Source organism: Desulfovibrio sp. 3_1_syn3, assembly GCF_000145315.2.
Taxonomy (GTDB): domain Bacteria; phylum Desulfobacterota; class Desulfovibrionia; order Desulfovibrionales; family Desulfovibrionaceae; genus Desulfovibrio; species Desulfovibrio fairfieldensis.
In genome coordinates this window covers 1-911544 of the sequence record NZ_ADDR02000001.1, presented here as the reverse complement: position 1 = coordinate 911544, position 911544 = coordinate 1, and the positions used below count along the sequence as shown (strand labels likewise).

Sequence of the window (911544 nt, the reverse complement as noted above, 5' to 3'; positions counted from 1 at the left end):
GGGGAATCCCGCACGGCGGCCTCATCCGTCAACGTGGGTCTGAGCTTCGGCTGGGAATTCTAAGGCATTGGAAGTGGGGGCGAAGTGCGCGCACTGGACGAGCGGGCGGGAAGCGGCTATACAAAATTTTTATAGCCTCAATTCCTACCGTGCCCCAAGGGCGCGCACGAGCGAGACACAGCCCATGAGCATCATTCATCAGCCGGGCGGCAACCGCGTCTTGAATCTGCACGAGCCTGAAAAGCCCCAGCTCTACCGTGAACTTTTTCCCTATACGAGCATTTGCCGCACGTCTTTCGACGAAGTGCTGCTGGCCCCGCGTCCGGCGGAGCAGATGCGCATCACCGACACCACCTTCCGCGACGGCCAGCAGGCCAGGCCGCCCTACACGGTCAAGCAGGTGGCCAAAATGTTCGACTTCCTGCACCGCCTGGGCGGCAAAACCGGGCTGATCACGGCGTCGGAATTCTTTCTCTACTCGGCCAAGGACCGCAAGTGCATCGATGTCTGCCGGGCGCGCGGCTACCGCTTCCCCAGGGTCACGGCCTGGATTCGCGCCACCAAGGAAGACCTCAAGCTGGTGCGGGACATGGAATTCGACGAGACCGGCATGCTCACCAGCGTGTCCGACTACCATATCTTTCTCAAGCTGGGCAAAACCCGCCAACAGGCCATGGACATGTACGTGGACCTGGCCAGCCAGGCCCTGGAATGGGGCATCATTCCGCGCTGCCATTTCGAGGACGTGACCAGGGCCGACATTTACGGTTTCTGCCTGCCCCTGGCCCAGCGGCTCATGGAACTTTCGCGCCAGAGCGGCATGCCGGTGAAGATCCGCCTCTGCGACACCATGGGCTACGGCGTGCCCTGGCCCGGCGCGGCCCTGCCCCGCTCGGTGCAGCGCATCGTGCGGGCCTTCACCGACGAGGCCGGGGTGCCCGGCCAGTGGCTGGAATGGCACGGCCACAACGACTTCCACAAGGTGCTGGTCAACGGCGTCACGGCTTGGTTGTACGGCTGCGGCGCGGTCAACGGCACCCTGTTCGGCTTCGGCGAACGCACGGGCAACACGCCCCTGGAAGCCCTGCTGGTGGAATATATCTCCCTCACCGGCGACGACGCTGCGGCGGACACCACGGTTCTGAGCGAAGTGGCCCAATTCTTCGAAAAAGAGCTGCACTACCGCATCCCGCACAATTATCCCTTTGTGGGGCGCGACTTCAACGCCACCAGTGCGGGCGTGCATGCCGACGGCCTGACCAAAAACGAGGAAATCTACAATATCTTCGACACCAAGCATCTTTTGGGGCGCCCGGTGCCGATCATCATCACCGACAAGACCGGCCGCGCGGGCGTGGCTTACTGGATCAACAACAACCTGAATCTGGCGGAAGACAAGCAGGTTTCCAAAAAGCATCCCGCCGTGGGCCAGATCTACGACGCCATCATGGCCGTGTACGAGGAAACCGGGCGCACCACCAGCTTCTCCCATGACGAAATGGAAGCACTGGTCCAGCGCTTCATGCCCGAACTCTTCGCCACCGAATTCGACCAGATGAAACAACTGGCCGGGGATCTGGCCGCGCATCTCATCGTGCGCCTGTCCCGCAGTCCCGGCCTGACCGACCTCAGCGAGCAGGCCTGCGCCCGGCTGGATGAATTCGTGCACGAGTATCCCTTCATCCAGTTCTGCTGCCTCACCGACGCCCGGGGCAAGATGCGTTGCTCGGCTGTCACGGACCCGGAATACAAGGAAGTCTACGAAGCCCTGCCCGTAGGCTATGACTTCTCGCAGCGCGAATGGTTTAAGATGCCCATGAAGACCGGCGACCTGCACATCATGGACGTCTATCAGTCACACTTCACCGGCAAGCTGGTCATTACGGTGTCCTGCGCGGTGACCGACGAGAAAGACCGCATCGTGGGCGTGGTCAGCGGCGACATCCAGCTGGAGCAGCTGCTCAAGCGCGCCCGTGCCCTGCAACAGGAAGTCGGCTCGCAGGACGAGGCCGACAGCGACAGCGAATAACACCACGCAAGGCCGCTTGCCCGTAGCGGCAAGGCGGCCTTTTTACGCGGAACACGCTAACTCGGGAAAGGAACATGCGCAAAAAAATCTACTGGATCGAAGGCGACGGCATCGGCCCGGAAATCTGGCGGGCCGCGCGCCCGGTCATTGACGCGGCCCTGGCCAAGGAATCGGATCTCCGCCTGGACTGGCAGGAACTGTTGGCCGGGGAAAAGGCCGTGGCCGAAACCGGCTCTCCCCTGCCCGAAGCCACCATGGACGCCCTGCGCGGCGCGGACATCGCCATGAAAGGCCCCCTGGGCACGCCCGTGGGCACGGGCATCCGCAGCCTGAACGTGGCCCTGCGCCAGGGTCTGGATCTTTATGCCTGCATCCGGCCCGTGCGCCATTTCGACGGCCTGGAAACCCCGGTCAAGCATCCCGAGCGGGTGGATATGGTCATCTTCCGCGAGAATACGGAAGACGTGTACGCGGGCGTGGAATTCGCCGCGAATACGCCCGAGGCCCGCAAGCTCATCGCCTTTTTGCGCGACGAGCTGGGCGTGAGCAAGGTGGGCGAGGCCGCCGCCGTGGGCATCAAGCCCATGACCGAGGCGGGCTCCAAGCGGCTGGTGCGCCGGGCCATGCGTTATGCCCTGGACAACGGCCGCGACAGTCTGACCCTGGTGCACAAGGGCAATATTATGAAGTTCACCGAGGGCGCGTTCCGCCAGTGGGGCTACGATGTGGCCGCGCAGGAATTCGGCGGCCAAACCTGCACGGAAAAAGAGCCCGTGCCCGGCCGTCTGGTGGTCAAGGATCGCATTGCCGACGCCATGTTCCAGGAAGCCCTGCTGCGGCCCGAGCAATACCAGGTGCTGGCCACGCCCAATCTCAACGGCGACTACATTTCCGACGCCCTGGCCGCCCAAGTGGGCGGGCTGGGCCTCGCGCCGGGCGTGAACATGTCCGACAGTCTGGCCTTTTTCGAGGCCACCCACGGCACCGCGCCCACCATCGCCGGGCAGGACAAAGCCAATCCCGGCAGCGTGATCCTCTGCGGCGCGCTGCTCATGGAGCATTTGGGACTGCCCAAGGCCGCGGAGCGCATCCGCTCCGCCGTGGGCAAGGCGATTGCCGCCAAGGCCGTCACTGTGGACCTGGCCGCCCAGGTCAGCGGCGCGCGCGTGGTCGGTTGCCGGGAGTTCGGCGAGATCATAGGAGAAAATTTGTAGGGATCGCCTTTCCGGGGGAGAGGAACTTTTACAAAAGTTCCCCTCCCCCGGTCCCCCACCCGTCAAAACTTTTATTCTTTAGCGTGATTATGGAGAGAGTCACCCGGAAACACCGGCTGACATAACCGCGCCGCTTCTTAATAAATGGGGTTCTCAAAGGGCCGCGCCCCTTGAGCCGTCGGAATCGCTGTTATCCTCTCCATGAAGGCCCTGCCATGATTTCGCTGGAAAACCTGCTGCTCTACGTGCCCCTGGCCGCCATTCTGGTCATCCTGCCGGGGCCGGACTTTGCCCTGATCGCCAAGATTTCCCTTCTGGACGGCAGGCGGCAGGGTCAGGCCGCGGCCTGCGGCGTGGCCCTGGGCATCGTGATCCACACCAGCGCGGCCATGCTGGGCATTTCCGCCATCATCGCGCAATCCGTGTTTCTGTTCAGCATCCTGAAATACGTTGGCGCGGCCTATCTGCTCTGGCTGGGCATCCACGCCCTGCGCCAGGGCCGGGCCGCCAGCCGGGCCGTGGTCCGCACCGCGCCCCTGCCCGGCCGGGAGCCGGAAAGCATGACGGACACAACGGCGCGGCCCGCGCCCCGCGTCCTGTGGCGCGCCTTCAAGCAGGGTTTTTTGACTAATCTGCTCAATCCCAAGGCCGTATTGATTTTTCTGACCTTCCTGCCGCAGTTCATGAACCCGCACATGCCCCTTGTCCCCCAGTTTCTGGAACTGGGCGGCATCATGTCGCTGCTCTGTCTGCTCTGGTACGTGTCCCTGGCCTATATTCTGGGCCAGGTGCGCAGGGCCTTTGAAAATCCCCGTTTCCAGCAATGGCTGCACCGCTGCACCGGCGTCGTGTTCATCGCCTTCGGCCTCAAACTGGCCGCGTCGCATGCCGACTGACCGGGCGGCTTCAACGTCAACACTACTGAAGAAGGTTTCCCATGATCCAGCTTTTTGACCAGACCACCGTTATTGACGGCGCGCAGGTCCTTGCCGCCGACGAGGCGCGCGCACGGGGCGTGGACCCGGACGCCGCCCGCGCCCATACCCTGACCCAGCGCATTCTGGCGGCCCACAATGCCGCCCCGGCCGGAGACGCGGGCCTGCGCCTGCGCTTTGACGCCCTGGCCTCCCACGACATCACCTACGTGGGCATCATCCAGACCGCCAGGGCCAGCGGCCTGACGGAATTCCCCGTGCCCTACGCCCTGACCAACTGCCATAACAGCCTCTGCGCCGTGGGCGGCACCATCAACGAGGACGACCATCTCTTCGGCCTTTCCGCCGCGAAGAAATACGGCGGCATTTTCGTGCCCCCGCATCTGGCGGTCATCCATCAGTACGTGCGCGAAATGATGACCAAGTGCGGCGGCATGATTCTGGGTTCGGACAGCCACACCCGCTATGGGGCCCTGGGCGTCATGGGCGTGGGCGAGGGCGGCCCGGAACTGGTCAAGCAGCTCCTAGGCAAGACCTACGACGTGCCCGCGCCCAAGGTCGTGGCCGTATGGCTGGAAGGAACGCCCGCGCCCGGCGTGGGACCGCAGGACGTGGCCCTGGCGATCATCGGCGCGGTGTTCAAGAACGGTTTTGTGAAAAACAAGGTCATGGAATTCATGGGCCCCGGCATTGACGGCCTTTCGGTGGAGTACCGCTGCGGCATCGACGTGATGACCACGGAAACCACCTGCCTGTCCTCCATCTGGCGCACGGACGGCAAAGTGCGTCAGTACCTGGCCCTGCACAAGCGGGAACAGGATTTCGCCGAACTGGCCCTTCAGGGACCGGCCTGCTACGACGGGCTGATCCGGGTGGATCTGGGCAAGATCGAACCCATGATCGCCCTGCCTTTCCACCCCAGCAACGTCTGGCCCGTGGCCGAAGTGGTTCGCCGCGCGGACGAAATCCTGGCCGCCGTGGACGAAGAGGCCGTGAAACAGTTCGGCGAAGCGGGCAAGGGCCTGAACCTGCGCGGCAAGATCCGCGAGGGCGGCGTATGGGTGGACCAGGGCATCATCGCGGGTTGCGCGGGCGGCTCCTTTGAAAACATCAGCCTGGCCGCCGCCATTCTGGACGACAAGAGCACGGGCAACCAGGCCTTCAGCCTCTCTGTCTACCCGGCCAGCGAGCCGCAGGCCCTGGCCCTGGTGCGCAACGGCTCCACGACCAAACTGATGGCCGCCGGTGCCGTGCTCAAAAACGCCTTTTGCGGCCCCTGTTTCGGCGCGGGCGACACCCCGGCCAACGGAGCTTTGTCCATCCGCCATTCCACGCGCAACTTCCCCAACCGCGAGGGCTCCAAGCCCTCGAACGGCCAGCTCTCCGCCGTGGCGCTCATGGACGCCCGCTCCATCGCCGCCACCGCGGCCAACGGCGGCCGCCTGACCCCGGCCACGGATCTGGACTGGAAGGACCCCGGCCTGAACGTGGACCTCAGCTACCATTTCGAGCCCATCATCTATCAGCGCCGCGTCTACAACGGCTTCGGCGCGCCCAAACCGGAAACCCCGCTGATCTTTGGCCCGAACATCGCGGACTGGCCGGAAATGAGCCCCTTGCCCCAGCATCTGATTCTCCAGGTGGTCAGCGTGATCACCGATCCGGTGACCACCACGGACGAGCTGATTCCCTCGGGCGAGACCTCCTCCCTGCGCTCCAATCCGCTCAAGCTGGCGGAGTATACCCTGTCGCGCAAGGATCCCGGCTACGTGGAGCGGGCCAAGGCCTTCCAGGCCCTGGAAAAAGCCCGCCTGGAAAACCCGGCGGACCCGGCGCTGCTGGCCCGCGTGCGCGAAATCTGCACGCCTTGCGGCGTGGGGGATTTCGTTGACGAACTCACGTCGCTGGCAAACATCGGCCTGGGCAGCACCATTTTCGCGGTCAAGCCGGGCGACGGCTCGGCACGCGAGCAGGCGGCCTCCTGCCAGAAAGTGCTGGGCGGCTGGGCCAACCTGGCCGTGGAATACGCCACCAAGCGCTACCGCTCCAACCTGATCAACTGGGGCATGCTGCCCTTTGTGGTTGACGCTGACCTGGCCAAGGATCTGCGTGTGGGCGACTACCTGGTGATTCCGCGCATCCGCGAGGCCGTGGAAAAGGCCCATCCCAATATCCTGGCCTGCCTGGTGCATGAAAGCGAGGCGGACGGCGAGCATAAAATCTGGGCCGAACAGATCGCCCTGACTCTCAAGGAACTTACGGACGACGAACGCCGGATCATCCTGGACGGCTGCCTGATCAACTTTTACAACAGCAAGCGGCCGCTGTAGAACGCGACCTCCGCAATACAGAACCATCGGCGCGCGGATCATATCCGCGCGCCGTTTTTTATCGGCCAGATCGGTTGGTTACCGCGCAAGTCCGGATGCAGAAAAATCGCTTATGCCCTACCCCAACCACAGTCTTATGCTCAACGGGCACAGCGTTTACAGGTTTCTGGACCTCAGCCGGTTCCAGCTCGGCCCTGGCTCTGATGCGCTCAATGGTATTCGCCAGATGAGCGGGCAACACTATATTAGAGCATTTTGATATTGAAAATATCTCAACGCTCTGTACGGGTTTTCCGTGAAAATCCGCACCGCGAAATTATCGCAAGGCGAATTTACTTCGCCGTTAAGCGATAATTTCAAGCGCAACTTGCTCTAATTGATGCACGCGGGCATGCAGGCTTTGCAATTCACCCGTCGTGACACGTCCGCCATGCCGTGGGAACGTCCGCTGCCGACCTGCGAGCTGTGACACCAGAGTGACAATGGGAGGAGTTGAAGGAGACATAAGGCACCTCTTGCATTTTCTTATTGGCTTTGTCGAAGCAACAACAGCCGGGAGCTAAGAACCGTGCAAGCGCGGCGGGCATATTTCCGGTTGACCGGTCTTGTATTAGCCCACTCCCGGCTGTACTGTACAAGCCAAGAGACACGCTTTTCCAGTAACGAAAAAGCGTTGATCGCCGACATAAAAGTCGGCCTTTGCTTGCAGGAGTTCTTAAGCTCCGTGTATCACAAATAGCGGACGGGGTCGGAGCATGCCAATGAAGATACCAGTTTTCGTCAGGGCAGGCGCGTATAACAACGTATTGGCCCTGCCGGTCAGCCACCGCCCTCGACTCCACGCGCGGCTTCCGGCATACTCGGTACAAATCCCCAAGCGGAGAAAATCATGCTCAGCGTGTTCGACCTTTTCAAAATCGGCATCGGCCCGTCCAGTTCCCACACAGTAGGTCCCATGCTGGCGGGCAAGGCCTTTGCCGACGAGCTGCGCGGCAAAGGCCTGCTGGACACGACGGCCCGCGTCCAGCTTGACCTTTACGGTTCCCTGGCGCTCACCGGCGACGGGCACGGCACCATGGGCGCGGTGCTCAGCGGCCTGGAGGGGGAACAGCCGCACAGCGTGGAACCGGTTCATCTGGCCGACCGGGTCAGCGCGCTGAAAAACGACGCGGACCTGCTGCTGGCTGGAAAACGGGCCGTGCCCTTTGTCTATGCGCGGGACATGCTGGTGCACAAGGGGCTCTTTCTGCCCCGCCATTCCAACGCCCTGACGCTTACGGCCTTTGCCGACGACGGCGCGTCCCTGCTGTCCAAAACCTATTATTCCGTCGGCGGCGGCTTCATCCGCACCGAAGAGGATTTCGACGCCCCGCAAGAGGAATATCCCACACCGCCCTATCCTTACGCCACGGCCGGTGAACTGTTCGCCATCTGCGAGCGGGAGGGCAAGAGCATTGCCGACATCGTGCTGGCCAACGAAATTTTCTGGCGCTCCGAGGCGGAAGTGGCCGCGCGCATGGCGACCATCATCAGCACCATGCGCGAATCCGTGGAGCGGGGCTGCTGCACGGACGGCGTGCTGCCCGGCGGCTACAAGGTGCGGCGCCGGGCTCCCAATCTGCTGCGCAAAGTCAGCGCGCTCCAGGCCACGGGCCGTCGCGACCTGAGCCTCTGGCCCATGCTCTACGCCTTTGCCGTGGCCGAGGAAAACGCCTCGGGCGGACGCATCGTCACCGCGCCCACCAACGGCGCGGCGGGCATCATACCGGCGGTGCTGATGTACTATACCAACTTCTACCCCCACGCCACGGAACAGGGCGAACGGGACTTTCTGCTCACGGCCGGGGCCATCGGCCTGTTCTACAAGTTGAACGCCTCCATTTCCGGCGCGGAAGTGGGCTGCCAGGGCGAGGTGGGCGTGGCCTGCTCCATGGCCGCCGGGGCCTATTGCGCGGTCACCGGCGGCAGCGTGAAGCAGGTGGAAGCGGCCGCCGAAATCGGCATGGAGCACAATCTGGGCCTGACCTGCGACCCGGTGGGCGGCCTGGTGCAGATTCCCTGTATCGAACGCAACGGCGTGGCCGCCGAACGCGCCGTGAACTGCGCCCAGCTCTCCCGCCTGGAAGACGGCCGCCAGCGCGTGGTTTCTCTGGATAAGATCATTGAGGTCATGTACCGTACGGGGATAGACCTCCAGGCCCGCTACAAGGAAACCTCCCTGGGCGGACTGGCCCAGGCCATCGGCGAGGCCTACCGGAGCTGACCCGGACCGCGAAGCCCACGGCCGACAAGCGCGCCGAAATTCTTCATACTGCCCTTATTACCTTAACAAAAGTTCGGTTATGGCGTAGGGTACCATGAAAATCTTTCCGGGGTCCGCGCAGATATGCAGAACATGCTGAAATTTGGTCTTAAGACCCTCTTCCTGCTGGTGATTCTGCTTGGCGCGGGCGCGATCTATTCCATCAACCAATCCCAGACCTACGGCCGACTTATCAACTATGTGGGCATCGTACGGGGCGCGACCCAGCGCCTTGTGAAACTGGAGCTGGCGCAAGAGCCGCGCGACGATCTGATAGCCTATCTTGACGGCATCCAGAATGAACTGCGTAGCGGCGAAGGGCCATACGGCCTGATCAGGCCCGACGATCCGGAATACAACAAAAATTTATCCCAGCTTCACCAGCAATGGAGAAGGCTGAAAAAAGCTATCCTGGCCGCCAGGCAGGACAAGGCCGCATCCGGCGCCCTGCTGCGAGCCAGCGAAGACTATTTTGATCTGGCGAACAAGACGGTCTTTGCCGCGGAGGCTTTCGCCCACAAAGAAACCTCCATGCTCTTGCGCCTGATCGTGCTCATGGCGGCTTTTCTGCTGCTGACCTGGCTGTTCATTCTCTGGGCCTACAGCAGAAAAATGCTTCTGCTGGAGAATCTGAACAAAAATCTGAATGACATGGCGGACCGGGACCCCCTGACGGGCGCGTACAACCTGGAACGCTTCAAGCGCGAGGCCAGGGAACTGATCGGCACCGGCGAAGCCACGCACTATGCCGTGGCCTATGCGGATTTCGCCGACTTCAAATATATCAACGATGTTTTCGGCTACGAATACGGCAGCGCGGTCCTCAGGGAATACGCTCACATTATCGGCAAGGAACTCAAGGGAAATGAGATCTTCGGCCGCGTCTCGGCGGATAACTTCGTAATCCTGCGCCGCTACGAGGATAAAGAAGAGGTTCTTGCGCGCCAGCAGACCGTTGACGCCGCCATCACGGATTTCATGCACAAATCCCGGTACAAGCAGACCCTGCCGGTATGCTGCGGCATCTGCTGCCTGGAGGACGCCCCCGGCGACCTGGTCATAGACAACATTCTGGACCGGGCCAATTTCGCGCGCAAGACGGTCAAAAACGGCGCCTATGCCAAATATGCCTTTTATGACGAAAGCATCCGCGACAACCTGCTGGAAGAAAAAGGCCTTGTCAGCCAGATGCAGGAAGCCCTGAACAACGGGGAGTTCATTGTCTATTATCAGCCCAAGGTGGCTCTGCGCACCGGTGACATCGCCTGCGCCGAAGCCTTGGTGCGCTGGAAAAAATCCGACGGCCAAATCATTCCGCCCGACAAATTCATTCCTATTTTTGAAAAAAACCATCTCATTGCCGAGCTGGACCAGTATGTCTTTGAAAGCGTCTGCCGCTCCCTGCGCCGCAGGTTGGACGAGGAGCGGCCCGTCCTGCCGGTCTCGGTGAATATTTCCCGGCTCCAGTTTTACGAGGAGGACTTTGTGGCCGCTTATGCGGCCGTCAAAAACCGTTATCGCATCCCGAACGGCCTGCTGGACCTTGAATTCACAGAATCCATCGCCTGCGACAACTTCGAGTTGATGACCGAAATCGTGAAAAAGCTGAAACAGGAAGGCTTTTCCTGCTCCATCGACGATTTCGGAAAAGGCTATTCCTCGCTCAGCCTGCTGAAAAGCCTGCCCATCGACACACTCAAGATCGACAGATTGTTCTTCATTGACGGCGAGAATAAGGAAAGAGACGCCATCCTGGTTGAGAGCATCATCGGGCTGGTCCGCAAGCTCCATATCCAGACCGTGGCCGAAGGCGTGGAATCGCCGGATCAGGTCGCCTTTCTGAAAAGCGTCCACTGTGATCTGGTGCAGGGCTACGTTTTTTTCAGGCCCATGCCTGAGCAGGAGTATGAAGCGGCCATTGAGAGAGAGAGAGAGAGAGAGAGAGAGAGAGAGAGAGAGAGAGAGAGAGGACCGCGCCGTTGTCGAAGCCTAACCCGCGCAACAGCCGCCCGTAAAACCAACGATTCCCCGCCCTCCAAAATGCCCCGGCGGCACGTCTGCCGCGCCGCGCTTTCCCCCGGCCGCGCGCATGACGCCGACCGGCAACGCTGAAGGAAAAGCCATGAACGAGATCCGCATTGTGGCCGAACTTGAGGTCATGCCCGAGCACCGGGAAGCCATGCTGCCCGCATTCCGGGCCATGGTGGAAGCCAGCCGGGCCGAATCCGGCAATCTGGCCTACGACCTGACAGAGGATCTGGAAAATCCCTGCCGTTTTTTTATCCTTGAATCCTGGGCTTCAGCCGAGGCCATTGCCGAACACAACGCCAGCGCGCACTTCAAGGCCTTCGGGGAACTCCAGAAGGACAAGCTGCGCCGTAAGGCCGTGGTCAAACTGAAACAGGTCTTCTGAGCGTCGGAAACAGAGAGGGCTCCGTTAAGGAGCCCTCTCTGTTTGGAAAAGATACACGCCGCCCGTCCGCCCTAAAGGGTATCGCCATGAGATGGATTTCCGTGTTATATCAAGGAGAAAGAGCGCTTTTAGCGCTGTGTCTTTGCGGCAGCCGTTGGCCGCGGGCCTTGCTTTAGGAATGGCTGGCGCCGGAATAAAAGGCGAATTTCAACGCACAGATAACCGAAAAGACACTTATGGCGACACCCTCTAAGGTTCTATGGCCTCCACCCCATCCATGTACGGCACAAGCGCTTTCGGCAGACGCACGCTGCCGTCTCTCTGCTGGCCGTTTTCCAGAATGGCGGCGATGGCGCGGCCCGTGGGCAGGCCCGAGCCGTTGAGTGTGTGAACAAAGGCCGCCTTGCCGCCCTTGGGCTTGAAGCGGATGTCCGCGCGCCGGGCCTGGAAGTCCCCGCAGTTGGAACAGGAGGAAATCTCGCGATAGGTGTTCTGCGCGGGCAGCCAGACTTCCACGTCATAGGTCTTGGCCGAACCGAAGCCCATGTCGCCGGTGCAGAGCGTGATCACCCGATAGGGCAGCTCCAACAATTCCAGCAGATGCCGGGCATGGCCGCACATCAGCTCCAACTGGTTGAAGCTGTCGTCCGGATGGGCGAAACGGACCATCTCCACCTTGGTGAACTGGTGCATGCGGATGATCCCGCGCGTGTCCTTGCCCGCGCTGCCCGCCTCGGAGCGGAAGCAGGGCGTGGCCGCGCAATAGGCGCGCGGCAGGTCGGCTTCATCCAGAACTTCCCCGGCATGCAGATTGGTCAGCGGCACCTCGGCGGTGGGAATCAAGTAATAGTCCCACTCGCGCAGCTTGAAGAGATCTTCCTCGAACTTGGGCAGCTGGCCCGTGCCGGTCATGGTGGCGCGGTTGACCATATAGGGCGGGCAGACTTCGATATAATCCTCATGCCGGGTGTGCCGGTCCAGAAAAAAGTTGACCAGGGCCCGGTCCAGGCGCGCGGCCCAGCTCAGGGAAACCACAAAGCGGCTGCCCGTGAGGCGCGCGGCGCGCTCGAAATCCAGGCCGCCCAGGGCCACGCCCAGATCGCCGTGCTCCCGCACCGGAAAGTCGAATCGGCGCGGCGTGCCCCAGCGGGTCACTTCCACATTTTCCGTCTCGTCCCGGCCCACGGGCACGGAAGCGTCCGGAATGTTGGGCACGCGCATGAGCCAGGCTTCCACATCGGCCTTGGCCTGGGCGGTCTGGCCGTCCAGCTCCTTGATGCGGTCCGACAGGCCGCCCAGCTCGGCCAGCAGGGAACCGGCGTCCTTGCCCTCGCGCTTGAGGGCCGCCACCTGGCCGGAGGCGGTGTTGCGCTGACTCTTCAGGGCCTCCACTTCCGCGAGCAGGGCCCGGCGGCGGGCGTCCAGGCCCAAAAATTCATTGACGTCCAGTTCCGAATGCCGGTCGGCCAAGGCTTTGGCCAGCACTTCCGGCTGCTTTTGCACCAGTTTGAGATCAATCATAATCGCTCCCGCAGGGCAGACATATTCGAGAATTCCCCACGCATGTCAGCCTGTTAGCATGAATTTCCGAGAGAGGCACCAGCGCCGCGTCTTCAGGCCGCGTCCCGGCCGGGAGTCCGGCGGAACACGCGCGGCGCGCGAGAAATCAGACAGCAGCCCTGTAGCATGGGGAGCATTGCCTTGCAAGACGGCTGTTTTCCGGATATATCTAAAAAATATTATAAAAATTTCGAAACATTTTTCGAACTCCGCGAGGCCGTCATGAAACATACCCGCCGTGTCTTTCCCGCCGCCCTGCTGTCGGCGCTGCTGGCAGTCCTGCTGCTCTCGGCCTGCGGACCGAGCAACAACGTGCGCCTGCTTCCCCCGCCGCCGCTGGACGCCTCCGTGCTGCCCGCCCCCAACGCCCCGCGCGTCAGCGTGGTGACCTTTGCCGACAAACGCACGGACCAGTCCGCTCTGGGCGTGCGCCGCGACAACAGCGCCTTTGTGACCAGCGACGACGTGGCCCAGTGGATCAGCCGCGCCCTGGCCGACGAGCTGGCCCGCAACGGCATGCAGGTTACCTTTGCTCTCAACGTGGGTCAGGCCCGCAGCGGCAATCCCGACTATCTGGTCACCGGCCAGGTGGACGAGGCATGGCTGCGCGAAACCTCGGCCACGGATCTCGCCACCAGTCTGCGGGTCAATTACGTGCTGGCCAACCGCCAGGGCCGCCTGCTGCGCGAGTCTCTCTCTTCCAGCCAGAGCCGCACCGGCCTGCCCTCGGGCGCGGCGGCGGAAAACCTGATGCTGGAAACGCTGCGGGATCTCGTGAAGCCCATGGCCCAGAAGATTGTCCAGACCATCCAGGCCAAAAAATAACCGGCCATGACGGTCCCGCGTTTCGGGCTTGCGGGCCTTGCGTTGCTGCTGTTTCTGGCGTGGGCCGGGCCCGCGCGGGCTGAATCCGGGCGTGTTCCCACCACTCCGGAGGATGCCGGGGATATGCCTTCCGCGTCGGCACAAGCACCCGCGCTGGAGTTGAGGCCGATTACCGAGGTGGAAATGCGCGCCGTCACCCCGCCGGTGACGCGCGAAGCGGCTTGGGCGCACGCCCGGGCCTCGGCTTGGCTTGCGGCCCTGCACCGGGCCGTAATCGCCTTTCCCCAGCGGCGGGAAATCCGCATGGGCGCGGTAGCTCCGGCGGAGCGCCTGGCTCTGGCCGCGCAATTATACCGGGGCGCCGCGCCGCCCCTTGCCGACGCTCCCAATGCCGCAAAGGCCCCTGACACCGCTGAAGATTCCCCCCTGCACGTGGCGCTCAGCCTGACGCCCCGGTCCCAGGCCGGAACAGAACTGATCCTGGCCCTGCGCAATCCCGAACTGCTGGCCCTGCGCCACACGCTCATCAGCGAAACCAGGGACACGCTGGAAATCATGGACCGTCACTGGCCCGGCGGTACGGCGGCGTTGCAGCCCGCAACCCCCGGCGTGAAAACGCCGGAAGTGGAACGGGATTTCTGGCAGGCCCGCGACTGGCAACGCATGAGCGCGCGCCTGAACGGCCTCTGGCTGGCCCAGGCCGCCCTGGACCTCACGCCCGAAGGCTGGCTGACCGGGGCCGAAGCCCTGAGCACGCTGGAACGGGCGACCAGAGAGGCCCCGCGCAGCCCCACGGTGCGGCTGCTGCTGGCCGAGGCCCAATTGCAGCGCAACCTGCCCCAGCAAAGCATTGAATCCTGTACCGAGGCCCTGCGCCTGGCACCCGGCTCGAACCTGATCAGCGGGCGGGCGCGCTATATCCGCGCACTGGCCCACTGGCGCCTGCAACAGCTGGCCCTGGCCGAGGACGATCTGAACGCGGCTCTGCATACCCGCACCCCCTCCGCGCCCCAAGGCGCGGAGCAAGCCCGGCGCTTGCGGGCGCGCGGCGCGGTGCGCATGCTGCGCCGCAACTATCCGGGCATGTGCGCTGACTTTTCGGCGGCCTGCGCCCTGGGTGACTGCGAGGGCCTGGCCGTGGCCCGCGCGCAGAAGTATTGCCGGACCCGTGCAGCGGCCGCGCCGGAATCCGGTCCTGCCAGCCTGCCGCCGTCCTTTCTTGCCGCGCCCGCCGGACAGATTCCGGAAAACACGAAAAAACAGGCGCCCGAGCCCGCGCAGGGGAGCCCGATGAACTCGGATATGCCGGACCGGCCGGAAGGAGAACCCGCCTCGTGATGCGCGAGCCCCTGCTCAAGGTCTACGGCCATGTCTATCCCATTTCGGACGCATTTTACACCGACCTGGACGCGGCCTGCGCCGACGCCCTGGCCGACGACGCGGACGAGCCCGTGCTGTGCCGCGAAGGGGATATGGCCCGCGTCTCCTTTGAGGGCGTCTATTTTCCCGTGGACGAGGTGCTGGCGGCCCTGGCCCGGCATTTGCGGCCGGAACACCAGGGCAAGTTGGACGTGCTGGATCTGGAAAACTGGCGGCTCACCCGCCACCTGTTCGACCAAGGGCGGATCCGCAGCAGTTCCGCGCCGCTGAACAACGTGCTGGACTATTCCGGGCACTGATTCATTTAGAGCATTTCAACTTTGAAAATGTTGAAATGCCCTGGCGGCCGCATGAGCGGACGCCAGAGCCTGAATCCACGGCGGGGCCACTTCAAAGCGGATCTGCTCTAAAATGCCCTACTGGCGGCGCTTGAAAAATTTTTCCAGGGCGGCGGCATCCCAGCGCAGCACGCAGGGGCGGCCGTGCGGGCAGTATTCGCGCTCCGGCACAGCCAGCCACTGGCGCAGCAGACCGGCGGCCTCATCGTCCGTCAGACGCTGCCCGGCCTTGATGGCCCCCTTGCAGGACATGGAAATGAACATGCCCGCCAGATCGTCCTTGCGCCCGGACAGGGCCTCGCGCAGGAAATCGCGGGCCTCGGCGCGCGAGAGCACGGGCGGCATGGCCCGCACCAGCAGCGTCCCGTCCGCGCATTCCAGGGCGAAACCCAGACTTTCCAGACGCTCGCGCAACTGCTGAAAGCGTTCCAGCTCCGCCGGATGCAGACCCAGCTCCAAGGGCAGGGCCAGGCATTGGCCCGTGCCCGCGAAACCGCCCCGGCGCAGCCGCGTGTAAAGCACCCGCTCATGGGCCGCGTGCTGGTCCAGCAAAAGCAGCGCGCCTTCGGCGTCGCGCAAAATCAGATAGGTGTCGGCCACTTGTCCCAGATAGGACAGCGGGCCCACCCGCAACGGTTCGCGCTCCCGCGGCTCCGGCGCGGCAGCAAATGAGGCATCGGACGCGACAGCCGGTTCCGGAACAAGGCCGGACCAGGCCGCGTCCGGCATGGAGGCGGACGCACCCGCGCACTCCGGCGGAAAAGAGTGCTCAGCGGGCGGCCCGTAGGGCGCGGCGTCTTCCTCCACGGGCGCGAAGATGCGCGGGGCCGCACTCCGGCCAGGGGGCACGCTCACCCGCCAGTCTTCCTCCGGAGCATCCGGGACGGAAGACGTTTCCGGGCGGGCCAGCAGCGGCGGATCATCCAGACGGCCCCAGAATCCCTGCGGCCGGGGCGCGGCCGCTTCAGAAGCCGATGCCGTTCCGGCCGGATTCTCCCGCGCGGGAAACAGTCCGCCGGGCTGCCCACTGGACGGTCCTTCCGTAAAAAGGTCCGGGGCAGCCGCGTCCGGGGCTTCGCCCTCCAGAGCCGCCGTGAACGACGTGACCAGGGCGCCTTGCACCGCGTGCAGGCAGGCGGAAAAGACCGCCGATTCATCCCGGAAGCGCACTTCGGACTTGGCCGGATGCACGTTGACGTCCACCTCGCACGGGTCCATATCCACAAAAAGCGCCACCTGCGGATAGTCGCGGCTGGTCAGACGGCCTTTGTAAGCCTCGCGCACGGCTGCCAGCAGACGTTTGTCCAACACCGAACGGTTGTTGACAAAGAGCAGGATGCGGTCCCCGCGCGGCTGGCTCACCGTGGGCAGGGCCGCCAGGCCGTGCACGCGGATGCCGTGGCGCTCCCCCTCAAAGGGACGCAGAGCCTCCACGATCAGGCGGGGCCAGAGCAGGGCCAGGCGGTCGCGCAAGGTCTGGCCGGGCAGAAAGTGCAGAGCCTCGCGATCGCCGGAATGCAGACTGAAGCCCACTTCCGCCCGGGCCAGGGCCAGCCGCGCCAGCCAGTCCTGGGCGCGTTTGAACTCCGTGGCCGGGGTCTTTAAAAATTTAAGGCGGGCGGGTATATTGGAAAAAAGATCGCGCACCTCCACGATGGTGCCCTTGTGCAGCGCCGCCGGGCTTGACGCCAGAAGGCGGCCGTGCTCCACTTCCACGCAATGGGCCGCGCTTTGGTTGTCCGGCCCCTGCCAGGCGGACACAATGCGGAAACGCGAGACCGAAGCGATGCTCGGCAGGGCCTCGCCCCGAAAGCCGTAGGAGCGGATGCGCTCCAGGTCATCCATGCTGGCGATCTTGCTGGTGGCATGACGCGTGACGGAAAGCTCCAGCTCATCGGCGGGAATGCCGCAGCCGTCGTCCTGCACGCGGATCAGGGCCTGCCCGCCGTTATCCAGGCGCACGTCGATACGCGCGGCCCCGGCGTCCAGACTGTTTTCCACCAGTTCTTTGAGCACGCTGGCCGGGCGTTCCACCACTTCACCGGCCGCGATCTGATTGCGCAACTCAGGCGGTAATAAACGGATATGACGCATTTTTTCAGGCATGGAACCAGTGTAGTCGGCTCACTCCCGCAAGGCAAGCGCCCGCGCCCTTGCCTTGCGGCGCGTCGTGCTTATTTTGAGAGAGGCAGGCAAAAACTGCGCCAAGCCATGCGCCCCCCGGCGCGCGCCGCCTGCCGGGAGAAAAATATGCACAATACGACCACAGCCATCACAACTTCCGCGCCCGGACCATTGGCCCTCAAGGGCTACGACCCCGAACTCCTCTATGTGGAATGCGGCCGCTGCGGCTCGCCCGTCATGTGGGAACAGGGCCGGGCCAGCCGCATTCTGGAACAGGCGGGCATCGACCCTCTGGAACTGGATGCCTCCTGTCTGCTGGTCACGGACGGCTGCCCCATGTGCGGCAGCAAGGGCCAGTACACGGTCCAGATTTTCCGGGTCAGCGCCGGATCGGAAACGCGCCGTCCCCCGTATTACGGCACGGCCTAGAGTGGTTTCACTTTGAAATTGCCCTAATCTGTTCCAGACACGCCCGTTGCCGCCACCGCAAAAGGCCGCCGAAATTCCGGCGGCCTTTTGCGGTGCAGACGCATTGCCTTTTGCGGAGGAGCTCTGACGGGCTAAGCGTATTTTTTACTGATCTCTTCCCCTGCCTTTTCCACGTCGGCGCGCATTTTCGCGCGTGCCGCCTCGATTTTTCCATGCAGCGCGGGATCAGCCACGGCCAGGATCTGGGCGGCCAGCCAGGCCGCGTTGCGCGCCCCGGCCTTGTCCAGGGCCACCGTAGCCACCGGGAAGCCGGGAGGCATCTGCACGGTGGAGAAAAGCGCGTCCATGCCGGCCAGGCTGCCGCCGGACACCGGGATGCCGATCACCGGCCTGCTGGTGCGCGCGGCCACGGCCCCGGCCAGGTGCGCGGCCATGCCCGCGGCGCAGATAAAGACCCGCGCGCCTTTGGCTTCCTCGTCGCGTACCAGGGCTTCGGTGCGCTCCGGCGTCCGGTGGGCCGAACTCACGGTAAACACATAGTCAATGCCCAGGCTTTTCAGCACGTCCACGCAGGGGCTGACTTTTTCCTCGTCGGACTTGGACCCCATCAAAATAACAACATGCGCCATGATACCATCCTGTTTGCTTCAGACATTGCGCCACCGGGGAAAGCGGCCTGAATCTCAGCGGTCTTTTTCGCTTTCCAGGCGGCGGATTCCCTTGTCGCCGATGTCCGTGCGGTAAAAGCCCTCCGGCATCTGGATCTTTTCCAGGGCCGCATAGGCGGCCTTCTGGGCCGCGGGCAGATCGTGGCCCAGAGCCGTGACGCAGAGCACGCGCCCGCCGCTGGAAATCAGCACCTGATCCTTGACGGCCGTGCCGCTGTGGAAAACCTTGACGCCCGGCAGGGCCTCAGCCTCCTCAATGCCCTTGATGACCAAGCCCTTGGGGTAGGCGCGCGGGTAGCCTTTGGCGGTGAGCACCACGCCCAGAGCGGTCTGCGAGCTGTAACCGAGGCTGGCCGGGTCCAGTCCGCCGTTGACGCAGTCCAGCATGACCTGGGCCAGATCGCCCTCCAGTCGCGCCAGCAGGGGCTGGCACTCGGGATCGCCGAAGCGGACGTTATACTCCAGCACCTTGGGCCCGTCGGCGGTGAGCATCAGGCCCGCGTAGAGCACGCCCACAAAGGGATGGCCGTCCTTGGCCAGCTCCCTGAGAATGGGCCGGATGGTCAGATCGGCCATTTCCTCCAGCCGGTCGTCGGGCAGTACCGGCGCGGGACTGTACGCCCCCATGCCGCCGGTATTGGGGCCCTGGTCATTGTTCCAGGCGGCTTTGTGGTCCTGGGCGGAGGGCAGGGGCACGGCCCGCTCGCCGTCGCAGAAACAGAGGAAGGAGGCTTCCTCGCCCACCAGGCATTCCTCCAGCACCACGCGGTCGCCCGACGCTCCGAAGGCCCTGGCTTCCATGATGTCGCTCACAGCCTGCAGGGCTTCCTGCGAATCGCGGGCCACCACCACGCCCTTGCCGGCGGCCAGGCCGTCGGCCTTGATCACCAGGGGCGCGCCCACTTTGACCACATGGTTTTTGGCGATTTCCGGATCGCTGAACACCGCGCAGCGGGCCGTGGGCACCTGTGCCCGGTCCATGATCTCCTTGGCAAAGGCCTTGCTGCCCTCGAGCCTCGCGCAATAGGCGTCCGGACCGAAACAGGCGATGCCCGCCTCGCGCATGCGGTCCACAATGCCCAGGGTCAGCGGCAGTTCGGGGCCGGGCACCACCAGATCGATCTTTTCCCGGCGGGCCAGATCCACCAGTGCGTCCAGATCGTCGGCGGCCACCGGCACATTGATCGCGCCCGCGCCGCTGGTGCCTCCGTTGCCGGGAGCCACAAAAATTTCACTGACCCTCGGGCTCTGGCGAAATTTCCAGACCAGGGCATGCTCGCGCCCGCCGGAACCGATCACAAGGATGCGCACCTTGGCCTCCTTTGGCTGATAATGGAGAGAATAAAGGGATAAAAAACGGCCCCCCGCCCGGCGGGCAGGGGGCCGGATTGCCGCACGTTAGTTGGGGTTCACTTCAAAGTCGCTGAGATCCGCAGGCACGTTGGGGTCGGTCTGGGACACGTCCAGCGGGTAGGCGGTGATCATGCTCTGACGGCTGCCGATGCCCAGATCCGGCGAGGTGTTCAGGCCCACCACCAGATCCAGGATGCCGTCGTTGTTCACGTCGGCCAGGTCGATTTCAGCCACGGAACCCCGGATGCGCCGGGTCTTCCACTTCAGGCCCAGGCCCACGCCGTCCCAGTACAGGGCGTGGATTTCGCCCTGGGGGAAGAAGCGATAGCGGTCAAAGAGCTGGGAAGCCGTGGAAATGGGCTTGTTCAGCAGCAGCACGTATTCGCCGGTACGGCCCAGGTCCGCCGCGATCATGCGCATGGGCGCGTAGTATTTGCTGGGCAGCTGGTAGTTGCGGTCGATGCCCAGGCCGGGCATGCCCTTGTAGTGGTCCATGCCCGTGGCGGAGCCGGAAAAGCGCTCCATAGTGGTGTGGATCAGGGTGTTGCCGTTGCCCTGGAAGACCTTGATGCGCTCGTCGTCCGTGAGCATGACCAGCTGGTCGCCCTTGCCGTCCTTGCCGCCGGGCAGCCAGGCCACGTTGAACACCGTGGCGCCGGCGGGCAGATCCAGGCGCGCGCCCAGGGAGAACTTGTTGCCGCTCTTGACCATCACGTGCACGCCGGGAGAGAAGAGCTTGAGCGAATCCCAGCCCTGGCCCACCAGGGTGGGCATGAAATGGGGCGGGGTCTTGATCACGCTGGCGAAGTAGGGGATGCGGTCGGCATACTGGGTCAGCTTGTTGCCCTTGAAGGAATAGAAATAGGAGTAGGGGCGGTTGCTGTCTTCCTCAAAGGTGGCGATGACCAGTTCCTTGGCCCCGTCGCGGTTAAGGTCGATGGCCCGCATGGAAAAATTGAGATTGGACTGGGAAATGACGGTTTCGCCCAGTTGCTTGAGCCGACCGTCGGGCTCCCAGATGTAGATGGTCAGCTTGTGGTCGCCGAGCACCGCGATTTCGTTTTTGCCGTCGCCGTTGAAATCGCCCACGGCCATATCCACCATATTGTCCTTCATGCGCTGGCTGCGCAGGCGCGAGCCGTCGTTGGCCCCGGACCCCTGGTAACGGAACTGCGGGTTCAGATAAACCCGCTGCTGGCCCGTCTCATTGACCACGATGTCCGAATTCATCTGATTGACCGGCTCGCCCTTGCCGGACGGAGCCACATAGCCGGGCCGACCCGCCACGGACACGCCGAAGGCCTCGCTGCCCATGGCGGAGCTCAGTTGCTGTACTGTGGCGGTGAGGCCGCTCAACGGCCCCTGCGCTGTTTTGCTCCAGGTCTTGCCCACCTTGTCCACGCTGTGGACGTCAATGGTGCACTCATTGCCCATGACGCTCACCGAGCCCCAGACCGCGTAATCCGCGCCCGCGGCGCTCAGGGCCTTGCGGGCCTCGGCGGCGGAAGCGGCCTTGGTCTGCGCGCTGCGCCCTTCCAGCACGCCGGGGCGGTTGAGCCGCGCCTGCATTGTGGCCGGCACGGCCTTGGACAGGTAGGCATAGCTCTGCGGCGCATTGACCGTAAAGGGCAGCAGCACAAAGCTCTTCGGCGCGGCCTGGGCGGCCTGGGCCAGGCCCAGCGCGAGCGTCAGCAGGCAGGCCGTCAAGGACAATCGCATGGCAAATTTCATCCCGTACTCCTTGGAGTCTTTTTCGGAGGCGCGGCAAAGCTCCAGCCCCGCCATATCGTCGCAGTATACGCAGACTTGGCCCGCCGCGCAATATGAAAGCGGCGGCCTCCCAAGGCAATCGAAAGAATGCTTCCTCTCTGGATATGCATTTGATTCCATACGTGCGCCTTCTTCCTTAGACCCGCGAACGCAGCCGACACAGTCGGCAAGTGAGCGGGGGACTGGTTTGCGGGAATTTTGCAAAATTGGCGATTTTTTCGTGCGGGCAAGGCAGCGATGCTTTTTTGAGCGGAACATGCTTGCGTATGTGAGCATCAAAAAAGCATCGGTAACGCCGCCCGCGCGGAAAAGACGGATTCTGTAGCATAACCGCAAAGTTACAGGAAGGCTGAGGCAAAAGCATTTCCTTTCCCGTTCTCTCCATTCGATTGCTCTGAACGGCCTCCGCAAGCGGGGGCCTGAATCCGGCTGACTTTGCCCCTGATCTGCCCTATACTGGGCGCGTCATGCCCAAACAGCACTCCCGCTCCTTCCGTCTGGTCTGCGAAACCCGGCACATCCCCCTGGTGGAAGCCCTGTTGCGCGCCCAAGGCTACGAATTCGAACCCGAGCCCTTTTCCCCGCTCTGCCGCCGCCTCTGCCGCGAGCCCCGGCCTCTGGGCGGTTCCCTGGCGGCCTTTTTCGGGTATATCTACATCCAGGACCGCTCCTCCATGCTGCCGCCCCTGGCGCTGGCCCCCCGGACGGGGGAAGCCGTGCTGGACGTCTGCGCCAGCCCGGGCAGCAAAAGCGGCTTTCTGGCCCAGTTGACCGGCCCCACGGGCTTTGTGCTGGCCAACGAGCCCGCGCCCGCCCGCCTGGGCACCCTGCGGGCCAATCTGCACCAGTGCAATCTGCTCCAGGCCGCCACCTGCTCCTACGGCGGCGAAAACCTGCCCCTGGTCCCGGCTTCCTGGAACGCCATCCAGCTGGACCCGCCCTGCTCCGGCTGGGGCACGGCGGAAAAACATCCCCGCGTGCTCAAGCTCTGGCAGGGAGACAAACTGAACAGCCTCATCGGCCTGCAACGACGTCTGCTGCGGCACGCCGCATCCCTGCTCGCGCCGGGCGGACGGCTGGTCTACTCCACCTGCACCACCAACGAGGCGGAAAACGAGGCCCAGGTCTGTTTCGCCGAAGAAGAGCTGGGCCTTGTGCGCGAAACGCTGCCGCCGTTTCCCGGCTTTGCCTGGGAAGAACGCCCCGACGGCGCGGGCACGCTGCGGGTGGACGGCGAAAAATCGCGGGCCCAGGGATTTTACCTGGCCCTGTTGCGCAAGACGGCGAGCAGCGCGGGCACGCCCCCCGTGTCGCTCGCGTCCGCCCCGGAAAAACGCGGCGCGCGGCGCGAAGCGGGCCGGACCCTGCCGCCGGAATGCCTGGCCGGGCCCTGCTGCGACCCGGCTCTGCTGCCGCAGGGCCACGCCGCGCTTTACGGCGAGCATGTGCGTTTTATTCCCGCACAGGCGGCCGGTCTGCTGCCGCCGGAATGCATCTGGCAGGGAGCCTTGCTGGGCCGTCTGACCGGCGGCCGTCTGAGCCCGGCCCCGCGCCTGCGCTGCCTGCTGCCCAAGCCGCCCGGACCGGACACGGCCCTGGTGCTGGACGACCTTGCGGACCTGGCGGCCCTGCTTTCGGGCCAGAGCCGCCAAACCGGCCTGGCGGGCCGTGAGGCCGGACTCTGGTGGCGCGATCTGCCCCTGGGGCGGATCGCGCTCAAACAGGGCCGGGCCGTGGCCGTGTTCAAGTAGAGCGGATTCCGTTTGAAGTTGTTCTCATTTCCCTGAAGCAGGCAAGGAGGCCGCCATGCCCGTGAACGCGCGCATGCACCTGAAAATCTGGCTGACCCGCGCCGACGGCAAAAACAGCGGCACGGCGGGCCAGGAACTGCTGGGCCAGGGCCGGGTGGAGCTTTTGCGCCGCATGGCCGAACTGGGCTCGCTGAAAAAAGCCGCCGAAAGCATGGGCATGTCTTACCGCCTGGCCTGGGGCAGGTTGAAGAAAATGGAGGAAGCCCTGGGCCGCCCCCTGGTGGAAAGCGGCGACAACCGGCGTGGCGGCTACAGCCTCACGCCCGCGGGCGAGGAACTGGTCGCGGCCTTCCGCCTCTGGGAGGACGAGGTGCGCCGTTTCGCCCTGGCGCACGCGCCGCAATTGCACAATATCGCCCTGGAAGCGGACGCCCCGGCCGAGGCGGACGCTGACGCCCGCGACGACGCTCCCTCCGGCGCGTCCGCATTGCGGGATTGACGCGGGCGGGACGCGCATGGAAAGCATGCTGCGCTGGCGGCCCGAAGCCGCCCGCTTCCGCCACCGGGACTCCCTGCTGGAAAAATCCCTGCCCGGCGCGGACCTGGCTCTGGAGGCCTGCGCCCTGGTGGACCTGAGCGTGGCCGAGGCTCTGGCGCGGGCGCGCCAGGCCGGACGCGCGCCCGCCTGCGGGGCGGGTTGCGCGGCCTGCTGTTGCCAGCCCATCCCGCTCACGCCGCTGGAAGCCCTGCTGCTGACACGCTACGCGCATCTGCGGCTCAGGCCCGAAGAACGCGCGACCCTGGCCCGAAACCATGCCGCGGCCCTGGCTCTGCCGCCGTTGCGGCGCAACTGCCCCCTGCTGCTTGACGGCCGTTGCGCGGCCTATGTCGTGCGCCCCCTGGCCTGCCGCCGCTATCTGGTGCTGGACAGGCCCTGCGCCCCCGGCGAGGACGCCGCATCCAGCCGCCCCGCCGATCTGCTGCTGCCCGACCCGGGCCTGCTGGCAGCCGCCCTGCTGCGCACCCTGCCCTGGTACGCCCGCCGACCCGGATGCCCGCTGCCGCCCCGGTCTTCAGACCCGGCGGCGGCCCGGCGTTTCTTCCGCTCCGTGACCACCGTTATCCAGGCCCTGCCCTGGGGAAAAGAGCTTGCCCAAGAGGACGGCGTGGCTTAAAGGAAACACTGCGTAATGGTCTTTGTGCCCTTTTCCCGCGAAGAATGATTCAGAAAGCTTCCGGCCCGCGCCGCGCTGTTCCGGGTTTGAATATGTCCACCAGTACCGCCGCGCCCGCGCGCGAACCGGCCAACGCCCTTGAGCGGGTTTCCGGCCTCCTTTCCCTGCTGCGTTTCGCCTTTCCCACCATGGTCATGATGGTCTTCAACGGCCTGTACACCATTGTGGACGTGGTTTTTGTGGCCCGTTTCGTGAACACCGAGGCGCTCTCGGCCATCAACATCATCAACCCGGCCATGGGCGTGCTCTGGGGCCTGGGCACCATGCTGGGCACCGGCGGCAGCGCGCTTATCGCGCGCAAGATGGGCGGCGGCGACACTGCCGGAGCGCAGCGCAACTTCAGCCTGCTGATCCTGGCCGGGGTGCTGCTGGGCCTGTTCTTTTCCGGCCTGGGCCTGCTCTTTCTGGAGCCGATCATCCGCGCCCTGGGCGCCAGCGACATTCTCGCGCCCTACTGCCGGGAATATTTCGGCACCCTGCTGCTCTTCACCCCGGCGGGCCTGGTGCTGGCCCTGTTCGCCTTTTTCTTCGTCGCAGCCGGCAAGCCCGCGCTGAACATGGCCCTGATTATTGCCTCGGGCCTGACCAACACGCTTCTGGACTATGTCTTCATCGTGCTGCTGGGCATGGGCGTGGCGGGCGCGGCCCTGGCCACGGGCATCGCCTTTCTGATCCCGCCTCTGGGCGGGTTGTGTTTTTTCCTGTACAGCAAAGGGCCGCTGCACTTCACCCGGCCCGGCATGCGCCCGCGGGAGTTCGGCCAGGCCTGCTTCAACGGCAGCTCCGAGATGATCGCCCAACTCTCGATCAGCGTGACCACCTATCTGTTCAACATCACCATGCTGCGCCTGGCCGGGGAAGCGGGCGTGGCCGCGCTGACCATCACGGCCTATTCGGAATATTTTCTGGTCACGCTCTTTCTGGGTTTTTCCATGGGCGTGGCACCGGTCATCAGCTACAATTACGGCAGCGGCAACCATGCCCGCCAGCGCCGCATCTTCCGCTCCTGCCTGCTGTTCATCTGCGTGGGTTCCATTCTGGTCTTCAGCGCGGCCCTGCTGGGCGCGTCCCGGCTCATCGGCATTTTCGCGCCGCCGGACAGCCGGGTTTTCGCCCTGGCGGACCAGGGCTTCCATATTTTCGTCTTCAACTTTCTGTTCTGCGGCTACGGCATCTTTGCCTCGTCCCTGTTCACGGCCCTGTCCAACGGCAAGGTTTCCGCCATTATCGCCTTTTTGCGCACCTTCGCGCTTATCGCGCTTTTTCTGCTGGTGCTGCCGGAATTCCTCGGCCTGACCGGCGTGTGGCTGGCCGCGCCCCTGGCCGAGGCCATCTCCGCGCTGGTGGCGGCCTTTTTCGTCTGGCGCTGGCGCGGCACCTATCAGTATTTATAGGAAAAACGGGAAAGGGCAGGACAAGAACCCAAGCCGGGATAGTCAGGCCGGACGACCCAGGTCCAGACGGCGCGCGTCCAGGCTGGAGAGCCAGACCATGTCATGGCTGGCCGCCACCACGGTGGTTCCGGCCAGGGCCGCGCCGCGTACCGCCGTCTCGATGGCCTTGGCGCTGGCCGCGTCCACGCTGGAGGTTGGCTCGTCCAGCAGCAGGACCAGCGGGCGCAGGACCAGCCGGGCGGCCAGGGCCACGCGCTGCTTTTCGCCGCCGGAAAGCGCCTTCCAGGAACGGCGCAGCATGTCCTGCTCCGGCGTGAAGCCCACGGCCAGCATGGCTCCCTCGGCGGCCTGCCGCAGATCATGGCGGCGGCCGCGCACACGCAGGCCGTAGACCACATTTTCAAACACCGAGGCCTTGAACAGATAGGATTCCTGCAACAGCAGAGTGACGTCCTGCCGGGGCGGACGGCCCGGCGTGCCGTGAAAACACAGTTCGCCGGAGGCGGGACTTTCCAGAAAAGCCAGCAGGCGCAGCAACGTGCTCTTGCCCGCGCCGTTGGGGCCCGTGAGCGCCAGCACCTCGCCGCGCGCGATGCTCAGCTCCGGCAGGCGCAGCACTGTGCGCCCCCCGTAGCGCTGCGTCAGGTCCCGGCATCGGTACAACACGCTCATGCCCCGCCTCCCCGCCTGCCGTGGTCGCCCCGTCCGCGCCGGCGCAAAACCGCCAGAGCCAGATTGACCACAAAAGCCATGAGCAGCAGCACCAGCCCCAGGGCAATGCCCTGGGCGAATTCGCCCTTGCTGGTTTCCAGGGCAATGGCCGTGGTCATGGTGCGGGTTTCATAGCGGATATTGCCGCCCAGCATCATGGCGATGCCCACTTCGGTGATCACCCGGCCGAAGGCCGTAACGCAGACCATGCCGATTTCGTAACGGGCCTCCTTCAATGAGCCCCAGGCCACCTGCGCGCCCGATGCCCCCAGAGTCAGCAAGGTCTGGCGGCAGCGCGGGTCCAGCCCTTCCACCGCCTGGGCCGTCCAGGAAATCACGATGGGCAGGGCCAGCACGGCCTGGCCGATAGCCATGCCCGGCAGGGTGAAGAGCAGGCCGTATTCGCCCAACGGGCCCCGGTAGGTGATGAAGGCATAGACCAGCAGGCCGATGAGCACGGTGGGGAAGGCCAGCAGGGTGTCGGAAATGAGCCGCAGGCAGCGCTTGCCCGGAAAATCGTAATAGCCCAGGGCAAACCCGCAGGGCAGGCCCAGCAGCATGGCCGCCGTCATGGCGTAGGCCGTGGAGACCAGGGTGGCCGTGACGGCGGACAGCGTGGCCGCGTCCATGTGCAGGAGCAGGGCGAGGGCCTGCGCGACGCCTTGGGATAGGTAATCCATAACTGTAGGTGTGCCCCGCGAGGCGGAGTTATTGGGGCCTGCCGCCCGCAGGGCACACCAAACATCACCCGGACGACAAGCCCCCTCCCGGCTTACGGCAAAGGAACAGCGCGGAAGCGAAACATCCGTTCCGCTTCCGCTTTCCTCATCTACTTCCCGGCATTGGGGAAGAACAACTGCTTGCCTTCCAGCTTGTAATCGGCAATGCGCTTCTGGGTTTCAGGCTTCACCCACCAATCCTCGAAAACCAGGGCCAGGTCTTTCTTGACCTTGGGGCACTGGGCCGGATTGACCGTGATCACGCTGTACTGGTTGAACAAGGCCTTGTCGCCCTCCACCAGGATGGCCAGGGGGTTCTTGTCGCCCTGCTTGTTGGCGAACTTGATCCAGGTGCCCCGGTCGGTAAGGGCATAGCCCTTTTTCTCGGCGGCCATGTTCAGGGTGGCCATCATGCCCTGCCCGGCGGAAACATACCAGGCTTCCTTGTCCGGCGACAGGCTGGAGGCCTTCCAGAGCTTGAGTTCGGCCTTGTGCGTGCCGGACTGGTCGCCGCGGCTCACAAAGGGGCTTTTGCGCCCGGCAATAGCCTTGAGGGCCTCGGCCGTGGCCTTGGCCTTGACCTGGGCCGGATCCTTGACCGGGCCCACCAGCACGAAATCGTTATACATGATCTGGCGGCGATCCACGCCGTGCCCGGCTTTGACGAATTCCATCTCGGCGGCGGGCGCGTGCACCAGCAGCACGTCGGCGTCGCAGTTCTTGGCGATTTCCAGGGCCTTGCCCGTGCCCACGGCCACCCATTTGAGATCAATGCCGGTCTCGGCCTTGAACGTGGGTTGCAGATACTCCAGCAAGCCGGAATCCTGGGTGCTGGTGGTGGTGGCCATCATCAGCTTTTTGTCGGCGGCATGGGCCACGGGCAGGCTCAGGGCCAGGCAGAAGGCGGCGGCCAGAGCCAGAACGGAAAGGCGTTTCATGGATGCGACTCCTTGTAAGATATTGGAAGAAAGATAGACGAGTGCATAGCCGCCCACGGACAGCGCGTCAATGGCTCCGGCGCGACGGCACAGGGCAGACGCATCTAATTCCAGGCTTTGCAGGCCTTTTATTTGCCGTGATGATTCGCCAAAACCAGCCTTTTGTGTGCCGGCTGCGTCATCTGGCGCTTTCGGTCGGTTTCCGCGCCAAAAGTGCCATTTTCCTTGCCGGCACGCAAAAATCTTGCTTCAGCCGTTGCGACGAAGGAGCTTTAGCCGTAGGCGAACTTGTGAGCCGTACGGAGAAAGACAGCAACGCTAGCTACGGATGAAGACAGCAATTGGTTACGCAAAATTATATCCAAGGAAATCGCTGTCGCTATCCGTAGCGGTGCTGTCTTGATCCGTAACACGGCTTCGCCGTGAACGGCTCAAGCAAGCCGCTGACGCGGCAACGGCCAGCGCATTTTTTAGGATTCTCCCGGCACCAGCCATCCGCCTGCGCTTCGCTCCGGCGGAGCAAAGGTGGCTTCGCCACTTTTTTGTTCGTTCCCCGATCTACCGGGGAATAAAGACTTTTTAGATGCGTCTTCCCAGCGCGACGACAGGGCCCGATTGAGCTAAAGAGGTTGCGGATCAGCATCACGCCAACCCAAGCCGCTGCCCGCGCAAAAGCTGACGTCCCCAGACCGCCTGCCCCAGGGACAGGCCGCCGTCGCCCGGCGGCAATTCATGGTGGGTGAGCGGGTCAAGGCCATGCTCCGCCAGGGCTTGCGGCAAGAGCCGGGCCAGCAGGGCGTTCTGCATGGCCCCGCCGGAAAGGCCCACTCGGCGCGTGCCGGTCTTTCGGGCCGCCGTGGCGGCCATGCCCGCCAGCGCGTGCGCCAGGCTCAGATGAAAACGGGCCGCGACGCGTCCCACGGGCTCGCCGGCCGCTTGGGCTTGCAGCACTCGGCGGAAGAGGGCCGTGCTGTCCAGCTCCAACAGGCCGTTGCTCTCCACCAGAGGCAGAGGCCAGGCCGCGCCCTCGCGCAACGCGGCTTCGTCCGCCGCCGCTTCCAGGCGGATGGCCGCCTGGCCTTCGTAAGTGGTCGCCAGGCAAAGGCCCAACTGGGCGGCCACGGCGTCGAACAGGCGGCCGCAACTGGAGGTTCGCGGGCAGTTCAGGCCGCGCGCCAGCATTTCCCGCACAGCCGTTGCGGCCATGGCGTATTCGGCGTCCCAGGGCGCGGGACCGGCATCCTCTCCGGCCTGAATCCGAAGGGCCAGGGCGATGCGCCAGGGCTCACGGATGGCGGCCTCGCCGCCGGGCAGGGCAAAGGGGGCCAAGCGCCCCAGGCGGTTCCAGTCCGCACGGCCCAGATCCATATGGATCAGTTCCCCGCCCCAGATGGTGCCGTCGTCGCCCAGGCCCGTGCCGTCCAGGCACAGGGCCAGGGCGGGCTCATAACAGTTATTTTCGGCCAGCACCGAGGCGGCATGGGCGACATGGTGCTGGATCCGCCAGAGCGGCAAGCCTTCCCGCGCGGCGCGGGCCTCGGCATAGCGGGTGGACAAAAAATCCGGGTGCAGATCGCAGACAATGGCCTTGGGCCGCACTTCCAGCAGGCTTTCCAGGTGGGCCGCCACTTCCTCGTAAAAACCCAGGGTGGCCGGATTTTCCAGATCGCCGATATGCTGGCCCACAAAGGCCTCATGCCCGCGCGTGAGGCAGATGGTGCCCTTAAGTTCGGCCCCGGCCCCCAGCACCGTGGGATCGCCCTCTTCCCCGCCCTCTCCAAACGGCGGCAGAAAGACCGGACGCGGCACATAGCCGCGCGCCCGCCGATAGAAAAACGGATCAACCGCGTGCGGGACTGTCGCAGGGCTGGAAGCTGCCTCATCCTTAAAATCCCCGGTCCGAAGGGGGCGTGGGGCCACGCTGAGCACGCTGTCGTCCACGCGCACCAGGATGTCCCTGTCGTGCAGCAGCCAGGCGTCGGCCAGATGATCCAGGCGGGCCAGGGCTTCGCGGTTGCCCAGGCAGAGGGGCTCGCCGTGGGGATTGGCCGAGGTCATCACCAGCGCCGGGGGCAAAGGCGCGCGCGGCGCGAGCCGATCAAAAAGCGCCGCGTGCAGGGGAGTATAGGGCAGCATCAGGCCCACGTTGCGCGTGTCCGGAGCCACCTCCGGCGGCAGGGGGTCTGTCTCTCCGGCCGGGACGGCCCGACGCGGGCAGAGCACAATGGGTTTTTCCGGACTTTGCAGCAGGGCTTCGTGCTCGGGCGTGAGTTCGCAAAGCGCGCGCGCCGTGGCCAGGTCCCCGACCATCAGGGCCAGGGGCTTGTGAGGACGGTTCTTGCGCCGCCGCAGCTCCTGCACGGCCGCGGCGTCGCGGGCGTCGCAGGCCAGCTGGAAACCGCCCAGGCCCTTGAGCGCCAGGACGCCGCCGTCCAGCAGAACCTGCCCGGCGCGGGCCAGGGCTTCACGCCGGTTGTCCGCCGTGGGACCGGTGTCCCCGCCCTGCCGCGTGTGTCTGTCCACAAACCAGAGACGCGGGCCACAGACCGGGCAGGCAATGGGCTGGGCGTGGAAACGCCGGTCGGCGGGATTGCCGTATTCCGCCGCGCAATCCGGGCAGAGCGGGAAGCAGCTCATGGTGGTGGTGGCCCGGTCATAGGGGATGGCGCGGGTGATGGTGTAGCGCGGGCCGCAATTGGTGCAGTTGGTGAAGGGATAGCCGTAACGGCGGTTGGCCGGGTCGCGCATGTCCGCGAGGCAGTCCGGGCAGATGCCCATATCCGGGCTGACCAGCACACTGTGCCCGGCGTGGCCGTGGCTGGGCACAATGACAAAAGCCGTTTCGCCGGGCAGAAACGCCAGTTCTTCCTCGCTCAAGCCCACCAGCCGGGCCAGGGGCGGCAACTCCGCACACAGGCGGCGGCCGAAGCGCTCCACCTCCGCCGGAGGGCCCTGCACTTCCATGCGCACGCCGTCGGAGGTGTTGCCCACCGTGCCGGTAAGTCCGCCCTCCCGCGCCAGCCGGTAGACAAAGGGGCGGAAGCCCACGCCCTGAACCTGGCCGGAAGCCACAAAGGCCCGGCGCACTGTCTGTTTCATGTCCATTATCGCACTGTAGCCCAAAAGAAAAAATGCCGCCAGACTGTTCAATTGCTCAAGATTGAACGCCCTTGCGGTGCCAACGGCTTTTCTGTATTCTCTTCAGTTATAACCGGATCATTAAACAGTTCCCCGCCGTTGCGGCGGCAAGGAGGAGCGCCCATGCCCACAAAACACAATATCGGCAGCCGGATCCGTTCCTTCCGCGAGGAACGTGAAATTGATCTGGAAACCCTGTCCCAGGACACCAACCTGAGTGTGGAATTCCTGAACCAGCTGGAAAACGGCGAAATTTACCCCAGCATCGGCCCCATGCAGAAGCTGGCCCGCGCTCTGGGCGTGCGCCTGGGCACCTTTCTGGATGACCAGTACACCCGCGACCCGATCATCGGACGCATCGGCGGCGAGGGCGGCGACCCGGCCCTGCACACCGGGCGCATGGCCCGGCCCACCTATGTCTACCAGGCTCTGGGCAAGGGCAAGAGCGACCGCAACATGGAGCCCTTTTACATTGAAATTTTTCCCGACCCCTCGGTGGAGCGCAAAACCTCATCCCACCAGGGCGAGGAATTCATCCTGGTGCTTGAGGGCGAACTGCTGGTGATCTACGGGCGGGAGAGCCACGTGCTCAAGGCCGGGGACACCATCTATTACAATTCCATTGTGCCGCATTTCGTGGGCGCGGCCGGGGATGCGCCGGTCAGGATCATGGCTGTGGCGTATAATCCTTAGAGAACCCTGGACCGGATTCACTCTGCAATTGCGACGCGACGACCCGAGCGGAGGGCGCGGAGAAAAGGCATGGACGAAAAAGTACGCGAGCGGCAGGCGCAGTTTGAACTGCGCGAATGGACCCTGGGGCAGATTCTCGACCATACCGTGGCCCGCTTTCCCGACCGGGAGGCCATTGTCTACGCCGACCGCGACTACCGCCTGACCTGGCGGGAATTCGCCGACGTGGTGGACCAGTTCGCCAAGGGGCTCATGGCGCTGGGCGTGCAAAAGGGCGAAAAAGTGGCGGTCTGGGCCACCAACGTGCCCTACTGGGTGGCCCTGCAATTCGCCACGGCCAAGATCGGGGCCATTCTGCTCACGGTGAACACCAATTACCGCGAACACGAGTTGCGCTATCTGCTGGGCCAGTCCGAATGCGAAAACATCTTCCTCATCGACAACCTGCGCGACCATGACTATATCGCCACACTCTACAAGATCGTGCCCGAACTGCGCACCCAGGGGCGCGGCAACTTGCGCTGCGCCGAGCTGCCGCACCTGAAGCGGGTCTGTTTTCTGGGCGCGGAAAAGCACCGGGGCATGTATTCCGTGCCGGAAATCCTGGCCATGTCCGTGATGGTGGACGACGAGGAATATGAGGCCCGCCAGGCCACTCTGGACCCCTGGGACGAAATCAACATGCAGTATACCTCGGGCACCACGGGTTTTCCGCGCGGGGTCATGCTGACCCACGTGGGCGTGGGCCTCAACGGCTACTGGATCGGCCGCCACCAGGGCTTTACGGAGCAGGACAGGCTCTGCCTGCCGGTGCCGCTTTTCCACTGCTACGGCTGCGTGCTGGGCGTATCGGCCTGCGTCAACCACGGCACCACCATGGTCATTCTCGAAACCTACAATCCCCTGAAAGTGCTGGCCGCCGTGGACAGCGAGCGCTGCACCGCGCTCTACGGCGTGCCCACCATGTTCCTGGCCGAGCTGGAGCACAAGCTCTTCAAGCGCTTTGACGTCTCCAGCCTGCGCACCGGCATCATGGCCGGTTCGGTCTGCCCGGAACCGCTCATGCGCCGGGTGGTGGAAGACATGTACATGAAGGAAATCACCATCTGCTACGGCCTCACCGAGGCCTCGCCGGTCATGACCCAGTCCGACATTCACGATCCCCTGGCCGTGCGCTGCGAAACCGTGGGCTGCGCCATGCCGGGCATTGAGGTGCGCGTGGGCGACCCGGAGACCTGCGAGGAACTGCCGCGCGGCGAAGTGGGCGAAATCCTCTGCCGGGGCTACAACATCATGAAGGGCTACTACAAGATGCCCGAGGACACGGCCAGGGCCATCAGCCCGGAAGGCTGGCTGCACTCCGGCGACCTGGGCGTCATGGACGAGCACGGCTACGTGCGCGTCACGGGCCGGATCAAGGACATGATCATCCGGGGCGGCGAAAACGTCTACCCGCGCGAAGTGGAGGAATTTCTGCTCCAGATGGACGGCGTACTGGACGTGCAGGTGGTGGCCGTGCCCAGCCGCAAATACGGCGAGGAAGTGGGGGCCTTCGTCATTCCCCGGCCCGGCGCGGACTTGCTGCCCGAAGACATACGCGACTTCTGCCGGGGCAAGATCGCCTGGTTCAAGATTCCCAAATACGTGGCCCTGGTGGACGCTTTCCCGCTCACGGCCAGCGGCAAGATCCAGAAATACAGGCTGCGCGAAATGGCGGCCGAGCGCTGGCCCGAGCCCATGCAATAAACAGCCCGTCCCGGACGGCGCGCTGCCTTGGGACGGCCTTTTCTCCGGGCCCGCGTCGTGCTAATCAACGGCCCATGAACACTGAAAACTTTACGCTGACCCCTGATGATACGGTCTCTCCGGCCCGGACACTCCCCGCCGCCCCGAACAGCGCTCCGTCCGTGAACGCCGATCCTCGCGGAGCAACCTGCGCCGCGGCCTGTCCGCTGGCCCGGATTCCGGCTCCGGTCTGGAACGCCCTGTTGCGCCGCCCCTTCCGCAAGCGGCATCCCTTCATCTTCTGGCTCTCGCTCCTGGCCCTGGTTCTGATCGGCCTGGCTGTTTTCAGCCGGGACGAAAACGGCCAGGGCCTGCTCAGCGGCGGCGACCGCCTGGCCCTGGTCATGGTGCGCGGCCCGATTATGGACGTGGCCCCCACCCTGGCCTGGATCCGCAAAATCGAACGCAACCCCCAGGTCAAGGGCGTGTTGCTGCGCGTGGATTCCCCCGGCGGCGGGGCCGCCGCCTCGCAGGAAGTCTACGACGCGCTGGCCCGCCTGGCCCGAAAACGCCCGTTGGCGGTGAGCATGGGCTCCATGGCCGCGTCGGGCGGCCTGATGGTCAGCATGGCCGGAGGCCGGATTTTCGCCAATCCCTCCACAGTCACCGGCTCCATCGGCGTGCGCATGGACATCCCGCAACTCCAGGGGCTGCTGGGCAAGATCGGCGTGGGGCAGGAAACCCTGGTCACCGCGCCTTACAAAAACGCCGGTTCCTATCTGCACCCGCTTTCACCCGAGGATCGGGCCTATTTTGAAGGCGTGCTCAAGGACATGCACGAGCAGTTCGTGGACATTGTGGCCAAGGGGCGGGACATGCCGCACGAGCGGGCCGGAGGGCTGGCCAGCGGCAAGATCTTTACCGGCCAGGAGGCCCTGAAGCTCGGCCTGGTGGATGAACTGGGCGGCCAGGACGCGGCCCTGCGCTGGCTGGCCGAACAGACCGGCGTGCCCGCCGAGCGCAAGCTGCTGACCAAACCCAAGGAAAGTTCCTGGCTCGCGGACAGCCTCAAATCCTGGTTCGGCCTGGACCTTTCGACCCTTGCAACCATGGGCGGGCTTAACGCCGCGGGCAGCGACTGGCGGACGCCGGTCTTTCTGTATCAGTTCTGAGAAGGCCTGGGGCTGCCGCCCCAAATCCCGCCGGGGGGATCATCCCCCCGGCTCTCTCAAGGTCGGAAAAGGACGGCGCGCTCGCGCCTTCCTGTGGCAAGGGTTTGTCTGCAAATCCTTGCAGAGCAGTTGATGCATGAAATGCATCCGCGCATCAAAAGTATTCACTTCCGCATTTCTCCCCCCGCATCCTGCTCACATTTCCTGCATGACCCAGGCCAATCGCCCGAGAATCCATTCCGTCCGGGCTAAGCGTATCCTGCGATCCGGATACGCGGGGTTCTCGGCACATAAGCGGAAATAATCCTCCTCCCAGAGCAGGCGGCGCAGGACGATCTCCCCGTGGGGAAGCGTGATGGCGAACAGTTCGCCGCTCGCGGGGCAGTCGGCGCGCGTGTCAATGCCGACATACGCTCCCCGGCGCACTGTGGGCGCGGCCGCGTCGTTGTCCACTGCCAGAACGACTATGCCCTCTCTCGCGTATGCCCTGGGCAAGAGGATGCTGCCTGTCGGCCGGAGCGTGGCCACGGCTGCCCCGTTTCCCGTGTCGTCGCCGCGCATGGCGTACATGGTGACAAGCGCAGGCTGCGACAAAGGCGAGCCCAACAAGCCGGGGGCCAGGGGCGTTCCGTCACCGTCGCCGGGGATGTACCCGGCCTCGGTGCGCAGATACACCGGGCCGATGCCGCTTTTCAGCCAGTCGGGGTTCACGCCCAGCTTTTCGAAGAGCTTCATATACCAGGCCGCCGGGACGAAATTTCTTCTCTTGGCGTCGGAAATGCTCGATTGCTTGATCTCAAGAATTTCAGCCAACGCGGTTTGTGTGCGGGTATGGGTTACCGCTTGGATACGTTTGAATATTTCAAAATTCAGGGGTGCCTCTTTCATAAACTCCTCCAAGCCTTCAAGGGCAAATCAGGACTTACGAGTTAATACATTAGTGCGGACAAGTGAATTATTATTTCGATATATTGGTGCAATATCCTATGGAGGTGCACCAATGATTGTCAGTAACCTTGCAAAAATAATGGAAAAAAAGAGAATGACCTGTCGTAATTTAGCAGAGTTATCTGGAGTAGCCGGGCAAACGATAACCAGAGCACGAGGCAAGCTAATTTATGAATGTCGGCTTTCAACTCTTGATGCGTTAGCTATGGCGCTGCAAGTGGAGCTTAAAGCTTTGTTTGACGAAGTGCGGAGTGAGCCTACAAAAATTGAATGGAATTCCTGCGAATAAAATCACCAAAACAATCTAATATATTAGTGCTGACTACGTTTCTGTTATCCCGATATATTAGTGCACTTTCAGAAATGGAGCGCACTAATGGTAAAAAGCAATCTTGCAAGCCTTATGAAGGAAAAGAAAATCACATACCGGCGACTTGAAGAGCTTTCAGGTATTGCGGGAGAGACAATCAACAGGGCTCGAGGAGCATTAATCTACGAATGCAAGCTATCGACCCTTGATGCCTTGGCCAGGGCTCTACATGTAAAAATTAAAGATTTGTTTGATGAAGAGTGAACTTCAGACCACAAAAAGCCCACATGGAGATATGGAACCAAAAGTCGATAATTTTTTTGGAAAGGCATTGCTTCAAATACGTCTCCGACTAGGGGCTGTTTCTAAATTAGGATTTTCGTTCTCTGCCAAGAAAGGCGAACCTTGGGCGGCGGGAGTATATTCAAACATATTCGACCTTCGCACGGGGCGAGCCCGGCGTCGGCAGAGGGCGAAAGGACAAGTTAGAAACAGCTCCCAGAGTTCCCAATACCAGCTGGCAAAGTTATCCGGTATTTCAGAGCAGGACGTACCCCCGATGATCGAAAGTAATGTCAAAAATATTATGAAAAATATACATATTACATATGCCGAACTGGAATCGGTGACAGGACTTTCGAGCCAGACCATTACCCGCGCCAGGAGCCGCAGAATCCGGGAAATGAGCTTGGAAACACTGGAAACTATTGCCCATGCGCTTGGAGTGACGATTAAAGACCTGTTTGACGAGCGCGTTGTTTCCCATAAAAAGCAGACAGAGCAAGACATCTCTCAGCGCTCTTCTCCGCAAAACGAAGATTAGGGGCCTCGTGAAATAAAAACAGGCCGACGAGCTTCCCCATCGGCCTGACTGGCCCGCATCTTTCCTTCCTGCCCCGATACATCTTGCGTACCGTTTCGTTCCGTATAATTTTTCAACATACATATGCGGAAAGCAGCCTGCCCCGGAAGAACGCAAGGGAGCCGGGCGATTGAACCCGACCGCGAAAAATCCGGCCCTCTCCTTCCCACGGACTCTCCTGCCCGCGCGGTGGCTATTCCCAAGCGAACGCCGCTGTATCGGCCTTTTCCATGTCCTGTTGACTCCCGCGCCCGCGCAGGGCACACTTTTTTTACAAAATTCCCCGGGATGCGGGACGGTCCATAAAACCGTACAGGACATTCCATGAAGCCATGCCTGCTGCTGTTTCTGTTGCTGTGCGGTCTGGGCGGTTGCCTCAGTCACAGCATCGGCCCCGCCGAAGTCAAGCGCGATGCGTCCGCTCCCCACGCCGTGCTTGAACGCGATCAGGCGGTTTTCGTAACCACCCTGACGCCGCTCCCGCCGGATGCGGGAGATTCGGCGGAATACATCGCGGCCCAGTTCGCCAAGTATCTCCGGCCTGTCGCGCGCGAAACCCGGTACGGAGCTCCGGTGGCCGATGCGGCGGACGGCCTGGCAAAGGCCCGCGACTGCGGCTGCGGCTATCTGGTTCTGTTGCGCGTTCTCCAATGGAAAACATCCAGCCTGTTCAGCCCCGGCCATGCGGCGGAAGTTGAAATAAGCGTCATGGAAGTTGATACCGGCGCGCTGCGGGACAAAAGCACAGTCAGCGCCTCCTGCTGGAGCATGCTTGCAAGTCTTGAACAATCCACGCGCGAATGCCTTCGCCCGCAGGTCAATACATGGCTGCAACAAGCCTTCAATACGGATACCGCATTGAAAGCGCATACAAATCCCGGCACGTTCAGCCTGGGGGTCACCTACAAGTGAGGCCGCAATCGTGGGCAACTCCCGCCGGGACAATCCGCGCGGGAGCACCCTGCCGTGTTTCGCGGCCCGGCCCGGCCTGGACCCGCATACATCAGGAGGAACCCGCATGCCGCCCTTGAAAATTTTTCCCCTGTTTGTGTTATGTGCGCTTCTCTGCGCCTGTCAGATGGACCTCCGGACCGGAGGCACCAAAACAGACGTCACGTCCCTGAAATCCGGACCGGCCGTGGACAGGGGGAAGAAGCTGTTTGTGGCTATGCCCGCCGATTTCACCAAGGGCCAGGACACGGAAAAAGGCTCCGGAGAAGACACACAACGGGCTCTGCGTAAGGAACTGGAGGGGGCTTCGGTTCAGGCGGTATACGCACCCGCGCCTCAAGACATGCAACAGGCCTTGGCGGCGTCCCGGAATGCGCAATGCGCCTATCTCATAGACCTGAGCATTCTTGACTGGGACGATCCGCCAGCGAGCTTCCAACTGCGGCCGGATAAAGGCGAAATTTCGCTTTCAGTCTATGACGCGAGCTCGGGAGAACTGTTGCGCAACGAGGAGGTTTCCTGCTCGGGATACGCCACGGTCGTTAATTCCGTCGGCTTCTACTCGCCTAAGGACTGCCTCAAGCAGGCTTTCAGAAAATGGACGGCTGAAGCCCTGACCCCAAATTAGACATAAGCGGCGGGAGATGGAGCATCTCCGTCCCGCCGCTTATGTTGTTTACTTTTGCTCCTGTTGCCGCACCATAAGGCAAATGCTCACGTCACAAGCCAAGTCGGGATCTTCGCTGCAGACCAGAGGCGGATGATAGTATTCAAAGCCCGGCCCTGTGACTTCATAGCCGCTCCGCGGCAACCAGACGCCGATCAGTTCATTCCAGGCCGCCGTATACTCATCCATGCGGATGGGTCGCCGGTAGCACGCATACAGCCCGGCGGGCAGGCTTTGCAGGCAAATGCCCTCCTGCGCCAGGGCCTGCTCGTCCGCCGCGAAGCCTTGGGGCAGCACCACGCAGGCGTCATAGCGGCAGCGCTCGGGCGGGGTCAAAGAGGGATTGTCCCAACTGACGCCCAGTGCCGCCGTGTCCGGTCCCAGCAGGCCGTTTTTTCCGGCCCAAGCCATGATCCTTTCCCAGGCCTGAGCCAGGGCCGGGCCGTACGGGCCGATCTGCCGCACATAGGCCACGCTGTATTCCGGCAATTGTTTCACATCCACTTTCATGTCCGCTCCTTTGGCCAGTACGACCAGGTTGGGTTCAAGCTGCACGCGGGCCGCAGCGCCCGCCTGGTCCGTGGTATACGTCAGATCATAGGGGCGCGCGTTTCCCGGCTTGCGCTTTTGGCCCGGCGGCACGGGCGGCGTCCCCTGCCCACAGGCCGCGCGGAACGCGCCGGGGCTCATGCCCATCCATTCGCGGAACACGCGGGCGAAATTCTGGGAGGAGGAAAAGCCGCAAGCCAGGGCAACGGCCGTGATGTTCAGGCTTGAGGAAAAACGCAGCAGATTGGCGGCTGTTTCCAGGCGCAGCCGACGGATACAGGCCGCCAGGGTTTCGCCGGTCATGGCGCTGAATACCCGATGCAAATGGAAGGGCGAGAGGCAGGCAATTCCGGCCAGCTCTTCCAGGGAAAAAACGCGCGCCGGATCAGCTGAAACGGCGTTCAGAATTTTGTTGATGCGTTGCTCGTAGGAAAAATGCGTGGACGCGCGGCGCGCCATACTGACTCCTGTTTCTGGTGTCTGATTGCAAAAATTTCGAGCATAGCCATGCTCTCAATTTTCACAGGATCGTCAGCGAAAAAACGTGATTTTCGCTGACTCTCGGCGGCTGCGCCGCCGCAAAACCTGTAGAGTCTTGCGTGCCTGGTTTTTCACATCAGGCATTGGTTTCAAGCGGCTTGCCCGCGCGGGCGTTTCCGCGCGCCGGGCTTGAATCCACGCAGGGCAGACGCATCTAATTCCAGCCCTTGCAGGCCCCTTATCTGCCGTGATGATCCGTCAAAACCAGCCTTTTGTGCGCTGGCTGCGTCACTTGGCGCTTTTTGCTGCTCATGTACTTGAGTACATTCCGCGCAAAAAGCGCCATTTTTCTTGCCAGCGCGCAAAAATCTTATTTTTTAGGATTCTCCCGGCACAAGCCATCCGCCTGCGCTTCGCTCCGGCGGAGCAAAGGTGGCTTCGCCTCTTTTTGTTCGTTCCCCGATCTACCGGGGAATAAAGACTTTTTAGATGCGTCTGCCCTGTGAATCCACGCCTTTACTCTTGACATGAAGGCCGCCCCCCGGACAAGACATATCTGAACCGTTTTTAATCTGATATGAGGTAGATAGATGAAGACAGCATTGCAAGTGGGGCTGAAAGGCCAGTCGGAAACAGTGGTCGGCAAGGAGCTTCTGGCCAGCGAGGTGGGCAGCGGCCTGGTGACGGTCTACTCCACGGCCATGATGATCGCGGGCATGGAAGGCACGGCCGTGGCCTCGGTGCAGGATGCGCTGGAGGACGGCCAGACCACGGTGGGCACGCGCGTCAATGTCGCGCATCTGGCGGCCACGCCCTGCGGCATGAAGGTCCGCTTCGTCACGGAACTGACCGCCGTCTCGCCCAACGGCAAGGGACTGACCTTCAATGTGGCGGCTTATGACGAAACCGGCCTCATCGGCGAAGGCGTGCACGAACGGGTGGTGGTCAACAAGGAAAAATTCGAGAGCAGAACCAGGGATAAGGCCCGCCAGGCCTGAATCCCGCTGCCAGGGGACGCGCTCTTCTTCGCGCGTTTGCTTACGGCATTGCGGGATTGCGGCAGGAACCGGCAGTGGGCTTTCCCGTAAAAATCGAGTACACTGTATGCACAACGCGGATCGCAGGCCCAGGCTCAGGGCCGGGCACAAGCGAACCGCAGATCATATATCCCTAGGAGCACACGATGGATACGCTTACATTTGTGGGCATGACGGGCAGCCTGCGCCGCGCCTCACGCAACAAAGGCCTGCTGCGCTGCTGCGCCTCGCATCTGCCGGAAGGCGTGCGCATGGAAATCGCGGATATTTCCGCCCTGCCCTTTTATAATGAAGATCTGGAAAAACCCCAGGCCGTCAAGGATCTGGTCGCCCAGGTGACCGCCGCCGACGCCCTGGTGCTGGCCTGCCCGGAATACAACTATTCCATGGCCCCGGCCCTGAAAAACGCGCTGGACTGGCTCTCGCGCGAGCCCGAACTGGCCCCGCTCAACGGCAAGCCCGCCTGCCTGCTGGGCGCGGGCGGCGGCATGGGCACAGCGCGCAGCCAGTACCAGATGCGCCAGACCTGCGTATACCTGAACCTGCTTCTGCTGAACAAGCCGGAATTCTTTTCCAACGCCTTTTCTCCGGCTTTTGACGCCGACGGCGATCTCGTCGATGAAGGGCTGATCAAGCAGGTAGCCGCGCTGATGCAGGCTCTGGCCGACTGGACGCGCTTTTTGAAAAATGCCTAGGCTCACCCCTCCGCACGGGCGCCCCGCGCCGGAAGTCCGGCCGGAAGCCGACGGCAGCGGATAATAACAGGCAGGCCGTGGGATACGCCCACGCCTGCCTGTTATTATTTTTTGGAGGAGAGTGCCTTACCCCGACGAAGCCACCTTGCGTACCAGCAACTCGTCGTCCGGCCAGATACGGCGATCCGGGGTGAGCAGTTCGCCCTGACGGGCCACCAGGGCGGTTTCCTCGGCCAGGCCCAGAGCTTCCAGCAACTGGCGGGCTGTTTTGGGCCTGGGCAGGGAAAGGCGGCGTTCCTCGGGCTGCACAAGCACTGTGACGCGCGCGCCGCAGTGCTCCGGCCTGACGATCTGGACATGGTTTTCCGCTTCGGTTGCCGTCATGGATGTTTCTCCGTTCCGCATGCAAAGGTTATCCTCAATCTCCCGCCCGTCGCCGTCACGGACCGCATATCCGGCGCGCCGCAGCAGCCGCACGGCCCCGGCGGCGGAAAAGGCCTGCCAGTCCCGCTCGGACGGCGCGCTGTCGCGCGGAATGGCTCCTTTTTCCACCACCACGATATTGGCTCCGGCGGTCATATTTTCCAGAGCGGCCGGATGCGCGCAGACCCCGGCCAGACGCCCGCCCCCGGCCAGGCGGAAAATCGCGGCCAGCTGAGCCAGACGCGCCGGGCTCAGGGGCGGCTGGTCGCCCAGGGGCGTGCCCGGCACGGGCACTCGGGCCATGACGCCGGAAATGCTCGCGCCCGTGGCCATGATCCGCAAAAAACAGTCCGCCAGTTCCTGATCCGCGTGTTCCGGGCCCACCGGCTCCACCAGGGCCACCAAACGCAGGCCCGCGCGAACCGCCGCCAGCATGGTGGCTTCGCGCACGTCCGGGTCAAAGGCCGTATCACGCCCCTCGCGCACGCGGATGGTGTGATAAACGCCCGAACCACCGGCCCGGCGCACGGCCAAAGCCGCGTCCGCGTCAAACTCGCCGGTGTTCAGAATGATCTCATAGCCGCCGGGCACGGCCTTGCGGATGGCGGCCAGCATGCCGCAGAGCGCGTCCAGGTCGTAGGACTGAGTGGTGCGCAGCACCACGAAACGCGCGCCCGCCGCCACATAGGCCCGCGCGTGGGCGATGATCTCCGTCTCCGTATAACTGCGCGGCGCGTCGATAAGTTTCCAGGCTTCCCCCAGGGAGCAGAAGGCGCAATTCATGGGGCAGGGCGTATAGTCCAGGCCCAGCGCGCCCCAGAGGTACGCGCGGCCCCCATCCAGAGCCAGGGCGGCCTTGTGCGCGGCATGGCGCAGATACAGGGCCTCATCCGAGGCCGGAGGCACGGCCAGCAGTTCCAGCAGGGCCTCCCGCTCCAGAGCCTCGCCCCGCAGGCAGCGCCGCAGGGCCATGTCCGCCTGGGCCCGCGCCACGCTCACAGCAAACCCTCAAGCATATCGCAGGCGGCACAGACCAGAGGCGCGCAGACCGAGGCGAAAAGGCCTTTTTCCACAATCAGGGCGCGCTGCTCGGGAACGGTCAGGTCATAGCCCAGAATCTCCCGGCAAAGCAGGCCGTTATGGGCCTCGGCAAAGGCGGCGGTGAAGGCGTCCCGCCGGGCGTACAGACTCCGCTGCTCGGCGCGCGAGCACGCGCCGCCGTGGCCGTGGGCCAGGCCCAGAACCATGAGCGCGCCCGTCACGCAGCCGCAGACATCCGCCCGGCCCAGACCGGAGCCGAAGCAGGAGGCCGTGCGCATCGCCACGTCCGGCGCGATGCCCAGGCGGTCGGCAAAATGCGCGAAAACCTGCTGCGCGCAAACAATGCGCTGTCCGAAATCGGCCTGCGACTCCGCCACGGTTTTGCTCTTGGCCATGCCCTCTCCTCCTCACAAGAAATAATACAGCAGGGTCACCAGAACCATACTGGCGGCGCGCAGCCCCTGATTGGCAAGAATCAGGCGCAGGGCCAGGGCCGGGCGGAAAAAGCCCGTGTAGGACGGCAGCTGGTGCCGGACGGCCCGCATGGGCGTGGACAGGATGTTGCCCACCATCAGGGCCAGCACCACGTCGCGCGGCGAAAGCGCCCCGGTCTGGAGCACGCTGCCAGCCGCGCCCAGGGCCGCGCCCAGCTCGGCGGCCAGATGCAGCACGATGATGCCCATGGCCTGCGGCTTGAGAAAAGAGAGCCACCCCATATGGGCGGCCAGCCATTCCTCGGCCAGATTGAAAAAACCATAGAGCTGCAAGAGATACATCAGCACATAGACCGGCACCGTAAAATAGACCAGCTTGGGCAGACGGCGGAGAAAGCGCTTCCAGGCCTTGCGCAGGGCCGCGCCCCAGTCCGTGCGGGCGTCGCCGTCCGCCTTGCAGACCAGACAGCCCGGCGGGGGCGGCGGCAGCAGGCGGCGCGCCAGCAGCACGGTAAAGCCGGTGCGTCCGGCGGCGGCCAGCAGGGTAAGCCCCACGTAGGTCATGGCGGGCGCGCCCAGCACCGGCCAAGTCAGCAGAAAAATGGTGGGCGTGTGCACCAGATAGGCGGGCAGGCTGTTGAACAGGTTCGCCAGCATCAGCTCGCGGCCCGAAATTTCTCCCGAGCCGTGGCTGTCGGACAAAAGGCCGTTGGCCGCCGCCGGGGACACAAACGCCAGGGAGAACGACGCCCCGGCCACTTCGCGCAGATGGGCCGTGCGGGCCAGGGGCGCGGCCAGACGCGCCAGATAGCGCGTCCAGCGCAACGCCTCCAATAAATTGGCGATGAGCAGGCCCACGGCCAGGCCCAGCAAAAGGCGCAGCATGGGCCAGAACAGGGCGTGCCAGAGGGCGGCCAGGGAAAAGGGGGCGTCGGGGCTCGGCAGCATGGCGCAACGGGTTTCAGGCGTCTTCGGGACGGAAGCCGGGGTCCGGCGGCAGATCCCGCCGCCCGGCATAGGCACGGGCCAAAACGTCGCAACGCTCGTTTTCCGCATGGCCCGCATGGCCGCGCAGCCAATGCAGACGCACCGTATGCCGCCCCAGCTCGGGCAGCAGTTTTTGCCAGAGGTCCACGTTTTTGACCGGCTTTTTGTCCGCCTTGACCCAGTTTTTCTTCTGCCAGGACCTGAGCCAGCCTTTTTCCACCGCATTGCGGACGTATTGCGAATCCGTATACAGCTCCACCGCGCAGGGTTCCCTGAGCGCGGCCAGGGCTTCCAGGACGCCGGTGATCTCCATGCGGTTGTTGGTGGTCAGGCGGAAGCCGCCCGCCAGTTCCTTGCGGTGATCCGTGCCCTCCAGACAGAGCACGGCGGCCCATCCGCCGGGGCCGGGATTGCCCAGGCAGGAGCCGTCGGTATGGATAACGACCTGCTTCATCGACTGTTTGTATCCTTACTGTTGCGTTGGGGTGGGAGTTGCCACGGCGGCAGCATACACGTCTCGCGACGGGCGGGCAAATGCGGCGGAGGGGAGCAGCCAGGTTCATCTACGGGTCTGTTGACCATCCGGTACGCACTTCGTATTCTACGGCAAAGGAGATCGCCATGCAGCTGACTCTGGAAGAAATCGTCATGATTGCCGTGGAAAATCAGCACATCATCCTTGAGCAGGAATTGAAAAAGGGCGTGCCGCTGAACTATCTTGACGACAATGGGCAGTATGTCCTGCGTTATCCTGACGGACATATGGAGGCAGCAGATCTGCCGGAAATCCGGCAGGCAGGATGACGTATGCCCCGGCTGCTGTGCATCTGCGGCCCCAACGGGGCCGGCAAGAGTACGTTTTCCTGAGCCATTGCCATGCGGGAAAACCTGCTGGTCATTGATCCGGATAAACTTGCGGCGGAAGGGCTTTCACCCATTGCCGCAGGCAAAGCCGCCGCGCGCATGAGCCGCCTCTTTCTTCAGGAAGGCGTCTCCTTTGCTCGTGAATCCACACTGACATCACATTTTGATTTCGTCCTGATGAGAGAAGCCAAGCGGCTTGGTTATGAAGTGGAGCTTGTCTATATCCGTCTGGCTTCCTCCGCTCTGGCTTTGGAGCGGGTCGCCGCGCGCGTGGGCCGTGGTGGACACGGCGTTCCGTCTCAGGATTGTGGTACGACGTTTTTCGCGAAGTCTCGAAAAACTGTCCAAGGCTGTGAGACTGGCCGATAAGGTCACAATTCTAGATAATTCCTCCGGCAACTATATCAAATTCGCATAGCTTGCACGCGTCCGCGAAGAACCCGATTTCCCTTGGGGAGCCGGGTCAACAAACCGGCCCGGCCCGTCCATGCCGCCAAGGAGAGATCATGCCCGTTTTTGCCGCCAACCTGACCATGATGTTCACGGAGCTTCCCTTCCCCGACCGCTTCAGCGCGGCGGCGGATCAGGGCTTTCAGTGGGTGGAGTTTCTTTTCCCCTATGATTTCGCACCCGAGGCCCTGGCCCGCGCTCTGGAGCGCAACGGCCTGCGGCAGGCCCTTTTCAATCTGCCGCCCGGCGACTGGTCCGCCGGGGAGCGCGGCCTGGCCTGCCTGCCGGGCAGGGAAAAAGAATTCGACGCCGGACTGGAAAAAGCCGTGCTGTATGCCGAAGCCCTGAACTGTCCCCGCCTGCACGTCATGGCCGGCAATCGCCCTCCGACGGTTCCGGACGACGTTTCGGAACAAATCTATCTGAACAATATCCGGCGGGCGGCGCAACGCCTGGCCGACGAAAGTCTGGAGCTCTGCCTGGAGCCCATCAACCATTACAGCATGCCGGGCTATTTCCTGCGCACCCAGGAACAAGCCGCCGCCTGCATCGAAACGCTGGGCCTGCCCAACGTGCGTTTGCAATTTGACTTTTTTCACTGCCAGATGGAACAGGGCAACGTCTCCGGGCGACTGCGGCGTTTTTTCCCGCTTGTGGGGCACTGCCAGCTGGCGGGCGTGCCTGAACGGCACGAGCCGGATCAGGGCGAGCTCAACTATCCCTATCTGTTCGCCCTACTGGACGAGCTGGGCTATCAGGGCGTGGTGGGTTGCGAGTATATTCCGGCGGACGACACCGCAAAGGGCCTGTCCTGGGCCCGCGCCCACGGCCTGACGCCCCGGCGCTGAGACATTTTTTCAGACACAAGGAGCATTCTATGCCGCAACGGACATACGCGGTCATCGGTCTGGGGGCCATCGGCCTGGGCATGGCGCAATCCCTGCTGCGCGCGGGCCTGAACGTCATCGGCTGCAATCGCGGCCCCGGCCCTCTGAATGTCTTCGCCGGGAACGGCGGCCGGACCACCCATGACCCGGCAGAGGCCGCCAAGGCGGCGGACGTGCTTTTTCTGGCAGTGGTCAACGCCGCGCAGGCGGAAGACGTGCTCTTCGGCCGGGGGCAGGCAGCGCGGGCTCTGAAGCCGGGCAGCCTGGTCATTGACTGCGTTACGGTCAAGCCCGCCTTTGCGCGGGAGATGGAACGGCGTCTGGCCGAGCTCGGCCTCCTCTATCTGGATGCGCCGGTTTCCGGCGGCCCGGCCCAGTCCGCCGCCGGGCAACTGAGCATCATGGCCTCGGGCCTGCCCGAGGCCTTTGCCAGGGCCGAAACCGGGCTCAAGGTCGTGGCCTCCGTGGTGCACCGCCTGGGCAACGAGGCAGGCAAGGGCTCGGCCATGAAGGTGGTCAATCAGCTGCTGGCAGGAACGCATATCGCCGTGGCCGCCGAAGCCATGGCCCTGGGCCTGCGCATGGGTCTGGCGGCCGAGGACGTCTATGCGGTCATCACCAGCGCCGCCGCCAATTCCTGGATGTTTGAAACCCGTATGAAGCATGTGCTCAGCGGCGATTATACGCCCTTGAGCGCTGTGGACATCTTTGTCAAGGATCTGGGCATCGTCAGCGAGACCACGCGGGAGCAGGCCATGCCCGCGCCCCTGGCCGCCGCCGCGCTGCAACAGTTTGTGGCGGCCCAGGCGCGCGGTCTTGGCCGGGAAGCCGACGCGGCGGTGATCAAGACCTTTCCCGGGATTGAGCTGCCCTCAAAAGAATAAGGGCGTCGGCCTCCCGCCCTGCAACAGCCGTCAGCCGTCAATCTGGCTTTGCGTGAAGGGATCGGCGCGGTGCCCTTCCAGGGGGATGGCGGCCAGCGCAACGTCGAACTCCCGCAGCTCCGCCGGGGAAAGGCGCAGCGCGGCCGCCCCGATGTTTTCCCGGAGATGCGCCTGATTCGTGGTGCCGGGAATGGGCGCGACCCAAGGGTATTGCGCCAGAATCCAGGCCAGCGCGAATTGCGCGGGCCTGGCGTTTTTGCGTTGCGCCCAGTCGCGCAACAGCGCTACCAGCGGCATGTTCTTTTTCAGGGCTTCGGGCGTGAAGCGCGGCAACGTGGCTCTGCGGTCGGCCTGTGCAAAACGGCTGTTTTCGTTGAGGACTCCGGTCAGAAAGCCGCGCCCCACCGGACAGTAGGGCACAAAACCGATACCGAGCTCGCGCAGAGTCGCAAAAATTTTTGTTTCCGGCTCGCGCCACCAGGCAGCGTATTCGCTCTGCACCGCCGCCACAGGCTGAACGGCATGCGCCCGGCGAATGGAGGCGGCCCCGGCCTCGGACAGCCCGAAATGCCTGACCTTGCCCTCCCGGATGAGCTCCCCCACAGTTCCGGCCACATCTTCCATGGGCACCTGGGGGTCCACCCGGTGCTGGTAGAGAAGATCGATATAGTCTGTGCGCAGCCGCCGCAGCGAACCCTCCACCGCGCGCCGGATATGGTCGGGACGGCTGTTCAGGGTTCTGGGCGCGCCCTCCTCCACGCCGAAGCCGAACTTGGTGGCAATGACCGCGCGATGACGAACGGGAGCGAGGGCCTCGCCCACCCATTCTTCACTGATATGCGGGCCATAGACCTCGGCCGTGTCGAAAAAGGTCACGCCCTCGTCAAAGGCCGTGCGGATCAGGGCAATCATGGCCTTCTTGTCATAAACGCCGCCGTAATAGCCCACCATGGGCAGGCAGCCCAAGCCGACGGCGGAGACTTCCAGCGGGCCCAGCCTGCGGCGCGGCATGGACACATTCCGTGCCACAGCCACGGCATCCCCCGCACGGCTTTCCCCCATGCCCGCCAGCAAGACGGCCATGCCGAAAGCGAGTCCTCCGGCCATGAATTGACGCCGTTCCCGCGATACAATTGTTCCTCTCATCTTCGCGTTCCTCCTTCCGGGTAATTTTACTTTTTCGCCGCTGCCGTCTGCCTGTCGCACAGCGCCACAGGCACGGCCTCCAGTAAAACACGTTCCTCAATCATATCCCTGGTCGTGTGAAAGTATTTCCGAAAATGCGGCGTTTGGCGGTGAGCCTCATAGGCCCGCTCATCCACGTACATCTCAAAAAAGACCAGTCTGGTCGGGTCATTTTTGTCCGCCACGGCATAAATCGCCACAACGCCGGGCTCCAGGCGCAGGGAGGCGGCCATTTCCTCCCGGACCACAGCTGTGAACGCCTCCACTTGATCCGCTTTTATCCGCAGCTGCGCCATGCGGATGACCGCGGCATCGGCCGCAATGACAGGATGCGGCACACAGAGCGCCAACGTGGTCGCCAGGGCCGATGCGCAAAAGATGTTGCGAAATTTCATAAGCGTGAGTTCTCCGTTGTGTTCATGAATCGCAATGCGGATATGGGCCGTCTGCCCGCTCATCGCCCTGATTGGGCGGCTGCTGGGCATGATCCGGTTATAGTGGCGGCAGAAGCCCCGGAATAGAGCGGATTCCGGCAAAAAATTGCCTGATTGTGTCAAAAGGCTGTACAGCCAAAAAATTCCTTCTTATAAAAAAACGTCAGTCACAGCCGGTCTTCGCGACGGGAATGGGGTGTGGAAATGGAAGGAGACAAGCGAAAAGGCGGGGTCGTCCTGGAGGAACAGGAGCGTGAAAAGGCGGCGGCCATCAATGAGGAACTGAAACTGCTTCTGTTGCGGCATCTGGAGCAACCGGCAGTCCGGCCGACCGCCATTGCGGGCCTGACCCTGGTCCGCCGTGAAGCCGCCAACAGTTCGGAGCGCTGCTTTGAAAAACCCCTGGCGTCCATTCTCGTACAGGGCAGCAAGCATACGGTCATCGGCACGCGCGCCTTCAGCATTGCCGCAAAACAATGCCTGGTTGCCGCAGTGGACATGCCCAGCACATCATACGTGGTTGATCCGACGCCGGAAAAACCTTTTCTTTCTCTTTTCTTTTATCTGGACAGGCAGCTGATTACCGATCTGGCTATGGAAATGGAGCAGGATTTACCGCCTTCCGGCGAAGACAGCCTGGGCGTGGCGGTTGCCGATGCGGAGCCGGACCTGCTGGAAGGCGCGTTACGCTTGGTAAAGCTTCTGGGCAAGCCGGAGCAGATCCCCATGCGCGCGCCCATGATCATGCGCGAGCTGCATTATCTGCTGCTTACCGGCCCGCAGGGCGGCATTTTGCGGCGGCTGCACACGCTCGGAACGCAGAACAACCGGATCGTGCGGGCCATTTCACTGCTGCGGCGCAATGTGAACGCGGCAGTGCGGATGGACGATCTGGCCCGGCAAGTGCATATGTCCGTCTCAAGCCTGCACCGGCATTTTAAGACGGTTACGGGGCTCAGCCCGCTGCAGTATCACAAGCAGTTGCGTCTGTACGAAGCGCGGCGCCTGATGCTGACGCAGCACGAGAACGCGAGCGGAGCGGCCCTGGCCGTGGGCTATGAAAGTCCCACCCAGTTCAACCGCGAATACAAACGCATGTTCGGCGAACCGCCGCATCGGGATATAAGCCGTCGCAGCCGCGCATCGTGATCGACGGCGGGCGCGGGCGGCGGCCCGTGAATGGCGAAACCCCGCCAGGGCTGTACCCTGGCGGGGTTTCCGCTCCACTGCGCGCCGTGTGGATTAAAAATTCCCGGGCTTGCAGACTATCTCGTTGATCTTCGTATCCAGAATATTGTTGGCATGCGCCGGGTGCATGATGACCGCGGTGTCCGCCCCGCGGCCGCTGCCCGCCACCACCATGATCTCCTCGCCGTGGGGGATCAGGCCCGCGTCCAGGGCCATGACCGCGATCTCCACGCAGACCTTGACGCCCTGGCCGAGCATGCGCAGGGTGTCGGCCATCAACTCCACCGGGCCCACGCCGCCATGCTTCCTGCTGATGCCCCGCTCCGCGCCGCTGAGCACATGGGTTGCGGCAAGCACCCGGATGCCCGCGCGCTCAAGTTCTTGCCGGGCCGCGTCCGTGATTTTTGTTTTGCCCGGTTCCTTGAAGCCGTAGGCATTGGTCACGCACACGACCCGCGCGCCCTTCGCGCCGATGAACAGCCTGGCGGTGTCTCCGCTGCCGCTGGCCACGACGATATGCCTGATGTTCCGTTCCGCCGCCGTCTTCAGGGCCAGCTCCACGCATTGCTCGGTATTGCCCGCGCCTTTTTCGTCAAAATACATGGCAGTTCTCTCCTCACAGAAACGACCCGGCAAACGTGAGAAACACGCCTGCCGGGCCAGGGTCGGACTTCACTAGGGCCTGTTAACACTATTTCAGAGCTATAACAATTAACGCAAAGACGACAAAGGCCAGGAACATGACATCGAGCTTATCGAACCGAGTAAAAACACGGCGGAAGCCTTTGAGCCTCCTGAAAAGCCGTTCTACCTCATTACGTCTTTTGTATAGCTCTTTGTCATACTCCCACGGTTTCAGTCGGTTGGGATTGGGCGGCACCACCGGAGTGAAGCCCAACTCACGTCCCAAGCGAGTCGTTTCATTACCCTCATATGCGCCATCCATAAGCAAGCTGCACGGCGCTGGCATCGGCCCCAACTGGACAAGCAGCCTGCGCCCCTCGGGGGCATCGCCGGCGTTGCCGGGAGTGAGGCTGAAATTCAACGCGCATTCAGCATTCGCGGCAACCATATGAAGCTTGGTCGTCCAGCCGCCTCTGGACTTTCCGATGGACTGCGGACCTGTTTTTTTAAGGCCCCTGTTCCATCGGGATGAACCTTAACAATAGTACTGTCGAGAGAAACTGCTTCTATTTTAAGGCGGAGTATCTGCTCTTGTTGAAGGCGTTCAAATATACGGTCAAGAACTCCGTTCTTGCTCCAGCGGTTCATACGCGTGTAGATGCTGTGCCAACAGCCAAAATTTTTCGGCAGTCCACGCCATTTACACCCATGCTCCGCAACGTACAGAATCGCATTCAACACCTGGAGATTGTCAAAATGGACATTACCTCTTTGGCGCGGGAAGCAGTCAGCGATTCTCTCATATTGTTCGCGAGTAATTTGCATAAGACATTCTTACGGAATACTCGCTCTTTGTCAAATAGTGTGAACAGGCCCTAGAGCTTTTTACACTTGAAATGCGGGCAGGCGGGAATCAATACCTGTACATCTCGGCCTTATACGGGCCTTCCACCTGCACGCCGATATAATCGGCCTGTTCCGGGGTGAGCCTGGTCAGCTTGGCGCCCAGGCGGCCCAAGTGCAGGCGGGCCACTTCCTCGTCCAGTTCCTTGGGCAGGGTGTAGACCTTCTTTTCCAGGTTTTCCTTGGCCAGCTTGATCTGGGCCAGGGTCTGGTTGGTGAAGCTGTTGGACATGACAAAGCTGGCGTGGCCCGTGGCGCAGCCCAGATTGACCAGGCGGCCTTCGGCCAGAATCAGAATGCTGCGGCCGGACTTGAGAGTCCACTTGTCCACCTGGGGCTTGATGTTCAGCCTGCTCACGCCGGGCGTGTTTTCCAGGTAGTTCATGTCGATTTCATTGTCGAAGTGGCCGATATTGCAGACAATGGCCTCGTCCTTCATGCCTTCCATGTGCGCGCCGGTGATCACGTGGTAATTGCCGGTGCAGGTCACGTAAATGTCGCCCAGGGGCAGGGCGTCTTCCACGGTGGTCACTTCATAGCCTTCCATGGCGGCCTGGAGCGCGCAGATGGGGTCGATCTCGGTCACCAGCACGCGCGCGCCGAAGCCGCGCATGGACTGGGCGCAGCCCTTGCCCACGTCGCCGTAACCGCAGATCACCACCACCTTGCCGGCCACCATGATGTCCGTGGCGCGCTTGATGCCGTCGGCCAAGGACTCGCGGCAGCCATAGAGGTTGTCGAACTTGGACTTGGTCACCGAATCGTTGACGTTGATGGCCGGGAAGAGCAGCTTGCCTTCCTTTTCCAGCTGATACAGGCGGTGCACGCCGGTGGTGGTTTCCTCAGAAACGCCCTTCATCCCGGCGGCAACCTTGTGCCAATGCCGCGGATCTTCCTTGAGGCGCAGGGCCAGGCGATCCAGCACGCATTGGAATTCCTTGTTGTCGGTCTTCTGCTCCAGAATGGAGGGATCGTTTTCGGCCTCCACGCCCTTGTGGATGAGCAGGGTGGCGTCGCCGCCGTCGTCCACGATGAGATCCGGGCCGGAGCCGTCGGGCCAGGTCAGGGCCATTTCCGTGCACCACCAGTAGTCCTCAAGGGTTTCGCCCTTCCAGGCGAAGACCTTGGCCAGGCCCTGCTCGACGACGGCCGCGGCCGCGTGGTCCTGGGTGGAGAAAATGTTGCAGGAGGCCCAGCGGATGTCCGCGCCCAAGGCGTGCAGGGTTTTGATCAGCATGGCCGTCTGGATGGTCATGTGCAGGGAGCCCATGACCTTGAGGCCTTGCAGGGGCTTCTGGGAACCGTATTTTCTGATGCATTCCATAAGGCCGGGCATTTCCCGCTCGGAAAGCTGCATTTCCTTCCCGCCGAAATCGGCCAGGCTGAGATCCGCCACTTTGTGGGGCAGCCTTAAATCCAGTGCTTTGGTCATCTTCGCTCTTCTCCTTGGAAGTTTTTGGCGTGTGCGGCGCATTTGAAAAATCGGGATGCTCTGGGAGCTGTTTCCCAATTAGAGGGTTTTGCCTTTCCAGCGAGGAAAACGAGCTTTTTACGGCGGGAGTATACTCTTATGGTATTCGACCAGAGTGAAAAGCGACGTTTGACGAAGCCAGAAGGCAAAAGAACCGATTTAGAAACAACTCCTAACGGGCTTCCGCGCCCGTCAGCAACAGCGCAAGCCCCCGTCCCACGGGTTGCCGCGCGCTGTCCAGAACGGCAAAACCGGCCTGCTCCAGACTCGTCGCCAATTCGTTTTCCTCAAAGCCCAGCCAGCGGTCGCCGTAACGGCTGCGCATGGTTTCGTCGTTGTGGCGCAGAAAATCCGCCACGAACAGACGCCCGCCGGGGGCCATGATCCGGCGGATCTCGCGCAGGCCTTCCTCCGGCGCGGACAAATGGTGGAGCACAAGGTTGATGCAGGCGAAATCCGCCTCATGGTCGCGCAAGGGCAGATGGCTGAGCTCGCCGATGCGCAGGGAGACGCGGCCTTCGGCCAGGTCCTCCTGGCTGAAGCGGCGGCGGCAGAGTTCCAGCATGCGGGCCGAGCCGTCCACGCCGATGACCCCGCGCGCCAGGGGCAACAGGCGGCTGAGCACCGCGCCCGTGCCGCAGCCCAGATCCACAGCCGTGCCGCAACCTTGGGGCACGGCGGCGCAGACGGCTTCAGGAAGGTCGAATGCCCCGAGCACCTCGCGGTTGAGTTCATCCCAGTCTTCGGCAATGGCATTGAAAAACTGGCGGGTCTTGCGGGCTCGCTCTTCCAGAATCTGGGCCGCCATGGACAAATCCGCGCGCATGACGGCGTCGGCGGGCACAAAGGGCATGACCGCCCGCAGAAAATCGCGCTCCTCACCGGCGCGCGGCGCGGCATAAAACACCCACAGCCCGTCCCGGCGCGAAGTCAGCAGACCTGCCTCGGTCAGGATTTTCAGATGTCGGGAAACCCGCGACTGGCCCATACCCAGAATGCTCACCAGCTCGTTGACCGAGAGCTCGTAATGCAGCAAAATGTGCACAAGCCGCAGCCGGGTTTCATCGGAGAGGGCCTTGAAATGCAGCAATGCCATGGAACGCCTTTTTCCCTGTGTAAATCAAGTTAGATTGATGTAAATATCAGTATATCCGGATATAGTCAAGCAGACCGCCTTGTGGCGGCAGGGTAATCGCAGCATGGAGCGAGAAACGCAGAATCAGCGCCAGCGGAACTGGACGCGGCACAAGCCTCGCCCACGGCGCAAAAACAGCGGCCCGGCGCAAGCCGGGGACGTGCTGTCCGCCCTGCTGGCCTCGCTGGGCGGCGGTCCGGAACGCGCCCGCCTGAGTCTGCTCTGGCAGAACTGGGAACCGATCATGGGGCCGGAACTGGCCCCTCTGGCACTACCCTTGGGCCACCATAAGGATATTCTGCTGATCGGCGCGGAAGACGCCATGCTTATGCAGGAGCTGCACCTGATGAGCGGGGAAATCCTGGAACGGGCCAACGCCTTTATGGAAAGCCCTTTTTTCAAGAGCATAAAAGTCTCTCTGGTGCTGAACAAAACCGTGCTGCGCACAGCCGAATCCCGGCCCGCGCCGGAAGCCCGAATCAGACCCGACGCTCCCCAGCCCCGACCCAGCGGCTCTTTTCTGACGAAGATGGATCCGGCCTCGCCGGTTGCCCGCTGCTATGCGCGCTTCGCCGGAAAACGGGCCGCCCGGAGCGCCGCGCGAAAAAACGCAACGGACTGAACGCGGCTTCATTCCTTACTTTTCTGACAGTTAAAGCAGGGCTTCAAAGGTACTACTTTAAAACCGCAATGCGAAGTCCGTCGCCGGACAGGGCAACGGCAACCCGCCGTAAGGGACATCCGGCGGCTATGACGGCGAAATGCGGCCAGTGGCGCGCCTGCGGCCGGATCCCCGTCTCGTGATGCGGATGGAGCGCGCCGATGCGCAATCCAGGCTTCTTCACAATTTTTTTTGGTGAACCGCAAGACTATTTCTAGACATAAATTTCATATTTTATCTTTGATGGCAGCATGTTATAAAAATACGACGGCGAGGGGCATGCGATTTTGCTGTTTGGTTGCTGCGATCATTGACAAGGCTTTGCCTGCAATGCTAGCTTGCCTCCAGATAACACCCGCCAGCGTCCGGTCTCCGTCCGGCAAGAGCACGCGGAGGAAGGAGAGAACGTGCAGAAAAATATGGAAGAAATCTGTCTGAAACATGACAACGGCAGCGATCTTCAGTTCCGCGGCCGCCTTTTTTCGGAGTGCTCCTGGTACGACGAGGAGCACGGCATGCTCACCCGCCAGAAGCTCTATGTGACGGACAACAACGAACAGGTCTATTATATCGTGCGCTCCAGCGGCCAGGAACGCAGCCGCCATGCCTATCGCCTGTCGGTGCGCGGCGACAATTGCATTATTGACAACGGCGTGACCGAAATGGCCCTCCAATTCGATATGCTCATGCTGGCCGTGCGCGGGCTCTGCGGCCTGGAAGCCGGCGCCACCCCCACCCTGTCCATGGTGGAGGAAATGCTCAAGGCCGCCAATGCCTAGTACCGCCTCCGTATTCTGATTTTCCGCCGCTCCCCTTGGGAGCGGCTTTTTTATGCGCATCCGGCCATGCCCTGTTGCCCCGTCCTTTCCCTCTCCTTCCCCCCAAGCCCCTCTCCCCGCCTCCCAACTGGCCGTTTCGTCCGCTTAGAGTATTTTGCGCTTGAAATTATCGCTTAACGGCGAAACAAATTCGCCTTGCGATAATTTCGCGGTGCGGATTTTCACGGAAAATCCGCACCGAGCGTTGAGATACTTTCAATATCAAAATGCTCTGAAGCGCCTGCCCCGGCAGGTGGCGCGGCGGCATTTAGGTTGCAAATATAATAGACCAACTCTAGTATTATGCCCATGAAAGAACTTCTGACCTTTATGAACTGCCCCTGTGCCGGAAGCAACCTGCCCCGCCTTGTTCACCCCGTTCTGCTTGGCTTGCTGGCTGATGGCCCGCTGCACGGTTACCTGCTGCTCCAGCGGCTGGAGGCCATGCCCCAGTTTCAGGGCAACGCGCCCGACCCTGCCGGGGTCTACCGCCTGCTGAAACAAATGGAACACGACAGCTTGCTGCACGGCACGCAGGAGCCGGGACGCACGGCAAGCCGACGGCTCTTTTCTCTGACCGAGCGGGGGCGGGCCTGCCTGCTGCGCTGGATGGACACCTTGGAACAGCATCAGGCGAGCATAAGCCGCATCCTGGATTTTTTGCGCGGCGCGTCCCGTTCCAGACCAGGTCACTCTTGAAAAGTTGCGCGTTTTCAAAGGTTCATTCAGCACAACAAAAAGGAAGGCACATGGATACCGACACAATTTTGCGAAACTTCGGCCGCCGGGTCGTCTGTACGCAACAGGTATGCACACGCTTTGCGCCCCGCCTGGGAATCAGCCGGGCGCAGGCCTTGGGCATGGGGGCCGCTTTCGGCAGCGGCATGGGCCATGCGGAAACCTGCGGCTGTGTTACCGGGGCCCTGCTGGTGCTGGGCCTGCAATTCGGCCCGCAAAATGAGGAAACAGCCGCCACAGCGGCGGAACGGCTGCAGGAACAGGTGGCTGTTTTTGAAGAGCGCTTTCTGGCAAAGCAGCACAGCCTGATCTGCAAGGAAATCCTGGGCGCGGACATCTCCCGCCCGGAGGGCATGGCCGTTGTAATGCAAAAGGGCCTGTTCGCCGCGGTCTGCGCTCCCATGGTGGCCGCGACCTGTGAAATTCTGGGAGAGATGCTCGCCACGGAAACAACGCAGCCCTGAGACCACAAGGAGGCTTGGCCCATGTTGCCGGACAGACGCGCTTTACTGGGAGGATTGGGTGGACTGGCCATCGGCGGCGCCGTGGCCGGATTGACGGGAAGCCTGGCCCGGGCCGGAACAGGCTCCGGCGCTGCCGAAACGCAGCGCTTTACGCGCTTTTCACAACAGGGCGGCGACTTCAGCTGGACGCCGCGCAAACTGGACCCCGACGAGTGCGCGCCCGTGGCCTACGACGGCTTCTGGCATAACCTGAATGCCTGCGGCTACGGCGCTTTTTACAGTATTGTGGGCATGATGGCCGAAAAATACGGCGCGCCGTACGATCAATTTCCTTTTTCCATGCTGGCCGTCAACGAGGGCGGGATCATCGGTTGGGGCACCATTTGCGGCGCGCTCTACGGCGCGGCCGCGGCCTTTGCCCTGTTCTGGAACCGGGAAGAATGCTCCCCCATGGTCAACGAGCTCTTCCGCTGGTATGAAAGCGCGCAACTGCCCGTCTATGATCCGGGTTCCGCCGCCAGGGCCTTTGTGGGGCCGCTTCCGACCAACGCGCCCGGTTCCGTGCTCTGCCATGTTTCCGTCTCCAAATGGTGCCACGACTTCAACAAGAAGGCCGACAGCAATGAGCTGGGCGAGCGCTGCGCCCGCCTGACCGTGGACGTGTCCCGCAAGGCCATTGAAATCCTGAACGCCAAAATAGCGCAGGGCAAAGCATATAAAGGCGCTTTTTCGGTTCAGGCCGCCGTTGTCCAGTGCGCTGCCTGCCATGCCGCGGGCAAGGAGTCAGACATCCAGAAAAGCAAGATGGACTGTACCCCGTGCCACAGCGGCAACCCGCATCTGGGGGATAAATTCAGGAAGCATCCCTGACCCCCCAAGGGCGGACAAAAAAACCATCCGGCATATTATGCCGGATGGTTTTTTTGTGTCTGTGAAGACAGAAGCGAAAGCGATCTTGGCCTCAGTTTCCGCCTGATTAGCTTTCCGGTTCCAGATTGGGGCTGAAATGGTTGGTGCCCCAGGTCAGAGCCAGGACGAAAAGCGCGGCGAACAGGCCGATGGCCGGGCTCCAGAGCGGCGGGGCCGATAGCGAAAGCCGCATGAGCAGGGTACCGATCACAAAGCCCGAATTGCGGAACACCGCATGGTAAAAGGGCATGTAGCGCTGGGCGATGAGCACCATGGCGATGTCCGCGAAAATCAACACGGTATAGATGGTTTCAAAAAAATGCTGGTCCTTGCCGGTTTGCAAATGAAGCACCAGGTCGTGCATGCCGATGGCGAAAAAGATCACGAACAGGGCCAGGGCCAGCAGTTTTTTGCTCATGACATAACGCATGCGCATGTCCGCATTCTGGATAAAGCGCTGTCGCCGCGCGATGCGCCGGTACATGCCCAGGCAGAGAAAAACGCACAGCGCCCCGGCTCCGGACACGCCGATCTCCGCCACCCGCCAGATATTGTCGATATTGACGTAAACCGGCTCCGGCAGGGCGGCCAGCTCCTTAAAGGCATTGCGCAGCAGGATCAGGGTCAGGATCTCGAACTGCTTGCCCATGGACTGGGACAGGGACGAAGGGATCACGAAAATCAGGCTCATGACCTCCATGGCCAGAATCAGGGTGAAGGCCAGGTGGATGGCGTAAAAATGGCTTTCCGGCGGCTGGGGCAGCCAGAGCGGGTACAGGCCCAGACGTTTCAGCTCCACGCCCGCCAGGGCGGCCAGATAAAACCAGAGCAAAAAAAGGGCGATGCGCCGCTGGGTGGACGGGCGCTCCCAGAAATGATGCAGCCAGTCGAGTATATCGGTGAGCGGCTGGAATTTGTGAATCAGCATAAAGCCTCTGTACTGCGCGCGTTGCGACGTTATTATTCAGGAAGGAGTACTGACAGGCAGAAGATAGCCGGACGGGCGCAAATGTCAAAGGCGGGAATGTGTCTTTTCGGCGGCAGCCCGTAAACCGCCATGCCCGCAGGACACACGCGACAGGATTCGAACCACAACCCCCGAGCCCGTCCTCCCCAAAGGGCGACAGATGCCGCCCTCGGAACCGCCCTCCCCCACGGCTTGCCATCCGTGCCCAGAAAACGTAGAAAAAGGGCTTCCCCCACGAGCTCCCATACCTTGCGACAGCATATCCGCAGCACATTGAGGTAGAGATCATGCCCCATAAGGGTCCGCATATTTCCATTTCGCCCGACTATGTGGTCAACCGCATCCTGAAGATCAATATCGACGACTTCGCGGAATGGCCTGAATCCGTGCGCAATCTCGCCATCGCCATCGCCGAGGAACTTTTCCTGGTGGCCTACAATCCCTTTATCGACGCCGACACCGTGCGCGGCAGCGTGCGCGAGAGCTTCGAGCGGGAATCCGTGTCCCTGGCCCACTATTACGCCACGGCCATCGGCGAGGGCATCACCATGTTCTGGTCCGCCTATGAGGCGGAGGCCGAATTTCGGGACAGGCTCATCGACGCCCTGCGCCGCGTCCTGCCCGAGGAATGCATTCTCATCGAGCCCTCGGCCCTGGTGGAAACGGCCACCGACGCCACGGACCTGCGCATGGAGCTGCCCCTGCTGGTGGTGGAGCCGGACAATACCGAGCAGGTTGCCGAGCTGGTCAAGCTGGCCAACGACATGAAGTTCGCGCTGATCCCGCGCGGCGGCGGCTCGGGCATGACCGGCGGGGCCGTGCCCGCGCGCAAGCGCACCCTTATCGTCAGCCTGACCCGCCTGACCCGCATCGGCCCCATTGATCCGGACGAAATGACCGTCACCTGCCAGGCCGGGGCCATCACCCAGGAAGTGATTAACGCGGTAGACGCGACGGGCGCGCTTTTTTCCGTGGACCCCGCCTCCAAGCAGGCCTCGTCCATCGGCGGCAACGTTTCGGAAAACGCGGGCGGCCCCAGTGCCTTTGAATACGGCACCACCCTGGACAACCTGCTCTGGTGGCGCATGGTCACGCCCACGGGCGAAATCATCACCGTGGAGCGCGAGAACCATCCTCGTCACAAGATCCTGTCCGACGAAACCGCCGTCTTTGTGGTTAAGGACGTCAGCGGCGGCGTGCGCAATGTGGTCCATCTGCGCGGCGACGAAATCCGCCTGCCCGGTCTGGGCAAGGACGTGACCAACAAGGCCCTGGGCGGCCTGCCCGGCATGCAGAAGGAAGGCGTGGACGGCATCATCACCGAAGCCTGTTTCATCATCCACAAGAAGCCGCAGCACAAGCGGGTCATGGTCCTGGAATTTTTCGGCCGCTCCATGCACCCCGCGGCCGTGGTGGTGCGCGAGCTGGTGGCCCTGCGCAACCGCATCCGCCAGGAGGGCGACTACGCCCACCTTTCGGCCCTGGAAGAATTCAACGCCAAGTACGTCCAGGCCATCGAATACAAGCGCAAGTCCGAAAAATACGACGGGCTGCCCATTTCTGTGATCATCCTCCAGGCCGACGGCGACGATCCCTATCTGCTGGACAAATGCGTGGGCGACATCGTCAGCGTGGTGGAACAGCAGGAGAATGTGGACATCATCGTGGCCGGGGACGACAAGGAGGCCGAACGCTTCTGGGAGGACCGCCACCGCCTGTCGGCCATTGCCAAGCGTACCTCGGGCTTCAAGCTCAATGAGGACGTGGTCATCCCCATGGAGCGCATTCCGGATTTCGCGCTTTTCCTGGAGCAGCTCAACCTGGAGTGCACGGCCGCGTCTTACCGCCACGCCTTGCAGGAAGTAGGCCGCCTGCCCGGCTTCCCCATGGAGGACAAGGACTTCAACCGCGAGTTCTCCCAAGCCTCCAAGGCCGCGTCCGGCGACGTGTCGGCCGCGGATGTCTCGGACATTGAAATGGGCGCGCGGGCCGAAGCCTTTCTGGACCAACTGGCGGAAAAATATCCTCACCTGGCCAAGAAGATCGCCAAAATCCGGGCCTACATGGAGGCCAGCCGCATTGTGGTTGCCAGCCACATGCACGCGGGCGACGGCAACTGCCACGTGAACATCCCGGTCAACTCCAATGACGCCCACATGCTGGAGGAAGCCGAGGAAACAGCGGCCCGGGTCATGGCCGAATGCCAGGAAATGGGCGGCGAAGTCTCGGGCGAGCACGGCATCGGCATCACCAAGATCGCCTTTTTCGGCAAGGACAAAATGGACGCCCTGCGCGCCTTCAAGGAGCGTGTGGACCCCCGCGACGTCATGAACCCGGCCAAGCTGGTGCACCGCGAGCTGCCGGTGCGGCCCTTCACTTTTTCTTTCAACCGCCTGATCAACGACATCCATGCCAGCGGCCTGCCGGACAAGGAAAAGCTCATCAGCCTGCTCACGGCCATCCAGATCTGCACCCGCTGCGGCAAGTGCAAGCAGGTCTGCTCCATGTGTTATCCCGAGCGCTCCATGCAGTACCACCCGCGCAACAAAAACATGGTGCTGGGCATGCTGCTGGAGGCTGTCTATTACTCCCAGGTCAACAAGGGCCGCATTGACGAGCGCCTGCTCAAATGGCTGCGCGACCTGGTGGAGCACTGCACGGCCTGCGGCCGCTGCATGGCCAACTGCCCGGTGAAGATCCCCTCCGGCGAGGTGGCCCTGACCCTGCGCGCCCTGCTGGAACACGAGGGCGCGGGCGGGCATCCCATCAAGGAACGCGCCCTGGAATGGTTGGTGGGCGACATTCCGCACCGGGTGCCCAAGGCCGCCAAGATGGCCTCCCTGGGTCAGAAGATGCAGAACAAATTCCTGGGCTTCGTGCCGGAGATGTGGAAGCGGCGCATGCAGAGCCCGCTCTTTTCCGGGCGCGGGCCCAAGATGGGCTATACCAACCTCTACGAGGCCCTCAAGCTGCACCGGGGCTCGGTGTTCGCTCCGGCGGAGCCGCAACCCGGCATGCCCTGCGTGCTCTACTTTCCGGGTTGCGGCGGCGCGCTGTTCTACGACCGCATAGGCCTGTCCTCCATCATGCTCCTGCTCAAGGCCGGCTTTGCCGTGGCCGTGCCGCCCCGGCACCTCTGCTGCGGCTATCCCCTGCTGGCGGCGGGCATGGACACGGCCTTTGAGGACAATCTGGCCCAGAACCGCCAGTATCTGGCGGCCATGCTGCGCAATCTGGCCAAGCAGGGCTTTGACTGCAAATACCTGGTTTCGGCCTGCGGTTCCTGCCGGGACGGCCTGGAACGCCTGCACCTGGAAGAGCAGTTCCCGGACCTGCTGCGGCGGGACGTGAGCCAGCTCGTGCTGCCCCTGCTGGACAAGAATGCCGTACAGGCCGCGCCCGAGGGCAAGAATCTGATCTACCACGGGGCCTGCCACTGCGAATGGGCCGACGTGCACAAAATCAAGGGCCAGAAGCAGTTGGTCAAAGCCCTCGGCGACTTCAGCGGCCTGACGGTCAGCCTCAATCCCGGCTGCTGCGGTGAATCGGGCATGGGCGCCATGACCTCGCCGCAGATCTACAATCTGCTGCGCTCGCGCAAGCAGGACCGCCTGGGACAAGCCTTTGCGGACGGTTATGACGGGCCGGTGGTGGTGGGCTGCCCCTCTTGCAAGATCGGCATTGCCCGCAGCCTGATCAAAATGCACGACAAGCGGCCCGTGCTGCATGTGGCCGAATGGCTGGCCGGGCTGCTGGACGGCGAGGACCGGCGGCAGAGCTTCCGCAAAAAAGCCAACGAGTCGCGCGGCGAGATCCGCGTGATCGAGTTCTAGCATCGACGCATGCGCGCGTGTGGGAAAGGGGCCGGAACCGCTGTGCGGTCCCGGCCCCTTTCATTTCCGCATTGCGGTTACGCGCTTCCTGGCGTCTGATTGCTAAAATTGAGAGCGCATAGGGGGGGGTCCCAATTGAGGAGTTTTGTCTTTCCGGCAATAAAAACAAGCTTTTTACGAAGGGAATGTACTCTTACGGTACTCGACTTGAGTGAAAAATGCAGGTTGACGCAACCGGAAGGCAAAAAAACATGGAGCAGATTAACTTTGAAATACTGCGCATTCCAAAGTTAAAGACACGATTATTCCGCCGCTCAGCTATGCTCTTCTCGCCCGTAACGCTCGAAGACTCGCTAACGGGAGCAGCAACAGAGCAAATAAATTGCGCTACGGCTTCGTAGCGTGATACTGCTCTCGCAGCCTCGTTAGAGCCTTTCAAAATTAAAATGCTCCGGTCAGAAGCAGCCCCTAGAAAGAACGGAAGCGCTCCACCTTGGCGGGCGGCAGGTTGCGCAGGACCAAACCGCGTTTTTCGCGGCGGCAGCCCGCGCGGACCAGGGGCGAACAGCCCCAGAGCGCATAGGTGAACTGGATGATGCAGCCGCTGCGGGCCGTGGCCGCGCGCATCTGCTCCACAATGGCCTGTTGCACGGGCGCGGGCAGGCTGAGCAGGGGCAAGGAGGATACCACGGCAGCCACGGGCCGGTTTGCGGGCAGGTAGTCGGCCAAGCGCGTCGCGTCGCCCCGGATGACGGTCAGTTCGGGAAAACGGTTCCGCAGGACGCGGCAGAACGCGGGCAGACGTTCCAGCACGAGCAGGCGCTCGGGAGCCACACAGGCCCGCAGCGCCCGAGTCACCGCGCCGGTGCCCGCGCCCAGTTCCACCACCAGGCCGTCGCCAGGCGGCAGCATGGCGGCCATGCGCCGGGCCAGATGGACGCCGCTGGGGCAAAGCGCTCCCACGTTGCGCGGCGCGCGTGCCCACTGTCCCATAAAGGCCTCCGCCCGCCCAAAGCGATCCAGCAGAAGGGCCGGGCGCAGAGAAGGGGCCATCCCTTCCAGGGTCTGCCGTCCCAGGTTCAGGGCCAGAGTCGCCAAACGCTCCCGTGCCGCAAGCGCGCAGGAAAATATCTTCATCGCTCACTCCTGGTTGAAAAGAACACGCTGTGCGTGCAAGACGTAGCGCGAGCGGCGTCAGCAAAGCGTCAGGCCGGATGCCGGGCATGTCCGGCGCGGCTCGCTCCCGTTTCAGGCCGTCCGGGGAAAATACGCCTGCGGCGATTGCACTGCGTTACGTCCGCGCGCAACGGCAACCAGGGCGCGTTGACACGACCGGGATTTTGTTCGCTGGCTAGGAAAACGACTCTTTTATGAAGAGAGCGTACTCTTACGGTACGTGACCGGAATAAAAGGTGAAGTTCGACGACGCCAGGGGGCGAAAGAACGTAGTGTCAACACACCCTAAAGCGGCTGGCGCATTTCGTGCGTGAGCGGCTCTAAACGGCCGCCATTGTATCACGGCAATGCCGCGAACGGCCCCCGCGGTCGGAACGCAAAGCAACGGTCGGCAGGCTGCCACGCCCGACGCCTTCGCGGCCCCGTATCGACATTCAGGCTCGAACATGATACCCGCCAAGCATGCTTAATATTGATTTTTCCCAAGCTCTCCACACGCTGGCCATCGCCCTGGTGCCCGCGCTGCTGGGCATCATCCTGCACGAAGTGGCCCACGGCTGGGTGGCCGAACGCTGCGGCGACCCCACGGCCCGCCTCATGGGCCGCCTGACCCTGAACCCCCTGCCGCATATTGATCCCATGGGGCTGCTGGTCTTCGGCCTGACCAGCCTTTCCGGCGCGTTTGTTTTCGGCTGGGCCAAGCCCGTGCCCGTGAACGCGCGCTATTTCCGCCATCCCGCCAAGGACATGATGCTGGTGGCTCTGGCCGGGCCGCTGACGAACTTCCTGCTGGCCGTGCTTTTCGGCGTGACCCTGCGCCTGGTACTGGCCTTTTTCCCCTTTGACGTCTGGCAACAGCACAGCTTCTACATTTTCGCCCTGTCTTCCCTCCAGGCCGGCGTGGTGATCAATTTCGGCCTGGGCTGGCTCAATCTGGTGCCTATTCCGCCGCTGGACGGCAGCAAGGTTGTGGCCTATTTTCTGCCCGGCGAAACGGCCTGGCGCTACCTGAGCATGGAGCGCTACGGTTTTATCATTCTTTTGCTGCTGCTGTTCACCGGAGCCCTGGGCTACGTGCTGGGGCCGCTGGTCAGCGGCAGCGCCAGAGGGCTTCTGTCCCTCCTGGGCTTATTGTAATCCAAAGGGAACACTGATTAATGGCCTTGTTGCCGCCTGCCTCGGCAGAGAGCAAAACCCCTCATTAATCAGGCTTCCCGGAGCAGATTCACTTTGAAATTTTATAAAGTTCAAAGTGAAATTGCTCTAAGACCTCCCCGCCGCGGGCGCGGGGAAAAACGGGGCATTACGCGCTTGAAATACGTGGGCATCGATTACGGTCTGGCCCGCACGGGTCTGGCCGTGTCCGACCCGGAAGGGCGGCTGGCCTTTCCCCTGGTCACCCTGCGCCTTGAGGAATACCCGAACCGTAAGGACTTCCTGGCGGCCCTGGCCGCCAGAATCACCGCGGAAGAGGCAGAAGCCGTGGTCATGGGCCTGCCCCTGCTGGACGACGGCACGGACAGCCTGACCACCCGCCAGGTGCGCAATGTCACCGAGCGCCTCAAACGCCGGGTGGACCTGCCTGTCTTTTACATGCCCGAGCTGCTGAGTTCCGAAGAGGCTTGGTCCGACCTGCGCGACGCCGGGCTCACGGCCCGCAAACGCAAGGCCGTGCTGGACCAGCAGGCGGCGGTGCGCATCCTTGCTTCTTTTCTGGCGCTGCCCCCCGAACAACGGAGACCGGCATGAAAACCATGCTGCGCATAGTGGGCCTGCTGTTTGTGCTGGCCCTGGCGACCTGCGGCTGGCTGTGGTACGAAGCCCAGGTCTTTCTGAACAGCGCGCCCGAAATGCCGGGCCGCGAAATCTTTTTCGACGTGACGCCCGGCGCGCGCCTGGGGCAGGTTTCCGCCGCTCTGGCCGAAAAGGGCCTGGTTACCGATGCCCGCAAGTTCAGCCTGCTGGCCCGCTACAAACAATGGGAAAACCGTCTCCAGGCCGGGCGCTTCGCCCTGAACAGCGGCTGGACGCCCGAGCAGGTCTTGGACGCCCTGGTCAACGGCAAGCCCGTGCTTTTCCGGATCACGGTGCCCGAAGGTCTGACATGGTGGCAGACCGGCCGCCTGCTGGAAGAGGCCGGGCTGGTCCGCTTCGCGGATTTCCGGGACGTGGTCACAGACCCGGATTTTCTGCGCCATTACGGCATTCCCTTTGCCACGGCCGAGGGTTTTCTGATGCCCGACACCTATCTGCTCAAAAAAACCGACGAGCCGGACGACGCGCAGTTCAAGGCCCAGGCCCGCGCCGTGGCGGGCCGCATGGTGGACAATTTCTGGCGCAAAACCGCCGCCGTCTGGCCCGGCAAGGCCAGGCCCAAGCCCGACGATCTCAAAAAATGGGTGATTCTGGCCTCCGTGGTGGAAAAGGAAACCGCCATCGACGCGGAGCGGCCCCGTGTGGCCGGGGTGTACCGGAACCGCCTGGCCCGGCAGATGCTGCTCCAGGCCGATCCTACGGTGATCTACGGCCTGGGACCGGCCTTTGACGGCAATCTGCGCCGCAAAGACCTGGACGATCCGAACAACCCTTACAATACCTATCAGCGGCCCGGCCTGCCGCCGGGGCCCATCTGCTCCTTCGGCACGGCGGCCCTGGCCTCGGCCGTCAATCCGGAAGCCCACGATTTTCTGTACTTTGTGGCCAAGACTGACGGCGGCGAGCACGTTTTTTCCACCACACTCACGGAACACAATCGCGCCGTGCGCCAGTATTTGCAAAACCGGCGCGGCGGGCGTTAAGGTGGGCGTAACGCAACGCCAGGAGGCCGTATGAACTATCTTATTGTGGAAGACTTTTCCGGCCAGGCCGTGCCCTTTATTTTTCCGCGCCGGGTGGACCACGGCGACATGCGCGAGCAGTTGCCCTACGGCCAGGTACTCTCCTGCGGCGTGCTGGAACTGGGGCCCGACGGCTTCATCTGCTCCGGCGGCAACAATGAGCTGGGCGTCAAGGCGCGGCCCGAGGAGGATGCGGCGATTATCGCCGAGGCCCTCCGGCGGCGGCTGCGAAGGTAGACGCCCGCGCCGGAAGCCAAGGCGCCTTTAGCCGTTCGCGAGCAAAGCGAGCGTTGCTGTCCTTATCCGTACGGCTCCTTTGTCGCACGGCTAAGGCAAGGCCTTCGGCCAACGGCTGCCGCAAGGACAGCGGCACTACGGATGACGACAACAACGACAAGCTGAAGGCAGCGTCAACTCCGAGAATGTCGATTCTCAAAGGCAATCTGTTCCGCAGTCAAGGCTCTTGCATGATCCGCTCCGCCCCGAACCGCGTTCCCGGCCTCATCGTGGGCGGAACCGGCAGCAACGCCGGTAAAACCGTCACCACCCTGGCCCTGCTCTGCGCCCTGCAGGACAGGGGCCTGCGGGTCCATGCCGCCAAGACCGGCCCGGACTTCATCGATACCGCCTTTCACGCCGCGCTGACTGGCGCGCCCGCCGCCAACCTGGACGTCTGGATGTGCCGCGCGTCCCGGCCGAACCGCGCGGGAGAGCCGTTGCGCCGCATCCCCCAGGGGCTGGCCCGGATCTTTGCCCGCATGCGGGCCCCCGGAATGGACGGCCGGGCCCCGGATATCCTGGTGGTGGAGGGGGCCATGGGCCTCTACGACGGCGGCGCTGGAGGCTCCGGCTGCACGGCCCAGTTGGCAGCCCTGCTGGGCCTGCCCGTGCTGCTGGTGCTCAATGCCCACGGCCTGGGCCAGTCCGTGGCCGCCCTGGCGGAAGGCTTTCTGCGCCATCGCCCGGCCTGGAACGCAGGCACGGGACAACCCGCCTTTGCCGGAATGATCTGCACCCACGCGGGCAGCGAAAAGCACAGGGAAATTCTACGCCAGGCCCTGGCCCCATTGGTTGCGGATACGGGCGTGCCCCTGCTGGGCCTTTTACCGCGCGACGGCGCGCCGAGGCTGGAATCCCGCCATCTGGGCCTGGTGGAGGCGCGCGAATCCCTGTCCGGCCTGGACCGGGGCGCGCTGGCCGCCTGGCTGGAAACGCATTGCGATCTGGACGAGCTATTGTGTAGCCTGGGCGCGCCCTTGGGCAACAGGCCCCAAACCGCCCTCCAAACAACCCCATCGACCGTTTCCGCCGCTGGGGGCACAACGGCCGCAGCAGCCCGCTTTTTTCCGCCCCGCGTCCGCGCCGGGGAAAACGCGGGCCCTGCCGCACGACAAGTCCGGCCTCTGCTGGGCGTGGCACGAGACGCGGCCTTCAGTTTCTGCTATGCGGATCTGCCCGCCCTGCTGCAGGAACTGGGCGCGGACCTGGCTTTTTTCTCGCCGCTCAGTGATGCCGCGCCGCCGCCGGGCTGTTGCGGGCTCTATTTTCCCGGCGGCTACCCCGAGCTGCATGCCACCCAGCTGGCCGCCAATACCACCATGCGCGCGGCCCTGCGAGACATGGCGGCCCAAGGCCTGCCCATCTACGGCGAATGCGGGGGCTACATCTACCTGATGCGCGAACTGCGTCTGGAGGGACAAGGCCACGCCATGAGCGGCCTGCTGCCGCTGGATTGCCGCATGGGCGACCGGCTGGCGGCGCTGGGTTACCGTGCGGCCCGGGCCTTGCCCGGCTGGCCCGCCAATGTCGATATCCCGGCCGGCATCATACGGGTGCGCGGCCATGAGTTTCACTATGGCCGCCTGACTCAAACGGAACTGCCGCCCGGCTGCGCGCCCCTCTGGCAGCTGAGCGACAGCAAGGGCGCGCCCCTGGGACCGGAAGGCTGCCGCCGGGGTTGTGTGGCCGGTTCCTGGCTGCATCTCTACCCGGAAGGCGCGCGGAACTTCTGGCGGGCATGGCTCGCCGCCCTGCCCGCGTCCGGCATTCTAGCCGGTAAGCCCTGAGAGGAACATATGCCTACCGTAGAACTGGACCCGGCCTGCACGCCGCAGGAAATTGAAGCCCGCTCCTTTGCCATTATCGACGCGGAAATTCCCGAACCGCGCCCCTTCAGCGGCGGGCTCTGGGAGGTGGCCCGGCGTTGCGTGCACACCTTGGGCGATACGGAGATCGTTGCGGATTTGCGCTTGAGCCGGGACGGCCTTGCGGCGGGCGTGGCGGCTTTGCGCCGGGGCTGCACGGTCTATACGGACACGCGCATGGCCGCCGCCGGGCTGCCTCTGCGCCGCCTGACCCCTCTGGGCGTCACGGTGACGCCGCTCATGGGCCTGCCGGGACTGGAAGAGATCTCCCGCCGCCGGGGCGTCACGCGTTCCCGCGCGGGAATCGACATGATCGCGGACAGGCTGGCCGGGCAGATCATGGTCATCGGCAATGCGCCCACGGCCCTGCTGGCCCTGTTGGAGGCGCTGAGCCAAGGCGCGCCCGCGCCCGCCCTGGTTGTGGGCATGCCTGTGGGATTTGTGAACGCGGCCCAGTCCAAGGAACTGTTGCGGCAAAGCCCCTGGCCGCATTTCACTTTGCTGGGCCGCAAGGGAGGTTCGGCCGTGGCCGCCGCCTGCGTCAACGCGCTGGCGGAACTGGCCCTGGCGAAGAACGCCTGATCCCGGAAAAAGGGGACGCCACGCTACGTGTCCGTACGCACGTCATCCCAGGCGGCGTCCATGTAGCGGATGAGCCAGTTGAACATTCTGTGCCGTTCCACGACCACGCCGGGATCAAGCCCGGCCGGAGCGTCCCGGACTTTGATCCGCGCATCCGCGCAGGCCCAGTCATAGCGATAGATGCGGTCCGCCTCGTCCAGAATCTGCGACGGCGCGCGCAGGCGGCAAGACCGCAAAAAACCCGGATAATCGCCGCAACCACGCACCATGGCGGCCATCCCCCCGACATCACAGACAGCCCCCGGGTAGGCCAGCGTATCCACGAGACCGAGGGCCCACAGGCCGACCCAGGCGCATTCATAGCGCCAGGTGAAGTCGGCGAGACTCCTCCCCTCCGGGGCCGGGCCGCTGATGAAGGCCCGCTCCCCGGGGCTGAGAAAATCCCGGGCGCTGTACTGCTCAAGCAAATCCACAATACTCGCGCGCGCGGCCTCCACGCCCCGGCTGGAAACAAGCTCCGCAAACACCGAAGTGAGCAGGATGCCCAGCGTGCGCTGCGCCACCTCCTCCACGGAACGCGGCAGATAGGCCGCATCGCCCACAATGGGCGGCAGGGAGGCGCTGATGGGCACGCCCTCCGCAGCCAGACGCGTGTTGTTCCGCTCCTTGCGCTCTTCGCCCGATGCCGTGGCCTTGGGTGGAACAAGCAGGGCCGCGGGCGCGGTGACGGTCCAGGAGTCGAAATCCGACTCCCCGTCGGCATTGAAGACTGTCGCGCCGTCAGCGGTATACAGATCGGCCGGGGGCAGAAAAATCAGCCCGTGCCCTTCGCCCGCGACAGCCATGACGGCCCCGAAGGTGGCGGCGTCCATATCCTTGTCCGCCACTACGCCTACACAGAGCGTGAAAACCTTGATCTGAGCCAGCAGGGATTGTTTCAGACTTTCCTTGTCCGTGGGAATGGCGGCGAAGAAGTCATGCATGCCCTGCATCATTTCTGTAAAAGACGCGCCGTCCACATCACGCGACTTCAGATGAAAGGCTATGTGTCGCCGGGACAGCAGCTTCCGCCTTGCGGCAATAAGCGTGTCACCGCGATTTTCAAGGGACCAGCCGGAAAGCAGCCTGGCCAGAAGAGGAAAAAAATCATCTCTGGAGGCCAGCGTCATATACAAGGTGCACTGTTGCATCCTTCCCTCCGGTCCGCTGTGTTTTTCTCAAAAAAAAGCCCGGCGCACGTCCCGGGCTACTTCTGGTCCGGCCCGTCCCGCGCGTCGCCCGGAACCGGCGGTTCCGAGACGTCATCCGATTCCGCACCCGGTTCCGCGCCGCCCACATCCAGCACCGGCGGCAGAGCTTTCACACTTTCCGCCTCCACCAGCATGACGCGCTGTTCCTCGCTCCGCGGCAGGGGAACGCAACCCTTGTCCACCAGCACAATGCCGGTGCGCTCCAGCACTTCCCGGCGGAAAGCGTATTCCTGCTCCATGCGGCGCTGGCGGTAGACGAACCAGCGGTGCCCCAGGAAACAGACGGCCAGCAGAGCCGTAGCGCTGCCCACGATCCAGGGAATATAGGCCGTCAGCGCGCCGCCCAGGCGGACCAGGGCGGAAAAAGCCCCGTCCACAAAGAAGAGCCCCGCGCCCAGCAGAAGAATGCCCAACAACAGCACAACCGTGGGCGCGTTGCGCACCATGGCGTAAAAACGCTGCAAGCGTTCGGGCACCGCGGCACTGTCCGCGCCGTCCTGCTCCCCTTCCAGCGTATGGGAAAGCCAGCGACCCGTGAGGTGCACCACCAGCAAAAGGGCCACCGGCGCGAGCACCGCGGCCAGCGCCCAGATCAGCCAGGGAAAGCGGGCCACCGGCGGCCCGCCGGGCGTCTCGGGCGCGGCATGCACCAGGCCGTAGAAAAAAGACACGCCGCCCACGATCATCTCCACGAAAAGCACGGCGATCAGCAGATAAAACAGCATATCCTTATGTTCTCCGGCATACCAGGGCCGGACGCGGCCGCGCGTCGTCCCGCCGGGTGCGGCCTGGGTGTCGGCGGTCTTTTCCGCATTGGCATCCGGTTGGGAAGGCCCTCTGGGATCTCGGGAGGAATGGTCGGGAGACGTCTTCATGACATACCTCAATGCGGCAAAGCATACGTGTCCGGTCCGCATCCGGCAAGTCCCCGCCCTTGCCCCCGGCGGCCATCTGGCTTACCCTACGGCGTACAGGCAAAGGGGGCGACATGCATGTTCTGGTAACCGGCGCTGCCGGCTTCATCGGCTATCATCTGGCCCGGCGGCTGCTGGCTGACGGGCACACTGTGGTAGGCATCGACAATTGCAACGACTACTATGACGTGCAGTTGAAAAAGGACCGGCTGGCCGCCCTGCAAGCCCTGCCCGAGGCCCCCGCCCGCTTTCGCTTCGAGCTTCTGGACCTGGCCGACGGCGGGGGCATGGCCGAACTTTTCCGGCGCGGGCGTTTCAGCCACGTGGTCAATCTGGCGGCCCAGGCCGGAGTGCGCTACAGCCTGCAAAATCCAGCTTCCTACGTCAATTCCAACCTGGCGGGCTTCGGCAATCTGCTGGAAGGCTGCCGCCACAACGGAGTGGAGCATCTGCTCTTCGCCTCCTCCTCCTCGGTCTACGGCCTCAACGCCGCCCGCCCCTATTCCGTGCACCATAACGTGGACCATCCGGTGAGCCTGTACGCGGCCACCAAGAAGAGCAACGAACTCATGGCCCATGCCTACAGCCACCTCTACCGCCTGCCCTGCACGGGCCTGCGCTTTTTCACGGTCTACGGCCCCTGGGGCCGCCCGGACATGGCCCTGCATCTCTTTACCACGGCCATTGTGCGGGGCGAAGCCATCAAGGTCTTCAACGAGGGCCGCATGCGCCGCGACTTCACCTATATCGATGACATCGTGGAAGGCGTGGTCCGCCTGCTGCCCCTGATTCCCGCGCCCGACCCGGCCTTCGACGCCGCCGCGCCCGACCCGGCCTCCAGTTCCGCGCCCTGGCGCATCTATAATATCGGCAATAACCAGACTGTGGAACTCAACGAGTTCATCGCCGTACTGGAAGAGGCCCTGGGCAGGACCGCCCGCAAGGAGCTGCTGCCCATGCAGCCCGGCGACGTGGAAGCCACCTGGGCCGACATCGATGCCCTGACCGCCGCCACCGGCTTTGCCCCCGTGACCCCACTGCGCGAGGGCATCGCCCGCTTTGTGGACTGGTACAAAGAGTATTACAAGATATGAACACACAGGACATACAGCCCGCCACGCCGCGCAAGCCCGAAATTCTCGCCCCGGCCGGGGACACGCCCTCCTTTCTGGCCGCCCTGGCCGCCGGAGCCGACGCCGTCTATCTGGGCCTGAAACATTTTTCCGCCCGCATGCAGGCGGAAAACTTCGGCCTTACCGAATTGTCGCGGCTCACGGATCTGGCCCACGCCGAAAACGCGCGTGTCTACGTGGCCATGAACATCCTGGTCAAGCCCGGCGAAAATGCCGCCGCCTACCGCCTGGCCGCGCGCCTGGCCCGTCAGGTGCGCCCGGACGGCCTGATCATCCAGGATCTGGCCATGCTGGATCTGGCCCGGCAGGCCGGGTTCGAGGGCGGCCTGTTTCTATCCACCCTGGCCAATCTGACCCATCCCGAAGCGCTGACTCAGGCCAAAGCCCTGGGCGCGAACCGCGTCATCCTGCCGCGCGAGCTGTCCATCGACGAAATCCGGCGCATGGGCGAAGCCTGCCCCGAGGGCCTCGACCTGGAATGCTTCATCCACGGGGCCCTGTGCTACTGTGTGTCCGGGCGTTGCTACTGGTCCAGCTACATGGGCGGCAAAAGCGGCCTGCGCGGCCGTTGCGTGCAGCCCTGCCGCCGCATCTACCGCCAGGGCGGCGCGGCGGCCCAGGCCCTTTTCCGCAATGCGGAAAACGAGGAGCGCGAAGCCGCCCGCCGCGACGGGAAAAAGGCGCGCGACGGGCGCGACGGCCGGTCCTCCCGCCAGATGCGCCCCCCGGCGCGCGGCAAGGAACACAGCGGGCGCTTTTTCTCCTGCCTGGACCTTTCCCTGGACGTGCTGGCCAAGACCCTGCTGGACATCCCGCACCTGGTATCCTGGAAAATCGAAGGCCGCAAAAAAGGCCCGCATTACGTCTACCATGTGGTCACGGCCTACCGCATGCTGCGGGACAACCCCGGCGACTCCAAGGCCCGCAAGACCGCCGAGGAAATTCTGGAAATGGCCCTGGGCCGCCCCGGCAGCCGGGCGCGCTTTCTGCCCCAGAAAAACAACGTGCCCACCACGCCCGACGGCCAGACCAGTTCGGGCCTGCTGGCGGGCAAAATCCGGGTGGAGCCCGACGGCCGCCTCGTGCTCAAGCCGCATTTCGAACTGCTGCCGCAGGATTATCTGCGCATAGGCGTTGAGGACGAGCGCTGGCACGCCACCCTGCCCGTGACCCGGCGCATTCCCAAGGCCGGAAGCCTGATCCTGCGCCTGCCCAAGCACAAGACGCCCAAGGCCGGCACGCCGGTCTTTCTTATCGACCGGCGCGAGCCTGAACTCATGCGCTTGCTCACGTCCTGGCAGGCGCGGCTGGACGCCCTGCCCGGCCGCCCCAGCAAGGCCGTGGACAGTGCCCCCCGCCTGCCCAGGGCCGTGAAGCCCAGGCCTAGGGCGGACATGCTGCTGCGCGCCAGCCTGCCCCAGGGCCGTGAAACGCGTGGCGGGCGCAATCAGCTGCTGGCTCTCTGGCTTTCGCCGCGCAGCGCGGAAATTTCGCGCACCGTGGCCCCGCGCGTGGCCTGGTGGCTGCCGCCCGTCATCTGGCCTGAAGAGGAAGACGGTCTGCGCCGCATGATCGCCCGCCTCTGGCGCGACGGCGCGCGGCATTTCGTCTGCAACGCGCCCTGGCAGCGCGGCTTTTTCCCGGATGCGCTGCCCGAGGACGCCGACCTGCTGGCCGGGCCCTTCTGCAATGCGGCCAATGCGCCCGCTCTGGGCATGCTGGCAGGCATGGGTTTCACCGGGGCTTTCGTCAGCCCGGAACTGGCCCGCGAGGACCTGCTGGCCCTGCCGGAACAGAGCCCCCTGCCCCTGGGCGCGGTGCTCAGCGGATTCTGGCCCGTGGGCCTCAGCCGTTTTGGCCTGCTGGGCGTCAAGGCCAACGAGCCGTTCATGAGTCCCAAGGGCGAGGTTTTCTGGGCTCGCCAGTACGGCGGCAATGTCTGGATCTATCCCGGCTGGCCCTTGGACCTCACGGCCAAGCGCCAGGAGCTGACGGCCGCGGGTTACGGCTTTTTCGTCCATATTCAGGAGAATCCGCCCGCCGGTCTGCCGGAGGCGCGGCGGCAGGGGTTGTTTAACTGGGACGGCTCCCTCCTTTAGAGGGTGTCGTCATGCGTGTCTTTTCGGTTATCTCTGCGTCAAACTTCGCCTTTTATTCCAGTTGAGTACCAGAAGAGTACACTCCTTTCATAAAAGGCTCGTTCTCCTTGATATAACACGAAAATCCATCTCATGACGGCACCCTCTAGTGTCTAATTTGAAAAATTAGACACATAAAACCCGTAGGGTTTTACGGCGGTGAAGCCGCCGTGAGTCAGCGAAAAACCACGTTTTTCCGCTGACGATCCTGCGAAAATTGAGAGCATAATTATGCTCGAAATTTTTGCAATCAGACACTAGAAACAGCTCCCAGGAAGCGGCAAAAATTCTCTATTACTCGACGCTTCCTCCGGAGCTTTCCTTACCGGCGACAAAAAATCTTGAATGCGCATTGGGGATACGACGGATCAGCACGATAAAAATGAACGAGCAAGAAAGCATCAGCGCGGCCCGCGCCGCTTTTCCGCGCGGGTTGGAGCAGCCCGGCGGGGCTCTGCGCTTCGGGCTGGACGCGCTCTTGCTGGCGGCCTTCGCGGCCCGGCATTGCGAGGAACGCCGCGCCCGCCTCTCCCAAGCGACAGCCCAAACCTTGCGCCTGTCCGTTGCGGAACTGGGTTGCGGTTGCGGGGCGGCCCTGCTGGCCCTGGCCCTGCGTTGCCCCGAAGTAAGCGGCCAGGGACTGGAGCGGGAAGAAAGCCTGCTGACGGCTGCCCGGCGCAATGCCGTTACCCTGGGCCTGGAGCGGCGCCTGCGCTTTCTGCATACGGACCTTGCGGAGTTACGGCCTGAATCGGAAAGAGAGCTCGCACCGGATCTGGTGCTGGCCAACCCGCCCTACGGCTTGCCGGGGCGGGGCAGAATGTCGCCCTCGGCCATGCGGGAGCGTGCGCTGCGCGACGCCGACGCTCTGCGCGTTTTCTGCCGCGCCGCCGCCCGGCTTCTGCCCTATCGGGGACATTTTTTCTGCATTTTCGAGGCCCGTTCCCTGTCCCGGCTCTGCGCCGCGCTCGGCGAAGCCCGCCTGGGCCCGCGCCGCATCGTTCCCGTGCGACCCCACAGCCACAGCCCGGCCACGCGCTTGCTGGTGGAGGCCCGCAAGGACGCCGCCGCCGAGCTGCGCCTGGAAGCCCCGCTGACCCTACACCGCAAACAATCGCGCCAAGCCGCGCGGGCCGTGCCTTTCTGGACTTCGCGGGCTCTGGCTTTCTGCCCCTGGCTGACCGCCACAACATGAGGTTACACATGAATTTTATTGCGGACCTGCACATCCATTCGCGTTTCTCCCGGGCCACCAGCAAGCAGCTCAATCCCCGCCATCTGGCGGCCTGGGCGCGCTGCAAAGGCATCGACGTGCTGGGCACCGGCGATTTCACCCATCCGCAATGGCGGGCCGAGCTGCGCGAGCAGATGGTTTTCGACGAAGCCAGCGGCCTCTACCGTCTGAAGGGCGAGCCGGAGGAACTGGACTTTCTCGGCGGCGCGCGCCCCCGCCCCCATGAGGGCGGCAAAGAGCCGCTGTTCTGCCTGCAGGCGGAGATCAGCTCCATCTACAAACGCCACGGCAAGGTGCGCAAGGTGCACAACCTGCTCTTCGTGCCCAGCCTGGAAGACGCGGACCGCCTTTCCGAACGCCTGGCCCAGATCGGCAATCTCAATTCCGACGGGCGGCCCATTCTGGGCCTGGATTCGCGCGACCTGCTGGAAATCATGCTCGAAACCGTGCCGCAGGGCGTGCTGGTGCCCGCCCATGTCTGGACGCCCTGGTTCGCCCTGTTCGGCTCCAAATCCGGCTTTGATCGTCTGGAGGACTGCTTCGCCGACCTTTCCGAGCATGTTTTCGCCCTGGAAACCGGCCTCTCCTCGGACCCGGCCATGAACCGCCTGATCAGCGGGTTGGACGGCTATGCCCTGATTTCCAATTCCGACGCCCATTCCGGAGCCAACCTGGGTCGCGAGGCCAATCTTTTTGCCGGGCCGCCTTCTTACGCGGGCATGTTCACGGCCCTGCGCGCGGCGGCCAGGCGCGAATCCCAGGAAAACCTGGACTGCCGTTTTCTGGGCACCATGGAATTCTATCCCGAAGAAGGCAAATACCATCTGGACGGGCACCGGGCCTGCAACGTGGTGCTGGAACCGCGCGATGCCCTGGCCCTGGACAATATCTGCCCGGTCTGCGGCAAGCCCCTGACCGTGGGCGTGCTGCACCGCGTGCTGGAACTGGCCGACCGCGAAACTCCGGCCCAACTGCCCCTGGAGCCCGAGGCCCAGCCCCTGATTCCCCTGCCGGAGGTGGTGGGTGAAATTCTGGGCGTGGGCTCCGGCTCGCGCAAGGTGCAGGAGCGTTACAGCCGCCTGCTGCGCGAACTGGGGCCGGAGCTGGATATCCTCTGCCACCTGCCGGAAGCGGATATCCGCGCCCACTGGGAGCCTCTGGGCGAGGCCGTGGCCCGCATGCGGCGCGGCCAGGTCATCCGCCAGGGCGGATTTGACGGCCAATACGGCGTGGTGCGCGTGTTCGAGCCCGAAGAACTGCGCGACGTGCGCGGGGGCGGCCAGAGCCTGCCGGGCCTGGAACGCTCCGCCGCCAGGTCCGGACGCCCGCGTAAGGCTGCCGCCGCGGTTCCTGCCGCAAGCGGCGCGGGGAACGGCCTGCCACTGCTGGCTCTGGCCAAGCCCGCGCCGGGCAAGGGTCATGAGACGCAGCACACCGGACTTGCGGGATACGCGGGACACGCGGGGCACTCTGAACCGGCAGAGCAACCCGCGTCCGCCACGCTGTTTTCCGAGGAGCAGAATGCGGCCCTGAACGCGGGGCCCGGCCCGGTGCTGATTCTGGCCGGTCCGGGCGCGGGCAAGACCCGCGTGCTCATCGGCCGCCTGCAGCGGTTGCTGGAAGAAGGCGCGCGGCCCCAGGATCTGTTGGCCGTGACCTTTACCCGCCGGGCCGCCGGGGAACTGCGGGAACGCCTCAGCGCGGCCCTGCCGCATTTGTCCCGCCTGCCGCAATGCGACACCCTGCACGGCCTGGCCTGGGGCGAATTGCGCAAAGCGGAACCGCACTGCCTGCTCCTGGCCGAGGACGCGGCCTTCCGCCTGTTCAGCGCGGCCAATGCGGACCAGCCCGCCCGGCGGCTGCGCACACTCTGGGACGCCCTGAATCTGGCCCGCGAAAGTCGGAAGGAACCGGCGCAAGGCAGTGATCTGGACGAGGCCGCCGCGCGCTACCGGCAACGCAAAAACGCCCAGAGCGGCGTCCGCTATGTGGATTACGCCGATCTGCTGGACTGGCTGCTGGAACAGGCGCCCAATCTGGCCCAAAGGCCGGACGGGCCCTGGCGGCATGTGCTGGTGGACGAGGTGCAGGACCTTTCACCCGTGCAGCTGACCGTGATTCGCGCCCTGCTGCCGCCGGACGGCCGGGGATTTTTCGGCATCGGCGACCCGGATCAGGCCATTTACGGCTTCCGTGGGGCCACGGGCCAGAGCGAGGATTCCCTGCGGGCCTGCTGGCCGACGCTTATGGTCTACAGGCTGGGACAAAGCTACCGCGCCAGCCAGGACGTACTGGACATGGCCCAGAATCTTCTGCAGGGCCGGGGCCGATGCGGAAATCTGCACGCGGCCAAGCCCCTGAGGGCCCAGTTGCAGCTTTTCGCCGCGCCGGACGAGCGGGCCGAAGCCCGCTGGCTGGCCGGGCGCGTGCAGCGGCTTATCGGGGCCACGGCCCACACTCTGTTGGACCAAGCCCAAAACCGCGCCGACGCCGGAGAACTGGACAACAGCCTGTCGCCGGGCGACGTGGCCGTGCTGGTACGCCTCAAGGCCCAGATTCCGCCCCTGCGCGCGGCCCTGGAACAAATGGGCATCCCCTGCGCGGCTCCGGCCCAGGAGGAATTCTGGCAGGAGCCGGTCTGCGCCCGCTTCCTGGCCCTGGCCGCCGGGCATTGCGGTTTTGCGGATATTCTGCCCACCCCGCCGGATCTGCCTGCCCCGGCCGCCCCGGCGGAGCCGTTGCCCTGGCCCGAGGGCAATCTGCCCAAGCCGCAGGAGATGACAACCTGGCTGGGCGCACAGGCCTGGACCGGGGAGCTCTTTTGCCAGAGCCGCCAGTGGCGGTCGCTCTGCCGCCTCTGGCAGGAATGCGGCGGCTGGCAGCCCCTTTTCCAGCGCATGGCCTGGCTGCATGAGGCGGAGTTGGTGCGGGCCAAAGCCGAGCAGGTTCAGATTCTCACCCTGCACGCTTCCAAGGGCCTGGAGTTTCAGGCGGTCTTTCTGCCCGGCCTGGAAAGCGGCCTGTTGCCCCTGCGGCGTGAACTGCTGTTTGAAAACGCGGCGGAGAACACTATGAACGACGCGGACGCAGCCGTTCCGGGCGTGGAAGCGGACCCGGAGGCCCGGCTTGCGGAAGAACGCCGCCTACTTTACGTGGGCCTGACCCGCGCCGCACGGGCGCTGTTTGTGAGCTATTGCGCCCGCCGCACCCTGTACGGCAGAAAACTACGCCTGGCACCGTCGCCCTTTTTGGCCCAGATCCGCGATTTCTGCCGCCAGAGTACCCTGACCCCGCACAAGCGCAAATCAGAGGAGCATCTTTCGCTCCTGGGATAGGGCAGTTAACGCATCTCACTGGAAGCTTTAACCCTCCCAAAGAGAGACAATAAAAAAGCTTTCAAATCCATGAGAACGGCTCCGATAGTGAGGGAACGGTCCCTGTGGGCATGCCACCCATGTAAAGCTACGTCATAACTAGAAACGGACTTGACCATAACGAATTTCTTGACTGAAAAATTTTTCAAGCTAGAGGTAATTTTTATGTATCAAGCTCTTCTTCATAAAATTCATATGCTGGGAGCTACATTGGTTATAGTTAAACTTAATGAGCCTCTGCTCCATATTAAAAATCCCTCTGATTACGAATTAAAAGTAATACGTGAAAAGAGATATTATTCTGAGTATCTTAACTTAAATCGAAAAAATGATCTTATTCAATATTATAATGATTATTATGATAATTTCGATGACATACAAAATATATATAGAACTACAGTTTTTGATTTTCGTCCAATAAAAAAATATGGAGTATATGTTCTTCCAAATGCAACATCAAAGTATTGTAATGTTGTCAATAACCATAGAGTAACGACTGACAACCCTGAAAATTATGAACATACAATATATTTTTTTGGATGTTGTTGTGCCTTTGGATTATGTGCTGAGGACAAGTTTACTGTAGAAAGTATATTACAGCGAAGAGTAAATGACGTATATAAAGATAAATTTCTTGTTGTTAATTCCTCCAGCAGAACACATTTTGATGATACATGCAGAGAAATATTGTCACCCAAATGCACATTTAACAAAAATGATATCATCATCATTATTACTACAAATACTGATTTTGATGAAAAAAAAATGTCTGAGGCGCTAACTGAATTTAAGGAAACGAATTCTTTTTATTATCGTGATCTTTCAAATATTTTTCAACGCCCTCATGATATGGGAGAAATATTTTTTGACACAGGCCATATGTCACATAAGGGATATATGATATTGGCTAAACATATTTTTAATATAGTTTCAACAATAACAAGCGATAGAGAAAAAAATAAAAAATCAGCTATACCGCATGATTTAATACCATATATGAACTACTTAACTATGCTTAATAAAAGGAGAGAAAAATATCAAGGAAAGGGCAAAAAGCATATTGGCTCTCTTGTTATGAACTGTAATCCATTTACAATAGGACATAAATACCTTGTTGAAGAAGCATTAAAACATTGTGATTTTTTGTATGTTTTTATTCTTGATGAGGATAAATCCTTTTTTAACTTTGATGACAGGATTACCATGGTCAAACTAGGACTGATCGATATGATAAATATAATCGTAGTACCAAGTGGAAAAACAATAATTTCTACTGCAACTCTCCCTGAATATTTTTCAAAAGATCAAATTCAGGACATTAAAGTTGATGTAAGCCATGATTTAGACTTATTCTGTCAAATAATAGCTCCTGAACTACATATCTCTAAACGCTTCGCAGGAGATGAGCCTTTCTGCAAAATAACAAGACAATATAATGAAGGAATGAAAAAGACACTGCCAATGTATGGAATAGAATTTATTGAATTTCCAAGATTGGCAGTTGATGGACAAAAAGTGAGTGCTTCCAAAGTAAGAAAATGCATAGAAACAAATGACCTGAAATTATTAAAAAAAATTGTTCCATCAACTACCTATGATTTTTTAAAAGAGCGTCATTATATACAGTAACACACTATGCATATCAGAATTTACCATACAGTTTCCACTGGATGTTCATAGCTGACATAATTTATTACTCGAGCAGTTCACGCATAAAATGCGTCAGCTGCTCAAAAAGAACGGCGGCTTTCACAGCGAACTCGCCTTGAGAACGGCAGAATTTCCAAAGCCGCCGAGGCCCTTCCGGGCCGTCAATGCGAAAGCGCGCTATTCCTCAAGCCAGGAATCGTCTTCCAGAACCTTGTAGCCGCGCACAGTGAGGTAGAACACGCCGTCCCCCTCTTCCACCAAGCCGGTGACTTCCACGGGCACGCTGACCTCACCGGCCAGATCCATCCCGGCCCCGCGCGGCATCACGCGGTATTCCACATCATCCTGCACCACGGCCACCCTGGCCTGGCGCTCATCCACAGAACGCGGTACAGCCGTGACATAGCCTTTAACGGTAACGGGGCTCTTATTCATGCTCTGACATAGCCTCTGCAAGCTTTTTTTTGGCCTATAGCGCCTTTTGCGGCATGAGGCAAGAGAGTGCCGCAAACCAGCGCCCGGCGCGGCCTGACGGCCATTTTTCCTCTGGGCGCGCCTGCCCTCTTCCCGTTCAGGGATGGTATTTTTTGACCAGCTCATACCAGTGCCCGCGCGAGATGCCGGCCACGCCTGCGGCCCGGCGCGCGTCGCCTGCGCTCACGGTCATGACCCGGCGCACATATTCCTCTTCGGCGCGGGATTTCCACTCCCTCAGGCTGGGCAGATCGCCGCTGCCACCCGCGATTGCGGCTGTCCCGGCGCGGCCGTCTTCCACATGGGCCACGGGCAGCGTCCGTGCCGGGGGCGGCACGGGCTCCGGGCTTTGCTCCCGGCCACGGCTTACCCGGTGCCGGGCCACGGCCACCCGCATCTGGGTGGGCAGATGCCCGGGCAGGATCAGATCCCCCTCCCCGGCGGCAAGGCAGGCCCGCTCCAGGGCGTGGATCAGCTCCCGCACGTTGCCGGGCCAGGGATATTCCATCAGCATGTCCAGCACCGGCTCGGCCAGGGCCTTTTCCGGCAAATCGTTGCGCAGGCAGAAGGCGGTGACGGCCTGGCGGGCCAGGCCCGGGATTTCGTCGCGCCGCTCGCGCAGCGGCGGGATCACAATGGTAATGCCCTGAAGACGGTAGAGCAGATCGCCCCGGAACTGGCCGGTGCGCGCCATTCCCTCCAGATCACGGTTGGTGGCCGCCACCAGGCGGAAGTCGCTGTCCACCTCGTGCACTTCGCCAACAGGGCGGAAGCGGCGCAGCTCCAGGGCGCGCAGAAACGCGCCCTGCATGACCAGGGGCAGGTCCCCCACTTCATCCAGAAAAAGCGTGCCCTTGTGCGCGGCCAGCAAAAGTCCCTCACGGGCGCGCTCCGCGCCGGTGAAGGCCCCCCGGCTGTGACCGAAGAGGTGGCTTTCCACCAGGGTTTCCGGCAGGGAGGCACAGTCCACGGTCACGAAAGGCTGAGCGGCGCGCCCGCTGTTGCGGAACAGGGCTTTGGCGAATAGTTCCTTGCCCACGCCGGTTTCGCCCAGAATCAGCACGTTGACTTCGCTTTGGGCGGCCTGGGCCAGCAGTTTGAGGGCCTGAGTCATGCCCGGTCCGGAGCCCAGAATGTGTCCGCTGTCCACTTTGAGGGAGGCCGGGCCCGGCTTGCGGCCCTGGCGGAACGCCAGAATGTGCCGCAGGCATTGTTCGATGTCGCGGATCTGCAGGGGCTTGGTCAGAAACTCCCAGGCTCCGGAGCGCAAGGCCGCTTCCGCCGCGTCGCCGTCGCCGTGGCCGGTAATGATCACGATGTCCGGCTCTTCAGGCAGATTGGCAAACTCCCTTTGAAATTCCAGGCCGTTGCCGTCCGGCAGCCAGGCGTCCAGCAGCACCACGTCCACGCCTTGGCGGCCCAGAGCAAGGCCTTCCTTGATGGAAGAGGCGCACACGGCCTCATGCCCCATGCGCGTACAGACCACTTCCACCATGGTGCGCATCAGGGCTTCATCATCTACCACCAGAATACGCGCCATTATGCCTTCCTCCCTGTCTCCGCGGTCCGCGTTTCCGTCTCTGACCCGCTGCCACCGTCAACGGCCTCCAGCAGCGCCAGGGCCTCACGCATGGCCCGTTCTAGTTTCCCTGCCCTTGCGTCCAGTGCCGCGTCTTCCGCTTTTTCCGTCAGGGCGGCTGCGCCGTGCAGGCGCATCAGGCGCATGGTGCCCGCCGAATTCTTGCAGGCATGGGCCAGCCGACGGATGTTCTTCCGATCCCCCGCCGTCACGGCTTCCACCAGTTGGTCCAGCATATTTCCCAGATCATCACGCAAGACCGCAAGCAAATGCGCAAAGATTGCCGCGTCCCCGTCCATGGCCGCCAGAGCGGCTTCCCGGTCCCAGGGCGGCAATTCAATATCGTCCGTATTTTCCCGGCCGTCTCCGGCAATGGCCTTTTCCAGGCTGGCAGAGATGTTTTTTTCCGGCATGCTCGTGTCTTCCTGCGCCAACGTTGCTCCGTTGCCCCGCGCTGCCGGCTGGGCCGCCAGGCGCTGCCGCAGCAGCGCGAAACTGACCGGTTTGAACAATATATCGTCGGGCCGCAACCCACGGCAGCGTTCTTGCGCTTCGGCGTCCAGCGCCGCCGTGTACAGGACCACACATTGCCCCGCAGGCGCTCCGGTCCGGCCCTGCCGGATGCGTTCCAGCACGTCCAGGCCGTCGGGACCGGGCATGCGCGCGTCCAGCAGCACCACGTCCCATTCCTCTTCACCCAGGGCGGCCAGGGTGGCTTCGCCGTCAGCGGTCACCACGGCCCGCGCGCCCTCCCGGCGCAAGGCCTGTTCCAGGAAATAGCGGCTGGCCGGATTGTCCTCGGCGGCCAGAATCCGACGGCCTTCCAAGGCTCCCCTGCCCGCGGCGCCGCTTTCGGGCACGGCGTTTCGGTCCGCATCCGCGGGGGGGCACGGCCTTGCGCTGCCCCAATCCGTGCGTACAAGCACTTCCAGGGTAAAGCACGAGCCCTGCCCCGGTTGGGAACTGACCCGCACATCGCCGCCCATGCGCCGGGCTATGGTCCGGGCAATGTTCAGGCCCAGGCCGGTGCCCGGCTGACAGCCCGCGTGCGAACCGCGCTGAAAACTCTCGAAGATCCGTTCCAGTTCTCCCGGCTGCAGGCCCGGCCCGCTGTCCCGCACGCGCAGTCGCAGCAGAAGGCGCCCCGTGCGCGCGCTTTCCGCTTCCACCTCCAGCCGCACGCCGCCCTGCTCGGTAAATTTGAGCGCATTGCTGACAAGATTGCCCAGAGCCTGGCGCAAGCGAAAGGCGTCGCCGTAAAGATTATCCGGCACGGGGGAAGGCACGCCCAGTTCCAGCCGGAGGCCCTTGGACGCGGCGGCCGGGCGATACAGCTCAAGGCATTGCGAAAGCGCGGCCCGCAGGCTGAAGGCGCCCTCATGCAAGGCCAGCGTACCCTGTTCCAGGGCCGCGTGGTCCGTGATGTCGCTGACCATTTCCAAAAGCGCTCCACCCGCCTGAACCAGGTAACGCAGAGCGCGCTTCTTGTCCGGCGCGGCGCCGTCGCCCCGTTGCAGCAAGTCGCTCATGCCCAGGATGGCGGTGAGCGGCGTGCGCATGTCATGGCTCAGGCGGGCCATGAAAGCGCTTTTCATGCGGCTGGTTTCCTCGGCCTGCCAGCGCCGCCGGGTCAGATTGAGGGTCAGGCCGCCGATAGCCAGTACGCCCGTCACCCCCAACAGGGCATACAGCAGGCGCATGTTGCCTTCCTGCTTCGCGGCGTTGTGCAGATACGGCCCGGCATCCTGGCTGACGCTGATGCCGCCGAGCACTTCCCCCACCCTGCTGTCCGCGTGGCAGCGCAGGCAGCTCTGTTGCGCCACCAGCACGGTGAGCAGACGCAGGCGGCCCTGCCCGTTCTCATCCGGCGGGCTGAAAATTTCCTGGCGGCCCTCCGTGCATTCGATGAGGGCCTCGCCTTCCCAGGTGTCGGATTGATTTTCAGGCCGCAGCGGCCTGCGCCCGATAATTGAAATGCTGATGCCCGGCCAGGAAGTGCGCTCGGCCAGCTGGCGGCTCATGTAGGCGGGATTCATCAGCACCAGGGTCCGCCCGTCGGCGGTTTTCAGGGTCCGCTCATGGGGCGGCAGCCAGGGATTGGGCCTGCCGAGATCGCTCTCCGGCACATAGACCCCCCCGTGCGCCGCGTTCCAGTTGCGCGCGTCCAAGAGTTGCCGGGCCACAGTGGAGAGGCGGATGCGTTCCAGCTCCAGGCGATGCTCCTCATCAACGCGCGCGGCGCGACTGTAGAGCCCCAGAGTCAAACCCAGCCAGAGCAGACCGGCCAGGACAGGCAGCCAGAGGACCCGGAACCAGCGCCCGGCAAAGGTATGCGCCATGTTTTCTCCAGGGGGTAAGAAAGGCCTTGTTGTCAGCTTTTTCTGATTTTTTGTCTTTTTTTTCTGAACAAAACAACCCCGCTATTGATAACCATTATAATTTCATCTCAAACTGCCGGTCTTTTCAGGATTAATTTTTTCTCATTTTTTATCTTGGCTTGGCATGTTTTTTGATTCACAAAGAAGATAACGCCGTCATAGGGACGGCAAGTTGTTGGAGTGAGTGAAGGAGGCTTCTATGGGAACACCCCGCAATGGACCCTGGCTCAAATGGTTGTTGGGCGGCGTTGCGGTGGGCGTGGTGCTTGTCGGAGTGCTGGCCTATGCCATGACGGCAACGGATCAGCGTCCGTTCTGCGCCAGTTGTCACATCATGCAGGAGGCGGCAGTGACCCACAAGCTGGGTACGCACGCCGACCGTTCCTGTAATGAATGCCACGCCCCGCACAATCTGCTGGCCAAGCTGCCGTTCAAGGCGCAAGCGGGCCTGAGTGACTTCATGGGCAATCTGTCGGGCAAGGACGTGCCGTATCCGGCCAGTGTGACCACGCGCGACGTGGTCAATGAAAACTGCAAGGCCTGTCACGCCCAAACTAACGTCAACGTGGCCAGTATGAACGCCAAGCCTTATTGCGTCGACTGCCACCGCAATGTGGCCCATATGCGCCACAAGCCCATCAGCACAAGGACGGTAGCATATGAATAAGCATATCCGCACTATGGCTCTGGCCGTTTCGGCGCTGTTGGGAGCGGCGCTGCTCAGCGGCTGCAATGATGTTTCGACGGAATTGAAGGCCCCCGCCTACAAGACCAACATCAAGGACGACGAAACCCGCATGTCGGCATTCAAGGCTGATTTTCCGGATCAGTACGCCTCGTACCAGAAAAACAACGAGTCCGAGGTGATGACCGAGTACAAGGGTTCCGTGCCGTATCACAAGAACGACAACGTCGATCCCCTGCCCAAGGGCTTCAAGCATGCCCAGCCCTACCTAAAAAATCTCTGGCTGGGCTACGGCTTCATGTATGAATACAACGAAGCCCGTGGCCACACCCATGCGGTGGAGGATTTTGTCCATATCGACCGCCTGAACCGCTGGGGCGCGGACGGCAAGGGCAAGATGCCCGCCACCTGCTGGAACTGCAAGACGCCCAAGATGATGAACTGGATCAAGCAGTACGGCGATTCCTTCTGGTCCAAGGACGTCAACGAATTTCGCGGCAAGGACATGATCGATGCCAAGGAAGAGAGCATTTCCTGTTCCACCTGCCACGATCCCAAGACCATGGAACTGCGGCTCTATTCCGAACCGCTCAAGGATTGGCTGAAGAAGACCGGCAAGGACTGGAACAATATCTCGCGCAACGAAAAGCGCACCCTTGTCTGCGCCCAGTGCCATGTGGAATACTACTTCACCCATCCGGACAACGGCCCAGCCATGCGCCCGGTCTTCCCCTGGGACAACGGCTTTAATCCCGAAGACATGTACCAGTATTACAAGGGCCACGGCAAAAAGGACGCCGACGGCAAGCCCGGCCCCTTCTCCGACTGGGTGCACGCCGCCTCCAAGGTGCCTCTGATCAAGATGCAGCACCCCGACTTCGAGACCTTCCAGGACGGCCCGCACGGCGCGGCCGGTGTGGCCTGCGCGGATTGCCACATGCCTTACCAGCGCATGGACGGCAAGAAGATGTCCAGCCACTGGATGACTTCGCCCCTGAAGGACAAGGAAATGCGGGCCTGCCGCCAGTGCCATGCCGACAAGACGCCTGAATATCTGCGCGAGCGGGTCATCTACACCCAGAAGAAGACCTTCGACCAGTTGCTCAAGGCCCAGGACATGTCGGTCAAGGCCCACGAAGCCGTGCGCTTGGCCAACAACTACAGCGGCGAACGCGCCCCCGACTATGACGCGCTGATGACCGAAGCCCGTGAGATGGTCCGCAAGGGCCAACTGTTCTGGGATTACGTTTCCGCTGAAAACAGTGTGGGCTTCCACAACCCGGCCAAGGCCCTGGATACCCTGATGACGTCCATGGAATGCAGCCAGAAGGCCGTGGATCTGGCCAGCCAAGCCACCAATTACGGCATCGCTCCGGCTCTGGCCGGCGACATCAAGAAGATCGTGCCGCCCATTCTGGAAATGAGCCGCAAGCTGCAGCAGGACCCCGAATACCTCAAGACCAATCCCTGGCTCCAGTTGCTGCCCGTGCTGCCCAAGACGGACGCTGCGTGGGACGGCCAGGAACGCCTGAACTCCGGCAAGTAGGCCCTTTGGCGCAATAAAGCCGCATGAGATGAAAAGCCCCCGCATCGCGGGGGCTTTTTTCGTCCAATGATAGGTATATCTTCGTATTTTCCTTTTTGACTTTATCTGCGCTTACATGTATCGCGTATAACACTTAAGTTTTCGCGCGATGTGCCGAAAAGAGCAGTAGGAAACCGTGCGATAACTTTCTAACACAATGTAAAAAAATCTCTATATATTGTTGAGACAGTTTATGGACAGCGAACACAATAAACAGAAACGTTTCTGGCGTGCTTGCGTTCTCGGACCGCTTTTGGCACTGCTTTTATCCGGCTGCGGCATGTTTCGCCCCGCGGATAACGGACCGGCACCGGTCAAAGCGCAAAAAGTGGTTCACACCGCCTACAGCCAGATGGGCAAACAATATCGCCTGGGCGGCGCTTCGCCGCAAAAAGGCTTTGACTGTTCCGGTCTGATCTGGTGGGCTTATCGACAGAACGGCATGAGCGTGCCCCGAGTTACGGTTGACCAGGCCCGGGCTGGCCAGTCCGTGCCAAAAAGCTTGGCCCGGCCCGGCGATATTGTGGTTTTCCGCACCGGGCAGAGCCCGCGCGGCCTGCATACCGGCATCTACGCCGGGGACGACTCCTTTATCCACAGCCCGCGCCGTGGCGAGCGGGTACGCATGGAGAGCATGAACATCCCCTACTGGCGCAGCAAATTGATTTCCGTACGCCGGGTCGTTCGCTGAACCGTAACGCAATGATCATGACATGTGACACTTGAAATGCTCTTTTGCGGAGAGCAAAGCCCGCCTGCTCGCAATTCGCGGCAAGGGTTTGTCTGCAAACCCTTGCGGTGCAGTCGTCGCATTTCATGCCTGAACCGCTCTGACAGAAGACCCCGCGCCATGGTGGCGCGGGGTCTTCTTGCGCAAGAGCGCAGCTTGCTATTATAGATTGTTTGAAGTAACCCTGAAAAGAGGTCGGCAAATCTTTATTTGCGGTCTGCCCTCCCCAATCGCCATCCGCCAGATCCGCAAGCACAAAGACTTTCTTCAGACCTGCCCTTGATCCGCGGATGGCCCGGCCCGGCGGTATGGCGGGAACGGCTTTTTTTTGTGACGGCAGCGACAGCAATGCTGCGGAAAGCCAGCAGGAGGCGTCATGACGCGCACGGCATCCCCGACAGAAGGCCTTTTGAGTATTGCGGACATCTCCCGCCATTTTTCTTTGCCGGAATCCACCACCCGCTATTACTGCAAACGCTTTGCGGCTTTTATCCCCAGCGTCGGCGAGGGCCGCAGGCGGCGCTACCGCCCGGAAACCCTGGAGGTCATTGCCGCCATCCTGGAGCAGATGCGGAAGTCGCGCACGGCGGCCTCAGTGGAAAATGCCCTGCTGGCCCGCTTCCCTCGCAATGCGCTTGCCGTTTCCAAGCCAGAGCCCTGCCTGACGCAAGCGGAGCATCCGGTTGCGGAACTTCTGCCCGCAGCGGCCCTGCAGTTGCTGGAACGCCAAACACTGGCCTTGGAGGGTATTGCCCAGCTTATCCATCTGGTTATTGAACACCTGCCGCAGCCCGGCATAATGTTGCCTGAAACGACGCAAGAAAATCAGCAACTGCGCAAGGATGTGGAAAATCTGCGCGTACTGCTGCATGCCTCGGAAAAAAACCAGCAGGCGGACCTGGACCAGCTGCGCGAATGGATGACCAAGGTTATCCGCAGTCGCGGCAAGGATGCGGCTCCGGCGTGAGGCCCGAAATGTTTTTCCTGAAAGCATTCGTAAACCGGGATATGCGCCGGTAATGGGCGGCCGGGCAACCGTAAGGGAAAGGCGCATCGTTGGATGCGCCTTTCCGGTAGATTCAACCGCAATGCGGGCATGATGTTATTTGCCCGGCTCTATTTTTCCAGAAAAACCAACCGCAGGCCGGGTTCCGGCTCTTCCTCCCGAAACGGGCGGTAGCCCGCCCGCTCATACAGGCGTAAATTGCGCAGGCTTTGCGTACTGGTGAACAGTTCGTAGCGCGCTTGTGGAACTATGGAGCCCATGGCGGACTCCAGGGCAGCCAGAAGGCGCGTTCCCAGGCCTTTGCCCTGATGTTGCGGATGCACCATCAGTTTGCCCACATACGCCGTGCCCTGCGCCGCGCGGGCGCGGACCGAGCCCACCAAGTCGCCGTCCGTATCCACAGCCTTAAGAAACACCATGCCCGCCTCAAACTGGCGAACCAGATCCTCAAGGTTCTCGCGCAACGGCGGAATGCTGAAGTTGTTCAGCAGGCGCGCTTCGCTCTGATAAGCCAGATACTGCAAACGCAGAATTTCTTCCAGATCCGGGCGCTCTGCCCTGACAATGCGCACTTTACTTGTTGTTCTGCTTAAGGGCCATGTCCACGGCGCCCTTGAACAGATCCAGGGGCAGGGCCCCGCGCACCACCATATTATTGACCAGGAAGTACGGGGTACCCTCCACGCCCAGCTTCTGCGCGTCCTGCTGGTCTTCAGCGAGAATATCGCTGACCTTCTTGCCGCGCACGTCACGGCCAAGTTTTTTCATGTCCACATCCAGCCCCTGGGCGGTCTTTTTCAGAAAATCCTCACCCTCGGTCACCAGACGGTCCCGGTCGGCGAACAGGGCTTTGTAGAACTTCCAGGCCTTCTCCTCGCTCTGCTGCGAAACGGCGACAAAATAGGCCGCCGCCTGCCCGCCGGGGCCCTTTTCATCCAGCGGCAAATTCTTGAAGACCAGGCTGACGTCCTTGCCGTACTCCTGCAAGAGCGCGTCCACGGTTTTGGAAGCCTGCTGGCAGAAATGGCAGGTGAAGTCGGAAAAGGCCACGATACGCACCTTGGCCTTGGGCGAACCCAGCACAGGACGCCCCTCCAGACGCACGCTCTTGGGGGTTTTCATATCCTCGCGCCACTGGACTTCCAGATTGTGTTTGCGCCGCATGTTGGAACCCTGCTGGGCGATATCCAGTACGGCCTCACTGTTGCGACGCAACACATCCAGCACGATATCCGGATGTTCACGCAAGGCTTTTTCCAGCAATTGCGGCAGATTATCTTCCGTCACCTGGCTGGCGGCCGCACGGGCTTCCCCGCCTGCCAGAAACATGCCCGCCAATCCCAACAGCAGGGCGGGAACAAAAAGAATTTTGTGGGTAATGCGCATGAAAACCTCATCTTTTAGAGCATTTCAACTTTGAGAATGCACATTCTCAAAGTTTTTAAGACGCTCACTCCGGCGCTTAGCTCTGCTGTCCTCGCCCGTAAAGCTCGAAGACTCACTAACGGGCGAGGCCACCGCGCAAATAAACTGCGCTTACGCCTTCGTGGCAGGCGTCTGCTTACGCAGCCACCAGAGCAATTCCACCTTGAAATTGCTCTAGAGTCGTTGACACGTGAAATGCTCGTTTACGGCGAGCAAAGGCTGCCGACTTGCATTTCACGGCAATGATTTGTCTGCAAATCCTTGCGGTGCAGGTTGCAATGGATATCCGTTTATCCCTTACGGGCGCATGCCGCAATCCAAAACGGCACTTTCCGGGAGGCAGAATTTTTTTAGAGCATTTTACGCTTGAAATGTTACACATTTCAAGCGTCACGCCGCCTGCGTGCAGCGGAAAAAACGCGGTTTTCCCTTGCACTTGGGCGCGGGTTCCGCTCACGCGGCCACCAGAGTAATTCACTCATTCCAATCGTGAATTGCTCCAGCAACGAAATTTTCCCAATGCAAGAATGCCGCCATACCTTACCGCAATTCATGTCGACAAACGACGTGGCTGTGGCTGCCCTTCTATCCACTTACGGCCGCCCGCGCTGCCGCAACCTCTTTCAGGACCGCGCAGCCTCATTGTCCGATTCCAGCCGGGTCTGGGTGGCGGCATCTTCAATTTTGAAGAGCAGTTCATCAAAGTCCACCGGCTTCATCAAATAGCCGAAAGCCCCCTGGCTCATGGCCTGCACTGCCAATTGCATGTCGGCGTGACCCGAAAGCAGGATGATCTGCGTCTTGGGCCAACGCGTGGTCATCTGCTGCAATGCGCCCATGCCGTCCAGCACCGGCATTTTTACATCCATGATCACAATGGGGAAAAATTCCCCTTCCATAGCGTCCAGCGCCTCGCGCCCATTAGCGGCTCTGGCACAGGCATATCCGCGTTTTTCCAAGCGCTTTGCCAGAATGCGGGTAACATCCTCTTCATCGTCCACCAGCAAAATATGAGTCAGGCACATATACTCTCCCGGTCAAATACGCCACCGCGTGCGGCATCCTGGTATCCTTACCCAGAATGCACTCACCCGGCAAGATGCGGCTGCGGCAAAAAATTTTCCAGCAACGACAGGCCCTGACGCGGCATTGGACCGCGCAGATCTTGTTTACGCCTTGACGCCCATACGCGCCTCTTTTACAAACAGACAGACGGCGCCTTACGGCGCGTTTTCCATCAAATGTTTCATGTGAAACGTTCAGGCCACTTATAAGGTCACCGACTTTTCTACACCGCGACAAGCAAAACATCAGCCAGGCCAAGGACAGGAAGCGGAGGTCAGCGTATGGCGCGCATTATTTCCATTGCCAATCAAAAAGGCGGCGTGGGCAAAACCACTACTGCCATCAATCTTTCCGCGGCCTTGGCCGTCATGGAAAAAAAAGTGTTGCTGGTGGATTGCGACCCACAGGCCAACAGCACCAGCGGCCTCGGCTTGAGCCAGGAAGAACTCACCGGTGATTTATACAGTACATTTTACTCGCCGGACAATGTACATCAAAGCATTGCCAAAAGTCGCACTCCCTTTCTGGATATTTTACCGGCCAGCACCAATCTTGTGGCGGTGGAATTGGAACTGGTGGACAAAATGGCCCGCGAATTCTACCTGGATGAATGCCTTAAGCGGGTCAATGACGATTACGAATATATCGTCCTGGACTGCCCCCCGTCTTTGGGCCTGCTGACGCTTAACGCCCTATGCGCGGCAAGGGAATTGCTGATTCCCCTGCAATGCGAATTTTTCGCTCTGGAAGGCATCGTCAAATTGCTCCAGACCTACGAGCAGGTCAAAAAACGGCTCAACCCCGAACTGGCCCTGCTCGGCGTGGTGCTGACCATGTACGACACTCGGAACCGGCTCACCCGCGAAGTCAAAAACGAAGTACGCCGCTGCTTCCCGGATCATTTGTTTGAAACCGTGATTCCGCGCAACGTACGCCTTTCGGAAGCGCCCAGCCACGGCAAGTCCATCATTCACTACGACATCAAATCCAAGGGAGCCGAGGCATATCTCGGCCTTGCCAAAGAAGTGGTACTGCGTCGGCCGTCCAAAAAAAGCACGGTGCTGCAATAAGCCGTAGACGCCGCATTACGCTTTGGGTGAGGTATGCTCCAACGCCACGTGGTCACGAAAATGTTTTTGCCGGATGGTCGTGCCGCACGCCCGACAATGGAAAACCAACAGGCCGCCCACATTCGCATTGGTCAGCCAGAACGGGTGTTCCGGATCTTCGCGCCAATCTTGCGTGGACGCGCCGCAATGCGGGCAACTCACCGCCGGATTGTAAGGATAGCGGAAGTCCCAGAACTGCAAAAATTCCTCAAAGGCCGAAATCGCCTCTTTCACAGGTTCAGCGGCGGCCGGGGCAGAAACGGCCCGCAGCACGGGGCGGGCCAAGGGTTCGATTTTCTGCCAGAGATCCCAGGGAATCTGCACAGCCTGGACGCGATCTTCGGCATCGGTAAGATATAACAACGGCAATGAATCAGACATACGAGTTCCTTCAGCTGACTGAAATTCGCGCAATGCGGCGAAAAGCCGTGCGCGGAATCAGGGTGCCGCGCGCCGGGGGCGCTTGTCAAGGCGCGGGCAGAGCCTGAACAAGGAGAAAACATGAGTAACGCAAGCAAAGGACTGGGCCGGGGCCTGGATGCGCTTTTCGGCGGCTCCGAGCCACTGCGCGAACAGAGCGGCGACGTCAGTATGCTGCCGATAACTGTCCTGCGGCCGAATCCGGACCAGCCGCGCCGGCATTTTGATCCTGAAAGCCTGCGTGAGCTGGCCGATTCCATCAAAACTCAAGGCATCATCCAGCCGCTGCTGGTGCGACCGATGGCCGACAATGCCACCTATCAAATCGTGGCCGGCGAACGCCGCTGGCGCGCCGCGCGCCTGGCCGGGCTGTCGCAGGTGCCTGTCTTTGTGCGCGCCTTGAGCGACAAAGAAGTTATGGCCGCCGCCCTGATTGAAAACCTGCAACGCGAAGACCTCAACCCCATTGAAGAGGCTCTGGCCCTGCAAGGTTTACGCGAAGCGCTGGAACTGACCCAGGAGGAACTGGCCGCCCGGTTGGGCAAAAGCCGCCCGGCCATTGCCAACGCTCTGCGCCTCCTGCAATTGAGCCCCGCCGCACAGGAAGATCTGCGCGCCGGACGACTCAGCGCCGGGCACGCCCGCTGCCTTCTGGGCGTGAATGCTGTCGAGGCGACCGAGGCCCTGCGCCTGCGCATCATCAGCCACACACTGACCGTGCGCGACGCTGAGGAAGCCGCCGCCTTCTGGCGGGAAAACAAAATTTTTCCCTGGGAGCCTGAGAGCGGACAGGCCGACGCCGAAGCCCAAAAAGAACCGCCCGCTCGCGCAACCCGTAAAAAAAGTCCGCAAATCCGCAAGTTGCAGCAAAATCTCAGCAAGGCCCTGGAGTGTAAAGCTCTGGTCAGCGGCAACGAGCAGACCGGCAAGATCACCCTGGCTTACGGGAGCGCCGAGGAGCTGCAAAGCCTCCTGGCGCGTCTGGGCGTGGCCCTGCCGGAAGCGTGATGCCGACAGTACAAGACAAGGACAGCGCCGGCAGCGATAAACCTCGTTTCAGCATTGCTCGTCAGTATCCGCACAGCTACCGCTTTCGCAGCAGCCGGGCGGTGCAGGGTTTGAGAGGTTAAAAAGCCGTCGCACTTGGCGACGGCTTTTTTCTGCCGGTCTCACCGCTGCCGATTGCCGCAAAGTAGCCCAACAACGCTTAACGTCGGCGTAGAACAGCTCCGTACATTCCTTCCACCCAAGGATGCCCATGCGGGGTCTGCCACTGACGCAACAGCATAAGCTCAGACCGCGCCGCCAGCAGGCGGGCCACGGCCAGTTCATTTTCCGTGGGATTCAAGGTACAGGTGATGTAGGCCAACTCGCGGCCTTGTTGCAGCAAGGCGCTGAGCCTGAGCAGCATACGATCCTGCAAGGCCGCAAGTTGTTTGAGGTCCGCCGGAGTCCGCCGGGAGTCCTTGCGAATATCCGGCCGCCGTGCCAGCACGCCCAGGCCGCTGCACGGGGCGTCCAGAAGGATATGCCCGTTCCAGCCCCTCAGCGGCGGCGCACAGGCATCCGCCAGACAGACAGCCGGGCGCGGCAGATGCAACTCCCGGCACACGCCGGGCAAATGACGTAGGCGGGACCAGGAGCGGTCCGTACACAAGGTTACGTCAATGCCCTGCTCCAACAGGGCAAAACTCTTGCCGCCGAAGCCGGCGCAGGCGTCCCAGACCGGAGCATCCCAACAGTCAAGTTCCAGAGCCTGTACCGCCAGTTGCGAACCCGCTGACTGTAAGGAAAGCGCCCCGCTCGCACGCCACAGGCTCAGGCTCTGCCCCAGAACGTGAGCGGGCAGTTCGCCCGGCGCAAAAGCCACGCCCCAGCGCCCCACAGCCTCACCGCAGCCTTCCTTTGCGCAATGCCGCAAGCCCGCGAGCAATTCTTCAGCGGCCTCGTGCCGGGCATTGACCCGCACACCGCTCCAGGGCCGGGCGAAAGAACGCCGCATCAGGCACAACGCGGCCTCGCGGCCGTAGGCGTCATGCCAGAGATCCCCAAGCCATCGCGGCAAGCTGTAATAACGGCACAAGCCGCCCCACTCGTCCGCAAGCGCGCCTTCTTTGCCCACAACATAAAATTCCCGCGTATCCACCGCCGTGCCGAAACGCTGAATGGAGCGCAACGCGCCGTTGGTCACCCGCGCGAGAGAGCGGCCGAACAAGCGTTCCGCCTGCGCCACCGCGCTGTGTACAGCCGCATGATCCGGCACCCGCTCCTGAAACAGCAGGGCATAGACCGCCAGCTCAAGGATGTGCCGCAAGGGAAGCGGCAAGCGCTCCGGTTTGGGCAACACCCGGCCCAAAAGATACGCAATACGGATTTCCGCGCGCAAACAGCCGTAGACCAGTTCAGAACACAAATGCCGTTCCTGTTGGGGCAGGACTGCAACAGCCTTGCCGCCCTCCCCCAACGGCCCTGACAGGGCGTCGGCAAGCGCCTCCTGGGCGCTGAGTCCGGAATCCGCCAACAAAAGCGCGTGCAAGGCGGCCGTGCGGCCGTTACGCGGCAATTTCTTCAAGGACCGCAAGAAAGATGAACGCCCGCTCACGCCCGCCTCCCGGCATGCAAAGGTTCAGAGGATGCGGAACAGCCCAGAAAAAGACGGATGGCCTCTTCCAACGCGCCCAGAGGCACGAGCGTATCCAGGCAGGGGCCGCAGGGGCGCTGGTTGAGCACGCCGAACACCGGCAAAGGATAACTGTCCTGAATGCCGGAGGTCAGATCCCGTTCACAAGCCACGGCCACAATGCAGCGCGGCCGGGTCTGGACCACAATGCGGCGGGCGATGGTGCCGCCGGTGGCAATAGCCAGTTGGATGCCGTAGCGGTCGCGCAGGGCCAGCAGACTGCCCACCGGGCATTGGCCGCAACGCACGCAATTATCCAGCTTGTGGGTCAGGCGGCGCGGACAGGCGCTGCTCTGCACGCAATGCGGCAAAAGCAGCAATAACTCGCTCGGGACCACGGGCTTGCGGTCCACCAGCACCAGTTCGTTGTTTACCTTGACGAAAGAACGCCGCACCTTGTTGCGGTCCATGCCCACGGCCTTGGCCAGCAATTCCATGAGCGGAAAAAATAAGCGGATGATCACATGCCGCACGCCGCGCACGCCCGGCAGCGGCAGGCCGGTATAAATATGAAAAATCAGGGTCAGACACATCCAGGCCAGCACCGCGATGCCCAGCACGCCCACCGTCATGCTGAGCAAGGGCAGCCAGTGCAGACCGGCGCCCAGACCGGACCAGGGCAGAATCAGAAAAAAGCAGAGCACCAGGCAGAGCAGAACGCAGGAGGCCAGCATCAGGCCGATGAAGATCCGTTTGCGACCGCCGCCGTATTGCTCGGGCGGCAAAGAATGGGGGGATTTGCGCAGAAACATGTGGGGCCTCGCTGTCGGAAGCGGAAGAAAAACCAAACAGGGAGGATCAAAAACATATGGGGCCGAAACAGCGCAGAAAGGGACTTCTGACCGACGCGCGGCATCAGGATGGAGCACGGGCCGCAAAATAAAAAATACGGCCTTAGAATCAGCACGGAAATACACATCAGCGTGGGGCCGAACAGTGGAAATATCAGAGCGTTTTGATATTGAAAATATCTTAACGCCCTGTGGGGATTTTCCGTGAAAATCCCTATCCCGAAATTATCGCAAGGCGAATTTATTTCGCCGATAAGCGATAATTTCAAGCGCAAAATACTCTAGACCGGAGGCAAGGCCCTGCCGCAGATGCCCTCAGGCAGGTCGCGCAAGCGCCCGTTGATGAAATCACGCACCAGCATGTCCTTACGGCCTTGCGGGCGCACCTGAAGCAAGCGATACCAGCAATCGGCGCAAGCTACGCTCAAGCCGTCGGCATCATGCCGCAGTTCACCGGGCCGCGCGCCGTCCGCGGGCTCTCCCACCCGGCCGGGCGCAAGCAGCAGCGGCAACGGTTCAGCCTCTCCCGCAAAGGCGAAGATGACACGCGCGCCGGGCCAGGGCGTCACGCCCCGAATGTGGGCATGCACTTGCGCCGCCGGACGGTTCCAGTCAATGAACCCGTCCTCCTTGCCGATCTTGGCCGCATAACCGGCACGAGATTCATCCTGCTCACGGGCCTCCGCCCGGCCGTCCAGCAGGTCATCCAGCACGCGGATCAGCAGATCCGCGCCCAGACGGGCCAGTGCGTCATGCAGGCTGCCCGCCGTGTGCTCAGCAATGGGCAGGGCCGCGTCCGCATAGACCGGACCCGCATCCAGGCGGCTGGCAACCCGCATGATGGAAATTCCGCTTTGCGCGTCCGGGCCCCAGTTTTCCATGATGGCCCGCTGAATGGGCGCGGCCCCGCGATAACGCGGCAAAAGGGAGGCATGCACGTTGAGCGGCGCCAGGCGCGGCGCGGCCAGTACTGCGTCCGGCAGAATCAGGCCATAGGCGGCCACAACCAGCACATCCGGTTGCAGAGCTGCCAGCTCGGCCTGGGTCGCGACATTTTTCAGGCTTCCCGGTTGCAGGACTGGCAGGTCCAGCTCCTGGGCCACTCGCTTGACCGGTGAGGGCGTCAGTTTATGGCCGCGCCCGGCGGGTTTGTCCGGCCGGGTATACACCGCAACGACTTCACCCCGCGGCCATTGCGCAAGTTCTTTGAGAATCACCGCCGCAAAATCCGGCGTGCCCATGAAGACTAACCGGCATTTTTGCGCTTGAGCCATTTCTTTACCTTGCTGTCATAGAGCGTGCGCCGCAAGCGGCTGATCTTGTCGATGAACAGGATGCCGTCCAGATGGTCGGCCTCATGCTGGATAATGATAGCCGGGAAGTCCGTCAGATCTTCCTCAATGCCGTTGCCGTCCAGATCCGTGGCTTTGAGCAGAACGCGGCTTTTGCGGGGCACGTCCGCGCGATAGTTCAACGGCACGGACAGGCAGCCCTCCTGCTCGCTGACCACGTCCTCGCCGGAGAGTTCCAGCACGGGATTGATCAAGACGCGCGGCTGCTTGTCCTCATCCTTGCCCGCCGGGTCCATGACCAGCATGCGGATATTGCGGCCCACCTGCGGCGCGGCCAGGCCCACGCCGGGCGCGGCATACATGGTTTCCAGCATGTCGGCGGCCAGTTTGCGGATCTCGTCGGTCACTTCCGTCACGGGCTCGCAGGGCTGCTTCAGACGCGGATCAGGATAGGTCACAATATCAAGAATCATGGGGCCTTCCTTGTCTCAGGCCTGCGCGGCTTCTTCGCTCTTTTTGGCTTCCCCTTCCTTGGCGGGCTGCTCACGCAAGCGCAGGCCCAGCTCACGCAGCTGCTTGCCCGCCACCGGAGCCGGAGCCTCGGTCAGCAGGCAGGTGGCCTTCTGGGTCTTGGGGAAGGCGATAACGTCGCGAATGCTGGCCGCCCCGGCCAGTAGCATGATCAGGCGGTCCAGGCCGAAGGCCAGGCCGCCGTGCGGCGGCGCGCCCTGCTCCAGGGCCTGGATCAGGAAGCCGAACTGGGTCTCGGCCTGCTCCGGCGTGAATCCCAGGGCCTCGAACATCTTGCGCTGCACGTCGCCGGAATGGATGCGGATAGAGCCGCCGCCCACCTCATTGCCGTTAAGCACCATGTCATAGGCGCGGGCGCGGGCCTTGGCCGGGTCGCTGGTCATCAGCTCCAGATGGCCGGGCGCTGGCGAGGTGAAGGGATGGTGGCAGGCCACATAACGCTTCTCCTCCTGGTCATACTCATACAGCGGGAAATCCGTGACCCAGAGGAAATTAAAGCTGTCTTCCGGAATGAGCTTGAGATGCCCGGCCAGATGCACGCGCAGGTTGCCCAGGGCCGCGTTGACCATGTCCGGCTCTCCGGCCTGGAAAAAGACGATGTCGCCCACCTGCAGATCCAGGGCTTCCGCAATGCCCTTGCGTTCCTCGTCAGAGAGGAACTTGGCAATGGGCGACTGCCATTCCCCGGCCTTGATCTTGATCCAGGCCAGACCCTGCGCGCCGTAGATCTTCACGAATTCGGTAAAGGCGTCTATTTCCTTGCGGGTCATGGACTCCCCACCCGGCACCTTCATGGCCTTGACCAGCTTGGCCTGGGCAAAAAGTTTGAAGCCCGAACCGCGCACGATGCCCGTAATGTCCTTGAGCTCCAGGCCGAAGCGGGTGTCCGGCTTGTCCACGCCGTAGCGGCTCATGGCCTCGTCCCACCGCATGCGCGGGAAAGGCAGGCTGAGCTCCTTGCCCATGACGTCCTTGAAGACGCGGGCCATCAGGCCTTCGGCCATGGTCATGACCTTTTCCTCGTCCACAAAGCTCATTTCAATGTCCACCTGGGTGAACTCGGGTTGGCGGTCGGCGCGCAGGTCCTCGTCGCGGAAACAGCGCACGATCTGGAAATAGCGGTCCAGACCGGAAACCATCAGCATCTGCTTGAAAAGCTGCGGGGACTGGGGCAGCGCGTAGAATTCGCCGGGATTCAGGCGGCTGGGCACCAGAAAGTCGCGCGCGCCCTCGGGCGTGGATTTGGTCAGCACCGGAGTTTCCACTTCCACAAAGCCGCCCTCGTCCAGATACCGGCGGATGGTCTGGGCCACCTTGTGACGCAAACGCAGATTGGCCTGCATGCGCGGGCGCCGCAGATCCAGATAGCGCCAAGCCAGGCGCAGGTTCTCGCCCGCGTCGCAACGGTCTTCAATGGGGAACGGCGGCGTCCTGGACGTGTTCAGCAGCTTCCACTCGTAGGCCACCACTTCAATTTCGCCGGTGACCATGGTGCTGTTGACCATGCCCACGGGCCGGGGGCGCACCTTGCCCTTGACGGCCAGCACGTACTCGGAACGCAGGATATGCGCGTTCTCATGAGCCGAGGGCGCGATATCCGGGCTGAAGACCACCTGGGTCAGACCGTCGCGGTCGCGCAGGTCTACGAAAATCAGGCCGCCGTGGTCGCGCCGGTACTGCACCCAGCCCATCAGGCAGACCTCGGCCTGATCGTCGGCCAGGGTCAGCTGCCCGCAGTTGTGACTGCGTTGCCAGTCGCCCAGGTCTTCAACGAATTTCTGATGTTCCAGCTGTACGTCCTGCATTTGCTCAGTCATTGGCTGTTCCCGCTTGCAGATAAAGGATTGCGTCGGCCTGCGGCATGCTCCGCTGCTCGCCGCTGTCCAGATGTTTGATGGTCACGTTGTTCTGAGCCGCTTCATCCGGCCCGATGATCAGGCAAAAGCGCGCGCCGGATTTCCCGGCCTGGCGCATGAGGCTTTTAAAGCCGCCCGTGCTGAAATTCATTTCTCCGCGCAAGCCCGCGGCGCGCAGCTTCTGGGCCAGGGCAAAGGCCTGGGCGCGCCCGGCCTCCTCAATGCCCAAAAGATAAAAATCCGGCCGCGTTTCCGCGTCGTCGCCCAGCAGCAGAGCCAGTCGCTCCATGCCGCAGGCAAAACCCACGCCCGGCACGTCCGGACCGCCCAGGCTTTTGATCAGGCCATCATAGCGGCCGCCTCCGGCCACAGCGGATTGCGCGCCGATGCTTCCGCTTACCACCTCAAAAGTGGTCCGGCAATAGTAGTCCAGACCGCGCACCAGGCGGTGATCCAGCTCCAGAGGCAGATCCTCGGCGCGCAGCATTTCCAGCACGGTTTCAAAGTGAGCCCTGCACTCCGGGCAATTGTAGTCCAGCAGTTTGGGCGCGTTGTCCGTCAGGGCGCGGCAGCCGGGCTGTTTGCAGTCCAGCACGCGCAGGGGATTGCTGTCCACCCGGCGGGCGCAGTCCGGGCAGAGCGCATTGCGGTCCACCCCGCGCAAATATTCCAGCAGGGCTTCCTTGAAGCGCGGACGGCATTCGGCACAGCCCAGGGAATTGAGCTTGAGGCCCAGGTCCTTCAGACCCAGGGCACGCAGAAAACGCATCAGCATGATGATCAGTTCCGCGTCGGCCAGGGGACTCTGCGTGCCCAGGCATTCGCAGTTGATCTGGTGGAACTGGCGCATGCGGCCCTTCTGCGGGCGCTCGTAGCGGAACATGGGGCCGGTGGTGAACAGGCGGCTGACCGCCTCTCGGCTGTTCAGCCCGGATTCAATGTAGGCGCGCATGACTCCGGCCGTGGCTTCGGGCCGCAGGGTCAGGGAGCGGCCCTTGCGGTCCGGAAAGGTGTACATCTCTTTTTGCACCACGTCGGTTTCCTCACCGATGGAGCGCTGAAAGAGTTCGGTGAACTCCACGAGAGGCGTGCGCAATTCCACAAAACCGTAACGGCCGAAAATATCCCGCGCGCAGTTTTCCATGCGGGTGAAGTTATCGCTCTGCGGCGGAAACATGTCCGCAAAGCCCTTAATGCGTGCGATGCTCATATCTTCCTCTTCAGATGGCCGTATTCGACCGTGCAGCCCTGTATCTTGTCGGCGCGACGGCGTCAACCGGCGACGCGTGGTTGGCCAGGCCCTAGCGGCTGCCGCAGGGACCCTCCAGCCTGTACTTGTCGCACTCCTCACAGGGCACGGGGTATTCGCCGGTAAAGCAGGCCAGGCAATAGCTGTCCGAATGCATGACCGAGCGCAGCAGGCCGTCAATGCTCAAGTAATGCAGGGAATCCACATCCAGGCGGCTGACAATCTCCGGCAGGGTGCACTGGGCCGCGATAAGCTCGCCGCGCGAGGAAAAATCAATGCCGTAATGACAGGGATATTTCACCGGCGGGCAGGAAATGCGGATGTGCACTTCCTTAGCGCCCAGTTCACGCAACTTTTTCACGCGGGTGATCATGGTGGTGCCGCGCACGATGGAGTCGTCCACAATGCAGATTTTCTTGCCCTCGATCATGGCCCGCACCGGATTGATTTTCACCCGCACCCCGAAATTGCGCATGCTCTGGGTGGGCTGGATGAACGTGCGGCCCACATAATGGTTGCGGATCATGGCGTGCTCATAGGGCAGTTCCGCGCACTGGGCGAAGCCCACCGCCGAATAGACCCCGGAATCCGGGAACGGCAGCACAAAATCCACGTCCGGCGTGGATTCATGGGCCAGCTGCCAGCCCATCTGCTTGCGGCAGAGGTAGACCTGCTCGTTGAAGACATAGGAATCAGGCCGGGCGAAATAAACCAGCTCAAAGATGCACTGGCGGGGTTTTTGGGGCAGCGGCCCGCGCAGCTGTTCGCTGCGCTCGCCCGAGGCGTCCACAATAATCATTTCGCCGGGTTCCACGGAGCGCTCGTACTCGGCTTCCAGAAGGTCGAAAGCGCAGGTTTCCGAAGCGAAAACCGGCTTGCCGTCCAGACGGCCCAGCGCCAGGGGATGGAAACCGAAAGGATCGCGCACGGCCACCAGGGTTGAACCGGCCAGAATCAGCAGGCAGTAGGCTCCGCGCACACGGGAACAGGCTTCACGGATGGCTTCGGGCAAATTGTGCCGCCGCAGGGCCCGCACCAGCAGATGCATGAATATTTCCGTGTCGTTGCCCGTGGAAAAAATGGCTCCCTCGTTTTCCAGCTCCTCGCGCAGTTCCCCGGCGTTGACCAGGTTGCCGTTGTGGGCCAGCACAATGTCCTGTCCCTTGTAGTGGGCCAGGAAGGGCTGGGCATTACAGCTGGAGGAACGGCCCGTGGTGGAATAGCGCACATGGCCCACGGCTATCCGGCCGGTGAGGGCGCGAAGGCCGGCCTCGGAAAAGACGTCAGGCACCAGGCCCATGCCCTTGTGCTCGTGCACGCCGTCCGTATCCAGGGTAACGATGCCCGCGCTCTCCTGGCCCCGGTGCTGCTGGGCGTAGAGGCCGAAATAGGCCAGACGGGCCGCGTCCTCATGATCATAAATACCGAAAAGACCGCATTCGTGCCGAATCATAACCATCTACTTCTTCAGTTTTTTGCGCAAATGCGCAATGCGATTATCCATGACCGACGGATTGGGATATTCGTCGCGCGCCAGTTCAAATTGTTTCAGGGCTTCCTCGCCCCGCCCCAGCTGTTCCAGGGCATCACCCAGCAGATAACCAGCCAAGCCCCTCACTTCCTTGTCTGGCCCGCTGTCCAGGATCTGCTGGCTGAGGTCCGCCACTTCCTGCCAGTGCTCGCGGGCCATGTTTTGGTCCGCCAGATCATACATACACATGATCTTGTCGTGATCCGCCAGAGGCAGGGCCAGGCATTGCTGCAGAGTTTCCTCCCCGGCGTCGAAACGGCGCTGACTGAACTGCGTGGCGGCCAGCCGACGATAGCCCTCCACGGTTTCCCCCGGCGTCAGGCCAGCCAGCCCGATATAGGAGCTCCAGGCATCCGCCGCCCGGCCATAGTGCCGCAGGCTTTCATTAAGCCGCCCCATGCGTTCCAGCACAACCTTGGTGCGGGCGTCGTCGTCCGCGAATTCCGCCAGCATGACCTCCAGATATTCCAGAGTGGCGCGGGCTTCCGGATTGGCGGAATTAACCACGCTCAACAACTGCTGCCAGGCCTCCCAGCGCTGGTCCGGATTTCGCTCCTCGCGCAGATAGCGTTCCAGCAGGCGTTCGGCCAGAGGCCAGTTGCGCTCGGCCATTGCCGCGCGCGCCGCGCCGAGGTCGTCAGTCAGCAACGCATCTTGTTCGCAACCGGTCGCCAGGCAGGCCCAAAGAGCCAGAGCCGCCAGCAACAGGCATGAACGCGGGCGCGGTTTAGTCCTCATCACCATCCTGATTCGGTTCCGGGTCCGGCTTCGAGCCACGGCCGTCGGCGGAATCAGAGGCGGAGGCAACGGAAGGCATGCCGTCCGCCTCATCCAGCTCCACGCTGAGATCACGTACGATCTGGCCGCCCTCGTCCACACGGTCAAAGCCCACCACGCGCGCGCCTTCGTCCAGGCGTACCAGCATCACGCCCATGGTGGCCCGGCCCTTGCTGCGCACCTCGTCCACGCCGATGCGCACAATCTTGTTGGCCGAGGTCAGCAGGATCAGGCCGTCGTTATCCCGCACGGGCATGGCGCCCACCACCGGGCCGGTCTTGGCCGTGACCTTGAAGTTAATGATGCCCTTGCCGCCGCGCGACTGCAGGCGGTAAAGGTCCACCCTGGTGCGCTTGCCGTAGCCGTTGGCCGAAATGGACATGATTTCCGTGGTCTGATCCACATCCTTGAGAACCACCCCGGCCACCACACTGTCTTGGCGGCGCAGGGCAATGCCCTTGACCCCAGTGGCCACCCGACCCATGGGCCGGATGTCGCCGCAGGAAAAGCGGATGGCAAAGCCGTCCGCCGTGGCCAGTACAATGTGATTGTCCTCACGGATGGGCCGCACCACCACCAGCTCGTCGTCCTCGCGCAGGCCCACGGCCATGAGTCCGGTTTTACGGCAGCGGGCATAGAGCGAGGCCGAAGAGCGTTTGACCATGCCGCGCCGGGTCACAAAGAGGAAATACTTGTCCTCGGCAAACTCGCGCAGGGCCAGCACCGTGGTGACCCACTCGCCCTCTTCCAGCGGCAGCAGATTGTTAATATGCACGCCCTTGGCCGTGCGGCTGCCCTCGGGCACCTGATGCACCTTGAGCTGGTGCATGCGGCCTTTGTTGGTGAACAGACAGAGGTACTGGTGATTGGTGGTGGTCAGGAATTCCTGCACGTAATCGTCGTCCGAGGTGTGCAGGGCCGCAATGCCCTTGCCGCCGCGCTTCTGCTGCTGGTAATTTTCCAGATTGGTGCGCTTCATGTACCCGCGGCGGGACAGGGTGATGACCACCTCATCGTCCGGGATCAGGTCCTCAATGTCGATGCCGCCCAAGGCCTCAGTGAGCACTTCCGTGCGCCGGGGCGTGACAAACGTTTCCCGGATTTCGCGGATCTCGCGCTTCATCTCGCTGCGCAGCACTTCCGAATTGTCCAGCACGGACTTATAGAATTCGATTTTCTGGAGCAGATCCTTATATTCGGCCAGCAGTTCCTCGCGCTGCAAACCGGTGAGGCGTTGCAGGCGCATGTCCAGAATGGCCCTGGCCTGAATTTCGGACAGCTCGAAGGTTGCCATGAGGCCTTGGCGGGCTTCCTCGGGATTGGCCGATGCGCGGATCAGGGCCACCACTTGGTCGATATGGTCTATGGCGATGCGCAGACCTTCCAGAATATGGGCCCGGGCTTCGGCTTTTTCCAGATCGTAACGGGTACGGCGAATGACCACTTCGCGCCGGTGGTCCACAAAGCAGCTCAGTGCGCTTTTAAGAGTAAGCAGCACCGGCCGGTTGTCCACCACAGCCAGCATATTGATGCCGAAGCTGGATTCCAGGGGCGTGAATTTATACAGGGCATTGACCACAATGTCCGGAATCACGCCGCGCTTGAGGTCAATGACGATGCGGATGCCCTTGCGGTCCGATTCATCGCGCAAATCCGCAATGCCGTCGATCTTGCGGTCATTGACCAGGGCCGCGATTTTTTCCACCAGGCTGGATTTGTTCAGGCCAAAGGGAATTTCCCTGATGACCACGGACTGGAGGCCTTTTTTGCGCTCCTCGATCTCCACCCGGCCGCGCATTTTTACCGTGCCCCGGCCCGTGTGGTAGGCGTCGTACAGTCCCTTGCCCGCGTAGACGAAACCGGCGGTGGGGAAGTCCGGTCCTTTCACGTACTCCATGAGGTCGTCCACGCTGCACTGGGGATTGTCCAGCAGAAGCTGCAGCGCGTCACAGAGTTCGCCCAGGTTGTGCGGCGGAATATTGGTGGCCATACCCACGGCGATGCCCGACGAACCGTTAAGCAGCAGGTTGGGCACCTTGGTGGGCATCACCGAGGGTTCCTGCAGGGTATTGTCGTAGTTTGGCCGGAAATCCACGGTATTCTTGTCCAGGTCGCCCAGGAATTCCTGGGCCAGCCGGGACATGCGCACTTCCGTGTAACGCATTGCCGCCGCAGAGTCGCCGTCGATGGAGCCGAAGTTGCCCTGGCCGTCCACCAGGGGATCGCGCATGGAAAATTCCTGCGCCAGGCGCACCAGGGCGTCATAGACCGCCGAATCGCCATGCGGGTGATATTTACCGATGACGTCGCCGACGATGCGCGCGGACTTCTTGTGCGGGCGGTTGTAATTGTTTGCCAGCTCATACTGGGCGAACATGATCCGCCGGTGCACGGGCTTCAGCCCGTCACGGGCGTCCGGAATGGCGCGCCCGATGATGACCGAAAGGGAGTACTCCAGATAGGACTGGCGGAGTTCTTTTTCTATGTTGATTTGCGGATGCTGTCCGTCTTGCGCTTCAGACACGTTCGCCTCGCGGGTAGAATATCAACCGTGGCCGCCCAACGCGGCAGGGTATAGTGACTACGTCTAAACACCGGTTAATGAAGATTTTTATTCTCTGCCTAGGTCACCGCCAGCGGCTTGCTTGAGCCGTTCACGCGCAGGCAGAGAGCAAAAAGACCAGTAATCAGTGTTTCCCTAGAACAGATTAACTTTGAAATTTGTAAAATTTCAAAGTTGGCATTCTGGCGAAAAACGTGGTTTCCGCCAGAATCCACGCCGCGGTGCGGCGTTAAAGCAATTTCACTTTGAAATTGCTTTAAATTCCGATAAAAAATCTGCCCCCTGCATAGAGCAACAGCAACAGCACGCCTTCAGCCATGCACACGCGGCTCACGGCCCGGAACAAAATTCCGGCATGCTCTCCGAAACGCGAAGACATGAAGAGAAATACGACAATATTGCTGAACAATATGGCTATGACCGCTGGAAGGACAAAATTATAAGCCCTGGGCCGGCCCTCCAGACTGACTGTCAAAAAAAGACACATGGCCGCGCAGGTCAGCCAGCCGCCCACAGCGATAAGCCAGGACAACCAGCCTGTGGAGGGTTGTTTGCTGTTTTCCATTCCTATGCGTAGTTCCGTTTTGAGAAGTGTGATCAATGAAAATTTTTGTTTTTGCCGAGGCTGTTAAGCTGCTGGGTGAGCAACGCGGCACAGGGCAAAAAGACCATCAACCGGCACTTCCTTAAATATCCAGCTCCTGTACAGCCAGGGCGTTACGTTCAATGAAATCGCGGCGCGGTTCCACCCTGTCGCCCATCAGTTCCTCAAAGGCGTCGGAGGCGGAAGTGGCATCCTCCACGGAAACCTGCAACAGAATGCGGTTGTCCGGGTTCATGGTGGTCACCCAGAGCTGGTCCGGATTCATTTCGCCCAGGCCCTTGTAGCGCTGGATATTGATGCCCCTGCGGGCTTCGTCCAGCACCATCTGCATGAGCTGAAAGACGTCGTCGGCCGCGGCTTCGCCGTCCTTGCGCCTGAGGGTAAAGGCCAGGCCGCCGCACTCCTCGCGCAGTTCGGTAAAGAGTTGCCAGGTCTGGCGGTACAGGCGGGAGGCGAAAAACTCCATGCCGCGCCGGGTGTGATGGCTGCCGGTACTCTCAAAAACCGCGAACAGGCGTTCTTCGTCGTCCTCCTCGCTGCGCTCACGCTCTAGGGTCAGCAAATAGCCGTGCTCATTGAGCCAAGCCGTGAATTCGCTGTCCTGGTCCTCCAGCATGGAGGCTTCCGCACGCACGGGATAGGTGGTCAGCGCCAGGAAAAGGTCGCGCGGGGTGCCCGCCCCTTCGGCGTCAGTCACGCGCATCTCCAGCTTTTCAATACGCCGCATGAGGCTGATCAAGGCTTTGCCGCTGAAAGTCTTCCCGTTACGGGCCACGATGCTGACGTCCTCACTGACCCGGGAGAGCAGAAAATCGTTGAGCTCCGCGTCGTCCTTGATGAACTTCTCCATGCGTGAGTTGTGCACGCGGTAGAGCGGCGGCTGGGCGATATACACAAAGCCCTTTTCCACCATTTCCTGATACTGGCGGAAAAAGAAGGTCAGCAACAGGGTGCGGATATGCGCGCCGTCCACGTCGGCATCGGTCATGATGATGATCTTGTGGTAACGCAGTTTTTCCAGGTCCGTGTCATCCTGAATGCCCGCGCCCATGGCTGTGATCAGGGCCTTGACTTCCTTGTTGGCCAGCATCCGGTCAAAACGGGTGCGCTCGGTGTTCAGAATCTTGCCGCGCAGGGGCAGGATAGCCTGATTTTTGGGATTGCGTCCCTGCTTGGCCGAACCGCCTGCGGAATCGCCCTCCACGATAAAGAGTTCCGATTCCACGGGGTCTTTGCTCTGGCAGTCGGCCAGCTTGCCCGGCAGGGCGTTGTCCGACAGAGCCCCCTTGCGCCGCACCAATTCCTTGGCCCGGCGGGCCGCGTCGCGGGCCCGGGCCGCATCCACGGCCTTCTCGATAATCAGCCGGATGTCCTTGGGATTTTCCTCAAAATAGACGTTCAGGCGGTCATAGACCACCCCGGCCACCAGACCGGCCACCTCGCTGTTGCCCAGTTTGGTCTTGGTCTGGCCCTCAAACTGCGGCTGGGGCAGCTTGACGCTGATCACCGCCGTGAGGCCTTCGCGCACGTCGTCGCCGGACAGGGCGGTATTTTTCAGCTTCTTGACCAGATCCTGCTGGCCCTTGATATAGCCGTTGATGGCGCGGGTCAGGGCCGTGCGGAAGCCCACCAGGTGGGTGCCCCCTTCCTTGGTGCGGATGTTGTTGGCAAAGGTAAGGATGTTTTCCTTGTACCCGGCGTTGTACTGCAGGGCGAAATCCACGGTGACGCTGTCCACCATGCCTTCGCCGAAAATAATTGAATGGATGCCCTGCTCGCCGGAATTGAGATCCGCCACAAACTGGCGAATGCCGCCCTCGGCGTGGAAAACATGGGTTTCGCCGATGCGCTCGTCAATGCACTCGATGATCAGGCCCTTGTTCAGGTAGGCCAGTTCCTCAAAGCGCTTTTTCAGCGTTTCATAGGAAAATTCGAGGACCTCGAAAATTTCCTCGTCCGGCCGGAAACGCACGGTGGTGCCGTGGCCTTCCACATCCTCGCCGATGACGGCCAGCTGGTCCTGCGGCACGCCGCGCGCGTAGTGCTGGCGATAGCGCTTGCCGTCGCGGCGCACCGTGACAGTCAGTTCCTCGGACAGGGCATTGACGCAGGACACGCCCACGCCGTGCAGACCGCCGGACACCTTGTAGCTCGTATTGTCGAACTTGCCGCCGGCGTGCAGCTTGGTCATGACCACCTGCACGGCGGGCACGCCTTCCTTAGGATGGATATCCACCGGGATGCCGCGCCCGTCGTCGCGCACGGTCACGGAATTGTCCGCATGCAGGATCACCGTGATCCGCGAACAATAGCCGGCCATGGCTTCGTCAATGGAGTTGTCCACCACTTCATAGACCAGATGATGCAGGCCGCGCCCGTCCGTGGAACCGATATACATGGCCGGGCGCTTGCGCACGGCGGAAAGGCCTTCCAGAATGGTGATGGAAGAGGCGTTGTAGCCGCCGTTGCCGGAGGTTTCAGGAACCATCAGTATTTCCCTTGTCTTGAGCTCAATATTGCCGTGTGCTTTGTCGGAAAGCCCTAGGGGGCTGCTTTAAACGTCTTCTTCGCTGTAATAGGTGGTCTCGGAAACCTTCATGGGCATGATGATCACCGTGTAGTCCGGGTCTTCCGGTCCCCGGATACCGCAGGGACCCTCCGTTCCGGTGAGCAACATGTCGATCTTGGCGGAAACGAAATGTCCGAGCACGTCCAGTAGATTGCGGGTGGGGAAGGCTATACGGGCAATGTCGCCCTTGTAGGCCACTTCCAGGCTTTCCGAGGCCGAACCCACGTCCTGGCCCTGGGCGGACAGACGGGCTTCGTTTGCAGAAAGATCCATATAGGTGCAACGGTCGCTCTCGGTATTGAAGATCAGAATACGGCCCAGAGCGTCCATTCCTTCCTTGCGATCCAGGGTCATGGAGTTGACGCCTTCGTCCGCGAGCTTGCCCATAAAGATATTGTAGTCCGGATATTCGTAGGCCGCGCGGGGCAGGCTGAGAGTTTCGGCCCCGTCCAGGCTGCGCAGGTAAAGGCGCTTATCCGTAATATTAAGTTCGATTTCGTCCGCGCCCAGCCATTTTTTGATATCCTGGAGATATTTCTTCTGAATCAGCATGCCTTCGGCGGGCAGGCGCGCGGCCAGATCGTCATGGGTGAAGGAAACCAGGGCGAACTGATGGCCGTTGAGGCCGCAGACGTCGATATGCCCGTTTTCGCCCGGCTTCATGCACAGGCAGGCAATGGCGTCCATGGCATCATCGTCGCTGATGCAGAAGGCCACCTTGTCCAGCACGTCCTGCAGAAAGTCGCCGGACCAAGTCACCGCGTTTTCAACGGGAAATTCCGAAAAATTCTGGAACCACTCGGAACCGCTCACCGGCAGTTTGTACACCCGGCGTCCCTGTTCCAGCAGCAGATTGCCCGAGGCCTCGTCCAAGGTGAGATTGAGCACGCCCGTGGGCAACTGGCGTACCAAATCCACAAAAGCCCGGCCCTGTACGCCGATGAGACCCGGCTGGCTGACTTCAGCCGGGTAACGGCCCGTGAATTCAATGTTGGCGTCCGTGGACATGACCGCCAGACTACCCTCCTCGGCCTTGAGCCAGATGGAGCGAAGATAGGCGGCGCCGGCTTTGGCCGGAATGATGGCGGCGGCTTTCTGCAGGCCTTCGATGATCTGCTCTTTGTTTACAGTAAGTTTCATATGCTTTCCTTGAATATTATTAAGGTCTGTTCTTTTGTGCGCAACTCATAAAACTCTTTGAAATATTTTACTTTTTTATGATCAGCATAATGCCCGGACAAGGAACGGCGCGCACATTTTTCAATGTGGGCAGGCCGGAAGGTCCGCTTACAGGGCCGTTGTTTCCAATTGCGTCACCAGACGCTGCACATCTTTGTCACTAACCAGCAATTTCTTAATCTTTTTAATGGCATGGATGACCGTACTGTGGTCTTTTCCGCCAAAGGCCCGGCCCAGCTCCGGGTAGGACAAACCCAGCTTCTGGCGGCAGAGATACATGGCCACCTGCCGGGCCAGGACCAGATCAGGCCTGCGTTTGCCGCCCAGAATGTCTTCAGGCCGCAGATTCAGGCCTCGGGCCACTTCGCCCAGAATTTCCCGGCAGCCGGGCGGTCTGTCCGCTCCGCCGGTGCGCACGATGTTTTCCAGGTCCGCCGGGGTCAGATTTCTGCCGTGTACGGCGGCAAAGGCCGCCACTTTCAGCAGCAGGCCCTGGAGCAGGCGGAACTGGGCGCAACGCTGCGCCAGATAGAGCAGCTGGTCGCGCCCCAGATTCAGCCGTCTCTCCTTGCAGAGAGCCTGCAAATAACGCAGGCGCACATCCAGGTCCGGTTCCAGCAGCTCCACCACCAAGCCGCTCTCCAGGCGGGAACGCAGGCGCTCGTCCAGATCCTTCAGGGCCTGGGCCGGCCCTGCGTGGGCGAAGACCATCTGACGCGGCCCGTCGCTCAACCCGTACTCCATTCCGACCGGAGTCGGAACATCCGCATTTTGCCGGGGAGCCGGGGGACAGGCGTCCATGCAGGCGATCAGTTTTTGCTGCCAGGCCGCCTGCCCGGCCAGATCCTGCAGATCGTCCAGCAACAGGGCGTCGCACTGTTGCCAGAACAATTCCGGACGGCGTGCCCAAGGCGTGTCTTCGGCGCAGAAGCGCGCGGCATTCTGACAGATGATCCGTCTGGAAGCTGTTTTTCCGGAGCCGCGCCGCGCGAAAGACCCGGCCAGAGCCCGCAGCAAATGGGTTTTACCCGTACCGCTGCGCCCGCAGAGCAAAAAGGGGTTGTAGGCCTCGCCCACATCGCTTTCCGCAATTTCCTTGGCTGCGGCCAGAGGAAAGGCGTTTTTGGCGTTGCTGATAAATGAGGCGAAATTGTCTTCCGCGTTACGCGCGTCGTCCGGCCCGGCCTGCGGCTCGCCCTCTGAACCTTCCCGGCCGGAAGAGGCCTGAGGAGCGCTGATCTGGGGGAATGGCCCGCAGTGTTCGTAAACCACGCGCGGCAGGCTCTTGTCCGTAAAATGGCGGCTGAGGGCCTCTTCAAAGACGTTGCGTTTATGGCGCGAGAACCAGGCGGCGAAATACGTATGGGGAAAAACAACCCGCAACGTATCGTCCTCCTGCCGGAGGGTCAGACATTCGAACCAGGCTTCCGCTTCCTGTGTGCCGTCCTGGTTCAGTATGTGCCGCAATTCATTTTTCAGCATGACGTCGCGCCGTCGGCGCCTGCGCGCCGGCCTGTGGATAAGCTCCCGGGCCGCGCGCTGCCGGGCGCGGACAAGGCCTTGAGCCTTTCTTCCGTCGTATGGAAACAAAGTGTCTTTGTACCATAAAAACTTTGCTGAAACAAGTCTTGCCCGTAGGCCCGCGCAGCCTGTGGACAATTGTGGATAGGGTGCGTACAAGGCGCGCATCGGATGAAAAAAGGAAGAATCCGATCATCTCAAAGCCTTGCTCCGCCAGCCGCGCGGGTCAACTGGACAAGGCCCTGAGGGCCGGATATAGTTATTAAATGGAGTTGCCGATGAAACGACTCTGGCTGGTGGGAGTTTTTTTTATTTTTCTGGTGGGCGGCGTGCTGGTACAGCATGCCGGCAGAACCGGCTTTACGCCCGATGCCTCGCCCGAACAGGCGGCTGAACAGGTCTCGGAACAATCGACGCAGAGAACGGGCCGAGAGGCGCAACAGGATCAGAAGGTCCGGCAAGACCCAAGCGCGGATGCAAGCGGACAACAGATGTCGTCTGTTCCGCCCGCGCGGCCCGGTCCGCCGCAGGCGGATAAAAACGGGACGGGCACAGCTGTTTCTGAAGAGGCCGGGCGTGCGCCCGAGGCTGTGGCCGTTCAGACTTCCGCTTCTGATCCCGCCGATCGGTCCCGGCTTCCAGAGGCCCAGCCGGATGTTTCCGACAGCGTTTCCGGTGAGGAGACCTCCCTGCCGCCTGACACGGCCGTGCCCGGTGCGGAGTCGTCTGCGCAAGCGCCTTCCACGGGCTTGATCGAAGAGGCGCGGCCCGATGGCGCCCCTGGTGAGGAAGTGGTCAAAGGCACGGTGGAAAAGGGCGACACCATCAGTAAAATTTTGGAAAATACGGGCAGCGAAGGCATCTACCAGTATATCAGCGCGGCTCGCCAGGTGTTTTCCATGCGTTCCTTTCGCGAGGGCCAGCCCTATGTGATCGTCACGGACTCGGCTTCGGGCCGGGTCAAGCGTTTTGAATACGAAATCGACAGCCGCCGCCGTCTGGTGGTGGAGGGCGTCGAAGAGCCCGTGGCCAGGGTGGAGGCCATTGAATACGTCACCCTGCTCAGCACGGTGGAAGCCACCATCAGCGACAATCTCTTCCAGGCCGTGGCCGATGTGGGCGAAAGCCCGCAAATGGCGCTGCAACTGGCTGACCTTTTCGGCGCGGAAATCAACTTTATCCGTGATCTGCAGGAGGGCGACAGCTTTTCCGTGCTGGTGGAGAAACGCTATCGCGAGGGAGAATATAAAGGCTACGGCCGCGTTCTGGCCGCGCATTTCACCAATAAGGGCAAAACGTTCGAGGCCTATCTTTTCCGGGACGGTTCTGGCCGGGCCCAGTATTACAACCGCAAGGGCGAAAACCTGCGTAAAACGTTGTTACAGGCTCCCCTGGCCTTTACCCGTGTGACTTCCCGCTTCACGTCGAGCCGCAAGCACCCTATTCTGGGCTACAGCCGTCCGCATATGGGAGTGGATTACGGCGCGCCCACCGGCACGCCGGTCAAGGCCGTGGGCGAAGGCGTGGTCACCAAAAGAAGCTGGGGCGGCGGTTACGGCAACCAGATCATCGTCAAGCACGTGGCCGGGCTGGAATCCATGTATTCGCACCTTTCCGGCTATGCCCGGGGTCTGCGCCAGGGCCAGCGCGTGCGCCAGGGCCAGGTTATCGGCTTTGTGGGCAGCACGGGTTTGTCCACCGGGCCGCATCTGGATTTCCGCCTGCGCCAGAACGGCAAGTTCATCAATCCCACCAAGGCCATCAATCCGCGCGGCGAGCCGGTTTCCGCCAGGCACATGGCCGCCTTTGAAAAAGTCGTGGCCGAAGAACTGGCTTATCTGAAAGACCGCAAGCCCCTGTCCGAGTATACAGTGGACAGCGTGGTGCCGGAAAATGCCGTGCTTACCGACAATGCGCCGGATGCGGAAAAGGAGAAAAAGCCGGAACCCAAAAAACGCCGCCGTCGGAGCTAGACTTTTCGGAATACGGCCTTCCAGAACAATTCACGTTTGAAATATTATACATTTCAAACGCAACATGCTGTAGTTTGGGGAGAAGACATCTTCGGCAACGCAGGCAGGCGTCATGCCGGGCAATGTCCGTAATCCGGCCGGACCGCTTCATGAAAGAAGCGGGGGAGGGCCGTATGATCTTCTTTGATCCCATATCCCAGGGTCTTTCCGTGGTGCAGGATACGCCGCCCGGCGACGCGCTGGTGATTTCCTACACGCCGTCCGTAGTCAGCGACAGCACGGCCGCCGCCGCGCAACTGGCCGACGCGGCTAGTGCGGCTTCCTTCATGCAGGATCAGTGGCGGGCCGCGGCGGAAAATATGCAGGATATGGGCAATGTGGTCAGTGCGTATAGTTAGAGTATGTGTAAAATGCGGGCCGCTCTGGACAGAAGCCGACAAGAAAAGAACGTCTCCAAGGGGACGTTCTTTTTGGTTTTGACGGAAAAAAGCACAAAGAGTATACTTTAGTAGCAGGGCAAATAAACGGTGCTTCATCATTTTTGAAAATTTTTCACTGCCTGAAAATGCTATGAACATGAAAATTAGAGATAAAAATCAGGCGATATTTTTGGGAGTACGAGTCGGGTTTATTTTTCTGCTGACCGTAATTGTGATTATTTTTGCGGCATATTATACGTTATCTCGTAATTTTCAGACTCTCCTGACAAATTATACAATCAAACTCGTACAAGCCATGGTGGCGCAGGGCGTGGACATGGTGGAGTCCGAATTGGAAATCGGACGCAAGGAAGCCGCCATGTCCGCCGCATCTTTTGATGTTGCCAATGCCACCCAAGGATCCGAGTCTCGCTTTCCCCGCTTTTTTCCCGGTAAAGATACCCTGCGCATGGTTTATGTTTCGGAAACACGAACTATAACATCAGACGGCCGGAAACGGACCATAAACGTCCGGCCGGATATCCGCGCGGCCTTTGGCGGGGATATCGCCGTCCACGGACCATACTTCAATGAAGATAATGAATTTGTGATTTGCTATTCGGCGCCGGTGATACGGAACGGCAAGATTGTCGGCGCGCTGAGCATCGAAAAAAACGGCTATATATTCTGCAGGCTGATTCAAAGCATTCGCTTCGTCAATACCGGAGAATCCTACATTATTAATGCGCAGGGGACGGATATCGCGGTCAGTGATCCACGACACATGGAGTGGGTTACCTCCCGATATAACGCCAAAAAAATACTCAGTGGACAGGAGGATGCGGTGACGCGCCGTATCCTTGAGCTGGAGCAGAAAGGCCTTGACGGCAAAAAGGGAATCGGCACGTACTATTGGAAAAATGGCTTGGTTTATGTGATATATGAACCTGTTCCGTCGGTGGGGTGGGTGTTATTCGGCGGGTTGCGGGAAGAAGAGCTTGCTTCCATGACGCAATCCGTCTTTTTTACTTCTATTTCCAAGGGGCCCGCATTAAAAATTTGTCTTGCCGTGGTCTTTCTGCTCACTGTATTGATTATTTACTGGATTATTTCCAGTATGAAAAAAAGCGCTGAAATCAATAAAAAGTTGGAGATCATCGCTAATCATGACGCCCTCACAGGTTTACTGAATCGCCGTTTCATTGAAACCGGTCTGGCCGAGGAATGGAAATACCCGATCAGGGCTTCCGGGCAAGCGGCGCTTTTTATGCTCGATATTGATAACTTCAAGAAATATAATGACTTCTATGGCCATTTGAAAGGAGACGACTGCCTGCGCCAGATAGCCGCTACCTTTAAAAAAGTCTTTGATAGTCATAACGGTTATGTCATCCGTTATGGCGGAGAAGAATTCATTGCTGTCATTTTTTTGGTTGAACGCAAGTGTACTCTGGAACTGGGCAACAAGATTTGTCGCCTGGTGGAGGGGGAGGCATTGCCGGATGCCGACGGTGGCGTGGTAACAGTCAGCGTCGGCATGTGCCATATACCGAGCACAGTTGACATTTCTCTCTCTGAATGTATCCAGATTGCAGATAAAGCTCTGTATCAGGCAAAAACAAGCGGAAAAAACAGAGCGGTGCTGTTGGACTCTCCGCAACAGTCTCACGGAGCAACACCGTTGCAAGGGATTTCCGATTCCACAACAATTGGCTAAAGACAGTTTTTTTGTGTTTCAGACTGTGTATCCGCACTGGCGATCCGGGTCGTTGTGCTGTGGTCAGAATCTATTTTTTATTTTCTTCCCAGCACCTTGGCCGCAAAGGCCGCCGCGCCGAAGCCGTTGTCGATATTGAGCACGGCCACGCCGGGCACACAAGTGCAGAGCATGGTGGAGAGCGCCGCGAAGCCGTGCGCGCCCACGCCGTAGCCCACCGAAGTGGGCACGGCCAGTACCGGAGCCGGGGTAAGGCCCGCCAGCACGCCGGGCAGGGCTCCTTCCATGCCGGCCACGGCGATGATCACCCGTGCTTCGTGCAGGGCCCGCAGGTGCGGGCTCAGACGGTGCAGCCCGGCCACGCCCACATCCGTGACGCAGCCGCAGTCACAACCCCAGAACGCCAGCGCGCCGAAGGCTTCCAGGGCCACGGCCATGTCCGCGGCTCCGGCGGAAACCACCAGGGCCGCGCCGGATTGCGGCCAGGGCGGGGTCATCTGTTGTTCCAGCTGTTCCGGACCGCCCAGGGAGAACAGCCCGGCTTCAGGCCAGTGCAGGCCCGCCGGAAACATGTTGCGCAGCAGCCCGGCCTGCGCCCGGCTGACGCGGCTGACCAGTACCGGCCCGTGGCGGGAAAGGCCATCCACGGCGGCCAGTAGGGTCTCGTCGCTCTTGCCCTGGGCAAAGATGACTTCTCCCAGCCCGCTGCGCAGTTCCCGTTGCGGGTCCAGATTCAGGCCGTGCAAGGCATCTTGCGCGGTTTCAAAACTCAATTGATCCAAGGCCTTGTCCGTCGAAAGACCGCCCTCAGCCACCAGGGTCAGAATATGCCTGATTACGCTTTTCTGCATGCGGCCTGTATACGTCAGGTCGGAGGCGTTGTCAGCTTTTTCCCAGTAATTAGGCCGTATTCAGCAGGGCAGACGCATCTAAATTCTGAGAGCCTGAAGGAGAAAATCTTCACTCAGCGCAATCTTGAACCTCTTGCCCTTCAAGCTCGATTTCCCTGGCATGCGCCGAAGTAAATTGAGGCAGATACTTCGCAAAATTCCAAGATTTTTGCCCGCATTACGAACCCGTGCTCGACTTTGATCTTCATCAAAAACTACATCAAGACACCAGTGCAAGGCGTTTTCTATCTGCCAATGAGCTCTCACGCTTTTAGCGGCAAGCACTTCACCCTGAGCTAAACTACTTATGTAGTAACGACGGTTTGTCTCGATTTTTCCTCTACTTTCCCGCACTGACTCAATAAGTACAAAGCTTTGCAAGCCAGCCCACTGCTCCTTATCGCTATACCAGTCTATTGAAGGTGATTGCCAACACCGCCGGGTTTCAATACGGCCATATTCTTTCTCGATTTGTTCAAATCCCGGTGGAACGTCACAGGATAGAGCATCCATATGCATACGTACTTCCTCGTAAAACATAGGATGATTGCTCTTCAATGCCAAAAGGTAAGCAGCCTGTTTCTCGATGGCTTTAGCCGCTACAACTTTTTGGCAGTTGAGCGCATCGGCCGTTACTACACACCCTTTCAAGTCCAGCATATCCATTAATTGGGGAATGGCTGTAATTTCATTACTCTTTTCTTCTACGGCCAGTTGTCCGAGAACCAAACGATTTTCCACGGACCAAGCGTTGAGCATATGTAAAGCTGTCCCATTCTTCTTGGTAGTGCGCCGGTGTGTTTTTCCGTCAAAGGCCACTATGTCGCCGGTCACTTTCTCCCGAAGACGTCGGGATAATTCAAGGAGACATTCGCCAAAGCAACTCGGGGAAATTGCCTGAAATACACGGTTGAAGGTATCATGACTGGGAATGCTTTGCATGCCTATATGGCTGCTGAGCCAATCCTGCCTGGCATGGGCATAATCTTCCATGTCATAAAAGCCGTCACCGCCTGACAAGTACGAACATAAAGCAATAAACATAATAGTCTCAAGACGATGTATCTTTGTGCGCTCTACTCGTGGGTCAGTCAGGTCACGGAAAATAGCCAATGTGATTTCAATAGGGTCTTCCATAGCCCCCAGTCTATAGATCTTTTTTAGATGCGTCTGCCCTGCCGTATTCAGGCCGTGCTGTTGCATTGTGGCACGCGACACGGTACAAAAAGGCCCATGTCGACCCGTCGTCTGCTTTTTCTCGCGCCGGCCCAGGCCATTACCGGCATTTTCCCGCCTCTGCGGGATGCCGGCTATGAGCTGGGCATTGCCGAAAATCTCAAAGGGGCTTCGGTCTTTATCCGCAAGTCCGGTCCCGGCGTGATTTTCGCGCGGCCTTCCCTTCCCGGCTTCCGGGTGGAGGATCTGCTGGCCGTGAGCGCGGAAGACCCCAATTTCCCGCCGGTCATCGTCACCACCGACAAGGGCAGCCCGGAAGAAGCCGAACGCCTGCTCGGTCTGGGCGCGCGCGACTACTGGCTGGAGCCTCTGGATGTGGAACGGATCATGGCCGTGGCCCGCGAGCCGCGCAAAGCCGCGTCCGTGCCTGCTTCCAGCACTTTTGGCGGACATCGGCCGCAGTATGCCGAAGGCCAGGGCGGCCCGCGCATCGTGGGGCGGCATCCGGCCATTGCCAGGGTCTTGCAGCTGGCCCGGCAGGTGGCGGCTTCCAAGGCCACGGTGCTGATCACCGGCGAGTCGGGCACGGGCAAGGAAATGTTCGCCCGCTATTTGCACGCCATGAGCAAACGCGCGCGCGGTCCCTTTGTGGCCGTGAACTGCGCGGCCCTGCCTGAACATCTGCTGGAAAGCGAATTGTTCGGCCATGAAAAGGGAGCCTTTACCGGAGCCATTGCCCGCAAACTCGGCAAGTTTGAGCTGGCCAGCGGGGGCACCCTGCTGCTGGACGAAATTTCCGAAATGGATCTGGCCCTGCAGGCTAAATTGTTGCGCGTGCTTCAGGAAGGCGAGATCGACCGGGTGGGCGGCGCGGAAACCGTGCGGGTGGATGTGCGCGTGCTTGCCACCACCAACCGCGATCTGGAAGACTGGGTCAAGCAGGGCAAATTCCGTCAGGATCTGTATTTCCGGCTCAATGTCATTCCCCTGCGCCTGCCCTCCCTGCGCGAACGCGGCGACGACGTGCTGGAACTGGCCCGCTTTTTCGTGGACCTGTATGTGCGCGAATATAAACTGCCGCCCGTATCCCTGTCCGAAGCCGCTGTGAGCTGGCTGAAAAATTACGATTTTCCCGGCAACGTGCGCGAACTGCAAAACCTTATGGAGCGCGCCGTACTGCTGGCCAACGGCCGTCCGGTGGAGCCCTGCCATTTTCTGCTGGAAAACGAGGCTTGGCCCCTGTTTGAGGAAGACAGCCTCCCGGAGGACGGGAGCGTTGAAACCGCCGGGCCCTCCGTCGCCTCCGCGGCGCCGGTGGCTACCACCGCCGCACCTGTTCCGGCAGGCTCCAATACCCCGGCGGAGCCGTTTGCCGGGCCGGTAATTCCGCTGCACGAAATGGAGCGGATCATGATCATCAAGGGCCTGGAAGCCACCTCCGGCAACCGCACCCAGGCCGCCGAACTGTTGGGCATCTCGGTGCGGACCCTGCGCAACAAGCTCAATGAATACCGTTCCCTGGGCCATCCCGTGGACTGACGGGGCGTTTGCCTCCGTTACGGGAGGCAGCCGTCACGCCCTGGGGGTCACTTTTCCGTAGGGCCAGTTGACGGCCTTCAGTTCCCAACTGCTCAGACGCTCAAGCCGCACTCCGCCCTCAATCGTAAAAAAAATCGACACATTTTCCCATGCCGTCAAAATAGAACCTGTTGCTCAGGCTGTGGCAGCCCTCTGTTTGACCGTCGCCCACAAAGACTTCCACCGATGTGTGGTCAATATAGACACGCAGCGTATGTCTTTCGCGGTAGTAAATGAGCCCGTTGAGGGCGTTCATCCAGCCGCTGGGCGGCGCCGGATGGAATGCCGGGTGTCGGCGTAGCCGCTGTCCCCGGTATTGGCAAAGACCGCCTCCGAAGCGCGCCTGACGCGCATTTTATGTGGAGATATCTTGCCGACGACTTTATACGGGCTCATTAACAATGCTCCGGTGGACTCCGGACGCATTAGCGCGATGTAAGCTTGCCGTGGATGATCAAGACGAGAAGCGCTCCCAGTACGGCCACAAAAAAGCTCGGCAGGTTAAATCCGGTTACTTTGCCGAAACCAAGCCATGTGCCGATGAATCCGCCGACACATGCGCCGACGATTCCTAACAGGGATGTCACAATAAAGCCGCGTTCAAGACGTCCCGGCAAAATGAATTTCGCAATGGCGCCAGCGACCAAGCCAAAAATAATCCAGGATATAATGCCCATTTTATTGTCCTTCTTTTTTTTCGCACGTAATGATATAGAGGTTTCCGAATTTTTTTCCTTCAGCGTCCGTATCTTCGTTCCATTCAGCAAAGAAAATATCTTTGCATGAATCACAGCCGTTTTTATTCAATTCCTGTTTCAGCCATTCCTCATCTTTTTCGATCAGCTTCATGGCATTTTCATCGATAACGCCGTTGCTTACAAGAATAATTGCCCTTTTGGGTTCATCCTTTTTCTGGATGGTGACCTGACCGTTGGGTTCAAGCTGCGCATTCCATATGTCATGGAGTGAATGAATGCCCTGCATTCGCGCCAGGGTCGCAAAGTCGGCAATATCAAGTCCGGCCTGTTGAAATTTGTCCTGCAGATATTCTCCCTTGATCACAATAGGAGTGGGCGAGCCCACAATCATTTTTCGCCCGGATTCGGTATGCATGCGCAATGAATTGACGGAGATCACAAGAATCTCCCACAGCGCCAGCACGATGATGAATTTTATGATGTGAATGTCCGGATTATAAATAACGCCGCCGATAATGCCGCCCAGCACAAAGTTGCCGATGAGGTCCACAGGCGTCATCTGCGTCAGTTGGCCGCGATTGGTCGTCCGCAATAACAGAATAAAAGCGGTCAAGCCCACGGCCAGTTTTACGGCGATGTTTCCGTATACAACAAGTGAATCCATTATGGCCTGATCCATCTGAATCTCCGGGAAATTTTTTATCTGAAAACTGCCTGAACACGCCTGCGTCAGAGCCGGTTATGTTCTGAAGCTCCCCAAGAAAACGGCATATTTTTAGTCTGTCCTCACGCCGATCAGGCTGGGTGGTCAAAAAAAGAATATAATTTCTATATAATGTATCCTGTAGGAGAGAAAGCAAGTAGCTGCCGCGACCGCATGGAGAATATCGGCGTTTTCGAATCGCATTTGTCCGGTGGGAGGGGCCCGGAGGAGAAAATGCGCGGGGCAAGAGGGGCCTGTTGATGTAGCTTTGTAAAAAACAACGGCCGGTTTCCGTATTATGCGGAAACCGGCCTGCTGTTGAGGGATGTTCCCCCTCAGCTTCCAATTCGGCGGGAAGGCCTGGCGTCAGTCAAAGATGGCGCAGGAACCGGCCGCCAGTTTTTCGTACAGCCAGTTGAAATCCAGCTTGCCGGTTTTTTCAATGGATTTGAGCTTACACAAGCCGGTATCCCGGATGGCGCGGGCCTGTATGGCCGCGGATTCAGCTTCGTCCCGGCTGACGGCCACAATGCCGTCGCCGTCGGCCACCAGTATGTCGCCCGGCCTGATTACCGCATTGCCCATGGCAATGGGCGCGTTGATTTCGCCGCAGCCGTCCTTGTACGGACCGTTGGGTGAAACCGCGCGGGCGTAGACCGGAAAGTCCATGGCCCGCAGGGCGTCCGCGTCCCGCACCGCCCCGTCCACCACAAAACCGGCCAGGCCCCGCTTGCGGGCCAGAGCGGCCATGATCTCGCCGCACACGGCGCGGTCTTCGTACCCGTCGCAGGCCACAGCCAGCACATCGCCGGGCCGGGCATTATCCACAGCGTAGTAGAGCAACAGGTTTTCACCGGCGGGCAGATTGACCGTGTAGGCCGTGCCCAGCAGGCGCGCGACGCCCAGAGGCTTGATGGCCGAGGGCAGGGCGGCGTTGCGGCCCAGGGCGTCGCAGATGTCGGCCACGGCCAGGTCCCGGAAGCATTGCAGCAGCAAAGAATCCGGGCGTTCGATATGTTGTCTGATCCTATAGCGTGCGCTGTTCATGGATTTACCCGATTAAAAGAAAAAGGTTGCATTGGCATTAGTTATGAGTGCGATGCGGGCCTCTGGCTCAGCGGTAAGCCAGTCGGACAGGGTAACTTGCAGGTTGCCTTTGTTCAGCAGGCAGGAGGCGAGATCCTCTTGGGAAAGAGCGGTATGTAATACTATCTCGTGTGTGGCCGCTACCCGTGAAAAAAGATATGCCTTGTGAGCGCCCATCCTGAATGTCTGATTTTCAAAATCCCGCAGTAACGATGCATGATCCGAGAAGTTCCGGGCATACTCCAGATAGCGCTCGTCCCCGATGCCTTGTGCGCATTCCGCAACCAGCAGTATTTTTCCATTCTTACCCGCGCAGCGGCGGGCGGCATCCAGCGCCTTCTGGGCCTGATACAAACAGATGTCTTTGGGACTGCCGCCACAGGAAGCAATGACAATATCGAATGTCTCCCGTAGTTCCATGCCGTAAAGCTCACGTGTTTTCCTGGCCGCAGAACGCAGGATGGTCGGTGGATCACCCACAAAAAGCGCTGCAATATTTTTCTGTGCGTCCAGGGAGACATTGACGGCAAGTTTTACTCCGGCAATGCGTCCCGCTTCATTGAGATCAATACGGACGGGATTTTCTTCAAGGTTTCCGGCAAAAGCGCAAGGCTCTTTAAGCATGGAATGATTTTTTTCAATCATGGTCGCTGAGGCGCACCCCACGACGACGCCCTTGGCCCCACCTGTAAAGCCCACAAACTGGTGGGCGTCCACCATGCCCATGACGATCTTCAATTCCGCTCTGGCATAGGCCGCGTTGATTTCCACAGGGGTTCCTCTGGCGGTTGTACCGAGGCGGATCATTTCCGATTTCCGGGCGTCATGGCTGACGACTCGGCAACCGTAAAGATCGTCGGGCAGAATACGCTTGAGCTGTGCGGCATCCGGGGGCTCATGCAGACCGCCGCCTACCACGACGCATACGTGGTCCGGCAGGAGAGCAGGCCATATTTTGAAAATTTTTTTAAGTAGGGGTGGGAGAAGCAAACTGGTAGGAAAAGGCCGGGTTTCGTCCGGAACGGCAATGGCGACCGAGGCGGGCGCGGGGAAGTCTTCCAGGCGCGGACAGCCTTCCGGAGCGTCAAGAGCTCGCTCAAAAACGCCGAGGGGATTAACCAGGGACGGAATATGTCGTGGTTCAAAAACCGTGACGGAAGTGTCGTCCGGAAGGTCAAAAGAAAGGTTGCCCTTTCCGTATTTCACAGTATGACGCATAGCGTGAATTCCGTATGAGGTTCAGAATAAAAAACCTGCGGGCGTCGGTACATTGAGCAGCTTGGTAAAGCTGAACCAGACGGACAGACTGAAGAAAAGGCTGTACAGCAGTCCGGCAACGGCAAGGCGTCCCAGGCCCCGACTTTTGTCTCCCAGCAGCAGGGAGGAACAGAATATGAACAGCGTCGTACTGCTGAAAAAGCCCAGAGTACCGATCAGTGCGGCGTAGATGGCCGCCATCGCGGCGATATATCCAACTTTTCTCCAGGCGACGTGTTCCGCGTCTGTGGGGGATTCCCCGCGTCGTTTATACAGACCCTTGCCCACAAACCATAGTCCACCCACAGCGATAATGAGTATCAGACTTTCCGGAAATATGCGGCTTACGCCCGTGAGTCCTCCATACTGCAGGCCGAAAGCCGCGCTGATCGCCAGAAAACTCGCGCCGCACAAAATATCCGAGATACTTTTACGCATGGTTTTTCTCCTGGGGTTCAGTCTGTTTTTTCTTCAACCGTAGCAGCCAAGGAGTCGCGAAGGAGAGCAACAATGCCGCGATCAGTACTTTGCTGATGCTGCCGCCAAGCATGACAGCCGGGAGTCCGCCATCAACGGAATGGGCAAGATCGAGACATTTGCCGAGATTTTCTTCAATCATGGGCCCCAAGATCACGCCCAAGGCCATGGCTCCGGTATCCATGCCCAGTTTGCCGCCGAAAAAGCCCACGAAACCGAAGACTAGAACGATCCAGATATCCACAAGACTGTTGGAGATGGCATAGGCCCCGATGTAGGACAGCACGACAATACCGATGGCCACAAAAGTCAGTCGGATATTGAGCAGCTTGGCCATGCAGCGGCAGAGAACGAAACCGATCGGGATCATCAGCAGGTTCACCAGAAATTGCGAAAAAATGAAGGTATAGGCCAGTTCACCGGTGGCGGTGAAAATTTTGAAACCCGGCTGGATACCATGGGCCATGAGCGCGCCGAGGATCACTGCGGCCACTGCGCTGCCCGGAATGCCCAGAGTCAGCATGGGAATCAGCGAACCGCCGATGACCGCGTTGTTGGCGCTTTCCGAGGCGGCCACGCCTTCAATGCTGCCCTTGCCGTAGATAGAGGGGTCCCTAGCCCAGCGTTTGGATTCATTATAGGCGATGATAGAGGCGATTTCACCGCCCGCGCCCGGCAGCATACCCACCCAGGTGCCGATGATGGAGGAGCGTAGCAATACTTTTTTGCAGCGGGTGGCGAGATAACCGGCCACGCGGTCGAAAGTGCCCCTACGGGGGTGGTACGCGGCCACGAAGGTTCTATCCGTACCGATAAGATAGAGCACCTGGGAAAAAGAAAACAGACCGATCATACAGGGAATGACTGATACCCCCTGTACCAGGCCGTATATGTCAAAGGTAAAGCGAGGGATGCCCGTGTTGGGATCAAGGCCGATGGTGGACACCAGCAGACCGATGGCACCGGAGACAATGCCCTTGCCCATGTTCTCGGGCGTCATGACCGCGATGGTGCTTAGCCCGAAAAGACAAAGCCAGAAGTTTTCCGGTCCGCCGAAGTTCAGGGCGAAGCGGGCCAGCGCGCCCGCCAGAAACAGAAGGAAAAAGGTGCCGATGATGCCGCCGAAGGCTGAGGAAAGCAGGGAGGTATAGAGAGCCGTATCCGCTTGGCCATTCTTGCAGAGAGGCCAGCCATCGAAGGTGGTGGCCACGGAAGAGGGCGTGCCTGGCGTACAGATCAAAATGGCCGAATTGGCTCCGCCGTATATGGCTCCAGCATAGATGGCACCCAGCATCACGAGTCCATGCGTGGGGGTCATGGCAAAGGTGGCCGGTACCATCAGCGCCACGCCCATGGTCGCGGAAAGGCCCGGCAGGGCACCGATGACGATGCCGCCGGTCAGGCCGGCGATCATCAGAAAAAGGTTCAGGGGGTCAACAAGATTTTGCAGGGAGGGAAGAATAAATTCAGTCATCCGCGACTCCTGTACGGGAGGGAATCAGCCCATGGGACGGACTAGCCAATGTCCCTGGAAGACGGCGGGGCTGGACTTCCCTGCCCCGCCATATCCGACCACTCTATTTCTTCGGAATCAGTCCTGCTTCCTCAAGCGTCTTTTTTTCACGGGCCTGCAGGGAATCGATATAGGTGGTGAGTGCCTCGCCATCCATATATTCCGCCGGTTGGCCGGCCTTTTTCATGTCTCTCAGATAATCGGGGTCCTCACAGATCCGCTTGAAGGTTTTACGCAGCCAAGCCAGCTTTTCGGCCGGGATATCCTTAGGGGCGGCAAAGGTGCGCCGGATATCGGAGACAATATCAATGCCCTGTTCCTTGAAGGTGGGCACGTCTGGCAGAAAGCTGTTGCGTTTTTCTGCAGCCACGTTGAGTACGCGGAATTCATCAATTGAGCGCATTACGTCATTGATATTGCCGAAAATGAGATCCACTTCGCCGCCGAGCAGGGCCGCGTTCTGGTCGGCCGCTCCTTTGTAGAACACGCGGCTGAGTTTGGCGTCGGGAAGTTTTTTGTTGAAGTCCAGAAACATAAGGTGATGTCCGCTCAAAGGGCCGACCAGTCCGACCTTGAGCTTACCGGGCTTGGCCTTCGCCGCATCCAGAATTTGTTGAAAAGTTTTGTAGGGGCTTGTTTTGAGCACGGCCACGCATTGGGGGTCGTTAACCACCTGGGCGATGAATTTAAAGCTGTCTGGGTTGAACTGGGCGTTCTGCGCCAGAGATTGCAACACGAGATGGGGCACATTCAGGCCGCCGATGGTATAGCCGTCCGACGCGCTACGGGCGAGTTCCGTGGAGCCCAGAATGCCGCCTGCGCCGGGCTTGTAGACGAATACCCAAGGCTGTTTCACATATTTATCCCAGTATTTCTGCATGATCCGGGCCTGCACGTCGCTGGAGCCGCCAGCGGTAAAGACGATAATCATGTTCAAGGGTTTTTCGGGATAGGCGGCGGCAACTGGAAAAGAGGCCACCAGGGTCAGCATCAGAGCCACGAGAAAAAGAGCCGATGTTTTTGCCATCTTCATCTGAGTCTCCTTGTGCTTAGATAGTGTAATTGGGAAATCTTGTTTGACGGTGGAGTCTGAAGGACTCGTGTTCCGTCACCACCACTTGATGCGTTCAGTGACGTAATCGCGGATCTTGACGAATTCCGGGTCGTCATACTGCCTGGGGCGCGGCAGATCCACGATGACTTCTTCTTTGATGGTCGAAGGCTTGGGGGAGAGAATTAAAATCCGTTCGGCTAGGTACACGGCCTCCTCGATATTGTGGGTAATGAAGGCCACCGTGCTGCCCAATTCTTTCCAGATGCGCATGAGTTCGTCTTCCAGATAATAGCGTAATTTTACATCCAGCTGGCCGTAAGGCTCGTCCATAAGCAGGAGATCGGGATTAATGGCGAAATTGCGGGCGATGACGACCCGTTGCTCCATGCTGGCGGAAAGTTGTTGGGGATAATAGGTGCGGTATCTGGCAAGGCCCACGATGTCGAGCATCCGCTCTACACGTTTTTCAATTTCCACTTCTGGCAATCGCTTAATGCGCAGACCGAAGCGAATGTTATCCTCCACGGTGAGCCAGGGAATGGCCGAAACTTCCTGAAATACAAAGGCGATGTTGTGGATTTTCGGATCCGCCGGTTTACCGTCCACCATGATGGAGCCGTTGGTGATGGGGATGAAGCGGGAAAGGCAGTTCAGAAAAGTGGTTTTGCCGCAGCCGGTGGGGCCTACGATGCAAAGCATTTCGCCTTTGTAGATATCGAAATTGATGTCGTCGAGCACCAGCAATTCGTCATAGCATTTGGTAAGATTGGTCACCGAAACCTTGACTTCCCGGCCCTCGGCGTAAGTTTCCTTGTCTCCGAAGTGCATGATCGTCCTCCTAGAGTATTTTGCGCTTGAAATTATCGCGTAACAGTGAAGTACATTCGCCTTACGATAATTTCGCGGTGCGGATTTCCATGGAAAATCCGCACAGAGCGTTGCAATGTTTTCAATATCAAAACGCTCTAGAGCACCAGGTCGGTGTCTTCGGATATTTGTTTGCGCAGGGTCAGGAAATCCGGATGCGTATAAGCACGTGGCGAGGGAATATCTATGCTGTATTCGGTCTTGACCCGGCCCGGCAGAGCGGACATGACCACCACTCGATCCCCCAGATAAATGGCTTCTTCAATATTATTGGTCACAAAACAGACCGTACGTTTTTCCTTTTCCCAGATGGTCCGCAATTCCTGTTCCATGGCGTAGCGAGTCTGGGCATCCAGCGCTCCGAACGGTTCGTCCATAAGCAGGATGTCCGGATCATTGGCATAGGCCCTGGCAATGCCCACGCGCTGTTTCATGCCTCCGGAAAGCTGGGCCGGGTAGGCTTTTTCAAAACCGGTCAGCCCCACAAGCTCAATGTAGCGCCGGGCCACGGCCAGACGTTCCTTCACGGGCACGCCGCGCACAGCCAGGCCGAAGGCCACATTGTGTTCCACTGTTTTCCAGGGAAAAAGCGCATAGCGTTGGAAGACCATTCCGCGATCCGGTCCCGGCCCGTTGATGATCTTGCCGCTTATGCGGATTTCTCCGGCCGTGGGCTCAATCAATCCGTCCATGCAGTTGAGCAGCACCGTCTTGCCGCTCTGGCCCGGACCGAGAATGACCAGGAACTCGTTTTCATAGACCTTCAGCGAGACCTTGTTCAGCACATGCAGCAACTGCTTCTGGCCGGGCACGTGGAAGGTCTTGGAGATGTTCACGCATTCTATTTTGACGCTCCTCTCCTTCATACCATTTCCCTCCTCCAGGGGCAGAGCAGGCGCTCGGTGCAACGCAACGTCGCGGCCAGCAGGGAACCCACGATGCCGATAAGAACCATGCCCACCAGGATCATGGATGATTTGTTGAGATCCATGCCCTGAATGATGATGTAGCCCACGCCTTCGCGCGCGCCGACCATTTCGGCGGCCAGTACGCACATCCAGGCCATGGACAAGGAGTTCTGAACCCCGGCGAAGATGGAGGGCATGCAGGCGGGCACGGCCACGTTGAAGAACTGCTGGGAGCGACTCGCACCAAAGGATCTGGCCGCGTCGATAAGCAAGGGGTCCACGTAGCGCATGCCGGTATAGGAGTTGAGGATCATAATTACAAACGCGCCCACGAAGCAGATGAAGATTTTCGAACCTTCAGCCACGCCCAGCCAGAGAATAGCGATGGGAATCCAGGCAATGGGCGGAATGGGCCGCAGTACTTCAAAGATGGGGGCCACGATTTTTTCGCAGGTCCGGTTCCAACCCATCAACAGACCCAGGGGCAGGCCCAGCAGAACGGCCAGACCAAAAGCGATCAGAACCCGTCTGAGACTGAATCCCACATGGCCGAGAATGGTTGTGCCGCCCACCGGATGGTTGAACAGGCGCACGAATTCCTGCCAGACTTTCAGGGGCGAGGGTAGAAAGTCAGGATCAACGTTGAGCGAAACCAGGCCCCAGAGCACTACAAAAGCGCCGATGGAAGCCACGGGCGCGAGCCAGCGGGCATTTTGCGAAATGAAGCGGTTCATGCAAGCCTCCTGGACGAGGCGAAGCGGGCTTCAATTCTGGTCAGAATCCAGGACATCAGAGCTCCCAGAAAACCGATGGTCAGCATGCCCACAATGATAATGTCCGGGCGGGCCAGACGTCTGCCCTGCTGAATCATGAAGCCCAATCCTACGGAGGCGGCCAGCAGCTCAGCGGCCACCAGGGTTGTCCAGGCGGCGTTGAGAGAGAGTTTCATGCCGGTGAAAATCATGGGAATGGCCGATGGAACGCCGATTTTGCGGAATGTCTCAAAATTGGAGGCCCCGTAAATTTCAGCCACCCGGATAAGGACCGGATTGGTCAGCCGGATGCCCGTATAGGAGTTGATTACACAGGGCACAAAGGCAGCGAGAAAAATGATGAAAGCCTTGGCCGTCATGCCGATGCCCAGCCAGAGAATGGCAATGGGAATCCAGGCAATGGGCGGGATGGGTCGGATGGCGTCGAAAAGCGGGCGTACCAGCAGATTGACCTTGGGATACCAGCCCATGAACAATCCCAGAGGCACGCCGATGACCACGGCGGCGAGAAATCCGGCCAAAGCCAGGGCCAGGCTCGCCAGGGCGTGTTGTTGCAATACCGTTCCGTCAGGGTTGACGTCCGTCAACTTTTCAAAAAATACCGTGATAACTTCCGAGGGGGGCACAAGTTGGTAAGGACCGATAAGATCAAAGCGGCAAATTAGTTCCCAGACCACCAGGAAAACCAGAAAGCTCACGATGGATATCCAATTTTCTCTGGCGGCTGTGGCGAAATAATTGGCTTTTTGAATCTCAAGCTTCAATTCTTGATCGGACGCGTCTCTTTTTTCCGTATCTTGGCGCATAAGGGCTCCTTTTTCTCCCGGCCGTCGTCCACTCGGCAAAAATGGTCGAGCGGACGACGGCGTGTGGAGGACGCCGGATTATGGAAGGCGCCGGGCCAGGACCTATTTCTGGCCGCGTGCGGCGCGCAGGGCCGCGAGCTTCTTCATGAACGAAGGATCGATATTGAAGTTGGCCTGGACGTAGCGGTCATATTCCTTCTTTTTGATTCGTCCCTGCGCCAGCATGAAGTTCGCCACGCCGCGCACCCAGGCGGGAAGCTTGTCCGGATTTTCCATGGCTTCGATCTGCTCGGCCACATTGAAGAGCGGACGGTATTTGAATTCCATTCTGACTTGGTTCTCATTCAACTCCAGGCCGCAATAATCGTTAAAATAGGAGAGCAGCGGCTTGACGTACTGTTCGGGATGTTCCTTCATGCCTTCCACGCCGCGCATGTACAGGTCGAGCCAGGCTACCACCAGATCGGGGTGCTGTTCCGCGAACTCCTTGCGCACGCCGATGCCGCCAGCGATCATCACCTTGGCCGCCGCACCCGAGGAAACCCTTGTCCAGCCCTTGGCCTCGGCCACGTAGCTCAGAGGAGCCCAGAGCTGAAGGATGTCACCCTGGCCGGCGTTAAAGGCGGTCATGGCCTGGCCCTGCTCCATGTGCACGATGTCCACATCGCTGTCCTTCAGACCAAGTCGTTCCAAGGTGGCGGTTAGGGCGTAGTGGCCGGTGGACACGGTGGTGACCAGTATCTTTTTGCCTTTCCAGTCCTCATCCGTGCCGAAAATGTCAGGATAGGCCGGATTGGTCCCCTTATGCTTGAGCAGCGGAGAATCCGGGCGCACCCAAAGGTCGTTGGTAGCTCCTTCTTCGTTGGAAATGCCGATCAGCTTGTAGCCGTAGCGCATACTGGCCATCATGGTAGGCACTGTGCCCATGGCGCCCACATCCCACTGGTCGGCCGCCAAGGCCTCGGTCTGCGGTGCGCCCGAGGCGAAGAGCATGAAGGTGTCGGTAAAAGGCGCGTCTTTCAGCCAGCCGGCTTTTTCGGCATACCACAGAGGCAGACCGTGCAGACAGGGCTGGGCGCTGGTGCGTACTTCGGGTTTATCGGCTGCGGCCGATGGCTGGGGAACGGTCAGGAGAGCGCAAAGGCACAGGCTGAACAGTGAGGCGAAAAACACATTCTTCATTGTCAGACTCCTGCTGTTGGCGTGTACGGAGGGATTCTCCCTCGTGTCCTCTTACGGCAGCAAAACGATTTTGGCGGCCTGGGTCTTTCGCTGATCCAGGACTCGGAAGGCCTCCGGCCCGTCAGCCAGAGAGCGGTACTCCACCCAAGCGAGGTTGCCGAAAACGTTGTTGCGCAGGGCTTCCACTGTGGCCTGCAAATCCGCATAGGTATAGGTGTAGGTGCCGAGGACGACGTGCTCGGCAAGGGTGATTTTGCGCATATCCATCTGGCTGCTCCAGTCCTGCAGACCCATGTGCATGAGCACACCGCCGGGCTTGAGAGCGTGAACGGCCATCTCGCGGGTGACTTTGCGCCCCACGGCGTCCACGACATACTCGTAAAAGGATTCCGCCGGAGGTTCGGCCATCGGATCAAAGGCCCGGGCTTTGCTGTGTTCGCCGGCCGAGGCGAGCCGCAGGGGATTGGTTTCCGCCAGGTCCACGTGGTGCACGCCGCGTGATCGAAGTAGGAGGGCCATGAGCAGGCCGATGGCCCCGCCGCCGATGACCAGAACCTTACATTCCTGTACCGGCCGTGCCATTTTGGGCAAAGAGATATTCAAAGCATGCAGCACGGTGGCGGCCGGTTCGGTGAGCACGGCGATGGTATGCGGCATGTCGTCGGGAACGGGAATGACCGAGCTTGCCGGGATGGACATGAACTCGGCGTAGGCGCCGGGGCGACTCATGCCCACCATTCCCCTGTTTTCGCACAAATTGTCCCGGCCGGTACGGCAGTATGAACAGCACCCGCAGGTGATCAAAGGATCCACCGTAACCTTCTGTCCCGCTTTGAAGCGCGGAGAAGCACTGGCATGGATTTCGCCGGAGAGTTCGTGGCCCATGACCAAGCCGGGCTGGCGGCGGGGGTCATGCCCGTGGTAGGCATGCATGTCCGAGCCGCAGATACCCGAGGCCTTGATTTCTATAATGACCTCGCCGGGTTCAAGAGTCGGTTCGGGATAGTCCCGACATTGCATTTCATGGGGTTGCGTATACACCAGGGCTTTCATCATCTGGACTCCTGCTGTACGCAAGGGAAGGCATCTGCTGGATTTCCATCCCCTGGTTGAAATATTGCAATATTGTCTCAACGGGCGGTAAAGCCCCCGTCGATCATGATTACTTGGCCGGTAATATAGGCCGAAGCCTCGCTGGCCAGAAATACGGTGCAGCCGTAAAGATCCTCCAGCGTGCCGTTGCGGCCTATACAGGTCTGGGCGGCATTTCTGCCAGCAAGCTCCGGATTATCGAAAACCGGCCGGGTCAGAGCGGTGGGGAAGAAGCCGGGGCCAACGGCATTACATGTGACGCCCCGCCCCGACCATTCCTGAGCAATGACACGGGTCAGTTGCACGACGCCACCCTTGCCTGCGCCGTACGGAGCGCTGTCGGCAAAGGCGCGGAAGGATTGCAGGGAGGCAATATTGATGATTCGGCCCCAGCCTCGCCGCGCCATGCCCGGAGCCAGTGCCTGAGTTAAAAAGAAAGGCGCGGAGAGGTGTAGGTTGATCTGTGTGGCCCAGTTCGTGGGGCTGACTTCCATAAAAGGTTGGCGCATATTCACGCCGGCGGCATTGATCAGGATGTCCACCGGGCCAAAAGTATCCAGGGCAGCCTTGCCGCAGGCCAGAGCCTTTTCCGGGCTGCTGAGGTCTGCGGCAAGGCTGCCCGCTTGAATGCCGTCTTTGCGCATGCGTTCCACCGCATGGTCCAACGCTTCTTTGCGTCTGGCCGCCAGGAGTACATGCGCTCCGGCCAGTCCCAGTGCCCGGCCCATTGCCTCGCCGATGCCGGAATTGCCGCCGGTAACCAGGGCCGTTTTGCCGGAAATGTCGAAGAGGGCCGAGATATTCACTGTGACCTCCTATGGCAGATATTTCAGAGGGTTGAGGGTGTTGGCTTATTCCTTCACCGGTGTTCCAAGGTCGAACTCACGGCCCGGAGCGTATTTGGCCAGACGCGCATCAGCGGTGCGGGCGTGGGCCTCCATGCCTTCCAACCTGGAGATGCGAGCCGTCACGCCGCCGATATGTATGGCCGCGTCTCTGGTCATTTGCTGCCAGGTCAGGGTTTTCATGAACTTGTGCACGGAGAGACCGCCAGAGTACTTGGCGGCGCGTTTGGTGGGCAGTACATGGTTGGGGCCGCTGCACTTGTCGCCATAGGCAACCGTGGTTTCCTCGCCCAGGAACAGGGAGCCGTAGCTGGTGAGATTTCCCAGCCACCACTGTAAGTCGGCCGCGTGTACTTCCAGATGTTCCGGCGCGTATTCATCGGATTTGGCTGCCGCCTCTTCGCGGCTGTCACACAAAATAACTTCGCCGTAATCCCGCCAGCCGTTGCCAGCCGCCTCCTTGGCCAGTGGCGGCAGGGCCTCGATAAGCCTAGGCACCAGTTCCATAACCTTTTCGGCCAAAGTGTTGCTGGTAGTGATCAGCCAGGCAGGGGATTCCACGCCGTGCTCGGCTTGACCCACCAGATCCCAGGCGACCATTTCGGCATCGGCTGTTTTGTCGGCCAGGATCGCGATTTCGGAAGGTCCGGCAAAAACGTCGATACCCACTTTGCCGAAAAGGACGCGTTTGGCTTCGGCCACGAACTTGTTGCCCGGCCCCACCACCACATCGGCCTCCTTGCCGGTGAACAGGCCATAGGCCATGCTGACGATGGCCTGCACGCCGCCCAAGGTCATGATCACGTCGGCTCCGGCGGCCTTGAAAGCATAGAGCAAATAGGGATGCATGCCGCCGCCCCGGAAGGGACTGGAACAGGCCACAATGGTTTTGACGCCCGCAGCTTTGGCTGTGGCCACACCCATGTAGGCCGAGGCGATGTGAGCATAGCGTCCGGCGGGTGCGTAGCAGCCCACCACATTGACCGGGATGACGCGCTGCCCAGCAGTCACGCCGGGGTACAGCTCCACACTGAAGTCCTTTATGGAGTTTTTTTGGGCCAGGGCAAAGTCATGCACCTGCTTGACTCCGAAATCGATATCCATCCTGACACCGGCGGGCACGTCTTTGATGCTTTTCTGGATTTCGTCTTCAGACATGATGATCTCGCCCGACCATTTATCCAGCTTCAGGGCATAGTCGCGCACGGCGTCTTCACCGCGTTTCAAGATTTCGGCCAGCATTTCGTTGACCACTTTCTGCGCCGTGGCGGTTTCCGTTTCCGGAGTCTTGCTTGCTCTTTTCAAGTAGGTGACAGCCATGTTCTTCCTCTCGGATGTTAGGCGCTTTCGTAGAGCCGGGTCATGATGAATTCCTGATGCCCAAGGGCTTCGGCAGAGGTGTTGCGCCCTTGGCATGTGCGATGCAACATGTCGAGCAACAGGTCTCCGGCCTGATCCAGATTTATTTCGCGGCGCAGGATGCCGGAGACGTCCACATCGATATGTTCACGCATGGTGCGCACGGTGCGGGGGTTGGCCGAAAGTTTGATGACCGGCAGAATGGGATTGCCGATAATGTTACCCTGGCCCGTGGGAAAGAAGTGGGCCACAAAACCGGCGGCAGCCGCCAGAGTGACCATTTCAGCCGCAGCGGATGAAGAATCCATGAACCACAGACCCGGTCCGGTGGGGCTTTCGGCCTTGTCCAGGCAGCCGATAACCGGGGCCTCGCGTCCGATTTTCTGGATATTGCCCAAGGCCTTTTCCTCAATGGTGGTCAGGCCGCCTTCGATATTGCCCTTGGTAGGCTGGGAATCACAGAGATCGTTGGTTTTATGGTCGTCCACCACCTTGGCGTAGCGGTCGAAAAAGGCTTTGAACTTGTTGCGCACTTCGGGCGTGGCGCAACGCTCCATGACAAGGTGCTCACCGCCGGTAATTTCCGTGGTTTCGCCGAACAAGGTAGTGGCCCCCGCCTTCCAGAGCTTGTCAAAAGCGTTACCCACTGTGGGATTGGCAGCTATACCGGAAGTGGTGTCCGATTCTCCGCACTTGGTGGAGACCCAGAGTTCGTTGACCCGGCATTCCACGCGCTGCAGTTCTGTGGCATAGTGAACAAATTCCTTGGCCGTGCGCGAAGCTTCGCAAATGGTGGACAGATCGCCGTGCTTTTCGATGGCGAAACCGGCCACAGGTTTGCCTGTCGCGGCGATGCCGTCTACAACGCGCTGCGTCCACTGCGGTTCAATGCCGATGACCACCACAGCCGCCACGTTGGGATTGCAGCCCGTGCCGATCAGGGTGCGGAAATGCAGTTCCAGATCTTCGCCGAACTGCAGACGGCCGTAAGCGTGGGGTAATGCCAGAGTACCCTTGATGTTGTTGGCCACGGCTTCACAGGCGGCGTTGGAAAGATCGTCCAGGGGCAGAATGACCACATGGTTTCGGATACCCACCCGGCCGTTGTCGCGGCGATAGCCCATAAATGTGTCTTTCATCGGAATTACCACCTCTTGGTTTTGACATTGTGCACGTGCAGATGCTCGCCGCGTTTGATGGGTTTGACTACTTTGCCGATATCCGTACCGTATTTGATCACGGTGTCATTGGCCTCCAGATCCTGGAGCGCGATCTTATGGCCGATGGGGATGTCGTTCAGAGTCGCGCATTCGACGGTTGTATCGCCGTCCATGACCCAGCCGGTCAGGATATCGCCTTTTTTGACGCCTTCCACCACGACCACGCCGACGCTGTCGCCGGGCTCATGCACTACAAAATGCGTTGTCATATGCTCCTCCTTAAGAAGCCGGGTTAAAAAACAGATCCACGTCTATCTGATGCTCCCGAGCAAAGGCCGGGGGCGCATCCGCTGTCTGGTTCGGCATAAGCGCGATCAACGAAGGGGCGGGCTTCTATCATACTGTTGTTTTTTTAAATAATAACGTAAAAATAGTATCTATATAAAAATATTGGCTGTCATATAGAAGGATTTGTCTCTATTTATTCCATATTGGATAGAAATATTCCCGATTAAAATATGTAATTTTTGCTAATTAACATTTGAAAATACATTCAAAATAGTATTTTTTGCTCTAATATAAAAGTAATAGCAATCGTTGTGCCAGAAAAGTAAGTTGCTATTAATTAACTGAAATTATAAGTATTTTTAATTAAATGATGATTGGATGTTCAATGAATATCTGGACATCACGGACAAAACTGCTTATATGTCGGCATAGTCTGACCAAATACGGGCAAATACGGAAGGCATCGTCCATGTTCCAGCAAAGCTCTACCGCCGATCTCGGCAACGTACCCTTGGCCGTGGCCCGGGTTATTCAGCACCTATCGCGTCTGGTTCCCGGTAAAATGGACCGCAATGCCTTTTTCCAAATTCTTTCCCGGCAATTACGCTTGCTTTTCAACTATGACCGTTTCTGCATTAATCTCTATGACGCGGAGCGGGAATTCTTGAACCTTTTCACCGCCGCCGACGGCACAGTGGTGGAATCCCTTTCCAATACCCGGATCGCTCAAAACACCGTGGCCGGTATGGCTATTGCGTCGCGTAAACCCGTGGTCATTAATGACCTGGCTTCGCAGGACGTAGGGGATACTCCTCTGCCTTTAGCCAGTGTGGGGCTCAACGCCACCATCGCCCTGCCTCTGATCCTGAACCGCGAAGTCGTCGGCACCCTGCACGTTTCCTTTGTGCGTCAGCCGGACAATGTGGTGGAGATTCTGAATTTTTTGTTGGAACTGTGTCCGGTATTGACGATTTTTTTGTTTGTGGTGCTCACCGAAGAGCGCCGGGCCAGGGCCAAGGCGGCGCAGCGGGCTGCCCTGAATTCGCCGGGTGAGGACGATGCGGACGGCAACGCTACTCGGCTGGTGGACCGCCTGCTGGAAACCCAGGACATGGCCCGGGTCATGTCCGTGGCGCGCAAGGTCGCCAAGCTGCATATTCCGGTGCTGATCATCGGCGAGACCGGCACGGGCAAGAGCATGCTGGCCCGCTGGCTGCACCGGAGCAGCCCCAGGCGGGCGGCCAATTTCGTCAAGGTGAACTGCCCGTCCCTGGCCCCGACCTTGTTTGAGAGCGAGATGTTCGGCTATGCCAAGGGCGCGTTCACCGGGGCCTATGCCAAGCGCATCGGCCGGATTGAAATGGCCCAGAGCGGAACCTTGTTTCTGGATGAAATCGGCGAGCTTTCGCCGGATATGCAGAGCAAGCTCCTGCAGGTCATGGAGGAGAACTCCTTTGAGCGGGTGGGCGAGGCGCGCTCCATCGGCGTGGATATCCGCGTGCTGTCGGCCACCAACATAGACCTGGAAAAGGCCCTGCTTGAAGGCCGCTTGCGGCGTGATCTCTTTTACCGCCTGGCCTCGGTCATCCTGCGTCTGCCGCCGTTGCGGCAACGAAAGAACGACATTCCCATTCTGGTTGAATACTTCATCAGCCAGTTTTCCCGGCAATGGGATCTGCGGCCGCCGCGCCTGTCCAGGGGGGTGCTGGGGGATCTCTGCAACCACGACTGGCCGGGCAATATCCGCGAATTGCGCAATGTGATCAGCCGCCTTTTGCTGCACTCCCTGGACGGGGCCGTGACCGAGAGCTTTGTGCGCGATGCCCTGCATGAGTGGGAGCCGTCGGCGGAGACGGAGGCGCCTGCCCCGGCCTCGCCGGAAGCCGTCCCTGCGGTGGAAGGCCGCCTGTTGCATGTGGGGGCCGGGTCATGTTCGGGTCCGGCCCTGCCCACTCTGGAGGAAAACGAGCGCGCCCATATTCTGGAGGCCTTGCGCCTGACCGGGGGGCGTTTGTCCGGACCGCGCGGTGCCGCCGCCCTGCTGGGCGTGCCCCGCTCCACCCTGCAACACAGGCTGCGCAAGCTGGGCATCACGCTGTAGGCTCTTTTAAAATATCCGCAGCCTGCGAGCCTCAGTCACAAACAGATTGAGGCCTCGACGGCGCGCGGGCCTTCCTTTTCTTGAGTTTCCGCGCAAAGGCGCTTATACTTTCCGCTTCTGTCAGCGCCCTTGCTTTTGGCGGCCTTCGCCGCGGGCAAGAGGACAATTCGGCATTCCGGAGTACGCATGCTCGATTATATTCGTTCCAACGCACAGTCTTTCGGCGTCAAAGTGGCTTTCGGCGTCATCATCCTGGTCTTCGTGTTCTGGGGAGTGGGCAGTTTCAACGACAGGAACTCCGCCAATGTGGTGGCCATCGTCAACGGCGATCCCATTCTGGTCCAGCAGTTTGAGCAGGCCTACCGCAATGCGGAGGAATCGATCCTGCGCAATAATCCCGGCGTTACCCGCGAGCAGCTCAAGGAGCAGCATCTGGGCCGCCAGGTGTTGCGCGATCTGATCCAGCAAACCCTGCTGGCCCAGGAGGCCGCGCGCGCGGGCGTCAGTGTGACGCCGCTGGAACTGCGCCAGGCCGTGGGACGGATCAAATCCTTCCAGGATGCCCAGGGCCGCTTCGATCCCGAAGCCTACACGCGTGTGCTAGCCGCCCAGCGGATCAGCCCGGCCCAGTATGAGAAGGATATGAGCGATCAGCTGCTGCGCGAAAAGATTTTTACCCTGGTCACCGCGCCGGTCTGGGTGGACCCGGACGAAGCCCAAAACCGCTATAATTTCCTGCGGGAAAAACGGGTGGTGGACTATCTGTTCATTCCGGCCAAGAATTTTTCCGGCGAAGTCAAGGTCACGGATCAGGACGTGACGGCTTATTATGATGCCCACAAGAAAGATTTTGCCATTCCGCCCAAAGTGGACGTGGCCTATGTCAGCGTGACGCCCGGCGGTCTGGTCAAGCCCGAGAGCATCAGCGAGGCGGATGCTCAGAAATGGTACGAGGCCAACAAGAGCCGTTTTGAAGAGCCCGCGCAGGTCAAGGCCGCGCACATTCTGGTGCCTCTGGCTGAAAACGCCCCGGCCGACGCGGAGAAAAAGGCCCGCGAAGAAGTGGCGAAAATCCAGGCCGAGCTCAAGAGCGGCAAGGATTTCGCGGCTGTGGCCGATGCCCATAACGGCTCCAATGCGGCCGGTCCCGGCGGCGAACTGGGCTGGATTACCCCCGGCAAGACGGTAAAGCCTTTTGAGGACGCGGCCTTTGCCCTGAAGGCCGGGCAGGTGTCCGAGCCCGTGCGCAGTCCTTTCGGCCTGCACATCATCAAGGTGGAAGACAAGAAGCCCGGCGGCCTCAAGACCTTCAAGGACGCTGCCCGGGAAGTGCGCCAGGCCATGGCGCAGGAACAGGGCGCGGACAAGCTGCACGATGTGCTGGACAGCCTGATCGAAGACAATATTCTGGGCAAGCCTCTGGCCGAGAGCGCTGCCCGTTTCGGCCTCAAGGCGGAACAGAGCGGCCTGCTCAGCCAGAGCGAACTGGAGCAAAAGCTGGGCATAACCCCGGTCGGAGCCTCCGCTCTTATCGCCACCGCTACGGGCGCGCCCGTGGACACGGCCCTGGAGGCCGGGGACAAATATCTGGTGGCCCGGATCATCAAGGCTGAACCCGCGTCCACCCAGCCGCTCGACGCGGTGAAGAGCGCCATTGTGGCCAAGCTGACCGCCGAAAAGGCCCTCAAGGCCGCTGTGGAAAGCGCCGCGGCCCGTCGCAAGGAATTGAAGGACGGTCCCCTGCCCCAGCCCCTGAAGGCGAGCCTGGGCATCAAGACCGCCCCGGCCATGGATCGTGGCGGGAATCTGGCGGATTTCAACCCCGATGAGGCTCTGGCCGAAGCCGTCTTTACCGCCAAGCCCGGAACCTGGCTGCCATCGGCCTATGCCGTGGACGGCAAAAGCGAAGGTCCGGGCGCACTGCTCTGCCGCGTGGACGCCGTGCTGCCGCCCGATCCGCAGGAGTGGAATACCGTGCGCGACCTGATGGCCAACGGCGTGGCCCGCGAACGGGTGGACGGTCTGTATCAGGTCTTCATCCAGAACCTTGCCTCCAAGGCCAAGGTGGAAGTGCTGAATACGGATATTGTGGATCGCGTCAATCTGTAGAGAAGAGTTTTCCAAGCATTTGAAGCCGGTCCGCCGGTTCGCGCGCGGTGCGGAGCGAAACCGGCGGCCCTCTGGGCTGCGTCGCACGCCGGGCATGGCCCAGGTTGTACCGGAACGTACTTCCTTGGGCCATGCCCGTTTTTTCACTGTACCGGTTAGAGCGTTTTGATATTGAAAATATCTTAACGCTCTGTGTGGATTTTCCGTGAAAATCCGCACCGCGAAATTATCGCAAGGCGAATTTACTTCGCCGCTAAACGATACTTTCAAGCGCAAAATGCTCTAGGGCCTGTTAACACTATTTGACAAAGAGCGAGTATTCCGTAAGAATGTCTTATGCAAATTACTCGCGAACAATATGAGAGAATCGCTGACTGCTTCCCGCGCCAAAGAGGTAATGTCCGTTTTGACAATCTCCAGGTGTTGAATGCGATTCTGTACGTTGCGGAGCATGGGTGTAAATGGCGTGGACTGCCGAAAAATTTTGGCTGTTGGCACAGCATCTACACGCGCATGAACCGCTGGAGCAAGAACGGAGTTCTTGACCGTATATTTGAACGCCTTCAACAAGAGCAGATACTCCGCCTTAAAATAGAAGCAGTTTCTCTCGACAGTACTATTGTTAAGGTTCATCCCGATGGAACAGGGGCCTTAAAAAAACAGGTCCGCAGTCCATCGGAAAGTCCAGAGGCGGCTGGACGACCAAGCTTCATATGGTTGCCGCGAATGCTGAATGCGCGTTAAATTTCAGCCTCACTCCCGGCAACGCCGGCGATGCCCCCGAGGGGCGCAGGCTGCTTGTCCAGTTGGGGCCGATGCCAGCGCCGTGCAGCTTGCTTATGGATGGCGCATATGAGGGTAATGAAACGACTCGCTTGGGACGTGAGTTGGGCTTCACTCCGGTGGTGCCGCCCAATCCCAACCGACTGAAACCGTGGGAGTATGACAAAGAGCTATACAAAAGACGTAATGAGGTAGAACGGCTTTTCAGGAGGCTCAAAGGCTTCCGCCGTGTTTTTACTCGCTTCGATAAGCTCGATGTCATGTTCCTGGCCTTTGTCGTCTTTGCGTTGATTGTTATAGCTCTGAAATAGTGTTAACAGGCCCTAATGAAGTCTTGAGTCTAAACGACCCCTCATAGTGAGCGGGTCTTGCGGGAGTAAGAGATATGTGCGGCATTATCGGATATGCGGGCCACCGGCCCGCCGTGCCCGTGGTGGTGGAGGGCCTGCGCCGTCTGGAATACCGGGGTTATGATTCGGCCGGCGTGGCCTTTGTGCGCCAAGGCGCTCTGCGCGTGGTGCGAGCCAAGGGCAAACTGGCGGCTCTGGAGGAAAAGCTGGCCCAGGAGCCGGTTTCCACGGCCACCTGCGCTATGGGGCACACTCGCTGGGCCACGCACGGCGTGCCGGCGGAGCGCAACGCCCATCCCCATCTGAGCAACGATGCCTCTCTGGCCCTGGTGCACAACGGCATCATTGAAAACTACCAGGAAATCAAGTCCGAACTCACGGCCAAGGGCTATGTCTTCCACTCTGAAACCGACACCGAGGTGCTGGTCAATCTGATCGCCGAGCGTCGCAAAAGCGAGCCCGATCTGCTGCACGCCTTTGCGGCGGCCCTGCGTGAGGCCCACGGGGCCTATGCCGTCTGCCTCATGGATCGCGGCGAGCCGGAAACCATCTACGCCGCGCGCATGTCCGCGCCGTTGATTTTCGGCCTGGGCACGGGCGAAAATTTTGTGGCCTCGGACATTCCGGCCTTTCTGCCCTATACCCGGCAGGTGGTCTTTCTGGAGGACGGCGAAGTGGTGCGGGCCACGGCCACGCACTATGAAATCCTGCGTCTGGCGGACCTGGCTCCGGTGGAGCATGAGGTGCAGACCATCCAGTGGGACATGCAGGCCGCGCAAAAGGGCGGCTACCGCCATTTCATGCTCAAGGAGATTTTCGAGCAGCCGCGCGTGATTACCGACGGCCTGGCGGGCCGGATCAACGCGGGCCGCGACGCGGCCCTGCTGCCTGAACTGGATGCGCTGCCCGTGCCGCGCCGCCTGCACATCGTGGCCTGCGGCACCTCCTATCATTCCGGGCTCTGGGGCCGCCATCTGCTGGAACACTGGGCCGGGGTGCCGGTGCAGGTGGAAATCGCCTCGGAATTCCGCTACCGCGACAGCCTGATTCTGGACAAAGAGGACATGGTTCTGGTCATCAGCCAGAGCGGCGAGACCGCCGACACTCTGGCGGCTCTGCGCATCGCGCGCGAGCGCGGTGTGGCCGTGCTGGGCCTTTGCAATGTGGTGGGCTCGTCCATCGCGCGCGAGGCTTCGGCCGTGATCTACACCCAGGCCGGGCCGGAAATCAGCGTGGCCTCCACCAAGGCCATGTGCAGCCAGATGCTCACACTGGCCCTCATGGCCCTGTACTGGGGCGGGCGTCAAAATGCGCTGCCGCAGGAGCGGCGGCGTGAGCTCATCGGCCTGCTGGAATCCCTGCCCGCCCTGCTGGAATCCCAGTTGCCGGGCATGCACGACAAGGCCCGCGAGCTGTCGCGCAAATACGCCCAGGCTCGCAATTTCTTCTATCTCGGGCGGGGGCATTGCTTTCCCCTGGCCCTGGAAGGCGCCCTCAAGCTCAAGGAACTGTCCTACATCCACGCCGAAGGCTATGCCGCCGGTGAAATGAAGCACGGGCCCATCGCGCTTATTGACCCGGCCTTTCCCACCTTTGCTCTGGCCCTGGACGACGCGCTCTTCCCCAAGGTCAAATCCAATATCGTGGAAGTGCAGGCCCGCCAGGGCAAGGTCATCGCCCTGACCAATCCGGGGCTGGACCTGGCCGTGGACGATCCTTGGATCATTCCGGCCCTGCCCGCGCCTCTGGCCGGTTTCATGGCCCTGCCCGCGCTTCAGCTCTTCAGCTATGAAACCGCCGATTATCTGGGCAAGGATGTGGATCAGCCGCGTAACCTGGCCAAGAGCGTTACGGTGGAATAAAAACCGTTGTGAGGGAAGGGGCTCCTTCACACCTCTCAGGGCAGACGTATCTAATTTCGGTTTTTGCTGGCCTCTTATTTGCCGCGATTATCCGTCAAAACCAGCCTTTTCGGCGCGGCGGCGTCATCTGGCGCTTTTTGCTGCTCACATACGTGAGTACAGCTCTGCTCTCGATGCCCGTAAAGCTCGCCCGGCTCGCCAACGGGCACGGCCCTTTGGGTCGCCTTCCGGTCGGTTTCCGCGCAAAAGCGCCATTTTCCTTGCCCGCGCCGAAAAATCTTGCTTCAGCCGTTGCGACGAAGGAAGCTACGGATGAAGACAGCAATTGGTTGCGCAAAATTATATCCAAGGAAATCGCTGTCGCTATCCGTAGCGGTGCTGTCTTGATCCGTAACACGGCTTCGCCGTGAACGGCTCAAGCAAGCCGCTGACGCGGCAACGGCTAGCGCATTTTTTAGGATTCTCCCGGCACCAGCCATCCGCCTGCGCTTCGCTTCGGCGGAGCAAAGGGGGCTTTGCTCAACTCCGCAGCGCGATCAGTATCACTATTAACTAGTTAAAATAATGCAATCAGAGACATGCTGACAGCGTTTCAGATGCGCCTGCCTGTCACACCCTAGGCCGTCGGCAATGCCGACGGCCTTTGTGGGGTTTTAACAAAATATGGAGTTCGGAACGAAGTTTTGTTGCCTACAGATAGGGCGAAAAAATCCAGCAGGCCGCGTTGCGCAGCTTGACCGGCAGGGATTGGCGCTTCAGATCCTCAAGGCTGATTTCGCGGCTCCGGCTGATGATGGTGTCGATATGCCCGGCCAGCAGGCCGTGGAAGGCGGGATTAAAGACTTCCATATTCAGTTCGAAGTTCAGGCGCAGGCTGCGGGCGTCCAGATTGGCCGAGCCGATCTGGCTGTAATAGCCGTCCACGGCCAGCAGCTTGGTATGGGCAAAAGGCGGCGGCTGGTACCAGACCCGCACCCCGGCGCTGAGCAGGGTCGGCAGCAGGCGGAACGTGGCCCAGTGCACATACGGCAGATTGTTTTTGGCGGGCAGCACCACGCGCACGTCCACACCGCGCTGGCCCGCCGAGCGCAGGCTGGACATGAGGTCGTGCGAGGGCAGGAAGTACGGGGTCATGATCCGTACTGAACTCCGGGCCGTGTTGATGACCCCGCAGAAAAGATCGTTGAGCACGTCCGCGTCCGAGCCGGGGCCGTCGATGACGATGCGGCAGCGGCTTTCGCCCCTGGGCTCGGTGGAGCTGGGCGGCAGGGGCGTGTATTCGCCGGTGGAAAAGCCCCAGTTGAGCAGGAAGGCGCGTCGCAGCTGATTGACGATGGGCCCCAGACAACGGAAATGCACATCCTGCACGCAGCTTTTCCGCAGGCTCTGGATATTGTCGTCGGAAATGTTCATGCCGCCGGTAAAGCCGATGTCGTCGCAGACCAGCACCTTGCGGTGATTGCGCAGATTGATGCTCAGATTGGGAGGGAAGAGCTTGGGCGGCAGGAAAAGCGCGGTTCTGATGCCCCGCGCGGCGAGCTTCTTCCAGGGTTTGCGCCAGGAGTAGAGCGTGCCGATGCCGTCCACCAGCACGCGCACATCCACGCCGCGCGCGGCCGCCGCGGCCAGGGCTTCGGTAAAGGCCGCGCCCACCTTGCCGGCATTGAAGATGTAGGTAGCCAGAAAAACGTGGTTCCGTGCCGCCGCGATGGCCTCAAGCATGGCCGGATAGGCCTCGTCGCCGTTGCGCAGCGGACGGAGCGCATTGCCGCCGCAGAGGTGCTGGTCCGTCAGGCGGCGGCCCAGGTGCGCCATGCGGGCAATATTCTCAGGCACCTGCTCCGGAGGCTGCACGGGGCAGGGCGGATGGGCGTATTCGGGCTCCAGGGCGGCCTGCTGCCGCATGATCTTGTCGGCCCGGCTCTCGGCCCGGCTGATGCCGAAAAGTGCGTAAAGCAACGGCCCCAGTATGGGCAGGAGCAGGGCCGTGGCGGTCCAGCCCAAGGCCGAGCGCGGGTCTCGCTTGGTCAGCAACGCATGGCAGACCGCCACCCAGGAGAGGATGTGGACGGCCAGCAGGCCCAGAGTTTCCAGCAGTATCAGCACAAGGCGCTCTTCGGCATCACGGGACATCACGGACGCTGACGGCCCCGCCGCCCTTCGCCGGAGAGGCGAGGAGCGAAAGGAACGCGGGCCCTTTCCGCCTGAGCCGGAACCGCTCTAGTGGCGCACGGCCAGCAGAGGGGTATCTGTATTGCGCAGCACGCGCTCGGTGATGGAACCGATCAGCAGATCGCCGAGGCCGTCGCGTCCGTCGGTGAACATGACGATCAGATCCGCGTTTTCCTCATCAGCCACGCGCACAATGGTTTCCGCCGGGGTGCCCTCTTCCACGCGGGTGTGAAAGCTGACGCCGTCTTTTTCCAGAATTTCGATAAGCGGGCAGAGCAGGGTCAGGCCTTTGGCGGCTTCCTCGCGCTTCAGTTCGGTATGGGCTTCGCCGCCCACGATCTGCGACAGCGGCTCGGTGACGTGCAACAGGATGATCTCGCCGGAGCAGAGACCCAAGGCATGCTTAAGAGCCTGATGGGCGCGTTCGCCGTGTTTTTTGCCGCTCACCGGCAGAAGAACTTTTTTGTACATGTTTACTCCTTGTCTGCCCTCAGTGGCGGTATGCCTGCCTGGGCCGTGGTATTTTCGCATGCCGCCGCGTTTTGCGCAAGCCTTTGCCCGTTGGTGCCGCTTGCTTTCGTCGTCCGCGAAGACCGTGCGCCTCACCGTTTAAAGTTGAAATGCTCTAAAACAACTTCATGATGAAAAGTGTTTTGAACGGAAACAGCCCGCTCCCACAGGGAACGGGCTGTCGTCCGCTTTATCAGGGCGCGCTTATTTGCGCGGGGTAAGCGCGATACGGTTGCGTTCCACGGCCACGGCCAGCTCGGGCAGCAGATCCTTGAGCGCGTTCATGTCGTTGGCCTTGGCCGCCCGCTCCACACAGCGGGCCATACGGGCCAGAACCCGGAAGCCGAAGGCGTCCGACTCCGCCGCAATACGCCCGGCGGCCTCGCCCACCATATAGCCTCGTCGGCTCTGGAAAGCCTGCTGGGCGTCTTCCATGGCCGCGTCCAGGCGTTCCACCAGTTGCAGGATGGTCTTGTCAGGCCCCGGCTGCGGCGGCGTTGCGGGCGCGGGAGGCGGCGGCACAGGGGCCGCTCTGTCCGTTGCGGGTCGGGCTTCGTTTGTCCCGGCCACGGGCCGGGGTTCCGGCAAGGGCATCTGCAAACGGCCCTGAACTGTTTTTTCCGGGGTCGGGCTGCTCATGGCCCGCCGGGGCTCTTCCGCAAGGGGCGGGGCGGGCGGCGCGGGGGCGGGTGAGGGGCCGGAAACTTCCGCAATAAGCGCGGCCAGGGGCGGCACTTCTTTTTTTACGGGCTCAGCTCCGGCGATAAAGTCCATAATGGAACCGCTCAGCCCTCCGGAACCGTCTGAATCGGCCGCCGTTGCGGCAGCGGTGGTCTCCGGAACGAACGGCGAAACCGGACTGGTCTCCCGCACGGGCATGCCTGCCGTGGCTTCCTGCGGCTGGGACGTCGCGGGAGTGGGCGCGGGTGCGGGCCGTTCTTCGGTGCCGGTGGGACCAGGGGCTGCCGCTGCGGGCTTTTCCACTGCCGTCGGTTCCGGCGTCGCGGGCACGGTTGCGGCGCGCCGCGCGGCAACCTGGGCATTGGTCAGGCTCAGATCCAGACCGGCCTTGTTCACCTGCCGGAGGGCTTCTTCCGGGCCGTCGCGCCTGGGCGGAGCTGGCCTGTCAGCCGTGGCTTTGGGAGATATGGGCATGGGTTCCCCCACCCATTCGCCGGGCGTGCTCAGACTGGGACTGGTATAGGCGTTCTTGGCGGTATCCGCGGTGTTCTCCGTGTCCCGCCGGGCGGTTGTGGTCGGAACGGATCTGATCGTGATGCGTGGTCCGCGACGCACAGCGTTTTCGGTGGGGGACACGGCTTCCGCGTCCTGCGAACGGGAAGACAGGGGGCTGCCGATGGGCATGGGCTCGCCCACCCACTCGCCGGGCGTGTTCTGCCGGGGGCTGGTGTAGGAGCCTGTGGCGCTGACCGTGACAGTGGGCTTGGCTTCCGGCACTTCCGGCACGGCTGCGGCCTTGGGCGCGGCTTTGGGCCGGATGGGGACAATGGTGGCGCCCGGCCGCGCGGCAAACGTGACAGGCCGGAAGGCAGGCTTACGGGGCTGTTCCGGCTCCACGGGCTTTTCCGGGGCCGGCGGCACGGCTGCCGCTGGTTTGCTCTCCGGCACGGACGTTTCCGCAACAACTTCTTCCGGCGCGGTCACCTCCACTGGGGCGGCTGTTTTCGGCTCTTCCGGCAATTCCGGAGCGGCGGAAGCGCTTTCAGCGGCAGGCTGCACGGCCTCAATGTCGGCTTCCGGTACGGAGACAACAGCCTGGGGAGCTTCAACGGGCGGCGCGTTCTCCACTGTGTCCGCCGTTTTTTCCTCGGCTGCATCAGCGGCGGCAACGACTGGGGCGGGCTCCGCAGGAGTTTCCTCGGTACTTGAAGCCGGGTTTCCCGCTGCCATAACGCTGCCGTCAGCCAGGTCTTCCGTGGATGGGGCGTCTTCCGGGGCGGCATCGTTTGTCTCTTGTGCCGTATCGGACTCCGCAGGCTCTTCCTCACCCCAGACCGGTCCTTCCAGGCCAGCGGCCACGGAAAATTCCGCCTGCATGGCGGCGTCTTCCGGAGAAGATGCGGGAACCGGGGCCTCGTTGCTTTCGGATTCGACCGCCGTGGTTTTGGACGTCGCGGTCATAACCAGATCGTCGGGTGCGTAGGGATTGACGAACAGGCCCGCCGGAATGTCCGGCTGCTCTTGCGCGGCCTTATGGGACGCGTTCAGGCGGCTGACCGGGGTCAGACCGGCTTCCGCCGGAGGCAGGTCAAGGTCCGGCAGGGGATCGCCGTTTTCCGGCAGGCCGCTGAACAGGCCGCCCGCGGGTTTGCCGGATGTTTTATCCTCTCCCGGACCGACCACGGGGCCGCGCAGGGATTCCGCAAAGCTCAACAGATCGGGCAGGGCCGTCAGATCCGGTATTTTCAGGGGAGAGGCGCCGTGGCCGTCCTCGTTGCCGAACAGATCCGGCAGAGGCGGCCGTCCGGCCGGTGCTCCCGCCGTTGCGGCGGAAGGCGCGGCTGCTTCAGGAGCCGCCGCTGTCATATCTGTCGAGGCCGTGCCGGTTTGCTCGGCGGGTTCCGCGGGCACGGCTTCCTGTCCGGTTTCATCGGCTGTCCGCGCGGCCGCGGCGGCATCCAGAATTTCCCGTACGGTCTGGCAAAGGGCTTCGCTGTCCACCGGCTCCAGCAGGGCATGGGTGAAACCGGCGTCAGCCAGGCGGTCCCACTGGCTGTCGTCCATGGTGACGGCCAGGGCCTTGCAGAAAGGCAAGCCCGCTGTCGCCGCCAGTTCGCGGAACCGGCGCAGAATATCGCCCGCCGCCGGAGAGGCCAGCTTGCCCTGCGCTATCAGCAGGAGCGCGACCTCGCCCTTGTGCAGTTGCAGGGCCTCGCTCAAGCTGCGCGCTTCAGCGTTGCGGCAGGGCATGCCGTCCAGCATGCGGGCTAGCATCTGGCGATCCAGCGCGCTTTCCGCCGCGACCAGGACCAGTGGTTGCCTGCGCTCCACGGGCGCGCCCTCGCTGTCGTCCCGTTCCAGATATTTGAGGTGCAGGGTAAAAGCGATCGTGGTGCCGTGGGGGCTGCACTCCACGCCCAGAAATCCCTTGTGCGCGCCCGCCAGTTCCCAGGCGCGGGTCAGGGCCAGGCTGGAACGCTCCTTGGGCGGCATGCCCGAACCCGTGTCCGTGACGGTGAAGAGCAGATGCCCGGCATCGACGCTTTCCGGCACGCGGCGCACCGAAAAATGCACGGCTCCGTGCCTGGTGGCGCGTACCGCGCTTTCCAGCAACAGGCAGAGGGTTTCGTTCAGGGCTCCTGCTTCGCCCTCGTACATATGTCCCAGATGGGGCGGCATGTACCAGGCCAGGCCGATGCCCGCGCTTTCCGCCGCCGGAGCCACGGCGTCATGGGCTTCGCGCATCAGATGCTGCAGATTGAAAGGCGCGGCGGCTTCGGGGGTGGGCCGTTCCTGATTCAATTGTTTGGGATTGCTGACAATATCCGCCATCTGGCGGGCCGCGGCCAGCATGTTTTCCGCGTATTGGCGTACTGCCGGAGGCAGGGCGCAATGGCCCAGGGCCGCGCCTTCCCGCATCAGGCGGTCCAGGGGCAGGCGCAGGGCGTCTTCCAGAAGATTGGGCGGAAGGCCGGAGAGCAGACCGGCGTGCGGCGCGGTCTGAGGATCAGGGCGCGCCGCGGATGCGTCCGCCTCCGAATCATCCGGGGGCATGGGCGGTCCCGGCGGGATCAGCCGCAGATTGGGATCGTCCAGAGGCTGGTCCAGGGTGATGGTGCCGTCGGCCTCTCTGCGCACGGCTTTGGCCGCCGTGGCGTCAGCCTGTGCAGCGGCCGTGTCGTGCGGGGCTCTGGTGGCGGCGATGATCAAAGCACTGAGAGCCGTGCCCCAGAGTGGGGCGGAGGCCAGGAGATTGGGGGCAAAGCCGCTGTCCAGGCCCAGCATGCCCCCGGCCACAAAGAGCGGTGGCAGAAGGCAACCCAGCAGAAAACGCTTGGCTCCGCCCAGGCCCATGATCCAGGCTCCCAGGGCGGTGGGTACGAAAATCAGGGTGCCCAGGGGCCAGAGATCCAGATAGCGGGTCAGCCAGCCGAAGTTCGGCACCAGAGGCAGCAGGGCCAGGACCGCGCCGGGCAGGGAGAGCAGGAGGAGCTGGATGTCCAGGGCGCGCGAACGCTCACGGGTACGCATCAGATGGCGGCCCACATGGGGCAGCAGCATCAGGGCCACACCCGGCGCCAGCACGGCCCCGGACTCGCCCAGGCCGATATGGCCGGAACCGGAGGCGGGCATGCCCATGAGGCCTTGACCCAGGGCCACGCCCACGTACAGGGCCGTCCAGACGCGCCACTGGCCCTTTTCGGAAAGGCCGCGCAAAAGGCAGAGCAGCATGACCACGCCCAGGGCCAGAATGGCCGCTGTGCGCGACAGGCTGCCCCAGTTGGTGGCCGCGTCCTGCGGGGTGCGCAGCATGGGCGCGAACCACAGGCCGGGCAGACCGTCCAGGCGGATATAGCAGGTCAGAGGTTCCTTGCCCGCCTCGGGCAGAAGCAGCACATTGCGCTGGGCCGGGCTGGATTCGCGCCATTCCAGCGCGCCGCTCAGGCTGTTGGACACGGGTTCATAAAGCATGGGCATGCCGGGCACGCTTTCGCCCATGTCCAGCAAGAGCGTGGCGGGCCGGGCGCCCTCCGGCAGGGGAGCCAGGGTGAAGCGCAGCCACATGACCCCGGTTTCGCGCGGCAGATCCTTGAGCGCCAGAGGCCGATAGTCCCCGGCCTTGTCCGGAGCGGCGGCTTCCTCCACATCCATGGTGCCGGTTTCATCCAGCAGATAGTCGAGGTAGGGCAAAAGGGGCGTGCTGGACGTGGTGGGCGCGGCGGGCAGCATGGTCTGGGCCGGGGCACCGCCGCCCCAGCCGAAGCAGAGCGCGCAAAACAGAAGAACAGCGGCCGAAACCCGGAAGCGGGCCGTGCCGGAAAAAACGTATGCCATAGTGTTTCCGCCTGTCATATAACTTTCCGCCGCGCCGGACGGCGGGGCCGCTCCTTGCATGGACGCCGCGCGGTTCCGTCTCCGCGTGACGTCCGGGCGAGCCGTTACTGGCTTAAACCGGAGCAACGCTGCAACGCCGGGCGTTCAACGTTGCGTGCGGCATCCGCGCGCCCGCCGGGCAGCGCGGGCATCATCTCTGACAGCCCTAATGCAGATGCTTGATCAATTCGGACACCGGCTGCCCGTCCGGCGAACGCGCGCCGGGATTGGCCTTCAGCAGGCTTTGCCAAGCCTGCACGGCTTCGTCTTTGCGGTGCAGATCGTAATAGAGCACCACGCCCTCGTTGAACAGGGCGTTTTCATGGCCGGGCCGGGCGGCCGAGGCCTTGCGGAAGCTGTCCACGGCCTGTTCGTAGGCTCCGGCCTCGCGGTACATGATGCCCAGATCCGTAAGCACGTCGGGATTGCCCGGCGCGAAAGTCAGGGAACGCTCATAGGCCGAGATGGCCTGTTTGGCCTGGCCCGTGTCGAAATACAGATTGCCCAGGGCCGCCCAGCGGGCGGCGTCCTTGGGATCGGCCAGCAGGGTTTTTTCCAGCTCGGCAATTTTTTGGGCCAGTTCCGGGGGCATGGGCGGCGGATTGTCCTGCGCGGGCCTGGCCGCCTGCTGGGCCGCGGGAGCGGGAGGCGCGGCTTCCGGCTGCGCCGTGGCGGGGTGGGTCGTAACGGCCGGGCCGTGACCGTTGATCAGGCCGGGCAGCAGGCCGCCCAGATACAGGCCCAGCGCCAGCGTCAGCAGCATGCCCATGATGCAGGTGCTTTTGCGCACCATGCCGGAAGGCGCGGCCTCCGAAGAAGCTGCGGGAGATGCATTGCCGGAGGCGTCGGGATTGGGGCGCGTCAGAGCTTCGCGCGGCGAAGCGGCTTCCGTTTCAGGACTTTTTTTGCTTTTACGGCGGGCCATAAGCTCCTCAATAACGTGGGTGGGGCGCGGTCGAAAGTCTTTGCGGTCAACCTACAACCTGAAAAAAAAAGAGGCAAGCCCGCAACTTATGGTCAAGAAGCGGGCCTGGCAACTGCGACATTGACGGGAAGCGGTTCAGGGTTGCGCTTCTTTCTCATTGGTTTTATTGACTTTTTTATTCATCTTGTCCTGCCGGACCGGCTGATCCGGCGTGTTCTTTTCCGCGTCACCGGCATGGGGCAGCGGGGCTTTTTCGAGCTCCTCGCGGATGCCCTTCTTGAGATCCTCGCCGGCCTTGGGGTCATGCAGGCCCGCGCTGAGGTGCTCCACGCCGCGTGCCGGGTCGTTGAGAAAATGGATGTAGAGCACGCCCAGGCTGTAACGCACCGAGGCGTTGTCATGCAGGGTCACCACCTTTTCCAGAAATTCGGCGGCTTCCTTGTGCTTGCCCTGATTGTGCTTGATGACGCCCAGCAGGTAGAGCGGCTGGGGATTGTTTACATCCAGGGTGACGGCGCGCTGGGCGAAGGTCTCGGCGGCCTCCCAGTTCTGGGCGGTCATCAGGGCTTCGACCAGGTGGACCAGGGCGTCCACGTTCTGGGGGTTTTGGGCGACCTGCTGCATGAGCGCGCCGATGGCGTCGCCGCCCATGCCCGCCGGAGCCTGGGGCGCGGGCTGCACATGCACGGTGATCTGCGGATGCTTGAAGCGTTCCGTAAGGGAAATCACCAGCATGGCCGCCAGACTCAGGGCCAGCAGCAGGGCCACCACGCGCGCCGGAGTATTGAGCTTGGGCAGATCAGTCATGGTTGAGCATCTCCCATTGGCTCAGGCGGGCCGCCAGAGCGCGTTGTTGCGCGGCCAGAAAGGCCAGATACGCGCCGAGGCCGATCCAGACGGCGGCGTTGGCGATGACGATCCAGGTGAGGGTATCCATATATGTCCTCCGTGGGAGAGTTCGCTGCGGCGTTTACGCCGCCGGGTTGTCGGCATTGGCGGCCAATGCGTCGAGGCGGGCGCGTAAATCGAGCTGGCGTTTGCGCAGCCAGACCAGCCCGGCCCAGAGCAGACCGAAAGAAAGCACGCAGGCAATGACCGTCATCTTCATCTCCGGCTCCAGGCCGCCGCCCTTGGCCGCGAAAACCGCCGGATGGATCGAGCGCCAGATCCGGGCCGAAATGAAGACCAGGGGCACGTCCAGAAAGGCCACCACGCCCACCACGGCGCAGACCAGGCTCTTGCGTTGCGGCGGCAGATCCAGGCCGCGCAGCACCAGATAGCCCGCGTAGACGAACCACATGATCAGGGTGGTGGTCAGGCGCGGGTCCCAGGTCCACCAGACGCCCCAGGACTTGCGCGCCCAGAGCATGCCGGTGACCAGCGCCAGGCCGCTGAGCAGCACGCCCACCTCGGCGGCGGCGGCGCAGAGTCTGTCCGCGCCGGGTGCGCGGCGCAACAGACAGGCGATGGAACCCAGAAAGACCGTGAAAAAGCTGATCAGCGCCCACCAGGCCAGGGGCAGGTGGATGTAGAAGATTTTCTGGATCAGGCCCAGAGTGGCCTCTTCCGGGGCGTAGACATAGATCAGCCACTGGCAGCAGGCAAAGGCCAGTCCGCCCAGCAGAGCCAGAAGTTGCGGCATTTATTCGTCCCCCGTGTAGATGAAGCTGAACAGCAACAGACCGGCCCCCAGAAAGACCGCGTCAAAGGCGCAGGCCACGCCCAGCCAGCCGCCGGGCCCGTCCGGGGAGGCGGCCCCCAGCGTCTGCGCGCCCACGCCGATACCGGCCAGCAGCAGGGGCGTGAGCAGCGGAAAAAGCACGATGCTCAGCAGGGATTCGCGTGCCGCCTGCCCCTGGGCCAGAGCCCCCAGCAGGGAACCCAGGGCGCACATGCCCAGATCCACCAGCAGCAGCGCCGCCAGGCCCGGCAGCGGCGGCCCGCCCAGCTCCTGGCCCAGAAAAATCACGGACGCGGGCAGAAAGATGACCTGGGCCAGCAGCAGCAGGGTCAGGCCCGCCGCCGCCTTGCCCAGCCAGACCCCTTGGATGGGGGCGGGGCAGAGCAACAGGCCCAGGCGGGCGTTGTTGGCCTCTTCCAGGGCGTAGAGCTGGTTGAAGATCAACACCTGGCAGAAGGCCGAACTCAGCCAGAACACGGCGGCGGCGGCCTGCGGGCTCATGCGCTCGCCGAGGCCCTGGGAGAGGCTGAACACGAAAAGCAGCAGCAGGCCCAGCAAAAGGGCCTGGATCAGGCCGCTGCCCCTGGCCAGGGTCAGGGCGAGATCCTTGCGGGCCACGGCCAGGGTCAGGCGCAGCATGCCGAGCCTCCCTTGCCCGCCTTATCCGTATTGTCCGCGGCGGCCGCGTCCGGCGCGGGATGAAAGCCCGTGAAGTCCGAGGGCGCGCCGTCATAGACCAGTTTGCGCTCCGCCAGGGCCAGCAGGCGGTCGGCCAGGGGCGCGTCCCCGGCCAGGTCGTGGCTGATGAGCACCACGCAGGCCCCGCGCTGCCGGGCGTCCCGTACCTCGCGGCGCAGCAGGGCCAGGGAGGCCGCGTCCAGCCCGGTGCCCGGCTCGTCCAGCAGCAGGAGGTCCGGCTCCAACATAAGCACCCGCGCCAGGTTCAGGCGCTGGGCCATGCCGCGCGAAAAAACGCCCGCGCGCTCGTGGGCGTGGGCGGCCAGGCCCACCCGCTCCAACCCGGCCAGCAAGTCGGACCGGGACAGGCGCAGGCCGTGGGCCGTGCGCCAGAAAGCCAGATTCTCCAGTGCCGTGAGGCCGGGGTAGAGAAAGGTGGCGTGCCCGAGATAGCCCAGGCGGAGGCCGCCGGAACGCGTGCCGGATTCCGCCTGCCGCACGCGGCCCGCGCTGGGGCGCGACAAGCCGGCCATGATCCGCATCAGGGTGCTTTTGCCCGCGCCGTTGCCGCCCACCAACAGCGAGACGCTGCCCGCCGTGAAGGCGCAGCTCACTTCCTTGAAGATCACTTTGACGCCGTAGAGCTTGGCGACACGGTCGAGTTCAAGCACGCGCGGGCCTCCCGGCTTCAGGCCTTGCCGTCATCCGGCCCGTCCTCGTCGTCGGGTTCCCTGGCCGGGGAAGTGCGGCGGCGCAGGCCCAGCAGGGGCACGAGACACATCAGGGTGCCGCCGATCCAGATCCAGTTGACAAGAGGCTCCACGCTGACCTTGACCAGCACGCGCATGTCCTCGTCCAGACCCAGCAGGGAGGCGTAGACTTCATTGCCCAGGCCCGGAATCACATCCACCTCGGAAAACTGCATGCTGCCGAACTTGTCGTACATGCGGCGTTCCGGCGCGACAATGCCCAGATTCCTGCCGTCTTTGCTGATCTGGAGCCGGGCCGCGATAAAGTCGTAGCCGGGCTGGCGGCCGTCCTTGATTTCCAGCAGGGTGGCGGTGTAGCCGCCGACCTGTTCGGTCTGGCCCGGAGCCAGGAACATTTCCTTGTCCTGCGTGTAGGGGCCGGAAAAAGCGATGCCCAGAGCGGCCAGGGCCATGCCCAGGTGCGCGCCCAGAGCCCCCAGGCTGGCTGGCTGGCGGCGGACGGCGCTGTCCGTGAGCAGCAGGACCACGCCGAGGCTGACGGCAATGGCCGCGGACGCGCCGAGCAGGGCCGTGGGCTGGCGATAGCCCAGCGCCCAGATCACAATGCCGCCGGCGACAAACGCCCCCAGCACCGCGAAGAAACGGCCCTTGCCGCGCATGCCGCCGTTCCAGCCGAGCCAGGGACAGGCCGCCATCATGACCAGCAGCAGCGCGCCCAGAGGCAGGCAGACCCGGTTGTAGAAATTGGCGTCCAGGCCGCGCGGGGCGGTGGTCCAGAGTTTGCTGATCACCGGCCACATGGTGGCGACCAGGATGATCGCGGCCAGGGCCAGCAGCACCCAGGCCACCAGGGTCAGGAAGCCCTCGCGGCTGTCCAGCCCGGCCAGGGGTTTGCCTTCGCGCGGGGCCGTACAGGCCACCCAGAAGGTGACCGCCAGACCGGCCAGCACAAAAACGGTCAACGGCGTGCCCACGCTGCCGTCGCCGAAGGCGTGCACCGAATCAATAACCCCGCTGCGCACCAGGTAGGTGGCGAAAAAGGCCGATACCGTGGTCAGGGCCATCATGGCCACATTGACCCGGCCGAGCTTGCCCCGGCGCTCTTCCACAATCAGGGTGTGCAGGGCGGCGGTGCCGATGAGCCAGGGAATCAGGGAGGCGTTTTCCACCGGGTCCCAGGCCCAGTAGCCGCCCCAACCCAGTTCCATGTAGGCCCACCACGCGCCCAGCACGATACCGGCGGTGAGGAAAAGCCAGGCCAGGATGATGAAGGGCCGCGTCAGGCGGAACCAGGGCCCCTCGCACCGGCCCCTGCGGGAAAGGGTCTGGGCCAGGGCCAGACAGGCGGGCACGGTGAAGCCGCCGTAGCCCAGGAAGAGCAGCGGCGGGTGGAAGATCATGCCCGGATTCTGGAGCAGGGGATTCAGGCCGTTGCCGTCGGCCGGGGCCGGGGTCTGCATGAGAAAAGGGTTGCTCCAGTTGGTCAGGATCAGAGTGAAAAAGGCCATGATCACGTAAAAGAAGGTCCAGTACCAGAGCTTGGTGGCGGGGCTCAGATTTCGACAGGCGCGGGTGCAGGCGAAGATGCTGCCGCTCAGGCTCACGGCCAGGGCCCAGAAGAGCATGGAACCGGGCTGCCCGGCCCAGAAGGCGGTCAGGCGGTAGAAGACCGGCAGGATCAGGTCCGTATAGCTGGCAACGTATTGCAGGCTGAAGTCATGCCAGTAGAGGGCGTGCAGCAGCAGGGCCGAGGCCAGCAGCAAGCCGCCGGTGACGACCCAGTGGGCTTTTTCGATCAGGCGCAGGCTGTCGGCGCGTCCCTGCCAGAGCTGGAGCAGAGCCATGCCGCCGCCCCCCAGGGCGCAGAGCAGGGCCAGAAGTTGCATGGCGTAGGCGAAAACGTACATGGGGCTCCTTTACGCGTGGATGACGGCGGGACAACCCGGCTGGTCCGCCCGGCTCATCCCGGTCCGCCCGGTTCAAGTGACGTGACGGGAAAAAACAGCGCCCCGTGTTGGGGGGCGCCGCGTGGCCGGAGCCATTTCAAAGTGAAATTGTTCCGGCGGCTGCGGGAGCAGACGCCCGCCACGGAGGCGTAAGCGCAATTTATGTGCGCGATTAAACGCCGGAGTGAGCGTCTTAAAAACTTTGAGAATGCACTTTCTCAAAGTTGAATTGCTCTAGCTTGTACGGTTTTCCTTCTGGTACTTGGAAGGACACTTGGTCATCAGGGTCTTGGCCGCAAAGTGCCCACCCGGCCCCATGCCGCCTTCCACGATGACTTCCGCCCCGGCCTTGAACGTGTCGGGCACAGCGCCGCTGTAGTTGACCACGATGGTCTGGCTGGCGTTGTCCTTGTCTTCCAGGCTGAAGGTGACGCCCGGTCCGCCCCGGTGCTTTTCAATGCCCCGGCTTGCCACAGTGCCGAACAGCCGGGCCGCGGTCAGCTTGTCCGGCGTGGCGGCCTTGGCTTCGGCCACGTTCAGGAAGTAAACGCTGTTTTCCGAAAAGCCGGAATAAACCAGATAGCCTACGCCGCCCAGGAAAAGGAGCAGCGCCGCCACATAGATGGAAGTATTTTTTTTGCGGGCCATGCGAGTCACTCCAGTGTTGCGCTGAGTGAAGATGGGGTACCCTAGCCCATTTCGATTTTTCTGACAAGATAAGAATTGTTATCAATATTTGCGGTGCCGCCCGTTTCGCGCGGACATTGCGGGCCAGGCAAACCCGGAGGCGCGCCGGGGACTTACCTGGTGGGCGCGGTCGGCGCGGCGGGCTTGTCCTGGGGAGCCTTGCGGGTCAGGGCCTTGCGGCGGTCGCGGGCCAGGGCGCGCAGATCCGCCACATTGTCGCTTTCGTCCATGATCTCGCTGCCCAGAATTTCCTCCAGCACGTCCTCCAGCGAAACCACTCCGGCCAGGCCGCCGTATTCGTCCAGCACGGCGAACAGATGCACCCTGGCCTTGAGCAGTTCGCGCAGCAGCACGTCCAGGGTCTGGCTTTCCTGCACGAAATGCAGGGGCCGCATGATTTCGGACAGGCGCGTGCCCTCCTTGTCCTCCTTGAGGCAGCGGCCCAGGGTGCGGCGCTCCACCAGGCCCACCAGGTCCTCGTTGTTCTCGCCGTAGACCGGAATGCGGCTGAAATGCCAGATGCGCGGGTCCTTGTAGGCCTCTTCCACGGTGATGTCCTCGGGCAGGGAAAAGACCACGGTACGCGGGGTCATGATCTCATGCACGCGTTTCTGGTCCAGGGTCAGCACGTTGCGGATGAAATTTTCCTCATAGGGCTGGATGCGACCGGCCTGGCGCGAAAGGCTGGTCACGGCGCAGATGTCGTCCTCGGAAATCTGCGGCGCGCTGGAGGGCGGCGACATCAGGCGGGTGAGCAGGCTCGTGAGCCAGAGCAGGGGCGAAAGCAGCTTGATCGTCAGGGCCAGGGGGCGGGCCAGGGCGCTGGCCAGGGGCGTGGCATAGGCCACGCCCAGGGTTTTGGGCACGATTTCGCCGAAGGCCAGGATCACGACGGTGAAGGCCAGGGCAAAGAGCGCCATGTGCTCCGCGCCGAAGACCGCAAGAAAGGCCGCGCCCGCAATGGTGGAACCGGCGGTGTTGGCCACGGTGTTCAGGGTCAGGATGGCGGCAATGGGCTTGTCCACCTCGGTACGCATTTTATAGAGCAGTTCGCCCACGGGACGGCCCATGCGGCGCAAGCGTTCAATGGAGGACCAGGGCACGGCGTACAGGGCCGCCTCGGTGAGCGAACAGGAAAACGAGACCAGAACGGCTATGCCGACGGCCAGGATAAGGGTGAGCATGACGCGGCATCCTGCGGCTGCGGTTTGACGGGCGGCCACGGGGCCCGGGGAAGGACGCGGTGGGCGAGCCCATATTTATATGGATAAACTATAGCCCGACGGACCGGGCTTGGCAATTGCCGCCCGGCGCGGCCGAGACCGGGGGAGGCGAACCGCCGCAGGGCGGCGGGCTTGAACGGGAGGCGTGGAGCGGCTTTTGGGGGATGCGCTGAGGAAAATGGCGAGCCGAAAATAAAATGCGCGGCTTTGCTTGACAGAATCCACCCGCAGGACTATATCTCTTTCTCGCGATATGACATGTCGCCACATGGCGCGGGGTGGAGCAGTTCGGTAGCTCGTCGGGCTCATAACCCGAAGGTCGTAGGTTCAAATCCTGCCCCCGCAACCAAGAAATTTAAGCGCTTATGGAATCCTAACCATAAGCGCTTTTTTCATTTCCTAACCTATTCCTAACCAGGAAAGGGACTACTACCAGATTTCATGAGGCAATATGTGAACGGAAGTCAGACAGGATTGCCGCAGCAAGCCGATTTGATGCTGTCAGTATTTCGTCTTGTGTCGTTGGCTGCATCCCATGTGTTATGCAAGATTCAATATACAGGGCAAACTCGGAGGCCAGTTGAGAAACCTTTGCGGATCCACTCAACTCCAGAAGTGCAAGCGAGAAGTGCAAGCGTGGCTTTAAACTCCATGGGCTTGATGGGAATTCGGGACGATTGCGCAATCACGGCAAGATAATTCTGGTAGGCTTGCCGTTTCAGCTCGAAACTGCGTTCTTCCTTTCTTCGTCCCTCCTGGCGTTCCCATTCCTCCTTGGCTTTCTGTTGCTCGTAAGCAAATCTGCCGTCCTGTAATTTTCCTTGGTGCCGCAAGGCGACAATACTTCCCAAAAGTGTGAACAATCCGCCTATGGCCGCCGCCAAAATCGTTTCCCAAGGCATTGTCATTTCTCCGGGGTCAGAAAGTAGATCGGCGTCAGCGGTAAGCGTTGCCATGCCTGATCGCTCAAGCGCGGGATGTTGTCCGACCAGAGCTGGACAAGTTTGGCACTGTCCACAAGCATGATGCGCTTGCTTTCCTGACTGCGGGCGTAGGCCTCGGCATCCTTGGTGAACCCCCCTGTGCAGAAAAAGATGCCGCTGTCATGCTGGCCGATATTTGCCATAAAGGACTTCAGGTCGGGCTCTGTGACGGCCTTTTGCTGTTGCTTGACCTGCACCTTGATGCGCGGTCCCTGCGTACCCAGAGGATCGGTGTAGGCCAGGATGTCCACGCCGCCGTCTTTGCCCGGCGGGGCAATCCACGTCACATGGTAGCCGATGGCCTTGAGCAGCTCTGCTACTAGTTTCTGAAAATCATAGGGATCCATGGAATGTAAAAAAGCGTCGATCGTCTCCTGTGCCTGTTCCCTGGCTTCCTCATAGGAAACGCTGACGCTCTTTTCGCTTTTGTCTTCCAGACCTTCCACATCAGTTCCAACTGCGGACTGTGTATCAGAAGACTGAAGCCCCTTGTGGTGTTTATACCATTGTTGATACAGATGAGCGGCTTTTTTATGGAACTCCAGAGGGTCTTTGTACTGCTTCAAGGCTTTCGCCCCCTCTTCGGTCAGCGTCCATATCCCGTCATCCTTGATGAGCCAGCCCGCGCGCACCGTATCAACGGTGGCAAAGCGCACAATTTTTTCAAAACGACGTCCGCTTTGATAGCTGCCCGCTTCATACTCTGTAAGCGTGACGGAATCAGCCAGCGCCGCCAGGGCCTTTTTAGCCTTCATGCCTTCCGGCTGCTTTTCCAGAATACGAAAAAGGGCCTGTACTAGCTCCCCACAGCGCTTATTGGTAATTTGAGCCATGAGCTATTCCTTGTAAAAGATAGTGTGCTTCCCTATGGCAAGAGGGGCAGACCCAGCTCTTTCAAAAACGCATTGTGTTTTTCCGTGGCGGCTTTGATTTGGGCATCCACCGCCATCATTTTTTTATGAACATCGGCAAGGTCAATTTCCTTTTCCGGCATTGCTGTGCTGACGTATCTGGAAATATTCAAGTTATAGCCATTTGCGGAAATTTCTTCCATGCTGACACATTTAGAATATCGTTCTTCTTCTGTGCGGAACTGATAGGTATCTACAATTTTTTTTATGTGTTCCGTGGACAGTCTGTTTTGCCGTTTCCCCTTTTCAAAATGCTCAGAGGCATTGATGAAGAGCACGTCATCAGACTTTTTACACTTTTTGAGCACAAGGACGCACACGGGAATGCCCGTGGAGTAAAAAAGGTTGGCGGGCAGGCCGATAATGGTGTCTATGTTGCCGTCTTCAAGCAGTTTGCGACGGATGCGCTCCTCCGCGCCGCCACGGAACAGCACGCCATGCGGCAGGATAATGGCCATAGTGCCTTCCCGCTTCAGGTAGTGGAAGCCGTGCAGCAAAAAGGCGAAGTCCGCGGCGGATTTCGGAGCCAGTCCATAATTTTTGAAACGCACGTCTTCGCCCAGCGCCTCACTGGGATTCCAACGGTAGCTGAAAGGGGGATTGGCCACCACGGCATCGAAATAGGGCTTTTTCGCGGGATTGGTTTCGCGCAGCATGTCCCAGTCGTTGGTCAGGGTGTCGCCGTGGAATATCTCAAATTCCGAGTCTTTTACGCCATGCAGCAACATGTTCATGCGCGCCAGGTTGTAGGTGGTGACGTTCTTTTCCTGGCCGTAGATTTTGCCTATGCCTTGCGCTCCCATGCGCCCCCGTACATTGAGCAAAAGCGAGCCGGAGCCGCAGGCGAAATCAAGCACGCTGGCAAGATGTTTTTTGGGGCCGGTGCCGGGATCCTGGCTGTCCAGCGTCACAATGCCGGATAAAATGCTGGATATTTCATGCGGTGTATAGAATTCGCCGGCTTTTTTGCCGGAGCCTGCCGCGAATTTGTCGATCAGGTATTCATAGGCATCGCCCAGCGTATCGCCCTCGCTGGAGAAGCTGGACAAGCCTTCGGCAATTTTTTTTATAATATCACAAAGTTTTTCATTGCGCTCGGCGTTGCGCTTGCCAAGCTTTTCGGAAGTGAGATTGATTTCTGAAAACAGCCCCTGAAAGGTGCTGTCGAAGGATTCATTTTCAATATATTTGAAGCCGTCCTGAAGAGTCTTCAGCAATTCCCCATTCTGCGTGCGCGCCATCTCGGCAATACTGTCCCAGAGATACTCCGGCTTGATGACGTAATGTACGCGACGGCGCATGAGCTTTTCAAAGTCCGGCACGTCGGCCTGATTGGCGGCATACCAGATGCGCAAGGGCGTCACGCCGGGCTGTGTGCCGGCATCGGGGTACTCGTTTCCCAATTCCTTTTTGGCCGCGACTTCATAATTGTCGGACAGGTAGCGCAAAAAGAGAAAGGCAAGCATATAGTCACGGAAGTCGTCCGCGTCCATGGCTCCGCGCAAGGTATCGGCAATGCTCCAAAGGACAGCGCCCAGTTGTTTTTGGTTTTGTTCGGTCATGGCTGTTCCTTGGGGGTGGGGGTGTTGGCAATTTGTTTGGTGAGTTGGGGAATTTCAAATCGGTAGCGGCTCAGAAAAGCCGTGAAAATACTTTTAAAAAGTTCTTTGGTGTCGTCCACCATCTCTCGCGGGGCATAGATAGAATATTGGCCGTGGCTTAAGAGATTGAGGGCGCGTGTATACAGCACTTCGTCATCAACGCCATGAATGCACGATGAAAAATCTTTGTAGCCAAAGAAAACGGCTGTTTTTTCCATAATGCTGCGCAAGGCATTGAAATGATGCGTGTAGATTTGATTGCTTTCCATAGCCTGTTGCAACTCGCTGAGCATGGCCACATGATGAAAGAATGGCGCTTCGTCCGTTCTTTGTAAGGAGTACTTTTCGCCTTGTGCCGAGCGGTAAAAGAAATAAGTGTTATAGTTTGTACGTGAGCGTTTGAATTCGTTCCACAGCACATTGAAAAACAATCCATGATGGGAGGAAATGATACACTTTGTTGTATGCTCTGGTTTTTTTAGTGTATTGATGAGGTCTGTGGCGACAGCAATGGCGTTATTATCATCCAGAGATGATATGGGGTCATCAATATAGATATATTTCACCCATGCATAGGACTCGTGTCCTTCAATGACAAGGGTGCAAATGGCAAGGAAAATACACCAGATAAAAATATTCTCTTCGCCGCGAGAAATCTTGATGTTTTCTTCTTCCCCACGCGAGAACGAAATCGACCACTGTTCATAGTCAATCTTGAAGTCAAAATCCGCATAGCGTTCGAGGTACGAAAAAATTTTTTCTTCCAACGCCAGCTCTTTGAAGCCGGAAAAAAACTTGGAGGCGGTGTTGAGGCGTAAATAGCGCTCCGTATCGCTTTCAAGATCATTGTCCCAGGAAAAGAGGTCTTCGGTGTAGGCGTTGAAATAGAGTGTATCGCTGGAAACGTCTCTTTTTCCGGCATTCTTGAATTCCATGGAAAGGCGGGTTTTGCCTGTGCCGTTATAGGCGAACAGCAATACATAATTTGCGTTATTCAGGTCATCCCGAAGGCGCGTCACCAGCTTGCTCAAGGTGGGGTATTCCCAAATTTTCGGGGTATTGCTCATGCCCGAACCTCGTCAATGCGCGGGAAAAGCTGCTGCATAAGCCCTTTCTTGTGGTCTTTGAGTAGGTTAATCTTTTGTGTTTGGGCGGCGATGAGTTCGTCAAGAGAGGACAGGCAGTTGGAAATGCGCTGTTGCTCAATCGGTGAAGGCATCATGATCGGAAAGTTATTTAGATCATCAGTATCCAATTTGCCTGCACCGATACCAGTTTGAACCACGGTTGCAAGCAGTTTTGATTCTGAAGCCATCAGAAAATACATTAAATACAGTTCTGTAATGTCGTCATTAAGGACTAGTGCCTTAACGTCCTGATTAAAAGACACATCGATTTCTGAAATTCCTAAAAGAATTCTCTTATGTAACATACTTCCGCGGACAAGTAAAAGCAATGTTCCCTTTGGGGCAATTCGTGCACCATTGCTTACGGCTAGTTTTGTGATATTGCAGTCTGATTTTTCAATTTTTGTATTGTGCATTGATGATGCGCTTATCCAAGGGATATCTCCACCCCAGTAATCACAAACATCCTTTGAGGGTGTACCCCCAGATAAAAATTTAGCTATGTTACCAAAGTCTGCCTTCTTCCACTCCCCCGCATCCCGAAACTCTGGAAACCGCAACGCGGGCAGGGTTTCACCTTCTAACGGAAAAAGCTGTTTGAGCAGTCCGTTTTTGTGGGCCTTGAGGGCGTCGAGCTTCTCAGTTTCGGCGTTAATGCGCTGGTCGAGGGAGGAAAGGCAGTCGGCGACTTTCTGTTGCTCTCTTAATTGCGGAATTTTGATCGGCATAGGTGCAAATTTTGAAATCCAATGCCGTTCATGTGTTTCAGTACAGTATGAGATCGTCTGCAACACTTCATACATAAATTTGATGTTTGCGCCTTTTTTTGCCTCCAAAATCTTCATTGCAGAAGATTTTGCTTTGAAAGGAAAGTCAACAAACTGAGTAGCTGTTGTAAAGTCATCAAAAATGATTACTGGCAAGCCTTCGTTAAAAATTCCGTGTCTTTCATTTGTATACCCAAGGATAAAAGCTTTACCCGCAGTCAAAACGGGGGTCACAAATGATGAATTGTAGTTTGTGTTTGAAACAAGATAGGCTGTAGGCTGCTGGTAACCTAGACAAGCACCAAGCTGTTTTTCCTTCCACTCCCCCGCATTCTGAAACTCAGGAAAGCGCAAACGCGGCACCGAAGCGCCCTTCTTCTTATCTTTTGCACTCATCATCTCCACCTTACTCATAGGCTCCCAGTCCCGAAATTTCGCGCCCCTTGGCCAGTTTGTGCAGCAGAGGGATAAGGTCTTCCATCAGGGCCAGTTCTTTCCGGGTGCGGGCTTTCCAGCCCAGGCCCAGAGGCGCCAGCAGGTCGCTGAGCTGCTCACCGTCAAAGATCATGCGCTGCATGACGCTGTCCACAAAACCTTGCAGAGAGGTCGCCTCAAGACCGTGCCTGGCGGCAATGGCGGCCAGATCTTGCGCAGTTTTCTCGGTTTTAAACTGCTCGTAGCCTTCACGGATAGCGGCCTCGCTCATCCCCTTGTCAGTGCTTAACGTCTTGATGTAGGCGGCGATGTCGTCGCGCTCATCCACAAACTTGGCGTCGGCCTGGATAAGGCCGATGAGTTCGTCGCGGGTCATGGACTGCTTGCCCGGAACCGCCTGGGTATATCCGGCAATGAGCTTCATGATATAATCATAGTCGATCACTGCGGAGGAAAAGAGCACAAACTCAAATTCCAGTTGCTGGATCGCATCAGCGGCGGGGTCGGCCTTGCCATCCTTTTTTTCCTGCTGGGCTTTCAGGCGATGGGCAGTTTCCAGGTACACCCCCTGCAAGCCCTGCAATTGATCGGGAGGGATGAGCTTTTCTATGGTTTCGGCATCTTCCTGTGTGAGGTCGGTGTACTGGTCAAGCTGGGTTTTCAGGCGCTTGACCTCTTTGAACAGATTGATGAACTGGCAGCGGGCTTCATCACCCTTCAGATTGTTCACGTCTTCCGGGGCGCACGTCAGGCCCTGGGAGTGCATGAAGGCATCCAGCTGCGTGACTGCGCTTTCCAATTTGGTAATGACGACAGGGGCGGGATCAACAAGCCAGATTTCTCTGGCTGTGTCGGACTTTTCGCCGGAAAACATGGCTATGGCCGCATCAACGGCCTTTTCCTGCTGGCGGAAGTCCAGAATCTTGCCATAGGGCTTGGTGTCGTTCAGCACGCGATTGGTGCGCGAAAAGGCCTGAATCAAGCCATGATGCTTGAGGTTTTTGTCCACATACAAGGTGTTGAGAAATTTGGAGTCAAAACCTGTGAGCAGCATATCCACCACAATGGTAATGTCGATCTTTTGCGCGTGAGGCAAGTCCTCATTGGGATACTGCTGATCCTTGATGCGTTTTTGTATGTCCTGATAGTACAGGTCAAATTCATTGATGCTGTGATTGGTGCTGTAATTGGCATTATAATCGGCAATAATGGCTTTGAGAGCAGCTTTCTTTTCTTCGGGTGCTTCGGCGTTATCCAGCTTTTCCTGAGGCAGATCTTCCTGAATTTGCTGCACATCCTTGTTGCCTTCCGCAGGTGGGGAAAACACGCAGGCGATGTTCAACGGCTCATAATGGCTGTCCGCCGCCGCGCGCTCTGCCTGAACCTCTTTGAAAAGTTGATAATACTCTATCGCGTGAATGATGCCCGATGTGGCAAACAGCGCATTGAATTTGCGCTGTGCGGTGGAGGCATTGTGTTTGTCCAGTATAGCTTCCACAACAGCACGCTTGAGAAGCGGCTCGCCGGGCTTGGGGATGCTTTTGCCCTCCGGCTTGTAATATTCAACAAGAAAACGCAGCACGTTGCGATCTTCAATGGCATGGGTGATGGTATAGGCGTGCAGCTCACGCTGAAAAATATCTGCTGTGGTTTTATAGTAGCCTTGCTCCCCTGTGACTTGCGTATAGGAAGCGTTTGCTTCAAAGATGGGGGTTCCAGTGAAGCCGAACAATTGGGCGTTTGGGAAGAAGTCTTTGATGGCTTTGTGGTTATCGCCAAACTGAGAACGGTGACATTCGTCAAAAATGAACACCATGCGCTTGTTGCGCAGCGGTTTCAGGCGCTCCTTGTAGTTGCCGGGGTTGCTGGCATCGAGGGCAAGCCCCAGTTTCTGAATGGTGGTGACGATGACCTTGTCGGCGTAATCATCGGAAAGCAGCCGCTGCACCAGCGCAGCCGTGTTGGTGTTGGCCTCGACACAGCCCTCCTGAAAGCGATTGAACTCTTCCCGCGTCTGACGGTCAAGGTCTTTGCGGTCAACCACAAACAGACACTTTTCTATGTCCGGGTTGTCTTTGAGCAGGGTGGACGCCTTAAAGGAAGTCAGCGTTTTGCCGCTGCCTGTGGTGTGCCAGATATAGCCGTTGCCGCAGTTTTGGTGAATGCAGTCCACAATGGCCTGGACGGCATATATTTGATAAGGGCGCATAACCATGAGCTTTTGTTCGCTGGCCACCAGCACCATATAGCGGCTGATCATCTCTGCCAGCGTACATTTGGCCAGAAAATGGTCTGCAAAACGGTCAAGCTGGGTGATTTTTTTGTTGTCGTCTCCGGCAAACTGATAGAGCGGCAAAAAGCGTTCATCCGCATCAAAACTGAAATGGCGGTTGTTATTGTTGGCAAAATACCATGTGTCACTCATGTTGCTGACAATGAATAATTGCAAAAAACAGAGCAGGGTTTTGCCGTAGCCGTTGCCGGGATCATTTTTGTAGTCAACAATTTGCTGCATTGCCCGGCGCGGGCTGATAGCCAGCGTTTTCAACTCAATCTGCACTACAGGGACGCCATTGATGAGCAATATGACGTCATAGCGGTGGTGGCTGTAATCTGTATTTATGCGGAGTTGGTTGACAACTTCAAAGGTGTTCTTGCACCAGTCTTTGATATTGGCGAGTGTGTAGAAGAGCGGTGTGCCGTCGTCGCGTTCAAAGCTGTTGCGTTCGCGCAAAAGCCGGGCGGCACTGAACACATCCGGGGTAATAATTTGTTCCAGCAGGCGTGAAAATTCGCCGTCTGTCAGGCGTACCCGGTTCAGAGCTTCAAATTTCTCCCGGAAGTTGGCCTCCAGCGCGGCACGATCGCGGATGTCCTGACGGTGAACATACTTGAGGTCAGTCAGATTCTTTATCAGCTCTTGTTCGATTTGTTGTTCTGTCATGAGCTGCTTGACCCTATGGAAGGTTAGGCTGTGTTGTGTAACCCGGCTTTCCCATTCACTGAGTGCCCAGTGGGTGGAGTACGAGTCTTCACCAAGAAGGAAATTGACGTGTCCGGATACTATGCGAAAAAGCTTGTTCGTACAATGTGACCTCCTGGGCCGAACACGTATGCGGATGAGCTTCATGTGAAAGTCAAGGTCGCCCGCTTCCAGCTTGAACATCTCACCGCGCCGCATACCGGAGAGTTCCAAAGTAACAGGGATGCGGCGCTTACATCACGTTTTCACCGCAATAATTACGACGAATCTTGCCTTTGCGGTGAAACCATGTCATATTCACCGCAAAAGGTGCGGAGATTATGGGCTGCATTCACGAAAGGCCGGAGTGGCCGACATTTCAATGGGACATCGCCAAGCTGGCGGAGCCGCTGGCAACTATTCGCCACAAGCAAGGCTTGCTGTTGGGCCGGATGAGCGCCCTTGGCTTTTCTATCCGTGCCGAGGCCGGATTGGAAACGCTGACTCTGGATGTGGTGAAGTCCGGCGCCATAGAAGGGGAATCCCTTGATGCCGCACAAGTTCGCTCATCGCTGGCCCGCAGGCTTGGCATCGACATTGGCGGGCTTGCGCCTGTGAGCAGGAACGTGGAAGGCGTTGTTGAAATGATGCTGGATGCCACACAGCGCTATGTTGAACCGCTGACGGCGGAACGCCTGTTTGGCTGGCATGCGGCCCTCTTTCCCACCGGCTACGGGGCCTCACGGCGTATCACCGTGGGCGCGTGGCGCAAGCCCGAAGCCGGACCCATGCACGTTGTCTCCGGCTACATCGGCCATGAAAAGGTTCATTTTGAAGCCCCGGCGGCTGACCGCCTTGATACGGAAATGAACCGCTTTCTGGAATGGTTTAACGCGCCGTTGCAGCTTGACCCTGTGGTGAAGGCGGCAATAGCGCACCTCTGGTTTGTGACCGTCCACCCGTTTGAGGACGGCAACGGGCGCATAGCCCGCGCCATTGCCGACTGCGCCCTTGCGCGCGCGGATGACTGCCCGCAACGCTTTTACAGCATGTCCGGGCAGATTGAGCGAGAACGCAAAGATTACTACACGATTCTGGAACACACACAAAAAGGCGGTTTGGATATCACCCCTTGGCTGAAGTGGTTCCTTGACTGCCTTGGTCGGGCCATTGAAGGAGCGGACGAGACGTTGGCGGCAGTCTTCCGCAAGGCCCGTGTCTGGCGGCATGCCAATCAATACCCGCTCAATAAACGCCAAAAGGTGATCATTAACCGCTTGCTGGATGGCTTTGAGGGCAAGTTAACCAGCGGCAAATACGCCAAGTTGGCAAAGTGTTCACCGGATACCGCCTTACGGGATATTCGGGAACTGATGGAATATGGTATCTTGCGACAAGGGAAAAGCGGCGGACGGAGTACGAGTTATGAAATGATTCACTTCTTAGAATAGCAATAATGCAATTTCTGCAATCATATTCAATGCGTCGTTATATATAATTTATGGAGAACAGGCCTGAAAACTAAATTTATATGAGCGTTGTTGCCGCTATGTTATATTTGGATTAAAGATAATAAAGCTGTACTCCACCGTGCCCACCTACCTCTTGCAGACCATGGCGTCCTTGGCGATAGTATTCGTCGGGAGGGCTTGCTGCCGTGCGTCTTCCCGGCCCTGCCCGCTGTTGACAGTTCCCCGCGCCTATGATTCCCTTCTTCCCGGTGCTCAAAACACCTTCCGTAGACGGCTCCCACCCCGACAGACTGTGGGCTTTCTTGCGCTGTGCCTTTGGCACGGCGTAACTTCCCGTATGCTCTTTCCGGGTGTGGGCGAAATACAAGACCGGCTTGCCGGAAAATAGCCCGCTGCTCTGCGGCAGTTTTGAGCACCCGGAACTTTCTGTTTTTGAGAGTTCCGAATCAAAAAACCGTAGAGGTACTCCATGTCCAGTTCTTCCCCGAGCGCACGCCGCTCACGGCCCCAATTTGCCCCGCCTGATGCGGCGTCTCCGGATTTTTCCTGCTCCCACTTCACGGATCTGGCCGAAAAGCTGCAACAGGCGGCCCAGGCCTTGCTGGCTTTTGCGGCAAAAGAACAGCCGGAACCGGCGCAACGGGACACGGCAGCCGCCGCTTCCCCCAAGGCCGCCGGGCCCGCCGGGGAAGTGCCGCACGAATTGCGCTGCTACCGCGTACCGTCGTATATGCTGAAATATGAGGAGGAAACGCTTGCCGCGCACAAAGCCGAGGATTTATCCGGCCTGCTCGATAAGGTGCATGACGATCTTTATGTCACGGCCTACCTCATGGAACATTTCGAGGATGGTGAGGATATTGACGGCTTCACCGTTCAACTGATCGGCGACAGGCTGCAAACTTCCGTGCATGTTTTGAGTAAAGTCTGCTCTGTCCTTGCGGATTTCAGACCGGCGGAAGCGCCGTTGACAGCCTGAATCTTGTGAGACAAAGGCCCCGGTTTTCCGGGGCCTTCTATCCAGGGAAGTGCGGGGCCACATGGCGCTGAACGGCGTGTCCGGGCGGGCGGGGACGCGACGGGGGCCGTCTTCCGTCTTGGATTTGCCCGGCCTTTGGTGTAGCGTCCCGCGATGGACAAAAAGAAAATCCTTCTCCTTTCGCTGGGGCATCTCTCCTGCGACGTGAACGGCGGCGCCCTGCCCGCCGTGCTGCCGTTTCTGCGGGCCAGTTACGGCCTGAGCTATCAGGCCACGGGCGGCCTGATGTTCGCCTATTCCTGCCTTTCGTCCATCATCCAGCCCCTGTTCGGCTGGCTCTCGGACCGCTTTTCCAAGCCCTGGTTCATTCCCCTGGGCGTGCTGCTGGCCGGTTGCGGCCTGGCGGCCGTGGGCTTCATGAGCGACTACTGGGCCATTTTCGCGGCCATCGCGGTCAGCGGCGTCGGCGCGGCGCTCTTCCATCCCGAAGGCGCGCGCTACGCCAATAAGGTGTCCGGCCAGAGCAAGGGCGTGGGCCTGAGCATCTTTTCCATCGGCGGCAACAGCGGCTTTGTGCTGGGGCCGTTGCTGGTCACGGGCTGCGTGGGCTATTTCGGCATGAGCGGCACGGCGGTTTTTGCCTGCCTTGCCGTGTGCATGGCCTCCATCCTGCTCTGGCAGATCGTGCGCATGACCGGCCTTACTGCGGGCGCGGCCGTTGTGCCCGTCCCGGCCGCACCCCCCGCCGAATCCGTTGCGAGCAAAAATCCGCAGGCCGCTGCCGCCCCTGTTGACCCTGTTGCGTCTGGTGCGCCCGCCGCCGAGGGCGCGGATGGGGACTCTGAAATCCTCGGCCGCAACAACTGGCGGGAGTTTTCCAAGCTGACCGTCGCCATTGTGGCCCGCTCCACCCTGTTTGTGGGCTTCAATACCTTTATTCCGCTGTACTGGGTCAATGCCTTCGGGCAGTCCAAGGCCGCCGGGGCGCTGGCCCTGACTTTTTTCTGCACCTGCGGGGTGATCAGCAACATCATCGGCGGCCTGCTCTCGGACCGCTACGGCTGCACCAGGATCATCCGCCTGGCCTTTGTGCTCATGGCTCCGGTGGTTTTCGCCTTCAGCCTGGCGGGCAATCTTTACGCGGCCTTTGCCCTGCTGCCTTTTCTGGGCTTTGTGCTTTATGCGCCTTTCAGCTCCCTGGTGGTGCTGGGCCAGAAGCTGCTGGCCAGGAATATCGGCTTTGCCTCGGGCGTGACCCTGGGCCTGGCTACCAGCATGGGCGGCATGACCGCGCCCTGCCTGGGATGGATCGCCGACAATTACGGCCTGGCGCGGGCCATCCAGTGCCTGGGCCTGGTGGCCGTGCTGGGGGCGCTGTTCGCCTTTCTGCTGTCCTCGTCCAAAGCGCCCGACCGGGCGCGGGAAGCCGCCGCATGATGTACACGCACTGCTATGGTCTGCCCCTGGTCGGCGGGGTTTCCCTGGTGGAGGAGGACGGCCGCATTCTGGCCCTGGACCTGATCCGCAAGGACGGCGGGCGCAAGTCCGGCCCGCTGGCGGCCAATGCCGCCGACGAGGAAACGCCCCTGCTGCGCGAGGCCGGACGCCAGCTCAAAGCCTATCTGGCGGGCAGGCTGCGTGACTTTGACCTGCCCCTGGCCCCACAGGGCACGCCGTTCCAGCAAAAGGTCTGGGCCGCGCTGGCCGCCATCCCTTACGGCGAGACGCGCAGCTACAGGCAGATCGCCGAAGCCGTGGGCTGCCCCAGGGGTTGCCGGGCCGTGGGCCTTGCCAACAACCGCAACCCCATCGCCATTGTGATTCCTTGCCACCGGGTCATCGGGGCCGACGGCGCGCTGGTGGGCTATGGCGGCGGCCTGCCCATCAAGGAATGCCTGCTGCGCCTGGAAGGGTGCCTTTAATCCGTATGCCCCGGCCCGGCTTTTGCCGGGCTGCCGCAAACTTCCGTTGCGGGCGGGCTGTATTTACGGCATATCTCTTTGGCATTTGGAATGTCCGCAATGACCCCGTAGGACAATGTGATAACTATCCGCCATATGCCGTTCGGCACACGGCAAAGCTGAAAAAGCGGACAGCGCGGCACGCGCGGGAAGGAGTCGGCCGGGTATGGGCAAGGATGCATTTACATCCAGTGACAGATTATCGCTGATTCTGGACCACGCGCCGGTGGCGGTATACGTCTGCGCGCTTGATACCTGGGAAATACTCTATGCCAATCGACTGGCGGCGGAACTTCTGGGCTGTCGGCCCGGCGTCAAGACCACCTGCTACGGCCTGATGGGCTTTGAGCGGCCCTGTCCTTTTTGCCGGGTCGGCGAAATGAGCGATACGGAGCCCCATGTGCGGGAGCATGTTCGTGGGGGGCGCGTGTATCAGCTCAGCGGCAAGGTCATCGACTGGGCCGGCATCCCCGCCCATCTGGAATACATTCACGATATTACCGAGAAAAAGCGGGCCGAAGAGGCCAGTACGGCCCTGACGCGGGAATTACGCTCGCTGCTGGACAATATGCCCGGCGGCTTGTGCGTCTACCGTTTCGACGGCGAAAAACTTTCCCCGGTCTTTCACAATCCGGCCTTTTACAACCTCCTGGGCTACTCGGACGAGCACATTGCCCGCACGCAACGGGAAACCGACTACCTGAACGTTCATCCCGAAGATGTGGAAGCCCTGAAGGCAAGCATTGAGGCGGCCATTGCGGACGAGGGCGTCGCACGGCACACCTACCGTGTCTTCAACGACGGGAAAAAAGAGTACATCTGGGTTCAGCTTGAGCTGGCGGCCAGGCGGCAGGCCGACGGGACGTTTTTGCTGTACGGCGTGTACACCGACATAACCGAGCGGCATCAACTGGAAAGCCGACTCGCCGAGGCGCACGAAAAGACGCAGGACATCATCAACGCCATTCCCGGCGGCGTGGCGATCTACAAGGTTTCCGACATCTTTGAAACCGTCTATTTTTCCGACGGGGTGCCCGAGCTGAGCGGCCACACCGTGCGGGAGTATCATGAGCTGGCCAAGGGCGACGCCGCCGAGATGACCTATCCCGAAGATACGGCCATGGTCGTCGGCAAGTTGCGCCATGCGCTTGCGCACAATGAGGTTGCGGATTTTGAATTCCGTAAAAAGCATAAGGGCGGCCATGTGGTCTGGGTGCATATCCAGGCCAAGAAGGTCGGGGAAGAAGACGGCTTTCCGCTGCTCCAGTGCGTGTTCCACAATATTTCGGCTTTGAAGAAAACGCAGCAGGAGATGGAGCACCTGGTCAACTCCATCCCCGGCGGCATCGCGGTCTATACTGTGACGGACAGCATTACGCCGGTTTTCTGTTCCGAAGGCGTGGCCGCGCTTTCGGGCTATACGAAAGAGGAATATCAGGCGCTGCGTGGCAACGACGCCTTTCAGGTGGTGTACGAAGAGGACCGGGAGCGGGTGCGGGCGGCCGTGCTCAGGGCGGTACGCAGCGGCGAGCCTGTGGAAATATCCTACCGCACCCTTCACAAGGACGGACGTCTGGTCTGGCTGCATCTGAACGGCAGGCGCATGGACGCGCTGACCGGCCCCACGACCTTCTACGCCGTGTTTACCGGCATGTCGGCGGAGACAAAGCTCTACCAAAGCCTTGCCAATGAGGCCGCGGACGGCATCTACGTCATCGGCAGGGAAGACTACAGCCTGCTCTACGTCAATGAACGGGTCAACCTGTTCATGGGCGGGGAAGCCCTGGTTTCCGGCCGGAAATGCTATGCCGTCCTGCACGGCAGGCGGAAACCCTGTGAGTTCTGCAATCTCGACCGCCGCAATGACGGCCGGAAGCGCCAGGACATGGTGATTCCCGGCTCGGACAGGATTTACGCCACAGCCACGCGCGAGACAGACTGGAACGGCATTCCCGCCTATGTCAGGTATGTGACGGATATTACGGAGAAAGTACGCACCCGCGAGGAAAAGGAGCGGCTGGAGCGCTATTACCAGACTCTGATCCGCCATCTGCCCGGCGGCATTACGGTGCTGCGCTGCGCTGCGGACGGCGCCATCGTGCCGGAATTCATCTCGGACGGCTTTGCCGCCATGACCGGCATGACGCTTGAACAGGCCTATGCGCTGTACGGCAGCGACGCCGGCGCGGGCGTGCATCCCGAGGATGTGGACTACATCCTGACCCGGATCCGCAGGCAGGTGGAAACGGGCCTGGATTCCTGCGAAACGGTCTACCGGCTGCGCAAGGGCGAACAGGGCTACATCTGGGTGAAAAACATTTCCGCCCTGATTCCGGATGAGGACGGCAACGCGCGGATTTACGCCGTGTTCAGCGACGTCACGGAAGACATGAACGAACGGGCCGAACTGCGCAGCCGCTACAACGACATGCTCATAGAGCATCACAAGGGCTTTGTGCACGGCGAAATCATCACAGGCCACTGCAACATCACCCGTAACTTTATCATTGAAATTACGGACCAGACCAACAGCCGCCTGCTGGAAACATTCGGCACAGCCCGCGAGCCCTTTTTCACGGGCCTGGCCGGGCTGGTCGTGGACGAGAACGAGCACCGCGCCTTTCTGGAGACCTTTCTCGCCCCGCCCTTGCAGGCGGCCTTTGAGCGCGGCGACCTCAAGCATGAACTGGAGTGCTTTGTCAAACTGCCGACCGAAGAGCAGGGCCGCTATGTCCGGATCGTGGTCAAGCTGGTGGTCTCCCCGGACAGCGGCGACCTCATCGGCGTTCTTTCCGTGCTGGACGTGACCGAGCAGAAGATTTCGGAACAGATCCTGAACCGTCTGTCCCATGCGAGCTATGATTTCCTTGCGGATGTGGACCTGCGGCGCGACCGCTACAAGGTGCTTTCCTTCAATCACCAGGCCAGCGCGCTGCCGCCGTCCGAGGGCGGCTATACCGCGCAGGCCGCTTACCTCTTCCAGTCCCTGGTGGTGCCCAAGGACAAGGAGATTTGCGCCAGGATGCTCGACCTGGACTATATGCGCCGACGCCTGGAAGAAGAGGGTTCCTACTCTTTCCACTATTCCCTGACGGACGAGAACGGCGAAATCCTGACCAAAAACATGGTCGTCTTTTCGATCGACAAAAAACTGGGCCGGGTCTGCCTTTCCCGGACGGACATTACGGAATCCGTGCGGGAGCAGAAGGCTCTGCTCAACATGCTGGCCTACACCTTTGATCTGGCCGGTTTCCTCAACCTCGCCACCGGCGGTTTCGTCATTCACACCCGGGAAACCGTGCTCCGCAACCTTGCCCCGTATACCACGGAGGATTTTGACCTGGCCCTGGAGAAGTTCATCCGCCATGCCGACACGGAAGAGGGACAGGATGAGATACGCGGGCAGTTGTCCGTGGAGGCCATGCTGGCGCGCTTGGCCGAACAGCCCGAAGGCTATGAATTCAGCTTCCCCTGCCGTTCCGAAACCGGACTCCGCCACAAGCAGATCAGCGTTCTCTGGGGCGGGGAAAATCACCAGACCATCTGTCTGGTGCGGGCCGACGTGACCGATGTGCTCAGGGCGGACCAGCAGACCAGGGAGCAGTTGAAAAACGCGCTCACCCTCGCCCGGGAAGCCAGCCAGGCCAAGACCGACTTTCTTTCCTCCATGAGCCACGACATCCGCACGCCCATGAATGCCATTGTCGGCATGACCGAACTCGCCTTGGCCCGGCGCGACAATCCCGTTCAGATCGACGAGAGCCTTTCCGTCATCAGGACCGCCTCGGAGCACCTCCTGCGCCTGATCAATGATATTCTGGACATGAGCCGCATTGAAAGCGGCCATATAGTTCTGGTCAAGGAGCTGTTCAGCCAGCGGGAGGAAGTGGAAAAAATCGTGACCCGGGCCCTGGCACTGGCCGGGAAAAAGGGGCAGACCTTCAGTCATTCCTTCCAGGTCCGCCATGACAAATGCATCGGCGATGTTCTGCGCATCCATCAGATTCTTGAAAATCTGATCAGCAATGCCGTCAAGTTCACGCCCGAGGGCGGCCGCGTCTCTCTCGCCGTCACGGAGCTGCCGCAAAAGAACGAGCAGATAGGCTGGTACCGCTTTGTGGTTGCGGATACCGGCATCGGCATCAGCCCGGAGGATATTCCGCATATTTTCGAGGTGTTCTTCCGGGTGGAAAACTTGCGCGTCGGTCATACGGAAGGCACGGGCCTGGGGCTTTCCATCATCAAAAATATTGTGGACTACAAGGGCGGCACCATCAAAGTGGAGAGCGAGCCGGGCCAGGGCACGCGCTTTACGGTGGACCTGCCCCTGCACCTGGCGGACGCGCCGGACGCCCCGGCTCCGCCGGAGGTCGCGGAGAGTGCCGAAGAGAATGTGGACATTTCCGGCCTGCGCGTGCTGCTGGTGGAGGACAATGAGGTAAACCAGCTGGTGGCGCAGCGGATTCTTGAAAGCGAAGGTGTGACGGTGAGCATCGCCGCCAACGGCAAGGCGGGTTGGGAAGCCTTTGAGAGCAGCGCGCCGGAGGCCTTTGACGCCGTTTTCATGGATATCCAGATGCCGGTCATGGACGGCTATGAAGCCACCCGCGCCATACGGCGGAGCGGGCATGCCCGCGCGGCTGACATTCCCGTCATCGCCATGACGGCCAATGCTTTTGCCGGGGACGTCCGGCGCTGCCTGAACGCGGGGATGAACGCTCATATTGCCAAGCCCATTGAGCCGAGAAAGCTCTTTGAGCTCTTGTGGAAACACACAAGGGGCCGCGCTTCCTGAAAAGCGCGGAACAGCCGTGTCCCATCCCTTCCGGATGCTCCCGCGCGAAAAGGCCGTTGCCCGAATGGACAACGGCCTTGGCCTGCCTGCGGCAACGGGCCGTCACTGGGGCACGTTACTGAATCAGGCCCACGGTCTGGGCGATGAGCACGCGCCAGCCGTCGGGCAGGGGCAGTTTGCCGTCCAGGGCCGAAACGCCGGAAGCGTGCACATAGTTGCCCAGCCCGGCGGAGGCACAGTAGAGCCCGGCGTTCTGGTAGAGCGAACCCACGTGCATGCCGGACCAGCGGCCCTCGGGCGCGGCATAGAGCAGCACCAGCGAGCCGCCGCCCGCCGCGTCGCGGTAATCGCCGCTCAGTTCCCGGATCAGGGCGTGTTGGGCCGCGTCATAGCGCCAGACGCCGTTTTCCCGCACCACGTAGATCGTCACTTCCTGGCGGTTCATGGCCGAAGGCGCGGTGCGGCGGCCGTCGGGCCGGTTCACGCCCCAGGTGGCCCAGAGCAGGTTGCTCAGTTCCTGGGCGGACAGGGGCGCGCCGGTATAGCCGTTTTTGCTGGAATGACGTTCGGCCAGGGCTTGCATCAGGGGCATGCCGCCCTTTTTGTCCGGCGCGGGCAAATCCATGCGCGCGCCGTCGGCGGAAACCGCCCGTGCCGGACCGGCCGGGCTCAGGCTGAGCGTCAGTACGGCCAGACCCGTACTCAGGGACATCAGAATGTTGCGGATGCTCATTGTTGTCTCACTTTTGGGAAACGCCGCCTAATGGTCCTTTCGCTCTTTTCCCGCGCCGGGCCGGCCCTGTGCGCGATGTTTGCCTTTCGGCAAAGAACAAACATTTTTATCAGTCAGCGCATCCCTTAGTTTGCCGGATTGTTTCATCAATCAGGCGCGCAGGGCGCGGCCCAGGCCATCCGCCGCCAGAACGGCGTCGGTCAGTTCCTCCGGCGTGACGTCGCCGATCATGTTGTGGATGCTTTCGCCCGGAGCGCAGGCCTTCGCGGCGGCCACGGCCACCCGCGCGGGGTCGGTGACGCCCATTTCCGCCAGGGTCACGGGCAGGCCCACATTCAGACAGAAGTCCTGCACCTGGCGCAGTTCCGCGCCGGGCGCGTTTTCCAGCAACAGTTGCACAATGGTGCCGAAGGCCACCACGCTGCCGTGGGCCGCCGTGCATTCTTCCAGGGCGGTGAAGCCGTTGTACACGGAGTGGGCCACGCACAGGCCGCCGTTGTCCGCGCCCACGCCCGAGAGGTAGATATTGGCCTCAATGATCGCCTCCACATCCGGGGTGAGCAGATGCTGCTCCACGGCGGCCTTGGCCCGTGCGCCGTTTTCCAGCAGGGTTTCGTAGCAGAGGCGGCAGAGGGCCAGGGCCGAACGGGTGATGCCGCCGTTTTCCAGGCTGGGGGCTTTGGCTCTGGCGCACATCCGGGCTTCGAAATAGGTGCCCAGGGCGTCGCCCATGCCCGCCACCAGGAATTTGACCGGCGCGTTGGCGATGACAGTTGAATCCACCAGAACCACGTCGGGATTTTTCGGATAGAAAAGGTATTTGCTGAACGAGCCGTCATCCTTGTAGATGACCGAAAGCCCGGTGCAGGGCGCGTCCGTGGCGCTGACCGTGGGAATGACCAGCACGGGCAGGCCTTCGTAATAGGCCGTGGCCTTGGCCGTGTCGATGGCCGAGCCGCCGCCCACACCGGCCACGCAGTCAATGCCGTGGGCGCGCACGATGTCGCGCATGCGTTGAATTTCGCCCTCGGAGCTGTGTCCGCCGAAAATCTCGAAGCGGATGGCGGCCTCCTTGCCGGCAAAACTTTGCTCCAAGTGGGCGCGGCAGGCCTTTTCACCGCTGCGGCTGCAGATGAAGAGGAAGGATTTGCCCAGATTTTTGGTTTCGTCATACGTGGAAAGCAGGGCGTCCTTGCCCTGGATATATTTTGCGGGTGCCCGCATCAGTTTCAACATTGGTATTCTCCTGTGTTCTTCTTGGGAAATAAAAAGCACGCGGCGCGCCTATGGGGCTTGTCGCGTGCTTTCATTGTGTATGCCGGTGGAGGGAACTGTCAAGAAAGAAGGCCCGGTTCAGTTGACCGGGAGGCGGTCGTCGGCGCGGATGTTGTGGCCCGTGCGAGCCTCGATCCAGTTTTTGATCTCTTTGTGCGCGATTTTGCGCTGGGCCCGCTTCTGGCGCAGCATGGCCGTATCCGCCTGCACCATGACCCTGGCCAGGGTCATCTCCGGGTTTTCGCTGCAGGCCAGGCCGAAGGCCGCCAGAATCGGCATCCGGCCGGGGTGCCGGTTGCGTTCGGCAAAACAGGCTTCGATCTTGCGCAGCAGCTCCCTGCCCTTGTCCGGCGCGCAACCCGGCAGCAGAACCACAAATTCGTCCCCGCCCATGCGCGCCACGCAGTCCGTGAGCCGCAGGGGCTTGCGCAGCAGCGTGGCGGCCTCGGCCAGCAATTCGTCCCCGGCCGCGTGGCCCAGGTTGTCGTTGACCATTTTCAGGCCGGTAATGTCGCAGGAGATCACGCAGACCGGGCGGATGCCGTTTTTCTCGATGCGTTCGGCCTCCAGGTTGCAGTAGGCCCGGCTGCGCAGGCCGGTGAGCGCGTCGTTTTTGACCAGTTCCTCCAGCCTGTCCCGTTCGGTCTGGGCCGTGGTGATGTTGGTGACGATGTTCACCAGATGGCACGCCCGGCCGTTATCATCCCTCCGGGTCACGCAGCCGCGTCCGAAAAGCCAGGCCCAGTCGCCGTCGGCGCGCCGCATGCGGTAGGTGCATTCAAAGGAATCGCCGTAGCGCGGCGACTGGATGACGGCCAGTTGCGTGTCCACGATTTTGTCGTGGTCGTCGGGGTGGATTCTGTCTTTCCAGGCATCCACATGCGCGGGAAATTGCTCCGGCTCATAGCCGAGCATGGCCAGACAGCGGGGGCTGTAATAGACCGCGTTGGTGCGCAGGTCCCAGTCCCAGAGGCCGTCGCCCACCGTGTCCAGGGCGTAATGCAGCCGTTCGTCGTCGGATGAACGGAGCATGCCGGGGCGGAGGCTTTCCTCGCGTTGCAGGGTGCCGGCCAGCAGGGTGGCCCGGCCCGTGTGGTCGCGCTCCAGCACGGAGCCGCGCACCAGCATGCGCGCGTACTGGCCGTTGTTCAGCCGGACCCTGATGATGTCGTCAATGGATTCGCCCAGAAATTTCTGTTCGATGAACAGCCGGTAGCGGCGGAGCAGGCTTTTGCGGTCGGCCGGGTGGATGGCTGTCGTACGGTTGTCGTAGCTGACGGAGTAGGTCCCGGAAGCGGTCTCGCCCAGCAGGGCCGCGCAGATGCTGTCCCGCCAGACGTTTCTGCTTGGGACGGAATATATCCAGATGCCCACTTCGGGCAGGCCGCTTTGCCGGGCCTTGGCCTCCACGGCGGGATCGCCGGCCAGGGCCGGAGTGATCGTAAAACGGCCCATGATTTTGCTGGCCCGACCTTTTTCGTTGCGGGCCAGCACCAGCAGGTGTTCCTGAATCCATTGGTTGTTGAAGGGATAGTCGCACTCCAGGCAGGAACCGGCCGTGCCGCTGAGCACGCCCTCGCGCAGCTCGTTGAGCCTGGGCAGGGCGTGGGGCGGAATGTAGCCGAGAAAATCCGCCATGCGCGTGGGCGGTTCGGGCAGGCGCAAACGGCTGCATGCGCCCAGGCTCAGAAAAAGCGCGTCGGAAACGATGTCCCATTCCCACAGCGGCTCGCTGGAGGTAAGCGGGATAAGACAATGTGCCGGATGCGTGGACATGGGAAGGCCTTTGCTGTGGTTGTGGCGTTCCTCCGGCGGGCCGCCGCCTCCGGATGTCATTGTTGCATTGCGGCAGGGTCGCAACAATGACAGAGGCGTGTCAACCCGTCTTTTTTCCGTCGGATTTTTTATGCAGTGTGTATCTATATACCGATATAGGACTTTAATCCTTTATGCAAGCCGGGAAGTTCATGTTTTAATGGCAGGATGGAAACGGAACAGGCCAAGCAGATTATGGGCCGCATTGTGGCCGCTCTCCGCGAAGAGAGACTCATGAGCCGTTACGCCCTGGCCAAACGGGCCGGAGTGGACTGTTCATGGCTGCGCCGTTTCGAACAGGGCCGCTCGGGCGTGCGGGTGGAGACTCTGATCGCCATTGCCCAAGGCCTGCAAATGCCCGCCGCGCGGATCGTGGCTCTGATCGAAATCGCCCTCTGCGAAGCCGCCGTCTACCCCGGGCCGTGCGCCGAGCCCCATGCCGAATCCCGTTCCGACCAGGAGCGGCAAAGCTGCTTCGGCCCCCTGAGACGTAAGGATGCGGACCTGTACTGAGCGGGCGCGCCCGACGCAGCCGAGTCTGTTCCAACGCTGAAATCCCGTTCGCTCCGCCCTGTCGCCTTGCTTGTCAGCTGTTCCCGGCCAGCTGCGGCCGCATTACGGCCCTTTCAGAGGCGACGCTGTGCACGTTGCCTTTTTCCCGGTATTGTTCGTGGTGTTCCGCGTGGTTGTGTTGCGGGCGTTTTTCGTCTGCCGGATATCCGTATAAATGTACGGATATTTTGTCAAGGGCCGCGCTATGGTTCGCGCATGGAAAAAATACCCACATTGCAGTGGGCCGTGGCTGCGGTGATTCACCGGCTGCGGCGCAAAGCCGGACTTTCCCAAGGGCAGTTGGCGGGCTTGGCGGGGCTTTCCGAGGATTATATCTCCGGCATGGAGCGCGGCATCCAGTGCGGCTCGCTGACCGCCATGCTGCATATCGCGGCGGCCCTGCGCATGGAAACGGCGGAACTGGTCCGCCTGATCGAGGCCGAGATGCGCGCAGGTCCCTGCCCGCCGGAACGCGGGGCGGGCAAGCCGTCCAAGTGGGAAAAAGGCTAGGCGGCGCGGAGCCGAGCCGTCAGCGGGCCGCCGGAGGGTGCGCGCGGGATCTGAAGCGGCGCACTTTGAGCAGTGAGGCGCAGGCGTTATCGCACCACTTGCGGGTCTGATTTTTGCTTTCATCATAAAAGAACCAGCCACACTCGGGATTGGCGCAGCATTTGAGCCGTTCCGGCGCGTATTCCGTCAGCAGCAGCGCAAAAGAGCGCACAACGCAGGCCGAAAACCATGCCGGGTCGCGGTTGCACGGAACCAGCCCCAGGCGTAGCCGTCCGTCCTCCGCCGCTTCCAGGCGCTGGCTGAACGGGGCGGCTTCCAGGCGGGCGTTGAGCCGCGCCTGGAGTCCGGCGGACAGGCCGCGCAAGCCGCGGAATTCCGCGGCGGCTTCAGCCAGCAGCCCGCGCAAGCCGCGCAGAACATCAAGCGTGGCCGCATCAGTCCCGGGTTCGGGCAGATCCCATTTTTCGCAGAAGCGCGTCAGCCATTCCGGCTGTTCCAGCGGGTCCTCAAAGGGTTTGCGCCGCGCAAACCAGCGGCTGTTGATAAATTCCAGGCACAGAAAATCCATCCACGTCTCCCCGTGCTGTAACGATCAAAAACTATATTGACGGTTACAATAGGCCATGCCAGTATGCCGCATCCTGATCGCATTGTGCGGATTTCTTTGGATGTAGCAGGAAAAGGAGGCGGCCGCCATGGGCGGTAAAGGCCTTGGCAGCGCCATGCTTATGGTCGCCGCCTTGATCTGGGGCACGGCCCTGGTCGCGCAGCGCCTCGGCATGGAGCATTGCGGCCCCTTGGCGTTCAATGCCGCCCGGTTCGGGCTGGGCGGCATTGTGACCGGGCTGGCTCTGCTGCTGCGCGCCGCGCGGGCGCAACGGCCGAAAGCCGCGGAGCGCGCCGAAAGAAACGCGAATCGCGCGCTGCTGCTGCGCGGCGGTTTATGGTGCGGAGCCGTTCTTTTTCTTACCGCCTCCCTGCAGCAGTACGGCATATGCTTTACCAGCGTGGGCAAAGCCGGTTTTATCACCAGTCTGTATCTTGTCCTGGTGCCCTTGCTGGGGCTGTTTCTCGGAAAAAAAATTGCCCTCGGGCTCTGGCTCTGCATTGCGGGGGCGGTGGTCGGCATGTATCTGCTCTGCCTGTCCGGCGCGGGCCCGGCTCTGAGCCTGAATCCCGGCGACGGGCTGATGCTGCTCTGCGCGTTGTCCACGGCCGCGCATATTTTGCTTGTGGGACGTTTCGCGCCGCTGGTGGACGGCGTGGCATTGTCCTGCCTGCAATTTGTGGTCTGCGCGCTGTGCAGCGCCCTGGCCGCCGCGCTGTGGGAACAGCCGGGGACGGAAGCATTCCTCGCCTGGAAAGCGTTGCTGTATACCGGCATTCTGTCCTGCGGCCTTGCCTATACCCTGCAAACCTTGGGGCAGGCCACGGTGCCTCCCGGCCTGTGCGCCCTCCTGCTCAGCCTGGAGGCGGTATTCGCCGCTGTGGCGGGCTGGCTTGTGCTGGGGGAGGCCCTTTCTCCGCGCGAGTCGGCGGGCTGCGCGCTGATTTTCGCGGCCATTGCGGCGGCGCAGGCGCCGGGCGTCGGGCATTCCGGCTCAGCGCAGGAAAGAGGTGACGGAACGCTGGGAAAAACGTAAGATCAGAACCATTGATACCACGGGTCGGAACCGGCCGTCATATTTCGGATGCGCCTCGCATCCGGCGCATGGCGCGGCCTCCGCCCTTGAAAATACGCCTGACGATTGCCTGATGGTCTGATCGGCTCCCTTTCCCCCAACCGCAAGGAGATATGCGCCATGTCCCTCAACCCCGGAATCGCCTCCAGCTTCAACGAAACCAAAACACGCAGCCACACGCTGTCGCCGCAGAGCGGCATGTGCTCCTTCTGCACCGCCGACTGCCCCGGCACCTGTGAGATCGGCCTGTCCGCCGTGCTGGGCGCGCAGAGCGTCTACCCCACCACCACGGGCAACAACCAGATCGCCTCGGAGAAGGATTATCCGCTGGATTACTCCCACTTCAACATCAACGGCCGCGTCTTCGGGGCTCAGGGCGTACCGGCCGGAACGGATCAGGCGGCCATCTTCAACGTCAGGCTCGAACGCACGCTGGGCAGGCGGCATCCGGTCAAGATCGCCCTGCCGGTGATCCTGCCCGCCCTGCTGAAAATGAACTGGCAGGATTATTTCGCCGGGGCCGCCATGGCCGGGGTCTGCTGCGTCATCGGCGAAGGCTCGCCCTCCAAGGACCCCGCGCTGCAAATGCGGAACGGGAAAATTGCGGAATTTCCCTATCTGAATGAAATCATGGACGCCTTCCGCCGCTATTACCGGGGCTACGGGCAGATCGTGCCGCAGGCCAATTTCGAGGAGGACGGCCAGGGGCTGCCGGAATACGCCGTCAGCCGGTGCGGGGCCGAGGCCATTGAATTCAAGTTCGGCCAGTCGGCCAAGGGTACCCAGCCCGTGACCCGGCTCAAGGATTACGACGCCGCGCTCAAGAAAAAGGCGACCGGAGCCCTGGTCCATCCGGACCCGGAGGACCCCGCGGTCCGGGCCGCGGCGGAACGGGGCGAAGCGCCCAATTTCTATGCCTACGGCCGTCTGCCCATGTGGGACGAGGAGTATCTGGTCACCCGCATCGGCATGCTGCGGGACATGGGCCTGAAAAACGTCTATTTCAAGATGGCCGGCTTTGACCCCGTGGACATTGAGCGGGTGCTGCGTATTGCCGCGTCGGCCGAAGTGGACGTGGTCACCTTTGACGGCGCGGGCGGCGGCTCGGGTTACAGCCCCTGTAAAATGATGAACGAGTGGGGCCTGCCCACCGTGCCGCTGGAAAACACGGTCTGCGGCATTGCCCGCCGCCTGAGACGGGAAGGCCTGGAACTGCCCTCCATGGTCATCACCGGCGGCTTCGCCACCGAGGACCAGGTCTTCAAGGCCCTGGCTCTGGGCGCGCCCGGCTTTCAGGCCGTGGGGCTTTGCCGGGCCGCCATGGCCGCCGCCAACAGCGCCAAAAAGGTGGGCGAACTGATCGAAGCGGGCAACATCCCCGCCTATCTCCAAAAATACGGCGACAGCAAGGAAACGCTGTTCGCGGATCTGCCGGATCTCAGGCATCTCTACGGCAAGGAGGCGGAGAACTTCCCGGCCGGGGCCATCGGCGTGTTCTCCTACCTCAACCGCATCGCCATGGGCCTGCGCCACTTCGCGGCCCTGAACCGTAAATTTGACGTAAGTCTGCTGGGCCCGGACGATCTGATTCCGCTGACCCCGGAAGCCGCGAAATTGCTGGCCGGGCGATAGGCGCGCAGTCCGATAGCATGAAGCACTCTGTTCCGGCCTTCCATGGTCGTGGTGGAAGGCCGGGGCGGAGGTGCAAAATCCATTCAGGCTTCAGCGGACGGGCGGCGCGTTCCCACGGACTGTTCCGCCGGGAGTGAAATTGCTCTGCCTGCGCGCCTTTGCCGCCTCTTTGCGCCTGCGGCAAAATGTGCTATTGTACCCCCTCCGTTCCGGAAGGGGCCACATGCGCTCCGCCTATGCCGGAGCGGCAGCGTCACGGCGGAGGCATTATGGCTGACGGCCCCATCATCAGTATCGAGCACCTGGAAAAGCGCTTTTCCGGTAAAAATGCCGACGTGTTCGCCCTGCGCGGCATTGACCTTGCCATCAGCCGGGGAGACATCTTCGGCATCATCGGCAAGAGCGGCGCGGGCAAGTCCACGCTGGTGCGTTGCATCAACATGCTGGAACGCCCCACGGCCGGAAGCGTCTTTTTTGAAGGCAGGGATCTCTGCCGCCTGCCCGAGGCCGCGCTGCGCAAGGCGCGGCGTTCCATGGGCATGATTTTTCAGCAGTTCAACCTGCTCATGCAGCGCACGGCCCTGCAGAACGTCTGTTTTCCGCTGGAGCTGACGGGCGCGCCCCGGGGCGAGACCCGCAAGCGGGCCGAGGAACTGCTGGATATGGTGGGCCTGGCCAACCGCATGGATTCTTACCCCTCCCAGCTTTCCGGCGGCCAGAAGCAGCGTGTGGCCATTGCCCGCGCCCTGGCCACCAAACCGCGCGTGCTGCTCTGCGACGAAGCCACCTCCGCGCTGGACCCGGCCACCACGGATTCCATTCTCGCGCTCATCAAGGATATCAACGTCCAGCTCGGCATCACGGCGGTGGTCATCACCCACGAGATGAGCGTCATCGAAAAGATCTGCAGCCATGTGGCCATCATCAGCAAGGGCGTCATTGTCGAGCAGGGTCTGGTGGAGGACGTCTTTTTCCACCCCCGGACCGAGGCGGCCCGCCGCCTGGTCCTGCCCGAGGCCCTCCGCAAGCTGCCGCAGCCCAATCTGTACCGGCTCATCTTCAACGGCCGCTCTTCCTTTGAGCCCGTCATCGCCAACATGGTGCTGGAATGCGGCTGTCCGGTGAACATCATGTATGCCGACACCCGCGACATCAACGGCGTGGCCTTCGGCCAGATGGTCCTGCAACTGCCCGATAGGGAGGACTCCCGCGCGCGGATCATGGCCTTTGCCGAGGCGCATTCCATCATGCTGGAGGAAATGAAACATGTTTGACCAGCAGACCGTTGAAATGCTGCTTGTGGGCGTATGGGACACGCTCTACATGACCGTGGTGGCGACATTTTTTTCCTATGTCTTCGGCATGGTCATGGGCGTGGTGCTGGTCATCTGCCGCAAGGACGGCATCCGGCCCAACGCGCTTGTCTACAACGTGCTGGACGTGGTGGTGAACCTCACGCGTTCCTTCCCCTTCCTGATCCTGATGATCGCGGTCATCCCCTTCACCCGCTTTCTGGTGGGTACCACCATCGGCAACAACGCCACCGTGGTGCCGCTGGTGCTGGCCGCCGCGCCCTTTGTGGCCCGCCTGGTGGAATCCTCCCTGCTGGAGGTGGACAACGGCGTGGTGGAGGCCGCCCAGAGCATGGGAGCCAGCACCTGGCAGATCATCGTTAAAGTGCTGCTGCCCGAGGCGCGGCCCTCGCTGCTCAACGGCAGCGCCGTATCCGCCATCACCATTCTCGGCTACTCGGCCATGTCCGGGGCCGTGGGCGGCGGCGGACTGGGCAAGCTCGCCATCATGTACGGCTACAACCGCTATCAGACCGACATCATGGTCATTACGGTGGTTTTGCTGATCATCATCGTGCAGGCCTTCCAGTCTTTCGGCAACTGGGCCACGCGTCGCAGCGACAAACGCGGCTCGTAGCCCGGCTCCAACCTTTTACACAAGGACAAAACCCATGAAAAAATTGCTTCTGGCTTTTGCCGCCCTGTTGGGCACGGCTTCCCTGGTCTGCACCGCTCAGGCCGCGGGCACGATCACCGTGGGCGCGTCCCCCACGCCCCATGCCGAAATCCTTGTCGAGGCCGCCAAACTGCTCAAGCCGCAGGGCTACGTCCTCAAGATCGTGGAATATTCCGACTATGTGCAGCCCAATGTGGCCCTGGACAGTAAGGAGCTGGACGCCAACTACTTCCAGCACAAGCCATACCTGGACGACTTCAACGCCCAGAAAGGCACCAAGCTCAGCTCTATGGGCCCGGTGCACTATGAGCCCTTCGGCATCTACGCGGGCAAGACTAAGAGCCTCAAGGACCTGAAGGACGGCGCGCTGGTGGCCGTGCCCAACGACGCCACCAACGAGGGCCGCGCGCTGCTGCTCCTGCAGGACGAGGGCCTTATCAAGCTGAAGAAGGATGCCGGTCTGGCCGCCACCCGCCGCGACATCGTGGAGAATCCCAAAAAGCTCAGGATTGAGGAAATCGAGGCCGCCCAGCTGGTGCGCGCCCTGCCCGACGTGGACATTGCCATCATCAACGGCAATTACGCCATTCTCGGCGGTCTGAAAGTGGCCGACGCCCTGGCTGTGGAAGCCGCCGACTCCGTGGCCGCCGCCACCTATGCCAATATTCTGGCCGTGCGCGAGGGCGACGAAAAGCGTCCCGAACTCCGGGCCCTGTATGAGGTTCTGATCAGCCCGGAGATGGCCGCCTTTATGAAAAAGAAGTATGCGGGCGCGGTGCTGCCCTCCGTGAAGTAGGCTTTTCCCGCTGGTTTTAGAGCGTTTTAATATTGAAAATATCTCAGCGCACGGTGCGGATTTTCCGTGAAAACCCGCACCGCGAAATTATCGCAAGGCGAATTTACTTCGCCGTTACGCGCTGATTTCAAGCGCAAAATGCTCTGAGGAAGCTCTTGCTTCCGGCTGGATACAAAAAGCGGCCCATAACGTTCAGTCATGGGCCGCTTTTTGTATCTTCGCGCTGCCGGGTTGTAGAGAGGGCCCGGCGCTCGGAAGCGGGAAGCGTTTTCGCGGATTTGTCATCCCGGCGGTAATGGGGTACCAATGAACCATGGACAGATCAGCAATGCTCTGTTCCCTACATAAAATATAAGGGCGCTGCCCGAACAGGAGATACTATCATGGCTGAAAAAAATGAAGAAAGCATGGATACGTTGCGGAATGAACTGAACACCCTGCGCGATCAGATGGAAACGCTGGTGAAATCTCTCGGCGAAAAAGGCGGCGAGGCCTCCTCGGACATGGTCGCCAAGCTGGAAAGGGAACTGGAACACTACCGGAGAATGGCGGCCGATAAAGTGCACAAGGCTTACGAAGCCGGGAGCGCCGGCATTGAGCAGGTGGGCGAACAGGTGCGCCGGAATCCTGTGACAAGCCTGCTCGTGGCCTTTGGCGCGGGCTGCGCGCTTTCCTGGTTGTTCCGCCAGTACAGGTAAGAGCCCGCGTGAAGGGTCTGGCTGAACTCATCATCAGTTTCTTTGACCTGCTTGAGGCCGAAGGGCAGCTCCTGCGGCACAATGCTCTGCGCACATTGCGCACGGCAATGCTGCTGGGTTTGGGACTGCTCTTCGGCGCGGCGGCTTTGGCTTTTTTTGTGGCGGCGCTGTATAAGGCCCTCTCGATCGTGCTGCACCCGGCCTGGGTGTTGTGCATCATCGGGCTGGTCTGCGCGGGCATCGCCGGAGGCTTGTTATGGATGTCGCTCCCAAAGAAAAAACATACACAGTAGGCGAGGCCAAAGAGCGTTTACGCCGGGTTTCGGCCCGGTTTGATCCCTTTGCCGTTGTCAGGCGAAAGCCCCTGCACGCCACGGGCGCGGCCTTCCTGGCCGGGCTTGCCTGGGGGGCGTTGCGCCGTGGCGGCGCACCCGCGCCGGTGAGCCTGCTGCCCTTGGCCGCGCAGATCGTGAGCCTGGGGATGCGCTGGGGCCTGCGGCCAAAGGATGCGGCCAATTAATGTGTAAAACGTGGACAAATGAGAGCGAGCCGCCCCGGAAGAGGCGGCTCGCGACAATGGGTTTCTTGCCGTTTACCATGAAAAATTGACTCCTGGCAGCTCTCTCCCCATTTGGCTTAACAACTACGACGGTATGGGCTATCTACTCGGATCTTATGAATTTCGTATAAAAGAAAGCCTAGTGACCAGAGATGGGCAGTGTATAGCGGCAATTCTGAAATACAGGATAAAAGGCGATCCTAATAACAGCTACTTCGATACACAAGAAAATCTGGATATGTTTTTGGATTCATGCCCTGTGCTTTTTAAATTTTCTGAAAAAGATGTATATGATATTTGGAATGGACTTCCCCGACATGGGGGCTCATGCATTTTTCTTAGTGCGGACAAGAATCTGAAAGCCATTAACGTTAATGAGTTCAATATTGAAATTAAGCGTAATCTAAATCCGAATTCCAGTGTCAGACTGTGTGCGGATCCAACTGCGCGATATCCCCAACCTCTATATTAGCGCCGTTTGCCCTCATCTGTGGTGCCGTGCTCGATCTTAAAACACAAACCCCCGACCATCTGTGTGATGATCGGGGGTTTTCGAAATCTGGTGGAGCTGGACAGAATTGAACTGACGGCCTCTTGAATGCCATTCAAGCGCTCTCCCAACTGAGCTACAGCCCCACGGCAGAAGGCATACTGCCCAAAAGGGCGGCTTCTGTCAATATTTTTTATAAGTTTTTTTCAGGGCCGCGCGGGCCGTGGTTTTCCGTGGTCCGTAATCCGGCCATATCCGGCCGCATCTGGATTGTCCGGCTCAGCGCCGGGCCTCATGGGCCAGTTCGCCCAGCACCTCGCCCACGCGGGAAAGGGCGTCGGCCAGCACGTCGTCCGCCACCGCGTAGGAGAGGCGGATACAGTTGTCGTCGCCGAAGGCCGCGCCCGGCACCAGGGCCACATGGGCCTTGTCCAGCAGGTACGTGCAGAGCTCCGTGGAGTTGCGCACCTGGCCGCCGTAGCACTGGTGCACGTCCACAAAGAGGTAGAAGGCCCCGTCCGGCTTGGGACAGACAGCCCACGGCCAAGCCTTGATGATGTCCAGGGCCAGATCGCGCCGCCGCAGGAAGGCCGCGCGCATTTCGCCCACACACTCCACCGGGCCTTCCAGGGCGGCAAGGGCGGCCTTCTGGGACACGGAACAGATGCTGGAGGTGCTGTGCCCCTGCATGGAGGAGATTTTTTTGATCAGGTCCGGGTGCGCGGCCAGAAAGCCCACGCGCCAGCCGGTCATGGCATAGCTCTTGGACAGGCCGTTGAGCACGGCCACCAGTTCGGGGCAATGCTCGAACCAGGTGATGGCGCTGGTCATCTTTGCCGGGGGAAAGACCAGTTGGTCGTAAATTTCATCCGACAGTACAAAGATGTTCCGCGCCAGGGCCCAACGCATGATCTGCATGAACTCGCGGTCGGAATAGACCGCGCCCGTGGGATTGCTGGGCGAGTTGAGGATCAGCAGCCTGGTCTTGTCCGTGGTCTTTTCCTCAAGCATGAGGGGCGTGACCTTGAAATTGCGTTCCGGCCCGGCATGCACGGTCACGGGCACGCCGCCCGCCAGTTCCACCATGTCGGGATAGCTCAGCCAGTAGGGCGCGGGAATCAGCACCTCGTCGCCGGGGTTGATGGTGGCCTGCATGAAATTGTAGAGGCAGTGCTTGCCGCCCGCGCCGATGATGATGGATTCCATGGGCACGGGCGTGCCGTAGTTCCGTTCAAAGTAGCGGCCCGCGGCCTTGCGCAGATCGGGAATGCCGGGCACGGCGGTGTAGCGGCAGAAATTGGCGTCAATGGCGGCCTTGGCCGCGTCGCAGATATGCCTGGGCGTGGGGAAATCCGGTTCGCCCACGGCCAGGCTGGTCACGTCCACGCCCTGCGCCTTGAGCTCCAGGGCCCGGCTGTTGACACTGAGGGTCAGAGAAGGTTTGATGCTGCGCAAGCGTTCGGAAATCTGCATGGAGGGCTCCTTAGAAGAGCGGCATGGCATTGAAAATGTCGCCCTTCTGACGTTTGGCGCGCGGACGCGGCGAAAAAGAACGAAAAATCTGCCGCGAATTTTTTAGCAGGTTCAAAGCGGGGTGTAAATGCGGGACAGGGATGAACAGGGATTGCCGTCCGGGCCGGGCGGCTGTCCGGCCGGTGAAGGTTCCGGCAATGCGGATGCGGTGCCGCTGCTGCCCTTCGCGCCGGATTGCGTGATCGGGAAGTTCGTGCAACGGCAAAAGCGTTTCAGTGTGGAGTTGTGCCTGGACGGCGCTCCGGTCTGGGTGCACAGCAACAACTCGGGCAGCATGTTGGGCCTGACCCGGCCCGGCGCGCTGGTGCTGGCCTCTCCGGCGGCCAATCCGGCCCGCAAGCTCAAATATACCCAGGAAGGCGTCTGGCTGGCGGAAAGCGCCGTACCCGGGCCGCCTCTCTCGTCGTCAAACCCGCCCGGCCCGGTTCCCGGCGGGCGTGGATTCTGGGTGGGGGTGAACACCAGCGTGCCCAACCGTATGCTGGAGGCGGCCTTTCTCGCCGGGCGGCTGGCTTTTGCCGAGGGCTACGCCGAGCTGACCCGTGAGGCCAAGCGCGGTCAGAGCCGCCTGGACGGCCTGTTCAGCGGGCCGGGCCTGCCGCCGCTCTGGGTGGAATGCAAAAACGTGACCATGGTGGAGGACGACGCGGCCTGCTTTCCGGACGCGGCCAGCGAGCGCGGGCAGAAGCATCTGCGCGAACTCATGGACATTGTGGCCCACGGCGAGCGGGCGGCCATGTTTTATCTGGTGCAACGGCCTGACGGGCACTGTTTCGCACCGGCGGACTTTATTGATCCGGCCTACGCCGGGCTCTTTTATGAGGCGGCCGCGCGTGGGGTCGAGATCTATCCCTACCGGGCCGTGGTCAGTCCGCGCGGTGTGGATCTGGGCGGCTTGCTGCCCGTGCGCCTTTATTGACTTTCCGCGCGCGGGGAGTCTAGAAACGGGGCGGAACAACGAAATCGGAACAACAGGAAGCGGACACAAACAGCCGTTCCCGCCCGCACGGCCCGCGTATGGCCCTGGCACGGGCAGAGAACGGCGGGACAGACCGGCCAGACAAACAGAGGGGGCTCCTTCCATGCCCGACATGACCCATCGTTTCATTCCCCGGCTCACGGACGAGCAGATCCGGCAGATCCAGTTGGACGGCCTGCGCTACACCCTGCGCCAGGCGCGCAACTCCCCGCAGTACCGGGCGCGGCTGGATGCTTGCGGCGCGCGTGCCGAGGATATCCGCAGCCTGGATGATCTGCGCCAGCTGCCCACGGTGGATGTGGAGGATCTGCGCGAGGGCTACCCCCTGCCCCTGCTCTGCGTGCCGGAAAAGGACGTGGTGCGCATCCATGCCTCCAGCGGCACCACGGGCAAGCGCAAAATTCTGGCCTACAGCCGCCGCGACATCGAGACGTTCAGCACCCAGATGGCCCGCTGCTACGAGTTGGCCGGGCTTACGCCCGAGGACCGCATGCAGGTGGCTGTGGGTTACGGCCTGTGGACCGCCGGGGCGGGCTTTCAGCTGGGCAGCGAGCTTTTCGGCATGCTGACCATTCCGGTGGGGCCGGGCAATCTGGAAATGCATCTGCAACTGCTCAGGGACGTGGGCGCCAGTTGTTTCGGGGCCACGGCCTCCATGGCCCTGCTGCTGGCCGAGGAAGTGGAGCGCGCGGGCATCCGCGATCAGATCCGGCTGCGCAAGATGATCTGCGGGGCCGAGACGCGCAGCGAGAAAATGCGCCTGGCCATCGAGAGCAAGCTGGGCCTGGAAGGCAGCTATGACATCGCGGGCATGACCGAAATGTACGGTCCGGGCACGGCCATGGACTGCGACGCCCATGAGGGCCTGCATTACTGGGCGGATTTGTTCATCATTGAAGTGCTGGACCCGGACACCCTGCAGCCCGTGCCCGAGGGCGAAGTGGGCGAGATGGTGGTCACCAGCCTGCGCAAGGAGGCCGTGCCCCTGTTGCGCTACCGCACCCACGACCTGACCCGCCTGCTGCCGGGCCGCTGCTCCTGCGGCCTGAACATGCCCCGGCACGACCGCATTCTGGGCCGCTCCGACGACATGGTCATCTACAGGGGCGTGAACATCTATCCCGGCCAGATCATGGAAGTCATCGGCCAGTTCCCGGAACTGGGCGGCGAATACCAGATGGAGCTGACCAGGGACGAGCGCTCCCTGGACCATCTGGCCCTGATTGTGGAGCGCGCCCAGGATCAGCCGTCCGGCAATGACGCTGCCCTGGCCCAGGCTCTGGAGCGGCGGCTGCACAAGGCCATTCTGGCGCGCATGGAAGTGCGGGTGGCGGATTACGCCGGCCTGCCGCGTACGTTCAGCAAGTCCAAGCGGGTGATCGACAAGCGCTGATCCCGCTCCGTGCGTTGTGCCCCTTTCAGGACGATAGGGCGGACTTAGCGTAAACCCGGCACGAAAACGCCGCCCGTCTCCACGGAGTGTGGAAACGGACGGCGTTTTTGCTGCGGTGGATAAATCCGGCTTTACTGCTTCTTGGGTTCCTTGGTCAGGTCGTCCACATTTTGCTTGGCATGGTCCACAAAGAGATCACGCACGCCGGGCACTTCGCCCAGGCCCTTGAGGTTGGCCTCCACCTTGAAACCGGCGGCCTTGAGCTTGGAAGCCCAGGAATCCTCCTCGTCCCCGGCCAGGTCGTTGCGGGCGTGGTCCCCGGCCACCACCATCAGGGGCTGCAGCCAGACTTTCTTGATCTTGTGGGCCTTGAGCTCGGCCAGCAGGTCGTCAATGCCGCGCGCGCCTTCCACCGTGGCCATGAAGACCAGGGGGTCACTTTCCTTGAACGTGGCCCGCGTGCCTTCAAAAACCAGGTCCGCCCGGCCGTGGGCCTGTCCGTGGCCCATGAGCACCACAGCCTCGCCCTTCCGGCGTTTGTCGCCCATATCAGCAAGCACGGCCTTGGCCACGCTTAAGGCATCCTTGTGCGACTCCAGCAGGGGGCGGCCCAGGTACACGGCCTCAAAACGGCCCGGGTGCTTCTGGATATCCAGCAGCACGGCCCGCTCAAGCTCCGTAAATTCCTCGCCGGGCATCACATGCAGGGACTGCACGCGCACCACTTTCACCCCCGCCTTGGCCAGCGCGGCCAGGCCGTCGCTGATGCCGCCCACGGGCTTGCTCTGCTTGGCAAGTTTTTTGCGGATGATCTGCGAGGTGTAGGACCAGACCACGGGCGTGTCCGGAAACGCGGCCTTGAAGGACGCGTCCACGGCCTTGAACGAGGGCAGGGCTTCGGGCACGCTGGTGCCGAAAGCCACCAGCAGCACCCCTTCCTTGGGGGCTTTCTGATCCGCCGCTTGGACGGACGCGGCCAGCAGGGCCAGCAGAAGCAGGAAAAGCGGCAGGACGCGCGGGAACACGCGCAACGTACGAGACATGGCAACCTCCTCAATCGTGCGTTGAAAGGTGGATACGGCGGCGGCGCAAAGTGCCCCGGCCAGCGGGTGTTCGGACTTGAGGGATGTGGAGGCCCGCGTTTTTGATCATAATCAGGACAACGGCCCCGCGCCTCGGCTTCGCCTTCACCTGTGACGGCTGGCTGTCGCGCCCCGCCGGGATGTTTCCGGCAAGGCGAAGAAGCTCTGTACCCTCTTACCGCAGCGCGACTGTTTCCGATTTGCACGGAATTCCCCGCTACAGCGGGCAGAGGACAACAGGGGGGCGCAAAAGTCAAGACAAGTGTCGAAGCTGAAAAATGAGATAGCCGCCGTGACTCAGCGAAAAAGCACATTTTTTGCGATCAGGCCTAGGAGCTGTTTCCAGGCGCGCGCCGGGCCTTGGCCCGGCGCGCGTTTCAAGCTATACTTCCGAATATGGATACCTCCCTTGAGATGGATATTTGTTACGGCACCGGCAAGCGGCCTGAAACCCCCGCCGGGCTCAGCGCCGAAGTTTCGGCTGCGGCCGCAGCTCTGCTGCGCCGGGGCGTGCTGCTGCCCGCGCGAGGCGGGGATGCCGTGAGCCTGGGGCGTTTTCTGACCTTGGGGTTGGGGCTGGAAGAAGCATATGTGGAAAGCCGCATCCAGACCATTTTGCGTAACGGTCTGGCTGTGGATGATTTTGCCGTGCCCCTGGCCTCCGGCGACCGGCTGGCCCTTTCGGCGGCCATGCCCGGTGTGGCCGGGGCAGCCCTGCGCCGGGGCGGCCGGTACGCGGCCATGCGCGCCGCTATTACCCAGCGCCGGGAGGACGCGCCTCCCGCGCCCATAGCTCAACTTGAGGAACCGGTCTGGATCGAGCTGCGTTGCTTCAACAGCATTGCCGAGGAGTTGGCCGGGCATCTGCTGTGCCGGGGCCTGGCCGCCCGGCCCGCCGACGCGGGACAAGTCCTGCTTCCGCTGGCGGCCACGCCGCCAGCCGGTCTGGCGCTGCCTGAGCCGGGCCTGCTCTGGCTCGCGGCCTGACAAACCCGACCCTGCTTCGCATTTTTCCGTCTCTCTCCTTGGCTGTAAAACCTTGCGCCGGACAATTTCTCTTGTGCTTTTCCTTTGCCTCTGATAATTTTTCCCACTCTCTCAGCGAGGGGAAATTATTTGGAGGCATGGCAGATGGCAGACAAGGAAACCGGGCACGACGAAATTAATTTCGAAAGCGCCCTCGAAAACTATCTCAATCCCGATTTCGGCGACCTTGAAGAAGGCTCCATTACCAAAGGCGAGATCGTCCGTGTGGATGACGACAATGTGCTGGTGGACGTGAATTTCAAGTCCGAGGGGCAGATCCCCGCGGCTGAATTCCGTGACGCCGCGGGCAACATGGCCGTCAGCGTGGGCGACAGGGTGGACGTTTATGTGGTGCGCAAGAACGAAATGGACGGCACCATCACCCTTTCCTTTGAAAAGGCCAAACGCATGCAGGTCTTCGATCAGCTCGAGGACGTGCAGGAAAATAACAGGGTCATCAAGGGCCATATCGTGCGTCGCATCAAGGGCGGCTACACGGTGGACATCGGCGGGGTGGAGGCGTTTTTGCCCGGTTCGCATGTGGATCTGCGTCCCGTGCCGGATATGGACGCTCTGGTCAACCAGGAATTTGAATTCCGCGTGCTCAAGATCAACCGCCGCCGCAGCAACGTCATTGTTTCCCGCCGCGTGCTGCTGGAAGAGGAGCGCGATTCCAAGCGTCAGGATCTGCTGCGCACCCTGGAGGAAGGCCAGATCGTCCAGGGCAAGGCCAAGAACATCACCGAGTACGGCGTGTTTGTGGACCTGGGCGGCCTGGACGGCCTGCTGCACATCACGGACATGAGCTGGAAGCGCATCCGCCATCCCAAGGAAATGATCACCATGGGCCAGGAGCTGACCCTCAAGGTGCTTTCCTTCGACCGTGAGAACAACAAGGTTTCCTTGGGCCTCAAGCAGCTCGTGCCCGATCCCTGGCAGGATATCTCCGCCCGCTTCCCCGAAGGCGCCAAGTGCACCGGCAAGGTCACCAATCTGGTGGACTACGGCGCGTTTGTGGAGCTGGAGCCCGGCGTGGAAGGCCTGGTGCACATCTCCGAAATGTCCTGGACGCGCAAGCTGCGTCATCCCTCCCAGATGGTCCACACCGGCGACGAAGTGGAAGTGGTCATCTTGGGCGTGGACGGCGAAAAGAAGCGCATCAGCCTGGGTATGAAGCAGGTCCGTCCCAATCCCTGGGAACTGGTGGCCGAGAGATATCCTGAAGGCACCGTCCTTGAGGGCGTCATCAAGAACATTACCGAATTCGGCATGTTCATCGGCATTGAGGACGGCATCGACGGCCTTATCCACGTGTCCGACATTTCCTGGACCAAGAAGGTGCGCCATCCCAATGAGCTGTACAAGGTGGGCGACACCGTACAGGCCAAGGTGCTCACCGTGGACCAGGAGAACGAGAAGTTCACCCTGGGCGTCAAGCAGCTGGTGGACGATCCTTGGGGCCATGTGCCGGATACCTATCCCGTGGGCTGCACCATCAAGGGCGTGGTGACCAACATCACCGACTTCGGCCTCTTTGTGGAAGTTGAAGAGGGCATCGAAGGCTTGGTGCATGTCTCCGAACTGTCCGGCAAGAAGGTCAAGACCCCGGCGGAAATCTACAAGGAAGGCCAGGAAATCCAGGCCAAGGTCATCCATGTCAGCGCCGAGGAGCGCCGTCTGGGCCTCTCCATCAAGCAGATCAAGGATGAGGAGGAGCGCCGCAAGCCCAAGGAATTCCATTCCGGCCCGCAGGAAGCCGGGCAGAGCCTGGGCGACCTGCTCAAGCAGAAGTTTGAGGAAAGCGAAAACAGCTAGACCGGCTGTTTCGACGATACAGAAAAAGGGCGTCCGCGAGGGCGCCCTTTTTCTGTATCAGACCTGAATGTGCGGGAGTGGGGAAGGGAGTCAACGGGGCGTCCAAGAAGACTCGCCTGCTTGCTTTTTATGGGAAACAATTAGTGCGCTCCATTTTTGAGAATGCACTAAAATTGAGCAATAATATATCGTCTTCTTTTTAATGAAGGTTCCTAATTCTATGGCCAAAAGAGAGGGCTCAGTCCCTTGCTCTGAACTTGCTTGCATCTCCGAAGATTCACAGTAGAGATCTTTTGTTTGAACTCCAAGGGCCTGCGCAATGGAAATCAATGTATCCAGGCTGCACTCTCTGATTCTTTCACTTTTAGTGCGTGCGACTGTATCGGCGGAAATGCGAGCCCTCGCCGCAAGGGTCTGGTTGGTCAACCCTTTGGCCGCCATGAGTCGTTTTACGTTGCTGCTGATCATGAACTACTCCGTTTTTCATGATTAGCTGACGTTCAGAGAGTTTTGGTAAATATTTTTAATTGTCACTCTATGTATATAATTTGATAATTATATTTCTATATAAAATATTTATTTATAGTGTGTTGCGTTTATTGCTTGCAATTTTTTGCTGAAAAGATCAAAAAATATTCCAATCTCAATACCGGTAGCAGCAATAAGCTTTGCTGCATTAATAACACCTGGAATTTGTATGCCTTTTTCTACTCTTTGCAGACTTCTATGGTCGTATTTTGCTATAGAAGAAACGCAATTCTGCGATAAATTTGTTGCAGCTCTGCATTCAGATAAAAGTATTCCAAAAATTTTAGTTTCATCTGATGGGAGTAGAGCTGAATTCAATTTTTTTTTAAATTCATTTTGAGATAAGACGGGGAGCTTTGAAGATTCAATAGATTGAAATAAATGGGGGGATAGAGAAGTAAAGAAAGATTGTATGTCGGCATTTGCGGCAAGAAGCATTTTTACGGCAATAATAACATTAGGTTCCTGATTTCCGGCTTCTACTTGATTCACATTGCTCAGATGTGTTCCCGCCCTGACGGAAATCTCCCACTGTGACAGCGTAGTTTGAGAACGAACCGCCTGAAACAGGCTGCCGAATATGCATAATTCCTTGCCCATGTCATAGCAAATGCCTCAAAGCCCGGAATCATACTAGATGGTTGAAAACATACTTGATATTTACCCAATGGGAGACAAAAAAAATCCTAACCACTCAAAGAACTGCCCCGGCGGCATTTCGATTGCGGTAACTAACTTCACCGCAGTCGTCACCATCGGTTCTTGCTCTCCTTTCTCAACGCGTTGCAAGCTCCTTAAATCGTAATCAATGTTGTTTGCTGTCGTTTTCTGAGACAGTCCCTTTTGGGTTCGACAATATCGCAGTAAGTCTCCATATCCGGTAATTTCAAAGAATTCAGAAGAATAAGAAGCATTGCCTTCTTCCAGTCCTTCCATAAAAGAATTTGTTTGCTCAGGATGGGGATACAAATTCATTCTTCCAGCTAATTCGGAAAAAAAAGAACTCAAATCCCCGCCACATGCGCCGACAAGCCGCATCGCGCCAAGAATGCGCGGCTCCTGATGGCCTGCTTCGATTTGGTGAACACTGCTGAGATGAATTCCGGCCTTAACTGAAACATTCCATTGAGAAAGCCCGCTGTTTCCCCGAACTTCCCGAAATAACTGGCCAAAAATACATACTTTTTTACCCATTAGAAATTATTGCCAGAAAATACTGGATCAAGCTAGACGGTCTAAATCATACTTTGAATTAACCCAGAAATATTATATTTTCTGAAACAAGGGCGATCATGCGAATTCTATTGGCGGGGAGTATGAAATGGATCATATCTATAAAGAAACGATAGAGCGGATTAAGGCCGTAACCCATACCCGCACGCAAACCGCGTTGGCTGAAATTCTTGAGATCAAGCAATCGAGCATTTCCGACGCCAAAAGACGGCAATCCGTGCCGGGGGCCTGGTATATGACGCTCTTTGAAAAGCTGGGCGTGAACCCCGACTGGCTGAAAAGCGGCATCGGCCCGGTGTATCTGCGCACCGAGGCCGGGTACATCCCCGGCGACGGTGATGGAACGCCTATGAACCCCGGCTTGTTGGGCTCGCCTTTGTCGCAGCCTGCGCTTGTCACCATGTACGCCATGCGCGGCGACGACACGGGAAACGGGGCAGCCGTGGCCACGCTCCGGCCGACAGGCAGCATCCTCTTGCCCAGGGCATACGCGAGAGAGGCATAGTCGTTCTGGCAGTGGACAACGACGCGGCCGCGCCCACAGTGCGCCGGGGAGCGTATGTCGGCATTGACACGCGCGCCGACTGCCCCGCGAGCGGCGAACTGTTCGCCATCACGCTTCCCCACGGGGAGATCGTCCTGCGCCGCCTGCTCTGGGAGGAGGATTATTTCCGCTTATGTGCCGAGAACCCCGCGTATCCGGATCGCAGGATACGCTTAGCCCGGACGGAATGGATTCTCGGGCGATTGGCCTGGGTCATGCAGGAAATATAAACGGGGTGCGCGCAATAACCGCCGCCATGAGGGCAGAGGCCACTCCGTTTTTTGGGTGGGCGGCAAGGCGGGAGCCGGGGGGAGAAGGCAGGACAAGTCGGCAATGAAACAAAAAACGCCGCGTCGCCGGTCTTTCGTTCCGGCAACGTGGCGCTATTCTGTGCTGCATGGCAGGGGAGGGATTTGAACCCCCGGATGCCTCACGGCATCAACGGTTTTCAAGTGTGATTTTTGGAGCATAAATTTCAAGTGGTTAAGATAATTAATTCAATAATATCATATAGATAAATGCTCTCAAATTTGTATGAATATCTGCTCATTTTCAGGTTGAGTGGAGCAAATTTGGAGCAATTTTTTTCTTAATCCGCCCGTTTTCATCCTCGCTTATCCCACCTCCCCGCCTTTTCTTACCATTGTGCCAAGCTCAGTAAGAAGTCAGGGTATTTTGCAAATTTTCTGGGCAGCCACCAAGTGCCTTTCTCGCGTATTGCACTTGGAAATGCAAGCAAACGCTCGCAAATCTTGAATGCCAGAGGTGTGCAATGGAACAAAGACTTTACACAATCCATGATATGGCAGGGCTGCTTGGCCTCACCGTGTCTGCGATTCATGGACATTTGAACCGAAGAAATTACGGTGCGGTTCCCCGGCCTATACGGCTGGGAAGGCGTCTTATGTGGCCTGTGGCAATTGTGGATGCGTGGATTCAGGACAAGGTGGATGCGGCCCAAGCAGCTACAGAGAAAGCCCCTCAGCAATTTACCCAGCCTGTAACGCTGGGACGCCCTCGGAAGACCCGAAGCGGGCACTGAAATGCGATGGTTTAAGCATTATAACAACCTTCGTGAGCATCCTTTTATCGTGCAAGTACGCACGGAATTCGGTTCACTGGGGTACGCTGCCGTGTGCCTGATTTTGGAAAAAATCACCGGGGCATGGGAAGAAGAAGCGCAACTGCCTGATCTGACATTACCTTTGACAGACTGGCAGGCACTCACCGGGCTATCTCCAAAAAAATTGCAAAATTTTTTTGGATTTTGCAGTGATCCATCATTTATGGAGGTCGTCATTGAAGGAAAAAAAGCACGGGTATGTGCACATATTCTCCTGAAATTACAAGATGAATACAGAATGAAGTCAGCCCGGAAGTCCGGACAAACTCCGGAGTTGCTCCGGACACAATCCGCTACAGACAAACAACAAGAACAAGATATTTGTAAAAGACAAGAAAACAGGGCTTTCTCCAAGCAGGAAGACATTGCAGTCAGAAAAGTTCTCCGAGCGAATGGCATCGACCCGGATTCGGCACGAGGAGAACGCTGTTACCAACTGCTCCTGTCGAAAAAACTCAAGAACCCCGCAGGGTATCTCATGGGGATTTTGAAGAAAAACCCAAACTTTGAACTTGAGGGAGAAGCTTTGCCTCGTAGAAGTGCAGACAACCCTGTTCATGTCAGTCAACTTGTCGAGCAAGCCATGAAACGGGCAACGAACAACAAGCCCCTTGACGACAGCAAGTAGTGCCATTATTGATACTGAAAAGGAGTTCTGATGGGCAGCCTCGAAAAGACTCTGGAAAAGTTGCGGGAAACACCGCAAAACGTGCGTTATGCCGAGCTTGCTGCCTTGTGTGAGCACTTCTTCGGGCCACCCCGCCAACGCGGCACAAGTCATGCCGTATACAAAACGCCTTGGCAGGGTGACCCACGTGTCAATATTCAGGAGGGTAAGGGCGGCAAGGCCAAAGCCTATCAGGTCAAACAGGTTCTTGCCGCCATTGCCCGGCTCCGGGGAGAATAATATGGACAGCAGACAATATACCTATCGCGTGCTTTGGTCGGAGGAAGATCAGGAGTTTGTGGGGCTGTGCGCCGAGTTCCCCAGTCTTTCATGGCTTGAGGAGTCGCAGGAGGCAGCCTTGCAGGGAGTGGTGGCCCTTGTGCGCGACACTCTGGCAGACATGGAAAACGCCGGAGAAAAAATCCCTGTGCCGCTTTCCCTGCAAAACTTTTCCGGCAAGTTTCAGGTGCGCACCACGCCCGAAACGCACAGACGCCTTGCCATGCAGGCGGCGGAAGCCGGGGTAAGCCTGAACAGGCTGATTAACAGCAAGCTCACGGAGCACCACGCCTAGCCGCGTTTTATCCTTTTGTCCTGCATTGCCTGTAGCCACGCTTCGGCTATCAGGCAATCTTGAAAGGTAATGGGCATTGGCGTACTCACGGCAAAGCGCACAAAATCTTCCAGAGCCGCTTTGTTTTTCTCCTCAATGCTGCCGCTGTCTGGTGACAGATATGCCCATACAAGCGCCTCATTATCGGCATCCGGGGAGACATGACGGCGCATGTGCTCCGCAAGGAGCGGTAAAGGGGAAGCAGGAGACAGCAGCAGTTCCCGAATAAAGGCCCACGCCTCACGAGTGTCTTTTGTGGCCTGATACAGCGCTTTGTGTTCTCGCGCCAGCCGCCGCCATCCCTGTTCAGCCGCCAGCTTCTTTCTGAACCGGGCGCGGTACTCTGCGGTAGTGGCGGACATATCGTGCAGATAGCATAGCGGAGCTTGGCTACTGGGGCTATCTGGATGGACAAGCGTATAGCGCCAGCAGAGCCGACAACGCGCTGGCTTATCAGGTGGCAGGGACAACGATGTACCAGAAGCGCTTTTTATCAGTTCCTGGTAGAATGCGCCAGAATTGGGTTGCATCAGTACAGGCACCCAATCCCGCTCATGAAGGGGGGTGTCGTACTGATCGTGCCGCTGGGGCAGGCTGTCTATCAATGCCCGAACAAGGTCTATGAAGCAGGCAAGGGCGTAGTTGTCATTTGCTTGCGGGAGCGCTCTGGCGCTGAGGCACAAGGTCAACTGCCCCCAAGTCAGAGCAGTACCCAGCTTTTGTCGCACCACTTCAATATCTGGCGGCATAAGCAGATGTCGCCGCGCGATTTCATTTGCGATCAGCCCAGCCACTTGCCGGGGAGTTCTTCCCCATGCAGCCTCCCATAATGACAGTTCTTCGGGGTATTCCTCCAAAAAACTGCGTAGGTAGGTAATCATCTGCGCATCAAGGGAGTACCTTTTCGGCAGCAGAACGAAGGCTATTCGCTCTGCCTCACTGCTTAACTCCACGCCTTTCTGCTGAATTTTTCGTAACGCGTCATATAGCGCCGCCCACTCGTTCAGACCGGAGATGCGAGACGTCATGTCCAAAGGAATGTCCGGAGTGATGCCCATATCAGCAGAATGCGTTTGAACATAGTGCTGCATTTCTTCACGCTTACATCGGCTGAAACGCTCCCAGACAGGGAGGTCTTGCGGGTAAAACAGCGTGAATAGAGCACGCATGCTTGCTCTTTTTGTGTGAGCTTGGCTGTTGAAACAGAGCTTATAGGCGAAGGAGAGCGTGGCATGGGAACTCCTGAAGGATATTTCCCAATATACAGCAAATTGGAAGAACTATAAATATCATTTTATTTCACGTAGTTATATGTGGTAATTTTTTGGTCAAATAAATACCTTTTTGTTCTCTCAGGGGTGCAGAATTACCCGGCAAAGGGTCACAAAAAACTCTGAAAAAAAGCGCAAGATAGGTAAAGGTAATCACCTTTACATTCTGGCAACTCGCAAAGCTCGATGCCCCTTGCTCTGCGAGGCTGAACGGCTGCCGCCGTGGGTACGCCAGAAATAAAAATGGATACCCTGAAAGCAGAAACGCCTTTTCACCGTGCACACGGAAAAAGGCGTTTCTGTGCTCATGTTCACTGGGGCAGACGCCCACAATGAAAGACGAGAATTTTAGCGGCTGAAACAGAGCATCATTTAAAACCGTAAGTTGGCTCTTTGACTTTTTGGTAAGGCTCACCAAGAAAGCTCGCGCGTTTGGCGTTGCGGCACAGTTCATCAGTCTTCTGTTTCTCACGTGGCAATTTTTCGCACTCCGCAAGCTTCGCTTCCCGTGCATCCTTATTTTCCGACAGCCGATACCACTCAAGGCTCCCCTCTGTTACGGTCTCTGCTGAGGCGGGCGAAAACCCTGCCCCCAGCACCATGAGGCTGCAAGCCAAGACAAGAATTTGAAATGTACGCATGAATAATCCTCCTGTAGCGTGCGCAATACAAAAAGAGATAATATATTATTACTTTTTGTGTCAAGCCATGCGGTATTCTTACCGTATGCAGGAGAAAGATTCACTAAATTGGGCAATGGCCTCGGTCATTTACGAAGCCCGCAAAGCCGCTGACCTTACGCAAGTGGAACTGGCGGACTTTTCCGGCTTGTCCAAGCCCTATGTCTCTGGGCTGGAACGGGGCAATATCAACGCCTCGGTCTATGCGTTGATGCGGGTTGCGGAAGTGTTAAAAGTGGCCCCCTCCGAGCTTATGGCCCGCGTTGAGCAGGAAATAAAAAAAGGGCCGACCAAGCCCCAAAAAGAGACAGGAAGGCCCAAAGGGTGACCTAGTGGCGGCCTTGCCGCTTCGCCTGAATCGGTTGCCTTTTAAACTCGCTTCGGCTAAATTTTACGCCTCAGGACAGAATATTCTTTTTTGTCACACACGGAAGGATGGCAGAGTCCGGTTTATTGCGGCAGTCTTGAAAACTGTTGACGTCGTGAGGCGTCCGGGGGTTCGAATCCCTCTCCTTCCGCCAACGCTTTGAAGCAATGGTATAGGTAAACGCCTCTGACATGATAAGTCAGAGGCGTTTTTTTAGGATAAATTATAAAAAAGAATCATAACAAATGTGAAATTGTCGGCACACATTCTGTAACATGATTAAGAATTATGGCTTGTTGATTTTATGCGTGTCATGAGGTAGCTATCACGTCCTTTTTGCATTTATCGTGCTATTATTTTAAGAGGCTCTTGTTGTGAATTATTTATATCGAAGAACACGATATGACGATGACGCAATTATCGAGCAAATCATAAAGCTTGCAGACAAAAACCGCAAGACACTTGGATTTATGCCAGCGGGAGCGATAAAGGAATAATGTCACAATGGAAATGCTTTTATATGCATGCAAGAAGACATTCTTGTTGGATACATTCTTTTTTCTAGTCTAAAAAGAAGGTACATTATAAAAATTAAACATTTTTGTGTTTCAAAAGAATTTAGGCGCAATAAGATTGGAGAATTGCTTTTTCGAGAATTTAAAAAAACAATTAGAGACGCTTATTATATAGAACTGTCTTGTCGTGATGATTACCATCTGAACAGCTTTTGGCATCAACTTGGATTTGATATTGTTAAGGCGCGAGAAGGCCGAGCAGTTAACTCCTTATCCATTCTTCATCAATTTAGGTGCAAGCTTCAAGGCGACTTTCTTAGTATACTTGATGAGTGCGAACAAAGACCGAAGATACAACTCGACTCTTCAATTATCTTTTCTTTGAATTTGGATTCAAAGGATTTTACCGGCGACAATTCTCTTTTAATATATTGGAATGATGTCGTATTTTGCGTGGCGCAGGTTGTATTTGAAGATATCGAAAGACAAGAAGACGAAAAAATAAAACGGGAATCGATAGAAAAAGCGAATAAATATTATAAACTCCCCGTCTCTATCCCCGCCTTTTCGGCTATTTCAGAAAAAATACGAATAGAGTTTCCACAAGTATCGGAAAGCGACAGAAAGCAATTGGCATGTGCTGTGGCGAATAAAATAAGCCACTTCATCACAAAAGATAAGCAGTTACTTGGTCTGTTTCAAGCTTTTGCTGAAAATTACCAACTTTTAATCCAATCTCCAGTAGAATTTTATTCTCATTTTGACTCTATATTAAACAGAGAAAAAGGTGATAGTTATTTTCCAACGGCACATGGAAAACTTATTGATATAAATTTTAGTGCTCCCGAAATGTGTGCACGTTACCTAAATTATTCCACAGGAGAAACAAGACAGAAATTTTTAGAAATATTTGAAAAAAATATTCATGATTCAAAATTAAAATCAGTTACAATAAATAATGAAGTTGTTGGTATTGTTTTTTATGCAAGCAAATGCAACGCATTATCAATTTACGCACTCAGATTGAGGCAAAATAAACTAAACATTGCGTATAATGTTTCTTCATTTATATTGAGAGAGTTAATACAGATAGCCTCTCAAAATGGGATGCATTCAGTGCACCTTACTGACAACGGCGTACATCCAGAAACGGCACTTGCATCAATTGATTTAGGATTTAGTAATAATAAGAAGCTATGTGCAAGATATATTGGAGAAGAAAAAGACTTTCACCGCTTTTTAACGAAAAGGTACGAGTGTGATATCAATGATATACTTAATGAATATTTAAGCGGTGATAGCTGTTATGTAGATCAAATTTTGCGAGTCGACAAAGAAAAAAAATATTTCCCTGCGAAATTTGTGGACATCGAAATTCCTTCTTACGTTATACCGATTAGTCCCTTATGGGCTAAAGACTTGCTTACTCCTGAAATTGAAGATCAGCATTCACTTATAAATTCAAAAAAAAGTGATGTTATAATCCCAACAAATAGTGTTTACTTCTCTTCAAAAAAACAGCATATCAACACACCAGCACGTGTATTATGGTATGTAACAAAGGGTAGACAAAATTCTAACTCTAATTTCCAATGGAAAGGAAATGTAATAGCCTCCTCGTATATTGATGAAGTTCATATAGGCACAAAAAGTGATATATTCAAAAAGTTTTGGCGGCTAGGGGTATATGATTGGAGAGATATAAATAAAAATTCTGGAACAATGTGTACTGCTATAGTTTTTTCGAGAACAGAGATATTCAATACAAAAATTTGCTATGATGAAATGACGAATACTATATCTGAATTAATGCACAAGGGGACTACCCCAATTTCAGTATTTCCGGTTAGCTCTGAAGTTTTTTTCTCTCTGTATCAAAAGGGATTTAACTGTGAAAGATTCTCGTGACCACATTTTGATATCAGTCAAACCACAGTTTTCACGCCTCATTGAAAATGGCGTAAAGACTGTAGAATTGCGAAAAAAAATCCCAGATAATCTTTCGGGGAAGCGAGTTTACATATATTCTACATGCCCTGAAGCGAAAGTTATTGGCTTTTTTGAAGCAAATAACGTCGAAAACTTGCCACTTAATCAATTATGGGAAAAGGTAAAGTCTATATCAGGCATGAATCAAGAAGATTTTTTTTCATACTATGAAGGAAAATCAGATGGATATGCAATTTTTTTCCAAAAATTTGTTAAGCTAAAAAGGCCAGTGAGTCTTGAAGCTCTTCGCAAGCGTAATCCTAACTTTGTCCCCCCTCAAAGCTTTCGCTATATCGTTCCGTCGAAACTTTTGGGAAAAGACTAACTGCCACTTCTTTTCGCGCCAGCCAATCTTTCGACAAGCCTCTCTGCCCGCAAATGCGTATACCTTGCCAGCATTTGCAGCGTCTTGTGCCCGGTAATCATTCTGATTTCCATGACATCCAAATCGGTGTTTTCAAATAGCCGGGATATGGCCTCGTGCCGAAGATCGTGAAAGCGTAAATCTTTAATGCCCGCCTTGGCGCAGTTTTCCCGCATGGCACCCGTAATGCTGCTGATGGTATAGCTGAATACCCGCTGGTCGTGGCGTTCGCCCTCAGGCCGGGGAATCTCTTTCAGGATTGCCAAGGCCGCAGGGGAAAGCGGAACAGTTCTGGCTTCGCCGTTCTTGGTTTTGGGCAAGAACAGGATGCAGCGTTCCAAATCCACTTGTTGCCACGTTAGAGAGGCGATTTCCTCGCGTCTCATGGAAGACTCAAGGGCAAAGCGCAAAATGCGCTGAAAAGCCTTTGAGGAGGCTTCAAGGAGCTTCTTTTCTTCTCCCGGCATGAGACGCCGGGTTCGGCCTTGGGGCAGCTTCGGCTTTATGACATTCTTGGTCGGATTCATCAGCCCTTCCATACCCCAATTGGCGCGGGCAACTTCATAGAGCCGGGAAATCAGAGCTATGTCACGCGCTATGGTGTGCGGGGAGCGGCCTTGTGCTTCGCGCTCCTGTATGAGCTTGGCAATGTCGTTTCCTCGAATGGCGACAAGCGACTTCTTGGCAAACGGGTATTTCATAATCCCGTGGGCGCGCACAATCTCGTTTTTTGGGTGCGCGAGGTTCTTTTCGATATATTCAGGGATAAACCGCTTGAAGGCTTCTTCAAGACTTGTACGCTCGGCTTCCTTTTGCGAAATGAACGCGCCGCCGTCCATTTCTTTTTCCACAGCCCGCGCCCAGCGTTCGGCGTCCGCCTTGATTTCGAAGGTTTTGCATTGCGTAGGGTGGCCTTTACGCCGGACACGCACTTCCCATTGAAAATCGCCACGTTTGCGTATAGTTGCCATGACCTTGCTCCTTGCTTGAGATCAACTGGAGCAAAATTGGAGCAAAAAGTCAAATTGGTGCAAAAAAAGCCATATCAACAGCCGCTAGCTTGCTGTCAATATGGCGTATTTATTATATTTTTATGATTCAATCTAAGAGAATCTTTTTTGTCCTCAACGGTTTTCAAGACCGCCGCATTAAACCGCTCTGTCACCCTTCCGTATAAACATAAGCACTGCCGCCGCACCGCATGGGGCGGGGTAGTCCGAACGCAAAGGCGGCGCCCCGTTCCTTCTGGAATAAAGGCGCCGCCGAAAAATCCGTAGACAGCGAGCCTTACTTAATGGCGTCTTTCAGGCCCTTGCCGGGCGTGAATTTGGCAACTTTGCTGGCGGGGATGGTGATTTCTTTGCCGGTGCGGGGGTTGCGGCCCTTACGCGCGGCGCGCGCCACAACCTTGAAGCTGCCGAAGCCGGTAAAGGTCACGGATTCGCCGTCGGCGAGAGCTTCACGCAATGAGGCCACCACGGCGTCCAGGGCTTCCTCGGCTTTAGCTTTGGTGGGCAGGCCGGCCTTGGCGTGGATTTTTTCAACAAGCTCAGCTTTAGTCATGATGTTTCTCCGTACAGGATTTTCGGGTTGCCCCGTTTGTGCCAAGTCAGACCAGACGGCCCGCACTGCGGATTTTGGAGGCCGCCTCGCGGAACTCTGGGATCAGTGCGTTATTGCTCAGCGACAGGCACGGCGCGCGCCCTGGGGATTTCCGTATCTGGCCGCCGACCTGGTGCCAACGACCATAACTTTGCTTTCTCTAAGTAATGCCTGGGGGCATGTCAACAGAAAAAGCGCGGAATCGCCCGGCCGCTCTTGTTTTCCCGGCAGATGCCTTCTTGCGCGCGCAAAGGCGGCGTTTTCGGCGACGCAGCCGGGAAATACACTAACATGCTGAAAAAATTACAAATCAACAAGTTCAACATCCGCGCTTTTCAGCGGACTGCCCAGAAAGTGGCCACCCGTGCGGGCAAAACGCTCCCGATTGTCCGTGGTCATAAAACGGCGGACGCCGGTATGCTCGTCCGTGCGCAGCAGGTCCAGGCGCGTCAGTTCTTCCTCCACGCTCTCGGCTGTGGTGGCCGCTGAATCCACAATGCGCACCTGCGGGCCCACCACGTTTTGCAGGGCCGCCTGCAGAAGCGGAAAATGCGTGCAGCCCAACAGCAGGGTGTCCGGGCGCGGCGCGGTGACCGCCGGGGTGAACATATCCTCCAGATAGCGCCGGGCAATACCCTCCACCAAGGGGCCGTCCATCCAGCCTTCCTCGGCCATGGGCACGAACAGGGTGCAGGCCCGGCCCCGCACATGGGCTTCGGGCCGGATGCGTGTGATAGCCTGCTGGTATGCGCCGCCGGTAATGGTAGCCTCGGTGGCGATGACCACGATTTCGCCGTTGCGGCTGGTCCGGGCCGCGGCCCGCGCGCCGGGTTCCACCACGCCCACCACGGGCAGGGGCGCGAAATGCTCGCGCAGGGCGGGCAGGGCCGCCGCCGTGGCGGTATTGCAGGCCACCACCAGCATCTTCGCGCCTCTGTCCACCAGCTTCCGGGCGGCCAGCAGGGTATAGCGGGTGATGGTCTCCCGGCCCTTGGTGCCGTAAGGCAGCCGGGCCGTATCACCCAGATAGAGCAGATCCTCGCCGGGCAGGCGGTCGGCCAGGGCCTTGAGCACAGTAAGGCCGCCCACGCCAGAATCAAACAGGGCCACGGGCAGCAGCGAAGCGTCCTTCATGATCGTAATCGTCCTTTACAGCGGCGGTCGTGCCGCGAAACTCAGAGAGCTTGGCCCAGATAGCGGGCTGCTGTAAAGAGCAAAATGCCCGCCAGCAGATATTTCAGGGCTGTGGCCGGGACGTGTTTCTGACAGCGCGCGCCCAGATACATGCCCGCCATGCCGCCCAGGCCCAGCAGGAGGCCCAGCCGCCAGTCCGGGGCCACAGCCAGGCCGGGATGGAGCGGGGCCAGCAGGCTGTAAAAGCCGACTCCGGCAACGGAGGTCAGAAAGGTGGCGAAAAGCGAGGCCCCGGCCACGGCGTGAACCGGCAGCCCGAAAAAGGAGACCAGAAAGGGCGCCATGATGGCCCCGCCGCCGATGCCGTATACGCCGCCCACCAGGCCCACGATCAGGCTGAGCAGCACAATGCCCCGGCAGGAAATGCGGTATTCCTGGTCCTGAAAGCGAAAGGCCAGTATGCGGGTGTTCCAGGACAGGACCTGGCAACTGCCCCCGGTCGTCAGCCGCGCCGCCGGGCTTGCGGCCGGGCTCGTGCCGCCGGACGGATTCCGTCGTCGGGACAACAGGTCGCGCAGCATTTTCGCGGCCACGTACAGCAGCACCAGGCCCGCGAAGATTTTGAAGTGGCGGGGATCAGGCAGCAGATTGATGCGGATGAGCGCTCCGGCGAACACGCCGGGCAGGGTGCCCAGAGCCACCACCAGGGTCAGGGGCCAGAGCAGACGGCCTTCGCGCCAATAGCGCCAAACCCCGGCGGGGCAGGCCAGCACGTTGAAAAACTGGTTGGTGGCGCTGACGCTGGGGTTGACGTAGCCCAGCACGCTCATCTGGAACGGCAAAAGCAGAAACGCGCCGGAAACGCCGCCCATGGAGGTGAAAAAGGAAACACCCAGTGCCACGGCAAAAGGAACAAAGGGGGAGCATTCAATACCGGCGGTGGGAAAATACATGGCCGCCTCCCGTGGGGTTGGGCGTGTGAATCCCGGCGTGGGCGTCATTGCTCCGGCTGGGCCGGCGGCAGCGCCGGCCGTCCGGAGGTAACGATCTGGTGTATCAGCTCATGGGCAAAATGTTGAGCCTGTCCGGACAGGACTGGAAATATGGATATAGATAATCACGGTTTTCATAATAAGCGTGATTATCAAAAATGTCATCCCCTGCCCCTTGCTCCACCCCGCATTGCCTGCCGCTCCCGAACCGGCTATATTCGGCGCGCAAACCCGCGCTTTCGCGCGAGCGGCACCGTAACCAAGGAACACATATGCTGGCGATCCTGGACTACAAGGCGGGCAATCAGACGAGCGTCCGCCGTGCCCTGGAACATCTGGGCATTCCCTGCGCCGTCACGGCGGACCCGGCCCTGCTGGAAAGCGCGCAGGGCATCATTTTTCCCGGCGTGGGCGCTGCCGGGCAGGCCATGAGGGCCCTGAACGAGGCCGGGCTGGACACGGCCCTGCGCCGTGCCGTGGCCGTGGGCCAGCCTCTGCTGGGCGTCTGCCTGGGCTGCCAGATCCTGCTGGAGCGCAGCGAGGAAAACGACATGCCCACCTTGGGCCTGGTGCCCGGCGTCTGCCGCCGTTTCGAGGACAATCTCCGGCAGGAGGACGGTAGTCCCGCGCCCGTGCCGCACATGGGCTGGAACAGCCTGCGCGCGGCAACGCCCTGCCGCCTGTTGGCGGGCGTGGAGCCCACGGCGGAATTCTATTTCGTGCACGGCTATTATGTGGAGCCGGACCCCGCCCTTGTCATCGCCACCACGGTTTACGGCCGGGAATTCTGCTCCCTGTACGGGCGCGACGGACTCTGGGCCGCGCAGTTCCATCCGGAAAAAAGCGGGCGGCCCGGCTTGGCCCTGCTGCGCAATTTTTACGAATACTGCTGGGAGGCGCGCCATGCTCAGTAAACGGGTGATTCCCTGCCTGGACGTGCGCAACGGGCGGCTGACCAAGGGCGTGAAGTTCGCGGGCAACCAGGACATCGGCGACCCGGTGGAAAGCGCCCGGCGTTATTATGAGGAAGGGGCCGACGAAATCGTTTTTTACGACATCACGGCCTCGGCCGAGGCGCGCGGCATCTTTCTGGATGTGGTGGAGCGGGTGGCCGAGCAGATCTTTATCCCCTTCAGCGTGGGCGGCGGCATCGCCACCGTGGCGGACATGCGCGCCGTGCTCCTGGCCGGGGCGGAAAAAGTCTCGGTCAACTCCGCGGCGGTGAAGAATCCCCGCATCATCAGCGAGGGCGCGGAGGCCTTCGGCTCCCAGGCCATTGTGGTGGGCATGGACGTGCTGGCCGTGCCCGTGAGCGAGGCCATCCCTTCGGGCTATGAGATCGTGATCCACGGCGGCCGAGCCCGCATGGGCCTGGACGCCCTGGCCTGGGCCCGGCGCTGTCAGGATCTGGGCGCGGGCGAGCTCTGCGTCAATTCCATCGATGCCGACGGCACCAAGGACGGTTACGAGCTCAAGCTGACCCGCGCCATTGTGGACGCCGTGTCCATTCCGGTCATTGCCTCGGGCGGCGCGGGCGAACCCCGGCATATGTACGAAGCCGTGAGCGAGGGCGGCGCGTCGGCGGCCCTGATCGCCTCCATCGTGCATTACGGGGAGTACAGCATCCGCCGGTGCAAGGAAGATATGGCCGCCCGGGGAGCGAAGGTGCGGCTGACGTGGTAGCCGGGGGCCCAAACTTGCCCGAAGACCTGCCCATAGTCCTGCCTGAAGCCTTTGCCGCGGCCCTGCGCGGTCTGCCGCCGCTGGCCGTGGCCTTTTCCGGCGGCCTGGACAGCCGCTTTCTCTGCCATGCGGCCCGGCTCTGCGGTTGCGACGTGCTGGCTTTGCACGCGCGCGGGCCGCACATTCCGCCGGAAGAGAGCGCGCGGGCCGCGCAATGGGCGCGGGAGAACTCCCTGCCTTTGCTTCTGGTGGATTTTGACCCCCTGGCGCTGCCGGAGGTGGCGGCCAACAGCCGGGAGCGCTGCTACGGCTGTAAAAAGGGACTTATCGCGACCCTGCGCATGGCTTTGCGGGAAACGGAGGGCGAGCGGGACGAAAGCCGCCGCCTGCTCTGCGACGGCAGCAATGCCGACGATCTGCGCGCCTTTCGGCCCGGACTGCGGGCTCTGGCCGAAGCCGGGGTGCGTTCGCCCCTGGCCGAAGCCGGGCTGTCCAAGGAAACCATCCGCGCCCTGGCCGCGTCCACCGGGCTGGACAGGCCGGAGCAGAAGGCCCGCCCCTGCCTGCTGACCCGTCTGGCCTACGGCCTTTCCCCGGATGCCGGAACGCTGGCGCGGCTGGCGCGGGCCGAATCAACCCTGGCGCAATTGTCAGCGCCCGGGCACGCGCCGGGTGGTACGCCGGACAGTGCGCCGGTTTGGGGAGATTTTCGTCTGCGCCTTACGCCCGCCCCCCTGCTCCAGGTCACGCGCCTGCCCGGCAATGCGGGGCCTTTGGCCGAAGCTGTTTTGTCCGAGCACGGTTTCGCCCCCTGCGAGATACGCCTGACGGACAAGGTCAGCGGTTTTTTTGACGGGTAATGTGCGGCCTGTGACAGCGGAATCGGGCCGGGGCTGGACTTTGCAATTGAAAAGGTCTATGAATAACCGCTTAATCATATGGGTTCATCTGGAGGAACTATCATGGCACATAAGAAAATCGAACGGAAAAAAGAGCTGGATCGTCGCCGTCAACGTCGCGCCGAGCGCCTGAAGCTGCGCGCGCGCGAAGCCAAGGCCGCAGCCAAGGCCTAGGGCAAAGCAGCCTTTCAAGGCCACTTTGTTCCGGCGGCTGCGGAATGTCGTCTTTTCATGGGGCGAATGTCGCGGGGGATGCGCCTTATAACGGGTTCATCGCCTTTCGGTCAGCGGTTTTCCGCAGTGCCAACAACCGGTATGCCGCCCGCTCTGCGCCGTCCGCGCTCCCCTCGCGGGGCGCGTGCATTCGGCGTGGATTTTTCTGCTTATTCCGGCGGATCCCGTGCTGACAGGATCCTCGCCCCTTGACGGGCGACGGAAAAGCCGTATCTGCTGTGGCGGTAAGCCGCAAGGCGGCGCGGCGGCGGTCGCCCCGCGGACCTTCGCGCCCGGTCCGAAGGGGCGCGTCACTCCAACACAGCGGTTGTTCCGTTAATGGAACAGGCCGTCATCGGCGTCATCATGCCTATTTACGAATATCAATGTCCCAAGTGTCAGCGCGTGTTTGAGGAGTGGGTCAAGGCGTCGGACGCGCATGGGCAGGAACCCTGTCCCGACTGCGGCACGCCTTCACCCCGGATTATTTCGCAGACGTCCTTTGTGCTCAAGGGCGGCGGTTGGTATGTGAGCGACTACGGTTACCGCAAGGGCATTTCTGAGGACGGCGGCGCTCCGGCTGGTTCCGCTTCCGACGCGTCCGCCGGAGAGGCCAAGCCCGCCGAGGCGGCCAAAACCGACAAGGCCGAGGCTGCGCCCGCAACCGCGGAAAAGAGCGCCCCGGCGGAAAAAACCGTCGCTAAAGCCACACCCCCGTCCCAGGCCGCTAAGGCCAAGGGCGGCGCGGCGGCTTCATAGCCCGGAACCTGGTGTCTGATCTGAAAAATTAGACACACAAAATTCGTTAGGGTTGTGTGGCGGCGCAGCCGCTGTGGGTCAGCGAAAATTGAGAGCATAGCTACGCTCGAAATTTTTGCAGTAGGACACCAGGACAGTTGCGGCGGCAACGGCGCTTTGTGCGGCTTTTTCGGGAAAATTCGCGGCGCGAATCCTTGCCGCGTAATGCGAGCTGGCGAGCTTTGCTCGTCGTAAACAAGCATTCAAGTGGTAAATGCTCCAACGGCGCGCGGCAATCTCAAGCGCAAGATTTCTAAAGGGGAAGCCATGATCGAACGCTACACCCGGCCGGAGATGGGTCGGATCTGGACCCTGGAAAACCGTTATCGGGCTTGGCTCTCGGTGGAAGTGGCCGTGTGCGAGGCCTGGGCCGAGCTGGGGCGCGTCCCGGCGGAAGCCGTGAAGACGATCCGCGACAAGGCGGACATCGACGTGGAGCGCATCCTGACCATTGAGGAAACCACGCGCCATGACGTCATCGCCTTTCTGACTTCCCTGGAGGAAAAAGTGGGGCCCGAGGCCCGCTTCATCCATCTGGGCTGCACCTCCTCTGATATCGTGGACACGGCCAACGCCCTGTTGCTGGTCCAGGCCGGGGATCTGATTCTCAAGGATCTGCGCGCCCTGCTGGAAACTCTGGAAGACCTGGCCCGCCGCCACAAGGGCATGCTCTGCATGGGCCGCACCCACGGCATCCACGCCGAACCCACCAGCTTCGGCCTGAAAATGGCTGGCTTTTACGCGGAATTCGCGCGCCATCTCAAGCGGGTGGAAGCGGGCCTGGAAAGCGTGCGCGTGGGCAAAATTTCCGGCGCGGTGGGCACCTATGCCTTCCTTTCGCCGGAGCTGGAGCAGAAGGCCCTCAGCCGTCTGGGTCTCAAGGTGGACCCGCACTCCACCCAGATCATCCAACGAGACCGCTACGCCCATTTCTTCACTTCTCTGGCGATCATGGCCGGGGGCGTGGAGCGGCTCTGCGTGGAGCTGCGCCATCTCCAGCGCACCGAGGTGCTGGAGGTGGAAGAAGGTTTCGCCAAGGGCCAGAAGGGCTCTTCGGCCATGCCGCACAAAAAGAATCCCATTTCCGCCGAAAACATGAGCGGCCTTTCGCGCCTGCTGCGCTCCAACGCCCTGGCGGCCCTGGAAAACCAGGCCCTCTGGCATGAGCGCGACATCAGCCATTCCTCGGTGGAGCGGGTGATCATGCCCGATTCCACCATTCTGGCCGATTACGTGCTGACCCGCCTGGCCCGTCTGCTGTCCGGCCTGGTTGTCAAGCCCGAGCGCATGCGCGAAAATATGGAGCGTTCCTTCGGCCTGTATTTCTCGCAGCGGGTGCTCACGGCCCTGATCGCCGCCGGACTGCCCCGCCAGCAGGCCTATGAGGCCGTGCAGCGTCTTGCCATGCAGAGCTGGGAAACCCGCCGTCCCTTCCCGGACCTGGTGCGGGAGAACGCGGACATGCGCGCCCGCCTGGGCGAAGCCGCCCTGGCGGAGTTGTTCGACCCGGCCTATTATCTGCAACACGAGGACGCCGTCTTCACGCGCGTCTTCAGCGCCGATGCGGCGGAAAACTGAGCCGGGAGCAACGCCATGCTGGAACTCAAGCGCCGTCTGGCCCGCCTGCTGGTGGAAAAATCCTACCGCGAGGGGGATTTTGTGCTGGCTTCGGGCCGCAGGAGCGATTACTATTTTGACTGCCGGGTCACGGCCCTGCACGCCGAAGGGGCCTGGCTCATCGGCACGCTGTTCAACGACATGCTCAAGGGCCTGGACATCAAGGGCCTGGACATCAAGGGCGTGGGCGGCATGACCATGGGCGCGGACCCGCTGGTTTCTGCCACCACGGTTATTTCGCATGAGCAGGGGCGGCCGCTGCACGGGCTGCTGGTGCGCAAGGAGGCCAAGGGCCACGGCACCGGACAGTTTGTGGAAGGGCTGGGCAATTTCAGCGCCGGCGATTCCGTCGCCATGCTGGAGGATGTGGTCACCACAGGCGGTTCGCTGCTCAAGGCCTGTGACCGGGTGCGCGCGGCCGATTTGTCCATTGCCGCCGTCTGCGCCATCCTGGACAGAGAGGAGGGGGGACGTGAAAAGCTGCAAGAGGCGGGCTACGACCTGCTGGCGCTTTTCACACGCAAGGAGCTGGTCGATCTGGCCCGTTGAGGCCGGAGCCGGGCTTCCCTGCCGCGCCGCTGTTGCGGCGTCTCTTCGCGCGTCCATGTCCAGGTTGCTGGCGGGGCTGGCGTTGTCCTTGGTGCTCGCCGTCGTAACGGTTGCTCCGGCCCGCGCCGACAACTGGCAGGCCAATCTGTATAACGAAGGCCTGCCTTCCCATCTGGTGGCGGTGGACAAAAATCGCCGCGCCTTCCTCTTCTTCGAGAAAAAAAGCCCTCTCAAACTCAAATATTCCTTCCCCTGCGTCACGGGCCAGCTGGCGGGCGACAAACAGGAGCTCAATGACCTGCGCACGCCCGAGGGCATCTATTTTGTGGAATACAAAATCGCCAGCGGCCTGGACTTCAAGGAATACGGGGGCATCGCCTATACCCTCAACTATCCCAACCCTGTGGACCGGCTGCGCGGCAAGACCGGGCACGGCATCTGGATTCACAGCAAGGGCTTCGGCCTGGTGCCCACGCGCGGCTGCGTGGCTATCGGCCTGAAAGAAATCGACACGGTGGGCCCGCAGCTCACGCCCGGCACTGCCGTGGTGCTGGCCGAGCAATTTGACGAAAGCAGGGTTCCCCAGCCGGACAACGGCACGGCGCGCGAGCTGCGCCGTCTGATGCAGGCCTGGAGCAACGCCTGGGCCGCGCGTTCGCGCAAGATGTTCGACTATTACGACCCCGAATCCTACTCCAAAGCCACCGAGAACTTCTCGGCTTTCCGTCAGAACAAGGAACGCCTGTTCAAGATGCTCGGCTTCGTCAAGATCTATAATCGTGAGATCCATGCCCTGGAAGGGCCGGGCTACTGGGTGACCTGGACCGAGCAGTTCTACGCCGCTTCCAATCTCTCCACCGAAGGCGTGCGCCGTTTGTACTGGCAGCGCGGCAAGGACAAAAAATTCCGTATCGTGGGCATGGAATGGACCCCGCGCGATGTGGGCATGCGCGCCGATTTCCAGAAAGGCCGCCTGGTGGCCGCGAGCGTGCCCGCGGCCACGGATGCTTCTTCCGAAGCGCCCCTGCCGCCGCGCCTGGACATGCCCGAAGCCCCGGACGAAAAAACCGCGCCCGCCGCGCCTCCGGCGGCCGTGGCCGAAAAACTGCTGGCCGTCAGCGAACCCCTGGTTCCCCGCCGCGCTCCCGCGCCGCCGCCCGCTGAAATCAACTGGGGCGCCAAGCCGGGCATGGATGCCGCCCAGGGGGAACCCCCCGCCGCCGCGCCCGCTCCGGTTCCCGCCGCGCCCGTAGCTCTCTCGGCTCCCGAGACCTCGGCTGCCCCCGCAGCGTCAGCGTCATCCGCGCCCGTTACGCCCGAAGCCCCGGCCCCTGCCGCGCAGCCGGTGGCTCCGGTCCTGACTCCGGAGACGCGCGTCGAGCTGGAAAAGGCCGTGCAAGCCTGGAACAAGGCCTTTGCCGCGCGTTCCGCCGACATCGCCGCCCTGTATGACCAACAGCAGTATAATCGTGTGCCCGGCGTGCCGCGCGGGCATTCCTACAACAGCGTGCAGCGCGAGTTGGAGCGTCAGTTCCGCGCCCCCTGGCTGAGCCTGATCAGCCGCGCGCCTGTTCTTGAGATTCAGGGGCCGTTGGCCGTAAGCCGCAGCGAACAACTTGTGGTCGGGCCCACCGGCACGGAGCAGGGCGTGCGCACCTTCTGGTGGCGCAGGGAGGCGGACGGGAGCTTCCGTATTGTGGGGTCGGAATTCAAGCCCGCCGAACTGGGCTTGGCCGCCAACTATCTGGAGGACGTCAGCGCCGCTGTCAGCGCGAATCTGGAATCCTGGCGCAAGGCCTGGGAGGCGGGCCGCCTGGATGACTACATGGGTTTTTACGCCGCCGACGCCGTGCAGCAGGGCCGCTGGGGAGCCAAGAACATCCGCCGCCAGAAGGAAACTCTCTGGGCGCGGGTCAAACCCACCTTGGTGCAACTTTCCGGCCTTCGCCTGGCCATGGACAAGCACGGCATCCGTGCGGACATGAGCCAAACGTATGCGGACAGCGCGGGCCACACCGACCGGGGCACCAAGACCTTGTTGTTGCGTTTTGACGGTAAAAACTGGCGCATCCAGCGCGAGGATTGGGCCCCCCAGGCTCCGGCTGCCCCGGCCCCGGCCGGACAGAGCGCCGCGGCATCCCGCCGGAGTGCGCAGAGGACTCTGCCTTGAGATATCGGGAGCGGCTCTGCATCATCTTTATGCGTGACAACGGCCCCCGGCACAGCTTTCGCGTGCGCCGGGGCCGTTTTTTCCTGATGCTGGCCTTTTTCGCCTGCCTGCCGCTGGTTTGCGGCGTGCTGGGCTGGCAGACCTGGTGGCTCTGGCAGGAAAACAAGGCCCTGCGCGAAAACGTGCTGCGTTTTGAAAGCGACTACCAGACGGCCCAGGCCACAGCCGAGCGGCTTGAAAATCTGGAGGAACTGCTGCGCGAGGAAGGCGTGCAGGGCCGGGAGCTGGTCTTGCGCAAACTGGCCAGCGCCGAGCAGGCTGAAACGCCGCCCCAGGCCTCCGGCGCGGAGGCCGCTTCGGCTCCCGAAGGCGCTCCGGCCATGAGTGAGGGGCCGGGCCATGAGGAATTTCCGGCCATCGACACGGGCTATGTGAAGGTGGGCAATGTACAGGCCCGCGCCCTGCGCGGCGGCAAGCTGCGCATTGCCCTGGATCTGCGTAATGCCGACGCTCAGAGACTGGCTTCCGGCACGGTGCTGGCGACCCTGGTGACGGCGGACGGCCAGAAGCACACGCTTTCTTTTGACCCGGACGACGTGGGCAATTTCCGCATCAGCCGCTTCAAACGCACGGTCATGGTGGCCCGCCTGCCCGAACGCTTGAGCCTGGTCAACGCCCAGATCATCCTGGAGGTCAAAAGCCAGGACCGGGCTGTGGCTTACCGCAATATTTTCGCTGTGGAGCATTAGGAGCTGTCGTCACGAACGTCTTTTCGGTTATCGCCGCGCCGAACATCGCCTTTTATTCCGGTCGCACACTCCCTGCATACTTTAGGGTCTGTTGGCACTACGTTTTTTTGTCCGCTGGCTTTGTTGAACTTCGCCTTTTATTCCAGCCGAGTACCATAGCTCTGCTGTCCTCATCCGTAAGCAGCTTCGCTGCAACGGCTGAGGCAAGAGTACACTCCTTTCATAAAAGGCTCGTTCTCCTTGCCAGCGAACAAAATCCCAGTAGTGTCATCAGCCCCTAGCCGTTATGCGAGGACGGGCATTACGGATAAGGACAGCAGCTCTAACAGGCTCGCTCTCCTTGGTATAACGCAAAAATCCATCTCGTGACGACAGTCTCTAGAATAATCCACATTTCAAGTGTGAGCTGCTGCAGAGCAGGGCATGGCACTGTTCACTCTGTGGATCCTGTCGAAAAGCAAACTCCCGCTTTGTTACTGCCGCCATTGGGCAGTCCCGCTTCTTTCACGCACGTGCGGTGAAACTTTTTTGCGTGCATGCCTTGTGGTATGACAACCCGCTTGCTCTGCCGTCGGATTCCATTGATCGAACACTCAATAGTAAAAAGCGCTTGCCTCTTTTCTTTTTTCAGGTGTACCTTCGTACTATTCCATAAAACGTGTGAGGGGGCGTTCTCTGCGGGAACGATGCCGGTCTGCGGACCGGCGCTGGAATTGTGAACAAGCGGAGGTGGCGATGGAAGCATTGTACGGTTTTTTGCAAGAGGTCAGCAATGTGGTCTGGGGCCCGATCATGCTGGTCATGCTGGTGGGCACGGGCCTGTATCTGACTATCAGCCTGCGGTTTTTCTCTTTCCGGAACTGGATTACGGCCTATAAATGTCTGTGGCAAGGCCGCAAGCACCAGTCCGAGCACGGCGAAGTTTCACCCTGGAACGCCCTGATGACCGCCTTGGCGGCGGATATCGGCACCGGCAATATCGTGGGCGTGGCCACGGCCATCGCGCTCGGCGGGCCGGGCGCGCTGTTCTGGATGTGGGTGACCGCCCTGGTGGGCATGATGACCAAATTTTCGGAAGTGCTGCTCTCCGTGCACTTCCGTGAAAAGACCCCGGCCGGTAACTGGGTGGGCGGGGCCATGTACTTCATCAAGAACGGCCTGGGTAAAAGCTATACCTGGCTGGCCACATCCTTCGCCCTGTTCGGCATGATTGCCTGTTTCGGCATCGGGGCCATGGTCCAGGCCAACGCCATCAGCGTGAATCTGGCCAAGACCGTGAGCGTGCCGGAATGGGGCACCGCGCTGGCTCTGCTCTTCTTCGCGGGCATCGTGCTCATCGGCGGCGTCAAGCGCGTGGGCGCGGTGGCCGGCAAGCTGGTGCCCTTCATGGCCGTGCTCTATATCATCATGTGCCTGGTCATCATCTTCATGAACATCCACCGCGTGCCTTCCGTGTTCTGGTGGGTGGTTTCCGACGCCTTCACGCCTACGGCGGCCCAGGGCGGCTTTGTGGGCGCCTCGGTGATGATGGCCATCCGCATGGGCATGGCCCGCGGCGTCTTCTCCAATGAAGCCGGTCTCGGTTCCGCGCCCATGGCCCACGCCGCCTCCACGGCCGAATCCCCCCTGGTACAGGCCTCTATCGGCATGCTGGACGTGTTCATCGACACCATCATCGTCTGCAGCATGACCGGCTTTGTGATCCTGGTATCTCTGGACCCCGCCGGTCAGCCCCTCTGGAGCTCCGGCATGGGCGGCGGCCTGCTGACCGCGGCGGCCTTCCAGTACAACCTGCCCGGCTTCGGAGAATACGGCGTGACCTTCTGCCTCACGCTTTTTGCCTTCACTACCGCTCTGGGCTGGTGCGTCTATGGTGAGCGTTGCGTCATTTATCTCTTCGGCGACAAGGCCCAGAAGCCCTTCCGCGTCATCTACGTCTGCGCGGTGGCTTTGGGCGCCATTCTGGCCCTGGACCTGGTCTGGCTGCTGGCCGACATCGGCAACGCCCTGATGGCCTTCCCCAACATCATCGGCATTATCCTGCTCAGCCCCATGCTGTTCAAGATCGTGCGCGAGGAAGTCAAGAAGGACCCGCGTTTCGTCCTTTAGGGCAATTCCCGTTTGTGAGGCACCGGCATGGCGGCTTGCCCGCCGTGCCGGTGCCTTGTTCAGGCCCGGACATCCCAGCATGCCGGGCCTGATTTTATTTCATAAAAATTCAGGTTGGCCGTCTCAAAAAGTACATTGAATTCCGCATGGATATTTGCTGCATTTCGGTATAACTTTTTTATCCGTCATTATTTATTTAATCACATAAAGTTATCGAAAAGTGATATTTTCCCAAAAAGCATATTCCGCCGGGATGGCAAGCAGGCTTTTTTCAAAAAGCCTCTGGCTGGTATTCGCGGCATTCGTCTGCATCAGCCTCGACAGCACGCTCTATGCCGGATACCTTTTCATCAAGGCCACGGCCGGGGACTCCACCAAAAGTGCTGGCCGACAACCTCACATCCCGGCTTGAGGCGACCTACAATCTGCTTGAGGGCATGAGCAAGCAGCCTCTGATCCAGGATACCGGCGTCTCGGTCATGGACCGGGCCATGAGCATGAAAACCTATGCCGACGCCTTCAAATTCTGAATGATCGGCGTGGTGGACCCGGACGGCACCATTTCCAGCACACTGCGGCCCAAAATCGGCAAGGTGGAGCGTGATTACATCCCCCGGATCATGTGCACCGGCACACGGGAACTCAGTGACCCCTTTTCCGCCGGAGCCACGGACGAGATGATCTTCACCCAGTTCATGCCGGTAAAAAAAGACGGCAAAGTCGTCAGCATCTGTTTCGTCTCCATTCCGCTAACCCATATGAGTCGGCTCCCACCGTTTCGCGCCCGCACTGAAACGGTTATTTTCTTCTGCTGGACGGTCGGCATTCGATCATCGCCCATCCGGACGCCGGTAAACTGATGGCCAACATAAAAAGCATGGTCAATGAAGAGACTTTTTTGTTCGGCAGCGACCGGCAGCAGTTTCTCGAAGATCTTGAAAAGCGGCGCAGCGGCAGCTTCCTTTGTTTTTTTGAGGGCCGGCTGACCTTCACCGCCTTCACCAATGTGGCTGACAGCAGCTGGATGCTGATCCACCGCTGATCGCCATGTTGCTGAGTTTCGGCATCCAGACCCTGCTCTACGCCCTGTTCTTTGTGCTGCTCCTGCGTTACGGCCGTAAGTTCTTCGCGCCGGTCGACAATATCGTCCGCCATGTGATGGACCTGAACAAGAACATCCACGATTCCGAGCCGTTCTCCGTGGAAAATGCCTGCGGCCTCATCGAGATTTCGCGTCGTGGCCTGTTTGATATGCTCACCGGCTTGCCCACGCGCCATCTTTTCCATCAGCAGGTCGACGAAATTCTTGAAGCGGCCCAGGACCGGCTCTACGGCATCTTCTTTTTCGATATGGACAGGCTGAAACCCATCAACGACAATCTGGGCCATGAGGCCGGTGACAAGGCGCTGCGGGGATTCGCGGACAGCCTTATGTCGTTTGCGGAAGAGCATCACGGTCTGGCCTGTCGCTACGGCGGCGACGAATTCGTGCTCTTCGCGCCTCTGCAACGTGCCTCCGATATCACGGAACTCGCCGAAGAGCTGCTCAAAAACCAGCGGGGCAGGGTCGAGGGACGCGGCAAAAGTTATGTCTACGGTACGAGTATCGGCATATGCCCGTATCCCTGCGGCGCGTTCACCTTTGCCGAAGCCCTGCGTGCCGCGGATCTGGCCCTGTACAAAGCCAAGTCGCGGGGCAGGGGGAGCTTCTCCGTCCACAAGCCTGGCTGGGAATGAACGGGGTGCCCGCGCCTGTTGTTCCCGTTTCCGGCGAGGGTGGAGGAACATTTTTTTGTGTATTCATTGAATAAACAAACAATTTGTGACGCGGCCAATCGCGCGGTTTTTGTTTTGCATGGCGCGGCTCGTGAAAAATGGAGCAGCATGAATTTGTGTAACATGCCTTCCCAAAAGGAAAAAACTTTGCTATAAAACACAAAGAAGTCTCACCACAATATGGTTTCACTGTTGCGTCGCAATGGACAAGAGCGGATTCGCTTTGAAGTTGTATCCAACTTCAAGCTGGGTGGCCTTCAACCGTAAACCGCAATGCGATAACGGCTGAAGCGGATCCACGCCGCTCCGGGTCAGCGGCGGAAAATTGTCGCGGTTTTCGGGACGGAGAGGCCGGACGGCCGCAAGGCCGCTCCGCGCGGACCGGTAGGCGGCTCCGCGTCGCGCAACTGTTCTTACTGAAGGGGTGCAGCGTTGCAAAAGCGTTATATTCCCATAGCGTTGTTGACAGCCGTTCTGGCGGTGGTGGCCGTGGTGGGCTATGTGCTGCCCGAGCCGCACGAGGCCGTGCCCCAGCGCGTCCTGTTGGACAACGCTGGCGGGCCGGTGGTTTTTCAGCATGCGGACCATGCCTTTCAGCAGAAAATTCCCTGTCAGAAGTGTCACCATGAAAGTCCGGTCAAGCGGGAAAACGTGCAGCGCTGCGAATCCTGTCACGGCGCGTCGTTTGACGCGGCCTTCAGGAAAAATCACGTGGCGGCCTTCAACGACAACGCTTCCTGCGCCACCTGTCATCACTATGAGCTCGGGGCCAAGAAGTGGGGGCACAAGAAGCATCAGGAAGAATACGGGGTGGACTGCCGCGAATGCCACCACAAGAATACCGACATCGAACCTGAGCCGCAGAACTGCGCGGACTGCCACGACTCCGGCGCGCCCACGGGCCAAAAGGCCGAAAAGGGCACGCCGCCCGACCTGGCCGACGCCGTGCACGCCCGTTGCGTGACCTGCCATGAGGAGATGTTCGCCGCCAAGGCCAAGGGCTGCGCCCAGTGCCACAGCCAGACGGCCGTGCGCGACATTCTGCCCAAGCAGGGCCTGGTCAAGCTCAATCCCATGTTCACCAATTGCGCCGTCTGCCACGGTCTGCCCGCGGAAAAGCTCATTCCCGGCCGCATGGACGCCTATCACAAGCTGTGCATGGGCTGCCACGAAAAGCTGAAGAAGGGCCCCTACGGCAAGCAACAGTGCGCGCAGTGCCATACCAGCAAGTGAGGCGGGGATGAAAGAGTTATTCCAGATGTTGAACGACCCTCGTTTCCATCTGCTGTATGGGGTGACGCAGCGTTTCAGCACCGGGCCGGAGCCGCGCTTGGTGCGCCTGAACCGCGAGGGTTTCAAGCTGGTGGAAGGGGTGACCAAGAAAACCCTGGTCCATCCGCGCATGCGCCTGGCCGTGCACCCCTCGCCGCTCAAGGGCGACGCTTTTTCGCCCATTTTCGGCCGTATTTGCGAAATCAACGAGCGCAGCATCTTTGTGGAGGCCGTGGAGCCCAACGAGGAACAGCGCCTGGCCGCCGAAGCCGTGGAAAGGAACAAGCTGGATCTGCTTTCCCTGCCGGAGCGCGGCGCGGAGCTGGGCCTGGTTCTCAAGAGCCTGGGCCTGAACACCCGTTCCCTGGGCCAGGACTGCAAGACCCTGATCATCAACGGCCTGAATCCGGACCCGGGCGTGACCTGGGCCGAGCCCATGCTGCTCACCCACCTGGACAATCTCAAGGCCGGTCTGGAAGTGCTGCGTCGCCTTTCCCCGGCGGAAAAAATTCTGCTGGCCGTGCCCAAGGAAATGCGCCTGCACCACCATGATATCGAGGTGGCGCCCGTGCCGTCCCAGTATCCGGCCAGCATCAATGCCCTGGTAATCAAGGCCGTCACCGGCAAGGAAAATCCCGAGGGCGTGGGTATCGTGGGCCTGCACAATGTCTGGAGCCTGGGCCGGGTGGCCCGCACCGGCCTGCCGCTCATCGAAACCGTGGTGACCATCGGCAGCTTCGAGCACTCGGGCAATTACATCGTCAAAGAGGGCAGCACCATCGGCGAGCTGCTGGAGTTCGCCAACATCGAGCTGAAAAACGGCGACACCCTGGTGCGCGGCGGCCCGTTGCGCGGCGAAAGCCTGGACAAACTGGACCGCAGCGTGACCAAGGGTTCCACAGGTGTCTTTGTGGTGGAGGCGGGCACCATTCCGCCCATGGAGGGGCACAGCCCCTGCATCAACTGCGGCGCCTGCACGCTGATCTGCCCGGCCCGGCTGAGTCCCGGCTTTCTCAGCCGTTACGCCGAATTCGCCCTGCACGAGCGCAACCGCGCCGAACGTATCGAATGCTGCCTGGAGTGCGGGCTGTGCGGTTATGTCTGCATTGCCCGGCGGCCCGTGCTGCAATACATCCGCCTGTCCAAGCATAAACTGGCCCAGGCCGACGCTGCGGCCAAACTTCAGGAATTACGGCCCCTGACGCCGCCCTTCAGCGACGGGGCCGCCGCCAAACAGGGAGGTGAATGATGTCCGCAGCCGCCACGCCCGTGCTTCTGGCCATGAGCGCCCCGCCTTACTGGCACTGCGGGCGCACCATCCGCCAGACCAGCCTGTATATGCTGGCGGGCCTCGCCCCGGCGATCATCATGTCCATATGGAATTGGGGCCTGCCCGCGGCGCGGGTCATGGCCCTGTGCGTGGCCACCGCCGTGCTCACCGAGGCGCTCTGCCAGAAAGCCATGGGCCGCGAACTCTCGGTGGACGATTTCACGGCGGTCAATTCCGGCTTGTTGCTGGCCTTTCTGCTGCCCGCCGCCGCGCCCTGGTGGCTGGTCATGCTGGGCGCGTTCATCGCCGTGACCCTGGGCAAAATGGCCTTCGGCGGCCTGGGCGCCAATCCGGTAAACACGCCGCTGGTGGGCTGGGCCGTGCTGTTCGTGTCCTTTCCCCTGCTCATGGATCCCAACGCCATGCAGCTCGCCACGGATTTCGCGGACCCGCTGATCCGGCTCAAATATTTCGGCCCTGCGGCGGCGGAGTCCATTCCCTTCACGGATCTGCTGCTGGGCAAACAGATCGGCGGCCTGGGCGCGACCCAGGTGGGCGCGCTGTTCTTGGGCGGTTCCTTCCTGGCCGCGCGCGGCATCATCCGCTGGCAGATTGCCCTGGGCTTCTTTCTCGGCGTGGTCGGGTTGGCGGCCCTCTATAATATGCTGGACCCGGCCGTGGACGCCTCGCCCTTTTTCCATCTCTGCACCGGCTCGGTGATGCTGGGCGGCTTCTTTCTGGCCACGGAGACGGCCAATGCGCCCTCCAGGCCGCTGCCCATGTTCATTTACGGCCTGATGGGCGGCACGCTGACCATCATAATCCGTAAATACGGCATCTATGCGGACGGCACGCCCTTTGCCATTTTGCTGGTCAATCTGCTGACCCCCTTCCTGGATCTGATCCGTCCCAAACCTTTTGGAGCGCGTTAGTCATGATCGGCATGTTGCGAATGGTGGTGGTGCTTTCGGTGCTGTGCGGGCTGTCGGGCTTTGCGCTGTCCTATCTCAAGATGGTCACGGCTCCGCGCATTGAGGAACAGGTGCTGACCTACGTGCAGGGCCCGGCTCTGGCGCGGGTTTTCACCCACACCCAGAATTCACCCATTGCGGACCGCCGCAAATTCCCGCTGGACCACGGCTCGATCACGGTGTTCCCGGCCCTGCGCGACGGCAAGCTGGTGGGCGTGGCCCTGGAAGAGCAGGGCAAGGGCTACGGCGGCGAGATCGGCGTCATGGTGGGCTTTAATGTGGACAGCGACACCCTGGCGGGCATCGGCATCACCACGCTCAAGGAAACGCCGGGTCTGGGCATGCGGGTGACGGAACAGGCTTTTTCCGGGCAGTTCGCCGGGGCGCGCACCCCTGTGGCGCTCGCCTCCCAGGGGGGCTCCATTGATGGAGTCTCCGGGGCCACCATTTCCTCCGGCGGCGTGGTGACGGCCGTGAACAAGGCGGTCCAGGTCTACAGCCGACTTAAACCGGAAATTCTCAAAGTCTGGTCCAAATAGAAGCGCATCGCGCCGATTTTGCCGCAAGGAGGCAGCCATGACCGTCATGCAGGAATTCACCAAGGGGCTCTGGAAAGAGTTGCCGCCTTTCCGCCTGGTGCTGGGGCTCTGTCCCACCCTGGCCGTGACCAATTCGGCGGACAACGGTCTGGGCATGGGCCTGGCGGTTATTTTCGTGCTGGTGCTCTCCAATATGTTGATTTCCATGGTGCGCAGCATCATTCCCAAGAAGGTGCGCATCGCCTGCTTCATCGTCATCGCGGCCTCGCTGGTGGTGGCCGTTGAACTGCTTATGCAGGCCTATGCCTATCCGCTCTACCAGCGCCTGGGCATCTTCGTGCCCCTTATCGTGGTCAACTGCATCATTCTGGGCAGGGCTGAAGCCTTTGCCGCCAAAAACGGCGTGGCCGCCTCTGTGGCCGACGGTCTGGGCATGGGCCTGGGCTTCACGCTTTCCCTGACATTTCTGGGGTCGTTGCGGGAAATTTGGGGCAACGGCACCTGGTTCGGCCATGCCATCATGTGGGACGGCTTTGAACCTTTCCGGATCATGGTCAAGGCGCCGGGCGCGTTCATTTGCCTGGGGCTGATCCTGGCCGGAATGAATCTGATCAACTTCTGGCAGGCCCGGCGCAAGGGCCGTGAGCCCCGGCCCCTGACTGAAGGCTGCGGCGCCTGCCAGGCCTGCAATATGGCGGCTCGCGAAGGCTAGGGCCGCCTCAGGCCGTCTGCCGGAGCATCGCGGATTTTTGAAAGGAGCGGCGCATGGAAATTTTTGCGATCTTTATTTCCGCCATCTTCGTCAACAACATCGTGTTGGCGCAGTATCTGGGCAACTGTCCCTACCTGGGCTGCTCCAAGGAAAAGAGTGTGGCTCTGGGCATGGGCGGGGCCGTGATTTTCGTTATCATCGTGTCCACGTTCTGCACCTGGCTCATGCAGCGCTATGTGCTGGACCCCTATGACCTCGGCTACTTGCAGACCATTGTGTTCATTGTGGTCATCGCCGCCCTGGTGCAGTTCGTGGAAATGTTCCTGAAAAAAGCCGTGCCGCCGCTCTACGCGGCCCTGGGCATTTTTCTGCCGCTGATCACCACCAACTGCGCGGTTATGGGCGTGGCCATCCTGGTGCAGCGCGAAGGTTTCGGCCTGTTGGAATCCGTGATCTGGGGCGCTGCCTACAGTGTGGGCTTTACGCTGGCCCTGCTGCTCATGGCCGGTATTCGTGAGCGGCTGGACACCTGCCGTCTGCCCAAAGCCATGGCCGGAACGCCCATCGCCTTGGTCATGGCCGGGCTGATGTCGCTGGCGTTCATGGGCTTCAAGGGTATGGGCCATTGAGAAGAGGCGTCTTTTGCCCCCCCCGGCGGCGTCAGGCGTCGCGTCGCGCGCCGGTCATGTATGTTTTGATACACTCCCGTCGCGCAACGCTTGCCTTCCTTGCCGGGAAACAAAATCCGCCTCTTCTCCAGAGCCCCGGGCCGCTTGTTTTCCTTGCCGACGAACGAACTTGACGACGCGCCCGCAGGGCGTTGCGGATAGAAAGAAAAGCCTTACCTGATAGTTAGAGTAGTCGACGCATGAAATGCGTCAACCGGCCTGCAAGGATTTGTCTGCAAATCCTTGCCACGGAATGCGAGTAGAAGAGCATTTCACGTGTTAAATGCTCTCGAAGTTATTTGCGTTGTTGTTACGTTAGCCGAGGTTGCCGTTATGGTCTTTGTATCCATTATGACCCTGTTCGCCCTGGGACTCGCGGCCTCGATCATCCTGGCCGTGGCTTCGCGTGTCTTTTACGTCAAAGAGGACCCCAGAGTGGAGGCCGTGGTGGAGGCCTTGCCCGGTGCCAATTGCGGCGGTTGCGGCTTTGCGGGTTGCGAGGGTTATGCCACGGCGGTGGTCAATGATCCTTCGGTGCCGGCGAACAAATGCTGCGCCGGCGGCGCGGCCACCAGCATCGCCGTGGGCGAGCTCACGGGCAAGACCGTGGCCGAGGCCGAGCCCCTGTATGCCTTGCGGCGTTGCGACAAGCTGGCAGGCAAGGTGGCTCCGCGCTACCAGTATCAGGGCATGCCTTCCTGCGCCGCCGCGGCTCTGATGCGCGGGGGCACGGACGTCTGCGTCTATTCCTGCCTGGGATTCGGCGACTGCGTGCAGGTCTGCCCCTTCGGTGCCATGGAAGTGCGTGACGGCCTGGTACGCGTGGACCGGAGCAAGTGCACGGGCTGCGGCGTGTGCGTGGCCGCCTGCCCGCGCGGCATTCTGGAACTGACGCCCCAGCGGGGCCGCGTGGCGGTCTACTGCAACACCAGGGACAAGCTGCGCGCGGTCATGGATGTCTGCGACGTGGGCTGCATCAAGTGCGGCAAGTGTATCAAGACCTGTCCGGCCAAGGCTGTGCGCCTGGAAGACAACCGCATTGTCATTGACCATCTCCTCTGCCTTTCTTACGGCCCCATCTGCGAAGAAGCCTGCGTGGGCACCTGCCCGCGCCATATTCTGCGTTCCACCCGGAGCCCCCTTGTGCCCCGCGCCGTTGCGGACGCGGACGACAAGGCGGCAACGCCGCCCGCGCCCGAGGCCGCCGCTTCGGAGCAATCCCGGCCCCAACCCCAAGCCTGAGAGGGAGGCAGCATGCCGTCCATTTACAGTCGCCGTCATTTTCTGCGGGCCGCGCTGCTGAGCGGCGGGGCTCTCACCGCCGCCACCCTGACGCCCGCCTTTCTGCCGCTGGCCGCCAGGGCCGGTGGACTGTTGCCGGGCGGCGCGCCCGCGGAGCCGCTGCGGCAGACCAGCCTGTTCATGGGCACCATGGTCAGCATCAGCGTGGCCCAGGTCGAGCCGGGCCGGGCCGAGGAAGGCATGGCGCGCGCGTTCGCCCTGGGCCGCCGCATGGCGGACGTATTCACCCGTTTTGACGCCTCGTCGCCGGTGGGCGCGCTCAATGCCGACGGCGCGTTATCCGACGCGCCGCCGGAGCTGAACGCGCTGTTGCAACGCGCCATGCGCGTGGGCCGCCTGACGGGCGGCGCCTTTGATGTGACGGTACTGCCTTTGTTGCGCCTGTTGGACGCCCACCGCAATCCCACAGGCAGCCTGCGCCTGGCCGAAGGCGAGTTGCGCGAAACCCTGGAACTGGTGGGCGCGGAACATCTGGAAGCGAGCGGCAAGGCTTTGCGCTTTACGCGTTCCGGCATGGGTCTGACCCTGGACGGCATTGCCAAGGGCCATATTGCCGAGGCCATGTCGCGTGAACTCGCGGCCGCCGGTTGCCCGGATCACTTGGTCAATGCCGGCGGCGACATGGTGGCGCGCGGCCGCAAAGCTCCGGACGCGCCATGGCGCGTGGCCGTGGAAGACCCGCAAAAGCGGGGCAAATATCCCCAGGTGGTGGAACTGCCCGCGGGCGGGGCCATTGCCACGTCCGGCGGCTATGAGGTTTTTTACGACGCCGCGCAAAGCCACAGCCATCTGGTCAGTCCGGCCACCGGCCAAAGCCCGGCTCTGGCCAGCGTGACCGTGACCGCGCCCGAGGGGCTCATGGCCGATGCCCTGGCTACGGCCCTGTCGGTCATGCCGCCGCGCGAAGCTCTGGCCCTGGCCGACGCCCTGCCCGGCTGCGCCTGCTGCCTGTTGCGCCGGGACGGGCTGGCGCGGGTATCCGGTCGCTGGCAGGGGCGGCCGGTCTAGGGCCTGTTGACACTATGCCTTTTTGCCCGCTCGCTACGTCAGATTTCACCTGTTTTTTCGGTCGAGTACCAAAAGAGTACACTCCCTCAAAACAGGCTTATCTTCCTTGCGGGCGAACAAAAATTCTATAGTGTCGACAGGCCCTAGGCCGCGCTGCGGGATCATTCTGTTCTCCTCCCGTAGGCAGAATGATTTTGTATTTAGAGTAGGTTATTTTTCAAAGATAAATTGTTTTAGTGGGCTTGTCATACGGATGAGATATTCCGAGCCCTGCGGGCGCGGCTTTTTCGCCACGTTGCGGCTTGGGCCGCCTATCCCCCGACCCCCCCTACAAGCCCCTGCCCCTGCTGCACGTCGTAACGCGATGACGCGGCGTACAACGGGTCTTGCTCGCGTGGTTCGCTACGCCCCGAAATCGCCGCGCGTCAATTTCCGGCAACGGACGACTTTTTTACTCGAAGCCCGGCTGTCAATGGCAATTGCGCGGCGCGGAGGGAGATCGCCTGAGCGTAGCGAAGGAAGCTCCCGCAGCAAAAGCCGCGCTGCCCTCGTAGCTCACGCGGGGGGAAGGGGTTGCAAGAGGCCTGGGGGGTCGCGCAGGCCACCCGGCCCCTGCCCGCGCCGGAGGCGGCCAAAACGACAGCGAAGCGAAAACTGTAACGCCCGGAGGGCAGAATAAAACAACGGGCGGAGAACAGAATGACCTTGGCCGCTCTGCGGAGCGCTTGCCCGACCTGTCCTTCCGAGTGTAAGAAAAGTGGGTGATGGACTGCTTTTTCTGCACCGTGCACGCGGCTTGGCCCTGGCTGCGCCAGACGGAAGACGGATCGGGCCGCATGGGGGACGTGCGCTTTGTCCTGGAGGAAAAGGACGGCAGCACTCCCTGGCTGGTGGTCTTTGACGAGCCGCCCGCGGGCGCGGCCACCCGCGTTCCGCGCGAACGGCGTGTGCTCTTCGTCACCGAGCCGCCGGAAATCAAGCGTTACCCGCGTTCCTACCTGGGCCAGTTCGGCACGGTCATTTCCCCCTATGCGTTCCGGGGCGTGGAGTCCCGTGCCCTTCTTTTGGAAAATCCCTGCCTGAACTGGCACTACGGGGTCGCCACGGGCCACGGCGCGCCTGTATCTCCGGCCCTGCGCCGCCTCGGCGACATCCAAAATCTGCCCGTGCCGCCCAAGTCCAAAAAATGCTCGGTCATTTGCTCCACCAAAACGGCCACGGAAGCGCAACGGCGGCGCATCCGTTTCGTCCGGCGCCTGAAAGATATCCTGGGGGACGATCTGGATGTCTTTGGGCGGGGTTTCCGTCCCGTGTCCGACAAGGCCGAGGCCATTGCCCCGTATGCGTACCATCTGGTGCTGGAAAACAACTACATCGACAATTTCTGGACGGAAAAGCTGGCGGACGCCTGGATCGGCTGGGCGCTGCCCCTTTATCTGGGCGCGCCCAATCTGGCGGCGGCCTGCGGCCTGCCGGACGGTTTTGTGGCGCTTGACCCGGACGACGAAGAAGGCAATCTGGCCCGCATTGCGCAATGCCTGGGGCGCCCGCTTTGGGAAGAGCGGCGGGAGGCCCTTGCCCGCTGCCGAGCCTGGTGCCTGCAAGGCACCAATGTCTTTGCCAGGACGGCCGCGCTGATCCGCAATGCGCCGCCCGGCATCCAACGCCTGCCCATGTCCACGAGGCCCGAAAGCCTGTACGGCACGGACCGTCAGGCTGTTGCCGCCTTGTACGGCCGGGCCCGGGCTTGAGGCCTTGCCCCAGCCTGAACGGCTCTGACACTATTTCTGGGGGAATTGCAGCGTGCCGCTGATCACTGTCGCCATGGCCGCCCACAACGCCGCCCCGTATATCGGGGAAGCGCTGGATTCCATTCTGGGCCAGACCTGCCGGGATTTCGAGCTGCTGGTGGTGGACGACGGTTCCACGGATGAGACCGCGCAACGCGTTGCGGACCGCGCGGACGCGCGCATCCGTCTGATTCGCCTGGGAACCAACCGGGGCCGGGCAGCTGCGCGCAATGTGGCCCTGGACAACGCGCGCGGCGTATATCTGGCCTGGATGGACGCCGACGACATTGCCGTGCCCCGGCGTCTGGAAAAGCAACTGGCCTTTCTGGAAAGCCATTCGGATGTGGCCGTCTGCGGCGGCTGGCTGCAATACTTTCACCAGTCCACGGCCTTGGAGCGTTTTCCCCGGACGCCGGAGGATATCCGCGCGGCCACGGTTTTCGGCACGTCCGTGGTCAACGGGTGCAGTCTGCTGCGCCTGGATGCGCCGCGCGCCCACGGTCTGCGCTATGATCCGGCCCTGGAGCGCGCCGAGGATTTCGCCTTCTGGGGCGATCTGCTGCTGGGCGCGGGCCAGCGCGCCGCCAATCTGCCGGAAGTGCTGCTGCACTACCGCTATGTGCGCCGCCCCTTTGTACCGCGCTGGCATGTGCGGGCTCTGCTGGGGCACGTCTTTCCCCATCTGGGCCTGGAGGCCGACGTCGCTGAGGCCGCCCTGCACGCGGGCCTGGTCTACGCCCCGCTTAAAACGCATTGCGCCCGCGCGGGCGCGCGCCCGCTGCTGGCCTGGCTGGACAAGCTCTGGCGCGCCTGGGCCGCCTCCTTTGGGGATGACCCGGCCATGCGGCGTTACATTCTTTTTTTCGCGGCGAAAATCCTTTCCCTGGCTCCGGACAGGGAGGATGCGGCCGCTTTTTTCCGCAGCCTGGATATCGCCGGGCTGACAAAAGATTAGAGACAGCTCCTAGCGCGCCCCCTTGGGAAAGAGCACCACGCCGATGGTTTTGAAGATAATGTGGATGTCCAGCAGAATGGACATATTCTTGATGTAGTAGAGATCGTATTCCAGCTTGCGGCGGGCGTCCTCCTCGGACGCGCCGTAGGGATAGCAGACCTGGGCCCAGCCCGTCAGGCCCGGCTTCACCGTATGGCGCAGGCTGTAGTAGGGAATGTCCTTCTTGAGCTGTTTGACGAAGGCCATGCGCTCGGGCCGGGGACCGATGAAGCTCATGTCGCCCTTGAGGATATTCCAGATCTGGGGCAGCTCGTCGATGCGCACCTTGCGGATGAACTTGCCGAAGCGGGTCACCCGGTTGTCGTGGGCGCTGGCCCAGACCGCGCCGTTTTTTTCCGCGTCCGCGCGCATGGAGCGGAATTTGTAGACCGTGAATTCCTTTTCGTACAGGCCCACGCGGTCCTGGCGGTAGATCACCGGGCCCGGCGATTCCAGGCGCACGATCAGGGCCGTGAGCAGCATGACGGGCGTGGCCGGAATCAGCAGCACCAGCGAGATCAGCACGTCCAGAGCCCGTTTCAGCCGCCGCAGCGAGCCGCGCGTGTTCAGGGAAAAACCCTCGGTCTGCAACAGCCATTCGTCGTTGATCTGCGAAAGGGGCAGGCGCTGCACCACGTGCTCGTAAAAAGTGCGGATGTCCACCACCATGCTGCCGCGCAGCTTGGCTTCCAGCAGATCGTGGGCGATGTCGTCGTCAATGGGCGCGTCGGGCAGCAGCAGGATCATGGTGGCCCGCTTTTCCCTGGCCACGTCCAGGGCCTTGAAGGGCGGCCCCAGGCAGGGGCCCGCGTCCGGGCCCTGATCCCGTTCGCCCACATAACCGATGATGGTCGCCTGGGGCAGGCCTTCGGCCAGCAGTTGGCGCACCTTGCCCGCGCGGTCCACGCCCACCAGCAGGATGCGCAGGGGGTGGGTCAGCTTGTCCGCATTGCGGTAGTAAAGCCAGCGCCAGCCCAGGCTGAAGGCCAGGGACAGGGTAAAGAGCATCAGCAGGGTTTCGCGGTCGAAACGCCAGTGGTCAAAGGAATAGGAAGCCGTGGCCGAGGAGATGATGCCCAGCACGCAGGCCACCAGCACCCGGCCCGAGGTTTCCCTGAAATCTTCCCGCCCCACGCTGTAGGCGTCCAGAATGTAGAAAAAGAGCATGTAAAAAAAGACCGTGAACAGCGAAGCGCCGGTGTAGTCGTGAAACACGCTCAGATCCGGCGCGATGGTGGTCACGCCGGTGATGGTCAGCGCCAGCAGCAGGCAGAAGATGTCCAGAGCCTGCAGGAGCGCCATGCGGTACGTACTGATCATTGCCCTTCCTTTATGCCCCGGCGGGCACATGCATGTCCCGCAGAATGCGGGCCGCCACTTTTTCGGCGTCGAATTCCCTGACGGCCAGCTCGCGCCCGGCCTCGCCCATGCGCGCGATAGTTCCCGGCGCGAGGATAAAACTTTCCATGGCCCCGGCCAGGGCCTCGGGATCGCGCACGGGCGTCATGCGTCCGTTGACGCCGTCGCGCACCACTTCCCGGCAGCCGGGCACATCCGTGACCACGGCGGCGCGGCCCATGCTCATGCCTTCCATGATGGACGTGGGCGTGCCTTCCCGCCAGGAGGGCAGCACCAGCACGTGGGCTGCGGCCAGATAGGGCCGCACGTCCCTGGTTTCGCCCAGATATTCGATGCCGTTCTCGCGCTCCCAGGTTCTGACCTGGTCAAGGCTGACGCTGCCCAGGCCCTGTTCCGGCGGGCCCAGCAGCTGAAAGCGGGCTACGGGGTAGCGGGCCTTGAGCAGACGCGCCGCCGCGGCGTATTCCGGCAGGCCCTTTGCTTCCAGCAAACGACCCACCAGCAGAAAGATGACCGGTCCGTCAGGCGGCAGCGGGGGCAGGGGAGCCTGCGCGAAACGCCGGATGTCCACGCCCGTGCCGCGCGCCGTGAGCACGCGCGCGCCGGGACCCAGAATGCCCGACTCGCGGAAGATGCGGATATCGTCCTGATTCTGAAAAAAGACGCCTTCCGCGTTTTTGAGCGCCTGCCGGTAAAGAAAGACGCTCAGACGGTTGACGCATTTCTTGAACAGGCTGTCGGCCTCAAAGGCGTAGCCCAGACCGGTGATGGTGGCGTAGACGTGCGGCACGCGCGCGCGGCGCGCGGCCAGGCCGCCGTAGATGACCGGCTTGATGGTCGAGGCGAAGAGCAGGCCCGGCTTCTCCGCATCGAATATTCGCCTGAGTCGGGCGAAAGAGCGCGCGTCATGCAGGGGATTGAGGCCTTTGCGGTCCAGCTCGTAGTGGAGCACGCGCGCGCCCAGGGTTTCCAGCGCCGCGTCGGCCTCCGGGTCGCCGGGCGGCACGCAGCAGAGCGCCTCATGCCCGCCCTGACGCATTTGGCGGATCAACACGCTCCAGAAATTGGACAAAGCCCTGGCCTGGTTGCCCAGGACAATGATTTTCATGCCGGTTTTTCTCCCTTCCGTCGCGGCGGCCCCGGTATGGTCTTGCCTATAGCACCTGTGCCCGGCCCTGAAAAGAGGGTGGAGCGTGCGGGGCCGCCCGCGTCTTTACAGGCCGCGCCGCGCGGAGTACAAGGAGAGCGACCCGCCGAGGCCGACCGGCGCGGGTCCGGAGGCGCGGGCCGCCGTTATAATCAACCCTCAGGAAACAATAAAACAGGACGCAACCATGAGCGTGTATGCCGCCTTGTGCGAAACAATGACCGCCGCCCCCTCCCGTTGGCTGGTGACCGGCGTGGCGGGTTTCATCGGCTCCAATCTGCTGGAGCATCTTTTGAAAATGGGCCAGACCGTGGTGGGACTGGACAACTTTCTCACCGGCTATCAGAAAAACCTGGATATGGTCCGCGACCTGGTGGGGCCGGAGGCTTGGAAGCGTTTTACCTTCATTGAAGGCGATATCCGCGACCTGGATACCTGCCGCAAGGCCTGCGAGGGAGCGCGGCACGTGCTGCACGAGGCCGCTCTGGGTTCGGTGCCGCGTTCCATCGACGATCCCCTGCTCTCCAACAGCTGCAATATCGACGGCTTTCTGAACATGCTGGTGGCCGCGCGCGACGCCAAGGTGGAAAGTTTCGTCTACGCCGCGTCTTCCTCCACCTACGGCGATTCGCCGGAGCTGCCCAAAGTGGAAGACAAGATCGGCCGTCCGCTCTCGCCCTATGCCGTGACCAAGTATGTGGACGAGCTGTATGCCGATGTCTTTGCCCGCTGCTACGGTTTCACCAGCATCGGCCTGCGCTATTTCAACGTCTTCGGCCAGCGTCAGGACCCCTACGGCGCGTATGCGGCGGTAATTCCGCAGTGGTTCGCCAGCCTGATCAAGGGCGAAACCGTGTACATCAACGGCGACGGCGAAACCAGCCGCGACTTCTGCTACATCGACAATGTGGTGCAGGCCAATCTGCTGGCGAGCCGCGCCCGCGCGGAAGCCCGCGACAAGATTTACAATGTGGCCTTCGGCCAGCGCACGACACTGAACGAACTGTTTCTGCTGATCCGGGAGGAAGTGGCCCGGCATCTGCCCGCCGCCGCCACGGCTGAAGCCGTGCACCGCGATTTCCGCGCGGGCGACGTGCGCCATTCGCTGGCGGACATCAGCCGGGCCGAAAAGCTGCTGGGCTATGAGCCGCGCTACGACGTGCGCGAGGGTCTGCGCCTGGCCGGGGACTGGTACGCGGCCAATCTGTAGGGCGGACTTTGTTTGAAATCGCATATAATTTCAAACAGGGATCCTTTCCTCAAACTCTCATTGTTCCCGTCGGTCGCGGCGGCGTTGTCCTGATTCCCGGCCGTGCTGTTCTTGCCTGCATGTTGCGTTGCAGCCACAGTCAGAGCAATTTCACTCTTGAAATTGCTCTGACGACGCACACGGTGCGGCGCGCCGCGAAGCGGCGTGGATTCTGGCGAAAACCACGTTTTTCGCCAGAATGTTAACTTTGAAATTTGTAAAATTTAAAGTTAATCTGCTCTAAGGCGCACGGCTTTGCCGTGCTTGGCTCGGGCAATCAGGGCTGCGTCGACGGCTGACGCGCGGCACAACGCTGTTTCGTCCCGCGTTCAGGCGCGCCCGTCAGCTCCGGCCGGAAGGAAGATAAAGAAGGTTGGCATGCGGCAGACTCTGACCCTGCTCTGGCAAATGGGCATCCTGGCTGCTTTCGCCTGGGCGGCGGACTGGCTGGCGCGGATGTGCGACCTGCCTATCCCCGGCAATGTGCTGGGCATCATCGTGCTTTTCCTTCTGCTCTGCACGGGCGTGGTCAAGGAAAGCCACATCAGCGAGGCCGCCAATTTTCTGCTCAAGCACCTGGTGTTCTTTTTTGTCCCCATCGCGGTGGGGCTCATGAACTGGGGCGGCGTCTTTTACGATTACGGCTGGGTTCTGCTGGCGGCCATTGTGATCAGCACGGCCCTGCCCCTGCTCGTGGTGGGCTGGCTGGCCGGGGCCCTGCGCCGCCGCCCTGAGAAAGGAGCGGAGTCATGTGGTCAGTGACGACCCTGCTCTGCGTGGCGGGCACGGTCTTTGTCTACGCGGTCGTGCGCCGTCTGTACCTGCGTTACAAGCATCCGCTGATCAATGTGGTGGGGCTCAGCGCCGCCGTTGTGATCAGCGCGCTGCTGCTTCTCGATGTGCCCTACGCGGCTTATGAACCGGCCAGGAAGATCATGACCGCGCTCATCGGGGCCGCCACGGTCAGCCTTGCCCTGCCGTTGTACCGCTACAGGAAGTTGCTGCTGCGCCATGCCGTGGCCATCATTGTCAGCGTGAGCGCCGGGGCTTTTGTGGCCATGTTTTCCGCCGGGCTCATCGCCCAGAGCGGCGGCCTGCCGCGTGAAGTGGTCATGTCCATCCTCTCCAAAGGTGTTTCCATTCCCTTTGCCGTGGAGGTCGCCAAAATCTACGACGGAATTCCTTCCCTGGCCGCCGCCTTCGTGGTGGCTACCGGCACTCTGGGCTCGCTGCTGGGCGTCTGGACCCTGAACCTTGTGCGCGTCAACTCCCCCTTTGCCCGTGGGCTGACCCTGGGCACAATCTCCCACGCCCAGGGAACGGCGGCGGCCCTGCAGGAAGGCGAGGAGGCGGGCGCCATGGCCGGTCTGGCCATGATTCTGGCGGGCATCCTCACCGCCGCCTTCGCGCCGCCGGTGGTCTGGCTGCTACGCGTCGCCGCCTGAACCCGGAACACATTCTTCCATGCTTCGTGAAGAAAAAATATCGCGGCCGCGTTTCTTTCTTTTCTTTCTCACCGGACTGCTTCTGGTAGTGCTGCTCGCGGCGATGCCGGACCGGCGGCCCGTTGCCGCCGCGACCGCGCCGGAGGTCCGGGAGGGGGACATCATTTTTCACGCCTCCACCTCGTCCCAGAGCGCGCTCATCCGCCTGCTGACCCGTTCGCCGTATACCCACTGCGGCCTTGTGATGCGCCACAAGGGGCGCTGGCTGGTGCTGGAGGCGGTGCAGCCGGTGAAGCTTACGCCCCTGGCGGCCTGGACGGCGCGCGGCGCGGGCGGGCATTATGTGCTTAAACGCCTCAAGAATGCAGACGCCGCGCTCACGCCCGACGTGTTGGAACGCATGCGGCGTCTCGGCCTGGGCATGCTGGGCCGGGCTTATGACCGGCAGTTTCGTTGGTCCGACGCGAAACTATACTGCTCGGAACTGGTCTGGAAACTCTATCGTCGCGGCGCGGGCATCACCCTTTGCAAGCCGCAGCATTTCAGAGATTTTAATCCGGCGCGGCCCTCCCTGGCCGGAGAGGCCGCCCGCCGCTACGGGAAAAACATGCCGCCGCCGGACGAGCCCGTGGTCACGCCCGCGGCCCTGTTCGACAGCCCCCTGCTGCGCACGGTGGAGGAACGGTAGGAGGCTGCCGCCTTGGTGGAACGGCTTCGCCTCAGGTTCAAAAGGAGCAGCCGTTTTTGCCATTCTGTTTGATCTTATAGGCCCGCTGGTCGGCTTTCTGGGCAAGGATATTATAATCGCTGCCCTCGTCGGGAGCCAAAGCGATGCCGACGCTGCAGGAAACCGGCAAATGAAGAAAATAATCGCTGTCCGCCAGTTGCGCGATGGCGTCGCAGAGCCGTTGCACACGTTTCTTCGCCATGTCCGCTGACGACACACCGGACAGCAGAACCACGAACTCATCGCCGCCGACACGTCCCAGCACATCGCTGGGCTGCGCCTCCTGCCGGAGAACAGCCGCGACCCGGCGCAAAAATTCGTCGCCCATGCCATGTCCCAGCGTATCGTTGACCATCTTGAAGTTGTCCAGGTCAATGAAAAGAAATGCCGTGCTTTCGCGTTGTTGCGCCAATGTCTCAGAGACGCGCTCCAGTGTGCCCTGATAATTGAGCAGCCCGGTCAACGGGTCGGTCTGAGCTCGCAGCAGAGCGGCTTCCAGTGCGCTCTGATGTTCCTGTTGCTCGCGGTATATGGCGGTGACATCGGAGCGGGAGAGCAGGATCATGCCGGACGGCTGGTCGTAATAACGGTATTCCAGGCGCTTGCGGGTATAGCCGCGTACGGGGTCAAGGACGCCGCAATAAAAGGCGTGCAGCCCGTTGACGCTTAACTGTTCCAGTACTCGTTCAATCCGCATTTCCCGGATGACCATCTGCCTGTCTTCCGGAACCACGAAGGCTTCCGCATAGTTAACAAGTTCCGTGGCGTAGTCGTTGCATTGGGCCGGAGGCAGGGGCGTCCCGTCGCTGCTGCCGCTGAACATGGTATAGCTGTTGTTTTTCGCGTCCAGATAGATGAAGTAATCGCAGTTATTGTATACATAACGGTCAACGACGTTTCTGAGCAAATGCTGTTCGTCGGCATCGCGGACCATGACGTACGCGTAGGGAGGGTGCCCCTCCTCTTGTACCAGAAAGGCGGATATGGAGATCCAGCGGAGTCTGCCAGTGGTGAGGCGCACGTCGCGGGACAGCGTGTGCTGTCCCGATTTAAAAATCTGCAGCAAATGCGCCGAGGAAAAACTGTGCAGAATCATCTGGCTGTCGCTTTCGCCAAGATAGGCGGCGCAGCAATGCCGCAGCAGCGTATTCCAGTCATAGACCTTGGCGATGGTTTCGGGCCTCTCGCGGCTTTGCAGGATAACGGCGTCCCGACGCGCGCGATGGAGACGTACGCATGATTGAGGACGTTGAACAGTTCCCTCTGGATGTTGTCAATTGTCGTGCTGCCGGTGTGGTTCGGACGCTGTTTCATGGCTTTCTCTGAGTTTTCTTACCGTGAGAATTGACTGCTCAACTCCCCCCCACCACAAAGGCGTGGGGGTAGAGAGCTCTGAACAGGTCCAGCATCTGCTGCGCGCCGTTGGAATCCTGCCAGGGGCCCACCTGCACGTTCCACATGTTGTTGCTGCCGAACTCCAGGCGGCCCTTGTGGCCGGACCGGGTCAGGATATTGATCAGTTTGTAGGCGTTGTTCTTGTCGGCAAAGGCTCCCACCTGCACATAGAAGGGGCCGCTCATGTCGCCGTTCTCCTGCAGTTGGGGAATGCCGCCCAGGCTCTGGACGCGCACTCTGGCCGTGCCCGTGCCCATCATGTTCAGGCGCGTGGCCGCGCTGCGCGAGAGATCGATGACGCGGTCGTCCACAAAGGGACCCCGGTCGTTGACCCGCACAATGATGGAACGGCCGTTGCCCAGATGGGTGACGCGCACCTTGGTGCCCAATGGCAGGATCTTGTGGGCCGCTGTCATGGCGTATTGATTGTAGCGCTCGCCGTTAGCGGTTTTTTTGCCGTGAAAGCCCGGTCCGTACCAGGAGGCCGTGCCCACTTCCACAAAGCCGTGGGCGGATTTGAGGGGATAATAGGTCTTGCCGCGCACGGTGTAGGGCTTGCTGCCCGGCACGCCGCCCTTGCGCCAGGAACGCGAGCCGCAGCCGGACAACAGGGCCGCGCAGAGCAGGAGTGCCAGGCAGACCCGCAGCGCGCGAAAGGCCTTGTTCATGCGGCGGGCTCCGGCTCGGCCAGGCAGCGCGGCATGCCGTTCTGAGCGCAGGCCGCGCACAGCGCCGTGTCGGCCTCCCCGGCGGAGCCGCTTTCCAGACCGCGCAGGAGCTCCCGGCTTTCGTCATTGAGCAGGTTCCGCTCCCGCGCCCGTCGGAGCAGGGTCATGGCGGGCTCGTGCCGTCCCGATTCCAGAAAATCCCGGGCGGCCAGCAAATAAAGGCACTCGGGTTCGCCGTCGTACAGGGCCGTGAGCAGATCCGGATAGAGCGGGCCGAAAACCTCGCGGGCCAGAGGCTCCTCGCAGGCCAGCCAGCGGGCCAGGCGGCAGTTGCGGCCCTCGGCCGTCAGATAGCGGGTGAGCAGGAAAAGCCCGTGCGACAGGACGTGGATGATGCGCTCCAGTTCGCGCGCCGAGCTTTCGGCGGTCTGCGCGGCCAGGGCGCTCAAGGGGCCGTAGAATTCGCCGGTCACCGCCGGGTGACGGCCCAGCTGGGCCAGGCGGTTGGCGTAATGCTGGCCCTGGAAGGCGTCTTCCTTGAGCTTGGCGCATTCGTGAAAAGCGTAACCCACGCACCAGTCGATGAGGGCCTCCACCGGGCTCTGCACGGCGGTGCCGTCGGGATGGGGGCTGGCCGCGTACTGCCAGAGCATGATGCCCAGGTTTTCCGCCGGAGCCTCCGTAGCTGTCGCCGCCGTGCGGACCGTATTGCGGAACAGGTGGTGGGCCGTATCCTTGAGCCGCCAGAACACGCCCTTGCGCATGGCCTCGCCCAGCAGGTCGCGCAGGGCGGAATAGGAAACCGTGCCGTCGCGCTCAAAACGTCGCCGCTGGTCGGACAACAGGCGGAAGACCATGCAGTAGTCGCGCACCAGGTCGCGCACGAAAAAGGCCCTGTTGGCCAGCAGCCAACGCTCGCTCACGCCTCGTCCTCCCTCAGGAGCGTCCTGGCCACGGCCAGGTCGTAGAGCTTGAGCGGGTCGGCTTCCTGGTTGCGTTCCTCTTTGTACAAGCGGGCCGCGTTTTGCACCACGCTCAAGCTGAGCCAGGGATGGCGCTCCCAGACTTCGGGATGGTCCGCCTGCCAGAGCCGGAATTCTACTTCGCCGTCCCGGCCGCGCCGCACGTAAACCCGGGCGCGGCTGTTGCCCGCCTGGGGATGATAATACAAGCCGCGTTCGTCTTTCATGGCTGTCGTTATCCTTTACGGTGGAAAGTAAAACGCCCGTATCTTACGCTTAAAGCGCCGCCTTGGCAAAGGCGGCGCGTGCCCCCCCCCGCCGGGACCGGGGGCGACGCTGTGAAAATGTGGTCAATGTTCGACCCCGCCGGTTGTCATCAGAGGAAAAATGAGATATGCAACGAAAAGACCGCGTTGCGGCCCGAGGGGCCGAGGCTTTGGCTCGCCCGCTCGTTCGTGATCCCTTGGGGCGTTCCGCTTTTGCGGAGCGGGCGCTGCGGCGGCTTTGCGGGAAGTTGCCGGGGCACCGAGGCGGGATGCGTTCCCGCCGCGCATCGGCACACGCGCAGAAGTCCGTTTTGCGATGCTCCGGGATCGGCGCACCTGAACGGCATGTCACGCGATGGCGTGATACAACCAAACCATGTGGAGGTATGGCAATGGCGAAATATGCAACCCCCAAGTTGGACGAGCTTGAAAGCGGCCCTTGGCCGAGCTTTGTGTCCGACATTAAACAGGAAGCGGCCGCGCGGGCCAAAAATCCCAAGGGTCTTGACTATCAGATCCCGGCGGACTGCCCCGAAGACCTGCTGGGCGTATTGGAGCTTTCCTACAACGACAAGGAAACCCACTGGAAACACGGTGGCATCGTGGGCGTGTTCGGTTACGGCGGCGGCGTTATCGGCCGTTACTGCGACCAGCCCGAACAGTTCCCCGGCGTGGCCCACTTCCACACCATGCGTGTGGCCCAGCCCGCCGGCAAATACTATGACACCAAGTTCCTGCGCGACCTGTGCGACATCTGGGATCTGCGCGGTTCCGGCCTGACCAACATGCACGGTTCCACGGGCGACATCGTGCTGCTGGGCACCCAGACCGTCCAGCTGGAAGAAGTCTTCCACGAGCTGACCCACAAGATGAACGTGGACCTCGGTGGTTCCGGTTCCAACCTGCGCACGCCCGAAGCCTGCCTCGGACAGTCCCGCTGTGAGTACGCCTGCTACAATACGCAGGATATGTGCTATCAGCTGACCATGGACTACCAGGACGAGCTGCACCGCCCGGCTTTCCCCTACAAGTTCAAATTCAAATTCGACGGCTGCCCCAACGGCTGCGTCTGCGCCATGGCCCGTTCCGACTTCGCCGTGGTGGGCACCTGGAAGGACGACATCAAGATCGACCAGGAAAAGGTCAAAGCCTACCTGGCCGGCGAAATCAAACCCAACGCGGGTGCGCATGCCGGGCGCGACTGGGGCAAGTTCGACATCCAGAAGGAAGTCATTGACCGTTGCCCCAGCCAGTGCATGAAGTGGGACGGTTCCAAGCTCTCCATCAAGACTGCCGACTGCGTGCGCTGCATGCACTGCATCAACACCATGCCCCAGGCCCTGCACATCGGCGACGAGCGCGGCGCCAGTATTCTGGTGGGCGCCAAGGCCCCGGTGGTGGACGGCGCGCAGATGGGTTCGCTGCTTGTTCCCTTCATCTCCTGTGAAGCCCCCTATGACGATGTCAAAGAAGTCATCGAAAAGATCTGGGATTGGTGGATGGAAGAAGGCAAAAACCGCGAGCGCGTGGGTGAAACCATGAAGCGCCTCTCCTTCCAGAAGCTGCTGGAAGTCACCGACACGCCGGCCATGCCCTGCCAGGTGAAAGCGCCTCGTGCCAATCCCTTCATCTTCTTCAAGGAAGAGGAAGTGCCCGGCGGCTGGAATCGCGATCTCGCCGAATTCCGTAAACGCCATCAACGCTAGTTATAAGGGGGAAACGAACATGGCTTTTATTTCTACCGGGTACAATCCCCAGAAACCCATGGAAGGCCGTATCTCCGACATCGGCCCTCATAAGTACGACGACTATTTCCCGCCGATGATCAAAAAGAACTTCGGCAAGTGGCTCTATCATGAAATCCTGGAGCCCGGCGTACTGATGCACGTGGCCGAAAGCGGCGACAAGGTCTACACCGTGCGCGTCGGCGGCGCCCGTACCATGTCCATCACCCACATCCGTGAGCTGTGCGACATCGCCGACAAGTACTGCGGCGGCTATCTGCGCTGGACCACCCGTAACAATATCGAATTCATGGTGGACGACGAAGCCACCATGAAGGCCCTGCGCGACGAGCTGAACTCCCGCAAGTTCCCCGGCGGCTCCTTCAAGTTCCCCGTGGGCGGCACGGGCGCCTGCGTCTGCAACATGATCCACACCCAGGGCTGGGTGCACTGCCACACGCCCGCCACCGACGCCTCCGGCCCGGTGAAATGCGTGATGGACGCCCTGTTCGACGAGTTCGATCACATGCGCATGCCCGCGCCCGTGCGCGTGTCCCTGGCCTGCTGCATCAACATGTGCGGCGCCGTGCACTGCTCGGATATCGGCCTGGTGGGCATCCACCGCAAACCGCCCATGATCGACCACGAATGGGCCGACCAGCTCTGCGAAATCCCGCTGGCCGTGGCCGCCTGCCCGACGGCCGCCGTGCGTCCCACCAAGGTGGAGCACAACGGCGAGAAGGTGAACTCCATCGCCATCAAGGAAGACCGTTGCATGTACTGCGGCAACTGCTACACCATGTGCCCGGCCCTGCCCATCGCTGACAGCGAGGGTGACGGCATCGCCATCATGGTGGGCGGCAAGGTTTCCAACCGCATCTCCATGCCCAAGTTCTCCAAGGTGGTTGTGGGCTACATCCCCAACGAACCGCCGCGCTGGCCCAGCCTGACCAAGACCGTGAAGCACATTGTCGAGGTCTACGCGGCCAACGCCGAAAAATACGAACGTCTGGGCGAGTGGGCCGAGCGCATCGGCTGGGAAAGCTTCTTCAAGCTGACCGGCCTTGAGTTCACCCACCACCTCATCGACGACTTCCGCGATTCCGCCTATTATACCTGGCGTCAAAGCACCCAGTTCAAGTTCTAGGCAGTTTGCTTAACCCCGGCGGCGCGGCAACGCGCCGCCGGGCCAGGAGAACGCTCATGGCTGACGATAAAGAGATTGTTGTTGAATTTCTGAAAAGCAAATCCGCGGCCAAGTCCAAGTTCTACTTCAAGGACTTTCTGGAACTCTTTCCGGACAGGGGCCCCCGCGACGTGAAAAAAGTCCTCACCAAGCTGATCAATGAGGAAGTGCTGGAATTTTGGTCCTCCGGTTCCACCAGCATGTACGGCCTGAAGGGTGCGGGCAAGCAGTCGCACGCCGAGGGCGAAGACTAGCCTATTTGGCCTTTTTTGTCGCTGGCAGCGTCAAATTTCACGGCGCGGCTCGGTTATACGGGCGGCTTTTTGACCGTTACAACGCAGGACGTTGCGGCCAAAGGCAGCAATGCCGCAGTCGGTGATTCGTCCAGGTAAAGGCTGTCGCTATCTGTATGCCGTTCACGGTAACAGTTTATAGCGCCGTCAGTGTGCCGCTTATTTTTCTTGCCAGCGGCAAAAAACTCAAATGGCGCAACCTCTTTTGCGCAAGATCTGCCGCAACGTCTGTTGTGGCATTTCTTGTTTCGGGCCTGGTTCACCTGCCGCCCTTTGCTTCAGCGGCGGATGAGCGCGCAAATTGGGATGCTTCGATGCGTCTTGCCATAGGCACGCTATTTCAAGCATGACATGGCGTTCGGGCAATCGGCCCGGTCAGGATCCAGGAGGTGATCATGGCGCTTTCCTTTTCCTTGAATGCCGAGGAGCGGGCCTTTCTGGCCCGGCTGGCCCGTTTGGCCATTGAAAGCGCTCTGGCGGGCAAGGGTACGGCCCGGCCGCCGGAACCGCCGGAGAAAGGCGACGCGGTGAGGGAGAGCGTCGGCACATTGCGCCGCCCGCTGGGCTCTTTTGCAACCATCACTCTAAACGGGCGGCTGCGCGGCTGCATCGGCACCATTGTGGGCCGCGAGCCTCTTTACCTCAATCTCTGGCGCATGGCCCGCGCCGCCGCCTTTGAAGATCCGCGTTTTCCGTCGCTGACCCTCCGGGAATGGGCTGGAGCGGCCCTGCACATTTCCGTACTGGACGAACTCACGCCTTGTCCGGACCCGGAAGCCATTGAAGTCGGGCGGCACGGTCTGGCCCTGCAATATCTGGGGCACAGCGGCGTTTTTCTGCCTCAGGTGCCGGTGGAGCAGGGCTGGGATCGTCTGTCCTACCTGGAAAATCTCTGCTCCAAGGCGGGCTTGCCGGGCGGCAGCTGGCGCGCGCCCGGCGCGCGTTTGTTCTGGTATGAAGCTCTAGTTTTCGATGCCTGAGCCGGACTGCGCCTGCCTCGCTTTGCCCCTGCCGCCGTCTTGTCATGCGCCCAGGCCGGGCGTATGTTGGCACTATTCTCAGGGCGGGGTGCAAGTCCCCACCGGCGGTGATGCGGTCGCGCCATGCGCGCGCCGCCAGCCCGCGAGCGCCTTCCGTGAAGGGTCAGCAGATTCGGTGTGATTCCGGAGCCGACGGTAACAGTCCGGATGGAAGAGAATGGTCAAGTATATCGCGTGCGTGAGTGAACAAGCCGCCCCGGAATCGGAAAGCAGATTCTTTTCCTTTCCTTCGGCGTGGGTGTCAGCTTGAGCTGCCGCCTGGCGGGGCCGTAAGGTTTTGTATGGAATTGCTTTGGTATTTTCCTGCGGGAGAACACCACATCCTTCACGCGCGCGATATCCAGCCACGCCCTGATGCACCATCTCCCGGCCATTGTGGCCGGACAAGGAGCTGTCATGCATCAGTCCCAATCCCCCCTTGTGTTGTTCGGTTCTTCCACGGAGCGGATGCGCCGCGCCCTGGATGCGGTGCGCGCCGGTCAGGGCGTCTGCATCGTGGATGACGAGGACCGCGAAAACGAAGGCGATCTGGTTTTTCCGGCCCAATTCCTCACCGTGCCGCAGATGGCCCTGCTGATCCGGCATTGCAGCGGCATTGTTTGCCTCTGCCTGACTGACGAGCGCATCCGCCGCCTGCGTCTGCCCATGATGACGGAGGTCAATACCAATTCGCAGGGCACGGCCTTTACCGTGTCCATTGAGGCGACCGAGGGGGTGACCACCGGCGTTTCCGCCGCTGATCGTGTGGCCACGGTACAGGCCGCCGTCAGCCCGGAGGCCCGGCCGGAAGATCTGCGCCGCCCCGGCCATGTCTTTCCGTTGCGGGCGCGTCCCGGCGGCGTTCTGGAGCGTCGCGGCCATACCGAAGCCACGGTGGACCTCATGGCCCTGGCCGGTCTTGAGCCCTGCGGGGTACTTTGCGAACTGACCAATGAGGACGGCAGCATGGCCCGTTTGCCTCAGGTGGCGGCCTTTGCCCGCGCGCACGCCATGCCCCTGCTCAGCGTGGAGGATATCGCCTCTTGGCGGCAGGCCCCGGCCGGGGAAAAAGCGCGTCCTGCGGGCCGGGTGGCTTAAGCGTCGCTGGAATAGTGAATGAACGTCAGAAGGCGGCCGTACGGCCGCCTTCTGTCCGTGTACAGACGCGGAAATGATTTCTTCGAACGCGCGGACGGAACCGCCCGCCGAAGCGTCATTTTATTTTGGTAAAGCCCTGGCTTTCCAACCAAGCATACAGTTTTTTATGCGTCCAATGGCTGATAACGCCGTCGGCGCATTTTTCCTTGAGAAGTTCACGGACTTTCTGTTGTTCCAGATATAAGGACGCAACATAATTGATCTCGTGGTCCTGGTCGCAATTAAAAAGGGCGTTGTCGCTGGGCATGGCGCACCTCCCATTTTTTTTTACGATTGACCTAAAAATGTATTTTGTCAATATAGAGTGAGCTAATTGGTTCTATGACAGTTATCCGGCGTAAAAAAGAAAGGGCCGCGTCTGATATGCCCCATCAGAGTAGACAACGACAAAAAGGCCACATAGGCTAATCGTTGTAACCTGATGGGGGTATTTTATGGCAGGCGGTAAAAACGCATTTTACAGTGTGGAGTTTAAACAGGAGGCGGTACAGCGATACCAGGAAGGCGGCATCGGCTATCGCGAGTTAAGTGAGCAGTTGGAGCTCAAGAGCAAGACTCAACTGCAAAAATGGGTGGCTGCTGTCAGGCGCGGAGATTCCCTTGAGGATACCCGTGGGAAAAATGCTGAGCGCCGTAAAGGCCGCCCGCGTACAACGTTCTCCTCTGTGGAGGAAAAACTGGCCTATGTGGAAGCTGAGCTTGAATACGTAAAAAAGTTGTATCGCTCCCGGTTTGGGCACGAATGGGGAGCGCACAAAAAAGAGTTCTTTTCAAAATAGTTGGTGAGATGCGTGTCAGATATCCGCTGTCAATCTTGTTGCATTTTTCCGGCCTATCCCGCTCCGGGTACTATAAATGGAAAAATGCAAGCACCAAAGTTGACAACAACGAAGATATCACGGAGCACATCAAAGCCATCCACTCGTTGCGCCCTTTCTACGGCTACCGGCGTGTGGCAGCGGCTTTACGCCGTGAAGGCTTTGCGGTGAATCACAAGCGTGTTTACCGAATTATGCGCGAACGCAGTATGCAATCGATTATCCGTAAAAAACGGCGATACTTTGGCAGATCGGGTAGTGTCGTCTTCCCAGACCTTTTAAAGCGCGATTTCAAAAGTGTTGTTCCTGGTAAAAAACTTGCGACGGACGTCACATATCTGCCGACAACGAGTGGTTTTATTTATTTGTCCGCTATTCAGGATTTATACAACAACGAGATTGTTTCTTACAGCTTCTCAGCCAGAAACACGCTCGATCTTGTCTTTACCAGTCTGAAGAGACTTCCGGCCATGGATGGCGCGATACTGCATTCCGACCGGGGATTTCAGTACACCCACAAGCTTTATCAAGCAGAACTTGAGCGTTTCGGCCTGCGAGGCAGCCACTCCCGAAGGGGGAATTGCTTAGATAATGCTTGCATGGAATCATTTTTTTCCCACCTCAAGACAGAAACTTTTGCGGGAAAAACGTTATGCAGCGCCGAGCAGACGATCGCACTTGTGGTAGAACATACCCGTTTCTATAACACGGAACGGTTTCAGAAAAGGCTCGGCCAGCTTTCCCCGGTGGAGTACCGGAAAAAACTGGCCGCTTGATTACGCCATGGACCTTTTTACTTGTCTATTTGACAGGGGGCAGACCATTCAGCGGCCTCCGGTATAATGTTCGCAGCATATTTGAGATTATTGTTTCAGTGTTTTTAAACGAGCCTCTGCCGTCGGAATGGCGTCGCGATCAAAAAGTAGAATAATTGTATCATCCACAATGCCGATAGACCCCTGATGTGGAAAAGCTTGCTTGTCGCGCGCAAAATGTAGAGCTTTTTCCATAAGATCCGGCCGCTTCTGGATTTCTTCATTAAGCCTGTCTCCCAGTTTGAGATATTTGGAGAGCAACCAAAGCTCAAAGCCGGGATTCCAGGCTTGGGATATTGTTTGGGAAGACAGGGGCGTCAAAGGGCCAACCCGAGGGGTATCTTGGAGGTAAGGCTTAGTACGGCCCAGTTGAACAAGATTGTATGTTTTGTCAGGGTCGAAATTCGGCAGGCTTTCTATGCGCCCAATGACACGATTGAGCACCGCCAGATCATGCTCTGTGGAGCGCACATGACGGATTTGTTGGTCCAGACAGTTGACGGCCATGCACGGCAGTAACAGAATAAAAAGCAAAAGACCGGCATTGCGTATGGGCGTTTTGCTGTCGGCAAGCAATGTCAGAAGGAAAAAACTGTATACATAGCTGAGACCCATCGCCAGAAAACGGTAAAGGTACCAATTGCTGTTGTTGCTGACCAGAAATTGCGACTTGGCGGCTACCGGGAAGAGTGCAATGGCCACTATGAGAATGGAAACTTTCAGGAGCTGGTGTTGTGTCACATGCACCGCCCTGCTCAGCATGGCTGCCGCGCCTCCCGCCAGAGCGCAAAGTAGAAGGATTTTAAGCCATAGAGACATAAAACCCTGCGGCACGACAAGATGTAGCCAGGATTGGCGCACCAGCTCCCAAAGGCGCTGCGGCAGATCGGTGAACACGACGGTCTGAAACTGGTATAAATCCAGAGAGAAGCCTACCAGGGGATAAAGGCGCAGGCTTACTGCATAGAGCAGGCAAGCCGCCATAAGGCAGAGCAATGCCGGACAGAGCGCTTTGCACAAAACATATAGCGCGCTCAACCTGCCGTCCCATTCCAGAAGTTTGATCAGAACTAAGCCCCAGAAGCAGGTGGTCCAGGTCATGATGGAAGATTGATAGCTGGCCAATGCACATGTCGTCAGAACGACGGCCAAAGCATAGCTCAGCAGGCGATGCCTTCCCGGTTTCAGGCTGGCGTGTAGGGCGAGGACCATAAAGAGTTGTGAAGCTGTAAAGGCCAGCGCCATGTAGTGATAATAGTAAAAATCCGTCACCGCTGGCATGCAGGAAATCATAATACCGCCAGCGAACAGAAGCCACGCCCCGGCCTTGGGGCGCCAGAGCAGAACCGCGCCCATACCTGCGGCAATCTGTGTGGCAAAAGCCAGAAGCTGGGTGTAGACAGGAATTTGCACATGGCCGCTCAGCAGATGTAGAAAGGGGGTAAACCAACGGCCCGTTCGACCTCCGCTCAAGAGAGGAATGCCGTCTTCATAACCTACGTCGTGATCGCCAAGAGGAAATTGTGCCAGATCAAAGAAATAGACGATGATATTGATCAGCATTGCCGCGATAAAAGCCTTTTTCCAATCTACGGGAATGCGCTGCCACAATTTCAGCAGGTCTTCGCGCCAATCGGATCTTATCAGCAATGCTCTTTCATTCATGTCTCTTCTTTCCTTAATAAGTAGCAACGAAAACGTTCGACCTTGCTCCTAGCCCTGCGGCGCCAAGCGCCAAGCCAGGCGCGTATAGCGCTTGCGCGTCTTGTTGTTTTTGACGGCCATATGCAGGGCGCGGGATTCGCCCACCAGCACCACCAGCTTTTTGCCGCGCGTCACTCCGGTATAGATCAGGTTGCGCTGGAGCAGCACGTAATGCTGCATCATGATGGGAATAACCACGGCCGGGTATTCCGAGCCCTGGGACTTATGGATGGAAATGGCGTAGGCCGGGGCCAGTTCGTCCAGTTCCTCAAAGTCGTAGGGCACCACGCGTTCGTCAAAACTGACGCTCAGGGTGCGCTCCTTGGAGTCCAGAAAGACAATGCGGCCCATGTCGCCGTTAAAGACATCTTTCTCGTAATTGTTGCGCACCTGCATGACCTTGTCGTGCAGGCGGAAGGCCCGGTCGCCGCGCCGCACCTCCAGGCCGTTGGGATTGAGGGCTTCCTGCAGGCGGGTGTTCATCTGGCCCGCGCCCACGGCGCCCTTGTGCATGGGCGTGAGCACCTGGATGTCGTCCACCGGGTCCAGGCCGAAACGGCGCGGGATATGATTTTTGACCAGATCCACCATCAGATCGGCCGCCTTTTCCGGGTCGTTCTGATGGATGAAGTAAAAATCCGACAGCCGTTCCTTGCTGGATTCCAGGCAGGGAATCTCGCCGTGGTTGATGAGGTGCGCGTTGCAGATGATTTCGCTCTCGGCGGACTGGCGGAAAATTTCGGTCAGCTCCACCACCGGCAACACGCCCGAGGAAATGATGTCCGACAGCACATTGCCCGGCCCCACCGAGGGCAACTGGTAGACGTCGCCCACCAGCACCAGGGTCGCGCCCAGGGGCACGGCTTTGAGCAGATGGTAGAAGAGCAGGGTGTCCATCATGGAGGCTTCATCCACCACCAGCAGGCCGCAGGCCAGAGGATTGTCCTCGTTGCGGGCGAAGCCGTCCTCCTTGGGGCTATACTCCAGCAGACGGTGGATGGTGCGCGCCTCGCGGCCCGAGGTTTCGGCCATGCGTTTGGCGGCCCGGCCCGTGGGCGCGGCCAGCAGGATGCGCGCCCGCACTTCACCGAACAATTTGATGATCGCGTTGATGATGGTGGTCTTGCCCGTGCCGGGGCCGCCGGTGAGCACCATGACCTTGCTGCGCGCCGCCGTGCGCACGGCTTCCAGCTGTTCCGGGGCCAGGGCGATGGGCAGCTCGGCCGTGACCTTGTCCACCAGCGCGTCCGGATTTTCAAAGCGCACGGCCTTGGGCGAGTGCAACAGGCGTTGGAGATAAAAAGCGGTTTTGGATTCGCAATGATGATAGCGACGCAGATAGACGCCCACTTCCACGCCGTCCCCGGCATCAAAGTCGTCCGCGCCGTCCTGGCCCTCGGAATCTTCGGGCGCGTCCATGGCCTCGCGTACCAGGCGTTCGTCCTGTTCCAGGGCGGCAATGGCGTCCCGGGCCTGTTCCGGCTCCACGCTCAGCTGTGCGCAGACGTCCCGCACCAGCTTGTGCTCGGGTAGGTAGACGTTGCCGTCATCCGTGGCCTTTTGCAGAATATAGAGCGTGCCCGCCTGGATGCGCAGCGGATTGTCCGCTTCAAAGCCCAGCTTTGCGGCGGCCGCGTCGGCGGTCACAAAACCGATGCCGTGAATGTCCATGGCCAGGCGGTAGGGATTTTCGCGCACCACGTTAAGGGCCTGGCTGCCGTAGGCCCGGTAGATGCGCACGGCATAGGCCGGGGTGATGCCGTGGGGCTGCAAAAAAAGCAGCAGATCGCGCATGCCCCGGTGTTCGGCCCAGGAGTCGCGGATGCGGCCCAGGCTTTTGCGGCCCAGGCCGCGCACTTTGAGCAGGCGCTCGGGTTCCTCGTCCAGCACGCGGATGGTGTCCGTGCCGAAGGCTTCCACAATGCGCCCGGCCAGTTCTTCGCCCACGCCCTTGATCAGGCCCGAGGCCAGATAGAGACGGATGCCCTCGCTGGTGGCGGGCAGCACTTCCTCGGCGGTGTTGAATTCCACCTGACGGCCGAAACGGACGTTGTTCACCCAGCGCCCGGCCACCTTGAGCTGGACCCCGGCCTGCGGGTCCACCATGTGCCCCACGCAGGACACGGGATCGCGGCTGACGGTACGCGGCGGCGCGCCCGTTACCTTGGCCTCGCCGGTCAGGCCCTTGTCGGGCAACAGGCGAAGGACAGTGTAGCCGTTTTCTTCATTGTGGAAGATCACGCGCTCCACCGTGCCGGTGAGTTCCACGGCGTCGGGATCGCGCAGCAGGGGCAGATCGGCCATCAGTCCTCCGCCTTATCCGGCTTGGTCGCCTTGCGTCGGCGCGACCACCAGAACCAGTCGCACTGCTCCGGCGGCAGATACGGATCGCGGGCCTGCGCCGCAGCGCAACAAAAAAGATCGTACTGGCAGATGTCCACGCTGACGCCCTTCAGACGGCAAAGGCGCTCGTAGAGTTCACGCGGGTCGCGGGCGGCCAGAGCCGCCACGCTGCTCACGCCCAGCAGGCGGAAGTCCGCCAGCGTGGCCATGCCCACGGATTTCAGATCCGCCAGAGCGCGTCCATCCGTTGCGGGGCACGGGCTCACAGGCCGTGCCCCATGCGGCTTTGCAGCAACAGGACGTCGGCCAGGGCCAGGGCGGTCATGGCCGAAAGCACGGGCACAATGCGCGGGATGGCGCAGAGGTCGTGGCGGCCCCCGATACGCACTGTGGCGGCGCGGCCTGTCGTGTCCACGGTATGCTGGTCGTGCGCGATGGAGGCGATGGGCTTGACGGCCGCGCGCAGTATGATGTCCTGACCGCTGGAAATGCCGCCCAAGATGCCGCCGGCGTGATTGGAGGCGAAGCGCACGGATTCAATGGCGCCGTCCGCGCCGGGCAGCAGGGGATCATTATTCTGTGAGCCGCGCAGGCGGGCCGCCGCGAAGCCTTCGCCCACTTCCACGCCCTTGACCGCGCCCACGCTCATGACGGCATGGGCCAGCACCGCCTCCAGCTTGTCGAAGACCGGTTCGCCCAGTCCGGCGGGCACGTCGCGGGCCACGATCTGCACAATGCCGCCCAGGGTGTCCCCGGCCTTGCGGGCTTCGGCCACAGCCGCGTCCCAGAGGGCCGGGCCGGCGTCCGAAGCCGCGAAATACGGGCGGCGTAAAGCGCCGTCCATATCCACGGCGGGCACGGCAATGCCGCCCAGCTCCACGCAGGCCGCCAGAACGGTCACGCCCCGGCGGGCCAGAATTTTTCTGGCGATCACGCCCCCGGCCACGCGTGCGGCTGTTTCCCGGCCCGAGGAGCGGCCGCCGCCGCGATGGTCGCGGATGCCGTTGTATTTCTGAAAATAGCTCCAGTCCGCATGGCCGGGCCGGAAGATTTCGGCCAGATTGCCGTAGTCGCGCGAGCGCTGGTCTTCATTGGCGATATAAAAGGCAATGGGCGTGCCTGTTGTGCGGCCTTCGAACACGCCGGAAAGCAGGCGCACCCGGTCCGCCTCCCTGCGTTTGGTGGCTGTGGGGCCCTGGCCGGGCTTGCGCAGGTCCAGGTCGGCCTGAATGTCCGCCTCGCACAGCTCCAGGCCCGCCGGACAGCCGTCCAGTATGCCGCCCAGGCCGGGCCCGTGGGATTCGCCGAACGTGGTCAGGCGCAGAACGCGCCCGAAAGTGTTGCCCGCCATGGTTACGCCCTGTCCGCGGCCGTGCCGGTGAAGATGTCCGGGAAGAGAACGGGAAGAGGGCAACACGCGAAAAGGCTTGGGAAATTGTTCTGGCTCATGGGGCTCCTTGGGCTGGCGTTGCGGTGGAGGGGCCCGTCCGCAACTGGTCCGGTTTCGCAGTATATTAAAGGCTCCGGCCACTGGCAAGGTTCAGGTATTTCACGCGCCGGACGTGTTGCGCGTCATGCATAAACGAGCGCCTGTGACATTGCATGGCTGTGCGGGTAGGCAAAGGACTTGCTCACATGCAGCCGGTCGTATTCAGCTCTCTCACAGGCGATCATAAACGGAAGAAATATGAAGAGGAAAGGTTAAGACGGGTAAAGGCGGTCTTCGGGGGATTCCGGCGCGCGGAATGCTCGCGCGCAAAAATTTGATATGGCCCGTAATTGAGGAAGAAATCCGCATTATCCTGAAATCACGAGATAATCTCGGTTGTTGATTTGCCAAAATTTGATATGCGATATATATTATGTTCTCAATCCTGAGAGGAGGCTTCTGTGTTTCCGGAAGAGCGGAAACACGTTGGCGAACAAAAGGCGTAACAACAGCATTTCAATTTTGAAATGCTCCAACGCCGAACACGGTGAGGCGCGCCGCGAAGACCGGCCCGACGCGCGGCCCGTAGGGCCGTGCCTGTAGCCCAAAGGGCGTACAGGCATTGAGAGCAACGCGGCGTGGATTCCGGCAAAGCGACCGAAGGCAGCCTGATGGGCAGTCCCCGTTGGCGACAACGGAGCCATACGGGGATCGGCAGCAGTGATAACCGAGCTTTTTGCCGGAATGAACCCTTTGAAACGGAAAGCGTTTCAAAGGTAATCTGCCCTATAGTGAAATTGATCCGCAAAAAGAAGAGTAAAAAGTATTTCTCAATGGGAACGGCAAGCCGGAACGCCGGACAAAGACGACTTTGGCATACTTGTCAATGCACCACGGCGAAGCGGTCTTTCGCCAAAAGACATTGAGGCCCGCATGCGTCAGGCGATAATCGCATACTTCATGGCCAACAGCGCGGCTTTCTGGTCCGCGGTGCGGGAGCATGTGCTGATCAGCGCGGCGTCTCTCGCCGTGGCGCTGCTCATTGCCGTCCCCGGAGGATACTTGTGCGTGCGGTATGGCGGTCTGAAAAAAGCGCTGCTCGCCGTGTTCCAGACGCTTCGCATCGTTCCGAGCCTGGCGGTGCTTTTTCTGCTTATTCCTGTCATGGGCACGGGATTCATGCCCGCGACCGCCGCGCTTGTGTTGTTGGCCGTACCGCCCATCCTGCTGAACACCGTTGCCGGTCTGGACGGGGTGCCGCAAGGTATGCTGGAAACAGCGGCGGGGCTGGGCATGACCCGGCGGCAGGTCTGGCGGAGAGTGCGTTTTCCCCTGGCTATGCCCATGATTTTGACAGGCGTGAAAATCGCTGTCATTGAAATAATAGCGAGTGCGACCCTTGCGGCGAAAATCGGCGCCGGAGGGCTGGGCGAAATTATTTTTACCGGTCTTGGTTTGAACAGAATCGATCTGCTTCTCATCGGCGGTTTCTCCGTCGCGGTTCTCTCGCTGGCCGGCGGATTGACGTTCGCCGTCCTGGACAAAGCGCTGTTCCGGCACAGAGAGGCATGAGAGCGGGAGAAAGCATGAAAACCTGGAAAAAGGCCGTCATGGCGGCAATGGGAATTTTGGCGGCGGGGATGCTGCTGTTCTCGTGCGGCGGCGAGACAAAAGGGACGGCCATCAGGGTCGGAACCAAGGATTTTACGGAAAACCTGGTCGTCGGCGAATTGTACGCCCTCGCCCTTGAAGACGCCGGATATACGGTAAAGCGCGTTTTTACTATTGCGGGATCGGTGGTGCATGCCTCCATTGTGAACGGCGAGATTGACCTCTATCCGGAATACACCGGGACAGGCCTGCTGACGGTGCTGAAAATGGAAGCCATGGCGGACCCCGCGCAGGTATACGCAACGGTCAAACGGGAGTATGCCCGGCGCTTCAACCTTGTCTGGCTTGAGCCGTCCCGCGCCAACGACAGCCAGGGCTTGGCCCTGAAAACATCCGTGGCCCGGGAGTTCGGCATAGCCACCATCTCCGATCTGCAACGGAATGCCCACAAGATCCGCTTCGCATCCCAGGGAGAGTTCGACCAGCGCGCCGACGGCCTACCCGGCCTGGAGCAGGTGTACGGGCCGTTCCGCTGGAAGTCTTCGCGGGTTTTCGACAACGGCCTGAAGTATCAGGTTCTGCTGGATGATGAGGCTGACCTTGTTCCCGCCTATACCACCGAGGGCCGTTTGGCGGACACCAAAAAATTCACGCTTCTGCGGGACGACAAGCACATGTGGTCGCCGTATTACCTGGCTCCGGTCATTCGTGCCGACGTGCTGGCGGCGCATCCCGACATTGCGGGTATCCTGAACCGGGTAAGCGCCTCTCTTGACACCGGCACCATGACCGCGCTCAACGCCAAAGTGGATGTGGACAAAAGGGAGATCGCGGATGTGGCGAAGGAGTTCTACCTCGGGATACGGCCGCAACCCGGCGGAGAAGGGCGGTGAGCCGATGCGCCATTTTATTTGACGGCGTCAGCAAGCGTTTCGGCCGCTCCGGGCCGTTTGCCGTCGATCATGTGCATCTTTCCATTAACGAGGGGGAGTTCATCACCATTCTCGGGTCGTCAGGCTCCGGCAAAACCACCCTGTTGAAAATGGTGAATCGGCTGTATGAACCGGACACCGGGTCCATTTATCTTTTCGGCGAGAACGCGCGGGATGTCGATGTGATCAAGCTGCGGCGGCGCATCGGTTACGTCATCCAGCAGGCGGGCCTGTTCCCTCACATGACCGTGGCCGGGAACATCGCGACGGTCCCCGAGCTGCTCGGGTGGGACCGGCGGCGCATCGCGGCGCGGGTGGAGGAACTGCTGCGTCTGGTTGGCCTCGAGCCGGACCTCTTCCATGCCCGTTACCCAGGACAACTTTCCGGCGGCCAGCAGCAGCGGGTCGGACTTGCCCGCGCGCTGGCGGTGGACCCCAAGATCATGCTTCTGGATGAGCCGTTCGGTGCCATTGACGCCATAACCCGGAACAGTCTTCAGGATGAATTGCTCCGATTGCACGGCGGCCTGAAAAAAACATTCCTTTTTGTCACCCATGATATTGCCGAGGCCGTCAAGCTGGGAGACAGAGTGGTTGTGATGAACCAGGGCAAAGTCTGCCAGTTCGACACGCCGGTGAATATCATCCGGGAACCGGCCGATGACTTTGTGGCCTCCCTTGTCGGCTCCGCGCGGCAGCAGCAACGGCTCTGGGTAGGTTTTGCCGATGCTTGACTATCTGTTCAGCCAATACGCCACGCTTGGCCGGGCATTTCTCGAGCATCTGTGGATGGTTGCCGTTGTTCTCGGGCTCTCGCTGGCTGCTGCTGCGGTTTTGACCGTGACGGCCATGTATTCGAAGGTCTGGTCCGCCTTTCTGGTAAACCTCTTTTCCGTGATTTACGCCATTCCCAGCCTGGCGTTGTTCGCCATCCTCATTCCCGCCACCGGCCTGGGGACGACCACGGCGATCATTGTTCTCATCCTCTACAATCAATATGTGCTGCTGCGCAATTTTCTTGCCGGTCTGCGCGGGGTGGACCCGGCGGTGCTCGAGGCCGCCGCCGGAATGGGCATGTCCACGTTGCAGGTGCTGTACAAAATCCGCCTGCCCCTGTCGCTCACTCCCCTGTTCGCCGGACTCCGCCTTGCCGCCGTTTCGACCATCGGCATAGCGACCATCGCCGCGACCATCAATGCGGGCGGCCTGGGCAGCATTTTGTTTGACGGCTTGCGCTCCATGAATATGTATAAAATCATGTGGGGTGCCCTGCTTTCCGCCTGCCTGGCCATAGGGGCGAACCATCTGCTGCTGTGGCTGGAAAATAAAGTGGCCGTAGCCGTTCCAGGAACGAAAGACGGCGTATGAAGAGGGGGCGTTGAGGGACCGGCGTCGACGTGGGGCCGGAGCGTCCTGCGGGAAAAGCGTTTTGTTGCTTTTTAGAGCAGTTCAACGTTGAAATGCTCTAATATGGAAAAACATCCGCGGGTCAGGGGCGGCGAAGAATGCCGTCCCTGACCCGCGGATGTTTTTTTCAATTTTTCAATCCGGCCGGGAGCTGAAAGGCGTAGCCCCAGCCATCAAAGCAGACGTATGACGCCGCGCTAGGGCCTGTTAACACTATTTCAGAGCTATAACAATTAACGCAAAGACGACAAAGGCCAGGAACATGACATCGAGCTTATCGAACCGAGTAAAAACACGGCGGAAGCCTTTGAGCCTCCTGAAAAGCCGTTCTACCTCATTACGTCTTTTGTATAGCTCTTTGTCATACTCCCACGGTTTCAGTCGGTTGGGATTGGGCGGCACCACCGGAGTGAAGCCCAACTCACGTCCCAAGCGAGTCGTTTCATTACCCTCATATGCGCCATCCATAAGCAAGCTGCACGGCGCTGGCATCGGCCCCAACTGGATAAGCAGCCTGCGCCCCTCGGGGGCATCGCCGGCGTTGCCGGGAGTGAGGCTGAAATTCAACCCGCATTCAGCATTCGCGGCAACCATATGAAGCTTGGTCGTCCAGCCGCCTCTGGACTTTCCGATGGACTGCGGACCTGTTTTTTTAAGGCCCCTGTTCCATCGGGATGAACCTTAACAATAGTACTGTCGAGAGAAACTGCTTCTATTTTAAGGCGGAGTATCTGCTCTTGTTGAAGGCGTTCAAATATACGGTCAAGAACTCCGTTCTTGCTCCAGCGGTTCATGCGCGTGTAGATGCTGTGCCAACAGCCAAAATTTTTCGGCAGTCCACGCCATTTACACCCATGCTCCGCAACGTACAGAATCGCATTCAACACCTGGAGATTGTCAAAATGGACATTACCTCTTTGGCGCGGGAAGCAGTCAGCGATTCTCTCATATTGTTCGCGAGTAATTTGCATAAGACATTCTTACGGAATACTCGCTCTTTGTCAAACAGTGTTAACAGGCCCTAAACCTTGGCGGCGGTGCGCAGGTCGGCCGCCGCGTCCGTGGCTTCCCAGGTGAACTCCGGCAGCTCGCGGCCGAAATGCCCGTAGCAGGAGGTCTTGGCGTAAATGGGGCGCTTGAGGTTCAGGCGCTTGCTGATGAAATAGGGGCGCAGGTCAAAGACTTCGCGCACGGCCTTGGTCAGGATTTCGTCCGGGATGTCGCCCGTGCCCTGAGAGGACACCAGCACGCTCACCGGCTGGGCCACGCCGATGCAATAGGCGATCTGCACTTCGCAGACCGGCGCGAGACCGGCGGCCACCACGTTCTTGGCAATGTAGCGGCCCATATATGCGCCGGAGCGGTCCACCTTGGAAGGGTCCTTGCCGGAAAATGCGCCGCCGCCGTGATGGCCGCTGCCGCCATAGGTATCCTGAATGATTTTGCGGCCGGTCAACCCGCAGTCGCCCATGGGGCCGCCCACCACGAAGCGGCCCGTGGTGTTGATGAAGATTTCGCAGTCCTTTTCGTCAAAATAGCCCGAGGGTCCAAGAATGGGGCGGATGACCTCGTTTTTCACGGCTTCGGCCACTTCGCCCTGGCTGGCGCCGGCCGCATGCTGGGTGGAAACCACCACGTTGTTGATGCGCACGGGCTTGCCGTCCTGATACTCGAAGGAGACCTGGGTTTTGCCGTCCGGGCGGAAGAAGTCCACGATGCCGTCCTTGCGCACGCGGGCCAGCTGTTGCGAAAGCTGGTGGGCCCAGTAGATGGGCGCGGGCATCAGGGTGGCGGTTTCATTGCAGGCGTAGCCGAACATCATGCCCTGGTCGCCGGCACCCTGGTCTTCGGGCTTGGTGCGCAGCACGCCCTGAGCGATGTCCGGCGACTGATGGTCGATGGAGGAGATCACCGCGCAGGTCTGCCAGTCAAAGCCCATTTCCGAGCTGTTATAGCCGATGTTCTTGATGGTATCGCGCACCACCTTGGGCAGGTCCGCATAGCCGCGCGTGCTGATTTCGCCGGCAATGACGGCCATGCCCGTGGTCACCAGAGTTTCGCAGGCCACGTGAGCTTCCGAGTCCTGGGCCAGCAGGGTGTCCAGCACGGCGTCGGAAATCTGGTCGGCCACCTTGTCGGGATGTCCCTCGGTCACGGATTCGGAGGTGAAAAAGTATTTGCCCTTGGTTTGCATTGTCGTCTCCTTGCGAAATGGAATGTCGTCTTATGAACGCAGCAGAATATTGTCAATGAGCCGGGCCTTGCCCATGCGCACCGCGCAGGCCATCAGGGCCGGGCCGTTTACCTCGTTGAGCTGAGCCATGGATTCGGGATGCACAATGGAAAGATAGTCCAGACGGCCCAGAGGCAGGCGCTCGGCCCAGCGCCGCAGCACGGCCTCGCGCAGCAGGGCCGCGCTGGTTTCGCCTTCCTGCGTCAGCTTTTGGGCGTAGAGCAGGGCCGCGCGGATTTCCGGGGCCTGGGCGCGTTCCGCGGCGGTCATATAGACGTTGCGGGAGGACAGGGCCAGACCGTCGGCCTCGCGCACCGTCGGACGGGCCTCAATGCGCGTGGGCACGTTGAGGTCGCGGACCATACGGCGGATGATGGCCTGCTGCTGCCAGTCCTTCTGGCCGAATACGGCGACATCGGCCCGAGTGAGCATAAAAAGTTTGAGCACCACGGTGCAGACCCCCCGGAAATGGATGGGCCGGCTCTGGCCGCAGAGGCCTTTCGCCAGTTCCGGCACCTCCACCCAGGTGGCGTGGTCCGGCGCGTACATGGAACCCGGCTCGGGCATGAAGAGCACGTCCGCGCCGTGGCTTTCGGCAATGGCGGCGTCGCGCTCGGCATCGCGGGGGTAGGCTTCCAGATCCTCGCCGGGGCCGAACTGCGCGGGATTCACGAACAGGCTGACCACCAGGCGCTTGGCCAGGCCGCGCGCGTGGACCATCAGGTCTTCATGCCCGGCGTGGTAATAACCCATGGTGGGAACCAGGGCGATATCCTCGCCTTGGGCGTGCCAGGCCCGGCATTGGGCCGCCAATTCTTGGGGATTGGTTAATATCTGCATATCAAGGTATTGTGATATAGTTGATGAATGTCCTTTTATACATGCGCGCACCAGGCTTGTAAAGGAAAACAGGCCGGGAAAGCTCGGGGCGCGCGGCATGTCCGCCTTGACCCCCCCTAGGCTTGCGGGCATAACAATGCGCGGAGGCTTGCATGGTCAAACCGTTTTATCAGGGCAAACTGGATACCTTCTGCGCCATTTACGCGGTACTTAACGCTCTGCGCCTGACCCACGGCATCCGGGTGCTCAAGGCGCGGGACATTCTCAACGAAACCCTGCTGGCCCTGGCAGGCGCGCCCGAGGCCTTCAGGGCCGTGCTGGATCAGGAAACAGATTATCTCAATCTGGTGGACGGCATGCTGCGGGCGCAGAGTCGCGCCTTTCCCCTGGAGGTGCGCAGGCCTTTTGCCCCGGAGGAGCAGCCCACAGTGGACGAGCTCTGGCGGGCCTGCCGGGAATGGCTCGCGCCGGAGCGCGGCCGCGCGGTCATTTTCCGCTTTCTGCGCAGCCTGACCCCGGAGGGCCCGCCGGTGAACCGCCACTGGACCACCGCCGACCACATGAACGATGAAATCCTGCACCTCTTTGATTGCAGCCACGAGGCCGAAGCCATTCTGAACATCCGCAAGGACAGTTTCGTCACCCGGCCCGAGGCCGTGAGCCAGGGCCGTCTGCTCTATATCCAGCCCGACAGCCTGCGTCTGCTGCGTCTTCCGTTTTAAGGAAGCGCTGACTACCGGTCTTTTTGCCCTCTGCCCGCGTCAGGCCCGCTCCGTCGCCCTCGGCAAAGAACAACATCCTCAGTAATCAGCACTTCCTTACCAATCTATGGGACAGGCAGGTTTCGACCCGTCCGGTACGCGTCAGCGCAGGCTTTCACGTACCCGCAAAGCGGCGGCGACCATATTCTCAAGAGAAGGATATGCCTCGTCCCACTGGCGGGTTTTCAGGCCGCAATCGGGATTTACCCACAACTGTTCCTTGGGAATGTGGCGCAAGGCCCTGCGCAGGAGATCCGTCATCTCCTCCACGCCAGGGATGCGCGGGCTGTGGATGTCGTACACGCCCGGCCCCACTTCTCCCTGATAGTGGAACGCGGTGAAGGCTTCCAGCAGTTCCATGCCGCTGCGGCTGGATTCAATGCTGATGACGTCCGCATCCATTTGGGCGATCCAGGGCAGAATGGCGTTGAACTCGCTGTAGCACATATGGGTGTGGATCTGTGTGGCGTCCTCCACGCCGGACGCGGCCAGACGGAAGGCGTCCACCGCCCGGCGCAGATAGTCTTCCGCCGCAGCTTTGGTCAGGGGCATGCCTTCCCGCAGGGCCGCTTCGTCGATCTGGATGATGCGGATGCCCGCCTTTTCCAGATCTAGCACTTCGTCGCGGATAGCCAGGGCGATCTGTTTGCAGACTTCGCCGCGTTCCAGGTCTTCGCGAACGAAGCTCCAGCAGAGAATCGTCACCGGGCCGGTCAGCATGCCCTTGACCGGTTTTTGCGTGAGCGACTGCGCGTAGAGAATCCAGTCCACGGTCATGGGCCGCTTGCGGTACACGTCGCCGTAGATGACGGGCGGCTTTACGCAGCGGCTGCCGTAGCTCTGCACCCAGCCATTCTGCGTAAAGCAGAAGCCGCCGAGCTGCTGGCCGAAATATTCCACCATATCGTTGCGTTCAGCCTCGCCATGCACAAGGACGTCCAGGCCCAGTTTCTCCTGCTTTGCGATGCAGTTTTTGATTTCTTGTCTGATGGCGGCCAGATAGTCCGCTTCCGGCATGTCGCCCCGCTTGTAGTCCAGGCGTGTTTTACGGATGGCGGCGGTCTGCGGGAAGGAGCCGATGGTCGTGGTGGGCAGCGGGGGCAGGTTGAGCCAGGACTGCGCGGCATGCCGTTGCGGATAGGCCGAGCGGCGGGAAAGCTGGTCCGGCGTGACGGCGGACGCGCGTCGGCGCACGGCGTCAATGCGGCTGTCGGCATGCCCGGCAGCCGCCCGCAATACGGCGGCATTGGCCGCCAGGGCCGCGTGGTCGCTGTTTTCCGCGATGTTTCGCAGGTCGGTCAGCTCCGCGCACTTCTGCACGGCAAAGGCCATGCGGTTCCGGATGTGCTCCGGCAGGGTTGTTTCTTTCTCCAGGTCCACAGGGCAGTGCAGCAGCGAGCAGCTTGATCCCAGCAAAACCCGTTCCGTGCCGAGCGCGGCGACGGCCCGCGTGACAAGGGGCAGGATTTGGGCGTAATCGCTTTTCCAGATATTGCGTCCGTTCACCACGCCGAGCGAAAGCGCCGTGTCGGCGGGGAGCTTGTCCAGAACGGCATCCAGTTGTTCCCTGCCGCGCACCATGTCCACATGCAGCGTTGCGCAGCCGGAAGCGAGGGCTAGATCCAGATTCCGGCAGAGCGGGCCGAAATAGGTCGTCAGCATGAGCTTGCCGTTGCCGGTCGCGTTCAGGGCCGCGTAGACCTCCCGAAAAGCCACGCTCGCCTCTTGCGGCAGAAGTTCCGTGCAGAGCACGGGTTCCTCAACCTGGATGCGGTCGCACAAGGGCGCAAGAAGCGTAAAAAGGTCGGCATAGGCGGCCGTAACCGCGTCCAGACGCTCCCACTTGCGCGCGCCGTTGCGGGCTTTTGCCAGGGCCAGCCAGGTGAACGGACCGATCAGGGCCGGTTTCGGCGAAAAGCCGAGTTCCCCGGCCAGCCTTGTATCCGCGACCAGCGGGTGCTCTTCGCGATGCCAGGGCGTATCGGCATCGATTTCCGGCACAAGATAGTGGTAGTTGGTGTCAAACCACTTGGTCATTTCCAAGGCCGGGATGTTGCGCCGCGCATCGCCGCGCGCCATGCTGAAATACAGATCCGGGTGCGCGTCCTTGAGGCAGGGGGCAAAGCGGGGAGGCATTGCGCCGAGCATGCGGGTTATGTCCAGCATGCGGTCATAGAGTGAAAAATCGCCTGTGGTCACATAGTCAAGACCGGCGTCTTGCTGGATGCGCCAATGGCGTTTCTTCAGCGCCGTGCAGGTTTCGGCAAGCGCTTCAGCGGCAAGATCGCCTTTCCAGAAGGCTTCGAGAGCCTGTTTCAGCTCCCGCTGTTTTCCGATGGACGGGAAACCGAGAATGTGAGTTCGCATGGGATGCTCCTTTCAAAAGAGTTGAAAGGGCAGTCCATTTCACGTGCGTCCGGAGCCGGAATACAGGGATGCATCCGGAGAGGGCGGTCCGACTTTGTGCGGGACAAACCGCTCCGCGCGGGCTTTCAGGAAAATCCGCGCCGCGAAATTGCCGCACGGCGCATCCGCCGGTGGGCCGTGGAACGCAAAACAGCGGAGATGCCGGGCCGTTGGGCGGCAATTTCAAACGTAAGCTCCAGTCCGGGCAAATGCCTATACGCGAGACAGTACTGCCGTGCCGCACCAATCGCGGCCATTGTGACAAGTCGTCTCCTGACTTCCGGCCCGTGCTCGCCTTGCCTTCCCGTTCGTCCGTGTCGAACAGTGGCTTCGGTTGGGTTTGTCCCGGTTACAGTGGCGCGTCCGTAGCGGATTTACACCGCTTTCCGTTTCTCATCACAATATCTAGATAAATTGATATATGCTTTGGCCTGCGCTGTCAAGCATTGCCGAGGGACAAGCCCACGGGGCGAAGGCGTGGAAAATCGCCGCACGAGGGCGGTGTTCAATGGGGGGGCGGGCATGAATTGGGAGCGGCGTTGCCCCCCGACGGCCTTTCCGAGAGGCGCACGGATCAGGAAAAGCTTCCGGCAATGCGGCGGTTCAGTATTCCCGGTCCGGAGCGTTCAAGCCCAGGGGCAGGTTCAGGCGGCGGGCTTCCTCCTGGAGGCTGGGGTCCACCCAGAAGGCCTTTTCCTGCACAAAGCTGAGCACCTCGAATTCTTCGGGATCCACCGGGCGCGAGTAATAGTAGCCCTGGGCGTAATTGCAGCCGATGCTGAGCAGAAAGCGCGCCTGCTCCACAGTTTCCACGCCTTCGGCGATGATTTTCATCTTGAGCTGGCGGGCCAGGGTGACGGTGTTGCGGGCTACGATCTGGCCGCGTTCATTGTCCGTGCCGTCACTGATGAAGGTGCGGTCCAGCTTGACGATGTTGAAGGGCAGGGCGCGCAGGGTGCTCAAGGAGGAATAGCCCGTGCCGAAATCGTCCATGGAAAAGACGAAGCCCTGTTCCTGGAGGTCGTTCATGACCCGGATCAGGGTTCTTTCGCTTTCAAAAAAGGCGCTTTCCGTGAGTTCCAGTTCCAGCAGGTGCCGGGGCAGGCGGTATTTGTCGGTCAGGGTCAGCAGCTTGCCGCAGAAACGGTCGTCGTTGAAGTGCATGCGGGAGACGTTAATGGACACGGGCGTGGGCCGATAGCCCTTGTCCAGCCAGAGGCGCAGCATTTTACAGGTCTGTTCCCAGATGTACTCGTCAAAACGGACGATGAAGCCGTTGCGTTCGAACAGCGGCACAAAGCGGCCCGGCAGGATCAGCCCGTCCGTGGGGTGTTGCCAGCGGGCCAGGGCCTCGGCCCCCACAATTCGGCCGCTGGAAATCTCCACCTTGGGCTGGAGGTAGAGCACGAACTGGCCTTTTTCCAGGGCCTCGTGCATCTGGTCCTTGATATTATTTTCATCCAGCAGCCGGGCGCGCAACTCGCCGTCGTAAAAGGCGTAGTTGGTCAGATCGCTGCCTTTGACGGTTTTCAGGGCCAGATGGGCCCAGTCGCAGAGCACGTGCACCGGGGTCCTGCGTTTTTCCACCGGGCAGATGCCGAAAAAGAGCATGACACGGTAGGATTGGGTATATTCGCGCAACTGGCGCGAGAGCCAGCCCACAAAATGTCGGACCCGCTCGCGGTCGCCCGCGAGGCAGGCCACAAACACGTCGCCGGACAGGCGGGCGAAGGTTTCCAGCCGTTTGTCGATCTGTTCGCGCACAAGATGGGCGATGGCCCGCAGCAGGCGGTCGCCTTCCTCCAGGCCGAACATTTCGTTGATGCCTTTGAAGCCCGCCACGTCGAAACGCACGATATGCCGCGGCCCGTCGCCCTGGCGGATCAGCAGGTCGGCCTTTTCAAAAAAGGTCTGCATGTTGTACGCGCCGGTCAGGGGGTCGTATTCAGCCCTGAAGCGCAGGGCCTGCGTGGCCCGGGTGACTTCGTCCACGTCGTTGATGGTGCCGATGTAGCGGATGCCGAGGTCCGGGTCGGTCAGGCAGGTATAGGTGACCCTGCACCAGATGAAGCGCCCGTCCCGGCGGCGCAGGCGCACGGTCATCTCGCCCGAGGAGGCGCCCTGTTCCAGCGCGTTCAGGCAGTCCTTGAAGATCCCCCCGTCCTCCGGGGAAAGCACATTGTCCTCGCGCCAGACGTCAAAAAGCCAGCGGCCGTTGTAATCGCCCGCCAACAGTTGCGGAATGTGCGGCGAGGTGTAGGTGGGCTGATTGTCGCGCCATTCGAACACCAGGGTATTGGTGTGGTCCAGCACGGCCTTGTAACGCAGCTCGTCCAGCCGCCGACGCTGGAGCAGGGCGTTTTCGCGGGCCAGGCCGACGGCGCGTTTCTGTTCGTCTACATCCTGCACGCAGATCATATGCAGAGGGCGGCCGGAAGCGGCGCAGGCCAAGGGAAAGACCGTGAAGCGCGCCCAGCGGTATTGCCCGTCGCGGCATTTTTTGCGCACGTCGCCGGAAGCATAGCCCTGTTTGAGGCTTTCTCCCTGGTGCAGGGTCTTGGGATTGAGCAGGTGCAGGAAAATTTCCCGGTCTTCAGGATGGATGAGCGTCTCGGCAATGGCCCGCAGGGTGGCGGCCACGCCCATGCCGGGCGGCGGCGGGCAGAAGAGCACGTCGCCCATGTGGATCAGGCGGTAGCTGTCGCCGCTGAAATCCACTTCAAAGATTTCGCCGAAGATGCTGCGCAGCACGCAGTTGTAGCGGGCCTGCTCCATCTCGTCCGTCGCCGGTCCCAGCGCCGGGGCGGCCGATGTCTGAACCCGCTGTTCCATTACGCATCCTCGACGCGGTCGGCGTTTGGAAACCCATGCCAAGGGGCTTCGTTCAGTTTTTTTCTAGCATTCCCGCCAATCGTTGGCAATCCGGGCACGTTGCGACGTGGTTTATTCTTCCGCGGCTTCGTCGGGTTCCGTGCCGGGGAGGCGGTCCTGAAGGCGCGGGTCCACCCAGAAGCTTTTGCCGCGCACGAAACTGAAGACCTCGAATTCCCGCGCGTCCATGGGGCGCGAGTAATAAAAGCCCTGGGCGTGGTCGCAACCCATGTTCCGCAGAAAAAGGGCCTGCTCCACGGTTTCCACGCCTTCCGCGATGATCCGCATGCCGAGCTGCTTGGCCAGGACGATGGTGTTGCGGGCCACAATGCGGCCGCGCTGGTTGCCCGTGCTGTCGCTGACAAAGGCGCGGTCGAGCTTGACGGTATTGAAAGGCAGGGCACGCAGGGTGTTCAGCGAAGAGTAGCCGGTGCCGAAGTCATCCATGGAAAAGGCGAAACCGTTCTCCTGAAGGCTGTGCATGGTTCGCTGGAGGATTTTTTCATTTTCAAAAAAGGCGCTCTCCGTGAGCTCCAGTTCCAGCAGATGCCGGGGCAGTCGGTATTTGTCGGTCAGGGCCCGCAATTTGTCGCAGAAGCCGTTGTCGTTGAAGTGCATGCGCGAGACATTGATGGACACGGGCAGGGGACGGTAGCCCTTGTCCAGCCAGGAGCGCAGCAGCTTGCAGGCCTCCTCCCAGATGTATTCGTCCAGCTGGATGATGAAGCCGTTGCGTTCGAAAAAGGGCACAAAACGGCTCGGCGGGATCAGGCCCCGTTCCGGATGTCGCCAGCGGGCCAGGGCTTCGGCTCCCACAATGCGCCCGCTGAATATTTCCACCTTGGGCTGGAGGTAGGCTACGAACTGGCCTTCGGCCAGGGCCGTGTACATCTGGTCCTTGATGAAGAGTTCGTCCAGCACCCGGTTGCGCAACTCGTCGTCATAAAAGGCATAGTCGGTCATGCCGCGGCCCTTGACGGACTTGAGGGCCAGATAGGCCCGCTCGCAGATTTCGCGCACCGGGGTTGCCGGGTCATCCACCCGGCAGACGCCGAAAAAGAGTTCGGGCCGGTAGGCCTTGGCGTATTCCGCGGTGCCGTAGCGCAGCCATTCCATGAATTCCCAGACGCGCTCGTGGTCGCCCTCCAGGCAGGCCAGGAAAATATCGCCGGAGAGCCGGGCAAAAATCTCCCGGTCCGCAGAGAGGTTCTCTTTGGTCAGGTAGGAGATGGCCCGCAAAAGGCGCCTGCCTTCTTCCTGGCCGAAGCGTTCGTCGATGGATTTGAAGCCCGTCACGTCATAGCGCACGATATGGCGCGGCGTGTCCGGATACCTGCGCAGCAGCCGTTCGGTTTTTCCCAGAAAGGTAGGCATGGTGCAGGCTCCGGTCAGGTCGTCGTATTCCGCCTGCTGGCGCAGGGAGTGCGCGGTGTGGATGGCCTTGTCCACATCCCGGAGGCTGCCCACATAGCGCGCGCCGGTCGCGGTGTTGTCGATCCGGGTGCAGGAAACGACGTACCAGGTGAACGCGCCCGTCCTGCGGCGCAGGCGCACGGTGACCGCGCTGGAGAGATCGCCGGCGGCCAGAGCGCGCAGAAAATTTTCGAACATGGGGCGGTCTTCGGAAAAAAGGACGCTGTCTTCGCGCCAGAGGTCAAAGAGATGTCGGCCGTCGTAACTTCCTGCCAGCAGCCGGGGAATCGCGGCGTCCACATAGGTGAGCGTCTGTTCCTGCCATTCGAAGACCAGGCTGCGCGTCTGTTCGGTAATCGCCCTGTAGCGCAGGTAATCCAGGCTCTGGAGGTGCAGGATGACATTTTCGCGGGTGCTGGCGCCGAGGTGTTTGTAACCGTCGATATCCTGAAAGCAGATCAGATAGCGTTCCCGCCCGCTCTCGTCGAAAGGAAAAACCATGATGCGCACCCAGCGGTAGCTGCCGTCCAGGCATTTTTTGCGGTATTCGGCGCCCGTGCTTCTGCCGGTGGTCGCCAGGGCGCGGCGCAGTTCCTCCCGCCGGAACATCTGCCGGAAGCCGGCCTTGTCCTCGGGATGGATCAGGGTGTCGGCGGCCGCTTCCAGCATGACGGCGAGGCCGCGGCCCTCCGGCGGCGCACAGAATTTTTCGCCGCTCTGAAAGACAGAACGGTAAAAATCGGCGTTGAAATCCAGCTCGTAGATCTGGTCGTAGAAATTGCTCAACAGGCGGGCATAGCGCCTTTCCATAGCCGCGGCAGCCGGGTCATCCGACGCATACGGCCTCATGATGCTCTCTCTCTCTCTCTCTCTCTCTCTCTCTCTCTCTCTCTCTCTCTCTCTCTCTCTCTCTCATAGGCCGTCCTTCAGCGCATATTCGGGAGACGACGGCAGGCAATTGGACAGGGACCGCCGAAAGGAACATCGTGCCTTTTTGTCTCAACGGCAAAAGAGACCCGTGCCATGTAACACTCTTGCTCACGGCGGGCTCGCGTCCGGCGGCCGGTACCGTGTAATATTTAAGCGTTACGCGATACTAGCATGCTGGCTATCGGATTAACAAGATGTGCGGCGGATCCATTTCACCTCCCGTCTCCAAAAATCTTTGGCCGGGGCAAGTCCCTTTTTTTGCCGTTGCCCTCCAAAGAGGTGTGTCTGCCCCACGCGCCGGGAGCGGGCCGGATGACAAGCGGGCGCGGCCGCTGTACTATGCGGCGATGAGCACCCATACCACAATGAAAACCCTGCCGGTCTGGTCCCTGAGTCTGGGGTGTCCCAAAAACCGGGTTGACAGCGAACGCCTGCTGGGTTCCTTGGGCCTGCCCGTCAAAAGCGTGGCCCAGATGGGCCGGGCGCGGCTGGTCTTCATCAATACCTGCGGCTTCATCGCTCCGGCGGTGCGCGAGTCCGTGCGGGCCGTGCTGGATGCCGTGAACCGGCTGGCCCGTTGCAAGAACAAACCCCTGCTGGCCGTGGCCGGTTGCATGGTGGGGCGTTACGGCGCGGAGGAGCTGGCCCGTGAGCTGCCCGAGGTGGACCTCTGGCTGCCCACCGGAGATCTGGCGGACTGGCCGGCCATGCTGGCACGGGCCTTGGGCCTGCCGCGTCTGCCGGAAGGGCCAGGGAGCGGCGGGCGTCTGCTTTCCACCGGACCATCCTATGCATGGCTGAAAATCGGCGAAGGCTGCCGCCACAACTGCGCTTTCTGCACCATCCCGTCCATCCGGGGCGGCCTGCGCTCCGAACCCGTGTCCGATCTGCTGGCCGAGGCTCGCGGCCTGCTGGAGCAGGGGGTGCGTGAACTGGTGCTGGTGGCGCAGGACGTCACCGCCTGGGGCGGGGACCTGGGCGAAAAGAAAAGCCTTTTGCATCTGCTGGAGGGGCTGCTGGGCCTGGACGGCCTGGCCTGGCTGCGCCTGCTCTACCTCTACCCCAGCGGGGTCACGCCGGAACTGCTGCGCTTTATGAGGGAATCCGGCGGCCCGCTGCTGCCCTACCTGGATATTCCCCTCCAGCACGCCCACCCCGAGGTGCTGGCCCGCATGGGGCGGCCCTTTGCCGGTGATCCCCGGCGCGTGCTGGACCGGGTGCGCGACGCGTTGCCGGAAGCCGCCGTGCGCACCACCTTCATTGTGGGCTATCCCGGCGAAAGCGAAGCGCATTTCGACAGCCTCTGCCGTTTTGTGGAGGAAAGCCGCTTCCAGAACATGGGTGTGTTCGCCTACCAGGCCGAAGAGGGCACCAAAGCCGCTGGACTGCCGGATCAGGTGCCGGAAGAGATCAGGGAGCGCCGCCGCGCCACGCTGATGGAGATCCAGGCGGGCATCAGCGAAAGTCTGCTGGCGGAGCGTGTGGGACAGCGCCTGCCCGTGCTGGTGGACGCGCCGCATCCGGAATGGCCCGGTCTGCACAGCGGCCGGGTCTGGTTCCAGTCCCCGGAAGTGGACGGCATGACCTATGTCAGCGGTCCCGGCGTGAGCCCCGGAGCGCTGGTGGAGTGCGACATTGTGGAGAATGCGGAGTACGATTTGACGGCGCTGGCCTGAGCGCCGGTCATAATACCGGATTGCGGCAACACGGGGCAATCGAATGAAAGCCTCAATCATGGATATTCATTGGCTTCCATATGTGGGTCTTCCTTCCTTAAAATTACAACAAGACTGACGCAAGAGTATTTTTCTTTTTCGTTCTATTCATTCGATTGTTTTGGGCAGCATCGCGGGAGAGATTGATGGGAGGAAGCATTTTCGGCACGCTGCACCCCTTTCTGGAAGGCGGCGCGGTGTATGGCCGCAAGGTGGCCAATACAGGCTTTATGGAAGCCCTGTTGCGGCTTGATCCCTTTGATGAATATCATTTTTTTGTGACCGATCCGGATGCGTTACGCACGGCTTTTGCCGCGCGCAACGATCTGCCCGGCGCGGCGCGCGGGGCCGTGAAAATTTTCAGCCGCCTGGATCTGGCAGACGCGCTGCGCGCCACGCCCTACCACTGCTTTCACCTTTCCGATCCCGTTTCAGGGCAGCCGGAACTCGCCGCCCTGCGCAACGCCCTGGCCTCCCGAATTTTTCCCATTACCAGCGTCAATCACAGCATCAGTTATCTTGACTACGCCCAGCGCTTTCTGGCCCATATCTGGCCCGGCGTTACAGCGCGCGACGCCATCGGGGCCACGTCGCGGGCCGCGTCCAGGGTGTTGGCGGGCTATTTCGCACAATTGCGGGAAGGCTATGGCCTGAATCCGGACTGGCTCCAGCCCCGGCTTGAGACCATTCCTCTGGGCGTGGACCCGGAAGCCTTCCCGGAGTCGACGCCGGAGGCGCGCCGCGCGGCCCGTGCGCGTTTCGGCCTGGCCGACGGGGAGACCGTCTGCCTGTTGCACGGGAGAATAAGCCTGGACGACAAGCTGGACGCCATGCCGCTGCTGTATGCCCTGCGCCGGGTCATGGAGGCCGACCCCACAGCCCGACCGCGTCTGCTCATGTCCGGGGGAGCCCGCCCCGGCGACCATTACCCGGAAGCCCTGGAAGCCGCCGCGCGGGCACTGAAGGTGCCGTTCAGCCTGTTGCCCGACCCCGCGTCCGATGCCGTGCGCGCGCTTTTCGCCGCCGCTGATATCTTTGTGTCGCCCTCGGACAATATTCAGGAAAGTTTCGGTCTGACCCTGTTGGAGGCGGGCGCGGCGGGCCTGCCCGCCGTAGTTTCGGACTGGGACGGCTACCGGGACTTGGTGGAGCACAATGTCACCGGTTTTCTGACGCCCTGCCTGGCTCCGGCGAGCACGCCCCTCCTGGACCGTCTGGCCCGCGTCTTGCCCGACAATATCCATCAACTGTTCCGGGCCCAGCAGACGGCGGTGGATGTTCCGGCGCTGGCCGAAGCCCTGCGCCGTCTGATCTGTGACGCGCCTCTGCGGGCCCGCATGGGAATTGCGGCCCGGCGGCGCGTGCTGGAAAACTTCACCTGGGAGGGCGTGATCCGGCGCTGGCTGGACTTCTGGGACGCGCTCTGGCGGGAGCCCCTGGATGCGGCGGAGGAAAAACGCATCCGCGCGGCCCGGCATCCGGCTTTTTTGCGTCTCGGAGAGCTGTTTTCCGGCTACCCTTCCGCGGGATTCTCCGCCGATGCGGATCTGTCCGGCGGCCCGCTCTGGCTGCGTACCACGGCCCGGGGCGAGCGCGTGCGGGCCGGGCGCGAATTCTGCGTGGTCTGGCCCGGCCTGGAACTGTGCATGGACGGCGTGGAATTCCGCCGCTTGCTGGTACAGGCCCGACACCCCGTGCGGGCGGATGAACTGATCCGCCGGGCCTGTCCGCCGGGCCGCAGTGTCGAGGGCGCGCGCTTCACCCTGCTCTGGGCTTTGAAGAACGATCTGCTGGAACGGGTGGAAGAGCCCCGCTGACGCCCCGCCTTTTCCGGATTGCGGCGTTTTGAGCCGGACGAAACATATCCCCGGAGGGCGTGACCCCCCGGGGATATGTGGTCTGCGCGTGCCGTGCACGCCCTCAACCAGGCTAGCCGATGAGCTGCATGGCCATCTGCGGCATGCTGTTGGCCTGCGAAAGCATGGCCACAGCCGACTGGGTGAGGATCTGGTTACGGACGAATGACGTCATTTCCGTGGCCACGTCCACGTCGGAAATGCGCGATTCAGCCGCCTGCAGGTTTTCGGACTGAGTGGTAAGGTTAGAAATGGTGTTTTCCAGACGGTTCTGCAGCGCGCCCAGATGCGCCCGGATCTTGTCCTTGGAAACCACGGCGTTGGTCAGGCCCACCAGAGCCTTCTGGGCCTGTTCCTGTGTGGAGACCGTACGGGCGTCGGCTGTGGTGCTGCTGGCGGTCGCCTGATTGCCCACACCCAGAGCCGAGGCGGTGCTCGTGCCGATCTGGATGTAGTAATAGTCTTCCGCCGAGTCGTTGGCCGTGCCGAAGTGGATCTTCATCTTGCCCGTGGAGGTCATCGCCGAGCCACTGTGCGTGCTACTGGACAGATTGCCGTTCAGCAGATGGATGCCGTTGAAGTCCGTGGAGTTGGCGATTCGGGTGATTTCCGAAGCCATGGCCTGATATTCGGACTCAATCATCAAACGCTGGGTGGAATCGTAGGTACCGGTAGCCGCCTGTTCGGCCAGTTCCTTCATGCGGGTCAGCTTTTCGTCGATGACGCCCAGGGCGCCGTCGGCGGTCTGGATGAGGGAAATGGCGTCGTTGGCGTTGCGCACGCCCTGTTGCAGAGCCGTGATGTCGGTGCGCATCAGCTCGCGGATGGCCAGGCCCGCGGCGTCGTCAGCCGCGGAATTGACGCGCAGGCCTGTGGACAGGCGCTTGGTCGAGGTCTGCAAGTCGCTGTAATGTCCGGTCAGGGTGTTGGCGACGTTGGTGGCCATTTGGTTGTGATTGATATACATGACATTCCTCCATGAATGTGCTGTCTGCCCGGCGGTGCACTACGCACGCCCGCTTCCTTGCGGACTGCCGCCGCACAATGCCTGCGCAAGCAGGGTTTATGATGTGTTCCCAGTGCGCTTGCCTGTCCTTTCGGCACAACAGCCGAAAGCATTAGGTGCGCGGCCTCAGCCTGCAAGGGAAAATCCCTTGTCTTCCCTGACTCGTGGCGTCAGGGGAGGCAAAAAATGCCTGAAAACCTGCATCCAGTCTTAAGCATGATCCGTGCCAAAAAGAGCGTCGGAAGCATGGCGCGCAAAGGGGTTGCGCTGCCTTGAAGACCGTATGGGGCGGGAATTGCCCCTCCATGCGCCTGTTGCGCCTTGGCGGTCGCAATGCCGTCCCCGGCCGCTTCCCTGCATTTTGGCGCGGAGCAATCACTCATTCCAAATGTGAACCGCTCTAAGCCGCCCCTGCCCACGGCTTGGGGGGAAGGGCGAACATGCCTCCGGCCTGAAACTTTTCCACAGCCTCTTGACGCAATAAAAGGGATGATTACCCATAAGATAGAATGATTTTCACAGGAGGTCAGTTATGAACAATACGCGTTTTCTTCCCCGCCGCTGGTTTGCTCCTCGTGAGGCCGCGCCCCGTCGGGACGACCTGCCCGTGACGCCCGTGCGTGACGATATAGACAATTTTTTCCAGAATATGTTCAACGGCATGGTCACGCCGTGGGAAGCCATGAACGAGTTTTTGCCTTTTTGGCGGCATCAGCGGGCCGAGGCGGACATCCTGCCCAGCCTGGACCTGACCAGCGACGAGAAAGCCTATGTGCTGAGCGTTGAGCTGCCCGGCGTGGAGCCGGAAAACGTCAGGTTGGAAGTGCGCGACAATGCCCTGATCGTGGCAGGCGAGAAAAAACAGGAAAACAGGGACGACAAGAAAAATCAGCATGTGCTTGAGCGGGTCTATGGTTCCTTTCAGCGGGTTCTGGCTCTGCCGGAAGACGCGGATGCGGAGGCCGTCACGGCCACGCACAAGAACGGCGTCCTGACCGTCACCATCCCGCGCAAAGTGCCTGCTCAGTCTCGGGCAAAATCCATTGAGATAACCAGGGAGTAAAGTCCTCCTCCATACGGGCCAGCGCTCCGGCTCGTGAGCCCCCGCCGTTCTGGCGGGGGCTTTTTGTATCAAGGGATAGTTTATTATGTCGAAGCCTCGGGATGCAAAAAACCCCGATCCGTGAAACGGACCGGGGTTTCCCTCACATTGTTACGGTCGGGCGGCACTCCCCTGCCGCACGCCCGGTTATGGGTCGTCTCCCTCCACCACGAAGTTTTTCCTAGCCGATGAGCTGCATGGCCATCTGCTGCATGCTGTTGGCTTGCGACAGCATGGCCACCGACGACTGGGTAAGAATCTGGTTGCGGACGAACGACGTCATTTCCGTGGCCACGTCCACGTCGGAAATGCGCGATTCAGCCGACTGCAGATTCTCGGCTTGGGTGGTAAGGTTGGAAATGGTGTTTTCCAGGCGGTTCTGCAACGCGCCCAGATGCGCCCGGATCTTGTCCTTGGAGACCACGGCGTTGGTCAGGCCCAGCAGAGCCTTCTGGGCCTGTTCCTGCGTGGAGACCGTACGGGCGTCGGCTGTGGTGCTGCTGGCGGTCGCCTGATTGCCCACACCCAGGGCCGAAGCGGTGCTCGCGCCGATCTGAATGTAGTAATAGTCTTCCGCCGAGTCGTTGGCCGTGCCGAAGTGCACCTTCAGCTTGCCGGTGGCGCTGAGAGCCGCGCCGCTGTGCGTACTGCCGGACAGATTGCCGTTCAGCAGATGGATGCCGTTGAAGTCTGTGGCATTGGCGATTCGGGTGATTTCCGAAGCCATGGCCTGATATTCGGACTCAATCATCAAACGCTGGGTGGAATCGTAGGTGCCGGTAGCCGCCTGTTCGGCCAGTTCCTTCATGCGGGTCAGCTTTTCGTCGATGACGCCCAAGGCGCCGTCGGCGGTCTGGATGAGGGAAATGGCGTCGTTGGCGTTGCGCACGCCCTGTTGCAGAGCCGTGATGTCGGTGCGCATCAGCTCGCGGATGGCCAGACCCGCGGCGTCGTCAGCCGCGGAATTGACGCGCAGGCCCGTGGACAGGCGCTTGGTTGAGGTTTGCAGATTTCCGTAATGGGATGTGAGGGTGTTGGCCACGTTGGAGGCCATCTGGTTATGATTGATATACATACATTCCTCCATGAATGCTGTATGCCACGGGCGGTGCCCAATGCCGACGCGTCCATGCGTCCTTCCGCCTCTATAATCCTATCGGCGTTCTTTCGGATATGGATTAGAGCTGGTGGGAAAATTTTTCCTACCAGCATCCCACTGTGTTTTTTATGTTTTTGATGGAAGAGTGAAAACGGCTTGATTTTTTCGGCGCGCGGGCGGCAAATTTTTCCTCCCCGCGCATGCCGCGCGGTCAGGCGACACGACGTCAAAGGCCCCGCCTGTCCATGACATAATCCATGGACAGGCGGGGCCTTTGACGTCAAAAACACTGTGAAACTCAGCAGTCCTTGCCCACCATGCGCAGCAGGCGCAGCAACTGGTTGGTGAAGCCCGCCTCATTGTCGTACCAGACCAGCAGCTTGAGCATGGTCTGGTCCAGCACCTGGGTGGACAGGGCGTCCACCACGCCGCCGTAGGTGCTGCCCCTGTAGTCGATGGAAACCAGGGGCTCCTCGGAAAAGCCCATATTGTCCCTGAGCGCGCCCTGGCTGGCGGCTTTGAGCGCCGCGTTGACGGCGTCGGCGTCACAGGGCTTTTCCACCTCACAGGTCAGGTCCACCAGCGAGCAGTCAAAGGTGGGCACGCGCACGGACATGCCGTTGATCCGGCCTTCCAGCTCAGGCATGACCACGCCCACGGCCTTGGCCGCGCCCGTGCTGGACGGCACCATGGAGACGGCCGCGGCCCGGCCGCGCCGCCAGTCCTTGTGCGAGCCGTCCAGAATGCGCTGGCTCATGGTGTAGGAATGGATGGTGGTCATCAGGCCGTGGCGGAAGCCGAAGTTCTCATGCACGACCTTGACCGCCGGGGCCAGGCAGTTGGTGGTGCAGGACGCGGCGGAGATGATGGCCTGCTTGGCCGGATCATAGATCTCCTGGTTCACGCCCATGACGATCATGGCGTCCACGCCCTTGCCCGGCGCGGAAATGACCACCTTTTCGGCCCCGCAGTCCAGATGCCGGGCCAGACCCTCGCGGTCCTTGATGGTGCCCGTGGTTTCCACGGCAAGGGTCACGCCCAGGCGTTTCCACTCCCATTCCCCGGCCTTGCGGCGGGTCACCGCGACGTGGCGTCCGTTGACGATGATGCCGTTGTCATCATGACCCACTTCACCGGCAAACGTGCCGTAGGTGGAGTCGTATTTGAACAGGTAGGCCAGGGCGGCGTTGTCCGCGCGGGCGTTGATGGCCGCGATCTGAAGATCCTGATCGTCGGCCAGCAGGCGCAGCAGATAACGGCCGATGCGGCCGAAGCCGTTCATTCCCAATTTTACGGGCATGGTTGCGCTCCTTGTGTGCGAATACGTTTAGAGTATTTCAAATCTGAAATCCTCTAAGGAAGCGCTGAGTAATGAAGATTTTTGTTCTCTGCCAAGGAAGGCGAACTGCGGGCGAAGGGAGTATATTCAGACATATTCGACCGTCGCACGGAGTGAGCCTGACACAGGCAGAGGGCAAAAAGACCATTAATCAGTACTTCCCTAACTTTTCCCCGAAGAACCCATCACATTGCGGATCTTGTGCGCCACCATGTTCTTGACGGCCTCGCGGGCCGGGGCAAGGTAGGAGCGCGGGTCGAACTGTTCCGGATGTTCGGCCAGGAACTGGCGGATGGAGGCGGTGAGCGCCAGGCGGATGTCCGTGTCCACATTGATTTTGCACACGCCCATGCTCGCGGCCTTGCGCAACATGTCTTCGGGCACGCCCCTGGCCCCGCCCACCTGGCCGCCGTACTTGTTGCACAGTTCCACAAACTCCTGGGGCACGCTGGAGGCCCCGTGCAGAACCAGAGGGTAGCCGGGCAGCTTGGCGCTGATGGCTTCCAGGCGCGGGAAGTCCAGTTTGGCCTCGCCCTTGAATTTGTAGGCCCCGTGGCTGGTGCCGATGGCCACGGCCAGAGAGTCGCAGCCCGTGCGTTGCACGAAATCCACCGCCTGGTCCGGATCGGTGTAAACATGCTCGGCGGAACTGACGTGTTCCTCGACGCCGGCCAGCTTGCCCAGCTCGGCTTCCACCCAGACCCCCTTGGGGTGGGCATAGTCCACCACCTGTCTGGTCAGGGCGATATTTTCCTCATAGGGCAGGTGCGAGCCGTCGATCATCACCGAAGTGAAGCCGCCGTCAATGCAGTCCTTGCACATCTCGAAGCTGGGGCCGTGGTCCAGATGCACCACCACGGGCACGGCGGGGTCTTCGATCAGGGCGGCCTCCACCAGTTTCATGATGTAGGTCTGACCGGCGTATTTGCGGGCTCCGGCGGAAACCTGGAGGATCACCGGGGATTTTTCCTCGGCGGCGGCCCGCATGATGCCTTGGACGATTTCCATATTGTTGACGTTGAACGCGCCTACGGCGTAGCGCCCGGCGTAGGCGGCGGCGAACATTTCTCTGGGACCCATAAGAGGCATGGCTTCCTCCTGTTCTGCTTGCGGTATGGGCCGGGGAAAACATGGTCCCCGGCCGGATAATTGAGGTCTGACATATATCCCATATGCCGGAAAAGCGCAAAGGGAGAGAAGCTTTCCGGCAGGGCGACGGCCGCCGACCCGGCCGGAAGGGACGCGGGCCGGATCAGTGCCGTCCAGAGAAGGTGATTAACCACCTAAAATTAAAATAATACTTTTAAAATAAAAAGATTTTTTGCAATAGTATAAAAATAAATATATTTATCCTGAACAAAATTTAATTTTTACAGTAAATCTATAAAATGGAGGCTGTATGTATCAGGATTTGTGGACAAAAAATCTGTGCCCGAATGTTTTTCCGTCGCGGTGGACCGTGATGCCGGGGGCAAAATCCTCCGCCGGGAGGAGCATTGGCCCGAGGGCGTGCGCCGCTTTCGCTACGCCTATGATGCGTCCGGCCATCTGCTCCGCGTGCAGTGCGACGGCCGGGAGCGGGAGGCCTATGCCTATAATGAGGCCGGGCAGCGGGTGGAGGACATGGCGCGGGGTATCCGCTATATGTATGACGCCGACGGGCGTCTCACGCATGCGGGCGCGCTGCGCATGGCCTATGACAAGGGCGGGCGGCTGGTCCGCCGGACGCGTCAGGACGCTGCCGCCGCGCGGGCTTCAGTCCCCCCGCTCTTGCGGGAAGCCCGGTCCGGCCGTCGCGATGAGCGCGGCGGGGAAAGCGGGGCCATGGAATTCAGCTATGACGGCAACCGCCTCGCTGAAGTGCGCTTGCCGGGCGGCGCGCTTCGATCCTATCGTTATGAGGGAAACGCTCGTATGCCTTCGCGGGTTCTGGATGACGGCGAGTTGTGCCTGAGCTGGGAATGGAAGGGGCGGCAGACGCCGGTACGTTGCGTGGACGCCCGAAGCGGGCTCGGCTATGACTGGGGCTATGAGGGGGGCGCGGAGCCCCTGCCCACGCATGTGGGCATTCAGGGCGAGGCCGTGCGGCGTCTGGGGCACGGATAAGGACTATTTTTTACTGGGTCTGGACCAGGTGGGCTCGTTCCGCGCCCTGATCAACGGCGCGGGCGTCATCGTCAAGCGCGTGGACTATGACAGCTTCGGCAATGTGCTCTTCGACAACCTGCCGGAATTGTACATTCCTCTGGGTTTCGGCGGCGGCATCGTGGACGGGGCTACGGGCCTGGTGCGGTTCGGTTGCCGGCACTATGATCCGGAGGTGGGCCGCTTCATCAGCCGTGACCCGGCCAAAGACCGGCGCGGCGACGGCGACCTGTATGACTACTGTGTGGATGATCCCGTGGGCAGGGTGGATCGGGACGGCCGTTTCTTCTTCCTGCCCCTGTTGGCGGGCATCGGCGGCGGCGCTGTCATGGGCCCGCTCGGCTCCTGGTTCGCCGCCAAGTCGGCGGACAAGATGAAGGAAGAGCGGACGGGCAAAGCCTCCACCGCCGCGCGGGACGGCGGCCACCGGGCTTGCCGCCGGGAACCTCGCCGTGTCCGCCCCATGTGCGGCGGCGATAGCGGATACGGGCCGATCTCGCCGCTTCAGCGCAGCTCCATGCCTTCCAACTCTTTCAGGCCCGCGTGATCCGTGAATTCAAAACAAAGCGGCGTCACAGTGATATAGCCCCGGTTGAGCAGGTCCTTGTCCGACCCGGCGTTGATGGTATGGGCCGGGATTTCGCCTTCCAGCCACCAGTAGGGCGCGCCGCGCGGATCAAAACGCTCCAGATAGACGTTTTTCCAGACCGCGCTGGTCTGCGGGCAGACGCGCAGGCCCTTGGCCTCATCCAGGGTTCCCGCCGGGTAATTGAGGTTGATCACCCGGCGCGGGGCCAGGCGGGACCAGTCGATGCGTCCGGCCAGGGCCACGGCGTGGCGGGCCTGGGGCAGCAGGTCCCCGTTGCCCAGATGGTCGTCGTGGGAGACGGCCAGGCTGGGCAGATCCTCATGGGCCGCTTCCGTGGCCGCGCCCACCGTGCCGGAATAAAGGATGTCCGGCCCCACATTGGGCCCGGCGTTGATGCCGGAAATCACCATGTCCGGCTTGCGGGGCAGCAGGCGGCCCAGCGCCAGCTTGACGCAGTCCGTGGGCGTGCCGTATATGCCCGTGCCCCTGAAGCCGGGCTCTTCGAATTCCATGGCCCGCAGGGGGTCGAAGACAGTGAGGGAATGCCCCACCCCGGATTGCTGGCGCATGGGGGCCACCACATGCACGCTGTGCCCGGCTTCCAGCAGGGCCGCGTACATGGCCCTGAGGCCCGGAGCCCGGATGCCGTCGTCGTTGGTCAGCAGAACGTCCATTTGACAATACCTCGGAAAGAAGGGAATCTGCAAAGACAGGGATTCCCGCGCCGCCGTGGCCCGCGCGGGAGAAAAGAGTCATTCAAAGCACGGGCGCGGCGGGCCGGAGCCCGGCCCCGGCCCCGGTCGCGCGCCGTAACGCGGACAATATATGGAAAAAGGTTCTTACGTCAAAGACATCGGCCCGGCCTCCGAGGCGCGCGGCCTGTTCGTGGTCAGTCAGGCGGCCCAGGGCCAGTCGCGCAACGGGCCCTACTGGCGGCTGACCCTGGCCGACGCCAGCGGCAGCCTGGAGGCCAAGATCTGGCATCCGCTCAGCGCGGAGTTCAGCGACATTCCCGTGGGCTCCGTGGTCTGGGCCGAAGGCCGCGCCGGCCTCTACCGGGACCAGGTCCAGCTCACGGTGGAACAGTTGCGCCTGCTCTCCGAAGAGGAGGGCGCGGCTGTGGACCAGGCCGCGTTGCTGCCCGCCAGCCCATTTTCCCTGGACGAAATGCTGGACGAGCTGCTGGCCCTCTGCAGAGAGGAATTCAGCCACGCGCCCTGGCGCAAGCTGGTGCTTGGCGTGCTCAACAATCAGGAATTGCGCGCGTCCTTCCGGGTTTGTCCGGCGGCCAAGGGCGTGCACCACGCCTATGTGGGGGGCCTGCTGGAACATACCTTGAGCGTGTTCAGGCTCTGTCGGCGCATTGCCGACCAGTATCCCGAACTGGACCGCCAGGCCCTGCTGGCCGGGGCCCTGTTCCACGATTTCGGCAAGATCCGCGAATTTTCCGGCGGCCTGGCCAACGACTACACGGATGAAGGGCGCCTGCTGGGCCATCTTATGCTGGGCGTGGAAATGCTGGCTCCGTACCTGGCTAAATCCGGTCTGGACGAGGGGTTGCAACGCCATCTCAAGCATCTCATCCTGAGTCATCACGGCGAGTTGCAGTTCGGCGCGGTGCGCCAGCCGCACACCGCCGAGGCTCTGGCCCTGCACTATGCCGACAACCTGGACGCCAAAATGGCCCAGTGCCGGGGCCTGTTTGACCAGTTGGGCGGGGAAGGCCAGGACTGGACGCCCTGGCAGGCCACTCTGGGGCGGCCCCTGTACCGGGCCCCGCGCACCCCGGAAGCCTCGAAACCGGAGATCGCGGCTTCCGCCTCGTCCGCGGCAAAAGGCCGTAAAAAAGCGGTGAGGGAAGAATGTTTATCTCTTTTGAAGGTATAGAAGGCTCGGGCAAGTCCACGGCCCAGCGCCTGCTGGCCGAGCATCTGCAAGGGCTCGGATACGACCCCCTGCTCACCCGCGAGCCGGGCGGCTGCGCTCTGGGCCGCAGCCTGCGTCCCATTCTGCTGGACGCCCGCACGCGCGGCCTGTCCAGCCGGGCCGAGCTCTATCTCTTCCTGGCGGACCGCGCCCAGCATGTGGCCGAGGTCATCCGCCCGGCCCTGGAAGCCGGGCAGACCGTGCTCTGCGACCGCTACGCGGATTCCACCCTGGCTTACCAGGGCTATGGCCGCGGCCTGGACCCGGAACATCTGCGCCGCATCAATGACATGGCGACCGGCGGCCTCATGCCGGACCTGACCCTGCTGCTGGACCTGCCCGTGCATTGCGGCCTGGAGCGGGCCGGTCTGCGCAACCGGGAAGAGGGCACCGTGCTCTCCGAGGGCCGTTTCGACGCCGAAAGCCTGGAGTTTCATGAGCGCGTGCGCCAGGGGTACCGGAGCCTGGCCGCCGAGGAACCCGAGCGCTTTGCCATCATCGACGCGGCCCAGCCGCCCGAGGATGTGGTGCTGCAATGCCTTTCGGCGGTGGAGGCCTCGTTGCGGCAGCGGGGCAGGGGACTGGACTAGGGTCTGTTAACACTATTTCAGAGCTATAACAATTAACGCAAAGACGACAAAGGCCAGGAACATGACATCGAGCTTATCGAACCGAGTAAAAACACGACGGAAGCCTTTGAGCCTCCTGAAAAGCCGTTCTACCTCATTACGTCTTTTGTATAGCTCTTTGTCATACTCCCACGGTTTCAGTCGGTTGGGATTGGGCGGCACCACCGGAGTGAAGCCCAACTCACGTCCCAAGCGAGTCGTTTCATTACCCTCATATGCGCCATCCATAAGCAAGCTGCACGGCGCTGGCATCGGCCCCAACTGGACAAGCAGTCTGCGCCCCTCGGGGGCATCGCCGGCGTTGCCGGGAGTGAGGCTGAAATTCAACGCGCATTCAGCATTCGCGGCAACCATATGAAGCTTGGTCGTCCAGCCGCCTCTGGACTTTCCGATGGACTGCGGACCTGTTTTTTTAAGGCCCCTGTTCCATCGGGATGAACCTTAACAATAGTACTGTCGAGAGAAACTGCTTCTATTTTAAGACGGAGTATCTGCTCTTGTTGAAGGCGTTCAAATATACGGTCAAGAACTCCGTTCTTGCTCCAGCGGTTCATGCGCGTGTAGATGCTGTGCCAACAGCCAAAATTTTTCGGCAGTCCACGCCATTTACACCCATGCTCCGCAACGTACAGAATCGCATTCAACACCTGGAGATTGTCAAAATGGACATTACCTCTTTGGCGCGGGAAGCAGTCAGCGATTCTCTCATATTGTTCGCGAGTAATTTGCATAAGACATTCTTACGGAATACTCGCTCTTTGTCAAATAGTGTTAACAGGACATAGTGCAATACAACACGTAAACTTCGTATTACGTGTTACGTCGTTGCGCCGAAAACCACGTTTTTCGGTTTGCTCACGGCGGCCTACAGTGCAATGTTAAGCATTACACAGTACTAGAATCCCGGTTCACGCGGAACCGGAAGCATAAGGAGCCCGGCATGAGCGAAATGTACACCCTCCTCGCGGAAGGAAGCCGTCTGCGTTTTGAGCCGCGCCAGGACGACGTCCTGAACAATATTCTGGCTCTGGGCAAGCAGTCCGGCGACTATGAGATCGTCAGCCGTCTGGGCGATCCCGGCCTGTTGCACTGCGCGGTCTTCCGTCGCAGCGAGGGCAGCGGCGGCTGTTTCGCCTTGTACGACGGCAACGGCCCATTGTTCGCCGCCGTGGCGGAAAGCAATCTGGCCTTCGGCTTGGGCCAGGGCTTTTTCGGCAGAATGGTTTCCGATGCCCGTTACGGGGCCGATATTTTCGAAAATATGGACGAGTCCGATGACTGAGCCCCTTGTGGCCGCCCGCCGTCTGGGGGTGGTCTTTTTTCCGGCTTTCGACTGGGCCATTTCCGCCACCCATCCGGAACGCGAGGAACGCCTGCTCTACACCCGCGACCAGTTGCAGGAAGAGGGCCTTTTCGACATTCCGGGCATCACCGAATACCGGCCTTCTTTTGCCTCCCACGCCCAACTGGCGCGCGCCCACTTCTGCCTGCCCTCGGTGGGCGCGGTGAGCACGGATTCCCATCTGGCGTCCGCCGGGGGCGCCATCGCCGCCGCGCGCCTGGTGCTGGAAAAAAAAGAGGACAAGGCCTTCGCCCTGGTGCGCCCGCCCGGACACCACGCCATGCGCGTGGTCCACGGCAATCGCGGCTTCTGCAACATCAACAACGAAGCCGTGATGGTGGAGTACATCCGCGATCATTATCCCCATCCCGACGGTCGGCCCCTGCGCATCGCCATCGTGGACACGGACGTGCACCACGGCGACGGCACTCAGGATGTGTTCTGGAATGATCCGCACACCCTGTTCATCTCCCTGCACCAGGACGGCCGCACGCTCTATCCCGGCACCGGTTTTCCGCAGGAATGCGGCGGCCCGGCGGCTCTGGGCAGGACCATCAATATCCCCCTGCCGCCGGAAACCTCGGACGAGGGCTACCTTTACGCCGTCGAGCATGCCGTGTTGCCCATTCTGGCCGAATTCAAGCCGGATCTGGTCATTAATTCCGCCGGACAGGACAATCACTTCACCGACCCGCTGGCAAATATGCGCCTGTCGGCCCAGGGCTACGCGGCCCTGAACAAGGCCCTGAATCCGGACATCGCCGTGCTGGAAGGCGGTTACGCCATCCGGGGCGCGCTGCCCTATGTTAATATGGGCATCTGTCTGGCTCTGGCCGGACTTTCGGCGGAAGACATCCGCGAGCCGGGCTGGACCCCGTCCTCCACCCGCCAGCGGCCCGAAGTGGGCCAGTATATCGCCAAGCTCTGCGACCAGATTGTGGAACTCTACCGGCGGCCTCCGGCACAACCCGCCGAAGGCCGGGAGGAAGACGGCTGGTGGGTGCGGAGCAAGCATATTTTTTACGACACGGACATGCTGCGCGAAAGCCAGCGCGAGGCCTGGCGGCTCTGCGCGGACTGTTCCGGCCTGGGCCGCATTGAAACCAGCTCGGAACGGGTGGACCGTTCCCTTTGCCTGCTGATTCCGCGCCATGCCTGCCCGCGTTGCCGGGGCGAGGGCGCGGCTCTGGCGGAGCAGGCCCGCAAAAGCGGCCGTTACGCGCACGTGCTGACGCTGGACGGGGACAAGAGCGACGTTGCGGCTTGACGATGCGGTCTGTTCCGGACCATAGAGAATTTAACATTTGGAACACTGGGTTACGGCGAGCAAAGCCCGCCCACGCGCATTTCGTGGCAAGGATTTGCAGAGAAATTTTTACAGAGCAATGCAGTCATTTCAAACGTGAATCGCTCCGGAAGCAGGCTTCCGGAACAGGGGAATCTCGGGTCTCCGACGGCGTTATCATTTGGAGAAAGAAGGAGCAGATATGGCGAAGATCCTGATCATCGGCGCGGGCGGCGTGGGCAGCGTGGTGGCCCACAAGTGCGCCCAGGCGGCCAAGGAAACCGGCGTTTTCGAGTGGATCACCCTGGCCAGCCGCACGCTGTCCCGTTGCACGGACGTGGCGCGCAGCGTCAAGGCCCGCACGGGCGTGGACATCGACACCGCCCAGGTGGACGCGGACAACGTGCCGGAACTCTGCCGGCTGATCCGGCAGGTCAAGCCGGATCTGGTCTGCAATCTCGCCCTGCCGTATCAGGATCTGCACATTATGGACGCCTGCCTGGAATGCGGCGTGCACTATCTGGATACGGCCAATTACGAGCCCCTGGACACGGCCAAGTTTGAATACAAGTGGCAGTGGGCCTATGCCGACCGCTTTCGCGAAGCCGGGCTCACGGCCCTGCTGGGTTCGGGCTTTGACCCGGGCGTGACCAACGTTTTCGCGGCCTGGGCCCTGAAGCACGAGCTGGACGAAGTGCGCGTGCTGGATATTATCGACTGCAACGCCGGGGATCACGGCCAGCCCTTTGCCACCAATTTCAATCCGGAAATCAACATCCGCGAAGTCACGGCGCCGGGCCGCTACTGGGAGCGCGGCGAGTGGGTGGAAACCGACCCCCTGGCCTGGTCCATGAACTACGATTTTCCGGACGGCATCGGCACAAAGAAATGTTACCTCATGTACCATGAGGAGCTGGAATCCCTGGTGCGGAACCTCAAGGGCATCCGCCGGGCGCGTTTCTGGATGACCTTCTCGGACAACTATCTCAACCACCTCAAGGTGCTCGGCAATGTGGGCATGACCCGCATCGACCCGGTGCGCTTCCAGGGTCGGGAGATCGTGCCCATCCAGTTTCTTTCGGCCCTGCTGCCCGACCCGTCCTCCCTGGGCCCGCTGACCAAGGGCAAGACCTGCATCGGCGACCTCATGCGCGGCGTCAAGGACGGCAAGGAAAAGACCGTTTACGTCTACAATATCTGCGACCACGAAGCCTGCTATGCCGAGGTGGGTTCCCAGGCCATTTCCTATACCACGGGCGTGCCCGCCATGATCGGCGCCAAGATGATCGTGGAAGGCAAGTGGCGCGAGCCCGGCGTCTGGAATATGGAGCAGTTTGACCCTGATCCCTTCATGGCGGATCTGAACGTCTACGGGCTGACGTGGCAGTGTGTGGAAATGGAGTAGAGTTGGATGAGGCCGCCAGGGCGGCGTTTATATCCAGACCTGGAAGAGCGGGGCCTGGCGGTATGAGTGCCCTTTGGGCACGGAGATTTCCCGCCTGCCGGCGTTTGGGCCGCCTACGCGGCGTGCGGCAAGGGGGCCTCGGATCATCCCCCTAACAACGTAACGCGACAACGCGGCGTATAACGGGTCTTGCTCGCATGGCGAGCTGCACCCCGGAATCGCCGCGCGTCAACTTCTGGCGAAGTGGCTCCCCGATTTATCGATAGCCGTCGGTCTGGCGTGCGGCAGGGGGCGGTCTAAGCGTCGGCGCCCGTGGGCCGCGATAGCCAGGGAGCAGGAGACAAGCCCGCGTTTCTCTTCTCTAAAAAGCCTGACTGCGGCGCGGACGCAAGGTGCCGCTGCAAAGGAACATACATGGACTGCCTGGACTTCCTTTTTTCGGACGAAACCCCTGTCCCTTCCCCCTGCTTCGTGCTGGACGAGGCGCGTCTGGCGGCCAACGCCGCCATTCTGGATGAGGTGCAGCGCCGCACCGGCGCGAAAATTCTGCTGGCCCTTAAGGGCTATGCGGCCTGGGCCACCTTTCCGCTGCTCTCGCGCACGGGCGTGGGGCCGCTTTGGGGCGTTTGCGCCAGCTCCGTGGATGAAGCGCGCCTGGGGCGGGAGGAGTTCGGCGGTGAAGTGCATGCTTTCGCCGCCGCCTGGACCGAGGCGGAAATCGCCGAGCTGCTGGATCTGGCGGACCATATTGTCTTTAATTCCCCGACTCAGTGGCGGCAATTCCGGCCCGTCATTGAAGCTCACAACCGTGCGCGCCGCGCTGAAAATCCCATAGAGTGCGGCCTGCGCCTCAACCCCGAGCATTCCGAAGGTGCGGTGCCCATCTATGACCCCTGTTCGCCGGGCTCGCGTCTGGGCATCCGCCAGCGCCATTTCGACCCCGCCGACCTGGAGGGCATTTCCGGCCTGCATTTTCATACTCTCTGCGAGCAGGGGGCCGACGCCCTGGCCCGTACCTTGGACGTCGTGGAGGAAAAATTCGGGCCGTATTTACCCGCTTGCCGCTGGATCAACATGGGCGGTGGGCATCACATTACCAAGCCGGGCTATGATCTGGACCTGCTCTGCGCCTGCCTGACGCGCTGGCGTCAACGCTATGACGCCCGGATCTATCTGGAACCGGGCGAGGCCGTGGCCCTTAACGCCGGCTGGCTTACGGCCACGGTGCTGGATGTGGTCATGGCCGACATGCCCGTGGCCGTGCTGGATGTTTCCGCCGCCTGCCACATGCCCGATGTGCTGGAGATGCCCTACAGGCCGGAGGTCTTTTACCGCCATGAGGGGGCGACCGCGCGCGCCGGGGCCGCCGGGGAACAAGCCTGGACCTGTCGCCTGGCGGGCAAGTCCTGCCTGGCCGGGGACGTGATCGGCGAATACGGCTTTGCCGCGCCCCTGGAAGCCGGGCAGCGTCTGGTATTCGGGGACATGGCCATTTACAGCATGGTCAAGACCACGACCTTCAACGGCCTGCGCCTGCCGTCCATCGGCATCTGCAAGGCCGGGAACGCGAGTGGGGAAAACCGCTTCCGCCTGCTGCGCGAGTTCGGCTATGCGGATTTCAGAAACAGATTATCCTGAAGCGGGTACCTCCTCGTGCGTTGAGGGCAGCTTAACAGGCGGCGTTCATGTCTCGCAGCCTCAGGATGTGGAACAGGCGGCCTTTGCAATAGCCTGCCCCCGTCAAGCGGACTGGTAAAAATCCTCCGTCTGATGTACCGCAAGCGGCCGGCTTTCCCCGGTCGAGTATCGGGAAAAGCCGGCCGAGTCTTTTTGAAACCGTTCCGCATTGCAGGAACGGATATACTCTTCAATCTGCATGCCGGTTCCGGCTTTGCCCAAGAGCGATTTCCCCATAAATGAGCCGGGGGCTTTCTTTCTCTGCCTGCCGGATGGGGCATGCCGCGCATGGGGGCCGTGACTGCGTCAGAACGCTGATGAAAGCGTTTTGGCGCACATGGCCAGGATCAGCAGGAAAACCAGATTGCGAAACAAGGCCGGCGGGCAGCGGGCCACAATCCTGCTGCCCATCCAACTGAAGACGGCGATGACGGGGATCAGCTTCAGGGCGATGATGATCAGGTCGGGCGGCAGCATGCCGTTCAGGGAAAAGCCGACGGCTCTGACGAAATTGCTGATCAGGATCAACGCGCAGCAGGTGGCGACGAAAACCCGGCTCTCCAGTTTGAGATGCACCATGCTGAAAGCGTAGAACACGCTGCCTGCATTGACGACGTTGAACAGCCCCCCCAGAAAGGAAGCCAGATATGCGGGCATGGCTGTTGCCGCGAATGAGGCCGGCAGACGAGAGGTCAGATACCGCGGGCCCCGGAAGGGCAAGAGGTTGCTCAGAGCATAGATCACGCCAATGATGCCGATCAATATTTTCAGGATGTTGGCGGGCAGATGCGGCACGGCCAGGCTGCCGCACAACACGCCGATGACGGAAAACCTCGTCATGGCCGTCAGTACAGGGGGGCCGATCCAGCGTTTCCAGTGGCAACCGACAGCCATGATGTCCATGATGAGCAAGAGCGGCGCGGTGGCGGCCAGGGCTTTGAACGGGTCGAAGATCAGGCTCAGGGCCGGGAGCAGAAAAAGCCCGGTGCCGATGCCCGCCCCGCTTTTCAGGAAGGCGGCGAAGGCCGTGCTGACAAGTAAAATTGTCAATTCCGCGGTTGTCATACATCCCTCAGGGGCGGTGCGGCCCCGGCAAACAAAAGGGCCCGGTGGGGCCTTGCATGCTCCACCGGGCCGGGGGACGGGCTGATTTACTGTTCAACAAAAGCCTGGAGCAGATCTTTGAGGATCGCTTCGCGCTTTTCAAATATCTTGAGCATGGCTTGGCGGTCCAGTATGTGGTACGGGACGCCGGTTTTCTTCATGTTCTCGATTACAATGGGATCATTGAGCATTTCATAGACCTTTTGAGCGGCCTTTTCCACAATAGCCTTGTCCACGCCCACGGGCAGGGCATAGCCGCGGAAGTTGGTTGTGGCGTCATCCAAGGTCTTGTAACCCTGTTCAATGAAGGTTGGTACCTCGGGCATGAACTCATGACGTTGCAGGTCGGCGATACCCAGGACCTTGATCTTGTCCGGGGCGCGCATGGCGATGGACAGGTTGTTGAAGCTGCCCATGACCTTGCCCGCCAAGACAGATTGCAGGGAATCAGAGCCGCCCTTTTCAGGGATATAGGTCAGATTGATCCCCGCTTCTTTCTGCAAAAGCAGAAGAGCGATGTGATGCCCCACAAAAAGGCCCGAACCGTTCAGGGTGACCTTGCCGGGATTTGCCTTGGCGTAGGCCACCACGTCGGCCACGCTGTTGAACGGGGAATCCTTAGGCACGAAGAGCACCACCGGGTCCGCGGCAAAATTGGCCAGAGGCTCAAGCGTGCGGATGCTGTACTTGGCGTTCTTTTTAACGATGGACTGGGCGATGAAGTTGGGCAGGTTGTAAACGGTCATGGTCAGACCATCGCGGCTGCCCCGGTCCATGAACCAGTTCCAGCCGGTCAGGCCTCCCGCACCGGCCTTGTTCAGGATGACGATAGGCTGGCCAAAGTATTTCTCAGCTGGCATGGCGCCGATGCGGGCCTGCACGTCTGTCTGGGAGCCGACGGAATAGGTGCACACGGCCGTGATGGGCCCGGAGGGGTAGTCGTCGGCCGGGCCTGCGGCCACGCGCCCCGCCGGCAGCAACAGGAGCGCGGCGCAAAGCACAAAGCGGAAAATGCGGTTCATACCATCCATCCTTTGTTAGAGATTGAGAAAGCCATGAGGTTTCCTGCGGAAACCGGACAACCTTTAAAACGGCATAAAGCCTTTGGGGATCTGGACGGTCAGCCCCACGGTAAAGAGCAGATACAGGAAGCCGATGCAGGCAAAGGCGACAGCCGATCGTTTGAGCGCGCCTGCGGGAGTGACCGCCATGGGCTGGGCGATCAGTGACACGACTATCAGATAGATGAAGGAAGCCAGATAAAAGCCCATCCATTCCAAAACGGCGATATACAGCACTGTGAGGGCGCACAGAGTTCCCACCCGTTTTAGCGGATAGCCCCTGAGCGTCAGCACGCTGTCGATCTTCTGCCTGTTGCGGAGAAAGGCCAGGATATATTGCCCCGCATTAAAAACCCCCATCAGATACAGAAGAAACTGGGGAACCAGCAGGGATTGCTCGTCTTGCGGGCCGTCCAGATAAAAAGCAAAAAAGACGATGATGAGAGTCATAGTCAGAGCGGCGGCGAATTCCTTAGGCATGGGTGGCCTCCTTTTGCTGGGCGGCGAGCCTGGCCCTGGCCCTGCGGGCAAACCTGATCTCGCCGTAAACGGCATAGACCAGCGACAGCAGGCAAAGACCGATGAGCGTCTGATTCAGCGAGCCGCTAAAGAAATATTGCCACATCCCCACGTCGGTATTGGCGATCAGTCTGCCGCGCAGGAAATTCTCTTCCGCCAGAGGGCCGAGGATGATGCCCAGCACGATGGGCGCGCTGGGGATGCCCAGTTTTTTGAACAGCAGCATCAGCGCACCCAGACAAAACATGATAAGGACATCCGCAAAGCTGTTCTGTACACAATAAGAGCCAAAGACACAGAGGATCATCACAATGCCGAACATCATGTAGTTGGGCACATTGCTCACGACATGCGTATAGCGCGAGGCGAGGATGCCGAAACCAAACATGAAAAACTGGGCGATGAACATGCCGATGATGAAGGGGTAGGTGATGTCGGCGTTTTTGGTGAACAGTTCAGGCCCAGGGAGCAGCCCCTGAATCAGCAGCCCGCCCAAAAGAACGGCCGCCGTCGGACTGCCTGGGATGGACAGGGTCAAAAGCGGAATGCAGGCCGGAGCCACTGTGGCGTTGTTGGCGCATTCGCTGGCGCAGACGCCCTCAGGATCGCCCGTGCCGAAGCGCTCCGGGTTTTTGTCCATCTTCTTCACCTGGTCATAGGCCATCAGGCCAGCCACCTGCGCGCCCGCCCCAGGGATGACACCGATAATGGTGCCGAGGATGCTGCCGAGGGTCAGGGTGCGTAGGTATTTGGAGTGTTTTTTGATAACCTTGCGCAGAAGGCCGCCTTTGATCTGCACCTTCAATTTTTCAAAAACGAGATGTGAATCCTCCATCATCTCGACGACCTGTGGAATAGCAAACAGACCGATAAGGGCTGGCACGATGGCTATGCCCGCAGTCAGCATCTCATGAAAGATAAAGCGGCCCTCGCCTGTGACGTTGCTTTCGCCGATGCAGCCCAGCAAGAGGCCCAGCGCGCCGCCGAAAAGCCCCTTGAGCATGGCCCCCGATGAAAGTCCGGCAATGACAGTGATGCCGAAGACAGTTGTCCAGAAAAGCTCGGATGGGCCAAACCGCATGGCGAATTCGGACATGGGCGGCGTGAGGAAGATCAGGGCGAGAGCCCCCACAACGCCGCCGATCAGGGAGGAAAAGAACGTGGTGTACAGCGCTTCCTGCGCTCGGCCCTGTTTAGCCATGGGATACCCGTCAAGCAAGGTGGCGATGGAGGCAGGGGCCCCCGGTATACTTAGCAAAATGGCTGAAATGGACCCCCCCGCCACGGCAGAGGTATAGACCGCGCCCAGTAGGAGCAGGGAAGGCACTGGCGGCATGTAGAAGGTAAAGGGCACCAGCAGGGCCACGGCCATGGTGGGGCTTAGGCCCGGCATGGCGCCGAAGAAAAGCCCGCCGACGGAACCGCAAACAAGTACTAAAAAGTTGGACCAGGTCAGGACGCTGGGTAAATACTCAAGCAGTTGTTCCATGGTCAGTACTCCTTAATCAACTTTACGATGAGCCCGATTCACCGGCTTTTGACGTTAAAGTTGACGCACCCATCGGCGTTGATCTTGTCCACCAGCCCGGATTCCCAGTCAAAATAGCCTTGCATGGCTTCTTTTGAGGCATTGAGATCGGTATAGGGGCGGTACCAGATGTCGTCTTCGGCGCACAGGGCGCAGGGCATGCCCGCTTCAAGGGGCAGGCCCGCCTTTTCCCAGGCGGGGGTACCGCCCCGGATAAAGCTGACGGCGGCGTCCGGCCAGAGGTTGTGGGCGTCTTGTGCCGCCAGCTCCGCATGGGCGCTTTCCTCGGCGGTCAGGATGATATGCCTGATCTGAGAGGATAGTGAGCGCACCCGCGGCAGATAGGCCCGGGCGACCCATTTCGCGCCGGGAATATGACGGACCCGATGCCGGTTGCTGGCTCCCACATTGATGCACAATATCCCGGACTGGCTTTCCAACTGCCGCGCCGCTTCCGCAACGCTGATGCCGCCCGTGGAGGCATGAGCTTCGACGCCATCCTCGCCATCGGCCAATCCTTGGGGTGCCAACACGGCGGCAGCGCTGAAAATGCCTCCCTTCAGCACAAAAACCTGTGGCAAGCCCATCTGCTGCAACCAGTGGGCCGTCATGATGGCGCGCAGCTCGTCGTCGTCCATGAGAACGTAGCGCCCGTTGCGCACGGCTGCGTATTCGTCCGTAGCCTGGACCAGCTGGCCGCCTTGAGCGGAGGTCGAACCCGGGATATGACTGGACGCGTATTCACAGGGTTGGCGCACGTCGAAAAGATAGAGCGTCTTGTGGGCCGCCTCCGACTGCCACACGGCAACCTTCTGAGGTTCGATGAAGCGGACATGGTACGTCTCGGCCACCTTGCGGATACGCTGTTCGGCAATGTGACGGCCTTCCTCCGTAATGGGGGGTACCGGCCGGATGGAACCGTATTCCAATTCAAAACCCGCAAGCTGCCAGTTCATTGTGCCGCCCTTGAGGGCCACAACCCGATTAGGGATAGCGGCGTTGATCAAGGTTTGCGTACCAATGATGCTTCTTGTCCGCCCGGCGCAGTTGATGACAATGGTCGTGGCGGGATCTTTGACCACTTCGGCCAAGCGGTAGGTTACTTCGCAACCAGGCAGATTTATGCTGCCAGGTATGTTCATATTGCGGTATTCGCCGGTGGGCCTGACGTCAATGACAACGCTCCGGATCCGGGTGTCGTCGAGCAGGGCCTTGATCTCAGTGGGGGGCAGGCGTGGCGTTTCCTGCACGACTTCAATGTATTCACCAAAGCCTTTGCTCAGGGCTCCGACCCCGGTAACGGTAACGAGACCCGCCTCATTCCATGCCTTCAGCCCTCCGTCAATGATGCTGACAGCACAGTAGCCCATGGCCTTCAGAACATCAGCGGCGCGGCCACTCCGGTCGAGGTCTTCCGACAGGCCGTCATCCATCACAAAAACAGGTGTTTCCTTGCAGGGTACAAGCGGTTCGACTATCAGTTCCAGTCTGCTCAAGGGAATGCAGCAGGCCAATAAAAGATGTGATCTGGAAAATTCTTCTTGCTCGCGCACATCAAGCAGGGCAAATTCCGTCTCTCCACGCAATGTTTTATACAACTCATGCACAGTAATGCGGGCAACAACAGCAGTCATACATGGCTCCTTCTGGACAATGTATTATCCTGTTTGCAAATAAAAATATCGGTATAGTGATGCGGTATGCTGTTGATTTATTGCAGCATGAATTGTGCCAAAGCTTATATGGTCTTATTTTTTACTGTAATCTACTTGATTTTATTGTTTTTATTGGAGCCAGCCATAAGACTTGACGTTGGCATCAATGAGAATATATACAAAATTTGAGATTATTCTTATTTTTGAGAAAATATTTTACAAAGGCCTCCTAATCCGTAAAGTGGCCCTTGTTGTCAATTTCAATGATCTATTCCACAAAGTCCAGCATTTATAATAATTATATATTTATTTGTAATATATAAAATAAAATTAATATAACATTTACTTTATATGGGTATATATAGTCATGAAGCAGGAAAAATATCGCTTTGCTCTTCTTGTACATTCGTATGAGATAATTGAAGAATGCAAAAATGCTATGGCCAATTCACCCGATGAGATTCGCTATGAACTTGTGAATTTCGAAACTGGGCCGAAAATGGCGCGCGAATGTCTTGATAACGGCTTTGAAGTGATCTTGTGCCACGGCGGCACGGGCGACACCATTTTTCGTTCTGTGCCGCACTCTGTCGTCAAAATCGAACGTTCCGACATGGACGTACTCAGAGCACTGCGTGTGGCAAAGCAGTATTCAGACAAGATCATATTAGCATCATACCAGGACGAATTTCACGATACCATAGCTGTTGAAATGGAGCGCTTGTTGAACATCAATGTGCAAAGCGCTACCTATGACTCACCGGAAATGATGAGGCAGGCCATACAGCAATGCGTGCTGCAGGGTTTCAAGGTGCTCATCGGCGGCGGCGTGAGCAAGGCATGTATGGAAGAGTATGGCGGCCGGGGGTTCATCATCAAGCCCACGCAACGGAGTATCCAGTTGGCGTTCAAACGCGGCCGTCACCTTGCCCATTCCCAGCGCGAGGCCAAACGCCGCAACGGCAACATGATGATGATCATGGAACATTTGCAGGAAGGCGTACTCTGCATCGATTCGGAACAGCATGTCCTCATTGCCAACAAAGCGGCCTACCAGTTGCTCAAGGTGCCGCCGCAGTCGGGAGAAACGTTTTTTAGCTCTTTCTTCCAACCGCTTGGCCTTCTCGATACCTTGCGGGATCTGACGCCCCGGGAAAACAAGCTGGTGGATCTGCGAGGCGAAGCATTCATCGCCACAACATACCCTCTTATCTTATATTCCGATACGCCGTGCGCGGTCAGCCTTTTTCGCGACACGCCGTCACTGCAAAGCATCAGCAACAAGATCAACAAGGAATTGTACTCCCGCGGCTTGTCCACCCGCACGACCATTGAGGATATTAAAGGGCAAAGCCAGCCGGTGCGGCAAATGAAAGAAAAGCTGCGCCAGTATGCGCCGTCGGACGTGAACATCTTCATCCAAGGGGAGACCGGCTCAGGCAAGGAGCTGGCCGCCCACGCTCTGCACGCGGCCAGCCTTCGGAAAAACAAGCCCTTTGTGCCCGTCAACATTTCCGCAGTACCTGTGCAATTGATTGAGAGCGAACTCTTTGGATATGAAGAAGGCGCCTTTACTGGGGCAAAGCGCGGCGGGAAAGCCGGTTTTTTTGAAATGGCCCATAAGGGGACGCTTTTCCTGGATGAAATCGGCGATATCAGCGAAGAAACGCAGCTACGCCTTTTACGTGTTCTTGAAACGCGGGAGGTACTCCGGGTCGGCGGAAATCGCATGTACCCGGTCGATGTGCGCGTTATCTGCGCCTCCAACAAGCCTCTTCTCCAGTTGGTGCAGGCGGGCTTGTTCCGCATGGATCTCTATTATCGTTTGTCCACATTTAAGTTGAGCGTGCCGCCATTGCGTCGCCGTCTTGAGGATATCCCCATCTTGCTGGATAATCTGCTAAAAAAATACCATTGCAGCAGAAAAGATCTATCCGCGCCTATCTTGGAATGCCTTCGCCGCTACGAATGGCCGGGTAATGTGCGAGAATTGCTGGCGATCATGGAAAACTACCTGCTTCTTCTTGGGGACAATCCGCCCGATCCGGCTTTACTGACCAGCATTATGAACGAGCACAGCACGGACGGCGTGGAGGCTCTTCCCTCAACAGCGGCGTCTGCCCCCAGGCCGCGCCGCAGTCCCCTGCCTTCTTTTCCGCAAGAGTCGGACCAGCTTGCAAATCCGCGCTGGACGCTCAAGCAAAGTCTGGACATTGCCCGTGACGCCATTTTGAAGAAAACTATGGATTTCTACGACGGGGACAAGAAACAGGCCGCGCAACACCTCGGCATCGGATATTCCTCTCTGTGCCGCCTGCTCAAAAAGTAAAGATAGAGTCATGGCGACTAAAGGAGGTCGTCATGGATTCACAATATAAAGCCAGGTTGCCGGAATTTGAATGCGCGGCACTTGGAGCCTTAACGCGCAACAGGAAAAGCGGGGAGAGAAAATTTATTGCTGGTCGCGGCTGTCTGTTACGAAAGCGGCGCTGGCGTGGCGGCACGGGCAGATGGGCGCAGGGACAGCCCGGCGGGCAGGGTCGACTGCGGCGAGGCGCCGCCCCGTTCATGCTGGTCCAGGGCCTGCCCGCTGAAAGGCGCGGCATTGCTTTCGGGCTGCCAGGGCTTGCTGCTGCGGGCCAGAGGCAGCGGACCCGTTCCTGCGGGCCAGCCGCGGGTCGGCGGCAGTTCCGCGGATTCTTCCACGCCCTCTACAGTATGACGGGCCGCCAGAGGCATCTGGCCCGGCTCTTCGCCCACGGGCCGCCGGGTCATCAGCAGGCCGGGTTCCGGGTCCAGCACGCCTTCCAGGTATTCGCTCACGGTCACGAAACGCTGGCAGCCGCCCGCGCGCAAGTCCGCAATGATCCGGGGCAGATCGTCCACCGTGCTTTTGTGCGTGTCGTGAAAAAGAAAGATGCCGCGCAACGAACCCGTGGGATAGGCATAGCCCCGCGTGCTGCGCAGTTTGGCGTAGTCCGGAGGCAGGCCTTTCCAGTCGCGGCTGTCCAGGGACCAGAGTACCACGGAAAGGCCTAGAGACTCGGCGGTTTCCACGGTGTTGTGGTCAAACGCGCCGTAGGGCGGCCGCAGGAAAAGCGGCGTGGCCCCCAGGGAACGCAGAATGGCGTCGGTACGGCGGATTTCCTCGTCCTTGCGCTCCGATGACAGCAGGCGGAGGTTTGGGTGGGAATAGGAGTGATTGCCTATTTCATGGCCTTCGGCCACGATGCGCCGGACGATGTCCGGATGAAGTTCAGCCTGCTTGCCCAGCAGAAAAAAAGTGGCCGGGATGCCGTACTGGTCGAGCATGTCCAGAAGCTGGGGCGTATTGCGCGAGGGGCCGTCATCAAAGGTAATGGCGCAGAGGTTCTCGCTCATGCGCTGATCCATAATGTTGTTGCCGTCCACCACGCGGGCCAAAACGCTTTGGGCCGCCAAAAGCATACAGCCGCATAACGCGGCCGCTCTGAGTTGTTTCCATGGGAATTTCATTGTGCTGTCCGTTACCCCTGAGTCATTGATTAAGCTCTATCACTCCGCAAACCGCCCCGCAAGTCGAGGTGCGGCATTCGCGCGAGCTTTTAAAAAATTATTGTTTAAAATTAATGAGTTAATATTTTGTTTTTGTAAAATTTTTTTTACTCGATGAATTCCGCTTGACTCTGGAGCCTGTTTCGCATACTTAAGTGTCTCCCGACGAGGGCAGTTAGCTCAGCTGGTAGAGCACCGCCTTCACACGGCGGGGGTCACAGGTTCAAGTCCTGTACTGCCCACCACGGAGCGGTAGTTAAGACGGTTATAACGCCGGCCTGTCACGCCGGAGGCCGAGGGTTCGAGTCCCTTCCGCTCCGCCAGCTAGTTCAAGAGGGTCAGTCCAAAGCTGACCCTCTTTTTTTTGTACAAACAGCCCTGCGCAGTGCGTGGGGCTGTTTGCCGTTGCGGCATTCAGGACCCAAAGAGCTGCTTGCCTTGCCGCACCCGGCCACACTCGGCCGTAGTCGGGCAGTCCCGGTCAGAACCGTTCCGGGAAAAGGACTGCGGGCTTTTGGAGCAGCTTAACGTTAAACGCTAAACTGCTCTGGGGCCTGTTAGAGCAGATTAACTTTGAGAATTGACATTCTCAAAGTTTTTAAGCCGCTCGCCCTGCTCTCGATGTCCGTACGGCGCGCTTCGCGTGCCTACGGCCATGGCCCTGCGGGCCACCCTTCGGCTCGGTCTCCGGCGCTTAGCTCTGCTGTCGTCATCCGTAAGGCGGCATAGCCGCCAACGGCTGGCGCTCGTGGCAGGCGTCTGCTTATGCAACGGCCAGAGCAATTCCACTTTGAACTTGCTCTAACGCTATGCCTTTTTGTCCTCCTGCCGCGTGCGGCAGCCGTTGTCCAAAGGGCTTACGGATGGCGACAGCATTTGCATGGAACCGTCTGTGACGTTACGCATGCTGGCTTCATCCGTAGCTTCCTGCGTCGCAACGGCTGAAGCCAGATATCGCCTGCTTTTTCGGTCGCGTGCCAGATCGCTGCTGTCCTCATTCGTAAGCAGCTTCGCTGCAACGACTGAGGCAAGGGTGCACTCCAAAGCAGAATCTTCCTTGCAGGCGAACAAAAATTCTATGGCGTTAGCAGGCCCTAAGGCTCCGCTGCAATTCCGGATAGCCCGCCGGGCGCGGTGGGCGTATACTGTGGCCGGTACGAAAGGGCGCCTGCCGCTATGAAAAAAGCCGGTCTTGCCGGAAAACGGCGGGCGGTCCGCATTCGCTGCCGGGCGAATACGGACCGCCCATATGCCAAGGAGGTCTATATGGAAGAAAGCAGAATCAAAGCCGTGGTCGTCCGTTCGGGCTGCCCTCTCTACGCCGTGGGCGATGCTGTCTATTTTGACGGCCCGCTGCTGGATAAGGGCAAAAGCGGCAATTTGTGCATGATGGCGCTGAACGCCATCTTTCCCTTTGTCTATGCCGCGCGCAAAGGCGTTCTCAAGGAGACGCCCGTGCAGTGCCCGGACTGTGAGGAGCATGTGGAATTCATGCTCCAGGCGGAACCGCGCGACTGACGCGGCCCTCGCCGTTTCTTCCGTTCCCGGCGCGTTGGCCGCTCCCTCCCTTGCCATTGGGAGCGGCCATGCCGGAAATTTTTATTGCTTGGGGAAAGGTCTTGTTTGTATATTCAAACAAGACCTGAAAGCAGTTTTTGTCGTGTCGCAGTTTTTGTCAAGTTATTTTTTTCGCAATGTCGGGTTCTGGAGCAATTCACGATTGAAATGAGTGAATTACTCTGGTGGGCGCGTGAGCGGGCACCCGCGCCCAAGTGCAAGAAAGCGACCGGAGGCGGCGCCGGGCCCGTTAGCCCACGAAGGGCTTACGGGCATCGACAGCCGCGCTAAGCCGCGTTTTAGCATTGCTGTCGGTATCCGTATGACTCGAAGACTCGCCAACGGCTTCCGCGGCACGCGGGCGGCGTACCGTTCGAAATGTGTAATATATCAAACGCAAAATACTCTTGAACCGTCAGCGCGTCTCATGCGCGAATTGCTCCGCAGGGCTTTGCCTGCAACTCCCGTCATGAAATGCGAATAAAAGGGCTTTCTCGCCGCAAACGCCTATTTTACGTGTTGCATGCTCCAGAGAGGGGTGAAAGTCCGGTCTCGCCCAGGATGTATAGCGTCCGCCTGGCGCGCGGGCTGTCAAAATTTCCTTCGCTTTTTCCGAGAAACAACCGGACGGGGCGCTTTGCCGCAAAAGACAAGCATTGGCCGGTTTTTTGCATTACTGCGGAACAGATATGTACGTTCCGATCACGACGGTACGCGGCTGCATGCCGGGCCGCCACCCTAAAGCGAGGTTCGCATGATGCCTGTTATCTGGTTGCTGGGGCTCTCCGGCAGCGGCAAAACCACCCTGGGGTCACTGTTGCGCCTGTATCTGGAAACGCGGGGCCATGAGGTCGAATTCATTGACGGCGATTGCTTCCGCCGCCGCTTCGGCTTCAGCGGTTTTCGTCCCGAGGACCGCCTGCGCAATATCGACGCCATGCGTGAACACGTGCTGCAGAGGCATGCCCAGGGCAAGATCTGCATTGTGGCGGCCATCACGCCGTATGAATGCATGCGCCAGAAAAACCGCGACGAGATTCCTCTTTACCGCGAAGTCTGGGTGCGCTGCTCGCTGAACACTCTGGTGGAACGGGATACCAAGGGCTTTTATGCACGGGCCGCGCGCGGCGAGATGGATTTGCTGACCGGCGTTTCCGACGCTTTTGACGAGCCGTTGCGGGCCGATCGCGTCGTTGATACGGACCGTTTCAGCTTGGCGGAGAGTTATGTGGCTTTGCGTGACCTGGCCGAAGAGGCCCTGGCGGAAAGCCGGAACTGGCGGCGAATCAGCGAAGATCTGCCTCTGGAAAGCGTGTCGGGCGGCCCTGCGCGGACAGGATATTTTTTGTAGACATCCGCGTTTTTCGCGGGGAATCCGCAGGCCCCGCTTCAGCCCTGAAAGAAAGGCGGTCAGCTCTGTGAGCTGACCGCCTTGAATTTTGGTGCGCCCGGCGAGATTCGAACTCACGGCCTTTGGCTCCGGAGGCCAACGCTCTATCCAACTGAGCTACGAGCGCACAGGATATTCTTGATATGCTTTGTATCCGGCTCTGTCAAGGCATGCCCGCCGGTCAGGCAGGGCAGACGCATCTAAAAAGCCTTTATTCCCCGATAGATCGGGGAACGAACAAAAAGAGGCGAAGCTACCTTTACTCCGCCGGAGCGAAGCGCAGGCGGATGGCTGGTGCCGGGAGAATCCTAAAAAATAAGATTTTTGCGTGCCGGCAAGGAAAATGGCGCTTTTTGCGCGGAAACCGACCAAAAGGCGGCCCAAAGGGCCGTGCCCGTTGGCGAGCCGGGCGAGCCTTACGGGCATCGAGAGCAGAGCGTACTCAAGTACATGAGCAGCAAAAAGCGCCAGATGACGCAGCCAGCACACAAAAGGCTGGTTTTGACGGATCATCACGGCAAATAACAGGCCTGCAAAGCCTGGAATTAGATGCGTCTGCCCTGGCCGGTCAGGGCAGCCCACGCCGGACATCGCGGGCCGCATTTGCCAGCCCGCCGCTTTTATGGGAAAAAACGGATTAGAGTAATTCACGGTTGAAAAGAGTGAATTGCTCCGGCGGCCGCGTGAGTGGACTCCGCGCCCGTTAGCCCAAAAGCGTTTACGGGCATCGACAGCCGCGCTAAACCGCGTTTTAGCATTGCTGTCGGCATCCCTACGGCTCCAAGGCCCGCCAACGGCTGCCGCTTCCGCGGCACGCGGGCGGCGTAGAGTTTGCGCTGTAATGAACGGCAAGGAGAACAAAAGCATGCGCGACATTCTGGTGGGCGTCAGCGGGGCCAGCGGCATGCCTCTGGCTTTGTGCGTGTTGCGCGCTCTGGCCGCCATGCCCGGCGTGCGGACCCATTGCGTTGTCTCAGAGGGCGCGCATGCGGTTCTGCGGGCCGAGTGCGGGGCAGGGCCGGAACTGCTGACCGCCTGTGCCGACTATGTTTATGAGCCGGACAATCTGGCCGCCGGTCCGGCCAGCGGTTCCTGGTGGCACGGCGCGGAACCCGCCGCCATGCTCGTCGTGCCCTGTTCCATGGGCACGCTGGGCGCGCTGGCCTCCGGCGCCACCCGCAATCTGCTTCAGCGCGCGGGCGACGTGGCCCTCAAGGAAGGCCTGCGCCTGGTGCTGGTGACGCGTGAAAGTCCGCTTTCCGCCGTGCATCTGCGCAATATGCTGACCCTACGCGAGGCCGGGGCCGTGATCATGCCCTTTTCCCCTGGTTTTTACCTGCGTCCGCAAAGCCTGGAGGATCTGCTTCTTCAGACCAGCGGGCGGATTTTCGATCAACTGGGCCTGGCGCACTCTCTGGGGCGCTGGGCTGACGCATAATATTACGAGGCAAAACTATGAGCGAGATTACCTGGTACGGCCATTCGGCCTTCAAGATCAGCGCCCCGCAGGCGCATGTGGTTATTGATCCCTTTTTTACGCCCGCTTCCGGAGTGAACGCGGAAAGTCTGGGCCCTGTGGACATGGTGCTGGTCACCCACGACCACGGAGACCATGTGGGCGATTCCGTGAACATCTGCCGCAAAACCGGGGCCATGCTCGGGGCCATCGTGGGCACGGCGGACAAGCTGATGGAGGCAGGCGTGCCCCAGGCCCAGATCCTCAACGGCATCGGCTTCAACATGGGCGGCACCATGGAATGCAAGGGCATCAGGGCCACCATGACCCAGGCCTTCCATTCCAGCGATTCCGGAGCCCCCGCGGGCTACATTATTGAAATGCCCGACGGCCTTGTCGTCTACCACGCGGGCGACACCTGCATTTTCAGCGGCATGGAACTCTGGGGACAACTCTACCATATTGATGTGGCCCTGCTGCCCATCGGCGGCGTGTTCACCATGGACGCCCGCCAGGCGGCCATGGCCTGTAAACTGCTGGGTTGCAAGTCCGTCATTCCCATGCACTGGGGGACCTTCCCGGTGCTGGCCCAGAGCGCCGCGGACTTCCAGGCCCGGCTGGCCGAGGTCTGCCCCGCCTGCGACTGCATTGCCATGCGCCCTGGACAGAGCCTCTCGTTTGTGTAGGCAGTGAGTTTGGAACTCATCGGGCGTCAGTTGTGAATGAGAAAAAGCAAAGGACCGACAGATGTCGATCCTTTGCTTTTTCAGACGCTTAAGGAAGCACTGATTAATGAAAATTTTTGTTCTCTGCCAAGGGCGGCGAACTGCGGGCGGAGGGCAAAAAGATCATTAATCAGCGCTTCCTTAATACACGACGCTGTAGGACATCACCTCGGGCCGGTGGAAAAAAAACTCCACCCGTCGGTTAACGGCCCGGCTTTCCTCGTCGATGCCGGGCTTGAGCGGGCGCGTGTCGCCGTAGGCCACGCCGCGCAGGCGGGTGGGCTTGACGCCGTGGTCGGCCAGATAGTGCAGCACCGCTGCGGCCCGGGCGCCGGAGAGCTCCCAGGCCGAGGCATAGGGCGGCCTGGCCTCGGTACTGTCGGCATGGCCGCGCACCACCAGGTAGAGATTGTATTCCTTCAGAATCTGCAAGACGCTGCCCAGCACTTTTTCGCCTTCAGGCAGAAAATCCACGGAACCGGCCTTGAACATCACGTCGGAATTGACACGCAGCTGCACACCCACGTCGTCGGCGCTGATGCCCGAGGAACTCTGCGGCACGGCATCGGCCATGAGCATCTGTTTGATTTTCTGGGCAATGGCGTAGTGGGATTTTTCCACTTCATTGATCTTGAGATCCCTGGTGTCGATTTTATCGGTGTTCTGGATAAAGGGGTTGTTGGACACCGGCGAGGTGGAGCTGGAATCAAAGTTGCGCTCGCCGCTGAAATAGGCGGCAAGGCCGGCCCTGGTCTCCGGGGGCACCATGTTGAGCACCCAGAGCAGAAGAAAGAAGGCCATCATGGCCGTCACAAAGTCGGCGTACGCGACTTTCCAGGCGCTGCTCATAGTTTTTCCTCACGATAAAAAGCAAAAGCCGGGACGCGCCCGGCTGTGGACTCGGCTCCCGCCGACGGCGAGAAGAGCGGCCGGGCTCGGGGCTAGCCGTTTTTGAGCTTTTCTTCCATTTCCGCGAACGTGGGCCGGAACGGATAGGGAATGGTCCGGCGGCCGTATTCCACGGCGATCAGGGGGGTGGACCCGCGAATGGCGGCGGCCACGGCCTCCTTGATGGAATGATAATAAAAATGTTCCTCGGAGACAAAGTTTTCCAGCTTGGCGCCCATGGGGCCGAACAGGCCGTAACAACAGAGAATGCCGAAAAACGTGCCCACCAGGGCCGCGCCGATGTAGTGGCCCAGCACTTCCGGGGGCTCGTTGATCTTGCCCATGGCCAGCACCACGCCCAGCACGCAGGCCACGATGCCCATGCCCGGCATGGATTCGGCCATGTGGCTCACGGCATGGGCGGGCAGGATGCCTTCCTCGCGCATGGTGGCGATGTCCACGTCCATGAGGCTGTCGATGTCCGCCGGGTCGCCGGTGGTCAGGTAGACGCGCAGGGTGTCGCCGATGAAGTTGACGATCCTGGTGTCCTTGGACACGTTGGGGTATTTGCTGAAAATGGGACTGGCTTCCGGCTTTTCCACGTCGCTTTCAATACTGATGACGCCTTCGCGGTGCATCTTGGAAAACAGCGCGTAAAGCAGGGCCAGGGTTTCCAGATAGCGCGATTTGCTGGAGCCGGGGTCCGCGAACAGATGCTTCAGGCTTTTGACGATCAGGCTGAAAGTGTACTTGGTCTGGGAACCAAAGAACGCGCCCAGACCGCACCCCAGAATAATGATGAATTCCGCAGGCTGGAAAAGTACGCCCCATTCGCCGTGGGCCAGGGTGTAGCCGGTAAACACCGAGGCCGCAACGATGGCAAGACCTATTAATAAGTACATACTTTGCCGCCTGTACGCTCAATCCATGACTGTCGTCCGTCCGCGTCGGCATCCGTCGCCAACGGGACTGGGCCTGCCCTCGGTGGGCCGCTTCTCGTGCCTGATTGCGAAAAAACGTGGTTTTTCGCTGACTCCGGCGGCTATGCCGCCGCAAAACCCTAACGGGTTTTGTGTGTCTAATTTTTCCAATGAGACATTAGCATTCTCAACGGTCGGCTAAAAAAAATCTTTAGCCTCGGGCCGGGAAAAGGCAAACCCGGCTTTCCCGGAGCGGGGCCCGAAGTCCCGCGCTCGCTCCCGCAGGCCGCACGCCGCTATTTGCCGAAAAGCCCGCGCATCAGCCCGCCCGCGCCCTCAAGGCCTTTTTTCATCACGCCGCCCGCACCCTCCGCGCCGTTCCGGGTCGCGCCTCCAGCCGCCTTGCCGCCGTCCAGCAACGCGCCAGGCAGTTTTCTCGCCATATCCAGGGCGAATTTGGGGTCGACGCCGTAGGAAATATTGCTGAAGGGCCCCTTGGCCACCACGGGAATGGTCATGCCCAGGGTTTTGATGTCCGCCGTGGCGTCCAGGTATTCGCGCGGCAGGCTGGCCAGGGCCCGGCCCGAGGCGTTGAGCCCGGCGGAGCTGACCGTGATGGGCTGGGCCGTCACTTCGCCGTTGCGGGCCGTGAAAGGCACGCGCACCAGATCAAAGCGGTCGGGCACCGCGCCTTTTTTGCCGGTCAGGCCCGGCACGTTCTGAGGCAGGGCGGACATGGCCTCGAGATGCATGTTGCGCACTTCCAGCACGCCTCGGCCGTTGAGCCCGGCCAGCATGGCCTTGGCGTCCGCGCCGCGCATGCTCAGGTCCGCGTCCAGCGCTGCGACGCCGTCCACCGGACGGCCCTTGCCCAGAGCTTCCAGCAGGCCGCCCACATTGACGCCTGCGGCCGTAGCCTTGAGACTGTATGCCTTGCTCGGCAGATCGGCAACGGCCGACCCCTTGATGCTGCCGCCGCTGCCCAGGGCGCAGCTCAAGGAGGTGACGGTGTAGCGGCCTTTTTCACCCTTGAGAATAAAGGCGATGTCCGTGACGCTCAGTTTGCCCTGGCGCACTCCGGCCAGAGCCGCGCGCAGATTCACGCCGGGCCGGTTTTGCACGGATTGGGTGGACTGCGCGGAACTCCCGGACGACGCTCCGCCCTGGGCCTTGCCTTCAGCCGCTTTGCGGGACGGCGCGGCGGATGTGTCGTTTTGGGGCAGGGGCAGGTACTTGTCCAGATTGATCATACCGGTCTGGATGCCGCCGGATATGGCCAAGGGTGTGCCCAGGGCCAGGCTCAGGTCTCCGCGCACCGGAATGTCGTCCAGCTGCATGACGATCTGGCGCAGATGCAGGGTGTCGTCCGCGTATTCCAGAACGCTTTTGAAGCTCAGCACGTCGTTGTCCGAGGGCTTGAGCGTCTGCCCGGTCAGGGCGGCCAGCTTGCGCGGCGAACCTTCCAGGCTCACGGTGCCCTTGAAGGCCTGGGGCGTCAGGGTGGCCTCGCCGCCGAGGGTCAGGCGGGCCTGGGGCGTGCTCAGTCGGGCCGTGGCCAGGCGCAGGCTTTGGGTCTGGAGATTGAGCGCCCCCTCGCAGACCAGTTGCGCGGGCCCGGCCTCCTTGGGCAACAGGCCGCCCAGAGGCGTGACGGTCAGGGAAATCTGGCGGAAGGTCAGATGCGGCGCGTAATAGCGCAGCTTGGCGTCCAGGGCCAGATTGCCGGCCAGGATGGCCTTTTGGTCCTCTTTGAGATCAAAGGAAAAATCGCACTGCATGCCGGCTTCTTCGCGACGGCGCAGATTTTCCACGGAAAGATTGAGGTCCTTGATCTCCAGATGAACGCCCCGGGCGTCCACATAGCGCACTTCGCCCTGGCGCACCACCAGGCGCATCAGTTCCACGGGCAGCTCATCGGAAGGCGCGACGGCTCCGGTCTGGGCGCCGGAAACGGGGGGAGCGGCGGGAGCGGCCGCCGGCGCATCTTGTCCGGACACGGCCTTGCCCTCGCGCACTTCCAGCACGGGATTGTCCAGGCGCACCTCGCGCACCACCAGGTTGCCGGAGAGCAGCGGGGCCAGTTCCAGCTCCACCATGCCGCTTTTGACGGACACGGCAAGGCCCTGGCCGTCCTTGATCTCACCCCAACCGGCCTGCCCGAATTTCACGCCGGGCGGCAGCAGGGACAGGCTCGGCGCGCTGGCGAAGACCAGAGGTTTGCCGGTGGCCTTGGCCGTGGCGTCGGCGATCTGATTGACCACGAATTGCGTGTCGATGCGGCCGAGCAGGATGGCCCCGGCCACGCCCAGCACGATCACGATGCCCAGAATCCAGAGCAGAACACGTTTCATGCGGCCTCCGTGCAGAGGTTGCGATCTGTTCTTACGACTTTCTTTATATAAAGGATGCGGCAAGAGCCTGCAAGTTTTCTTGCTCCCGCCCGCGCATGCGGGTAAGGAAAGAGGCATGCGACCCTCTTTTTGCGCGCCGGATGCGGCTCCGGCACCCGTCTCGGCCAAAGCCGCCGTGCCGGCCCTGATGTTCCAGGGCACCTGCTCCAACGCGGGCAAAAGCCTGCTCGCCGCCGCCGTCTGCCGCCTGCTGGCCCGCCGTGGGCTGAGAGTGGCGCCTTTCAAGGCCCAGAACATGGCCCTCAATTCCTTTGTGACCGAACAGGGCGAGGAAATGGGCCGGGCCCAGGCCCTGCAGGCCGTGGCCTGCGGCCTGCCCGCCGACGTGCGCATGAATCCGGTGCTGCTCAAACCCACTTCCCATGTGGGTTCCCAGGTCATTGTGCTGGGCCGTCCCGTGGGCCAGATGCGGGTGGGCGCGTATCTGCGTTACAAGCCCGAGGCCTGGAAGGCCGTGCGCCGCGCCTACCGCGAGCTGTCCTCGGGCATGGACGTCATGGTTCTGGAGGGCGCGGGCAGCCCGGCGGAAATCAATCTCAGGGCTCACGACATCGTGAACATGCGCATGGCCCGCCATGCCGAGGCGCGTGTGCTGCTGGTGGCGGACATCGACCGGGGCGGGGCCTTTGCCTCCCTGGTGGGCACCATGAGCCTGCTGGGCCGGGCCGACCGGGCGCGCGTGGCCGGGTATGTGCTGAACAAGTTCCGGGGCGACGCCTCCCTGCTGGACCCGGCCCTGGAGGCGGTGAGCCGCCGGACGCGCCGTCCTTTTCTGGGCGTGGTGCCCATGCTCGAGGATCTGCGCCTGCCGGAGGAGGATTCCGTCAGCTTCAAGCTGGGGATCACGCCGGGCCTGGACGCGGCGGACGGGGACAGGCCCGCTGCGCCGGACTGCCTGGATATCGCCCTGGTGGACCTGCCCCATATCAGCAACTTCACCGACCTGGACGCCCTGCGGGCCGAGGCGGACGTGCGCCTGCGCATTGTGCGGCACGCCGACGAGCTGGGCGCGCCGGATGCCGTGATTCTGCCGGGCAGCAAGAACAGCATTGCGGACATGCGTTTTCTGCGCCGGGCGGGCTTGGCGGAGGCTCTGCGCGGCTATGCGGAGCCTTGCCGGAGCCGGGGGGCGCTGGTCGGCATTTGCGGCGGCTTGCAGATGCTGGGGCAAAATATTGCCGACCCGCTGGGCCTGGAGGAGGGCGGTCTGGAGCCGGGCCTGAACCTGTTGCCGCTGAGCACGGAACTGGGCGGCGCGAAACTGTTGCGCCGGACTGTCGGCCGGGCTCTGGCCGCGCTGGCCGGAGATGAGCTGGTGGTGCGGGGCTATGAAATCCACCACGGGCGCAGCGTCCCGGCGGAAGAGCGTCCCGGCGGAGCGGGCGGGATGCCGCTGACGCCGGTCATGACGGACGAGGCCGGGCGGACGCTGGGCTGGGGCCTGCCCGGCGCCGACGGCACGGTGCGGGTCTGGGGCACCTACCTGCACGGGGTTTTCGATGCGGACGCCTTCCGCCATGCTTTTCTGAACCGGCTGCGCCGGGAGCGGGGCCTTGCGCCGCGCACCGGGGTCGCCTACAGCCTGGGGCCGGAGCTGGACCGCCTGGCCGACGCGGTGGAGGCGAATCTGGATATGTCGGCCATTTACGCCATGCTGGGGCTGTAGCCGCGCACCGCCGTGAGCTCCGGCGGAAGCCCGGCCTGCCGCGGTCCCGGAGCAAATAAACGCTGATGACGCTGACCCGCCGCAAGGATTTGCTTGCAAATCCTTGCGGCGGGGTGCTCTAATGGCGTTCAGCAGGGCGTTCGTGTTTGTCTCAGATACCGGGGGCCTGTAATGGGCGGAGACAGCGTATGAGAATTTCCCCCGGCGGCATGGCCGGTTTGCCCCTGATCGCGGCCGCGGCCTTTTTCATGCAGGCTCTGGATGCCACTATCCTGAACACCGCCTTGCCGGCCATTGCCGAAAGCCTCGGCGAGTCGCCCCTGGCCATGCAGATGACCGTGGTCGGTTACACCCTGACCGTGGCCCTGTTGATCCCCGCGAGCGGCTGGTTCGCGGACCGCTTCGGCACCCGCAACGTCTTTCTGTTCGCGGTGGCCCTCTTCGTGTTGGGGTCCCTTTCCTGCGCCCTGTCCGGCAGCCTGCGCATGCTGGTGCTTTCGCGCGTGATCCAGGGCATCGGCGGGGCCATGATGATGCCCGTGGCCCGGCTGGCCGTGTTGCGGGCCTTTCCGCGCGAGAAGCTGGTGGCCGTGCTCAACTTCATCAGCATTCCGGGACTGGTGGGGCCGGTGGTCGGACCGCTGCTGGGCGGCGCTCTGGTGACCTATGCCGGGTGGCACTGGATTTTTCTGATCAACATCCCGGTGGGCCTGGCGGGCATGCTTTATGCCTGGCGGATTATGCCCCAGTTCACAGGGCCGCACGGGCCGTTTGATTTCACGGGGTTCGCTTTTTTCGGTCTCGGGCTGGCCCTGTTTTCCGGCGGCCTGGAGCTTTTCGGTGGCCGCGCGGAGTCAAAAGGCCTGGCTCCCTTTCTGCTGCTCGCCGGTGTGGCGCTTCTGACGCTGTACGCCCGGCACGCCAGGCGCAACCAGGCTCCCCTGATCCGCCTGGGCGTTTTTCGCATCCACACCTTCCGCGTGGGCATCGCGGGCAATGTGGTTTCCAGGCTGGGCACGGGCTGCATGCCCTATCTCATGCCGCTCATGCTCCAGGTGGGGCTGGGCCACCCGGCTCTGACCGCCGGTATGATGATGGCCCCCATGGCCCTGGGCTCCCTCACGGCCAAAACATTTGCCGTGCGCGTGCTGCGCCGCTTCGGCTACCGCAACACCCTGGTGGGGGTCACCGCCTGCATCGGCCTGATGATCGCCCAGTTCTCACTCCAGACCCCCTCGCTGCCCCTCTGGATGCTGATCCTGCCCATGATCCTGCTGGGCATGGCCATGTCCACGCAGTTCACGGCCATGAACAGCATCACCCTGGGGGATCTCGCCCAGGAACATGTCAGTACCGGTAACAGCCTGCTCGCCGTCACCCAGCAGCTTTCGATCAGCTTCGGCGTGGCCAGCAGCACGGCGGTGCTGCGCTTGTTCAACGCCCTTGCGCCGGGGTCGCTGCTGGACCATTTTCATGAAACCTTTCTCACGATCGGCGGCGTCACCCTGCTGGCCTCCCTGGTTTTTCTGTTCCTGCGCCGCGGCGACGGCGACGCGCTGCTTCCCGGCCGGGGGGAGCGCCGCGCATCCTCCGGGAAGCAGCGTTCTTCGCGGTAAAGGCGGTGCTGATATCGAGAGGTTGAAAAAAGGAGTCCGCAAGTCCGAAGAAGCCGGGAGGCGGCCGGAGCCGGGCAACGCTGAAAAAAAGCCGAATCGCGCAACGGGTCCGCCGCTATTTTTTGCAGGGTTCTTTCGCGTGCGTATTTCCTCGCCACTGGCTGAGCAGCACCCCGGCGATGACCAGGACCGAGGCCAGGTACTGCGAGGGCAGAAAGACCTCGTGCAGCAGGCTCACGCCGAACAGCAGGGTAAAGACCGGGATCAGGTTGGTATAGGCTGCGGCCTGCCCGGCGCAGAGCCGGTTGACCCCGAAATTGTACAACCCGTAGCCGCCGAAGGTCACGCAGCCGCCGAGATAGAGCACGCTGGCCCAGGGAGCCCAGGCGGGCAGTTCCAGGCCCAGGGAAATGGGGCGGCTCGTTTCCGGCAGAAAAAGCAGCAGCAGGCAGAAGAAAAGCATGCCCAGGCCGGATTGCGCGGCGGTGATCTGCATGGGATTGTAGAGCGGGGAAAGCCGCCGGGCGATGACTGTGTAAAAGGCGGCGCAGAGCATGGCCAGAGCTTCCAGGGCATTGCCCAGCATGGGGTCGGCCGCGTTGTCCGCGGGCGCGGCGGCCAGGGAAAGCCAGACCACGCCGCCCACGGCCAGGGCAAAGCCCAGCCAGACCCGTCCGCTTATCCGTTCGCCCAGGGCGACCCAGGCCACGCCGGCCACGATCAGAGGCAGAAGAGAGACCACCATGCCCGCCTGGGAGGCTGTGGTCAGCCGCAGGGCGTGGGTTTCGAACAGAAAATAGCAGCAGGGTTCGCAGAAGCCCATCAGCAGCAGGGCCCCCAGGTGGCCGTGGCGGCGTAGGTCCCGGAACAGGCGGGGCCAGAGGGGGGCGAAGACCAGGCTTGCCACCAGCATGCGTCCGGCCATGGCCTGCAGGGGCGTGAGGCCGGAAAGCGCGATGCGCAGCGCCACGTAGGAAGTGCTCCAGACGCACATGGCCGTGAGCAGGGCCAGGTGGGGGACAAGGCGGGAAAAGGGGCGTGGGGCGGAAGCTGCCATGGCGTCACCGCGCCCGGCGTCGCGCCGGGCTGCCATTGCCGCGTCCGGCAATGGGTTGGAAGATGATTTTTCCGGCAGCCTATGGTACTACGGCAACAACATCAAGAAGGCCGCCGAGGCCGCGCCCCTGAGGTGCGTGGGAGTGAAGGCATGACGATCCGGGCCATTATTAAAACCTCCAACCTGGTGCAACTGGGTCTGGTGCTCCTGCTGGGGGTCTGTTTTTTCTGGCTCGGACGCGACTTGCGGGAAGTCAACGGCCTGCTGCACAATTTCTATCGCATAGACGCGCTGCTCAGCGAGCTGGGGGTCGGCGCGGCCGACAAATACCGTCTGGCCCTGGACTACGTCAGCGCGCCCAATGAGAGTCGGCTGGAGGAATGGCAGACTCTTCTCCTGGCCGAGCGCGGCGCTGTCGGGCGTCCGTCGGGCTCATTTCTCAAAGGGGAGGGCGGGCGTTCCCTGCAGGAGATCGCGAACAGCCTTGATCTGGACAAAGAGGAAAGAAGCCTGCTCCAGTTCTGCCTGGAGCAGAACGAGCTGCTGAATCGCCTGACCGAAATCGCCGTGATGCGGGCGCGCGGCCTGTACCCCGACGCGCAGGGCGGATTTTCCATTCAGGGCGACCGCCAACCCAAACAGGCCCTGCAATGGGTCTACGACACCAAGCTGGCGCGCATTCCGGACAAAATCAGCAATGCCGGGCGGCAGTTGCGCGCCCACCTCTATCAGGATTTTCTGGCGCATATGTCCGCGCAGAAGCGTTCCCTGTGGTGGATGCTCGGCTTGGCTATCGTCGGCCTGGTCCTGCTGGCGGTCAATGTGGCGGTCGGCATGCTTGTTTTCCACAAGCGGGTGGCCCGGCCCCTGGGCCTGGTGGGCCGTTATGCCGAGGACGTGGCCGCGGGCAACGATCCCGCGCCCCTGCGCCTGAAATACGGCGACGAGCTGGCGGGCATGTTCGACTCCCTGCAAAAGATGAAGGGCGCGCTGCTTCTGCGCATCCAGGAGTTGAAGACGGCGGAGGCGGCGGCGCACGCCAGCCGGAAACAGGCCCTGCAGGCCAGGGCCCAGGCGCTTTCCTCCCTGCGGATAGCCCAGAAGGCCTCCGGCGTGCAGGAGGATTTTCTGCGCCGGATCAGCCACGAAGTCCGCACGCCCATGAACGCCATCATCGGCATGAGTTATCTCTGCCTGCAGACCGAGTTGAGTCCTGGCCAGCGCAAGTATCTCTCCCAGATCAACAAATCCGGCAGCGTGCTGCTGGACATGTTCAACCGCATTCTGGACTTCGCCAGCGTGGACGAAGGCAGCCTGCGGCCGGAACACACGCTCTTTCCCCTGGGCCGTTTTCTGGACCTGCTGCGCCAGAGCGTGGCCGCCCAGGCCGCCGAAAAAAAATTGTCCCTGGCGCTGCATGCGGCGCCGGGCCTGCCCGCGCGCCTGCTCGGCGACGAGCGGCATCTGGAGGAAGTGCTGCGCATCCTCTTGGACAATGCCGTGCAGTACACGGCGGAAGGCGGGGTGGAGCTGAGCGTGGCCCCGCTGCCGGACGCGGCCGCGGGCAAAACGCGCCTGCGTTTCTGCGTGGCGGACAGCGGGCCCGGCATCAGCGGGGAAAACCAGGCCAAATTGTTCGAGCCCTTTGTGCCCGGCGACATGTCCATGACCCGTTCCGGCAGCGGCCTGGGACTGGGCTTGGCGCTGGCCCGCCACCTGGTCAAGCTGATGGGCGGCGAGATCACGGTGGACAGCGCGCCGGGCCGAGGCAGCCGCTTGAGCTTTGACCTGGAGTTCGATTTGCCGCCGGATGTGGGAGAGGATGATCCCCTGCCTGTTCCGGACGGCGGGGAGCGGGACGCGGGAGCCGTGCCGCCGGTGCTGGTGGTGGACGACAACGAGATCAACCGCCAGATCGCCAAGGAATTGCTGGAACAGGCCGGGCTTGCGGTGACCGTGGTCGGGAACGGGCGCGAAGCCGTGGAATACGTGCGGCGGCAGCCCGTGTCCCTGGTGCTCATGGACGTGCAGATGCCGGTTATGGACGGCCTTGAAGCCACCTGCCGGATCCGTGAACTGGGCCGCTCCCCGGAGGAACTGCCCATTCTGGCCATGACGGCCCATGCCGACAAGGGCTCGCGCATGGACGGCAAGAGCGTGGGCATGAACGACTATCTGACCAAACCCGTGAATCCGGCGGAACTGTATGCGGCCCTTGAGGAGTGGCTGCCCGGCGGGCTGGCCCGCAATCCCGTGCGGGAGGCCGCCGGGCACACGTCGGAGGAGGCGGGCGTCGCGGCGACGCCCGCGCCTGTCCCCGACGGGGACAGGCAGGCCGTCAACATCAAGGCGGGCCTGGCCACGGTGGGCGGCAATGAAAAGCTGTACAACGAGCTGCTGCTCCGTTTTGTGGAGCACTACGGCCAAAGCGCCCCGCAGTTGCGCGATCTGCTGGCCCGCTATGACTATCGCGGCGCGGCGCGCCTGGCGCACACGGTCAAGGGCGTGGCCGCCAACCTGGGCGTGGAGCGGGTCACGGAACTGACCAGGCAAATGGAGGCCTCCCTGCCCGGCGTGCAGCCCGACGAAGACCTGCTGCGCCGTTTTGAAGCGGCCATGGACGAGGCCTTGGGGAGCATCCGTTTGCTCCAGAGCCACAGCCGCCTGGCCGCCACGGCGGGCGACCTGCGTCTGGCCGAAGAGCACAAGCGTGCGTTGCTGCGCCTGCTTGAGGAATTGCCGCAGGGCATGGAAACGGACTGGGGCGGCGTGGAAAGCGCGCTGGAAGCCTTCATCCCCCTGGTGGAAGGCACGCCCTACGCCGAAGACCTGGCCGGGGTGCTGGCGGCGGTCAATGATTTCAACCCGGCGGACCTGGCCGATCGTGTCGAGCGGCTGCGCCGACACCTACGCGGAGAGGAAGATGAAAGTCGTCTTCTGCATTGACGACAATCCGCGCTATCTGTTGCTGCTCAAGGTGGCCGTGCGTTCCCTGCGCGCCCTGCACGGGCCCGACGCGCCTTGTCTCTGCGTCTATGCCGGGGACAAGCCGGAGGTGCTTGAGGGCGTGACCCGCGAAGGCATCCCGCTGGCGCGCTACCGGCCCCGCCTCAGCCGCGACCTGTTGCCGCCGGAAACCCATGCCAACATCGGCTGCTTTCTAAAGCTGGAGCTGGCCCTGGTGCCGGAACTGGCCGGGGATGAAGCCGTGCTGTACTGCGACGCGGACATGCTGTTCCAGCGTCCCTTGGACGCGCTTTTCAACGGCCCGCTGCCGTCGTACATGGGCATGGCCCGCGAAAAAACGGCCCCGTTTTATCATGAGTATGAAAGCCTTGCCTATGAGTTTCGGGAACAGCGCTATACCGTGCCCATGCCTTTTCCCATCTGGACGTTTTCCAGCGGCGTGGTGCTGTTCAACCTGGCGCGTCTGCGGCGGCGCGACCTGATCGGGCATTTTCTGGCTTTTTCCCTTCAGAATGTGGGCCGCATCGGCAACCTGGACCAGTCCCTGCTGAACTATTTTTTCGGCAAGCGCGTCACCCGCCTGGAGGACCGCTGGAATTGCCCGCCCTATCAGGCCGACTGCCTGGACGCGGGGCATATCGTGCATTTCCACGGCCCCAAGCCCTGGGATGTCCGCAGCGCCTGGGCCGAGGATCTGCGCGTCAACCATTTTGAAGCCATGCGCCGCGTCTGGCTGGGCTATCTCAGCGAGGCGGAGCGCGCGCAGGCCGAAGCCTGGGGTTAAAGCAGCAGGCCTCAAGTATTTTTCACAGCAGCCGATAAGGATTGTCGGCGAGTCAGCTCAAGCAAGAGCACCGGGGCGGACAAACGGACAAGGTGAGGGCGGCCATGCCGCCGCGATCCGGACCGCTCCGCTGTACCGCACATGACAGGCGGCGTGTCCCGGACAGCCCCTGAGGAGGTTTTGCCATGAGTCAGATTATAGAAGATATGAAAAGCCAGGGACACGACGAGCACGACGGCGACCTGATCCAGCTGGTCACTTTCCGCATCGGCGAAGAGGAATTCGGCGTGGATATCCTGGCCGTGCAGGAAATCATCCGCCTGATGCAGATTACCATGGTGCCGCGCGCTCCGGCCTTCATCGAGGGCGTCATCAACCTGCGCGGCAAGGTCATCCCGGTCATCAGCATGCGCACGCGCTTCAACATGCCCGTCCTTGAGCACGACAGCAACACCCGCATCGTGGTCATGGAACTGGGGCAGAAGATCGTGGGCTTCCTGGTGGACGGTGTTTCCGAGGTGCTGCGCATTCCGGCGGGCACGGTCGAGGACCCGCCGCCGGTGGTGGCGGGCATCGGTTCCGAATATATCCGGGGCATCGGCAAGCTGGACGACCGCCTGCTCATTCTGCTGGATCTGGACAATCTGCTCAGCGATATTGATCTCAGCGCGACGTAGGGCGGGTTCGGGGCGGGGCGTGTGACGCGCCTCTGGTGATGGTTTTTTTGGGGGGGCTTGCTGCCCAAGCGGTATGCATAGTGCCCTTCGGACACGGCTTTTTTCGCCTGAACGGCGGTGGGCCGCCTGCGCGGTCCCCTGCCGCGCGCCGCGCAGGCGGCCCAAACGTCGGGAGGCGTAAGGCCTCTGTGCCCGCAGGGCAGCGAGAAACGTCATCTGTGCGACAAGCCCCCCCCAAAAAAAATCCCCACCCGCATCCTAGTGTCTGATTGCAAAAATTGAGAGCATAACTATGCCCACAATTTTCGCAGGATCATCCACGAAAAAACATGGTTTTTCGCGGGCTCATGGCGGCTTCACCGCCGTAAAACCCTACGGGTTTTATGTGTCTAATTTTTTAAATTAGACACCAGGCGGGGAATCCTTGACTGCCGCCCTGAAATATGTTGCCCTCCCCACAGGTGCCTAAGAACACCTTCCGTAGACGGTTTCCCACCCCGACAGCTTGTGGGTTTTCTTGCGTCTTGCCTCCGGCGGGGCGCGCCTTCCCGCGTTATCGTTCCGGGTGTGGGCGAAATACAAGACCGGCTTGCCGGGAAATAGTCCGCTGCTCTACGGCAGTTCTTAGCACCCGGAGCTTTTCATTCTGAAGGCTCCAATAAGAAAGCCGTAGAGGTGCCTGATGTCCGATCCTTCTCTGAACGCTCAGCGTTCACAGCCCCGACCCATCCCGCCCGCCGCTTCTCCAGATTTTTCCCATTGCGCCGCATTGGCCGAAACGCTGCAACAGACGGCGCGGGCCTTGCTGGCCTTCGCGGCCGGAAAAGAGCCGGAACCGGCGGAATGCGCCGTGCCGGATGCTTCTCTCGTCAATCCCGGCGCCCCGGCCAAAGAGGTGCCGCATGAATTGCGCTGCTACCGCGTGCCGTCGTATATGCTGAAATATGAAGAGGAGATGCTTGACGCGCACAGGGCAAAGGATCTGTCCGGACTGCTCGGCAAGGTGTATGACAATCTCTATGTCACGGCATATCTCATGGAACATTTCGGCGAAGCGGAAGATCTCGACGGCTTCACCATCCACTTGATCGGCAGCAGCCTGCAATCTTCGCTGCATGTGCTGAGCAAGGTTTGTTCCGTGTTCGCGGATTTCAGGCCTGCGAATCCGCCGGAAACAGCCCCGGCGCTGTAAGAGGGAAAATGGACCGGGGCGGTGGCCTTTGCCGCCGCCGTCCCGGTCCGGCGCTTGCTCCGGGCGGCGATAGGGGCTATTATAAAAATTCTCCGGGCGCATGCCGCGTCCGGAGAATTTTTGCAATCCGCGGAGGGGCCCATGGCCTTGCGTCTTTCGCGTTCCATTGTGGGTGAAGCCGAGGCCCGCGCCGTCAGCCGGGTCATTCTGGAAGACGGCTATCTGGGCATAGGCAATGAGACCCGTTTGTTTGAAGAGGAGCTCGCCGCGTATCTCGGCGTGACCCCGCAACAGGTCATCACCACGAATACGGGCACGGCGGCCCTGCACCTGGCCGTGGATGCCGTGGCTTCCCAGTGCCGCGTCACGGGCGGCAAGGCTGAAGTGCTGGTGCCCTCGTTGACCTTTGTGGCCTCCTTCCAGGCCGTCACGGCGGCGGGCTGCGTGCCCGTGGCCTGCGACGTGCTGCCCGAAACCGGCACCCTGGATCTTCGCGACGCGGAAAAGCGCCTCACCCCCCGCACCATCGCCGTCATGCCCGTGGACTACGCCAGCAACCCCTGGCATCTGGACGAGGTCTACGACTTTGCCCGGCGCAAGGGTCTGCGCGTGGTGGAGGACGCGGCCCACGCCTTCGGCTGCCGCCATCACGGGCGCAGGATCGGCTCGTTCGGGGACATGGTCTGCTTCAGCTTTGACGGCATCAAAAACATCACCTCCGGCGAGGGCGGCTGCCTGGTGGCCTTTGACGCCGAGGCCGCGCGCCTGGCTTCGGACGCGCGCCTGCTTTCGGTGGAAAATGACGCCCAGAAGCGCTTTGCCGGTATCCGTTCCTGGGACCCGGACGTCAAACGCCAGGGCTGGCGCTACCACATGAGCAATCTCATGGCCGCCATCGGCAGGGTGCAGCTTTCCCGCCTGGACGGCGAATTCATTCCGGTCCGGCGGGCATTGGCCGCCATCTATGCCGAGCGCCTGGCGGACCTGCCCGGCCTGGCCCTGCTGCGCACCGACCCGGAAGATTTCATCGTGCCGCACATTATGCCCGCGCGCATCTTGAACGGCCGCAAGGACGCGGTCAAGGACGCCCTGGCCCGGGAGGGCATTCCCACTGGCGTGCATTACAAGCCCAACCATCTGCTGAGCTTTTTCGGCGCCGGGGCCGTGCGCCTGCCGGTCACCGAGCAATTGTACGCGGAACTGGTGACCCTGCCCCTGCATCCGGGCCTGAGCCGGGAGGATGTGGAAAAAGTCTGCGCGGCCCTGTCCCGCGCCGTGGCGGCCTAGAGCGTTTTGATATTGAAAATATCTCAACGCGCTAGGCGGATTTTCATGGAAAATCCGCACCGCGAAAGTATCGCAAGGCGAATTTACTTCGCCGTTAAGCGATAATTTCAAGCGCAAAATACTCTAAGGGCGCGCCGCCGTCTCACAGGAGTTTGCCATGCTGTCCCGTCCCGCGCCCCTGCTGGCCCTGGTGGTTCCCTGCTATAATGAGGAAGAAACCCTGCCGCGCACGCTGAACGCCCTGGCGGAGTTGCTGGAGCGCTGCAAGGCCGAGGGCCTGATCCGGCCGGAAAGCTACGCCCTGTATGTGGACGACGGCAGCCGCGACCGCACCTGGCAACTGCTGGAAGAACGCCACCGGCACGATTCCTTCTGCCGGGGCATCAGCTTCGCGGCCAACGCCGGGCACCAGAACGCGGTCTGGGCCGGTATGGACACGGCCCGCCAGTGGGGCGCGGACTGCATCATCAGCCTGGACGCCGATCTGCAGGACGACATCGGGGTCATCCCGGAAATGCTGGCCCGCTATGCCGAAGGCTGCGACATTGTGTACGGCGTGCGCAAAGACCGCAGTTCCGACACCTCCTTCAAGCGGGGCACCGCGCACTTTTTCTACCGCTTCATGAACTGGCTGAACGTGCGCCTGATCCCGGACCACGCGGATTACCGCCTGGTGGCCCGGCCCGTGCTGGAAGTTCTGCCGTGCTACGGGGAGCAGACCCTGTTTCTGCGCGGGCTTTTTCCCGGTCTGGGCTTCAAGAGCGGCAAGGTCTACTACGCGCGCCTGTCGCGCCAGGCCGGAGAGAGCAAGTACCCTCTGCTGAAAATGCTTTCCTTCGCCTGGAAGGGCATCACCTCCTGCAGCGCCGCGCCCCTGCGCCTGGCGGGCTTCATGAGCCTGCTCTGCATGCTGGCGGCCCTGGCCTACAGTTTGGTTTCGCTGTTCCGGTACATGGAAGGCGCGGTCATTCCGGGCTGGACCTCGCTGATCATCGTGGTTCTGCTGCTGGGCTCGGTGCAGTTGTTCTGCCTCTCCGTCATGGGCGAGTATATCGCCAAGATTTTCACGGAAGTGCGGCGGCGGCCCCGCTATATTGTGGAGAAAACCTTGTGACCGGCTTTGTGCCCACCTGGGAGGACCTGCGGCGCTTCGTGCAAAGCCTGTTGGCCCGGCGCTGGATACGCTTCGGCCTGATGGGCGGCCTGGCGACCCTCTGCTATGCCCTGCTGGGGCTGCTGTTCGTGAACGTCTGGGCTTTGCCCCTGCTGGTGGGCAACGGTCTGGCCTATCTGATCAGCTTTTTTGTCTCCTACCTGGGCCAGAGCCTCTGGACATTCCAGGCCAGGGGCGGCCACCGGGCCATGCTGCCGCGCTTTGCCGCCACCCAGGCCGTGGGCCTGGGGCTCAACTCCTGCATTGTCTGGCTGCTCGTCCGCCTGGGCCTGGCCTACGAGTTTGCCATGCCCGTGGCCGTGGTGCTGGTTCCGGTCTTTGTCTATCTGCTCTGCAAATACTGGGTCTTCCGCCGGGCGCGGGAGCTGGCCGAACCTGACGCAACAACTCCGGAGGCAAAGAATCCGTGAGCGCTCCCGCCGTATCCGTGATCATGAACTGCCTGAACAGCGCCCGCGATCTGCGCGCGGCTCTGGACAGCCTTATGGCCCAGACCTTTGGGGATTTTGAAGTCATCTTCTGGGACAACGGCTCCACGGACGACAGCCCGGCCATTGCCCAAAGCTACGGCCCCAAGCTGCGTTATTTTCGCGGCAAAACCACCGTGCCCCTGGGCGCGGCGCGCAACCTGGCCCTGATGCGGGCGCGCGGCCGCTACCTGGCTTTTCTGGATTGCGACGATCTCTGGCGGCCGCGCAAGCTGGAAACGCAGGTGGCCCTGTTCGAGGCTGATCCCCGGGTGGGCCTGGTCTGCACGGATACGGAAATTTTTGACGGCAAGCGCGTGCTCAAGCGCCTTTTCGCCGAGGCCCGGCCCGCGCGCGGCATGGTTTTCGGCGAGCTTATGGAGCGGCAGTGGATTTCCATGTCCTCGGCCGTGATCCGGCGTGAAGCCCTGGCCGGGCTGGCCGCGGACCCCGGCGCGTGGGACGGCGGCTGGTTTGACGAAAGCCTCAATGTCTGCGAGGAGGCCGACGTCTTTTATCGCATCGCCCATGACTGGGAGCTGGATTTCGTGGACGAGCCCCTGACCCTCTGGCGGGTGCACGGGGCCAACACCACCTTCCGCAAGTTCGGCCAATTCGCGGACGAAACCCTGCGCATTCTGGATAAACACCGCCGCCTCTATCCCGGCTATGACGCGGAGCACGCCGATCTGGCGGCCCTGCTGACCCGGCGGGCGGCCTTTCAGAAGGCCGTGGCCCTCTGGCGCGAGGGGCGCAATGCCGAGGCCCGCGCCTGCATCGCGCCCTGGCGGGACAGCTCGCGCAAGCATCGCCTGTTCTGGTGGGCCAGCTTTCTGCCCGGTTCTCTCTTCGACCTGGCGGCGCGGGCCTATTTCGCCCTGCCCTCCGGTCTGCGGCGCTGAAGGCGCCTCGCGCCTTTCCGTGTCCCGCGCGTTTTAGCCATACCTCTTTTTTGTGTAATATCGCTTCCTTATTTGATGCGGCCCCAATAAACCTGTTGATTTATCCCACCGTTAGGATAGGGTTGAAACAGTGGGACGGCTGTACGGTCCCATCGTGCGGCGGCTTGCCTGACAAGCCGGGTTTGACCCCATGCCGCACACGGTTGAGCCTTTCAACGTTGAAAGGCTCCAGAGACAAAAAGAGCGCGGCCATGAACGCCATTCGTCGGTTCTGCCTTTTCTGCGGAATATGCATGGGGATCGTTACGGTCTTCCTGCTGACCTGTGGACGGAACGCTCCGGCCCGGTCCCTGGAGTTCGTAACGTCGCCGTTCATGACCTCCAGCGTTTTTCGAGCTCTTCCCGCCTTTTCCATTTCTTTTTCCTTCCGGCAACCGGAAGGGAAGCAGCGTCACCGCTCCGCATCCGCCGGACCGGAACCGGGATCGCTCGCCCGCGTTACCGCCCGGCTTGTTTTTCCGTCTCGCTTTCTCGCGCGGATCGATTTTCCCCGCACCAATGAACATATTCCCGGTTTTCGTGAAATCCGGGGCATGTTGCCCTTTTCCCTCGCCCCTCCCGCCAGTCTTTCCTGAACCAGCTTTTCCCACACGCCGCGGAACAGTGTGAATTTCGCGTTGATCTGTTCCGGCGGCCACGCACGCAATTGCAGTCTTCAGCCGTGGTTGACGACGTTGTCTTTGCCCGTATGCGCACAAGTTCGCCTGCGGCTGAAGCTCCTGCGTCGCAACGGGTCAAGGCGGCCGATATTGAAATTGGACGCAATTTCAATGCAAAGCTGACCCGGTGGATATGTTGCGGAAGATGTTCCGGGCCCTTTGCGCAAGGGACCGGGCCGCCTTTCGCATGGGTTCTGTTCAAACAAGAGATGGGCAACATCTAACCGTTGAAGGAGCAAATATGGCCTGGACGCAAATCTACGACCCCGCCGGGGGCGCGCTTCTTTCCGCGCTGCTGGCCGGTATTCCTCTTTTTGCCCTCTTTTACATGCTGGCGGTGCGTCGCGCCAAAGGGCATTACGCCGCGGCCACGGCCGTGATCCTTTCTTTTTTGCTGGCGGTTCTGGTGTGGGGCATGCCTGTGGGCACGGCCTTCAGTTCCCTGATCTACGGCGCGGCTTTCGGCCTCTTCCCCATCATCTGGATAGTGATCACCGCGGTCTGGGTCTACAACATGACCGTGGAATCGGGAGAATTCGAGCATATCAAGCAATCGCTGGCCCGTCTTACCGACGACCGGCGTTTGCAGGCCATTTTCATCGCTTTTGCCTTTGGTTCCTTCATTGAAGGCACGGCGGGCTTCGGCACGCCCGTGGCCATCACCGCCGCCATGCTGGTGGGCCTGGGCTTCCAGCCCCTGTACGCGGCGGGCATCTGCCTTATCGCCAATACCGCGCCCGTGGCCTTCGGCGCCATCGGCGTGCCCGTCATCGTGGCCGGGCAGGTTTCAGGCTTCTCGGATCTGACCATTAGCCAGATCGTCGGCAGGCAGCTGCCCTTCCTTTCCGTCATCGTGCCGCTCTGGCTCTGCGTGGTCATGTGCGGCTTCCGGCGCGCCATGGAAGTGTTGCCCGCCATTGCCGTGGCCGGGATCAGCTTTGCCGCCTCGCAGTTCCTCTTCTCCAACTTCCACGGCCCGACCCTGCCCGACATCATGTCGGCGCTCATCACCATCGTGGCCCTGGTCCTGCTGCTGCGGGTCTGGAAGCCCGCCCGGATCTGGCGTTTCGCGGGCGAATCCGCCTCCGTGCTGGAAGGGGCCCCGCCGTCGGCCGGTATTGTGCTGCGGGCTTGGGGGCCGTACATCATTCTGGCCGTCATGGTCTTTCTGTGGGGCCTGCCGCAGTTCAAGAACCTGCTGAATGCCATCCCCGGCGCGGTGGTCACCTTCGCCTGGCCCGGCCTGGACGGCATGGTGCACAAGGCGGCGCCCATTCTGGCCGCGGGCAAGGACCCCAATTACCCGGCCATGTTCACTTTCAACTGGCTTTCGGCGGGCGGTACGGCCATTCTGCTGGCCGGTTTCTTCTCCGTGCCCTTCATGCCCGGCTACTCCTTCGGCAAGGCCGTGGCCTGCTTCGCGCGCACGGCCGTGCAGCTGCGCTTCCCCATTCTGACCATTGCCATGATTCTCGGCCTGGCCTATCTCATGAACTATTCGGGCATGAGCTCCACCCTGGGCATCGCCTTTACCCTGACCGGCTCGCTCTTCCCGCTCTTCTCGCCGCTTCTGGGCTGGCTGGGCGTGTTCCTGACCGGTTCGGACACCTCCTCCAACGCGCTCTTCTGCGGCATGCAGCGTTCCACGGCCGAAGTGGTGGGCATGGACCCGCATCTGGCCGTGGCGGCCAACTCCTCGGGCGGCGTTACGGGCAAGATGATTTCGCCCCAGTCCATCAGCGTGGCCACGGCGGCCACCAACCTGGTGGGGCAGGAGGGCAACCTCTTCCGTTTCACTCTTGGCCACAGCGTCGCCATGACCCTGTTCATCTGCGTTCTGACGTATTTGCAGTCCGGGGTGCTGCACTGGATGCTGCCCTGAGCCGCCGATACAACATCTATAAAATATAAAAGAAGAGCGCCGCCCATGGGGAGCGGCGCTCTTCTTTTGCCATTCGGACGAACCCCCCGCCGCGCGGGCCTCCATCCGCTTAACTGTTCTTCAGTTCCTGGATCAGGCGGGTCAGGTCCTGGGCCTGGCTTGCCAGCTCTTCGACGGCCTTGGCCGCTTCGGTCATGACAACGGCGGTTTCCCTGGCCCTGTCGTTGACCAGGACGATGGACTGGTTGATTTCCTGGCTGGTGGCAGACTGTTCCTCGCTGGCCGCGGCAATGGCGTGGACCTGGTCGGCTGTGGATTCCACGGTGGCCACGATCTCCTGCAGGGCCCTGCCGGAATCATTGGCCAGGCCCGTGGCCTGCCCGATCTGGTTCACGGCGCCGTCCACGGCTTCCATGCTCTTGGCCGTGCTTTCCTGGATGGCCTTGATGGCGCTGCTCACGTCGTTGGTGGAAGCCATGGTTTTTTCGGCCAGCTTGCGCACTTCGTCGGCCACCACGGCGAAACCGCGCCCGGCCTCGCCCGCGCGGGCCGCCTCAATGGCCGCGTTCAGGGCCAGCAGGTTGGTCTGGTCCGCAATGTCCGAGATGACGTTCATGATCTGGGTAATGGCTTGGGCGTGCTCACTGAGCTGGGCCATGTCGTCCTTGATCGTGATGGACATCCGGTGCACTTCCTCAATGCTCTGCACGGCCTTTTCCACAATGCCCGCGCCGGCTTCGGCTTTCTCTCTGGTTTCCCCCGAGGCGGATTCAGCCGCGCCGGCGTTGCGGGCCACATCCTGCACGGTGGCGTCCATTTCATTGATGGCCGCGGCCGCTTCGGAGAGGCGCTGGGCGGACTCCGCCGCGCCCTTGTCGGCCTGCTCGATCTGGGCCGAAAGCTGGGTGGATGCCGAGGAAAGCACATTGCCCATGGCTTCCAGTTTGTCGGCGGCCGCCAGCATGGCCTCGGTCTTGGCCTGGGCGTTTTTGCCGGCGGCCTCGGCCTGCCGCATGGCCGCCTGGGCATTGCGCGACTGTTCCTCGGCTTCGTGCGATTGCCGCTCGGCTTCGCTGATTTTTTCGTTCAGCGCGTCCACCATGCTGTCCAGGGCCACGGAGAGCTGGCCGATTTCATCCTTCCTGCGCAGGCCCAGACGCTGGTCCAGCCGACCCTCGGCCACGGCGCGGGCGAAGCGCAGGGCCCGGCCCACCGGGACCGTGATGCCGCGGGTGAGCACAAGGCCGATCAGCAGGCCCGCGAGCAGGGCCGCGCTGCTGACCGTGTAAATCAGGGTAATGGCGCTGCTGACTTCATTGTCCGTGGTGACGATGGCCGTGGTCTGTAACTTGTCGCCGGCTTCGGCGATGCCGCGGGCGGCGTGGATGGCTTCCTCGCAGGCCTGGTTGCACTGCGCGTTGAGCGCGTCGATGCGTTCCCAGATCCGCAGGGTTTTGGCCTGCGCATCGCGGTATTCCTCAACATGCGCGCGCAGGGTCTTCAGGTGTTCCTGCAGCTCGGCATTTCTGATCCGGGGCAAAAGTTCGTCCACCTGCGTGAGCAGCGCGGGAAAGAGCACCGGCAGGTTGTCTTTGGCGTAGTCCCGGTTATTTTCGGCCAGGCTGCGCAGCATGCGGATGCGAAGGTAATTGATGGCGTCCATGACATGCTGGCCGACCTGGACCAGGGGCAGGGCCCTGGCGGCTTCCGCGGTATCCTGATCCGCCACGAACCGGTCGAGCACCGTGTTCATCCGCTGGACGTAATCCCGAGTTTCGTCCAGCAGTTTCGCCCCGGTCTTGTTCATGTCGTTGCGCAGGGCCACCAGGCTCTCTTGGGCCGTATGCGTTTCGAGCAGGGATTTTTTCAGATTTTCAAAGGCCGCGCGACCCGCCGCTGCCTTGCCCGTGTCCGGGATGACGGGATTGGCCTTGAGGTGAGCCGCCAGTCCGGTCAGGCTCTGGTCGGTCTGCTCAAGCAGGTGCCGCACATTATCCCAGGCTTCGGCGTTGCCGTTCTGGTAAGCGAGCATCTGACCGGGAATAGCGGTCACCTGCTGGTCCAGGTTATTAGCGAGTTGTTGCAGGGGCGCGAACGCTATTTTGATATTGGTGGTTTCTTCGTCCACGGTTTTCATCACGTTCAGCGACACAACGCTGATGACCACGGCCAGCAATAGGATGAGGCCGATGCCCATGGTCATTTTTTGCCAGATTTTCAGATTTTCCATACGGTCCGCCCTTTGCCTTCTCCAGAGGCCTCGCAAGTTTCACCACAGAAACGGTGTTGGTCGTCGCGCCCCGGCTGTAGTTTTTCAGTGGCTTTGTCGGTGGCGTAGCGGAAGATGCCTTATGAATGTGGAAGATACTCTCATTTTCGGCTGAAGAAAGAAAAAAATTAGGGGAAAAGGCATTTTTCCAGCCTTGAAGGAAGTAAAAATGTATTTTGAGATATCAAACGAAATATACTTATATAATTTTTATAGTTATATTTATAATTCATGCATATTACAAAATTTTTTACATCTCTCTCTCTCTCTCTCTCTCTCTCTCTCTCTCTCTCTCTCTCTCTCTCTCTTACGGAAAAATACAGTATGCTTATATAAATTCACAGCAAAAAATATTCATATTCAATGGGTATGAGCCCTGGCATAGCGGTCTATACTAGGTATTGGGAACGTATATTGTCGATAAAAGAAAGGGCAGCCTCTCAAGAGGCTGCCTCAATTTCGAAAAAAGGCTTGTGCCGGATCTCTTTGTCAGAGTCGGCGGTGCAACGGCGTGAGTTCTACTCGTCGCCCACTTTAAGAGCCGCCAGAAAGGCCTCCTGCGGCAATTCCACATTGCCCATGCGCTTCATGCGCTTTTTGCCTTCCTTCTGCTTTTCCAGCAGCTTGCGCTTACGGGTGATGTCGCCCCCGTAGCATTTGGCGGTCACGTCCTTGCGGAAGGCGGAGACCGTTTCGCGGGCGATGATCTTCTGGCCGATAGCCGCCTGAATAGCCACCTGGAAGAGCTGGCGCGGAATGGTGCGCTTGAGCTTGAGGGCCAGGGAACGGCCGTAGGTATAGGCCTTGTCCCGGTGTACGATGACGGCTAGGGCGTCCACGGGCTCGCCGTTGAGCAGGATGTCCAGGCGCACCAGATCCGAGACGCGGTAGTCGATGGGCTGATAGTCCATGGAAGCGTAGCCGCGCGTGGCGGATTTGAGACGGTCGAAAAAGTCGTAGACGATTTCGGCAAAGGGCATCTCATAGGTCACCACCACCCGGTTGGCGGCCAGATAGTGCAGGTTTTTCTGGGTGCCGCGCTTTTCCTCGCAGAGCTTCATGACGTTGCCCACGTATTCGTTGGGCACGTGAATGTCCATGCTCACATAGGGCTCGTACAGGGCACTGGTCTTGGTCGGGTCCGGCAAATGACTGGGGTTGTCGATTTCCAGGGTTTTGCCGTCCACGGTGTCCACTTTGTAGACCACCGAGGGCGCGGTGGCGATGAGGCCCACCTCGAATTCCCGTTCCAGGCGTTCCTGAATGATCTCCATGTGCAGCAGGCCCAGGAAGCCGCACCGGAAGCCGAAGCCCAGAGCCTGGGAGGTTTCCGGCTCAAAGCTGAAGGCCGCGTCGTTGAGCTGGAGCTTTTCCAGCGCGGCCTTGAGATTTTCGTAGTCGTCGGATTCCGTGGGGTAGAGCCCGCAGAAGACCATGGGCTTCACTTCCTTGAAGCCGGGCACGGGTTCGGCGGCCGGATTGTCGGCCAGGGTGATGGTGTCGCCCACGCGGGCGTCGCCCAGTTCCTTGATGGAGCCGCACAAAAAGCCCACTTCACCGGCGGTCAGCTCGCGCACATCCGCGGCCTCGGGCGAGAAGACGCCCAGGCGCAGCACCTCGTATTCCTTGCCGGTGCTCATGAGCCGGATAGTGTCGCCCAGGCGCACCGCGCCGTCCACCACCCGGAAGAGCGTCACCACGCCCTGGTAGCTGTCGTACCAGGAGTCGAAAATCAGGGCCTTGAGCGGCGCGTCCGGGTTGCCCCTGGGCGCGGGCAGTCGCTTCACAATGGCTTCCAGCACCGCGTCCACGCCCATGCCTGTCTTGGCCGACACGGGCAGGGCCTCGGAGCAGTCCAGGCCGATGCTTTCTTCGATTTCAGCCTTGACCCGCTCCACTTCGGCGCTGGGCAGGTCGATCTTGTTCAGCACCGGGACGATTTCGTGGTCGTGGTCCAGGGCCAGGTAGACGTTGGCCAGGGTCTGGGCCTCCACGCCCTGGGTGGCGTCCACCACCAGCAGCGCACCCTCGCACGCGGCCAGGGAGCGCGAAACTTCATAGTTGAAGTCCACATGGCCGGGCGTGTCGATGAGATTGAGCTCATACTCCTTGCCGTCGGCCGCCACATAGGGAATACGCACGGTCTGGGCTTTGATGGTGATGCCGCGTTCCCGCTCCAGATCCATTCTGTCCAGATACTGCTGCCGGGCCTCACGCGCGCTGACCACCCGCGTGAGTTCCAGAATGCGGTCGGCCAGGGTGGATTTGCCGTGGTCAATATGGGCGATGATGCAAAAATTGCGGATGCGATCCTGTGTGGGCATAGTTTATCCTGCAAGGGCTGGGAGTATGAAAACAGAATATTTTAGGCGAAAAGTTACGCGAAGTCCATGACCGGCGCGGCACTTGGTGGAGCGGCATTTTTCGGGCCGCACAGTTGCGGGTCGATGGTGTGGGGAGGGAAGGAAACGGCGGAAAGTGCGCGCTGCGGGAGATGCCGCTAAAAATTGGGCCTGCGGTTCGTGGCAAAGCGGTTCACACTTGAAATGCGTCAACCGCTCCGCAAGGAGTTGCCTGCAACTCCTTGCCTCGAAATATGGGCAGGCGGGCTTTGCTCGCCGTAAACGGGCATTTCAAGTGCTGAATGCTCTAAAAAGAAGAGCCGGAGGCAATGCCTCCGGCTCTTTATAAGGGGCTTTAGCCAGTTGAGCGAGCGTTTGCGAGCGAAACAGAAATCCACCCGCTATGCGGGTGGAAATAATTTGTTATACAAAAAACACCTTTCCCATACGATAGAGTTGTTCAAGCCCATCGTAATTTTTAAGGGAAAGGTGTTTTTATATGGGAACTCGAGTTCAAAGTTTAGCCCACACAAAATGGTTGTGCAAGTATCACATTGTCTTTTCTCCAAAATACAGGCGGAAAATAATATTTGCCAACATTCGAGAAAGTATCGGAGAAATTCTTAAGGACTTATGCAAATATAAAGGTGTTGAAATTATCGAGGGCCATCTCATGCCGGATCATGTGCACATGCTGGTGAGTATTCCTCCAAAAATCAGTGTATCAAGTTTCATGGGGTACCTGAAAGGAAAAAGCTCATTGATGATTTTCGATAAGCATGCAAACCTGAAGTACAAATTTGGCAATAGGAAATTCTGGGCGGAAGGATATTTCGTCAGTACGGTAGGACTCAATGAGGTAACGGTCAAAAAATACATTCAGCAGCAAGAGAAGCATGATATTCTGCAAGATCGAGTAAGTACCCGAGAATACCAAAACCCCTTCCAGGGGTAAGCCAAAGCGGCAAGGGCACTGGGCTTGAACAAAGTGAAAGCCAGCGCCTTTAGACGCTGGCCGGTAACAAGCCCTTATAGGGCTGGAGCAAACCACCCGCTATGCGGGTGGTTTTGATTTGCATCTAAGGCAATGTACGTCAGCGCAGTTGCGCCACCTGCAGGCGCGTGACCGCGCGTTGCAGGGCGGCCTCGGCCCGCGTCTCGTCCAGGCTGTCGTCGTGCGCGGACAGGCGTTTTTCGGCCCGTTCCTTGGCGGCCTGAGCTCTGGCGGTGTCAATGTCCGTGGCCAGTTCCGCGGATTCGGCAAGCACGCTCAGCACGTTATTGTTCACGTCGGCAAAGCCGCCGGAAATGAAGACGTTCTCATCCTTGCCGTTGACCCGATAGCGCAGATCGCCGATTTTCAGGGCCGAGAGCATGGAGACGTGCTGCGGCAGCACCCCGAATTCGCCTTCCACCCCGGGGCAGACAGCCATTTCCACCTCGGCGCTGACCACGGTTTTGTCCGGCGTCACCACTTCCAGTTGCAGCGTGCCCATAGTCACTCCTTACGCTCCTGATGTCCCGATACCCGGACATGCAAACCATTTTACACCGGCACGTCCTGAAAATTTCCAGGTGCGCTCACAAAATACATTTTGTTCCTTGGGCCGCGCCCGAAACCGGACGCGGCCCAAGGGGCAAAAGGCGCGTTTTGCGGCGCCCCTTAGTTTTCCTCTTGCAGCTTGCGCTGCTCATACTTGGCCACGGCCTGCTCGATACCGCCGAGCATGTAGAAGTCGCCTTCGGCCAGGTGGTCATACTCGCCGTCCAGGATGCCCTTGAAGCCCTTGATGGTGTCTTCCAGCTTCACATACTGGCCGGGGGTACCCGTGAAGGTTTCGGCCACGTGGAAGGGCTGGGAGAGGAAGCGCTGGATGCGCCGGGCGCGAGCCACGGTGAGCTTGTCCTCGTCCGAGAGTTCGTCCATGCCCAAGATGGCGATGATGTCCTGCAGTTCCTTGTACTTCTGCAGCACCATCTGCACCCGTCGGGCCACGCTGTAATGCTCTTCGCCCACCACATTGGGGTCAAGGATGCGCGAAGTGGAGTCCAGAGGGTCCACGGCCGGGTAGATGCCCAGTTCCGCGATCTGGCGGGAAAGCACCAAGGTGCCGTCCAGATGCGAGAAGGTCGTGGCCGGGGCCGGGTCGGTCAAGTCGTCGGCGGGCACGTACACGGCCTGCACCGAGGTGATCGAACCCGAGTTGGTGGAGGTGATGCGTTCCTGCAGAGCGCCCAGGTCCGTGCCGAGGGTGGGCTGATAGCCCACGGCCGACGGCATGCGGCCCAGCAGGGCGGACACTTCCGAACCCGCCTGGGTGAAACGGAAGATATTGTCGATGAACAGCAGCACGTCCTGGTGCTCTTCGTCACGGAAGTATTCGGCGCAGGCCAGAGCCGTGAGGGCCACGCGCGCGCGGGCTCCCGGAGGCTCGTTCATCTGGCCGTAGACAAGCGTGGCGCGTTCCAGAACGCCTGCTTCCTTGAGCTCGTTGTACAGGTCGTTGCCCTCACGGGTGCGCTCGCCCACACCGGCGAACACCGAGGAGCCGCCGTGCTGTTTGGCGATGTTGTTGATCATCTCCATGAGGATAACAGTCTTGCCCACGCCGGCGCCGCCGAAGAGGCCCATCTTGCCGCCCTTGGGGAAGGGAACGAGCAGGTCCACGACCTTGATGCCGGTTTCCAGCAGTTCCACCTTGGTGTTCTGGTCCGTGAACCCGGGAGCGGGACGGTGGATGGGGTAGTACTTTTCGGCATTGACCGGGCCCAGTTCGTCCACCGGGCGGCCGATGACGTTGAGGATGCGGCCCACCGCGGCTTTGCCCACGGGCACCATAATGGGCTGGCCCGTGTCCACCACGTCCATGCCGCGCACCAGACCTTCGGTGGCGTCCATGGCGATGGTGCGCACGACGTTGTCGCCCAGGTGCTGCGCCACTTCACAGATCAGATCCGGAGCGTCGCTGTTGTTCGGGTTTTTTATCTCCAGGGCGGTGAAGATATCCGGCAGGTTGCCGTCGCTGAACTCAACGTCCACCACGGCGCCGATAACCTGAACGACTTTACCGATGTTTTTGCTCATGTTTGGGCTCCTTAACCGTTCAGCGCTTCCGCGCCGCCGACGATGTCGATGAGTTCGCTGGTAATGGAAGCCTGCCGCGTCTTGTTGTAGAGCAGGGTCAGCATGTTGATCATCTCGTTGCAGTTGCGCGTGGCGTTGTCCATGGCGGCCATGCGGGCGGCGTGCTCGCTGGCCGAGGTGTCCAGAAGGCCACGGTAGACCTGCACTTTGACGTAGCGCGGCAGAAGTTCCGCCAGCAGCTTTTCCTCATGCGGCTCGTACACATACTCGCAACGGGCTTCACCGGCCTCCTCAGCGATTTCTTCGGCCTCCGGCGTCTTCAACGGCAGCAGGCAGAGCGTGCGCGGCGGCTGGTGTCCCATGGACACGAATTCGCCGTACACCAGCCAGACTTCGTCAAAGGCCAGGGTTTCATAGCCGTGAATGACCTCCTGGGCCACGGAGCTGGCCAGGGCGAAGTCAATGCTGCCCATGCGGTCGCCATAGGAGGAGAGCATGGCGTAATCGCTTTTGCGTACCGTGTCGCGGCCCTTGCGGCCCACGCAGGCGAAACTGACCTGCATGCCGGCCGCTGTTTTCTCCTTGGCGAGCTTCAGGGCGGCACTGATGATGTTGCCGTTGAAGCTGCCGCACAGGCCGCGGTCCGAGGTGACCATGACGATGGCGCAGTTTTTCTTTTCTTCATGCTCGGCCAGCAGGGGATGGGCGTTGCCCTCCACCTTGCGCGACAGTTCGCCGAGCACCTGGCGGTATTTGGCCGCGTAGGGTCTGAAGCGCTCGATACGGGCCTGGGCGCCGCGCAGCTTGGCCGAGGCCACCATATTCATGGCCTTGGTGATCTGCTTGGTCTTGCCGACCCCTACGATCTTCATTTTTACGTCTTTGAGTGAAGGCATGCTAGGTCTCCCGTTTGGCGGCCTTAGGCCTGCCAGCCCTGCTTGAAGGCGGCAACGGCTTCGGTGAGCGCGCTTTCCACAGCCTCGTCAATGACTTTTTTGTCTTTAATGGCGTCCAGCACGTCCTTCCTGGTGTCGCGCAGGAAGGTCAGCATCTCGGTTTCAAAGCGGCGGACCTGATCCACCGGCACGTCGTCCATGTGCCCGCGTGTGGCGGCCCAGATGGAAGCCACCTGTTCCTGGGCGGGCATGGGCTGGTACTGGGGCTGCTTGAGCAGTTCCACCAGGCGCGCGCCGCGGTCCAGCTTGGCCTTGGTACCCTTGTCCAGATCCGAACCGAACTGGGCGAAAGCCGCCAGTTCGCGGTACTGGGCGAGGTCCAGGCGCATGGTACCCGCTACCTGTTTCATGGCCTTGATCTGGGCCGCGCCGCCCACGCGGGACACGGAAAGGCCCACGTTGATGGCCGGACGCACACCGGCGTTGAACAGGTTTGGCTCCAGGTAAACCTGACCGTCGGTGATGGAGATCACGTTGGTCGGGATGTAGGCGGAGACGTCGCCGGCCTGGGTTTCAATGATCGGCAGAGCCGTCAGGGAACCGGCGCCCAGGCTGTCGTTGACCTTGGCCGCGCGTTCCAACAGGCGCGAGTGCAGGTAGAAGACGTCGCCGGGGAAAGCTTCACGTCCGGGCGGGCGGCGGAGCAGCAGGGACATCTGGCGGTAAGCCACGGCCTGCTTGGAAAGGTCGTCGTAAATGATCAGGGCGTGCTTGCCGCCGTCGCGGTAGTACTCGGCCATGGTGCAGCCGGTGTAGGCCGCGATGTACTGCAACGGGGCCGGGTCGGAGGCCGTGGCCGAAATGATGGTGGTGTACTCCAGCGCGCCGTACTTGCGCAGCGTGTCGGCCACCAGCGCCACCGAAGCCTTCTTCTGGCCGATAGCCACGTAGAAACAGTGGATGTCGGTCTCTTTCTGGGCCAGGATGGCGTCGAGACACACGGCGGTTTTACCGGTCTGGCGGTCGCCGATGATCAGCTCGCGCTGGCCGCGCCCGATGGGCGTCATGGCGTCGATGGCTTTCAGGCCCGTGGGCATGGGCTCATGCACGCTTTTGCGGGCGATGATGCCGGGGGCCTTGATTTCCACAGGACGCACTTCCGTGGCTTCGATGGGTCCGAGACCGTCGATGGGCTCACCCAGGGGGTTGAGCACGCGGCCCATGACCTTGTCGCCCACGGGCACGGAGAAGATCTTGCCGGTACGCTTGACCGGGTCGCCTTCCTTGATGCCCACGTCCGAACCGAGCAGGGCGACGCCCACGTTGTCCTCTTCGAGGTTGAGCACCATACCCATGACGCCGCCGGGGAATTCCAGCAGTTCCATGGACATGGCGTTCTGCACTCCGTGGACGCGGGCGATGCCGTCACCGACGTAGAGGACGGTGCCGGTTTCGCTCATTTCCACGCGCTGCTCGTAGTTTTGGATTTGATCCTCAATGATCTTGCTTATCTCTTCCGCTTTGATCTGCATGTGCTATTCACCCCTCTTGAAAGTCTCCCGCAGGATCCCCAATTGTGCGCGCAGACTTGCGTCCAGCACCCGATCTCCCATGTTGAGCACCATACCCCCAAGGATGTCTTTGTCCACGGCGAAGGTCAGCTCAATGTCGGCGCCGCTTTTTTCCTGCAGCGCAGCCTTGAGCTCAGCCTGTTTGGCGGCGGAAAGTTTCACGGCGGTGGTCAGCCGTCCGCGGATCACGCCTTTGGCCTCATCCAGCAGTTTGCCGTACCAGTTGGCGATCTCACGCAGGAAGGCCAGGCGTTCCTTGTCGGCCAACAGGAAACAGAAGTTGCGCATGATCTGGTCGGCTTTGAGCTTATCCAGCAGTTTGCCCATGACCGCCTTTTTCTCTTCCACGCTGATGACCGGACTTTTCAGGGTCATGTCCAGTCCCGGCGCGGCGGCGATCATCCCACCCAGGGTCGCGAGGCAATCCCCGTGCCGGGTGAGGGCGTCGTCCCCTTCCTTACGGCTCAACGCAAAGATGGCGTTGGCGTATCTGCGTGCAACCACGGTGTCAGTCAATGGAGCACCACCTTGTTAAGGGAGTTGGCGATAAGTTTGTCGTGTTCGCCGTCGCCCAGCTTGTCGCGCAGGGCTTTTTCGGCCGCGCCCACGATTTCGTCGGCAAGGGCGGCGCGCACTTCAGCCAGCACGGAGCGCCCTTCGTTCTCGGCGGTAAGGCGGGCCTGTTCCACGATCTGCTCGGCCTGGCGGCGCGCCTCTTCCATGATGCCCTGTTTGAGGTTTTCGGCCTGGACCCGGCTTTCTTCCAGGATGGCCTTGCGTTCCTCATCCAGACGGGCAATGCGCGCTTCCACGGCGGCCAGATGCTCTCTGGCCTTGGCGCGGCGCTCTTCCAGGTCGTCCAAGGTGTCCCGGATCAACTGGCGGCGGCCCTTGAAGAACTTCTTGGCCAGCCCGCCCACGAAATACCAGAGGATGCCCGCGAAGATCACGAAGTTGAGCACGCGCCAGCCGAAATCGCCCCAGCGCGGCGCTGCGTGCCCGGCTTCAGCGGCGACTGCTTGCGTGGCGGCCACGGCAAAGACCAGCGCCAGCGGCAGGACAAGCCCGAAGTGTTTCCATTTGCTCAAAACACACCCCCTAAACGGTCTGAGAAATGATCCAAAGCGTGCCCGTGCGCCGGGCGCGACAGCCGGGCAACCCCGCAAAAGGGTACCGGCGGGCCGCAGTGAAAAACCGGGATCAGCCCTTGATCAGGCGGTCGGCCAAGCGGGCGGAAAAATCACTCACCTGATTGCGCAGCTCGCTCAGCGTGGCCTCGGCCTGACCCCGCAGACTGCGGCGGGTGTCGGCCAGGATGTCGCGGGCGCTCTTCTGGGCCGTGCCCACGATGCCCTGTTGTTCCGTCAGGCCCGCGTTGCGGCCTTCCTCACGGGTAAGGCCGGCGTCCTGACGGGCACGGGCCAGTTCGGCTTCGTAGTTGGCGAGGCGTTCGGCGGCCTGGGACTCAAAGCTGTCGGCTTCGCCGGCCAAGTTGTCCATGACGCCGTTGCGCTTTTTGATTATTTCGCGGATGGGTCGGATCAGGAGGATGTTGAGTACAAAGATGGCGATAAAGAAGTTCACCAACTGAAAGACCAGGGTGATATTGAGATCCAGCATGCCGCATCCTCCCTAAAAATGGCGGTGTGAAGGATTTGATACATAAAGCCCTTGCACCATAGCGCCACAGCCCTGTTATGTCAAAGGGTATTGGTGACAAATTTCGCAAAGTTCACAAAAAAGTTTGTCCGGAAAAGTGGAAAAAAGTCTGAAAAGTCGCGCGTAACAAGGCATTGCGGGCTGTGTGTCAAAAGGGGGCGAGCGAGCCTTTCAGGAGAGCCACCAGTCCTCGGGGCCGTACCCGGCCTCCGACAGCCAGCCAGCCGCCTCTTCGGCCGCGCCGTGGGCCGTGAGCGCGTTGAGGATGCGGCAGCGTCCCGGCCCTGGCAGGGCCGCGCGGGGCAAAACGGCTATGCCGCCCGGACGGTTGCCTATTTTGCGGGGATCAATGTCGATATAGGCTGCGGGCCGCACGCCGAGTCGCCGGAGCGGGGCCAGCCGCCGCCGGGCCACGCGCCCGGCGCCCAGCACCCAGACCTCGGGGTGGAAAGGATTGCTGCGGGCCAGTTCGCGGGCCAGCCAGAGGGCGCGCAGTTCATTGCAGGCCGCTTCGCGGTAGCGGGCGTCGGCGCGGGTGGCCCGTCCGGGCGGGTCGTTCCAGGTCAGGAGGCGCAGCGGCAACTTTTCCAGGCGCGCGCCCGCGTCCAGCCAGCGCAGCCAGAGTTCCCAGTCCTCGGCAAAATCGCCGTCCGCGTAGCCTCCCCAGCGTTCCACGGCCGCGCGCCGGAACATGACCGAGGGATGGCAGACCGGCGTATCCCGGAAGCGGTTGCGGGCGATATCCTCTGATGAGCGCAGGCTGTTCTGCCAGTCCACGAAATGGGCGAAGCCCCCGGCCCGGACCGCGTCGCCGCCGAAATCCACCATACCGGCTGAAAGGTGCAGGCCGGGATCGGCGTCCAGATGCGCAACCTGTCGGGCCAGGCGTTCCGGATGGGTCGTGTCGTCGGCGTCCATGCGGGCCAGATAACGGCCCCGCGCCGCCGCCAGTCCGGCATTGAGCGTTGCGGCGATGCCCTGGTGGGGACGGCGGAGCACGCGCAGCCGGGGTTCGCGCCGGGCCGCGGCTTCCAGCAGGGCGGGGCTGTGGTCCGTGGATCCGTCGTCCACGGCCAGCACTTCAAAGGGCGGCAGAGGCGCGCCCGGCGCGGGACGCTGGGCCCAAAGGCTGCTCAACGCCGCCCCCAGGCCGGAAGCGGCGTTGTACACAGGCAGGATGACGGAGACAAGCGGCGCGGCGGCGCTGGACATGCGGCGGGCCGCCTTCAGTTCCGGCCCAGGAGACGTAACGCCTCGACGCAGACGATAGCCGGTTCCGCCGTGGCGTCCAGGATATGGTGGGCGGCGTCTTCATAGAGTGGGCGGCGCTCGTCCAGAACCAGCTGCATTTCTTCGGCAATACCCAGTCCGGTCAGGGAGGGGCGCTGTTCGGCCAGGGGATCGCGGGCCAGGCGCCGGGCCAGGGCTTCCGCCGGGGCGGCCAGATAGAAAACCGTACCCTGGGCGCGCATGAAACGACGGTTTTCCGGATCCAGAACCATGCCGCCGCCTGTGGCGATGACCGCGCCGCCCTGGGCGTGCAGGGCGGCCACTTCGCGCAGGACCGCGCTTTCATGGGCCCGGAAGCCCGGCCAGCCTTCGGCGGACACCACCTCGGCCACGGAGCGGCCCAGTCGCTCGCGCAAATACCGGTCTGTGTCCACAAAAGCACAATCAAGTAGGCGGGCCAGTTCCAGGCCTACCGTTGTTTTGCCCGCCGCGCGGGCTCCCACCAGAAAAATCGCCGCCATGCGGGCTCCTTTGCACCGAAACTTTCAGGGGCGCTCCCCCGAGCGTCTCGTCATGACGTGACGACACGCGTCACAAAATCCGCACGCCGCCTTCCTCCACCAGAACGGTGTATTCCCAGCGCACGCCGCCCCAGGCGGAGTAATACAGGCCCGGTTCCACCGTGACCACCATGCCCGGCTCCAGCACCCCTTCGGCGCGCGGGGACAGGCTGGGGGCCTCGTGGGTTTCCAGGCCCACGCCGTGGCCCAGGCCGTGGGTGAAAGCCTCCGCGACCCCGGCCTTTTCAAAGACCGCGCGGGCCAGGGCATAGACTTCGCGCAGGGACAGGCCGGGCCGCATTTTTTTCAGGGCCGCTTCTTGGGCCTCGCGCACCAGGGCCAGGGTGCGCCTGAACTCCGGCGCGGGCGCGTCGCCCGCCCAGAACGTGCGCGTCTGGTCCGAACAATACGCGTCCACCCGGCACCCCACGTCGATGAGCACCAGGCAGTTCTCCGTGACCGCGTCCTCGCCGGGGATGGCGTGGGGCAGCGCCGCGTTGCGGCCCACGGCCACGATATTGGCAAAGGCCAGTTCCCCGGCCCCGTTCTCGCGGAAAAAGCGCTCAATGGCCCAGCTCAGTTCTTTTTCAGTCCTGCCCGGTTCCAGTTGACTCTCCACCCATTGCAAGAGCTTGTGATTGAGGGCGAAAGAACGTTCCAGCGCCGCGATTTCGCAGGGCTCCTTGATCCGGCGCAAGTGCTCCACCAGGCCGTCGGCGGCTTCAAACCGAGGGCCGGCCCCGGCCTGGTCCAGTGCCCGGGCAAAGGCAAGGCTGACGCCCCGCGCCTCCAGGCCCACGCGCCCGCCGCAGCGCCGCAGCAGGCTGTGCAGGTCTTTGGCGGCGTCGCCGCCGTAGATAAAGATGCGTTCCTGATCCCAGAGCCGGGCCGCCGCATCCAGATAGCGGGCGTCGGTAGCCAGCCAGTCCCGGCCGTCGGCCGTGACGACCAGTCGGCCCGCGCTTTCATTGCACTGCGGATCGTGCAGTTCAAAACCTGAAAGATAAAAACGGTTGGCCGCCTGGCTGACCAGCAGGGCGTCCAGGCCTCTGGCGCGCATGGCCCGGCGCAGACGTTCGCGGCGGGCGGCGTATATGGTTTGCATGGCGTATCTCCTGTTCCTGGTGGGGAACGGGGCTTATGCTACAGCGTCGGGCCGCGCATGAAAAGCCCCGCGCCGGGGTCGGGCCGGGGCAATCTCATGAACGGGATGAACATTGTTGTCCCGGAGCGAAAGAGAAGAGTATGCCTGCGTCAGCCTTCCTGTCACTTTACGGCTATTTTACAAAATCCGTCTTTCCCGCGCGGGCGCCGCTGCCTTGGCCGCACGAAAAAACCGCCGATTTTGCAAAATTCCCGCAAAATCAGCCCCCGCCCTCTTGCCAACAGTGCCGTCTGAGTTCGCGGAAACAAGCAAGAAAGACCCGCTTTACGAATATCCGACGGCTGAAACAGCCATTCGATTGTCTTGGGAGGCCCGCGGGCCTCGGTTGACCGTCCCGGCAAGTGGGTTTATAGAACAGAACATGTCCCAGCCGCGTTCTTCATTGCTCACGGTGCTGGATCTGGTGCCCTTCGGCCAGACCGGCCAGGAAAGCCGCTTCTTCGCCCTGCGTCTGACCCATCCCGAATGGGAGCAGTGGCGTCCCGGCCAGTTCGTCATGGTCCGGCCCACCTCGTTCGGCCTGGAAATTCCCTGGGCTCGTCCCTTGGGCATCTGCCACATGACCGCCCGTCACATGATCTGTTTTTTCCAGGTTCAGGGGCGCGGCACCCGGCGCATGGCCGAACTCAAGGCCGGCGATACGGTGCGGGTCTGGGGGCCCTTGGGCAACAGCTTTGCCGTGGAGCCGGACACGCCCACCCTGCTGCTGGCCGGGGGCATGGGCATCGTCCCCTTTGTGGGTTACGTCAACGAGCATCCCAAACCCTGGAACGTGACCATGCTCTTCGGCCACCGCGAGCCCATCAGCTGCTATCCGGTGGACAGCATCAACGAGCATGTGCCTCTGGACAGCCTGCGCGAGCATACGTCCGGCGATCTGGACAATTTCATTTTTTCCCTGCAGGAGCGCATGCGCGAATACGCCGAACAAAACGGCTTGGTGCTGGCCTGCGGGCCCCTGCCGTTTTTGCGCACTGTGCGGAAATTCGCCGGGGAACTGGGCGTGCGCACCCAGCTTTCGCTGGAAAACCGCATGGGCTGCGGCGTGGGCGCCTGTCTCGGCTGCGTGGTCCGCACCACGGATGCCTGGCCGGTGCCCGCCAAGCGCGGCGGCCTGATTCAGGTGTGCAATCAGGGGCCGGTGTTCTGGTCCCACCACATCGAATTGTAGGCGCAACTGCCTTTTGCCCGCTGGCTTTGTCAAACTTCGCTTTTTATTTCGGTCGAGTACCATAAGAGTACACTCCCTCCGTAAAAAAGCTCGTTTTCCTTGCCAGCGAACAAAAAACAGCCGCGCCGATCATGCCGACGCGGTTTGTTGGGTATGCCAGAATGGAACAAAACTGAAGCTCAAGCGTTTTTACAACCGGGAAACAGCATGGACCTTTCCGTCACCCTCAAGGGGCAAACCCACGATCTCAAATTGAAAAATCCGGTGCTCACGGCATCGGGCACCTTCGGCTACGGCGTGGAGTTCGCGCCTTACGGCGATCTGGCGGCCCTGGGCGGCATCGTGGTCAAGGGCCTGTCCCTCAAGCCGCGCGAGGGCAATCCCTGCCCGCGCATTGTGGAAACCACGGCGGGCATGCTCAATGCCGTGGGCCTGCAGAACGACGGGGTGGAGGTCTTCTGCCGGGACAAGCTGCCCCATCTGCCCTGGCGGGAAACGCCGATCATCGCCAATATGTACGCCACCTCCCCGACGGAATTCGGGGAACTGGCCGCGCGTCTGGACGGCGAGGAAGGCGTGGCCGCGCTGGAAGTCAATGTTTCCTGCCCCAACGTCAAGGAGGGCGGCGTGCTCTTCGGCCAGGATCCCAAGCTGGCCGCCGCCGTCACCGCCGCCGTGCGCAAGGGCGCGCCGCACAAGCACGTGATGGTCAAACTCTCGCCCAATGTCACGGACATCGCGCTCATGGCGCGCAGCGTGGAAGACGCGGGCGCGGACAGCGTTTCCTGCATCAACACCCTGCTGGGCATGGCCGTGGATCTGCGTACCCGGCGTCCGTCCCTGGCCAATGTGGTGGGCGGCCTGTCCGGCCCGGCCATCAAGCCCGTGGCCCTGCGTTGCGTCTGGCAGGCGGCACAGGCCGTGAAGATTCCGGTGGTGGGCATGGGCGGCATCGTCAGCGCCGAGGACGCGCTGGAATTCATTCTGGTGGGCGCGGCCGCCGTGCAGGTGGGCACGGCCAATTTTATGCGCCCGGACAGCGCCTTTGCCCTGGCGGCGGAGCTGCCCGCGGCCTGCGAACGCCTGGGGGCGCGCTCGCCCGCCGAACTGCGCGGCGCGTTGCGCATGGACTAGGCCCATGGCCGTCAGTATCATTCCGGTTCGCTCCGAACAGGAGCTGACCACATTTGTGGACCTGCCCTGGACCGTCTACGCGGATCAGCCTCTCTGGGTGCCCCCTATCAAAAGCCAGGACCGCGAGCTGCTCACGCCCGGCGCGCATCCTTTCTGGGAGTCGGCCCGGCGCGAGCTGTTTCTGGCTTTGCGCGACGGGCTGCCCGTGGGGCGCATCGCGGCCATTGTGGACGAGAAGTACAATGCCTATGCCGGAGAGGCCTGCGGGGCCTTCGGCTTTTTCGAATGCCTGGACGATCCGGAGGCCGCCCACGCCCTGCTGGGCGAAGCCCGGAGCTGGCTGGCCGCCCAGGGCATGAGCTTCATGCGCGGGCCGCTGAACCCCTCCGCCAATTACACCTGCGGCCTGCTGGTGGACGGCTTCGACCTGCCTCCGGTGATCATGATGCCCTGGAATCCTCCCTATTATGCGGAACTGCTGGAAGGCTGGCATCTGCGCAAGGAACAGGATCTTTTCGCCTACCTCATTGAGCGCGATCGCCTGTCGCCGCCGGACTGGCTGCGGGAGGAAGTGGGCCGGCTCAAGGCCGAGGCCCGTTTTACCTGCCGCACGTCCAGCAAGGCCACACTGGCCGCTGACATCCGGACCATGCTGGATATCTACCGCGAATCCTGGGCCAAAAACTGGGGCTTTTCGCCGCTTTCCGACGGAGAGGCCGAGCACCATGTCAAAGAGCTCAAAGGCATCCTGGATCCGGAATTTTTCGTGCTCTTCTTCCACAACGACGAACCCGCCGCGGGCATGGTGGCCCTGCCGGACATGAACCCCCTGCTCAAGCGCCTCAACGGCAAACTGGGGCTGTCCGCGCTCTGGCACTGGTGGCAGGCGCGGGAGGAAATCCGGGGCGGCTACCGCATCATGCTGTTCGGCATCAAGGAGGAGTTCCGCCTGCTGGGCCTGCCCCTGCTGCTGCTGGACTATATGCTGGAAAAAGCCCGCAACAAGCCGGATTTCCAGTGGGTGGAAGGCTCCTGGGTGCTGGAGGACAATGTGGCCGTGGACGACCTTATTGAGGATTTTTCGGGCCGGATCACCAAGCGCTACCGCATATACCGCCGGGAGATCAGCGTATGATCCGGCCCTCGGACGAACGCTTTTCCCATCTGAGCGGCAAAAAGGTGCTGGTCACCGGCGGCACGGGCTTTGTGGGCCGTCATCTGCTGCCGCGCCTGCTGGCAGCGGGCGCGCACGTCACCTGCCTGACCCGCGCGGCCTCGCGCACCGGGCATCTGCCCGCGGATGTGGCCGTGGCGCGCGCTGATCTGCACACGGGGGAGGGGCTGGCCGAAGCCCTGGCCGGGCAGGATGTGGTCATCCACATGGCGGCCCTGCTGTTCGGCCTGGGCTGGCAGGACTATCTGCGGGCCAACGCGCTGGCCGCGCGCTCTCTGGCCGTGGCGCTGGCCGGCGTGGAGGCCGCGGCTCAAGGCTCCGGCAAGGGCTTGCCCGCGCGTTTCGTGCTGGTTTCCAGTCTGGCGGCCACCGGCCCTTCCGACTGCCCGCCCGGCGTGGCGGACAATGCCGTGCCCGCGCCGGTTTCCGCCTACGGCTGGTCCAAGCTGCTGGTGGAGCAGATTCTGGGCCGGGCCCTGGGGGACAGGCTGGTGACCCTGCGTCCGCCCATTATTTACGGCTCCGGCGACAAGGGCCTGCTGCCCGTTTTCAAGGGCGCGGCCAGGGGCTTTGCCGTGAGCCCCGGAGCGTTCCGCGATTTTCCCGTGTCCGCCGTGCACGCGCGGGACATGGCCCAGGCCGTGCTGCTCTGCTGCAAGGATACGGCGCGGGGCGTATACCATATCAACGACGGCGGCCTGTACAGCATGGCCCATTTCTGCCGCGTCATGGGCGCGGCCCTGGGCCGTCCCCGGCTGCGCGTGATTCACCTGCCTCTGCCCCTGATGGCCGTGACGGCGGGACTGGCCTCCAGCGGGGGACTATTGTGGGCGCGGCTGTCGCGCTGCCTGCCGAGCCGGGCCCCGCAACGCGCGCCCAACTGGAACCTGGACAAATACCGCGAGGCCCGGCAGGCGGGCTGGCTCTGCGACGCCGCCCGCATCCGGCGGGAGCTGGGCTACGAGCCCCGGGTCAGTCTGGCCGAGGGCATGGCCGAGGCCGTGGAAGGCTACCGGCGCGAGGGGTGGCTGTGAAGATAACCATTCAGGAACTTTCCAAATCATTCGGCGGCCGGGACATCTTCAGCAATTTTTCGCTGGAGGTGGATTCCGGCGTGCGGCTCTGCGTCTGCGGCCCCAACGGCACGGGCAAATCCACCCTGCTGCGCCTGTTGGCCGGGGTGGAGTCCGCCGACGGGGGCCGGGTGCTTTTGCCCAAGGGCTGCCGCCTGGGTTTTGTGGAGCAGGAGCTGTCCGAGGAAGCCCTGGACACGCCCCTGCTGACCTACGTGCTGGACGTGCTCCACGACTGGAACGACTTCTGGGCCGAGTGGGAGCAGGCGGCCGAATCCGGCGACGAAAGCCGCCTGACCGCGCTCATGCACCGCCAGAGCGAACTGGAAGCCACGTACGGCTATAATCCCGAGCACCGGGCCAAGGCCGTTCTGTCCGGGCTGGGCTTTTCCGAGACCAAGTGGGGGCGCACCCTGCGGGAGCTGTCCGGCGGCTGGCGCGAACGGGCCAAGCTGGCCCGCGTACTCACGGCCGGGGCCGACGTGCTGCTGCTGGACGAGCCCACCAACCACCTGGACATGGAAGCCGTGGAGTGGCTCGAGTCTTTTCTGCTGGACTTTAAGGGCGCGCTGGTCTTTGTGGCCCACGACCGCATGTTCATGGACAATGTGGGCACCCATGTGCTCTATCTGGGCTTGTCCCGTCCGGTATTCCGCAAGGCCACCTACACCCAGTTTCTGGCGTTGCAGGAGGAATACAACGCCCAGCGCGAGCGCGAGGCCCGCGCCCTCCAGGACGAGATCAACCGTAAAATGGCTTTTGTGGAACGCTTCCGGGCCAAGGCCACCAAGGCCCGCCAAGCCGGTTCGCGCCAGAAGATGGCCAAGAAGCTGGAAAAGGAGCTGGAGGATTACCGGCCCGAGCCGAAGCGCAAGGAGCTCAATTTCAGCTGGCCCGAGGCCCCGCACTCGGAAAAGATAGTGCTGGCCGCCGCTGATCTGGCCTTTCATTTTCCGGACGGCAAGAGCATGTGGCCCCCCCTGACCTTCACGCTGTACCGGGGCGGGCGCATCGCCCTGGTGGGGCATAACGGCTGCGGCAAATCCACGCTGCTCCGGATTCTGGCCGGGCAGCTGGAACGCTGCGGCGGCAATCTGGTCACGGCCTCCCAGATGCGCCTGGGCTACTATACCCAGCACCAGATGGACACCCTGCGCCCGGACACCACGGTGCTGGGCGAAATCCGCCGCCTTTCGGACCCGCACACCACGGAAGAGGAACTCATGAGCGTGCTGGGCCTCTTTCTGCTGGGGCAGGAATATTTCGACCGCCAGGTCAGCGCCCTGTCCGGCGGCGAGAAAAGCCGCCTGGTCCTGGCCAGCCTGTTTCTGAAACGCTGCAATTTTCTGTTGCTGGACGAGCCCACCAACCATCTGGATCTGGAAAGCCGCGAAGCCCTGGTCCTGGCTTTGCAAAAATTCACCGGTACCCTGCTGATGGTGGCCCATGACCGCTGGCTTTTGTCGCAGGTGGGGGTCGAAGCCTGGGAACTGAATGAAAACGGCATTACGATCCATGCCGGATTCGCGGCCTATGACGCCGACCGCCGGGCGCGCCTGGCCGGGGCCGGAACGGACAGCCGGGGCGGCGCGGCCCTGAGCGCGGCGGGCCTGCCGAAAATGAGCTCCGAAGCGGCGCGGGAGGTCGCGCCCGGTTTCTCACGTGAGGAGCAGAAGCGCCTCAAGCGCGAGCAGGCCGAGAAACGCAACGCCCTGCACAAGGAACTCAAACCCCTGCAAAGCAAGTATACGGCTCTGGAAGAGGAACTGGCCCGCGTGCTGGACGAACAGAGCGCGGTGGAAGGCCGGTTGGCTGATCCCGAGGTCTATGCGGACCACAGCCGCTCCGGCGAACTGCTCAAGCGCTTTGAGGAATGCAAGCGGCGCGGCGAGGACCTGCTGGAAGAAATGGCGGGGCTGGAAGAAAAAATAACGGCTATCAAAGTCGGGGCTGAGTGAGGATGTGATGCCTGCCGACGAAAAAGATGCTGCGCAGGACAGGGAAAGTGCGCCTGCCGAGCAACCTTCGTGGTTATGGCAACTGGTGATCATGGCCGTTATAGCCTATCCGCTTGCTTTTGTGGGGACACTGGAGAGCCTTCGCTGTGTGACGCCCTATGTGACGCCTCTGGCTTGGTTTATGGGGGGCATTCTTCTTGCCTGGCGAACTAGGTACATGACTCTTGCCTGTATGTTGATCGCCGAGGGCTTGCTTGGTCTGATTGCCCTTTGGTTTTTGATGGGGTTTGCCAAAGGTTTTGCGCATTAAGCGGCTGCAAAAAATCTGTCTCAGACAAGGGCGTATTATGACGGAAAAGAGCGACGGCCCGCGGCTCATTGAAGTGGCTGCGGGCATCATCTGGCGCGGCGGGCGCTTTCTGGCCGCGCAGCGGCCCACGGACAAGCCTTTGGAAGGCTATTGGGAATTTCCCGGCGGCAAGCTGGAGGCGGGGGAGAGCCCGGCCGAGGCCCTTGCCCGCGAGCTGGCCGAGGAGCTGGGCATCGGCGTGCGCGAGTGCCGCTTCTGGCAGAGCCTGGAACACAGTTACGCGGAGCGCGGCTTTCGTGTGCGTCTGCACTTTTTCCACGTCACGGCCTTCAGCGGCGAGCCCTGCCCGGCGGAAGGCCAGAATCTGCGCTGGGTGACTCCGGCCGAGGCCCCGGAGCTGGGCTTTCTGCCCGCTGATGCGGGCGTGCTGGAACAGTTGCGGGCAGAGGGGCCGCCAATGGCCTGAATGCGGGCGTGCTGAATTTTTTGCAAACGGTTCAACGCCAGAGCAGATTCGCTTTGAAATTGTGCCAATTCCAAAGTTGAAATGCCCTAATCCGTCCTCCGAAGGGGAACCCGCATGGGGCGTCTGCGTTTTGCCCATATCCGGCGTTTGCGCGGCCTTGTTCCGGCCCTGCTGGTTCCGCTGATGCTGGCGGCCCTGCTCGCACCGGCTGTGCTGCCGCTCTGTGCGGCCAATGCGGCCTTCAAGCCGCCGCAGTGCCGGGGGGCGGGCATGCCCGCCGATGCCCCTCTCTTTTATTTGGAGCTGATGCCCTATGACGACGCCCAAAAAGCGCGGGAGCTGGAGAGCCTGAAGTACGACGAGGAGCGAAAAGAGCGGGAGTCCGGCCGTAAGGCAAAGAAGGACGCATCCGGGCAGTCCGCTGAAGCGGCCCGGCTTGCGGCGAGCATCCGGCGGGTGGGAACGCCCGAGGCCCGCATCGGGGTGGAAGAAGCCAAGGAACGCTGGAGAGAACTGGAAATCATGACTGTTCTGCCTCTTGACCCGAAGCGGCTCACGGCGGCGCATGAAAAAAGGGAAGACTGGCCCCGGCAGCAGCAGCTGGAATCCGCGTATCATGGCGAAACCCGTAATATCGTCCCCACGGATCTCAACCATGACGGCATCATGGATTTCATGTTCAACGAAGACCCGCTCTTGAATCTATGGGCCAGTCAGCTTTTTCTGGGTTGCGGGGATAATTTCTACACCCCGCTCGGTTTTTTCAACGCGGGCTACAGCTCTGCAGGCCCGGCGGTGACGGTCAAACAACGCCGTATCGACGGTCGCTCCTGGGACGCTTTCCACGTCGTCGCCCCGGATTTGCCCATAGGCTTGGAAGGTTCCTGCGAGTCTGACGAGCCGTTGCGCCATTGGGCGGAACGCGTCATTGCCTTTGACCCGGCCAGGGGCGTCTACCGCGAAATTTCCGTCAAGCCTTTGCCCTGACCGCAGCACACCTCTATGCTTCCTCCCCCAAAATAAATTCCAGCACGGCGTCGGCCAGCAGGGCCGCGGCTTGGGTGACACGCGGGGCCAGGGGCGGGGCCGCGAGCACGTCGGTGGTAAAGTCCCCGACCAGGGTCAGGCGGCCCAGGCGGCGTTTCTGCATGGGGGGGCCGCCGTAGCCTCCCATGCCCGAGGCGCTGGCCACCATGCGCCCGTCCAGCAGGGCACGCTCCACCAGCATGGTTTTGGCTTCCGGATCGTCCAGGGCTTCCACCCAGATCGGGCAGGAGGGCAGGATTTCCGGCAGATCGGCGGGGCCCAGGCGCAGCCGCCGCGTCTCCACCCGGATGTCCGGATTGAGCTCGCGCAGTAACTCAGCCAGGGCTTCCACCTTGGGGCTTCCCAGATGGCGCGGCCAGAACTGCTGGCGGTTGAGATTGGACGGCTCCACCATGTCGTCATCAACCAGCAGCAGATCCTCCACCCCGCAACGTGCCAGCATGAGCGCCGTATTGGAGCCCAGGCCGCCGGCCCCGGCCAGGCCCACGCGCGCGGCGCGCAGCCTGGCCAGTTGTTCCGGAGTGAAATAGCGGGTCAGACCCTGGCGCAGGCTGTTGATCATGGGTGTTTCCTTATTGCGTTGTGCGGAGAGGCTTCGTGAGGTTCAGCCCCACAGGAATTCCCTGGCTTCCGGATGGCTGGAAAAACCGTGCGGACTCAGCGCGGCGGCATACGCGCCCGCGTTTTCAAAAATCAGCATATTGCCCACAACGGCGTTTTCCAGAACGACGTCTCTGGCCACAGTATCCATGCCGGTGCACAGATTGCCGCAGATGGTGACTATTTCAGCGGGCGCGGGCAGGCCGAGGGCTTTGGGAACATATGTACCGCGCCCGCTCCACAAGGGTTCGCAAGGTCCGGCGTATGTCGGTTCAAGCGGCAGGGCCTCAAACAGGCCCGCAATGGCCGGACGCAGAAAATGATTGAGCAGGCCCGCCGCGATGACGAAAGTTTTGCCTCGCGAGCGCTTGATGTCAACAATACGGGTGACGAAGACGCCCGCATCGCCCACCAGAAAACGTCCGCTTTCCACATAGCGGCGCGCCGGAACCGGACCGTCTTGCGGAATAAGCCGCAGCAGGCCCGCCAGATGTCCGCGAAGCCGTTCCATGTTCAGGGATCGCATTTCCCCGGCGTAGGGAATGCCGAGGCCGCCGCCGAAGTCGATAAACTCAAGGGGCATGCCGAGGCCGTGATTCCAGACGCGGGCCAGACGCGCCACATGCTCGAAGCAACGGCCCAGGGCATCGGCGCTGAGCACCTGGCTGCGCGCATGGACATGGATGCCCGTCGGGCGCGCATGCTCCAGGCGGTGCAAAAAATCCCGGTGCGCGGGCAAGCCTTCCTCGTCTTCGCCGAATTTGTCGGGCAGGCCGGGCCGCATGGCCGGGCAGGGTCCCGACCCATAGGAAAAATCCGGATTGACGCGCAGGCCCACCGCGCACGTTATGTTCCGGCTTGCGCAGATGGCGTCGATCCTTTGCAGCTCGGTATAGGAATCAGCTATAATCAGGCAGTTATCCAACGTTTCCCGCAGATCGTCATCGCTTTTTCCGGGGGCTGAAAACAGGATTTTTTCCCTGGGAACGCCCAGAGCATGCGCCGTGAGCACCTCATTTTTCGAGGCCGCGTCAATGCCCGCACCGCAATCCGCCATATGCCGGCAGATTTCGCGGTTGCTGTTGCACTTCATGGAATACAGGATGTCGAAGCCGTTGAAGATGTCCCGCAGCCGGGCGATCCGCCCGGATATCGCTTTTCTGTCATAGACATACAGCGGGAAGCCATGCTGCTTCAGAAGAATTTCCAGATCCGGCGTCCGCATAGGTGCAATCCTGGTCTATGGTCTGTTAACACTATTTCAGAGCTATAACAATTAACGCAAAGACGACAAAGGCCAGGAACATGACATCGAGCTTGTCGAACCGAGTAAAAACACGGCGGAAGCCTTTGAGCCTCCTGAAAAGCCGTTCTACCTCATTACGTCTTTTGTATAGCTCTTTGTCATACTCCCACGGTTTCAGTCGGTTGGGATTGGGCGGCACCACCGGAGTGAAGCCCAACTCACGTCCCAAGCGAGTCGTTTCATTACCCTCATATGCGCCATCCATAAGCAAGCTGTACGGCGCTGGCATCGGCCCCAACTGGACAAGCAGCCTGCGCCCCTCGGGAGCATCGCCGGCGTTGCCGGGAGTGAGGCTGAAATTCAACGCGCATTCAGCATTCGCGGCAACCATATGAAGCTTGGTCGTCCAGCCGCCTCTGGACTTTCCGATGGACTGCGGACCTGTTTTTTTAAGGCCCCTGTTCCATCGGGATGAACCTTAACAATAGTACTGTCGAGAGAAACTGCTTCTATTTTAAGGCGGAGTATCTGCTCTTGTTGAAGGCGTTCAAATATACGGTCAAGAACTCCGTTCTTGCTCCAGCGGTTCATGCGCGTGTAGATGCTGTGCCAACAGCCAAAATTTTTCGGCAGTCCACGCCATTTACACCCATGCTCCGCAACGTACAGAATCGCATTCAACACCTGGAGATTGTCAAAATGGACATTACCTCTTTGGCGCGGGAAGCAGTCAGCGATTCTCTCATATTGTTCGCGAGTAATTTGCATAAGACATTCTTACGGAATACTCGCTCTTTGTCAAATAGTGTTAACAGGCCCTAGAGCGGATTACCTTTGAAACGCTTTGCGTTTCAAAGGGGGCATTCCGGAAAAAGCGCGGTTATCGCTGCTGTCGATCCCCGTATGGCTCCGTTGTCGCCAACGGGGACAGCCCTTCGGGCTGCCTTCGGTCGCTTTGCCGGAATCCACGCCGCGTTGCTCTCGATGCCTGTACGCCCTTTGGGCTACAGGCACGGCCTTACGGGCCGCCCGTCGGGTCGGTCTTCGCGGCGCGCCTCACCGTGTTCGGGGTTAGAGCATTTCAAAGTTGAAATGCTCTAAAAACGGCGTGTGCACGGAAAGAGTCCACGAACACGCCGTTTGCTGAACGATTATGCCGCCGGGTCTTCCCAATCCTTGATCACCGCCTGATAACCAATGCCCGCCAGAGCGGAACTCATCTGTTCCAGGCTGCGGTGGTCGGTGATCTCGAACTGGCCGGGGTTGTGCATGTCCTCCGTGGCCCGGCCGCCCACGGCCGTGGACACCCCGGCGGACACGCGGGTGACGCCCAGGGGCACCAGATGGTCGCGCATGAAGGCGCTTTCGCGGCTGGAGCAGGTGATGCCCGCGCGCGGCAAAAAGCAACGCGTCGCGGTGACGTACTGCACCAGATGGCGGTCGTCCACCGCATGTTGCACGTCGAAATCGCCTTCGTGCGGGCAGATGCGCGGGATGGACACGCTCACGTCCACGCCGGGGAAATTGCGTTGCAGCCACCAGGCATGCAGGCCCGTGCCGAAGGCGTCCTGTTCGAAAGATTCCAGGCCCAGCAACGCGCCCACGCCCAGAGAGCGCATGCCCGCGCGCGCGGCGCGTTCCGGCGCGTTGAGGCGGAAGCCGTAGTTGTGCTTGGGGCCCACGGGATGCAGCCATGCGTAGAGTTCGGGATTGTAGGTCTCCTGGAACATGGTCATGGAGTCCACGCCCGCTTCCACCAGCAGGGAGTATTCCTCCACGGTGAGGGAATAGACCTCAACGCCCACGGAGGCGAACAGCGGCTTGATCCGCCGCGCCACCGAGGCGATGTATTCCGGCGAGGAGAGCTTGGGCGCGTCGCCCGTGAGCAGCAGGATATGCTGAAAGCCCATCTCCGCGATGGACTTGGCCTCGGCATAGGCTTCTTCCACGCTGAGATGGCGGCGCGGCTGCTTGTTTTTGGCGTTGAAGCCGCAATAGCGGCACTGATTGGTGCACACGTCGGAAATGTACAACGGCGTGAAAATGTTCACGGCCCTGCCAAAATAGCGCAGGGTCAGGTCATGGGCCTTGCGGGCCAGGGCTTCGAGGCATTCCCCGGCGGCGGGCGAGAGCAGGGTCAGAAAGTCGGCGGGCTGCAGCACGTCCTTGTCCAGTACGGCCAGCACCTTGGCCGGGGTGACGTCGGCCACGCCCCCGGCCCGTCGCTCGGCGGGCCAGGCCCGCAAAAATTCCTGAAAATTTTCCATCTGGCATATCCCCTATCGCAGAAATCCCGTCAACGGCGACGATGCCTCAGCTCCCTCGCCCCGCGCCATAACCGCGCCGGCTCCGGCCAGCCAGGCGTTGCGTCCGGCTTCCACGGCGGCCCTGAAGGCACCGGCCATGCGTACGGGATCGTCGGAAGAGGCAATGGCCGTGTTCACCAGGCAGGCCGCCGCGCCCATCTCCATGGCCTCGCAGGCCTGGGAGGGACGTCCGATGCCCGCATCCACCACCACGGGCAGATCCAGCTCCTCAATGAGGATGGCGATCATTTCCCTGGTGCGCAGGCCCCGGTTGGTGCCGATGGGCGCGCCCAGCGGCATGACCGCCGAGGCACCGGCCTCCGCGCAGGCGCGGGCCACGTAAAGATCCGGATTGATATAGGGCAGCACGGTGAAGCCTTCCTTGACCAGAATTTCCGTGGCCTTGGCGGTTTCATAGCCGTCGGGCAGCAGATGGCGGGTGTCGGAAATGACCTCGATCTTGACCCAGTCGCCGCAGCCCGCGGCGCGGGCCAGACGGGCCAGGCGCACGGCCTCATCGGCGGTGCGCGCCCCCGAAGTGTTGGGCAGCAGGCGCATGGTCTTGGGAATATGGCCCATGATGCCCTGCTGACCTTTTTCCACCCGCCGCATGGCCACGGTGATGACTTCCGCGCCGCTGGCCTCGGCCACCGCCGGAATCAGACTGTCGGCGCTGTATTTGCCCGTGCCGATGAACAGACGGCTTTTAAGGGTCACGCCGCCGACCACAAAGGGATCATTCATATCTTTCTCCGTCAGGATGTTCTGATGTCGGAAAAGGGAAAAACGGCTTCAACCTCTCCCATCGGACCGTGCCGCCCGCGGGAAAAGAGAAAGCCGTTCTAGCCGCCGCCCACAAACTGCACAATTTCGAGCACGTCGCCGCCGTGCAGTTGCGTGGCCGCGAAAGCGTCGGCGGGGACAATGTTCCCGTTGTGCTCCACGACCACGGTCTTGGGGTCATGACCGCGCGTTTGCAGCAGATCCGCCACGCTGGCGGCCTCCGTGCAGGTTTCGGTTTCGCCGTTGACGATCACATCCATGTCGAACCTCCCGAAAACAAAAAAAAGCCCGCGGACCGGAATGTCTGCGGGCGAGCGCGAACCTGCGGCGGCAGGTCGGCCAGCTTCCCTTCGTCAGCACTATCTGCGTCAGGTGCAGAGCCGCGCGTTTGCGCGGTTCTAGGGGTCAGGGCGCTAACACCCTTTCTCAGCCGTAAAGGCTCCCCCAGCCGGTAGGAAAAACGATAGTCTCTGCGCCGCAAGAATGCAAGGGATGTTTACGCACTTCAGGCAGCGCACGAAAGGCTGGTTTTTCTGGATCATCACGGCATGTAGCGATGGCAGGAACATAGCATTATAGATGTCTGCCCTGCGCACCCCGGCGGGATTTTTTCAGGCGGATGAACAGCTCGCGCAATTCCCGGCGGGAAAGGCCCAGCACCTGGGGCACGGCCAGGCAGAGGCCCAGGCAGAGCAGGCTGTAAAGCACGCCGGAAATGAAGAAGCGGCGGAAGGAGTCCAGATCGCCGAAGCCCAGATCGATGGTCAGCTCGCGGCAGGCAAAGGCCAGCAGCAGCAGGGCGGCAAGGCTCCAGATCTGATGGGCGAAGTTGCGCCAGAAGTTCAGGGGAATGAAGCGCGAGGCCAGCCAGAGATACAAATTCACGGTCAGGCATTGCACGCACACGGTTTTCAGGGCCAGGCCCACGGCCCCGAGGTTGAGGCCCAACAGGTCCGGCGGGGCCAGCAGAAACCAGGCCGTGGCAAAGCCGTACACGCACTCCAGGGCCGCGATATTGCGCAGCACGCGGGTGCGCCCCGTGGCGTGAAAGACCGAGCCGGCCAGCTGGCCGTAAGCTTGGTGCAGGGGATAGAGGGCCATGATCTGCACGGGCAGGATGGCCGCCGTGAATTCCGCGCCGCCGAAGATGTTCACCAGGGCCGGGCCCTCGGCCAGGGTAAAGCAGGAAAAATAGGCCGCCACCACGTAAAGCAGGGGGGCGAAACGGGTCAGCAGCCGGGCCATGGCCACGCGGTCCTTCTGGCCCCAGGCGATGGAAAGCTCGCGCATGATCAGGGGGGTCATGGCGGAGACAAAAAGAAAACAGGCCATGCTGACTTTCTGGGACAGGGCGAAGAAGCCCTGTTCCGCGCTGCCGTCAAACCATTGCAGCAGCCAGCGCTCGGCGGTGAGCAGCAGAAAGGAAAGCAGGGCCTGGACGAAAAGCGGGTGGCTGTAGTCGAAAAATTCGCGGCAATAGGCCCGGTTCTGCGCCTTGCTCAGATGGAAGCGCAGGCTTTCCTCGCGCTCGCGCCAGTGGCGGCGCGTGACCAGCCAGTAGCCCAGGGCCGTGGCCCCGAGCATGAGATATTGCTGGGCGAAGAGGCTGTGGATGTTCAGCCAGTCGCCCCAGAACAGCACGCCCAGCAGAGCCACGGCCAGCAGGGAGATCACGGTGCGCACCATTTCCGAGGAGACTGTGGCCCCCACGGCGTCGTTCATGGAGCGCAGCACCCGGCCCCACCAGGTCAGAAAAGCCCAGAGCGCGGCCAGGGGCGCGAGCCAGAGCGGCACGTCGGGCATGAGCAGCCCCCCCACCGGCGGAATCAGCATGCAGAGGGCGGCCAACAGGCTGATCAGGGCCACCAGCAGGCTGATGCGGAAGTAAAAGCCGATAAGGCCGGTTTCGTTCTGGCGGCGGGACAGGGCGTTGTAAAAGCAGGTGGAGGTGCCCATGTCCAGAAAGCCGGAAAGCTGCTGAAAGAGATTGGTGGCAAAGCTGTAGTTGCCGTACATGCGCGGGCCGAGAGCGCGCGGCAGAATGGCCTCCATGGCCAGGTACACCGGCACGGAAGCCACGTTGGCCAGCAGCTTGAAGGCATAGCGGCGGGCCAGGGTGGGCGTGGAGCTTTGCATGCGGGCAATCTACACATTTTCTCAAAAAGCCTAAAGGGCTTTTTGCGCAAAGCGCCGTCGCCCGACCGCGCCCGTAGCGGCGGGAACCGGGCCGGGAAGCGGCGGATTTTTTGCGGTGGGAGGAAAATCTTGACATTGGTTCGCGGGCGAACTAATTTGGCTGCACGGGTTAGTTCGCCCACGAATAAACTGGAGTGGCAAGACTATGGAACAGAGTACGGATGCCGTCATCGCCCTGGCCGCCGCCGTGCGTGAGCAGGCCAATGCCTTTTTGCTCAGGGCTTTGGCCGAACGCGGCGTCACGGATCTGTTGCCCGCCCACGGCGCGGTGCTGCACGCGCTGTTCCGCCAGGGCCCCCTGAGCATGAGCGCCCTGGCGGAGGCCATCGACAGGCGGAAAAACACCGTCACCGGCCTGATCAAAACCCTGGAAGAGCGGGGCTATTGCCGCCGGGAGCCCGATCCTGCGGACGCGCGGGTGCAGCGCATCGTGCTGACCGCCAGGGGCGAGGGCCTGCGCGGCATGCAGGAGGAAATCTCCGCTGCCATGTTGCGTACAGCCTGGCGCGGCATGGACCGGGAAGAGCGGGAGGCCTGCGTCAGGGGCCTTTGCGCTGTACTGGAAAATCTGAAACGGGACGCAATGCTCCCGCCGCAAGGAGAATGTCATGAGTAAGGAATTGCAGGAAATTTCGCGGATTCTGTCGGAAGCGCCCATGTGCTTCATCGCCACCATGGACGGCACGCAGCCCAGAGTGCGGGCTTTTCAGTTCCAGTTTGAGCAGGACGGAAAGCTCTGGTTCTGCACGGCCAGAAACAAGGATGTGTTCAAGCAGTTGCAGGCCAATCCGGCGGTGGAAATCTGCGCCGTGAAGCAGGACATGACCTGGCTGCGCCTGACGGGCAAGATGGCGCTGGCGGACGACATGGCCGTGAAGGAGCGCGTCCTGGCTGCCCAGCCGCTGATCAAGGGCATCTACGGCAGCGCGGACAACCCGGTGTTCGCCTCGCTTTGCCTTGAACACGGCGAATACGTCATTGCCGATTTTTCCGGCAACCCGCCTCGCAAGGGCATGTTTTAACCGCAACAAAGGCGCGGCTTCCGCTTTGACGCCGGAACCGCGCGCGTATCCGAAGGAACAGCCATGATAGATCAGGACAATGCCGGAAAAGAACTGCGCGACAAAATCGAGATGTACCGCGAATCCATCATCCACGCGGACAAGCCGGAACTGGCGGAACAGGTCTGGGACACTGCGCCGGAAACTTCCTTTATCCATCCGCGCGGGCATGAGCGCGGCTGGGAAGCCATTCGGGACAACTTCTATACCAAAACCATGGCGAATACCTTTTCCAGGCGTGAACTCAGGCTCACGGGCGAGCCGGTCATCCATCTTTACGGCGACGCGGCCGTGGCGGAATTCGACTGGGAGTTCACGGCCACCAGACGCGCCGACAACGGCGAGCGGCACACCAGCGGCCGGGAAAGCCAGATTTATGTCCGGCGGCCCGGCCGGGGATGGCGGCTCGTGCATGTGCACTATTCCGGCCCGGCGGCCACGGCCTGAGTTTGTTTCCGTCCGCCGGCCGCGCATGGGTTTCGTCCGGTGGGCGCGGCGGCAGTCCGGCCCGTGCGCCGGGCGTGTTTACGGGCGCGGACTTTTGCCGTATGACAAATCCGTTGCCCGGCATGCCGAGATCGCGCCGGGTCGTGTTGTTTTTTACCTCAAAGGATTGCCGCCATGGATGATGCTCGCAGCAAAAAGATGAAGAGCGGGCTGGAAAAAGCCCCGCACCGTTCCCTGCTCTACGCCCTGGGCCTGACCAGGGAGGAAATGGAACGCCCCCTGGTGGGCGTGGTCAACGCCGCCAGCGAGGTGGTGCCCGGCCACATGCATTTGGATGCCCTGGCCTCGGCCGTCAAGGCCGGTGTGCGCATGGCCGGCGGCACGCCCCTGGAGTTTCCGGCCATTGCCGTGTGCGACGGCATCGCCATGAACCACGAGGGCATGCGCTTTTCTCTGCCGTCGCGCGAATTCATCGCGGATTCCATTGAAATCATGGCCCGTGGCCACGCCTTTGATGCCCTGGTCTTCATCCCCAACTGCGACAAATGCGTGCCCGGCATGCTCATGGCCATGATGCGCCTGAACCTGCCCTCGGTGCTGGTTTCCGGCGGCCCCATGCTGCCCGGCAATCTCGGGCCGCACACGCGCGGCGACCTGATCACGGTTTTCGAGGCTGTGGGCCGGGTGCGCAGCGGCACTTTGAGCGAAGACGAGCTGGAGCGCATGGCCGAGCGGGCCTGTCCCGGCTGCGGGGCCTGCGCGGGTATGTTCACGGCCAACTCCATGAACTGCCTGGCCGAAACCATCGGCGTGGCCCTGCCCGGCAACGGCACCATCCCGGCGGTGAGCGCGGCGCGCGTGCGCCTGGCCAAGACCGCGGGCATGCGGGTCATGGACCTGCTCAAGAACAATATCCGCCCGCTGGACATCGTCACCCCCGAATCCGTGGCCAATGCCGTGGCCGTGGACATGGCCCTGGGCTGCTCCACCAATACGGTGCTGCACCTGCCCGCCGTGTTTGGCGAGGCGGGCCTGGACATGGGCCTGGAAGTTTTTGACGAGGTCAGCCGCAAGAGCCCCAATCTCTGCAAACTTTCCCCGGCGGGCAAGCATTTCATGGTCGACCTGGACAATGCCGGGGGCATCCCGGCGGTCATGAGCGAACTGGATAAGCTGGGGCTGATCCATAAGGACTGTCTGACCGTCACCGGCAAAACCGTGGGCGAGAACCTCAAGGCGCTCAACGCCCGCATTGAGGACCCGGACGTGATCCATCCCATCGGCCAGGCCTATTCCAAGCAGGGCGGCATCGCCATTCTGCGCGGCAGCCTCGCGCCCGGCGGCGCGGTGGTCAAGCAGTCGGCCGTGGCTCCGGAAATGATGCGCCGCGACGTGCGCGCCCGGGTGTTCGAATCCGAAGAGGATGCCATGCAGGCCATTCTGGACGGCAAGATCCAGCCCGGCGACGGCGTGGTGATCCGCTATGAAGGCCCGCGCGGCGGGCCGGGCATGCGCGAAATGCTTTCGCCCACCGCGGCCATCACCGGCATGGGCCTGGGCAAGGACGTGGCCCTGCTCACGGACGGCCGTTTCTCCGGCGGCACCAACGGCGCGGCCATCGGCCACATCTCGCCGGAAGCCGCCGACGGCGGGATCATTGCCCTGGTGCGCGAGGGCGACACTATCCACATCGACATTCCGGGCCGTAAGCTGGACCTGCTGGTGGACGAGACCGAACTGGAAAAACGCCGCGCCGAACTGGTCAGGCCCCAAAAGGACTGCCCCTATCCGGTGTTGCGGCGCTATGCCCATCTGGTCAGCTCGGCGGCCAACGGCGCGCGGTACAAGAATATTTAAGGAAACGCTGATTGCCGGTCTTTTTGCCCTCCGCCCGCCTCATGGTCGTTCATGAGGCGGGCGGACTGCGCGTACGGCATATTGGCTGACGCTAAAATTCCAGATTGCCCGGCGTGCGCGGGAAGGGTATCACGTCGCGGATATTGGTGATGCCCGTGAGCAGCATCAGCAGGCGCTCGAAGCCCAGGCCGAAGCCCGCGTGCGGCACGCTGCCGAAGCGCCGCAGGTCCAGATACCACCAGTAATCCTCGGGATTCTGGCCCAGCTCGCGGATGCGGGCTTCCAGCCGGTCCAGGCGCTCCTCGCGTTGCGAGCCGCCGATAAGTTCGCCGATGCGCGGCACCAGCATGTCCATGGCCGCCACGGTCTCATTGTCGTCGTTGGCCCGCATGTAGAAGGCTTTGATTTCCTTGGGATAATCGTAAACAATGACCGGCCGCTGGAAATGCTCCTCGGCCAGGTAACGCTCGTGCTCGGTTTGCAGGTCCACGCCGAAGGTCACGGGAAAGGCGAATTCCTTGCCGCTGTCCTCCAGAATCCGGATGGCCTCGGCATAGGGCACACGGGCGAAGGGCTGGCGCAGCATGCCTTGCAGGCGTTCCAGCAGGCCCTTGTCCACGAAATTGTCGAAGAGCTTCACGTCCGCCTCGCAGTGCGCCAGCACATGCTCAATGACGTGGCGAGTGAGGCTTTCGCCCAGCTCCATGAGATCAGAAAGATCCGCGAAGGCCATTTCCGGCTCGATCATCCAGAATTCGGCGGCATGGCGCGGGGTATTGGAGTTCTCGGCCCGGAACGTGGGCCCGAAGGTGTAGACCCGTCCCAGGCCCAGGGCCAGGGCCTCGGCCTCCAACTGGCCGGACACGGTGAGGTTGCACGGGCGGTTGAAGAAGTCGCCGTCCGTGTTCTTCTCGCCCGGCGCAAGGGTGGTCACGCGGAACATCTCGCCCGCGCCCTCGCAGTCCGAGCCGGTGAGCACCGGGGTGTGCACCCAGGCGAAGCGCCGCCCGTGGAAAAAATCGTGCACGGCGCGTCCGGCTTCGGAGCGGATGCGGAAGGCGGCGCCGTATTTGTTGGTGCGCGCGCGCAAGTGCGCGATGCCGCGCAGAAATTCGTCGGAATGGCGCTTTTTCTGAAGCGGGAAGGTTTCCGTGTCGGCCAGGCCGAAGACAGTCACGCTTTTGGCCCGCACTTCCCATGTCTGGCCCTTGCCCGGCGAGGGCACCAGCTCGCCGACCACGGCCAGGGCCGCGCCGGTATTGGCTTCGCCCAGAGCCGCGTGGGCCTCGGTGCCTTCGTCCACAATGCACTGCATGTTGGCGAGGCAGGAGCCGTCGTTGATCTCCACAAAGGAAAAGCCCTTGGCGTCGCGGCGGGTGCGCACCCAGCCGCAGATGGTAATGGCGTTTTGCGCCTTTTCGGCGTTGAGGGCGTCGATGATCAGGGTTCGCTGCATGGGATGGCTCCTTGCGGATGGATTTCGCTCAGGAAGAACCTTGGCAGTGTAGCCTTTCCGCGCGCGCGGCTCAAGGGCGGGACGCGGCAAACCTCCGTCGCGGGCCACACAAAACGTCGTCTTTGCGACAGGCCCAAGGGATCCTTGACTACCGCCCAAAAATGTGTTGCCCTGCCTTTCACAGGTGCTTCAAAACACCTTTATTCCTTGGCGGCCCGCCGTCCCGAAAGCATGGCTTTTTTTGCGCCTTTCTTCTGGCGCATTCTCTGTCATCTCTTCCGGGTGTGGGCTAATACAATACCGGCTTGCCGGAAATATGCCCGCCGTTCCAAGGACGGTTTTGAGCACCCGGAGCTTTTCATATTGAAGGCCCCATCAAAAAAATCCTTGGAGGCATCGTATGCCCAGTTCTTCCCCGAGCCATCAGCGTTCACAGGTCCAGCCCGCCCCACCTGACCCCATCGCTCTGGCGGCTATGCTCCAGAATGCGGCCCAGGCCCTGCTCAGCTCCCCCGCCCCACGGGAATCTCCTTCCCCCGACGATGAAGGCGACGACCGGCCCCGAGAGGAAATCCGCTCTTATCGCTTTTCCCCCTTGGCGTTGCGTGGCGAAAAAGAGCTGTTGGAGGAACAGAACGCGGAAGGGCTGCGGGAACTGGTTTCCATGGCCTCTTCCTCGGTCATGGCCTTTGCCTCCCTCTTGGAATTGATGGATGAGGCCGCCAAAGTGGACGGCTTCGTGATTCATATTCTGGCGCGCGAATTACAGCGCATCGAGGATCTGCTTTTCAAGATCCAGGATGTGTACAGCACTGTTGAGCTCGTGGAAACTTAAGCTGAAAACCTCAGGCCCTTCAGCGTGACCGCAAAGCCCGTTTCGCGGGCCTTGCGCAGCGTCAATCTGCTTTCCGCTCGTTGGCAGAGTGACTTTGCTCAACGCTGGCGTGGAGCGGCCTTACAAGTAGTTGTGCATGTAACTATTTTAAATAATATATAAATTATGATGTCTTGGTCACCTCTGTCCGGAGCGTCCATCCCTCTTGGCCTTTTTCTAAAGATTGTATAGAATTGGTTCACATGAGCATATGCCGCCCATCTCTGCCTGGGGCATGGTCAACGGCGGCTGGTCATAATTTCTGTTGTACTGAGGAAAAACCATATGAAAAAATTGTTCGGTGCCTTGGCCTTCATCTGCGTTCTGGCTCTTGCGGGCACGGCCTTGGCGGCCACGCCCGCCGCGCCTCAGGCGGGCAAACCCGTCCAGGACAAGCCGGAAAAAGGCGTGGACCGCGTCACCTTGATCAGCGTGCAGATCGAGGGCGACGACAGCATCGGCGCGCGCCTGAGCACCAAGCTCAAGGAGCGTTTCAACCAGAGCAATCTGTTCACGCTCAATGCCGATGAAGAAAAGGACGCGCCAGAGTTGCGCCTTTTGCTGAGTACGGCCCCGGAATTCAAGGACCGCCCCAATGTGGGATCGGTCTACAGCGTGTGCTGGGTCTTCAGCCAGGGCAAGGGCTATCTCGGCTATTTGCTCGCGCGGGAAGTGGGCACGATCAATTACGACGACCTTGACGCCAAAGTGGACAAGCTGGTGGAGCGCACCGACGCTATTGCGGCCAAGTACGGCAATTTGTGGAAATAAGCCGCGCGGTTTTTTACCGCCGGTTTTCCTGAAACCTGCATCGCAAAAAAGCTCCCTTCGTGGCGGGGAGCTTTTTTGTCTGCTTTGTCCGGCGCCGGGCCGTCGCGGCCCGGAAAATAACAGTGCTGTAAGGAAGACTATGCCCAGGAGCGTTTTCGCATGGGGCAACCGCCGGCTGATCGCCTATCTGGCGTTTCTGAGCGCCTTTGCCCCGCTTTCCACGGATATGTATCTGCCCGCCCTGCCGCACATGGCCGAGGCCCTGAACACCACCTACAGCCTGACCAGCCTCACGGTGAGCGGTTTTCTGCTGCTCTTTGCCCTGTCCATGCTGATCTGGGGCCCGCTCAGCGACAAATACGGCCGCAGGCCGGTGCTGCTCACCGGCGGTGCGTTCTACGTCCTGTCCAGCGTGGGTATCGCCCTGGCCGGTTCCATCGGCCCGCTGCTGTTCTGGCGCGGCCTCCAGGCCGTGAGCAGCGGCGCCATCAGTTCCATGTCCCTGGCCGTGGTCAAGGACATTCTGCGGGGTTCGGCCATGGAAAAGGTGGTCACCTGGATTCAGACCGTGACCATCCTGGCCCCCATGCTGGCCCCAGTGGCGGGCGGCAGCCTGCTGTTGCTCACCGACTGGCGCGGCATTTTCTGGTGTCTGGCCTGCTGCGGGCTTCTGGCCCTGGCCGGTGGCCTGGCCCTGCGGGAAACCAGGGCCAGGGCCACGCAAGGCTCCGTCTTCAATGCCCTGGGGCGGATTTTCGTGGTTCTGCGCACGCCGGGCTTCGGTGCGCCCCTGCTGCTATTCTCGGCCATGAGCATGCCCTTCATGGCCTATCTGGCGGTCTCGTCCTATGTCTTCCAGACCCGGTTCGGCCTGTCCGCCCAGGAATACAGCTGGTTTTTCGCCTTCAACGCGGGCATGAGCCTGCTGGGGCCGCTGCTGCACATGCGTTTTTTCCGGCATTGGCGGCGCGGCCTTGTTATTGCCGTCCATCTGCTGCTGGTCTGCGTGGCCGGGGGCCTGCTGTTGCTCTTCGGCAACGCGGGGCCGTGGCATTTCGCGCTGCTCTATGTGCCGGTGAGTTTTTGCGGCAGCGCCATCCGGCCGCCGTCCACAGTGCTGCTGATGCAATGCGTGCGGGGAGACAACGGCGCGGTGACCTCGCTCATCAACAGCGGAGCCCTGCTCTGCGGCAGCCTGTCCATGCTGCTCTGTTCCCTGCCGTTCTGGAGCGGGCCGGTGACCGCCGCGGGCAGCATCTCCTGCCTGGTGGCAGGGGCGGCCTTTCTGGGCTGGCTCAAGCTGCGGGGAGGGTAAGCGGGGGAATAGTGCTTATCTCGTTTCAGGCGCTTCCAGATTCGTCCGTTTCGCCATGAAAGGTGAAGCGGTCCTTGCCGGACTGCTTGGCCCGGTATAGCGCCTGATCGGCCCGCTGCAGAGCTTCTTCGTAGGAGGATTCGTTGCCGTCAAAAAGGTAGACGCCGATGCTGCTGCTCAGATCTACATGTTGCCCGTTTTCCTCGAAATGTAGCCGCAATGCCGTGCGCAGGCTTTCCACCCGTTTCCGCAGAACATTGCGAGGAATGCCCCGGACAAAGACGCAGAATTCGTCTCCGCCGAAGCGGCCCACAGCGTCCGCGTTGTGGAACACGCTGCTGAGGATTTTGCCCACAGCCGCGAGCGCCTTGTCACCCACCATATGCCCCAGTGTGTCGTTCAGGGTCTTGAAGTTGTCCAGGTCCACGAAAAGCAGGGCGCTTTCCTTGCCGGACTCCTTTGACACGGGCAGACAACGCCGCACCTTTTCCTGGAAGGCCTGCTTGTTGTAAAGATCCGTAAGGCTGTCCCGCTGGGAGCGGCGTTCCAGTTCCGTATTTTTGCGGACTTCGTCGTCGATGTCCACTATTTTGCCTACCATCCTCAGCGGCGCGCCGTCCTTGCTGATGCGGGTGGTCTGTACCCGGCACCAGATAAAGCGGCCGTCGGCCGCCGGAATGCGCAGCACGGCGAAGACCGTGCGCTCCCCGTTGCGGATGCGCTGCCGCAGCTCTTCCAGGATATCCACATCATCGGGATGCACGGCCTGATTGTTGCATACCTTGCCGTCCGCCCCATAGAACGGCACGCATTCCCGTCCGAACTTGGTGTGGAAGTTGGGCGAGGTCAGAAACTGCCTCTTCCGCATATCCACATCAAAGACCACTTCTCCGGATTGCTCCAGAACGGTGCGGTAGAGCTCCTCTTCCTGCGCGAGCCGTTCCCGGATGTCGGTCAGGGTGGTGATGTCCATCACGAGGCAGTGCATGGGCGTGTCCATGTCGCCCTCCTTGATGGCGCTGCCGCGCAGCAGAACCGGCAGCCAGCCGCCGTCCCGGCGGCGCAGGCGCAATTCCAGGCCCGAGGCTGATTCGCCGCACTGTTTGGCGCGAATACGTTTTCTTGCCCGGGGCAGATCCTCGGGATGAATGTATGCCGCCAGACCGGGATGTCCGGGCGGGACTTCGGCATAGCCGAGCATCTGCCAGAAGCCGTGGTTGGCGTCCAGAATGTTCAGTGCTTCGTTTATGCGCAGGCTGATGACGCCGCCGTCGATATTGTCCGTGATGTAGGCCAGGCGGCGTTCATTTTCCAGGGCGGCTTTTTCGTTCCGGCGGCGCAGGCGCAGGGCGTAGATCGTAACAGTGCCCACGGCCAGCAGCAGCGCGGCAATAATGAAGAGCGCTCCCTGATACTGATGGAAAAAGTCGGTCAGGTCCAGCGGGGCCGTCACGATGGAAATGTTGTCCGAGATGATCTGGTCTTTCTGTTTTTCATCCAGGCCAATCAGGCTTTTGTTGAGAATGGAGAGCAGCTCCGTGGGGGCTGCGGCGCTCACGGCCAGACGGGCGTCTTCAAAGGCCTGGCTTTGGGGCAGCGAAATGATGTTCGCGTGGCGCGGCCTGGCCAGCAGGTAATTGACCGCAAAGGCGTTTTGGAACAGGACGTCGGCCTCGTTCTGCTCCACGGCTTTCAGGCAGGCCTCCGTATCGGCGTATAGCTGAACGTGGAAGGCCGGATAGACAGCGGCCACGTATTGCCTGCCGTCGTGCCAGTCCTCGGGCAAGGCGACGCGAAGGTGTCGCCCGGAAGAGAAGGAGAGTCCCTTTTTTCCGAAGAAAAACATGCTGCTGCGCAGGGCCGGAACCGAAAGGATGAAGGCCGGATCCATTTGGTCGACCGTGTTGACCATGACCCCCGCCGCCAGGTCGATGTCGCCGCGCGCCAGATGGTCCGCTGGCGTGGCGTTTTTGTCGGACATGGGCACAAAGGTGAACCGAAGCCCGCTGTTTTGGGCCAGCAGGCGCAACAGGTCCGGTAGAATGCCCATGGCCTGTCCCGTGCCTTCGTCCATCCAGGAAATGGGCCTGCGCGCCGGAGCATAGCCCACGCGCAAGGAGGGGCTGTGCGCGATGAAGTCCAGTTCCGTTTTGTTCAGCGGGGTCCGGGCGATTTGAGGAAAATAGGTCTGAAGCAGCTGGATCTCAAAACCCGGCTGATTCAGCTTCAACTGACCGATGGCTTCTTCCAGCGCGGTCATGAGAGCAAAGTGCTCTTTGCCGGTGATATAGAAAAAGGACGTGGGATTATAGCGGGCCAGCACCTTTTCATCGTCGTTCAGATGGGTGATGCTGTATAGGAAGGCGTCCAGTTTTCCGGCGTGCATAGCTTGCCGCACCTCGGCAATATCGTCGTATTCCGTCAGCCGGGGCGGGACGCAGCCCTGCATCCGCATATAGTCCGCAAAGCCTTTCGCGCGCTCGTACCCTCTGACGCTGCCGATGCGCAGCCCGGCAAGGCGCTGGAAGTCCTCAAAGATGAGCTCCCGGTTTTTTTTCAGAGTGATCAGGGCCACGGAGGTGGTGCCACTGGCGTAGGGGCAGTAACGATAGCGGGCGGCGCGCTCTGAAGTCCACTGGACGCCGCCGAGCAGGTCGATTTCGCCCATGTCGAGCATTTCCAGGGCGGCCTTGAAGGTGGGAGCGGGCACGAATTGAAAGGACCAGCCGGTGCGTCTGCGGATTTTCTCCAGATATTCCACGTCATAGCCCGCAGGCCGACCATGATCGTACTCGTGAAAGCCGGCTTGGGGGTAAAAGCCCACCCGTATTGTGGTCGCTTGGGCCGGGAGGCACTGAAGGCATAGGACGACAGCCAGAGCCGGGATGAGCAGAGCGGCGGGCCGGCCGCAACTTTTCGCGGATGCGGCCAAACGTATTTTTTCTGTTATCTTCATGCAGATTTTCGGCATCCTGAATAATGGCTGCGGATGCTCTCTCTCTCTCTCTCTCTCTCTCTCTCTCTCTCTCTCTCTCTCTCTGGACATCGGCTCCTCCGGTTCTTGAAGCGCCTGGCTCCGGGAAAGAATGCCGCGCCTGTCAATCAGAACCATGGTATCGTTGGAAGCGCAGCACAAAGAGCCGCGCGGCCAGGGCCTCCAGCACGCGTGCCGGAGTGACGCCGTACTGGAGCATATCCTGGGCTTCGGCCAGCCAGCGGCAACACACGGCCCGGCCGCGCGCGTCCAGATCGGCCAGGAGCATATCCAGCGGGCTCTCGGCCTCGTCGGCCAGTACGCGGCTCAGGGATTTTTGTCCGGCCAGGAGCAGGCGGCCCGCTAGGGCCGCGTCCATGGCCCCACGGGCTGAAACCTTGTCCAGAAAGCCCTGCCCGTCGCGCAGAAAAACGGCCAGAGCTTCTTCCCAAGGAGCCAGAGCCGTATCCCGCGCCCGGCTGTCCGGCCAGGGCAGAGTCAGGCAGAAGGAACGGGAAACCAGGGTGGGCAGGAGCTGTTCACGCTGCGGGGCCAGGAGCACGAAAACAGTGGTGGGCGAGGGTTCTTCCAGGGCTTTGAGCAGGGCGTTGGCCGCCTCGTCGCGGTTCAGGCTCAAGCCCATGAGCAGGACCACCCGGCGGCCCTGACCGTGGGGCGCGTCGCGCAGACGGCTTTTCAGCTCACGTACCCGCTGCATGTTGAAGGCCCGCACCAGACCGGGATTTTCCTCATCCTCGCGGTTGCTGATGCGGCCGTCATAGGCCGCCAAATCCAGATATTCGCCCGAGGCGATCTGCAGGCAGACCGGGCAGGCCAGACAGGGCGCGCCGTTTTCGGCGTGCGCGGCCTGAGGGCAGTTGCAGCGCGCGGCCCAGTAGCGGGCCAGATCCAGGCGCTGCTCCTCGCTGCCGCCTTCCAGCAGCAGAACCTGGGGCGGGGCTTGGCCCAGACGGTCCAGCACGGCCTTGAGGCGGTCAAAGGCCGGGTCCGCCACAGCGGGGAGCAGGCTTGCGTTCATGGCTGCCGCGCGGCGCGCGTTCAGCGCACGATGGTCTGGCGGCGGTCCGCGCCCACGGAAATCATGGAGACCTTCACGCCGCTGAGTTCCTCAATACGCCGGATATAGCCCTGCACAGTGCCCGGCAATTCCTCAAACGCGGTACATTCGGAAATGTCGTCCTCAAAGCCGGGCAGTTCCTCATACACGGGCGTCACCCGGCCCAGCGCGCCTTCTTCCTGCGGCAGGTATTCCAGGCGCTTGCCATCCAGCTCGTAGGCCACGCAGATCTGCAGGGCGGGCAGATTCTGGAGCACGTCCAGCTTGGTCAGCGCGATATCCGTGAGGCCGTTGAGGCGCACGGTTTCGCGCAGCACCACGGCGTCCAGCCAGCCGCAACGGCGGGGGCGGCCCGTGGTGGCCCCGAATTCATGTCCCTTGGTGCGCAGGTAGCTGCCGGTGTCGTCCAGCAGTTCGGTGGGGAAGGGCCCGGAACCCACGCGGGTGGTGTAGGCCTTGACGATGCCCACGATGCGGTTCAGCGTGCCGGGTGCCACGCCGCTGCCCGCCGCCGCGTTGCCCGCCACGGTGTTGGAGGAGGTCACAAAGGGGTAGGTGCCGTGGTCGATGTCCAGATGGATGCCCTGGGCGCCCTCGAAGAGCACGTTCTGTCCTGCCAGCATGGTCTCATGGATGCGGGCGTCCACATCCGTGAGATAGGGCAGCAGGCGCGGGGCCAGGCCCAGCAGTTCGTCGCAGACCGCGTTTTCGTCCAGGGGCTCGAATTTGTAGAGATCGCGCAGCAGGACGTTTTTTTCCAGCAGGGCGTGGCGCACTTTTTCGCGCACCAAGCCGGGATCGGCCAAATCCCCGGCGCGCAGGCCCACGCGGGCGGCCTTGTCCTCGTAGCAGGGGCCGATGCCCCGGCCCGTGGTGCCGATCTTGTGCCCGGCGCGCTTGGCTTCGCGGGCTTTGTCCAGGCTTTTGTGGTAGGGCATGATCAGATGGGTCTTTTTGCTGATGCCCAGGCGCGTGGGAGCCACGTCAATGCCGCGGGCCGCCAGATGGTCCACCTCGCTGAGAAAGACCGCCGGGTCCAGTACCACGCCGTTGCCGATCAGACAGATTTTGCCGTCGTGCAGGATGCCGGAAGGGATGAGGTGCAGGATGGTCTCCTCGCCCTTGACCTTGATGGTGTGCCCGGCATTGTTGCCGCCCTGAAAGCGGACGATGACCTGGCTCTGGGCGCTGAGCATGTCCACAATCTTGCCCTTGCCCTCGTCGCCCCACTGCGCGCCGATGATGACCGTGTTCGCCATTGTTTCACCTGCCTGAAATCCGCCTGCGGCGGTCTGGTTGTAAAATGGGCGTCACGTGCAACAAGAGCGGATCGGCGCTGGAAAGCCGGGCCGCTCGCAGGCGTCCGCGCAAGGGCGGACACAACACGCAAAACCGTAATGATACCTATCCCGGATGGCAAGGCAAGTCAAATGGCGGCGGTGGCGTCAGTCCAGCATATCGTCCGCGGATGCGGAAAAGACGCTGGAACGGGCAAAGTGTTTTCAGGGAGAGGGGCTGGCGTCGCTTGACGCGGCGCTGGAGTAATTTCACTTTGAAATTGCTCTGGCGGCTGCGTAAGCAGACGCCCGCCACGAGCGTCAGACGTTGGCGTAAGCGCAATTTATTTGCGCGGTTGCCTCGCCCGTTAGCGAGTCTTCGAGCTTTATGGGCGAGGACAGCAGAGCTAAGCGCGCCGTACGGACATTGAGAGCAGGGCGGGCGTCTTAAAAACTTTGAGAATGTGCATTCTCAAAGTTGAAATGCTCTAGTCGTCCGTACCCGGCTTGCCGGAATCCTCAGGGGCGGTTGGGATATCGTCAGCCTCGGCGGAACTGTCGCCGGGCGCGGGGTGAAACGCCAGGACCCGGCAGCGCCGCGCGGGTCGGCCGTCCTGAATGCGTTGCCCGCCTGTCTGTCCGGCGTCGGGGGCTTCCGCGGGCTCCAATCCGAAGTCCGGGGCAAGGCTTTCGGGGGCCTCAAGCTGATCCTGCGCGCCGGGGCGGCTCTGCTGCGACCAGTAGTAATTGAAAAGCTGATTCTTCCAGCGCTTGGCCTGGATCAGCGAAAAGATCAGGGCCGCTTCCTCCCAGCGCTTGGTGGGCTCGAAGCGGCTGGCGGTCGTGGCGTATTTGCTCCACAGCGACATGAGCGAAGCTTCATCAATGGCGTCCAGTTGTTGCGCCAGCCGGGCGAGCAGCTTTTCCATGTGACCTCCTGGGCAGTGTGGTGACAGTGTCAGACTGATGAAAAAGGCCGTATGACCTTTTCCCGGCACCGTCGGCAAGAGCGTGCTCTCGCCGAGTCCCGCGAAAAAGTGCCTTCCCGCGCCGCCACTTTTGCGGTCGCCCGCTCTAGTGGGATGCCCCCCCGCCTGCCGGTTCGGCGTGAAGACCGCACAGCAAAAAACGCGGTTTTTGCCGTGCTCGCGGCGCTCTTGTCGCCGCGCCGGGCTCCACAGCCCGTTTCCCATCGGGCTGTTATGTATGTTGTTGCGCCCGGTTCGTCAACGCGCCCGCCGCCCCCGCAGCGCTCGGAAGGGCGGGTCTGGCCCCTGGAGGCTTTTTGTGCTATGCAGGCGCTTCCGCGACCGGCGACAACATCGGAGGCAGCATGTCGGATCTCAAGGCCATGTACAGCACTGTCCGCAAGGACGCTTTTCCCGAAACCATGACCATCATCCTGGGCGAGGAAAAACTCGTCTACGAAAAACGCGTCTGGACCTTGGACCAGGAAGAAAAAGGCCTGCGCTACGGCGAAAATCCCGATCAGCCCGCCGCGCTTTATGCCCTGAAGCAGGGCTCCCTGGCCTGCGGCGGCCTGACTTGGCGCGGGCCGGGCAACGGCATCGTCTCCGCCCTTACCGAGGCGCAGATGATCCAGGCCGGAAAGCATCCGGGCAAGACCAACCTCACCGATGTGGACAACGGGGCCAACATTCTGCAATACCTCGCCGAACGTCCGGCGGCCGTGATTCTCAAGCACAACAATCCCTGCGGCGCGGCCTGGGCCGACGACGGCGTGGCCGTCGCTCTGGAGCGGGCCTTCTGGTGCGACCGCATCGCGGCTTTCGGCGGCGCGGTGGTGGTCAACCGGCCCTTCAGCCGCGAGGCCGCTGAAATGGTGGCGGCCAATTATTTCGAAGTGGTGGCCGCGCCCGCTTTCGAAGAAGGCGCGGTGGAGATCCTCAAGCGCCGCAAGAACCTGCGCATCATGGAATTGCCCGGCCTGGGCCGTTTGGACGAGCTGACCCGTTCGGCCTTCCTGGATATCAAGAGTCTGGCCGACGGCGGCGTCATTGTGCAGAAATCCTTTGTGAACCGCATCCTCACGGATGCCGACTTCCTGCCCGCCACTGCCTCCACCAAGGAAGGCCTTGAGGTGGCGGCGCGCGCGCCTGGCAAGGCCGAACTGGCCGATCTGCGCTTTGCCTGGGCCGTGGAAGCGGGCGTGACCTCCAATTCCGTGATTTTCGTCCGCGACGGGGCCACCCTGGCCATCGGCACCGGCGAGCAGGACCGCGTGGGCTGCGTGGAACTGGCCGTGCACAAGGCCTACACCAAGTACGCCGACACTCTTGCCTTCAAAGAACTGGGGCTTTCGCTCTACGAGCTCAAGCAGAAGGCCGCGAGCGACGCCGCCCTGAACGACAAGCTGACCGACATCGGCCTGCGCACGCGCGAGGCGCGCGGCGGCCTGCTCGGTTCGCGTCTGGTTTCCGACGGCTTTTTTCCCTTCCGCGACGGCGTGGACGCCGCCGTGGCCCAGGGCGTGTCGGCCATTGCCCAGCCCGGCGGCTCGTTGCGCGACGCCGAGGTGATCATGGCCTGCAACGAGGCGCGGCCGCAGGTGGCGATGGTGTTTACGGGGCAGCGCTCCTTCAAACATTAGGCGGCATGGAACCTTTTTGCCGCTGGCGGCGTCAGGCGTCGCGGCCCGGCTTGGTTACGTAGACGGCTACGCGCCCGCGCCGGGCCACTTGCCTTTCTTGCCAGCGACAAAAAATTTCCATGCCGGGAATAAGGAGTCGTATGCCGCTTCCCACCTCCCTCAGCACAGCGCCACCCCAAGCGGCTTTCCCCCGGCTCTGCGTGTCCGCGCTGTCCGGCGGGGGCGGCAAGACCCTGCTTTCCCTGGGGTTGGCGCGGGCGGCATCCGCCGCCGGGGTGGCGGTCAAGCCCTTCAAGAAGGGGCCGGATTATATTGACGCGGCCTGGCTGGCCCTGGCCGCCGGGCGGCCCGCTACCAATCTGGACCCCTACTTTCTGCCGCCCGCGCGGCTGCGCGCGCTTTTTATCCAGGCCATGGAGGCGCTGCTTCGTAGCGATTCGGTCGAGGCAGGCACGCCAAATGTGTTGGGCCTCGTGGAAGGCAACCGGGGCTTGTTCGACGGCCTGGACGTGGAGGGCTCCTGCTCCACGGCGGAACTGGCGCGCGCGCTGGACTGCCCCATCCTGCTCAGCCTGGACTGCACCAAGATGACCCGCACGGCGGCGGCTCTGGTCCAGGGCATGCTCCATTTTGAAAAAGGCCTCCGTTTTTGCGGCGTGGTGCTCAATCAGGTGGGCTCGGCCCGGCATGAAAGCGTGCTGTGCCGCGCTCTGGAAACCTACACGGATGTGCCCGTGCTGGGCGCGCTGCCGCGCCTGGCGGAAAACCCCCTGCCTGAACGGCATATGGGCATTGCCTGTTGCGGGGATTCTCTGGCCGGGGACGCGGAACGCCGTCTGGACGATCTGGCCGCCCTGGTGCGCGCGCATCTGGATCTTTCGGCCGTACTGGCGGCGGCGCGGGAGGTCTCCCTTCTGGGCGGGGAAGATTCCGCGCGGGAAAAGGATGCCGAAGACGGCGTGGCACTTCTCTCCGCGCCGAGCGAGCGCGGCGACGTTGTGACCAGCCTTCTTCCGCGGCCGCGCATCGGGTATGTGCGTGATGCGGCGCTCTGGTTTTACTATCAGGAAAATCTGGAGGCGCTGACCCGCGCCGGGGCGGAGCTGGTCCGGCTTTCCCTTCTGGACGGCGGCCCGGAATCCGGCTCTGATCCCTGGGAGGGGCTGGACGGCCTGTATCTGGGCGGCGGTTTCCCCGAAGACTGCGCGCCGGAGCTGAGCCGCTCGCCGCGTTTGCCCCTGTTGGCCCGTCTGGCCCGCGAAGGCCTGCCCATCTATGCGGAGTGCGGCGGCTTCATGCTCCTGGCTCGGGGCATAGAGCGGGAGGACGGGCTCTGGCCCATGAGCAATGTCTTTCCGGTGACGGCGCGCTTTTGCGCCAAGCCTCAGGGCCTGGGCTACGTACAGGGCACGGTGCGGGCGGAAAATCCTTTTTTCCCGCCGGGCCTGATCCTGCGCGGGCATGAGTTTCACTATTCGCGCTGCCAGTGGGAAGGCGCGGCGCCTTCCTGCGCTCTGGAGCTCTCGCGGGGCAAGGGGATGGGCCATATCGGCGGCATGGCTTGCGACGGCCTGACGCGGGGACGGGTCTGGGCCGCTTATACCCATATTTTCGCACCAGCCGTGCCGTGCTGGGCGGATAATTTTGTGGCCGCTGCCCGGCGTTTCCGCCAAGAGCGGAACGGTGCGGCCTGAGTGGACAAGGGAGGCGGCATGCGCGTTTCCGTAATCATCCCGGCCTGGAATCTCTGGCAGATGACGGCGGCCTGTCTGCGCTCCCTGGCGACGCATTCCGCCGGCCAGGACCTGGAAGTGCTGGTGGTGGATAACGGCTCCACGGACGCCACGGTCGGCGAGCTTGAGCCTCTGGGGCAAAGCCTCTGGGGCGCGGGCTTCAAGGCCTTGCGCCTGCCGGAAAACCTGGGTTTCGCCAAGGCCTGCAATCTGGGGGCGCACGCCGCCGCAGGCGACCTGCTCTTTTTTCTGAATAACGACACCACCTGTACTCCGGGCTGGCTGCCGCCGTTGCGCGCGGCTTTTGAGGATGCCCGCCTCGGCGCGGCCGGGCCGTTGCTGCTCTATCCCGACGGCACGGCGCAGCATTGCGGCATCAGCTTCTCACCTTTCTACAAAGTCAGCCATATTTACGAGCATTTTCCCGGCAACCATCCCGTACTACGGAAAAAGCGCCCTTTGCAGGCCATTACCGGCGCGGCCCTGATGCTGCGGCGGCAGATATTTGAGGCCTGCGGCGGCTTTTTTGAGGGCTACCGCAACGGCTGTGAGGATGTGGATTTCTGTTTTGCCGTCCGGCGGCAGGGCTTCCGGCTGGCCGTGATCGGGGAAAGCGTGTTATATCACCACACCAGCCAGACGCCGGGCCGTTTTGAGCATGATTTGCAGAACGGCAAGCTCTTTTATCAGCGCTGGCATCAGGATGTGACGGCGGATATGCACCGTCTGGCCCGTATGGACGGCTATGAGCTGCGCATCGGGCCCACGCTTTCCTGTCGCCTGGGCCTGCCCGAGGTACGGGAGCGGGAACTGGACGCGGCCTTTGCCGGTGCCGCATTCGACGCGGCGGCCTGCGTCGCGCAGTTGGAGCGTGAACCGCTCTGGCGCGGGGGCTGGCTCCGACTCATGGACCAGTTGGAGGCCCAGGGCCGGGGGCCTGACGCCCTGCGTGCGGGCGTACGCGCCCTGTCTTTTTTTTCTTCGCCGGATGTGCAGAGCCGCCTGTTGCGCCTGTTGCGGAAAGAGGGCCTGCAGGAACAGATGGTGGAATTCATGCACGGCCTAGAAGAGGACAGAGACGCCAAGGGAGGCAGCGCTTTGCGGCACGCCTTTGTCCAGGCGGCCAGGCGCAAGGCCTATGCCGACGGCGACACGGCTCTGGCCGATTTGCTTAACGCCTGGCTGTTGGGCTACGGCAAAATCCGGAACTAGTGCATTTCAGCTTTGAAATGCTCCGATGCCACAAAAAGCGCCGCCTATCCGGCGGCGCTTTTTGTTTCCGTGGAAGCCGTGGCCTGTCAAAAACGCTTGAGCACCAGATCGTCCAGCGCGCGTTTGGGCACATAGTGCACGCCCTGTTCGTCACGCCAGTAGCCGAACGAGCCGTCAGCGGGCATGGGGGCGATCCGGCGTTTTTCTTTGGCGACGCCCAGGCCCAGCACCAGGGCGATCTTCATGCCCTCGGGCACGTCCAGCAATTCCGGCGCGGCCTTATGGTCAAAGGACTGAATGATGCAGCAACCCCAGCCCCGGCTGGCGGCCGCAAGCTGGATGGTCTGGCAGGCAATGCCTGTGTCGTAGCAGAGCAGTTCCTTGCCGTTTTCAGGCATCAGCACGGCAATGAACGCCGTGGGCCGCTCGCCGGGATGAGGGCCGCCCCAGTCTTTAAGCGCTCCGGCCCAGCGGGTCAGGGTGAACAGTTTTCGGCAGGTCTCGCCCGGTCCCACCAGAATAAAACGCAGCTCCTGGGCGTTGCGGGCCGAGGGTGCCAGGCGGGCGCACTCCGTCAGCCAGTCCAGGTCAGCCATGCTCAGGGGCTTGTCCTCTTCAAAACGGCGGCAGGTGCGGGCCGCCTCCGCCAATTCCTTGAAGTCCATGTTCCGCTCCTTACGTATTTTGCGTTTGAAATATTGCACATTTCAAATGCTACGCCGCCCAAGTGCAAGGAGGCGGCGTCCGCACGCGGCCACCAGAGCAATTCACTTATTTCAAATGAGAATTGCTCTGGATTATGCGGGGATATGCCTGCTCCATCTTACAGCGTTGCCAGCAGAAACCACAACTGCCCCAACTCGATGGCCGCGCCCAAAAAATCGCCGGAAAGCCCGCCATGTGATCGGGCCTGTGCGGCCAGGCGGCGTGTGAGACAATATTGCGCGACGATCAGGACCAAACCCTGCCAAAGGGAGAGGCCCAAAGCCGCCAGCAGGCAGACCAGCAGCAGCGCCCCCAGCCGGTAGACGCGACGCACTGTCGGACCGGCCCCGGTGCAGGCCAGGCCGCCCAGAGAATCCGGGTTATGGGGCGGCGCGGAGGCGGCCAGCCAGACAGCGCAGGCCCGGCCCCATGCCGGTGCGAGCACCGGCATGAGCCACTGCCCGGCGGCCAGATGCCAGGCGAGGGCCAGCCATTGGCCGCTGAAGATCAGCAGCAGGCTCAACGCGCCGAAGGCACCCAGGCGGCTGTCCCGCAGAATTTCCCGGAAACGTGCGCCGCTCGCGCCGCTGCCGCAGGCGTCGCCCAGATCGGCCAGGCCGTCCCAGTGCAGGCCGCGCGTGCTCCACAGTTCCAGGGCCAACCAGAGCCAGGCCGCCAGAGCGGCGGCGGGCCAGGCTGTTCCCATAGCGTGGGAGGCTCCGGTTGCGGTGGAAAGAATGGTCAGGGCCAGCCAGGCCGCCAGCGTGCAGAGGCAGCCCAAGGCCAGACCGGCGGGCGCGAACCACGGCACGCTGGCCGCCAGAGATTGCGCGGTGAAACTCCGGGGCGGCGCAAGGCGGGTCAGAAAAGCCAGGGCATCTAGAAAACGTCCGCCCCATGCGGCTGGAGACATGCCGGGTCCGTTCAATAACGGGCCTGGGTATGATTGAAGGCCAGGGCGTAGAGGTGGTGGAAAAAGTCCACGTATTCCACGTGAACGCGTTCCGGCACTTTGATCCGCGCGGGCGCGAAGTTGAGAATGGAGATCAGGCCCGCGTCCATCAGGTGCTGGGCCGCGCGCTGAGCCCGTTCCGGCGGGGTGGTGATGATGCCGATTTCAATGTTCAGCTCCGCCACCATGCCCTTGAGATCCTTGGTGCAATGCACTTCCAGGCCGTGCACGATTTCGCCGATCTTGAAGGGATCGCAGTCAAAGATGCCCACGATGTTGAAGCCGCGCGCGCGGAATTCCCCGTGGTTCAGAATGGCCTTGCCCAGGTTGCCCACGCCGATCAGGGCCATGCGCCATTCGCGGTCCACGCCCAGTGCCGAGGTAATGGCCGCGATGAGCGAGGTTACATGGTAGCCCACTCCCCGGATGCCGAATTCCCCGAAATAGGCCAGATCCTTGCGCACCTGCGAGCCGTTGACGCCGCAGGCTTCGGCCAGGGGGTTGGAGGAAATGACTTCCACATCGTCGCGGGCGAAATTTTCAAGCACCTGCACGTAGGTGGCAAGACGCTGGATGGTGGCGCGGGGAATGTGTTTGCTTTTGGGTTGAGTGACCATGTGCGGTGCCTTATAGCTCGGAGCAAATCCGTTAATGTTGACTTGTGAAATAAAGTATTATTCAGAATACTTGAAAACGGAGCATTGCGCAAGAGGGCTGCCGCGCAGGTCCGGCTGTGGGCGCGCTGACCGTTTGCCTGTTTGTTTTGCCCGCCGTTACGCGGAGTTGCGTGTTCGGGAGGGACGAAACAACTAGAGCCTGCCGGCGCCGGGCGCGGTCCGCAGTAAAGGATGAAGGCCTGTCGTGACGGACGCGGCTGCGCGTCCGTGTGTCTCCGTGACGAAATCCGGCGAGATCCGCGCGCACAAAAAAAGGGAGGCCTTGGCCTCCCTTTTTTTGTGCGATCGAACGCGAACTACGCGTAAGGGTTGGCGTAGAGCAGGATGAAGCTGATGACCAGAGCGTAAATGGCCAGAGATTCGATGAAGGCGAAGGCCAGAATCATGGTACCGGTGATCTTGCCGCTCACGTCGGGGTTGCGGGCAACGCCTTCGCAGGCGCCCTTGAGGCCCAGGCCCATGCCGATGCCGCAACCGAAAGCGGCGATGCCGATGCCGAGGGCAGCGGCCAGGCAGGTGTAGCCCAGAGCGGCGGAGTCGAGCTGGTTGGCGGCAAAAGCCATGCTGGCCAAGCCCAGCAGCGCCACGGTGTTCAGGGCGATCATCAGAAATTTACGCATGAGAGCACTCCTTACACTGGTTTATAGTTGGGTCGCGTACGACCATTCCCCCAAATGATGCGAGCAGTTTCATTCCGGAATCCGGGCCGCATGCTCAGGCGGTTCCGGCGGCGGCTCCGCCCGCGGCCCGGATTCCGGACCGCGAGGGAGATCTCGGCGTGTCGGTTTAGTGCTCAGGGCCTTCCAGAGCGCCCTTGATGTAGAACATGGTCAGCATGAAGAACACGAAAGCCTGCATGGTCTTGCCCAGAAGGAAGAGGGCGTAGATGGGCAGGGTGCCCAGCAGGGGCGCCATGACGAAGAAGAGAATCATGACGATTTCCTCACCCCGGATGTTGCCGAAAAGACGGAGGGAGAGAGAAACCGGGCGCGAGAGGTGCGAAACCACTTCCAGCGGGAACATCAGCGGAATGAGGAATTTGGACGGGCCGGTGAACTGATTGATGTAATGGCTTTTCCAGCGCATCAGGCCCACGGCGTTGTAGTAGACGAGCACGAAGAGCGCCATGCAGACCGTGGTGTTCAGGTTGGCCGTGGGCGCGTCGAAACCGGGGATCAGGCCCATGAGGTTCATGCCGAAAATGTAGATGAACATACCGGCCAGCAGGGGCACGTATTTGCGCCCCACTTCGCCCATGGTGGAACAGACGAAGCGTTCAATAGTGTCGACGAGCGCTTCGAAGAAGTTTTGCAGGCCCCCTGGCACAAGCGTCAGCCGCCGGCGCATGATCAAGGCCACCGTGAAGAGGATGGCCATGCAGACCCAGGAATAAAAGACGTGTTTGAATTCAATCACCTGTCCGCCGATGGTGATCTCGTCCATGCCCATAAATGTGGAAAGCAATACCGGATGCGGCAAACCACCTGCCATGAGCCAGCCTCCTGTGTGGATACAAGCTGAACCGTGTTTTCAAAGGCCGCGCGGCGCAAATGCCCGAGGCCTTTCCCCCAATGAAGTGTTCCGTCCGGCGGCTCCGCCGCCCGCTGTCTCAACGCCGTGCGTTACGCGAAGCCACGGCAAAGGTTATCAGGGCCGTGGCCGCTCCGGCGGTCAGGCCGCCCAGAATGGCCGTTACCGGCGCTTTGCAGACTATCAGGGCCCAGTAGAGCAGCCCGCCCAGCAGCAGCAGCCTGCCGCCCCAGCGCAACAATACCACGCGTAAAAACGCGGTGCTGTATTCGCCCAGGCCCGCGCGCAGGAAAAAGCGCGCCAAGCTCCAGAACGTCAGGGTCATAATGCCCAATCCCACGCCGAACCAGAAAAACCAGGGCGTCGCGCTGAAAGCCGCGCCGCCGCCCAGCAGAAACAGGGCTGTCAGCAGCAGCTCGTTGCGCACCAGCGGCCGGATGACCGGATGCCCGATGCCCCGCCGCCAGAGCCAGGCGTCAAGGCTGTGCGTCATGGTTTTCAGCGTCTGCGCGGTCATTTGTCTCTCTGGTTCCCTGCGTTGCGCCCGCCCCGGTGCCGGTCTGCCGCGTCGGCATGCCGGACGTCGGGCTGAGGCCCTTACGGCGGGCGTCTTCAGCCGCCATTTTTTTCAACAGATGCCGCGTGTCCCGGTAGACATTCAAAAAACCGGCGGCAATGCCCAGCAGCAGGAAAAACAATTTGCACCAAGGGCTGGTATCCAGCCAGTAATCCAAACCGTAACCTATGGCGAAGCCCACCAGCGGCCCGCTGACCAGATGCAGGCCGATGACCCCGGTGGTTGCCAGGGCTTCCATGCCGCTCTGCTGTTGTTTGAGAATATCCTTGAACGACATGGGCCGCCTCCGCGTTGTGTCAGCGGCGCGCACATCTTTTACATCCGCGCTTTGGAACCCTGGTGGAAAAGCCGCCCTCTCAGGTGTGGGCGTCAGTTCCCGCTGCCACCCGGCAAATCCTATGTTTGCTATGATTTTGCCCTAACGCTGTGTAAATTATCACAGCCTCCCCGGCGCGTCAACGGCTTTGCGCCGAAACATTCGGCATCTGCGCATATTTTCGCCGCAAGCGCGGGCCTGCCGGGGGGGGGTGACTTTTTCAGGACTTGAGCCGCCAGAGGCTGAGGCATTCCAGGTGCGGCGTATGCGGAAAAAGATCCACGGCCGCCAGCCGTTCCAGGCTGTAGCGCGTCTGGAGGCCGTCCGCGTCCCTGGCCAGGGTGGCCGGGTTGCAGGATATATAGAGGATAGTTTGGGGCCGTAGCGCCAGCAGGCCGTCCAGAACCCGAGGGGCGAGACCGGCGCGCGGCGGGTCGGCCAGTACCGTGTCCCAGCCGGGACCGCGCCGCTCACGCCGCAGCCGGTCCAGCAGGGCCGCCGCATCGCCCGCTTCGTAGCGGCACCGGATCAGTCCGCCGCGTTCCGCGTTGCGCCGGGCCAGAGCCACGGCGCGTTTGTCGCATTCCAGGCCCAGAAGCCGATCGTAGTCAGGAGCCAGCAGTTGCCCCGGCGCGCCCACGCCGCAGTAAAGGTCCAGCAGGGATGCGCCGTTTTCCGCGCCGCCGCGCGTCTGCCGGAGCATGTCCTGAGCCAGGCGGGCCAGATTCTGCGCGGCTCTGGTGTTGACCTGAAAGAAAGAAGCCGCGTCTAGGGCGAACAGGCAATCGCCCAGCGGCAGGTGGAGCAGGGCGGCTTGCGGATCTTCCCCGCCGCTCCCGTTAAGGCAGAGCACGCGCCGCTCACCGGCGGCCAGGGCATCGGGGCTTTGCCGTTCCTCATGGACAAAGGCGGCCAGGTCCGGAAAGCCGCCCAGCAGCTCTTCGCCCAGAGAGCGCGCGGCGGCCCGTCCGTCCGCACCGCCGGGACTGGTTACGCACAGGGCCCACCAGCGTGGCGCGGGGTCGTCTTCCCGTCTGCCGCTGCGCAGAACCAGGAAGCGCCAGAAGCCGTGCGATCCGGCTGCATGGGTCATTTTGTCCCGGCCAGGGCCGCGCCGTGCGAGCGGAGCGGCATAGGGGGCGAGGCCGCTCTGTTCCGCCGAGCGACGGGCAGCGGCCAGAATGTCCTGGGCCCCGGCGGGCAGCAGCACACAGCCCGGCACCGCGATGACTCCGGCGCCGCCCCGGCGGCGCTGCCCCAGGATCAGATTGCCGCCCGCGTCCCGGCCAAAGGCGAATTCCATCTTGTTGCGGAACGCCGTCCGTTCAGGCGAAGGGTGCGGGGGCTCCAAAACCGCTGTGAGCATGTCCCGGTCCAGGTGCCCGATGCGGGTCAGGGCCGCCAGGGCCAGATCCTCCTTCCAGCGCAGCTGCGCCGGGTAGGGCATGATCTGCAGAGGGCAGCCGCCGCAGACATGCTGGTGCGGGCAGAGCGCCGGTACGGCGTCCGGGGCCGGGCGCAGCACGTCCAGCAGGTCGGCCTCCACAAGGCGGGCCTTGCGCCTGACGATCCGCGCTCGGACGATCTGCCCCGGCAGCGCGCCGCTCACAAAGACGGCCGTGCCGCTTCCACGGGTTTTGCTGTTTTGGCCTGTCTCCGGCAGACGGGCGATGCCGCGTCCGTCGTGGGCCAAGCTGTCCACTGTCAGGGTGAGGATTTCGCTCATGGCGGCACGGTAGCAGCGCCGGGGCGGTTTTGCCAAGCCACGCCGCCGGATTTGTCCGGCATTACGGCCGGGAGAAACGCCCGGATGAAAAAGATTGGGGTCCGGGCCTTGACATTTTCCGTTCCATCGGGCAAATATACCTTTCTCTTTTTGGAGGTTGATCATGTACGCGATTATCGAGACCGGCGGAAAACAGTACCGCGTCGAAGAAGGTTCCAAGATTGTTGTGGAAAAGCTCGCGGCCCAGGCCGGCAGCGATGTTACCTTGGATAAGGTGCTGATGGTCGGCGGCGCGGACTGCAAAGTGGGCGCTCCGTATCTGGCCGGCGCCGCCGTGACGGCGGAAGTGGTGGAACAGGGGCGCGGCCCCAAGGTCATGGTGTTCAAACGCAGGCGGCGTAAGGATTCCAAAACGCTGCGCGGTCACCGCCAGGACTGCACCACCATTCGCGTCAAAAGCATCAACAGCTAGGCTGGTCTTTCGAGGCGGGCCGTCCGTTTTTCGGCTGGTTTCCGGAAGCGATCCTTCGGGTTGCGGGCCGGAGTCGGAGCGGATTGGCAAGGCGTTTCGATGATTCAGCGTTCAGGAGGCTATCATGGCTCATAAAAAAGCAGGCGGCTCTTCGCGCAACGGTCGCGACAGCGCGGGTCAGCGCCGCGGCGTCAAGCGTTTCGGCGGTCAGCACGTGCTGGCGGGCAATATTCTGGTGCGTCAGCTGGGCACCGTTGTGTATCCCGGCGCCAATGTGGGCATGGGCAGGGATTTTACCCTGTTCGCCAAGGTGGAGGGCGTAGTGCGCTTTGAAAAATATGTCCGTAAGCGCCGCGTGTTGACGCGCGTGCATGTGGAAGCGCCCGCTCAATAAAGCCCCTTCGCGTGAAAATTTCAAAGGGAAGGAGCCGCCCTCAGGGGCGGTTCCTTCCCTTTTGTCTTTTTTCCAGGCATAGTAGCGCAGATCACCTTTGAGAATCGGCATTCTCAAAGTTCCGGCGACGCTCGCTCTGCTCTCGATGTCCGTACGGCTCGCATTGCTCGCCTACGGCCACAGCCCTGCGGGTCGTCCTTCGGGTTGGTCTTCGGTGTGCAACAGCGCAAATAACTTGCGCTTATGCCGATCTTTGCCGTCGTCATCCGAAGGCGGCACAGCCGCCAATGGCTGCCGCTCGCGGCGGGCTTTGCTCGCCGTAAACGGGCATTTCAAGCGTTGCTTATCTCGTTTGAATAACATAAATCCGGGGCCGTGATGCCCCGGTCAGAGGCAAAATAGTATGAGATTTGTGGATGAAGCGAAAATTCAGGTCCGGGCGGGCAAGGGCGGCCACGGTTGCGTGTCCTTCCGGCGCGAGAAGTTTGTGCCGCGCGGCGGCCCGGACGGCGGCAACGGCGGGGAGGGCGGTTCCGTCTATCTGCGGGCCGACAACCGTCTGCTTTCCCTCTATGATTTCCGTCTGAAGCGCCTGTATGAGGCCCAGAACGGCCAGCCCGGCCAAGGCAGCCAATGCGACGGCAAAAAGGGGACGGATCTGGTGCTGGGCCTGCCCGTGGGCACCCTGGTTTTTGCCGAAGGGCCGGAAGGCGAGCGCCTGCTGGCCGACCTCAGCGAGCCGGACAGCCTTGCGCTGGTGGCGCGCGGGGGGCGCGGCGGCAAAGGCAACGAGCATTTCAAGTCCGCCACCATGCGCGCGCCGCGTTTTGCCCAACCCGGCGAACCCGGCGAGGAGCTGAACCTGCGGCTGGAGCTGAAAATCCTGGCCGACGCCGGACTGATCGGTTTGCCGAATGCGGGCAAGTCCACGTTCATTTCGCGGGTTTCGGCGGCCCGTCCCAAGATCGCGGCCTATCCCTTCACCACCCTGACGCCCAATCTGGGCGTGATGATCGACGAGGTGGATCCGGACAAGCGCATGGTCATTGCCGACATCCCCGGCCTTATTGAGGGCGCGCACGCCGGACAGGGCCTGGGGCACCGCTTTTTGAAGCATGTGGAGCGCACCCGCTTTCTTGTGCATATGTTGAGCATTGAGGATGTGGATGACGTGGAGCCTTGGGCCGGGTTTGAACTGGTCAATGAGGAGTTGCGGCGTTTCGATCCGGAACTGGCCGAGCGGAGGCAGATTGAAGTGGTCAATAAAATAGACCTGGTGGACGAGGAACGCCTGGAGACGCTGAAAGCCCGTGCCGAAGCCGACGGCCGGAAGATTTTCTTCATTTCCGCCCGCGAGGAGCAGGCCCTGGAACCACTGGTGGCCGAACTCTGGCGGTTGCGCGACGAGCTGGCCCGCCACGAGCCCCTGTTGCGCTACGAGCAGGAAGAGGCGGAAGCGGGCGAGGAATTCCCGGACATTGAAGTGATCTACACGCGCGAGTGAGGCTGTTCTGACGGCCTGTCCGGCGGAAAAGACGGACGGCCGGGGCGGAAGCGGCCGCGTTGTGCGGGCAATTGCAGCGGAGGCGGTGATGGAAAGGCCGGAGGACTGGCGGCAGGAACGGGCCCGGGTACTGGCGCAGGCCCGTGTGGTGGTGGTCAAGGTCGGCAGCGCCGTGCTGACCGACGCTATGGGGCTCAGCGCCGCCGTGCTGGACAGCCTGGCCGGGCAACTGGCCGGGCTGCGCCGCCCGCCCGGCTCGCAAGCGGGTCAGCAGGCCAATCAGTCCGGCGAGCGGCGGCTGGTGCTGGTTTCTTCCGGCGCCGTGGCCGCCGGGCGGGCGGCTCTGGCCGTGCACGGCAGGCAGGTGGAAACCACGGGCCTGGCTGCCCGGCAGGCCGCAGCCGCCGTGGGCCAGGGACAATTGATGCGGGCCTGGGACGCGGCTTTTCACGCCCACGGCATGCCCACGGCCCAGGTGCTGCTGACCCGTGACGACCTGCGCGCACGCCAGCGTTTTCTCAACGCCCGCAACACCTTCGCGGAACTCCTGCAGTGGCGCGTGCTGCCCATTGTCAATGAAAACGACACGGTTTCGGTGAGCGAACTCAAGTTCGGCGACAACGATTGCCTCGCCAGCCTGCTGGTCAACCTCACGGGCGCGGACCTGTTCGTCAATCTGACCTCGTCGCCCGGCGTGCTGGCCGCCAATCCCCAGCGGCAACCCGACGCGCCGGTTATGGACCATATCGACGACGTGGCGGCCCTGGATCTTAGCCAACTCTGCGGCGGCAAAACTTCCGTGGGCACGGGCGGCATGTATTCCAAACTGCTGGCCGCCCGGCGCGCCGCCCAGATCGGCGTGCCCACCCTGATCCTGCCGGGCCGCGAGCCCGACGTGCTGGCACGCGTCTTTGACGCGGCGGCGCTGGAGGCGGCGGGCGGAACCCCGACGGCAACGCCGGGGACCTGGGTGCGTCCCGCGGGGCACGCCATACCGCGCCGCAAGTTCTGGCTGGCCTACCAGTCGGAACCGGCGGGCAACGTGACTGTGGACGCGGGCGCGGCGCAGGCTTTACTGCGCAAGGGCGGCAGCCTGCTGCCCGGCGGCGTGCGCCGGGTGGAAGGCGCGTTCCAGAAAGGAGCCCTGGTGCGCGTGCTGCACGAAGGGCAAAGCCTGGGCGTGGGCCTTTCCAATTACAGCGCGGCTGACCTCAAGAAAATCATGGGGCTCAAGCGCCACGAAGTGGCGGCCATTCTGGGCGACGCCCACTATCCGGAAGTCATCCACAGGGACAATCTGCTGCTGGACGCGGCGGTGTAGAGCAATTCACGTTTGAAATGCTCTAACGCCGCATGTGAACGACCACGCCGTCTGACGACAGTTTTGGGGGAGAATGCATGGGGGCATCGGCAACGGGATCAGGCGCTGGCGGGACGGGACGGGGAGCGCGGGACCTTTTCGCGTCCCGGCTCGGCATGCTGGCGGCCACTCTGGGCTCGGCTGTGGGCCTGGGCAATATCTGGAAGGTGCCCGCCCTCACAGGACAGCACGGCGGCGCGTCCTTCCTGCTGATCTACGTGCTTTCCACCATGCTGGTAGCCCTGCCCCTGATGATCGTGGAAATGATCATGGGGCGGCGCACCCGCGCCAATGCCTATAGAACCTTCACCCTGCTGACCCCGCGCCGGGCCTGGTGGGTGACGGGCGCGCTCTCGGTACTGGCCGCCGCGTTGATTCTGGCCTTTTACAGCGACGTGGCGGGCTGGGTCTTCGCCTATGTGCCCAAGGCCCTGAGCGGCGGCGTGGCCACCACGGACCCGCTGGTGGCGGCCCGCATTTTCGGAGAGCTGCTGGCAAGCCCGTGGGAAAGCCTGCTCTGGCAGTGGTTGGTGTTGGGTTTCATCGCGGCCGTGATCATGCGCGGGGCCTCGGGGGGCATCGAACGCGTCACGCGCGTGCTCATTCCCCTGCTCTTTCTGCTGCTGGTGGCGGTCTGCATTCGCAGCCTGACCCTGCCCAATGCCGGTGCGGGCCTGCGCTTTCTTTTCATGCCCGACTTCGCGCGCATCAACGGCGAAGTGGTGCTGATGGCCATGGGCCTGTCCTTTTTCAAGATGTCCATCGGCTTCGGCTGCATGATCACCTACGGCAGCTATTTCCAGGCCGACACCCGCGTGCCCGCCCTGGCCCTGCGGGTGATGGTCTGCGATCTGCTGGTCTCCCTGCTGGCGGGCGTGGCCGTGTTTCCGGCGGTGTTCAGTTTCGGCTTCGAGCCCACGGCAGGCACCAGCCTGCTTTTCCTGACCATTCCGGCGGTCTTCGCCTCCATGCCGGGCGGGCAGTTCTTTACGGCGATTTTTTTTGTGCTCTCGGCCGTGGCCGCCATCGGGGCCATGCTCTGCCTGTTGGAAATTCCCGTGGCCTGGCTGCTGGAAACCTGCAAACTGCCCCGCCCCAAGGCCACACTGCTGGTGGCTCTCGGCGTGGCCGCCCTGGGCGTTCCGCCCACGCTCTCCACCGGGATCTGGGCCTCGGAGACCGTCTTCGGCCTGACGTCTTTTGACGCGTATGATTTCGCCACGTCCAACCTGCTGTTGCCGGTCTGCGGCCTGCTGACCAGCCTGTTCGCGGGCTATGTCTGGCCAGAACGGGAATTCGTCGCGGCCCTGACCAACAACGGCAGCCTGCCGCTGCAAAGGCTGGCGCGCCTGCTGCGTCTGGCCTGCCGTACGGTGACGCCTTTGCTCATCACCATTATTTTGCTGCACGGCCTGAAGGTATTTTAAGCGAATCAAATGGGAAGAAGCCCTGAGAGCACTGCCGGAAAGCCGGCCCGGAGGCAGCTTGCTCAGGGCCGGTCCGGACCAATCAAGGTCTGTCCGGGTCGGCCGCGGCCGGGACTTCGTGGGCCAGGGCTTCGCGCGCCAGTTGGCTGACGCTTTTTTCGTAGAGTTGCTCGCCGTCGAAAAGTTCGCAGATTTCTTCATGCCCGGCGTCAGCCAGGCGGCGCAGGGCGGGCGTGTCCATGAAGTCCGGCGGCAACTGGGCCAGAGCCCAGGCGGCCATGCCCCGGCAGATCACGTCGTTGTCCTCCAGGCCTTTGCGCAGCCAGGGCCGCGCGCCCGCGCAGAGTTCGGGTCGGGCCTGGGCCAAACGGCCGACGGCCCAGTAACACGAGCGGCGCAACAGATCGTTGTCGCAGTAATTGTCGTCCCGGCCCAGGTCGATGAGATAGGAAGCCAGCACGCGATGAAAATCCTTGGCCAGGAGCGGGCTGGCGGCCAGGCTTTCTCCGAAGGCTTCGGGAATGCCCCAGCCGATGTTGCCGGATTCTTCATTCATATGCCACATGAAGCGGCGGATGATGTTGCGGGCCGCCTCGGGCTCGCGCTCGGCCAGCCGGGCCGTGGTCAGGCCCAGGGCCACGGCGGCCCGGTGCATGGTCTGCGGGCCCAGCAGCAGGAAGGAAAAAAGCGGCCCCACATGGGACGCGCCGCCCGCGGCGATTTCTTCCAAATGATCCCGCCACCGCGGACTCTGCAAATATTGTTTCAATTGCTGTTTGGTTGAACGCATCCTGGGCATGGCTTTCCTCCGCCGGGTTAAAATGCGGCCACATTCAGAGTTACGACTTTTTCAGCGTCTGGCAAGCCGCCGTGCCTACAGCGTGCAGAAGAAGATAACCCAGAACGGCACGCTGAAATCCAAGATCATGGCGTGCACGATGGAGACGAAAATCCAGTCCCGGCCCGCGTAGCGGGCGATGATGGGCAGGGTGGTGTCCATGGTGGAGGCCCCGCCGCAGGAAATGGGGGCCAGCGGCCCCAGCAGGCGCACCAGCAGCGGCGTGCCCACCAGGGTCAGGATTTCGCGCAGAATGTTGCTGAGCAGGGCCACGGTGCCCAGTTCCGCGCCCTTGTACTGGGTGATGAAGATGGAGGAAAGGGAGTAGTAGGCGAAGCCCGCGCCCACGGCCAGGCAGTCGGCAAGGCTGTAGGCCAGAAAAAGGCTGGCCGCGGCCACGCCCGCGAACGTGCCCACGGTGGTGGCCAGGGGGAGCAGGAGCACACGCGGGCGCAGGGTGCGTAGAATCTCGCCCAGCCGCCGGTCTGATCCGATGGACAGGCCCACCAGCCCCATGAGCAGCCAGAGCACATAGAGCGTGGCGTCGTGCTCCACAAAATAGCGGGGAATCAGGCCCAGCCGGGCCAGACCCAGCCCCGCGCCGAAAAAAGCCAGAATCAGCAGACTGCCGGACATACGGAAAAAAGCCCCTTCGGGTCTTTATGGACGGATGACAAACCCCGCTGACGCGGTGTTTGCGCCGCCATCGGCTCATGTTCAGAAAAACTTGCCGGGCGGTGCCCGTTACACGCCGCCGTGCGGCGGGTGGGCATTAACAGGAGAGTTCCGGGCATTGCCCGCGCCCGGGGCTGCGGGGAAATCGCGGAACCAGCGCCGGATCACGGCCACGCAGGCCAGGGACCCGGCCACGCCCGCCAGGGTCAGCAACAGGGCCTTGCCGCCCAGCAACGGCAGGTTGTTCATCAGTTCCTCATTGCCGCCCACGGCCACGCCCAGAGAAAAGAGCAACAGCATGATGGCCGGTGAGACGCAGCGGGTCAGCAGGCCGAGCCAGGCCCGGCCGCGCAGCAGCCAGCCCAGGGTCATGCCCAGCAGCATCAGGCCCATGGCGATGAACATGATTTTTCTCTCTCTTTCCTTCGGAAGCCAAAAGAATCTATTTCAGGAAGGACCTCTAGGTCCGGATTACATGGCGCAATGCCTGCCGCAAAAAGGCCAGCATGGCCCCATAGCGCTGCTCCTCGTGCAGCAGATACTCCACATCCCAGAGCACCCAGATCAGATGTCCGCGATGGCGAGTCTGCTGCAGGGGGCGGAGACCGCCCGGCAGGGCCAGGGCCTTGGCCGCCGCCGAGCCCATGACCACCACGCCGCGCGCGCCCAGCGTGCTCACGCCGGACCAGAAGGCGTCGGCATGGGGCGCGTAGTTCTCCGCGTCCGGAGCGTCGTCCGCGTCTCCCCTCGGCAGGCAGGCGGGCCAGAATGTATGGGTGCCCGCCGGGTGCCCCAGATCGCCCAGCAGACGTTGCAGAAAAGCCCGCCGCGCCTGACGCTGCTCGTCCTGCGCGCCGCAGAGATCCCTGCCCAGATTCCAGTAGGTCCAGGCCACCAGGCCGGGTCGGCTGGCCGCCAGACGCTCCCGCCAGGGCGCGGGCCAGGCGTGCGGCGGCAGGGGCCGCCAACGCTCCTCATTATGGGCGTTGGCGGCGGGTCCGGCGGCGGGCGTTGTTTCCTGCCCCGCGGCGCGGGCGCTTTCCCGCCGTTGCGGGGCGGACCGTTCCGGCGCAGGGGAAACCGCCCGGCGATCAGGATGCGGCCCTTGCCGGGAGGGCGGGGCGGCGGGTCGCCGTTGCGGGGCGGTCCGCAGCCCCGGCTCGGCGCAGAGCGAGCAGGCCGGAGGCGCGTCCTCCGGCAGCAGCAGGCAGCGCAGGCCGTGGCCCCGCCAGAGCGCGCCCAGCGGATTCAGATCCGCAAAAGCCATGTGCAGAGCTCCCAGGCCACATCGGCCTTGCTTTGTGAGGGCCAGATTTCCTCGCGCCCGCGCGCGTCCGCCACGGCCATGCTGTTGGTGGGCGTGCCGAAGCCGCTGCCCACGGCGTTGACGCGATTGGCCGCCAGCAGGTCGGCTTTTTTGCGGGCCAGTTTGGCGCGCGCCAGGGGCAACAGGGCGTCCATGTCCGGCGCGGTCTCTGCCGCGAAACCCAGCACCTTCTGGCCGGGACGGCGCACGGCGGCCAGGTTGTGCAGAATATCCGGGTTGGGCCTGAAATCCAGGCTGAAGCCGTCAGGCGCCTCGGATTTCTTGAATTTGCGTTCCCCAAGGGGCGCGGGTGAAAAATCGGCCACCGCCGCCGTGAACATGCCCATGTCCATATCCGGCCAGAGCCCGCGCGCGGCCTCGTACATCCCGTGCGCGTTCGTCACGTCGTGCCGTTGCACGCCTCGCGGCAGAAAAGCGCTCACTCCCGGCCCGCAGATTGCCGTCACTTCGGCTCCGCGCAGCCAGGCGCACACGGCCAGGGCCGAGCCCATCAGGCCGCTGGAGGGATTGGACCAGAAGCGCACGCCGTCCCAGGCTTCGCGCGTGGGGCCCAGCGTGACCATGACCCGCAGGCCGGCCATGTCCTGGGGGGACAGGGCTTGCAGTCCGGCCAGAAAAATTTCCGGCAGGGCGGCCAGACGCCCTTGGCCGTCGTCGCCGCAGGCCGTGCCGCCGTTGTCCGGCCCCACGAAACGCGCGCCGCGCTGCTCCAGCAGAGCCGCGTTGGCCCGGGTGGCCGGATGGGACCACATGCGCGGGTTCATGGCCGGTGCCAGGACCAGCGGGCCGTCAAAGGCCAGAGCCTGGGCCGCCAGCATGTCCGAGGCCGCGCCGTGGGCCAGGCGCGCCAGGGCGTCGGCCGAGGCCGGGGCCACGACCATGGCCTCGGCGCACTGTCCCGGCTCCAGATGGGAGAAAATATCCTGACCGGCTTCGAACATGCCGCCGTAGACCGGCATTGCGCCCAAGGATTCGAAGAGCAGGGGGGTGACGAAACGCCGGGCCCCGTCCGTGAGCGTGACCGAAACATGGATGCCCAGCCTGAGCCAGGCCCGCAGCAGCTCCGTGGCCCGGTAGCAGGCCACCGAACCGCAGACCCCCAGATGCAGTCGCTTATGGGCAAAGCGCGTGCTCCGGTCAAAAGGCGTGGCAAGGGATGCGGCCGGGGTCGGGCTCACAGCGTGCGCTCCTGCAGGCCGCCGGACGCGCCCGCGCCCCACTGCTCCGTGGTGCCGGGAACGGGCGGCGGCGTGGGCGTGCTTTGGCCTGACTCGTTGCCCAGGGGCGCGTATTCCTCGCCGGACAGTTCCGCGCCGCTGTCCGAGCCGCCGGGCAGGCTGAGGGCCGAGCCGTCGGGCAGGCGGCTGCCCACCCAGATTTCCAGGATGGTCAGCACGGTCTGACGGCGGAAGGCCAGCACCGCCAGGCTGTTGCCCTTGTCATAGACATAGAGGGAGCGGTCTCCCTTGCGCTGGGAGAGCCGCAGCTGCCAGCCCTGGCTTTGCAGGGCCGTGAACATGCTCTGGGCCGCCCGCGAGGCGTCCACATTGCCGCGCAGGGTTTCCAGGCCCTCGCGCTCCCCGTCCGCGCCGTAGTTCATATAGCCGTGCGAGGCATAGCGCTGCATGCCGGAGGGCAGGGGTACGTTCAGCAACTGGCTGGATGTAACGTCCGCGCCGCCGGTGAGCGGGTCGTTGGAAAAGGGATTGCTGACGCCCATGGAGGCGCAGCCCTGAGCGGCGGCGAGGACCAGCCCCAGAGCGAGGGTGACAAGCGTGCGTCGCATGGCTATACTCCTTCCCCCGGACATGACAGGTCGTCCGGATTCAGGAACACAGCCTAGCCTCTCCGCCGCGCCCTGACAAGTCCGGCGCCGGGGCGGGCGCAGCAATGAGGCCCGCCACAGCCATGATTCCCGACGAAGCGGATTTTTCTCTGAGCAGTTACCGTTTTGATCTGCCGCCGGAGCAGATCGCCCAGTTTCCCCCGGAAGAGCGGGGCGCGTCCCGTTTGCTGGTCCTGCCGCGCAAGGGCGCTTCCGATCCCCGCCCTGAGCTGCGCCACGGCATGTTCGGCGATCTGCCCGACTGCCTGCCGGAGAATGCGCTGATCATCGCCAACAATTCGCGCGTCTTGCAGGCCCGCCTGCTGGGTTCGCGCGGCACGGGCGGCAAGGTGGAATTTCTGCTGCTCACGCCTCTGCCCCTGGTCATGGAGCGTGCCCGGCCCGACAAGCGCCTTGGCGGGGCCGGCGGCGCGGAGGCCTTCAGCGCCGAGGCCGAGGGCCTGGTGCGTTGCGGGGGCAGCGTGCGCGAGGGCGAAACCTTCGCTTTCGGCGCGGGCATCAGCGTGACCGTGCTGGAATCCGGCCCCTTCGGGCAGCGCCGGGTACGCCTGGCCTGGCAGGGCGACCTGGCCAAGGCCTTCGCGGCCACCGGGCATATCCCGTTGCCCCCCTATATCAAGCGCGCCGACGGCGAGGAAGACCTCAGCCGTTACCAGACCGTCTACGCCAGAAGCGACAAAACCGGCTCCGTGGCCGCGCCCACGGCCGGGCTGCACTTCACCCCGGCCATGCGTGAAAAGCTGGCGGACCGGGGCTTTGAGTGGGCCGAGGTGACGCTCTATGTGGGCTACGGCACCTTCAGCCCGGTGCGTTGCGAGGACATCCGCAGCCACCGCATGCACCGCGAATACGTGGAAGTGCCGGAGGCCACGGCCGCGGCCATAGCCAGGGCCAAGGCCCAGGGCCGTCCCGTGGTGGCCGTGGGCACCACCAGCGTGCGTACCCTGGAGGGCGTGGCCGAACTCTGCGGCCGGGTGCAGCCCTACACGGGTTGGACGGACATTTTTCTCTATCCCGGCAGGAGCTTCCGCGTGGTGGACGCGGTGCTGACCAATTTTCATCTGCCGGAATCCTCCCTGCTCATGCTGGTTTCGGCCTTTGCCGGGCGCGAGCGCATGCTGGCGGCCTATGCCGAAGCCGTGACCAGGGGCTACCGCTTTTTTTCTTATGGGGACGCCATGCTCATTAAATAAGGGCGGGCCCGGTTCCCCGGTCCTTTTCCGGCGCGGGACTTCCCCGTGCTGTCGCTGGTGTCTGATTTGAAAAATCAGGTGCCCGAAGCCCGTAGGGTTCTGCGGCGGCGCAGCCGCCGTGAGACCGCGAAAATCACGTTTTTTCGCGGACGATCCTGCGAAAATTGAGAGCATGCCTATGCTCGAAATTTTTGCAATTGGGCACTAGTGAAATGTCACGCCTCACCTGTCGGTTCAGCGTGAAGATCACACAGCAAAAAACGCGATTTTTGCTGTGTTTACGCCGCCTGCGGCGGCGCGCAACCCCTTGCGGGTTTGCGACATGTGTCGCTTGGCGCGACACTAGAAGGAGTGCAAAAAACATATGTCACGAGTAGTTTTTTTGGAAGATCGCTGCAAGGGCTGCCGGCTCTGCGTGGAGGTCTGCCCTGTGCATATCCTGCGTCCGTCAGGCCGTTTCAACCGCCAGGGTTATGAAATCATGGAAATGAGCGGCCAGTGCACGGGCTGCGCGTCCTGCGCTGTCATGTGCCCGGACACGGCCATCCGGGTATTCAGAAGCGTCAAAGCCGAAAACGCGGCCGAAGGAGGCGCCATATGAGCGCATCACAGACGGAGCGCGTGCTGATCAAAGGCAATGAGGCCGTGGCCTTCGGCGCGGTGGACGCGGGCTGCCGTTGTTATTTCGGCTATCCCATCACGCCCCAGAATGAAATTCCCGAAGCGCTTTCGGTGCTGCTGCCGGAGAACGGCGGCCAGTTTGTGCAGGCCGAAAGCGAAGTGGCCGCCTCCAACATGCTGTTGGGCGCGGCGGCCTGCGGCATTCCGGCCATGACTTCGTCCTCGGGCTGCGGCATCTCCCTGATGCAGGAGGCCATTTCCTACATGGCGGGCAGCCATGTGCCCGGCGTCATCGTCAACATGCAGCGCGGCGGCCCCGGCCTGGGGGATATCGGCCCGTCCCAGGGCGACTATTTTCAGGCGGTCAAGGGCGGCGGCCACGGCGACCACCGCAACCTGGTCCTGGCCCCGGCCACGGCGCAGGAGTGTTATGATTTCATGTTCCGGGCCTTTGCCCTGGCCTTCAAATACGCCAACCCGGTCATGGTGCTGGGCGACGCCATTGTGGGGCAGATCAAGGAGCCCGTGCGCCGCGAGCCGCCCAAAGAGGCCATGCGGCCGGAGGCGATTCAGGACACGGCCCGCGCCTGGCGGCTGGAAGGCTACGGCAAACGCGGCCCCGCCGCCGCGCCGCGCCTGCTCAAATCCGTCTATCTGGCCGAGGGAGCCCTGGCCGCGCGCAATCGTCTGCTGATGGAAAAGTACGAGGCCATGCGCGCGGAAGCGGCCTTTGAACAGATGGACGTGGACGACGCCGAGCTGGTGGTGGTGGCTTTCGGTTCCATGGCCCGCATCGCGCGCAGCGCCATCCGCCAGTTGCGCGGTCAGGGGCATCGATTGGGTCTGTTCCGGCCCGTGACCTTGTATCCCTTCCCGGACGAAGCCCTGCGCGCCTTGGCGCCGGGGCGGCGTTTCCTGGTTATCGAGCAGAATACCGGCCAGATGGTCGAGGATGTGCGCCTGGCGCTCAACAGCGCGGCCCCGGTGGCCTGGCACGGGGTCATGCCCGGCCTGTTCATCGGCGCGGACGCGCTGACCGACCCCATCCTCCGGGCGCTCAAGGAGAAGAAATAATGACGCGGATTTCGGAAACGGCCGATGCGCTGCGCCCGCAGCCGGGCGAACGTCTGGTGTTTGACGTCACCCCCGTGCTCAATGAGTGCCCCACCCATTACTGCCCCGGCTGCCATCACGGCATTGCCCACCGCCTGGTCAGCGAGGTGCTGCATGAGCTGGGCGTGGCGGACAGAACCATACTGGTGGCCTCGGTGGGCTGCGCCACCTTCACCTACGACTATTTCAACGTGGACGGCCTGGAAGCGCCGCACGGCCGGGCCTGTGCCGTGGCCACGGGCGTGCGGCGCGCCCGGCCCGACGCCGTGGTCTTCACCTATCAGGGCGACGGCGACATGGCCGCCATCGGCTTGGCCGAGTCCCTGCACGCGGCCAACCGGGGCGAAAAGATCACCACCATCTTCATCAACAATACGGTCTACGGCATGACCGGCGGCCAGATGGCCCCCACCACCCTGGTAGGCCAGAAAACCACCACGACCCGGCAGGGCCGCTCCCTGAGCAACGAGGGCGGCCCGGTGCGCCTGGCCGAGATCATGGCCCAGCTCGAAGGCGTGGCCTATGCAGAGCGTTGCGCCCTGGATTCGGTCAAACATGTGCGGGTGGCCAAAAAGGCCATGCGCAAGGCTTTCGAGGTCCAACTGGACGGTCTGGGTTTCGGTTTTGTGGAGCTGCTTTCGGGCTGCCCCACCAACTGGCATCTGGACCCGGTGGCGGCCAACAAGCGCATTGCCGAGGCCATGATTCCGGTCTTCCCCCTGGGCGTGTTCAAGGACGCCACGGCCGGGGCCGGTCCTGTTGCGCCAGTTGCGGAGGACGCGCAGGCAAAGGAGGCCCCCCGTGGCTGAGTATCAGGACGTGATTATGGCCGGTTTCGGCGGCCAGGGCGTGATGCTGATCGGCAATCTGCTGGCGCAGGCCGGTATGGAACAGGGCCTGGAAGTGAGCTTCATTCCGGTCTACGGCGCGGAAATGCGCGGCGGCACGGCCAACTGCACCGTAGTGCTGGACAGTCACCCCATCGGCTCGCCCCTGGTGCGCGAGCCCTTGTCCACCATTGTGCTCAACGAGCCCTCGCTGGACAAATTCCAACCGCGCCTGCGGGCCGGGGGCGTGCAGATCGTCAACGCCTCGCTGGTCAGCCAGGGGCTGCTGGATGCCGGCCTGCGCAGCGTCTACATTCCGGCCAACGACATGGCCCATGAACTGGGCAACGTGAAGCTGGCCAATATGGTGGCGCTGGGGGCATGGCTCAAGGCCACGGGCGCGCTGCCGCTCAGGGCGGTGCAGGAAGCCCTCAGGCGGGTGGTCAGCGCGCACTACGCCAAACTGATCCCGGTCAATGCCCAGGCCCTGGAAGCGGGTTACAACTTCGCCTGATGTTGGATTGTCCGGCCGGATAGGTTCCGGCGGCCAGCTCGACTTTTGTGTACAACCGAAAATGCCGCTGCTCCCTGACGGGGGCAGCGGCAAAACATTTTTGGAGAGAAACGATGCGCAAAATATGCGGGGTATGCCTGGGCCTGCTCGTGGGCAACGGCGCCCGCGCCGTAACGCGCCGCGCGGCGGCACGGCAGCCGCTATTTCTTGCGTTGCAGCACGAACATGAAGAAGTTGTCGCCGCGTTCAAGCCAGATGACCTTGGCCAGTTCGGGCTGGGTGGCCAGAAAGCCCTCCAGCGCGCGCAGCACGTCGGGTACTTTATAGTAGAAATGCTTGTGGTCGGGCGCAATGGCGGCCAGCTCGCGGCCCATGGGAATGATGAAGGCATAGGCTTTGACGCCGCCGTACTTCTCCAGCTTGACCACGTCCACCTTGCCGTCGCCGGCCAGAGCCTTGAAACCGAAAGGCAGGCGTTTTTTGAGCCAGTTTTCCAGAGCGCGGGAAACGGCGTCGGCTTTGCCTTTCTGGTTGTCGTAGCCCGGGGCGAATTTGGGCATTGTGTCGCGCAGATCCACATCGCTGTAAGCCTCATAGGCGTCCAGCGGCAAAAAATCCTCGCGCAGCGTGCCGCCGCTTTTCAGAGTCACGACGCCCATGCCTTTTTCCCGCTCAATCCAGGGGCGCTTGCCCTTGGCGCGCAGTTTTGCCTCCACCTCGGCCTTGTTGGCGGAGGGGTAGCCGTCGCTTAATGTATTTTTGTCGGACGTATCCCGGTTCGCGCCCGAGGCTGGGAAGGGCGAGATCAGGAAAAGAAGAAATGCGGCCGTGAGAATGAAGGACCGGGAAAGGGGCCGCGTGATTCCGGTGTGGGAGAAATCCATGCGTGTGCCTCTGTTTTTCGGGGGGAGAGATGTTTTCTCATCCCGTGGCGGAGACGCTTTCCGCCACGGGATGAGAACGATGCCGGCGCCGGAGGGGCTAGAGCGGTTTACCTTCTAAAGGTAACCCGCTCTGACACCGCACATAGTGCGTCGCGCCGCGAAGACCGGCCCGACGGGCGGCCCGTAGGGCTGTCCCCGTTGGCGCCAACGGGACCATACGGGGATCGACAGCAACGATAACCACGTTTTTCGCCGGAATGCCGACTTTGAAATTTTACAAATTTCAAAGTTAATCTGCTCTAGAGGCCCTTGTCCTGCATCAGGCAGACCAGGTCGCAGACCCGATTGGAATAGCCCCATTCATTGTCGTACCAGGCCACGGCCTTGACCATGCGGCCGTCCTGCACGGTGGTGTAGGAGGCTTCCAGGATGGACGAGGCCGGATTGCCCTTGAAGTCCATGGAAACCAGAGGCTTGTCGTTGTATTCCAGCACGCCCTTGAGATAGCTGTCCGCGGCTTCCTTGAGCTTGCCCAGCAGGGTTTCGGTATCCGTCTGCTTTTCCAGAATGCCGGAAAAGTCCACCACCGACACCGTGGGCGTGGGCACGCGCAACGAATAGCCGCTGAACTTGCCTTTGAGTTCGGGAATGACCTTGGCCACGGCCTGGGCCGCGCCCGTGGAGGTGGGGATGATGTTGCAGGCCGCGGCGCGGGCTCGGCGCGGGTCTTTGTGGGCCATGTCCAGAATGCGCTGGTCGTTGGTATAGGAGTGGATGGTGACCATATTGCCGATCTGGATGCCGAACTCGCGTTGCAGCACCAGGGCCACCGGGGCCAGGCAGTTGGTGGTGCACGAGGCGTTGGACACGATATTGTGCTTGGCCGGGTCGTACTGGTCCTGATTCACGCCCATGACGATGGTGATGTCCTCTTCCTTGGCCGGGGCGGTGATGATGACCTTTTTGGCCCCGTTGTCCAGGTGCACGCCGGCCTGCGGCGCGGTGCGGAAAATGCCCGTGCTTTCAATCACAACGTCCACGTCATGCGCGCCCCAGGCCAGCTGCTTGGGGTCGCGCTCGGAAAAGCAGTGGATGTTCCAGTCGCCCACGGTCACTTCCCGGCCGTCGACCTTGGCGTCCAGATAACCCCGGCCGTAGACCGAGTCGTATTCCGCCAGATGGAAGTTGGTTTCCGCGTCGAAGAGATCGTTGATGGCCACCACTTCCACGCGGTCCTTGTAGCTCTTGTGCAGGGCGCGGAAAACCTGGCGGCCGATGCGGCCGAAGCCGTTGATGCCCACTTTGACTTTTTTCATGTGTATGTCCTCAACATAAAAAGGAAAAACAGCTCGTTGCCCGATTATGCAACAGGCCCGGATTTTTGTTTGCTGGCAAGGAAGGCGAGCTTCGAGTGCCGGGAGCGTATCAAAACATACGTGACCGGCGCGCGAAGCGAAGCCTGACGCCGCCAGCGGGCAAAGGGCCGGGCCTGTTTAGTCTTCGTAGACCGAGTAGGCATGCTTGGCCATCAGCTCGTAATTATTGCGCAGGGCCTCGTGCAGGCGCGCGTTTTCAATGGCCAGGGCCGAAATGGCGGCCACGGCTTCCATAAAGGTCTGCTCGTCGGGGGTGAAGTCGCGCTCCACGTCGGAATAGACGCGGATCAGGCCGATGGCCTTGCCGTCAGCCATGAGCGGCGCGGAAAGCACGGAAACCAGCCCCTCTGCCTTGGCCGATTCGGGGTACTGGAAGCGGCCGTCGGCCGTGGCGTCCTTGAGGTGGATGGTTTTGCCGGCCAGCACTTCACCGTCCAGGCCGCTGCGTTTGACCTCCACCGGTCCCTTGCGCATGTAGGTGCCCGAAAGGCCGGAAGCCGCGCTGGGCAGCAGAAAGCGCCCGGTGCTGTCCAGCAGGCGGATGGTGCTGGCCTTGCAGCCCATGGTGGCGGCGGTTTGCTCCGTGATTTTATGCAGGACTTCTTTGGGCTCGAGGCTGGAGTTGATCACCAGCGCCACGTCCCTGAGTGCGCGAAAATAATCTTGTGCCATGAGTGCCTCCTTGAGGAACGCTGTGGACCGCACCCGTCCGCCAGGGGCGGGGGCGCGGCGAGAATGCCCGGAGCAAAGTAACGTTGAAAATGGTAATTCTCAAAGTTAGCCTGCTCTGATGACGGCAAAGGTCAAAACCTTTGCCTTTACTTTCTCAAGTATGATCTATTTTTTCCGCTCAGGCAACGCGCTCCGTTCGGCCGCTCCCGCCGGGGCAGGGCGGCTCGCGTCCGGGGTTCAGGCGTCCTTGCCGCCCAGCAGGCCCTTGGCCGGAGCCTTGCCGGGATTTTTCATGACCACCTGGCCTTCAATGACGCCGCCTTCCTCGGTGAGCAGGTTGGGCGTCTGCAACGTGCCCTCGAGCACGCCCGAGGCATAGACCACCACCCGGCGCTTGGCCGTGACCTCGCCGGAAAAGCGGCCCGAAAGCAGCAGTTCGCCCACGTTCAGCGTGCCGTCCACTTGGGCGTCCTTGCCCACGTTCAGCGTGCCGTCGCTGACGATTTCGCCGGTGTATTTGCCTTCAATGCGCACCGTGCCCTTGAAGGTGAGTTTGCCTTCATACACGGTGTCGGAACCGAGATATGCGATTTCGTCCTTACCCACGGGTACCCCCCATTTCGCCATTAGAGGGTGTCGTTATGAGTGTCTTTTCGGTTATCTCCGCGTCGAAATTCGCCTTTTATTCCGGTCGAGTACCATAGCTCTGCTGTCCTCATCCGTAAGCAGCTTCGCTGCAACGGCTGAGGCAAGAGTACACTTCCTTCATGCTTTAGCCGTTATGCGAGGAACGAGCATTACGGATAAAGACAGCAGCGCTAAAAGGCTCTTTCTCATTGATATAACACGAAAATTCATCTCATGTGACACCCTCTGGAGCGGTTAACACTTATCCCTTGAACATGAAGCGCCGCATGGACACGTTGAGCACAATGCCCAGCAGCGTGAAATTGACCAGAGTGGCGCTGCCGCCGTAACTGATGAAGGGCAGGGGAATGCCCACCACCGGCATCAGCCCGATGACCATGCCCATATTGATGAAAATTTGCCAGAAGAAATAGAAGAAGACTCCCACCACCAGCATGCTGCCGAAGCGGTCCTTGGCCTGTACCGCCGTGGAGAAGATCGAGAGTAGGAAGAGGCAGAACAGGGTGACCAGGGCCACGCAGCCCACAAAGCCCCATTCCTCGCCGAACACGGCCACGGCGAAGTCCGAATGGCGTTCCGGCAGAAAGCGGAGCTGGCTCTGGGTGCCTTCCTTGAAGCCCTTGCCCCAGAGCTGGCCCGAACCGATGGCGATGCGCGACTGCAGAATGTGGTAGCCCGTGCCGCGCGGGTCGTTGCCGGGGTCCAGAAACGTCAGGATGCGTTGCCGCTGATAGTCGTGCATGCCCACGAACCACATGAAGGCCGCCGCGCAGGGCACGGCCAGCAGGCAGGTTTTGAGCACATAGCCCTTGAGCCCGTGGAAGAGGATCATGCCGCCCAGAATCAGCAGGATCATCAGAGTGGTGCCCAGATCCGGCTGGGTGACGATCAGGGCGGCTGGAATCAGGCCCACAGCCAGCACGGCGCTGAAATCCTTCCAGCCCAGCGGGCGCCCGTCGCGGGCCAGCAGACGCGCGGCCAGCACCAGCACGGCCAGCTTGGCCAGTTCCGAGGGCTGGATGCTCATGAAGCCCAGGGAGAGCCAACGCTTGGCCCCGTAGACGGTTTTGCCCGCCACGGGCACCAGGATCAGCAGCGCCAGACTGATTAGAAAAAAGGGCCAGGCCAGGTTGCGCAATTGGCGATAGTCAAAGCTCATGGCCAGAAGCATGCAGGCCAGGCCGCACACGCCCCAGATCAACTGGCGCTGGTAAAAACCGGAAAAGGCCAGACCGTCTTCCAGCCGCGTGCCGCTGGCGGAGTACAGATTGCCCACGCCCAGAAAATAGAGCAGGAACATGCAGGCCAGCAGGCCCCAGTTGATGTAGCTGAACAGGCGTTTATCCATGCGAGCTCCGGGCGGAGGAAATATATTTCAAACCTGTGCGACCTTCACACGGAACGCGCCCTGCGCGGGCGGAGGGCGAAAAGACCATGACGCGGCATTTCCCTGCACTTGGCGCGGATGTCCGCTCTTCGCGGCCATTAGGGCGATGTGCCTGTTTCAAAGGTGAATTGCCCCAGGGCCTGTTAACGCTATAGAATTTTTGTTCGCCCGCAAGGAAGATAAACCTGCTTTGAGGGAGTGTACTTTTCTGGTACCCGACCGAAAAAGCAGGTGAAATCTGACGCAGCAGGAGGGCAAAAAGGCATAGCGTTAACAGGTCCTAATCCTCCCGCCCCCGGACAGGGCGCGGCGCTGCCGCCGGAGCCGGGGACGCGGGCGCGCCCGAATCCGGGCCGAAGATATAATCGTAAATCTTTTTGGCCACCGGTCCGGCCACGCTGGAACCGCCGCCGCCGTGCTCCACCATGACCACCACCACGTAGGTTTTGCCGTTCTTGGAGCCCCAGGTGGCGATCCAGGCATGGTCGCGCTGGGCGTACTCCATTTCCGAGGAGCGCACGCGGCGGTCTCCGGCGGTCATTTTCAACTTGACCACCTGGGCCGTGCCGGTTTTGCCGCCCATGTCCGCGTCCTTGCGGCCCACCACCCGCGCCGTGCCCACGCCCGCGGTCTTGCGCATGGCGTCCACCACAAACTTGAACGTTTCAGGCTTGGCCGGAATACGGCTCTGCACCACGCGCGGGGCGTCGTTGAGCAGTTGCGGCTTGAGCAGATCCCCGCCGTTGAGCATGGCCGCCACATAGACCGCCACCTGCACGGGCGTGACCAGGGTGTAGCCCTGGCCGATGGAGACGTTGTAGGTCTCGCCGCGCACCCATGGCCTGCCGAAGCGGCGCTTTTTCCATTCGCGCGAGGGCACCAAGCCGGATTTTTCGTGCGGCAGGTCAATGCCCGTGGGGCGCCCGAAGCCGCAAGCCTTGGCAAATTCCTCCAGCTTGTCAATGCCCAGGCGCTCGGCCATGAGGTAGAAATAGACGTCGCAGGAGTTGACCAGCGCGCTTTCCATGTTCATGGCCCCGTGCCCGCCTTTTTTCCAGCAGCGGAAAATCTGGTTGCCCAGCTTGACCTGGCCGGGGCAGAACACAGTTTCGCGCGGATTGACGCCGCGTTCCAGGAACAGGGCGGCCATGACCAGCTTCCAGACCGAGCCCGGCGGGTAGACGCTCTGGATCACCCGGTTCTGGAGGGGAAAGCGGTTGCTGGTGCGCAGGGCGTCCCAGTCCCGCTGGGAAATGCCCGCCGCGAAAAGATTGTTGTCGTAGGCCGGGGAGGTGACCAGGGCGCGCAGCTTGCCCGTGTCCGGCTCCATGACCACCACGCAGCCCGCCTCGCCGCCCAGGGCGTCCCAGGCCGCCTGCTGGAGGCCCCGGTCCAGGGAAAGATGCACCTCATGCCCGCCGCGCGGCTCTTCGCGCAGGGCTTTGCCCAGCACACGGGCGTGGGCGTCCACCTCCACGTCATAGAGGCCCTTGCGGCCGCGCAGCTGTTTTTCCAGCTCCAGCTCCAGGCCCTGCTTGCCCACCAGATCGCCCATGGCCAGCGCCGGATCTTTGGCCATTTCCTGCTCGTTGGCTTCGGCCACATAGCCCAGCACATGGGCGAAAAGCTCTTTTTCCGGATAGCTGCGCTTGGTGCGGACCACGATTTCCAGACCCGGCCAGGCGTAGATCTCGGACTCGATGCGGGCCACCAGGTCAAAGTCGATGTCCGTGATCAGCAGAAGGGGTTCAAAAGACTTCACCTTGAAGCGGTCCTGCTGGTATTTCTCCCAGATCTGGGGCAGCGGAATGCCGGACCAGGCGCTGATCTGGGCCAGGGTGGCCGGGATGTCGTGGCAGTCTTCGCGTACCAGGGACAGGCCGTAGGCCGTGCGGTTGTCGGCCAGCAGCTTGTCGCCGTCGTCCAGAATGCGGCCGCGCGGGGCGAAGATGCGCTCCTGGCGCAGGCGGTTTTCCTGGGCCTGGCGGGCGAATTCCTCGCCGCGGTGGACCTGGAGGTACCAGAAGCGGACCACAAAGACGAAGAACAACAGGCCCACAAGCACCTGCAAAAGCACGACCCCGCCGCGCGGGGGCTGGTAGCCCTCGCTCTCCACCTGGATTTTGAGCCAGGAGCGGATGCCCTCTTTTTTGCTGGGCGTCGCACTTGGGGAGCCGGGCGCGAAGAGGCGCTTATTTTTCTTCATCATCCGTGGTCCAGTGCCGCGTCGCGATCAACAGACGCCAGGCGAACGGCAGGAAGAGCGCCTGGATCAGGCTTTTGTCCAGCTCGTCCGGCACGTTGAAAGCGAGATTCTGCAGCGGGGCCATGAGCCAGGCCACGCCGTAATAGGCCGCGCCCAGGCAGGCGGAAAGCAGAAAGATGAAAATGAAGTTTTCCACTTCGAACAACCAGCGGCCCAGCTTGAACAGCGCGATGACCGCCGCGTACCAGACGATGACCCCGCCGAACTCGCGGGTGCCCATGCCCTCCTGCAAGAGCACGAAGAGCGGCAGGAGCCAGAGCATGTTCTTGTAGTCCCGCTCCTGCAACAGAATGATAAGGCCCACGGCCAGCACGTCCAGGCCCGGCACCAGGGCCTGCAGGCAGACGGCGATGGCCATGAAGAAAATCCACCAGCAGATGTTGCGGAGCTTGCTCATGGCGTCACGGCGGCGGGCGGCGCGGGCGGCCCCACGAAGACAGGCGGCGGACCTTCGGGCTCGGGCTCGGGCTGGGCGATGCCCGTGGGCTCCAGCAGCAGCACTTCTTCAAGATGTTGCAGATCCACCAGGGGCTCGGCGTAAATGGCCATGAACTGGGTGTAGTCCGAAGGGGCCACGCTGAGCACGCGGGCCACGGGAATGCCCTTGGGATATTTGCCGTCCAGGCCGGAGGTGATCAGCACCTCGCCCTGTTTCACGTTGGCGTCGCGCTGCACGAAATTCACTTCCAGCTTGCGGCCCGTGCCCTGCCCCGCCAGGATGCCCAGCGCCCGGCTGTTCTGCGAGAAAACCGCGATGCGGCTGCCCGGGTCCGTGAGCAGCAGGGCGGTGGCGGTATGCGCGCTGGCCCGCAGCACACGGCCCACCAGGCCCATGTGGGTGACCAGCGGCGTGCCGGGCCGTCCGCCCGTGGCATAGCCCCGGCTGATGGTGATGCTGTCCAGTACGGCGTTGGGGCCCATGCGCCCGGCCAGCACGCGCGCGCCCAGGGGCCGCCAGCTGGCGTCCACCGGCAGCTGGACCAGGGCGCGCAGGCGTTTGAGCTCGGCCAGATCCTCGCCGTTGGCCAGCAGGCGGGATTCCAGGTCCGCCACCCTGGCCTGGAGGCGCTCATTTTCCTCGCGCACGCTCACCAGGTCGAAATAGCGCTCCCAGAAGCCCGTGCCCACATCCTGGATGTAGCGCATGGGCTTGAGCACGGCGCCGCTCAGTTCCAGGCCGATGTTGGCGGCAAAGTCGTCCAGGGTACGGGTACGCTGGTTCCAGGAATACATACCCAGAAAGAGGATGAGCAAGATGCCCGCGAAAATCAGAATACGCCGCAATGACACAGAGTTATATCCGCCTCAGACTCGATTACATACACACGGGCGACGTCATGCCGGAAGAAGCTTCCGGCATGACGTCGCCCACGGAGAAAATACGCCACAAAGGTGTGGAAGACCGCACGCTGTCAGTCGATGCAGACTTCTTTGAGGATGTTCAGGCTGTCCAGAGCCCGGCCCGTGCCGACCGCCACTGTGGAAAGCGGGTCGTCCACCACGGTGATGGGCAGGGAGGTCTCCTCGCGCAGAAGCTGATCCAGACCCTTGAGCAGCGCGCCGCCGCCCGTGAGCACAATGCCGCGGTCCACAATGTCCGCGGCCAGTTCCGGCGGGGTCTGCTCCAGGGCGATGCGCACGGCCTGCACAATGCTGTCCACCTGCTCGGAAATGGCTTTGCGCACTTCCTCGGAGGTGATGATGATATTCTGCGGGATGCCCGTGACCAAGTCCCGGCCTTTGACCTCAATCTGCTGTTCCGGATCCAGGGGGTAAGCCGAAGCGATCTTGATCTTGATTTCCTCGGCCGAGGATTCGCCGATGAGCATGTTATATTTGCGTTTGACGTGGGTCATGATGGCTTCGTCCATCTTGTCCCCGCCTACGCGCACCGAGCGCGAATAGACGATGCCGGAAAGGGAAATCACCGCAACTTCGGTGGTGCCGCCGCCGATGTCCACCACCATGTTGGAGGTGGGTTCTTGAATGGGCAGGTCCGCGCCGATGGCCGCGGCCATGGGTTCCTCAATCAGGTAGACTTCACGCGCTCCGGCTGACTGGGCGGATTCCTTGACGGCCCGCTTCTCCACCTGGGTGATGCCCGTGGGCACGCAGATCATGATCCGGGGGCGCACCAGGCGGCGCGAGTTGTGCACTTTGGCGATGAAGTGGCGCAGCATGGCCTCGGTCACTTCAAAGTCGGCGATGACGCCGTCCTTCATGGGACGGATGGCCCAGATGTTGCCGGGGGTTCTGCCGAGCATGCGCTTGGCGTCGTGGCCCACGGCCAGCACCACGTTGTTGCCGCGCGAATCCTTTTTGACCGCCACCACCGAGGGCTCGCGCAGCACAATGCCCTGGCCCTTGACGTAGACGCAGGTATTGGCCGTGCCCAGGTCGATGGCCAGATCGTTGGAAAACATCCCCAGTGCGAAATCCAGAATCTTGGACATTACTCTTGCTTGCCTCGCTGTGCTGGTATGCGTATGGTCCCGGCGGGCGGGAGCGGCATTCCGGGGCCGTCGCGGCGGCAACGGTCCGGAAATAATTTTTTGTCGTCAGGCTGAAAACTGTTCGGCTAAAACGGGCGTGAAGTCAAGACGATGGGCGTGGGGTTCAAAAACTTTGTCCCGGCCGGCGGATTCCCGAACCGGCCCCGGAACAGCCCGTAATCCGCCCGCAAGGCGCGTTAGTATGGTGCGTTGGCATACTCTGGCCGCGTATTTCCGTCGCAAGTACGGCATGCGGGTGCAAAAAATTCCACTTGACGCCGGTTCGGCCTGTCCCAACCGCGACGGCCTGCTGTCCACGCGGGGTTGTGTCTTCTGCAACGCCCTGGGTTCGGGCTCGGGCCTGGGCGGGCGCGGCCTGTCCCTGGCGGTCCAGTGGCAGGCTTGGCGGCAAAAGTACCGCGCCGGGGACCCGGACTGTCGTTTCCTGGCCTATCTGCAATCCTTTTCCAATACCTACGGCTCCCTGGAGCGCCTGCAAGACCTGCTGCACGCGGTCGCAACCCTGCCGGACTGCTGCGGCCTGGCCGTGGGTACGCGGCCCGACTGCCTGAGCCCGTCCAAGCTGGACGCTCTGCTCCGGGCCGGGGCCGAAGCGGGCGTTGCGGAGATCTGGCTGGAGCTGGGCCTGCAAAGCGCCCATGACGCCACTCTGGCCCGGGTCAACAGGGGGCATACGGCGGCCTGCGCGGCCAAAGCCGTGGCCGAAGCCGCCGGGCGCGGCCTGCTGGTCTGCGGGCATCTGATGGCCGGTTTGCCCGGCGAGGGCGAGGCGGCTTTTCTGGAAAGCGTGGACTGGGCCGTGAGCCTGCCCCTGCACGGCCTCAAACTGCACAATGTTTATGTGCCCGAGGGCACGGAACTGGCCCGCCGGTACCGGGACGGGCGCTACCAGCCCCTGGAGCGCGACGAATATGTGGACCTGCTCTGCGCGGCCCTGCCGCGCATTCCTTCCCGCCTGGTCATGCACCGTCTGCAAAGCGATCCCGCGCCCGGCGAACTGGTGGCCCCGGCCTGGGCCGCGCTCAAACGCCCGCTGATGGCGGATCTGCTGCGCGCCCTGCACGCGCGCGATCTCTGGCAGGGCTGCCGGGCCGACGTTCCGGAGGGCCGGCCCGCGTGGTACGGCGGGTAGGGGCGGCCTCGAAAAGCCCGGGTTCATCGTCGCCGGACAGGGCACACAGGGCCCAGGCCGCGTCTTGACCTTTATCACGGCCGGAACTATGCAGATGGGCGTCAATTTATAGTATTTTCAACATACTTCGCGGGACGGCCGGGATGGGGATGGTCTGCTTTCTTGCGGCGCTGGGCCTGCTGGTGCTGGGTTACGCGGTGTACGGCGTTTTTGTGGAAAAGGTTTTCGGCATTGACCGCACGCGGCCGACCCCGGTGCAGAGCAGGGCGGACGGCGTGGATTGCGTGGCCCTGCCTCCGTACAAGATTTTTTTCATCCAGTTGCTGAACATCGCGGGCCTGGGGCCGGTGTTCGGGCCCATTCTGGGCGCGGTGTACGGCCCCGCGGCCCTGCTCTGGGTGGTCTTCGGCTGCATTTTCGCGGGCGCGGTGCACGATTTCCTCACCGGGGCCATGAGCCTGCGTTACGGGGCGGCCTCCTATCCGGAGCTCATCGGGCGCAATCTGGGCAAATATGCCCGCTGGTTCATGCTGGTCTTCACCATCTGGTTCATGGTTCTGGTGGGCGCGGTTTTCGTCAACGGCCCGGCCGGGCTGCTGGCCTTCAAGACCGGCGAGCTGCTGCGTTCCTGGGAGGGCGGCGCGGCCGTGTTGCAGTGGCTTGAAGCCTGTCCGCTGGCCGTGTTCTGCGCCGGGGCGGACGGCACGGTTTCTGCGGGCAAGGTGCTGGCCCTGTTCTTTTCCGCTCTGATTTTCAGCTATTATTTCGTCGCCACTATCCTGCCCATCGATAAGATCATCGGCAGGATATACCCCTTTTTCGCCATCCTGCTGCTGTTCATGGCCTTCGGCCTGCTGGCCGCGCTGCTGCTCAATCCCCAGTACAGCATTCTGCCCAACCTGCGCCCGGCCGACTTTTTCACTAACCTGAACCCCAAGGGTGCGCCCCTTTGGCCTTTACTCTTCGTGACCATCGCCTGCGGGGCGATCTCGGGCTTCCACGCCACCCAGTCGCCCATGATGGCCCGCTGCATGCGCTCGGAAGGGCAGGCCCGGCTGATGTTTTACGGGGTAATGATCGCCGAGGGCGTGCTGGCGCTGATCTGGGTGACCATCGGGCTTTCTTTTTACGACGGGGACCCGGCGGCCCTGATGGCGGCCGGAACTCCGGCGGTGGTGGTTTCCAAGGCTTCCGAAGGCCTGCTGGGCGGGCTGGTGGGGGGCACCCTGGTTTTTCTGGGCGTGGTCATCCTGCCCATTTCCACCGGCGACACGGCCTTCCGCACCGGGCGGCTCATCCTGGCCGACGTGCTCCGTTTTGAGCAGGGCTCGCTGGGGCGGCGCATCGTGCTGGCCGTGCCGCTCTTTCTGCTGGGCATTTACTTTGCCGTAGGCGACTTCACGGCCATCTGGATGGCCTTCGGCTGGACGAACCAGACCCTGGCCTGCGTGTCCCTCTGGGCGGCGGCGGTCTGGCTGCGCCGCCGCAAACGCCTGCACTGGGTGGCCACCGTGCCCGCGTTGTTCATGACCGCCGTGTGCGGCAGCTATCTCTTTTACTTTGATAAATTTCCCTTCCGCTGGTCCATGACGGCCTCGGTCTGCATGGGGCTGGCCGCCTCCGGGCTCTGCTTCGCGCTCTTTCTCGCCAGGGGCGGCAGGATGCCGGAGGGTGACGAGGCGAAGTTCTGACGCGGCAGTCGCGTGACCGGGGCTGTCAGGCGGCCTGCTTTTTCCGGGCGAGCTGTTGCTTTACTTGCGCGCCGCGCGCCAGAGCATAATTCAACATAATACTCTCGGTACGTTTTTTATGCTTCAAACGTTTGCTCCCGCGTCCGCGCAAGGCGGCCCGGCACGCCGGTACCGGCTCTGGGATCTGCTCGTCCTGGCCCTGGCGGCCTGCTATGCCTGGGCCGCATTACAGGGCGTGCTGTCCATTTCCGTCGGCGGCGCGCAGTTGGACAGTGACCTGGCCACCTATGCCCAAGGCATGGCCGGGGCGGATCATCCCGAACTGTTTGTCTTGGATCCCGTGCTGCGCGCCGTCACGCCGGCCAACAGCATCTGGAATTTGGAACGCTTCACGGCGCGCCTGCTGACCCCCGGCAACGACTATGTGGTGGGACTGTTCCGGGCCGGAGCTCTGGCTATCTTCATTTTCTACGCGGGCTGGTACCTTTTGGGCCGCTGGCTGTTCGGAAGTCCGGGCCTGGCTTTTCTGCTGGCCCTGCTGGCCGGAGTCACTGTCTGGGTGGAGTGGGGCACTTTCTGGGGCATCGCGCAGTCGGACCCTGTGCCGCGCGTGTTTTTCGCCGCGCTCTGGCCCTTTCTGCTGCTGGGGGCCCTGGCCGCTCAGGAGCGGGCGCTCCTGAGGCCTCCGGCCATGCTGGCCGCAGGCCTGTGCATGTGGGTGCACGGCATAAGCGCCTTGAACACCGGGGCCATGTTCTTTCTGGCCTTTGCCCTGCACCGTCCCCAGGGGCAGAGCCTGGTCGCGCATCTGGTCAATTGTGTTTTCTGCCTGGTGTTGTATTTCATACCGGTATTGGCCTTTCTCTGGCCTTCACTGACCCAGACTCACGCCTTCAGTGCGGCTGACATGGCCGTTTTTCAGGAATTGTTCAACCTGCGCTGGCAGGAGGACTATGGTCGCCTGGGGGAACGGCTGGCCCATCTGGTAAGTTTTTCCAGCCCGATGCTGCCCCTGCTTTGCGGCGGCTTCGCGGCCTGGTTGATCGTCCGGCGGCGCGGAGGAATGCGGGCGCGCCGCCTTGCCGCCATGTGCCCGGCCTTTGTGCTGGCCCTTGTCCTGGTTGTGTTGTTTTCCTGGGCGGAATCCCGCCTTGCGCCGGAGTTCGGACGTCTGCCGCTGGGGCATGAGCTCGTGCGGGGTCTGCGTTTTCTGGTGCCTCTTTCCTGGCTGATGATTGTGGCCGCGTTAGCCTGCTTCCGGCCTCGCCTGTCCCGTGCCGGGCGTCTGCTGCTGGCGGGCGGCGTTACCTCGGCCGTGTTGTTGCTGAGCCATGATCGCCAGTATATGGCCGCGCAGTATGCGGTATCGCAAGCGACCGGCCTGCCGCTGCCCTTGCTGGACGACGCGCGGGAAGCCATGCGCGGAGCCGCCGCCTATCGGGAAGCTCTGGACAGGCTGGCACGGCTGGTGCCGCCGGGTGTGCCGGTTTTCAGCGACAGCGACGCCATGGCCGTGCGTTATCTGGCTCAGCGCCCTCTGGTGCATTCCTTTAAGGACGGGTATATTTTTTTCTATAACAAAGACGTGCAGGGCTCCCGCACCTGGCTGCGCTACAACGCCCTGATGCAGCAGGGACCCACGGGCTACATCGACGCCTGGCTTGCCTCGGGCGTGCCTTGGCTGCTGAGCGGCCGTCCGCGGGACAAGGCCCTGCTGGAGCCTTACGGCGAGGTGCTCTGGGAAAACGGCGGCTGGCTCATCGCGCGGCGGCGTGGAGGATAGGCATGGAGCGGGATGGAAAAGATATCCCTTTGGTGACGGATCTGGACGGCACCCTGGTGGCCGGAGACACCCTGGTGGAGGGAGTTAAGGATCTGCTGGCGCGCAGGCCGTGGATGTGCTGCGTATTGCCGTTCTGGGTAGCGCGCGGGCGGCGTTTTTTTAAAAAGCAGCTTGCCCCCTGGAGCGCGGCGGCCTGTCTGCGCATGCCTCTCAATGCCTCGGTGGCCGACCTGCTGGGGGAAGCCGCCCGCACGGGGCGCCGGGTCTGCCTGGCTACAGCCGCCTATGAGGAAGTGGCCGAGGCCATGCGCGTTCGATTGCCGCTTTTTGACGCTGTTTTCGCCACCACGTCGGCGGTGAATCTCAAAGGCGGGCACAAGGCTCGCTTTCTCAGTGAGATGTTCGGAAGGGGCGGGTTTGACTATTTCGGCGATTCCACAGCGGATCTGCCGGTCTGGGCCGAAGCGCGCAAAGCCTATGTGATCGGCGACGCGGCGCTGGCGGAAAGGGTGCGTTCCCTGAACCCTGAGGTCATGTGCATTGTCCCCCGCTGGACACAAGAGCCGTACGGCGTCAGTTAATGGGTTCCAGCAGGAATTGCAGGCTCTGCACGTTGATGAAGCAGGTCGCACAGAACAAGACCACCAGCAGCGCGGTATACAGCATGAATTTTTTCTCATGAAACAGTTTTTCCGGTGTCTGCACCACGGAATCGGCGTTCATGCTGATGCTGAAATACCAGGAGAACAACAGGGCCACCAAGGGAAAAAGAAAAATAAACTCAATCTTGTACTTGATGAGTGAAATGCCCAGGAACAGCGCGGTGTTCATGGCGTAGAAAAAGGCTGAGACAAGCAGCTTCCGTTCCGTGTAACTGGCAAGGCTCTTGCGGTACCGGGCCATGACTTCCTTGGAGCGGATGCTGCGCAGTTCGGCGAAGCGTTTCAGGGCCATGAGAAAAGCGCCGCCGCACCAGTACGCCAGCAGAAAGCTGCTGGGCGGAAGATGATCGGGTATGCAGATGGCCCAGCCGAGAACCAGGCGCAAGGGATTGTTAATGGATTCCGAGATGACGTCGAGATAGGGCACATCCTTGGTGCGCAGGGGCGGCACGTTATAGCAGATGCCCATGATCAGAAGAAAAAGCGCTGTGAATCCAAACAGTTTATTGATATAAAAGCCCAGCCAGAGCCCGAGGCAGGCCAGCAGGGCGTATTCCAGCAGCACATAGCGCAGGCGCACCAGGCCCTGCGCCGCCGGGCGCAGGTATTTGGTGGGATGTTGCCTGTCGTTGGGCGCATCCAGATATTCGTTGATGCAGTAGTTGGCCGAGGCGATGCAGCAGGTGCTGACCAGGCCGAGGATGAGATTTCCCGCCAGGTTGGCCGGAATGTCCCGCAGAAAGAGGAAAGCCAGGCAGAGACCCGGAAACATGAAAAACTGTTTGAACCAGTGATCCGGGCGCGCGATCTGAATATAGGGCCGCAACTTTTCCAAGGGGACCGCCTTTCAAAATCCAGACTGTACAGTCTGGAACGAGAAAAGCCCGCGGGCTTTTCTCGTGTTAATGTGTTGTGCTCCCGGCAGAATAATTTTTCTGACGGATCACTCACATGAATTATGTGACGGCGTATATCAAAAAAGCTCGCGCAGGAAAAGCCGCCGGACGGACCCGTCCGTTTGCGGGCCGCGCGCGAGGAGGTCGCCATGCGTGATTGTTGCCGCATCCGGGCGGTGGATATAGCGGCTCTGCTGCTGATTGCGGTCTACGCGCTGGCCGCCTTGGCGGGCGTGCTGGAGATTTCCGCCAACGGGACGGAGCTGGACAGCGACCTCGGCATGTATGCTTACATCACCGCCGGGGAGCAACATCCCGAAAGTTTCAGCGCCGATCCGACGGCGGCCCTGCATTCCCATTCTTTTTGGAATGCGGCGCGTTATCTGGGTGCCCTGCTCACGCCGGGAAACGAGTATGCCGTAGGCCTGCTGCGGGCCGGGGCCCTGGCGGTCTTCGTTTTTTACGCGGGCTTTTATCTTCTGGGGCGCTGGCTGTTCGGCAGTCCCATTCTGGCCGCCGTTCTGAGCCTGGTCATGGGCGTAACCGTCTGGGTGGGCTGGGGAACATTCTGGGGCGTCACCCACAGCGACCCTGTGCCGCGCGTATTTTTCGCCGCGCTGTTTCCTTTTCTGCTCTGGGGCGGCATCGCGGCCCTGCGTCATGTCCGGGCCAGGCCCCTGGTCATGCTGGCCGCCGGTTTGTGCGTCTGGGTGCATAATATCAGCGCGCTGGCCACGGGGGCCATGCTGTTCATGGCCTTTGCCCTGAACAGAGAGAAGCGGAGCTGGGCTGTTCATCTGGGCATCCTGGCAGTCTGCCTGTTATGTTTTTTCCTGCCCGTGCTGTTTTCTCTCCGTTCTCTTTTGGGGGGACAGGCCGCTGTTCTCAGCGCCGACAATCTGGCCGTGCTCAGATATTTGTTCGATCTGCGCCTGGGGGCGGATTATGGGAGGATGCTGGCGGATCTGGGCGGGTATCTGCTGACCTGCAGCGTGATATTTCCGCTCTTTCCCGCCGCCTGCGCGGGCTGGCTGATCACCGTGTCCGCCGGATGGGGAGGCGGGGAGCGCGCGCGCGATCTGGCGCGCATGTATCCCGGCATGCTGCTGGCTCTGGCTTTGGTGGCCCTGTTTTCCTGGGCCGAGTTTCAACTGGCCGCGCGGCTGGGCCGCTTGCCCCTGGGCCATGATTTGATCCGGGGCACGCGTTTTCTGGTGCCGTTGGCTTGGCTGATGGTCGTTTCCGGAGTGGCCTGCTTCTGGCCGCGCCTGCGCAAGATTTTTCGTTTTTCTCTGCTGGCCGGCATTGCCCTGGCGGTCCTGCTGCTGAATCAGGACCGCTGGCACATGGGCGCGCTCCACAGCCTGGCCCGGCATACGGGCCTCACCCTGCCGCTTCAGGACCGGGCGGAGGACCGGCTGCGGCACAATGCCGCCCGGCGTGAGGCGCTGGAAAAACTGAGCGCGTTGACGCGTCCCGGCGACGTGGTCTTCAGCGACAACGGTGATTCCGCCATCCGTTACCTGGCTTTGCGCGGCCTTTTCCACAGTTTCAAGGACGGTCTGTATCCCTACTACGGCAAGGATGCGGACTGGGCCCGCGTCTGGCTGCGCTACAACGCCCTGATGCAGCGGGGACCCACAGGCTATATCGACGCCTGGCTGGCCTCGGGCGTGTCCTGGCTGTTGAGCGGCCGCCCGCAGGACAGGGCTCTGCTGGAGCCTTACGGCGATGTGCTCTGGGAAAACAAGGGCTGGCTTATTGTGCGTCGGCGCTGAGTGCGCGGCCCGCACGGCCATGCGGCATTGCCGCCGCTTGCGCCGGTCAGCCCTTGGGCTTGAGGATGGGGCCCGCGCGCTCGCCCACCAGGGTGTCTTCCAGTGTGGCGCACATTTTCTGATACTTGCCGTTCAGAAAGCGGAAACGGCGCAGCCGGGCCGTGAAGTCCGGACCCGCCGCGGCCACGCGCCGCTCGAAGAGGGTGCGCGCAAAGGCGTAAAGCTCCAGGTCCGCATTGTTCAGGCGCGCGGCCAAAGCCCGGTCTTCGGCGCTGACGGCGTCGGCCAGGCCGGGGCGCAGCATGTTCCGGCGTTCGTGGAAGAGCTTTTGCAAGCCGATTTCGTCGGCCAGCAGCAGGAGGCTTTCGTCAAAGCGCTCCTGAATGCCCACAAAGCAGAAACTTTCTTCCAGATGCTTTTTAGCCAGGGCCAGCACCTCGTCCGGATTCCTGTCCGGCGCGAACACGCCCGCCAGACAGTGGGTGACGAAGTTTCTGCCCCGGAATTTCAGCAGGGGATCGTTGCTGGTGAGGTAGTCCCGGAAGCTGACGGCATTTTCGTTGAGATAGGCGTAGAGATGGTTTTCAGGCCAGGACTTCTGGAAGACGTATTCCGAAACAAGCCGACTCAAGGGCTCGCGCAGCAGGGTGAACATGCGCAGGCGACGGCCGTAGAGGCTGGGCGGATCGAAACTTTCGGGCATCAGATGCCCCTCGATGAGGCGGATGCGCTCCAGCACGTCCGCCTCCAGCATACGGCAGCGCTCGTAATCCTCCTTGGCATAGACGCTCAGGACGGTTTCAGGCGCGAAATTATCGTGCAGAACGGCGTTCAGCGTGGTCCCGGCCGTGCGCGGCAGATGCAGGAAAAAGAGCGTTTCATCCATGGCGTGTTCCCCGGAGCGTATTTGTATACCTCGCCGGGGCCGTCCCGCAAGCGGGGCGGCCGTGCCGTGCTTGCCTCCGCCGCATGAATCCGGCATACTTACTCTTCCATAAAATATTTCGCATAGGAACGCGGCGGATTCCGACGGGGCCTGTTCGCGCTGACGCGGAGTAGTTTTGGAGGCGATGTTTTCAAAGCGCCATCCAGCCGGAGCCGTTACGCTTCGCGGTGCGCCGCACACGCCGGGGCGGCACGTTTACTGTTTCAATGCTCTGAAACTGACTTTTCACGCCGACGCGGGGGTGTCCCATGCAGCCGGAACTTCTGCTCTTCGACATAGGCAACACGTCCATCAAGGTGGGGCTGGCCAATGAGCGGCACGTGCTGACTTCCTACACCCTGCCGGCCAACGCCGGGCACACCTCGGACAGCCTGGGCCTCACGCTTCTTTCCCTTTTGCGGCACGCGGACACGGATATGGCGAAGCTCAAGGCCTGCGTGGCCTCTTCCGTGGTGCCGGGTTTCGACCCGCTGCTGCGCGAGGCCGTGGCCCGCTATCTGGACCGGCCCCTGTACTGCGCGCCCGACGACTTGCCCATTCCCCTGGAAAACCGTTACGAACGGCCCTCCGAAGTGGGAGCGGACCGCCTGGTGGGGGCTTTCGCCGCCCGCAGGCTCTGCCCGGACGCGGCCTCCCTGCTGGTGGTGGACTTCGGCACGGCGGTGACTTTTGACTGCGTGAGCGGGCAGGCCTATCTGGGCGGCCTGATCTTTCCGGGCCCGGCCACGGCCCTGGCCGCGTTGTCGCGCGAAGCCGCCAAATTGCCCAGAGTCAATCTGGACATTCGCGCGCAAGAACCCGCGCCCGGCCGCGACACCACCACCAGCATCCAGCATGGTCTGGTCTTTGGCTTTGTCTGTATGGTGGAGGGCCTGACCCAGCGGCTCAAGCGGCAGATGTCCGGCCCGATCAAGGTGCTGGCCACAGGCGGCTTTGCCGCGTCCATCGCCAGGGTGAGCCCGGTCTTCGACCATGTTCTGCCCGCCCTGTTGCTGGATGGCCTGCGGCGTCTGTACTATGAGGAGCGGGATATTCTCTGAGGCCGCCGCGCATCGGCGCGCCCGGCCTTGTTCTGAACATAACCCCAACATGAGGGCATAAGGAGCGAATATGAGCAGCATTGCCTCTGTTTTCGGCCGTGAGATCCTGGATTCGCGCGGCAATCCCACCGTGGAAGTGGAAGTGACCCTGGAATCGGGCATCAGCGCCCGCGCGGCCGTGCCGTCCGGCGCGTCCACCGGCAGCCGGGAGGCGCTGGAAATGCGCGACGGCGACAAGAAACGTTATGGCGGCAAGGGCGTGACCAAAGCCGTGGAGCATGTCAACGGCGAAATCGCCGACGCGCTTCTGGGCCTGGACGTGCTGCGCCAGGTGCAGATCGACAACAGCCTTATCGATCTGGACGGCACGGACAACAAATCCCGCCTGGGCGCCAACGCCATGCTGGGCGTGTCCATGGCTTGCGCGCGGGCCGCGGCCACCTTTCTGGGCCTGCCGCTCTACAAGTATCTCGGCGGCATCAACGCCAAGGTGCTGCCCGCGCCCATGATGAACATCATCAACGGCGGCGCGCACGCCCCCAACAACCTGGACATCCAGGAATTCATGATCATGCCCATCGGGGCTATGACCTTCCGCGATTCCCTGCGCATGGGCACGGAGATTTTCCATACCCTGCAGGCCATCCTGAAAGCGGACGGGCATGTGACCAGCGTGGGCGACGAGGGCGGCTTCGCGCCCAATCTCAAGAACCATGACGAAGCCTTTGCCTACATCATCAAGGCCATCGAGGAGGCGGGCTACAATCCCGGCGGCGAAGTGGCCCTGGCTATCGACGCGGCCGCCTCGGAATTCTACCAGGACGGCAAGTACGTGCTCAAGGGCGAGGGCAAGACCTTCAACAACGCCGAAATGGTCGAATGGCTGGCCGGGTTCACCCGCAAATACCCGCTGATCTCCATTGAGGACGGCATGGCCGAAGGCGACTGGGACGGCTGGGGCATGCTTACCGCCAGCCTGGGCGAGAGCATTCAGCTGGTGGGCGACGACATCTTCGTGACCAACCCGGCCATCCTGGCCGAGGGCATTTCCGAAGGCGTGGGCAACTCCATCCTGATCAAGCTGAACCAGATCGGCACAGTGACCGAAACCCTGGACACCATTGAAATGGCCAAGGAAGCGGCCTACACCACCGTCATTTCGCACCGCTCCGGCGAAACCGAAGACAGCTTTATTGCGGATCTGGCCGTGGGCGTCAACGCCGGGCAGATCAAGACCGGCTCGCTCTGCCGTTCCGAGCGCATGGCCAAGTATAACCAGTTGCTGCGCATTGAGGAGGAACTGGGCGACGAGGCCGAATTCTTCGGCCCCATGCTGGCCGAGTATTACGCGCTGGGCGACAGCGAGGACTAAAACGCTATGCCGAACGCAAGGCCCGCGCCCGTAAAGGACGCGGGCCTTGTTGCAGCGGAGTCTTTCAGGGTGGAACATGCCGTAACATTCGCGGTAGCGAGATTCGGTATCCCGGTCTTTCAGTCCGCTTTCTATTGCTGTCGCGCGGAGGTGCCTGGAAATGACGGCATCGCTTGCACTTGACACTGTTTCAAAGCCGACCTGGGGAGAGCCGTATGGCGTTGAAAAGTTTTCCCATCAGATGGTGTTGTTTTCGCGGCCGGGCGTCACGCGCGGAATTTGTGTGGAATCTCTTTGCGTATGCCCTGATGCTGCCGCTGTTCTATGTGGTCATGGCGGTTCTGGGATCCATGATGCCGCTACTGAGTCTAGCCGGTGGAGCGGCCATTCTAGCCGTGTGGCTGACGTGGGTGGGAGTGAGCGTGCGGCGTCTGAAGGATTGCGGTCGCAGCCTTTGGTGGGTAGCCGTACCGCTGTTGCCTTCATTGTTGCAGACGGGTGAGGTGTTGCTGTTGCGGTACTGCCGGGATGACGCATGGGCCACCGAGCTGCTGGATCATCCCGCTTGGCATGTCCTGTGGGCAATTTCAGTGCTGGGCGCCCTGCTTTTTCTGCTTTATCTGCTGATCAAGAAAAGCACGCCCGACCCCAATCGCTACGGGCCTGACCCTCTGATTTCGGCGGAAGCCTTGGCCGGAAAGCCTGCTATTTCCCATGGCCTTAGCCACCGGGAAGGCCTTGAGCAGTGAAATTCATTGCAGCCGTGAAAATCTGCCTGCGCAAGTACGCCTGTTTCCGGGGCCGGGCCCCTCGCTCGGAATTCTGGTGGTTTTCGTTTGTTGCCCTGCTTGCGCAGGGCGTCGTCCTGATTTCCTGCCTTTCACTCATCCGGAGCTTGAAAAGCATGCCGTCCTGGGGGGGATTCCAAATACTCGCCGTCACGGATGCGCTCATCGCCGTCCTGCTGCAGTTTGTCATCTTTATCCCTATGTTGGCCGTCGGCATTCGACGCTTGCATGACAGCGATCTCAGCGGCTGGTGGCTGCCGACGGCCATGTGGCTGCCGTCGCTGCTTGCGCTGGGATGCGCCCTGCTGTGGGGCAGGCCTGAAGCCCTGGACCTGGTAAAGCTGGTCGGCGGCAATTCCTCATTGTTCCCGAAGATACTGGACGGGCATCCCGTGCTGTCCTGGTCCCTGCGCATCCTCAATATGCTGCTGCAATTCTTTTTGCTGTTCGTCTGGGTCAGAAAAGGCACTTCCGGTCCCAATCGTTTCGGGCCTGACCCCCTGGCTCCGGAGACGGTCCCTGGGAATCCGCCGGTTTCTCCCCCGGCGGAGCGCAAAGCGACCATGAGCTTCGCCCGCGGCATCAAAACCTGCCTGCGCAAGTATCTGCATGTCCGGGGGCGGGCATCGCGCGCGGAATTCTGGTGGTTCGTGCTGTTGTACGCGCTGCTGCTCCTGGGGTACAAGATACTGCTCTTCCGGCAGCAGGGGCCGGACTGGCTGTTCTTTGTGACGCAGGGTCTGCCCTTGCTGGCCCTGTTGCTCCTGGCGGTTCCCCTGTTGGCCGTGGGTGTCCGGAGACTGCACGACAGCAACCTCAGGTGCTGGTGGCTGCTGGTTCCACTTGTTCCCACACTGCTGGCTCTGGGCATCGGCGCTTGGGTGGGCATACCCGCTTCACTCGTCTGGATGGAAATCACGGACGCGGCCCTTGCCTATCATCTGGAGCGGTATCCCGGCGAATTCTGGATCTTGCATCTGCCGACGGCGCTGTTGCTTCTGCTTCTGCTGTGCCTCTGCCTCAGAAAGGGCACGTCCGGTCCGAATCGTTTTGGCCCAGATCCTCTGACAGTGGCGAGGGAGCGTAGGATATGAGCATTGCCGCCATAGTCAGAGCCAATTTGAGTCAGTTCGCGGATTTCAGGGGCAGATCGTCCCGTGAGGAATTCTGGTGCTTTTTTCTGGTCGGCGTGCTGGCAGCGCAGTCAATGTCCTTGCTGACGGGTTCGTTGAGCAGCATTTTCCCGGCGTTCGGCAGCTCTATGCTCGCCTCGCCGCCATTCATGGTGCGAGGGCTGTTGCTTTTGCCCTTTCTGGCGGCTGCGGCCCGGCGCCTGCGTGACTGCGGCAAAAGTCCCTGGTGGCTGTGCCTGGCCCTGCCGCGCCTCTTACTGGAGAGCTGGGAGCTGGCGACCTTCCTGATGGCGGACTATGCCTTTGGCGGACCGCTGATGTACCCCCTCGCGGAAATCTGTCTCGTGATTCTTTTGTTCCTGCTCACCGCTGAAAGGAGAGATAAGCAGGGTGTTTCCGTCGCCGCCGGCGGAAAAGAGGCGCGGGTGCCGTCCTTTACAACGGCCGTGAAACTTTGCCTGCGCCGTTGTCTTCTGTTCCGGGGCCGGGCATCGCGCGCGGAGTTCTGGTGGTTCGTGCTGGCCTGGCAGCTGCTTGCGCTTTTTCTTGAGAGTCAGGTGCTGATCCTGAGCGTGCTGCTGGGCTCGCATCTCGTTCCCTACGGTCCGGCGGCTGTGCGTCTGGCCTGCTCGGCCTTCTGCATTTTGCCCCTGTGCGCAGCCGGGGCACGCCGCCTGCACGACCGGGGCATGCCCGGCTGGTGGATGCTGCTGGGTCTGCCCTCCCTGATCATCGCGCCCGCTCTCGCCTTCTGGGCGCCGCTGGAAATCTGGGGCGGGAAAGAGAGCGCCCGGCTGTTCCAATTGATGCTCCGGCCGGAGCTGAACATGCCTCAGCTCCTGTCTCCGTTGGTGCAGCTTGCGGCTTCATGTTTGCTGCTCAGTCTTTACTGGCTGCTGACCGTGGACGGCGCGGCCGGTCCCAACCGCTACGGGCCGGATTCGCTGGAGGGCGAGCCGGGACGGAGGGCCAGGGTGCTGGTCTTCCGGGAATCGGGCCCTGACCGGCCCGAACCGGCCCGGCGCGTCAGGCGAAATGGAGGGAGAAGACCCGCCCGGAGCTTGAGCGCGGCGCGCGGATGGCGTATGCTGAATTTTTCTGATCAGTTTTGAACCCCAAGGCCGGAGAAGAGCATGCTTTTGATTGACGGCAAGGAAACGTCTCGCGTCATCCGCGAGGAACTCAGGGAAGAAGTGGCCGCCGCCTGCGGCAAAGGCCGCCGCGCGCCGGGTCTGGCAGTGATCCTGGTGGGCGAGGACCCCGCGTCGGAGGTCTATGTGCGCAACAAGGAGCGGGCCTGCGCCGAGGCGGGCATTATCTCCTTCCCCTATCATCTGCCCGCGTCCACCGGCCAGCACGAACTGCTGGCCCTGATCCATGAATGCAACCGCCGTCCGGATGTGGACGGCATTCTGCTGCAATTGCCCCTGCCGTGCGGCCTGGACGCCCAGGCTTGCCTGCTGGCTATTGATCCGGCCAAGGATGTGGACGGCTTCCATCCTGAAAATGTGGGCCGCCTTTCCCTGGGCCTGCCGGGTTTTGTCTCCTGCACGCCCTCGGGCGTCATGGAGCTGTTGCGGCGCTACGACCTCTCGCCCGCAGGCAAAAAGGCCGTGGTGGTGGGGCGCTCCGACATCGTGGGCAAACCGCTGGCCATGCTCCTGGCCCGGCCCGGCGATTACGCCAATGCCACGGTGACCATCTGCCATTCGCGCACTCCGGATCTGGCGGCGGAATGCCGCAATGCGGACTTCCTTTTTCTGGCCATGGGGCGGCCCCGCTTCGTCACCGCCGATATGGTGCGCGAAGGCGTGGTCGTCATTGATGTGGGCATCAACCGCACGCCCGAAGGCCTTTGCGGCGACGCGGACTTCGCGGGCGTGAGCGCCAAGGCGCGCGCCATCACGCCGGTGCCCGGCGGCGTGGGGCCCATGACCATCGCCATGCTGCTCAAAAACACCGTGCAGTCCTGGCGCGGCCGCACGGCATAGAGCACTTCACACTTGAAATGTTCCAACGCCGGACACGGTGAGGCGCGCCGCGAAGACCGACCCGACGGGCGGCCTGCGGGGCCGTGCCTGTAGCCCAAAGGGCGTACAGACATCGAGAGCAACGCGGCGTGGATTCCGGCAAAGCGACCGAAGGCGGCCCGAAGGTCTGTCCCCGTTGGCGACAACGGAGCCATACGGGGATCGACACAGCGCTAAACCGCGTTTTAGCATTGCCGCCGACATCCGTACGGCCCGAACCCGCCAGCGGCTGCCGTTTCCACTGTGCGCGGGCGGCGTTGGGTTTGAACTGTGTAACACTCCAAACGTAAAATACCGTGGTGCCCGATCGGAAAACCGGGAAAGGGGAACATATGGAATTCGCGCCCGCTGTGCGGCGTTGCCTGACCGAGAAGTATTGCAGCTTCAAGGGGCGGGCCTCGCGCTCGGAATTCTGGTGGTTCATGTTATTTATGTTCCTGGTCAATGTTGTTGTGAGCCTTGTCGCCGGTTTTCTTCCCTCAGCGGCGGGGAACGGCCTCAGCGTCCTGGTTTCGCTGGCTTTCATTTTGCCCAATATCGGGGTCACCGCGCGCCGCCTGCACGACCGCAACCTGTCGGGCTGGTGGCAGTTGGCGCCCATAGTCCCCACCATTCTGCTGCTGGCGATGATTTTCACGATGTCGATTACGGAGACCGCCCTGGTTCTCTTGTCTCTTCTGGCGGTGGCCGTGGCTATCTGGTTTCTCATAATGCTGATTCTGCCCGGCACGCTCGGGCCCAACCGCTTCGGCCCTGATCCGTTGAGGTCCGCGCCCCCGGACAGCGCGCCGGGCAACCCCCAATGAAAAACGGAGAAAGGGGAGAGATATGACCTTTGCCCAGGCCGTGCGCGTCTGTCTGAAAGACAAATACTGCAATTTCCGGGGCCGCGCGTCCCGTTCGGAATTCTGGTGGTTCATGCTGTGCATCGGCCTGATCAATCTGGCCGCCAATATCGTGCTTTCGCCCTTGCCGCCCAAGACGGCCATGGGGCTGAACTTTCTGGTTTCCCTGGCCCTGCTTCTGCCCAATCTCGGGGTGACGGTGCGCCGCCTGCACGATCGTAATCTGGCGGGCTGGTGGCTGCTGGTTCCCATCTTCAGCCTGTTGTTCTGGCTGCTGGGCCGGGGCGCGCCCGGCGGCAATGCCGGTCCGGTGTCGGCCCTGCTCTCCCTGTCCATGTGCATCTGCTATCTTGCCATCCTGTCGCTGCCGGGCACGGCCGGGCCCAACCGTTTCGGGCCCGATCCCCTGGCGGCGGGAAACGCGGGGGAATAGGCCGCCCCGCGGCCCTCTTGCCAGAACGGGCGCGTTGGCGTATGGCCCCGGAATCATCTGCCATAACGTGAGGACAACCATGTACCGCAATGCGAAAAATGTCGGCTACTATATGATAGGCAAGGGCGCGCTGGCCCAACTGGGCGATCTGCTGACCACCCGCCGCGAGGCGCAGGACGGACCGGCGGTCTTTTTCCTTGATCATTATTTTGAGGGCAAGGGCTTGGCGGATCGCCTGCCCGTGGAAAACCAGGATATGGTGCTCTACGTGGATACCACGGAAGAGCCCACCACCGACAGCGTGGACGGCTACACCGCCCGGGCCAAGGAATTTCTGGGCGGCAAAATGCCCTGCGCCCTGCTGGCCTTCGGCGGCGGCTCGACCTTGGACACCTGCAAATGCGTGGGCAATCTGCTGACCAATCCCGGCAAGGCCGAGGACTACCAGGGCTGGGAGCTGGTCAAACATCCCGCGCCCTACAAGATCGCCGTGCCCACGCTTTCCGGCACGGGTTCGGAAACCTCGCGCACGGGCATCATCTGCAATGAGGCCAAAAATCTCAAGCTGGGCATGAACAGCGACTATACCATGTTCGACCAGGTGCTTCTGGACCCGGACCTGACCGCCAGCGTGCCGCGCAACCAGTATTTTTACACCGGCATCGACACCTACATGCACTGCTTCGAAAGCCTTTCCGGTTCCTACCGCAACGTGGTGGTGGATTCCCTGGCGGAAAAGGCCATCGACATCTGCAAGCGGGTCTTTCTTTCCGACGACATGATGAGCGACGAAAACCGCGAGCTGATGATGATCGCCTCCTTCTTGGGCGGCATGGCCGCCGGTTTCGTGGGCGTGGTGCATCCTGTTTCGGCGGGTCTGAGCATGGTGCTGCACATGCCCCACGGTCTGGCCAACTGCCACTCCCTGTCCGTGCTGGAAGACATCTATCCCACGGAATACCGGGACTTCATGGCCATGATCGAGCGTCAGGGCATTGATCTGCCCAAGGGCATCTGCCAAGGGCTCAGCGACGCGCAGTACACAGCCCTGTACGAGGCCAGCATCGTGCATGAAAAGCCCCTGATCAACCGCCTGGGCCCGGATTTTAAAAAGATTCTCACCAAAGAGAATGTGATCGGGCGTTTCAAAAACATGTAGCGCGGCATTTGTCCCTTTTTGCCGCTGGCGGCGTTATCAATGCTGTCTTTATCCGTAAGGCGGTAACGCCGCCAACGGCTAAAGCAAACACGCTTTTTATTCCGGTCATGGACCAAAAGAGTCCACTCCCGTCATAAAAAGTTCGTTTGCGCCAAGGCATCATGGGCTGTAGGCGGCAGGCCGCAACAGCCCATAGTCCTTGCCGGCGGCAAAAAGATTTCAAATGCCGTTTTTAGTAACCTCCCATGGAGGGTGAGATGGACATCAAGGTCAATTTCAGCGGACGCGCCATCCGCTATACGGAAGAGGAAATCGCCGTGGTCGTGGAGGCCATGCGCAACGCCGATCCTCTGACCCAGGGACAGTACATGCGCGCGTTTGAAAGCAAGTTCGCGCGTTATCAGGGCGTGGCCGATGGCTCCTGCTTCACCACCATGAACGGCTGCGCGGCCCTGGAAATGTCGGCCCAGCTCTGCCGTTTCAAGCCCGGCGACGAGCTGGTCATTCCCTCGCACACCTTCACGGCTTCAGCCTATCCCTATCTTAAAAAGGGCGCGCGCCTGGTCTGGGCCGACGTGGACCCGCACACCCGCGTGGTCACGGCCGAGAGCATCGAAAAAGTTCTGACCCCCAAAACCAGGGCCGTGGTGGTGGTCCATCTCTACGGCTATGTGGCGGACATGCCCGCCATAGCGGCCCTCTGCAAGGAGCGCGGCCTGATTCTCATCGAGGACGCGGCCCAGGCCATCGGCGCGGAAGTGGACGGCAAAAAAGCGGGCAGCTTCGGGGACATGGCCGTGTTCTCCTTCCACTCGCACAAAAACCTGACCACCTTGGGCGAGGGCGGCATGCTCTACGTGCGCGACCCGGCCCTGGCCGCCGTGGTGCCCGCCCTGCGCCACAACGGGCACTGCGCCTATGACTTCGAGCGCCCGGACTACTGGAAACCGGCCATGGGCAATGTGGACGTGCCCATGCTGGACGGCGACATGCTCATGCCCAACAACTATTGCCTGGGCGAAGTGGAATGCGCCTTGGGCGCGAAACTGCTGGACCGCATTGACGCTATCAACGACCGGAAGCGGGAACGCGCCCTACGTTTCATGGACGCTCTGGCCGATTTCCCGGAACTGGAATTCCATCGCGTGGACTCACGCCGCCACAATTACCATCTGCTGGCCGCCCGCATGACCACCGGCCCGGAGATGCGCGACCGCTTCATGCGCGCCATGTCCGGGGAAAAGGGCGTCAAATGCGTGGTGCAGTATATTCCGCTGGACCGTTACGACTACTATAAGCGCCTGGGCTGCGGCACGGCAAATTGCCCCAATGCGGACGCCTTTTTCGACAGCATGATTTCCTTCCCCTTCCAGCACTGGTTGAGCGAAGAAGAGTTTGACTACATGCTGGCGGCCACGCGCGACGTGCTGACTTCCTTGCGCTGAAAAGCGTCTTTAGAGCAGATCAACTTTGAATTTTTACAAATTTCAAAGTTGGCATTCCGGTGAAAAACGTGGTTATCGTTGCTATTGATCCCCATATGGCTCCGTTGCCGCCAACGGGAACAGCCCCTCGGGCTGCCTTCGGTCGCTTTGCCGGAATCCACGCCGCGTTTGGCGTTAGAGCATTTCAACGTTGAAATGCTTTATCCCTGTGCCTTGCCGAGCCTCTTTCTTGCCAGGGAACAAAATCCATCTTTTCAGGTTGGGTCAGAGATAGTGGAACCCGTGAAAGAACGCTGCATCGTCATCCCGGCCATCAAGAAAAACGCGGTCATCCCCGACCAGCTGGTCAAAAAGCTGGCCGGGGTCACGCTTATGGAGCGGGCCATCCACACGGCGCGCGCCGTGGCTCCGGGCGAGGACATTGTGGTGCTCACGGACAGCCAGGAAATCTCGCTGATCTGCGAGCGGACGGGCGTGGGCTTTCACTGGAACAAGGATCTGCGCTTCACCAGCCTGGATATTGTGGCCGAGATGCGCGACCTGCTGGGCGATCTGGCGCGCCGCTACGAGCATTGCATCATCCTGCGCGCCTCCTGCCCGTTGCTGACCTGGGTGGACGTGGAGGACGCCTGGAAGAAATATCTGGAAGCCGGGGCCGACAGCCTGGTCACGGTAAAAAGCGTGCGCCAGCGCATCTGGAACGTGCGCGGCGACAGCCTGGAAAGGCTGCTGGATTGCGCCACGGGCGAGGCGGGCGCCTGCGGCGAGGAGCAGCTTCTGGTGGAAAGCCGGGCCCTGATCATCTTGCGCCTGGCCCTGCTGCGGGAGACGCCGCAGGTCGTATCCGGACCGGGCCGCGCCCCCGTGCCCCGTCCAAACAAGGTGATCCCCTATTTCCTCAATGAGCGGGCCATTGAAATCCAGGGCTATCAGGACTGGTGGATCTGCGAACGCCTGCTGCGGCGACGGCATGTGGTTTTTGTGGTGGCGGGCTATCCGGCCATCGGCATGGGCCATGTCTTCCGCGCGCTCATGCTGGCCCATGAGATTACCAGCCACAAGATCACCTTTGTCTGCACGCGCGAGAGCGAGCTGGCCGTGGAAAGCATCGCCCGCAAGGACTACCGCATCGTGCGCCAGGGGCACGAGGATCTGGCCGACACGGTGCTGGCCCAGCGGCCCGACCTGGTGGTCAACGACTTTCTGAACACGGACGCGGCCTATATGGAGCGCCTGCGCGCGGGCGGCGCGCGCTGCGTCAACTTCGAGGACGAGGGGCCGGGCGCGACTCTGGCCAACCTGGTGGTCAACGCCCTGTATGAAAGCGGCCGGACTACGGAGCGCCTGCGTTGCGGGGCGGACTATTTCTGTCTGCGCGACGAATTTGTGGGCGCACGGCGCAATCCCCTGCGGCCCGACGTGCGCACCGTGCTGCTCACCTTCGGCGGCACGGACCAGCGGGACTGCTCGCGCCGGATACTGGACATCATCGAACCCATCTGCCGGGCCTACGGCATTTCGGTCCGCCTGGTGGCCGGGCCGGGCTACGCCCACAAGGAAGCCATGGAGGCCCATCTGCGCAAGTTGGAAAACCCCTTGGTGGAATTCACCTGGGCCACCAACGTCATGAGCCGGATGATGGAAGGCGCGGACCTGGCCATCTGTTCGGCCGGGCGCACGGTCTATGAGCTGGCGCACATGCGCGTGCCCGGCATGGTTCTGGCCCATCACGAGCGCGAGGCCCGGCACACCTTTGCCCGCCCGCGCAACGGCTTCGCCTTTGTGGGCCTTATGGACCGCGTGGATGACGTCAAAATCCGTAACGTCTTTCTGGCCATGCTCAAGCAGGCCCGCCGGGCGCGCTTCTGGGAGCGCCAGAACCGCCTGGACTTCACGGCCAACAAGGCGCGGGTGGTGGGCCTGATGCTGGATCTTCTGGACCGGGACGAGACATGAGTGGGTACACGCGGGCATTGCCGCCCCAGCCGTCCGGATTGTCCCGGCTGCCTTGCCCGCAACGCCTGGCCGCGCTTGTCTTGTTGTTCTGCGCCCTGCTGGCGTTGGGGCTGCCGGTTCCGGCCGGGGCCGGGGAGGCCGTTGCGCCGCCTCTGCCGCCGGGCCCGGCCTGCGGCGATTTCCTGGCCATGGCCGGGAGAAAGCCGGACGTCTTGGAATTTCTGGGTTGCGAGCCGGGCCGTGACGCTCAGTTTCCCGTTCTGGCGGCCCGCTACCGGGTGCGCGGCGCGGACGCGGCGCTGGTGGAGGACGTCTTGAGGCGCGAAAGCGGCATGCGCCCGCTGGTCTATGTCTGCTGTCGCTGGGAAATGGAAAAGAACGGCCAGGGACGTTTCGACTTTCGCCGGTCGGGACTGTCCCGGGCGTCGGCTCAAGCTGACGGCGGCCTGCTCGGCACATGCCGCGTGCGCATGGGCAGCGGGGATACGGAATACTATGAGCGCTCGGAGTGGCTGCTGATTCCCTGGTTTTACGTCACGGTGCTTCTGGATCTGGAAAAACCCTGAACCCGCCGTGAGAGATAAGGAAAACACCATGTCCCATAATGCCCGCCACGGCAAAAGCGTGGCCATTGTCCAGGCCCGGCTGGGGTCCAGCCGCCTGCCCCTGAAATCCCTGCTCTGCCTGCGCGATCTGCCCGTCATCGACTGGGTGACGCGCCGTCTGGCCCAATCCCGGCGGTTGGACCGGATTATGGTCGCCGTGCCGGATACGGAACTGGACCGGGTGCTGCTGGAGCATCTGCAACGCCGGGGCGTGCCCTGCTTGGCCGGGTCGGAAAACGACGTGCTGGCCCGTTTCTGTCTGGCCGCCAGGGAGGCGGAGGCGGATCTGGTGGTGCGCGTCTGCGCGGACAATCCCCTGATCTGGGGCGAAGCCGTGGACCGGCTGCTGGCGCATTATGAACGCACGGACTGCGACTACGCCTACAATCATATTCCGCGCGACAACCTCTGGCCCGACGGCCTGGGGGCCGAAGTTCTCTCCCGTGAACTGCTGGATGACCTGGACGCCAGGGCAAAGCAGCCCTCCCAGCGTGAGCACTGCCTGAACTACATTTGGGACAATGCCGCGCAATTCCGCATTTCCACCTTTGACCCGGAAGAGGACTGGCTGCGCCGTCCGGACCTCAAGCTGGATATGGACCGGCCCGAGGACTTCCGGCGGCTGGCCCTGCTGCCCCTGTCGCCGGACATGGACGCCCGCGCCATTGTCAACGTCTTTTCAAACTGACTGAAATTACTCTGAGGAATTGCTGTGGAGTGAATCAGCGTTGAAAAGGTGATTCACTCCAGGGGCTGTTTCTAAATTGAGGAATTTTGGCCTTCCGGCAAGGGAAACAAGTTTTTTGCGGAAGGAGTGTGCTCTGATGGTGCTCGACTGGAGCAAAAAACGCAGTTTTCTTCAGCCGTTGGCGGCATGGCCGCTACGGATAAAGACAGCATCGATAACGCCGCCGGAAGTCAAAAGAGCCGATTTAGAGACAGCCTTTAATCCAGGCTCAGGATCACGGAGAAGGCCTTGAACAGCACCGTGATTTTGTCTCCGGCGCGCAGCGGCGCGCCTGTGGCCGGACCTTTGCTTTGCAGGGCGCAGATCTGGCTGCCTTCGGGCAGGGCCGCCAGGATTTCCATGACCATCCCGTCTTCGCGCACCCGTTCCACCACGGCGGCGAAGCGGTTTTCCGCGCCGGACGTCGCGTCCACGCGGCCGTCGCCGCCTTCCGGCGCGCCCGCTTCGATCATTACCCAAGGGGCCTTCACGCTGGCGTTGACCAGCTTGCCTTCCTCCAGTGCCAGGCTGCGGTAACTCTCATCCGTGATCAGGGCCGCCACGCGCAGGCCGCCGGCGGTGCTCAGAATGGCCTCCACCAGCAGGCCGGACTGGCGCAATGCAACGATCCGCCCCTGAAACACGTTCCGGGCGCTGGTTTTCATGGGTCGCTCCCTCTGCAGTTGTTCACGCAACAGGCGTTGCGCCTTCTGCGGATCGCAGCGCACAATGCCGCTCTGGCCGGGCCCGGCGCGCCGTCCCAGAAAAATGTCCACCACCGGCAGGGGCAGGCCCTGCCGGCCCAGTTCCAGGGCCCGGCTGTGGCGCAGGCTGCGCGCGCTGAGCAGGCCCTTGGGCAGGCCGCAGGCCGCGCCGCACTGTTGCAGGCTGCGCCGCACGTAACTGGCGTCGCAACGCATCAGTTCCGGGCTGGCCGGAAACAGGCCCGGATCTTCCAGCACCCGCCGCAGGCGACGGCTCACGGCCAAGGGCAACGGCACCTCGCGGCCGCAGGCCCCCTTCACGCGGATGATCCCCCCCTGCAAATCCATATCCGACGGACCCAGGGCGAAAATTTCCACCAGGCGCAGGCCCGCGTAGCGCAACAGCATGAAAATCAGCCACATGCGCAGGCGGGGGCGTTTTTCGCGCGGACCGCGCGCCGCCGCTGCCCGTTCCCAGAGCCAGGACTCCACGCTCAATAGTTCCTGCGGGCTGATCCGGCCGGTATCCTGCAGCAGGGCAACGGAATCCCGCCGCAGCAGTCGCTGCCGCAGCCAGGCCGTGTCCGCCGGGGAGAGCGAGCGCAGCAGCGCCGCCAGTTCTTCACGCTTTGCTGTTTTGTCCATGCCTTTTCCGCGTTTTTTCCTCCTTATACAAATAGAACACCGGCTTTGTACAGCCTTCACGTTTTTGTCGTAAAACGTGCGTATGCACCCGTTTTGATCCCCGTTCACGTTTTTTGCCCAAAACGTGAACGGCTTGCCGGTCCGTGCCGCTGGGGTAGAGTAGCTATAACCCCGACCGCGCCCTCTGTCGCCGCCGTCGGCCTTCTTTCTCGTCAGTACTACTCATGGAGGAGACAAAACACATGAAGACGCCCTTCCTTTCCCGCATTCTTCTGGCCCTGGCCTGTGTCGGCCTGTTGGCCCTGCCCGCCAAGGCCGCGGAAATGACCATTTCCGGGGCGGCCAGCCTGACCAACGCCTTTACCGAGCTCAAGGGCATGTTTGAGAAAAAACATCCCGGCCTCACCGCGCACGTCAACTTCGCCGCCTCCAATCCGCTGCTGAAGCAGATTCAGGAAGGCGCGCCCGTGGATGTTTTCGCCTCCGCCGATCAGGCCACCATGGACAAGGCCGTGGCCTCCAAGGTGGTGGACCCGGCTACGCGCAAGGATTTCGCGCTCAACGACCTGGTGCTCATCGTGCCCGCCGGGAGCAAGAAGCCCGCTGATCTGGCCGACCTCAAGAACTTCAAGCGCATCGCCGTGGGCAATCCCGATTCCGTGCCCGCCGGGCGCTACACCCGCGAGGCCCTGACCAACGCCAAACTCTGGGACGTTCTTCAACCCCAGGTGATCCAAGGGGCGAGCGTGCGCCAGGTGCTGGACTATGTGGCGCGCGGCGAAGTGGACGCGGGCTTTGTTTACGGCACGGATGCCAAACAGCAGGCCGGCAAGGTGGACGTGGTCCTGGTGGTGCCGGGCCACAAGCCCGTGCTTTATCCCATCGCCGTGGCCACTACGGGCAAGAATCCCAAGATGGGACAGGCCTTCCTGGACTTCGTGCTCTCGCCGGAAGGGCAGGCGGTGCTGGCCAAGTACGGCTTCTCCAAGCCTTAACGGGATTTGGTCCTTTTGACCGCCGGCGGCGTTACACATGTTTTTTGCTTGGGTCATGGGCGAGAAGAACCCACTCCCCGCGCAAAAAATATATGTGCCTTGTCGGCGGTCAAAAATCCTCAAATGCCGTGGAATATCCAGGCGTGTCGTCAGATTTTTTTCTTTGCAGCGGACAGGGTGACCCGATCTTATGGATTTTGATCAGATATCCATTCTGAGCCCGCTGGAGCTTTCCCTCCGGGTAGCGAGCCTGGCGACCCTGTTCTCCTTTGTGGCGGCCACGCTCATGGCCTGGCTGCTGGCAAGAAAAAGAGGGCCCCTGCCCGCCCTTCTGGACGCCCTCTGCACCCTGCCGCTGGTGTTGCCGCCCACGGTGCTGGGCTATTATCTGATTCTGCTGGTGGGGCGGCGCGGGGTATTCGGCCACTGGCTGGCCGACATGGGCATCAATCTGATCTTTTCCTGGCAGGGAGCCGTGGTGGCGGCCACGGTGGTGGTTTTTCCCCTGATCTACAAATCCGCGCGGGCGGCTCTGGAGCAGGTGGACCCCCACCTGGAAAACGCGGCCCGCACCCTGGGTTCCTCGGAGTGGCGGGTTTTTGTGAGCGTCTCCCTGCCCCTGGCCTGGAGAGGCATTTTCGCCGGGCTGATGCTGGCCTTCGCGCGCGGCATGGGCGAATTCGGGGCCACGCTGATGATCGCGGGCAATATCCCCGGCAAGACCCAGACCCTGGCCCTGGCCATTTATGACGCTTTTCAGGCCGGCAACGACGTCCAGGCCGTCTGGCTGGTGATCATTACCTCCGCTGTCTGCGTCAGCCTGCTGATGGCGGCGGAACTGTTGCTGAAACTGAAATGGAAAAGGCGGTCCCGATGATCTCGCTGCATCTGCGCAAAACGTTCCGGAATGCGGACACGCCCTTCAGCCTGGACGTGGCCTACGAGATCGGCGACAGCCAGAAGCATGTGGTTCTGTTCGGCCCCTCGGGCTCGGGCAAAAGCCTGACCCTGCAATGCCTGGTCGGGCTTACCCGCCCGGATGCCGGGCATATCCGCCTGGGCGAGCGCGTGCTCTATGACGGCGCGGCCAAGGTCTGCGTACCGGCCCGCCGCCGCCGCATCGGCTATATGTTTCAGGATTACGCGCTGTTTCCGCATCTGAGCGTGCTCCAGAATGTGGCTTACGCCCGTACCGGCTGCTGGCCCTGGCGGATCTGCGCGACGGAGCGGAGCAAGGCCCAGGCCATGCTGGAGCGCTTCGGCATCGGGCATCTGGCCAGGCATCTGCCGGTCCAGCTTTCGGGCGGGCAGCGCCAGCGCGCGGCCCTGGCCCGCGCTCTCAACGCCGACCCGCAACTGCTCTTGCTGGACGAGCCCTTTTCCGCCCTGGACCCGCTGCTGCGCGAGCGCCTGCGCGAGGAACTGCTGGAACTGCTGGCTGATCTGACCATCCCGGCCGTGATCATCACCCATGATCCCGACGATGTGGATGCCTTTGCCGGTGGCCTGATCCTCTATGACCACGGGCAGGCCCGGCAGGTGCCGGATTACCGCGGCGCGCGCCGGAATTTCGCCACAGCCGGGCAATGCCTGCGGCATTTGCAGGAAGAGCGGGGCGGGGCGCGGCAGCGCGCCGCGAATCCCGCGGCCTTGATGCCCCCTCCCGCACGCCCGGCGGCTTTTGCTGCCGCCCTGACGCCGCGTACGGCTTCGGCGCGGGCCGAAGGAGCGGTGGGGAGCCGGTAGCGCAAAATGGAAAAAGAGATTTGGTCCGGATCGCGAGGTCCCGGCCAGAGGGAACGCGCTGCCGTTGCGACTCCAGCGGCGCGTTCCGCTTTTTTGCACCCGGCGCTTGCGCGTCTTCGGGCATGTCGCGCGCGTCCGGCCCTGCACCGGCCCCGGCGGCCTCTGTCCGCACGGCAGCGGTGACAGCGGCACGGGAGTCATGTAAAATAAAATCACAGTGCTCCAAACTGTCCGATCTGTCCGATAGATTGAACACTTTTGACAGACACTGTCCGGATTATAAGACAGTTTTGCCGTCCAGAAAAGCCGCCGCAAGGCCGCTGCATGGAAAGAGCTATGAAATTGAGGCGGATACGAAAGCCTTCCGTCCGGCACGCAATTTGCTACTTCTGTCACAATTTTCGGGTGTTCTCAGGCCCTGCAGGCCGCTCTTCCCCTTTTTTCCGTTTTTCTCCGACGTGCCGCGGAGATGCGGGCGCGAGGAACGGGCGGTTGCGGATCGCAAGCATCACAAACAGCGCGAAAGCAAAAGGAGCAATTATGCCTAAAATGACTCCCAGTGAGGCCATGGCCGAAGTCCTGGTGGAAGAAGGCGTTAAACACGTCAGCGGTATCCTCGGTTCCGCTTACATGGACCTGTTGGACCTCTTCCCGGCCGCGGGCATCGACTTCATCTCCGTGCGCCATGAGCAGACCGCCGGCCACATGGAAGACGCCTTCTGCCGCATGACCGGCAAAGCCGGCGTTGTCATCGGCCAGAACGGCCCCGGCATCACCAACTACGTGACCGCCGTGGCTACCGCCAACATGGCGCACAGCCCCATGATCATCCTTTCGCCCAGCGCCGGTTCCGCTTCCGTGGGCTGGGACGGCTTCCAGGAATGCGACACGTGGAATCTGTTCAAGCCCATCACCAAGGCTTCCCTGCGCGTGCCCCATCCCAAACGCGCCGCTGACATTCTGCGCACCGCCTTCCGCGCCGCCTACGCCATGCGCGGCCCCGTGCTGGTGGACATCCCGCGCGACTACTTCTACGGCGAGCTGGATGAAGAAATCCTGAAACCCTCCCAGTACCGCGTGGCCCCCGGCGGCATCGGCAATCCGGAAATGTTCAAGCACGCCGTCGAAGTGCTCAAAGCCGCCAAGAATCCCGTGATCGTGTCCGGCCGCGGCGTGGTTGACGCCGACTGCGTGGACACCGTCAAAGCCCTGGCCGAGCACATCGCCGCTCCCGTGGCCTGCAGCTACCTGCACAACGACGCCTTCCCGGCCGACCATCCGCTGTGGTGCGGCCCCATCGGCTACATGGGCTCCCATGCCGCCATGCGCCTGATGGAAAAGGCCGACGTGATCCTGGCCATCGGCAGCCGCCTGTCCTACTTCGGCACCCTGCCCCAGGACGGCATCAACTACTTCCCCAAGACGGCCAAGATCGTCCAGATCGACATCAATCCCATGCACATCGCCAAGACCCACCCCATCACCGTGGGGCTGTGCGCCGATGCCAAGGACGCTTCCGAAGAGCTGTACAAGCAGCTGCGTGACGCCATGCCCAAGAAGGACATCACGCCCGTGGCCAACAAGGTCAAGGAAGAGCTGGCCCTCTGGCACAAGGAAATCGACGAGATCTCCAACGAACCCGTGATCGAAGGCCGCCTGCACCCCCGCAAGGCCTTGGAAGTGGTCGGCAAGTTCATTTACGACAATGACGCCATCGCCACCACCGATATCGGCAACACCTCCTCCACGGCCAACAGCTACCTGCGTTTCCGTCATCCGAAACGCGACATCGCCACGTTGACCTTCGGCAACACCGGCTTCGCCTATCAGGCCGCTCTGGGCGCGCAGCTCGCCTGCCCGGACAAGCCGGTCGTCTCCATCGCCGGCGACGGCGCCTGGGGCATGAGCCTGTTTGAAGTGCCCACCGCCTGCCAGTTCAACCTGCCCGTCATCGCCACCGTGTACAACAACGGTGCCTGGTGCGCGGAAAAGAAGAACCAGGTGGACTTCTACAACAACCGCTTCGTGGGCGCGGACATCTGGTCCAAGTCCTACGCCAAGATCGCCGAATCCATGGGTGCCGACGGCTACACCGTCAACACCCAGGCCGACCTGGCCAACGCTCTGGAAACGGCCTACAAGAACCGCCGTCCGGCCGTCATCGAAATCATGACCGACGGCACCCGCCTTGCGCCGCCTTTCCGTCGCGACGCTCTGGCGCTGCCTACCCGCTTCCTGCCCAAGTACGAAAAGCTGGACAAGAAGTACTTCCCCAAATAAGTGACTGTTGACTGAACGCGGCCCCGCCGGATCTTCCGGCGGGGCCGCTGATTGACGGCGGCGCGGGGAAATTTCCCCGCGCTTTCTTTTTTTTAGAGTATTTCAACTTTGAAATGCTCTAACGCCGAACACGGCGCGGATTCCGGAAAAGCGACCGAAGGCAGCCCGAAGTGCTGTCCCCGTTGGCGACAACGGAGCCATACGGGGATCGACAGCAGCGATAACCGCGCTTTTTGCCGGAATGCCAACTTTGAAATTTATAAAATTTCAAAGTTAATCTGCTCTAGGGCCTGTTAACACTATTTGACAAAGAGCGAGTATTCCGTAAGAATGTCTTATGCAAATTACTCGCGAACAATATGAGAGAATCGCTGACTGCTTCCCGCGCCAAAGAGGTAATGTCCGTTTTGACAATCTCCAGGTGTTGAATGCGATTCTGTACGTTGCGGAGCATGGGTGTAAATGGCGTGGACTGCCGAAAAATTTTGGCTGTTGGCACAGCATCTACACGCGCATGAACCGCTGGAGCAAGAACGGAGTTCTTGACCGTATATTTGAACGCCTTCAACAAGAGCAGATACTCCGCCTTAAAATAGAAGCAGTTTCTCTCGACAGTACTATTGTTAAGGTTCATCCCGATGGAACAGGGGCCTTAAAAAAACAGGTCCGCAGTCCATCGGAAAGTCCAGAGGCGGCTGGACGACCAAGCTTCATATGGTTGCCGCGAATGCTGAATGCGCGTTGAATTTCAGCCTCACTCCCGGCAACGCCGGCGATGCCCCCGAGGGGCGCAGGCTGCTTGTCCAGTTGGGGCCGATGCCAGCGCCGTGCAGCTTGCTTATGGATGGCGCATATGAGGGTAATGAAACGACTCGCTTGGGACGTGAGTTGGGCTTCACTCCGGTGGTGCCGCCCAATCCCAACCGACTGAAACCGTGGGAGTATGACAAAGAGCTATACAAAAGACGTAATGAGGTAGAACGGCTTTTCAGGAGGCTCAAAGGCTTCCGCCGTGTTTTTACTCGCTTCGATAAGCTCGATGTCATGTTCCTGGCCTTTGTCGTCTTTGCGTTGATTGTTATAGCTCTGAAATAGTGTTAACAGGCCCTAGAACATATTGCGCTTGAGATTTCCGCTTGACGGCGGGCAAAGCACGCCTGCGAAAATCTCGCGGGCCTTGTAACAGTACAGAGTAATTTCATTGTGAAAATGCTCTAATCCGCACATGAGGACAGTTCATGAAGCCTTTTCTGCGTCGCACAGCATATACGGGGCCGGTACAGGCCGTTATTCTGGATTGGGCCGGTACGGCGGTGGACCACGGCTGCCGGGGGCCGGTGGCCGTGTTTTCGCGGGCCTTTGAGCGCCACGGCATAGAGCCCGAGGTGGCTGAAGTGCGCGCGCCCATGGGCCGCGAAAAGCGCGAGCACGTGCAGGCCATGCTGGCCATGCCGCGTCTGGCCGAACTCTGGCGTGCCGGGCACGGCAACGCGCCCGACGATGCCGCCACGGACACGATTTTTGCCGCCGTGCAGGAACTGATGCCTGAAACCCTGGCGGACTACGCCATGCCCGTGCCGGGCTGCGTGGAGGCCCTTGCCGCACTGCGCGCCAAGGGCCTTAAGATCGGCTCCTGCACCGGCTACAGCCGGGACATGATGGTGCGCCTCATGCCGCGTGCCGAGGCCGCCGGGTACAAACCCGACGCTGTGGTCACGGCCGACGAGGCGCCCCAGGGCCGCCCCTGGCCGTGGATGTGCTACCTCAATTGCATGCGTTTGGGCGTGCATCCGCCGGAGGCCGTGGTCAAGGTCGGCGACACCCTGGCCGACGTGGAGGAGGGCATCAACGCGGGGCACTGGAGCGTGGGCGTGACCCGTACCAGCAATGCCCTAGGCCTGACCGCCGAGGAAGCGGCGGCCCTGCCCGCCGACGAGCTCTGCCGCCGCGAGGAGGAGCTGGGCCGCGCCTTCCGCGAGGCGGGCGCGCATTATGTGATTTCGAGCATTGCGGATCTGCCCGGCCTGATCGACAAGGTCAACGCCCGCCTGGCAAAGGGCGAACGCCCGTAGACGGCGTTGAGAGCAATTCATTTTCAGGCTGAAGCCGGGGCAGCGCCCGAGGGGCGTCCGGCCACTGTGTGACGGGCAGGGAGCAGTCCTGTGCCGTGAGCGGAAATATTGCGCCACGGTGAGAATTCTTCCGCCTGATCCAGCCTGATTTGCGCAGGATTTGTTCTTCGGCGTCGTCTCGAGCCGTTTGCGCTTGAAATTATCGCTTAACGGCGAAGCAAATTCGCCTTGCGATAATTTCGTGGTGCGGATTTCCGTGGAAAATCCGCACAGGGCGTTGGGATATTTTCAATATCAAAACGTTCTAAAAAGGCCCGGCCGGAAAGATTTCGGCCGGGCCTTTTTTGCGTCCGAGCGCCGTCCGCCCTGGCAGGCGCGGCGGACAATGGAATCAGCACCTGTATTGGTGGAATGTTTTCACAAAGTCCGTGCACTCTGCTATGGATGATGGGCTTTTTACTGTTGATACCATATATATTGCAATTTGGTATCACAGGTATAACAGGCATGAAAGAATTGTGATTTTTTACGCAACATGCGGATTTATAAAATTTTTTTCTCTATCTATCACGGTATGCTTGAAAAAAACATAAAAGTTGAGCAGTCATTCAACAAAAGGGGGTTGTCAGTATCGTTTCCGTATGCAATGCTTTTCCATCTTTTTCAAGTCATTCCGGCCAGCAGTGCGCCGGAGGCCGTGTGGACCCCGCTGGCGGCATGCGTGCGGGGACGCCTTCAACTCTGAAACTTTGGAGGTTGACGGATGAAACGGTTCTTTTTCCCGGCAGCAATGCTGCTGATCCTGGCTGTGTTGCTGGTGGGGCAGGACGCTCTCGCCGCCACGGGCATGGGCATAAAACTGCCTGAAGACCCCACCAAGGCCTACATTACCCTGGGCATCCTGGTAGCGGCGGCGGTCATGTTTTTCACCGAAATCGTACCCCTGCCCATCACCGCCCTGCTGGTGCCGGTGGCGCTTTCCCTGACGCACGTCATTACCTCCAAGGTGGCCTTCAGCTATTTCGGCGATCCCACGGTCATTCTGTTCATGGCCATGTTCATCGTGGGCGAAGCCACGTTCATTACCGGCTTCGCGGACAAGGTCGGCGCGCTGGCCGTGCGGCTCTCCAAGGGCAATACCGTGCTGCTGCTGGTTTACACCATGGCCGCCGTGGGCCTGCTCTCCACAGTGCTGTCCAACACCGGCACCACCGTGGTGGCCGTGCCCATGATTCTGGGCATGTGCATCAAGGCCAAGCTGGCGCCGGGCAAGGTGCTCATGCCCGTGGCCTTTGCCTCATCCCTGGGCGGCACCGTGACCCTGGTGGGCACGCCGCCCAACGGCATCATCAACTCCATGCTGGCCCAGACCGGCCAGACGCCTTTCGGCTTCTTTGAATTCGGCCTGATCGGCATTCCCCTGCTGGTGGTGGGCCTGGCCTATTACGGCCTGATCGGCCACCGCTTTCTGCCCGAAGGCCGCCAGATGGACGACGATATCGTCACCGAGGGCCAGACGCGCCGTGAAAACAAGATGTGGTACTCCATCGCCATTTTCGCCTTTGTGGTCTTCATGATGGCCAGCGAACTCATGCCCCTGACCACCGCCGCCATACTGGGCGCCTGCCTGATGGTCATCTCCGGCTGCATGACCATGCGCGAGGCCTTCCGCAGCGTGGACTGGACCACCATCTTCCTCTTCGCGGGCATGCTCTCCATGTCAGCGGCCATGGCCAAGTCCGGCGCGGCCGCCATTGTGGCCAACGCCGTGGTGAGCATGGTTTCCGACCCCTGGATGCTCATGCTGGTCTGCTGCGCGCTCACCGCCCTGATCACCAACTTCATGTCCAATACGGCCACGGCCGCGCTCATGGCCCCGCTGGCCCTGCCCATCGCCCTGGCCAGCGGCATTTCGCCCCTGCCCATCACCATGGGCATCGCCATGTCCGCCTCGGCCTGCTTCCTGACGCCCATCGCCACTCCGCCCAATACCATCGTTTTGGGACCGGGCAAGTATAGCTTCCTGGACTATGTCAAGGCCGGCTGGCCGTTGCAGCTGATCACCCTGCTCATGTGCTGGCTGCTCATTCCCATGATCTGGCCTTTCCATCCGTAAGCCGTTCCGGCGGAGAGAGAATATGAAGGAAATTCACGTTACTACCATTACGGAGGCCGTGGCCGGCCTGGCCGTGGAAGCCTGTTGCCGCCTGCCCGAGGACATGGTTGAGGCCATGCGGGCGGCCCGCGCCCTGGAGCCGTCGCCGGTGGGCCGGAACATTCTGGACCAGATCCTGGAAAACGCGGCCATCGCGGCGCGCGAAACCATGCCCATCTGCCAGGATACGGGCCTGACCGTGGTTTTCGCCGAGGTGGGGCAGGATGTGCGCATTGTGGGCGGCGGCTTTGAGGGCGCCGTCAACGAAGGCGTGCGCCGGGGCTATGTGGACGGCTATCTGCGCAAATCCTGCGTGGCTGAACCGCTCTTCGAGCGCAAGAACACCAGGGACAACACCCCCGCCGTTATCCACACGCGCATTGTGCCCGGCGACAGCCTGCGCCTGCGCCTCGCGCCCAAGGGCGCGGGCTCGGAAAACAAAAGCGTGCTGAAAATGCTGGTGCCCGCCGACGGCATCGAGGGCGTGCGCCGGGTGGTGCTGGACGCTGTGCTGGCCGCCGGTCCCAATTCCTGTCCGCCCCTGGTGGTGGGCGTGGGCCTGGGCGGCACCATGGAAGTGGCGGCCATCTGCGCTAAGAAAGCCGCCGCTCGCGATCTGGAAAGCGTCAACCCGGACCCGCGCTACGCGGCCTTTGAACGGGAATTGCTGGAAATGATCAATAAGACCGGCATCGGCCCGCAGGGCCTGGGCGGCCTGACCACGGCCCTCAAGGTGCATGTGGAGTGGGCTCCCACCCACATCGCCTCCCTGCCCGTGGCCGTGAACATCAACTGCCACGCGGCCCGCCACGCGGAAGTCGTACTCTAAGAGGAGGGCGAGACATGTCCGACGATCAGGTCAAACGCATCCGCGCCCCTTTTGACGACGCCACGGCGCGCTCCCTGAGGGCCGGAGACAGGGTGCTGATTTCCGGCGTTATTCTGGCCGCGCGCGACGCGGCCCACAAGCGGCTGGTGGAGACACTGGACCGGGGCGAAGCGCTGCCCGTGGACCTGCGCGGCGCTGTTGTCTATTACGTGGGCCCCTCGCCCGCCAAGCCGGGCCAGGCCATCGGCGCGGCCGGGCCCACCACTTCGGGCCGCATGGACGCCTATACGCCCCGGCTGCTGGATCAGGGCCTCAAGGGGATGATCGGCAAAGGCTACCGCAAGCCGGAAGTGGTGGAAGCCATGAAAAAGCACGGCGTGCCGTATTTGGCCGCCGTGGGCGGCGCGGGCGCTCTCATCGCCCGCAGCATCAAAAAGTACACCGTGCTGGCCTATGAGGATCTCGGCCCCGAGGCCGTGGCCGCCATGGAAGTGGAGGATTTCCCGGCCATCGTGGTCATCGACAGCCTGGGCGACAATTACTACGAAACGGGCCAGGCCCCGTATCGGCAGTTGTAGCGGCTTGGCGCGCCGGGTCATTCCGGTGCGCCGCCGTGTCCGCAATACGGAATACTTTCCTAAAGGAGTTGCTATGGCGCCAATGAGATCCCCCGCCGACGCCCGGACCCGCCTGGATTTCTGGCAAGCCGCGTCCGGCGCGCTGCTGGCCCTTTTCGTCTGTGTCCATCTGCTGCTGGAAGGCAGCGTGGTGATCAGCCCCGCGCTGACCAACGGCATCGCCTGGCTGCTGGAAGCCACCTTTCTGACCCAGATCGTGGCCCCGCTCATCGTGCTGCTGGTGATTTTCCACTTCTGGATCGCGGCTCGTAAAATGCCCTTCCGCACCAATGAGCTGGGCATTTTCGTGCGCCACAGCAGAAGCCTGCGCGAGGCCGACACCTGGCTCTGGCTGGTGCAGGTCTTTACCGCCGTGGTCATTCTGGTGGGCGTGTTCTTCCACGTCTACACGGTCATGACCAACCTGCCCATCAACGTGGCGGGCAGCGCCAAGCGCCTGCACGATGGCTGGCTGGCTTTTTACGTGGTCTTTCTGCCCTGCGTCATTCTGCACACGGGCGTCGGCGTATATCGCCTGGCCGTGAAGTACGGCGTGTGCACCAAGGCCGAGCGCGTCCGCTGGCGCAGGTGGATATGGATTGTCATGGGCTGTTACCTTGTGCTCGGCGTGCTGGCTCTGACCCGCGTCTGGTTCCTGGGATAGGGGGGTGCGTATGCGTGTTTTTCAAAGTGATGTTCTCTGCATGGGCGCCGGTCTGGCCGGGGAGCGCGTGGCCGTGGAAGCCGCGCAGGCGGGCTTCAGCGTCATCTGTCTGAGTCTGGTGCCGCCCCGGCGCTCCCATTCCTCGGCGGCCATGGGCGGCATGCAGGCGGCCCTGGGCAATTCCATCATGGGCGACGGCGACAGCCCGGAAATCCATTTCAACGACACGGTCAAAGGCTCGGACTGGGGCTGCGACCAGGAGGTGGCCCGCCTGTTCGCCAAGACCGCGCCCATCGCCATGCGCGAAATGGCCTGGATGGGCGTGCCCTGGAGCCGGGTGGTGCCCGGCGAGCATACCTATTACAAGGGCGGCAAACCCTTTCAGGCCACGGAAAAGGCCGAGAATGAAGGCCTGATCCATTCCCGGGCCTTCGGCGGCACGGCCAAATGGCGTACCTGCTATACCTCGGACGGCACGGGCCATGCCGTGCTCTTCACCCTGGACAACCGCCTGCTGCAACTGGGCGTGGACGTGCACGACCGCGTGCAGGCCGAGGCCCTGGTGCATGACGGCGAGCGCTGCATGGGCTGCGTGGCCCGTGACCTGCGCACCGGCGAGCTGGTGGGCTATTTCGCCAAGGCCACGCTTATCGCCACGGGCGGTTACGGGCGCATCTACCGGGCCACCACCAACGCCGTGATCTGCGACGGCGGCGGCCAGATCACCGCCCTGGACACGGGCGTGGTGCCGCTGGGCAATATGGAGGCCGTGCAGTTCCACCCCACGGGCACGGTGCCTACGGACATTCTGGTGACCGAGGGTTGCCGGGGCGACGGCGGCACCCTGCTGGACGTCAACGAATACCGCTTCATGCCCGACTACGAGCCGGAAAAGGCCGAACTGGCCTCGCGCGACGTGGTTTCCCGCCGCATGACCGAGCATATGCGCAAGGGCTTCGGCGTGCCCAGCCCCTACGGCGAGCACCTCTGGCTGGACATCCGCCACCTGGGCGAAAAGCATATCACCACCAATCTGCGGGAAGTCTACGACATCTCCACGCACTTCCTGGGCGTGAACCCCATCCATCAGCTTATCCCGGTGCGGCCCACCCAGCACTATAGTATGGGCGGCGTGCGCATCAACAAGGACGGCCACGCCTACGGCCTCCAAGGCCTGTTCGCGGCGGGCGAAGCCGCCTGCTGGGACATGCACGGCTTCAACCGCCTGGGCGGCAACTCCCTGGCCGAAACCATCGTGTCGGGCCGTGTTGTGGGCAAGAAGCTTGTGGAGTTCCTGCAAGGCTATGAATGCGTGTTCTCCACGGCGGCCATGAGCGACGCGACGGCCAAGGTGCGCGAGCGCATCGAAAACCTGCTCCGGGGCACGGGCGACGATTGCTACACCCTGCGCAACGCCATGCAGGACATAATGATGGAGCACGTGGGCATCTTTCGCAACGGCAAGGATCTGGAAGCCGGTGTGGCGAAACTCCAGGATCTGCTGGAGCGCAGCAAAAACATGCGCCTGCGCGGCGGCAACATTCCCGGCCCGCACGGCGAACTTTCCATGGCCCTGCGCGTGCCGGGCATGCTCAAGCTGGCCCTGTGCACGGCCTACGGGGCGCAGCAGCGCACCGAGAGCCGGGGCGCGCACGCCCGCGAGGATTACCCCGAGCGCAACGACAAGGACTGGCTGGTGCGCACCCTGGCTACCTGGAAGGAGGGCGACAGCCTGCCCACCCTCAACTATGAAAAGGCCACGCCGTTCTATATCCTGCCGCCCGGCGACAGAGGCTACGGCGGCGGCAAGATTATCCCCGGCGACATCGGGGAGGGCGAAATTGAGCCCTTTGCGCAAAAGGTCTAAGGGAGGCCGACATGGGACGCAATCTGACGTTTGAGATCTTTCGCTACAATCCGCTGGATCCCCATTCCCAGCCTCACATGCAGACCTTTAACCTGGAAGAGCATCCCAGCATGACGCTCTTCATTGCCCTGAACATGATCCGCGAAACCCAGGACGCGAGCCTTCAGTTCGACTTCTGCTGCCGCGCGGGCATCTGCGGTTCCTGCGGCATGGTCATCAACGGCCGCCCGGGCCTGGCCTGCCATACCCAGACTTGCGATCTGCCCGCCCGCATCAGCCTGCACCCCCTGCCGGTGTTCAAGCTGCTGGGCGACCTTTCGGTGGATACGGGCACTTGGTTTCGGCATGTGGGCAAAAAGATCGAATCCTGGATTCACACCAACAAGGCCTTTGACCCGGACGCCCAGGAAGAGCGCATGGACAACGAACTGGCCACTCAGATCTTCGAGCTGGACCGCTGCATCGAGTGCGGCTGCTGTGTGGCGGCCTGCGGCACGGCGCGCATGCGCGAGGACTTTATCGGGGCCACGGCCATCAACCGTATGGCCCGTTTCTATATTGACCCGCGCGACAACCGCACCCCGGCGGATTATTACGACCTTATCGGCGACGACAATGGGGTTTTCGGCTGCATGGGCCTGCTGGCCTGCGACAACGTCTGCCCCAAACAACTGCCCCTGCAGGACCAGCTGGGCATCATGCGCCGCATGGTGTCCGCCGAATCCGTGCGCGGCATTCTGCCGGAATTCCTGCGCAAAAAGCTCCAGGGTTGCGGTTGCGATCACACACGGGCATAACCACGGAACGGTCGCCGTTACGCGGCGGCCTCAGCGTGATGACAAACCCCGCTTCGCGGGCTTTGCGCCGCCATCGACGCCAGAACCGTCGGGCGGAAATTCGCCAAAAGGAAGCATGCCATGCTGATACTTGACTGGATGAAATCCAATGTGATCTCGGTTCCGCCGGACGCCTCCCTGCTCCAGTGCCGGAAGCTGTTCAAGGACAACCACATCGGTCGCCTGCCTGTGGTGGATGCGGACAAGATTGTGGTGGGCCTGATTTCCGCCTCGGACATCAACGCCTTCGCGCCCCAGCGCACCACGGGCCTTGAAATCCTGGAAGTGCTCGACATTCTGGGTGAAACCCCGGCCAAGCAGATCATGACCGTGGACCCGGTGACCATCAATTACAAGGGCACGGTGGAGCAGGCCGCCCAGCGTATGATTGAAAAGCGCGTGGCCTGCCTGCCGGTGGTCAATGACGAGGAAAAACTGGTCGGCATTCTCACCGAATGGGACATTTTCAAGGCCCTGGTCAGCATCAGCGGAGCCGCCATGCCCGAGGGCGTGGAAATGGCCTTCAAGCTGGAGAACAAGCGCGGCACCCTGCGCGAGATTCTGGATATGCTCAAGGAATACGGGGTGCGCATTTCCACAGTGCTCTCGATCATTTCCGACGACGGCATGCGCCAGGTGAAAATCCGTTTCTGGTCCGAAGACGCGGAGGCGGAAAACAAGGCCCTGGAAAAGCTCAAGGACCACGCCGGGCTGCGCTACTGGGCCCGTGGGGGCGAAGTCTATCTGCGCGACAAGCCGGATTTCAAACTCTGAGCCGACGCACGGCGCCGAACCTGAATCACAAGGCCGCCCATCGGGCGGCCTTTTTTTTTTATGATCGAAAACTCCCCGCTAAGCGGGGAGTTCCAAAAAGGCGAAGCCTATAGCTGTCAAAAAAGAAGCTCTCCTTTGCTACAAAAAAGTTGTCCTGACTTCCGTAGTAGCAAAGGAGAGCGACAATGGATGATCAAAGTTTAGAGCACACGCGTTGGAATTGCAAATATCATATCGTGTTTGCACCGAAATTCAGGCGCAAAATTATTTATGGCAAATACAAGAAAGAAATTGGCCTGATATTAAGGAGGTTGTGTGAGTATAAAAAGATTGAAATATTAGAAGCGCATGCATGTATTGATCACGTCCACATGTGCATAAAAATACCTCCCAAGTATAGCGTGGCACAAATCATGGGATACTTGAAGGGAAAAAGCGCGTTAATGATATTCGAGCAGTTTTCGAACTTGAAATATAAGTTTGGGAACCGTCATTTCTGGTGCAAAGGCTATTTTGTCAGCACGGTAGGGGTGAATGAAGCCACTCTTTTGAAGTATATTCGTGAGCAAGAGATACGAGACAAAATAGCCGATCAGCATAGTTTGTTTGAACATAAAGACCCATTTATGGGTCGCTAGGAATAGCGGCGGAAGTCAGGTCTGACCTCCTTCAGGGGGCGGACGAGTAACAGGCCCTTATAGGGCCAAATCAAACCGCCCCTTGAAGGGGCGGTGCTGATTGGCGGAAACGATATTCAACGCCCCGGCGGTTCGAGGCGTCGGTCGGGCAATCAGCGGACGTGTTTTCAGGCCTGTTAAATCTATGTGCTCCGGCGGCTGATGCCGTACTTGCGCAGCTTTTCGTACAACGTGGCGCGCGCGATATGCAGGGTGCGCGCCGTGCGCGAGACATTGCCGCCCTGTTCGGCCAGCACCTTGCGGATGACCACGGCCTCGGTGTCGGCCATGATGTCGGAAAGGTCCCCGGCGGCGGCCACGGCGCGCAGGGGCAGATCCGCGCTGGGCAGGGTGTCCGGCGGGAAGTCGTCCACCTGGATCACGTCGCCGTGGCGCATGGTGGCCGCGTGCACCACGGCATTGTGCAACTGCCGCACGTTGCCCGGCCAGGAAAAGGCCAGCATGGCCGCCTCGGCTTCCGGGGCAAAGGCCAGATGCTCCAGGCCCATGCGCGAAAGCACATAGCGGGCGATGGGCAGGATGTCGTCCGCGCGTTCGCAGAGCGGCGGAATTTCCAGCACAAAGGTGTTGATGCGGTAGTAGAGATCCTCGCGGAAGGAACCCGCGCTGAGCATGGCCGAAATGTTCCGGTTGGTGGCCGCCACCAGGCGGAAATCCACGTTGCGGGCATTGACCGAGCCCACCCGGCAGACGCTGCGGCTTTCCAGCACGCGCAGCAGCTTGGCCTGGATCTCGGGCGGCATTTCCCCGATTTCGTCCAGAAAAAGGGTGCCCTTGTCGGCCAGTTCGATCTGGCCGATCTTGCCGTCCTGGTGCGCGCCGGAAAACGCGCCGCGCGCATAGCCGAACAGCTCGGATTCAAAAAGATCCTTGGGGATGGCCGCGCAGTTGATGCTGACCAGCGGGCCTTCGGCGCGCGGGCTTTCGGCGTGCAGGGCATGGGCAAAGAGTTCCTTGCCCGCGCCGGTGGCGCCCAGAATCAGCACCGGCGCGTCCAGTTGGGCGTAGCTGCGCACCTGCTGCTTGAGGCGGCGCATGGGCGCGCTTTCGCCCAGGATGCTGCGCAGGCTGTACTGCGGGGCCAGGCTGGCCTTGATCCGCCGCTTGTACTGATTGAGGGTGTGGCCCAGATGGTCGATTTTGGAGGAAAGTTTTTTCAGCTCTTCGGGATCGTTGAAAATAGCCTGGGAAACCATGCCCGCCAGCCGCCCCTGGCCGTCGCGCACCGGGATGCGGTTGACCACCACGGGCAGGGCGTTGCCCGGCCCGAGCTGGCAGAGTTCGCCCATTTCGGCCCGGCCGTCGCGCAGCACCACGCGCGCGCGCGAGTGAGGGATGATCTCCGTGATGTCGCATCCCAGCAGGTCTTCGGGCCGCTGGCCCAGCAGATCGGCATAGGCCTTGTTCACAAAACGGATGATGTAGTCCATGTCGCAGAACAGCACGCCCATGGGCAGGCTGTCCAGAATGAGGGAGGTCATCTCGCTGTTTTTTGTGAAGGGGGACATGGAAAACTCCTCGGTCGCGCCGCGCATCGCGCGGCAACTCTATTCCTTATACAGGCGGGAGGGGGTTGAGGCAAGTTCCGCGCCCGCCGGGACGCGCGGCAGCTTTTCGTTGAATCATGCCCGACCCTGGTGTATAGTCCCCTATACTACTATGCGCCTGCAGTCCGCATCCGGTGGTCTTTTCAGCCGGGTACGCACCCTGGACCGGAGACATGAACACGGATTCCATCAGTACGCCGCTGTCCGGCACGGAAAGAAAAATCCTGCTGAGCGTCCCCCTGGCAATTCTGGCCACGGCGATCTCCATTTTCGGGATTTTTTATTACCAGGTGACCAAGGGCGTCAGCAACACGGTGCTGGAGCGTTCGGGCGCCATCTTTTCCTATTTGACCGACCGCATTCCGCCGCAAAGCCTGGTGGAGCTCAACAGTGCCGCCGACGAAGGCGGCCCCCTGTATGACGAGGTTCAGGATCTGCTCACGAGCGTGCGCCAGTTGACGGCGGTGCGCTATCTCTATACGGCCCGGCTCAATGATCAGGGCAAGGCCGTCTATGTGGTGGACGGCCTGGACCCGGCCGCCGAAGACTTCCGCCACATCGGGGATCTCATCGAGCCCGAGGTGCTACCCCTGCTGACGCGCTGCCTCCAGGGCAATCCCGCGCATGCGGACAAGGTGATCAGCACGGACTGGGGCGACGTGCTGCCCGCCTGCGAGCCCATCCGCCGGGACGGCCGCACTGTGGGGGCCATTGTCATGGAGTTCGACGCGGGGCTTATTTCCGGGAGCATCCGCAAGGCGCTGTCCATCAGCCTGATCGGCTCCTGCTCTCTGGTGGTCCTGTTCATCTTTGTCACCACTTGGCTGCTGCGCCGCCTTTCCGTGCCCCTGTACCGCAAACTGGCCTATACCGACCTGCTCACCGGCATCAACAACCGCAATGCCTTTGAGCTGGATACCAAGCGTCTCTGTAGTCGCAATGAGCAGCAGGGACTGAGCGTGCTGGCCTGCGACCTGAACATGCTCAAAAAGGTCAATGACCAGCGCGGCCACGCCGCCGGGGACCAGTACATCATCAGCCTGGCGCGCCTGCTGGTGGAGCGCTTCAAGGACCGGGGCCAAACCTACCGGACCGGCGGCGACGAGTTCGCCACCCTGCTGCGGAATGTGGATGTGGCCGCCCTGCGGGCCGAAATGGACGAACTGCACGCGCGGGCCCTGCGCATCAGCGTGGCGGGCTTTCCGCTCTTTTTCGCTTACGGCATCGCCAGCTTTGACCCGGAGCGCGATGCGGACATCCACGCCACCCTGACCCGCGCGGATGCCGAGATGTATGCCCACAAGCGCGCGTTAAAACGGGAGCACGAAAAGGAAGGGGCCGGAGAGTCGGACAGGAAAACAACCTGAACGGCCGCGCGGTTCTGTTTTCATGTCCGCAGCCAGCCCGGCATTCAAGATGTTTTGCGGTAATTACATTCGGAGAGCGTTGATACGGACAGTGAAGCACGGCGGGCATGCGCGTGCATCAGTTATTCGTCTTCGTGAGAATCACGCTCAGCTTTTTTGAGTGGTCTTTTTCTTCGGTCGTCCCGCCTTCTTGGGCCGGATACCTTCCTCATCCGGCTTTGCCCAATCCTCCGGCAAAAGCGCATCCACGTTCCGCACCAATTCTCCGGCGTCCATACGCATCGCCCGCGCGAGCATCAGCACCGTCGATAATCGTGGTTCGCGTTTATTATTCTCAAGCATGCTGAGATAGCGCGGATTGCGCTTTACCATTTTGGCGAGGCGGTATTGAGTAAGGCCGCGCTCTTTTCTGGCATGGCGCAGCACTTCGCCAAAAGGGCAGAGGATTTTTTCTTCCATCCTTTACAAATAAAGGAATACGCCGATTATAATATAGCCAATCAGTTGATAGTATATATTTTGTATGGTAGGGAAGGTCAGCGAGGACAATGCCATGTTCCCAGCCTTACAGCGCTTTTTTGAAGCGGCAGGATGCCGGACTCAGACCGACTTAGCCAAGTTTTTGGACATCAGCCAATCCTCCATATCAGACGCGAAAAGGAGGGAAGTCATCCCTGCGGAATGGCTGCTTAAACTTTTGCGGAACAGGGGGGTCAATCCCGACTGGATTCTGACAGGGGAGGGCGTGCACTATCTGCGGTCGGCGGAACCGGGAGAATCCGCTTTTCCGGCTGAGCGCGTAATCGAAATCCGCCCGCCGGAACAGTGCTCGGCGCAGGAACTGATCAACGAGTTGGTGCGTCGGGCGTTGGGGGAACGGATGGGATGCGAAACATCGTGATGTGTTACTGAATCATCTGCTCGTTATTCCAGCCGGTTTTTATCGTTCAGGTATGTCTGCCGTTGCATGGCCTCCAGCAACAACTTGTCCGCGTCGATGCCGAATGCCACCGCTATTGCAACAAAAACCATGACAGAAGGATTTCCTTGGCGCATTTCAATAACCCTTACATGCGATATGGAAATGCCGGTTTTGGCGGCCAGAATTTTACGCGTCCAGTTGCGCTTTTCTCTGTGCTCGCGGATAATTTGCCCCAAGGCGAGACAAAAGTTTGAACTATCCTTCATTACTACCAAATAGCATTGGATTGCTTAACCCACACCTGAGTGATAATATATTATCACTCGGATGTATCGTTTTTTATGTCGAAAAGGAGAATGTGGGATGAGCGTTAGTTTGCTTTCTGACTTCGCGGCGGCAATGGAGCGCATCCGAGCCGTGACCGGGTGCGGAACCCAGCGAGAGCTGGGCAGGTTTTTAGGCATCAACCAGTCAGCCATTTCGGACGCGAAACGGCGCGGGACTATCCCGGCGGAATGGCTGCTCACGCTCCTGCGCGGCAAAGGGATAAACCCGGACTGGATATTGACGGGAAAGGGCGCGCGCCGCTTGCGCCCGGCGGAAGCGGAGGAAGCCGCTTTTCAGACTGTGAGCGTAACGGACATCAATCCGCCGGAATAATCTTCGGCTTGGGCATTGATTGCCGAACTCGCGCGCCGGGCGCTGGCGGAACGGAAAGCGACGAGCCATAGAGATGCGGAGCAGGGAAATCTACACGAAAAGCGGCAGACCAGGACTTTTCAGCCTATGGTTTATTGACTCGCGCAAGTTGGGGGCTGTAGATTCGCAGAGAAGGGGGAGGATATGCCGGGAGCCTACTCAATACGAATCTTTCTGCCGAACGGCGAGCCCAATGGGCTGCGGATTTTAAGCCGTCCGAACTGGACGGGAACCGGAGTCACCTTTGCCCGCACAGGCTTTCAGGAGGCTACAAAGCGTAAAGAGTTGTCGCAGGCCGGTGTTTACGTGCTTGTGGGTAACAGTGAGGACAGCACCTTGCCGACAATCTATATCGGTGAAGGAGATCCTGTCCTCGGACGTCTGAAAAGCCATAACCTCAACAAGGACTTCTGGAATTGGGCCGTCGTTTTCACTACGACGGACAACAGCCTGAACAAGGCGCATATCCAGCATCTTGAAAGCAGACTTGTGGAACTTGCCAAAGACCGCAAGCGCTGCAACCTTGAAAACGGCAATCAGCCGCAGCCGCCGACGCTCATCGAGTCCGAACTCGCCGACATGGAAAGCTTTCTCGGCTATATGCTCGGCGTGTTCCCTCTGATAGGGATTGATATATTTGAAAGTGCAAAAAGTACCGGGAAAGCCAAATCCAAGGATATGTTCTCCTTGAAGGGCCGTGACGGTATTTTTGCCAAAGCGGTGCAGAACCCCAGCGGATTTATTGTGCTGAAAGATTCCACGGCCGCGCCGGGAACAACGCCAAGCATCTCAAAGAGCATTAAAGCATTCCGTGAAGACTTGATCCGCCAGGGCGTCCTGCTCAAAAACGGCGAGCTTTATACCTTTACGCAGGATTATACCTTCTCATCTCCCAGCATGGCGTCATCGGTCACACTTGGTCGCAATACCAACGGGCGTTCCATCTGGAAAGACAAGAGCGGCAAATCCCTGAACGACCTGGCGGCGGAATCCACGGATTGCGACCCGCAGGATGAAAAGAGCGCATAGCGGGCGGCATCGTGCATCCTGTTGCGGAAAACACAATTCCTTGAGCAGGGGCACGACCATATGCCGAAAACTATCAAGAAATTTTTTTGAGCCGTATCCGTCAACGTGGATAGGTTTGAGCAGGGCATTTATCGTTCGGCCCCATTAATGTTTTTACCATGCAAAAAGTTGGCTGTGCCGTCTGCAGCTTGATGATTTTACCTCTGCTTATAAAAAGCAAAAGGGCTTACGCTGTTAACGCAAGCCCTTCGTTTACTGTATGTGGCGGAGAGGGAGGGATTTGAACCCTCGATACAGGTTTAAGCCCGTATACTCGCTTAGCAGGCGAGCTCCTTCGGCCGGCTCGGACACCTCTCCGCATGGTTCAGCATGTACAATGGCAAACCGTGAGGTTGGAAGCTAGCTCAGTCCGGCGTTACTGTCAAGGGCGGGGGCCGTCTTTCCGGCGCGGCGCGGTTCTGATCTCGTGCGTTTTTGAGGGCTGTCGCTTCCGGTGTCGCGGTCCGGCGCGCATTGACCCCCGGCGCGGCTTGGCGTATTTTTACAAATTCTCGTTTATCACTTCCGCATGGAGCGCACTATGGCCCCCACCAGCAAGCCCGACACGATGCAGACCGGCAATGACGCCACGGCCCGCGAAGCGGCCAAGCCCGGCGTGGACTTCATCCGCGCCCGGATTCAGGAAGACAATGCCTCGGGCCGTTTCAGCGGCCAGGTGCACACGCGCTTCCCGCCGGAGCCCAACGGCTATCTGCACCTCGGGCACGCCAAGTCCATCTGTCTCAATTTCGGCGTGGCCAAGGAGTTCGGCGGCCTCTGCAATCTGCGCTTTGACGACACCAATCCCACCAAGGAAGAGACCGAATACGTGGAGTCCATCCGCGAGGACGTGCGCTGGCTGGGCGGGGACTGGCAGGACCGCGAATTCTACGCCTCCAACTATTTTGAAAAGCTCTACGAATACGCCGAACAGCTCATCAAAATGGGCAAGGCCTATGTGGACGACCTCTCCGCCGAGGAGATCCGCGAATATCGCGGCACGCTCACTGAGCCCGGCCGCGAGAGCCCGTACCGCAACCGCAGCGTGGAGGAAAACCTGGATCTCTTCCGCCGCATGCGCGCCGGAGAGTTTCCGGACGGCGTGCGCGTGCTGCGGGCCAAGATCGACATGGCCTCGCCCAACCTGGTCATGCGCGACCCCACGCTCTACCGCATCCGCCACGCCGAGCACCACCGCACGGGCAATGTCTGGTGCATCTATCCCATGTATGATTTCACGCACTGCCTGTCCGACTCGCTGGAGGGCATCACGCATTCGCTCTGCACCCTGGAATTCGTGAACAACCGCGAGCTTTACGACTGGGTGCTGGACACTCTGGGCGTGTACCACCCGCAGCAGATCGAATTCGCCCGCCTGAACCTGACCTACACTGTGCTCTCCAAGCGCAAGCTGATCCAGCTGGTCAAGGAAGGGCACGTCCGGGGCTGGGACGACCCGCGCATGCCCACCCTCAGCGGCCTGCGCCGCCGGGGCGTGCCCCCCTCGGCCCTGCGCGAGTTCTGTGCCCGCATCGGCCTAGCCCGCGCCGATTCCATTGTGGATTACTCCATGCTGGAATTCTGCATCCGGGAGCACCTCAACGCCGGAGCCCCGCGCGCCATGGCCGTGCTGGACCCCATCAAGGTGGTTATCGAGAATTATCCGGAAGGGCAGGTGGAGGAATTCGAGATGCCCTACCATCCGGAAGACCCCGACTACGGCAGCCGCAAAGTGCCGTTCTCGCGCGAGCTGTATATCGAGCACGACGATTTCCGCCAGGACCCGCCCAAGAAATTCCACCGCCTTTTTCCCGGCGCGGAAGTGCGTCTGCGCTATGCCTATTTCATCACCTGCCGCGAGGCTGTGCTGGATGAGGCGGGCAATGTGAAGGAGCTGCGTTGCGTGTACGACCCCCAGAGCCGGGGCGGGCAGAGCCCGGACGGCCGCAAGGTCAAGGGCACTATCCACTGGGTTTCGGCGGCCCACGCCCTGCCTGCGGAAGTGCGCCTCTATGAGCAGCTCTTCGCGGTGGAAAACCCCAATGCCGCGCCCGAGAGCAAGACCTTTCTGGACAACCTCAATCCGGATTCGCTGCGCATGGTGCGCGCCCTGTTGGAACCGGCCCTGGCCGACGCCGAGGTGGGCCGGACCATGCAGTTCGAGCGTCTGGGCTATTTCTGCAAGGATAAGGACAGCACGCCGGAACTGCCCGTGTTCAACCGCACGGCCACCTTGCGCGATACCTGGGCCAAACTGGAAAAGAAGGGCGAGTAAGTCTCGTTGCCCGGAGGCAAGGCGCGCTGTGCCGCATCCCGGCCATAATCCGCGCGGCGGGCTTGACACTCCGGGGGCAAGCGGCTATGGTGTCCCCCTCAATGGGTCGTTAACTCAGTAGGTAGAGTATCTGCCTTTTAAGCAGAGAGTCGCAGGTTCGATCCCCGCACGACCCACCAATTTTCCATCTCACGAAGCCCCGCAAAGCCCAAAACGCCTTGCGGGGCTTCACTTTTTCCGGATGTTCCGTCCCGGATTTCCTGCCCGCGCGCCTGGAACGCAACGTGGATTTGCCCGAGAGCAATGGCCGACATCAGCAGTCCTGGCTTTTCCGATCACCTGCAAAAAGTGCCACCACAGGCGATATCCCAACGCAATCCCCAGTTCCAGCGCCAGCCCAAATTCATTGCCATCGACATCGAGATGTCTGATTGCTTTAAAGAATGCCTGTGCGGCAACGGCCGCATGCTTGCTGTTCCCCCCATTTTTTCCGCTTGGCAACCCGGCCCCCGCAAGGGGTGGGCCGGGTTCCCCCAAGAACCCGGCCCACCCTTTACTTAGTTGTCCTTAACCTCCTTTGGAAACACTGCGGAAAATACCTGGCAGGCATCGGCCACGGCGTCTTTCGGACTCAGTTCCGGATCCAGCGCCAGCATGATGCAGGCTGAATGAGCAACCGCAAGCCGCGTTTCGTGGTCGAATTCCGCCACCGTCTGTATCTGTTCCGCTTCCACTACCATGTGCAATCCCTCCTAATTTGATCGCACCCCCCTAGGCGCTGTTTCTGAATTGTCCTTTCGCCCTTTGCCTGCGTCAGGCTCGCCCCATGCGAAGGTCAGGTTTGAATATGCTCCCTTCGCCTCGCCTTTCTTGGCAGAGGATGGCAATTCTTATTCAGAAACGGTCCTAGTTATTATGAAGATTCCATTATAGCCAAAAATAGATAATTTGCTATAAGAATTTATATTTTTTGAATGATTATTTATTAATATCAATGAGTTATATTTTACAACCGAGAGGGGTTCTTATGCGCCCGACCCTATTTCTCCCGCGCGGACAAAAAAGGCCGGGCAGAAGAGGCTTTTCCGGCCTGAGACTATATTGGGGAATGAAGGCTGGTTGGGGATGTTCGTTGTGGTGTCCTCGTAAACTGCCGGCTTTTCATCCGGCGAATTGTCATCGTCACTTCGAGATGACGCGGGCCGGACGCCCCCTGTTTTGCCGCCGCTACACTTTTGTCGGGACGGCCTCGGCCGCCCGGCAGGCGGTCGTCAGCGCCGGTTTCCGCGTACAAAATTTTGGCGTTGACGACCCGGGGGCTAAGGGCTAGGGGGGAATCGTCGAAAAGCGGCTTTGTATGTGCCAACTGGTTTCACATTTACCGGATGAATGCCATGCGAATGTCTCTGTGCCTTTTCAGAGTGGCGGCGCTGCTGCTCATCCCGCTGTTGGCGGTGAGTCCGCGCGCCGTGGCCGGTTTCATTCCCACCCTTTACAACCTTTCGGACGAGGGTTCGCGTCGGCTGGAGGCGGCGCGGCGGGATCTGGAAGGCAAGATCGTACGCCACTATCTCATGGCGCGCGGCCAGCAGGAAGAGGCGGCGGCCAAGGCCGCGGCCGCCATGAGCGACGAGCAGCGCCGCAAAACCATTGATGTGGAGATTCCCAAATACATCAAGGGCAGCTCCGGCGACGGCCTGCTGGTCCTGCTGGCGATCCTGCTCGTGGGCGGCGCCGTGCTGGGAGCCGCGCTGGGAGGATCATCCTCCCACTGCGATGACGACGACTACAATCATAACCGATATTGCTGCCCCTGAGACGGCGGAGAAAGGAGGATTTGCCATGCGCATATCGCTCAACAGCCTGAGCCGTCTTATAGGGGCCTTGCTGCTGCTTTGCTGCGCGGCCTGTGGGCCGCATCATCTGCCTGATCCCCTGACGCCCGAGGAACATCTGGACTTGGGCAAGGCCTACGAGGCACGGGGCGAAACCGAACGCGCCCAGGGCCAGTATACGGCGGCGGCCGTCACGGTGCCGGAAGGAGATTTCTATCTCGGCAATCTGGCCGCCGCTACCGGGCAGGACGCCGTTGCGCTGGAGTATTACCGAAAAGCCCAGCCGGATATGCCCGATGACCCGCATCTGAACAACAATCTGGCCTGGGTGCTCTGTCGCCTGGGTGAAAAAAACAATGATAAAAAGCAATTGCAGGAAGCCAGCGCCCTGGCCCGCAAGGCTCTGGCCATCGCGCCGCCGGACCTGAAGCCCCTGTGCGAGGATACCTTGCATCGCACGCAACAGGTCCTGCGCGGCGAAGCGCCCACGGAAAAGACCCTGCCGCCGCCGCGCCGTCGGCGTGCCCGCCAGGACGCCGGTGTACCCGGCGGAACCGCGGCCCAGCCGACTGCCCCCATTCCGGGCCGGGCTCCAGCCCGGTCGCCGGACCGCGCGCCGGAAGCCGCCGGGTCCGGCATGCCGCCCGGAGACGTACCCGTGGCCTCGCCCGCGCCGTCGGCCCTAGGCAGACGGCATCAGCCCGGCCTCACCCGGCCCAGCGCCGTGGACCCGGAACAGTAGGAAGCAAGTGCCGCTTCTGACAGAAAAAAGGGAGGCCGGATCACCGGTCTCCCTTTCGAATTGTTATGTCCGGAACGCCTACAGGGCGGCGGCTCTCGGAGCGTCGGCCAGCATGACGTTGATGACCGTTTTATCGACCGAGCACATACCCTGCGTGCTGATGGTGCCGAGATTCTGGATCGTCGTTTCCGGGTGGATCGAGACAATGCCCTGACCGTGGCCGATATGGATGTTCTGACTGGCCAGAAGGGCGCAGAGCACGGCTTCGGAGGCCGCCGTGGCCAGCTTGAAGGCGCAGCCGCCCTTGGCTCCGTCGCAGAGCATACCGGCCAGGGTGCCGCTCATGGAATTGATGACCCCGGCCAGTTGGTTGTCGTCGCAGCCCAGAAGCCAGGCCACGGAAACCGCCGCGCCGACGCCGGCCGCAATGGCACAGCCGCACACCGGGGACAGGGGGCCCGAGAACTCCTTGATGGCAATGGTCACCAGGTGGCTCAGGGCCAGCGCGCGGATCAGCTTTTCCTCGTCCAGGTCCTTTTCGCGGCAGACGATGTAGGGCGGCAAAATGGCCGTAATGCCGTGATTGCCGCTGCCCGCGCTGGACATGACCGGCATTTTGAGCCCGGCCATGCGCGCGTCCGCCGCCGCTGCCGCGTACATGCGGACTTTGTTGACCATATTTTCCTCTATGGCGCCCTCGTCCATCAGACGTCGCAGAGCCGCGCCCAGGCCCAGGCCGGGCATCTGTTCCAGACCGGCCTGGGCCATGCGGTAGTTCATGGGCACCCCGGCGATAAGGAAGGCGATCTCTTCCAGCGGCAGGGCCTCGACCTCCTGCCGCAGTTCCTGGATGGTCATGTCCTTGAGGATGGGCGTGACGGCGCTTTTCTTCCCGTCCTCCGCAACGGCCGGGGCCGCTTCCTCCACGGTTTTCCCGTCCCGTTCCACCAGAACCATATTGGTGTGGCCCCCGATGATGACGGCCCGGCCCGTGCCCTGCGCGCCGCTGACCACGGCTTCGATGAAGAAGTTTTCCTCCGCGTCGCAAAGGCCCACCTGAATGGGAACGGCATCCAGAAGCGCGTGGGCCCGGCTTACGGCGTCCTCGTTCACATCGGCGAAGACTTCCAGGCCCTTGTGCCAGTCGCCGCAGGCAAGGGCCAGGGCCACGGCGAATTCTATGCCGTACTCACTGGTTCCCGGGATGCCCACGCCGCGCGCGTTTTTGAAGATGTTGCCGCTCAGGCGCACCCGGACGTCCCTGATGTCCCCGCGGCTTTCCTCCTGGGCGCGCGATACGGCCAGAGCGATGGCCGCCGGTTCCGTGCAGCCCAGGGCCGGTTTGACGTTACGTTTGAGCAAAGAAACGAGATGGTCGCGATACATGTTTTTTCCTTTCAGAGCGGACGACGTTTTGAAAGCGCTCCGGCAGCCGCGCGGGCGGACGCCGCGTGACGCGGATGTCGGCGCGGTTCATCCGCGCGGTTATTGGGCGCCTTTTTCTTCCTTGTACTGGCGGATCGGAGCGGCGAAGAAGTCGCTGTACTGCTTGAGCACCTTGCCGAATTCAGCGCCCGGCAAATAGCTGGGGCGGATATAGACCTGTTGCAGCTTGGCCTGCACGCCGGGATCGGCCAGGGCTTCCTTGAACAATTCCTGGAGGCGCTCCACGCGGTCGGCGGGAATGCGTCTGGGCCCCACGATGCCGTATACCGAGTCGAAAACCAGATTTTTGTCCACCTGTTCCACAAAGGTGGGCGCGTCCGGGTAGTAGGCGTCGCGCTTGGCGCTGGAAACCGCAATGACCCGGATGGCGTCCTTGTGCGGCAGGAAGTTGGCCACCGGGGTGTAGGCCACGCTGATGTGCCCGCCCAGCAGGGCGGTCACCAGTTCGCCGCCGCCGTTGTAGGCGACGTAGGGCACGTTGGAGTCGGGGAAATGCTTCATAAGCTGCATGTGGAAAAATCGCTGCGCCGTGAGCGCGCCGGGGCTGCCGAGGCTGTACTTGTCAGGGGCGGCCTTGGCTTTTTCCATAAGGTCGGCAAGCGAGGTGATGCCCGATGCGGGCAGCACGCCCCAGCCCATGGTGAACTCGGAAATCTGCGCGATGGGGGTGAAGCTCTCGTAGGTAAAGCCGCACGGCTTGACCTGCGGCACCACGGTCAGCACGTTGGCCGAGGTCAGGCTGATGGTGTAGCCGTCGGGCCGGGCGCGCGACAGCTCCACCATGGCGGGAATGCCGCTGCCTCCGGCCTTGCTGGTGACCAGCAGGGTGATGCCGTGCTTGTTTTGCAGGTATTCGCCGAGGATGCGGGCCAGCGTGTCGGGGGCGTTGCCCGCGCCGAAGGGCATGATCAGCGTAATGGGGCGGTTGGGAAAGGTTTCCGCCGTTGCGGGCGCGGCCATACAGCACAGGGCCAGCAGGCAAGCGGCGGCTGTCGCCAAACGTCTTTTGACTGTCTCAAACATGCTTGTTCTCCTTACGGTTGCAGGCTATCCCGCCGGTGTGGCGGGTTTGCGGCGCAGTTCGTCCCAGGCCGCCTTGAGGATGATCAGAAGGCTGACGGCCAGGATGGTGCAGGCAATGGGGCTGGTTACAAAAATACTCAGGTCGTTGCGGGAGATGGAGAGCGTGCGCCGGAAATTGGATTCGGCAATGGGCCCCAGAATCAGCGCCAGCAGCAAGGGCGGCTGCGGAAAGCCCCCCTTGAGCATCAGATAGCCGAGCAGGCCGAATCCGGCCATAATCCACAGGTCAAAGGTGGAATTGTTGGTGGCGTAACTGCCGATGGCGCAGAGCACCAGGACAATGGGCATGAGAATGGGGGTGGGCACATGGACGATCTTGCCCGCCACGCGCACGGCCAGCAGGCCGATGACCAGCATGGCTGCCTGGGCCACGAAGAAACTCCCGAAAATGCCGCTGACCACAGTGCTGTGCTCGCTGAACAGCAGCGGACCGGGGGCCAGGCCCTGAATCATGAGCGCGCCCAGCAAAATGGCCGTCAGCACATCCCCCGGCACTCCCAGAACCATCATGGGAATGAGCGCCCCGCCCGTGACGGCGTTGTTGGAGCTTTCCGTGGCGGCAATGCCCTCAAGGGTTCCCGTGCCGAAGGCTTCCGGCGTGGCCGAGTGCCGCTTGGCTTCGCTGTAGGCGATGAAACAGGCCGCGCTGGCACCCGTCGCCGGAATGATGCCGATGATCGTGCCGATGACCGAGGAACGTAGCAGATTGAATTTCTGGACCAACAGCTCCTTGAGCGCCAGGCCCTTGTTGGAAAGACGGCCGTATTTCACTATGCCGAACTGGCCGCGAAAGACGTCTTCCAGGGAAAGCATGACCTGCGACACGGCAAACAGGCCCACCAGCGCCGGTACCAGGGGAATGCCGCTGAACAGGTCCGGCATATTGAAGGTGTTGCGGAAATCCCCTGAAACCTGGTCAATGCCGATGGAGGAAAGAAAAAGTCCGAAAAAGGCGGCCGCAAGGCCTTTGACAATGTTGCCGGAAGAAAATGTCGCGACCACCGTAAGGGCGAACACGGCCAGGGCAAAGTATTCGGGCGCGCCGAAGCGCATGGCCGCCATGGCCAGCAGCGGGGCGCAGGTCACCAGGGCGACGCCGCTGAAGGTGCCCCCCAGAAAGGAGGCCCAGGTCGCCATGTCCAGGGCCTTGAGCGACTGCCCTTTTGCCGTGAGTTTGGGGCCTTCCAGTATGGTCGCGGCGGCGGCCACGGTGCCGGGGGTGCCCACCAGAATGGCCGAGATGCAGCCCCCGTAAATGGCGCCGCAATACATGCCCAGCAGCAGGGAGAAGGCCTCCACTGTGGGCATGCCGAAAGAAAGCGGTATGAGCAGCGCGACGCCCATGGCCGCCGTCAGGCCCGGTAATGATCCGAAAATAATGCCCAGAGCCACGCCCGAGCAGTTGGCGAGAAGCGCCGCCGGCGTCAGGGCCTGTTGCAGTCCCGCAAAGATATCCATTATGCCGGTCTCCTGTTAGGGCAAGAGAATTTGAAAAAAACCGCCGAAGGCCAGCACGAGAATCCCGGTGGTTCCCACGGCGACGCAGATGATTTCCAGGGGCTTGCGCCTGCCGAGCACGGGCAGGGCCACAAGCAGGAAAAGCAGGGTGGCAACGATGAACCCGCCGTTGTGGGGCATGCCGAGCCGGTTCATGCCGCTGATCAGGTCGCCGAGCCAGACCATGGCGGCCATGTAGCAGACCCAGAACACATAGAATGCGAGAACTTTGGGGTCGATATTGAACGACCGTGAGGCCTTGTCCGCATTGCGTCGCGCAATCCCCGTTATGACGAGAAGAGCGCCGCATAACGCCGTCGCGCCGAGCGTGATATAGGGCAGGGTGGAGGGACCTGCCCATTCCTCGGCGGACGGGGGCGGCAGCTGGCTGGTGCTCAGGGCGCCCACGGCGCAGAAAAGCAGGATGACGATCCCGGAAATGACGTCCTTATGGATTCTCATGGTCTCCTTCCCCCGGAAGTCTCAGGCTCTTTTTCTGCCGGGGCCTCCATAGGGAGACCCCGGCGAGTGTCGGGCCGGGAGCTGTTTCCAAACCGGTTCTTTTGCCTTCCGGCTTCGTCAAACGTCGCTTTTCACACTGGTCGAATACCATAAGAGTATACTCTCGTCGTAAAAAGCTCATTTTTCTCGCTGGAAAGGCAAAGCTCCCTAATTGGAAAACAGCTTCTAGGGCCGGGCTTTTTTCCACAAGCGGACGCGGCAAAAGCTGTCGCCTTTGCCGAGCCGCTCGACGATATCGCACGGAATGTCGTGCTCGGCGGCGCGGTTGCGGTCCAGCTCCATGGCGATATCGCAATACAAGTCCTGCTTTTCAGGGGAAAGTCCCATGGCTTTCCACTCTTCCAGCAGGGGGCAGTAATGCATGCGCATTTCGCTGTACTCGTCGTTCTTGGTGATTTCCGTTTCAAAGACGCCGCCCATGTCGCGGTAGTGGATGTCTACCCATTCGTCGGGCGTTATTTTGTGCCCATCGCGTTCAGCACGGATACAGCCGTAGCTGGTGATGGCCTTCCTCGCCGCGGCTTCGGCCTTGTCGGAGGGCAGAATCTTTTCCAGTTCGCCGCAGAGGCAGGCCATTACACGGGCGCGGTCGCGCATTGCGCCGCGAACACGCTCTGTAACTTCTTTATTCCACTCCATACAGACTTCTCCTTGCATAAGGACTAGTAGTCAAGCATGCTTTATGTATTTTACTATAAAGAAAAAACACCACAGCCGCAGCATATGCTGTCCAGTGTACAATCAAATATTGTGCCAAAAATGTTCTCCAGGGATAACATGCTATTTTTTATGTCTTTTTATCCGTGATGCCGCAGAACGACTGTGGACAATGAAGCGATTTTTTTCACATTTTTTAAAATTTTATTCTCATTTTTCTTAAATAAATTTTATTTTTGAAAAAGCTATTGATTTTTTAAAATAAAAGCATTTAGAAAAATAAAAAATTTCTCAATATAAATTGCGAATGATAAAAATCGAGCGGGAGAAGGCAGCATGTCTTTCGTTAATGGAAATATGCAACTGGTAGGGCAAAGCCCGGCCATTTGCCGACTGCGCGAGCAGATCAGCAAAGTCGCAGCCATGGACGCCGTCGTTCTTGTGCAGGGCGAGTCCGGGACGGGCAAGGAGTTGGTGGCGCGAGCCATTCATATGCAAAGCCCGCGTCATCAAAAGGCGTTTGTGGCCATCAACTGCGGGGCCATTCCCGAGTCGCTGACGGAAAGCATTCTTTTCGGCTACGAGGGCGGGGCTTTTTCCGGAGCTCACAGCGCCGGTCAGACGGGCCTGCTGGAAAAGGCCAACGGCGGCACCCTGTTTCTGGACGAGGCGGGCGAAATGCCGCCCAGCCTGCAGGCCAAGATGCTGCGGACCTTGCAGAATTATAAAATCCGCCGCGTGGGAGGCAGCCAGGTCTGCCAGCTGGATGTGCGGATAGTCGCCGCCAGCAATCGGAACCTGCGCGACGCGGTCAAATCCGGGCGCTTCCGCGAGGATCTTTTTTACCGGCTGGACGTCATTCCGCTGATTGTCCCGCCCTTGCGCGAACGGCAGGGGGACATACGCCTTCTGGTGGAATTTTTTCTCGAGTCTTACAGTGCTGCGAGGGGGATACGTTACGAAATCTCTTCCGGCCTGCTCAAGAAGTTCGAGGCCTATGCATGGCCCGGCAATGTGCGCGAGCTGAAAAATTTTGTGGAGTACGGCATCTGCTTCAGCGAAGACGGTCGGCTCACCAAAAAACTGCTTGAGCCGCGCTTTGCGCTGGTCGGTGCCTCGGAATGTTCCGGCGCGCGGGTCGTGCGCCGCCGGAAGCCTGCCTTTGACGCGACGCATCTGGAAACTCTGCTGCGCCGTTACGGCCGCAGTACGGAAGGCAAAAAAGCCGTGGCCCGCCAGATGGGCATCAGCCTGGCCACGCTGTACCGTCACCTCAGGCGGGACCAGGAGGACGGCGCGCGGTAGGGCGGGGCCGCCTATGGCGATGGCTGCGGAACGTTTGGATATTTTCAACAGCCAAACGCTCTAAAAACAGTGAAGGCCGGTTCCCCCGCATGCTGTCGGGAAAACCGGCCCTTTTCGCATGGACGGGAAAACGCGCTCAGCGCAGGCCCAGGTCGCGCAGCAGATTCGCCACGGCCATCCGGCCCATCTGTTCGGTGGCCCCGGCCGTGGACGAGGAACAATGCGAGCCCATGACCAGATTGTCCAGCGCGTACCATGCCGGATTTGCCGGAGGTTCCTGCTCAAAGACATCCAGGCCCGCGCCGTGGATCCGGCCTTCCCGCAGGGCGGCCAGCAGGGCGTCCTCGTCGATGAGGCCGCCGCGCGCCGTATTGATCAGCACGGCTGTTTTTTTCATGGCGGCCAGGCGTTGGGCATTGATCAGATTACGGGTTTCGTCCGTAAGCAGCGTGTGCAGGGTGATGAAATCGGCCTCCCGGCAGATGCGGTCCACATCGGCGCGCTCAATGCCCGCCTCTTGGGCGTAGGCCTCGTCCCAGGCGATATCGTGGGCCAGAATTTTCATGTCGAAACCGCGCGCCCGACGGGCCACGCATTTGCCGATGGCCCCCAGGCCCACAATGCCCAGGGTCTTGCCGTAGAGATCGATGCCGGTGATCTTGCTCCAGTCCTTTTCCCGGCAGCGCCGGTCGATGAGAGCCGCCTTGCGGGCCACGGTGAGCATCAGGGTCAGGGCATAGTCGGCCACGGCGTTGCTGTTGGCCCCCACAGTGCGCGAGACGGCGATGCCCCGTGCCTTGCAGGCCTCCAGATCAATATTGTCCAGGCCCACGCCGTACTTGGCGATGGCCCGCAGTTTGGGCGCGGCGGCCAGCACCGAGGCGTTCATGGGGTCCACGCCCAGGATGACGCCCTCGCACGGGGCCAGCTTTTCCTTGACGGCTTCCTCGGAGAGGATGCCGCCCGTGTCGTTGCGGATGACTTCCAGTCCGGCGTCGCGCAGGATGTCGAAAAGTTCGGGATTGTTTTTGCCGAAGGAACGGGGCGTAACAAGAATCTTCACAGGACGCGCTCCTCTCGAGTTATGTGCATGAAATTGCGGATGGGGCATGCGCGCCTGAGGCCAGCCGTCGGCGAGCTTGCGGGCCTTGGGATAGCGCCGGGCGCGGGCGTTTTTAATGAGGCCTGACCCTAACCCAAGGGCCGGATTTGTCAATGTCTCCGCCCTTGGACCCCAGGGCAGACGCATCTAATTCCAGCCCTTGCAGGCCCCTTATCCACCGTGATGATCCGTCAAAACCAGCCTTTTGTGCGCCGGCTGCGTCACTTGGCGCTTTTTGCTGCTCATGTACTTGAGTACAGCTCTGCTCTCGATGCCCGCAAGGTTCGCCCGGCTCGCCAACGGGCACGGCCCTTTGGGCCGCCTTCCGGTCGGTTTCCGCGCAAAAAGTGCCATTTTTCTTGCCGGCGCGCAAAAATCTTGCTTCAGCCGTTGTGACGCAGGAGCTTTAGCCGTAGGCGGACTTGTGAGTCGTACGGATAAAGACAGCAACGCTAGCTACGGATGAAGACAGCAATTGGTTACGCAAAATTATATCCAAGGAAATCGCTGTCGCTATCCGTAGCGGTGCTGTCTTGATCCGTAGCAGTGCTGTCCTTATCTGTACGCCGCCCTGCGGCTACAGCTAAGGCAACACGGCTTCGCCGTGAACGGCTCAAGCAAGCCGCTGACGCGGCAACGGCCGGCGCATTTTTTAGGATTCTCCCGGCACCAGCCATCCGCCTGCGCTTCGCTCCGGCGGAGCAAAGGTGGCTTCGCCTCTTTTTGTTCGTTCTCCGATCTATCGGGGAATAAAGACTTTTTAGATGCGTCTGCCCTGCTTTGGCCCCCCGCTAACCCGCCCGCCGCAAGGCTGCCTTTTCCTGGGCGGCGCGCCGCCGGGCCGCCTTGACTATCCGCATCCGGTTTAGTAGTGCATTATATTGTAGGATAAGGAATAATTACGCTTTTACGGATCGGGAGTCCGCGTGGTTCTGCTGGAAAAAATCAAAGAGTCGGCCATTTCCGTCATTCCGGTGATGCTGGTGGTCTGCCTGCTGCACTTCACGGCGGCCCCTCTGGGCGACGCTCTGGGGGAATTTCTGGTGGGCGGCGTGCTGCTGATCCTCGGCTTGAGCGTTTTTTTGCTGGGCGCGGATATCGGCGTGCTGCCCGTGGGCCAGAAGGCGGGTTCGGCCCTGACTTCCCGCCGCAATCTGCCGCTTCTGCTGGGCGCGGGTTTTGTGATCGGCTTCTTCATCACCGTGGCCGAGCCGGACGTGCATGTGCTGGCCCAGCAGGTGAGCGCCGTGGACCCCGGCCTTTCCCGGCCCCTGCTGGTGCTCATGATCGCCGTGGGCGTGGGCCTGTTCGTGGCCATCGCCTTGGGCCGGATCATCCTGCAGGTGTCGCTTCGGTTGTTGCTGCTGCTTTTTTACCTGTTGCTGTTCGGCTGCGCGGCCCTGACCAGCTCCGCCTTTCTCGGCGTGGCCTTTGACGCGGGCGGCGCCACCACCGGGCCCATGACCGTGCCCTTCATCATGGCGCTGGGCGTGGGCGTGGCCGCCGTGCGCGGGGGACGCGGCAAGGACGACAGCTTCGGCCTCATCGGCCTGGCCTCCATCGGGCCGGTGCTTTCCGTGCTGATTCTGGGCATGCTGCACCACGGCCGCACCGGCGACGTGCCTGAAGTCATTGAGGCGCAGGCTTCCACCCTGCTGGGGCATTTTCTGGCCCTGGTGCCGGAAGTGGCCGGAGAGGTAGGCATGGCTCTGGGGCCGCTGGTGGGGCTGTTCGTGATCTTCAGGATTTTTCTGCTGCGCCTCACGCGTTACCAGACCATCCGCATGGCTGTGGGCCTGGTCTATACCTTTCTGGGTCTGGTCTGCTTTTTTGTGGGAGTCAAGGGCGGCTTTATTCCGGCCGGGCGTGAACTCGGGGGAATTCTGGCCCAGCATGACTTCCGTTATTTCCTGATTCTGGCGGGCGTGGTCCTGGGCGCACTGGCCGTCTGCGCCGAGCCCGCCGTCTGGGTGCTCAACGCCCAGGTGGAGGAGGTCTCCGGCGGGCATATCAAGCGCACGGTCATGCTGGTTTCGCTGTGCATCGGCGTGGCGGCGGCCGTGGGCATGGCCATGCTGCGGGTGGTGACGGGCATGAGCATCTGGTGGTTCCTGATCCCCGGCTACGTGCTGGCGCTGGGCCTGACCTTGTTCTGCCCGCGCATGTTCACGGCCATTGCCTTCGACTCGGGCGGCGTGGCCTCCGGGCCCATGGCGTCCACCTTCATTCTGGCCTTTACCCTGGGAGCTTCCCACAGCCTGGGCGGCAACCCCATTACCGACGCGTTCGGCGTCATTGCCATGATCGCCATGACGCCTCTGATCACCATTCAGATTTTGGGCATTCTTGTGGATCGCCGGGAAAAGGCGGCCGCCCGGCGCCGGGACGCCTTGCGCGAACCGGCTTCCCGTGCCGCCGGGGAAGGGCGGTCATGAGCCTGTTGGCGACGATCTACGCGCCCGGCAAGCTCCTGGTGAGCATTGTGGGCAGGAATCAGGGCGATTGGGTGGTGGAGGCCGCCAAAAAGGCGGGCGCGCGCGGCGGCACGGTGCTGCTCGGGCGCGGCACGGCGGAAAGCCGCATTCTGCGGCTGCTCTGCCTGGGCGATACGGAAAAGGATCTGGTGCTCACCCTGGCCCCGGCCGGGGAAATGCCCGCCATCATCAACGTCCTGCGCGACGGAAGCGGCATGGCCGGGAAAGCGCCGGGCGTAGGCTTCGTGATCGACGTGTCGGGCATTCTGCGACATATTCTGTCCGCGCCCGGCGCGGCCCCCCAACCTTTCCATACGGCAACAGGTGAAAGCATGAACGCACAGGCAAGCCATCAACTGATCTGCGTCATCGTCAACGCGGGCTATGCCGACGACGTGATGAACGCGGCGCGCACGGCGGGGGCCACGGGCGGCACGGTCATCAACGCGCGCGGCACGGGCCGGGAAGAGGACGTGAAATTTTTCGGCATCACTCTTGTGCCGGAAAAGGAACTGCTGCTTATTCTGGCGGAGCAGGCGGCGGCTCCGGACATTCTTGAGGCCATCCGCCGGACGCCCTGCCTGAATGAGCCCGGCATCGGCATTGCCTTCTGCATGGCGGTGGAGAGCTTTTTCCCCCTGGGCCGCGCCGGGGCGACGGACTGAACGGCGTCGTATCCACGGCGCGCGACGCAACGCGGCCCGGAAGGCCGAAACCCCGGGCCGCGCCGCATCATGCCGAACCGGATCGGTTGCGCCGGTTCAGGCCTCGACATTCAGTTTGGAGCCGATGCCTTCGGCGGCCAGGCCGTCGATGCGGGCCATGTTCTGCTGCATCTCCTGGCCTTTGTCGAGGCTGCCGTTGATGACGGCCGACGCCATGGTGGCCTGAAAGTTCAGGGCATCCTTGGTGACGGCCACGCTCATGCCCATCTGCACATCTTCCATCGCGCACTCCTTGCGCCGTCAGGGCGGCGCTGCTGATAGTCTTCATCAGGGGATATCGGCCGGAATGCGCCTGGCTTAAGGGGGGGCGGATATTTTTTACCGGCTGTTTTCAGACCCCGACCGGATGCGTTTGTCCCGTCCGCCCGGCAAAAGCCGTTGCGGGCAGGCGGCAGGGCGTGTACAAGAGGAAAAACAACAGGATATCGCCCATGAGCACTCTGCATGACGACACGACCGTGACCATGCCGGAACTGGACTCTGTGGTGGAGCGTCTCTGCCACTCCTCGTCCCTGGACGCCGTCTGGCACCGTCCGGCCCAGGGCGCGGCCATGCCTTCGCTGGACGCCTTGAAGGAAATCATGGAGCGCCTGCGCGCGGCCGTCTTTCCAGGCTATTTCGGTTCGACCAGAATCCGGCGCGAGTCCATGCGTTACCACCTTGCGGCCAATCTGGATTCCATTTACCACAAACTGAGCGAGCAGATTCTGCGCGGCTTCTGTTTTTCCTGCGAGGGGCGGCACGCGGCCACGCCCTGCGAGGCCTGCGAGAGCGAAGGTACGGCGGCGGCCCTGAAGTTCATGGACCGGTTGCCCGAAATCCGCCGTCTGCTGGCCGGGGATGCCCAGGCCGCCTATGAGGGCGATCCGGCGGCCACCAGTCCCGGCGAAACCATTTTCTGCTATCCGTCCATGCACGCCATGTTCCACCACCGCATCGCCCATGAGTTGTATACACTCAAGGTACCGGTGATCCCGCGCATCATTTCCGAGATGGCCCATTCGTGCACGGGCATTGACATCCACCCCGGCGCGACCATCGGCGAGGATTTCTTCATCGACCACGGCACCGGCGTGGTTATCGGCGAAACCTGTATTCTGGGGCGCAACTGCCGCCTGTACCAGGGCGTGACCCTGGGGGCCCTGTCCTTTCCCAAAAATCCCGACGGCACGCTGACCAAGGGCATTCCCCGGCATCCGGTGCTGGAGGACAACGTCACGGTCTATGCCGGGGCCACCATCCTGGGCCGGGTCACCATCGGCGCCGGCGCGGTCATCGGCGGCAATGTCTGGATCACCAGCGACGTGCCCGCCGGAGCCAGGATCTCCCAAGAGAAGCCGTATGCGTAAGAAAACGATTGCCCGTCGCCTGCTCGCCCTGGGACTTTGCCTGATGTTTCTGGCCCTGGCCGCCTGCGCCGGACAGAATATTGAGGTGCGTCCCAAAGGGGAGGCGGTTGTGGGCGTCGGCGTGGGCAGCCGTTAGAGCATTTCAACCTTGAAATGCTCTAACGCCGAACACGGCGTGGATTCCGGCAAAGTGACCGAAGGCAGCCCGAAGGGCTGTCCCCGTTGGCGGCAACGGAGCCATACAGGGATCGACAGCAGCGATAATCGCATTTTTTGTCGGGATGAACCCACTGAAACCTATAGCGTTTCAGTGGTGGACTGCTCTGGAACATTTCAGACTTGATCCGCGCCGGGAGCTGTTTTCAGGGCATCCTTTCACGGCAACAGTTTCCGGCAGCGGGTAATTTGGAAACAGTGCGTCTTCCGGGCCTGTCCTGTTGGTGTGCGGGCGCGGCCCGAAAATGAAAAGGGCGGGGATTCCCCGCCCTTTGCTGTTCTGGCACGTCGCGGTACGCCGCGCACAGGGTCTTATCTCCAGCAGCCGCCGCGGCCGCCGTGCCCGTAACCGTGGCCCGAACCGTAACCGCCGTGGTGCATGCCGGGGCCGTAGCCGTTGCCCATGCCGTAGCGATGCCCCATCCCGTAACCGTGGCCCATGCCGTAGCCACCCATGGGCAGGCCTTCCTTGTCGAGCTGGGCCCGGAGGTCGGCGCGGTCGGAGCGCATCTTGCCTTCAAGTTCGCCGATTTCCCGGGACAGGCTTTCAATCTTGCCCTTGTCGGGCGATACGCTGCTCATCTGGGCATCCAGTTCGGCGCGTTTGGTGATCAGGGACTGCCGGACGGCATCCATTTTTTCATAGTGGTTGCTGAAAATCTGCTGCGCCTTGGCCTCCTGTTCCTGCGACAGCGGGGCATCGTAGCCCGGTCCGCCGTTGCTGTAGCCGCGGGCCTGGCTGAGACCGGCAAAGCCCAGAACCAGCATCGCCGCGAGGGCCAGAGACGTCATGCGCAGAGTGTTAGCCTTTTTCATTGTGTCCTCCCGAAGGGGTTGTGTGCGGATACCATTGCGGTATGCACGGATGTTAGTATGTATAAGGTGTCGCCTTTGTGTTTCAGGCGAATTGTCCTGCATATAGCAAGGCGCGTGCCATTATGAATAACTATGTTAAATGATAAATGTAATTAAAAATAACCTGAAAGAACATTGCGCCGCGCGGGGGAAGAACGTAACCTTTTTACCCGCTGCGGGTAAAAAGGTTACACGAAGGGAATCTTATGCAGGATCACTACTCTCCACTCTCCCATCTGGAAAAGCGGCGGCACTGGCGTTTTTTCTGGCGGCTCTTCGCGGGGCTCGCCCTGGCGGGCATCTGCGCCGCGGCCTTCATGGTCTCACGGGGGGCGGAACAGGAAGAGCGGCAAATGCTGGCAAACATGCAGGGCCGGGCCGATGTGCTGATCTGGGCTCTGGAGGGCAGCGCCCGCTCCTTCGGGCATATGCGGCAAAATCCCATGCTGGGCCTGGTGGAGGAGGTGGCGAAACAGCCGGGCGTCGCGTACATCGCCCTGGTGGCCGCGGACGGGCGGGTTTTGATCCACAGCCGCCCGGATCAGGTGGGAACGATTCTGTACAGCCCGGAGGAACTGCAAAAACTGCATGTGGGCGACAACTCCCAAAGCCGTTTTGATCCGAACGATCCGGGCGTGTTTGAAACCTACAAGATTTTTACCCCTTCCCGCCCGCGCGGCGGCGCGGGCATGCCGGGCCATATGGGCATGGGCCGCATGATGCGGGGCGGCCACCACGCCCGGATGTCGTCCGGCGAACTGGAGGACAAGTATATCTTTGTGGGCCTGGATGCTTCGCATTTCGCGGCCAACCTGCACGAATACGTGTTTCATCTCAGCGCCATAGCCGGTCTTGTCACCCTGGCGGGCCTGGTGGGCATCGTGCTGCTGTTCTACATCCAGAATTACCGGTTTTCCAAAAGGATGCTGGAAGATACGCAGGCCCTGGCCGCTCAGGTCATCAATAGCCTTCCGGCCGGGCTGGTGGTGACGGACCCGCACGGGGTCATTTCCCTGAGCAACCGGCACGGGCGGGACATGCTGGGCCTTTCCGGGCAGGAAAAGACGCCGCTTTCCCTGCATGATGCGCCGGTGCTGGACTGGCAGGCCCTGATGGACGAGCTGGATGCGGGCAAGGTTATTCCGGAGCGCGACGCGGACCTTTTCCGCTCCAAGGCCAATCCGCTTCCGGTCAGCCTCAGCGCCGCGAAAATCATCGGCAGCGAGGGCGCGTTTCTGGGCTATCTCTTTATTTTGCGCGATCTGGGCGAGATCCGCAGGCTTCAGAAACAGCTCCGGCAGAGCGAGCGGCTCTCCGCGCTGGGCAATCTGGCTGCGGGCGTGGCCCATGAAATCCGCAATCCGCTCAGCTCCATCAAGGGCTACGCCACCTATCTGACCGAAAAGCTGAAAAACGACAAAATGGCCTATGCCACGGGAAATATTCTGATTCAGGAAACCGAGCGCCTGAACCGCGTCATGTCGGATCTGCTGAGCGTGGCGAAGCCGCTTGATCTGCGTTTGCAGTCCGTGCGCATTGAAAACGTTCTGGAACAGGCCGTGCGGGTGATTTCCTCGGACGCGGAGGAAAAGGGCGTGGCCGTGCATTTGCGCCTGCCCCGGCCCGGCGACGGGCCCCAGGGTGAGGTCCGGCTCGACCCCGACCGCCTGATTCAGGCCCTGCTCAACCTGCTGGTCAACGCCGTACAGGCCACGGAGCCGGGCGGCAGCATCGAGGTCGCGCTGGAAAGCGGCCGGGCGCAGGCCGCGGACGGCGCTTTCTGGAGCATCAGCATCAGCGACACGGGCTGCGGCATGTCGGCCCAGACCGTGGCCCAGCTTTTCACCCCGTACTTCACGACCAAGGCCTCGGGCACCGGACTGGGGCTCGTGCTCACCCAGCAGATCGTGGAGCGGCACGGGGGAGAGATCAAGGTGTTCAGCCAGCCCGGCAAGGGCTCGACGTTCACCATTCTGCTGCCCCAGGCTATGCGGGAAGGAGGTGAGGCATGAAAAAAATGTTGACGATTCTGGTGGCCGACGACGACGCCACGCACCGCGAAGTATTGCGGACCCTGCTTGAGGAATGGGGCTACGCGGTCCGGGAGGCCGTGGACGGCGAGCACGCGGTGGCGCTGTGCCGGAAGCAGCCCTTTGATCTGGTGCTCATGGACGTGCGCATGCCCAAAAAATCCGGCCTGGAGGCCCTGAAGGAGATCAAGGTCCATAATCCCGCCGTGCCGGTGCTGATCATGACCGCTTTCTCGGAAGTCGCGGCGGCGGTGGAAGCCATCAAGTCCGGCGCGTACGACTATCTGACCAAACCTCTGGACTTTGAAAAGCTCAAGGTCGTGTTGCGCAATGTTTTCGCCCACGTGGGTCTGATCCGGGAAAACGCCACCCTGTCCCGCAGCCTTGCCGCCACCGAGGCGCAGACGGGCATGGTGGGGCGCAGCGAATCCATGCGCGCGCTCTGGGAGATGGTCCGCACCATCGCGCCCACGGACGCCACGGTGCTGATCACCGGCGAGTCCGGCACGGGCAAGGAACTGGTGGCCAAGGCCGTCCATGCCGCCAGCCGCCGGGCGCGGGGGCCGTTTGTGGCGGTGAACTGCGCGGCCCTGACCGAGTCGTTGCTGGCTTCGGAACTGTTCGGGCACGAAAAGGGCGCGTTTACCGGCGCAGACAAAAAGCATGAGGGGCATTTTCTCAAGGCGGACGGCGGCACGATTTTTCTGGATGAAATCGGGGAAATGCCGCTCTCCATGCAGGTCAAGCTGCTGCGCGTGATCCAGGAGCGCGAGGTGCTCAGTGTCGGCGGCAACAAGGCCGTGCCCGTGGATGTGCGCATCATCGCGGCGACCAACCGCGATCTGGCCAAGGAAGTGGCTGCCGGAACGTTCCGCCAGGATCTGTACTACAGGTTGAACGTGGTCACCCTGGCCCTGCCGCCCCTGCGCGAACGCGCGGACGATATTCCTCTGCTCGCCCAGCATTTCATGGCCCGTTTTGCGGACAAGAACAACAAGAATATCAAGGGGTTCACGCCGGGAGCCATGGACCGCCTAGTGCGCTATGCCTGGCCGGGCAATGTGCGGGAACTGGAAAATGTCATTGAGCGGGCGTCCATCCTGCTGCTGGGAGAGCATATCAGCGAGCGGGAGCTGCCGGAGCGCTTCGCCGCGTCCCAGGGCGATGCCCTGACGGACGCCCTGACCACGGATTGTCCCACTCTGGAAGACGTTGAGCGGGCCGTGATTTTGAAAACCCTGAAACGCTTCGGCGGCAACAAGACCGAGGCGGCCAAGGCCTTGGGCATCACCCGCAAGACGCTGCACGCCAAGTTGAGCAAGTATCAGTCCGCACAGGAGGATGCGCCGGAGGGAGAGGATGAGGACAAGGGCGCGGCAACGAGCTAGGCTTAGGCCTCGTTTTCATGGGTGAAAACTGTGCCCGAAGGGCGAAAAAAGCATCCGGTTTCGTGCATCCCTGCCCGCTGTCATGGACATCCGGGCAAGCGCATGCCATAATAACTTGGCCTAGGGCCTGTTGACACTATGCCTTTTTGCCCGCTCGCTACGTCAGATTTCACCTGCTTTTTCGGTCGAGTACCAAAAGAGTACACTCCCTCAAAGCAGGCTTATCTTCCTTGCGGGCGAACAAAAATTTTATAGTGTCAACAGGTCCTAGTTGGCTCCGGTTCCGTCCGGAAGCGGAGCCGCATTTTTTCGTCCATCCGCGGGAGATGCCCATGATCGACAGCTCAGCCTATGGCGCGGCGCTGGAAGACCGTCTGGCGCGCATGCCGGGCGGCGTATGCGGCTCGGACAACTGGCTCTTGCTCCACGCCAACGACGCTCTGCGGGACATGCTCGGCATTCGGGGCGAGATTTTGCCCAGCACGGCCCTGAGTCGCTGGCTGAGCCAGGGCGTTCTGGAAGGCTTTCACGAGGCCGGGGGCTCGGAGGGCATGCCCGGCGAGCAGGGCCGGATGATCTTTCGCCATCCGCGCGGTGCCAGCTATCTGTTCTACTGGTGGGGGGACGTGAGCAAAAGCCACGGCCCGGTGCGTTGTTTCACCGTGTATGAAATCCCCATGGGCGAGCTGGACCAGGCCGCCCGGCTGTCCTGGCGCGAGCTGGACAGCATGCTGGAATTCATTCACGACGGCATCTGGGTCATTGACGCCGACGGCGTCACCCGGCGCGTCAACCGGGCCATGGAGCGCATTGCCGGGATCAAGGCCGAAGAGGTGGTGGGCCGGCACGTGAACAAGCCCCTGCAGGAGGGGCGCTTTAAAACCTGTGTGACCCTGCGGGCCCTGAAGGCCCGGCACACCGTGACCCTTTTTGACGATTACGCCAACGGCAAGCGCTGCCTGAATACCAGTACGCCGGTGTTTGACGAAAACGGCAAGGTCTGGCGCGTGATCGCGGTCATCCGCGACATTACGGAGCTGGAGAACCTTCAGAAAAAACTCTCCAATCTGGAAGTGGAGGCCATGGCCTACAAGCTCCGCGCCCAGGGCCTGGAGAGCGAAGCCAACAGCGGCCTCATGGGCCAGAGCCTGCTGCTGCACCGCGTGCGCCAGGACATCGTCAAGGCCGCGCATTCCGACGCCGTGACCTTGATCCTGGGCGAGACCGGCACCGGCAAATCCTTGGCCGCCAAGATCATCCACGACATGAGCCACAGGGCGGAAAAGCCCTTTGTGGTGGTCAACTGCGGGGCCATGCCCGCTGCGCTCATGGAATCGGAACTGTTCGGCTACGAGGGAGGCGCGTTCACCGGAGCCTCCAAAGGCGGCAAGCCGGGCATGCTGGAGCTGGCCAGCGGCGGCACGCTGCTGCTGGACGAAATCGGCGAGCTCTCCCTGCCCATGCAGGCCAAGCTGTTGCATGTGCTGGACGGCCAGCCCTTCTACCGGGTGGGCGGCACCCGCGCCATCGCCGTGGACACCAGGGTGATCGCGGCCACCAACAAGCCTTTGGACAAAATGGTGGCCGACGGTCAGTTCCGCGAAGATCTCTTCTACCGCTTGCGCGTGCTGAACGTGGACATGCCGCCCCTGCGCGAACGCAAGGACGACATTCTGATGCTGGCCTGGCATTTTCTGCGCAAGATCAGTGAAGGCACCGGCACGGACAAGCGCCTGGACCCGCGCACGGAGCAGCTCTTCCTGGCCTACAACTGGCCGGGCAACGTGCGCGAGCTGCAATCCGTGATCCAGTCCCTGGTCACGCTGGCCGAGACGGAAATCATCGCTCCGGCCGACCTGCCTTCCTACATGCGGGAATCGGCCAGCGCGCCGCGTGAAGTGTCCCGGACGGAACAATCCCTGACCCGGGCCGTGGAGGCTCTGGAAAAAAGCATGCTGGCCGAGGCTCTGGCCGAAGCGGGCAGCACCTACAAGGCCGCCCGTCGCCTGGGCATCAGCCAGTCTTCGGTGGTGCGAAAAGCGAAAAAATACGGTATCCACGCCGAGGGCGAGGCACGGGACGCCCGGACCGGAGAAAAACCCGGCCCGGCGGAAGATGCGCCTGCCTTGAACATTGCCTAGTGCCTGATTTGAAAAATTAGACACGCAAAACCCGTAGGGTTTTGCGGCAACGCGTCGCCGCATCCGGAGAACGTATGGATGACATTACTGTCGGCAAAATAATCAGCATGAGCATCAAGCTGTACGCGCTGATGACGCCGCCCGCAGTGCTCAGCGCCTTTATCAGCGGCACCAGAAGCCTCGACAGAGAGCAGAAGGCCCTGACGGCCTGTAAAACATCCGTGGCAATTTTCATCATCGGCACGTTTCTTTTTTTGTTCGGTTCGCATCTGTTCACGCTGTTCGGCTTCACCCTGGACGCCTTTCGCATCGGCGTGGGCCTGCTGCTCTTTTTGACCGCCATCTCGCTGATGAACGACGACTGCACCCAGCCGCGCACCAGGCAGGAAGGCGACATCAGCGTGGTACCGCTGGCAATTCCCCTGGGCATGGGGCCGTCGGCCATCGGCGCGGTCATGGTTATGGGCGCCACCACCGAGGGCCTGAATGATGTGCTGTCCGGGGTGTTCTGCCTGCTGCTGGCTTCGTTCGGCATGTTTCTGTTGTTGTGCATGGCCGACAAGGTGGAGAAAGTGCTGGGCGACACGGGCATCGCCGTGATGTCCAAACTCACGGCCCTGCTGTTGTCGGCCATTGCGGCCCAGGTTATTTTTACGGGCATCACCGCCTTTTTGAAGTAGGCCGGAGCCGCAAGGGGGAGGGGTATGGAAGGCATTGTCAGCGAAGTGGTCGGGACGAGCATCAAGCTGTATGCGCTGATGACGCCGCCCGCCGTGCTCAGCGCTTTTATCAGCGGCACCAAGGAATATGACAAAAGACGGAAAGTCACCGTGGCCTTTAAAACCTCCACGGCGATTTTCATTATCGGCGTGGTGCTCTATCTGTTCGGCTCCAATCTGTTCGAGCTGTTCGGCTTTACTCTGGACGCCTTCCGCATCGGTTCGGGCGTGCTGCTCATGCTGACCGCCGTGGCCCTGATGAACGATGACGGCTCGCAGGTCCACACCAAGCGCGAGGGCGACATCAGCGTGGTGCCCCTGGCCATTCCCCTGGGCATGGGACCGGCCTCCATCGGCGCGGTCATGGTCATGGGCGCATCCGCCGTGGACCTGCATGAAATGCTGGTGGGCGTGTTTTCCCTGCTGTTGGCGGCCGCGGGCATGTTTCTGCTGCTCTGCCTGGCCGACGGCGTGGCCCGGGTGCTGCGCCGTACCGGCATTGCCGTACTGTCCAAGCTCACGGGCCTGCTGCTGGCGGCCATTGCGGCCCAGGTGATCTTCACGGGGGTCAGCGCGTTTTTGAAATAGGGCATTTCAACTTTGAAACGCGTACTCTTTCAAAGATACTCTGTTCTAAAGGTTTTTTCCGGGCAAGCCGTCTTGCGGAGACCGTCTGTTTTTCCGGTGAGCGGGAATTTCAAGTGTAACAGCGGCCGTCCCGCGTGCGCGGGCGGCGTTCCGGCGGAAGCCGGGAGGGGGGTCAGGGTGCGACTGCTGGAAACATATTTTAATCCCGCCGCCAGGGGCAGCTCCGTCAGAAAGGAGTGTCTGGCCGGGCTGACCAGTTTCATGGCCATGTGCTATCTCATCTTTGTGGTGCCGTCCATGCTGGCCGACGCGGGCATGCCCAAGGATTCCGCCGTGGCCGCCACCATCTGGGTGAGCATTCTGGCGACCCTGCTCATGGGCCTGTGGGCGAAATTTCCGGTGGGCGTGGCGCCGGGCCTGGGCATCACGGCCTTTTTCGCCTACTACATCTGTGGTCCCGCGGGCTATACTTGGCAGACGGGCCTGGGCGCGGTGTTCATTTCCGGCCTGGTGTTTCTGCTGCTCACGGCGACCCGCGTGCGCCAGATGATCATCAATGCCGTGCCCATGGACCTGAAATACGCCATTGTGGTGGGCATCGGCGCGTTCATCGCCTTTATCGGCATGAAAAGCTGCGGCATTGTGGCGGCGGACCCCTCCACTTTCGTGACCCTGGGCAATCTGGGCCAGCCCCAGACCCTGCTGGCCGTGGCCGGGGTCTTTCTGATCGGCGCGCTGATGGCCCTGCGCATTCCCGGCGCCATGATCATCGGCATTCTGGCCATCACCCTGGCGGGCATGCTGCTGGGGGTTTCGCCCGTGCCCAGCGGGGTGATTTTTTCCGGCAAACTGCCCCTGCCCACGGAGACCTTCTTGCAGATGGATCTCAAGGGCGCGCTGCACCACGGCCTGTTTTCCATCATTTTCACCCTGACCATGGTGGACCTGTTCGACAATATGGGCGTGCTCATCGGCCTGGCGCACAAGGCCGGTTTCATGCGCGAGGACGGGCATATTGAAAACCTGGACAAAGCCCTGATCACCGACTCTTTGGCGACCATGTCCAGCGCCCTGCTGGGGGCCACCACGGCCACCAGTTATCTGGAAAGCGCCACGGGCGTGGCCGAGGGCGGCCGCACCGGCCTGACCGCCGTGGTCATTGCCGGGCTGTTCTTCCTCTCGCTGTTCTTCGCGCCCCTGGTGGCCCTGGTACCGTCTTTCGCCACCGCGCCCGTGCTGATCATCGTGGGCGCGCTGATGATGCAGGAAGTGGGGCGCATCCGCTTCGCGGACTTCACCGTGGCCCTGCCCGCCTTTCTGACCATCGTGAGCATGCCCCTGACCTTCAACATCGCCACGGGCTTTGGTTTCGGCTTTGTGAGCTGGGTGGGCATCAAGCTGCTGTCGGGCCGCTTCAAGGACGTCAATCTGATCATGTGCCTGATTGCGCTGTGCTTCGGGATTAACTTTGCCCTGCGCCTGCATTAGGAAACGCTGAGTACTGGTCTTTTTGCCCTCTGCCCGCGTCAGGATCGCCCCGTGCGAAGGTCGAATATGCTTGAATATGCTCCCTTCGCCCAAGGCTCGCCTTTCTTGGCGGAGAACAAAAATCCTCACTACTCAGCGTTTCCTTAACGCTCTGAACATCCATGCCGTGAGGCGACAGCCGGTCGAAAAGGCATTCTTTCTTGGCAGAGGGCAAAATTTCTCGTAGCCTGTGCGGACCTTCGGACAATTTCCGCAAGAGGGGGCAGGATGGTGGAAAAGGGACAGGTCAAACGCGAAATGCTGGGCAGCCGTCTGGGCTTTCTTCTGCTGTCGGCGGGCTGCGCCATCGGCCTCGGCAACGTCTGGCGTTTTCCGTATATCACCGGCGCTTACGGCGGCGCCATTTTTGTGGGCATTTATATTTTCTTTCTCTTCGCCATTCTGCCCGTCATGATCATGGAATTCGCCGTGGGCCGCGCCTCGCGCCGGAACATGGGCCTGGCCCTGCGGGTGCTGGAACCCGCGGGCACGTACTGGCACCGTTTCGGTTGGGTGGCCCTGGTGGGCAGCTATATGCTGATGATGTTCTACACCACGGTGACCGGCTGGATGCTTTCCTACTGCTGGTTCATGGCCTCGGGCGCGTTGTCCGGGCTCACGCCCGAGGGCGTGGGCGGCTTTTTCAAGGCGGCTCTGGGCCGGGTGGATGTGCAGATCATCGGCATGAGTCTGAGCGTGGTTCTGGGCTTCGGCGTCTGCGCCTTGGGCGTGCAGAAGGGCGTGGAGCGCGTGGTCAAGCTGATGATGGTGGGCCTGCTGCTGATTCTGGTGCTTCTGGTGGCCCGCGCGCTGCTGCTGCCCGGCGCGGGCGCGGGCGTGCGCTTCTACCTTGTGCCGGACTGGGGCAAGTTCAGCGAGGTGGGCCTGCTCAACGTCTGCAACGCGGCCATGAACCAGGCATTTTTCGCCCTTTCCGTGGGCATCGGGGCCATGACCATCTTCGGCAGCTACCAGCCCAAGGACCGCTCCCTCACCGGGGAGGCGCTCTGGATCATGGGCCTGGACACCTTTGTGGGCATCATGGCCGGGCTGATCATTTTTCCGGCCTGCTTCGCCTTCGGCGTGGAGCCCGGCGCAGGGCCGGGTCTGGTTTTCGTGACACTGCCCAATATCTTCAATTCCATGGGCGGCGGCCGCCTCTGGGGCACGCTCTTTTTCATCTTTCTGGCTTTCGCCTCCCTGTCCACGGTCATCGCGGTGTTTGAAAACATCATTTCCTACAGCGCCGACGTCTGGGGCATGCCCCGCCGCCGGGCCACGGTGCTGCATGCCGGGGCCATGTGGCTGCTGTCCCTGCCCTGTGCCCTGGGCTTCAACCTGCTGAGCTTCGTGCAGCCCCTGGGCGCGGGCAGCAGCATCCTGGATTTTGAGGATTTTCTGATCAGCAACAACGTCCTGCCCCTGGGCGGTCTGCTTTTTCTGCTGTTCTGCTGCCGGCGGCGCGGCTGGGGCTGGGAGAATTTCCTGACCGAAGTGGACCAGGGGGTAGGCGTCAAGTTTCCGCCCTGGCTGCGCGGCTATCTGACCTGGATACTGCCCGCTCTGATCCTCGTGCTCTTCGCGGTCGGCTATGTGGAGAAGTTCGGGCTCATGGAACATCTGAAATTGTTCTGGGCCACCGCGTACCGGCCCGGTATGGGAGGCTGGATCGTCGGAATCCTGGCGGCCGGGACGTTGCTTTGGCGGCTGCTGGCTAGGCGGCGTTCGCGCCGCTGAGGCCGGAACAAGGCCCGCTTGCCCGCGACGGCGGCTTGCCATCGGAAGAACATCACGGCATACTGCGGACTCCCGTCCGCCGAGAGGCGCATCCCGGAATCCGCCCTGAACAAGGAATCGTTATGAAACCCACCCTGTTGCAACAAAAAGCGCGCCCCAAGAAACCGCTCTGGCGTGAATACGGTGAAGCCTTGCTGGTAGCTCTGGTCCTGGCCCTGGTGATCCGCACCTTTGTGGTGCAGGCCTTCAAGATCCCCTCGGAATCCATGCTTCAGACCCTGCTGGTGGGCGACCATCTGCTGGCCAGCAAATTCGCTTACGGGATCAAAATCCCCTTTACCGACACTTATGTCTACAAGGGCGACGATCCGGCCAGGGGCGACATCGTCATCTTCAAGTACCCCAATGATCCCAGCGTGGACTACATCAAGCGGATCATCGGCGTGCCCGGCGACGTCATCGAGGTGCGCAACAAGCAGCTCTATCGCAACGGCCAGCCCGTAAAGGAATCCTACATCCGCTTTGCGGATCCTGACGGCGTCGAACCCGTTCGGGACAATTACGGGCCGGTCACCGTGCCGCCCAACAAATACTTCGTCATGGGCGACAACCGTGACAATTCGCTGGACTCCCGTTTCTGGGGCTTTGTGGACCGCAGCGCCATCCGGGCCAAGGCCTGGCGCATCTACTGGTCCTGGGGCGGGCTGGACGATATCCGCTGGGGACGTATCGGGCAGCAGATCCACTAGGAGCTGCCTCTAACTTGTCCTTTCGCCCTCTGCCGGCGTCAGGCTCGCCCCGTGCGAAGGTCGGGTTTGAATATACTCCCTCCGCCCAGGACGCGCCTGCCTTGGCAGAGAACGAACATCCTTATTTAGAAACAGCTCCAAGGGCGGATTAACTTCAATGTTACATTGCTCCGGCTCGGCGCTGACGGCGCGGCTATGGTGATTCGCCTGTACAGCGGCGGCCTCGAAGGGGTGGACGCCTTTCCGGTGGAAGTCGAGGTGGATTACGTCCGCCGGGGTCTGCCGGGCTTCAGCCTGGTGGGTCTGGCCGAAACCGAGGTGCGCGAGGCCAGGGACCGCGTCTTTGCCGCGCTCCGAGCCTGCAATTTCCGGCTGCCCCCGGCGCGGATCACGGTCAACCTGGCCCCGGCCGGGCGGCGCAAGGCCGGAACCGGCTACGATCTGCCGCTGGCCGTGGGCCTGCTGGCCGCCGCCGGTCTTATCCCCGTGGACAGGGTGCGGGGCCTGTTCTTCATCGGCGAACTTTCATTGACCGGGGCCCTCAAGCCCGTGCGCGGCGTGCTGCCTCTGGCCATTCTGGCCCGGCGGCGTGAGGCCGCCGGTCTGGTGGCCCCGCCGGACAATGCGGCGGAAGCCGCCGTGGTGCGCGGCCTTCAGGTCTACGCACCGCGCGATCTGGCCCAGTGCGCGGCCTTTCTGGCCGGAGCCGAAGCCCTGGAAGCCCGGCAACCGGGCGCGCCTCCCGCGCAACCGTCCTTTCCTATGCCGGACTTCGCGGAGGTCAAAGGCCAGCAAGCCGCCAAGCGCGCTCTGGAAGTGGCCGCCGCCGGAGGGCACAATCTGCTGCTGATCGGGCCGCCGGGCAGCGGCAAAACCATGCTGGCCCAACGCCTGCCCACCATCCTGCCGCCTCTTTCCTTTGAAGAGGCCCTGGAAGTCACCAAAATCTACAGCGTGGCGGGCCATCTGCCGCCGGACGCGGGCCTGGTGGCCGCGCGTCCTTTCCGCTCGCCGCATCATACGGTTTCGGACGTGGCCTTGGTGGGCGGCGGCAGGCAGTCCCGGCCCGGCGAGGTCAGCCTGGCCCATCGCGGAGTGCTTTTTCTGGACGAGTTGCCGGAATACAACAAGCCCGCCCTGGAGGCGCTGCGACAGCCCCTGGAAGACGGCGTGGTGACCGTGGCCCGCGCGGCCCAGAGCATCACCTATCCGGCGGCCTGCATGCTGGTGGCGGCCATGAATCCCTGCCCCTGCGGCTATCACGGCGATCCTGCGCATGCCTGCACCTGCCGCCCGGAGCAACTGGCCCGCTATCGCAACAAACTCTCAGGTCCGCTGCTGGACCGCATTGATCTGCATGTGGAAGTGCCTGCCGTGCCCTATGCGGATTTGCGCGCCACGGAAGGCGGCGTCTCCTCGGCCGAAATGCGGGCCCGCGTGCTGGCCGCACGCGCCGTGCAGGAAGAGCGTTTCGCCGGGCTCGCGCCGCGCTGCAACGCGGAACTCTCCGGCGGGCTGCTGGAACGGCATTGCGCCCCGGATGCGGCCGGGCACAGCCTGATGGAGGCGGCCATGCGCCGTCTGGGCCTTTCCGCGCGGGCCTACACCCGCGTGCTGCGTCTGGCCCGGACCATTGCGGATCTGGCCGGAGCCGGGCGCATCAGCGCCGAACATCTGGCCGAGGCCGTGGCCCTGCGCGTGCTGGATCGCGGCGGCAGGGCAGACGCATAACCGGCGCAAATGAATTGAACTTACGGCTCCGTAGCGCGAGGCTGCGAGAGCAGCCTCATTAGTTACATGGCATGTGGTTATAAAAGAGCCCCGGCGGGTCAAGGCCGGGGCTCTTTGCGGATAATGCCGAAAATCGTTGTGCGCGCAACAGCGCGCTACTGGCTCATAAAGGCCGACATGGTCACCAGCGTATCCGTTACGGCGGAGTCAAAATGGTTCATGGCCGGACCTGTGTCCGCACCGGCCTTGATGGCCATCTCCAGTTCCAGAGCGGCGGTGGCCAGAGCCTTGGCCCCCAGATTGGCGGCCGCGCCCTTGGTGCTGTGCACCAGCTGGCGGGCGGTTTCCATATCGCCGTTTTTCAGGGCCTGTTCCACCTTGGCCGAGCTGTCCCGCTCCGTCTCAATGAATTTTTGCAGCAGCTTGACGTACAGGTCGCGTTTGTTGAGCACGCGGGCAATGGCTTCCTTCCAATCCAGAACTTCCTCGCTCATGATGTCCTTCTTAGCGTGGTTTGGTGAAAAAACGGATATGCTGTCCGGGAATGATGCCAGCAAGACCGGCCCATGACAAGGTCTTTATGGCGCATCCGCGACCGGGGGCGGGCGCCCCTGTTCAGTAGGTCAGGGCCTCGGGCAGCAGGCAGAAATTGGCAGGCGCGCCCGGCGTCAGGCGTCCCGCCCCGGATCCGCCCAGACCCAGCGCCGCCGCGCCGTTGACCGTGAGCAGGCGCACCAGGGCCTCGGGCGGCACGTCCAGGCTTTCGCGCAGATAGACGGCCTCCTGGCGCACGTCCAGGTCGGTATTGGACGTCAGGCCGTCCGTGCCCAGGCAGAGCAGGCCGCCGCTTTCCATCAGGGCGCGCACCGGCGGCGCGCCCACGCCCAGATTGCGGTTGGAGCGCGGGCAAAGGCAGAGGGCCGTGCCCCCGGCGGCCAGCTCTTCCACTTCCTGGGCATCCAGTTGCGCGCCGTGCACGGCCAGCGCGCCCGGTCCCAGCAGGCCGAGGCCGGCCGCGTATGCTAGTGGCCGTATGCCCGGCGGCCGCCAGCCCTCGGGTAGTACCGTGCCCGCGTAGCAGTCGTACAGGGGACCGTCTCCGCTGGTCAGCAGCTGGGTTTCTTCCGGCGATTCCGCCAGATGAAAGCTGAAAACCGTGTTGTGCCGGGCGCAGTGGTCCCGCGCGGCGCGCAGCACCTCCGGCGCGGTGGAGTACAGGGCATGCCCGGCCGGAGCGCAGCGTCCGGCCAGGGCCGGGTCCGCCGCCAGTTCGTCGCGGCAGCGCGGCGGCCAGGGGCGCTCGCCGTCGATAAAGGGCGGCCCGAAGCCGAACCATTCGCAGAAATGGCTCACCCCCACTCCGGCCTCGCGGCAGGCCCGGTCCACCAGAGCCACGCCGCCCCGCAGGGAACCGGCCACATCCCCTACGTGCAGGGCTCCGGTAGCGGCCAGGCTTTCGCAGGCGCTTTCCGCGGCCGCGGCCACTTCGGCGGCTGTTGACGCGCCCAGCTGGGGAATCATGCTGGCAAGCCAGGCCGTGAAGCCCTTGCCCCAGAGCGTGCGCCCGGCCAGATAGGAAAGCTGGATGTGGGCATGGGCATTGATGCAGGCCGGGACCAGGCAGACCGGCCCCACGTCGCGCACCCGCGCGCCTGCGGGCAGGCGCGCGTTCTTCCAAGGCAGCACGTCTTCCACCAGGCCGTCGCGCACCAGCAGCACGGCGTTGTCGATTTTTTTCAGGGCCGCGAAAAGCCGCGCGCCCCGGGCCGGACTTTCGCCGGTCAGGGGCACAATGGTTCTGGCCCGGATGGCCAGGACGGAGGCGGGCACGGCGGGCCTCGGTCAGCGGCCCCGGCGGGCGAACTGGCCGCCGGAAACGTAAAAGGTGTTTTCCACAATGAAGAGCGCGTGGGAATCAATGGCGTAGACCAGATTTTCCAGGCGCTTGAGCGACACGTTGTTGGTGACGGTGAGCAGAATCTCGCGGTCCGAGCCGGAATAGGCCCCCTTGCCGCGCAGCATGGTCGCGCCGAAACGCTCGGTAACCAGAATGGCCTCGCTGATCTCCTCGCCGTGGTCGGAAATGATCATCACCAGTTTGCGCCGGTTGAACATGCCCAGCACGTATTCCAGGGCATTGGAGGAGATGAACATCATCAGCATGGAGGCCACGATGAGGTCCAGGGAAAGGCGGAAGGCGCCCGTCAGGAACAGCAGGACGTTGAAGATGAAGTTGAACTGGCCGATGGGGATGTTCCAGCGCTCCTTGAGCAGCACCGCGACAATGTCCGTGCCGCCGCCGCTGCCCAGAGTGCGCAGCATGATGCCCCCGGCCGCGCCGTGCAGCACGCCGCCCACCACGGCGGCGTAAACCTCGGTGGAGAGCGGGATCTGGAAGGTGATGAACATGCCGAACACCGTGGTGCAGAGCGTGCCGTAGGCCGTGTAGAGCAGGAAGCGTCGTCCCACGAAGAACCAGCCCCCGATATAGATGGGCAGGCAGATCAGCATGTACCAGAGCAGGGGCGTGAGGGTGCCGGTCCAGTAGGCCACGAGCAGGGCCACGCCCATGACGCCCCCGGCCAGGAAGTCATGGGGCGCGGCCACGCTCTGAATGCAGATGGTCATCAGGAGCGAGCCCAGGGTCATCCAGAGCAGGTTCCACCAGACCGATTCGGCCAGTTTTTGATTGTAGGTATACAGCTTCATGCGTTGCTATTACAGGATGCCCCAGAGCATCTTCAAGGCCACGAGGATCAGAAAAACCGCAAAGCCGCGCTTGAGTTTGGCCGTGGGCAGGGCATGGGACAGCTTGGCCCCCAGGGGCGCGGTGAGATAGCTGGCGGCGGCCAGGCCGAGCAGGGCCCAGAGGTTCACGAAACCCAGGGAAAGGGCGGGCAGGTCGGGCCTGCCCCAGCCGCCGATGATGTAGCCCAGGGTGCCGGCCACGGCAATGGGAAAGCCGATGGCCGCCGAGGTGCCCACGGCATGGTGCAGGGGCACGTTGCAGAAGCTCATGAAGGGCACGGACAGGGTGCCGCCGCCGATGCCCACAAAGCTGGAGACCAGACCGATGACCCCGCCCACTCCGGCGGTGCCCAGCGCGCCGGGCATGTCGCGGCTGGCCGGGGGCCGGTAGTTGGAAAGCATCTGGGCGGAAACCACGAACAGAAAGCAGATGAAGAAGATTTTCAGAAACATGGTGGGCATGTGCGTGGCCACCAGGCCGCCCACGAAGGTGCCCACCAGAATGCCGGGCGTGATGTTGCGGAAAATGTCCCAATGCACGGCCCCGCGCGCGTTATGGGCCCGCGCGCTGGAAATGGAGGTGATCATGATGCTGGCCAGCGAAGTGCCCAGGGCCATCTGCTGGACATACTCGGGCGGCACGCCCTGTCCGGGAAAAATAGCCACCAGCATGGGCACGATGACGATGCCGCCGCCCACGCCCAGCAGTCCGGCCAGAACACCGGCCACCGCGCCACAGCAGAGATAGACCAAGAGAGAAAGGAACATGCAGCGTCTCCTGAAAAAATATAAAAACCTCGACCAAAAACCATTGCCGCCGTGCGGCGTCCCCGCGCGGTAGCGCGCTCATTCTGCCCCGGCTGCCGGACCATATTTTGACGGCCGGGACGCACATATCCACCGCGTTCGCTTTGCCCGCGAGCGTCCGGGGGCTCAACGCCGTGGGGCTTTAGGCTCAGCCCCCGGTCGGCGGCGGGAACGTGCTCCCGCTCGGCGTCAGGCGCGGGCGTCCGCTTTCGCAGCCGTCGGAGCGAAACAACTTTTCAACGTTGCCTCGCTCTATTTCAAAACAATTTCCACCGTGCCCGCGGCCATGCCCTTGAGCGGCGCGAGCATGCCGCGCAGGCCCCCCTCCAGCATCCGGGCCGTAAAGTCGTTGAGGGGCACTTCCCGGCCGTTGACTTTCAGGCTGAGGGAGGGCGGCGTCAGGGCCTGACAGTCCTTGGGAGAGGCTTCACCGGCCAGAATGTCCCTGGTCAGGGCCGCGCAGTTCTCCCGGCCGCACAGGCCGCAGTCCAGCCCGCCTAGCACAAAGGCCCCGGCGTCGGCCACGCGGGCCAGCTCTTCCACGGAATCCTCGTCAAAAGCGGGCAGGGGCGGCAGGCTGACCGGGCCGAAGGTGCCCACGGCCAGTTCCGGAGCGAGCATGGGGGCCTCCAGCACGTCGTGCATACAGAGCACGCGCGGCAGAAAGGTGAGATTCTTGCCGCCCTCCACCAGAACGATGTCCGCCGGGAGCCGGGTGAACAGATCCATGAAGCCCACTTTGCCGCGCCAGAAAATAGCTGCGTCGTCCTCGCCCAGGGCGGCCACGGGGCGGCCGGGCGCGCTGAGCTTGCTGGTGTCGCGGCCCGGCAGGTCCAGGCCGTGGTGGGTGCATTTGATGACGGCGACCTTGCGGCCCAGGCCTTCCAGAGCCGTGGCCAGCAGGCCCGTGAGCGTGGTCTTGCCGGAATTTTTGAAGCCGGTGATGCCGATGGCCCGCATACGCTTCCTCCCGCTGCAGATGCCGTGGACGCGGCAATGATTACGCGCGTTGTTCCGGGCATGCGCGAAGGCGTTCATCCGTTCCTCCGGCGGCGTCGGGCCCGGCCCGGTGGACGCCTGATGGGCGTCCGGCACGCGTCCGTTCCAGCGCCCCGCGCCGTGGGCGCAAGGGCGTGAAAAACTGTTCCAAACCTAGACAAAGCCCTTGGAGGCGTCAACAGACTTTTTCCTTTACAAAGACCCGTCGCGCGTCTAACATTTTTGTCCATGAAGTTGAGTGATGCCTATGCGTCGCGCCGCCCCGGCCGCACGCCGGAGTTTGCGCCGTTGCGGCCTGTCCGCGTGCCGATCTGTCCCCCGTTGGTTCCAGCGGGGCTTTTTTTTAACTTTCAGTCCCTACGCCCATGAATACCGACAACCGCTATCATTGGCCGCACAAGGACTTGCTGGACGTGACCCAGCTGAGCGGAGAAGACGTCCGCCATCTGCTGGATCTGGCCGCCAGCTTTCAGGAAATCAACCGGCGCCCGGTCAAGAAGGTGCCCACCCTCAAGGGCAAGACCGTGGTGCTCTTTTTTGTGGAAAACAGCACCCGCACCAAAACTTCCTTTGACGTGGCGGGCAAGCGCCTGTCCGCCGACACCTATTCCCTGGCCAAGTCCGGCTCCAGCCTGAACAAGGGCGAAAGCCTCAAGGACACGGCCCTGACCCTTCAGGCCATGGGGCCGGACGTCATCGTCATCCGCCATTCCAGCAGCGGCGCGGCGGCCTTCATGGCCGACCTGCTGCCCTGCGGCGTCGTCAACGGCGGCGACGGCTGGCACGCCCATCCCACCCAGGCCCTGCTGGACTGCTTCAGCCTGCGCCAGGTCTGGGGCGACAGCTTTGCCGGGCGCACCCTGCTGATCCTGGGCGACATCGCCCACAGCCGGGTGGCCCGCTCCAATGTGCGTCTGCTGCATCTGCTGGGGGTCAAGGTCCGGCTCTGCGCGCCGCGCACCCTGCTGCCCGCCGGGGTGGAAACCTGGCCGGTGGAGGTCTTTTCCGACCTCAAACGCGCCGTGCGCGACGTGGACGCGGTCATGTGCCTGCGTCTGCAACTGGAGCGCCAGCAGGCGGGCCTGCTGCCCGATCTGGCTGAATACTCGCGGCGTTTCTGCCTGGGCACGGCCCAGCTGGAGCTGGCGCGGCCCGAGGCCAAGGTGCTGCACCCCGGCCCCCTGAACCGGGGCCTGGAAATTTCCCACGAGATTGCCGACGCGCCCGCCAGCTTGGTGCTCGACCAGGTGGCCGCGGGCGTGGCCACGCGCATGGCCGTGCTTTACCTGCTGGCCACGCGCAACGACGGAGGAAACGCATGACGCTCTGCATCAAGAACGCCCGCCACTTGGAGGCCCCAGTGGACCTTCTGGTGGATGGGGACAGGATACTGACCATGACCCCGGCGGGCCATCACGCCGCGCCCGAGGGCTGCGAAATTTTCGACGCGCACGGCCTGGCGCTGATGCCCAGCTTCATCGACGCCCATGTCCATCTGCGCGAACCGGGTTTCGAGTACAAGGAAGACATTGCCTCCGGTCTGGAAGCGGCGGCCCACGGCGGTTTCGGCGCTGTCATGTGCATGGCCAACACCAAGCCGGTCAACGACACGGCGGCCGTGACCCGTTTCATGCTGGAGCGCGCCCGCGAGAGCCATCCGCACGGGCCGCGCCTGCATCCCATCGCGGCGGCCAGCGTGGGCCTCAAGGGCGAGGAAATGGCCCCGCTGGCGGAACTGAGGCAGGCCGGATGCGTGGCCGTGTCCAATGACGGCCGTCCGGTGGAAAATGCGGAACTGCTGCGCCGGATCATGGAATACGCGGCGGATCTGGACCTGATTTTCATCGACCACTGCGAGGACGCCCGCCTGGGCCGGGGCTGGCTGATGAATGAGGGGACCGTGAGCGGCCTGCTGGGCGTCAAGGGCCAGCCGGACGTGGGCGAGGCCGTGCAGATCGCGCGCGACGTCATGCTGGCCGAATATCTGCACCTGCCCGTGCACATCGCCCATGTATCCTCCAGCCTGAGCGTGGACGTCATCGCCTGGGGCAAGGCGCGCGGCGTTCAGGTCAGCGCCGAAACCTGCCCGCACTATCTTCTTTTGGACGAGAGCGCGCTGGAGGGCTACAACACGGCCGCCAAGGTCAGCCCGCCGCTGCGCCGCCCCGAGGACCGCGAGGCCCTGCGCCGGGCCGTGAAGGACGGGACCATCGACATTCTGGTCACGGACCATGCCCCGCACGCGGCCCATGAAAAGGAAGGCACCCTGGACGAAGCCCCCTGCGGGCTCACCGGCCTGGACCTGGCCGTGAGCCTGACCTGGGCCCTGGTGCGCGAGGGCGTGCTGGCCGAGGCCGATCTGCAGCGCCTCTGGTGCCGCCGCCCGGCGGAAATCTTCCGCCTGCCCTGGAACGGCTTCGCGCCCGGCGACCCGGCGGATTTCTTTCTTCTGGACCCGGATGAGGTCTGGACGCCCGGCCCGGAGACCATGTATTCCAAAAGCCGCAACACGCCCTTTCTGGGCCGGAGCCTGCACGGGCGCGTCAAGCACCACTGGCTCGGCGGACAGCGGCTGTTCTGATCGCATCCGGGGCGGATTGCCCTTTGAAGGGCCGCGCTTCTTCAACTGTTCATTCAGCCGGGAAACACGCTTTTTGGCTGGATTCACGCCGCGTCGCGGCGTTGGAGTATTCCCGGGTGAAGTTCCCTAATCTGAATTACGTGAGGTTTCCCCATGTCCATGCTTGATATACTGAGCGACAAGAGCCTGTTCCGTCGGCAATGCCTGATCAACGGCCAATGGTGCGACGCGGACGACAACAGCGTGCTGGCCGTGACCAATCCGGCCAATGAGGAACCGTTGGGCACGGTGCCCAAATGCGGCGCGGCCGAAACCCGCCGGGCTGTCGCGGCGGCTTCCGCCGCCTTTCCGGCCTGGAGCGCGCTGACTCCTTTGCAGCGCGGCGCGTACCTGCGGGCCTGGGAACAGGCCATCAAGGACAATCTGGAGGATCTGGCCAAAATCCTGACTCTGGAAGAAGGCAAACCCCTGGCCGAGGCCAGGGGCGAGATTCTGCAGGGCGCGTCCTATTTCCCCTGGTTCGCCGAGGAATGCCGCCGTGTCTGCGGCGACGTCACCCCGTCGTTTCGTCCGGGCACCCAGGCTCTCACCCGGCATGCGCCCGTGGGCGTGGCCGCGGCCATCACCCCCTGGAATTTCCCCTTCTCCATGTTGCCGCGCAAGGCCGCTCCGGCCCTGGCCGCCGGTTGCACCATCGTGGTCAAGCCCGCGGGCCGCACGCCCTACAGCGCTCTGGCCCTGGCCGAGCTGGGCATGCGCGTGGGCATTCCCGCCGGGGTCATCAATGTGCTGACCGGCGACGCGTCGGCCATCGGCGGCGAAATCGCGGTCAATCCCACGGTGCGCAAGGTCAGCTTCACCGGCTCCACGGAGGTGGGCAAGCAACTGGCCGCCGACTGCGCGCCCACGCTCAAGCGCATGTCCCTGGAACTGGGCGGCAACGCGCCCTTTATGGTCTTTGACGACGCGGACCTGGACAAGGCCCTTGATCTGGCCATGGGCAGCAAATTCCGCAACGCCGGGCAGACCTGCATCTGCGCTAACCGTTTTCTGGTCCAGAGCGGCATCCATGACCGTTTCGTGGACGGGCTCGCCGCACGGGTCAAGGCCCTGCGCGTGGGCAACGGCCTTGACCCGGACACGGACATGGGCCCGCTGATCAACGCCCGCGCCGTGGAACGGGTGGACGCCATGGTCCGCGACGCCGAGGCCAAGGGCGCGCGTCTGCTGGTCGGCGGGCACAGGCATGCGCTGGGCGGCAATTTTTACGAGCCCACCCTGCTCACGGGCCTGAAGCCGGACATGCAGGTTTTCCAAGGCGAAATCTTCGGGCCCGTGGCCGCCGTCATGCCTTTTGTCACGGAAGAGGAAGCCGTGGCCCTGGCCAACGACACCAGCTACGGCCTGGCTTCCTATGTCTGCACGCGGGATCTGGCCAGGACCTGGCGGCTGTTCGGCGCTCTGCAGTACGGCATGGTGGGCGTCAACGACGCGACCCTGGCCGCGGCCGAGACGCCTTTCGGCGGCGTGAAGTACAGCGGTCTGGGCCGTGAGGGCAGCAGCGAGGGCATGCTGGAGTATATGGAGACGCATTATATGTTGCTGGGCGGACTGGCCTAGGGTTTGTTGATACTATGCCTTTTTGCCCGCTCGCTACGTTAGATTTCATCTGCTTTTTCGGTCGAGTACCAAAAGAGTACACTCCCTCAAAGCAGACGTATCTTCCTTGCGGGCGAACAAAAATTCTATAGTGTCAACAGACCCTGGTGTCGCGTCAAGCGACAGATCTCACCAGGAGGAATCGGCCATGCTGATTCGCAATCCCGTGGCCGCCGGGCGTTTTTATCCCGCCGCGCCCGCCGACCTGATCCGGGAAGTGCGAGCCTGCCTTGATGCGGGGGCCGCCATCCGGCGGCCCGGGGTCCAAGACACGTCCGCACCGGCGGAAACTGAGGCCGTGTCCCGTCTCTGGGGCCTGATGTTGCCCCATGCGGGCTACGTCTATTGCGGGCGGGTGCTGGGCACGACCCTGGCGGGCGTGGAGCTGCCGCGCACCCTGGTCGTGCTTTGCCCCAACCACACCGGGCGGGGCCAGGCCTTGGGCGTCTGGCCCGAGGGCGCCTGGCTCACGCCCCTGGCCCCGCTGCCCGTGGATGCGGACCTGGCCGCCGCCCTCATCGAAAGGGGCGACGGCAATGGGGGCTTCGCGGCGGACACGCTTTCCCATCTGGGGGAACACGCCGTTGAAGTTGTGCTGCCCTTTCTGCAGGTGGCGGCGGGCGAGGAAAGGCCCTTGCGCATAACGCCCGTCTGCGTGGGCACGCAGCAGCCGGAAGCCCTGCGCGCGGCCGGGCAGGCCCTGGCCGATGTGCTGGCCGGTTGCCGGTCCAAGGGGCAGGAAGTGGGCGTCATCGTCAGTTCGGATATGAACCATTATGAAGACGAGCGCCGCACAGTGGAAAAGGACGCCCTGGCCCTGGAGCGAGCCTTGGCCTGTGATCCCGAGGGCCTGCTGGCTGTGGCGGCGCGCGAACGTATCAGCATGTGCGGGGCCGGGCCGCTGGCTCTGGCGCTTTTTGCCGCCCGGCAGTTAGGCCGGGCGCGGGCGGAACTCACGGCGCACGACACCTCGGCCACGGCCTCGGGCGATACGGAGCACGTTGTGGGCTATGCCGGTTTACGCCTGTTTTTGCACGAAAAATGACGCCGTCGGGGCCAAGGGGCGCAAACGCAAAGGAAAAGTCGTCTGAGAAATGCGGACGACTTTTTTTAGAGCAGTCTTCAGCCTACCATTGCCATTTTGATCCGTAGCGCTGCGGTCCTTATCAGTACGACCCCTGCGGTGCCTACAGCTAAGGAAACGCCGGCAAGCTCGCCAACGGCCGACGTCTTAGGTTCGGGGGCCGGTAAGGCGTCAACTGGCGCGGGGCCGCGAGTTCTGGGCGGCCTGGCGGGAATGCTGCGGGCGGGAGGCGCGTTGTTTGACGGCCTTGCGGCTCTTGTGCTTTTTGTTTTTGGCGTATTTGCTCTGGGTGCCGTGCTTGGCCTGCTTGCGGGCTTCCGGCTGGGCCTGGGCGTATTGGCGGCCCGCCTCATGGGCTGTTTTGCGGAGATCCAGGCGGTAATTTTCCTGGGGCATCTGGGTTAGGGCGGCGGCCACGGACACGGCCTGGTTGCCGCAGACCTGAAAACCCGCGTCCAGCAGGCGGCAGGCCTCGGTGCCGCGCACGCGCACGTCGGGCGCGCCCAGAATCACGGCCAGCAGGCGTTTGTCCCCCCGGCTGGCCGTAAAGATCAGGTTGTAGCCCGAGGCGTTGACCCAGCCTGTTTTCAGACCGTCCGCGCCGGGATACTGGCCTAGCAGGGGATTTTTGTTCCAGGTGACCCGGCCCTGGTGATTGAGCACATGGGTGTTGTGGAATTTGAGCGCCCAAGGATAGGCCCGCAGATAGGCACGGGCCAGGGTGAGCATGTCGCGGGCCGTGGTGTACTGCCCCTGGGCGGGCAGGCCGTGCGGATTGCGGAACCGGCTGTCGCGCATGCCCAGCGTGCGGGCTTTGACGTTCATCATGTTCACAAAGGCCGGGGCCGAGCCGCCCACAAATTCGGCCACGGCCATGCTGGCGTCGTTGCCGGAGGACACGGCCATGCCCATGAGCAGCTCTTCCAGGGGCACCTGCTCCCGGTTCCTGAGACCCATGCGCGAGCCGCCGGTACGCGCGGCCGCGCGGCTGACGGGCACGACGCTGTCAAAGGCGGCATGCCCGGCGCTGATGTGGTCCAGTGCCAGAAACATGGAAAGCACCTTGGTCAGCGAGGCCGGGGGGATGTGCTCATCGGCGTTCTGTTCGAAGAGGATTGCGTCGTTGTCCAGGTCGTACAGAATGGCCGAACAGACGCCCACAAAACCGTGGGGCGGCACGGCCGGAGCCGCGACTGCCCGGTCCGGCCGGATCTGGGGAGCCGCAAGAGCGAAAAGGAGCAAGAAAAACAACAGATGGGCCGTGGCCCGGAACGGCAGGGGACGGGAAATGCGTGACATGGCAAACCTGTGGTTTTCGCCCGGAGGGACGGGGAGCTGCGGAATTGTTAGACAATGTTTAGATATGCCGTGTCGCCGTCGGGTGCAAGAAAATTTCGCGTTACAGGGAGATTTGACAGGTCGGGCCGGGTGTGCTGTTTTGCCGGGAACGCCGCGCGGCGGGCGCGGGTCGATATTTCCGCCGTCGGGTGGAAGCGTCCCGGCCGCCGGACAGCAGGCGCGTCTCACGCGCCGGAGGAGGTTCCATGCCCACCGTGTTTTCCCATCCCGCGCCCGTGCTGGCCTTGGCGGCGGCCCTGGGCTCCCGCGTCGTTCCCGCGCGTCTGCTGCTTTTCGGCGTGTTCTGCGCCGTTCTTCCGGATCTAGATGTGATCGGCTTCAAGCTGGGTATCCGTTACGCGGATCTGCTGGGGCACAGGGGCTTTTCCCATTCTTTGCTCTTTGCGCTGCTCATGGGGCTGTTCGGCGCTGCCCTGGCCCCCTGGCTGCGCTGTTCCCGCCCGGCGGCCTTCGGCGTGGGCCTGGCGGCTGTGGCCAGCCATATTCTGCTGGATGCCATGACCAACGGCGGGCTGGGCGTGGCCGCGCTGTGGCCCTTGGACAAGGCGCGGTATTTTCTGGACTGGCGGCCCATCCGGGTCTCGCCTCTCAATTTGCGCGTCTTTTTCGGCAGGCAGGGGCTGGAGGTGCTGATCTCGGAGTGGCGCTGGGTCTGGCTGCCCTGCTTGGCGGCGGGCGCCACGGCCTGGCTGTTGCGTCGCGCTCTGACCAACGTCCGGAGGAAGCTCCGCCACTGAGGCGTCTGTCCCTCCGGACGCGCCGGGATTCAGATCCTGGCTTTGCGCCGGTCCGTCTTGCCGGAGTAATACCGCTGCTTGGAAGCATACATATTGCGCTCCGCTGTTTTGATCAGTCCGTAGGCGGAGAAGGGGGCGGGGCTTTTTCCACGGTCCGGACCTTGCGCAGAAGTGTTTCTGTGTCCGCGTCAATGACAAAGGCCACAAATTCATCGCCGCTGATGCGGTAGGCGTTGTCCCGGCCGAATTCCGCGCGCAGCATGGATGCGATTGTTCCCTGACGCGAAAAGGCCGCCCCACAGGGCGGCCTTTTCGCGTCAAGTGTCGAAGAGCTTATTTGCCCAGCACTTTCAGAGTCTCTAGGGCGATCTGCAATTCTTCGTTGGTGGGAATGATCAGCACCGGAATTTTGCTGTCCGGCAGGGAGATGGTCCGCGCGCCGGGCTTGCGGATGGCGTTTTCCTTGAGGTCCAGCTTGATGCCGAAGCCTTCCAGGCCGTCGCAGACAGCCGCGCGCACGATGTCGTCATTTTCACCGATGCCCGCGGTGAAGACCAGGGCATCCACCTTGCCGTCCAACAGGAAGAAATAGGAACCCAGGGTTTTTTTGATGCTGCGCACCAGCATTTGCAGGGCCAGGGCGGCGCGCTCGTTGCCCTTTTCCACCTGGGAGTGCACGTCGCGCATGTCCGTGTAGCCGCACAGGCCCAGCAGGCCGGACTTCTTGTTCATCAGGGTGTCGGCCTCGGCCGGACTCAGGCTTTTCTTTTCCATCACAAAGGGCACGATGGCCGGGTCGATGCTGCCGCAGCGCGTGCCCATGATCAGGCCTTCCAGGGGTGTCAGGCCCATGCTGGTGTCAAAGCACTTGCCGTCCTTGACGCAGCTCATGGACGAGCCGTTGCCCAAATGCATGGTGATGGAGCGCAGCTCGTTGAGAGGCTTGCCCAGGTATTCCGCCGTCTTGCGGGCAATGTACTTGTGCGAGGTGCCGTGGAAGCCGTAGCGGCGGATCTTGAGATCCTCGTACAGTTCGTAGGGCAGGGCGTACATATAGGCTTCCGGCGGCATGCCCATGCCGAATTCCGTATCGAAGACGGCCACGTTGGGCACGCCGGGGAAGAGCTTTTCAGCCACTTCAATGCCCATGAGGTTGGCCGGATTGTGCAGGGGACCGAGCAGGATGCATTCCTTGATGATTTCCTTGACGCGGCTGTCCACCAGCACCGGGTCCGTGATGGCTTCGCCGCCGTGCAGCACGCGGTGCCCGATGGCGAAGATTTCGCTCTTGTCTTTGATCACGCCGAGCTCGGGATCGGTCAGCAGGGCGATGACCAGTTCCATGGCTTCCACATGGGTGGGGAAGGTCGCCTCGCGGACGATTTTGTTTTCCTTGTCCGTGTCGGGCGCGATTTTGTGGGTCAGGCGGCCGCCGTCCTGGCCGATGCGCTCGGCAAGACCGGAGCAGAGCACGCGTTGCGTGTCCATTTCCAGAAGCTGATATTTACACGACGAGGAGCCCGCGTTGATCACCAGAACTTTCATATGCCGTCCTTTTTCCTGCCGGGGAGTTGAGGGGAAATGTCAAAGGCGGGAGCGCCGGGACGCTCCCGCACGGTCAGTATCTTTTGATGCTTTACTTGCTGCCGCTCTTTTCCGCGGCGGCCTGCACGGCGGTGATCGCCACCGTGTTGACGATGTCGGGCACGGTGCAGCCGCGCGACAGGTCGTTGACCGGCTTGTTCAGGCCCTGGAGCACCGGGCCGATGGCCACGGCCTGGGCGGCGCGCTGTACGGCCTTGTAGGTATTGTTGCCGGTGTTCAGATCCGGGAAGATGAAGACCGTGGCCTTGCCGGCCACTTTGCTGTCGGGCATCTTGGTTTTCGCCACCGTGGGATCAATGGCCGCGTCATACTGCAAGGGGCCTTCCAGGGCCAGGTCCGGGGCCATTTCCTTGGCGATCCTGGTGGCTTCCACCACCACGTCCACGTCCGCGCCCTTGCCGGACGTGCCGGTGGAGTAGGAGAGCATGGCCACGCGCGGCTCAATGCCGAAGACCTTGGCCGTGTGCGCCGAGGCCACGGCGATTTCCGCCAGCTGCTGGGCCGTGGGATTGGGGTTCACCGCGCAGTCGCCGAAGGCCAGCACGCGGTCTTTGAGGCACATCAGGAAGACCGAGGAAACCACGGAATAGCCGGGCTTGGTCTTAATGAACTCAAAGGCCGGGCGGATGGTGTGGGCCGTGGTGTTCACCGAACCGGAAACCATGCCGTCGGCGTCGTCCTTCTTGACCATCATGGTGGCGAAGTAGGTGGCGTCGCTCATGACGTCGCGGGCGTGTTCCAGGGTAATGCCCTTGGCCTTGCGCAATTCGTAGTAGGTCTGGGCGTAGTCGTCGAATTTGGGCGATTTCACCGGGTCGATGAGCGTGGCCCCGGCAATGACCAGGCCCAGCTCGCTGGCCTTCTGGCGGATAAGGTCCACATTGCCCAGCAGGGTGATGTCCGCCACTTCGCGGCGCAGCAGGATGTCCGTGGCGCGCAGGATGCGTTCCTCCTCGCCTTCGGCCAGGACGATGCGCATCTTGTCGCTTTTGGCCCGCTCGATGAGCTCGAATTCGAACATCATGGGCGTCATGCGGCCGCTGCGCTTGCAGACCAGGCGACTGGCGATTTCCTTGCCGTTGACATGGTGCTCGTAGAGGCCCAGCACGGTGTTGATCTTGCGCATGTCGCCGGGTTCGATGAGGCCGTAGACTTCCTGCAGGGCCGTGATGGTCCGGTAGGTGTGAAACTCGGTGAGCAGAATGGGCAGGGGCGCGCCGGTCCAGCCTTCAATGAGTTTGCAGACTTCCTCCGGTGGGCGCAGGCCGCCGGTGAGCAGCACGCCCGCGATGTCCGGCTTGGCCGAGGACAGGCGTGAGGCAATGGCCGCCAGCAGGATGTCCGTGCGGTCGCCGGGCGAGATGATCAGCTGATCCTTGGCGATGTAGCGGAGAAAATTGTCCACGTGCATGGCCGCCACAAGGTAGTCGCCCACCAGGGTGTCCATGCGGTTCTCGCCGAAGAGCACTTCGGCGTTGAGGCCTTTTTTCACGTCGCCCATGGTGGCCCGGCCGATGGTCGGGTCGTTGGGCACGGCGTAGATCAGGGCCGGTTGCCCGTCCTGGCCGAACTGGGCGCGCAGCTCGTCCAGGTCGGTCTGGGAAAGATGGCTCCGGTTGATGATGGTCGCCACCACGTCCAGCGCATAGGGGTCCAGGCTGTCCATGGTCATCTGCAGGGACTGGCGGATGTCTTCGGCCGTGGCATTGTCGCCGCTGGTCACCAGCATGACCGGGCAGCCCAGGTTGGCCGCGATTTCGGCGTTGAGCTCGAACTCGAACACCGGGTCCTTGCCCAGAAAGTCCGTGCCCACGCAGAGTACGAAGTCGTGCTCCATGAGAATTTTTTTGAACTTCTGGATGATGTTTTCCAGCAGGATGTTGCGCGAGCCCTGATTGATGATTTCCCGCGCTTCGGCATGGGTGTAGGCGAAGGTGTCCGCGTACTCCATGTTGATCTTGAAGTGTTCGAGCATGAGGTTGATGTCCGGGTCGCGGTCATCCAGCTGCGGCTCGTTGATGATGGGCCGGAAGAAGGCCACGTTGCGCATGTGGCGGCTGAGCATCTGCATGGTGCCCAGGGCGATGGCGCTTTTGCCCGTCAGGGGGCCCGTGGCCGTGACATAAAGTGCGTTGTGCTTCATAGGAACTCCTTGCCCGGCGTTCCGCGCCGACGGCGGGGCGTCTGCGTCCCACTCCGCCGCCGTCCGTACCGGACCCCGTGAAGTGAAAAGGGGCGCGGCTTGTCCACCGCGCCCTGCCTGTCTCATATTCCGTCATCGCGTCCGCGCGTCCGGCGGGCTGGCCCCGGACGCGCGGCGGGTTCTGTTTTGCGGGCTACTTCGTCGTTTCCACTTCAGGATAGGGCAGATCCGCCAGTTGCTTGAGCAGCGCGTAGCGTTCGGCATAGGCCTCGGCCAGTTCGCTCTTCAGCTTCTTGGAGACTTCGGGATCGATCTTGTCCAGGGAAGCGTAGCGGGTTTCGCCTTCCAGGAACTCGTGCAGGTTGGCGCTGGGGGCCTTGCTGTCGAGCTGGAAGGGGTTCTTCTTTTCCTTGGCCAGTTCGGGGTTGTAGCGGTACAGCGGCCAGTAGCCGGTCTGCACGGCCATCTTGGCTTCTTCCATGCTCTTGCCCATGCCCTTGCGCAGGCCCTGGTTGATGCAGGGCGCGTAGGCGATGATCAGCGAGGGGCCCTTGTAGGCTTCGGCCTCGCGGAAGGCCTTGAGCACCTGCTGCTTGTCCGCGCCCATGGACACGGAAGCCACATAGACGTAGCCGTAGGTCATGGCCATGCGGCCCAGTTCCTTTTTGCCGGTGCGCTTGCCGCCCGCGGCGAACTGCGCCACCGCGCCCAGCGGCGTGGACTTGGAGGACTGGCCGCCGGTGTTGGAGTACACTTCGGTGTCCATGAGCAGCACATTGATGTCGTCGCCGGAGGCCAGCACGTGGTCCAGGCCGCCGTAGCCGATGTCATAGCCCCAGCCGTCGCCGCCGAAGACCCAGACGCTCTTTTTGGTGTAGAGGTCGTCCATATCCCAGAGCTCGTGGGCCAGCGGGCTGTCGAAACCGTCCAGGTTGGCGAGGATCATCTCGCCGTACTTGCGGGAGCCTTCGGGATCTTCCTTGTTGTCCAGCCAGCCCTGCAGGGCGCTCTTGAGCTCGGCGGGCACGTTTTCTTCCTTCAGGGCCTCTTCCACCAGCATGGCCAGGCGGTTGCGGCGCTGCACATAGGCCAAGCCTATGCCGCAGCCGTATTCGGCGGCGTCTTCGAACAGGGAGTTGCCCCAGGTCGGGCCGAAGCCGTCCTTGTTGGTGCAGTAAGGCGTGGTGGGCGAGGAGGCGCCCCAGATGGACGAGCAGCCCGTGGCGTTGGCGACGAGCATGCGTTCGCCGAAGAGCTGGGTGAGCACCTTGACGTAGGGAGTTTCGCCGCAACCGGCGCAGGCGCCGGAGAATTCCTGGAGCGGCTGCTGGAGCTGCGAGCCCTTGATGGTGTCGCGCGGCAGCAGGTTGTCCTTGAGGCTGATGTGCTCCTCGGCGAATTCCAGGTTGGCCTTCTGGGCGTCCAGCTGGCCTTCCAGGGGCTTCATGACCAGGGCCTTTTCCTTGGCCGGGCAGATGTCGGCGCAGGAACCGCAGCCCAGGCAGTCCTCGGGATAGACCTGGATGCGGAACTTGAGGCCCTTGAGCTCCTTGCCCATGGCGTCCTTGGTCTCAAAGCCGGCGGGCGCGCCTTCCAGTTCCGCTTCGGTGGCCAGCACGGGCCGGATGGCGGCGTGCGGGCAGACGAAGGAGCACTGGCAGCACTGGATGCAGTTGGCCACCTGCCATTCGGGGATGTTGATGGCCACGCCGCGCTTTTCGCAGGCGGCGGTGCCCAGGGGCACGAAACCGGCGGGATCCATGGCGGACACGGGCAGTTTGTCGCCCTGCTGGGCCAGGATGGGCCGCACGATTTCGCGGATGTAATCGTCGTCGCAGCAGTGGCAGACCACCGCGCCTTCGGTGGTGTCGGCCCAGGAAGCGGGATACTTGACTTCTTCCAGGGCGTCGCTGGCCTTTTCAACGGCCGCGATGTTCATGTTCACGATCTTGTCGCCCTTGAGGCCGTAAGTCTTCTTGATGGATTCCTTGAGCAGCTCCACGGCCTTGCTGAAGTCGATGACCTTGGCAAGTTTGAAGAAGGCCGTCTGCATGATCATGTTGATGCGGCCGCCGAGGCCCACTTCCTGAGCCACCTTCACGGCGTCGATATTGTAGAACTTCAGCTTCTTGCGGGCGATGATGCGCTTCATGGAGGCGGGCAGATGCTGCTCCATGTCGGCCAGGGACCAGTTGGAGTTGAGCACGAAGGTGCCGCCTTCCTTGATGCCTTCCAGGATGTCGTACATGGTCACATAGGCGGCCTTGTGACAGGCGATGTAGTCGGCCTGGGTGATCAGGTAGGACGAGGTGATGGGCTGCTTGCCGAAACGCAGGTGCGACACGGTGAAGCCACCGGACTTCTTGGAGTCGTAGGCGAAGTAGGCCTGGGCGTACATGTCGGTGTTGTCGCCGATGATCTTGACGGCCTGCTTGTTGGCGCCCACGGTGCCGTCCGCGCCGAGGCCGAAGAACTTGCACTGCACGGTGCCTTCGGGCACGGTGTCGATTTCCTCTTCCACATCCAGGGAAAGGTGGGTCACGTCGTCATTGATGCCCACGGTGAAGTGATTTTTGGGCTGGAGGCCCAGCATGTTGTCGAACACGGCCTTGGCCATGCCCGGCGTGAAATCCTTGGAGCCCAGACCGTAGCGGCCGCCCACGATGGTGGGCGCTTCGCCCTTTTCGAGGAAGGCGGTGCAGACATCCTGGTAGAGGGGCTCGCCCAGGGCGCCGCATTCCTTGGTGCGGTCCAGCACGGAAAGGCAGGTCACGCTGGCCGGGATGGCGCGCAGCAGATGCTCGGCCGAGAAGGGACGGTAGAGGCGCACTTTCACAAGGCCCGTGCGCTGGCCCTGTTTGTTCAGGTAGTTGACCGTCTCTTCAATGACCTCACAGGACGAGCCCATGCTGATGATCACGCGGTCGGCTTCCGGATGGCCCACGTAGTCGAAGAGGTGGTACTTGCGGCCCGTGATGGACTCCACCTTCTTCATGTTTTCCACCACAATGCCGGGCACGGCATCGTAGTAGAGGTTGGCGGCCTCGCGGTTCTGGAAGTAAATGTCAGGATTCTGGGCGGTGCCGCGCACGTGCGGGTGTTCGGGATTCATGGCGGAGGCGCGGAATTCGGCCACCTTGTCCCAGTTCACCAGGTCCTTGATGTCTTCGTAGTCGATGACTTCGATCTTCTGCACTTCATGGGAGGTGCGGAAGCCGTCGAAGAAGTGGCAGAAAGGCAGGCTGGCGTCGATGGCCGAAAGATGGGCCACCAGGGCCATGTCCATGCACTCCTGCACCGAGGAGGCGCAGAGGAAGGCGAAGCCGGTCTGGCGGGCGGCCATGACGTCCTGATGGTCGCCGAAGATGGACAGGGCGTGGGAGGCCAGGGCGCGTGCCGCCACATGGAAGACGCCGGGCAGCAGCTCGCCCGAGATCTTGTACATGTTGGGGATCATCAGCAGCAGGCCCTGCGAGGCCGTGTAGGTGGAGGTCAGCGAACCACCGGCCAGCATGCCGTGCACAACGCCCGCGGCGCCCGCTTCGGACTGCATTTCACGCACGATGACCGTCTGGCCCAGTACGTTCTTCCTGCCGCGGGAGGCCATTTCATCCATGACCTCGCCCATGACCGAAGAAGGCGTGATGGGGTAAATGGCCGCCGTCTCCGACAGGGCATAGGCAATATGTGTTGTGGCGTTATTGCCGTCCATGGTTTTCATTTTAGCCATCTGTTCCTCCTTGGCGCCGTGTGGGCGCGCAATGTTTTTTCAGTCAGCTCCGGGCCGTCGGTAACCGCTCGGTATGGCGCAAGAGTGGTGAAGCCGGAAAAGATGCCGCGCGGGCGCTTGAACCGTCCCGCAGACAGTGCCGGAGGCCCGCTCCCGTCCATAAAAAAACAGGGAAAGCCGCCGTCAATCCGGGATGGAACAGTTTATCCGATCCGCGTCTGCCCGTCCATCAGAACTATTACGGGGCTTGGCGTAGCCGCCGCATATCCGGGAAATCCGTCCGTGTTCACGCGTTGCCAGCAGCCATAGCATAAAATTGTTTGATTGAACAGTTAAAATGAGCTTGCATTGTGAAATATTTTTTTATCTTTCCCGTGTTCCGGGCCGCGCGAGACAAAGGCCGCCGGAAATCCTGATCGGGTTTCCGGCGACGGGAGGGAGGCGCATCGGCATGGCGCATTTCTTGAGGCCGCTGTATTCGCGGAGGAATTTCTCCCTGTGCTTGTTTTTGAACCGGGCCCTTCACGCTCCTGCCCGGCAAGGAGAACCCGGACAGGGGCGTGAAAAGACGGCCCGACAACAGGCGTCAGCTGATCTGGCCGAAGAGATCATTAAGCGCTTCGGTCATGGACGGATGCGTGTAGATCATGTCGCGCAGGAAGGCGGAGTTCTGACCGGCGCGCATGGCGGCGGTGACGGTATTGATCATTTCCCCGGCGTCCGCGCAGTGCAGGGCGCAACCGAGAATCGCGCCGCTGTCCGCGTCCACCACGGCCTTGAGCAGGCCGCTGGTCTCGCCGAGCAGGCGGGCGCGCGGAATGGCCGCGGCGGGCAGTTTGGCAATCGTGACGTTCAGTCCCTGGGCGCGGGCTTCCTCTTCGCTGAGGCCCACGCGGGCCAGGGGCGGGTCCATGAACACGGCGTAGGCCACGGGCCCCCGGTTGCCGGTGTCGCGTTTGCCCTCGCCCCAGAGCGCGTCCCGCACAATGCGGAAGTCGTCCAGGGAAATATAGGTGAACTGCAGGCCGCCCTTGACGTCGCCCAGAGCCCGGATATGCGGCTGGGAGGTCCGCAGCCGGTCGTCCACGGCAATGGCCCCGTGTTCGTCCAGACGGACGCCCGCGGCCTCCAGGTTCAGCCCTTCGGTCAGAGGCCGCCGCCCGGTCGCCAGCAGCACGGCGTCGGCCGTGAACACGTGTTCTTCCTCCGCGCCGTCCGGCCCGGCGACGCGGCAGCGCAGTTCCGTGCGGGTCGCGCCGTCTTCGGAAATGTCGCGCACCGACCGGGCGCTGACTCCCAGGTGAATGTCCACGCCCTGAGCTTCCAGGGCCGCGCGCACGCTCTGGGCCATGTCCGCGTCCTCGCGCGGCAGGAACCGCCGGGAATATTCCAGCATGGTCACGCTGGAACCGAACTTCGCGTACATGGAGGCCATCTCCAGCGCGATATAGCCCGCGCCCAGAATGAGCAGCCGGCGCGGCAGCCGGGTCAGGTCCAGCAGGCTGGTGCTGGTGTAAATGTTGGCGCTTTCGGCCAGGCCCTCAATGGGCGGAATCACGCTGTACGCGCCGGTATTGATGTAAATATCCTCACCGTGCAGGATTTCCGCGCGCCCGTCGGCAAAGCGCACTTCCACCTCATGGGGCGACACAAAGGAAGCCTGGCCCGTGAGCACGGTCACGCCCCGGCTGGTCAGCATCTCCAGGTTCTTTTGGCGCAGAAAGCCGGTGACTTCGTCCTTGCGGGCCACGGCTCGGGCGTAGTCCGCGGCTTTTTGCGCGAAATCGCGCTCCGCGCAGCCGGAGAGCGCCTTGGCCTCGTGCACCAGCGTTTTGGTGGGAATGCAGGCGATGTTGATGCAGGTGCCGCCGTACATCCGGTCCGATTTTTCAACCATGGCCACGCGGCGGCCTTTGCCGGCCAGGGCGGCGGCGATGGTTTTGCCGCCTTTGCCGAAGCCGATGATGATATCGTCGAAGTTTTGCATGATATGTCCTCCGGGCGGCGCGGGGGCCGCCCGAGTGCTGTATTAATGAAACACGTAGCCGCCGTCGGCCCGGTACTCGGGCGAGCCGTTCAGGTACCAGAGCGCCTGTTGTGCGGGCCGGGCCTTGCGGACCATTTCATAGGCATAGGCGGCCCGGCGGCCGGTGCGGCAGACGAAAAGCACGGGCTTGTCCGTCGGCACTTCCGCGAGTCGCGCGGGCAGTTCCTCCACCGGCAGCAGCCGGGCTCCGGGCACATGGCCCCGGGCGAACTCGTCGGGGCTGCGTACGTCAATGACTACCAGATCCTTGCCCAGGCTGTCGATGAGGGCCTGGGCGGCCTGGGCCTTGAGCGGTCCCGTGGCGGGCAGGTCGGCGCGGGCCGTGGCGGAGGTGCCGGAGAACAGCAGGACGGCGAATATAAATAGGGGAAGCAGGGCGGCGGGGCGGAAAATTTTCATGGCGCAACTCGCTTGTTTGAGGTGGGCGGAGTCAAAAAATGAATTAATTATTTAACGATTGTTAAAAAACTAAAAAACGCTATGCTTGTCAAGCGATATTTTGAAGATCAAGGAGCATGCCCATGGGAAGACCACCGCTGCACGACGACGCCAAACTCAAGCAGGATATGGTGGATTGTCTCTGGCAGCTCGGCTATGACGCGCCCATCAGCGCCGTGGTGCAGAGCACCGGGGCCAAGGCCGCCAGTCTGTATGCCCGCTTCGGCAGCAAGAAGGGCATGCTGCTGGCCGCGCTGGATGTCTATGCCGAGGATCATCTGGCGGATCTGCACCGTCTGCTGAACAGCATGCCCCCGGGTCCGGAGCGGATCAGGGCGGTGCTGGAAAAAGCCATTGACTGTTTTGACGATCCCCTGCATCGGGGCTGTTTTCTGGTCAACGGCGTGCTGGAGGCCAATGCCGGTGAAGCGGAGTTTGCCGAGCGCCTTCAGAAACACATGGCCGACATCCGCACGGAATTCAGCTGGGCCCTGGCCGAAACTCCCGGTCTGTCCGGCTTCTTCAGCATTGAGGGGGCCGCCTGGTTCCTGCAGGCCCAGATCTGGGGGCTCAAGATCATGGCCCGGCTCAATCCCCAACGGGAACTGGGCCAGCGGCTGGTGGAACAGGCCATGTACGCCCTGTTCGGGCCGGATGCGGTAAAAGGCAGGCCGGAGGACAGCGCGGTGAGCGCGGAGGATGGGGGAGCCGCCGGTACCGAGTAAGCCCGGAACCGGAATGCCCGGCAGGGGCGCGTTGCGTTATTCCCGGACTGCGGGCGTGGTTGCCGCCGGAGCAGGCGCGAGCAGGCGCAGAACTTCCGGCGGCGCGTTTGCCCCGCGGGCAGCGTCCAAAGGCAGGACGCCGTGTTGGTCCGGCTGTTCGAGTCTGGCGCCCGCGTCCAGCATGAGGCGCAGTAGGCGCGGGCCGGTTTCCGGCGAGACCTGTCCCAGGATGCGGGCTACGGCCACCAGCGGCTCGCCGGGGTCCCGTTCGGGCCGGGGCGGGCGGCACCAACCGCCGTCGTTGCGGCCTGCTTCGAAGACGTTCCGGGCCGTTGGAACGTTTCCCACGGCCCTGTCCCTGTCGCGGGCTTGCGGTTGGCGTTCCAGGGGCCGCGCGTCCCAGGTCCGTAAAGGCTCATAACTTTTTTGGCGGCGGCACCAGTCCGGCGGCCGGGTGACCACGCGCGCGGCATGGATTTTTTTCAGATAGGCCGCCGCCGTCAGGTGGCCGCCCACCGCACGCCACGCCGCGTCGGGCAGCTCCAGGCGCAGGGCGCAGAGCGCGTCCAGACTGTCGTCCTTCTTGTTTTTGCCCCGTGTTTTCATCCGCGCCTCCCGCCAGGCGCGCAGGCTGTTCCCGGAAGCGACATCCAGCAGTTGGCAGGTCAGCAACAGGGGATGGCGTTGTTCCACTTCGGCGCGGAAATGCAGCAAGGCCTCCAGGCCCTGTCGGCGTGTATGCGCGCTCAGGTCACGCTGCATCCTTGCAAACCGGTTGTCCGGTTCCCTGCTTTTGTTTTTACCGAAAATACTCACAGCAAGAGCTACGACGGTTTCCGGGGGAAGATCCCAGCTTTCCCACTCCATTTCCAGCGGCGGCTCTTTTGTCGGGCGTCCGGCGACCAGGGCGGACAGCCAATTGAGAGAGGCGGAACGGGCTTCGGGCAACAGGCATTTGACGGCCGCCATACGCGGGCCGGTGTCTTTCTGAAGCTGAAGCCGGCGCCATTCGCCGGAGCCCTTGTCCGGGGGCGGCAACATGGATTGCATGTCCGGGATAAGGGAATCCATGTAAAGCCGTTCAGCATGGGAAGGCGGGGGTACGGGCAGATCGCGGCCGGGGATCAACGTGTCGCGGGCGCCGTCGTCTCTCAGTGTCTTGAGCGCGGCGGCCAGAATGGCCACATAGTCCTTGCCCGCGCGCGTTTCCATCTGCTTTGCCAGGATGAAAAAAGGGGAGCTTTTGTCATTCAGGCGGTAAAGCCACCCCATCAGCTTGGCTATCAGGGCCGCTTCCGGCGCGCGGGCAAGGATCAGCGGGGAGATCTTCCTGGACTCATTGCCCTTGGGTTTGGGAGGCGGCTCATAGCCCAGATTCATTCCTTCCCGGATCAGGGGCTCCGCGTGCCGTGCCACGGCCTCATCCGGCGCGGCCAGCAGTTCGGCCAGGGGCGAGGCATTGGCGGCGTCGTAGACATTGGGCTCGGCTCCGGCATTGCGCAGGATCAGCAGAAAGAGCGGGTCGGCCTTGCGCGCGGCCAGATGCAGAGGGGTGCGGCCTGATGCGTCGCGGGCGTTGACCTGGGAGCGCAGGGGGGAATCGGACCGGAGCAGGCGCGACAGCACGGCGTGATTGTCCGTGTGCTTCACCAGGGCGTGCAGCAAAAGGCCGTGCTTCAGCATGGGCGCGGGCAGCGCCCTGAGCGCGGCCAGAGCGTCTTCGGGGCGGGCGTGGCGGCAGACGGCCGCGAATTCCTCCACTGAAGCGGGCTTGCGCCCCAGCAGAAGGCCTAGCCGGGGCGCCGCCTCCAGCAGGGTCATGGGTTTGTCTGAACGGGCTATGCGGACCAGACCCGTGAGACTGTCCTCCAGCGGATCCCGGAAAAGCATGACCAGACCCAGCACGGCGATGATCACAAGCAGGACGCGCAGTAGACGGCGCGGGATGCCGTAGATTTTTTCCGTCGTTGCCGCAATCGGAAGTCCTTCCGGCGGCGTGTCCGCTGTAACGGCCCGCCGCACGGGGGCGTCGGGATCGCCTTTGCGCCGGGGGCCGTGGCGCGCGTTTTTCGCTCGGGACATGTCTGCCTCCTCGTGGCGGACACGGTGCCGAAAAATGCGGGCTCCGCCCCGGCGCCCCAAGACGCGGGAGCGGAGCCCGAGAATGCCGTGTGCGCGGCGGGTTACGGTTTCAGGCCCATCTTGCCCACGGCCTGCATGCCGCCCGTGGAATTGACCACATCCGTGATGCCGTTGCGGGCCAGGATCAGCAGGCTGTCATAAGCGCGCAGGCCCGTATTGCAGATGATCGCCACGGGTTGGTCTTTGGGTACTTCATTGACTCTGGCCGCGATTTCCTCCAGCGGAATGGAGTGCCATTCCGGATGCCGGGCCTGAACGGCCTGACCGGCCTTGGCCGGGCGGGCGTCGATGAAGAAGATGTGGTTCTGGTCCCGGTTCTTCCACAGTTCCATGAACTGGTCGCCGGTCACGGGTTTGAAGCGTCCGGCCAGCACGTTGTCCGCCACGTTGCCCACCACGTTGACCACGTCCATGGCCGAGGCGAAGGGCGGCGCGTAGGAAACTTCCAGATTGGAGATGTCCTCCACCGTGGGTCTGGCGTATTGCAGCACACCGGCCACGGCGTCCACGCGGGCCTTGAGGGCGTCGCCCGCCGAGCAGGCCCCCTGAATGCCCAGCACGCGCCTGGTGGGCTTGTCCACCACCAGCTCCAGGCTCATCATGTTCTTTTCGGGGTAGAAGTGGGCGCGGTCCAGCTGCTCCACGCTGACGCCGATGGCGTCATAGCCTTCCTTACGGGCGCGCTCCACGGTAAGGCCCGTGCCGCAGAAGGACATTTCAAAGAGCTTGACCGCCCAGGTGCCCACATAGCCGGGGAAGGTGGCGTCGCCGCCCGCCAGATTGGTGCCGATGACCCGGCCCTGGCGGTTGGCCATGCTGCCCAGAGGCAGATAGCCCAGCTTATCGGTGATGATGTTCCTGATGGCCACGCAGTCGCCGCCGGCGTAGATGGCCGGGTCGGAGGTGCGCATGTGCTCGTCCACCACCACCGCGCCGAAGGGGGCCACGTCCAGGCCCGCGTCCTTGGCCAACCGGCCGTTGGGGATAAAGCCCGCGGCGAAGATCACCAGCTGGGCGGGCAGTTCGCGCTTGTCGGTGACGACCTTGCTCACCGCGCCGTCCTTGCCCTCCAGTTTGAGCACTTTCTCGGAGGTGTAAACGTCCACCTTGTGGCTGACGCAGTCATGCTCGGCCATGCGCGCCAGGGAGTGGGAGAGCACGCCCGGCAGGATCTGGTCCATCATTTCCACCACGCTGACCTTGACGCCCCACATGTCGGCCAGGGCCACGGCCGCCTCCAGGCCGATGAAGCCGCCGCCCACAATCACGGCCTCGTTGACCTTGCCTTCCTGGCAGGCCGTGCGGATAGCGTCGGCGGCTTCCAGGCGGGTGAGCGAAAGCACGTTTTTGAGGTCCTTGCCTTCCACCGGGGGCACGCGCGGGCTCGCGCCCGTGGCCAGCACCAGTTTGTCGTAGGGCAGTTCTTCCTCTTTGCCGCTGATCACGTCCTTGACCAGCAGGGTCTTTGCCGCGCGGTCAATGGACAGGGCGCGGGTCTGGTTGCGCACGGTCACGCCCTTCATGGCGCGGAAAAACTCGGGGTCGCGGATGGTGTGGTAGGGCGTGGCGCGCAGATCGTCCAGATTCTGCACTTCGCCGGACACATAATAGGGGATGCCGCAGCCGCCGTAGGAAATGTAGACGTTTTCATCCACCAGGGTCACTTCGGCGTCGGGCATCAGGCGCTTGCAGCGGGAGGCGGCTTTGGGGCCCAGGGCCACGCCGCCCACAATCAGAATTTTTTCGGGCATATTATAACTCTCCTTCATTGTTTATAGACTGATTATGTTCCGCTCTACGGGTATGTTGTCATTGTCGCCGGTGGATTGGAACGTACGGGCTTGTCGACAATCAGGCGGCTGGAAAAATATTTTGAAAATGGACGCGCGGCGCTTAAGGAGCGCGGCCCATCGCCGCTCAGGCGAAATCAGTTGTGCCCGAAGGGCAGTGGTTTGGGCGCAGGGCATAAAAGTAAAGCCTCCAAGATATCATATTTCAATGCCGTTACCCGCCGGGAAGTCAGCGCCCTCTGTAGCGGCGCTGATCGCCCACCCTCACGGTAATCCGTTCATTGTCCATGTATTCCAGCAGGGCGATGAGATACTTGCGGGACAGGCCCAGAATTTCCTTCAATGCGCCCACGTCCAGATTCTCATGGTCGGTGAACCATTGGCGCACCCGTTCCAGAATGTCGGCCAGCGCGGCCCCGTCGTAATAGAGACCGTCCCTGATCTTGACCAGCGCGCCTTCCTCGCAGAGCAGGCGCAGCACGGGCGCGGCCTCTTTGGCGCTGACCCCCAGTTCTTCCAGCACATCCTTGGCGTTGGGCGGGGTGAGGCCCGCGCGCTGATGGGCTTGTAACAGCTTTTGCCGCAGACCCGCCTGATCCGCCGCCAAAGTCACCTTGTGCCCGGCCAGGCGCAGGCCCTCGCCGTCCACGACCAGGCGACCCTGCTTGAGGGCCGCGTCCAGAATTTTCTGGATCAGGCGCTGCGGCAGGCGTTTGCTCCAACCGCTCAACAGGGCGTTGCGCGAAAAGGCGGGCTTGAGCGGGTCCTTGCGGTGCAGCTCCTCGGCCCGCGCCAGGCAGGCGGCCAGGAGGTCCGCGAAAGCCGTCCTACTGATCCACTGGCGGCTCTCCTTGTCCCAACAGAGGGCTTCGCCTTTGGAGGAAAGCAGATTCAGGCCGGATTCCAGGGCGGAGGCGTGCAGGCCGGTCAGGACCTTGAGCCGGGCCTCGTCGGCGCCGTCCCGGCCGCGCAGCAGCAGAACGGCGCGGGCCGGAGCCACGCGGTCCTCGGCCTTGGCGGCTTTGCCGTCGCAGGCGCGCTCATGCAGATTGGGCAATTGCTCCAGCAGGCGTAGCTTGTCGGCCAGTTCCGGGTCTTTGCGGCGCAGTTCCGGCGGCAGGGGACTGATCAGAATGCCCCCGGCCACAGTGCGCAGGGGTGAATAGGCCCGCAGCACGCAGTGATCCCCGAACACGCCCACCATATCCTCGGCAAAGCGCACTTCAGCCAGTGCGGTTTCACCCGGGGCCAGTTTGTCCCGGTCCCGGAATATCACGCGGGCCGGGCATTCGCGCGTACCGTGATGGAAATGGATTTCCACCCGCTGGCGCAGGGGCAGGGGGGCGGAGGAAAGGCAGGTCAGGCGGAGCAGCCAGCGCCGGGAAGGGAAGAGTTCGCCGGGGTGGGCCAGCACAAAGCCGCGTTCAATTTCCGTGACGTCCAGGCCCTGCACGTTGACGGCGCAACGCTGGCCCGCCGCCACCGAGTCCACGGACTTGCCGTGGCGCTGCAGGCCGCGCGCGCGGGTGGGCAGGTCCGGCGGCATGAAGCGGGCTTCATCCCCGGCATTGACCGCGCCGGAAATCACCGTGCCGGTGATCACCGTGCCGTGGCCCTTCATGCTGAACACGCGGTCCACGGGCAGGCGAAAGATGTCGCCGCGGCGGCGCGGGGGCAGCTCGGCCGCGCAATTCAGGATATGGGTCCGGAGCGCGTCCAGACCCTCGCCCGTGGCCGAGGAAACGGGAAAGACCGGCGCGTTTTCCAGAAAAGTGCCTTGCAGGAAGCGCTGGATGTCTTCTTTGACCAGGGCGATCCAGTCCGGCTCGACCATGTCGGTTTTGGTCAGAGCCACAAAGCCGTTGCGGATGCCCAGCAGGGAACAGATTTCCAGATGCTCGCGGGTCTGGGGCATGACGCCCTCGTCCGCGGCAATGACCAGCATGACGAAGTCCACGCCCGCCGCGCCGGCCACCATGTTTTTGACGAAGCGCTCATGGCCGGGCACGTCCACAATGCCCAGGCGCTCGCCGCCGGGCAGATCCACCCAGGCGAAGCCGAGCTCGATGGTGATGCCCCGACGCTTTTCCTCGCCCAGACGGTCGCAGTCGATGCCGGTGAGGGCGCGCACCAGGGAGGTCTTGCCGTGATCAATATGTCCGGCCGTGCCCAGTACAACAGCCATGTTCCGCACCCTCCGTCGCCGAATATGTCAGAGCGAACATACACCGGAGAATACGGCATTGCAAATGAGACGGACACGAAAAAGGGGGAATGCGCAAGCGCATTCCCCCTAATATCAACATCTTTGTAGGGATATGAAAAATCAGGCCTGCCCGGCCTGGGCCCGTTCCCGGTCCTTGATCAGGGCCAGGGCCCGCTTGGCGAGCTGGGTCACTTCCGGCTTGGAAATCTGGTCGTCCGCGCCCACGCTTTCGCCCTTGTGGCGCAGCTTGTCCGTGATCAGGGAGGAGAAGAGCACCACCGGCAGTTGTTTGAGCATCGGGTCGGTCTTGATGCGGTGGGTCAGGTTGAGGCCGTCCATGACCGGCATTTCAATGTCGGAAACCATCACATGCACAAAGTCGGTGATGGGACGGTTGCCCTCTTCGGCGCGGCGCTTGAAGTCTTCCAGGCGTTCCCAGGCTTCGCGGCCGTTTTCCACGACTTCCACGGTGAAGCCCGCCTTTTCCAGCAGGTCGCGCTGCATTTCGCGCACCAGGGCCGAGTCGTCGGCCACCAGGGCCCGGTAGCCGGTATTGTCCCAGTCCGCGCCCAGGTCGTCCAGGCGCAGGCCCAGCTTGGGATTAAGGTTGGCCACCACTTTTTCCAGGTCCAGCAGGAAGACGATGCGTTCTTCCAGTTTGACCACGCCGATGACCGTATTGTTGGATACCGCGGCCACGTATTTGTTGGGCTGTTCCACCTTTTCCCAGCTGATGCGGTGGATGCGGTTGACCCCGGAAACCATGAAGGCCGTGGTGACGTTATTGAACTCCGTCACAATGGTCTTGGGCTGCTCGTCGGTCTGGGTATGGGTTTTGCCCAGCCACATGGCGAGATCCACCAGAGGGATGATCCGCGAGCGCAGGTTGAAGGCCCCGAGTACGCTGGGATGCTGCACTTCCGGCAGTTCCGTGACCTTGGGCATGCGGATGATTTCCAGCACCTTGGCCACGTTGACGCCGTAATAGCCCCGGTAAGATCCTTCACCGGCGGGCGCTTGCGGGTCCGCGTTCACGTCCCCCGCATCGACTGTGGGAAAGGTGGCCTCATCCAGGTAAAATTCCACCACTTCCAGCTCATTGGTGCCGGCTTCCAGCAGAATGTTTGTCTGAGCCATGCTGCCTCCGAAAAGACGCTCTACATATGGCGCGTCCGGGAAAAAGCCGCGACATGCGGACATGTTCTTCAGGCGCTGTCGGTCCGGCGGACGCCGTGCGCCCCGCCGTGGATGTGCGTTGCCTACAGTGACGTCAGCCAGTTTTCAGCGGCGTCAATAAGGCTTTTCGGCGTGGATGCGCCGGCCGTTAGGCCTGCGCGCGTTTTTTGCGCAAATCTTTTGGCGTCAAGTTCGTCGGCGCTTTCCACATGGAAGGTGTCGATGCCGCTCAGAGCCGCTACATCGGCCAAGCGGCGGGTATTGCCGCTCTGCCTGCCCCCCACGATTACCATGACATCCACCGAGGAAGCAATGCTGCGGGCCTCCTCCTGGCGCTCACGCGTGGCGTCGCAAATGGTGGAGAGCACTGTCAGGCCGGGAAAGCGCGCGCGCAGGCCCGCTTCCAGAGCGGTGAACGTTTCGCGGTCCTGGGTGGTCTGGGAGGCCAGCACATGGGTGTGGCCGGGGTCCAGACGCAGTTCGGCCAGCTCTTTCGGGCTGCCGAAGACATGGGCCGGGCCGTGCGCGTAAGACACCAGCCCGCGCACCTCCGGATGGTCGGCCTCGCCGAAGAGCAGGAGGGTGGCCCCGGCGCGCGTGGCCCGCGCGATGGCAAGCTGGGCCTTTTTGACCTTGGGGCAGGTGGCGTCCACAACCCGCGCGCCGCTGGCGCGCACGCGCTCCTCCTCCTGCCGGGGGATGCCGTGGGCGCGGATAATGACCCTGTCATCGGGCAGCAGTTCGGCGGCATCGCGCACGCAGGCCACGCCTTTGGCCTCATAGAAGGCCAGCACCTGCGGATTGTGGATGATGGGTCCCAGGGTGCAGATACGTCCGCGCGGGTCGTTGCTCTTGTCGATGCCGGTGGTGGCTTCGTCCAGGGCCGTGTCCAGCTTTTGCAGGGCCAGGCTCACGCCCATGCAGAAACCCGCGGTTTTGGCGCGGATGACATTCATATCCCGATCTCCTTGAGGGGCGGTTGGCGGAAAGGGAGGTCAGCGGGAGGCGGCGGCCAGAAAATTTTCCAGCGCGTCCGTGAGCTCCCGCCAATCAGTACAGCGGCAGAGCTCCCGGCGCAAGGTCCGCGTGCCGGGCAGGGCCCGCACGTAGCGCGGCACCACTGAGCGCATTTTCCACAGCGCGGCCTTTCCGGGGCAGAGTGAGCGCGCCAGGTCCATGTGCCGCAAAATCATGGCCCGCAGGGCGGCGGGCGTGGGCTCGGCAATGCGCTCCCCCCGGCAGAGCGCCAGATGGGCGGCGAAAATGCCCGGACCGTGCATGGCCCCGCGCGCGTACATCACACCCGTGGCCCCGGTCTGCTCCAGGCAGCGCAGGCCGTCGGCGGCGTTGAACAGGTCGCCGCTGGCCAGCAGCGGCAGGGACAGGCGCGGCTTCAGGCGGGCCAGGGCCTCCCAGTCCGCCGTGCCGCCGAAGCCCTGGCGAGCCGTGCGCGGATGCAGGGTCAGCCAGCCAGCGCCCAGGTCCTCCAGGCGCAGGGCCAGATCGGGCAGCACCGTGCGCGCGTCGTCCAGGCCCAGGCGCAGCTTGAAGCCCACCCGGCCCGGCCCCGCTTCTTTCAGCATGGCTCCGGCCACGGCCAGGCTGTTTTCCAGGTCGCCCAGCATGGCGGCGCCCGCGCCCTGGCGCAAGACCTTGGGTACGGAGCAGCCCATGTTCAGGTCAAACCAGCCGTAGCCCGCCTCGCGCAGCAGGCCCACGGCCCGGCGCAGAAAGTCCGCTTCCGCGCCGAACAGCTGGACCACCAGGGGCTGGTCCTCGGGCAGGCTGACCAGCAGGTCGTTAGTGCCGGGGCTCTGGTAAACCAGCCCCTTGGCGCTGACCATTTCAGTGACGCAGACAGCGGCCCCGTATTCCCGGCAGAGCAGGCGGAAAGGCAAATCACTGTATCCGGCCAACGGGGCCAGCCAGGGTTTGTTCCGGCCGAAGGGCAGATGGTCGGGATTGGCCGGACAACGGGGCAGTAAGGCGGTTTTGCTCATGTGTTTTTCGGTTTTTCCGGGCCGGGAAGGACGACTGTGCCTTTCTGTCCGCCTGCCGATGCCGTCGCGGCCGCCTCTCTGGCCAGGGCGGCACGCGCGACCGGGTCCCCCGGAACGGGCGGCACGGGCGGAGCGGGCGGCGGGCCTTCCGGCGCGGGGAAAACGCATTGGTTGTCCCGGCAGGAAACCCGGTTGAGCAGGTTAGTGGCCAGACGCAGGCCTTCATTGATGGTCTCGGCCACAAAGCCGGAACTCAGGTAATCCAGAATGCCGGTGCGCCTGAGAATATCGCGGACGTTGCGGCTGCCCACCACCAGAATCACGGGCATGGAGCGGGCGTAGCAGCGCTCCACGAACTGGGCCAGAGCATGCGCGCCCGAGGCGTCCAGCCAGAACACGCGGGTCAGGCTCAGGACCACCAGGCGGGCGGGCTCGCGGTCTTCCTCGTAAAGCTGGCGTTCCAGTTCGTGGATGGCCCCGAAAAAGAGAGTACCCTCAATGACGTAGACCGCGATGCCGGGCGGCAGGTCCGGTGTCGCGTCGCGCAGCAGGGGGGCTTCGGGCCGCAGCCGGAGCACGCGCGGGTGCGCGGTCTTGTAGATGAAGAGCACCAGCGAAAGCAGCACGCCCACAAAAATGGCCCGCTCCAGGTCCAGGATCAGGGTGGCGGCAAAGGTCAGCAGCAGCACGGCGCGGTCGATGCGCGTGGCCACCAGGCAGAGGCGGATGGATTCACGGTCTATCATCTGAAAGGAGATCAGCAACAGCACGCCGCCCAGGGCGGGCATGGGCAGCCAGCTCATCAGCGGGGCCAGCACAAAGAGCATGGGCAGGGCCAGCAGGCCGGAATACACGGTGCCCATGCGGGTGTTGCCGCCGGAGGTGACCACCAGGGCGCTGCGGGTGAAGGAGCCGCAGCCCGGTATGCCCGAGGTCAGGCCCGCCGCGATATTGCCCAGGCCCTGGCCGATGAGTTCCTGGCTGCCGTCGAAGCTGTCGCCCTTGATGGCGGCCATTTGCTTGCCGATGGCCAGAGATTCCACCGTGCCCAGCAGGGCGATGGCCAGGGCGGGCATGAACAGATCGCCCAGAGCCGTGATGTCGAAAGCCGGGGGCAGGGAAAAGGGCGGGATCACGTTGGGGATGGGCCCCACCAGGGTTACGCCGTGTTCCTTGATCTGGAAGATCGCGCCCACGGCCCCCACCAGGGCCAGGGCGATCAGGGTGGACGGGAAGCGTCGGGAAATGCGGCGCAAGGCCACGATCAGGACTATGGTCAGCACGGCCAGGCCCAGGCTCCAGTAGTTGATCTGGTCCAGATTCCGGAAAGCCATGCCGATCTGGGGGAAGAACCCGGCGGGCTTGGGCCCGGTCAGGCCCAGCACGGTTTTGAGCTGCCCCGCGGCGATGAGCAGGGCCGCGCCCGTGGCAAAAGCCACCATGACCGAGTGGGAGATGAAGTTGGCCAGATCGCCCAGACGGGCCAGCCCCATGCCCACCTGGATCAGACCGCAGAGCAGGGCCAGGCCGAAGACATAGGTCATGCGCGCTTCTTCGGGCAGGCTGGAAAGCAGCGTGCCGCCTATGCTCACCGTCGCCATGGTGGAAAAGAGCACCATGGAAATGGCGTTGGTGGGTCCGGCGGCCAGATAGCGGGCCGAGCCCCAGAGCGCGGCCACGATCACCGGCAGCATGCAGGCGTAAATACCGTATTGCGGGTGTACCCCGGCAATAAGGGCGTAGGCCATGGCCTGGGGAATAGCCATGGGCGTCACGGTCAGCGCGGCCATGAAATCCGCCCGGAAATCGCGTGTCGTGTAGGTCTTCAGGGTATCCAGAAAGGGAAAGAATCTGGCGGCGCGCATATTCACCTCGGGGTAGGGGAAGGCCCGGAGGCCGTTTCCTGGGGCTGAGCGGCGGACGGCAGCTCGCAGTCATCGCCTCGGCAGGTGATCCGTTGCAGCAGATTAGAGGCCAGTTGCAGGCCCTGATCCATGGTATCGGCCACGAAACCGGCGCTCAGATGCTCCAGGATGCCGGTACGCCGGAGAATATCGCGGACGTTGCGGCTGCCCACCACCAGAATCACGGGCAGGGAGCGGGCGTAGCAGCGTTCCACGAATTGTTCCAGGGCGTGCGCGCCCGAGGCGTCCAGCCAGAACACGCGGGTCAGGCTCAGGACCACCAGGCGGGCGGGCTCGCGGTCTTCCTCCTCAAGCTGGCGTTCCAGTTCGTGAATGGCCCCGAAGAAAAGCGTGCCTTCAATGACATAGACGGCAACGCCCGGCGGCATGTCCGGCGGCGCGTTGCGCAACAGGGGGGCGTCGGGCCTGAGCCTGATCACGCGCGGGTGCGAGGTTTTGTAAATGTAGAGCAGCAGCGAGACCAGCACACCCACGAAAATGGCCTGTTCCAGATCCAGGAGCAGAGTGGCGGCAAAGGTCAGCAGCAGCACGGCGCGGTCCACGCGCGTGGCCACCAGACAGAGACGGATGGCGCGCGGGTCAAGCGTCTGCACCGAGATGAGCAGTAGGACCCCGCCCAGGGCGGGCATGGGCAGGCGGCTGATCATGGGGGCCAGCACAAAAAGCATGGGCAGGGCCAGCAGGCCGGAAAACACGGAAGCCATGCGGGTGCGCGCGCCCAGCGCAACCATGGGCGCGCTGCGGGTAAAGGAGCCGCAGCCCGGTATGCCCGAGGTCAGCCCGGCCGCGATGTTGGCGAGGCCTTGGCCGATAAGCTCCTGGCTGCCGTCGAATTTGTCCCCCCTGATGCCCGCCATCTGCTTGCCGATGGCCAGGGATTGCACGGCCCCCAGTAGGGCGATGGCCAGGGCGGGCATGAACAGGTCCCTGAACAGGCTGAGGCTGAAGGCGGCCGGCAGAGAAAGGGGCGGAATGATGCTGGGAATGGCGCCCGCCAGGGCCACGTCCCTGCTCCGCACGTCCAGGACCATGCCCGCGAGGGTCGCCAGAGCCAGGGAGGCCAGGATGGAGGGAAAATGCCGCGAGATCGCGCGGTTGAGAATCAGGATCAGGGCAATGGTCAGCGCGGTCAGTCCCAGGCTCCATGGATTTACTTCCCTGATATGCTCAATGACCAGCCAGAGTTGGGGAAAAAAGCCGGAGGGCTGTGCGCCGGGCAGGCCCAGGGCGGTTTTGAGCTGGCTTCCGGCGATCAGGAAGGCCAGGCCCGAGCCGAAGGCCACCATGACCGAATGAGAAATGTAGTTGGCCAGATCGCCGATGCGGGCGAGGCCCATGCCCAATTGGATCAGGCCGCAGAGCAGGGCCAGGGCGAAAATATAGGGCATGCGCGCCGCTTCGGGAAGGCTGGCCAGGGTGGCGCCGCCCACGCTGACCGTGGCCATGGCCGAGAACAGGACCACGGAAATGGCGTTGGTGGGTCCGGCCGCCATGAAGCGTGAGCAACCCCAGAGCGCGGCCATAATTACCGGCAGCATGCAGGCGTAAATGCCGTACTGCGGGTGCACCCCGGCCATCAGGGCATAGGCCATGGCCTGGGGGATGGCCATGGGCGTCACGGTGGCGGCCGCCATGATGTCGGCCCGCAGATCCCCCCGCGTGTAGCTTTGCAGCGTGGGCAGAAAGGGGAAAAAACTACGGGCGCGCATGTGCATCTTAATCCTCGTGGCGGACGTCGTCTTCCAGTTTGAGCACGTCATGGCCCAGGGCGTAGTGCATCAGGCGGGGCCGTTCCACGGACTTTTTCAGGGAATTGATGATTCTGGTCATGCGTCGTGTGCCTTCCAGCACGCCGCCCAGATGCCCGGCCAGTTCCGTGAGGTCCGCGCGGGCCAGGATGCTTTCCAGCTCCAGGGCCAGGCGACGGCCGCGCGAATCCGAGGGAAATTCGGCCATCAGCTCGCGCGAGATGCGCAGGGCGCGGGTCAGGTTGGCGTCGATGTCCTCCACCAGCTCGCCGCAGTATTCGGCTTGGTTGCGCATGACGTTGAGGGCGTTGTTGCCGTAATGGGCCATGGCCCCGGCGGCCTTTTCCAAGGTGTCGCGGGCCACGGCCACGCGACGCCCCACGGTCAGGGAGACGATGCGCGCGCACTTGGCGAGAAAGCGCTCGTCATAGGCCTCGAAGCCGTATTCACGCTTGGTGTAGAGCTGCACTAGGCCGAAGGCCGGGCGGTTGTTGCGTTCGCGCAGCACAAAGGCCAGGCGCGAGCGGTAGCCTTCCTTGTAGACCACACAGTCGAAAGAGCCGCCGCCGCGCTCCAGTCCCTGAAGGTTGTTGGAAACCACGTAGCGGACATGCCCTTCCATGATGGCGCTCATGACCGGGTGCCTGCGCAGGTTCTCATCCAGGTACGGGGCCACGATGGGGATGCTCTTGCCGTTGACGTGGTTCGCCGCGCGGGTCACCCATTCGCCCCTGGAATTCCTGAGGCGGCAGACGTACATTTCGGCATGCAGGGCGTGAACCAGAATTTCCGCGCTCTGGCGCAACACTTCGTCGGGCGGGGCCATGTGGTCGGCAATGCCCAGCAGATCGTTGGAAACCCGCAACAGGGTTTCGGTGTCGCTCTGCATGGAAGCCACGGAGGAGAGCAGATGCAGCAGGCAGCGCCAGCTCTTGAGCGGCACGCCGCGCACTTCCGGGCGATAGCCGGAGTCGAGGGTACGCTTGGCCGCGGGCATGACTCCCAGGACGGCGACGCGCATTTCAGGGGGGGCGTATTTTAAAAGACGCCCGATCTCCTCACGAATGGCTTGCGGTGAATGTTGCGACACGATCAGCCCGGCCTTTTGCCACCGGCATGGTTTGCCGCGCCGCGCCCCCGCGCCCGGCGCGGGGGCGGAACAGCGGACGCCCGTTCCAAAGGTCAACAGTCTAGTCCTGAAAACGGGTCAGGTCAACGGGATTCATTTTTTTGACCGAAAGGTTGTGAATTATTTTTCTTCATGGGCAACATGCTGGAAAAACAATCTTTTTTAAGCATGGCAAAAGAATTGCAAAAAGGAGACGCAGCTCCGCCGCAGCGGTTCCCGGACACTCATATCAAGAGCCGTTCAGGTAAGAAATTTTTCAATGCCCCAGCCAGGATATTCGTTATGTTGCGCCGCAAAACCCTCGTAATTCTTTCGCTGAGCCTCGGAAGCGCCCTGCTTCTGTTGGGCCTGCTGGCGGGCTTTGTGCCCCAGAGCGAGGGACCGGAGGTGCGCCGTCGGGCCAGCGCCCATGTGGTCAGCCTGCGGCCTGAGGATCTGCCCGAGCCCATTGTGTCGCGCGGCGACGGCACGCGTCTCTGGGCCGTGCGCCTGCCCGCCGTGTCTCCGGACGCGGTGCGCCGAATCGAAACGGACGATCCGGATCTCTCCGGACGCGCCGGGCAGGCCGACACGGACCAGATCATCAGCTTTGAGAAAAGCGGCGTCCGTCTGGACATGGGCGGCGACGACCTGCTCTTCGGCGAGGAGGCCACGCCTACGGACCTCGCTCCCTTGCTGGCTCTGGACGGCGTATCCATGCCGCTGCTGGTGACGGCCCAGCCCCGCCAGTACGGCGACGCCCTGGACGCGCGCGGCCGTCCCCTGCGCTGGCAGGCGGCGGAAACCCTGCTTTCCGGCTACACGCCCGTCAATCCGCGCCCGGCCGACAGCGGCCGGAAGGCGGCGGAGGAGATGCTGCCGGAAGACGCGTATTTCGACGGCGGCGGCCTGTTCGCCCGGGCCAGGCGCTACCAGCAACTGGTGGAGAATTTCGCTCGCCGCTATAACCTCAGCGCCGAGCTGGTCTACGCCATCATCCACAGTGAAAGCGATTTTTCGCCCACCCTGGTCAGCGACAAGTCGGCCATGGGCCTCATGCAGCTTCTGCCCAGCACGGCCAGCGACGAAGTGCACCGTTTTCTCTATGGCCGTCCCGGCGACGTGAGCTTTGACGAGCTGCGCGTGCCCGAAATCAATATCCGCTACGGCACGGCGTATCTGCATATCCTGCTGACCCGTTATTTCCAGGATGTGAGCGATCCCCTGTCGCGCGAGTACTGCGCCGTGGCCGCCTACAACATGGGGCCCAACCGTTTTCTGCGCCTTTACGGCAAGACCGGCGAGGAGGCCGTGGCGCGGATCAATGAGCTTAGCGCCGAGCAGTTGTATGAGGATCTGACCGCCCGCCTGCCGGTGCGTGAAACGCGCTTCTATGTGGCCAAGGTGCGGCGGATGAAGGGGCAGTACGCGGAGCTGCGCTGAGGGCCGCTCCGGCGGACGGAAAGCCCGCGCGGAAAAATCGCCGATTTTGCAAAATTCCCGCAAAGCCGGCCCCCGCTCACTTGCCGACTGTGTCGGCTGCGTTCGCGTGCCTAAGGAAGGAAGACGCACGCATGGAGTCAAATGCATATCCGGAGAGGAAGCATTCATTCGCTTGCCCTGTCCGCGCGGGTAAAAAACTGTTGAGCTGGGCGTGAAAAACACGTATCCAGAGGCAACAACGCTTTGAGAGGAGTGCCCATTACCATGCGAATCCGTCTTTTTATGCCGCTGGTTTTTGTGTTGAGTTTCATGCTGCTGGCCTGCCAGCAGACGGAAACCAAAGACGCCCAACCCAAACTGGCGGTCGTGGATATGGCGCGCATCATGCGCGACAGCGAGCCGGGCAAGGCCGGCGTGAAATTCCTGGAAGGCCTTCAGGCCGGGATGCAGGACAAACTTAATGCCATTCAGGCCCGCCTGGAAAAAGATCCCAAGGACGAGGCCGCCCAGAAAGAGCTGCAGGGCGTGTACATGACGGCGCAGCAGCGCATGCAGGCTGAACAGCAGAATGTGGTCAACCTGCTGTATGACACCATTCAGCGCGTGTTGAACACCTACCGCGAGCAGCAGGGCTACGACGTGATCATCAGCGCCGAAGTGGCCGCCGCCTTCAATCCCAAGGCGGATGTGACCACGGCCGTCATCGCGGAAGTGAACAAGCAGAAGATCGACTTCAAGCCGCTGCCCGAGCCCGCCGCGCCCGAGGCCGCCCAGGCTCCCGCGCAGCAGGACAAGGACCAGGCTGCGGAACAGGCGCAAGATCAGTCCAAAGACCAGTCCAAGGACAAGGCCGCAGCGCCCAAGAACGGCAAGAAATAGTTTTTTGACGCGCATCTGATATAAAAGCCCCTTTCCCATGCCGGGAAAGGGGCTTTTGCTGTTTTCATACGAATGGTCTTACGCGGTCCAGGGCAGAACCAGGGCCGCCACCACGAGATAGCGGGCCAGTTTGGCCAGGCCCACGATCAGGATGAAGGACGCAAAGGGCTCCCGCAGCAGTCCGGCAACCAGGGTCAGCGGATCGCCGATGACCGGTGCCCAACTCAGCAACAGGGACCAGCGGCCGTATGTGCGGTACCAGGTCCGGGCCTTGTTCAGCTTTTCTTTTTTGACCGGAAACCAACGCTTGTCCTGAAAGCGGACGCAACAGCGGCCCAGCAGCCAGTTGACGGCCGAGCCCAGGATGTTGCCCGCCGTGGCCGCTGCCACGAGCAGCCAGACGGGTTTGTGCCCGGCGGCCAGCAGGCCCGCCAGGGCCAGTTCTGACTGGGCGGGCAGCAGGGTGGCGGCCACAAAGGCGGCCAGAAACAGGCCCCAGAGAGCCATGAGGCTCACGGGCGCGCATCCTTGCCGTCATGTGGCCGCCGCACTATTTCCCTCAATACCACATTTTTTTCAGTTCGGCGTCGGTCACGCCCAGGCGGTGCATGCACATCTCGAAATACGAGCTCCAGAACGGATTGCTGGAATTGTGCGGGCCTTCGCTGTTCATGGCCGAGGCTTCCTCGCTGCATTGCTGCTTGGCCGCCAGCGCCTGTTGTTCCTCAAAGGTCAGCGGCGCGCTGTGGCGCGGGGCACAGGCCGTCAGTCCGGCCAGACAAAGGGCCAGAAGCAGGGCGGAAAGAATGCGTTTTTTCATGAGCGACTCCATATGTAAAAAGCCGCGCCGGTTGCTCCGGCGCGGCTTGCTGAAGGACAATACGCGGACCGGCGCGGTCTAGTAAGCGTGGTCGTCCAGATCCTTGGCCGTCACCGGCTGCGAGAAGAGCCGGTAAGCCCAGAACTGGTACACAAGCACAATGGGCACCATAACCAGGGCAACGCCCAGCATGATTTTCAGGGTCAGCGGGCTGGAAGAGCCGTTGAAGGCCGTCACCGTGGCGGCGGGGTCCAGCGAGGAGATGATCATGCCCGGGAACATGCCCATGACGCCGAAGAAGGTAACGCCGAGGATGAACAGGGCGCTGCAGCCCCAGGCCAGCCAGAGCTTGCCGTGCTTGAGCATGCAGCGCGCGCCCAGCAGGCCCGCCAGTGCCAGCAGGGGCAGGATGAAGAGCGCGGGCATGGCCAGGTAGTTGTCGTACAGTTTGGTGTAAAAGGCGGTCAGAATCAGGAAGACCACCAGCAGAGCCAGCATGATGGGCCAGACGAAGGTGGCCGCGGCCAGAGCGCGGGTCTGCAGGTCGCCCTCGCTCTTGACGGCCAACCAGATGGCCCCGTGCAGCACAAACATGCAAACGAAGAACACGCCGCCGGCCAGGCCGTAGATATTCAGCAGGCCCAGCAGGCTGCCGTGGTAGACGCCCTGGGCGTCCACCGGAATGCCCATGAACAGGTTGGCGAAGGCCACGCCCAGCAGCAGGCTGGGTATCAGGTTCGCCAGAAAGTGCACGCCGTCCCAGAGGGAACGCCAGGCGGCGCTTTCCACCTTGTTGCGGAATTCAAAGGACACGGCGCGGAAGATCAGGGCGAAGAGCAGGATCAGCAGGGGCGCGTACAGCGCGCTGAACATCACCGCGTAGGCCTTGGGAAAAGCGGCGAAGGTCACGCCGCCGGCCGAGATCAGCCAGACTTCGTTGCCGTCCCAGAAGGGACCGGCCGCGTTGTACATGATCCGGCGTTCCTCTTCGGTTTTGCCGAGGAAGGGCAGCAAGGTGCCCAGCCCCAGGTCAAAACCGTCCAATACGAAGTACACTGCCCAGAGGAGAGTCCAGAGCACGAACCAGATGGTTTCCAACATGATTATGCCTCCTGGGCGTCGGGGCCCTTGATCGCGTATTTACGCAGCAGATAAATATCCAGGACGCCCAGCAGCGAGTAGACCACGATGAAGGCCCCCAGCGAAATGGCCACATTTTCCGCCGGTACCGGGGAAACGGCGTCGGTGGTGCGCATCAAGCCATGCACGATCCAGGGCTGGCGGCCGATTTCCGCCACGGCCCAGCCCAGCATGATGCTGATGTAGGGCAGAGGGATATTCCAGACCAGAGCCTTGAGCAGTCCCCGGCAGGGCATCTCCCGCTTGCGCTGCAAGGTGGCGGCCAGGGAAAGCAGCAGGAAAAGCATGCCCAGAGCCACCATCAGGCGGAAGGACCAGAATACCGGCGTAACCGGCGGCCGGTCCTCCTTGGGAAAGTCCTTGAGGCCTTTGACTTCCGCGTCCGTATGCTCGTAGGCGATCCAGCTGAGCAGGCCGGGGATGCCCAGAGCCTGCACGCTGTTACGTTCGTTGTCCGGGTCAGGCCAGACCAGCAGATAAAACGGCACGTCCCGGGCGGTTTCCCAGTGGGATTCCATGGCCGCCAGCTTTGCGGGCTGGTATTCGGCCACGGCCTTACCCTGCTGGTCGCCGGAAAGGCAGAGGATGATCGTCAGAATCAACGTATAGGGCGCGATCATTTTGAAGGAGCCGCGGAAGAAATCCGTATCGCTCTTACGCAGCAGATGCCAGGCCGAGACGCCCAGCACAAAGAAGCCGCCCAGCGCCCAGGACGCCAGAACGGTGTGGGCGAACATGCCCCAGGCGTAGCCGTTGAAGACCACGTCCCAGAAGTTGGAAAGCTCGGCCCGCCCGGCGGCCTCGTTGATCACATAGCCCACGGGATGCTGCATGAAGCCGTTGGCCAGGATGATCCAGAGCGCGGAAAGGTTGCCCGCGATGGCTACCAGCCAGATACAGGCGCAGTGGGCCTTTTTGCCCAGTTTGTTCCAGCCGAAATGCCAGACGGCCAGAAAGGTGGATTCCAGGAAGAAGGCCACCGTGGCTTCAATGGCCAGCAGCGAGCCGAAAATGTCGCCCACGTACTCGGAGTAGCGCGCCCAGTTGGTGCCGAACTGGAACTCCAGAGTGATGCCGGTCACCACGCCCAGAGTGAAGTTGATGAGAAAGAGTTTGCCCCAGAATTTGGCATGACGTTTCCAGATTTCATCGCCGGTGCGCACATAGCGTGTTTCCATCCAGGCGAGAATCACGGAAAGCCCCAAGGTGAGGGGAACGAAAATAAAATGGAAAAAAACGGCCACAGCGAATTGCAGCCGTGAAAGCATCACGACGTCCATAAGCCCTCCTTAAAGACTTCTTTTAGGCTGATAGCCCGATCCCGGTTAAAAGGCAAGGAGTTACCAATATCGGTTTACCGGCATCATCTCCTTTGCACTCGCGAAAGTTCGTCCTCCCGCTTGACAGGAAAAAAGTCCTGGCGTACGTTTCGTATAGATTTACAGTGTAACATAATTCGGTATATAATTGAGAATTTGCCTCCAAATACAACAGTTTTGGATAAACTTTCGTATTTATTCTAAAAAAACAGTACATAATACCGAAATATGTTATGATAAGGGCAACGCACCGGTCCGGCCTTCCGGACCGCAAACAACACAAGGGGGATCCCATGAGAGACGCGATTATTGTTGGTGGGGGCATTGCGGGTATGTCTGCCGCCTGGAGGTTGCGGCACAGCGATATCATCGCTCTGGAAGCCGGCAACCGCATCGGCGGGCGGTTGCGTTCCGAGCGGCGGGGCAAATACTGGCTGAACTGGGGCGGGCACGTCTTCGGCGGCGAGGGCTCCTATGCGGACAAATTGCTCAAGGAAGTCGGCGTGGACGCCTTGGACCTGCCCGGCTCCTTCTCGGCCCTGTCCTTTAAGGGGAAGACGCTCAACGGCGGCAATGTGAATCTCTATCCCTTCAAGCTGCCGCTTTCCTGGGGAACGCGCTGGGAGATCGTCAAGGCCGGTCTCAAGGTCATGAAGGCGGTCAAGGCTTACGGCAGGGTCAACAAGCCGCGCAAGGGCGAGGATTACCGCGTGCGCCAGCAGCGCATCTATGATTTCATGGCTGACAAAACCTTTGCGGAATTCACGGGCCCCCTGTCGCCGGATGCGGATGCGTTTTTCCGGCCCACAGTCTCGCGTTCCTCGGGCGATCCGGAGGAAATCTCCGCCGGAGCGGGCGTAGGTTATTTCCTGCTCGTCTGGGACAAGGGCGCGGGTCTGGCCCGCAATATCGTGGGCGGCGCCGCCACTCTGCCGCAGGCCATCGGCGACAAGCTCGGCGACAAACTTAAGATGGGCGCGGAAGTGCTGCAGGTCGTCCAGCACAATGACCACGTGGAAGTGACCTGGCGGCAGGACGGCAAGGAACATACCGAAAAGGCGCGCTACTGCGTCATGACCACGCCCGCCACCATCACCCATCGGGTAACCAAAGGCCTCGACCCTGTGGTCTACGACGCCCTCGGAAAAATCAAATACGGTCATTATGTTTCCGCGGCCTTCCTGACCAACGAGACGGGGCGTCATGCCTGGGATGACGTCTATGCCTACTGCACGCCGCAGCGTTCCTTCAACATCGCCTTCAACATGTCCAACCTGGTACGCTCCATGGAGGGCGGCGAACGTGCGCCCGGCTCCTCCTTCATGGTCTTCTCTCCCGCCACGCTGGCCCGCAACCTCATCAACCTGCCGGACGAGAAGATTCTGGAAATCTACCGTAAGGACCTGGAGGAAGTCTTCCCCGGCTTCGGCAATATCGTGGTGGAGCAGTCGGTGCAGAAATTCCATGATGGTCTGGCCTACTGCTTCCCCGGCCGCAACAAGGTGCAGCCCATGCTCATGCGGGCTCCCAACCGCATCTATCTCGCGGGCGACTATCTGGGCTCCTGGTATACGGAAACCGCCATCCAGACTGGTCTGCTGGCCGGTGAGGACATCAACAGCAAGCTCTATACCGACAAGCTGCTGCCCGACAACGGTTTCTCCTACTAAGGCATATCGTGATGCGCGGTCCGGCGGGGCTCCGTCTGCGGGGCTCCGCCACCGCCTGTCCGTGGCATGGAGAAAGGAACCCGATCCACAGATAGAGATAGCAAGGAACAAGATGATGAGACAGATCATTGCATCCAAGGGGGCGCCGGAAGCCGTCGGAAACTATTCGCAGGCGGTGCGCGCCGGAAATCTGCTCTTTCTTTCCGGGCAGATCTGCGTGAACCCCCATACCGGCATGATGGAGCGCGCAAGCGTGGCCGCGCAGACGGCGCGGATCATGGAGAACATCAAGGCCATTGTGGAAGAGGCCGGGGCCGGTATGGACGACGTGGTCCACTGCCGCGCCTTCCTCTCCGATATGCGCCATTTCGAGGAATTCGACGCGGTGTACCGCGGCTATTTCGGCAAACCCTATCCGGCGCGCATGACCGTGGCCAGCGCCGGGATTTATGACGGCCTGGATGTGGAAATGGATGCCGTGGTCCTGCTGCCCTGAAGACCCGGATCTCCCCGCCCCCCGCGCGGTTTCAGCCGCGTGGGGGCGGGCGGTTTAGAAATCTTCAACATCATGCCGAGGCTGTGAACACAGAAGCGACCGCAAATCCTTAACTTGTAAAAACGGGGTATGTGATGCCGCAGAATTTTCCGGAACGAAAACAGAAACATTGCTATGAGGAGGCCGCGTTCTGCCGGTTGCACAGAAAAGTCATCGGCGGCGGCATGTTGGGACAGTTCAGCGACGGTTATATTCTCGGCTCCATCGGCATTTCCATGAGTCTTGCCACCGGAGCCCTGAGTCTGGACGCTTGGTGGCTGGGATTGATCGGCGCGGCTTCCCTGGTCGGGCTCATGCTGGGCAGCCTGTTCATGGGGCCAGTTGCCGACCATATCGGGCGCAAACGCATCTTCTGCACGACCATGGCGGTATTCACGCTCGCCTCGGTGCTGCAGTTCTTCGTGACCGACGCCACGGAACTCTTTGTGCTGCGCCTGATTCTCGGTCTGGCGCTCGGCGCGGATTATGCCGTGGGCCTGACCATCGTCAGCGAATGGACTCCGGCGCGCCTGCGTCCGCGCGCCCTCAGCTTTCTGATGATCATGTGGGTGGGCGGCTATGTTTCCGCCTATGTTGTGGGATACTGCCTGCAATTCATCGGCGGGGACGCCTGGCGCTGGATTCTGCTCACCTGCGCCGTACCATCGGCGGCGGCCATGATTGTCAGAGCGGGCACGCCGGAATCGCCGTCATGGCTCATAGGCAAGGGTCGCGCGGATGAAGCGCAGGCCCTTGTCGATCGCTTCATCGGCCCGGGATACTGCCTGCCCCCGCAGGCCCTGGCCGCCCCGTCCGCCGGGTGGAGCGAGCTTTTCAGCACCCGCTGGCGCAAGAACACCATTGTGGGCGGCGTGTTTTTCGCCTGCCAGGTCATTCCCTACTTTTCCTTGAGCATATTCCTGCCCCAGGTCTTCAAACAGCTGGGCATGGAAGATCCCTACACCTCGGGCATCATCTTCAATCTCTTCCTTTTTCTGGGCGTGCTGCTGGGGACCTGGCTCATCGACAGGATATCGCGCCGCCTTTTCCTGACCGGGAGTTTTTACCTCTGCGCCGCAGCCCTGCTGACCATGACGGTCTGGCAGGGGATTCCTACCCTCTGGACGCTGATCTGCATTTCCACCTTCAGTTTTATAATCTCGGCCGCCTCGGTGTTGGAATTCGTGTATCCGCCGGAACTGTTCTCCACGGAACTGCGGGGATCGGGCGTGGGCTTCTGCGTGGCCTGCAGCCGCATCGGCGGCGCGGGCGGCACGTTTTTGCTGCCCATCGTCATGGAGAACTTCGGCACGGTGGCGGCGCTTTCTGGTTGTGTGGCCGCGCTGCTGCTGGGCGGCGTGGTCTGCCAACTGTGGGCGCCCGAAACCGGCAAAAAGCGGGTGGGGCAAGCGGCCGCACGCGCATAGAGGAAACATATGGAACGTGTCGTCATTTTGCAGGCCCTGGTTCTGTTCCTGATTTTTGTCGTCTTCTGGGGGCTGTCCGGCAAGGCTTTCCTGTTCTACGGGAAAAAATGCATCGCTCAGGCGGAGCGGGGCGGAAGCGCGGAAAAAGGCGCGGGACGGCTGCGCATCTGGAGGTTTTTCCTTTCCTCCGCTCTGGCTGCCTTGGTAGCCCTTTGCGTGGCACTCATCGGCTATTTCAGGGGGTAGGCCAAGTTTGAATCCGGAACAGCGCCGGGAGCGCCCGTTGGACCGGGCTGATCCTTTCGCCCCGGCGGCAACGTGCCGCCGGGGCGAATTTTTCGGCAACCGTTCGGAAAAAATTTTTCGGGAACCGGAAGCGGCGGCCTTGCGCGCGAGCCGAGAAGATCGCCAACAGGGGCAACGACTCCGGGGCGGGCGTGCCCGCTTGAAGAATTCCGCAAAATATGGTTTCTGGGACCAAAAGTTCCGGCCCCGAGCGGGGCCGACATCAACGGGCGTCCGGCTACGGACGCCGGAGTGGGGAAACTATGCGGGAACGTCCCAAAAAATATTATACCATCGGATCCATCGCCAAGGCCTGTGATGTTCTTGAAATGCTGGCCACAAAACAATCCTGGGATCTGGCGGAGCTTTCCCGCGCGCTGAAGCTGCCCAAAACCACGGTGCACCGTATTCTGCTCACCTTTGAAGATGCGGGTTTCGTCCAGCAGGAACAGCGCGGCGGGCGGTACGGTCTCTCCCACAAGCTCTTCTCTCTGGGCAGCCAGGTTCTGGGCCATTCCAGTCTGCTGGACGTGGCGCGGCCTTTCTGCAAGGAACTGCTGGCCGCATTCGACGAAACCGTCAACGTCTGTCTGGTGTCCGGCATCGACATGGTCATTGTGGACAAGCAGGTCACGACGCAGACCTTGCGGCCGGACAATATCGTGGGAGCCTCCTTTCCCATTTTTTATTCCGCGTCGGGCAAGGCTTTTCTCGCATTCAGCGAAGAACCATATATTGAGGAAACCCTGAGGAAAATCAGGACCGATACCTGGCCGCCCATTTCGGACCAAGCCTACGCGGCTTTTTTGCGGGAACTGGAGGATGTGCGCAAAACCGGCCTCGGCTATGACTATGAGGAACTCTTCCCCGGCGTGCGCTGTATCGCCGTACCGATTTTTGACAGAAGCGAAAAGGCCGTGGCCGCTGTCAGCGTGACCGCGCCCACCACCCGCCTGACCCGGCAGACCACGGAAAAAATCGAACGCGCCCTGCTCAAGACCGGCCGGGATATTTCGCTGCGCCTGGGCTCGAACCATCCTCTGTTCCGGAGCATGGCGGATTAGTCACGTTTTGCGGCTTTTCCGGACTTGAAAACCTGAAAGAAGGTATTATCTAACGGAATAATGCTTTTTTCAGGAGGTTCGTCATGGCCGAAGCCGGCAAAAAGACCCGTCAATTCCGCGCCGAAGTGCGCAAAGTTCTGCATATTCTTACCAACTCCCTGTATACCAACCGGGAAATTTTTCTGCGCGAGCTTATCTCCAACGCGTCGGACGCCCTGGACAAGCTGCGCTTCCGCATCAACCGGGGCGAAAGCCCGCGCGAACCGGATCTGCCCCTGGAAATCCGGATCAGCATCGACAAGGATGCCAAAACCCTGACCATTGCCGACACCGGCCTGGGCATGACAGCCGAGGAACTGGCCGACAACCTGGGCACCATCGCCAAATCCGGCTCCGAGGAATTTCTGGCCGGTCTGGCCGCCGAGTCCGGGACCCGCAAGGAAAAGAGCAACGGCAAGGGTGACGGCGAAGCCGAAGACGCGACGGCCGACGCGGCCAACATCATCGGCCGTTTCGGCGTGGGCTTTTACTCGGTCTTCATGGTGGCGGACAAGGTGGAAGTGACCTCGCGCCCGGCCTTTGAAAAGGACGCCCAGGCCCATGTCTGGATCAGCGACGGCCTGGGCTCGTACAGCGTCGCCCTCTCCGACGCCGAAGAGCCCAAGCGCGGCACCGTGGTCAAGGCCCACCTCAAGGACGACGCCGTGGAATTTCTGGAAAAATTCCGGGTGGAGTCCGCCATCCGCAAGCATTCGGCCTTTGTGCCCTTCCCGGTGTTTGTGGACGGCGAGCGCATCAACACCCAGCCCGCGCTTTGGCGCGAGCCGAAATCCAGCGTGACCAAGGAGCAGTACGACAATTTTTACAAGGCCCTGACCTATGACGCCAAGGACCCCCTGGACGTGCAGCACATTTCCGTGGACGCGCCGGTACAGTTCAACGCCCTGTTGTACATTCCGGACTCCAGCCAGGATTTCTTCGGCGCGGACCGCGACTTCTGGGGCCTGGACCTCTATGCCCGGCGCGTGCTCATCCAGCACCGCAACAAGGAGCTGATCCCCGAATACCTGGCTTTCCTCAAAGGCGTGGTGGATACCGAGGATCTGCCCCTGAATATTTCGCGCGAAACGTTGCAGGAAAACGTGCTGCTGCGCAAGATCAACCAGGTCATCGTCAAGCAGACCTTGGGCCATCTGGAAAAAATAGCCAGGGACGACGTGGAGAAATACAATCGTTTCTGGCGGCTGCACGGCAAGATCTTCAAGCTGGGCTACCACGACTTCCCCAACCGGGAGCGGGTCAGCGCCCTGCTGCGCTTCAATTCCTCGGCCCTGGCCGACGCCGAGGCCCTGACCAGCCTGGACGAGTACATGTCCCGCGCGCCCGAGGGCCAGAAGACCTTCTGGTACGTGGCCGCGCCCAACCGGGAGGCCGCGCGTCTCAACCCGCACATGGAGCTCTTCCGCAAGAAGGGCATTGAAGTGCTCTATCTCTTCGAGCCCGTGGACGAGTTCGTCATGGAAGGCCTGGGCAAGTATAAGGAATGGGACTTCAAATCCGCTGAAAGCGCGGCGGACGACGCCCTGACCTCCTTCGCGGACAAGGAAGCCCCGGAAAAAGAGACCGCCGCGCCCCTCTCCGAGGAGGACAACGTCTCCTTTGACAAACTGCTGGCCCGGATGAAGGAAATTCTGGGCGACAAGGTCAAGGACGTGCGCGTGTCGCACCGTCTGGCCGACAGCCCGGCCGTGCTGGTCTCGGCCGACGGCGGCATGAGCTCGTCCATGGAAAAACTGCTCAAGGTCATGCAGAAGGACGACTCCCTGCCGGTCAAGATTCTGGAGGTCAACCGGGATCATCCCCTGCTGCGCAACATGCTGCGTATGTTCAAGGCCGACGGCCGGGACAAGACTCTGTCGGAAATGACCCAGGGCCTCTTTGACACCAGCCTGCTGCTGGACGGCTACCTCAAGGACCCGCAAGCCCTGGCCGCGCGCACCAACGAGCTGCTGGCCGAAGCGGCGGCCTGGTATACGGAAGTCAGAAAGATCTAGAACGGAGTACCTTTGAAACGCTACACGTTTCAAAGGATTCATTCCGGCAAAAAAACGCGGTTTTCGCCGGAGCGGGCGAAGGATCAGGGGCTCTAGACGCTCAGGATCCTCCGCCCGCTTTTTATTGCGTCACGGCGCGGCGCCCCCCGCGACCCATTCCCGCGCTTCCCGCCCGGAAGGCACGCGCCCGGCGCACATGACCCTGCCGTCGATGACCACGGCGGGCGTGGACATGATGCCGAGCAGCATCATTTCCTTGAGGTCCGTGACTTTTTCCACTGTGGCCGTACCGCCCGTCTCCCGGACGGCGGTGGTGACGATGTTTTCCGCTTCCGCGCACCGGGCGCAGCCGGTGCCGACGACCTTGATGATCATGGCGCTCTCCTGACCTTAAAAAATGTTCACCTGAAGGGTATTGAACAGCCAGCCCGCAAGCGTGAAGATAGCCAGCAGCAGGCCCAGAAAGACGGCCAGCAGCTTCCAGCGCATGACCTGCTTGAGCATGAGCACTTCCGGCAGACTGACCGCCACGGTGCTCATGCAGAAGGCCAACGTTGTGCCCAGGGGCAGGCCCTTGAGCAGCAGGCTTTCCATTATCGGGATGATGCCCGTGACATTGGTGTACAGCGGAATGCCCACGGCCACGGCCAGGGGAACGGACCACCATTGGCCCGAACCCAAGTTTTCCGTAAACCATTCCCGCGGCACAAAACCGTGCAGCGCGGCGCCAAGGCCCACGCCGAGAACGACCCACAGTCGGACTCGATGGAAAATGCCGCTTGTTTCGGACCAGGCAAACGCATGGCGCTCCATGAGTCCCATTGCCGGTGGATTCCCCGCTTGCGGGTCCGCCGTCCGGGAGGGAGCGTTTTTCATGGCCTCCAGGAGGAATGGTTGCAGCCAGCGTTCCGCGTGGAGTGCGTCCATGATCATACCGCCGCCGATGCCCGCGCATATGCCCACAGCCACGTAGATGACCGTGAACTTCCAGCCGAGGAGCCCCCACAGCAGAAGCACGGCGATTTCGTTGATCAGCGGCGAAGTGATCAGAAAGGCCATGGTGATGCCCAGGGGGATGCGGGTTGTGGCGAAGCCCAGGAAAAGAGGAATGCTGGAGCAGGAACAGAACGGCGTAACAGCCCCGAACCCCGCCCCCAAGACATAGCCTATGCCCCGGCCCTTGCCCGCCAGGTAATCCCGGACCCGCTCGACGCGCAGGCCCGCCCGCAGCCAGCCGATGACGTACACCATCAGAACAAGCAGCAGGAGAATCTTTGCCGTGTCATACAAAAAGAATTCGGCGGCATCTCCCACGGGCGTGCCCCGGCTCAGGCCGAAAAGGTCACGGGCAAGCCATTGTGAAAGGGGCGCAATGACTGAATACGCCGCCCACCACAGCGCAAGGGCCGCAATGCTGATTCCGAAATACCACATTCTGTTCACTCGCGCCGGGACCGGAGAGCGGACAGCGGCGGCGGGTGCCCGGCACACGCACTGCGTCGGGAGAGCTGACGCCCGTTTTTTCCCCGCTGCCGGGACAGCGTTTTTGCCTATCATGTGATCCTCGTTAAGCTTTCCTTATTGGCAAAATTACCAATGAAATGTCCAAAAAAATTTGCCGTGGGAAGTTATTGCTTGCGCAACATATCCATTTGCGCCAGGACGCGTTTTTCCACCAGTTCGCCGGTGCATTTCAAAAAGGTTTCCAGGCAGCAGATCGCCAGGCGGTAATAGATGTTTGTGCCTCTTTTCTCGGAGGCCACCACGCCCGCTTCCCGGAGCACGGAAAGATGCTTGGAGACCGTGGACATATCGTCCCCCACCAGGGCTTGCAGGTCGCAGACGCATTTTTCGCCGTCCCGCAGGGCGTCCACCATGAGCAGGCGGCTCGGATGTCCGAGCGCCTTGAAGATTCTGGCTTGCTCCGCAATATATTTTTTATGCCTGTCCATAATTTTTGGCTTTTTAGCCAAATAGTCAGTTTTCTTTCTTCCGTCAAGACGAAAGCGTCAATCTGGCGCGTGGCCGGGCGGAAGGAGCGGCCCCGTCCGCGGGTTCCGGAAGGCAAGATGTTTCCGGCAGGCACTCCGGCCGCCTTAGAGCAGTTTTTTAAGGTAGTATGTTCTAATGATTGGCGGTGCTCGCCGGTCTGTGCGGCGCGAGGTGGAACGACAGTGGCCGGTATACGGAAATCAGGCACATGGACAGGATGACTGTCAGTTGCAACGCGCCTTCCCACATGCTTTCCGGCAAAATGCAGGCCCGCACGAAACGCAGCGGCCCGTCCAGGCCCAGAGGCACGAGCACGGCGATGAGGTCGTCGCCCCAGGGCCCCCAGAACATGGTACCCCAGAAGCCCGCGCAGAGGCTGATCAGCCATTTGTAGCCGATCCAGGCGAATTTGAAGAAGCCGATGGACGTGCAGGTGGAGTAGAACAGGCCGCTCAGCAGACAGCCCGCAAGCCCGGGCATGACAACCCAGGTGTCCACGAAATGCAGGCACCGGGCCACCTGCGCGGCAAAGGCCGCATTGTCGGTGGAGAGCCGCAAAAAGCTGAGCGCCTGCATGGAAAGCGCGCCGCCTGCCCAGGCCGTGGCCGCGAGCAGATGCAGGGCCTTGGTGCCTTTGATGATGATATTGTCGCGCGCGCTGAACCCTTTGCCCAGCCTGCCGTAATTTCTCACCATTTCGTTCAGCATGCCGATCCCTCACAGCTGCGAAGCCCAAAGCCGGTTTTGCCTTGGCTCTGGATATGTCTGTTGCACGGTCGCTCCTGCCGCCTGGTTGGAAATTTTTAGTATAGACGCTTTATGGTTATCGGCAAGATTTGCTTGTTTGCTCAAACAATATTGTCGGGCATAAGCATCGCTCAGGGTGCACGGAGGGTAGGCAATGATATCGGGCTGACGGCATTTCCGGGTGTCCCAACGCTGAAACGCCCGGCAAGCGCGGCATGGCGCGGTACCTAAACAGGCGGCTCCAAGCCGCTGCCAATGTACATTCTCCGTTAGCCTGTCCTGGGAGCCGTTTCTAAATTGTCTTTTTGGCCTTTGCCAGCGCCAGGCTCGCCCCGTGCGAAGGTCGGGTTTGCATATATTCCCCCCGCCCAGGGCTCGCCTTTCCTGGAGAGAACGAAAATCCTTATTTCGAAACAGCTCCCGGGTGGCCTTGTCCAGCAGAATATTGTTTGATTAATCAAACAATATTCTGCTGGACAAGGCCCGTGCTTGGAGCCATTATCCCGCCGTTGTCCGCCTGCCGCTACGGAGCGCGGGCAGCCGGGTTGCGCGCCGCTCAAGCGGCGCGGCGGAGGAGTGTATGCTGGAAGCCCTGTTCGCGGTTGTTCCTGTTTTTTTGATCATCGGCATGGGCGTGCTGCTGCGCGCTCGGGAGGTACTGCCCGAAAGCGCGGGCCCGGTCCTGGGCGTCTATGTGCTCAAGCTGGCCCTGCCGCTGCTGATTTTGCACATCCTGGCCGGTGCGCATCCCGGCGATCTGGCCCACGGCGGCTTCTGGGCCGGGGTCATCGGCTCGCAACTGATCGTCTACGCTCTGGGCTACTGGGGCGACCGCCTCTTCTGCCGTCGGGGCGCGGGCCCGGCCGTGATCTCCGCCCTGAGCTGCAGCGCCTGCAATACGGCCTTTGTGGGCCTGCCCATTGTGACCAATCTGCTGCCCGGAAATCAGGAGGCCCTGCTCATCGCGGGCCTGGCCACCCTGACCACCAACATCGTGATGATCATGGGGCAGGCCCGGCTGGATATGCTGGCCGGGGCGGCGGCCTGGAGCGACGGCTCACGTTCCAGGGTCGCGACCCTGCTGCGGGTCTTTATCCTGGGCAATCCTATCCTGCTCGCCACCCTGGCCGGGGTGGCCCTGTCCTTGTCCGGCCTGGGGCTCTGGGCCCCGCTGGACCGCACGGTCAGTCTGGTGGGCTATACGGCGGCCCCCTGCATGCTGCTGGCCCTGGGGCTGGATCTGCGGCAAAAACTGGCCCTGACCATGCACCGGGCTGAAGGGCATGCCGCGCTGCGCCAGGTCTGGCTGATTTCCTGCAAGTTGCTGCTGCATCCGCTGCTCTGCTGGGCCATCATGTGGCTGCTGGGCATTTCCGGGGCCTGGCTGGCTATCGGCGTGATCATGAGCGGCACGGCCACGGCCCTGATTGTTACGGTCCTGGCCGAGATCTATGGCGCCGTGCCCGAGGAATCCGCGCTCACGGCCGTACTCTCCAATGCCTTGAGCATGTTCACGCTGACCGGTTTTGTCTGGCTGTTCATGCGCCTGGGCATGATTTAGAGCGTTTTGATATTGAAAATATCTCAACGCGCGGTGTGGATTTTCACGGAAAATCCGCACCGCGAAATTATCGCAAGGCGCATTTACTTCGCCGTTAAGCGATAATTTCAAGCGCAAAATGCTCTAGAGCCTGTTAACACTATTTTAGAGCTATAACAATCAACGCAAAGACGACAAAGGCCAGGAACATGACATCGAGCTTATCGAAGCGAGTAAAAACACGGCGGAAGCCTTTGAGCCTCCTGAAAAGCCGTTCTACCTCATTACGTCTTTTGTATAGCTCTTTGTCATACTCCCACGGTTTCAGTCGGTTGGGATTGGGCGGCACCACCGGAGTGAAGCCCAACTCACGTCCCAAGCGAGTCGTTTCATTACCCTCATATGCGCCATCCATAAGCAAGCTGCACGGCGCTGGCATCGGCCCCAACTGGACAAGCAGCCTGCGCCCCTCGGGGGCATCGCCGGCGTTGCCGGGAGTGAGGCTGAAATTCAACGCGCATTCAGCATTCGCGGCAACCATATGAAGCTTGGTCGTCCAGCCGCCTCTGGACTTTCCGATGGACTGCGGACCTGTTTTTTTAAGGCCCCTGTTCCATCGGGATGAACCTTAACAATAGTACTGTCGAGAGAAACTGCTTCTATTTTAAGGCGGAGTATCTGCTCTTGTTGAAGGCGTTCAAATATACGGTCAAGAACTCCGTTCTTGCTCCAGCGGTTCATGCGCGTGTAGATGCTGTGCCAACAGCCAAAATTTTTCGGCAGTCCACGCCATTTACACCCATGCTCCGCAACGTACAGAATCGCATTCAACACCTGGAGATTGTCAAAACGGACATTACCTCTTTGGCGCGGGAAGCAGTCAGCGATTCTCTCATATTGTTCGCGAGTAATTTGCATAAGACATTCTTACGGAATACTCGCTCTTTGTCAAATAGTGTTAACAGGCCCTAAAGACGCGGTGAGCGGCGCGGCGGGATCAGAGGCGCACCTCCTGCGAGAGGTAGATCAGCTCTTCCGTGATGGTCAGCAATTCCTCAATGAGGCCGCCGCCGTGCATGGGGTGCCCGAACAGGGCTTCGCGCTGGTTGTCGAGGCCGCGTTGGTCCACGGCGTCGGGCAGGGTGGGAGAGAGGGTTTCGGCCAGACGGCAGGCCAGCAGATAGCCTTCGGCCCCGGCGGCGAACAGGGAGCTCAGCTCCGCGAAACGGGAACTAACGTCGCGCCAGTAGTCCAGGGCCTCGCCGGAAGGCGCAAGATTCACGGCCGTGCAAAGCGCCGCGTGCAGATTGTTGCAGGCCGCGCCGGGCAGGCCCGTGCGCCAGCCCCAGAGCCAGGGCGCGCGCCGGAAAAAGAGGTGATGCTCAACCGCCAGGTCCAGCAGGGCGCGGGTTCGGCGCAGGGCGTCCAGCAAAGGCATCGCCGTCGTGTAGTCCGGCCAGGCCGGTACGGGTTCGCCCAGCTCCCAGCCCGGCACCAGATCACGCCGGGGCTCCAGGGCCGCCAGGCGGCGCAGGAGATGGACCAACCAGGCGTTGGCGTCCGGACTCTGCGGGGTTTCCAGATGTGAGTAGCTCAGCACGTAGCGGCCTTGGCCGTACGCGCCGCTGACCACCAGGGGCTGATCCGTGAGGAAGTCCGCTGAAAGATTGATGCCGTACAGGGCCTGCCATGCTTCGAAGACATGCGCCGGAATGCGCTGCAAGGGCAGGTCCGCCAGCCAGAAATCCGCGTCCGGCGCGTCATAGGCCGCCAGCACGCACACTTCTTCCGTGTTTTCCGGCGCGAAACGTCCCGGCCACCAGACCGGCAGGGAAAGGGACGCGTTGTTCCTGCTTCCGGCGGCTCCCGACGGAAGCAAGGGCGGAATTCCGGGCGGCGAAAGTTCTTCCCCGGCGCGGGCCCGCACCCGCACATGGCCGGAAATCAGATGATGCAGGCGCTGGGGATAGGCCGCGCGCGACCAGGGGCAGAGTTGCAGTCCGTCGCACGGGTCGCGGTGGCTGAGGGCCAGGCCCGCGCCGCCGCAGAAGCCCAGGTAGCCGCCGCCTTGTTCCAGATAGGCGCGCACGGCCGCGCGCCCGGCTTCGCCAAGGGCCAGGGCCTTGAGCCGGGCGTTGCCGCCCGGCACCACCAGCAACGGGGGCGGGATGGCGTTTTCGTATGCCCGGCAAGAGCCCGGCTTGCCTAAAAGCGCGCCTTCGGCTATTTCTTGGCCCTTAACCAGGCGGCAGGACAGTCCCAGGGCGCGCAACGCGCGCCAGGCCATGAGGCCCCAGATGTGGGACGCGTCCCATAACATGTAAATCGACTGCGCGGGCTGCATAGGCGCGCAGTATCGCCGCCTTTTACGGAGAAAGCAAGATGGCGGATACCCTCCCCAAGGGCTATGAGCCCCATGACGTGGAAGCCCGGTGGCGCAAGCACTGGGAAGAGAAAAAAACCTTCACGCCCGACCCGGACGCGCCCGGCGAGCCCTATTCCATCGTCATTCCGCCGCCCAACGTCACCGGGGCCCTGCACATCGGCCACGCCCTGAATTTGACGCTCATCGACGTGCTCTGCCGTCACGCCCGCCAGAAGGGCAAGAACGTGCTCTGGGTGCCGGGCACGGACCACGCGGGCATCGCCACCCAGAACGTGGTGGAGCGGGCCCTGGCCAAAGAGGGCAAGACCCGCCGGGATCTGGGCCGCGAAGCCTTTGTGGAAAAAGTCTGGGAATGGCGCGCGGACTACGGCCACCGCATCCTGAACCAGATCGGGGCCCTGGGCTGCTCCGTGGACTGGACGCGCCTGCGCTTCACCATGGACGAGGGGCTTTCGGCGGCGGTGCGCAAGGTTTTCGTGCAGCTCTATGATGAAGGCCTGATCTACAAGGGCCACTACATCATCAACTGGTGCTCGCGCTGCCACACGGCCCTGGCCGACGACGAAGTGGAACACGAGCAGAGCAGGGGCAGGCTTTGGAGCGTGCGCTACCACCTCACGGACGGTTCTGGCTCCATCGTCATCGCCACCACCCGCCCCGAAACCATTCCCGGCGACACGGCCGTCTGCGTGCATCCCGAGGACGAACGCTATGCCCATCTGGTGGGCAAAACCGCGCGCGTGCCCGTGCTGGGACGCGAGGTGCCGATCATCGCGGACAACTATGTGGACCGCGAGTTCGGCACCGGCGCGTTGAAGGTCACACCCTGCCATGACCACAACGACTGGCTGCTGGGCAAAAAGCACAATCTGGAATTCGTGCAGGTCATTGACGAAAACGGCGTCATGAAAGCCGAGGCCGGGCCTTACGCGGGCCTGAACAAGGAAGAATGCCGGGACAGAATCGTGGCCGACATCGAAGCCGCCGGGGACCTTGTGGGCGTGACGGAGCTGGAACACGCCGTGGGCCACTGCTACCGTTGCCATACGGTGGTGGAGCCGCACGTCTCCCCCCAGTGGTTCGTGGCCACCACCAAAATGGCCCCGTCCGCGCGCGCCGCCGTGCCGGAACTGACCAGAATTTTTCCGGAATCCTGGCTCAAGACCTATTACCATTGGCTGGACAACACCCGAGACTGGTGCATCAGCCGTCAGATCTGGTGGGGCCACCGCATCCCGGCCTGGACCTGCAAAGCCTGCGGCAAGCTGATCGTGGCCGAGGAAGCACCGGACGTCTGCCCCGTGTGCGGTTCGGATCATCTGGAGCAGGACGAGGACGTGCTGGACACCTGGTTCTCCTCGGCGCTCTGGCCTTTCTCCACCATGGGCTGGCCGGAACAGACCAGGGATCTGGCGCGCTGGTACCCCACCTCGGTGCTGGTCACGGGCTTTGACATCATCTTCTTCTGGGTGGCCCGGATGATGATGATGGGCCTGCACTTCATGAAGCAGGTGCCCTTCCGTGACGTCTATCTGCACGCCCTGGTGCGCGACGCCACGGGCCGCAAGATGTCCAAATCCACGGGCAATGTTATCGATCCCCTGCTCATGATCGAGAAATACGGCTGCGACTCGTTGCGCTTCACGCTGACGGCCTTCGCGGCCATGGGCCGCGACATCCGCCTGTCCGAAGAGCGCATCGAAGGCTATCGCCATTTTGTGAACAAGCTTTGGAACGCCGCGCGCTTCGCCCTGATGAACCTGCCGGAGGAAGCGCCCGCGTCCGTGAACCTGGAAAATGTACGGGGCCTGCACCATCAGTGGATTCTGCAGCGTCTGGAAATGGCCAAGCTGGACATGGACCAGGCCCTTGCGGACTACCGTTTCAATGACGCGGCCCAGCTCGGCTACAAATTCCTCTGGAACGAGTTCTGCGACTGGTATCTGGAACTGATCAAGCCCGACATGCAGTCTGACGACCCCGCGCGCAAGGCTGCGGCCCAGTATGTGCTCTGGCTGGTGCTGCGCGAACTGCTGGTGCTGCTGCATCCCATCATGCCCTTTGTCACGGCCGAGATCTGGCGCGCCCTGCCCGTGCCCGCCGGGGAACAGCCCACGGATCTGGCCCTGGAGCCCTATCCCTCGTTGCGCCCCGGCTGCGCGCGTGAGAGCGAAGCCTGCCGCATGGAGCTGATCCAGGGCGTGATTGTGGCCGTGCGCACCATCAAGGCCGAACTGGGCATCAGCCCCAGCCACACGGTAAGCCTGCTGCTCCATCCCGTGGACGAGGAACAGGCCGCCCTGCTGGAGGAAAACCGGGGCCTGATGATAACCCTGGCCCGCCTGGAATCCCTGAAACTGGGCGCGGAAGTGCACGCGCCCAAGGCGTCGGCCTCGGCCGTGGTCCAGGGCTGCCAGGTTATCGTGCCCCTGCGCGGGGCCGTGGACCTGGCCGGTGAGTTGGCGCGCCTGGACAAGGAACTGACCAAGCTGGAAAAAGACGTGACAGCCGTGAACATGAAGTTGAGCAACGAGAGCTTTGTGAGCCGCGCGCCCGCCGAAGTGGTGGCGCGCGAACGGGAACGCGCCGGGCAGTTGCTGGACGCCAAGGCCAAATTGCAGGCCCTGCGGGCCCGTTTCGCCGAGGCCCTGGCCGAAGAATAATCCCGGCGGCCCGGCCCAGGCGGGCCGGGCCGCTTCCCCTTTTTTCCGCGAGCGCGCCGCCCGCTTCCGGCGCGCGCCCGGAGGCAGCATGCCGCGTTTCGTACGTTGTATCCCGATTGTTTCCCTTGTCCTGATTTTCTCCCTGGCTGTTGCGCTGTCCTGGCCCGTATCTTGGCCCGTGTCGCGGGCCAGGGCCGCCGTGTCGGGCCAAAGCGCAGAGGATGCCGCGCATCCCGCTCCGGACTGGGACAAGAAGGGCGCGCCCGCGCCTGATTCCGCCGACCCCGCTCCCGGCCTGGAAGACGGCATGGATCTGCCGTCCGTCAAATCCGGCGGGCAGGCCTCTCCCGCCGCCGTGGTCAAGGAAATGCGCCCCCTGCTGGACATTCGGGCCCTGCGCCGGAGTCTGGACGACATCGGCCTGCTCAAGGCCGCGGGCTTTGCCTATCAGGAGGGCCTGACCGTGCCCAAGGACATCTGCCCCCAGCCCGGCGACCGGGATCAGGCGGCGGTGCTCAGCGGCATGGCGGCGTCGGATCAGGCCTACGCCCTGTTTTTCGGCAAGGCCGAGGACGCGGCGCGCGAAAACCGCCTTTTGCGCAAACTGAGCCCCAAGACCCATCTGCCCGTTCTGACCGCCAAGGAAAAGAACGTCTTGGCGAAAGATCCCACCGGCCCGGCCGGGCGGGAGATCATTGTCCGGCGTAGCGAGGCCCAGGTACGGGCCATGCTGGCGGCGGCCTCGCAAAACGAGGCCAATCTGCGCTTGCTGGGCGCGCATCTCTACGGCCTCTTTTTGGAGCGCCTGTATACCACGTCCGTCATGGTGCTGGCCGCCGCTGAAAGCGACACCCTGGAGCCGCTCCACAAGGTGCATGCGGCGTTGAGCACCAGTCAGGGCAAACTGGTGGAGATGCTGGCGCGGCGCGGCCTGCTCGGGAACGCGCGCTTCGCCGCAACCCGCCTGGAGACCGTGGACAGCCTGCTGCGCCTGTTGGCGAGCAATCACGGCCGCCCGAGCCTGGCCCAGATGGAGGAAGTTCTGGGCATTGTGCGCGAGGAGAGGGCCTCGTTTTTGACGCCCTGCCCCTAGAGCAGATTAACTTTGAAATTTTACAAATTTCAAAGTCGGCATTCTGGCGAAAAACGTGGTTTTCGCCAGAATCCACGCCGCGTTGCTCTCGATGCCTGTACGCCCTTTGGGCTACAGGCACGGCCCTACGGGCCGCCCGTCGGGTCGGTCTTCGCGGCGCGCCGCACCGTGTGCGGCGTTAGAGCAGTTCCAAAGTAAAAATGCTCCAGGGGGTGTCGTCATGAGTGTCTTTTCGGTTATCTCTGCGTCGAAATTCGTCTTTTATTCCGGTCGAGTACCATAAGAGTACACTCCCTTCATAACAGGCTCTTTCTCCTTGGTATAACACGAAAATCCATCTCATGACGACACCCTCTAGGTGTAATGTTTCAATAGATTGTTCAGCCTTCGTCCATTTTTGAACTCGTTGCCGGAGCAGTCCGGTCTTTCGGGTAACGGGATTCACGGCGCACCGCTCTCTGTCCGTCAGCCGCCGTTTTTCCGCTCCTCGCGCCATTTTCGGCCGGACGGACCGCGCATTGACAAAGCGGGCATTATCACTATGCTACAATAAAGGTCTTTCGGCACAACAACGGGATGTTCCGACGAGGGGCGTCCCGTTGCGTCGTTTTACGGGTGGCCGCATGCGCGGCCCCGCCAACCGAAGCCGACAGCGCCGGAGCTTTTGCCGGAGCGCCGCCCGTCCAACACGGGATGGCCGCCGCAACCAAGGGTTTTTGTGAACGCGAAACTAAAGGACGCCACCTCCACCCTCCGCAACCGCCTGGTCAACCGAGCTCTGCGCCTGGCCGACCAGGCCGCGGGCGTCCCCACTCTGGCCGCCGTCCGTTCGGCGCTTATCGTCATGCTGCCCTTCATGTTCCTGGGCTCTCTGGCGATTTTGCTGAACAGCTTTCCCCTGACCGCCTACAGGGACTTCATGGCCCATGTTTTCGGCCCGCGCTGGACCCTGTTCGGTGAGATCCTCTACAGCGGCACCTTTGCGATCATGTCCCTGAGCCTGGTCTTTTCCATCGGCCAGCATCTGGTGGACCAGTTTAACAGCGCCAGCCGGATTTTCCGGGCCAACCCGGTCATTGCCGGTCTGGTCAACCTGGCGGCCCTGTTCTGTCTTTTCCCGCAGTCGGCCTCGTCGGACAATCTGCGCTGGTTCGGCGTTTCCGGCCTGTTCGTGGCCCTGCTGGTGGGCCTGGCCTCCACCCGGCTGTTTCTGTTCTTTTTTTCCTTCAAGCAACTCCATCTGCATTTGCGCGGCGGCGCGCCGGACATTGCCCTGCCGCGTACCTTCAGCTCCTTTCTGCCCGGCATTCTGACCTTGCTGGCCTTTGCCGCCGTCGGCACGCTGCTGCACGGCACGGGTTCGTCCCTGCACGAACTGGCTTATCATTACATCCGCCTGCCTTTCGACGCCCTGCACGATGGTCTGGAGCGGAGCCTGCTCTATATCCTGTCCCTGCATGTGCTCTGGTTTCTGGGCATCCACGGGGCCAATGTGCTGGACCCCATTACCCACGATATTTATGGCGCGGCCATGCTTGCCAATGAAACCGCCGCCGCCGTGGGTCTGCCCCTGCCGCACATCATGACCAAGAACTTCATGGATGTGTTCGTGTTCATGGGCGGTTCGGGCGCTGGCATCTGTCTGGCGGGCGCGCTGATTCTGTTCGGCAAAACCCGCACCAGCCGGGGCCTGGGGTTTTTATCCCTGCTGCCCGGCATGTTCAACATCAATGAAATTCTGCTCTTCGGCCTGCCCGTGGTGCTCAACCCGCTGATGCTGATCCCCTTTGTGGGCACGCCCCTGATTTTGGCGGGCGTCAGCTATCTGGCGGTGGTCTGGGGGCTGGTGCCGGGCGCGAGTGTGGCCACGGAATGGACCACGCCCGTACTGCTCAACGGCTATCTGGCCACCGGCTCCCTGAACGGCTCTTTGCTGCAACTGCTGAACCTCTGCCTGGGCGTCTGCATTTACGCGCCCTTTGTGGTGCTGACCAACAAGGTCAACATCCGCCGCACCAACGCGGCGTTCAGCACTCTGACCGGGCGGATCTGCGGCGGGGACGGCGGCCCCTACAGCCGCCAGCAGGACGACGCGGGCACCCTGGCCCGCAGCCTGATTCTGGACCTGGAAAGGGAGAGCCGCAACGCCCAGGGCCTTTTTCTGGAGTACCAGCCGCAGATTTGTGCCCGCAGCGGCAGGGCGGTGGGCGTGGAATCCCTGCTGCGCTGGCGGCATCCGGCCTACGGGTCCATTCCCGCGCCCGTGACCGTGACCCTGGCCGAGGAATCCGGGCTGATCCGGCCCATCGGGATCTGGATTTTCGAAACCGCCTGCCGCACGCGCCGCCGCTGGCTGGACGCGGGCCTGACGGACCTGACCATGGCGGTCAATGTTTCCGCCTTGCAGCTGCAGGCCTCGCTGCCGGAGCGCTTTATGGAGATAACCCGCCGCTACCGCGTGCCGCCCGCGCTGATGAGCGTGGAAGTGACCGAATCCAGCGCCCTGGATTCCGGCTCGCCGGAAAGCCGGGTAGTGGCGCGCCTCCATGATCTGGGCTTTCCCATCGCCATTGACGACTTCGGCATGGGGCACAGCTCGCTGAAGTATCTTAAGCAGTTCCCGGTGAATTATGTGAAAATCGACGGCGAAATCACCAAGGAACTGGTCACCAATCCCATCTGCCGCGATATCGTCTCTTCCATCACCCGTCTCTGCCGGGCACGGGGCATGAGCTGCGTGGCCGAATTCGTGGAAAACGACGAACAGGTCGCCATCCTGCGCGAGGAGGGGTGCGACATTTTCCAGGGCTGGCGCTACAGCCCTGCCCTGCCCGAAGCGCAATGTCTGGCGTATCTTCAGCAAAACAGGACCGAGGGCGGCGAAGACTGCGCCGCCCTATCCGTCGCAACGCGGCCGGGGCCCGCCGCCGGGGAACGCTAGCCTGTGGCGGAACAACAGCAACGCCTGGTTCCGGGCGGTTTCCGCACCCTGCGGCTGCTTTGCCTTCCGGCGTTGTTCTGGGCATTGCTTTGGGCGTTGTGGCCCGCGCGTGCGGATGCGGCGGATACCACGGACAGTCCCGACAAGGGCAGCCCGGCCCGGACGCTCCTGCCCGAGGACAGCCCGCTCAGCCCCCTGGTAAACGACGCCCATCTCAGCGGCGGCCTGTATTTCTTCGGCCGGGACCGCCAGCGCTACGACGTGGACCGCAAAACCTACCGCACCAACCTGCGTCACGGTTCCCTTCAGGCCAATCTGGATCTGGTTTCCGGCTATGCCTGGGACCATCTGGGTTTTGATTTCGGCGCCTTCACCTCCCATGATCTGTTCAACTACGGCGCGCCGGACCATGAAATGGGCTACGTACCCTGGCAGGACCCCTGGCATCCGGACTGGAGCAGGCACTTCACGCTGAACGGCGTTTCCATCTATAAGGCCGCACTCAAGGCCAAGGCCGGTCCGGCCTGGCTGCGCGCGGGCTGGCTGCAGCCCGAAGGGCCCGGCGTGCTGGGCGTGAACTGGTCCATCATGCCCGGTTCTTGGCGAGGGGTGAACGCGGGGCTGGATTTCGGCGGCTTTTCCGTGGCCGGTATGGTGGCCGACACCTACAAAGCACCCTGGTTCCTGGACGAATACAAGCTGATGAAGAACGACGGCGAGAGCCATGTGCCCGGCGTCTGGAGCTTGGGGGCGCGCTACGCCTTTGACAACGGCATTACCCTGGAGGCGGCCTACGGCCAGTCGCCGGGTCATCTGCACAACGCCCATTTCAAGAGCAGCTGGGAGCTGCCCGCGGGACCGGGACGGCTGAAGTTCGGCTACCATCTTTACGCCATGGCCGACAGTGACGACGGCGACGGGGTCAACAACAATTTCGACGGCCCGGCCCTTCAGCACTATCTCTTCGGCCTGTATGAGCTGAATCTGTGGACCTTCCGCCTGGAAGGCACCTATACCGGCGCGCCCATGTCCGGGCCCTGGAGCCAGGGGCAGTTCGCCTACCGCCTGGCGGACCGCAACGGCGGAGCCAAGGGCGCCTATGAGGTCTGGTGGGATTCCCGCTCGGACTGGAACGCGGACGATGAAAAGGCGGTCTTCGCGGGCGTGGAGCGCCGTCTGGACGATATCCTTCCCGTAAAGGGCTTTTACGTGGGCGTGAGCGGGGCCGTGGGCTGGGACGGGCGGGGCTGGGGAACGTCCGAGCGCCTGCGCGAATGGGCCGTGAACGGCGATCTCGGCTATGTCAAACCCGACGGCCCCCTGGAAGGCGCTTTCGTCAAGCTGCATTACACGGAATATCGTAACGGTACGGACGCGCCCAGTTGGTCCGTGTACAAGAACGGTTTCCAGTCAGAGCACGATTTCAAGATTCTGATCGGCCTGCCGTTTTCGTTTTGAAGTAAAAAATTTGTCCGCAGGGCTAATCCCCGGAGAAAGTTTGCCGTAAAGCTGATCAAAAGGGTCATATATCAGCCGCGCCCCGAGCGGCCAATCGTGCGAATTTTTCGCGGGAGATGCGAGTATGCGTTGGCGAGACATCCGGCTTGTGTATAAATTGAGCCTTGCCTTTGGGGTGATTTTTCTGTTGTTCGGCCTGTACACTGTTTATAATTTCAAAGTCATCGGCGACATCTCCGGGGTTTCCGACGCCCTGGACCGCAGCAGCGAGTCCGAACTGACTCTGCTCAAGGCTGAAAACGCCCATTTCGTCTGGGCGGCCAATGTGGCGGCCTACCTCCTGGACGATACGGTGACCAGGCTCAATGTGGTCACCGACGGGCATCAGTGTACGTTCGGCAAATGGTTTTACGGCGAGGGCCGCAGGGAACTGGAACAACGCCTGCCCGCCGTGACCCCTATTCTGGACTCCCTGGAACAGCCGCATCTGGCCCTGCATGCGGTGGTGCCCGGCATCGTGGCGGCCCATGAAAAAGGCGATGATCAGAGCATGCAGACGCTCTACCGGGATGGAATCGCCACTAATCTGCTGCTGATCCGCCAAGGCCTGACCAAGGCCATCAAACTGGTGGACGAAGACCTCATGCGTTCCAACACGGCTCTGGCCAGGACCCTCGTCCAGAGCCGGAATGTGGCTCTGACCATGAGCGGCGGCATTCTGCTGGTCTGCGTGCTGCTGGCCGTCTTTCTCACCCGCAGCATCGCCGGGCCGTTGCGCCGTCTGGTGCTCTATGCCCAGGAAGTGGCGGGCGGCAATCTGCGCGAGCCCCGCATCGCCCAGAAAGACGAGGTGGGCCAGTTGAGCGCGGCCCTGGGCGTGATGGTCGGCACGCTCAAGCACAAGATCGAGGAAGCCCGCGAACAGACCGATATGGCCCTGGCTAAAAGCCGGGAGGCCGAGGAAGCCCTGGATTCGGCCAAAGTGGCCGCGCAGGAGACGGCGGCCAAGAATGATATGATTCTGGGGGCCTGCCAGCGCATCGAGGATGTGGTGAGCAATGCCAACCGCGCTTCGGGCGAGCTTTCAGCCGGTATTCTCCAATCCAAGAAGGGCGCGGAGGTCCAGGCTCGCAAAATTTCCGAGACCGCCTCGGCCATGGAACAGATGAGCGCCGTGGTGATCGAGGTGAGCCGCAACGCGACCTCGGCGGCGGAGCTTTCCGCCGGTGCCCGCCAGAAGGCCGAGGAGGGCGCGGACGTGGTGCTGGAAGTGACCCGGAGCATCCGCAGCGTGCAGGAGCAGTCCCGCAGGCTGAAAGAGGATATGCAGACCCTGGGCCAGCATGCCCAGGCGGTCAACAGAATCATGAGCGTGATCTCGGATATTGCGGACCAGACTAATCTGCTGGCCCTGAACGCGGCCATTGAGGCCGCGCGGGCCGGTGAATCCGGGCGCGGCTTCGCGGTGGTGGCCGACGAGGTGCGCAAGCTGGCCGAAAAAACCATGGCCTCAACCACGGATGTGGATAACGCCGTGCGGGCCATCCAGCAGAGTGCGGACAAAAATATGCGCCAGGTGGATGAAGCCGTGCAGACCATCGAGCAGGCCACGGAACTGACCGGCAGGTCCGGCGAGGCCCTGCGCGAAATCGTTTCCATTGTGGACGGCGCCGCCACCCAGGTGCGGGCCATTGCCACGGCCAGCGAGGAGCAGGCCGTGTCCAGCCGGGAGATGGCCGACGCCATCAACGAGGTGGATACGGTGGCCGGGCAGACCGCCCAGGCCATGAACAACGCGGCGCGATCCGTGGCGGACCTGGCCGGGCAGACCCGCACCCTGCACGCGCTGGTCACGGAAATGCGCGGCAAGGAGTAACGGGGCGCGGAAAAAGCGTGTTTTTTGTGTCCAGAGCGAAAAAGAAACATACTCTTGCGTCAGCTTTACTGTAACTTTGCGGTTATGTTACAAAAGCCGCATTTCCGCAAAACCAGCCCCCCGCTCACTTGCCGACAATATCGGCTGCGTTCGCGGGTCTAGAAGACGCACCGCTGGAGTCAAATGCATATCCGGAGTGGAGACATTCATTCGATTGCCCTGCGCGAAAGAGCAGGGCAGACGCATCTAAAAAAGATCTATAGACTGGGGGCTATGGAAGACCCTATTGAAATCACATTGGCTATTTTCCGTGACCTGCCTGACCCACGAGTAGAGCGCACAAAGATACATAGTCTTGGGACTATTATGTTTATTGCTTTATGTTCGTACTTGTCAGGCGGTGACGGCTTTTATGACATGGAAGATTATGCCCATGCCAGGCAGGATTGGCTCAGCAGCCATATAGGCATGCAAAGCATTCCCAGTCATGATACCTTCAACCGCGTATTTCAGGCAATTTCCCCGAGTTGCTTTGGCGAATGTCTCCTTGAATTATCCCGACGTCTTCGGGAGAAAGTGACCGGCGACATAGTGGCCTTTGACGGAAAAACACACCGGCGCACTACCAAGAAGAATGGGACAGCTTTACATATGCTCAACGCTTGGTCCGTGGAAAATCGTTTGGTTCTCGGACAACTGGCCGTAGAAGAAAAGAGTAATGAAATTACAGCCATTCCCCAATTAATGGATATGCTGGACTTGAAAGGGTGTGTAGTAACGGCCGATGCGCTCAACTGCCAAAAAGTTGTAGCGGCTAAAGCCATCGAGAAACAGGCTGCTTACCTTTTGGCATTGAAGAGCAATCATCCTATGTTTTACGAGGAAGTACGTATGCATATGGATGCTCTATCCTGTGACGTTCCACCGGGATTTGAACAAATTGAGAAAGAACATGGCCGTATTGAAACCCGGCGGTGTTGGCAATCACCTTCAATAGATTGGTATAGCGATAAGGAGCAGTGGGCTGGCTTGCAAAGCTTTGTACTTATTGAGTCAGTGCGTGAAAGTAGAGGAAAAATCGAGACAAACCGTCGTTACTACATAAGTAGTTTAGCTCAGGATGAAGTGCGTGCCGCTAAAAGCGTGAGAGCTCATTGGCAGATAGAAAACGCCTTGCACTGGTGTCTTGATGTAGTTTTTGATGAAGATCAAAGTCGAGCACGGGTTCGTAATGCGGGCAAAAATCTTGGAATTTTGCGAAGTATCTGCCTCAATTTACTTCGGCGCATGCCGGGGAAATCGAGCTTGAAGGGCAAGAGGTTCAAGATTGCGCTGAGTGAAGATTTCCTCCTTCAGGCTCTCAGAATTTAGATGCGTCTGCCCTGCGCGGCTGAGGCGAGGCTTGCCGGTCGAATGCGGTTCGGGCCGCCTTCCCGGCCTGAGCGGGAAAGGCGGCCCGATTGCGGGAAAGAGAGAAACGCCGTGCCCGGCGGGCAGGCCCATGCCCGCGTCACAGGCCCAAAGCCTCAATCGGGCGCGTCTATCTATTCCGGATCGAAACCGATGTCGCGGATGGCGGTTTTCAGGGCTTCCAGGTCCACGGGGCCGGATTCCTCGAAGCGCAGTTCCTTGGCGGCCAGATCCACTTCGGGCTTGCTCACGCCAGGTATCTTGGCAGCGGCTTCCTCTACGGAGGCCTTGCAATGGCCGCAATGCATGCCGTTGACTTTCAGAGTTTTCATCTTATCCTCCAAAATAATTTTGGTTTTCATTTTCAACGGATTCAGGCTACGCTGAACCCGCTGGAAAAACAAGCGGAGGCGCGGCAATGAGTACGGAAAAAGAAACCAAAGACAGTAATAAAGCCTGCCAGTTGGGCTTTGATATCGGCGGCATGCATTGCGCCGCCTGCTCCTCGCGCATCGAGCGCGTGGTGGGCCAGTTGGACGGGGTGGACAAGGTCAGTGTGAACCTGGCCACGGCCAAGGCCAAGGTCTGGGCCAAGCCCGGCGACGAGGACGAGGTGCGCCGGGAGGTCATGGAGCGCGTCGCCAAGCTGGGCTTTTCGGCCACGCCGAGCAAGGACGAGGACGCCTCGGCCCAGTATGAAGCGGCCAAGGCCAAAGCCCTGGAGGACCGGCGGCAACGCCTGGGCCGTCTCTGGCCCATGCTCGGCTTTACCGTGCCCCTGCTGATCGTGTCCATGGGACACATGATGGGTCTCTCCCTGCCATCCTGGCTGGAGCCGCACAGTTCGCCGCGCGCCTTTATGCTGGTGCAGTTGCTGCTGACCCTGCCGGTGGTCTGGCTGGGGCGGCATTTTTACATTGAGGGCACGGCGGCCCTGCTGCACAAGTCCCCGACCATGGACAGCCTGGTGGCCATGGGCACGGGCGCGGCCTTTCTGTACAGCCTGGTCAACACCGTGCTGGGCCTTCTGGGGCATGATCCGGTCATGCGGGCCATGAACCTCTACTATGAGTCCTGCGCCGTGCTGCTGACCATGATCGAGTTCGGGCAGTTCCTGGAAGCCACGGCCCGGCGCAAGGCCGGGGACGCCATGGGCGCGCTGATGAGCCTCACGCCGGAAACGGCCCTGCGCCTGGACCCCGAGGACGAGGCCGTGCCGCCCGAGGATGTGCCTGTCTCCGCGTTGAAGGCGGGCGACCGCCTGCTGATCCGGCCCGGCAGCCGCGTGCCCGTGGACGGCGTGGTGCTGACCGGCAAGAGCGCGGTGGATCTTTCCCTGCTGACCGGCGAGTCCATTCCCGTGCCCGTGGGGCCGGAGGACAAGCTGGTGGCGGGCAGCGTCAACGGCGAAGGCTCCCTGACCATGCGCGCGGAAGCCGTGGGCCAGGACACGCGCCTGGCGCGGATCATCCGCCTGGTGCGCGAGGCCCAGGGCAGCAAGGCCCCCATCGCCCGCCTGGCCGATCGGGTGAGCTTTTATTTCGTGCCCTCGGTCATGGCTTTCGCCCTGCTGGCGGCGCTGGCCTGGCTGGTCTTCAGTTCCGAGCCCGTCACCACGCCCTTGTCCGTATTCGTGGCCGTGCTGGTCATGGCCTGCCCCTGCGCCATGGGCCTGGCCACGCCCATGTCCATTATGGTGGGCACGGGTCGCGGCGCGCAACTGGGCGTGCTGATCAAAAACGGCGCGGCCCTGGAACAGGCCGGGCGGATCACCACCCTGGCCGTGGACAAGACCGGCACCCTGACCACGGGCAAGCCCGTGCTCACCGGCATTTCAGTGCTGGCCGCCGACGGCTCGGCCACGGACGGCGTTGTGGACGGACTGGCCGAAAAGGATTTGCTGACCCTGGCGGCCGCCCTGGAGGCCCGCTCCGAACATCCCCTGGCCCTGGCCCTGATCAATGCGGGGCGTGATCGCGGCTGCCCGCCCTGCCCGGTGGATGATGTGGACGTTTCGCCGGGTCTGGGCATTGCCGGCACGGTGGGCCTGAACAATCAGAAATATGTGGTGGCCGTGGGCAACCGGGCCTTTATGAGAGAGCGCGGCCTGGAAGTGCCCGAGACGGCGGGCGCGCAACTGGCGGCTCTGGCCGAGGCCGGGCAGACCCCCTTGCTGCTTTCCGTGGGCACGGGCACGGATGCGCGCCTGGCCGGCATTCTGGCCCTGGCCGACGCCCTGCGGCCGGAATCTCCGGCCGTGGTGGCCCGTCTGCATGAAATGGGCGTGCGGGTGGTCATGCTCACCGGCGACAACGAGCGCACGGCCCGCGCCGTGGCCCGTGAGGCCGGTGTGGATGAAGTGGCCGCCGGGCTGCTGCCCGCCGAAAAGGCCGACTATGTGCGCCGTCTCCAGTCCGAGGGACAGGTGGTGGGCATGGTGGGCGACGGCATCAACGACGCTCCGGCTCTGGCCCTGGCCGATGTGGGCATGGCCGTGGGCACGGGCGTGGACGTCAGCGCCGAAGCCGGGGATATCGTGCTGATGCGCGGCGGCATGGAGGCCGTGTTGACGGCCCTGTCGCTTTCGCGCGCCACCATGCGCAATATCCGTGAAAATCTGGGCTGGGCCTTCGGCTACAATATTCTGGGCCTGCCCGTGGCCGCCGGTCTGCTGCATATTTTCGGCGGCCCCATGCTCTCGCCCATGCTGGCGGGCACGGCCATGGCCCTGTCCTCGGTGTCCGTGGTGACCAACGCCCTGCGGCTGCGCTTCTTCAAGATTGCGCCGTAGAACTCGCGGATATTGATGAACAGGCCGCGCATGTCGCGGCGTGAGGGCATTTCAAAAAAATTGAAATGCCCTCATATTTTATCCCAGGCGGCCGATAAAATAGCTATGAGCTTTATAAGCCGCCTTTTAAACGCCGATATGTTCGGCACGTTGTGGCGCCCTGATCCCGGCGGAATCAGGGTCGGCCGCGATGTCGGCGCGCTGACCTCCACCGGCTTTTCCCGTGGCGCCCCGGACAATGTGATTGTCAGCCGGGGCGACGATGTTGAACTGAAGTCCGCCGATCTCTTCAACAAGGTCAGGGACGCCGCGCGAAAAGGGGAAAATGTCACCCGGTTTCGTTCCATAAGCCCGCAAGACCTCGTTGAGGGCAAGGTTTCCTCCGGCAATAGCGTGTACAAGAACGGGGATTATTGCGCGGCCTTTGCCGACGGGATCCTGACCATTTCAAAGCGAAACGCGGAGACGGGCAAGTTTGATCAGGTTCTCTCCACCAAGATACGGGAAGACACCAAAGTTGTCTGGAACGAAAACGGCGAACCGCAACTTTTGACCGGCAGATCGGCCAGGACCGAAGGGGTTCTCAAGGCTGAGGGGGAAAATGAACTTCTCTTCCGCGTGTCCGATTGCGATGTGCAGGCCGGGGCAGGGACTGTCGTGTATAATTTGTGCAGTTCCTCGGGCACATATTCCGGCGGCGATAATGTAACCTATCTGGGCGCGTATGAGGGCGGCACGTTCACCGAGACCACGGGCAAGGTGACGTTCGGCGGCTATTTCAACGGCGCATCCTTTTCCAAGCTGACTGGAATTTCAGAATTTTCCGGCGTGTTTGAAGCTGCCGCCGTTGATCTTGCAGACGGCAAGGGCAGCTTCAGCGGCTATTTTTCCGCTTCGGCCATTACCGGTTCCGCCGACCACGGCAATACGATGGACGGCATATTTCTGGACGCCTGTACCATACAGGGCGGCGATGGCGACGATACGTTCAACGGCCGTTTCATCAACAGCACCATTGACGGCGGCGAAGGGGACAATTCTTTCGGCGACATGGGCATGAATCTGATGCGCACCTTGACCGCCGAAGCCGACTTCATCAACTCCAGCGTCAGCTCCGGCGCGGGGCGGGACAATCTGCGCGGCGTGGTCTGGGGAGGCTCCTTTGACCTTGGCGACGGCGATGACAGCGTGGACGGCGTTTTTTCCCAGACCACCATCAGCGGCGGCAGCGGCAACGATAGGCTCAAGGCCGACTACGCCAATGCCGCCTCCTTTGATACGGGCCGGGGCGACGATGTTGTGGACCTGACCACTGCCGTCAACAATACGGTGACGACCGGCGAGGGCAGCAACCGGGTCAGCATGGGCAGAAATGACGTGAGCGGCCAGGCCAAGACCTGGCAGACGGCTGAAGAACATGCTTTGCGGACAAGGCCCACGCAGACCGGCGAACTCGCGCGCAATACCGTCGTCGCCCATGAGGGTGAAAACGCCGTTACCATAAACAACGGCCTGAGCACGCGGCGGCTTGCGACCTCTGACGGTCAAAAGCAGGCCGGTCAGGGCGACGCCGTTGATGACGGCCCGGCGGAGGAAAACCCGCCGAAGGCGCAGCCGCAGGGCGACGGCACCGACAGGGCCATGGTCACCGCCATCAAGCGGTATCGCCTCTCGATGGTCACGGGATTGGAAACCGCCCGCGAACTGGCGGCCACAGTCATCTACGCTGACGGAAGCCGGGATAATATCAACACCATGACCCGCCGGGAGAAAAAATATGAAGATCCGGCGGGCGGCATGGTCCGGATGGTCCGCCGCTACGGCAGCGACGGTTCCGTCTCTTGGGACCGTTGGATGCGTCTTGCCGGGTAAACACGTTTTTCCCTTATCGCAGCCCGGTGGCGGGCTGTTTTTCTCCTCCGGCTTTTGAGAAGCCCTGCATTATTTGCTCTATTTTTTTCTTTGCAGCTTTCCTTCATCCATGTCCTGATGCTCCGGTTCAGGGCTCGTTGCACGAGTGATACTGCTGGCCGCGTCGCGTCCGGCCTCTGGCCCGGACGACGGGCAAACGCGAAAATTCCGGATTATGGCGTCAGCGCTGGGTTTGCGGGATTTATGCAAAATTTTTTTCTAAATTGTATACAATCTTACAAAATGACGCTACGGTTTCGGCACAGGCAACGGAGCAACAAAGGGGGCCACCCATGCATTGCCCACGGACCTTGCGCACTGATCTGATCATAACCGCCGCGCTTCTGCTTCTGTTGGTCATTTTGCGGGCCAACATCGACAAATGCGTGCAGCAGGTGGTGCCCTCGCTCATCAATCCCGACTTTTTCCCCTCCGTCGTTCTCAACTGCCTGATCGCCATCAACCTATTGATTCTCGTTCTGGATCTGCGCCAATGGCGCAGGCCGTCCCTCGCCGTAACCGCCGGCGAAGCGGACAGTGATGAAGCCGGGGATGAAACCGGGACCGGCGGCCCGGCATCGCTGCTCATCTATATCGGCATTCTCTTCGGCTATGTGCTCGGTCTGTACTGGCTGGGCTTTGTCTGCGCCACGCCGCCGGTCATGCTGGCCATCGCCCTGATGCTCGGCCTGCGGCGGGTGGCGCTCGCCTGCGTGGTTTATGTTTTGTTCGCGGTACTCATGAATTATCTGGCGCTCCACGTCATGCAGATCATTCTCCCCGTCGGGGTACTCTGGAATTAGGGAAGCGTTGCGGGTGAACCTTCAGGCAAGGGGGCAGCATGATTGAGCAGATTCTCGCCGGACTTCTTTCCGTCCTGACGCCCGAGTCCCTCGGGGCCATAGCCCTAGGCATTTTCACCGGCCTGATGTTCGGGGCCATTCCCGGCATTTCGGGCATCATGGCCATTTCCATCCTGCTGCCCATGACCTTTTACGTCAGCCCGCTGGTGGGCATCCCCATGCTGCTCGGCATTTACAAGGCCAGCATGTTCGGCGGCTCCATCACGGCCATTCTGCTGAATACGCCGGGCGCGCCGCCCGCCGTGTGCACGGCCATGGACGGCTATCCCCTGGCGCGGCAGGGCAAGGCGGGCAAGGCGCTGAACGCGGCCCTGACCGGTTCGGTGTTCGGGGATACCTTCAGCAACATCCTGCTGATCTGCGTGGCCGCGCCCCTTTCCTACCTGACCCTGAAGATCGGCCCCGTGGAGCAGTTTACCCTGATTCTGCTGGCCCTGACCGTGGTGGGCAGCATTTCCGGGCGCTCCCTGCTCAAGGGCATGAGCTGCGCGGGATTCGGCCTGCTGCTGGCCACGGTGGGGGTGTCGGCCACCACCGGGGACATCCGTTTTACCTTCGGGCATGACGAACTGGTGTCGGGCATCGCGCTGATCCCCATGGTCATCGGGCTGCTCTGTCTGCCGGAGGTCATCCATCAGGCCCGCGCGGGCATCCGGCGGCAGGTTCTGGCTAAAATCGATTTGCGCGGCGAAAACGGACGCCTGACCTGGACGGAATTCAGGCGCAATCTGCCGTTGTTGTTCCGCTCGTCCATCATCGGTTCCATTATCGGAGCTCTGCCCGGCCTGGGCGTGACCCCGGCGGCCTACATGGCCTATTCCGAGGCCCAGCGGACTTCCAAGACGCCGGAAAAGTTCGGCAAAGGCATGGTTGAAGGCGTGTTGGCCCCCGAGGCCGCCAACAACGCGGTGACCGGATCGGCCATGATCCCCATGTTGACGCTGGGCATCCCCGGCGACGACGTCACGGCCGTGCTCATGGGGGCATTTTTCATCCAGGGCCTGTCGCCCGGGCCGAATATCTTTTTCGAGCATACCGAGGTGGTTTACGGCATTTTCGGCTCGCTGATCATCTGCGACATCCTGCTCTATGTCATTGCCAAAGCCGGTTTCAACGTCTGGATCAGAATCATTCAGTTGCCCAGGCATGTGATTTTTTCGGGCGTGACGGTCTTCGCCGTGGTGGGCGCGTACTCCATCAACCAGAGCCTGTTCGACGTGGTCTGCCTGATCTGCTTCGGCGTTCTGGGCTACGGCATGCGCCGCTTCGGCTACAGCGCCGGGGCCATGATCATCGGTTTCATTCTCGGACCGCTGCTGGAACGCGCCTTTGACCAGAGCATGACCATTTCCGACGGCAGTTTTTTGATTTTCGTGGAGCGGCCCATCGCCCTGGGCCTGCTGATCCTCACGGCGTTGTCCGTGGCCAGCGTGATCCATGTGCGGCTGCGCAACGCCAGGTTCGCGAAAATGGCCCAGAGCTGAAGGCGGCATCAGCCCCCCCCGGCCCGGCCTGTTTCGATCCCGGAGTAGATTGACGGTAAAAATTAAACTGCTCCAACCCTCAACCCTGGAGACCGCTATGTTCAAGACTCTGCGAACGGCCCTGTGCGTTCTGGGCGCTCTTCTGCCGGCCGCTTTGCCGTCCGTGGCAACGGCCGGCAGTTATCCGGTCAAACCCATCCAGCTCATCGTGCCTTACGGGCCCGGCGGAGACAGCGACCTCACGGCCAGAGTCTGGGCCGAGTTCGCCAAACAGCGCCTGGGGCAGCCCGTGGTGGTGGTGAACAAGGCGGGCGGCGGCGGGCTGGCCGGAACCCTGGCCGCGGCCAAGGCCCGGCCGGACGGCTACACGCTCTATCTGGTCCAGGCCGGACCGGTGCTGATCCTGCCCCAGACCGCCAGCGCGGGCTATACCTTTGACAGTTTCGCCTACATCGCGCGGGTCATGATCGCCAATTGCGCGGTAGTGGTGCGTGCCGACGCGCCCTGGAAGGATCTCAACGAATTCGGCGCGGACGCCAAAACAAATCCCGGCAAGTATATCTTTGCCACGCCCGGCGCCACGGCCTGGCTGACCTTTGCCATGCGCAACTGGCAGAGCATTTCCGGCGCGCAGCTCAAGCAGGTGGAATACCAGAGCGGCGCGGAAACCATCAACGCGGTGGTGGGCGGCCATGCGGACATGAATTTCATGTTTCCCCAGACCTATGCGCCCATGGTCCGGGCCGGAAAACTGAAGATTCTGGCCATCGGCGCCAAAAGCAAGGACTTTCCGGACGCGCCGACCTTCGCGGATCTGGGCATCAAGGGCAATTATTTCGGTTGGGCGGGCATAGCCGCTCCCAAGGGCACGCCCAAGGAAATCATCGACAAACTCACCGCCGTCACCGAGGACATGAGCAAGGACCCGGCCTTTGCCAAGGCCATTGAAAACATGGGGGCCATGCCCGATTTCACCGCCGGTGAGGCATGGATGCGGCAGTTGAAGGAACAGCAGGCGGAAATGACTCTGGTGCTCCGAAACCTGAACATGCTCAAGAAGTAAAACCGGGAGGGGAGGGTGGGACAAGCCCACCCTCCCGAGCCGGCCGATGACAAGGAAGAGGACATGCTGCCCATCAAGAATACTTCCATGCTTCAGAACACGGGCGATCCCCTGGTGCGGGGCCCGCTGCTGCGGATGGCTAATCACGCCCTGGCGGCGCTCAATTCGGAACGCCTGATTCCCTCGCTGGTCCGGCTTGAGGGCGACATCCTGCATGTGGGCGACACCGTCTGGAACCTGGCCGACTACCGGCGCGTGCTCGTGGTGGGCGCGGGCAAGGCGGGCAATCATATGGCCCGCGCCCTTGAAGGCATTCTGGGAGCCCGCATCAGCAGGGGCCTGGTCATTGTCAAACAGCTTGAGCCGGGGGACGAGCTTGCGCACATTGAGCTGGCGCTGGGCGGCCACCCCTATCCCAATGAAAGCGGTCGGCGGGCCACCCAGCGCATTCTCGACCTGCTGGGCGGCTGCGCCTCCGGAGATCTGGTGGTTTCGCTGATCAGCGGCGGCAGTTCGGCTCTGATGAACTGCCCGGCGGAAGGCATCAGCGTGGAGGAGGAAAGCCGCCTCACCGAGCTCCTGCTCACGGCCGGGGCTTCCATCCTGGAAATCAACACCGTGCGGCGGCATGTCTCGGCCGTGAACGGCGGCCGCCTGGCCCAGCGGGTTTCGGCTTCGGGCGCGCGGATGCTCAACCTGATCCTGTCCGACCGGGTGGGCGACACGGCCGTGGGCACGCCGCGCGTGCCCGTGGCCTATACCGGCACCCAGATCGGCCTGGACCCTACCACCTTTCTGGACGCCTGGAACATTCTTGAGCGTTACAGGCTGCTCGCCGCCGCGCCGAATTCGGTACTGGAGCATCTGCGGCGGGGGCCGCAACTGACCGAGACGCCCAAAAGCCCCTTGCCGGGGGTGAGCAATTTTGTGATCCAGGGCCTGCCCGACGCCTGCGCGGCGGCCGTGGACGCGGCCCGCGCGGAACACTTGCCGGTGCATGTGCTGACCTCCGGCCTGGAGGGGGATTCGCGTCAGGTAGGCATGTTTCTGGCGGCCGTCGCCCGTGAGGTCCGGGACCGGGGCGAGCCCTTTGCCCCGCCCTGCGTGCTGGTGGCCGCCGGTGAAACCACGGTGCGCCTGAACGGCCCGGCGGGCAGCGGCGGCCCCTCGCAGGAACTGGCCCTGTCCTTCGCCAGGGAGGTGGCCGGTCTTGCCGGGGTGGGCATCGCGGCCATCGAAACCGAGGGCACGGACGGCCCCACGACGCTGGCCGGAGCCGTCACCGACGGCACCACCCTGGAACGCTGCCGCGCCGCGCGCGTGGACATTCTTGCGGCCCTGGACGGGCACGACTGTTGCCCGGCTCTGACCGCCGTGGGCGACCAGCTGGAAACGGGCAACACGGGCACCAATCTCTGTGATCTGAACATCATCTATATTGCCTGACGATCCGGCCGGGCGGACGGGAAAGAGCATGAAAAGTTACTGCATCAGCGGCATGAAGGCGCGGGAAGTTCTCAACAACAAGGGCTGCCCGGTACTGGAAGTGGATGTGCTCAGCGAGGACGGCCGCCTGGGCCGGGCCTCGGCCTCCTTCGGCATTTCGGCGGGCGCGCATGAGGTTGCCGTCGTGCGGGACGGCGGGCCGCGCTACGGCGGCATGGGCGTGCTGGGGCCCATCCGGCTGGTGGAGGAGCGGATTCTTCCGGCGCTCCGGGGTCTGGACTGCCGGGACCAGCGCGCCGTGGACCGGACCCTGCTGGAGCTGGACGGCACGCCGGACAAGTCCGCGCTGGGCGGCAACACCATCTGCAGCGTGTCCCTGGCCGTGGCCCGGCTGGGCGCGCTGCATCGGCAAGTGCCGCTGTATCAGTATCTCGGCGGCGCGCTGTGCGACACCCTGCCCCTGCCGCTTTTCAACATGATCAACGGCGGGCCTTATTCCGCGGCGCCCACGGATTTCCAGGAATTTCACGCGGCTCCGGCGGGCGCCAAAAGTTTCGCCGAGGCCATGCGCATGGGCGTGGAGGTCTTGCAGCGCCTGCCGGAAGTGATCAGGAAACGCCACGGCGCCGCGGCCTACCGGCCCGGCCATCTGGGCGGCATCGGCGCGCCGTCGGCGGACCCGCGCGAGGTGTTGGCCACGCTCTGGGCCGCCGTGGAAGAGGCGGGCTATGCGGACCGCTTCGTGCTCAGCCTGGATTGCGCCACCAGCCATCTTTTCGATCCGGAAAGCGGGCGCTACAACCTGAATTTCGGGCGGTTCGACACCACGGAGATGATCGACTATTTCACGGAGCTGGTGCGCGACTTCCCCATCTTCATGCTGGAGGACCCCCTGCATGAGGACGATTTCGAAGGCTTCGCCTGGCTGAACACGGCCGTGCCCACCCTGATCTGCGGGGACGACCTCTTTGTGACCAGCGTGCGGCGGCTGGCCGTGGGCGCGGCCCTCAACGCGGCCGGGGCCATGATTTTCAAACCCAATATGATCGGCAGCGTCAGCGAGGCCCTGGATGCCGCCAGATATGCCGTGGCCCACGGCATGGAAGTGATCCCCTCGCAGCGCGCGGCCACCTCGCCCGACGACCCCACGGCGGAACTGGGCCTGGCCGTGGGCGCGAGGCTGATGAAGGTCGGCGCGCCCCAGACCGGCGAACGCACCCAGCAGCAGAATAATCTGATCCGCATCGAGGAAAGCATGGGGGCCGCCGCGCGCTTGATCAGCGGGGAGGAGGTGCGGCGCTGGCTGGTCCGTTAGAGCATTTCAACTTTGAAATGCTCTGATCAGCGCTTCCTTCGGCCAGGAGAGGGACGAGCCCCGGATCGCGCTGGGAAAACGGACGGTCTGTATTCATTGCCGAATAGAACGGCCTGCTCTATACTATGCGTGGTATGGCGGGCGCGGTGCGCGCCCACCGGGCACGGGCGGAAAAGAGCCCAGAGAAGGGGTAGGGAAAGGGTCATGGGAGCGGGATACGTCTTTACCAAGGAATCGCGGCCCACATTGCGGGACAGGGCCGTGCAGCAGATCAAGCGGGCCATTCTTTCCGGCAAGCTGAAATCCGGAAGCCGGCTTATTGAGCAGGAGCTTTCGGAAAAAATGGGCATGAGCCGCTTTCCCGTTCGGGAAGCCTTCGCCAGTCTGGAGTGCGAGGGCCTGGTGACCATTGAGCCCTACAAGGGGGCGTTCATCAGCATACCGGACAGCACGGAGATCGTGGAGACCTACGAGATCCGCGAACTGCTGGAGGCCCACGCCCTGTCCCTGGCCATGCGCGGGGACGTCGCCGGGATCGCGGCCCGGCTGAGCGCCATCATCAGCGCCATGGACGCCGCCACCGAGCCCTCGCGCGAGGACTTTCTGCGCAACGATTTTGAATTCCACGAGACGCTCTGCCAGCTCTCCGGCAACAGCGTGCTCTATCGGACCTGGCTGACCCTTTCCACCAAAATCCAGATCCTGCTCAACGAAGAGTTGCACGTGGAATCCATGAGCCAGATGTGCAGAAATCACCAGCGGCTCTGCACCCTGATCGCTTCCGGAGATGTGGCGGCCGCGTCCGGGGAGCTGCGCGCCCATCTGCAACGCGGCAAGGCCAGCCTGCTCAGCCTGCGCCGGAACAAGGGAGACAGGGAAGGTTAGAGTTTTTTGATATTGAAAATATCCCAACGCTCCGTGCGGATTTTCCGTGGAAAGCCGCATCGCGAAATTATCGCAAGGCGAATGTACTTCGCCGTTAAGCGATAATTTCAAGCGCAAACTGCTCTAGGTCCTGTTAACACTATTTGACAAAGAGCGAGTATTCCGTAAGAATGTCTTATGCAAATTACTCGCGAACAATATGAGAGAATCGCTGACTGCTTCCCGCGCCAAAGAGGTAATGTCCATTTTGACAATCTCCAGGTGTTGAATGCGATTCTGTACGTTGCGGAGCATGGGTGTAAATGGCGTGGACTGCAGAAAAATTTTGGCTGTTGGCACAGCATCTACACGCGCATGAACCGCTGGAGCAAGAACGGAGTTCTTGACCGTATATTTGAACGCCTTCAACAAGAGCAGATACTCCGCCTTAAAATAGAAGCAGTTTCTCTCGACAGTACTATTGTTAAGGTTCATCCCGATGGAACAGGGGCCTTAAAAAAACAGGTCCGCAGTCCATCGGAAAGTCCAGAGGCGGCTGGACGACCAAGCTTGATATGGTTGCCGCGAATGCTGAATGCGCGTTGAATTTCAGCCTCACTCCCGGCAACGCCGGCGATGCCCCCGAGGGGCGCAGGCTGCTTGTCCAGTTGGGGCCGATGCCAGCGCCGTGCAGCTTGCTTATGGATGGCGCATATGAGGGTAATGAAACGACTCGCTTGGGACGTGAGTTGGGCTTCACTCCGGTGGTGCCGCCCAATCCCAACCGACTGAAACCGTGGGAGTATGACAAAGAGCTATACAAAAGACGTAATGAGGTAGAACGGCTTTTCAGGAGGCTCAAAGGCTTCCGTCGTGTTTTTACTCGGTTCGATAAGCTCGATGTCATGTTCCTGGCCTTTGTCGTCTTTGCGTTAATTGTTATAGCTCTGAAATAGTGTTAACAGGCCCTAGCCCCCGGCAGGCGTTGCCGGAAAGCCTTGCCCGTCCAGCAGGGATTCCAGCTTGGCGAGTTCAACCGGCCGCGAGTAATAATAGCCCTGGCCCAGATCACAGCCCGTTTCACTCAGGATGTCCTGCTGCTCCTTGGTTTCGACGCCCTCGCAGACAATTTTGAGGCCGAATGTTTTGGCGATCTGGACAATGCCGCGAATGATCATGATGCTTTTGCGCTCGGTCAGGTCCCGCTGCACAAAGCAGCGGTCGATTTTGAGCACGTCCGCCGGGAGGTCCTGTAACAGGCCCAGAGAGGAATAGCCCACGCCGAAGTCGTCGATGGCCACGGTGAAGCCGCTTTCCCGCAGCTTGCGGTTCTGCTGGATGATGGCATCGGGATCGTCCATCAGGGCGCTTTCCGTGATTTCGATTTCCAGAAAGGCATAGGGGATCGCATGGCGGTCCGCAATGCTTTTCAGGCGCTCCGCGAAGTTTTCATCAATGAAATGCAGCCTGGAGAAATTGCAGGCAACGGGCACGACCGGCTTGCCGGAGTCAAGGCGGTTGCGCAGTATCTTGCAGACTTCCTCGAACATATACAGATCAATCCGCTTGATGAAGCTGTTGCGCTCAAAGACCGGAATGAAATAATCCGGGAACAGCAGGCCCTTTTGAGGGTGCAGCCAGCGGACCAGGGCCTCCGCGCCGAGAATCCTGCCCGATTTCAGATCGACCTTGGGCTGGAAATAGGGCACGAATTCCCGCTGGTTCAGGGCCTCGTGCATTGCGGATTCCACTTCAAGGTCATGACTGCGGCTGTTTTGCAGCAGGCGGAAGGTGTAATCCTTTTCGGAAAAGAGCACATGCTGGTCCCGGCCGTTTTTTTTGGCCTGGGAGAGCGCCAGGTCGGCCTGATAAATCAATTCACGCGGCGTGTGCGGCTCTTTCCGTTCCCAGAGGATGCTGCCCATGCTGAGGGTGACGTGGGTGTCCGTGAGCGGCACGATGTCATGCCGCAGGTTCTGCTTCTGAATGTTCCGCAGAATGGTTTCCGCCACCTGGTTGATGCTTTCCGCGTCGGCGTCCGGCAGCACGATGACGAATTCCTCGCCGCTCAGGCGGCTGACCAGCCCCTTGCCCTTCGGCACGGCGTCTTGCAGGCAGCGGGCGATGCCCGCCAGGACCTGGTCCCCGGCCATATGCCCATAGGCGTCATTGAAGGATTTGAAGGCGTCGATATCCGCCATGACCACGCCCAGATTTCCGCTGCCGCGCGCAATGGCCTTTTCCAGGTATTCTTCCAGACTCCTGCGGTTGGGCAGCCCGGTCAGATAGTCCGTGGCGTTCAGTTCCGTGAGGCGTCGGTTCTGGGCCTGCCACTCGTTGTAGATCTTGTTGAAAACAAGGGCGAAGCCCCGCATTTCCCTGGAACCCTCGGGTGTCAGAAGAGCGGGAGCGCCTTTTTCGATTTTCCGCAGGCTGGTCAGGTAGCGGTTGAACGGCCGCAGCGTCAGGGCATAGAAGCAGAGCAGCAGAACGGCCAGCAGCCCAACACCACGGCATTGGACACCTGCGCCGAGAAAAGCGCGTGTTCGGTGGCCGTTGCGGCCCGCGCCAGTTCCGCGTTTTTCCGGTTCTGAAGTTTCTGCCGGAATTCCTGCAGGTCGTCGCGAATGATCTGCTTGTTCTGCATGTAGATCGGGCCGAAGATGAAACTCATGGCGAGCACGGCTTTTTGGTCCGCCGAGAGTTGCGCCTCCCGGCTGTTCCGGCGGGCGGCGGCCAGCTCGGGCGGCATATCCGCTTTTTTCATGCCGATGCTTTCCGCCACCAGGCGCATGGCCCAGGCTTCCCTGGCCACAAGGTCGTCGGATGCCTTTTTGGCGGCGTTGACCAGCGCGCTTTCCTCGGCGGTCAGGTGCAGCGCCGCAAGCTGATCAAGGACCTTTTCCCGGCGTTTCAGAATGGTGACTTCATGCCAGTAATTGCGCAGATACTCCGCGTTTTTGTTGGCGATGAAGCGCCAGACTTCCTGGGTCAGGTAATCGGAGGCGTCCGCAAGCGTCTGGCTCTGTTCCTCGCTCAGCCGTCTGCTGCGTTCCACCTCCACCTGGTTTTGCACGCGCTCGTAGACGGTCCGCACTTCCCGAACCGAGAACAGTATGGCCAGAACGCTCAGAATGAGCAGAATGACGAAAAGAGAACGCATATCGCGCGGCCTCTCCTTTAGAACCGTTTGCGCTTGAAATTATTGCTTAACGACGAAGTAAATTCGCCTTGCGATAATTTCGCGGTGCGGCTTTCCACGGAAAATCCGCACAGAGCGTTGAAATATTTTCAATATCAAAAGGCTCTAACGTCGAACACGGTGAGGCGCGCCGCGAAGACCGACCCGGCGGGCGGCTCATAGGGCCGTGCCTATAGCCCAAAAGGCGTATCGAGAGCAACGCGGCGTGGATTCAGGCAAAAACCGCGTTTTTTGCCTGAATGACCCCTTTGAAACAATATATGTTTCAAAGGTAATCCGCTCTAAGTTCGATTCCCCTGTCGGAGGAGCTACGGGCTGACGGTTTTGAGCACGATGACCCCGCCCACGATCATCAGCACGCCCAGAACCCGGCCCCAGTTCAGGGCGTCGCCGAACACGGCCACGCCGATCAGAAAGGTGCCCGCCGCGCCGATGCCCGTCCAGACCGCATAGGCCGTGCCGATGGGGATATGCTTCTGGGCCAGGAACAGCAGCCAGCCGCTGGCGGCCATGCTCAGGACCGAGAGGGCGATGGCGGCCGCGCGCCAGGCGGGCGCGGTCTGGGCCAGCTTGAAGCCCAGGGGCCAGCCGATTTCAAACAGCCCGGCGGCGATCAGCACAATCCAGGGGTTCATGCCTCGTCTCCGTCCGGCATCGCGCCCGCGCCGGGGGCGGTCAGGCCCAGGCGGGCCAGGCGGGCGGCTTCCTGTTTGCGCTCGCGCGTGCCCATGGGCCGCCGGGATTCAAAGTCCTCGCTGCATTCCTGCTGGCGGCAGAAGACCAGAAAGCCGGTGTGTGCGGTCATTCTGTCCTCGGGCCGCAGCCGGTCGGCCACGGGCTTCCAGCGGCGGATCAGGATTTCGCAGACCTCGGTTTCCGCGAAGGGACCCTGCTCCAGGCCCAGCAGGAGCTTGCCGACCTGATCCACCGTGGGCAGCAGAAAGCCAAGGCTCGCGCCGGGTTTCACGGCTTCGGCGGCCTGTTTCAGATATTCCCAGGGGGTGCGCACGTCCAGAAAGAGCGCGTCTGCCCCGCTGACTGCAAAGCCTTCGGCCACATCCCGGTGGTGCAGCTCCACATTGCCGCCCACCCCGGCCCAGTCCAGATTGCGGCGGGCCAGGCGGGTGAATTCCTCGCGCGCGTCGTGGCTGACTACTTTGCCGGTGGGCCCGCAGAACCAGGAAAAGCCCACGGTCAGGCCGCCGGAACCGCAGCCCGCCTCAATGATGGTGCGGCCCGGCCCGGCCCCCAGGCGCAGGCAGATATAGGCGATGTCCTTGGCGTAGATGATCTGGGTCTGGCGCTTGATGCCCTGGAGGCGGTCAAAGAGCGTGGCCTCCAGCACGCGGATGGGAACGCCCAGCGTGGTGCTGGTTTCCGAACCGAAATCCAGGGCCGCTACCTGGGCGGCGGGCAGGGTGCCGTCGTTGCTGTGCCAGTCCCGGCCTTCTTCCAGCCGTTTGATGTAGCGTCTGCCCTTGGGGGTCACAAAGACCACTAACGAGCCGTAGGGAATCATGCTTTTCCTTTCTGTCGCAAAGCCGTGCGTCAATGCCCGGCCGTTACGTTTCGTTACAGCGCCGTTTCGCCTGGAAGCGAAGATGCGGCGGGGTTGTAGAAACAGACCTGGTTGCGGCCGGAGGTTTTGGCCCGATACAGGGCTTTGTCCGCGTATTCCGTCAACTCCTGATTGCTCATGGGGCTGCCCGCCTCGCGCAGAGCCACGCCGATGCTGACCGTCAGGTGCGGGGCCACGGACGAGCTTTGATGCGGGATCCGGAGGTTCTGGATGCGCTTGCGCAAGCGTTCCCCCACAGCCAGCGCCTCGGCGGCGGAAACGCCGGGCAACAGCGCGCAGAATTCTTCGCCGCCGTAGCGGAAGGCTTGGTCCACGGAACCCCGCAGCTCTTCGAGCATGGTCCGGGCAACGGCTATGAGCGCGCTGTCGCCCGCCAGATGCCCGTAAGCGTCGTTATAGAGTTTGAACATGTCCACATCAAGCATGAGCAGGGCCAGCGGGCGGTCCCGGTCGCTTCTGGCCAGGCAGGCGTCGAAATGGCGGCGGTTGCCCGCGCCGGTCAGGCCGTCCACCAGGCTGAGATTTCTGAACCTGTCCTTTTCCTGCTCCAGCAGGCCGGAACGGGCGGAAAGGTCCGTAACATGCCTGCTCACCACGGGCAAGATATTGAGCATGTCCTGCAGTTCGCGCACGCGCACGGGCGGCAGGTCTTCCACGCGGCCTCCGTCGCGGATGCGCCGCAGAGAGCGCGAGGCCAGGGTCAGGGGCGAGAGGATGTAACGGTGCAGGACCAGGATGAAGACGCAGAAAATCAGGACAATGAGCACGCCCGAAAGGTAAAAGACGAAATGCGTGCGACGGACCGATTTGCTGATGTATTCCATGGCCCAGTGGGTTGCTTCCGCCTCCTTCGACGAGGCGAGGTCGCTCAGTTTCCGTAAAAGCTGGTCAAACTGTTTCCATAGTTCACGGGCCTCCGTGTCGGCATCGGAATGGCGTTGCCGGGCCTTTTCCATAGCCCGGCGGCTTTCGCGCAGGGTGACGCACTGGGCGAGCGCCCGCGGAAGGGTTCCGGGCGCGGCGCGGAGTTTTCCGCAATAGGCAAGCACGCGTTCCGACACGCGCGCATCATCCTCCGAGGGCATGGCCTCATGCCTGTCCTCTCCGGCGTAAACGCCGAGGCGTGCCTCAGTCTGGACAAAAAGGCGCGCGGCTCGCGCCAGTTCCTCTTGCGCGCGGTCGCTGCGTTTTTTCACAGCATCCAGCGCGTACAGCAGGGACTTGGCCGAGGTTGCGTATTCCACAAAACGGGAATTGGCCTCAAATACCGACTCCGTGGCCAGCGCCAGCGCGTTGACCAGGGCATCCCGGCGTATCTCGGCGTCGGAGGCGTTGTAGACTGTTTCCACGTAGCGGCGCAGGCTCTCGATATTGATCAGGGTGCGTTGATTCTTGAGAATGCCCGGCAGATGGACCTGATTGGTGCTTTCAGCGGCGGTTTTGATTTCCTGGAGATTGTCGTCGACATACCAGTAGACGAGGGCCAGTAGGCAGACCGTGGGCAGAAGTGCCAGGGCGATGAAACGGTAAGTGCCGATCCGGTGGAACCTCTCGGCCCGTCCGTCGGAAGATCGTGGCGGGGGCGCCGCTGTTTCTCGGGTATCCATGCGCTGCGCGACAGTGCTCAATAAATGTTGAAGGGGAAATATTTTCTGGTGATGTGGTTGTACTCGCCGTTGACGCGCATGGTCATGAGGGCCTTGTTCAGAGACGCAGTCAGCTCACGGTCGCCCTTGCGCACGCCGATGCGGGCCAGGCTCAGCACGTCGTTGATCTGCAGAGGGTCTCCCACCATGCCGAAATCCTTTCCCGCCCGGCTTTTCAGGAAATCGTAACAGGCCAGGGCGTCGGCCAGCACCACGTCCACCTCGCCCCCGGCCAGCATGCCGAAAAGGTCCGCAAACGGCGCTTCGACCACTGTGGCCACATCCGACCATTCTTTCTTCAGAATATCCAGTTGCATGGAACCGGTCTGCGCGCCGAGCCGTTTGCCGCGCAAACCCTCCTTGGTGACCGGCAGGCCGGGCCGCCCGATGTAGATGGTGCTGGACCTGTAATACGGTTCCGTAAACTCCATGTATTGTCTGCGCTCCGGCAGGGCGGCCAGCCCGGCGATCATCACATCCAGCCCGCCACTGATCATCTTTTGCAGCAGGTCGTCGAACGGTTCGATGACGAACTCGCAACGGGCGTCGATCTGACGGCAGAGGGCTTCGGCCATGTCGCGGTCAAAGCCGGTGTGCTTCCCCTGCGCGTCCGTGAAGGCCATGGGCGGATAATGGTCTTCCAGGCCCACGCGCAACACGGCAGGCGCGGCTTTTTCCGCCCCGGCGGGCAGGATGCGCTCCCGAAGGAAAAAAGCGGCCAGCGCGCAGGCGCAAAGCAGAAGCGGGATGCAAACCCGGCGGCAGGGAAAAAGAGGCATGCGCGTTCTCCAGGAAAAGTGCGTTGAGAGCGGCGTATCAGAACATCTGACGCATCAGGTCTTCTCCGCCTTCGGAGGTGTCCACCACCGTGCCGTCCTGGGCGCCGGCGTCCGTGGCCGAAGCTCCCTGCAGGGGCATGTCCGCCCGGTAGGCGAAGCCGCCGGACATGACGATGCCCTCGGGCATGGTGAAGTCCTTGGGTTCGTACAACTCCTCCACCACACTGCGGTAATAGCGGAAGATGGGCGCGGCCGTGCGGCCGCCCTGTTCCAGGCGGCCCAGGGACTGCAACTGGTCGTAGCCCACATAGACGCCGGTGACCAGGTAGGGCGTGAAGCCCACGAACCATGCGTCGTGCTCGTCATTGGTGGTGCCGGTTTTGCCCGCGATGAAGCGGCCTTCGATCCTGGCGCGCGAGCCGGTGCCGGCATTGACCACGTTTTTGAGCAGCGTCGCCATGATATAGGCGTTCTGGGGGCTGACGGCCTGCCAGTGTTCCTCGTCCTGGCGGTAAAGTTCGCGGCCCTGGGCGTCCGTGATGGAGGTGATGATCCGGGGGCGCACGCCCAGGCCCTGGTTGGCAAAGGCCGCGTAGGCCTGGGTCAGGTTGAGCGGGGACACGGCCACCGCGCCCAGGCTCACGGAAAGCTCCTGCGGGAAGCTGGGCTCCAGGCCCAGAGCCTTGGCCCGCTGAATCACATTGGCGATGCCCACTTGCTGGGCCACGCGCACGGTGCTGGTATTGCGCGACAGGGCCAGGGCCTGATGCAGGGGCAGCTCGCCCTTGTAGTTGTGCTCGTAGTTGGAGGGTCGCCAGACCTCGTTGGTGTAGGGGTTCACGTAGACGAAAGGCGCGTCCAGCACGATGGAAGACGGCGTGAATCCGAAATCCATGGCTGTGGAATAAACCACGGGCTTGAAGCTGGAACCGGGCTGTCGGCGGGCCTGGGTGGCGCGGTTGAAATGGCTGTCGCCGAACTGGAAGCCGCCGATCAGGGCCACCACGTCGCCGCTCTGCGGCTCCAGGGAGGCCAGAGCCCCCTGTACGGCCGGTTCCTGCTGTAACAGCAGGGGAACGGGCGCGTTCTTTTTGACCTCGGCGGCGTCAAAGGGCACGGTCTGCTGTTCCTTGCGGCCCTTGGCGTTGGTTATGGTGGTTTTGCGCGGCGCGGCGGAAACCCAGATCAGGTCGCCGGGGCTGAGCACCAGCTTGGCGTCCTTGATTGCCGGGGCGTAGATGCCCGCCACTTTGGGATTGGGCTTGCGCGCCCAGGACATGTTGGCCACCGGGATGACGCCGGTATAGCCCTTGCCCAGGTTCACGCGGGCTTCCTTGGCGTCCACGGCGGTGACCACGGCCTTGACCCAGGACTCGCCCGCCAGATCCAGGGGCGTAAAGGAGCGGGCTTCCAGAAAGGCGTGCTGCTTTTCGGCATCCAGCTGTTCCAGGGGGCCGCGCCAGCCCTGGCGCTTGTCCAGTTCCTCCAGGCCGCGCCGCAGGGCATGGCCCGCGGCAGCCTGCTGGGCGGGCACCATGGCCGTGCGCACGGTAAGGCCCGCTTCATAGACGTAGTCCTCGCCGTACTTGCGGGTGTCCACTCCCAAGGCCTTGAGGTTATGCTCGGTGAAAAATTCGATGAGCAGACGGCGGGCTTCCTCCAGGTACCAGAGGGCGGCCCCGCCCTGGCCTTCGGGCATGCTCCAGTAGACCAGGGGCTCGGCCGCGGCCTGTTCGTATTCTTGGGGGGTGATCCATTTCAGGTCGCGCAGGCGGCCCAGCACGTACATCTGGCGGCCCTTGGCGGCCTCGGGATGGCGAAAGGGATTGTAACTGCTGGGGGCCTTGGGCAGACCGGCGATGACCGCGCTTTCGGCCAGGGTGATGTCCGAAGCGTGCTTGCCGAAATAGGTGCGCGCGGCGGCTTCCACGCCGTAGGCGTGCTCGCCCAGGTAGATCTGATTCAGGTAGATGGTCAGGATCTCGTCCTTGGAGAGATCCTTTTCCAGGCGGTAGGCCAGGATGGCTTCCTTCATCTTGCGCGTGTAGCTGCGCTCGGAGGTCAGCAGCAGTTGCTTGATGAGCTGCTGGGTGATGGTGCTGCCGCCCTCGCCCGCGCGGCCTTTGCGGAAGTTATTGATGGCCGCGCGCGCGATGGCCACCGGGTCCACGCCCATGTGGCGGTAGAAGGAGTCGTCCTCGGCGGCCAGGAAGGCCATGGGCAGAAAGCGTGACATGTCCTTGAGGCCGATGACGAAGCGTTTTTCATGGTAGAGGGTGCCCAGCACCGAACCGTCGCGGGCCAGCACCGTGGTGGCCTGCGGCGGGTTGTAGTCGGCGATGCGGGTGATGTTGGGCAGATCGCGGGAAGCCCAGTACAGGAGCAGGGCCGCGCCGCCGCCGCCCGCCAGACCGCAGACTAAAAAGATGCCCACCAGCCAGAGGGTGAGCTTTTTCCAGGAAAATCTGATCTTCATGGCAGGGCAGTACCGTTTTTTTGCCTTGGCGTAAAGGGCGGGTGGGGAAATCCGGGGTTAGAGCATTTCAAAGGTCATCTGCTCCGGGCGAAGCGGGCGCTGGTCAAAAAGCCGCCGCGCGGCCGGTTTCCCGCAAAATACGGACCGGTCAGGCAGGGCCGCTCTCTGCCGGAAATCCTTTGGGAGCTGAGCCGGGCGGGCAGTGCGGCCTGTTTCCCCGTGTCTGATTTTTCAAATTAGGCACGGGCTTGCGCAGCAACTACACGGCCATGAAGGCCATGTGGGCGCCCGCGAGCAACGGCACGCCCCAAAGCAGCCGGCGTTGGCCGTCGGGGGGCTCGTTGCAGGCCTCGGGCGAAGGAGCGTGGACAATAAAAAAGCGGAAGGGATATCCCTTCCGCTTTTTCCGAAAATTGAAGCTCGGACTACACGCAACCGGTGGGCTTGGGCAGGCCGGCCATTTTGCAGGCGCCTTTGCCGGGGCCGGAGGGGAAGAGTTCGTACACTTCCTTCAGCTTGTAGCCGGTGTTTTTGGAAAGAATGCGCACCATGGGAGCGATGCCGTTCTTTTTGTAGTAGTCCTGCAGAAAGTCGAGGATCTTCTGATGATCAGGGGTGATCTCGGAGATGCCTTCGGATTCCTTCACATATTCCATCCATTCGGGGCACCAGTCGTCAAAACGCAGCAGGAAACCATCTTCGTCAACTTCAAAGCTTTTACCTTTATAGGTGATCTCAGCCATGCGTGTCCTCCTTGGACAGATATTGCTCAACTCGCCGGGACGATATGCCCTGGCGCTACGCCAGCCGGAATGTCCGACCCCGGCCGAATTCCGCTTGGAAGCGCGATTGAGAACCCAATCGCAATACACGAGCCCTTATGTCATAAAACGGTGTCGATGGCAAGCCCCGCGCACTTTTTTTCACGTCTCCCAGCACATTTGTCGGAAAAATTTGCTATATATTCCAAATAGCTATTCCAGATGGCGACGCGGCCCGGATCAAGCCCAGCCCTTATTTACAACGCCGTTGTTTCGCGCCGCGCCGCGCATGGTGAAGGCGCGAGAGCATTTCAACGTGAAACAGCCCCTAAACCAGATGCACTTCGTTGCGCGCCCAGTACAACAGATGGGCATGTTCCTTGACGTCGGCGATGACCGCTTCCTCGGCTTCGCGGTTTTCCATTTCGCGCAGACGCAGGAAGACCTTGCGGTTGCCTTCCTGATTGTTGGCCGAGAGCACGGAGAGTATCCGGGCCCCGTGCGCGCGCAGCAGGTCGAAGACGGGCTTCATGGCTCCGGGCTGGTTGGCGATTTCAATGCCCAGCTGGATGCCGCCCTCGCGTACGCCGGTAATGCTCACCAGGGCCTTGAATACGTCCTGGTCCGAAATGATGCCCACCAGGCGTCCGCTTTCCTCCACCACGGGCAGGCCGCCGAACTTGTTGTCCAGCATCAGCATGGCCGCTTTTTCCACGGTATCCGTGGGTTTGACTGTGAAGGGCCGGGGCGTCATAATATCTTTGGCCTTGAGTTCGGCCAGCAGGTAATGCATCTCATACATGTCGAGGGTAGTGGCCTTGGAAGGCGAGGCGTCCCGGACATCGCGGTCTGAAATGATGCCCACCACATGGCCCTTGTCGTCCAGCACGGGCAGACGGCGCACGCTGTTGTCGCGCATCAGCTTGCCGATTTTGAGCAGGGACGTTTCGGGCGTCACGGTAATCACTTCGGTGGTCATCCAGTTCTGTACGAGCATGCTTCCTCCCCTGGGCGGTTGAAATCGTTGGCGCGGGCGTGGCGGGCGGCCGGTCCGTGCGCCGGGAACCGTGTTCCCGGCTTTATCCATACACCAAGGGCGGGCTGCCGCACAAGCCCGCCACGGCGCGACGCCCGCGGGCCGTATGCCTTTTTTCGGCGGAGGGAGTGGAGACATGGATTTATATCTGGATTGCGGCAACGGCATCAGCGGCGACATGACCCTGGCCGCCCTGGTCCATCTGGGGCTGGATATTGCCCCTCTGGCGTCGGCCCTGGCCCGCGCCGGTGTGAATTGCCGCATTGAGACCTGGCCCGAGACGCGCGTCGGCGGCCCCGGCAGGCGGGTGGACGTGAGCTGGGACGAGGTCCAGCCCCTGCGCCATCCGGCGGACATCGCGGCCGTCTTCGCCGTCCTGGATATGGGCGGCGCGGCGCGGCAACGGGCCTTGGCCGTGCTGGAGGCCCTGACCCTGGCCGAGGCCGAGGCGCATCAGATTCCGCCGGAAGAGGTGCATTTTCATGAGGTGGGGGCCATCGACACCCTGGTGGACATCGCCGGGGCCTGCTGGGGCCTGGAGCAACTGGGCGTGCGCCGGGTTACGGCCTCGCCCCTGCCCTGGTTTTCCGGCACGGTGCAATGCGCCCACGGGCTGATTCCGCTGCCCGCGCCCGCCGCTGCCTGGCTGATGCGCGGCAAGCCCGTGCGGCCCACGGACGCGCGCGAGGAATTGGTCACGCCCACGGGCGCGGCTCTGGTCCATGTGCTGGTGGATGAATTTACGGACGGCCCGCAGGGCGTGCTGCGCGCCCTGGGCACGGGCTACGGCTCGCGTCCGGCCCCGGGGGGGCTGCGGGCCTGGCTGGCGGAGCCCGCGCCCGAAGCCGTGTCGCACGCGCGGGGCGGCCGGGAACAGGTGCTGCAACTGGAGACCCATCTGGACCACCTCAGCGGCGAGGAGCTGGGCATGGCCCTCACGGCCTTGGCCGCGTCGCCCGAAGTGCTGGATGTGCTCTGGCTGCCCGGCATCGGCAAGAAAAACCGTCCCGCGGGCCTGCTGCGCGTGCTCTGCCGCCCGGAGGACGAGGAGGGCGTAAGCCTGGGCGTGCTGCGCCATACCCACAGCCTGGGCCTGCGGCGGCAATGCCTGGAGCGGCTGGTGCTGCCGCGCGAGGCGGCGGAGCTGATCGACGCGGGTGAACGCCTGGAAGCCAAGGCCTATATCCTGGAGGGGCGGCGCTACGTGCGCGCCGAGGCCGAGGCCGTCAAATCGGCGTCGGCCCGCCTGGGGGTGGGCGCGCCCGCCCTGCGTTTCAAGGCCTGAAGCGCGGGCCGGGCTTGCTTCCGCTTCGGCTTCAGCGTATGAGCGGGGTAAGGCATTCATGCCTTTTATTAGGAGGTAAGCAATGAAAATGTACGCTGTAGGGCGGCCCTTGAGCCTGTGCGCCGTGGCCGCCGTCGTGTGGATGGCCGGAGGCCTGAGCGCCAATGCCGCGCCCGTCGCCGACACGGAAAATACCCCGGTCGTGGCCGGTCATGCTCTGCCCGGCAAAACCGTGGCGGACAGGGACGATGGCCGCAAGCGTGAAGATTTTGAACGTCGCCAAGACCGTAAACGCGAGGATTTCGAACGCCGCCAGGACCGCAAGCAGGATCAGTTCGACCGGCGCGGAGACCGCAAGGCGGACAAGCAGGACCGCAAATACGACCGCCGGGACGGTAAATATGATCGTCGGGACGACCGCCGCTATGACGGACGTCATGACCGCGACCGCTACGACCATCGCCGGGACGATCGCGACCACCGCCGCGACGGGCGCTATGACAAGCGTCGCGACGACCGGCGGGATTATGACCGCCGCGACCATCGCGGCCCCGGCCCCCGCCATGACGACCGCCGTCCGGACCACATGCGCACGCTGTAAAAAAACGAACTCGGATTCTTGAATCTGAATGTGAAAAGCGCGCCCCGTTTGCACGGAGCGCGCTTTTTCGTCATTAATTTCTCCGCACCGGGTTCAAGGTCGCCGGTTGCTTGCTTTATCCGTACGGCTCACACGTCCGCCCAAGGCTCGCCTTTCTTGGCAGAGAACGAAAATCCTAATTTAGAAACAGTCCCTAGCCTTCCTGGCACTTCTTCTTGAGAGTCTCAGCCACGGTTTTGCCCAGCTCATGGCAGGCGCGGAATACGTCCTTGTCCGGAGCCCAATTGCACTTCACGGGATCGGCGGGCATGTCCATATTCATAGCGGCCAGCTGTTCCTGGAGATATTTGGGCGCTTCGCCCGACCAGCCGTAGGAGCCGAAGGCGCCGCCCACGCGGTTGAGCGGCCGCAGCCCCTTCATATAGGTGAGCTGCGCGGCCACCAAAGGCAGCACCGTGTTGTTGTGAGTCGGCGAACCGGCCAGCACGGCTCCGCAGTCGGCCAGTTCGGTCATCACCGCGCTGTGGTGGTTGTGCTTCACGGACATGATCCGCGTGGGCACGCCGTTTTCCTCCAGGCCGCTGCATGCGGCATAGGCCATGCGCTCCGTGGACTGCCACATGGTGTCGTAGAAAATCAGGGCGCGCTGCTGCGGCTTCTGCTCGGCCAGGTTGCGGTACATGTCGATGATGAAGCGCACGGCCTTCTCGCCCCGGTGGATCAGGCCGTGGTCCGGAGCGATCATGTCGATGTCCAGCTTTTCCACCACGGGCAGGGTTTTGAGCACCATGGGGGAATAGGGCAGTATGATGTTGTAGAAATATTCCTTGATCCGCTTCACGAATTCGCCGTCGTCCCCGAAATCGTCCGCGAAACGGGCGCTGCTGGCGATGTTCTGGCCGAAGATGTCGTTGCTGATCAGCAGTTTTTCCTCGGGAATGTAGGAAACCATGCTGTCCGGCCAGTGCAGCATGCGGGTTTCCTGAAAGACGATGTTGCGGCTGCCGATGTTCAGGATGTCGCCGCTTTTCACGGCCTGCACGGGCCAGTTCTTGCCCGCGAAATACCCGGCCATGGACTTGAGCCCGGCCTGGGAGACGAAGATTTTTTCCGGCTTGACCCGCTCCACCACTTCGGCCAGGGAGCCCGAATGGTCCAGTTCGATGTGGTTGCAGACGATGTAATCCACTTTTTCGGGCGCCAGGGTCTTGGCCAGACGGCAGAGCAGCGTGCCCGCGCAGCCGGGAGCCACAGTGTCTATGAGCACATTTTTCTGGTCTTTGATCAGATAGGCGTTGTAGGTGGAACCGTCCGGCGAGCGGGAATAGCCGTGAAAGTCGCGGTGATCGTAATCAACGCAGCCCACCCAGAAAATGTCTTTTTTGATTTCAACAGGTTGCATGTCAATTCTCCAGAAAGTGCAAAGTGGAAGGGAAATTCCCCGTCATTAAAAGCCCCGCCCCGCCGGCGGACCGGCAAGGCGGGGAAAGACGGAAATACAAACCGCAATCAGAACTTAGGCGGGATTGAACTGGTCCTTGCTCACGCCGCACACCGGGCAGACCCAGTCGTCGGGAAGCTGATCGAAAGGCACGTTGTCATGTTCCGCCGGGTCATATTCATAGCCGCAAACGCTACAGACGTATTTCTGCATGGATATTCTCCTTTTTTCGATCCGCGCGCACGGGCCGCGCGGTTATGCTTGCCGAAATTAGAGCAATTTTATTTTGAAATGCTCTAGTTCTCAGCCTTCCACAGCCCGTGCAGATTGCAGTATTCACGGGCGGTCACCTTGGCGGCGTCGATTTCGAAGAAGGCTTCGGGCGCGTCGCCGGGCTTGAGGAATTTGGTGTAGCTTCTGCCGTCGGCCAGCAGCTCGATCCACTCAATATAATGCTTTTCTTCCATGGGATGGGCCATGCTGCCCACCTTGACCTTGTAGCCGCCGTCCACTTTTTCGATCACCGGCACGTGTTTCTCCAACGCGCCGTCGGTGGAACCTTCCTTCATGAGCTTCATGGGCTCGCCACAGCAGACAAGTTCAGCGCCGCCGCCGTGCAGAACTTCAACAATATTGCCGCAATGGGTGCATTTATAAATTTCCAACTGGTTGGGCATAATAATCCTCACTATGTCATAAAAAACTATGAAGGCATCGGCCTCTCGGGACTCGGATGCCCGGCCCGCAAACGGGGCGGATTTGCAAACACACCGGCGGGCCGGACCCGCTGGAAGGCCTTTCGGCGTTGCGGCCGGGCCGGATGCGCCGACCTGCCGTTCACCGAAATTCCGATACAGATTTTGGGCTAAAAACGGTTTTTTGTAAAGGCCTTTTACGGGTAATAAGAATATTTCTTACTTGTGGGCGTCTTCAGGCGCCGGAACCGTGTTGGCCGACGCCGGATCAGCATGCGCCGGGGAGGGAGAGCTTTCATCCGGTCCCGCGGCCGCTTCCGCAGGAGGTTGGCCGGGAGTCCGGGCTGTGGGGGAGTCGGCGGTTTGAGCGGGCTTTGTGTCGGGCGCCGGGGCGGTTGTGGTGGGGGTTGCTTTGCGGCGCGCGCCCAGCACGTTGGGCAGAGTGGCCTTGAGATTGCCGGTCACCAGAAAAGAGACGGCGTGGCGTCCGGCCAGCTCACGCCGGAGCGAGGCGGAACGCACCAGCAGGCCGGCTTGGGCCCCGCCTTCCACATACATGACGGTGCGCACGTCCAGCGGCAGGTGCAGGAGCTGCTGGGCAAAGGCGTAGGCCTCCACGGGTTCGCGGCAGTGCAGGAAGAGAATTTGGCCGTCGCCGTCCTGGGCCACGGCGGAAATGGAGTAGAGAGGGCCGCCCGGAGCCCAGAGAATGCGCCGTTCGGCATTAATCATCCGGTAATTCTGGACCACCAGGCCGTAGTGGTCGATGCGCTGCCGCCAGTCGGGGCTGTCACGATCCAGGATGGCCGCCGGGGGCAGATTCGGGCTGTCGGGCCGGGCTACGAAAAAGGCCCCGAAGCGCTGGACCAGACGCTTGTTGTTGACGTGTCCGCCCTGGCGCATGTAGCCGGTGCTGGTGCTGCCGTCGGGCAGATACATGCTGGCGTTGATGGCCGCCGTAAGATCGTATTGCTCGCCCCAGTCGCTCAGGGCGCGGGCCGGGCGGCCGTCCTGCGAGCTGGCGCAGAGTATGAAGTCGAACCGGGCGGGGTCAATGCGCAGGGCCGTGAGCCGCGCTTCGCTGTCGTTGAGCTGAAATTCGCCGAAGGCCAGGCCGGGTTCCAATTGCGTCCAGGCCGGGCGGCCGTCCCGGTCCACGCCCTGTTGGCCGGGGACCGGCGCGGGCGGAGGCATGTTGCCGTTTGCACCGTTGCCTGCTTCGGCTTCGCCGTTGCCGGGCGCATTGTCCGCAGCTTCCGGAAGTGCGGCCTGACCGGCTGTGAAATCGGGTGACCCGTTGTCCGCAAGGCCAGCCGCCGGAACGGACGAGGACAGGAACAACAGCCAGCAGAGCAGGGTCAGGCCGCGCACGGGCGCAAACCAGAGCCGGGCGCGGGGGCGGGCGTGCTGTGGCGCGCGGCACGGCACCAGGGGGGAATGATCCGAAACGCTGTCATCACAGCGGGTTATCTTTGACCGTAAAGGCACGTACATGGTTTTCCCTTACGACCAAGTCCGGTCTTTGGCAAGACGGAGCACATCGGCGGGAAGACGGGAAACAGAGGGCGGCATTGACATATCAGCTTATCTTGATATACACATAATTAAGTTGCTCAACGACACGCAAGCGGCCTGCGGGCCCGATGTCTACTTTGAAAAATAAGACACACAAACCCGTAAGGGTTGCGCGCCGCCGCGGGCGGCGTGGCATCCCGCCAGGCCCCGGCCAAGGAGCGGAACATGCAGATAGGCACGCTGATTCAAGCCGCCAAAGCGCCTTTTTTCTCCCTGGAATTTTTTCCTCCTTCGGACGAGGCCCAGCTGCCGGGCTTTTACGCCACAGTGGAACAGCTGCGCGCCCTTGATCCGCTCTTTGTGTCCGTGACCTACGGCGCCGGGGGCGCGCGGCAGCACAGCACCCTGGCCGTCACGGCCGAGCTGGCCCGGCGCGGTTTCACCACCATGGCCCATCTGACCTGCGTGGGGGCCGAACCCGGGAACATCGCGGCTTTCCTCAAGGAGTTGCGCGCCGCCGGTGTGGACAATGTGCTGGCTCTGCGCGGCGACCCGCCCAAAACAGGCACCTGGGACTGGAAACAGGGTTATTTTCAGCATGCCGCCGACCTGGTGGCCTTCACGCGCGAGCATGAACCGGACATGGGCATCGGCGTGGCCGCCTATCCCGCGCCGCACCCCGAATCCCGCTCCTTTGCCCTGGACCGCCGGTACACGGAGGAAAAACTGCGCGCCGGGGCGGGCTTTGCCGTGAGCCAGCTTTTTTTTGACGTGCGCGAGTATGAAGCCCTGGTGGAAGATCTGCGCGCCAAAGGGCTGAATGTGCCGGTGGTGCCGGGAATTCTGCCCATTCAGAGTTTCGATTCCCTGCGCCGGGTGCTCTCGCTGTGCGGGGCCAATATCCCGGGCAAGCTCTATCTCAGCCTGGAGGAAGCCCACCGCAAGGGCGGGGCCGAGGCCGTGCGCGACGCGGGCCTGGATTTCGCCGTGCGCCAGATCTGTCAGTTGCTGGAGTGCGGCGCGCCGGGCATCCACCTGTATACCCTGAACAAGGGTGATCTCTGCCTGCAGATCGCCGAGGAAGTGGGCGGCATGTAGCACGGCGCGCGCGGGCAAGCTGCGCCAGGGGCATTCTATTTTCCGCCTGTTGTTTTATTCTGCCCTCTGGGCATTAGAGCGTTTTGATATTGAAAATATCTCAACGCGCGGTGCGGATTTTCCATGAAAATCCGCACCGCGAAATTATCGCAAGGCGAATTTACTTCGCCGTTAAGCGATAATTTCAAGCGCAAAATGCTCTAGGGCCTGTTAACACTATTTCAGAGCTATAACAATCAACGCAAAGACGACAAAGGCCAGGAACATGACATCGAGCTTATCGAAGCGAGTAAAAACACGGCGGAAGCCTTTGAGCCTCCTGAAAAGCCGTTCTACCTCATTACGTCTTTTGTATAGCTCTTTGTCATACTCCCACGGTTTCAGTCGGTTGGGATTGGGCGGCACCACCGGAGTGAAGCCCAACTCACGTCCCAAGCGAGTCGTTTCATTACCCTCATATGCGCCATCCATAAGCAAGCTGCACGGCGCTGGCATCGGCCCCAACTGGACAAGCAGCCTGCGCCCCTCGGGGGCATCGCCGGCGTTGCCGGGAGTGAGGCTGAAATTCAACGCGCATTCAGCATTCGCGGCAACCATATGAAGCTTGGTCGTCCAGCCGCCTCTGGACTTTCCGATGGACTGCGGACCTGTTTTTTTAAGGCCCCTGTTCCATCGGGATGAACCTTACCAATAGTACTGTCGAGAGAAACTGCTTCTATTTTAAGGCGGAGTATCTGCTCTTGTTGAAGGCGTTCAAATATACGGTCAAGAACTCCGTTCTTGCTCCAGCGGTTCATGCGCGTGTAGATGCTGTGCCAACAGCCAAAATTTTTCGGCAGTCCACGCCATTTACACCCATGCTCCGCAACGTACAGAATCGCATTCAATACCTGGAGATTGTCAAAATGGACATTACCTCTTTGGCGCGGGAAGCAGTCAGCGATTCTCTCATATTGTTCGCGAGTAATTTGCATAAGACATTCTTACGGAATACTCGCTCTTTGTCAAATAGTGTTAACGGGCCCTAGGACGCTGCAAGGTTGCAATGTTCCAACGCGGCGGCGTGCATGCCCCAACGTCGGACTCCCTTCCTCAGAGCCAGCGGCGCAGCGTGCCCCGCAGCAGGGTCAGGTCGATGGGCTTGGGCAAATGCCCGTCCATCCCGGCGTTTTCCGCAGCCTGGATGTCCTCGGCAAAGGCATTGGCGCTCATGGCGACGATGGGCACTTGGCGGGCGTCTTTCCGGTTCAGGGCGCGGATGGCCCTGGTGGCGTCGTGTCCATCCATGACCGGCATCTGGATATCCATGAAAACCAGATCATAATAGCTTTCCGGTGAGGCCGCGAAACGCTCCACGGCCTGCTGCCCGGTTTCGGCGCAGTCGATGGCCACGCCCATGGAACCGATCAACTCCAGGGCGATTTCCATATTCAGTTCATTGTCCTCCACCAGCAGAATACGCTTGCCGTTGAAATCGTCCGGCATGGCGAGCAGAGTCTGGTCCGCCTCCAGGCGTTGCGGCGGTTCGGGCTCCTCTTTCGGGGGTTCGGCTGTCCACCGGCCTCCGTCCTGCTGGCGGCAGAGGGCCAGTTCCACCGTAAAGCGGCTGCCCTGATTCAGCTCGCTTTCGATGGTAATGCTGCCATGCATCATCCGCGCCAGATTGCGCACAATGGGCATGCCCAGGCCCGTGCCCTGAATGCGGTGCACCCGCTCGTCGTCGGAGCGCGCGAAAGAGTCGTAAATCCGTTTCTGGAATTCCGGGCTCATGCCGAAGCCGTTGTCCTCGACCACAATGATGATCCGGCTCATGGGTGGAGCGAGGGTCGCTTTTTCGCTGATGGAAAGGCTGATACGGCCCTTGTCCGGCGTGTACTTCGCGGCGTTGGAAAGCAGATTGAGCAAAATTTGCTGGATGCGTTGCGTATCGCCTTGGAGCGCCGGCTGGCTAATGTCCATGTGCAGGTGGAATTCGTGTTGGCGACTTTCCAGCATAGGGCGGATCATATCCAGGGTGTCGCGGATCAGGTCATTGAGATCAAAGGGCGCGTTGCTCAGCAGCAACTTGCCGCTCTCAATCTTGGACATGTCCAGCACTTCGTTGATGATGCCCAGCAACAGCCGGGAGGCCACGGAAATCTTGTCCAGGCAATCCCGCACGCGCTCCGGGTCGCCAGCGTGCCGCTCGGCAATGGTTGCCATGCCGATGATGGCGTTCATGGGCGTGCGGATGTCGTGCGACATGGCTGAAAGAAAGCTGCTTTTGGCCTTACTGGCCTGTTTCGCGGCGGCCAGCGAATCCTTGAGTAGACGGCGCACGGCCTTTTCTTCCGTGATGTCACTGAGAGAAATAACGTAATAGGTTTGACCATCGGCGTCGTCTCTGGGGACCAGGGAGAATTTGATCCAGCATTTTTCCCCGGTGGCGGGATTGATGATGTAGCATTCCTCGCTGCGGGCGTCGCGGATGGAGGCCGCTTCAAAATCCTCGCGCAGGCGCGAGCCGGGCTTGAAGATGCAATGTTTGAAAAGGGCGGCGGGATTTTCAAGACAGGCCCGCATGGGAATGCCGAGCACCCGCTCCAGATTTTCGAAAACGTATTCCATGCTCCGGCGGGAGGCGTTGTAGATCAGGAATACGCTGTCCGTGCTGCCGGAAAGCGTGTGGAACAGAAAGTCGCGGTAATGGCGCGCCTTGATTTTCAGGGCCATGGCGCGGTGGCGGCGGGTCAGGGAAAACATGACGAGCAGACCGGCCAGAATGAGCAGGCAGACGATGGCCACCAGCGCGTTGACGTAGTTGGCGGCCTGGTGCATGGCGTCCACCGGGACCATGGAAACCATGTCCCAGTTGTTCGTGGGAAAGATGGGCGTGTAATACAGATAGGTCTGGCGGCCCTGAACGTTCATAACCACACTGCCGCTCTTGCCCTCGTTCATGGCCCGGCGCAGCGCGGCGATCCGTTCCGGCTTGTTTTCCGGCGACGCGGCCAGGGCGGCGTAAAAATCGGTTTTGTTCCCCTGTTTCAGCGCGTCCGGCGAGGCGATCAGATATTCGCCGGTCCAGGCCGAAACCATAAAGGATAAGCCCTGGCCGTCAAAAAAGTCCATGGCGCTGGGCTGGGCATATGTTTCGAGGGACAGGCTGCCGTAGACGGCGCCCCTGTGCCGTCCGTTGACGATAAGCGGTCGCCGCATGGTGACTTGGCGCTGTCCCTGGGCGTTCAGATAGGTGCGCGAGACAGAGGCGTCCTTGACGAAATTATGCCATTCTTCGCCATTGTTGACGTCCACCGGATCGCCGTCGGCAAAATATCCCCTGCCCTGTTCATTCACCACCGCGACCTGACTGAAGGGACTGGTGGCCACGTAGCGCTGCATCAGGCCGATGGCCGCGACAGGCGTCACGGCGTCCGCCCCCAGCAGGCTCTCCTTGAAGGACTCAAGACTCTGGACGTCGCGGCGGACGGCGTTGGCAATGGCTTCCCCGCTGGCCTGGGTCAGGCTGCGGATGGTGCTTTCCGTGGCCCTCCACATGGCCTGATTGATGGCGTTCAGCAGAGCTATGACAATCACAAACAGCAGCAGGCCGATGCATGCATTGCAGAGGGCGACCCCGTGGAGCGGATATTTTTTCAGAAACATCGGCTGTCCTTTCGGGCGTGGCGGCGCGCGCATTGACACGCCGTATACATGCTCCGGTGCGCGGACCGGAAACAGGCCGCGGTTAAACGACCCCCCGGCCCGCATGGCGGGAAGCGGACAGCGGCTTCTCTGGAAGAGATATCACCCGTGGACAGGAGAAGACTATGTGTATCCCAAAGAGCCGTGACGGACAATGTCCTTTTGTGTAAATAAAAAAATATTTTGTTATTTTTGTAGGTTATGTGAAAACAGGAGCCGCCGTGGGCCCCACGACGGCGCGGAAAAAACGATATACGAGACGCGCGTCGGCGGGAGTCGGACGTGCCGGAGAATGGAAGCACGGGCGCTGCGGTGGCAGGCCGGAGATCAGATTTCGCTTTCGGGCGTACGCGCAAGCATATTGTCCAGGGCGCTGACGGCCTCGTCGGCATCCAGGCCCTGGCGTCCGGCCAAGTGGGGCAGGTTTTCCACGGCGTCGCAGGGGCGCACGTAAAGCGGCTCCAGATCCTGGGGGAAGTAATCCCCGTGCCGGGCCAGCAGGCAGAGGGCAGCTATGTCCGGGCTGGTCAGGTCCGGCATCAGGACCGCGTCCGGGGCCCCGGCCGGGCCCGAGCCGGTCCGGAGCGGGGTGAAGAGCGCCGCGTTGCGGGCCAGGCCGCTGCCGCAGACATGCCCCGGCCGCGCGGCCAGGCGTTGCAGGGCTTCGGCGGGGGCGAGCAGTTCCACGGACTCCAGGGGCTGGGCCGGAATCTGCGGGCCGTAGGCCACAAAGGGCTGGCAGTGTACCAGGTTGCGGCGGGCATGGGTCAGCACCCAGAGCGGCGCGCCGTAGAGCAGGCCGCGCCGGAGCACCGCGCTGGTGGCCAGAGCCTGCATATAGTCCAGACCGGCCAGTTGGGCGCGCCCCGTGCGGCGCAGGGCCGCCGCCGTGGTCAATATCAGGCGGATGCCGGTGAAGGAGCCGGGGCCGCGCACGCAGGCGATACGCCGGAAGTCCGCCAGACGCACCTCCAAGCCCGCGCAGATATCCCGCAGGGCCGGAGCCAGGATTTCCGTGGCCCGTTCGGAGCGGTGCCACTGCTGGGCGCAGAGCAGGGCCTCATTGTCCGTAACCGCGATCTGCAACACGCCCTCGGCGGCGTTGAGAATCAGCTCCAGGCCCGTGGAATGCGCGTTCATGGCGGCCTCCCGTTTAACCGGCGCCCCCGGCGGACTTGATCAGACGCCAGACGTCGTTGAAGGTGGCCAGCAGCATCAGGGCGATGAGCAGGGCCAGGCCCGCGCGCATGGCGTATTCCTGCACTTTGCGGTTCACGGGTCGCCGGAAGATGATTTCCAGCAGGCAGAAGACCACCTGGCCGCCGTCCAGGATGGGAATAGGCAGCAGGTTCAAGATGCCCAGGTTGATGCTGATAAGGGCCGTGAGCGCCAGCAGGCCCGGCAGACCCTCGTGCACCTGTTTGCCCACCATCTGGGCGATCATGATGGGCCCGCCCACCTGGTCCAGGGGCACCACCCGCTCGGCCAGCTTAACAAAGCTCAGCCATGTCAGGGAAACCATACGCCCGGTTTCGGTTGCGCCCGCCGAAGCCGCTTCCCAGAAGCCTTTCGGCCGCATATCCACGCTGTTGGCGGCGCGCACGCCGATAAGCCAAGCGGTTTCATTTTCGCCGAAAATGGTCTTGCGCGCGGCGCGTTCCGCCGTCATTTCCAGGTGCAGGGTCGTGCCCTCGACCGTGGCGCCCTGACCCCGCGTGCCGTCGGCGGCGGGTTCGGTTTCCATGGCGGCCTCCGGAGCGGGCCGGAGCACTTCCAGCTGCATGGGTTTGCCGTCGCTGTGGGCGATGGCCGCGGACATGGCGTCCCAGCTCCCCACGGCCTGGCCGTCAATGCTCAGGATGCGGTCGCCGGCTTTGAGACCGGCCTTGGCCGCCGGGCTGTTTTCAACCACCGCGCCCACATCGGGCAGCAATACGGGCGTGCCCCAGCCGAAGGCCAGAATCCAGCAGAGCAGCCAAGCCAGCAGGATATTGGCTGCCGGTCCGGCGATCACCACCAGCAGGCGCTGCCAGGCCGGGCGCAGGGCGAAACTTTCTTTCGGGCTGAAGCCTTCCGGGATCTCGGATTCATTGCTTTCGCCCACCAGGGCCACATAACCGCCCAGAGGCACCAGGGACAGGGCGTATTCGGTCTTGCCCAGTTTGCGTTTGAGAATTTTGGGGCCGAAGCCCAGGGAAAATGTGGATACGCCCATCCCCAGACAACGGGCCACGGCGAAATGCCCCAGCTCGTGGAAAAAGATCAGGCCGCCCAAAACTATGATTACGGCAATAATGGTCATCAGCACGCGGATTCTCCGTATCTATTGTCTGATTGCAAAAACTTCGAGCATAGTTGGGCTCTCAATTTTCGCCGGCTTTCGGCGGCTGCGCCGCCGCAAAACCCTATGGGTTTTGTGTGTCTAGAGCAGATTAACTTTTTGAAATGCTCTAACGTCACGCGCCAGTTCACGGACCAACGCGCGGCTGTGATGGTCGAGGCGCTCTATGCGTTCTACCAAGGTATGTACTTCACGTTCAAGAGCAAGGGGATCAGCCGCGTCGGCCGGAGTGGTCACGGGCGGACAGAACGGCCCCTGTCCCGGCGCGGTGGCCGCATGGGCCTCCAGAACCGCGCCGATGAGTCGGGGAATGTCCACAAAGCCGCAGTTCCCTTGCAGAAAAAGTTCCACGGCGGCCTCGTTGGCCGCGTTCATCACCACGCACAGCCCGCCCCGCCGGGCCAGGGCCTTGCGGGCCAGGCCGAGACAGGGAAAGGCTTCCAGATCAGGCTCATGGAAGGAGAGCTGCCCGGCGGCCACCAGGTCCAGCGGCGGCACGCCCACGGGCGAGCAATGGGGCCAGAGCAGGCAGTGGGCGATAGCCATGCGCATGTCCGCCGGGCCCATCTGGGCCAGCATGGAATTGTCGGCCAGTTCCACCAGGGAATGGACCACGGACTGGGGATGCACCAGCACGCGGATGCGTTCGCTGGGCACGCCGTAGAGATGGAAGGCCTCGGCCACTTCCAGCCCTTTGTTCATCAGGGTGGCGGAATCAATGCTGATTTTTGCGCCCATCCGCCAGTTGGGGTGCTTCAGGGCTTGCTCCACCGTAACCTGGCGCAGTTCCGCCGCGCTTTTGCCGCGAAAGGGGCCGCCCGAAGCGGTGAGCACCAGGTTGGCGACCTCCTGGCCGCGCCCGGCCAGGCATTGAAAAATGGCGTTGTGTTCTGAATCCACGGGCAGGATGACCGCGCCGGTGCGGGCGCAGATGTCGCGCACCAGGCCACCGGCCAGGACCAGGGATTCCTTGTTGGCCAGACAGACGACCTTGCCCGCCAGGGCCGCCGCCAGGGTCCCGGCCAGCCCGGCCGCGCCCACCTGGGCCGAAAGCACGGTGGAGGCTTCGGGCAGGGCCGCCAGTTGCGCATAGCCCTCGCGCCCTACCAGAACGCGCGGCCTGTATCCGGCGGGAAGCAGGGCGGCGAGTTTTTCGGCGGCGGCCTCGTCCAGCACGGCCAGGAAGGGCGGGCGGTGGCGTTGGGCCTGGGCCGCCAGGCGCTCCACATTACGGGCGCAGGCCAGACCCCACACGCGGAAGAAGCCCGGTTTGGCCTCCACCACGGCCAGGGCGTTGCGCCCGATGGAGCCGGTGGCGCCCAGAATCACCAGGCCGCGCGGTTGTTCCCGCTGCCAGCGCTCGGAGGGCGGCCCCGAAATATAGTCGATCGCCGGACCGCCTTGGCCCGGCCAGAGTTCTGCCATCAGAGTGTCCGCATCAATACCGTCGTATCCGTTGCTTTGCCGCGTCCGGAAAAAAACAAAAAAATGGAAGCGCCCGGAAAACGATGAATTTTGTTTCCTGGCAAGGAGCAAGTCCAGCGCGGGCCAGGGATAGTATTCTTGGTATACAGACCTGGGTCGCGCTGGACTTGTGACGCGGCCAGGGGGCAAAAGACGCGTTTTCCGGGTGCTTCCATCAGAAGAAAAAGAACCACTGATCCACCACCGCCACCATCGGCATCGCAAACAGGAAGCTGTCCGCGCGGTCCAGAATGCCGCCGTGGCCGGGCAGGATGGAGCCGGAATCCTTGACGTGGACGGAACGCTTCAGCGCGGATTCAAACAGATCGCCCACCTGGGCAAAGGCATTGACCGCCACGCCCAGCAGGGCGAAGGAGAACCAGCCCACTTTGCCGTAAATTTCACCGTACACGGCGCAGAAGATCACGCAGGCCACCAGGCTGCCCACAGCGCCCTCGGAACTTTTGTTGGGGCTCACGCGCGGCCAGAGCTTGTGGTGGCCGAAGCGCGTGCCCACGAAATAGGCGGCGGTGTCGGACACGGCCACGGCGGCCAGCACAAAGATCAGCTTGACCGTGGAAAGATAGGTGGCCGGAAGCAGCAGCAGGGGCACATAGGCCAGACCGGCCATGAAAATGCCGCTGGCGGAGAAAGCGTTTTCCTCCTCCACCACGTCCCAGCGGAACAGAAAGGTCATGGCCGCCAGCACAAAACCCGCGCCCAGGCAGACCAGGGCGTCCTGCGGGCGGTTCAGCCAGGTCAGGCAGAGCATGCCCCAGCCCAGGGCGATGGCGCAGATCCGGCTGGGAATGCGGCCCGTGGGGCCCCAGAACAGCGAATAGAATTCCCAGAGGCCCAGCGCCGCAACCAGCAGGATCACAAAGAGCAGGGGCCAGCCCCGCAGCCAGAGCACCAGCAGCAGCGCGGCGGCCAGAGCCAGGCCGGTGATGATGCGGCGGATATCGACGGCATGGTCAACGGACATCAATTTGCTCCTGTGTTTTGCCGAAACGGCGCGAACGCCCGGCATAGACGGCCAGCGCCTCGCGCAACTGGTCGGCGCCGAAGTCGGGCCAGGGCACGGGCGTGAAATACAGTTCGCTGTAGGCGCACTGGTACAGCAGATAATTGCTCAGACGCTGCTCGCCGCTGGTGCGGATGAGCAGGTCCGGATCGGGCTGACCGGCGGTGTAGAGGCCTTGCGCCAGGCTCTCCTCGGTAACGTCCTCGGGCCGCGCGTTGTCGCGCAGAAAGCCTCGCACGGCGCGCACCAGTTCGGCCCGGCCGCCGTAATTGAGCGCCAGGTTGAGCGTCATTTCCCGCCCGGCTTCGGTGCGGCCCATGGCGTGGCGCAGGGCCGTGCGCTGCGGCAGGGGCAGGCCTTCCAGGTCGCCCAGCACCTTGAGGGCGATGCCCTTTTCCTCCATCAGCGGCACCTCACGGCGCAGAAATTCCAGCAACAGGCTGAACAGGGCGCTGATCTCGGACTTGGGCCGGTTCCAGTTTTCGCTGGAAAAGGCGTAGAGGGTCAGGTGACGGATGCCCAGGCCACGGCATTCGGTGACCACGGTGCGCACGGCTTCGGCCCCGGCGCGGTGCCCGGCCGAGCGCGGGAGCCCGCGCGCCTGGGCCCAGCGGCCGTTGCCGTCCATGATGATGGCGATATGCGCGGGCAGTTTTTCAACTTCTTCTGTCATGAATGGCCTATTTCACCGTAAGATTTGAGATTTTTTCGTCGCTGGCAAGAAAGACGAACGGCGTGCCGACGTAGAGTGTAGCTGCCTACACGACCGAGGCGCGCCGCGAAGCCTGACGCCGCCAGCGGCAAAAAAATCCAAATCTTACTAGATGTCCATGATTTCCTTTTCCTTGCCCGCACACTTCTTATCCACGTCGCCCACGAACTTGTCCGTGAGCTTCTGAACGTCGTCCACGGCCTTTTTCAGCTCGTCCTCGGTGATTTCCTTGTCCTTTTCCAGCTTCTTCAGGCCGTCGTTGGCGTCGCGGCGCACGTTGCGCACGGCCACCTTGGCCTCCTCGCTGTACTTGCGGGCCACTTTGACGAGATCCTTGCGGCGTTCCTCGGTGAGCGGCGGAATGACGATGCGGATGATCTTGCCGTCGTTGACCGGGGTAAGGCCCAGGTCGGACTTTAGAATGGCTTTTTCCACCGCCGCGATGCCGCCCTTGTCCCAGGGCTGGATGGTCAGGGTGCGGCTGTCGGGCACGGCCACGGAGGCCATCTGGCTGACGGGCGTGGGCGTGCCGTAGTAGTCGGCCTTGATGCCGTCCACCAGGGCTGTGGAGGCGCGGCCCGTGCGCAGTTTGGCGAAGTCGCGGTCCAGCGCGGCCAGGGCCTTTTCCATGCGGTCCTCAGCGTCCAGAAGGGTGCTGTCGATATCCATCAATTCCTACTCCTTGCGTGGATGAAAAGCTTGGGAAACCTCGTTTGGGTCTTGTTGTCCCTTGCCCGGCATGGGCAAAAGGTAACAACCCGCATCACGCGGGCTTCCTCAATTCTCGCGTACGATGGTGCCCACGGCCTCGCCCAGCACGGCACGGCGGATGTCGCCCCCGAACATGCGGCAGACGATGATGGGCACGTTATTGTCGCGCACCAGGGCAAAGGCCGTGGCGTCCATGACGCCCAGACGCCGCGAGAGCGTCTCGTCGTAGCTGATGCTGTCGAACTTGACGGCGTCGGGGTGCTTGGCCGGGTCCTTGTCATAAATGCCGTCCACCTTGGTGGCCTTGATGATGGCGTCGCACTTCAGTTCCATGCCGCGCAGGGCCGCCGTGGTGTCGGTGGTGAAATAGGGGTTGCCCGTGCCTGCGGCGCAGATCACCACCCGGCCTTTTTCCAGGTGGCGCAGGGCACGGCGGCGGATAAAGGACTCACAGACTTCCTGCATGGTGATGGCCGAAAGCACGCGGGTGGGATAGCCCTGTTTTTCCAGCATGTCCTGCACGGCCAGGGCGTTGAGCACCGTGGCCAGCATGCCCATGTAGTCCGCCGAGGAACGCTCCATGCCTTTGGCCGAGCCGGAGAGTCCGCGAAAAATATTGCCGCCGCCGATGACCAGAGCCATTTCCACGCCCATGTCGAGCACGGTACCGATTTCGCCGCAGATGGCGGCCACGGTTTCAGGGTCGATGCCGGTTTTGTGCTCGCCCGCCAGGGCTTCGCCGCTCAGTTTGAGCAGCACGCGCTTGTACTTGAGTGTGGGCATGGCTCCGCCTTGGTAAAAGCTTTTGAAAGGATACGCCTGCCGTCGGAAAGGGAACAAAGGCGCGCCGGGCCGCCGCCGTGTAACGGAGATGTCATAGCAGAAAACGCGTCCGGCTCAAAGCCTTTTTGCGCGGGTCCGCGTCCGGCGGCCGGGCCGGTTCAGGCGCGGTCGGCGGGCTCGGACGGGACGGAAAGATCGGGCAGGGGCCAGTCCTCCGCCGTAAAGGGCAGGCTCCGGGCCATTTCCGCCAGGGCGCGGCGGACGGCGCGTTCCCGCTGGGGCGAAAAGACCAGCTTGAGCAGAGCGGTACGCCGCTCCAGCACGGTGAAATAAGCGAGATTGTCGTAGGATTCCAGCAGAAAGCGGAAAAGCGCGATGTGTTCCGGCGTCAGGCGCAGCAGCAGGCGGCCGCTGCGGCGGGGCGGCGGCAGGGGAGGTCCGGCGCGCCGTCCCGCGCGGCCCATGCGGTACAGGGCCGGGTGCGGCATGCCCGGGCCGGGATCATTGGGGTGGTCCGCGTCCATCAGTACCAGCCCAGCCAGCGGGCCAGAATCACCAGGCTGATGCCGAAGGCGATGGTCACAAAATAGTTCTTGCCCCACCAGGCCACCAGCAGGGAGGGCAGGGAGACCATCAGGAAGAGATTTGACGTGCCCGCGTTGAAACGCCCTTCGTAGAAGAAAACGTCCGGCCCCACCAGGGCGGCCATGACCGCCACGGGCACGAAGGACAGCCAGTGCCGCAGCAGGGCGGGCAGGCAGTCGCCCCTGAGAAAGGTCACGGGCAGCACCTTGGGCAGCTGGGTTACCAGCACGCTGCCCAGAACACAGAGCAGCAGCGCGCTGTGGACGTCAATCCATGCGTTCATGGCCGGACCTCCGAAGGTTGGGCCGAAGGTTTGTCCGAATGTTCGGCTTGCGTTCCGGCGTTCTGTTCCGCTCCCGGATTCTCCAGGCCGGGGCCGCGCCGGGCGTAGAGCAGCAGCACGCCCAGGCTCGCGCCGAGAATTGTGGCCACGGCCACATTCCACTGGCTCATGCCGGCGGCCTTGAGGGCGATGGACAGGGCCGTGGTGAACAGGGCCACCAGCACGTGCAGGCGGCTCACGCACTGGGGCACCAGCAGGGCCAGAAACATGGCGGTGAGGGCGTAATCCAGGCCCAGGGGGCGCACGTCGTTGACCAGTTCGCCGCAGAAAGCGCCCACGGCGCAGCCGATCACCCAGGCCAGATGGGTGGTGCTGTTGCAGAGATAAAGCGTGGTGAGAGAGAGCTTCCAGCCGCGTTGCAGGGCTGTGATGTGCACGGCGAACGTTTCGTCCGTGAGGCCCAGGCCCAGCAGAAAACGCTGCCAGCGCGGCAGGCGTGCCAGCCAGGGGGATTCGGCGGCGGACATCAGCAGATAGCGCAGATTGACGATGAACACCGCCGCGATGACCGACAGGATGCCCGCGCCCGCGCCCCAGAGGCTGGCGAAGACGAACTGGCCGGAGCCGGAAAACATCAGCACGGCCATGGCCACGGCCAGGGACGGGGGAATATTGTTTTTGACCGCCAGCACGCCGAAGGCGAAGCCCACAGGCACATAGCCCAGCACGATGGGCAGGGCGCGCCGCAGGCCTTCCGCCACAGGGGAGACGGTGGAAGGACTCGACATAGGCGTAACCTCACCGTAGAATGGAAGCAATAAGGGCTACTCTTTTTGCCCCGGTCTGGCAAGCCAAGGAGGCCTCGCATGGACAGAACCCCCTTTGCCGTATTGCAGCGCGACGCCACGGGCTACCAGCGCTCCTGCGCGCTGACGGCGGCGGCTGAACTGGATTTTTTCACTGTTATTCTGCGCAACGGCAACCGGATGAACGCCGGGGACCTGGCGCGGGAATGCGGCGTGGACGAGCGAGGCGCCGCGGTGCTGCTGAACGCCCTGGCGGGCATGGGTTATCTGTGCAAAAGCATGGGCGGCGCATCGGCTGATCCGGATCAGGGCGGCCTGGGGGTCTATGCCGTGGCCGAAGCCTACCGGGACGCGCTGGACAGCCGCCACCCCCTTTCCTATGTGCCCATGCTGCGGCATATGGCCAACGCCCAGCGGGGCTGGGCGGAGCTGGCGCGCACGGTGCGGGACGGCAAACCCCGAACCCGGCGGCCCAGCATCCTCGGCGAAGAGGAGGACGACCGTTCCTTTATCATGGGCATGAACTCGTTGGCCGTGCGCACGGCGGCCCCCATGATCAGGGCCCTGCACGAGGCCGGGGTGCTGCATTTCGGCGAAGGACCGGCGCGGATTCTGGACGTGGGCGGCGCGTCCGGCACCTATACCCAGGCTTTTCTGGAATGTTTGCCCACGGCGACGGCCGTGATATTCGACCGCCCCGTGGGCATTGAGGCGGCGCGACAGCGTTTTGCAGGCACGCCCCTGGAAGGCCGGGTGGATTTTCAGGCCGGTGATTTCTACAGCGACGCCCTGCCGTCGGGTTTTGACCTGGCCTGGATCAGCGCCATCATCCACCAGCACGGGCGGGAACAAAGCCGCGCCCTGTACCGTAACGCCTTGCAGGCCCTGAAATCCGGCGGCAAGGTGGCCGTGCGCGATTTCATCATGAGCGCGGACGGAACCAGCCCGGCGGCCGGGGCCTTGTTCGGCCTGAACATGCTGGTGCATTGCGCGGACGGCAGGGTTTATACCTTTGGGGAAGTGCGGGAGGATCTGGAAGCCGCCGGTTTCATCACGGTGGAACCGGCCGTGCCCGCTGAAACCATGTCCGCCGTGGTTACTGCCGTGCGGCCTTAGGAAAGCACTGGTGAATGGTCTTTTTGTCCCCTGCCCGCGTCAGGCTCACTCCGTGCGAAGGCCGGGTTTGAATATGCTCCCTGCGCCCGTAGTTCGCCTTGCTTCAGCCGTAGGCGACAAAGGAGCCGTACGGATAAAGACAGCAGCTCTAAAAACGTTCTTTTTCCTCAATATAACACAAAAAGCCATCTCATGGCGACACTCTCCGGGAGCAGTTGACACATTTCATGCGCAACTGCTCTAAAGTCCGGGCCGGAGCCGCCGATAAGAGAAGCGTAATGTCGTTTTCCAGGCCCGTGCGAGGGCCTGGAACCGTGACCGTCGTTTCGTCAGAGCAATTTAGAGTTAATCCGCTCTAAGGATCAAGGATATGTCCGAAGCCCTGGAAAGCATCAGTCCCCGTCCTGTGGGACCGTTGACGCCGTTGGTTCCCGCCGCCGGTCCTGACGGCGTGGGCGGGGGGGGACGCGGCCGGGAGAGGAGTCCCTTTGCCCCGGCAAGCCGGGCGGGTCGGAACGACGGACAAGAGAGCGGCCCGGCTGGTCTGCCGGGCCTGCCGGATCTGGCGGACAGCCTGAGTCTGAGCCCCGAAGCCCAACAGCAGTTGCGCGAGCTGAAACTGCGTGACGCCGAGGTACGCGCCCATGAGAGCGCGCACATGGCGGCGGGCGGCGGGCATGTGAACGGCGGGGCCAGCTATACCTACCAGAAAGGGCCGGACGGGCGGCAGTACGCCATCGGCGGCCATGTTTCCATTGACGCCTCGTCTGTGCCGGGCGATCCGGAAGCCAGCAGGGAAAAGGCACAACAGGTGCGCCGAGCCGCCCTGGCCCCGGGCGAGCCTTCCGGCCAGGACCGCCAGGTGGCGGCGCGCACCGCGGCTCAGGAAGCCCGTGCCGCACGGGATGCCCGGAAAGAAGAGGGCGACGGCGAAGGCCCGGCTGCATCCGGCCTGGTTTCGGCCGTTGTGGAGCCCGCTTCCGCCGGGCGGACTTCCGCCTCGGACGCCGCTGTTTCCGCTGATGCCGCCCAAGCAACCGCATTGACCGGCGCGGCGGCCCTTGCGGGAACGGACCCGGTTGATTCGGCCGCGCGCCGTCGCGCCGCCGGAGCCTATGCCGACATGTCCATGCGCGGCGTCATGCCCACGGCCCTGGCCCCCGGCGGCACGGGCATTTCCCTGCAAGTCTAGGGCCTGTGGGCACTATGCCTTTTTGCCCGCTCGCTACGTCAGATTTTTGCTTTGCAGCGAAGCGCGCGAATCAGTTGCTGCCGCGTGCTGCGACAGGATTCCGACGGAAGGGGATATGCCGACAGCGGGCGGCTGTCAGAGCGTTTCGGCGAAAGTGTGAAATGTCAAGGCCAGCGTCATGGCTGTCCTGTATTTTTTCACTATCTCGCGCAGATCGAAGACGCCCAGAGCCGCAAAAAGCCGCGCCGCCTCGTCTATATTGCCTGTTTCAAAACAGAGTACGGCCTTGAGCCAGGGATAAAAATCGCCTTCCTGCGAGATGAGCGCCTTTTTCACCGCTTCGTTCAGGAAGGCCCGTTCAAAAAGATTCTCGAAGGATGTGCGGTGCATGGCGTCCAAAGTGGAAAAAAGCCCCAGCGCGAAAAGCTGCTCGGCATAGGGGGAGCCGCTGGAGGCGGCTATATCGCGCAGGAAATGCGCGCGGAAGACGCACAGTATGGACAGTTCCCGCGCGGTGTCGGAAGTGTGGCTCTGATCGGCGATGAGCATGGCCGAAAGCCAGCGGCGTAGCCGGTCCACGCCCATGAGCACGATGGCCTGTTTTATTGAGTCTATTTTCTCCCGGAAAGAAAAGGCGACCGAGTTGACAAAATTGAGCAGCCTGAACGCCAGTTGCGGGCTATAGGAAAGAAGAGCGAACAGTTCTTTCCGTTCCATCCTGCCGGAGGCCAGATAGTACAATATCCGCAATTTGGTGTGCGCGTCGGGGGTCAGCCTTTTAGCGGAGATCAGCTCGGGGCGCTGAAAATAAAAGCCCTGAAGCAGCTCGTACCCCGCATTCCCGGCCCATTCCGCCTCCTGGTAGCTTTCCACTTTTTCCGCCAGCATCGTGACGCCGCGCTTGCGCAGGCCTTCCGAGATGCCCGCCAGCCGCCGGGCGGGCGCGCTCTGGAAATCCACCTTCACGATATCCACAAGATCAAGGAACCCTTCCACTCCCCGCTGCCCCCTGTAATCATCCAAGGCCAGGGTGTAACCGAGGGATTTCAGATGCCGCAGGACGGCAATATTCTCCCGCGTACAGGGAACTGTTTCCAGGATTTCGAGAATACACATGTCCGGCGACAGGGATTCAAGGATCTCGCTACGCAGCAGCTCATCAGGTATGTTTATAAAAACTTTCGTGCGCGTGCCGGAGTGGGCCGAAGCAAAGGAAATTCCGTCGACAATGATTTCCGAGGTCGCCTGGCTGCTGTCCTGAATATTGGCGGCGGTCAGATTGGACTGGTCCCGAAAGAGCAGTTCATACCCGTATAATATGCCGCGTACCGTGAATATGGGTTGTCGTGCAAAAAATAGCATAATTGATGTTTGCTGCGAGAAATACGGAGAAAAATTATTTTGTGACGGCAGCATATTTGACAAAGCCTTTCTGTGTCAAATGTACGAATTGAGATGATAAACAGAGAGTAGATTTTACGGAACCTGTTCACAATAACGTATTTTTACTTTCCACAGATAATATGCAGCGCGCATCCGCACATTTTCCTCCGCAGAGGCCCAAGTGCCCGTTGACTGTTTCCGGCCGGTCAACCCGTCTTTTTTGCCGGGCCGACCTGACTTCGGAAACATCCGCATGCAACAAGCGCCTTCCCGTAGAGGATTGCGCAACGGCCGCCGGTGATTTTCGAAAATACGCCGCATAGCCGACTGAGCAGTACGCCGGCAGGCTGAAATCGTCACTGTCACAGCGATTGCCGTCTTCTCTCCCTCTGGCGCGATTTCGTTGCCTCCCGCGTGTTTTCCTTTTTCTCATGGGAGGGTTCTTTTTTTGAGTGTTTTCGATCTAAAGATCGAGTGCCAGGCCCTAAAAAAAAGTTTAACTTGAAAACTTATGACGGCCAATAAGGTAGACCCTTCTATTTTTGGTGCGGAGCTTGCAGCCTTGCGCCGAAAATGCGGAATGACCCAAGCGGACTTGGGCAGGGCTTCCAATATCAATCCCCAATACATCAGCCTGCTTGAGAACGGCAAGCGCGAGGCGGGGCTTTCCACCATTGTGGCATTGGCGCAGGCTCTGGGCGTTCTGCCGGGAGTCCTGATCAATACGTATGTGGTGAATCGATCTATAGATCGAAAAATAAATAAAGGGAAGCCCCCCCAGGATTAGGGGAGGCCTATAAAATGCGGACGCCGCTCTAACCGGCGCTTTTCAAAGCACGGCGCATAATTTCCGCCAGCAGGTCCTCGGTCGTGCATTCCGCCGCCGGTCTGCTTGTGACGGCGGCGGAAGCGGGGCTGACGCCGGGCTCATCCCTGGTCCGCACCGTCCTGCCTCCTTGCCCCATGCGTACCCATTCCGGATTGATCCGTTTTTTCTCGAAAAGGGTTATGAGCCAATCGGACGGGACGGCCCTGCGCCGCTCGGCGTCGGAAATGGCCGATTGCCGGATATCAAGGATAGCCGCCAGTTCCGCCCGGGTCTTGCACGCGGCGGCCTCAAAAACGCGGCGGTATTGCGATTCAAAATCTTTTTGCGGCGGGCGGCCGCCAGGGGCGGGCATTTCAGGCATAACGCTCTCCGACATAGCTGATTGGCGATTGCCGAAAAGCAATTGCCGGGAGCTGATAACTGCCCTAGGACAGCGGGTTTATTCCCCCACAAGGAGGTGTTGTATTCACCGCACTCCCGACAGCATACGCGGAGAGACGGTTGCACTTGCCAGGCAAGCGCAACCCCGCGTGTGTCGGCGGCGGGTCCGCCTAGGGAAAGGTGTTATCAGCACCTGCCGGAAATATGCCGAAGGCCTGCGATAAAGCAAGGCGGGGCGGCCTGGCGCGCGTTGCGCCAGCGATTTGTTTGAGCCGTTCACGGCGAAGTTGTGTGCCCTTAACTGTCGCTACAAGGCAGGCGGCGCTGCCTCGGGTCAGGGCGGCATCGTCAGGGGGCGACATCAGCGCGAGGCTGGGAGCGGCGCCAACGTTATTCCCACCGTATTTTTTTCTTGACATTTGACGCTATTTTTTAATAAACGTTAATTAACAAAAACGCGTCACAAGAAAACGCACACGGCATCCGGCCCGACCGTTCACCCCCAAATCGGAGGAAATCCGTATGGCATCCGTCTTTCAACTCATGGCCGACACTGAAACCTTCGCCGTCTCCCTGACCCGCCTGGGGCTCATTGTGGTCCTGTTCTGGATCGGCGGCCTGAAAATCGCACCCTATGAGGCGGACGGCATTGTGCCCTTTGTGGCTGAAAGTCCCTTCATGAGTTTTCTGATGGACGACCCCTCGGACTACAAGGCGCATATGAATCCGGAAGGCAAGCTGGTGCCGGAAAACCGCCGGTGGCACCTGGAGCACGGCACCTATACGGCTTCGTACATCCTCGGCGCGATCATCGTCAGCCTGGGCATTCTGCTCTGCTTCCAGCCCTGGCTGCCGCAGGTGGCGGCCGTGGGCGGCCTGCTGGTTTTCGGCATGTCCCTGGTCACGCTTTCCTTTCTGATTACTACGCCCCAGGTCTGGGTGCCCGACCTGGGCGACGCGGAGCACGGTTTCCCCTACCTGAGCGGCAGGGGGCGGCTGGTGCTCAAGGATGCCGTCATGATGGGCGCGGCCCTGGTCTGCATGGCCGATTCTGCAAAAAAATATCTGCGCCGCCGCGTCGCGGCCAACTGAGCGGGAGAATGATATGAACAGCTCTGAATTCAAATCCGGCGGCATCGCGCCTTGCCTGGCCCTGTGTTGTCTGCTAGCCCTGTTGTACACAGGCATTGCCTCTGAAACTCAAGCCAAGGACATCCCCATGAATGATATGCAGAATGGTCTGATGCGGAAAAAGGCCCACGGCGATCTGGACGCGGTCTGGAAGCGCCTGCTCGACACGCTCACGGCGGCCAAAGCCCCGGTGTTCGTGACTGTGGATCATAAGGCCAACGCCCAGGGCGCGGGCCTGGACATGACCGGCGCGCGGGTGGTCATTTTCGGCAATCCCGCCGTGGGCACGGCCCTGATGCAGGCCGCCCCGGAAGCGGCCCTGGACCTGCCGTTGAAGATTCTGGTCTGGGAAAGCCCGGACGGCGTCATGCTGAGCTGGAGCGACCCGGCCTGGATCGCGGCCCGCTATGGTGCCGATCCTGATCTGGAAGTGGTGAAGAAGATGCGCGGCCTGCTGGAGAAGCTGACCAATGCCGCCGCAGGCATGTAGAGCGTTTTTATATTGAAAATATCTCAACGCTCGGTGCGGATTTTCCGTGAAAACCCGCACCGCGAAAGTATCGCAAGGCGAATTTACTCCGCCGTTAAGGGATAATTTCAAGCGCAAAATGCTCTAAAAGACCCCGCAGAGATATCAACAGCAAAAGAGGCCGCGAAATCGCGACCTCTTTTGCTGTACTGTCCGGCGAAAATTACTGCTGCTTGGGCTTCTTGCGACTCTGTTTGGCAGCCGCCGCGGGTCTGGACGCGGTTTCGGGCTTGCCCTGCGCGCGGAGAACGGCCTTGGCGTCCGGGTCGCCGTTCTTGGCGGCCAAACGGTACCAGCGGGTGGCCTCGCTCAGGTTGCGGGGCACGCCGGTGCCCTGGTCGTACATCAGGCCGAGGCTGTACTGGGCCGCGGGCTCATTTTGCTCGGCGGCCTTGCGGTACCATTCCACGGCCTTGTTGTAGTCCTGCGGCACGCCCCGGCCCTGTTCGTACATGAAGCCCAGGTTGTACTGGGCCTCGGCGTAGCCGCGCTCGGCGGCGCGGTTGTACCATTGCACGGCCTTGACCGGGTCCTGGGCGTAGCCGCGCCCTTCGGCATACATATAGGCCAGGTTGTTCTGGGCCTTGAGGTTGTCCTGCTCGGCGGCCTTTTCAAACCAGTGCACGGCCTTAGTGTCGCTCTGATTTTCGCCCTTGCTGTTCAGATAGGTCCAGCCCAGGGAATACTGGGCGTCGGCCAAACCCTGGTTGGCGGCGCGGCTGTACCAGTCGATGGCCGCGTTTTCATCCTTGGGCACGCCCCGGCCGTAGGCGTAAAGATAACCCAGATTGTACTGGGCCATGGCCAGGCCTTGCTCGGCGGCCTTGCGAAACCAGCGCGCCGCTTCGCGGTAATTGCGGCGTACGCCCTGGCCCGAGGCTTGAGCCGTTCCCCAGGCGTTCTGGGCGCTGATGTCGCCCTTTTCCGCCGCCTGGCGGAAAAGCTGGGCCGCGCGCTGCTCGCTTTTTTTGACGCCTTTGCCGTCCAGGGTCAGGCGGCCCAGCACATAGAGCGCTTCGGCATTGCCCTTGTCGGCCAAGGGTTTGAGCAGAGCCACGGCCTTGCCGTAATCCGCCTTTTCAATGGCGGCCTGGGCATTGCGCAGGTCGCCCGCCTCGTCGGCCAGGGCCGCGGGTACCAGGGAGGGCAGTCCCGGCGCGGCCAGGGAGCAGAGCAGCCCGGCGGCCAGGAGGAAAAACAGGAAACAGCGGGAAGATAGCTTCATAGTTTCGTCAGGGTTTGGGTCCAGTAGGGATTTTCGCTGCCCTTGACCATCATGGCCTGAAGGGCGCAATAGGTGCGGCGCGCGGCCTGCACGGCGGCGCTGCGCCACCAGGAAACCGGGTCTTCCCAGACCTGGTTGACCTTGGCGGCGGCTTCCTCGGCGGTGCCGAACCAGATTCCGGCCCGCGCCAGCACGTCCAGCAGGGCTTCGCTTTCCGGCGTGAGCGGCCAGGCCTCGCGCGTCCAGAACATGACTGTGGGCACATTGGCGGCCAGGGCTTCCAGCATGGTGGTGCCGTGATGGTCCAGGACCAGCAGGCGGCAGGCCAGCATTTGCGGGGTGAGCGGGCCGGTGCTCAAGCGTACGCGGGGAAAGCGCGGCAAGAGCCATGTGGCGTCCTGCAGGGCGCCGGGCACGTCGAAATAGGGGCGGTAAAAGGCGCGGGATTGCAGCGAGCGGCCCAGGGCCTCAAAGAACCACTGCTTGTCCTCGCGGTACTGGACCATCTGGAGCGGCGTGGGATGGGCGTCCAGGCGGTAGCCGTAGGCGGGCATCTCCGTGCCCACAAAGAGCAGATGGCGGCCGTTTTTGCCGTGCCAGCGTCCGGCGATGCGCGCGATCTGGGGATAGGGCAGGGGGATGAAATTGCCCCGGCTGCCCGCGTGCTCGCTCCAGCCCCAGGTGCCGAAGGCATGCTGGCTGTATTCCACCAGGGCCGTATCGCAGGTGACCCGCACCTGTCCGTAGTTGCCGCCGTGCTGCACGTACATCAGGCGGTTGCCGTGGGCGCGCCAGACGGCCAGGCGTTGGCGGTAGGCCGCGTCCTCATAGGCCGCCACGCTGGCGACGCGCAGGCAGGGCGGGAAGAGGTGCTTCTTGAGCCGTTCCGGGTGGCGCAGCCGCGCCAGGGATTGCGGCAGGGCGGCCAGAAAGAGGGGCAAGGGGTCCAGAGGCAGGTCGGCGCGCGCGCCCGTGGCCCGGCTGCCGTAGGTTTCGGCCAAAGGCTGGGAGCGGTCCGGACCATCGCTCACATGCACCAGCGAGAGGGAAAAACGCAGGGCCTGCCGGATGCTCATGCCTTTGAGGCGCGGGAAGAGCAGGCGCAGTTGCGTGCGCCGGGCCCACTGCCGCAGACGGCTTTTCAGATCCGCAGGGGCCTCGTCGCCGTAAGCCTCGCTGAGCGGGGGCAGCATTCCCTTTTGCCAGGCCCGGGGCCAATGGGCCTCCAGCAGGCGGGAAAGCAGCCAGTGGTTGAAGGTCTGGCCCAGCGCGCCGTGCAGGGTGAAATCGTGCTCGCCGCGGAAGCTGAAGGCGCAGTTTTCCGGCAGCAGGGGCACGCGCAGGGGCAGATGTCCCCAGGCCTCGGTCATGGCTTTGACCCGCTGCCAGCGTTCCACAATCTGCTTGGCGACGTCGATGGCCCAAGGCGTGAGCAGGGTTTCCCAGTAGGGGGACGGCAGTTCCGCGCTGTGCGGGCAGAGTCGGGCGGCCAGGGCGGGCAGGCTGTCCACGCACAGCGCCTGGGCCTCCTTGGCTGTGCGCTCCAGCACCTTGAGGTCGCGTAACGGTTCCGGCGCGAAGACGAAACGGTCTTCCCAGTCCGGGAAGAAATCTTCCTCACCGGCAAAGCACCAAGGCCCGGCGGCCCAGTGACTTTCCGGCTCGGCTCCGCGCGGCATGGCCCCCAGCACCAGGCTGACGCCGCCGTGCACCGCGCCGGACGCCGTATCCACAGACGTGAGCGCGCTCATGCCCGGTCCAGATCCGCCCAGGTCAGCACAGTGTCTTCCGGCAGGTCGCGTCGGGCGCGCAGGCCGAGCACTTCGTCATAATTGCGCGGGGAAATGCCGTGGGCCGGGCGCTTCCAGGTCAGGTCCGCCGGAGTCAGCGCCTGGCCGGCGGGCACGGCGCGGGTCGTGACCAGGGAACGGCGGGCGTGTTGCCGGGCCGGTTCCTCCGCGGGCAGGGCGCGCACGTCGAGATCGCCCACGCTGTCCAGCGTGCGCCGGAGCCGGGCGTAAAAGCGCTTCAGATCCTCTTTGTCCATGGCGTGGTAATGGTCGTTGCCGGGCAGGGCCTTGTCGTGGCTGAAATGTTTTTCCAGCACGCGCGCGCCCAGCAGGGTGGCTGTTTCGAGGATATGCATGTCCTGCGGCAGGGTGTGGTCGGAATAGCCGATGACGTGTTGCGGGAAGTGGCGCTTGAGCGCGGGAATCATGCCCAGGGCCGCGTTTTCGTCGGCTGTGGGATAGTTCAGCACGCAGTGCAGCAGGGCCAGCTTGTTGCCCTTTTCCTCGATCCATTCCACGGCCTCGGCGATTTCGTGCAGATGGGCCGCGCCCGTGGAGAGCAGGATGGGCTTGCGGAACTCGCAGAGAATGCGGATGAAGGGCTTGTTGGTGATATCGGACGAGGAAATCTTGAACACGTCCATGAGGTCGTTGAGGAAATGCGCGGATTCCACGTCAAAGGGCGTGGACAGAAAGGCGATGCCCGCCGCGTCGCAGTGCTTCTTGAGGGCTTCGAATTCGTTTTTCCAGAAGGAGTCATGCCGCTTGAACAGCTCGTACTGGCTTCTGGTGGGCTCCTTGCTGGTGTCCCAGTAGGCGGGCGAATCCTTGGAGGCCAGGGTGGCGGCCTTGTAAGTCTGGAACTTGATGGCGTCGGCCCCGCCCTCGGCGGCTTCGTCGATGAGGCGGCGGGCGATGTCCATGCTGCCCTCATGGTTCACGCCCGCCTCGGCGATGACGTAGGGCACGGGGATGCGTTTTTCCGGCGCGGGAATATCGAATATATCTGTAATTTTCATACGGATTTCCTCACTCTCTTGCGGATGAAGCGAGCATTATACGCGCTTGGGGCGCAAAAGAAAAGCGCGGTGAGGGCGGCGCGGCGGGCGTCAGGCCTCAAAAGGAGCTGTTAACATTTGCCGCGAGCGGCCTACAGCAACAATACGTCCACCACGCTGCCCTGTTCCAACCCTTCCAGGTCGGCGTCAATGCGTACCAGGCCTTGGGCGTCCAGCAGGGTGCGCAGCAGGCCGGACAGGCCGGGCACGGGCACGGCAAGGGGCAGGCCGCCGGTGGACTCCGGGTCGGCCGGAGCTTCCAGGCGTACCCGCAGATAGTCCTCGCGGCCTTGCTTGGAGGCCATGTTGCGCGACAGCACGGCCCGGCGCGCGGGCCAGAGGTTCTGGTTAAAGGCATCGGACCGCCCCGCCAGATGGCGCAGAAAGGGCGTGCCCAGCACAAACATGACCACCTGGGCCGAAGCCACCTGGCCCGGCAGGCCCCAGACGCATTTTTGCCCCACGCGGGCCAGAATCAGCGGCTTGCCCGGCGAAAGGGCCACGCCGTGGCAGAAAATTTCCGCATCGGGCAGGCGTTCCAGGGCCGCGACTGTAAAATCGCGCGCGCCCACCGAACTGCCGCCCGAGAGCAGCAGCACGTCCACATCGGCCAGGTGTTCCCGCAGAGCAACGGCAATGGCTTCCAGGTCGTCGGGCACAATGCCCAGCAGGCGCGGCTCGGCCCCGGCTTCGCGGCAGATGGCCGCCAGGGCGTGACTGTTCACGTCGCGCACCTGTCCGGGCCGGGGATCGGCGCTGACGGGAATGACCTCGTCGCCTGTGGAAAGGATGCCCACCCTGGGCCGGGCGCGCACGCTCACGCCCCGCGCGCCGCAGGCGGCCAGCAGGCCGATTTCCTGCGGGCGGAGCAGAACGCCGGATCTGAGCGCCGGGCGGCCCTCACGCGCGTCGTCGCCGCGCCGCAGCACATGCGTGCCCGGAGCCACGGGACGCCGGATTTCCACCAGGGGCTCCCCATTTTGGCCGTCGGCCAGTTCGGCACTGTGCTCCACCATGACCACGGCGTCGGCCCCGTCCGGCAGCGTGCCGCCGGTGACGATGCCCGCACATCGGCCCGGTTCCAGGCTGAAGTCGGCCGGGCGGTCCACGGCGATGCGGCCCGTGAGGGCCAGATAGACCGGATTGCCCTCGGACGCGCCGAAAACGTCCGCCGCCTGCACAGCATAGCCGTCCATGCCGGAGCGGCTGGTCAGGGGCACGTCGTCCCCGGCAATGACGTCCGCCGCCAGCACCCGGCCTTCCAGGCCGCGCGGGTCGGTCAGGGACGCCGTTTCGGAGGGCACGGGGGCAAAGGCCGCCAGGCGGCGGGCCACTTCCGCCACGGGCAGGACCACAAAAAAGTTTCGGGGCATGGCTCTTCCTCCCATCCGCCCGTGTACAGCATCCCCGGCGGCCCGGCAATACGGGCCCGGCAGTGCTTCATTCCAGCCGGACAATGTATTTCGCCACATAGACCGCGCCCGACCCGGTCAGCAGGTGGCTCATCAGATCATAGCCGTAAGCGTCGCCGCGCATGCGCAGCCCCGCGTCGGCAACAGCCCTGACCATGCGCCCGAAAGCGGCGGCCTGGCTGGATACCTCGCCCTTGTGGAAAAAGGCCGCGTAGCGTCCGGCGGGAATTTCCCGCACGTCGCCCGCGTCGCCCGCCTCCGCCCGGGTAAAGAAAAAGCAGGGCCGGAAGTCTCCTTTTCCGGCGTGTTCCGCCGGGACGATCATGCCGAGAGGGGCGTCCGTGCTGTTGCCGCGCTCCAGATCATGCGCCAGGCAGGCGGAGTAGCATTCGACGCTGCCCGCGCCGCTGAGAATTTTTTCCGGGTCCGTGGGCACGGCAATGATGCGTTCCGCCTCCTTTTCCTCAAGCAGCAGCCTGTCGAAGTCCGCATCAATGGTCTCTTCGGTCAGGGCGATGAGCCTGCGCAGCATGGCTTCGCGCCGGGCCAGACGCGTCCGCTCTTTCTCGAGGATTCCGGCGCGTTCGCGGAGCAGGCGCAGATAGGCGCTGGGATCGCGCATTTCCCGGCAGGCCCGGATTTCCCCAAGCGTGCTGCCGGTCTCTTTAAGCAGGGATATCATGTCGAAATCGAAAAACTGCTCCAGGTCGTAGCGGCGATAGCCGTTGCCCGAGACGTGCCTGGGCTTGAGGATGCCTTCCCGGTCGTAGTGGAAGAGCGTTTCTTTGGTTGTATGGCACAAGCGGGCGAATTCCCCGGTTTTCAGAAATTTTTCATTTTTCACGCCATGCTCCTTGACCCTTGCCTTACCCCATAGTTTATAGTGATCCATTACAAGAGGGAAGTCCGCGCGCAGAGGGCGCGCGGGCCGTATCCTCCGGGTATTTCAGAGCAGCTTTCCTTTGAAAGGCAAACTGCTTTAAGGAAGTGACGTGTCATGAAATGGTCCGAGTTCAGCACGGCCCGCGCGGCCTGTGCGTATTTCTTCATCTGTCCCGGCCTTGTCTACGGCCTGCTGACAGCGCGTCTGCCCGCGCTCAAGGCGCAGACCGGGGCGGACGATGCCCAGATAGGCCTTATCCTGCTCTGTCTCGGCGTGTCCGGGCTGGTCGCGCTTTTCGGCAGCGCCTGGCTCATCGCGCGCTGGGGCAGCCGTGCGGTTCTCCGTCTCGGCACCTTTGTGCTGCTTTTTTCCCTCCCGTTCTGCGGGCTGGCCTCCACGCCGCTGTTGCTCGCCCTGGCCTGCGTACTGGTCGGTTGCGGCACGGGTTTGGCCGATGTCGCCATGAACACGCAGGGGATACAGATTGAACGGCGTTACCATGCCCCGTGCATGGCGCTCATGCACGCCTCCTACAGCCTCGGCGGCGTCATGGGCTCGCTGATGGGGGCGCTGTTCGCCGCTCTGGGCTTCAGCCCGCTTGTCAATTTCATCGGTGTGCTCGGGGGCTACGCCTGCTTCCGGCCGCTGGCCGTGCCCCGCCTCCAGCCGGACGGCGCGACGGAACAAACGGCGCGGAAAAGAACCTTCCGCGTTCTGCCGCTTTTCGTCATCGGCTGCGGCCTGCTTGCCATGTGCACCTACGCGGCCGAAGGCTCGGTGGCGGAATGGGGCAGTCTGCTGCTCTTCAGCGTGAAAGGGGCCGATGAACAGACCGCCGCCCTGGTCTACGGCGCCTTTGCCGGAACCACGGTGCTCTGCCGCGTTTTCACCGACCGGCTGCGGAGCTGGGCCGGGGATTTTCCCCTGACCTGCGGCGGGGCATTGCTCGCGACCTGCGGCATGGCCCTGGCCCTGTTTTCTCCCAGGGCGGGCGTCTGCCTTCTGGGCTATGCCTGCATGGGCGCGGGGCTATCTCCCATTGTCCCCATTCTGTTCAGCCGCGCCGGGGAATATCCCGGCGTCACTCCCGGCGAGGCCAGCGCGGCCGTCTCCGTGCTGGCCTACGGCGGCCTGCTGTTCTTTCCGCCCACCCTGGGCTGGCTTGCGCACAGGGTCGGGCTGGGCAACGCGCTGCTTGTGGTGCTCGGGCTCTGTTGCTGCCTGGCCCTCGGGACGTTTCTGCTCCGGGGCGGTTCCAGGAGCGTAACGCGGGCATAAGGGCGGCGTATGGCGCAAAGCGGGAAGCGGAGCACCGTCGGTCGATGGCGGCTGTGCTCCGCTTCGGCTGTGCCCGTTTTTGCCTTTGCCCCGGGAATCGGCTATGCTGCCTGACCGCGCGGCGGCTTGTTCCCTTCCATTTCCCCGGCCGCCGTCCGGCAAAGGACGACTATGCAGCAAACCGCTTTGGGCTACGGCAGCGCCCTGCTTGCCACCATCATCTGGTCCGGCAATTTCGTGGTCGCCAGGGCTCTGGCAACCCTGATACCCCCGTGGCAGTGCAATTTCTGGCGCTGGCTGGTGGCTCTTGCGGTGCTTTTGCCTTTTGCCTGGCGGCACCTGAAGCGGGACTGGCCCGGCATCCGCAGGCACTGGCTGTACCTCTCGCTCATGGCCGTGCTGGGCGTCACCCTGATGAACACCCTGATCTACAAGGCCGGGCAGACCACGGAAAGCCTGAACATGGCCCTGTTGGTGCCCACCGCGCCTATCGTGATCCTGCTTTTTTCGCGCATCATCTACGGCGAGCCCATCACCCCGCGCCGCATGGCCGGGATGCTGGTTGTGCTGGCGGGCGTGATCATTCTGGTCAGCCGGGGCGACTGGCAGCGCCTGGCCGGGCTGCGCATCAACAGCGGCGACTTCTGGGCCCTGGGCGGCGCGCTCTGCTTCGGGCTCTACTCGCTGTTCATGCGCCAGCGCTCCGGCGATGTGTCGCCCCTGGGCTTTAATGTGGCGACCTTTAGCCTGGGCCTGCTCTATTCCCTGCCCTTTACCGTGGCCGAGGCCTGCCTGTTGCCCCGGCCCGAGATTTCCCCGGCCCTGGTCACGGGTATCCTGTACGCCGGGGTGGGCTGTTCCTTTTTCTCGTTCTGGTTCTGGACCCTGGCCGTGGACAGAATCGGCCCGGTGCGCGCGGGCATTGTGTATTACAGCCTGCCGGTCTTCGCGGCCGTGGCCTCGGTGCTGGTGCTGGGCGAAAGCATCGCCCCGGCCCAGGTGGCGGGCGGCGTGCTGGTTATCGGCGGCATCCTGGTCGCCACGCTGGTTATTCCTCATCATCGCAAGCAAGCGTAACGCGTTCCAAAGGAGCTGACATATGGCGGAAGAAAAACAGCGCGTCGTCCTGGCGACCCATAACGCGGGCAAGGTGCGCGAACTGGCCGGGCCCCTGGCCGATTTCGGCGTGGAAGTCATCGGGCTGGAGGCCTTTCCCCAGATTGAGGACATTGAGGAAACCGGCACGACCTTTGAGGAAAACGCCCTGATCAAGGCCCGTGCCGTGGCCGGGATCACCGGCCTGATCAGCGTGGCCGACGATTCGGGTTTGATGGTGGAGGCCCTGGGCGGCAGGCCCGGAGTCTATTCGGCCCGCTATTCCGACGACTGGCAAAGCCTGCCCGGCGAAAGCCGGGACCAGCGCAATATCCGCAAGCTGCTGCACGAGTTGGCCGACGTGCCCGAGGGGCGCCGGGTCTGCTGCTTTGTGAGCTGCATGGCCGCTGTGAGGCCCGACGGCGGGGAGATGGTGGTGCGCGGCACCTGGGAAGGGCGCCTGCTGGCCGCGCCGCGCGGAGAGAACGGCTTCGGCTATGATCCGATTTTTTTTGATCCCCTGATCAACAAAACCGCTGCCCAGCTTTCCCGAGAGGAAAAAAACGCCCGCAGCCATCGCGGCAATGCCCTGCGGGCCTTGCTGGCGCGCTGGGGGGCGTTTATGGCCGGGTAACGCGGTCTTTGGCCTTTTCCCGCGTGCTGTTTTCGAGCGCCGCGCGGCCGCTCTTTCCGGCAGCCGCGCGGCGCTCGGCGTTCCCGTTCTAAACTTTTTTACGTTCCGGCCGTTAGAAAAGGAGAATGGAAGATCCCGGTGTCCGGGGGCGCGGCGGCGCGCCTGTCCGCACCCGGCAAAAAATTCTTTGCACGCATTTTGCAAGAGTTTGTGCGCACCGCTGTTTTTTGGTGGCGGGCCCGCGTCTTGGGCGCGGCAGAGATCTTTCGCAGTGCGAGGCGCATATGGCAATCAGCATTTCCGGCTCCAACGCCATTTCCGGTCTGAGCGGCAACGACACCAACTTCGACAAGGTGCTGGAGCAGCTCAAAAAGATCGAATCGTCGCAGCTGAACCGGCTTGAAGCCTGGAAAGGCGACTGGAACCTGCGCTATGAGGCCTTCGGCAAGATCATCGAGCAGGTGCAGGCCGCCAGCAGCATGCTCTCCGCGCTGAGCGACAAGAACAACTTCGTCACCAAGAACGTCAGCAGCAGCAACGAAAACATCATCACCGCGGTGGCCAATGCCTCGGCCCAGGATGTGCAGCACACCATCAAGGTCAGCCAGATGGCCAGCAACGCCATCTGGGCCAATACCGGTTGTGTGTTCGATTCCAAGACCGATATCATCAACGACACGGGCGACGTGCAGTACTTCCGCTTCAATTACGCGGGCAAGGACCACAGCATCAAGGTTCCGGCCGGTACCACGCTGGAGTCGTTCGCCAGCATGGTCAACAATTCCACGGAAAATCCGGGCATCAAGGTCAGCCTGATCCAGACCGGTTCCGGCTATGTCTACCAGGTGGCGGGCAAGGATACCGGCGCGGACAACAACCTGATCATCTACAACAACAATCTGAAGGGCATGGGGGCCTCGGGCACGAACTCCACCTGGCTGACCAACGGCAGCCTGGATACCAGCCAGTCCCTCACCAACCCCACGGAATATACCTATGACCTGGTGTTGCGGAACGGCGCCAAAAAATCCGTGACCGTCAAGGGCAACTCCACCGCCGACCAGTTGGTGACGGCTCTCAACGCCGCCGCCGGCGGCATCAATGCCCGACTGGACGCCGACGGCAACCTGCTTATGGACGGCGTCAAGTCCTTCAGCCGCCGCAAGAGTTCGGATGAAGCCTATACGCCGCCCTCCACCTGGGTGGGTGTGGGCAGCGGCAGTCTGAATGATGACAAATTGAATGCCGCCGGAGGCATGGCCGAGGGCAAGGGGGACAATGACCTCCTGACCTTCACCATGACCATGGAAGACGGCAGCACGCGCGAATTCAAGATCAAGGCCGGGGCCAGCAAGCGGGATCTGCTGGTACAGATGGCCCAGGCCACCCAGAGCGGCGACAGCGTGAATATCGGTATGAACAGCGCGGGTTCCTGGGGCGTGAACCTGAGCGGCGTCACAAATGTGGCGTGCGCCGACCTCACCGACGCCGGCAAGCTGCAGAGCAGTCTCACGCCCGCCAAGGGCGTCCGGGACGAGTTGGGCGGCACGCTGGACTCCGCCTCCGCCACCCTGACCTTTGCCGCGGGCAAGCTGGGCAAGCGCATTGACGGCAAGGACGACGAAACCCCGCCGCCTCCGGGTTCGGAACTTGTCTTCACCATCACCAAGAAGGACGGCAGCGTCGTTTATGTGAAGACGTTGGCCGACGGCACGACGCCGCTGACAAGCGACATGACCAACCAGCAGTTGCTGGATGCCGTTAATGCCGCCTGTCCCGGAGCGCTCACAACGGACGCCGACGGCAATCAAGTCCTGAAACTGGACGGCGTGAAGGATTTCAAACTGACCACCGGCTCCAGCGGAACCGCCGGTTTTACGACCACGTTTGAAGCCAGCACCAAGGTGCCCAAAACAAATCCGGATGCGACCGGAAATTCCCTGTTCTATACTGACGGCACCAACACCTACCTGGAAGAACCGCCGGATCTGGTCTACACCATCACCACCAATGACGGGAAAACCGGAACCCTGAAACTGCCTTCGGGCAGCACCATGAAGCAGGTGCTGGACAGCCTGAAGAACCCCGGCGGAGCCGACTGGGTCTGGACGGAGAAGGACACAGGCGGGAATGACGTTGCCGCCGCTCCCCCGGCCGCCCCCGACTGGGGCGTGGCCTTCACGGACGCTGACGGCAAGGAGTATGTGGGCGCTGACGGCACCACACCCCTCACGCTGGACGAGATCACCGCCGCCGGAAAGCCGGTCTACCTCCAGCTCAAGAATGTCCAGAGCGCCGGGGGACCGGCCCTTCAGGGCCAGGTAGACACGTCGGACAACTGGACCATCCAGCGGTCGGCCAATGCCCGCTATACCGTGGACAACTGGCCCATGGAAATGGAGTCGGCCTCCAACAGCGTGAGCGACGTCATTGAGGGCGTGGTCTTCAGCATCCAGAACACGGGCGATGCGCACATTACCGTCAGCACGGACATCACTTCGGTGGAGCAGTCCATCCAGAATTTTCTGGACGCGGTCAACTCGGTGCTGCTGACCGTCCGTGACTATACCTCCTATGACGAGGACAAGGAGGTCACCACCAACGACCCCGATAATATTGAAAAGGACAACTACAGTCCGTCGGGCCTGACCAACCAGAAAGGCGGCCTGTTGCAGGGCAACTACGGGGTGCAGTTGTTCAAAAGCCGTTTCTCCAGCGTGCTCAGTTCCTCGCCGCCCGGCTTCAAGAGCCGCCAGTCGGCGGACGACATTCTTTCCGGCGACGTTCTGGCCAGCCTCGCCAATTTGGGTATCAAGACAGACACGGATGAAAGCAGCGAGACTTACGGGCTGCTGGTGATCGCCCCCAAGTCCGGCATTGCGGAATTGCAGACGCTGGACAAGGAAAGCTACAATGACATGATCACCAACAACCTGGAAGCCGTGGTGGATTTTTTCTGCGCCAGCGGCACAGGTTCTTCCACCAGCGCCGATTTTCGCTACGGCAGCCATGTGGAGGGCATTACCAAGGCGGGCAACTACGAAGTAAAGTACCATGTGGAGATGGGCAGCGACGGCAAGCCCCAAATCACCAATGTGACCGTCGGCGGCATGGAGGCCACGCGCGACGAGAGCATGCCGGGCAATTATTTCAGCGTGGCCAAGGGCGACGCGCGCGGTCTGTCCATCCAGATTGACGACCTGAGCCTCGGCGACCATCCCCCGGCCGGCGAAGAGCCCATGTATGTGCGCATCAAGCAGGGCCTGGCGCAGACGGTAAACAGCTTTTTCAAGGACGAACTGAATTTCACGGCCGTGAATATCACGAGCAATATGACGCAGTCTGAAATAGACGACGCCATTGCCCTGAAGTCCAAGAACGGCGCCCTGATGTCTTTGCGGGACAACTACAAGAGCATCATGGAGAATATCGACAAGAAGATCGAGCGCGAGCAGTACCGCCTGGAAACCTGGGAGGCACGGCAGAAGGCGGTCTTCGCCAACCTGGAAACCCTGCTCAAGAATTACAGCGAGCAGGAGAAGACGCTGAAAGCGCAACTCAAGCAGTTGAGCAGCGGCAGCGACTAAGCATTGATTTCCACTCCGGCACGGCGGACCAGAGCGGGCAACGAGTGTCTGATTTGAAAAATTAGACACACAAAATCCGCAGGATTTTGCGGCGGCGCAGCCGCCATGAGTCATCGAGAAACCACGTTTTTTCGCTGACGATCCTGCGAAAATTGAGAGCATAACTATGCCCGAAATTTTTGCAATTAGAGCGTGTTGATATTGAAAATATCTCAACGCTCTGTGCGGATTTTCCGTGAAAATCCGCAGCGCGAAATTATCGCAAGGCGAATTTACTTCGCCGTTAAGCGATAATTTCAAGCGCAAAATGCTCTAGACACGAGAAGGAACAAGCCTATGAACAAAGCGGCGCAAGCATATTTTCAAACCAAGGTCAGCACCACGGATCAGGGGCAGCTTCTGATCATGCTCTACGACGGCGCGCTCAATTACCTCCAGCAGGCGCGCGACAAAATGCTGGCCAGGGATTTCGCGGGCAAAGGCATTCTGATTTCCAAGGTCATCGACATCGTCAATGAACTTTCCGCCTCCCTGAACATGGACAAGGGCGGCAGCCTGGCCGTGAACCTCAATAATCTGTATATCCTCTGCACCGCGCGGCTCTTGCAGGCCAATCTGAAAATGAACGTGGAGTCCCTGGACAGCGTGGTGCACATTCTCTCCGGCCTGCGCGGCGCTTACGCCCAGATCATTGAAACTCCGGAGGCCCGCCGCGCGGCGGCGGAAATAGCCGGGCGCATGCAGCCGGCGGGCTCGGCCATGAAAACCGCCCAGCCCATCATGCAGGCGCCGGTGACGGCGGTGCCGCGCTCCCACGCCCGGGCCGCCTACGGCAGAAACGCCATGCAGCCCGGCATTCCGACGGCCGCCCCGGCCGCGCCCCCGGAAGCGGCGGCACGGGCCCATGTGCAGAATTTCGTGCCGCCCGCCGCGCCGGTCGCCCCTGTTGCCGCCCGCCTGCCCGGAGCCTACGCCAAGCCCGACAACAGTTGAGTTTTGCCGCGCCGTCCGTTTCTTCCCGCGCCGGTCTTCGCACAGTCGAAGCCCGGCGCGGTTTTTTTTAGCTTTTGCAAAAAACTGTGATTTCAATCACAGTGAACGAGGTGGGTTTGTGTTGTATATGGGGACACATCCTCCACCGAGGGAGGAAAAGGAGTTTTACCCCTATGTTTTGCAATCAGTGTGAACAGACAGCCAAGGGAACGGGCTGCACGGTGGCCGGTGTTTGCGGCAAAAGCGCGGATGTGGCGGTCATTCAGGATCAATTGATTTATCTTCTGCGGCGTCTGGCGGCCCTGGTCCTGCAGGCCCGTGCCACGGGCATTGTGGATCCGGATACGGACGACTTCATGGTCGAGGCCCTGTTCGGCACCCTGACCAATGTGAATTTCGACCCCGAGGCTCTGCGCAAAATGCAGGCCGAAACCCTGGAGCGGGCCAAGGCCCTGGCCGCCCGTCTGGGGGAAAAACCCGAGGATCTGAACGTTTCCCTGGACGAATATCTGGCCCGCCTGCCGGAAAGCGTGGTGGGCATCGACGTGCTCAGCGCGGACGCGGACGTGGCTTCGGCCATGCAGATGCTGCTTTTCGGGCTCAAGGGCGTGGCCGCCTACGCCGACCATGCGGCGCGGCTCGGTCAGCGCGATCCCGAACTTGGGGCCTTTGTCTGCAAGGCTCTTGTGGCCGGTACGCTTTGGGACGAGGAAGTCCGCGATCTGGGCGGCTGGCTGGAACTGGTGCTGGAATGCGGCAAGGCCAATCTGCGGGCCATGGAACTGCTGGAAAAGGGCAATACCGAATCCTTCGGCGATCCCGTGCCCACGCCGGTTTCCCTGGGCCACCGCAAGGGCAAGGCCATTCTGGTTTCCGGCCATGATCTTTTGGATCTGCGGGCCCTGCTGGAACAGACCGAAGGCACGGGCATCAATATCTACACCCACGGCGAAATGCTGCCCGCCCACGGCTACCCCCGCCTGAAGGCCTTCAAGCATCTGGCCGGACATTTCGGTACGGCCTGGCAGAACCAGCAGAAAGAACTGCCCGACTTCCCCGGCGCGGTGCTCTTCACCACCAACTGCATCCAGAATCCCCGCACCTACGGCGACAAGATCTTTACCAGCGGCAATGTGGGCTGGCCCGGCTGTGTGCACTGCAAAGGGCGCGATTTCGCGCCGGTCATCGCCAAGGCCCTGGAACTGCCCGGCTTTGCCGAGGACGAGCCCGGCAAGGAAATTCTGACCGGCTTCGGCCGCCAAACCATGCTCAATGCCGCGCCCAAGGTGCTGGAAGCCGTGGCCCAGGGCAAGCTGCGTCACATCTTCCTGGTGGGCGGCTGTGACGGGGCCCGGCCCGGCCGCAACTATTACACGGAATTTGTGGAAAAAACCCCGCAGGACACCTTGGTGCTGACTCTGGCCTGCGGCAAGTTCCGCTTCTTTGACAAGGACCTGGGCAAGCTCGGCGACCTGCCCCGCCTGCTGGACATGGGCCAGTGCAACGACGCCTACGCGGCGGTACAGGTGGCCCTGGCCCTGGCCGACGCCCTGAAATGCGACGTCAACGATCTGCCGCTTTCCCTGGTGCTTTCCTGGTATGAGCAGAAAGCCGTGAGCATCCTGCTCACCCTGCTGGCCCTGGGCATCAAAAATATCCGTCTCGGGCCCAGCCTGCCCGCCTTTGTTTCACCGACCATTCTGAATATCCTGGTGGAGAAGTGGGGCATCCGTCCCATCAGCACCCCGGATGAGGATCTGGCGGCCATTCTGAAGTAACGTCGGAAGTTGCCGGGCGGCTCCCCGGAGCCGCCCGGCGATGATGTAAAGCAATTTCACTTTGAAATTGCTCTGGCGGCAGCGTGAGCAGGCGCCCGCCACGAGCGTCATCCGTAAGGCGGCTATGCCGCCTTACGGATGACGAAAGCAGAGATAGGCGTAAGTGCAATTTATTTGCGTGGTTGCCTCACCCGTTAGCGAGTCTTCGAGCAATTTGCGCTTGAAATTATCGCTTAACGGCGAAGTAAATTCGCCTTGCGATAATTTCGTGGTGCGTATTTTCACGGAAAATCCGCACAGCGCGTTGAGATATTTTCAATATCAACCCGCTCTAAAAACTTTGGGAATGTGCATTCTCAAAGTTAACATTATCTGAAGATTGACGCCATGCCGGAATCACCCTTGAAAGAGCCTGCACAACAGGCCGTTCTGACGGCTCTCGGCAACGGACTTTTCGCCGTGTTGCGTCCGGAGGAGCGCCTGGCCCTGGCCGGACACGCTCGCTTGCGGGCCTTTGCCAAGGGCGAGGTGTTGTTCCGGGAAGGCCAGGAAAGCGCGGACCCCGCCTTTCTGCTCTCCGGCCTGGTCAAATTGTCCCGCAGCGCGCCCCGTGGCCGGGAATGCGTGCTGCATCTGGTGCGGCCCGGCCGCCTTCTGGACGCGGGCGTGCTGTTTTATGAGGGCGGCTTGCCCGCTTCGGCAATGGGCGTCCGGGAGGGCCGCCTGCTCTGGCTGGACAAGCGCGCCCTGCTGGCTGTCCTGCGCGACAACGCGGCGCTGGGCCTGGGCCTGATCGCGGCGCTTTCCCTGCGCCAGCGCCTGTTCATCAACAAACTGGCCGGGTCGCAGGGGCGGATTTCCGCTTCCCGCCGGGTGGCGGCCTGGCTGCTGCACCGGTCGAAAATGGAAAAGACCGACGCGCTGGATCTCGGCGTCAGCCGTGAAATTCTGGCGCGTCTGGTCGGCATCAGCCGCGAGAGCCTGAGCCGGGAACTGAGCCAGCTGGCCGCCAACGGCCTGATCAGCGTTGAACGCCGTCGTGTGCTCCTGCTGGACCGGGCGGGGCTGCAAAAATTGGCCGATAGCTAACATCCGTGCGCTATGCTGCGGGAACACAGAATATGAAAAGCTGCATCATTTATTCCTCAGTCACGGGCAATACCCGTAAGGTGGCTGAAGCCCTGGCCGCCGCTTCCGGCGCGCCCTGCTTCCCCGTGCGTGAGGCGCCGGACCCTGATGACTACGACCTGCTGGCCCTGGGGTTCTGGGTGCGCCTGGGCCAGGCCGACGCCAGGACGCAAGGATACATGCGCCGCGTGCTCGGCAAGAAAGTCTTCTTTTTCGGAACCCTGGGGGCCTGGCCGGATTCGCCGCACGCCCGGCGCTGCGCGGAAGGCGCGCGGGCCCTGCTGGAAGAAGGCGGCAATACGGTGCTGGACGGCTTTTTGTGCCAGGGCCGGGTCGATCCGAAAATTCTGGAAATTTCGCGGCAAAAAGGCCGCCATCCCATGACGCCGCAACGCCGCGCCCGGCTGGAGGAGGCCGCCCGCCATCCCGATACGGCGGATCTGGCGGAAGCCGGGCGGCGCTGGCAGCTGTGCCTTGCGGATTGATTGCATGTCGGGCCGGAGCGTTTCAGGTGTGAAATGCCCTGCCGAACGAAGCGCAGGCGTGTTTTGCGCGCGCCGTTACACAACTGTTTGAAGCATTGATTCCCGTAAAAGGAGAGAGGTATGCGCCTGAGCAAACGCGAGTGTTCTGAACCGGCTTTTTTTGACGAGGTCTTCGCCAAGGCCGAAGAACTGTTTCTGGCCCTTAACAATGGGGACTTCCCTTATCTGATTCCGCTTAATTTCGTGCGTCTGGACCAGCGCATCTATCTGCACAGCGCTCTGGAAGGCACCAAGCTGGATTTGATCCGCAAGGACGGCCGCGTGGCCTTCAGCCTGGCGACGGGCGTGCGGATCGACCGCGAAAAATCCTCCACCTACTACAAATCCGTCTGCGGCACGGGCCGCGCCTCTCTGGTCGAGGACACGGAGGAAAAGCGTCTGGCCCTGGACAGCCTGGCGGAACGCTATGCCGCCCGTTGCCCGCGCCCCGCGCCGGACGCCAATGTCCGCCGGGTGGCCGTCATCCGTATCGACATCCAGTCCCTGACCGGCAAGCGCTGTCTGCCGGAGGGAGCGACGAGCCCCGAGCCCGTTTAAAACCGTCCTGACGCACCGCGGGCCCGCCTGAGGGGCTACGCCAAGGCCTTTGCCCGCTGCCTCCCGCCGACCCGTTTCGGCAGGGATTCCGGCACTGCGCCTTGCGCGTCGCCTCAGCACGCCGGGCTGGAATTCCAGTCAAGGAGCTGTCCGAGATGTCCATGACCGCAAGCGCCCGTCTTTGCCCCCTGCCCGCAGCCCTGGCGCTGCTGCTGGCCGGTGCGCACTTCTGGCGGGCCGGCCTGCCCGCCCTGACCCTGGGCTGCGTTCTGCTGGCCCTGCTGGCCTGGACTCGCGGGGCCTGGGTGCGCCGGGTCCTGCTGCTGGTCCTGCCCCTGCTGGCTGCCCGCTGGATCTGGACCACAAGCCAGTTCGTCCAGGTACGCCAGTTCATGGACCAACCCTGGCACCGATTGGCCGCCATTCTTCTGGGCGTGGCCCTGTTCACCGCCCTGGCCGCCCTGCCGTTGCTGAGCGAGCGGGCGCGGGCGCGCTATGCCCGCCGGGAAAGCAGCGCGGACGCGCAACTGGCGGCCCTGGGACTGACCACCGGCATTCTGGCCGCAGCCTGGGCTCTGGCGCCGGGCCTCTTTGTGCTGGAGCGCTTCGCGCCCGGCTGGGGATTGGCCCAGGTCTTTTTGCCGGGCCTCTGGGCGGCCTGGGTGGCGGGGCGGCTGTCTGACCGGCACACGGCCGTTGCCGCCCGGCTCTGGACCTGGCGGCTGTTTTCCCTGGTCTTTTTCGGCCAATTGCTGCTGGGCCTCACCCTGGACGGGCGTTTTCTGCTCAGCGGCAACCTGCATATGCCCGTGCCGGGCGTGATTTTGGCCGCGCCGTTGTACCGGGGCGGGGGCTATTTCATGCTGATTCTTTTCGGCGTCGCCGTGCTGCTGGCGGGCGCGGCCTGGTGCAGCCAGCTCTGCTATTTCGGCGTCTGGGATGCGGGCACGGCGGCCCGGGGGCGCGTGCGCCCGGTACCGGCCTGGCTGCCCCGGCTGCGTCTGGTCGTGCTGGCGCTGACCCTGCTGGCGCCCGTGTTGCTGCGCCTGGCCGGGGCTCCGGTGGGGATGGCCCTGGCCTGCGGCCTGTTGCTGGGCCTGCTCTTGCCGTGCTGCGCCGGACTGTTCAGCCGTAAGCTGGGTTTCGGAACCTATTGCCTGGGCGTCTGCCCGCTGGGCCTGGTCGCGAGCGGATTGGGGCGGCTGTCGCCCTGGCGCGTCCGCCGCACGGGCGCGTGCAACCGCTGCGGAGCCTGCGCGCGGGCCTGCCGTTATGGGGCCATGACGCCGGAACGCCTGGATCAGGAGACGCCCGGTTCCGCATGCACCCTCTGCCGGGACTGTCTGGCGGCCTGCCGCCGGAACGCGCTTTCTCTCGGCTTGTACGGCACAAAAAGACACGGCCCGGCGGTGGAAAGCGCCTTCATCGCCCTGCTGGCCTCGCTGCATGCGGTGTTTCTGGCTCTGGCGCGGGTATAGAGCAGTGTTCATACGCATGAAATGGGTCACAGCGCCTAGGGAGGGGATATGACCGGAATGACACGGGTACTGAGCCGCCTGGGCGGCGCGCGGACATCCGCGCGGACAACCTGGAGCGACGTGGGCTGGGCTTGGTTGGGCAGCGCCCTTTCCATTGCCTGCCTGGCCTGGCTGGAACGCGCATGCGCCCAGGAATGGAATTTGCCCTTGCTCATCGGCTCGTTCGGGGCTTCGGCGGTCCTGGCCTTCGGCGCGCCTGAAAGCCCGCTGGCCCAGCCACGTAATCTGGTGGGAGGACATCTGCTTTCGGCGCTGGTGGGCGTCAGCTGCCAGCTGCTTCTGGGGCAGGAGCCCACGGCGGCCGCGGCGTTGGCCGTGTCCACCGCCATTGCCCTGATGTGCGTCACCAAAACCCTGCATCCACCCGGCGGGGCCACGGCACTGATCGCGGTCATCGGCGGGGCGGGCATCCACCGCCTGGGCTACTGGTATGTGCTTCTGCCGTGCGGCGCGGGGGCCTGCTGCATGCTGTTGCTGGCCCTGCTGACCAACAATCTGGGCGCGCGGCGGCGCTATCCCCGGAAGTGGTGGTGATAACCGGGAGTGACGGGGGCGTTAGGGCATTTCAACTTTGAAATGCCCTAACGCCGAACACAGTGAGGCGCGCCGCGAAGACCGACCCGACGGGCGGCCCGTAGGGCCGTGCCTGTAGCCCAAAGGGCGTACAGGCATCGAGAGCAACGCGGCGTGGATTCAGGCGAAAATCATGTTCTTCGCCTGAATGGCAACTTTGAAATTTGTAGAATTTCAAAATGAATCTGCTCAAGGGCCATTGCGGGTATGGTCGCTGAAAAAAAGTCCCCGGTTCTCCTGAACAGGAGGACCGGGGGCTGATGGTTCGGGTGAAGGTTGTTTATTCTTCGGTTTCAGGCGCTTTCACCGGCTGCTTGGCGGCGGGCTTGGCGGCCTTGGGAGCGTGTTTGACGGGTTTCTTCACGGCCGCGCCCTGCTGCGGAGCCGCAAAAGCAACGCCCGCGCAGGAGATGGAGAGAGCACAGGCCAGGACAAGGCAACGGGCAAGGGTTTTGGAAAACAACATACAGATTCCCCCTTATACATAAGGGAAAATCCCTATGCGGCCGGAGTTACCGACTCCGCCGTATCCGGCATGCATGCCGGTCAAACGAAGCGTGACGAAGGTCACATCTTTCTGAGTCAGCCACTAAGGAGTTTGCCCCCGCCTGTCAACAGGATTTATCAGCCTTGCTGCGCGCCCTTCCGAAGCTACGCCTGAGCTCCCTCGCCGGGCGTTTCCGTGGGGGAGGCCTTGGCCTCGGCCACGGTTTTTTTCTCAGGTTGGGGGACTTCCACCACCGTGCCGTCCGGCTCCACCATGGACAGGGCGCGCACCGGGCAGGCCTCCATGCAGGCCGTGATCTTTTTGCCGTTTTCCTCGCGCCAGGCGCGGCACATGTCGCAACGCACGGCCACTTCCCGGCGGGCCCTCTGGGCAAGGGTTTCCGCGTCGCTGCCGCTCAGATCGGGCATGCCGATGGTATCCAGGGAAATGGTGCCGTAAGGACAGGCCGCGATGCACATCTTGCAGGCCACGCAGAACTGGACGCGCATGGTGATGCGGCCGTCCTCCTCCTGCTGCAGCGCGCCGGTGGGACAGACGTTGCAGCAGGGCGCGGGATCGCACTGGTGGCAGCGCACCGTGGTTTTGAAGCCTTCGGCTTTAACCACTTGCACGCGCGCGACCAGCACGTCGCGGTGCTTCATGGCTTCCTTGAAGGACATGCCGTGGTGGGCGGCGATGCAGGCCACCTCGCAACGGCGGCAGGCGCGGCATTTATCGGGTACGACCTGAATGTGTTCAAGCATGGTCCGTTTCCTCGGATTCAACGCGCAGGGACTGGAGCGTAAGCCCGTGCCCTCCGTTGAAGTGGATGTTTTCGCTGCCGCAGGCCGGGCAGACGAAACGGCGTTGTGTCAGGCTGAAGGCGTGGCCGCAGTTTTCACAGCGGCAGGCCAGAGGCGCGGTGTTGAGCGTGAGCGTCGCGCCTTCGGCCAAGGTGCCTTCGGCAAAAAGTTCAAAACAGGCGGTCAGGGTCTGGGCCTCCACACAGGCGATCAGGCCCAGTTCGCAGGTGATTTCCTGAATCCGCAGCGCGCGGTTGTCGGGATGGGCCGCGTTGTGCTCCTCCACGGCTTTCAGGGCCATGTCCAGCAGGCCTTGTACAAGGCTGGCCTCATGCATGTATTTCCTTTTACCGTTTTTTCCTGACAGTGGAGATTTTTCCCGCCGACAAGGAAAACAAGCGGCGCGCCGAAGCGGAGCATAGCCGTCTATGTGACCGAGGCGTGCCGCGCTGTTTGACGCAGCCGGCGGGAAAAAGGTCCGCTGTCAGCGTTCCGTGCAGGAAACGCACGGATCAATGCTGTTGGTAATCAGCGCCACGTCCGCCACCTTGCAGTCGCGCATCATCACGCCCAGGGCTTCCCAGTTCATGTATGAGGGCACGCGCCACTTGAGCCGCGCGGGCATGTCCGTGCCGTTGGTGCGGATGTAATAAAAAACCTCGCCGCGCGGGGCTTCGGAGCGGGCGCAGGCCTCGGCCGTGCGGATCTGGCGCATGGGCGCGGTCACCGGGCCGTCGGGCACGCGTTCGCAGCACTGGCGGATCAGTTTGAAGGATTCAAAGATCTCGTTCAGGCGCACCATGGTCCGGGAATGGATGCAGCAGCCTTCGGAGGTGACCATGTCAAAGTTCAGTTCGGGATAGGCGGCGTAGGGCGAATCCTTGCGCACGTCGATGACAACGCCGGAGCCGCGCGCCACCGGGCCCACCACGCCCAGGCGCACGGCGTCTTCCTTGGGCAGCAGGCCCAGGCCCTTGGTACGGGCCAGCACCAGGCCGTTGGTGTCGTAAATTTCGCGGATTTCATCCACTGCGGGCTCCACTTTGGCGATCATGCCCAGGATGTAGTCCAGCATGTCGCGTTCCACATCGCATTTGACGCCGCCGATACAGTTGGAGGCCAGGTTCATGCGGTTGCCGTACACGGTTTCCTTCACGTCCTGCATCATTTCGCGCACTTCCATGACGTGCATGAACAGGGACTTGAAGCCGATGATATGGGCCTGGATGGCGGTATTGAACAGATGCGAGGCCACGCGCTTGATTTCCTCGGCCAGCACGCGCAGATAGCGCGCCCGCTCCGGAATGGTGATGCCCAGCACGTTCTCCACGGACATGCAGTAGGTGAAGGAATGGCTGTTGGAACAGAGCGAACAGACCCGTTCGGTGAGGGTGGTGTTCTTGATCAGATTGCGCTGGGTGGCCATGGCCTCCATGCCGCGATGCACGTGGCCCGAGGTCAGCTCCACGTTGCGCACGGTTTCGCCCTCCACCGTGAGGCGAAAGTAGACCGGCTCCTCCAAGGCCACATGCACCGGGCCCAGAGGCATGGTGAAGGTGCTGCTCATGGCCGCTTCTCCTTGTCTTTCAGAATGCGTTCCCAGAGGTCGGTGGTGCAGGCCCCGTTCATCATGATGGACAGGGGCACGGCCTCGTTGAGAATGCCCGCGTCCAGCTCCTCGTCCAGGAAGAGGCGGCGCGGATCGGGATGATCCGTGACCTGGATGCCGTACAGCTCCATCATTTCGCGTTCGTGCCAGTCGGCATTGGCGAACAGCGGGGTGATGGAGGGCACGGTGGGCCACTCGCCGTTAAGCGTCACCGTGAGGTTGTAGATGACGCCTTTCAACTCGAAATGGTAACAGACTTCCTGCATGGGCTCGCTCAGCTGGCGGCGGTTGTAGGCCGTGACCATGGCCAGGCGCGCCCCGACTTTCCGCAGTATTGCGGCGGCCTGTGGCAGCTGGCGCGGCGTGTCCAGCCGGAACCAATGAAAGGCGTTGCCGAAGCTGTCGATGCTGTGATGAATGGCGTCGCTGTCGGTGCAGAGGGCCGAAATGTCCTCAATGATCCGCGCGTCGCCCCGGATAATATCTTGCATACTGTATCCTTTGCGGTTTCCGCTCGTCTCTTATTCCCTGGTGGGCGCGGCCGAGGTCACGCGCTGTTCCGGCTTGTCCTCAGTGTGGGCGGGCAGCACGCAGGCATTGCGCTTGGCGTCCTCGATCTGGCGGCACTTGGGGCAGAGGTGGCGGATCAGCTCCGGGTCGATGTCCGGATTTTTGGCGTACAGGCGCTTGGCCAGATGCGCCGGAACGGGCCGCATCAGCGTGCCGCAGTGGGCGCAGGGCTCGTACTTGATGGTGTGCTGCTCCAGGCGGTCGAACTTTTCCTCTTCCGGATGGGCTGAGTGCCAGTCCGTGCTGATGCTCATGGCCCCGGTGGGGCAGTAATGGCGGCAGGAGGCGCACAGGCAGCAGGAATTCTGCCAGATGGTGATGGTGTAGCCGCTGCCGTCCGGCAGATGGGTGATATTGATGGCCCCGGCCGCGCAGACATGGCGGCAGACGCCGCAGCCCATGCAGAGGGTGGGATCCACTTTGGCCCGGCCGCGCAGGCGCGCCGGCGTGAATGTTTCGCCCAGCGGGAAGGGATCGGTGCTCGGGCCCTCCAGCAGATTGCGGAACAGAACTTTCAGAAAGCCCGCCATATTATTCCTCCAGAACCTTGGCGTCGTTACGCGGCTTGGGGCGTCGCAGCAGGCCGCAGACATGGTGGCAGACGCCGCAACGCCGACAGATTTGCCCGTTGTCGGCCCACGCGGCCCGCAGGCGCTCGAAGGTCTGCCGCAAGGCCAGCCGCAACGCGGTCATTTATTCCTCCAGGCCCAGTTTCTTGAGCCAGATGGAGCGCGCCAGCACCACGCCTTCCAGAATGGCCTGCGGGCGCGGCGGGCAGCCGGGCACGTTCACGTCCACCGGCAAATAACGGTCAATGGGCCCTTCAATGGAATAGCCCTCGCGGAAGACGCCGCCGGAAATGGGGCAGATGCCCACGGCCACGGTCACCTTGGGTTCGGGTATTTCATGCCAGACCCGGAGCACGCGGTCGCGCACCCTGGTGGTCAGGGGGCCGGTAATCAGTACAATGTCCGCGTGTCGGGGGCTGCCGCAGTATTTACAGCCCAGGCGCTCCACGTCGTAACGCGGAATGCAGGCCGTGGTGGCGAGTTCCACGTCGCAGCCGTTGCAGGAACCGGCATTGATCCGGAACAGCCACGGCGAGCGCACGGAAAGTTTTTTGAGCAGATTGTCCAAAGCCACAGCGGCCTCCTTACATCACCCAGACCAGGATCAGACTGCACAGCGCGAGCGCCGTGGGTACCGTCACATAGAAGCGGAAGGCCTGGTCAATGCGGAAACGCCCGGTGGCCGATTTGACCAAGGTCAGCGAAACCAGCATCAGGCCCAGGCACTTGAGCACGAACCAGATCAGATTCACCGGCCACCATTCAGATATAGTGCCGGGAAAGAAAAGCGCCACCCCCAGGCCCAGCACCACGAAGGTCTTCAGCGCCGAGGTCACCTGGAAGAGCGCCAGCAGCGGGCCGCCGTACTCCAGCAGGGGACCTTCGATGATTTCGGTTTCCGCCTCCGGAATGTCAAAGGGGGCCACGCCCATGGTGCCGGGCAAAAAGATCAGGTAGGCCAGCAGGGCCGGAATCATGGAAGGGTTGAAGCCCAGGGAGCCGCTGTGCTGCTGCCAGGCCACGATCTTGAGCAGGGAGAACTCGGCCCCCCAGTCCCCGCCGGAAATGCCCTTGCCCACCAGCATGGCCACGGCCAGCAAAATCATCAGCAGCGGGGTTTCATAGGCCAGCATGAGCAGCATCTCGCGCGAGAAGCCCACGGCGCCGAAGGGCGAGCTGGAGGCCGAACCGCCCAGCATCAGGGCCATGGCCGGGATGGGCAGCAGATAGAAGATCACCAGCAGGTCGCCCATGTTGAACAGGCCGTCGAACACGCCCGGCACCGGAATGAAGGCCGCGCACACGGCCATGCCCGTGAAGCCGAAGACCGGAGCCAGCAGAAAGGCCGAACGGCAGGCGGTTTTCGGGATCAGGGTTTCCTTGGTCAGCAGTTTGGCGATATCCAGCCAGGGCTGGATCAGGGGCGGGCCCACGCGGCGCTGGAGGCGGGCTTCCACCCGCCGGTCCAGGCCCTTGAAGAAGAATCCCACGGCCAGGGCAAAAGCCCCGCCGGGAAAGATGCACATGTGCAGAATGGCAAGCAGGGTGTCGCTCATCAGCGGTTCTCCTTGGAAGCGCGCCCGCCGCCCAGCAGGCGCGTCAGGTCGCCGTAGATGCTGGAGGGAGCCATGCGGCTGGTGGCGATTTCCGGAGGCAGGCCGCAGGCGTGCACGTCGATTTCACGCAGGCGCGTGAAGCGGCGTACGAACCAGTACCCGGCCAGGAAGGCCAGCGCCATCATTACGAACATGCCTGTGGCGTTCCAGGCGCCGGGGCCGGAAAGCACGCCGGAAAGCCCCACATCGAGGGGAGCCAGCCCGTATTCCAGCAACACGCTGTTGATGGGCATGAGCCCCAGGCCGGGGAAAATGCCCGTCAGCACGCAGCCCACGGCCAGAATGCCCATGGGCACGCGCATGACCTTGGGGGCCTCATGCACGTCGTCCAGGTCCGGGGCGCGCTGGCCCAGGAAGGCTGCGTGCAGGAATTTGGCAATATAGGCCAGGGTCAGCACGCTGCCCACCAGGGAAAGCAGGGCCAGGAAGGGTTGCCCGGCCTGCATCAGGGCATGGTAGATCAGCCACTTGGAGGAGAAGCCGCTGGTGGGCGGCACGCCCACCACGGACAGGCCCGCGATGGCGAACATGCAGAGGGTGAAGGGCATCTTGCGGCCGATGCCGCCCAGATCATCCAGGCTGTCCCGGTGCGTGGCGAACATCACGGCCCCGCAGATCAGGAAGAGCAGGTCCTTGAAGAAGACGTGGTTGATCAGGTGCAGCATGCCGCCCGCGTAGCCCAGGGCCCCGCCCGCGGCCACGGCCAGCACCATGTAGCCCAGCTGGCTCACGGTGGAGTAGATGAAGATCAGCTTGATGCCGTTGGCCCGCAGGGCCTGCACGGCGGCCATGATGATGGTGATGCCGCCGATCCACATGACGATCAGGCTGATCACGCCCTGTTCGAAGCCGTCCAGGATGCCCGCCAGGGCAAAACCCCCGCCCAGCAGCATGAAGAGCTTGATCAGGCCGATGACGGCGCTCTTCAGCAGCACCGAGGATATGTAGCCGGACACCGGCGTGGGGGCCAGGGCCGGGTGCATCTGCCAGTCAATGCGGAAGGGCAGCTGGGCGGCCTTCATCACAAAGCCCACGGCCAGCAGGGCCATGCCCAGCCAGGCCGCGCCCGCGGGCAGGTCGGGCACAAGCCCGGCCAGCAGGCCGGCGTTGAAGGGCGTGAAGGGCCCGAGCACGCAGAGGCCCACAAAGAGGAAGCCCGCGCCCAGAAGGTTGAAGAGAAAGTACTTGAAGGCTTCCCGTAACGAGGCCTTGTCGCCCTCGTGGGCGATAGCCATGTACAGGGTCCAGGAGCTCATGATTTCCCAGAACAGGAAGAAGCTCAGCAGGTACTGGCTGGCCGCCATGCCCACAAGGCCGCCGCACATGCAGGTAAAGGCGCAGTAGAAACGCCACTGGCTGTGGCTGTGCTCCATGTAGCCCACGGCGTAGGCCATGTTCACCGCGCCGACCAGGGGCACGATCAGGGCAAAGCAGAAGGAGAGCATATCCAGATCGCGCCCGAAGAGCAGCACCAGCAGGGCCGTGAGCAGCAGCACGCCCACGCTGGTCCAGCCGGCCATCCTGCGCCAGCCGGCGAACAGGGCGGGCAGCACCGCACCGAAGACCGGCACCACCACATAGACGGGCCAGAACACGTTCATGGCCAGCATGATCTGCGGGGCGGCCGACGTGGGCTCGTAGCAGAGCGAGGCCACGGGCAGAACCAACTGCATGGGCAGTTGCGGGGCCAGGCCCAGCAGAAGGCTGAGGGCCGCCAGCACCAGCAGGCCCAGGCGCATGCTGAAGGGGGCTTCTTCCACCTGCGGCAGGTGGGACGGGCGTTCTTCAAATATCAGGGTTTTCAGAATGCGGGTGTAGTATACGGCTCCCACCAGGGAGCCCGCCAGGATCAGGGCCGCCAGCCAGATCTGACCGGCGTTGACCGCGGCCTGGATCATCAGGAATTTGCTGTAGAACGCGCCGAAGGGCGGCAGGCCCATGATGCTCACCAGGCCCACGGCCATACAGGCCACGGTCCAAGGCATCTGACGGCCCAGGCCGCGCAGGTCGGCAAGATTGCGGCTGCCCGCGCGCATGATCAGCGCGCCCGCGCCCAGAAAGAGCAAGTCTTTCATCACGGCGTGGTTAAACACATGCCAGAGCGCCCCGGCCGTGGCCAGCCAGGTGCCCAGGCCCAGCACCAGCGCGATTTCGCCGATCTGCCCCAGGGTGGAGTAGGCCAGCATGCGCTTGATGTCTTCCTGGCGCAGGGCCATGACCTCGCCGTAGACCAGGGTGGCGACGCCCATGGCGCTGAGGCCCGTCCCGAACCAGGACAGGCCGAACAGACCGCGCATTTCGCCGGCGGCCTGACCCACGCCCATGAGAATCACGCTGACGATGCCGAACACGCCCATCTTGGTGATGATGCCGGACAGGGGCGCGGACACAGATGAGGGCGCAGCGGGGTGGGCGTCGGGCAGCCAGGAGTGCAGGGGCACCAGACCGGCTTTGACGCCGAAGCCCGCCAGGCAGAGCACCAGGGCCGTCTGGAACCAGAACGGGAGGTGGAAGGCGGCCAGCGGCGCGGCGGAAAAAACGCCGAGGATGAACAGGCCCGGCAGCATGAACAGCGCGCCGCCCGCGCACATCACGTAATATTTGAGACCGGCCTCATAGGCCGTGCGCCGCCCCTCGTGCACTACCAGGAAGTAGGAAGCGAAGGTCATCAGTTCCCAGTAGCCGTACATGGCCGCCGTATCCGGCGTGGAGACGATGCCCGCCAGGGAGGCGAAGGTCAGCAGCAGGAAAAACCAGTACCAGCCCTTGCGCCGGTCGTGGATGTAGCCCAGCGAGTAGACGCTGACCACCAGGGCCACCAGGGCGATCATTACCAGGAAGAGCCGCGTCAGGGGCGGGCTGGGAATGACGCAGACCGCCGCGAAGGCCAGAGCCGGGAAGAGAACGGCGATCTGCGGGGCCGCGCGCAGGCGCAGTAAAAAGGCCAGACCGGCGACGAACGCGCCGACGTAGAAACACCAGTAGGCCGGATGCACGGGGGCGTGCATGACCAGCAGGCCGAAGTGCCCGCCCACGGCGTCGGTCAGGGGCGCGCGCAGCAGGCCGAGGGCCGCCGTCAGCAGACCCAGACCGAGCAGCGGCAGGCCCAAGCCGGAAAGTCCGGACAGGCCGCCGGGTGCGGGAGCCGCCGCGTCCGCGCCTTCCGCGCTTTCGGGGGCTTCCTCAAGGCTCACGCGGCGCACGGCGTCCACGTATAGCCAGATGAAGACCGTGGTGGCCGCGGCCATCAGCAGGAGGCAGAGCAGTCCCCCGGCCGGGGCCGCTTCCAGCAGGCTCTGAACGATCAGCGCGCGGGCCTCGGGCAGCAGAAAGGGCGAGCCGCCCACGGCGGCCAGCAGGCCCAGGCCGAAAAGGGCTCCGGCCCAGGGATTGCGCCGTCCCGCGCCGCGCAGTTCGTCCAGAGTCGCGCCGCAGGGCGCGAGGCGCGCCAGCGCGGCCAGAGCCAGCAGCCTGGCGGAAATCTGGAAGATGACGAACAGCCACAGGCCGGTCAGGCCCGCGGCTGTCTGCGCGGTCAGCGCCATACAGGCGACGCCCGCGTCGTGCAGCGCGCCCCAGAGAATCAGGCGGCGCGGGTCTTTGCGCTCCCGCACGGCCTTGACCGTGGCGATCAGCAGGAGGACCGAGCCGAGCAGCAGCGGCAACCAAGAACCGCCGGCCGTGAACAATGGTGATGTCATAGACGCCCCGTGATTTATGGATCTTCCGAACAACATCTAGTGTCTGATTGCAAAAATTCCGAGCATGGTTATGCTCTCAATTTTCGCAGGATCGTCCGCGAAAAAGCGTGGTTTTTCGCGGATTCCCGGCGGCTGCGCCGCCGCAAAACCCTCCGGGTTTTGCGTGTCTAATTTTTCCAATCAGACACTAGTGATGCCGTCCGGGCCGATACGCGCCGCGACGAGTGTGCGGGTTTTTCTGCACGAAATCAGCCGTCCCCGAAGGCAGGAGGGCTGATTTGCTCGTGAAAAAAATCCCTAGCTGAGTAGTCAGTCAATACACTACATTAGCTTCAGGCGCAAGCAGGAAAATCTTTTTTTCACAGCCCGGAATGGCCTCATTCCTCGCGCAGGTCGCGGTTCATCAGGATTCTGAGCGCTTCCCGCGGGGCCTGTCCCTCGTAGATGACGCAATGCATGGCGGCGGTGATGGGCGCGTCAATGCCCAGGCGTAGAGCCAGGGCATGTACGGCGGCCGTGGTTTTGACTCCTTCGGCCACCATGCCCAGGCTGCGGGTGATGGCCTCCAAATTTTCGCCGCGCCCCAGGCGCAGGCCTACCTGCCGGTTGCGCGAAAGGTCGCCGGTGCAGGTCAGGGTGAGATCGCCCAGGCCGGAAAGCCCCATGAAGGTGGACCGGCGCGCGCCGCACGCCGCGCCCAGGCGGCTCATCTCGGCCAGACCCCTGGTGATCAGCGCGGCCCGGCTGTTGTGCCCCAGGCCCAGGCCGTCGCAGACTCCGGCGGCGATGGCCATGACGTTCTTGAGCGCGCCGCCCATCTCCACGCCGGTGACGTCCGTGCTGGAATAACAGCGGAAGGCCGGGCCGGAAAACAGTTCCCGCAGGGTCCGGCCCAGGGCTTCGTCGCGCGCGGCCAGCACCACGGCCGTGGGCAGGCCCCGCAGCACCTCCGCCGCGAAGGACGGCCCGGACAGCACGCTGTAGTGGGGCTCAAGACCGGCCAGGGCTTCGGCAACCACCGCGCCGCAGGTTGCGAGGCTGCCGGTTTCCAGGCCTTTGGCCGCGTTGACCAGCACCGGGCCGGGACGGAAAAAATTTCTGTGCGTGCCCAGCCAGCCCCGCAACTGCTGGCTGGGCACGGCCAGCACCAGCAGATCACGGTTGAGGACGGCCGGGTCCGTGCTTGCCGCTAAGCGGGCGTCCAGGGCAAAGCCCGGCAGGTAGCGCGGGTTTTCGTGGCGCTCATTGACGGTCAGGGCCACCTTCGCGTCCCGCAGCCAGAGGGTGACGGGCAGGCCGCGCGCGGCCAGCAGATGAGCCAGGGCCGTGCCCCAGCTGCCGCCGCCGGCCACAGTGACGGGCGTTCTAAGGGAAAGCGTGTCGGACATGTGGTTCAGAATCCCAGTTTTGATTCCGGGCCGGGCCTGTCGGGCAGAATGGCGCGCCCCTTGGCCAGCCTGGCGTTTTTGGCGTTGAAGCGCAGCAGGAACAGCCCGGCGAAGCTCTGGTTTTTGTAGACTTCCACCCGGAAGAGCGTGCCCCCCCGGTCCACGGAAAAGCGCGGCGCAAAGTCCTTGCGGCGCAGGGGCAGGCCGCTTTCGTCGCGGCGGCCGCTGTCAAAGCCGATGGCGTTGACCCGGAAGCCCTCCTGTGGATGCACGCGCACCGTTTCGGCCACGTCCAGCACCCGGCCGAAGGGCACCACTTCCTCGCGCCCGTCCACAGTGACGCGCACGGCTTCAAGGCTGTGGTCCATTTCGCGCCAGTCGGGCTTGATCAGGGTGATGGTGCGGTTGCCGTAGTGAATGCAGAGTTCCCTGTCGCGGTCCCGGCAGGGCAGGACCGCCATGATGGGTTTGGAAGTCACGGCCCTGGCCGGGCTGCCCTTGGGCAGGGGCAGATAGTTGATGGCCGGGCGCACGTCCTCCAGGGGCAGAAAGACGCGGTTCTCCGCGAAAGATACCCCCAAGTTGGCCCGCAGGGCCTCGCCCACCCCCTGGGGCGTCAGGCTGAAGTCGCGCTTGAAACGCACGCCCGCCTGGCGCAGAAAGCTTTCCACCATGCTCAGGTGGTAATAGGCCCGCAGCTCCACCGGAAATTCCTTGCTGGCTTCCAGGCCGAAAGCCGCCTTGCCCTGGCGCACGGCATAGTAGGACAGGCTTTTTTCCATTTCCTTGTCCCCGGCGGCGGTGTTCGTATTGTGGACGTGCAGGACGTGCAGGGGCTTGATCAGGCGCTGGTTGACCTCGGCGGTCACCCGGGCCGCCTCTTGGGCCAGCGCACCCATGAACACGCCCGAGGGCAGGCCGTCCTGGTCGATGATCACCGACTGGCCCCAGCGGGCCGGATTGCAGAGGTAATTCTGATAGTTCGCGCGGTAGTAGCCGCTGCCGTCGTGCAGATTGAGCACCAGGGCCACGCGCGGATGGCGGATCAGCTCCTGGATGCGGCGCACTGTGGGGAATTCCGGATCGCTTTCGTCCAGGCGGGCGAATTTGCGGTTCATGTCCCCGTGCAGGCCGCGCGAGCGCTTGATGATGCTGGGGAAGTTGAGGTTGGGCACCACCCAGACGGCCCCTTCCTGGATGTCGTAGCGGGTCGCGAGCAAGGTGGCGGCGGAGAAACCGCCCGGCTCGTCGCCCTGGATGCCGCCCACCACCAGCACGACGCATGTCGCGTCGCCCAGGCGGATGGTGGTGAAATCCAGGGGAAAGGCCTCTTCACCGCGTGCCGCGACGGGCAGACAGAGCCAAAGAATGGCGCAGAGCAGCGGCAGACAGACCGCCAGGCAGGGCAAAAGGCCGGGCCGGTGGTAAAAAACCGGCCCCGTTACGGGGCCGGACACAGCGCATGCGTTTGTATTCACTGCCTGTTCCTGTGTTTGAAGATACAGGCGACTGTTACGCCATTTGGCGGCAAACGGCAAGAAGGACGGCGCGGCTGACAGGGCAGACGCATCTAAAAAAGATCTATAGACTGGGGGCTATGGAAGACCCTATTGAAATCACATTGGCTATTTTCCGTGACCTGCCTGACCCACGAGTAGAGCGCACAAAGATACATAGTCTTGGGACTATTATGTTTATTGCTTTATGTTCGTACTTGTCAGGCGGTGACGGCTTTTATGACATGGAAGATTATGCCCATGCCAGGCAGGATTGGCTCAGCAGCCATATAGGCATGCAAAGCATTCCCAGTCATGATACCTTCAACCGCGTATTTCAGGCAATTTCCCCGAGTTGCTTTGGCGAATGTCTCCTTGAATTATCCCGACGTCTTCGGGAGAAAGTGACCGGCGACATAGTGGCCTTTGACGGAAAAACACACCGGCGCACTACCAAGAAGAATGGGACAGCTTTACATATGCTCAACGCTTGGTCCGTGGAAAATCGTTTGGTTCTCGGACAACTGGCCGTAGAAGAAAAGAGTAATGAAATTACAGCCATTCCCCAATTAATGGATATGCTGGACTTGAAAGGGTGTGTAGTAACGGCCGATGCGCTCAACTGCCAAAAAGTTGTAGCGGCTAAAGCCATCGAGAAACAGGCTGCTTACCTTTTGGCATTGAAGAGCAATCATCCTATGTTTTACGAGGAAGTACGTATGCATATGGATGCTCTATCCTGTGACGTTCCACCGGGATTTGAACAAATTGAGAAAGAACATGGCCGTATTGAAACCCGGCGGTGTTGGCAATCACCTTCAATAGATTGGTATAGCGATAAGGAGCAGTGGGCTGGCTTGCAAAGCTTTGTACTTATTGAGTCAGTGCGTGAAAGTAGAGGAAAAATCGAGACAAACCGTCGTTACTACATAAGTAGTTTAGCTCAGGATGAAGTGCGTGCCGCTAAAAGCGTGAGAGCTCATTGGCAGATAGAAAACGCCTTGCACTGGTGTCTTGATGTAGTTTTTGATGAAGATCAAAGTCGAGCACGGGTTCGTAATGCGGGCAAAAATCTTGGAATTTTGCGAAGTATCTGCCTCAATTTACTTCGGCGCATGCCGGGGAAATCGAGCTTGAAGGGCAAGAGGTTCAAGATTGCGCTGAGTGAAGATTTTCTCCTTCAGGCTCTCAGAATTTAGATGCGCCTGCCCTGCTCTGGTCGTCCCGTCCCCTTGCCAGTTTTTCGGCTTTGGGCTATAGAAGCCGTTCCATTACACACACTCCGGCGGTTCTCGGGGTGCCCGTTCCGCGGACGCGCGTCGCGTCCGACCCACGGCGGGTGAAGAGAACAGCACAAGCCGGAGTGGAGGAAACCAACCCATTGGAGGATCACAATGGCTTACGTCAGCATGAAGCAGATGCTGGAAACCGGGGTGCACTTCGGGCACCAGACCCGGCGCTGGAACCCCAAAATGCGCCCCTACATCTTCGGCGCGCGCAACGGCATCCATATCATCGACCTGCAGCAGACCGTGAAGCTTTTCCGCGTGGCCCACGATAAAATCGTGGACACCGTGGCCAAGGGCGGCAAGGTGCTCTTTATCGGCACCAAGCGCCAGGCCCAGGAGGCCGTGGCCGCCGAAGCCGGTCGCGCCAACCAGTTTCATGTGACCAACCGCTGGATGGGCGGCACCCTGACCAACTTCGTGACCATCCAGAAAAGCGTGGACCGCCTCAAGAAGCTGGAAGCCATGTTTGCCGACGGCTCCATCAACCGCTACCAGAAAAAGGAAATCCTGCTTCTGGAGCGCGAGATGAAGAAGCTGGAGGAAACCCTGGGCGGCATCAAGAACATGGACCGCCTGCCGCAGCTGGCCTTCATCATCGACCCCAACCGCGAAGACATCGCGGTGAAGGAATGCCGCAAGCTGGGCATCCCGATCGTGGCCGTCACGGACACCAACTGCGATCCGGACCTCATCGACTACATTATTCCCGGCAATGACGACGCCATCCGCGCCATCAAGCTCTTTGTGGCCGCCTTCTCCGAAGCCTGCCTGGAAGGCGAGGCCATGAGCAAGGACCACAAGGAAGTCAACGCCGAGGAGGCCATGCAGAAGGCCGCCGCTGAAAGCGCTCCGGTCGTCGAGGCCGCTCCCGCGCAGGAAGCCGCTCCCGCCGAATAACGCATTTTTTTGTAGACGCACTTCTGGGGCAGCGCGGCTTTTTTGAGATCCGCGCTGCCCGTTTTGAATAAGGAGCAAAGCCGCGACGCGGCAGCGGCTTCTCCCCCCGCCGAGGCTCGCGCACTTGCGCTCCGGCGGGCGGCTCGGTTCCTCGCCGCCTTATTTTTTGTGAAACTCCGGCGCATCGGCCGGACGTATCTGGAGACGACATATGGCAATCAGCGCTCAAATGGTCAAAGAACTGCGCGAGAAAACCGGCGCGGGCATGATGGACTGCAAAAAAGCCCTGGTGGAAGTGAACGGCGACCTGGAAAAGGCCGTGGACTGGCTGCGCCAGAAGGGCATGGCCAAGGCCGCCAAAAAGTCCGGCCGCGCCACCTGCGAAGGCGTGGTCACCGCCGTGACCAGCCCTGACGGCAAGCACGTGGCCATGGCTTCGCTGATGTGCGAAACCGACTTCGTGGCCCGCGGCGATCAGTTCCAGAACATGGCCGCCCGCGTGGCCCAGGCCGTGCTGGAGCACAATCCGGCTGATCCCACCGCCTTGGACGGCGTGGTGGGCGACGAGGTCAAGCAGCTCATCGCCTCGGTGGGCGAAAACATGCAGCTCGGCAAGTTCGCGCGCCATACCCGCCAGTCCGACAATGAAGTTATCGGACAGTACATCCACGCCAACGGCAAGATCGGCGTGCTGGTCTTCCTGACCTGCGGCAAGGCCGAGAGCGTGAACGCGCCCGAAGTCAAGGCGCTTGCCAAGAACCTGGCCATGCAGGTGGCCGCCGCCAGTCCCATGGCTCTGGACGCCGGAAGCCTGGACCAGGCCGCCGTGGAACGCGAGCGCGAAGTCTATCGCCAGAAGGCCCTGGAAGAAGGCAAGCCCGCCAATATCGTGGACAAGATCGCCGACGGCGCAGTGAAGAAGTTCCAGAAGGAAGTCTGCCTGATGGAACAGCCCTTTATCCGCGACGACAAGAAGAGCGTGAGCGATATCGTGCGCGAAGCCGGCAAGGCCGTGGGCGACACCATCACGGTGACGGGCTTTACCCGCATCCAACTGGCCGCGGAATAATGCCGGACCACGCCGCGTGCCGTACGGCGCGCACGTATAGTAGTCTTTGTTGATTGAACCTGAAGGGGGCTTCGGCCCCCTTTTTTTGTTTTTCCGGGTCCGCGCGCGGCGGGTCCGGCCAAGTGACGGGAACGAGTATGTGGGATTTTTCGTGGGTTACGGAGCTTTCGGCCTGGGCCGGTTTGGGCACGCTGGTGTTGCTGGAAGTGGTGCTGGGCGTGGACAATCTGGTGTTCATCTCCATCCTGGTGGGGCGGCTGCCCGCCGAGCAGAAGCGCCATGCCTTTCTCACCGGCCTGGGGCTGGCCCTGCTTATGCGTCTGGTCCTGCTGGCGGCCATCGCCTGGATCATCGGGCTCACCGCGCCCCTGTTCAGCTTGGGCGGTCGCGCCTTTTCCGCGCGGGATCTGATCCTGGTGGGCGGCGGCCTGTTTCTGCTTCTCAAGGGCACGCTGGAACTGCACGAACGCCTGGAAGGCCATGTGGCCGGTCCCGCGGATGCGGGCCGTCACGCGGGCTTCTGGCGGGTGATCGCGCAGATCATCGCCCTGGACGCCGTTTTTTCCCTGGATTCCATCATCACCTCCGTGGGCATGGTGGACCATGTCTCGGTGATGATGCTGGCCGTGGTCACGGCCATGCTGGTCATGGCTCTGGCCGCCGCGCCGCTGCTCCGCTTTGTGGAGCGCCATCCCTCGGTCATCGTGCTCTGTCTGGGCTTTCTGCTGATGATCGGCCTGGGGCTGCTGACCGACGGCCTGGGCTACCATATCCCCAAGGGCTATCTGTATGCGGCCATCATCTTCGCCGTGCTGGTAGAGGCCTGCAATCAGTGGGCGCTGCGCAACCGGCGCAAGCGCATCAGCATGCGCGACATGCGCGAGTCCACGGCCCGCGTGGTGCTGGGCTTGCTGGGCGGGCGGTCCGGCCACGGCGACGCCCAGCTTGACGCGGCGGCTCTGGCCGGGGAAAGCCGGGGCGCGCTGTTCGCCCCGGAAGAGCGGGACATGGTGGCCCGCGTCATCCGCCTGAGCGGGCGCACGGCCCGCTTTATCATGATTCCGCGTCAGCGCGTGAACTGGCTGGACAGCCGCGCCGACCGCGAGACTGTCTACCGTTTCGCGGCGGCGGCCGCTCTGCCCTGGCTGCCCGTGCTGCGCCGCGAAACGGACGACGTGCTGGGCGTGGTGCGCACGGGTGAACTGCTGCTGCCCGCGCCGGACGTCTCCAGGGATGCGCCCTGGAAACTGAGGGACTACATCCGTTCCGCGCCGACCATTTTCGAGCACACGGCCCTGGCGGACATTCTGGACGACTTCCGCGCGCATCCCGCGCCGCTCTCGTTTGTACGCGACGAATACGGCAGCGTGGTGGGCATGATCACGCCCGCCGAGCTGCTCAGCGTGCTGGCCGGTCAGGTGGGGGACCTGCCCGTCGGGCCCGAATCCTGCCGCCTGCCTGACGGCAGTTGGCGCATGCCGGGGAGGCTTTCCGTGGACGCGGTCACGGCCTGGCTGGGCATCAGCCTGCCGCCGCGTTCCACCAGCGCCACTCTGGCCGGGCTGATTCTGGAGCGCCTGGGGCACATTCCGGTGACGGGCGAGCGTTTGCGCCTGCAGGGCTGGGAGTTGGAGATCACCCGCATGGACCGCCAGCGCATCGACGAGGTACGCGCCGTCAAGCTGCCGGAGGATGGCCGGAAAAAGTAAAGCGGCCGCGTTCGTTACCGGTAGGGCGGGCGCATCTGATTCCGGCTTTTGCTGGCCTCTTATTTGCCGTGATTATCCGTCAAAACCGGCCTTTTCGGCACTGGCTTCAGTCCTGCCCCGTCCGCTCGTAGGGGATGCGCTCGAAGACCTTGCGGTGTGGGGTCAGGGAAATGTGGTAATACTGGTTCTGGGGAATGTAGATATAGGGCACGTCCTCGCTGCGCTGGCGCAGAAAGAGCGAGAGCAGCACCCGGTTGATGGCCTGATGCCCCACGATGAGCAGGGGCGCGTCCCCGGCCAGAAAGAGCGCGCGCCTGAGGCCGCGCTGCACGCGTTCGCGCAGGATGGCGTAGCTTTCGCCGTTGGGATAGGCGTAGCCGTACTTGTCCGCGTTGCGGCCCGCCGTGACGTCGGGCATGCTCCGGCGGATTTCCGAATAGAGCATGCCTTCGCAGTCTCCGGCCCAGATTTCGTCAAATTCCTTGAGAGCCATGGCGTGCGCGCCGGGGCGCTCAACCAGCAGCGGGGCCGCTGTTTCGTGGGAGCGCAGGCGGGTGGAGGTGAATACCCAGTCGATGCGCCGGTCGCGCATGTGCCGGGCCAGGGCTTCGGCCTGGGAGCGGCCCAGGACCGTGAGCGGGGGATCGCCGCCGATGCGGCCCTGCACGTTGAATTCCGTCTGGCCGTGGCGGGCCAGATAGAGGCTGTGCACCCAGACGCTGACCACAATCTCGCGGATGGCCGGGTAATAGGGCGAGCCTTCGCAGGGGCGTTCGTCCAGAATGCGGTTGGCCGTGGAATCCACGCAGAGCCAGAATTTTTCATCCTGAAGCGGGCTGTAGATGGATTCATAATAGCCGATGCGCTTCATGAAGCTGTCCAGGGCGTCGGCCTCGCTGTAGGCCGCGTATTCGGGCAGCGTGGTTTTGCGGCGGATGCAGGCGTTGAGCAGCAGCGGGTCTTCGTTGACGCACTCCACAAAGAGCACGGGGTGGTCGGTGAGGGTCTGTTCGATGAGAATCCGCCGGGCGCGGCTGGCGTTGGTGGCGTCCAGAATGGCCACCTCGCCCTGTTCGGCCAGCCAGGCCCGGGCTCGGGCCATGTTGCGGAGGCAGATCTGCTCGCGGATTTCGCGGCCCGCGCTGTTTTCCGGATTGTAGAAATCCGGCTCCGTGGATTCCGCGCCCACCAGGGCCCGGCGCATGTCGCCGTTGTTGAAGATCTGCGCCCGGATGCCCTCGGCCAGCAGGCCCTGGCGGATGCGCCGCGCCAGCGTGGACTTGCCGCGCGCGGGCAGGCCCACCATCGCCACGTACAGTTTCCGCATATTCCCCTCCGCTGTGGATCATGGTAGGGGAAAAGCCCCGGAAACGGAAGGAGGCGCGCATGAAGACCATCGGCCTGTTGGGCGGCATGAGTTGGGAAAGCACGGTCAGTTATTACCGAATCGTCAACACGGTGGTGAAGGAACGCCTGGGCGGCCTGCATTCGGCCCGCTGCCTGCTCTACAGCGTGGATTTTCAGGAGATTGAGGCCTGCCAGTCCGCCGGAGACTGGGACAGAAGCGCGCTGCTGCTGGGCGCGGCGGCGCAAAACCTGGAAAAGGGCGGCGCGGATTTCATCGTCATCTGCACCAACACCATGCACAAGGTAGCCCACCGGATTCAGGCGGCGGTCTCCATTCCCCTGCTGCACATCGCGGACGTCACGGCCGCGGAAATCCTGGGGCGCGGCCTGCGCTCGGTGGGCCTGCTGGGCACGCGCTACACCATGGAAGAGGATTTTTACTGCGGCAGGCTGCGTCGGCAGGGTCTTGAGGTGCTGATTCCGGACGCGCCGGAACGCGACATGATCAACAAGGTCATTTTCGAGGAGCTCTGCCTGGGCGTGATTCGCGAGGATTCCCGGAAAAAGTTTCAGGCGGCCATGGCCGGACTGGCCGGGCGTGGCGCGCGTGGCGTCATTCTGGGCTGCACGGAAATCGGCCTGCTGCTGCGGCCCGAGGACGCCGAACTGCCTCTTTTCGACACCACTGTGTTGCACGCCACCGCCGCCGCCAATCTGGCCCTGGAAAGCTGAGGCAAACTTTTCCCAAAAGGGGCGGCGCTATTCCGCGTCCGGCCGCGCGGCGTGGCCCCGCAGTCCGGTAAGAATTTGCATGAGCGGCTTCCGGGGGTTGGCTTTGCAGGCCGCTTCCAGGGCTCTGCCCCGATCCGTTACGGCTTCTTGCGGTTCCTCTTGGTATGTCCCGCGTTCCAGCCAGCCGCGCCAGCCGTCCCACCAGCAAGCCAACGCTCTGAAATCTATGCCGTGTTTTTTGTTCAATCTGAGCAGATCCGAGCAGGGCGCGCCCAGATAGGCCTTAGCCTCTTGTCTTTCGTGCATTTTGGCCGTTTTCCAGGCCTCGGTGACGGCCATGCTTGGCGTGCGGCGGCACTGCGAGGCCAGAATAAGAGGCAGTTCCGCGACAAAGTATTTGGTGCGCCACAAGCCCACGGGCGCATAGTCCAGATTCATCTGCGCGCTGACGTAGCCGTCCAGCCAGATTTCGGGCGGCAGGACGGATTTCACGGCAGTCTCCGCCTCCGCCCATTCCCGGCAGGTCAGAGCCGCCATGCCCGTGTACTGCTGCGGCGCGTCCGCGTGGAAGGCCGTATTTTCTGTTATATCCGCATACGCGGCGATCCCGGGCGCGGGAAACGGGTCCGGCGGAGTAGTGCTTGGGGGCAAGGCCGCGAGGGCCTTGCGGGCCGCATCCGAAAACGGCATTCGGGGATGTGCCGCGCAAAAGGCACGGATGGCCGCGCTTCGCGCCACGAACGTTTCAGGCGCGGGCAGACGCGTGGAGGGGTGGCTTTGGTAGCCGTCCCACCACAGCAGCCAGCCCACGGCGTCATGGCCGTAACGGAAAATATCCGCGCAGGAACGCTTGCCGACCTCGGCGGCGCGCCAGATTTCATCGTCGGCATCCCGCCAGGCCCTCGTTATCGGGACTGCGGGATGCCGCGCGCAGTAGGCGTCAATAAACGCGCTGCCGGCTTCCGGTTCCGTGGCATCCGCGTCGGTTTTTTCGCGCTCCGCAGCGGGATTGGGTTCGCGTTCCCGCCATGCGGCGGCCCAGCCGCTCAGCCATCTGCCTGTCATAAAGAAAAAACGGCCGCGGCCCGCCGCGCCGCCGGTGTCCCGGCAGGTCAGGGCAGCCAGCTCCACCGGCCATTCCCGCACAAGGTAAAGGGCCTCTCCCAATGCGAGAATGGGCAGGCGCGCGGACAGGGCTGCGAGTTCACGGGCCATCGGACGGAGTTCAGCCACGTCGGGCGGGCGCCCTTCGCCGTGCTTAAAGGCCCGGTGACCGTCCCCCCAGAGGAGCAGGGCGGCAAACAGGCTTTCCTGGACAGCCGCGATAGCCTCCGGTCGGGCAGCTTGCTTCCGGGTCAGCGAACGCGCGTCGTTCCAGGTGGCGTACCCGAGATTCAGAGTGCCATGGATTTTTCCCGGCTCGTCCGGAGAACGGAAGTGCAACATGGCCGTTTTCCAGGCTTCGGTCAGGGCCATGTCCGGCGTGCGAAGGCACTGGGCGTGCAACATCGGGAGCGCTTGCATCTGCCAGCGTCCGTTGTTCCACTCCAGATAAACGTCGTCGGAGTCGATCTGCGCGCTGACGTAACCGTCCAGCCAGAGCAGCGGCAGCGGCGGACGGCCGTCCGCATCCAGGTCGCGGCAGGTCAGGGCCGCCACGTCAGTCTTCTGTGGGAGAGCGTCCGGCCCGGCGGCCGAGGGTTGTATGCCGACGGCCAGCAGACAGGCCAGCAAAGCCAGTCCGGCCGCAACAAAGGCAGCGCGCGGGCCGGGTTGGGAATATTTGCATGTTTGCATGGATGATGTCTCCAGAGCCGCGTATACCGCGATACTTGCTGACGAGACAGCGGAAAGCGCCATAAAATTTTTATGGTTTGCGATTGCCTGGTATGTCTCACACGGCATCAAAGTGGAGCGAGTGCTCACAGACAACGGGGTTTGTTACAAGCCCTGGAAATTTCGTGATGTTTGCCGGGAACTTGGCGTGAAGCATAAGCGAACGCGGCCTTGTCATCCACAAACCAACGGCAAGGCGGAACGCTTCATCCGAACGGCATTAAAAGAGTGGGCATACGCGCAAACGTACGCCCACTCATGGAAAAGAACAGCCCATTTGCCTGTCTGGACAGAATATTACAATTTTCAGCGTCCCCACAGTGCTTTTGGCAGAAAACCTCCGACGTTAGCGATAACGGAGGGTGAATAACGTGTTGACACTCTACACCTAGCACACGTTGAGTTTCAGAAAGCGTTTTTTGCCCAGTTTGATCACATAATCTCCGGCGGGCAGCGGGGCCAGCGCGTCGTCGCAACGCTGACCGTCCACCGAGAGCGCGCCTTCCTTGATCAGACGCTTGGCCTCGCCCCGGCTCTTGACCAGCCCGGCGGCCTCCAGAAAGGCCGGGGGCGTGCTGTCCTCGCCGTATTGGCAGGAGAGGGAGGGCGCGTCGGCGGGCACGCCGCCGTCCGCGAACACCGCGTTGAAGCCCTGGCGGGCCTCATCGGCGTCCTTCCCGCTGTGGTAGCGGCTGACCATTTCATGGGCCAGGGCTTCCTTGGCGGCCTTGGGATGCACGCGGCCTTCGGCCACATCCCGCTTCAGGGCCGAGATCTCTTCCAGGCTTTTGGCTGAAAGCAGCTCGTAATAGCGCCACATGAGCTCGTCGGACACGCCCATGACCTTGCCGAAAATTTCCGCCGGCGGCTCATCAATGCCGATGTAGTTGCCGTAGGACTTGGACATCTTGCGCACGCCGTCCGTGCCTTCCAGCAGGGGCATGGTCAAAATGCACTGGCTTTCCTGCCCGTAATGGGTCTGGAGGTTGCGGCCCACCAGCAGGTTGAACTTCTGGTCCGTACCGCCCATTTCCACGTCGGTTTTCAGCGAAACCGAGTCAAAGCCCTGGCAGAGCGGATAGAGAAATTCGTGGATGGAAATGGGGCGCTGCTCGCGGAAGCGCTTTTCAAAGTCGTCGCGCTCCATCATGCGGGCCACGGTATAGCTGGAGGCCAGCTTGATGAAGCCCGTGGCGTCCAGCTTGCTCAGCCAGCGGGAGTTGAATTCCACCTGGGTTTTTTCCGGGTCCAGGATTTTGAAAACCTGCTTCTTGTAGGTTTCGGCATTGGCCAGAACCTGTTCCTCCGTCAGCGGGGGGCGGGTTTCCGAACGGCCCGAAGGGTCGCCGATGCGGCCGGTGAAATCGCCGATCAGAAAAATGACCGTGTGCCCCAGCTCCTGGAAATGACGCATCTTGTGCATCACCACCGTATGCCCGAGGTGCAGGTCCGGAGCTGTGGGGTCAAAGCCCACCTTGACGCGCAAGGGCACGCCGCGCGCCAGCTTTTTGCGCAGTTCGCCCTCGTCGATCAGTTCAGCCACGCCGCGTTTGATAAGGGCCATCTGCCGATCAATATCCGTCATCGCCGTATCCTTATTGCAAGCTGCGGTAAAAAATGTCGGACGCGCCGCCAAAGCGGCGGCGCGTGCGCGGAGACGGAATCTGATACCCTTTTGGCTGCGGCGGTGTCAAATTCACGGAAACCGGAAGACATGGTGAGAATCCGCCGCCACTGTAGGAATTTTGTTCGACGCGGATGGCGGAGAGGGGATTCTACAGGCCGAGAAGCGCGAACACGCGACTCTGGCTCAATCCCCCGTGTACGGATAGGGCGCCCACATTGTCCTGGGCGATCATGTTCAGGGTGTCGTCCAGCACGCCGTCCACTTCGTCGTCCTCCAGCAGCTGGGGCGCGCGGATGTCCACGGTATCCTGCACGGCGGCGGGGGTGGAGCCGGAGTCGTCCTTGTCGGGCATGGTGAACGCAAAGGGCAGTGAAGAGTTGATGCCGGAAATTTCCATGACGTATCCTCCAGATATCCGCCGCGGCGGTCAGGGGTCAAATTTTCCGCCCGCACGGGCGGCCGCACTGAAATATGCAAATCCGGTGCCAGGAGGGTTTACGGCAACGCCGGGAGCGGGCGGGGGGATGCAGCGCTGCAGCGCATGGAAGGTATGTAACGCCGTCGGGCCGGGAGGCGGCTCGACGGCGCGTACCGCTGGAACGCGGGGCTGCGGAAACGTCAACGTTGAGAATGTCAATTCTCAACGTCAATCTGCTCTAAAGGCCCACAGCCTGGTCCTGCGCCGGGGCGACGGTATCGTTCAGATCGCGGATGAGGTGGCGCAGACGCTCCGAGCCGGAAGATTCGATATCCGTCCAGTGCAGGGCGGACGGGCTTTTGGTCCAATCCAGCTCATAGAGAAAACGTATGCGCAGTGCGGCGCCCTGTTCGCAAATGTCGCGACTGAGGCCCACTTTTTTGCCCGTAAAGATATAAGGCGGCTCGCCCTGGTCAGCGGTTCTGGGCGCGAGAAGAAAAAGATACAGCTCGTGCGCCATGAGCGGCCTGCGCGCCAGCTCTTCCTCCACGCACAGGCAGGCGCCGCCCGCCGAGATATTGACCAGATTCGGTTTTTCTTCGCCGTGCAGCTTGTAATAAGCTTTGATCCGGGCGCTCAAGTCCTGCCGGTTGGCGGGCGTGTCGGCAATCACCAGCAGGCCGAGCAGGCCGGTATGTTCCTCTTCCCAGTCCAGGCGCTTGTCCCGCCGCAGGCGGCGGGTGACATACTGCCGGGAAAGGCGCAGCAGCAGCTTTTGCGGCATGCCGTCCTCGTCCGGCCGGTTTTCCAGAATGGAGGCCCGGCCGGAATAGCCCATTTTTTCAATGGTTCCGGAGGGGGCGTCCTGATCAAGGCTGAAAGAGAATTCGCAGGCGGGATCAACGGGCTTGCTCTTGCCGGGCAGGGTTTCATGCGCCTTGATTTCAAACAGCGCGACACTGCCGGTGACTTCCAGGAACTGGCCTTTCAGCAGCACGTCGGCCGTAACGCCGCCCATGCGCATATGGCAGCCGAGTCTGATCCGCGCGTTCTGGCGGCGGGCTTCCTGAAAAACTTCGAAGCTGTTGGGCCGCCACAGGCTGTATGATTCCATCTTTTGGGTATTCATAGTTTTTCCACGCTGTTCCCTCTGTGGGTAATAATAGGCAGCGGCGCGGCTTCCGTCAATAAAAGCGGCCGCAACGACAGTGCGTTGCGGCCGACAAAAGAGCTGGGGAACAGGGCTGATCAGCTTTCCTGCTTGACCTTGGACTTGGTCATGGCCAGGCCGATGCCCTCAAAGAGCTCGAAGATGGAGAAACCGTACCAGAGGGTGTACAGCACGTAGAAGAGCAGCATGCCGCTCATCAGCCAGACGTGCTCGGAAACCTTGGCCGGAGCCACGCTATAGAAGTTATTGCCCGGTTCCACGGCGCGGCGCAGGACGTGATCCACCACCTGGGCCTCCCCGAACAGGCGCTGCTTCTGGAGTTCCTTGATGCTCGGCGACAGCAGGTACCACCAGGCGGCCGCGACTTTGAGGGCCGGTTCGCCGCCGTATTTCTGGCTCACGGCGTCGGCGTTGTTGTGGTACAGCGCGTCCGCGTCGTCCGTGGCGGAAGTCAGGATCAGGCCCAGGTCGCCCTTGAAGCTCACCTTGCCGCCGTCGGCCACGGCCTCGGTGGCGCCGGACTTTTGCAGCAGGGCTACGGCCAGGGGGGCCAGGGCGGCTTTTTTCATGGTCACCGTCATCTGGACCATCTTGCCGTCCACGCTCTTGACGCTCTCGCGCACGCCGGGAATGAAGTAGGACGAACCCTTGGAGAGTTCGTTAAAGACATTGTCCGCGTATTGCAGGCCGGTCAGATGATTGCCGTTCTCGTCACGCATGATGGGCGTGAGCAGCACGGCGAAAAGCACAAGGAAAGAGATCAGCAACAGGCTGCCCCGGATAAAGGGGCCTTTTTCGTGAATAAGCATTATCAGGCCTCCCCTCTGAGTTTGCCGAGATTAAGGAAGAATTTGCTGAAGACCCAGATGCCGAAAAAGGCCACCACAACCCAGAAGACCACATTGCCCACGTCCTGGATGATGTTGCACACACTGGGCGACCAGTGGAGCACCTCCATCTCCACAAGCTTTTTGGGCAGCGTGGCCGCGCGGTTGATGAAACCGGCAATGATCGAAATGGCGTAAAAGCCCCGGATATGGATGCCCTTGACCACCTTGGTGGTCAGCGCGCCGACCTGGATGCCCAGCAGCGAGCCCAGCAGCATGCCGATGGCCAGGGTGTAGAACACGTAGCCGTAAATGGCGTACTGGCCCACGGCGGCGAAACCGGCGGTGAAGATGATCTGCAGAATGTCCGTGCCCACCGTGGTCATGGAGGACACGCCGAAAATGTAGACGAACATGGGGAAGGTCACGAAACCGCCGCCCACGCCCATGATGGCGGCCAGCAGGCCCACCACCATGCCGCCGGCGGCCACGATCCAGCCGGAGATGCGCCGCCCGCCGGGCACCAGATCCTCGTCGAAGGAGATCATGGGCGGCACGGTCAGGCTCTGCATTCTGACGGACAGGCTGGTCAGGCCCGCGCTGCCGCCGTGGGCGCTCTGGCTGGCCGCTTTGCTGCCGCCGCGCGTGGCTTTCAGAAAGTCGAACAGGGCGTAGAAGCCCAGGAAGCCCAGCAGCACGGCGTAAATGGTGCTGATGAACAGCTCGGAGAGCAGGGGATCGGCGTTGTACAGGCCTTTGTTGATGGCGCCGCCGATGAATGTGCCCACAATGGAACCCACCAGGAAGGCGATGGCCAGTTTGGCCGAGACGTTGCCCAGCTTTTTGTGCACCGTGGTGCCCATGATGGCCTTGGCGAAAATGTGAAACAGGTCCGTGCCCACGGCCAGAATGCCCTTAACGCCCACGGCCATCAGGGCCGGGGTGATGATGAAGCCGCCGCCCGCGCCGATACAGCCGGTGATCAGGCCCGCGGCCAGACCCACGGCGATGGAGGCCAGAAAGATGGTGGTGGTGTAAAAGGCCGGAGCATACGCGCTCTTGCCGCCGAGCATCTCGTGGTACTCGTAGGCTTCAGCCAGGCAACCGGCCAGAATGGGTACGGCCAGCGCCAGCAGAATGAGCAGTTTTTTGCGGTTTCTGAGAATGGAGGTTGAAACCTCCAAATCCCATTTGGCGTATGCCTGTGAACCGCTCAATAGAAAATCATACACTTGCCTGCCAAAACTCATACGCTCCTCCCGTGCGATTGTGGCCGGTGGGCGGCCGGGGATATGGGCACAGACAACAGGGCCGCGCGGAACGGAAAAACAGCGCCGCCTCAAGCGCGTGTTTTTGAGTTTCTCATGCCATAACTATTTAAAATTATTAAAAATAATACAAAAAAGAACGGCATGGATTGGTCCGCACAACTTCCGATTAGCAGATTTTTTTTATCTTGTAAAAGAAATTTGTCACGAGCGCGATAAACAAGGCCGTTGCCGGGCGGACGCGGGCCGGGCCCGGAAACGCGAAAAACCGCCGGGACAAAAGGCCCGGCGGTTTTTCGCAAGCGTTTGCCGCGTTGAAACCGGCGTAGCTATTTTTTGTTCAGGCCCTGGCTTTTGCCGAAGATTATCAGCTCCATCCAATCCAGACCGAACTCCAGAGCGGCCACGTCGCCGGCCGGGCTGTCCTCCATGATGGCGGCCCGGCGCGCAGCGTCAATGTCCACATGTTCAAAAATGCGCATATGGGTGATGAGCTCGCGGAATTTGTCCAACTGGTAGAGGCAGAGCACGCTCATGGTCGCCAGGCGCGCTTCCAGCGGCTTGCCGGTGGCCCGCACCAGGGCCATGAGCCGCATGTAGCGATCGTTGGCCGCGTTGTATTCCGAAAGGCTCTGGTCCTCGAACCACTGGCGCGCCGTGCGCTGCGTGCCCTGGTCAAAGCCGTGGCAATGGGGCTCGCGCACCACGAAAAAGCGTTCGGCCACCCCGTTCTCGGCCATCTTGGTGCCGCGCCCCAGCGGGTAGCAGCGGCAGGCGCCGGGCCGGTCCTCATAGACCGAACAGCCCGCCGGGCCCACAAAGGGGCAGGGCTCGCCGGGGCCCTGGAGCATGCGCAGCATGGGCAGGGGAAAGCCCGTGTCCGGAAAGGAGCGCATGATGGCGAAGGTATTCAGGAATTCCTCACTGGTAATGCCCATGTGGCGGCGCAGGCGCAGTACGTCATAAGGCGTGAGCGGCAGGGTCAGCTCCGCGCAGCAGCGGTTGAAGCAGGGCACCTGTGGATTGCAGTCAAAACAGAAGGTCTCGTCCGCCTGGAGCTCGGGCAGGCTTTCCAGAAGTTCGCGGCTTTCATCGGTCTCCATGAAATCTCCTTTGCGCGCTCAAGGCGGGCGCATCTTCTTCGCAGTGTCCGGCATTGCGTCCGGCGGGATTTTCCGGAAAAACCGGCTTTGCTTCAGGCGTGGGCCGGGCAAAAAGGCATAGCGTTAACAGTCTCTGGAGCAGATTGACGTTGAGAAGTGATTTTACCCTAGATGACCTTGTTCAACGCGTATTCAATAATGCCCTCGGCCCCGGCTTCGCGCAGGCGCGGGATGAGATCGCGCACAATACCGATCTCCACCACTGTTTCCACGGACAGCCAGCGCCCGTCGCGCAGAGGCGATACCGTGGGCGAATTGAGCGAGGGCAGCATTTCCAGGATGGCGTCCAGATGGGCCGCGGGGGCGTTCATCTTGATGGCCACCAGGTTTTCGGCGCGCAGCGCGCCCTGCAAAAGCAGGGTGAGCTGTTCGATCTTGGCCCGCTTGCGCGGGTCCGCCCAGGCCTCCTTGTTGGCAATGAGCACCGGGTAGGAGACCATGACCTCGTCGATGATTCTGAGCCCGTGCGCGCGGATGGTGGTGCCGGTCTCGGTCACTTCCACAATGCCGTCGGCCAGTCCTTCCACCACCTTGGCCTCGGTGGCCCCCCAGGAGTAGAAGACATCCACATCCACGCCCGCTTTGGCGAAATAACGGCGGGTCAGGCCTTCCAGCTCCGTGGCGATGCGTTTTCCGGCCAGGTCGGCGGCGCGGGTATAGGGCGAATCCCCGGCCACGGCCAGCACCCAGCGGCAGGGCCGGTTGGAGGTTTTGGAATAGACCAGGTCCGCGATGCGCGCCACCTTGTCCTCATGCCCGCGCTCGGACAGCCAGTCCAGGCCGGTAATGCCCACATCCAGCACCCCGGCTTCGATATAGCCGCCGATTTCCTGCACGCGGCAGAGCGAGGCCGCGATTTCCGGATCGTTGATGTCCGGGAAATAGTTGCGGGTGTGCTTGCGGATTTTCCAGCCCGCGCGTTCGAAAAGATTGATGGTGGCTTCTTCCAGCGAGCCCTTGGGCACGCCCAGTTTGATGATCGGCTGCGTCTGCGCGCTCATGAGGATTTCCTTTCTCCGCCGTAAACTTTTTGGGGATCGAACACCTGGGGCGAACAGACGGTCACGGCTCCGTCCTCCCATTCCCGGTAAAAGCAGGAGCGCCGCCCGCTGTGGCAGGCCGCGCCGCCCACCTGCTCGATGAGCAGCAGCACGGTGTCGCTGTCGCAGTCCAGACGCAGGGAGCGCACCTTCTGGACATGGCCGGACGTGCCGCCCTTGTGCCAGAGTTCCTTGCGGCTGCGGCTCCAGTAGTGAGCCTCGCCGGTCTCCAAGGTCTTGCGCCAGGCCTCCTCGTTCATATAGGCCAGCATGAGCACCTCGCCCGTGGCCTGGTCCTGGGCGATGGCGGGCACAAGGCCCTTGCTGAAGTCGGGCGCGAAGTCAGCCGGGGCATTTTCCCCGTGCCGGCAAGACTGCTGACTGGACATGGATGTTCTCCTTGGAGCATGTAACACTTGAGATGCTCGTTCACGACGGCAAAGCCCGTCCGCTCGCGTTTCGCGGCGAGGATTTGCGGACAAATCCTTGCGGAGCGGCTACGGCACATAATGTGCCCACCCGCGCGGCGGGCTGAATTTATCCGCAATCGACGGCGGAGGCAAGCCGCGCGTCTTATTCGCGCGCCTCTCCTCCCCGGCGGGGATGCGCCCTTTTGCCGTCCGCATGGTGAACCTTGCGGAAAAGTGTGGTTTATGGCATTATAACTTGTTGACAATATCTTTATACTAAGGCGGTTTTATTCCGCCGGGATGACATATGTCAGAAGATCTCTCCGATACCACAATGCCCGACGCGGACGTTTCCGCCCCGGAACCGGCGGAAGACGCCGCTCCCCTCGCCACGGAGGAACTCTCCGTCAGTGAGCCGGAAAACGCCCTGCCCAAAGTCGGCCTGGCCGACCTGCCTGAAGCCATGCACGCGGCTTGTGCCCGCGCGGGCTGGCAGAGCCTGATGCCGGTGCAATCCCTGGCTTTGCCCTATCTGCTGGAAGGGCGGGACATCATGGTCCAGTCACGCACGGGCAGCGGCAAGACCGGCTGCTATCTGCTGCCCATGCTGCCCCGCCTGGATCCGGAACTCAAGGCCCCGCAGGCCCTGGTGCTCGCTCCCACGCGTGAGCTGGCCGTGCAGGTGGAACGCGAGGCCGCCGTGATTTTCGCGGATACCGGCATCCGGACCGTGGCCGTGTACGGCGGCGTGGGCTACAAAAAACAGATGGACGCCCTGCGCGAGGGGGCCCAGGTCATTGTGGGCACGCCGGGCCGCGTGCTGGACCACCTGCTGCGCCGCACGCTGGACCTCAAGGACTTGCGTGTGCTGGTCTTTGACGAGGCCGACCGCATGCTGTCCATCGGTTTTTACCCGGACATGAAGGAAGTGCAGCGCTATCTGCCCAAAAAGCGCATCCACACCTGCCTGTTTTCCGCCACGTATCCGCCGCACGTGCTCAAGCTGGCCGCCGAGTTCATGTCGGAACCGGCCCTGCTTTCCCTGTCCCAGAAAGAGGTCCATGTGGCCGAGGTCCAGCACCTCTTCTGCGAGGTCAAGCCAATGGACAAGGACAGGGCCCTGGTACGCCTGCTGGAAACGGAAAATCCGGCTTCAGCCATTATTTTCTGCAACACCAAGGCCAATGTGCACTATGTGACCGGCGTGCTCCAGGGCTTCGGCTACAGCGCCGACGAGCTTTCGGCGGATCTTTCGCAGAACAGGCGCGAGGCCGTGCTGGACAAAATCCGCAAGGGCCGCCTGCAATATCTGGTGGCTACGGACGTGGCCGCGCGGGGCATTGATATTCCGGCCCTGTCGCACGTCTTTCTTTATGAGCCGCCGGAGGACCATGAAAGCTACATCCACCGCGCCGGGCGCACGGGGCGCGCCGGGGCCGCGGGTACGGTGATTTCCCTGGTGGACGTGATGCAGCGCATGGAGCTGGAGCGCATCGCCAAGCATTACAAGATCGGGCTCATGGAACTGCCCCTGCCCACGGACGAAGACGTGGCCAAGGTGGCGGGCACGCGCCTGACCGCCATTCTGGAGGCGCGCTTCCGCACGCTCACCGGCCTGGAACGCGTGCGCGTGGCCCGCTACGCGGCCCTGGCGCGCGAACTCGCCCAACAGAGCGAGGAAGAGGACGACGTCCAGCTGCTGGCCATGCTGCTGGACGCCTGCCATCAGCAGAGCCTGCACGAAAACCGCTTTCCCGACAGCGAGCCCGTGCCCGCCAGGCGAAAGAATGATGCCGGGGATGCCCCGCGTTCCCGCGTCGATGCCGCCGGCCGCAGTGAGGCCGAGCCGCATGACGGCAGCCGCAAACGCCGTCGGCGTTCGCCGCGCAGGCGCAAGGACGGCGGCGACAGCGACGCCGGGGCGGAAAGCTGAACGGAAGGCCTATGCAAAACGTTGCGGAAGTGTTTGACGACAAGAGCGTTGTGCAGGAGGCTCTGGAGAATTTCGCGGCCCTGTTGGAGGACGCTGACTTCACGGCCGAGCTGGAGCTCATGGGCATCGGCCGCATGCAGTTCATGCGCCGCCGCCAGATGCTGGTGGAATGGCGCGGCCTGTACATGGCCCTCTGGCGTCTGGCCCTGTCCAGTTCCTTCCCGCAGGATGCGGAGCATATTTTCGCCACGTTTTTGCATGCCTACCGTATTGCCCATCCGGACAAGCTCAGCGCCCGGATCATGGAGCGAGCCCAGCAGTACTGGGGCATGCTTCAGCCCAAGGGCGACGCGGATTTCAGCGATGTGGCCCGGCATCTGGGCTCTTTTTCCGTGCAGGATGAAAAGCAGGCCCGCAGCCTGACCCTCAGGCTGGTGCTGCATATTCGCAGGGCGTACAAAATTATTTTCGACAGATTGATTTAGGGGCAGTTTCTAAATTGTCCTTTCCCCCTCTGCCAGCGTCAGGCTCGCCCAGTGCGAAGGTCGAATATGTTTGAATATACTCCCTCCGCCCAAGACTCGCCTTCCTTGGCAGAGAACGAAAATCTTCATTTAGAAACTGCCCCTAGAGCCCGTTTTCCCGACAGATGGATTTTGCCCCCTGGACTGCGTCAACGGCCGATTACGGGCCAGGGCTGTACCGTAAGAGTACTATCCCCGGCCCGTAATCGGCCGTTTTCTTGCCAGGGAACAAAATCCATCTGTCGGGAAAACGGGCTCTGCTCCCGGGAGACTCGTTCCCTTCCTCACAACGCTCGGAACTGACGCGACCTATGCAACTTGTACATTCCGTGGACGGCCTGGGCTCCCTGACGGGCGCCAGCGTCACCATCGGCAACTTCGACGGCGTGCATAAAGGCCACCAAGCCCTGATCCGCCGCACTCTGGATGTCTGCCGCCAGGATGATCTGGCCTGCGTGCTGGTGACTTTCTGGCCGCACCCGCGTCTGGTCGTCTCCCCGCACAAGCCCCACGCCCCGCTGACCAGCCGGGAACGGCGGCTGGAACTGCTGGCGGGCCTGGGTGTGGAGCACGTGCTGGAGCTGCCTTTCACCCAGGAACTGGCCGCCCTGACGCCCGAGGAATTCGTGCGCCGCTATCTGCTGCCCATGCATCTGCGCCGTCTGGTGGTGGGTTATGATTTTTCCCTGGGCCGGGGCCGCAGCGGCCATGCCGAAGTGTTACGGAGCCTGGGCGCGGACTGGGGCTTTGCGGTGGAACAGTTGCCGCCGGTCATTGTGGACGACGCGGTGGTCAGTTCCACCCGTCTGCGCGACCTGATCAGCCGGGGCGACGTCTGGCAGGCCGCGCGCCTGCTGGGGCGCTGCTACGGCTTTTCCGGCGAAGTGGTGCACGGCGAGGGGCGCGGCGGCGGCCTGGGTTTTCCCACGGCCAACCTGCTGCCGCCGGAAACCCTGCTGCCCGCCGAAGGCGTCTACGCCGCCCGCGTGCGTCTGGACGAAACCTGGCATCAGGCCGTGACCAATGTGGGGCGCAAGCCCACCTTCGGGGGCCGGGACGTGACTGTGGAAAGTTTTCTGCTGGATACCTCGGCCGATCTGTACGGACGGCGCGTGCGCCTGGAGTTCGTGGCCCGGCTGCGCGGCGAGCGCCGCTTCGCCTCGGTGGAGGAGCTCACCCGCCGGATCGGCGAGGACGTGGCCGAAGCCCGACGGATTCTGGAGAAGGCCGATTAATGGTCTTTTTGCCCTTTGCCCGCAGTTCGCCGTGCTTTGGCCGTTGTGGCGCAGGCTCCAAGCGTTGTGCGGAGAACAAAAATTTTCAGTAATCAGCATTCCCCCAAATCAGGAAGACGCCTGACGGGAGGCGCGGCATGATTCTCGCTGACGTGCATAATCACACCCTCATCTCCCACGGAGAGGCCTCGGCAGCGCAAATGTACGAGGCCGCGCGGCGTCTGGGGCTGGACTGGTACGGCTTTTCCGAGCATTCGCCCCTGCCGCCGGGTTATGCCTGCCCGCTGTATCATGGCGACCTGGCCGGGGATTTTCCGGGCTATGTCGACGAAGTACTGGCCTTGCGGGAGCTTTTCCACCTGCCGGGAGCCCCGCGCGTACTGCTGGGCATGGAGCTGGACTGGATCCCCTCGCGCATGTCCTATATGCGGGAGCTGGCGGCGCGCTGGCCTTTTGACTACGTGATCGGCGGTCTGCACTTTCTGGGCATGCTGGCTGTGGGGTCACCCAAAAACTGGGGCCGGGGTGAGAGCGAGGAGGAACGTTACAGGCGTTTCGCGGCCTATTACCGGGAGATGACGGCCATGGTCCGCAGCGGCCTGATGAACATCGTGGCTCACCCGGACTTCATCAAGGTGCGCTGCTGGGAGAGCTTCCACGCCTGGCTGGCCGTGCCGGGCAGCCTGGACCTGATCCGCGAAACCCTGGCCGCCATGCGTGAAACCGGCGTGGCCCTGGAAGTGTCCTCGGCGGGTCTGCGCAAGGACTTCGCCGAACCCTATCCGGCCCCGCCCATTATGCGCCTGGCCGCCGAACTGGGCGTGAACATCAGCTTCGGTTCGGACGCTCATGCCACGGCGGACGTGGCCTTCGGCTTCGACCGACTGGCGGCGTACGCCCGTTCTTTCGGCTATGCGCAAAGCGTGATTTTTGTGGACCGCAAGCCGCGTTTTCTGCCTTTTTGAGCCGAGAGCAGCTCGCCTTTGAAACTCCCATGTTCCAAAGGGTTCATTCCGGCAAAATCCCGTTTATCGCTGCTGTCGATCCCCGTGCGGCCCCGTTATCGTCTACGGGGACAGCCCTTCGGGCTGCCGCCGGTCGTTTTGCCGCAATCCACGCCGCGTTGCTCTTGATGCCTGAACGCCCTTTGGGCTGCAAGCACGGCCCTACGGGCCGCCCGTCGGGTCGGTCTTCGCGGCGCGCCTCACCGTGTTCGGCGTTAGGCATTTCAAAGTTGAAATGCTCTAGGGCCTGTTAACACTATTTCAGAGCTATAACAATTAACGCAAAGACGACAAAGGCCAGGAACATGACATCGAGCTTATCGAAGCGAGTAAAAACACGGCGGAAGCCTTTGAGCCTCCTGAAAAGCCGTTCTACCTCATTACGTCTTTTGTATAGCTCTTTGTCATACTCCCACGGTTTCAGTCGGTTGGGATTGGGCGGCACCACCGGAGTGAAGCCCAACTCACGTCCCAAGCGAGTCGTTTCATTACCCTCATATGCGCCATCCATAAGCAAGCTGCACGGCGCTGGCATCGGCCCCAACTGGACAAGCAGCCTGCGCCCCTCGGGGGCATCGCCGGCGTTGCCGGGAGTGAGGCTGAAATTCAACGCGCATTCAGCATTCGCGGCAACCATATAAAGCTTGGTCGTCCAGCCGCCTCTGGACTTTCCGATGGACTGCGGACCTGTTTTTTTAAGGCCCCTGTTCCATCGGGATGAACCTTACCAATAGTACTGTCGAGAGAAACTGCTTCTATTTTAAGGCGGAGTATCTGCTCTTGTTGAAGGCGTTCAAATATACGGTCAAGAACTCCGTTCTTGCTCCAGCGGTTCATGCGCGTGTAGATGCTGTGCCAACAGCCAAAATTTTTCGGCAGTCCACGCCATTTACACCCATGCTCCGCAACGTACAGAATCGCATTCAACACCTGGAGATTGTCAAAATGGACATTACCTCTTTGGCGCGGGAAGCAGTCAGCGATTCTCTCATATTGTTCGCGAGTAATTTGCATAAGACATTCTTACGGAATACTCGCTCTTTGTCAAATAGTGTTAACGGGCCCTAGGGGTTCCCGCTTCGTTGCCGTTTTGGCCGCCGGCGCGGGCAGGGGCCGGGTGGCCTGCGCGGCCCCCCAGGCCCCTTGCAACCCCTTCCCCCCGCGTGGCCTACGAGGGCAGCGCGGCCTGTGCTGCGGGAGCTTCCTTCGCTACGCTCAGGTGATCTCCCTCCGCGCCGCGCCATTGCGTTACGGCTACAGCGGGGCAGGGGAGGCATGGGGGCGGCCCAAACGCCGGGAGGCGTAAAACCACTGTGGCCGCAGGGTTCGGAATACCTCATCACATACGACAAGCCCACTAAAACAATTATCTTTAGAAAGGTAACCTGCTATAAATACAAAATAACTCTGTCTACGGACGGAGAACGGAATGACCCTGACGCCGCGCCGCGCGTGTTGACCCTCCCCCGCCGCCGGAGATATATGCTGCGGCATGCCTATTGAAAAAAATCATCGCCGCCTGCTGCTGGCCGTCTGTACGGCGCTGTTCTTCATGCCGTTCATGATGGCCGGGGTCAACGCCGTTCTGCCGCCCCTGGGCGAGAGCCTGCGGGCCAGCGCCCGCCAGCTCGGCCTGGTGGGGGCCTTCTATTCCCTGGGGCTGGCGGTGTTCCAGCTGGCGTCGGGCAGCCTGGGCGACATCTGCGGCCGCCGCCGCGTCTTCCTCTGGGGCATGGGTGTCTTCGCCCTGGCCGGGGCTCTGCTCGGTTTTGTGGATTCCGCGCCGCTGTTTCTGGTTTTGCGCTTTGTGCAGGGCGTGGGCGGTGCCATGTTCAACGCCAGCGGCCTGGCCCTGCTGGCCTCGGCCGCGCCTCCGGGCCAACGCGCCAGCTATCTGGGCTTCAGCGGAGCGGCGGTCTATGCCGGTATTGCCTGCGGTCCGCCCGTGGCCGGATTCATCGCGGGCTGGCTGGGTTGGCGCTGGTTGTTCTGGGGCAATGCCCTGGCCGCCGCCGGGGCGTTTCTGCTCATGAAGTACTGCGTCAAGCTGGAATGGCGCACGGCCGAGGGCCAGCCCTTTGACTGGTGGGGGTGCATCATTTACGGCTGCGCCATGGCCGCCCTGACCTTCGGCGCGTCGGAACTGGCGGAAAGCCCGGTTCTGGCCTGGGGCCTGCTGGCGTCCTTCGCGCTTCTGCTGGCCGGATTCTGCCTGCTGGAGCTGAAAAGCCGCTATCCTCTGCTGGACATCCGCCTGCTGGCCCGCAACCGGGTCTTCGCCCTGTCCTCGCTGGCGGCCTTTGTCAATTACAGCTCCTTTTTCGGCATGCTGTTTTTTTTCAGCCTCTATCTGCAGGTGGGGCGCGGCATGAGCGTGCAGGAGGCCGGTTTCTTCCTGGCGCTGCAATCCGTGGTGCAGGCCCTGACCACGCCGCTGGCCGCGCGCCTCTGCAATGCCTGGAATCCCGGCTATGTCAGCGCCGTGGGCGTGGCTCTGTGCGGCCTGGGGCTCACGGCGGCGGCCTTCCTGCAACTGGACTCGCCCCTGAGTCTGCTGCTGGGGGCGCAATGCCTGCTGGGCGTGGGCATCAGCCTGTTCGCCCTGCCCAACACCACCATCATTCTGGAAAGCGCCGGGCCGGACCACGTGGGCCAGGCCTCCGGGCTCACCGGGGCCGTGCGCACCGGCGGCCAGCTCTGCAATATGGTGGTCATCACCCTGACCCTGAGTCTTTTTCTGGGCCAGGAGGCCGTGAGCATAGCCAATATCGACGGTTTTCTGCGCAGCATGCGCACGGACCTGATCATTTTCGGCCTGCTCAATCTGCTGGCCGTGGGTTTTGTCCTGGCGCGCAACCGGCAATAAGGCGGGGAGGATGCCCGCCGGTCGCGCCGGGAAACCGTCCTGTACCGCCAGGGCCTGCCGGCATCAGCGGATGCCGACAGACCCTGGCCGCAACCGGCAGGAGTCGCTATGCCTTCATCAACAGAGACCGGCGGGCCGGACCTGCGTATCGGCATTTTTTTCGACGGTACGGGCAATCATAAGGATCTGCGCGCAACCACGGCCCGGCCCACCAATATCGCCGCCTTGTACGATCTTTATGCCACGGACGGGCAAAGCGTGTTCGCGGCCTATGTGCCGGGCATCGGCGTGTATGATTCCGCGGGCAATCTGCGCGGCGATCCCCTCTCTCTGGCCACGGGACTGGGCAAGTCCGGCGGCTATGCCCGCATGGCCGACGCGGCGGAAGGCCTGCTGGCGGTCTTTCAGCGGGTCTGGCCTTTCCCGCCCGCGCGGATCGTGCTGGATGTCTTCGGTTTCAGCCGGGGCGCGGCCCTGGCCCGGCACTTCGTCAACGCGGTGTTGCTGGCCGGTCTGCCGGACCCCCGCCGCCCCATGGACGCAAGCGCGGTGCCCCGTCCCATCCGTCCCAACCTTCGGGTCATCCGGAACCAGGGCTACGGTCGTCTGGACTGCCCGCTGGAGATCGGTTTTCTGGGCCTGTTCGATACTGTGGGGTCCTTCGGCCTGCCCGGCAATGCCGACGAAGGCGATTTCGACGTGACCCTGGGACCGGAAATCGTGGCCCGGACCCTGCACCTGACCGCCGCCAACGAGTACCGCCGGAATTTTCCCCTGCGTTCCATTTACGACGGCGCGCCCAATACCGGCAATGAGGCGGCCTGCCCCGGCGCGCACGGGGATGTGAGCGGGGGCTATGCGCCGCCCGGCGCGGCAAATCCGGAACATATCCTTGTGGGCGCGGCGGAGGTCAGCGCCCGACGCGGCGGCGGATCCACCGTGTATGTCTTTCCGGACACGCCCCCGGAACTGGAAGCCCTGTTCCGGCGCATACTGGCTCCCTGGCCCGGCAGGTCCCCGGCCGCTCTGGCCCGGGAGGCCCTGGATAAGCACGGCTTGGTGCTGCGCCGCGCTCCGCAGGTGGCCAGTGAGGGCGACGAGATATTGCGGGTGCGGTTTTTCGTGCCCAAGCGCACGCGGGAGACGCTCGGCCTCGTGCCGTTGCGCCGCATGCGGGACAGTGCCGCGCGCCACGGCGTGCCCTTCCGGGAGCTTGACCCGGAGCGGGAGGGGGAAGCCTCGCGGGTTGCGGCGGCGCGGGCGGGAGACCCCCTTGCTTTCTGGCGGGACTATATCCATCTTTCCGCCGTGGCGGACACCCGCTACAGCCGCTGTTTCAGCCTGTCCGCCGACGGGCGGGTGATATTGCGGCCCGGCCTGACGGAGGCGGATCTGCCCAAAACACGACATATCGTGGACGGCATTTTTCTTGTGGACGGTCCGGCGGCAAGCGGCAGGCGGGTCATCTTCGATAACGGACGAAAAAAGTAAGAAATTTAATTCAATGTATTTCCATAGGTTATCTGAAAAAAATGGCGTTATGACGCCAAAAAGCGTAAAAAAGTCTAAAGTTTCACGGTGGAAGGCCGAAAACACCAACAGGGACGGAAAATATCATGGCCGATACGACCACCGCGCAAATGCGCATCATGCTGCAAGGCTATGAGCAGCAATTGCTGGCGGCCCGTCGGCTGGCCCGTTTCCGCGTGCGGCGGCGTCTGGCCGAAGGGCTGGAGCCGCGGGACCCCGACCCGTCCGTCAAACGCCGCGCCTATGTGGAAAAAGTGGCGCAGGAATTGTTTGACAGCCTGATCTTCACCGGCAGCGACAATCCCGTGGTGGAGGAAATCCGCCGGGAACTGGGCAAGGCCGTGGGACAGGAGGTGCAGTTCACCTACCCGCCGGGCGGCAGGCTCTGCATCGTGGGCCAGGGCCCCGAGGGGCCGCGTCCCCTGAGTGAAGAGGAACAGCGCCGCACGCGGCATGTTCTCTGGCGCATCACGCGCCAAAAGGTTGACCAGAGCATGTTGGAAAAGCCGTCCGGGCAATAGGGGGACATGCGCCCCGTGCCGGACGCGAGCGGGGCCGGCGTCGAGAAGCTGTGAGGCGTAAGGACGCCTGCTCTGGATTGGAGAAAAAGGATATGGAAATTCAGACCAATACAAACCCGTTACTGGATCCCTACGCTACCGGCCTGGAAAAAAGCGGCGAGGCCCGCGCCCGGGCCAGAACGGAAAGCCAGTCCGACGGAGAGCGGGGCGACACGGTGAGCGTCTCCCAGGACGCTCTGCTGCTGACCGAGGCCCGCCGCACCGCGCAGAATACGCCGGACGTGCGCGCCGACAAGGTGGAATCTCTGCGCATCCAGGTAGCCAACGGCACCTACCAGCCGGACAGCCGCCTCATCGCGGCCGGACTGGTCCGGGAGGAGCCGGGCCTCTTCCGAATATAGGCAACGTGTCTCCGTCCCGTCCGCGTCGTCTATTCGGCGACGGGCGTATGCACGATGTTTTTTCGCCGCTTCCCGTAAGGGGGGGCGGCTTTTTTCATCTGAAACATTTAACTTTGAACTGCTCCGGGCATGCTTCCTGCATAAAGGTTTACGCCGGTTCTCCGGCAAGGAGCATGCGCCATGAAATTGACGATCACCCGCCATTACGCCCTCTGGCTGGCCGTAGCGGCCCTGCTGCTCTGCTGGGCCCTGCCCGCCCAGGCGGTACGCATCAAGGATATCGCCACCTTTTCCGGAGTGCGCGACAACCAGCTCATCGGCTACGGCCTGGTGGTGGGTTTGGCGGGCACCGGCGACAAAAAGGATTCCGTCTTCACCCTCAGTTCCATGAAAAACATGATGGACCGGATGGGCATCGGCGTGAATTCCTCGGCCCTGAAAATCAAGAACGTGGCCTCGGTCATGGTCACGGCGCGCATGCCGGTCTCCTCCAAGCCGGGCAGCCGCCTGGACGTGACCGTCTCCTCGGTGGGCGACGCCACTTCCCTGCTGGGCGGCGTGCTGTTGCAGACCGCGCTCAAGGGCGTGGACGGCAAGACCTACTGCCTGGCCCAGGGGGCGTTGACCGTGGGCGGCTTTTCCGTCACCGGAGCGGCGGCCAGCACCCAGAAAAATGTCAATACCGTGGGCCTGATCCCCGGCGGCGGCATTGTGGAGCGGGGCATCCCCTTTGAGTTCAACCAGCAGGACAAGCTGACCCTGAACATGCGCGTGGGGGATTTTTCCACGGCCCAGCAGATCGCCGAGCGTCTCAACGCGGCCATGGGCGGCCCTTACGCCCGTGCCGTGGACGCCATGAGCGTGAGCGTGGACGTGCCCCCCCAGTACAAGAGCAATCTCGTGCCCCTGATGGCCTCGGTGGAGAACCTGGAAGTAACCCCGGACACCGCCGCCAAGGTGGTGGTGGATGAAAAGACCGGCACTGTGGTATTGGGCCGGGACGTGCGCATTTCGCGCGCGGCCGTGGCTCACGGCAACCTGCAGATCACCGTCCAGGAAAGCCAGCAGGTTTCGCAGCCCGGTCCCTTTTCCCAGGGCCAGACCGTGGTCACGCCCCAGACCGACATCAACGTGCGTGAGGAAAACCGCCGCCTGGTCATGGTGGAAGGGGCCACCCTGCAGGAACTGGTGGACGGCCTGAATGCCATCGGGGCCACGCCCCGCGATCTGATTTCCATTTTGCGCAGCCTGCAGGTGTCGGGCTCGCTGCATGCGGAGCTGGAGGTGATCTGAGATGACCGCGCCCCTCAATGCCGTCCCGGCCGCGATCCCGCCGGAAAGCGCCCGCAACGAAGGTTCCCGCCGCGAACTCCAGGCCAAGCTCGCCGGTCTGGGCGATCTCGGCGGAAAAAAGATTTCGCCTGAGGCCAAGGCCAAGAAGCTGCGCGAAGCCTGTGAGGGTTTCGAGTCGGTTTTCATCCAGAAAATGTGGCAGGAAATGCGCAATACCCTGCCCAAGAACGGCCTTCTGCATGGCCGCGATGAGCAGTACTGGCAGGACATGTATGATCAGGAATTGTCCAAAAGCATGACCTCGGCCGGCGGCATCGGCCTGGCGGACATGATGTACGAGCAGCTTTCGCGCAATCTGGTGTCGGCCAGCCGAGGCACCGCCGGATCGGGTCGCGGCGCGTCCTTTACGCCCACGGCGGCCCCGCTGCTGCAGGCGGCGCCGAAAACTCCGGAAGTTACGGCGGTTGCGGACGCGCCGTCAGCGGCCCCTGCCGCCCAGGCTGCGGGCCGTAGGGATGCCGTGCCCTCCGTCTATGACGGCGCGGCTCCGCAGAGCGGCGCCATGGACCGGCAAGCCGCCGCGTCCCAGGTGGCTGCCGCTGCCGACAACGGCGCGGACGCGCGCAGCGGGACAGAAGCCCTGAGTAATCCTGAAGTGGAACGGGCTTTGGCCGCCCTGCGGGCGCAGCAGGCCCTGGCCCCGCCCGCGCAGGGACGGGTGGAAGCCGTGCCCGCCGGACAGGGCGTGAGGCGGCAGGAAGCGTCTTACGGCCTGGAACTGGCGCAGATGGCCCAGCGTGAGGCCGGGGACAAGCTCGGCCCGCGTGCCGTGCGGCCTCCATTGCGGCATCCGGCGCGGCCCGACGGGGCCCTGCTTCAGAACGCGGCCTTTACTCAGGCCGCGCCGTCGGCGCAAAGCATGAGCCAGTCGGCCATGCCTGCGGGAACGCCCACGGCCGTGCAGGCGGCCATGTCTTTTGCGGGAGCCATCCCCGGCGCGCCTTTGGCGTCGGCGGCGCAGCCGGGGGTAATGCCCGCGCCGCAGACTCAGGGCCAGGGGCGGAATCCGGCGCAGGCCGCCGAGGCCGCGCCGCCAACCCGCACAGTGCGCTACACCACCAATATTCCACAGAAAGGCCGCAGGCGCGGCCAGGAGCTGATCCGCACCCTGAACACGGACGGCACCGGGCCGGGCAGCCGCGCGGGCGCGGGCCTGGCCGCCTATCATGCCGCCCAGATCCAGGCGCAGCCCCAACCCGCCCAGGACGCTGCCCAAAGCTCCGTTCGGAATTCCGTCCGGACTGTCGCCCCGGCTGGCGCGCAGGCGGCGAATCCGGCACAGGTTCAGGCCGCCGCACAGCCCGCGCCGCACGCCGGAGACCAGGCCGTGCCGCCGCTGACCGCACGTTCGGCGGAGGGCCGGAGCGCATCAGGCAACGGCGCGGCGGATTCCTTTGCCATCCCGCCGCTGACGGCCGGGGATCTGCGCGGCTAGTGAAATTGTTCTCATTTGAAAGGTGAGACGCATGCAACCCTGCGGGTTTTGCGGCGTCCAGGCCGCCGTGAGTCAGCGAAGCCCCATGTTTTTTTGCTGTGCGATCTTCACGCCCAATCGACAGGCAAGGCGTGACATCTCACTCGAAACGTTGATTCAGGTATGACCGTTTAAAAGGGCATGGATTTTGCTTGATCAGGATCAGGCGGCAGTTTCTGCCCGGCGCGCGGTATGCCGCCCGCAGGCGGCTCCCTGATCGTCAAGGCCAAGCGAGGCAGTATGTACCAGAGAATTAAGGAAAGTTTATCCCGCCAGGACAAGGCGCTCGCGCTGTTGCGCGATCTGCTGGAAGAGGAATACCACATCCTGCTGGCGCGCGACACGGACGGCGTGGTGGCGCAGGAATTTTCCGTCCAGGAGCTGATCCGTCAGCTGGCCGTGGAAAAGACCACGGTCATCAAGGCGCTGGACGGCGTGCGCGTGACGGAATACGCCCGCTCGCTGCCCCAGGAGCGGGGCGAGGCCCTGCTGGCGTTGTTCCGCTCCGTGGATCAGGGCGAGCAGGAGGTTTCACGCCAGGCCTCGCGCAACGCCCAGCTTTCCCTGGCGCTGCTGGACCAGAGCAGCCGCACGTTGCAGGCCCTGACCAGCAGGGCTATGCCTCCCAGAGCCGAAACCTACGGACGCAGGGGCGGCATGCGCCCTGAAATGCATCCCCAGGCGGCCATTATTTCCGGGAGGCTCTAAACCATGCTCTATGGTCTGCTCAACATCGGCCAGTCGGCCCTCAACGCCTCCCAGGCCTGGATCTCGGTCACCGGCAACAACCTTGCCAATGCGGATACCGAAGGCTACTCGCGCCAGTATGTGGACCAGCGCGACGCCGGCGGCCTGACGGCCAAGCCGGGCGCGCAGGGGCTGGGGGTCAACGCCCAGCAGATCATGCGTTTCTTCGACTCGTTCCTGGAGCGGTCCTACGTGCGCCAGGCCACCAATTCCGCGCGTTGGGACGAGCAGGACACCATCATGACCTCGCTGGAGAATATCTTCAACGAGTCCAACCGGGCGGGCCTCAGCTCTTCCCTGAACAAATTCTTCACCGCCTGGCAGGATCTGGCCCTGCGCCCGGAGGACGCGGCCACCCGCGAGAGCCTGCTTTCCTATGCCGACAACCTCAGCGACATGTTCGGCAGCACTATGGACGGCATCAAGGCCATCCAGAAGGAGATGGACGTTTCCATCGGCCAGACCGTGGACCGCGTCAATGATATCTCCAAGGCCATTGCGGATCTCAACCGGCAGATCACGTCCAACACCGTGGACGGCGTGAGCAATCCCAACAGCCTGCTGGACAAGCGCGATCAGTTGGTGCGCGAGCTGGCCTCCCTGGCGGACGTGGAGACCATCGACAACGGCAAGGGCAATTTCCGGGTGCAGCTGAGCAACGGCCAGCCCCTGGTGGACGGGCAGAACAGTTATGAGCTGAAGATCATGGGCCCGCAGGCCGAAAACCGGCTCTCGGTCAATTCCCCCTATAAGGGCTCTGTGCAGTTTGACGGCGCGGACAGCCATGAATACACGGTGGAGATCGTCAACGGCGGCAATGCGGGCGACGTGCCGCCGCAGTTCCGCGTTTCCCTGGACGGCGGCAAGACCTGGCTGCGCGACGACGACGGCAAGGAGCTGCATTACGACATTACGGACAGCGACGGCGACGGCACGACCGACCAGGTGCTGGTCAAGAATCTGAAAATTTCCTTCAGCGCGGCGGACAATTTCCACGCCGGAGACAAATTCGACATCATGCCCAAGGACGGCCTGTACTGGATCGAACCCACGCGCGGCCCGGAAAACATCACCCCGCAGATCGGCTTTGACGGCACGGACAACCTCAGCCGCCTCACCGGCGGCAAGCTGGCCGCGTACTACAATATCCGCGACGACAACTGCGGCCGCTACATGGACGAGCTGAACGCCGTGGCCTCTTCCCTGATCTGGGAAGTGAACCGCATCCACAGCCAGGGCTCGGGCCTGAGCATGCTGGATTACGCGCAGGGCCAGCAGCGCGTGGAAGATATCACCAAGGCCCTAGGCTCGGCCCAGGCTATCTTGCCCTTCTCGGACAAGCTACAGGCAGGCAACGTCAATTTTCATTTCTACGACAAGACCACCGGCGAGTACAACTCCTCCGGCATGCTGGATTTTGATCCGGCCACGCCGGGCATTCAGAATTTCGACCCCGACAAGCACAGCCTGGAAGACGTGCGCGACGCCATCAACAATATGGTGGACGCCGACGGCAACCCCATCGCGCCGCCGCCGCTCAACGCCAGCATCCAGGACGGCAAGCTGATCATTGAAACCAATCCCGCCGCCGATGTGACCTTCGGCATGGGCGCGGATTCCACGGGCCTTATGGCGGCCCTGGGCATCAATACCTTTTTCAGCGGGGACAGTGCGGACAATCTGGCCGTCAACAGCCAGGTGCACAGCAATGCCAACCTCATCGCCTCGGGCCAGGTTAACGGCCAGCATCAGGCCAATGCGGGCGACAACGTCACGGCCACGGCCATCGGCAAGCTGGCCGACAAGAAAATCACCATTTCCACCCTCTGGAAGACGGTGGATAATCAGAGCATTTCCGAATATTACGCCAACCTGGTCACCACCGTGGGCTCGGACCGGCGGCTTTCCAAGACCAATTCCGAGTACCATTCCGCCCTGACCAACGATCTGGCTGAGCGCACGGCTTCGGTGTCGGGCGTGAACATGGACGAAGAAATGAGCAATCTGATCAAATTTCAGCACTCCTACACGGCGGCGGCCAAACTGATCACCACCGCCGATCAGATGCTGCAGACCCTGCTCGGGCTCAAGCAGTAGGGCAAGGGCATTTCAGGCCTGACATGCCCGCGAGGATTTGCAAGCGAATCCTCCCCCTCAACTATGTCTTTTAAGGGTGGGCAAAGCCCGCCTGCGGCTGTTTGAGGTGTTAATTACCCCAGTGGAGGGCGTATGGCTATCCGCATTACCCAAAGCATGATGTACAGCGATATGGTCGGCCAGATGCAGAAAAATCTGGCGGCCTATATGGAAAGCAACGAGCAGGGTTCCACCCAGAAGAAGATCAACCGGCCTTCGGACGATCCCGCTGGAGCCTACCGCGTGCTGACCACCCGTGACGACCTCAATGCCACGGCCCAGTACCAGACCAACGTGGATACGGCCCGGGGTTGGCTGGAGCTGGCGGACAGCGTGCTGAGCACCCGGGTCAGCACGCTTTTCCAGGATCTGGAAAGTCTGGCCCAGCAGGCCAGCAATACCGAAATGTCCGCCGAGAACCGCAAGCAGATCGGTGAGCGGGTCAAGCAGATTTTCGGTTCGCTTCTCAATCTGTCCAACACGGAATTTGAAGGCAAGAGCCTCTTCGCCGGACACAAATACGACAAGAACGCCTTTGAGCAGGGCCTGGCCCTGACCAGTTGGGACGACAACTGGTCAGGCGACATCAGCCAGGGCAATTACAGCATTCAGGGCGCGTCCGACACGTCCATGATGCTCCAGTTCACCAGCGACGGCAATCTGAGCGACCCGGCTACCTACCGTTGGTCCAAGGACGGCGGCACCACCTGGAACGACGGGACCGTGCAGGTGAATGCGGGGCCTCCGCAGACATACGACATGGTGGCCGACGGCGTCACCGTGACCATGAAGCAGGACATGGCCGTCAAGGCGGCGGACGTGGACGCCGGGCCCGGAGCCGAAAACGGCACTCTGGTCTACATCCGGCCCACAGCCGTGTACCAGGGGGACGACAAGGACCCGCCGCCGGAAATGACCGTCATGGGCGGCCAACAGGGCCTCAGGGCCTCGGCCAGCGGCACGTTCAGCAAGAATATGCTGGTACGCATGGACGAGCCCGCTGCGGGCGTGGACCTGAACACCACGGGAGAGGAATTTACCTGGTCCTACAGCACGGACGGCGGCTCCACCTGGGTCACGGCCAAGGGCCAGACCTCCGGCGGCGGCACGGTGCGCCTGCCCGTGCCCGGCGGCTATATGGATCTGGACGCCACGACGGCGGCCGGGGGCACCACCGTGCCGGCGGGCGCGCAGGTCATGATCCATCCCTCCCGCGCGGATCTGAATTATGAAATCCTCAAGGATACTTATATCTCGGTGAACGGGATAGGCAAGGACATCTTCGGCGGCTATTACCAGGGCAAGCCCGCCATTGAAGGCGATGCCAATGTCTTTGAGGTGGTGGGCAATCTCATTGCCTACTGCGAAAACAACAACGCCACGGGCTGCGGCCAGTCCCTGGCCGCCCTGAAAAAAGCCCACGAGCGCATCACGACTGAGGCGGACCGCTACGGCGGCCTGGAAAACCGCGTGGAAATGGCCGCCGACGTGCTCAGCTTCCAGAAGCTGGACCAACAGGAGCGATTAAGCTATACTGAGGACATTGACCTGACTGAACTGCTGACCAAGCTTACCCGGCAGCAGCTCACGTACCAGACGGTGCTCCAGTCTTCATCCATGATCATGAAATTGAGCCTTGCCAACTATATTTAGAGCGGCGCTCCAGCCTGAAAAAACGGAAGATCAGAAAACCGCGAGCCGCTCCGTGAAAGTACTCCATATGGATAAGCCATGCTGATATTGACGCGACGCCCCGGTGAAAGCCTTTATCTGGGCGAAAACATACGCATAACCGTCCTGGGTATGCAGGGAAAACAGGTCAAACTCGGCCTGGAGGTGCCCGGCGATACCACCGTGTACCGCGAAGAGGTTTACAAGCGGGTCATTGAGGAAAACCGCCGCGCGCTGGCGACAAGCAACGAAGACTTCATGGTGGCAGCTGAACTATGGCACGAGACAAAGAAGAAATAGAGATCGACACCCGTCTTGGACGGCGCCGCATCGATACCGATAAAGTGATCCGCTTCCCCCACGGCCTGGCCGGATTTGAGGGCGAGCGGGATTTCATTCTGCTCCAGATCCGGCCCGAAGCGCCGTTGCTCATCCTGCAAAGCGTGACCGAGCCGCAGGTGGGCCTGCTGGTGGCCGATCCCTACAGCTTCCTGCAATCCTACCCGGTCATGGTGGGGGATGCGGAACAGCAGCTGCTCCAGATCAAACGCATGGAAGACGCGGCCATCCTGGTCACGGTTTCCATCCCGGCCGGAGAGCCGGAAAAGGCGGCCCTCAATCTCACCGGGCCCATCGTCATCAACCACAATGCCCGCATCGGCCTCCAGGTGCCCCAGAGCAGCGAAGGGCCGGCCCAGATCAACATGCATTCGCTCGAACCCATGGAGTCCGCTCCGGCCTCGCCGGAAGAGGAAAACGTGTCCGCCCCGGATTCCGGCACGGCCCCCGGCGCATAGCGCGGCTCCATAGCTCAAACTCCGCGTCGCCCGCGTGCCGCGGTAGCCGTTGGCAAGTCTTTGAGCCGGGCGGATGCCGACAGCCGCGCTAACACGCGGTTTTTCCGATGGGCTGAAACCGGACGTAATTTTTCTGCGAATTCTCATCCAAACGCGGCATTTTTTCCCACGCGCCATAATTCAGGGCCGCCCCTTACGGGAGCGGCCCTGTGGTTGCTGATAAAGCAATGCATCCATTTCAAACACGAATTGCTCCGGAAAACTTAGAGAAAATTAACGTTGAGAATTGATATTCTCAACGTTGACACTGCCTTCAGCCTGCGGTGGAAACACGGTCCCACCTTGGCTTCAGGCGCGGGCGTCTGCTTTCGCAGCCGCCGGAGCAAAGTAACTTTGAAAAGTTACTTTGCTCTAATCCAGGCCCATGGCCTTGCTGATTTTTTTGGCGGCTTTTTTGACTTTTTCCAAAGGAGTCTGTTCCCCGGCCTGTTCAAATTCGCGCAGCAGTTCTTCCTGTTTGGAGGAAAGGCGGGTGGGGGTGAGCACTTTGACTTCCACCAGCAGGTCGCCGCGCTCTCTGCGGCCGGGGTAGGGCAGGCCTTCGCCCGCCAGGCGCAACAGTGTGCCGCTCTGCACGCCCTTGGGAACTTCCAGGGGCAGGGGGCCGTCGATGCCCGGCACTTCCACTTTGTGGCCCAGGGCGGCCTGCACGAAGCTGATCTCCTGGCTGTAGATCAGGTTCTGGCCCTGGCGCTGCCAGCGTTTGTCCTGCTCCACGGTGAGCACCACGTAGAGGTCGCCGGGAGGGCCGCCGTGCACGCCCGCCTCGCCCTCGCCGCGCACCCGCAGGCGGGTGCCGGTATCCACCCCGGCGGGCACGCGCACCACCAGCTCGCGCGTGTCCGTGACAATGCCTTCACCCCTGCACTTGGCACAGGGCTTGGTGATCATCTGTCCCGTGCCTTGGCAGATCGGGCAGGGCATGGCAATCTGGAAAAAGCCCTGGGAGCGGCGCACCTGGCCCGTGCCGTTGCACTGGCGGCAGCTTTCCACCTTGCTGCCGGGCGCGGCGCCGCTGCCCTTGCAGTCCGGGCAGGTGACGTGCTTGGGCAGGGACAAGGTGATTTCATCGCCCTTGGCCGCCTGGGCGAAACTGACGGTCAGGTTGTAACGCAGATCCGCTCCGGCCATGGCGCGCGGACCGCGCGAAGCCGAGGAAAAGCCGAAGAGGTCTCCGAAAATGTCGCTGAAATGGGCGAAAATGTCCTCGGCACTGCCGAAGCCCCCCACGCCGCCGTTGCCCTGCACGCCCGCGTGACCGAAACGGTCGTAGCGGGCGCGTTTGTCCGGGTCGCGCAGTATGTCGTAAGCCTCGGCGGCCTCCTTGAATCGCTGCTCAGCCTCGTCGTCGCCGGGGTTGTGGTCAGGATGGTATTTCATGGCCATTTTCCGGTAGGCACGTTTGATTTCGTCCTCTCCGGCGGTACGGCTGACGCTCAAAACTTCGTAGTAGTCGCGCTGCATCATAATTTTCAGGTGCTTTTGCGTTTAGGGCAATTCACGTTTGAAATGAGTGAATTGTTCTGGTGGCCGCGTAAGCGGACATCCGTGCCCAAGTGCGAGAAAAGACCACGTGTCAGGTTGCTGTCGCCATCCCCGGCACACGGGCGGCGTAGAGTTTGAAATGTCACACATTTCAAATGCAAAATGCTGTAGTTCCGGTATGGCGCGCGCCCATGCTGACGTCTGTCCCCCGGCTCGCCGCGCGGACCGGGGGACAGAGGGGGCACGCGGATCAGACTCCGCTAGCCCTCGGTATTGGGCGCGCCCTGCCCGCCGGACAGGGGGTTGTACAGACTTTTGTCGTCCGGCATGACCTTGCCGGCGGCAATTTCACGCAGGGCGGTAACCACTTCCTTATTGCGCGTTTCCAGCAGGGGTTCATACCCTTCGCGGTACTGGTGTACGCGTTTGATGGCCATCTGCACCAGCAAGAAACGGTTGTCCACGCGTTCCTGACAATCTTCCACAGTAATACGGGCCATGCTGCCTCCGTGTCCGGCCGACCTTGACGCGCCGACCGCTGTTCCGGGAAATCCGGTTGAAAAATAATACCGCCCGGCCTGTTGTAAAGAGGGCGGGCGAACGAATGCGCCTGAGTACTAGGGCTTTGCCTGCTGAAATAAGATATGATAGGGGGGGGATTGCGATCTGTCAAGGACCAACCGCCGCCGGACAGTCCGGCGTTTTTCGGAGGAGCCATGCGTTTTGTCTGCCTGTTCGCAGCCATGGAAAAGTCGTCCGTGCCCTCGGGCCAGAGGGAGGATCGCCCGTGAGCCGCGAGAAACGCTCCTTCGCCCAGGAGGTCTGCGTCAAAAGCGCGGGCAAGGCCATGCAGAAAACCGGCATGCTTTGGCCCGGCTGTCGGGTGGGAGTGGCCGTATCCGGCGGCGTGGACAGCTTTGTGCTGCTCAAGACCCTGAAAATCCGCCAGGGTATTGTGCCCTTTCGCTTCGAGCTCATGGCCGTGCATCTCAATCCCGGTTTTGACCCGCACAGTCATGCCGCCCTGCTGCCCTGGCTGGCCCGCGAGGGCATTCCCGCCCATCTGGAGGTGACGGATTATGGGCCGCAGGCCCATTCGGAGCAGAATCTGCGCCGCTCGGCCTGCTTCCGTTGCGCCTGGCTGCGGCGCAAACGCCTGTTCGAGCTCTGCGCGCGCTACGGTTTGACCCATCTGGCCCTGGGCCACAACGCCGAGGATCTGGTGGAGACGTTTTTTCTGAATCTCTGCCGCAACGGCCGGGTGGACGGCATGAGCATGTGCGAGCCCTTTTTCAACGGCGGGCTGCGCCTGATCCGGCCGCTTCTGCTGGTGGAAAAGAAGTACATCCTCAAGGCCGCCCGGCAGTGGGAACTGCCGGTCTGGGCCAATGCCTGCCCCTCCGCAGGGCACACGGCGCGCAGCGCCATGGCCGAAACCTTGTCCGGCCTTTACGGCCTGACCAAGGATGCCCGCCGCAGCATATTTAACGGCCTGATCCGCTGGCAGCTGGATAAAAACAGCCTGCCCGAGGAGCCGGACGGCGGAGCGGAGGACGCGGCGCGCTGAGCGGGGACGTCATACTGCGAACATCAGGGGGGGAGTCGTCATGCCCGGGTCACGAGACATGGAGATGGCGGCTGCGGCATGTTTCCCGCAACACGCCGGGCGGATTATTGCCCTGGCGGGCAATGCCCTCACCGGAAAGGAGAGGGGTGCCGAAAGCGTGCGGATCACGCGGAAGAGGAGCTGGCGGACGTGCTGGACCGTTATATTCAGATGGACGACATGCCGCGGAAACCGGCGTGAAGCCCGGATTTAGTCGGAGTACAGGTATTTCACCAGCGTTTTGTTGAAGAAGTTGAACACCCCGTCGGCCATTTTGGTGATGGCCCCGTTGCGCTGCTCCAGATAGTAGACCGCCGGATCGTCGGGCAGCATGAGCAGGCGGTCGCCGGGGTTATAGAGATAAAATTCGCCGATGATCAGGGCGTCCGAGCCGGGCATGACAATGGGCCCGAACTCGGCGGCCTTCACGGACAGGCCCGCCATGGAAACGGCGGCGCAGCGCGTGAGCAGTTCCCTGAGTTCCTTGGAAAAACCGAATTCCAGCTTTTTCTCCAAAGCCGCCACCGCCTCCGGGCTGAGACCCGGCGCGGCCTTCAGGTCTTCAAATTCGCCCACGGCCGCGTAGAATTCGGGCAACAGAGCCTGCAGGGCCCGCTTCGCCGGGTCTTCGGGGGCGTTGGAAGCGCCGGGAGCGGCGGCAACGGAAGAAGCGGGGGACGTGGGGATATTCTCCGGCATGGGCGTTTTCTCCTTGCTGCGGGTGCGCTGCAACGCAAGCCGCAAAAAGAACCATACACGTCTGCCGCCGCATTGTCAGCAATGGGAGAGATGCCCGGCGGGGCGGATATCTCTTGAATCGAGGAGTCAGCCGCATGGGCAAAGGATTTGCCGTCCTCCGTGCGTGGCAGGCCCGGAAAATCATTTGCCGCCCGCGCATTGACAGGGGCCGGAGCGCACCCTAAACTATCCGCTCCATGCTGCTCGGCAAATACCACATCGTCATTTTCAAGGAAGGGCGCAGCGGCAGCCGCAATCTGCGGATGCGTGGCTGGTTCTGCTTCACGGCCGGTCTGCTGATCCTGGCCTTGATCGCCTGCAACGCCTGGCTCTGGCGGGCCTGGCTTCAGGCGCGCCATCTGGATGAGAATCTGAACAACGCCCAGCGGGTCATTGAGGAGCAGCGCCGCCAGATCGTCAACCTGGCCGGGCGGATCACCGGCGTCAGCCAGGATTTGCAGCGCGTGCAGCGCTTTGATTCCAAGCTGCGGATGATGATGAACATGGAAAAGGACCCGGCCGAAGTGGGCGGCGCGCCCGGCGATTTTTCGCGCGCCTATCTGCCCCTGCACCGGCAGGAACTGGCCGCGCGCAAGATGCAGGATTTTCTTTCCCACCTTTCCGAATCCGTGCGCCTGGAAGAAGTGCGCCAGCAGGATCTTTTGCGCGCCCTGCGCGAAAACCGCGACGCCCTGGCCTCCATGCCGTCCATCTGGCCGGTGGTGGGCTTTATTTCCTCCAGTTTCGGCGGACGTTCCTCGCCCTTCGGCGGCGGAGGCCAGTTCCACAAGGGCCTGGACATCAGCAATCGCATGGGCACGCCTGTTCTGGCCCCGGCCCAGGGCGCGGTGATCCTGGCCGCGCGCGACGGCGCCTACGGCAACAGCGTGGAAATCAACCACGGCGGCGGCATCGTCACCAAGTACGGGCACATGCAGCGCTGGGCCGTGCAGCCCGGCCAATGGGTCAAGCGCGGCGAGATCATCGGCTACATCGGCATGAGCGGCCGCACCACCGGCCCGCACCTGCATTACGAGGTACGGCTCAACGGCGTGCCCGTGAATCCCATGCGCTATATTCTGGAGTAGGCCCCGCCTCGGCTTTCGTGTCTCCTTATATTTATGTATAGCTTTGACTATTGCGGAACAGGGCGGCCCTGGCGTATACTGAATAATACGCTGTCGGCACGTTCCGCGCGTATCCACGCCCTACAGCATTTTGCGTTTGAAATGTGTGCATTTCAAACGCTACGCCGTCCGTATGCTGCGGAAAAAACGCCGTTTTTCCTTGCACTTGGGCGCGGGTGTCAACTCACGCGGCCCCCAGAGCAATTGTTCATTTCAAATCTGAATTGCTCTGGAGCGTGAATCTTATTCAACCTTGCGGAGGATCAGGATGGCCAAGATCGGTGATGTTTCGCTCATCCTCAAGTTGCTGGCCGGGCTTGTGCTCGGCGCGCTGCTGGGCTTTGTGGCCAATGAGGCCGTCATGGACGTGGTGGTGTCGTTGCGGCATATTTTCGGCCAGATTATTTTCTTCCTGGTGCCGCTGGTCATTGTGGGCTTCATTACCCCGGCCATTGTGCGCCTGGGGCAGAACGCCAGCAAGATCCTGGTGGTGGCCGTCTGCCTGGCCTACGCCTCCTCACTGGGCGCGGCTCTGTTTTCCATGGGCTCGGGCTACTTGGTCATTCCGCACCTGTCCATCGCCACGGAAACGGAGACCCTGCGCAAGCTGCCGGAAATGGTCTTCCGCCTGGACATTCCGCCGCTGTTCAGTGTCATGAGCGCCCTGGTCACGGCCCTGTTCTTCGGCGTGGCCATCGCCTGGACCAAGTCGGAAACCCTGGGCAAGGTCTTTGCCGAACTGGAACGGATCATGACCTGGCTGGTGACGCGGGTGCTGATCCCCATTCTGCCTTTTTTCGTGGGCCTTTCCTTCATGGGCCTGGCCTATGAGGGCTCGCTGACCAAGCATCTGCCCATTTTCGTGACCATGGTGGCTCTGGTGATCTTCGGCCATTTCATTTGGCTGACCGTACTGTATGGCATCGCCGGGATCGTGTCGGGCCGCAATCCTTCCCAGGTTTTCCGCTATTACACGCCCGCCTATCTTACCGCCGTGGGCACCATGTCCAGCGCCGCCACCCTGCCCGTGGCCCTGGAGTGCGCGCGCCGCTCGCCGGTGCTCAGCCGGACCATGGTGGAATTCATGGTGCCGCTGGGCGCCACCGTGCATCTCTGCGGCTCGGTGCTCACGGAGACCTTTTTCTGTATGACCATCAGCCTGATCCTTTACGGCACGCTGCCCTCGGTGGGCACCATGCTGCTGTTCTGCGTGCTCCTGGGCATTTTCGCCGTGGGTGCGCCCGGCGTGCCCGGCGGCACGGTGGTGGCCTCGCTGGGCATCGTGACCGGCGTGCTGGGCTTTGACCAGACCGGCGTGGCCCTGCTCATCGCCATCTTCGCCCTGCAGGACAGCTTCGGCACGGCCTGCAACGTCACCGGCGACGGCGCTCTGACCCTTATGCTGGACGGCATCTTCAACCGCCACGGCGAATTGGGGCCTTTGCAGCACTCGGGGACTAGTGTTTGATTGCAAAAATTGAGAGCATAAATATGCTCTCAATTTTTGCAGGATCGTCAGCGGAAAAGCGTGGTTTTTCGCTGCCCCACGGCGGCTACGCCGCCGCAAAACCCGTGGGGTTTTGTGTGTCTAATTTGAAAAATTAGAGTAGCTTAACTTTTAAAGTTAAACTGCTCTGGCGGCTACGAAAGTGGACGCCCGCGCCAGAAGCCAAGGTGGGACCGCGTCCCCGCCGCAGGTTGCGGGCAGCGCAAACTTTGAGAATGTCAATTCTCAAAGTTAATCTGCTCTAGATACCAGGGAGAACGCATGTGCCCGTCCAAGCAAGCCTTTCTTGATCTGATCCACCAGGAAGTGGTGCCCGCCCTGGGATGCACCGAGCCTATCGCCGTGGCTCTCACGGCGGCCAAGGCGGCCGAAACCCTGGGAGCCGTGCCGGAGCGTCTCTGTGTGGAGGTCAGCGCCAATCTGCTCAAGAACGGGATGGGCGTCATGGTGCCCGGCACCGGCGAGATGGGCCTGAACATCGCGGCGGCGGCGGGCGCGCTGGGCGGCAAGAGCGCCTTGGGGCTGGAATGCCTGCGGGACCTGACGCCCGCCCAGGTGGACGCGGCCGGGGCCATGCTCAAGGCCGGCCGGGTGGAATTGAAGCTGCCGGGCAACGATCTGTTGCTGTACTGCACGGTGACTGCGGCGGCCGCCGGGCATACGGCCAAGGCCGAGTTGCGGGACAGCCACGCCAATATCACCAGAGTCTGGCGCGACGGTGAGCTGATCTTCGAGAAAGAAGATGCCGCCGGGGCGGAAAACCGGAGCGCCGCCGGGGAGGACTGGCCTTTGACCCTGGCCGGCATTTACGAGTTCGCCGCCACGGCCCCGCTGCAGGACATTGCCTTCATTCTGGAGGCCGCGCGCATGAACCGCCAAGTGGCCGAGGAAGGCCTGACCCGCCAGTACGGCCTGGCCGTGGGCAAAAGCATGGACGCCCAGGTGCGGCGGCGCATCCTGGCCGACGACATGCCCACTTTCGCGGTCAAACTCACGGCGGCCGCGGCGGACGCGCGCATGGCCGGGGTGATGATGCCGGTCATGAGCAATTCCGGCAGCGGCAATCAGGGCATCACCTGCACCATGCCGGTGGTGGCCTGCGCCATCCGCCAGGAAAAGAGCGACGAGGAGCTGGCCCGCGCCCTGATCATGAGCCACCTCGCGTCCATCCACATCAAGCACCATCTCGGGCGGCTTTCGGCCCATTGCGGGGCCATGGTGGCGGGCACGGCCGCGGCCTGCGGCATTGCCATGCTGCTGGGAGGCGGGCTGAAGGAAATGGAAATGACCGTGCGCAACATGGTAGGCACCATCGCGGGCATGATCTGCGACGGGGCCAAGAGCTCCTGCGCGCTCAAGGTGGCTTCGGCCGTGGGGGCGGGCATCCAGGCCGTGATGCTGGCCATGGAGGGTTCCGCCGTGCCCGGCAACGAAGGCATCGTGGACGCGGACATTGAAATCTGCATCGCCAATCTGGGGCGTCTGGGCTCCACGGGCATGCGCGAGACGGACAAGGTGATTCTGGACATCATGCTGCACAAGAAATAACGCCGGTTTCATTCCAGGAATCCCCAAAAGAGCAAGGCCCGTGTCGGACACGGGCCTTGCTCTTTTAGAGCAGATTAGCTTTGAACCGCTACACGTTTTAAAGGAGTCATTCCGGCAAAAAGCACTCTTATCGCTATTGTCGATCCCTGTATGGTTCCGTTCTCGCCAACAGGGACAAAGCCCTTCAGGCTGCCTTCGGTCGCTTTGCCGGAATCCACGCCGCGTTGCTCTCAATGCCTGTACGCCCTTTGGGCCACAGACACGGCCCTACGGGCCGCCCGTCGGGCCGGTCTTTGCGGTGCGCCTCACCGTGTTCAGCGTTAGAGCATTTCAACGTTGAAATGCTCTGGGGATTCCGTTATTGCGCTCCTCCGTCAGCCGTCGTTTCCGCGCGCAATCGCGTGATATGACGCAGAGGCGGTTCGCCGAACTGCCGCTTGTATTCGCGGATAAACTGCGTGGTGCTTTCATAACCCACGTCATATGCCGCACCGGTCGCATCAAGCCCTTGCGTCAGCATCAGACGCCTGGCCTCATAGAGGCGCAGCGTTTTTTGGTATTGCAGGGGGCTGAGCGTCGTCACCTGCTTGAAATGCCGGAAAAAGGCCGAGGGCGACATGTGGGCCATGTCCGCCAGCTCGTTCACATGCAGCGGGGCGCGGAAATTGTCGCGTAACCAGCTGATGATCCGGGCGATATGATTGCTTTTTGTGCCCAGCGAGCAAACGGATCGCAGCCATCCGCCCTGCGGCCCGAGCAACAGGCGGTGATGTATTTCCCTGACAAGTATCGGCGCGACAATAGGAATTTCATCCGGTTCGTCAAGCAGAGTCACAAAACGGAGAAAGGCCAGCAGCACCTTGGGTGAAATTTTCTCCACGGCGGCCCCGATTTTCTCATCTCCGGGCGAAGGAGCGGGGGGCATGCCGGCGATCAGATCAGCGATGACGGTCCGATTCAAATCAATGGATAATGCTAAAAACGGCTCTTCCGGAGAGGCTGCGCTGACATAGCTCTCACTGGGCATGTCCACTCCTGTGACGAAACAGTGGCAGGCCCCGTAGTGATACTCTTCCCTGCCCAGAACAGTATGCTTTACGCCCTGTATCGTTACCCCGATGAACGGAGTGTAAAATGTGTGCAGCCTGTTGGCGTCCTCCCGCCGCACAAGCGACAGGCCAGCCACGCCGGAGCGCCACTCTCCGGGCTGGGGAAGACGGCGCAAGATGGATTTTTTCAACTCCTCGTTGATGCTTTCAAGTTCTCCGGGCGCTCTTTGCATCAGCTGTCTCCTTGTTCTTCCGTCAGCCATGTCTTCCATATACCGTAACTTTGGTCATCCGTCATCTGTGGAGGATCAGGCAGTATTTCGCCTCATTTGTGTCTACCCGCCGGAGAAGGGGCGACCTATGGTGCCCCGAGAAGCGGAGGAACAGGAATTCCGCCGAGGAAGGCGTCATCACAACATACGGAAGGTGGACATGAACAGGGAATATGAAGGCAAGGTCGTTGCGATCACCGGGGCCGGACAGGGCATAGGGTTGGCCGCCGCATGGGCATTCGCCCGAGCGGGAGCTGCCGTCGTCATGGCCGACATCAGGGAGGACCCGGTGCGGCGGGCTGCCCGCGAACTGGCGGATGCCGGACATAAGGCCGTGGCCTTGACCTGCGATGTCGCGGACGACGCACAGGCGGCGAATCTGGTTCAGGCCGCCGTGGACAATTTCGGCCGCCTGGACGCGGCGTTCAACAATGCCGGCATTCAGACGCCGCAGATTCCCGCAGCGGACATGGCCGCCGGGGATTTCGACCGCACTGTTGCCGTCAATCTGCGCGGCACATGGAATTGCATGAAGCACGAAATCGCCTGGATGCTCGGACATGGCGGCGGAGCCGTCGTCAATACCTCCTCTCAGGGCGGAGTGACGGGATTTCCCGGACAGGCGGCCTACATTGCTTCCAAGCACGGCATTATCGGGCTCACGCGTACGGCCGCTCTTGACTATGCGCGGCAAGGCGTCCGGATCAACGCCATATGCCCCGGCGTCATCCGCACTCCGATGGCCGGGGCGCTGCTTGACGGCAACAGAGAGCTGGAGGCCGCCCTGATCGCCGAAATTCCCATGGGACGCCTGGGCAGGCCCGAGGAAATCGCGGAGGCCGTACTCTGGCTGTGCGGTTCAGGGGCAAGTTTCGTCACCGGTCAGGCCATCGTGGTGGACGGGGGCTATACGGCCAAATAGAGCATTCTGCGCTTGGAATTATCGCTTAACGGCGAAGCAACTTCACCTTGCGATAATTTAGCGGTGCGGATTTTCCGTGAAAATCCGCACCGGGCGTTGAGATATTTTTAATCTCAAAACGCTCTAGGGGCTGTTTCTCCGTCAGCGGGAATTGAAGTCTGTTATCGACAAGAAAGGGAGATGCATATCATGAAAACACAACGTCACGACGCCGCAGCGTGGAAGGGCGGCACGGCCGTGCATAGGCGCGGCCTGCTCAAGGCTGGAGCGGCCTTGTTTGCGGTTCCGGCTATTCTGATGGGTCTGCCCGGAGTAGGTCTTGCCACATCTCCGGCTTCTCCCGCCGGGAGCGTGGATATACCCCTGATACGCAAACGCCGGACTCTGGGCAGCGGCAGTGCCGCCCTGGAGGTTTCAGCTCTGGGATTCGGCTGCATGGGGGCCGATTATAACCGCGGCGTCTCACCTGACAAAAAGGCCATGACGGCCCTCATCCGGCAGGCGGTGGAGCATGGCGTCACCCTGTTCGACACGGCGCAGGTTTACGGCCCGCTTTCCAATGAAGCTCTGGTGGGCGAAGCGCTTGCTCCATACAGGGGCAAGGTGGCCGTTTCCACCAAATTCGGGCACCGCATCGTCAACGGGAGATATCAGAAGGGCCGGCTGGACAGTCACCCTGAGAACATCCGGAAGGTGGCCGAAAATTCTCTGAAGCGGCTCAGGATTGACGCCATCGACCTCTTTTACCAGCACCGTTTTGACCCCGCCGTGCCTATTGAAGAAGTGGCCGGAACGGTCGGGGACCTGATCCGGGAGGGGAAGGTCAGGCATTTCGGCCTGTGTGAAGTGGGACCGGAAACTATCCGCCGCGCCCATGCGGAGCAGCCTGTCACGGCGATGCAGAGCGAATGGCATCTCATGTGGCGCGAGCCGGAGAAAGATGTCCTGCCCGTGCTCGAAGAGCTGGGCATAGGTTTTGTGCCCTACAGTCCTCTGAATCGGGGCTATCTCGGCGGTGATCTCTGCGAATTCACCCGCTTCGATTCCGGTAACGACAATCGCGGCAGCCTGCCGCGTTTCACGCCGGAAGCCATGCGGGCCAATATGCCCATAGTGGAGACCTTGCGTCGTTTCGGCCGCCCCAGGGGGCTCTCGGCCGCGCAGGTGGCCCTGGCCTGGCTGCTGGCCCGGAAAGACTGGATCGTGCCCATCCCCGGCACGACGAAGCTCGCACACCTGGAAGAAAATCTACGAGCGGCCGAGGTGACGATTCCCGGCGTTGATTGGGATAAACTGGAGCGGAAACTCGCCGTCATTGCCGTCATGGGCGATCGCTATCCCGCCCATGAACAGCAACAGATCCAAAAAAGCTGACCCTCTGCCGATAACGGCCCGGAGATATTTTTCTCCGGGCCGTTATCGGCATCCTGAACCTGAACAGGAACCCTGGCTCTACAGCGTCGGCCGCCCGATGCCCGGCAGGGCCCGCTCCAGGGCATGCCCGATGCCCAGAAGGCGGGTTTCGCCGAAGGCCGGGCCGATGAGTTGCAGGCCCACGGGCATCTTGCTTTCCGCGCCCAGGCCCACGGGCAGGGACAGGCCGGGCAGGCCCGCCAGATTCAGGGACAGGGTGTAGGCGTCCATGAGGTAGGCCTGCAGCGGATCGGCGGCATGGCTGCCCAGATCCCAGGCCGTCACCGGCGAAACCGGAGCGCAGAGGACGTCGCACTGTTCCAGGGCGGCCAGGTATTCGTCGCGTATCAGGCGGCGCACCTGGGCGGCCTTGCGGTAATAGGCGTCGTAATAGCCGGAGGAGAGCACATAGGCTCCGAGCATGATCCGGCGTTTGACCTCCTGGCCGAAGCCCTCGGAACGGGATTTGACGTAGAGCTCTTCCAGATTTTTCACGTCCGGGGCGCGGCGGCCGTAGCGCACGCCGTCAAAGCGGGCCAGATTGGAGCTGGCCTCGGCCATGGCGATGATATAGTAGGTGGCGATGGCCGCGTCGGTATGCGGCAGGCTCACTTCCACCGGTTCCGCGCCCAGCTCCCGCGCGCGCGCAATGGCCGCTTCGCAGGCCGCGCGCACTTCCGGGGCCAGGCCGTCGCCGAAGAATTCTTTGGGCAGGCCCAGACGCACGCCCTTGAGGTCCGCGCTGTTCTGGGGCAGGGCCGCCGCGTAGTCTTCCACGGGCCGGGGATCGCAGGTGCCGTCGCGCGGGTCGTGTCCGGCGATGACCGAAAGCACGCGGGCGCAGTCTTCCACCGAGCGGGTCAGGGGACCGATCTGGTCCAGGGACGAACCGTAGGCGATGAGCCCGTAGCGGGACACCCTGCCGTAGGTGGGCTTGAGCCCCACGCAGCCGCAGAACGAGGCGGGTTGGCGGATGGAGCCGCCCGTATCCGTGCCTAGCGAGGCGAAGCACTGCCCGGCCGCCACCGAGGCCGCCGAACCGCCGGAGGAGCCGCCCGGCACCTTGGCCGTGTTCCAGGGGTTGCGGGTTTTCTGGTAGGCGGAATTTTCCGTGCCCGAACCCATGGCGAATTCGTCCAGGTTGGCCTTGCCCAGCAGCACGGCTCCGGCCCGGCGCAGCTTTTCCACGGCAAAGGCGTCGTAGATGGGCACAAAACCTGCCAGAATACGCGAACCCGCAGTGGTGGGCAGCCCTTTGGTGGACAGGGCGTCCTTGACGGTCACGGGCACGCCCCAGAGCGCCTGGGCCGGGTCCGGCCCGGCCGCGTCCAGCTCACGGGCGCGCGCCAGCGCGCCTTCCGCGTCCACGCGCAGCATGGCGGCAATCCGGGGTTCCGTGGCCTCCATGCGCGTCAGGCAGGCTTGCGCGGCTTCCACGGCGCTGATTTCCTTTTTCTGCAAAGCCCCGGCAACGGCCGTGAGCGAAAGCGAACAGATCTCGGTCATGTAACTGTCCTTATACGATTCGTGGGACGATGAAGTATTCCCCGTCCGCTTCCGGCGCGTTGGCCAGCACTTCCTCGCGCGAGCGCCGGTTGACGGCCCGGTCCTCGCGGCCCTCGGCCGCGTGCTGCACCGGGCTGTACAAGGGGTCCACATTCTCGGTGTTCACCTGTGCGAGCACATCCATGTAGCCCAGAATGTCCCCGAACTGGCGGGCGAAGAGTTTCTGTTCCTCGTCGCTGACGCGCAGCCGGGAAAGCGCGGCCATGTGCGCCACTTCCTCCCGGCTGATGTTGTTAGGTTCTGCCATGATCAATCCTTATTCCGTGTTCGGTCTCAGCGCCGCGTGGGCAGGCGCAGTTTGTACGAAGGTTGCGGGGTGCTGCTCAGGGGCAGCGCCGACGGCGTCGCGCCGGGCTGGACCGTTCCGCTCTGGTCCGGCGTCTGCCCGGCGGCGGGCGGCAGGCCGGGCACCAGGGGGTTGCCCTCGGCGTCCACGGCGGGCAGGCCCTGCATGCGCAGCGCGGCACGTTGCAGCACGGCGGCGCGGGTTTGCTGGAACTGCCCCAAGTCCAGCGGCGTCATGCCCGAGGGCGAGGCCTGGAAGATGAAGAGCTGCTGGTGGGCCACGCCCGCGCTGTCCCAGGTGATGGGGGCCATGGCCCGGATCATCTGCGCGGCGCGCCCGGCCCTGGCAGTGATTTCCGGCGCGCTCAGGCGTGAATTCAGTCCCAGGTTGACGGCGAAACGGGTGAAATCATAGCCCAGGGCCACCCAGAAGTCGTTGCCCGGTGCCTGCAGGGCGCGCGGGGCACGCGCGGCGTTCCACGCGCCGGGAAACACGGCCAACGCGTATTTTTCCGCATTGGGCACTATCTTGCCGGACAGGCTCTGCTCCCAGAGGGTTGTGCCCAGCAGCACCAGGCGGTCTTCTCCGTTATAGAGCAGGCTGGTTGTCAGCATGTCCATGCTTTTCCAGGAATCGGGCAGGAAGAGGGCCTCAAAGGCGGTCTGGGGCACGGGCGTGCTGCTGCCCTCGGCCTGGGTGGCGTTGATCAGCGGGGCCACGGCGGTACTCCAGGAACTGACGTCCGCCGGATCATAGGAGGCCTTGTGCAGCACCATGTTCTGGCCGGCGAGGCTCTGCTCCAGCATGCCGGTCATGCGCGCGCCGTAGGCGTCCGTGGGATAGAAGGCCCCGTAAGTGCGGATGTTCAGATCGTTTGTGGCAAAGCTGATCAGGGCGTCGATCTGGTCCTGCGGGCTGGGAAAAAAGCGCCAGGCCCGCGCGCCCTCGTCGCCCTGCTCCAGACTGGGCAGGAAGGTGAAAAAGGCCCGTTGGTCCACGGCTCCGGCGGAACGGGCCTGAGCATAGTTGCGGGCCTGCAGCGGTCCGCCCACCACGGCGCATTCCGGGGGCAGGGCCGACAGCCTGCTCAGCCAGTCCGGGGCTTCGGTATTCACGGTTTCCAGACGTATCTTGATGCCGTCGGCGGCCAGTTCCTGACGGGCCAGACCCGCGCCTCGGCTGATCTTGCCGCCGATGGGCGCGTACGGGCCCGAGGCGGGCAGGGCCAGGACCACACAGGGGCCCTGAGCCGCGGCGGGCGTGGCGGGCCTGATCTGCGCGGTATCGCGTTTGCCGAACGGCATCTGGCAGGCTGCCAGCATGAGCAGCGCGGGCAGGACAAGGGACAGCCGCAGGAAAGCCTGGCGGGGGAAGAAAATTGGTTGGACGGACATACGCTCTACCTGCCTGTCCGGTATGAAGGCTGCTTGTGCGGGTCGCCGGGGCCTGAATCAGGGCGCGAATCGGGACGCGGCGCATTGGGGGCCTGTCCCGGAGTATGCGGCGGCCGGGGCTGATCCGGGCGGTGCTGCGGCGCCTGATGAACCTGAGGGCGCTGCGGCGCGGGCCTATGGGCGGCCGGAGGATGCCCGTCCGGCGGGGGCGGGGGCCCCTGGCGGCAGGCGGCCAAGCTGAAAAAGGCCGCGATCAACAGGGCAGGGGTACAGAAACGCAAAAAATGACGCAGGCTACGCATGGCGGCTCCTCCGGAAATAAAAAAGGCCTGACCTTTTACGGTCAGACCTTTTTAGTACAGCGGAAGCCTACTGGCAAGCCGGGCAACCCGGCCTGAGCTTATTTCTTAACTTCGGTGTAATCGGCGTCCACCACGTCGTCGTTGCCGCTGGCGGAGGAAGCGCCCGCTCCGGCGTCAGGGCCGGGCTGGCCGCCCGCGGCCCCGGCATTCTGCTGGGCTTGCTGCTGGTAGAGCTGCTCGGCCAGCTTGTGAGAAGCCTTGGCCAGTTCCTCGGTGGCATTCTTGATGGCCGCGGCGTCCTCGCCTTCCATGAGCTTGCGCAGAGAGGCGATTTTGCCTTCGATGTCGCTCTTCACGACGGCGTCAGCCTTGTCGCCCAGGTCGGCCAGGGATTTTTCCGTGCCGTAGATCAGGCTGTCGGCATGGTTGCGGGCCTCAATGAGCTCCTGCTTCTTTTTGTCGTCGCTGGCGTGAGCTTCGGCCTCGCGCACCAGGCGCTGGATGTCCTGCTCGGACAGGCCGGAGGAAGCCGTGATCTTGATGGACTGTTCCTTGCCGGTGCCCATGTCCTTGGCCGAGACGTTGACGATGCCGTTGGCGTCGATGTCGAAGGAGACCTCGATCTGCGGCACGCCGCGCGGCGCCGGCGGAATGCCGGTGAGGTCGAAGCGGGCCAGGGTCATGTTGTCATTGGCCATGGGGCGTTCGCCCTGGAGCACATGGATAGACACCGAGGGCTGGTTGTCCGCCGCCGTGGTGAAAATCTGGCTCTTGCGCGTGGGGATGGTGGTATTGCGCTCAATAAGCTTGGTGAACACGCCGCCCATGGTTTCAATGCCCAGGGAGAGCGGCGTCACGTCGAGCAGCAGCACGTCCTTCACGTCGCCGGTGAGGATGCCGCCCTGGATGGCGGCGCCCATGGCCACGACTTCGTCGGGGTTCACCGAGCGGTTGGGCTCCTTGCCGAAGAATTTGCCCACCACCTGCTGGATCAGAGGCATACGGGTCATGCCGCCGACCAGGATGACTTCGTCGATCTGGTTGGGGTCAAGGCCGGCGTCGGTCAGAGCCTTGTTGCAGGGCTCAATGGTACGATCCGCAAGATCGCTGACCAGGGATTCCAGCTTGGCCCGGCTGAGCTTGATCAGAAGATGCTTGGGGCCGTTCTGGTCGGCGGTGATGAAGGGCAGGTTGATCTCGGTCTCCATGGCCGTGGACAAGTCTTTCTTGGCCTTTTCCGCGGCTTCCTTCAGGCGCTGGAGGGCCATGCTGTCCTTGGACAGATCAATGCCGTTTTCTTTTTTGAATTCTTCCACCAACCAGTTGATGATGCGCTGGTCGAAGTCTTCGCCGCCCAGGAAGGTGTCGCCGTTGGTGGCGCGCACTTCCACGACGTTGTCGCCCACTTCCAGAATGGAAATATCGAAGGTGCCGCCGCCCAGGTCGAAGACGGCGATCTTTTCATTGGCTTTTTTGTCCGAACCGTAGGCCAGGGAGGCGGCCGTGGGCTCGTTGATGATGCGCTTGACTTCCAGACCGGCGATGCGGCCGGCGTCCTTAGTGGCCTGACGCTGGGCGTCGTTGAAGTAGGCGGGCACGGTGATGACCGCTTCGGTGACCGGCTCGCCCAGATAGGCTTCGGCGTCGGCTTTGAGTTTGGCCAGGATCATGGCCGAAATTTCGGGCGCGCTGTAGATGCGGCCGTCCACTTCCACCCCGGCGTCGTCATTGGGGGCCTTGGTGATGAGATAGGGGGAATGCTCTTTCCAGCGGTCGACTTCAGGGCTGTCGAATTTGCGGCCCATCAGGCGTTTGATGGCGAAAATGGTGCGTTTGGGGTTGGTCACGGCCTGGCGCTTGGCGATTTCGCCCACCAGCCGTTCCTTGTCGGTAAAAGCGACCACCGAAGGGGTGGTGCGGCCGCCTTCGGGATTGGTGATGCATTTGGGGTCCTTGCCCTCCATGACGTAAACGCAGGAGTTTGTGGTACCCAGGTCAATGCCGATGATTTTGGACATATGTGTATCCTCCTCAGGGAAATATAAGTCTTGTCGAAATCATGTTTCCCGCGTCGCGAACGGCGTCGGCGCTCTCTTCCGTCAGGCTGCCGACGCGGGCGAATCCGCCTGTTCCGGGGCTGCCGGCGGACGTTGAAAAATACAAAGTTTCAGGCGGCCGTGCCGCGCGGAAAAGAATGTAAGTCCTTCTTCGGCCGCGTCCAGTGCCGGACGGAAAATTTTTACAAAAAAACCTGTTTTCCGTGGGGATTCCGTTGACTCGCTTTTCCATGCAATGCTAGTGATTTTTTTAACAATAGGGATTGGATTCCTACAAAAAAGGAGGAGGGCATAATGGACTGCAACAGAAGGCATCTGCTTTGTGGACTTGGAGGGCTGGCTGTGGGGGGCGCCGTGGCGGGGCTGGTCGCTCCGGCTCTGGCCGTGCCGCAGGCCGCGCCCGCTCCCGGTGAGCGTTTCGCCCAGGTGGGCGGCGAGTTCGGCTGGCAGCCGCACAAACTCAATGCGGACGAATGCGCGCCCGTGGCCTATGAAGGCTACTGGCACAAGGGCTATGCCTGCGGTTACGGCGCGTTTTACGGCATCATCGGGATGATGGGCGAGAAATTCGGCGCGCCGTACAACCAGTTTCCCTTTACCATGCTGGAAGCCAACAAGGGCGGCATTTCCGACTGGGGGACCATCTGCGGCGCGCTCTACGGAGCGGCGGCGGCCTTTGCCCTGTTCTGGGGCCGCAAGGAGCGCACCCCCATGGTCAACGAGCTGTTCCGCTGGTATGAAACCACGGCCCTGCCCATCTACAATCCGGGCGACGCGGCCACGGGCTTCAAGGGAGCCCTGCCCGCCGGTGTTTCGGATTCCGTGCTCTGCCATATTTCGGTATCCAAATGGTGTTACGAAAACAAGATTGAGGCCAGCAGCAAGCAACGCAGCGAACGCTGCGGCCGCCTCACCGCCGACGTCTGCCGCAAGGCCATTGAAATCATGAACGCCAAGATCGAGCAGGGCAAGAATTACAAGGGCACCTTCCCGATCCGGAAGGCCGTGGCCGGTTGCGGCGAATGCCACATGACCAAGGGCAACGAGGCCAACTGGAGCAAGGGCGTCATGGACTGTACCCCCTGTCACAGCGGCGGCAAGGCTGTGGCGGACAAGTTCAAGGATCACCCGTAGGAGAGGGATGCGGACCTCCGCGAGCGTCGGCACTGCCGACGCGACCTGAAAAGCGCAAGAGGCCGGAGCATTGCTCCGGCCTCTTGCGTTGCGTATAAGGGGCTTTAGCCAGTTGAGCGAGCGTTTGCGAGCGAAACAGAAATCCACCCGCTATGCGGGTGGAAATAATTTGTTATACAAAAAACACCTTTCCCATACGATAGAGTTGTTCAAGCCCATCGTAATTTTTAAGGGAAAGGTGTTTTTATATGGGAACTCGAGTTCAAAGTTTAGCCCACACAAAATGGTTGTGCAAGTATCACATTGTCTTTTCTCCAAAATACAGGCGGAAAATAATATTTGCCAACATTCGAGAAAGTATCGGAGAAATTCTTAAGGACTTATGCAAATATAAAGGTGTTGAAATTATCGAGGGCCATCTCATGCCGGATCATGTGCACATGCTGGTGAGTATTCCTCCAAAAATCAGTGTATCAAGTTTCATGGGGTACCTGAAAGGAAAAAGCTCATTGATGATTTTCGATAAGCATGCAAACCTGAAGTACAAATTTGGCAATAGGAAATTCTGGGCGGAAGGATATTTCGTCAGTACGGTAGGACTCAATGAGGTAACGGTCAAAAAATACATTCAGCAGCAAGAGAAGCATGATATTCTGCAAGATCGAGTAAGTACCCGAGAATACCAAAACCCCTTCCAGGGGTAAGCCAAAGCGGCAAGGGCACTGGGCTTGAACAAAGTGAAAGCCAGCGCCTTTAGACGCTGGCCGGTAACAAGCCCTTATAGGGCTGGAGCAAACCACCCGCTATGCGGGTGGTTTTGATTTTAATGATGTTGCGACAATCGCCGCCGGTCAGACAGCCGGAGCGGGGGATGCCTTGAGCTCGCGCGGCCCGTCTTCACTCTGCAGGGCGGCGGTTGTTTCGGTTTCCTCCACGCGGATTTCATTCAGCAGTTCTTTGAGGACATGGGCCTGATCCGTCATTTCCCGTACTTCCAGGGCGGCCTTTTTCATGGCTTCGGCCATGGTGGCGCTCAGGACGTTCACGTCGGAAATATGCCGGTTGATTTCCTCGGCGGCGGCGGACTGCTCCGTGGCGGCGGTGGCGATAGCCGCCGCGCGGCTGCTGGAATCCTCGGCCAAGGCGGAGATCTCTTCCAGCGAGCGGCCTGAATCCTGGGCCATGCCGGTCACTTCCTCAATGGCGGCCACGGCGTCTTCCACCGTGGTGGCGCTTTTGTCCGTACCCTGCTGGATGGCCTCTATGGCGGATTCCACCTCGCGGGTGGCGTTCATGGTCTTTTCAGCCAGTTTGCGCACCTCGTCGGCCACCACGGCGAAGCCGCGCCCGGCCTCGCCCGCGCGGGCCGCCTCAATGGCCGCGTTCAGCGCCAGCAGGTTGGTCTGGTCCGCGATGTCGCGGATCAGGGTGAGCACCGTCCCGATGTCGCGGGACTGCTGGTCCAGGCCCGCCATATCCTGTTTCAGGCCCAAAGAGCGTTCCTGTACGGATTTGATGTTCTCGATGGTGCGCAGCATCAGGCCCGTACCGCTCTGGGCCCTTTCCTGCACCGAGACCGAAGATTGAGCCGCGCTTTCGGCATTGCCCGCCACTTCCAGCACCGTGGAGTTCATTTCCTCCATGGCAGTGGCGGTCTCCGCCATGCGTTCGGCCACCTGATCGCTTTTGACTTTGGTGTCGCCCAGCTGGGCGCTGAGGGCTTCGGCCGCGGCGTTGAGCCCGGTCACCACTTTTTTCAGGCGGGCGTTTACGGAAATGCGGGTGCGCCTGGAGTTGTCTTCCACCTGCTTCAGGCGCAGTTCCTCGGTGATGTCCACGCCCATCTCCACATGGCCCACGGGCGTGCCCTGGGGGTCGAGCAAATAGTGGATGACCATTTTCATGGCCTTGCCGTTGGGCATATGGTTGATGACCGTATTCTGCCCGCGGCGCAGGCATTCAATGCCGCAGTCGGGCGTGTCGCAGAGATTGCCCTTGCGGGCCGAGCAATGCCGGCCCAGAACCTCGGAGGGCGAGGCCTTGCCCATGGATTTGAGCGCCGCCGTGTTGCAGAAGGTCCAATGCATGTCCAGGTCCGTGACGGCCACGGAGTAGGGCATGCTGTTGAGAATGCTTTCGTACCAGTGGGCCTGGTGGCGCAGCTTGCCTACCATGTTCCGCAGGGATTCGGCCAAGTGACCCAGGCAGTCCGCGCGGTAAAATTTCAGTTCCGTCTCTTCGCCCCGGCTGACGGCGTCGGCATAGGCCACCAGGGTGTAAATGGGACTGAGCCGACGATGGATGAACACGCCGCCCACAACCGCGATGAGCGCGATGAACGCCAGGCTGTACAGCAGGCTTTCACGCGCGGAACTCGCAATCAGCTCGGTGGCCTCCAGGCTCTGCTGGAAATGCAGCATTTCATGGAAGGGTTGTCCAACCAGGGCGTAACCGATGACCAGCAGCCCGGCCCAGGCCAGGAGCATGGCGACGACAAACGCAATAATAATTTTGGTGCTGAGCCTCAGACGCATAAAACCTCCTTGGCTTCTGCGGTCCCGGAAGCAAAGGCCGCTTGGAACGGCGTGATACGACATTTCATGATGCGCGATCCAAATAAAGCACAACCAGCATATCGTTGCCGATAAGTGCTTTTTCGGACGCTGTCCGAAAAACATGATACCAGGGAAAGATTTTTTTGTGAGTATGCGGCAGGAACGCGCTCACGTCCAGACGTGGGGCGCATTTTCAGGCGTTTCTTCAAAGAGGATAAAAAGGGCCGGGACGACTGCGCCCCGGCCCTGCGGTTGCCGATAACGACCAACGGTAAGGATAGCTTACGAAAAGGCGGAAATTACTTTCGTCTGTCCGATATCACGACGCCCGACAGACAGGTTCAACTCGCGGCCGTATCGGCCCGATCCGCGCCTTGGGCGCGGATGGCGTCCAGAATGTCCTTGAGCACATGGGCCTGCTCGGCCATGTCCCGTACCTGGCTGGAAGCTCCTTCCATGGCTTCGGCGATGTCCGCGCTCAGATGGTTCACTTCGGAAATGTTCCGGTTGATTTCCTCGGAGGCGGCGGATTGCTCCGTGGCGGCGGTGGCAATAGCCGACACGCGACTGCTGGAATCCTCGGCCAAAGCGGATATCTGTTGCAGAGAATGCCCCGATTCCTCGCCCATGTGTCCGGCCTTCTCAATAGCGGCCACGGCGCTGTCCACGGTTGCGGCGCTTTGGTTGGTGCCCTCCTGGATGGATTCAATGGCGGACTCCACTTCGCGGGTGGCGCTCATGGTTTTTTCGGCCAGCTTGCGCACCTCGTCGGCCACCACGGCAAAACCGCGTCCGGCCTCGCCCGCGCGGGCCGCCTCAATGGCCGCGTTGAGCGCCAGCAGGTTGGTCTGGTCCGCGATGTCGCGGATCAGGGTGAGCACCGTGCCGATATCCCTGGCCTGTTTGTCCAGACCCTGCATATCGTTTTTGAGGCTCGCGGACTGCTGCCGTACCGTCTGCAGACATTCAATGGTCTGGAGGACAAGGCTGTTGCCCTCATGAGCCTGGCCCTGGACGGACGTGGCAGCGTCGGCCGCGCCCGAGGCATTGCCCGCCACTTCCAGCACCGTGGAATTCATTTCGTTCATGGCCGTGGCCGCTTCGGCCAGTCGGGCGGCGGCCACCCCGGCTTGGTCCTTGACGCCGGAAAGGGAGTAATGCAGCGCCTCGGCGGTTTCGTTGAGCGTGCTGACCACACCTTCCAATTGTGCCACCATGGCGGCCCGGGCCGTGGCGGCGGCTGTTTTGCTTTCCTGTTCCAGGCGGATTTTTTCGGTGATGTCCTCGCCGGTTTCCACATGCCCGATGGGCGTGCCGGATGCGTCATACAGGTAATCCAGCATGATCTGCATGGTCTTGCCGTTGGGCATGTTGTTGATGACCCGCTTGTTGCCCAGGCGCAGTTGTTCGATGCCGCACTGGGGCGTGTTGCAAATGTTGCCTTTCTTTTCGGAGCAGTGCAGGCCGCGTACCTCATCCATATGAGTTCTGTTCATGGATTTGAGCGAGGCCGTATTGCAGAAAGTCCAGTTCATATCCATGTCCGTGACCGAAATGGCCCAGGGCAGGGTGTTGAGAATACTCGCGTACCAGTGGGACCGACCGTCGCAGGTTTCGGCCATTGTCCGAATGGCCTCGGCAAGCGGCTTCAGGTTGCCCGAACTCTCCACGTCCAGGCTGGCCGTGCTGTCGCCCGCGCCGACGGTCCGGGCGTACTGCAGCATTTTTTTCAGGGGGCGTAACCGGTTGACAATAAACAGCGAACCTATTCCGGCCAGAAGCGCGACGGCGACCATGCCGGGAAACAAGGCGGCAGCCAGATCCGGGCCCGGCAGGGCGTCGCCCAGACAGATGCGGCCGCTGATGTACAACGCCGTGCAGGCCAGAATCAGGCCAAAGATATGGGCAAGGACCATAGTGGTACTAAGAGTAAAGCGCATACAGATTCCCTCAAGTGCTGGACAGCAGGTGACACGGGATTAGGCTAAAGCTGTGCGCGGCTGGAACCGCTTGTGAACCTCCTTTGACATGGCGCGCTTCCACAGCGCGGGTCTTTGCAAACTCGCGCGGCGGTGCCCTGTCGGCTGGCTGTTTCGGGATGTCTGGATCTGAAGGATAAATGAGATGCGTGTGCCGGAGCGGCAGCCACAGCGTCCTCAGGCAGCAGCGCCTTCTGATCTCTCTCTCTCTCTCTCTCTCTCTCTCTCTCTCTCTCTCTCTTCGGCATTCTGCATGACAGCGCGCCGGACACGCACGTCGTCTTCGGATATCAGCGGAAGGGAGTGGATATTTTTCATATAGAAAAACTATGTTATGGGTGGCGGCAGACAAGCTGCCGTGGCTCTCCGTTTATGGCGGAGTGTATTGGGTGCCTCAGATGTTTTTTCGGTTGTTACTGATAAATCTTTATACGGAAGAGGATTTTTGGCAAGAAAAACACTCTTTGGGCCATAAGCGTGCGGCGTCAGCCCACCAGCGCGGACAGCATGATCACCAGACAGACGCCCGCGATACAGGAAATCGTGGCCAGGTTGCCGTTGCCCGAAGCATTGGCTTCAGGCACGACTTCTTCCACCACCACGTAAATCATGGCCCCGGCGGCGAAGGAGAGAGCCACGGGCAGCAGCCCGGCGGTGATGCCGGCGGCCAGCGCGCCCGGCACCGCGCCCAGAGGGGCGGTAAGGCCGGAGAGCACGCCGTAAAAGCAGGATTTACGCGCGGAAAAACCCTCGGCCCGCAATGCGGTGGACACCACCAAGCCTTCGGGCACGTTTTGCAGCATGATGGAAAAGGTCAGCACCAGCGCTGTGGCCAGGCCGGAAGCCGCGCCCTGGGAGGCCACGCTTTCCGCGGCTGCCGCGCCGTAGCCCACGCCGATGGCCAAGCCCTCGGGGATGTGGTGCAGGGCCATGGCCGTGACCAGCAGGATGCTGCGCCGCCAGCTGGTGGAAATGCCCTCGGCCGTGTCCTGCAACATATGGATGTGCGGCAGCACGCGGTCCAGACACCAGAGAAAGGCCGCACCCAACAGAAGACCGGACACAATGGGCACAAAAGTCAGACGGCCCAGATGCGCGGCGAGCTCAAGCGCGGGCTGCAACAGGCCGAAAAAGGCCGCGGCCAGCATCATGCCCCCGGCCCCGCCCAACAGGCAGTCCATGGCCCGGCGCGAGAATTCGCGCCGGGTGAAGATGAGCGCCGCGCCCAGGCTTACGGACAACCAGGAAAGCAGCCCGGCCACCAGGGCCTGGAAAACGGGATGGGAAGCAATCGTCATGGATTCCCCCTGAATGTCCGCCCTCGCGCCGGAAGTTCAGTATCGCAGTCGGGCGTATTTTTTCCCGACCGAATGCAGCCTTAGAAACAGTCCATAGGAGCATTTTGCGCCTGAAATTATCGCTTAATGGCGAAGTAAATTCGCCTTGCGATAATTTCGCGGTGCGGATTTTCATGGAAAATCCGCACCGGGCGTTGAGATATTTTCAATATCAAAACGTCTAGATGTCCTGCCGGTATTGCAGGGACTGGCGCAATGTTTCCTTGTCCATGTATTTGACCTCCGCGCCCAGGGGGATGCCCTGGGCCAGACGCGAAACACGGATCTGAGGAAAGCGCTTGCGCACCATCTGGCGGATGAAGGAGGCCGTGTTTTCCGCTTCCAGGGTCGCCCCCAGGGCCAGAATCAGCTCCGTCACCTCGCCCTCGTCCAGCCGCCGCGTCAGGCGGTCCAGATCCAGGCTTTCCGAATCCATGCGTTCCAGGGGGGCCAGCAGGCCGCCCAGAATCATGTACTGCCCCCGGTAAAAGCCGCCCTCGTCCAGGGTCAGCATGCTGTCCCATTCAGTGACCAGGCAGAGCGTCTCGCGCGTCCGTCCGGCGTCCGCGCAGACGGCGCAGGGGTCCGTGGAGGACAGGCCGCCGCAGCGCGAGCAGAGGTGCAGATTGTCACGCAGGTCATGGATGCCCCGGCCCAGGCGGCGGGTTTCGGCCTCCGGCCACTTGAGCAGGGTCATGGCCGCGCGCATGGCCGATTTGGGCCCCAGGCCCGGCAGGCGCGCGAGCTGCTCCACCAGGGCCTTGAGCGGTTCGGGAATGCGGCTGTGCATGGGGCCTAGAACACTCCGGGCAGCTTGATCCCGCCGGAAATATTGTTCATTTCGCGTTCCATGGTCTCGCGGGCGATGCGCCCGGCTTCATTGACGGCGGCCAGGATCAGGTCCTGAAGCATTTCCACGTCGCCGCCTTCCAGGGCCTTGGGGTCGATGGTCAGCTTACGCAGCTCCTGCTTGCCGGAAACTTCGGCCTTGACCATGCCGCCGCCGCTGGCGGCTTCGTAGGAGCGCTCGGCCATTTCCTGCTGGAGTTTGGACAATTTGCTCTGCATGACCTGCGCCTGGCGCAGGATATCGTTCATATTCCGCATGTTCGTCTCCTCGGGGCTTCTTTATTTGATTTCCGTACAATGGGCAATGGAGGCCTTGAGCACCTCCAGGCAGGGTTGCAACTCGGGTTTTTTGCTGAACTCCTCAATGAGTTCGGCTTCACCGCGCGGCGGACGCGGGACAATAAGCTCCAGACGCGGCACGCCCGCGCCGAAAGTCGCCAAGGCCGCTTCAAGCACGGCACGCTGCTTCTCCAACTGATGAAGCAGCGTTTGGGCCTTGGGCGTCAGACGCAGAACGTCCCTCTGCCAGTCCACGCCCAGGCCCCGCAGCAGGTGCGGCGGGGGCGCGGGCCTCCCGGCGGCCTGCTCGGCCGCGCAAAATTCACAAAAAGCCTGCCAGTCCGGCTTGAAATCAGGCCTGGGCGCTGACCCGGCGTCCGGTCCTGCCTCCATTGTTTCGGCAACCGGGGCGATAGCTGCGGGTTCCTGTTCCGCCTCGTGCGCGGCACGGGCCGAACAGGCCGTTGACGCCGAATCGGAAGCGGGCGTCGCCCCGGGCTCGGGGCCCTCCGCCTCGGCCGGGTCTGTCGCCGAATCTATTGCCGAATTTGTTGTCTGTTCCGTTGCCCGGCCTGCCGCCTGACCCTGCGCGGGTGCCGCGCCGCCATTTTCCATCGCACGGGGCCGGGAGAGCGGGCGCGTTGCGTCCGGCTGCGGCGGAACGGCCTGCGAAGGCGTCACGGATTGCCGGGGCCGTTCAGGGGGCGGGGCGTCGGCGAAATTCCCGCTTGCGGGTGCGGCCCGCATGGGCGCATCGGCCGGGACCGTAGCCGCGGGAGCCGCTTCCGGCAGTTTTTCCAACGGCAGCAACTGGGGCAGCAGCGCCAGGTTGAGCAACAGAAGCTCCAGGGCCGCCGCTGGCTCCGGGCTCTGGACGATGCCGCGCTGGGCGTCCAGGGTCATCTGCCAGGCCGCGTGCAGATGTCCGGCGGAAAAACGCGGAGCCAGCTCCAGCTGGAAGGCCGCCTCGTCGGCGGGCAGGCGCAGGCTGGGCAGCACTGCGGAACCGCTCTGGCGCAGCAGAAAAAGATTGCGCAGGTTGCCGGCCAGCTCGCGCACGAAAAAGCCGATGTCCACACCTTGCTGGAGAATCTGGCGGGAAAGCGCGGCCACGGCGGCGCAGTCGCGTCCGTGCAGGGCTTCAAACAGCTGGCTGAACAACTCCTGCCCGGCCAGGCCCAGCACTTCGCGGGTGGCGGCCGTGGTCAGGCTCGCGCCGCCCAGGGCCAGGGCCTGATCCAGCAGGGACATGCCGTCGCGCACGCTGCCCGCCGCCCGCCGGGCCAGAAGACGCACCGCGCCTTCCTCAAACTCCGTTTTTTCCTTGCGCAGCACGGAACTGAGGTGCTCGGCCAGGGCGTCCTCGCTCAAGTGGCGGAACACAAAATGCTGGCAGCGGCTGACGATGGTCACCGGGAATTTGTGGGCCTCGGTGGTGGCGAAGATGAAGACCACGCGTTCCGGCGGTTCCTCCAGCGTCTTGAGCAGGGCGTTGAAGGCGTTGCGGGTGAGCATGTGGGCTTCGTCGATGATGAAAATCTTGTAGCGGCCCTCCATGGGCGCGTAGCCGATGGTCTCGCGCAGGGAGCGGGCGTCTTCCACGCTGTTGTTGGAAGCGCCGTCGATTTCAGTGACGTCCACATGCGCGCCCTGGGTGATCTTGCGGCATTGGGCGCATTCGTTGCAGGGCTCCGGACCGGGCGCGTGCTCGCAGTTGAGGGCCTTGGCGAAGATGCGGGCAATGGTGGTCTTGCCCACGCCGCGCGTGCCGCTCAGCAGATAGGCCGCCGCGGGCCTGTCTTCGGCGGCGGCGCGGGACAACACGGCCTTGACCATGTCCTGTCCGGCCACCTGGGCGAAGGTCTGGGGGCGATAACGCGCCGCAAGAGAAAGATGCTTCATGAAACCCTGTCATTGCCCAGGCGCGGCCGGACGGCGGAAAACGGCGTCCGGCCGCGCCTGAAAGCTGGGAAACAGTTTTTTACCCGTTACACGGTATAATGGTGCAGCCAGCCCGCATATTTGGGATTCTCGCCCTTGACCACCTTGAAGAATTCCTTCTGGAGGTGCTTGGTCACCGGACCGGCGTGGCCCGCGCCGATCAGGCGGTGGTCCAGTTCGCGGATGGGCGTGAGTTCCGCCGCCGTGCCGGTGAAGAAGGCTTCGTCGGCGATATAGAACTCGTCGCGGGTGAACTGCTGCTCTTCCACAGTATAGCCCAGGTCGCGGGCCAGAGCCATGATGGACTGGCGGGTGATGCCGCCCAGGATGGAGGTCAGGGGCGTGGTTTTGATGATTCCGTCGCGCACGATGAAGATGTTTTCGCCCGTGGCTTCGGAGACGAAGCCGCCGGTGTCCAGCATGACGGCTTCGTCGAAGCCCTCTTCCTTGGCCTCGATCTTGGCCAGGATGGAATTGATGTAGTTGCCCGAGGCCTTGGCCTTGGACATGCAGGTGTTCACATGGCTGCGCGCGAAGGTGCTGGTTTTGACGCGGATGCCCTTTTCCAGGGCTTCGGCGCCCAGGTACGCGCCCCAGGGCCAGACAGCGATGATGGTCTGGACGGGGTTGTTGCCGGGGTAAACGCCCATTTCGCCGTGGCCCACAAAGGAGAGAGGACGGATGTAGCCCTCGGGCAGCTTGTTGGCGGTGAGGGTTTCAATGCAGGCTTCGGCCAGCTGGTCGGCGCTGTAGGGCAGCTCCATGCGCAGGATCTTGGCGGAATTGAGCATGCGCTTGCAGTGGTCCTGCAGGCGGAAGACCGCGGAGGTGCCGTCGACACAGGCATAAGCCCGGATGCCTTCGAAAATGGCACTGCCGTAGTGCAGGGCGTGGGTGAGCACATGAACCTGGGCCTGATCCCAGGGAACCATTTTCCCGTCAAACCAGATGAACTTCATTGTCTGCATGGCTAACCTCGTAAAGAGCCGCTGGGTGGAGCGCTGTGCCGGACCGGGCCTTTGCCCGCGCGGCCGCGCAAGGGCAAAAATTTACTGAAAAGCGGCGCGCATGGCAAGCATTGTCGGCGGCCCCGCCGGAACGGATGTGCCGCCGACGGACATTGCCCTCGGGGCTTGCGCGGGATATAGGCGGAATTATCATAACTTGAAAGATGCGGCGGCCACGCCGCGAATCCGGATTGCGGTATGAATTTTTACGGGAGCCCGACAGATGGAACCACAGGAACGAACCCATGAACTTGAAGAACGCGCCGCCCGGCTGGCCGACGGCGTGGTGGAAAAAATAGTTTCTTTTCCCAGGGAATACGCCCAGCATCAACAGTTTTTATATGATCTGAAGACCGAGCTCATCGAACTCTGCGCCCGGCCCGTCACGCGGCCCGACGCCCGCGGCGGCATTCCGGGCGACGACCTCAAGTGGGAGCTGGCCCGGAACATGCCGGACTTTTCCACCGAATCCCTGTACCAGAAGCGCTCTTCCTTTCTGTCCATGGGCGGCATCGTCTTTTTCGGCTATCTGCTGGGCGGCCTTCTGTCCACAATGCTCGGCTGGCTGGGCATGGGCGGGGACATCATCCGGGTGGTCACGGTCTGGGGCATGTTCTACGTGTCCGAATATCTGTCGGCCAATCCCAAGGCGCGCTTCCGGCTGCTGGCTTTTCTGGGGCTCGGAACCCTGGCGAAATTCACTGTGGATTTGCTGACCGGCATGCTCCAGCTGACCTCCTGGGCCGGGATCAAACGGGCGGTCTTTGGAAGCGGGGGCGCGCCGAGCCTGCTGAAACGCTGGTATCTGCTGCTGGGGGCCGCTTTTCTGTTCGTTTTTCTGTCCAAAAAAGTCACCGCCCTGGACGTGACCGCTTTCAGGCATTCCCTGCGAAAACAGGCTGAGGAGCGGGTGCGCTTCCTGCTCGCCTTTTTTGAGGAGCTGGAACGCCTGGAGACCGAACTGGCCGCGCTGCAACCCGGCGTCCATCCGGACCGGAGTTCCGTAAAATGCCCCAAAAGCGATTGTCTTCTGGCCCTGGACGTCATTGAGATGCTGGATTCCTTTGACCCGGACACCAGAAAATTTCTGACTGAAAAGCTGGCGGCCGTGGGCTATGTGACCGCCGCGCCCGGGGCCGCTACGGACGAATACCTTGTCTGGAACGACGCGGAACACGGAAAATTCTACGATATGATCGGGCTGGTCCGGGACGGGGACCGCTGCCGCATTCTCAAGCGCGCCTATGCGGCGGATGAAAAGATCGTCAAGGGCTATGTGCAGCGGGAGACCGGGAGCGGCAAATGAAAATCATCGGCATTGATCTCGGAACCACCAATACCTATCTCTACGGCGTGGAAAAAGGGGACGCCGCGCCCGCGCCCGTGACGCTGCCGCGCATCAGCGATGAAAACGGCTGCATAGCCACGGTGGTTCTCTATCAGGACGACAAGCCCTGCCTTATCGGCAATATCGCGGAGAGCGAGTACCACACCAACCGCGCCCGGCTGGCCTCGCGGACCCTGCGCAGCCAGTTCAAGCCCGAGATTGTCCACGGCGGCTCCGAGGCCATGCGCTGGATGACGGATTTCCTGCATGAGCTGCGCGCGGCCCTGCCCGACGGCGTGCTGGAGCCGGACACCCGCGTTTATGTGGGCACGCCATCCCGGACCAGGGAGGATTTCGGCCTCAATCTGGCCCAATGCTTTGTGCGCGCGGGCTGGCCCAGGCCCACCTTCGTCAGGGAGTCGGACGCGGCCATGATCTCCTGCCTCCAGTCCGGAGCCATCGACATTGACGACATCGAAAACGAAGTGCTCATTCTGGATTTCGGCGGCGGCACCTGTGACTTCACCCTCCTCGAAAGCATGGACGTGCTTCAGAACGACGGCGACCCGCTGTTCGGCGGGCGTTTGTTCGACGATCTGCTGTTTCAGGTGTTTTGCTGGGACAACGCGCTGTTCCGGGAAGAATTGCCCGGCTCCGGCTGTGAATATTACATCCACTGGATTCAGTGCAAAGCCGAGAAGGAGCGTTTTTCAGACGCGGCGGCGCGGGATGAAAATTGCAAAGTCAGCCTGCACGCCTCGTGGCGCGACGTGTACGGAATCAGAAAAGACGCCTATATCCATGACTACACGCGCGAAGCGTTCATCCGCGATGCGGAAAATTACACGGCCACGGACGGCCTGCTGGCCATGCTCGGCCAATATGCCGACAGGGGCGGCCTGAGCCCGCAGGCCCAGGATATGCTGCGGGGCAAACAGATCGGCCTGCTCTCCTGGTTCAGGAGCATTCTGCATTCCATCCGCGATCACCGGCATATTTCAAAGGTCATTCTCACGGGCGGCAGCAGCCGCTGGTTTTTCGTCAGGGACATGGTGAAAGAGGTGTTTCCCGCCGCGAGCTGCGGCATGAGCGGGCGCACCTATGAGGACATTGCCTACGGGCTTGCCCTTTACCCGGTGCTTTCCGAGTCGCACGCCGCTGTCCGGCTGCTGCTGGAGGAAAAGGCCGGAGCCTTTGCGGACGAGGCCTGCGCGTTCGTGCAGGGGATTTTCGCCAAACACGCCCGGCTTGCCGTGCGCCTGTGCACGGAACGGATCGTGGACCGGGACATCATGCCCGTTCTGGAAGAAGCTCAGAAAACCCGGAAAACCGTGGAGCAGCTGGAGCAGGCCTTTGCGGACAACATCCGGAACGACGCGGGGCTGCTGACCATCATCGAGGAAAAAAGCGAAGCGCTGCGCGCGGAAATCGAGTACGAACTGCGGCAGCGTTTCCGGGCTTGGCTGCGGCGGAACGGCGTTTTTCTCGTGCCGCGCGTTGACTTTCCCGCGAGGGCGCTCAGCAGGGATTTTTTCGATGCGATCAGCGTCAAGGTGTCGCGCCTGGGCTTTCTGAACATTATGGATTTCATGGCAACGGCGGTACTGCCCGGCATCGCGGCCTATGCCGTGGCCGGGGCCATAGCGCACACGGGCGAGGCCGTCTCCGCCGTGCTGGGCGGAAGTCTGGCTTTTGCGGGCACCTGGGGCCTGGGCAAAGTGGCCAAAAATTTTTTGTGGAAGCGGAAACTGCCCAAATTCTTTCTCACGGAAAAGAACCGCCGGAAGATCATTGAAAAAAACAAGGCCTATATTGAAGAGGCCCTGGGCAAGGCTTTTGCGGAAGTTCAGGACGGCCTGGCCGACGAGACGGAACGCAAAATCCGGCACGCCCTCACCTCCATGCTGGCCCGGCTGACGGTGCTGAATCAGGTGCGTTGCGCGCGGCCGTAGGGGCGGTCCCGCGCGCAGGCCAAGCGCATCTAAAAAACGAGCCACGTCATACCCAACTCAATTTATTCAATATATTGATACTCATAATGACTCACCTCTTCAGAATTGGGCAACGCCACCTTGACTCCGCCGGAGCGGAGCGCAGGCGGATGGCTGGTGTCGGAAGAATCCGGAGAAGAATAAGATTTTCGCGCGCTGCCAAGGAAAACGCCGCTTTTTGCGCGCAACGTACTCAGGTACGTGAGCAGCAAAAAGCGGCGGATGACGCAGGCAGCGCGCGAAAGGCTGTTTTTCCCGGATAATCGCGACATGCAACGATGGCAGGGGATATGCAAATGAGGTGTGTTTGCGCGGTCCCGCGCGTGGAAAAGCTCTGGCCCGCCGGGGCGGCATGGCGTATGCTCCGGTGCACTGCAAGCATACTTCACAGGCGGAGCGAGCATGAAAGCAAGCACAGTACTGGGCATTGACGCGGGCGGCACCCATACCGACGCGGTGCTGATCACCGGCCACGGGGCGGATCTGCGCCTGGCGGCCTCGGCCAAGGTCAAAACCCGCCATGACGATCTGCCCGCCTCGGTGCGGGAAGTGCTGGCGGCTCTGGCCGGAGAGCCGGGAAGCGACGGAGCGGCGGCCCTGGCCGCCGTGGAGCGCGTGACCCTGGGCACGACCCTGGCGGTCAACGCCCTGGTGCAGGGCCGGGCCGACACGGTGGGGCTGGCGCTTTCCGCCGGGCCGGGCCTGAACCCCGCGCGCTTCGCCTTGGGCGAACATGTCTGCGTGGCGCCCGGCGGCCTGGACCACCGGGGCGTGGAAGTGAGTCCCCTGCAAACGGACGGCCTGGCCCGGCAGGCGGCGGCCTGGCGTGACGCGGGCGTGGCCGCCGTGGCCTGCGTGGGCAAATTTTCGCCGCGCAATCCGGCCCATGAGCGTGTCATGGGCGCGGCAGTGGCCAAAGCGTCAGGCTTGCCCGTCACCCTGGGGCACCGGCTTTCGGGACGGCTCAATTTTCCCCGCCGGGTGGCCACGGCCTATTACAACGCGGCCGTGCAGCGCCTGCACAACGCTTTTCTGGACGCCGTGGAGGCGGCCCTGGCCGACGCGGGCATCCATGCGGCCACCCGGCTGCTCAAGGCCGACGGCGGCGCGGTGCCGGTATCCCTTTCGCGGCGCGAGCCGGTGCAGTCCATTTTGTCCGGCCCGGCGGCCAGCGTCATGGGCGTCATGGCCCTCTGTCCGGAAGCGGGGCGGGGCTGCTCCCTGCTGCTGGACATGGGCGGCACCACCACGGACATGGCCCTGTTCGCCGACGGCTCGCCGGTGATCGACCGTGACGGCATGTTGTTGCAGGGCCGCCGCACTCTGGTACGGGCTCTGGCCTCGACGTCCATCGGCGTGGGCGGGGATTCCCTGCTCACCGTGGAGGGCACGGGCGCGGCGACGCGCGTGCGGACAGGCCCCCTGCGCGAAGGCCCGGCCATGGCCTTCGGCGGCGTTCGGCCCACCCTGCTGGACGCGCTGAATGCGCTGGACGGCAACAGCGCCTCAGGCGACCGGGGCAACGTGGCCGCCTCGCGCGACGGCGTGGCGGCCCTGGCGGTCTTGTGCGGCCTGGAACCCCGCATCCTGGCCCAAAAGGCCGTGGACGACGCCCTGGCGCGGGTCACGCGGGCCGCGCATGAACTTATCGACGCGGTCAACGCGCGGCCCATCTACACATTGGCCGCGCTCAAGGCCGCGCGCGAGGCCCGCCCCGACCGGATCTGGCTGGTGGGCGGCCCGGCGGACTGCATCCGCGAGCGGCTGGCGGCGGCTTTCGGCCTGCCTGTGGCCAGCCCGCCGCACGCCGCCGTGGCCAACGCCGTGGGCGCGGCCCTGACCCTGCCCACGGCCGGGCTGGAAATTTACGCGGACACGGGCCGGGGCCTGCTGCGCGCGCCCGCCCTGGATCTGGAGGAGCGCATCAACAGGGGCTTTACTCTGGACGCCGCCGAGCGCCGCGCCGGGGAACTGCTTGCGGCCCACCTGGCCGCCGAGGGCGTGCCGGATGCGGCCGTGGAAGTGCTGGAGGCCGACCTTTTCGCCACCCTGGACGACAGCGGCTACGGCTCCAAGGACATCCGGGTGGCCTGCCAGGTCGTGCCGGGCATTGCCGGGAGGTTATAGGGGAAGCGCCGATTACTGGTCTTTTTGCCCTCTGCCGGCGCCGGGCTCACTTCACGCGAAGGTCGAATCTGTTTGAATATGCTCCCTCCGCCCGCAGTTCGCCTGTCTTGGCAGAGAACAAAAATCCTCACTACTCGGCGTTTCCCCAAGATGTCCCCATGTTGAAATGCTCTGATGCCGTACGACTGCCGCCGGCTGACTGAACCCTTGAAAAGCGAAGCGTTTCAGATCTAGAGCATTTTTACTTTGAAATTGCTCTAACGCCGCACACGGTACGGCGTGGTTTCCGCCGGAATGCCAACTTTGAAATTTGTAAAATTTCAAAGTTAATCTGCTCTAGTTTGCTCTTGGGGAGAAAGCGCATGACCGCCTCGTATATCCTGGCTCTGGACCAGGGCACCACCAGCTCGCGGGCCATTCTGTTCGACCGCCGGGGCCGCATGCTCCAGGTGGCGCAAAAAGAATTCACCCAGATCTATCCCCGGCCCGGCTGGGTGGAGCACAGCCCGGACGAGATTTTCGACACCCAGGCCCATGTGGCCCGCGACTGCCTCAAGCAGGCCGGGGTGCAGGGGCATGAGCTGGCCGCCGTGGGCATCACCAACCAGCGGGAAACCACCGTGGTCTGGGACCGGGCCGGCGGCGCGCCGGTGTATAACGCCATCGTCTGGCAGGACCGCCGCACCGCCGCTGTCTGCGACCGGCTGCGTGCCGAAGGCAAGGCTGAAATCATCCGTCAAAAGACCGGCCTGGTGCTGGACGCCTATTTCTCCGGCACCAAGATCGGCTGGATTCTGGACAACGTGCCCGGCGCGCGGGCCAGGGCCGAGGTGGGCGAGCTGCTCTTCGGCACCGTGGATTCCTGGCTGATCTGGAATTTCAGCAAACGCGGCGCGCATCTCACCGACCCCTCCAATGCCAGCCGCACCTTGCTGTTCAACATTCATACCGGCCAATGGGACGACGAGCTGCTGGACCTGCTGGGCGTGCCGCGCGCCATGCTGCCCGAGGTTGTTCCTTCCTCCAGCCTCATGGCCCGCGTCCATCCCGAGTTTTTCGGCCACCCCGTGCCCGTGGCGGGCGCGGCGGGCGACCAGCAGGCCGCCGCCTTCGGCAATGCCTGCCTGCACGAGGGCATGGTCAAAAACACTTACGGCACGGGCTGTTTCCTGCTGCTGAACACCGGCGCGCGGCCCAGGGAGAGCCGGAACAACCTGCTGGCCACCGTGGCCTGGGAAACGCCGCGCGGCAGAAGCTATGCCCTGGAGGGCAGCGTTTTCGCGGGCGGGGCCGTGGTCCAGTGGCTGCGCGACGGCCTGGGCTTCATTCGGGATTCGTCGGAAATGGAAGGGCTGGCCGCCAGCGTGCCGGACAACGGCGGCGTCTATCTGGTGCCCGCCTTCACGGGCCTGGGCGCTCCGCATTGGGACCAGTATGCGCGCGGCATCCTGGTGGGTCTGACCAGGGGCACGGAGCGCGGGCACATTGCCAGGGCGGCCATTGAGGCCATCGCTCTCCAGACGCTGGACGTCATGGAGGCCATGCGGGCGGATGCCGGTCTGGATCTCAGCCTGCTGCGCGTGGACGGCGGGGCCAGCCGCAACAATATGCTCATGCAGTGCCAGGCCGACCTCACCGGCGTGGCCGTGGAACGACCGGTGGTTACGGAAACCACTGCCCTGGGGGCCGCCTGCCTGGCGGGTCTGGCCGTGGGCTTCTGGCAGGACGAGGAGGAAGCGGCCTCCCTCTGGCAACTGGACCGCCGCTTTGAGCCAAAAATGCCTGAGGAGCGGCGCGCCGAGCTGCTCCACCACTGGCGCCGGGCCGTGGAGCGCTCCCGCCGCTGGATCGAGACCGAGGAGTGAAGCCCGCATGCGGATAGTTCTTTTTGAGCCCGAAATCCCTCCCAATACCGGCAATGTGGCCCGGCTCTGCGCTGCCACCGGTACGGAGCTGCACCTCATCGAACCCCTGGGCTTCAAGCTGGAAAACCGCTATCTCAAGCGCGCCGGTCTGGACTACTGGCCCAATGTGCGCCTGTTCACCTGGCCGGACTGGCGGGCCTTCGCGCAACGTCCCGGCAGGCCCGCGACGGAGCGCTGGGTCATGACCTCGGCCAAGAGCCGCCACGGCAGCGCGCCTGTGCAGCATTTCGCCTTCCAGCCGGAAGACAGCCTGATCTTCGGCCCGGAAACGCGCGGCCTGCCGCCGGAAATGCTGGACGCCTCGCCGCATCATGTGCGCATCCCCATGCGTGAGGGCGGGGTACGCAGCCTGAATCTCTCCACCTCGGCGGGCATTGTGCTGTATATGGCTCTGGCCGCCAGCGGCCTGCTGGAACAATGGACCTGAGCCTCCTGCGGTCTTTGTTCCCGTACTCGGTGTGGGACTGCTGGTGGCTGGCCCCCGTGGCCCTGCTGCTGGATCTCCGGCTGGGCGATCCCGCCTTGCCCTGGCCGCATCCGGTCTGTTTCGCGGGCCGTCTGCTGGGCCGCCTGGAAGGCCCGGCCCGGCGCTGGATGCGGCGCGGCGGCGCGGCAGGCGAAAAACGGCGCGGGCGGCTGGCGGGGCTGGTCTGCCTGTTTTTGCTGACCGGCGTGAGCGGTCTGGCGGTCTGGCTGCTGATTTCGCTGCCGTTGCTGGGGGTGCTGTCGGCCGTGTATCTGGCCTGGGCCGGACTGGCCATGGGCAGCCTGCTGGATACGGGTAGGGAAGTGTTGCGCCGGGTGGAAACATACCCCGAGCCTGAAGCGCGCGAGGCCCTGTCCTGGCTGGTCAGCCGGGATACCGGCCGTATGGACCGTCCGCTGATGCGCAAGACCCTGGCTGACACCCTCTCGGAAAATTTTACCGACGCGCTGCTGGCCCCGTTTTTCTGGCTCTTGCTGGCCGGTCCCGTGGGCCTGTGGATGTACAAGGCCGTAAGCACTACGGATTCCATGTGGGGCTATCTGACGGAGCGCTGGCGCTGGCTGGGTTGGGCCGGGGCCCGCGCCGACGACTGCCTGGCCTTCATTCCCGCGCGCCTTTCCGTGGGGGCTTTACGGCTGACGGATGTTCTGCTGCGCTGTCTGAGGCCCGCGGCGCGGATCTGGGACGGTTCATGGCCGGGCTTCCGGCTGGTGGCCCGGCAGGCGGTGGGCATGCCCAGCCCCAATTCCGGCTGGTCCATGACCGCCTGCGCCTGGCTCTGCCGGGCGCGCATGGCCGGGCCTTCGGTCTATTTCGGCGCACTGGTGGGCAAGCCCTGGCTGGGACCGTCGCGTGAATCCGCCGCCCCCTGGGACCGCGCCCGCCTGCTGGCCTTGTGCGCGCTTATGCGCTATAGCGCCCTTTACGGCGGCCTGTCGCTCTGGCTGGCCTGCCTCTTACTCCGTTTTTTCTTTGCCTGAAGGATGCTCCATGTTGCTGGCCGTATTGTATGCCTTTTGTCTGGCTGTGGGCTTTCTGACCGGGGCCACCGGCGTGGGCGGCGTGCTGGTGCCGCCCGCCCTGGTGCTGTTGAGCGGGCTTGAAACCCATACGGCTATGGGCACGTCCCTGGCCGCCATGTTTTTTCTGACCCTTCTGGGCACCTGGATGTTCTGGCGGCTGGGCCTGATCCGCTGGCGCGAGGCCCTGCCCCTGGTCCTCGGCGGCGGTCTGGCGGGCTGGCCCGGCGCCTGGTGCAACGCCCGTCTGGACGCCGGGCCGCTGATCTACATTCTGGGCGCGGTCATTGTGCTGGCCGGGCTGTGCGCCCTGCGGCCGCCGACGGCCCGCGACAAGGGCAATCTCTTCTGGCATGGAAAGGCGGGCCTGTTCGGCATCGGCGCGGCCACGGGCTTTGTGGCCGGGCTCACCGGCGTGGGCGGGGGGGTGCTCTCCGTGCCCTGGATGATCATTGTGGGCTATGCGCCGCTGACGGCCGTGGCCCTGTCCATGCCTTTCCAGGTGCTGGCGACCCTGTCCGGCTCCCTGGCCAATGTGACCGGGGGCTATCTGGATTACAACCTGCTGCCCGGCGTGACCCTGGCCTGTCTGTTCGGCTTCTGGCGGGGCGTGGCCGCGGCCCGGCGCATGTCGCCCCTGCTGCTGCGCCGGGCCATCGGCGTGGTCTGCTGCGCTTTGGGCGTTTTTTTGCTTGTGCGCCAGCTCATGTCTTAGCATACTCCAGCCATGAATATAGCCGCCGTATTCATCCGCCGTCCGGTCGCCACCGCCCTGCTCATGCTGGGCATGCTCTTTTTCGGCGTTACCGGCTACCTTTCCCTGCCGGTGAACCAGCTGCCCAACGTGGACTTTCCCACCATCCAGGTCATGGCCGACCTGGCGGGCGCGGACCCGGAGACCATGGCCGCCTCCGTGGCGACGCCCCTGGAAAAGGAATTTTTCACCATCGCGGGCATTGATTCCATTTCCTCGGTCAATGCCGTGGGCCGTACCCGCATCACCATCCAGTTCGCCCTGGACAGGAATATCGACGCGGCGGCCCTGGACGTGCAGTCGGCCATCGGCCTGGCCCAGCGCCGCCTGCCCACCAGCATGACCACGCCCCCCAGTTTCCGCAAGGTCAACCCGGCGGACATGCCCATTCTCTATCTGCGCGTTTCCTCGCCGACCCTGCCGCTGTACCAGCTCAACGAATACGCGGATACGCTCATCGGCCAGCGCCTGTCCATGGTGGAAGGCGTGGCCCAGGTGGTCATTTACGGCCAGAAGAAATACGCCGTGCGCGTGCAACTGGACCCGGACGAGCTGGCCTCGCGCGGGCTGGGCATCGACGAGGTGGCCGACGCCGTGGCCGCCGCCAACTCCATGCTGCCCACCGGTTCCCTGGAGGGCGAGCAGCGGGCCAGCTCCATCAAATCCTCGGGCCAGCTGCTCAACGCCCGGGCCTTCCGCGACACGGTGGTGGCCTACCGTAACGGCGCGCCCGTGCGCCTGCGCGATCTGGGCACGGTGGAAGACAGCGTGCAGCAGGACAAACAGATCTCCTGGAGCAACGGCGGCGTGCCCAGCATCACCCTGGCCGTGGAGCGCCAGCCCGGCACCAACACCGTGCAGGTGGTGGACGCCATCCGCAAGCTGCTGCCCGCCCTGGAGCGCCAGGTGCCGCCTTCGGTCAAGGTGGACGTTTTTTACGACCGTTCTGAATCCATCCGCGAATCAGTGGCCGACGTGAAGTTCACCCTGGTGCTCACGGTTTTTCTGGTGGTGCTGGTCATCTTCATCTTTCTGCGCAATCTCCCGGCCACGGTCATTCCCAGCCTGGCGCTGCCTATGTCCGTGATTTCCACCTTCGCGGTCATGGCCGTGCTGGGCTACAGCCTGGACAATCTCTCGCTCATGGCCCTGACGCTCGCCGTGGGCTTTGTGGTGGACGACGCCATCGTCATGCTGGAAAACATCGTCCGCCACCAGGAAATGGGCAAGGACCCCCTCAGAGCGGCTTACGACGGCTCGGCGGAAATCGGCTTCACCATTGTCTCCATGACCATCTCCCTGGCGGCGGTCTTCATTCCCGTGCTGTTCATGGGCGGCATCGTGGGGCGGCTGTTCCGAGAGTTCGCGGTGGTCATCATCACGGCCATCCTCTGTTCCGGCGTGGTTTCGCTCACGCTCACGCCCATGCTCTGCGCCTATTTCCTGAAAGCCGGGCAGAAGCACAAGGCCGGATATGAGGGCATGTACGGCAGGCTGGAACGCATGTTCGACTGCCTGGCGGCGGGTTATGCCCGTTCGCTGGATTACGTGCTGCGCCATCGCCTGGCCGCGCTCGGCGCCTCCCTGGGCCTGCTGGTCCTGACCATCTGGCTGGGCGTGGTCATGCCCAAGGGTTTTCTGCCCGCCGAGGACATGGGCTTTCTGGTCGCCAGCACCGAAGCGGAGCAGGGCGTTTCCTTCCAGGGCATGGTGGAGGCCCAGCACAAGCTGGATACCCTGCTGGAAAAACAGCCCCATGTCTCCATGTTCAACTCCGTGGTGGGCATTGTGGGCTCCAGCCAGAGCATGAACAACGGCATTCTGCTCATGCACCTCAAGCCTCATGACCAGCGCCCGAACATCGAGACCGTGGCCCAGCGCCTGCGGCGGGAGCTGAACACCTCCCCGGCCCTGCGGGTTTTTGTGCGCGTGCCCCCGGCCATCAATATCGGCGGGCGCTCCTCCAAGGCTCTCTATCAGTATACCCTGTCCGGACCGGACATGGCGGCCCTTTACGACAGCGCCCAGAAGGTGGAGGAGGCCCTGCGCAAGCTGCCCGAAATCCAGGATGTGAACAGCGATCTGCAGCTCAAGAACCCGGAGCTGCGCGTGACCATCGACCGCAACCGGGCCGCCGCTCTGGGCGTGAGCCCGCAGCAGATTGAGCTGGCCCTGCAATCGGCCTACGGCTCGCGCGAGATTTCCACTATTTACGCGCCCACCAATGACTACAAGGTCTTTGTGGAACTACAGAAGCGCTTCCAGCAGGACAGCTCGGCCCTGTCCCGTCTGTATGTGCGCTCCAAAGACGGGGATCTGGTGCCTCTGGACACCCTGGCCAAACTCTCGCCCGGCGTGGGACCTATCGCCGTGAACCACAACGGGCAGTTCCCGGCCGTGACCATCTCGTACAATCTGCGGCCCGGCGTGGCTCTGAGCCAGGGCGTGGGGGCAGTGGAAGCCACGGCCCGGCCTTTGCTGCCCGATTCGGTGACCGCCGAATCCCAGGGCACGGCCCAGGCCTTTCAGAATTCTCTTCAGGGCATGGGCTGGCTGCTGATCCTGGCCATTGTGGTCATCTATCTGGTGCTGGGCATCCTCTATGAGAGCTTCATCCATCCCCTGACCATTCTCTCCGGTCTGCCTTCGGCGGGTTTCGGCGCGCTGGCGACGCTCTGGCTGTTCGGCCTGGAACTGGATCTCTACGGCTTTGTGGGCGTGATCATGCTGCTGGGCATTGTCAAGAAAAACGCCATCATGATGCTGGACTTCGCCCTGGAGGCCCAGCGGCGCGACCCCTCGATTACGCCCCTGGCCGCCATTACCGAAGGCTGTCACGTGCGCTTCCGGCCCATCATGATGACGACCATGGCCGCGCTCATGGGCGCGCTGCCCATCGCCATCGGCATCGGGGCCGGGGCCGAGGCCCGGCGGCCTCTGGGCCTGGCCGTGGTGGGCGGCCTGTGTTTTTCGCAGATCGTGACCCTCTACATCACGCCGGTGTATTACTATTATATGGAAAAGTTCTCCCGCCGCCTGAACCGCAACTACGGCGGGCGGTTCCATGACGGCGGAGCGGAGGCCAGAGCCGATTCCGGCGCATGATGCACGAGGTTACTGTGAAAAAGATATATGTTCTTCTGCTGGCGTTGCTCTGCGCCGCCCCGGCCGGGGCCGCCGAGAGCACACGCTGTTTCAATGCCGACGGCCCCAAACTTTCCGTGCAGTCTGGCGTGGTGCGCGACGGACTGCGCCTTCTGCTGCGCGTGCCCGGACTCAGGGGGGACAACTTTCTGCGCGCGGCGCGCAACTACGTCAACAGCGAGTCGTCCTGGAAAGCCCCGCGAGGCTATACGATCACGCGCGTGGCCCTTAAAAACTGCGGCGCCGAACTCCTGCACAAGGACGGCGAGCCCCGTGAGCGGGCGGTTTTGCTGTTGCACGGCGGGGCCTATATCCTGAAACTTTCCAATATCTACCGCGGCATGGCCGTGCGCTATTCGCGCATGGCCGGGGATGCCGACGTGTTCAGCCCGGACTATCGCCTGGCCCCGAAACACGTCTTTCCGGCGGCCCTGGACGACGCCCTGGACGCCTGGAACTGGCTGCTGGCCCAGGGCTACAAGCCGGAAAACATTCTGGTGGTGGGGGACAGCGCGGGCGGCAATCTGGCTCTGGCCCTGACCCTCAGTCTGCGCGACGCGGGCAGGCCGCTGCCCCGCGCCCTGGTCTGCATGTCGCCGTGGACGGATATGACCGGCTCGGGCGAATCGCACATCAAAAATGCGGATATTGATCCCATTTTCGGCAACAATCCCGAATATATGCCGCCCAAGGACGGGGCCATGCCCAAGACCCTGCCCTTTATCTTGAGCTATGTGGGCAAGACAGACCCTAAAAATCCCTATCTTTCCCCGGTCTTCGCCTCCTACACGGGCTTTCCGCCCATGCTGATCCAGGTGGGCACGGACGAAATTCTGGAAAGCGACTCCGAAATCGTCTACCGGCATGCCGTGGACGCGGGCGTGGACGCCACCCTGACCCGTTATTACGGTTTGTTCCACGTTTTCCAGATTTTCGGGGACGCCCTGCCGGAAAGCAGGCACGCCTGGGGAGAGGTCAGACAGTTCATCGCCCTGAAATTTCTTGCCCCGCTGCCGCACTAACATGTCGACGCCCATGCCTGAAACGCCCGCTGCGCGCTGCCGCCGTTGCGGAGAATGCTGTCTGCGCGGCGGCCCGACGCTGATGCGCGAGGATGCCCCCCTGTTGGCAGGGGAGGGGGCTTTGCCTTTGGAGGCCCTGGTCTGCCTGCGGGCCGGAGAGTGGGCGCGTGACGACGCGCGCGGCGTGTTGCGGCCTCTGGACAGGGAACTGCTTAAATTGGCGGGCACGGGCGAGCCCGGCCACCCCTGGCGCTGTCTGTACTACAGGGACGGCGCGGGCTGCGGCATCTACGCCCGGCGTCCCGTGCAGTGCCGCGTTCTGCTCTGCGCGGACACCGCCCCCCTGGAGGCTTTGCTGGCCAACAGGCAAAACCTGGGCCGTTGCGCCGCCCTGGAGGTTTGGGCGGAGGCTTTGGCGGGTGCCGGGCCGGGGCTGCCGTCCGCCGCGCGCGCCTGCTGGCCGGAACTGGCCGGAGCCCATGACGAGGCCTGCCCTGCGGGCAAGGCTCTGGCCCTGGCGTCGGCTCTGGGCTTCCGGCCCCGCCTTGCGCCCGCTCCGGCCCCGCTCGCGGAGGAAGATCGGGAAGCCGCGCGCGCCGAACTGGCGGAGCTGGTCCGTTACGATGCCGCCTTCCGCGAACTCTGCGCCACGCGCGGCCGCGTGCCCGCGCGGGTGTTGCCTTTTCTGTTGGGCAGGCCGCTGGCGGCCCTGCTGTGGGACGTGGGCCTGCGGGTGGGATAAACAGCTTGGGCAATTGAATGGACAGAGCGAAAAAGAAAAATACTCTTGCGCCAGCCTTCCCGCAAAACCAGCTCCCCGCTCACTTGCCGACTGTCTCGGCCGCGTTCGCGGGAATGAGGAAAGAAGACTCACTTACGGACGCAAATGAATATCCGACGATTGAGGCATTCATTCGATTGCCCTGCGGGACAAGCCGCGCCCGGTTGACAGAAGCCCGCGCCCGCCCTACCTTTGCCGCAACCAACTCCCGATCACGACAGTAACTTTACTAAGGATGTAGTCATGCCTTTGTGCAGCGTTGAAGAAGCCGTTGCCGACATCCGGCAGGGCAAAATGGTCATTCTGGTGGACGATGAGGACCGCGAGAACGAGGGCGACCTGACCATGGCCGCCGAACACGTCACGCCGGAAGCCATCAATTTCATGGCCCGTTTCGGGCGCGGCCTGATCTGCCTGCCCATGGCCCCGGAACTGACCGACCGCCTGCAACTGCCTTTGATGACCCAGCGCAACGGTTCGCGTTTCGGAACCAATTTCACGATTTCCATTGAGGCCCGCGAGGGCATTTCCACCGGCATTTCCGCCGCTGACCGCGCCGCCACCATCAAGGCCGCCGTGGCGGACAACTCCCGGCCCGAGGATATCGTTTCGCCCGGCCATGTTTTTCCGCTCCGGGCCAAAGCCGGGGGCGTGCTGTCGCGCACCGGCCAGACCGAGGGCAGCGTGGACCTGGCCCGCCTGGCGGGCCTCAAACCGGCGGCCGTGATCTGCGAGATCATGCGCGACGACGGCACAATGGCCCGCATGCCGGACCTGGAGAAATTCGCCGCCGAGCACGATATCAAGATTGCGGCGGTCAGAGACATCATCCGCTACCGTTTGGAACGCGGCCAGGTTTCCGTGCGTTGCGACGCGCACGCCCATTTGCCCAGTCTGTACGGCGACTTCACGGTCTATGCCTACGAGAGCGAACTGGAGCCCGGCACCCATCTGGCCCTGGTCAAGGGCGACATCAGCGGGCCGGAACCCGTGCTGGTGCGCGTGCACAGCCAGTGCCTGACCGGCGATGCCCTGGGCTCGTTGCGCTGCGATTGCCGGGGACAGCTCGGCGCGGCCCTGCGCCAGATCGAACAGGAAGGGCGCGGGGTGCTCCTCTACATGCGCCAGGAAGGGCGCGGCATCGGCCTTGCCAACAAGATCCGGGCCTATGCCCTGCAGGACCAGGGCTACGATACGGTGGAGGCCAACCGCATGCTGGGCTTCCCCGACGACCTGCGGGACTACGGTACCGGCGCGCAGATCCTGGTGGATCTGGGCATCCGCAAGATCCGCCTGCTGACCAATAATCCCAAGAAAATCGTGGGGCTTTCGGGCTACGGCATTGAAATCGTGGAGCGCGTGCCCATCGAAATCGAATCCTGCCCGGAAAATGAGGCCTATCTGCGCACCAAGAAAGAGAAGATGGCGCACCTGCTGAGCGGCATCCGCTGCCATTAGGGGCTTTGGCACTATGCCTTTTTGCCCGCGCGCTGCGTTAGGTTTCACCTGCTTTTTCAGTCGAGTGCCAAAAGAGTACACTCCTTCAAAGCAGGCTTATCTTTCTTGCGGGCGAACAAAAATTTTATAGTGTCAACAGCCCCTGGTCTGTCTCTGGCCTGTCTGTTCCCAGCGCTGATTGTATTTCATGCCCGGATTTCCCATGGGAAATCCGGGCATGGCGTTTTTGAGCGTTTGCGGGTAACTAACAGACATGACGCGCGTTCCGGGGCACGGAGTGGAACGCGCCTGCCGGGTCGAATGCCTGAGTTACGGCCCTGCATCCCGGAGGGAGGACCATCGGGAGAAAACAATGAAGATACAAGAGCTGATCAAAACCCAGTCCGAGCTGCTGTGGCGGTTCATGGGTTTCTTCCAGAGCCCCTTTCTGCGCGTGCTGCATGCGCTGGTGGTTCTTTTCGTCATCCTGCAGCTGTGCAGCAGCACGTTGATGCGGGTAACGCCGGACGGAGCTTCCTGGACGGCTTGGTATCACATGCTGGAGGGGATGAGCCTGTGTGTTCTGGGCGTGATTGTCGCGGCCTACAGCCTGGGCAAGCACGGCCTGAAATATTTTTTCCCCTATCTCTGGGGCGACGTGGATCAGATCCGCAAGGACCTGATCGCCAGCCTGCACGGCCGGCTCGTGGCGCCCCGGCCCGGCGGCCTGGCTACTTCCGTACAGGGCCTGGGCCTGGGCGCGTTGCTGCTGACCGCCTTTTCCGGCCTGACCTGGTTCTTGCTCTGGCGGGACGGTTCTCCCGCCGCGCATGGCTGGCGCGTGACGCACGAGTGGCTCGCCTGGCTGGTAATCGTGTACTTCATCGGCCACGGCGGCATGGCCTTGCTGCATTTCTTTGTCTGGCAGCGGCAGGTGGCGAAAAAGTAAGGGAAGCGCTGATTACTGATCTTTTTACCCTCCGACCGCGGTTCGCCGTGCTCCAGCCGTAGCCGTGAACGGCTCAAGCAAGCCGCTGACGCGGCAACGGCTTACGCCCTTGATCGAGACAGAAATCTTCATTAATCAGCGCTTCCCCAACCGTTTTTTCGGAGTCCCGGTCCGCTTCAAGGCATCGCGATTCCGGAAAATCGCCGCGCCTTGCATCCACACCGCCCACGGGCGGTGTTTTTGCATCCGCACGGGCATTGACGAAAGGGCTGTTCGGCTCCATATGTAAATAAGAATAATTCTTTTTAAAGGGAAAGGGCGAGGCATGAAGTACTGGCTTTTCAAGACGGAACCCGGCTGTTTTTCCTGGCAGGATCTGGAGAATTCTCCCGATCAGACCTCGCCCTGGGACGGGGTGCGCAACTATCAGGCCCGCAACTTCATGCGTGCCATGCGGGTGGGCGATCTGGGATTTTTCTACCACAGCGGGCAGCAGCCAGGCATTGTGGGCATTGTGGAAATTGTGCGCGCGGCCTACCCGGACGCCACGGCCCAGGACCCGGAGAATCAGCATTTCGACCCCAAGGCCACGCCGGAAAAGCCCATTTGGGAAATGGTGGATGTGCGCCTGCGCCGCGCCCTGCCGCATCCTTTGAGCCGCAAGGAGTTGGCTGCCTGGCCCGAGTTGTCCGGCATGGAACTGATGAAGCGGGGCAGCCGCCTTTCCGTGCAACCCGTGGACGCCAAAGCCTTCGCCTTCATTTGCAACCTGGCCGGGATCCAGCGCCCTTGACCCTTCCGGTCGCAAGCCGCGTGCCGCGCGGGCATGCCTGTACAGCGGCCGCCGGGCGAGGTCGGGTCATTGCGAGCGGTTCCAGCGCCGCTGAAGTTTGCTGCTATGTTGATGGTGATACCACTGCATTTTTTTGGAAAGTCCTCTTTGCAAAAATGACAAAGCAGGCTATACAGTCACATTGTGCAAAGAATCCCAAGCGTTGGCGCGGTTTCCGCGCTCCGGGACCGGACTTTCACAGTTTTCGGGCCGCGCCGTGCGCGGCCTGTTCCCGTAAGGCAATGCGACAGCGGAAAGGTCCGTTGTTCCGGCGGTTGCGGACAGGCTCCCAGTGTCTGATTTTTCAAATGAAACACACAGAACCCGTAGGGTATCGCGGCGGCGTAGCCGCCGTGAGCCGGCGAAAACATGGTTTTTCGCCGGCGATTCCGCGAAAATTGAGGGCATGACCAGGCTCGAAATTTTCGCGATCAGACATCGGGGCGGCTCCGCCGGGGCAAAGGCCGACGTCCCGCAAAGGGCGAATCGTCCATTTGCGGAATGTTTCAGGATACGATGATGCGAGAGCGTGCAAGGAGGCTCTATGGCAAGCCAGGCGTTGATCAAGGATTTTGAGGACCTGATCGGCAAGGAAAATGTGTTCACTTCCGAGGCCGACCGCCAGAGTTATTCATTTGACTCGGCGGTGCTTGAACCCGTGGTTCCGGCGATGGTGCTCCGGCCCACGACCACCGAGCAGCTGGGCCTCTGCGTCAAGAAACTTTATGACAACGGCATTCCCATGACCGTGCGCGGCGCGGGCACCAACCTGTCCGGCGGCACCATTCCGGACCACAGCGATACCGTGGTGGTCTTGACCACCGGCCTGAACCGCATCCTGGAGATCAATTCCAATGACCTCTACGCTGTGGTGGAACCGGGCGTGATCACCGCTGACTTCGCCGCCGCCGTGGCCAAGAAAAATCTCTTCTATCCGCCGGATCCGGGCTCCCAGGCCGTGTCCACCATCGGCGGCAATATCGCCGAGAACGCGGGCGGCCTGCGCGGCCTCAAGTACGGCGTGACCAAGGATTACCTCATGGGCGTCGAATTTTTCGACGCCACGGGCGAGGTGGTCAAAACCGGCTCGCGTACGGTGAAATGCGTCACCGGCTACAATCTGGCGGGCATGCTGATCCAGTCCGAGGGCACACTGGGCGTCATTTCCCAGGCCATTCTCAAGCTGGTGCCGCCGCCCAAGGCCTCCAAGGCCCTTATGGCGGTCTTCGACGACATGCAGAACGCCGCCGAGGCCGTGGCCGGGATCATTGCGGCCCACGTGCTGCCCTGTACCCTGGAATTTCTGGACAACAACACCATCGTGCGCGTGGACGACTTCACCAAGGCCGGTCTGCCGCGCGACGCGGCGGCCATCCTGCTCATTGAGGTGGACGGCCACCCCGCCCAGGTGGCGGACGACGCTGAGGCCGTGGAACGCGTGCTCAAGGAAAACAAGGCTGTGGCCGTGCATGTGCCCAAGGACGCGGCCGAGAAATTCAAACTCTGGGAAGCCCGGCGCATGGCCCTGCCGGTGCTGGCCCGCTGCCGTCCCACCACCGTGCTGGAAGACGCCACCGTGCCCCGTTCGCAGATCCCGGCCATGATGAAGGCCGTCAACGACATCGCGGCCAAATACAAGGTGGAGGTGGGCACCTTCGGCCATGCCGGCGACGGCAACCTGCACCCCACCTTCCTTTGCGACAAGCGCGACGCCGAAGAGTTCAAGCGGGTGGAAGAGGCCATCGACGAAATGTTCGACACGGCCATCAGGCTCCAGGGCACTCTCTCGGGTGAGCACGGCATCGGCACGGCCAAGGCCAAGTGGATGGAAAAGGAAACCTCGCGCGGCACGATCCTGTTCTCACAGCGGCTGCGCCGCGCCCTGGACCCCAAGGGCCTGCTCAATTCCACTAAATTAGTGGGGATTTAGTTCATGAACAATCTGCACGAATTGGCCCAGCGCCTCATGGCGCTGGACGACAGGATTACCGCCTGCATGAAGTGCGGCATGTGCCAGTCGGTCTGCCCCATGTTCGGGGCCTCCGGCAAGGAAGCCGACGTGGCGCGCGGCAAGCTTTTCCTGATCAACAATATGGCCCATGAGCTGCTCAAGGACCCCGAGGCCCTGGCCGACAAGCTCGGCCGCTGCCTACTCTGCGGTTCCTGTCAGGCCGCCTGCCCTCCGGGCGTGAAAATCATGGAAGTCTTCATGGAGGCGCGCGAGCTGGTCAACGCCTATATCGGCCTGCACCCGGTGAAGAAAATGGTTTTCCGCACCCTGCTGGCCAAGCCCGGCCTGTTCAACTTCGCCATGCGCGTGGGCGCGCCCATGCAGGGCCTGATCTTTCGCAAAACCGGCGACGCTCAGGGCACGGTCTGCGCGCCCATGCTCAACTTCATGCTGGGCGACAGGCATATCCGGCCGTTGGCGAAAAAGCCCCTGCACGCCGTTTACGGCGCGCTGGACGAGCCCCGGCCTTCCCGGTCCGAAGGCGGCCTGAAAGTGGCTTTTTACCCGGGTTGCCTGGGCGACAAGATGTACACGGACATGGCCGAAGCCTGCCTCAAGGTGCTGCGTCACCACAAGGTGGCGGTCTTCATGCCCGTGGGCCTGGCCTGCTGCGGCATTCCCGCGCTGTCCTCCGGCGACGCCGAGGGCATGATCAAGCAGATGAAGGTCAATCTTGAAGTGCTCGGCAAGGGTGATTTCGACTATTTGCTGAGCCCCTGCGCTTCCTGCACCTCCACCATCAAGGAGCTCTGGCCGCGTTACGCCGGACGCCTGGGCAGCCTGGAACAGAAACAGGCTGAAAAACTGGCGGAAAAGACCATGGATATCAACGCGTTTTTGGTGGACGTGCTCAAGGTGGAAGCAGCGGCTGCCTCTGGCGATGCCGTGCCCGTCACCTATCACGATTCCTGTCACCTCAAGAAATCGCTGGGCGTGACCGCGCAGCCGCGCGCGGTCATCGCGGCCAACCCCGGCTACAAGCTCACGGAAATGGAAGAGGCCGACCGCTGCTGCGGCTGCGGCGGTTCCTTCAACCTTTTCCACTACGATTATTCACGACGGATCGGCCAGCGCAAGCGCGACAATGTGGTTGCCACGGGCGCGCAGGTAGTGGCGGCGGCCTGTCCGGCCTGCATGATGCAACTGGAGGATGTGCTTTCGCACAACAACGACCCCGTGCGGGTCAAACATCCGGTGGAAATCTACGCGGAAAGCCTGAAGTAGGCGTCAGGCTCCGTATCGCCCCCCGGCGGCGGTGGAATGCGAACAACGTTCCGCCGTCTGCCGTCCGGCGCGCTTCACGCTGTATATCCGTTCAAGTCAAAAGGTGTTAACGCCGTTCAAAGGAGTACGCTATGCCCCCTGTGAACCCGGAACTGGTAGAGGCCTTCAGCGCCAAAGCCGCCATAGTCAACGCCGTGGTGCAGGAAGTGCCGTCCATGGCGGCGGCCCTGCAGTATGTGGTGGATGTCTGTGAAAACAAAGCCCCGGCCGAACTGCTGGCCGACGAGCCCGGCGTGCAGCAGGGCCCGCTGGGCCCCAACAAGGTGCCCACCCGTGTGCAGCGCATTGTGGCCGCGCCGGACCTTGACGACGAGGATTTCGCCGCCTTGGCCCTGGCCTGCGAGGAAAAGGGCTTTGCCTGCCTGCGCAACGGCCTGCGCAACCATCTGGCCGGCATCGACGTTGGCCTGTCCCGCGCCGAGCTCGGCGTGGCCGGCAGCGGCACCTGCATGATGAACACGGATAACGAGGACGTGCGTCTGGCTGGCATGATCTCGGAAATCCACGTCATCCTGCTGCGCAAGTCCGACATTTATCCCGATCTTCCTTCCATTGCCCAGCTTCTGCGCGAACGCATGAACGCCGCGCCCGCCACGTACACCACGCTGATCACCGGCCCGAGCCGCACCGCGGACATCGAGCGGGTGGGCGCTGTGGGCGTGCACGGCCCGCTGGAACTGCACATCATTCTTCTGGAGGACTGAGGCCATGCATGAAGCCCCCAAATCTCTTTCCGATTACCGCAAGCAAATCGATGAGGCCCTGCAGGACGATTTTCTGCGCCGCACTCTGGACACCTTTGCCGTGTCCTACCGGGCCAACCGCGAAGCCGTCTTCCAGGAAGTGGACGAGCGCGGCCTCATCGCCAAGATAGCCGAAGCCAAGGACTACGCCTGCCAGCACATGGAGGAACTCTACCAGCAGTTCAAGGAGCAGGCGGAAAAGCGCGGCGTGCACGTGCATCGCGCGGCCACGGCCAAGGAAGCCAATGAGATCATCGCCCGCATCGCCAAGGAAAACGACGTCAAGCGGGTGGTCAAATCCAAATCCATGACCGCCGAGGAAATCCAGCTCAATCCAGCACTGGAGGCCGAAGGCCTGATCGTGGACGAGACGGACCTGGGCGAATGGATCATCCAGCTGCGCCATGAAGGCCCCTCCCACATGGTCATGCCCGCCATCCATCTTTCGCGCTACCAGGTGGCCGACGACTTCACCAAGGCCACGGGCGAAAAGCAGGACACCGACGTCCAGAAGCTGGTCAAGGTGGCCCGCGTGCAGTTGCGCCGCAAGTTCATCGCGGCGGACATGGGCGTCAGCGGCTGCAACTTCGCCGTGGCCGAAAACGGGGCCGTGTCCACCGTGACCAACGAGGGCAATGCCCGCATGGTCACCACCCTGCCGCGCGTACATGTGGCCATTGCCGGTCTGGACAAACTGATCCCCACCCTGGACCAGGCCCTCACCGCTCTGCTGGTGCTGCCGCGCAACGCCACGGCCCAGCGCCTGACCTCCTATGTGACTTGGATGTGCGGGGCCGGTCCCTGCGCTTCCGCGCCGGGCAACAAAAAGATCATGCACATGGTCTTTCTGGACAACGGCCGTACCGAAATCGCCAAGGACCCGCTGTTCTCGCAGATTTTCCGCTGCGTGCGCTGCGGCGCCTGCGCCAACGTCTGTCCGGTGTTCCGCCTGGTGGGCGGCCACAAGATGGGCTACATCTACATCGGCGCCATCGGCCTGATCCTGACCTATTTCTTCCACGGCAAGGACAAGGCCAAGGTACTCTGCCAGAACTGCGTGGGCTGCGAATCCTGCGCCAATGTCTGCGCGGGCGGCATCGACCTGCCGCGTCTGATCCGCGAGATCCGCAGCCGGGTCACGGAAGAGCAGGGCGGCGGAGCCCAGGCGGCTCTTCTGGCCTCGGTGATGAAAAACCGCAAGCTTTTCCACAGCCTGCTCAAGTTCGCCAAATACGCCCAGAAACCCTTTACCGGCGGCACGCAGTTCCAGCGTCATCTTCCGGCCATATTCCTGGGCAAGCATGGCTTCAAGGCCTTGCCCGCCATTGCGAACAAGTCCTTCCGCGACCGCTGGCCGGAAATCGCGCCCAAGGCCCAGAATTCCACCATGCGGGTGGCCATCTTCAGCGGCTGCGCCCAGGATTTCGTCTATCCCGAGCAGCTTGAAGCCTGCGTGAAGATTCTGGCGGCCAAAAACGTGGAAGTGGAATTTCCCATGGAGCAGACCTGCTGCGGCCTGCCCCTGGAAATGATGGGCCAGCGCAAAACCTCGGTGGACGTGGCCAAGCAGAACATTCAGGCCTTTGCCGTGGGCAAGTACGACGCCATCATCACGCTTTGCGCCAGTTGCGCGTCGCATCTGAAGCACACCTATCCGAAAATCCTGGAGAATGAGCCGGATATCCTGCCCCAGGCCAAGATTTTCGCGGACAAGGTTATCGACTTCAGCTCCTTCGTGCGCGACCGCCTGGGCCTCAAGCCCGAGGACTTCACCAATTCCGGCGAAAGGGTCACCTACCACGCCTCCTGCCACCTCTGCCGGGGCCTGGGCGTCAAGGAGGCCCCGCGTGAACTCATCGCGGACGCGGCCCAGTACGTGCCCTGCGAGGAGGAAGAAGTCTGCTGCGGCTTCGGCGGCACGTATTCCATGAAATTCCCGGAAATCTCGGCCCAACTGCTGGACAAGAAGCTGAAGAACGTCCGTGAAACACGCGCCGCCCGCCTGGTGGTGGACTGCCCCGGTTGCGTCATGCAGCTGCGCGGCGGCGCTGAAAAGACGGGTCTTAACGTCAAAGTGCAGCACCTCGCGGAACTTCTGGCCGAAAACCTCAAACGTTAGCGCGGCGCGCCCCGGAGGCATGGGCGCCGGGGGCTCCCGTTCCGGGAACCCCCGGCCGCGCCGAAAAAAACCTCAAATAAGGGCACGCCGTTGCAAAGAAAAAAGCGGCGTGCCCTTGCGTTTTTATAGTGTTTTACGTTATCGATGAAGAACTGGTATCAAAGGTGCTCTGTTCCGCGTGCCGGCGCGGAGGGGGCGGGATCGGCCTGGAAAAAACGCCGGATGTTTTCCGGCGGAGGAATGGCCCAGGGCAGTTCACGCATGACGTGCGTCAACTGCTCCGGTCCCGCGGACCCGGTTAACTAAGGGAGGTTTTCATGTCTATTGGAATGCTGGCGTTACTGGCGGTCATCCCCATTGTGGCGGCCCTTGTCCTGATGGTGGGTTTGCGTTGGCCCGCCACACGGGCCATGCCCGTAGCCTGGCTCGCCTGCGTGATCTGCGGCCTGATCGGCTGGAATCTGGACGTCATGTATCTGCTGGCGCTTTCCCTGCAAGGCGTGGTGGTGGCCGTGGGCGTGCTGATTATCGTCTTCGGCGCCATTCTTATTTTGTACACCCTGGAAAAAAGCGGGGGCATGGAGACCATCCAGCACGGCATGCAGAATGTAAGCCGTGACCGGCGCCTCCAGGCCATCATCATCGGCTTCATGTTCGGCGCGTTCATCGAAGGCGCGGCGGGCTTCGGCACACCGGCGGCCCTGGCCGCGCCCCTGCTGCTCGCCCTGGGCTTCCCGGCCATGGCGGCTGCGGTGATCTGCCTGGTCTTCAACAGCGTGCCCGTGACCTTCGGCGCGGTGGGCACGCCGGTCATCGTGGGCTTCGGCTTCCTGAAAGGCCCCGTGGCCGAAGCCGTCGCCAACAATCCCAACCTCCCTTTCACCACGTATGACGGTTTCTGCAAAGCCGTGGGCCAGTGGGCCACTTTCATGCATGCCCCCATGGCCATCATTCTGACCATCTTCATGCTCGGCTTCCTGACTCGCTTCTTCGGCGCGGAAAAGTCCTGGTCCATCGGCTTCCGGGCCTGGAAATACTGCGTGTTCGCCGCGGTCTGCTTCCTGATCCCCTATCTGCTCTGCGCCTGGCTGCTCGGGCCGGAATTCCCCAGCATGCTCGGCGGCCTGCTCGGCCTGGCCGTGGTGATCTGGGGCACCAAGAAAGGCTTCTGCGTGCCCAAGGACGTCTGGGGCTTCGCGCCGCACAGTGAATGGGACCCCTCCTGGTCCGGCACCGTGCCTTTGAACACCAAGACCGAATTCCAGGCCCACATGAGCCAGTTCATGGCCTGGTTGCCCTATGTGATCATCTGCGCTCTGCTGGTCATCTCCCGTATTCCCCAGTTGGGCCTCAAGGCTTGGCTCACGGCCCAGAAGCTGAACTTTGTCGACATCCTGGGCTTCAAGGGTGTCAGCGCCAGCATTGATTACCTCTACGTGCCCGGCACCTTCTTCATCGTGGTGGCCCTGCTGACCATTCTGCTGCACAAGATGCCCGGCTCCGCCGTGAAGGACGCCTGGGCCGAGAGCTTCCGCAAGATGAAGGCCCCGACCATCGCCCTGATCTTCGCCGTGGCTCTGGTGTCCATCTTCCGCGGCTCCGCCACCAACCCGCTGGGCGCGCCCTCCATGCCCTTGGCTCTGGCCCAGGCCGTGGCCGCCGCCGCCGGCAGCGTCTGGCCCATGCTGGCCGCTTTCGTGGGTGGCCTCGGCGCGTTCATCACCGGTTCCAACACGGTTTCCGACCTGATGTTCGGCGAATTCCAGTGGGGCATGGCCGCCACCCTGCACCTGCCCCGCCAGATCATCGTGGCCGCCCAGGCCGTGGGCGGCGCCATGGGCAATATGATCTGCGTGCACAACATCGTGGCCGCCTGCGCCGTGGTGGGCCTCTCCGGCCGTGAAGGCGAGGTGCTCAAGCGTACCTTCTGGCCCTTCATGCTCTACGGCGTTGTTGTGGGCATCATCTGCTGGGTGCTCATCGCCATGAATCCCAACGTGTTCTAAAATCTGATCCACAGGCGTCCGGCCCCGTACGGGGCCGGACGCCTGTGGGCCTTGCCGACGCTATGCCTTTTTGCCCTCCTGCCGCGTGCGGCAGCCTCGGTCGAGTGCCAGATCTCTGCTGTCCTTATTCGTAAGCAGCTTCGCTGTAACGGCTGAGGCAAGAGTACACTTCCTCAAAGCAGTTTTCTCTTCCTTGCGGGCGAACAAAAATTCTATAACCTTGACAGGCACTGGAGCGTTGACAACATCAACGCGGTCAAAAATCAGAAGCAGGTCACGGCGTTGCCGTGCCGCGAGCTGCCCGAAGGGTGCCCGGCAAGTTTTTCTGAAAACGAGCCGATGGCGGCACAAGCACCGTGCAAGCGGGGTTTGCCATCAGTCTGAGAGGGGCGGCCATGATCCATTCTCTGCTTGCCATCTGCGTGGGCGCGTCGGCCGGGGCCGTCTTGCGCTGGCTGCTCGGCCTGGCGCTGAACCCCGTCTTTCCGACCCTGCCCTTGGGCACCCTGGCCGCCAACTGGCTGGGGGGCTATATCATCGGCCTGGTGCTCAGCATTTTTGCCTTTTTCCCTTCGCTGGGCGCGGAATGGCGCCTACTGGTGGTGACGGGCTTTCTGGGCGCGCTGACCACCTTCTCCACCTTTTCCGCGGAAGTGGCGACCCTGATTCAGCAGGGGCGATTGTTCTGGGCCGGAGGAGCCGTGGCGCTGCATGTCTGCGGTTCTCTGGCCATGACTTTTCTGGGCATGGGCACCTTTGCCCTGATCCGCTGTCTTTTGGGCTCGTGGCGCTGACAAGTCGTCTTTTGCTGTCGGCCCTGAAGCGCTACGACGGACATCGCGTGAACACCCGTGAATGACGTGCACTGCGGGCGGGCAAGGCGGAACGCGCAAGCCGCGGGGAATGGGTTCATTCTCAAGACACATTCATCTGAGGAAGGAGGCGGGCATGCGGGGCTGGCAACTGACGTTTTACACGCAGCAGGGCCGCAGCCACGGCACGCGCAGCATTGCCGAATGGCTGGTGGCGGAGGCAAAGGCTCTCGGCATCAGCGGCGCGACCATGAGCACGGCCCAAGGCGGTTACGGACGGGACGGCAGGCTGCATTGGGCCAACTTTTTCGAGCTGTCCGAGCAGCCGCTGGAAGTGACCATGGCGCTCAGCGACGAAGCGGCGGAACGCCTGCTCGCCCGCATTGCGGCCGAAGGCCTATGCATTTTTTATACCAAAGTGCCGGTGGAGTTCGGCATTACCGGCGAAAAATAGACGCGCTTCTGATGTTACAGAGCGCGCCTGTCATAAGAATCTGTCCGGGAAAGCATGGCCGCTGTGGCGGCCATGGGCGGAAAGGCGCGGGATTGCCTTGGCGGCGAGTATTCAGAATCTCATGAACGGCAGCGTGTTCTTTGCCGCGCACTACACGCTAACGGGCACTGCCGCCCCTATTGGGAACAATGTCAATACCCAGAGCGGCGCAAAGAGACCCTTGCTCCGCTTGCCGTCAGATTTTTCTTCTCTGATTTCTCAGGCTGGACCGGCCTGCATCACGCCATAAGACATCTAACCCTGAAACAGCAGCATCCGCTGCAATCCTTCCCGACGCGGCCGCTTTTTCGCCATATTTCGCTCAGAAGCCATAAGAGCGCATGATCCCAGGCGTTTTTCCCGGCCGCGTGAGGAGGGCTTATGCCCGGCAGGCTCTAGTGCGCCGGCAGCGACGGAATACGCCACCAATACCAGAGGCTGACCAGGGTATTGTCCTGAGGCTGCCACTCGCCGCAATGCTCAAAATGGTGCAGAACCTGCTGCTCAATGGGGCTCAGAACCCGGTCCGGGTTTTCATGCTGCCTGAGGCGGAAGAAGATGGCCAGGCATTCAAAAAGACTGAAACAGTCTTCATCGCCGGCAATACCCGCTCCCAGCAGCTTGACGAATTCCTGGTAGAACGGATTGGTCTCAGGTACGCACGCGTCAAAATCCGCCACATTTTCTATGAGGAATTTCAAGCCCTGGCAGAACAGCAATTGGGTCGGCTCCGATGAAACATGCGCCAGACGGGCCGAGTACAGTTTTTCCATATCGTTCAGATATGTGGAAAGGGGCATGGTTTCGCTCCTGTGCGGGTGAATTCTGCTGGATTATAGTCAAACTTTTATAAAAATCCAGTTTTTATTTGTTTTACGATATTTCTGGAAAATCAAATAAATAGCTCAAGTTCGGCGGCAAAAAGCCCGCCGTCTCCACTTCGCCCTGAACTAATTCAGGCTACGGCGGGGTTGCAGATACTGCGGCTGAAAAAACAGACGGTACCTTTTTGCCGGGGAAAGATGGGCCGGCTTAGCTACTTGCCCTTCAATGGAGAGAGGCTTGTCGGAAAGACCGAAGGGCTGAAGTTGGTCCGGCGAGGGCGCGGCGCGCGCGAAACCTTCGCCTGTAAGATAAATCACCGGCATGCTGCTGGCGGCGCTGCCCGCCATCAATACCGTGCCGCCGGTCAACAGTCCGCCGTCGGCGGCGTCCCGCGCCGCGGTGGCGTTGAGCAGGCTGGGCATACGGACATCGGTGCGGCGCAGCACATCCAGAAAATCGTTGCCCGTACGTCCCACAAAGGTCAGCAGGGAGGAACCGTCGCCGGATACCAGCAAACTGACCGGCATGGTGCCCCCATGAATGCCCATATATGTGGGCCGCGCTCCGGCGGGCATGATTACCCAGCCGTCGGCGGCCTTCACCCCGCTGTCCACAGCCGCCGCACACATCCCCGGAAACGCCGGTGCCGGCAGCAGGCATAGCATGCAAATGATCAGTATCTTCATGCTGTTATACGAACCCCAGCTGGTTTTGAGGGCGTCTTTCCCTACGCCCGTCGCCGGACCCGGTCAGAAATGGATAGATATATATCCCGGGGAGCGGTTTTCTGGCCCCACGGACCGTCGTCCGGTATAAAACCGGCTTTGAAAGCATCTATGTACTGTGGAGAGGCTAGTGATTCGCACTAGCGTTGTCAAGCCGCCGGTACCTTTCGCAACGCGGCTCAGCGAGAGCGGTGCTGCCGTGGACGCGGCGCGGGCGCGGGGAGCTGCGGCGCGGGCGGAGGCGGCGGCGTCAGGTCCGGCGGCGGGGGAATAACGGGCAGATTTTTACCGCTGCCCAGAACATGAAGAAAAAAGTCGCTGAGGGCGTCATCCATGTGCCGGTGAATGGCCCGGCGCTCCTCCGGGCTCACGGAGCGGCAGAGTTCGGGCAGCTCAGCGGCCAGGGCCTCCGGGCAGGGAGACATCAGCGCGCCGGTATCCGCGCCCGGAAGACTGAGATAGCGGGCCTTGCCGTTCAGCAGCCGGGCAATGGCATCGGCGTGCAGGGACGGGCGGTTCATGGCGTCGCTTTCGGCGGCGATCAGCAGCAGCGGCGGGTAAAAATAGCGGAAGGACGCGGGGCTGAACAGCATGCCGAAACCGGGGGCGGCAGCGGCCACGGCCTTGATCCGGGGATCGGCCAGGCTTTCCGTCAGCGGCAGGCTTTGGCAGATGGCGTTTACTCGGTCCCTGGCCCAGCGGTTGCAATACATATCCCGGCGTCCGGCTTTTGCGCAGTATTCCGGCCAGGAGGCGCAGTCAGGCAGGGCCCCGCCCAGCAGCAGGGCGGCGGTGCCCCCCGTGCCGAAGCCCAGCAGGCCGATGCGGTTTTTATCAATGCTGGCGGCAAGCTCCTGGTCGGCCAGCAAAAGGTCGAGGGTGGACGAAAGTTCTTTGGCCCTGGTTTCCAGCTGCCGCCAGGTGAAAAGCAGGCTCATATTGTCCATGCAGTCTTGGGAATGGGTGGGCGCGGCCACCACAAAGCCGCAGGAAGCCAGCCAGGCGGCTGTGTCATGGTAGGAAAAACGCGTGCCCGGCGACGCGTGGGACAAGAGCAGCAGGGGAAAGCGCCCCTCCACCGGCTTGCCGTTACGCGCGGCGGCAATGGTCCAGGGCGCGTAATTAAGTTCGCGCGGGGGCCGGAGGCTGGGATACCAGATATTGACGTCCAGGCGCAGATTGGTGTCCGCCGACCACTGTCCCAGCGTGCGGAAGCCTACCTGGTAGGAATCGGCCGCCGCGGCGCTGCCTGCCGGGACAGCCGACAAAAGAAAAAACAGCAGCGGAATGAAGAGCCGGATGTGGTATGGTGAAAATGCGCGCCGCCCCGGCGGACGTTGGCGTCCGCACCCGAGGGCGGAGCACGCGCCGAGAAGAGGCGGATGGGCAAAGGGGGTCTGTTCTGAGAGATATCGGGGCATAGGCGTTGTTGTGCCACAAGCCGGCTTGCGGTACAAGAGTGGGGCCGGAACGGGGCGGAGTGCCCGCCGCGAAACCGGCAGGCAAGGAGATCATCCCGGATGGAAATGGTCAGTTATTTTCTGGATTTTGTGCTGCACATTGACGTGCATCTGTTTGAGCTGGTGGAGCAGTACGGGCTCTGGGTCTATGCAATTCTTTTCGTCATCGTCTTTTGTGAAACCGGCCTGGTGGTCACGCCTTTTCTGCCGGGCGATTCCCTGCTGTTCGCTTCCGGCGTGGTGGCGGGCGCGGGGCTCATGGGCTACGGCGAGATCATGCTGGTGCTGCTGGCCGCCGGTATTTTGGGCGACGCCGTGAACTACTGCATCGGACGGCATGTGGGACCGGCCATTTTTTCCCGCGAAAACCGGCTGATCAAGAAAGAGCATTTGCTCAAGGCCCATCAGTTTTATGAGCGGCACGGCGGCAAAGCCATTGTGCTGGCGCGTTTTGTGCCCATTGTGCGCACATTTGCGCCCTTTGTGGCGGGCATCGCCCTGATGCACCCAACCACCTTCTTTTTCTACAATATTACCGGCTGCATTCTCTGGGTGGGCGGGCTTGTGTCCGCCGGTTATTTCCTGGGCAACCTCACCTGGGTGCGCGAGAATTTCGGCATCATCGTCTATGCCATTATCGTCATTTCCGTATTGCCGGTGGTCATTGAACTGATCCGGGCCCGATGGGGCGGCAGAAAAAAGGGGGGCCACGCCTGAGGGGACGCGTCGCCTTATTCCTGAGCGTCGATCAGGGCCAGCAGGCGCCGCGGCGCGAGAACTTCAATGTGGGCACGCTGCACCACCAGCAGCCCCTCGGCCTGAAGCTGCTGTAAAACGCCGCTGACCGTGGGCTGGGTGGAACCGATCATGGCGGCGATCTGCTCTTGCGAAACGGGCATATCGCCCCGTACCGGAGCCTGCCAGGCCGGCGCTGCGACGTCGGCGGGCAGGTTGTCGCAGACGAGACAGAGCAGCAGACGCAGCAGCCGGTCGCGCACGGTGGAGGATGTCAGGCGACAGATATGATCGTTGCAGTAGCGCAGGCGGTTGCCGAGCACATTGATCACCCGCCGGGCCATGCTGAAGCGGCTTTCCAGCATGGCGCTGAATGCGGCGGCATCCATGACGTGGATGACGCTGGGCATCAGGGTCTGGGCATTGGCCATGCGCAGGCTGCCTTCCAGCACTTCCGAAAGGCCGAACATTTCGCCTGTGCGACGCAGAAAAAACATGGGTTCCTTGCCGTCGCCGGCCACGCCGAAAATCCGCACCAGTCCCTTTTCCATATAGTAGCAGGCGTCGCCCGGGTCGCCGCGCGAGAAAAGACGTTCGCCTTTCTTCAGGCACAAACGGGTCGCGCGGGAAAGAAAGAGGGCTTTTTCCTGCTCCAGCCCGTCGAAAAAACAGCTCTTGCGTAGAACATGCAGAAAAGACATGGCATTCCCGCAAGCGCGGCGTCCGGCCTGTTCCCGGAGGTAGGGGCCGGACGCCGCGCGGCTTCGCGGTGGGTCAGTTTGTCCGGTTTCGATAGCTGTATGTGCTTTCGACGCCGTTGATGTCGCGGCATTTCCAGGTAATGCTGTTCCTGCCGAGGATGGGGCGCAGCCGTGCGCCGAAATAGCTTATCTGGTACGGGATGCGCAGCTCCAGCGCGCCCGATGGACAGACCTTGATGCAGGACATGCAGTCCCAGCATTCGTTGGCGGCGCGGCAGAAAGCCTTGCCGCTCTGAGGGGAAACGGCCATGAGGTCGCCGGGGCAGGCCCTTTCGCAGAAGGATTCCTCCTTCCCGGCGCAGCCCGTGCATCTGCTTGCATTCACTAGAGGCGGCATGTTTATGTCCTCATTATTGCGGCGCGTTGCGCCGGATCAGCCCCGCGTCCTGTCGCCGGGCAGAATCTGTTCATAGGGGCGGGTGAAAACACGAATTTCCCCGCTGGCGGGGTTGCGCACGGATTCCACAAAGCAGTCGAAGTTGACGTCATCCCGTTCCGGATAATCGCTGCGGGTCTGCCAGCCGTTCCAGCGGGTTTCCCGGCGGGCCTTGAGATGGTGCACCACGGCCTCGGCCACATCCACGCGGTCCATGGTTTCATGGGCCTGCATCAGATCATGGAAGCTTTGCGCGCGCAGCAGGGGAAACTGCTTGCGGAGCATGGCGATATGCTTCAGGGCGTAGTCCAGGCGTTCTTCGTTGGTGCGGTAGAACTGGCTGACGCCGCCCGCGTATTCGTCCATCAGGCGCTGGAGACGTTCCTTCATCTCCACAGGCCGCACGCCGTCCTCGCGGCGGGTGAGAAGCGGGGCGTAGACGCGCGCCATTTCGGCCCGCATGTCCTCGTCGCCCGCCGTCACGACGACGGGCGGCACGGACTGCATATAAGCACGGGCGCCCCTGGCGGCAAGCTTGCCTTCCGCCGCGCAGCCGCCCACGAACTTGTTGGGATTGCCCCCGGCGGTTTCCCCGGCGGCGAACAGACCGGGCAGGGTAGTCATGCGGTTGATGTCCACCCAGTAGCCGCTGCCGGTATGCCCGCCCACGATGTAGGGATCGGAACCGTAGATTTCGATGGGCTCCTTGGTGACGTCCTGGCCCCGGCTGGCCAGAAAGAGCACGAACGAGGGGCGCTCGTTGAGATAATCCTCCATCATTTCGCGCGCGGCCTGCGGGGAAAGGACGGTGGTGTCGCAATAGCACGGCCCCCGGCCGTTAAGCCATTCCTCCATGGGCGCATTGGCGCGGATGTAACGCGGCGCGGCGTCGCCCCCCAGATGGCTGTAGCGGCTCATGACCCGTTCGCCTCTGGCGTTGATGATGGGCGAGTGATAGCCCACGGAAATGGTATCCACCGGACCGCAGAAATCCTTGGTGCGGGTGGCTACCCAGCGCTGCTCCAGACTGGTGAGCTCCGCGCCCTGGCGGTAGCCGATGGCGTAGCCTGAGCCCACGCAATAGGGGCACATCCAGATTTGCGCGCCGCAGTCTGTGGAATCCGCCGTATAGGACTTGTACAGCGTACCCGCGCCGCCGGTGGCCACTATGGTGGCCCTGGCGCGAAAAATATAGAACCTGCCGTCGCGCACGCCCAGGCCTGTAGCCCCCAGACAGACGCCGCCGCGCACGATGAGCGAGGTCGCGGCGACGCGATTGTACACGTCGGCGCTTTCAATGGCCTTTTCGGCCATGATGGGTTTAAGCTGCTCGCCGTGGATGGAAATATCCCAGCGGCCCCGGTAATGTTTGTTGCCGTCTTCATCCTTGAGAAAGGGGACGCCCCAGCGCTCCAGATCATCCACGCATTCGTTGAGTTCTCTGGCGTTGGACAGGGCCAGATCTTCGCGCAGGGGGCCGCCGCCCACTTGCGCGCGGCTCCAGCGCACCAGGTCTTCGGGGCTTTTGTCCGCCGGTATGTATGTGTTGATGGCGTCCATGCCCGCCGCGCACGCGCCGGAACGCATGATGTCGGCTTTTTCCATGATGACGATTTTCAGAGAGGGGTCCAGCCTGGCCGCCTCCCAGGCGGCGAAGCAGCCCGCGTTGCCGCCGCCGATGATCAGCAGGTCGGCGTCGACGACGACGGTTTCAATGTCGGCGGGCGTTTCAGGAAAGCGATCCGAAGCCCGTCCGGCGGCGATGTATGCCATAGTTCTCTCCTTGTCTGGCCCGGTGCGCAGCCGGGATGCTTTGAACATATTCCAGCAGATCAGCTTTGACGTTACCCACAGTTTTCTCTTTGTACCGTACCCGCTCCGGCGCTTGATCGCGCAGCTTAGAGCATTTTCAGTTTGAAAAGCTCCGCGTTTCAAACTGAAAATGCTCTAAAACGGCCAGGGTGCGGCCGGATCCCAGACGGGCATGCCCCAGAGGGCGTACCAGGGGGCCATGATGCACAGGCCGTAGGCGATGGCGATGCATACCGAAACGCAGCCCGCCTTGGCGTAGTCGCCGGGAGTGAAGGTGTCCGTGCCGGAGGCGATGACCGCCGCCGTGATCTGGGTGGGCAGGATGTAGGCAAAGGTGTCCGTATCGCAGACCAGCATGGTGAAGGCCACGGGGTGCAGGCCCAGCTTGGGAGCCATGGCGAAGACCACCGGAGCCAGCATGGCCACGGCCGCCACGTTGGACAGCATGCCCAGGCGGATGACGTGCGTGCCGACCATCAGGGCCAGCACAGCCTGCCACCAGGACATGCCGGTGACCAGGGCGTGGATGATGTCGGCCAGCCATTGGGCCAGACCGGACTGGGTCATGGCCGTGGTCATGGTCATGGCGCCGCCCAGCAGCAGAAAGGTGCCCCAGATGGTCTTTTCCTGAATGGCCTTCCACGAACAGGGCAGCAGGCCGGGCGCGAAGAGAAGCAGTATGCCCAGCAGACCGATGACGCCCAGAGGCTGGCGGTGCAATTCGAAAATGAAGCTGCCCTTGCCGGTCATGAACATGACGCCCGCCAGCAGAAAGACGGCCAGCAGGGTTTTTTCAGACAGGGTCATGGGGCCGAGGGCCCGGCTTTTTTCCCTGATGGAGGCCTCGCCCCCGGCGATGTGAATGCCGGAGGTTTTGAAATAGTGCCGAATCCAGATCTGGGTCAGTACGAACATGCCCAGGTAGGGCAGTTGCAGCAAAGCCCAGTTGAGATAGTTCAGATTCGTGAAACCGCCCTTGTCGAAAATGCCCACCAGAATCATGTTGGGCAGATGGGCCGTCATGATGAACATGCCGCAGATCATGGAACCGTAGACCAGGGACTGGATGACGATGGCCTTTTTGGCCGAGCGTTCTTCGGGCGTATCGCCCATCAGATTACAGATGCCCTGCACCACAGGCAGCAGGGTGGCGGCCCTGGCATTGGCCGCGGGCACCAGAAAGCCCAGAACAATGTTGACGAAAAACATGCCCCAGATGATGCGCCCTACCGACGAGGCCTTGAGGCGGGCCAGGATGCTCAGGGCGATGCGCCGGTCCAGCCTGATGAGCTGCATGGCCGCGCCCGCCAGAAAGGCGAAAAGGCAGAGCCAGATCACATGGTTGGTGAAACCGGCGAAAATGACGGCCATGGGCGGCTTGCCGTTTTCCCAGGGCAGAGCGCGGGTGATGAGCAGCAATGTGGGAATGGAAATGCCCGTGATGCCCACGGGCATGGCTGAGCTGACCCACATGGTCGAAGCCCAGAGCACGATGCCGAGCACTGTCATGCCCTCATGCGAAAGGCCGGGAAAGGGGGGAAGGATTGTCCAGAACAGGACAAAAAGACTCCAGGCGAGCAGAAATCCCGCGAAGACGCGCGCGGGATTGTGCCCTTGCCTTCTGACATTGTCGCACAAGTATTGCCGGAACGTCTCGGACGTATTGGCGCTGGACATGAAGAACCTCCCGAAGCCGCGAACTGGATATGTTCGAAAGATAGACCTCGGGGTATGTTCTTTCTATTCGCCCGCTGATAAAGGGCGTATTTTTGTGAAAAAAGGGGCGCATTGCTGCCGGCCTGGAGCGCGTCGCGCTTTGAAGCGTAAAAAGGCGCGCGGCAGAGGTGACGGGGTCAGCGCAGGACGGTCAGACGCCCGTTTTCCATGCGCGCCTCGCGATTGATGCAGAGGGGGGCGTCCTCCCCGTGGTGCGAGACAAAAACCAGATGCGCGCTCAGCCCCCCGGTTTCCGCCGGGGCGGCCAGACAATCCAGCAGGGTCAGATAGCGGGCGCGGCTTTCCGCGTCCAGGCCGGAGCAGGGTTCGTCCAGCAGCAGAACGTCCGGACGCCCCACCAGGGCGCGGGCCAGAAACAGACGGCGCAACTGCCCGCTGGAGAGGCGACGGATGGATGTTTCCGCCACGCGGGCCGCGTCTCCCTCCGGGAAAAGCCCGGCCATGACGCGTAAGGCCTCGTCCCGTTCCGCTTCCGTAAATTCCCGGTATACGCCGATGCTGTTGTCAAAGCCGGAGCAGACCAATTCCAGCCCGTTGAGCGCGAAACCGTAGAGCGCCTGGGAAAGGTCCGATACCAGACGCACGCCCTTGCGTACATCGGCCAGCATTTCCACATGGCCGCCCTGACCCGGCAGCCAGCGGCTGATAATACCTCCGGCGGCCACGAACTCGTCCCCGGCCAGCAGGCGCAGCAGGGTGGACTTGCCCGAGCCGTTGGCTCCGGTGATCTGCCAGTGCTCGCCCTCGTGCAGGCTCCAGGTGACGTCGTGCAGTACCTTGTGGCGGTCAATGTAAACCGACACGTTTTCCAGGGCCAGCAGGATGCGGCCCGTGGCGCTGTAAACCGGACGTCCTGCTTTTGCCGGCGGGGCGCTGCCCATTTGGGCGGCGGGCAGGGCGCGGGCCGGGGGTGGCGCATCCAGCAGGCGGCCCGCGTGAATGTGGCGGCGCTCCGTGCACCAGGGCGGCAGGGCGTCAGCCCGGTGCGCGGTAAGAATCACGGTGCAGCGGTCGGCGTATTCCTCCAGCACGTCAAAAAAGACTTTTTTATGGGCCGCGTCCAGGCCGTCGGCGCATTCGTCCAGCAATAACAGAGCGGGAGCGCGCAGCAGGGCCCTGCCCAGCAAAAGCAGGCGCAACTGCCCCTGCGAAAGAGTGGGCAGGCTGCGGGCCAGCAGGCCCAGGGCTTTCAGGCGCGCGGCCAGGGCCTCCACGGCGGCGGCCTGCTCGTCACCCCTGGGCATGCCGGAACAACTGTAGGGCAGGGGGGTGTCCTCCAGGCCGGTGAGCAGTAGGTCGCGGCCCGTGATGTCCCAGGCCTGACGCTGGTAGCTTTCCTGCTGGGCCGGGGAGACCAGGGCGGTCATGGAACGCCCGGCCAGGGGAGATTCCTCCGCGCCCTCCTCCGTATGCCAGCAAATATGGCCGCTTGCGGGCCAGAGTTCGCCGCGCAGCAGGCGCAGCAAGGTGGATTTGCCCGAGCCGTTGGGGCCCAGCAGGGCACAGTGCCGCCCGCGTTCCACTCGCCAGTCGATATGGTGTAGTACCATTTCCTGGCGGGGATCGCCGGGCAGAAACAGGCTGACGCCGTCCACCGTGACCAGGGGGATACCTTGGGGCCTCGTGGCGGCGTCGGGCAGAGACGGTCTGGGCTGGAATTGGGACATGGCTCGTGTCGGTGTTGTGGTGAGAGCATGTAACACTTGAACTGCTCTAGAGGGTGTCGTCATGAGATGGATTTTCGTGTTATATCAAGGAAGACGAGCCCGCTTTGAAGGAGTGTACTCTTTTGGTACTCGACTGAAAAAGCGGGCGAAGTCTGACGCGGAGATAACCGAAAAGACGCTCATGACGACACCCTCTACAGGGGGAGGGTCGTCATGCGCCCCTTGTCGAAAAACACATGTTCCCTGAAGCCGAACGCTTTGGCGTAGGAGGCCAGCCGAGCGAAGCCGTGGGCCACGTCGTCCACGCCGTGGGCGTCCGAGGCGAAGCTGACGGGCAGGCCCAGCTCGGCGGCCAGGGCCATGATGGGCGGGGCCGGATAGATTTCGCGACAGGCCTTGCGCAGCCCGGCCGAGGAGATTTCCATGGCCATGCCCGCGTCGCGCAGGGCCGTGAGGCAGCGGCGGATTTGCGCCGTGCTCTCCGCTTTGGCGAGCCAGATGTGGAATTGTTCCACAGAGAAAATTTTGATCAGGTCCGGGTGGGCCGCGATATTGAACAGGCCCGAGCGGATCATGGCTTCCCAGGCCGTGAAATAGGCCGTATAGCGGCTTTCGCATTCTTCCTGGGAGGCGCTTTTCCAGGGCTCCACGCCGTCGTCAAAGCCCCAGCGCCCGAGAAAGTGCACGCTGCCCAGCAGATAGTCGAAGTCATAGGCCGTGCACGCGGCGCGGGTGTAGTCTTCCTGCCCGTCCAGCCAGTCCATTTCCATGCCGAACAACACGCGACAGGGGCCATGGCCCCCCTCACGCGGCGCGGCCTTGAGCGCGAGCACCTCGCGCGCGTAGTCCGGCAGATGGCGGGTGAGCTGCTCGCGGTACTCGTGCAGGTAGTCGAAACCCAGCGGGCGGGGCGAGTGCTCGGAAAAGCCCAGCAGGGTCAGTCCCTTGTCCAGGGCCGAAGCGTACATCTCGGCGGGCGAGTTCGCCCCGTGCGAGTATTTGGTGTGGGTGTGCAGATCGACTGTTATCATGTTCGGCTGTCCCAGGTGCGCGGCTTGCCGGAAAAAGATAAAAATTTATGGGAGAGGAGGCAAGCTCCTCTCCCATGACACCATAGGAATTTTGTCCGTCGGCAAGGCAGGCACGCGCCCGCGCCGGGCCGCGCGGCCTGACACAGTCGGCGGGCAAAAGAACATGGCGTCAGGCAAGCAGCCTCTTGACGATTTCCTGCCCGGCCCGCCGCCCCGCGCCCATGGCCAGAATGACCGTGGCCGCGCCGGTGACGATGTCGCCGCCGGCAAAGACGTTGGGAATGGAGGTTTCGCCGGTTTCCTCATTGGTCTGGATGTAGCCCCACTTGTTCTGCTCCAGGTCGGGCGTGGCGTCCAGAAGAATGGGATTGGAACGGGTACCCAGAGCCACGATAGCCAGATCCGTGGGCAGATCGTAGACTTCGCCTTCCACGGGCACCGGACGGCGGCGTCCAGAGGCGTCGGGTTCGCCCAGCTCCATCTTTTGCAGGGTCACGGATTGCAGGCGCATTTCGGCGTCGCCGTTGAAACGCAGGGGAGAGGCCAGCATGGCGAACTGCACGCCCTCTTCCTCGGCGTGTTCGATTTCCTCGCGGCGGGCGGGCATTTCCGCCTTGGTGCGACGATAGACGATGTAGACGTTTTCCGCGCCCATGCGCAGGGCTGTGCGGGCCGCGTCCATGGCCACGTTGCCCGCGCCGAAAACGGTCACGTTTTTACCGGGGAAGGCCGGGGTGTCCTGCTTGGGGAAATCGTAGGCCCGGCCCAGGTTCACGCGGGTGAGGTATTCGTTGGCCGAGAACACGCCCACCAGGTTTTCGCCGGGCACGCCCAGAAAGACCGGCAGGCCCGCGCCCACGCCGATGAACACGGCGTCGTATTCCTTGCGCAGTTCGGCCACGTCCAGGGTGCGGCCGCCCACATAGTTCATGTGAAAATCCACGCCCGCCTGGCTCAGCCCGTTGATTTCCGTAGCCACCACATTCTTGGGCAGGCGGAAGGCCGGGATGCCGTAAATCAGCACGCCGCCCGGCTCGTGCAGAGCTTCGAAAACGTCCACCTTGATGCCCGCTGCCGCGCAGACGCCCGCGCAGGTCAGGGAAGAGGGGCCGGAACCGATGCAGGCCACTTTTTTGCCGCACTGGGGCACGGCGCAGGCATTGGTGCCCGTGACCTGCTCACAGGCCGTGGTGGCGATGTAGGTGTCGGCCACAAAGCGTTCCAGCCGCCCGATGGCGATGGGCTGGCCCTTGGCCTTCAGGATGCACTTGCCCTCGCACTGGTTTTCCTGCGGACAGACGCGGCCGCAGACCGCGGGCAGGCTGTTGGTGGATTTGATGATCCGGTAGGCCGCGTCCATGTTGCCGCGCGCCACCTCGCCGATGAAGTCGCGAATGGGCACTTCCACGGGACAGCCCGAAACGCAGAGCGGCTTTTTGCACTGAAGGCAGCGTGAGGCTTCCTCCATGGCCATTTCCCTGGTGTAGCCCAAGGCCACTTCCTTAAAATTGGAGCGCCGCACTTCGGCGGGCTGACAGGGCATCTCCACCCTGGGGGCCAGCGGTTTTTTGGCTTTCTTAGTTTCCATGAGCGCACCCGTTGTAAGAGTCGAAGGAGATTCTTTCCTGGTCGCGGTAGGCGGAAAGGCGGCGGCGCAGTTCGGGGAAGTCCACTTCATGCCCGTCGAATTCCGGCCCGTCCACACAGGCGAATTTTGTTTTGCCGCCCACGCTTACGCGACAGGCGCCGCACATGCCGATGCCGTCCACCATGATGGGATTGAGGCTGACCGTGGTCTTCACGCCGAAGGGGCGGGTAGTGTCGGCCACGGCGGCCATCATGGGCACCGGGCCCACGGCCACCACCTCAAAGACGGTCTTGTCCTTTTCCAGGCGGTCGCGCAGCAGATCCGTGACCAGGCCCTTGTGGCCGTAGCTGCCGTCGTCGGTGGAGATCAGCAGTTCGTCGGCAAAGGAGGAGAGCTCTTTTTCAAAGAGCAGCAGGTCCTTGCTGCGCGCGCCGATGATGCCCACCACCCGGTTGCCCGCGCGGGAGTGGCCCTTGGCGATGTGGTGCATGGCCGCGATGCCCGTGCCGCCGCCCACGCAGATCACAGTGCCGCGTTTTTCAATGTGCGTGGGATGGCCCAGCGGACCGCAGACGTCCGGAATGGCGTCGCCTTCCTTGAGGGTTTCCAGCAGGGCCGTGCTTTTGCCCAGGACCAGATAGACGATGGTGATGGTGCCGTTGGCCGCATCCGTATCGGCGATGGTCAGGGGGATGCGTTCGCCCGTGGGGCTCATGCGCAACATGACGAAATGTCCCGGATGCGCTTTTTGGGCGATGTGCGGCGCGTGCAGGACCAGTTTGCTGGTTTTGCCCGGGATCAGGCTTTCCTTGTGTAGAATGGGGGTCGGCATATGCTCTCCTGTGCTGCGATTGGGCTCTTAGTGTCGCGTCAAGCGACACATGTCGCAAACCCGCAAGGGGTTGCGCGCCGCCGCAGGCGGCGTAAGCACAGCAAAAACCGCGTTTTTTGCTGTGTGATCTTCACGCCGAACCGACAGGTGAGGCGTGGCATCTCATTAGAGCGGTTTACCTCTGAAACGCTACGGGGTTCAGAGGGTTCATTCCGGCAAAAAACGCGGTTATCGCTGCTGTCGATCCCCGTATGGCTCCGTTGTCGCCAACAGGGACTGCCCATCGGGCTGCCTTCGGTCGCTTTGCCGGAATCCACGCCGCGTTGCTCTCGATGCCTGTACGCCCTTTGGGCTACAGGCACGGCCCTACGGGCCGCCCGTCGGGTCGGTCTTCGCGGCGCGCCTCAACGTGTTCGGCGTTGCGTCCCCTTGGAACAAACTTGCAACAAGTGACGCAATGCCGGTCGCCGCCCTCGTGGGCGGCGGGCGAGTCGAAAACCGCGTTTTCGGCGAAACGATTTGCGCCAGATTAAACGCGAATGAACGACGTGGCAAGCGCGGCCACCCGGCAACCGTCTAATTTCATATGCCTTTATAGGCCGCCAGAGCCCGGTTTGTTTGAATATTCAGTCAAAATAATTTTTATAAATTTTTTTTATCCTCCCCTAATGGCCGCTTCCGGCGGGCCGATAAGAATACTGTTGAGTGGGGAAAGGGGAGAACGCAACACCAAACGTAAGGAGGCGGATCAGACCACCCCGTTGCAGGGAAGCAGTGATCCATTCAGGGAGGAATGGACATGTCGCTAATCATAACTGACGCATCCCGAACGGCGAAGGCCGCGCAGGATGACGCCGACCCCGAGGCCAGACAGGAACTGGCCCGGCTCACGCGTTATCTTGCCATTTTGGAAGACAATAAAAAGGCCAGCCGCTTTGTCCCCGACGACGCGGCCCTGGCTCTGGATATGGCCGGTTTTGTGCGCAACCGGCTGCGCGGCGGGCGCGCCGCGCCGGGCAGCCCTTTGGCGCGCCTGGCACTGGCGCTGGTGCAGACCAGCCCGGACGCGCCCGCGCAATAACGCGCCGACCCACCCGCGCCCAAGCCTTTGGCGACAGGCGCGAAAACAGCCGCCGCGCGGCGTGGAACGCCGTCAGGCGGCATAACCGGAACGCATCACCTTTCCGTGACATGAAGGGGTACGCGGCTGATCCGCGTTCCAGCAGATCTCCACTCAGAATGGGAGGGGCCGTGGGGGCCCCTCCTTTTTTTGTCTGCGGCTGTGGCGGGCGGCGGCACGCTATGCGCGCTTCATGTCCTCGATGAGCGTGGCCAGAATGCGGGCCTGTTCCGCCAGGTCGCTGACGGAACGGGAGGACTCGGCCATGGCCCGGGCCGTTTCCCCGGCAATGGCGTTGACCTGGTCGATGGAACGGCTGATTTCTTCACTGGAAGCCGACTGTTCTTCCGAAGCCGTGGCTATGGCCCGCACCTGGTCCGCGGACTGCTCCGCCATGCTGACGATTTCCTGCAAGGCTCCGCCGGACTGGCGGGCATAGTCCGTGGCCGCGTCAATGGTGGCCACGGCATTGTCCACCTGGGCCATGCTCTGCCGGGTGCTGCCCTGAATGGCGGCAATGGCGTTGCCCACCTGCGAGGTGGAGGCCATGGTTTTTTCGGCCAGTTTGCGCACCTCGTCGGCCACCACGGCAAAACCGCGCCCGGCATCGCCCGCGCGGGCGGCCTCAATGGCCGCGTTCAGCGCCAGCAGGTTGGTCTGGTCCGCGATGTCGGAAATGACGCCCATAACCTGGGAAATGGACTGGGCGTGCCCGCTGAGCGTCTCCATATCCTCTTTCAGGGCCAGAGACTGCCGTTGCACGTCCCGGATGCTGTCCACCACGTTTTTGACAATGTCTTCGCCGCTGATGGCCTTTTCGCGCGTATGGGCGGAAACGCCCGCGGCCGTGCCCGCATTGCGTGCCACTTCAACCACAGTGGCGTTCATCTGCTCTATGGCGGTCACGGTTTCCGCAACCCGGGCCGCCTGTTCGGAGGCGCCGCGCTCGGACCGGACGATCTGGGCCGAAAGGGACGTGGACGCCGAGGAAACCGTGCCGGCCACTTCCTCCAGCCGTTGCGCCGCCGCCAGCATGGCCGCGGTTTTGGCTCCGGCCTGCTTCTCGGATGCTTCCGCCTCCAGCATGGCCGCACGGGCTTTCTCCGCCTGGGACCGCGCGTCGGCGCTCAGCTTTTCAGCCCGGTCAAGCCCCTCCAGAAGACCGGCGATCATGTTCTTCAGGGAGGTGCTGAGCCGCCGGACTTCCCCGCCGAAACGCTCATCCCTGATTTCATGATGCAGATCGCCCCCGGCAATGGCCTGCGCGGCGTCGGCCAGGTGGGACAGGGGCCTGACCGAGGCGCGCACGATAAGCATAATAAAGCCGGTCACCAGCAGAATGGCGGCAATGCTCATGACGATAGTCAGCATGCTGATGCTGCGCACGCCCGCCAGCACTTCATCCATGGGTACGATCAGGGCGAGATACCACACCTGATCCGTCTTCAGCAGGGGCACGGGCGCGTAACAGCAGAAGATCATGCCGCCGCCCTCGGCGTCCCGGCGCAATTCCATATAGGGCTCGCCCTTGCGGAATGCCTCCTCCGCCTTGTCGGCGGAAATCCAGCCCATTTTGAAAATGTTTTTGTTGATGACATCAGGGTTGCGGTGCGCCACCAGTGTGCCGTCCTGCGTCATCAGCTGGGCGTAGCCGGTGGAATAGGCCTTGATGCGGGTGACCTGCTCAAGCAAGCCCTTCAGCTCCACGTCAACGGTCACGCCGCCCCGGTATGTTCCGTCCACCAGAACCGGGGCCGCCGCCGTGGTCATGGGCACTGTCCGGCCGCCGACCTCGTACATGTACGGCGGGGTCAGGTAGGGCTTTTTTCTGGTTTTGGGTTCCAGGTAATAGTCGGCCTTTTCGTACTCCGTAAGCAGGGTAACCCGCTCGCCTTGCGCGGTATAGGGGATGAACTTGCCTGCGGCATCGCTGCCGGGCGTATTCCTGAATTCCGCGTCGCGGCCGTCAAACGCGCCGGGCTCCCATACCGCTCCCGAGCCGATGGCGGCGCTGTTGCCGGAGTGCAGCCCTTCCAGCATGGCCACGAGCAGCTCGCGCGAAACGGGAATGCCGCTTTTGAGCGCCTGGCCCAGGCCGCCGGCCAGAGTGTCGGCCTGTGTCAGGGCAGCGCTCAGAAAGGTGGAGATGGGACCGGCCTGTGCCGTGGCGAGATCGGCCAGTTCGCGTCTGGCCATCTCTTGGGTGGCGGCGGACGTTCTGGTCTGGATCTGCCAGGTCAGAGTGCCCAGCACGGCGATCAGCAAAATGGAAACCGGAACGATGATCCGGGGGGCCATGCCCAGACGGGTATACCATGCCATGACGTGATCCTGTTTTTGACAAAATGGGTGAATATGAAGGGTCGGGCGTGTATATACTGCTTGACCGGCGATTTCAAATGTATTTCCGGTCAGTTCCGGAATTTTTTATGAAAGGTTTTTCCACAGGGCCGCGGCGGGCAGGCCGGGCTTGTCGGCCGCCTGCCCGGCTGCTAGATTCAGAATCTGCCTGAACCTCCCCCGGCTGTCGCAGCCGTCTGGTCTGTGGAAGGCGCGTTGATGTTCTGTGTGATACTCAGGAGGGATTATGCTTCTGCTCAGCCCCAGAATGACGCCGGAGGAATACGCCTTCGCGCTCACGGATGAGGCCTTTGCGGCCTGGCGGCCCGTGGAGGGCAAACAACAGTTCTGTTTCGACTATGACGGCGAAATGACCGTGTACCAGAAGCTGGAATATATGGGCGGGCTTATGCAGGGCTTTTACCGCCGATTCCGACAGGCGCGGGCCGCCGGTGGCCGGGAGGCGGAGTGAGAGAAGCATTGGGTTTACGAAGCGCTGAACGGCGGAAACAGACGCCGGGCGCTATGTTTTTTCCTGCCGCCGACCGTGGCTGAAGTCCGCCGCGTACAGGCGCGAGGCCGCGCCCTTTTCCAACTCGCCGGGCAGGATCAGAAAAACGGTCTGGCGGGTGATGCCGTGTTGTTCCACGCAACGGGCCAGGCCGTCCAGGGTGGTCCAGTGCAGTTGCTGGTCCGGCCAGCCCACGCGATGGGCGCAGAGCACCGGCGTTTCCGGGGGCAGGCTGCGGGCCAGTTCCGCCTGAAGGCCAGCGGCGGAATGGGCCGAGAGATAGACGGCCAGAGAGGTCCTGTGCGCGGCCAGGGCGGCCAGGCGTTCGCGTTCCGGCACGGGAGTGCGGCCTTCCATGCGGCTGATCATCAGGCTCTGGGTTACTTCCGGCACGGTAAAGGTCACGCCCGCGGCGGCGGCCGCCGCGCAGGCCGCCGTGACGCCGGGGATCACCCGCCAGGGGATGCCGTCGCGTTCCAGCAGGGCGATCTGTTCGCGCAGGGCTCCGTATAATGAGGGGTCACCCGTATGCACGCGGGCCACGTCCTTTCCGGCCAGGGCCGTCTCGCGCACCAATTGATGGCATTCTTCCAAGGTCAGCGGCGCGGAATCCGCCACCCGCGCGTCCGGCCCGGCGCAGGCCACCACCTCCGGGGGCACCAGGGAACCGGCGTAGAGCACCAGCCCGGCTCCTTCAATAGCTTTGCGGCCCTTGAGGGTCAGCAGTTCCGGGTCGCCCGGCCCGGCCCCCACAAAGAAAACCATGCCTGTTTTCGCGTTTTCGGACTTTGTGTGCGTGTTCGGCATGAATGCTCCTTTTCGTCCTCTGCCGGCGTCAGGCTCGCCCCGTGCGAAGGCCGGGTTTGAATATACTCCCTTCGCCCGGGACTCGCTTTCTTGGCGGAGAACGAACACCCTTATTTAGAAACAGCTCCTGGCGGCGCGTCCGTTTTACTTCCCGCCGGACGCGGGTTTCTGCGCGGCCAGCAGAAAAACCGGATTCAGGGCCGCCAGGTGCAGATCTCCCGCCAGCTCGCGGGCCTCGGACGCCTGAATCTGCATAATTTCCAAGGGCCAGTCCAGACCTTCCAAAAAGCGGCGGCAGAGGCAGAAGGTGTCCAGCAGCACGCAACTGGCAACCAGGCGTCCGCCGGGCGGCAGGCGGTGGCAGACATGGCCCAGAATATCCTCGGCATCCTCGCCGGACAGGCCCCCGCCGATGAAGACCCGCTGCGGATCAGGCAGGGAGGGCAGGCATTCCGGGGCCTGGCCCAGGCAGACGTCCAGAATGGCGGCCCCGAAGCGGCGGCGGTTTTCCTGAATGCTCATGGCCCGCCCGGCGCTGCGCTCCACGGCCACCACCCGGCCTTCATGGGCCAGCACGGCGGCTTCCAGAGCCACGGCCCCGGAACCCGCGCCGATATCCCAGACCACATGGCGCGGTCCTACGCGCAGCAGGGACAGCGCGGCGGCGCGTACCGGCTTTTTGCTGATCAGCTTGCCTTCCACGGCCAGCTCCTCGGCGTCCAGGCCCAGGTGCGGCCTGCGCGGGAGCTCGCCGGGGATCAGCAGCAGGGTGCAGGCCGGGCCGAAAGTGCGACAGGCCGCCTCGGCCAGGCTCAACTGATGCCGGGCTTCGTCGGGCGCGCCCATGCGCTCGAAAATATGCGCCGTGAACCAGTCCACGCCCCGGTCCAGCAGATGGCGTGCCAGCACGTCCGGGGTCATGCGGGCGTCGGTGAGGATGCAGAGCGGCGCGTCCTTGGCCACGGCCACATTCAGCGGGCCCAGGTCGTCCCGGCCGTGCAGGGAGAGGCAGACGACCTTGTGCCAGGGCAGGGCCAGGCGGGCGCAGGCCTGCTGCAGGGAGCTGACCGCCGGAATCAGACGCACGGCCTCCGCGCCCAGCTGGCGCACCAAGGTGGCCCCGATGCCGAAAAAGAGCGGGTCGCCGTCGGCCAGCAACAGCACGCGTTCCCCGGCGGCGCGCATCTGGCTCAGGCGGCTGAGCAGGGGTTCCAGCGGCAGGGTGAGCGGCAGAAGGCGAGCCTTGAGTCCGCTTTGGCCGTCCTGAGCTTCAAAGGCCGCCAGCAGTTCCCTGCCGCCGCAGAGCACGTCGGCCGCTTCCAGAAGGGCGCGCTGTTCCGGGGCGAGGGCCGCCGGGCCGCGCGCGCAGCCGCAGCCCAGGCCCAGTACGGTGATGGGCGCGGGCTCCGGCGTGGTGGGTTCAAAAACAAAGAGCGAATGGAGCATGTCCGCCATGGGCGGCCAGCCGTCCGCCTGTCCTGTTTCTTTTATCGCTTCAGCTTGCGGGGACGCGCCCTCGGCACGGTCTTCCGCGTCCACCGTGTCCACGGCGGCGTCCGTGGGCCGGGGCGTTTCCGTGAACGCAATGCCGGGAAGCACAATCTGCTTTTTCATAGTGCCATCAATTCCCTGCCGTCAGTGTGAAAAAGGTGCAGGCTTACGGGGCGACCCGCGAAAGCCCATGCGGTTTGGGCCGCCCGACGGATCACGGCGGCCAGCGCATCCGATCCGGCGGGGTCGGCCAGCAACAGTTCCAGGGCGTGCGATGCGGTCACGCAACGGGCCACAGCCGGGGCGCAGGCCGTGCCCGTCTCATTACAGAGATGCGCCAGAGCCGCCATATCCAGCTCGGCGTCGCGGGCGTGGGTATAGGCATGGCCTTGGGCGAGCTTGACCAGTTTGCCGAAAAAGCAGCCCCAGACCAGCCGCTCAAAGGGCAGAGCTCCGGCGGCGCGCAGGGAAAATTCCGCAAAATCGGCAGCCTGCACGAAACACCGGGGCGCAAGCTCGGGGTAGCGGGCCATAAGCAGTTTCTCCGAGCGCCGTCCGGTGGAAAGGCAGACTGTGCGGCAGCCCGTGGCCTGGGCCACATGCAGGCCCTGTTCGATGGTGGCGCGCCAGGCGGCGTGGCTGTATGGGCGGACCGTGCCCTGGGTGCCCAGAATGGAAATGCCGCCCACAATGCCCAGGCGCGGGTTAAAGGTGTGCCGGGCGATTTCCGCGCCCTGCGGCACGCTGATGATCACGGTCAGAGGCGGGCAGGGGCCGCGTCCGGGGACCGGGCGCGCGGCCTGACGGCCCAGGGCGAAGCGAAGCTGCTCCCTGGGCACGGGATTAATGGCCGCCGTGCCCACGGGCAGGGGCAGGCCCGGCAGGGTCACACGGCCCACGCCGGGGCCGCCCTCGATGCGCGTAAAGTCGGGATCGTCCGGTGCCCAAAAAGGCGCTTCGCAATCGCGCAGCAATACGCTGGCCGTGATCAGCGCGCCCGAGGTGGCGTCCGGATCGTCGCCGCCGTCCTTGCGGATGGAGGCGTGGGCCGCTCCGGCGACCTGTGCCGGAGCCGGGAGAAAATCCGGAATCAGCTCCGCCGCCGGGCCCGGCGCGCAGTCCGCCACCGGCAGAACGCACCGGCCGCGCGGGCTGCGCCCGGCGAAAGATTCTTCCCCGGCGGCGGGCGCGAAGGGCGGCAGGGGCACGTCCACGCTGTCGGGCGCGCGACCCGTGCGCAACAGGGTGAGCGCGGCCAAGGCCGCGCCCGTGGCCGCCGTGCCGGTGGTGAAGCCTTCGCGCAGGGGTCGCGTCACAGTCCGGGCCACGTCGAGCTCACGCCGCGTCGTCAGGCAGCCAGACCTGCCCCCGCGCCACCAGAGAAACCGGGCCGTCCACAGCGGCCAGACGTTCCTCGCCCTCGTTGAACAGCCGCACGTCCAGGGCCGAGCCGCCGGGCTGCATGATGGAAAAATCGCGCCGCCCGCCCGCGCGGGACAGACTGAGGGCCAGAGCCAGCGCGCCGGAACCGCAGGAACTTTCCAGGCAGGTGGTTTGCGCGTCGCGCACATGGACCAAGGGCAGCATGTCCAGCTGGCCCTGGCATTCCCGCCACCAGATGGCCCCCACCGCGGCTTCCCCGTCCAGGCCGCAACGCCAGCGCAGCAGGGCCGCCGCCGTGTCGCAGTCCTCGGGAAAGGGATGCAGGGCGGCATTGAGCAGCACATGGACAATGCCCGGCAGGCGCACCAGGGTCAGGCCCTCGGCCAGAGACCGCAGGGGGCAGGCGGGCAAGCGCAGCACGGCCTCCACTTCCCAGTGCGGGCAGCTGCCGCGCACCGCGAGGCGCACCGGGCTCTGCCAGCCGGAAACCCGTATTTCATAGTGCCGTTCCGCTGTGCCGTCGCGCGGCGTTTCGGGCAGCCCCTCCAGAGCCGCCTGGCGGGGCCCTTGCTCGTGTTCGCTGAAGGCCAGCAGCGCGCCGAAGGCCCGGCTGGCATTGACGCAAAATTCGCCCCCGGCCATGCGCAGCCGCTGTTCGCGCGGGTCCACGAAACCGGCCTGCTCGCCGCCGAGATGCTGCGGGTCCAGAGCCAGACGGGCCAGGCGTGCCTGTTCGGGGGCGCTTTTGCCCTCGGCCGGGAAAAAAAGCGTGGTGTTGCCGCCGGGGCTCCATTTGGAAAAGGTCAATGCGGGCATGACTGGGTTCCTTTATTTCTAAAAGAAAGTATGCCCGAGCCGCGCCGCACTGTCCAGCATCCCGCACAGTCCGTAACGTTTAGCCGATGTGCCGGGTCGCGTCCGGACCTCCCGCGCGTCCGGAATCGCCCGGAATTCCCACATTACGGCTTGCGGTTTTTCCTGAATCTGGTTATGGAAAAAGCAGTTATCGTCTCCATGCCTGCGCGGCAACGAGCCGGTAATATGGCGGGCAAACCGTGATTTACTGTATGTTGACGGTAATTCAACGACACACAACAACGTTTTGGGAGGCACTATGAAATCAGTTCGTCTTCTTGTTCTTGCGGCTGCTCTTGTACTGAGCTACGCCGTCGCGGCGGTCGCCGCCACGCCGGCGTGCAACAAAAAAATCGAGAGCTTCGACTTCGTCGTGGACTATTCCGGCTCCATGATGATGCAGAACAAGCAGCTTAAACAGGATAAAATCGTTGTGGCCAAAAATGTGCTGCAGCGCGTGAACGCGGCCATTCCGGCCCTGGATTATAACGGCGGCCTGCACACCATCTCGCCCAACGGCATGATCATCGCCCAGGGCCCCTGGGACCGCAACGCCATGAGCGTCGGCATCGACAAGCTGCGCTCCGGCTTCCAGATCTTCGGCCGTATGACCAGCATGGGCAACGGCCTGCAGAAGTATGAACCCTTTATCTCCAGCATGAAGCGCGACGCCGCTCTCATCCTGGTCACCGACGGCGACAACAACCGCGGCACCGACATCGTGGAAGTGGCCCGCCAGCTGTATGCCAGCCAGCGTAACATGGTCATCCACATCATCTCCTTTGCCGACACCCCCCATGGTGAAGCCGTGATCAAGGAGATCGCCGCCATGAACCCCGGTTCCGTCGTGGTTCGCGGTGAAGAGCTGGCCACCAGCGACGCCGCTGTGGAACGCTTCGTGCTGTCCGTGTTCTGCCAGGACGAGGACGTGATCGTGCTGCGCGGCGTGCACTTCGCTTTCAATTCCTATGCTCTTGACGGCAAGGCCATGGGTATCCTGAACGAAGCCGCCAGCCTGATCAAGGCCAATCCCAACAAGCGCGTGATCCTCAACGGTTGGACCGACTGGATCGGCACCGACGCTTACAACAAGGTTCTTTCGCAGAACCGTGCCAACGCCGTGAAGAACTATCTGGAGAAGCAGGGTATCCCCGCCAGCCGGATGACCGCCATCGGCCGCGGCAAGTCCTTCAAGTACGACAACAAGACCGAAGAAGGCCGTTACATGAACCGCCGCACCGAAATCTCTTTCGACTAAGCGGACCGTGTAGCGTAATTGCAGAAAAAGCCGGGCGGCGCTTGCCGCCCGGCTTTGATTATGAGGTATGTCCATGCGAATTTTACTGGCTCTTATTCTGACCCTGGGCCTTGCGACCGGCGGCTGCGCCTGGTTCAGCAGCAGTGATGACTCCGAAACGCAGACCCCCGCCGCGCAGCCGCAGGATCAGGCCACCGCCTCCGAAGCCGCGCCCGAGCCCGCGCCGGCTCCGGTTAAGGACGTCCCCGGCAAGAGCAAATCCAAGACCAAGGCCAATGCTGAAAAAGCCTCGGCCAAAAAAGCCCCCAGAGGCGCCAAGTCCGAAGCGGAAATCAGCGCCGAACTGGACAGGGTGGGCCACAAACTGGCGCTCCAGGCCTCCCGCACCGTCATGCCTTCCAAGGCCAGCAAGGAAGTGCGCAAGGACGGCAAGGATTATGTGGCGAGCTACGTGGAAGTGGACACGTCCAACGTGACCACGGAACTGCGTCCCGGTGCTTCGGGACAGTATGTGGGCTTTATCCGCTATCAGGAAAAAATTTATGAATGCCGCGGCGCCAGCAAGAAGGAAGCGCTTTCCGCGTCCTGCCAGCAGGTGCGCGCCCGCCGTCTCAACGAGCTGATCCGTTACGACGGCAAGGAATGGCAGTTCTAGGCCGCCACCGGCATTGAACAGATCTTGAAAAGCGGGGCTTGCGCCCCGCTTTTCGTTTGTTCCGCCTTTGCTCAGCGGATGAGAGCCCCGGCGGCCGCCATAGCAATCGGGCGTCAGCCTGTCAGTGCATTTTAAGTGGTAAATGTTCTAGGGCCTGTTAACACTATTTCAGAGCTATAACAATTAACGCAAAGACGACAAAGGCCAGGAACATGACATCGAGCTTATCGAACCGAGTAAAAACACGGCGGAAGCCTTTGAGCCTCCTGAAAAGCCGTTCTACCTCATTACGTCTTTTGTATAGCTCTTTGTCATACTCCCACGGTTTCAGTCGGTTGGGATTGGGCGGCACCACCGGAGTGAAGCCCAACTCACGTCCCAAGCGAGTCGTTTCATTACCCTCATATGCGCCATCCATAAGCAAGCTGCACGGCGCTGGCATCGGCCCCAACTGGACAAGCAGCCTGCGCCCCTCGGGGGCATCGCCGGCGTTGCCGGGAGTGAGGCTGAAATTCAACGCGCATTCAGCATTCGCGGCAACCATATGAAGCTTGGTCGTCCAGCCGCCTCTGGGCTTTCCGATGGACTGCGGACCTGTTTTTTTAAGGCCCCTGTTCCATCGGGATGAACCTTAACAATAGTACTGTCGAGAGAAACTGCTTCTATTTTAAGGCGGAGTATCTGCTCTTGTTGAAGGAGTTCAAATATACGGTCAAGAACTCCGTTCTTGCTCCAGCGGTTCATGAGCGTGTAGATGCTGTGCCAACAGCCAAAATTTTTCGGCAGTCCACGCCATTTACACCCATGCTCCGCAACGTACAGAATCGCATTCAACACCTGGAGATTGTCAAAATGGACATTACCTCTTTGGCGCAGGAAGCAGTCAGCGATTCTCTCATATTGTTCGCGAGTAATTTGCATAAGACATTCTTACGGAATACTCGCTCTTTGTCAAATAGTGTTAACAGGCCCTAGAGCGTTTTGATATTGAAAATATCTCAACGCGCTGTGCGGATTTTCTGCGGAAATCCGCACAGCGAAATTATCGCAAGGCGAATTTACTTCGCCGCCAAGCGATAATTTTAAGCGCGAATTGCTCTGGAATATGGCGACGGCGCCGTGAAAATGGCATGGCTCAGGCATCGGCGGTGAGCAGATCCGGCGGCAAATGCCTGAGGATCCACTGGGCGCATTCACGCGGATTTTTGCCTTGGGAGTCGCAGCGCAGATCGGCCCAGGCCGCATACAGGGCCTCCCGCTCACGAAAGATGTCGTCCAGGGTCTGGCCCGGCGCGATGGCCAGCCCGCGCTGGGGATTGCGGGCTATGCGTTCTTCGATCACGGTCAGGGGCAGGTCCAGATGGACGATGGGACCCAGCTTCGCCAGGTGGCGCATGGCTTCCTCCCGGTAGACCACGCTGCCGCCGGTGCCGATGACCGTACGGTTGGCCTTGATGGCCCGGATTACCGTGCATTCCGCATCCAGAAAGCCTTCCTTGCCCAGGGCGTCAGTCACGTCCTGGAGGCGTACGCCGTATAGGGCCTCAATCAAATGGTCGCTGTCCAGAAAGGCCCAGCCCAATTCGCGCGCCAGCACGCCGCCCACCGTGGACTTGCCCGCTCCGGCCATGCCGATGAGGACGATGCAGGGGGCGAGTCGGGCCGGAGCCGCGACGAGATCGGGCGTGGGCATGTTTTCTCCTTAGAGTATTTAACACTTGAAATGCTCGCTTACGGCGAGCAAGGCCCGCCTGCTCGCATTCCGTGACAAGGATTTGCGGACAAATCCCTGCGGAGCAGTTGGCGCATTTCATGCGTGAACTGCTCCGCAGCATTTAACACTTGAACGGCTTTGGAGCTGGATAGGCTTTGAATTTGTGTCCAATATCAGGCGGCATTGTCTTCGCGGCAACCGTTTAGCTGCTCCCGAGCTTCGTGCCCGGCTGATTTCGGAAACTCTGCCCAAGCCGGACGGTGGTGTCAAGGAGCATGGGGCGGAAGCGGCAGCGGAAAAATATTGCCGCGAAATCCGGAGAAATGCGGGTTCCGCTCTAAAGTGGCTGGGGAGCGGGCCGATAAGCCGGGTAGAGGTGTAGTCTCATGCGCATGTTGATTGTTTTGACTGTTTTGCTGGGCCTGGCCGCGCCGGCCCTGGCTGTGGAATCCCGCTCCCTGTCCTCGTCCGCCGCGCCGGGCTATCTTGCCGGGCCGCAGGCTCCGCTCGTGTCGTCGCCCACAGTGGGCGCTCCGGTGGTGCCGTTGCCGCCGCATCTTCCGGCCCGGTTGCCCTCGGGCGGCGTCAACCTGGATGAAGCCTGGATTCAGGACGGCGGAGCGCGCCTGTACTGGAATACGCTGGTGATCCCGCGCCAACTCCGGATGGGCGGCGCGAGTTTTGTGGACCCGGCGGCCGTGCCGGAACTTCTGCCTGTCGACAGCGACAAGATCGTGCGACCCGCGCGGCGGCGCGTTCCGGCCAGAGCCGCAGCTTCCGCGGAAAAGCAGAAGTCCGGGCAGCGGACGGCTCCGGCAGGGGCGGGTTCCACCGCGCTCAAGCCGCCCGCAGTCGCCGCCCCGGCCGCCAAGAAGGGGGCCTCCCCAGCGCCGTCGCCCGAGGCCGCCAAGCCTGTGGTGGGAAAGCAGGCCGCGCCGTACAGCGGTCCCGCGTCCGCCGTGGCGGTTCCGCCCGTGCCTCTGCCGATTATGCCCGCGGACCCGGTCGCGCCCAAGGCTCCTGCGACGCCCCGTTGATCCGGAAAATTTCTCCGGGCATTGCGGAAGGTCGACCGGCTGTCGAGGCCCGGTCCGGGCGGCCGCGCGCCTTTTTCCGCCGGGACCGGAGCGATCCTCGTCATGTGCGCCGCTTGACGAGGGGACGGCGGGCGTGTATGTAGCTTCTTCCATATATTTTACCGTTCAGGGTTCAGGCCGTTTTGTGCAGCCGCGCGGGTATGCCGTCGGCGCGAAACACGGGTAAAACCCGCAGCATCCGCGTCCGCCCCTGTTTCCGGGCCGATAGTTCCGGAGTCCGGCAACCTGTCGCGCCACTGTCGCGGGCGGAGTGCGTAAAAAAGAGAAGGGAGCAGAGTCATGAAAAGAACATACCAACCCAGTAAAATCAGAAGAGCCCGCACCCACGGTTTCCGCGCCCGCATGGCTACCCCCAGCGGCCGCGCCATTCTGCGCCGCCGTCGCGCCAAGGGCCGCAAAAACCTGAGTGCCTAGCCGGACGGGTATGACCGCCCTTGTCGTACGCCGGGGGCTTTTGTGTCGCGTCTGACCTTTCCACGGCACGTCCGTGTTCGCCGCAGGGCGGAATTTACCGCCTGTTATGAGCGGGGCAGACGTTACCATACCGAGCATTTCCTCCTGTTTGTGCTTCCGAGAGAGCATGTCGGCGATTGTACGCGCACGGGCATGGCTGTTTCCCGCAAAGTAGGCAATGCGGTGGTCCGCAATCGCGTCAAGCGTTTGCTGCGGGAGTTTTTCCGTTTGCACTCCGACCTCCTGCCGGTCCATGCCGATCTGGTGGCTGTGGCGAAAAGGCATACCGGCGGTGACGCGCTGGACCTTTCCCGCGTGACCGCCGAATTTCTGCCGCTGCTGCGGCGGATAGCCCGGCGCGGGCGGGCGGCCGAAGCATGCGATTGAATCGAAAACGCCCCACGGGCCGAGCGGCTCCGAGCCGTCGCGGTCCGTGGGAGGGCGTCTCCTTTGGGGGCGCCGGGCCGTTGCCGCGCGCGACGGCCCGAGGTGGGGTGTGATGAAAATGCTGCTGCGCGGCCTTTGCGTTTTACCCATACGTATCTATCAGCGCTGCATATCGCCGGTGCTGCCCCCCGCCTGCCGCTTTTATCCCACCTGTTCCGCCTATGCCGTGGAGGCCATCCTGCGCCACGGCGTGTTGCGCGGCGGCTGGCTGGCGCTGCGTCGTCTGGCCCGCTGCCATCCCTGGGGCGGTTCAGGTTATGACCCTGTTCCACCCCCACGGCGTCGCCGCGACGTCCCGCCTCTGTCCCAGGAGTGAGCGTCCACATGCAAGACAGCAAAAATTTGATTCTGGCCATTGTGTTGTGCTTAGTGATTCTTTTCGGTTGGGGACGCCTGGCCGAATACATGGGATGGGTGCAGACGCCCGACCCGGCGGCGGTGGCGCAGCAGCAGGAGGCCGTCCGTCAGGAGGCGGTCAAGGCGGAACAGCGCAAGGAAGAAGCCGCCAAAGCCGCGACGTTGCCTGCGTTCACTCCGGCTCCAGGCCGCGACCTGACCGTTGATTCCCCGCTGTACGAAGCTGTTTTCTACACCGGCGGCGGCCCGCTGCGCTCCTTCAAGCTCAAAAAATTCCAGACCGGTCTCGCGCCGGATTCGCCCTTGGTGAACATGGTGGACGAACGCACGGCCGCCGTGGCGCCGTTAGGCCTGGTGATCAACAGCCAGCCGTCCTGGAGCACCGGCCAGTGGTCGCTGGACAGCGGCGAGCAGAACCTGAAGCTGGACGCCGGTCAGCAGGGCGCGTTGCGCCTTGTGGGCGTGGTGGACAACCTGCGCGTGATCCGCGAACTGACCTTCAACGCGGACTCCTATCTGATCAAGGAAAAAATCCGGCTCATCAATGCCGGGGATCAGCCCCGCAGTGTGCGTGTGAGCTACACCGTGGCCTCCGACGCCAGCAATGCGGCCGGCGGCCGCTATGATTCCATGCGCGTGGCCTGGGACAACGACGGCAGCCTGTCCGAGGAATCTTCGAGCAAAACCCTGGAAAGCACGGGCGTGCAGGCCACGGGCAAGATTTACTGGGCCGGGGCCATGAGCACTTATTTCCTGTCCGCCGTGCTGCCCGGCGAAACCAACAACGTCACGGTCAAGGGCCTGTTGCAGAAAACCGTCTACCGCACCGCCGTTGAAGAGCCTGAAAACCTTCTCGCGCCGGGGCAGGAAAAGGAACTGACGGTTTCCTACTGGCTGGGCCCCAAAGACCGCACCCAGTTGCTGGCCGTGTCCGACCAGCTGGCCAAGAGCATCGACCTGGGCATGTTCAGCATCATCGCCAAGGGTCTGCTCTGGTTGCTGGAGTTCTTCCACAAGTACGTGCATAACTGGGGCGTGGCCATTATTCTGCTGACCATCGTGATCAAGGCCGTGTTCTGGCCCCTGACGGCCAAGAGCTATGCGTCCATGGAGAAGATGAAGAAGCTTCAGCCCATGATGACGGCCATCAGGGAAAAGTATAAGGACAACAAGGAGCTCATGAACAAGGAAGTCATGGCTCTGTACAAGACCTACGGCGTCAACCCGGCCAGCGGCTGTGTGCCCATTCTGATCCAGCTGCCGGTTTTCTTCGGCCTGTACCAGGCCCTGCTCACGTCCATTGAGCTCAGACACGCGCCGTTCATCATGTATCTGCCCTTTACGGACAAGCTCTGGCTGGCCGACCTTTCGGCCAAGGATCCCTATTACATCACGCCGGTCATCATGGGCCTGACCATGTTCCTGCAGCAGAGGATGAGCCCCCCGGCCACGGATCCCACCCAGCAGAAGATCATGATGTTCCTGCCTCTGATCTTCACGGTGCTGTTCCTGGGCTTCCCCTCGGGCCTCGTCATCTACTGGCTGGTCAACAACATCCTGTCCATCTTCCAGCAGTGGCTGATGATGCGTAAGAACAAGGCCGCCGCGCGGGCCGAGGCGTAGAACGGTTCAGGTGTAGAAGTAGAGCGATTCACGATTGAACTGTGTAATATTTCAATCGAAAAACGCTGTAAAAATGTTGAGCCGCGCGGCAGGGATTTGCCCGCAAATCCCTGCCGCGTGTTGCCTGCGGGCGGCCTTTCCCGTCCGAAAAGGCAATGCGGGATTTTAAAGATGCGCCCGCTTTTATTGTATCTGACTGCAAAAATTCGAGCATGGTTATGCTCTCAATTTTCGCAGGATCGTCAGCGAAAAAATGTGGTTTTTCGCTGACTCACGGCGGCTGCGTCGCCGCAAAGCCCTATGGGGTTTGTGCGTCTAGAGCAGATTACCTTTGAGAATTGACATTCTCAAAGTTTTTAAGCCGCTCGCTCTGCTGTCCTCGCCCGTAAAGCTCGAAGACTCGCTAACGGGCGAGACAACCGCGCAAATAAACTGCGCTTACGCCTTCGTGGCGGGCGTCTGCTTATGCAGCCGCCAGAGCAATTTCAAAGTGAAATCGCTCTAATTTGAAAATTAGACATGAGGCGTGGCTGGCGTATGCCGCGTTGGAACACCCGTCGTGCTCCGGCATCGAGCTGATTTTGTCCTCTCTGTGTGAGTGAGGTTCGTTATGGAAGGGTTCAAAGAATTTCAGGGCAAAGACCTGGACAGCGCCATCGAGGAAGCCTGCGGCTACTTCAACACGGCGCGGGAAAAGCTGGAGATTGAAATACTCCAGGACGCCAAGTCCGGCATTTTCGGCATAGTGGGAGCGCGCAAGGCCAAGGTGCGCGCGCGCAGGGCCCATCTGCGCGAGGCTGTGGAAAGCATCCTGGGCAAAAAAGGCGCTGCCGCCCCCGACGAAGAAGGGGAGTCTGCAGGCGCGGCTCCGCGTATCCCGGAAAAGAACGCCCGGCAGGAACGCCCCCGGCGCGGGCGGGAGCAGAGCCAGGAGCGCGGGCGTAAAAACGCCGCTTCCATTGCCGCTGAAGAGCCTTGTGCCCGCGCGGCGACGCCGCCCGAGTCCGGCGCGGCTCCCGCTGGGGAAATGGAAGAGAGGGCCCAGGCCGCGCCGTCCATCCGTTCCGCACCGGAGCCGGAAGTGGGTGCCCGCGCTGACGTCGCTCCGGCTGGGGACGAGAATTGTCCTGAAGGCCAAAGCGAGGAGCGGGAAGCCGCGTGCGCCGCAGACCGTGACGAGGCCCGCGCGGAAACACGCGCAGGCGGGCGGCGGGAATCCTGCCGCGCTTCCGGGCGTGCCCGGCCCCGGCGCGAGGAAAGCCGCCCTGGAAGCCAGGAAGGAACGCCCGGCGAGGGACTGGATCTGTCTGGGGAGGATCTGGACGAAGCCGGTGAAGGTCTGCCCGTGACGCCTGTGGAGCAGCTGGATGCCGTCCGTCTGGAGGCTCTGGTTCAGGAGGCCGTGCGCGAGCTGGTGCGGCCCATTGTGGGTACGGAGATGTGCCTTGACGTCAAAGTGGGCGAGGGCCGGGTGCAGGTCTGCGTGGACTGCGACGAGGACTCCGGCCTGCTTATCGGGCGTGAGGGCCAGACCCTGGCGGCTTTGCAGTATCTGGTGTCGCGCGTTGTGTCGCGGGGTATGAACGCCGCCGTGCGCGTGCAGCTGGACGCCGGGGAATACCGTCGGCGCCAGGACGAAAAATTGCGGGAAATGGCCCTGGCCCTGGCTGAAAGGGTGCGCCAGAGCGGACGTTCGTATTCCACGCGACCCCTTTCTTCCTATCATCGGCGCATTGTGCATGTCTGCCTCCAGGACGCCGGAGATGTGCAAACCCGCAGCACCGGCGACGGTCCCATGAAAAGAGTGGTCATCATGCGCCGGAAGCTGGAAAAAGCGTAGCGGACGATTTTGGAGCAATTTCAAAGTGAAATTGCTCCAACGCCGCACCGTGTGCGGCTTTGAAATTTGTAAAATTTCAAAGCTGACGATACGTTTACTCCGCCGTTCAGCCCGGCTGTCCTCGCCGTAAAGCTCGTAAGCACGCTGACGGAGAAGCGACAGCGCAAATAACGTGCGCGTACGGTTTCGTAGTAAAGCATTCCAATGTTGAGATGCTCTAAAATGCTCCAGGGAGCAAAGCTGTCCATGTCCACCATTGCCGCCATAGCCACGCCTCCCGGAGCCGGGGGCATCGGCATTGTGCGCCTTTCCGGCCCGAGGGCCAAGGCGTTGCTGGCGCGCATGTTTCTGCCCCTTTCGCCGCGTTTTGAAAATTTTCGCCCCTGGTTCCTGCACCGTGGCCGGGTCCTGGACCGGTATGGTGAAGCCCTGGACGACGTGTTGGCCGTGTTCATGCCCGGCCCGCGTACCTTCACCGGCGAGGATATGGCCGAAATCCACTGTCACGGCGGCCCGCTTATTGTCCAGGCCGTGTTGGAAAGCATTCTGCGTCTGGGCGCGCGCCAGGCCGAGCGGGGCGAGTTTTCGCGCCGGGCCTTTGCCAACGGGCGCATGGACCTGAGCCAGGCCGAAGCCGTGGCCGAACTTATCGCCGCGCCCTCGCGCGAAGCCCTGCGTTACAGCCTGAACCGCCTGGACGGCCTGCTGGGCCGCCGCGTGCTGGCTCTGCGGGAAGAGCTGGAAGCTCTGCGCGTCCAGGTCTGTCTGGCCGTGGATTTTCCCGAGGAAGAGGTGGAATGCCTTGCCCCGGCGGCCTTCGGCCGGGCCGTGACTGAAGTGGCCTGCTCCGTGCGGCGCCTGTTGGCCGGGCAGAAGCGGGCCCGCGTCATGCAGCAGGGAGCCGTCGTGGTCCTGGCCGGAGCGGTGAACGCGGGCAAATCCAGCCTGCTCAATGCGCTGCTGGGCCGCAACCGGGCTCTGGTCACGGACATTCCGGGCACGACCCGCGATTTTCTGGAAGAAGCCTGCGATCTGGACGGGCTGCCCGTGCGCCTCACGGATACCGCCGGTCTGCGCCAAACCGAGGAAGGCCGGCACGGCGCGGATGCCGTGGAAGCCCTGGGCATGGCCCTGAGCCGGGAAAAACTGGGCGAAGCGGATTGCATCCTGCTGGTGCTGGACGGCGCGCGCCTGGGTGAGGCCGGAGCCGCCGCGGAAAGCTGCCCCGACGCGGCGGCACGCCAGGTGCTGGAACTGGCCGGAGATACGCCCGTGCTTCTGGTCTGGAACAAGAGCGACCTCTGCTCGCCGGAATTGTTCCCGCCGCGCTGGGCAGACGGCCTTTCCTGTTGTAAGGTAAGCGCGCGTTCGGGCGGCAATGTGGACGCTCTGGCCATGGCTCTGCGGCAGACCCTGTTGGCCGACGGATGCGACAGGCCGCCGTCCGACGGCCTTGCGCCCAACGCGCGGCAGGCTCTGGCTCTGGAAGAGGCGTTGGCCGAGCTGGAAGCTCTGGAAGCGGACGTTCGCGCGGGCCAGCCCTATGACTGCTGCGCCGTGCGCCTGGATACGGCGGCGGCGCACCTTGGTGAAGTGACGGGCCTGTCCAGCCCTGCGGAAGTGCTGGACAGGGTCTTTGCCCAATTCTGCATCGGCAAATAAATGCATATGGACCTGAATATGCTGCGCCGCCGCTTGAGCGGCGATGAAATCAACGCCATGCCCCTCTGCCATTATCAGGGGCCGGTGCATGTGATCCGCGTACTGGAGGACTGGAAGCAGGCCCTGCCCGATCTGCGCGCGGACGGCGTGCTGGGCTTCGATACGGAAACCCGGCCCACCTTCCGCAAGGGCAAGATCAACGCGCCCTCGCTGATCCAGCTCGCGACGGAGCGGGCTGTCTATCTGGTCCAGCTGGCCTGGCTGCCCTTTGGCCCGCATCTGGCCGAAATTCTCGCCGATCCAAATGTCATCAAGGCCGGTGTGGGTATCCGCGACGACATGCGCGAGCTCTCCAGACTGCACGACTTTGAGCCCGCCGGTCTGGTGGATCTGGGCAATGCGGCCCGCGCCCACAAGCTGCCCAGCCAGGGGCTGCGTACCCTGGCCGCCAATCTTTTCGGCTGGCGCATCTCCAAGGGCTCGCAGTGTTCCAACTGGAGCCTGATGGAGCTGAGCCAGCGCCAGATCGCCTATGCCGCCACGGATGCCTGGATCGGACGCCTGATTTTTCTGCGCATGCGCGAGTTCGGCCTCATTCCCCCGGTTCCGGCCAGTCCGGCCAATCTGCTTGTCCCGCCCGCAACCCCCAAGCCGGAGAGCGGCGCATGAACGGCGACGGCCAGAATCGTGGGGCGGCTTCCCTGCCTCCCCCTGCTTCCGGCCTGATCCCGGCCTTGGGGCCGCGCCTCGTTTTTTTTACCGGCGGCACGGCCTTGCGCGATTTAAGCCGTCAGTTGACCCGCTATACCCACAATTCCGTCCATCTGATCACCCCCTTTGATTCCGGCGGCAGTTCCGCCGCTCTGCGCCGGGCTTTTGCCATGCCCGCCGTGGGCGATATCCGCAACCGCCTGCTGGCTATGGCCGACAGCGCCGTGGTGCCCCGGAACGTGCTCGATTTCTGCGCCCGCCGCCTGCCCGGAGAAGGGAATGCTGAAGCCCTGCGCGCCGAACTGCGGTCTCTGGCAGCGGTGGAGCATCCGTTCTGGGCTGCCATGCCGGAGATTTTCGCCGGGGCCCTGCGCCTGCACATGCGTTTTTTTCTGGAGCGCATGCCCCGGGATTTTGACCCGCGCCTTGCCAGCCTGGGCAATCTGATCCTGGCCGGGGGCTATCTGCACCACAAGCGTAATTTCGGGCCGGTCCTGGCCTTTTTCAGCCGCCTGCTCCAGGTGCGCGGGGTGGTGCTGCCCATTGCGGGCGAAAGCCTGCATCTGGCGGCGGAGCTGGACGACGGTTCGCGCCTGGTGGGTCAGCACCGCTTCAAGGAGCTGACGCGTCCCGTGCGCCGCCTTTTTCTTACCGTGCACGAACCGGACCGCGCCGGGGCCGCCGTTCATCCCCAGACGCCCTGCCGTCCGCCGCTGGCGCCCGCCGCGGCCGCCTACCTGCGCTCGGCCGGGGCCATCTGCTATCCCATGGGCAGTTTTTACACCAGTGTGCTGGCCAATCTGCTGCCGCAGGGCGTGGGCCGCAGCGTAGCCGCCGCGAACTGCCCTAAAATCTTCATCCCCAACTCGGGCCATGATGCGGAAGTGCACGGCCTTTCCCTGGTCGGGCAGGTGGGCATGCTGCTGCGTCATCTGCGCGAGGACGCGTCCGAGGCGCGCACTGAAGAGCTTCTGCACTGGGTGCTGGTGGACAGCCGGAACGGCCGCTACGAGGGCGGCTTGGGGCCGGAAGTCCGCCACGCTCTGGCGGATTTGGGCGTGCCTCTGCTGGAACGCGACATGGTCTGCGAAGGAGATCCCCAACGGCATGATCCGGAATTGACGGCCAGAGCCCTGCTGGGCCTGTTGCCCGACGGCGGACGCGCCGGGGAATCGGAACTGGGATGAACGCGCGCGAACTCCGCGTTGATGCTGCGCTGGCCGGACAGCGACTGGACCAGGCCCTGGCCGCGCTGACGCCCGAACTGGGGCTGCGCGGACGCCGCCGGTTGATCGCGCGCGGCGCGGTGCTGGTCAACGGCAGGGTGGGAGATGCGGGGTGCCGTTTGCGGCCGGGCGACGTCCTTGCCCTGCGCGGCACGGAGGACGGAACAGGTGCGACGCCGTGTTCCGCGGACATGCCGCGCCTGCTCTCCCGCCAGGGAGACTATTGTTTTCTGTACAAGCCTGCCGGGCTGCACAGCGCGGCCCTGGCCGGGGACAACGGCCTCAGCCTGGAGGCTCTGTTGCCCGTCTTGCTGTCGGAAGAGAGCGAAGGGCGTGCGCCGCGGCTCATGCAGCGCCTGGATTATGGAACTTCGGGCATTGTCTGCGCGGCCCTGGGGGCAAAGGCGGCTCAGGCCTTCCGTGTCGCGGAGCGGGCGGGCCGGTGCGAAAAGCGCTACCTAGCCCTGCTCAGAGGGACACTGGCCGGGCCGTCCACAGTCCGGCTGGCCCTGGATACGGCGGATCGCCGCCAAAGCCGTGTGCTGGCGGACACGGACGACAGGCTCCGCTGGACGGAATTTCTGCCCCTGCACGTCTGGGGCGGCGCGGCGGCAACAGGTCCGCTTGCGGGCCTGGTCCGGGATACGGCGCACGGCGAAAGTACTTCTTCCGCGTCCGGCGCGGGCGAAGGGGAAGATCCCGGCGGCCTGACCCTGGCCGCCTGCCGCATCCGTTGCGGCGCGCGGCATCAGATCCGGGCACACGCGGCGGCCCTGGGCCATCCCCTCTGGGGGGACGGCCTGTATGGCCGGTCGGATCAATCCGGCCCGGCCGGAACGGGATTCTTTCTGCACCACGGGGCCCTGCTGCTGCCCGGCGCGGCCTGCGTGCAATCGCCGCCCTGGCCGCTGCCCGAAGCCCAGGCCGGGGCGGTCAGGAAATGGCTTGAAAGCCCGGCTCAATGCGGTATACTGAGGCGTGGGCATCGCAACAGCCCGGACCCGCATCAGCCGTAACAGGACACACCTCGTCCGGCCTTGCCGGTGACTCTTTTACCAGGAGAGCGCATGTTTGCCGCCTTGCTACCCAAGTCCGCGCCTTTTTTCGCCATGTTGCAGGAGCAGAACGGCTTGTTGCGCCGCATGGCCGGGTTGCTGGTCGAGATGCTCGAAGACCCCTCCAAAATGGACGACGTCCATAAAGAAATCGCCTTTCTGGAAGAAGAAGCCGACCTGCTGCACACCCGGATCATCCGGGCCCTTTCCCAAACCTTCATCACGCCCATCGACCGCGAAGACATCCTGCGCATCAATCAGGAGCAGGAAGAAGCCATGGACTGCTTGCAGAGTCTGAGCACCCGCCTGCATATTTTTGAATTCACTCGGGTGCGCTTTCCGGCCCTGCAAATGGCCCGGACCATCAGCGCCATGCTCGACCTCACCCGGCTGATGCTGGAAGGTCTGGCCCATCGGCGCGACTGCCATAAAACCCGCGCCTTCCGCACGCTGCGCGGCGAATGCGACATGCTTCTGGCCGTGGGCCTGGCCGAACTGATGGACGAGCAGCAGGAGGTCACGCCCGCCCTGATCATGCAAATTCTGAAATGGAGCCAGGCCTACGAGCGCATGAGCATGCTGCTGGAACAGGTCAACACCCTGGCGGAAACCATTGAGGAAGCGGTGCTGAAAAATGTTTGAGGTGCCCCTCCTTCTGGCCGTCATCGTGTTGGTGGCCCTGGTTTTCGACTTCACCAACGGCGCGCATGACTGCGCCAACGCCATCGCTACCGTAGTGTCCACCAAGGTGGTCACGCCGCGTTTCGCCGTGGGCGCGGCGGCCCTGCTCAATCTGGGCGGAGCCCTGCTGGGCACGGAAGTCGCCAAGACCCTGGGCAGCGGCATTGTGCTGCCGCATGTGGTGGAAGGCAGCCACGTGCTGGTACTGGCCGCCCTGGTGGGGGCCATCGCCTGGAACTGCATCACATGGTATTACGGCATTCCGTCCTCGTCCTCCCATGCCCTGATCGGCGGGCTCATCGGCGCGGCCGTGGCCGACGAGGGCTTCGGCGCGCTCAACGTCAGCGGCATTGTGGACAAGGTACTGATCCCCCTGGTGGGATCGCCCCTGGCCGGCTACATCGCCGGTTTTCTGATTATGTGGCTGATTTACTGGATTTTCGGACACGTCCACCGCAGCAAGGTCAACTGGACTTTCCGGCATCTGCAACTGGTGTCCGCCGGGTTCATGGCTACCAGCCACGGCCTCAACGACGCCCAGAAAACCATGGGCATCGTCACCCTGGCCCTGGTGATCTTCGGCGAGATCGACAGCGTGGAAGTGCCCCTCTGGGTCAAACTGGCCTGCGCCGGGGCCATGGCCCTGGGCACGGCCGTGGGCGGCTGGAAGATCGTCAAGACCATGGGCCACCGTATCTTCAAGCTGGAGCCGGTGCACGGCTTCGCCGCCGAAAGCTCGGCGGCTCTGGTGATTACCGGAGCCTCGTTGCTGGGCGCGCCGGTAAGCACTACGCATACCATTTCGGCCTGCATCTTCGGCGTGGGGTCCACTAAACGGCTCTCGGCCGTGCGCTGGAACGTGGCGGGCAGTCTGCTCGTTGCCTGGACCCTGACCCTGCCCGCCGCCGGGATAGTCGGTTTCATTTCCTACAAGTTGCTGCATTTCATCTGGAATTGACGGGCTGATTCGGGGCGATACGGCCGCGTCCAAACGCACAAAAGCCGTTCAGCTTTTGCAAGCTGAACGGCTTTTGTGCGAGGTGACGTCTCACCCTGACGATAAACTGAGGGCAGCCCAACCCTGAGAATGTCAATTCTTGAGGCTAATCCGCTCCTGGGGCCGTCCGGGCTCGCGTCCGGCGGCGCGGGTGTGCGGGAGGATGATTCAGCGATTGCTGTTTTCGCGTTCTTCCTGGCAGGCGCGGCAAAGGCCCACGCCGGGCAGCGCATCCAGACGTTTCTGGGGGATGGGATCGCCGCATTCACGGCAACAGGCCACGCCGTCGATCCATTCCGGTCCGCCGCGATCCATGGAAGCGCGCGCCCGCACCAGGGCGGACTCCCTGTCCAAGCGTTCCAGTTCGGTGGCCTGATCAAACACGTCCATCACTGTCTCCTTGCTTCTTGCGATAAGGCTGTTCGTCTTGCTGGTTTCGGTAAAGTAAGCGGCAACCCCGCCGGGGCGGGGTTGCCGTAAGTTTTTCGTTCTATTTTTCCAAAGACCTATGTTCTTAGCATAAGGGGGCGATGCTGTAAATCATTGATTGCCCGTCAATCAGGGCAGACGCATCTAATTCCAGGTTTTGTAGGCCTTTTATTTGCCGTGATGATCCGTCAAAACCAGCCTTTTGTGTGCTGGCGGCGTCATCTGGCGCTTTTTGCTGCTCATGTACTTGAGTACAGCTCTGCTCTCGATGCCCGTAAGGCTCGTCCGGCTCGCCCAACGGGCACGGCCCTTTGGGCCGCCTTCCGGTCGGTTTCCGCGCAAAAAGTGCCATTTTCCTTGCCAGCACGCAAAAATCCTATTTTTTAGGATTCTCCCGGCACCAGCCATCCGCCTGCGCTTCGCTCCGGCGGAGCAAAGGTGGCTTCGCCTCTTTTTTGTTCGTTCCCCAATCTATCGGGGAATAAAGACTTTTTAGATGCGTCTGCCCTGGCCCGTCAATTCGCCCGGAGCACATCTTCCAGCACGCGTACAAAACCGTCCAGATCCGCCTGGTCAATGGTCAGGGGCGGCAGCAGGCGCAGGGTGACGCCGTGGCTCAGGTTGCAGATGTAGCCCCGGCGCAGCAGTTCTTCCCAGACCGGTTGGCCGTCGCCGGTCAGTTCGATGCCCAGCATCAGGCCCACGCCGCGCACTTCACGGATTTTCTCGGGCAGGCGCTGTTGCAGAGCCGCCAGTTCTTCCTTGACGTGCGCGCCCAGAGCGGCCGCGCGTTCTGCCAGATGGTCGCGCAGCATGATTTCCACGGTTTTGGCGGCCACCGCCGAGGTCAGCGCGCCGCCGCCGAAAGTGGTGGCATGGCTGCCCGCCTCAAAGCCCCGGGCCATTTCGTCCGTGGCCAGCATGGCGCCCATGGGCAGGCCGTTGGCCAGGGATTTTGCCATACTGATGGCATCGGGCTGAAGATTGTAGTTCTGGAAGGCCCAGAATTTGCCGGTACGGCAGAGCCCGGCCTGGACTTCGTCGCAGAGGAAGAGGATGTCCTTCTCCCGGCAGAGGGCCTGCACACCGTGCAGATAGTCCTCGGGCAGGGGCACCACGCCGCCCTCGCCCTGCACCACTTCCACCAGCACGGCGGCCGTGGCGGGCGTGATCGCGGCCCTGAGAGCTTCCAGATCACCGGCGGGCACCTGCTTGAAGCCCTCGGGCAGGGGCGTGAAGCCCTTGCTCAGGCTTTCGCGGCCCGTGGCGGCCAGGGCCCCCAGGGTGCGGCCGTGGAAGCAGCCGCCCAGGGTAATGATTTCATAGGCGTCGCGCTGCTTGACTGTGCGCATATAGCGCCGGGCCAGCTTGATGCAGGCCTCGTTGGCCTCGGCCCCGGAATTGCAGAAAAAGGCCTTGCCGTGGTGGCTGGTGGAAAGCAGCAGCTTGGCGAGATCCAGTTGTTCCTGCTGGTAAAAGAGATTGCTTACGTGCCAGAGTTTGCGGGACTGGCGTTCCAGAGCCTCACAGACTTCGTCGTTGCAATGTCCCAGGCCCGCCACGGCGATGCCCGCCAGCAGGTCCATATATTCCTTGCCGTCCACGTCCCAGAGGCGCGCGCCCTTGCCGCGCGCGATAGCCAGCGGGTAGCGGCTGTATGAGCGGCAGAGCAGGTGTTCTTCCTCGGCTTTGACGGCGTTGAAGGCTTGCGACATGGAATTGGACTCCTTATGGGATTGCGTCTGAAAAGGGTTCACCTCCAGCGGGCGGCCCGGTTGACGGCATGTCCCGTTTTACCGGTGTCATCGCCGTTGGCGGCGGCAGGATACGAAAATCATGCGCGGCGAAGCTGCGGCCCGCTTCAACGGCCCGTGTGCCCGAAACCGCCCGCGCCGCGCCGGGTGGCGGCCAGTTCCGGCACTTCCTGCCAGACAGGGCGGACATAGGGCTGAAAGATCAGTTGGGCCATGCGCTCGCCGCGCTTGAGTCGTCGCTCTTCCCCGGAGGTGTTCAGAAGCATGACCAGGATTTCCCCGGTATAGTCCGGGTCGATGACGCCCACGCCCTGGGCCACGGTGAGCCCGTCGCGCGCGCCCAGGCCGCTGCGGGAGTAGACAAAGCCCGCCAGACCCGGCTGTTGCGGCTGCACGCTGAGCCCTGTGGGCACGCACAGCCGTGCGCCCGGCGCGATATGCGCTTCGGGCGCGTCCAGGCAGGCCCGCAGGTCGAAACCGGCGGAAAGGGCCGTGGCCGGGGCCAGAAAGTCTTCCCGTTCCTGGGCGTAAAGCTCGCGCGCGCCGGAGCGGACAAAGGCGACATGCACCGGGGCTTCGGCTGAAACCGGGGCCGGAACCTGGCCGGAAATGAGAGGAGTAGTTGTGGTCTTCACGCCCAGTCATGTAGCGCAGGAAGGCTGCGGGGGCAAGTGCGCGGGGGCGCACAGGCGTCATATTTGTCGTCTGCGGGCGGCGGGGTGAAGTCAAAGGAGGAGGGGAACCATGCGGCATAGAGATAGACCGCCAGCAGCATAAGGGGCACGGCGACCGTCGCCGAGGCCAGGGAGAGCAGCAGGAGCACAGTGCCGCGCACTGCCCGGCGCAGGAGCGGACGCGCGGCGTACAGCAGAACCGCCGTGGTCACCAGGGTGGCAAAAAATTTGTTGACGGCCGAAACGGACGGGTCCAGCGCGCCCGCGCCCCAGGACAGCAGGCAGGCAAGCAGCACGCCGGGCGCGAACAGGCCGAGGAACAGGCGGAATTCCTCCGGCTCCAGAACCAGTTTCGCCAGACAAAGCATGCCGGCGAGAGCCAGCAGCAGGCCGCCGAAAAGCATCAGAGCGGTTCCCATGCCGCACCTCCGGGAAGATTGAGAGTGACGGCCGCTGCCGGGCAGGAACGGCCCGCGCGGGCGTATGCCCAACATACGCCGACATTCCGCACGGGGCTAGTGTCTAAAGTAGATCAACTTTGAAATTTTACAAATTTCAAAGTTGACATTCCGGCGAAAAACGTGGTTATCGCTGCTGTCGCCTCCCGTATGGCTCCGTTGCCGCCAACGGGGACAGTCTTAGAATCCACGCCGCGTTGCTCTCGATGCCTGTACGCCCTTTGGGCTACAGGCACGGTCCTACGGGCCGCCGTCGGGTCGGTCTTCGCGGCGCGCCGCACCGTGTTCGGCGTGAGAGCAATTTCAAAGTGAAATTGCTCTCATTTGAAAAATCAGACACCGGACGTCTCGCCTTGCTTTTGGCGCTGTTTTCTTACAAGCTGCCGGGCAGAAAAGGAGCCATAATGAATCCGACATCCATTGCCGTGGTGGGCGGCGGCCTCGCGGGTTGCGAATGCGCGTTGCGTCTGGCCCGCGCGGGCCTGGACGTGACCCTCTTTGAACAGAAGCCCGGCTTCCGTTCCCCGGCCCATGTGAACGACTGCCTGGCCGAACTGGTCTGCTCCAATTCCCTGCGCTCGGACGAGGCCACATCGGGCGTCGGCCTGCTCAAGGCGGAAATGCGCGCCCTGGACAGCGATTTCATGGCCGTGGCCGATGCCTGCCGGGTGCCCGCGGGCAAGGCCCTGGCCGTGGACCGCGAAGCCTTCGCACAAGCCATGACCGCGCGCGTGGCCGCCGAGCCCCGCATCCGGCTGGTGGAGCGCCGCATCGACTCCCCGGACGATCCCGCCCTGGCCGAAAGCGGGGCGGGCACGGTGGTCATCGCCGCCGGGCCCCTGGCTTCGGGGGAGCTTTCCGCCTCCCTGGCCCGCACCCTGGGGGCGGAGCACTGCTATTTTTATGACGCCATAGCGCCCATCGTCTGGACACATTCCCTGGACATGAACGTGGTCTTCCGGGCCTCGCGTTATGACTGCGAGAACGGCGAACCGGCGGGGCAGGGGGACTATCTCAACTGTCCCATGAGCCGCGAGGAATACGAAATTTTTTATCAGGCCCTGCTTGAAGCCCGCAAGGTGGAGGCGCGCGCCTTTGAGCGCGAGACGCATTTCGAGGGCTGCATGCCGGTGGAGGCCCTGGCCGAGCGCGGCCCACGCACCCTGACCTTCGGCCCGCTCAAGCCCGTGGGCTTTGTGGACCCGCGCACGGGCCGCCGCCCCTGGGCCGTGCTGCAACTGCGCGCGGAAAACGCCAACAGCGAAACCTGTAATCTGGTGGGCTGCCAGACCAAACTGACCCAGCCCGAACAGGCCAGGGTGTTCCGGCTGGTGCCGGGTCTGGAACGGGCGGAGTTCGCCCGCTACGGCAGCATGCACCGCAATACCTACGTCAACGCGCCGGAAGCCCTCAATGCGGACCTTTCCCTCAAGACGTGTCCCCACGTCTTTCTGGCCGGGCAGATCACCGGCGTGGAAGGTTATGTGGAGTCCGCCGCCAGCGGGCTCTGGCTGGGGCTCGTGCTGGCGGCCCGGGCGCGCGGCGCGGAGTTGCCCACCCCCCCGGCGGAGAGCGCCCTGGGTGCGCTGCTGCGCCATCTGCAAACCCCGTCCAAGCGTTTTCAACCCTCCAACGCGCACTTCGGCCTCATGCCGGAACTGGGCGAAAAAGCGCGTAAAAAGGACCGCAAGGCCCTGTACGCGGCTCGCGCGCGGGCCGCCTTCGCGGCCTGGCTGGCCGGGATCGGTGAAGCGGGAGCCCTGTAGCGGAGGAGGCCGATTGGCCGCCGGAAAGGAGGCGACAATGTCATCAGCAATGGGCCTGGCCAAACTCGGATCGGCGTTGCGGCAAAACTGGCTGCTTGCTTTACTTGTGCTGCTGCAAAGTGTTCTCAATATAAAAACGCAACATGGACTGGGATTAGTCCTCATCCTGGCTGCGCAACTGGGTAGTGCGTGGCTGCTCTATGGGAAACCCGGCGTCTATGTAGCAAAAATATACTGTTTTGCACTTTCCGTGCTTGCTCTGGTGCTTGTGCTTACCGACTTCAAAATGGATTTTATTTTTAACTCCATGAAAAGTGATTTGGCTTGGTTTTTTATATTTCAATATTGGGACTTATTTGCGAAGCCGCCAGTATGCCTTTTATGATTTTTAAAAGAAAGCATTCTGCTGCATTATGGAGAGTTCCGACAACGATATTTTTTACAGTTATAGCATCATTTACGACCCTGTAATATGGTATGGTCGCGTTGGGCTCCGGCACATAGGGATGCAAATCCGAATGATTCCCCCGGCTGTGCCGGGCAACCACATAGTGGATGGAGTCCGGATAAAGACGCTCCTCCAGGGGCGCGTCAGCCGCCACCGGCAGAGTTGCGGGAGCCGCTCGCCAGTCTTTGGGGTAGATTTGCTCCGCCAGCGATTCGTGAGATGCCGCCAGCGGCGGCCTTTGTCCTGCCACCGGCGTGCCGTGTCTGGCCCCAAAGGGATGATGGATGCCCAGATGCCCGTTGCTCTTGCCTGTGTCGGCCATGGTTCCTCCCTGCTTGCGCGCGTCTGGGACGGCTTTGCGCGCGGTTTTGGGGACGAGCATAGCCTGCGGGGAGGATTCTGTAAGAGTGAAAGGCTTCAGTACGATCAACGCGTGAACGGCGCGGCTTTTTTGTTGCCGGAACGGACGGCGGTCCGAGGCGGCAAAAGTTACGGGAATCCGCCAAAAAAGAGTTGACGCTGGGCGCGGCAGCGGCTATATAGCCTCTTGCCTCTATGTAGGAGCGTAGCTCAGGTGGCTAGAGCACTTCCTTGACACGGAAGGGGTCAGCAGTTCAAGTCTGCTCGTTCCTACCAATTGCAATTCCGGGGATTTTCCCCTCAGCATAGAAAGCGCGCCGCGTAAAAGGCGGCCCGCGCTTGGGTGTCCGGCACAGTGGGGAGGTTTGCCTCCCCATTTGTTTTTGGGGCGTCGTGCGCCGGGCCCCGTGCAGAAGGAGCTTGTGATGGATGTCCGTGTGGAAGGGCAAATGGTGGACGTTCCCGCCGGGGCCGAGGTTGCGGCGGCGCTGCAAAAGGCTTTGAGCGGCAAGAAATTCAAGGCCGTGGTGGCCGCCGGTGCCGTCGTCGACGGCCGGAGCGAGCTGCTGGATCTTTCTGCGCCGCTGCCCGAAGGGTGCGGCGAACTCACGCCCGTCTATGCCGACTCGCCCGAAGGCCTGCAATTGATCCGCCATTCCACGGCCCATGTCATGGCCGCCGCGGTCAAACGCCTGTTTCCCACGGCCAGGGTGACCATCGGGCCGTCCATCGACAACGGCTTTTATTACGATTTCGATGTGGAGCGCCCCTTCTCCAGCGAGGATTTTCCGGCCATTGAGGCCGAGATGCAGAAAATCGCCGCGGCGCGAGAGCCTTTCAGCCGCGAAGCACTCTCCAAGGCCGACGCCGTGGCGCGCTTCAAGGCCATGGGCGAAACCTACAAGGTGGAGCTTATTGAAGGCATTGAGGCGGACACTGTTTCCCTCTATACCTGCGGCGACTTCACGGATCTCTGCCGTGGCCCGCATGTGCCGCATACGGGTTTTGCCAAGGCTTCCAAGCTGATGTCCGTGGCCGGCGCCTACTGGCGCGGGGATGAAAAAAATCCCATGTTGTCGCGTATCTACGGTACTGCCTTTGCCGACGAAAAGGCCCTGGCCGCCTATCTCAAGCAGTTGGAGGAAGCCAAGCGCCGCGACCACCGCAAGCTGGGCCGCGAGCTGAGCCTGTTCGCCTTCCAGGAGGACGTGGCTCCGGGCATGGTTTTCTGGCTGCCCAAGGGCATGCTGGTGCGCGCCATTCTGGAAGATTTCTGGCGCAAGGAGCACCTCAAGCGCGGCTACGACATGGTGCAGGGGCCGCAGCTGCTGCGCGTGGAGACCTGGCAGCGTTCCGGCCACTACGATCACTACCGTGAAAACATGTATTTTACCCGGATCGAGGACGACGCTTACGGCATCAAGCCCATGAACTGCATCGCGCACATGCTCATCTACAAGAACGAGCTGCGCAGCTACCGCGATCTGCCCCAGCGCTATTTCGAACTGGGCGTGGTGCACCGCCACGAAAAGAGCGGCGTGTTGCACGGCCTGTTGCGCGTGCGCCAGTTCACCCAGGACGACGCGCACATCCTTTGCGCGCCCGAGCAGCTGGAAGGCGAGATTCTGGGCGTCATCCATCTGATCCGCGACCTGATGCACCTCTTCGGTTTCCAGTACAAGGTGGCCGTGTCCACCCGGCCCGAGAGCAGCATCGGTACGGACGAGGCCTGGGAATTGGCGACCAACGCCCTGATCCAGGCCGTGGAAAAAGCCGGGCTGCCCTATGAGATCAATGCCGGAGACGGCGCGTTCTACGGTCCCAAGATCGACGTGCGCCTGCTGGACTGCATCGGCCGCGAATGGCAGTGTTCCACCATTCAGGTGGACTTCACTCTGCCCGAGCGTTTCGACCTGACCTATGTGGGCCAGGACGGCGAGCGCCACCGCCCGGTCATGGTTCACCGGGCCATCATGGGCTCGCTGGAGCGCTTCATCGGCGTGCTTATCGAGCAGTATGCCGGAGCCCTGCCCGCCTGGCTCGCGCCGGAGCAGGCCCGCCTGCTCACAGTCACCGAAGCCGGGGACGCCACTGTGGAACGCATGCGCGGAGAACTGCAGGCCTTGGGCATCCGGGTGACGGCGGACACGCGCAATGAAAAACTCGGTTTTAAGGTGCGCGAGGCCCAGGTGGCCAAAGTGCCCTACATTCTGGTTGTGGGAGAAAAGGAAGTGCAGGCCGACGGCGTGAACGTCCGCCTGCGCAGCGGCGAAAATCTGGGGCTCAAATCCATTGCGGACGTGGCCGCCCTGATCCGGGCGGACGCGGAAGAGCCTTTCAAACAAGGAGGGATGCGCTATAGCTTCGCCTAATATGAGACCGCGGCGTGAAATGCCGCAGGACGGCGTGCGCCGTAACGAACTGATCCGCGCGCGCGAGGTGCGCGTTATCGGCGCGGATGGTGAACAACTGGGAATTTTGCAGCGCAACGAGGCCATTGCCCTGGCTAAAGAAGGGGGCATGGATCTGGTGGAAGTGGCTTCCACCTCTGAGCCGCCCGTCTGCCGGATCATGGATTACGGCAAGTTCAAGTACGAGCAGCAGAAGAAGAAAGCGGAAGCCAAAAAACGCCAGACCGTGGTGCAGATCAAGGAAATCAAGGTCCGGCCCAAGACCGACGACCATGACTACGAAACCAAGCTGCGTCACATCCGTCGTTTTCTGGAAGACGGCGACCGCTGCAAGATCACGGTATTTTTCCGCGGCCGCGAAATCGTGCACAAGGACCGCGGCCTGAACATACTGGAACGCGTTGTGCAAGATCTGGCGGACGTGGCCAAGGTGGACCAGGAGCCCCGCGCCGAAGGCCGCACCCTGCAGATGTTGCTGGTGCCCAAGAAATAATCTTCTTGCGGCCGAATGTTTTTTAAGGCACTATGCCTTCCCCGGCGGTCTGGACACGGGCCTTCGGGCATATCCGTTTTTTTTGTTCTGTAAGGAGTACGCCATGCCCAAGATCAAAACCCGGCGCGCCGCGGCCAAGCGCTTTCAGCTTACCGGCAGCGGCAAGTATAAGCGCCGTCGTCAGAATCTGCGCCACATCCTGACCAAGAAGGCTCCCGGCCGCAAGATGCGCCTGGGTCAGGCCACCTTGGTGGACAGCACCAATGAAAAGGCTGTTCGTCGCATGCTGCCCAACGGCTAGCAAGCGCGGCCTTTTGCCCGCTGACGGCGGCATCCTTCGCTTTTTATTCCGGTCACGGGCCAGAAGTGTCCGCTCCCTTCATAAAAAGTTCGGGTTTCTTGTCAGCGACCAAAAATCCGCGCTTGCCCAGTATTGAGCGCGGCGGTTTTTTTTTCGACCCGTTTGGGGTCGGCGGCGCGCGCGGAGCCGCGAGTTCGCTTCAATCCGCGTCCCCCGGCAACGGGGGCGGAGCAAATTTTACCCACCCGGCGGGCTTTCCTCCGCCTGGCCGGTGTGAAGGAGGGGACATCCCATGCGTGTGAAGAGAGGTCTTGCCAGTCATCGTCGCCACAAAAAGTATCTGAGCGCCGCCAAAGGTTTTCGCGGGGGCCGCAGCCGCCTGTACCGCACCGCCCGCGAGGCGGTGGAGCGTTCGCTCCAGTATGCCTTTGTCGGCCGCAAGAACCGCAAGCGTGATTTCCGCACGCTCTGGATTCTGCGCATCAACGCCGGTGCGCGTCTGAGCGGGCTTTCCTACAGCCGTTTCATGCACGGCCTGAAGCTGGCCGGCATTGAGCTGAACCGCAAGGTGCTCGCGGATCTGGCCGTCTATCAGAAGGACGATTTCGCCAAGGTGGTCGAGCTGGCCAAGGCTGCCCTGAAGTAAACGGCATCTGGTCTATTTCTCCAAATGCCTTTCCAAATTTTACGGGCGGCGCGGCCAAAAGCCCGCCGCCCGTGTTTTATGAAAGCCTCAGCGCCGCGCAGGCGGCATCGGGAATCTGCATGGACCTGATTACAGCATTGGAAGGCCTGGTACCGGAACTCGAGCGAGGGCTGGACCAGGCTTCTTCATTGGAAGACCTGGAAGGCTTGCGGGTGGATTTTCTGGGCCGCAAGGGGCGTCTCGCCCAGATCATGAGCCGGCTGCCCAAGCTCGAGCCCGCTGAGCGTCCGGCCGTGGGACAGGCCGCCAACAGCGTCAAGGAACGCTGCAACGCCCTGTTCGAGGCGCGCAAAAGCGCTTTGGAAGCCGGGCGCGAAGCCGAGGCCCTGGCGCGTTTCGATCCCTCCCTGCCGGGTCGCGCGCCCTGGCGCGGCTCCCTGCATCCCACCACGCTGGTCATGGAGGAGATCTGCGGCATTTTCAAGGGCCTCGGCTTTGACGTGGCCTCGGGCCCGGAAGTGGAAATCGACCACTACAATTTCGAGTCCCTGAACATGCCCGCCGAGCATCCGGCCCGGGACATGCAGGACACCCTCTACATCACCGAAAAGGTGCTCATGCGCACCCACACCTCGCCGGTGCAGGTGCGCACCATGCTTTCCCGCAAGCCGCCCGTGGCCGTGGTGGCCCCCGGCAAGGTCTACCGCCGCGACTCGGACCTGACCCATACCCCCATGTTTCACCAGATCGAGGGCTTGATGGTGGGGCACGGCATCAGCATGGCCCACCTGCGGGGCACTCTCACCGCCTTTGTGCGGGCCGTGTTCGGCGGGGAGACAAAGGTGCGCTTCCGCCCGAGCTTTTTCCCCTTCACCGAGCCGTCGGCCGAGGTGGATATTTCCTGCTGCATGTGCGGCGGCAAGGGCCATGTGGACGGCGAACCCTGCCGCGTCTGCAAGACCACCGGCTGGGTGGAGATTCTGGGCTGCGGCATAGTGGACCCGGCGGTGTATGCCGCCGTGGGCTATCCCGAGGATGTGAGCGGTTTTGCCTTTGGTCTGGGCGTGGAGCGCGTTGCCATGCTCAAATACGGCATCGGGGATCTGCGCATGTTCTTCGAGAACGATGTGCGCTTCCTGGGGCAGTTCGCCTGAGGGTAGGGCCATGAGGCGAGTTCTGATTCTGCTTGCCCTGAGCGCCGCCCTGTGCGCGGGCGCGGTGCTGTCGGACGGCTTTGCCCCGGCTCCGCGTCCGGCCTGGGCGGCTTCGGCCCTGAGCCCCCGCCACTCCGGGCTGGAACCGCCGGGCGGCCCCAAGCCTCTGGAAGGCCTGCCCGCCGCCGGTGCGCAGTCGGGCACCACTCAGGGCGGCGGGGGCTATACCGACGCCTACGGCAATACCGTCGACGACCGCCCGCCCGAGGAAAAAGCGCCCCGTCAGCGCCCGCGCCCAGGTGCCTATGGTTCATACGGCTCCAGCGCGGATTCCCGGCCATTGCCGGACCCGACCCCCAGGCGGGAAACCCCGGCCTGGTCATTCAAATAAGCCCACAGGAACGAGATATGCTGCTTTCCCTTTCATGGCTGCGTGAATTTACGCCCTACGAGGGCGATGCCGAAGCGCTGGGCGACCGGCTGACCATGCTCGGCCTGGAGCTGGAGGACATTCAGCGCCCCTATGACGCCATCAGCGCCATTGTGGTGGGGCATGTGCTGGAATGCGTCCAGCATCCTGACTCCGACCATCTGCATTGCTGCAAGGTGGACGCGGGCCAGGGCGAACTGCTGGATATCGTCTGCGGCGCGCCCAACGTGGCCGCCGGTCAGAAGGTGCCCGTGGCCCTGGTGGGCTCGAGCCTGCCCGACGGCACGGTGATCAAGAAGGCCAAACTGCGCGGCGCGCCGTCTTTCGGCATGATCTGCTCCGAACGGGAACTGGGCCTCACCGAGGACCACAGCGGCATCATGGTCCTGCCGGAAAACGCCCCGGCGGGCGCGCGTCTTGTGGACGTGCTGGATCTGGACCGGGAGGTGCTGGACATCTCCATTACGCCCAACCGCGCGGACTGCCTTTCCGTGCTGGGCTTGGCGCGGGAGGCGGCCCTGGCCTTCAATCTGCCCCTGACCATCCCGGACCTGCCCCTGCATCTGGACGCCGACGGCCCGGAAGCCGTGGTGCCCATCGAAATCGCGGCCCCTGAGCTCTGCTGGTTGTATTCGGGCCGGGTCATCTCCGAAATCAAGGTGGCGCCCTCGCCCATGCGCGTGCGGCACCGCCTGCATGCCGTGGGAGTGCGGCCCATTTCCAATATCGTGGACGTGACCAACTACATTTTGTTCGAATGCGGCCAGCCTCTGCATTCTTTTGATCTGGACAAGCTCCGAGGCGGGCGCATCGTGGTCAAACCCGCCCGCGAGGGCGAGAAATTCGTCACCCTGGACGGCCAGGAGCGCGTCCTGACCGGTCGCGATCTCTGCATCTGCGACGCGGAACGGCCCGTGGGCCTGGCCGGGGTCATGGGCGGACTGAACACGGAAATTACGGATCAAAGCCGCAACGTCTTTCTGGAAAGCGCGGTCTTTCGGCCCGGTACCATCCGCAAGACTTCGCGGCGGCTGGGACTTTCTTCCGAAGCCTCCTACCGTTTCGAGCGCGGCATCGACCAGCAACGCACGGTCTGGGCTCTGGACCGGGCCTGTGCCATGATGGCGGCCTTCGGCGGCGGCGTGGTGCGGCGTGGCCTCTCCATTGTGGAGCCCCGGCCCTTTGTTCCGGCGCGCATCGCCTTTCGCCCGGCCAGGGCCGACGCCCTGCTGGGCGTGCGGCTGAGCCCGGAATTCGGCGAAAAAGTGCTCACCGGCATGGGCTGCGCTGTGGAAAAGAGCAACGACGCCTGGCTGGTGGAGCAGCCTTCCTGGCGGCCCGACCTCACTCGCGAGGCTGACCTCATTGAGGAAGTGGGCCGCGTGCACGGGCTGGACACCATCCCGCCGGTGCTGCCGCCCGTGCATCTGGACCTGGCGCGCGCCGCCGAGCCGGAGTCCCGCTATGCCTTCTGGCTGCGGCTCAAGCACTGGGGCGCGGGCCTGGGCCTCAACGAGGCGGTCAACTACAGTTTTGTGGGCCACAAGGATCTGGACCAACTGGGCCTGCCCGGCGAGGGCCGCATTTCCATCATGAATCCCCTTTCGGCGGAGCAGGACGCCCTGCGCACGGATCTGGCCCCGGGCCTGCTTCAGGATCTGCGCAATAACTTGGCCCAGGGCGCGCAGGGGTTGCGGCTCTTCGAGCTGGCCCATATTTTTGAGGCCGATCCCGCTTCGGAAACCACGGCCCGCGAAACCGGCATGCTGGGCATCCTGCTCTACGGCGCGCGGCATGACGCCTCCTGGCCGCATGTTGAGGCGGATATGGGCTACGCCGATCTCAAGGGCGTGGTGGAGCACCTTCTGCACTTCCTGCATCTGCCCGCGCCGGTCTGCCGCCAGGCCGAAGAGCATCCCTTCCTCCTGCCCTGCGTGGACGTGTTGGCGGAGGGCAGGCGTGTGGGCGTCATGGGCCGGGTCAAACCCGCCCTGGCCGAGGATTTCCACGCCCGCAAGCCCGTCTGGCTGGCTGAACTCAATCTGGAGTTGCTGCGCGAGCTGTATGACAAAGCCGTGGTCCGCTTCACGCCCCTGCCGGTCTATCCGCCGGTGCGCCGCGACATCACGGTCATGGCCGGGCCGGAACTCAAGGTCAGCCAAGTGCTTGACCATCTGGCCGGGCTCAAGCTGCCCCTGCTGGAAGAAGCCGTATTGGTGGACTGCTTTGAACCCGAGCGCGATGGGAACAAGGAACCGGCCCGCAACCTGACCTTCCGTCTGACTTTCCGCCACGCCGGGCGGACGCTCAAGGACGCGGAAGTGGACAAGGAGAGGGAAAAGGTGGCAGACTCGCTGGTACGGACCTTGGGCGTGCGGATCTGACGCCCGTGGGCTAGGGCCTGTTGACACTATGCCTTTTTGCCCGCTCGCTACGTCAGATTTCATCTGCTTTTTCGGTCGAGTACCAAAAGAGTACACTCCCTCAAAGCAGGCTTATCTTCCTTGCGAGCGAACAAAAATTCTATAGTGTCAAACAGGCCCTAGAGCGATTTACGATTGAAATGAGTGAATTCCTCTGGTGGCTGCGTGAGCGGACACCCGCGCCCAAGTGCAAGGGAGCGACCGGAGGCGGCGCAGCCGTGCCCGTTAGCCCAAAAGGGCTTACGGGCATCGACAGCAGCGATAAACCGCGTTTTTTCCGTAGCGCGGGCGGCGTAACGTTTGAAATGTATAACATTCAAACGCAACATGCTCCAACGTCAAAGTATATACACATTTTCAATGTGAAATGTTCTAAGGAAGCGCTGAGGAATGAAGATTTTTGTTCTTTGCCAAGGAAAGCGAACTGCGGGCGGAGGGAGTATATTCAAACCCAACCTTCGCATGGAGTGAGCCGGACGCGGGCAGAGGGCAAAAAGATTATTAACTCAGTGCTTCCTTAACGTTTTCGCGGCATCGGGGGGAGCTCATGTCGGAAAAAACCTACCGCATCGGCGAGGCGGCGGAGCTGCTCAATCTCAAAACTCATGTTCTGCGTTTCTGGGAAACGGAGTTCCCCCAGCTGGACCCCCTGCGCACGGACAAGGGCCAGCGTTTGTACACGGAAACGCATCTGGCCCTGTTGCGGCGCATTCAGCAGTTGTTGCACGAGCAGGGCATGACCATCGAAGGCGCGCGCCGCGTGCTGGAGGGCAGCGCGGTTCTGGACGAAAACCTGCCCGAGCGGGTGGCCGCCGTGCCGGACCCGGCCTTCATGCAGATGCTCAAACGGGAGCTGACGGCGGTGCGCCGCCTGCTGGCCGGGCGGCTCTGAACTTCCCGCCGCGTTGGCGTTCAGTCCATACGAGGATGTCCGCATGATTCTTTCCCCATCCCTGCTTTCCGCTGATTTTTCCCGTCTGGCCGAGGAACTGGCCGCGTTGGAAGCCGCCGGTGTAACCTGGTTGCATCTGGATGTGATGGACGGGGCCTTTGTGCCCAACATCACTTTCGGTCCCCCGCTGATCAAGGCCCTGCGGCCTCACAGCGGGCTTTTTTTTGACGTGCACCTGATGGTTGAGGAACCGGCCCGTTATCTGCGCGACTTCAAGGAAGCCGGAGCCGACCTGTTGGTCATCCACGCCGAGGCCGACCGCCATGCCCAGCGCACCCTGACCGAAATCCGCAAGCTGGGCCTCAAGGCAGGGCTGGCCCTGAACCCCGGCACGGATCTTTCCGCAGCCCGCTGGCTCGCGCCGGACCTGGATCTCTTGCTGCTGATGAGCGTCAATCCCGGTTTTTCCGGCCAGGCCTTCATTCCGCAGACGTATGAAAAAATCCGCGCGGCCCGCGCCCTGCTGGCCGAAGCCGGAGTCGCGGGCGCGCTGGTCCAGGTGGACGGGGGCGCCTGCCCGGAAAACGTGGCCGCCTTGCTGGATGCCGGGGCCGATGTGCTGGTTTCCGGCTCCGCCTTTTTCGGCCATAAACCTTATGACGCGCGCCTGGCGGCCTTTATGAAAGCCGCCGAGGGCCGCGCTGTGCGTCCCGGCCTGCGCGCCGCCCGCGTCTGGCGGCACGCAGCGTCCAATGCCAACCCGTAACGCCAAGGAAAGAGAGTCATGCCTACCCGCAGACAGTGCGCTAACGCCATACGCGCCCTTGCCATCGACGCCATTGAAAAATCCCGCTCCGGCCACCCCGGCGCGCCCCTCGGCATGGCCGACATGGCCGAAGCCCTCTGGCGGCACGGCTTCAAGCACAATCCCGCCAATCCCGGCTGGCTGGACCGCGACCGTTTCGTGCTTTCCAACGGGCACGCCTCCATGCTCCAGTACGCGGTGCTTCATCTCACCGGCTATGATTTTCCCATTGAGGAAATCAAGAATTTCCGCCAGTGGGGTTCCCAGACGCCGGGGCATCCCGAGCGCGGTCTGCCGCCCGGCGTGGAAATGACCACCGGTCCGTTGGGCCAGGGCATTTCCTCGGCCGTGGGCATGGCTCTGGCCGAACGCATGCTGGCCGCCCAGTTCAATACCCCGGAACAAACGGTGGTGGACCACCGCACCTATGCCTTCTGCGGCGACGGCTGCCTGATGGAAGGCGTCTCGCACGAGGCCTGCTCCCTGGCCGGGACCTGGGGCTTGGGCAAACTCATTGTGCTTTATGACTCCAACGGCATTTCCATTGACGGCAAGATCGACGCATGGTTCAGCGAAGACGTGGGCGCGCGCTTCCGTGCCTACCGCTGGCAGGTTATCGGCCCCATTGACGGGCACGACAGCGAGGCCCTGGACAAAGCCCTGGCCGAGGCCCGCGCGGACCTTTCCCGTCCCAGCCTGATCATCTGCCATACCCATATCGGCTTCGGCTCGCCCAAGGCCGATTCCGCCGCCAGCCACGGTTCGCCGCTGGGCGAAAGCGCCTCGGACGCCACGCGCCGGGCCTTGGACTGGCACGAGCCGCCCTTTGAGATTCCCCAGGATATTTATGCGGCTTGGGACGCGCGCGCCGCCGGGCAGGCCGCCGAAGCAGCCTGGAATGAAACCTTCGCCGCCTACAGGCAGGCCCATCCGGAACTGGCCGCCGAATTTCTGCGGCGCATGGCCGGGGATCTGCCCGCCGACTGGGCGGCCATTGCCGCGGGCATGCTCAAGGAAGCCGTGGACAAGGGCGAAAATGTGGCTACCCGCGTGGCCTCCCAGAAGGCCCTGGAACATCTGGTGGGCAATCTGCCCGAACTGGTCGGCGGCGCGGCGGACCTGTCCGGTTCCGTGGGCACCCTGACCACCAAGTCAGAGCACCTCAAGCCCGGCGCGTACACCGGCAACTACATTTCCTACGGCGTGCGCGAGTTCGGCATGAGCACGGTCATGAACGGCCTGGCCCTGCACGGCGGCTTCATCCCGTATGCGGGCACCTTCATGGCCTTTTCGGATCAGGCTAAAAACGCCGTGCGTCTGGCGGCCATCATGGGACTGCGGGTGGTCTGGGCCTTTACCCACGACTCCATCGGCGTGGGCGAGGACGGCCCCACCCACCAGCCTGTGGAACAGGTGTCCACTCTGCGCCTGACGCCCAATCTGAATCTCTGGCGGCCCTGCGATACGGTGGAAACCGCCGTGGCCTGGCAATCCGCCCTGGAGAGCCGCGACACGCCCACCTGCCTCTCGCTCTCGCGCCAGAAGCTGCCTTTCTTTGAGCGCGACTCGGCCCGGATCGCGGCCATCGCCCGTGGGGGCTACGTGTTGCGCGACTGCCAGGGCACGCCGGAAATCATTTTGCTGGCCACGGGCTCGGAAGTGGCCTTGGCCGTGGAGGCGGCGGAGCAGCTCAATGCGGGCGGCCGCCGCGCGCGCGTGGTTTCCATGCCCTGCGCCGAGATTTTCGACGCTCAGGACGCGGCCTGGAAGGAAAGCGTGCTGCCCTCCGCAGTGCGCTGCCGTCTGGCTGTGGAAGCCGCCTCGCCGGACTACTGGCATAAGTATGTGGGCCTGGACGGCGCGGTGCTGGGCATGCACAGCTTCGGCGCTTCCGCGCCGGGCTCGGTCATGTTCGAGCGCTTCGGCTTTACTACGGCCAATGTGCTGGAAAAGGCGCGCGATCTGCTGAAATAATGCAGGGCTGTCTTCTGCAACGGACGAAAGGCCGGTGCGAGGGCAGGCCTGATAACGCCAACCAAAGGGAGGCGCATTATGCCCATTAAAAAACTTGCGGATCTGGATTGCGGCGGCAAGACCGTGGTCATCCGGGAAGATCTCAATGTGCCCATGAAGGAAGGGCGGATCACCAACGACAAGCGCATCCGCGCGGCCCTGCCCACCATCAGGATGGCTCTCGACAAAGGCGCGGGCGTGATCGTGCTCTCGCATCTGGGCCGCCCCACGGAAGGCCAGTACGAGGAACAGTTCTCACTCAAGCCTGTGGCCGCGCGCCTGGGTGAACTGCTGGGCCGGGACGTGCCTCTGGTCAGGGATCCGGCCGAGGCCAAAGCGACGCCGGGCCAGTGCGTGCTGCTGGAAAACGTGCGTTTTCTCAAGGGCGAGAAAAAGAACGATCCTGCTCTAGCCGCGCAGTTGGCGGGCCTGGGCGACATTTATGTGATGGACGCTTTCGGCGCGGCGCACCGGGCCCATGCCTCCACCGAAGGCGCGGTGCGTCAGGCCAAGGTCGCCTGCGCCGGGCCGCTGATGGTGGCAGAACTGGCGGCCTTCGCCAAGGTGCTGGACAATCCGGCGCGGCCTCTGGCGGCGGTCATCGGCGGTTCCAAGGTCTCCACCAAGCTGGGCCTGCTGGATAATCTGCTGGCCAAGGTGGACAGTCTGATCGTGGGCGGGGGCATTGCCAATACCTTCCTGGCCGCCGCGGGTTACGGCGTGGGCACGTCCCTGTGCGAGCCGGATCTGATCCCGGAAGCCAAAAAGATCATGGAAACGGCCAGGGTTGCGGGCAAGGACCTGCCTCTGCCCGTGGACGTGGTCACGGCCGGGGAACTGGCCCCCGGACAAAAGGCCACGGTGCACGCGGTGGGCGACGTGCCTGCGGATGAAATGATTCTGGACATCGGCCCCAAGACCGTGGCCCTCTATGAAGCGCTGCTGGCCAAGGCGGCCACCGTGGTCTGGAACGGACCGGTGGGCGCGTTTGAAACCGAGCCTTTCGGCGCGGGTACCAAGGCTCTGGCCGAAGCCTTGGCCGCTTCCAAGGCTTTTGTCGTGGTGGGCGGCGGCGACTCCGTGGCCGCGGTGGAAGGCTATGGCCTGGCCGACAAAATGGGCTATATTTCCACGGGCGGGGGCGCTTCTCTGGAACTGCTGGAAGGCAAGGTCCTGCCCTCGGTGGCGGCTCTGAAAGACAGGGGGTAGGGCGGCTTAACGTTCAAAATGGACCGCTCTGGCGGACACAAGAGTGTCCGCCAGAGCGGTTGTACATTTTCAATGTGAAAATGCTCTAAAGAAATGTAACGCTAGGGGGAGACTGACTCCCGCGAACCGTGTGCCGGCTTTTGACATTTCACGCAGTCAACCTTACATGCTTTGGACGCGAACCCGCAAAAGGAGGCAATTAGTTATGCGCCGCCGCAGAAAAAAAGCGGATCTCCGGATTGTGATCCGGGACGAGGAAATCAAAATCCGCAAGACCGCTGTGCGACCCGGGCAGGCCCATCAAAACAAAAAACTGTATTCCCGGCGAAATGAAAAGCGCTGTTATGAAGAAATCCCCGGCCATGACTGGCCGGGGATTTCCCTTTACGGCGGGATAGCGCGTTCCTGGTATGGCTCCGTTGTCGCCAACAGGGACAGCCCTTCGGGCTGCCTTCGGTCGCTTTGTCGGAATCCACGCCGCGTTGCGGCGCGCCTCACGGTGTTCCGCGTTAGAGCAATTTCAAAGTGAAATTGCTCTAACGCGGATAATACAGCTGAAACCAGCGCCCCATAACGGAAGTTGTATCCTTGCGATCGAACAGCCGCTCTGCCTGCGCATCCACAAAGCGGACGGTCTTGCGTTCCAACAGGGAGCAACCCACATTCTTGAGCCGGATGTCGTTGCCCATGAATGTGGGCGGCACCGGCAGACCCAATAAATCCAGTAGCGTCACGCTCAAATCTATCTGCGAGCAATACCGGGTGATTTCCTGTCCATTGCCGCCCAGACCCGGCACGCCTCGGCGTGAAAGAAAAATCAGGGGGATGCGGTCCGGCGCAAAGTCGGGCCGTTGTGTATACCTGGCACCGTGCGTGGCGCTGTGATCAGCTGTGATGATCAGCAGGGTGTCGTCCAGATAGGGTTCCAGCCCGCGTAGAAAATGGCCCAGCGCCCTGTCCTGCGCGCACAGAGCGATAAAAAACGTATTTCCGGCCAGTACGGGAATGCGCGCGCAGGCCTCATTTTCCCGCGTTGGCGTGGTATACGGCGCATGGGTTTCTATGGTGGAAATAACGATGAAATTTTTGCCGCCGGGCCGCGATCGCAGGATCTCCAGGGCGTCCTCAAAGAGATAGCCGGACTCAATACCCCATTTCTCGTTGATATCGCCGACCTTATCTTCAAAATACTCGCGGAAACGGATATGGCTCGGACTGTAGCGCCGCGCAAAAGCCGCCCTGCCGCTGTCGATGAAGTGTCCCCAGCGACCGGACACCGCGCTCAGATAGTAGCTGGTAAAACCGGCGCGCTCTAACGACGTGAACAGATTGGGCGCGCTCCCCTGGTCGTCGTCATAACTGAGCCGGGAAGCCAGCAGGGCGTGCAGGCCGCGTGCCGTGGGCGCGGCGCTGGTGTAAAAATTGCGGCAGGCAAGGCCTCGCCCCGCCAGAGCGTCAAAATGAGGCGTGGCTTCGGCAGGAATAGTGCCATTGTACTTGTGCAAAAATTCCAGATTCAGGCTTTCCACAGCCACAAGAATGATATTGCGGAAAGGTAAGGGGGGTCCCGGAGGAGGACTTGTCCGCAACAGGCCTAACGCGGCCATGGCCAGCCTGTCGGCGGCCAGGGCTTCGCGTGGCGGCCCTACCGGAGCGCTACGGCTTTCTTGCCGATCATACCATATTTCCCAGGCGCTTTTCCAGGCCGGAATGCTCATCCAGCCTCGCCGCCGATCCATATCGTAGCGCGTGGCGCAGTAATAGCCGGTAGACAGTGAGAACAAGGCGATAATCAGCAGCAAAATCACTGCCGGAACGCGTTTGGACTGCCGAAGAGCAAAGCGCCGCTGGCTCCTGAACAGCCAGACGGTCAGCGCCGCTGTACCCGCCACGCCCGCAACGACGACAATTATGCCGTATTCCGGCAGAGCATCCAGTGCGTGCCGGGCTTCCGGCAGCACCTGCAGCAGAATGTCGTAATCAATAATCCGCCGTGCCGTGTGAATGAGAAAACAATTAGCGGCGTTCCAGAAGAGAATAATCAGCAGCCAGAATGCTGAAAGAATACTCAACAGTCGCGTTTTCCAGAACAGCGCGGCCAGACTGCATACGAACAACGGCCCGCAGTCCAGCAGGGTGCCCAAGGCAACTCGTTCAATCTTCCAACTGAGTGGAATCTGCTCCGGAAAAAATAAGGCGAGACAAAGGCGCAGGCACGCCACCAGAGCAACGCAGGCGGCCAGGCAGAGCGGATATCGGTCCGGTCTCTCTCTCTCTCTCTCTCTCTCTCTCTCTCTCTCTGCATCATCGCCCCCTTACAAACCCCAGAGTCAAACCTGTTTAGTTTTATGAATTTCTCTTCCTGGAGCAGATTCACTTTGAAATTTTATAAATTTCAAAGTGAAATTGTTCTAAGTTGGCTTATACCATTACTCAAAGAGACTGAATGCCTGATCCGCTGTTGCGGGCGTGACCACGCATTTGATGCAGCCGTCGCTCTTACGTTCAAAAATGTCGTAGCCTTCCAGAATGCGCTCCAGGGGCAGCCGGTGGGTAATCAGGGGACGCATGTCCAGTCTGCCTTCGGCGATAAGCCGGATCAGGCGGTCACAGTGCACGGCATCCACCCCGCCGGTCTTGAAAATGAGGTTTTTGCCGTACATCCGGTGCAAGGGCAGGCTCTGGTCCTCGGCATACATGGCTACCACGGCCACACAGGCGTGGGGCCGGGCGATTTTCCAGGCCGTCTGAAAGGTATCTCCGCCCCCGGCGGCTTCGATCACGGCATCCGCGCCTTTGCCCGCGCTGAGTTCACGCACGCGGGCCTCCACATCTTCCGTGGCGGCGTTTATCGCGTCGTCGGCCCAGCCCTGGGCCCTGGCCAGACATAAACGGCTTTCCAGAAGATCCACGGCAATGATCCGGCCCGCGCCGAACAGGCGGGCGCAGGCCATGGCGCAGAGGCCCACAGGTCCGGCCCCGAGCACGGCCACCGTGTCGCCGGGGCGGATCTCGGCCAGTTCCACGCCGAAATAACCGCTGGAGAGCACGTCGCCCACAAAAATGACCTCCTCGTCGGTCAGGTCCGTGGGGATGGGGTTGAGGCCGTTGTCCGCAAAGGGCACGCGCACATATTCGGTCTGGCAGCCGTCAATGCGGCAGCCCAGTTCCCAGCCGCCCTGCTCGCAGTTGTTCACATAATCGTGACGGCAGAAGAAACAGGAGCCGCAGAAGGTTTCCACATTGGCCGCTACCCGCATGCCGGGCCGGACTTTGCGCACCTCGGGGCCGATCTCGACCACCTCGCCCACAAATTCGTGGCCCAGAATGACGCCGGGCCGGGCGCGCGGCACCGCGCCGTCGCGGATATGCAGATCGCTGGCGCAGATGCTGGACAGTGTCACCCGCACAATGGCGTCGCGCGGGTCCTGAATGTGGGGGAGGGGGCGTTTTTCCAGGCGCAGTTCGCCCGCGCCGCGCCAGACCAGTGCCGTCATTGTGCCGTTCATGACAAGCCTCTTTGAACATGAATATTTTTAAAGCGAACCTGCTCCGGGGGACAGCATGCCGGAAGACGGGTGCGCGGTAAAGGCCGGAAGTCCGCCGCAGCGCGCCGGGACATTGCGCCGCGCCGAAGCTTGAGCTATAGTGTTCTATGTCGGGCAACCGCCGGAGACCCTTGTCTTTGCGCGTTGTTCTTCTGATCCGGGAGGCGTAAGAGTGCGGCGTTTTTATCAGGAAAGCTGGCAGGGAATTCCGTTCACGGCGTTCTCGCACATTTCGTTTTTCCATCTGGCGGAACCCAAGTTCTACGCCACGTTTTACGAGGAGTTGTTCCGCCGCTACAAGGATTGGGACGACCTGCCCTCGGTCTGGCGCGCCAACAAGCGCAAGGACGCCCGCTGGCTGGCCGGTCAGTTGCGCGCCAAGCTGGCCCAGGAACCGGGCCGGGCCGGGCCGTTGCGCGTGCTCTCCATCGGCAGCGGTGTGGGCTATATGGAAAAAGAGCTCCTGGAGGAAATGCCCGAACTGGAACTGCACGTCAACGAACCCAGCACCGTGGGCATGAAGTGGCTCAGGCGGCAGATCCCGGCGGAGCGCATCTACATCGGCCTGCCCCCGGCCTGCCTGCCCTCGGACGTGCAGTACGACATGATTTATCTTTCTACGGTGGATTACGGCATTCCCACCCGCGAGCTCACCCATTTGCTGGAGGAACTGCGCGCCCAACTGGCGCCCGGCGGCGAGCTGGTCTGCCTGTCCGCCTCGTTGCTGGAAGAGGATTCCTTTATCGGCAGCTTCGTCAATGCCATCAAGATCGTCATTCGCGGCGTCCTGCATTATCTGGGCATCCGCCGCCAGCAGTTCTGGGGCTGGCGGCGCACCCGCGACGAGTACCGCCAGCTTTTCAAGCAGGCGGGTTTCAGCAATGTGGAGGACGGCTGGCTGGAAGACGGTTTTGAAACCTACTGGATCCGGGGACAGTAGCAGGCGGAATGTGGGCAGGCGAGGGCATGTTCAAGGTGAAAATGCTTAACTCCCGGCGCAGCTGTAGAGCATTTAACGTGTTGACTGCTCTGGGAGCTGTTTTTAAATTGTCCTTTAGCCCTCTGCCTGCGTCAGGCTCGCCCCGTGCGGAGGTCGAATCTGTTTGAATATGCTCCTCGCCCAGGACTCGTCTTCCTTGGCAGAGAATGAAAATCCTAATTTAGAAACAGCTCCTAACCTACATCTGTTTTTATTGTTGTGCGGCCCGCGCGGCACTTTCTCCTGTCGCGCTTCCCTGTACCAGTATCACCCCGGAATTGCCGTTGACCGTCTGTGGCGACGGCTCCGATGTCTGCCCTGTGATTCGCATTGCCGGAGTTGTGACTGATTCCCCCTTCCCATTGCAGCGCGTGCTCATGTTCCGGCACGGGCTTGAGCCGTCTTGTCGCTCTTATCCGCTTGTCGGCTTGTGCCCAGAGGACACTCCGGCAGCTTTTCCCCCTTATATGAATACCTTTATTTTTGAATTGATAGTGCATAGGATGCTGTCTGTCACTATCTAAATGTGTACTATATACGTATGAAAGGTCAGGTCTGAGCGCTCCATGCAGCCTCCAGCAATATACCATGTCGGTCTCGATATCGGCTCCACCACCGTTAAAACGGTTGTCATGGACCCGGCGGAGAACATTCTTTTCAGCAAATACACGCGGCACTATTCCGAGGTCAGGGAATGCGCGGCGCGCCTTGTGCGCGAGATCGCGGCTTTCGGGGGCGATACGGCCTGCCGCATGAGCATCACCGGCTCCGGCGGCATTTCCTTGGCCGACGAGCTGGGGCTGCCCTTCATTCAGGAAGTGCTGGCCTCAAATCTGGCCATCAGAAAAAAAATTCCCGATGCCGACGCGATTATCGAGCTGGGCGGCGAGGACGCCAAGCTGACCTTTCTGACCGGCGGCCTTGAGCAGCGCATGAATGAAACCTGCGCTGGAGGCACGGGCGCGTTTATTGACCAGATGGCGGCCTTCATCGGCACGGACGCCGCCGGTCTGGACCGGCTGGCCCGGAACTGCGCGACCATCTATCCCATTGCCTCGCGCTGCGGGGTTTTCGCCAAAACCGACATTCTTCCCCTGCTCAACGAGGGCTGCGCGCGCGAGGACATTGCCGCCTCCATCATGCAGGCGGTGGTCAACCAGACCATCGGCGGCCTGGCGCGCGGCAGGGCCATCAAGGGCAAGGTCGTTTTTCTCGGCGGTCCGCTGTTTTTTTTGCACTCGTTGCGGGAGCGTTTCACGGCCATGCTCAAGGACATGACCGAGGCTGTTTTTCCGGATGACGGGCATTTTTTCGTGGCCCTCGGCGCGGCCTACCATGCGCTGAACATGGCCCCGCGGGAAATGTCTTTTCAGGACTGCCTGACCGTACTGGAAAAACGCAGCGCGCCGCAGACCTACGGCAGGCTGCCGCCCCTGTTCGCCTCCGAGGCGGAGCGAAGGGCCTTTACGGCGCGGCATGCCGGAAGCCGGGTGACGCGGCGGGATCTGGAAAGCGCCGTGGGCGACGCCTGGCTGGGTTTTGACTGCGGCTCCACCACCATCAAGGCCGCCTTGCTGGATGCCGACGGCAATCTGCTCTACTCCTTTTATGATTCCAACAAGGGCGACCCCCTGACCGCGGCTCTCGGCGTGCTCAAAGACATTTACGCCCGCAAGCATCCGGATCTCGTCATCAGAGCGGCGGCGGCCACGGGCTACGGCAGCGCCCTGCTGACGGCGGCGTTGCGCCTGGACATTGATGAAGTGGAGACCGTGGCGCACTTCACGGCGGCCGCCTTTTTCGAGCCGCGCGTCTCGTTCATTCTGGACATCGGCGGCCAGGACATCAAATGCATGCGCATCCGCAACGGCGTCATTGACAGGATCAATCTCAATGAAGCCTGCTCGGCCGGATGCGGTTCTTTTATCGAGAATTTTGCGGAGTCCCTGAACATGCCGCTGGCGGACTTTGTGAACGAGGCGCTGTATGCCGGGTCGCCCGTGGATCTGGGCACCCGCTGCACGGTGTTCATGAATTCCAAGGTCAAGCAGGCCCAGAAAGAAGGGGCGAAAATAGGCGACATTGCGGCCGGCCTTTCCTACGCCGTGGTGCGCAACGCCTGCTTCAAGGTGATGAAGATCGCCAATGTGGCCGAGTTGGGCGAATACCTGGTCGCCCAGGGCGGCGCTTTCGCCAACGACGCCCTGCTGCGGGCCCTGGAGCTGGAGCTGGGGCGTCCGGTCAAGCGCCCCTCCATTTCCGGGCTGATGGGGGCTTTCGGCGCGGCCCTGATCGCCGAAAGGCGCGGGCCGATGGGTGCAAAAACCAGCCTGATCGGCCCGGAAGAACTCAAGACGTTTTCCGTGCGCACGGCCGCGACCCGCTGCCGCCGCTGCACCAACGCCTGCCTTTTGACCATCACCACCTTTGCGGACAAGCGGCGCTTCATCTCCGGCAACCGCTGCGAGCGCGGCGCGGAAACGGAACCCTCGCGCTGCCCCAATCTCTATGCCTACAAGTACAAGCGCCTGTTCGAACCCTATACGCCGCTGGCAGCGCGGGAGGCTTGGCGCGGCTCCATCGGCATTCCCCGCGCGCTGAACATTTTTGAAAACTATCCGCTCTGGTTCACCTTGTTTACCAGGCTGGGCTTTCGGGTGGTTCTCTCCTCTCCGTCGTCCAAGGAAATATATTACGGCGGTTATGACACGATTCCCTCGCAGACCGTCTGTTACCCGGCGAAACTCTCGCACGGCCATGTGCTGGACCTGGTGGAGCAAGGGCTCACCACCATCTTTTTTCCCTGCCTGCCGCACGAGCAGAAAAACGCCGGATCAGATGCCGGCACCTTCAACTGTCCGGTGGTCATCGGCTATCCTGAACTGTTGGCGCGCAATATCAGCGCTCTTGAGGAGCGCGGCATAACTTTTATCCATCAGTTTCTGCCTCTGGACAGAAAGGTGCTTGCCAAGCGCATGCGCGACATTCCCTTCTTTTCGGGCATTCCCCTGGCCGAACTGGAAGAGGCCGTGCGCGCGGGCTTTGAGGAGATGGACAATTTCCACCGGGAAATGCGCGAGGCGGGCGAAGCCGCCCTGGCGGAGCTGACGGCTGCGGGCAAGATGGGAATCGTTCTGGCCGGGCATCCCTACCATACGGACCCGGAGGTGCACCACGGCGTGGCCGAGCTGGTGGCCTCCTGCGGTCTGGCCGTGTTGACCGAGGATTCCGTAGCGCATCTGATGCCGGACCCGGGCCCGTTGCGGGTGGTGGACCAGTGGGCCTACCATTCGCGCCTGTACCGGGCCGGTGCCTATGCGGCCACGGTGGACAACCTGGCCGTGTTGCAGCTGGTCTCGTTCGGCTGCGGCCTGGACGCCATCACCTCGGACCAGCTGGAAGAAATCGTCACCCTGCGGGGGCGTCTGTATGCCCAGATCAAGATCGACGAGGGCGCGAACCTCGGCCCGGCGCGCATTCGCATCCGCTCGCTGCTGGCGGCCATGCGCGAACGCCGGGAAAAGCAGACCTGCCGCGCCGTGATGGCGGGAGGGCCGCCGCCGGTCTTTACCAGAGACATGCGCGAAACGCATACCTTGCTGGTGCCCCAGATGTCCCCCCTGCATTTCCAGTTCGCGGAAGCGGTGTTCGCCTCCGAAGGCTACACGGCCGTGCAGTTGTCCCATGTGGACAGGGCGGCCATTGAGCTGGGGCTGCGCCATGTGAACAATGACGCCTGCTTTCCGGCCATCGTGGTGGTGGGGCAGTTGCTGGCCGCAGTCAAAAGCGGCGCCTATGATCCGGACAAGGTGGCGCTGGTGATCTCGCAGACCGGCGGCGGCTGCCGGGCCACCAATTACATCGGTTTTCTGCGCAAAGCCCTGTTGGACGCCGGTCTGGAGCATATTCCCATTGTTTCCTTTTCCACCAGCATCCAGGCGGATGCCCCGGGCATCAGGCTGACAGGCAAGATGCTGCGCCGGATGATCATGGCCGGGCACTACGGTGACGCGCTGTTGCGCATGACCCATCGGGTGCGGCCCTACGAAAGGGAGACAGGAAGCGCGGAGGCCCTGGCCGCGCTCTGGGCGGAGAAAGCGAGGAAAAATATCGTCTCAGGAAACATTCCGCGTTTTGAGCTGAACATGCTTTCCATGATCCGGGAGTTTGACCGTCTGCCCCTGCTGACCGAGGAGCGCAAGCCGCGCGTGGGCCTGGTGGGCGAAATCCTGCTCAAGTACCATCCGGACGCCAACAACAATGCCGCCGGAATCGTGGAAGAGGAGGGCGGCGAGGCGGTGGTCACGGACCTTATGGATTTTGTCCTCTACAACTTCTATGACCACGTCTTCAATTACAAACACTTGGCGGGCTCCAAAAAGGATTCCCGCGCGGCCCTGGCCGGAATCGCCTTTCTGGAGTTCACCCGGCTGGGCATGCGCATCGGCTTTCGGCGCAGCAAGCGCTTCAGCACGCCGGTGCGTTTTCACGAACTGCGGAAAAAAACCAAGGATCTGATTTCCCTGGGGCACCAGACCGGCGAAGGCTGGCTGCTGGGCGCGGAAATGGTTCGGATGCTGGAGGCGGGGGTCAACAATATTCTCTGCATGCAGCCTTTCGGCTGCCTGCCCAACCACATTACGGGCAAAGGCCTGCTCAAGGAGCTGAAACGGCGCTATCCCGAGGCCAACATCATTGCCCTGGATTATGATCCGGGCACGAGCGAAGTGAATCAGATCAACCGGATCAAGTTGATGATGCGCTCCGGCCAGTTGAAGTGACGGGGCGCGGGTGGCGGTTCCGGAAGACGCGCTCTTTCGGCCGGAAACGCCGTTTTATGTATACTGCGGTTCGTTTTCCTTGATGATCTGAAAGGCCTTCATGGCTTTGACCGTGCCCGCGATACCCTGGTATTTGCCCACACCGGCCACCGTGCAGGTGAGCAGGTCCTCCACGTCGGTGTCCAGCACCAGCACGTCGCCCACCTGCATGCGCAGGAGCTGATTGCCGGTGATGGTGGTGTTGCCGTAATGCACTTTGAGTTCCACCGGGGTTTCCAAGAGCCTCTCCTTGAGGCGCGCCACCCAGGCGTGGTCCACTTCCAGGCGTTCGGTCTGGAAGCTGGCGTGCAGTTTGGAACGGATGGGTTCAATGGTGGCATATGGCAGGCAGATGATCATGGAGCCCAAGGCCGTATCCAGCTCCACCTCAAAGGTGATGACCACCACCACGTCGCTGGGCGGCACGATGGCCGCGAACTGGGGGTTGATTTCGCTGCGCACCAGTTCCAGTTTGACGTCATGCACGGGCCGCCAGGATTCCTCCATATTGTCCAGGGCGATCTTGACGATTTTGTCCACCACGGCCTGTTCGATGCGCGTGAATTCGCGGCCTTCGATCTTGGGCTGGGTGCCCGCGCCGCCGAAGACGTTTTCCACCAGGGCGAAGACCAGACGCGAGTCCACCACCATGATGGCGTTACCGCGCAAGGGGTCCATCTTGAAGATGTTGATGGACGTGGGCACGGGCAGGGAGCGCATGAATTCCCCGAACTTGGTCATGTCGATGGAAATGGGGTTCAGCTCCACACGTTTGCGCACGGCGTTGGACAGGGCATTGGTGCAGAGCCGGGCGAAACGGTCGTTGACGATTTCCAGCACCGGCATGCGGCCGCGGATGATACGGTCCTGATTGGCGAGATCAAAGGCCACAATGCCGGAATCGTCTTCCGGCACTTCCGGTTCGTTTTCGATCTCGCCGCCGGAAAGCCCGCGCAGCAGGGCATCCACTTCGTCTTGCGCCAGAACTTTGTTCATATGGACCTCGAAACTCCCGCTTCCGGTATGCGCACCGAAAATGCGGATATTTTTATTCGGGTCAGGCAGCAATGCAAACGCGTTTGCGCCTGGCCTTTGCCGCCTGTCGCGGCCGGAACCGCCTGTTCCGAAAAAAGATGCAAAAAAAAGGCCAGATTGACAAGGCCTTCGGAACAGGGCCGCCGCGCGCCGCGTCCGTCATCGCGTTCCGTTTCTTGTCAGAAGCCCGACATGGGGGCCGGGCCGGGAAGGCTCTTTTGCCTATCTGACTATTTTATATGCTGATTCCATTTGTCTATATTTTATTGAACAGATATTAGCGTGCGCTATAATGTATCATTATTGCTGCTGATCATATACCGCTGCCGAATATCAGGATATGAATGATTCCATAAACGCTAAAGCATAGTATCCTTATAGGATATGGCGCATTGTCATTTCCTCACGCGCAATATATAGTCAAGTATCCTGCTTGTGTGAAACTGAATTAGGTGACTATTCAGATTTTTCGGTTCTGATGTGACGTAATATGGTTGCTATTTTGATTTTCCGTCACATTTCCCCTTCAGTTTCTCCATTTCGGCTGTGACTCTTTGAAAGAATTCCAAAGGATGCACTTGCAGGGCTTCGCAGATGGAATAAACGGCGTTGACGGTCGGTTTTTTGGTCCTCTGTTCGATTTCCCGTAAGTAGCGCCGTTCAAGACAGGCGAAATCCGCCAGGGAAGATTTGGTCATGCCTTTTTCTTTGCGCAGTATTTCAATGACTTCAGCAATGGCTTCAGCCAAATGGGGCTGTATTTTCATGCTGCCAGCCTACACAATAACTTGCTATGGTATGTGAGCTATAGTACTCCGGTTAAAGGAATGCCTTTCCGGGCATCGTGAGAGGGTGAAGTCATGCCCAGCGACGGCACGGGCTTGAAGCCCCGCGCCCGGACAATCCGCGAACAGAAAACAGACCCGTCCCGGACAAGCGATCCGTTGCTCTGACGGTGACCGGCCGGGAAAATACGGGAGGCCGCATGCGCTTGAATGATATTTCCATAAAAAAGAAACTCGTCGTCATTTTTTTATTGGGCATGCTCGTTGTCGTGGCCTTCATGCTGCTCAATATCCGGGAATTGCGGCTGATCGGGGGCGAGGCCGATATCCTGAGCCGTCCCCGGCAGGACACCATGCTTCTGGCCGCTGAAGTGGCTCACTTGCAGTGGGCGTCCCGCGTGCAGAGCTATCTGCTCGATAACGGCGAAACCACGTTGGAGGCCTCGCTGGACGGGCATACGTGCGCATTCGGCCATTGGTTCTACGGCCCCGGCAAGGCCGGTCTGGAGCGGGAACTGCCCGCGCTGGAACCGCTTTTTCAGAAGCTCGGGGCCGTCCATCTGGCTCTGCATGATTCCGCCGTACGGCTCAAGGCCGCCATGGAACGCGGCGACAGCGCCCAGGCCCGCCGCCTGTTTGAAGACGTCACCATGCCGTTGCTCAAGCAGGTGCAGGAAATTCTTACCGAGGCCCGGGGCGAGATCAATACGTCCTTTGCCGGGACGGTGGAAAAACTGCGCGCCAAAATCCATATGACCACCATGCTGGATATGGGCCTCGGCACGCTTACCGTGCTGGGCTGCTGTCTGGCGCTCTGGCTGTTGATTCGGGGCATTTCCGCGCCCCTGGCCAGGTTGAAGGACCACGCGGGCCGCGTGGCCCAAGGGGAGTTCAGCAACGTGCCCATCCGCCAGGCCGACGAGGTGGGGCAGCTGGCCGAAGCCTTTAATATTATGGTGGGGCATATCAAGGAAAAGCTGGGCATGTCCCAGGGCATCATGCGGGGCATCACCCTGCCGTTCGCCGCTTTTGACGTGGATTGCCGCCTGATCTACGTGAACCGGGCCATGCTGGCCTGTTGGGGGCATTCCGGCAGTCCGGAAGACTACCTCGGCAGAAACGCCGGCGAGTTTTTTTACGCTGATCCTCACCGGGAAACGCTCTGCGACCAGGTCATGGGCGAACGGCACGAAATTTTGAATTACGAAGTCACGCGCGAGAATTTCAAGGGGCAGGTCAAGCGCGTGGCCATGGACGTTTCCCCGCTCTGGGACCTGGACGGCACCCTGATCGGCTGCTTCACCCTGCACCGGGATCTGACCGATATTCACGCCCAGCAGGAACGCATCGCGGCCCTGAATGAGCGCATCTACCAGTCCGCCGACGAGGCGCGGGATATTTCGGGCCGCCAGGCGCGGGCCTTTGAAAAGCTCAGCGGACAGTTGCGCACCACCGGCGATATGGCTGAGGAACAGGCTCAGGCCTCTCTGGCCGCGGCTGACGGCATTCGCAGCATGGTCGAGATCATGAGCGAGGTGGCGGCCGGAGCCGGTCGGGCCGCAGGCGACAGCAAAAGCGCGGAGGAAGAGGCCGGCAGCGGCGTGGAGGTGGTGCGCGAAACCATCGCCTGCATCGCCAGGGTGGCCGAACAGACCGCCGCCGTGGCCGAAGGCATGGGGGAACTGGGCGCGCATGCCGCGGGCATCGGCCGCATTCTTGAGCTGATTACCGACGTGGCCGATCAGACCAATCTGCTGGCGCTCAACGCGGCCATTGAGGCGGCGCGCGCGGGCGAGGCCGGGCGCGGTTTCGCGGTGGTGGCCGACGAGGTGCGCAAGCTGGCGGAAAAAACCATGCAGGCCACCACGGATGTGGCGGCGGCGGTGCGGGCCATCCGGCAGGGCGTGGACGCGGGCAGCGCGGCTACGGAGCGTGCCGTGGAATTGACCCGCCAGACCACGCAACTGGCCGACAGTTCCGGGGAGCGGCTGAACCGCATTCTCGACGTGTCGCGGCAGGTGGCCGACACGGTGGCGGGCATCGCCAAAGCCACGGAAGAGCAGGCCGCCGCGGGCGGGCGCATGCTGGAGAGCATCAAGAGCATCAGCGGCAAGGCCCGCGACACCACGGACAATATGCAGGCTTCCGACGGGCATGTGCGGGACTTGAGCGCGCTTTCCGGCGAACTGAAAAAGATCATCGACGGCATGCGCAGCGAGCGCCGCGCGGAGCCCCGTTTCCAGTTGCGCGATCCCTATAATATGCATGTTTCCTTCGGCGGACGGAAGGTTGAGGCCGTGCTGCTGGATGTCAGCCGATCGGGCGCGCGCCTCTGTTTTAACGCTCCCGCCGGGCTGGAGGGCGGGGAGATCCTTGTCCTGCACGCGGAGGCCGGTCCCTTTGACGCGGTCCTCGCCGGGCGGGAAGCCAGGGTCATGTGGGCGGACGGCCCGCAGGCGGGCCTGGCCTTTGCCGAGCCCGTGGAAGGCGATCTGGAGGCCCTGACCAGAGCCGTGGGCGGCAGCAGGGCCTGAGCGCACTCGGTGCCGTTTGCGGCGCAGCTTGCCATTGCGGCGGCCTTGGGGCAGGGTAGGCGGCATGAAATTGCGCCTTTCTCCCGCTGCGGAGGGTACCGCCGTCGGCGGTACGGCCCCGCAAATTTCCGCGCCGTGCGTGGACATTGAAGCTCCGGCCGGAGAAAGTCTTTCCCGTGCCCTCTGGCTTTCCGGGAAGCTGCGACCCCTGCCGCTCTGCGGCGGGCTGGGCCGTTGTGGCCGCTGCCGCCTGCGCTTCCCGCAGGATGCGCCCTTGCCCCTGCCCGCCGAGGAGGCGGTTTTTTCAGCGCGGGAGCTGGAAGCGGGCTGGCGGCTGGCCTGTCGCCGCCAGGTCCCCGATGCGCCCGCTACCGGGCCCGCTTCCGGGCCGGGCAGCGTTCTGGAGCTGGAACTGCCGCCGGAGGATTTCGCGGCGGAAGTCGACGAGGTTTCGCCGGGGAACGCCCTGGGCGCGGAGGCGGGACGGAAACTGGCGCTGGCCGTGGATCTGGGTACCACTTCCGTGTACTGGCGCGCTCTGGAGACGGATTCCGGCGCGGCAGTTGCCCAGGGACACTTTCTCAATCCCCAGGCCGGGGCCGGAGCGGATGTCATGTCCCGCCTGGCCGTGGCCCGCGAGCCGGAAGGCCGCGCCCGTCTGGCCGGGCTGGTCCGCGCCGCGTTGCGCCGCGTTGTGGACGGCCTGCACGCCTCGGGCAACACGGTGGTCCGCATCTGCTTGGCGGCCAATACAGCCATGACCGACATTTTCCTGGACCGCGATGTGGAAGGCCTCTGCGCCGCGCCCTATCACGCGGCCCACGCCGGGCACGAAACCGCGCATCTGTCGGGTCTGCCGCCTGTCTATATCCCGCCGCTGCCCGCGCCCTTTGTGGGCGGCGACGTGAGCGCGGGCCTGGCGGCACTGCTGGCGGCCCGAACGCCCCGGCCCTTTGTGCTGGCGGATCTGGGCACCAACGGCGAATTGGCCCTGGTCACGGCGCGGGGGGATCTTCTGCTGACCAGCGTGCCCCTGGGTCCGGCTCTGGAGGGCATCGGCCCGGAATGCGGGCAACTGGCCGGGCCCGGCGTGGTCACGGACTTCAGCCTGACTCCGGCGGGACTGGCGGCGCATTCGCCGGACGGCGCACCCGGCTCCACGTCTGGCCCCGCGCGCGGCATCAGCGCCACCGGTTATCTTTCGCTGCTCGCTCTGCTGCGGCAAGTGGGGCTGCTGGACGCCGCCGGCCTGTTTGCCGATGGGCGCGCGGGATTTTCCATGCCTCTGGCCCGTAAGCTGGCCGCCGGTTTGCAAAAAGAGCATGGCCGCATGCGCCTGCATCTGCCGCGCGGTCTCTGGTTGGCCGCCGCCGATGTGGAAGAGCTGCTCAAAGTCAAGGCCGCCTTTGCCCTGGCTCTGGACGCTCTGCTGCGGGCCGCCCGCGTGCCGCCGCGCGAGCTGGCCGCGTTGTGCCTGGCCGGTGCGCTGGGCGAGCATGTGCGGGCCGACAATCTGGAACAACTGGGTTTTGTGCCTTCCGGACTCGGCTCCCGCATCCGGGCTGTGGGCAATGTCTCTCTGGACGGCGCGGCCCTGCTGGCCCTGCATCCGGACAAAGGCGCTGAACTGGCCCGCCTCTGCGCCGGAGGCCGCCTGCTGCCCCTGGTGGAAAACCCGGATTTTCATCACGCCTATCTGCGCCATATGCGCTTTGGAGTCTGAATGCCCCGCCGCCCCGCGTCCCCGCCCTCCCGATCCGGCAAGAACAAAGCGGATGCCCCGCCTCGCCGCGCGCCTCGCAAGGAGCGCCGCGAGCCCGCCGCCCGTGCAGAAAAACATTCCGAGTTCCGGCATTCCGTAAGAACCGAGCCGGACGGGCCGCGTCCCGCGCATCCCGCCCACCCTGCCCGGACGGAGCGCGCAGTGCCAAGCCGCCCGCTGCCGCCGTCTCCCTGGCCTCAGGCCGAGCCGCTCTTCCCGCCTCTGGACGCGGACGCGCGCACGGCTCTGGAGCGCCTGCCCGAGGCCCTGCACAAGGTCTGGCCCCTGAACGCCGCGCACCGCCGCTCCCTGCCCGAGGACGTGGCCGCGCTGTCGCGCCTGCTGACCACGGAACGCCGGGATCTGCGGCATCCCTATTGGAGCTCCCCGGCTTTTGTCAGCGCCTATCTCTATTATTTCCTGCCCTGGAATCTGCTGCGCCTGGCCCGGCTGTTGGCGGCCCTGCCGTTGCCCGACCCGCGCGCTCTGGCCCCGGCGGGCGGCGAGGCCTTGCTGCTGGACGCGGGTTCCGGCCCCCTGAGCCTGCCCCTGGCCCTCTGGCTGGCCCGGCCGGAGTGGCGGGAGGCCCCGGTGCGGGTGCTGGCCCTGGACAGTGCCGCCCGGCCCCCGGAACTGGGCAAGGCCCTGTTCGCGGCCTGGGGCGCGTGCCTGGGCTGGAAAACCTGGCCCGTGCGCACGGCGCAGGGACCGCTGGAAAACCTGGCCCGACAGGCGGCCCCCCTGCTGGCGGGCCGTGCCGGGGCGGGGCCGTGCCGTCCCTGGCTGATCACGGCGGCCAATGTGCTCAATGAGCTGCGGCCGGGCCGCAAGACTGCGGGCGGACGGCAGACCTGGGACGAGGACGGGGAGGACCCGGACGGTTCCGATGCCGGGGACCGGCAGTCCGGCCCGCTGGCCGAGCGCCTGGACGGCCTGCTGGAGGCCTTCGCGCCCCTGCTGTTCCGTCGTGAGGAATCGTGTTCCGGCGGCACGCGGGCCGCCCCGGCCCTGCTCTTTGTGGAACCCGGCACGCGCCTGGGCGGCAATACCATCATGCGCCTGCGCGCCCTGGCCCTGGAAGGCGGGCTCGCGGCCCTGGCTCCCTGCCCGCACAACGCGGCCTGTCCCCTGCTGTCAGGGCAGGGCGGGCGGACCTGGTGCCACTTCACCTTTGACAGCCGGGATGCGCCGGACTGGCTGCTGCGTCTCTCCACCGAGGCCGGGCTGCCCAAGAGCGGCCTGTCCCTGGCGCCTCTGCTGCTCGGCCCTGACGTGGAGAACGCCCCCGTCGCCGGGCAAGGGACCGGCCTGCCCGCGAGAGTGCTTTCCGCGCCTTTCCCGGTGCCGGGCCTGGCGGGCAGGGGCCGCTATGCCTGCACGGCTCAGGGGCTGGCCCTGCTGGAAGATGCCGAGGCCCTGGCCTCGGGCGGACTGCTGCCCGTGCGGCTCGCGCCGGACGCGCCGCGCGACGCCAAAAGCAGGGCGCGCATTGTCCGCAGGCCGCGTCCGCAGCCGTCCGCAAAGCCTTGAGCGGCGCGGCCCCGGCATTTTTTCGTGAACTTTTTCTGAAAAATTATTTTGTTATTACAGATAGTTATACGGGGAATGCGGATTTTCGGAGGCTTTTTTTTCAGCCCCGCCAAGCGTATATGAACAAAGTTCACGCCCCTGCCGCAGGCAGGGTGTGTCCTTGTCCAACTTCTATCCCAAGGTTTATGCTCTGATGATCGCAATGCCCAAAAATCTGCCGCAGCCGCAATTGAAACCCAACACCGAGGTGGTGCTGCAGAAGCGCTATCTGCGCAAATCCCTGGACGGCAAACTCTCGGAAACCCCGCGCGACCTCTTCTGGCGCGTGGCTTCGGCCATCGCTGCGGAGGAAGGCAAATACGAGCGCTCCTCCTGCGAGCCTGAAGCCCTGGCCCGCGACTTTTACGATCTGATGACCGGCTGGAAGTTCCTGCCCAATTCGCCCACCCTGATGAACGCGGGCACGGATCTGGGCCAGCTCTCCGCCTGTTTTGTGCTGCCCGTGGGCGACTCCATTGAAGAAATTTTCGACGCCGTTAAGTATGCGGCCATGATCCACAAATCCGGCGGGGGAACGGGCTTTTCCTTCTCGCGCCTGCGCCCCAAGGAAAGCCGGGTGGGTTCCACCGGCGGCGTGGCCTCCGGGCCCGTCTCCTTCCTGCGCATTTTCAATACCGCCACGGAGCAGATCAAGCAGGGGGGCACCCGGCGCGGCGCCAACATGGGCATTCTGCGCGTGGACCATCCGGACATTCTCGATTTCATCCGAGCCAAGGAAAAAGAGGGCGAATTCAACAACTTCAATCTTTCCGTGGGCCTGACCGAAGCCTTCATGCAGGCCGTGGAAAAGGACGAGCACTACGATCTGCGCGCGCCCAACACCGGCGAGGTGGTGGACCGCCTGCGCGCCCGCGACGTCTTTGACCTGCTGGTCAAAAAAGCCTGGCAGTCCGGCGATCCGGGCATCGTCTTCCTGGACCGCATCAACCGTGACAATCCCACTCCGGACCAGGGCGAGATCGAATCCACCAACCCCTGCGGCGAGCAGCCCCTGCTGCCCTTTGAGGCCTGCAATCTGGGCTCCATCAATCTTGCCTGCTTCTATCTGCCCGGCCATAACGACGACGCCGACCCGGCCCGCGACGGCATCGACTGGGCGGAGCTCAGGCGCGTGGTGCATCTTTCCGTGCGTTTTCTGGACAACGTCATTGACGCCTCGTTGTTCCCGCTGCCCCGCATTGCCGAAACCGTGCGCAAAAACCGCAAGATCGGCCTGGGCGTCATGGGCTTCGCGGATCTGCTCTTTGAGCTGGGCGTGCCGTACAATTCCCGGGAAGGCATTGCTCTGGCCGAACGGGTCATGGGCTTTGTACAGGAGGAAGGGCACAAGGCCTCGGCCGAACTCGCCAAGGAGCGCGGGCCCTTCCCGGCCTATCCCGCCTCCACCTACGCCAAGGCGAAAAAAGGCCCCTACCGCAACGCCACGGTGACCACCATCGCCCCCACGGGCACGCTCTCCATTATTGCGGGCTGCTCCTCCGGCGTGGAGCCGCTCTTCGCGCTCTGCTTCACCCGCAATATTCTGGACGGCGAGCGCCTGGTGGAGGTCAATCCCTATTTCGAGGCCGCGCTGGCCGCCACCGGCCTGGCCGGCCACGAGCTCATGGACAGCGTGGTGGCCAAGGGCTCCATCCAGGACATGGACTTTCTGCCCGCCAAACTGCGCAAGGTCTTTGTGACCGCCATGGATATCGAACCGGTCTGGCATTTGCGCATGCAGGCGGCTTTTCAGCGGCACACGGACAATGCCGTATCCAAGACCGTGAACCTGTCCAACACGGCCACGGAGCAGGACATTTTCGACATCTACTGGCTGGCCTACAAGGAAGGCTGCAAGGGCGTCACGGTGTACCGTGACGGCTGCAAGAGCATTCAGGTGCTGGCCACCGGCGAAGGCCAGAAAAAAATGGACGGCGAACCCGCCGCCCCATCCGGCCGGGTCGCCGTTCAGACGGGCCGGGCCCAGGCCGCGGTGCGCAAGCGCCCGGACATCGTGCAGGGCTTCACCCAGAAGGTGCAGACCGGCCTGGGCGCCATGTACCTGACCGTCAACGAGGTGGACGGCGAGCCCTTTGAGGTCTTCGCCACCATCGGCAAGTCGGGCCGATCCATCACGGCCAAGGCCGAAGCCATCGGCCGCCTGGTGTCCCTGGCGTTGCGCTCGGGCGTGCATGTGCGCGACGTGGTGGCCCAGATCAAGGGCATCGGCGGCGAACACCCGGTCTTCCGGGGCAAAGGCCTGCTGCTGTCCATTCCGGACGCCATCGCCTGGGTTCTGGAAAAGCGCTATCTCAAAGACGAGCACATCGGGGAGGTCAACGACCTGGAAGCGCAGCGCTGCCCCGAATGCAACGAGCCCCTGGTTTTTCAGGAAGGCTGCCTGATCTGCCCGGCCTGCGGGTTTTCCCGCTGCGGTTAGCGCCGGACGGTCTTTTTGCCCGCTGACTGCGTCAGACGGCGCGGCCCGGCTTGGTCACGTAGTTAGGCTACGTTCCCGCGCCGGGCTGCTTGTCTTTCTTGTCGGCGAACAAAAACCCCCGTCCGCCGGGGAAGCGTCTTATGATGTGGCATGGTATGGAGGAAAATATGACACAAGTACGAGTGTTTTTGGGGGCAGTCGTGCTGGCCCTGATTGTCTGTTGCTGGTCCCCTGCAAAGACTGCGGCGCAGGAAATCGGCGAGTCGGCCCGTGTTGCGGAGGATCTGGACGTGGTCCGGCTGTCCGGGCGGGTATACATGCACGTATCCCGCTATGAGATGCCGCCGTTCGGCCTGGTGCCCGCCAATGGTTTGATTCTGGTGGACAAGGGCGAAGCCTTTCTCTTTGACACGCCGTGGACCGAATCTCAGACCGAAGTCCTGCTGGACTGGATAGAAAATGTCCTGCACGCCAGAGTCACGGCCTGCGTGCCCAATCACTGGCACAAGGATGCCATGGGCGGCTTGCCCGCCGTGCGCCGCCGGGGCATCCCGACCTACGCCTACGACGGCACTATTGCCATTGCCCGGCAAAAGGGCCTGCGCCCGCCGGAGCACGGCTTCGCGAGCGAGCGGACGCTCAAACTGCACGGTCTGGAGGTGCGCAACGTCTATCTGGGCGGCGGCCATTCCACGGACGGCATCTTTGTCTGGATTCCCGCCGAAAATCTGCTTTTTCCGGGCTGCATGGCAAAGGACGCCAAGACCGTCAATCTGGGCAACACTGAGGACGCCGACGTGCGGGCCTGGCCGGGCACTATGGAAAAGGCCCTGGCCGCCTTTCCCGATGCCTGCATTGTGGTTCCCGGCCACGGGCAGCCCGGCGGCCCGGAGCTGTTGCGGCATACGCGCGATCTGGCCCTGCGGGCGGGCGGATCACGATAGAGCAATTCCCGATTGAAATGCATAACATTTCAATCGCAAAATACTGTAGGTCACGGGACAGCGCATGAAATGGATCACCCATCAGGCGGCGGCCGTGGGCGCGGCCCTGGCCCTGCATCTGCCGCCCGCGGGCGTGCTGGCGGCCTGCGTGGGCGCGGTGCTGCCCGACGTGCTGGACCAGCGCCTGGCCGGTCTGGCCCCCACGCGGCGCGGCCGTCAGAAGGTCTTCAACCGTATCCACCGGGGCGCGACGCATTGGTTCGGCTGGTGGCTGGCCCTGTTTCTGGCGGCCCTGTTCTGGCATCTGCCGCCGCTGGGAAGGGCCACGCTGACCGGGCTGGCTTTCGGCGGCCTTTCCCATGTGGCCCTGGACATGCTCACGCCTCAGGGCGTGCCCTTGCAGCCCTTTTCACGCAAGGGACGTTTTTCCCTTAAGCTCTGCGCCACGGGCAGTCTGGGAGAATACTGCTTTCTGGCGGTCATCGCGCTGGCGGTCTGGTTTTTCATGGGCCGGGATCTGCTGCGCCTGGTGCAAGGGCTGGGGCACGGCGCGCTGTTTTAGAGCGATTTCACTTTAAAATTGCTCTAACGCCGAACATGGTGAGGCGCGTCGCGAAGACCGACCCGACGGGCGGCCCGTAGGGCCGTGCCTGTAGCTCAAAGGGCGTACAGGCATCGAGAGCAACGCGGCGTGGATTGCGGCGAAGCGACCGAAGGCAGCCCGAAGGGCTGTCCCCGTTGGCGACAACGGAGTCATACGGGGATCGACAGCCGTTTCAATCGTAAATTGTTCTATAGTGTCAACAGGCTCTAAGGGGAACGCCGCAGCCGCCGCAGCACGGGTTCCAGAATGGACGGCGCGAGCCACCAGGCCAGAGGCAGGAAGAGCAGGGCAAAAGCCAGGCCGCTGACGGCCAGAGCCGCGCAGGCCGCCGCAATGGGCGGCAGCGGCAGATGCGCGAGACTGTACCCGGCCAGCCACCAGGCCGCGCCCGCGCCGGGGAGAGAGCAGGCCAGGGCGCGCAGCCCCAGGCCGCAGAGCCCGGCAAAGGCCCCGTCGCCGTGGCGGCGGATCCACAGCCCCACCAGCCAGAGCACATAAAGGCTCACGCTCGCGCTGGACAGGGCGGCGATGGCCCAGGCCCCCAGGGGCACGGCCCAGTAATAGTAGAGCGGCAGGCAGGCCAGGGTCATGATGGTGCCCGTGACCGCCGGGGTCAGGGTGTCACCGTGGGCGTAGTAGGCCCGTACCAGCACCATGTAGACGATCCAGAGCGGGGTCGAGGCCAGCATGATCCGGGTCAGGGGCACGGCGGCCATAGTCTCTGCCGCGCCGAAGCGCCCGCCCTGGAAGATCACGCCCAGAATGGGCCAGGCGGCGGCCATCATCCAGAGCGCGCAGGGGATGATCAGGCCCAGGCCCGCGCGCAGGGCCGTGCGCAGGGTCTGGTCGAAGCGTTCCGTGTCGCCCTTGGTCAGCAGGGAGACCAGAAAGGGATAGGAGGCCACGGCGGCGGCCTGTCCCATAAGACCCACCGGCACCTGGGCAATGCGCCGCGCGTAGTTCAGCAGGCTGACCACGCCGTCCCCGGCCAGACTGCCGAAGACGCGCAAAAACTGCTCATCCAGCATGATGATGGTCTGGCCCAGCATCAGGGGCAGGGCCGTGATCAAAAATCGGCCCATGAGTCTGTGCCGCCAGACCGGGCGCAGATGCAGTCCGCCCGCGGCCGCCACCCGCAACGGCAGGGCAAAGGTGCCCAGGGCCGCGCCCACGGTGACGCCCAGGCAATAGCCAGTCATGCCGTAACCGTTGCCCTGGCTGATGCCGAGGCGCGTTCCCAGCAGGGGCAGCAGCAGGCCGCCCGCGATGATGCAGCCGTTGTAGACCAATGGGGCCAGGGCCGGAACGCTGAACTGCCGCCGCAGGAAGAGCAGGGCCGTGAGACAGGCCCCACAGAGAAAAAAGACCTGGGCGGGCAGAATGATGCGCATGAAAAAGGCCAGCCTCTGCCACTGCTCCGGCGAGAAGCCGGGGGCCACCAGACGGGCCAGGGGCTCGGCGGCCAGGATGCCCGCACCCGTGAGCAGCAGTGAGGCGGTGAGGGCCCAGCAGAACACGCAGGAAAAAAAGCGCCAGGCGTCGGCCTCGTCCTCCTGAAAGCGGCGGGAAAGCAGGGGAATGATGGTGATGGACATGAAGCCGCCGGCCAGCAGGTAGTTGATGATGTCCGGCACCACAAAGGCCGCGAAATACATGTCCGCTTCACCGCCCGCGCCGAACTGCCAGGAAATGACCTTGTCCCGGATCAGGCCCATGAGCCGGGAAAGAATGGTGCTGGCGGCCAGAATCAGGGCCGCCGCGCCCATGTGCTGGCGGGAGGAGAGCAGGCCCATCAGCGTCCCCGTTTGGGGCGCGCGCCGTTTTGCTTTTGCCCGTTTCGCCCGGTCCGTGTCTCCTGTCCGGTGCGGGCGCGCGTCCGGCTCTTGCGGTCCGGTGCCGCGTCGGCGGGTTTGTTCCGGGTCTGCTTCTTGCGCGTCTGTTCAGCACGTCGCTCCGGGCGGGCCGCGCTTCGCGTCCGTCCGCCCGCATTGCGGCGTGCGCGCGCGCCCCGGTTTGCGCGGGGCAGTTCCAGGGGCATGAGCCGGATTTCCAGGCGGCCCATGTGCACCTCGGCCAGACGCACGTCCAGACGCTGGCCCAGACGCCAGCACAGGCCGGAACGCTGGCCCAGCAGGCACTGGCTGCGGGAATCCAGCTCGTACCAGTCGTCGCCCAGGTCTTCCACGCGGATCATGCCTTCCACGGGCATGTCCGCGAGCTCCACAAACAGGCCGAAATCCGTCACTCCGGAAACCACGCCGGCAAAGCGTTCCCCTTCGCGGTCTCGCAGGGCCAGGCAGCCCAAGCGGCGGGCCATTTCGCGTTCGCAGTCCACGGCGGCGCGCTCCCGCCGGTTGAGCTGGTCGCTGATGCGCAGCAGCTTCTGTCCGGCGGGCAGGGGGCCGACGGCCTGTCCCAGCGAGGTTTTCAAGGCCCGGTGAACCAGCAGGTCCGCATAGCGGCGGATGGGCGAGGTGAAGTGGCAATAGGCCTGGGAGGCCAGGCCGAAATGCCCCTCGTTTTCCGGCTGGTAGCGGGCCTGGGGCATGGCCCGCAGGCAGAGGCGGTTTACCAGAAATTCCTGGTCCGTGCCCTGGGCTGCGGCGAGGATGCCCTGAATGGCCGCCGCATCGGGCCGCCCGTCCGCCTGCTTTCCTGATTGCTTGTCCGCGGGCATCGTTTCCAAAGCCGTGGCGGCAAGGGTTTCAAAGAGGCTTTCCAGGCGCTCCGGCTCCGGCTGGGGATGCTCACGGTACAAAAAGGGCAGTCCGGCGTCGCGCAGATGCCGGGCCACGGCCTCGTTGGCCGCGATCATGAATTCCTCGATGAGCCGGTGGGCGTCGTGGCGCTGGTGGAAGCCGATCTTGAGCACCCGGCCCACCGCGTCAAACGTGTATTCCGGTTCGGGCAGATCGAAATCCAGACTGCCGCGCTCCCGCCGGGCCTCGCGCAGCACGGTATAGAGCCGGAAGGCCTCCTCCAGCATGGCCAGCACGTCTCCACCGCGCGGGTTCTCGCGCAGCCGGGCCAGAGCTTCGGCGTCATGATCCAGCAGGCAGGCCTTGACCTGGCCGTAGGTCAGGCGCGCGGCGGAACGCATCACGGCCGGGGCAAAGCGCGCCTTGCCAGGCTGGCCTGTGGGTGAAAAGGGAATTTCCGCCAGCACGGCCAGACGGTCTTCCTGGGGTTTAAGACTGCACAGGCCGTTGGACAGGGCCGGGGGCAGCATGGGTTCCACGGAACGGGGGAAATACCAGGAGTTGCCGCGCGCCAGGGCCTCGGCGTCCAGGCTGGCGTGCCCCTTGCCGGGAGCGGGCCTCACGTAATGGCTCACGTCGGCGATAGCCACCCGCAGCAACCAGCCCTTGCCCTTGCGCTCCACCTGCACGGCATCGTCAAAGTCGCGGGCGTCCGCGCCGTCAATGGTCACCAGGGGCAGATGGCGCAAATCCTCACGCCCGGCCAGATCCGCCTCACCGGGAGCCGCGGGCAAGGCCGCCGCCTCGGCCAGGACAGAGGGCGGAAAATCGCGCGGCACCTCATGGTTGAGCTTGACCAGCTCCTCCTGCACGTCCACGTCGTCTTCGCGGCCGTAGGTGCCGATCAGGCGCGCGCGCCAGAGATCCGAAGCCAGACGCTCTTCCGGGGCCACCAGCAGAAGCGCGCCCTGTTCCGGCACGGCGGTTCCCTCGGGCAGGGGCACGCTGAAGTCCACAGCCAAGCGGCTGTCCGCCGGGCGGCAGAACAGGGTCCGCCCCGTGCGACTGTGCAGATGCACGGGGATTTCCTTTTGCGGGCGCTCCAGGATTTCCACAATACGGCCTTCCGGGTTCGGTCCGCCGCGCCCCTGCCCGGAGCGCGAGGAAGCCGGAGCCAGCACCACCCTCACCAGATCCTGATGCCAGGCCTCATTACTTTGCAGGGGATGGATGAAAATGTCCCTGCCGCCCGCCACGCGCACGGCGGGCGAGCCGTTTTCGGTCGCCAGCGGGGTGACGAAGCCGCCGCCGTTGCGCAGGGCCTGATAGCGGCCCACCATGCTTTTGAGGCTTTCGGGCCGGGTCCAGAGGCCGCCGCGCAGGCGCACCAGACGCCCCTGCCGGGCCAGATCCGCCAGGTTTTCCTCAAGTTCTTTTTTCGCCCGGCGCGGCAGACCCGTGGCGCGCAGCAGGCCGTCCAGACGCATGGGGCGGGATTCGCGGGCAAAAAGTTCCAGCAGTTCGTCATTGCCGGGAAGGGCGGCGGGATCGGCAGGGCGTATATTTTTATGTTGCTTTTTCACGTTATTTCCATGGGCCGCGCCATGCTCAAAAAAAGGGGCAAAAGGCTCCGCCTTTTGCCCCCGCGCGGCTGAAAAAAGTTCAGGGCTTATCCCCAAAGTGCGATATTTCCGGCTTTCCGGCAAGAAAACCGGGAAATCCATTTGGAGACAGTCCCCGCGGTCCGGCGGAATTGCAATCAAGATCCGTCGAGCCCGCGTTCTAGAGCAGATTCGTTTTGAAATTGTGCCAATTTCAAAGCTGACTCTGCCTTCAGCCTATCGTTGCTGTCGTCTTCCGTAGCGCTGCTGTCTTGATCCGTAACACGGCTTCGCCGTGAAAGGCTCAAGCAAGCAGCCCAGCGACAACGGCTGACGCGCGGCGGGAACGCGCTCCCACCTTGGCTTCAGGCGCGGGCGTCCGCTCACGCGGCCGCCGGAGCATTTCAACATTTTCAACGTTGAAATGCTTTAGGCGGCTCAGTTGCGGTTGCCGCCGAAAAGCCGCAGCATCATCAGGAAGAGGTTGATAAAGTCCAGGTAAAGGGTCAGCGCGCCCATGATGGCCCCGCGCCGCACCGCCGTGCCGTCGTCCAGAGGCGCGGCTTCGCCGAAGCGGCGCAGCTTCTGGGTGTCATAGGCGGTCAGGCCGGTGAAGATCAGCACGCCCAGGCAGCTGATAATAAAGTCCATCATGGTGCTCTTGAGGAAGATGTTCACCACCATGGCGATGATGATGCCGATGAGCCCCATGAACAGGAAGTTGCCCATGGTCGTGAGGTCGCGCTTGGTTACCGTGCCGTAGACCGACATGGCCAGGAAAGTGCCCGTGGTCACCAGAAAGGCGTTGGCAATGGACGCGATGGGGTAGATCACGAAGATGGACGAAAGCATGGCGCCGGTCAGGGCCGAGTAGAGCAGGAAGAGGCCGGTGGCCGTGCCCGCCGACATTTTGTGGATGGCGGCCGAAAGGGCGATGACCATGCCGAATTGGGCCACGATCAGAAGAATCATAACCAGGCTGTTGCCCAGAATGGCATCCCGGATGGCCGGCGAGTTGGCCACGCCGTAGGCCACCACCGTGGTCAGGGCAAGGCCCGCCGTCATCCACTGGTAGACCTGACGCATGTAAGCGGAAACGGCGCTGGTTACGCCGCTTTGCGCGACACTGCGGGTAGTCGGTGACATAAGTCCTCCAAAAAAACTGTTGTTGTCCGATCCGGCACAGCGTGCCGCGGGGGGGTTATCCACACTCCTTTTTGCATACTATATGACTCCCCCCCGATTTAGCAAGTGCCGTGGCCTTGCGGCGGCGGAGCGGTTTTGGGGTTTCCGCGTCAGGCGTTGTTTCTAGGTTCCGGCTATGCCGTATAGGCTCTTATCGGGCAGACGCTCGTCATTGAAACTTTGTTTTTTTGTCGGATGCCGAACCGGCCTCACCGCCCGGCAAGGATTTGTCTGCAAGTCCTTGCCGCGAAATGCGAGCAGACGGGCTTTACTCGCCGTAAGCGGGCATTTTATGTGTTAACGTACTGGTGAGCGGGCCATGCTTCGTCTTGCGGGTGGGCCGGGCCGCGTGCTAGCATGCACAGTCGGCGCGGTGCCCGCACCGGCGAAAATGCCGTATTCCAAGGAGTCAGTTATGAAATTTTTTCTTTCGGCCTTCTGCCTTGTCCTGAGCCTGGCGCTGCTGCCGGTTTTCGCCGGGCAGGCCCGCGCCGCCGCGCCGGCGTCCGATCCCGCCGTCAAGCTGGAAACCAGCCTCGGGGACATCGTGGTGCGCCTGGATGCCCGCAAGGCCCCCATTACCACGGCCAACTTCATCCAGTACGTGAAATCCGGGCATTATGACGGCACCATTTTTCACCGCGTCATCAAAAACTTCATGGTCCAGGGCGGCGGCCTGACTCCGGATATGAAGGAAAAGAGCGCCCGCGCGCCCATTCACAACGAGGCCAACAACGGCCTGCGCAATCAGAAGTACACCATCGCCATGGCCCGCACCGCCGACCCGCACTCGGCCGGCGCGCAGTTCTTCATCAATACCAAAGACAACGGCTTTCTGGATTTCAAGAGCCAGACCCCCCAGGGCTGGGGCTATGCCGTGTTCGGCAAGGTCATCAAGGGCCATGAGGTAGTGGACAAGATTGAAGCCGTGGCCACGGGCAAAAAGGGCTTTTACGAAAACGTGCCCACGACGCCGGTGATCATCAAAAAGGCCGTGGTCATTGAATAGCGCGTTGAAAGAAATTGCCGGGTCCGGAGTCCGGACCGACGACGAACCCCGCCCCACGGCGGGGTTCGTTTTGAGGAGTTCACATTGTTGATGTGTAACTCCTCTGGCGGTAGCGTCAGCCTTGAGAATGCAATTTTCAAAGCTAATCTGCTCCAGGGAGTGTGAAATTTTTATGACGTTGCGCTTCGGCAGCGCAGGGCTTCTTGTCAGTCCATTTCGCTTGCATTACGGTATTTGAAGGCCCGTTGCGCGGCTTCATGGGGAAGCCCCGCGCGGCGCCGCAATCCGCAAGGAGAGAAAGGATGAAAAAGCTCATTGCGCTGGTCACGCTGCTGCTGGGCGCGGCCCTGTTCCCGCCGCAGGCCCCGCAGGCCCGTCCGGCCCATGCCCCCAAGTACGAGTACACGCTCAAAAGCGTCATGCCCGTGGCCGGCCGCCAGGGCGTGGCCTGCGACGGCAAGTACATCTACGTGAGCGACAGCAAAAAACTGTTCAAATACGACATGAACGGCAAGCTGCTGAAGCAGAACGACAATCCCTTTGAGGGCTACGCCATCCCGTCCAATCACATCGGGGACATCGACGTCTACAACGGCGAATTGTACATCAGCGCCGAGAATTTCATGGACGGCGTGGGCAAGGATATTCAGATCGCCGTGCACGATGCGGACACTCTGAAATTCAAACGCACTTTTAAGTTCGAGCCCAAGTCCGGCCAGCTGGAAGTGTCCGGCATCACTGTGGACCCGGTCAAGGGCACGGTGTGGATGTGCTCCTGGGTGGGCGAGGAAAGCGGCCGCTATCTCTATGAATACGACCTGGACGGCAAGTATCTGCGCAAGGTGCATCTGCAGCCCGTGCCGCAGTGGGTGCAGGGCGTGTTCTACTATGACGGTTCGCTTTTTGTGACGGCCGACGACGGCACCGCCGACGACAACGAACCCGACCATCTTTACCGCGTGGACGTGACCTCGGCCACCAACGCGCCCGTGGTGCTGGAAAAGACCTTTGACGAAGCCATCAAGCAGGGCGAAATCGAAGGTCTCTGCGTGGACCCCTCCAGCGGCGACCTGCTGGTGCACATGAACCGGGGCGCGCGTATCGTACTCGGCATGGGCAAGGGCTTCTATCCCGGCTACGACAAGGAAATTCACGAGTTGTACCGCTATTCCATGCAGCCCGCCGGGCCGCGCGCGCCGCGCCCGTAATGAAAACGGCGCACAGCGGACGCGAACCGTCCCCATGCGCCGGTGTTTAATTTCTGATGGACGGGATGCGTTTCCGGCTCCGGAGGCGCATCCTGTTCTTCGTTTTGTGGTCAGCGCGCCGTGAGCGCGGCAAAGCGCCGCATGGTCAGATGGCAGACAGCCACGCCCAGAGCGTCGGAGGTGTCCAGCGCCCAGTCGGCCTCGCGGACGTTGAGCAGGCGCTTGACCATAAAGGCCACCTGTTCCTTTTCCGCCCGGCCTGTGCCCACCAGGGACTTTTTGACCAGGGTCGGCTCGTAGTCGCTGATTCCCAGGCCATACGCCGCGCAGGCCGCCACGGCCACGCCTCTGGCCTGGCCCAGCTTGAGGGCGCTGGCCGCGTTTTTGGCGGTAAAGACCTGTTCAATGGCCGCTTCGTCGGGCTTGCAGCGCCCGAGCACCTTGGCCAGCTCATGGTAAATGCGCGCCAACCGCGCGGAAAATTCCTTTCCGGCTGAGGCCGTGCGCACCACGCCGCAGTCCACCAGCCGGAGAACGCCGGAGACTTCGCGCACCACGCCCCAGCCCGTGCGCTGGGAACCGGGATCAATGCCGATGACGGTGACGGGCTGCATAGAAGGTGCCCCAACAATATAGTTATGCCGCCGTCAAGCCGGTAGCGGGGGTATGACGGCGGCAATGAAAAAGGGCGCGCGACGAGGAATTTTGCCTTTCCGCAAGGAGCGCGAGTTTTTTATGCAGGAAGTGGACTCTTCTGGTCCATGACCGGAATAAAAAACGATGCGCGACACAGCAAGAAGGCAAAAGGACCGGCTTGCGTCAGTCGGTGGGCATATCGTCCGGAAAATCCACATTGGCATAGACATTCTGCACATCGTCATTGTCGTCCAAGGCTTCCATCAGGCGCAGCACCTTCTGGCCCATATCCGCGCTCACGGCCACCAGGTTCTGCGGCACCATGGCCAGCTCGGCGGACTGCATCTCAATGCCCGCGGCTTCCAGGGCGTCGCGCACGGCCGCGAAGTCGGCCATGGCCGTCTGAAGGGTCCAGACATCCTCGTCGTCCAGCACGTCGTCGGCCCCGGCTTCCAGGGCGGCTTCCATAATTTTATCCTCGGCGTAGGCGGCCTTGTCCACGCTGATGACGCCCTTGCGCTCGAACATCCAGCCTACACTGCCGTTCTCGCCCATGGAGCCGCCATGCTTGGTGAAAAGGTGGCGCACTTCGGCCACGGTGCGGTTTTTATTGTCCGTGGCGACCTCCACCATGATGGCGATGCCGCCGGGACCGTAGCCTTCGTAGAAGCCTTCCACAAAATCGCCGCCCGCGTCTTCGCCGGTGCCCTTGCGGATGGCGGCTTCAATCTTGTCCTTGGGCAGGTTCACGGCTTTGGCCGCAGCGATGGCCGCCCGCAGACGGGAATTGCCCGAAGGATCGCCGCCGTTTTTAGCGGCAATGATGATTTCCTTGGCGGCTTTGGTGAAAATCTTGCCGCGCTTGGCGTCCTGGCGTCCCTTGCGGTGCTGGATATTGGCCCATTTGCTGTGACCTGACATAAAACCTCCCGAAAACCGTAAAAGTATTAGAGCGTTTCACCTTGCAATGTTTGCGCGGCCCGTGGGGACTGCGCGCCGCGAAGCGGCATGGATTCAGCAAAAAAATATGTCTTTTTGCTGGATACAGTCTGAACCGCCATATGATTCAGACGAAATCCGGTTATGTTTCCAGCCCGGCATCGCCGGACGCGATAGCGGCTGTGTTGCCGCGAAAACCCAGGCCCGTAAAAAAGGTTTCCTTGCTTTCGGCGCGTGAGCTTTTGGGTTTAAAGGATTTGACCGAGCTGAACGCCTTGCGCATGGGGGTGAGCAGATCCTGAATATCCGGTCCCATGAAGATCTTGACCACAAAATTGCCGCCTTGCTTCAGATGCAGGCAGGCTACGGCCAGAGCCTCCAGGGTCAGCTCCAGGGAACGGGCCTGATCCGTGAAGCGCGTACCCGTGGTACGCGGAGCCATATCGCTGATGACCAGGTCAAAGGGGCCCAGTTCGGCCAGCTTGGCCTCAAAGGCGGCGGAGCGCTGGAAGACGTCCTCCTGCATGAAGAGCACCTGGGGCGGGAACGCCGTTTCCGTGCTCTGGATGTCGCAGGCCAGGACAAGCCCCTTGGAGCCCACTTTTTCCGCGACGCCCAAAGACCAGGAACCGGGGGCGGCCCCCAGATCCAGCACTTTCATGCCCGGCTTGAGCAGACGGAATTTGGCATCCAGCTCTTTCAGCTTGTAGACCGAGCGGGCCGGATAATTTTCCCGCTTGGCTTTGAGGAAATAATGGTCGCGATATTCCTTCATAAAAACCCCAACACATAAGCATAGCCTTTTTCAATTCGTTCGCCAAGTCTTGATGCCGGATGGGGCCGAGCGGCCTTGCACCGTGCCGCAACAGGCTTATCTGCCTGCTTTGAGAATAATTATTTCTTGTATTGACGGAAAGCCGGAAAGCAGGCTAGCGTCAGGACAGGTTAAAAAATCCATGCCGCTCCGGCTGAAGCCCGGAGTGCGCATTTGCCTATCTTAAGGAGAATGACAATGATTTTGAAAAACATGAGTTTCGCCCTGCTGCTCTGCGGCGGGCTGTTGTTGATGGGCTCCGCCGCGCAGGCAGAAAGCGTTAAAACCCCGGTGAACAAAATCAGCCCCGACGGCGTGGGCGAGGAAATCGGCTTCATCACCTTCTCGGACGCCGACGGCGGCGGGGTGGATATTATTGTGGACCTGACGGGCCTGCCCGAGGGCGAGCACGGCATGCATGTGCATGAAAACGCTTCCTGCGCTCCGGCTGAAAAGGACGGCAAAATGGTGGCGGGCCTGGCCGCCGGCGGGCATTACGATCCCATGAAGACCAATAAGCACGCCGGGCCCGACAAGGCCGGCCATAAGGGCGACCTGCCGCATATCATGGCCGATGCCGAAGGCGTGGCCAAGGCCAAGCTGCACGCTCCCAACCTCCAGGCCAAGGACCTCAAGGGCCATTCCGTGATGATCCATGAGGGCGGCGACAATTATACCGACAATCCGCCCTTGGGCGGCGGCGGCGCGCGCATCGCCTGCGGCGTCATTAAGTAGTACGTAATCAGGCTCATACCTTTCACTTTCCTTCTGTTGACAGGCCCCGCCGGAAATCCGGCGGGGCTTTTATGTCGCACGGTCTTGCGGCGGGCGGCGCATGGCGGCTATGGTGGGAAATCCGTTTTCTTGCGAGGGAGCATGCCTGAATCCATGCGCGCGCCACGGCGCGTCAGTTTGCCTGATTTCGCGGGGCGCAGCCTGAGCCTGCCCGACAATCCCGAATCCTGGGAGCGCCTGGGCGTCGGCAAGGATGTGCTGTTGTTGGGGCTGGGGCCGGGGCGGCCTGAGGAGCTGCCTTTTGCGCGAGGCGGCGCGCGCCTGTTCTGGCTGGACGAGCCGGAAACCCTGCGGCGTCTGGAGGTCGCGCATTCAGGAGCGGGGCGGCGGTCTCTGCCCGGGCATTGGCAACAGGTCACGCCGGAAGATATCGTGGCCTTGGCCGCGCGCTGCTCCGTCTTTTTTTATCGGCCGGGTCTGCGCCTGGCTCCGGATTTCTGGGGTCCGCTCCTGGGACGCCTGGGTGCGGCCCGACTGGAAGTGCGGACGCGGCGGACAGTCATTGAAGACGCTAAGAAACATGCGGCGGAGGAGGGCGGTCGCCGCCCGGTTCTGCTGCCCGGCACAGAGCGGCAGCTTCTGCATCAGGAATTGCGTCAGGCTTTGGGCGAAGCCGGTTTCGGACCGGTGCTGGAAAGTGTGCCCATGTGCCGCGACACGGAAAACCTGTTGGCGGCCTGGGAAAATCTGCTGGCCGGGAGCAATCCCGCGCTGCTGCTCTCCGTCAATTTACGTGGCCTGGACCCGGAGGGGCGGATTTTTTATCTTTGCCAAGCTCTGGGCGTGCCGGTGGCTGTCTGGTTTGTGGACAATCCCTGGCATTTGCTCTCCGGCCTGCGCCTGCCCTGGTGGCAAGAGGCCGCGCTGTTCGTGACCGACGAGAGTTTTATTCCCGGCCTGCGGGCCGCCGGAGCCCGGCGGGTTTTTTATTTGCCTCTGGCTGTGGCCCCACAAATGTGGCGGGATTTGCCGGACGAAAACGAGGCTGCGGACCTTGTCCAAAACCCGCCGCTCTTCGTGGGGCGTTCGGCCTTTCCGGAGCGGGAACGTTTTTTTGCGGCGGCCCGTGTGACGCAGGGCCTGGAGCAGGAGGCGCGCACCCTCTTGACGCATTCCGGCAGTCCTGCGGAGGGGCCGCATTTTCATTGGTGGCTCCGGAAATCTGGGGTTGCCCCCTGGCCTGGACAGGATGTGCGTTGCGTTGGTCTGGGCGCGGAGATCTGCTCCCAGGCCAATCGCGTCCGCTGGGTTCGGGCCGGGTTGGGTGCCGATATGCGGATAGTGGGCGATGCGGGCTGGCAAGACCTGCTGCCGGGCCTCGAGGTGCTGCCGCCGGTGGATTATTATACGATCCTGCCGGATCTCTACCGTCGAGCCGAGGCCGTGCTCAACGTGACCAGCCTGTTGCTGCCGCATAGTCTGAGCCAGCGCCATTTCGACGTCTGGGCCGCTGGGGGCCTGCTTTTGAGCGACGCCACGCCCGGCCTGCGACTTTTCCCCGAGGCGTTGACCCGGCCTGTAACATTAAGTAGCCCGGCGGACCTGCTGCCCCGGCTGGCCGCCCTGCGCGCTGATCCGGCCCGGACCCGCGAACTGCGCCGCGCCTGGCGGGAATACTTATGCGCCGGGCATGCCTACCGTCATCGCGTGGCGCAACTGCGTGGAATTTTGGAAATCTGAGGAAAAACATGTAGCGCAAACGCGATCAGCCCTGGACTGGAGAAGGGCTTGACAGCCCGGCCCTTTTTGCCTAGAAATTTTTTCCACGATGTTTCTATTTGTGGGGAAGTAGCTCAGCTGGGAGAGCATCGCCTTCGCAAGGCGGGGGTCGAGGGTTCAAATCCCTTCTTCTCCACCACAAATTTTAAGGGGTTATGGTTTTAAAACCATAACCCCTTTTGTCGAGTTATAGATTTTCCGTGAAATGCATTCAATGGACATCGCCGCTGTTTATGGATAAAAACAAAAGCTACCAATAGTTGCTCGTCTTGTTTGTGCCCCCGTACTTGCGGATTGCGGCGCTATAACCCATTATAATAAAAATGGATATCATGAAAAAAGCTCTGATCACCGGTATTACCGGGCAGGACGGCGCATATCTGGCGGAATTCCTTCTCCAGAAAGGGTATGAGGTGCACGGCCTCAAACGGCGAGCCTCTCTGTTCAATACCGACCGCATCGACCATCTCTATCAGGATCCGCACGCCTGTGAGCGGCGTTTTATTTTGCATTACGGCGACCTCAGTGATTCCAGCAATCTCGTTCGCATCATGCAGGAAGTAAAACCTGATGAGGTTTACAACCTGGCGGCCCAGAGTCATGTGCAGGTGTCCTTTGAATCGCCAGAATATACGGCGGATGTGGATGCCTTGGGCACGTTGCGCTTGCTGGAAGCCATACGCATTACCGGGTGTGCCGAGCAAACCCGTTTTTATCAGGCCTCTACTTCCGAGCTGTTCGGTCTGGTGCAGGAAGTGCCTCAGACGGAAAAGACGCCTTTTTATCCCCGCTCGCCTTACGCCTGCGCCAAACTTTATGCCTACTGGATTACGGTCAACTACCGAGAAGCTTACGGCATGTATGCCTGTAACGGCATTCTGTTTAACCACGAGTCGCCCATCCGCGGCGAAACCTTTGTGACCCGCAAGATCACCCGTGCCTTGTCGCGTATGGTACTGGGACTGCAGGATTGCCTGTATCTCGGCAATATGGATGCCAAGCGCGACTGGGGCCATGCCCGCGATTATGTTGAAATGCAGTGGCTCATGCTGCAACAGGAACAGCCGGACGATTTCGTCATCGCCACGGGACGGCAGTTCTCGGTGCGGGATTTCGTCAATGCGGCGGCGGCCGAAGTAGGGGTAACGCTCACCTGGGAGGGCAGCGGCGTTGACGAGACCGGAACCGTGGCCGCCGTGGACGTATCCCGTCTTGCACAGGCCGCCGGAGGGCGGCAGGGCATGGAATGCCACGTTAAACCCGGCGACGTCATTGTGCGGGTGGACCCGCGTTATTTCCGCCCCACGGAAGTGGAAACTCTGCTGGGCAATCCGGTCAAGGCCAAGGAAAAGTTGGGCTGGACGCCCAAGACGACCTTTGAGGATATGGTGGCCGAAATGACCCGCGAGGATCTGGGCTTGAGCATGCGCGACGCCGTGTGCAAGGTGGCGGGCTTCAAGACATTCAGCCACAACGAGTAGCGTATGGACAAAAACGCGCTTATTTATGTGGCCGGGCACCGTGGCCTGGTAGGCGGGGGTATTTGCCGCGCGTTGCGTCGGGCCGGTTACAGCAATCTGCTTATCCGCACGCACGCGGAGCTTGATCTCTGCGATCAGGCCGCGGTACGCGCGTTTTTCGCGAAATGCCGCCCGGACTATGTCATCCTGGCGGCGGCCAAGGTGGGTGGTATTTATGCCAACGCCACGTATCCGGCGGAATTCATCTACCAGAATTTGCAAATTCAGAATAACGTCATTGACAGCGCATACCGCAACGGAGCGAAAAAGCTGCTCTTTCTGGGCTCATCCTGCATCTATCCCAAACTCTGCCCACAGCCCATCAAGGAAGAATACTTGCTCACCGGGCCTCTGGAACCCACCAACGACGCTTACGCCTTGGCCAAGATTTCGGGCATCAAGATGTGCCAGGCCTACAGAAAGCAGTATGGCTTTGACGCCATCAGCGCTATGCCCACCAATCTATACGGGCCGGGCGACAACTATCATCCCGAAAACAGCCACGTCATCCCGGCGCTGATCCGGCGCTTCCACGAAGCCAAACTGGCCGGGGCGGAAAAAGTGATTATCTGGGGCACCGGCACGGCCCTGCGCGAATTCCTGCATGTGGACGACATGGCTGAGGCCTGCGTTTTTCTGCTGGAGAAATATTCGGATTTTGAACACGTCAATGTAGGGTGTCAGAAAGAATGCGCCATCATGGACGTGGCTCGGCTTATTGCCAAGGTTGTCGGCTTTGAGGGCGCAATTGATACGGATCCCTCCAAACCGGACGGGACGCCGCGCAAGCTGATGGATTCCAGCAAGTTGTTTGGCATGGGCTGGAAACCGCAACACACTCTCGCTGAAGGCTTGGCCGAGAGTTATCAGTTGTTTGTGCGTCAGGCCGAAGTGCGGTCATGAGCGAGTCTCGTTCTGTTTTTCAAATTCTGCGTGCTCTGACGCCGTTGGCCTCCAGCCTAGGAAAGGGAAAAATTTGTGGCCTGCTGGCTTTGACAATTTTAATGGCCTTGAGCGAACTGGTCATCGCCGGCTTGGTGGCCTTGCTGGCTGCGTTATTTGGATCACCAGAAACGGCGCTCAACCATAATCCCTTGCTCTGGTGCAGAACGAACTTCGGTGTAGATTTTGGCAACGATGCCCGCTGGTTGGCCTTGGGAATTCTTTGTATGATTCTTCTGGCTATTGTGTGCAAAAATCTATTGAGCACAGTACATCAATGGCATATGACCGCATTTTCTGAATCCATAGGCAACAATGCTCGTAAGCGCCTGCTCCAATTGTTTTTGCGTGCCCCTTATTTATGGGTTCTCCGTGCGGGGACATCCGATATGCTGTTTGGCTTTAACGCGGGAACAATGCTTGGGCCAACCCTGTTGGCGGCTTTGCAGATACTTAGTAATGGCCTGATGATACTTACTATCTTTTTTGGGCTGGTGGCCGTATCCCCGTTGCCTTCTTTGGCTTTTTTGGGGGTGCTCGGTTTGGGCGGGTATCTGATTGTTCGTGTGACGCGCAATATGCTGAATACTCGCGCGAGCGCTGTCTATCGGGCCGATCTTGGGGCGCATAGAATACAGCAAACAGTTGTGCACGGTTTAAAAGAAATGCGTCTGTACGGGCGAGAATCTGTAGTCTTTGCGGCCTATTCAGACAAACTGTGTGACGTGCTGATTGCGAAAAAGTGGCTTCAGGCTTTGTCACGCTTGCCGGTTGGCAGTTTGGAAGTTTTGGGTTTCGCATCCTTGGTGGGGGTGCTGTTGCTTTTGATTCTTGTGCAAAATGCGAGCATCGCCATCGTGTCCGGAATCATGGGGTTCATGGCCGCCGCTGCTTGGCGGACCTTGCCCACGGCCAACAGGCTTGTTGATGCTCTTACCTTGCTGCGGTCTTCGCTACCCTATTTAACGAAGATAGTTGATACCATCGCGCTGGAAAAACAGTTTGCAGGGCAGCTTACTCCCGCATTTGAATCTTCTGTGCCGATTATTGCTTTCAGCAAGGCCATAGAACTTGAAAAGGTAAGTTTTCATTACCCGGGAGCAGTCGCTGCTGCGCTACACGATGTGGATTTTTGCATTCAGGCTGGGAAAATGGTGGGCTTGGTGGGATTCTCTGGTGCGGGAAAAAGCACGCTAGTCAATATCATCGCGGGACTTATTCCTCCCGAGTGTGGGCATCTTAAGGTGGATGGGGTCGCAATTACTAAGGACAACTATCAGTCTTGGCTGAAACGTATAGGTTATGTGGCCCAAGCCCCCTATCTTTTGGATGCATCATTGGCGGAAAATGTGGCGCTTTCCCGTTGGGGAGAATCCATTGACCGAGAGCGCGTTCTTGAGTGTTGCCGCATGGCGGCTCTTGATTTTATCGAAGAGCTGGACGATGGAATTGACACGGTGCTTGGAGAGTTGGGAGTACGCCTTTCTGGGGGCCAGGCACAGCGTGTTGCCATTGCCAGAGCTTTGTATAGTAAGCCTGAACTGATCATTTTTGATGAAGCAACAAGCTCTCTCGATTTGAAGAATGAAAAGTCCATCCATGAAACTATCCTGTCTCTGCGAGAGAAGGTAACCATAGTTATTGTTGCCCACAGGCTAAGTACCGTAGAAACCTGTGATGCCCTTATTTGGCTCGATAAAGGGCGAGTGCATATGGCTGGAAGTGTAGAAAAGGTATTGCCGGAATATATGGCGGCATTATCCGGCAGTGTGAAGAAAGTATTACCCAGCAATGTTGCCGGAGCAGAAGTGGAATAACATGTTTAATGAAAAGTCTATTCTTATTACGGGTGGGACGGGCTCTTTCGGTAAAAAGTGCATTGAAGTTTTGCTTAAAAAGTACACGCCGAAACGCATTATTGTTTTTTCTCGCGATGAACTGAAACAGTTCGAAATGGCGCAGAAATTTTCTCCAGAAAAATATCCGTGCATGCGTTATTTTATTGGAGATGTGCGCGATAAAGAACGCTTGCACAGAGCCTTTAGAGGCGTGGACTATGTTATTCATGCCGCAGCACTCAAGCAGGTTCCCGCAGCAGAGTATAATCCCACGGAATGCATCAAGACAAATATTACCGGCGCAGAAAATATTGTTAATGTTGCCGCCGACTGTGGTGTTAAAAAAGTAGTAGCACTGTCTACAGACAAAGCCGTAGCCCCGGTGAACCTGTATGGGGCTACCAAACTTTGTTCAGACAAGCTTTTCGTTGCTGCCAATGCCTTTACCGCCTGTGAAACTGTGTATTCTGTGGTGCGTTATGGCAACGTTATGGGCTCGCGGGGTTCTGTTATTCCGTTTTTCATCAAAAAACGTGAAGAGGGTGGCCCGCTGCCCATAACAGATATGCGGATGACGCGCTTTTGGATTACGTTGGAAGAAAGCGTGCATATGGTACTACGTTCATTTGAAATTGCTGGCGGCGGCGAGGTGCTGGTGCCCAAAATCCCCAGCATGAAGATCACTGATCTAGCGGAAGCCATCGCACCTGGTATGCCCACAGTAGAAGTGGGGATCCGCCCCGGCGAAAAGCTGCATGAAACCATGATTACCGCGGAAGACAGCCGGCATACTATTGATATCGGCAAGTATTATGTCATTAAGCCTGAAACTTTCCGTTACAAAGGGCCAGAAGGAACGCCTGTTCCTGAAGGTTTTGAATATAATTCTGGTACCAACTCAGAATGGTTGACGGTGCCGCAGTTGAAAAACACTCTGCGTGAGCAGGGCTTTGATGTGAAGTAATATGAGTAATTTTTTGCCTTATGGGCGTCAAATCATAGGTGATGATGACATCGCCGCAGTTGTGGATGTGTTGCGGTCAGACTATCTGACCACAGGGCCAGCTGTTGAGCGTTTTGAGGCAGATGTGTGCGCCTATACCGGTGCGACCCATGCCGTTGCGGTAGCCAACGGTACAGCGGCTCTGCACGCGGCCATGCACGCACTCGGTATCGGCAGGGGGGATGAGGTTATAGTCACCCCCATGACTTTTGCAGCCTCTGCCAACTGTATTCTCTACCAGGGGGGAACCCCCGTATTTGCCGATGTGGATTCACATACCCTGCTGCTTGATCCGGCAGCGGTGGAGGCTGCCATTACGCCGCGCACCAAGGCGATTATTGCCGTGGACTACGCAGGCCAGCCCTGTGATTGGGACGCTCTGCGCGGTATCGCGGACAAGCATAAGCTGGCCCTTGTGGCCGATGGCTGCCACGCCTTGGGGGGAGCTTATAAAGGCCGCAAGGTTGGCACGTTGGCAGATATTACGGTATTCAGCTTTCACCCTGTAAAGCATATCACCACTGGCGAGGGCGGTATGGTTGTAGCCGACGATGCGAATCTTGCCAGAGCCATGCGTGCCTTCCGGGGTCATGGTATCACCACCACGGCCAGCCAGCGCGAAAAATCCGGCGCGTGGTTCTATGAAATGACGGATTTGGGCTACAACTACCGCATCACAGACTTTCAATGCGCCCTTGGCAGCAGCCAGCTGAAAAAGTTGGATCAATGGATTGAAAAGCGCAACGCATTGGCGCAGTCCTATGACGCGGCCCTCGCGGGCACGGCCATTCGGCCGCTTACCAAGCATGCGCACGTACTCCATGCCTACCATTTGTATGTGGTACGCACGCCAGATAGGGACAATACATTTAAGCGGCTGCGCGAGGCAGGAATAGGCGCTAACGTGCATTATATTCCTGTACACTTGCACCCATACTATCAAAATCTGGGTTATAAAAAAGGCAGTTGTCCCGTGGCAGAAGCCGCTTATACGGAGATTTTGACGTTACCGCTATGGCCTGGAATGGTGACAGAAGATGTGACGAGGGTTGTGGCAGAGCTGTAGTTTTTTTGAAATGGCAGCGTTCTCTTTGTTGTCTTTCCACAATTGGCCGAGGGCCATATGAAGATAGCTGTTATTCCCGCAAGGGGTGGATCAAAACGTATTCCGCGTAAAAATGTGCGGCAATTTTGCGGTAAACCTCTGCTGGCCTATCCCATTGACATCTGTCTGCAGAGTGGTCTTTTCAAACACGTAATCGTGAGTACAGACTCAGAAGAAATCGCAGAAGTGGCAAGAGCGTGCGGAGCTGAAGTTCCTTTTATGCGTCCGCCTGAATTGGCAGGTGACTTTGTCGCCACAGCGCCAGTAGTGAAGCACACTGTAGCATGGGTGGACGAGCATTGGGGGAGCGTAGCGTACTGTTGCCAGCTCTATGCAAACCCTTTCATAACATTGTCACATTTGCAACAAGGGTTTGAATTGCTGCGTGAGCGTGGAGTCCATGAAACCTTGGGGATTGTGGAATTTCCCTATCCAATATTGAGAGCCTTTCAATTAAGCGATGCTGGCACTGTTGATTATGCTTTTCCTCAGTACCGCTCTGCCAGATCACAAGATTTGCCTGTGTTTTATCATGATGCGGCACAGTTTTATTGGCATGACTGCGCAAAAATGCACGAAGATGGTGAACATAAGTCGCTGCCTGTGATTATTCCCCGTCATAGGGCTGTGGATATCGATACTGAAGAAGATTGGCGCGTGGCAGAGCGCCTGTACATGGCCTTATCTCTGCGCGACAGGAGCATGTGATGGCCGTACAGTTCATGGCTGAGGTATCCAGCAATCATAATGCGGACATCAGCCGCTGTCTTGCTTTTGTGGACGCGGCGGCAAGGATCGGGTGCAATGCGGTCAAGTTTCAGCTTTTCAGGCTGGAAGGTTTGTTCGCGCCGGAAATATTGCAGCGTTCGGCCATGCACCGCGCCCGAAAGGCATGGGAGCTACCCGTTGCTTTTTTGCCTGCCATCGCCGAGCATTGTCGAGAACTGGGGCTGGCTTTTTGCTGCACGCCCTTTGATCTTCGTGCTGTGGAGGAGCTGGCGCCGCATGTGGACAGTTTTAAAATCGCCTCCTATGAGCTCACATGGCCGGATTTGCTCCGCGCCTGCGCGCAAACAGGTAAGCCTGTGATTCTTTCTACGGGCATGGCCTACCTGGAAGAATGCCAGAACGCCGTGAAAGTCCTGCGTCAGGCAGGGGCCAGGGATGTGACTGTTCTCCACTGCGTTTCTCACTATCCAACACGCCCCGAAGAGGCCAACCTGTCCTGCGTGGGCACGCTCCGACAGGCGTGCGGCTGTCCGGCGGGGTGGTCAGACCATTCTGTGCAGCCCGGCGTTATCTATCAGGCCATTTTCGGCTTTGGCGCGTCGATGGTGGAATTTCACCTCGACCTTGACGGGCAGGGGGCAGAATACGCTTCTGGTCATTGCTGGTTGCCTGAGGCTATGGGCGACGTCATCAAACAAGTCCGCTGCGGTGAAACAGCTGTGGGTGACGGCGTCAAACACACTACCCCGAGCGAAGAAGCGGAGCGTCTCTGGCGGGCTGACCCTGAAGACGGTCTCCGCCCCTTTAAGACGGTGCGCCAGACTTTTGTGGGTGATGGTTAATGAATGAAAAGCGCGTGCTTTTTCGGTGCAATGCCGATCACGCAACGGGATTTGGGCATGTGAGCCGTTGTCTTTCCGTGGCACGCGAGCTTCGGCAATCAGTGGATCATATCTGCTTTGCACTGGGCAGCGGTGACGCGGTACGGCGTGTGCAAGAGCGCGGGTTCACTGCTGCCGTACTTTCCGGTAATGATGCCGATGCAGCATTCGAGCAGCTTGTGAGCCGTATGCGTCCCTCTATTCTCGTGATGGACGTGCGGCCTGCGCATTCAGAGGCCTGCCTGCGGGCTGTACGCGCCCTTGTACCTACCATCGCGGTTATTGATGACAGCAGCCGCCAGCGATTGTTTGCTGACCATGTATTTCTTCCACCCACGCCCACGACCAAGCAACTTGACTGGACAGATTTCAAGGGGCAAATACACATGGGACTGGAATGGATGCCCTTGGGGGACACTTTTGAACCCTGCCCGCCCAGTCCATGGCCGGGCACAGGACCGCGCCGTTTGCTCATGACCATGGGCGGGAGCGACCCTTGGGGCTACACCATGGCTCTTGCGCCCGAACTGGATGCGGTATGCCGGCTTCAGGGGATGGAGTTGGGCATTGTCATAGGGCCGGGTTTTGCACAGCGTGAACAGCAAATTGAAACATGCACGGCGCTGCCGTGCCGTCCCCGCATTTTTGACAGCCCTGCGCGCATGACCGAGGTATATCAATGGTGTCATGTGGCCCTGATCGTGTTTGGCGTGACTGCCTACGAACTGGCCGCGTGCGCCCGTCCTGCGCTCTATGTTTGCCCCAACGCGGACTATAAGGAACACGCGGGGGTATTTGTTGCAGAAGGCAAGGGAAGAACATGGCCACTCAGGCCATATTCTCTTGCCTTCTTGAGCGACGTATTGGAAAAGATGTTCATGCTGACATTTGCTCCACTGCCAAATGCAGGGGCAAAATCTATTGCGAACCTGGTGCAATTATAGGGATATCCATGTCCATGTCGAATACTCTGACTACAGCCGCGCACTATGGCCCATGCCTTGCTCGCAAAGGCGACTATGAAATCATTGACTGCCAAGCGTGTGGTTTTGCCCACAGCACGCCACTTCCGATTGAAGATACGGTTGAGCAGATATACACCGCAGAGTATTATTCGGCTGTAAAACCAGAATATATTGCCTTGGTAGAAAAAGAGCGCACGTGGCACGAAAGCGTTTTTAACGAACGCCTTGGCGTCTTAGAGGGTGCCGTTCAAGGGCGTCGTCTGTTGGAAGTTGGCTCTGGACCGGGCATTTTTTTGCAAACGGCCGTGAGTAGAGGGTGGACTGTACAGGGATTTGAACCTTCGCGCGAGGCGTGGGCATATTCTACAAAAGTGCTGCATATGCCTGTAGAAAACACCTTTTTTACACACGAAAAAACCCAAAACGAGCCATTTGATAGTGCCTATCTGGGACTTGTGCTTGAGCATATCCCCAACCCCATACAGATGCTGGAGAATGTACGGCGGTGTCTTAAGCCTGAAGGCGTGATTTGCGTGGCCGTTCCCAATGATTTTTTACCTTTGCAGCGCGCCTTGCACGAACAGGGATTTCCGGAATGGTGGGTGGCTCCGCCGCACCACCTCAACTACTTCACGCATGAATCGCTGAAGAGAATTCTGGAACGCACGGGCTTTGCCGTTATTTCACAGACTGCAACGTTCCCACTGGAGATATTTTCTTTACTGGGCATGAGCTATATTGGGAATGACGAGGTCGGCCGAAAATGTCATCAGCTTCGCTGTGATTTTGAAAAGACTCTTGATGATGTTGGCTTGCACCAGATGCGCCAAGAGATCTATGCGCTATGCCAAAAATATGGCATCGGTAGAGAATGTGTTGCCTATGCTCGGGTGAACAATATTGCCTGATAATGGTATCTCGTGACAAAGATCTACAGAAAAACTTGTTGTGGCTTTTGACATCTCATAGTTGAAATTGTTGGAAATCTACGGGTTTTCAACTGATGAAACGCTTTCATACCGTGCCCGTAATGGAGGCAATCTTCATGAGTCCGCAAAATATGATCCTTACGGGGTCTAGTGGCGACATTGGCGAAGCCATAGCCCTTGCCGCAGCTGAGGTGGGCATCAATGTAGCTCTGTGCTGCAATTCTGCCGCAAACAAGGCGCATGCCCTTGAAGAAAAGGTAAAATCGCAAGGTGTCAAAGCTGTAGTCATACAGGGAGATCTATCTCAGCCCCCAACATCAGCCGCCATAGTGCGGCAAGCGTGCGAGGCTCTTGGCGGGGTGGATATTCTTGTGAACAACGCAGGTTTTTTGCACCAGCAGCCTTTTGAGCAGATACCTGTTGAGGAGTGGGATGTCACTTTTGACATTAATCTGCGCGCTCCCTTTCTTTTGGCTCAAGCGGTGTTTCCTGTCATGCGGCAGGGGGGCGGAGGGCATATCATCAATATTGTCTCGTCTGGGGGCCAGTTGGGGGGACCGCTGGCGCCACACTATGCGGCCAGTAAGGCGGGTCTGATTTGCTTGACCAAATCCCTCGCCCGTCTGGGGGCTAAAGACAACATCATCACCCACGCCATTTCACCGGGACTTATTGTAACAAAAATGGTCGCCGTCGAAATGGCCTCTGAAGCTGGCAGGGAAAAGCTGAAAAATATTCCCCTTGGCAGGGCGGGCACTGTGGGGGAAGTTGCCCAGTGTGTATGTTTACTTGCGCAGGGCAAGATGGATTATGCCACAGGGCAGACCATCAACCTGAACGGCGGCCTATATATGGGATAGTTTCCCATGTGCAAATTGTGCTGTGCAAAATGAGGATATACTTATGTTGGGCGCAGAGAATATTATTGATTTTTTCCATGCTAACGGGGCTTCCTTTTTCACCTTTCCTGGTGGGACCATTGCGCCTTTGTATGACGTGCTGCTGCAGCGGGGCATTGCTGTTTTTACAGCGCGGCACGAGCAGGGCGCTGGGTATGCGGCTTTGGCTAAATCGAGGTTACTGCAGGAACCGCAGGTTGTTATGGTAACTTCGGGCCCTGGGGTAACAAATATTCTCTCTGTTGTCGCTGATGCATATTTTGATGGTACGCCGCTAATTGTTCTTACAGGGCAAGTTGGCACGGCTGACTTGCAGTCAGGACGACCAGTTCGCCAGCGGGGCTTTCAGGAAGTTGATACGCCAGCCATTGTTTCATCGGTGTGCAAACACTGCTATCAAGTGACTGATCCTGAAACTTTGCCTTCTGTACTCAGGGATGCCTATGCGTTGAGCATGATCGGGCGTAGAGGCCCCGTTGTTATTGATTTGCCGATGAATGTACAACGGGCGGAGGTGCATTGCTCTGCGGCGGAGGTTCCCGTACCCGCTGAAGGACAGCTGCCCCATCAGCAGGTACAGGAGGCAGTAGAGTCGTTGAAGGTGTCTGAGCGGCCAGTCATTCTCGCAGGTCAGGGCGTGCTGCAATCAGGTGGACTGTTGGCTTTGCGCGAACTTGCGCATCAGCACAATATCCCAGTGGTTTCTTCCTTGCTCGGGCTGGGCTGCATGCCGGGCGATTCTCCTTTGAATGTCGGTTTTGTAGGCCATACGGGAGTTCAAGTCGCAGGACAGGTTTTGCAAGAAGCTGACTTTGTCTTGATACTCGGAGCACGCCTTGACGTCCGTCAAACCGGGACATGTGTTGATGATTTTTGTCGCCATGCGCGTAAAATACTGCGTGTGGACATCGACGAGGGCGAGCTTGCAGCACCGCGAGTGCGTATCGATGGGGTAATTTTAGGTGATGTGAAACACTTTCTAAATGTCTTGAGCGCTGCCCTGTCAACTCCCACAGGGCTAGTTCTGAACGCTCGTGGGCAATGGCTTGCGCAGATTGAAACCTGGAAACAGCACAACACGACCGACGCGCATGAGGATCTTTCCCCCAAAACCGTTGTCCAATTTTTGGACAAAGTCACCGCTGGCAAAGATGTGGTGCTTACAACCGGCGTGGGGTCGCATCAGCATTGGGCGGCCAGGCATTTCACCTTTGATTGGCCTAAGCGAGTGCTGTTGACGTCTGGTGGGCATGGAACTATGGGCTACGACGTGCCTTCAGCTGTGGGGGCAGCGCTGACATATCCTGATAGAACTATTCTCTGTATCGTGGGCGATGCCTCCTTTCAAATGAATATTCAAGAGTTACAGTCTATCCGTGACCACAACCTGAATATTAAAATCATTGTGCTGGATAACGGGCGCATGGCGCTTGTGTCGCAATTCCAGCAGTTGACATGGGGTTCTGACCCGACTACGGGCAACGTTTTAAATCCGGATTTTGTAGCTATAGCAAAAGCCTACGGTATTGAAGCTGTCACTGTCGAAAAAGCGGAAGCGTTGCCGGGAACTCAAGATCTACTTTTGTCAAACAAGCCAGCCCTTCTGCATTGCCGCATCACACCACATGCCGATGTGCTGCCCATGCTGCTTGCGGGCCAGAAACTTGATGCAATGCATCACGGTGACATACAGTAATGCAGAAAACCCTCATTTTGCTCGGCGCTGGCGGGGAGTGCGTGCACGCTATTCTCCATGCGAAAAAGCTTGGCTATCGCGTGCTTGCCACAGATAAAAATCCGCAGGCCTGTGGCGCAACCGTGGCAGACGAATTTTTGCCCTTGTGTGCGTACACGCCTGAAGAATCTGTGGCGGGCCTTCTTGCGTGGCGTGAGCGGGGAGGGGATCCTGGCGGCGTCTTGTGCGTGGCTGTGGACGCACCAACCACTGTAGCCGCCGTGGGGAAGGCTCTGAACCTCTCCGCCATCAGTGTTGAAACCGCCCAACTGGCCACAGACAAGCTGGCCATGAAGGATATGTTCAAGGCTCGGGGGATTCCCATCCCGTGGTATGCTCCAGTGCGCGATGCACAGGACGTGCGTGAGGCTTTACAAAAAAAAGCCTGCCCGCTTGTTATTAAGCCTGTAGACAGCAGGGGCGCGCGCGGCGTAATGCGCCTCACTCCTGATGTAGATGCGGAGTGGGCCTTTGCGGCGGCTCAGGCAGAATCGCGAACTGCGCGGGTGATGATAGAGGCCTACCTTGACGGCCCGCAAGTGAGTACCGAAGGGCTTATGGTGCATGGTGTGGCGCACATTCCCGGTTTCGCTGACAGAAATTATGAATTTCTGGAGCGCTTTGCTCCACATGTTATAGAGAACGGCGGGGACATGCCTTCGATATTGCCCATGGAAGCGCAGGCCGCCATCAAGACGCTTACGGGCGAGGCGGCCACGGCCTTGGGTCTTACCCACGGCCCGGTTAAGGGGGATTTGGTGTGGCATGAGGGCAAACCCTATGTCATTGAGCTCGCTGCACGACATTCAGGCGGGTACTTTGTAACTCATGAAATTCCTTGGAATACGGGCGTAGATCTGCTCGGCGTGTCCATTCGCATGGCCATGGGCGAAGAAGTCGACACCGATGCTCTGCGCCCCAGATACCAGAAAGGTGTTTGCCAACGCTATCTTTTTCCTGAAGCAGGGAACGTAATTGCCGTAGAGGGAGAGGAAGAAGCACGACAACTCCCCGGTGTAAAGTATGTAGAACTACGGGTAAAGCCGGGGGACGCCGTACAGCCTATTCAAAGCCATCCCGGCCGTGCTGGTGTTGTCATGACAGTGGGTGCGACGCGCCGTGAGGCGCAATCGGTCATGCGTGAAGCTCTTGAGCGTGTGCGCATCACAACTGCTGTGGAGGATAAGTGATATGGCGCAGCGACCTGCCATGATTTTAATTCAAGCCGCATCACGGGCGTGGAGCGGTGGACAGGATTTGTGCATGCGACTTGCACAAGGGCATATCCCCGCAGTGCAACAGACTGCGGCCAAAGCTTTAGCAGCGTGGCCGGGCATTCCCGTGGTTATCATTGCCCCTGAATACGATAGAGGATGTGAGCTTGAGCAGGTCAAGGAAGCCTTGATAGAAAATGGAAATATTTCAATATATTATGGGTTTGATGCCAGCCCCCTTGATCGAATGCTGGCCGCAACTGAATCCTGCTCTGAAGAAGACTGCATTGTACGTATTGATGGTCTCCATTTTGGCTGGATTCCAGATGTTGTTGCTGGCATGTATGAACTTGCGATAGGAAAGCGCCTAGATTGCGTTAAACTACCAGATGATTTTCCCGCACAGATTTCTTCGGATATCTACCGTGTTGGTGCTCTGCGTAAGATGCGAGCTATGCTGCAATATCATCCGGATTCTGCCGTTTATGCGGTACATCCAAAATATTTTATGTTTTTTTCCGCAGAGTTTACTTGTGCTTTTTTTGAATGTGACGACATAATTGACGACACATACCTGCAGCAATGTCGCGAGGCATTCGCAGCGGTATACGACAGTCATATTAATGTGATATTATCAGCACAAATTGCTTCTGGAAATCAATTTTCTTTTAGATATGAGCTTGCGCAGAAGTATATTTCAAAGTCGGACGTTGTCCTTGATATTGCCTGTGCCACAGGCTGGGGAACACGCATGCTTGCCGAGCATGCAAAGTCTGTGATTGGTGGGGATATAGAACCTGCTTCAATTGCTGCTGCGTCCATAGATATTCCGAGCAATGTGCATTTCCAAGTGGAAGACTGTCTTGCCATGTCATTTGCAGATGAGACGTTTGATGTTGTCGTCTCCTGTGAAACTCTTGAGCATGTTGATGCAGCCGCTTTTCTTCAAGAATGCAGGCGAGTCTTGAAACCGAATGGAATTCTTGTCATATCAACGCCGCAAAATCGTTTCGGCCATATTCCGATAACGATTGAGCATACTCACGAGTTTTCCGCAAAGGAATTGCGGGATGTTTGTGGTAGTTTCTTCCATGTCATCACCCAGCAAGGGTTAAAGCAGGGGCGTATTTTGAAAGATGGCGACCCGTTGGGCGCTAGCTCCTTTATCGTGTGTAAAAAGATTGCAGATGACTAAAGCGCAAACCACAGCCTATTTATTTTTCCATTGTAACCTCGCCTTTTCTTCTATTGCGGAAGAACAGCGCGCCGAGGTGATCGACCGTTGTTACATTCCCATGCTTGGCATTGCCCAAGAGTACGGCATCCCCCTTGGCGTGGAATGCACGGGATGGACGCTGGAAGAAATCGCCCGCTTACGGCCGCAGTGGTTAGACCGCTTCAGCACGCTCTGCGCTCAAGGCTTGGCTGAGTGCATCGGCTCGGGCTACACCCAGCTTATCGGCCCGCTGGTTCCGTCAGATGTTAACTGCAACAACCAGCGTCTTGGGCAGCGGGCATATGAACACCTGCTTGGGCAGCAGCCCGCAATTGCGCTGATCAACGAGCAGGCGTACTCGTCGGGTATTCTGGAACATTATGTAGACCACGGCTATGCCAGCATCTTGATGGAATGGGACAATCCCGCCCTTGCCCATCCCAGCTGGCAGAGTGAGCTGCGGTACGCGCCGCAGAAGGTTCTTGACCATCAGGGCCGCCCTCTTGATCTCGTATGGGTGCAGTCTGTGGTATTTCAGCATTTGCAGCGGCTGGTACACGAAGACTTGGAGCTTGATGCTTATCTGAATTGTCTGAAGCGGCATGTTGGCCCCAGTTCCAGAGCTATCTGCCTTTACGGCAATGATGCGGAAGTGTTCAACTTCAGGCCGGGACGTTTTGAAACAGAGGCCGCTATAACACTGGGCGAATGGCAGCGCATGGCGCAAGCCCTGTGCGCAGTGCGGGATGCGTTGGGTTGGCGCTTTTGTTTGCCAAGCCAGGTAACGGCCTTGAACCTCCCTCATGCCGGGCACGTCCTGCAACTGGAATCTTCAGCTCAGCCTGTTATTGTCAAAAAGCAGCCCAAGTACAATCTGTTGCGCTGGGCGGTCACCGGGCGGGGTGACTTGGACATCAATACGCGTTGCCATCGTATACTCCATGCCATGCGCGCGGGCGTGCCTGATGATGCGGACTGGAGGGCACTCTGTTGCCTTTGGGCCAGCGACTTTAGAACCCACATCACAGAGCAGCGATGGAATCGGTATGCGGCGGCGTTGGCAGACATGGAAAACAAGTGGCAGGTGTCGCCGCCGGATAATTCAAGCTTGCTCACGGGGCAAACAGCAGCATTGACCATGCCGCGCTGGATTGATGCGGCCACTCCTCATGTGGCGGCGCGGCTCAACCCACGCAAGGGCTTGGCGGTGCAGGCGCTTTCCTTCCCTTCGCTTGGCTCTGCACCCGTTCTGGGCACTATCTCGCACGGTGATTTTGAAGATATCGCGCATGCTGCCGATTTTTTTACCGGACATGTGGTGCTGGAAGCCCAGGGGGAGCGCAAGCGTACAGACCTCGCAACCGTAACTCCAGAAATGACGGAAACAGAGCAGTACATCAGCTACAGCGCTGCTATTCCCAATTTTTTCTGCCCCATGGAAAAGGCTGTCCGCCTTTCAAAGCAGCGGCCTGAGTTCAGCATTGCCTATCGGTTTGGCTGGCAATCGTTGCCCGTGTGTTCCATACGCCTTTTGCACCTTACTCTGTTGCCCGAGGCCTATGACGTAAGCACCCTCTTTTTTGCAACGCACAACGGCGGCAGCGGGTGGGAGCGCTTCGCGCTGACCTCGCCAGTTAACCACACGGCGCCGGTGTCCTTTCTGGTATCGGCAAGCCATGCCTTGGGCATGACAAGCGGGCTGTTGCGCATTGGCGATGCACGACACTGGCTTGAAGTAAAAACAGATTTAGCGCAGACCGCACTTGTGGGTATGATTGTCCATCAGCCCGTTGGCGCATCATGGCTTACCCGCGTTATATTGTCGTATCGAGAGATCGATGATACTGCCAAGCCTAATGCACTGGTTCCACCTTCAACTGTGACAGTCACTGTGGCCGCACACAGTAAAGAAATGGCTGCTGATGCCATATGTTAAAATGGTTTTATACCAAAGTCTAAGGTTGCCGTTTAAAAGATCGCGCATCTCGCGTGCGACACCTAGTCAAGGATTAATATAGAAATGCTTGTCACCGCACCGCGTCCCTTGGTAATTTTTTGCCGGAAACGGGCATAGAGCCCTATGCGCGCAATCTTGCCGTATTGGCCATGCCGGCCGCACATTGCGGCAACGTGTTTTGCTCATAAAGTGTACCGGCCAAATGGCGTATTGTTCCATGATAGCTATGTACGGCATGCCTGTAGAAAATCTCGAAATGGAAAAAAAGCGCCTTTGCGCCATATGCCACGCCAAGCATGATATAATATGTCGAGAGTATAGCTTTGAGCCTCTGGATATGGCCCAACTCACTGCTCCTCCAGATGAGTTTGCACAAATAATCGAGGCATATTCTTACGATTTGGGATCTGCTGAATATGCTGGCTTCTCTGTAGGGCTTATAGCCGCCTATGATTTTTCTCTTTTAACAAAACACTTGTATAGCGCAGACATTTCCCCTGAAAATATACCTATTATGCGTGCATATGTTCTCAACACCATGCCTTGCCTGACATACAGCAAAAAAATGCTTGAACGCATTACACTAGGTGCAATCCTTTGCTTTAATGAATACGCGCATGCCAAGCGATATGATTTTGCGCTAGCATTGCGCATGTACCGTTTATTGCAGTAAACTTGGCATCACATTTGGGCACAAGTGGGGCATTGTTTGCTTGTACAAGAAATATATTATCTGCTTAGGCATTTAAATATTGCGCTCAATGGCCTTCAGCACGCCATTTACCTATCGCAGAGAGATATGTCTGTGCCTACTTTGATGTTGTCCTCTTCCGCTCATATGGGAAATATGGAGTAGAATTTGCGTCAGGGCGACGAACAAATAAAAACAAACAAAGATTTTTCTGTTGAATTTACAAAGATTGCACAATAATTAAGCTCAAACCTTGCTACGATGGACGAAAAACATGGGAACAAAACAAATACTTCGAAAATTCTTGTCTTTTCCGGCGCGTATTTGGAGGGATAAACTGGTTTTTATCAGCATGTTATGCCCATTACCGGAACATCCTCAGTGCCCGAAGCCGATTAGAAAAAAAGATACCTGCTTGATTCTGGCAAATGGCCCTTCGGCCAAAAGCATCCTTCAGGAACTCATTGCTAAAAGAGAGCAATTTGATCTTTACACCATGAATTACGCTCAGCAGAACGACGTTTTTTCCCAGTTGCAACCCGTGATGCATATTCTGGCAGATCCAAATTTTTTCGAGTCAAATGTACACCCAAACATCAAAGATGCGCGCAACAAGCTTGCCGAAGTACTGCAAAATACAACCCATGGGTTACAAATTGCGGTGCCACTCAGATATTTCAGGCTGGCTCAAAATATTTATGATTCATCTTCTGTCGTTTTGACAAGCTTCCCTGACCGCTCCGTTTCGACCCAGAAGGTGTGGAACAAACAATTGGTTCAAAAAGGCTATTATAGCTTTGGTGCTCAAAGTGTGCCAAGCGCGGCATTGTACATGGCGCTGATGGCAGGATATAAAAAAATTTTGTTGGCCGGAGTTGATGCTGACTGGCTAAAGTCTATGAGCGTTGACCAGCACAACAAAGTATATTGGTTTGACAAGCATTACTATGACGGCAGCGCAAAAAAATGCTATTCAAACTCATCGTACAGCCAAGAGATCTCATCTATCTTTGGATATTTCTCTGAACTCCAAGAAATATATAACTATGCCAACAGTATTAATGTTAAAATTATCAATCTAAATCCGCAGTCAATGGTTGACATTTTCCCAAAACAGACACTTGATCAAATTGTGTTATAAAATATTTTTTGTATTGGATCACCCATGAAACTGAAGACTCTATGCAGGGAAATTCTTCCGCCCATTCTGTTGCGCTACATACAGAAATTCCACCATCGCAGCCACACTGAACAGGCTGTGACTTGGCAGGGCGACTATCCTGACTGGCAGAGCGCGGTTGCAGCTTCCACCGGCTACGATCAGGATGCTATTTTTGTAAGGGTTCGGGATGCGGCCAGAGCAGTGCGTGATGGCAAGGCTCTATGGGAGCGCGATTCCGTTTGTTTTGATCATGAAGAGCACAACCTGCCCTTGCTTTCAGCCCTCATGAGCGTGGCTGCCTGGAACAAGGGGCGTTTGCGGGTTCTTGATTTTGGTGGCGCGTTCGGCAGCACCTACTGGCAACACAAGCCCTTGCTGCAAAACCTGGACAGCCTTTCCTGGAATGTGGTGGAGCAGCCGCATGTTGTTTCCTGTGGCAGAGAAGAATTCAGTTCTGGTGAACTGCAGTTTTGGCCAGACATGCAATCCTGTGCCGCTAATGGGCCGATAGATGTGGTGCTGTTTTCCGCTGTGCTGCAATATCTAAAACTCCCTTATGCCTCCCTGGAGCAGTCTGCTGCTCTGAATCCGCAGGCTATCATCCTTGACCGAACCCCTTTTGCAGAAAAGGGCGAACGAATAACCGTGCAAAATGTTCCCCCGGAAATCTACCCGGCAAGTTATGCTTGCCGCTGGCTGGATGAAGAAAAGGTTCGCGGCATCCTCAAAAAAGCGTTCTCGTTAAGCCCCAAATGGCGAAGCCAGGTAGACCCGCCGGGCTTTTGGGGTATTATGGGGTATCATCAACAAATCATACTGAACTGTAGGGATTAAGCATGACCTCCTCTTTCACTCCCTTCGCCAATCCCCACGCGGCCTACGCCCAACGCAGGCAGGAAATTCTGGATTGCGTGGCCCGGGCTTTTGATGCTGGCCAATACATCCTTGGGCCGGAAGTCGAAGCATTTGAAAAGGATTTTGCTGCCTGGCTTGGTCTTGAACACGCGGCAGGGTGCGGCAGCGGTACTGACGCCATTGAGCTGGCCCTGCGTGCTTTGGGAGTTGGGCCGGGCAAGGCCGTGTTTACGGTATCACACACGGCGGTAGCCACTGTGGCGGCAATAGAGCGGGCGGGTGGGGTGCCCGTACTTGTGGATATTGATGCCGCCACATATACCATGGATCCGGCGTCTCTGGAAGAATCCGTTTTGCATCTGCAAACGCACCGATCGGATTTGACTCCGGCGGTAGTTATTCCTGTGCATATCTATGGGCATCCTTGCGACATGGATGCTATTACGGCCATAGCAAACCGACATGGCCTTGCGGTGCTTGAGGACTGCGCTCAAGCCCACGGTGCTCGCTATAGGGAGCGCATGGCCGGGACCATAGGCGCTGCCGCCGCTTTCAGCTTTTATCCCACAAAAAACCTGGGCGCGCTGGGCGATGGCGGGGCAGTCGCCACCAATGATGCCGCTCTGGCCGAAGAGTTGTCTGCCCTGCGTCAATACGGCTGGAAACAGCGCTACGTTAGTGCGGTTCCGGGCATCAACAGCCGTCTTGACCCGATACAGGCTGCCATACTGCGCATACAGTTGCGCTACCTGGATGCGGACAACGCCGCTCGGAGAAGTTTGGCGGCTCTCTATGCTGCCAAGCTCAATGCCTGCGGTCTGATTTTACCCCAAACAGCGCATTGGGCAAAACCGGCCTTCCATCTCTATGTCGTGCGTTGTCCAAGCGACAGAGAAAACTTTATGGATTTTTTACGCAAAAAAGGTGTTGGTACAGCCATCCACTATCCGCAACCAGTGCACTTGCAGCCCGCATACAGAACGCGTATTCTTGCGCCTTGCGGGCTTGCTGTCACTGAAAGCATTATGGATGAACTGGTCAGCCTGCCCATGTTTCCGCAGCTTGGCGCGGATGCTGTTGAACTGGTTTCTTCCGCTGTGCTGGCGTGGTGCAGTTTGGGTGCGTAAAACCGCAGTCAGGGAGTTTTTGTGGATTTTTCAGGAGCCAATGTTCTTATTACAGGCGGCGCCGGGTTCATCGGCGCCAATCTGGCCCGACATCTTGTAGATGCCGGGGCAACGGTGACCATTGCGGACAGTCTTATACCTGAATATGGCGGCAACTTGGCCAATCTGGAAGGCTTTCGACACAAGGTTTTTCTTAATATTACCGATGTGCGTGACACGCACGCCTTGAGCCACTTGATTCGAGGACAAGACTTCCTTTTCAATCTTGCGGGCCAGACAAGCCATATGGATTCCATGTCTGATCCCTTTACAGACCTGGAAATCAATGCCAAAGCGCAGCTTTCTATTTTGGAAGCATGCCGTGCACATAATCCTGGGGTGAAGATAGTCTTTGCAGGAACCCGCCAGATATACGGGCGACCAGACCATCTGCCGGTGGATGAAGATCACCCCATTCGGCCTGTGGATATCAATGGTATCCACAAGGTTGCGGGTGAATGGTATCATTTGCTTTACAATAATGTCTATGGGTTGCGTTCAACCGTGTTGCGACTGACTAATACCTATGGCCCCTGCATGCGTATCAAGGATGCACGCCAGACTTTTGTAGGTATTTGGATTCGTTTGATCTTAGAAGGCAAGCCTTTTGAGGTTTGGGGCGGCGAGCAGTTGCGCGACTTCACATATGTGGACGACTGCGTGGCGGCGCTACTTATGGCTGCGGCGAACCCCAAGGCGGATGGCCGCGTGTACAATCTGGGCGGAAATTCTGTAGTTAGTTTGCGCGAGTTGGCTGCAACTCTCATTGCTGTCCACAAGGGCGGAAGCTATGTGCTGCGCGAATTCCCGGCAGAACGGAAAAAGATTGATATCGGTGACTACTATTCCAAGGATGCGCGCATTCGGGGCGAATTGGGGTGGCGGCCAACTACTTCACTGGCGGAGGGGCTAAAGTGCAGTCTGGCCTATTTTGCGCCGCGCCTGGAGCAGTATTTGTGAGCACGCGCCATTTTTGCACATATTTTGATCACAACTATCTGCCGCGCGCCATGGTCATGCTGGAGAGTTTGCATAAGCACTGCCCGCATGCGCATGTGCATGTTCTGTGTCTTTCCGACCAGTGCCACGCGGCGCTGACCGCCTTTGCCTACCCCCATGTTTCACTGATTCGGCTGGAAGAATTGGAAAGGGCAGACCCCGAATTGGCCGCCACGCGCGCAGCGCGCAGCCTTATCGAATATTACTTCACCATTACACCCTGCCTTCCGTGGTATATTTTGGCAAAGGATAACGGCATCAAGGAAATTACCTATCTTGATGCAGACATGATGTTTTTTTCATCGCCTGAGCCAATTTTTGAAGAAGCCGGGGATGCCTCGGTCATCATCACGCCGCACAGATTCTCGGAAAATCTGAAAGACAGGGAGTGTTATGGTCTGTACAATGTGAGCTGGCTGACGTTCACTCAAACAAACAATGGTCTAGAATGTTTGAGTTGGTATCGTGATGCTTGTCTGAATTGGTGTAAGGATGAGCTAGAAGAGGATCGATTTGCGGATCAAAAGTACCTTAATAATTTTCAACAACAATTTCAAGGTGTTCATGTTATAGCACATGGTGGTGGCGGTGTTGCCCCGTGGAATTTGGCAGGGGCAGTCATTGAGTGGCACAGCTCTGGCCCACACATAAATGGTTCCCCCATAATTTTTTACCACGCGCACGGCTTTAAACATCTTTGGGGGCCACTGTTTGCTTCAGGATTATCCGAGTATAGAACCGCCATCTATTCAGAAAACCTTCGATTTTTTCTTGAGACATACGCACAGAAATTAAAATTTGCGATGGAGAATGTACGGCGTGTTTCAAAAGAAAGAGAGAATAACGGGATACGCCGAAATAAGAAAAAATCTTTATACACTTTGCCATTACAAGTGTTCTATGAGTACAGAAAGAATACACTTCTTTTTTTAGCCTAAGATTACAGACCTTTTATTTTTAATCCTGTTTTCATTGTTAAATAATATGGATAACCTTGATATGCGATGTATATATATTATAACCCCAAGTTTTAACGCTGTAGAAACAATAGAAGAGACATTATATAGCGTCTTTAGCCAAAGAGGTGAATACGTCATCCACTACCATGTCCAAGATGGCACATCTTGTGATGGAACACAGAATAAACTCGAAAAATTTGCACGCGACATAAGCACGATAGATCTAAATGGCTCATTTATTTTTTCTTGGTGCTCACAGCCCGATAAAGGAATGTATCACGCCATCAGTTTGGCTGTTGCGCATCTTAACATTCCTGAAGAAGCATTTATGGGGTGGATTAATGCAGATGATCTGCTCTATGCAGGATGCATTGCAAACTTGTTTAAAGTGGTGAAAGTTCTTCCTCAAGTACAGTGGGTTGGCGGAAAACCTATGATGATTGATATGGCTGGAAATATTATACCTAGAAAAAGTTTTGATTGGTATGGGCAGCAGCTCATCCGAAATGGCCTATGTGATGGGGTACATTGGCCATATATACAACAGGAAGGAACATTTTGGCGGAAGTGGCTTTGGGATGCTGCTGGCGGAATCAACTCGGACTTACGACTGGCGGGTGATTGGGACCTATGGCGGCGGATGGCGGAACACTCGCCATACATACAGTTACCGTGGCATATGGGAGTGTTCCGCAAACGTTATGGGCAGCTCAGCTCGAATATTTCGGCCTACAATGAAGAGATTAACAGCCTCTCCCCTATTGTTTCGCGCTATAAATATCTACGGAACGTATCTATAGAAACATCAACTTTTTTTGCACCCACCGTGGTGTCTATTGGTGAGAATCATTTTCAATTGGTTGAAGTGCCACTCAGCCTAAGGCTTGGATGCAAAATGAGGATTCGCTTGTTTTTGCTGAGCCTTGGATTACACTCTTTTGTTGCTGTTTGTCAGAAGATATTACGTGCTCTCAAGGGCGGTAAAGGTTAACTCGCATGTGGGACTATTTTTTCACCATCATCACCTCGACGTACAATGCCGGCTCCACCTTGCCTCGTCTCCTGGAGTCGCTTGCTGGGCAGACGTGTCGTGATTTTGAGCTTATCATTCAGGACGGCGCATCCAGGGATAATACCCTGGATGTTCTCCAGTCATACGCTTCACGCCTTCCGTCTGTTTCAATTGCATCTGAACCAGACAGTGGTATTTATAATGCGTGGAATAAAGCTGTGCAGCGCATCCAGGGGCAATGGGTAATATTTCTTGGCGCTGATGATTGCCTCGTGTCGCCTGATTCATTGGAGATAGTGCGTCAAAAATTATTGCCCTTACCTGCTTCAGTTGTCTTCGGTGCGGGCGATGTCTTTATTTGTGACGATGATAATGAGTTGTTTCTTATGCGAGGGCTTGACGGCGATGTTGCCAAGAAGCTGCGTGCGGGTGAGCCAGCCGTGCATTCGGCCCTTTTTCAGCGTGCGTGCCTGTTTGCCGGCACGCCATTTGACGAGTCATTCAAAGTAGTTGGCGATTATGATTTTGTGGCCCGTCTTTGGCGAAATGATGAAGATGGGCACTATCTTGATATTCCGGTAACGCGCATGAGCATTGGCGGTGCTACGAGTAACCTGAGAACCATGCTGCGCTATCGTTATGAAAAAGTGCGTGTCATGAAGAGATATTACGGCGTTGGGGCGACCTTGCCGCATCTGCCTGGCCTGGTAAAGGGGCTTTTGCCTTTTGCGCTTTCCCGAATGTTTTCGCCGCAGCGAGCAGTCTTTATCTATAATAAAATTCGTATATTACGAAAATTAAAAGCAGCGTATATCAAGTAAAATATGAATTCTCACGCCGTTGCCATTATTGCCTACAGGTCTGAACCAGATAATGATGAATTGGCCTCTCTACGGCAATGCTTTGTTACGCTGGGGCAGCATCCTCTGTTGTTGATTTGCCCAGAGTCTTTGCAGCCAGCCAGCTACCTGCGTGAGGCTGCGCTTGCCGGTGTGCGCCTGAGCCTTGTTCGGTTTTCGGATCACTGGTTCCGCAGTGTGAGCACATACAACAAGCTGATGTTGAGTGTTGATTTTTATGAACAGCTAAGCATGTATGAGTATTTGCTTATATACCAGCTTGATGCATGGGTGTTCTCCGATGCATTGGACAGCTGGTGTGCACGGGGATACAGCTATGTAGGCGCTCCTTTCTTCAATGACCGTGATGAATTGTTCCCTTTTGCTGGCAATGGAGGCTTTTCTTTGCGAAAAGTGTCTGCTTTTCTTGCTCTATTGCATGGCTCAGTAAATAGGAAGGAATACAATTATGATTTTATGACTATTCATCTCCCTGCTAGGACAAAACTTAGAGGGCAATTAAAACGTATTTTGCACGGGGGTGAAATGTGTCTTTGCCGATTGTCCTCAAAATGGTATTGTCGTTTAATACCAGACCATGAAGATTTTATTTTTGCCAAGGCTTTTTCATTGCTCGGGGTTGATAATGTTCCTCTGCCGCAAGAGGCTGCTTATTTTTCTTTTGAGCGCTGCCCTGAATTATTATTTTCATGGACAAAGGGAAACCTTCCATTTGGATGTCATGCTTATAGGAAATATGGGCGATCATTTTGGAATAAATGGATAATACCAGGCAGCGTTTCATGTAAATAAACAGGCAAAATCTGATATGCTGTAATATAATGCAAATTGAACAAACAATTCTTTCAATTATTATTGCTACGCACAATGCTGCTGAACTTTTATGCTATACCTTGACAAGTATCCCTCGTGACTCTTCATTTAGTTTTGAGGTGATTATTCAGGACGGCGCATCATCGGACAGCACTTGCTGCGTTGTGCAGAAATTTACTCATCTCCCAATATCTTTTGAAAGTATATCCGATAATGGTGTCTATGATGCTTGGAATAAAGCTCTCACCAGGATGCGTGGTCAGTGGGTGATTTTTTCTGGTGCAGGAGATTACTTTGACTGGCCTGTCTTGGAGTGTTGTGTGGCGGCCCTGCGGAGCCTGCCGAAGTTTGTAGATTTTTATGCCACGCCTATACGACTGATAACGCCATCTGGGGCTAGCTTGGAGCTGATGAAGCCCTCCGCTAGACCCTTGCATGACTTGCCGCAAGGTATGTGTCTTCCGCATCCAGGCATCTTTCATCGTAGTAGTCTTTTTCACGAACATCGGTTTAGTACAAACTGTCGCATTGCCGGAGATTATGATTTTTTGTGTCGTACAGTGCGGAGAGACAATGTTGCCATCGGGGAAAATTTCTTTGTATCCATGCTGACCGGGGGAATAAGCGGCTGTATGGATACCATGTTTTCCAGTGAAAAGGAGTTGCTACACATATCGAGAAAATATTTCCCCGGCGTTATACCTTTGAAACCGCTGTTACGGCTTTTGCGTAGTGGCAGCTATTTGGTAATACACCGTTTCTTTGGTTCACGGATTGCTGGCTATTGGGCGGATCTGCCCCGTCTGATGCAAGGCAAACAACGTCTTTGGAGTTTGCCTGCTAGTCTTTCGCCTTCAATGCTACCGGAATCAGGTAAAGAGCCATATATTGATTTGATGATCGCTACTCTTGGCCGTGAGTATGAACTCGGTCGTCTGCTCGCATCGCTGGAGAAGCAGACCTACAAAAATTTTCATATCTGGCTGGCGGATCAAAATCCTCCCGGTTTTTTAGACGACATGCTGGCATCCCACTCAGGCTTGCCTCTTACGAGAATAATATTGCCTTCACGCGGCGTATCCACTGCCCGCAATGCATTACTGCCCATGGCGCAGGGGGAATTGATCGCCTTCCCGGACGACGACTGCTGGTATGCCCCGGATACGCTTGCAAACGTTGTGGATGCCTTTCGCAAACATCCTCAGTGTGGCGCGCTGCTGGGAACATGGGGGCCCCGTGAAGATATGCCTCCACCGTGCTCTAAAGAAGGGCCGGTAGGCCGGATTGATTTGTTCCGGCAAGGGGGAACATGTGTACAGTTTTTCAGGAAGGAAGTGATAGAAGGTATTCGTTTTGATCCTGTCCTGGGGCCAGGAACCGGACTACCGTATGGATGCGGGGAAGATACTGATTTTTTGCTCTATGTCCATGCGAGGACCAAGGTATGTCGTTGTTCGAGTATACGGGTTTTCCATCCTTCACCACTCAATACCCTTCCCAATAAGGATAAAATCCAGTCGTACGCCTCCGGCAGAATATTTTTATTGCGCAAGCATAAATTTTCTCTTTGGTTTCAAATTGCCACTGTATTTTTTCCATTATGCATGATGCCCATAGACGGGTTGCGAAGAGGACGGCGGGGGATTGTGTACCGGTGGACGATGTTCCGGGCACGTCTTTGTGCTTTTTTCGCACAACGGACAACAGAACGCCGACGTGGATGATCCGCGTCGGCGCTGCTTCCCCTGAAGAAGAGATTTTCCGGCCCCAGGCACCCGCCGGGGGCCGGAAAATCGTGTGGGGAGGGGAGTATCTGTTGGCTGCTTCAAGGCCGGGCGTGCGCCCGGCCTTGTCTTACGCGGCCATGGTGTCGAAAAGTTCCTTGGCGTTGTTATTGGACGGATTGGCGCCCAGCACGGTTTCCAGGTGCTGGCGGGCTTCGTCGCTGCGGCCCAGGTAGATCAGGCAGCCGGCCAGGGTCACGCGCACGGCCTCGGCTTCTTCGCTGCAGGCCAGAGCGGCTTCCAGGTAGGGCAGAACCTGTTCCACGCAGCCCAGCTGATAGGCTTCGCGCACCAGGCAGTTCAATGCCACAATGTTGGCGGCGGATTTATCCAGCGCGCGGGCAAAGTGGCTGAAGGCGTCTTCGTGTTTGCCCTGTTCCATGTAGACCAGTCCGATACCGCAGAGGGCCTTGTCGGTTTCTTCCACGGCGGCGGCTTTCTGATAGAGCACCAGGGCTTTTTCCAGTTCGGAACGCTGCACGGCCACGGTGGCCAGCCCCATGTAGGGCGCGGCGCTTTGGGCATTGTTGCTGGCGGCCTTGCGGTAGTATTCCTCGGCCTTGTCAAAATCGCCCATGAAAAGATAGCACTCGCCCAATTCCTTATTGATTTCGTAATCCAGTTGGTTGTCCATGTTGTCCTCCCCATGAGGCTGTTTCCCACACCGGCGCCGTATGCGCCTGTGGCTTGTGCCCTCCTCATATGCACTGCCTATGCCACCTGAAATAAAAGTTAATAAAATCAGCGGAATTTTTTCTAAAAAATATCTCACAAGCGGGATGCATGCGCCGTAATGATGTGCACGCGCCAAAGACTTGTCGCGCTGGGGGGAGGGCAATCGGCAATTTTTGCCGTGAACAGGAAATTTCTGCCGGGGTTATGGTGAACTGGGTTTTGGGAAATACGGCGAGAGAAAGAGATGATATGGCGGGACAAAAATCATCGTCCCGCCAAACCGAGCGACAGGACATCTCGACAGTGAAAGGAGAAAGAAAAGAGTGAGAGATGGTGCGCATTATGCCGCCCCGGAAGCGCAAAGCCTGCACGCTGTCGTCCAAGGTAACGCCCTGAGTCATAGGGATGGACCAAAGAGGATTCGCCTTGGTCGTCTCTGTTGGCCAAGGACAAGCCTTTATAGGAAACGGCGGCGGAGAAGGGGAAGTGGCGGAAGGGAAAACCTCATCTCAGCTCTTGCGCCGGAGCCTCGAAACCTTGGCATCCGCTGGCCATTAGAGCATTTTACATTTGAAATGTTACACATTTCAAACGTTACGCCGCCCGGGTACTGCGGAAGCGGCAGCTGTTGGCGAGTCTTCGAGCCATACGAATACCGGCAGCAATGTTAAAACGCGGTTTATCGCTGCTGTCGATGCCCTTAAGCCCTTTTGGGCTAACGGGCACGGCTGCCGTGACTTGCTCTAATAATTACTGGAAACCGCAGAGGTGCCGTCGAGGTCCGCCTGGACGGCGACAGCAGAACAAGGGATAAAACGCCTTTCCCTATTTCGCCTGTGAGAATAAGGCCTGCGTGCCGCCGTGCACATTGATATAGTGCAGCATCACGCCCAAAACGCCTTCAATATCCAGCTGGGATGTATCCACAATCAAGGCATCCGTAGCCGGACGCAGAGGGGCCACAGTTCGATTGCGGTCCAGGGCGTCGCGCTGCCGGATCTGTTCGGTCAGGGCGGTCAGTTCCGCATGCTCGCCCCGGTTTTCCAGGTCGCGCAGGCGGCGCATGGCGCGCACTTCGGGCGCGGCGTCCAGAAAAAACTTGAAGCGCGCATCCGGAAAGACCACAGTGCCCATATCCCGGCCCTCCGCCACCAGGGGCGAGCGTTCGCCCATGGCCCGTTGCGCCCGACGCAGCACGTCGCGCACCACCGGCACTGTGCCGATGCGCGCGGCCAACATGCCCACTTCTTCAGTGCGCACTTCGCCGCGCACGGCTTGGCCGTTGCAGAACAGCGTGGCGCTCTGGCCCCTGCCCGCGATGCTGAAAGTCCACTGGCCGCAACGCTCGCGCAGTTCGTCCTCGGGCAGATGCTCCGCGCCGGGGCCCAGTTTGAGGGCCAGGCAGCGGAACATGGCCCCGGTGTCCAGATAGGCCAGACCCAGGCTTTCGGCCATGCGCCGGGCCAGGGTGGTTTTGCCCACGCCCGCAGGGCCGTCCAGGGTCACCACCGGTAGGCGTCCACTCATGCTCGCCTCCCTTCGGACTCGGTCAGAATGTCGCGCATGGCGGCAAGAAAAGCCGTATTTTCTTTGGCATTGCCCACGCTGACGCGCAAGTGTTCCGGCAGATTGTAACTGTTCAGCGGGCGGATGATGATGCCTCGCCGGAGCAGACCCTCAAAGCAGTCCCTGGCCGTACCCGCGCTCGGAGGCAGTTGGAAAAGCAAAAAGTTGGCCGCGCTGGGCCAGACCGTGCAACCCAACTCCGCGAGGCCGTCGCACAGTGTGGCGCGTCCCTGGCGCACAGCGTCCAAAGTTGCCCGACGGAAGGCCGTGTCCGACAGGGCGGCCAGCGCCGCCTCTTCCGCCAGGATGTTGACGGAGAAGGGCAGACGCGCCCGCCAGAAATATTCGGCCAGAGCGGACGGCAGCACCCCGTAGCCCAGGCGCAGCCCGGCCAGGCCCCAGCTTTTGGAGAAGGTGCGCAGAAAGGCCGTGTTCTCCGGCAGCGTGCCCGAGGCCAGGAGGGATGCGCTTGCCTCGTTTTCGGCAAAATCCATATAGGCCTCGTCCACCACCAGCAGGCAGTCCGGCGCGAGCCCGGCCAAACGCCGGGCCAGGTCCGTCACAGCCTCGCGCGGCGGGCAGTAGCCTGAGGGATTGTCCGGGGTGGTCACGAAAACCAGACGGGTGCTCTGGTCCACCAGACCGAGCAGCGCGTCGAAATTGAAGGAAAAATCCTTTTCCAGCGGGCAGCGACGGACCTCCACGCCCGAAATCCGACCCTGAATGGGGTAAATGCTGAAGCAGGGCTCAAAGCAGGCCAGGGAATGTTTGCCCGGTTCGGCCAGGATGCGGATCAGCAGATCAATGATTTCATCGGAGCCGTTGCCCACAGCTACCCGGCACGGGTCCACCCCGTGCAGTCCGGCCAAGGCGTGGACCAGACGCGGATTGCCGCCCTGGGGATAGCGGAACAGAAACGGCGCGTGGCGGCGCACGGCTTCCTGGGCCAGAGGCGAAGCCCCCAACGGGTTTTCATTGCTGGCCATTTTGATGACCTGGGAAAGGCCGTATTTCTGCTGGATTTCCGCAATGGAAAGCCCCGGCACGTAGGCGTCGAGCTCCCGGATGTGTGGGCGCACGCTGATCTCGGACATGGTCACCCCAAAAAAAGCCGCCGCTGGCGCGGCGGCTGGCAGGCGTTGCGTGGCGGCGGGAAAAGGTCCCCGTCGCCGTCACGGCGGATTATTCCCCGATGGGTTCTGCGGGACGGATGGTCAGCACGGGCATGTCGGCATTCTTGACCACCTTTTCGGCTACGGAACCGAAAAGAATGCGGTCAATGCCCTTGCGGCCGTGGGTGCCCATGACAATGATGTCCACCTTTTCCTCGTGGGCGCGGTTCAGAATTTCCTCGGCCGCATAGCCGATGAGCACTTGGCCTTTGGCTTCCACGCCGGCGAAGTTCTCGGCCACGAAGGCCTCCATGGACTTTTCCGCGCCGGTGACGATTTCACCCACGAAGTTCTCAATGGTATTGGGCGGCACATGAAAACCCACATACTGGCTCAGAGAGGGAGCCGTATACACGACGAGGACGCCGGCACCCAGGCCCTTGGCCAGCAGGACCGCGTATTCGGCCACGGCCTTGCTGTGCTCGGAGAGGTCCACAGCGCAAAGAATCTTCTTGATTTCCTTCATGGCAAGCTCCATTTCCCCTGCGGGCTGCTAGTGTGACTGGGGAGCTCCCGGCAGGGGCGGAAAATTCCCCCGCCCTAGCCGAAGGCGCGCCCGGCCTGAAACCGAACGCTCTAACCCTGTAACTTGTATAAAAGCATAGAGTTTTTTTGGATAATAGACAAGGGCTTTTACAAAGCATATGCTCTGGGCATGGGAAATTTTTTCCTCCCCCAAGTGGGCGAATGTTGAAAAAAACAACAGGTTAGCCATCGTTTTTCTGTGGCAGAGTTTTTGCATATTTGGAGCGGAACGCCAACCCTGGAGGCGATATGGAAATTAATACCGAACAATTGGAAGCTCTGCTGCGCCAACAGGAGCAGCAGGCCGGGACGGTCCGCAGACAGACGGGCCAGAGCGGCGGTTTTGACGCCATTCTGGCCCAGCAGCTGGGAACCGGCACGGAACAGGCAAATGCCGCGGCCAGCCCGCTCTCACCCGGAGCGGCGCAGGCCGGGATGATCAGCCAGATGCTGTTGAACGGCGCGGGACAGAGCCAGGCTGCCGATCCCGATGCGGAGGTTCTGCAGGAAGCCTTTAACCAGGCATCCGGCACGTTGGATCTCTGGGATTCCTATGCCAAAACCCTGGGTTCGTCCGCTGACGGGGGTTCCCTGCGCGACGCGTATGCCCTGTTGCAGGGCATCGACAGCCAGGTGACCCAGATCAAGCAGGGCACAGCCGGTGTGCGCGGCAAAAACCCCGGTTTCGATTCGTTGCTGAACGAGCTGGAAGTGATGACCGCCACGGAAAAATTCAAATTCAACCGGGGCGATTACAACGTGTAAGCGCCTTGCGTAGCTTGTTATGTTAAGAGCTGCGGATTTCAGGGGATCCGCGGTTCTTTTGTTATGCAGACGCCTGCGTGTGGCTGTCGAAATGCGCAAAGCCCATACGAAAAGGGGAGCCTTGTGGGCTCCCCTTTGTCTGTCTGAAGATGTTGTTGCGTCCCTGAAGCTTAGAAAGCGTATACGAAGCTCAGGTTGACATTCCAGGGATCGCGTTCCTGGTCGCTTTTGCCGTTCATGGTGCTGCGGCCCCAGACGGACTTGGAGTGATCGATCCAGGTGGCCAGGTAAGCGGCGTCCAGCATGACGGTGAAGTTTTCGTACATCTGGTAGGTGTTGGTCAGGCCGATTTCCAGGGCGCTGTCGCTGGTGGTCATGTACAGCGGGTCTTCGCCAAGCCCACCGGCATTCGGGCCGTCATAGTAACCGTTGCCAGTGAAATACCGACCGGAAGTGGTGCCGGAAGAGAGGTACTTCTTGGCCATGGACGGGCTGTTGGTGCCGCCGATGTAGTTCACGCGCAGGGTGTGCTTGAGGTCTTCCACAAAGCTCACGTCCTTCACGCGGGCGCCGATGCCCCAGGTGCCGGACATGCTGTAGCCCAACTGGCCTTCACGGGCAATGTAGGGATTGCCGTTAAAGGCGAAGTTGGAGAAGCCGTTGTTATTGTTGTTCACGCTCAGGCTGGGCATGCGCTCGGAACCGTTGGCCGGGTTGCTGTCGTCGCCGGAACCGTACCAGCCGTACAGACCGGGAATGCCCCAATCCATCTTGTATTCGAAGAGCAGGGAGGCCAGCCAGCCCTGACGGTTCAGGCGGCTGTCGTCATACTGCACGGAACCGTAGTTGAAATCCCAGGCAATGCGGAAGGGATCCCACATGGTCACTTCGCCGGTCAGGCCGGCCCACCAGGCGGTGCCGTAGGAATTCAGCTTCTTGTTATCAAGACTGCCGTCCTTGTGACGGGCTCCACCCACTGGGAACATCCCGGCGGCGGGATACTTATTGGAGGTACCGGCCACATCGAAATAGTTGCGACCGTCGGGGTTATCATCCTTGTCGTACTTCTGCTTCGCAAAGGCATTAGGACCGATGGCGGCCATCATGCCCCAGGGGGTCACTTTCATGCCGTCAAAGGACAGGGGCAGCAGCAGAGCGAAAGCATCCACATTGTCCATGTAGTTGGCTTCATAGCCCTTGTCGTAGCCATCCTTATACCAGCCTTCGAAATTATCGTTAAAGGGGCGAGCCCACAAAGCGGTGAGGCCCACGTTTTCGTTGAACTGGTAGCTGGCGACCACACCGGCCACGTCGTCATTGAACACGTTGCTACCGGTGGTCATGCTGGGCAGGGCTACGCCCTGAATGCCCATGCGCACCTTCAGGTCGGTCTGGGGCACCATCCAGTCGATATAGGCGTTCTTCAGCTTCACCACGTCGTTACCGTCCGCGCCCAGCGCACCACCGTTCTTGCTGTCTTTGCCCCAGGTCTGGGCGCCGATTTCAAAGAAGACCGTGCCGGACAGGGATTCAGAAGCCACGGCATCCAACTGCAAGCGCACGCGCTGCTTGGCTTCGAATTCGTCTTCGCCGCCTTTGCTTTTCGCACTGCCGTTGTAGCCGGTCAGGCCGTTGCCGCCGGTGAACTTGCCGTTCTGGCCAGAAGCACATGTCTCAGTTAATCATTTGAAATAAAATGATTAAAATAAAAATAAAGTAAAAATACCCGCAATTCTACCAACAGCGTTTCTGAAAAAAGGCCGGTCCGCATTATGGCGCACCGGCCCCACGCGTCCTGGTTATTTCGGGCAGAGCGCCGCGCGTCGATGTTCGGCTATCCGCCGATTATCCCGCATTTTTCTTTTGTGAAGCGCCAAACGCATGTCTTCAAGGTAGGCGGCGTGGTGGTGTTCTTTATAGGACGCGCGCAGGTGATCGAGATAATCCGCCCATTCCTGCATCATTTTTTTGCGTTCCGGCAGATAACGGGCGTGGTTATAGGAGGCGCGCACGCTGTTTTTCTCGCAATGGGCCAACTGGCGTTCGATCCAGTCACTGTTGTAGCCCCGCTCGTTGAGCAGGGTGGAGGCCATGGAGCGGAAACCGTGGAATGACATCCTCTCCCTGTCATAGCCCAACCTACGGATAGCGCTTACCAGCGTGATATTGCAGATTCTGTCCTGTCCGCCGTGCAGGCCGGAAAAGAGAAAACGGCTGTTGCCGTCGGAGTTGCGCAATTGCTCCAGAAGAGCGACGACTTGGCGGGCCAGAGGCACGATATGCGCCACGCGGGTTTTCATCCGCTCGGCGGGGATGCGCCATTCCGCTCCGGGCAGGTCGAACTCCCGCCACTGGGCCCCAGCCAGTTCGTTGGCTCGGACAAAGACATAGGGAGCCATTTGCAGCGCGCATTTAACGGGAAAGGTGCCCCAGTAGGTGTCAATGGCGCAGAGCAGCCGTCCGATTTCATCGGGTTCGGTCAGGGCGGCGAGGTGTCGGGTACGTATGGGCCGCAGCGCGCCGCGCAGATCGGCGGCCACATCACGTTCGGCCCGGCCCGTGGCAACGGCATAGCGGAAAATACGTCCGCATTCGGACAACAGCCTGTGCGCCGTGACCACGGAGCGGCGCTCCACGCCGCGCAACATGTCCAGCAATTCCGGCGGGCTGATGTGCTTGATGGGCCGTGCGCCCAAGGCGGGAATCAGAATCTGCGTGACGTGCCCCACAATAGCGGCGGCGGTGCGCGGAGCCCACTGGTCGGAAAATTTGTCCAGCCAGTCGCGCGCCACGGCTTCCAGGGTATTGCGGGAAACGGTCAGGGCTTCGGCTTTGGCCGCCCGCTTCGCCGCGCTAGGATCAATATGTTCCAGCAACAGTTTTTTGGCCGCTTCCCGTCGTTCCCGGGCCTCCCGCAGACTGAGCCCGGGCCAGGGGCCGATGACCAGCAGTTTCTGGCGGCCCAGGTAGCGGTACGCCAGCCGCCAAGATTTTCCGCCCTTGGGCGAGACGTACAAAAAAAGCCCGCCCCCGTCAGCGAGCTTTTGGGCCTTGCCGTTGCCGGTGACGGCGCGGACGGCTTTTTCCGTGAGTTTCATGCTTCCTCCTTGGCGGCTGGATGCCGCCAAAGAGGAAATCGGCAAAAAACGGGGAGGTACGGGGCGGCTCGATGCGAAAACAGGTTCCCGGGAGATACCAACGTCCGTACCAACAGCCGCGCGCGGCGGCGAAAAAGCTGTCAGTCCCGGCGGCGCAACGACAGCAAACCGTCCAGAATGCTCCAGGGATTGGGCGGGCAGCCGGGCACAAAGACATCCACGGGCGGCAGGCGGCCGCCTCCATCCAGACCCCCGTGACATTGCGGGCTTTCCCGGAACAGGCCGCCGGAAATGGCGCAGGCCCCCACGGCCACCAGCAGACGCGGCTCCGGCATGGCGGCCCACGTGTCCAGCAGAGCCCGACGCATGTTTTCCGTCACCGGGCCGGTGACCACCAGACCGTCGGCATGGCGCGGCGAGGCCGTAAATTCGATGCCGAAACGGCCCAGATCATACACCAGGGTGCCCAGCACATTGCAGTCGGCCTCGCAGGCGTTGCAGCCCCCGGCGCTGACCTGGCGCAACTTGAGGGAGCGGCGGAACAGACTGTAATCGCGGGGCGGGCACGGCGACGCGGATGCCGGAGCGGACGCGCCGGGCGGCAGGGGCGCGATGCGCAGAGCCTCCCGCCGGAAGGCGGCCAGACGGTGCTCCCCGCTGAAGTGGAAGGCCCCTTTGGGGCAGGCCGCGCGGCAGGCGCCGCAAAAAATACAGCGGCCCATGTCCAGCAGCGGGGTGCGCGCGCCGCAGGACTGACCGGGTGGGCCGGATGCAGCGGACGGGGACGGCAACAGCGCGCCTGCGGGGCAGGCCGTGAAACAGGCCCGGCAGTCGCCGCAATCCACATCCGTAAGCGTGGGACGCCCCAGATAGCGTGGCGAAAGCGCGGGCTCCCGCCGGGGATAGTCCAGCGTGCGGTATTTCTGGTGCAAGCGTTCCTTGATGATGCGCAGCATGGGCAAGCCTCACAGATCGTGGCCGCAATATGAAAGATTGAAGCTCTTGTTGCAGAGGGGAAAATCCGAGATCTGGCCTCCGCGCATGGCTAGCGCCAAGCCGGGCCAGTTGTGGAAGGACGGGTCCACGATTTTGCAGACCAGCGGTTCCCCGTTCGTGCCGGTGACGGCCAGATGGCAGATTTCGCCGCGCCACCCCTCCACCTGGGCCACGGCCAGCTTGCGGGCCGGAAGACGCGGCGGCCGCGAAAGCGCGGACACGGCGGGCGTTTCCGGACAGGCGGCCAGACGGGCCAGATCATCCCGCAGCAAGGCCAGGGAATCGTCCAGTTCATGGCTGCGCACCAGGGCGCGGGCCAGCACGTCGCCGCCGCGTTCCCGGCGCGGACCGTGATCGCCCACGGGCAGCTCCGACAGAGGGGCATGAAAGCGCGCGTCCAGATCAAGGCCGCAGGCCCGCGCGGGCACGCCCACCAGCCCCAGAACGCGGGCGTCCTCGGGGCGCAGCGCGCCGATACCCGCCAGCCGGTCGCGCACGCTGGCCGCCTCCAACATGATGTCCACCGCGCCGCGCGTGTCCCGTCCGGCCGCCCGCAGCCGCGCCGCCAGATCCTCGCAGCCCGCCGGGTCCAGATCCCAGGCCACGCCGCCGTAGCGCAGCAGGCCGCGCCCGAAACGGTTGCCGCACAAGCTGGCGGTCATGTTCAGAAAATCGCCCCGGATGCGCCCGTTCCAGGAGGAAGTGGGCAGAAAACCCGTATCCCCGGCAATGGCCCCCAGGTCGCCGCAATGGCTGGCCAGACGCTCCAGCTCCAGGCCGATGCGGCGCACAAGCTGGGCGCGTTGGGGCACGTCCGTCCCGGTCAGGCGTTCCCACAGCACGCAATGGGCCGTGGCGTGGGCCACGCTGGAATCTCCGGCCGCGCATTCCAGCAACGGCAGGCGGCGGCCCGCCGGGCCGCCCGTGAGCATGGCTTCCAGACCTCGGTGCTGATAGCCCAGGGCGATTTCCAGGTGCAATACGATTTCGCCGTGGCATTGAAAGCGGAAATGTCCCGGCTCAATGATGCCCGCATGCACCGGGCCCACGGCCACTTCATGCACTTCGCCGCCGTCCGCCCGGTAAAAGGGGTAGTCCGCCGGGGCGTCGCTCTTCGCGCCGCCCCGCATGCCGTCGGGCGTGCGGCGCACGGCCTTGAGCCAGGGATGCCCCACGGGTTCCACCCCCCATTGCTCGTATATCTCGCGCTCAAAAAGGTGAACCTGGGGGCAGTCCGGCGTGAGAGAGTCGAAGCGCTCCAGCGGCGGGGTGCGCAGCACTGTCAGCATGCGCGCGGCGTCGTGGCCCAGCACGCAGCACAGGCCCACGGGGCCGGAAGCGTCCGGACCGCGTGCGGCTTCCGGCAGTCCGAAGAAGGCCAGTACGCGCCAGCCTTCGGCCACGGCTCCGGTCAGACGGTCGCGCAGCTCCGCCGCGTCCATAAGGGGCAGATCGTCGAGATCCATGGCCTGCCGGTAATCAAAGGAAAGCATACCCAGGTCTCCTAGAGAGCATTTTGCGCTTGAAATGATCGCGTAACGGCGAAATAAATCTGCCTTGCGATACTTTCGCGGTGCGAATTTTCACGGAAAATCCGCACGGAGCGTTGAGATATTTTCAATATCAAAACGCTCTAGCCGTCGATAAGCGCCGCGCCGCGTTGCAGAAAATGCCACAGCCGGTCGGGCACCCAGAGGCCCAGCGTCAGTACGGCCAGACAGAGAGCCAGGGGCGGCAGCACGCTCAGCAAGGTCTCGTGTCGGCTCCTCGGCAAGTCCGGGGGCCGGTTGCCCTGCACCATGCGCAGCACGGCCACGGACATGCCCACGAAAATCACGGCCAGAGCCGTCAGATAGGCGGCGGCCACGCCGTAGGAGTCTTGGGCCAGCATGCCCTTGAGAATCAGGAATTCGCTGACGAAGATGCCGAAGGGCGGCGAACCGGCCACGGCCAGAAAACCCGCCGTCCAGAGCGCGCCGGTGACGGGCATGGTCCAGCGCAGGCCGCGTATGTCATAGCTGGAAAAGGTGTGATAACGGGCCAGGATGTTGCCCGCCAGCAGAAAGAGCATGCATTTGGTCAGGGAGTGGCAGACCGCATGCAACAGCGCGCCCTGGGCCGCCAAGCCGCCCAGGCCCGCGCCCAGGGCCAGAATGCCCATGTGCTCCACGCTGGAGTAGGCCAGCAGGCGCTTGTAATGGCCCTGCCCCACGATGAAAATGGCCGCCGTGATCAGAGAGAGCAGGCCGAAAAAGACCAGCAGGCCGCCGCTGAAATCGCCCAGATCCGCCGCCAGCATGATTTGGTGCCCGCGCAGGATGCCCAACAGGGCGCAGTTGAGCAGTGCGCCGGAAAGCAGGGCCGACACCAGGGACGGGGCCTGGCTGTGGGCGTCGGGCAGCCAGTTGTGCAGGGGCGCGAGGCCCATCTTGGTGCCGTAGCCCACCAGCAGAAAGATGAAGGCCGCCTTGAGCCAGGGTTGCGCGGCCGTATTCGCGTGCCGGATGAACCAGCCGACCTGGTCCATGTCCCCGGCCGGGATGCCGCTTCCGTCAGGTGCGTAAAAGGCCACGGAAAGCAGGATATTGCCCAGCAGCGCCAGGGCGATGCCCACGGAACAGATGATCAGATATTTCCAGGTGGCTTCCAACGAATGGCGGTGGCGGTGAAAATAGATCAGCGGCGCGCTGGAGAGGGTGGTGGCTTCTATGCCCACCCAGAGCGCGCCCAGATGCGGGGTAGTGGTCACCAGGCTCATGGCCGCCAGAAAGAAGCAGAGACAGGCCGTGAAGCGGCGCTCCGGGGCGTTGGTGAAGGGGCGGCCGTCCTGGATGCAGGTGCGTTCCTCAAAGTTTTCCTCTTCACGCAGATAGCCCACGGCGTAGATGGAGGCCGCCAGAAACAGCAGGCTGGCCAGCGCCAGAAAAAGCGCACCCAGCGCGTCCGGGGCCAGCAGGCCGCCCAGAGCGCAGGGCTGTTCGCCTCGCGCCACGCGCGCAACGGTCAGCAGAGACAGCGTGACGTGCCCAAGAGCCGTGAGCGGCAACAGTCCCCGGCAGAAGGCGGCGTTGCCCACCAGCAGCATGATCAGGCCCGCGCCGAGCGGGAGAAAAAGCAGAGCTTCCAGCATGCGCGTCTAGTCCCTGAGGCTGCGAAAGCGCCCCACGTCAATGGATTCAAAGGTTTCGCCGATGTGATTGATGGCGATGCCCATGACGAAAACCGCCACAAAAATGTCCAGCAACAGGGCCAGTTCGAACCAGACCGCGCCTGCGGTCATCAGCGGCACGCCCAGCAGAAAAATGCCGTTTTCCGCCACCAGATAGCCGATGACCTGCGAAAGGGCCGTGGTCCTCCCCACGACCAGGATCAGCCCACAGAACAGAGTGGTCAGGGCCGTGGGCAGCAGCAGCGGCGGAAAAAGCCCCGGCAGGATGGACAGCCGGGCCTCCAGCCAGAACGAGAAGACCAGCCCGGACATGCCCGCCAGAATGCCCAGCCCGATGTGCAGGCGGGGCCTGAGGCCCGCCCCGGCGCGCAGGCGCTTCCGGGTGCGCGTGAGCAGGCCGGGCAGCAGCAGGCCCTTGATCAGCAGCACGGCTCCGGCCAGCAGGGCATGATCCAGACACAGCAGCAGGGCCGCCAGCAGAATGCCCTGAAAAGCCGTGAGCCGGATCAGAGCCGGCAGACGCGGCGCGCCCAGCAGCAGAAGATTGTTGAGCAGCAGCAGAAAAAGCACTGTGGGGAGGAACGTCGTGGTCATTGTCCGCCTCGCCTGGAACAGCTTAGAGCGTTTTGATATTGAAAATATCTTAACGCTCTGTGCGGATTTTCCGTGAAAATCCGTACCGCGAAAGTATCGCAAGGCGAATTTACTTCGCCGTTACGCGATAATTTCAAGCGCAAAATGCTCTATCGTTGAAACGCCGCGCATTTCAGCGAACCTGGGTCAGAATCAGGGCCAGGGCCGCCAGAGCCGCCGTGCCGCCCAACAGCTGGGGGACGCGCGTCAGGCGCAGGCGGGCCATGACGGATTCCACCACGCCCACCACCGCCGCCAGTCCCGGAATGACGGCCAGCCACAGACCGGCCTGCTGCCAGAGCGGCAGCGGCGGCACCAGCAACCCGGCGATGAGCGCCGCGAAAAACCAGAGCTTGAGCGCCGCCCCATATATGATCATGGCCAGGTTGGGGCCGGAGTGGTCCAGCACCATGGCCTCGTGGATCATGGTCAGTTCCAGATGGGTGTTGGGGTCGTCCACCGGGATGCGGCAGTTCTCCACCAGCAACAGCACAAAGAACACCGCCGGAATCAGCAACAGCTCCGCGCGGCCCAGCAGCCAGGCCCCGGCGGCCTGTCCGCCGAACATGCCCGACAGGGAGAAGGACGCGGCCGGGTCCAGGCCGTGGTGCAGGTCGAGGCTCAGGCTGGTCAGCACCAGAAAGGCCAGAAACAGAACGGGTTCGGCCAGAGCCGAAAAGGCGGCTTCACGGCTGGCACCCATGCCCTCGAAGGAGGAGCCCGTATCCAAGGCCGCCAGAATCAGGGCGAAGCGCCCCATGCCCAGCAGATAGGCGGCCAGCAGAAAGTCCCCGCTGAAACCCAGCGGCGAGGGCGCGCCGCCCAGGGGCAGCAGGGCCAGAGCGCAGAGCGTGGCGGCCAGCGCCACGCCGGGCCCGGCGGCGAAGGTCCAGGTGGCGGTGCGGCTGATGACCTCGCCCTTGCGCAGCAGCCGGGCCAGATCATAGTAGGTTTGCAGCAGGGGCTTGCCCCTGCGCCCGGCCGTCTTGGCCTTGACCCGATTGATGATGCCGGGCAGCAGCGGGGCCAGGGCCAGGGCCAGCAGCAGCTGGACGAGATAGGCGGAAATGTTCTGGCTCATACGCCCAGCCCCCATATCAGCAGGCCCACCACCGTGGCCAGAATATAGAGGATATACAGATGAATCTTGCCGTGCTGGATGATTTTACAGGCATTACAGAGGCGTTCCACGGCTTCGAACAGGGGCGTGAACAGACCGCTGCGCAGACGATCCGGCGCGGTCACGCTCAGCCCGGCCCGGCCGGGGAAAAGCCCCTCGATCATCGGGCGGCGAACCTTGAGCCCCATGGCTGGGGCGAAAATCCGCGCCAGCGGCTCGGAAAAGGAGGCGTCCGTATACTGGATGCGCGCTGAACCCGCCTGAAAGCCGCAGCCCCATGTCTGCTCCGTCCGCTCCATTTGCGCCGCCGCGCCGCGCCGCCGCAGCAGCCATTTGCGGCCCAGCAGCAGCGCCAGGGACAGCAGCAGGCCACCCCCGCCCAGCATGGAAACCATGCCGAGGCTCCCGCTCGCCTGGGCCTGGACTTCCAGCGCGCCGGGAATCAGACCTTGCGGCGGGGGGACGGCGTGCAGGGCAGTTTGCGCGGCCAGGCCGAAAAAGCTCGGGGCCAGCAGGCCGCCCGCCACGCAGGCCAGGGCGGGCAGGGACAGCGGCCAGAGCGTGCGCCAGGAGACGGCGTGGGCATTGGCCGCGAAGCCCGTGCGGGCCTCGCCCAGAAACGTCATGCCGTAAGCCTTGGCATAGAGGGCGGCGGCCAGGCCGCTGATCAGGGCCAGACCCGTCAGGGCCAGCAGCAGGCCCATCTGCCGCTCCACGCCGGGCAGGGTCGGGCCGTCCAGCATGGAAAGGGCCAGCACAAATTCTCCGGCAAAACCGCTCAGGGGCGGCAGGCAGGCGATGGCCGCCGCGCCCAGGGCGAAGGCCGCGCCCAGCAGGGGCAGACGCTTCTGCAAGCCGCCCAGCAGTTCCATGCGCACCGTGCCCGTGGCGTGCAGCACTTCGCCCGCGCAGAGAAAGAGCAGGCCCTTAAAACCCGCGTGGTTGAGCATGTGCAGCAGTGCGCCCGCGAAGCCCAGCAGGGCGATCCAGGCGTTGCCCGAGGCCTGGCCGATGAGCCCGGCCCCCACGCCCATGAACATGAGGCCCATGTTCTCCACGCTGGAATAAGCCAGCAGGCGCTTGAGGTTGCTCTGGGCCAGCGCTTTCAGAATGCCCATCAGGCCGGTGCCCAGGCCCAGCAGAAGCAGACACCAGCCCCACCATTCGGGCGCGGCGCCTGGAGCCGCCAGTATGCCCAGACTGCGGATCAGCCCGTACAGTCCGGCGTTGATCATGGCCCCGGACAGCAGGGCCGAGACATGGCTGGGCGCGGCGGGATGGGCCTCGGGCAGCCAGACGTGCAGGGGCGCGAGCCCGGCCTTGGCCCCGAAGCCCAGCACGGCCAGCAGGAACAGCGCGGTCATGACGCCCGGCCCGGCCGCGCGCAGGGCCGCGCCGTCGCGAAGCGCGTCCAGCGCCGTGACGCCCGAGCTCTGCCAGAGCAGGCCGAAAAAGGCGATCAGGGCCACGGCCCCCAAATGCGCGGCCACCAGATAGACCCAGGAGGCGTCGCGCACCTTGCTGTCGCCGTCGTTGAAATCAATCAGAAAGAAAGGAGCCAGGGACATGATTTCCCAGGCCAGCAGAAAAAGCACGGCGTCGCGCGCGCTCATGACCAGGGCCATGCCCAGCAGCAGAAGCAGATAAAAGAACCAGTGCGCGCCCAGATTGTGTATACGCGGCGAAACGTGCCGCAGGGAGAGGCCGCCGGAAAGGGCGCAGACCAGTCCCAGGCCGAAAACCGGCAGCAGAAAAAGGCGGCTCAAGGAGTCCAGACCCAGGACGCACGCGCCCACGGGCAGTCCCCAAGGCAGGGCCGGCGACAGACTGTCGACGGCCTCCCAGGGGCCGACGGCCAGGGCGCAGAGCCCTATCAGGCACCCCAAGGCCGCGCCCAGCGAGCCGAACCGGTTGACGGCCCGTCCCCAGGCCGCGCCAAAAGGCCGCAGGGCCGCCGCGATGGCCAGCAGGCCCGTCGCCAGCGCCGTCCCCGCCAGAATCAGAAGGGCCGTGAGAAAGAGTTCCATGCGCTGTTCCGGATGTTCTCGGCCGGGCTACGCCAAGCCCTGCCGCAACTGTCCCTCGAAGTAGGCAACGGTTTTTTTCAGGCCTTCTTCCAGGGGCACCACGGGCTCCCAGCCCAGCATCTTCCGGGCCAGGGAAATATCGGGCCGCCGCTGCTTGGGATCGTCTCCGGGCAAGGGTTCATAGCTGATGACCGAACCGCTGCCGGTAAGGGCCACCACCTTTTCAGCCAGTTCCCTGATGGTGAATTCGCCGGGATTGCCCATGTTCATGGGGCCGGTGAAGTCGTCGGACGAGGCCATGAAACGCAGCATGCACTCCACTAGGTCGTCCACATAGCAGAAGGAACGGGTCTGGCTGCCGTCGCCGTAAATGGTGATGGGTTCGTTTTTCAGGGCCTGGATGATGAAGTTGGACACCACGCGGCCGTCGTTGGGATGCATCTTGGGACCGTATGTATTGAAGATGCGGCCCACTTTGATGGGCAGGTTGCCCTGCCGCCGGTAGGCGAAAAAGAGCGCCTCGGCGCAGCGCTTGCCTTCATCGTAGCAGGAACGGATGCCGTTGGGATTCACATGGCCCCAGTAGTCCTCGGTCTGCGGATGCACTTCCGGATCGCCGTATACCTCGCTGGTGGAGGCCTGATAGATGCGCGCGCCCAGCCGCTTGGCCAGGCCGAGCATATTGATGGCCCCGTGCACGCAGGTCTTGATGGTCTGCACCGGGTCGTGCTGATAATGCACGGGCGAGGCCGGGCAGGCCAGATTGTAAATCTCGTCCACCTCCACGTAGAGCGGGAAGGTGACGTCGTGGCGGATCAGCTCAAAGCGCTTGTTGTCCATGAACTCTTCCACATTGGCCCGCGCGCTGGAAAAGAAATTGTCCACGCAGATCACTTCGTGCCCCTGATCGAGCAGACGCTCGCAGAGGTGCGACCCCAGAAAGCCCGAACCGCCGGTGACCAGAACCCGTTTACGCAGATGCATGTTTCCCCCGGAAAGACTGTAGCCGGACGCCGCCGCGTTCAGGCGGCGGTGCCCGTAATGCAGATATATTACTCTCAATGCCCGCCGCTGGCAATGCCGCCCGACGGCCGTGCCGCGTGGTTCCCGCTTTACTTGCCTCGTTGCCGGAGCATTGCTATGTTTCCCCGCGAGGTTACGCATGGGACACAAAAAAGTGGAGCGTATTGACCCCCTGAGCCGGGCTTTGCCCCTGGGCGGGGTGGACAGCCACGCGCATCTGGACGATCCGGACTTCGATCCGGACCGTGAGGATGTTCTGGCCCGGGCCCGCGCGGCAGGGCTGGCCAACGTGGGCAACGTCTTTCTGGGGCCTGATGATTTCGTCGCGCGCCGGGCTTTGTTCGACAAGCATCCGGAAGTCTTTTTTCTGCTGGGCATCCATCCCTGCGACGGGCGGAACTGCACGCCGGAGAGCCTGGCGGCCATGCGCGCGGCCTTTGCGACGGAGCCGCGCCTGCGGGCCGTGGGCGAAATCGGCCTGGACTTCCACTGGCAGGACTGCCCCAAGGAGTTGCAGTTCAAGGCGTTCACTGAACAGCTGGATCTGGCCCGCGAGCTGGACGCCCCCGTGGTCATTCACTGCCGCGAGGCCGAGGACGAATGTCTCATGACCCTGGAGGCGCGCGGTTTTGCCGGATATCCGCTGCTCTGGCACTGCTTCGGGGGCGGCCCGGCTCTGGCCCGCCGCATTCTGGACAACGGCTGGCACATTTCCGTGCCCGGCCCGGCGACCTACCCGGCCAATGCGGCGTTGCGTCAGGCCGCGGCGATCATTCCGGCGGACCGCCTGCTGCTGGAAACCGACTCCCCCTATCTTTCACCCATACCCTGGCGCGGCAAGCGCAACGAACCGGCCCTGACAGTGTTCACCGCCAGGGCTGTGGCCGAGGCGCGCGGCGTCGCGCCGGAAGAACTCTGGCTGGCCTGCGGGGAAAACGCACGCCGCTTTTTCAAGCTGAATCAGGGCGTTTTGGCATTGAAAATGTCTGACTGCTCAGCATAGTATACTCTAATGACCGATGCCTGCGATCCTGTTCAGCGGCGCGTATGCCACCGTGACGCGCCCCGGACAGGCCGGATACCAGGGGCATGACGAGGCCGCCATGGAATTTCTGACATTTTCTTCGCTGGACCCCGCTTTTAATCTGGCTCTTGAAGAGCGGCTTTTTGATTCCCTGCCGCCGGAACATCCCGGACTTTTCATGCTCTGGCAGAATGGCCCTTCCATTATTGTGGGCCGCCACCAGTGCACCGCCGAGGAAGTCAACGCCGATTTCGTACGGCGCGAAAATCTGCCGGTGGTACGGCGCATCACCGGCGGCGGCGCGGTCTACCATGATACGGGCAATCTCAATTTTTCCTTCATTGAAAACGCCAACGGCCAGGAGCGGGTGAATTTCCGGCGTTACCTGGAACCGGTGCGCGAAGCCCTGTACGATGTGGGGGTGCGGGCCGAAATTTCGGGCCGCAATGACCTGGAAGTGGACGGACGCAAGATATCGGGCAGCGGCCAGCGGATTCACCGGGGCAAGGTGCTGCACCACGGCACCCTGCTGGTGGACGTGGATTTCGGGCGCCTGAGCGAGGCGTTGAGCGTGGATCCGGAGAAAATCCGCTCCAAGGGCGTGGCCTCGGTACGGGCCAGGGTCTGCAATCTTTCCGAATGCTGGACGCCGGGCACGGACATGGGCACGCTCAAATGTTGCCTGCTGCGCCATTGCGCCGCAAGCGCCGCCCGTCTGGACATGGGGGATTACGCCGCGGCCCAGGCTCTGGCCGACAGCAAATACCGGCAGTGGAGCTGGAACTACGGCGCTTCGCCGGCCTTCACCGAGGAAAAGCGCCGCCGTTTTCCCTGGGGCGGTGTGAACCTGCGGCTGAGCGTGCGCAACGGTCGGATCGCGGATTGCCGGATTTACGGCGATTTCTTCGCCAATGCCGAAATCGAGGATCTGGAAAACATGCTTGCCGGGTTGCAGTATGAGCCCGGAGCCTTGGCCGAAGCCCTGGAAGACGTGCCTTGGGAATTGTATTTCAGCGGCTGCGATCCGGAGGAAATGCGCCGCTTTTTTGCGGAATAAGAACGCATTGGCTTCCACCGCCGCCGGGCGCGATGAGAGCATTTTAACGTTGATCCGCTCTGGCGCCGCCGCGCGGGCGGCGTTCAGGCTTGGGCGCTCCCGCACGCCCGTTCGGCTCCATGCCGCCGTTTGTCCTCATACATCCGGGCGTCGGCCGTTTTCATCAGCGCGTCATAATTCTTGCCCTCGGCGGGAAATTCCGCCCAGCCCGTGCTGCTGGAGATCCCTGCGGGCATGCCGTCGAGCAGGACCGGTTCGCGCAGACTTTCCCGGATGCGCCGCAGCAGTTCCGGCACCGCGTCCCGGCCGCCGCCCGTGACGACCACGGCCGCGAATTCGTCGCCGCCCACGCGGGCAAGAGCTGCCTGGGGCCCCAGGGCGGAGCGCAGGCGCCGCGCGAACTCCTTGAGTACCGTATCCCCCCAGAAATGGCCCAGCGTGTCGTTGCAGGCTTTGAACGCGTTCAGGTCCATATACAGAAACACAAAGTGCGCGGGCTGCGGCGCGCGGCAGAGCGCATCCACCACCCGGTTCAGCTTGCGGCGGTTGTACAGGCCGGTCAGATCGTCAGTCTCCGCGGCTTGGCGCAGCAGGCGTTCCTTTTCCCGCCGCTGGTGCGCCACGACGGCGCACAGCCCGCTGATGACGAAGCCCAGGCCCAGTTGAAGGGGGAGCTCCCTTGTGTCTACCCAGCCGCCTTCCGGGGCAAGGCTGAGCGTCCAGGCATGGTTGGGCACCTGGATGCCGTAGTCCACAGGCCGTCCGGAGGGCATGACGCCGCTCTGGGCGATTGTCAGGTCATCGCCGTGTTCCCCCCGGCAGTGCAGGCGGTAGGCGTAGCCCTCCTGCCGCAACGCGTCCAGAAAGACCGGTTTCAGGGCCTCGGGCAGGTCCAGGATCAACGCCGCGAACCCCCAGAATTTTTCCCGCCCGTCGGCCTCGGTCAGAAAAATGGGATTGCGCGCCACCAGTCCCAGGCCGCCTTGGAAAAGGCTGTATGGGCCCGATAAAACAATGCTGCGGCTGTTGACGGCCAGCAGAGCATCGGCCCGGCGTTTGGGGTTGGTGAAAACGCTTGTGCCCATGACCGCTTCATTGCCCTCGCGGGGATAGCAATAGGTCACGACGCCGTCCGGCAGATACTGGACGGCCCGGATGCCCGCGCCGTCGGCCAGCGATCTGGCCAGATCCTCAAAGACTGTTTCCGGTATGTGCCCGTGTCCGGCGATGATCACGGATTCCAGCACGTCGGTTTTGTGAAAAAGCCCGCCCATCAGCGTTTCCAGGCGAGCGCTGTACACTTCGGCGGTGTGCAGGGCGTCCGTCCGCCGATGATCGGCCGAGGACCACGCGGCATAGGCGACGAAGGCGATGGTAAGCAGCACGCCGGTCAAAAAGACCGGGAAATGCAGAGGGCGGACCTTGGGCATGTAATGTTTCCGAAAGAAGGCGCTTGAAAAGGAGGCTGTCGAAGAACCCGCGCATGTCCGGGCAATTCATTTTCTTATGCTCCATATGCCGCAAGGGTCAAGGCGCCTTGGGCGACGGCCCCGACGTCTTTTTTGCCGCGTTGTCAGGTTTGCGCGGCATGCCGGGCTTCTTGTGCCCCGCCTCCGGACATGGTAAAGTACACGCGCCCATCACAGGCTGCCCGACGGGCTCCGGCCGCTTACGGCCGCGTTGAAGACACTGCAGCAAAGGAGAATCCATGTCGGAACTGCGTACGCCGCTCACTTCCTGGCATGAGGCCTACGGGGCCAAAATGGCGCCTTTCGCCGGTTGGCTCATGCCCATCCAGTACGAGGGCATTCTGATCGAGCATCAACACACCCGTCAGCATGCCGGTCTTTTCGACATCTGCCATATGGGCGAATTCCGCATTGAGGGGCCGGGCGCGGATGAGGCGCTGTCCCGCGCGGTGAGCCACAACCTGGCCACCCTTGCGCCGGGCAAATGCCGTTACGGCTTTCTGCTCAACGCCGAAGGCGGCGTGCTGGACGATTGCATCATTTATCGCTTCGGCCCGGACGTTTTCATGATCGTGGTCAACGCGGCCTGCGCAGCCGGGGATTTTGCGGCTCTGCGCGAGCGCCTGCCCCAAAGCGTGGCCCTCACCGACCTTTCCGCCGTCACGGCCAAGGTCGACCTGCAGGGGCCGGAGTCCGTGGGCGTGCTGGAAGCCGCGCTCAACGAGAATTTTCATGACCTGCCCTATTTCGGCTTCCGAGAAACGACCTTTGACGGCGCGCCTCTGCTGGTCAGCCGCACGGGCTACACCGGCGAACTGGGTTTTGAGCTTTATCTGCCCTGGGACAAGGCCGAGGCCTTCTGGACGGCCCTGCTCAAGGACGAACGGGTCAAACCCGTGGGCCTCGGCGCGCGCGACACTTTGCGCCTGGAGGCCGGGTTGCCCCTCTACGGGCACGATCTGGACGACAAACACTCTCCGGCCGAGGCGGGCATGGGCCGCATGCTGACCAGCACGGCCGACTATGTGGGCAAGGATGGCGCGCAGCGCGTGCGCGAGGTGCTGGTGCCTCTGCGCATTGAAGGCCGCCGTTCCGCGCGGCACGGCGACGTTCTGGCTCTGCCCGGCGGCCCGGAAGTGGGCCGGGTGACCAGCGGTTCCTTTGCGCCCTCGCTGGGCTGCGTCATCGCTTTTGCCTGGGTGGACGCGGCTCAGGCCGAACATGCGGATTTCGTGGTCCGCACGGCCCGCAGCGAACTGGCGGCCCGCCGCGCGGATCTGCCTTTCTACAAAGAAGGCACGGCCCGCAAAAAATTGCAGTAGGCGCGGAGCCTTTGCCCGCGCAAGGCTTTTGATTTCACATAACCAACACATTTTATGCAGTGTAAAGGGGAAACACCATGTCCAACGCTCCCGCCGATCTTCTCTACAGCAAAAGTCATGAATGGGCCCGCCTGGAAGGCGACGAAGCCGTTATCGGCATCACCCATTTCGCCCAGGAATCCCTCGGCGACATCACCTATGTGGAACTGCCGCAGGCGGGTGACGCCCTGGCCGTGGACAAGGAATTCGGCTCCGTGGAATCGGTCAAGGCCGCCAGCGACCTGGTCTCGCCGGTGAGCGGCGAAGTGGCCGAGGTGAACGCCGTTCTGGAGGATGCCCCGGAAAAATGCAACAGCGATCCTTACGGCGAAGGCTGGCTGGTGCGCGTGAAGCTGTCCGGCAAGCCCGAGGGCCTGATGGACGCGGCGGCGTATGAGGCTTTCTGCGCAACAGAGGCTCACTAGGAGCTGTTTCTAAATTGGTTCTTTTGTCTGCCGGCTTCGTCAAACGTCGCTTTTCACTCCGGCCGAATACCAGAAGAGTATACTCCCGTCGTAAAAAGCTCGTTTTCCTCGCTGGAAAGGCAAAACTCCCTGATTTAGAAACAGCTCCCAGGAAAATACTGAGTAATGGTCTTTTTGCGCTCTGCCCGCGTCCGGCTCATTCCGTGCGAAGGTCGGGTTTGAATATACTCCCTCCGCCCGCGGTTCGCCGCCCTTGGCAGAGAACAAAAATTTTCATTACTCAGCGCTTCCCTTGAGCAGATTCCTTTGAAATGCTCCGGGGCTGTTTCTAAGGAAGCGCTGATGTCATTTTGATTGACGTAGCGGTTCCTTGGATATGTTTTGTAAAACTAACTGGTTTTGCAAAAGACGCGCAACGTTGCAGGGCAAGCCGCAAGGCAGGTTCAAAAAGGAGTAAACATGCCCTATATTCCCCATACGCCGGACGATCTCCAGGAAATGCTCTCCGTGGTCGGCGTGCGCACCCTGGATGACCTTTTCGCCGACATTCCGCAGGACATGCGGCCCAAAAGTTTCAAACTGCCCAAGGGGCAGGGTGAAGCCTCGGTCTGTGCCTATTTCGAGGACCTGGCCGCCAAAAACCGTCCGGAAATGATCTCCTTCCTGGGCGCGGGTTATTATGCCCACCAGATCCCCAAGGCCGTGGACGCCCTGGCCGGACGCAGCGAGTTCTATACCGCGTACACGCCCTACCAGGCGGAATGCTCCCAGGGCACCCTGCAGGCCATTTTTGAATTCCAGACGGCCATCAGCCGCCTGCTGGACATGGACTGCGCCAACGCCTCGGTCTACGACGGCGGCACCGCCCTGTTCGAAGCGGCCATGATGGCCGTGCGCGCCACCCGGCGGCGCGTGCTGGTGGTGGACGAGGCCGTGAACCCCATCTGGCGGGTCATGCTCGGCACCTATATGTCCAGCCTGGACCTGGAACTGAAGACCGTGCGCCAGCGTGACGGCGTGAGCGACATGGACGCGCTGATGGCCGCCGTGGACGACAACTGTGCGGCCGTGCTGGTGCAGAATCCCAACTTCTTCGGCGCGGTGGCCGACTATACGGAACTTTTCGCCAAGGCCCGCGCGCACAAGGCCTTCGGCATCATCTCCGTGTACCCGGTCATGCAGGCCGTGCTCAAAACTCCCGGCGAAATGGGGGCCGACGTGGCCGTGGCCGAGGCCCAGAGCCTGGGCCAGCCGTTGTCCTTCGGCGGTCCCTATCTGGGCGTCATGACCTGCCGCAAAGAGCACATCCGCCAGTTCCCCGGCCGCATCGCGGGCCGCACCACGGATCTGGACGGCAAAACCGGCTACGTGCTGACCCTCCAGGCCCGCGAGCAGCACATCCGCCGCGCCAAGGCCACATCCAACATCTGCTCCAACCAGGCTCTCTGCGCCCTGCGCGCCCTGATCCACATGAGCCTGCTGGGACCGGAAGGCCTGACCCGCCTGGCGGAAAACAACATGGCGCTGGCCCGCTATGCCGTGGAGCGGCTCACGGCCCTCAAGGGCGTGGAGCTGCTCAACGACGCGCCCTTCGGCAATGAAGTGGCCCTGCGCCTGCCCATGCCCGCCGAAACCTTGGTGGACACGCTCACCAGCCACGGCTGCGTGCCGGGCTATCCCGTGGGCCGCTACTATCCGGGCATGGAAAACGTGCTGCTGCTGGCCTGCACCGAGCTCAACAGCCGCCGCCAGATCGGCTTTCTGGCCGAAACCGTGGGAGGTCTGCTGTGAAAACCATTTTCGCCAAATCCGTGCCCGGCCGCCGCGCCTGGGAGATAGATTCCGACGCGCCCACGGCCGCGCAGATGCTGCCCGCCGGTCTGCTGCGCAAAGATCCCCCGCGTCTGCCCGAATGTTCGGAGCTGGACGTGGTGCGGCACTTCACCGGGCTTTCCAAGCTCAACTACAGTGTGGACGCCAATTTTTATCCCCTTGGCTCCTGCACCATGAAGTACAATCCCAAGTTCACCGAATACGTGGCCGCGCTGCCCGGCTTCAGCCGCCTGCATCCGTTGCTGGCCCAGCTCTCGCGCGGGGCGGCCTGCACGCAGGGCGCACTGCAATGCCTCTATGAGGCCGAGCGCTGGCTGTGCGAGCTCACGGGCATGAAGGCCTTCACCTTCCAGCCCATGGCCGGGGCCAACGGCGAATTCACGGGCGTCAAGCTCATCGCGGCCTATCACAAGGCCAAAGGCCGCAATCGCAAAAAGATGCTCATTCCGGACGCGGCCCACGGCACCAATCCGGCTTCCGCCGCGCTGGCCGGTTTTGAGACCGTGAACATCGAGTCCCGCGACGGCATGGTGGATCCGGACGCCTTGGCCGCGGCCATTGCCGAGCACGGCGAGGACGTGGCCGGTCTGATGATGACTTGCCCCAACACGCTGGGCCTCATGGAGCTGTACCTGCCGCGCATCGTGGAAGAATTGCGCAAGGTGGATGCGTTGCTCTATTACGACGGCGCCAACATGAACGCCATTATGGGCAAGATGCGCGTGGGCGACGTGGGTTTTGACGTGGTGCATCTCAATGTGCACAAGACCTTGGGCACCCCGCACGGCGGCGGCGGCCCCGGCGCCGGTCCGGTGGGCGTGGGCGAACGCCTGCTGCCCTTCCTGCCCGCGCCGCGCGTGGCCCTGCGCGAGGACGGCAGCTATTATCTTGATTACAATCTGCCCCGGTCCATCGGCTACATGGGGCCGTTCTACGGCAGTTTCGGCGTTGTGGTGAAAGCCTTGGCCTACATGCTGCGCCTGGGCGGCGAAGGCCTGACCCGTGCTTCGGAATATGCGGTGCTCAATGCCAACTACCTTAAAAAACGCCTGGAAGACATACTGGACGTGCCCTTTGCCGACCGGCTCTGCGCCCATGAGTTCGTGGCCTCCGCGCCCGAAGGCACCCGCGCCCTGGACATTGCCAAGGCCCTGTTGGACCGGGGCTTCCATGCGCCGACCATCTACTTCCCGCTGATCGTCAAGGAATGCCTGATGGCCGAGCCCACGGAAACTGAAAGCAAGGAAACTCTGGACGCGTATGTGGATGCCCTGCACGAGATCATCGCCCAGGGCAACGCCGATCCGCAGAGTCTGGCGGACGCGCCTATCGGCCTGCCGGTGCGCCGCCTGGACGAAACCGCGGCCGCGCGCCGGATGGTCCTCACCGAGGATATGGAACAGGGCCGGTAAGCCCGTCTTCACATATTCCCGTTGTTGCAAAAGGCCGGAGCAAAACTCCGGCCTTTTGTCGTTCGGGAAGAGGGGAATTGCCGCACGGAGTGATAGGTCGCCCTTTGTTCAGCCAGACGCATGGGATGGGGTTTGCCGCGCACAGATTTTCCGCATTTCAGTTTACCTGATTTCTTTCACAACGCCCCCGGCCAACACCCGGCCCCCGGCGTCGTAAAGGGCCGCCACCTGGCCCGGCGCGCTGGGAAACTGGGGCGCTTCCAAGGTAATCCGCAAGCGCTCGCCGTCCAGGACTGCCTGGGCCGGGACGGCCCGCTGGCGGTGGCGCAGACGGGTCAGCACTTCTTCGGGCCAATATTCCGGCGGCACAAGAATATTGGCCGGGCCGGTCAGGCAGGCGCGCATGCCCAGCAGGGCGCGCGGCCCCACGATCAGGGCATTGCCCGCCCTGTCCTTGCGCAGCACATACAGCGGCTCGCTGTGGGCGATGCCCAGGCCCTTGCGCTGGCCCTCGGTGTAGCGCCAGAGACCCTGATGCCGTCCGATTTCGCGCAAGCCGTCCGTCGCACCGCCGGGCTCTGAGGCCAGCAGTACCGGGCCTTCTCCGGGGGGGGGGCAGGCCTTGGACGCGCCATTGCGCGGTCAGAAAAGGCCGGTAGGCGGCATCGTTTTCCGGCACGAAGCAGATGTCCTGGCTTTCACGGGGCAGGGGCACGGCCAGACCAGCAGCGGCTACCAGGGCCACGCTTCGGGCCTTGTCCTGGTCCGCCAGGGGAAAGAAGGCATGGCGCAGGCGCGCGGCGGGCACCAGGCTGAGAAAATAACTCTGATCTTTGGCCCTGTCGTGCGCGGCGGCCAGAACCGGCGGCGCGTCCTTCTCCCCGTTGCGCCCCGGCAGCAGGCGGGCGTAATGGCCGGTAGCAAGCTTGTCCGCGCCCAGAGCCAGGGCCGCGTCCAGCAGGGCTCCGAATTTGACGGCCCGGTTGCAGCGCGCGCAGGGATTGGGCGTGCGCCCTTCGGCATAGGACCTGGCAAAGGGAATCATGACCTCGCGCTGAAAAACGGCGCGCAGATCCACTGTGTGCAGGGGAATGTCCAGGGCCCGGCAGGCGGCTTCAAGGCCCGGCAGTGGATCACAGGCGCCGCCGGGCCGGGGATGGGACTGTTCCGGCAGAAAGAAGCCGTGCAGGGCCAGCACATCGTGCCCGGCCCGGCGCAGAAGCAGCAGGGCGCAGAGGCTGTCCACGCCGCCGCTCACGGCTACGGCAATGCGCATGGGCAATCTCCGGGGGCTGTTCCTAGAGCATTTCGACCTTGAAATGCTCTAACGAGGCTGCGATAGCAGCCTCGCGCCACGAAGCCGCAAGCGCAAGTTATTTGCGCTGTTGCCTCTCCCGTTAGCGAGTCTTCGAGCTTTACGGGCGAGGACAACATAGCTAAGCGGCGGAGTAAGCGTGTCTTTAACTTTGGAATGCGCAGCATTTCAAGGTTAATCTGCTCTAGGGCCTGTTAACACTATTTGACAAAGAGCGAGTATTCCGTAAGAATGTCTTATGCAAATTACTCGCGAACAATATGAGAGAATCGCTGACTGCTTCCCGCGCCAAAGAGGTAATGTCCGTTTTGACAATCTCCAGGTGTTGAATGCGATTCTGTACGTTGCGGAGCATGGGTGTAAATGGCGTGGACTGCCGAAAAATTTTGGCTGTTGGCACAGCATCTACACGCGCATGAACCGCTGGAGCAAGAACGGAGTTCTTGACCGTATATTTGAACGCCTTCAACAAGAGCAGATACTCCGCCTTAAAATAGAAGCAGTTTCTCTCGACAGTACTATTGTTAAGGTTCATCCCGATGGAACAGGGGCCTTAAAAAAACAGGTCCGCAGTCCATCGGAAAGTCCAGAGGCGGCTGGACGACCAAGCTTCATATGGTTGCCGCGAATGCTGAATGCGCGTTGAATTTCAGCCTCACTCCCGGCAACGCCGGCGATGCCCCCGAGGGGCGCAGGCTGCTTGTCCAGTTGGGGCCGATGCCAGCGCCGTGCAGCTTGCTTATGGATGGCGCATATGAGGGTAATGAAACGACTCGCTTGGGACGTGAGTTGGGCTTCACTCCGGTGGTGCCGCCCAATCCCAACCGACTGAAACCGTGGGAGTATGACAAAGAGCTATACAAAAGACGTAATGAGGTAGAACGGCTTTTCAGGAGGCTCAAAGGCTTCCGCCGTGTTTTTACTCGCTTCGATAAGCTCGATGTCATGTTCCTGGCCTTTGTCGTCTTTGCGTTGATTGTTATAGCTCTGAAATAGTGTTAACAGGCCCTAGAGCAGATTCGCTTTGAAATTGTGCCGATTTCAAAGCTGACGCTGTCTTCAGACTCTCGTTGCTGTCGTCATCCGTAAGCCGCCCAGCGGCAACGGCTGACGCGCGGCGGGAACGTGGTCCCGCCTTGGCTTCAGGCGCGGGCGTCCGCTCTCGCGGCCGCCAGGGCATTTCAATATTTTCAAAGTTGAAATGTCCTGAATCAGGGAGTGTTGCCTTTTCAGCGAGGAAAACGAGCTTTTTACCACGGGAGCATACTCTCACGGTATTTGGCCGGAGCAAAAAGCGACGTTTGACGAAGCTGGAATGTGAAAGAACCAATTGGGAAACAGCTCCTACAGAATCTGGTTCAGGAACTGCCTGAGTCTCGGATGGCGCGGCGCGGTGAACAGTGTGTCCGGCTTGCCCGCTTCCACGATCTGCCCCTGATCCATGAAGATCAGGCGGTCGGCCACCGTGCGGGCAAAGCCCATTTCATGGGTGACGCAGATCATGGTCATGCCTTCCTCGGCCAGGTTGACCATGACGTCCAGCACTTCGCCCACCATTTCCGGGTCCAGGGCCGATGTGGGTTCGTCAAAGAGCATGATCGCGGGCTGCATGGCCAGGGCCCGGGCGATAGCCACGCGCTGCTGCTGTCCGCCGGAAAGCATGGCCGGGTAGACGTTGGCCTTGTCGCTGATGCCCACTTTTTTGAGCAGGCCCAGAGCGCGGGCTTCAGCCTCTTCGCGGGAGAGATGAAGCAGTTTGATGGGGGCGAGGGTCAGGTTATGGAGCACGGTCTTGTGCGGAAACAGGTTGAACTGTTGAAAAACCATGCCCAGGTTGCGCCGGATGAGATTGATATTGTTCTCACGGCTCATGATGTCCTGGCCCTGCACCGTGATCTCGCCCTTGTCGATTTCTTCCAGGCGGTTGATGGAACGCAGCAGGGTGGACTTGCCCGAACCGGAAGGGCCGATGATCACTACCCGCTCGCCGGGGGCGATATCCAGGCTCACGTCCTGCAAGGCGGGCAGATGGCCGAAATATTTCCAGACGTGACTGATAGTGATGATGGGGTCGTGATCGTTACTTTCCGTCATAGTAGTCCAGCCTGGATTCTGAATGGAGATTCCACCCGGTTGAGAATAATGATATTTTTTTTGAAAATCAAATAGTTACATGCAGAAATCAAACTATGGCAATCTGCGCGCCGCAGGCTATTGATATCCGCTTGGGGCGGTATGAATCCTGCTTCGACGATTGTATGGCCGTAGGGATTGGCATATGGGAATGTCGGTGTTTCGTCAAGAAATTGGCCCAAAATCGTATGTAAACCGGCAGTTGGCGACGGATTTTCACTCTTCGCCACAGAGTCAGGAGCAAGAAGACGAACGCTGTGGCTGTCCTTGATAAGGCCGTTCTCATCTAGGGCAGACGCATCTAAAAAGCCTTTATTCCCCGATAGATCGGGGAACGAACAAAAAGAGGCGAAAGCCACCTTTGCTCCGCCTACGCTTCGCTCCGGCGGAGCAAAGGTGGCTTTACCCAACTCCGTAGTGTGTATTAACTATTTTAAATAATTAAATTAGAAATACACTGGCCGCGTTTTTTTAGATGCGTCTGCCCTGCGTTCTCATCCCTCTTTGCTTGACAAGTCAATTTTTTCCTTATAACGTATATCCAAAGACAAAAAAGAGTGCAAGGCCATGAACGCCACTCGCCGGATTTGCCTTTTCTGCGGAATATGTATGGGGATCATCACGATCTTCCTGCTGACCTGCGGACGAAACGCACCGGCCCGATCCTTGGGGCTTGTAAATTTCAAGCCGTTCATGGCATCCAGCGCCTTTCCCGCACTCCCCACCCTTTCTGTTCCCTTTCGGAAACAGGGGAGCAAACGGTGCCACCGCTCCCTGGATGGCTCAGAGCCGGGATCGCCTGATTCTCCTCTTGTCTCCGGCGTCATCCCTATCATTTTTCATCCCCATTTTTTCACGCGGTTCCTTTTTTCCCATGACATGGGCCATATTCCCGGTCTCCGTGAAATCCGGGGCATGCTGCCTTTTTCCCTTGCTCCTCCTCCCGCTCGTGCCTCCTGAACCCGTTTCCTCCACAAGTCGTCGTACGCTTCTCCTGTACGGATATATTGTGCCGGACGAGCGTGGATGACAAACCTCCATTTCAGGAACGCAAGGAGCACATCATGGATCTCGGTACGAAGGTTCTTCTCATCAGTGGTGGATTTTTTCTCTTCGCCCTTATTCTTGGTCTGTTCGGTAAGAAGATGAACGACGACTAAGCCTGTGCGCCATTATTTTCTGCGCGGGCTGCCTTTTCGGGGTGGTCCGCGTGGTTTTGCATGAAAAAAACTCTGCCGGGATTTTGCCGATCCCGGCAGAGTAGAGCAGGTTGCCTTTAAATCCGTAACGAGGCGTAGTTATTTGCCGTCATAGTAGTTCAGTCTGGATTCCATGATGCTCACAGCTTTGGAGAGCGCAAGGGTGATGATCAGATAAATCAGGGCAATAACCGTGTATGTCTCGAAGTACAGATAGGTGGTGCCCACAAAGCTGCGGGCGCGCTGCATGATGTCGGGCACGGCCATGATCGAAACCAGGGAGGTGTCCTTGAGCATGGCGATGCACTCGTTGCCCACGGGCGGCAGAATGGTGCGCCAGGCCTGGGGCAACACCACGTAAAACATGGTCTGAAAGCGGTTGAAGCCCAGGGAGCGCGCGGCTTCGCTCTGGCCTTTGGAAATCGCCATGATGCCCGCGCGGAAGACTTCGCCCATGTATGCGCCGTAACAGACGCTGATGGCAATGACCGCCGAGGTGATGCCGCTGATCTGGAAAAAGCGGGACAGTGCGTAGTAGATGTAGAAGAGCTGGACCAGGAGCGGGATGCCGCGGATGACCTCCACATAGGTGGAGGCGAGAAGATTGATTGCGCGATTGCGCGAAATGCGCCCCAGGCCGGTCAGCAGGCCCAGGGGCACGGCACAGCAGATGGACATGACCGTGATTTTGAAGGTGACCACCACGCCGTCCGGCAGATAGAGCAGAATCCGCAGATAGGGGTCCGGCCAGAGCAGACAGAGCGCGAAAAGAGCGCACACAGCGCCCACCAGGGCAATGGACCAGGCGTTGATCAGACGCCATTCGCGGGGGTCCGGGATGGACGCCCCGTCCGTGACCATGACAATATTGCCCTTGCTGTGAGTGTCGTTGGGTTCGGGCATGGACGCCGCCGCCTTTTAGTGTGTTTTACGCGTGCAATCGGCGTTTGACGGCAAAAGGAATCCGCCCTGCGCCGATAGCCGCGCGCGGATTCTTCCGAAATCCGCGCAAAGCGGTTTGCCGTTGTCACAGCCGGACCGCTCTTGTTTGTGGTGGGCGCGGGCGGGGGCTGGAGCCGCCCGCCCGCGCGTCAGGGCCGGTAAACGGCGGAAACGCGTCGCTTCCGCCGGAGAATCCGAGAATCCCGCCTAGTTGCTCTTACCCATCCACTTTTCAATCAGCTTGGCTTCCTGGCCGGATTCCTTGACCTGCTTGATGCCCTTGTTCAGCTTGTCCACCAGATCCTGGCGGCCCTTGCGCACGGTGAAGCCGTAGTATTCCTTGTCGCCGGTCTTGAAGGAAAGGTTCAGCTTGCCGGCGTAGTCGGCTTTTTTGTTCACATAGTACATGGCAACGGGGTCGTCGCAGATCACCGCGTCCAGGCGGCCGCCCACCATGTCCTGAATGGCCAGGCCCACGTCGTCGTATTCCTTGAGGTCCGCGTCCACATCGGCCTTGCGCATCACGAAAATGCCCGTGGTGCCGATCTGGCCGCCCACCTTCTTGCCCTTGAGGTCGGCAAGGCTCTTGATGCTCGTGCCTGCGGGCAGCACCACGGCCTGGACCACTTCATAATAGGGATCGGAGAAGTCGAACTGCTTCTGGCGCTCGGGCGTGATGGTCGTGGAAGAGGCCACGATGTCATATTTGCCCGTGGCTACGCCGCCGAAAATGCCGTCCCAGGCGATATTGCGGACGTCCACCTCAAAACCGGCGGCCTTGGCCACCGCGCGGATGTAATCCGTGGAATAACCTTCAGGCTGTTTCTGGGCGTTGAGCATTTCCATGGGCGGCCAGGTGCAGTCACTGGCTACGGTGTACTTTTCCGCCGCCAGGGCCTGGCCGCAGAAAAGCGTCAGCACGAGCAGGGCAAGGGAAACTCCGCGAAACATAGGGCCTCCTTAAGATTGCGAAATCAACGAGACGCGCGCCGCGCGCCGGAACATCCCTCCGGTCACAGGCCGGAGCATGCCCATCTTTAGCCGGGGGCGCAGCCGCCGTCAAGGGCGCTCCCGGCCTGTGCCGCTGCCGGGAAGAAAGCGCCCGGACGCGGCACGGCCATGCCCGTTGCCCGCAGGCTTGGGACATGGCCGTTTTGCTGCCGGGAAATCTCCGGCAAACTGCCGTTTGCTTCCTTATATATGCCGCCCGCAGCGGGAAGGCGCGGAGCGGCCGTGGTGTCCGCGGCAAGCGTCGGAACCCGGTGAAGGCCTCAACGGTTGCCGGAGGCAGAGTCGTCCTCTTCCTCATCGTTGTTCGGAGGCGCGGCCGGAGCGGCGCGGGCGGGCAGCTCGGTGTCCTCATCATCGCTGCGGTCGTCCTTGAGGGCCTGCTGCAGGAACCAATCCTCGCGGATGCGCCAGGAAGCGGCAGCGGTATACGCCGGTGAGGAATAGCCCACGGAAAGCACCAGGGTGCGCCGGGCGTGTTCCTGCAGGCGGATCAGCAGGGGGGTGAAGTCCGCGTCGCCGGACAAAATGATGAATTCATCAAAATGGGTGGAATGGGAGAGATCGTCCATGCAGTCCATAACCAGATGGATGTCCGTGCTGGTTTTGCCGCGTGAGGTCAACGGCGGACAGTCCACCACCTGAAAGGCGCTGCGGATAAACGGATTGCGGAATTCCTGATAACGTTGCGGATTCAGATAACACATCCGCTTGAGGATGCGTCGGCGCACGCCCTCGCCGTACAGAATGCGCAGGGCGTGGTTTTCAATCCAGCGAACCCAGCGGTAGGGCGCCGAGCCGAAGGTTCGGGCGGCTTCCGGGTCCGCCTCCAGAAAACGGGTATAGATATTGTCAAAATCCACATATAACGCGCTGAAAACTTCATCAAAACCGGTAAATCGTGCCATGTGCTCCTCAAAACAAGTCATAAAGTGAATACTGCAGATCACAGCATACTAGTGCCATAGCCCCGGCAACACAAGGCCGTATCGGCTTGAATTTGCCGGGCCGGGCGGCTATGCTGCAAACGTGCGGCGCGGCGACGGCATGGGGCGGCCCCGCCGCCGCATGTGAGGAGGTGTGATGCCAAAGATTTTCGCGGCCCCGGCCCTTTGGGCCGCGTCCAGGCTGGAGCCGTGGCGCGCCATGCGCCGGGAACGGCCGGGTGAATTCTGGTTTGCCTGTCTGTTCTGGTCCTTCTGGCTCTCGCTGGCTTCTTTTCCCATCGGTTACGGCATGCGCGAGGTCATGCCGGTGCTCAGTTTTATTTTTCTGCTGCTCTATTACCGCCATGAATGGCGGAACAGCGTGCTGCGCCGTCTCGACGCCCGCCCGCTGTTCTATTGCCTGTGGCTGATGGTCTGCATCGGCGTCTGTTTTTCCACGGATCCGCTTTCTTCCTTGTTGCACGCGGGCACGGGCATCAACAAGGGCTTTATCCTGCCCTTTATCGCCATGGAATGCGTGCGCGGCGAGAAGGACTTGCGCCGCCTGGTCTGGGCCTGCGTGCTGGCCTGCTCCTGGCAGGGCCTGGACGGTCTCTGGCAGGCCTTCACAGGCCGCGACTTCATCATGGGCTATGAACCCAATGCCGGGCGCTTGACCGGCAGCCTGGGCGACTACACGGTGGGCAATTATATCGCGCTGGCCCTGATCCCGGCCTTCGGCCTCTGGTTCATCCTGCGCCGTGGGCTGGACGCCGTCAGTTCCGCCTTTCTGTGTCTGACCGTCTTCTGGCCCGCCTTTTTTCTGCTCCAGGGGGCGGCCAGCCGCAGCGGCGCGCTGGCAGTGGCCTCGGCCTTCGGTTTCTGGGCCCTGCTGCGCCGACGGCGCTGGCAGTGGCGCATCCTGCTCTGGCCCTTGGCGGCTCTGGTCCTGTTCATCCTCTGCCAGCCGCAACGCCTGACGCCGGAAACACTGGCCTCTGACGGGCGCTGGAGCCTTTGGGAACTGGGCTGGCGCGTTTTTTTGGAACATCCCTGGTTCGGCGCCGGCGCCGGGCAGTACAACGCGGCCTTCCGTGCCCTGGGCCTTTCCCCGGCCGGGGACGAGATCACCATCAGCCATCCGCATAATCTCTACCTGGACATGCTCTACGCTCACGGGCTGGTAGGCTTTTGTCTGGGCATGGTCTTTCTGCTGGGCTTTCTCTGGTGGGGGTACAAGCGCATCCGTCCGCGCCTGACGGCGGAATGCGCGGGAAAAAGCCCGAACCTGTACTGGCGGCTGACCGCCTGGTTCTGGATCGGTTTCGCCGGCTGGCTGGTCAACGGCATTTTCGGGCATGACTTTTATCGCATCTGGTGGCTGGGCCTGGCCATGAGCCACCTGGGCGTCATGATCGGCGCGGTGGTCAACGGTTCGGCCCAGAGCTCGGACCCGCCGCCGCGCGAGGTAAAGGGAGAAAGCAATGTTTGAATCGGCATCCCTGGGCAGATCTTATTCTACCAAGGAATACGACGCTCTTAAAGAGGATCTGCGCGGCAGACTGTTCGCCGCGCAACGCGAGGCGCGCGAACACGACGTGCCCGCGCTGGTAATTATTGAAGGCGTGGACGGCGTGGGCAAGGACGCGGTGGTCAATCTGCTGTCGGCCTGGATGGATGCCAAAAACATCCGCAACCACACCTTCTGGCTGGAAACCGATGAGGAAAAAAAACGGCCCGAGGCCTGGCGTTACTGGCGCGCGTTACCCGGCAAGGGCGAAGTGGCCGTGTTTTTCGGGGGCTGGTACAGCGAACCTGTCCGGAAGTTCTGCTGCGGCGGCCTGGACGAGAACGATTTCAACCGGCGGATGCAGCGCTGGGCCCGGTTGGAACGCGCACTGGCAGCATCGGGAACCCTGATCGTCAAATTCTGGCTGCATATCGGGAAAAAAGCCCACAAGGAACGTCTGGAACAGCGCCTGAAGCACAAGGGCCACCGCAGCTTCACGCCGTATGACAAGAAGAGTGAGGAAAATTACGAGGCCCTGGTCAGCGCGGCGGCCAAAGCCATAACCATTACCGACCGGGCCTATGCGCCCTGGACTCTCATTGACGCTTTTGATGCCAATTTCCGCAATGTGGCCGTGACCCGCGCCCTGACCAGCGCGCTTTCCAGCGCCGTGGCCGCCCGTAAGACCCTGGCGCAGGACGCGCCTGTTGTGACCGCCCAGGTGTGTCCCGAGGGGGGCAGCGGGCCGGAGCGGGACGATGCCGCCGCGTTCAATGCTCTGGACGCGGTGGATCTGAGCAGCGCGCGTGAGCACAGCGAGTATAAAAAGAAGCTGGCCGCCCTGCAGGAGGATATCTACGCCCTGACCTACAAGGCTTGGAAACACGGCATTTCCAGCACGCTGGTCTTCGAGGGGTGGGACGCCGCGGGCAAGGGCGGGGCGATCCGGCGGCTTACGGCGGGCATGGATGCGCGCATTGTGCGGGTGATCCCCATCAGCGCGCCCACGGACGAGGAGCTGGCCCATCAGTATCTCTGGCGTTTCTGGCGGCATGTGCCCATGGCGGGTTTTGTGACCGTCTACGACCGCTCCTGGTATGGCCGGGTGCTGGTGGAACGGGTCGAGGGACTTACGCCGCCCGCCGACTGGAAGCGGGCTTACGCTGAAATCAACGATTTTGAGGCCCAGTTACGGGAACCCCACAATATAGTGGTTAAATACTGGCTGCATATTTCCCAGGAAGAACAGCTGCGGCGTTTCCGGGAGCGGGAAAACACGCCTTGGAAGCAGTACAAGATCACGGAAGAGGACTGGCGCAACCGGGAAAAATTCCCTGCCTACATGGAGGCCGCGGAAGAAATGTTCGCCCGTACCAGCACGGAAGAGGCCCCCTGGCATATCGTCCCGGCGGAGGACAAGAAATATGCCCGTCTGGATGTGCTGCGCATTTACCGGGACACGCTGAAAAAGGCCCTCAAGCGGATTTAGAGCGGGTTACTTTAAAAGTTAATCTGCTCTAAGAACAAAACAGAAAAACGACAGGCCCCGATCTGGTAACGGATCGGGGCCTGTCGTTTATTCTTCCTTAAATTCGCTATCGCTGGGGGGGGCCGCTTCCAGTGTGCTCCCGCTCCAGGCGGCGTTGCTCCAGGCCGCTTCCCCCCAACGGGCGGGTTTGCCTTTCGCGCCCCGCTCCCGCAGCACGTCCAGGGCTTCGTCCTTGGTGATGATCCGGCCTTTGCAGCGCGCGTTCTGCAAATTGTTTTCCGGGCAATACCCCAGTTGCACGCAGTTGGGGCCCGCGCCTTCAAACAGGTCGGGCGCGGCCCCTCGGCAGAGGCGCAGCATCTTCCAGGCCAGATCCCGGATTTCATGCTGGGCGTTGCGGCAGCAGCGGATAGCGAACCAGTCCAGCAGGGCGTGGGCGTTCATGCCGATGATGGCTTTGAATTCCGTGGCCTGGGGTTTCAGATAGCGCAGATTTTCCTCGGGCAGTCCGGCTTCCAGGCCGGCTTCGTACCACTGGCGGGTCAACTCGGCAAGATCCCGACCGCTGAGCGTGGCGGTGCCCCCGCCGGGCAAGGTTACGGGCGCGGAAAATTCCGCCACCTCGCGTGGGTAGACCACGGAGAAACGCCGTTTGCCGTTGAGCTCCGCCCGGCCCGATTTGATCAGATAAGAGGCCAGGCGCTTGCGTACCAGCTGGGCCTCGGTCACGCGCGAGTAGCCCTCCACGCCGAAGAGAAAATAGTCGAATTCCAAGGCCGCGCGGTGCCCGCTGGATAAAATGTTCCGCACGATCTGTCGGGAATAGGGCGAGGCCGCGATGTCCTCCAGCTCCCGCTCGCTGCGCACGAAGCGGGCCGCCAGATCCGTGTATATTTTGCCGCCGCCCGCGAGCAGCAGCACCTTGCCGTTGCCGGTGTATTTTTCTTCAAGCATGGGCTGTTTCCGGTTGAGGTGCGCCCGCACGCGGCGGGCAGAGAATGGCCGCACTATAGGCAAAAGCCCGAGCAGCGGCAAGGCGCGCGACACGTCCTCGCGCTCCCGCTCTTGACATCTCCTTCGCAAAAACGACAGAGTAAGAACCCATTTTTGCGTAAGGAGAGAACAGCATGAGCCAACAATCCGCCCTCAGCGGCAAACCCGACAGCCAGGGATTTTTCGGCGCGTACGGCGGCCAGTATGTGCCGGAACCTGTCAGGGCGCGCCTGGACGAACTGGCCGGAGCTTTTGAAGCGGCTTTGAACGACGCTTCCTTCCAGCGGGAGCTGGAATATCTGTTTGTCCATTATACAGGGCGTCCGAGCCCGGTGTTCCACTGCGCCAATCTCAGCCGCATGCTGGGCGGGGCCCGGATCTGGCTCAAGCGCGAGGATCTGAATCATCTGGGCGCGCACAAGATCAACAATACCCTGGGGCAGTGCCTGCTGGCCAAACGCATGGGCAAAAAGCGGGTCATTGCCGAAACCGGGGCCGGGCAGCATGGCGTGGCCACGGCGGCGGGCGCGGCGCTCATGGGGCTGGAATGCACCATTTGCATGGGCGAAGTGGACATTGAGCGCCAGCACCTGAACGTGATCCGCATGGAAATGCTCGGCGCGCGCGTGCTGCCCGCCAAGAGCGGCCAGCGTACCCTCAAGGAAGCCGTGGACGAAGCTCTGGCCGTGTGGATTGACGATCCGGAGATGTTCTACGTGCTGGGCTCGGCGGTGGGGCCGCACCCCTATCCTTATATGGTGCGGCATTTCCAGTCCGTCATCGGGCGCGAGGCCCGCGCCCAGATGCTGGAAGAGTTGGGCCGCCTGCCCGATGCCTGCCTGGCCTGCGTGGGCGGCGGCTCCAATGCCATCGGCCTGTTCGCGGGTTTTCTGGACGACGCGGACGTGCGGCTCGTGGGCGTGGAGCCCGGCGGGCGCGGCACGGCCTACGGCGAGCATGCGGCCTCCCTTTGTCTGGGCGAGCCGGGCGTGCTGCACGGCTTTAATTCCTATATGATCAAGAATGCGCAGGGCGAGGCCGGGGAAGTCTACTCCATTTCCGCCGGGCTGGATTATCCTTCTGTGGGCCCGGAACATGCCCAGCTCAAGGATATGGGCCGGGCGGAATATGTCAGCGTCACGGACCGGGAAGCCCTGGACGCCTTTTTCGCGCTGTCCCGGCATGAAGGCGTGATTCCGGCTCTGGAGTCCTCGCATGCCCTGGCCCAGGCCATCAAGATGGCCCCGTCCATGTCCGCGGACACGGTGCTGCTGGTCAGCCTTTCGGGCCGTGGGGACAAAGACGTGGCCCAGGTGGCCGAGTTGATGCGCAAGGAGAATGCCTGAGGCGGAGAGGGCTTCGGATGTTCCTTGCGGAGGCGCATATGCGCGTTGTAATTTTAGGCGGCACGGGCTTTATCGGCTCGGCCCTGGTCAAGGCCCTGCTCCGGGCCGGACATGATGTGACGGTGAGCAGTCGCCGCGTCCGTCCCCAAGAGGACGGCGGACCGGCATACGCCCGGTGGGACGGCCAAAGCCCGCAGACCCTGGCGGAAATCTGCAAGGGCGCGGCGGCTGTGGTCAATCTGCTGGGCGAGAATATCGGCGCCGGGCGCTGGACTGTTGCCCGGCGTGAAGCCATTATACAGAGCCGCGTCCGCGCGGGAGAAGCCGTGAGCGCTGCGTTCGCCCTGCTGGACAAGGCTGGGGATGCGTTGCCGAAAACCCTGATCCAGGCTTCGGCTTCGGGCTGGTACGGGCTCTGGCCCGATCTGGCGACGGCCCCTGACTGCACGGAAGACGCCCCTGCGGGGTCGGGCTTTCTGGCTGAAGTGGTCCGCCGCTGGGAGGCATCGTCCGCACCGGTGGAAGCCTTGGGCGTGCGCCGGGCCCGTATCCGCACCGCACCGGTGCTGGGCAAGGGCGGCGGGGTCTTGGCCAGGATGCTGCCCCTGTACCGCTGGGGCCTGGGCGGCCCGGCGGGCACTGGACGCCAGCCCTTTCCCTGGATTCATCTGGACGATGAAGCCGGGGCCATTGTCTTTTTACTGGAGCATCCGGAGATCAGCGGCCCCTGCAATCTCTGCGCGCCGGAGCAGACCGACGCGGCGGGCTTTGCCCGCGCTCTGGGCGGGGTGCTGCATCGCCCGGCGTTCTTGCGGGTGCCCGCCGTTGTCCTGCGGCTGGCCTTGGGACAAATGGCCGAGGAATTGCTGCTCAACGGCCAGCGCTACGCGCCGCGCAAGCTGCTGGAAGCGGGCTATGTCTTCCGCTATCCCAATTTGGACGGAGCGCTGGCGGCCTGCGTGTAAGCGTCTCGTATTCTCCCGGATATAACAAAGCGGGGTTCAGATCAGTCTGAACCCCGCTTTCATGATCAACGCTGTCAGCTTATAAAGCTACTTGGCCGCCACCTTGCCGGAGAGCATCTTGTGCTCGCCGGTCAGAGTGCGCAGGAAGGCCACGATCAGGTCGCGGTCGCTCTGGGGCACGTCCAGACCGGCGCAATAGACGCCCATGATCCGCACTGCTTCATCCAGCGTGTCCACGGTGCCGTCATGCAGATACGGGCCGGTCAGCTCGATATTGCGCAGATTGGGCACCTTGAAGCGGCGCATGTCCACGTCGCTCTTGGTATGGTTGTAGCGGCCCTTGTCCGAACCCAGCGCTTGGCCGCCGCGGTCGGCAAAGTAGTCCTTCTTGAGATCCATGTACTCGTAGGACTGGCCGCCTACGCTCTTGCCCACATGGCAGGAGGCGCAACGATACGCCTTGAAGCGGTTGTAGCCCTGCACTTCCTGTGCGCTGAGGGCCTTGTCGTCGCCGCGCAGCCACTTGTCGAAACGGCTGTCCGGCGTGATCAGGGTCTTTTCGTACTCGGCGATGGCGTCGGTGATGTTCCTGCCGCTCCAGCCGTCAGGATAGACGGCCGTGAACTCGGCGGTCAGGGCCGCGTCCTGGGACAGACGGCCGATGATTTCCTCCCAGCTCTTACTGCCCATTTCAATGGGATTCATGGGCGGTCCGCCGGCCTGCTCCTGCAGATCAGCCGCGCGGCCGTCCCAGAACTGGGCCAGATTGAAGGCCGCGTTGAACACCGTGGGCGGGTTCACGTCGCCGAACTGCTTGCGCACGCCTTCGGAGAAGCGCTGGTGGTCCGTGCCGCCACGGTCATAAAAGTGGCAACCGGCGCAGGACAGCGTGCTGTCCGTGGAAAGGCGCTTGTCATTGAACAGCTTGTCGCCCAAGGCCACCTTTTTGGCGTCGGTCCTGATCAGGCGCGGCAGGGGCTGCAAGGGCTCGTTGGCGTGTTTGGGCGCGGCGTCAGTGGTGTAGTGGGCCTTGCGCGAAGTCTTTACCCAATCCAAAATGTCCTTCTTGTCCTGGTCCGAAAGGCGGCTGCCCCAGTGCACCACGGCGAACTTGGCCGGAGGCATGGTGTCATTGATGATGACCCACTCCATTTTCGCCAGCACGGTTTCGCCGATGGGTTTGCCCTTGTTCTGGATCAGCTCCACATTAAGGTCCATGGCGCGGATGCCGTCACGGTAGTCTTTTTCAATGATCTGGCGGATGCCCGGCACTTTGGCGTAAAACGGCAGATCATAGCCGCGGGTGTGACAAGCCATGCATTTGTCCTGCACGACCTGGGAAACCTTGGCGAACTTGGCCATGGGCGGCATGCCCCCGGTTGCCGTTTCACTGGTGGGCGCGGCCGGCGCGGGCCCGCTGAGCAGAGCGACCATCCCCAAAGCGGCCGCTGCGACACAGGAAATCCTCATACCCATTCCTCCCTGTTGGTGTGGATTGCAGTTGTGTCCATCTTCACAATCCCCGCCCTTTTGTCAAGAAAAATTATCAATACTGAATAGAGGGACAAAGCCTGATCAGCACGGCATAGCCCGCGACTTGCGGATATCGTATCCGGATGCCCCGGCGTGCGTGCGCTCCAGGACAGCCCAAAAATTTTTAAACCGCCCCGAACGGGCGTCACCAGCCCGGAAACAGGCTTTAATCGGGAATATGGATAATCTTTTCCGGGCCGCGCAAAAAAAATTTAAAAATTTTTTTCATCTCGAAAAAATTTAACAAGTTGATTTTATAATAAAATTATTTTTACACTGTTTTTTCTGCCCTAAAGAGTAAAAATTTTTGCACGAATAGACTTGCAATGCAGGCGGGGATTTCTTAAATTCAGCTCGCGGCGGGAAACCGCCCCACAGGCGTTTCCGTTACGACAACCCGTTCCCCCTTAGCGGGGAGCAAAAGAAAGGAAGGTTAACCATGAAAAAGATCGCTACGCTTCTGTTGGCGGCGGGCTTGGTGTTCGGTGTTGCCACCGGCGCCAGCGCCATTGATTTCAAGGCCAAAGGCCAGTGGATCATGAGCTTCGACTATGGCCAGAACGGCGGTTTTACCGGCGGTAACGGCATGACCGGCTTCAACAAGGCCAACAAGTCGTACAAGGGCGAGGACGAATTCGAAGCCAAACAGCGCGTGCGCTTGCAGTTGGACGCCGTGGCTTCCGAGTCCCTGTCCGGCACCGTGTTCTTTGAAATCGGCGCCCAGACCTGGGGTGAGAACGGCTCCGGCGGCGCCTTGGGCGCTGACGCCAACAATGTTGTAAAGCTGAAGAATGCCTATATTGACTGGATGGTGCCCCAGACCGACCTGAAGGTGCGCATGGGCATTCAGGGCATCGCCCTGCCCAGCATGACCACCGGCAGCAACGTCTTCAATGACGACGTGGCCGGTGTGGTCGCCAGCTACCAGTTCAACGAAAACGTGGGCCTCACCGCTTTCTGGGCTCGCCCCTGGAACGACAACTTTACCGGCTGGAATGACACCGTCCATGGCGATAACTATCAGTCCAACTACATGGACAACGTGGACGTTTTCGCCCTGCTGCTGCCCCTGTCCTTTGACGGCGTGAAAGTGACCCCCTGGGGCATGATGGCCGGCATCGGTCCCAACGCCTTTGCGTCGCAGACGGGCAAGGGTACCCCTGCTGATCCTTATGGCCGTGACTATTTCAGCGTGTCCGGCACCTCCAACAAGTATGCCGCGGCTGGCATGTTCCCGGCGGGCGGCGCCATGCACAAGGACGGCAAGAGCGCCGCCAAGCGCCTGAACAGCTACGGCACCGCCTGGTGGGCCGGCCTGACCGGCGAAGTGACCATGTGGGATCCCTTCCGCATTGCCTGGGATTTCAACTACGGTTCCGCAGAATATGACGACAGCCGTTTGAACCGCTCCGGCTGGTTGGCCTCCCTGCTTTTCGAATACAAGATGGATTGGGGTATTCCGGGCCTGTACGGTTGGTACGGTTCCGGCGATGACGACAATCCGGCCAACGGTTCCGAGCGTATGCCTTCGCTCAGCGTGAACAACAATAACAACGGCTTCTCCAACTTCGCTTTCAACGGCAATCCCTATATCGCCCGTGAAGGCATCTTGGGCTACAGCATGGCCGGCACCTGGGGCATCGGCGCCCGCGTGAAGGACGTGAGCTTTGTGGAAGACCTCAAGCACACCCTGCGCGTGAATTACATCGGCGGCACCAACGCTCCCAAGATGGCCAAGTACCTCTCGGGTAACGCTGCTCGTGGCTATGATGGCATTAACGGTGCTGTTAACGGCGTCACCGGCCCCAATATGCAGGGCCTGGGCATGGATCCGCTGTACATGACCACTGAGGACAGCGCCCTGGAAATCGGCCTGACCAACGAATACAAGATGTACGAAAACTTCACCATCATGCTGGACGCCGCTTACCTGGCCACCTGGATCGACCACTCCAAGTCCACTTGGGGCCGCAGTGCTATGAACGGCAAGAGCGACCAGGAACGCGACCCGTGGAACGTCAACCTGAGCTTCGTGTACGCTTTCTAAGCTGCCGGTTCAGTCAGTCTCAAAAAAGGGAGCCTTCGGGCTCCCTTTTTGCGTCGGTGGAGTCAGGGGCATTCTGCTCTCCACCTGTTGTTTTATTCTGCCCTCCGGGCATTATGATTTTCGCTTCGCTGCCGTTTTGACCGCCTATCGTTGCTGTCTTCATCCGTAAGGCAGCCTTGCCGCCAACGGTGCCGCCTCTCTCCGCGTCGCGCAATACCATCCACTGACGATCGTTGAGAAGGAGATGTTCAGCTGTTGGACGTTGACACGCGGCGATTTCGGGACGCAGCGAGCCACGCGAGCAAGACCCGTGGGACGCCGCGTCAACGCACTACGACATACAGCAGGGGCAGGGGGTTGTAGGGGGCCTGGGGGCAGCCGTCCCCGGCCCCCTGCCGCGCGCTTTAGCCGTAGGCGAGCTTGCGAGCCGTACGGATAAAGACAGCAACGATAGGCGGCCCAAACGCCGGGCGGCGTAAAGCCTCTGTGCCCGCAGGGCTCGGAATACCTCATCCGTATGACAAGCCCACTAAAATAATTACCATTGAAATGTAACCTGTTATAAATACAAAATAATTCCGCATACGAAAAGAGAACGGAATGACCCTGGTCGGCCGAGTGCCAACGGCTTGGCAGGCAGACGCCCTTCCGGTAAAATCATCGCGTGCAAAAGCCCGACCCTTCCACCATACCGCTCACGCCCGGCGTGTACCTGTACAAGGACAGCCGGGGCCGGATCATCTATGTGGGCAAGGCCCGCATTCTGCGGCGGCGCGTGCTGTCATATTTTCGGCCTGAGGGACTTCCCGCCAAGACCAGGGCCATGCTGGCCCACGCGGTCAGCCTGGAATATCTGACCACCACCACGGAAAAAGAAGCTTTGCTGCTTGAGGCAAGCCTGATCAAGAAGCACCGTCCGCACTACAATATCGTTCTGCGCGACGACAAGCAGTATGTGCTCTTCCGGCTCAACCTCAAGCATCCCTTCCCGCGCCTGGAGGTTGTGCGCCGGGCCCGTCGCGACGGCGCGCGTTATTTCGGGCCGTTCACCTCCGCTCTTTCAGCGCGGGAAACCTGGAAGCTGATTCACCGCGCCTTTCCGCTGCGCCGCTGTTCGGACCGGGCCATGAAAAACAGGGTGCGGCCCTGCCTGTACCACCATATGGGCCAGTGTCCGGCCCCTTGCATGGACCTGATTACGCCTGAGGCCTATCATCAGGCGGTGCACAAGGTCTGCGAATTGCTGCAAGGCCGGGCTGAACCTCTGCTGCGCGGCTTGCGCGCGGAAATGGAGCAGGCCGCCGAGAATCTGGAATTTGAAAAGGCCGCGACCTTGCGCGATCAGATCCGGGCCGTGGAGCGCACGGTGGAGCGCCAGGCCGCGGTTTTGCCCGGCGGCGGCGATATGGATGCCGTGGGCCTGTTCCCGGCGGACAAAGGCCTGGCTCTGGGCATTGCTTTTGTGCGAAGCGGGGCGGTCACCGACGGCCGGGCTTTTTACTGGCCGGGCCTGACGTTTGAGGACGCGCCGGAATTGCTGAGTTCCTTTGTCAGCCAGTATTACAGCCAGGTCACGCCGCCGCCGCGCATACTCCTGCCCTGGCTGCCGCCGGAATTGGAATGGGAGGCGGACGAGAGGGAAGGAGGGTCTGCTTCGTCGGATGCGGAATCAGCGGAGTCCGGCGCATCGTCCGCCGTATCGGAGCCGGATGCGACCGCACCGGGCGGGGATTCGGCGCAGGGTGCCCCCAGCGGCAAGGCTTTGCTGGAGCAGGCCCTGGCCGACCGCCGGGGAGGACCGGTACGCATTGTGGCCCCCCAGAATGCCTCGGATAATCAGCTCATTGATCTGGCGCAGTCCAATGCCCGCGAAGAGGCTCGTCGCCGCCGGAATCAGGACGGCCAATCCATTCTGGAGCGGCTGGCCAAAGCCCTGCATCTGGCCGGGCCGCCGCAACGTATTGAATGCGTGGATGTGTCCCACACCGGCGGCCGGCAGACCAGAGTGGGGCTGGTGGTATTCACGGACGGCCAGCCCAGCCGCCCGGATTACCGTACCTATGCCATGCCGGACAGCGGCGACGATTACGCAACTCTGCACGCCTGGGTGGCGCGGCGGCTGGAGAGCGGCCCGCCCTGGCCGGACCTTTTGCTGATCGACGGCGGCCGGGGACAATTGGCCGTGGTGGAGCGGGCCTTGGCCGATGCCGGGCAAATAGGCCTGTTCAGCCTGGCGGCCATTGCCAAGGCCCGTGACGAGCGCGGCCAGGCCGACCGCCGGGCGGGCAACGTGGCGGATCGGATTTTTGTGCCGGGCCGGGCCAATCCCTTGCCCCTGCGCGAGGGTGGACCGGAATTGCTCTTTTTGCAGAATGTGCGCGACGCCACCCACCGCTTCGCCATCGGCCGCCACCGCCGGGCGCGCCAGGGGGCCGCGCTTTCCGGAGAGCTCATGCGCCTGCCGGGCATCGGTCCGGCCACGGCGCGGCTGCTCTGGGAAACGTTCGGCAGCGTGGAGGCCATGCGAGCGGCGAGTCTGGAGGAATTGCGCGCCCTGCCGGGCATCGGCCCGGCCAAGGCGGCGCTGTTGCAGGAAAAGCTCAAAAATCTGGGCTTGGCCCTCATTAAAACGCCGTCCGCGAAAAGCTGAATTTTTTCGGGCAGCAAGGCGCAAAGGAGAAACCGGACGAAGCTGTGCTTTAGCCGTTGTGACGAAGGAGCTTTAGCCGTAGGCGAACTTGTGAGTCGTACGGATAAAGGCAGCAACCTAGCTACGGATGAAGACAGCAATTGGTTACGCAAAATTATATCCAAGGAAATCGCTGTCGCTATCCGTAGCCGTGCTGTCCTTATCTGTACGCCGCCCTGCGGCTGCAGCTAAGGCAACACGGCTTCGCCGTGAACGGTTCAGGCAAGCCGCTGGCGCGGCAACGGCCGGCGCATTTTTTAGGATTCTCCCGGTACCAGCCATCCGCCTGCGCTTCGCTCCGGCGGAGTAAAGGTGGCTTTGCCTCTTTTTTGTTCGTTCCCCGATCTATCGGGGAATAAAGACTTTTTAGATGCGTCTGCCCTGCTGCCGTGAACATACCGCAAGGTCAATTTTTTTTGCAACGCCGCTGTACGGAAAAAGGCGGCTTTGCGGCAGGCGCTTTAATGTGGGCTGAGCCTGGGCTGACCCGGCATCGCTCCGCCGGGCAAACGCGGTGGGGAGTGGAGTGTTTCAAGCAGTAAGTGCTAGTCGCGCGAGCCGTCAACCACCAGTCGAACGCTGCCGCTGGCCGGCTGCATCAACAGGCCGTGCACCACGATGTCCGGAGGAAAAGCAGGATGGGTGCGGAGCAGCCGCACCACGCGGCGGACATTTTGTTCCGGATCGGTGTGCGGATCCAGATAGGTTTCCAGAGGGCCGCGCATGGTTTCCACGGCTTCCTCGCCGATGCCGCGTTGGCGCATCTTGTCCAGCAGCACCGCCGAGGAGGCGTGGGTAAAGCCGCAGTCCTCGTGTCCCACCACTATGATCTCCTCAATATTTTGCATGAAGACAGCCACCAGCAGGCTGATGATCATGGTGCCCTCAAGCGTGCCGATGATGTTGCCGGCGTTGCGCAGCACCACGGCGTCGCCGCGTCGGATGCCCAAGGCGGGTTCCACCATTTCCACCAGGCGGGCGTCCATGCAGGTAAAGATGGCGCAGCGCCTGTGCGGAGTCTTTTTCAGAGCCACGGCCGCCGCGCGTCGGGCTTCACCCTCTTTCTCCGTAACGGCCCGATTGTGAGCCAGAATATCCTGCAATAATGTGGTCATGGTATTCCTTATGAATAAACTGTGTTTAAGGGGGACAAAAAAGAAGCGGGGAAGAATTTTCCGGTGACGGCAGGCGTGTTCAGCGGCCCCAGAGGGCCAGGAGGGGACGGGCCTGGAGCAGTTCCTCCAGAGGCATGTTGACCTTCTGCACGCCGGCGGCCCAGGGTGCGACCTGATAGGGCTGGAAGTTGATGCAAATGCCTTCGGGCGTGAGGGTCAGGCTGGAGAAGTTCTCCACCAGGGGCTCAGTGCCGTCTTTGAGCATCTGGGCCGGGCGGCCCGCGCCGAAGCGGCGGGCCAGTTCCTGGCGGGACCAGGCGGACATCAGGTTGAGGGCTGTTTCCGGCGTTTCGAACAGGTCTACCAGGCCCAGGCGCTGGCCTGTGATCAGGCTGTAATTGAGAGTCATGATGTCCAGGTTGCCGTGCGCGCCGCCGGTATAATTCCAGATTTCAAAAGTGATGCTCACGGCCGCGTCGGACGGCCAGGACACGCTGTAGGAGCCCCAGAGCTCAAAAGCCGGGCCGCTCTCGCCGCTTTGTTCCGTGCTGGGCAGGCCGAAGGCGTTGATGTCAAGGTGTTCCTCAAAGGCGTCGGCAATGCCCGTGACCCATTGACGGATGTCCGCGTCAATGTCGCTGCGGCCCAGTGAAGGATAGTTGATGTTGATTTCAGCGGCTCTGGGGTGTCCCGCCGGGCCGTCCGGCAGAGGGCGCTGCAGGAGATGGTCGATGACGCCGGGCCGCCGCGAGCCGGAAATTTCAGCCGCCGCGGCTTCCTTGCCGGAGGAATCTCCGGCGGCCGGGCCGTCCGTCGCTCCGATCGCCGCATCGTCCACTGAAGTCCGGGAGGCCGCGAGGAGCGGCCCGTTTAACGAATCCGCGCCGGGCAGGGCCAGGGCCGTTACGGCCGGAAGACAGAGAAGCAGTCCCGTCAGGAGACAATACAATACGCGAGGCATGGATACTGACCTCATCCGGATGGAGTCCGACCTGACAGGCCGGACTCCATGTCAGTCTTTTAGAGCAGATTAACTTTGAGAATTAACATTCTCAAAGTCTGCGCCGCCCTTATCCTATCGTTGCTGTCGTCATCCGCAAGCCGCCCAGCGGCAACGGCTGACGCGTGATGGAAACGCGGTCCCGCCGCAGGATGAGGGCGCGGGCGTCCGCTTTCGCAGTCGCCGGAGTAAAGCAGCTTTTAAAGTTACTTTACTCTACAACAGGGGCCTGGGGCCAGATCCGGACTTCGGGGCCGGCGGCGGCCAGTTCCGCCAGAGGCATGTCCACGCGCTGCGGCCCGGCGGCCCAGGGCGCGACCTGATAGGGCTGGAACTCAATGCGCAGTCCCTGCGGCGTCAGGGTCAGATTGGCGAAATTGCGCAGATCCGGGGCCACGCCGTCCCGGATCATGTCCTCGTCCGTATCTTCGCCCAAGCTGCGGGCGAGTTCTTTTTGGGACCAGGCGGACATCAGTTGCAGGGCCTTTTCCGGATCCTTGAACAGGTCCGCCAAGTCCAGACGCCGTCCCGTGCGCAGGTCATAATTCAGGCAGGTGATTTCCAGGTTGCCGTGCGCGCCGCCGGTATAGCTGTAGACCCTGAAGGTCACGCTGACCACGCCTTCCGACGGGCGCGTGAGCTCAAACAGGCCGGTGAGATCCCACATGCCGTAGCTGCTCGGCTTTTCTCCGTCCGGGCCGTCGGCTTTGCTGACCTCTTTTTCATAGGCGTCGGCCACGTCCGTGGCCCAGCGGCGGATGGCCTCGTCCACGGCGGTCTGATGCAGCACCGGATAATAAAGACTGACCGCCGGATTGCCGTTGCCGCCGCGCTGGATGTGCTCATTGAGCACATCGGGGTAGACGGCCTGCTCGGGCCCGCTGTCCTCGGTGTCCGGCGCGGCGGAATCAGCCGGAGGCGGTGTTTCCTCGGCCGCCCAGGCGGGCGAGAAGGCCGTCGGGATGCAGGCGCAGGCCAGCAGAAGGATCAGCAGCCATCCCGCCGGTGTCGGCGGGATGGCCCGGATATGAGAAAAAGCATGCGGCATGGCGCATCCTCCATGTATATTGAGAGCGTTTTGATATTGAAAATATCTCAGCGCTCTGTGCGGATTTTCCGTGAAAATCCGCACCGCGAAATTATCGCAAAATATTCTAAAGGAGGGGGCCAAATGCCGGACCCCTCTCCTTAAACTTTGAATCCCAGGCGCAACTGCCAGACCTTGCGCCAGTTCTTGATCATCAGTATCGCGGCCAGGGCCAGATAGACCTGGGCGTAGAAATAATGCAGGCGCAACGGGTCGTGCGGCAGGCCCAGCATAGCTTCCAACTGTGCGTCATACAAGGGCGATAACAACTGGGCCGCGAAGAGCACCAGCAGCCAGAAGGCCTCACGCACGTGCAGACGCAGATCCAGCAGCAGGGCCACCGCGAAGATGGACTGCCCGGCGGTCAGTAATATTTCCTGGAACTGGTGGGTGTCAAGGTTTATGGAGGGGGAAAGTCCGCCTGAGGACACCGCGTACACGCCGGGGATCATGCCCACCAGCAGGGTCCACTGATTGAGCTTGGAGGAGAGCAGGCTGCCCAGGGCCAGTCCGGCGTTGCCCCGGAAGGCGAACATCAGGGCCACAATGAATTCCGGCGCTTCCGAGGCGATGGGCGCGAGCCACTGCACCAGCAGGAATTCATTGACGCCCAGCAGCTTGCCGCTGGCCACCAGGCTTTCGCTGAACGGTTCGGCATTGCAGAGAATCACCAGGGCGGCGAAGAGGAAAATAGCGATCACGGTCCGCAGCCGCTTCTTTTTGGGCAGTTGGGCCAGCACGGCGGCCGGGCCTTCGGGTTCCTCCTCCTCACAGGGACGGCGGGCGATGATCCAGATGTACCAGGCGTAAATGGCCAGAAAAACCACGCCGTCCACCCAGGTCAGCGAGCCCTTGAGCGGGATCAGCAGGGCGTAGAGGGTCGCCAGGCCCAGAAAAAGCACGTCCGTGCGCTTGTCGTCGTGCAGGGCCACGGCCGAATGGTAGCGCCCGGCGAAAATCAGCACGATGGCCGACCAGCCCACGCCGATGAGCAGCCGGTTGGCCCCGGTCATATTGGCGATGGCGTAGTGGGAATAGGCGCTTTCCGGGTGCTGGCCCGCCATCCAGGTGAAGTACATGTCCACCGCGTATTCCGGCAGCACGGCGATAAAGGCCACCACGGCCACGGCCACGGCCTGGGGAATGTCCAGCTGGGCCACTTCACAGGCCCAGGTCAGCAGGAAGGAAGCCCCCAGAATAGCCATGCCCGAAAGCACGGCCACCCAGATCGGTGAAAGGTCGGGATGCGCGAAACGCAGGGCCAGGCCCGGCAGTGTGAGCACTATCGCCAGAATGTAGGGGCGCAGAGCGCGGAGTGACATGGCGTCTCCTTGGGCAAAAGATGTACGGTCCGGGGCGCGGGCCGGAAAACAAAAAAAAGACCCTGGCATTGCTGCCAAGGTCTCACTGATCGGCGTGGCCGACGACGGCACCAGACCAATAAGGTCATGCTGTTGATGCCGTCCAGGTTTCGGGAACCTAGTTACTCCCCTTGAGTGAGAAGAATGTATCCATGGCCCTCGGAGCTGTCAAGCGGGCTTTGTCCTCGTTTACTCCTCATTGGGCGGTTCGACGGGGTCCGGGCTCTTTTTCCGTTCCAGCCATTCCTTGCGCAGGGTGATGAACAGGGAGAGGGCGGTCAGGGCGATGAAGAACCAGCAGATGGGCGTGCTCCAGAGAATGCCGACATCGCCGTGGGAAATGAGCAGGGAGCGGCGCAGATTGTCCTCAAAGAGCGGGCCGAGGATGAAGGCCACCAGAAAGGGCGCTTCCGCGATGTGGTTTCTGCCCATGTACATGCTCACCAGGCCCATGCAGAGCAGTACCAGGATGTCGAAGGCGTTGTTGTTGATGGAGAACGCGCCGAACAGGCAGATGCAGAGGATGGCCGGAAACAGGACCATCCGGGGCGCTCTGGTGATCTTGTCGGCGCCGCGCAGGCAGAAAAAGCCGGAGATCAGCAGAAAGAGCGAACTCAGGATGATGCCGAAGTAGAGCGCGTACACCAGGGGCAGATTTTCTTCGAAGAGCAGAGGGCCGGGCGTGATGTTGTGCATCATGAACGCGCCGAGCATCACGGCCGTGACGATGTCGCCGGGCACGCCCAGAGAGAGCAGGGGAATCAGGGTGGCTCCGCAGACCCCGTTGTTTCCGGCCTCGGCGGCGGCGATGCCTTCCAGTTCGCCCTTGCCGAAATTGGCCGCGCGTTTGGAGTAGCGGCGGGCCTCGCTGTAGGAGAGATAGGCTGCAGGCGCGCCGCCGATGCCGGGAATGGCCCCCATGACCACGCCGATGAGGCTGCCCCGGAAAATGGAGGTGAAGCAGCGTTTGAAATCCGCCCAGGTCAGGCGGCTGTGCCCCATGTCCGCCTGGATGGCGGGCGGCGGGGTCGGCGAGGTGGCCTTGATGATTTCGGGGATGGCGAACAGGCCGATGAGCAGGGGAATGAAGCTGAAGCCCGCCATCAGATTCACGTCGTTGAAGGTCATCCGGCCGGTGCCGAAGACGATGTCCATGCCCACGCTGGCCAGCAGCAGGCCGAAACAGGCCGAGATGAGCCCCTTGAGCAGGGACGCGCCGGACAGCCCGGCCACAATGGTCAGGGAAAAGCAGATCAGGGAAAAGAATTCCGCCGGTCCGAAGCGCAGGGCGAAGCTGGCGATCATGCCGGTGCAGAAAATCAGGGCCAGATTGGACACCATGTCCGCGAAGCAGGAGGAGTACAGGGCCATGTACAGGGCCTGTCCAGCCTTGCCCTGCCGGGCCAGGGGATAGCCGTCCAGCACGGTGCAGGCGGCGGCCGCCGTGCCCGGCGTGCGGATCAGGATGGCGGAAATGGAGCCTCCGTACATGGAGCCCTTGTAGATGCCCAGCAAAAGCATCAGGGAGGTGATGGGAGGCATGTAAAAGGTGAAGGGCAGGGCCAGAGTCACGGCCATGGCCCCGGTCAGTCCGGGCAGGGCTCCGATGATCACGCCGCCGAGCATGCCGCCGAACAGGGCGAGGATGTTTTCCACGGAGGCGATGAGGTGCAGTCCTTGTTGCAGTGCTTCAAGCATGGGCGTCTCCTGGGGACTGTTGCTGAATCGGTTCTTTTGCCTTCCAATTTCGGTGCAACGGTTGAAGCGAGTGCCATTGGGAATACATTTTTTTTGTAAAAAGCCTGTTTTCCTCGCTGGAAAGACAAAAGTCCGCAATTTGGAAGCAGTCCCTAAAGCTGTTTACACTGATGGTTGTCGTGTGCCGTATACTGTTTTGCGGCGCGGAGTATACTGAATTCAGCGCGGAGCGATGGAACCTTTGTGACAGTACACCGTGCCGGAGCGGGGTGCGCCGGTTTTCAGAGGAAGGATTGCAGAATGCCCAAAGGAACGGGCACGGCGGCGATGCGGACGAAAAAGACGTAAAGCGCGGCGGTAAGGATGCAGTCCGTCAGCAGCAGGCGCAGCCAGTTGCGTTCGCCGCAGAGCCGGGCAAAGGTCGCGTACAGAATAAAACTGCCCAGCACCATGCCCACGTCGTCAATGAAGAAGTAAAAGAGAAAGAGCAGTCCGAAGGCCAGAAGGGTGTGCATCAATGCGCCCCAACTCCGGGGCCCGGCTTTGTCCAGGCTTGCGGGCGGCGCGGCGGCGCGGCGCAGCCGTAAATGCTTCAGGATCGTGTTGGCCGTGAGCAGCAGCGAGGCGCCCAGTCCCGCCAGGGCGATCCAGGAAGGATAGGCCGCCGGGGAAAGCTGGCCGGGGTCATGGGAATGGGGAACCTCGATGCCCAGAGGGATAAGTACGAAATAGACCATGCAGAAAAATGCCGTGAGCGTCAGCCCCAGGATCAGATCTTGCCGTACTGTCGCGTGCATATGGCCTCCTTAAGAGCAATTCGCGTATGAAATAAGTGAATTGCTCTAGTGACCGCGTGAGCGGACACCCGCGCCCAACTGCAAGGAAAAACCGCGTTTTTCCGCAGCATGCGGGCGGCGTAGAGTTTGAAATGTTACACATTTCAAACTCAAAATAATGTGCAGGCGGGGAGGGGCTCCTCCCCGCGCGGCGTCCGGAATATGTCGGAAGAGGTCAGGCCGGAAATTTCCTGTCGTGAAAGCTATGTTACCGAATGACCAGGCCCAGGGCCTGCCCCAGTTGTTCGAACTTCCGCACCTGGGCCCGCACAAAGGCTTCGGTTTCGGCCGGGGACAGGATATCGGGGATGGCTCCCATGTTTTCCGTGGGTTCCAGCCACTCCTTGTTGGTCTTGACGGCCTGCAGGGCCTGTACCCACTTGTCCACGGCCTCCTGGGGCATGCCTTTGATGCCGTACAGGGCGTTCCAGCCCAGAATATTTTCCAGTTCAGGGAAACCGGCCTCGCGCACGGTGGGAATATCCGGATACTTGGGCAGGCGCTTGGCCGTGGTCACGGCCAGGGCGCGCAGCTTGCCGCCTTCGCCGAGCTGGTCAAAGGCCGCCGCCAGGTTGATGGCCCCGAAGTCCACATGCCCGCCCAGAATGGCGTTCTTGCCCGCCGCGTCGCTCTGGAAGGGCACGCTCACCGCGCCGTCCTTGCCCAGGCCCACGGCGTGCAGCAGCATATAGGAGGCGATTTCCTGAATGTTCAGGGCTCCGGCCGTGCTGAAGGTCAGCTTGCCGGGATTGGCCTTGACGGCGTCGGCCAGGTCCCGCAGCGTCTTGTAGGGCGAATCCTTGTGAACCACGACCACCAGGGGATTGAGGTCCAGCAGGCCCAGAAAGACAAAACTGTCCCACTTGTACTGGATGGTCTTGTTCAGCGCCGGGATGATGGCGGCGTTGGCAACGCGCCCGATGAGCAGGGTCTGGCCGTCGGGCTTGCTGCGGAAGGCCACGGTGGTGCCCAGCACACCGGCCGCGCCGGGTTTGTTGACCACGACCACGGGCTTGGCGAAGTCGTTCTTGACGGCGTTGGCCAGAATGCGGGCCGCCAGATCGCCCGCGCCGCCCGCGCCGAAGGGGCAGATGATGGAAATGGGGCCCTTGGGGTATTCGGCATGGGCCGTGCCCGTGAAACAGAGAGCCAGCAGGGTTAAAGCCAGAATGCGTGTGAATCGGTGCGACATGACGGTTCTCCTTTACGGCTGGTTTTATTCTGATCCACCCCCGGGTTCATTCTGTCGGTTCATTCCGGGGATGGCTTCCGTGCACATTGAGAACGGGTTAACGCCCCCGCAAAAAATACAGGCCCTCGGCCACGGGGCGGAGTTCTTCGGCCGGGAATTTGAAGCCGCTGTCCAGATCCACCGCCGTCACCGCCGCCGTGGAGGTGAAGAGTTCCGGCGGGATGGACAGGGGCGCGCCCATGGCGTCGGGACCGGCCATGTACAGGGCGATGCTCTCGCCGTTTTGGCGGGTCCGGAGCCAGCGGCCCTTGGCTTCCATTTCCTCCACAGGACCGATGTCTCCCCGGCCTTCGTTGAGCGCGGCGTGCAGATGGCCGATGACCCTGGCGGCCCGCCGGGGATTGCAGGTCTGGTCCAGCACGCCGTTGCGCACGAAATAGCCCCGGTCGATATCCGTAAGGGCGTCGGCAAAAACCGTGACGCCCGTGCCCGCGGCGCAGAACAGGGCCTCGGCCGTGCGCTGCGCCGCCCATGTGTCATCGTGCACGGCCTCGGCCGGATTGAAGCCGGTCAGGCGCAGATGCAGGGAGGCGGGCAGACCGCGCGCGGCACAGGTTTTGTGGGCAAAGGCTGTGAGGGTGGGGAGGTCGTCGTGGCTCATGGCCCGGAATACCAGCCCGATGCCTTCCAGCCCCTGGAGCGCGGCCAAGCGGGCGATTCTGCCCGCGTCTCCCGCAGTGAATCCGTGGTTCATGACGTGAAAATAGCGGCCGTCAGGCGCGCGGTTGTCCTCATGCTCCCACATCCGGCTGAGCAGGATGGGCAGCTTCAGTTCGCGTCGCAATTCGCGTAGCCCGGCGGCAAGCCGCGCCAGTTCCCGCTCACGGAAGCTGATTTCCCAGCCGGAGAGCAGGGCGGCGTTGTCCTGAATGAGCTTTGCGTCGCGCGGCGTGGGCAGGCCGTAGGAATAGAGGGTGAAGGTCTGCCCCAGCGGCAGGAGGCCGCGTATGCGCCGCCGGGCCTCGGCGTTGCGCAGGTCCTGGAGGGGGATGCGCAGATGGCGCACGCCCATTTCCCAGAGCGCCAGCAGGGGGTAGTCGTTGCGGACCTGCTTTCTGTCGAATTCATCCAGAGCGCCGCTGGGGGGGATGCCCACGGCTTCGGCCCAGCTCTGGCGCAGATCAAAGCCCAGGGCCGCGTAACGGTTGCGGGCGGGCGCGACCGGAGTCACGCTCATGGGCGGCGTTTCCAGCGGGTCGTCCGGGGCCACGCACGCGCCGTAGGTCCGGACCATTTCACAGAGGTGCCCGCGCTCGTGCACGTGCACCAGAAAATAGCCCAGCTTGGCCGCGTCATTGCGCCCGGCTTCTGTTTCCTCCAGGGCGGGCGGGGCCTTGAACATTTCGCTGTAGTCCTGGCGCACAAAGGAAGTGGAGGGCAGGAGATAATGCCTGGTGGCGCCTTCGTTCAGGTACCAGAAATTATGGACGTGCCCGGCGAACAGGCCTTCCACGCCGCAACGGGCCATCAGCTCAAGCAGCCGGCCGCGCTCCGGCTCCGCGATATTGTCGTAATGCTCGGCCTCGTCCGTTTCGCAGAGAAAGGGCGGATAATGGGTGCAGATGAAAATCCGTTGTCCGGCGTGGGCAAGAAGGTCGTCCTCCAGCCAGCGTTTCTGCTCCGCTTCGGCGGGCAGGCCGCTGTTCATCAACTGCGCGTTGATGACCACCATATGGATGCCGTTGTGGTCAAAGGAATAATAGTCGTCGCCGAAAGTCTCCCGCCAGAGCCGGATATAGTCTTCCGTAATGGAGCCCGCCGGGGCCCAGGGCATGGGTTTGTCGCCGATGTCGTGGTTGCCGGGGGTGAGGTGGAGGGGGGCGTTCAGTTCCCTGACCTGGGCGTGAAAACGCGCGGCCGCCCCGGCATACAGCTCCTTGACGGCGGGAACCGGGTGGATCAGGTCGCCCAGATGGACCACAAAGGCCACATCCCGCCGGTTCAGATCGCGGACCACATGGCGCATGCGCCTGTTGGCCAGCTTGTTGACCGGGAAGGGCGAATTGCAGTCCAATTCATCCTGATTGAGATGTGAATCAGCAATAACGGCAAATGTAAAAAGCCGTTTTCCCAAGTCCTGAGGCTGCATGCTGTATCCTCCCTGCGGGTTGGGCCGTGGCGCGCCGCCAGCGGCGGCGGGGGGAGCGCAAAATCGCATTTTCTGCGCTGCGGCCTCCACGCCTGTTACGGCAGTACAGGCGTGAAATTTCAGTAGGAGCGGGAGAGCTTTCTGCCGGGGACGCAGAAACTCTGCCGGTATTCATAGGGTATCTCGTTGTAGGAGCAGGAAAGCATTTCAAGAAAAAGAACAGGGGAGTTTTCAGGCAGTTGCAGCACAGCGGCCACTTCCGGCAAGGCGGTGGCGGCGCAGCACAATTCACTGGCCGACATGGTGGGCGTGCCGTAATCCTCTTCAATGATCAGGGTCAGGGCCTCGCTTTCAAAGCGGCGCGGGTCCGTGCGCGCCAGTTCCGGAAAGCGCGCGGCCTCGAAATAGGAATGCACCAGCACAAAGGGCCGGTCGTCAATGGAAATGAGCCGTTCCAGCTTGAGCAGGGGCGTGCCTTCCGCCAGTTGCAGATAGCGGCAGATGAAGTCCTGCCCCGGTTCCGTGGAAGAGCGCAGAAAAGTGAAGCGCCGTTCCGGGTCAGGCTCACCGAAGGCGGCGTGGGTGCGGTAAAAACGGTGGTCTTTGCTGCGGATGAAGCTGCCCGCCACATAGGTGCCCTTACCCTGCACCCGGTGGAGAAAACCGGCAATGACCAACTCCTGCAATGCTTTGCGCACGGTGCCGATGCTGACGCCGTACTCTTTGGATAACCGGCTTTCCGTGGGGATCAGGTCGCCCGGCTGCCAGGCTTTGCTTTCTATCTGGCGGCGCAGGCTCTGGCTGATTCTGGCATAGGCGGGCAGGTGATTGTCGGGATTGTGCCGGGATTGGAGGGATGGCTCATGGTATTGCATACGGCTTCCTTGTGCGCGGCGCTTATTGGAATACGCGTGGCCGGATAAATTCATATATATGACTAGTTGACTATAGTTCTGCTTACCCGCATTCCCAAAAACTTGTCAAGGCGAAAATGCGGACCGAGGAATTTTTTTGGCTCTGCCGTGCCGAAAGCGGCCATGGCCGGATCGACCGGCTTCGGGCGCGTCCGTGGCGGACTTGCCAGCGCGCCTGCCTGCGGCTAATAGAGAAGGTACATTCGGCCGCGTGGCGGCCTCCGGGAAGCGCGCTTTCCGGTCTTCAAGCGTCTGGAGCATTTCCAAGCGTTAAATGCTCTATTGAGATGTGCCGCCGTCCATTGGAGTCCGGGCGGCACGAGAGGAGCCAGTAGTGAATATTACCTGCCCGCAGTGCGGCTTCAGCCGAGAACTGCCCGCCGACCGCCTGCCCGCGCGCGCTGTCATTGCCACCTGTCCCAAATGCGCCTGCCGCTTCCGCTTTTCGCCCGAGGACGGGGTGCTGGAAACCCTTGACGCGCCCGCGCCACGCGACGGGGCCGCGGCGGGCTCGGCAGGGCAGGATGATCCCCTGCCGCCCGGCGCCATTGTGCCGGGCCGCCAAGTACGGGAAGAAGAACCGGAGCACGCCGCGAGCGAAGCGGAGGGCAAGCGCCGGGAGCCGCGAAGCGAAGACGGCGGCGCATTCGCCGACCGCCCGGATGCCGCGCCGGAACAGGAGGAGGAAGAGGACATCCGCCGGACGGCCAGCCGGGCCTATGCCCGTGAGGCCGCCCGCCTGCGGGAGCCGGAGCGGGATGCGGACCCCCATGCGGAGCATGACTATGAGGCCAATCCCTGGGAGACGGCACCCGGGCATGACGGCTGGCTGGCTTCCTTTTATCAGACGGTCATGCGGGTCATGTTCGCCGCGCCGCGCTTTTTCGGCTCGCTCAACCCGGAAGCGCCGCAACTGCGGGCCCTGTGCTTCTACCTTATTATCTGCGTGGTGCAGACGGTGGTGGAGCGTTTCTGGGGCGGCATACTGCTGGCGATCATGGCCCCCAGCGCGGCCACGGACCCGCAGCTGGAAAAAATGCTGGCTCTCCTGGCCCCACAGAGCAATCTAGCTATGACCCTGCTGCTGCGCACGGCCATGCTGGTTCTGCAACTCTATGTTTTCAGCGGCCTGACCCATCTGGCCTACCGTTTCGTGGCGCCGGACCGGGCCAGCTTTCCCCTGGTTTTCCAGGTCATGGTCTACAGTTCGGCCCCGGCGCTGCTCTGCGTCATTCCGGCGCTGGGCTCCCTGGCGGGCATGGTCTGGGGCCTCGCCTGCATGGCCGTGGGCTGCCGCGCGGCCCTGCGTCTGAACTGGCCGCAGACCCTGCTGGGTTTTGTGCCCGTCTGCATGGTGATGGGGCCCATGATTCTTCAACTGCTGTACGCGGTCCAATCCTGAGGCAATGGGCATGGCCCGGTTGTGGCGACGAATCCGCTTTCTCTGGCATGAATTTCGCAAACGTCGGAAATATGGCGCGGCGATCCGGCCCGAGGGCATCCGTGCCCAGGCCGAGGAGCTGGGGCATCTGGCGGAACTTGCCGGCAGAAGCGTGCCCCTGGCCGGACCGGAGGCGCGCCAACTGGCGGAACTAGTGCAGGCCATGGCGCACCTTGCCGACATGACCCGCACGGCGGATTTTTGCCGCCTGTCGGCCGACAGACGCCTTGCCCTGTACGACAACCTGCGCGACGCGCGGGAAAAATTGCTCGCCTCCATTCAGAAGGCGCGCCTAGCCTCGGAGAAACCGCAATGAAATCGTTGCCGCGGCGCGTATGCCCCTGGCTGCCGGGCCTGCTTCCGGTCCTGGCCCTGGTTCTGGCTTTTGCCGCCGGTTGCGCCAGCACCCCGGACGACAGCCGTTCCTCCATCTCCCTGGCCGGAGATTTCAGCACGCCTTTCCAGATCCAAATCGACAATTTCGTGCGCCGTCAGCCGCCCGCCGTCTATGTGTCCCCGCTCGGCCCGGCCGGGCACCGCCCGCGCGCGCTTTTCGTGCCCCTGCGCGCCGTGCAGCAGATCACCAATGCCGTGACCTTCAGCGACCTGCTTTCGCGCCAGGTCTGGCAGATCTGGCTTTCGCTCAATGCCTTCGAGGCCCTGGAATACGCGCCCGAAGCCGGTCCCTTTGAACGCTCGCGCGCTCTGGCCCTGGCCCGGCAGCGCGGCGCGGAACTTCTGGTGGGCGGCTATATCAATCACTATATGGACGGCGGCAGCGGCGGCGACAGCTCCCTGTCCCTGGCAATTGAAGTGTATGACGTGAAGACCGGCACGCAGCTCTGGTCCCTGGCCCAGGGCGGCATGATGGAAGCGCGCCAGGTGCACGATTTTTATCTCTTTTCCATCAAGGAGCGCAATCCGGCGGACCCGTCGGGGCTTATTGCGCGCTCTCTGGCCTGGGATATGGGCCGGGTGGTGCTGGCCTGGGTGGACCCCGCAGCCGCGCGTGAGCGCGGTTCCTCGTGGGGCAGCGTGTTCGGTCGGAAGGCGTTTTAGGGAAGGATGGGCGTGCCCGGCGTCAGGTCGGAACCCCGGCCAGCGGGCTGAGATTGCCCCCGGCGGGCACGGTGGAGGAAACCAAGCTATTCCTTACAGGTAACAATAAATCCTTCAGTAAGATTGTATTTTGGTTTTTCGTTGTATGGGATCAATATTAGATTATAATTTTCATCTAACAAATATGCAGCACTAGATTTTTTTTCTCTTTGATAATCGTTCAACACCCTAATCATATCTGAGACATTTGTAAATTTTTTAGTGATTCCGCCAACACATCTCCTTTCCAAAAATGCACTTTCTGTACATTCCTCAATATAGATATTTTCACCTTTGTAATTTTCTGGAATCAGCGAGATTGCATTATCGCACCCATTTTTTAATAAAAAACCTCTATGGTTCGTCATATAGATAAGGACATCATTCCCAGTTCTATTTATAATAAACGCACTGCCCGGAGAATCGTTTGACGCGATCAGGTATGCTGCCCCTTTGTTTATCAAGGAGCATGCCGAACCTAGCAAAATGCTTATGGATATTACAAAGGCATACGATATACGGACTATCATATTGTCTGTATAATACATTTGGTAAATCAAATCCTTTCTCTTGAAGTTATGTAAATTTTCTTATTTACAAATAATTCTTCCATTTTCTAATCTTTGTCCCTTAAATGGCCTGTCATATGGCACCAATAAAAGATTAAAATTCTCGTCCAAAAGGTACGCCGCACGTTTTCCTGTTTTCTCTTGGAAGTTATGCAGAGCATCAATATTTTCAGATACATTGCCAAAATCTTTGGATTGTATGTCAGGACACTTCCATGTCCTGTATAGCGCAGCAGGACACTCCTTTATTCTCAATCTTTCTGTCGTAAAATAAGAAGATCTTAGAGGGCTATAAATATCATCACAGCCATCTTTCAAAATACTTCCTATATTTTTTGTATATACAACAACATCCTTTCCACTTCTATTTACAATAAATGCTTCTCCAGGAAGTGTACATGATGTAAGTAGCACCACTAAAGTGATTGCAATAAAAATATTATTCATATCTCCATCCATTTTGAATTTTATCATATATTCCAAGTGATTTCATTTTCTTTCGTGCGCTGCTATTTGCACATTGCTCAAAAGGATTTGAATTTGTCCACCATCCACCGTTAATTTTCATCAGTTATGGGCATTCGCCTTAGAGGCTCATTATAAGGCTTTAATATCAGGCTATTTTAGCTATTATGAATGTTGCACTTTTACCTGTGCTGGCATGATAAAGTTCAATTTTTTCCATTAAGTTCTTAACGTTCCCACTTTCTTTCATTTCAGCATAATTATTTATAGCATTTCATATATAAAGTTTTTCATCGTTAAAAAATGATGCCCGCAATGGTCTGAATGTAATATCATAACCATCCTTAAGGAGCCTATAGTTCCTTCCTGTTATATAGATAACTTTATCACTTCCGCTTCTATTGGCTAGAAAGATTCCTGGCGCGGGATCGCAGTCATAACAAAAGAAAATGCATGCTATTACTATTGCAATATGTTGCACAAATTACCTTTCCATTTTCGAGCAGAGAAGGAGACTATCCGAATTGTTTTCATCCGTTCGGATAGCCTCCTTCGTGAGAGCTGACAATGTTAGTGGGGGCGACTCTACGTTCTTTTCATTTTTACTGCGCCTGTTGTGTCGCCGGTGGACATTCGTAGCCCGGCACTTGCGACAGGTCCGTGTAATTCAGGCGCACCTTGAGAGGCGGTATGGATTTGCCCTTGTAGGTAAAGCCGCTGATGACAAGGGTAGTATTCTCAATGTCCCAGCAATCCAAGGGGAATTTAAATCCAAATGATGGATATGAGAGCGCATCTTTCGGATAACGCTTGAACTGCATAAGTGCTATAGTTTTTGGGTCAGATAAACGATAGTTGTTATGATTCAGATAAACAGTATCTTTGCATAAATAGCCTTTATTAAGCGCAGCTAAATCGCCGCGAATGACGTTATCGCCTTTCATCATAAAGACACCCTGGGTATCAAAATTCATGTCCACGGCATTGGTGGAAATTTCAACGCCAAAACATTTCCTCTTACATAAATACTGAGCATGACTTGTAGGCGCGGATTCTACCCGATTGCCCCAAAAATCGCCTCCTGTGCTTTTCCAGGCTCCAAGGGCATCGGGCAATCGCACCCAGAGCGCCAAGGGCGTATTGGAATCACTGGCATATATAGCATAAAAGTAATTAAATTTTGCTTCCCACTCCAAGCCATTTCTATCAGCATTTGGAAAATAGTGAGGAAGGTAAGATTTATATTGATACTTCGAATTCCATACATTTTTCTCAGGAGTGAATATTTTCCAGCCGTTAGCGCTAATAGGCGTATATTCTAGTACGGCAAGATAATCAGTTCCATTCATGTATGGGCCACAACCTGAAGATATCAATAATATAATAGCAGCAAGTATATTGCGCATCACTTGCCTCCATTTTCATTTATTTGACGGATTTCAAAACTATGTTTGATATAGGTATTCCAGTTCTTGCTCCAGTTGGTGACATCCAGAGTACTGCCCCCAGCATGAACAAAGCTGTATAAGAAGGAAGGCAAGATTGTGGCTGGGGGAACCCATTTGGGGACGTCAGCGGGTGAAGCATACTTGCCGTCCACAACTTTCATCTCCATGTCATGGATTTCTGAGAAGGACTAGGTGCCGGGCACTCAGCGGGAGCCAGAGGCAGAGAGTTGAGGACCAGCAGGAACCCACCTTATTTCCGCTTTCGAACAGAAAAAGAGGCTATCCGAATTGTTTTCATCCGTTCGGATAGCCTCCTTCGTGAGAGCTGACAATGTTACTGGGGTCGACTCTACGTTCTTTTCATTTTTACTGCGCCTGTTGTGTCGCCGGTGGACCTTCGTAGCCCGGCACTTGCGACAGGTCCGTGTAATTCAGACGCACCTTGAGAGGCGGTATGGGTTTGCCCTTGTAGGTAAAGCCGCTGATGACAAGAGTAGTATTTTCAATATCCCGGCAGCTCAGGGAAAACTTAAAGCCGAAGCATGGATATTTGAGAGGCTTTTGCCCTGTTGAAATTCTAGTCTGCATAAGTGCTATGGTGCGAGGATCAGCAAGATTGTAAGTGTCATGTGGATAATAGACTGCATTCTTACATAACGCACCTTTATTGCGCAAAATTAAATCAAGATTAATTTTTTTATTGCATTTTGTCAAAGAAATATCATATGTGCTGAAGTCTATATCGACAGAATTTGTGAATATATCAACTCCAGAGCATTTATTGTTTTTACAAAAATCTGTATTTCCCCAAATAGTGACTCTCGGAGAACCGTCAATAAAATCAACACGCTCTCCCTTATCGACTTGAAATCCTCCATTTATGACTACCCAGAGAGCAAGATCGACATTTTGCTCAACGGGATATTTTGCATAGAAAAAATTATAGTTTTTTGATCCCCAACTTATAAGGCCTCTATCATCATCGGGAAAATATTGCGGCAAGTACGACTTATAGGATTCTGCTCTCCAAATATTTCCTGGTGTAAAGATTTCCCATTTGCTATTACTTTCAATAGTATACTCCAAGGTCGAAATATATTGATGGTGATAAGATAGTGCTGCATGTGCTCCGCATCCCGTCAGAAGCAGAGTTATTATAATAAATATATATCGCATCATTTTCTATCATTCCCCTTGAGTTGACGAATCTCGTAACTTCTTCGGATATAGGTATCCCAGTTCTTGCTTCAGTTGGTGACATCAAGGGTACTGCCTCCCGCATGCACAAAGCTATTCAGAAATGACGGCAAGATTGTGGCTGGGGGAACCCATTTGGGGACGTCAGCGGGTGAAGCATACTTGCCGTCCACAACTTTCATCTCCATATCGGGATCTCAGAGAAGGACTAGGTGCCGGGCACTCAGCGGGAGCCAGAGGCAGAGAGTTGAGGACCAGCAGGAACCCACCTTATTTCCGCTTTCGAACAGGAAAAGAGGCTATCCGAATTGTTTTCATCCGTTCGGATAGCCTCCTTCGTGAGAACTGACAATATTACTGAGGCTGGCTCTAAGTTTTGCTCATTCTTACTGCGCCTGTTGTGTCGCCGGTGGACCTTCGTAGCCCGGCACTTGCGACAGGTCCGTGTAATTCAGACGCACCTTGAGAGGTGGTATGGGTTTGCCCTTGTAGGTAAAGCCGCTGATGACAAGAACAGTATTCTCAATGTCCCAGCAATCCAAAGGAAATTTAAATCCAAATGATGGATATGAGAGCGCATCTTTCGGATAACGCTTAAATTGCATAAGCGCTATAGTTTTTGGGTCAGATAAATTATAAATTCCTTGATTTAGTAGGCCTGGATCCTTACATAAAAAGCCTTTGTTGAGTGAAATTAAATCTCCTCGAATTATTTCAGTGCCTTTCATCAAAAAAACGCCTCGGGTATCAAAATCCATGTCCACGGCATTGGTGGAAATTTCAACGCCAAAACATTTCTTGTTGCACAACTCCACATTATTTGTAGGTGCTGATTCCACCCGATTCCCCCAAAAATCACCTCCTGTGGTTTTCCATGTTCCAAAGACATGGGGAAACCGTACCCATAAAGCAAGTGGTGCGTTGGAATCGTTGGCATATTTTGCATAGAAGTAATTAAACCACCCTCCCCATATTAATCCATTTTTATCGTCAGCCGGAAAAAACTGAGGCAAATATGATATATCATATTTTGTCCTCTGTGTATTTTTAGGGGGAATGAATATCCCCCAGCTATTGGAACTGACAGGTGTATATTCTAATGTGGGAAGGTAGTCAGTTCCATTCATATACGGGCCACAACCAGCCAAGATCAATAACATAATAGCAGCAAGTGTGTTGCGCATCACTTGCCTCCATTTTTATTTATTCGACGGATTTCAAAACTATGCTTGATATAGGTATCCCAGTTCTTGCTCCAATTGGTGACATCCAGAGTACTGCCCCCAGCATGAACAAAGCTGTACAAGAAGGATGGCAAGATTGTGGCTGGGGGAACCCATTTGGGGACGTCAGCGGGTGAAGCATACTTACCGTCCACAACCTTCATTTCCATATCGTGGATCTCAGAGAAGGACTTGATTCCCGGTACCCAGTGGTAAAGGAATCTCAGGAAGGGGTTCCGGTCTGAGGCCCCATAGTTAACGTCCTTATTAGGAATAGGATTCCCATCTGGACCTGGCAGATACTCTAGGTGCTTGTCAGTTTGATAATATTCCTGACCAGTACTAGATTCATTCTGTCCTGCACCGGGCAGGAAATTAGCCATGAAACCGTGTTTCTCGGCTACCTCATCATGTCCCTTGGTCAGTTCCCGCAGGATGCTTGAGCTGACAAAGACGCTGAAGGCTGTTTCCTCATGTTCGGTCACTTCCTGCGCTTTGCCCGTATCCCGATTCAGGCCGTCGAGCGTGGCGTCCGGGTCACTGCGCACAATGACGGTGCCCTGTCCCACAGTGGCTCTGTCCACTTGCTCCGTATTTTCGGAAGCGTAATCGCCGGAAAGGGTCACATCACCGAGATCTTTTCTGCCCGTCAGGCTGGTGGTCCCGCCAAGGTTGGCGCTCCACTGCTCGCCGCGCGCATAGTCAAACAGGTCCGTATAGGTCAGGGAGTCGGTATTCAGGGTCAGCTTGCCGCTGTCAGCGGCGATCACCGCCCCCGTGATATCGGTATTGCCGCCGGTATTGACCGTCACTTCTTTGGAACCGATGATGGCCGTCTGTCCCTGGACCCATTTGCTGTCAAACGTGCCGGACCCGGCGCTGACAGTGACATCCGCTCCGTTGCCGGAATTGACGGCCAGGCCGCCGATCTCTCCGGGGAAGAAGGAAGAGATGTCAAAACTGAGGCCGCCGCCCACGCCCCAGGAGGAAGACACGCTGGAACTCGTGTCCTGAAGGCTGGCGACGTTCAGGTTGTTCCCCACTTCCATGCGGAGGTTTTCCGCCGCAAGAAAGGCCCCCTGCACATTGGCGTCATTGCCCGTGCTTACGGATAAATTGTTGCCCGCCATGACCAGCGCGTTGGTGTGACTTACGGCTTCGCCAGCGGCTTTCGCGCCGCCCGCATAAGCCGAGGCATAGCCGGAAACGTTCCAGCCCGTGGCCCCAAAGCCGATGCTCGCCCCGATGCCTCCCGAACTGGATGAAGAGGAAAATTTCTGATCCCAGGTGTTTTGCGCGGCAATAATGTTGACATCGTTGGCAGCGGTTAGAGCCGCGTCGCGCCCGGCAATGATCTTGCCGCCTTCTATGTTGATGTTATTTCCCGTGAGCGCATATATGTCCCGTCCGGCGGTGGCGGAAGAGGGGGCCGCCGTGGTGCTCCGGATGGAGTTTTTCTGGCTGGATTCCGACATGCCCAAATCCACGGACAGGCTCACCGTCTGCAAGGCCGCGCTCATGGTGGCGGACATGGCTTGCAGGCCCGCCCCGGCTGCGGAAATACCGGTAAACCCGGCTCCGCCCTTGGCGTCACTTGTTGTCCCCGGGATATGGGTAAAGGCATCGGCGGCGCTGGTGACGTTCTGTTTCAGGGAGATGGTCAGACCGGCCTGCACTTCCTTGCGCCAGGACGACATATTCTGCGTATCCGGGGCGGCCAGCATGTTCCAGTCGCGCCCGGCAATGACGCTTATGTCGTTACCGGCTTCCAGATGGGAAGCCACCTGACTGACGTCGCGCTTGGCCGTGAGCAGCACGTCATTACCCGCTGACAGCAGATTGCCCCTGTTTTCCGTTTGCGATTGATTGCTCCCCTTGCCCGCGTAGTTGTACCCCGCGTTTACGCTGATGCCTTGGATGCTGAGGCTGCCCCCTATGCCCACGCTGGATTTACTGCTGGACTGGGCCGAGTGGGAAGTGTCTTGTCCCGGCAGCAAATGAATATCCCTGCCGGCGTCAAGGGCGACATTGTTGCCGGCCGTGAGCAAAGAGCCCTGCGCGGCGATATCCCGACTTGAGACAATATGAAGGTCATTACCGGCCAAGAGTGTTGAGCCCACATTGGCGGAGCTGCCGCTTGAGGATTTTTTGGCTTTTGCCTCATAAAAATTGACACTGCCCCCGCCGAAGAAAAGTCCTCCCCGGGAACTTTTGGACTGATGCCAGGAGTCTCGTAAGTTATCCGCGCCTGCAATCGCGACATCCCCGTCACGGGCCAGCAGCGTTATGTTGCCGCTGCCCACCAGGTTGGAGGCCGTGACGCTGACGCTCTTGCCCGCGTCCAGGGTGATGTTTTGGCCGATGAGGTTGGATTCTACCTGGGTCAGCGAGGAGTTGCCCTCCTTCTTGGAAGAGGAACTGAGGCCCAGCGCGCCCACGGTGGACTTGGTGTGGCTGAAATAGGAGCTGTTCTGTGCCGAGGAGACGTTGACGTTGCCGCTGGCGGCCACGGTGAGGTCTTTGCCGCTGACCAGGTTGGAGCCCACCACCGAGGCGTGGCCGGTCTGCGTGGATGCGCCGGGCGTCAGGCCCGAAACTCCGGCCAGCAGGCTGAGATTGCCCCCGGCGGCCACAGTGGAGGATTTGCTGGTGCGGTAGTCCTGGGTATAGGTGGACTTGGAGCTGGAGGAGAACAGGCCGCCCTTGCCGGACTCGGCCTTGACAAAGGAGCTGAACGTATCCTGCACGGCCACCACGGACAGATCGCCGCCCGCCGCGAGTTGGGCGTCGCCGCCCGCGCCCACCTGGGAACCGGCCACGGTCATGTCCCGCCCGGCGGTCATGTTCAGGTTGCCGCCCGCCGCCACAGTGGAGCCGGTGTGGGTGACGCGGTGCTCCCAACTGCGTGAGCCGCCGTCAAGGTGAAACTCCTCGGTGACGGTGCCCACGGTCATGTCCCGGCCAGCGGCCAGGGTCACGTCGCCGCCCGCGCTGAGCGTGGAGCCCCGGATGGCCAGGTCGTTGCCCGCCACGGCCGTCACAGTGCCCGTGGCCTCGATGCCGCCCTGGGCCAGCACATGCTGGTGGGCGGCATTGCCCGCGTCGGGGCGGGTCAGGGTTTGCGAGACGATGTTGCCCCCGGCCTTCAGGCTGATGTCCCCGCCCTGGAGGAAGCCGCTGTTGTTGGCAATGTCGTTCAGGGCCGTGAGGTTCAGGCTGCCGCCGCGCAGCAGGCCGCCGGTGTTTTCGATATTGACCGAGGCCAGGTTCACGTTTTCGCCGTTGATGCGGCCTTCGTTCAGAATGCCTTTACCGGCATTGATGTAGACGTTTTTGGCCTGCACGCCGCCGCCGGGCGCGATGTCCTGCTGGGTGGCCGAGGCCAGGTAGAGGTGGGGCACAAGCACCTTCCGGCCCATGTGCTCTTCTTCTTCCAGCCAGATGATGTCCTGGGTCAGGGCCGCCACCTGGGTCGGGGTGAGGGCCACGCCGACGCTGAGATCAAGCCCCTGGGCCTGGGCCGCCGCCGCGTCCATGAGCCCGCGCATCTGGTCCGCGTCCGAACTGTAGCCGTTGAGGAAGCGCTGGCCCGTGGCGGCCAGAATCTGCTGCTGCACAAGGCGCGTTTCATAAAAGGCGTCGCCCAGCAGGACCACCTGCTGGCGGTCCTGGTCCAGGCCGATGCGGCTCAGGAAATACTCCGAACCGTAAAAAAGGCCCATATTCGTGAACATGGGGTTGGTTTCAATGAGGTAATGATGGCCCGGCGACGTGGACGGGCGGAACATGGGACTGCCCGCAAAAGGATAGCCCGCGCTCTCCGAATTGCCGTTGGGCAGCGAAATGCCCTGGCGGTCGCTGTAATTGTTGAAGGTGTCCGCAACGTCCATATACAACCCGGACTTGGCGGAAAGCACGACGGGGGAACGCCCGATCTCTTCGTAGGTTTCATTGTAGGACCGGAAGTATTCGTTGGTGAAGTCGCCGTCAGAATCCCAGCCCTTCATGGTTTCCCTGACCGTGCGCGTCCGTTGCAGCACGGCGTCCTTGTTGTCGACGTTGGTCGCCTTGACGGCGAGATTATTTCCGGCGGCAATGGTGCTGTAGTGGTTTTCAAGCAGGTCCGCGTTGATGAGAATGTCTCCGCCCGCAAGCATCTGGGCGGACGGTGAATCCTTCAGGATGTAGTCTTCATAGACGTTGACGTAATACCACAGTTGCCTTCTGTCGCAACCGTGACCGAGCAACGGCTTGTTGCATTCATACCATTCGTTGTATGAAATGTGCTTGCCTCGTTCCGCCACTTCAAATTCGCGTTTTTTGTTTTCCACGGTTTTTGCGCTGATGGAAAGCTCGTTCCCGGCGGAGATCGTGCCCGAGAGATTGCGCACGGCGTTCTCTCCCTTGCCGTCGGCGTCGGCGATCAGACCCGAAAAGATTCTTTTGAAAAATCTGCCGGGGTCTGTGGAGAGTTCATTCAAGGTATTCAATACATTGGTTGTCATATTCGGGTTCAGTATGGTGTCCACATAGGTAAAGGCCGGATTTAGAGTGATATTTACATTAGTTGCCTGTTCAGTCTTCATGGCCTGAGAAGTGTCGCGGTTTAGACCGTCCAGGGACTGGCCGGGATTATCGCGCACAATGATTTCCCCGTTGCCGATGGTGGCATAGGCAAAGACAATAATATAAATTATCTGTTTTTTTCTTTCTTGAAAATTATCTCTCCCCTATAAAACGAGCAAGGCCTCTCCGTGAAGAGAGGTCTTGCGGTCATGGCCGGATGCCGTCAGATGTACCGTGCTCCAGGCGATATTCGCTTGGGAATTTTGCCCATGCACAGCCATAAATACGACCATTTTTGTCTGCATAGATATTGAATACAGTTATATACCAGTCCGTTGTGTCAATACCAGGAATATCTTCCCCATAATAATAATACGCCCAAATTCTGTTCCCATAGTTGGGAAGAATTTTATAAATTCCACGCTGAGTGGGGAGAAGGTCCGCGACATTTTTACCTAAGTAATAACCTTGAGTGCATCTGTCCTCTTCGCCCCTGGCTTGAAACGGCCAAGCAGACAGACGGATCATATTTTTAGGCACCCATATTTTGACCTCTTTTCCTTCGCCGTCGCGCGCGGGAGCGTGTGGCGTACTAGGAGACGGTTTTATACCAATACTATTGGCCATATCTTTCACTATACAAGCCGAAAGCAGGCAACAGACCGCCACCAATAAAAGAATATTGCGCATGGCGACTTCCTAGTGTTGCGCGCTGGCTTGCGGGCCAGAAGCGGACGGCATTGGCGGGACTGTAGGAGAGCTTGCCGCCGGAGCAGAAGGCTCCTCATTTTGGGGTTCAGGACGCTTCAAAAGTGGAATGCCTTTAGCCAGACTATCCTGGAGATCATTGAAAAAGGCTTTGGGATCAGCAAATAAGTTGAACGTGCCGGTGAGCATGGACGGAACTCCCCAACCATCCAAGACAGTATTCACATAGCTGAAGGCTGGTTGCCAGTCGATGTTAACATTGGCGGCCTGCTCAGTTTTCAATGCCTGGGACGGGTCGCGGTTTAGGTCGTCCAATGACTGGCCGGGATTATCGCGCACAATGATTTCCCCCTTTGATATCACCGCAGCAAAACTCATGTTATGATTACTTCCTAAAAATACCGCCCGTTACAAAATGAGCAGGGCCTCCCGCGAAGGGAGGCCCTGCTCATTTGCGCACTATTTGTGGACTAGCTCGCTAATTTTTTCCACAAGACATTCTTTGATTTTTCCTTTGCCATCCGTGATAAAATTCAACGCAATGGCAAAGCGTTCCGTGATCAACATGAACGTGTCGCCATAGTAATAGTGAATTTGGGCATAACACATATCCTCATCTTTCAATTGCTTAACAGCCAAGCTTCTGTGCTTGGCGAATACCGGATCAGTTATAGCTGTGCCGACATCTTTTTGTCCCAAGCAGCGGGAAATCTCCTCCGCACCCTGTCCCGGGCTTATCTCACTCTGCGGCGCATCCTGTGGAGCCCAAGCCACAGCAAACAATTTATTGTCCACGGTCTTTCCGCCACATGCAGCAAGAAGACAGCAAAGCATCATGAAAAAAAACTTCATCTTTTTCTACGCCAATTTATCTTAGCAGTATAGTTTTTAATACTACTATTTAGTACGCATATCCCATCATTTTATGCGCTTTGCATCCATAAACAACACCTTGTTGATTATATTTTATGTTGAATACAGCGACATAAGGATCATTGTCATAAGCACCAATAACATCATAGTTGAAATAATATGCACACATTGTATTTCCATCTCCTATTGATTTGCATGTCTGTAATTTTCTTCTGTCCATATTATAAATTGAAAATCCTATATAATATCCATCACCACAACGTTTCCATTCTCTCTCTGCTACAATAGAGTTTTCACCATATATACCTTCTGCCTCTGGTGGAAACCACACACTCGGAAAATCTTCCTGAGTAACACGCCCGACACTGCGGCAGCCGCAAAGCAAAGCAAAGCAAAGCAAAAAAGCATTAAACATGCGCACGGCTAACTCTCCTTGCCCTGCTGTTGCGGATTGTTGCCAACAGGCGGCGTCGATATAGGCTGTTCCGGCTGCTTTTTGTTCCCGCTCAAAGTACCCCAAAGCTGACTGAAAGAATTTTTCAGGCCAGTAAAGGCATCCTGGACGTTCATCCACTGATTTCCAAAAAAATTCTTGGGGTCTTCCCATATTTCATTGGCATCCTTCAAGGCATAGGGAATGCCCTGCATGGCAATAACATCATCTACATAGGTGAAGGCCGCTTTGTAATTGATATTGGTGACGTTCTGGCTTTCACTGGTGCTCTTGTTCTGATCGCGGTTCAGGCCATCCAGAGAGTGGCCGGGATTGTCACGCACAATGATTTCCCCCTTGCCGATAGTGGCATAGGCAACCTGACTTTTTTCCGTGCTCTGGTGGCTGTATGCGCCGGGGGAGAACATCAACGTTTTTTTCATGTCAGTCCAACCTTTCTCTAGTTTCCCCTGTCCCTTAAGTATACCGTCCACCCAAGCAAAATGCGGAATTTCTATCTTACCATCATTATCCTCTGACTTCTTTTGCGGATTCAAAGTTGCAGATTCATCTTCTTTGCCGATATCTTGAGATTGTCCATTATTCTCATTCCAGTTGAACCGTTTTTGCCAATTGACACCCCACGACGTGTTGGACGAATTATCCACACCGTGGAGGTTCTCATAACTCAGGGTGCCGGTATCCAGCTTGAGGTTGTCATTAAGCGCGGCAATGATGGCGCCCGCCACATGGGTATTTTTTTCCGTGCGGATAGTTACGCTGTCCGTGCCCAGAATGGAGGACTGCTCCGTGACCCAACGCTTTTCGGCGCTGCCGTTGCCGACAGTGAGTCCGGTTTTGGGGGTGATGGATTTAGCCGCATCGACGGCATTGGAAAGGCCGGGCAGCTTCAGATCGGCCCCATAGCCAACAGTAGCCCCGGCGCTGACAGTAAACTGGCCGGACGAGCCTTCGCCGGTGTCCTGCTTGCTGGCCACGGTGAGATTGCGGCCCACGGTCATGTCCACGTCCTTGCCCGTAAGATTGCCCCCGGCCACAGTGGTGTCCTGACCGGAGACCGTCGTCAGCTTTTCCCCGGCGGTCACCTTGGCGTTGTGATAGAACGTTCCCTCATTGTCGCTCCAGCCCATGCCCAACTGGCCGTCGGCACTGAGACCAAAAGCCGGGCCGTTTTTACTGACGGTGGCTTTCAGCCCCACGCTCGCGCCCCAGGAACTGTTCTGGGAGTCACTGTCCGCCGTGGAGACGGCGGCGTGGATATTCAGATCTCGCCCGGCGACCAAGGTCATGTCCTTGCCCGCCTGGGCCTGGGTGCCCTGCATGGTCAGGTCCTGCCCGGCGGTGAGGTTCATATCCTGTCCGGCGGCAAGTTCTGTCGGCACTGCTGTAGTGGCATGGCTTTCGCTGCTGCTCTGGCTGGCATTCACACCCAGCGTCAGACTGGCGGAAGCGCTGGAGTTGGTCAGAGTCTGGCCCACCCCATTGACGGCCTTGAAGCCGCTCTGCGCCGAATCCAAAAGGCCGTTAGCCTCTACGGCGGTCTTGGCATTCTGGTAGACCTGCTGCGCGTTGCTGGTCAGATTCTGTTCCAGGGTCAGGCTCAGGCCCGCGCGCAGTGTTTTTTCATAGGCGCTGGCGCTGGCCGTGTCCGTGGCTTGGAGGAGGTTGATATCCTTGCCCGCGGCCATGTTCAAATCCTGGGCCGCGGCCAGCCGGGAACCGGCCATGTTGACGTTTTGCCCGGCATTGACCGTGATGTTGTTATTGGCCGTGATCTGGCTGGCCGTGTTTTGTGTGTTGGCCTTGGCGTTGCCCTTGGCCGTCTCCTGATAGCCCATGAAGAAGCTGGTCTTGTCCAGGCCCAGGATGCCTTCCACGCCGAAGCCGGAGGCAAATTTCTCCTTGCTGTGGGAGGAGGTGTTGGTGCCGCCGAGAATGTTGGCATCCCGTCCGGCATTGATGGTCACGTTATTGCCCGCGCTGAGGCTGGAACCCACAATGGCCGCGTCGCGCGAGGCCGTGAGCGTGATGTCCTGCCCGGCGGCCAGTGCCGAGCCCTTGCTGGTGCTGCCCGCGCTTTGCTCCTTCTTGCCCTCGGTGCCGTAGAAGCTGGCAAAGGAGCCGCCCCCGCCCAGGCCGAAGCCGGTCTGCTTTTTGGAGTACCAGGAGGCGGACTGGTTTTTGCCGTCCACAACGGCCACGTCGCCGTCGCGGGCCGTGAGGTTGATATTGCCCACGGCGTTCAGGTTGGAGGCCGTGAGGCTGACGCTCTTGCCCGCGTCCAGGGTGACGTTCTGGCCGACGAGGTTGGAGGCCACCTGGGTCAGCGAGGAGTTGCCTTCTTTCTTGGAAGAGGAACTGAGGCCCAGCGCGCCCACAGTGGACTTGGTGTGGCTGAAATAGGAGCTGTTCTGTGCCGAGGAGACGTTGACGTTGCCGCTGGCGGCCACGGTGAGGTCTTTGCCGCTGACCAGATTGGAGCCCACCACCGAGGCGTGGCCGGTCTGCGTGGATGCGCCGGGCGTCAGGCCCGAAACTCCGGCCAGCAGGCTGAGATTGCCCCCGGCGGCCACAGTGGAGGATTTGCTGGTGCGGTAGTCCTGGGTATAGGTGGACTTGGAGCTGGAGGAGAACAGGCCGCCCTTGCCGGACTCGGCCTTGACAAAGGAGCTGAACGTATCCTGCACGGCCACCACGGACAGATCGCCGCCCGCCGCGAGTTGGGCGTCGCCGCCCGCGCCCACCTGGGAACCGGCCACAGTCATGTCCCGCCCGGCGGTCATGTTCAGGTTGCCGCCCGCCGCCACAGTGGAGCCGGTGTGGGTGACGCGGTGCTCCCAACTGCGTGAGCCGCCGTCAAGGTGAAACTCCTCGGTGACGGTGCCCACGGTCATGTCCCGGCCAGCGGCCAGGGTCACGTCGCCGCCCGCGCTGAGCGTGGAGCCCCGGATGGCCAGGTCGTTGCCCGCCACGGCCGTCACAGTGCCCGTGGCCTCGATGCCGCCCTGGGCCAGCACGTGCTGGTGGGCGGCATTGCCC

The 911544-nt window shown here is 61.6% G+C and carries 792 protein-coding genes, 10 tRNA genes, 2 pseudogenes and 3 riboswitches (1 of these 807 only partly in view); of the genes and pseudogenes, 427 read left to right on the top strand and 377 right to left on the bottom strand.

The features are described from left to right. The 8 genes from HMPREF0326_RS03920 to HMPREF0326_RS03885 all read left to right on the top strand — a co-directional run. Positions 1–43, top strand: partial view of a hypothetical protein gene (locus tag HMPREF0326_RS03920; RefSeq protein WP_008683065.1) — the final stretch only. 479 nt of this gene lie to the left of the window's left edge; 43 of the gene's 522 nt are visible here — the last part of the coding sequence; the start codon falls outside the window, past its left edge; its stop codon occupies positions 41–43. Between the two features lie 141 nt (positions 44–184). Beyond that, complete coding sequence (locus HMPREF0326_RS03915) at positions 185–2029, top strand: triose-phosphate isomerase (protein WP_008683064.1); 1845 nt, start codon at positions 185–187, stop codon at positions 2027–2029. A 74-nt stretch (positions 2030–2103) separates the two neighbouring features. Next, entirely contained in the window at positions 2104–3243 is a 1140-nt protein-coding gene (gene icd, locus HMPREF0326_RS03910) for an NADP-dependent isocitrate dehydrogenase (protein WP_008683063.1), read from the top strand. A gap of 215 nt (positions 3244–3458) precedes the next feature. Next, complete coding sequence (locus HMPREF0326_RS03905; protein ID WP_009303405.1) at positions 3459–4139, top strand: LysE family translocator; 681 nt, start codon at positions 3459–3461, stop codon at positions 4137–4139. A gap of 41 nt (positions 4140–4180) precedes the next feature. Beyond that, positions 4181–6508, top strand: coding sequence for a hydratase (locus tag HMPREF0326_RS03900; protein WP_008683057.1), 2328 nt, complete (start codon positions 4181–4183; stop codon positions 6506–6508). 889 nt (positions 6509–7397) lie between these two features. After that, the gene (locus HMPREF0326_RS03895) at positions 7398–8771 is read left to right on the top strand and encodes an L-serine ammonia-lyase (protein ID WP_008683052.1); all 1374 of its coding nucleotides are present in this window, start codon (positions 7398–7400) and stop codon (positions 8769–8771) included. 132 nt (positions 8772–8903) lie between these two features. Beyond that, positions 8904–10922, top strand: coding sequence for an EAL domain-containing protein (locus HMPREF0326_RS03890; protein ID WP_198012613.1), 2019 nt, complete (start codon positions 8904–8906; stop codon positions 10920–10922). A 10-nt stretch (positions 10923–10932) separates the two neighbouring features. Beyond that, complete coding sequence (locus HMPREF0326_RS03885) at positions 10933–11223, top strand: putative quinol monooxygenase (protein WP_008683043.1); 291 nt, start codon at positions 10933–10935, stop codon at positions 11221–11223. A gap of 249 nt (positions 11224–11472) precedes the next feature. Here the strand turns inward: HMPREF0326_RS03885 and serS are convergent, their stop codons facing one another. Further along, complete coding sequence (gene serS, locus HMPREF0326_RS03880; protein WP_008683042.1) at positions 11473–12744, bottom strand: serine--tRNA ligase; 1272 nt, start codon at positions 12742–12744, stop codon at positions 11473–11475. A gap of 261 nt (positions 12745–13005) precedes the next feature. Here serS and HMPREF0326_RS03875 point away from each other — a divergent pair, with 261 nt between their 5' ends. Genes HMPREF0326_RS03875 through HMPREF0326_RS03865 form a run of 3 tightly spaced genes read left to right on the top strand, consistent with a single transcriptional unit; the run spans position 13006 to position 15287 of the window. Further along, a complete protein-coding gene (locus HMPREF0326_RS03875; RefSeq protein WP_008683041.1) occupies positions 13006–13608 on the top strand; it encodes a hypothetical protein in 603 nt (200 codons plus the stop codon). Positions 13609–13614: 6 nt separating this feature from the next. After that, on the top strand, positions 13615–14946 hold the full coding sequence (locus HMPREF0326_RS03870; protein ID WP_232224907.1) for a translation initiation factor IF-2: 1332 nt from the start codon (positions 13615–13617) through the stop codon (positions 14944–14946). Then, the gene (locus tag HMPREF0326_RS03865; RefSeq protein WP_035072774.1) at positions 14946–15287 is read left to right on the top strand and encodes a hypothetical protein; all 342 of its coding nucleotides are present in this window, start codon (positions 14946–14948) and stop codon (positions 15285–15287) included. The genes HMPREF0326_RS03870 and HMPREF0326_RS03865 overlap by 1 nt, the downstream gene beginning before the upstream one ends. Before the next feature lie 117 nt (positions 15288–15404). Here the strand turns inward: HMPREF0326_RS03865 and mutL are convergent, their stop codons facing one another. Continuing rightward, positions 15405–17432 (bottom strand): DNA mismatch repair endonuclease MutL, encoded by a 2028-nt coding sequence (mutL, locus tag HMPREF0326_RS03860; protein ID WP_008683038.1) that lies wholly within the window; start codon positions 17430–17432, stop codon positions 15405–15407. A 144-nt stretch (positions 17433–17576) separates the two neighbouring features. Here mutL and HMPREF0326_RS03855 point away from each other — a divergent pair, with 144 nt between their 5' ends. After that, the gene (locus HMPREF0326_RS03855) at positions 17577–17879 is read left to right on the top strand and encodes a hypothetical protein (protein WP_008683037.1); all 303 of its coding nucleotides are present in this window, start codon (positions 17577–17579) and stop codon (positions 17877–17879) included. A gap of 131 nt (positions 17880–18010) precedes the next feature. Here HMPREF0326_RS03855 and purE read toward each other — a convergent pair whose 3' ends face one another. The 3 genes from purE to HMPREF0326_RS03840 form a co-directional block, all read right to left on the bottom strand. Continuing rightward, positions 18011–18508, bottom strand: a complete 498-nt coding sequence (gene purE, locus HMPREF0326_RS03850; protein ID WP_008683036.1) for a 5-(carboxyamino)imidazole ribonucleotide mutase — start codon at positions 18506–18508, stop codon at positions 18011–18013. Positions 18509–18562: 54 nt separating this feature from the next. Continuing rightward, complete coding sequence (gene purD / locus HMPREF0326_RS03845) at positions 18563–19858, bottom strand: phosphoribosylamine--glycine ligase (protein ID WP_008683035.1); 1296 nt, start codon at positions 19856–19858, stop codon at positions 18563–18565. A gap of 87 nt (positions 19859–19945) precedes the next feature. After that, complete coding sequence (locus HMPREF0326_RS03840; protein WP_008683034.1) at positions 19946–21631, bottom strand: FG-GAP repeat domain-containing protein; 1686 nt, start codon at positions 21629–21631, stop codon at positions 19946–19948. Positions 21632–22137: 506 nt separating this feature from the next. Here HMPREF0326_RS03840 and HMPREF0326_RS03835 point away from each other — a divergent pair. From HMPREF0326_RS03835 to HMPREF0326_RS03820, 4 genes are all read left to right on the top strand, one after another. Further along, entirely contained in the window at positions 22138–23421 is a 1284-nt protein-coding gene (locus HMPREF0326_RS03835; RefSeq protein WP_020990225.1) for an RsmB/NOP family class I SAM-dependent RNA methyltransferase, read from the top strand. Positions 23422–23476: 55 nt separating this feature from the next. Beyond that, a complete protein-coding gene (locus HMPREF0326_RS03830) occupies positions 23477–23920 on the top strand; it encodes a winged helix-turn-helix domain-containing protein (RefSeq protein ID WP_020990224.1) in 444 nt (147 codons plus the stop codon). Between the two features lie 16 nt (positions 23921–23936). Further along, complete coding sequence (locus tag HMPREF0326_RS15475) at positions 23937–24596, top strand: YkgJ family cysteine cluster protein (RefSeq protein WP_020990223.1); 660 nt, start codon at positions 23937–23939, stop codon at positions 24594–24596. 92 nt (positions 24597–24688) lie between these two features. Next, positions 24689–26050, top strand: coding sequence for an MATE family efflux transporter (locus tag HMPREF0326_RS03820; RefSeq protein WP_035073129.1), 1362 nt, complete (start codon positions 24689–24691; stop codon positions 26048–26050). 42 nt (positions 26051–26092) lie between these two features. Here the strand turns inward: HMPREF0326_RS03820 and HMPREF0326_RS03815 are convergent, their stop codons facing one another. The 4 genes from HMPREF0326_RS03815 to HMPREF0326_RS03800 form a co-directional block, all read right to left on the bottom strand. Further along, positions 26093–26722 (bottom strand): ABC transporter ATP-binding protein, encoded by a 630-nt coding sequence (locus HMPREF0326_RS03815; RefSeq protein WP_008683031.1) that lies wholly within the window; start codon positions 26720–26722, stop codon positions 26093–26095. After that, a complete protein-coding gene (locus HMPREF0326_RS03810; protein ID WP_008683030.1) occupies positions 26719–27441 on the bottom strand; it encodes an ABC transporter permease in 723 nt (240 codons plus the stop codon). Before HMPREF0326_RS03810 ends, HMPREF0326_RS03815 begins: the two co-directional genes overlap by 4 nt. 149 nt (positions 27442–27590) lie before the next feature. Continuing rightward, positions 27591–28418, bottom strand: coding sequence for a substrate-binding domain-containing protein (locus tag HMPREF0326_RS03805; RefSeq protein WP_008683028.1), 828 nt, complete (start codon positions 28416–28418; stop codon positions 27591–27593). A 642-nt stretch (positions 28419–29060) separates the two neighbouring features. After that, positions 29061–31523 (bottom strand): carbamoyltransferase HypF, encoded by a 2463-nt coding sequence (locus tag HMPREF0326_RS03800; RefSeq protein WP_020990221.1) that lies wholly within the window; start codon positions 31521–31523, stop codon positions 29061–29063. 156 nt (positions 31524–31679) lie between these two features. Between HMPREF0326_RS03800 and HMPREF0326_RS03795 the strand changes: the two genes are divergently transcribed. From HMPREF0326_RS03795 to sppA, 3 genes are all read left to right on the top strand, one after another. Beyond that, a complete protein-coding gene (locus tag HMPREF0326_RS03795; protein ID WP_008683022.1) occupies positions 31680–32249 on the top strand; it encodes a helix-turn-helix domain-containing protein in 570 nt (189 codons plus the stop codon). A gap of 69 nt (positions 32250–32318) precedes the next feature. Beyond that, positions 32319–33995: an AMP-binding protein gene (locus HMPREF0326_RS03790; protein WP_008683021.1), complete on the top strand. Its 1677-nt coding sequence runs from the start codon at positions 32319–32321 to the stop codon at positions 33993–33995. A gap of 74 nt (positions 33996–34069) precedes the next feature. Continuing rightward, on the top strand, positions 34070–35146 hold the full coding sequence (gene sppA, locus HMPREF0326_RS03785; RefSeq protein ID WP_008683020.1) for a signal peptide peptidase SppA: 1077 nt from the start codon (positions 34070–34072) through the stop codon (positions 35144–35146). A 195-nt stretch (positions 35147–35341) separates the two neighbouring features. Here the strand turns inward: sppA and HMPREF0326_RS03780 are convergent, their stop codons facing one another. Beyond that, positions 35342–36034 carry a LexA family transcriptional regulator gene (locus HMPREF0326_RS03780; protein WP_009303388.1) on the bottom strand — a complete coding sequence of 231 codons (693 nt, stop codon included), beginning with the start codon at positions 36032–36034 and terminating at the stop codon, positions 35342–35344. A 112-nt stretch (positions 36035–36146) separates the two neighbouring features. Between HMPREF0326_RS03780 and HMPREF0326_RS15860 the strand changes: the two genes are divergently transcribed. The 5 genes from HMPREF0326_RS15860 (at position 36147) to HMPREF0326_RS03760 (ending at position 38845) form a co-directional block, all read left to right on the top strand. After that, positions 36147–36383: a helix-turn-helix domain-containing protein gene (locus tag HMPREF0326_RS15860; protein WP_009303387.1), complete on the top strand. Its 237-nt coding sequence runs from the start codon at positions 36147–36149 to the stop codon at positions 36381–36383. Positions 36384–36470: 87 nt separating this feature from the next. Beyond that, positions 36471–36668 (top strand): helix-turn-helix domain-containing protein, encoded by a 198-nt coding sequence (locus HMPREF0326_RS03775; protein WP_008683018.1) that lies wholly within the window; start codon positions 36471–36473, stop codon positions 36666–36668. Continuing rightward, positions 36658–37227, top strand: coding sequence for a helix-turn-helix domain-containing protein (locus tag HMPREF0326_RS17300; protein ID WP_008683017.1), 570 nt, complete (start codon positions 36658–36660; stop codon positions 37225–37227). Before HMPREF0326_RS03775 ends, HMPREF0326_RS17300 begins: the two co-directional genes overlap by 11 nt. A 363-nt stretch (positions 37228–37590) precedes the next feature. Continuing rightward, positions 37591–38178: a peptide synthetase gene (locus tag HMPREF0326_RS03765; protein WP_008683016.1), complete on the top strand. Its 588-nt coding sequence runs from the start codon at positions 37591–37593 to the stop codon at positions 38176–38178. A 106-nt stretch (positions 38179–38284) separates the two neighbouring features. Beyond that, a complete protein-coding gene (locus HMPREF0326_RS03760) occupies positions 38285–38845 on the top strand; it encodes a DUF4823 domain-containing protein (protein ID WP_009303385.1) in 561 nt (186 codons plus the stop codon). A gap of 48 nt (positions 38846–38893) precedes the next feature. Here the strand turns inward: HMPREF0326_RS03760 and HMPREF0326_RS03755 are convergent, their stop codons facing one another. After that, positions 38894–39892 carry an AraC family transcriptional regulator gene (locus HMPREF0326_RS03755; RefSeq protein WP_008683014.1) on the bottom strand — a complete coding sequence of 333 codons (999 nt, stop codon included), beginning with the start codon at positions 39890–39892 and terminating at the stop codon, positions 38894–38896. 611 nt (positions 39893–40503) lie between these two features. Here HMPREF0326_RS03755 and HMPREF0326_RS03750 point away from each other — a divergent pair. Both HMPREF0326_RS03750 and HMPREF0326_RS03745 read left to right on the top strand, forming a co-directional pair. Further along, complete coding sequence (locus HMPREF0326_RS03750; protein WP_008683012.1) at positions 40504–40911, top strand: thioesterase family protein; 408 nt, start codon at positions 40504–40506, stop codon at positions 40909–40911. A gap of 185 nt (positions 40912–41096) precedes the next feature. Beyond that, entirely contained in the window at positions 41097–41645 is a 549-nt protein-coding gene (locus HMPREF0326_RS03745; protein WP_008683011.1) for an NADPH-dependent FMN reductase, read from the top strand. Positions 41646–41771: 126 nt separating this feature from the next. Here the strand turns inward: HMPREF0326_RS03745 and HMPREF0326_RS17295 are convergent, their stop codons facing one another. Genes HMPREF0326_RS17295 through rnhA form a run of 4 tightly spaced genes read right to left on the bottom strand, consistent with a single transcriptional unit; the run spans position 41772 to position 44984 of the window. Further along, on the bottom strand, positions 41772–43067 hold the full coding sequence (locus HMPREF0326_RS17295; protein ID WP_020990219.1) for a hypothetical protein: 1296 nt from the start codon (positions 43065–43067) through the stop codon (positions 41772–41774). After that, complete coding sequence (locus HMPREF0326_RS03735; protein WP_008683009.1) at positions 43064–43504, bottom strand: C-GCAxxG-C-C family protein; 441 nt, start codon at positions 43502–43504, stop codon at positions 43064–43066. The genes HMPREF0326_RS17295 and HMPREF0326_RS03735 overlap by 4 nt, the downstream gene beginning before the upstream one ends. Positions 43505–43516: 12 nt before the next feature. Next, on the bottom strand, positions 43517–44491 hold the full coding sequence (locus HMPREF0326_RS03730) for a membrane protein (protein ID WP_008683008.1): 975 nt from the start codon (positions 44489–44491) through the stop codon (positions 43517–43519). A gap of 13 nt (positions 44492–44504) precedes the next feature. Beyond that, positions 44505–44984, bottom strand: a complete 480-nt coding sequence (rnhA, locus tag HMPREF0326_RS03725) for a ribonuclease HI (protein WP_008683006.1) — start codon at positions 44982–44984, stop codon at positions 44505–44507. 167 nt (positions 44985–45151) lie between these two features. Between rnhA and HMPREF0326_RS03720 the strand changes: the two genes are divergently transcribed. From HMPREF0326_RS03720 to ltnD, 4 genes are all read left to right on the top strand, one after another. Continuing rightward, a complete protein-coding gene (locus HMPREF0326_RS03720; RefSeq protein WP_009303380.1) occupies positions 45152–45334 on the top strand; it encodes a hypothetical protein in 183 nt (60 codons plus the stop codon). A 72-nt stretch (positions 45335–45406) separates the two neighbouring features. Further along, positions 45407–45763: a hypothetical protein gene (locus HMPREF0326_RS15845; protein ID WP_008683003.1), complete on the top strand. Its 357-nt coding sequence runs from the start codon at positions 45407–45409 to the stop codon at positions 45761–45763. 137 nt (positions 45764–45900) lie between these two features. Beyond that, positions 45901–46692, top strand: a complete 792-nt coding sequence (gene otnI / locus HMPREF0326_RS03715) for a 2-oxo-tetronate isomerase (RefSeq protein WP_008683001.1) — start codon at positions 45901–45903, stop codon at positions 46690–46692. A 29-nt stretch (positions 46693–46721) separates the two neighbouring features. Continuing rightward, a complete protein-coding gene (gene ltnD / locus HMPREF0326_RS03710; RefSeq protein WP_008682999.1) occupies positions 46722–47615 on the top strand; it encodes an L-threonate dehydrogenase in 894 nt (297 codons plus the stop codon). Between the two features lie 30 nt (positions 47616–47645). Here the strand turns inward: ltnD and HMPREF0326_RS03705 are convergent, their stop codons facing one another. Together HMPREF0326_RS03705 and HMPREF0326_RS03700 are read right to left on the bottom strand one after the other, a co-directional pair. Next, complete coding sequence (locus tag HMPREF0326_RS03705) at positions 47646–48761, bottom strand: aldo/keto reductase (RefSeq protein ID WP_008682998.1); 1116 nt, start codon at positions 48759–48761, stop codon at positions 47646–47648. Positions 48762–48787: 26 nt separating this feature from the next. Next, positions 48788–49195 (bottom strand): putative quinol monooxygenase, encoded by a 408-nt coding sequence (locus HMPREF0326_RS03700; protein WP_020990218.1) that lies wholly within the window; start codon positions 49193–49195, stop codon positions 48788–48790. Between the two features lie 243 nt (positions 49196–49438). Here HMPREF0326_RS03700 and HMPREF0326_RS03695 point away from each other — a divergent pair, with 243 nt between their 5' ends. Further along, on the top strand, positions 49439–50383 hold the full coding sequence (locus tag HMPREF0326_RS03695) for an AraC family transcriptional regulator (protein ID WP_008682994.1): 945 nt from the start codon (positions 49439–49441) through the stop codon (positions 50381–50383). Between the two features lie 93 nt (positions 50384–50476). Here the strand turns inward: HMPREF0326_RS03695 and HMPREF0326_RS03690 are convergent, their stop codons facing one another. The 4 genes from HMPREF0326_RS03690 to HMPREF0326_RS03675 all read right to left on the bottom strand — a co-directional run bounded on the left by HMPREF0326_RS03690 (position 50477) and on the right by HMPREF0326_RS03675 (position 54516). Beyond that, a complete protein-coding gene (locus HMPREF0326_RS03690; RefSeq protein WP_008682993.1) occupies positions 50477–51025 on the bottom strand; it encodes a pyruvate kinase alpha/beta domain-containing protein in 549 nt (182 codons plus the stop codon). An 88-nt stretch (positions 51026–51113) separates the two neighbouring features. Further along, a protein-coding gene (locus HMPREF0326_RS16630; RefSeq protein ID WP_147568319.1) for an IS5 family transposase occupies positions 51114–51871 on the bottom strand; the annotation gives its coding sequence in 2 pieces (ribosomal slippage) (positions 51114–51547 and positions 51547–51871; 759 coding nt in all). A gap of 88 nt (positions 51872–51959) precedes the next feature. After that, positions 51960–53381, bottom strand: coding sequence for an adenosylhomocysteinase (ahcY, locus tag HMPREF0326_RS03680; protein WP_008682990.1), 1422 nt, complete (start codon positions 53379–53381; stop codon positions 51960–51962). 211 nt (positions 53382–53592) lie between these two features. Continuing rightward, the gene (locus HMPREF0326_RS03675) at positions 53593–54516 is read right to left on the bottom strand and encodes an ArsR/SmtB family transcription factor (RefSeq protein WP_008682989.1); all 924 of its coding nucleotides are present in this window, start codon (positions 54514–54516) and stop codon (positions 53593–53595) included. Positions 54517–54619: 103 nt separating this feature from the next. Between HMPREF0326_RS03675 and HMPREF0326_RS03670 the strand changes: the two genes are divergently transcribed. From HMPREF0326_RS03670 to HMPREF0326_RS03650, 5 genes are all read left to right on the top strand, one after another. Further along, positions 54620–55177 carry a DUF721 domain-containing protein gene (locus tag HMPREF0326_RS03670; protein WP_008682988.1) on the top strand — a complete coding sequence of 186 codons (558 nt, stop codon included), beginning with the start codon at positions 54620–54622 and terminating at the stop codon, positions 55175–55177. Positions 55178–55623: 446 nt separating this feature from the next. Next, the gene (locus HMPREF0326_RS03665) at positions 55624–55995 is read left to right on the top strand and encodes a hypothetical protein (protein ID WP_008682987.1); all 372 of its coding nucleotides are present in this window, start codon (positions 55624–55626) and stop codon (positions 55993–55995) included. Between the two features lie 348 nt (positions 55996–56343). Continuing rightward, positions 56344–56733, top strand: a complete 390-nt coding sequence (locus HMPREF0326_RS03660) for a PadR family transcriptional regulator (protein WP_232224906.1) — start codon at positions 56344–56346, stop codon at positions 56731–56733. A gap of 50 nt (positions 56734–56783) precedes the next feature. Beyond that, entirely contained in the window at positions 56784–57236 is a 453-nt protein-coding gene (locus HMPREF0326_RS03655) for a C-GCAxxG-C-C family protein (protein WP_008682985.1), read from the top strand. 21 nt (positions 57237–57257) lie between these two features. Further along, positions 57258–58106 carry a split-Soret cytochrome c gene (locus tag HMPREF0326_RS03650; RefSeq protein ID WP_020990216.1) on the top strand — a complete coding sequence of 283 codons (849 nt, stop codon included), beginning with the start codon at positions 57258–57260 and terminating at the stop codon, positions 58104–58106. A 106-nt stretch (positions 58107–58212) separates the two neighbouring features. On the opposite strand, the gene HMPREF0326_RS03645 is transcribed toward HMPREF0326_RS03650, so the two are convergent. Further along, positions 58213–59073, bottom strand: a complete 861-nt coding sequence (locus HMPREF0326_RS03645; protein ID WP_008682983.1) for a hypothetical protein — start codon at positions 59071–59073, stop codon at positions 58213–58215. Between the two features lie 326 nt (positions 59074–59399). On the opposite strand from HMPREF0326_RS03645, the gene HMPREF0326_RS03640 reads away from it, so the two are divergent. Then, a complete protein-coding gene (locus tag HMPREF0326_RS03640) occupies positions 59400–62945 on the top strand; it encodes an FAD-binding and (Fe-S)-binding domain-containing protein (protein WP_008682981.1) in 3546 nt (1181 codons plus the stop codon). A gap of 468 nt (positions 62946–63413) precedes the next feature. Here the strand turns inward: HMPREF0326_RS03640 and HMPREF0326_RS03635 are convergent, their stop codons facing one another. Beyond that, entirely contained in the window at positions 63414–64082 is a 669-nt protein-coding gene (locus HMPREF0326_RS03635) for a class I SAM-dependent methyltransferase (RefSeq protein WP_020990215.1), read from the bottom strand. Between the two features lie 501 nt (positions 64083–64583). On the opposite strand from HMPREF0326_RS03635, the gene HMPREF0326_RS03630 reads away from it, so the two are divergent. The 6 genes from HMPREF0326_RS03630 (at position 64584) to HMPREF0326_RS03605 (ending at position 69684) form a co-directional block, all read left to right on the top strand. After that, entirely contained in the window at positions 64584–65258 is a 675-nt protein-coding gene (locus tag HMPREF0326_RS03630; protein ID WP_008682974.1) for a site-2 protease family protein, read from the top strand. Positions 65259–65432: 174 nt separating this feature from the next. Further along, on the top strand, positions 65433–65870 hold the full coding sequence (ruvX, locus tag HMPREF0326_RS03625) for a Holliday junction resolvase RuvX (RefSeq protein ID WP_035073122.1): 438 nt from the start codon (positions 65433–65435) through the stop codon (positions 65868–65870). Continuing rightward, positions 65867–66919 (top strand): endolytic transglycosylase MltG, encoded by a 1053-nt coding sequence (gene mltG / locus HMPREF0326_RS03620; RefSeq protein WP_008682970.1) that lies wholly within the window; start codon positions 65867–65869, stop codon positions 66917–66919. The genes ruvX and mltG overlap by 4 nt, the downstream gene beginning before the upstream one ends. Positions 66920–66949: 30 nt before the next feature. After that, positions 66950–67195 (top strand): hypothetical protein, encoded by a 246-nt coding sequence (locus tag HMPREF0326_RS03615; RefSeq protein WP_008682968.1) that lies wholly within the window; start codon positions 66950–66952, stop codon positions 67193–67195. Between the two features lie 230 nt (positions 67196–67425). Beyond that, entirely contained in the window at positions 67426–69024 is a 1599-nt protein-coding gene (locus HMPREF0326_RS03610) for a cobyrinate a,c-diamide synthase (protein ID WP_020990213.1), read from the top strand. A 9-nt stretch (positions 69025–69033) separates the two neighbouring features. Further along, on the top strand, positions 69034–69684 hold the full coding sequence (locus tag HMPREF0326_RS03605; protein ID WP_008682965.1) for a precorrin-8X methylmutase: 651 nt from the start codon (positions 69034–69036) through the stop codon (positions 69682–69684). A 23-nt stretch (positions 69685–69707) separates the two neighbouring features. Here the strand turns inward: HMPREF0326_RS03605 and HMPREF0326_RS03600 are convergent, their stop codons facing one another. Both HMPREF0326_RS03600 and HMPREF0326_RS03595 read right to left on the bottom strand, forming a co-directional pair. Continuing rightward, positions 69708–70874, bottom strand: a complete 1167-nt coding sequence (locus tag HMPREF0326_RS03600) for a DUF4272 domain-containing protein (protein ID WP_008682963.1) — start codon at positions 70872–70874, stop codon at positions 69708–69710. A gap of 56 nt (positions 70875–70930) precedes the next feature. Further along, positions 70931–71809 (bottom strand): hypothetical protein, encoded by an 879-nt coding sequence (locus tag HMPREF0326_RS03595; RefSeq protein ID WP_020990212.1) that lies wholly within the window; start codon positions 71807–71809, stop codon positions 70931–70933. Between the two features lie 113 nt (positions 71810–71922). On the opposite strand from HMPREF0326_RS03595, the gene HMPREF0326_RS03590 reads away from it, so the two are divergent. The 5 genes from HMPREF0326_RS03590 to HMPREF0326_RS15835 all read left to right on the top strand — a co-directional run bounded on the left by HMPREF0326_RS03590 (position 71923) and on the right by HMPREF0326_RS15835 (position 81356). Beyond that, entirely contained in the window at positions 71923–72942 is a 1020-nt protein-coding gene (locus HMPREF0326_RS03590; protein ID WP_008682959.1) for an NAD-dependent epimerase, read from the top strand. Then, positions 72939–75080: a peptidase U32 family protein gene (locus tag HMPREF0326_RS03585; protein WP_020990211.1), complete on the top strand. Its 2142-nt coding sequence runs from the start codon at positions 72939–72941 to the stop codon at positions 75078–75080. Before HMPREF0326_RS03590 ends, HMPREF0326_RS03585 begins: the two co-directional genes overlap by 4 nt. Before the next feature lie 421 nt (positions 75081–75501). Further along, positions 75502–76314, top strand: coding sequence for a methyltransferase (locus tag HMPREF0326_RS03580; RefSeq protein WP_020990210.1), 813 nt, complete (start codon positions 75502–75504; stop codon positions 76312–76314). 8 nt (positions 76315–76322) lie between these two features. After that, positions 76323–79688, top strand: coding sequence for a UvrD-helicase domain-containing protein (locus HMPREF0326_RS03575; protein ID WP_020990209.1), 3366 nt, complete (start codon positions 76323–76325; stop codon positions 79686–79688). A 204-nt stretch (positions 79689–79892) separates the two neighbouring features. Further along, positions 79893–81356: an adenylyltransferase/cytidyltransferase family protein gene (locus tag HMPREF0326_RS15835; protein ID WP_020990208.1), complete on the top strand. Its 1464-nt coding sequence runs from the start codon at positions 79893–79895 to the stop codon at positions 81354–81356. 198 nt (positions 81357–81554) lie between these two features. On the opposite strand, the gene HMPREF0326_RS03570 is transcribed toward HMPREF0326_RS15835, so the two are convergent. The 3 genes from HMPREF0326_RS03570 to HMPREF0326_RS03560 form a co-directional block, all read right to left on the bottom strand. Beyond that, positions 81555–81812 carry a hypothetical protein gene (locus tag HMPREF0326_RS03570; protein ID WP_008682954.1) on the bottom strand — a complete coding sequence of 86 codons (258 nt, stop codon included), beginning with the start codon at positions 81810–81812 and terminating at the stop codon, positions 81555–81557. Positions 81813–81948: 136 nt separating this feature from the next. Then, positions 81949–83391 carry a sigma-54-dependent transcriptional regulator gene (locus HMPREF0326_RS03565; RefSeq protein ID WP_008682953.1) on the bottom strand — a complete coding sequence of 481 codons (1443 nt, stop codon included), beginning with the start codon at positions 83389–83391 and terminating at the stop codon, positions 81949–81951. Further along, the gene (locus tag HMPREF0326_RS03560) at positions 83391–85769 is read right to left on the bottom strand and encodes an ATP-binding protein (RefSeq protein WP_008682951.1); all 2379 of its coding nucleotides are present in this window, start codon (positions 85767–85769) and stop codon (positions 83391–83393) included. The genes HMPREF0326_RS03565 and HMPREF0326_RS03560 overlap by 1 nt, the downstream gene beginning before the upstream one ends. Positions 85770–86007: 238 nt before the next feature. Here HMPREF0326_RS03560 and HMPREF0326_RS03555 point away from each other — a divergent pair, with 238 nt between their 5' ends. The 4 genes from HMPREF0326_RS03555 (at position 86008) to HMPREF0326_RS03540 (ending at position 89775) form a co-directional block, all read left to right on the top strand. Next, positions 86008–86475 carry a NapC/NirT family cytochrome c gene (locus HMPREF0326_RS03555; RefSeq protein ID WP_008682949.1) on the top strand — a complete coding sequence of 156 codons (468 nt, stop codon included), beginning with the start codon at positions 86008–86010 and terminating at the stop codon, positions 86473–86475. Next, positions 86468–88039 carry an ammonia-forming cytochrome c nitrite reductase subunit c552 gene (locus tag HMPREF0326_RS03550; protein ID WP_008682947.1) on the top strand — a complete coding sequence of 524 codons (1572 nt, stop codon included), beginning with the start codon at positions 86468–86470 and terminating at the stop codon, positions 88037–88039. Before HMPREF0326_RS03555 ends, HMPREF0326_RS03550 begins: the two co-directional genes overlap by 8 nt. 367 nt (positions 88040–88406) lie before the next feature. Next, positions 88407–88769 carry a C40 family peptidase gene (locus HMPREF0326_RS03545; RefSeq protein ID WP_232224905.1) on the top strand — a complete coding sequence of 121 codons (363 nt, stop codon included), beginning with the start codon at positions 88407–88409 and terminating at the stop codon, positions 88767–88769. Positions 88770–89184: 415 nt separating this feature from the next. Beyond that, complete coding sequence (locus HMPREF0326_RS03540; RefSeq protein ID WP_008682944.1) at positions 89185–89775, top strand: MerR family transcriptional regulator; 591 nt, start codon at positions 89185–89187, stop codon at positions 89773–89775. A gap of 149 nt (positions 89776–89924) precedes the next feature. Here HMPREF0326_RS03540 and HMPREF0326_RS03535 read toward each other — a convergent pair whose 3' ends face one another. The 3 genes from HMPREF0326_RS03535 to HMPREF0326_RS03525 all read right to left on the bottom strand — a co-directional run bounded on the left by HMPREF0326_RS03535 (position 89925) and on the right by HMPREF0326_RS03525 (position 92264). Continuing rightward, a complete protein-coding gene (locus HMPREF0326_RS03535; protein WP_008682943.1) occupies positions 89925–90386 on the bottom strand; it encodes a GNAT family N-acetyltransferase in 462 nt (153 codons plus the stop codon). A 1-nt stretch (position 90387) separates the two neighbouring features. After that, complete coding sequence (locus HMPREF0326_RS03530) at positions 90388–91200, bottom strand: DsbA family protein (RefSeq protein ID WP_008682942.1); 813 nt, start codon at positions 91198–91200, stop codon at positions 90388–90390. 662 nt (positions 91201–91862) lie between these two features. Continuing rightward, the gene (locus HMPREF0326_RS03525) at positions 91863–92264 is read right to left on the bottom strand and encodes a response regulator (RefSeq protein WP_008682941.1); all 402 of its coding nucleotides are present in this window, start codon (positions 92262–92264) and stop codon (positions 91863–91865) included. Between the two features lie 321 nt (positions 92265–92585). Between HMPREF0326_RS03525 and HMPREF0326_RS03520 the strand changes: the two genes are divergently transcribed. Continuing rightward, complete coding sequence (locus HMPREF0326_RS03520; protein ID WP_008682940.1) at positions 92586–93374, top strand: ParA family protein; 789 nt, start codon at positions 92586–92588, stop codon at positions 93372–93374. A gap of 15 nt (positions 93375–93389) precedes the next feature. On the opposite strand, the gene HMPREF0326_RS03515 is transcribed toward HMPREF0326_RS03520, so the two are convergent. Continuing rightward, positions 93390–93794 carry a hypothetical protein gene (locus HMPREF0326_RS03515; RefSeq protein WP_008682939.1) on the bottom strand — a complete coding sequence of 135 codons (405 nt, stop codon included), beginning with the start codon at positions 93792–93794 and terminating at the stop codon, positions 93390–93392. A 120-nt stretch (positions 93795–93914) separates the two neighbouring features. Between HMPREF0326_RS03515 and HMPREF0326_RS03510 the strand changes: the two genes are divergently transcribed. Continuing rightward, positions 93915–94841: a ParB/RepB/Spo0J family partition protein gene (locus tag HMPREF0326_RS03510; protein WP_008682938.1), complete on the top strand. Its 927-nt coding sequence runs from the start codon at positions 93915–93917 to the stop codon at positions 94839–94841. 199 nt (positions 94842–95040) lie between these two features. Here the strand turns inward: HMPREF0326_RS03510 and HMPREF0326_RS03505 are convergent, their stop codons facing one another. The 9 genes from HMPREF0326_RS03505 to gyrA all read right to left on the bottom strand — a co-directional run bounded on the left by HMPREF0326_RS03505 (position 95041) and on the right by gyrA (position 107064). Next, positions 95041–96435, bottom strand: a complete 1395-nt coding sequence (locus HMPREF0326_RS03505; RefSeq protein ID WP_008682936.1) for a transcription antitermination factor NusB — start codon at positions 96433–96435, stop codon at positions 95041–95043. Further along, complete coding sequence (locus HMPREF0326_RS03500) at positions 96432–97265, bottom strand: DUF116 domain-containing protein (protein WP_020990207.1); 834 nt, start codon at positions 97263–97265, stop codon at positions 96432–96434. Before HMPREF0326_RS03500 ends, HMPREF0326_RS03505 begins: the two co-directional genes overlap by 4 nt. Positions 97266–97585: 320 nt before the next feature. Then, complete coding sequence (gene fmt / locus HMPREF0326_RS03495) at positions 97586–98578, bottom strand: methionyl-tRNA formyltransferase (RefSeq protein WP_008682934.1); 993 nt, start codon at positions 98576–98578, stop codon at positions 97586–97588. After that, entirely contained in the window at positions 98551–99069 is a 519-nt protein-coding gene (gene def, locus HMPREF0326_RS03490; protein ID WP_008682933.1) for a peptide deformylase, read from the bottom strand. The genes fmt and def overlap by 28 nt, the downstream gene beginning before the upstream one ends. Before the next feature lie 15 nt (positions 99070–99084). After that, positions 99085–100944, bottom strand: a complete 1860-nt coding sequence (aspS, locus tag HMPREF0326_RS03485) for an aspartate--tRNA ligase (protein WP_008682932.1) — start codon at positions 100942–100944, stop codon at positions 99085–99087. After that, complete coding sequence (gene hisS, locus HMPREF0326_RS03480; RefSeq protein WP_008682931.1) at positions 100937–102193, bottom strand: histidine--tRNA ligase; 1257 nt, start codon at positions 102191–102193, stop codon at positions 100937–100939. The genes aspS and hisS overlap by 8 nt, the downstream gene beginning before the upstream one ends. A gap of 91 nt (positions 102194–102284) precedes the next feature. Next, positions 102285–103685 (bottom strand): amidophosphoribosyltransferase, encoded by a 1401-nt coding sequence (purF, locus tag HMPREF0326_RS03475; RefSeq protein ID WP_020990206.1) that lies wholly within the window; start codon positions 103683–103685, stop codon positions 102285–102287. 6 nt (positions 103686–103691) lie between these two features. Continuing rightward, the gene (locus tag HMPREF0326_RS03470) at positions 103692–104501 is read right to left on the bottom strand and encodes a tetratricopeptide repeat protein (RefSeq protein ID WP_009303343.1); all 810 of its coding nucleotides are present in this window, start codon (positions 104499–104501) and stop codon (positions 103692–103694) included. Further along, positions 104491–107064, bottom strand: a complete 2574-nt coding sequence (gene gyrA, locus HMPREF0326_RS03465; protein WP_008682927.1) for a DNA gyrase subunit A — start codon at positions 107062–107064, stop codon at positions 104491–104493. The genes HMPREF0326_RS03470 and gyrA overlap by 11 nt, the downstream gene beginning before the upstream one ends. Before the next feature lie 190 nt (positions 107065–107254). Between gyrA and HMPREF0326_RS16625 the strand changes: the two genes are divergently transcribed. Then, positions 107255–107680: a hypothetical protein gene (locus HMPREF0326_RS16625; RefSeq protein WP_156896229.1), complete on the top strand. Its 426-nt coding sequence runs from the start codon at positions 107255–107257 to the stop codon at positions 107678–107680. A 109-nt stretch (positions 107681–107789) separates the two neighbouring features. On the opposite strand, the gene gyrB is transcribed toward HMPREF0326_RS16625, so the two are convergent. The 3 genes from gyrB to HMPREF0326_RS03445 all read right to left on the bottom strand — a co-directional run bounded on the left by gyrB (position 107790) and on the right by HMPREF0326_RS03445 (position 112937). After that, positions 107790–110195 carry a DNA topoisomerase (ATP-hydrolyzing) subunit B gene (gene gyrB / locus HMPREF0326_RS03455; RefSeq protein ID WP_008682925.1) on the bottom strand — a complete coding sequence of 802 codons (2406 nt, stop codon included), beginning with the start codon at positions 110193–110195 and terminating at the stop codon, positions 107790–107792. A 66-nt stretch (positions 110196–110261) separates the two neighbouring features. Next, the gene (gene dnaN / locus HMPREF0326_RS03450; RefSeq protein WP_008682924.1) at positions 110262–111416 is read right to left on the bottom strand and encodes a DNA polymerase III subunit beta; all 1155 of its coding nucleotides are present in this window, start codon (positions 111414–111416) and stop codon (positions 110262–110264) included. A gap of 147 nt (positions 111417–111563) precedes the next feature. Next, positions 111564–112937 carry a helix-turn-helix domain-containing protein gene (locus HMPREF0326_RS03445; RefSeq protein WP_008682923.1) on the bottom strand — a complete coding sequence of 458 codons (1374 nt, stop codon included), beginning with the start codon at positions 112935–112937 and terminating at the stop codon, positions 111564–111566. 317 nt (positions 112938–113254) lie between these two features. On the opposite strand from HMPREF0326_RS03445, the gene HMPREF0326_RS03440 reads away from it, so the two are divergent. From HMPREF0326_RS03440 to HMPREF0326_RS15470, 3 genes are all read left to right on the top strand, one after another. After that, positions 113255–114949, top strand: a complete 1695-nt coding sequence (locus tag HMPREF0326_RS03440) for a M23 family metallopeptidase (protein ID WP_020990205.1) — start codon at positions 113255–113257, stop codon at positions 114947–114949. 173 nt (positions 114950–115122) lie between these two features. Next, positions 115123–115347: a hypothetical protein gene (locus tag HMPREF0326_RS03435; protein WP_020990204.1), complete on the top strand. Its 225-nt coding sequence runs from the start codon at positions 115123–115125 to the stop codon at positions 115345–115347. 172 nt (positions 115348–115519) lie between these two features. Next, positions 115520–117085 carry a sensor domain-containing diguanylate cyclase gene (locus HMPREF0326_RS15470; RefSeq protein WP_008682917.1) on the top strand — a complete coding sequence of 522 codons (1566 nt, stop codon included), beginning with the start codon at positions 115520–115522 and terminating at the stop codon, positions 117083–117085. Between the two features lie 77 nt (positions 117086–117162). Here HMPREF0326_RS15470 and larB read toward each other — a convergent pair whose 3' ends face one another. After that, complete coding sequence (gene larB / locus HMPREF0326_RS03425) at positions 117163–117936, bottom strand: nickel pincer cofactor biosynthesis protein LarB (protein ID WP_009303338.1); 774 nt, start codon at positions 117934–117936, stop codon at positions 117163–117165. A 78-nt stretch (positions 117937–118014) separates the two neighbouring features. Further along, complete coding sequence (locus HMPREF0326_RS03420; RefSeq protein ID WP_232224903.1) at positions 118015–119178, bottom strand: ISAs1 family transposase; 1164 nt, start codon at positions 119176–119178, stop codon at positions 118015–118017. Positions 119179–119208: 30 nt separating this feature from the next. On the opposite strand from HMPREF0326_RS03420, the gene HMPREF0326_RS03415 reads away from it, so the two are divergent. After that, positions 119209–120690, top strand: a complete 1482-nt coding sequence (locus HMPREF0326_RS03415) for a sigma-54 dependent transcriptional regulator (RefSeq protein ID WP_020990203.1) — start codon at positions 119209–119211, stop codon at positions 120688–120690. A 118-nt stretch (positions 120691–120808) separates the two neighbouring features. Here HMPREF0326_RS03415 and HMPREF0326_RS17570 read toward each other — a convergent pair whose 3' ends face one another. From HMPREF0326_RS17570 to HMPREF0326_RS03330, 18 genes are all read right to left on the bottom strand, one after another. Continuing rightward, a complete protein-coding gene (locus HMPREF0326_RS17570; RefSeq protein WP_008682912.1) occupies positions 120809–120985 on the bottom strand; it encodes a GH32 C-terminal domain-containing protein in 177 nt (58 codons plus the stop codon). Positions 120986–121154: 169 nt separating this feature from the next. Continuing rightward, positions 121155–121406 (bottom strand): GlsB/YeaQ/YmgE family stress response membrane protein, encoded by a 252-nt coding sequence (locus HMPREF0326_RS03410; RefSeq protein WP_008682910.1) that lies wholly within the window; start codon positions 121404–121406, stop codon positions 121155–121157. A 1-nt stretch (position 121407) separates the two neighbouring features. Continuing rightward, positions 121408–122106, bottom strand: a complete 699-nt coding sequence (locus HMPREF0326_RS03405; RefSeq protein ID WP_008682908.1) for a DUF421 domain-containing protein — start codon at positions 122104–122106, stop codon at positions 121408–121410. Between the two features lie 390 nt (positions 122107–122496). Next, entirely contained in the window at positions 122497–123177 is a 681-nt protein-coding gene (locus HMPREF0326_RS03400; RefSeq protein WP_008682907.1) for a dimethylmenaquinone methyltransferase, read from the bottom strand. A 12-nt stretch (positions 123178–123189) separates the two neighbouring features. Next, positions 123190–124422, bottom strand: coding sequence for a nickel-dependent lactate racemase (larA, locus tag HMPREF0326_RS03395; protein WP_232224902.1), 1233 nt, complete (start codon positions 124420–124422; stop codon positions 123190–123192). A gap of 33 nt (positions 124423–124455) precedes the next feature. Then, positions 124456–124911, bottom strand: coding sequence for a tripartite tricarboxylate transporter TctB family protein (locus HMPREF0326_RS03390; protein ID WP_008682905.1), 456 nt, complete (start codon positions 124909–124911; stop codon positions 124456–124458). Then, positions 124904–126424, bottom strand: a complete 1521-nt coding sequence (locus HMPREF0326_RS03385; protein WP_008682904.1) for a tripartite tricarboxylate transporter permease — start codon at positions 126422–126424, stop codon at positions 124904–124906. Before HMPREF0326_RS03385 ends, HMPREF0326_RS03390 begins: the two co-directional genes overlap by 8 nt. Positions 126425–126527: 103 nt before the next feature. Beyond that, positions 126528–127496: a Bug family tripartite tricarboxylate transporter substrate binding protein gene (locus tag HMPREF0326_RS03380; RefSeq protein WP_008682903.1), complete on the bottom strand. Its 969-nt coding sequence runs from the start codon at positions 127494–127496 to the stop codon at positions 126528–126530. A 75-nt stretch (positions 127497–127571) separates the two neighbouring features. Further along, positions 127572–128345, bottom strand: coding sequence for an ABC transporter ATP-binding protein (locus tag HMPREF0326_RS03375; protein ID WP_008682902.1), 774 nt, complete (start codon positions 128343–128345; stop codon positions 127572–127574). A gap of 137 nt (positions 128346–128482) precedes the next feature. Next, positions 128483–129250: an ABC transporter ATP-binding protein gene (locus HMPREF0326_RS03370; RefSeq protein WP_008682901.1), complete on the bottom strand. Its 768-nt coding sequence runs from the start codon at positions 129248–129250 to the stop codon at positions 128483–128485. Then, positions 129247–130026, bottom strand: a complete 780-nt coding sequence (locus tag HMPREF0326_RS03365) for an ABC transporter permease (RefSeq protein WP_008682899.1) — start codon at positions 130024–130026, stop codon at positions 129247–129249. The genes HMPREF0326_RS03370 and HMPREF0326_RS03365 overlap by 4 nt, the downstream gene beginning before the upstream one ends. Beyond that, the gene (locus HMPREF0326_RS03360; protein ID WP_008682897.1) at positions 130023–130871 is read right to left on the bottom strand and encodes an ABC transporter permease; all 849 of its coding nucleotides are present in this window, start codon (positions 130869–130871) and stop codon (positions 130023–130025) included. Before HMPREF0326_RS03360 ends, HMPREF0326_RS03365 begins: the two co-directional genes overlap by 4 nt. Positions 130872–130973: 102 nt before the next feature. Next, complete coding sequence (locus HMPREF0326_RS03355) at positions 130974–132053, bottom strand: ABC transporter substrate-binding protein (protein WP_020990202.1); 1080 nt, start codon at positions 132051–132053, stop codon at positions 130974–130976. A 51-nt stretch (positions 132054–132104) separates the two neighbouring features. Continuing rightward, positions 132105–133109, bottom strand: coding sequence for an alcohol dehydrogenase catalytic domain-containing protein (locus tag HMPREF0326_RS03350; RefSeq protein ID WP_008682894.1), 1005 nt, complete (start codon positions 133107–133109; stop codon positions 132105–132107). 74 nt (positions 133110–133183) lie between these two features. Continuing rightward, positions 133184–133951 carry an SDR family NAD(P)-dependent oxidoreductase gene (locus HMPREF0326_RS03345; protein ID WP_008682891.1) on the bottom strand — a complete coding sequence of 256 codons (768 nt, stop codon included), beginning with the start codon at positions 133949–133951 and terminating at the stop codon, positions 133184–133186. Between the two features lie 45 nt (positions 133952–133996). Further along, positions 133997–135310, bottom strand: a complete 1314-nt coding sequence (hisD, locus tag HMPREF0326_RS03340) for a histidinol dehydrogenase (RefSeq protein WP_008682890.1) — start codon at positions 135308–135310, stop codon at positions 133997–133999. Positions 135311–135327: 17 nt separating this feature from the next. Continuing rightward, entirely contained in the window at positions 135328–136488 is a 1161-nt protein-coding gene (locus HMPREF0326_RS03335; protein WP_008682888.1) for a UxaA family hydrolase, read from the bottom strand. Between the two features lie 5 nt (positions 136489–136493). Next, a complete protein-coding gene (locus tag HMPREF0326_RS03330; protein ID WP_008682887.1) occupies positions 136494–136778 on the bottom strand; it encodes a UxaA family hydrolase in 285 nt (94 codons plus the stop codon). 488 nt (positions 136779–137266) lie between these two features. On the opposite strand from HMPREF0326_RS03330, the gene HMPREF0326_RS03325 reads away from it, so the two are divergent. The 4 genes from HMPREF0326_RS03325 to glmS all read left to right on the top strand — a co-directional run bounded on the left by HMPREF0326_RS03325 (position 137267) and on the right by glmS (position 144002). Then, positions 137267–138898, top strand: a complete 1632-nt coding sequence (locus HMPREF0326_RS03325; protein ID WP_008682885.1) for a sigma-54-dependent Fis family transcriptional regulator — start codon at positions 137267–137269, stop codon at positions 138896–138898. A gap of 186 nt (positions 138899–139084) precedes the next feature. Next, positions 139085–141007 carry a SurA N-terminal domain-containing protein gene (locus HMPREF0326_RS03320; RefSeq protein ID WP_008682883.1) on the top strand — a complete coding sequence of 641 codons (1923 nt, stop codon included), beginning with the start codon at positions 139085–139087 and terminating at the stop codon, positions 141005–141007. A 336-nt stretch (positions 141008–141343) separates the two neighbouring features. Beyond that, positions 141344–142101, top strand: a protein-coding gene (locus HMPREF0326_RS16615; RefSeq protein ID WP_147568320.1) for an IS5 family transposase whose coding sequence is annotated in 2 segments (ribosomal slippage) — positions 141344–141668 and positions 141668–142101 — 759 coding nt in all. Because the reading frame shifts where the segments join, the coding sequence is not laid out codon by codon here. A 74-nt stretch (positions 142102–142175) separates the two neighbouring features. After that, positions 142176–144002 (top strand): glutamine--fructose-6-phosphate transaminase (isomerizing), encoded by a 1827-nt coding sequence (gene glmS / locus HMPREF0326_RS03310; protein WP_008682879.1) that lies wholly within the window; start codon positions 142176–142178, stop codon positions 144000–144002. Positions 144003–144692: 690 nt separating this feature from the next. Here the strand turns inward: glmS and HMPREF0326_RS03305 are convergent. The 12 genes from HMPREF0326_RS03305 to HMPREF0326_RS03255 form a co-directional block, all read right to left on the bottom strand. Then, positions 144693–146135: a phospholipase D-like domain-containing protein gene (locus HMPREF0326_RS03305; protein ID WP_020990201.1), complete on the bottom strand. Its 1443-nt coding sequence runs from the start codon at positions 146133–146135 to the stop codon at positions 144693–144695. An 87-nt stretch (positions 146136–146222) separates the two neighbouring features. Then, positions 146223–146645, bottom strand: a complete 423-nt coding sequence (locus tag HMPREF0326_RS03300; RefSeq protein ID WP_008682875.1) for a universal stress protein — start codon at positions 146643–146645, stop codon at positions 146223–146225. A gap of 243 nt (positions 146646–146888) precedes the next feature. Next, positions 146889–151700, bottom strand: a complete 4812-nt coding sequence (locus HMPREF0326_RS03295) for an ATP-binding response regulator (RefSeq protein WP_020990200.1) — start codon at positions 151698–151700, stop codon at positions 146889–146891. A gap of 205 nt (positions 151701–151905) precedes the next feature. Further along, the gene (locus tag HMPREF0326_RS03290; protein WP_008682869.1) at positions 151906–152664 is read right to left on the bottom strand and encodes a tetratricopeptide repeat protein; all 759 of its coding nucleotides are present in this window, start codon (positions 152662–152664) and stop codon (positions 151906–151908) included. Positions 152665–152799: 135 nt separating this feature from the next. Continuing rightward, complete coding sequence (locus HMPREF0326_RS03285) at positions 152800–153471, bottom strand: tetratricopeptide repeat protein (RefSeq protein ID WP_008682868.1); 672 nt, start codon at positions 153469–153471, stop codon at positions 152800–152802. Continuing rightward, positions 153464–153601 carry a CcmD family protein gene (locus tag HMPREF0326_RS15825; RefSeq protein WP_009303319.1) on the bottom strand — a complete coding sequence of 46 codons (138 nt, stop codon included), beginning with the start codon at positions 153599–153601 and terminating at the stop codon, positions 153464–153466. The genes HMPREF0326_RS03285 and HMPREF0326_RS15825 overlap by 8 nt, the downstream gene beginning before the upstream one ends. A gap of 33 nt (positions 153602–153634) precedes the next feature. Next, the gene (locus HMPREF0326_RS03280) at positions 153635–154306 is read right to left on the bottom strand and encodes a cytochrome c biogenesis protein (RefSeq protein WP_008682867.1); all 672 of its coding nucleotides are present in this window, start codon (positions 154304–154306) and stop codon (positions 153635–153637) included. After that, positions 154307–154984 carry a heme exporter protein CcmB gene (locus tag HMPREF0326_RS03275; RefSeq protein WP_008682866.1) on the bottom strand — a complete coding sequence of 226 codons (678 nt, stop codon included), beginning with the start codon at positions 154982–154984 and terminating at the stop codon, positions 154307–154309. After that, a complete protein-coding gene (ccmA, locus tag HMPREF0326_RS03270; RefSeq protein ID WP_008682865.1) occupies positions 154972–155694 on the bottom strand; it encodes a heme ABC exporter ATP-binding protein CcmA in 723 nt (240 codons plus the stop codon). Before ccmA ends, HMPREF0326_RS03275 begins: the two co-directional genes overlap by 13 nt. Positions 155695–155711: 17 nt before the next feature. Then, positions 155712–157640: a heme lyase CcmF/NrfE family subunit gene (locus tag HMPREF0326_RS03265; RefSeq protein WP_008682864.1), complete on the bottom strand. Its 1929-nt coding sequence runs from the start codon at positions 157638–157640 to the stop codon at positions 155712–155714. Between the two features lie 273 nt (positions 157641–157913). Further along, positions 157914–158327, bottom strand: a complete 414-nt coding sequence (locus HMPREF0326_RS03260) for a cytochrome c maturation protein CcmE (RefSeq protein WP_008682862.1) — start codon at positions 158325–158327, stop codon at positions 157914–157916. 152 nt (positions 158328–158479) lie between these two features. Next, complete coding sequence (locus tag HMPREF0326_RS03255; protein ID WP_008682861.1) at positions 158480–159550, bottom strand: hemolysin family protein; 1071 nt, start codon at positions 159548–159550, stop codon at positions 158480–158482. Positions 159551–159861: 311 nt separating this feature from the next. Here HMPREF0326_RS03255 and HMPREF0326_RS03250 point away from each other — a divergent pair. Next, positions 159862–159938: transfer RNA gene (locus HMPREF0326_RS03250), tRNA-Met, on the top strand. A 202-nt stretch (positions 159939–160140) separates the two neighbouring features. On the opposite strand, the gene HMPREF0326_RS03245 is transcribed toward HMPREF0326_RS03250, so the two are convergent. The 6 genes from HMPREF0326_RS03245 to HMPREF0326_RS03220 are packed head-to-tail and all read right to left on the bottom strand — an operon-like array spanning position 160141 to position 168357. Next, positions 160141–160491 (bottom strand): hypothetical protein, encoded by a 351-nt coding sequence (locus HMPREF0326_RS03245; RefSeq protein WP_008682860.1) that lies wholly within the window; start codon positions 160489–160491, stop codon positions 160141–160143. A 2-nt stretch (positions 160492–160493) separates the two neighbouring features. Then, complete coding sequence (locus HMPREF0326_RS03240; RefSeq protein ID WP_008682859.1) at positions 160494–161405, bottom strand: restriction endonuclease; 912 nt, start codon at positions 161403–161405, stop codon at positions 160494–160496. A 32-nt stretch (positions 161406–161437) separates the two neighbouring features. After that, positions 161438–163045: a type I restriction-modification system subunit M gene (locus HMPREF0326_RS03235; RefSeq protein WP_008682858.1), complete on the bottom strand. Its 1608-nt coding sequence runs from the start codon at positions 163043–163045 to the stop codon at positions 161438–161440. Continuing rightward, positions 163042–164151, bottom strand: a complete 1110-nt coding sequence (locus HMPREF0326_RS03230; protein WP_008682855.1) for an AAA family ATPase — start codon at positions 164149–164151, stop codon at positions 163042–163044. The genes HMPREF0326_RS03235 and HMPREF0326_RS03230 overlap by 4 nt, the downstream gene beginning before the upstream one ends. Then, a complete protein-coding gene (locus HMPREF0326_RS03225; protein WP_035072767.1) occupies positions 164148–165392 on the bottom strand; it encodes a restriction endonuclease subunit S in 1245 nt (414 codons plus the stop codon). The genes HMPREF0326_RS03230 and HMPREF0326_RS03225 overlap by 4 nt, the downstream gene beginning before the upstream one ends. Beyond that, positions 165385–168357, bottom strand: a complete 2973-nt coding sequence (locus HMPREF0326_RS03220; protein ID WP_008682852.1) for a type I restriction endonuclease subunit R — start codon at positions 168355–168357, stop codon at positions 165385–165387. Before HMPREF0326_RS03220 ends, HMPREF0326_RS03225 begins: the two co-directional genes overlap by 8 nt. Positions 168358–168716: 359 nt before the next feature. Here HMPREF0326_RS03220 and HMPREF0326_RS03215 point away from each other — a divergent pair, with 359 nt between their 5' ends. The 5 genes from HMPREF0326_RS03215 (at position 168717) to HMPREF0326_RS03195 (ending at position 177582) form a co-directional block, all read left to right on the top strand. Beyond that, positions 168717–169826: a Fic family protein gene (locus HMPREF0326_RS03215; protein ID WP_008682850.1), complete on the top strand. Its 1110-nt coding sequence runs from the start codon at positions 168717–168719 to the stop codon at positions 169824–169826. 490 nt (positions 169827–170316) lie between these two features. Continuing rightward, positions 170317–170826, top strand: coding sequence for a hypothetical protein (locus HMPREF0326_RS03210; protein WP_008682848.1), 510 nt, complete (start codon positions 170317–170319; stop codon positions 170824–170826). Between the two features lie 153 nt (positions 170827–170979). After that, a complete protein-coding gene (locus HMPREF0326_RS03205) occupies positions 170980–172263 on the top strand; it encodes an MFS transporter (protein ID WP_008682846.1) in 1284 nt (427 codons plus the stop codon). After that, a complete protein-coding gene (locus HMPREF0326_RS03200) occupies positions 172260–172748 on the top strand; it encodes a methylated-DNA--[protein]-cysteine S-methyltransferase (RefSeq protein ID WP_008682845.1) in 489 nt (162 codons plus the stop codon). Before HMPREF0326_RS03205 ends, HMPREF0326_RS03200 begins: the two co-directional genes overlap by 4 nt. Before the next feature lie 205 nt (positions 172749–172953). Beyond that, positions 172954–177582 (top strand): hybrid sensor histidine kinase/response regulator, encoded by a 4629-nt coding sequence (locus HMPREF0326_RS03195; protein WP_020990197.1) that lies wholly within the window; start codon positions 172954–172956, stop codon positions 177580–177582. 115 nt (positions 177583–177697) lie between these two features. On the opposite strand, the gene HMPREF0326_RS03190 is transcribed toward HMPREF0326_RS03195, so the two are convergent. The 3 genes from HMPREF0326_RS03190 to HMPREF0326_RS03180 all read right to left on the bottom strand — a co-directional run bounded on the left by HMPREF0326_RS03190 (position 177698) and on the right by HMPREF0326_RS03180 (position 181426). Further along, positions 177698–178315 (bottom strand): nitroreductase family protein, encoded by a 618-nt coding sequence (locus HMPREF0326_RS03190; RefSeq protein WP_008682840.1) that lies wholly within the window; start codon positions 178313–178315, stop codon positions 177698–177700. A 150-nt stretch (positions 178316–178465) separates the two neighbouring features. Beyond that, the gene (locus HMPREF0326_RS03185) at positions 178466–179551 is read right to left on the bottom strand and encodes a glycerol dehydrogenase (protein ID WP_008682838.1); all 1086 of its coding nucleotides are present in this window, start codon (positions 179549–179551) and stop codon (positions 178466–178468) included. Positions 179552–179668: 117 nt separating this feature from the next. Continuing rightward, positions 179669–181426, bottom strand: a complete 1758-nt coding sequence (locus HMPREF0326_RS03180) for a sensor domain-containing diguanylate cyclase (protein ID WP_232224899.1) — start codon at positions 181424–181426, stop codon at positions 179669–179671. A 147-nt stretch (positions 181427–181573) separates the two neighbouring features. Between HMPREF0326_RS03180 and HMPREF0326_RS03175 the strand changes: the two genes are divergently transcribed. Together HMPREF0326_RS03175 and HMPREF0326_RS03170 are read left to right on the top strand one after the other, a co-directional pair. After that, positions 181574–181918: a helix-turn-helix domain-containing protein gene (locus HMPREF0326_RS03175; RefSeq protein WP_008682836.1), complete on the top strand. Its 345-nt coding sequence runs from the start codon at positions 181574–181576 to the stop codon at positions 181916–181918. Positions 181919–182173: 255 nt separating this feature from the next. Beyond that, positions 182174–182467, top strand: coding sequence for a helix-turn-helix domain-containing protein (locus tag HMPREF0326_RS03170; RefSeq protein ID WP_008682835.1), 294 nt, complete (start codon positions 182174–182176; stop codon positions 182465–182467). 19 nt (positions 182468–182486) lie between these two features. On the opposite strand, the gene HMPREF0326_RS03165 is transcribed toward HMPREF0326_RS03170, so the two are convergent. Then, the gene (locus tag HMPREF0326_RS03165) at positions 182487–183035 is read right to left on the bottom strand and encodes a CGNR zinc finger domain-containing protein (protein WP_008682834.1); all 549 of its coding nucleotides are present in this window, start codon (positions 183033–183035) and stop codon (positions 182487–182489) included. Positions 183036–183162: 127 nt separating this feature from the next. On the opposite strand from HMPREF0326_RS03165, the gene HMPREF0326_RS03160 reads away from it, so the two are divergent. From HMPREF0326_RS03160 to HMPREF0326_RS03125, 8 genes are all read left to right on the top strand, one after another. Then, positions 183163–184110: a DMT family transporter gene (locus HMPREF0326_RS03160; RefSeq protein WP_009303306.1), complete on the top strand. Its 948-nt coding sequence runs from the start codon at positions 183163–183165 to the stop codon at positions 184108–184110. A gap of 159 nt (positions 184111–184269) precedes the next feature. Next, positions 184270–185781 carry a glutamate synthase-related protein gene (locus HMPREF0326_RS03155; protein ID WP_020990196.1) on the top strand — a complete coding sequence of 504 codons (1512 nt, stop codon included), beginning with the start codon at positions 184270–184272 and terminating at the stop codon, positions 185779–185781. Positions 185782–186050: 269 nt separating this feature from the next. After that, complete coding sequence (locus tag HMPREF0326_RS03150) at positions 186051–187055, top strand: methionine ABC transporter ATP-binding protein (protein ID WP_008682830.1); 1005 nt, start codon at positions 186051–186053, stop codon at positions 187053–187055. Then, positions 187048–187710, top strand: coding sequence for a methionine ABC transporter permease (locus HMPREF0326_RS03145; protein WP_008682829.1), 663 nt, complete (start codon positions 187048–187050; stop codon positions 187708–187710). Before HMPREF0326_RS03150 ends, HMPREF0326_RS03145 begins: the two co-directional genes overlap by 8 nt. Before the next feature lie 34 nt (positions 187711–187744). Further along, positions 187745–188545: a MetQ/NlpA family ABC transporter substrate-binding protein gene (locus tag HMPREF0326_RS03140; protein WP_008682827.1), complete on the top strand. Its 801-nt coding sequence runs from the start codon at positions 187745–187747 to the stop codon at positions 188543–188545. Positions 188546–188928: 383 nt separating this feature from the next. Then, positions 188929–189243 (top strand): DUF883 family protein, encoded by a 315-nt coding sequence (locus tag HMPREF0326_RS03135; protein WP_008682825.1) that lies wholly within the window; start codon positions 188929–188931, stop codon positions 189241–189243. Between the two features lie 8 nt (positions 189244–189251). After that, entirely contained in the window at positions 189252–189536 is a 285-nt protein-coding gene (locus HMPREF0326_RS03130) for a hypothetical protein (protein ID WP_008682822.1), read from the top strand. Then, positions 189500–189763 (top strand): hypothetical protein, encoded by a 264-nt coding sequence (locus HMPREF0326_RS03125; RefSeq protein WP_009303304.1) that lies wholly within the window; start codon positions 189500–189502, stop codon positions 189761–189763. Before HMPREF0326_RS03130 ends, HMPREF0326_RS03125 begins: the two co-directional genes overlap by 37 nt. Positions 189764–190362: 599 nt before the next feature. Here HMPREF0326_RS03125 and HMPREF0326_RS03120 read toward each other — a convergent pair. Both HMPREF0326_RS03120 and HMPREF0326_RS03115 read right to left on the bottom strand, forming a co-directional pair. Beyond that, positions 190363–190438: transfer RNA gene (locus HMPREF0326_RS03120), tRNA-Ala, on the bottom strand. Between the two features lie 133 nt (positions 190439–190571). Further along, a complete protein-coding gene (locus HMPREF0326_RS03115; RefSeq protein WP_008682818.1) occupies positions 190572–191765 on the bottom strand; it encodes a pyridoxal phosphate-dependent aminotransferase in 1194 nt (397 codons plus the stop codon). A gap of 127 nt (positions 191766–191892) precedes the next feature. Between HMPREF0326_RS03115 and sfsA the strand changes: the two genes are divergently transcribed. Both sfsA and HMPREF0326_RS03105 read left to right on the top strand, forming a co-directional pair. After that, the gene (gene sfsA, locus HMPREF0326_RS03110) at positions 191893–192744 is read left to right on the top strand and encodes a DNA/RNA nuclease SfsA (RefSeq protein WP_020990195.1); all 852 of its coding nucleotides are present in this window, start codon (positions 191893–191895) and stop codon (positions 192742–192744) included. Positions 192745–192916: 172 nt separating this feature from the next. Further along, positions 192917–194197 carry a phenylacetate--CoA ligase family protein gene (locus HMPREF0326_RS03105; protein ID WP_008682816.1) on the top strand — a complete coding sequence of 427 codons (1281 nt, stop codon included), beginning with the start codon at positions 192917–192919 and terminating at the stop codon, positions 194195–194197. Between the two features lie 131 nt (positions 194198–194328). On the opposite strand, the gene HMPREF0326_RS03100 is transcribed toward HMPREF0326_RS03105, so the two are convergent. Continuing rightward, the gene (locus HMPREF0326_RS03100) at positions 194329–195240 is read right to left on the bottom strand and encodes a sirohydrochlorin cobaltochelatase (RefSeq protein ID WP_008682815.1); all 912 of its coding nucleotides are present in this window, start codon (positions 195238–195240) and stop codon (positions 194329–194331) included. Between the two features lie 44 nt (positions 195241–195284). Next, positions 195285–195536, bottom strand: a riboswitch (cobalamin riboswitch). A 139-nt stretch (positions 195537–195675) separates the two neighbouring features. Here HMPREF0326_RS03100 and HMPREF0326_RS03095 point away from each other — a divergent pair. Together HMPREF0326_RS03095 and HMPREF0326_RS03090 are read left to right on the top strand one after the other, a co-directional pair. Further along, positions 195676–196266, top strand: a complete 591-nt coding sequence (locus tag HMPREF0326_RS03095) for a hypothetical protein (RefSeq protein ID WP_008682813.1) — start codon at positions 195676–195678, stop codon at positions 196264–196266. A gap of 144 nt (positions 196267–196410) precedes the next feature. Continuing rightward, positions 196411–198120: a 30S ribosomal protein S1 gene (locus HMPREF0326_RS03090; RefSeq protein ID WP_008682811.1), complete on the top strand. Its 1710-nt coding sequence runs from the start codon at positions 196411–196413 to the stop codon at positions 198118–198120. A gap of 90 nt (positions 198121–198210) precedes the next feature. On the opposite strand, the gene HMPREF0326_RS15465 is transcribed toward HMPREF0326_RS03090, so the two are convergent. From HMPREF0326_RS15465 to HMPREF0326_RS03080, 3 genes are all read right to left on the bottom strand, one after another. Continuing rightward, positions 198211–198588, bottom strand: coding sequence for a helix-turn-helix domain-containing protein (locus tag HMPREF0326_RS15465; RefSeq protein ID WP_051149921.1), 378 nt, complete (start codon positions 198586–198588; stop codon positions 198211–198213). Positions 198589–198696: 108 nt separating this feature from the next. Next, entirely contained in the window at positions 198697–199248 is a 552-nt protein-coding gene (locus HMPREF0326_RS15820) for a hypothetical protein (protein ID WP_008682809.1), read from the bottom strand. A gap of 60 nt (positions 199249–199308) precedes the next feature. Further along, positions 199309–199842, bottom strand: coding sequence for a helix-turn-helix domain-containing protein (locus HMPREF0326_RS03080; RefSeq protein WP_020990193.1), 534 nt, complete (start codon positions 199840–199842; stop codon positions 199309–199311). Positions 199843–199969: 127 nt separating this feature from the next. On the opposite strand from HMPREF0326_RS03080, the gene HMPREF0326_RS17290 reads away from it, so the two are divergent. From HMPREF0326_RS17290 to HMPREF0326_RS03060, 5 genes are all read left to right on the top strand, one after another. Next, positions 199970–200386 (top strand): helix-turn-helix domain-containing protein, encoded by a 417-nt coding sequence (locus HMPREF0326_RS17290; RefSeq protein WP_008682805.1) that lies wholly within the window; start codon positions 199970–199972, stop codon positions 200384–200386. 11 nt (positions 200387–200397) lie between these two features. Beyond that, entirely contained in the window at positions 200398–200655 is a 258-nt protein-coding gene (locus HMPREF0326_RS17285) for a S24/S26 family peptidase (protein ID WP_020990192.1), read from the top strand. Positions 200656–201468: 813 nt separating this feature from the next. Next, positions 201469–202176 carry a hypothetical protein gene (locus HMPREF0326_RS03070; protein ID WP_008682801.1) on the top strand — a complete coding sequence of 236 codons (708 nt, stop codon included), beginning with the start codon at positions 201469–201471 and terminating at the stop codon, positions 202174–202176. 30 nt (positions 202177–202206) lie between these two features. Continuing rightward, the gene (locus HMPREF0326_RS03065) at positions 202207–202455 is read left to right on the top strand and encodes a hypothetical protein (RefSeq protein ID WP_020990191.1); all 249 of its coding nucleotides are present in this window, start codon (positions 202207–202209) and stop codon (positions 202453–202455) included. Position 202456: 1 nt separating this feature from the next. Next, a complete protein-coding gene (locus HMPREF0326_RS03060; protein WP_008682797.1) occupies positions 202457–202789 on the top strand; it encodes a type II toxin-antitoxin system HicB family antitoxin in 333 nt (110 codons plus the stop codon). Here HMPREF0326_RS03060 and HMPREF0326_RS03055 read toward each other — a convergent pair. Continuing rightward, positions 202786–203997, bottom strand: coding sequence for a hypothetical protein (locus tag HMPREF0326_RS03055; protein ID WP_008682796.1), 1212 nt, complete (start codon positions 203995–203997; stop codon positions 202786–202788). The genes HMPREF0326_RS03060 and HMPREF0326_RS03055 overlap by 4 nt on opposite strands. Positions 203998–204467: 470 nt before the next feature. Continuing rightward, a complete protein-coding gene (locus tag HMPREF0326_RS03050; RefSeq protein ID WP_020990190.1) occupies positions 204468–204740 on the bottom strand; it encodes a hypothetical protein in 273 nt (90 codons plus the stop codon). A gap of 85 nt (positions 204741–204825) precedes the next feature. On the opposite strand from HMPREF0326_RS03050, the gene HMPREF0326_RS03045 reads away from it, so the two are divergent. The 4 genes from HMPREF0326_RS03045 (at position 204826) to HMPREF0326_RS16610 (ending at position 207975) form a co-directional block, all read left to right on the top strand. Continuing rightward, on the top strand, positions 204826–205107 hold the full coding sequence (locus tag HMPREF0326_RS03045; protein ID WP_008682792.1) for a helix-turn-helix domain-containing protein: 282 nt from the start codon (positions 204826–204828) through the stop codon (positions 205105–205107). A 101-nt stretch (positions 205108–205208) separates the two neighbouring features. Beyond that, positions 205209–205300, top strand: a tRNA-Ser gene (locus HMPREF0326_RS03040). Positions 205301–205664: 364 nt separating this feature from the next. Further along, the gene (locus HMPREF0326_RS15815; protein WP_332248635.1) at positions 205665–207569 is read left to right on the top strand and encodes a GNAT family N-acetyltransferase; all 1905 of its coding nucleotides are present in this window, start codon (positions 205665–205667) and stop codon (positions 207567–207569) included. Then, positions 207553–207975 (top strand): ASCH domain-containing protein, encoded by a 423-nt coding sequence (locus HMPREF0326_RS16610; RefSeq protein ID WP_147568369.1) that lies wholly within the window; start codon positions 207553–207555, stop codon positions 207973–207975. Before HMPREF0326_RS15815 ends, HMPREF0326_RS16610 begins: the two co-directional genes overlap by 17 nt. Here HMPREF0326_RS16610 and HMPREF0326_RS03035 read toward each other — a convergent pair. The 4 genes from HMPREF0326_RS03035 to HMPREF0326_RS03020 all read right to left on the bottom strand — a co-directional run bounded on the left by HMPREF0326_RS03035 (position 207972) and on the right by HMPREF0326_RS03020 (position 211703). Then, positions 207972–208985: a site-specific integrase gene (locus HMPREF0326_RS03035; RefSeq protein WP_008682786.1), complete on the bottom strand. Its 1014-nt coding sequence runs from the start codon at positions 208983–208985 to the stop codon at positions 207972–207974. The two genes, HMPREF0326_RS16610 and HMPREF0326_RS03035, sit on opposite strands and share 4 nt — an antisense overlap. A gap of 316 nt (positions 208986–209301) precedes the next feature. After that, positions 209302–209580 carry an HU family DNA-binding protein gene (locus HMPREF0326_RS03030; RefSeq protein ID WP_269544304.1) on the bottom strand — a complete coding sequence of 93 codons (279 nt, stop codon included), beginning with the start codon at positions 209578–209580 and terminating at the stop codon, positions 209302–209304. A 339-nt stretch (positions 209581–209919) separates the two neighbouring features. Continuing rightward, complete coding sequence (gene murI / locus HMPREF0326_RS03025) at positions 209920–210750, bottom strand: glutamate racemase (RefSeq protein WP_008682783.1); 831 nt, start codon at positions 210748–210750, stop codon at positions 209920–209922. Between the two features lie 41 nt (positions 210751–210791). Continuing rightward, complete coding sequence (locus HMPREF0326_RS03020; protein WP_020990188.1) at positions 210792–211703, bottom strand: sulfite exporter TauE/SafE family protein; 912 nt, start codon at positions 211701–211703, stop codon at positions 210792–210794. Positions 211704–212014: 311 nt separating this feature from the next. Between HMPREF0326_RS03020 and hisH the strand changes: the two genes are divergently transcribed. From hisH to HMPREF0326_RS16605, 10 genes are all read left to right on the top strand, one after another. Further along, complete coding sequence (gene hisH / locus HMPREF0326_RS03015; protein WP_008682779.1) at positions 212015–212656, top strand: imidazole glycerol phosphate synthase subunit HisH; 642 nt, start codon at positions 212015–212017, stop codon at positions 212654–212656. Next, entirely contained in the window at positions 212646–213425 is a 780-nt protein-coding gene (gene hisF / locus HMPREF0326_RS03010; protein ID WP_008682777.1) for an imidazole glycerol phosphate synthase subunit HisF, read from the top strand. The genes hisH and hisF overlap by 11 nt, the downstream gene beginning before the upstream one ends. Positions 213426–213439: 14 nt before the next feature. Continuing rightward, positions 213440–214285: a PP-loop family protein gene (locus HMPREF0326_RS03005; RefSeq protein ID WP_232224898.1), complete on the top strand. Its 846-nt coding sequence runs from the start codon at positions 213440–213442 to the stop codon at positions 214283–214285. A 618-nt stretch (positions 214286–214903) separates the two neighbouring features. After that, positions 214904–215296, top strand: a complete 393-nt coding sequence (locus tag HMPREF0326_RS03000; protein WP_232221596.1) for an FmdB family zinc ribbon protein — start codon at positions 214904–214906, stop codon at positions 215294–215296. 306 nt (positions 215297–215602) lie between these two features. Then, on the top strand, positions 215603–216913 hold the full coding sequence (gene purB, locus HMPREF0326_RS02995; RefSeq protein ID WP_008682770.1) for an adenylosuccinate lyase: 1311 nt from the start codon (positions 215603–215605) through the stop codon (positions 216911–216913). 15 nt (positions 216914–216928) lie between these two features. Next, positions 216929–217501: an orotate phosphoribosyltransferase gene (pyrE, locus tag HMPREF0326_RS02990; protein ID WP_008682767.1), complete on the top strand. Its 573-nt coding sequence runs from the start codon at positions 216929–216931 to the stop codon at positions 217499–217501. Positions 217502–217556: 55 nt separating this feature from the next. Then, on the top strand, positions 217557–219671 hold the full coding sequence (locus tag HMPREF0326_RS15460) for a L,D-transpeptidase family protein (protein WP_020990186.1): 2115 nt from the start codon (positions 217557–217559) through the stop codon (positions 219669–219671). Next, positions 219668–220420 (top strand): hypothetical protein, encoded by a 753-nt coding sequence (locus tag HMPREF0326_RS02980; RefSeq protein WP_008682761.1) that lies wholly within the window; start codon positions 219668–219670, stop codon positions 220418–220420. The genes HMPREF0326_RS15460 and HMPREF0326_RS02980 overlap by 4 nt, the downstream gene beginning before the upstream one ends. A gap of 735 nt (positions 220421–221155) precedes the next feature. Next, complete coding sequence (locus HMPREF0326_RS02975) at positions 221156–222529, top strand: alanine/glycine:cation symporter family protein (RefSeq protein ID WP_009303266.1); 1374 nt, start codon at positions 221156–221158, stop codon at positions 222527–222529. 332 nt (positions 222530–222861) lie between these two features. Continuing rightward, positions 222862–223059 carry a hypothetical protein gene (locus tag HMPREF0326_RS16605; RefSeq protein ID WP_008682758.1) on the top strand — a complete coding sequence of 66 codons (198 nt, stop codon included), beginning with the start codon at positions 222862–222864 and terminating at the stop codon, positions 223057–223059. A 74-nt stretch (positions 223060–223133) separates the two neighbouring features. Here HMPREF0326_RS16605 and HMPREF0326_RS16600 read toward each other — a convergent pair whose 3' ends face one another. Beyond that, a complete protein-coding gene (locus HMPREF0326_RS16600; protein ID WP_156896228.1) occupies positions 223134–223565 on the bottom strand; it encodes a hypothetical protein in 432 nt (143 codons plus the stop codon). A gap of 11 nt (positions 223566–223576) precedes the next feature. Here HMPREF0326_RS16600 and HMPREF0326_RS02960 point away from each other — a divergent pair, with 11 nt between their 5' ends. From HMPREF0326_RS02960 to HMPREF0326_RS02910, 11 genes are all read left to right on the top strand, one after another. Next, positions 223577–224266, top strand: coding sequence for a GGDEF domain-containing protein (locus HMPREF0326_RS02960; RefSeq protein ID WP_008682756.1), 690 nt, complete (start codon positions 223577–223579; stop codon positions 224264–224266). 471 nt (positions 224267–224737) lie between these two features. Then, positions 224738–225538 (top strand): cytochrome c3 family protein, encoded by an 801-nt coding sequence (locus HMPREF0326_RS02955; protein ID WP_020990185.1) that lies wholly within the window; start codon positions 224738–224740, stop codon positions 225536–225538. A 7-nt stretch (positions 225539–225545) separates the two neighbouring features. Next, positions 225546–226826 carry an electron transporter RnfC gene (locus HMPREF0326_RS02950; protein ID WP_008682753.1) on the top strand — a complete coding sequence of 427 codons (1281 nt, stop codon included), beginning with the start codon at positions 225546–225548 and terminating at the stop codon, positions 226824–226826. Further along, positions 226823–227779: an RnfABCDGE type electron transport complex subunit D gene (locus HMPREF0326_RS02945; protein ID WP_008682752.1), complete on the top strand. Its 957-nt coding sequence runs from the start codon at positions 226823–226825 to the stop codon at positions 227777–227779. The genes HMPREF0326_RS02950 and HMPREF0326_RS02945 overlap by 4 nt, the downstream gene beginning before the upstream one ends. 2 nt (positions 227780–227781) lie before the next feature. Beyond that, the gene (gene rnfG / locus HMPREF0326_RS02940; protein WP_008682750.1) at positions 227782–228357 is read left to right on the top strand and encodes an RnfABCDGE type electron transport complex subunit G; all 576 of its coding nucleotides are present in this window, start codon (positions 227782–227784) and stop codon (positions 228355–228357) included. 37 nt (positions 228358–228394) lie between these two features. Next, on the top strand, positions 228395–229069 hold the full coding sequence (gene rsxE, locus HMPREF0326_RS02935; protein ID WP_008682744.1) for an electron transport complex subunit RsxE: 675 nt from the start codon (positions 228395–228397) through the stop codon (positions 229067–229069). Between the two features lie 53 nt (positions 229070–229122). Continuing rightward, the gene (locus HMPREF0326_RS02930) at positions 229123–229698 is read left to right on the top strand and encodes an electron transport complex protein RnfA (RefSeq protein WP_008682742.1); all 576 of its coding nucleotides are present in this window, start codon (positions 229123–229125) and stop codon (positions 229696–229698) included. Positions 229699–230070: 372 nt separating this feature from the next. Next, positions 230071–230979: an RnfABCDGE type electron transport complex subunit B gene (gene rnfB / locus HMPREF0326_RS02925; protein WP_008682741.1), complete on the top strand. Its 909-nt coding sequence runs from the start codon at positions 230071–230073 to the stop codon at positions 230977–230979. Between the two features lie 12 nt (positions 230980–230991). Next, the gene (locus HMPREF0326_RS02920) at positions 230992–232047 is read left to right on the top strand and encodes an FAD:protein FMN transferase (RefSeq protein ID WP_009303260.1); all 1056 of its coding nucleotides are present in this window, start codon (positions 230992–230994) and stop codon (positions 232045–232047) included. Between the two features lie 764 nt (positions 232048–232811). Further along, positions 232812–233798: a glycosyltransferase family 10 domain-containing protein gene (locus HMPREF0326_RS02915; RefSeq protein ID WP_020990183.1), complete on the top strand. Its 987-nt coding sequence runs from the start codon at positions 232812–232814 to the stop codon at positions 233796–233798. Positions 233799–233850: 52 nt separating this feature from the next. After that, a complete protein-coding gene (locus tag HMPREF0326_RS02910; protein ID WP_008682732.1) occupies positions 233851–234792 on the top strand; it encodes a glycosyltransferase family 2 protein in 942 nt (313 codons plus the stop codon). Between the two features lie 9 nt (positions 234793–234801). Here HMPREF0326_RS02910 and HMPREF0326_RS02905 read toward each other — a convergent pair whose 3' ends face one another. Continuing rightward, positions 234802–236151: a sugar transferase gene (locus HMPREF0326_RS02905; protein ID WP_008682730.1), complete on the bottom strand. Its 1350-nt coding sequence runs from the start codon at positions 236149–236151 to the stop codon at positions 234802–234804. A 10-nt stretch (positions 236152–236161) separates the two neighbouring features. After that, on the bottom strand, positions 236162–237298 hold the full coding sequence (locus HMPREF0326_RS02900) for a glycosyltransferase family 4 protein (RefSeq protein ID WP_008682728.1): 1137 nt from the start codon (positions 237296–237298) through the stop codon (positions 236162–236164). A 226-nt stretch (positions 237299–237524) separates the two neighbouring features. Between HMPREF0326_RS02900 and HMPREF0326_RS02895 the strand changes: the two genes are divergently transcribed. The 4 genes from HMPREF0326_RS02895 to HMPREF0326_RS02880 all read left to right on the top strand — a co-directional run bounded on the left by HMPREF0326_RS02895 (position 237525) and on the right by HMPREF0326_RS02880 (position 240719). Further along, complete coding sequence (locus HMPREF0326_RS02895; protein ID WP_008682727.1) at positions 237525–238547, top strand: SDR family oxidoreductase; 1023 nt, start codon at positions 237525–237527, stop codon at positions 238545–238547. A 417-nt stretch (positions 238548–238964) separates the two neighbouring features. Further along, the gene (locus tag HMPREF0326_RS02890) at positions 238965–239348 is read left to right on the top strand and encodes a CidA/LrgA family protein (protein WP_008682725.1); all 384 of its coding nucleotides are present in this window, start codon (positions 238965–238967) and stop codon (positions 239346–239348) included. Next, complete coding sequence (locus HMPREF0326_RS02885) at positions 239336–240031, top strand: LrgB family protein (protein WP_008682724.1); 696 nt, start codon at positions 239336–239338, stop codon at positions 240029–240031. The genes HMPREF0326_RS02890 and HMPREF0326_RS02885 overlap by 13 nt, the downstream gene beginning before the upstream one ends. A gap of 19 nt (positions 240032–240050) precedes the next feature. Then, positions 240051–240719, top strand: coding sequence for a YiiX family permuted papain-like enzyme (locus tag HMPREF0326_RS02880; protein WP_008682723.1), 669 nt, complete (start codon positions 240051–240053; stop codon positions 240717–240719). Positions 240720–240756: 37 nt separating this feature from the next. On the opposite strand, the gene HMPREF0326_RS02875 is transcribed toward HMPREF0326_RS02880, so the two are convergent. From HMPREF0326_RS02875 to HMPREF0326_RS02860, 4 genes are all read right to left on the bottom strand, one after another. Further along, positions 240757–241854 carry a GGDEF domain-containing protein gene (locus HMPREF0326_RS02875; RefSeq protein WP_008682722.1) on the bottom strand — a complete coding sequence of 366 codons (1098 nt, stop codon included), beginning with the start codon at positions 241852–241854 and terminating at the stop codon, positions 240757–240759. Positions 241855–242110: 256 nt separating this feature from the next. Further along, positions 242111–242821 carry a septal ring lytic transglycosylase RlpA family protein gene (locus tag HMPREF0326_RS02870; RefSeq protein WP_008682721.1) on the bottom strand — a complete coding sequence of 237 codons (711 nt, stop codon included), beginning with the start codon at positions 242819–242821 and terminating at the stop codon, positions 242111–242113. Continuing rightward, complete coding sequence (locus tag HMPREF0326_RS02865) at positions 242818–243744, bottom strand: hypothetical protein (RefSeq protein WP_008682720.1); 927 nt, start codon at positions 243742–243744, stop codon at positions 242818–242820. Before HMPREF0326_RS02865 ends, HMPREF0326_RS02870 begins: the two co-directional genes overlap by 4 nt. Then, entirely contained in the window at positions 243741–244010 is a 270-nt protein-coding gene (locus HMPREF0326_RS02860) for a hypothetical protein (RefSeq protein ID WP_008682719.1), read from the bottom strand. Before HMPREF0326_RS02860 ends, HMPREF0326_RS02865 begins: the two co-directional genes overlap by 4 nt. 431 nt (positions 244011–244441) lie before the next feature. Here HMPREF0326_RS02860 and dsrA point away from each other — a divergent pair, with 431 nt between their 5' ends. From dsrA to ribB, 6 genes are all read left to right on the top strand, one after another. After that, positions 244442–245755: a dissimilatory-type sulfite reductase subunit alpha gene (dsrA, locus tag HMPREF0326_RS02855; protein WP_008682717.1), complete on the top strand. Its 1314-nt coding sequence runs from the start codon at positions 244442–244444 to the stop codon at positions 245753–245755. Positions 245756–245774: 19 nt separating this feature from the next. Beyond that, the gene (dsrB, locus tag HMPREF0326_RS02850; RefSeq protein ID WP_008682715.1) at positions 245775–246920 is read left to right on the top strand and encodes a dissimilatory-type sulfite reductase subunit beta; all 1146 of its coding nucleotides are present in this window, start codon (positions 245775–245777) and stop codon (positions 246918–246920) included. A 56-nt stretch (positions 246921–246976) separates the two neighbouring features. Next, on the top strand, positions 246977–247213 hold the full coding sequence (locus tag HMPREF0326_RS02845; protein WP_008682714.1) for a dissimilatory sulfite reductase D family protein: 237 nt from the start codon (positions 246977–246979) through the stop codon (positions 247211–247213). Positions 247214–247368: 155 nt separating this feature from the next. After that, a complete protein-coding gene (locus tag HMPREF0326_RS16595; protein WP_147568367.1) occupies positions 247369–247602 on the top strand; it encodes a hypothetical protein in 234 nt (77 codons plus the stop codon). Positions 247603–247647: 45 nt separating this feature from the next. After that, a complete protein-coding gene (amrA, locus tag HMPREF0326_RS02840) occupies positions 247648–248232 on the top strand; it encodes an AmmeMemoRadiSam system protein A (protein WP_008682713.1) in 585 nt (194 codons plus the stop codon). A 70-nt stretch (positions 248233–248302) separates the two neighbouring features. Then, positions 248303–248455, top strand: a riboswitch (FMN riboswitch). Between the two features lie 233 nt (positions 248456–248688). Next, a complete protein-coding gene (gene ribB, locus HMPREF0326_RS02835; RefSeq protein WP_008682711.1) occupies positions 248689–249369 on the top strand; it encodes a 3,4-dihydroxy-2-butanone-4-phosphate synthase in 681 nt (226 codons plus the stop codon). 115 nt (positions 249370–249484) lie between these two features. Here ribB and HMPREF0326_RS02830 read toward each other — a convergent pair whose 3' ends face one another. Further along, positions 249485–249676: a hypothetical protein gene (locus tag HMPREF0326_RS02830; RefSeq protein ID WP_009303252.1), complete on the bottom strand. Its 192-nt coding sequence runs from the start codon at positions 249674–249676 to the stop codon at positions 249485–249487. 187 nt (positions 249677–249863) lie between these two features. Here HMPREF0326_RS02830 and HMPREF0326_RS02825 point away from each other — a divergent pair, with 187 nt between their 5' ends. Together HMPREF0326_RS02825 and HMPREF0326_RS02820 are read left to right on the top strand one after the other, a co-directional pair. Continuing rightward, positions 249864–250208 carry a transposase gene (locus HMPREF0326_RS02825; protein ID WP_008682709.1) on the top strand — a complete coding sequence of 115 codons (345 nt, stop codon included), beginning with the start codon at positions 249864–249866 and terminating at the stop codon, positions 250206–250208. Between the two features lie 8 nt (positions 250209–250216). Further along, positions 250217–251023 (top strand): IS3 family transposase, encoded by an 807-nt coding sequence (locus tag HMPREF0326_RS02820; RefSeq protein WP_008682707.1) that lies wholly within the window; start codon positions 250217–250219, stop codon positions 251021–251023. Between the two features lie 87 nt (positions 251024–251110). Here the strand turns inward: HMPREF0326_RS02820 and HMPREF0326_RS02815 are convergent, their stop codons facing one another. From HMPREF0326_RS02815 to aroC, 4 genes are read right to left on the bottom strand one after another with little or no spacing between them, the layout of a single operon-like run. Beyond that, positions 251111–252727 carry a glucosyltransferase domain-containing protein gene (locus tag HMPREF0326_RS02815; RefSeq protein WP_008682705.1) on the bottom strand — a complete coding sequence of 539 codons (1617 nt, stop codon included), beginning with the start codon at positions 252725–252727 and terminating at the stop codon, positions 251111–251113. A gap of 48 nt (positions 252728–252775) precedes the next feature. Beyond that, complete coding sequence (gene recD2 / locus HMPREF0326_RS02810; RefSeq protein WP_020990181.1) at positions 252776–255070, bottom strand: SF1B family DNA helicase RecD2; 2295 nt, start codon at positions 255068–255070, stop codon at positions 252776–252778. Further along, entirely contained in the window at positions 255070–255375 is a 306-nt protein-coding gene (locus tag HMPREF0326_RS15810) for a helix-hairpin-helix domain-containing protein (protein ID WP_020990180.1), read from the bottom strand. Before HMPREF0326_RS15810 ends, recD2 begins: the two co-directional genes overlap by 1 nt. Beyond that, positions 255372–256460 carry a chorismate synthase gene (gene aroC, locus HMPREF0326_RS02800; protein WP_008682699.1) on the bottom strand — a complete coding sequence of 363 codons (1089 nt, stop codon included), beginning with the start codon at positions 256458–256460 and terminating at the stop codon, positions 255372–255374. Before aroC ends, HMPREF0326_RS15810 begins: the two co-directional genes overlap by 4 nt. 1080 nt (positions 256461–257540) lie before the next feature. Here aroC and HMPREF0326_RS02795 point away from each other — a divergent pair. The 4 genes from HMPREF0326_RS02795 to HMPREF0326_RS02780 are packed head-to-tail and all read left to right on the top strand — an operon-like array spanning position 257541 to position 260449. Next, positions 257541–258110, top strand: coding sequence for an ABC transporter permease (locus HMPREF0326_RS02795; protein WP_232224897.1), 570 nt, complete (start codon positions 257541–257543; stop codon positions 258108–258110). A gap of 14 nt (positions 258111–258124) precedes the next feature. Further along, a complete protein-coding gene (locus HMPREF0326_RS02790) occupies positions 258125–259042 on the top strand; it encodes a glycine betaine ABC transporter substrate-binding protein (protein ID WP_008682695.1) in 918 nt (305 codons plus the stop codon). Then, positions 259039–259815, top strand: coding sequence for an ABC transporter ATP-binding protein (locus HMPREF0326_RS02785; protein ID WP_008682693.1), 777 nt, complete (start codon positions 259039–259041; stop codon positions 259813–259815). The genes HMPREF0326_RS02790 and HMPREF0326_RS02785 overlap by 4 nt, the downstream gene beginning before the upstream one ends. Then, positions 259808–260449 carry an ABC transporter permease gene (locus HMPREF0326_RS02780; protein ID WP_008682692.1) on the top strand — a complete coding sequence of 214 codons (642 nt, stop codon included), beginning with the start codon at positions 259808–259810 and terminating at the stop codon, positions 260447–260449. The genes HMPREF0326_RS02785 and HMPREF0326_RS02780 overlap by 8 nt, the downstream gene beginning before the upstream one ends. 252 nt (positions 260450–260701) lie before the next feature. Here HMPREF0326_RS02780 and HMPREF0326_RS16585 read toward each other — a convergent pair. From HMPREF0326_RS16585 to panC, 3 genes are all read right to left on the bottom strand, one after another. Beyond that, positions 260702–261459 (bottom strand): IS5 family transposase gene (locus HMPREF0326_RS16585; RefSeq protein WP_147568365.1). Its coding sequence is split into 2 segments (ribosomal slippage): positions 260702–261135 and positions 261135–261459, totalling 759 coding nucleotides; the frame shifts between segments, so codons are not numbered across the junction. 50 nt (positions 261460–261509) lie between these two features. Continuing rightward, positions 261510–262682 carry a methionine adenosyltransferase gene (gene metK, locus HMPREF0326_RS02765; protein ID WP_008682688.1) on the bottom strand — a complete coding sequence of 391 codons (1173 nt, stop codon included), beginning with the start codon at positions 262680–262682 and terminating at the stop codon, positions 261510–261512. A gap of 30 nt (positions 262683–262712) precedes the next feature. Then, positions 262713–263561, bottom strand: coding sequence for a pantoate--beta-alanine ligase (gene panC / locus HMPREF0326_RS02760; protein WP_008682686.1), 849 nt, complete (start codon positions 263559–263561; stop codon positions 262713–262715). A 152-nt stretch (positions 263562–263713) separates the two neighbouring features. Here panC and HMPREF0326_RS02755 point away from each other — a divergent pair, with 152 nt between their 5' ends. Next, the gene (locus HMPREF0326_RS02755; RefSeq protein WP_008682684.1) at positions 263714–264283 is read left to right on the top strand and encodes a hypothetical protein; all 570 of its coding nucleotides are present in this window, start codon (positions 263714–263716) and stop codon (positions 264281–264283) included. Between the two features lie 141 nt (positions 264284–264424). Here the strand turns inward: HMPREF0326_RS02755 and metE are convergent, their stop codons facing one another. The 3 genes from metE to HMPREF0326_RS02740 all read right to left on the bottom strand — a co-directional run bounded on the left by metE (position 264425) and on the right by HMPREF0326_RS02740 (position 271861). After that, the gene (gene metE / locus HMPREF0326_RS02750) at positions 264425–266689 is read right to left on the bottom strand and encodes a 5-methyltetrahydropteroyltriglutamate--homocysteine S-methyltransferase (protein WP_008682683.1); all 2265 of its coding nucleotides are present in this window, start codon (positions 266687–266689) and stop codon (positions 264425–264427) included. 286 nt (positions 266690–266975) lie between these two features. After that, a riboswitch (cobalamin riboswitch) is annotated at positions 266976–267153 on the bottom strand. Between the two features lie 178 nt (positions 267154–267331). Further along, complete coding sequence (locus HMPREF0326_RS02745) at positions 267332–269560, bottom strand: bifunctional diguanylate cyclase/phosphodiesterase (RefSeq protein WP_008682682.1); 2229 nt, start codon at positions 269558–269560, stop codon at positions 267332–267334. A gap of 111 nt (positions 269561–269671) precedes the next feature. Continuing rightward, a complete protein-coding gene (locus HMPREF0326_RS02740) occupies positions 269672–271861 on the bottom strand; it encodes a putative bifunctional diguanylate cyclase/phosphodiesterase (RefSeq protein WP_008682681.1) in 2190 nt (729 codons plus the stop codon). Positions 271862–272307: 446 nt separating this feature from the next. Here HMPREF0326_RS02740 and rimO point away from each other — a divergent pair, with 446 nt between their 5' ends. Both rimO and HMPREF0326_RS02730 read left to right on the top strand, forming a co-directional pair. Further along, the gene (gene rimO / locus HMPREF0326_RS02735) at positions 272308–273618 is read left to right on the top strand and encodes a 30S ribosomal protein S12 methylthiotransferase RimO (RefSeq protein ID WP_009303233.1); all 1311 of its coding nucleotides are present in this window, start codon (positions 272308–272310) and stop codon (positions 273616–273618) included. A gap of 185 nt (positions 273619–273803) precedes the next feature. Beyond that, positions 273804–275474, top strand: a complete 1671-nt coding sequence (locus HMPREF0326_RS02730; RefSeq protein WP_008682679.1) for a glycosyltransferase family 4 protein — start codon at positions 273804–273806, stop codon at positions 275472–275474. A gap of 112 nt (positions 275475–275586) precedes the next feature. On the opposite strand, the gene HMPREF0326_RS02725 is transcribed toward HMPREF0326_RS02730, so the two are convergent. After that, positions 275587–276480, bottom strand: coding sequence for a flagellin N-terminal helical domain-containing protein (locus HMPREF0326_RS02725; RefSeq protein WP_008682678.1), 894 nt, complete (start codon positions 276478–276480; stop codon positions 275587–275589). Positions 276481–277051: 571 nt separating this feature from the next. Between HMPREF0326_RS02725 and HMPREF0326_RS02720 the strand changes: the two genes are divergently transcribed. Next, on the top strand, positions 277052–277582 hold the full coding sequence (locus HMPREF0326_RS02720; RefSeq protein WP_008682677.1) for an Hsp20/alpha crystallin family protein: 531 nt from the start codon (positions 277052–277054) through the stop codon (positions 277580–277582). A gap of 220 nt (positions 277583–277802) precedes the next feature. Here the strand turns inward: HMPREF0326_RS02720 and HMPREF0326_RS02715 are convergent, their stop codons facing one another. The 3 genes from HMPREF0326_RS02715 to fba form a co-directional block, all read right to left on the bottom strand. Continuing rightward, positions 277803–278696 carry a flagellin N-terminal helical domain-containing protein gene (locus tag HMPREF0326_RS02715; protein ID WP_008682675.1) on the bottom strand — a complete coding sequence of 298 codons (894 nt, stop codon included), beginning with the start codon at positions 278694–278696 and terminating at the stop codon, positions 277803–277805. Positions 278697–279018: 322 nt separating this feature from the next. After that, positions 279019–280020: a type I glyceraldehyde-3-phosphate dehydrogenase gene (gene gap, locus HMPREF0326_RS02710; RefSeq protein ID WP_008682673.1), complete on the bottom strand. Its 1002-nt coding sequence runs from the start codon at positions 280018–280020 to the stop codon at positions 279019–279021. A gap of 201 nt (positions 280021–280221) precedes the next feature. Next, a complete protein-coding gene (gene fba / locus HMPREF0326_RS02705) occupies positions 280222–281148 on the bottom strand; it encodes a class II fructose-1,6-bisphosphate aldolase (protein ID WP_008682670.1) in 927 nt (308 codons plus the stop codon). Between the two features lie 324 nt (positions 281149–281472). Between fba and HMPREF0326_RS02700 the strand changes: the two genes are divergently transcribed. Together HMPREF0326_RS02700 and HMPREF0326_RS02695 are read left to right on the top strand one after the other, a co-directional pair. Further along, positions 281473–282165, top strand: a complete 693-nt coding sequence (locus tag HMPREF0326_RS02700) for an RHS-family protein (RefSeq protein WP_008682668.1) — start codon at positions 281473–281475, stop codon at positions 282163–282165. Beyond that, positions 282119–282751, top strand: a complete 633-nt coding sequence (locus HMPREF0326_RS02695) for an RHS repeat domain-containing protein (RefSeq protein ID WP_020990176.1) — start codon at positions 282119–282121, stop codon at positions 282749–282751. Before HMPREF0326_RS02700 ends, HMPREF0326_RS02695 begins: the two co-directional genes overlap by 47 nt. Here the strand turns inward: HMPREF0326_RS02695 and surE are convergent. After that, positions 282709–283467 (bottom strand): 5'/3'-nucleotidase SurE, encoded by a 759-nt coding sequence (gene surE / locus HMPREF0326_RS02690; protein ID WP_009303230.1) that lies wholly within the window; start codon positions 283465–283467, stop codon positions 282709–282711. The genes HMPREF0326_RS02695 and surE overlap by 43 nt on opposite strands. Positions 283468–283618: 151 nt before the next feature. Between surE and HMPREF0326_RS02685 the strand changes: the two genes are divergently transcribed. Both HMPREF0326_RS02685 and tmk read left to right on the top strand, forming a co-directional pair. Then, a complete protein-coding gene (locus HMPREF0326_RS02685; RefSeq protein ID WP_008682664.1) occupies positions 283619–284680 on the top strand; it encodes a 3'-5' exoribonuclease YhaM family protein in 1062 nt (353 codons plus the stop codon). Beyond that, entirely contained in the window at positions 284656–285309 is a 654-nt protein-coding gene (tmk, locus tag HMPREF0326_RS02680) for a dTMP kinase (RefSeq protein ID WP_008682663.1), read from the top strand. Before HMPREF0326_RS02685 ends, tmk begins: the two co-directional genes overlap by 25 nt. Positions 285310–285321: 12 nt before the next feature. Here the strand turns inward: tmk and HMPREF0326_RS16580 are convergent. Then, a protein-coding gene (locus HMPREF0326_RS16580; protein WP_147568319.1) for an IS5 family transposase occupies positions 285322–286079 on the bottom strand; the annotation gives its coding sequence in 2 pieces (ribosomal slippage) (positions 285322–285755 and positions 285755–286079; 759 coding nt in all). A 209-nt stretch (positions 286080–286288) separates the two neighbouring features. Between HMPREF0326_RS16580 and HMPREF0326_RS02670 the strand changes: the two genes are divergently transcribed. The 4 genes from HMPREF0326_RS02670 to nspC all read left to right on the top strand — a co-directional run bounded on the left by HMPREF0326_RS02670 (position 286289) and on the right by nspC (position 291018). Next, on the top strand, positions 286289–286630 hold the full coding sequence (locus HMPREF0326_RS02670; protein ID WP_008682662.1) for a hypothetical protein: 342 nt from the start codon (positions 286289–286291) through the stop codon (positions 286628–286630). Next, positions 286623–287957 carry a histone deacetylase family protein gene (locus HMPREF0326_RS02665; RefSeq protein ID WP_020990175.1) on the top strand — a complete coding sequence of 445 codons (1335 nt, stop codon included), beginning with the start codon at positions 286623–286625 and terminating at the stop codon, positions 287955–287957. Before HMPREF0326_RS02670 ends, HMPREF0326_RS02665 begins: the two co-directional genes overlap by 8 nt. 220 nt (positions 287958–288177) lie before the next feature. Beyond that, positions 288178–289380, top strand: coding sequence for a saccharopine dehydrogenase family protein (locus HMPREF0326_RS02660; RefSeq protein WP_008682660.1), 1203 nt, complete (start codon positions 288178–288180; stop codon positions 289378–289380). A gap of 414 nt (positions 289381–289794) precedes the next feature. Continuing rightward, positions 289795–291018 (top strand): carboxynorspermidine decarboxylase, encoded by a 1224-nt coding sequence (nspC, locus tag HMPREF0326_RS02655; protein ID WP_008682659.1) that lies wholly within the window; start codon positions 289795–289797, stop codon positions 291016–291018. 345 nt (positions 291019–291363) lie between these two features. Here the strand turns inward: nspC and HMPREF0326_RS02650 are convergent, their stop codons facing one another. From HMPREF0326_RS02650 to HMPREF0326_RS02630, 5 genes are all read right to left on the bottom strand, one after another. Next, on the bottom strand, positions 291364–292122 hold the full coding sequence (locus tag HMPREF0326_RS02650; RefSeq protein ID WP_008682658.1) for a sulfite exporter TauE/SafE family protein: 759 nt from the start codon (positions 292120–292122) through the stop codon (positions 291364–291366). A gap of 86 nt (positions 292123–292208) precedes the next feature. Further along, positions 292209–293183 carry a tripartite tricarboxylate transporter substrate binding protein gene (locus HMPREF0326_RS02645; RefSeq protein ID WP_020990174.1) on the bottom strand — a complete coding sequence of 325 codons (975 nt, stop codon included), beginning with the start codon at positions 293181–293183 and terminating at the stop codon, positions 292209–292211. A gap of 63 nt (positions 293184–293246) precedes the next feature. Further along, the gene (locus tag HMPREF0326_RS02640; RefSeq protein WP_020990173.1) at positions 293247–293702 is read right to left on the bottom strand and encodes a tripartite tricarboxylate transporter TctB family protein; all 456 of its coding nucleotides are present in this window, start codon (positions 293700–293702) and stop codon (positions 293247–293249) included. Beyond that, positions 293695–295230 (bottom strand): tripartite tricarboxylate transporter permease, encoded by a 1536-nt coding sequence (locus tag HMPREF0326_RS02635; protein ID WP_008682652.1) that lies wholly within the window; start codon positions 295228–295230, stop codon positions 293695–293697. The genes HMPREF0326_RS02640 and HMPREF0326_RS02635 overlap by 8 nt, the downstream gene beginning before the upstream one ends. Positions 295231–295268: 38 nt before the next feature. Then, positions 295269–296903, bottom strand: a complete 1635-nt coding sequence (locus tag HMPREF0326_RS02630; RefSeq protein ID WP_008682650.1) for a rhodanese-like domain-containing protein — start codon at positions 296901–296903, stop codon at positions 295269–295271. Positions 296904–297291: 388 nt separating this feature from the next. Between HMPREF0326_RS02630 and HMPREF0326_RS02625 the strand changes: the two genes are divergently transcribed. Next, entirely contained in the window at positions 297292–299253 is a 1962-nt protein-coding gene (locus tag HMPREF0326_RS02625) for a sigma 54-interacting transcriptional regulator (protein WP_020990172.1), read from the top strand. A 146-nt stretch (positions 299254–299399) separates the two neighbouring features. On the opposite strand, the gene HMPREF0326_RS02620 is transcribed toward HMPREF0326_RS02625, so the two are convergent. After that, positions 299400–300371 (bottom strand): polysaccharide deacetylase family protein, encoded by a 972-nt coding sequence (locus tag HMPREF0326_RS02620; RefSeq protein ID WP_232224896.1) that lies wholly within the window; start codon positions 300369–300371, stop codon positions 299400–299402. 256 nt (positions 300372–300627) lie between these two features. Between HMPREF0326_RS02620 and HMPREF0326_RS02615 the strand changes: the two genes are divergently transcribed. From HMPREF0326_RS02615 to HMPREF0326_RS02595, 4 genes are all read left to right on the top strand, one after another. Continuing rightward, a tRNA-Val gene (locus HMPREF0326_RS02615) sits at positions 300628–300703 on the top strand. A 1-nt stretch (position 300704) separates the two neighbouring features. After that, a tRNA-Asp gene (locus HMPREF0326_RS02610) sits at positions 300705–300781 on the top strand. Between the two features lie 943 nt (positions 300782–301724). Next, entirely contained in the window at positions 301725–301976 is a 252-nt protein-coding gene (locus tag HMPREF0326_RS02600) for a TIGR04076 family protein (RefSeq protein WP_008682643.1), read from the top strand. 793 nt (positions 301977–302769) lie between these two features. Continuing rightward, positions 302770–303366, top strand: a complete 597-nt coding sequence (locus tag HMPREF0326_RS02595) for an adenylyl-sulfate kinase (RefSeq protein WP_008682641.1) — start codon at positions 302770–302772, stop codon at positions 303364–303366. A gap of 89 nt (positions 303367–303455) precedes the next feature. Here HMPREF0326_RS02595 and HMPREF0326_RS02590 read toward each other — a convergent pair. Both HMPREF0326_RS02590 and HMPREF0326_RS17150 read right to left on the bottom strand, forming a co-directional pair. After that, a tRNA-Arg gene (locus tag HMPREF0326_RS02590) sits at positions 303456–303532 on the bottom strand. Further along, positions 303523–304272, bottom strand: a complete 750-nt coding sequence (locus HMPREF0326_RS17150; protein WP_198012612.1) for a hypothetical protein — start codon at positions 304270–304272, stop codon at positions 303523–303525. The genes HMPREF0326_RS02590 and HMPREF0326_RS17150 overlap by 10 nt, the downstream gene beginning before the upstream one ends. Here HMPREF0326_RS17150 and HMPREF0326_RS02580 point away from each other — a divergent pair. Both HMPREF0326_RS02580 and HMPREF0326_RS02575 read left to right on the top strand, forming a co-directional pair. Further along, a complete protein-coding gene (locus HMPREF0326_RS02580; RefSeq protein ID WP_009303167.1) occupies positions 304271–304843 on the top strand; it encodes a UbiX family flavin prenyltransferase in 573 nt (190 codons plus the stop codon). The two genes, HMPREF0326_RS17150 and HMPREF0326_RS02580, sit on opposite strands and share 2 nt — an antisense overlap. Before the next feature lie 17 nt (positions 304844–304860). After that, on the top strand, positions 304861–305547 hold the full coding sequence (locus HMPREF0326_RS02575; RefSeq protein WP_008682638.1) for a metal-dependent hydrolase: 687 nt from the start codon (positions 304861–304863) through the stop codon (positions 305545–305547). Between the two features lie 180 nt (positions 305548–305727). On the opposite strand, the gene HMPREF0326_RS02570 is transcribed toward HMPREF0326_RS02575, so the two are convergent. The 3 genes from HMPREF0326_RS02570 to HMPREF0326_RS02560 form a co-directional block, all read right to left on the bottom strand. Continuing rightward, entirely contained in the window at positions 305728–306435 is a 708-nt protein-coding gene (locus tag HMPREF0326_RS02570) for an OmpA/MotB family protein (RefSeq protein WP_008682636.1), read from the bottom strand. 92 nt (positions 306436–306527) lie between these two features. Then, positions 306528–307376, bottom strand: coding sequence for a flagellar motor stator protein MotA (gene motA, locus HMPREF0326_RS02565; RefSeq protein ID WP_008682633.1), 849 nt, complete (start codon positions 307374–307376; stop codon positions 306528–306530). Between the two features lie 314 nt (positions 307377–307690). Then, positions 307691–309745, bottom strand: a complete 2055-nt coding sequence (locus tag HMPREF0326_RS02560; RefSeq protein WP_008682632.1) for an AsmA family protein — start codon at positions 309743–309745, stop codon at positions 307691–307693. Positions 309746–309860: 115 nt separating this feature from the next. Between HMPREF0326_RS02560 and HMPREF0326_RS02555 the strand changes: the two genes are divergently transcribed. Together HMPREF0326_RS02555 and HMPREF0326_RS02550 are read left to right on the top strand one after the other, a co-directional pair. After that, on the top strand, positions 309861–311471 hold the full coding sequence (locus HMPREF0326_RS02555; RefSeq protein ID WP_020990171.1) for a cobyric acid synthase: 1611 nt from the start codon (positions 309861–309863) through the stop codon (positions 311469–311471). Positions 311472–311659: 188 nt separating this feature from the next. After that, the gene (locus tag HMPREF0326_RS02550) at positions 311660–313087 is read left to right on the top strand and encodes a DHA2 family efflux MFS transporter permease subunit (protein WP_008682628.1); all 1428 of its coding nucleotides are present in this window, start codon (positions 311660–311662) and stop codon (positions 313085–313087) included. A 115-nt stretch (positions 313088–313202) separates the two neighbouring features. Here HMPREF0326_RS02550 and HMPREF0326_RS02545 read toward each other — a convergent pair whose 3' ends face one another. Then, positions 313203–314144, bottom strand: coding sequence for a DMT family transporter (locus HMPREF0326_RS02545; protein WP_035061619.1), 942 nt, complete (start codon positions 314142–314144; stop codon positions 313203–313205). Here HMPREF0326_RS02545 and HMPREF0326_RS17145 point away from each other — a divergent pair. The 10 genes from HMPREF0326_RS17145 (at position 314143) to HMPREF0326_RS02495 (ending at position 326195) form a co-directional block, all read left to right on the top strand. Beyond that, positions 314143–314298 carry a hypothetical protein gene (locus tag HMPREF0326_RS17145; RefSeq protein WP_198012611.1) on the top strand — a complete coding sequence of 52 codons (156 nt, stop codon included), beginning with the start codon at positions 314143–314145 and terminating at the stop codon, positions 314296–314298. The genes HMPREF0326_RS02545 and HMPREF0326_RS17145 overlap by 2 nt on opposite strands. Continuing rightward, the gene (locus tag HMPREF0326_RS02540) at positions 314295–317090 is read left to right on the top strand and encodes a response regulator (RefSeq protein ID WP_020990170.1); all 2796 of its coding nucleotides are present in this window, start codon (positions 314295–314297) and stop codon (positions 317088–317090) included. The genes HMPREF0326_RS17145 and HMPREF0326_RS02540 overlap by 4 nt, the downstream gene beginning before the upstream one ends. Next, on the top strand, positions 317068–317895 hold the full coding sequence (locus HMPREF0326_RS02535) for a glycosyltransferase family 8 protein (RefSeq protein WP_020990169.1): 828 nt from the start codon (positions 317068–317070) through the stop codon (positions 317893–317895). The genes HMPREF0326_RS02540 and HMPREF0326_RS02535 overlap by 23 nt, the downstream gene beginning before the upstream one ends. A gap of 185 nt (positions 317896–318080) precedes the next feature. Continuing rightward, the gene (locus HMPREF0326_RS02530; protein WP_008682618.1) at positions 318081–318572 is read left to right on the top strand and encodes a chemotaxis protein CheW; all 492 of its coding nucleotides are present in this window, start codon (positions 318081–318083) and stop codon (positions 318570–318572) included. 682 nt (positions 318573–319254) lie between these two features. Further along, the gene (locus HMPREF0326_RS02525) at positions 319255–319764 is read left to right on the top strand and encodes a hypothetical protein (protein ID WP_008682615.1); all 510 of its coding nucleotides are present in this window, start codon (positions 319255–319257) and stop codon (positions 319762–319764) included. A 141-nt stretch (positions 319765–319905) separates the two neighbouring features. Next, positions 319906–321051 (top strand): DegT/DnrJ/EryC1/StrS family aminotransferase, encoded by a 1146-nt coding sequence (locus HMPREF0326_RS02520; protein ID WP_020990168.1) that lies wholly within the window; start codon positions 319906–319908, stop codon positions 321049–321051. Positions 321052–321208: 157 nt separating this feature from the next. Next, positions 321209–322165: a glycosyltransferase family 2 protein gene (locus tag HMPREF0326_RS02515; RefSeq protein WP_008682612.1), complete on the top strand. Its 957-nt coding sequence runs from the start codon at positions 321209–321211 to the stop codon at positions 322163–322165. Further along, the gene (locus HMPREF0326_RS02510) at positions 322162–322635 is read left to right on the top strand and encodes a GtrA family protein (RefSeq protein ID WP_008682609.1); all 474 of its coding nucleotides are present in this window, start codon (positions 322162–322164) and stop codon (positions 322633–322635) included. Before HMPREF0326_RS02515 ends, HMPREF0326_RS02510 begins: the two co-directional genes overlap by 4 nt. After that, positions 322632–323594 carry a glycosyltransferase family 2 protein gene (locus tag HMPREF0326_RS02505; protein WP_008682608.1) on the top strand — a complete coding sequence of 321 codons (963 nt, stop codon included), beginning with the start codon at positions 322632–322634 and terminating at the stop codon, positions 323592–323594. The genes HMPREF0326_RS02510 and HMPREF0326_RS02505 overlap by 4 nt, the downstream gene beginning before the upstream one ends. A gap of 960 nt (positions 323595–324554) precedes the next feature. Continuing rightward, complete coding sequence (locus HMPREF0326_RS02495) at positions 324555–326195, top strand: L-lactate permease (RefSeq protein ID WP_008682604.1); 1641 nt, start codon at positions 324555–324557, stop codon at positions 326193–326195. A 109-nt stretch (positions 326196–326304) separates the two neighbouring features. Here HMPREF0326_RS02495 and HMPREF0326_RS02490 read toward each other — a convergent pair whose 3' ends face one another. Further along, positions 326305–328425, bottom strand: coding sequence for a methyl-accepting chemotaxis protein (locus tag HMPREF0326_RS02490; RefSeq protein WP_020990167.1), 2121 nt, complete (start codon positions 328423–328425; stop codon positions 326305–326307). Between the two features lie 557 nt (positions 328426–328982). Continuing rightward, positions 328983–330788, bottom strand: a complete 1806-nt coding sequence (gene lepA / locus HMPREF0326_RS02485) for a translation elongation factor 4 (protein WP_008682600.1) — start codon at positions 330786–330788, stop codon at positions 328983–328985. A gap of 517 nt (positions 330789–331305) precedes the next feature. On the opposite strand from lepA, the gene tnpA (HMPREF0326_RS02480) reads away from it, so the two are divergent. Further along, a complete protein-coding gene (tnpA, locus tag HMPREF0326_RS02480; protein WP_008686514.1) occupies positions 331306–331761 on the top strand; it encodes an IS200/IS605 family transposase in 456 nt (151 codons plus the stop codon). Between the two features lie 139 nt (positions 331762–331900). Here the strand turns inward: tnpA (HMPREF0326_RS02480) and HMPREF0326_RS02475 are convergent, their stop codons facing one another. From HMPREF0326_RS02475 to HMPREF0326_RS02430, 10 genes are all read right to left on the bottom strand, one after another. Continuing rightward, positions 331901–332302, bottom strand: coding sequence for a F0F1 ATP synthase subunit epsilon (locus HMPREF0326_RS02475; RefSeq protein ID WP_009303148.1), 402 nt, complete (start codon positions 332300–332302; stop codon positions 331901–331903). Positions 332303–332469: 167 nt separating this feature from the next. Further along, complete coding sequence (gene atpD / locus HMPREF0326_RS02470) at positions 332470–333891, bottom strand: F0F1 ATP synthase subunit beta (protein ID WP_008682594.1); 1422 nt, start codon at positions 333889–333891, stop codon at positions 332470–332472. 11 nt (positions 333892–333902) lie between these two features. Continuing rightward, entirely contained in the window at positions 333903–334787 is an 885-nt protein-coding gene (locus HMPREF0326_RS02465; protein ID WP_008682592.1) for a F0F1 ATP synthase subunit gamma, read from the bottom strand. A gap of 23 nt (positions 334788–334810) precedes the next feature. Then, positions 334811–336319, bottom strand: coding sequence for a F0F1 ATP synthase subunit alpha (atpA, locus tag HMPREF0326_RS02460; protein ID WP_008682590.1), 1509 nt, complete (start codon positions 336317–336319; stop codon positions 334811–334813). A gap of 3 nt (positions 336320–336322) precedes the next feature. Further along, positions 336323–336874 (bottom strand): ATP synthase F1 subunit delta, encoded by a 552-nt coding sequence (atpH, locus tag HMPREF0326_RS02455; RefSeq protein WP_008682588.1) that lies wholly within the window; start codon positions 336872–336874, stop codon positions 336323–336325. Further along, a complete protein-coding gene (locus HMPREF0326_RS02450; RefSeq protein WP_008682587.1) occupies positions 336871–337446 on the bottom strand; it encodes an ATP synthase F0 subunit B in 576 nt (191 codons plus the stop codon). The genes atpH and HMPREF0326_RS02450 overlap by 4 nt, the downstream gene beginning before the upstream one ends. Before the next feature lie 112 nt (positions 337447–337558). After that, on the bottom strand, positions 337559–337978 hold the full coding sequence (locus HMPREF0326_RS02445) for an ATP synthase F0 subunit B (protein ID WP_008682586.1): 420 nt from the start codon (positions 337976–337978) through the stop codon (positions 337559–337561). 210 nt (positions 337979–338188) lie between these two features. Further along, entirely contained in the window at positions 338189–339229 is a 1041-nt protein-coding gene (locus HMPREF0326_RS02440; protein WP_020990166.1) for a glycosyltransferase family 2 protein, read from the bottom strand. A gap of 14 nt (positions 339230–339243) precedes the next feature. Then, entirely contained in the window at positions 339244–339768 is a 525-nt protein-coding gene (gene aroL / locus HMPREF0326_RS02435) for a shikimate kinase AroL (RefSeq protein WP_008682581.1), read from the bottom strand. Positions 339769–339838: 70 nt separating this feature from the next. Beyond that, on the bottom strand, positions 339839–340912 hold the full coding sequence (locus tag HMPREF0326_RS02430) for an aminopeptidase P family protein (RefSeq protein WP_008682579.1): 1074 nt from the start codon (positions 340910–340912) through the stop codon (positions 339839–339841). A 421-nt stretch (positions 340913–341333) separates the two neighbouring features. Between HMPREF0326_RS02430 and HMPREF0326_RS02425 the strand changes: the two genes are divergently transcribed. The 8 genes from HMPREF0326_RS02425 to HMPREF0326_RS02390 all read left to right on the top strand — a co-directional run bounded on the left by HMPREF0326_RS02425 (position 341334) and on the right by HMPREF0326_RS02390 (position 349245). Beyond that, positions 341334–342143: an iron-sulfur cluster-binding protein gene (locus tag HMPREF0326_RS02425; protein ID WP_008682577.1), complete on the top strand. Its 810-nt coding sequence runs from the start codon at positions 341334–341336 to the stop codon at positions 342141–342143. Between the two features lie 207 nt (positions 342144–342350). Beyond that, on the top strand, positions 342351–343277 hold the full coding sequence (locus HMPREF0326_RS02420) for a dihydroorotate dehydrogenase (protein WP_008682575.1): 927 nt from the start codon (positions 342351–342353) through the stop codon (positions 343275–343277). 4 nt (positions 343278–343281) lie between these two features. Next, positions 343282–344412, top strand: coding sequence for a hypothetical protein (locus HMPREF0326_RS02415; RefSeq protein WP_008682573.1), 1131 nt, complete (start codon positions 343282–343284; stop codon positions 344410–344412). Then, complete coding sequence (locus tag HMPREF0326_RS02410) at positions 344409–345485, top strand: NAD-dependent epimerase/dehydratase family protein (RefSeq protein WP_020990165.1); 1077 nt, start codon at positions 344409–344411, stop codon at positions 345483–345485. The genes HMPREF0326_RS02415 and HMPREF0326_RS02410 overlap by 4 nt, the downstream gene beginning before the upstream one ends. Continuing rightward, positions 345482–347482 carry an ABC-F family ATP-binding cassette domain-containing protein gene (locus HMPREF0326_RS02405; protein WP_020990164.1) on the top strand — a complete coding sequence of 667 codons (2001 nt, stop codon included), beginning with the start codon at positions 345482–345484 and terminating at the stop codon, positions 347480–347482. The genes HMPREF0326_RS02410 and HMPREF0326_RS02405 overlap by 4 nt, the downstream gene beginning before the upstream one ends. A 7-nt stretch (positions 347483–347489) precedes the next feature. Beyond that, the gene (locus tag HMPREF0326_RS02400; RefSeq protein ID WP_008682568.1) at positions 347490–347792 is read left to right on the top strand and encodes a hypothetical protein; all 303 of its coding nucleotides are present in this window, start codon (positions 347490–347492) and stop codon (positions 347790–347792) included. A 37-nt stretch (positions 347793–347829) separates the two neighbouring features. Continuing rightward, complete coding sequence (locus HMPREF0326_RS02395) at positions 347830–348258, top strand: (deoxy)nucleoside triphosphate pyrophosphohydrolase (protein WP_008682566.1); 429 nt, start codon at positions 347830–347832, stop codon at positions 348256–348258. Positions 348259–348372: 114 nt separating this feature from the next. Then, a complete protein-coding gene (locus HMPREF0326_RS02390; RefSeq protein ID WP_008682563.1) occupies positions 348373–349245 on the top strand; it encodes a hypothetical protein in 873 nt (290 codons plus the stop codon). Positions 349246–349258: 13 nt separating this feature from the next. On the opposite strand, the pseudogene thiF reads toward HMPREF0326_RS02390, so the two are convergent. The 7 genes and pseudogenes from thiF to HMPREF0326_RS02355 all read right to left on the bottom strand — a co-directional run. Beyond that, positions 349259–349870, bottom strand: a pseudogene (gene thiF, locus HMPREF0326_RS02385) (sulfur carrier protein ThiS adenylyltransferase ThiF); the annotation flags it as partial. Between the two features lie 39 nt (positions 349871–349909). Then, on the bottom strand, positions 349910–351130 hold the full coding sequence (locus tag HMPREF0326_RS02380) for a diaminopimelate decarboxylase (protein WP_008682558.1): 1221 nt from the start codon (positions 351128–351130) through the stop codon (positions 349910–349912). A gap of 31 nt (positions 351131–351161) precedes the next feature. After that, positions 351162–351919 (bottom strand): IS5 family transposase gene (locus HMPREF0326_RS16575; protein ID WP_147568363.1). Its coding sequence is split into 2 segments (ribosomal slippage): positions 351162–351595 and positions 351595–351919, totalling 759 coding nucleotides; the frame shifts between segments, so codons are not numbered across the junction. A 383-nt stretch (positions 351920–352302) separates the two neighbouring features. Further along, entirely contained in the window at positions 352303–353418 is a 1116-nt protein-coding gene (thiH, locus tag HMPREF0326_RS02370) for a 2-iminoacetate synthase ThiH (protein WP_008682553.1), read from the bottom strand. Between the two features lie 12 nt (positions 353419–353430). Then, on the bottom strand, positions 353431–354201 hold the full coding sequence (locus HMPREF0326_RS02365) for a thiazole synthase (protein ID WP_009303135.1): 771 nt from the start codon (positions 354199–354201) through the stop codon (positions 353431–353433). Between the two features lie 98 nt (positions 354202–354299). Further along, positions 354300–354500, bottom strand: a complete 201-nt coding sequence (thiS, locus tag HMPREF0326_RS02360) for a sulfur carrier protein ThiS (RefSeq protein ID WP_008682551.1) — start codon at positions 354498–354500, stop codon at positions 354300–354302. Between the two features lie 313 nt (positions 354501–354813). Beyond that, positions 354814–356376, bottom strand: a complete 1563-nt coding sequence (locus tag HMPREF0326_RS02355) for a lipopolysaccharide biosynthesis protein (RefSeq protein ID WP_008682550.1) — start codon at positions 356374–356376, stop codon at positions 354814–354816. Between the two features lie 205 nt (positions 356377–356581). On the opposite strand from HMPREF0326_RS02355, the gene HMPREF0326_RS02350 reads away from it, so the two are divergent. From HMPREF0326_RS02350 to ilvD, 4 genes are all read left to right on the top strand, one after another. Then, positions 356582–357052 (top strand): MarR family winged helix-turn-helix transcriptional regulator, encoded by a 471-nt coding sequence (locus HMPREF0326_RS02350; protein ID WP_008682549.1) that lies wholly within the window; start codon positions 356582–356584, stop codon positions 357050–357052. Continuing rightward, entirely contained in the window at positions 357045–357458 is a 414-nt protein-coding gene (locus HMPREF0326_RS02345; protein WP_020990162.1) for a pyridoxamine 5'-phosphate oxidase family protein, read from the top strand. Before HMPREF0326_RS02350 ends, HMPREF0326_RS02345 begins: the two co-directional genes overlap by 8 nt. Positions 357459–357521: 63 nt before the next feature. Beyond that, entirely contained in the window at positions 357522–357944 is a 423-nt protein-coding gene (locus HMPREF0326_RS02340) for a YybH family protein (protein WP_008682547.1), read from the top strand. A gap of 174 nt (positions 357945–358118) precedes the next feature. Further along, the gene (ilvD, locus tag HMPREF0326_RS02335; RefSeq protein WP_008682546.1) at positions 358119–359801 is read left to right on the top strand and encodes a dihydroxy-acid dehydratase; all 1683 of its coding nucleotides are present in this window, start codon (positions 358119–358121) and stop codon (positions 359799–359801) included. Between the two features lie 91 nt (positions 359802–359892). Here the strand turns inward: ilvD and asnS are convergent, their stop codons facing one another. Beyond that, positions 359893–361257: an asparagine--tRNA ligase gene (gene asnS / locus HMPREF0326_RS02330; RefSeq protein ID WP_008682545.1), complete on the bottom strand. Its 1365-nt coding sequence runs from the start codon at positions 361255–361257 to the stop codon at positions 359893–359895. Between the two features lie 400 nt (positions 361258–361657). Here asnS and HMPREF0326_RS02325 point away from each other — a divergent pair, with 400 nt between their 5' ends. The 3 genes from HMPREF0326_RS02325 (at position 361658) to HMPREF0326_RS02315 (ending at position 364217) form a co-directional block, all read left to right on the top strand. After that, positions 361658–362092, top strand: a complete 435-nt coding sequence (locus HMPREF0326_RS02325) for a hypothetical protein (RefSeq protein ID WP_008682542.1) — start codon at positions 361658–361660, stop codon at positions 362090–362092. Between the two features lie 324 nt (positions 362093–362416). Next, positions 362417–362902 (top strand): hypothetical protein, encoded by a 486-nt coding sequence (locus tag HMPREF0326_RS02320; RefSeq protein ID WP_009303129.1) that lies wholly within the window; start codon positions 362417–362419, stop codon positions 362900–362902. A 139-nt stretch (positions 362903–363041) separates the two neighbouring features. Beyond that, complete coding sequence (locus HMPREF0326_RS02315) at positions 363042–364217, top strand: MFS transporter (RefSeq protein WP_008682540.1); 1176 nt, start codon at positions 363042–363044, stop codon at positions 364215–364217. Positions 364218–364242: 25 nt separating this feature from the next. Here the strand turns inward: HMPREF0326_RS02315 and HMPREF0326_RS02310 are convergent, their stop codons facing one another. The 4 genes from HMPREF0326_RS02310 to HMPREF0326_RS02295 all read right to left on the bottom strand — a co-directional run bounded on the left by HMPREF0326_RS02310 (position 364243) and on the right by HMPREF0326_RS02295 (position 370475). After that, positions 364243–367173 carry a transporter substrate-binding domain-containing diguanylate cyclase gene (locus HMPREF0326_RS02310; RefSeq protein ID WP_008682539.1) on the bottom strand — a complete coding sequence of 977 codons (2931 nt, stop codon included), beginning with the start codon at positions 367171–367173 and terminating at the stop codon, positions 364243–364245. Between the two features lie 142 nt (positions 367174–367315). Continuing rightward, entirely contained in the window at positions 367316–368230 is a 915-nt protein-coding gene (locus HMPREF0326_RS02305; RefSeq protein ID WP_009303126.1) for a DNA polymerase III subunit delta', read from the bottom strand. Between the two features lie 20 nt (positions 368231–368250). Beyond that, positions 368251–369528, bottom strand: a complete 1278-nt coding sequence (locus tag HMPREF0326_RS02300; protein ID WP_008682537.1) for an adenylosuccinate synthase — start codon at positions 369526–369528, stop codon at positions 368251–368253. Positions 369529–370034: 506 nt separating this feature from the next. After that, positions 370035–370475, bottom strand: a complete 441-nt coding sequence (locus HMPREF0326_RS02295; RefSeq protein WP_008682536.1) for a hypothetical protein — start codon at positions 370473–370475, stop codon at positions 370035–370037. 404 nt (positions 370476–370879) lie between these two features. Here HMPREF0326_RS02295 and HMPREF0326_RS02290 point away from each other — a divergent pair, with 404 nt between their 5' ends. The 3 genes from HMPREF0326_RS02290 (at position 370880) to HMPREF0326_RS02280 (ending at position 375102) form a co-directional block, all read left to right on the top strand. Further along, a complete protein-coding gene (locus HMPREF0326_RS02290) occupies positions 370880–372157 on the top strand; it encodes a phosphoribosylaminoimidazolecarboxamide formyltransferase (RefSeq protein WP_008682532.1) in 1278 nt (425 codons plus the stop codon). A 140-nt stretch (positions 372158–372297) separates the two neighbouring features. Continuing rightward, positions 372298–373851: a cobyrinate a,c-diamide synthase gene (locus HMPREF0326_RS02285; protein WP_020990160.1), complete on the top strand. Its 1554-nt coding sequence runs from the start codon at positions 372298–372300 to the stop codon at positions 373849–373851. Positions 373852–373869: 18 nt separating this feature from the next. After that, the gene (locus HMPREF0326_RS02280; RefSeq protein ID WP_008682527.1) at positions 373870–375102 is read left to right on the top strand and encodes a glycosyltransferase family 2 protein; all 1233 of its coding nucleotides are present in this window, start codon (positions 373870–373872) and stop codon (positions 375100–375102) included. An 86-nt stretch (positions 375103–375188) separates the two neighbouring features. Here HMPREF0326_RS02280 and HMPREF0326_RS02275 read toward each other — a convergent pair whose 3' ends face one another. The 8 genes from HMPREF0326_RS02275 to HMPREF0326_RS02240 all read right to left on the bottom strand — a co-directional run bounded on the left by HMPREF0326_RS02275 (position 375189) and on the right by HMPREF0326_RS02240 (position 381621). Beyond that, positions 375189–375767 (bottom strand): nitroreductase family protein, encoded by a 579-nt coding sequence (locus HMPREF0326_RS02275; protein ID WP_008682525.1) that lies wholly within the window; start codon positions 375765–375767, stop codon positions 375189–375191. Positions 375768–375925: 158 nt separating this feature from the next. After that, positions 375926–376720: an adenosylcobinamide-GDP ribazoletransferase gene (locus HMPREF0326_RS02270; protein ID WP_008682523.1), complete on the bottom strand. Its 795-nt coding sequence runs from the start codon at positions 376718–376720 to the stop codon at positions 375926–375928. Between the two features lie 11 nt (positions 376721–376731). Beyond that, entirely contained in the window at positions 376732–377376 is a 645-nt protein-coding gene (locus HMPREF0326_RS02265; RefSeq protein WP_008682521.1) for a redox-sensing transcriptional repressor Rex, read from the bottom strand. 356 nt (positions 377377–377732) lie between these two features. Further along, entirely contained in the window at positions 377733–378056 is a 324-nt protein-coding gene (gene atpE / locus HMPREF0326_RS02260) for an ATP synthase F0 subunit C (RefSeq protein WP_008682519.1), read from the bottom strand. A gap of 166 nt (positions 378057–378222) precedes the next feature. After that, positions 378223–378927, bottom strand: coding sequence for a F0F1 ATP synthase subunit A (gene atpB / locus HMPREF0326_RS02255; protein ID WP_008682518.1), 705 nt, complete (start codon positions 378925–378927; stop codon positions 378223–378225). A gap of 118 nt (positions 378928–379045) precedes the next feature. Next, positions 379046–379483, bottom strand: a complete 438-nt coding sequence (locus HMPREF0326_RS02250; protein ID WP_008682517.1) for a hypothetical protein — start codon at positions 379481–379483, stop codon at positions 379046–379048. Then, complete coding sequence (locus HMPREF0326_RS02245) at positions 379443–379820, bottom strand: AtpZ/AtpI family protein (protein WP_008682516.1); 378 nt, start codon at positions 379818–379820, stop codon at positions 379443–379445. The genes HMPREF0326_RS02250 and HMPREF0326_RS02245 overlap by 41 nt, the downstream gene beginning before the upstream one ends. A gap of 259 nt (positions 379821–380079) precedes the next feature. Beyond that, positions 380080–381621 (bottom strand): class I SAM-dependent RNA methyltransferase, encoded by a 1542-nt coding sequence (locus HMPREF0326_RS02240; RefSeq protein WP_009303120.1) that lies wholly within the window; start codon positions 381619–381621, stop codon positions 380080–380082. Positions 381622–381748: 127 nt separating this feature from the next. On the opposite strand from HMPREF0326_RS02240, the gene rplU reads away from it, so the two are divergent. The 5 genes from rplU to HMPREF0326_RS02215 all read left to right on the top strand — a co-directional run bounded on the left by rplU (position 381749) and on the right by HMPREF0326_RS02215 (position 386742). Next, complete coding sequence (gene rplU, locus HMPREF0326_RS02235; RefSeq protein WP_008682513.1) at positions 381749–382057, top strand: 50S ribosomal protein L21; 309 nt, start codon at positions 381749–381751, stop codon at positions 382055–382057. Positions 382058–382181: 124 nt separating this feature from the next. After that, positions 382182–382451, top strand: a complete 270-nt coding sequence (gene rpmA, locus HMPREF0326_RS02230; RefSeq protein ID WP_008682509.1) for a 50S ribosomal protein L27 — start codon at positions 382182–382184, stop codon at positions 382449–382451. Between the two features lie 403 nt (positions 382452–382854). Continuing rightward, positions 382855–383955, top strand: a complete 1101-nt coding sequence (gene obgE, locus HMPREF0326_RS02225) for a GTPase ObgE (RefSeq protein WP_008682507.1) — start codon at positions 382855–382857, stop codon at positions 383953–383955. Between the two features lie 88 nt (positions 383956–384043). Beyond that, positions 384044–385276, top strand: a complete 1233-nt coding sequence (gene proB, locus HMPREF0326_RS02220; protein WP_009303119.1) for a glutamate 5-kinase — start codon at positions 384044–384046, stop codon at positions 385274–385276. A gap of 77 nt (positions 385277–385353) precedes the next feature. After that, positions 385354–386742 (top strand): sodium-dependent transporter, encoded by a 1389-nt coding sequence (locus HMPREF0326_RS02215; protein ID WP_008682501.1) that lies wholly within the window; start codon positions 385354–385356, stop codon positions 386740–386742. A gap of 82 nt (positions 386743–386824) precedes the next feature. On the opposite strand, the gene HMPREF0326_RS02210 is transcribed toward HMPREF0326_RS02215, so the two are convergent. The 6 genes from HMPREF0326_RS02210 to HMPREF0326_RS02185 all read right to left on the bottom strand — a co-directional run bounded on the left by HMPREF0326_RS02210 (position 386825) and on the right by HMPREF0326_RS02185 (position 391368). Continuing rightward, entirely contained in the window at positions 386825–387532 is a 708-nt protein-coding gene (locus HMPREF0326_RS02210; protein ID WP_008682498.1) for a DVU0298 family protein, read from the bottom strand. 84 nt (positions 387533–387616) lie between these two features. Further along, positions 387617–388216: a lysine exporter LysO family protein gene (locus HMPREF0326_RS02205; protein ID WP_008682496.1), complete on the bottom strand. Its 600-nt coding sequence runs from the start codon at positions 388214–388216 to the stop codon at positions 387617–387619. 108 nt (positions 388217–388324) lie between these two features. Further along, complete coding sequence (locus HMPREF0326_RS02200) at positions 388325–388660, bottom strand: LysO family transporter (RefSeq protein ID WP_008682494.1); 336 nt, start codon at positions 388658–388660, stop codon at positions 388325–388327. 55 nt (positions 388661–388715) lie between these two features. After that, a complete protein-coding gene (locus HMPREF0326_RS15455) occupies positions 388716–389522 on the bottom strand; it encodes a hypothetical protein (RefSeq protein WP_020990159.1) in 807 nt (268 codons plus the stop codon). Beyond that, entirely contained in the window at positions 389504–390760 is a 1257-nt protein-coding gene (gene coaBC / locus HMPREF0326_RS02190; protein ID WP_009303115.1) for a bifunctional phosphopantothenoylcysteine decarboxylase/phosphopantothenate--cysteine ligase CoaBC, read from the bottom strand. Before coaBC ends, HMPREF0326_RS15455 begins: the two co-directional genes overlap by 19 nt. Further along, on the bottom strand, positions 390757–391368 hold the full coding sequence (locus tag HMPREF0326_RS02185) for a hypothetical protein (RefSeq protein WP_008682491.1): 612 nt from the start codon (positions 391366–391368) through the stop codon (positions 390757–390759). Before HMPREF0326_RS02185 ends, coaBC begins: the two co-directional genes overlap by 4 nt. Positions 391369–391490: 122 nt before the next feature. Here HMPREF0326_RS02185 and queA point away from each other — a divergent pair, with 122 nt between their 5' ends. The 5 genes from queA to HMPREF0326_RS02160 all read left to right on the top strand — a co-directional run bounded on the left by queA (position 391491) and on the right by HMPREF0326_RS02160 (position 395696). Beyond that, entirely contained in the window at positions 391491–392621 is a 1131-nt protein-coding gene (gene queA / locus HMPREF0326_RS02180) for a tRNA preQ1(34) S-adenosylmethionine ribosyltransferase-isomerase QueA (RefSeq protein WP_008682490.1), read from the top strand. A gap of 364 nt (positions 392622–392985) precedes the next feature. Next, positions 392986–393222: an indolepyruvate ferredoxin oxidoreductase subunit alpha gene (locus tag HMPREF0326_RS02175; RefSeq protein ID WP_008682489.1), complete on the top strand. Its 237-nt coding sequence runs from the start codon at positions 392986–392988 to the stop codon at positions 393220–393222. Then, positions 393219–394316, top strand: coding sequence for a 3-methyl-2-oxobutanoate dehydrogenase subunit VorB (vorB, locus tag HMPREF0326_RS02170; protein ID WP_008682488.1), 1098 nt, complete (start codon positions 393219–393221; stop codon positions 394314–394316). Before HMPREF0326_RS02175 ends, vorB begins: the two co-directional genes overlap by 4 nt. Then, positions 394316–395164, top strand: coding sequence for a thiamine pyrophosphate-dependent enzyme (locus tag HMPREF0326_RS02165; RefSeq protein ID WP_008682487.1), 849 nt, complete (start codon positions 394316–394318; stop codon positions 395162–395164). Before vorB ends, HMPREF0326_RS02165 begins: the two co-directional genes overlap by 1 nt. Then, positions 395157–395696 carry a 2-oxoacid:acceptor oxidoreductase family protein gene (locus tag HMPREF0326_RS02160; RefSeq protein ID WP_008682486.1) on the top strand — a complete coding sequence of 180 codons (540 nt, stop codon included), beginning with the start codon at positions 395157–395159 and terminating at the stop codon, positions 395694–395696. Before HMPREF0326_RS02165 ends, HMPREF0326_RS02160 begins: the two co-directional genes overlap by 8 nt. A gap of 200 nt (positions 395697–395896) precedes the next feature. On the opposite strand, the gene HMPREF0326_RS02155 is transcribed toward HMPREF0326_RS02160, so the two are convergent. The 9 genes from HMPREF0326_RS02155 to HMPREF0326_RS02115 all read right to left on the bottom strand — a co-directional run bounded on the left by HMPREF0326_RS02155 (position 395897) and on the right by HMPREF0326_RS02115 (position 405382). Beyond that, a complete protein-coding gene (locus tag HMPREF0326_RS02155) occupies positions 395897–396580 on the bottom strand; it encodes a hypothetical protein (RefSeq protein ID WP_008682485.1) in 684 nt (227 codons plus the stop codon). Positions 396581–396879: 299 nt separating this feature from the next. Beyond that, positions 396880–397896: a type I glyceraldehyde-3-phosphate dehydrogenase gene (gap, locus tag HMPREF0326_RS02150; RefSeq protein WP_008682483.1), complete on the bottom strand. Its 1017-nt coding sequence runs from the start codon at positions 397894–397896 to the stop codon at positions 396880–396882. Positions 397897–398073: 177 nt separating this feature from the next. After that, a complete protein-coding gene (locus tag HMPREF0326_RS02145) occupies positions 398074–398628 on the bottom strand; it encodes a GAF domain-containing protein (RefSeq protein ID WP_008682481.1) in 555 nt (184 codons plus the stop codon). A 237-nt stretch (positions 398629–398865) separates the two neighbouring features. Further along, the gene (locus HMPREF0326_RS02140) at positions 398866–399234 is read right to left on the bottom strand and encodes a bactofilin family protein (RefSeq protein WP_008682480.1); all 369 of its coding nucleotides are present in this window, start codon (positions 399232–399234) and stop codon (positions 398866–398868) included. Positions 399235–399517: 283 nt separating this feature from the next. Next, the gene (gene rodA / locus HMPREF0326_RS02135; protein WP_008682478.1) at positions 399518–400624 is read right to left on the bottom strand and encodes a rod shape-determining protein RodA; all 1107 of its coding nucleotides are present in this window, start codon (positions 400622–400624) and stop codon (positions 399518–399520) included. Between the two features lie 319 nt (positions 400625–400943). Then, complete coding sequence (mrdA, locus tag HMPREF0326_RS02130) at positions 400944–402869, bottom strand: penicillin-binding protein 2 (protein ID WP_008682476.1); 1926 nt, start codon at positions 402867–402869, stop codon at positions 400944–400946. Continuing rightward, positions 402856–403326, bottom strand: a complete 471-nt coding sequence (locus tag HMPREF0326_RS02125) for a hypothetical protein (RefSeq protein ID WP_008682474.1) — start codon at positions 403324–403326, stop codon at positions 402856–402858. The genes mrdA and HMPREF0326_RS02125 overlap by 14 nt, the downstream gene beginning before the upstream one ends. Beyond that, positions 403323–404219: a rod shape-determining protein MreC gene (mreC, locus tag HMPREF0326_RS02120; RefSeq protein WP_009303113.1), complete on the bottom strand. Its 897-nt coding sequence runs from the start codon at positions 404217–404219 to the stop codon at positions 403323–403325. The genes HMPREF0326_RS02125 and mreC overlap by 4 nt, the downstream gene beginning before the upstream one ends. Positions 404220–404341: 122 nt before the next feature. Next, a complete protein-coding gene (locus HMPREF0326_RS02115) occupies positions 404342–405382 on the bottom strand; it encodes a rod shape-determining protein (protein ID WP_008682471.1) in 1041 nt (346 codons plus the stop codon). 241 nt (positions 405383–405623) lie between these two features. On the opposite strand from HMPREF0326_RS02115, the gene HMPREF0326_RS02110 reads away from it, so the two are divergent. The 4 genes from HMPREF0326_RS02110 to HMPREF0326_RS02095 all read left to right on the top strand — a co-directional run bounded on the left by HMPREF0326_RS02110 (position 405624) and on the right by HMPREF0326_RS02095 (position 410629). Then, positions 405624–406574 (top strand): TIGR01212 family radical SAM protein, encoded by a 951-nt coding sequence (locus tag HMPREF0326_RS02110; protein ID WP_009303112.1) that lies wholly within the window; start codon positions 405624–405626, stop codon positions 406572–406574. 143 nt (positions 406575–406717) lie between these two features. Further along, positions 406718–408265, top strand: a complete 1548-nt coding sequence (locus HMPREF0326_RS02105) for a carbon starvation CstA family protein (protein WP_009303111.1) — start codon at positions 406718–406720, stop codon at positions 408263–408265. A 118-nt stretch (positions 408266–408383) separates the two neighbouring features. Continuing rightward, positions 408384–410048 carry a hypothetical protein gene (locus HMPREF0326_RS02100; RefSeq protein ID WP_009303110.1) on the top strand — a complete coding sequence of 555 codons (1665 nt, stop codon included), beginning with the start codon at positions 408384–408386 and terminating at the stop codon, positions 410046–410048. Positions 410049–410050: 2 nt separating this feature from the next. Then, positions 410051–410629 (top strand): prenyltransferase, encoded by a 579-nt coding sequence (locus HMPREF0326_RS02095; RefSeq protein WP_008682466.1) that lies wholly within the window; start codon positions 410051–410053, stop codon positions 410627–410629. Here the strand turns inward: HMPREF0326_RS02095 and HMPREF0326_RS02090 are convergent. Next, positions 410622–411545, bottom strand: a complete 924-nt coding sequence (locus HMPREF0326_RS02090; protein WP_008682456.1) for a UbiA prenyltransferase family protein — start codon at positions 411543–411545, stop codon at positions 410622–410624. The genes HMPREF0326_RS02095 and HMPREF0326_RS02090 overlap by 8 nt on opposite strands. A gap of 210 nt (positions 411546–411755) precedes the next feature. Here HMPREF0326_RS02090 and HMPREF0326_RS02085 point away from each other — a divergent pair, with 210 nt between their 5' ends. Next, positions 411756–413384 carry a hypothetical protein gene (locus HMPREF0326_RS02085; RefSeq protein ID WP_009303109.1) on the top strand — a complete coding sequence of 543 codons (1629 nt, stop codon included), beginning with the start codon at positions 411756–411758 and terminating at the stop codon, positions 413382–413384. A 46-nt stretch (positions 413385–413430) separates the two neighbouring features. Here the strand turns inward: HMPREF0326_RS02085 and HMPREF0326_RS02080 are convergent, their stop codons facing one another. After that, positions 413431–414270, bottom strand: a complete 840-nt coding sequence (locus HMPREF0326_RS02080) for a sulfotransferase family 2 domain-containing protein (RefSeq protein WP_008682454.1) — start codon at positions 414268–414270, stop codon at positions 413431–413433. Between the two features lie 308 nt (positions 414271–414578). Between HMPREF0326_RS02080 and HMPREF0326_RS02075 the strand changes: the two genes are divergently transcribed. The 13 genes from HMPREF0326_RS02075 to HMPREF0326_RS02015 all read left to right on the top strand — a co-directional run bounded on the left by HMPREF0326_RS02075 (position 414579) and on the right by HMPREF0326_RS02015 (position 427824). After that, complete coding sequence (locus HMPREF0326_RS02075; protein ID WP_008682453.1) at positions 414579–415370, top strand: type III pantothenate kinase; 792 nt, start codon at positions 414579–414581, stop codon at positions 415368–415370. 70 nt (positions 415371–415440) lie between these two features. Then, complete coding sequence (eno, locus tag HMPREF0326_RS02070; RefSeq protein ID WP_008682452.1) at positions 415441–416742, top strand: phosphopyruvate hydratase; 1302 nt, start codon at positions 415441–415443, stop codon at positions 416740–416742. Between the two features lie 215 nt (positions 416743–416957). Further along, a complete protein-coding gene (locus HMPREF0326_RS02065; protein WP_008682451.1) occupies positions 416958–417491 on the top strand; it encodes a DUF805 domain-containing protein in 534 nt (177 codons plus the stop codon). Then, the gene (locus tag HMPREF0326_RS17280; protein ID WP_008682450.1) at positions 417488–418624 is read left to right on the top strand and encodes a DUF805 domain-containing protein; all 1137 of its coding nucleotides are present in this window, start codon (positions 417488–417490) and stop codon (positions 418622–418624) included. Before HMPREF0326_RS02065 ends, HMPREF0326_RS17280 begins: the two co-directional genes overlap by 4 nt. Then, the gene (locus tag HMPREF0326_RS02055; protein WP_008682447.1) at positions 418621–419775 is read left to right on the top strand and encodes a DUF805 domain-containing protein; all 1155 of its coding nucleotides are present in this window, start codon (positions 418621–418623) and stop codon (positions 419773–419775) included. Before HMPREF0326_RS17280 ends, HMPREF0326_RS02055 begins: the two co-directional genes overlap by 4 nt. A 21-nt stretch (positions 419776–419796) precedes the next feature. After that, positions 419797–420654, top strand: a complete 858-nt coding sequence (folD, locus tag HMPREF0326_RS02050; RefSeq protein ID WP_008682445.1) for a bifunctional methylenetetrahydrofolate dehydrogenase/methenyltetrahydrofolate cyclohydrolase FolD — start codon at positions 419797–419799, stop codon at positions 420652–420654. Between the two features lie 371 nt (positions 420655–421025). Further along, entirely contained in the window at positions 421026–421499 is a 474-nt protein-coding gene (locus HMPREF0326_RS02045) for a DUF805 domain-containing protein (RefSeq protein WP_009303105.1), read from the top strand. Positions 421500–421521: 22 nt separating this feature from the next. Beyond that, entirely contained in the window at positions 421522–421971 is a 450-nt protein-coding gene (locus tag HMPREF0326_RS02040; RefSeq protein WP_008682443.1) for a DUF805 domain-containing protein, read from the top strand. 79 nt (positions 421972–422050) lie between these two features. Beyond that, entirely contained in the window at positions 422051–423130 is a 1080-nt protein-coding gene (locus HMPREF0326_RS02035; protein ID WP_008682442.1) for an iron-containing alcohol dehydrogenase family protein, read from the top strand. Positions 423131–423387: 257 nt separating this feature from the next. Then, on the top strand, positions 423388–424575 hold the full coding sequence (locus HMPREF0326_RS02030; RefSeq protein WP_008682441.1) for a DegT/DnrJ/EryC1/StrS family aminotransferase: 1188 nt from the start codon (positions 423388–423390) through the stop codon (positions 424573–424575). A 282-nt stretch (positions 424576–424857) separates the two neighbouring features. Next, positions 424858–426531 (top strand): hypothetical protein, encoded by a 1674-nt coding sequence (locus HMPREF0326_RS02025; protein ID WP_020990158.1) that lies wholly within the window; start codon positions 424858–424860, stop codon positions 426529–426531. Next, positions 426528–427097 carry a DUF4952 domain-containing protein gene (locus tag HMPREF0326_RS02020; RefSeq protein WP_020990157.1) on the top strand — a complete coding sequence of 190 codons (570 nt, stop codon included), beginning with the start codon at positions 426528–426530 and terminating at the stop codon, positions 427095–427097. Before HMPREF0326_RS02025 ends, HMPREF0326_RS02020 begins: the two co-directional genes overlap by 4 nt. A gap of 28 nt (positions 427098–427125) precedes the next feature. After that, positions 427126–427824: a cytidylyltransferase domain-containing protein gene (locus HMPREF0326_RS02015; protein ID WP_008682438.1), complete on the top strand. Its 699-nt coding sequence runs from the start codon at positions 427126–427128 to the stop codon at positions 427822–427824. Positions 427825–428081: 257 nt separating this feature from the next. Here the strand turns inward: HMPREF0326_RS02015 and HMPREF0326_RS02010 are convergent, their stop codons facing one another. Then, complete coding sequence (locus HMPREF0326_RS02010; RefSeq protein ID WP_008682437.1) at positions 428082–429212, bottom strand: TOBE domain-containing protein; 1131 nt, start codon at positions 429210–429212, stop codon at positions 428082–428084. Positions 429213–429454: 242 nt separating this feature from the next. On the opposite strand from HMPREF0326_RS02010, the gene modA reads away from it, so the two are divergent. The 14 genes from modA (at position 429455) to tnpA (HMPREF0326_RS01940) (ending at position 444685) form a co-directional block, all read left to right on the top strand. Beyond that, positions 429455–430207: a molybdate ABC transporter substrate-binding protein gene (gene modA / locus HMPREF0326_RS02005; RefSeq protein ID WP_008682435.1), complete on the top strand. Its 753-nt coding sequence runs from the start codon at positions 429455–429457 to the stop codon at positions 430205–430207. Positions 430208–430397: 190 nt separating this feature from the next. Further along, positions 430398–431084, top strand: coding sequence for a molybdate ABC transporter permease subunit (modB, locus tag HMPREF0326_RS02000; protein WP_008682433.1), 687 nt, complete (start codon positions 430398–430400; stop codon positions 431082–431084). Further along, positions 431081–431953 carry an ATP-binding cassette domain-containing protein gene (locus HMPREF0326_RS01995; protein WP_008682432.1) on the top strand — a complete coding sequence of 291 codons (873 nt, stop codon included), beginning with the start codon at positions 431081–431083 and terminating at the stop codon, positions 431951–431953. The genes modB and HMPREF0326_RS01995 overlap by 4 nt, the downstream gene beginning before the upstream one ends. Positions 431954–432493: 540 nt before the next feature. Then, the gene (gene xsc, locus HMPREF0326_RS01990) at positions 432494–434233 is read left to right on the top strand and encodes a sulfoacetaldehyde acetyltransferase (protein WP_008682430.1); all 1740 of its coding nucleotides are present in this window, start codon (positions 432494–432496) and stop codon (positions 434231–434233) included. Positions 434234–434570: 337 nt separating this feature from the next. Next, positions 434571–435328 (top strand): IS5 family transposase gene (locus HMPREF0326_RS16560; RefSeq protein ID WP_147568320.1). Its coding sequence is split into 2 segments (ribosomal slippage): positions 434571–434895 and positions 434895–435328, totalling 759 coding nucleotides; the frame shifts between segments, so codons are not numbered across the junction. A 143-nt stretch (positions 435329–435471) separates the two neighbouring features. After that, complete coding sequence (gene phnX, locus HMPREF0326_RS01980) at positions 435472–436305, top strand: phosphonoacetaldehyde hydrolase (protein ID WP_008682426.1); 834 nt, start codon at positions 435472–435474, stop codon at positions 436303–436305. 763 nt (positions 436306–437068) lie between these two features. After that, positions 437069–438421: an SLC13 family permease gene (locus HMPREF0326_RS01975; protein ID WP_008682420.1), complete on the top strand. Its 1353-nt coding sequence runs from the start codon at positions 437069–437071 to the stop codon at positions 438419–438421. A 22-nt stretch (positions 438422–438443) separates the two neighbouring features. Next, entirely contained in the window at positions 438444–439289 is an 846-nt protein-coding gene (locus tag HMPREF0326_RS01970; protein WP_008682418.1) for a fumarate hydratase, read from the top strand. A 14-nt stretch (positions 439290–439303) separates the two neighbouring features. Continuing rightward, positions 439304–439867, top strand: coding sequence for a Fe-S-containing hydro-lyase (locus HMPREF0326_RS01965; protein ID WP_008682417.1), 564 nt, complete (start codon positions 439304–439306; stop codon positions 439865–439867). 73 nt (positions 439868–439940) lie between these two features. After that, positions 439941–440570 (top strand): hypothetical protein, encoded by a 630-nt coding sequence (locus tag HMPREF0326_RS01960; protein ID WP_008682416.1) that lies wholly within the window; start codon positions 439941–439943, stop codon positions 440568–440570. Between the two features lie 10 nt (positions 440571–440580). Next, the gene (locus HMPREF0326_RS01955) at positions 440581–442437 is read left to right on the top strand and encodes a fumarate reductase flavoprotein subunit (RefSeq protein WP_008682415.1); all 1857 of its coding nucleotides are present in this window, start codon (positions 440581–440583) and stop codon (positions 442435–442437) included. A gap of 11 nt (positions 442438–442448) precedes the next feature. Continuing rightward, complete coding sequence (locus HMPREF0326_RS01950) at positions 442449–443234, top strand: fumarate reductase iron-sulfur subunit (protein WP_008682413.1); 786 nt, start codon at positions 442449–442451, stop codon at positions 443232–443234. A gap of 120 nt (positions 443235–443354) precedes the next feature. Beyond that, positions 443355–444047 carry a CBS and ACT domain-containing protein gene (locus HMPREF0326_RS01945; RefSeq protein WP_008682411.1) on the top strand — a complete coding sequence of 231 codons (693 nt, stop codon included), beginning with the start codon at positions 443355–443357 and terminating at the stop codon, positions 444045–444047. 185 nt (positions 444048–444232) lie between these two features. Next, entirely contained in the window at positions 444233–444685 is a 453-nt protein-coding gene (gene tnpA, locus HMPREF0326_RS01940; protein WP_008686590.1) for an IS200/IS605 family transposase, read from the top strand. A 182-nt stretch (positions 444686–444867) separates the two neighbouring features. Here the strand turns inward: tnpA (HMPREF0326_RS01940) and HMPREF0326_RS01935 are convergent, their stop codons facing one another. After that, on the bottom strand, positions 444868–446253 hold the full coding sequence (locus tag HMPREF0326_RS01935; RefSeq protein WP_009303097.1) for a sigma-54 interaction domain-containing protein: 1386 nt from the start codon (positions 446251–446253) through the stop codon (positions 444868–444870). 212 nt (positions 446254–446465) lie between these two features. On the opposite strand from HMPREF0326_RS01935, the gene HMPREF0326_RS01930 reads away from it, so the two are divergent. Then, positions 446466–447659, top strand: coding sequence for a sensor domain-containing diguanylate cyclase (locus tag HMPREF0326_RS01930; protein ID WP_008682404.1), 1194 nt, complete (start codon positions 446466–446468; stop codon positions 447657–447659). A gap of 147 nt (positions 447660–447806) precedes the next feature. Here HMPREF0326_RS01930 and HMPREF0326_RS01925 read toward each other — a convergent pair whose 3' ends face one another. Further along, a complete protein-coding gene (locus tag HMPREF0326_RS01925) occupies positions 447807–448118 on the bottom strand; it encodes a helix-turn-helix domain-containing protein (protein WP_008682402.1) in 312 nt (103 codons plus the stop codon). A 94-nt stretch (positions 448119–448212) separates the two neighbouring features. Here HMPREF0326_RS01925 and HMPREF0326_RS01920 point away from each other — a divergent pair, with 94 nt between their 5' ends. Further along, entirely contained in the window at positions 448213–448560 is a 348-nt protein-coding gene (locus HMPREF0326_RS01920) for a helix-turn-helix domain-containing protein (RefSeq protein ID WP_020990156.1), read from the top strand. Positions 448561–448583: 23 nt separating this feature from the next. On the opposite strand, the gene HMPREF0326_RS01915 is transcribed toward HMPREF0326_RS01920, so the two are convergent. Further along, positions 448584–448847: a helix-turn-helix domain-containing protein gene (locus HMPREF0326_RS01915; RefSeq protein WP_008682399.1), complete on the bottom strand. Its 264-nt coding sequence runs from the start codon at positions 448845–448847 to the stop codon at positions 448584–448586. Positions 448848–448944: 97 nt separating this feature from the next. Between HMPREF0326_RS01915 and HMPREF0326_RS01910 the strand changes: the two genes are divergently transcribed. Next, entirely contained in the window at positions 448945–449241 is a 297-nt protein-coding gene (locus tag HMPREF0326_RS01910; protein WP_020990155.1) for a helix-turn-helix domain-containing protein, read from the top strand. A gap of 183 nt (positions 449242–449424) precedes the next feature. After that, positions 449425–450309 carry a GIY-YIG nuclease family protein gene (locus HMPREF0326_RS01905; RefSeq protein ID WP_008682396.1) on the top strand — a complete coding sequence of 295 codons (885 nt, stop codon included), beginning with the start codon at positions 449425–449427 and terminating at the stop codon, positions 450307–450309. A gap of 262 nt (positions 450310–450571) precedes the next feature. On the opposite strand, the gene HMPREF0326_RS01900 is transcribed toward HMPREF0326_RS01905, so the two are convergent. Continuing rightward, positions 450572–450666, bottom strand: a tRNA-Ser gene (locus HMPREF0326_RS01900). A gap of 250 nt (positions 450667–450916) precedes the next feature. Here HMPREF0326_RS01900 and HMPREF0326_RS01895 point away from each other — a divergent pair. The 3 genes from HMPREF0326_RS01895 (at position 450917) to HMPREF0326_RS01885 (ending at position 453184) form a co-directional block, all read left to right on the top strand. Beyond that, entirely contained in the window at positions 450917–452623 is a 1707-nt protein-coding gene (locus tag HMPREF0326_RS01895; protein ID WP_051149934.1) for a glutamine--tRNA ligase/YqeY domain fusion protein, read from the top strand. A 103-nt stretch (positions 452624–452726) separates the two neighbouring features. Continuing rightward, positions 452727–452802: transfer RNA gene (locus tag HMPREF0326_RS01890), tRNA-Lys, on the top strand. A gap of 124 nt (positions 452803–452926) precedes the next feature. Further along, a complete protein-coding gene (locus tag HMPREF0326_RS01885; protein WP_035072747.1) occupies positions 452927–453184 on the top strand; it encodes a hypothetical protein in 258 nt (85 codons plus the stop codon). Here HMPREF0326_RS01885 and HMPREF0326_RS01880 read toward each other — a convergent pair. After that, positions 453181–453363, bottom strand: coding sequence for a hypothetical protein (locus tag HMPREF0326_RS01880; RefSeq protein ID WP_008682388.1), 183 nt, complete (start codon positions 453361–453363; stop codon positions 453181–453183). The two genes, HMPREF0326_RS01885 and HMPREF0326_RS01880, sit on opposite strands and share 4 nt — an antisense overlap. A gap of 654 nt (positions 453364–454017) precedes the next feature. Between HMPREF0326_RS01880 and HMPREF0326_RS01875 the strand changes: the two genes are divergently transcribed. Both HMPREF0326_RS01875 and HMPREF0326_RS15450 read left to right on the top strand, forming a co-directional pair. After that, the gene (locus HMPREF0326_RS01875) at positions 454018–454440 is read left to right on the top strand and encodes a PA2779 family protein (protein ID WP_009303089.1); all 423 of its coding nucleotides are present in this window, start codon (positions 454018–454020) and stop codon (positions 454438–454440) included. A 25-nt stretch (positions 454441–454465) separates the two neighbouring features. Further along, a complete protein-coding gene (locus HMPREF0326_RS15450) occupies positions 454466–455200 on the top strand; it encodes a tetratricopeptide repeat protein (protein ID WP_020990153.1) in 735 nt (244 codons plus the stop codon). A gap of 78 nt (positions 455201–455278) precedes the next feature. Here HMPREF0326_RS15450 and HMPREF0326_RS01865 read toward each other — a convergent pair whose 3' ends face one another. From HMPREF0326_RS01865 to HMPREF0326_RS01845, 5 genes are all read right to left on the bottom strand, one after another. Further along, positions 455279–456586 carry an L-cysteine desulfidase family protein gene (locus tag HMPREF0326_RS01865; RefSeq protein WP_008682383.1) on the bottom strand — a complete coding sequence of 436 codons (1308 nt, stop codon included), beginning with the start codon at positions 456584–456586 and terminating at the stop codon, positions 455279–455281. Positions 456587–456685: 99 nt separating this feature from the next. Continuing rightward, positions 456686–457669: a tripartite tricarboxylate transporter substrate binding protein gene (locus tag HMPREF0326_RS01860; RefSeq protein ID WP_008682381.1), complete on the bottom strand. Its 984-nt coding sequence runs from the start codon at positions 457667–457669 to the stop codon at positions 456686–456688. A 24-nt stretch (positions 457670–457693) separates the two neighbouring features. Then, on the bottom strand, positions 457694–459187 hold the full coding sequence (locus HMPREF0326_RS01855; protein ID WP_008682378.1) for a tripartite tricarboxylate transporter permease: 1494 nt from the start codon (positions 459185–459187) through the stop codon (positions 457694–457696). 15 nt (positions 459188–459202) lie between these two features. Then, positions 459203–459688, bottom strand: a complete 486-nt coding sequence (locus HMPREF0326_RS01850) for a tripartite tricarboxylate transporter TctB family protein (protein WP_008682376.1) — start codon at positions 459686–459688, stop codon at positions 459203–459205. A gap of 225 nt (positions 459689–459913) precedes the next feature. Then, positions 459914–460387, bottom strand: coding sequence for an L-2-amino-thiazoline-4-carboxylic acid hydrolase (locus HMPREF0326_RS01845; protein ID WP_009303086.1), 474 nt, complete (start codon positions 460385–460387; stop codon positions 459914–459916). Positions 460388–460741: 354 nt separating this feature from the next. On the opposite strand from HMPREF0326_RS01845, the gene HMPREF0326_RS01840 reads away from it, so the two are divergent. Beyond that, positions 460742–461710: a sigma-54 interaction domain-containing protein gene (locus tag HMPREF0326_RS01840; RefSeq protein ID WP_008682372.1), complete on the top strand. Its 969-nt coding sequence runs from the start codon at positions 460742–460744 to the stop codon at positions 461708–461710. Positions 461711–461846: 136 nt separating this feature from the next. Here the strand turns inward: HMPREF0326_RS01840 and HMPREF0326_RS01835 are convergent, their stop codons facing one another. Then, positions 461847–462773: a phosphoglycerate dehydrogenase gene (locus HMPREF0326_RS01835; protein ID WP_008682371.1), complete on the bottom strand. Its 927-nt coding sequence runs from the start codon at positions 462771–462773 to the stop codon at positions 461847–461849. 965 nt (positions 462774–463738) lie between these two features. Between HMPREF0326_RS01835 and HMPREF0326_RS01830 the strand changes: the two genes are divergently transcribed. Next, positions 463739–465247, top strand: coding sequence for a DUF1538 domain-containing protein (locus HMPREF0326_RS01830; protein ID WP_008682370.1), 1509 nt, complete (start codon positions 463739–463741; stop codon positions 465245–465247). Further along, a complete protein-coding gene (locus tag HMPREF0326_RS01825) occupies positions 465244–465951 on the top strand; it encodes a P-II family nitrogen regulator (RefSeq protein ID WP_009303084.1) in 708 nt (235 codons plus the stop codon). Before HMPREF0326_RS01830 ends, HMPREF0326_RS01825 begins: the two co-directional genes overlap by 4 nt. Before the next feature lie 96 nt (positions 465952–466047). Here HMPREF0326_RS01825 and HMPREF0326_RS01820 read toward each other — a convergent pair whose 3' ends face one another. Next, positions 466048–466233, bottom strand: a complete 186-nt coding sequence (locus HMPREF0326_RS01820; RefSeq protein WP_008682368.1) for a hypothetical protein — start codon at positions 466231–466233, stop codon at positions 466048–466050. Between the two features lie 209 nt (positions 466234–466442). On the opposite strand from HMPREF0326_RS01820, the gene epsC reads away from it, so the two are divergent. Together epsC and HMPREF0326_RS16555 are read left to right on the top strand one after the other, a co-directional pair. After that, entirely contained in the window at positions 466443–467360 is a 918-nt protein-coding gene (gene epsC / locus HMPREF0326_RS01815) for a serine O-acetyltransferase EpsC (RefSeq protein ID WP_008682367.1), read from the top strand. Then, positions 467353–467496 (top strand): hypothetical protein, encoded by a 144-nt coding sequence (locus HMPREF0326_RS16555; RefSeq protein ID WP_009303083.1) that lies wholly within the window; start codon positions 467353–467355, stop codon positions 467494–467496. The genes epsC and HMPREF0326_RS16555 overlap by 8 nt, the downstream gene beginning before the upstream one ends. Positions 467497–467888: 392 nt before the next feature. Here the strand turns inward: HMPREF0326_RS16555 and HMPREF0326_RS01810 are convergent, their stop codons facing one another. Beyond that, positions 467889–468392, bottom strand: a complete 504-nt coding sequence (locus HMPREF0326_RS01810; RefSeq protein WP_009303082.1) for a periplasmic heavy metal sensor — start codon at positions 468390–468392, stop codon at positions 467889–467891. Positions 468393–468637: 245 nt separating this feature from the next. Between HMPREF0326_RS01810 and HMPREF0326_RS01805 the strand changes: the two genes are divergently transcribed. The 9 genes from HMPREF0326_RS01805 to HMPREF0326_RS01765 all read left to right on the top strand — a co-directional run bounded on the left by HMPREF0326_RS01805 (position 468638) and on the right by HMPREF0326_RS01765 (position 481041). After that, positions 468638–470443 (top strand): ATP-binding protein, encoded by a 1806-nt coding sequence (locus HMPREF0326_RS01805; RefSeq protein WP_008682365.1) that lies wholly within the window; start codon positions 468638–468640, stop codon positions 470441–470443. Next, positions 470440–471849, top strand: a complete 1410-nt coding sequence (locus HMPREF0326_RS01800) for a sigma-54-dependent transcriptional regulator (RefSeq protein WP_009303081.1) — start codon at positions 470440–470442, stop codon at positions 471847–471849. Before HMPREF0326_RS01805 ends, HMPREF0326_RS01800 begins: the two co-directional genes overlap by 4 nt. A gap of 332 nt (positions 471850–472181) precedes the next feature. Further along, positions 472182–473990 (top strand): sigma-54 interaction domain-containing protein, encoded by a 1809-nt coding sequence (locus HMPREF0326_RS01795; RefSeq protein WP_020990152.1) that lies wholly within the window; start codon positions 472182–472184, stop codon positions 473988–473990. A gap of 74 nt (positions 473991–474064) precedes the next feature. Continuing rightward, the gene (locus tag HMPREF0326_RS01790; RefSeq protein ID WP_008682356.1) at positions 474065–474670 is read left to right on the top strand and encodes a MarC family protein; all 606 of its coding nucleotides are present in this window, start codon (positions 474065–474067) and stop codon (positions 474668–474670) included. Positions 474671–474694: 24 nt separating this feature from the next. Beyond that, entirely contained in the window at positions 474695–475297 is a 603-nt protein-coding gene (locus HMPREF0326_RS01785; protein ID WP_008682353.1) for a MarC family protein, read from the top strand. Between the two features lie 177 nt (positions 475298–475474). After that, positions 475475–476785 (top strand): NCS2 family permease, encoded by a 1311-nt coding sequence (locus HMPREF0326_RS01780; RefSeq protein ID WP_008682351.1) that lies wholly within the window; start codon positions 475475–475477, stop codon positions 476783–476785. Positions 476786–477052: 267 nt separating this feature from the next. After that, positions 477053–478561: a sodium-dependent transporter gene (locus HMPREF0326_RS01775; RefSeq protein ID WP_009303079.1), complete on the top strand. Its 1509-nt coding sequence runs from the start codon at positions 477053–477055 to the stop codon at positions 478559–478561. 122 nt (positions 478562–478683) lie between these two features. Next, positions 478684–479310, top strand: a complete 627-nt coding sequence (gene lepB, locus HMPREF0326_RS01770) for a signal peptidase I (protein ID WP_008682345.1) — start codon at positions 478684–478686, stop codon at positions 479308–479310. A 195-nt stretch (positions 479311–479505) separates the two neighbouring features. Then, complete coding sequence (locus HMPREF0326_RS01765; protein ID WP_008682344.1) at positions 479506–481041, top strand: YifB family Mg chelatase-like AAA ATPase; 1536 nt, start codon at positions 479506–479508, stop codon at positions 481039–481041. 155 nt (positions 481042–481196) lie between these two features. Here the strand turns inward: HMPREF0326_RS01765 and HMPREF0326_RS01760 are convergent, their stop codons facing one another. The 5 genes from HMPREF0326_RS01760 to HMPREF0326_RS01740 all read right to left on the bottom strand — a co-directional run bounded on the left by HMPREF0326_RS01760 (position 481197) and on the right by HMPREF0326_RS01740 (position 485556). Further along, a complete protein-coding gene (locus tag HMPREF0326_RS01760) occupies positions 481197–481535 on the bottom strand; it encodes an Hpt domain-containing protein (protein ID WP_008682342.1) in 339 nt (112 codons plus the stop codon). A gap of 121 nt (positions 481536–481656) precedes the next feature. Beyond that, entirely contained in the window at positions 481657–482871 is a 1215-nt protein-coding gene (locus HMPREF0326_RS01755) for an amidohydrolase family protein (protein WP_020990151.1), read from the bottom strand. Positions 482872–482883: 12 nt separating this feature from the next. Further along, a complete protein-coding gene (locus HMPREF0326_RS01750; RefSeq protein WP_008682335.1) occupies positions 482884–483750 on the bottom strand; it encodes a YitT family protein in 867 nt (288 codons plus the stop codon). A 9-nt stretch (positions 483751–483759) separates the two neighbouring features. Next, positions 483760–484557 carry a sulfite exporter TauE/SafE family protein gene (locus HMPREF0326_RS01745; protein WP_008682334.1) on the bottom strand — a complete coding sequence of 266 codons (798 nt, stop codon included), beginning with the start codon at positions 484555–484557 and terminating at the stop codon, positions 483760–483762. Between the two features lie 291 nt (positions 484558–484848). Further along, on the bottom strand, positions 484849–485556 hold the full coding sequence (locus HMPREF0326_RS01740) for a molybdopterin-guanine dinucleotide biosynthesis protein MobB (protein ID WP_020990150.1): 708 nt from the start codon (positions 485554–485556) through the stop codon (positions 484849–484851). Positions 485557–485960: 404 nt separating this feature from the next. On the opposite strand from HMPREF0326_RS01740, the gene HMPREF0326_RS01735 reads away from it, so the two are divergent. From HMPREF0326_RS01735 to amrB, 4 genes are all read left to right on the top strand, one after another. Beyond that, complete coding sequence (locus tag HMPREF0326_RS01735) at positions 485961–486917, top strand: aspartate carbamoyltransferase catalytic subunit (RefSeq protein ID WP_008682332.1); 957 nt, start codon at positions 485961–485963, stop codon at positions 486915–486917. Next, entirely contained in the window at positions 486914–488176 is a 1263-nt protein-coding gene (locus HMPREF0326_RS01730; RefSeq protein ID WP_008682331.1) for a dihydroorotase, read from the top strand. Before HMPREF0326_RS01735 ends, HMPREF0326_RS01730 begins: the two co-directional genes overlap by 4 nt. Positions 488177–488329: 153 nt before the next feature. Beyond that, complete coding sequence (locus tag HMPREF0326_RS01725; protein WP_008682330.1) at positions 488330–489796, top strand: NAD-dependent succinate-semialdehyde dehydrogenase; 1467 nt, start codon at positions 488330–488332, stop codon at positions 489794–489796. 187 nt (positions 489797–489983) lie between these two features. Further along, positions 489984–490880: an AmmeMemoRadiSam system protein B gene (gene amrB, locus HMPREF0326_RS01720; protein WP_008682329.1), complete on the top strand. Its 897-nt coding sequence runs from the start codon at positions 489984–489986 to the stop codon at positions 490878–490880. A gap of 210 nt (positions 490881–491090) precedes the next feature. Here the strand turns inward: amrB and HMPREF0326_RS01715 are convergent, their stop codons facing one another. After that, positions 491091–492218, bottom strand: a complete 1128-nt coding sequence (locus HMPREF0326_RS01715; protein ID WP_008682328.1) for a D-alanyl-D-alanine carboxypeptidase family protein — start codon at positions 492216–492218, stop codon at positions 491091–491093. A 245-nt stretch (positions 492219–492463) separates the two neighbouring features. Between HMPREF0326_RS01715 and HMPREF0326_RS01710 the strand changes: the two genes are divergently transcribed. After that, a complete protein-coding gene (locus tag HMPREF0326_RS01710; RefSeq protein ID WP_008682327.1) occupies positions 492464–493015 on the top strand; it encodes a metal-dependent hydrolase in 552 nt (183 codons plus the stop codon). Between the two features lie 112 nt (positions 493016–493127). Here HMPREF0326_RS01710 and HMPREF0326_RS17135 read toward each other — a convergent pair whose 3' ends face one another. From HMPREF0326_RS17135 to HMPREF0326_RS01685, 6 genes are all read right to left on the bottom strand, one after another. Then, positions 493128–493277 carry a hypothetical protein gene (locus tag HMPREF0326_RS17135; RefSeq protein WP_008682325.1) on the bottom strand — a complete coding sequence of 50 codons (150 nt, stop codon included), beginning with the start codon at positions 493275–493277 and terminating at the stop codon, positions 493128–493130. A gap of 71 nt (positions 493278–493348) precedes the next feature. Further along, positions 493349–494560 (bottom strand): acetate kinase, encoded by a 1212-nt coding sequence (locus HMPREF0326_RS01705; protein ID WP_008682322.1) that lies wholly within the window; start codon positions 494558–494560, stop codon positions 493349–493351. A 91-nt stretch (positions 494561–494651) separates the two neighbouring features. Beyond that, a complete protein-coding gene (gene pta, locus HMPREF0326_RS01700; protein ID WP_008682320.1) occupies positions 494652–496763 on the bottom strand; it encodes a phosphate acetyltransferase in 2112 nt (703 codons plus the stop codon). A 193-nt stretch (positions 496764–496956) separates the two neighbouring features. Next, entirely contained in the window at positions 496957–500493 is a 3537-nt protein-coding gene (gene nifJ, locus HMPREF0326_RS01695) for a pyruvate:ferredoxin (flavodoxin) oxidoreductase (RefSeq protein WP_008682317.1), read from the bottom strand. A gap of 586 nt (positions 500494–501079) precedes the next feature. After that, entirely contained in the window at positions 501080–502480 is a 1401-nt protein-coding gene (locus HMPREF0326_RS01690; RefSeq protein WP_008682311.1) for an FAD-dependent oxidoreductase, read from the bottom strand. 42 nt (positions 502481–502522) lie between these two features. Next, entirely contained in the window at positions 502523–502939 is a 417-nt protein-coding gene (locus HMPREF0326_RS01685) for a rhodanese-like domain-containing protein (protein ID WP_008682309.1), read from the bottom strand. Between the two features lie 122 nt (positions 502940–503061). Between HMPREF0326_RS01685 and HMPREF0326_RS01680 the strand changes: the two genes are divergently transcribed. Next, a complete protein-coding gene (locus HMPREF0326_RS01680; protein WP_008682306.1) occupies positions 503062–503703 on the top strand; it encodes a TetR/AcrR family transcriptional regulator in 642 nt (213 codons plus the stop codon). A gap of 36 nt (positions 503704–503739) precedes the next feature. On the opposite strand, the gene HMPREF0326_RS01675 is transcribed toward HMPREF0326_RS01680, so the two are convergent. The 9 genes from HMPREF0326_RS01675 to HMPREF0326_RS01635 form a co-directional block, all read right to left on the bottom strand. After that, complete coding sequence (locus HMPREF0326_RS01675; protein WP_008682304.1) at positions 503740–505785, bottom strand: ankyrin repeat domain-containing protein; 2046 nt, start codon at positions 505783–505785, stop codon at positions 503740–503742. 101 nt (positions 505786–505886) lie between these two features. Beyond that, positions 505887–507596: an FAD-dependent oxidoreductase gene (locus HMPREF0326_RS01670; protein WP_008682302.1), complete on the bottom strand. Its 1710-nt coding sequence runs from the start codon at positions 507594–507596 to the stop codon at positions 505887–505889. Positions 507597–507864: 268 nt separating this feature from the next. Then, a complete protein-coding gene (gene selB, locus HMPREF0326_RS01665; protein ID WP_020990149.1) occupies positions 507865–509820 on the bottom strand; it encodes a selenocysteine-specific translation elongation factor in 1956 nt (651 codons plus the stop codon). A 141-nt stretch (positions 509821–509961) separates the two neighbouring features. Beyond that, positions 509962–510978 carry a chemotaxis protein gene (locus HMPREF0326_RS01660; protein WP_008682297.1) on the bottom strand — a complete coding sequence of 339 codons (1017 nt, stop codon included), beginning with the start codon at positions 510976–510978 and terminating at the stop codon, positions 509962–509964. A gap of 122 nt (positions 510979–511100) precedes the next feature. Continuing rightward, positions 511101–511973: a 4-hydroxy-3-methylbut-2-enyl diphosphate reductase gene (ispH, locus tag HMPREF0326_RS01655; protein ID WP_008682295.1), complete on the bottom strand. Its 873-nt coding sequence runs from the start codon at positions 511971–511973 to the stop codon at positions 511101–511103. Between the two features lie 39 nt (positions 511974–512012). Then, a complete protein-coding gene (locus HMPREF0326_RS01650; RefSeq protein WP_008682292.1) occupies positions 512013–513017 on the bottom strand; it encodes a tRNA dihydrouridine synthase in 1005 nt (334 codons plus the stop codon). After that, on the bottom strand, positions 513014–514882 hold the full coding sequence (locus HMPREF0326_RS01645; protein ID WP_009303021.1) for a SulP family inorganic anion transporter: 1869 nt from the start codon (positions 514880–514882) through the stop codon (positions 513014–513016). The genes HMPREF0326_RS01650 and HMPREF0326_RS01645 overlap by 4 nt, the downstream gene beginning before the upstream one ends. Positions 514883–514884: 2 nt before the next feature. Further along, positions 514885–516651 carry a SulP family inorganic anion transporter gene (locus HMPREF0326_RS01640; protein WP_232224894.1) on the bottom strand — a complete coding sequence of 589 codons (1767 nt, stop codon included), beginning with the start codon at positions 516649–516651 and terminating at the stop codon, positions 514885–514887. A 7-nt stretch (positions 516652–516658) separates the two neighbouring features. Continuing rightward, the gene (locus HMPREF0326_RS01635; protein WP_008682287.1) at positions 516659–517780 is read right to left on the bottom strand and encodes a hypothetical protein; all 1122 of its coding nucleotides are present in this window, start codon (positions 517778–517780) and stop codon (positions 516659–516661) included. Positions 517781–518101: 321 nt separating this feature from the next. On the opposite strand from HMPREF0326_RS01635, the gene HMPREF0326_RS01630 reads away from it, so the two are divergent. Then, complete coding sequence (locus HMPREF0326_RS01630; protein WP_009303017.1) at positions 518102–519241, top strand: transglycosylase SLT domain-containing protein; 1140 nt, start codon at positions 518102–518104, stop codon at positions 519239–519241. 264 nt (positions 519242–519505) lie between these two features. Next, positions 519506–520120: an OmpH family outer membrane protein gene (locus tag HMPREF0326_RS01625; protein WP_008682284.1), complete on the top strand. Its 615-nt coding sequence runs from the start codon at positions 519506–519508 to the stop codon at positions 520118–520120. A gap of 78 nt (positions 520121–520198) precedes the next feature. On the opposite strand, the gene HMPREF0326_RS01620 is transcribed toward HMPREF0326_RS01625, so the two are convergent. From HMPREF0326_RS01620 to HMPREF0326_RS01605, 4 genes are all read right to left on the bottom strand, one after another. Next, positions 520199–520627 (bottom strand): YqaA family protein, encoded by a 429-nt coding sequence (locus HMPREF0326_RS01620; protein WP_190276393.1) that lies wholly within the window; start codon positions 520625–520627, stop codon positions 520199–520201. Between the two features lie 52 nt (positions 520628–520679). After that, positions 520680–520940 carry a hypothetical protein gene (locus HMPREF0326_RS01615; protein ID WP_009303015.1) on the bottom strand — a complete coding sequence of 87 codons (261 nt, stop codon included), beginning with the start codon at positions 520938–520940 and terminating at the stop codon, positions 520680–520682. A 78-nt stretch (positions 520941–521018) separates the two neighbouring features. Then, positions 521019–522041 carry a cytochrome d ubiquinol oxidase subunit II gene (gene cydB / locus HMPREF0326_RS01610; RefSeq protein ID WP_008682278.1) on the bottom strand — a complete coding sequence of 341 codons (1023 nt, stop codon included), beginning with the start codon at positions 522039–522041 and terminating at the stop codon, positions 521019–521021. Positions 522042–522043: 2 nt separating this feature from the next. After that, on the bottom strand, positions 522044–523360 hold the full coding sequence (locus HMPREF0326_RS01605; RefSeq protein ID WP_008682276.1) for a cytochrome ubiquinol oxidase subunit I: 1317 nt from the start codon (positions 523358–523360) through the stop codon (positions 522044–522046). 332 nt (positions 523361–523692) lie between these two features. Here HMPREF0326_RS01605 and HMPREF0326_RS01600 point away from each other — a divergent pair, with 332 nt between their 5' ends. From HMPREF0326_RS01600 to htpG, 6 genes are all read left to right on the top strand, one after another. Then, positions 523693–525069 carry a protoporphyrinogen/coproporphyrinogen oxidase gene (locus tag HMPREF0326_RS01600; protein WP_008682275.1) on the top strand — a complete coding sequence of 459 codons (1377 nt, stop codon included), beginning with the start codon at positions 523693–523695 and terminating at the stop codon, positions 525067–525069. 115 nt (positions 525070–525184) lie between these two features. Next, positions 525185–525565 (top strand): Rid family detoxifying hydrolase, encoded by a 381-nt coding sequence (locus HMPREF0326_RS01595; protein ID WP_008682272.1) that lies wholly within the window; start codon positions 525185–525187, stop codon positions 525563–525565. A gap of 134 nt (positions 525566–525699) precedes the next feature. After that, on the top strand, positions 525700–527031 hold the full coding sequence (locus tag HMPREF0326_RS01590) for an MFS transporter (protein WP_008682270.1): 1332 nt from the start codon (positions 525700–525702) through the stop codon (positions 527029–527031). Positions 527032–527040: 9 nt separating this feature from the next. After that, positions 527041–527277 carry a hypothetical protein gene (locus HMPREF0326_RS01585; RefSeq protein WP_008682268.1) on the top strand — a complete coding sequence of 79 codons (237 nt, stop codon included), beginning with the start codon at positions 527041–527043 and terminating at the stop codon, positions 527275–527277. Positions 527278–527579: 302 nt separating this feature from the next. Further along, entirely contained in the window at positions 527580–528380 is an 801-nt protein-coding gene (locus tag HMPREF0326_RS01580) for an IclR family transcriptional regulator (RefSeq protein WP_008682266.1), read from the top strand. Positions 528381–528463: 83 nt separating this feature from the next. Continuing rightward, entirely contained in the window at positions 528464–530434 is a 1971-nt protein-coding gene (gene htpG / locus HMPREF0326_RS01575; RefSeq protein WP_008682265.1) for a molecular chaperone HtpG, read from the top strand. A 129-nt stretch (positions 530435–530563) separates the two neighbouring features. On the opposite strand, the gene HMPREF0326_RS01570 is transcribed toward htpG, so the two are convergent. From HMPREF0326_RS01570 to HMPREF0326_RS01555, 4 genes are all read right to left on the bottom strand, one after another. Beyond that, positions 530564–530809, bottom strand: coding sequence for a thioredoxin family protein (locus HMPREF0326_RS01570; RefSeq protein ID WP_008682262.1), 246 nt, complete (start codon positions 530807–530809; stop codon positions 530564–530566). Between the two features lie 15 nt (positions 530810–530824). Further along, positions 530825–531868 (bottom strand): permease, encoded by a 1044-nt coding sequence (locus HMPREF0326_RS01565; protein WP_008682260.1) that lies wholly within the window; start codon positions 531866–531868, stop codon positions 530825–530827. Between the two features lie 194 nt (positions 531869–532062). After that, entirely contained in the window at positions 532063–532386 is a 324-nt protein-coding gene (locus HMPREF0326_RS01560; RefSeq protein WP_008682259.1) for an ArsR/SmtB family transcription factor, read from the bottom strand. 172 nt (positions 532387–532558) lie between these two features. Further along, entirely contained in the window at positions 532559–533134 is a 576-nt protein-coding gene (locus HMPREF0326_RS01555) for a hypothetical protein (protein ID WP_008682257.1), read from the bottom strand. 619 nt (positions 533135–533753) lie between these two features. Between HMPREF0326_RS01555 and HMPREF0326_RS01550 the strand changes: the two genes are divergently transcribed. After that, positions 533754–534734, top strand: coding sequence for an AEC family transporter (locus HMPREF0326_RS01550; RefSeq protein ID WP_008682255.1), 981 nt, complete (start codon positions 533754–533756; stop codon positions 534732–534734). A 139-nt stretch (positions 534735–534873) separates the two neighbouring features. On the opposite strand, the gene HMPREF0326_RS16545 is transcribed toward HMPREF0326_RS01550, so the two are convergent. Together HMPREF0326_RS16545 and HMPREF0326_RS01540 are read right to left on the bottom strand one after the other, a co-directional pair. Further along, positions 534874–535631 (bottom strand): IS5 family transposase gene (locus HMPREF0326_RS16545; RefSeq protein ID WP_147568320.1). Its coding sequence is split into 2 segments (ribosomal slippage): positions 534874–535307 and positions 535307–535631, totalling 759 coding nucleotides; the frame shifts between segments, so codons are not numbered across the junction. A 79-nt stretch (positions 535632–535710) separates the two neighbouring features. Then, positions 535711–537057: a hypothetical protein gene (locus HMPREF0326_RS01540; RefSeq protein ID WP_008682249.1), complete on the bottom strand. Its 1347-nt coding sequence runs from the start codon at positions 537055–537057 to the stop codon at positions 535711–535713. A 38-nt stretch (positions 537058–537095) separates the two neighbouring features. On the opposite strand from HMPREF0326_RS01540, the gene HMPREF0326_RS01535 reads away from it, so the two are divergent. The 6 genes from HMPREF0326_RS01535 (at position 537096) to HMPREF0326_RS01510 (ending at position 548501) form a co-directional block, all read left to right on the top strand. After that, complete coding sequence (locus tag HMPREF0326_RS01535) at positions 537096–539762, top strand: valine--tRNA ligase (RefSeq protein WP_008682247.1); 2667 nt, start codon at positions 537096–537098, stop codon at positions 539760–539762. Between the two features lie 88 nt (positions 539763–539850). Then, complete coding sequence (locus HMPREF0326_RS01530; RefSeq protein ID WP_020990146.1) at positions 539851–540855, top strand: hypothetical protein; 1005 nt, start codon at positions 539851–539853, stop codon at positions 540853–540855. 718 nt (positions 540856–541573) lie between these two features. After that, complete coding sequence (locus tag HMPREF0326_RS01525; protein WP_020990145.1) at positions 541574–543796, top strand: EAL domain-containing protein; 2223 nt, start codon at positions 541574–541576, stop codon at positions 543794–543796. 3 nt (positions 543797–543799) lie between these two features. After that, positions 543800–545254, top strand: a complete 1455-nt coding sequence (locus tag HMPREF0326_RS01520) for an OprD family outer membrane porin (protein ID WP_009303007.1) — start codon at positions 543800–543802, stop codon at positions 545252–545254. A gap of 124 nt (positions 545255–545378) precedes the next feature. Then, positions 545379–547130 (top strand): methyl-accepting chemotaxis protein, encoded by a 1752-nt coding sequence (locus HMPREF0326_RS01515; RefSeq protein ID WP_008682240.1) that lies wholly within the window; start codon positions 545379–545381, stop codon positions 547128–547130. A gap of 273 nt (positions 547131–547403) precedes the next feature. Then, positions 547404–548501 carry an ISAs1 family transposase gene (locus HMPREF0326_RS01510; RefSeq protein ID WP_035073053.1) on the top strand — a complete coding sequence of 366 codons (1098 nt, stop codon included), beginning with the start codon at positions 547404–547406 and terminating at the stop codon, positions 548499–548501. A gap of 173 nt (positions 548502–548674) precedes the next feature. Here the strand turns inward: HMPREF0326_RS01510 and HMPREF0326_RS01505 are convergent, their stop codons facing one another. Continuing rightward, positions 548675–548872, bottom strand: a complete 198-nt coding sequence (locus HMPREF0326_RS01505) for a heavy-metal-associated domain-containing protein (RefSeq protein ID WP_009302810.1) — start codon at positions 548870–548872, stop codon at positions 548675–548677. Positions 548873–548958: 86 nt separating this feature from the next. Between HMPREF0326_RS01505 and HMPREF0326_RS01500 the strand changes: the two genes are divergently transcribed. The 9 genes from HMPREF0326_RS01500 (at position 548959) to HMPREF0326_RS16540 (ending at position 561233) form a co-directional block, all read left to right on the top strand. Further along, a complete protein-coding gene (locus HMPREF0326_RS01500) occupies positions 548959–551331 on the top strand; it encodes a heavy metal translocating P-type ATPase (protein WP_008682232.1) in 2373 nt (790 codons plus the stop codon). A 138-nt stretch (positions 551332–551469) separates the two neighbouring features. Beyond that, positions 551470–553203 carry a calcium-binding protein gene (locus HMPREF0326_RS01495; RefSeq protein WP_232224893.1) on the top strand — a complete coding sequence of 578 codons (1734 nt, stop codon included), beginning with the start codon at positions 551470–551472 and terminating at the stop codon, positions 553201–553203. Positions 553204–553535: 332 nt separating this feature from the next. Further along, positions 553536–554045, top strand: coding sequence for a tripartite tricarboxylate transporter TctB family protein (locus HMPREF0326_RS01490; RefSeq protein WP_008682229.1), 510 nt, complete (start codon positions 553536–553538; stop codon positions 554043–554045). A 38-nt stretch (positions 554046–554083) separates the two neighbouring features. Further along, positions 554084–555589 (top strand): tripartite tricarboxylate transporter permease, encoded by a 1506-nt coding sequence (locus HMPREF0326_RS01485; protein WP_008682227.1) that lies wholly within the window; start codon positions 554084–554086, stop codon positions 555587–555589. A 97-nt stretch (positions 555590–555686) separates the two neighbouring features. After that, the gene (locus HMPREF0326_RS01480; RefSeq protein ID WP_008682226.1) at positions 555687–556652 is read left to right on the top strand and encodes a Bug family tripartite tricarboxylate transporter substrate binding protein; all 966 of its coding nucleotides are present in this window, start codon (positions 555687–555689) and stop codon (positions 556650–556652) included. Between the two features lie 63 nt (positions 556653–556715). Beyond that, positions 556716–558098 (top strand): glycerate kinase type-2 family protein, encoded by a 1383-nt coding sequence (locus HMPREF0326_RS01475; protein WP_232224892.1) that lies wholly within the window; start codon positions 556716–556718, stop codon positions 558096–558098. 28 nt (positions 558099–558126) lie between these two features. Further along, positions 558127–559413, top strand: coding sequence for a phosphopyruvate hydratase (gene eno, locus HMPREF0326_RS01470; protein ID WP_008682224.1), 1287 nt, complete (start codon positions 558127–558129; stop codon positions 559411–559413). Between the two features lie 204 nt (positions 559414–559617). After that, entirely contained in the window at positions 559618–560298 is a 681-nt protein-coding gene (locus tag HMPREF0326_RS01465; protein ID WP_009302816.1) for a GntR family transcriptional regulator, read from the top strand. Between the two features lie 177 nt (positions 560299–560475). Further along, positions 560476–561233 (top strand): IS5 family transposase gene (locus HMPREF0326_RS16540; RefSeq protein ID WP_147568361.1). Its coding sequence is split into 2 segments (ribosomal slippage): positions 560476–560800 and positions 560800–561233, totalling 759 coding nucleotides; the frame shifts between segments, so codons are not numbered across the junction. Between the two features lie 12 nt (positions 561234–561245). Here HMPREF0326_RS16540 and HMPREF0326_RS17130 read toward each other — a convergent pair. From HMPREF0326_RS17130 to HMPREF0326_RS01410, 9 genes are all read right to left on the bottom strand, one after another. Next, the gene (locus tag HMPREF0326_RS17130; RefSeq protein ID WP_008682220.1) at positions 561246–562652 is read right to left on the bottom strand and encodes a putative bifunctional diguanylate cyclase/phosphodiesterase; all 1407 of its coding nucleotides are present in this window, start codon (positions 562650–562652) and stop codon (positions 561246–561248) included. Positions 562653–562741: 89 nt separating this feature from the next. Next, positions 562742–563440, bottom strand: coding sequence for a hypothetical protein (locus tag HMPREF0326_RS17125; RefSeq protein WP_008682218.1), 699 nt, complete (start codon positions 563438–563440; stop codon positions 562742–562744). A gap of 347 nt (positions 563441–563787) precedes the next feature. Then, positions 563788–564114, bottom strand: coding sequence for a DMT family transporter (locus HMPREF0326_RS01440; RefSeq protein ID WP_008682217.1), 327 nt, complete (start codon positions 564112–564114; stop codon positions 563788–563790). Beyond that, entirely contained in the window at positions 564111–564998 is an 888-nt protein-coding gene (locus HMPREF0326_RS01435; RefSeq protein WP_020990141.1) for a tRNA (adenine-N1)-methyltransferase, read from the bottom strand. The genes HMPREF0326_RS01440 and HMPREF0326_RS01435 overlap by 4 nt, the downstream gene beginning before the upstream one ends. Positions 564999–565051: 53 nt before the next feature. Continuing rightward, positions 565052–566665: a GGDEF domain-containing protein gene (locus HMPREF0326_RS01430; protein ID WP_008682212.1), complete on the bottom strand. Its 1614-nt coding sequence runs from the start codon at positions 566663–566665 to the stop codon at positions 565052–565054. 17 nt (positions 566666–566682) lie between these two features. After that, the gene (locus tag HMPREF0326_RS01425) at positions 566683–567483 is read right to left on the bottom strand and encodes a substrate-binding periplasmic protein (protein WP_008682210.1); all 801 of its coding nucleotides are present in this window, start codon (positions 567481–567483) and stop codon (positions 566683–566685) included. A gap of 37 nt (positions 567484–567520) precedes the next feature. Further along, positions 567521–569959, bottom strand: a complete 2439-nt coding sequence (locus tag HMPREF0326_RS01420) for a penicillin-binding protein 1A (protein ID WP_008682208.1) — start codon at positions 569957–569959, stop codon at positions 567521–567523. A 425-nt stretch (positions 569960–570384) separates the two neighbouring features. After that, on the bottom strand, positions 570385–570702 hold the full coding sequence (locus HMPREF0326_RS01415) for a TusE/DsrC/DsvC family sulfur relay protein (RefSeq protein WP_008682206.1): 318 nt from the start codon (positions 570700–570702) through the stop codon (positions 570385–570387). Between the two features lie 346 nt (positions 570703–571048). Further along, positions 571049–571717: a CBS and ACT domain-containing protein gene (locus tag HMPREF0326_RS01410; RefSeq protein WP_008682205.1), complete on the bottom strand. Its 669-nt coding sequence runs from the start codon at positions 571715–571717 to the stop codon at positions 571049–571051. A gap of 175 nt (positions 571718–571892) precedes the next feature. Between HMPREF0326_RS01410 and HMPREF0326_RS01405 the strand changes: the two genes are divergently transcribed. Then, complete coding sequence (locus HMPREF0326_RS01405) at positions 571893–573041, top strand: LarC family nickel insertion protein (protein WP_020990140.1); 1149 nt, start codon at positions 571893–571895, stop codon at positions 573039–573041. Positions 573042–573123: 82 nt separating this feature from the next. After that, positions 573124–573642 (top strand): hypothetical protein, encoded by a 519-nt coding sequence (locus HMPREF0326_RS01400; RefSeq protein WP_008682202.1) that lies wholly within the window; start codon positions 573124–573126, stop codon positions 573640–573642. A 193-nt stretch (positions 573643–573835) separates the two neighbouring features. Here the strand turns inward: HMPREF0326_RS01400 and HMPREF0326_RS01395 are convergent, their stop codons facing one another. The 4 genes from HMPREF0326_RS01395 to HMPREF0326_RS01380 form a co-directional block, all read right to left on the bottom strand. Next, a complete protein-coding gene (locus HMPREF0326_RS01395; RefSeq protein ID WP_008682201.1) occupies positions 573836–575044 on the bottom strand; it encodes an FprA family A-type flavoprotein in 1209 nt (402 codons plus the stop codon). A gap of 114 nt (positions 575045–575158) precedes the next feature. Beyond that, on the bottom strand, positions 575159–575296 hold the full coding sequence (locus HMPREF0326_RS01390; RefSeq protein ID WP_009302824.1) for a rubredoxin: 138 nt from the start codon (positions 575294–575296) through the stop codon (positions 575159–575161). Positions 575297–575379: 83 nt separating this feature from the next. Further along, positions 575380–575760 carry a desulfoferrodoxin gene (locus tag HMPREF0326_RS01385; protein WP_008682199.1) on the bottom strand — a complete coding sequence of 127 codons (381 nt, stop codon included), beginning with the start codon at positions 575758–575760 and terminating at the stop codon, positions 575380–575382. 237 nt (positions 575761–575997) lie between these two features. Beyond that, entirely contained in the window at positions 575998–577272 is a 1275-nt protein-coding gene (locus HMPREF0326_RS01380) for a phosphodiester glycosidase family protein (RefSeq protein WP_008682197.1), read from the bottom strand. A 246-nt stretch (positions 577273–577518) separates the two neighbouring features. Between HMPREF0326_RS01380 and HMPREF0326_RS01375 the strand changes: the two genes are divergently transcribed. Further along, positions 577519–578391: a methylenetetrahydrofolate reductase gene (locus HMPREF0326_RS01375; RefSeq protein WP_020990139.1), complete on the top strand. Its 873-nt coding sequence runs from the start codon at positions 577519–577521 to the stop codon at positions 578389–578391. 216 nt (positions 578392–578607) lie between these two features. Here the strand turns inward: HMPREF0326_RS01375 and HMPREF0326_RS16535 are convergent. The 12 genes from HMPREF0326_RS16535 to HMPREF0326_RS01310 all read right to left on the bottom strand — a co-directional run bounded on the left by HMPREF0326_RS16535 (position 578608) and on the right by HMPREF0326_RS01310 (position 590766). Beyond that, a protein-coding gene (locus tag HMPREF0326_RS16535; RefSeq protein WP_147568307.1) for an IS5 family transposase occupies positions 578608–579365 on the bottom strand; the annotation gives its coding sequence in 2 pieces (ribosomal slippage) (positions 578608–579041 and positions 579041–579365; 759 coding nt in all). 118 nt (positions 579366–579483) lie between these two features. Further along, positions 579484–582036, bottom strand: a complete 2553-nt coding sequence (locus HMPREF0326_RS15440; RefSeq protein WP_020990137.1) for an ATP-binding protein — start codon at positions 582034–582036, stop codon at positions 579484–579486. Between the two features lie 366 nt (positions 582037–582402). Beyond that, on the bottom strand, positions 582403–583215 hold the full coding sequence (tsaB, locus tag HMPREF0326_RS01355) for a tRNA (adenosine(37)-N6)-threonylcarbamoyltransferase complex dimerization subunit type 1 TsaB (RefSeq protein WP_020990136.1): 813 nt from the start codon (positions 583213–583215) through the stop codon (positions 582403–582405). Between the two features lie 13 nt (positions 583216–583228). After that, positions 583229–584383 (bottom strand): RIP metalloprotease RseP, encoded by a 1155-nt coding sequence (gene rseP / locus HMPREF0326_RS01350; RefSeq protein WP_008682189.1) that lies wholly within the window; start codon positions 584381–584383, stop codon positions 583229–583231. A 114-nt stretch (positions 584384–584497) separates the two neighbouring features. Next, positions 584498–585841, bottom strand: coding sequence for a 1-deoxy-D-xylulose-5-phosphate reductoisomerase (gene dxr / locus HMPREF0326_RS01345; protein WP_008682188.1), 1344 nt, complete (start codon positions 585839–585841; stop codon positions 584498–584500). A 214-nt stretch (positions 585842–586055) separates the two neighbouring features. Next, positions 586056–586865 carry a phosphatidate cytidylyltransferase gene (locus HMPREF0326_RS01340; protein ID WP_009302770.1) on the bottom strand — a complete coding sequence of 270 codons (810 nt, stop codon included), beginning with the start codon at positions 586863–586865 and terminating at the stop codon, positions 586056–586058. Then, positions 586855–587577: a polyprenyl diphosphate synthase gene (uppS, locus tag HMPREF0326_RS01335; RefSeq protein ID WP_009302772.1), complete on the bottom strand. Its 723-nt coding sequence runs from the start codon at positions 587575–587577 to the stop codon at positions 586855–586857. The genes HMPREF0326_RS01340 and uppS overlap by 11 nt, the downstream gene beginning before the upstream one ends. Positions 587578–587724: 147 nt before the next feature. Further along, positions 587725–588285: a ribosome recycling factor gene (gene frr, locus HMPREF0326_RS01330; protein WP_008682180.1), complete on the bottom strand. Its 561-nt coding sequence runs from the start codon at positions 588283–588285 to the stop codon at positions 587725–587727. A 108-nt stretch (positions 588286–588393) separates the two neighbouring features. Then, entirely contained in the window at positions 588394–589110 is a 717-nt protein-coding gene (pyrH, locus tag HMPREF0326_RS01325; protein ID WP_008682178.1) for a UMP kinase, read from the bottom strand. A 158-nt stretch (positions 589111–589268) separates the two neighbouring features. Beyond that, positions 589269–589634, bottom strand: coding sequence for a DUF4911 domain-containing protein (locus tag HMPREF0326_RS01320; protein WP_009302775.1), 366 nt, complete (start codon positions 589632–589634; stop codon positions 589269–589271). Continuing rightward, on the bottom strand, positions 589634–589978 hold the full coding sequence (locus HMPREF0326_RS01315; RefSeq protein ID WP_008682174.1) for an AzlD domain-containing protein: 345 nt from the start codon (positions 589976–589978) through the stop codon (positions 589634–589636). Before HMPREF0326_RS01315 ends, HMPREF0326_RS01320 begins: the two co-directional genes overlap by 1 nt. Beyond that, the gene (locus HMPREF0326_RS01310) at positions 589975–590766 is read right to left on the bottom strand and encodes an AzlC family ABC transporter permease (protein ID WP_009302778.1); all 792 of its coding nucleotides are present in this window, start codon (positions 590764–590766) and stop codon (positions 589975–589977) included. The genes HMPREF0326_RS01315 and HMPREF0326_RS01310 overlap by 4 nt, the downstream gene beginning before the upstream one ends. A gap of 78 nt (positions 590767–590844) precedes the next feature. On the opposite strand from HMPREF0326_RS01310, the gene HMPREF0326_RS01305 reads away from it, so the two are divergent. Next, a complete protein-coding gene (locus HMPREF0326_RS01305; RefSeq protein ID WP_009302780.1) occupies positions 590845–591900 on the top strand; it encodes a methyltransferase in 1056 nt (351 codons plus the stop codon). Between the two features lie 370 nt (positions 591901–592270). Further along, positions 592271–593092 (top strand): putative metalloprotease CJM1_0395 family protein, encoded by an 822-nt coding sequence (locus tag HMPREF0326_RS01300; protein WP_008682167.1) that lies wholly within the window; start codon positions 592271–592273, stop codon positions 593090–593092. A gap of 135 nt (positions 593093–593227) precedes the next feature. On the opposite strand, the gene HMPREF0326_RS01295 is transcribed toward HMPREF0326_RS01300, so the two are convergent. Continuing rightward, positions 593228–594454 carry an EAL and HDOD domain-containing protein gene (locus HMPREF0326_RS01295; RefSeq protein WP_008682165.1) on the bottom strand — a complete coding sequence of 409 codons (1227 nt, stop codon included), beginning with the start codon at positions 594452–594454 and terminating at the stop codon, positions 593228–593230. A 532-nt stretch (positions 594455–594986) separates the two neighbouring features. Between HMPREF0326_RS01295 and HMPREF0326_RS01290 the strand changes: the two genes are divergently transcribed. Next, positions 594987–595262, top strand: a complete 276-nt coding sequence (locus tag HMPREF0326_RS01290; protein WP_009302786.1) for a helix-turn-helix domain-containing protein — start codon at positions 594987–594989, stop codon at positions 595260–595262. Positions 595263–595290: 28 nt separating this feature from the next. Here the strand turns inward: HMPREF0326_RS01290 and HMPREF0326_RS15435 are convergent, their stop codons facing one another. Then, the gene (locus HMPREF0326_RS15435; RefSeq protein ID WP_020990134.1) at positions 595291–595665 is read right to left on the bottom strand and encodes a helix-turn-helix domain-containing protein; all 375 of its coding nucleotides are present in this window, start codon (positions 595663–595665) and stop codon (positions 595291–595293) included. 542 nt (positions 595666–596207) lie between these two features. Here HMPREF0326_RS15435 and HMPREF0326_RS01280 point away from each other — a divergent pair. Both HMPREF0326_RS01280 and HMPREF0326_RS01275 read left to right on the top strand, forming a co-directional pair. Next, complete coding sequence (locus tag HMPREF0326_RS01280) at positions 596208–596777, top strand: DUF417 family protein (RefSeq protein ID WP_008682158.1); 570 nt, start codon at positions 596208–596210, stop codon at positions 596775–596777. A gap of 13 nt (positions 596778–596790) precedes the next feature. Then, positions 596791–597306: a DUF302 domain-containing protein gene (locus HMPREF0326_RS01275; RefSeq protein WP_020990133.1), complete on the top strand. Its 516-nt coding sequence runs from the start codon at positions 596791–596793 to the stop codon at positions 597304–597306. A 202-nt stretch (positions 597307–597508) separates the two neighbouring features. Here the strand turns inward: HMPREF0326_RS01275 and HMPREF0326_RS01270 are convergent, their stop codons facing one another. From HMPREF0326_RS01270 to HMPREF0326_RS01250, 5 genes are all read right to left on the bottom strand, one after another. After that, a complete protein-coding gene (locus HMPREF0326_RS01270; protein WP_020990132.1) occupies positions 597509–598570 on the bottom strand; it encodes a tetratricopeptide repeat protein in 1062 nt (353 codons plus the stop codon). Beyond that, a complete protein-coding gene (locus tag HMPREF0326_RS01265; RefSeq protein ID WP_020990131.1) occupies positions 598567–600321 on the bottom strand; it encodes an LIC12162 family transferase in 1755 nt (584 codons plus the stop codon). The genes HMPREF0326_RS01270 and HMPREF0326_RS01265 overlap by 4 nt, the downstream gene beginning before the upstream one ends. Next, positions 600318–601379 carry an N-acetylneuraminate synthase family protein gene (locus tag HMPREF0326_RS01260; RefSeq protein WP_008682151.1) on the bottom strand — a complete coding sequence of 354 codons (1062 nt, stop codon included), beginning with the start codon at positions 601377–601379 and terminating at the stop codon, positions 600318–600320. Before HMPREF0326_RS01260 ends, HMPREF0326_RS01265 begins: the two co-directional genes overlap by 4 nt. Positions 601380–601510: 131 nt before the next feature. Then, positions 601511–602791: a molybdopterin molybdotransferase MoeA gene (locus HMPREF0326_RS01255; RefSeq protein ID WP_020990130.1), complete on the bottom strand. Its 1281-nt coding sequence runs from the start codon at positions 602789–602791 to the stop codon at positions 601511–601513. A 67-nt stretch (positions 602792–602858) separates the two neighbouring features. Beyond that, positions 602859–603674 carry a MerR family transcriptional regulator gene (locus HMPREF0326_RS01250; RefSeq protein ID WP_008682144.1) on the bottom strand — a complete coding sequence of 272 codons (816 nt, stop codon included), beginning with the start codon at positions 603672–603674 and terminating at the stop codon, positions 602859–602861. 153 nt (positions 603675–603827) lie between these two features. Between HMPREF0326_RS01250 and HMPREF0326_RS01245 the strand changes: the two genes are divergently transcribed. The 11 genes from HMPREF0326_RS01245 (at position 603828) to HMPREF0326_RS01195 (ending at position 617360) form a co-directional block, all read left to right on the top strand. Beyond that, positions 603828–604991, top strand: a complete 1164-nt coding sequence (locus HMPREF0326_RS01245) for an MFS transporter (protein WP_008682142.1) — start codon at positions 603828–603830, stop codon at positions 604989–604991. A gap of 171 nt (positions 604992–605162) precedes the next feature. After that, positions 605163–606068 carry a DMT family transporter gene (locus HMPREF0326_RS01240; RefSeq protein WP_008682141.1) on the top strand — a complete coding sequence of 302 codons (906 nt, stop codon included), beginning with the start codon at positions 605163–605165 and terminating at the stop codon, positions 606066–606068. Positions 606069–606090: 22 nt separating this feature from the next. Then, positions 606091–606720, top strand: coding sequence for an RdgB/HAM1 family non-canonical purine NTP pyrophosphatase (rdgB, locus tag HMPREF0326_RS01235; RefSeq protein WP_008682139.1), 630 nt, complete (start codon positions 606091–606093; stop codon positions 606718–606720). A 284-nt stretch (positions 606721–607004) separates the two neighbouring features. Next, the gene (gene fliD, locus HMPREF0326_RS01230) at positions 607005–610307 is read left to right on the top strand and encodes a flagellar filament capping protein FliD (protein ID WP_008682135.1); all 3303 of its coding nucleotides are present in this window, start codon (positions 607005–607007) and stop codon (positions 610305–610307) included. Between the two features lie 336 nt (positions 610308–610643). Continuing rightward, positions 610644–611300 (top strand): flagellar export chaperone FliS, encoded by a 657-nt coding sequence (gene fliS / locus HMPREF0326_RS01225; RefSeq protein WP_009302799.1) that lies wholly within the window; start codon positions 610644–610646, stop codon positions 611298–611300. A 173-nt stretch (positions 611301–611473) separates the two neighbouring features. Further along, positions 611474–613078 carry a hydroxylamine reductase gene (gene hcp / locus HMPREF0326_RS01220; protein WP_008682131.1) on the top strand — a complete coding sequence of 535 codons (1605 nt, stop codon included), beginning with the start codon at positions 611474–611476 and terminating at the stop codon, positions 613076–613078. A gap of 402 nt (positions 613079–613480) precedes the next feature. Beyond that, the gene (locus tag HMPREF0326_RS01215; RefSeq protein ID WP_232221578.1) at positions 613481–614167 is read left to right on the top strand and encodes a Crp/Fnr family transcriptional regulator; all 687 of its coding nucleotides are present in this window, start codon (positions 613481–613483) and stop codon (positions 614165–614167) included. Positions 614168–614199: 32 nt separating this feature from the next. Continuing rightward, the gene (locus HMPREF0326_RS01210) at positions 614200–614691 is read left to right on the top strand and encodes a flavodoxin family protein (protein WP_020990129.1); all 492 of its coding nucleotides are present in this window, start codon (positions 614200–614202) and stop codon (positions 614689–614691) included. A gap of 120 nt (positions 614692–614811) precedes the next feature. Next, positions 614812–615288 carry a pyridoxamine 5'-phosphate oxidase family protein gene (locus HMPREF0326_RS01205; protein WP_020990128.1) on the top strand — a complete coding sequence of 159 codons (477 nt, stop codon included), beginning with the start codon at positions 614812–614814 and terminating at the stop codon, positions 615286–615288. Positions 615289–615443: 155 nt separating this feature from the next. Next, on the top strand, positions 615444–616766 hold the full coding sequence (locus HMPREF0326_RS01200) for a 4Fe-4S dicluster domain-containing protein (RefSeq protein WP_020990127.1): 1323 nt from the start codon (positions 615444–615446) through the stop codon (positions 616764–616766). A 57-nt stretch (positions 616767–616823) separates the two neighbouring features. Next, a complete protein-coding gene (locus HMPREF0326_RS01195; protein ID WP_008682118.1) occupies positions 616824–617360 on the top strand; it encodes an HPP family protein in 537 nt (178 codons plus the stop codon). A gap of 319 nt (positions 617361–617679) precedes the next feature. Here the strand turns inward: HMPREF0326_RS01195 and HMPREF0326_RS01190 are convergent, their stop codons facing one another. From HMPREF0326_RS01190 to HMPREF0326_RS01140, 12 genes are all read right to left on the bottom strand, one after another. Then, a complete protein-coding gene (locus HMPREF0326_RS01190) occupies positions 617680–617865 on the bottom strand; it encodes a hypothetical protein (RefSeq protein WP_008682116.1) in 186 nt (61 codons plus the stop codon). 185 nt (positions 617866–618050) lie between these two features. Then, entirely contained in the window at positions 618051–618650 is a 600-nt protein-coding gene (locus tag HMPREF0326_RS01185) for a 4Fe-4S dicluster domain-containing protein (RefSeq protein WP_008682114.1), read from the bottom strand. Continuing rightward, positions 618643–619026, bottom strand: a complete 384-nt coding sequence (gene hypA / locus HMPREF0326_RS01180) for a hydrogenase maturation nickel metallochaperone HypA (RefSeq protein WP_008682112.1) — start codon at positions 619024–619026, stop codon at positions 618643–618645. Before hypA ends, HMPREF0326_RS01185 begins: the two co-directional genes overlap by 8 nt. 147 nt (positions 619027–619173) lie before the next feature. Continuing rightward, positions 619174–620256 (bottom strand): hydrogenase large subunit, encoded by a 1083-nt coding sequence (locus HMPREF0326_RS01175; protein ID WP_008682110.1) that lies wholly within the window; start codon positions 620254–620256, stop codon positions 619174–619176. Then, positions 620253–620789 (bottom strand): NADH-quinone oxidoreductase subunit C, encoded by a 537-nt coding sequence (locus tag HMPREF0326_RS01170; RefSeq protein WP_008682108.1) that lies wholly within the window; start codon positions 620787–620789, stop codon positions 620253–620255. The genes HMPREF0326_RS01175 and HMPREF0326_RS01170 overlap by 4 nt, the downstream gene beginning before the upstream one ends. Before the next feature lie 30 nt (positions 620790–620819). Then, positions 620820–621398 carry a hydrogenase gene (locus HMPREF0326_RS01165; protein ID WP_008682107.1) on the bottom strand — a complete coding sequence of 193 codons (579 nt, stop codon included), beginning with the start codon at positions 621396–621398 and terminating at the stop codon, positions 620820–620822. Between the two features lies 1 nt (position 621399). After that, positions 621400–621561 (bottom strand): hypothetical protein, encoded by a 162-nt coding sequence (locus tag HMPREF0326_RS16530; RefSeq protein WP_009302806.1) that lies wholly within the window; start codon positions 621559–621561, stop codon positions 621400–621402. Continuing rightward, positions 621562–622011 (bottom strand): NADH-quinone oxidoreductase subunit B family protein, encoded by a 450-nt coding sequence (locus HMPREF0326_RS01160; RefSeq protein WP_008682106.1) that lies wholly within the window; start codon positions 622009–622011, stop codon positions 621562–621564. It lies immediately after the preceding gene. 10 nt (positions 622012–622021) lie between these two features. After that, positions 622022–622993: a respiratory chain complex I subunit 1 family protein gene (locus tag HMPREF0326_RS01155; protein WP_008682104.1), complete on the bottom strand. Its 972-nt coding sequence runs from the start codon at positions 622991–622993 to the stop codon at positions 622022–622024. Then, complete coding sequence (locus tag HMPREF0326_RS01150; RefSeq protein WP_009302807.1) at positions 622993–626754, bottom strand: complex I subunit 5 family protein; 3762 nt, start codon at positions 626752–626754, stop codon at positions 622993–622995. Before HMPREF0326_RS01150 ends, HMPREF0326_RS01155 begins: the two co-directional genes overlap by 1 nt. A 377-nt stretch (positions 626755–627131) precedes the next feature. Continuing rightward, the gene (locus tag HMPREF0326_RS01145) at positions 627132–628142 is read right to left on the bottom strand and encodes an NAD(P)H-dependent glycerol-3-phosphate dehydrogenase (protein WP_008682100.1); all 1011 of its coding nucleotides are present in this window, start codon (positions 628140–628142) and stop codon (positions 627132–627134) included. A gap of 5 nt (positions 628143–628147) precedes the next feature. After that, entirely contained in the window at positions 628148–629620 is a 1473-nt protein-coding gene (locus tag HMPREF0326_RS01140; RefSeq protein ID WP_020990125.1) for a M14 family metallopeptidase, read from the bottom strand. Between HMPREF0326_RS01140 and HMPREF0326_RS01135 the strand changes: the two genes are divergently transcribed. From HMPREF0326_RS01135 to HMPREF0326_RS01120, 4 genes are all read left to right on the top strand, one after another. Continuing rightward, positions 629605–630837, top strand: coding sequence for an ISAs1 family transposase (locus HMPREF0326_RS01135; protein ID WP_198012610.1), 1233 nt, complete (start codon positions 629605–629607; stop codon positions 630835–630837). The genes HMPREF0326_RS01140 and HMPREF0326_RS01135 overlap by 16 nt on opposite strands. A gap of 195 nt (positions 630838–631032) precedes the next feature. After that, positions 631033–631824 (top strand): 30S ribosomal protein S2, encoded by a 792-nt coding sequence (gene rpsB / locus HMPREF0326_RS01130; RefSeq protein ID WP_008682097.1) that lies wholly within the window; start codon positions 631033–631035, stop codon positions 631822–631824. Between the two features lie 211 nt (positions 631825–632035). Beyond that, positions 632036–632893, top strand: coding sequence for a translation elongation factor Ts (gene tsf / locus HMPREF0326_RS01125; protein ID WP_008682096.1), 858 nt, complete (start codon positions 632036–632038; stop codon positions 632891–632893). Between the two features lie 137 nt (positions 632894–633030). Further along, positions 633031–634602, top strand: coding sequence for a TerC family protein (locus HMPREF0326_RS01120; protein ID WP_009302755.1), 1572 nt, complete (start codon positions 633031–633033; stop codon positions 634600–634602). 106 nt (positions 634603–634708) lie between these two features. On the opposite strand, the gene HMPREF0326_RS01115 is transcribed toward HMPREF0326_RS01120, so the two are convergent. Further along, positions 634709–635929 carry a bifunctional nucleoside/nucleotide kinase/histidine phosphatase family protein gene (locus HMPREF0326_RS01115; RefSeq protein WP_008682094.1) on the bottom strand — a complete coding sequence of 407 codons (1221 nt, stop codon included), beginning with the start codon at positions 635927–635929 and terminating at the stop codon, positions 634709–634711. Positions 635930–635988: 59 nt separating this feature from the next. Between HMPREF0326_RS01115 and HMPREF0326_RS01110 the strand changes: the two genes are divergently transcribed. Further along, a complete protein-coding gene (locus HMPREF0326_RS01110; protein ID WP_008682093.1) occupies positions 635989–636681 on the top strand; it encodes an aspartate/glutamate racemase family protein in 693 nt (230 codons plus the stop codon). Positions 636682–636708: 27 nt separating this feature from the next. Here HMPREF0326_RS01110 and HMPREF0326_RS01105 read toward each other — a convergent pair whose 3' ends face one another. Further along, positions 636709–638478, bottom strand: a complete 1770-nt coding sequence (locus tag HMPREF0326_RS01105; RefSeq protein ID WP_008682091.1) for a hypothetical protein — start codon at positions 638476–638478, stop codon at positions 636709–636711. Between HMPREF0326_RS01105 and HMPREF0326_RS15750 the strand changes: the two genes are divergently transcribed. Continuing rightward, entirely contained in the window at positions 638477–638887 is a 411-nt protein-coding gene (locus HMPREF0326_RS15750; RefSeq protein ID WP_198005339.1) for an integrase core domain-containing protein, read from the top strand. The two genes, HMPREF0326_RS01105 and HMPREF0326_RS15750, sit on opposite strands and share 2 nt — an antisense overlap. An 18-nt stretch (positions 638888–638905) precedes the next feature. Here HMPREF0326_RS15750 and tyrS read toward each other — a convergent pair whose 3' ends face one another. The 8 genes from tyrS to hisI form a co-directional block, all read right to left on the bottom strand. Then, positions 638906–640102: a tyrosine--tRNA ligase gene (gene tyrS, locus HMPREF0326_RS01100; protein ID WP_008682090.1), complete on the bottom strand. Its 1197-nt coding sequence runs from the start codon at positions 640100–640102 to the stop codon at positions 638906–638908. Positions 640103–640292: 190 nt separating this feature from the next. Further along, a complete protein-coding gene (locus HMPREF0326_RS01095; RefSeq protein ID WP_008682089.1) occupies positions 640293–640541 on the bottom strand; it encodes a hypothetical protein in 249 nt (82 codons plus the stop codon). Between the two features lie 259 nt (positions 640542–640800). Next, the gene (locus tag HMPREF0326_RS01090) at positions 640801–641691 is read right to left on the bottom strand and encodes a hypothetical protein (protein ID WP_008682088.1); all 891 of its coding nucleotides are present in this window, start codon (positions 641689–641691) and stop codon (positions 640801–640803) included. 119 nt (positions 641692–641810) lie between these two features. Next, the gene (locus tag HMPREF0326_RS01085; RefSeq protein ID WP_008682087.1) at positions 641811–642542 is read right to left on the bottom strand and encodes a hypothetical protein; all 732 of its coding nucleotides are present in this window, start codon (positions 642540–642542) and stop codon (positions 641811–641813) included. Positions 642543–642544: 2 nt separating this feature from the next. Further along, a complete protein-coding gene (locus tag HMPREF0326_RS01080; protein ID WP_008682084.1) occupies positions 642545–643810 on the bottom strand; it encodes a sulfite exporter TauE/SafE family protein in 1266 nt (421 codons plus the stop codon). 347 nt (positions 643811–644157) lie between these two features. Further along, complete coding sequence (locus tag HMPREF0326_RS01075) at positions 644158–644931, bottom strand: YkgJ family cysteine cluster protein (protein ID WP_008682082.1); 774 nt, start codon at positions 644929–644931, stop codon at positions 644158–644160. A gap of 167 nt (positions 644932–645098) precedes the next feature. After that, positions 645099–645992 (bottom strand): ATP phosphoribosyltransferase, encoded by an 894-nt coding sequence (gene hisG / locus HMPREF0326_RS01070; RefSeq protein ID WP_008682080.1) that lies wholly within the window; start codon positions 645990–645992, stop codon positions 645099–645101. Then, a complete protein-coding gene (gene hisI, locus HMPREF0326_RS01065; RefSeq protein ID WP_008682078.1) occupies positions 645989–646420 on the bottom strand; it encodes a phosphoribosyl-AMP cyclohydrolase in 432 nt (143 codons plus the stop codon). Before hisI ends, hisG begins: the two co-directional genes overlap by 4 nt. A 328-nt stretch (positions 646421–646748) precedes the next feature. Between hisI and HMPREF0326_RS01060 the strand changes: the two genes are divergently transcribed. The 4 genes from HMPREF0326_RS01060 to HMPREF0326_RS01045 all read left to right on the top strand — a co-directional run bounded on the left by HMPREF0326_RS01060 (position 646749) and on the right by HMPREF0326_RS01045 (position 651098). Next, a complete protein-coding gene (locus HMPREF0326_RS01060) occupies positions 646749–648374 on the top strand; it encodes a DEAD/DEAH box helicase (RefSeq protein WP_008682076.1) in 1626 nt (541 codons plus the stop codon). An 11-nt stretch (positions 648375–648385) separates the two neighbouring features. Continuing rightward, positions 648386–648859 (top strand): hypothetical protein, encoded by a 474-nt coding sequence (locus HMPREF0326_RS01055; protein WP_009302759.1) that lies wholly within the window; start codon positions 648386–648388, stop codon positions 648857–648859. 350 nt (positions 648860–649209) lie between these two features. Continuing rightward, positions 649210–650133, top strand: coding sequence for a bifunctional riboflavin kinase/FAD synthetase (locus tag HMPREF0326_RS01050; RefSeq protein ID WP_020990123.1), 924 nt, complete (start codon positions 649210–649212; stop codon positions 650131–650133). Positions 650134–650270: 137 nt separating this feature from the next. Then, positions 650271–651098: a histidinol-phosphatase gene (locus HMPREF0326_RS01045; protein WP_008682071.1), complete on the top strand. Its 828-nt coding sequence runs from the start codon at positions 650271–650273 to the stop codon at positions 651096–651098. Positions 651099–651393: 295 nt separating this feature from the next. Here the strand turns inward: HMPREF0326_RS01045 and HMPREF0326_RS16525 are convergent. After that, a protein-coding gene (locus HMPREF0326_RS16525) for an IS5 family transposase (protein WP_147568360.1) occupies positions 651394–652151 on the bottom strand; the annotation gives its coding sequence in 2 pieces (ribosomal slippage) (positions 651394–651827 and positions 651827–652151; 759 coding nt in all). Positions 652152–652629: 478 nt separating this feature from the next. Between HMPREF0326_RS16525 and HMPREF0326_RS01035 the strand changes: the two genes are divergently transcribed. The 11 genes from HMPREF0326_RS01035 (at position 652630) to fliW (ending at position 664633) form a co-directional block, all read left to right on the top strand. Continuing rightward, a complete protein-coding gene (locus tag HMPREF0326_RS01035) occupies positions 652630–654003 on the top strand; it encodes an MFS transporter (RefSeq protein ID WP_008682065.1) in 1374 nt (457 codons plus the stop codon). Between the two features lie 108 nt (positions 654004–654111). Next, entirely contained in the window at positions 654112–655494 is a 1383-nt protein-coding gene (locus HMPREF0326_RS01030; protein WP_008682062.1) for a phospholipase effector Tle1 domain-containing protein, read from the top strand. Between the two features lie 125 nt (positions 655495–655619). After that, positions 655620–656054 carry a DVU0524 family FlgM-associated protein gene (locus tag HMPREF0326_RS01025; protein ID WP_008682061.1) on the top strand — a complete coding sequence of 145 codons (435 nt, stop codon included), beginning with the start codon at positions 655620–655622 and terminating at the stop codon, positions 656052–656054. Positions 656055–656146: 92 nt separating this feature from the next. Beyond that, on the top strand, positions 656147–656455 hold the full coding sequence (flgM, locus tag HMPREF0326_RS01020) for a flagellar biosynthesis anti-sigma factor FlgM (protein ID WP_009302828.1): 309 nt from the start codon (positions 656147–656149) through the stop codon (positions 656453–656455). Between the two features lie 180 nt (positions 656456–656635). Continuing rightward, on the top strand, positions 656636–657748 hold the full coding sequence (locus HMPREF0326_RS01015) for a flagellar basal body P-ring protein FlgI (protein WP_008682057.1): 1113 nt from the start codon (positions 656636–656638) through the stop codon (positions 657746–657748). 1 nt (position 657749) lies between these two features. Further along, positions 657750–659243 (top strand): rod-binding protein, encoded by a 1494-nt coding sequence (locus HMPREF0326_RS01010; RefSeq protein ID WP_008682055.1) that lies wholly within the window; start codon positions 657750–657752, stop codon positions 659241–659243. Positions 659244–659474: 231 nt separating this feature from the next. Further along, positions 659475–659990: a flagellar protein FlgN gene (locus HMPREF0326_RS01005; RefSeq protein ID WP_008682054.1), complete on the top strand. Its 516-nt coding sequence runs from the start codon at positions 659475–659477 to the stop codon at positions 659988–659990. Positions 659991–659993: 3 nt separating this feature from the next. Further along, the gene (gene flgK / locus HMPREF0326_RS01000) at positions 659994–662126 is read left to right on the top strand and encodes a flagellar hook-associated protein FlgK (protein WP_008682053.1); all 2133 of its coding nucleotides are present in this window, start codon (positions 659994–659996) and stop codon (positions 662124–662126) included. A 132-nt stretch (positions 662127–662258) separates the two neighbouring features. Continuing rightward, positions 662259–663818: a flagellar hook-associated protein FlgL gene (gene flgL, locus HMPREF0326_RS00995; protein ID WP_008682051.1), complete on the top strand. Its 1560-nt coding sequence runs from the start codon at positions 662259–662261 to the stop codon at positions 663816–663818. Between the two features lie 78 nt (positions 663819–663896). Beyond that, positions 663897–664136, top strand: coding sequence for a carbon storage regulator CsrA (gene csrA, locus HMPREF0326_RS00990; protein ID WP_008682049.1), 240 nt, complete (start codon positions 663897–663899; stop codon positions 664134–664136). Then, positions 664112–664633, top strand: coding sequence for a flagellar assembly protein FliW (gene fliW / locus HMPREF0326_RS00985; protein ID WP_008682047.1), 522 nt, complete (start codon positions 664112–664114; stop codon positions 664631–664633). The genes csrA and fliW overlap by 25 nt, the downstream gene beginning before the upstream one ends. 411 nt (positions 664634–665044) lie before the next feature. On the opposite strand, the gene dnaJ is transcribed toward fliW, so the two are convergent. Together dnaJ and rpoZ are read right to left on the bottom strand one after the other, a co-directional pair. Beyond that, complete coding sequence (gene dnaJ, locus HMPREF0326_RS00980) at positions 665045–666160, bottom strand: molecular chaperone DnaJ (RefSeq protein WP_009302832.1); 1116 nt, start codon at positions 666158–666160, stop codon at positions 665045–665047. A 278-nt stretch (positions 666161–666438) separates the two neighbouring features. Continuing rightward, positions 666439–666678, bottom strand: a complete 240-nt coding sequence (gene rpoZ / locus HMPREF0326_RS00975) for a DNA-directed RNA polymerase subunit omega (protein ID WP_008682042.1) — start codon at positions 666676–666678, stop codon at positions 666439–666441. 287 nt (positions 666679–666965) lie between these two features. On the opposite strand from rpoZ, the gene HMPREF0326_RS00970 reads away from it, so the two are divergent. Further along, a complete protein-coding gene (locus HMPREF0326_RS00970; protein WP_008682040.1) occupies positions 666966–667745 on the top strand; it encodes a tRNA lysidine(34) synthetase in 780 nt (259 codons plus the stop codon). Positions 667746–667994: 249 nt separating this feature from the next. Here HMPREF0326_RS00970 and HMPREF0326_RS00965 read toward each other — a convergent pair whose 3' ends face one another. Continuing rightward, positions 667995–668483 carry an SMI1/KNR4 family protein gene (locus HMPREF0326_RS00965; RefSeq protein ID WP_009302833.1) on the bottom strand — a complete coding sequence of 163 codons (489 nt, stop codon included), beginning with the start codon at positions 668481–668483 and terminating at the stop codon, positions 667995–667997. A gap of 236 nt (positions 668484–668719) precedes the next feature. Here HMPREF0326_RS00965 and HMPREF0326_RS00960 point away from each other — a divergent pair, with 236 nt between their 5' ends. The 3 genes from HMPREF0326_RS00960 (at position 668720) to HMPREF0326_RS00950 (ending at position 672704) form a co-directional block, all read left to right on the top strand. Continuing rightward, complete coding sequence (locus tag HMPREF0326_RS00960; RefSeq protein WP_008682035.1) at positions 668720–669610, top strand: M23 family metallopeptidase; 891 nt, start codon at positions 668720–668722, stop codon at positions 669608–669610. Between the two features lie 307 nt (positions 669611–669917). Beyond that, positions 669918–671117, top strand: a complete 1200-nt coding sequence (locus HMPREF0326_RS00955; RefSeq protein WP_009302834.1) for a dicarboxylate/amino acid:cation symporter — start codon at positions 669918–669920, stop codon at positions 671115–671117. A gap of 300 nt (positions 671118–671417) precedes the next feature. After that, positions 671418–672704: an L-cysteine desulfidase family protein gene (locus HMPREF0326_RS00950; RefSeq protein ID WP_008682031.1), complete on the top strand. Its 1287-nt coding sequence runs from the start codon at positions 671418–671420 to the stop codon at positions 672702–672704. Positions 672705–673062: 358 nt separating this feature from the next. Here the strand turns inward: HMPREF0326_RS00950 and HMPREF0326_RS00945 are convergent, their stop codons facing one another. Beyond that, positions 673063–673986, bottom strand: coding sequence for an AraC family transcriptional regulator (locus tag HMPREF0326_RS00945; protein ID WP_020990122.1), 924 nt, complete (start codon positions 673984–673986; stop codon positions 673063–673065). Between the two features lie 199 nt (positions 673987–674185). Here HMPREF0326_RS00945 and HMPREF0326_RS00940 point away from each other — a divergent pair, with 199 nt between their 5' ends. Both HMPREF0326_RS00940 and HMPREF0326_RS00935 read left to right on the top strand, forming a co-directional pair. Continuing rightward, the gene (locus HMPREF0326_RS00940; RefSeq protein ID WP_008682027.1) at positions 674186–674947 is read left to right on the top strand and encodes an SDR family NAD(P)-dependent oxidoreductase; all 762 of its coding nucleotides are present in this window, start codon (positions 674186–674188) and stop codon (positions 674945–674947) included. A 189-nt stretch (positions 674948–675136) separates the two neighbouring features. Then, on the top strand, positions 675137–676321 hold the full coding sequence (locus tag HMPREF0326_RS00935) for an aldo/keto reductase (RefSeq protein ID WP_020990120.1): 1185 nt from the start codon (positions 675137–675139) through the stop codon (positions 676319–676321). Positions 676322–676399: 78 nt separating this feature from the next. Here HMPREF0326_RS00935 and gatA read toward each other — a convergent pair whose 3' ends face one another. The 4 genes from gatA to dnaK all read right to left on the bottom strand — a co-directional run bounded on the left by gatA (position 676400) and on the right by dnaK (position 681926). Further along, a complete protein-coding gene (gene gatA, locus HMPREF0326_RS00930) occupies positions 676400–677866 on the bottom strand; it encodes an Asp-tRNA(Asn)/Glu-tRNA(Gln) amidotransferase subunit GatA (RefSeq protein ID WP_008682023.1) in 1467 nt (488 codons plus the stop codon). Positions 677867–677876: 10 nt separating this feature from the next. Next, the gene (gatC, locus tag HMPREF0326_RS00925) at positions 677877–678173 is read right to left on the bottom strand and encodes an Asp-tRNA(Asn)/Glu-tRNA(Gln) amidotransferase subunit GatC (RefSeq protein WP_008682021.1); all 297 of its coding nucleotides are present in this window, start codon (positions 678171–678173) and stop codon (positions 677877–677879) included. Positions 678174–678199: 26 nt separating this feature from the next. After that, positions 678200–679606 (bottom strand): hypothetical protein, encoded by a 1407-nt coding sequence (locus tag HMPREF0326_RS00920; protein ID WP_009302840.1) that lies wholly within the window; start codon positions 679604–679606, stop codon positions 678200–678202. A gap of 400 nt (positions 679607–680006) precedes the next feature. After that, positions 680007–681926 (bottom strand): molecular chaperone DnaK, encoded by a 1920-nt coding sequence (gene dnaK, locus HMPREF0326_RS00910; protein ID WP_008682016.1) that lies wholly within the window; start codon positions 681924–681926, stop codon positions 680007–680009. A 333-nt stretch (positions 681927–682259) separates the two neighbouring features. Between dnaK and HMPREF0326_RS00905 the strand changes: the two genes are divergently transcribed. Next, positions 682260–683099: a split-Soret cytochrome c gene (locus HMPREF0326_RS00905; protein WP_020990118.1), complete on the top strand. Its 840-nt coding sequence runs from the start codon at positions 682260–682262 to the stop codon at positions 683097–683099. Between the two features lie 248 nt (positions 683100–683347). Next, the gene (tnpA, locus tag HMPREF0326_RS00900; RefSeq protein ID WP_008686514.1) at positions 683348–683803 is read left to right on the top strand and encodes an IS200/IS605 family transposase; all 456 of its coding nucleotides are present in this window, start codon (positions 683348–683350) and stop codon (positions 683801–683803) included. 147 nt (positions 683804–683950) lie between these two features. Here the strand turns inward: tnpA (HMPREF0326_RS00900) and HMPREF0326_RS00895 are convergent, their stop codons facing one another. The 7 genes from HMPREF0326_RS00895 to HMPREF0326_RS00865 all read right to left on the bottom strand — a co-directional run bounded on the left by HMPREF0326_RS00895 (position 683951) and on the right by HMPREF0326_RS00865 (position 693007). After that, a complete protein-coding gene (locus HMPREF0326_RS00895) occupies positions 683951–685633 on the bottom strand; it encodes a methyl-accepting chemotaxis protein (protein WP_008682013.1) in 1683 nt (560 codons plus the stop codon). A 362-nt stretch (positions 685634–685995) separates the two neighbouring features. After that, positions 685996–687594, bottom strand: coding sequence for a methyl-accepting chemotaxis protein (locus tag HMPREF0326_RS00890; protein ID WP_009302845.1), 1599 nt, complete (start codon positions 687592–687594; stop codon positions 685996–685998). 524 nt (positions 687595–688118) lie between these two features. Then, the gene (locus tag HMPREF0326_RS00885) at positions 688119–688931 is read right to left on the bottom strand and encodes a ZIP family metal transporter (RefSeq protein WP_008682010.1); all 813 of its coding nucleotides are present in this window, start codon (positions 688929–688931) and stop codon (positions 688119–688121) included. A gap of 220 nt (positions 688932–689151) precedes the next feature. Next, positions 689152–689760, bottom strand: coding sequence for a recombination mediator RecR (gene recR / locus HMPREF0326_RS00880; RefSeq protein WP_008682008.1), 609 nt, complete (start codon positions 689758–689760; stop codon positions 689152–689154). Between the two features lie 5 nt (positions 689761–689765). Continuing rightward, positions 689766–690077 (bottom strand): YbaB/EbfC family nucleoid-associated protein, encoded by a 312-nt coding sequence (locus HMPREF0326_RS00875; RefSeq protein ID WP_008682006.1) that lies wholly within the window; start codon positions 690075–690077, stop codon positions 689766–689768. Positions 690078–690098: 21 nt separating this feature from the next. Beyond that, the gene (gene dnaX, locus HMPREF0326_RS00870) at positions 690099–692000 is read right to left on the bottom strand and encodes a DNA polymerase III subunit gamma/tau (protein WP_008682005.1); all 1902 of its coding nucleotides are present in this window, start codon (positions 691998–692000) and stop codon (positions 690099–690101) included. Between the two features lie 86 nt (positions 692001–692086). Next, positions 692087–693007 carry a branched-chain amino acid transaminase gene (locus HMPREF0326_RS00865; RefSeq protein ID WP_008682003.1) on the bottom strand — a complete coding sequence of 307 codons (921 nt, stop codon included), beginning with the start codon at positions 693005–693007 and terminating at the stop codon, positions 692087–692089. A 262-nt stretch (positions 693008–693269) separates the two neighbouring features. Here HMPREF0326_RS00865 and HMPREF0326_RS00860 point away from each other — a divergent pair, with 262 nt between their 5' ends. From HMPREF0326_RS00860 to HMPREF0326_RS00765, 20 genes are all read left to right on the top strand, one after another. Next, entirely contained in the window at positions 693270–694352 is a 1083-nt protein-coding gene (locus HMPREF0326_RS00860; RefSeq protein WP_008682001.1) for a hypothetical protein, read from the top strand. After that, positions 694349–696325: an Hsp70 family protein gene (locus HMPREF0326_RS00855; protein ID WP_008681999.1), complete on the top strand. Its 1977-nt coding sequence runs from the start codon at positions 694349–694351 to the stop codon at positions 696323–696325. The genes HMPREF0326_RS00860 and HMPREF0326_RS00855 overlap by 4 nt, the downstream gene beginning before the upstream one ends. Positions 696326–696766: 441 nt before the next feature. Then, entirely contained in the window at positions 696767–698491 is a 1725-nt protein-coding gene (locus HMPREF0326_RS00850) for a hydantoinase/oxoprolinase family protein (protein WP_020990116.1), read from the top strand. 362 nt (positions 698492–698853) lie between these two features. Then, on the top strand, positions 698854–700356 hold the full coding sequence (gene glpK / locus HMPREF0326_RS00845) for a glycerol kinase GlpK (RefSeq protein ID WP_008681992.1): 1503 nt from the start codon (positions 698854–698856) through the stop codon (positions 700354–700356). A gap of 7 nt (positions 700357–700363) precedes the next feature. Next, the gene (locus HMPREF0326_RS00840) at positions 700364–700843 is read left to right on the top strand and encodes a tRNA (cytidine(34)-2'-O)-methyltransferase (protein ID WP_008681990.1); all 480 of its coding nucleotides are present in this window, start codon (positions 700364–700366) and stop codon (positions 700841–700843) included. Continuing rightward, a complete protein-coding gene (locus HMPREF0326_RS00835; protein ID WP_008681988.1) occupies positions 700834–701883 on the top strand; it encodes a CobD/CbiB family cobalamin biosynthesis protein in 1050 nt (349 codons plus the stop codon). Before HMPREF0326_RS00840 ends, HMPREF0326_RS00835 begins: the two co-directional genes overlap by 10 nt. A gap of 10 nt (positions 701884–701893) precedes the next feature. Further along, positions 701894–702637, top strand: coding sequence for a sulfite exporter TauE/SafE family protein (locus HMPREF0326_RS00830; RefSeq protein ID WP_009302854.1), 744 nt, complete (start codon positions 701894–701896; stop codon positions 702635–702637). 12 nt (positions 702638–702649) lie between these two features. Then, the gene (locus HMPREF0326_RS00825; protein ID WP_008681986.1) at positions 702650–705781 is read left to right on the top strand and encodes an efflux RND transporter permease subunit; all 3132 of its coding nucleotides are present in this window, start codon (positions 702650–702652) and stop codon (positions 705779–705781) included. 14 nt (positions 705782–705795) lie between these two features. After that, positions 705796–706842, top strand: coding sequence for an alpha/beta hydrolase (locus HMPREF0326_RS00820; RefSeq protein WP_232221581.1), 1047 nt, complete (start codon positions 705796–705798; stop codon positions 706840–706842). 1 nt (position 706843) lies between these two features. Then, positions 706844–707584 carry a YkgJ family cysteine cluster protein gene (locus HMPREF0326_RS00815; RefSeq protein WP_084493607.1) on the top strand — a complete coding sequence of 247 codons (741 nt, stop codon included), beginning with the start codon at positions 706844–706846 and terminating at the stop codon, positions 707582–707584. A gap of 282 nt (positions 707585–707866) precedes the next feature. Then, a complete protein-coding gene (locus HMPREF0326_RS00810) occupies positions 707867–709081 on the top strand; it encodes a bifunctional 3,4-dihydroxy-2-butanone-4-phosphate synthase/GTP cyclohydrolase II (protein WP_008681981.1) in 1215 nt (404 codons plus the stop codon). A 352-nt stretch (positions 709082–709433) separates the two neighbouring features. Then, positions 709434–710009, top strand: coding sequence for a cytochrome b/b6 domain-containing protein (locus HMPREF0326_RS00805; protein WP_008681978.1), 576 nt, complete (start codon positions 709434–709436; stop codon positions 710007–710009). Between the two features lie 325 nt (positions 710010–710334). Then, positions 710335–710802, top strand: coding sequence for an EVE domain-containing protein (locus tag HMPREF0326_RS00800; RefSeq protein ID WP_008681973.1), 468 nt, complete (start codon positions 710335–710337; stop codon positions 710800–710802). A 583-nt stretch (positions 710803–711385) separates the two neighbouring features. Next, on the top strand, positions 711386–712771 hold the full coding sequence (locus HMPREF0326_RS00795) for an FAD-binding oxidoreductase (protein WP_008681971.1): 1386 nt from the start codon (positions 711386–711388) through the stop codon (positions 712769–712771). Between the two features lie 3 nt (positions 712772–712774). Further along, on the top strand, positions 712775–714076 hold the full coding sequence (locus tag HMPREF0326_RS00790) for a (Fe-S)-binding protein (RefSeq protein ID WP_008681968.1): 1302 nt from the start codon (positions 712775–712777) through the stop codon (positions 714074–714076). Between the two features lie 131 nt (positions 714077–714207). Then, on the top strand, positions 714208–714840 hold the full coding sequence (locus HMPREF0326_RS00785; RefSeq protein WP_008681966.1) for a LutC/YkgG family protein: 633 nt from the start codon (positions 714208–714210) through the stop codon (positions 714838–714840). A gap of 4 nt (positions 714841–714844) precedes the next feature. After that, a complete protein-coding gene (ldhH, locus tag HMPREF0326_RS00780; RefSeq protein WP_008681964.1) occupies positions 714845–716998 on the top strand; it encodes an L-lactate dehydrogenase (quinone) large subunit LdhH in 2154 nt (717 codons plus the stop codon). Positions 716999–717315: 317 nt separating this feature from the next. Then, complete coding sequence (locus HMPREF0326_RS00775; RefSeq protein WP_008681962.1) at positions 717316–719004, top strand: L-lactate permease; 1689 nt, start codon at positions 717316–717318, stop codon at positions 719002–719004. Positions 719005–719399: 395 nt separating this feature from the next. After that, positions 719400–719798, top strand: a complete 399-nt coding sequence (gene crcB / locus HMPREF0326_RS00770; RefSeq protein ID WP_008681960.1) for a fluoride efflux transporter CrcB — start codon at positions 719400–719402, stop codon at positions 719796–719798. 154 nt (positions 719799–719952) lie between these two features. Continuing rightward, entirely contained in the window at positions 719953–720270 is a 318-nt protein-coding gene (locus tag HMPREF0326_RS00765; RefSeq protein WP_008681956.1) for a DUF190 domain-containing protein, read from the top strand. A 434-nt stretch (positions 720271–720704) separates the two neighbouring features. On the opposite strand, the gene HMPREF0326_RS00760 is transcribed toward HMPREF0326_RS00765, so the two are convergent. From HMPREF0326_RS00760 to HMPREF0326_RS00750, 3 genes are all read right to left on the bottom strand, one after another. Beyond that, complete coding sequence (locus tag HMPREF0326_RS00760) at positions 720705–721109, bottom strand: hypothetical protein (protein ID WP_008681954.1); 405 nt, start codon at positions 721107–721109, stop codon at positions 720705–720707. A 150-nt stretch (positions 721110–721259) separates the two neighbouring features. Beyond that, positions 721260–721763: a hypothetical protein gene (locus tag HMPREF0326_RS00755; protein ID WP_232221582.1), complete on the bottom strand. Its 504-nt coding sequence runs from the start codon at positions 721761–721763 to the stop codon at positions 721260–721262. Positions 721764–722038: 275 nt separating this feature from the next. After that, complete coding sequence (locus HMPREF0326_RS00750; RefSeq protein WP_232224891.1) at positions 722039–723127, bottom strand: alpha/beta hydrolase family protein; 1089 nt, start codon at positions 723125–723127, stop codon at positions 722039–722041. Between the two features lie 252 nt (positions 723128–723379). Between HMPREF0326_RS00750 and HMPREF0326_RS00745 the strand changes: the two genes are divergently transcribed. Beyond that, complete coding sequence (locus tag HMPREF0326_RS00745; RefSeq protein ID WP_008681948.1) at positions 723380–724036, top strand: DedA family protein; 657 nt, start codon at positions 723380–723382, stop codon at positions 724034–724036. A gap of 14 nt (positions 724037–724050) precedes the next feature. On the opposite strand, the gene HMPREF0326_RS00740 is transcribed toward HMPREF0326_RS00745, so the two are convergent. From HMPREF0326_RS00740 to HMPREF0326_RS00705, 8 genes are all read right to left on the bottom strand, one after another. Further along, positions 724051–724755 carry a Crp/Fnr family transcriptional regulator gene (locus HMPREF0326_RS00740; RefSeq protein ID WP_008681946.1) on the bottom strand — a complete coding sequence of 235 codons (705 nt, stop codon included), beginning with the start codon at positions 724753–724755 and terminating at the stop codon, positions 724051–724053. A gap of 73 nt (positions 724756–724828) precedes the next feature. Continuing rightward, a complete protein-coding gene (locus tag HMPREF0326_RS00735) occupies positions 724829–725152 on the bottom strand; it encodes a 4Fe-4S dicluster domain-containing protein (RefSeq protein ID WP_008681944.1) in 324 nt (107 codons plus the stop codon). Between the two features lie 36 nt (positions 725153–725188). Further along, on the bottom strand, positions 725189–726964 hold the full coding sequence (locus HMPREF0326_RS00730; RefSeq protein ID WP_008681941.1) for an adenylyl-sulfate reductase subunit alpha: 1776 nt from the start codon (positions 726962–726964) through the stop codon (positions 725189–725191). Positions 726965–727138: 174 nt separating this feature from the next. Then, complete coding sequence (locus HMPREF0326_RS00725) at positions 727139–728680, bottom strand: SLC13 family permease (protein ID WP_008681940.1); 1542 nt, start codon at positions 728678–728680, stop codon at positions 727139–727141. 176 nt (positions 728681–728856) lie between these two features. Beyond that, positions 728857–730407: an ATP-binding cassette domain-containing protein gene (locus HMPREF0326_RS00720; RefSeq protein WP_020990114.1), complete on the bottom strand. Its 1551-nt coding sequence runs from the start codon at positions 730405–730407 to the stop codon at positions 728857–728859. Between the two features lie 194 nt (positions 730408–730601). Then, the gene (locus HMPREF0326_RS00715; RefSeq protein WP_008681936.1) at positions 730602–731438 is read right to left on the bottom strand and encodes a histidinol-phosphatase; all 837 of its coding nucleotides are present in this window, start codon (positions 731436–731438) and stop codon (positions 730602–730604) included. 169 nt (positions 731439–731607) lie between these two features. Further along, positions 731608–733026 (bottom strand): NADPH-dependent glutamate synthase, encoded by a 1419-nt coding sequence (gltA, locus tag HMPREF0326_RS00710; RefSeq protein WP_008681934.1) that lies wholly within the window; start codon positions 733024–733026, stop codon positions 731608–731610. Then, entirely contained in the window at positions 733016–733858 is an 843-nt protein-coding gene (locus HMPREF0326_RS00705) for a sulfide/dihydroorotate dehydrogenase-like FAD/NAD-binding protein (protein WP_008681932.1), read from the bottom strand. Before HMPREF0326_RS00705 ends, gltA begins: the two co-directional genes overlap by 11 nt. 799 nt (positions 733859–734657) lie before the next feature. Between HMPREF0326_RS00705 and HMPREF0326_RS00700 the strand changes: the two genes are divergently transcribed. Then, positions 734658–734939 carry a hypothetical protein gene (locus HMPREF0326_RS00700; protein ID WP_009302867.1) on the top strand — a complete coding sequence of 94 codons (282 nt, stop codon included), beginning with the start codon at positions 734658–734660 and terminating at the stop codon, positions 734937–734939. 219 nt (positions 734940–735158) lie between these two features. On the opposite strand, the gene HMPREF0326_RS00695 is transcribed toward HMPREF0326_RS00700, so the two are convergent. Beyond that, complete coding sequence (locus tag HMPREF0326_RS00695) at positions 735159–737300, bottom strand: methyl-accepting chemotaxis protein (protein WP_020990113.1); 2142 nt, start codon at positions 737298–737300, stop codon at positions 735159–735161. A 265-nt stretch (positions 737301–737565) separates the two neighbouring features. Here HMPREF0326_RS00695 and HMPREF0326_RS00690 point away from each other — a divergent pair, with 265 nt between their 5' ends. Beyond that, on the top strand, positions 737566–737790 hold the full coding sequence (locus HMPREF0326_RS00690; protein WP_008681929.1) for a hypothetical protein: 225 nt from the start codon (positions 737566–737568) through the stop codon (positions 737788–737790). A gap of 51 nt (positions 737791–737841) precedes the next feature. On the opposite strand, the gene cobM is transcribed toward HMPREF0326_RS00690, so the two are convergent. The 4 genes from cobM to HMPREF0326_RS00670 all read right to left on the bottom strand — a co-directional run bounded on the left by cobM (position 737842) and on the right by HMPREF0326_RS00670 (position 742326). Continuing rightward, complete coding sequence (gene cobM, locus HMPREF0326_RS00685; RefSeq protein ID WP_009302869.1) at positions 737842–738636, bottom strand: precorrin-4 C(11)-methyltransferase; 795 nt, start codon at positions 738634–738636, stop codon at positions 737842–737844. Between the two features lie 144 nt (positions 738637–738780). Then, positions 738781–740250, bottom strand: coding sequence for a bifunctional cobalt-precorrin-7 (C(5))-methyltransferase/cobalt-precorrin-6B (C(15))-methyltransferase (locus tag HMPREF0326_RS00680; protein WP_008681927.1), 1470 nt, complete (start codon positions 740248–740250; stop codon positions 738781–738783). After that, positions 740247–741455, bottom strand: coding sequence for a cobalt-precorrin-5B (C(1))-methyltransferase CbiD (gene cbiD / locus HMPREF0326_RS00675; protein ID WP_020990112.1), 1209 nt, complete (start codon positions 741453–741455; stop codon positions 740247–740249). The genes HMPREF0326_RS00680 and cbiD overlap by 4 nt, the downstream gene beginning before the upstream one ends. A 7-nt stretch (positions 741456–741462) precedes the next feature. After that, positions 741463–742326, bottom strand: a complete 864-nt coding sequence (locus HMPREF0326_RS00670) for a hypothetical protein (protein ID WP_008681925.1) — start codon at positions 742324–742326, stop codon at positions 741463–741465. A gap of 298 nt (positions 742327–742624) precedes the next feature. Here HMPREF0326_RS00670 and HMPREF0326_RS00665 point away from each other — a divergent pair, with 298 nt between their 5' ends. Both HMPREF0326_RS00665 and HMPREF0326_RS00660 read left to right on the top strand, forming a co-directional pair. Next, positions 742625–743623, top strand: a complete 999-nt coding sequence (locus HMPREF0326_RS00665; RefSeq protein ID WP_008681923.1) for an OmpA family protein — start codon at positions 742625–742627, stop codon at positions 743621–743623. A 73-nt stretch (positions 743624–743696) separates the two neighbouring features. Further along, the gene (locus HMPREF0326_RS00660) at positions 743697–744278 is read left to right on the top strand and encodes a hypothetical protein (RefSeq protein ID WP_020990111.1); all 582 of its coding nucleotides are present in this window, start codon (positions 743697–743699) and stop codon (positions 744276–744278) included. Between the two features lie 163 nt (positions 744279–744441). On the opposite strand, the gene HMPREF0326_RS16520 is transcribed toward HMPREF0326_RS00660, so the two are convergent. Further along, a protein-coding gene (locus HMPREF0326_RS16520; RefSeq protein WP_147568359.1) for an IS5 family transposase occupies positions 744442–745199 on the bottom strand; the annotation gives its coding sequence in 2 pieces (ribosomal slippage) (positions 744442–744875 and positions 744875–745199; 759 coding nt in all). Positions 745200–745413: 214 nt separating this feature from the next. Then, a complete protein-coding gene (gene thrB / locus HMPREF0326_RS00645) occupies positions 745414–745971 on the bottom strand; it encodes a homoserine kinase (RefSeq protein ID WP_008681912.1) in 558 nt (185 codons plus the stop codon). 413 nt (positions 745972–746384) lie between these two features. Between thrB and HMPREF0326_RS15430 the strand changes: the two genes are divergently transcribed. The 12 genes from HMPREF0326_RS15430 to HMPREF0326_RS00585 all read left to right on the top strand — a co-directional run bounded on the left by HMPREF0326_RS15430 (position 746385) and on the right by HMPREF0326_RS00585 (position 758102). Beyond that, on the top strand, positions 746385–747029 hold the full coding sequence (locus HMPREF0326_RS15430; RefSeq protein ID WP_147568358.1) for a hypothetical protein: 645 nt from the start codon (positions 746385–746387) through the stop codon (positions 747027–747029). Positions 747030–747368: 339 nt separating this feature from the next. Continuing rightward, complete coding sequence (gene rpmH, locus HMPREF0326_RS00635; protein WP_008681909.1) at positions 747369–747503, top strand: 50S ribosomal protein L34; 135 nt, start codon at positions 747369–747371, stop codon at positions 747501–747503. A gap of 42 nt (positions 747504–747545) precedes the next feature. Continuing rightward, positions 747546–747929, top strand: coding sequence for a ribonuclease P protein component (gene rnpA, locus HMPREF0326_RS00630; protein ID WP_008681907.1), 384 nt, complete (start codon positions 747546–747548; stop codon positions 747927–747929). Between the two features lie 112 nt (positions 747930–748041). Further along, positions 748042–748305 (top strand): membrane protein insertion efficiency factor YidD, encoded by a 264-nt coding sequence (gene yidD, locus HMPREF0326_RS00625; protein ID WP_008681905.1) that lies wholly within the window; start codon positions 748042–748044, stop codon positions 748303–748305. A gap of 8 nt (positions 748306–748313) precedes the next feature. After that, positions 748314–749969 carry a membrane protein insertase YidC gene (gene yidC, locus HMPREF0326_RS00620; protein WP_008681903.1) on the top strand — a complete coding sequence of 552 codons (1656 nt, stop codon included), beginning with the start codon at positions 748314–748316 and terminating at the stop codon, positions 749967–749969. A gap of 610 nt (positions 749970–750579) precedes the next feature. Then, the gene (jag, locus tag HMPREF0326_RS00615) at positions 750580–751809 is read left to right on the top strand and encodes an RNA-binding cell elongation regulator Jag/EloR (RefSeq protein ID WP_020990108.1); all 1230 of its coding nucleotides are present in this window, start codon (positions 750580–750582) and stop codon (positions 751807–751809) included. A gap of 246 nt (positions 751810–752055) precedes the next feature. After that, a complete protein-coding gene (gene mnmE, locus HMPREF0326_RS00610; protein WP_008681900.1) occupies positions 752056–753471 on the top strand; it encodes a tRNA uridine-5-carboxymethylaminomethyl(34) synthesis GTPase MnmE in 1416 nt (471 codons plus the stop codon). 18 nt (positions 753472–753489) lie between these two features. After that, positions 753490–754140 (top strand): 3'-5' exonuclease, encoded by a 651-nt coding sequence (locus tag HMPREF0326_RS00605; protein WP_008681898.1) that lies wholly within the window; start codon positions 753490–753492, stop codon positions 754138–754140. Next, positions 754137–755369 carry a GAK system CofD-like protein gene (locus tag HMPREF0326_RS00600; protein WP_008681896.1) on the top strand — a complete coding sequence of 411 codons (1233 nt, stop codon included), beginning with the start codon at positions 754137–754139 and terminating at the stop codon, positions 755367–755369. The genes HMPREF0326_RS00605 and HMPREF0326_RS00600 overlap by 4 nt, the downstream gene beginning before the upstream one ends. Then, the gene (locus HMPREF0326_RS00595; RefSeq protein ID WP_008681894.1) at positions 755366–756424 is read left to right on the top strand and encodes a pseudouridine synthase; all 1059 of its coding nucleotides are present in this window, start codon (positions 755366–755368) and stop codon (positions 756422–756424) included. Before HMPREF0326_RS00600 ends, HMPREF0326_RS00595 begins: the two co-directional genes overlap by 4 nt. A 51-nt stretch (positions 756425–756475) precedes the next feature. Further along, complete coding sequence (locus HMPREF0326_RS00590; protein ID WP_008681892.1) at positions 756476–757105, top strand: DUF47 domain-containing protein; 630 nt, start codon at positions 756476–756478, stop codon at positions 757103–757105. Continuing rightward, positions 757098–758102 carry an inorganic phosphate transporter gene (locus HMPREF0326_RS00585; protein WP_008681890.1) on the top strand — a complete coding sequence of 335 codons (1005 nt, stop codon included), beginning with the start codon at positions 757098–757100 and terminating at the stop codon, positions 758100–758102. The genes HMPREF0326_RS00590 and HMPREF0326_RS00585 overlap by 8 nt, the downstream gene beginning before the upstream one ends. A 207-nt stretch (positions 758103–758309) precedes the next feature. Here the strand turns inward: HMPREF0326_RS00585 and HMPREF0326_RS00580 are convergent, their stop codons facing one another. From HMPREF0326_RS00580 to HMPREF0326_RS00565, 4 genes are all read right to left on the bottom strand, one after another. Beyond that, the gene (locus HMPREF0326_RS00580; RefSeq protein ID WP_008681889.1) at positions 758310–758531 is read right to left on the bottom strand and encodes a TraR/DksA family transcriptional regulator; all 222 of its coding nucleotides are present in this window, start codon (positions 758529–758531) and stop codon (positions 758310–758312) included. A gap of 554 nt (positions 758532–759085) precedes the next feature. Next, a complete protein-coding gene (locus HMPREF0326_RS00575) occupies positions 759086–760285 on the bottom strand; it encodes an aspartate aminotransferase family protein (protein ID WP_020990107.1) in 1200 nt (399 codons plus the stop codon). Positions 760286–760431: 146 nt separating this feature from the next. After that, positions 760432–760959, bottom strand: a complete 528-nt coding sequence (gene dut / locus HMPREF0326_RS00570) for a dUTP diphosphatase (RefSeq protein ID WP_020990106.1) — start codon at positions 760957–760959, stop codon at positions 760432–760434. Next, positions 760956–761417, bottom strand: a complete 462-nt coding sequence (locus tag HMPREF0326_RS00565) for a hypothetical protein (RefSeq protein ID WP_020990105.1) — start codon at positions 761415–761417, stop codon at positions 760956–760958. Before HMPREF0326_RS00565 ends, dut begins: the two co-directional genes overlap by 4 nt. Positions 761418–761860: 443 nt before the next feature. Here HMPREF0326_RS00565 and trmFO point away from each other — a divergent pair, with 443 nt between their 5' ends. Both trmFO and HMPREF0326_RS00555 read left to right on the top strand, forming a co-directional pair. Then, on the top strand, positions 761861–763222 hold the full coding sequence (trmFO, locus tag HMPREF0326_RS00560) for a methylenetetrahydrofolate--tRNA-(uracil(54)-C(5))-methyltransferase (FADH(2)-oxidizing) TrmFO (protein WP_009302885.1): 1362 nt from the start codon (positions 761861–761863) through the stop codon (positions 763220–763222). Positions 763223–763259: 37 nt separating this feature from the next. Next, the gene (locus HMPREF0326_RS00555; protein ID WP_009302886.1) at positions 763260–763607 is read left to right on the top strand and encodes a hypothetical protein; all 348 of its coding nucleotides are present in this window, start codon (positions 763260–763262) and stop codon (positions 763605–763607) included. On the opposite strand, the gene HMPREF0326_RS16515 is transcribed toward HMPREF0326_RS00555, so the two are convergent. After that, positions 763555–763992, bottom strand: a complete 438-nt coding sequence (locus HMPREF0326_RS16515; RefSeq protein ID WP_020990104.1) for a hypothetical protein — start codon at positions 763990–763992, stop codon at positions 763555–763557. The two genes, HMPREF0326_RS00555 and HMPREF0326_RS16515, sit on opposite strands and share 53 nt — an antisense overlap. A 237-nt stretch (positions 763993–764229) precedes the next feature. Here HMPREF0326_RS16515 and HMPREF0326_RS00545 point away from each other — a divergent pair. The 12 genes from HMPREF0326_RS00545 (at position 764230) to HMPREF0326_RS00490 (ending at position 776807) form a co-directional block, all read left to right on the top strand. After that, positions 764230–764306: transfer RNA gene (locus HMPREF0326_RS00545), tRNA-Val, on the top strand. Between the two features lie 149 nt (positions 764307–764455). Continuing rightward, positions 764456–766402 (top strand): threonine--tRNA ligase, encoded by a 1947-nt coding sequence (gene thrS, locus HMPREF0326_RS00540; protein ID WP_008681876.1) that lies wholly within the window; start codon positions 764456–764458, stop codon positions 766400–766402. 1 nt (position 766403) lies between these two features. Further along, positions 766404–766934 (top strand): translation initiation factor IF-3, encoded by a 531-nt coding sequence (gene infC / locus HMPREF0326_RS00535; RefSeq protein ID WP_008681873.1) that lies wholly within the window; start codon positions 766404–766406, stop codon positions 766932–766934. Positions 766935–767037: 103 nt separating this feature from the next. Beyond that, a complete protein-coding gene (rpmI, locus tag HMPREF0326_RS00530; RefSeq protein ID WP_008681871.1) occupies positions 767038–767235 on the top strand; it encodes a 50S ribosomal protein L35 in 198 nt (65 codons plus the stop codon). A 292-nt stretch (positions 767236–767527) separates the two neighbouring features. Then, positions 767528–767881 carry a 50S ribosomal protein L20 gene (gene rplT / locus HMPREF0326_RS00525; RefSeq protein WP_008681870.1) on the top strand — a complete coding sequence of 118 codons (354 nt, stop codon included), beginning with the start codon at positions 767528–767530 and terminating at the stop codon, positions 767879–767881. A 119-nt stretch (positions 767882–768000) separates the two neighbouring features. Continuing rightward, positions 768001–769035 (top strand): phenylalanine--tRNA ligase subunit alpha, encoded by a 1035-nt coding sequence (pheS, locus tag HMPREF0326_RS00520; RefSeq protein WP_008681868.1) that lies wholly within the window; start codon positions 768001–768003, stop codon positions 769033–769035. A gap of 10 nt (positions 769036–769045) precedes the next feature. Next, complete coding sequence (locus HMPREF0326_RS00515) at positions 769046–769426, top strand: hypothetical protein (RefSeq protein WP_020990102.1); 381 nt, start codon at positions 769046–769048, stop codon at positions 769424–769426. A gap of 17 nt (positions 769427–769443) precedes the next feature. Continuing rightward, positions 769444–771849: a phenylalanine--tRNA ligase subunit beta gene (pheT, locus tag HMPREF0326_RS00510; RefSeq protein WP_008681865.1), complete on the top strand. Its 2406-nt coding sequence runs from the start codon at positions 769444–769446 to the stop codon at positions 771847–771849. 586 nt (positions 771850–772435) lie between these two features. Beyond that, a complete protein-coding gene (locus tag HMPREF0326_RS00505) occupies positions 772436–772780 on the top strand; it encodes a MerR family transcriptional regulator (RefSeq protein ID WP_008681863.1) in 345 nt (114 codons plus the stop codon). 43 nt (positions 772781–772823) lie between these two features. Then, positions 772824–773546: a ribulose-phosphate 3-epimerase gene (gene rpe, locus HMPREF0326_RS00500; protein WP_008681862.1), complete on the top strand. Its 723-nt coding sequence runs from the start codon at positions 772824–772826 to the stop codon at positions 773544–773546. Positions 773547–773564: 18 nt separating this feature from the next. Continuing rightward, entirely contained in the window at positions 773565–775559 is a 1995-nt protein-coding gene (tkt, locus tag HMPREF0326_RS00495) for a transketolase (RefSeq protein WP_008681861.1), read from the top strand. A gap of 78 nt (positions 775560–775637) precedes the next feature. After that, positions 775638–776807 (top strand): phosphoglycerate kinase, encoded by a 1170-nt coding sequence (locus HMPREF0326_RS00490; RefSeq protein WP_008681860.1) that lies wholly within the window; start codon positions 775638–775640, stop codon positions 776805–776807. Positions 776808–777006: 199 nt separating this feature from the next. Here HMPREF0326_RS00490 and HMPREF0326_RS17120 read toward each other — a convergent pair whose 3' ends face one another. The 3 genes from HMPREF0326_RS17120 to HMPREF0326_RS00480 all read right to left on the bottom strand — a co-directional run bounded on the left by HMPREF0326_RS17120 (position 777007) and on the right by HMPREF0326_RS00480 (position 780316). After that, positions 777007–777171, bottom strand: coding sequence for a hypothetical protein (locus HMPREF0326_RS17120; protein WP_198005345.1), 165 nt, complete (start codon positions 777169–777171; stop codon positions 777007–777009). 172 nt (positions 777172–777343) lie between these two features. Next, complete coding sequence (locus HMPREF0326_RS00485) at positions 777344–778951, bottom strand: LTA synthase family protein (protein ID WP_020990101.1); 1608 nt, start codon at positions 778949–778951, stop codon at positions 777344–777346. Positions 778952–779236: 285 nt separating this feature from the next. Then, a complete protein-coding gene (locus HMPREF0326_RS00480; protein ID WP_008681857.1) occupies positions 779237–780316 on the bottom strand; it encodes an alcohol dehydrogenase in 1080 nt (359 codons plus the stop codon). A gap of 211 nt (positions 780317–780527) precedes the next feature. Between HMPREF0326_RS00480 and HMPREF0326_RS00475 the strand changes: the two genes are divergently transcribed. Then, entirely contained in the window at positions 780528–781295 is a 768-nt protein-coding gene (locus tag HMPREF0326_RS00475) for a methyltransferase domain-containing protein (RefSeq protein ID WP_008681856.1), read from the top strand. A gap of 605 nt (positions 781296–781900) precedes the next feature. Then, a complete protein-coding gene (locus HMPREF0326_RS00470) occupies positions 781901–786115 on the top strand; it encodes an acyl-CoA dehydratase activase-related protein (RefSeq protein WP_008681855.1) in 4215 nt (1404 codons plus the stop codon). A 54-nt stretch (positions 786116–786169) separates the two neighbouring features. Here HMPREF0326_RS00470 and fliM read toward each other — a convergent pair whose 3' ends face one another. Both fliM and HMPREF0326_RS00455 read right to left on the bottom strand, forming a co-directional pair. Then, entirely contained in the window at positions 786170–787150 is a 981-nt protein-coding gene (fliM, locus tag HMPREF0326_RS00465; RefSeq protein ID WP_008681854.1) for a flagellar motor switch protein FliM, read from the bottom strand. Between the two features lie 536 nt (positions 787151–787686). Continuing rightward, complete coding sequence (locus HMPREF0326_RS00455; protein ID WP_008681853.1) at positions 787687–787956, bottom strand: helix-turn-helix domain-containing protein; 270 nt, start codon at positions 787954–787956, stop codon at positions 787687–787689. A 218-nt stretch (positions 787957–788174) separates the two neighbouring features. On the opposite strand from HMPREF0326_RS00455, the gene HMPREF0326_RS00450 reads away from it, so the two are divergent. The 6 genes from HMPREF0326_RS00450 (at position 788175) to HMPREF0326_RS00425 (ending at position 797785) form a co-directional block, all read left to right on the top strand. After that, the gene (locus HMPREF0326_RS00450) at positions 788175–790508 is read left to right on the top strand and encodes a methyl-accepting chemotaxis protein (protein WP_020990100.1); all 2334 of its coding nucleotides are present in this window, start codon (positions 788175–788177) and stop codon (positions 790506–790508) included. Positions 790509–790572: 64 nt separating this feature from the next. Next, positions 790573–792231, top strand: a complete 1659-nt coding sequence (locus tag HMPREF0326_RS00445; protein ID WP_009302895.1) for an ASKHA domain-containing protein — start codon at positions 790573–790575, stop codon at positions 792229–792231. Positions 792232–792432: 201 nt separating this feature from the next. Next, on the top strand, positions 792433–793800 hold the full coding sequence (locus HMPREF0326_RS00440; protein ID WP_050801261.1) for a small ribosomal subunit Rsm22 family protein: 1368 nt from the start codon (positions 792433–792435) through the stop codon (positions 793798–793800). A gap of 193 nt (positions 793801–793993) precedes the next feature. After that, positions 793994–796279 (top strand): vitamin B12-dependent ribonucleotide reductase, encoded by a 2286-nt coding sequence (locus HMPREF0326_RS00435; RefSeq protein WP_035073028.1) that lies wholly within the window; start codon positions 793994–793996, stop codon positions 796277–796279. 167 nt (positions 796280–796446) lie between these two features. Continuing rightward, entirely contained in the window at positions 796447–797223 is a 777-nt protein-coding gene (bla, locus tag HMPREF0326_RS00430) for a subclass B1 metallo-beta-lactamase (RefSeq protein WP_020990098.1), read from the top strand. A gap of 64 nt (positions 797224–797287) precedes the next feature. Continuing rightward, the gene (locus HMPREF0326_RS00425; RefSeq protein ID WP_008681847.1) at positions 797288–797785 is read left to right on the top strand and encodes a metal-dependent hydrolase; all 498 of its coding nucleotides are present in this window, start codon (positions 797288–797290) and stop codon (positions 797783–797785) included. A 248-nt stretch (positions 797786–798033) separates the two neighbouring features. On the opposite strand, the gene murJ is transcribed toward HMPREF0326_RS00425, so the two are convergent. The 3 genes from murJ to HMPREF0326_RS00410 form a co-directional block, all read right to left on the bottom strand. Then, on the bottom strand, positions 798034–799620 hold the full coding sequence (murJ, locus tag HMPREF0326_RS00420; RefSeq protein ID WP_020990097.1) for a murein biosynthesis integral membrane protein MurJ: 1587 nt from the start codon (positions 799618–799620) through the stop codon (positions 798034–798036). Continuing rightward, positions 799620–802109 (bottom strand): ribonuclease R, encoded by a 2490-nt coding sequence (gene rnr, locus HMPREF0326_RS00415; RefSeq protein WP_008681842.1) that lies wholly within the window; start codon positions 802107–802109, stop codon positions 799620–799622. The genes murJ and rnr overlap by 1 nt, the downstream gene beginning before the upstream one ends. 456 nt (positions 802110–802565) lie before the next feature. Beyond that, positions 802566–803273 (bottom strand): Bax inhibitor-1/YccA family protein, encoded by a 708-nt coding sequence (locus HMPREF0326_RS00410; RefSeq protein WP_008681841.1) that lies wholly within the window; start codon positions 803271–803273, stop codon positions 802566–802568. A gap of 454 nt (positions 803274–803727) precedes the next feature. Here HMPREF0326_RS00410 and HMPREF0326_RS00405 point away from each other — a divergent pair, with 454 nt between their 5' ends. Both HMPREF0326_RS00405 and HMPREF0326_RS00400 read left to right on the top strand, forming a co-directional pair. Further along, positions 803728–804321, top strand: a complete 594-nt coding sequence (locus tag HMPREF0326_RS00405) for a peptidylprolyl isomerase (RefSeq protein ID WP_008681839.1) — start codon at positions 803728–803730, stop codon at positions 804319–804321. 302 nt (positions 804322–804623) lie between these two features. Beyond that, positions 804624–805529 carry a hypothetical protein gene (locus tag HMPREF0326_RS00400; RefSeq protein ID WP_008681837.1) on the top strand — a complete coding sequence of 302 codons (906 nt, stop codon included), beginning with the start codon at positions 804624–804626 and terminating at the stop codon, positions 805527–805529. A gap of 110 nt (positions 805530–805639) precedes the next feature. Here the strand turns inward: HMPREF0326_RS00400 and ruvC are convergent, their stop codons facing one another. From ruvC to HMPREF0326_RS00385, 3 genes are all read right to left on the bottom strand, one after another. Next, positions 805640–806143, bottom strand: coding sequence for a crossover junction endodeoxyribonuclease RuvC (ruvC, locus tag HMPREF0326_RS00395; protein WP_008681835.1), 504 nt, complete (start codon positions 806141–806143; stop codon positions 805640–805642). A 205-nt stretch (positions 806144–806348) separates the two neighbouring features. Then, on the bottom strand, positions 806349–807086 hold the full coding sequence (locus tag HMPREF0326_RS00390) for a YebC/PmpR family DNA-binding transcriptional regulator (protein ID WP_008681833.1): 738 nt from the start codon (positions 807084–807086) through the stop codon (positions 806349–806351). Positions 807087–807246: 160 nt separating this feature from the next. Continuing rightward, positions 807247–807879: an RlmE family RNA methyltransferase gene (locus HMPREF0326_RS00385; protein ID WP_008681832.1), complete on the bottom strand. Its 633-nt coding sequence runs from the start codon at positions 807877–807879 to the stop codon at positions 807247–807249. Positions 807880–808116: 237 nt separating this feature from the next. On the opposite strand from HMPREF0326_RS00385, the gene HMPREF0326_RS00380 reads away from it, so the two are divergent. The 27 genes from HMPREF0326_RS00380 to HMPREF0326_RS15700 all read left to right on the top strand — a co-directional run bounded on the left by HMPREF0326_RS00380 (position 808117) and on the right by HMPREF0326_RS15700 (position 837606). Beyond that, the gene (locus HMPREF0326_RS00380; RefSeq protein WP_008681830.1) at positions 808117–808653 is read left to right on the top strand and encodes a superoxide dismutase family protein; all 537 of its coding nucleotides are present in this window, start codon (positions 808117–808119) and stop codon (positions 808651–808653) included. A gap of 141 nt (positions 808654–808794) precedes the next feature. Beyond that, complete coding sequence (locus HMPREF0326_RS00375; RefSeq protein WP_020990095.1) at positions 808795–810393, top strand: glycosyltransferase family protein; 1599 nt, start codon at positions 808795–808797, stop codon at positions 810391–810393. Between the two features lie 102 nt (positions 810394–810495). Continuing rightward, positions 810496–810571, top strand: a tRNA-Ala gene (locus tag HMPREF0326_RS00370). Positions 810572–810764: 193 nt separating this feature from the next. Next, entirely contained in the window at positions 810765–811913 is a 1149-nt protein-coding gene (gmd, locus tag HMPREF0326_RS00365) for a GDP-mannose 4,6-dehydratase (protein WP_008681826.1), read from the top strand. 3 nt (positions 811914–811916) lie between these two features. Continuing rightward, entirely contained in the window at positions 811917–812855 is a 939-nt protein-coding gene (locus HMPREF0326_RS00360) for a GDP-L-fucose synthase family protein (protein ID WP_008681824.1), read from the top strand. Then, positions 812852–814711, top strand: a complete 1860-nt coding sequence (locus HMPREF0326_RS00355) for an ABC transporter ATP-binding protein (protein WP_009302904.1) — start codon at positions 812852–812854, stop codon at positions 814709–814711. Before HMPREF0326_RS00360 ends, HMPREF0326_RS00355 begins: the two co-directional genes overlap by 4 nt. 1 nt (position 814712) lies before the next feature. Further along, positions 814713–815696 carry a UDP-N-acetylglucosamine 4,6-dehydratase (inverting) gene (gene pseB, locus HMPREF0326_RS00350; RefSeq protein WP_008681822.1) on the top strand — a complete coding sequence of 328 codons (984 nt, stop codon included), beginning with the start codon at positions 814713–814715 and terminating at the stop codon, positions 815694–815696. Between the two features lies 1 nt (position 815697). Next, complete coding sequence (gene pseC, locus HMPREF0326_RS00345; protein WP_008681821.1) at positions 815698–816801, top strand: UDP-4-amino-4,6-dideoxy-N-acetyl-beta-L-altrosamine transaminase; 1104 nt, start codon at positions 815698–815700, stop codon at positions 816799–816801. Positions 816802–816858: 57 nt separating this feature from the next. Then, the gene (gene pseF / locus HMPREF0326_RS15715; RefSeq protein WP_008681820.1) at positions 816859–817548 is read left to right on the top strand and encodes a pseudaminic acid cytidylyltransferase; all 690 of its coding nucleotides are present in this window, start codon (positions 816859–816861) and stop codon (positions 817546–817548) included. Further along, complete coding sequence (locus tag HMPREF0326_RS00340) at positions 817548–818411, top strand: N-acetylneuraminate synthase family protein (RefSeq protein ID WP_008681819.1); 864 nt, start codon at positions 817548–817550, stop codon at positions 818409–818411. Before pseF ends, HMPREF0326_RS00340 begins: the two co-directional genes overlap by 1 nt. Further along, positions 818411–819394, top strand: coding sequence for an acylneuraminate cytidylyltransferase (locus HMPREF0326_RS00335; RefSeq protein ID WP_008681818.1), 984 nt, complete (start codon positions 818411–818413; stop codon positions 819392–819394). Before HMPREF0326_RS00340 ends, HMPREF0326_RS00335 begins: the two co-directional genes overlap by 1 nt. 14 nt (positions 819395–819408) lie before the next feature. Beyond that, positions 819409–820323, top strand: a complete 915-nt coding sequence (locus HMPREF0326_RS00330; protein ID WP_232224890.1) for a class I SAM-dependent methyltransferase — start codon at positions 819409–819411, stop codon at positions 820321–820323. 95 nt (positions 820324–820418) lie between these two features. Next, the gene (locus HMPREF0326_RS00325) at positions 820419–821204 is read left to right on the top strand and encodes an SDR family NAD(P)-dependent oxidoreductase (protein ID WP_008681816.1); all 786 of its coding nucleotides are present in this window, start codon (positions 820419–820421) and stop codon (positions 821202–821204) included. A 43-nt stretch (positions 821205–821247) separates the two neighbouring features. Then, on the top strand, positions 821248–822939 hold the full coding sequence (locus tag HMPREF0326_RS00320) for a thiamine pyrophosphate-binding protein (RefSeq protein WP_009302909.1): 1692 nt from the start codon (positions 821248–821250) through the stop codon (positions 822937–822939). Next, positions 822939–824168 (top strand): ATP-grasp domain-containing protein, encoded by a 1230-nt coding sequence (locus HMPREF0326_RS00315; RefSeq protein WP_008681813.1) that lies wholly within the window; start codon positions 822939–822941, stop codon positions 824166–824168. Before HMPREF0326_RS00320 ends, HMPREF0326_RS00315 begins: the two co-directional genes overlap by 1 nt. 1 nt (position 824169) lies before the next feature. Then, complete coding sequence (locus HMPREF0326_RS00310) at positions 824170–825387, top strand: class I SAM-dependent methyltransferase (protein WP_020990093.1); 1218 nt, start codon at positions 824170–824172, stop codon at positions 825385–825387. Continuing rightward, positions 825380–827344, top strand: coding sequence for an alpha-amylase (locus tag HMPREF0326_RS00305; RefSeq protein WP_008681811.1), 1965 nt, complete (start codon positions 825380–825382; stop codon positions 827342–827344). Before HMPREF0326_RS00310 ends, HMPREF0326_RS00305 begins: the two co-directional genes overlap by 8 nt. Positions 827345–827582: 238 nt before the next feature. Next, on the top strand, positions 827583–828038 hold the full coding sequence (locus tag HMPREF0326_RS00300) for a hypothetical protein (RefSeq protein WP_035061101.1): 456 nt from the start codon (positions 827583–827585) through the stop codon (positions 828036–828038). Between the two features lie 292 nt (positions 828039–828330). Continuing rightward, the gene (locus tag HMPREF0326_RS00295) at positions 828331–829197 is read left to right on the top strand and encodes a hypothetical protein (RefSeq protein ID WP_008681809.1); all 867 of its coding nucleotides are present in this window, start codon (positions 828331–828333) and stop codon (positions 829195–829197) included. A 24-nt stretch (positions 829198–829221) separates the two neighbouring features. Next, on the top strand, positions 829222–830052 hold the full coding sequence (locus HMPREF0326_RS00290; protein WP_009302911.1) for a TIGR04325 family methyltransferase: 831 nt from the start codon (positions 829222–829224) through the stop codon (positions 830050–830052). A 2-nt stretch (positions 830053–830054) separates the two neighbouring features. Beyond that, positions 830055–831200 (top strand): DegT/DnrJ/EryC1/StrS family aminotransferase, encoded by a 1146-nt coding sequence (locus HMPREF0326_RS00285; protein WP_008681807.1) that lies wholly within the window; start codon positions 830055–830057, stop codon positions 831198–831200. A 21-nt stretch (positions 831201–831221) separates the two neighbouring features. Continuing rightward, positions 831222–832199 (top strand): NAD-dependent epimerase/dehydratase family protein, encoded by a 978-nt coding sequence (locus HMPREF0326_RS00280; protein WP_008681806.1) that lies wholly within the window; start codon positions 831222–831224, stop codon positions 832197–832199. Further along, a complete protein-coding gene (locus tag HMPREF0326_RS00275; RefSeq protein ID WP_008681805.1) occupies positions 832196–833176 on the top strand; it encodes a hypothetical protein in 981 nt (326 codons plus the stop codon). The genes HMPREF0326_RS00280 and HMPREF0326_RS00275 overlap by 4 nt, the downstream gene beginning before the upstream one ends. Positions 833177–833222: 46 nt before the next feature. Next, on the top strand, positions 833223–834188 hold the full coding sequence (locus HMPREF0326_RS15710) for a glycosyltransferase (protein ID WP_232221585.1): 966 nt from the start codon (positions 833223–833225) through the stop codon (positions 834186–834188). Between the two features lie 5 nt (positions 834189–834193). Further along, entirely contained in the window at positions 834194–835030 is an 837-nt protein-coding gene (locus HMPREF0326_RS00270) for a glycosyltransferase family 2 protein (RefSeq protein WP_008681801.1), read from the top strand. A gap of 3 nt (positions 835031–835033) precedes the next feature. Continuing rightward, positions 835034–835861: a DUF5672 family protein gene (locus HMPREF0326_RS15705; RefSeq protein WP_008681800.1), complete on the top strand. Its 828-nt coding sequence runs from the start codon at positions 835034–835036 to the stop codon at positions 835859–835861. A 29-nt stretch (positions 835862–835890) separates the two neighbouring features. Continuing rightward, positions 835891–837606, top strand: a complete 1716-nt coding sequence (locus HMPREF0326_RS15700; RefSeq protein WP_008681799.1) for a glycosyltransferase family 2 protein — start codon at positions 835891–835893, stop codon at positions 837604–837606. Between the two features lie 130 nt (positions 837607–837736). Here the strand turns inward: HMPREF0326_RS15700 and HMPREF0326_RS00265 are convergent, their stop codons facing one another. From HMPREF0326_RS00265 to HMPREF0326_RS00250, 4 genes are all read right to left on the bottom strand, one after another. Continuing rightward, positions 837737–838300, bottom strand: a complete 564-nt coding sequence (locus HMPREF0326_RS00265) for a tetratricopeptide repeat protein (RefSeq protein WP_008681798.1) — start codon at positions 838298–838300, stop codon at positions 837737–837739. A gap of 866 nt (positions 838301–839166) precedes the next feature. Next, positions 839167–839868, bottom strand: a complete 702-nt coding sequence (cmk, locus tag HMPREF0326_RS00260) for a (d)CMP kinase (RefSeq protein WP_008681797.1) — start codon at positions 839866–839868, stop codon at positions 839167–839169. Beyond that, positions 839865–841001: a histidinol-phosphate transaminase gene (gene hisC, locus HMPREF0326_RS00255; RefSeq protein WP_009302913.1), complete on the bottom strand. Its 1137-nt coding sequence runs from the start codon at positions 840999–841001 to the stop codon at positions 839865–839867. Before hisC ends, cmk begins: the two co-directional genes overlap by 4 nt. An 88-nt stretch (positions 841002–841089) precedes the next feature. After that, positions 841090–841545, bottom strand: a complete 456-nt coding sequence (locus HMPREF0326_RS00250) for a universal stress protein (protein WP_008681795.1) — start codon at positions 841543–841545, stop codon at positions 841090–841092. A gap of 308 nt (positions 841546–841853) precedes the next feature. On the opposite strand from HMPREF0326_RS00250, the gene HMPREF0326_RS00245 reads away from it, so the two are divergent. Then, the gene (locus HMPREF0326_RS00245) at positions 841854–842369 is read left to right on the top strand and encodes a hypothetical protein (RefSeq protein WP_009302914.1); all 516 of its coding nucleotides are present in this window, start codon (positions 841854–841856) and stop codon (positions 842367–842369) included. Between the two features lie 170 nt (positions 842370–842539). On the opposite strand, the gene HMPREF0326_RS00240 is transcribed toward HMPREF0326_RS00245, so the two are convergent. From HMPREF0326_RS00240 to HMPREF0326_RS00200, 9 genes are all read right to left on the bottom strand, one after another. Continuing rightward, positions 842540–843931: an outer membrane homotrimeric porin gene (locus HMPREF0326_RS00240; RefSeq protein WP_008681791.1), complete on the bottom strand. Its 1392-nt coding sequence runs from the start codon at positions 843929–843931 to the stop codon at positions 842540–842542. Between the two features lie 237 nt (positions 843932–844168). Next, positions 844169–845467 carry a tyrosine-type recombinase/integrase gene (locus HMPREF0326_RS00235; RefSeq protein ID WP_008681789.1) on the bottom strand — a complete coding sequence of 433 codons (1299 nt, stop codon included), beginning with the start codon at positions 845465–845467 and terminating at the stop codon, positions 844169–844171. Between the two features lie 140 nt (positions 845468–845607). Next, positions 845608–846423, bottom strand: coding sequence for a 4Fe-4S dicluster domain-containing protein (locus HMPREF0326_RS00230; RefSeq protein WP_008681787.1), 816 nt, complete (start codon positions 846421–846423; stop codon positions 845608–845610). Between the two features lie 9 nt (positions 846424–846432). Continuing rightward, a complete protein-coding gene (locus HMPREF0326_RS00225; RefSeq protein WP_009302917.1) occupies positions 846433–847956 on the bottom strand; it encodes a hydrogenase large subunit in 1524 nt (507 codons plus the stop codon). A gap of 140 nt (positions 847957–848096) precedes the next feature. Next, complete coding sequence (locus HMPREF0326_RS00220) at positions 848097–849593, bottom strand: proton-conducting transporter transmembrane domain-containing protein (protein ID WP_008681782.1); 1497 nt, start codon at positions 849591–849593, stop codon at positions 848097–848099. 6 nt (positions 849594–849599) lie between these two features. After that, positions 849600–850226, bottom strand: coding sequence for a hydrogenase-4 component E (locus HMPREF0326_RS00215; protein ID WP_008681780.1), 627 nt, complete (start codon positions 850224–850226; stop codon positions 849600–849602). 172 nt (positions 850227–850398) lie between these two features. Then, complete coding sequence (locus HMPREF0326_RS00210; protein ID WP_009302919.1) at positions 850399–851346, bottom strand: respiratory chain complex I subunit 1 family protein; 948 nt, start codon at positions 851344–851346, stop codon at positions 850399–850401. Then, a complete protein-coding gene (locus HMPREF0326_RS00205) occupies positions 851343–853412 on the bottom strand; it encodes a proton-conducting transporter transmembrane domain-containing protein (RefSeq protein WP_020990092.1) in 2070 nt (689 codons plus the stop codon). Before HMPREF0326_RS00205 ends, HMPREF0326_RS00210 begins: the two co-directional genes overlap by 4 nt. A gap of 27 nt (positions 853413–853439) precedes the next feature. Further along, positions 853440–854396 (bottom strand): UDP-glucuronic acid decarboxylase family protein, encoded by a 957-nt coding sequence (locus HMPREF0326_RS00200; RefSeq protein WP_008681776.1) that lies wholly within the window; start codon positions 854394–854396, stop codon positions 853440–853442. A 178-nt stretch (positions 854397–854574) separates the two neighbouring features. Between HMPREF0326_RS00200 and HMPREF0326_RS00195 the strand changes: the two genes are divergently transcribed. Continuing rightward, positions 854575–855438 (top strand): TatD family hydrolase, encoded by an 864-nt coding sequence (locus tag HMPREF0326_RS00195; RefSeq protein WP_008681774.1) that lies wholly within the window; start codon positions 854575–854577, stop codon positions 855436–855438. A 16-nt stretch (positions 855439–855454) separates the two neighbouring features. Next, positions 855455–856516 (top strand): lipoate--protein ligase, encoded by a 1062-nt coding sequence (locus tag HMPREF0326_RS00190; protein ID WP_020990091.1) that lies wholly within the window; start codon positions 855455–855457, stop codon positions 856514–856516. Positions 856517–856599: 83 nt separating this feature from the next. On the opposite strand, the gene HMPREF0326_RS00185 is transcribed toward HMPREF0326_RS00190, so the two are convergent. Further along, on the bottom strand, positions 856600–857946 hold the full coding sequence (locus HMPREF0326_RS00185) for a diguanylate cyclase domain-containing protein (RefSeq protein ID WP_009302927.1): 1347 nt from the start codon (positions 857944–857946) through the stop codon (positions 856600–856602). Positions 857947–858224: 278 nt separating this feature from the next. Here HMPREF0326_RS00185 and gcvT point away from each other — a divergent pair, with 278 nt between their 5' ends. The 4 genes from gcvT to gcvPB all read left to right on the top strand — a co-directional run bounded on the left by gcvT (position 858225) and on the right by gcvPB (position 863016). Continuing rightward, positions 858225–859307, top strand: coding sequence for a glycine cleavage system aminomethyltransferase GcvT (gcvT, locus tag HMPREF0326_RS00180; protein WP_008681769.1), 1083 nt, complete (start codon positions 858225–858227; stop codon positions 859305–859307). A 77-nt stretch (positions 859308–859384) separates the two neighbouring features. Beyond that, a complete protein-coding gene (gcvH, locus tag HMPREF0326_RS00175; protein WP_008681768.1) occupies positions 859385–859771 on the top strand; it encodes a glycine cleavage system protein GcvH in 387 nt (128 codons plus the stop codon). A gap of 459 nt (positions 859772–860230) precedes the next feature. Then, positions 860231–861562 carry an aminomethyl-transferring glycine dehydrogenase subunit GcvPA gene (gene gcvPA / locus HMPREF0326_RS00170; protein WP_008681767.1) on the top strand — a complete coding sequence of 444 codons (1332 nt, stop codon included), beginning with the start codon at positions 860231–860233 and terminating at the stop codon, positions 861560–861562. After that, the gene (gene gcvPB / locus HMPREF0326_RS00165) at positions 861559–863016 is read left to right on the top strand and encodes an aminomethyl-transferring glycine dehydrogenase subunit GcvPB (RefSeq protein WP_008681766.1); all 1458 of its coding nucleotides are present in this window, start codon (positions 861559–861561) and stop codon (positions 863014–863016) included. Before gcvPA ends, gcvPB begins: the two co-directional genes overlap by 4 nt. A gap of 162 nt (positions 863017–863178) precedes the next feature. Here the strand turns inward: gcvPB and mnmA are convergent. Further along, positions 863179–864292: pseudogene (gene mnmA / locus HMPREF0326_RS17565) on the bottom strand (tRNA 2-thiouridine(34) synthase MnmA). Between the two features lie 277 nt (positions 864293–864569). On the opposite strand from mnmA, the gene HMPREF0326_RS16510 reads away from it, so the two are divergent. After that, a protein-coding gene (locus tag HMPREF0326_RS16510) for an IS5 family transposase (RefSeq protein ID WP_147568320.1) occupies positions 864570–865327 on the top strand; the annotation gives its coding sequence in 2 pieces (ribosomal slippage) (positions 864570–864894 and positions 864894–865327; 759 coding nt in all). 348 nt (positions 865328–865675) lie between these two features. Here HMPREF0326_RS16510 and HMPREF0326_RS00150 read toward each other — a convergent pair. From HMPREF0326_RS00150 to HMPREF0326_RS00130, 6 genes are all read right to left on the bottom strand, one after another. Continuing rightward, on the bottom strand, positions 865676–866425 hold the full coding sequence (locus tag HMPREF0326_RS00150; RefSeq protein ID WP_008681761.1) for an amino acid ABC transporter ATP-binding protein: 750 nt from the start codon (positions 866423–866425) through the stop codon (positions 865676–865678). Then, complete coding sequence (locus tag HMPREF0326_RS16505; protein WP_147568356.1) at positions 866422–866874, bottom strand: hypothetical protein; 453 nt, start codon at positions 866872–866874, stop codon at positions 866422–866424. The genes HMPREF0326_RS00150 and HMPREF0326_RS16505 overlap by 4 nt, the downstream gene beginning before the upstream one ends. 84 nt (positions 866875–866958) lie before the next feature. Beyond that, positions 866959–867159, bottom strand: a complete 201-nt coding sequence (locus HMPREF0326_RS00145) for a hypothetical protein (RefSeq protein ID WP_008681759.1) — start codon at positions 867157–867159, stop codon at positions 866959–866961. 603 nt (positions 867160–867762) lie between these two features. Beyond that, on the bottom strand, positions 867763–868566 hold the full coding sequence (locus HMPREF0326_RS00140) for an amino acid ABC transporter permease (RefSeq protein ID WP_008681758.1): 804 nt from the start codon (positions 868564–868566) through the stop codon (positions 867763–867765). A 246-nt stretch (positions 868567–868812) separates the two neighbouring features. Beyond that, the gene (locus tag HMPREF0326_RS00135; protein WP_008681757.1) at positions 868813–869556 is read right to left on the bottom strand and encodes a basic amino acid ABC transporter substrate-binding protein; all 744 of its coding nucleotides are present in this window, start codon (positions 869554–869556) and stop codon (positions 868813–868815) included. Positions 869557–869876: 320 nt separating this feature from the next. Next, a complete protein-coding gene (locus HMPREF0326_RS00130) occupies positions 869877–870521 on the bottom strand; it encodes an NYN domain-containing protein (RefSeq protein ID WP_009302941.1) in 645 nt (214 codons plus the stop codon). A 175-nt stretch (positions 870522–870696) separates the two neighbouring features. Here HMPREF0326_RS00130 and HMPREF0326_RS00125 point away from each other — a divergent pair, with 175 nt between their 5' ends. Together HMPREF0326_RS00125 and pap are read left to right on the top strand one after the other, a co-directional pair. Continuing rightward, positions 870697–872031 carry an O-antigen ligase family protein gene (locus HMPREF0326_RS00125; RefSeq protein WP_020990089.1) on the top strand — a complete coding sequence of 445 codons (1335 nt, stop codon included), beginning with the start codon at positions 870697–870699 and terminating at the stop codon, positions 872029–872031. Continuing rightward, complete coding sequence (gene pap / locus HMPREF0326_RS00120; protein WP_008681754.1) at positions 872024–873538, top strand: polyphosphate:AMP phosphotransferase; 1515 nt, start codon at positions 872024–872026, stop codon at positions 873536–873538. The genes HMPREF0326_RS00125 and pap overlap by 8 nt, the downstream gene beginning before the upstream one ends. A gap of 87 nt (positions 873539–873625) precedes the next feature. Here pap and HMPREF0326_RS00115 read toward each other — a convergent pair whose 3' ends face one another. Continuing rightward, positions 873626–874492 (bottom strand): FAD-dependent thymidylate synthase, encoded by an 867-nt coding sequence (locus tag HMPREF0326_RS00115; protein ID WP_008681751.1) that lies wholly within the window; start codon positions 874490–874492, stop codon positions 873626–873628. A gap of 173 nt (positions 874493–874665) precedes the next feature. Between HMPREF0326_RS00115 and trpB the strand changes: the two genes are divergently transcribed. Both trpB and HMPREF0326_RS00105 read left to right on the top strand, forming a co-directional pair. Continuing rightward, on the top strand, positions 874666–875877 hold the full coding sequence (trpB, locus tag HMPREF0326_RS00110) for a tryptophan synthase subunit beta (RefSeq protein WP_008681746.1): 1212 nt from the start codon (positions 874666–874668) through the stop codon (positions 875875–875877). A gap of 38 nt (positions 875878–875915) precedes the next feature. Further along, positions 875916–876842: a TIGR01777 family oxidoreductase gene (locus HMPREF0326_RS00105; RefSeq protein ID WP_020990087.1), complete on the top strand. Its 927-nt coding sequence runs from the start codon at positions 875916–875918 to the stop codon at positions 876840–876842. 87 nt (positions 876843–876929) lie between these two features. On the opposite strand, the gene HMPREF0326_RS00100 is transcribed toward HMPREF0326_RS00105, so the two are convergent. Next, positions 876930–878312 (bottom strand): cytochrome c peroxidase, encoded by a 1383-nt coding sequence (locus tag HMPREF0326_RS00100; protein WP_009302952.1) that lies wholly within the window; start codon positions 878310–878312, stop codon positions 876930–876932. Between the two features lie 502 nt (positions 878313–878814). On the opposite strand from HMPREF0326_RS00100, the gene HMPREF0326_RS00095 reads away from it, so the two are divergent. Both HMPREF0326_RS00095 and uvrC read left to right on the top strand, forming a co-directional pair. Next, the gene (locus HMPREF0326_RS00095) at positions 878815–880422 is read left to right on the top strand and encodes an outer membrane homotrimeric porin (protein ID WP_008681741.1); all 1608 of its coding nucleotides are present in this window, start codon (positions 878815–878817) and stop codon (positions 880420–880422) included. A gap of 664 nt (positions 880423–881086) precedes the next feature. Continuing rightward, positions 881087–883072, top strand: a complete 1986-nt coding sequence (gene uvrC, locus HMPREF0326_RS00090; protein WP_008681739.1) for an excinuclease ABC subunit UvrC — start codon at positions 881087–881089, stop codon at positions 883070–883072. 584 nt (positions 883073–883656) lie between these two features. Here uvrC and HMPREF0326_RS00085 read toward each other — a convergent pair. From HMPREF0326_RS00085 to HMPREF0326_RS00045, 9 genes are all read right to left on the bottom strand, one after another. Then, on the bottom strand, positions 883657–884226 hold the full coding sequence (locus HMPREF0326_RS00085; protein WP_008681737.1) for a beta-class carbonic anhydrase: 570 nt from the start codon (positions 884224–884226) through the stop codon (positions 883657–883659). A 79-nt stretch (positions 884227–884305) separates the two neighbouring features. Then, on the bottom strand, positions 884306–885187 hold the full coding sequence (locus HMPREF0326_RS00080) for a DUF3298 and DUF4163 domain-containing protein (protein ID WP_020990086.1): 882 nt from the start codon (positions 885185–885187) through the stop codon (positions 884306–884308). 250 nt (positions 885188–885437) lie between these two features. Then, positions 885438–886274, bottom strand: coding sequence for a DUF3298 and DUF4163 domain-containing protein (locus tag HMPREF0326_RS00075; protein ID WP_020990085.1), 837 nt, complete (start codon positions 886272–886274; stop codon positions 885438–885440). A gap of 140 nt (positions 886275–886414) precedes the next feature. Beyond that, on the bottom strand, positions 886415–887635 hold the full coding sequence (locus HMPREF0326_RS00070; RefSeq protein ID WP_008681732.1) for a sodium/hydrogen exchanger: 1221 nt from the start codon (positions 887633–887635) through the stop codon (positions 886415–886417). A gap of 228 nt (positions 887636–887863) precedes the next feature. After that, entirely contained in the window at positions 887864–889372 is a 1509-nt protein-coding gene (locus tag HMPREF0326_RS00065; protein ID WP_008681728.1) for a tripartite tricarboxylate transporter permease, read from the bottom strand. A gap of 281 nt (positions 889373–889653) precedes the next feature. Beyond that, positions 889654–890169 carry a tripartite tricarboxylate transporter TctB family protein gene (locus HMPREF0326_RS00060; RefSeq protein WP_008681727.1) on the bottom strand — a complete coding sequence of 172 codons (516 nt, stop codon included), beginning with the start codon at positions 890167–890169 and terminating at the stop codon, positions 889654–889656. A gap of 247 nt (positions 890170–890416) precedes the next feature. Continuing rightward, entirely contained in the window at positions 890417–891400 is a 984-nt protein-coding gene (locus tag HMPREF0326_RS00055) for a Bug family tripartite tricarboxylate transporter substrate binding protein (RefSeq protein ID WP_008681725.1), read from the bottom strand. Between the two features lie 97 nt (positions 891401–891497). Next, positions 891498–893549 (bottom strand): metallophosphoesterase, encoded by a 2052-nt coding sequence (locus HMPREF0326_RS00050; protein WP_008681723.1) that lies wholly within the window; start codon positions 893547–893549, stop codon positions 891498–891500. 119 nt (positions 893550–893668) lie between these two features. Next, positions 893669–894424, bottom strand: a complete 756-nt coding sequence (locus tag HMPREF0326_RS00045; protein WP_008681721.1) for a GntR family transcriptional regulator — start codon at positions 894422–894424, stop codon at positions 893669–893671. Between the two features lie 373 nt (positions 894425–894797). Here HMPREF0326_RS00045 and HMPREF0326_RS00040 point away from each other — a divergent pair, with 373 nt between their 5' ends. The 3 genes from HMPREF0326_RS00040 to HMPREF0326_RS00030 are packed head-to-tail and all read left to right on the top strand — an operon-like array spanning position 894798 to position 896963. Further along, on the top strand, positions 894798–895865 hold the full coding sequence (locus HMPREF0326_RS00040) for a zinc-ribbon domain-containing protein (protein WP_008681716.1): 1068 nt from the start codon (positions 894798–894800) through the stop codon (positions 895863–895865). A gap of 10 nt (positions 895866–895875) precedes the next feature. Continuing rightward, the gene (locus HMPREF0326_RS00035) at positions 895876–896220 is read left to right on the top strand and encodes a hypothetical protein (RefSeq protein WP_020990084.1); all 345 of its coding nucleotides are present in this window, start codon (positions 895876–895878) and stop codon (positions 896218–896220) included. After that, positions 896217–896963, top strand: a complete 747-nt coding sequence (locus tag HMPREF0326_RS00030) for a hypothetical protein (protein WP_008681714.1) — start codon at positions 896217–896219, stop codon at positions 896961–896963. Before HMPREF0326_RS00035 ends, HMPREF0326_RS00030 begins: the two co-directional genes overlap by 4 nt. An 86-nt stretch (positions 896964–897049) precedes the next feature. Here the strand turns inward: HMPREF0326_RS00030 and HMPREF0326_RS16500 are convergent, their stop codons facing one another. From HMPREF0326_RS16500 to HMPREF0326_RS00005, 12 genes are all read right to left on the bottom strand, one after another. Continuing rightward, positions 897050–897562: a hypothetical protein gene (locus tag HMPREF0326_RS16500; protein ID WP_156896227.1), complete on the bottom strand. Its 513-nt coding sequence runs from the start codon at positions 897560–897562 to the stop codon at positions 897050–897052. 30 nt (positions 897563–897592) lie between these two features. Next, positions 897593–898018, bottom strand: a complete 426-nt coding sequence (locus HMPREF0326_RS16495) for a hypothetical protein (protein WP_147568353.1) — start codon at positions 898016–898018, stop codon at positions 897593–897595. 620 nt (positions 898019–898638) lie between these two features. Then, complete coding sequence (locus HMPREF0326_RS00025) at positions 898639–899442, bottom strand: hypothetical protein (protein ID WP_020990083.1); 804 nt, start codon at positions 899440–899442, stop codon at positions 898639–898641. After that, entirely contained in the window at positions 899442–899651 is a 210-nt protein-coding gene (locus HMPREF0326_RS16490; protein ID WP_008681712.1) for a hypothetical protein, read from the bottom strand. The genes HMPREF0326_RS00025 and HMPREF0326_RS16490 overlap by 1 nt, the downstream gene beginning before the upstream one ends. A gap of 199 nt (positions 899652–899850) precedes the next feature. Further along, entirely contained in the window at positions 899851–900663 is an 813-nt protein-coding gene (locus tag HMPREF0326_RS15690; RefSeq protein ID WP_020990082.1) for a hypothetical protein, read from the bottom strand. 404 nt (positions 900664–901067) lie between these two features. After that, positions 901068–901865: a hypothetical protein gene (locus tag HMPREF0326_RS15685; protein ID WP_020990081.1), complete on the bottom strand. Its 798-nt coding sequence runs from the start codon at positions 901863–901865 to the stop codon at positions 901068–901070. Beyond that, entirely contained in the window at positions 901865–906547 is a 4683-nt protein-coding gene (locus tag HMPREF0326_RS15680; RefSeq protein WP_020990080.1) for a hemagglutinin repeat-containing protein, read from the bottom strand. Before HMPREF0326_RS15680 ends, HMPREF0326_RS15685 begins: the two co-directional genes overlap by 1 nt. Positions 906548–906677: 130 nt before the next feature. Then, a complete protein-coding gene (locus tag HMPREF0326_RS16485; RefSeq protein WP_147568352.1) occupies positions 906678–907160 on the bottom strand; it encodes a hypothetical protein in 483 nt (160 codons plus the stop codon). A 9-nt stretch (positions 907161–907169) separates the two neighbouring features. Beyond that, the gene (locus tag HMPREF0326_RS15425) at positions 907170–907556 is read right to left on the bottom strand and encodes a hypothetical protein (RefSeq protein WP_008681706.1); all 387 of its coding nucleotides are present in this window, start codon (positions 907554–907556) and stop codon (positions 907170–907172) included. A gap of 81 nt (positions 907557–907637) precedes the next feature. Then, entirely contained in the window at positions 907638–907973 is a 336-nt protein-coding gene (locus HMPREF0326_RS00010; RefSeq protein ID WP_008681705.1) for a hypothetical protein, read from the bottom strand. Between the two features lie 106 nt (positions 907974–908079). Next, a complete protein-coding gene (locus tag HMPREF0326_RS16480; protein WP_147568351.1) occupies positions 908080–908472 on the bottom strand; it encodes a hypothetical protein in 393 nt (130 codons plus the stop codon). Positions 908473–908474: 2 nt separating this feature from the next. After that, positions 908475–911544 (bottom strand): hemagglutinin repeat-containing protein (locus HMPREF0326_RS00005; protein ID WP_020990078.1); only part of this gene is annotated, 3070 nt, incomplete at its 5' end.

Bases quoted from the DNA above. Each gene is read 5' to 3' on its own strand.
- HMPREF0326_RS03220 (WP_008682852.1), bottom strand. From the start codon at position 168,357: ATGACAGAACAACAAATCGAACAAGAGCTGATAAAGAATCTGACTGAC.
- gatC (WP_008682021.1), bottom strand. From the start codon at position 678,173: ATGGCAGAACCTAACAACATCAGCCGGGAGGAAGTGGCGCACATGGCC.
- HMPREF0326_RS16490 (WP_008681712.1), bottom strand. From the start codon at position 899,651: ATGGAGATGAAAGTTGTGGACGGCAAGTATGCTTCACCCGCTGACGTC.
- HMPREF0326_RS00190 (WP_020990091.1), top strand. From the start codon at position 855,455: ATGCCTGCGATCCTGTTCAGCGGCGCGTATGCCACCGTGACGCGCCCC.
- pheT (WP_008681865.1), top strand. From the start codon at position 769,444: ATGCTGCTTTCCCTTTCATGGCTGCGTGAATTTACGCCCTACGAGGGC.
- HMPREF0326_RS01880 (WP_008682388.1), bottom strand. From the start codon at position 453,363: ATGGTAGTGGAAGCGGAACAGATACAGACGGTGGCGGAATTCGACCAC.
- HMPREF0326_RS03100 (WP_008682815.1), bottom strand. From the start codon at position 195,240: ATGTCTCGTACGTTGCGCGTGTTCCCGCGCGTCCTGCCGCTTTTCCTG.
- HMPREF0326_RS03650 (WP_020990216.1), top strand. From the start codon at position 57,258: ATGTTGCCGGACAGACGCGCTTTACTGGGAGGATTGGGTGGACTGGCC.
- ahcY (WP_008682990.1), bottom strand. From the start codon at position 53,381: ATGACCAAAGCACTGGATTTAAGGCTGCCCCACAAAGTGGCGGATCTC.
- rpmH (WP_008681909.1), top strand. From the start codon at position 747,369: ATGAAAAGAACATACCAACCCAGTAAAATCAGAAGAGCCCGCACCCAC.
- HMPREF0326_RS00265 (WP_008681798.1), bottom strand. From the start codon at position 838,300: ATGGACAACCAACTGGATTACGAAATCAATAAGGAATTGGGCGAGTGC.
- HMPREF0326_RS02555 (WP_020990171.1), top strand. From the start codon at position 309,861: ATGCGACCCTCTTTTTGCGCGCCGGATGCGGCTCCGGCACCCGTCTCG.
- lepA (WP_008682600.1), bottom strand. From the start codon at position 330,788: ATGCCCACACAGGATCGCATCCGCAATTTTTGCATCATCGCCCATATT.
- mnmE (WP_008681900.1), top strand. From the start codon at position 752,056: ATGTCCACCATTGCCGCCATAGCCACGCCTCCCGGAGCCGGGGGCATC.
- HMPREF0326_RS16530 (WP_009302806.1), bottom strand. From the start codon at position 621,561: ATGACCGCGTTGCGGCTGGCCTTGCGGCAGACCTTCGAGCGCCTGCGG.
- thrB (WP_008681912.1), bottom strand. From the start codon at position 745,971: ATGCCCACGCCCGATCTCGTCGCGGCTCCGGCCCGACTCGCCCCCTGC.
- HMPREF0326_RS03840 (WP_008683034.1), bottom strand. From the start codon at position 21,631: ATGAAATTTGCCATGCGATTGTCCTTGACGGCCTGCCTGCTGACGCTC.
- HMPREF0326_RS02560 (WP_008682632.1), bottom strand. From the start codon at position 309,745: ATGAAACGTGTTCTGCTCTGGATTCTGGGCATCGTGATCGTGCTGGGC.
- HMPREF0326_RS00115 (WP_008681751.1), bottom strand. From the start codon at position 874,492: ATGCTTGAAGAAAAATACACCGGCAACGGCAAGGTGCTGCTGCTCGCG.
- thiH (WP_008682553.1), bottom strand. From the start codon at position 353,418: ATGGAAAATTTTCAGGAATTTTTGCGGGCCTGGCCCGCCGAGCGACGG.
- HMPREF0326_RS17135 (WP_008682325.1), bottom strand. From the start codon at position 493,277: ATGCTGCGCGCGGAATTCGGCCGGGACAACGCCTACCGCATCAGCGGC.
- HMPREF0326_RS01155 (WP_008682104.1), bottom strand. From the start codon at position 622,993: ATGAGCGACACCCTGCTTGCCATTCTGCACATGTGCATCTTTCCCGGC.
- HMPREF0326_RS00680 (WP_008681927.1), bottom strand. From the start codon at position 740,250: ATGAAAAAGCAGATTGTGCTTCCCGGCATTGCGTTCACGGAAACGCCC.
- HMPREF0326_RS01805 (WP_008682365.1), top strand. From the start codon at position 468,638: ATGCAGGATCACTACTCTCCACTCTCCCATCTGGAAAAGCGGCGGCAC.
- HMPREF0326_RS02740 (WP_008682681.1), bottom strand. From the start codon at position 271,861: ATGAGGCCGTATGCGTCGGATGACCCGGCTGCCGCGGCTATGGAAAGG.
- aspS (WP_008682932.1), bottom strand. From the start codon at position 100,944: ATGACTGAGCAAATGCAGGACGTACAGCTGGAACATCAGAAATTCGTT.
- HMPREF0326_RS01475 (WP_232224892.1), top strand. From the start codon at position 556,716: ATGCTGCCCATCAAGAATACTTCCATGCTTCAGAACACGGGCGATCCC.
- recR (WP_008682008.1), bottom strand. From the start codon at position 689,760: ATGCACAGCCGCATTCCCGAACCGCTCAAGGCCCTGGTGGAGCAGCTC.
- HMPREF0326_RS03155 (WP_020990196.1), top strand. From the start codon at position 184,270: ATGTCCCTCAACCCCGGAATCGCCTCCAGCTTCAACGAAACCAAAACA.
- hisD (WP_008682890.1), bottom strand. From the start codon at position 135,310: ATGGCTGTCACCTACTTGAAAAGAGCAAGCAAGACTCCGGAAACGGAA.
- HMPREF0326_RS00400 (WP_008681837.1), top strand. From the start codon at position 804,624: ATGAAAAAGCTCATTGCGCTGGTCACGCTGCTGCTGGGCGCGGCCCTG.
- HMPREF0326_RS03305 (WP_020990201.1), bottom strand. From the start codon at position 146,135: ATGTCCCGTGATGCCGAAGAGCGCCTTGTGCTGATACTGCTGGAAACT.
- HMPREF0326_RS00210 (WP_009302919.1), bottom strand. From the start codon at position 851,346: ATGAGCCAGAACATTTCCGCCTATCTCGTCCAGCTGCTGCTGGCCCTG.
- HMPREF0326_RS00815 (WP_084493607.1), top strand. From the start codon at position 706,844: ATGTCGACGCCCATGCCTGAAACGCCCGCTGCGCGCTGCCGCCGTTGC.
- HMPREF0326_RS01670 (WP_008682302.1), bottom strand. From the start codon at position 507,596: ATGCCCGAAAAAATTCTGATTGTGGGCGGCGTGGCCCTGGGCCCCAAA.
- HMPREF0326_RS02960 (WP_008682756.1), top strand. From the start codon at position 223,577: ATGTTGCTGAGTTTCGGCATCCAGACCCTGCTCTACGCCCTGTTCTTT.
- HMPREF0326_RS00595 (WP_008681894.1), top strand. From the start codon at position 755,366: ATGAACGCGCGCGAACTCCGCGTTGATGCTGCGCTGGCCGGACAGCGA.
- HMPREF0326_RS03810 (WP_008683030.1), bottom strand. From the start codon at position 27,441: ATGGATTACCTATCCCAAGGCGTCGCGCAGGCCCTCGCCCTGCTCCTG.
- pseB (WP_008681822.1), top strand. From the start codon at position 814,713: ATGTTTAATGAAAAGTCTATTCTTATTACGGGTGGGACGGGCTCTTTC.
- HMPREF0326_RS16515 (WP_020990104.1), bottom strand. From the start codon at position 763,992: ATGGCCGACACAGGCAAGAGCAACGGGCATCTGGGCATCCATCATCCC.
- HMPREF0326_RS02665 (WP_020990175.1), top strand. From the start codon at position 286,623: ATGACTGAGCCCCTTGTGGCCGCCCGCCGTCTGGGGGTGGTCTTTTTT.
- HMPREF0326_RS01580 (WP_008682266.1), top strand. From the start codon at position 527,580: ATGCGGGAACGTCCCAAAAAATATTATACCATCGGATCCATCGCCAAG.
- HMPREF0326_RS01110 (WP_008682093.1), top strand. From the start codon at position 635,989: ATGAAGACCATCGGCCTGTTGGGCGGCATGAGTTGGGAAAGCACGGTC.
- HMPREF0326_RS00935 (WP_020990120.1), top strand. From the start codon at position 675,137: ATGAAAACACAACGTCACGACGCCGCAGCGTGGAAGGGCGGCACGGCC.
- HMPREF0326_RS01010 (WP_008682055.1), top strand. From the start codon at position 657,750: ATGACCGCGCCCCTCAATGCCGTCCCGGCCGCGATCCCGCCGGAAAGC.
- HMPREF0326_RS00375 (WP_020990095.1), top strand. From the start codon at position 808,795: ATGCCTGAATCCATGCGCGCGCCACGGCGCGTCAGTTTGCCTGATTTC.
- sfsA (WP_020990195.1), top strand. From the start codon at position 191,893: ATGCGGGACAGGGATGAACAGGGATTGCCGTCCGGGCCGGGCGGCTGT.
- HMPREF0326_RS16555 (WP_009303083.1), top strand. From the start codon at position 467,353: ATGCGTAAGAAAACGATTGCCCGTCGCCTGCTCGCCCTGGGACTTTGC.
- HMPREF0326_RS01200 (WP_020990127.1), top strand. From the start codon at position 615,444: ATGTCCATGACCGCAAGCGCCCGTCTTTGCCCCCTGCCCGCAGCCCTG.
- HMPREF0326_RS00885 (WP_008682010.1), bottom strand. From the start codon at position 688,931: ATGACGATTGCTTCCCATCCCGTTTTCCAGGCCCTGGTGGCCGGGCTG.
- HMPREF0326_RS01605 (WP_008682276.1), bottom strand. From the start codon at position 523,360: ATGGACGTCGTGATGCTTTCACGGCTGCAATTCGCTGTGGCCGTTTTT.
- HMPREF0326_RS02815 (WP_008682705.1), bottom strand. From the start codon at position 252,727: ATGAATGAAAGAGCATTGCTGATAAGATCCGATTGGCGCGAAGACCTG.
- HMPREF0326_RS02245 (WP_008682516.1), bottom strand. From the start codon at position 379,820: ATGTCGTTCAAGGATATTCTCAAACAACAGCAGAGCGGCATGGAAGCC.
- HMPREF0326_RS03190 (WP_008682840.1), bottom strand. From the start codon at position 178,315: ATGAGCATCCGCAACATTCTGATGTCCCTGAGTACGGGTCTGGCCGTA.
- HMPREF0326_RS03180 (WP_232224899.1), bottom strand. From the start codon at position 181,426: ATGACATCCGGAGGCGGCGGCCCGCCGGAGGAACGCCACAACCACAGC.
- HMPREF0326_RS01185 (WP_008682114.1), bottom strand. From the start codon at position 618,650: ATGCTTGAACACATTCAGGTCGTACCCGATAAATGCCGCGCCTGCCGC.
- HMPREF0326_RS01120 (WP_009302755.1), top strand. From the start codon at position 633,031: ATGTGGGATTTTTCGTGGGTTACGGAGCTTTCGGCCTGGGCCGGTTTG.
- HMPREF0326_RS02580 (WP_009303167.1), top strand. From the start codon at position 304,271: ATGCGCGACATTCTGGTGGGCGTCAGCGGGGCCAGCGGCATGCCTCTG.
- HMPREF0326_RS03745 (WP_008683011.1), top strand. From the start codon at position 41,097: ATGGATACGCTTACATTTGTGGGCATGACGGGCAGCCTGCGCCGCGCC.
- eno (WP_008682452.1), top strand. From the start codon at position 415,441: ATGAGCAGCATTGCCTCTGTTTTCGGCCGTGAGATCCTGGATTCGCGC.
- HMPREF0326_RS02875 (WP_008682722.1), bottom strand. From the start codon at position 241,854: ATGATTCTGCACAGTTTTTCCTCGGCGCATTTGCTGCAGATTTTTAAA.
- pseC (WP_008681821.1), top strand. From the start codon at position 815,698: ATGAGTAATTTTTTGCCTTATGGGCGTCAAATCATAGGTGATGATGAC.
- HMPREF0326_RS03640 (WP_008682981.1), top strand. From the start codon at position 59,400: ATGCCCCATAAGGGTCCGCATATTTCCATTTCGCCCGACTATGTGGTC.
- HMPREF0326_RS02420 (WP_008682575.1), top strand. From the start codon at position 342,351: ATGGACCTTTCCGTCACCCTCAAGGGGCAAACCCACGATCTCAAATTG.
- HMPREF0326_RS03520 (WP_008682940.1), top strand. From the start codon at position 92,586: ATGGCGCGCATTATTTCCATTGCCAATCAAAAAGGCGGCGTGGGCAAA.
- HMPREF0326_RS02950 (WP_008682753.1), top strand. From the start codon at position 225,546: ATGAAAGAGTTATTCCAGATGTTGAACGACCCTCGTTTCCATCTGCTG.
- HMPREF0326_RS03575 (WP_020990209.1), top strand. From the start codon at position 76,323: ATGAATTTTATTGCGGACCTGCACATCCATTCGCGTTTCTCCCGGGCC.
- HMPREF0326_RS15425 (WP_008681706.1), bottom strand. From the start codon at position 907,556: ATGAGTTTTGCTGCGGTGATATCAAAGGGGGAAATCATTGTGCGCGAT.
- HMPREF0326_RS00800 (WP_008681973.1), top strand. From the start codon at position 710,335: ATGAAGTACTGGCTTTTCAAGACGGAACCCGGCTGTTTTTCCTGGCAG.
- HMPREF0326_RS02055 (WP_008682447.1), top strand. From the start codon at position 418,621: ATGAGCATTGCCGCCATAGTCAGAGCCAATTTGAGTCAGTTCGCGGAT.
- HMPREF0326_RS02820 (WP_008682707.1), top strand. From the start codon at position 250,217: ATGCGTGTCAGATATCCGCTGTCAATCTTGTTGCATTTTTCCGGCCTA.
- HMPREF0326_RS15860 (WP_009303387.1), top strand. From the start codon at position 36,147: ATGATTGTCAGTAACCTTGCAAAAATAATGGAAAAAAAGAGAATGACC.
- HMPREF0326_RS01730 (WP_008682331.1), top strand. From the start codon at position 486,914: ATGACGCTCTGCATCAAGAACGCCCGCCACTTGGAGGCCCCAGTGGAC.
- rpmI (WP_008681871.1), top strand. From the start codon at position 767,038: ATGCCCAAGATCAAAACCCGGCGCGCCGCGGCCAAGCGCTTTCAGCTT.
- HMPREF0326_RS01530 (WP_020990146.1), top strand. From the start codon at position 539,851: ATGCCGCGTTTCGTACGTTGTATCCCGATTGTTTCCCTTGTCCTGATT.
- HMPREF0326_RS01945 (WP_008682411.1), top strand. From the start codon at position 443,355: ATGCTGATACTTGACTGGATGAAATCCAATGTGATCTCGGTTCCGCCG.
- HMPREF0326_RS02075 (WP_008682453.1), top strand. From the start codon at position 414,579: ATGCAGCCGGAACTTCTGCTCTTCGACATAGGCAACACGTCCATCAAG.
- HMPREF0326_RS01115 (WP_008682094.1), bottom strand. From the start codon at position 635,929: ATGCGGAAACTGTACGTGGCGATGGTGGGCCTGCCCGCGCGCGGCAAG.
- eno (WP_008682224.1), top strand. From the start codon at position 558,127: ATGAAAAGTTACTGCATCAGCGGCATGAAGGCGCGGGAAGTTCTCAAC.
- HMPREF0326_RS02535 (WP_020990169.1), top strand. From the start codon at position 317,068: ATGAAAGTCGTCTTCTGCATTGACGACAATCCGCGCTATCTGTTGCTG.
- HMPREF0326_RS01395 (WP_008682201.1), bottom strand. From the start codon at position 575,044: ATGCAACCTGTTGAAATCAAAAAAGACATTTTCTGGGTGGGCTGCGTT.
- HMPREF0326_RS03215 (WP_008682850.1), top strand. From the start codon at position 168,717: ATGGGCTGCATTCACGAAAGGCCGGAGTGGCCGACATTTCAATGGGAC.
- HMPREF0326_RS02885 (WP_008682724.1), top strand. From the start codon at position 239,336: ATGTGGTCAGTGACGACCCTGCTCTGCGTGGCGGGCACGGTCTTTGTC.
- HMPREF0326_RS02345 (WP_020990162.1), top strand. From the start codon at position 357,045: ATGAGTAAGGAATTGCAGGAAATTTCGCGGATTCTGTCGGAAGCGCCC.
- HMPREF0326_RS02175 (WP_008682489.1), top strand. From the start codon at position 392,986: ATGTCACGAGTAGTTTTTTTGGAAGATCGCTGCAAGGGCTGCCGGCTC.
- HMPREF0326_RS03370 (WP_008682901.1), bottom strand. From the start codon at position 129,250: ATGAAGGAGAGGAGCGTCAAAATAGAATGCGTGAACATCTCCAAGACC.
- HMPREF0326_RS00055 (WP_008681725.1), bottom strand. From the start codon at position 891,400: ATGTCGCACCGATTCACACGCATTCTGGCTTTAACCCTGCTGGCTCTC.
- HMPREF0326_RS00410 (WP_008681841.1), bottom strand. From the start codon at position 803,273: ATGTCACCGACTACCCGCAGTGTCGCGCAAAGCGGCGTAACCAGCGCC.
- HMPREF0326_RS02495 (WP_008682604.1), top strand. From the start codon at position 324,555: ATGGCCTGGACGCAAATCTACGACCCCGCCGGGGGCGCGCTTCTTTCC.
- HMPREF0326_RS03255 (WP_008682861.1), bottom strand. From the start codon at position 159,550: ATGCTCACCCTTATCCTGGCCGTCGGCATAGCCGTTCTGGTCTCGTTT.
- HMPREF0326_RS01255 (WP_020990130.1), bottom strand. From the start codon at position 602,791: ATGCCCCGAAACTTTTTTGTGGTCCTGCCCGTGGCGGAAGTGGCCCGC.
- HMPREF0326_RS01080 (WP_008682084.1), bottom strand. From the start codon at position 643,810: ATGAGTTTTGGCAGGCAAGTGTATGATTTTCTATTGAGCGGTTCACAG.
- HMPREF0326_RS15690 (WP_020990082.1), bottom strand. From the start codon at position 900,663: ATGATGCGATATATATTTATTATAATAACTCTGCTTCTGACGGGATGC.
- metK (WP_008682688.1), bottom strand. From the start codon at position 262,682: ATGCAAACCAAGGGCAAATACTTTTTCACCTCCGAATCCGTGACCGAG.
- HMPREF0326_RS01085 (WP_008682087.1), bottom strand. From the start codon at position 642,542: ATGCTTATTCACGAAAAAGGCCCCTTTATCCGGGGCAGCCTGTTGCTG.
- HMPREF0326_RS03335 (WP_008682888.1), bottom strand. From the start codon at position 136,488: ATGAAAGACACATTTATGGGCTATCGCCGCGACAACGGCCGGGTGGGT.
- HMPREF0326_RS15750 (WP_198005339.1), top strand. From the start codon at position 638,477: ATGGATGATGTCTCCAGAGCCGCGTATACCGCGATACTTGCTGACGAG.
- HMPREF0326_RS00865 (WP_008682003.1), bottom strand. From the start codon at position 693,007: ATGCAGACAATGAAGTTCATCTGGTTTGACGGGAAAATGGTTCCCTGG.
- HMPREF0326_RS00245 (WP_009302914.1), top strand. From the start codon at position 841,854: ATGGAAATTAATACCGAACAATTGGAAGCTCTGCTGCGCCAACAGGAG.
- HMPREF0326_RS01840 (WP_008682372.1), top strand. From the start codon at position 460,742: ATGTCTTTCGTTAATGGAAATATGCAACTGGTAGGGCAAAGCCCGGCC.
- HMPREF0326_RS01915 (WP_008682399.1), bottom strand. From the start codon at position 448,847: ATGAAGGATAGTTCAAACTTTTGTCTCGCCTTGGGGCAAATTATCCGC.
- HMPREF0326_RS02465 (WP_008682592.1), bottom strand. From the start codon at position 334,787: ATGCCTTCACTCAAAGACGTAAAAATGAAGATCGTAGGGGTCGGCAAG.
- trmFO (WP_009302885.1), top strand. From the start codon at position 761,861: ATGAATCCGACATCCATTGCCGTGGTGGGCGGCGGCCTCGCGGGTTGC.
- HMPREF0326_RS15825 (WP_009303319.1), bottom strand. From the start codon at position 153,601: ATGGATACCCTCACCTGGATCGTCATCGCCAACGCCGCCGTCTGGATC.
- HMPREF0326_RS01550 (WP_008682255.1), top strand. From the start codon at position 533,754: ATGCTGGAAGCCCTGTTCGCGGTTGTTCCTGTTTTTTTGATCATCGGC.
- HMPREF0326_RS15700 (WP_008681799.1), top strand. From the start codon at position 835,891: ATGCAAATTGAACAAACAATTCTTTCAATTATTATTGCTACGCACAAT.
- HMPREF0326_RS03755 (WP_008683014.1), bottom strand. From the start codon at position 39,892: ATGGCGCGCCGCGCGTCCACGCATTTTTCCTACGAGCAACGCATCAAC.
- HMPREF0326_RS01050 (WP_020990123.1), top strand. From the start codon at position 649,210: ATGCAACTTGTACATTCCGTGGACGGCCTGGGCTCCCTGACGGGCGCC.
- HMPREF0326_RS03900 (WP_008683057.1), top strand. From the start codon at position 4,181: ATGATCCAGCTTTTTGACCAGACCACCGTTATTGACGGCGCGCAGGTC.
- HMPREF0326_RS02410 (WP_020990165.1), top strand. From the start codon at position 344,409: ATGATCCGGCCCTCGGACGAACGCTTTTCCCATCTGAGCGGCAAAAAG.
- HMPREF0326_RS00250 (WP_008681795.1), bottom strand. From the start codon at position 841,545: ATGAAGGAAATCAAGAAGATTCTTTGCGCTGTGGACCTCTCCGAGCAC.
- HMPREF0326_RS00145 (WP_008681759.1), bottom strand. From the start codon at position 867,159: ATGAACGGCTTGAAATTTACAAGCCCCAAGGATCGGGCCGGTGCGTTT.
- gyrB (WP_008682925.1), bottom strand. From the start codon at position 110,195: ATGGTTCCTGAAACCTCCGGCAACGGCGGCTACAACGCCTCTTCCATC.
- HMPREF0326_RS01170 (WP_008682108.1), bottom strand. From the start codon at position 620,789: ATGCAAGATATTATCCGGGGCGACGCGCGGATCATTGAGGACATTTCG.
- modA (WP_008682435.1), top strand. From the start codon at position 429,455: ATGAAGACGCCCTTCCTTTCCCGCATTCTTCTGGCCCTGGCCTGTGTC.
- HMPREF0326_RS01950 (WP_008682413.1), top strand. From the start codon at position 442,449: ATGGGACGCAATCTGACGTTTGAGATCTTTCGCTACAATCCGCTGGAT.
- dsrA (WP_008682717.1), top strand. From the start codon at position 244,442: ATGGCGAAATATGCAACCCCCAAGTTGGACGAGCTTGAAAGCGGCCCT.
- atpB (WP_008682518.1), bottom strand. From the start codon at position 378,927: ATGGCAGGTGGTTTGCCGCATCCGGTATTGCTTTCCACATTTATGGGC.
- HMPREF0326_RS02205 (WP_008682496.1), bottom strand. From the start codon at position 388,216: ATGTCCGGCAGTCTGCTGATTCTGGCTTTTTTCGGCGCGGGGCTGGGT.
- modB (WP_008682433.1), top strand. From the start codon at position 430,398: ATGGATTTTGATCAGATATCCATTCTGAGCCCGCTGGAGCTTTCCCTC.
- mutL (WP_008683038.1), bottom strand. From the start codon at position 17,432: ATGCCTGAAAAAATGCGTCATATCCGTTTATTACCGCCTGAGTTGCGC.
- HMPREF0326_RS01660 (WP_008682297.1), bottom strand. From the start codon at position 510,978: ATGGCTCAGACAAACATTCTGCTGGAAGCCGGCACCAATGAGCTGGAA.
- HMPREF0326_RS02720 (WP_008682677.1), top strand. From the start codon at position 277,052: ATGAACAATACGCGTTTTCTTCCCCGCCGCTGGTTTGCTCCTCGTGAG.
- HMPREF0326_RS16485 (WP_147568352.1), bottom strand. From the start codon at position 907,160: ATGCGCAATATTCTTTTATTGGTGGCGGTCTGTTGCCTGCTTTCGGCT.
- HMPREF0326_RS02755 (WP_008682684.1), top strand. From the start codon at position 263,714: ATGGTCAAACCGTTTTATCAGGGCAAACTGGATACCTTCTGCGCCATT.
- HMPREF0326_RS03145 (WP_008682829.1), top strand. From the start codon at position 187,048: ATGTTTGACCAGCAGACCGTTGAAATGCTGCTTGTGGGCGTATGGGAC.
- HMPREF0326_RS00740 (WP_008681946.1), bottom strand. From the start codon at position 724,755: ATGTCTTTTCTGCATGTTCTACGCAAGAGCTGTTTTTTCGACGGGCTG.
- HMPREF0326_RS03225 (WP_035072767.1), bottom strand. From the start codon at position 165,392: ATGAGTAAGGTGGAGATGATGAGTGCAAAAGATAAGAAGAAGGGCGCT.
- HMPREF0326_RS03035 (WP_008682786.1), bottom strand. From the start codon at position 208,985: ATGGCAACTATACGCAAACGTGGCGATTTTCAATGGGAAGTGCGTGTC.
- HMPREF0326_RS03125 (WP_009303304.1), top strand. From the start codon at position 189,500: ATGGATGTCGCTCCCAAAGAAAAAACATACACAGTAGGCGAGGCCAAA.
- HMPREF0326_RS01300 (WP_008682167.1), top strand. From the start codon at position 592,271: ATGTCCGAAGCCCTGGAAAGCATCAGTCCCCGTCCTGTGGGACCGTTG.
- HMPREF0326_RS01165 (WP_008682107.1), bottom strand. From the start codon at position 621,398: ATGGCGGGCTTTCTGAAAGTTCTGTTCCGCAATCTGCTGGAGGGCCCG.
- HMPREF0326_RS03235 (WP_008682858.1), bottom strand. From the start codon at position 163,045: ATGACCGAACAAAACCAAAAACAACTGGGCGCTGTCCTTTGGAGCATT.
- rplT (WP_008681870.1), top strand. From the start codon at position 767,528: ATGCGTGTGAAGAGAGGTCTTGCCAGTCATCGTCGCCACAAAAAGTAT.
- HMPREF0326_RS03205 (WP_008682846.1), top strand. From the start codon at position 170,980: ATGGACAAAAAGAAAATCCTTCTCCTTTCGCTGGGGCATCTCTCCTGC.
- HMPREF0326_RS01190 (WP_008682116.1), bottom strand. From the start codon at position 617,865: ATGTTGTTTTCCAAAACCCTTGCCCGTTGCCTTGTCCTGGCCTGTGCT.
- HMPREF0326_RS01715 (WP_008682328.1), bottom strand. From the start codon at position 492,218: ATGTCACGCATTTCCCGTCCCCTGCCGTTCCGGGCCACGGCCCATCTG.
- dnaJ (WP_009302832.1), bottom strand. From the start codon at position 666,160: ATGATGCAGCGCGACTACTACGAAGTTTTGAGCGTCAGCCGTACCGCC.
- HMPREF0326_RS00805 (WP_008681978.1), top strand. From the start codon at position 709,434: ATGAAGATACAAGAGCTGATCAAAACCCAGTCCGAGCTGCTGTGGCGG.
- HMPREF0326_RS00305 (WP_008681811.1), top strand. From the start codon at position 825,380: ATGACTAAAGCGCAAACCACAGCCTATTTATTTTTCCATTGTAACCTC.
- atpA (WP_008682590.1), bottom strand. From the start codon at position 336,319: ATGCAGATCAAAGCGGAAGAGATAAGCAAGATCATTGAGGATCAAATC.
- HMPREF0326_RS01375 (WP_020990139.1), top strand. From the start codon at position 577,519: ATGCAGATAGGCACGCTGATTCAAGCCGCCAAAGCGCCTTTTTTCTCC.
- HMPREF0326_RS01135 (WP_198012610.1), top strand. From the start codon at position 629,605: ATGCGTTTGTATTCACTGCCTGTTCCTGTGTTTGAAGATACAGGCGAC.
- rodA (WP_008682478.1), bottom strand. From the start codon at position 400,624: ATGGATAAACGCCTGTTCAGCTACATCAACTGGGGCCTGCTGGCCTGC.
- HMPREF0326_RS15710 (WP_232221585.1), top strand. From the start codon at position 833,223: ATGGATAACCTTGATATGCGATGTATATATATTATAACCCCAAGTTTT.
- HMPREF0326_RS02020 (WP_020990157.1), top strand. From the start codon at position 426,528: ATGAGTGGGTACACGCGGGCATTGCCGCCCCAGCCGTCCGGATTGTCC.
- HMPREF0326_RS03325 (WP_008682885.1), top strand. From the start codon at position 137,267: ATGTTCCAGCAAAGCTCTACCGCCGATCTCGGCAACGTACCCTTGGCC.
- gcvPA (WP_008681767.1), top strand. From the start codon at position 860,231: ATGCCCTATATTCCCCATACGCCGGACGATCTCCAGGAAATGCTCTCC.
- HMPREF0326_RS01105 (WP_008682091.1), bottom strand. From the start codon at position 638,478: ATGCAAACATGCAAATATTCCCAACCCGGCCCGCGCGCTGCCTTTGTT.
- HMPREF0326_RS00825 (WP_008681986.1), top strand. From the start codon at position 702,650: ATGAATATAGCCGCCGTATTCATCCGCCGTCCGGTCGCCACCGCCCTG.
- HMPREF0326_RS03645 (WP_008682983.1), bottom strand. From the start codon at position 59,073: ATGCTGATTCACAAATTCCAGCCGCTCACCGATATACTCGACTGGCTG.
- HMPREF0326_RS02640 (WP_020990173.1), bottom strand. From the start codon at position 293,702: ATGCCTAAGGAATTCGCCGCCGCTCTGACTATGACTCTCATCATCGTC.
- HMPREF0326_RS01685 (WP_008682309.1), bottom strand. From the start codon at position 502,939: ATGAAAATTTTCCGCCCCGCCGCCCTGCTTCCCCTATTTATATTCGCC.
- HMPREF0326_RS03510 (WP_008682938.1), top strand. From the start codon at position 93,915: ATGAGTAACGCAAGCAAAGGACTGGGCCGGGGCCTGGATGCGCTTTTC.
- HMPREF0326_RS03895 (WP_008683052.1), top strand. From the start codon at position 7,398: ATGCTCAGCGTGTTCGACCTTTTCAAAATCGGCATCGGCCCGTCCAGT.
- cmk (WP_008681797.1), bottom strand. From the start codon at position 839,868: ATGAGTGGACGCCTACCGGTGGTGACCCTGGACGGCCCTGCGGGCGTG.
- HMPREF0326_RS03875 (WP_008683041.1), top strand. From the start codon at position 13,006: ATGAAACATACCCGCCGTGTCTTTCCCGCCGCCCTGCTGTCGGCGCTG.
- HMPREF0326_RS02860 (WP_008682719.1), bottom strand. From the start codon at position 244,010: ATGAAAGACGAACGCGGCTTGTATTATCATCCCCAGGCGGGCAACAGC.
- HMPREF0326_RS03415 (WP_020990203.1), top strand. From the start codon at position 119,209: ATGTCGACCCGTCGTCTGCTTTTTCTCGCGCCGGCCCAGGCCATTACC.
- HMPREF0326_RS01905 (WP_008682396.1), top strand. From the start codon at position 449,425: ATGCCGGGAGCCTACTCAATACGAATCTTTCTGCCGAACGGCGAGCCC.
- flgK (WP_008682053.1), top strand. From the start codon at position 659,994: ATGCTCTATGGTCTGCTCAACATCGGCCAGTCGGCCCTCAACGCCTCC.
- HMPREF0326_RS03565 (WP_008682953.1), bottom strand. From the start codon at position 83,391: ATGGCGCGTATTCTGGTGGTAGATGATGAAGCCCTGATGCGCACCATG.
- HMPREF0326_RS03660 (WP_232224906.1), top strand. From the start codon at position 56,344: ATGAAAGAACTTCTGACCTTTATGAACTGCCCCTGTGCCGGAAGCAAC.
- HMPREF0326_RS01960 (WP_008682416.1), top strand. From the start codon at position 439,941: ATGGCGCCAATGAGATCCCCCGCCGACGCCCGGACCCGCCTGGATTTC.
- HMPREF0326_RS02870 (WP_008682721.1), bottom strand. From the start codon at position 242,821: ATGAACAAGGCCTTTCGCGCGCTGCGGGTCTGCCTGGCACTCCTGCTC.
- HMPREF0326_RS15435 (WP_020990134.1), bottom strand. From the start codon at position 595,665: ATGCCTGAAATGCCCGCCCCTGGCGGCCGCCCGCCGCAAAAAGATTTT.
- HMPREF0326_RS00490 (WP_008681860.1), top strand. From the start codon at position 775,638: ATGCCCATTAAAAAACTTGCGGATCTGGATTGCGGCGGCAAGACCGTG.
- HMPREF0326_RS03260 (WP_008682862.1), bottom strand. From the start codon at position 158,327: ATGGCCCGCAAAAAAAATACTTCCATCTATGTGGCGGCGCTGCTCCTT.
- HMPREF0326_RS03550 (WP_008682947.1), top strand. From the start codon at position 86,468: ATGAATAAGCATATCCGCACTATGGCTCTGGCCGTTTCGGCGCTGTTG.
- rpmA (WP_008682509.1), top strand. From the start codon at position 382,182: ATGGCTCATAAAAAAGCAGGCGGCTCTTCGCGCAACGGTCGCGACAGC.
- HMPREF0326_RS02825 (WP_008682709.1), top strand. From the start codon at position 249,864: ATGGCAGGCGGTAAAAACGCATTTTACAGTGTGGAGTTTAAACAGGAG.
- HMPREF0326_RS00270 (WP_008681801.1), top strand. From the start codon at position 834,194: ATGTGGGACTATTTTTTCACCATCATCACCTCGACGTACAATGCCGGC.
- HMPREF0326_RS00590 (WP_008681892.1), top strand. From the start codon at position 756,476: ATGTTTGCCGCCTTGCTACCCAAGTCCGCGCCTTTTTTCGCCATGTTG.
- HMPREF0326_RS02110 (WP_009303112.1), top strand. From the start codon at position 405,624: ATGGTGCGTTGGCATACTCTGGCCGCGTATTTCCGTCGCAAGTACGGC.
- tkt (WP_008681861.1), top strand. From the start codon at position 773,565: ATGCCTACCCGCAGACAGTGCGCTAACGCCATACGCGCCCTTGCCATC.
- flgM (WP_009302828.1), top strand. From the start codon at position 656,147: ATGGAAATTCAGACCAATACAAACCCGTTACTGGATCCCTACGCTACC.
- HMPREF0326_RS01340 (WP_009302770.1), bottom strand. From the start codon at position 586,865: ATGTCCGTTGACCATGCCGTCGATATCCGCCGCATCATCACCGGCCTG.
- HMPREF0326_RS00225 (WP_009302917.1), bottom strand. From the start codon at position 847,956: ATGCTTTCCTTTGATTACCGGCAGGCCATGGATCTCGACGATCTGCCC.
- nifJ (WP_008682317.1), bottom strand. From the start codon at position 500,493: ATGGCTAAAATGAAAACCATGGACGGCAATAACGCCACAACACATATT.
- purB (WP_008682770.1), top strand. From the start codon at position 215,603: ATGATCGAACGCTACACCCGGCCGGAGATGGGTCGGATCTGGACCCTG.
- HMPREF0326_RS02280 (WP_008682527.1), top strand. From the start codon at position 373,870: ATGCGCGTTTCCGTAATCATCCCGGCCTGGAATCTCTGGCAGATGACG.
- HMPREF0326_RS01430 (WP_008682212.1), bottom strand. From the start codon at position 566,665: ATGGATACCCGAGAAACAGCGGCGCCCCCGCCACGATCTTCCGACGGA.
- HMPREF0326_RS01970 (WP_008682418.1), top strand. From the start codon at position 438,444: ATGAAGGAAATTCACGTTACTACCATTACGGAGGCCGTGGCCGGCCTG.
- gcvH (WP_008681768.1), top strand. From the start codon at position 859,385: ATGTCCAACGCTCCCGCCGATCTTCTCTACAGCAAAAGTCATGAATGG.
- HMPREF0326_RS00320 (WP_009302909.1), top strand. From the start codon at position 821,248: ATGTTGGGCGCAGAGAATATTATTGATTTTTTCCATGCTAACGGGGCT.
- HMPREF0326_RS00840 (WP_008681990.1), top strand. From the start codon at position 700,364: ATGCGGATAGTTCTTTTTGAGCCCGAAATCCCTCCCAATACCGGCAAT.
- HMPREF0326_RS00310 (WP_020990093.1), top strand. From the start codon at position 824,170: ATGGCGCAGCGACCTGCCATGATTTTAATTCAAGCCGCATCACGGGCG.
- fliW (WP_008682047.1), top strand. From the start codon at position 664,112: ATGGCACGAGACAAAGAAGAAATAGAGATCGACACCCGTCTTGGACGG.
- pta (WP_008682320.1), bottom strand. From the start codon at position 496,763: ATGAAGCACAACGCACTTTATGTCACGGCCACGGGCCCCCTGACGGGC.
- HMPREF0326_RS02945 (WP_008682752.1), top strand. From the start codon at position 226,823: ATGATGTCCGCAGCCGCCACGCCCGTGCTTCTGGCCATGAGCGCCCCG.
- HMPREF0326_RS00200 (WP_008681776.1), bottom strand. From the start codon at position 854,396: ATGCATCTGCGTAAACGGGTTCTGGTCACCGGCGGTTCGGGCTTTCTG.
- hypA (WP_008682112.1), bottom strand. From the start codon at position 619,026: ATGCATGAGGCCAGCCTTGTACAAGGCCTGCTGGACATGGCCCTGAAA.
- HMPREF0326_RS03615 (WP_008682968.1), top strand. From the start codon at position 66,950: ATGAACTATCTTATTGTGGAAGACTTTTCCGGCCAGGCCGTGCCCTTT.
- HMPREF0326_RS02440 (WP_020990166.1), bottom strand. From the start codon at position 339,229: ATGTCCAGCGCCGCCGCGCCGCTTGTCTCCGTCATCCTGCCTGTGTAC.
- HMPREF0326_RS03585 (WP_020990211.1), top strand. From the start codon at position 72,939: ATGAACACACAGGACATACAGCCCGCCACGCCGCGCAAGCCCGAAATT.
- HMPREF0326_RS01265 (WP_020990131.1), bottom strand. From the start codon at position 600,321: ATGAGCGCGCTCACGTCTGTGGATACGGCGTCCGGCGCGGTGCACGGC.
- HMPREF0326_RS03185 (WP_008682838.1), bottom strand. From the start codon at position 179,551: ATGTTGAAACTGATGCGGGCACCCGCAAAATATATCCAGGGCAAGGAC.
- HMPREF0326_RS02895 (WP_008682727.1), top strand. From the start codon at position 237,525: ATGAGCGTGTATGCCGCCTTGTGCGAAACAATGACCGCCGCCCCCTCC.
- HMPREF0326_RS02155 (WP_008682485.1), bottom strand. From the start codon at position 396,580: ATGGATTTCTCCCACACCGGAATCACGCGGCCCCTTTCCCGGTCCTTC.
- HMPREF0326_RS01745 (WP_008682334.1), bottom strand. From the start codon at position 484,557: ATGTTCCTTTCTCTCTTGGTCTATCTCTGCTGTGGCGCGGTGGCCGGT.
- gcvT (WP_008681769.1), top strand. From the start codon at position 858,225: ATGTCGGAACTGCGTACGCCGCTCACTTCCTGGCATGAGGCCTACGGG.
- HMPREF0326_RS02975 (WP_009303266.1), top strand. From the start codon at position 221,156: ATGGAAGCATTGTACGGTTTTTTGCAAGAGGTCAGCAATGTGGTCTGG.
- HMPREF0326_RS03525 (WP_008682941.1), bottom strand. From the start codon at position 92,264: ATGTGCCTGACTCATATTTTGCTGGTGGACGATGAAGAGGATGTTACC.
- HMPREF0326_RS02670 (WP_008682662.1), top strand. From the start codon at position 286,289: ATGAGCGAAATGTACACCCTCCTCGCGGAAGGAAGCCGTCTGCGTTTT.
- HMPREF0326_RS16495 (WP_147568353.1), bottom strand. From the start codon at position 898,018: ATGAATAATATTTTTATTGCAATCACTTTAGTGGTGCTACTTACATCA.
- aroL (WP_008682581.1), bottom strand. From the start codon at position 339,768: ATGGCGGCGATTTTTCTGGTGGGAGCCCGCGCGGCGGGCAAAACAACG.
- HMPREF0326_RS01595 (WP_008682272.1), top strand. From the start codon at position 525,185: ATGAGACAGATCATTGCATCCAAGGGGGCGCCGGAAGCCGTCGGAAAC.
- rnfB (WP_008682741.1), top strand. From the start codon at position 230,071: ATGGTCTTTGTATCCATTATGACCCTGTTCGCCCTGGGACTCGCGGCC.
- jag (WP_020990108.1), top strand. From the start codon at position 750,580: ATGGAAGGGTTCAAAGAATTTCAGGGCAAAGACCTGGACAGCGCCATC.
- HMPREF0326_RS03070 (WP_008682801.1), top strand. From the start codon at position 201,469: ATGCGATGGTTTAAGCATTATAACAACCTTCGTGAGCATCCTTTTATC.
- HMPREF0326_RS01955 (WP_008682415.1), top strand. From the start codon at position 440,581: ATGCGTGTTTTTCAAAGTGATGTTCTCTGCATGGGCGCCGGTCTGGCC.
- HMPREF0326_RS02310 (WP_008682539.1), bottom strand. From the start codon at position 367,173: ATGAAGATAACAGAAAAAATACGTTTGGCCGCATCCGCGAAAAGTTGC.
- HMPREF0326_RS02045 (WP_009303105.1), top strand. From the start codon at position 421,026: ATGGAATTCGCGCCCGCTGTGCGGCGTTGCCTGACCGAGAAGTATTGC.
- HMPREF0326_RS02085 (WP_009303109.1), top strand. From the start codon at position 411,756: ATGCGTGATTGTTGCCGCATCCGGGCGGTGGATATAGCGGCTCTGCTG.
- HMPREF0326_RS03115 (WP_008682818.1), bottom strand. From the start codon at position 191,765: ATGCAGATTTCCGAACGCTTGCGCAGCATCAAACCTTCTCTGACCCTC.
- HMPREF0326_RS02430 (WP_008682579.1), bottom strand. From the start codon at position 340,912: ATGCAAACCATATACGCCGCCCGCCGCGAACGTCTGCGCCGGGCCATG.
- atpE (WP_008682519.1), bottom strand. From the start codon at position 378,056: ATGCGTAAATTTCTGATGATCGCCCTGAACACCGTGGCGCTGCTGGGC.
- HMPREF0326_RS03150 (WP_008682830.1), top strand. From the start codon at position 186,051: ATGGCTGACGGCCCCATCATCAGTATCGAGCACCTGGAAAAGCGCTTT.
- HMPREF0326_RS01490 (WP_008682229.1), top strand. From the start codon at position 553,536: ATGCATTGCCCACGGACCTTGCGCACTGATCTGATCATAACCGCCGCG.
- HMPREF0326_RS03245 (WP_008682860.1), bottom strand. From the start codon at position 160,491: ATGCCTTGGGAAACGATTTTGGCGGCGGCCATAGGCGGATTGTTCACA.
- tnpA (WP_008686514.1), top strand. From the start codon at position 683,348: ATGGGAACTCGAGTTCAAAGTTTAGCCCACACAAAATGGTTGTGCAAG.
- HMPREF0326_RS02845 (WP_008682714.1), top strand. From the start codon at position 246,977: ATGGCTGACGATAAAGAGATTGTTGTTGAATTTCTGAAAAGCAAATCC.
- hisF (WP_008682777.1), top strand. From the start codon at position 212,646: ATGCTCAGTAAACGGGTGATTCCCTGCCTGGACGTGCGCAACGGGCGG.
- dsrB (WP_008682715.1), top strand. From the start codon at position 245,775: ATGGCTTTTATTTCTACCGGGTACAATCCCCAGAAACCCATGGAAGGC.
- HMPREF0326_RS03380 (WP_008682903.1), bottom strand. From the start codon at position 127,496: ATGAAGATGGCAAAAACATCGGCTCTTTTTCTCGTGGCTCTGATGCTG.
- HMPREF0326_RS03730 (WP_008683008.1), bottom strand. From the start codon at position 44,491: ATGCTGCCGAGCCCCGACGCCCCCTTTTCCCTGGCCGCCCTCTGGCAC.
- HMPREF0326_RS02275 (WP_008682525.1), bottom strand. From the start codon at position 375,767: ATGGACTTCAAGGAATTGGCGGAGGCGGCCCGCACCTGCCGCCGTTTT.
- thrS (WP_008681876.1), top strand. From the start codon at position 764,456: ATGGATGTCCGTGTGGAAGGGCAAATGGTGGACGTTCCCGCCGGGGCC.
- mltG (WP_008682970.1), top strand. From the start codon at position 65,867: ATGAAAACCATGCTGCGCATAGTGGGCCTGCTGTTTGTGCTGGCCCTG.
- fba (WP_008682670.1), bottom strand. From the start codon at position 281,148: ATGCCTCTTATGGGTCCCAGAGAAATGTTCGCCGCCGCCTACGCCGGG.
- HMPREF0326_RS00140 (WP_008681758.1), bottom strand. From the start codon at position 868,566: ATGCCCGAACCCAACGACACTCACAGCAAGGGCAATATTGTCATGGTC.
- HMPREF0326_RS00095 (WP_008681741.1), top strand. From the start codon at position 878,815: ATGAAAAAGATCGCTACGCTTCTGTTGGCGGCGGGCTTGGTGTTCGGT.
- htpG (WP_008682265.1), top strand. From the start codon at position 528,464: ATGGCCGAAGCCGGCAAAAAGACCCGTCAATTCCGCGCCGAAGTGCGC.
- HMPREF0326_RS03750 (WP_008683012.1), top strand. From the start codon at position 40,504: ATGAAGACAGCATTGCAAGTGGGGCTGAAAGGCCAGTCGGAAACAGTG.
- HMPREF0326_RS01025 (WP_008682061.1), top strand. From the start codon at position 655,620: ATGGCCGATACGACCACCGCGCAAATGCGCATCATGCTGCAAGGCTAT.
- HMPREF0326_RS01500 (WP_008682232.1), top strand. From the start codon at position 548,959: ATGAGTACGGAAAAAGAAACCAAAGACAGTAATAAAGCCTGCCAGTTG.
- HMPREF0326_RS01030 (WP_008682062.1), top strand. From the start codon at position 654,112: ATGCCTTCATCAACAGAGACCGGCGGGCCGGACCTGCGTATCGGCATT.
- HMPREF0326_RS00765 (WP_008681956.1), top strand. From the start codon at position 719,953: ATGCGGGGCTGGCAACTGACGTTTTACACGCAGCAGGGCCGCAGCCAC.
- nspC (WP_008682659.1), top strand. From the start codon at position 289,795: ATGGACTGCCTGGACTTCCTTTTTTCGGACGAAACCCCTGTCCCTTCC.
- HMPREF0326_RS00075 (WP_020990085.1), bottom strand. From the start codon at position 886,274: ATGCCGCATGCTTTTTCTCATATCCGGGCCATCCCGCCGACACCGGCG.
- HMPREF0326_RS00665 (WP_008681923.1), top strand. From the start codon at position 742,625: ATGAAATCAGTTCGTCTTCTTGTTCTTGCGGCTGCTCTTGTACTGAGC.
- HMPREF0326_RS01305 (WP_009302780.1), top strand. From the start codon at position 590,845: ATGGACAGAACCCCCTTTGCCGTATTGCAGCGCGACGCCACGGGCTAC.
- HMPREF0326_RS00450 (WP_020990100.1), top strand. From the start codon at position 788,175: ATGCGCTTGAATGATATTTCCATAAAAAAGAAACTCGTCGTCATTTTT.
- HMPREF0326_RS00890 (WP_009302845.1), bottom strand. From the start codon at position 687,594: ATGCGCTTTACTCTTAGTACCACTATGGTCCTTGCCCATATCTTTGGC.
- HMPREF0326_RS01555 (WP_008682257.1), bottom strand. From the start codon at position 533,134: ATGCTGAACGAAATGGTGAGAAATTACGGCAGGCTGGGCAAAGGGTTC.
- HMPREF0326_RS02730 (WP_008682679.1), top strand. From the start codon at position 273,804: ATGGGAGGAAGCATTTTCGGCACGCTGCACCCCTTTCTGGAAGGCGGC.
- HMPREF0326_RS01820 (WP_008682368.1), bottom strand. From the start codon at position 466,233: ATGGAAGATGTGCAGATGGGCATGAGCGTGGCCGTCACCAAGGATGCC.
- HMPREF0326_RS03905 (WP_009303405.1), top strand. From the start codon at position 3,459: ATGATTTCGCTGGAAAACCTGCTGCTCTACGTGCCCCTGGCCGCCATT.
- thiS (WP_008682551.1), bottom strand. From the start codon at position 354,500: ATGGATGTGATCGTCAACGGCGAAACCGAAACCTGCACGGAGGCCGCC.
- ispH (WP_008682295.1), bottom strand. From the start codon at position 511,973: ATGAATGTCATCCGCGCCAAAACCGCGGGTTTCTGCATGGGCGTGAGC.
- HMPREF0326_RS00105 (WP_020990087.1), top strand. From the start codon at position 875,916: ATGCGCGTTGTAATTTTAGGCGGCACGGGCTTTATCGGCTCGGCCCTG.
- motA (WP_008682633.1), bottom strand. From the start codon at position 307,376: ATGTACTTATTAATAGGTCTTGCCATCGTTGCGGCCTCGGTGTTTACC.
- HMPREF0326_RS03805 (WP_008683028.1), bottom strand. From the start codon at position 28,418: ATGAAACGCCTTTCCGTTCTGGCTCTGGCCGCCGCCTTCTGCCTGGCC.
- HMPREF0326_RS03135 (WP_008682825.1), top strand. From the start codon at position 188,929: ATGGCTGAAAAAAATGAAGAAAGCATGGATACGTTGCGGAATGAACTG.
- HMPREF0326_RS01675 (WP_008682304.1), bottom strand. From the start codon at position 505,785: ATGTCCCGAGCGAAAAACGCGCGCCACGGCCCCCGGCGCAAAGGCGAT.
- HMPREF0326_RS03630 (WP_008682974.1), top strand. From the start codon at position 64,584: ATGCTTAATATTGATTTTTCCCAAGCTCTCCACACGCTGGCCATCGCC.
- HMPREF0326_RS03410 (WP_008682910.1), bottom strand. From the start codon at position 121,406: ATGGGCATTATATCCTGGATTATTTTTGGCTTGGTCGCTGGCGCCATT.
- HMPREF0326_RS01740 (WP_020990150.1), bottom strand. From the start codon at position 485,556: ATGCGGGCCATCGGCATCACCGGCTTCAAAAATTCCGGCAAGACCACG.
- fliD (WP_008682135.1), top strand. From the start codon at position 607,005: ATGGCAATCAGCATTTCCGGCTCCAACGCCATTTCCGGTCTGAGCGGC.
- HMPREF0326_RS00580 (WP_008681889.1), bottom strand. From the start codon at position 758,531: ATGGACGTGTTTGATCAGGCCACCGAACTGGAACGCTTGGACAGGGAG.
- HMPREF0326_RS03830 (WP_020990224.1), top strand. From the start codon at position 23,477: ATGCCCGTGAACGCGCGCATGCACCTGAAAATCTGGCTGACCCGCGCC.
- dnaX (WP_008682005.1), bottom strand. From the start codon at position 692,000: ATGAAGCATCTTTCTCTTGCGGCGCGTTATCGCCCCCAGACCTTCGCC.
- HMPREF0326_RS01630 (WP_009303017.1), top strand. From the start codon at position 518,102: ATGTTGCGCCGCAAAACCCTCGTAATTCTTTCGCTGAGCCTCGGAAGC.
- HMPREF0326_RS01590 (WP_008682270.1), top strand. From the start codon at position 525,700: ATGCCGCAGAATTTTCCGGAACGAAAACAGAAACATTGCTATGAGGAG.
- HMPREF0326_RS03655 (WP_008682985.1), top strand. From the start codon at position 56,784: ATGGATACCGACACAATTTTGCGAAACTTCGGCCGCCGGGTCGTCTGT.
- HMPREF0326_RS00100 (WP_009302952.1), bottom strand. From the start codon at position 878,312: ATGAGGATTTCCTGTGTCGCAGCGGCCGCTTTGGGGATGGTCGCTCTG.
- HMPREF0326_RS03765 (WP_008683016.1), top strand. From the start codon at position 37,591: ATGAAGCCATGCCTGCTGCTGTTTCTGTTGCTGTGCGGTCTGGGCGGT.
- pseF (WP_008681820.1), top strand. From the start codon at position 816,859: ATGAAGATAGCTGTTATTCCCGCAAGGGGTGGATCAAAACGTATTCCG.
- HMPREF0326_RS01295 (WP_008682165.1), bottom strand. From the start codon at position 594,454: ATGCTATTTTTTGCACGACAACCCATATTCACGGTACGCGGCATATTA.
- HMPREF0326_RS01390 (WP_009302824.1), bottom strand. From the start codon at position 575,296: ATGCAGAAATACGTCTGTAGCGTTTGCGGCTATGAATATGACCCGGCG.
- lepB (WP_008682345.1), top strand. From the start codon at position 478,684: ATGAAACCCACCCTGTTGCAACAAAAAGCGCGCCCCAAGAAACCGCTC.
- HMPREF0326_RS15835 (WP_020990208.1), top strand. From the start codon at position 79,893: ATGTATCAAGCTCTTCTTCATAAAATTCATATGCTGGGAGCTACATTG.
- HMPREF0326_RS00220 (WP_008681782.1), bottom strand. From the start codon at position 849,593: ATGCTGGAAGCTCTGCTTTTTCTCCCGCTCGGCGCGGGCCTGATCATG.
- HMPREF0326_RS02915 (WP_020990183.1), top strand. From the start codon at position 232,812: ATGGACTGCTTTTTCTGCACCGTGCACGCGGCTTGGCCCTGGCTGCGC.
- HMPREF0326_RS00790 (WP_008681968.1), top strand. From the start codon at position 712,775: ATGAACAATCTGCACGAATTGGCCCAGCGCCTCATGGCGCTGGACGAC.
- HMPREF0326_RS03420 (WP_232224903.1), bottom strand. From the start codon at position 119,178: ATGCAACAGCACGGCCTGAATACGGCAGGGCAGACGCATCTAAAAAAG.
- HMPREF0326_RS01565 (WP_008682260.1), bottom strand. From the start codon at position 531,868: ATGTGGTATTTCGGAATCAGCATTGCGGCCCTTGCGCTGTGGTGGGCG.
- HMPREF0326_RS03050 (WP_020990190.1), bottom strand. From the start codon at position 204,740: ATGCGTACATTTCAAATTCTTGTCTTGGCTTGCAGCCTCATGGTGCTG.
- csrA (WP_008682049.1), top strand. From the start codon at position 663,897: ATGCTGATATTGACGCGACGCCCCGGTGAAAGCCTTTATCTGGGCGAA.
- HMPREF0326_RS15845 (WP_008683003.1), top strand. From the start codon at position 45,407: ATGCGGGAAAACCTGCTGGTCATTGATCCGGATAAACTTGCGGCGGAA.
- otnI (WP_008683001.1), top strand. From the start codon at position 45,901: ATGCCCGTTTTTGCCGCCAACCTGACCATGATGTTCACGGAGCTTCCC.
- queA (WP_008682490.1), top strand. From the start codon at position 391,491: ATGATTCCCGACGAAGCGGATTTTTCTCTGAGCAGTTACCGTTTTGAT.
- hcp (WP_008682131.1), top strand. From the start codon at position 611,474: ATGTTTTGCAATCAGTGTGAACAGACAGCCAAGGGAACGGGCTGCACG.
- HMPREF0326_RS00835 (WP_008681988.1), top strand. From the start codon at position 700,834: ATGGACCTGAGCCTCCTGCGGTCTTTGTTCCCGTACTCGGTGTGGGAC.
- HMPREF0326_RS00045 (WP_008681721.1), bottom strand. From the start codon at position 894,424: ATGCAATACCATGAGCCATCCCTCCAATCCCGGCACAATCCCGACAAT.
- HMPREF0326_RS03195 (WP_020990197.1), top strand. From the start codon at position 172,954: ATGGGCAAGGATGCATTTACATCCAGTGACAGATTATCGCTGATTCTG.
- HMPREF0326_RS03400 (WP_008682907.1), bottom strand. From the start codon at position 123,177: ATGAACAGCGCACGCTATAGGATCAGACAACATATCGAACGCCCGGAT.
- HMPREF0326_RS00585 (WP_008681890.1), top strand. From the start codon at position 757,098: ATGTTTGAGGTGCCCCTCCTTCTGGCCGTCATCGTGTTGGTGGCCCTG.
- HMPREF0326_RS01320 (WP_009302775.1), bottom strand. From the start codon at position 589,634: ATGGACGCGGACCACCCCAATGATCCCGGCCCGGGCATGCCGCACCCG.
- HMPREF0326_RS03090 (WP_008682811.1), top strand. From the start codon at position 196,411: ATGGCAGACAAGGAAACCGGGCACGACGAAATTAATTTCGAAAGCGCC.
- HMPREF0326_RS01270 (WP_020990132.1), bottom strand. From the start codon at position 598,570: ATGAAGCTATCTTCCCGCTGTTTCCTGTTTTTCCTCCTGGCCGCCGGG.
- HMPREF0326_RS02340 (WP_008682547.1), top strand. From the start codon at position 357,522: ATGATAGATCAGGACAATGCCGGAAAAGAACTGCGCGACAAAATCGAG.
- HMPREF0326_RS15470 (WP_008682917.1), top strand. From the start codon at position 115,520: ATGAACATGAAAATTAGAGATAAAAATCAGGCGATATTTTTGGGAGTA.
- HMPREF0326_RS03365 (WP_008682899.1), bottom strand. From the start codon at position 130,026: ATGAACCGCTTCATTTCGCAAAATGCCCGCTGGCTCGCGCCCGTGGCT.
- HMPREF0326_RS00150 (WP_008681761.1), bottom strand. From the start codon at position 866,425: ATGACGGAAAGTAACGATCACGACCCCATCATCACTATCAGTCACGTC.
- HMPREF0326_RS00195 (WP_008681774.1), top strand. From the start codon at position 854,575: ATGGGACACAAAAAAGTGGAGCGTATTGACCCCCTGAGCCGGGCTTTG.
- pyrH (WP_008682178.1), bottom strand. From the start codon at position 589,110: ATGCCCACACTCAAGTACAAGCGCGTGCTGCTCAAACTGAGCGGCGAA.
- HMPREF0326_RS01795 (WP_020990152.1), top strand. From the start codon at position 472,182: ATGATCGACAGCTCAGCCTATGGCGCGGCGCTGGAAGACCGTCTGGCG.
- HMPREF0326_RS01280 (WP_008682158.1), top strand. From the start codon at position 596,208: ATGGCATCCGTCTTTCAACTCATGGCCGACACTGAAACCTTCGCCGTC.
- HMPREF0326_RS00290 (WP_009302911.1), top strand. From the start codon at position 829,222: ATGAAACTGAAGACTCTATGCAGGGAAATTCTTCCGCCCATTCTGTTG.
- HMPREF0326_RS00920 (WP_009302840.1), bottom strand. From the start codon at position 679,606: ATGTCCGTCCAACCAATTTTCTTCCCCCGCCAGGCTTTCCTGCGGCTG.
- hisG (WP_008682080.1), bottom strand. From the start codon at position 645,992: ATGAGCGCGCAGACGCAGCCGATCATCAAACTGGGCGTGCCCAAGGGC.
- HMPREF0326_RS02010 (WP_008682437.1), bottom strand. From the start codon at position 429,212: ATGGACAAAACAGCAAAGCGTGAAGAACTGGCGGCGCTGCTGCGCTCG.
- purF (WP_020990206.1), bottom strand. From the start codon at position 103,685: ATGATTCGGCACGAATGCGGTCTTTTCGGTATTTATGATCATGAGGAC.
- gap (WP_008682483.1), bottom strand. From the start codon at position 397,896: ATGAAAAAAGTCAAAGTGGGCATCAACGGCTTCGGCCGCATCGGCCGC.
- HMPREF0326_RS03320 (WP_008682883.1), top strand. From the start codon at position 139,085: ATGCTCGATTATATTCGTTCCAACGCACAGTCTTTCGGCGTCAAAGTG.
- HMPREF0326_RS02545 (WP_035061619.1), bottom strand. From the start codon at position 314,144: ATGGCAGCTTCCGCCCCACGCCCCTTTTCCCGCCTTGTCCCCCACCTG.
- HMPREF0326_RS00300 (WP_035061101.1), top strand. From the start codon at position 827,583: ATGATAGCTATGTACGGCATGCCTGTAGAAAATCTCGAAATGGAAAAA.
- rpsB (WP_008682097.1), top strand. From the start codon at position 631,033: ATGGCTTACGTCAGCATGAAGCAGATGCTGGAAACCGGGGTGCACTTC.
- HMPREF0326_RS03060 (WP_008682797.1), top strand. From the start codon at position 202,457: ATGGACAGCAGACAATATACCTATCGCGTGCTTTGGTCGGAGGAAGAT.
- surE (WP_009303230.1), bottom strand. From the start codon at position 283,467: ATGGACGTTCTGCTGACCAACGACGACGGCATCCGGGCTCCGGGCCTC.
- hisI (WP_008682078.1), bottom strand. From the start codon at position 646,420: ATGTCCAGTCAGCAGTCTTGCCGGCACGGGGAAAATGCCCCGGCTGAC.
- tnpA (WP_008686590.1), top strand. From the start codon at position 444,233: ATGGATGATCAAAGTTTAGAGCACACGCGTTGGAATTGCAAATATCAT.
- HMPREF0326_RS03355 (WP_020990202.1), bottom strand. From the start codon at position 132,053: ATGAAGAATGTGTTTTTCGCCTCACTGTTCAGCCTGTGCCTTTGCGCT.
- HMPREF0326_RS01865 (WP_008682383.1), bottom strand. From the start codon at position 456,586: ATGTATCGCGACCATCTCGTTTCTTTGCTCAAACGTAACGTCAAACCG.
- HMPREF0326_RS00285 (WP_008681807.1), top strand. From the start codon at position 830,055: ATGACCTCCTCTTTCACTCCCTTCGCCAATCCCCACGCGGCCTACGCC.
- HMPREF0326_RS01145 (WP_008682100.1), bottom strand. From the start codon at position 628,142: ATGTCCGACACGCTTTCCCTTAGAACGCCCGTCACTGTGGCCGGCGGC.
- HMPREF0326_RS01615 (WP_009303015.1), bottom strand. From the start codon at position 520,940: ATGAAAAAACGCATTCTTTCCGCCCTGCTTCTGGCCCTTTGTCTGGCC.
- HMPREF0326_RS03600 (WP_008682963.1), bottom strand. From the start codon at position 70,874: ATGCAACAGTGCACCTTGTATATGACGCTGGCCTCCAGAGATGATTTT.
- HMPREF0326_RS02285 (WP_020990160.1), top strand. From the start codon at position 372,298: ATGCCGCTTCCCACCTCCCTCAGCACAGCGCCACCCCAAGCGGCTTTC.
- HMPREF0326_RS00325 (WP_008681816.1), top strand. From the start codon at position 820,419: ATGAAACGCTTTCATACCGTGCCCGTAATGGAGGCAATCTTCATGAGT.
- uppS (WP_009302772.1), bottom strand. From the start codon at position 587,577: ATGACAGAAGAAGTTGAAAAACTGCCCGCGCATATCGCCATCATCATG.
- HMPREF0326_RS01095 (WP_008682089.1), bottom strand. From the start codon at position 640,541: ATGGAAATTTCCGGCATCAACTCTTCACTGCCCTTTGCGTTCACCATG.
- ltnD (WP_008682999.1), top strand. From the start codon at position 46,722: ATGCCGCAACGGACATACGCGGTCATCGGTCTGGGGGCCATCGGCCTG.
- HMPREF0326_RS03705 (WP_008682998.1), bottom strand. From the start codon at position 48,761: ATGAGAGGAACAATTGTATCGCGGGAACGGCGTCAATTCATGGCCGGA.
- HMPREF0326_RS00185 (WP_009302927.1), bottom strand. From the start codon at position 857,946: ATGCCCAAGGTCCGCCCTCTGCATTTCCCGGTCTTTTTGACCGGCGTG.
- HMPREF0326_RS03635 (WP_020990215.1), bottom strand. From the start codon at position 64,082: ATGAAGATATTTTCCTGCGCGCTTGCGGCACGGGAGCGTTTGGCGACT.
- HMPREF0326_RS02525 (WP_008682615.1), top strand. From the start codon at position 319,255: ATGTCCGATCCTTCTCTGAACGCTCAGCGTTCACAGCCCCGACCCATC.
- HMPREF0326_RS02325 (WP_008682542.1), top strand. From the start codon at position 361,658: ATGCCCAGTTCTTCCCCGAGCCATCAGCGTTCACAGGTCCAGCCCGCC.
- HMPREF0326_RS01850 (WP_008682376.1), bottom strand. From the start codon at position 459,688: ATGAGAATCCATAAGGACGTCATTTCCGGGATCGTCATCCTGCTTTTC.
- phnX (WP_008682426.1), top strand. From the start codon at position 435,472: ATGAAGCCTTTTCTGCGTCGCACAGCATATACGGGGCCGGTACAGGCC.
- HMPREF0326_RS03440 (WP_020990205.1), top strand. From the start codon at position 113,255: ATGAAACGACTCTGGCTGGTGGGAGTTTTTTTTATTTTTCTGGTGGGC.
- HMPREF0326_RS01420 (WP_008682208.1), bottom strand. From the start codon at position 569,959: ATGAAGATCAGATTTTCCTGGAAAAAGCTCACCCTCTGGCTGGTGGGC.
- HMPREF0326_RS00085 (WP_008681737.1), bottom strand. From the start codon at position 884,226: ATGACCACATTATTGCAGGATATTCTGGCTCACAATCGGGCCGTTACG.
- folD (WP_008682445.1), top strand. From the start codon at position 419,797: ATGCTTTTGATTGACGGCAAGGAAACGTCTCGCGTCATCCGCGAGGAA.
- HMPREF0326_RS03105 (WP_008682816.1), top strand. From the start codon at position 192,917: ATGACCCATCGTTTCATTCCCCGGCTCACGGACGAGCAGATCCGGCAG.
- HMPREF0326_RS01150 (WP_009302807.1), bottom strand. From the start codon at position 626,754: ATGACATCACCATTGTTCACGGCCGGCGGTTCTTGGTTGCCGCTGCTG.
- HMPREF0326_RS03760 (WP_009303385.1), top strand. From the start codon at position 38,285: ATGCCGCCCTTGAAAATTTTTCCCCTGTTTGTGTTATGTGCGCTTCTC.
- HMPREF0326_RS00860 (WP_008682001.1), top strand. From the start codon at position 693,270: ATGGAACCACAGGAACGAACCCATGAACTTGAAGAACGCGCCGCCCGG.
- HMPREF0326_RS03200 (WP_008682845.1), top strand. From the start codon at position 172,260: ATGATGTACACGCACTGCTATGGTCTGCCCCTGGTCGGCGGGGTTTCC.
- HMPREF0326_RS00480 (WP_008681857.1), bottom strand. From the start codon at position 780,316: ATGAACGGCACAATGACGGCACTGGTCTGGCGCGGCGCGGGCGAACTG.
- HMPREF0326_RS01005 (WP_008682054.1), top strand. From the start codon at position 659,475: ATGCCGCCCGCAGGCGGCTCCCTGATCGTCAAGGCCAAGCGAGGCAGT.
- HMPREF0326_RS15705 (WP_008681800.1), top strand. From the start codon at position 835,034: ATGAATTCTCACGCCGTTGCCATTATTGCCTACAGGTCTGAACCAGAT.
- HMPREF0326_RS02415 (WP_008682573.1), top strand. From the start codon at position 343,282: ATGGCCGTCAGTATCATTCCGGTTCGCTCCGAACAGGAGCTGACCACA.
- HMPREF0326_RS17130 (WP_008682220.1), bottom strand. From the start codon at position 562,652: ATGCGGGGCTTCGCCCTTGTTTTCAACAAGATCTACAACGAGTGGCAG.
- HMPREF0326_RS01310 (WP_009302778.1), bottom strand. From the start codon at position 590,766: ATGTCGAGTCCTTCCACCGTCTCCCCTGTGGCGGAAGGCCTGCGGCGC.
- HMPREF0326_RS01725 (WP_008682330.1), top strand. From the start codon at position 488,330: ATGTCCATGCTTGATATACTGAGCGACAAGAGCCTGTTCCGTCGGCAA.
- HMPREF0326_RS03885 (WP_008683043.1), top strand. From the start codon at position 10,933: ATGAACGAGATCCGCATTGTGGCCGAACTTGAGGTCATGCCCGAGCAC.
- HMPREF0326_RS03865 (WP_035072774.1), top strand. From the start codon at position 14,946: ATGCGCGAGCCCCTGCTCAAGGTCTACGGCCATGTCTATCCCATTTCG.
- HMPREF0326_RS01045 (WP_008682071.1), top strand. From the start codon at position 650,271: ATGATTCTCGCTGACGTGCATAATCACACCCTCATCTCCCACGGAGAG.
- HMPREF0326_RS00070 (WP_008681732.1), bottom strand. From the start codon at position 887,635: ATGTCACTCCGCGCTCTGCGCCCCTACATTCTGGCGATAGTGCTCACA.
- ruvC (WP_008681835.1), bottom strand. From the start codon at position 806,143: ATGCAGCCCGTCACCGTCATCGGCATTGATCCCGGTTCCCAGCGCACG.
- HMPREF0326_RS01760 (WP_008682342.1), bottom strand. From the start codon at position 481,535: ATGAGCGAGGAAGTTCTGGATTGGAAGGAAGCCATTGCCCGCGTGCTC.
- HMPREF0326_RS02620 (WP_232224896.1), bottom strand. From the start codon at position 300,371: ATGCTTTTGGCGGCCCAAAGCGTTTTGGCCCGCGTGGTGGACGGCAAC.
- yidD (WP_008681905.1), top strand. From the start codon at position 748,042: ATGAAAATGCTGCTGCGCGGCCTTTGCGTTTTACCCATACGTATCTAT.
- HMPREF0326_RS00705 (WP_008681932.1), bottom strand. From the start codon at position 733,858: ATGCCGACCCCCATTCTACACAAGGAAAGCCTGATCCCGGGCAAAACC.
- HMPREF0326_RS00565 (WP_020990105.1), bottom strand. From the start codon at position 761,417: ATGGGAACCGCTCTGATGCTTTTCGGCGGCCTGCTGCTGGCTCTCGCC.
- HMPREF0326_RS00080 (WP_020990086.1), bottom strand. From the start codon at position 885,187: ATGCCTCGCGTATTGTATTGTCTCCTGACGGGACTGCTTCTCTGTCTT.
- HMPREF0326_RS03065 (WP_020990191.1), top strand. From the start codon at position 202,207: ATGGGCAGCCTCGAAAAGACTCTGGAAAAGTTGCGGGAAACACCGCAA.
- HMPREF0326_RS01775 (WP_009303079.1), top strand. From the start codon at position 477,053: ATGGTGGAAAAGGGACAGGTCAAACGCGAAATGCTGGGCAGCCGTCTG.
- HMPREF0326_RS02660 (WP_008682660.1), top strand. From the start codon at position 288,178: ATGGCGAAGATCCTGATCATCGGCGCGGGCGGCGTGGGCAGCGTGGTG.
- HMPREF0326_RS01995 (WP_008682432.1), top strand. From the start codon at position 431,081: ATGATCTCGCTGCATCTGCGCAAAACGTTCCGGAATGCGGACACGCCC.
- HMPREF0326_RS00905 (WP_020990118.1), top strand. From the start codon at position 682,260: ATGGACTGCAACAGAAGGCATCTGCTTTGTGGACTTGGAGGGCTGGCT.
- HMPREF0326_RS02270 (WP_008682523.1), bottom strand. From the start codon at position 376,720: ATGTCTCCAGCCGCATGGGGCGGACGTTTTCTAGATGCCCTGGCTTTT.
- HMPREF0326_RS01035 (WP_008682065.1), top strand. From the start codon at position 652,630: ATGCCTATTGAAAAAAATCATCGCCGCCTGCTGCTGGCCGTCTGTACG.
- HMPREF0326_RS02745 (WP_008682682.1), bottom strand. From the start codon at position 269,560: ATGGAACAGCGGGTTCAGACATCGGCCGCCCCGGCGCTGGGACCGGCG.
- fliS (WP_009302799.1), top strand. From the start codon at position 610,644: ATGAACAAAGCGGCGCAAGCATATTTTCAAACCAAGGTCAGCACCACG.
- tyrS (WP_008682090.1), bottom strand. From the start codon at position 640,102: ATGACGGATATTGATCGGCAGATGGCCCTTATCAAACGCGGCGTGGCT.
- dnaK (WP_008682016.1), bottom strand. From the start codon at position 681,926: ATGTCCAAAATCATCGGCATTGACCTGGGTACCACAAACTCCTGCGTT.
- HMPREF0326_RS01930 (WP_008682404.1), top strand. From the start codon at position 446,466: ATGAACACGGATTCCATCAGTACGCCGCTGTCCGGCACGGAAAGAAAA.
- HMPREF0326_RS00025 (WP_020990083.1), bottom strand. From the start codon at position 899,442: ATGCGCAATATACTTGCTGCTATTATATTATTGATATCTTCAGGTTGT.
- HMPREF0326_RS01055 (WP_009302759.1), top strand. From the start codon at position 648,386: ATGCAAAACGTTGCGGAAGTGTTTGACGACAAGAGCGTTGTGCAGGAG.
- HMPREF0326_RS01855 (WP_008682378.1), bottom strand. From the start codon at position 459,187: ATGGATATCTTTGCGGGACTGCAACAGGCCCTGACGCCGGCGGCGCTT.
- HMPREF0326_RS00205 (WP_020990092.1), bottom strand. From the start codon at position 853,412: ATGGAACTCTTTCTCACGGCCCTTCTGATTCTGGCGGGGACGGCGCTG.
- HMPREF0326_RS02295 (WP_008682536.1), bottom strand. From the start codon at position 370,475: ATGGAAAAGCTGCTCGCCCGGCTGGCGCAACAACTGGACGCCATTGAT.
- ilvD (WP_008682546.1), top strand. From the start codon at position 358,119: ATGGATGATGCTCGCAGCAAAAAGATGAAGAGCGGGCTGGAAAAAGCC.
- HMPREF0326_RS00955 (WP_009302834.1), top strand. From the start codon at position 669,918: ATGGCCAAGATCGGTGATGTTTCGCTCATCCTCAAGTTGCTGGCCGGG.
- HMPREF0326_RS01245 (WP_008682142.1), top strand. From the start codon at position 603,828: ATGAAATGGTCCGAGTTCAGCACGGCCCGCGCGGCCTGTGCGTATTTC.
- HMPREF0326_RS01975 (WP_008682420.1), top strand. From the start codon at position 437,069: ATGAAACGGTTCTTTTTCCCGGCAGCAATGCTGCTGATCCTGGCTGTG.
- HMPREF0326_RS02040 (WP_008682443.1), top strand. From the start codon at position 421,522: ATGACCTTTGCCCAGGCCGTGCGCGTCTGTCTGAAAGACAAATACTGC.
- HMPREF0326_RS03300 (WP_008682875.1), bottom strand. From the start codon at position 146,645: ATGTACAAAAAAGTTCTTCTGCCGGTGAGCGGCAAAAAACACGGCGAA.
- HMPREF0326_RS02830 (WP_009303252.1), bottom strand. From the start codon at position 249,676: ATGCCCAGCGACAACGCCCTTTTTAATTGCGACCAGGACCACGAGATC.
- HMPREF0326_RS01495 (WP_232224893.1), top strand. From the start codon at position 551,470: ATGTTCGGCACGTTGTGGCGCCCTGATCCCGGCGGAATCAGGGTCGGC.
- HMPREF0326_RS01690 (WP_008682311.1), bottom strand. From the start codon at position 502,480: ATGCAAAACTTCGACGATATCATCATCGGCTTCGGCAAAGGCGGCAAA.
- pap (WP_008681754.1), top strand. From the start codon at position 872,024: ATGTTTGAATCGGCATCCCTGGGCAGATCTTATTCTACCAAGGAATAC.
- HMPREF0326_RS00445 (WP_009302895.1), top strand. From the start codon at position 790,573: ATGAAATTGCGCCTTTCTCCCGCTGCGGAGGGTACCGCCGTCGGCGGT.
- HMPREF0326_RS03720 (WP_009303380.1), top strand. From the start codon at position 45,152: ATGCAGCTGACTCTGGAAGAAATCGTCATGATTGCCGTGGAAAATCAG.
- HMPREF0326_RS00785 (WP_008681966.1), top strand. From the start codon at position 714,208: ATGCCCCCTGTGAACCCGGAACTGGTAGAGGCCTTCAGCGCCAAAGCC.
- HMPREF0326_RS03695 (WP_008682994.1), top strand. From the start codon at position 49,439: ATGGAAGGAGACAAGCGAAAAGGCGGGGTCGTCCTGGAGGAACAGGAG.
- HMPREF0326_RS03000 (WP_232221596.1), top strand. From the start codon at position 214,904: ATGCCTATTTACGAATATCAATGTCCCAAGTGTCAGCGCGTGTTTGAG.
- frr (WP_008682180.1), bottom strand. From the start codon at position 588,285: ATGGATATCGACAGCACCCTTCTGGACGCTGAGGACCGCATGGAAAAG.
- HMPREF0326_RS00960 (WP_008682035.1), top strand. From the start codon at position 668,720: ATGCTGCTCGGCAAATACCACATCGTCATTTTCAAGGAAGGGCGCAGC.
- HMPREF0326_RS00050 (WP_008681723.1), bottom strand. From the start codon at position 893,549: ATGCAGCCTCAGGACTTGGGAAAACGGCTTTTTACATTTGCCGTTATT.
- HMPREF0326_RS00425 (WP_008681847.1), top strand. From the start codon at position 797,288: ATGAAATGGATCACCCATCAGGCGGCGGCCGTGGGCGCGGCCCTGGCC.
- HMPREF0326_RS00795 (WP_008681971.1), top strand. From the start codon at position 711,386: ATGGCAAGCCAGGCGTTGATCAAGGATTTTGAGGACCTGATCGGCAAG.
- tsf (WP_008682096.1), top strand. From the start codon at position 632,036: ATGGCAATCAGCGCTCAAATGGTCAAAGAACTGCGCGAGAAAACCGGC.
- tmk (WP_008682663.1), top strand. From the start codon at position 284,656: ATGTTTATCTCTTTTGAAGGTATAGAAGGCTCGGGCAAGTCCACGGCC.
- HMPREF0326_RS01825 (WP_009303084.1), top strand. From the start codon at position 465,244: ATGAGCCTGTTGGCGACGATCTACGCGCCCGGCAAGCTCCTGGTGAGC.
- HMPREF0326_RS02290 (WP_008682532.1), top strand. From the start codon at position 370,880: ATGTCGGATCTCAAGGCCATGTACAGCACTGTCCGCAAGGACGCTTTT.
- HMPREF0326_RS15820 (WP_008682809.1), bottom strand. From the start codon at position 199,248: ATGGGCAAGGAATTATGCATATTCGGCAGCCTGTTTCAGGCGGTTCGT.
- gatA (WP_008682023.1), bottom strand. From the start codon at position 677,866: ATGACCGAGATCTGTTCGCTTTCGCTCACGGCCGTTGCCGGGGCTTTG.
- tnpA (WP_008686514.1), top strand. From the start codon at position 331,306: ATGGGAACTCGAGTTCAAAGTTTAGCCCACACAAAATGGTTGTGCAAG.
- HMPREF0326_RS17150 (WP_198012612.1), bottom strand. From the start codon at position 304,272: ATGCTTTTGTTCTCCTTGCCGTTCATTACAGCGCAAACTCTACGCCGC.
- HMPREF0326_RS01765 (WP_008682344.1), top strand. From the start codon at position 479,506: ATGGTGATTCGCCTGTACAGCGGCGGCCTCGAAGGGGTGGACGCCTTT.
- yidC (WP_008681903.1), top strand. From the start codon at position 748,314: ATGCAAGACAGCAAAAATTTGATTCTGGCCATTGTGTTGTGCTTAGTG.
- HMPREF0326_RS00690 (WP_008681929.1), top strand. From the start codon at position 737,566: ATGCTTCTGCTCAGCCCCAGAATGACGCCGGAGGAATACGCCTTCGCG.
- recD2 (WP_020990181.1), bottom strand. From the start codon at position 255,070: ATGGCCGATCTGCCCCTGCTGCGCGATCCCGACGCCGTGGAACTCACC.
- proB (WP_009303119.1), top strand. From the start codon at position 384,044: ATGGAAAGGCCGGAGGACTGGCGGCAGGAACGGGCCCGGGTACTGGCG.
- HMPREF0326_RS03590 (WP_008682959.1), top strand. From the start codon at position 71,923: ATGCATGTTCTGGTAACCGGCGCTGCCGGCTTCATCGGCTATCATCTG.
- HMPREF0326_RS00470 (WP_008681855.1), top strand. From the start codon at position 781,901: ATGCAGCCTCCAGCAATATACCATGTCGGTCTCGATATCGGCTCCACC.
- HMPREF0326_RS01560 (WP_008682259.1), bottom strand. From the start codon at position 532,386: ATGGACAGGCATAAAAAATATATTGCGGAGCAAGCCAGAATCTTCAAG.
- HMPREF0326_RS01920 (WP_020990156.1), top strand. From the start codon at position 448,213: ATGTTCCCAGCCTTACAGCGCTTTTTTGAAGCGGCAGGATGCCGGACT.
- HMPREF0326_RS02530 (WP_008682618.1), top strand. From the start codon at position 318,081: ATGAGTCAGATTATAGAAGATATGAAAAGCCAGGGACACGACGAGCAC.
- HMPREF0326_RS00940 (WP_008682027.1), top strand. From the start codon at position 674,186: ATGAACAGGGAATATGAAGGCAAGGTCGTTGCGATCACCGGGGCCGGA.
- hisC (WP_009302913.1), bottom strand. From the start codon at position 841,001: ATGTCCGAGATCAGCGTGCGCCCACACATCCGGGAGCTCGACGCCTAC.
- HMPREF0326_RS03835 (WP_020990225.1), top strand. From the start codon at position 22,138: ATGCCCAAACAGCACTCCCGCTCCTTCCGTCTGGTCTGCGAAACCCGG.
- HMPREF0326_RS00720 (WP_020990114.1), bottom strand. From the start codon at position 730,407: ATGTCCCAATTCCAGCCCAGACCGTCTCTGCCCGACGCCGCCACGAGG.
- hisH (WP_008682779.1), top strand. From the start codon at position 212,015: ATGCTGGCGATCCTGGACTACAAGGCGGGCAATCAGACGAGCGTCCGC.
- HMPREF0326_RS02645 (WP_020990174.1), bottom strand. From the start codon at position 293,183: ATGAACCGCATTTTCCGCTTTGTGCTTTGCGCCGCGCTCCTGTTGCTG.
- HMPREF0326_RS03500 (WP_020990207.1), bottom strand. From the start codon at position 97,265: ATGTTTCTGCGCAAATCCCCCCATTCTTTGCCGCCCGAGCAATACGGC.
- HMPREF0326_RS01260 (WP_008682151.1), bottom strand. From the start codon at position 601,379: ATGAAAATTACAGATATATTCGATATTCCCGCGCCGGAAAAACGCATC.
- xsc (WP_008682430.1), top strand. From the start codon at position 432,494: ATGCCTAAAATGACTCCCAGTGAGGCCATGGCCGAAGTCCTGGTGGAA.
- HMPREF0326_RS02880 (WP_008682723.1), top strand. From the start codon at position 240,051: ATGCTTCGTGAAGAAAAAATATCGCGGCCGCGTTTCTTTCTTTTCTTT.
- HMPREF0326_RS02900 (WP_008682728.1), bottom strand. From the start codon at position 237,298: ATGAAAATCATTGTCCTGGGCAACCAGGCCAGGGCTTTGTCCAATTTC.
- HMPREF0326_RS03275 (WP_008682866.1), bottom strand. From the start codon at position 154,984: ATGCTGCGCCTGACCCTGGCCGTGGCCCGCAAGGATCTCGCCCTGACC.
- HMPREF0326_RS01480 (WP_008682226.1), top strand. From the start codon at position 555,687: ATGTTCAAGACTCTGCGAACGGCCCTGTGCGTTCTGGGCGCTCTTCTG.
- icd (WP_008683063.1), top strand. From the start codon at position 2,104: ATGCGCAAAAAAATCTACTGGATCGAAGGCGACGGCATCGGCCCGGAA.
- def (WP_008682933.1), bottom strand. From the start codon at position 99,069: ATGATTCTTGATATTGTGACCTATCCTGATCCGCGTCTGAAGCAGCCC.
- HMPREF0326_RS03675 (WP_008682989.1), bottom strand. From the start codon at position 54,516: ATGGCATTGCTGCATTTCAAGGCCCTCTCCGATGAAACCCGGCTGCGG.
- HMPREF0326_RS02095 (WP_008682466.1), top strand. From the start codon at position 410,051: ATGGAGCGGGATGGAAAAGATATCCCTTTGGTGACGGATCTGGACGGC.
- HMPREF0326_RS01440 (WP_008682217.1), bottom strand. From the start codon at position 564,114: ATGAACCCCTGGATTGTGCTGATCGCCGCCGGGCTGTTTGAAATCGGC.
- HMPREF0326_RS00555 (WP_009302886.1), top strand. From the start codon at position 763,260: ATGTCATCAGCAATGGGCCTGGCCAAACTCGGATCGGCGTTGCGGCAA.
- HMPREF0326_RS01570 (WP_008682262.1), bottom strand. From the start codon at position 530,809: ATGATCATCAAGGTCGTCGGCACCGGCTGCGCCCGGTGCGCGGAAGCG.
- HMPREF0326_RS03775 (WP_008683018.1), top strand. From the start codon at position 36,471: ATGGTAAAAAGCAATCTTGCAAGCCTTATGAAGGAAAAGAAAATCACA.
- HMPREF0326_RS02015 (WP_008682438.1), top strand. From the start codon at position 427,126: ATGTCCCATAATGCCCGCCACGGCAAAAGCGTGGCCATTGTCCAGGCC.
- HMPREF0326_RS01785 (WP_008682353.1), top strand. From the start codon at position 474,695: ATGGAAGGCATTGTCAGCGAAGTGGTCGGGACGAGCATCAAGCTGTAT.
- flgL (WP_008682051.1), top strand. From the start codon at position 662,259: ATGGCTATCCGCATTACCCAAAGCATGATGTACAGCGATATGGTCGGC.
- HMPREF0326_RS01195 (WP_008682118.1), top strand. From the start codon at position 616,824: ATGACACGGGTACTGAGCCGCCTGGGCGGCGCGCGGACATCCGCGCGG.
- HMPREF0326_RS03435 (WP_020990204.1), top strand. From the start codon at position 115,123: ATGATCTTCTTTGATCCCATATCCCAGGGTCTTTCCGTGGTGCAGGAT.
- HMPREF0326_RS00850 (WP_020990116.1), top strand. From the start codon at position 696,767: ATGAAAGCAAGCACAGTACTGGGCATTGACGCGGGCGGCACCCATACC.
- HMPREF0326_RS01965 (WP_008682417.1), top strand. From the start codon at position 439,304: ATGTCCGACGATCAGGTCAAACGCATCCGCGCCCCTTTTGACGACGCC.
- glmS (WP_008682879.1), top strand. From the start codon at position 142,176: ATGTGCGGCATTATCGGATATGCGGGCCACCGGCCCGCCGTGCCCGTG.
- cydB (WP_008682278.1), bottom strand. From the start codon at position 522,041: ATGTTGGAAACCATCTGGTTCGTGCTCTGGACTCTCCTCTGGGCAGTG.
- sppA (WP_008683020.1), top strand. From the start codon at position 34,070: ATGAACACTGAAAACTTTACGCTGACCCCTGATGATACGGTCTCTCCG.
- HMPREF0326_RS03055 (WP_008682796.1), bottom strand. From the start codon at position 203,997: ATGCGTGCTCTATTCACGCTGTTTTACCCGCAAGACCTCCCTGTCTGG.
- HMPREF0326_RS01925 (WP_008682402.1), bottom strand. From the start codon at position 448,118: ATGGAAGAAAAAATCCTCTGCCCTTTTGGCGAAGTGCTGCGCCATGCC.
- HMPREF0326_RS17290 (WP_008682805.1), top strand. From the start codon at position 199,970: ATGGATCATATCTATAAAGAAACGATAGAGCGGATTAAGGCCGTAACC.
- HMPREF0326_RS02305 (WP_009303126.1), bottom strand. From the start codon at position 368,230: ATGAACGCAAGCCTGCTCCCCGCTGTGGCGGACCCGGCCTTTGACCGC.
- HMPREF0326_RS01585 (WP_008682268.1), top strand. From the start codon at position 527,041: ATGGAACGTGTCGTCATTTTGCAGGCCCTGGTTCTGTTCCTGATTTTT.
- HMPREF0326_RS02715 (WP_008682675.1), bottom strand. From the start codon at position 278,696: ATGTATATCAATCATAACCAGATGGCCTCCAACGTGGCCAACACCCTC.
- HMPREF0326_RS01800 (WP_009303081.1), top strand. From the start codon at position 470,440: ATGAAAAAAATGTTGACGATTCTGGTGGCCGACGACGACGCCACGCAC.
- HMPREF0326_RS01275 (WP_020990133.1), top strand. From the start codon at position 596,791: ATGAACAGCTCTGAATTCAAATCCGGCGGCATCGCGCCTTGCCTGGCC.
- HMPREF0326_RS15460 (WP_020990186.1), top strand. From the start codon at position 217,557: ATGTCCAGGTTGCTGGCGGGGCTGGCGTTGTCCTTGGTGCTCGCCGTC.
- HMPREF0326_RS00390 (WP_008681833.1), bottom strand. From the start codon at position 807,086: ATGTCAGGTCACAGCAAATGGGCCAATATCCAGCACCGCAAGGGACGC.
- HMPREF0326_RS03165 (WP_008682834.1), bottom strand. From the start codon at position 183,035: ATGGATTTTCTGTGCCTGGAATTTATCAACAGCCGCTGGTTTGCGCGG.
- amrB (WP_008682329.1), top strand. From the start codon at position 489,984: ATGCTGATTCGCAATCCCGTGGCCGCCGGGCGTTTTTATCCCGCCGCG.
- HMPREF0326_RS01750 (WP_008682335.1), bottom strand. From the start codon at position 483,750: ATGAAGCTGTATACCTACAATCAAAAACTGGCCGAATCGGTCTGGTGG.
- HMPREF0326_RS01240 (WP_008682141.1), top strand. From the start codon at position 605,163: ATGCAGCAAACCGCTTTGGGCTACGGCAGCGCCCTGCTTGCCACCATC.
- HMPREF0326_RS01625 (WP_008682284.1), top strand. From the start codon at position 519,506: ATGCGAATCCGTCTTTTTATGCCGCTGGTTTTTGTGTTGAGTTTCATG.
- HMPREF0326_RS01885 (WP_035072747.1), top strand. From the start codon at position 452,927: ATGGCCGACATCAGCAGTCCTGGCTTTTCCGATCACCTGCAAAAAGTG.
- infC (WP_008681873.1), top strand. From the start codon at position 766,404: ATGAGACCGCGGCGTGAAATGCCGCAGGACGGCGTGCGCCGTAACGAA.
- HMPREF0326_RS01705 (WP_008682322.1), bottom strand. From the start codon at position 494,560: ATGAAAGTTCTGGTGATCAACGCGGGCTCCTCGTCGTGTAAATATCAG.
- HMPREF0326_RS02365 (WP_009303135.1), bottom strand. From the start codon at position 354,201: ATGAATGATCCCTTTGTGGTCGGCGGCGTGACCCTTAAAAGCCGTCTG.
- HMPREF0326_RS00135 (WP_008681757.1), bottom strand. From the start codon at position 869,556: ATGTTTCGCGGAGTTTCCCTTGCCCTGCTCGTGCTGACGCTTTTCTGC.
- HMPREF0326_RS00030 (WP_008681714.1), top strand. From the start codon at position 896,217: ATGAAATCGTTGCCGCGGCGCGTATGCCCCTGGCTGCCGGGCCTGCTT.
- HMPREF0326_RS01405 (WP_020990140.1), top strand. From the start codon at position 571,893: ATGGATTTATATCTGGATTGCGGCAACGGCATCAGCGGCGACATGACC.
- HMPREF0326_RS03670 (WP_008682988.1), top strand. From the start codon at position 54,620: ATGGAGCGAGAAACGCAGAATCAGCGCCAGCGGAACTGGACGCGGCAC.
- HMPREF0326_RS01620 (WP_190276393.1), bottom strand. From the start codon at position 520,627: ATGGCTCTCTGGGGCCTGTTTCTGGCCGCCTTTGTGGCCGCCACCCTG.
- larB (WP_009303338.1), bottom strand. From the start codon at position 117,936: ATGCAGAAAAGCGTAATCAGGCATATTCTGACCCTGGTGGCTGAGGGC.
- HMPREF0326_RS00295 (WP_008681809.1), top strand. From the start codon at position 828,331: ATGGGAACAAAACAAATACTTCGAAAATTCTTGTCTTTTCCGGCGCGT.
- HMPREF0326_RS01910 (WP_020990155.1), top strand. From the start codon at position 448,945: ATGAGCGTTAGTTTGCTTTCTGACTTCGCGGCGGCAATGGAGCGCATC.
- HMPREF0326_RS03175 (WP_008682836.1), top strand. From the start codon at position 181,574: ATGGAAACGGAACAGGCCAAGCAGATTATGGGCCGCATTGTGGCCGCT.
- HMPREF0326_RS00725 (WP_008681940.1), bottom strand. From the start codon at position 728,680: ATGTCCAGCGCCAATACGTCCGAGACGTTCCGGCAATACTTGTGCGAC.
- HMPREF0326_RS02650 (WP_008682658.1), bottom strand. From the start codon at position 292,122: ATGACAACCGCGGAATTGACAATTTTACTTGTCAGCACGGCCTTCGCC.
- HMPREF0326_RS03240 (WP_008682859.1), bottom strand. From the start codon at position 161,405: ATGGCTCAAATTACCAATAAGCGCTGTGGGGAGCTAGTACAGGCCCTT.
- ribB (WP_008682711.1), top strand. From the start codon at position 248,689: ATGCATCAGTCCCAATCCCCCCTTGTGTTGTTCGGTTCTTCCACGGAG.
- HMPREF0326_RS03045 (WP_008682792.1), top strand. From the start codon at position 204,826: ATGCAGGAGAAAGATTCACTAAATTGGGCAATGGCCTCGGTCATTTAC.
- HMPREF0326_RS00035 (WP_020990084.1), top strand. From the start codon at position 895,876: ATGGCCCGGTTGTGGCGACGAATCCGCTTTCTCTGGCATGAATTTCGC.
- HMPREF0326_RS02395 (WP_008682566.1), top strand. From the start codon at position 347,830: ATGACGGAAAAGAGCGACGGCCCGCGGCTCATTGAAGTGGCTGCGGGC.
- HMPREF0326_RS02890 (WP_008682725.1), top strand. From the start codon at position 238,965: ATGCGGCAGACTCTGACCCTGCTCTGGCAAATGGGCATCCTGGCTGCT.
- pyrE (WP_008682767.1), top strand. From the start codon at position 216,929: ATGCTGGAACTCAAGCGCCGTCTGGCCCGCCTGCTGGTGGAAAAATCC.
- HMPREF0326_RS00385 (WP_008681832.1), bottom strand. From the start codon at position 807,879: ATGAAGGAATATCGCGACCATTATTTCCTCAAAGCCAAGCGGGAAAAT.
- HMPREF0326_RS02320 (WP_009303129.1), top strand. From the start codon at position 362,417: ATGAAAAAATTGTTCGGTGCCTTGGCCTTCATCTGCGTTCTGGCTCTT.
- HMPREF0326_RS02445 (WP_008682586.1), bottom strand. From the start codon at position 337,978: ATGCTGGATCTCAATATCACCCTGGTCTTTCAGTTGGTGAACTTCTTT.
- HMPREF0326_RS15465 (WP_051149921.1), bottom strand. From the start codon at position 198,588: ATGATCAGCAGCAACGTAAAACGACTCATGGCGGCCAAAGGGTTGACC.
- HMPREF0326_RS02350 (WP_008682549.1), top strand. From the start codon at position 356,582: ATGGAACAGAGTACGGATGCCGTCATCGCCCTGGCCGCCGCCGTGCGT.
- HMPREF0326_RS03735 (WP_008683009.1), bottom strand. From the start codon at position 43,504: ATGGCCAAGAGCAAAACCGTGGCGGAGTCGCAGGCCGATTTCGGACAG.
- HMPREF0326_RS01090 (WP_008682088.1), bottom strand. From the start codon at position 641,691: ATGAATACCCAAAAGATGGAATCATACAGCCTGTGGCGGCCCAACAGC.
- HMPREF0326_RS03855 (WP_008683037.1), top strand. From the start codon at position 17,577: ATGCACAATACGACCACAGCCATCACAACTTCCGCGCCCGGACCATTG.
- HMPREF0326_RS01290 (WP_009302786.1), top strand. From the start codon at position 594,987: ATGACGGCCAATAAGGTAGACCCTTCTATTTTTGGTGCGGAGCTTGCA.
- HMPREF0326_RS00330 (WP_232224890.1), top strand. From the start codon at position 819,409: ATGTCGAATACTCTGACTACAGCCGCGCACTATGGCCCATGCCTTGCT.
- HMPREF0326_RS00875 (WP_008682006.1), bottom strand. From the start codon at position 690,077: ATGCGGAATATGAACGATATCCTGCGCCAGGCGCAGGTCATGCAGAGC.
- HMPREF0326_RS03385 (WP_008682904.1), bottom strand. From the start codon at position 126,424: ATGACTGAATTTATTCTTCCCTCCCTGCAAAATCTTGTTGACCCCCTG.
- HMPREF0326_RS01860 (WP_008682381.1), bottom strand. From the start codon at position 457,669: ATGTTTGAGACAGTCAAAAGACGTTTGGCGACAGCCGCCGCTTGCCTG.
- HMPREF0326_RS03570 (WP_008682954.1), bottom strand. From the start codon at position 81,812: ATGAATAAGAGCCCCGTTACCGTTAAAGGCTATGTCACGGCTGTACCG.
- HMPREF0326_RS01645 (WP_009303021.1), bottom strand. From the start codon at position 514,882: ATGCGCGCCGCCAGATTCTTTCCCTTTCTGGATACCCTGAAGACCTAC.
- HMPREF0326_RS01485 (WP_008682227.1), top strand. From the start codon at position 554,084: ATGATTGAGCAGATTCTCGCCGGACTTCTTTCCGTCCTGACGCCCGAG.
- HMPREF0326_RS17145 (WP_198012611.1), top strand. From the start codon at position 314,143: ATGGCGTCACCGCGCCCGGCGTCGCGCCGGGCTGCCATTGCCGCGTCC.
- HMPREF0326_RS00340 (WP_008681819.1), top strand. From the start codon at position 817,548: ATGGCCGTACAGTTCATGGCTGAGGTATCCAGCAATCATAATGCGGAC.
- HMPREF0326_RS03285 (WP_008682868.1), bottom strand. From the start codon at position 153,471: ATGACTGATCTGCCCAAGCTCAATACTCCGGCGCGCGTGGTGGCCCTG.
- HMPREF0326_RS03020 (WP_020990188.1), bottom strand. From the start codon at position 211,703: ATGTATTTTCCCACCGCCGGTATTGAATGCTCCCCCTTTGTTCCTTTT.
- HMPREF0326_RS00230 (WP_008681787.1), bottom strand. From the start codon at position 846,423: ATGCTGCGCATCATCAAGGAACGCTTGCACCAGAAATACCGCACGCTG.
- HMPREF0326_RS17300 (WP_008683017.1), top strand. From the start codon at position 36,658: ATGAAGAGTGAACTTCAGACCACAAAAAGCCCACATGGAGATATGGAA.
- HMPREF0326_RS01205 (WP_020990128.1), top strand. From the start codon at position 614,812: ATGCGCCTGAGCAAACGCGAGTGTTCTGAACCGGCTTTTTTTGACGAG.
- HMPREF0326_RS02030 (WP_008682441.1), top strand. From the start codon at position 423,388: ATGGACATCAAGGTCAATTTCAGCGGACGCGCCATCCGCTATACGGAA.
- HMPREF0326_RS00695 (WP_020990113.1), bottom strand. From the start codon at position 737,300: ATGGCATGGTATACCCGTCTGGGCATGGCCCCCCGGATCATCGTTCCG.
- HMPREF0326_RS01735 (WP_008682332.1), top strand. From the start codon at position 485,961: ATGAATACCGACAACCGCTATCATTGGCCGCACAAGGACTTGCTGGAC.
- HMPREF0326_RS00965 (WP_009302833.1), bottom strand. From the start codon at position 668,483: ATGCCGGAGAATATCCCCACGTCCCCCGCTTCTTCCGTTGCCGCCGCT.
- HMPREF0326_RS00700 (WP_009302867.1), top strand. From the start codon at position 734,658: ATGTCGCTAATCATAACTGACGCATCCCGAACGGCGAAGGCCGCGCAG.
- HMPREF0326_RS02905 (WP_008682730.1), bottom strand. From the start codon at position 236,151: ATGATCAGTACGTACCGCATGGCGCTCCTGCAGGCTCTGGACATCTTC.
- HMPREF0326_RS01385 (WP_008682199.1), bottom strand. From the start codon at position 575,760: ATGCCCAACCAGTTGGAAATTTATAAATGCACCCATTGCGGCAATATT.
- HMPREF0326_RS00730 (WP_008681941.1), bottom strand. From the start codon at position 726,964: ATGGCATACATCGCCGCCGGACGGGCTTCGGATCGCTTTCCTGAAACG.
- crcB (WP_008681960.1), top strand. From the start codon at position 719,400: ATGATCCATTCTCTGCTTGCCATCTGCGTGGGCGCGTCGGCCGGGGCC.
- HMPREF0326_RS01600 (WP_008682275.1), top strand. From the start codon at position 523,693: ATGAGAGACGCGATTATTGTTGGTGGGGGCATTGCGGGTATGTCTGCC.
- HMPREF0326_RS01510 (WP_035073053.1), top strand. From the start codon at position 547,404: ATGGAAGACCCTATTGAAATCACATTGGCTATTTTCCGTGACCTGCCT.
- HMPREF0326_RS03790 (WP_008683021.1), top strand. From the start codon at position 32,319: ATGGACGAAAAAGTACGCGAGCGGCAGGCGCAGTTTGAACTGCGCGAA.
- HMPREF0326_RS00235 (WP_008681789.1), bottom strand. From the start codon at position 845,467: ATGAAACTCACGGAAAAAGCCGTCCGCGCCGTCACCGGCAACGGCAAG.
- HMPREF0326_RS00660 (WP_020990111.1), top strand. From the start codon at position 743,697: ATGCGAATTTTACTGGCTCTTATTCTGACCCTGGGCCTTGCGACCGGC.
- HMPREF0326_RS03375 (WP_008682902.1), bottom strand. From the start codon at position 128,345: ATGCACTTCGGAGACAAGGAAACTTACGCCGAGGGCCGGGAAGTCAAG.
- HMPREF0326_RS00575 (WP_020990107.1), bottom strand. From the start codon at position 760,285: ATGTCGCAAGCCTTCAACGCCGTCAAAGCCGAGGAAGAACACCTGCTC.
- gap (WP_008682673.1), bottom strand. From the start codon at position 280,020: ATGCCCGTAAAATTGGGAATGAACGGCTTCGGCCGCATCGGCCGTTAT.
- ldhH (WP_008681964.1), top strand. From the start codon at position 714,845: ATGCATGAAGCCCCCAAATCTCTTTCCGATTACCGCAAGCAAATCGAT.
- HMPREF0326_RS01895 (WP_051149934.1), top strand. From the start codon at position 450,917: ATGCAGACCGGCAATGACGCCACGGCCCGCGAAGCGGCCAAGCCCGGC.
- HMPREF0326_RS02920 (WP_009303260.1), top strand. From the start codon at position 230,992: ATGCCGTCCATTTACAGTCGCCGTCATTTTCTGCGGGCCGCGCTGCTG.
- HMPREF0326_RS03360 (WP_008682897.1), bottom strand. From the start codon at position 130,871: ATGCGCCAAGATACGGAAAAAAGAGACGCGTCCGATCAAGAATTGAAG.
- aroC (WP_008682699.1), bottom strand. From the start codon at position 256,460: ATGGCGGGCAACACTTTCGGGCGCGTTCTGCGCCTGACCACGTTCGGC.
- HMPREF0326_RS02125 (WP_008682474.1), bottom strand. From the start codon at position 403,326: ATGAGCAAGCTCCGCAACATCTGCTGGTGGATTTTCTTCATGGCCATC.
- HMPREF0326_RS03405 (WP_008682908.1), bottom strand. From the start codon at position 122,106: ATGGATCAGGCCATAATGGATTCACTTGTTGTATACGGAAACATCGCC.
- HMPREF0326_RS03515 (WP_008682939.1), bottom strand. From the start codon at position 93,794: ATGTCTGATTCATTGCCGTTGTTATATCTTACCGATGCCGAAGATCGC.
- HMPREF0326_RS02250 (WP_008682517.1), bottom strand. From the start codon at position 379,483: ATGACCGCGCAGACGCTGAAAACCATGACGCACAGCCTTGACGCCTGG.
- HMPREF0326_RS01790 (WP_008682356.1), top strand. From the start codon at position 474,065: ATGGATGACATTACTGTCGGCAAAATAATCAGCATGAGCATCAAGCTG.
- HMPREF0326_RS00455 (WP_008681853.1), bottom strand. From the start codon at position 787,956: ATGAAAATACAGCCCCATTTGGCTGAAGCCATTGCTGAAGTCATTGAA.
- obgE (WP_008682507.1), top strand. From the start codon at position 382,855: ATGAGATTTGTGGATGAAGCGAAAATTCAGGTCCGGGCGGGCAAGGGC.
- HMPREF0326_RS01540 (WP_008682249.1), bottom strand. From the start codon at position 537,057: ATGCAGCCCGCGCAGTCGATTTACATGTTATGGGACGCGTCCCACATC.
- HMPREF0326_RS01075 (WP_008682082.1), bottom strand. From the start codon at position 644,931: ATGGAGACCGATGAAAGCCGCGAACTTCTGGAAAGCCTGCCCGAGCTC.
- fmt (WP_008682934.1), bottom strand. From the start codon at position 98,578: ATGGCTCAAGCGCAAAAATGCCGGTTAGTCTTCATGGGCACGCCGGAT.
- HMPREF0326_RS02630 (WP_008682650.1), bottom strand. From the start codon at position 296,903: ATGACTGCTGTTGTTGCCCGCATTACTGTGCATGAGTTGTATAAAACA.
- HMPREF0326_RS03295 (WP_020990200.1), bottom strand. From the start codon at position 151,700: ATGGCATACGTTTTTTCCGGCACGGCCCGCTTCCGGGTTTCGGCCGCT.
- HMPREF0326_RS00810 (WP_008681981.1), top strand. From the start codon at position 707,867: ATGCCTTTGTGCAGCGTTGAAGAAGCCGTTGCCGACATCCGGCAGGGC.
- HMPREF0326_RS00065 (WP_008681728.1), bottom strand. From the start codon at position 889,372: ATGCTTGAAGCACTGCAACAAGGACTGCACCTCATCGCCTCCGTGGAA.
- HMPREF0326_RS02475 (WP_009303148.1), bottom strand. From the start codon at position 332,302: ATGGGCACGCTGCAACTGGAAGTGGTGACGCCGGACAAAACCGTGGTC.
- HMPREF0326_RS03095 (WP_008682813.1), top strand. From the start codon at position 195,676: ATGGATACCTCCCTTGAGATGGATATTTGTTACGGCACCGGCAAGCGG.
- HMPREF0326_RS03610 (WP_020990213.1), top strand. From the start codon at position 67,426: ATGATCCGCTCCGCCCCGAACCGCGTTCCCGGCCTCATCGTGGGCGGA.
- HMPREF0326_RS03170 (WP_008682835.1), top strand. From the start codon at position 182,174: ATGGAAAAAATACCCACATTGCAGTGGGCCGTGGCTGCGGTGATTCAC.
- glpK (WP_008681992.1), top strand. From the start codon at position 698,854: ATGACCGCCTCGTATATCCTGGCTCTGGACCAGGGCACCACCAGCTCG.
- HMPREF0326_RS02390 (WP_008682563.1), top strand. From the start codon at position 348,373: ATGGGGCGTCTGCGTTTTGCCCATATCCGGCGTTTGCGCGGCCTTGTT.
- purE (WP_008683036.1), bottom strand. From the start codon at position 18,508: ATGGCGCATGTTGTTATTTTGATGGGGTCCAAGTCCGACGAGGAAAAA.
- HMPREF0326_RS15430 (WP_147568358.1), top strand. From the start codon at position 746,385: ATGTTGATTGTTTTGACTGTTTTGCTGGGCCTGGCCGCGCCGGCCCTG.
- HMPREF0326_RS02355 (WP_008682550.1), bottom strand. From the start codon at position 356,376: ATGCAAAGCTCCACGCCCACCCTGGCCCGCCGCTATGCCTTCAAGCTG.
- HMPREF0326_RS02695 (WP_020990176.1), top strand. From the start codon at position 282,119: ATGTGGGCATTCAGGGCGAGGCCGTGCGGCGTCTGGGGCACGGATAAG.
- HMPREF0326_RS00830 (WP_009302854.1), top strand. From the start codon at position 701,894: ATGTTGCTGGCCGTATTGTATGCCTTTTGTCTGGCTGTGGGCTTTCTG.
- HMPREF0326_RS17120 (WP_198005345.1), bottom strand. From the start codon at position 777,171: ATGGCCGGGGATTTCTTCATAACAGCGCTTTTCATTTCGCCGGGAATA.
- HMPREF0326_RS03445 (WP_008682923.1), bottom strand. From the start codon at position 112,937: ATGCTGAAAAATGAATTGCGGCACATACTGAACCAGGACGGCACACAG.
- HMPREF0326_RS01415 (WP_008682206.1), bottom strand. From the start codon at position 570,702: ATGGCTGAGATCACCTATAAAGGTAAAAGCTTTGAAGTTGACGAAGAT.
- HMPREF0326_RS03700 (WP_020990218.1), bottom strand. From the start codon at position 49,195: ATGAAATTTCGCAACATCTTTTGCGCATCGGCCCTGGCGACCACGTTG.
- HMPREF0326_RS00670 (WP_008681925.1), bottom strand. From the start codon at position 742,326: ATGCCCGCATTGACCTTTTCCAAATGGAGCCCCGGCGGCAACACCACG.
- HMPREF0326_RS02780 (WP_008682692.1), top strand. From the start codon at position 259,808: ATGCTTGACTATCTGTTCAGCCAATACGCCACGCTTGGCCGGGCATTT.
- HMPREF0326_RS03555 (WP_008682949.1), top strand. From the start codon at position 86,008: ATGGGAACACCCCGCAATGGACCCTGGCTCAAATGGTTGTTGGGCGGC.
- HMPREF0326_RS02380 (WP_008682558.1), bottom strand. From the start codon at position 351,130: ATGCGGACGCCGGATCTGGAAATTCTTCTGAAGCAGCATGGCTTCCCG.
- HMPREF0326_RS01505 (WP_009302810.1), bottom strand. From the start codon at position 548,872: ATGAAAACTCTGAAAGTCAACGGCATGCATTGCGGCCATTGCAAGGCC.
- HMPREF0326_RS02185 (WP_008682491.1), bottom strand. From the start codon at position 391,368: ATGCGACGCACGCTTGTCACCCTCGCTCTGGGGCTGGTCCTCGCCGCC.
- tsaB (WP_020990136.1), bottom strand. From the start codon at position 583,215: ATGAACGCGCATTCCACGGGCCTGGAGCTGATTCTCAACGCCGCCGAG.
- HMPREF0326_RS00735 (WP_008681944.1), bottom strand. From the start codon at position 725,152: ATGCCGCCTCTAGTGAATGCAAGCAGATGCACGGGCTGCGCCGGGAAG.
- rpoZ (WP_008682042.1), bottom strand. From the start codon at position 666,678: ATGGCCCGTATTACTGTGGAAGATTGTCAGGAACGCGTGGACAACCGT.
- HMPREF0326_RS16605 (WP_008682758.1), top strand. From the start codon at position 222,862: ATGCCGGATACCTTTTCATCAAGGCCACGGCCGGGGACTCCACCAAAA.
- HMPREF0326_RS01810 (WP_009303082.1), bottom strand. From the start codon at position 468,392: ATGAAAAAGGCTAACACTCTGCGCATGACGTCTCTGGCCCTCGCGGCG.
- HMPREF0326_RS03800 (WP_020990221.1), bottom strand. From the start codon at position 31,523: ATGGACATGAAACAGACAGTGCGCCGGGCCTTTGTGGCTTCCGGCCAG.
- HMPREF0326_RS03820 (WP_035073129.1), top strand. From the start codon at position 24,689: ATGTCCACCAGTACCGCCGCGCCCGCGCGCGAACCGGCCAACGCCCTT.
- HMPREF0326_RS03690 (WP_008682993.1), bottom strand. From the start codon at position 51,025: ATGTATTTTGACGAAAAAGGCGCGGGCAATACCGAGCAATGCGTGGAG.
- bla (WP_020990098.1), top strand. From the start codon at position 796,447: ATGACACAAGTACGAGTGTTTTTGGGGGCAGTCGTGCTGGCCCTGATT.
- HMPREF0326_RS01060 (WP_008682076.1), top strand. From the start codon at position 646,749: ATGTCAGAAGATCTCTCCGATACCACAATGCCCGACGCGGACGTTTCC.
- HMPREF0326_RS03080 (WP_020990193.1), bottom strand. From the start codon at position 199,842: ATGGGTAAAAAAGTATGTATTTTTGGCCAGTTATTTCGGGAAGTTCGG.
- dxr (WP_008682188.1), bottom strand. From the start codon at position 585,841: ATGGCAGAACTCTGGCCGGGCCAAGGCGGTCCGGCGATCGACTATATT.
- HMPREF0326_RS02145 (WP_008682481.1), bottom strand. From the start codon at position 398,628: ATGGCACAAGATTATTTTCGCGCACTCAGGGACGTGGCGCTGGTGATC.
- panC (WP_008682686.1), bottom strand. From the start codon at position 263,561: ATGCAGATATTAACCAATCCCCAAGAATTGGCGGCCCAATGCCGGGCC.
- HMPREF0326_RS03210 (WP_008682848.1), top strand. From the start codon at position 170,317: ATGTCCAGTTCTTCCCCGAGCGCACGCCGCTCACGGCCCCAATTTGCC.
- HMPREF0326_RS03815 (WP_008683031.1), bottom strand. From the start codon at position 26,722: ATGAGCGTGTTGTACCGATGCCGGGACCTGACGCAGCGCTACGGGGGG.
- hisS (WP_008682931.1), bottom strand. From the start codon at position 102,193: ATGAGCATCGCACGCATTAAGGGCTTTGCGGACATGTTTCCGCCGCAG.
- serS (WP_008683042.1), bottom strand. From the start codon at position 12,744: ATGATTGATCTCAAACTGGTGCAAAAGCAGCCGGAAGTGCTGGCCAAA.
- rnfG (WP_008682750.1), top strand. From the start codon at position 227,782: ATGATCGGCATGTTGCGAATGGTGGTGGTGCTTTCGGTGCTGTGCGGG.
- HMPREF0326_RS00755 (WP_232221582.1), bottom strand. From the start codon at position 721,763: ATGTGTGCGGCGGCTGTGGACAGCGGGGTGAAGGCCGCCGACGGCTGG.
- cobM (WP_009302869.1), bottom strand. From the start codon at position 738,636: ATGCCGAACACGCACACAAAGTCCGAAAACGCGAAAACAGGCATGGTT.
- HMPREF0326_RS15475 (WP_020990223.1), top strand. From the start codon at position 23,937: ATGGAAAGCATGCTGCGCTGGCGGCCCGAAGCCGCCCGCTTCCGCCAC.
- HMPREF0326_RS02215 (WP_008682501.1), top strand. From the start codon at position 385,354: ATGGGGGCATCGGCAACGGGATCAGGCGCTGGCGGGACGGGACGGGGA.
- HMPREF0326_RS01380 (WP_008682197.1), bottom strand. From the start codon at position 577,272: ATGTACGTGCCTTTACGGTCAAAGATAACCCGCTGTGATGACAGCGTT.
- HMPREF0326_RS00945 (WP_020990122.1), bottom strand. From the start codon at position 673,986: ATGCAAAGAGCGCCCGGAGAACTTGAAAGCATCAACGAGGAGTTGAAA.
- HMPREF0326_RS00600 (WP_008681896.1), top strand. From the start codon at position 754,137: ATGAACGGCGACGGCCAGAATCGTGGGGCGGCTTCCCTGCCTCCCCCT.
- HMPREF0326_RS00335 (WP_008681818.1), top strand. From the start codon at position 818,411: ATGAATGAAAAGCGCGTGCTTTTTCGGTGCAATGCCGATCACGCAACG.
- HMPREF0326_RS02035 (WP_008682442.1), top strand. From the start codon at position 422,051: ATGTACCGCAATGCGAAAAATGTCGGCTACTATATGATAGGCAAGGGC.
- HMPREF0326_RS02930 (WP_008682742.1), top strand. From the start codon at position 229,123: ATGGAAATTTTTGCGATCTTTATTTCCGCCATCTTCGTCAACAACATC.
- HMPREF0326_RS01845 (WP_009303086.1), bottom strand. From the start codon at position 460,387: ATGGAGTGGAATAAAGAAGTTACAGAGCGTGTTCGCGGCGCAATGCGC.
- HMPREF0326_RS00950 (WP_008682031.1), top strand. From the start codon at position 671,418: ATGTGCCCGTCCAAGCAAGCCTTTCTTGATCTGATCCACCAGGAAGTG.
- trpB (WP_008681746.1), top strand. From the start codon at position 874,666: ATGAGCCAACAATCCGCCCTCAGCGGCAAACCCGACAGCCAGGGATTT.
- HMPREF0326_RS03780 (WP_009303388.1), bottom strand. From the start codon at position 36,034: ATGAAAGAGGCACCCCTGAATTTTGAAATATTCAAACGTATCCAAGCG.
- HMPREF0326_RS00605 (WP_008681898.1), top strand. From the start codon at position 753,490: ATGCTGCGCCGCCGCTTGAGCGGCGATGAAATCAACGCCATGCCCCTC.
- murJ (WP_020990097.1), bottom strand. From the start codon at position 799,620: ATGGGCCTGCTCTCCTCCCGCCAGCACATGGGCGCGGCGGCCCTGATT.
- HMPREF0326_RS02685 (WP_008682664.1), top strand. From the start codon at position 283,619: ATGGAAAAAGGTTCTTACGTCAAAGACATCGGCCCGGCCTCCGAGGCG.
- HMPREF0326_RS02550 (WP_008682628.1), top strand. From the start codon at position 311,660: ATGAGAATTTCCCCCGGCGGCATGGCCGGTTTGCCCCTGATCGCGGCC.
- rnhA (WP_008683006.1), bottom strand. From the start codon at position 44,984: ATGAAGCAGGTCGTTATCCATACCGACGGCTCCTGCCTGGGCAATCCC.
- selB (WP_020990149.1), bottom strand. From the start codon at position 509,820: ATGGCTGTTGTACTGGGCACGGCCGGACATATTGATCACGGCAAGACC.
- HMPREF0326_RS00360 (WP_008681824.1), top strand. From the start codon at position 811,917: ATGGACAAAAACGCGCTTATTTATGTGGCCGGGCACCGTGGCCTGGTA.
- HMPREF0326_RS02520 (WP_020990168.1), top strand. From the start codon at position 319,906: ATGGCCTTGCGTCTTTCGCGTTCCATTGTGGGTGAAGCCGAGGCCCGC.
- metE (WP_008682683.1), bottom strand. From the start codon at position 266,689: ATGCGAACTCACATTCTCGGTTTCCCGTCCATCGGAAAACAGCGGGAG.
- HMPREF0326_RS15440 (WP_020990137.1), bottom strand. From the start codon at position 582,036: ATGTTTCTGAAAAAATATCCGCTCCACGGGGTCGCCCTCTGCAATGCA.
- HMPREF0326_RS02635 (WP_008682652.1), bottom strand. From the start codon at position 295,230: ATGGAACAACTGCTTGAGTATTTACCCAGCGTCCTGACCTGGTCCAAC.
- HMPREF0326_RS02600 (WP_008682643.1), top strand. From the start codon at position 301,725: ATGGAAGAAAGCAGAATCAAAGCCGTGGTCGTCCGTTCGGGCTGCCCT.
- atpD (WP_008682594.1), bottom strand. From the start codon at position 333,891: ATGAGCAAAAACATCGGTAAAGTCGTTCAGGTTATCGGCGCCGTGGTG.
- HMPREF0326_RS01535 (WP_008682247.1), top strand. From the start codon at position 537,096: ATGGCGGATACCCTCCCCAAGGGCTATGAGCCCCATGACGTGGAAGCC.
- HMPREF0326_RS15450 (WP_020990153.1), top strand. From the start codon at position 454,466: ATGCGCATATCGCTCAACAGCCTGAGCCGTCTTATAGGGGCCTTGCTG.
- HMPREF0326_RS00130 (WP_009302941.1), bottom strand. From the start codon at position 870,521: ATGGCACGATTTACCGGTTTTGATGAAGTTTTCAGCGCGTTATATGTG.
- HMPREF0326_RS03140 (WP_008682827.1), top strand. From the start codon at position 187,745: ATGAAAAAATTGCTTCTGGCTTTTGCCGCCCTGTTGGGCACGGCTTCC.
- HMPREF0326_RS02400 (WP_008682568.1), top strand. From the start codon at position 347,490: ATGCCTGCCGACGAAAAAGATGCTGCGCAGGACAGGGAAAGTGCGCCT.
- HMPREF0326_RS03160 (WP_009303306.1), top strand. From the start codon at position 183,163: ATGGGCGGTAAAGGCCTTGGCAGCGCCATGCTTATGGTCGCCGCCTTG.
- HMPREF0326_RS01935 (WP_009303097.1), bottom strand. From the start codon at position 446,253: ATGTCCCCCTTCACAAAAAACAGCGAGATGACCTCCCTCATTCTGGAC.
- asnS (WP_008682545.1), bottom strand. From the start codon at position 361,257: ATGCAGCGAACCCTGATCATCGACGCCCTCAACGCCGAAAAGGCGCAA.
- HMPREF0326_RS00515 (WP_020990102.1), top strand. From the start codon at position 769,046: ATGAGGCGAGTTCTGATTCTGCTTGCCCTGAGCGCCGCCCTGTGCGCG.
- HMPREF0326_RS03280 (WP_008682867.1), bottom strand. From the start codon at position 154,306: ATGCCGCAACTTCTGGCTCTGCTGGGCGGACTGGCCTTTGCCTGCTGC.
- HMPREF0326_RS01015 (WP_008682057.1), top strand. From the start codon at position 656,636: ATGAAATTGACGATCACCCGCCATTACGCCCTCTGGCTGGCCGTAGCG.
- HMPREF0326_RS02490 (WP_020990167.1), bottom strand. From the start codon at position 328,425: ATGGAAAATCTGAAAATCTGGCAAAAAATGACCATGGGCATCGGCCTC.
- epsC (WP_008682367.1), top strand. From the start codon at position 466,443: ATGAGCACTCTGCATGACGACACGACCGTGACCATGCCGGAACTGGAC.
- HMPREF0326_RS02515 (WP_008682612.1), top strand. From the start codon at position 321,209: ATGCTGTCCCGTCCCGCGCCCCTGCTGGCCCTGGTGGTTCCCTGCTAT.
- HMPREF0326_RS02200 (WP_008682494.1), bottom strand. From the start codon at position 388,660: ATGTTCATCGCCATGGGCCTGATGCTGCTGGGCATGACCCTGGGCTGG.
- HMPREF0326_RS17570 (WP_008682912.1), bottom strand. From the start codon at position 120,985: ATGAACGCCCTCAACGGGCTCATTTACTACCGCGAAAGACATACGCTG.
- HMPREF0326_RS03530 (WP_008682942.1), bottom strand. From the start codon at position 91,200: ATGCGCATTACCCACAAAATTCTTTTTGTTCCCGCCCTGCTGTTGGGA.
- HMPREF0326_RS03470 (WP_009303343.1), bottom strand. From the start codon at position 104,501: ATGAGGACTAAACCGCGCCCGCGTTCATGCCTGTTGCTGGCGGCTCTG.
- HMPREF0326_RS02725 (WP_008682678.1), bottom strand. From the start codon at position 276,480: ATGTATATCAATCACAACCAAATGGCCACCAACGTCGCCAACACCCTG.
- HMPREF0326_RS02210 (WP_008682498.1), bottom strand. From the start codon at position 387,532: ATGCGTTCAACCAAACAGCAATTGAAACAATATTTGCAGAGTCCGCGG.
- HMPREF0326_RS03795 (WP_008683022.1), top strand. From the start codon at position 31,680: ATGCCCACAAAACACAATATCGGCAGCCGGATCCGTTCCTTCCGCGAG.
- HMPREF0326_RS00405 (WP_008681839.1), top strand. From the start codon at position 803,728: ATGAAATTTTTTCTTTCGGCCTTCTGCCTTGTCCTGAGCCTGGCGCTG.
- HMPREF0326_RS02165 (WP_008682487.1), top strand. From the start codon at position 394,316: ATGACGCGGATTTCGGAAACGGCCGATGCGCTGCGCCCGCAGCCGGGC.
- HMPREF0326_RS00775 (WP_008681962.1), top strand. From the start codon at position 717,316: ATGTCTATTGGAATGCTGGCGTTACTGGCGGTCATCCCCATTGTGGCG.
- rplU (WP_008682513.1), top strand. From the start codon at position 381,749: ATGTACGCGATTATCGAGACCGGCGGAAAACAGTACCGCGTCGAAGAA.
- HMPREF0326_RS00060 (WP_008681727.1), bottom strand. From the start codon at position 890,169: ATGCACGCGACAGTACGGCAAGATCTGATCCTGGGGCTGACGCTCACG.
- HMPREF0326_RS02100 (WP_009303110.1), top strand. From the start codon at position 408,384: ATGCTTCAAACGTTTGCTCCCGCGTCCGCGCAAGGCGGCCCGGCACGC.
- rimO (WP_009303233.1), top strand. From the start codon at position 272,308: ATGAAAACCCTGCCGGTCTGGTCCCTGAGTCTGGGGTGTCCCAAAAAC.
- HMPREF0326_RS00355 (WP_009302904.1), top strand. From the start codon at position 812,852: ATGAGCGAGTCTCGTTCTGTTTTTCAAATTCTGCGTGCTCTGACGCCG.
- HMPREF0326_RS01875 (WP_009303089.1), top strand. From the start codon at position 454,018: ATGCGAATGTCTCTGTGCCTTTTCAGAGTGGCGGCGCTGCTGCTCATC.
- rsxE (WP_008682744.1), top strand. From the start codon at position 228,395: ATGACCGTCATGCAGGAATTCACCAAGGGGCTCTGGAAAGAGTTGCCG.
- HMPREF0326_RS02595 (WP_008682641.1), top strand. From the start codon at position 302,770: ATGATGCCTGTTATCTGGTTGCTGGGGCTCTCCGGCAGCGGCAAAACC.
- HMPREF0326_RS02790 (WP_008682695.1), top strand. From the start codon at position 258,125: ATGAAAACCTGGAAAAAGGCCGTCATGGCGGCAATGGGAATTTTGGCG.
- HMPREF0326_RS00215 (WP_008681780.1), bottom strand. From the start codon at position 850,226: ATGACCACGACGTTCCTCCCCACAGTGCTTTTTCTGCTGCTGCTCAAC.
- HMPREF0326_RS02540 (WP_020990170.1), top strand. From the start codon at position 314,295: ATGACGATCCGGGCCATTATTAAAACCTCCAACCTGGTGCAACTGGGT.
- HMPREF0326_RS01680 (WP_008682306.1), top strand. From the start codon at position 503,062: ATGGGAAGACCACCGCTGCACGACGACGCCAAACTCAAGCAGGATATG.
- fliM (WP_008681854.1), bottom strand. From the start codon at position 787,150: ATGAACAAAGTTCTGGCGCAAGACGAAGTGGATGCCCTGCTGCGCGGG.
- HMPREF0326_RS02575 (WP_008682638.1), top strand. From the start codon at position 304,861: ATGAGCGAGATTACCTGGTACGGCCATTCGGCCTTCAAGATCAGCGCC.
- HMPREF0326_RS00745 (WP_008681948.1), top strand. From the start codon at position 723,380: ATGGAAATGGTCAGTTATTTTCTGGATTTTGTGCTGCACATTGACGTG.
- dnaN (WP_008682924.1), bottom strand. From the start codon at position 111,416: ATGAAACTTACTGTAAACAAAGAGCAGATCATCGAAGGCCTGCAGAAA.
- HMPREF0326_RS00435 (WP_035073028.1), top strand. From the start codon at position 793,994: ATGATCGCAATGCCCAAAAATCTGCCGCAGCCGCAATTGAAACCCAAC.
- HMPREF0326_RS02065 (WP_008682451.1), top strand. From the start codon at position 416,958: ATGGCGTTGAAAAGTTTTCCCATCAGATGGTGTTGTTTTCGCGGCCGG.
- amrA (WP_008682713.1), top strand. From the start codon at position 247,648: ATGGCGCTTTCCTTTTCCTTGAATGCCGAGGAGCGGGCCTTTCTGGCC.
- HMPREF0326_RS16595 (WP_147568367.1), top strand. From the start codon at position 247,369: ATGCCGTTCACGGTAACAGTTTATAGCGCCGTCAGTGTGCCGCTTATT.
- HMPREF0326_RS00715 (WP_008681936.1), bottom strand. From the start codon at position 731,438: ATGATAACAGTCGATCTGCACACCCACACCAAATACTCGCACGGGGCG.
- HMPREF0326_RS17125 (WP_008682218.1), bottom strand. From the start codon at position 563,440: ATGCGTTCTCTTTTCGTCATTCTGCTCATTCTGAGCGTTCTGGCCATA.
- HMPREF0326_RS01435 (WP_020990141.1), bottom strand. From the start codon at position 564,998: ATGATTCCCTACGGCTCGTTAGTGGTCTTTGTGACCCCCAAGGGCAGA.
- HMPREF0326_RS00380 (WP_008681830.1), top strand. From the start codon at position 808,117: ATGATTTTGAAAAACATGAGTTTCGCCCTGCTGCTCTGCGGCGGGCTG.
- HMPREF0326_RS03265 (WP_008682864.1), bottom strand. From the start codon at position 157,640: ATGTACGTTTTCGCCTACGCCATGCAACTTCTGGCCCTGCTCTGCGCC.
- HMPREF0326_RS03605 (WP_008682965.1), top strand. From the start codon at position 69,034: ATGCCTACCGTAGAACTGGACCCGGCCTGCACGCCGCAGGAAATTGAA.
- rpe (WP_008681862.1), top strand. From the start codon at position 772,824: ATGATTCTTTCCCCATCCCTGCTTTCCGCTGATTTTTCCCGTCTGGCC.
- HMPREF0326_RS01410 (WP_008682205.1), bottom strand. From the start codon at position 571,717: ATGCTCGTACAGAACTGGATGACCACCGAAGTGATTACCGTGACGCCC.
- HMPREF0326_RS02425 (WP_008682577.1), top strand. From the start codon at position 341,334: ATGTCCCAGCCGCGTTCTTCATTGCTCACGGTGCTGGATCTGGTGCCC.
- HMPREF0326_RS01315 (WP_008682174.1), bottom strand. From the start codon at position 589,978: ATGAACGCATGGATTGACGTCCACAGCGCGCTGCTGCTCTGTGTTCTG.
- HMPREF0326_RS03595 (WP_020990212.1), bottom strand. From the start codon at position 71,809: ATGAAGACGTCTCCCGACCATTCCTCCCGAGATCCCAGAGGGCCTTCC.
- murI (WP_008682783.1), bottom strand. From the start codon at position 210,750: ATGAAGGACGCTTCGCTGCTGCCCGTGGCCCTGTTTGATTCTGGCGTG.
- HMPREF0326_RS15685 (WP_020990081.1), bottom strand. From the start codon at position 901,865: ATGCGCAACACACTTGCTGCTATTATGTTATTGATCTTGGCTGGTTGT.
- gmd (WP_008681826.1), top strand. From the start codon at position 810,765: ATGAAAAAAGCTCTGATCACCGGTATTACCGGGCAGGACGGCGCATAT.
- HMPREF0326_RS02115 (WP_008682471.1), bottom strand. From the start codon at position 405,382: ATGTCCAAGATTCTGGATTTCGCACTGGGGATGTTTTCCAACGATCTG.
- HMPREF0326_RS00760 (WP_008681954.1), bottom strand. From the start codon at position 721,109: ATGCCCCTTTCCACATATCTGAACGATATGGAAAAACTGTACTCGGCC.
- HMPREF0326_RS01515 (WP_008682240.1), top strand. From the start codon at position 545,379: ATGCGTTGGCGAGACATCCGGCTTGTGTATAAATTGAGCCTTGCCTTT.
- HMPREF0326_RS01425 (WP_008682210.1), bottom strand. From the start codon at position 567,483: ATGCCTCTTTTTCCCTGCCGCCGGGTTTGCATCCCGCTTCTGCTTTGC.
- HMPREF0326_RS02105 (WP_009303111.1), top strand. From the start codon at position 406,718: ATGGGGATGGTCTGCTTTCTTGCGGCGCTGGGCCTGCTGGTGCTGGGT.
- mrdA (WP_008682476.1), bottom strand. From the start codon at position 402,869: ATGAAGAAAAATAAGCGCCTCTTCGCGCCCGGCTCCCCAAGTGCGACG.
- HMPREF0326_RS02080 (WP_008682454.1), bottom strand. From the start codon at position 414,270: ATGGATGAAACGCTCTTTTTCCTGCATCTGCCGCGCACGGCCGGGACC.
- HMPREF0326_RS03915 (WP_008683064.1), top strand. From the start codon at position 185: ATGAGCATCATTCATCAGCCGGGCGGCAACCGCGTCTTGAATCTGCAC.
- HMPREF0326_RS02300 (WP_008682537.1), bottom strand. From the start codon at position 369,528: ATGGCGAACACGGTCATCATCGGCGCGCAGTGGGGCGACGAGGGCAAG.
- rdgB (WP_008682139.1), top strand. From the start codon at position 606,091: ATGGCGGAAGAAAAACAGCGCGTCGTCCTGGCGACCCATAACGCGGGC.
- HMPREF0326_RS00895 (WP_008682013.1), bottom strand. From the start codon at position 685,633: ATGCGTCTGAGGCTCAGCACCAAAATTATTATTGCGTTTGTCGTCGCC.
- HMPREF0326_RS01640 (WP_232224894.1), bottom strand. From the start codon at position 516,651: ATGCGCGCCCGTAGTTTTTTCCCCTTTCTGCCCACGCTGCAAAGCTAC.
- HMPREF0326_RS01175 (WP_008682110.1), bottom strand. From the start codon at position 620,256: ATGAGCAGCACCTTCACCATGCCTCTGGGCCCGGTGCATGTGGCCTTG.
- gltA (WP_008681934.1), bottom strand. From the start codon at position 733,026: ATGGAAACTAAGAAAGCCAAAAAACCGCTGGCCCCCAGGGTGGAGATG.
- HMPREF0326_RS03290 (WP_008682869.1), bottom strand. From the start codon at position 152,664: ATGGCCCGCCGTAAAAGCAAAAAAAGTCCTGAAACGGAAGCCGCTTCG.
- pheS (WP_008681868.1), top strand. From the start codon at position 768,001: ATGGACCTGATTACAGCATTGGAAGGCCTGGTACCGGAACTCGAGCGA.
- HMPREF0326_RS03350 (WP_008682894.1), bottom strand. From the start codon at position 133,109: ATGATGAAAGCCCTGGTGTATACGCAACCCCATGAAATGCAATGTCGG.
- HMPREF0326_RS03230 (WP_008682855.1), bottom strand. From the start codon at position 164,151: ATGAGCAATACCCCGAAAATTTGGGAATACCCCACCTTGAGCAAGCTG.
- HMPREF0326_RS00125 (WP_020990089.1), top strand. From the start codon at position 870,697: ATGCCAAAGATTTTCGCGGCCCCGGCCCTTTGGGCCGCGTCCAGGCTG.
- vorB (WP_008682488.1), top strand. From the start codon at position 393,219: ATGAGCGCATCACAGACGGAGCGCGTGCTGATCAAAGGCAATGAGGCC.
- HMPREF0326_RS01710 (WP_008682327.1), top strand. From the start codon at position 492,464: ATGCCCACCGTGTTTTCCCATCCCGCGCCCGTGCTGGCCTTGGCGGCG.
- HMPREF0326_RS03330 (WP_008682887.1), bottom strand. From the start codon at position 136,778: ATGACAACGCATTTTGTAGTGCATGAGCCCGGCGACAGCGTCGGCGTG.
- HMPREF0326_RS02265 (WP_008682521.1), bottom strand. From the start codon at position 377,376: ATGGTCACTCAACCCAAAAGCAAACACATTCCCCGCGCCACCATCCAG.
- HMPREF0326_RS02570 (WP_008682636.1), bottom strand. From the start codon at position 306,435: ATGAGCAGCGCCTGGAAAGTCGCGTACGCCGACTTTGTGACGGCCATG.
- HMPREF0326_RS01210 (WP_020990129.1), top strand. From the start codon at position 614,200: ATGAAAAGCTGCATCATTTATTCCTCAGTCACGGGCAATACCCGTAAG.
- HMPREF0326_RS03560 (WP_008682951.1), bottom strand. From the start codon at position 85,769: ATGGCGCATACCTTTGCCGGGCGCTGGTTCCGGGTCCTCTGGCTGCCT.
- HMPREF0326_RS15455 (WP_020990159.1), bottom strand. From the start codon at position 389,522: ATGGCTTTTGCGGATCTGAATCCGCTGGGCGCGCTCTGGCGGGGCCAC.
- HMPREF0326_RS01465 (WP_009302816.1), top strand. From the start codon at position 559,618: ATGGGAGCGGGATACGTCTTTACCAAGGAATCGCGGCCCACATTGCGG.
- HMPREF0326_RS02625 (WP_020990172.1), top strand. From the start codon at position 297,292: ATGAAGCAGGAAAAATATCGCTTTGCTCTTCTTGTACATTCGTATGAG.
- HMPREF0326_RS00315 (WP_008681813.1), top strand. From the start codon at position 822,939: ATGCAGAAAACCCTCATTTTGCTCGGCGCTGGCGGGGAGTGCGTGCAC.
- HMPREF0326_RS01400 (WP_008682202.1), top strand. From the start codon at position 573,124: ATGAAAATGTACGCTGTAGGGCGGCCCTTGAGCCTGTGCGCCGTGGCC.
- HMPREF0326_RS03870 (WP_232224907.1), top strand. From the start codon at position 13,615: ATGACGGTCCCGCGTTTCGGGCTTGCGGGCCTTGCGTTGCTGCTGTTT.
- HMPREF0326_RS03390 (WP_008682905.1), bottom strand. From the start codon at position 124,911: ATGCGTAAAAGTATCTCGGATATTTTGTGCGGCGCGAGTTTTCTGGCG.
- HMPREF0326_RS02315 (WP_008682540.1), top strand. From the start codon at position 363,042: ATGCCCAGGAGCGTTTTCGCATGGGGCAACCGCCGGCTGATCGCCTAT.
- HMPREF0326_RS00855 (WP_008681999.1), top strand. From the start codon at position 694,349: ATGAAAATCATCGGCATTGATCTCGGAACCACCAATACCTATCTCTAC.
- HMPREF0326_RS01650 (WP_008682292.1), bottom strand. From the start codon at position 513,017: ATGAGCAAAACCGCCTTACTGCCCCGTTGTCCGGCCAATCCCGACCAT.
- HMPREF0326_RS00505 (WP_008681863.1), top strand. From the start codon at position 772,436: ATGTCGGAAAAAACCTACCGCATCGGCGAGGCGGCGGAGCTGCTCAAT.
- HMPREF0326_RS03580 (WP_020990210.1), top strand. From the start codon at position 75,502: ATGAACGAGCAAGAAAGCATCAGCGCGGCCCGCGCCGCTTTTCCGCGC.
- HMPREF0326_RS03540 (WP_008682944.1), top strand. From the start codon at position 89,185: ATGACGCGCACGGCATCCCCGACAGAAGGCCTTTTGAGTATTGCGGAC.
- HMPREF0326_RS03890 (WP_198012613.1), top strand. From the start codon at position 8,904: ATGCTGAAATTTGGTCTTAAGACCCTCTTCCTGCTGGTGATTCTGCTT.